Genomic DNA, 922,746 nt, shown 5'->3' on the forward strand with positions numbered 1-922,746 from the left:
TAAGACTGTAAAAGAGGGGCTAAATTCATAGATGTGGTAATCAATTGAGTATAATTTTTTAAATTGATTCCAAAACCCGCAGATGCAACATGAGTCTTAATATATTCCTTATCCCATTTTGCCGGAACAGTTTCCCATTCAGGCTTGTCAACAGTTCCGATAAATTTATTTTGAAGGAGGGTTTCGGAAATAGACCATTCAATAAAGGACGGTTTAAATAAATCATTGGAAATAAACGGGCTGAGTTTTAAGCTGTTTGAATTATTTAGGGTATACACATTTAATTTATAATTATTTAATTTATAATTATTTAATTGAACCTTATCAAGATCGCTCTTGTCCTTATGGAATATATGTTTTTGATTATTTCCGTTTAACTCAATTGAATTGGATAAATTCAGAAAACCTTGATTATACGAAAGCCGGCTGTCAATTTTAGCCTGCCCGCTTAATTTATAATAGGCTGAATAAAAATCAGACCAGCTAATATCAAAAGGCTTTTTCCAATCTTTATGATTAAAAATTATATCTTGAGATGCAAAGCCGTTTAGTTTATAGATTAAATCGTAGTTTATTAAATTCGAAAAACGATTTGTTTTTACACCGTCAATTTTATATGCAGGAAATAGATCGCCGGAAAAAGCCGGAGCTTCATCTTTATTCGTTGTTTTATCGTTTTTACCGTTGTCTGCTTCTTCAAAAGGGTTTTTAATACCTGTTACATTTTTTTGCGAATGACTGTCTTTTTTTTGAGACAACATAGATGTTGAAAAAAGAGTACCTCCAAGACCTACCCTTAATTCGGGCAAAATATTTTTGGGGTAATAAAATAATCTGTCGGGAGCATATAAAGCATCGCTTCCGCTAAGGCTTTCATTTTTTTTGGATTCAAAATTAACCTTCCCTGAAAAAGCTTCAAGGGACATATAACTTATCCAAGGTTTTAATACGGAAAAGCTAGGATTGATTGAACCGTCTACCTTCCATGAATAAAAATTTTCTAATGTAGTATCTTCGGCAGAGGCCAGCTTATCTTTGTTTAAAAGATATTTAAACCAATTCATATCTTCGCTCCTGCCCATAAAATCTTTTTTAAAAAAAGGGTCCGATATAAAAGGAAAAGAAATTGAAACATTAAACGGATCTTTTGTCATACTCATATTAAAGCTGAAACTGTATCTAAAAGGTACTATCTTACCGAAAAGGTTTGCCTTATTTATAGTTCTTTCTTTACCGGCATCTCCATATTGGGTAAACAAAAGGCCGGTTCTAGGATACAGGGTATAAGAAAAACCTAAAAGACCGTGAAAATCAATTTGTTTTACATATCCTTTTTTAGGAGTAAATTTTCCTTCAAGGCCTGCCAAATAACCGAGCCCCGAATAAGCATCCGCTATCAACTTTAAATAAGAGCCGCCCGTATCGGAAGCAGGCTCGTCCAATTTTTTAAAAAACAAACCCTCAAGTTTTTGCTTTTTTACCGTGTCGCTTTGCATAAAGTTGGAAAAAGAAGTCGCCTCATCGTTTTTCGGAGCAGGCTTACGTCCCAAGATATAAGTAGTAGTTTGAACAAAGGCTCCTTCCCTATTTTTAAAGCCGAAGACAGGATGAAAAATCATCTCATCTGAAGGATAATAAAAAAAAGGAAAGTACATAATGGGAACAACTCCGACCGACAAAAAACCGTTAAAAAAAGCCATTTCGTTTCCTGGTAAAATCCAAAGACGGCTCGCCCGAATAGACCACAAGGGATATTCTTCTTTGCTGGTGGTAAGCAGGGCATCCTTAAAAGCTATTGCACCGCTTTCATTCCTTCCTGCAAGACCCGTGTGAATTCTAAAAGGGTCTTGTTTTTTTTTTACCGGTGCCTGTTCGATAATCCCATCAACAAAAACTCCTTCAAGTTTTTTTATATTAAAGATTAAAGCATCTCCCTTAAAACTTTCCCCTTCATCGGAGCCGATTTTTCGGGTATAAACAACATTACCCATTGCAGTCAAGGTTTCACGTGTTTTATTATGAATTATTTTATCGGCTGAAATTGTCGAAACGGAAGTTTCATCTGAAACGGAAATTGAAACAAGGCCGGTAAAAATAATAAGCTCATCTTTTTTTTCTTTTTCGGATTTAGCCTCATCGTTTTCAGGTTTAGAATCTTTATCAACCGATTCCGTTATAGGAGCAGACGGAACCTTTACATACTCGGTAAGCTCTGCAGAGTTAATCGTAATTTTTATTGTTTTTTCCGTTTTCTCTTCCGGCTTTTTTTCGGGATTTTCCTCAGCTTGTAAAGCATATGCCGAAAAGAGAAATACAAAAAAGATTAAACCCTGCAAAGCTTTTTTCATTATTCCGTCTTACCTGACTCTTTCAAGCATTTCCTTTATATAATATCCCGTATAGGACTTTTTTATCTTTGCTACTTCTTCAGGCGTTCCCTCGGCTATGATTTGTCCTCCGTTGGTTCCGCCTTCGGGGCCGAGGTCGATAATCTTATCGGCCTGTAAGATAACGTCAAGGTTGTGTTCAATCATAATGACGGTGTTTCCCTGATCTATGAGGCGATGAATAACCTGCATGAGCTGCTTGACATCTGCAAAGTGTAAGCCCGTTGTAGGCTCATCCAAAATGTAGAGGGTCTTGCCTGTAGAACGTTTGGCAAGTTCGTTTGCAAGTTTTACCCGCTGGGCTTCTCCGCCCGAAAGAGTAAGAGCCGATTGGCCTAACTTTATATAACCCAAACCGACCGATAAGAGGGTTTGAAGTTTTCGGGCAATGTGAGGAATGGGAGCAAAAAATTCCGAAGCTTCCTCGATGGTCATATCCAAAACATCGGCAATGTTTTTTCCCTTATAGCGGACATCGAGGGTTTCCTTGTTAAACCTTTTCCCTCGGCAAACATCGCAGGCTATATAAACATCGGGCAAAAAGTTCATCTCGATTGTGAGGGTTCCGTCGCCCTGACAATGCTCGCACCTTCCGCCCCTTACATTAAACGAAAAGCGGCCGGGCTTATAACCTCTTGCCTTCGATTCGGGAAGGCTTGCAAACAAATCTCTTATCCCCGTAAAAACACCTACATAGGTTGCAGGGTTTGAGCGGGGTGTTCTCCCGATGGGGCTTTGATCGATATTGATAACCTTGTCTATGTGCTCAAGGCCGCTCAGTTTTTTATAGGCCCCTTCGGGAATAGAGGAGCGCATAATCTTATTTGAAACTGCCGGATACAGAACATCGGTTAAAAGGGTGGATTTTCCCGAACCTGAAACTCCGGTAATACAGGTAAAGGCTCCCAAAGGAATTTTTATCGAAACATCTTTTAGATTATGCTCGCTTACCCCTGAAAGCTCCAAAGCATTTCCGTTACCCTTCCGCCTTTCTTTAGGAATATCCATTTTAAGCGTGCCTGCAAGATATTGCCCCGTTAAACTGTTCTTTACCTTTGCAACTTCCTCAGGCGTACCTTGAGCCGTTATGTTTCCCCCGTGAACGCCTGCACCCGGACCGAGGTCTACAATGTAGTCGGCCGTGCGGAGGGTTTGCTCGTCATGTTCTACAACGATGAGGGTATTCCCCAAATTACGCAAGTACAAAAGAGTATCAATAAGACGCTGATTATCCCTTTGGTGAAGCCCTATCGAAGGCTCGTCCAAAATATATAGAACACCTATCAAACTTGAACCTATCTGGGTCGCAAGCCTTATGCGCTGGGCTTCTCCGCCTGAAAGGGTTGCGGCCTTCCTTTCTAAGGTTAAATAGTCAAGGCCGACGTTTTTCATAAACTCTAAACGGGCCTTAATTTCTTTTAAGATTTGAACGGCTATGTGTTCTTCCGTTTCAGTCAGCTTCAATTTTTCAAAGAAATCGATAGAATCCCCTACGGAAAGGCAGGTAAGGTCATGAATGTTTTTATTGCCCACGGTTACTGCCAACACTTCGGGCTTAAGCCTCATTCCTCCGCAGGTTTTGCAGGGCTTTATCGACATAAACTTTTCATAATATTCTCTGATAGAAGCCGAGTAAGATTCGTTATATTTACGGTTCATATCGGCCATTATGCCCGGCCAAGGGCGGTTATAAGAATATTTCCCCGATCCGCTTTTGGACGTATAAGAAAACTGAATCTTCGTATCGCCCGAACCTTCCCAAATGATGGTCTGTATTTTTTTGGGGAGCTTGTTCAATGGCGTATCAAGAGAAAAATCGAATTGGGCGGCGAGGGCTTCAAAGCGCACCCTGTTCCAATCGGATTCGGGATTATACGGAACGAAAACGCCCTCATTAAACGAAAGACTCTTATCGGGGGCTATCAGGTCTTGGTCAAAGTGCTGAGTCATTCCGAGTCCCGTACATTCGGGGCAGGCCCCTATCGGGTTATTAAAAGAAAAAAGGCGGGGCTGCAATTCGGGCATCGAAATACCGCAATCAGAACAGGCATTTTTTTGCGAAAAGAAAACCTCGGTTACGGGAGAATCCTTATCGTCCTGCCTTGTAGCAAGCAGGGTTCCGCCGGAACTTTCCAAGGCTGTTTCCACCGATTCCGAAAGGCGTTTCCGCACATCCTTCGACAGCTGAATTCTGTCTACGATTATTTCGATTGTGTGTTTTTTTTGTTTATCGAGCTTTACCCCGTCTTCGAGGTTTACAAGAAGGCCGTCTATACGGGCACGCACAAAACCGGCGGCGATAGCATCACTCACTATCTTTTGGTGTTCTCCCTTTTTTCCCTTTATAATGGGAGCGAGAATTTGAACGCGGGTTCCTTCCGGCCAGCTCATAATCGTGTCTATAATCTGGTCAACCGTCTGCTCATTAATTTCTTTTCCGCAAGAAGGACAGTGGGCATGTCCTATACGGGCAAAAAGGAGGCGGTAATAGTCATAGATTTCGGTAACCGTTCCGACAGTGGAGCGGGGATTGCGGTGAGTGGTTTTTTGTTCGATAGAAATAGCAGGCGAAAGCCCCTCGATGTAGTCTACATCGGGCTTATCCATTCTGCCTAAAAACTGCCTCGCATAGGCCGAAAGAGATTCGACATAACGGCGCTGTCCTTCGGCAAAGATGGTGTCAAAGGCGAGGGAACTTTTTCCCGATCCTGAAAGGCCTGATATAACGATGAGCTTATCTCTGGGAAGCTCCACATCAATGTTCTTTAAATTATGTTCACGGGCACCCTTTACGATGAGCTTATTTATATGCCCGTCCTGATTTCGGTTTTTCATAAGAGAAGCATTATACACAAAAAATGAGGTTTTGGGAAGATGACGATTGGGCATTGACCCTTCACTTGACCCTCGTCAAAAAAAAGGATAGTATTTATCTATGAAAAAATTTGAAGAAAGATTGGAAAGACTTGAAAAGATAAGCGATGACATACGTTCCTCCGATATTCCTTTAGAAAAAGCCCTCTCCCTCTTTGAAGAAGGGATAAAACTTGCCAAAGGACTTGAAAAGGATATTGAAAAAATGGAAGGAAAAATTCAAATATTAGTAAATCAGCCCGTACTGCCTGAAGAAGAGCCGGAACTCGATTTGTTCGCAAGAACGGGAGAGGATTAAATTTAAGGAAATCGGCATGAGAGAATATAAACCCGTAAAACTCTTATCAAAAGAAACCGCAAGCAAAATAGCTGCCGGAGAAGTTATCGAACGGCCGGCTTCCGTCGTGCGGGAGCTATTGGATAACTCGATAGATGCGGGAGCTTCTCAAATAATAGTAGAAATCGAAGAAGGCGGAATAAATAGAATCAGAGTAAGCGATGACGGATGCGGTATGACAAAGGAAGACCTGGAGCTTTGTACCCATACTCATTCGACAAGTAAGATAGACCAAGCCGAAGACCTGCTTCACTTGCAAAGTTTAGGCTTTAGAGGTGAAGCCCTTTCATCGGTACAGGCTGTCAGCTCTCTTGAGATTACCTCTACCCGTGAAGGCCCCGCTGCTTGGAAACTTTCCTTGGGGAAGGTTTTTCCTGCCCGTTTAAATAAGGGCACAACGGTCGAAGTTAAAAATCTTTTTGAAAACTTCCCTGCCCGTAAGAAATTTTTAAAACGCCCCCAACATGAGGCTTCTCAATGCCGTCAAACTTTTATCGAAAAAGCCCTCCCCCACTACAAAATTGAAATGCGTTATATAGCAGACGGAATAAATAAGCTCATTCTTCCGGCTCACTCTTCCTTAAAAGAACGATGCCTTGCAGCCATGAGCTTTAAGGAACCGGAAGAACTTTTTTACGAGATAAACCAAGAAGGGGACGGCTTTTCTTTTACAGCCGTTTTAGGAAGCCCCGCAGTTGTCCGCTCAGATAAACGTAATATCTACATCTTTGTAAACGGAAGGCGGATAAACGAGTACGGCCTTGTTCAAGCTATTTGCTACGGATCGGAAGGCTATTTTCCCAACGGGGGTTTCCCGGCAGCCTTTGTTTTTTTAAATGTAGAACCCGAAAGAGTCGACTTCAATATTCACCCTGCAAAAAAAGAAGCAAAATTCGAGGACTATAAAGAAATCCATCACAGCCTAAGTTCAACTATAAGCAGCTTTTATAAACAAAAAACCGTTTCCGAGCTTTTGAAGGAAAGCTATCAGCCGGAATGTACGCCCGATTTGGGTTTTGAAAAAGAAGAATTCGAGGCTGCCGATTTAAACCGAATTTACGAAAAAAATTACCGGCAAATCAATACGGAACAATATAGTCCCGGCAATGCAAAACCCTATTGGCCGGCATCCCCGATAAAGCAAATCGGAGCGTCGGCGGCCGGTAATTATCAGCCGGCGGCCGTTCATGGAGTACAGGCTGTCCCCCATGATGTGCAGGCAGCCCCTCTTGACCTTCCTAAAGCCGACTTTAAATTTTTAGGCCAATTTTGCGGCACCTTTATCGCCGTCGAAAAAAACAACGCCCTATATATAATCGACCAGCACGCCGCCCACGAACGCATTCTTTTTGAAGACTTAAAAAAAAGCCTAGGCCCCTCTCAGGAACTTTTAATTCCATACCGTATCGAAACGGAATCCGAAAAAGATGATGAAATTATAAGACTAAACCTTCAAGAACTTCAAAAAGCCGGCTTTAAGATGAGCGAAGAAAAAAAAGGGCTTTGGATTATAAGAGCTGTTCCAATAAGGTGGCACGGCACAGAGAAGGACTTAAAAGAAGACCTTGCAGGTGCGGGAAAGGATCCTTCGGGACTCATGCACCACATTCTTGCAAGCTCGGCCTGCCGTGCAGCCTGTAAGGATGGAGACATAATTGACCCCGTTTCCGCATACAATATTGCAGCCAAAACTTTCGCCCTCCCCGAACCGCTCTGCCCCCACGGCCGCCCACTCTATTTTATAATCGACCGCACCGAACTTTTTAAGCGGATAAAACGAACCTAATCTTGATACACTTAATAAGCCCTCTTGACAAAGATTTAGAATATCATGTATAAGGTAATTCATTTCCACATTTAAAAAAATCTTTTTAGGCCGGTCTTTATATATCAATGATTTGTGAGATTTATTAAAATATACAAGTAAATTTGAGAAAGATCGGTAAACGTAGATAATCCTTTAAAACTGAAGTTTTAGAGGGCTAATAAACAAATTTTATTTTAAGGAGTTATCAAAATGGCAAAAAAAAGCGTATTTTCAAAACGATTTTCAATGAAAAAGAAGCTGGTTATAATCTTCGGTTTGTTAATTATGGCAGCAGGATTTGTAGAGGGCATTTTTGCTATACACACAGCTCGTAAGGCGGTAACGGAAAAGGTCGAAACACATCTGATTGACAAGGCAAAAGACACGGCAGAAATTGTCGATGGGCGTATTTCAACATTCCTTCAACTTCTTGAGGGCATCGCAAAAGAGCCGATTTTAAAAGACCCGACAGTATCCTATCATGAAAAGGTAGATTATTTGCAAAGTGAGACTGATTCTAATGAAAAAATCGAACAGCTTAACTTATACGGACTTTCCGGTGTGCGTACGGACGGCGATGGAACAGTCGTAGATGTGCATGACAGAGATTGGTTTAAGGCAGCATCTGCAGGTAATAAATTTATTTCAGAGCCCATCCTTTCCCGGTCTTTAAATAAAGTCGTCATTATATTTGCACTCCCATTGTATGATAATAACAAAAACAAGCTCGGTGTATTAAACTGCGTTGTCGATGCAAAGCACCTTTCAAATATTATTTCCGATATTGTCGTCGGTAAAACGGGCTTCTGCTATATTTTGGGACTTACAGGAACTACCATTGCAACAAAAGACTTTGAAATTGTTGAAAGAATGGAAAATGTCGAGCATGAGGCAAAGAGCAATCCCAAATTTACCTCTCTTGCTGCTTTTACAAAAGTGGCTGTAAAAAACAATAAGCCGTCAGTAGAGTTTTATGAATACAACGGCATACGTAAGATATCCTCATATGCAAAGATGAAAACAACCGGCTGGACAGTTATAATTAATGCACCCGTAAATGAATTTATGGGAACGGTAAACACCTTACGCACTTCACTGATTGGCATCGGTATAATAATTTTTCTGGCTGCTCAGTTAATTGCCTTTTTTATAGCCCGCACCATAGTAAGCCCGATTAGAATAGCAGTTTCGGCCTTACAAAATATTTCGCAAGGTGAAGGAGACTTGACCGCTTGTCTTCCTATACGAGGTAACGATGAGATTACGGACTTATCCGAATATTTTAATAAAACTATTTCAAAGATAGGCTCGTCTATCAAAACCGTCGGAGCAAGCAGTGAAGAAATGACAAACATAGGCAGCGAGCTTGCCTCGAACATGACCGAAACCGCCAGTGCCGTGCATCAGATAAGTGCGAACATAGAAAGTGTAAAACAACAGGCCTTGACTCAGGCCGCAAGCGTTACCAAAACGGCATCAACAATCGGAGAGATTATACGCACTATAAATCAGCTTAACGGAAGTATCGAAAATCAGGCGGCGAGTGTTGCACAATCTTCTTCAGCGATCGAGCAGATGGTCGGGAACATAACTTCCATCACACAGACTCTCAGCAAAACCGATGATGTCATAAAAACCCTTGCAGATGCTACTGCCGACGGTAAAGAAACAATAGTTAATTCAAACTCAGTTACACAAAAGATAGCTGAAGAATCCGGCAGTCTTTTGGAAGCCTCAAGCGTTATTCAGCACATTGCAAGTCAGACAAACCTCTTGGCGATGAATGCTGCAATAGAAGCAGCCCACGCAGGCGAAGCAGGTAAAGGATTTGCCGTTGTGGCAGATGAAATCCGAAAACTTGCAGAAGAGTCCAGTATTCAGGGAAAAAACATTACCTCCACCCTCAAAATTCTTTCAGGCGAGATTGAAACTCTTTCAACCTCTTCAAAAACAGTAGAGGAGAAGTTCAACACTATTTTTGCTCTTTCGGAACAAGTAAAAACAATGAGCCAAAATCTAACTAACGCTATGCGTGAACAGGAGAACGGCAGCAAGGAAGTGTTGTCGGCAATACGTGATATAAACATGGTAACCAATCAGGTAAACGACGGTTCCGCCGAGATGCTGAGAGGCGGAGAAAATGTAGCCCAAGAAATGCAAAAACTTGATGAGCTTACCCGCATAATTACCGACAGTATGAACGAAATGGCTTCCGGTGCCGTACAAATCAGCAATGCCGTACAGGAAGTAAATGATATCAGTCAAAAGAATAAGGCCAGCATTCAAAACCTTGCAGAAGAAGTTGGAAAATTTAAAGTGTAGGCATTTTACAAGATTTGAGTAAACCTCTAGGCAAGCCTCTAAAAACTTCGGTTTTTTAGAGGTTTACCTTAGATTAAATTTGCGATTTATAATGCTTTTTGACCATTTCAAAGAGCTGCTTTTTGTTAAAGGGCTTTTTTATTATATCGTTTAATCCCATAGATTCGCATAGGCTTCTTTCATTGTCTTGTGAGCCTGCCGTACATGCAATAATAGGTTTTAAATACCTTTTATTACGCAAAATTTGTGTAGCTTCATATCCGTTGATGCCCGGCATCTGGATGTCCATAAAGATAATATCAAAGTCTTCGCTTGATGCCATATCTATAGCATGTTCACCGTCATTTGCCGTATCTACTGTACAGTTGGCTTTTTCCAAAATAAGCTTTAATAATTTTTGATTTACGGGATGGTCGTCGACAACTAAAACCTTACAGCCGGAAAAGTCATCTTCATCCGAAGTATGTGAGGTTTCAGGCCTTTGACTTTTCTCCCCTGCTTCAAGGGGCTCAAGCTCCGAAATGTCGTCTTTTCCTAAAGTTATTGCTGATTTACGATAGAGTTCGTTTAGCAGATGAAAAATAATTCTTATCTTTACAGGTTTGTAAAGATATCCGTCAAACCATTCCAAAAGTTTCATCTTTGCGTCCTGTCCGAGGCTGCCTTCGGGAATCATCAAAAAGAGTTTTGAGTCCGCAAGAGTATCATCATTGTGAATTTCCGCTCCCAGCCGCCATCCGTCCATTTTCGGCATAACCATATCTATGAATACCACATTGAAAGGGGTTTTATGTTCGGCTGCCGTTTTCATAATTTCGATTGCCTGCTCACCGGAGCTTACCAAGTTTATATCTTCAAAACCGAATTTAAAAAGCATCCTCTTTAAAATCGAGCGGGTTTGCGAATTATCATCGACTATTAAAAATCTGGTATTCTTGTCAAGTAATATATTTTCATGGGGAGCTTTTTTCTTTGAAGGTATCAAGGGAATCTTAAACCAAAAGACCGAACCGGCGGGAATATTATCTTTTATTCCTATTTTGCCCTTCATCATAGTTATAATATTTTTAGAAATTGCCAAGCCTAATCCCGTACCTCCGTACTTTCTATTGATAGAGGCATTTCCTTGATAAAAAGAATTGAATATTTTCGATTTTTGTTCTGCATCTACTCCTATTCCCGTATCTGCAACTTCAAAAAGAATGGAGAGCCGTTTTTCCTTATCGGTATTGTTTGGGTTGCTTTCAAGAACAACCTTTACCGAAACCGAAACATAACCTTTTTCAGTAAATTTAACTGCATTTTTTACGAAGTTTAAAAGAACCTGCTGCAGCCTTGACGGATCGCCGTATATAAAATCGGGTATCTTATCGCTTATGCCTACTACGATTTCCAGCCCTTTTTTGTGGGCTTCCATCGAAATTAAATCTACGGTTTGTTCAACAGAGTCGGTCAGATTAAAAACCGTTTTTTCCATTGTCATATTTCCGCTTTCAAGTTTTGAAAAATCCAAAATATCGTTTACGAGTGCAAGCAAAACTTCGGCACTAAAATTGACTTGGCGGGTATATTCACTTTGTTCCTCATCTAGGTTTGTATCTTTTATAAGCTCCATCATGCCTATTATAGTCTGGATAGGGGTTCTTATTTCATGGCTTACATTGGCTAAAAAAAGGCTCCTCATACTGTTTGCTTTTTCGGCATCCTGTTTTGCAATTATCAAAAATTGTTCTTTTAGTTTTTGTTTGGTAATGTCATCGATAGTTACAAAAAAAGTGCCGTCATCTTGTTGATTAAAGCTGAACTTTAAAGTAGTTTTATCGGAAAGGCTTGAAGGACTATCGAATTTGGCCTCAAAATCTGCTGTTTTGGAATTGTTTTTTATAAATACTGAAAGCCGGATATAGTCCTCTTCAGATAAAACTTTTTTTAAATAATCGTATATTTGTACCTTTGTATTTTTAATCAAGTAGTCGGGTAAAAGTCTTTCGGCTTCAGGGCTCCAAAACAAAGGAATATACTCAGACGAAAAAATTATATAGGCTATGTTTGATGAGGTTAAATATTTTCCCAACCGAAAATTTGAAATACTTTTATTAAAGAGAGGCACCTAAGACTTCCTCCATCTTGCGTAAAACCGTTTCTTTTTTTATAGGTTTTAGTATGTATCTTTTAGCCCCTTTTTCCAGGGCCTTAATAACCGTATCTCTCTGAGTTACGGAAGACAGAATAACAAAAGGCACTGTTATGCCTTTCTTTTTTGCTTCAATTAAAACATCGATGCCGCTCATTCCGGGCATAATCATATCCAAAAAAATAACATCATAAGCGTCATTTTGTATTTTATTTAAAAAATCTTCTCCGTTTTCAAATAGAGCTACTTCGGCATTTAAGCCCGAAAAAATAGCCGTCATCATTTTACGGACTACTAAATCATCGTCTACTACAGCTATAGAAAGACTTTCGGCCGTGTCTAGTTTAAAACGGGTTTCAAGATTGCCTATGTTTTCATTGCGCTCATTATCGGCATTAAGCATTGTTTGAGCTACAGCTCTCTTATCCTCGCTTGTCTGTAAAAGAGCCGAAAGGGCTTGAGCGAGACTTCCTACAACTTCAATCATATTATAGTCGGGATTTTGCGAAAAGAAGTCTTTTACAAATTGATTTAAGGTAAGAAGTTTTACATTTTTAGGAGAAACTACCTTTACAGCTAGGATATTATCTATCAAATATTCCAAGTTAGCGGTATCGGCATAGGTTAAATTTAAATCTGTCAATATAATTAAAATTTTAGCTTCGGTAAGTTTATAGGACTCGATGAGTTCTATAATTCTAAATTGAAGGAGCTCAAGTTTATCTCTGTTTAAACCTTGTGCCAATTCTATAAATATAACATCTTCATTTACCCGTGTTTCCAAAATACAAGGTGTGGGGTCTATAGGAAATGTTGTTCCTAAAATAATGCCTATTGAGGTTAAAAGTTCATCAACTCTTACAGGCTTTGAAATTACCTTTTTTACTCCGTATGAGGCCAATAAAGCTATGTCAACTTTGGCTATTTTCCTTCCTAATACTATTGACGGTATTCCTGCAAGGGTTGGAGCTTTTTGTTTTTCTGCAAAAAAATTAAACAAGACATCTCTGCTGAAACTATAGTCTATTATTATAAGCATTACAGGCTGCTGCTTCATAATATTCATGGCTTCTATGACTGTTTCAACATATATTACAAAAATACCTACTTCTTGTAATTTTTTTGTAATATAATAGCGTAAAGTAGGGGCTATCCCTATCAATAAAACTTGTTTCATGCTATCATTATACCATATTAGAACAATATTATCTAGTTGTAAATTTGGAGGAATAAATGAAAAAAGCTTTTTTATTTTTAGCAAACGGATTTGAAGATGTTGAAGCCCTTACACCTATAGATTATTTAAGAAGAGCCGGAATAAATTTGATTACGGTTGGTGTTGAAGGCAAAATCGTAATTTCATCTCATAAGGTTCCTATAACCTGCGATATTGTGTTGGAAGAAGCCTTGCAGATGGATGGCGATTTGATTGCCGTAATCCTTCCAGGCGGCCTTCCTAACAGCAGTACTCTTGCCGGAACGGAAGCCGTTAAAGATTTTGCAAAAAAGACTCTTGCAAGCGGAGGAATCGTCGCTGCAATCTGTGCGGCTCCTGCCCTTGCTCTAGGTTCTTGGGGTTTGTTGGAAGGAAAGAACTATACCTGCTATCCCGGTATGGGGCAGGATTTGAGTACAAAACCAAAGGCCGGCGAAAGGGTTATAAGAGACGGAAATATAATAACGGCCTGTGCAGCAGGAGCTGCAGAAGAATTTGCCTTTGCAATTGTAGAAGCTATTTGCGGAAAAACCGCATTAAATAAACTTAAAGCCGAGGTGGTAGCGCGATAATGGAAAAACTTTCAGATTGGTTTGAAAACGAAACGTTTTGGGCTGAATATGCTCCGATTATGTTTGACACGCAAAGGTGGGCTGAAGCTCCTGCCGTTGCGGAATCCGTTTTAAGGATAATCGGCGTTCCTGTAGATAATGCCGGAATTTCAATCTTGGATGCAGGCTGCGGCCCCGGAAGGATTGCCATTGAGCTTGCAATACGCAAGGCCCGTGTTACAGGCATCGATTTAATCCGCCCCTTCTTAAATGCAGCTATGGATTCTGCTCAAGATGAAAATGTAGAAATAGAGCTGATTCAGGGAGACTTGCGCAAATTCGTCCGGCCTGAAGCCTTTGATGCGGCTATAAGTATGTATACGAGTTTCGGGTATTGCAGCACAATCGAAGAAGATATGCAAATCCTAAAAAACATAGCCCAATCCATAAAACCGAACGGCTGGTTCATTCTCGAAATGACGGGACGTGAAATTGCCGTGCGGGATTTTACCGAAGGTGAATGGTTTGAACGGGGTGGTTTTACCGTCTTAACCGAATATTCCGTCGAAGGAGCTTGGGAAGGTTTGCGCTCCCGCTGGATTCTTTATGATGAGCAGGGCAGAAAGGCAGACCACACCTATGTCCAGCGCCTTTATTCTGCCGTCGAGTTAAAAAGACTGATGCTTGCAGCAGGCTTTTCTTCGGTAGAAATATACGGAGACTTCGATTTTTCGCCCTATAATGAAAAGGCAAGAACGATGGTGCTCATAGCGAGAAAGTAGCTTAATTTCTTTTTCATAGAAATAGTTTTTTAATTTAAATCTCTTTATCCCTGTGTCAGTTTATGACAGTTTATAGTGCTATTGTCAAGAAACAAATAAAAGGGTAAAATATAAGAATGAATAATAGCAGTAAAACAATACCGATTCTTTTAAAAGAATTAAAAGACTTTGAGTCAAAACTTGCGGAAGCTTATAAACAGCTTGGAAATAAACTTCTTAAAGATGCAGCCGATCCTGTAAAGCAAAACAATACCGTTTCACAGGATAATCTGGTTCAATGGCAAAGACTGCACGATGAAAGAAAGTTTTGTACCGAAAGCATCCTGGACATAAAAAATAACAATACCCGTCTTTCCGAATTGGACGGTTTTAAAAAACAAATAAAGGATAGGCTTTCAGATACAAAAAAAGAGATTGAAAAAATAAAAGGGGATTTTTTACTCAAACTCTACAAGGACTTTTTACCCCAATGTGCTGCCCTTTTTACGCCTCTATCTGACGAAATACACACGGAAGAAGCAAAAATACACGAAACTCAAGAAAAAATAGAAGCCCTAAATGCTGAAAAAAAAGAAGCTAACTTTTTTGTCAAACTCGGCCTTTCGGGAAAAATTACATCCCATGAATTAAAGGTAAAAAATTCCGAAAAAAAGATCAAAAACATCTTAACAAAATCGGCTATAGACCTTAAAACTTCTCAAGAAGTAAAAGCTCTTTATGATGAAGATAAACTTTCACCCGAGCTTAAAAAAACTTACAAGGAAATTTTAAAATTGGGTATGGATTTGACGGACTCGGAAGACCGCCTTAAAATGATAGAAGAAGAAGCCGGTTTTGTTACCAAAAAACTAGCCGATTCCGGAGCCGACAAAAATTCAAAAAAACGTATCGACAATTTTTCAAACAGAATAAAAGAAATAGATGAACACATAGATTCAATCCTTTACTCCGCCGGAATAAAATATGCAGATAAGTTTTATTCAGCTGAAGGAGAATCGGCTCTGGGAGGAGAAGTATCGGATGAGGCTCTTGGAAAATATGCGGATTACCTGAAAAAAACCGGAGATTACCGAAAAGAAATAACAAAAATAAAATACAATATAGAATTCTGTGAAGTTATGCAAAAAATAAAGGCCGAAGAAAATAGAATTCAAAACTTAAACCGTACAATAAACAATTCCGAAAATGCAATTAAGGAAGCCGAAAAGAAAATAAGGGAATCCGAAGCTGCAATTAAAACAGCCGAAAACAAAATAACAGATTTGCAAGACTATGCTCTGACCTTAAAAAATAAATTTTCGGATCAAACAACCGATTCAGGCTCGGAGGAAGAATAATGGCTGCAAAAAAGGCTGTTTATGATGAGTCCAAAATAAAGACTTTGAGCTCCCTTGAACACATCCGTTTAAGGACGGGCATGTACATAGGCCGCTTAGGCGACGGTTCAAATCCCGATGACGGAATTTACATCCTAGTAAAAGAGGTAATCGACAACTCTATAGACGAATTTATAATGGGGAACGGTTCCCGCATAGATATTCAACAAGAAGGAAACAAGATAACGGTCAGAGACTTCGGGCGGGGAATCCCTTTAGGAAAATTGGTAGAATGTGTTTCGGTTATAAACACGGGTGCAAAATATAACGATGATGTCTTTCAGTTTTCGGTCGGTCTAAACGGGGTCGGAACAAAGGCTGTCAATGCCCTTTCCGAATATTTTAGGGTTGTAGCCGTGCGGGACGGTAAATATGCCGAAGCAATCTTTGAAAGAGGAAAGCTCGTAAGCGAAAAAAACGGAAACACAAAGCCCGGTATCAAAAACGGCACCCTAGTGGAATTCATTCCCGATACAAAAATTTTTGGGGATTATAAATTCAATTTGGATTTTATCGAAAAACGGATTTGGAACTATGCTTATTTAAACTCCGGCCTTACCTTGAGTTTTAACGGAAAACTTTTTAAATCCGAAAACGGCCTTTTGGACTTGCTTGAATCCAATGTAGGAACTTCCACAATTTATGAAGTCTGCCGGTTCAAAGAAAAACAGCTTGAGTTTGCTTTTTCGCACACAAACAATTACGGCGAAACCTATTATTCATTTGTAAACGGGCAATACACCTCAGACGGCGGTACCCACCTTTCGGCCTTTAAAGAAGGCTTGTTAAAGGGCATCAACGAATATTTTAGAAAAAACTATAAAAGCGAAGACGTCCGTGAAGGAACCTGTGCTGCCGTTTCTGTAAAGATCCAAGCTCCTGTATTCGAGAGCCAGACAAAGAACAAGCTCGGCAATACCGAAGTACGCTCTTGGATAGTCAACGATACAAAGTCGGCAGTTGTAGAATGGCTGCAAAAAAATGCGGACTCTGCGGCACAACTTGAAAGCAAGATAATTGCCAATGAAAAACTCCGCACCGAGCTCAACACGGTAAAAAAAGAAGCAAAGGCAGCAGCAAAAAAAATTGCCATAAAGATTCCGAAATTAAAGGACTGCAAATTCCATTTAGGAGACGGAAAATTCGGTGAAGACACCATGATCTTTATCACCGAAGGAGACTCGGCTACGGGAGCAATGGTTTCAAGCAGGGATGTTTTAACGCAGGCAATTTTTTCTCTTCGCGGAAAGCCTGAAAACATGTACGGTAAAAAACGGGCTCAGATATACAAAAATGCAGAGCTTTATAATATGATGATGGCACTAGGCATCGAAAACGATATTGAAGGCCTGCGGTACTCAAAGATTGTAATAGCAACGGATGCGGATAATGACGGCTTTCATATACGTAACCTGCTTTTAACCTTCTTTTTAAGCTATTTTGAAGAACTGGTTACCTCAGGCAGGGTTCATATCTTGGAAACTCCCCTATTCAGAGTACGCACCAAAAAAGAGACAAGCTATTGTTATTCCGAAAAGGAAAGAGATGAGGCCGTAAGCCGACTTGGAACTTCTTCCGAAATTACCCGCTTTAAGGGTTTGGGAGAAATAAGCCCCAAAGAATTCGGGCAATTTATTGGGCAGGATATAAAACTCCTCCCTGTAACGGTTCAAACCCTAAAAAAGGTGCCTTCAATTTTGGAATTTTATATGGGCAAGAATACCCCCGAACGCCGCAAATTTATTATGAAAAATCTTCTGGCCGAGATAGATGCTTAATCACCTCTCCGGCTATTAAAAGACCGGCGATTGAGGGCACCCATGCAGCCGAGGCCGGAGGGTTTTGTTTTACTGTACATTCGGTTTTGGAATAAAGCACTTTCAAATGCTTAACATTTCTTTTTTTTAACTCGGCACGCATTACCTTACAAAGAGGACAGACGCTCGTTTTGTAAATATCTGCAAATTCAAAGTCGGCATCTAAGCGGTTTCCGCAGCCCATCGCCGAAATAAGAGGTACCTTATTTTTTTCGGCCTCAGCTGCAAGAAAAAGTTTTAGGGCTATTGTATCGACAGCATCAATTATAAAATCTATCCTTTTAAAAAAATCTTCACCTAAGATTTTATAAAAACTATCCGGCAGGACAAAGGAATTTATAGCTTCAATTTGACATTCCGGACTTATATCGGCAATACGTTCCTTTGCAACTTCGGTCTTAAATTTTCCGATGGTAGAATAAAGGGCATAAAGCTGACGGTTGATATTGCTTTCTTCTATCCTGTCTCCGTCAATCAAAATAAGCCGCCCTGCCCGTCTTCGGGCCGCCTCGTTCCGGGAAGTCCCGTTTCGGGCGGCACGGCTTTGGACCGTCCCATTCCGGACCGCCCCGTTTTGGGCAACCCCGCTTCGGGCAAGAGCCTCGGCAGTATAACTTCCTACGCCTCCCAGACCGAAAACCGCAATCCGTGCATCTGCAATCTTTTTTAAATTGTCAGAACCTAAAAGAGGCTCAAACCTCGATAAAAAACTCATAGCCTTAAAAATTATAAGCCTATCGAATTTTAAATAGAATTCCTAAGATAACAATCGTAATAAGAATTTGGACAATCACAAAGCGGATTAAAACCTGAGTCGGCGACCATTGCAAGTTTTTTTTCATGTGGTCATGAAGAGGAAATCTGATGTTTTTAAAAATACGGATTTTAAAAAAGCGTAACATAACTACTTTTAAAATACCTGTTCCTCCGTTTATGAGGATAACACCGCTCGTCATCAAAAGTATAAAGGGATTCCGCGAAATAATTACGAGAACGCCGATAAAAAAGCCCAAAGCACGCGAACCTGCGTCTCCCATAAGTACCTTACTCGGATAGGCATTATGCCAAAGATAACCTGTAAGAACTCCGCAAAGGGTAAAAATCATAACTGCCCATTTTGCACCCGTATTAATATTGGGAACCAAAAGATAGGCCGCAACTTTTACATGTCCCAAAACAAAGTAAAAAACTATGCCGAGGGAAACAAGGGCTAAGAGGATAAGGGTTCCCGAAAGGCCGTCAACTCCATCCGTACAGTTTGTTGTATTAATCGAAATCCATAAAATAATTATAGAAACGGCAAAGAACACAATAGGATGAACTTCAATAAGGCTCGATGTAAAGGGAAGCCAAAAAGAAACCTTTCCTTCAAAATAGATATAAAAAATAACAAGAGCTGTTACGGCCGATAAAATAAAATCCAAGCCGCCCTTTAAATATTCACCCCAAGATTTTTCGGATCTGTCATCTAAAAAGCCAGTCAGCATAACGGCAAATGTTATAACCAAAACAAGGCTTTGCGTAAGGGTCGGTGTAATCAATAAAAAGACACATAGCACAAAGATGGAAATAAATACCGCTCCGCCTCCCGTAGGTTTTCCCACGGCAGCTTCGGGGTTTACAGTAAATTCCCGCCCCCTGTCTTTAGGCAATTTAGAATAAAATTTAGGCAAGAGTAAAACAGTGATTAAAAAGCCCAAAAATAGGCCTAAAGAAATTAAAACGGCATAGGATTGTAAAAGTCTCATCGGCCCGAAATATGGACCAAGCAGTTCTGCAATATGGTATAACATTTTTTTATTATAGCAAATTTTTATGTAGTCTGTCTATTGTATTATTTATGTAAACCTCGAAAATCCTCAGTTTTTCGAAGTTTACCTCAAACTTACTTACGATATTTTTATAGTACAGAAACAAAGCCCATACTACTCCCCAACTCAACCAAAGAGTAAACCAAAATTTTTGTAAAAAGCAGGGGGTCCAAAGGGCGGCAAGCCCTTTGGCAGCGCGGGTACAACCAGCGTAGCTTCGAGGTCAAGAGGGACGGGGTCATAGGGAAAGGGAGGTAACCCCTGCTCTGAACGGGGGTTCCTCCCTTTCCCTAGATTTTAGATATCGTCCAAGAAGCTTTCTTCTTCAATAAGTTCTTTTTCTTCAAGAGCTTGAGCAGCCTCGGCTTCAAGCCTTCGGCGTTCAAGGATTTCGTTCATCTGAACATCCAAGTCGCTCTTGTTTTTATCAAAAAGTTTTATGTCGCGGTACTGCTTCATACCGGTTCCGGCAGGAATTAGATGGCCTATAATTACGTTTTCCTTTAGACCGCGAAGCTCGTCCGATGAACCTGCAATAGCGGCATTTGTAAGAACCTTTGTAGTCTCTTGGAAAGAGGCCGCCGAAATAAAGGAGTCGATATTTAAGGCAGCTTTTGTAATTCCTTGGAACATAGGACGGGCAACGGCAGGCTGACCGCCTTCTTCCTTAACCCTCTTATTTTCTTCGTGGAAGCGGTATTTATCTATCTGCTGGTCAAAGATAAACTTGGTATCTCCAACCGAAACAATCTTTACCTTTCGGAGCATCTGGCGTACGATTATACCCACATGTTTATCATTTATGGTAACACCCTGAGCATCATAGACTTCTTTGATTTCCTTCATCAAGTAGTTTTGAAGAGCGTTCTCACCAAGGATATTTAAAATATCGTGCGGATCAAAGCTGCCGTCACACAAGGGCTCACCGGCTTTTACCGTATCTCCGTCACGGACAAGCATTCTCTTTCCGATAGGAACCAAGTGTTTTACGTCATGGCCGTATTCGTCCCGAACCATAATAGTTCTCTTACCCTTGAGTAAGCCTTTCTTAATGGTAACAACACCTGCAATAGCTGCAAGAACGGCAGGGGACTTAGGCTTTCGCGCTTCAAGAAGTTCCGAAACTCGAGGAAGACCTCCGGTAATATCCTTTGTCTTTACCGACTCTTTTGCTATCTTTGCAAGGATTGCACCTGCCTTAATTTCTTGACCTTCTTCAACCAAAAGCTGAGCACCTCCGGGGAGGAAGTAAGAGTCTTCACCTACGGGGTTACCCGATTCATCCGAAATAAAGATACGGGGCTGCATCTTATCAAAGTGAGCATCGCTTATTCGTTTTTCGACAACACCAGTTTCCTCGTCAGCTTCTTCTTTTAGGGTCGTTCCGGGCAAAATATCCTCAAATCGAACAAAACCGTCATATTCCGCCAAAATAGGATCTGCAAAGGGGTCGAAGGTACCGATTGTTTCTCCGGCCTTTATAACCTCATTTTCTTTTACTATAACCTCGGAACCGTTTCTTATCTCTATTGTCTGATCCTGACCGGTCAAATAGATAATATTATCCCTGACTTCGGCAATGGCTATATTTTCTGAAAGCACTTCTTTTCCGTTTTTTAAGGTATAAAGAGGATTGCCCTTTACTACCCTCGTTCCCGTACTTACAAGAGGTGTTTCACCTTTTTTAAGAGCATATTCGTTTAATACCCTGCTGAAGGTAAATTCTCCCTTTCTTGTAAACAGGAAGTGTCCGTTTTTGAGTATTACATAAGAGCCCTTTATGCCTCTAACGATGATAGAATAATCGTTAAATACGATCCTGTTCTCTTCAACGTTTTTAGAAGCCGTACCGCCTTCATGGAAGGTACGCATCGTAAGCTGTGTACCGGGCTGGCCGATGGACTGGGCTGCGATAATACCTACAGCCTCCCCTATTCGGACAATTCTGTTTCGGGCAAGATCCCGTCCGTAACACTTAACACAAACACCGTGCTTTGATTCGCAGGTTAAAACGGTGCGGAGCTTAACGGTTTCAACACCGGCTTCTTCTATCTTCTTAGCTGTTTCATCGGTAATATATTCGTTTACATCTATGAGAAGCTCTCCCGTAATGGGGTGAATAACCCTTTCCAGAGTGTATTTTCCGGCAATACGCTCGCTCAAGGATTCACGGATTTCGTCTCCTCGTTTAATTGCGGCATATTCTATACCGTTAATGGTACCGCAGTCTTCTTCGTTTACAACTACGTTTTGGGCAATATCGACGAGACGGCGGGTCAGGTAACCGGCATCCGATGTTTTAAGAGCCGTGTCGGTCAAACCTTTTCGGGCACCGTTAGTCGAAATAAAGAATTCCATAACGTTTAAGCCTTCTTTAAAGTTCGATCTAATCGGGAGTTCTATGATGTCTCCTGTAGGTTTGGACATAAGACCGCGCATTCCTGCAAGCTGATTTATCTGATCCTTAGAACCTCTCGCTCCAGAAGTTTCCATCATATGAATAGTGTTAAATCCGCCCTTGTCTTCTTGCAGACGGTTCATAAGAATTTCTTTAAGATTGGAGTTAGTCTTTTGCCAAACGTCAACAACGCGGTTATAGCGTTCTTCTTGGGTTATATGACCGCCCTTATACTGGTTATATATTTCCAAAACCTCTTTGTTGGCCTTTTCGAGCATTCCTGCCTTTTCAGGAGGAATAATCATATCTTCCATACTCAAAGTTGCCCCGAAATATGTAGCATACTTATAACCGACAGCCTTTAGCTTGTCCAAAAGCTGAACAGCCAGCCACGGGCCCTTAGCTTTAAAAACACCTTCTATTAGTTTTCGTATTTTTTTATCGTTTAATGCATCATTTGTAAATGGAACACCTTCGGGCATTTCTTCGTTAAATAGGATTCTTCCCGGCGTTGTCCTTACGGTTTCAATCTTACCGGGCTCCGTTTCATAATCTATTAAAACAGGTTCCTGCCAGCCGACGGCATGACATTCTGCGGCCATCAAAACTTCTGCAACGGAAGAATAGCGGCGCTCTTTTTTACCCTCAGGCAAAGCTCTTTCTTTTGTAAGATAGTAAAGGCCTAAAACCATGTCCTGCGTCGGGAAGACTATTGTTTTTCCGTTTGCAGGGTCAAGCAGGTTTCGGGCTGAAAGCATCAGTGTCCAGCACTCCATTTGGGCAGCCTGAGTCAGCGGAACGTGGATAGCCATTTGGTCGCCGTCAAAGTCGGCGTTAAAAGCCTTACATACTAGAGGGTGAAGACGGATAGCTTTTCCTTCTACCAAAACAGGCTCAAAGGCCTGAATACCCAAGCGGTGGAGAGTCGGAGCACGGTTTAAAAGAACCGGATGTTCGCTTACAACCTCATCAAGGACAGCGAAAACTTCGGCAGCTTCCTGCTCAACAAGAAGTTTAGCCTTTTTAATATTGGAAACGACTTCCTTTTGAACAAGTTTTTTCATTATAAAGGGTTTGAATAGCTCCAAGGCCATCTTTGTGGGCAAACCGCACTGCCAAAGTTTGAGCTCGGGGCCTACAACGATAACTGATCGGCCTGAATAATCAACACGTTTACCTAAAAGGTTTTGGCGGAACCTTCCCTGTTTTCCCTTTAAAAGGTCTGAAATCGATTTTAAGGGTCTATTTGAAGCTCCCTTAATAGCCTTTTTACGCTTTGAGTTATCAAATAAAGCATCAACCGCTTCTTGGAGCATTCTCTTTTCGTTCCTGATAATAATATCGGGAGCCTTTAATTCCATGAGTTTACTCAAACGGCTGTTTCGGTGGATAACTCTTCTGTATAAATCATTAAGGTCGGAGGTTGCAAAGCGGCCTCCGTCAAGCTGAACCATGGGGCGTAAATCCGGAGGAATAACCGGAATAACATCAAGAATCATCCATTCGGGTTTGTTGCCCGATGCTCTAAAATTTTCGACTATTTCGATTCTGCGTAAAAGGCGTTGATCGCTTTTTGCACCTTTTTCAATCATTTTAGCACGGAGCTGGGCTGCAAGTTCATCTAAATTTATGTTTTGAAGAAGGGTTTTAATAGCCCCTGCTCCCATGCCGGCAGTAAAGGCGGCTCCATAGCGCTCGTGAGCATCCCTGTACTCATCCTCAGTTAAAAGCTGCATGGGTTCTAAGTCTGTATCGTTTGCATCTATAACAATGTATTTTTCGTAGTACAAAACAGATCTTAGGGCTGCAACCTGCAAGTTAAGCAAAAGTCCCATTCGGCTCGGTACCGAGCGGTAATACCAAATATGAGAAACGGGAGCTGCAAGTTCTATGTGCCCCATACGTTCACGACGGACTTTAAAATGAGTAACCTCAACACCGCAGCGGTCGCAGATAACGCCCTTATAACGGATTGATTTAAATTTTCCGCAAAAACATTCCCATTCCTTTGTAGTTCCGAATATTCTTTCGCAAAACAAGCCGTCCCTCTCAGGGCGCAAGGTTCGGTAATTGATTGTTTCAGGCTTTTTTACTTCCCCGTAGGACCAAGCCCTTATAGTATCGGGTGAAGCAAGTTTTATCATCAAGCTGTCAAAATCTTGTATATCTCTCATAATCTTTCCCTCTCCTTTCCGTTAAAAGTTAGTACTCGTTTTTTCGCGTTTAATTAGCTCTTCATCCCTTTCGGTTAAAGGAATTTGCTGACCCTTTGCGTCATAGATTGTAAAGTCGAGAGCTAAGCCTCTTAATTCCTGAACCAATACGTTAAAGGATTCGGGGATACCGGCAGAGCTTGAAGGCTCGCCCTTAACGATGGATTCATATATTTTAGACCGTCCGTGCATATCGTCGGACTTGATTGTGATAAGCTCCTGTAATGTGTTGGCAGCACCATAGGCTTCAAGTGCCCAAACTTCCATTTCTCCCAAGCGCTGGCCGCCGAACTGGGCCTTACCGCCCAAGGGCTGCTGAGTAACAAGAGAATAGGGGCCTGTTGACCGTGCATGCATCTTGTCGTCTACCAAGTGAGCCAGCTTTAAAAAGTAGATAACACCGACAAAGACATCGTTTTCAAAGAGGCGGCCGGTTAAACCGTCTCTGAGCTTTACCTTAGAGTTTGTAGGATAACCTGCGGCCTTGAGCTTTGCTTCAATCTGCTCCATGCTGGGAGACTCAAAAACGGGAGATTCGTACCACTCATTCAATTTTAATCCTGCAAGGCCTAGCTCCGATTCCAAAATCTGTCCGACATTCATTCGGGATGGAACGCCGAGCGGGTTTAGACAAATATCGAGCGGTGTTCCGTCTTCCATGTAGGGCATATCTTCTTCGGGGAGAATTCTGGCTACAAGCCCCTTGTTTCCGTGGCGGCCTGCCATCTTATCTCCCTCTCGGAGCTTCCTCTTTGTGGCGATTAGAACTTTTACAACCTCATCTACACCGGGACTCAAGTCATCTCCCTGATCCCTCTTTAAGCGCTGAACATCGATAACCGTGCCCTCAGTTCCGTGGGGAACACGCAGGGAGGTATCACGCACTTCCTTAGCCTTTTCACCGAAGATAGAATTAAGGAGCTTAAACTCAGGGGTTGTATCGCTTTCGCTCTTGGGGGTAACCTTTCCTACAAGGATGTCTCCGGGCTTTACCTTAGAGCCGATCCGTATAATACCTTCACTGTCTAGGTCATCCAAGCTCTTTTCGGACTTATTCGGAATATCACAGGTCATCTTTTCGGCACCCAGCTTTGTTTCCCGAACATCGGTTGAAAGCTCTTTTATATGAATAGAAGTGAACATATCTTCTTTTACAACTCTGCGTGAAATTAAAATAGCATCCTCATAGTTATAACCGTTCCAAGGAACAAAGCCTACAAGGATGTTTCGGCCTAGGGCCAACTCTCCGTTATAGGTTGCAGGCCCGTCAGCTATGGGCTGTCCTTCTTTTACGGCATCTCCCACATTTACGATGGGGCGCTGATGATAGCATGTTTCTTGGTTAGTCCTTTGATATTTTAAGAGAGTGTATTCGTCCTTATCTTCTTTATTTTTTCCCTTTTCGGGGGAGATAATAATCTGATCGGAAGAAACGAACTCAACCTTCCCCGCCCTCTTTGCCTTAATCAAAACGCCCGAATCATAGGCGCACTTTTTTTCCATACCGGTTCCGACACGGGGCGGCTCAGGGAAAACAAGAGGAACGGCCTGGCGCTGCATGTTAGAACCCATGAGGGCACGGTTAGCATCGTCATGCTCAAGGAAAGGAATTAGAGAAGCCGAAACGGATATAATCTGTTTCGGAGAAACATCCATGTACTGAATATCTTTCGGGCTTCTTGAAGTATAGTCTCCAAGTCTTCGGCATGAAACCTGATCCGTATTGATTTTTCCATCCTTTCCTATAGCGGAAGAAACCTGACCTATAAAGTACTTGTCTTCATCCATTGCAGACAAGTATTCGATTTCTCGTGTAGCAACCCCGTTTACAACCTTTACATAGGGGGCTTCCAAAAAACCGTATTCGTTTACACGGGCATAGTTTGCCATAGAAACTATGAGTCCTATATTCGGGCCTTCAGGGGTCTCGATCGGGCACATTCTTCCGTAGTGGGTATAGTGAACTTCACGGACCTCAAAGCCCGCCCTGTCTCGTGAAAGACCGCCGGGGCCTAAAGCGTTAAGACGGCGCTTATGAGTAAGCTCGGCCAAGGGGTTTACCTGATCCATGAACTGGGACAATTGGCTTGCCCCGAAAAATTCTTTGATAGCTGCAACAATGGGCTTAATGGAAATTAAGTCCTGAGGTTTGATGGTATCCATCTCCTTGGAGCTCATCCTGTCGCGGGCAATACGTTCCATTCTGGAGAAGGCTTTTTTTAGAACATCGGTCATAATTTCGCCGACTGACCTAATTCTCCTGTTACCCAGATGGTCAATATCGTCAACACTTTCTTCTCCTATGTAGACCTTGATCAAAAGCTTCATCGTTTTAAAGATGTCTTCTTCAATTAAGGTTGTGCCTTGCACATCATCGGGATAGTCGAATTTTTTGTTTAATTTATATCGGCCGACCTTACCTATATCGTATCGGCGGGCCGTAAAGAACATATTGTGCAGGTCTTCTTTTGCATTTTCGTATGTAATAGGATCTCCCGGACGTATAACGCTGTAGACTGCGTTTAAGGCATCTTCAACTGTCGGCTCATCGTTTACGGCAGGGTCGGGAGTATACTTAATTTCCTCTCTTTCAAAGCAGTTGATGATGATCTGAGAATCCAAAGAATCCTTTGCCTTAAAGTCGATTATCGTTATCTTTTTAACTCCGCTTTGAATTAAATCGTCTATGTTATGGGGATGGATCTTTTCACCGGCTTGATGCATTTTCCGTTTTTCGCCATCCTCACCTTTCACAAAAACATCACGGGCTAAAACTTGACCGATCAGTTCTTCATATTCCGACCTGTCGGCAGATATTTTTGCCGTCTTAGTCTTATAGAAAAGGTCGATAATTTTTTCTCTTGTATCATATCCGAGAGCGCGTAAAAATATCGTACCTAAAATTCGCTTTTTACTGTCTAGCTTTGCATAAATAAGCTCTTTTTTCTGATCTATTTCAAATTCAAGCCATGTTCCGCGGTAGGGAATAATGCGGCTTGAGTAAACGCCTTTTTCATGCGAAAAGATTACACCCGGCGAACGGTGAATCTGAGAAACTACAACCCGTTCCGCTCCGTTGATAATAAAGGTTCCTCTTTCCGTCATTAACGGAATATCGCCCATATATATGTTTTTGCGGCGTATTTCTTTAGTTTCTTTAAAAAATAAATCTATTTCGGCTTTTAAGGGAACAGAATATGTTAAACCCTTTTGTTTACATTCAATTTCTGAAAATTTAATACTGTCATAATCGAGAGAATAGGAAAGATATTGCAAAGCCATGTCTTCATTTATACTTTCTATAGGAAAAGTTGTATTAAAAACCGATTCTAAACCCTCAATATCGGCCTCATCCGTCTTTTTTTCTTTGTTTAAAAATTTATTGTAAGATTGAATCTGAATATCTATAAGGTTAGGAAGTTCCATAAAATTCGGAACATCCTTACCATAATATCTTCGATCTATCTTTTGGCCTCTTGCAAACATTCCTTACCCCCAATTTTATATTTAATCACAAAAAGACTTCCTGAAAATTCATACAGGAAGTCTTAGAGAAAATTTATTGTTTATGATGTTATGCTTCTTTTAAAAAGAAGCATAACAATGTCCGGCTTAAAACCGGTATTTTGCTTATTAAGCAATTTCAACTTCACCGCCGACGGCTGTAATAGCTTCCTTAATCTTGGCTGCTTCTTCTTTAGAAACATCTTCTTTAAGAACTTTCGGAGCTCCTTCAACAAGCTCTTTAGCTTCCTTCAAGCCGAGGCCGGGAATAACGTTTCGAACTTCCTTGATAACACCGATTTTTTTACCGGGATCAGCGAGGCCTTTAAGAGTAACGGTAAATTCCGTCTTCTCTTCTTCAGCGGCTCCGCCGCCTGCAGCTCCGCCTGCAACTACTGCAACGGGAGCAGCGGCTGTTACGCCGAATTTTTCTTCCATAGCTTTGATAAGCTCGGAAAGTTCGAGAATCGTTTTTTCGCCGATTGCTTCAATAATTTGTTCATTTGTTAATGCTGCCATATTATCTTCTCCTTAAATTTAAAATTTTGTGCTTTTAAGCACCTTAAGCAGACAGGGGGCAAGCCTTTGAAGCCTGACTGCTTAAAAATCTTTTCGGAAAACTCCTAAAAGATTCCTTAGTTTTAAGCCTCTGAAGCAGAAGCTTCAGCTTTTGCTTCTGCGGGAGCACCGGCTTGAGCATCACCCTGAGGACCGCCATCGAGGCCGCCCTTATCCACAATCGCCTGTAAGGTACGTACAAACTTGGAAGTTGTAGCATTGACTGTAGACATAAACATTGCAATAAGGTCTTTTTTGCCGGGAAGTTTTGAAAACGCCTCAATTTGTTTGGCATCATAAATTTCACCGTCAACTACCGCACCCTTAATTACAAGAGCCGGAGTATCTTTTGCATATTCAAACAAGGTTTTTGCAGCAAGGTTTGCATCTTCTGAAATCATTGCCAAGGCTGTAGGCCCTGTTAACCAAGAATCTACATCCTTAATATCGGCATCTTCAAAAGCAATGCGTGCAAAATTATTACGTACAACCTTGTATGTGCAAGCATTTTCCCTAAGCTTTTTGCGGAGCTCGGTAATCTGCTCAACCTTTAAGCCTCTGTACTCGGTAAAAATAAAAGCGGAGGAGGCTTTTACATCTTTTTTGATGTTTTCAATCGCTTCGATTTTTTGGCTATTCGGATTTTTTGTTCTTAATGCCATTTTACTCTCCTACCTTATAATCAACCCAAACGCCGGGGCCCATTGTCGAACTTATCGATACGGATCTGATATAGTCGCCTTTTGCATCGGCAGGCTTTTTTCTCATCGTTTCGTTTATAAGAGCCTGTACGTTTTCTACAATTTTGGAAGAATCCATAGAGACTTTTCCTACAGGGAGGTGCACAACCCCGCCCTTGTCGGCACGGAATTCCACACGGCCTTTCTTAAGCTCATTTATAGCGCTTGCAATATCCGTGGTAACCGTTCCTGTTTTGGGGTTAGGCATTAAACCTCTACGGCCGAGAACCATACCCAAACGTCCTACATCCTTCATCATGTCAGGGGTAGCAACGGCAATGTCAAAATCAAGCCAGCCTCCCTTTACCTTTTCAATGTATTCCGTAGAACCTGCATAGGCAGCTCCTGCATCAAGAGCTTCTTTTACTCTGTCATCGGTACAAAAAACCAAAACTTTCTTTTCACCCCTAAACTGATGGGGTAGAACAAGGGTATCTCTAACACTCTGTCCCTTACCAAGGGTCAAACTTACATGAACTTCGACTGTTTCATCGAATTTGGCGTATTTAAGCTCTTTGACAATATCAACAGCCTTGGGAAGCTCATAGGAAGCCGCAGAATCATACTTTGTAATTGCATTTTTGTAATTTTTTCCGTGTCTCATACTAACGCTCCACCTCTACACCCATACTTCGTGCAGTTCCTGCAATGATTTTTTTTGCAGCTTCAATGTCGTTTGCATTGATATCGGGCATCTTTGTTTTTGCGATTTCTTCCAATGCGGCCTTCGAAAGTTTTCCAACTTTTGCAGTAACCGATGCAGCAGAACCTTTTTCAATCTTACAGGCTTTTTTGATTAAAACCGATGCGGGCGGTGTTTTGAGGATAAAAGAAAAACTCTTATCGGCATATACCGTAATAACAACGGGGATAACCAAACCGGGCTCCATGGACTTTGTACGGTCATTGAACTGCTGTACAAACTGAGGCGCACTTACACCGTGCGGACCTAAAGCCGGGCCTACAGGCGGCGCAGGAGTTGCTTTTCCTGCGGGACACTGAAGTTTAATCTGTGTCACAACCTTTTTCTTTGCCATCTTCTCTCCTTCCGGTACAAACGGAGATATCTCTCCTCCCGTAATATACAATTAAAGTGCAGGTAAAGGATACCGCACCTTATTTAAAACTTAAATGATTTCAGCTTGAGACATTTCAACTTCAACCGGTGTAGTACGGCCGAAAATTGCAACCATAACTCTTAACTTATTTTTATCTGCCATAACCTCATCAATAACGCCTGTAAATGAAGCAAAAGCGCCTTCAATGATTTTGACATGCTGTCCTTCACTGAAATTCTGAATAACCCTGATATTTTTATCACCCTTAATTTCACCGGTTTTTTGTAAAATTTCCTTTGCTTCTTCGGAAGAAATAGGCTGAGGTTTTTCATTACCTGCCGTACCCAAAAATCCGGTTACACCCTGAATTTTGCGGATTTCGGAACAAATGTTTTTCCAGCCAAGATCGGGAAGATTCATCTCAACAAGCATATAGCCGGGGAGAAATTTACGCTTAACATTGCGCTTTTTTCCGCTCTTATTTTCTATTACAAGTTCTTCAGGTATTTTTATGTCCGTAACAAAATCTGCAGAAATAATGCCTTTTTCTATAAGAGTACGTATCGTTTTTTCAATTTTATTCTCATAGCCGGAATAGGTATGAAGAATATACCAAGCCTTAGCCATTACTTAAAAAATCCAACCTATGCAAGCTACAAAGAGAGCATCAAGCCCGCCGAGAAAAACAGCTACGATTAAGGTAGAAATCAAAACCACCTTTACCGAAGACCCTACTTCAGAAGCCGTAGGCCAGACAACTTTTCTAAGCTCCCCTATACATTCTTTCCAAAAAGTTCCAATTTTAGCCATAAAAACCTCGTTTTTTTTTAAAATACAGGCCAGGAAGGACTCGAACCCTCAACATTCGGTTTTGGAGACCGACGCTCTACCATTGGAGCTACTGACCTAATTGAACCTAGACCCTGCATCCTAAACAGACACGGGTCTATTCGGTTATTTTATCTTTGTTTCCTTATGCAATGTATGCTTTCGATCAAAAGAACAATACTTCATCAGCTCAAGCTTACCTTGAATGTTTTTTCTGTTCTTAGATGTAGTATAATTCTTTCTTTTACATTCGCTGCATTGAAGAGCTATGAGCTCTACAGCCGTTTTTTTAGCCATTACTTTACCCTCCGCAAAATTCTAGGTCATCGTTTCCGAAAAGCTCCCGAGCAGAATTGAACTGCTGACCCCAACCTTACCATGGTTGTGCTCTGCCGACTGAGCTACAGGAGCAAAATGCCCACAAAATAGGTTCGTGCATTCTATCAAATCAGGCCTTTTTTGTCAATACATTGATATGGAATTTTAAGCTAAATTAAACTAAAATCAGGCATTTCAATAAAAAATGCCTGATTTTAAAAAATAAATCTAAAAAAGTATAAAACCTCTAAAAATTATAAACCTGCAAAACCTTTAAAACATACGATAGTCTTTCCGAATAATAATTTATTTCCGTTTCCTTTAAAAGATTTTTTGCAGCATCTAATTCATGAAAATCGGTTTTACCCTGTTTATAAAGCTCCTCAGCAAGAGTAAAGTATTTTTTTTGAATTTCAAGGGCTGATTTTGCCGTTTCTATCATAAAAAGAGCTTCCTTAATATCTTTTAATCCCGCTTTTTTTTCTTCTTCAATTTTACGCTTTAAAGAATTTTCATCTAAAGAGTTAATTTCTTTTAAAATTTTAAAATTTTTATTCAGTCTAAAATCATCATGCAGAGGAGATAAGTTTATCTTTAAATTCATAGAGACTGACCATTTAATTGAGGGATTATCCTTCCAATAGCCCATAAAGGCTGTCGAAAAAGACGGATAATGATCTTTTGAAGGAAGTACATCTGCACTAAAAGAAATAAACAAGTTGGGAATTCGGCTTTGAAAATTGCTAACCGATTCCATCCATAAAGTTTGATGTTTTAAAAGACTAACCTCGTCCCCGGCAGAGGCTTCTTTTTGAAGAAAAAAGGTAAAATTTTCAAAAAAAGACAGCCAATTGTCGATGTCTTCAGTTAAGTCATAAAAACGCAAGCCCATAGCTTCTATCTCATCAATAAGAGCATTGTAATTTTGTTGCGTTTGAAAAAGTAAAATTTCCGTTTGCCTCATTTTTTTATCCGCTTCGGAAAAGTCCAAAATAGAAAGCTTTCCTTGCGAAACCAAAACTTCATTTTTTTCGGTTTCTTCAATATTCCAATTTTGAACATGTTTTAATAGCTCAACCTTTTTCTTTAAAATTTTTTCTAAGCCGATGGCTGAAAGAGTTTTTAATATCAGCTTTTTTTTATCCAAATCTCTTTCAAGCGTGTAAAGTTTTTTCTTTTTTTGATAAAGTCCGAATTCTTGTTTTACAAAATCAGGCAGAACAGAAGGAGCCATAAACCATAAAGGCATATTTAAACCTGCTATAGAGTTATACTTATACGAATACTCCGGTGTACTATCAAGAAAAACCATGCAAGATTGTTTTCCTATGACATTAAGGTTCATACCGAGCGGAAGTCGTTGGTTAATTCCAAAAGACGAAACAAGATCTAAAGACTTATAAGGTTTATCAAACTTTACACCGGAAACCGAAGTATTTAACTCAGTATACGGAGCAGGGAACCAATTTGCAAATTCCGAAAAATTGAGCCTTTTATTCAGATTAAAGTTTAATTCTATTTTTTTGTATTGAGGATTTTTTTCGATTAATGGGTTTACCTTATCAAAAAATTCTTTTATTCCAACTTCACTATCCGCTTCAGCATAAGCCGAAAATAAAATAAAAACAAAAAATATATCTAATAAAAACTTTTTCATTGTACCTCCAGTCTTTTTAATATAAAGGAAAGAATGGAACCTGTTTCGGTTATTATAAAGGCTTCAGTGTCTAAGCCTGTTTTTAAAAAATGGGGCATACCTTTTTTATCAGACAAGCTATTTCCATTTAATTTTACAAATACGGCATACTCGAAATTTTTTGATCCTAAAAGAACATCGGGAAGAATGGTTTCAATCTGCCCCTCCAGACTGCCGAATTCGCTGTAAGGAAAGGCAGGAAATTTTAGACGGACTTTCATGTCTTCCCTTATCAAACCGGCTTGTGAAGAAGGAAGCCTCAGAACAACTCTAAGGTTATCATTAGAGGCAGGAACAATTTTTAGTATTTCTTGACCGCTAAAAATATTGTCTCCGCAATTTAAAGATGAAATTTCTTGAATTTCGCCTGAAATAGTAGCGTATATGTTAAAAAGTTTTAAATTTTCCATGACCTTAAAAAGCGAGATTTTCAGATTTTCTTTTTGAAGTTCCAAGGTTTCTTTTTCGGTGAGAAGAGAATGAAAAAAAGAGGTTTTATATTGTTCCAAATCACTTTTGTTCTTTTCAACGTTTAAACTAAGGATTTCAAGTTTTTTACTTGCCAAGCTAAAGTTGGGAAGAGCTTTTTCTTCTTCAAGCAGCTGGGAATTTGTCTCTAAAGTTTTTTCCAAATTATTTTTGATTGAAAAATAATTTTCCATACGTTTATAAGCTATTGCTCTTTCAGGCTGTACAAGCATTAAATCTTTTTCCGCACTTTCAATACACATCCGTGCATCTTTAATTTTCTTTTCAATTTTAGATATTAAATCTTCAAGATTCCGCCTTTCTTTTTCAGAGACCTTATCGTCTATGCTTAAAAGAATATCTCCTTTTTCTACATATTGTCCCGAAGTAAAATAAATGTTTTTTACGGTTCCTGCTGCAAAACTTTTTACAAAAGAAATGTTTTCTACAGGACGCACCATCCCTGATGTCCTTATGACTTCTTCTTTTTTTCCGAAAATAAGCCAAAAAATACCAAAAACCGCAAGCAGGCAAATAATAGAAATTACAGAGCTGAAAAAACCGGTCTTTTGCTCTTGTAATACCTCTCCGGTATAGCTTAAATCTTCAATATACAATATCTTTTTCATGCTACAATTTCCTCCGCTCCATTTTGTGTTTCCCACAATTTTGAATAAAGGCCATCCTTTTCCAGCAAATCGGCATGAGTCCCCGATTCAAGTATTTTTCCTTTGTCAAATACAAATATCTTGTCACAGTCTTTAATGGAACTTAGCCTATGTGCGATAATTATAGATGTACGCCCTGAAGTAATTTCTTTTAAAGTACCTAGAATTTCATTTTCAGAAATTCCGTCCAGAGCTGATGTCGCTTCATCTAAAATTAGAATTGAAGGGTTATGTAAGAGAATACGCGCAATGGCTATACGCTGCCTCTCGCCGCCCGAAAGAGTTGTACCATGTTCTCCTACAAAGGTATTGTATCTATCCGGAAGAGCTTCGATATATGAAGAAGCACCTGAAATATCTGCCGCAGCAATCATCCGCCTATAATCGCAGTTTCCTGAACTCCAATTTATATTTTCAGCTATCGAACCTGAAAACAAAAGTATTTCCTGCGGAACATAACCTATGTGTTTTCGATAAGAATCCGTCTTTAAATCTTTTAAATTTATGTTATCGATAAAAATATCACCTTCTTGAGGAGAATAAAATTTCATTAACAGTTTCGCAAGGGTCGTTTTTCCCGATCCGGAGGCACCTACAAAGGCAACTCTTTCCCCGGGATTGATACTCATATTTATATTGCTCAAATTTGTTAAATGCGGATCATAGTTAAAAGAAAGATTTTTTATATCTATTTTTCCTGAAAAACCTTCCGTTTCAATTTTTCCGTTATCCAAATCCTCTTCCGTTGCTTCATCAAAAATTTCTGCAAGCCTCTCAGCTGCAACATAGGCTTCTTGCAGCTGAGGCTGGAGAGTCAATAATCTTGCAAGAGGATCTAAAAAGTATCCGGAAAGAATAACAAAAGAAATCAACTGACCTAAGGACATTGAGCCGTTTAATATATTCAAACTTCCCATCCAATAAATAGCCAAAGTTCCGCATCCTCCGATAAAATTTTGAATACTGTTTTGATAATTCGAAAACGAGCCTAAATTAATTCCTTTTCGAATAGCATTTGCAATTTTAAATTCGGCACGGTCTACAGCCTTGTCTTCGGCCCCTAAAGCCTTGATTGTTGCGATTCCGTTTAAACTTTCTACAATGCAGGAATGTTTTTCTGCCTCGGCAGCAGCTCTTTTTCTAATTTTTGTTTGATAAGGTTTTGCATAAAACCATACAAGAATCGAGCTGATTATAACGGGAATAATAGCTGCAACCAGTAGATTGGAGCCCAATGAAATTAAAAATACGGATCCGAAAATCAGCATAAGAGAATCTAAGACTACGGTTAATGCCGTAGCAGAAATTACCTGCCTTATGGTTCCCGTATCGTTCATCCTGGCAATAATTTCACCTGTCTTTTTTTGAGTAAAAAAACGCATCGGCAGATGAAGCACATGTTCAAAATATCGGTGCACCAAGACCATATCTATTTTAAAACTCATATGCATCAAGAGTTGATTCCGGGCAAGAGCTAAAAGAGTCCTAAACATAACCACTCCTAAAAAACCTATCGAAAAACTTGTGAGAGAGTCGTTTAGACTTGAGCTTAGAACCTCATCAATTAAAAACCTAAAATAAAAGGCGCTTATGATACCAAGAAAAGACAATATAACGCTTGCCGCAAAAATTTCAACACATATTTTTTTATGAGATTTTAAAATACTCAAAAACCTAAACAAGCCCTTTGATGAATCTTTTCCGGAAAAATTATGGCCGGGTAAAACTATAAAAAATACGCCCGTCCACATATTTTTAAAAGTTTCTATGTCTATTTTTTTAGAGCCGCCCGAAGGATCAATTAAATGAACATACTTTGAATCCCATCGATAAACAGTGCAATAAAAATTCTCATTTTCTTTTACTATGTGGGCAATACAGGGCAGAGGAATGTTTTTAGGAAGTTCTTTTGACTCGGAAACAGCTCCGCGGCACGAAAAACCTAGGGTTTCGGCGGCATGAATTATGCCCCATCCCGACAAACGGTTTTTGTTGTGCCGTAAGATTTCCCGTATATTTTCTACTGCTATTGGCTTACCATAATGTCTGCATATATTGGCAATACATACAGCTCCGCAATCATCTTGATTTGTTTGTAAAATAATATTTTTCATATATACCTCTCTATATTTTTTATAGTTTTTTTTTGCAACAAATAGCAAAATTTTAAAAAATAAATACAAAAAAAATTAGAGCTTGAAAAAAAATAAAAAAAAGAGTATCATTATTTTATATATTGGGAGGTGCAATAAACAGTTCGGCACAAATGGTGCCTCTCTGTTTATCTGCCGAGTTTGCCTTTCCGGCAAACATCGCATTATTGTATGCAGTTTGTAAACAAACTGCTTGAAAAAACTTTTTTCAAAAATTTGATAATTTTTTCAAAAACTTTTTATGGGAGGTATCAATGAAAAAAAATTGTAAAATGATCATTATTCTGTCCGCCCTTGTGTTAATTTTGTTTTCCGCCTGTGCATCAAAACAAAAAACACAAGACGCTGAGCCGAAGCCGAAAATTGAAGAGCCGGAAGTTGTCGAAATAAAACCCGAAACTCCGAAACAGGAAACCGTTAAACCTGAAGACCCTCTTCTTGCAAAAATTAAGCTTTTTCAAGGAAAAAACGGAAAAGTAAATCAGGCGAGAAAAAAAGCCATGGATTTGAAAGCAGACAAAGCATATCCCGATTTCTTTAAAACTGCGGAAGATGTTAAACAAACGGCCGACACAGATGCTCAAGCAGGAAACTTAAAAGAAGCTATAGCTAAATACGAAGAAGCTATAATCAGATATGAAACCCTTCGCAATCTTACAGAAGCGGCTAATTTACGAGCCGAGATAGAAACTAACGGTTTTGCCGCATATAACCCTACAGACTATGTCGATGCCGAAAGATATTCGATCAACACATCAGATCATTATCCTTTAGACTATAAAATGGCAAAAGAATCTTCGGAAGATGCCTTACAACTCTATAAAAAAGTAGTAAATAAGGGTTATTTTGAATTTACCAAAACGTCAAAAGACACCGCAAAAGAGTATAAAGATGACTGTGATTCAATCAAAGTAGCAAGAAGCAGAAAAGAAGAATACAACAAGGCTGTAAGAACCTATAACCGTGGAAAATCGGCCGCCGACAGATCAAACTATAAGGAAGCCTACCAGTCGTATAATGAAGCTGCAAAAATCTTTGCAAAACTATACGAAGAAGTAGCTTTAAAACGAGCAGAAGCGGAAAAAGCAATGGCAGAAGCTGCAAAGCGGCAACAAGAAAGCTCGGATTTGGCCTTAGAAGCCGATCAGGAAGCTCCATTGACCGAAACCGGAGAAGGATTTACCGAAGGAGAGCTTGATTTACAAAACCTTTCTACACCTCAGACCGGAGCACCTGTTGAAAACATAAACACACATGGAGATGAGCCTGAAAACAGCCAAACTAGCGAAGGAGGAAACCAATAATGAAAAAGCTTATTACAATCTTAATATTTTTGATGGTTTTAATACCTCTTTTTGCCGTATCCTATGATGACAACGAATATCAAAGAAAAAGCAGGGCTTATACGGAACTTGCAGCAAAGGCCTATGATGAAGGAGATTACGAAGCCTCAATAGAATACTCAAAACTTGCAGAAAGCTATGCACAGCAATCGGCAGACTTTATCCAAAGAATGTTGGCTAAAACCGAAGCCGAACAAGAAATGAACAAGGCCCGCACAAGATTCACTTGGGCAAAAGCGAACGGAGCCGAAGAAAAATATCCTGATGCTTATAAAACAGCGGAAGAAGCCTTAAATGCAGGGGGCATAGCCTTCGATAACGAAAACTACGATGTAGCAGTCGTATGTGCCCAAAGAGTAATAGATGCTCTTTCGGTAGTTAAGGGAAAAGACAACACAGGCCTTGCAGAACTCCCTTCTCAATATAGGGTAAGAACTTGGAGAGGAGAAAAGGACTGTTTGTGGAACATTGCAGCCAAAAAGGAAATATATGGAAACCCCTTTATGTGGCGCAAACTATATGAGGCTAATAAGGATAAGCTCCCCGACCCCAAAAATCCAAACTGGGTAGAACCCGGTATAATTTTAACGATTCCGTCAATTAAGGGAGAAAAAAGATCCGGCCTTTACGATCTTTCAACAACCTATAAAAATTTTAAATAAGAAATTAAAAGAGCCTCCAAACTTTAAAATGTTCTGGAGGCTTTCCTACAAGAGATTTTATCGACAACTTTATTAAGAACCCATTACTGTTCTTACATCGGTAATCTCATATCCCATCTCAGTTAAAACATCAATTAAAAGCTGCAAACTATAGTAAAGATAATCGCCTCTACTTGAAAGAGCTTTACCTATGCGTATGGGAATTATGGAGCCAGGCTGAACCGAATCAGCTATATCCTCAATCAGCTCCGCAGAAGACTTATAAAGGGACGGTACGGTCAATTTTTCATCGGCACTAAGCCAATCGGCCACACGCACATCCGGTGAAATAAAAACATAGCCTGCACTTTTTCCTGCATTTACAATGAGAGAAGAAGAAATATAATGAGGGGTATGCCAAATAAGAGAAAGCTCGGAACCTGTGAGAGAATAAAAATTATCTTCATTTCGGGCAAGTCCCTGCTTTATAAAATTATCATCTATTCTATAACCCGTATCGTTTAAATTCCATGTGGTAAAAAAGAGCGAACCGCACTGGTGTCCGCTTTTTACAATCTCTTTTACGGCATTGGGGTTTTGCCTCATGGCTTCTCCGTTTATAAAAAAAGTTGAATTTATATTATTCTTTTTTAAGGTATAAAGAATACTCGCAATTCCGTCCATATCGTCCATGGCATCAAATACCAAGGCAACACGTTTTTTTCCGTTCCGGCTTCCATGCGAAAAAACGGAAGAAGAATTGAGACTCTCAAACGAAGATTTTTTTTGAGCCGTATCCCGATCCCGTAAAAAGCCTCCGTCTTCCAACAACGGGCGCGTTATAAAATCTTTAAGGCGGCGGATATAAATCATATTTGAAAAATAGCCCGAATTTGAATCTATATAAATTCTATCTGAAAGATTTGTGTTTTTCTTTTGCATAATTTTTTTTGGAGAAAGTGTCCATGTTAAATTTGAAATGTATTGCAAAATTTCTACACTATCGGAGGCCGAAAGCTCACTATCGGGCTCATCATTAGGGCTGCTTTTTAAACTTATTAAAATTTCCTTGCCTGAATCCGACCAGCTATAATCCTGCATAGCCGAAACGGAAATTTTTTTTTTACTTATGTCCGAAAAGCTATCCTTAAAACTATACTCGTAAATATAATTTTCACCACCTAAAAAAACGGTAAAGTTATTTTTCCAAACAGCCGAAAAGATTTTTTCATCGGAAAAAACATTTATCTTTTTCCATGAAGAGCCTCCGGTTTCTTCCGTATGTGAAGTATCATAAAAAACTATGCCCTCATCTTCCTTAAAAGCGGCAACTTCAAAATTAGGAGAGGCTGCTAAAAACGAGCTTTTTTCTAAAATGGGAATCCTTTCAAAACTTGAAGAAGAAGGAGGAATTTGCCATGCCCTTAAAATTTTTGCTCCGCCTTCAAGGCCTTCGGCAAAAACAATCGGAGAATTATCTTTCCAATGAACATAGACTTCAGCAGTATTCCCCGGAAGCAATAAATAAGGAATAGAGTCTGAGGAGTAAACATTTATATAATCGTCCCCATCCAGTTTAATATGGTAAACATTTCTTTTGTCTTTAACAAAAACGGCGGTCTTACCGTCAGGTGCTATAAAAATGGAATCAAAGGTCTGAGAAAAATCCGAAGGTATTTTTGCCGCAAGTTTTCCTGTCGAAAATAATGGAGCGTAAAAAGCCTTTGTAAAAAGCTCTATAGAGGAAGCCTTATAAAGGGCATTCCCCGATAAAAAAACAAATTCCGAGGAAGAAATCCATTTTAAATTTTTTATTTTGCCTTGAGAAAGTTTTCTAAAATTCTTATCGGGAAAAGAAGCTGCAGAAAACCATTCAGGCCGTGCAAAATAGATTATCGAATCGTCTTCATACAAAATAATTTTTGAATCAGGCGACCAGGATACGGGAAGATCATTTCGGACGGTTTTGTTACTCAATATATATCTTCGGCCCGTATGGGTGTCAACCAGTACGAGCCGACCGAAAACAAGGGATTCAGGCTCTACCAATGTAAGCCATCTTCCGTCAGGGCTTGATTTTATATTGTTAAAAGCTCCTATCTTTGACGAATTGGATGCTGAAAGAGGTTCAAAATCCGAATTAAAATCAACAGCCCCGGAATTAAGATCAAGCCTTATAATACCGAAGCGGTTTGAAACTTGTAAAAATTTATTGTTCCCTAAAAGCTGCAACTTTTCGGGAAAAAATGTAAGCTGTTCTATTTTATTTTTTTCATGTGAATACTTAAAAAGAGTTTTATATGAATAGTCGTCACAAGCATTCGTTTTGATCTCGAATAAAATATCTCCTTCATTATTTATATCGGCAGATTCAAAAGAAAGCTCGGGATGAAGACTTAATAAGCTAAAAAAAACAAAGCAAACCGATAAGATAAATTTTGATTTTTCTTTCATAAAAAACTCCGTCAATTTTCCGTCAATATATTTGAATGGGTGTTAATAATATAAGTCAACTCTTCTTCAAGTTTTTCCAAGGATTCCTCCATTTCGGTTATCTTCCTTATTGCAATTTTTTTTTGAATTTCACCTATTTTGCCGAAAACTTCGTCTATTTCTTTGCGGTCTTCACCGGCCATTGCTTTGTTCATTTTAATCACTCCTTTTTAAGAAATCAGAGCAGTTATATTCTTTCGGAATTCACCGGACGTAATTTCCCCATTGATAAAACTTTTTATCTCCTGTTTTATCCTCATAGGAAAACGGCTCCAATATTTTTCAGTCCAATTCCCCATAGTAGTTTTTAACTCATCGTTTTCTTTTGCACTCATTTCGCCTATACTGTAAGAAACAAATTGCAAAATCATTCCGTATAATACATCGGCAGGAATGCCGTCAACTTTTCCGTTTTTTGCAAGACTTTTTATAGTTCCGTCATAGGAACCTTGTTCGGGAATCCAAGAGTCGATAAGAGCCTTCATCTGATCCTCAGAAAGTTCCGGAGCTTCCTTTAAAAGCATATCGGCCGCAAAATCACGGAAAGTGTGACGTACGCCTTCAAGACTTGACTGAATCGACTTGTTGATGGATTCGGACATTTGCTTTGCCATATTTTCCGGATTTATAGCTGCAAGGGGACTTGAAGCTGAAGCCTCATTTCTTTTCCGTTCCAAGGCAGCTGCAATCACCTCTATTTCCCTTTCCCCGGCCCTATTTAGGATATAATCAACGGCAGCAAAAAGCTCCCGCTCCTTATTTTGCATATCATTAGCCATGTCTTTTATTATACATCTTTTTTAAGGCTTTGAAAAGAGATGATTTTCCATATAAATCAACACCCCCGATGCAAGCATTACCGAGAAATGGCGGATATTAACCGCACGAATACAATTCCATCCTCTTGCCTTTTTACCGATAATTTATTACTTTTTAAAACATATTGATTTAATATTACATTTTTAAATACCCCTTTGCGGTTTATTTTGATATAATATGCACTTTCTCATTTCATTACGAAAGTGCGTAAAAAAACAATGCTCGGGATTTGAAAATCCCTCAAGCTTATTTTTTTTGGAGGTTGATATGGCACAGTACAAGTTTGAAACTGAAGTGAACCAGCTTTTGTCGCTCATTATTCATTCGCTTTATTCAAACAAGGAAATCTTTTTAAGGGAGCTTGTCTCAAATGCTTCGGATGCATTAGACAAGTTAAAGTATTTGACCCTTTCCGATGAGGCTTATAAGCAGATTAAATTCGAGCCCAGAATCGATATCTGTTTTGACGACACAGCCAATACGCTTACCATACGGGATACTGGCTTGGGTATGAACGAGGAAGATCTAAAAAATAATTTGGGAACGATAGCAAGATCCGGAACAAAGGCTTTTTTAGATCAGCTTGCAGCGGCCGATAAAAAAGATTCCAATCTTATAGGGCAATTCGGTGTAGGCTTTTATTCGGCCTTTATGGCAGCATCTACCATCGACGTTATTTCCAAAAAAGCAGGTGAAAGCAATGTTTGGAAATGGACTTCGGACGGAAAGGGTTCCTACGATCTGGAAAAGGTTGACGATACGGCCTTCCCCATAATAGATGATGTGCCCGAAGGAGCAAACGGAACCTGCGTTATCCTTCACCTAAACAATGAAGATTCGGAATATGCTACTCGATGGCGTATCGAAGAAATAATTAAAACCTATTCCGACCACATCGCATTCCCAATCTATCTTCATTTTACCGAAAAGCAATATGACGATAAGGGTAAAGTAAAATCGGAAACCTTTAAAACCGAACAGATAAACGATGCCGGAGCTCTTTGGCAAAGACCAAAATCGGAATTAAAAGAAGAAGATTATTTTAACTTTTATAAATCCCTTTCACACGATTCCCAAGACCCTCTCCTTTATGTACACACAAAGGCGGAAGGAACTCAAGAATACACAACCCTCTTTTATGTTCCGTCGAAAGCACCCTTCGATATGTTCCATGCGGATTATAAACCGGGCGTTAAGCTATTCGTAAAGAGGGTCTTTATTACGGATGATGAAAAAGAACTTTTGCCCACGTACCTCCGTTTTGTAAGAGGTGTTATAGACAGTGAAGATTTACCCCTAAACGTAAGCCGCGAAATTTTACAGCAAAATAGAATTCTTTCAAGCATAAAAAATGCTTCGGTAAAAAGACTTTTAGGAGAGTTTAAAAAGCTCGCCGAAAACGACAAAGAAAAATACAATAAATTCGTAAGCGAATTTAACCGCCCTTTAAAGGAAGGCTTGTACAGCGACTATGAACATAGAGAAGAACTAGCCGACTTGGTACGCTTTAAAACGACTTCACCTGAAGTAAAAGAGGACGAGTGGACGAGCTTTGCTGATTATGTTTCAAGAATGAAAAGCGATCAAAAAGCTATCTACTACATCACAGGTGAAGACGAAAAGACCTTGCGCCAATCTCCTCATCTTGAAGTCTACAAGCAAAAAGGATTTGAAGTTTTAATTATGCCCGATGAGATTGACGATATAGTTATCCCTTCATTGGGAAAATACAAGGAATGGGAATTAAAAGCGGCAAACAGAGCCGGTTCCGATAAGGAGCTTAATACCGAAGAAGAAACTAAGGAAGCTGAAAAAAAAGAAAAGGACTTTAAGCCCGTACTCGAAAAGATTAAAGAGGTTCTCGGCGATAAAGTAAAAGAGGTACGCTTTTCAAAACGGCTTTCCGATTCTCCTTCATGTATAGTAGTGGACGAAACCGATCCCAGTTTGCAGATGGAAAGGATGATGAAGGCAATGGGGCAGTTTAATACGAGTTCCGTAAAACCGATTTTGGAAGTAAATGCCGACCATCCCTTAGTTCAAAAATTAAAGGATTCGGAAGATAAAGAATTTGTAGAAGATATGTCTAACCTCCTTTTAGAACAAGCGCTTTTGGTCGAAAGCGGAGAGCTAAAGGCTCCAGTGGATTTTGTAAAGAGGCTTAATAGGCTGATGACAAATTTAAAATAGATTTTATTGACGGAATGATAAACAGTTCGGCATGGATTCTGTCGGGCTGTTTATCTTCGTATTATTGGAGGAGATATGTATTTAGATAAAACAGCGGCAATGGAGCTTGTAGATGGGGACATGGAAATATACATGAGCTTACTTGAAACCTTTATCGAAGCCTATGAAAAAGATGAGGCCGAAATGGATCGTTTAAAATTTATTTTAGATGCAAGTGCCGAAGCTGTTTTAAGCGATGAGACCTTGCGTGAAAATGTACGGAAAACGGCACACAAGATAAAGGGAAGTTCCTATACGGTCGGTGCAAACATCTTGGGCGACTCTGCAAAAAATATCGAAAAGTTTTTGGTTGAACCTTCAAATATTAAAACTCTTGCAAACATTGAATTGCTTGAAGGATTTCTTGCAAAGTTTAAAGAAAATTATGCTAATACTTTAAAAGAGATAAAAACGGTTATTGCATAAAAATTCCAGTTATAGGGAACTTCAGATTTTTAGAAGTTTTCTTTAAATTTATTCAAGTATTTTGTATTTTGGGAGCCGATCTTTCCCTTGTACAATCCATAAAAACGTGCTAAAATGCAAAACCTTAATTTTGCGGAGGATTGTTTTGGCTCAACCGGATTATTTGAACATTCTTAATGAAGAGCAGCTTGCAGCTGTTAAGCATCAAGGCTCTCCTCTTTTGATTCTTGCGGGCGCAGGCTCCGGAAAAACACGGGTTATTACAACTAAGATTGCATACCTTATTGCCGAACATAATATCGGACCTGAACGGATCCTTGCCGTAACCTTTACAAACAAGGCTGCCAAAGAAATGTCCGAAAGAGCGGCTCATCTGGATAAAAGAGCGGAGAGGGCAATGATCAGAACCTTTCATTCATTTGGAGCATGGATACTACGCATGTATGCGGAATGGGCAGGGCTCTCTCATAATTTTACAATCTATGATGATGACGACTCTCTTTCCCTTTTGACCCAAGCCTCCCCCACTCTTACAAAAAATGCTGCCCGCGGTATCATAAAAAAAATTTCGCGTGCAAAGGATTATTGCCTTCTTCCCGATGATCCGCTTTTACAGGAAGTCGATCCTAATCCCGAATTTGCAAAAATCTATGCCGAATATCAAAAGAGATTAAAAGAAACCGGAAACGTAGACTTCGGAGATCTCATCATGATTCCCGTTATGCTCTTAAAAGAAAACCCTCAAATAAGAACATCTCTTCAAAACCGGTTTTCCGTAATAATGGTCGATGAATATCAGGACTCGAACATAGCCCAATTTGAATTCTTAAAAGTCCTCACAGGAGAAAATACTTATATCTGCGTTGTAGGAGACGATGACCAATCAATCTACCGTTTCCGCGGTGCCGAAGTTCAAAACATATTAACCTTTGCCGATACTTTTAAAAACACAAAAATAATAAGGCTCGAAAAAAATTACCGCTCATACTCGGAAATTCTTGCAGTCGCAGATTCCGTTGTAAAAAAGAATACGGGCCGTCTCGGTAAGACCCTTGTTGCCGAAAGAGGAAAGGGTCAAAAACCTCATATTTATTTTTTGCCTAATCAGGAAACCGAGGCGGAACTTTGTGCCGGTCTTATATTGAAAGAGGTCGAAAACGGAGGAGCATATTCCGACTGGGCGGTCTTGTACAGAACCAACGCCCAATCATTAAATTTTGAAACCGATTTTTTACACAAAAAAATTCCATATCAGGTTATAGGAACCCTAAAATTTTATGAGCGGGAAGAAATAAAGGATGCGCTTGCCGTTCTTGCCCTTATCTCAAACGGAAGGGACGAGGTGGCTTTAAGGCGTATTATAAATAAACCTGCACGAGGCGTAGGAGAAATTACTCAAAAAAAATTAATTGATCTTTCAAGAGAACTTATGTTCTCTCAAAAAAACGATGAGCTCGGGCTTGAATCCAAGGATGATTATATATCGGCCATGTCTGCCCTTATAGATTCCGTCTCTCTCACAAAAAAGGGCAAAGAGGGTTTAAAGAATTTTTTAAACACCATAAAAGAATTGCGCGGTATAATAGAAGCCGGAGACATCTTTTTTAAAAAAGAAGAACCGAAGGGAGAAGGCTTAGCACCTTTTATCTATGAGGTTTTAAAACAATCCGGTTTTGCAGAATATTACGAATCAGCCGATTCAGCTTTAGGCACTCAAAAGACTGCTAACTTAAATGAACTTGCAAACACAGCATCGCTTTACGATTTTTCGGTAAATGGCTTAAACGAATTTTTAGAACACATCGAATTGGATAGGAGCCTTGCAGACTCCGAAGAAAAAAAAGATTCCGTAAATCTTATCACCATTCATAACACAAAGGGCTTGGAATTTAAAAACGTAATTATCACGGGCCTTGAAACGGGAGTTTTCCCCCGCGACAACGGAAACTTCGATGAGCTTGAAGAAGAAAGAAGACTTATGTATGTAGCCTGCACCCGTGCAAAGGATGCACTCTACATGACAAGCTGCTCCTCGCGACGCCTATACGGCAGCCTGACATTTACCCAGCCAAGCCGCTTTATCTTTGAAATAGATCAAGACCTGGTAAACATTTCCGAGTCTTCATCTTCTTATTCTACTTTTTCAGGGAGCTTCGGAAAACAAATACCTGCCGATTTTGGAACAAAAAAAGAAGAACACCCCCTCCTTTCCAAATGGAAAAAGGGAGAAAAAATTTATCATGATGATTACGGTTACGGAGCAATAATTAAGGCCTATGCTTCAAACGAAGAACTTGTAGTAAACGTACAATTTGAAACCGGCCTTATAAAACGGTTCATGCCCGAATACCAGTCAAACAATATGACAATAATAAAAGACTAACCCTACTTTTGCAGTCTGTACCATTCGGCATATTTGGAATTTAGGGCAATAAGTTCTTCGTGAGTTCCCGATTCCAATAATTTGCCGTCATCTATTACGTTTATTATATCGGCATTTTTTACTGTAGAAAGACGGTGTGCGATTATAAGTGTGGTGCGTCCCTTCTTTAAAACTTCGATACCTGCATTTATAAGTTTTTCGGTTTCGGTGTCAATGTTTGCCGTAGCCTCATCTAAGATTAGAATTTTTGGATCCCGTACCATGGCACGGGCAAAACAGATAATCTGCCTCTCTCCTTCCGAAAAGTTTTTTCCGTTTTCGCTCACTTCGGCATCCAGACCTTTTTCAGAGCGTCTTATAAGGTTCATACCGCCCACCGCCTTTAAAGCTTTTTCGCAAGATTCCTTATTTATAAAAGGATCGTTTAAACTTATGTTATCAAAAATTGTTCCGCTAAAAAGATACGGTTCCTGCAAAACCACTGCAATTTTAGAACGCAGAGTTTTTAATTCAAGAGAACGTATATCCTTTCCGTCAATTAAAACCTTCCCGCCGGAATTTTCATAAAAGCCTAAAATTAAATTCATAATCGTGGACTTTCCACAGCCGGTTTTTCCGACAAAGGCTACGGTCTTTCCGTCTTCCGCATTAAAATCAAGGCCCTTTAAAATGGGAATACCTTCCTTATATTCAAATTGAGTGTTTGAAAATTTTATATCTCCTATGGGAGAATGAGGAATACCGTTTGTTCTTTCATGTTCAAAATTGATTACCTCCGAAACTCTTCCTGCCGCAACAAAAGCGTTTTTGTAAATATTTATCTGCATAAATAATTTTAAAAAGACATCTGTTATTTCCTTGTTATAACTTATAGCGATTACAAGAGTACCGACAAGAAAATAAGCTCCCTGAAAATACAGATACCCGAATACTCCCAAGAGGGCGGCGTAAATTAGTGTCCTGATTCTTGCAATAATATTCCAAGAAAAAAGTCCTGAAAGTAAAACCATTTTCCGTTTTGAAGTATAGGCCGGAAGATTAAATTTATCGAATTCTTTTTCTATTTTTTCCTCTGCACAAAAAGCTTGCACGCTTTCAATAGAATTAATGCTTTCATTAAAAAATCCGCTTAACTCTCCGATTGAATTCCTATAATCGCGTGTCGGCTTGTCGGCTTTTTTTAAATAATACCAAGCAAGAAAATAAATAATCGGCAGGTAGGCAAAACTCGCTCCAAAAAGATATAGGCTCATAAAGGCCAAACGGATATATAAAACTATGCACAATAAAATTACACTAAATACCTCGCCTAAAACCGAGAAGTATAAATCTCCTACTGCATTTACATCGGAAGAAAAACGGCTCATTATATTTCCCGAAGTCATTTCATCAAAATGTTTCATCTTTAAATTTAAAAGATGACCGGCCATATCCATTTGAATATGCTCACAGGCAGTATTTGCAATTTTTCTAAAAAGCAATGTTTTTACATACATCGATAAGAAAAATAAAAAAGCAGTACCCAAAAACAAAAGAGCGTGTTTAATTAAAAAATCTTTTAAATCCGGCATATTTACAAGGTCGGCATTTATAACGCTTGCCGGAATTGTAGGAAGATAGGCTGAAGATGCAATAAAAATTCCTACTGCAACAAAGGCAGCAAAAACATAAGCCTTGCAGTATTTTAGGTACGAAAGAAAAAATCTGTAATTTACTTTGAATTTATTGGTCTTATCTTTCATCTTTTTTTCCTCCGTCAATTTGCAGGTCTGTATCTTCAGTTTGCATAAGTTCCGCAGAATGGCTGTGCTGGTACTCAAACTGCTCCGCATACCAGCCGTCTTCTTTTATAAGTTTTTCATGCGTTCCTTGTTGAATAATTTTACCGTCATCCAGCACAATTATTTTGTCCGCATGTTGAACAGCCGAAAGACGGTGTGCCGATATAATGCAGATATTAAATGAAGAAGATCTTTTTAGGTTTTCGATTATCTTAACTTCGGTGTCCGCATCGACGGCAGAAATGGCATCATCCAAAATTAAAACTTCCGGTTCTTTAAGAAGAGCACGGGCAAGGGCAATTCGCTGTCTTTGTCCTCCTGAAAGCATAACTCCCTTTTCTCCTATTTTTGTATCGATTCCGTTTGTAAGTTTTTCGATGTCGCTTTTTACATCAGCTGCTTCCAAAACCTTTAATATTTTTTCTTTTTCAATTTCCTTTTCATAAAAACACAAGTTTTCGCAAACGGTTCCCGATAAAAGTTGAGGACGCTGACTTACATAAGCGGTCTTATTTCTAAAAGAAAAAATATCGCAATTTTTTAAGGGAATATTATTTACGAATATATTTTCATTTTGAGGATACAGGCTGAAAAATTGTTTTATCAAACTTGTTTTACCCGAACCGGTTTTTCCGGTAATTCCTAAAATTTCTCCCTGTGAAATTTCAAAAGAAATATCCTGTAAAACTTTTTTTTTGGAATCGGAATACGCAAAGCTGAAATTTTTAAAAGAAATTTTTTCTATTCTTTCGATTTTCTCTTTGTTTTCCATGGGCAGAAATTCGTTGTTATCTTTTATAAGAGCATTTATTCTGTCGATAGCTGCATCTGCCGACTTTTGGATTTGTAAGTAAAAGCCGCTTGCCATTCCGCTCCATGCAATCATTCCGACAAAAACAAAAAACGAAACAAGATTGCCTGAAGTAATTTCTCCTATGCGAACAAGATAGCCTCCGTAGCAAAAGGCTATTATGATACAAAGATTTGTAATAAAGGCTGTACACGGCTGTAAAAAGGAAGTGATTTTAACTTGAGCATAAAGAACCGAAAAATACTTTTTAACAATGGAAGAAAGTTTTTTTAACCTGACTTGTTCATTAACGTAGCAGCGTATAAGTTTTATTCCTTCGGCAAGTTCCAAAATACCTTGATTAACTTTGGAAAATTCCGCATAGGTTTTACTCGTTTTATCTTTTATTACTTTACCCAAAGAAAAATAAATAAGAGTTATAAGCGGTATTGGAAGGACGACTGCAAGGGTCAGTTTCCATGAAATTAAAACCGACATCATAAAAATTGCAACTCCGGGATAAGCAAAGGAATCCATCAGCATTACAAAGCCGTTAGCAAAATAATTTTCTACGGAAGTAACATCATTTGAGGTGCGTGCTAAAATATCGCCTGAAGTATATTTTTTAAAAAACGGCGGAGTCTTTTTTAAAACCGAAGAAATTATTTTTTTTCTAAAAAGATAGGCCGCCCTGTTCCCGGAATTATGAATAAAAAACATAAACATTGAAGAAAAGAAATATCCCAAAAAAGTGAAAAAAATTATCTTTACAACATATGCAATAAGGGAACTTTGCGTCATAGTAGAATTTTTTAACTCATCTACGGCAAGACCTATGTAGTAACCCGGAACAACCGTCAAAAACTCATCCGAAAGCAAAAAAAATCCTCCGAACATTCTTTTAAGCCTGATAGATTTAAAAATATCCCCGGCATCCTTTTGTATCTTAAACATAACTACTTCAATGCCTCCTAAATATTGTAAACTTAATCTTACAAAATAGTATAATATATCGGAACCGATATTGTCAATAAGTACATAGAACGGACATAAGACGGAACGGATATCTTATCCCCTCTTTACACAATACAGTAAAAGTGTTAGGTTGTAAGCCGTAAAACTTAATATTTGTATGGAGGCATTATGGATTATCTTGAAAGATTTAAAAAATACATTTCGATGGACACTAAGTCCAACGAAGAAAATGAGTGCTGTCCCAGCACTCCCGGACAGCTTGAGCTGGGAAAATATCTTGTAAAAGAATTGACCGATATGGGCTTAAAGGCCGAACAGGATGAACACGGTTATGTTTATTCGTCAATCCCTTCCAACACCGATAAAAAGGTTCCCGCAATCGGTTTTATAGCCCACATGGACACGGCTCCCGATTTGGACGGTAAGTGCGTAAACCCGAAAGTCTTTGTGTACAAGGGCGGAGATATTAAACTCAACGATGAGTACACCATGACCGTCAAAGATTTTCCTTTCTTAAAAAACCTTGAAGGACAAGAGCTTGTTACAACCGACGGAACGACCCTCTTGGGTGCAGATGATAAGGCAGGCATTACAATCATCATGTGTGCCGTTCGATATCTTTTAGTTCATCCTGAAATTAAACACGGTGAAATAAAAATAGGCTTTACACCCGATGAGGAAATCGGAAGAGGGGCCGACCTTTTTGATGTAAAAAAATTCGGGGCGGACTTTGCATATACTGTGGACGGCGGTCCCTTGGGTGAACTCGAATACGAAAACTTTAATGCTGCAAGCGTAAAGATAGAAATTCGCGGAAAGAATGTGCACCCGGGTTCTGCAAAGAACACGATGATTAACTCTCTTTCTGCGGCCAGAGAATTGGAAAATATGCTTCCCGAAGAACAAAAACCGGAATACACCGAAGGTTATGAAGGCTTTATTCATTTAACTTCAATCGAAGGAAGCGTTGATTTTACAAAGATGTCTTACATTATCCGCGATCACTTTATGGAAAGTTTCCTTCACAAAAAAGAACTCATGAAGGCTGCGGTTGATTTTTTAAATAAAAAATACGGCAATATAATCAAAATGGAAATAAAAGATTCCTATTACAATATGAAAGAAAAAATCGAACCTCACATGGAAATAATTGAGCTTGCAAAAAAATCTATGATTGATATAGGTATTGAACCCAATATAGTACCGGTCAGGGGAGGAACTGACGGAGCCCGCCTTTCTTTTATGGGGCTTCCCTGTCCGAACCTTTTTGCAGGCGGTTATAATTTTCACGGCCGCTTCGAGCTCATCCCCACAAAATCAATCGAAAAGGGAATTGAACTTGTAGTAAAAATTGCAGAGAACAACGCCAAGTAGTTCTTTTGTTTAAAAGTTTTAACGGAATGTTTAGCGTGGCAGGAGAAAAAAACTCTTTTGATTTTTCCTGCCTCGTTAAATTTAAAAGCCTAATGCCTGATTCTGTTTCTTATCCTTGTCGAAGATATTTCCAAAATAATAGCCGTTCCGAAAATAAGATAGGATATAAAGCCGACTTCACTCATATTAAAGTTTAAAGAGCCTGCCATAAAAAGCTCGTAACCTATTCCGCCGGCTCCTGCAGCAGCTCCTACAGCAACCGCATTTCCGAAGTTAATTTCAAATCTAAAGAAGCTCCACGAGATTAGATTGTTTATCGAAGCCGGGAGAACTGCCTGACTTATAATTTCGATGTAGCTTGCCCCGCAGGCTTTTAAGGCCTCAATCGTTTTTTTGTCTATGCCGTCAAAGCTTTCCGAAAAGCCCTTTACGAGATAGGCTGTGCTGTGAAAGCTCATGCCTAGGACGGCAGCCTCGGCTCCTATGTTTGCAACTACCGAAAATATTAAAACCCAAATAATTGTCGGCACTGAGCGGATAAGGGACATTGCCGTTCTTATGATTTTTACAAGATACTTGTTTGAAAGATTTTCCGAGGCGGCTATCCCTAAAAAGAAAGCAAGCACCACTCCGAATACGGTGGTTAAAAGGGCAAGGCTTAAACTTACCAAAAGAGAAAAAAATATTTCCGCATAAGAATATTTTTGCGAGAGTTTTGGGAAAAAAAATAAATCCTTTGAGTATTCCGTAAATTGTAAAAAAGCTTTTTGAATTCCGTAGTCGGGCTTTTCCATTTGAAATAAACTTATAATTGTAAGGCCGGATAAAAAAACAAGAACAAATAAAATTAATACTCTTTGCTTTGAGAATCTTCTTATTTTTATTTTTTTAATTTTGTTTGCTTGCTCAATCATAAAAGAATCCGCCTTATTTTGTTTGAAAGAATATCGATGAGTAAAACTATGATTACAAGGCATAAAATAATTAAGCCCGCACTATTATAACGGAAACTTTTAAAATAAAGGTTAAATAAAAAACCAATTCCGGTTCCCGTTAGAATTCCTATTAGAGCGGAGTCCCTTACATTTGTTTCGACCGTGTATAAGAGCCACGAAACAAGGCCGGGTGCTATGCTTGGGAATACGGCATTAAACAGGGCCGGAAAATACGGAACGCCCGCAGCCCGTAGTGCCGTAAAAGATTCTTCGCTCGTTTCTTCTATCATCTCCTTAAAAGCTCTTACCAGATGACCCAAGGTAATTATAAAGAGGGCTAAAAAACCGGTAAAATTATTTTGCTTAAACGAAAATAATAAAAGCATTGCCCAAGCTACCAGCGGAATGTTTCTTAAAAACGAGGCTGTCATGGTAAGGATTATTTGAAAGGGCTTATTTATTCCTGTGGTTTGAGAACCGAGAAGGGCTAAGATAAGGGCAAAAAAAGCCGCTGCGGTAGTTGCCGAGGCCGCTATTACACAGGTTTCGCCTAAAGTTTTTATTATAATCGGAATATGTTTTAAACTTTCGTTGTCGGGTATAAAGTTTTTTATAAGCCACGCTATTGCAAGGGGAAATTTAAAAATTGCTTTAAGGTCTTTAAAGCTGGTTATATTTGATGCAAAATAATATATTAAAATAAGACTTAAAAGAATAATGATTGCCTTTAGTTTTTTTCTTGCAAAAAAAATTTGTTTTTTTTCCCAAGAGTATGAAGTTTCTTTTTTATGATAATGTCTTTTCTTTTTGTCCTCAGAGTAAATTTTTAAGTCGAACTTCATAGGACTTTTTCCCCGCTGTCCATAGAAACACTTGTAAAAATTTCTTTATGCAAGACTTCATCGTTTAGGGAATCCGGTCTTCCGTCAAAAACTATTTTTCCGTTATTGAGCGCGATGATTCTGTCGGCATATTTTTTTGCAGCTTCCATTTGGTGCAGACTTATAAGACAGGCAATGTTTTTATTTACTGCAAATTCTTTAATATAATTTAAAACCGTTTCTGCCGACTGAGGGTCAAGGGAGGCTATGGGCTCATCACATAATAAAAGCTTCGGATTTTGCATTAAGGCTCTTGCAATTCCTATTCTTTGTTTTTGGCCTCCGCTTAATTCGCTGCATCTTTGAAAAGCAAATTCTTCCATGCCCACGGTTTTTAAAAGAGCAAAGGCTTTTTCTTTTTCTTCTTCGGTATAAAGGCCTAGAGCTCCCCGGTAAGAAGGGATTGAGCCGAGGCAGCCGTGCAGAACATTTTCGACTGAATTAAGACGCTCGACCAGATTATAATTTTGAAAAATCATTCCTATCTTTGAGCGGTATTGCCTTAATTCTTTTCCTTTAAGCCTGTTTATTTTTTCTCCCAAAAAAATAATTTCTCCCTCATCCGGCTCAACCAAGCGGTTTATACATCGAAGCATGGTAGATTTTCCAGCTCCCGATAAACCTATTACTGCTGCAATTTCGCCTTCTTCTATTTTAAAAGAAATATTTTGTAAGGCCTTCCGTCCGGAAGGATAAGTTTTTGAAATATTTTTAAGTTCAAGAATCACAAGGCTAACCTTCGAGTTTTTCATAAGTCTTTATTTAATGACTTATGAAAAACATCGCAAATATAAAAAAGATTAGCACATTGTGGCATACATAACTGCTTTGATAGTATGCATGCGGTTTTCGGCTTCATCAAAAACAACTGATTTTTGAGATTCAAAAACTTCATTTGTAACTTCCATTTCGGGAAGACCGAATTTTTTGTGAATCTCCTGCCCCTTTGTTGTCTTTAAGTCATGGAACGAGGGGAGACAATGTAAGAAGATTGCATCCTTGTCCGCATTGTCCATAGCGGCCTTATTTACCTGATAGGGTTTTAAGAGTTTAATACGCTCTTCCCATACGCTGTCGGGTTCTCCCATTGATACCCAAATGTCGGTATAAAGAACATGAGCTCCCTTTGTGCCCTCGTTTACGTTTTCGGTTAAGGTTACGCTTGCTCCAGTTTCGGCTGCGATTTTCTTTGCTTCGGCCACCAAGTCTTCAGCAGGGAAAAGGTGCTTGGGCGAACATGCTGTAAAGTGCATTCCCATTTTTACGCAAGCTATCATGAGAGAGTTGGCCACGTTGTTTCGGGCATCTCCCATGTATGTAAATTTAAGCCCCTTCAAATAGCCGAATTTTTCTTCGATTGTAAGAAGGTCTGCGAGCATTTGAGTCGGGTGAAAGAGGTCGGTTAATCCGTTCCATACGGGAACGCCGGAATATTCGGCCAAGGTTTCTACGAGTTCTTGGCTGAAGCCTCTGTACTCGATACCGTCATACATTCTTCCTAAAACGCGGGCAGTGTCTTCAATAGATTCTTTATGTCCCATCTGTGAAGAGTTCGGATCAAGGTAGGTAACGCCCATTCCAAGGTCATAACCTGCAACTTCAAAAGAGCATCGTGTTCTTGTAGATGTTTTTTCAAAAAGAAGAACGATGTTTTTTCCTTCGAGGTATCTGTGAGGAATTCCAGCCCTTTTCATATCTTTAAAATTTTTTGAAAGGTTAAGTAAATACCGGATTTCATCTGTAGTAAAATCCAACAATTTTAGAAAACTTCTTCCGCGCAAATTTTTTGCGCTCTTTCCGCGAATTTCTTTAAGCATAGTTTTAACTCCTTAAACTGCTATTGATGAATGGGAACAATATATCAGCTTTTGTAAAAATAATCCAGTACCTAAAATACAATGCGGACACTTGACTATTCTGATAAAAAGCAATATCATAGCGGCAGTTTCTTATGAAAGATTTACGAAAAAGGACCTTTAATGTCTCAGGCCTCAGTTTTTTGGTTTATTCTCTTTCTTCAATTGCAATATCAATATGTCTGGTAAATATTAAAAGAGATTTAAATTTTTCGCTTACGGAAGCAGGTTTATTCGGAATGCTTTGTGCTATCGAGCAGATGATAATTCTTTTTATAAGCCCCATCTTTGCAGCCAAGTTCGGCAAGATAAAAGTTCTGCGAGCTTCTCTTTTGATATTAACAGCAGGGCTTTTTTTCTTTTCAAAAAGCATTAACTTTTTTACGGCACTTTTAAGCGCTCTTTGTATGGGACTGGGCGTTGCAAACATGGAAGCCCTGCTGACTCCCATAGTAAATGATTTATACCCGAACGATACGGGCGCAAAGATGAATATGATGCACGCCTTTTGGCCATTGGGAACTTGTTCCGGACTGATAGGTTTCGGCTATCTTCTTTCGATAGGAATAAACTGGAGATACATTTACATAGGCCTATCGATTTTTGCTCTCTTAATTTGCTTTTCCTATCTTTCATCAAAAAAAGTAAAACTTCCGCCCTCGGACGGAAGCAAAGCTGCCTTTAAAGAAATATTTTCCCTACCCTCTTTTTGGCTTTTCGGTCTATCCCTCTTTTTTGCAGGAGGAGCCGAAGGAGCTTTTGCCTTTTGGTCAGCTACCTTGATTCAACTTTATTTAAAGGCCTCTGCCTTTTATGCAGGAATTGTAACGGCGAGCTTTGCGCTCGGAATGTTTATCGGAAGGTCATTAAACAGCAAGGTCTTAAAAAAAGTTTCCATTCAAAAAGCGATAATAGTTTCTTCGATTGCTTCGTTTATAGTCAGCCTCTTATTTATTTTTGTAAACTCGCTTTTCGGCTTAGCAGTCTTTTTATTTTTTATGGGACTTTGCCTTGCCTGCCTTTGGCCGACAATCCAATCCTTTGCTGCAGCCATCCTTCCGGTAGACGCAACGGCCCTTATGATCTTTTTATCCTGCTTCGGAGTTCCCGGTTACAGCACTGCAAGTTTTATCATGGGAATAGTTGGAGATAAATACAATTTGTTCATTGCCTTTATTACGGTAGTTCCGGTATTTTTAATTTTAGTTCCGATTCTTTTTATCATGGGCTGTAAGCTGTCCGGCTCTCCTAAACTAAAAAAGGTAAAACAAAATGAATCTATTGGATAAAGATGAAATCGAAGAAGTATACCGCCGTTTCAAAAAGAATAATCCTAACCCGAAAGGAGAATTACATTCTGAAAATATTTTCACTCTTTTGGTCGCAGTGGTACTCTCAGCTCAAGCGACCGATGTAGGCGTAAACAAAGCAACAGGACCTTTCTTTAAGGCAGCCGACACGCCTCAAAAGATGATAGAGCTGGGTGAAGAAGGGATCCGCTCATACATCAAAACAATAAATTTATATCCGACAAAGGCTAAACGTATTTTTGAGTTAAGCCGAATAATTCAAAACGAGTATTCGGGAAAGGTTCCAGACACAATGGAAGAACTTATAAAACTTCCCGGTGTCGGACGTAAAACGGCAAACGTGGTTTTAAACATGGGTTTCGGGAAACCTGCAATCGCAGTAGATACTCACATCCTCAGAACCGCCCCGCGCATAGGTCTTTCATCCGGAAAGACCCCCATACAAGTTGAGGAGGATTTACTCAAGGTTACTCCAAAAAAATATTTATTAAATGCCCACCATTGGATTCTCCTCCACGGACGTTATATCTGCAAGGCCAGAAAGCCTGAATGTGAAACCTGCTTCTTATCGGATATCTGTATGAAGAATTTGTAGACCCGATTAAAAATACTGCCGAGTTTGTAAAACAAATTCTTTTTTTTATACTAAGGACTCTTCTTATAAATAAAGAAAGGTAAAACTATGTAACCGGCTTTTCCAAAATGGCAATTTAATTTGTAATTAAAGCTTTACTCCCTTGTAGGTTTTATTTTACTTTTGCTGCAACAGGGTTCCTAAATGTTCATGGCTTGTTTGAACTGCATCAAGAATCGTTGAGGTATCATGTAAAAAGTCATCGATCTTTTTTAATGATAAAAAACCTTCTCTTATGGTAATATCCTGTTCTTTTATTGAAGCGGTTATTTCGGCCAACGAAGAACCGGCTTCTTTAAGAGTTACAGAGTTCTCATCCAAATTAGACAATACGCCGTTAAATGACTTTCTGAATTTTGAAAAAAGTTCTATAAAACCTGTCATGCTGTTATTTATTTCACTAACCGATTTATTTAGCTCTTCCAGTTTTAATTCGATTTTTTTTGCAAAATCTCCTGTTTGAGTTGCAAGAGAGCGGACTTCATTGGCAATAATTCTAAAACCGTTTCCGACACTTCCGGCGCGGGCGGCTTCGATCGAAGCATTGATTGCAAGGATACCGGTCTTTACGGAAACATCCTTAATACCAGACAACATATCTTCAACTTCCGCAGTCCTATCCTTTAGCACCTCAAAAGCCGAAGCTGCATTTTCCGCACTTTCTGCAGAGGCTTCAATTTCGTCAACCCGCTCATGAACTTCTTCTTGGATTATATTTCTTTTTTTTAAAACATTGGAGAGCATTTCATCAACATAGTTGGCATTAGATGCAGAAGAACTGCTTTCCTTTTGGATTTCTTCAAAAACGGAAAGGATAGTTTCAAACTTTTCCTGCAAATTATCCATAGATTCTTCAATAATTTTAAATGAATGAGAGGTTACAAAATCAAGAATAACGCCTTTGTTATATTGTACAACAATTTTATCTACTAGATCGGAAAAGTTATCAATAGCATTTTGTTCATCTTTCATACTGATTCCCAAATTAAAATAAGTTTTCAATATAATCTATGCCGCATTTTAAACCTGAAAGCCAATTTAAAAAATTATTTACTTGTTCGTCTTTATATATTGCCCCGTGTTGTGGGGCTATAATTAGAGGGTTTAAACGGCGTACATTTTCTGCCCATTTGCTGACAATTTTATTGGAAGCCATATACCTGACATGAAATCCCTCAATCAAAGGAAGATGCTTTTCAAAATCTTCTACAAAGGTAGTTTCATTGTCATCATCAAAAACTGCGGCCCCTATATCTCCGGAAAACAAAATACGGGAGCGCTCATCGTATAAACCGAATTGCCCGGGAGAATGCATAAAGTGTGAAGGAATACACTTCATATTTGAACCTGAAAGAAGCGATATGTTCATCCCTTTATCCGGTATCGGAACCATTCTCGAAATATCTACGATACCGAAGTGAGGCATAAACCGTATCCAAAGCGAAGAAATATATATTTTAGCCTTTGTAATACCCAGCCATAAAGCTATGCCGGAAGAAACATCGGGGTCTTGATGTGAAAAGAAAATCGTGTCGATTTTATCTACGGAAATAAATCGGCTTACCGCAGTAACTACTCTGGAAAAAAGGTGGACTCCGCCCGGATCAAGAAGAACACCTCGCCCCCTATCTATAATAAGATACTGCATTGTTTGAACAGCACCCTTTCTTTGCTTGCTTTCCGAGCCCAGCCATATAAATTTATGATCTGAATCTTCATATAGAATAATTCCGTCAATATCGCTATGTTCACTCATTTTATACCTCTCCGTATTTTAAAGCTCAGTTTACAAATCCAAGTATATCAATAATTTACATGATATACAAGTATTAAAAAAACGAGAAATTTATTTTGCAGAAAATTTATTTTGTAATCAACAACCCTCCGCACGAATAAAAAAGATATTGACAAGTTTTGGTAATATTTACGAAAAAAAATTCTAAAAAATTTTTCATAAAATGATACCTTGCAAAAATCTAAAAAGTTTTATACTATAGACATATGAAAAAGACTATTTTAATTACCGGTGCTTCGGGCTCGATGGGCTCTGAAGTTTTAAAACAAATTGCCGAAACCGGAAAAAACAATATTACCGTAATCTTACGGGAAAAAAAAGCCAATATACGTTTAGCCGCATCTTTGCAAAAAAAATATCCTGATATAAAAATTATTTTCGGAGACTTATCAATCTTTGCAGACTGCGAAAGAGCCGTCGAAAATGCCGATTATATAATCCATTGTGCAGCGATAATCCCTCCCGTAATAGACCACAACCCCGATGCAGGTTATAAATCAAACTTTTTGGGAACCTTAAATTTAATAAATGCCGCAAAAAAATCGCCTCAAAAAGACGGAATAAAATTCATTCATATAGGAACGGTTGCCCAATACGGGAACAGAACATTTAAACACCCATGGATAAGAACAGGGGATCCTTTAATAGGCTCAGCCTTTGACTTTTACGGAGCGACAAAGATTATGGCCGAACGGGAGGTAATAGAATCGGGCTTAAACTATTGGGTTTCATTGAGGCAGTCGGGTGTTTTATACGATGATATTATGCTTAAAAACATGAATGACGGCCTTATGTTCCATACAGGCTGGAATACTCCCATAGAATGGGCGACAGCACGAACCTCAGGCCTCATGCTTAAAAACCTCATCGAAAAAGATGCAGACGGCACTCTACCCGAAGATTTTTGGAAGAGGGTTTATAACATAGGCAACGGAAAAGAAGCCCGTGTTACAGGGTATGAAACCCTCGACCGAGGCTTTAAACTTATGGGCAGATCGGCAAAGGAGATTTTTAAGCCCCGCTGGAATGCTGCGCGCAACTTTCATTGCGGCTGGTTCTATGATTCTCATGTGCTGAACGGCTATCTTGATTTTCAATATGAAGGCTTTGAGGACTTCTTTAAAAAACTCGATAAAAAGTTTTGGTATTTTAAGCTGGGAAAACCGTTCCCGCACCTTATAAGAAAATTTGCCATAGAACCTCTTTTAAAAACAAGCAATGCCCCTCTTTATTGGATTAAACATAATTTTGAAGGCAGAATAAGGGCCTTTTTCGGCTCGAAAGAAGACTTTGAAAAAATCCCTCAAAACTGGAAAGAATATAATCTTTTATCGGAAAACAAAAATCCGAAAACCGGAGAAGCTCTGAATTATTCCGAATTAAAAGACGAAAAAAAAGCTGCTACCCTTTTGCTAAAACACGGCTATGATGAATCCAAAAAAGAAAGCGAACTCGATATAAGCGATGCAAGAGAGGCTGCCCGTTTTAGGGGCGGAGACTGCTTGAGTGCCGAAATGAAAAAGGGAGACCTTTACACTCCTCTTGAGTGGAGCTGCGCCTATGGACACAAATTTAAAGCGAGCCCCTTCCTAGTTCTAAAAACAGGGCACTGGTGCCCCGAATGTGCATGTCCTCCATGGAATTTTGACGAGCAGGCAAAGAAGGCTCCTTTTTATGCCCAAATTTGGTATGACGATCACAGCCCCGATGAAAACAATTTTTATGATAAGGACTGCTTTAGGGATATTTTGGCCACTGCCAAATAGGCATCTTTAAAATTAAACCTCTTCAATAATCCATTCTCCGACGGTCTTTTCTTCCGGATCAAAGCTGACACCGATGAGCATTATCTTTTTATTTTCAGCCCTGTATTTTTCGGCATAGTTTTTTTCTTTTATTTGCTTTATGGCGGCTTCCGCATTCTCTTTTAGCTTAAACTCAAAAATATAAATCGTACTTTCCGTTTTTATCACTGCATCGGTTCTTCCGTTAGAAACAGGAGTTTCAAGTTCGATAAACTGTCCCAATAGAGCAAATACCAAGTATACGCAAATTTGAAAATTATGTTCCCTCAATACGATGCTTTCCCCGCTGTCTTTTTTTATGTTGTCATAGGGGAGAGCCGCCATTATAGATTTTAACCTCTGCATAAACTCTTCTATCCTGCCTGCAATTATATCCCTATAAAATTGAGCAATACAAAAGGGGCCGTCTGCATAAACTACATTACAATAGCTCGGAAAAAGATTATATAAAAAGCCGTATCTGACTTCATCATTCGGAAAGCCCAGCCTATAAAGCTGTAATAATTTATCGTAACCCTTTATTGTCAAATATCCCGCTTGGAACAATATAGGTATTTCGGAGCCCGCTCCTGCCCTATAATCCGACAAACCGGCAGAGGTCATCTCTACATTTCCGTCTAAGTTAGGGATATGGAAATCTTCTTTTTTTAACGCATTTACTAAAAAGGTGGGCGTTCCCGTTGCAAACCAATAATACTCAAATTGTTGCCCAAAAAAGACATTTAGCAAGCTAAAGGGATTGTACATTCTTTCAGTATCGGGAGAAAAGCAATAGCCGTCATATTTTTGTTTTAGGGTTTTGATGCACTCGTCATAGCTTAAGCCGTTAGCATCGGCTAGGGCTCTTATTTCAGGTTCAAAGGTCCTTAATAATTCTTTTTGGCTTATCCCGCAGATGCCTGAAAATTGAGGTAAGAGACTTATATCATTTAAGTTGTTTAAGTCGCTGAAAATACTTACCTTGCTGAATTTGGTAACACCGGTTAAAAAGGCAAACCTTATCGCTTCGTCGGCTGTTTTTATAACCCCGAAGAAGCCCTTTAGGATTGTTTTATAGGTTTCATTTAAAGCTTCATCTTTCCACATAGTATAAAGAAGGGGCTTATCATACTCATCGATGAGGATGACGGCCTGCCTTCCGGTTTTTTTGTATGCTCTGTTTATGATGCCGAAAAAGCGTTCTGCAACGGTGTTTTCGGAATTACTGTTGCCGTATATTTCTTCCCACCTGCAAAGATGATTATTTAAAATACTTTCCAAGTCTTCCCTTGTTTCATATTTTGCAAGATTAAAGTCTAAATATAGAACGGGATATGCCTGCCAGATTTCTCGTTTTCCCTTTTCGGCTTCTTCGAGGCTTTCTATTGCCAAGCCCTTGAAAAGTTCTTTTTGCCCTAAAAAGTAGGCTTCTAATGTCGAAAGGAAAAGGCTTTTTCCGAACCTGCGGGGGCGGCTTAAAAAATAAACACGCCCCGTCGAGGCTAATTTATAAACATATTCGGTTTTATCGGCATAGAGGTAATTATCATTATGAATTACTTTAAAACTTTGTACGCCTATAGGCAATTTTCTGCTAAAATCCATCATATTTATAGTCTAGCATAAGGGAGGTCAATTGTCAATTATTGTATTTTTTTGATATAATGTTTGCCTTATGGAAAATTCACAATTGATTGAGAGCTTTGAAGCTCTTTTTGCTGTAATTAAAAGATTAAGGGGTCCGGGAGGCTGTCCATGGGATATAGCTCAAGACCCTATGAGTATGAGGAGACCTCTTTTAGAAGAAGCCTACGAAGCAGCTGATGCAATAGAGGAACACCATAGCTTAGGCCAAAATGCCGAACATGTAAAAGAAGAACTCGGCGATATTCTTTTAAACGTACTTATGATTTCGTATATGTATGAACAAGAAGGGCTTTTTTCAACTGCCGATATTATGAAAAATCTTACCGAAAAGCTGATACGGCGGCACCCGCATGTCTTCGGCAAAACGGAAGGATATGAAGGGCCTGAAAGCGATAAAAAAGCCTCAACCCCCGAATCGGTTTTAAACCAGTGGGAAAACATAAAGGAAAAAATAGAAAGACCTAAGCCTGTATCAATTTTGGACTCCATCCCTAAAAATTTTCCACCGATGTTGAGAGCCTTAAAGATTTCAAAAAAAGCTGCAAAATCAGGCTTTGAGTGGACTGAAATCGGAGGCCTTATCGAAAAGATGGAAGAAGAGACGGCAGAATTTGCCGAAGCCGTTAAATCAGGTTCGGAATCTGCAATGGAAGACGAAATAGGAGATGTCTTCCTTGTTGCCGTCAACGCTGCCCGCTTTTTAAAGATAGACCCTGAAATGGCTTTAATGCATGCAAACAAAAAATTTGAAAGACGGTTCCGGTTTGTCGAGGCCGAAATGAAAAAAAACGGTCTTGAACTTTTACCTGAAAATTGGGAAAAGATGGAAGAATTTTGGAATAAGGCAAAACTTAAAGAAAAGACTAAAAATTAGCGGACATAAAAAAAGAGTTTTGCTTAAATGCAAAACTCTTTTTTTTCTTTAGTTTTTGGGTGAAATACCTACAAGCTCAACATCAAAAATCAAAACCGCATTCGAGGGAATTATAACAGTGCCTCCTTGAGCAATTCCCTGTTCCCCGTAAGCCAATGCAGGCGGAACGTAGAGCCTGTATTTTGCACCGGCACTCATCAACTGTAGGCCCTCTTTCCAGCCGGGGATAACCCTTGATAATTGAATCTTGACACTTGAACCGGTTGTATATGAATCATCAAAAACCGTGCCGTCAACAAGTTTCCCTGAATAGTTTACTTCAACTTCATCGTCTTCATTAGGATGTATATCATCTTTACCCTTCGAAAGAATTTCATACTGCAAACCCGATTCGGTAACAACAACACCCTCTTTAGCCTTATTTTTTCCCAAAAAAGCATTAGCTTCTTCAAGAGCCTTTGCTGCCTTTTCCATCTGCGCCATTTGAAAGGCCTTATTTAAAACCAGCTGAGCATCTTGAATTCCTTTTTCTTCAAAGTTTTTAGACATAGCATCTTTAAATCCCTTCACAATCTTATCGGGATTGATCTTTATACCGTCCTGTTTTACACTTTGGGCCACAAGAACGCCGAAGGCATAACCTACTTCATCCTCGGTTACCGAAACCTTTTTTTCAGAATCGGCAGAAGAGGCCTCGGAAGAAACTCCAGATTCCGTTTTTTTGTCCTTACAAGCCGCAAAAACAAAAAGCAAACAGACACAGCATAAAATAAGAGGTAAATTCTTAATAAATTTCATAAATAAATCCTTAATAAATGTATAAAATAATAGAAGTGAAAAGAATATCAATCTTTTAAAAAACAGTCAATAGCCGGACTTTTACATTCTCTCCCAAATGGGCTTTATGTTACGCCTTTTATAGTCGGCTTTTGTGTTAAAGGCTGAAACCATTATTGATATTCTTTTAGAAGAACTATCATATCCGCCTAAAAAAGCATAGACACCTATTTTTTCACCTTTTTTAACATCATTTTTTAAATTCTGAGCAATGCTGTTTTGGAATACCATAACCAGTTCGTATCCGTTTGGAAGTTTATTTGTAATAACACTCCCGAAAAAATTTTCAGGCATTTTAAACCAATATGTAAACATCCAAATTTCTTGTTCATATTTTTTATCTTTTTCAGCACTTGGATACTCATCCAATGTAACAGGGAGACCTATAAAGCTGTTAAATATGGTAAGGCCTCCATCTTCATTTTCTTTAGCAGCAGACTCTACAATTTTTATTAAATCATCAATAGATATCTCCTCATAGTTTTCATACTTAAAAGAATATGCAAAAACCGTAACAAATAAAAATAAGACAACTAGAAATTTCTTCATTTTTCCTCCATCGAAAAAACTATATTTCTCAAAATTTATATTATTTGGAGTTTATTTGATAAAAATAATTATGTCAAGGCCTTGCTAATCTTTTAAACTATACATAAATAGCTGGACTTTTATAAAAAATATGGTATAATTGAAAGGTACAATTTAACTTCAAGGAGAGTCTTATGGCTTCATTTAAAATAACTTTTCCTGACGGAACTCAAAAAGAATTCGTTCATCCTGTGTCGGCACGTGAGCTGATACAATACTTTCCTGCGTCCCAGTCTCCTATAGTAGGTATAAAGGTAAACAATTTGGCCGTTCCCCTAAACAAAGCTATTGATGTTCAGTCCAAAATAGAACCTGTAACCTTAACCGACCGTGAAGGCTCAAACTTTTATAGGAGAACTCTCTGCATGATTTTAGCTGCCGCCGCAAAGGAGCTTTATCCCGATTTAAGGCTTTTAATGGGACACAGCTTGGATTACGGTTATTATTATACTCTTGAAGGAAAAAAATCGGATAAGGCAGACTTTAAAGCTATTAAGGCAAAAATGGATGAAATGGTAGCTAAAGATATGCCTATTGATACACATTGGCTTTCTTACGAAGAAGCTTTGGAAAAATTTGAACGCTCGAACCAGCCCGATACCTACAGACTCTTAAACTACACAAGTAAGCCCCGTATTTTAATAAACCGTTTAGGCAATTATGAGGACTTATATTTTCAGCCCTTAATGGACCGTATAGGTGAAGTCAAGGTTTTTGATGTAATGCCATATCAAGACGGTTTTTTGCTCCGTTTTCCGAGAACATCATCCCCTACAAAACTTTCGGAATTTAATGACCTTCCACATCTTTTTGAAATTTATAAGGAATATAAACAGTGGGGAAAATTAGTCGGTGTTTCCTCCGTCGGCCAGCTAAACGATTTGATTACATCAAGAAAAATCAAAGACTACGTAGAAATTACCGAAATACTGCAAAACAATAAACTTGCAGAAATTGCAAAACAGGTAACGGCTAAAAAAACCGTAAGGGTTATCCTGATAGCAGGGCCTTCAAGCTCAGGCAAAACTACCTCGGCTAAAAAACTTTCAATGCAGCTTAAAGTTCTCGGTTATATACCCAAGGTTATAAGCCTGGACGATTTTTATCTGGGCATTGCTAAAGCACCTAAAAAAGAAGACGGCAGACCCGACTTTGAATGCGTCGAAGCCTTAGATATTGAACTTTTAAACGATGTACTCATCCGCCTCTTTAAAGGTGAAACGGTCGAAATGCCTTCATACGATTTTAAGACAAGTGCCCGTAGACCAGAAGGTAAGATGTTCACTCCTGAAAAAAACACCATCTTTATACTGGAAGGAATACATGCTCTAAACGATAAGCTCACGGCAAAAATAGATGGAGCCTTAAAGTTTAAGGTTTATCTTTCGGCCTTAACTCAGCTTAACTTAGATGACCACAACCGCATTCCTACCTCGGATAACAGACTTATAAGGCGCATTGTTCGGGATGCCCAGTTTAGAGGAAGTCCCGCAGCAAAAACAATAGGAATGTGGGGCGACGTAAGAAGCGGAGAATCAAAATATATTTTCCCTTTTCAAGGAAATGCCGATGCAGCCTTTAACACAGCCCTCGACTATGAACTTGCAGTACTTAAAGTTTATGCAGAGCCTCTTTTAAAAGCAGTAAAACCGAATCAAAAAGAATACAACGAGGCATCAAGGCTATTAACCTTTTTAAGTAACTTTTTACCCCTGCCGGCCAGCTTTGTGCACGGACAGTCCATATTGCGGGAATTCATTGGAGACAGCGCCTTTTCGTATAATTAAGATTAGGTCTAATAGGACTTATTAAAAACCAGCTATAGAATATTTTAGCTGTCGATAACCTTAAAATTCTCCCCGATTGACAAAAGCTGCTTTAATGCTTATCTTCATATCCATGGCAAAAAAAGAAGCGGATAAAAAAACATCGGCATCAAGGGCGAAAAAAAATACGGAAAAAAAAGCAAGTCCTAAAAGAGTGCCGAAAGGACTATCTAAAAGGAGAAGATCAAAAAAGAAAAAAATTAACTATACCGGAGCTATAGCCGGTTTTTTGGCTGTTTGTGTAATAATGTTCGCCGTTTTTTTATTTATCATTCCTTCCGTAAAAAACAAGGATGATGCAGCCGAAAAAACACAGATTGCCAAAGAAGAACTAAATAAGCAAAAAGAGGAATCCGGTAAATCCGTACCGGAGCCAAAACCTAAACAAGAGGAAAAGGCCATTACCGGCAATAAGAAAAAAAACGCCGATAAAACTGCCGATAGGCCTAAAGAAGCTGAAAAACATTCTTCAAAAGATAAACTTAAAGAAACCGAAACGCAGGCCGCAAAAAATCAGCCTAAGGAAACCGAAAAGCCGGACAAAGAAAACAAGGCAATAAAGCCTGAAAGTCCTGTAACTACGGATAAACATAAACCTCAAGAAAAAGAAACGGAAGCCTCGTCCTATCCCATTCAGGACTTGCCTGAACTTCCTTCAAAGGGAAAGCTGATTTTTGTATTTGACGATGCGGGTCATAACTTGGAACAATTGCAGTATTTTTTGGATTTACCCTTTCCCTGTACCATAGCCGTTTTGCCTAAACTGCCTAACTCAAGGGAAACGGCAAAAAGAATAAGAGCTGCAGGAAAAGAAGTTATACTTCATCAGCCGATGCAGGCCGTAAACCCGAATATAGATCCGGGAGAGGGAGCCGTTAGACCCGGCATGAACAGCGAAGAGATAAAAAAAGTCGTATCTTCAAATGTTGAAGAAATCGGTCCCATAGCCGGAATGAATAATCATGAAGGCTCTCTTATAACATCGGACGAGGAAGCTATGGAAGCAGTTCTTGAACTGTGCAAAGAAAAAAATATATACTTTCTTGATTCCCGCACCAGTTCAAAAAGCGTTGTCCCTCAAGCTGCAAAAAAACTGAATATGAACATTTGGGAAAGAGCGGTCTTTATCGACAATAAAAAAGATAAGGCCTATATGAAAAAACAAATTATAGAAGGCTTGGAAATCGCTTCGCAAAGAGGAGAAGCAATTATGATAGGCCACGTGTTTACCGTAGATCTTGCAATTCTTCTAAAAGAAATGTACTCCGATTTAACTCAAGAAGGATATACATTTTCTACAATTTCAAAATTAAAAGGAAAATAAAATGAAAATATTAGGAATAGAAAGTTCTTGCGATGAAACTGCGGCGGCAGTCGTCGAGGACGGAAATAAAATTTTAAGCAATATTGTTGCAACGCAAATTCCTTTTCACAAAATGTATAACGGCGTCGTTCCCGAAATAGCAAGCCGCAAACATACCGAATGGATTTTGCCGGTAGTTAAACAGGCCTTAGCCGAGGCCGATTTGAGCCTTGAAGAAATAGACGGCATCGCCGCCACAGGAAGACCGGGACTCATGGGCTCCCTTTTAGTGGGACTCACCTTTGCAAAAACTCTTGCATGGTCTTCAAATAAACCCTTTATTGCCGTAAATCACATGCTGGGACATCTATATGCAAGCCATCTGGAAAATGATATTCCCTATCCATATCTTGGGCTTTTAGTTTCAGGCGGGCACTCGATTATCTGCAAGGTAAATAACTTTGACGACATCGAAGTCCTCGGCACAACAATCGACGATGCTCCGGGAGAAGCCTTTGACAAGGTTGCAAAGTTTTATAATCTGGGATATCCGGGAGGAGCCGTAATCGACAAACTCGCCAAAAACGGAAATCCAAAGGCGGCTAACTTCCCCATGCCCATAATCCACAAGGAAGGGCACAAGTACGATGTTTCTTATTCGGGATTAAAAACCGCTGTCATAAACCAGATAGACCGGTTTTGGAATAAGGATTTTGAAAAAACACCTGAAAACATTGCAGCCTCTTTTCAAATAAGGGCGGTAAAAATTTTGCTTAGGCCCCTTTTGGATGCTTCGATAGATACGGGCTTAAAAACGATAGTAGCAGGAGGAGGAGTTGCGGCCAATTCTTTGTTGAGGGAAAAACTTGCAGAGCACAAGGAATTAAAGTGCATCTTCCCCTCGCTTAAATTCTGTACGGATAATGCGGCGATGATTGCAGGCCTCGGTTATCATTACCTAAAACGCGGAGACAGAACGCCCTTTACCGTCGAAGCCTCCGCCCGAGTTGAAGGCTTCAGCAAAAAAGGCAGGCAATAGGTAATTTATAAACATCCTATTAGATTTTTATAAATTACCGACGAGTTTTTCATAAGTATTTCAATACTTATGAAAAACATCGCAAAGTTAATAGTAAGGAAAATATTATGGATACGATGGAAAAATTTTATTCGGATGCGAGCCGGCTTGTAGAAAAGGCGCATGCAAGCCAACTTGCAGAAAAACTAAATAAGGACGGAGACACAGCAGCTTTTGACGCCCGCCTGACGGAAATCTTTTGTAAAGCGGTTTCGCTTTACGATAAGCAGGCTCAAGTTTTGGCAAACGATTTTGCCGACTATTGGCTTTCGGCCTATTCGGCCGGCAGACAAAAAAAAGAAGATGCTATTGAATGGTTCTATCAAATATTTTCTCTTATTGCAGGCAATTTTGAAGATGACATGGACTTTCCGCAAGAAGATTGGGAGCAGATAAATTTAATTATTTCTTCCGAGGCTGAAACTTTGGATATGAATCTTTTAAACTCGATAATGACGGTGATTGTCGAGCGCAAAAAAATATAAGAAAATCAGTAAAAAAACAGCCCAATGGACGCCTAATAAATGCTTTCTTTTGAAGATTTTAGTTTTAAAGAATACGACTCATGCACTCTCTGCCCTAAAAATTGCAAGGTAAACCGCAATAAGGGCGAAAAAGGCTTTTGCCGAGAAACAAGGGATTTGCGCCTTGCATGGGCAGGCCTCCACTTCGGGGAAGAGCCGCCAATCACGGGAGCCGGAGGCTCGGGCACAATCTTTGTTACGGGCTGCAACCTTCGCTGTTCCTTTTGCCAAAACTATCAGATATCCCAAGAAGGCATGGGAAGGATTGTAAGCCTTGAAGAATTCGTAAAATTGTGTTTTGTTCTCGAAAAAGAAGGGGCCGAAAACATAAACATAGTTACAGGCAGCCATGCAATCCCAGCAATAGCCCTCGGCCTAAAAGAAGCAAAAGACCGAGGCTTAAAAATTCCTGTTGTCTGGAATTCTTCTGCCTATGAAGCCGAAGAAGCTATAAGCCTCCTTTCGGACTGTGTTGACGGCTGGCTTCCCGACTTAAAAACCTTAAACCCGCAAATTTCTTCTCAAGTTTTTTACGCACCCGATTATCCCGAAACGGCAACAAGGGCAATCCTAAAAATGGCCGGCCTTTCTCCCTTAAAAATCGGCACGGAAAACAAAGAAAAATATCCTTTAGGAAAACTTTACTCAGGCGTCATAGTCCGCCACCTTGCCCTCCCCTCCCGCATTGCGGACTCGAAGGCCGTCCTAAGATGGTTTGCAAAAAACTTAAGAGGCAGGGCTCTTATTTCGGTGATGACCCAATACACTCCGGTTAAAAGAACGGCCGGCATAAAAAACTATTCTCTCTTTGAAAACCGAATGTTAAGCCTAAAGGAAGACGAAACCTTAAAAGACCTCCTTTCAAGCTTAAAAATAGATGAAGGCTTTTACCAAGAGCTTGCCGCCTCCGATGACTGGCTCCCCGATTTTAACCGCGTACAAACCTTTTCATCGGAACTTTCAAAACCTTTGTGGCATTGGAAGTTAAACTAAACTTACAAAAAAGACTAGACAAGCTGAATAGAAAATATTAAACTCATTTTATATGAAAGAAAAAACAAAAGACGAGACCATTATAATAAAGTTATATGAGGGGATACATCTGGAAATATACGACACTTATACCGAGAAATCATATAGCTTAAAAGGAGAACCTAGGAATGTTTTTAGAATCGATTTCTGCTTTCAAGGGATTCTGGAAGGTCAATTTGAAAATCAAACTTTTTCGTATTTAGGAGAAAAAGAAACAGCTATAAATTATGAAAAACTTGCATTATCAAAAAGCTTTTTTCCACTGAAGTTTTATAAGGGTATAAGTATACTATTCTTTCTTGATAAAATAAATTCGAATTTCAAAAATACTGCACAATTATTTAATATAGATGTTGAAAAAATATGCAAAAATTTAGATTTGCAGAACGGATGGTATAAAATAAAAATTAATTCCGAGATATCTTATATAATGAATACACTGTATGAAAAACAAAGCTTGAAACATATAGAGTACTTTCAAATTAAATTATTCGAAATTCTATATCTTTTAAGTGTAATCAATACGGAAGAATACCGAAAAGAAGAATTTTATTCGGGTTATCACATCAATAAGGTAAAAAAAATTCATGAATATGCCGTTAATAATATAGATAAAAATATATCTTTTAAAAAGATGGTTAAAAATGAAGATTTAAGCTACACTATTTTTCAAAAATTATTTAAGCAAATTTACGGAGAAAGCCCTTACTCATATTTAAAAAAATATCGATTAAAAATTGCAGCATTTTATATTTCCTCTACCGATAGAAAAATTACCGATATAGCTATAAATTGCGGATACTTAAATGCAAGTAAATTTTCTGATGCATTTAAATCCGTTTACGGCATCAACCCAATCCAATACAGAAATGGAGAAAAACCTACAATAACTAAATAAAAATATCATTTTGGATTATTTTCAATTAAAATAGAGTAGAAAAATTTATCATAATTCAGTATAGTTAGCTAGTACTAACTTTATAAAACGAAAGTGGAGATAAACAATTATGATGCTTAACAGAAGAGTTATCGAATTGACAAAAGGTATTAAATGCAGCATTTTGTTTAAAGCCCTATTGGGTGTTGCCGTATCGGGAACTTATGTAGCTCAAGCTGTCTTGTTGGGGAAAATAGTGGGACAACTTTATTCCAAAGAAGAATTATCCGTGGTAATACAAAGTATCTTATACGTATCGGCAATCATAGCATCCCGCCTTATTTTAATATATTACAATTCGGTTTACGGTAAAAAAATTATCGGCAAGGTAAAAAACATTTTAAGGCGCCGCATTTACGATAGGCTGTTAAAACTGGGACCTGCATTTTTAGATGATGAAAGAACGGGTAAATTAGGCTCAACAATGGTAAGCGGAGTAGACTATTTAGAAGGCTATTTAACGCTATACATTCCGCAAATACTTGTATGTGTAATTGCATGCGGTGCAATGCTCATTTATGTTTTTTCGCTGCATTATGTTTTAGGCATAATATCGGCTGCAGCCTTAATCGCCGTATTGATTTCTCCCGTTGCTTTCGGGAAGATACTATCGGAATCTTCCAATGCACATTGGGCGGCTTATAGAAATTTAACTGCAGAAATTTTAGACGGCATTCAAGGGATTACAACGGCAAAGACGTATAATGCACAAGAAAGGCTCGGAAAATTATTAAAAGAAAAAATGAGAACACTTTTTTCTGAAACTATGCGCAACTTAAAAGTAAACCTAGCCGAAATAGGTATTTCCAATTTTGCTTCCGGTATCGGTACAAGTTTTACCCTTGCCGTAGCAGCACTATTAACTTCTATGCATATAATTCCCGCATCCTCATTACTTATTTTGCTTTTTATGACCAACGAAGTTTTTAGACCTGCAAACGAATTGGCGGCATACTTTCATCAAGGTTTTATGGGCATAACCTCTATGGGCGGAATTTTTGCCTTACTTGATGAAGAAGAAAAAATAAAAGATGAGGGGACTAAAACCATTGACATAAAATCGGCCGATGGTTTTGAAATAAAATATAAAAATATTGAATTCGCTTACAGCGAAAAAAAGAATACGGTTTTTAAGAATTTAAATTTCACTGTTGCAAAAAATGAAAAACTTGCAGTTGCAGGAGAATCGGGAAGCGGAAAAACTACCATTGTAAATTTATTGTTAAGGTTTTATGAGCCTACAAGCGGGAGCATTTATATCAACGGTACCGATATAAAAGACTTGACATTAAAATCTTTGCGCAGTTTAATTACGGTAGTTTCGCAAGAAACCTATTTGTTTAACGGAACAATAAAAGAAAATCTTTTACATGCAAATGAAGATGCAGATGAAAAGAAGCTTATAGATGCGTGTAAGGCTGCAAACATTCATTCCTTTATTCAAAGTTTACCGGAAGGCTACAATACAAAAGTCGGAGAAAGAGGACTTAACTTTTCGGGAGGGCAAAGACAAAGAATTGCAATTGCAAGAGCTGTTTTAAAAAACTCACCGATTGTAGTTCTTGATGAAGCTACTTCCAGCGTGGATACCGAAAATGAAAATGAAATTAAACAAAGTCTTAATCACTTGTTAAGAAACAGAACAAGCATTACGATTGCGCACCGCTTAAATACAATAGAAAACAGTGATAGAATTCTGGTTTTGCATAGAGGAGAAATCGTAGAAGAAGGTTCTTACAAGGAACTTATTTTAAAAGACGGATATTACAAAAAGCTTGTAGAAGCGCAACAAGGAGAAAATTAATATGTTTAAAGAAAAATATAAACCGCTTATAAAAATGACCAAATACATAAGCTTTTATAAAAAAGAATTTATTATTTCGATTATTTACGGAATATTTAATAGTGTTTTTGCTTTGCTCACCGTCTTAACGGGCGCATATATAGCTTCAGCGGCTCTGTTTAAAATGAGCACAGGAAAAATACTTTATCTTTTTATACCGCTGATTATTTTTATTATCGGCAAAGGACTTTTTGCCTTTTTGGAAATGTACGAATGTCATTTGGTTTCATACGGTGTAATCGAAAAAATAAGAAACCTTTTATATGATTCGATTTCCAAAACAGCACCGCAATCCACAGGCAAAAAAAGAAGCGGAAGTATTACCTCTGTGTTTGTCGAAGATGTTGAAGCCACCGAAGTTTTTTATGCTCATACCGCAGGCTCTTACATAATTGCATTTGTCTGCACTGTTCTTTATCTTGCTGCATTAAGTTTTCTTTCATTTAAAATAAGCGCAGCCGTTTTTGCCGCCTGTATTCTTGTTGCAGCCGTTCCGTATTTTTTTAATCCTATTACAAAAAAAATCGGAGAAGAGATACGAGACGGTTTGGCTGAGGTAAATGCCGAAGCTGTAGATACGGTTCAAGGTTTACGTGAGATTTTAATTTTCGGCAAAGAAAAAAAATACATTGAAAAGGTTGCCGCCGATACCTTACGCTTAAATAAAAAAGAAATAAGGGACGGAAGATTTAAGGGCTTACACAGTTTAGTAATAAACTTAATTACCTCCGCCGTTCTAATTTCAACAATATTACTTGCTCATTCGGAAGTAATTGCAGGCTCGTTAAAACCTGAAATGGTTTCGGTTGTTATAATATTTTCTCTTTTTGCCTTTGTGCCTATAATGAGCGTTTCGGTTACGGCAGGAGCTATGAATATTTCAAATGGAGCGGCAAAAAGAATTTTGGATATATTAGAAGAAGAACCGGCCGTTAAAGACAGAGTGCCATATATTCCGCAAAACAAATATTCGGTTAAGGGAAACATAGAATTTAAAGATGTAAAATTTTCTTACGAAAAAGATACCGAAGTTTTGCACGGAGTTAATTTTACGGTTAAGGCCGGCGAAAGCATTGCTCTTACGGGTGAATCGGGAGCGGGAAAATCTACAATAGCGAATTTGCTTATGCGCTTTTACGAACCTGACAGCGGAGCAATTTATATTGACGGAAAAAACATAAAAGACATACACCAAAATTCCCTGAGGGATATAATCGCCTATGTACCGCAGGATGTTTATCTCTTTAACAAAACCATAAAAGAAAACATTTCCCTTGCCTGTCCCGATGCAAGCGATGAAGAAATTAAACAAGCTGCTAAGGTTGCGATGGCTGACGGCTTTATTAAAAGGCTGGAACAAGGCTACGATACCAATGTCGGTGAGCGGGGTGTTCAGCTCTCAGGCGGAGAAAAACAAAGAATTGCTATAGCGCGCGCCGTCTTAAAAAATTCTCCCATATTACTGATGGACGAAGCCGTTTCCAATTTGGATAGTGAAAGCGAAGCACTCTTCCGGCAAGCCCTAAATAATATCCGCAAAAATAAAACCATAATAACGATTGCCCATCGTCCTTCTACAATAAAAGAGGCGGACAGGGTTATAAAAATCGAAAACGGAAAAATAGTTTAAAATTTCAGCCTTGAATTTTATTCGGTTTATATGTATAATGCTTCGACAAAACATTGCCGGAGCACATAATGAATCAAGATATAGAAACAATCGTAAAAAATTGCAGGATTTTTTTTGAAACAAATAAAACAAAAAGCTATGAGTTTAGGATTTCTCAATTATTAAAATTACAGGAAGTTTTAAACCAAAACAAAAAAGAACTTTTAAATGCCCTTTATTCCGACTTACACAAAACCGAAATGGAAGGCTTCTTTTCGGAATTTGCTATCGTACGCGGAGAACTTAAATTTGCAATAAAGCACTTAAAAAAATGGATTAAACCTAAAAGGGTTCCGACCTCGATTGCTCATTTTAAAAGCTCAAGCAAAATAATGTATGAGCCCTTCGGCACCGTGCTCATCATGTCGCCGTGGAACTATCCTTTAAATTTAACCCTAGCTCCCTTGGTCGGGGCCATTGCTGCAGGAAACTGTGCCGTTGTAAAGCCTTCAAATTATTCGCCTGCGACATCGGAGGTTATAAAAAAAATAATCTCCGAAAACTTTCCGCTGGAATATATATCGGTAATTACCGGAGGGCGGGAAGAAAACTCAAAACTTTTGGAGCAGCGTTTTGACTACATCTTTTTTACGGGCGGAACAACTGTCGGCAAACTCGTAATGGAAGCGGCGGCTAAATATGTAACCCCTGTAACCTTGGAGCTCGGCGGAAAGTCTCCCTGCGTAGTCGAAAAATCGGCAAACTTAAAAGTTGCAGCCCGCCGAATAGCTTTCGGAAAATACCTTAACGCCGGACAAACCTGCGTAGCCCCCGATTATCTTTTAATTCAAGATGAGGTAAAAGAAAAATTTATCGAAGAATTAAAAGAGGCTTTAAAAGAATTTTTCCCCACGGAAACCTATTTGGACATGCACCTTCCACACATCGTAAACGAAAAACATTTTGACCGCCTCATGGGTTTAATTGAAGGAGAAAAAATAATCACGGGCAGCAATGGAGAAAAAAACAGAAAATTTATTGAGCCCACGGTTTTGGATAATATCACCTTTGATTCCAAAATAATGCAGGAAGAAATTTTCGGGCCGATCCTTCCCGTAATAAGTTTTAAGACAATAGAAGAAGCAATTAAGCTGATTAAATCCCGCGAAAAGCCATTAGCCTCTTATCTTTTTACAACCGACTCAAATATAGAGAAGAAATTCTTAAATGAGGTTTCTTTCGGGGGCGGCTGTATCAACGATACGATAGTCCACTTGGCAAGCGATCACCTTCCCTTCGGAGGAGTCGGCTTTAGCGGCATAGGAAAATACCACGGAGACGAAAGCTTTAAAGTTTTCAGCAATGCAAAAAGCATCCTAAAAAAATCAAACCTCATCGACATCAAGCTCCGCTATCATCCCTATTCAGAAAAAAAATTAAATATAATAAACAAGATGATGTAGAAAATAGGCTTTAAGAAATGGACACCGATAAACTTTTATCAAAGAGCCTTTTATCAGATGGTATTCTACTAAAGGGCTTAAAAGAATTAGGCATAAACGAAAAGGCTCATAATGAGCTTTCTAAACTTTTAAACATTTATATGAGAGAGCTTAAAATGTTTAACGCCTCATTTAACTTGGTAAAGGTTAAGGACGATGAAGAATTAATCGTCTCTCATGTTTTAGATTCCCTTTCGGCATGGCATTTTTTTTATAACGAAATCAAAAATACTGAAAGCAAAACCGCAAGCAAAAATGATAATGAAGACCTCATTACAAAAGAACCTTTTTACATTGCCGATGCCGGAACCGGAGCCGGCTTTCCCGGGATTCCCCTTGCAGCTCTCTTTATTTCTTTAGGCAATTTAGATGTAAAACTTTCTTTAATCGAAAGAATGCAAAAGCGATGCACATTTTTAGAAAACATCAAGGCTGTTCTCCAATTAAATAACACCGAGATTATCGAAAGCGAAGCCGAAAAAGCCCCTCAAAATAAATTTGATATTGTAACTTGCAGAGCCTTCCGCACCTTGGATAAGCACATCCTAAACACCCTTTTAAATCTTGCAAAGCCTAAGGGTAAATTATTTTTATACAAGGCCATGGAAGAAAAAATAAATGAAGAGACGGAGCTTATCAAAAAAGAAGGGCTAAACTATAAAATAGAAAAACTTGATGTTCCTTTTTTAAAAAAAGAAAGGCACCTTCTCATAATCGAAAAACCTTAATCTAAGGTTTTTAATTCTACCGAAACTTCAAAGCCCTTTTCGTTTTTTGTAATCTCGGCAAGAGCATAGCGGCCTTCCATCAGGGCACCGGGATTTACTAAAACGGTTTCGCCGATTTTATCGACTGCAAAGGACTCGTGAATATGCCCCGACACAACCAAAAGAGGCTTATGCTTTTCGATAAAGGCAGTGATACCCTTTGAGCCCACATGCACCATGGGAGCCACCTTATCGACCTTAGCCCCATGCGGAGGATTATGACAAACCAAAACCAAGTTACCGGCTTCGGTAATATTTGCTTTTTCAAAGGCATCGGTTAAGTCTTTTACAAGCTCTTCATCGGTTCTTTCGTAAGGAGTCATTCCTGTAAATTTACTTCCGCCCCCGGAACCAGCAAAGATAAGCCCTTCAAAATTTTTTACCTCGCCCGTAATCGAAACACCGGCATCTTTTAATTTTTTTTCAAACTCAGGAGCATCGCAATTCCCCAACACGGCAAAAATATTTTTATGAGTCTTTAAAAGCTCGTTTAAAAAAGGAGCCCCCGTTTCAATCTTTTTAAAAGCAGCAAAGTCCCCTCCGAAAATAAGGGCATCAACCCCATCGGCAACAGGTTTTATCCTTTTTAGTTTTTCAAGATCCCCATGCCCGTCCGAAATAATCAATAACTTCATAAGTATTAAACCCTCCTAAATCTGTTTGCGATGTTTTTCATAAGTCTTAAAGACTTATGAAAACTCGACAGTCTAGCCTAAAAATCGAATTAGATTTTTAGGCTAGACCAATTATACATTATTTTGGGGAAATGGTATATGGAGTAAAAGATATGTAGTATAACAATCAACTATCTATACATTGATCCGATAACTTACTATGACAGTACCTGCATAAGATAGCAACTTTCCGTATTTTCTCGCCGCAATAAGGGCAGGTTTTAAAATCGGCCTCATCATCAGGTTGAGGAATACTTACTTCTTCCAATATTTCGTCCTGAACGATTTCCGGTTTTGCAGCACAGGCAGGGTCTTTTTCGGGTTCGGGACTGTTTGCAGGGTTTTCTGTGAATGCGGCTTTTTGTTGTTTTTTGTTTCTGATGGATTGGTATTTTAGTATTGCGGTATCAGCATCTGCTGCCGGAACAGAACCTTTGTAGACATACCCCTGTTTTCTCAATCTTTCCTTTACCCAGCCGTTTCCTTGTAAACCGAAAACTATTGCACTTATTATCGACATAGCAAAAAGATATGAGTTGTCGATAATATAATAATCATAATAATAATCATGAATGAGTATAAAATCAATAATTATAGCTATAATGGCGGCTAAAAATAAATTTTTATAAAAAGCCCAAAACTCACCCAGTAAAAAAGCAGGCCATGACCAGCCGTTTTTTACGGCTTGAATATCCTCACCATGAGGATGAACATAAACACTAAAAGTTTTCATAGTATTTCTCACATCTCCTATTTATACAAATAGTAAATAGTTATTTTATACTGTTTTTTATTTGTAAGATATTCATTTATTATTACAAAATCTACATTGGTATCCCAATTAGTGCTTGTACAAAGCGTAACACTTATATCACAGCCCCGCTGTTTCATTAAGGCTTTAACGGAATTTGCTAAAGCCGTATTGTTATTGTTAACACGAATATTATCAAAATCAATAACATAGCCAAGCCGTTCTACCCAATTCGGAATAACTCTATCATATATGTCTGAAGCATTTCCATTGTGATATGTTATTGTATCATAAAGCCAGTAGTGAAGTTTACGCCCTAAAACAAGAGCATAGCCGTCCTGCTCCCTATAGGAATCGGCAAAACTACTATTATTGCCCCAGTCGGCTTCTGAACCATAAAATTTTTTACCGTTTAAGGTTACGGGGCTGGTGTACTCCCAATAGTACATAGGCGAGGTTCCGTCTTCTTGAGCAAAACACAACAAGCCTATTAGGCAAAATACTAAAATTAAAATGCTTTTTTTCATATTAAAAGTCTCCTGACATCGCCTTACGGGAATCTTGATACTTGCCTTTAAAACGGCGGCATGAAAATATATCCTTAAAATTACTTGCCTCTCCTGTAAAGCAATAGTCGAATGCAAAACTATCAAAAGTATAAATATATTCTTTTCTTATCTCATAACAAAATTTACATTCATCGGTTGAGCCGAAAGGATACCCAGCTCCGGTACGAACTACATGCCATGCTAAAATAGCCTGTTTTTCGTTATCAAAAAAATAATAATATCTAAAAGGACCTGCTCCCGTATTAAAACTTATAATATAAAGTTTTTGATCGGGCGGATAGCATTCTTTAGGATTTTCCAAATAGCGGTTTTTTTCAACATAGTAAAAACCTTCTTCATAATTACCCTCGATTAGTTGCATATTAGCCATTTGTGCAAAAACTAAACTTTGTACAAATAAAAAAATACAAACAGTTATAATCTTCTTTAAGTTTTTCATGTTATTTTTCTCCTAATTTATTTGATTTTACAAATTCGTTAAACCTGCGGATTGCATTGATACAAGAGTTATGACTTTTTCTACCGAATGCAGCTTCGGAACCTGTTTCTCCATACTTCTGTTCCAGTTCATCTATTCTATTGATAAGCACTTTTGCAGTGTTTATACCTTCCCGAGTGCATATTGTTTTTATACGTCCTGCATAATCATATACAGTGCTCGGCTTACCGCTCGGTGTAAATTCCTTATAACCTTGTTTTACCAAGTATTCTTTAAATTCATCCAATATATCATCCATAATTTTCTCCTTAAAATATCTGTTGTTCCCCGTTAAGGGAAGATAGGCTTCCCCGCTCGGGGAAAGAGGGCTTCCCTGTACGGGGAATAGCCCGTTCCCTTAGCGGGGAAAAGGCCTTTCCTAAAATTTCTATGCCTTTGCCTTGCAAGGATAGCCGTATACTATTTCGCGTATTTGCAAAAGGGTTTTATTGCCGGTGCTGAATTTAGTCCGCACCATTACTTCTACCTTTCCTTCCGGTACTTCTTTAGGCACGCGTGCGATAATTTGGCTAGGGTTATTAACCGACAACCGGCGGTTAGTCTTGTATTCGGTGCCGTCTGCGGCTTTAAAAAATACACCTTGAGCCGGATCGATTTCGTCTACCTTGATTTTGCTTCCCTCGATTATAATATCATCGCCGATTGTGAGAGTGCCGTCTTTTAAGCCCGTTGCGGTATCGGTTATTTCGGTAATGCGGGCAGTTTCTTCTTTTGCTCCGAGTACCTTTACGCCGATTGCATCAAGAGCGGTACGCAAGTCGGTTGTCGGCACAAGGTCTACGGTACGCTTGTGTACTTTTTCATCGTAAGAAGAATTTTCCGTCTCCCATACGCCCGATACACGCGGGCTGATTTGTACAAGACCATCCATAAAACTCAAACCTTCTTGGATAAGGTCTTTTACAGCCTTATCCCTCATGTTGAGAATATTGATAATTGTTTCCTTGCGGAATTCCGAGCGTTCTTTGGTAATTATTTCCGCAATGTCCTCATTTCTCTGCGTAGCAGCGTGTGCATGAACATCCGCTATGCAGTCTCTGTCGTTGTCTTTGGTCAAGGTGTTCGGTCTAAGATACACCTCCCAAACAAATTTCTTTTTAGCCATATCTTCCTCCTGTAGTTTAAGGGGGTGCCCCCTTAAAAATCCCCCGGTTAGGGGTGCTTTTTTTCTTTTTTCCGACAAAAGAAAGAAGCACCCCTATAACCCGAAAAAAGAAAAATGCGGCTTATGGGCTTTGCCCCTAAGAACCCCATTTTTCTGAACAAGATGTTCGGGGATGTTGGCGTGAGTTGAAAGGCCTTAATAGGCTTTTCAACATCCGAATATATAAAAAAAGCCCAAGGACAGAAAGCCGGTATTTGACTGACAGGTTGTCTTTGGGCATGATTTGAGTAATTGGTCTTTATTGTGAAAATTTCATTTAGGCATGATAAGGCCTCAGCTGCGAGGCTGTGAAGCTGTGAAGCTGTGAAGCTGTGAAGCTGTGAAGCTGTGAAGCTGTGAATTTTGCCCGATACGCTGTTTTATGTCAAGAGCTTTTTCAAAACTTTTTACACTTTTTTCGTGAGAATGATTGTAACTGCTGTCGGTGCGTTTATCTATCATTACTATACAGTGTAACACGTTTCTACACAAATATCAACCGTTTGAATGGTTCATGTAAAATTTTATATTGACATCAAATATACAAGCATATATAATTATAGATCAACCCAATTACAATACCAAATCATGAACCAATCAACAACCCCGACGCTTGCGTCGGGGTTGTTGATTTACTTTCAAAAAAATCTAAAGAAACAAGATTAAGATAAATTCTGCTCACGCACAAAATTACCCAAACACCTTTTTGATTGCCGAGCTTAAATCTTCCGCTTTAAAAAGCTGCGAGGTGTTTATGTCTCCGGCTTCGGAATCGGAAGGAGGAGGCGACACGACTTTTGTAAAGCCCATGCTTTGGGCGGTTTTGATTCTTTGCTTTAATTTTTTGACGCTTCGGATTTCTCCTGCCAAGCTCAACTCGCCAATGTAGGCTCCTTCTTTTTGTGCAGGTATATTTGCACGGGCGGAATAAAGAGCAAGTGCTATGGCGAGGTCGGCGGCGGGTTCTTTAAGCCTTATGCCTCCTGCAACATTTACATAAATATCCTGATCCGAAAATTGTAAGCCTATCCTTTTTTCTAAAACGGCGGCGATGCGGCTGACGCGGGCGGAATCTATCTTGTCCGAAAAAACTCTTGTAACCGCACCCTTGGCAGGAACCGTAAGAGCCTGTATTTCTACCATAAAAACACGGCTCCCCTCGCAGACGGGAACGGCAGCGGAACCCGCAGGCAGAGGCCCAGTCCGATTGGTAATAAATAATGAAGAGGGGTCATCTATAGCTTTTAACCCGCTTTCATCCATCGAGAAAATTCCAAGCTCGTCAACCGAGCCGAACCGGTTTTTCAGGGCACGCAAAAAACGCACATCGTCTTCTGTCCTCTCAAAAGAAATGACCGTATCCACGAGGTGTTCGAGAACCTTAGGCCCCGCTATGTTTCCGTCCTTTGTTACATGGGCAGTTAAAAACAAAACGCTGTCCCTCTCTTTAACCCAAGATACAAGCTCGTGAGCACATAGCTTTAACTGATTTATAGTCCCCGGAACGGCTCCGGCATCTGCGGAATACATAGTTTGAATGGAATCGATTATGACAAAAACGGGATTTACCTTGTTTAAAACCCTCTCTACATCTTCCAACCTGCAAGTACATAAAAGTTCAATATTTTTTAAAGGAAGATTCAGTCTGTCGGCACGGGAACGGATTTGCCCGCCCGATTCTTCTCCCGAAACATACAGAACCTTTTTTACGGAACCCAAAGAAGAGGCCGAAGCGGCTTGTAAGAGCAGTGTCGATTTTCCTATGCCCGGCTCTCCTCCGATCAAGATTGCCGAACGCTTTACGGCACCTCCTCCCAGTACCCGGTCAAATTCCGCAATCCCAGTAGAAAGGCGGACGGCATCATTTGCTTCAATAGCATCAAGAGGAACGGAATGAGCTTCTTTTACAAATTTTTCTGCAATGCTTCTTTCGGTTGCGGAATAATCTTGATTAATTGTAACCTCTTCAAAGGTATTCCATTCGCCGCATTCGGGACATCGGCCTAGCCAGCGGGCTTGAGTGTAACCGCAGTTGTTGCAGCGGTGTGCAAGGTCTCCTGTTTTCTTTTTTGCCATAAGCCTTCCTTAAAATTAAAGTTTTGCGATACATTCAACAATAGGATTGAACCATGGTGCATCAACATCTTCTATTTTGCCTTTATCGCAAGCCTTTGCAATTTCAGGATCAATGGGAAGTTTTGCAAGAACCGGAATGCCGTACTCTAAGGCTATTTCATCAATGCCGCTTTCTCCGAAAATATGATAATCTTTTCCGTTATCGGGACAAGTAAAATACGAAAAGTTTTCAACCAAACCGATTATGGGTATGTTCATCTTTTTTGCCATATTGACAGCCTTGGCAACTATCATTGAAACAAGTTCTTGAGGAGAAGTCGCCACAATAATACCGTCTACAGGTATGGATTGAAAAACGGTGAGAGGAACATCGCCGGTTCCGGGAGGCATATCGATAAACATAAAATCAATGTCCTTCCAAATAACATCCGTCCAAAATTGTTTTACAGTTCCGGCAATTACAGGCCCCCTCCATATAACAGGATCGGTTTCGTTTTCAAGAAGCAAATTAACCGACATAATGTCAATCCCTGTTTTAGTCTTTGCAGGGAAAATACCTGAATCGTTTCCTACGACAGTTTCGGATATTCCGAAGGCCTTAGGAATTGACGGCCCTGTAATATCGGCATCAAGGATTGCACATTGATAGCCTTTTTTTTGGGATTGTACCGCAGACAAGGAAGTAATAAGAGATTTTCCTACCCCGCCCTTCCCGCTTATAATTGCGATAACTTTTTTAATGCTGCTTAGTTTATTAGGACGCTCAATAAAACTGTTCGGCGCAGCAGTTCTTTCATTGCAAGTTAAATTACAACCTTCACATTCATGATTACACGTTTGACTCATACTCTCTCTCACGATAAAAATTTATTGGGAAGCATACTCAATATATTAATAATTACTATACATTCAATTTGAAAAGACTTCAAGTAGGCGTAAAACGTTGACCTAAAAATTGAGTATGAAGTAATTGCCGCACTTAAATTATAGCCTCAGTCTTCCAGTCCTTGATAGTCCGTTTTTCTTCGTCAAAACTAGAACCGATTGCAATTATTTTTTTACCTCTTCCCGAGTACTTGTCTGCATAGCCTTTTTCTTTGATTTGCTTAATGGCATTCTCTGCCGTTTCATTTGAAGTCAGCTTAAATTCAAAAATATAAACTTTATCTTTAAATTCAACAATGCAGTCGGCCCGTCCGGTTGCACAATGAACTTCAGTGTGCACAAACTGGTTCATAAGAGCGAACACAAGATAAACCGCTGTCTGATAATTTTGTTCACGTAAGACTAAATCTTTTTCGGTTAAGTTATCATAAGGAATGCCCGATATTATTCCCTTCATCTTTTGCATAAACCCGTCTACATCTCCCGCCTCAATCTGCTCGTAGAATTCCCAAATCGAAAGCCCTGTTTTGTCAGCCCTTATCGAAGTGTAGGCGGGCATAAGGTTATGTAAAAAACCGTAACGCACCTCATCGTTAGGAAATCCCAAACGGTAAAGACCCGCAAAGTCATTATAGTCTTTGATTGTCAAATATCCGGATTGAAACAATATTGGCAGAGGGAGAATAGGATCAGCTCTATACTCATTAAGACCCTGCTCATCAAGCTGAATATTTCCGTCAAGGTCGGGAATATTGTAATAAGCCTTTTTTAAGTATTCTACCAAAAAGGTCGGAGTACCTGTCGCAAACCAGTAGTCACGCATTCTTCCGTCAGCAAAAACATTTAGCAAGCTGAATGGATTATACATATTCGTTCCGGTTTCAGAAAATTTATAGCCATCATATCTCTGCTTTAATTTTGCAAGAGCTTCATCATAAGTCAAGTTATTTTTTTCTGCAAGATTTTTAATTTCAGGTTTAAAATCGGCTTCAAGTTCTTCTTGCGAGATACCGCAGATAGCCGAATAATCCGACAATAAACTCAAATCCCTTAAGTTGTTTAAATCGCTGAATATGCTGATCTTGCTGAATTTTGTAACTCCGGTTAAAAATGCAAAGCGGAGGTACTGGTCTGCACTTTTTATAACTCCGAAAAAGCCTTTAAGGATTGTGCGGTAGGTTTCGTTTAAGGCCTCATCTTTCCACATCGTTTGAAGAAGGGGCTTATCATATTCATCGATGAGAATAACAGCTTGCCTGCCGGTTTTTTCGTAGGCAGCCTTTATCAAATTTTGAAAGCGGTCGGGCAGATCAAGCCCCGTACTTCCATATATTTTTTCATATTCCTGCAAAAAGGAATTTAATCTATTTAAAAGGCCTTCCTTTGTATCGTAAATGCCTGTGTTAAAATCCAAATAGAGCACGGGATATTCCTGCCAGATTTCTCGCTTTTTCTTTTCGGCTTCTTCAAATTTCTCTATGGCTAAGCCTTTAAAGAGTTCTTTTTGACCTAGAAAGTAGGCTTTTAGTGTAGAAAGTAAAAGGCTTTTCCCGAAACGGCGCGGACGGCTTAAAAAGTGGACTCGGCTTTCGTTTACTAATTTCCAAATAAGTTCTGTTTTATCTACATAAATAAAATTTTCTTTACGTAGAACCTCAAAACTTTGAACACCTATCGGCATTTTTCTAATCTTACTCATAAACATAGTATAACAGAAAAAAAAGAAATTGACAATCTAAAGGACATCTTTAAAAACATTGTTAGATTTTTACAAGATCACTTGCATTGTATTTTAGGATATGATATACTCTCGAAAGTTGTGAGGCTCAAGATGTTTTATCAAAATGGCAGTCAAATTTTTAGAAACACACAAAAACAAACAACTTTCTTCATATATATATATATATATATTATATATATATATATATATATATATATATGCACGTCTGACGACCTGTCTGACGACCTGTCTGACGACATGTCCATTCAACCATTTCAATAATTTATTTTACATACAGCTTATTATATGCAAGTAAAGGAGAAACTTTATGGAAACAAGTACTATTATTGACGGAGGCACTTCTTTTGTAATCGACTCCGAAAAGAAAACAATTACGGTTTATGTTGAAACGGCAGATAACTCCTGTGTAGAGGTCGAGGGCTGTGCAGAAACTATAATTGAAAGCGGAACTGAATCAACTTTAAGTGTTAAATCTTCTTTAATAATTTTAAGAGGTAATATTATTGAATTTAACTGCGGTGGTAACCCTTATACCTATGGGAACCAAATTAAAAGTTTAAACGTGCTGGGTCTAAAAAACTTAGAAAAACTTAATTGCAGCGGTAATGACCTTACCGAATTAAACATTAAAGGCTTAAATAACTTAAAAGTACTTGCATGCAGATATAATAGGCTTTCAAGTTTGGATGTTGCCGATTTACCGGCTTTGGAATTTTTATGGTGCTCTGCAAATTTAATTACAGATTTAAACTTACCAAATATGTCTTCTTTAAAACGGCTTGGTTGTAATAACAATAAACTTGAAGTGTTAAACCTTGAAGGCTTAACTTCACTTGAATACCTTTGGTGCGGTAGCAATTTGTTAAATAAACTCAATTTAACCGAACTGAAAAATTTGACCAGTTTAAATTGTGAAAAAAATAAACTTACCGAACTGGACTTAACCGGATTAACGGCATTGGAACATCTGTGGTGCAGTAAAAATTTGTTAACAAAACTTAATTTAACAAACACACTACATTTGCAAAGCCTTGATTGCAGTTCAAATATGCTTACCGAGCTTAACACGGAAGAATTGCATGATTTACAATATTTAAATTCATCAGGGAACCGTTTACCTGCAACCTAAAAAACCGTAAGCCATAAATTAAAAGAATTTTTCATCCATTCGGCTACATCCATTCCGTAAACGGATTGTAAAATTTCTCTGTTTAAAATCTCATCTTTTTTTCCTGAGGCTTGTATTGTACCGTCTTTTAAAAAAATAAGTTTATCGGCAAATTGAAGGGTCAAATTTATATCGTGGAATACACCTATGACGGTTTTATCTTCTTTTTTGCAAACCTCTTTTAAAAAAAGAATAAGTTCGGTTTGGGCTTTTAAGTCCAGATGATTTGTAGGTTCATCGAGTAAGATAAGATCGGGTTCTTGGGCAAGAGTACGCGCCAAGTAAACCCGCTGAAGCTGTCCGCCTGAAAGTTCATCTATTTTCTTTTCACGCAACTCCCAAATGTCAACAGCCCTTAAACATTTTTCGACATAGGCCCTGTCTTTTTTTGAAACGGAAAGAAAAGAGCCGCCTTCTCTGTGAACATATCTTCCCATCATAACGGTGTCATAAACGGAATATGAAAAATATATTGAAGAAACTTGGCTTAAAACAGCTATTTTTTTTGCTATATCCTTACGCTTGATATTTTTTAAGTTTTGACCGTTTAAAAGAATTTCGCCAGAATAACCGATAAGACCGGCAAGAGTTTTTAAGAGAGTCGTCTTTCCGCAGCCGTTAGGCCCTAAAATACAAAGGCTCTCTCCTTTTAAAACAGAAAAGGAAATATCTTTTAAAACAGGAATTTTTGAATATCCCGCATAAACCGATTTTACATCTACTAAAGGATAATCCATAAGATTTAATTTCTCCTCCGTCCCTTAAAATAAACATAGAAAAAAAACGGAGCACCGGCGAGGGCCGTGATTGCACCCACCGGAAGCTCTTGGGGGGACATAACAGTTCTTGCCGTCATATCGCATAGAACCATTGCAGTGCCTCCTATACAAAACGACATGGGAATCACTATCTTATGCTTCGCTCCGAATATTTTTCTTACGATATGAGGAGAAATCAAATCGATAAACCCGATTATGCCTGCAAAGGAAATTACGGTTCCCGTAAGGGCAGAGGCCAAAAACAAAAGAGTCCATTTAACTTTTTTTGTATCTACACCCATAGTCTTAGCCTGCTCTTCGCCGAATGTAAGTAAATCCATCTCGTTTGAAAGGGCTGTAAGAATAAAAGTTCCGGCTGCGCAGATCGGCAGTAATAGATTAAAGTTCTTTATATTCTGGCCTGCAAAACTCCCCATCTGCCAAAATATGAGACGGGCCATTCCATTCCGGTTAAGAGCAATTATGACGGTTATAACTCCGTTTATAAAAAGAGAAAAAACTATACCGGTCAAAATGATTGTAGAGTTTTCAAAATTTTTATCGATCAAAGATGCAAATTTTACTGAAACATAAACCGTAAAAAGGCCTGCAATTGTTCCTGCAAGGGGAAGAGTAAATGCAGGTATCAAAGGAAGAAAAAAGCCCGTCAAAATTACAATGGCCGCTCCGAGAGCCGCTCCCGATGAGACGCCCATAGTGTAAGAAGAAGCTAAAGGGTTTTTTAAGATGCTTTGCATTACAGCACCGCTTACGGCAAGGGACCCGCCTGCCAAAAAAGCAACCAGAACCCTAGGCAGCCTCACGTTCCAAACTATTGCAGCAAAGGTTTCTTGAATACCGTAAATTTCTTTTTGAGCTATTTTTGAAAAGATGATTTTGATAATATCTTGGGGCGGAACAAAGACCGAGCCTATTCCTACCCCCAAGATGAGAACAAGGATGCAGGCTGCAACCGAGCCTGCAAGCTTGAATTGAAGTTTCATTATTTATAAATTTCAGGATAAACGGCTTTAGCCATTTCTTTTAAGGCCTTTATAATGTTATGATTCGGTCTTGAAGAAGAATTATTGTCTATGCCGAAAACCTTTTTGCCCTTTACGGCTTTAAGGGAAGTCCATCCCGATCTGGCCATTATTTCATCAATGGGATTAGGAATATAACTTACATTCGTCAAAATTATATCGGGATCCTTAGCCAAAACCATTTCTTCTGAAACGGCTATCCAATTTTTTTGATCGGCAAAAATGTTTTTAGCTCCTATGATTTCGATCATCTCATTGATAAAGGTTCCGGTACCTAAGCTGTACATATAAGGAGCGGCCCCTATTTCAAAGTAAACGGTTTTCTTTTTATCTTCAGCAATAGAAGCACCTTTCTTTCGGATAGCTTCAATTTCCTTTTTCATGTTTGCAATAATTTTTGCTCCCTTTCCTTCTTGTTTTACGACGGCAGCTATGTATGCAATATCAAGATAAATAGCATCGATACTCGAGGATGAGGGAATGTTGACAACACAGATACCCGCATCAATTAAAGGAGAAAAAGGCGTAGTTCCCTTTGAATTTGACATACCCGAAATAAAAACTACATCCGGTTTTAGGGCGATAAGTTTTTCCGCATCGGGCTTCATCATATCGAAATATGGGATATCCTGTTTTAAAAGCCCGTCCTTTTGGGTGTTGGTATCGGCGGCAATAATCTTGTCGGCAAGACCCAAATCGATAAGGATTTCCGTGGTGGACGGAGCCATCGAAACAATTCTTTCTACCTTTGCAGGTAAAGTAATCGGAGCACCTGCCCTGTCCATCGTTAAATCAATCGAGGGAAGGCTTGATTCTTTTGCGCCTCCTGCAAAAACCATGGTGCCGGCAGCCAAAAGCATGGCCAGCACAAAGAAGACTTTCTTAAAATTCTTCATAAACCTACTCCTTAAAAAAGTTTTTGAAGGATTATCAAATCCTGAAAAAAGTTTTTTCGAGTAGTTTTGCGGAATGCAAAACTACATACAATAACACGATGTTTGCCTGCAAGGCAAACTCGAAGATAAACATGGAGGCTTGTATTTCAAGCCGTAATGTTTATCGAAACTCCTAATAAATAATCATAGATAAACAGCTAGGCCGAATTCCTGCCAAGCTGTTTATCGCAATTACTAAACAACTTATTTCCTATTGGCTAAGGCAACGATTCTGTTCATCTCGTTATTGATGATCATATAGCCTTCGTCAACACCCATACCGGGTTTTGCAAGCTGCTGGGCAGCTCCGGCTGCAACGGAACAGTTTACGATAACCTCTGCCGAGCGGTTGGTTTCGTTACATGTGCCTCCGCAATAGGCACCTACTCCCTTTTCCTTGCAGTAAAGAATAGCTTCAATCGTGTTGTTAATTCCGCCAAGGTCGGGGGTCTTAATCTGAATCATGTGGCCTGCGCGGTTATCTGCAAAGTATTGAATGTCTTCAAGGGTGTTACACCATTCATCTGCAACAAGCTCTACCTTTACGCCGTTATCGTCAAGGCTCTTTGTGAGAGCTGCCAGCGCCTTCATTTGCTTTTCCCTGTCTCCCATATCCATGGGGCCTTCGATTCTAAGTTTAAAGGGAGAAGCAGCAGCTTCCAGTGTTTTAAGATAAGCTGTCATCTTGGGAACATCGTTATTTGTAAAGTCTCCAATTGTACCGTATACGTCAATATGGAAGATGGGATTGTAGTCCTTGCGGGTTCTCATAGTTTCGACCCTGTTTTTGAGCCACTTGACATATTCTAAAAGTTTTTCTCCGTTTTTACCGGTTTTTTCTTCAACATTGTTAAAAAGACCGTGGGGAAGAACTTCTGCCTGTTTGATAATCATCTTATCGGCATTTAAGTAGCGGTCATCGCCGGACTGGGTAAAGATCGGGATTCTCTTTATTTGGCAGCCTGTTTTGTATTCTTTTACAACAACTTCGGCCATCGTTATGTGCTGAGACTTTGCAACGGCATCGAGAATAGCTTGAGATATGCCGTAGCGTAAAGCCGTATGCATTCTTTTTCCGTTTACCTTGTGCTCTTCAAAGGTCTTAGCCATCTCTCTGAAGTTTGTAATTTCTTTTCCTACAAAGAGGGGCTTTATATCCTTTTCAATTACGGGGATAAAGTCCTTTGCCAAAAAGAGAGGATCGCGTCCGCCGGCTCCGGAATACTGTACTGCAGCACAGTCTCCATAAGCGACCTGTCCGTCTTCAAGAATAAACATAACGGAAATAGCTTCGCCTGCTTGTCTGATTGAGGTAAAGCCCTCGGTTACGGGTTTTCCAGTATAAAAAAATCCGTCATGTCCTGCACCCATTTTGATAGCCTTTTGGTCATCAAAATAAAAACCTGTTTTGCCTTCTGCGCAAACAACATCAATAATTTTCATCTTTAATACTCCTTAGATAAACATTCCGGCTTGTATCTCAAGCCGGAATGTTTATCGAATCTCCTAATTCCTAAGATAATTTTAGTGTTTAGCCGGTCTTCCTACGAGAACGCCGGAACTTACGGCATAAACGTCATCAACCGACATTTGGAAGTCAACCTCCCTCTTATCGGCCTTGGCCCTTTCTTCAAGTTTTTCCCTGTTAAAGTCGAGAATGTCCTTTGTAAAGGGAAGATTTCCCGGCATCAGATAGCGGATACATCCGTCATTGTCTCGGGCAGGCATTACCTTTCCGGCATTGTACTGGGAGGGAGCAAATGGAATGTCGATTACACCGGCTTCAAAGGCCTTGATAGTGCCTTCAACCAAGTCGCCGCCTCCTATTTCATAAACTCTGTCCATAATACACTTTGTTTCTGCCTTGATAAGCTCAATCTCTTGAGCGAGTACCCTTGAATCGGGATAACGCTGTCCCTTCAAAAGGTTTAGAACCATCTTAGTAGCCTTTATACCTCCTGCATTCGCTTCTTTGGTAGGAATACCGAAAGCTTCATGCGGGGTCTTAACGATTACCTTTGTAGCTCCGGAAAGGGCAGCCGTGGTACTTCCCAATGAAATAAGGCCGTATGCCCTGGACTCATCGGCAGGGAAGCCTCCCATCCATTGATGGAAAACCGTGGTAATGCACATATCCTTGTAGCCGAATTTTTTCATGTAGTCCTTTGTAATTTCTCTTAAAGAAATAACGGCTGCAACGTCTTGCGTCATGTTTCCGCACATACCGTAACCTACGGTAATGCTCTTTACACCCTGCTCTGCGGCCAATAGGGCTTCGATAACGCCTACTGCAATAGCAACCGAAGGAGGAACGAGGGTTCCTGTAAGAGGGCCGAAGGGTTCTCTGTTAAGGTGAACTCCGTTTTCTTCATAAAATCCTACGAGGCGGTCGGCATATTGCCAACACATGATGCTGTGTTCGATTGAAACGGCTTTTGCATAGGGAACATTATAGCTTATTCCACCGCCTTCGTTCGAGGTATAACCTCCGGCATGAATGATCTCGGAAAGAAGACGGGCATCGGGGGTTCCGTGTCTTGCCTGCAAGGGAAGATTTACAGCTTCCAAAACTTGGCGGCATGGGCCTACACCCCAGTTTACGGCAGGAAAACCGTTCATAAGAGAGCGCCCTGCCCTCTTTGAAGCTTCAATACCGGCCTCTCCTTCTTCATACCGGTTTTGACGCGTATAAGCGTCAATGGTGCTCGGTAAAAAGTCGGCGCCTCCTTCATCCTGTAAAAACTTCAATAGATTGATGTGTTCATCCAAAAGGGGAACACCGGCTCGCGGCTGGGCCGTAGTGATACCTTCTTTGTCCGCTTGTTCAAGTTTGATTGCAAAGTTTTTTTCAGGCGGGATCTTCTTTAAATAATCGATAGACTCTTTTAAGTCAACATCCTTTCCCGTGGGCCATGTTTGGAGAATCTCTTCTCTCATCTCCATAAACTCCCCTTCGGGTATTTTTTTATTCTTCCATCTCATACTCTTGCTCCTAAAGTACAGTATTTCATTGTATCACAAGGATGATATAGCTTCAAGAGGGGATACGGTTTTTTAATTGAACCGCAGGGAACTGTTGAGTTTGCGCTAAACTTCGCAAAGAAAATAGCAAGCAAAATAAAAAAAGAAATTACATAAACTCAAAGGCATCAAAGGGATAGCCGGCTCTTAAACTTGGAAGAGAAGCTTCAATTTCGGTATTTGAGGGAACTTTATAAGCCAAATTAAGTTTAAAAATCCGGTTTACGGCCTTGCCGCAAAGTTCGTCCAGCCTTTTTTCGGAGCAGCCGGCCTTACGTAGTTCTTTTAAAAGAATCAGCGAACCGGCAAATCCCGGAATACCTGAAGCTCCCTTTTTCTTATCTTCATATGTATGGGGGGCGTGGTCGCTTTCAATCCAATCAACCCCGCCTGAGATAAGAGAGCTAAACACGGCTTCTTGCTCTTCTTTTTCACGCAAGGGAGGGTTCATCTTTACAAAGATACCCGATTTTTTATAAGCATCAGTGTTTAAGAGGGCGTGATGAGCCGTAGCCCCGCACGAAATGTTAAGGCCTCTTTTTTTTGCCTCGGAAACGAGCCTTATGCCCTCTTTTGTACTTATGTGACAGACATGAAGGTGTCCCTTAAAACCCTCGCTTTGCATAAGTTCAATCTGATCCTTTATGGATTCGGTTTCGGCAATGGGAGGGCGGGCAAGGCTGTAAGTAAGAGGATTTTCAATATCAAAGATAGAATTATTCATAAGGCTTTCTTTTTCGCAATGAATTGCAAGAACACCCCTGTAATCGAATTTTTTAAGAGAGGCATAGACTTTCCTCTGCTCTTCTTTTTCAACTATGCCCATGTTTCCGGTCGAATGGCCAGCAAACATTTTAAAGCCGACTATTCTAGGAAAATTTTTTTTGTAGAACAAAACCATCTCTTCTATCTGTAAAGAATCTGAAGTAAGCCCCCCGTAAACGCCGTAAAAGGCAGGAAAGCCCGCCTCCTTTATGGATTTTTCTGCAAGGGCAAACCTGTCAAGGACGGCTTTTCCGGATGTAAGCGGAGGATTTGTATTCGGCATATCAAAGAAAGCCGTAAAACCTGCGGGGCAGGCTAAGGACAAAGCATGGACTATGGTTTCTTTTTCGGACAAAAGACCGTCTCTAAGATGAACATGGGAATCTATCATAAATCAATCTTATTTAAAAACCTATATTTAGAAAAATAAAACGGCTTCGCCGTACCCGTCATCTTTTATAACACTTATTTCAAGTTTATTTTTTCCGTCGAATTCAATACCATCCAACATTATTTTTAAGGCATAGGCCTTTATAGGTTCAACTCCTTTATTAACCGTTTCGCTTATAACCCTCATTGTAATAATTTCATAAAAATCTCCGTTGATGGAAACGGTTATATCATCGGTGCTCAGCTCCGGAGCTATAGATTTTTGTTCTTCTAAAATAAGTTTTAAGCTCATTGGCCTAAAATAAACCATCATAGTATTATCCGTATCCAAAGAAGGGAAAAATATCAAACTAAAAATTTCTGTTTTACCAAGCACAGGGTTTATCTCAAGGTCATTTCGTAAATCTATATTGTAACCCCAAAAATCAAGAAATTTTTGATGAAATCCTTTTGAAGCGATAAAATAAGGATACTTTTTTGATTCAGCTTCCAAACGGAAACAGCCTGCTTCATCAGCTTCACCGCTGATGATAACTTCAAACCTCTCCGTTAAAAGAGCAACTTTAGCATAACCGACAGGCTGTTTATTTCTATCCTGCACAATTCCTTTTATAACACTCATAAAACAACTCCTGTGATTTAGATTATAGCGTATAGAATAGAATATTGTCAAGGCAAAAACAAAAACTATTTCCGCTTATACTTTGAGGCGGAACCTAGACTTTCTTTTTTCCTTTGTGTTCCGTTTTTCCGTTTTTGCCCTAGTTTGCCTTTGCCGATACGGCCCGAAGATTTGGGGCTTTCGCTTTTTATGTCAATATGCATATGAGGCAGGCCTCTTTTCTTTTTACAAAGGCGCAGAGCATCATTTGCGGCATTTTTAGGCATTGTCGCAAGGGAAAACTTATCCATAACCTCTATATCATCTACAAGCCTCTCAGGTATTGAAAGAAGACGGCTTAGCATTTCGGCAAGTTTGCGCTTTGTAATGCCGTCCTTTCGGCCTACACCTATATAAAGGCGCAAAGAATCGTCATCCGATTTTCGAGCCCTCCCTTCGGAGCGCACAGGCTTTATTGTTTTATAATGTGCAGGCGATAAAAATGAGCCGTACTGCATTTGAAGAATAAAGGAGAGGACTGTTTGGGCATCTCCGTATTCGGTGAGCTTATTTGCAAAGGCGGCAAAGCCCTGTTCAGGTTTTTCTTCATTCATCTTTTTTTCGATTTGGGCAGCCGTCTCTTTTAAGATACGTGTACGTTTGATTTCGATGACTTGCTCGATTGAAGGAATTTTACCTTCTTTTAATTCTCCGCGGGCATGCTTGCGCAGGTACTCTATTCTTTTTACCTCATTAGGCCGTACAAAGCTGACGGCAATCCCTGCCGCTCCGGCTCGTCCCGTTCTTCCTATACGGTGGGTATAGGTCGGCCCGTCATAAGGAATTGCATAGTTTACAACATGGGAAATGCCTTCGATGTCTATACCCCGTGCGGCTACATCTGTTGCGACCAAAATGCGGGTCTTTTTCGATCTAAAGCGTTCCAATATTTTTTCCCTTTGGCTTTGAGGAATATCTCCGTGGAGGGCGGCAGCTTCATAATGCCTTTCGTCAAGCTCCTTTGCAACATCATCGGCATCGATTTTTGTTTGGCAAAATACGAGGCCGTAAAAGTCAGGGCTTGTATCTATAAGACGGACAAGGGCTTCGGTTTTATCTCCTTCCCTTACGACCCAAAAAAATTGTTCCGTTAAAGAAGCTCTTTCTTCTTGAGGTTCCTCTTCGACAATTTCATAGTCGCCCATAAAGTCGGAAGCTATGCTCAGTATCTGCTTGGGCATTGTAGCCGAAAACATTAAAACACGGGCTTCAGGATTTGCCTTTGAAAAGATATTTTCTATGTCTTCGATAAAGCCCATATTAAGCATCTCATCGGCTTCATCCAAAATAAAATATTCTATATCTTCAATTTTTAGGGAGCCCCGTTCAAGATGATCCATTACGCGGCCGGGTGTTCCTACAACTATTTCAACGCCGGTTTTTAGACTTCTGAGTTGAGGGCCTATCGCCGCTCCACCGTAAACGGTTGTGATACGGGGATATTCTTCAATCCTAAAAGACTCAAGTTCACCGGCAACTTGAACGGCAAGCTCTCTGGTAGGAACTAAAATAAGGGCTCTCACCTTTCCGGTATTTGAACGCAGCTCCTGCACAAGAGGAAGGCCGAAAGCGGCCGTCTTTCCCGTTCCTGTCCGGGCCTTAGCGATAACATTTGCTTCTCCTGAAAGAAGACGGGGAATAGCCAAAACCTGAATAGGAGTAGGTTCTTCAAAACCCTTGGCTTCAACTGCTTGCAGGACTATATCGTCAAGTCCCAGTTCTTTAAAAGTAATTAACATAATTTTTTAAATATAATAAATTCGTAAGAAAAAATCTATAGCTCAAATTGACACATTTTCCGTTTTAGGCTAAACTTACTCGTATATGAACTACATCGATTTATTAAAAACTTCGACAGAAAAAACAAATAACTGCGCATGTATGGGCTTAGACCCTATTTTTGAAGCTGTTCCAAATAAAACGGGAAGAGTAAAGGATAATCTTGTAAACTTTTTTAAAGAGCTTTTAGATAAGATGCAGGAAAGAAATTTAGTTCCGGCAGCTTTTAAACCGAATATAGGTTATTATTCGGCTCTTGATAAACCCAGAGAAAAGGATTTTTCTGGTTCTGAAAGCCTTGCAGAAATTTTATCCCTAATCGAAAAAAAATTTTCCGGCATTCCTGTGATCCTCGATTCAAAGCGTGGAGATATTGCCCGCTCCAGTCTTAACTATGCTATCGAAGCATTTGACGGCTGGAAGGCGGATGCTTTAACGGTAAGTCCCTACATGGGAAGCGATTCTATTCTTCCTTTTATTTCTGAAAAATATTCGAATAAGGGAGCTTATATTTTAAACCGGACAAGTAATCCCGGGGCAAAGGATTTTCAAAATCTTAAAACGGATTCTGAAGGCAAAAATAATTCGGAGCTTTATATCCATGTTGCAAAAAAAATTGCTTTTTATGCAAAGGAATTTCCGGGAACGGGGGCCGTTGTAGGAGCTACGGGAATGGAAGAGCTAAGAGTAATTTCAGATATTTATGCTCAAGCAGGAGAGGTTCCCATGCTGATTCCGGGAGTCGGCTCCCAAGGAGGGGATGCAAAAACGGTAATGGAAGTTCTTAAAAATACAGGCTGCGATTTATCCCTTATACGAATAAACAGTTCAAGTGCCTTAACCCATCCTTGGAAAAAAGCACCTGTGCCTGAAAACTATTTGGAGCTTTGTATAAACAATATCGAAAAACTTCTAACCGATACTGCAATTAACAGCATCAGTTTTTAGAATCTTCAAAAATAGAATCTAAAATGGAATCGATGCGGCGTTTTGTGTATCCGCTTATGACATAAGAATTACTGAAGCCTGAATCAAACAGAATAAAATCGCCGCTCTCCATCGGTGTAAGAAAAATATTTATTTTTTCTCCCGTACCTAAAGTTAAATTAAGCTCTTGAGTTTCCGAATTAGTAATCGGAAATGCGGGAAAAATATCTATACATGAAAATTGTTTTAAAAATGTTTCCAATTCGTCAATTTTTTCTTTATTTTTATCCGAAAGGGTGATAAGCTGTTTGTTTTTTTCGATAAGTTGAATTGAGTTATTTTCAAATCTGTATTTATAAATTTGTAAGTCAAGCCAAAAATTTGTTTTTACGGTTAAAAAAGAAGCTAAGACATCGGGCATAATAAAAATTTTTGTTCGGGCATCTATTCGGACATAACGGTTTATCCCTAGAGTATCGTTTTTTCCGAAAACAAAATCACCTATTATAGTTTTATCTGAACGTAATAGCTGTAGGCGGGCGGCATGATCTTCATCCAAGCCGAAATTAATATATTGCTTTATGTCATTGCTTACAAATTTAAAATTTTGTTTAGTACTTAAAACCGAAAAAAATCTTTCAATTAAGGCGGGCTGGACCTTATATTCTCCCGATTGAGTACTTAAAATAAACTTATCTTTTTTTTTGATAAGTCTTAACTCGTTAAAACGCGGAGGAAGAGAATTATCGGGAATAGTAAAAACAATTTCGTATATGTTTTCTATATTTTGTTTTAAAACAAAGGAGATGTTAAAAACATTAGCTTCATTTTTTGGAATATTTAAAAAAATCAAACTTAATAGAAAAAAAATATTTGCAAAAATCAAAATTTGAGTATATTTTTTTAGTTTAAAAAAGTTTTTCACTTTAATCTCCTTTGTTTTACAAAAACGCAAAGGCCTACAATAAAAATAGAAAGAGGAAGAAGTATGATAGAAATTAATCTTGCTCTAAATATAAGGCTTGTCATTTTTTCCCTATCTTCAAAGTGTTTAAAGGGCGGAGGAGAATGTTTTTTGTTTTTTAATAAAAGAAGATTATCTTTTAAAGAAACATATTCCAAACAGTTTACCATAAAATCCATATTGTATGTAGAACCGGTGTAATCTATTGCCCTGCTTATCATATATTCATCGCTTATAACCAAGATACGGGAAGGCTTTGTCTGCCCTGCAACAATTACCGAAGGCTTAAAAGACGCATCTTCAAATTTTTTTAAATGATTTTCAAGAGGATCGGTGCTGTAAGAATCAAAAACCGTCAAAGAGTTTTTACCTGTAAGTGCATAAGGAACAAGCTCGGTGTTTTTATTTAAATCCAAATCGATTGAAGAAGGCCAAAAAGAAATCAATGACCTGTAAGCTGCAAATATAGGATGGTCTCGGTTAATACCGCTTAAAGGAAGCTGAATCCAAAAAGGATAATTGATTAACTTTGTGCCATTATTATCGACTTGGGACATCGTAATACGGAAGTTATTTATTAAATCCAAGGCCATATCGGCATTTATATAAAAACCGTGATGTGAAAGAACATCCAATAAGGCATCATTTATTTTAGGAGTTGCTTTCCAAGACCCCTTTACATCAACCTTATTTCCCGAAACAAAAAAAACAGCCTTGCCTTCTTTTTGTAAAAACATATCTATCGCAGCAGCGGAAGAATAATCTATATAATCGGATCCTATAACCAAAAGCGGAAACTCGGCGGGTATGTTGTTTACAGGTAATTCCAGAGGTAAAACATTAAAACCTGCATATTCAAGCCAAAGAATTACATAAGAATAATCGGTTGCAAGCAAAGCAGGATCTGCAATAAGAAAAATTGTTTCCGCTTGGGTATTCCCCAAAGCATCATCCCTCATACTCAAAATAAATCTTGCGAGGTCATACTCTAATGTATCAATATCGTCGATAAAGGGGATAACTCTTGTTTGTCCCATATATTCTACCATAAGACCCGAATATAATTTATGAATTATCTTTACGGCATTATCCTGAGCTTCTATTTCACGCGGAACAAGTCCTATCCTGCTTATTGCATCGGATGAAAGGCTTGAAGTATCTGTTACTACAACATCAAAATTTCCCTTGGAATATAATTTATATTCCGATAACATATCATTTAAATATTTTAATGAAGGAAAAAAACTATCAACATTTAAACTTTTAAACCAAGTTACTTTTACGGAACTCTCAAGATTGACCAATAATTCTTTTGTGTAATTTGACAAGGTGTAATTTTTTTCTTTTGTCATATCAAGTCTAAAATATACTTTTGAAGAAACAAGAGAAATTAAAATAAGCATCAAAACAAAAAGAAAAAATTGAAACTTATATTCTTTTTTCATCTTACATCCCTTTGTTTTGTTAGAATAAAAACATTCAACTCAATTCCTAAAACAACTAAAATTAAATAGAAGATAAGGTCTCTGGAATCAAACAGTCCCCGTGCAGCCGATTCAAAATGAGGGCTAAAAGAAAAATAACCTATAATCGTATTCAGCAATAACGGAAGATTTAAATTTTTTGTTAAAGGGTAAATAAGGGTAAAAAATAAAACCGTCAAAAATGAAAGCAAAAAATTAATTTCAGATTTACCGCTTACAGCCGAAAGTCCTAGAGAAATGGAAATAATACCCGTACCGAATAAAAACATAGAAATATAAGAAACAAAAAAAGAACCGGAATCAAAATAAGCCAATGAAAAAACGGAAAGCGGTATTACTAGACTTAAAGCGATCATAATAGACCAGCTTAAAATAAGGCTTAAATATTTACCCAATACAATATAGCGTATTGAGACCGGCAGAGAAAACAAGAATTTATCGGTAAATTGCTTTTTTTCATCACTCCATACACTCATCGTCAGCATCGGAATCACAATGCAAAACAATATAGGCATGTTTAAAAAAAAAGTTTTTAGATCCGACAAGCCTGCGTTAAACCACGAATCGGAACCGATGAAAGCAATACCCGCACTCGTTAGAAAAAAAAGAGAAGAAGCATAAAAAGGAGAACTTTTATACATCATCTTAAATTCTTTTTTTGCAATAAAAAAAATAAGTTTTTTATCAGTTTTTTCTAAATTCATTTTTATTTATCCCCGCAAAAAATTCAAAGGCTTTTTCCAATACGGAATAATTTATTTCCGAATCAAACTCACAGCCTTCAGCCTGTAATTGTTCTTTTATTTCTAAAAGATTACCTTCGGCTATTATTTCTCCCTTATTAAGTAAAATATGATTTGAGCAAAGCTCTGCAGCTTGTCTTAAATCATGGGTGCATATCAAAATAGTTTTTTCTTTTGCAATATGCAATATTTTTTTTTCAAAATCTTTTACCTGAACAGAATCAAAACCTGAAGCAGGTTCATCTAAAATAATCAAAGGAGGATTATGTAAAACAGCTTGAGCAAGCCCTACACGCTGCTTAAAGCCCTTAGACAAACTTTTAATTGAATTATTTTTTACTTCATTTATTTCACAAAAATCGATTACCTCATTTAAAGCGTCATTCAATTTATTTTTTTCTATTCCGTGCATTTGACCTGCAAAATATAAAAAATCATAAACTGTCATATTTGAATAAAGAGGGTTTTGCTCATATAGGATGCCTATAAGTTTTTTTGCTTCGATGCCGTTATTTAATATGGAATATGGGCCTATAAAAGCGCCTCCTTCGTCCGGAGTATAATAGCCTGAAATGCAGTTTATGATACTGCTTTTGCCGGCACCGTTTAAACCTAGAAGCGAAGTTATTTCACCTGTTTTTAATTCAAACGAAATATTTTTACAGCCTACGACCGGAGCTTTTCTACTTCCGTAATATTTACTTAAATTTTGTACTTTGAGCATGATTTTATTTTTTCTTAACTCCCAAAATAGTTAAATCATCGTATTGCTGATCTTCTCTTACATTTGTATAATAAAGATACTCATTATAACTCGTGTTCGGTACACGGTGTCCGCAATAAGTTTGATATTGCCTAAAATGTTTATTTAAAAACAGATCTATTTTCTTATCTACCTGAACCATATCCCTCTCGGTTGCCTTAGGATCCTGATACATTCGGAATATTTTTTCGACTGAAACAAGACCTATAACTGCATCTTCAATTGTTCCCTCAAGGTTAGTAAAATCAAAATCGAATTGTTCATTTTCAATCGGGTTATGCCATTTTTTTAAGCTAAAAGAACTTCGGGCAAAGATACTTTCGATAATCTTGCATACGCGGGGCTTACCCAACTCTTCTCCGTCCTGACCGACACTATGAGTTTCATGTTCGGCATCTTTTTCAAGACCGGGTTCTTCACATAAAATAGGCTCCAGCTTGGAATTCCTAAACAAGCGTTTGGCTTCTTCAATACCGTCAGTGTAAAGGAACAGAACATCTCCGGGATTTAGTTTAACGGTTTCAACCTTAAAGCCGCCTTTCATATCTATCATAAAAGTCGGGAAAACTCCTGCTGCAGAAACTTCGGTCAAGATAACTTCTTTCATTTTCTTTAAAGCGGCATCATAAATATTGATAACATTATCACCTGCATTACAAAAATGAACATTACCGCTTATCGAATCCATAATACAAAGGGTAAAGGCTGCAAAACGTCCCTTAAAACCTCTGGATTCCAGTAGATCGTTTATTCGTGATACAACCTGATCTATTTTTAGTCCCTGCTTTTTATAGCTCCAGTCTCTAAAATAGTCCAAGAAAAGAGTTGCGACTTCGACCATTATAAGAGCGGCAGGAACTCCCTTGCCTGCAACGTCGCACTTTATAATTGCATAATATCTGTCATCCAATTTTATATAGTCGAAATAGTCCCCGGAAACGCCTCTGGCACCTTCATAATAACCGAAGAATTCTACATTATCGTCTACACTCTTTCCGGATGTAAGTTTTCTTCCAGCCTCATCCAAATCAAGGGGTAAAAACATTTTTTGAATTTCTTTACCCATAGTCAAGTCCTTTGAAGCTGCAGCGGCCTCGACAAGGCCGTTTGTCATTGCATTTATGGTTGTTCCTAAAACACCTATCTCATCCTTTGTTTTAAGTTTAACATCTTTACCTGCAAGCAGTTCTTTATCTTCAGTAGCTGAAATCATTGCAACGTGTTCAACAAGTTTTTTTATAGGTGCCGTGATAATCGAAGACAAGATATAAGCACCTGCTATACCTGCAGCAAGAGCACTCAATGAAATCAATAATATAATTTTATACAATGTAGAAGTTGCTTCATCAATTTGTTCAATCAATCCTTTTGTAGAAACTTGAACATAAACCATACCATGAATAAAACTTGATTGATCCCCTGCCTGTCTGTAAAGTATGGGTTTATAGAAAAGATAATTTGTAACATCTCTGGACAATTTTTTTGAATTAAATTCCGGATAAGAACCTGAACCTTTTGCACTTAACCGGCTCAATTCGGAATTAAGTTTTTCTTCCATTTGATTTATCGCAGATTGAATTTCATTTCGTCTTTCTATCGATTTACTATCCGTGCTCAAGGCAATTTCCATAGCTGTATTTGTTAATGACTGTATTTCTTCAGCAAGCTCTCCGACGTTTTCACGGGCTTCTTCATCTATCTTATCAAGATTTTGATATACGGGTTCAAGATCAGGCAATGATAATTCCGACTCACCTATAATAAATTCTGAACTATCGATTTTGGATATAATATCACTATCATTGGATGCCCAAACAAAGTTATAGCTTACTTTTTTATTATCAATATGGACTCCCGTTATTGTTGCAAAGTTTGCCTCTTTAAGAGCAGAAGTCTGCGAAGGCAAAAATCCCAATTCCAATACATTTTTTGACGGAAGATAAGCTTTAGCACCCGATGTCAAGCTTTCAAGCAAAACTTGAGTATTTGAAGCCAAGCCTTCAGCCAGCAATCTTTCCTGTGTTTCAGAAAATCTAGAACCTAGAGGAAGTGCTAAGGTTAAAATAACCGATATTACCAAAGTAGTTGTAAACAAAATAAACTTTAATCTTAATCCCATTCCTCTGACTTTTAATTCAGATATTTTCTTTTCCTTTCCGAATATCATAGCACCTCCGCTCAATAAGACAGTTACCTCATTTTTTATTTTTATAGTTTCTTTTATAGAATAAATAACTCCCGTTATCGAAAAAATCATAACAAGTAAAATAAACACGGTTAAAAAAATAATAAAAAAATAATCCGTGAAATCCGAATTCATAGCCGAAAGAAGCCAATTATATTTATATGAATCTTTATAGTTTCCCAGTTTAATATTTCCTATATCATTAAAGGTTATAGTTTTTCCGGCAAAGTATATTCCGCGACCTGAGTGCATTAGTCCCACATAGTATTTTCCGGGATCCAAATAATCTATTTTTATATTCGATATAAGTTTATCACTTAGAATAGAAAAATCTTTTTTATCTATCGTTAAATCATAAGGAGGCGAACCGTCTGCATCGATATAAAGAGCAGTTACCGCACCTCCTGCCGAAAAGCCCTTACCTACTATAGAAAGGGAAATGGAGCCGTCAAGATTTTGCTCTGTATTTATATCTGCAACATAAGTATATGGAATATATTTATTTAAAGCAAAATACTTTACAGCGGGGACACCTATATTCCCAAAAGCATCTACAGCGGAAACAGTTAGAGCATAGAGACCGTTTTCATAATTTTTAAATTCTCTTTTGTTTAAAGTAGAATTTATTTTTGATGTGCTTAATTCGGCATTTAAATTATCCGATAAAATTTCTTGCACAGCGGTATCATCTATAAATGATGGGTTTGCGTTTTTTATATATAAAAGGAATTTATCTACAGTGCCCAAATAAGAAAGATTCCATATATATCCGTTTATAGCAGTTTCAGGTTTTCCTTCTATATCAAATTCAGGCGGATTCCATTGAATATCAAAGGTATTTGATTTTAAAAAACCGCTCTTATCTAAAGCTAATAAATCAAATATTGGGGCCGAAGGAGGAACTATATCTCTCTCATAAGAAATGGTAGACATCTCAGACCAATTTCCGGCATAGTCGCAAACCCTCACACCCAAATACCATAAACCGTCTTCTTCGGGCTCATATACCAAAACGGATTCATTTGGTAATTTTTTAATTACAGGTTCTACAAATTCGGGAGGAGCATCTTTTGTCCATTCATAAGAATAGCCTGCAACACCCGATGAGTCATTCGGAAATTTAATCTTCATTGTAATTTTTTGTTTACCGTCTAAAGTTTTTGAATCAAAATCCAGAGGCTGCAATTGAGCTTTTCCAACTTCATAATCAGGTTCAACATGCATTATCTTTGCCGAACGGATTCCTTCCTGCCAAAGGATATGAAGATTTCCATCAACAAAAAAAGGATTTACAAAAAGCAAAGAACCTGTTATAGATTCTACAGAATCGATTACCCAGTTTGAATCATCTTTTCTTGCAATCAAAACGGACGCTTTACCGTTATAGTCTTCAGACCATGCAATAAGAGGTTTATTATTATAAGCTATAACTTTAGGGCTAAATATTGTCCCGTCACCGGACGGCAGCACTTCAATTGGAGAAGTAAGCATTCCCTTATTATCCAAAACGGCATAGGCGGTAGAGCTTTTTTCACGGCGGTAAGGCGATTGTTCCCATACAAGAAAAATAGATTTTTCCGAACGAATATATAAGAGGTTCGGTCTTTGATTATTAAAATTAAAATCATCGGTTATTCTTATAGGTTCTGACCACGAAGAACCTCCATCTGAAGAAAAGGAGGAAAAAAGTTGATAGGAACTTATATTTTCATTCTTATCCAATGCTTGAAAAATCAAAACATCATTTTTTTCGGCCGCCGTATGAGCCGGAAAAAAAACTCTATCGGTTTTTTTTATAAAATCAAATTCTTTAAAATCCGGCCAATCTAAACCGTTTTTAGATGAAGAAAAAAACACCGAGAATTTTTCATCAGCACCATGAGAAACGAACATAAGGTAATTGCCGTTGGAAGCAACGGATAATTGAGGAGATAATAAATCATATATTTCGGTAGTAATATTTTTAACTGTATAAGTCTTACCGTAGTCCGTACTTTTTAAAATAGTAATAGTGTTGCGGTTTTTTACCAATGCAATTAAAATACTGTCATCATTTCCGACAGTTATAGAAGCAATTGATGGTATATCTGCAGTATAAGAAATAGGAGGAATTATTCTTTCATTTATTATCCATTTTTTATTTGCATATACACCTGCCGAAATATAAATTAAACCTGCATCATCAGAAGACTTAACAACTTCCTCCCAAACAGATGCTGAAATATTTCCATTTGAAGCCGATTGTAGAAACTGCCCATTCCTTCCGCTTATGACTGAAGGACTTTCCCAATAAAATTCTTTTGCCGATAAAAAACTCATAAAAAATAAGAACATTAAAAATATGTTTAAGAATTTCTTCAAATGTTTTTTTCCTTTAATCATAATAAAGCATCTATCCTCTTTTTTAATTCTCTAACCTTTGCAGAATTTCTTGCATTCGGGCTTTGCATAAGCTGTTCAACCAATGCCGCTGCTATAATTTTATTTCCTCGTTGTAACTCGGCAATAGCTTGCTGATATTTTGCTTCATCTGAAGCAGAAAGAACAATAACGGCAGCACCGCCCATACTCATTTGAATCGAGTCCTTTAATTGTATCGCATCAACATTTTGAGGGTTAAGTTTAATAGCCGTATCTAATTGCTGGATTGCAATTGGGAATGAAAGACTATCACCTGAATTGTATATTGCCTGAGCCGATTTTGTAAGATCGGCAGACTCTGCAATTGCTTTAAGATTTGGAGAAGGGAATTTAAGTCCTAAGTAAATTTCAATTTCGTCCTTTAAGGCTGCAAGTCCCGAAAAGTTTTTATCTATGCTATACAAATTCAATAACTCGCTATAAGCTTGTTGAGAATTACGCTTGTAATCATTTCTAATAGTTTGAACTTTCCGTCTGAATTGTTCATTAAAGTTTGCAGGATCTATCAACTTATCTATTTTTAAGCTTAATTGACCTGCAATTTCATTATATGGGAATATAAGCAATACCTGTCTTATATTATCTTTCGCTTGATTTAAATCGGTTAAAGCGGATTTCTGCTGACCGGATTTTATTTTTTGCTCCGCATCCAAGTAAAGCTGATTGGCATTATTCAAAAGCTGAATCATTTGAGGATAAAGAGGTGCCGAAACTGGAATAGTTCTTCCCGTCTTTAAGGTGTCCGCAGTACTTACAATTGTTAGCCAGTTCTCAACTTCTTCGTTAGGGTCAACATGAGTTACCGCCCAGCGGCTGCGTGCTGAAATTAAAGTTTCTTCCGCCTGCCTGAAATCCGTGTTAAAATAATCTCTTTTTGCTTTTTCCAAATACTCTCTGACATCTTTAACAACTACAGTATTTTCAGCATCATTGATTTCTTTACCTAATTTATCAAGCCTTTCATCAGTCATACTACGATATTCGGAATTCTCTTCAAGCTCCAAAGCGTTGTTTGTTCTTGTTCTGGACAATTCTATACTTCGGCGGGCCGCAGCAAAATTGCCGGATGCCAAGTTTCTTTTTGCCTCTTCAAATCTTAGATCGACTTCATTTTTTGCCAACTGTATTTTTAAAAGTATTGATTCAGTATCAGCCAAATCAGTCTCTATAACACTGGAAAGATTTTTAAGAGAGTCAATTGTTTTTTCAATACCGTTTTTGTTTTCTGCAAATATTTTGCTTGTTTCTTCTACAGAAGGATCGGTATTTTTAATAAAATCATTCAAAAGCCGAATATCCAAATTTACAATCTCATTTAAACTCAATAATTCTTTTCTAATTTCAGCAGGAGTTGTTTTATCCGAATTTTCGTTTTTTTGCTTATCAACATCGTTTTTAAAATTATCATATCTTTGTTTTGTTTCAGCCAATGCCTGATTACCTGACTTATTATTTATGATTGCAATCTCTTCATAGCAAATTAAGCGGGTCTTATCCAAATTATCCAAAAATAATTTTTGTTTGGATTGTAATACTTCTTCTTCCTTTGCAAGATCATTTTCTTTATGTACCGATAAAAATTGCGATAATTGATTTATGGATGCAATCATACCATCCAATTCTTTAATTTTTGCTTTTAAATCCGTAATTTTAACATTATTAGGATTGCGCAATTCATCGGAACTTCCTGTATACGTTTCAGGAGAACGCTCAACCTTTTCTCTTAAAACTAAAAAGCGGCTGTAATATTCCTTTGTGGAATTTATTATATTGCCCAGCTCTGCAAAAGAATTTCTTTTTTTACTTTGCGTGTCTACACTTTTTACAAACCTCGAATCCGACCTTGTATTGATAAGAGAATAAATTTCTATTAAATTTTTTAAATGAAATTCAATCAAGGATATGTTTTTTTGAATTGGTATATCATTTTCAAAATTAAACGTATTACAAGATTCAAACCATAATCTTTCGATTTCGGCCCAGTGTCTGTCTAGCAAGGTGTAAAGCGGCTCATATACCCCAGCTTCCATTGCACCTTCAATACCCTCATACTCTTTTGCCGAATCCCGTCCTATAGTTAAACGATAAGCAAAGGGTAATATGGTTTCTTCAGCATCGCTATTTATTTTTTTTTCATTTGAATAAATTTGCTTTAAAACCGCGCCGGATCTAACTAACGAACCGGTTATGCTTCTGAGTCTAGAAGCGGAATTTTTCAAATTGTTCAATTCTTTTTCAATTGAAGACGGAGCGGATGAAAAAGCTTTATTTCCATATTTATTTAAATCGGATATAAATTCGGCATAGGTCTTTTCATATTGCTCCGTATCGGATTTGACCGAATCAAGAGAATTGCTTAAAATATTATTTATTCTATTATATTCATCTTCATTGAGAGATTCTCCGTCATACATCGAAAGTCCCTTAACAAAAGTTTTAGATGCATCATTATATTTTTGGGACTTAATTAAAGCATTACCCTCGTTCATAATATCATTAAACTTGATACGGTAAATTGCATAGAATGAAGAAATTTTTAATTTGTCTAAAAATTCTTTAAGCACAGGATCAATATCCGATTCTAAAGCCTCCATTTTATCGATCATAGCAATCCGTTGAATGTTATTGTTAGGATTTTCTTTTAAAAGCGCTATAAGCTCATGAAAGGTCTGCTGAAATTCGGCTTGATTTTTCATCGTCTTTCGTGCAAGACTGATTCCGCTTTCTATAGATTCGGGTTTAGCTTCTATGACCTCGACTATATTTTCCAATGTAGCCGTATTTTCAGATGCCTCAAAATAAGAATTAGCGGATGCATAATCCTTTTCGGCGGCTCCTTTGGAAAAAGCTGAAACAGAGAAAATACCGATTAAAATGCTCAAAATAAACCGTCTTTTATTCAATTAAAAAACCTACCGATAACTTTAAAAACAAAAATTTTAAAGGCTTTCCTATATCAATTTTCGGCTTTTTATAGTTTTTTTTAACAAAAATCTCTAAAAAGTACTTAAAAAAAAACCGAAACTCATATATAATAGTATAAATATGAAGAGATTTTTTCAAGTCTTTTACATAATTATTTTTCTCATTTTTTGTAAAGTCAGCCTTTTTTCTGCCGATATTTCAGATTTTTATGCAGGCGTATCGTCGGTTTTTGATATTTTTACCCAAAAATTTGAAGGTGAAACGGCATTTAGGTCTCTTTTAATCCCCTCAGGAGGCCGTTTTGAAGGACTTGGAGGAAGTTTTACAGCTCTTTCAAACGATATAAGCTTTTTCGATGCAAACCCTGCTGCGAGTGCTCTTTTAAAAGAGACTGAACTGAATGTTCTGCATAACAGCTGGATAGCAGATTCCAAGCTTGAAACAGTAGGCTATACCCAAAGGAAAAATCATCTGGGCTGGGGAACATCTCTAAGGTGCTTCTACATTCCCTTTACCGAATACGGAAAATTAGGCGAAAAAAAAGCATCAGGCTATTATAGCGAAACCTTTTTAACCGCAAATATAGCCTATAATTTTTTGGCAGGATATGATTTTAAGGGCTTAACTATAGGAGGAAGTATAAAAACCGGCATAAGGTCAATGCCTCCTTTTTCAGGACAAGATGAACCGGCAGATCCGGATAACACAGCCCCTCAATATAAAAATGCTTCACAACAAAACGGATATGCAGTTCTTGGAGACTTTGGAATTATGATAAGGGCCAATGTTACAAAAATTTTTTACAGTGATGAACCTAATTTTTATTTCGGGCTTAGCTTAAAAAATTTCGGCACCCCCATAAGAGGAGACATTCCTCCTTCATATATCTCTCTAGGCTTTGCATACCGTCCGGTTTCTTTCTTTTTATTCGGAATAGATTTAAATCAGGGGATAAATGTTGTAAACATAAAAAATTCAGGGCTTCCTTATGGAAGTTTAGGATTGATGTTTTCAATCACAAAATATTTTAATCTTCTAACAGGTTTCGGCATTAAGGGAGGAAATCCCCGATTTACCTTGGGAGGAGAAGTAAACATCTCGGATGTTCAAATTTCTGCAAACTATACCCTGGACCTGTCCAGTCAGGTTACAAATATCAGCCGAATCAGCGTTGGAGTAAAACTTCTTTTAGGTCAGGATAAAAGAGATGAAAAACTTAGCACTATAAAAAAGCTATATGTTCAAGCTTTAAAAGAGTACAATAATAAAAACTACGAAAAAGCTATAGAACTTTGGAAAGAAATTTTAACGATAGACAAACGCTATGATCCCGCAATAGAAGGCATAGCCAGAGCCGAACAACAGCTCCGGCTCTTAGAAGAAATCAAAAAAATCTTGTTTCTCGATTAAAAGCCTCCTTATTTATCGGATACTTTTTTCTTTCCTGTTTTTGAAGTCTTCTGAACTTCGCCCGCCTTGTCCTTTTTGACAGTCTTGGACGTTTTTTCAGGCTTAGTCTTTTTTATTGATTCTTTTTTTTCTTTCATAGAGGCTTCCTTTTTAACCGCCGTTTTTGTTTCGGTCTTTTTTTCTTGAGCTTTTTTAATCAAGGTTTTTTTTTCCGTTACTTCTTCGGCAGAAAGAGTTTCACGTACTGAAAGACGTACGCCTTGGGCCTTTAAGCCTTTCTCGGCAAAGGAATCGGCCTTAAATTCTTCTTCTATCTTCTTTACTCTCGGTTTTGGTTCATAGTTCAGTTTAAAAGAAAATTTAGACTTAGTACTTGCAAAAAGAACTTCGGTATTGTCAGGGGCAAAAAGATAATCCCTGTTTAGGATGTAGCCTTCTACCCTAGCCCTCTTTATATAGGCATACTTTGTCTTGGAATCGCGGTAAATTACGGTAAAAAGCACCTTAGAAAGCTCCTCTTTTTCGGCAAAACCGCAGTACCACATTCCCGTATCGACAAAAACCCTGTCAGGCACATCCATTACAGTGTAAACCCCGCTCTTCCGCAAGACAAAAATGCGGTCATAGGGACTGACCCTCAAGATTTCTTTTCCGGTAGTAACGGAGGTACCGAGATAACCCGTCTCCTCATCGTAGCGGAGGGCCGTATCCCTTGTTACGGCTTCTTTTACATCAACCTTTGTAAAGCCGGTAATCTCTGTTCTGCGCTTAAATTCTTCGGAAGGGAGCTTTGCCGCAATTCCGTCCAAAACCGAAATTGCATAGCCTTTTAAATTCTTTAAGAGCTTTGCAATTTCCTTTAAGCGGTTGTTTATTTCCCTAACCTCTTCACGGTTCTTGTTTATGTCATAAAGAGATATTCGGCGGATGGGGATTTTAAGCAATTTATCGACATCATCTTCGGTTACGTCACGGATTAATTCCTTTTTAAAGGGAACAAAGCCCTTTATAACCGCATTGACGACCCCTTCGGCCGTCTTCATCGTTTCTATCTTCTTATATATGCGCTCCTCGATAAAAATACGCTCAAGGGTGCGCATGTGGAGGCGGTCGGTCAGCATTGCTCTTTCATATTCAAGCTCGTCCTTTAAAATCTGCATCAGCTGTTTGGCATGGTATTTTATTATGTCCGTTACGGTAATTTGAACCGGAAGATTATCCTTTATTACCAAAAGATTGCAGGGAATCGACTGCTCGCATTCGGTAAAAGCATAAAGGGCATCCACCACATCGGCCGAATAAACACCTCTGGGGAGTTTTAACTCAATCTCGACCTTTTCACCCGTATAATCGCTTATTTCAGAAATCTTGACCTTACCGGCCTTTGAAGCAGCCTCGATAGAGTTAATCATACTTTCGGTGGTGCTTCCGAAGGGGAGCTCCCTTATTACTATCCTCTTTTCGTCGGAGGTGTCGAGCTTGGCCCTGACTAAAACTTTGCCTAAGCCGTCTTCATATTCAGAAACATCTATCAATCCTCCTGTGGGAAAGTCGGGGAAAAGAGCAAAGGATTTTCCGCTTAAAAAGGCTTTTTCTGCCTCAATTATTTCGAGGATGTTGTGGGGCAAAATCTTTGTGGACATACCTACGGCAATTCCCTCTGCCCCTATAGCGAGGATTACAGGGAGTTTGGCCCTAAAAGCTAAGGGTTCCTTGTTTCTTCCATCATAAGAAACGGTATAATCGGTTATGTGGGGATTATAGAAGATGGTTTTTGCAAATTCGTTTACCCTACATTCTATGTATCGGGGAGCGGAAGCTTCATCTCCGGTAAAAATATTCCCGAAGTTTCCTTGAGTATCTATAAAAAGTTCTTTTGAAGCAAGAACCACGAGGGCGTTCCCTATAGAAGCGTCTCCGTGGGGATGGTACTTCATACAGTGCCCGATAACATTTGCCACCTTATGAAACTTCCCGTCATCCATCTCAAAAAGAGAATGTAAAATCCTCCTTTGAACGGGCTTTAAGCCGTCATCAAGGTCGGGAATTGCCCTATCGCGGATAACATAACTTGCATATTCCAAAAAATTCTTATTAAAAAGGCTTTCAATATAATCCATCTTTTTCCTCAAAAAAAAGTATTTTAATATGAGAACCTCTAAAAACTTCAGTTCTTAGAGCTGCCCAGATGATACACTAAAAGTTGCAATTTGTCTACAAGAAGAGAAAATATGTCAAAAAACAAAAAAGCCCCCTTGCCTTAGAGGCTTGGGGGCTTTAGTTTAAAAAGCTAAATTAAAAAACGGTTTGCTCCGAAATAGGTGTTTCAAGAGCTTTTAATGCTTTTTCAACTAAACCGCGGCGGAGTTTTTTCTCATCTGCGTCGTTCATTTTAGGATCACCGAGCGGGTGAGGAATAGCTACAGCCGGCACAATTCTATTTGCACCTACGGTTTTTGAAATAGGAACAACAGTTGCAATATGTACTACCGGGAGGAATCTCTCGATTTCTTTTACCATCGTTGCACCGCAACGAGTACAAGTGCCTCACGTAGAGGTAAGAATTACAGCCTGCACTCCGTCGTTCACAAGTTTTTGAACAATTTCTTCGGCAAATTTCTTTGCACGCTTAACGGCCGTACCGTTTCCTACCGTTGTATAGTACTTGTCATGAAGTTTTCCGATCTTTCCTTCTTTTTCGAGATCACGCATAACGTCTACAGGAAGAACTCGGTTGGGGTTTGCGTTACAATAGGTCGGGTCATATCCGCCGTGAGCTGTTTCGCTGTCTTTTGATGAAAGAGCGGCCATACCTGCGATTGAATATTCGCCGTAGTGTGAAGCGTTTGAAGCTTCAATGTGGTCGGGGTTACCCTTGGGTACAACACCGCCTGAAGTTACCAATGCAACCTTTGCCTTGGTAATATCCTTAACGGGAGGCTGAGGAGGTACTCTGTCGAATACGGGCATCGGATATTCGGTTACGAATTCTTCACCCTTGATCTTCTTGAGGAGCATGTCAACAGCTCTCTTTGCACCTCTTTCTTCTGCAAAGTAGTTTTGGCGTACGCCTCTGGGTAAGAGGCCTTCTTTTTCGGGGCAGCAAACTTTTTCACCTTTTAAAAGTTTTTTAGCCAAAGCTCCGATAGCAGGAACAGCTTCTCTCATGCTTACAGCAGAGTTGCCTGTCTTGATTGTGTACATAAAGGCTTTAAATACATCATAACCGGGGTTTTCTTCGTAGAGACCGGAAATAGCAGGGATTCCGAGCTCAAAGGCAACCTTTGCAGCGTTACCGCAAGCCATACCGTATCGTCCAGCATTAAATCCGGGACCGGCAATAAGAAGGTCAGCTTTTGTATCGATAAGAACTTTTTTAACAAATGCAAGAGCTTCTTCTTCATGTTCGTTAAAATAGTTATCACCGCAAATAATGGTCTTGACGATCTTTCCTGCATCACCTACGGCACCTTGAATTCCGGTACCGGGCCCTGCTGTTCCGTCAATAACCTCCGGTTTGTAGTCAGCCATGTCTTCTCCGCCCTTTCCGGCAAAGAACTGATTGATATAATGAACAATTACTTTACTCATAGCTTAACTCCTTATAGTCCTCTTGCGCTAAGATTCCAGAACCCGAGCTCGTTTGTAGCACCGGTAATAACCTGAATTTCAGCTTCGATTGTTCCGTCTGCATGTAAGCTTCCGTCCCAAGCACCCGCAATAACGTTTGCCTGTTTTACATCTCCGATAATGGTCTTCATCGGGGGAAGTTTTACAACAGCGTTTGCGTTTCCGTTAGAAACTACAGCATTTCCTAAGGGGTTTGAGTCGGCAAGAGACTGACTTGCACCGTCTTGACCGGCATATTCATCGGTTACGAGAACGGTCTTGATACCCATCTCTTCGATCTTGCGGCAGTTCATAATCAAGTCGGCATCGGGATTTCCGAAACCTTCTTCAGAAACGATAACTGCATCGCAGCCTAGCTGCTGAGCCAACTTTGCTGCAAGGTTAGAAGACCTTTCCTTGTCTGCAAGAGTAACGTTTTCATTTGTAATGACTACACCCATAAAGTTGATGTCTTTTCCGTGCCTCTTATAGAGCTCATGGATAATGGGGCTGTTCTGGTGAACATAGGTCGGGTTTTTATCGCATGCAGAAACGCAGTTACCGCTTACGATTGCACCGTCCATAACTTCTGTGGGGTACATAATTGTGGGAAGAATTTGCTTTACGTCGATACCGTAATAATAGGTGTCGTGTAAAAGTCCCTGACTTTGAAGCATGTAAACATAGCCTACCTTGGGAAGGTTCGGATACTGTTTAGCCTGCTCTGCGAAAGGAAGAGTTTCGTATGTTTCTACAGAAGAGGGTTTTACATTTTTAGCAGCTTCTCCGAGGTATCGGGCTGTTTTTAGGCCCATAAGGCGTAAGGCCTTCTCTTTAATAGCACGGGTAACATCGTCTTGGATTTTACAATCAACAACAAGGTTTACGGTCTTTGAGAAAGGTGTGTATTCGGCACCCGGGCCGCTCATGTCGATGATACCTTCCTGAAAACCTACAACTGTTCCGGTTGTAACTACAGCAGCACCCTTCAATACGTGGGTTTTACCTGCTCCAACAGTAGCCTCCTCACCGGTAAAGAAACCGGGGAAGCAAACGCCGCTGCCTTCTACCTTGCATCTGGGTTCAAGAACATCTTTTACAGGGATGATTCGGGTGTTATCACCGGGTTTTGCAATGTGCAATTCAACACCGGTTACAAGCGGATCTTCCTTGATAAGAGCCTCAAGTTCAGCTTTGTTTACTTCAAGGCATGTTCCGTTAACGGCAGTTTTGTTTCCAAATTTCATGTCGTTAATGGGGATAATACCTAATTCAAGTTTCACTTTTGACCTCCTAATATTTATAGTCAATAGATTGATTACTTTAGCTTTTATTATAGCAGGAATTAAGTATATAGTCAATTCTAAAACTTGAATTTATGAATATAAAATGAATAAAATTTTATCGTTTTGAGTATTTGCAGCCGCAGTAATCCTGCCTATAAAGCCCGTATTTTTTGCTTAAATTTATGGAATCAAGGTAGCCGTTTCGTTTTTTAAAATCACTTGGAAGCCATTTACAAGTTTCACTTTCAAGGGAAAGACCTATATTATTAAGTTTTTCTGCATTTTTTAAGGGACTCACCGAAAGGGTTGAGGTAAAAAAATCAAAACCGTCATTTTTAGCCCTTTCGGCAGTTTTTTTTAGCCGTAAAAGGTAGCACCTCATACACCTTTCTCCCCCTTCAAGGCAGTCTTCCAGCCCTTCGGATATTTTATAAAATTCATCAGGAAGGTAGGGTTCTTCAAATATGTCTATAATATGAGGCGATATGTTTTCGTCATTGTATATAGAAATAATATGCCTTTGTTCCTCAGCTCTTTTTGTGTATTCTTCATCCGTGTCTATATTAGGATTGTAATAGAAAACAGTAAGCTTAAAAAAAGGAGCCAGTTTTAAGATAACGGAAGAACTGCAAGGGGCACAGCAAGAATGGAGCAAAAGGGTCTTATTATTTGAACCCAATTTTTTTACGGTTTCCTGCATCAATCTGTCATAGTTTATTTTTTGAGTCATCATTGCGGAATAAGAGCTTTAACTCTTTTGGAAATCTTATCGACATAGGCCGGAAGATCCGTGATTTCAGTGCGGGGAAACCTAAAACCTATAGCTCCGGGATGGCCTCCTCCGTCTTCAATACCGAATTCGCTTAAAATGGGTCTTACATCAATACCCTTTACATCGCCCGATGCTCTTATTCGAAATTGAATTTTATCGGAAATTTCTGCAGGATCAAAGTATGCCGATATGCCCACTCCATGAACTTTTTCGGCGATATTATCCGTAGCACGTTTTATAACGCCCAAAAATTGATTATAATCAATTCCGGAGCTTAAAGCGTCTGACCGCTTTTCATCTAAGATAATGGTTCCTATACGTCCGTCATAAGAAACATTTTTCATTATCTCATTATAAAGTTTTGCATCTTCATCCGACAGCTTTTCTATCAAATCCAGTATTTCTTTAACGGAGCTTATATTTCCCGATCCCTCATTAAATTCTTTGCTGAGTATACTATTGAATTTTTTTAAAAAATAATCATAAAAGACCTTATCTCTGCGTTTAAAAAGATAATTTCCCATTTTTGCATCGCCTATCATACCTGTAAGCATTGCAAGGACTATATTTCGGGAATAGAGATCACTTATACCGTATTTTTTTAAAATCTCAGGGCGTTTTTCAAGTTTTAAACACATTTGCCCGATTATTTCGCAGGTACTTGAAGCTCTCATTGTAAGCCTATAATCTTCATCTCCCGAATAGTCCGCATCAGCCGTAAAGTGATGATCTATCTCAACTTTCGGTATTTTTTTATTATTAAAAAAAAGCCTAATCTCATCATTTAAGGCTATCATATCGGGTTTAGGGGTATCCAAAATAACGATAACATCGGGTGCCGTAGGAACAGTCAAATCTTTTACAAACAAAAAAATAGAATTATAGCTGCAAATACCGGCAAAAAACGAAAGATTTTCAGGTACACCATCTTCTAAAAAAATACTGACCGTTTTTCCGAATTTACGCAGCAGCAAACCGAACGCTACAAGAGAAGAGACACAATCTTCATCTGCATGTTCATGCCCTAAAAGCAAAAAGGATGATTTAGAATATATAAGTTCAAAAATCCTCTCCATTACCGCATTTTTTTTACCTATGCTGAGAGGTATCATTTTTTTTGTTTCAGAATTCCCATAACTCATGAAGTACAGTATACCACATTATATTAAAATATCAATGCTTTTTTTTCTTTTTTTGCAAATATACCTATATTTTTAACGAATTCATCGTTTTCTTAAAGAATATTATTAAAAAAATAAAAAAATGCTTGTAAAATATGGATTTTTACAGTACTTTATATGTATGGAAGTAAAAAAACAGCCCCAAAAGGGGACAATTATTTCTGATAAATTTATAGAACCTGAAAATTATAGAGTTATACTCCTCAATGATGATTTTACCCCAATGGATTTTGTTGTGGCAATTCTTGTTTCTATCTTTAATAAGTCACCGGAAGAGGCCGAAGCTTTAATGTTTAAGGTTCATAAAACAGGACAAGCATCCGTTGGAATTTATGTATATGACATAGCAGCAACAAAATGCTTTCAAGTATTAACAGCAGCAAAACATAATAATTTTCCGCTGCAGTGCACGGTTGAAAAAGTATGAATTTTACAGTAAGCATAACGGTCAGACGCATTTTTCAAGATGCGGTAGAAGACGCAAAAAAAAGGAATCATGAATTTGTTACTCCTGAGCACCTCTTGTGGGCAATTATGTTCAATCCGAAGGCTTTGGAGCTTTTTACCCTGTCAGGTTCGGATCTGGGCTATATTCACGATAATTTAAATACATACCTTAAAAATAAAATTCCTATAAGAACCCAAAATACTCAAGCAGAACCGATTCAAACAGTAGGCCTTCAAAATGTTTTTGAAAGAGCTATTTTGAACTGTAATGCCGCCGAAAAGTCGGTTATAGGTATTAATGACATAATAGTAAGCCTTATGGACGAGGAAAAAAATCATTGTTCTTTTTTTATGAAACAAAGCGGTATAGACCGGCTAAGACTCTTGCAGCTGGTAAGCAGCCCCGATTTTTATGATGACGGCAGGCAAAGAAGCGCTTATGAAAATACCGAAAAAGAAGGGCAGGCCGAATTATTCGTTTTAGAAGACAATGCGGACGATCAAGTACAAAATACTGAAACGCCGAATACAAGAACAAACGAAAAAACTAAAACACAAAGAGGTTTCCTCGAAAGATTTACTGTAAACTTAACTCAAAAAGCCTATAGGGGGCATATTTCGCCCATTATAGGGAGAGAAGAAGAAATAGAAAGGACTATTCAGATTTTATGCCGCAAACAAAAAAACAACCCGATTCATGTCGGCGCGGCCGGAGTGGGAAAGACGGCTATAACTGAAGGTTTGGCAATACGTATTGCAAAAAACGAAGTTCCGGTTTTTTTAAAAAACGCAAATATCTACAGCTTAAGCCTATCTGATTTAATGGCCGGAGCAAAATTTAGAGGCGACTTTGAAGAAAGGCTAAAAAGGATAGTCCTTGAAGCATCAAAGGAAAAAAATGCTATTCTCTTTATAGATGAAATTCACACCATTGTAAATGCAAACTCGGGAGGGGGCGGAATTGAGGCCCCGGATCTTTTAAAACCTGTCCTGACCAATGGAAGGGTGAGATGCATAGGGGCTACAACATTTGAGGAGTATAATAAACATTTTACAAAGGATGCAGCTTTAGCACGCAGGTTTCAAAAAATAGACATTGAAGAGCCAAGTGAAGAAGAAACCGTTAAAATTTTAAAGGGCCTTCGCGAAAGTTACGAGAAATTTCATAAGGTTCATTACAGTGATGAGGTTTTGGAGTCGGCAGTCCATCTTTCGGCTCTTCATATCAGGGATAGGTTTTTACCCGACAAGGCTATAGACCTCATAGATGAAGCCGGGGCTCTGATTAAAATAAGAGCTGATAAAGAAAAAAACGAAGATGAAGCTGATGAAAAAGGCCTTGAAGAAAGAGCCTTGCCGGAGGTAAGCCTTTCGGACATAGATAAGATAATTGCAAAAACGGCCAAGATTCCGGAGCAAAGGGTTTCGGTAAACGAAACGGAAAAGCTGCGGCACTTTGAAGAAATTCTTTCAAAAAAAATCTTCGGACAAGATACAGCCATAGAGGGAGTTACCAAGGCAGTAAAACGCTCCCGTGCAGGCTTCCGCTCTAAGGATAAGCCGGTTGCAAACTTTTTGTTTGTCGGCCCCACCGGTGTCGGTAAAACCGAGCTGGCTAAGACCCTTGCCGAAGAGCTGGGTATTCCCCTCCTCCGCTTCGATATGAGCGAATATCAGGAGAAGCACACGGTAAGCCGACTTATAGGTTCACCCCCCGGTTATGTAGGCTTTGAAGAAGGCGGGCTTTTAACCTCTGCCGTACAAAAAAGCCCGAATGCGGTTCTTCTATTGGATGAGATAGAAAAAGCTCATGCCGACATTTATAACATTCTCTTACAAATTATGGACTATGCTACCCTTACCGATAATCAGGGCAGGAAGGCGGCCTTTAACAATATAATTCTTATTATGACAAGCAATGCAGGCTCTTCCAACATAGGAAAACCCTTAATCGGTTTCGGAGGAGAGCGTATTTCGGAATCGGCTGTCGATGAAGCCGTCGAAAAGACCTTTAGCCCCGAATTCAGAAACCGTCTGGATGCAGTTATAAAATTCGGCCCCCTTACGATGCAGGTTATGAGCCTTATTATCAAAAAGGAAGTAGAAAAAATACGCTCCCAACTTGCCGAAAAGGACATCAGTCTTGAGCTTGAAGAAGACGTTATTTCTCTTTTAGCAGAAAAGGGATATTCGGAAGAATTCGGAGCCCGAAATGCAGCCCGCCTTGTCGAAGACGAATTTGTAACCCCTTTAACGGATATGATTCTTTTTGGGGAAACAAAGAAGGGCAGCTCAGTAAAATGCCGAATCGGGGACAAACTTAAAAAGCCCTATTTGGTATTAAACGTAAAATAAAAAGGTGCGGCCTTTTAGCAAAAACAAATGCAGACCGATTTTTCTTCATTATCGCTTTTAGGTTCTACGGAAAAAGATATACTCTTAAAAAGAAGCCAAAAGGATTTTCCTTGGCTTGAGAGTGAGGATTTTTTTGATTTTAATAAGGCCTTGGGAGAGGAAGATTATATTCAAAAATCCCAAGATGATGAGGCCATATCGGGGGGAAATCTTTCGCCGGGGATGATTCTTTCGGCCTATAAACATTCTTTTTTTCCTTGGTTTTCCGAAGAAGACCCTATAATCTGGTTTTCTCCTTGCCTGAGGTTTGTAATCGACAAGGATTCTTTTCATATTCCGTCCCGCTTAAAAAGGGAAATAAAAAAGGCGGATTTTAGGATAAGCCTAGATTCTGCCTTTGATCAGGTTATAGAAAACTGCGCCTTAATCAAAAGAGAGGGGCAAAAAGGAACTTGGATCACTGATGACATGGTTCAAGCCTACAGGATTCTTCATAAAATAGGCTTTGCCCATTCCATCGAAGCATGGAGAGGAAACGAATTGGCGGGAGGCTTTTACGGCCTTTATATAAACGAGGTATTTATAGGCGAATCCATGTTCAGCAAGATAAGCGGGGCATCTAAAACAGCCTTTGCCCTCTTTGCCCAAGACTTCTTTGAAAACAAAAAAGGCATTTTAATAGATGCCCAAATTCCTTCCGAAAACATAAAACGCTTCGGCGGCTTTAAAATACCTAGAAATCGGTACCTCGGGATTTTGAATTCTCTCTAAGGACATGTCAAAGTAAAACAGAATTAAATACTGTAATAAAGCGAAAAAAAGTGCATTATGCTTCCGGCTATAACAAAGAGGTGCCAGATACTATGAGCCCATTTTACTTTCTTCATTGCATAAAAAATACAGCCGGCAGTGTAAATAATTCCGCCTATAAGCAAAAACTTAAAACTTAAAAGCGGCAGCTGTTCTTTTAATGGTTTTGAGGCAAAGATAATGAGCCAGCCCATGGGGATATAGGTAATAACCGATAAAATCCTCACCCTGCTTCCGAATACCGAGTATAAAACTATGCCTAGGACAGCCATTCCCCAGATAATGCCGAAGATAGTCCAGCCCACCGCTCCATGAAGAGCCGAAAGGCAGTAGGCAGTATAGGTTCCGGCTATAAGCACATAGATTGAACAGTGGTCAAAGATGCCGAATACTTTTTTTGCCTTTAAGGGAAGAGCATGGTATAGGGTCGAAAAAATATAGAGGATTATTAAGGAGGCTCCGAAAATGGTAAAGCCCACTACGTAACCGGCCTTTAAATCCGGCGGCGCATAACGGGCAGCCCTTATAATTAAAAGCACAAGGGCGGCAATCGAAAGTCCCGCTCCTATACCGTGAGTTACGGAATTTGCAATTTCTTCACCTATAGAATATCTGCGTTTAATTTCTTCTTTCATATTTGTTTAGACAGCTTAAATGGACTAAAGTTGCAGGTGGAAGACAATAGCTAAAAATATTGTTCAATTAATTTTGAATCTATACAGTCATATAATCCACTGGAAAAAACTTTGTTTATATTCATTTATTGAAATAATGATTAATTATACATAATACCAAAATAATCCAAACATTTTTTCATTAAATCCTGTCCGGTAAGACAAGTATCTCTTAAAAACCCGCGTTCATTTTTCCAATTTTTAATTCCTCTGTAATAGTAAACTTTTAGTTCTTCAGTAATTATGAAAGGGACAATATTGTGTTTAAGACATTCTTTGAACATTATTAATCTTCCAATACGGCCATTACCATCTTGGAATGGATGAATAGCTTCAAATCGGACATGAAAATCTAACACATCATCAAAAGTGATTTCAGATTTTTCATTGTATTCCATTAATAATAATTTCATCTCTGCCGTAACATTCTCAGGTTTTGTGGTTTCATTTCCACCCACTTCGTTTTCCAGCATTTTGTAATCCCCAGCCTTAAACCATGATTTCTGACTATCAGTTGTTCCCGACTTTAAAATATAATGAAGCTGTTTTATGAAGCTTTCCGAAAGTTTCGTATGGGCACCTTCGATTATTAAGTCAATACAATGGAAATGATTTACCGTTTCAATAATATCATCAACTCTAACAACTTCATCTGTAACGCCAAGTGTTTTTGTTTCAAAAATGAAGCGAGTTTGATCATGTGTAAGTTTTGACCCTTCGATATGATTTGAATTATAAGTAAGGTCAATCTGAATTTTGTGATAAATTCCGCCTTTCAAGCCAGCTTCCTTTTCACGTTTAAGAAATGATAAAAGAGTAGACTGTTTTGCAGCATGACGATTTTTTCGATGAGGCTTTTCTGCATCAGAAGGAATATTCCATGTTTTGCCCTCTAGAAGAGCCCCCACAATTCTACCCTGCAAGCAGTAATTTCTTACACTACGTTCACTAATTTGCCAGCGTTTTGCAGTTTCTTTAACAGATATGTATGTTATCTTATTCATAGGTATTCTTATAACATATTATCGGCAATATATAAACTGTTTTTATACTTAAAATCCGGTGGCCTATCTTTTTTTCTTCGTCAACGCACCCCTAAAGGCTATGTCCAAAACTTCTTCAACATGGCTTACGGGATAAAACTTAATGCCCTTCTTAATATATTCGGGGATCTCGTCTAAGTCCCTTGTGTTAGCCTTGGGGATTATAACTTCTTTTATCCCGTTGCGGCGGGCAGCGATTGTTTTTTCTTTTAGGCCGCCTATGGCAAGAACCTGTCCCGTAAGTGAAAGCTCTCCGGTCATAGCAAGTTTCGGTTTTATGATCTTCCCTGAAAATAGAGATAAAAAAGCTGTGGCCATCGTGATACCGGCTGAAGGCCCGTCTTTGGGCGTGGCTCCTTCCGGCAGGTGAAGGTGGATTATGTTTTTTTCAAACCAGTCCGGTTTTTTTATTTTATTTTCTACGGCAAAGATTCGTGTCCATGACAGGGCGATTCCGGCGGATTCTTTCATAACGTTTCCGGCTTGACCTGTGAGTTTAAAGCCGCCTTTTCCCGCCATCGATGCCGCTTCTATCAAAAGAGTATCCCCTCCCATCGATGTCCAAGCAAGGCCTATTGCCGTACCGGGAACATCGGCTTTTTTTATATCATCATCGCGGAAGATAACCTTGCCAAGCATCTTTTCAACATCGGCCTTTGTTACGGTTAATTGTTCATCTTCTTTTCTTTTACCGTTTACAATTTCAGTTGCAACCTTTCGGTGAATCTTATCCAGCTTCTTTTCAAAGTTGCGCACGCCGGCTTCCCTTGCGTAAGAGTTGGCAATATAAAGAAGCATATCCTGACTGTAGACAACTTGATTCTTTTTAAGACCGTGCTTTTCAAGGCTTTTCGGAATAAGGTGTTTTTTTGCTATCTGCACCTTTTCGGAATCTATGTAGCCCGAAAGATTTATTACCTCAGCCCTGTCCAAAAGCGGACGGGGAATAGAATCGAGGGTGTTTGCCGTAAGTATAAAAACTATGTTGGAAAGGTCAAAGGGCAAATCCAAATAGTGGTCTCTAAAGTTTATGTTTTGCTCAGGGTCTAAGACTTCAAGGAGGGCACTTGATGGATCTCCCTGATAGCTTTGTCCCATCTTATCCACCTCGTCTATCATAAAAACGGGGGAATTGGTTTTGACTACCTTTAAGCCCTGTAGGATTTTACCGGGCATGGCCCCTATATAGGTTCTTCGGTGTCCCTTTATTTCGGCCTCGTCCCTCATACCTCCTACTGAAAACCTAAAGAATGGTTTGCGCATGGCTCGGGCTATGGACATTCCTACACTTGTTTTACCTACACCGGGCGGGCCTACCAAAAGAATTATGGAACCCTTAGTGTCTTTTTTTAGCTTGCGCACGGAAAGGTATTCTATTATTCGGGTCTTTACATCTTCAAGTCCGTAGTGATCCTTGTTTAAAATCTTTTGAGCTTTTGCAATATCGTATTCTTCCGGTTCCGAATTTTTCCACGGAAGGGAAAGAATGGTTTCCAAATAATTTCGGGTAACTATGTATTCGGAAGAATAGGGGTCGAGCATCTTAAATTTTTCAAACTCGGAATCTACAGCCTCTTTTACTTCTCCGGAAAATTGAAACTCTTCTATTCTCTTTGCAAAGTTTTCTTCTTCATTGGTCTTAGGATCGGTGGTCAGCCCCAATTCTTCTTTGATGGATTTAAGTTCTTCCCTTAAAAAATAGTCGCGCTGATTTTTTTCTACACGCGTATTAAGGTCTTCCTGTATTTTTCGCTGAACCTGCAAAAGTTCTTGTTCTTTTTTGATGTGAATAAAAACCTCTTCCATTCTCTTTTTTACATTTAAGGTTTCAAGAATCTTTTGCTGATCTTCTTTTTGAATGTTTAAGATACTCGCAATAAAATCTGCAATCTTTCCGGGATGGTCAATGTTGATCATATTGAGCCGCATCTCTTCGGAAAACAGAGGATTGTTTTCAGAAAGCTGCTTCATCTCGCTTATAAGGGCTCTTGTTAGGGCCTCCACCTCATGGTTTTTTTCTTCTTCATCATCCAGATATTGAACGGCTACGACTATCGGGTTTGTATCATTGACCGTTTTGCGTATTTTAAAGCGTTTTTGAGTTGCGATAAAAACATTGAGGCCTCCATCCGGCAGATTTATTTTACGCACTATTTTTGCTGCGCATCCTACTTTGTACAAGTCCTTGGCCTGAGGGTTTTCAATATTGTTTTTAAGAAGGGTAAGCCCTATAAAGCCGTCTCCTGCATAGGCATCTTCAATGGATTTTATGTCTTCAGGGGCATTAATTAAAAGCGGCGTAAAAATGCCGGGAAAAATCGGTCTGCCGCTCAAGGGAATAATATTTAACTTTTGCGGCAGCAAACTTTCTATCGGAATAATTTCTTTTTTATCACTCATTCTATAAATATCACAATAATTTAAAAAAAAGTCAATCGGAAAAAGCATTTATTACGGGCTAACAGTGTTATAAAAGCTGTAATTAATCCTTTACACCTCAAATTTTTAACATATAAATATTTTATTGCAAAATATGAATTCTTCAAAAGATGAGGTATTTGAAATAAAAAGAGCTCTTTTAAGCATCTATATTGAAAATCAAAATCCTTCGGTTCTTGTAAAGGAGAACCTATATCCAAAATAAAGGGTAAAGACATTTCGGCTTTTAGACGGAACAACTTAGGCTTTGTGTTTCAAGACTATAATCTCTTGGGTCAGTTTTCCGTAAAGGATAATATATTACTCCCTCTTGTGCTCTCAAACTATTCTACCGATGAGATAAAAAAATTATCGGATAACATTACAAATATGAAAAGTGATGAGATTTTTATCTTTTGTAATAATAATCAAATTGACTATACAAGGCCATTACAAATAGGGCAAAAAAAATTTAAAGTAAAAAAGTTTGAAAATAAATTCGTATCAGTGATGAGCAATTCTCCTTATATTCCTTATTCCCCGTTTCCTTATATAAACCTGATAGCTAAAAATTCTAAAAGCCTTGAACTTATTAAAAATGAATTAAACTTATTAAAAGAAGAGGCAAAGACTAAGTTTAAAAACAAAGAACTGCTCGCGCTTGAAAAATCATTTTTTTGGAATACCTCCGCCGATAATCTTAAAACTATTCCTCAAAACTATATTCAAGACATAAAAAAATCGGCAAAGGCTTCGGATGCAGGGCTGTTTTATGGCAATAAATTTCAGTCTTATAAAGACAGAAGAGAATTTGACGGCAGCTTTTTATTTTTAGGAACTTTTTTGAGCCTTATGTTTTTAATATGGCTCATTCTGATTATGTACTTCAAACAGATTTCCGAAGGTGTAGAAGACAGACGACGGTATCAAATAATGCTCAAAATAGGAATGGACTGTTCTTTAATCAAAAAAACTTCACAAGCCCAGCTCGTTTGGCTCTTTGTGCTGCCTGTTTTAGTTTCGCTTGTCCACTGTTTTTTTGCTTCTCCCTTATTTAGCCGGCTGCTATTAGTCCTGGGGCTTTTTGACACGTCCGTTTTTTTTGCCGCCTTGCTTTTAACCGGAGGCTTTACCCTGATTTTATATTTGCTTTTTTATAAGATTACTTTGAATAAGTATAATAAAATTATCCGATAGAGAAAAGGCTGTTCCATTTGGGAACAGCCTTTGTTTGATACTATTTCCCGCGATATTTCTTTAAAGCTTTTTTTATATCCTTGATTGCCCAGTCGTAATGACTGGAAGTAGCGGATACACAGTAACTGCCGAGGGTCGTTGTACCGGTCCAGTCAAAATATTTTTTTGAAAAAAGTTCATCATTGGAAAAAGTTTCGATTAGTTTCATAACTTCTTTATGCGTTTTTTTAAGCATTTTTTCGGCATCGGCATAAGGGGTGCCTTGATGCTTTTTCCAAAACTCAACATTCATTTCAGGATAAGTTTTCCAGTTGTAAGGTTCAGGCAAAAAGGCTGCCGGTTTTCCTTTTGTGTTGGACTTTATCCAATTCAATAAAAGACAGTGCCATTCATAAAGATGAACCAACACATCGCGTACATTTTTATCGCGCTCATTAGGATTTATATCGGCAGTTCTTTCTTTTTCGGTCATACCGTCAATTAAGTTCCACAGTTTTTCAAACTGTTCATTTGAAGCAAAAATCAAATCTTCTTTTGTTGTAGGTCTCGGCATAGGTTTCTCCCATAAAAATATGTAAACTCATTATAGCACATCAACCTGTCAGAATGTGTCAGGTTTTAAAAAGAATTTAAACTTTTCTATGCTTTTTCATAATTTCTTCTGCAAGTTTTGCGATTTCGGTTTTTAAGTTTTCCGGTTCAAGGATTTCTACTTCGGTGCCGAGCGACAAGATAAAACCGCAGACCCACGAATCAAAGGGGAGAGCTGCATTCAGGGTATATGAGCCGTCGGAATTTTTTGCGATAAGCTCCTGAGGAAATTCATCGTAGAGTCTGTAGGCGGTTTTAGCAGTGCATTTTAATTTAATGTTTGTAAGGGGAAGCGGTGCCGCTTCTTTATTGTCAGGTATTTTGCCGAGCAATTCTGCACGATTAAATGTTTTTAAAGTCTTTGTAATAGAAAGTATACGGGTTAATCTAAAAAGTCTGTATGCGTTTTTTTCGGTACAATAGCATTCGGCATACCAAGCCTTCGATTTATACAAAAGACATAATGGGTAGACGGTTCGTTCCATTTTTTCTCCGTATGAGCTGAGATATTCCAGCTTGACGGCTCTTCTTTCTAAAATTGCATCTTTAAGCGTTTTAAAAAGTTGATGATCGTTTTTGTTGTCCCAGCGGGAATAATCAATCCTGATCCAATCGGCATTTTTTTGAAAGATTGCAGATAAGCGGTTTAAGATAGATTCGGTGTGTATCTCATCGATTGGTGAAAGGCATTGCAAAGCAAGCAGTATTCTCTCCTGTTCTTCTTTTGTTAGAATCGATTTATTGATTGTGTAGCTTTCATCGATAAAAATTCCTCCGCCTGTTCCCTGTACAGTGTACACGGGAATTCCTGCACTGCTTAAAATATCTATGTCGCGGTAAATAGTGCGCACCGATACGCCGAATTTTTTTGCAAGTTCTTGTGCAGTTGTCTGCTTCCGATTGAGAAGGATAAATACGATTTCAAAAAGTCTTTCCGAGCGCATAGTTAAATACTATCATACAATTTTAGCTTTGGAATAACTGTCTGAATAAGCTTAAAATGTCTGTCGTTGGCCCATATTTGTATCTACTAAAATCATGCAAGACTTTTTTCCCTCAGTTCAGTAACGGCATTACAATCTAAATGAATTTTTCCTGCTAAGTCAAAAAAGGCTTGCTTGCTTTTGATTTCTGTATGCTTAGTTAAAACACTATTTTGCTCCGATTGGAGAAACTTAATAAATACAGAAACAGACATCAAAAGTTGTTCCGGTAGAGTTCGTATTTGCTCAATTAATATATCATAAGACATAATTAACCCTCATAAAGACTTTTTGCAGGAAACCTAAGTTTCCGAAAAAAGTTTTTTCAAGCGGTTTATTTACAAACCGCATACAATATCGATAAACAGTGAGGCTGAATTTCTGCCGAACTGTTTATCATATCTCCTTGCTTTAATCATATCACAAAAAACACTAGGTTTCAAGTTAACCTGTACAAAAGATCGAAACGGGCGAATGAAAAAAATATGGTTTGATTAAGTGAACAGGCTTGTATACCGAGTGAGCAAAAATACTTTGGAAATTCTTTCCTGCGCGGACATTACGAGGATTAATCGAAATGCGGTTACGTATAGTATGGATAATCATTTAATTTTATTGAACATTCTTTTTCCAGTTTTCCAATTTCAATAATGGAATATTCTCAAAATGCTTTGTGTTATTTGTTACTAAAGTCAAATCGTTGTAAATTGCTGTTGCTGCAATAAATAAATCCATATCTTCTATTCTTATTGCCTTTGCATACAGCTTTGCCTTTATGTCGGCAAATACTTCCATGACATCAGCATTTAATTCTTCGATGGGATAAATTTCGCGAATATGATTTACCTTTATCATATTCTTTTGTTCATTCTGAGACCGCTTTGCACCAAAGACAAGTTCTGCATAAGTAATCATCGAAATAGAAATAGGAATATGCTTGTTTTCTTCAAATTTTGCCAGTACGGTCTTGTCGCCTCGGAGTGCAAAAATTATTATATCAGTATCAATCAAATATGCCATCTAAAACCTCAAATCTTGTTGAATTGATACGGGAATCTCTTATATCATCGATAATTTCTTCTGTGTTTCGCAAATCTTCCCATGAGCCTGCAAGTTTTAAAAATTCCTCTGTAGCATTTTTTGTTTTTACGGGAGCAGAAGTAAAATAATCTTGTAAAATTGTAATAACTTGCTGACTGATTGAGCGGTTATCTCGTTTTGCTGCGAATTTTAATCTATCATATAAACGATCATCCATATCACGGACTTGTAAAATTGCCATACTACGCCTCCAAGTATATTATATAAGATATTGTATGAAAAATCAAGCAAAATTCATTATATAAACAAATTCGAGAAGATTGGTAATCATTTAATTTTATTGAAGATTCTTTTATCATTTTTCACCATAATGGGTTCTACACTGAATTATTTGTATCACATTATCGACTATTCTATAAACCAATCTATTTTTTTTATCGATCCTGCGGCTCCAGAATCCTGACAGATTTTCCTTTAATGGCTCAGGACTGCCTAAGCCATTATGACCATTTCTTTCTATATCTTTAATCAACATATTGATTCTTTTTAATGTTTTTTTATCTTCTGTTTGCCAATAGACATAATCCATCCACGCATCTTCATCCCATGCTTTAATCATTTGCCTATTCCAATATATCATGCACTATATATTTCCCTTCATTCATTCTTTTAGCAGCAGCATGTAGTTTTTTTTGATTATATTTATTATAAAAGCCTCTTTCATCACTTATAATTTTAAATGGTATACCGCCGATTCTTAATGATTGACGAATGAAAATATTAAATGCAGTTGTCATATTCATTCCTAAACTGTCAAAAAGCTGTTCAGCCTCTTGTTTTACTTCGGAATCCATTCTTATATTGACATTTATTTGAGCCATAAAACCTCCTAATTTATACCTATATTTTATATATAATTATATATAATGTCAATAATTATATATAAAATATAGTAATTTTTGAAATAGGCTATCTTTACTATCTTTTCAATAATGTAAGCCGTATTTAGATTGTTAAAACTATCAATAAAATAAAAAACCCGGCAGGCAAAAGGAGGAGAAAAACCTGCCGGGAAACTGCAAAGGAGGTATATTGAATTGTTTGTTGTCGTTCAACATACACTAAACAAAACTATTTAGGGGCTTTTAGTTACACTAAAATGTAAAAATTTAAGAAAAATCTTTAAATTTCTTAAAAAAACAGTTTTTTACCGGATTTTTTTAAAGGTTCAGCCCAAAAATACCGATAAGAAAATGTGAAATACCGTATTTTTAAGAAGAATATTTTAAAAAAACTTATTATTTTTGTGTTTGTATCGTCTCTTTCTCTTTTGTTTGCCCAAAATAATGAAAAGCATCCGGAAATGTTTTTTAAGTTTAAGTTTATCGATGGGGATGCCTATAAAGTTCACTCAGTTGTAGATGAAAAAGTCTATGTAAACGGAAGATTCCATCATCAAGCACAAATTATCAATAGAATTGAGGTAGAAGTTTCCGAAATACAGGACAAAACGGCTGACAGTCCTGCTTCGGCCGTCTTTTCATGCATGTTTATGACCAGTGAACAAAATTCCAACAAAACCTTTGACTGGTCGAGAAATTACCCAAGCGTTTTTAGGCGGGATGAAGCAGGTTTTTACACTATCGGTGATGAATATTTTATGCCTGTAGTACGGAATGTGCCGACTTTTCCCAATTATCCCGTTAAGCCCGGCGATACTTGGACAGGAGAGGGCTTTGAAGCCCATGATTTTCGGGATGCTTTCGGGATTGAAAAGCCATTTACATTTCCGTTTAAGGTTGAGTATCAATACATAGGCCTTGCAGAAATTGACGGGCAAACCTACCATCATATAACAGCCGCTTATGACTTAAACCACGTTGTTCCTCAAGAAGTTCTTAAAAACTATAATGGAAAAATAGATGTGCCTATCAAAATTTTAGGAAAATCCCGTCAAAACCTATATTGGGATGAAGAAAGAGGTAATCTCTTTTGCTATAATGAAGAATTTAGCATTAAAATGCTCCTTTACTCAGGTTACACCTATGATTTTATAGGAAGTGCAAGGGCTGAAGTTATCGAAATAAAAAAGATTGATACCGTCACAGAGGAAAAAATAAAAAAGAGTGTTGAAGACCTAAATCTTGAAAATACCTCTATTGAAAAAACCGATGAGGGTTTAACAATAAGTATTGAAAATATTCAATTTTTGCCCAATTCTGCAATTTTAAGAGAAAGTGAAAAAGAAAAGCTAAAACAAATAGGCGAAATTCTTTCAAAATTTCCCGATAGGGAATTTTTGATTTCAGGGCATACGGCCTTAGCCGGTACAGAAGAAGAAAGACAAACTCTTTCTGAGGAAAGGGCTGCCGCCGTAGCTAATTATCTTATAGAGCTGGGAGTCCAAGACAGGGAACACGTGTATACCCGCGGTTTCGGTGCCCGCCGCCCTGTTGCAGCCAACAACTCGCCTGAAAACATGGCGAAAAATAGGCGCGTCGAAATAACTATCTTGGATAAGTAAAATCTCTAAATTGAAACAAATCCGTCAAGAGATAAGCGGGTTCTTAGGCGATTGCAAGCCGGCGCCGCAATCTAAAGCCCCTAAGCGGTTCTTTTGAAAGAAGAGAGGGAAGGAGAAGAAAACTTTTATCAGAAAAAGTCTTCCTCTCCCCCTAATTTTTAGAAGGGCCTATCAGCCAAATACTTGTATTCCTGCCACTGCCTCTTAGCCTTAGCAACAGCCTTATCCAAGAGCATTTGAGCTCTTGCAGGATCGGCATTCTTTAAGGTCTTAAAGCGGACTTCTTTGTACATAAAGTCGGCAAGATTAAAGTCGGGTTCCTTGCTGTCAAGCTGAAATGGGTTTTTGCCCTGCTCGACAAGTCTCGGATCGTATCTGTACAAGGGCCATAAACCGCAAGAAACGGCTTCTTTTTGGTTTGTCATACCCTTTGTCATGTTGATACCGTGGTTGATACAATGACTGTAAGCGATGATAATCGAAGGTCCGTCATAGCTTTCGGCTTCTCGGAAGGCTTTGATTACCTGACTCATGTTGGCACCCATAGAAATATGTGCGACATAGACATAGCCGTAGCTCATGGCCATCATACCCAAGTCTTTTTTGCTTACTTCCTTACCTGAAGCGGCAAATTTTGCAACTGCACCGATAGGTGTAGCTTTTGACATCTGTCCGCCGGTATTCGAGTAAACTTCAGTATCCATTACAAGAACATTGATGTTTTTACCTGAAGCAAGGACGTGGTCCAAACCGCCGTATCCGATATCGTATGCCCATCCGTCTCCTCCGAGGATCCAAACGGAGCGTTTGATAAAGTGGTCGGTTAAAGAATCCAACTCTTTAGCCAATTCATCCTTTGAACCTGCTAATTCTTTTTTAAGCTCTGCAACAAAGGCTCTCTGATCTTCAATAGCTGCATCATCTTCTTGAGCGTTATTGAGAATCTTGTCGATTACGCCTGCTGCAATACCTTTTGCTTTTGCCTTAGCGGCAACTTCGCGGGCATAAACTGCAAGCTTATCGCTTGTCAATCTCATACCGTAACCGAATTCTGCTGCATCCTCAAACAAGGAGTTAGACCAAGCCGGGCCTCTTCCGTCACATCGTTTTGCATAGGGTGTTGTGGGCAGGTTTCCTCCATAGATTGAAGAACAGCCTGTTGCGTTTGCAATAACGGCTCTGTCTCCGAAAAGCTGTGAAAGGAGCTTTACATAAGGCGTTTCACCGCAGCCTGCACATGCACCTGAGAACTCGAAAAGGGGTCTCTTCATACCGATGCCCTTGGGAACGCTCAAATTAAGCTTCTTTACATCAGGGTCAGGAATATCGTTAAAGAAGAAGTTCCAGTTTGCAACTTCCTGCTTTCTGTGTTCAACAAAGTTTTCCATATTGATGGCTTTAATTTCGGGATTTTCCTTGGACTTTGCAGGACACTGCTGAACGCAAAGACCGCAGCCTGTACAATCTTCCGATGAAACTTGAATTGTAAATTTGGCTCCTTCAAATTCCTTACCCTTATAATCGCAGGATTTAAAGCCCTGGGGTGCCTTTGCCAAAAGTGAGCTGTCATAAGCCTTCATTCGGATACAGGCATGGGGACAAACCATGACACACTGACCGCACTGAATACAGATGTCGCTCTTCCAGATCGGAATATGTTCTGCAATAGCTCTCTTTTCGTATTGAGTGGTAGCGGTCGGGAAAGTGCCGTCTTCGGGCATTTCGCTTACCTTTATATCATCACCTTTTTGGATGGCAACCTTGCCCAAAACATTCTTTACGAATTCGGGTGCATCGCCTGCGATTGCAGGGTGCATCTTGAGTTTGCTTGTTGCTGTCTTGGGATAGTCAACCTTTTCAACTCCCTCAAGAGCCATATCTATTGTCGTAATATTCTTTTGAACGATTTCAGGGCCTTTTTTTCCGTAGGACTTTTCAATGAATTTTTTGATGAGGTCTACAGCTTCGGCTTCAGGCAAGATTCCGAAGATTTTAAAAAAGGCAGTCTGCATAACAACGTTAATTCTGTTACCCATTCCGGCTTTTTCTGCAATCTTGATAGCATCGATTACATAGAATTTAGCTTCTTTTTCGATAATCTGCTTTTGGACCTCGACCGGAATATTGTCCCAGATTTCGTTCTTTCCGTAAGGAGCGTTCAAAAGGAATGTCCCGCCTTTTTTAAGGCTGTGGAGCATATCATAGGTTTCAAGATAGCTGAACTTATGGCATGCAACGAAGTCCGCATTTGTTATTAAATAAGGTTTTCGGATTGCGTGTTTTCCGAAGCGGAGGTGAGAAATCGTAAAACCGCCGGATTTTTTACTGTCATAGGCAAAGTAGGCTTGTGCCTTATTGTCCGTGGCTTCACCGATAATCTTAATAGAGTTCTTATTAGCACCTACAGTACCGTCAGAACCCAAACCGAAGAACATAGCCTGATGCATATCCTTATCTTCAAGTTTAAAGCTGGGGTCATACTTGATGCTGGTGTGTGTAACATCATCTTCGATACCTACAGAGAAGTTGGCTTTCTTTTCGCCTTCAAGGTTATCGAATACTCCCTTAACCATTGCCGGTGTAAATTCTTTTGAACCGAGACCGTAGCGTCCTCCGATGATGACCGGATAATGAGTAAAGGGGCATTTTTTTGCAGCCTGCATTTCGCCGATAGCTGTTCTTACATCTTCGTAGAGGGGTTCGCCTAAGGAGCCGGCTTCCTTACATCTGTCGAGAACTGCAATTCCTTTTACGGTGGCGGGAATGGCTTTTACAAAATGCTCGGCACTGAATGGCCTATAAAGCCTTACTTTAAGAACGCCGTATTTTCCGCCCTTGGAGTTAAGCTCGTCTACCGTTTCTTCGACGGTATCCGCACCTGAGCCCATGAGAATTATGATTTGCTCGGCATCAGCTGCACCGTGATAGTCAAATAAGTGATATTGTCTTCCTGTAAGTTTTGCATACTTATCCATTTGTTTTTGAACAATTTCGGGAGTAGCAAGGTAGTATTTATTTACGGCTTCTCGTCCTTGGAAGTAAATATCGGGGTTTTGAGCTGTTCCGCGGAGTTCGGGATTTTCAGGGGTCAAACCGCGTTTTCGATGAGCTCGAACAAGCTCGTCGCTTACCATTTGGCGCATAATGTCGTAAGAAACTTCTTCAATTTTTTGGATTTCGTGAGAAGTTCTAAATCCGTCAAAGAAGTGGAGGAAGGGAACTCTTGCTTCCAATGTGGCCGCATGAGAAATAATGGCAAGATCCATAACTTCTTGAACCGAGTTGGATGCCAACATAGCCCAACCTGTTTGGCGGCAAGCCATTACGTCTTGGTGATCACCAAAGATTGAAAGAGCACTGCAAGCTACGGCACGGGCAGCAATGTGGAATACAGTGCTGGTCAACTCGCCGGCTATTTTGTACATATTCGGAATCATTAATAGCAAGCCCTGAGATGCGGTAAATGTTGCAGAGAGAGCTCCTGTTGTCAAGGCTCCGTGTACGGCACCTGCAGCACCTCCTTCGGATTGAAGTTCAACAACATCGGGAACAGTGCCCCAAATATTTTCTCTTCCGCGGGCCGAATATTCATCAGCGACCTCACCCATCGGACTTGACGGTGTGATCGGGTAAATGGCAATTACCTCGCTTAAAGCGTGGGCAACATGACCGGCAGCAGTATTACCGTCGATCATTACAAGTTTTTTTTCTTGGCTCATAAAAACCGTCCTTATAAAAGTATTAGGGATTATTTAAATCGGTTATATTTTTAAAGAAGTGTGTAAAAATGCATACTACAGCTATAACGGAAATAAATAAACCTAGTAGAGAATATCATAAAACCAATATTTTTTCAAGGTATAAAATCAATATTTAGCCTATCACCGTTACATAAAGAAAAACGTTATTTGGCGGTTCAATAGGCAGTCGATTGCAGCTGCAATAGATTGCCTATTCCAGCTGCAGTCGATTTTCTAAATCGTTTAAAAAACTTGTAATTTTTCTTGTACTGGTGTATAATTTTACTATCAAATTATTAGGAGTATGCTTATGAAGAACAGCAAATTTTTTAAAGCCGTCGGCTTTGTTGTAATCGTTCTCATCCTGAGTGCCGCCTTTACAGGATGTGAAACCGAATCCCATGATGTAAGCGGTCAGTATGCGGGAATTGAGGCAAAGGCGCCTGCAAACCGGGTCGATATTCTTCTTTTTAACGACTTTCACGGAAATGTTGCAGAAGATACCCGTCCCGGAAAGGGAAAGAATGCCGGTATGGCTAAGATGATAGGCTATGTCCGCACTGCCGGAATGGAAAATCCTAATACCATTGTGGTTGCAGGAGGCGATAACTATCAGGGAACTGCCATATCCAATCTTACCTATGGAGCTCCCGTTTCGGCTATGATGAGGGCTATGGATGTAAAAGTCTGTGCCGTAGGTAACCATGAATTTGACTGGGGTTCAAACCGCATGACAAAGTGGCAAAAGGACGGAAACTTTACCTTCTTGGCTGCAAACATTGTTGAAAAGAATACGGGAAAGCCTGTGTCCTGGGCAAAGCCTTATTCTATCATCAAAAAAGGAAACTACAAGATTGCCTTTATCGGCTTGGCTCACCCAGATACGGCTGTATTGACAAGCGCTGAACATGTAAGCGGTTTGGAATTTACCGATCCGGTAAAAACAGGCCAAGAATGGGTAGACTATCTATTAGCCGGAAAGGCTAAAGAAGGCAAGCCCGATGCAATTATCGCCTTAACCCACATCGATTCATTCCAAGAAGATGGAAAAATCAGCGGAAATGCAGTTAAACTTACCGAAATTAAGGGCTTGGATGCTGTTCTTTCGGCTCACAGCCATCGAACAGTTTCAGGAAATGTAAACGGTATTCCCATACTTCAAGCCTATTGTTACGGCAGGGCTGTAGGTAAACTCAGCATCACCTTCGGAAGCGAGAACAAGATTGCAAAGATTGAATCGGCAGTTGATGAAATCTACAAACACAAAGATTCTCTTATCGAGGATGAAAAAGGCAAGGCTCTCTTTGCAAAATATGACACGGAGCTGAAACCTATTATGAGTGAAGTAATCGGTGTTGCCGAGGGCGAGTTTACCCATGAAAGAAGTGAAAAGGGAAGCAATACCCTTTTGGGTGCATGGGCAGCTGAAGTTCAACGCCAATTGGGAAAGGCCGATATAGCCATCCAAAACGGAGGAGGCTTACGCCGAACCCTTGCAGCAGGCAATATCACCGTAGGCGACCTTTATGAGATCATGCCCTTTGATAATTATCTCGTTGTTTTCGATCTTCCCGGTTCTGAGATTAAAAAGGCAATTGATCACGGTATAATGAATCCTAATATTACCGACGGTCAGTTTGCAGGTTTAAGGGTAGAATATGACGGCAGAAAGCCTTTTGAAAACAGAATTACAAAGATTACGCTTATGGACGGAACACCCCTTGATATGAATAAAAAATATAGGGTTGTTGTAAACAGCTTTATGTTTACGGGAGGAGATTCCTACGATTTTAGCAAGGCAGCAAATTCTGCCGAAAGCGTATCCATAAGAGATGCTCTCATTGATGCCATTAAAAAGGCTAAAACAATTAAACCCATACCTGTCGATTATATTAAAGATATAAGCAAATAACAGGATTGGATTATAAAAGCGGTGTAGAAAAACTTTCTCGCCGCTTTTTTATTAAATAAAGATGACCGGAATTAAACATGAAAAATATTTTCCTTTTTATTGTAAGCCTCTTATTTTTTAATTTATATGCGGAAGACTCAGATCAAATTTCCTCCGGAAATTTATCTCAAGATATGGATAACAAGTATGATGGGTTAAGCAGTTATTATAGTTCCTATATGAATGCTCCCAAAAGTCAGGTTGTAAAGGCTAAAGTTATAGAGATTGTTTTTGATGATACAAGAGAAAACCGCCCCGACATTCCTATAGAATCGGACTTTCGGTATCAGCATTTAAAGATAAAAATTTTAACCGGAAAGCATAGAGGAGAGGTTTATACAATACGGAACACAATAGAGCTTGCGATCCCTTATAGACTTATTTTTAAGATAAACGAAAAACTCATCTTACAGCTGGATGAAGATGAAACGGGGAAGGTAAACAATTTGCGTATTTATGAGAGGGCAAGGGACTATAAAGTCTATGCTCTTATTTTTATTTTTGCAGCTGTTTTAATTTTTGTCGGTAAAAAAAACGGTTTAAAAGCTCTTATATCACTAGGGCTTACCGTAGGTCTTATATTCGGAATTTTTCTTCCTCTTATCCTTCAAGGTTATAATCCTATTTTTTGGGCTATTATAATTTGCAGCCTTGCTTCCGTTATTACTCTTTTTATCATTTCGGGAAGGAATAACAAAACCTATACGGCAATTTTAGGAACTATAGGCGGTGTTATTATAGCAGGCCTTTTTGCTTTTGTTGCAGGAAAAATTTTAAGACTTTCAGGTTTAGGAAATGAAGATGCTCAAATGTTAGCCTTTGTTCCTCAGTACCGTAAAATAGATTATCAGGGGCTTTTATTTGCAGGTATTATGATAGGCTCCCTCGGAGCCGTTATGGATGTAGCTATGTCTATTTCTTCTTCAATGTGGGAGATTGTAGCTGTAAGTCCTAAGATACCGAATAAGCAGCTTATAAAATCGGGGATGAATATAGGGCGGGATATTATAGGCTCAATGTCCAATACGCTTATTTTAGCCTATGTTAGTACGTCAATTCCCGTGCTTTTACTCTTTATCATTTTTTCGCACGGGTTTACCGAAATCATAAATTTGGAAATTTTATCAGCCGAGATATTGCGTGCCGTCTCCGGAAGTATAGGTTTAATCTGTACGATTCCCATAACCGTCAACTTAGTAAATATTTTTAGAAAGAACTAAAAAAGGTTTTTAGTCTGAGGTACGGAATCTTTTATTTTCAAAAGAAACTAATTTTATCCGCAAACCAATGCCCAATTTTTAAAAAATATTTTATAGCCTCCCTTATCCCAAAGTTTTATAAGGCCGGAATATTCGTAATAACGATTTCCGTAATATTGAGGCTTGTCTTTTATTGTTTTTCGCGGATTTGATTTTGTCTTTTCTTGCAGAGAGTCGTAAAGAATAAAACCTTTTTCGTCGTAACCTATTACCGTTACATAATGCAAAACTTTTTTTATTTTTATTAAAAGAATAATCGGCTTTCCTTCGTCGACTGTATTTTTTATCCAATTAATTTTTTCGGCATCGGAACAGCAGGATAAAATTGCTTCTTTTGTTTTTATTTTGTGTTTGTGCAATACTTGAATAAGGCCTTGCGGCATGGTTAAATTATTTTTTATCCGCCATCCTGTTTCTCTTGCTAAAAGTTCCGGATCTATTTCTTTTTTTGTTATTACATTTATCGCAGCCATTGCAGAATAGGGTGCACAGTTATTAAAAGTTTGACGGTAATAAATATCGCTCATGGCTAAGATATTTTTTTGTCTATGGTTTTCTTTTGTGTTTAATCCGATGGACGGAAAAGCTCTGCCTAGACTTGCGATTAAAACGGCAAGCTGAATGAGTACTAAAAAGAAAAACAAAAATCTTTTTTGTATCCGCATCAAAATTTCCATTGCCAATAATTATCCAATATTTTTTTGAGAATACTGTCACCCCTCTATTCTTCCAGCACTCCAAGTTTTTCAAAAATAAAGAAGATAAGGCTTAAAGCGACGGCAACGAGGGAGGCTAAAACCATTCCCTTAAATTCGATTTCACCGAATTTTATGCTGAGGCCGCTCAATCCTGTGGTGAATACTATCGAGGTTAGGATTAAGTTTTTTGATTTTGAATAATCGACCTTTGAATCTACTAAAAGGCGTATTCCTGAGGCTCCTATCATTCCATAGAGAAGAAAGGTTATGCCTCCGATGACGTTCCCGGGCACGGTGCGGATTAGGGCTGCAAGGGGGCTTATAAAGGCCATGCAGATTGAAATTATTGCGGCTCCTGCAATTACATAAACGCTGTAAATACCGGTAACTGCCATAACGCCTATGTTTTCACCGTAGGTTGTTGTGGGTACTCCTCCGACAAGACCTGAAAGAGCAGTCGAAAAATTATCGGCAAAGATACTCCTGTGTAGGCCGGGGTTTTTTAGGAGGTCTCTTCCGACAATGTTGGAAGTTACTACCTGATGGCTTATGTGTTCACTTGTGATAACGAGTAATACCGGAAGCATTGTTATAACGGCCATGAGATCGAATTTAGGAAGCTGAAAATGAGGAAGGGTAAAAAGCCCCGCTTCTCTTATTATTGAAAAATCTACCATCCCGAAAAAGGTTGCGGCTATGTAGCCTGCAATACTTGCAATCAAAATGGAAATGGTGGATAAAAAGCCCTTAAAAAGAACTGAGCCTAAAACGGCAGCTCCTATCGTAATAAAGAAGACTATTATATCGCCCCGTGAAGCTGTGCCCGTCATAATGTTTGCCCCGATAGTTCCGCCTTGAACGGTAAGACTTGTAAGCTCAAAGCCGATCAGAGAAACTACGGCACCCATAGCTGCCGGAGGCAGGATTACGTTTATCCATGAGGTTCCGAACTTATAAATTATAAAAGCAATCAGACAGCCTAAAAGTCCCGTTACTATAAAGGCTCCTTGGGCATATTGAAAACCCATAGAAGAAATTATAAGGGTTGCAGGCCCTAGAAAGGCAAAACTTGAACCTAAATAGGCGGGAGCTTTGCCCTTTGTTATAGCTATGAACAAAAGGGTTCCCACACCGTTCATAAATAGTACGATACCCGCATCTATTCCGAAGACAATCGGGACTAAAACCGAGGCACCGAACATTGCAAATGTGTGCTGAATACTTAAAGGTAAGAAAAGCCCAGCCGGAACTTTTTCGTCGACTTGATAAATTCTTTTATTTGACATACTAATCTCCATCGGGGCTGTATAGTATAACTAATTGATAAATAAGTCAATCGCCGCATCTATACAAAAATTTTTAATCTGATAGGAGACCCTCACTGTCTCATAAAATGTTATATAAAATGCTGTATACTTTGTGTAGGGCTTATCAACTTTTTCTCATCATTACACCGATTATTACCGGAATTATTTGCAAGGCAAAAGCTATAAAAAGAGAAATCAATATTTTTGTTATAATGCGTGCTTTCCGAACAATTTTTTGTAATTTGATTAAGTTTTCTGATTCTCCCGTTAAATCCAAATTAGAAAATTCCAAAAAGCTTTGTCGATATAAATATGTATCGGAGCCGTAAAAACCTCGTGGAGGCATACATGTACCAAATTTGATAAAGCCTTCCAACAAAGTATCACAAAGGCCTTTGTGCCTTCCTGTCGAACTGAGATGAACAATAATTTCTTGTACATTTGAATAGGTTTTATGCTCACACACTATAAAATAAATCAAAAAAAATGCACCGAAAACCCAAACAATAATAGGTATAAAAACAAAATCCAAATAATATGAATTTATGCCTGCCAATATCTCAATGAATATAATAGTTGTTATTAATCCCATATTTAAAAAATAGGTATCAAGTGAAATCATATATTTTTTGACACCCCTAATCATTAAAAATAGAGAAAGAAAAAAATCAAAACTTAAAAAAATAATTAAAAATATCAGTTTATTTTAACTCCTTTATTAGTACTTTAACTTTTTCTTCATCAGTCATAGTAATATCATTTAAGTCATAATTTTATCTGTATTAACCCAATATTCTTTACAATCAGGTGTCCGCTCCAATAAAAATTTATCAAAAAGCTCACGTCTCAACAGAGCATGGTCATTGAATGTGTGCCAAGCTTTTAAGACTGTATTCACTTCAATTTCAGAATATTTTTTATCAGGTTCAAATTTTCTTTGCAGATATTTTAAGACATTTATTTTATCATAAGTTTTCTTGGGCCATCTGACAATACGGCCTTCTTCATCAAGAAATTGTGAAATTTGTTTTTTTAAAATCGGTAAATTCATAAAACCAGTTTCTTCCATCTTAAATACTATCGGTTATCTTCAACAATAATTTTTTCATAAGCAGCCAAAGCTTCTTGATATTTCCCCATTGATTCTAATCTTGCAGCGGTTATAATTTGTGAATCCATTGCGTATCTACCTCCGACGTATATTTGTCTTTATTATTACACCCCAATATTTTATATCTGATTTTCCATTTTATTTAATTATCAATAATTTCCATAAAATCATTGATATAAAAGTCAGCTTGATGTTGTCTATACTTCTTATCTTTATCATATAAACAGGTTTTTATGCCTACAGCCTTTGCTCCCATAATATCGGCTTTTTCATTATCTCCCACCATAAGCGTTTCATGGATTTTTGCATCCAGCGATATAAGAGCTCGTAAAAAAATAGAAGGATGAGGTTTCATATAGGTATTTTCATAACTGAAGGTATAATTATCAATAAATAAATCAACCCCTTCCCTCATAAAAATTTCAAGATATATTTCTTTAGGATACATAATATTTGAAACTACACCTATTTTACAACCTTTCTCTTTTAAAATTTTAAGACAATTAATTACCCCTTCATTAGGATGAGCATAATTATAAAAATCAAGATAATCTTTTTTTAATATTTCAATAATTTCTTTATAGGAAACATGTATTCCTAACTTTCCAAATTTTAAGAACAAGGCTTCACAAATACGGTATTCCAGTCTTTTGATTTTACGTTCATTTTCAACATAATCATACCAAGGTAAAATAACTTCCTTGTCTATTTTATCGGCAATGGATTTACCGTAAATATTAGAAATATAAGCTATCATACGGTTATGACCGTTTTTAAGTATTTCACTTTCATTCCATTTTGAATTATGAAATTCCAATAAGGTGGAACCCATATCAAAAAGATAAGATGTATATTTCATATAGCCTCTACCTTTTAAAATAAATAAAATTCTTGCAATACTTTTCTAATTTGATATATATATCGCCAGTTTGTAAATTCAATTATATAAAATTTTTCTTCTTCAAAATTCCTTACATAGTCATTTATTAAATATTTTATAATAGTGTTATATGACTCACATTCTATATAATTTTCCTTAATTCTAAAATAAGAATCATGCGGTCTTTTAAAATCAAAATTACATCTTTTACTTATCACTTTATAATTTCTTTATTTTAGTTGTTTTTTTATAAATTATCTAGTGTAAACTATTGACATAATACATCTTAAAATATTTAAACAAAATAACTTTTAACTTTTATTTTATTCATCACCTATTAAAAAATCCGGCAAGGCTTTAATAAACCATGCCGGTTAAAAGTCTGTATCCTTTTATTTTTTTATCAGGTTTGCAAATGTTGACATGCCTGCATAGCGGGCGTTATAGCCGAGCTCATCTTCAATTCTCATAAGCTGGTTATATTTTGCGATGCGGTCGCTTCGGCTCATTGAACCGGTTTTAATTTGTCCGGTTTCAAGAGCTACGGCTAAGTCGGCAATAAAGGCATCTTCGGTTTCGCCTGAGCGATGCGAGATAACGGCGGTGTAGCCGGCCTTTTGAGCCATTCTTACGGCATCGATTGTTTCGGTAACGGTTCCGATTTGGTTGAGCTTTATCAAAATAGAATTGCAAGCTCCTTCTTCAATACCGCGGGCAAGTCGTTTTGTGTTTGTTACAAAAAAGTCATCACCCACAATCTGAATCTGATTTCCCAATTCCTTTGTCATCTTTGCATAGCCTTCCCAATCATTTTGATCGAGCGGGTCTTCAATAGAAACAATCGGATACTTGCTTATCCAATCCTTAAAAAGGTCTACCATCTCATCGGCATTTAAAATTTTAGAAGGTTCCGACTTCCAGAATTTATAGCCTTTTCTGTCGCCTGCATCAAAGAGCTCGGAAGAAGCGCAGTCCAAAGCTATTACCACATCCTTTCCGGGTTTGTAGCCGGCCTTTTCGATAGCCTTCATTATATAATCTAAGGCTTGAACATTTTCGATATTGGGAGCAAAACCGCCTTCATCTCCTACTGCCGTAACATGGCCGTCCTTCTTTAAAATGTCCTTTAAGGCATGGAAGACCTCGGCTGTCATTCTTATGGCTTCACGGATTGACGGAGCTCCTACAGGCATAATCATGTACTCTTGAAAATCTATCTTGTTGTCGGAATGACGGCCGCCGTTTATGATATTAGCCATGGGAACAGGCATCTGCATAGTGTGAACGCCTCCCAAATAGCGGTAAAGCGGCAAGCCTAAACTGTCGGCAGCGGCACGGGCTACAGCCATCGAAACACCGAGCATAGCATTTGCTCCGAGCTTGGATTTATTTTCGGTGCCGTCAAGATTGATAAGCATATTGTCTATTTCGGCCTGATCCAAAGCATCAGCCCCGTCAAGTTCTTCGGCAATAACCGTATTAACTTGATCAACAGCCTTTAAAACACCCTTTCCCATGTAGCGGCTCTTATCACCGTCCCTCATTTCCAAAGCTTCATATTCTCCCGTAGAAGCCCCGGAAGGAACACAGGCTCTGCCGCAGCTAAAATCGCTTAACTGAACCTCAACCTCTACAGTCGGATTTCCCCGCGAATCCAAAATCTCGCGGCCTTCAATATAAATAATATCAGACATATTAACCTCCTTAAGATAAGCCTATACTTAATTCTACTCTTATTGCAAAATAAAATCAAGGCCGAAAATAAAACACGGTAAAGATATTGACCATCCTCTTTCTTTTAGATATAATTCGGCTCATGTACATCAAAAAACTTATCGGAAAAAAATGTTATCTTGCCCCAATGAGGATTGAAGATGCGGAAAAATACGCTGTTTGGGCAAACGATCAAGAAGTGTCTGAATATCTTAATTTTGCTTCTTCGATTATAGGCCTTGAAGCCGAGCGCATTATAATCGATAGGATTTCAAAAGAACATAATTACGCAATAGTAGATTCCGAGACCGATGAGCTTATAGGAAATGTGGGGCTTATGAGTATCAATCATATGAATAGGACAGCCGAGCTCGGTATCTTTATAGGGAACAAGGCCTATTGGTCAAAGGGTTACGGTACCGAGGCTATGTGCTTACTCATAAACTATGCCTATCAAAAACTAAACTTACACAATATCATTTTAAATGTATATTCTTATAATGAAAGAGCTATTAAGGCTTACGAAAAAGCAGGCTTTAAAAAAATAGGCGCAAGGAGAGGAGCTTTAATCCGAAACCGTAAAATGCACGATATAATATTAATGGATATTATCCCTGAAGATTTTTACGCAAAGCATCCTGAGTTTGAAATAGTTTGATCTATAAGATTGATTTATCGAGATTGATTTATCGGAAAACCTTGTTAGAATAATAGGCTATGAAAAAGCAAAAATTAAGCGGAGCCGAGGGCTTTGAAAGCTATTATCTTTCGATTTTCGGCGAAAGATGGCAGAGCTTAAAAGCCGCCCTTTTAGAAGAAAACAAGGCACAAGCCTACAGTGAAAACCTCATACAAAACTATTATCTGGATTATGCAAGCATTCGGGCGGCAAAGGCAATGCCCGTTCTTGAAGAAGGAATCTGCCTGGACATGTGCGCCGCCCCCGGAGGAAAAACCTTAGTCCTTTTAAGCAGGATTAAAGAGAATGCCGAAATACAGGCAAACGAACTTTCTGCCGAAAGGCGGAACAGACTTATAAGGGTGCTTGATGAACACTTAAGCGAAGAGAACCGAAAACGGATAAGAGTTTCTTCCTATGATGCTTCCCGAATGCCCCGCTACGGCCAAGAACTTTATGATAGAATTTTACTGGATGCTCCCTGCTCTTCCGAGAGGCATGTTCTCCAAAACGAAAAATACCTTAAACAGTGGACAGAAGCCCGCATAAAAAATTTAAGTCAAAGGCAGTGGGCACTTTTGTCTGCGGCCTTTTTACTCCTTAAGCCTAAGGGCTTTTTAGTTTATTCTACCTGTGCCCTCGCCGATGAAGAAAACGATTCCTTAATCGAAAAGCTCATAAAAAAGTATAAAGAAAAAGTAAGGCTTGAAGACAAGCTCGATAGCCTTGGCCCCATCCTTCCTGAAAAAACAAAATACGGATTCCGTTTTCTTCCCGATAAGGCGGAGGGAGCAGGCCCCATCTATTTTTCTCTTATTCAAAAAAATTAAACTACCTTCTATCCCTTGAAATTAAAATTAAGCGCAATAAGTTTGCCATTGCAGTAAGAGCTGAGGCCACGTATGTTAGGGCTGCAGCCGATAAAACCTTCCGAGCTCCTTTCAGCTCTTCTTGGGTTAAAACGGCATTGTGTTCCAATATTTTTAGAGCTCTCCTTGAAGCATCTATTTCAACCGGCAGGGTTATAAGATAGAACAAAACCGCACAAGCAAAAAGGATGATGCCTATGTTGAGAAGCAGGTTCATTCTAAAGATAATACCGGCAAGGGCCAGATAGGGGCCGGCAGTCGAACCTATGTTTGCAACCGGCACCAAGGTGCTGCGTAAGATTAGGGGGGCGTATTTTTCTTTGTCTTGAATGGCGTGGCCTGTTTCGTGGGCGGCAACGCCTACGGCAGCTATAGAAGTTTTATCGTATACAGGCTCCGAAAGGCGTAAAACCTTATGAGAGGGGTCATAGTGGTCGCTTAAACTTCCCCCTACCCTTTGAATGTTTACATCAGAAATCGAATTCGATCTAAGCAAGAGGGCGGCAGCTTCTTTGCCCGATACCTTTCTCATGGTCTGCACTTGGGAATATTTTGAAAAGGCAGACTTTACCTTAAATTGGGCATACAAGGATAACAGCAGAGTCGGAACGACCAAAATCAAATAATAATAATCGAAATACATAACACCTCCAAAAAATTTAGAACTTGACCTCAACAAAGATGGGGTCTCTTACACAAAGCAATTCTGAAAGGGGAATATCCACGGTTCCCTTATTTCCGTCCTGAGAAGAAGAGGCAAAAGGGGTAATCTTTATGCTTTTAATTTTTTTAGGACAGGTAATAGAAACATGGAACTTCGATTTTTTTAAATCGGATGCTAACTTTTCCCCATAGGCGGCCTTAATAAGCTCTTCATATTCCGCAGTTCCGATAGGTTCTCCGGTTATAGCAGGAGCCATTAAAAGCTCTACATATTCCCTGTCATCCTCTGAAAGCATATTCACAAATTCTTTTATGTTATCGGGGCCTATACTCAAGGATAAAATTCCTGCCTTCATATCCGTTTTTACAAAGGAGGTTTCACTATCCATGTCCTTACTCATGATTTTTATTTTTGCATTTATGCCCGCTATCGAATTGGTAGTCATGTTCAAAACTTTTATACCCTTCGACTCCAATTCTTGTTTTATTTCTTCAACGTTAAAAATGGAACGGCTTTTTGACTTTTCTTCTTCAGTAAACTGAGCCGCATTTTCAAGCAGGGCGTCTATTGTTTTCCCTGTTTGAATATCCAAGGTTACCACAACATCTCCCGATGCCTGAACAAAGACGTCGGCCTTAGGTGCACAGGCCGTTAAAATAAGTCCCGCAATCAGCACAAGCATGATGGTTTTAATATGTTTCACTTTCATTTCTCCTATAAAAATAATACGCCGTTTGCCGAATAGCAAATTCGGCAGATAAAAAATGAGGCAGTATTCCTGCCGAGCTTTTTATCATATCTATTTATATCAGATATAAATATAAAGTACAATAAGCTCAAAAAGTTTCAAAATAAATATTAGATGCATAGAATTTGACACATAGAATTTGATGCATTTACAAAGATAATTTACCGTGCTATACTTAAATTTAAGGTAAAACGTTTTTGGAGGAAGGAATGATAACTTTTTATATAATTGCAGCAGTGCTTGCGGTTTTCGGTATTTTAATTCATAAGTTTAAATTCTATTTTTTGATTGCAGGTTATAATATGATGAGCAAAGAGGAAAAAGAAGAATACAATGCCTCTTCCATAGGCAAACATGTAGGGTTTTACCTTTATTTTATTTCAGTCCTTTCCTTGGCAGTAGGCCTTTTTTTTCAATTTTTTCAAATATCCAAGCAAACCGAAAAACTTGTAATAGCAGTCTATGTAATTTTTACAATGATTACAGTTTCGATCCTTTTAGTAAAAGAAAATAAAAAAAGACTAAACGAAGTTATTCCATTTATTGTGTTTATAAATATTGTCGTTTTGATTATTTTAACTGTAGTTATTTTTGCATGATAAACGATATTTGAGCACCACAAAAACTTGTTGAATTTTTTGAGATGCTCTTTAAATGTAAAGCACAATTCGCAGAAAGAGGAAGATGGGGATTCTTTTTCTCAATCTTCTTGGCCTGCGTCTTCCTTAACATTATAGTTTAATGCAGAGTGTAGCTATATAGTCATTTCCATAACGTGATAATCTATGTCTTTTATCACATGATTCATAAAAATCTATCATAGCGAGACCATTTTTAAGTTGTCCTCTAATCTGAGTTTCTAAGGTATGGCTAAATTCATATCCATATTCCGGATTTATGGTTATCTTGCCTTCCTGTTCAAGCTCTTTTGAATTAAAAGGTATTGAAAACTTTAAAAGTAATTCCTCATCGGGTTTGTCCCATACAATGTCAGCATCATACATGTATATCCAAGGATTCATAAATCCGACCATTAACAGTCCACCCTTTTTCAATACTCGAGAGGCTTCTTTATACATGTTTTCTAAATCTTCTATATATACATTTGAAACCGGATTAAAAATAATATCAAAAGTTTCATTTTCAAATGGAAATGGTTTTGTCATATCGCTTTGGACTGTATTGATTTTTAAGCCTTCTCTTTTAGCAACCATATCATCTCTTTGTAATTGTGATTTAGAAAAATCCATTATGGTTACATCATAACCTTTTATAGCAAAAACCGGACCCTGCTGTCCACCACCACAAGCTAAACCTAATATCTTTTTTCCGTTGGCTTTTTCAAACCATTCTTTCGGAACTTTTTTCCCAACAGTTAATGCAACAGAAATTGAATTATTTCTAACTTCTTCTAATTCTTCATGTGTCAATGGCTCAGTATAGTCATTTTTTACATTATTCCATCTATCTTCATTTAATTTTATATAATTGTTCATCTTATAATCTCCTCGTAATTTTATACTATTTCGATTTAAGTTGGATGTGTTGCCATTACATTTTTCTCACCTCTACAAATTCTAATTTGTTTTACTCGATGTTTGTAATATTATACCATTTTTTTAGCCAATTTGTACAGGTCTAATTCTTGCTTCTTTCCTGTGATAGTTCTCTGTTTTCTTGTTGCAATTTCTCTACTCTCTATGATTTTTAAGATTGATTTCATCTTTATTTCTTTGACTTGTTATTAGCTGATAAAATTCATCTTTGGTTAGATTTTTACTTTCAGTAAATATACTTTCAAAGACTGCCCCTTTTTCATATATCCTTTTATCTCTCTTTTTTCGTTCTTCCTGTTTCTGCTGACTGATGAGCTTTTTCCTTTTGTTTTGTAACTGCTTGATTTCTTCATCTGCCATTAAGATTTTTTCTTCAATGTTTTTCATTTTCTCGTTTCCTCCCTTTCTAATTTTGAGTAAAGAAAAACAGTAAACCTTTTTTGATTTACTGTTCCTGTGGTAATTTTTATTAAGTTGTTAGTTCTACAAACTGGGATTTATCGAGCCGAATTTATCCACTGCTTTAGTTCCTCCGATAAGCGCTCATCAACTTCAATCCTCGTCTGCTTACACTCTTTAGGATACTGCTTTGCCTCCTTAAAAGCCATGCTGATAAACAGCCCGGAACCCACAGGAAGAATGCCTGTTAACATGGTCTGCGGAAAAATAAAATGCGTTCCATGTTCATAGGTCATGAGAACTACACTGTTATCCGCGTCCCTTTCTTTCAGCCTGTTTTCCATTCTACGAATGTATTTACAGGTATCCCAAAGTACATCATCCTCCGCACCAATCAGCAGAATGCGACCCTTTATATTCTCCACCTTTATTTTCTCGGCTTCCTGCACGGGATGCCTTTTCTCCGATTCATCGAACAAATCGCGACTGGCAACCATCGCGCCACGCCGTTTGGTTTCCTCAGATATTTTCTGCCAGTATTCCGGATGGCGATACGCATAGGGCAGATAAGGAAGCGGCTTACCGTGATATGAAACAGATGACTCTCCGTCTCCCGGACGTTCGTGAGCCCCGTCTTTCCCATCCTGATAAAAACCTTCCATCACAAAATCAGAAGGAGAAATGGCTATCGTAAGCGTTATTTCCGAAAAGTATGACGCTGCGACAAGCGCAAGCATACCAGTTGTCGAGGCACCCATAATACCGATTTCTTCATTGCCCATCGTCTTCAGAAATGCAAGTGCCTTCTCAAAACGTTCGAGTGGATAGTTATGGTGACCGTAATCTTTTGGGGCCGGTGACATTGTGAGGACGTTCAGACCTTTCTTTTGAAGCCATTTGACGCCACCCTTTGCCATCATGTCTTTTGTATCATCACCAAGCATGGCAATCATGCAATATTTACTGCCGTTCGGATTCGGCCAGTATACGCCGTTATATCCATCTTTCTCTATTGTTTTGATTTCTTTCTTCATGGGAAAGTTTCTCCTCTTCAACTTCAAATTTGTTTATCTATATTGACTAATATTATAGCATTTTTTTCGATATTTTTCTACTGTCATATTTCTCTACTCACTACTATTTACCCTTTGAATGTATAACTTTGAACATTTTATCTTGAAATGTTTCCTTACTCTTTTTATCAAAATATATCTCTGTTACAAAGGTCTTTCCTCTAATCTTTTTTATTAAAATGCCATCAGGTTTTCGGGACATGGCTCTATCTCTTTTGTAAGTTCATTTTCTGTTTTCCTCTCTTTTTATTTTTAAACAAAGAAAAAACAGTAAACCTTTTTCCGATTTACTGTTTCTGTGGTAGTTTTTATTAAATTGTCAGTTCAACAAACAACCGGGATTTGATTATTTCCATGGACGATTTTTAGCAAGCCATCCTTTCTCTTGCCAATATGTCTTATCTCTCTCATTCCATCCCTTTTTTTGAATAATTCTTATGATATTGAATAAAATCCTTGTTTTTATTGAAGGTCTTACCATTGTATAGTTGCTTTTTATTTTATTCGAGAGAGTTGTTGTTTGGCGGTCAACCTTTGATTTTATCTTCTCGTCAACTCTCTTCCAATCCGTCTCCCAAACTGCAATACCTAATTTATAAGTTTTAGCACATCCCCAAAAGAATGTGCTATCTGCCATATCTTTATTAGCTTTTTTCATTCCTGCCCCAGCAGCTGTTGAAAAACAGACAGCTTGTTTTGAAAACATACTTTCACTTGGTCGGTGAACCATCCATCTATAACCATAATGGTCAAGAAACGCTTTCATTGAACCTGTAACATGATATACATATACAGGGCTTGCAAGAATAATTATATCCGACTCATCTATGGCATTTGTAATTGGCTGTAATTGTTCGAAATGCGGACACATACTTTCTCCTTTAGTAAAGCAATTCCCACACCCAATACAGAAATGATTAAAATCTTTTGGTAGAAAAAATTCCGATACTTCTCCACCCAATTTATCTGCAAGCATTCTTGAACTATTATATGTTGAACCTTTATGACTTTGACCATGTATAATAACTATTTTCATAAAATCACCACCATAAATTCAAATTTATTTGTCTATATCGGCTAATATTGTAACATTTTTAAGCGATTTTTTTTCTACTGCCAGATTTCCCACTTACTCGCTACTATTCCCCCTTAGAATGTATTACCTTAAACTCATGATGACAATTCCGATTTTGCCTTGTTCTACATCATTTATCATCTGTGTATAGGCTGAGCGGTCAAGGAACCTACCGCTTTCATCATCGTCGGTATAGTGGCGAATGTTTATCAGCTTTTGCTCTCGTGCATACCTTTCTAAAAATGCTTTTTGATTTACAATACTATTACTCTCGCCACCGTCCCTGTCCTCATCACCAACTGAAAGGCGGGAGTATAGTGCTGTGATTTTATTATGATATTCTATCATGGCATTATCCTCCTTTTTTGTATCTATATATCACTCCTGTTTCCGATGTGAAGAATCACTCATAGCTCCACCCCACGATCTTTCTTAAAGGCTGCTTCCATCACATCTGCATCACGGCCCTTGAAGAAAACTAAATATCTTGGTGGATTCTCTGAAATGTCCTTCTTCAAAGCAAAATCAATTCCATACTTCTTGGCTGTTCCTTCAAAGTCTTTGATATTGTCAAGGAGCAGTGATTTTCACTATTCCGAAAGTGCGTCAATTCGACAAATAAGAGGAAGATGGAATGACGAATGGTGCTCCATCTCCCCTTTGTGTGTTTTCGGTTTTATTTTAGATTGAACGGATAGATACCCGTTTTTTTAATAAGATAAAAATAGCAAAAAACACCGGCGGCTGCAAGCAGCAGGATTAAAACGGCAATAAAAATATTTCTACCCTTTTTCTTTTCGGCGAACGGGTCAAGGTGTGCGAGCCGTGCGTTTTTCGGCAATGATGCCAATTTTGTAAGCGAGCTTCCAAGAGGAATATTGATTTTTGCATGTGCATTAATCGCCCAGCCGTTTGCTTCAAGAATTGGGCCGATACTTCGCTTGCGTAATTTCATGGCGGCCAGTATCATCGACGGTCCAGATATAATAAGTATAAGCCCGATGAGTCCGATAGGTACCCACAAGCCTAAGCCGAATAATGCTTGAAGTAAGCTTCCGATGAGAGTTGAAATTCCGCCTATTGCTGTTCCGATTAAAGCAATCGTCCCAAGATCAAGCTTTTTGTTCGGCAAAGCCGCCGCCGCTTCTTTCGGCATATTGACCGTTTTGTCTGCGGCCGTTGCAACGAGGGCATCCGATTTTTCGTTTGCTGCATTTGCCTTTTTTGCAATTTGCTCTTCAATCATGCGGGCTAAATTTTTATACGGTGAGAAAAACGCTTCACGCACACTGACCGGATTGGCAATAACTTTAGTAATAGTTGCGTTCCAATCGTTTCCATCTCTGTCATAAAACAAACCATTTCTTCCAACAACAATATTGTCAGAAGCGCCATTGGTTAAAAGAGCCAAAAGTTTTCGCTTGGCTGTTCCTCGTGTTATATCACAGTAAAGTAAATACGCTCCCGACAAAATATCCAAGGTTGCATGTCGGTCATCTCCGTTTAATTCAAAGCACAAGGTCGTTGCCCTTGTGTCAAAGAATAAAACGCCTGCCTGAAAGGCCGTTTCTCCTCCGGTATAAAAGTTGGAAAAACTGACATAATTTTTCAAAAGTGTAAAAAAGTCTTTTCGAAAGAGCAATAATTTTTTAAGCGATTGGATGTGCTGTTTTTCCTTTTCAAAGGTCAACCGTTCATTTATTTCCGTGATAATTTCATCTTTTTGATTGAGCTTTGTTTCCAAAAACTGAGGATTGATTTTTGCAGCCTTAATTTCAGCCTGCTTTGAATACACCGTAGTAAAGTCGGAAATTTTTTGTGAAATATTTTTCCAATCATTTTCTGTCAGTACCAAAATCTCTCCGCATAAAGGTGAAACAGCATCTGCGTAGAGCTTTTTTATTTCATTTGCCCAAGCCGGGTTTATTTTGCTTTGTGTGTCCAAAAGCATTTCTGTATTCGGCAATGCAATGGGAAGCTCGCGTAATTTTTCGCTGGAGGTGTTCAATTCAACAGCAGTGAAGGTTTTAAAAATTTCACTGTAGTCGGTGAGGGGCGTATTGTCCCCGTTGACATAGGTCAAAAGTTTACAACGTACAAAAAAGTCGTCTATCTTGTTTTTAACGGCTTCAAAAGCGGCAACGGCTTTTAGCATCGATGCGGTTTCCAAACCGGCACTGACGGCTTTTAAATCTTCGGTGTTTTGGAGGCATTGGTTCCTGTCATTAGTAAACATGTCAAAGATGGCTTCACTCGTGCTGTTTATATTTTCTTTTACATACAGTGAAAGCACTTTTTTCAGGCGGAGATCATCGCTGTCATTATCGGATATTTCTCCGAGTTCATTTGATTTTATAATTTCATTTTCGTTTACAATATCCGCAAGTGAAATTATACTGCCTGTTTTTCCCTGACTTTTTAAGGCCCATTCCGCTGTCTTGGCAATTTCGGTACTTTTTATATCACCGAGTGAAAGTGTATCGCCGTCTTTCATGATGATACCGGCATCCTGTAAACTTTCTGCTAAAAAATCGACGGCATCTAAAACTTCCAGAGGGCGGATAAATCCGTCGGCATCCGTATCCAGTATGGCAGCCGTTTCGGGATTAAAGAAAATGCCTTTTGTCGGCATTGCTAATGTAGTCCAAAGCTTTTGATCTAATTGTCTCAGGTTAAGAATATCATCGGCAGTTTCAAACACCAACTGAGTTACCCCGCCGAATCTTGCAAATTTCCAAATATGTTTTTTCAAGCTTTCCTCCAACTAAAAGTTAAAGTAGCACGTCATCATTTTTTTATCAAGAGGGTATTTATGGTTATGAAAATCGATTTTTAATATTTTTATTAAACCGCCTGTGATGTCAAAAAGCGCAATAAGACACTGTCAACCGACACGGTAAGGATTTACATTTTTCATTAATCTTGCTTTCCATGATATTTGGAGCGCATTTTAATTGACAGGCAAAAGACTTATTTATATAATATCAAGGATGAAATACACGGGTTTAAGCACAAAGAAAATTCTTGAAAATTGGTACGGCAATCATCTTATTATTACTGGAGAAAGTTTTATAGTGGGAATCCTCACAGGGCTTGCCATTACGGCATTTAGAAAATCCATCGATTTTCTTTCAAGCTTACGAATTGATGTTTATGATAAGGCAGTAAGCGGACAGTTCGGTACGGTCTTCGGCTTTGGCGTTCTAATTTTGACGGTAACGGTTCTGGGGCTTTTTATGGGCTTTATCATCAAAAAATATCCTATGATAAAGGGAAGCGGAGTTTCACAGATCAAGGGAAAATTTATGAAAAAGCTCGATATGAGTCCATGGCCGGAATTACCCTTAAAATTTTTAGGCGGTGTTTTAAACATAAGTGCAGGCCTTTCAGTCGGACGGGAAGGCCCCTCCGTTCAAATCGGAGCATACATAGGAAGTGCCTTTGAAAAAATCGGCAAGACTTCCCATATTGAAAGAGTCTGCCTTGTAACGAGCGGTGCTGCAGCAGGGCTTGCCGCAACTTTCGGAGCTCCCTTTGCAGGAATCGTCTTTGCAATCGAAGACCTGCACCAATATCTTAGCCCCCTCCTTTTAACCTGCGTAATGCTCGGAGCCTTTGCAGGCGACCTTGCAGCCTCCTTATTTTTTAAGCAGGGAGCTATTTTTGATTTTCACGGTCTTCAACTTTTCCCTATAAAATATTTCGGCTGGTTAATTTTGATGGGAGCCGCGGCAGCTCTGATCGGACATCTTTTTAAAAAATCTATTTATACTTCTCAAAAGATGTACAGAAAATTAAAGATTTCTCCCCAATTTTCGCCATTGATTCCGTATCTTATTTCGGTACCTGTCTGTATTTTTTTGCCCCTTGCGGCAAGCGGAGGAGATCATCTGATTGAAGCCATTGCAGAACACAGCTTTCCGCTTTCCATGCTCGTTCTGATTCTTGCGGCAAAGATAATTTTTACAGGCCTTTCGGCAGGCTCCGGAGCCATAGGCGGCATATTTGTTCCTCTTCTTTCATGCGGAGCTTTGACGGGAATTATATTTTCGAACATCTTGGTTTATTTTAATTTAATTGAAGCTCAATATGCCGTAAACCTGATGGTCTTTGCGATGGCCGCCTTTTTTACTACCGTAATAAAGGCTCCGGTTACAGCCATAGTTCTTCTTGCAGAAACAAGCGGAGACCTTTTCCATTTGGGAGGCTTGGTGCTGACCACAGCAGCTGCATATATTACGGCAAACATAATAAAGTCGCCGCCTAATGACGAGGTTCTTTTAAAACAGATTTTAGACAGTGAAGATTTTGCAAATAAAAAAGAAAAAGCGGAAGAACACGGCAAGCAGGTTTTTGAAGTCTGCGTTTCTCCCGAATCTTTTTTGGACGGAAAGAAAATTATGGATGTCCAATGGCCTGATGAATGTTTAATCGTTAGCATTGCGAGGGGCGAAGAAGAAATCATTCCCGACGGCAGCACTCTTATCTCGGCAGGAGATCGTCTGGTGGTTTTAACACACGGACACTATGTCGAATTCCATTTGGAACAGATTGCCGAGATGGCTCAAGTTATAGATTAAAAACTTAATTACAAGTTACATACTACCCAGTCCTTGATAGTCCGTTTTTCTTCGTCAAAACTAGAACCGATTGCAATTATTTTTTTACCTCTTCCCGAGTACTTGTCTGCATAGCCTTTTTCTTTGATTTGCTTAATGGCATTCTCTGCCGTTTCATTTGAAGTCAGCTTAAATTCAAAGATATAAACTTTATCTTTAAATTCAACAATGCAGTCGGCCCGTCCGGTTGCACAATGAACTTCAGTGTGCACAAACTGGTTCATAAGAGCGAACACAAGATAAACCGCTGTCTGATAATTTTGTTCACGTAAGGCTAAATCTTTTTCGGTTAAGTTATCATAAGGAATGCCCGATATTATTCCCTTCATCTTTTGCATAAACCCGTCTACATCTCCCGCCTCAATCTGCTCGTAGAATTCCCAAATCGAAAGCCCTGTTTTGTCAGCCCTTATCGAAGTGTAGGCGGGCATAAGGTTATGTAAAAAACCGTAACGCACCTCATCGTTAGGAAATCCCAAACGGTAAAGACCCGCAAAGTCATTATAGTCTTTGATTGTCAAATATCCGGATTGAAACAATATTGGCAGAGGGAGAATAGGATCAGCTCTATACTCATTAAGACCCTGCTCATCAAGCTGAATATTTCCGTCAAGGTCGGGAATATTGTAATAAGCCTTTTTTAAGTATTCTACCAAAAAGGTCGGAGTACCTGTCGCAAACCAGTAGTCACGCATTCTTCCGTCAGCAAAAACATTTAGCAAGCTGAATGGATTATACATATTCGTTCCGGTTTCAGAAAATTTATAGCCATCATATCTCTGCTTTAATTTTGCAAGAGCTTCATCATAAGTCAAGTTATTTTTTTCTGCAAGATTTTTAATTTCAGGTTTAAAATCGGCTTCAAGTTCTTCTTGCGAGATACCGCAGATAGCCGAATAATCCGACAATAAACTCAAATCCCTTAAGTTGTTTAAATCGCTGAATATGCTGATCTTGCTGAATTTTGTAACTCCGGTTAAAAATGCAAAGCGGAGGTACTGGTCTGCACTTTTTATAACTCCGAAAAAGCCTTTAAGGATTGTGCGGTAGGTTTCGTTTAAGGCCTCATCTTTCCACATCGTTTGAAGAAGGGGCTTATCATATTCATCGATGAGAATAACAGCTTGCCTGCCGGTTTTTTCATAAGAGCGGCTTATCACTCCGAAAAAGCGTTCTGTAAGAGTATTTTCGGAATCCTTACTACCGTAAAGCTCTTCCCATCTGCAAAGATGATTGTTTAAAAGGCTTTCCAAATCCTCCCTTGTTTCGTATTTTGAAAGATTAAAATCCAAATAGAGCACGGGATATTCCTGCCAAATTCCACGATTTTCTTTTTCGGCTTCTTCAAATTTTTCGATTTTCAAGCCTTTAAAGAGTTCTTTTTGCCCGAGAAAGTAGGCCTTTAATGTAGAAAGCAAAAGGCTTTTCCCGAAACGGCGCGGACGGCTTAAAAAATATGGAGCCGGATTTTTAACCAAATTCCATATATATTCGGTCTTATCAACATAAAAAAAACCGTTTGTTATAAGTTTTTCAAAACTTTGAACGCCTATCGGCATTTTTCTAATCGTACTCATAAACATAGTATAACAGAAAAATAAGAAATTGACAATAAAAGCATTGCCGCTATAGAATTTACTTTCCGACACAAAAGCCCGAAAATACCTTATCTAGGATATCGTCGGAGCGTACCTCTCCGGTAATTTCACCCAAAAAGCTTAAAGCCTCTTCAAGGTCTTCTACAATTAGGTCTAGGGGAAAACCTTCAACGGCATTTTGATAGGCCGTTTTAAGCACATCCAAGGCCTTTTGCACGGCATCCCTCTGCCTCTCACTTCCGAGGGAGGCCGTTTTAGAAAAGTCTGAACTGCCGGTATTTTTTGCGAGAAGAGCATAGGCCTTTTCAGATAAAGCCTTAATCCCGTTAGAAGCCTTTGATGAAATTATTATGGGATATTTAATTTTTTCGGCTTTTAAGATTTCTTTTATTTTTTCTTTTGACTCGGTATCGATTAGGTCCTCTTTTGTGATAACCGTAATTACCGGAGCCTTTGCATTTTTTATAAATTCGGAATCATCCTTGTTTAAACTACCTGCGGACAGGATATCCTTTGGGTCACAAAGGTAGAGGATGAGGTCTGCGTTCCGGCTCATCTCCAAGCTCCGCTCGACACCTATAGCCTCTATTGAATCCTTAGTATAGCGTATTCCGGCAGTGTCGTAAAGGCTTACAGGGATACCGTTAAAATTTAGGGAGGCTTCAAGCCAATCCCTTGTTGTTCCATGAATATCCGAAACTATGGCTCTATCTTCTTTTAGGAGAGCATTAAAGAGGGAGGACTTCCCTGCATTGGTTCTCCCCGCAAGGACAACCTTAGCTCCTTGAATAAAGATTTTTTCCGCTGCCCATGAATCGGCTAATTTTTTTAGAGGTTCGATAATCCGTAAAATCAAATCGGGGGAAAATGCCCCGCCGGTTGTTTCCTCGTCTTCAGGGTATTCTATTTCGACATCGGCCGCCGCAATAGCTGCAATAAGCTCTTTCTTTATTTCTCCTATACCTGAAAAAAGATTCCCCGATAGGCGGCCTGCAGCAAGTTCAATATTTATATCGGTTTTTGAATTGATGATTTCGTTTACAGCCTCAGCCCGCGTTAAGTCGGCCTTTCCGTTGGCAAAGGCACGGAAGGTAAACTCCCCGCCCTCGGCCGCCCTAAAACCGTTCTCAATTAGAAGGCGGTAAATTTTTAAAACTACGGCGGTTCCTCCATGACAGATAAATTCGACGGAATCTTCTCCTGTAAAACTTTTCGGTTCCCTGTAAACGCAGGCCATAACCTCATCAACTTCTTTTTTTGATTCGGGATCTAAAACCCAGCCATGCAAGATAGTGTTGCCTTTAGCTTCTGTTAGTTTTTGAGGTCTTGAAAATATTACGGAAGCAAGGTCTATTGCCCCCTTCCCCGAAGTGCGGACAATTCCTAGGGCTGCCGGGCTTAAAGCCGTTGCTATTGCGGCTATCGGATCGTCTAAGGCATATTTACCTATCTGCATTATTTTCTCCCGAAATTTTTAAGCGGCAAAATATTATCGGTGCAAGACCTGAGGCAATAAGGCCGACTGCAAAAAATTCCAAAAATCGATAGAGCCTGTATTGAGCATAACTTGAATCTATTTTTAAAATATAAAAAATTACAATCGGAATACATGAAAGAACAGAACCGACTATAAAACGTAAAATTTTTTGAACCGAAGTTCCCGAAGAAGCGTCAAAGCTATATTTTGAATTTTCAAGGATACGGATATTCCCAAAAGCCAGCCCAAGGATTGTGCCGGCTTCTTGAACCTTTTCCTTTGAAATTAAAATGAGTATAAATGAAAAAAGAGCTGCAATGGTAAATCTTATTGATTCAGTTTTTTTGAGTTTAATATTTTGGGCATCGCTCTCATCCGTCCTATTTAAACTGGAAAGTTTTGCTTCCATTGCGGGAAGAAAAAACATAAGCCCTAAAAATATTACCAAACCAAGCCCCCAGCCTAATAAGACATCGGTCGGATAATGCACACCGAGATAAACCCGTGAAAAACCTACCAAGAGCGGGAGAATAATTGCAGCTGCGATTTTTAGCTTAACCGAAGCAGTACCGCTTTTTTGATGCTTTACCTGTTGAGAATCTTTTGAGAGATTTTCTCCAAAAGGCTTATAAAACAAAACAGCCGGATAGATAAAAGAACTTATCGAAGAATGACCTGAAGGCGTTGAAAAACCGCCTATACTTTTAAGCATAATTTCGGGTGCATGTATAAAGGGACGCGGAATTTTAAATATCCGCTTAATCCCCCCGTTGAGTCCTGAGGTAAAGGCAGCTGCATAAGCAAGATGAAGTCCTTTTTTATAATCTATACACCAAAGATACAAACCTATAATAAAAACGACAAATCCGTAGGTTGAAGCATCCGTAAAAAATTTCATTATTTCGTTAAGAAAAGGGTTTGAAAAATTTTGTACTGCCCTGATTACTTCTATTCCCCATTGATGTATAAAATGAAGCTCTTTTGAAGCTGCCGTAAGTTCCGTCATTATAAGCCCTCTCCATCAGGGCGCAAATCCAAGTAGCGTCCCGAATTATTCCAATAAATATAACCCTCATCTATGGAATCCTTAATTCCCAAAATTTGACGTTTTACATAATTTTCATCATAGTATTTTTTATCGTACGAAACGGGTATAAAAAAGGCTTGAGCCCAAGGGCGTACAATTACCTTGTTGCGTGCAATCAATTTGTTTCTATAAGAACCTTGATGATAAATTCTATAAGGTCTTTCTTCGGCAGGTTTATAGGCTAAAAAACTTTGAGAAAAATGACTTGGGTAAAACATCGGACAAATAACGTCTACAAACTCGGCTAGGAGTTCTACCTCCTGCCCCGTGCGGGCTCCCGTGCGGTACCAGCCGTTTGCTCCGTAAATATCTATAGAAATAGGAGCCTTGATTCTTTCGCGTGAGTAAGCTAAAAAAGACATAAGCGCACCGACCTTGTCCATGCCGTTTTCCCTTGCAGGGTATCGGACATCTGCAAGGTTTAAGCCGTCGGTAGGAAAACGAATATAGTCGAATTGAATTTCGTCAAAGCCGAGAGAGCAAAGTTCTTCGGCTATATCTACATTGTATTTCCAAACGGCTTCGTTATAAGGATCAACCCAATGCTCCTGTATAATTTCTTTTTCTCCGTTATAAAGATTATAGCCCTGCCAAGGCTTTCCGGTTTCTTTATCCTGAACGGCATATTGTCCGTTATTATATCTATATAAATTTTTATCTTTAAATACGACAATTCGGGCAATAAGATAAATCTTTTCCGCCTTTGCTCGTTTTATAAATTTTTCAATATCGAGAGTATACTTTATGCCGTTATATTTTTTTATATCTTCGTTTTTACTTTCATAACGGACAAAGCCTGCTTCATCTTTCATATCGATTACAAGGGCATTGAGCTTATTATCTTTGATTGTTTTAAGATGGTTTTCAAAAGATTTTTCATCGCTCATCTGATGAGTAGGCGTATAAATACCTTTTTTTCCATCCGCTTTCTTTGCATAAGGATTGATTTGATTTTGTTTATCATGTAATAACCAAAGTTCCGATAAGGATAAGTTACCGCTAAGCATGGTTAAAGTATTGGGCACAAAAGCACATAGATAATTTGATTTTTTAAGATAGTTTTTAATTTTATCATAAGGTTTAAATAAATTTTTATAAATATAAATTTGAGTTTTCGGCATAAGTAAATTGCTTTGCAGTATATCTCCTTCTATAACTCCAAACACAGTATTATCGATAATATTAAGACTATCCGCACAAACAAGTTCTTTTTCTTTTTTGTTTAATGATGTAAATATTTTTCTGCTCCAATCAAGTTTATAAATTATTCCTGAAAAAGTTTGAACACAATAAACTTGAACACTTTTTGAAGTTTGATCAAACACAATATCCGAAACCTCTTCAACACCCTCAGGTCCTTTTTTTAAACCGTTGTTTAATTCATTCCATACTTTTGAATTAACATCAGGCTGTTTCCATGAAACACCGGCTATCGAATGCGAGACAAAAACCGTCAAAACTTTTTCACCTCTTGAATTAGGCATATCCAAAACGCAGACAGCCTTTATTCCGTTTACAGAATGATTCGCCCCGAGGTCTTCCCATGTTTTCCCTGAATCCCTCGTCAAAAAAACATTGCTTGAAGTTGCCGTAACAAAGATATTAGGGTTAAAGGGGTGAACTTCCAAATCTTTTAGTTGAGGAATTTTTTCTATAAAAGTTTTGTTTCCGTTTTTATCTATATTTTTAATTATTTTTTTTGGAAGCTTCTCATTTAGATAATAAAAGTCTTTTAAATCTTTACTTGCCGCAAGGCCTTTGTCCGTTAAAAAAAGCCACTGGTTTCCGGTCTTACATATTTTTAAAACAGAAGAATCACTCCATATTTTTTTTGTTTTAAAATTTTCTATCTTAAACAAGCCCTCGCCGTTTCCTGCTAAAAAAACATCTTGGGCGTAAAGCGGGAGCATAATAATCAACAAAACAAAAGCAAGCTTTAAAGCTCTTTTACCGCAATAACAGATTTTCATAGGCTTACATAATGCCACAAATTGAAGATATATGCAAGCGGTGTTTTATAGGCATTTTTGCGAGCTCTTACATTTTTCTCTAAAATATGTTATAATATAAGAATATTGGAGTTTATTATGAAAATATATTGCCCATGCGATACAAGTTTTGAAATTGAACATAAAGCTAAAATAAATTTAGATAAAGAACCTGAAATATTAAAAAAAATAAACGACGGTTCATATTTAACCTTTAAATGCCCTAAATGCGGAAGAAACGTACGTTCCGAAATAAAAACGCGGATCGAATGGCCTTCTAAAAATCTTATTTTACTCTTTGTTCCCGAAGCCGACAGGATAGCCTGTCTATCAAGCTGTTCCGGATTAAAAGAAATAAACGAAAAAACAAAAAAAGCTGAAAAGATAGAATATGAAAAAGCCGATGAAACTCCGGTTATAGGCTATTCGGAATTGGCTGAAAGGCTTGCCGTTGTGGAAGCCGGGCTTGATCCTCATGCCATGGAAGTATTAAAATTTTTTATATTGGACAACGGAAAAGACATAAAAGGGAAAAAGATAAAAATTTTTTTCCATTCGATAAACAATGACGGCTGCTTCGAGTTTTATGTTTACGGACTAAAAGAAGATCAAGTAGCCGTTATGAAAATTCCTGTCAAATTATATGACTCAATTTGTCAAGATATAAAAAACAAAAAGAAGTCCGAAGTCTTTTCGGCAGTCTACCTAGGAAACTATCTTTCCTATCAAAATATTTTTACCGAAGGAAGGGATTTATAGTCTATGTACAAAAAATGCGCTTGTTTATTTTTTGCTTTGATTTTATGTTTTTCATTAGGAGCTCAAAATACGGATCTGCCTTGGAGCGAGGTTGCCGAAAATCAAGAACAGAAAACGGAGGCAGGAACCGGACAAGGAGGCGGAACATCAAGCTCAAGCACTCCCTCGCAATCACAACCGGAAGCAAACTCGAACTCTGCCTCGCAAACACAGCCGGAAGAAAACTCCAATCCTGCCTCGCAAGCCCAAGCGGAAACAAATTCAAATGCAACGCCGCAAACTCAACCGGCACCAAGTGCAAATCCACAAGCTCAAACCTCAGAGATAAAGCCGGAAGAAACCAAAATAAATATTCTTGTATTTGCTCAAGCCATGAGCCTTGCAGTTGCAAACGACAAGGCCCTTTATTCACGTAACTCAGGCGCAAGAGCGGCCATACCCGAACAAGACAGGCTGCGCTCGGCAAAAGTCGTTCATAAATTTTCAGGAGGCGTTACGGAGATAATGAATTCGGGGACATTGCCTATATTTTTTGCAGCAGGAAAGGACGGCTTTGTTACCAGATACTCTTATCCGAAATTCGAACCGGATACTTGGCAGCTTTCAAGTATGCCCATACAAAAAATAGCAGTACATCCTAAAGGACAACTCGTTGCAGTTTATGAAACAAACGGTTTTAGCATTCATCAAGTTTCTCTTTGGGATTGGGCAAAAAAGAAAACATTATTTTCAAAACGGTTATCGGATTCTGTTGTATCTCTTTCATGGTCGGCCAATGGAACCTATCTTTTTGTTGGCAATAGGTCTACCGACGGTATTACGGTATTGGATTCAAAAGGCATCGTGCAAAACATTTATCAAGAAGCTCCCGGAATAGTTTCTTTGGCAGCTACCGAGTCAGCCGAAAAAAATATTGTAACTTACGGGGAATCAGGCCGCCTTGTTTACACCGATATAGCAAAGAAAAAAAAACTAAAAGAATTCAGAACCGAAAACAAACTTGAAAATCCGAATCTTATAAAAAACTTCACAAGAATAATCGGTTATAAGGGCAATAATGTCTATGTAATAGATGCGGCTACAGGACAAACAATTTCCAAGCATCAAGCGGGATATGCCCTCTTTGCTTCCAAAATTCAAGATTCGATTCCTATTTGGATTGAAAGAACCCGAAGAAAAAATGAATGGTGTATAAGACAGGGAGACGCTTCTTCAAACGGTTTTTATGTGCCGGGTAATTCCAAAATAACGGCAGCCCGCCATATTAAAAATCATATGATAATAGGAACGCAAGACGGATCAATTTACATGATAGGTTTAAACGAAAACTCTTCAGTAAATCTGGAAAAACCGCTCACCTACGCCGGCTCAAAAATAGATGATATTACAAGCGACGGAAATGTTTTATATATCCTAAAGTCCGGAAAAATCTATGTTCAAAATTCTCCGGAAGAAAAAACTGTTCCGATAATCGAAGACCTTAAAGCAAATAAATTTAAATTTTACAACAACGGCTTTTTGTTGTGGTCGGATATAAAAAAGGGCACCCCCATATCCCATTACTCTCTTGATACAAAGACACTAAAAAATATTATCGTCCCCAAAGAAACTGTTATATCGGTTTCGTTCTATAAAAATTTATTTTTATATGTCGAATCTTTTAACGGTGTTACATTGGTTAATTTTGATAACGGGAAAAAAGAATTCGTTTACACTGCCCCCGGAATTCAAAATGCGGTTCAAGTAGACGATAACACAATGCTTATTGCCAAAAGTGCTATAGGACGTACTCAAAGTCCGGTTTTTATAATCAATACATTAACGGAAGAAACAAGCCCCATCCCAATGGAAGGGAATTTAGCTTTTTCGCTTGAACAAAATGAGTCGCGCCCGAACAGTCTTGCCTGCTTTTTGGTAGGAACTAATCCTTCAACCAAGACGGAACTGCTGCATATCAGCTTAAACCGTAAAAATCCTATAGACAGCACCTTTAAACCGATTCTTTCCTACAAGGAAGAAAGCGTAGATGCCTTTTTGGAAATTTCGGGAAACGACATTTTAACCAACTTAGGAAACAGCTCCCTTGTTCACTACAATACCTCCTCAAAACAAGCCAGAAGATTATCCCGCTTCTACGGGTTTCCTAAAGAAGCTATTATATTAAAAAAATATTTTGTAAGCCTCAACTTCGGCGATACCGTATCGTGGTATGAGCGGAAAACAGGAGCTATGTTAAAAACAGTAACAGTAGAGTAAGAGAAGATTTATGAAACGATATATTTTATTTTTTATACTTGCAGTAATGCTTTTTACCTCATGTGCAAAAACCGAAGAAGACAAGATAGCCGTCATCTGGACGGACAGGGCAGAGTTTGTTTCATACTGTGAGGTTTTTAATAACTCACAAAACGAACACAAAGTTATTGTCGAATACAAAAAAAGCCCTGTCGATGCTCTCATAAATACCGATGTGCAGCCCGACATAGTTATAGGCTCATGGCTTAAAGGTAAATCGGCCAGAGTAAAATTTAGAAAAATCAACAATCTTTTCGGAGAAAAAAAGATAAACAAAGATGACTTTTATCCCGAACTCTTAAACTTAGGAAATATTTCCGCTAATCAATATCTATTACCTATAAGTTTTAACCTGCCGATGATTATTTTTTCTTCGGCAAATAAGTTTAAAACAAATAGCGATTTTTCCATTTCTCCCGATGAAATAAGAGATTTTGCAATTAAGTTTAACAAAATAAATAGAGGTGCTTATACGGCAATGGGTTTTTCTCCGCGCTGGTCGGACGATTTTTTATACATGAATACTAAAGGTTTTAATGCCTCATTTGAAGAAGAAAACGATTTTTTTTCATGGAACGATAAGTCTCTTCAAAATGCAATAAATTATATAAGAGATTGGAGCAGCGAGGTTAACACATCGGCAGCCGCTGAAGATGACTTTAAATTCAAATATCTTTATGACTCACCCTATGTTTTAGTCAAAAACGGAAAATGCCTTTTTTATTATGCTTCCAGCGAAGACCTCTTTTCAGCTACTCAAAAAAGATTGGAAAACATAGATTTTAGATGGCTGGCCTTTAATGGAAAGACTCCGTTAAAAGACGACATTCTTTACGGAGGAATTTGCAGTAATGCAAAAAACGTCAAAGCGGCTGAGGCCTTTTTTATTTGGTTCTTTCAGGTAAAAACCCAAGAGCAGCTTTTAAACCGAGCCAATGAAATGGATTTAATGGTAAACTCCTTCGGCCTTGCAGGAGGTTTTTCTGCCCTGCACCAAGTAACCGAAAAATTATTCCCAAGGTATTATCCGCTTTTGCTGGCTCACCTGCCTCAAACACAAAGCTTTTATGCACCTCATATCTTGCCGAGCAATTGGCCGATGTTAAAAAAAGAAATTCTAATGCCCTATCTGAAGGACGCTTGTAATACCTCGGCCTACCCCGATTCTATTCCTTCTCTTAATAAAAGAATAGCAGAATGGTATAAAAATCAATAAAAATGCAACTTTATCATCATTCGTTTGTCTTAGACATTTGATGGAACTTTTAACGGAGGATTTATGCAGACAATCGATGACCTTGGGGAATATACATTTTCGGCCTTATTAAAGAATTCGGTCTTAAAATTTTCAAATAGACCGGCTCTTTCATATGTATCCGAACAACCCATAAGCTACACAGAATTTAAAGAAAAAATCGAGTCTACAAAAGGACTATTACATTCACTGGGTATAAAACCTCTTGATAAAGTAGCAATTTTCAGCACAAGCTCACCGCAGTGGGCAGTTTCATATTTTGCGATAGTTACACTTGGAGCCGTCGCAGTTCCTCTCTTACCCGATTTTAACGAAGATGAAGCAATGACCTGTATAAAACATTCCGGTACAAAAGCCGTCTTCATCGGAGAAAAACTTTTTCCGAAATTAAAAAATGCTGAGGAATTGGATATTATAATAAACATAGAAGATTTTTCCGTAAAAAAAGGTAAAATAAAAACAGATACTCCCATACCGGAACATAAATGCAAGGAAGAAGACATAGCTTCGATTATCTATACATCAGGAACTACAGGCCGCTCTAAAGGTGTTGTCCTAACACATAAAAATCTTATCTTTACGGCTATTGCAGGTCAGAACTGTCAGCGAATAAACCAATATGAGGCAGCTCTTTCAATATTACCCATGTCCCATGTTTATGAGTTTACAATAGGCTTTTTAATGTTTATCTTAAACGGCGCCTGCATCTACTATCTTGAAGGTCCGCCTACTCCTCGTAACCTCCTGCCTGCCCTTCAAAAAGTGAGACCTCACTTTATGCTGGCTGTTCCGATTATAATCGAAAAAATATATAAACAAAAAATTCTTCCTGCCTTTAATGCAAGTCCGCTTATAAAGAAAATTTACGGAACAAAACTGGGAAGAAAATTATTATGCCGTAAGGCCGGAAAAAAGCTAAAAAAGACCTTCGGCGGCCGTCTTAAATTTTTCGGTATAGGAGGCTCAAAAACAGATCCGGTTGTTGAACAATTTATGGTTGACGCAAAATTCCCGTATGCAATAGGTTACGGCCTTACCGAAACTTCTCCACTGATTGCCTATTCCGCAGTGTACAAAACCGTTCCCGGCGTAATAGGTATTACCGTTCCGGAGATAGAAATAAAAATAGGGAACAAAGACCCTCAAACAGGAGTAGGAGAGCTCCTAGTAAAAGGCCCCAATGTAATGAAAGGATATTACAATGCCCCGGACTTAACAAAAGAAGCCTTTACCGAAGACGGCTGGTTTAAGACCGGCGACCTATGCATCATAGATGATAAAGGGAAAGTAAGCTTAAAAGGAAGGTCAAAAAATATGATCCTAGGAGCTGCAGGAGAAAATATTTATCCTGAAGACATAGAATTTGTCTTAAACCAGCACCCTCTTGTATCAGAATCCTTAGTTGTTGAAGGAGAAAATACATCCCTAGTCGCTTACGTACGCTTACAAGATGCCATAGGAGGTGCCGTCTCAGGAATTTCCAATGCGATAATGCATAAGAGGGAAGAAGTTTTAAACGAAATAAGATTTTTTGTCAACTCTAAAGTAAACAAGTTTTCAAAGATAGATAAAATTGAACTTGTAGACGAATTTGAAAAAACCGCAAGTCAAAAGATAAAGCGTTACCTTTACACCTTTCGTTATGGAAAAACTCAAAATGAAAATCTAAAAGAAGAGCTTAAGGCTTCCCTGTTTTAAGGGTCAGCTTACTACTACTTTGAGTTTTTTTACCGAAGATTTTTTTAAAAAAGGCCTTTATTGCACGCCATAGCCTTACAAAAAATCCCGGATTTTTTAAACGGTTAAGGCGTGCAAAAGCATTTAAAAGCTCCTCATCTGAAAATTGCTGCCTTTGCACATTTTCTTCAATTTCAATATCGAGAGCAAGAGACGCATCTTCTACAGAGAGTACCCTTGCTTCAATCATTTTCCAACCCAGCTTTTTTGCAGCTTCCAATCGCCTTTGTCCGGCTATCAGCACATTGTTTTGATTTACAATAATCGGATTTAAAAGCCCTACACGGTTTAGACTTTCTGCCAACTCTTCAATTTCTATAAATTCTTTTCTAGCTCTTTGCTTTACTTTTATATCATCTATTGGAATCTGCATAAGCCCCCCATAATAGTTAAGGCGTTTGCCGATAAGGCAAACTCGGCAGATAAACAGTGAGGCAGCATTTGTGCCGAACTGTTTATCACACATCCTTTATCAAAGGATTTATTTTCCATACTCCTTTGATAGACTTTCAATACTCATAATAAACTCATCTTTGACTTTTGTCCAGTCCTCAGAGTTCATTTCAAGCACATTCATCCTATCTTTAGGCATTTCTATGTTCTTTAGGATCTTGTTAGTCATAATCATTTTTGAATCCAATTCAAGTTCAAGACTGCCCCCGCCGAGTTCACCAGGAACGGTTAAAGATACCTTATCTATGCCAAACTCTACACTATCCGGGTTCTTTTTAAAGCTGCCCAAACAAGCCATTTCCATTATTTCCATCTTATTATCATCATGCTCTTCATCGGAATATACGGGAATCCTTTTCGGAAAAGCAAAATTCATTGAAGCCTTAAAATTATCGGACTGTTTTGTTTTATCTATCAGTATGGCATAATTTAGAGCTCCTAATGTCAAATCTTCACTCATCGAATCATTAGCAGTAAGCCACATATTTATCATAAAATCGGCTTTATTTTCGTTTGATTCCCCCCTGCTTGTAAATGTGATAGTATGGGAAGAAGAATCTACATCACTAAAAAGTTCTATACTTGCAATTAAATTATTTAAAACATAATCATAGTCTTCAATTTCATAGCTTAATTTTAGCCATGGTTTATCCGCTACAAAAACCGTAAACATATCTTTTGAAATTAATCCGTCTTTTACGTTTATCTTTTCGGTAATGCGTAAATTTTCAGGGATAGCTATTTTTTCAGGTGAAAGATTTTCGGAAAATTTATCCAACATTTCTTTTGTAAGAACATTTTCATACATGCTCAACACTAATTTTAAGCGGTTATCGTTTTTTAGGGCATACCAAATAAGAGACGGAACTTGTTTTAGCTGTTCATTGTTAAAAGTAATTTCATATCCCGAATCGGTCTTTTTTATATCGGCTTTTTTATAAATAGCTTTTTCGGCATTTAAATATCTTTTTTTAGAATGCCTGTCAAGCTGCATAGTCATCATGTTTTTTATTTCAGTATAGGAAAAGTCCATATTAAAAAACGAAAAGAAATCTTTAGGGGAGATCAGGGCTAAAAATTTACCTATACCGTTTGAGGGCAGATAAAATGTAGTATCCTTTAAAAAAGGACTGGCAGCCTCAATATTTTTATCTCCTAATTTCATAATCAAAATAGGGATATCGGACATCTCGGGAACAGGATTTTTGATACCGTAAGAATAAAAAAGAGCTTTTTCTTTTTGGTCGTTAATATAGGTAAAATTTAAACCGATTTTGTTTTTGATAAGCGTTTCAATAACGGCCTTCTCCATAGGCTGCTGATCAGCCTTGTTGTTCTTAATAGTATTTTTAAAATCCTTAATTTGGGCATCAAATATAACCGATCCGTTTTTTTCTATAGCCTCAGTCATAAAATATTCATCTTCAAATTTCTTAATGGATTTTTCGGCTCTTTCTGTGGATAATTTTTTTAATGCTATAATGTCCTTTTCGTTCCTATTTCCGCAAGAAACAAGGAATCCTGCAAAAATACCGATAAGAGTGAATAAAATAAAAGATTTAAAATTTTTCATATAGTACCTCACAAAAGCAGTATAAAGGATTAGAGACTTTTTGTCAATACTATGTAGCTATATAACCATAAGACGTTAAAATAATTCTTTTGTTAGGAGGAGTTCGGGGTCGGCAGGTATTTCGTTTATAAGTAACTCCCAATGCAAATGCGGCCCCGTAGAAAATCCCGTCGTGCCGATGTCGGCAATTTTTTCTCCTTGTTTTACAAAATCTTCTTCCTTTACATGAATCTTATTGAGATGATAATAAATGGTGTAAACAGCCGGAGCATGTTCGATTACAAGGGTCCATCCCGTTACTATTCTTTCTTCGGCAAGTACAACCTTTCCTGCTCCCGGAGCAAAAATCGGCGTTCCTTTGGGAGCAGGATAATCGACTCCCCAGTGCCGGCTTACCGAAGTTTTTCCGTCAGGATATTTTGAGGTACGCTTTTCGGCAAAGGTTGAGCTTATTCTTGTGGCATTAAACGGCATTACAAAAGGGCCTTTAAAATAAAGGCTTTCAAGGTTTTGCATTTTTATAACTTCGGCAAACCTGTTCCTTTGCTCCGTTTTTTTAGGGCTGGTATCTCTTAAAATTTGAGAATTTTTTGCACTCAACTTCATTACAAATTCTTCAAATTCTTTTTCTAAAACCTCAAAGCCCCTATCTTCTTCAAAAAGGGCTCCTTCAATTATCAGATGGGTCCGAATCTTCCATTTTCCCGTCTTCCACCAAACGGCAACAGCCGCAATTGCCGCCCATTCTTTTTCCGTCTTATCAATAGGAAAAGCATTGATAGTTTGAACTTTTTTTTCCGATGTGTCATAAACAGTAACCCATGCTTTTTCTATTTTTCGTGCAGCCTTAAATTTTACGTTAAAAAAAGAACCCAAATCTCCGCTCGAAGGTATCGAAATAATATACGGAGTTTTTTCAGATTTGTTTTTTTGTTCACTATCGGAAACATCCGTTTTTCCTGACGCATGGAGACTAAATAAAAAACAAAAAAACAAAAATACTTGAAAACTTCTTTTTTTTAACATTTTAATAATCCTTAAATTAAGCTAATCTATTTTTTTTAAATCCCTGATAACCATTTTAGGAGTAACGGCACCGTTAAAATAATTTTTCGATACATTGAATACTATGTCGGCATAGTCCCCAACCTTAAACTCCGTACCCAGCTTGTCGGCAGCCTTCCAATAAAGGGCATTCCATTTATATTTTCCGCATTCCAAGTTAAAACGCAAATGAAGAGGTTCGGCTTTACCGATAATATTTGCATTTAAAATTTTCACCCTCTTTGTCATAAAGGTCAAAGCAGGGGAATTACATCCGTAAGGTTCAAATTTATCTACCAAGTTTAGAATTTCAGGCTTTAAATAATCATGGGGAAGCTCTGCATCAATTATAAGGGTTTCGGAATTTGCATCACTTTCAAATTCCATTGACTGTGAAAATTGCTTTAAGTTTTGCAAAAACCGGCCTAGTTTTTCTTGTTCAATTCCGAAACCTGCCGCAAAATCATGGCCTCCATAGTCTAAAAAAAGCTCGCTATAGGGCTCAAGGAAGTCCAAAAGGCGGAAACCTCTGGCCGACCTTATGGAGGCAACCGCACTGCCGTCAGGCATCAGGCAGATAGCAAGAGCCGGAAGTTTAAAGTATTCGGCCAATCTTCCTGCAAGGATTCCTGTAATTCCGCGGTGAAATTCTGCGCTTACCGCAAGTACCAATTTTTCGTTATATTCCTTTAAACTTTTTTCGGCCAAAGGCAGGGCAATTTCCCAAGCCTTAGAACCTAGTGCCTTTCTGTCCTCATTCATTTGAAATATTTCCTGAGCCTTTGCCGTTCTTTCGCCCGAATCTTGAGCAAGAAAAAGCTCAACAGCCGTTTCGGGCCTACCCATTCTGCCGGAGGCGTTTACCAAGGGAGAAATACTCCATGCTATATCTTCGGTGCCTATTGGAGCCCCTAAAAGTTTTTGCATAGCCATCAGATCTACAAGCCCCAGCCGTGGTTTTTTGTTTATTTCTTTTAAACCTTGTTTTACTATAATGCGGTTTTCTCCCGTCAGTTCCATAAGGTCGGCAAGGGTCGAGAGGGCAACCAGCTGAATTTCTGAAGCCTCCCGCTTTCCGTAAAAGCTGTTTTTTTGCTGTACAAAGGTTATAAAAATGTTTTTAAAAGTTTCGAGTTCGGATTGGGCTTGTTCATAATATTTTCCGATTGTCGAAAATTCCTTTAAACGCAAAAGGCTCATATCTCCCATTTGGGGAAATTGTTTTGCAACCTCAGGCTGAAAATCAAAAAAATTAAATTCAATTCCGTTTCCGAAGATGTTCTTAAGCTGTTTTTTTTGTAAGGGAGCATCCCATACAAATATTTGCTGACCGTTTAAAAAAGAGCCGAGCCTTGTTTCAGAAAAAGAAAGCATACCCGGAACTACTGTTTCGGTAATTTTTCCGATTTGAACCATATTTACAAGTTTTACCGCTTCTATCGAGTAGGCGTCATTTACAGGTCTCACATTTAAAAGGGAAACTTGCTGTTTATAAAAGGGCTGCATTCCGAAACGGATTGCCGTAATAAGTTTCCATGCCGTAGCACAGCCCGATAAATTTTCGTGGGGGTAGCCCGAATCGGGCATCTTACAGTTTATTATTACGGCCGCATCCGGTACACTCTCCTGCGGGGTATGATGATCGACTACAATTACATCAATACCTAAACTATTAGCTCTTTCAATTTCCTTAAAATTGGAAATGCCGCAGTCAACCGTTATAATAAGAGTGCCGTCATTTGCAGCATGCTTTTCTACGGCTTCTATAGAAAGCCCGTAGCTCTCATCTCCGGTAGGAATACGCCATGACACGTCAAGCCCCATATCTTTTAAGGCTTCATAAAGAAGGGTCGTGCTTGTAATACCGTCCACATCCCTATCTCCGAAAATCAATACTTTCTCGCCTTCTTCTTTTGCATCTAAGATACGGTCTACGGCATCCTCCATGTTCTTAAATAGAAAGGGACTGTGAAGATAGCGCATATCGTCTTCCAAATAGAATAGTATATCCTTCCCTTCGATAATACCGCGGCGTACCAATATTGCCGAAGTCAGAGGATCACAACCGTATTTTCTTTTTATCTCGTTTACAAGTTCGGGGCCGATTTCTTTTTTTTGCCAGTCCATTTTTTTCTCCGCATTGGATTTAAAGTTCTTCTTGCTTGATAATTTTAAAAATAAGCTTATCTTTTTGCGGAGCCTTATCGGAATATTTTATAGCATTTTTTAATAAAGGCATTGAAGCGGAAACCGAAGCCGAATCTTTTCCGTAGACCCTCATTATAAGGTCTCCTTTTTTTACGGAATCGCCCTTATGTTTTAAAATTTCAACTCCGGCATCGGGGCATACGGGATCGGTGGTTTTATTTCTTCCGACTCCAAGGCTTACACCGGCCATACCGACTTCAAAAGCATCTATACTCTCAATAAAGCCGTCCCGTTCTGCCCTTAATTCTTCAAAGAATTTGCTGCGGCGGGTTTTATATTCAGCTATGAGGGTTTTAGGGTTGCCTCCCTGAAGTTCTATATTTTGCATAAAAAGCTCCAAGGCCTTGCCTGAGCTTACGGCTTCTTTTGCAAGAGAAAGCCCGTCTTCTTCCGTCTTAGCCTTGTCTCCCAAAATGAGCATTTGAGCTGCAAGCTGCAAAGTCAACTCGGTGCTGTCCTCAGGGCCTTGTCCTTTTAAAATATCTATTGTTTCTTCTATTTCCAAGAAGTTTCCGGCCATAATTCCGAGGGGTTCATTCATATCGGTTATAAGAGCTCTCGCTTTTTTTCCCATTGCCTTAGCCGTACCTACAAGGCTTACTGCCAAGGCCTCTGCATCGCTCAAGGTTTTCATAAAGGCACCCTTTCCGCATTTTACATCGAAAACAAGAGCTTCAGAGCCTTCTGCAACTTTTTTTGAAAGGATGCTTGAAGTTATAAGCGGAACGGATTCGACCGTAGCCGTAACATCCCGCAGCGCATATAGGAGACGGTCTGCAGGAACAATTTCCTTTGTTTGGCCGGTCATAGCAAAGCCCGTTTTTTCTATAAAAGACCTAAATTCGGCTTCCGTCAAATCGGTGCGGTAACCGGTAACGGCTTCAAGTTTGTCAAGAGTGCCTCCCGTGTGGCCAAGGGCTCTGCCGCTCATCATAGGAACCTTAATGCCGTTTGCCGCAACAATGGGAGCAAGAGGGAGAGAAATTTTATCTCCAACCCCTCCGGTAGAATGTTTATCGACAAAGGGGCCTTTAAGGTGTGAAAGATCCATCACCTTCCCGGAATGAAGCATAACATCGGTAAGAATAGCCGTTTCTTCAAAGGTCATTCCGTTAAAATACACTGCCATAAGCCATGCCGAAATTTGGTATTCGGGAATTTCTCCTCTTACGTAAGAATTTACGATAAACTCTATCTCTTTACGGTTTAAGGGTTCAATATTTTGTCCCTTTATCCCGCGTTTTTTCATAATAATATCCGTTGCTCTCATGTGTTACCTCTCATTTTTGATATTAGTATGAAAGTACATAAATGTCAAGTCTAAGATTTAACTTGTCAAGGCTTCAATACACCATCAATACACCATCCAAATGGTACTTCCAAAATGAGATATGTAAAAATAGTTTAAGAATGTTGCACAGGCCAAAAAAATAATCTCTTTCAATAGCTTAACTTTATGCACTCTATGACTCGGTCGTTTCCTGCAAGGTCTTTATGGACTTTAACTTGAGAAAAGCCCGCATCCTTAAAAATATCGGCAGCCTGAGCTGCGTTGTATTCCCCTGCTTCGACAAAAAGTTTTCCGCCGGGGTTTAAGCTTAAATAAGAGTTTTCTGCCAAGGGCGGAATTAAGTCCAGCCCTTCAATGCCGCCGTCAAGGGCAAGGCGGGGTTCAGAGCGGCCGTCCTCCAAAAGGCTCTCCATAAGTTCTGACGGAACATAGGGCGGATTCGCCGTTATCAAATCGTAACTTCGTTTTGACTCCGGCACGCAGGGAAAAGAAAGACGCAGATCGGCTTTTACTGCAATAGTTCTATTATAAAGGGAGGAGGGCAAAATAGAATCCATATTCTTTTTACACACTTTTAAAGCCTCCTCCGAAATATCCGCAAGAACCAAAAAAAAACTTTTATCAAAATAACTTTGCATTCTTTGAGCCCTCTGCGGTTTATTAAAAGTATTTTGCATAAAAGCACCTTCATAAAGCTCCGAAGCAAGGGAAAGGCCGATACAGCCGGAACCCGTGCAAATATCCAAAACAAAGAGAGGCTCATTTTTTTTTAACTTCTCCCTTGCAAAATTTAAAGCATGTTCTACTAAGGTTTCGGTGTCGGGCTTGGGGATAAGCACGTTTTCATTTACATAAAAAGTTCTTCCGAAAAAATCCTTTGTTCCGGTTAAATAGGCGATAGGAAATCCCGAAGCTCTTTTTTTTACAAAAGCTTCAAGCTCATTCTTGTAAGGTAAAAAATCAAAATCGGAATGAGACAAAAGCCATGAGCGTTCTTTTTTTAAGATATGGGCCATTAAAATATCGGCATCAAAAAGGGCTGCATTTCTTCCGTACCCGTTCCTCGTTAGAAAGTGCGAAGAAAGAAAGGCTTGGGCTGCAAAAAGACGGGCATCCTTTACGGTAAAAAAAAGCATTGAGCCTTATTTATGCTCCAAGTGATGATCTGCGGCCTTCATCATTTCTTCGCGGGCGGCGATACAAAGGGCATCGATTAACTCGTCTAAGGCACCCTGCATTACCGCATCCAATTTATAAAGGGTTAAGTTAATACGGTGATCGGTTACGCGGTTTTGCGGAAAGTTATAGGTGCGGATACGTTCCGAACGGTCGCCGGAACCGACTTGACTTTTTCTGTTTTGAGCCCGCTCGGCCTGCTTTTTACTTTCTTCCAAATCATAAAGGCGGCTTCGCAAAACACGCATAGCCTTTGCCTTATTTTTAATCTGGCTTTTTTCGTCCTGACAAATAACAACAAGACCGGTGGGTATGTGGGTAATGCGGACAGCCGAATCCGTGGTATTAACGCACTGACCGCCCGGGCCGCCTGCACGCATAACGTCGATACGCAAATCTTCTTGATTTATTTCAATTTCGGTTTCTTCGGCTTCGGGCAAAACCGCAACAGTTACGGCGCTGGTGTGAATACGGCCTGAGCCTTCCGTCTCGGGAACACGCTGAACGCGGTGAACACCCGACTCATAGCGGAGACTTCCGTAAACATACTTTCCCGAGATGGAAAAAGTAATTTCCTTGTAACCGCCGAGCTCGGTTTCGTTTAGGGACAAAACCTCATACTTCCAGTTTTTCATTTCGGCATAGTGGGTGTACATTCTAAAAAGATCGGCCGCAAAGAGGGCAGCTTCATCACCTCCTGTACCGCCCCGTATTTCCATAATAATATTTTTTTCTTCCAGAGGATCCGGCGGAATTAAAAGCATCTTTAGATCGGCCTCGCTTTTTTCAAAGGCGGCTTCAAGAGAGTGAAGCTCTTCCCTCGCCATCTCTTTAAGTTCGGCATCGCTTTCTTCTTGAATGAGAACCTTAGAATCTTCTATCTGCTTTTCGATAGAAAGATAGTTATCGTATTCTTCCATCAATTTTGAAAGATAGGAATGCTCCCTCATGGTTTCTTTATATTTTGCAACATCTTTGATAAGATTAGGGTTTTCAACTTCTTTTTCGACTTCAATAAGCCGTTTTCTTAAATTATCCAATCGCTCTTTCATAAAAATTCCTTATTTTGAGGGGGTGAGTATAACAGTTTTTTTAATTTTTTTCAATAGAACATTTTTGCATGTTTTTGCATTAAAACGTGTTTGTATTAGAACGTTTTTACATATCCGGTAAGATTTTACTTTTTATGCTGAAGTTCTGTAGGCTCCTTCAAAAACGCCGACCGATAATCGGCCGGCCGGCCGGCTGACAATCAGCTGACAATCGGCTTGAAACAATTAAAAAAATACTATATAATCGGCGGATTAAGGAGATAATTCTATTTAAGGAGATAATTCTATGCCGAAAAAGATTGTTATTGCCTTAGGCGGCAATGCGTTGGGAAATAATTTGGAAGAACAAAGAAAGGCCGTTAAAATTACGGCAAGGGCCATTGCCGATTTAGCCGAAGAAGGTCATCAGGTAATCGTTTCTCACGGAAACGGGCCTCAGGTTGGAATGATTCATTTGGCAATGTCCGAATATCATAAAATCGATCCTAAAACTTCGGAACCCGAACTTGCCGTTTCCGTTGCTATGAGTCAAGGCTATATAGGGAACGATTTGGAAGCCGCTTTAAGGGAAGAGCTTTTAAACCGCGGTATCAATAAGCCCGTTGCTACCTTGATAACTCAGGTGCTTGTAGATCCTTCGGATCCTGCCTTTTCAAAACCTACAAAACCCATAGGCAGTTTTATGACCAAGGAAGAAGCCGATATTTTAACCGCTAAGGGTGAAAATGTTGTAGAAGACGCAGGACGAGGTTATAGACGTGTTGTAGCTTCTCCCAAGCCCATTGATATTGCAGAAATAGAAAGCATCAGGGCTCTTTGCGATGCAGGCCAGATAGTTATAACCTGCGGGGGAGGCGGTATTCCTGTCGTAAAAAAAGGAAACGCTCTTTGCGGTGTTCCTGCCGTTATCGATAAGGACTTTGCAAGTGCAAAGCTGGCTCAGCTTTTAAATGCCGACTGCCTTATCATCTTGACCGCTGTAGAAAAGGTCGCTATCAACTTTAACAAGCCTGACCAAAAATGGCTTTCAGAAATTTCGGTTGCAGAAGCAAAAAAATACATTGAAGAAGGACATTTTGCTCCCGGTTCCATGCTGCCGAAAGTGCAGGCTGCCATCCAGTTTGCCGAATCCAACAAAAAAGGCTATGCCCTTATTACCCTTTTGGAAAAGGCAAAGGATGCCATCGACGGTAAATCGGGAACAATAATCAGATAGTGGTTACAAATTTAAAACATAAATATTTTGGGCCTTTTTCTTTTTATAAAAATGCCGTAAAATTAGCTGTACCTGTAATGGTACAGCTTTTTATTCAATCTCTTGTTTCTCTTATAGACAACTTTATGGTTGCTGACCTAGGCGACCTAAAAATGAGCGGGGTAAATGTTGCCAATCAAATTATCTTCGTATACATAACCGGCCTCAATATTCTTTGCAGTGCAGGCGGAATGTTTATGTCGCAGTATAACGGCACAAAGGACGAAGAAGGAATGCAGCAAGCCTACCGCTTTAAGCAAATATCCGGTTTTCTCTTTGCCCTTGTTCTTCTTGGTGTTTGTCTTACAATACCAGACCTTTTTTTAGGCCTTTTGGTAAACGGGAATGCGGCAAAAAAGGAAATAGTAGAACAGGCCGTAATTTACAGCGATATAATCCTATTATCGTTTATTCCAACAGCCTTTTCGGTAGGGATAGCCTCCTCTTTTCGTGAGACGGGAAATGTAAAGGTTCCCATGTATATATCCCTTGTTTCAACCCTTGTAAACACTATCGGAAACTATATGCTCATATACGGAAATCTGGGAGCCCCAAGACTTGAGGTCGCAGGAGCTGCATACGCTACGGTAATTGCCCGCTGTGCCGAGCTTATAATTTTTGTTCTTTATGCAAAAAAAGTCAGGCCTCTTTTCTATGTAAGAATAAAAGACATGCTTAAAATAAAGCTTCACCTTTTTTATGAGATTTTAAAAAAGTCTGCCCTCATCTTTGTTGCCGATATGTCTTGGGTTCTGAGCGAGATAGTGGCAACGGCAGTTTATAACAGCAGGGGAGGCCCTGAAGTTGTAGCCGGTATGTCTGCGGGCTGGACAATTGCCAACCTATTCTTTTTGGTTTTTCCGGCAATAGGTACTTCGGTTGGTGTTATAATAGGCGGTACCCTCGGAAGGAATAAGCTTGAGGAGGCAAGGGAACAAGCCCGTTGGATTAAAAGAGGGGCCTTTGTACTCGGTCTCGGAACATCCCTTTTGGAGCTTTTTTCGATTATGCTGGTTCCGATTGTGTTCCGTAGTTTAAGTCCTGCTTCTCATGAGGTTACAAGGCTTCTTATAATCTTTATCGCTCTTTATATGCCTGCATGGACCCTTCAAAACACCCAATATGCGATAGCCCGATCCGGTGGGGATGCGGTCATGGGAGTCTGGGTAGATACTACGGTAAATATGTTTTTATTTATGCCTTGTATGCTTTTGTTATATTATTTTACGGATTGGTCTTCACCTATTATGTATGCAATTGCTAAACTTACCAGTATAATGAAAGCCGTCCTTGCTGAAGTCCAGCTAAAAAAAGAACGCTGGGTCAAAAACTTGACTAAGATTGAAAAATAAGATATCTATTTTATAGAAGGAGAAAAGTAGTTATATGGAAATATTGATTAGACCGACCGAAAAAAAGGATCTTCCGTTGGTTAAAGCCTTATGGGCTGATGGTGATGTTATGAAATTTGTAGGCTTTCCGGATGGTTTGGTTCAAACCGATGAAGAAATTGCCCGTTGGTATGATTGGGTGCTAAAGAGTAGTCCGCTATCCATGCATTATTCGATTTTTGAGGGAGAAGTTTATTGCGGAGAAACTTGGTATTCCATCGATACGCTTCATGATAATCTTACAAGTCTTGATATTAAGCTGTTTGCCAAGGCTCGGGGGAGAGGAATTGCCTCTAAGGCCTTGAGTTTTGCTATAGAACAGGCAAGACTTAAAGGTGCTAAAAAGGTTTGGGTTACTCCTGTTCCTCAAAATGAAAAAGCAATCAAACTTTATAAAAGATTAGGTTTTTCTGCCTCTAAGGTACCTGAGCATATTTTAAAAGAATATGGAGAGGACGGTTATATTTATATGGAAAAAGAGCTTTGATAAAAAAAAGAGCTTGGGTTCAAGTTTGAAACCGCAAGCTCTTTTTACATTAATAGCTCTTTGAATCGCGTGAGCGTCTTGTTTTTTTCATAAGTTTTCGGCGGAGGGCCTTATTCTTTCTGTTTAAAACAGTGGAAGGCTTTTCGTAGAATTCCTTCTTTTTCCATTCGCGGATAATACCTTCTTTTTCGACTTGACGCTTAAATCTTTTTAGAGCTTTTTCAAGATGCTCTGAATCGTCAATTGTTACATATGCCATTTTTCTTTTCACCCCCTCCGGCTTTAGGATCAAGAGCCGATTATATAGAAAATATAAGAATATGTCAATAGGAGGCTTATTTTAGTTATCGATATTAAACTATTTTTACATATCTCATTTCGGGAGCCTTTAAGGCTTCATGGACTTGGGTTTTGCCGTCGGGTTTAAACCCGTGAAGTTCATAAAAATTCCTTGCGATCCGGTTTTCTTGAAACACCCAGATGTATAATTCATGCATGCCCAGCTTTTTTGCCTCCTTTTCAAAGTAAGTGATTAATTTTGAGCCTACTCCAGATCTTTCAAAGGCTTTTTCTACATAAATAGCCATCAACTCAAAACCGTCAGGCTTATCATCATCTCGGCACATTCCCGTACGCATCATCCCCTTTATTATTCCATCTCCATCATCCTCATAAACATAGAACGCTGATGAGCCGCTTTGAGAGCTAAGCTCCTTTTTTAAGCGGCCGATAGATTTTTCAACCGATAGTTCACAAAACAAAAAAATATCGTCAACAATGCCCCTGTAGGCATTCCGCCAACCGTAAATATTGATTTCTGCAATCCTTGATATGTCCTTTAATTCTGCAAGCCTGACCATTGTTTTTTCCTTAGGTTATTATAAATTAAGATTTTGTTTTAAGTATTTATAGATTATCTCATCGATAAATTCAAGGCAGCTTCCATTTACCGACGAAATATCTCCGATATTCGTTTTTCGATATTTTTCAAATTCATAAAAAGAATTTTGAATTTGTTCATCGTATACATAAGATGAATTTGCCCCGTACACGATATTGCCTTGAATTCCATATTCTGATATAATCTTCAATACATCAGAATAAGGAGCTTAGAATATGAAAAAAGCGGAAGCATTGATGAAGTTCATCGACAAGAGCCCATCGGTTTACCATGCAATAAAAAATGCAGGCGAATTTTTAGAAGCAAAGGGCTTTGTTCATTTAAAAAGAGAAGACAGCTTTGAGTTAAAACCTCAAGGAAGATATTTTGTAACAAATAACGGAAGCGCTTTAATAGCATGGCAAATGCCCAAGTCCGGCAATGCCGAAAACGGTTTTAGGATTGTAGGAAGCCACAGCGATTCCCCTACTTTCCGCATAAAGCCCAATCCCGAAATTAAGGTAAACAATCACTATCTAAAACTAAACACCGAAGGCTACGGAGGAGTAATTCTTTCAACATGGTTTGACAGGCCCCTTTCGGCTGCAGGAAGGGTTATCATAAAAACCGATGACCTTTTAAAACCTGAAGTAAAACTTATCAACTTTGATAAAAACCTTTTGACAATTCCGAGCCTTGCCATTCACATGAATAGGGAGATAAATGACGGCTATAAATTCAACAAGCAAAAAGACACCCTCCCCTTAATCGCTTTAATAAACGAAAAACTTGAAGAAAAGGGCTTTTTGATGAACCTTATCGCCGAAGAAGCCGGAGTAACGGTTGACAAGATTTTGGACTTTGACCTCTACCTCTATGACAGGCAGCCCGGCTGCTTTGTCGGAGCAAATGATGAGTTTTTCTCCGTAGGAAGAATAGACAATCTTGGAATGGCCTGTGCTTCAATCGATGCCCTAGGCGATGCCCTCCCTTCAAACTTTGTGCAGGTTGCCGCTATCTTTGACAACGAAGAAGTCGGCTCAAAGACAGCACAAGGAGCGGGCAGCCCCTTCCTCCACGATACATTGCAAAGAATAATCGTAAGCGCAGCAAAGGGAAACGCCTTTGAAGAATTGCAAAAAGCCTTGGCAAAATCCTTTTTAATCTCTGCGGATCAGGCACATGCCATTCATCCCAACTATACGGAAAAAAACGATATTACAAACTTCCCGCTTATGAACAAGGGCCCCGCAATTAAGGTAGCTGCCTCTATGAGCTATACTACCGACGGCATATCTGCTGCAATCTTTAGGGATATCTGTGCAAGGGCGGGAGTACCTTGTCAAAACTTTGTAAACCGCTCCGATATGGCCGGCGGCTCGACTATAGGCCCGATTTCCGTTTCTAACCTTAACATAAAGAGCGTCGATATCGGAAACCCCATCTTAGGTATGCATTCGGTGCGGGAATTGGGAGGCACCGAAGATCAAGAATATATTACCAAGGCCTTTGCAGAATTTTACAAATAAGAGTTTTACAAGTAAATGTATAGATTTTCAGATTATGATGTAATCGTCGTAGGAGCAGGACATGCAGGCATTGAAGCCGCCCTAGCTTCCGCCAGAATGGGGGAAGCTGTCCTCTTGATTACCCAGACTCTCGACAGTGCAGGCCGCCTTTCATGCAACCCTTCGATAGGCGGCATCTCCAAGGGAAACATAGTCCGCGAGATAGACGCCCTCGGCGGCGAAATGGGGAAGCTTGCAGATGCCTCGATGATTCAGTACAGGCTCTTAAACAAGAGCCGGGGGCCGGCAGTTCAAGCACCGAGGGTTCAAGCCGACAAATTCCTTTATTCTCAACTGGCAAAGCACGCAATAGAGCTTGAAAAGAACCTCCATGTTTTTCAGGACACCGTTATCGATATAGTTTCTTCAAACACAAATGAGTCGGGCTATGTAGAAAAGGGAAGTGTTCAATATGTAAAGACGGAAAGAGGGAGGGAATTTTCGGCTAAGGCGGTAGTCCTTGCAACCGGCACCTTTATGGAAGGCAGAATTTACATAGGCGAATACGAATCTCCCGACGGAAGGCTTGGCGAAAGAGCTGCCATAGGGCTAGGCTCCGCCCTTGCAAAGAAGGGCTTTACAGTGGGCAGGCTTAAAACGGGAACACCCATGCGTATCCTCCGCCGCTCCTTCGATTCCTCCCTTACCGAAGAGCAGGAAGCCGATGAGATTATGCGCCCCTTTTCTTTTTCAAATGCGGAAATACATAGGCCCTATGCAAAATGCTATATAACACACACCAATCAGGAAACCCATAATATAATAAGGGAAAACCTTCACAGGGCAGCTCTTTTTTCAGGTAGAATAACGGGGACTGGAGCCCGCTACTGCCCCTCCATCGAAGATAAGATTAAAAAATTCCCCGAAAGGGACCGCCACCATGTCTACATAGAACCGGAAGGCTTAAACACGGAAGAGCTTTATATAAACGGGCTTTCTTCCTCCCTTCCCGAAGACGTGCAGGACAGAATGATAAGAACCATTCCGTGCTTTAAGGAGGTAATTATCACCCGCCCCGCCTATGCCGTAGACTATGCCTATGTTTCGCCGATCCAACTTTCATCGGGTCTTCAAACCCGCCGTATTGAAGGCCTCTTTTTGGCAGGACAGATAAACGGAACCTCAGGCTATGAAGAAGCCGGAGGTCAGGGCATAATCGCCGGTATAAACGCAGCTCTTTTTTCGCGTTCTCTAAAATTTAAGGACGAAAAATATGTTCCATTTGTGTTAAAGAGGGATGAGGCCTACATAGGCGTTATGATAGATGACCTAGTAACTCAGGGAGTGGATGAGCCTTACCGGATGTTTACAGCCCGTGCAGAGTACAGGTTGAACCTGAGGCATGACACAGCCGACGAAAGGCTCACGGAAAGGGCTTATCAAATAGGGCTTCAAACTAAGGAGGCTTCTGACCGCCTAAAGGAAAAACTTTTAACCAAAGAAAAAATAATATCTCTATGGAAGGATATAAAGATTACGAGGGAACTCATTGCAGAAAACCCCGAACTTAAAAACCATATCGGGAAGAGCCTTGCCGATGCCCTCCATGACCCTCAAGTTTCCCTTGAATGTATATGCTCAATAGATGAAAATTCTAAGGCTTACAGCGCAGAACTTTTAGAATCGGCCGAGCTTGAAATAAGGTATGAACACTACATAGCCGTTCAAAACAGGAAGATAGCCAAGGTCAAGCGTATGGAAAACACTAAAATTCCTGCCGATTTTGATTATGATGCCGTTTCGGGCCTTTCTACCGAGTCGCGTACCCGCCTAAAAGAAGTGCGCCCCGAAACCATAGGTCAGGCAAGCCGGATTAGGGGGATTAGGCCCTCGGATATAATGTTATTGTCTATTCTATTGTAAATAGGGGAAACAAATAAAGCATTATGAATGAATTTACTGAAGGCCTTAATCCCGAACAGTTTAAAGCCGTTACTACGATTAACGGACCCGTGCTTATAATAGCGGGAGCCGGTTCGGGGAAAACACGCGTTATCACTTTTAGAATTGCACACATGCTCGACAAGGGGATTCCCCAGTCTCAGATTTTGGCTCTTACCTTTACCAATAAGGCTGCCAAGGAAATGGAGGAAAGGATAAAAGAGCTTACCGGCAAAAAACTTCAAAACCTGACTGTCAGCACCTTTCACGCTTTTGGGGTTAAGGTTCTGCGTTCCCACATTGACAAAATAGGCTGGAGAAGTAATTTCAGTATTTATGACGAAACCGACCGCAATCAGCTGATTAAAGAATGTGGAAGAGAACTTAAATTCTCGGCAGATGCTTTGGATGTTTATAAGGTAGGTATTCTTTTTTCCAATATCAAAATGGGAAGAAAGGATTGGACAAACGAACATGATTCGTACAAGGCTCTTTATAAAGAATATCAGGAAGGGCTTAAACTTTATAATGCGGTAGACTTTGATGACCTTATAATGCTTCCTATAAAAATATTTAAAGAACACCCCGAAGTCTTGGCGGAATATCGGGACAGATACCGATACATAATGGTTGACGAATTTCAGGATACCAGCACACAGCAATATAATTTTATGAAGCTCATCGCCGACAAAAATATCTGCGTAGTAGGCGATGACGATCAATCTATTTATTCTTGGCGGGGTGCCAGTTTTGAAAATATACGCAACTTTGAAAAAGACTTTCCCGAAATGATTGAAATAAAACTTGAACAAAACTACCGTTCAACAGGGACAATTTTGGCTGCCGCAAACGGTGTAATCTCTCATAACCTAAACCGCAAGGTAAAAGCTCTTTGGTCAGAAAAAGATTCAGGGCGCCCCATCGAAATTTTTATTCCCGAAAACGAGGCTGCGGAAGCCGATTTTATTTCGGATATGATTTTAAGCTTAAAACAAAGAGAAGGCTTTAAGTATTCAGACTTCGGAGTTTTAATCCGTGCCAACAGTTTAAGCCGCCCATTGGAAGAATCCTTTTTGGAAGTAAACATTCCGTATAGGATGTCGGGGGGAACAAGTTTTTTTCAGCGGAAGGAAATAAAAGACCTTATAAGCTATTTACGTGTTATTGCAAACCCCGACGATGACGTAAATCTTTTGCGCATTATAAATACGCCAAGGCGAGGCATAGGGAAAAAAACACTTGAAACCCTTTCCGCTCTTGCAACGGAAAATTCTTGTTCAATGAGGACTTCAATCCGCCTTCTTCTTGAAAACCCGCCTGAAGATATGAGGGGGAAGAGCATCGATGACTTAAAAGAATTTGCCGAGCTTATAAGTTCACACCGCACACAGCTTCTTTCGGGGAAGGGCCTTGCTCAAAAGGTTAGAAAGCTCTTGGACGACATCGCCTATAACGAATACCTTATCACCGAATACCAAAAAAGTGAAAAGGCAGCTCAATTTAAAATGATGAATATAGAAAGTTTTTTGCACTCGATGGATGATTGGGAAAATAATCCCGACAACTGGGACGGAAGCCTTTACGATTATCTTAACCGCATTACTCTTTTAACCCGTGACGATACCGAAGAAGAAAAGGGCGAGGTAAACATTATGACCATTCATTCCTCAAAGGGTCTGGAATTTCCCGTGGTCTTTATTGCGGGAGCGGAAGACGGCCTTATTCCCCATGCAAGGAGTGTCGAAGAAAATGACGGAGACGTCGAAGAAGAGCGCCGCCTTTTTTATGTCGCCATCACAAGAGCTCAACAAAAACTTTTTATCACAAGCTGCAAGCAAAGACGGAAGCAGGGCGGCATAGCCGAATGTACCCCTTCTCCCTTTTTGGACGAAATTCCTTCCGACCTTGTCGAATACCACGAGCCCGATGCCCAAGCCGAAGAAGAACGCATCGCCGATATCTTCAGCCGGATGAAAAAAAAGTTTTCGATAAACATTTAATGTACAGCTTGACTATTTTTAAGAATTATTGGATACTTGGAAACAATATAAGTATTTTATAATACAATTTTACTCATTTGGAGGAATTTTATGAACAGAAAAATAGTTTTTGTTTGTCTTGTTTTTGCCTTGGTTTTTACAGGTATGCTGACGGCAAAATCAACGGGTTTAAATTTGGAAGCCGGAGCGGCTTATACAAATCATCAATTGCACACGTTTAGCAATAATACCAAATCGGACGGTTTTAAGTATCAAGGGATAAAATCAAAAGGCTTATTCGGGGTTAATCTGGGAATCTCTTATCCCCTTCCAAAAAACTGGGCTGTCTTTGCAAACACGACTTTTGCTTTTAACAGCACCTTTGTAAATGATACAATGCTTGGTGTAGGCTATATATTTAAACCCGGAAACGTCTTTGATCTCTTTTTAGGAGGCGGCCTGGCATTCGGCGGCTCAGTATTCAACTGGGCATCAGGAAGTGCTAGTACCACTCATAAATTCTTTAACATAGGAGCAGGCATCAATCTTACAGCTTCATTTATGTTTACCAATAAAATCGGAATGTATGCCGGTATTTCGGATACATACTATAAACCCGTATCCGGTAAGTGGTCAACAAAAATCGGTGATAATACTTCTTCGGGAGATATTTCATCATCTAATATGCCTGATTTAGCTAAATCTATAAATGGGAGACTTGGTGTAAAAATCAAATTATAAAACCTTTGCCCCAAGGCCTTGACATTCATTCCGGTTTTGCGTATTATGTTCACTCGCATCGGGATGTAGCCTAGGGGCTAAGGCGTCTGGTTTGGGACCAGAAGATCGGGGGTTCAAATCCCTCCATCCCGATCCTTAAAACCTTGGGATCGTAGCTCATCAGGATAGAGCAACTGCCTTCTAAGCAGTAGGTAGGGGGTTCGAGTCCCTCCGGTCCCGCTAAGAGCCGCTAAAAGCCGATTAAGTAATCTTGTATATAAACAAGATAACTTAATCGGCTTTTTTTATGCCCTAATACTTAATTCCCAGCTTTTTCATCTTGCTTTGAAGGGTTCCCGGTTTTAGGTTTAAAAGGGCGGCGGCTCCGTCTTTGCCGTAAATTTTTCCGTTTGAGGCTAAAAGGGCTTTTTGGATAATTTCAACTTGAGCCTCATCAAAAGGTTTAATATCTTCAGGCAAAACCCTGCCTTTTTCGGCCTCTTTATTGCCGGCAGGCTTTAGGGGCTTTTTCGCAGCGTTTGAAATATAGAATTCTCTTGTTCCCGGTACCAAGTGTTCGGCAGGGATTTCTCCGCCTTGCGAAAGAATTGCAGCACGTTCTACAACGTTTTTAAGCTCGCGGACATTTCCATGCCATGGCATAGACATCAGCTTTTCAATAGCCGCCATCGAAAGGCCGGTATTTTCAAAGCCCTTCCTTTTGCGTATATCCGAAATAAAATGCTCGGCTAAAAGGGCCGTATCGTCCCCTCTCTCTCTCAAAGGCGGAAGCCTTAGAGGAAAAACGTCCAGACGGTAAAGAAGGTCTTCACGGAAACGTCCCATCGAAACAGCCTCGGCCAAATCGACATTGGTTGCGGCAATTATGCGCACATCCACAGAAACGGGCTTTTCCCCGCCGACACGCTCGAATTTTCCATCTTGGAGAACACGCAAAAGTTTAGGCTGTAAATCAAAGGGTAAATCCCCTACCTCGTCCAAAAAGAGGGTTCCTCCGTCGGCAAGTTCAAACCGCCCCTTACGCAAGGCCGAAGCTCCCGAAAAGGCGCCCTTCTCATGCCCGAAGATTTCACTTTCGGCAAGGCTCTGTACAAGGGCAGAACAGTTTACCGGCACAAAAGGTTTTTCAGCCCTGTTGGAAAGCCTGTGAATGGTGCGGGCGGCTTGTTCCTTTCCCGTTCCCGTTTCTCCCGAAATTAAAACCGGCACATCAGAGGCCGCAACCAGTTTTATCGAATCCAAAACCGTAGTCCAAGCCCTGGAAGTTCCGACCATATTCTTAAAAACATCTGTCGAAGAATGGAGCAAAACATTTCGTTCCAGCAAGAGGCTTTCGGTTTTTTTAATAAGGGATTGGGAGGCATCCGTTTGAACCAAGGCAACGGAAATAAGTTTTGAAATTGTAGATATAAAACGCACGATTTCAGGCGTAAATCGGGAACACATTCTATGATCCAAGGTCATCATTCCGATGGCCTTATCTCCTATGTAAAGGGGTGCCACCAAACAAGAATGATTTTCGGGCAGCTTCATTATTTCGTCATAGGTGTCGACATGGGGAATATTTTCATCAAACAAAAAAGCCTTTCGTTCATCTAAAATTCGGGCGATGTCTTTGCGCATATTTAAGTTAATCGTAAAATCGTCCAGTAATTTTGAAGAAAGCGGACCTATGGCCTTTCTTACCCTTAGAACATTTTTATCTTCAAAGCCCATCACAACGGCAAGCTCATAATCGACCAGCTCTCTTAAAGCCTCAAGAATAAGCTCCAATACTTGCTCGGCAGAGATGGGATTGCTTTTATTTAAAACGGATATAGCCTTATTCATACACTGCAATTATATCCTCATTATAAATCTTTGTCAAAAGGAATTAGAGGGAATTACTCATTACCAATTAATTAATCGCTTCCACTTCTTCTTTACTGAGACCGGTAGCTTGTGCTATATCTTCAATTGACAATCTTAACCCGATTAAGTTTTTTGCCGTTTCAAGTTTTGTTTGGTACGAACCGTCGGCGAAAGCTATTCGTCTTTCTTCAGCTCTCTGTACCGCAATATCCGTATCGTAATCGTATTCTGCTACTAACATATTTATTACCTCCCGTGATTTTCGCTGTAAGTATTCTCTTAATATGCCTTTTTCTATGCATATCTTTACCGCATTGGTAAAGCCGCTCTCTTAGGGAGAGAGAGGACACCTCGTTCAGAGCAAGGTTTCCTCTCTCTCCCTAAAACCCTCTCTCTTCTTCCCGCACTGCTTAGGGCTCCGTCCTAAGAACCCGGTCTTCTTTAATTAAGGTTACGGCACTACGGCACGTACACTGTAAAAGCCGCAAGTACACGATGTTTTAGGCTGTAAGCCTAAAACTCGAAGTCAAGGAATGTACACGGAAGTACATTCCTTGACTGGGCATATTCTCATTTATAGTTGACTGATGTTCAGCTAATACGATAATTTTACCATCTACAAGGCAGGAAACATCGTTTATTATGTTCATATATATGACATTATCAAGTCTTATATTTTCTACAGGACAAGAAAGCTGTAGATTCGTACCGTGCAAGGCATTATAAAGCGATAAAAAGTTTTCCTTTGCCTTTTCGTCTTCACTAAAAAGGTCTACGAACACTGAGTCTTTGTATTTTCTATTTGAAGTACTCATAGCAAACCTCCTTAGATTATATCACACTTACTGCATTTTTGTAAGAGCAAGTTTTTTAATTTAACCGCAACGAGCACAAAGGTCGTAAAGGAATTTTTAAAACTGCATCGATTACAAAAATATTTTTCTAGCCTTACTATTTTTTTCAAATAAATCCTACAAATATAATGGGGAGGTATGATAAACAGTTCGGCAGGAATTCAGCCTCACTGTTTATCTGCCGAGTTTGCCTTTCGGCAAACGTCGCATTATTATATGCAGTTTGTAAACAAACTGCGTGAAAAAACTTTTTTCGCAAATTGATATTTGCTGAAAAAAGTTTTTCATGGAGGAAAAATAAAAAATTAGGAGAAAAAAATAGTAAAAAGATTTGAAGATTTAACATTACAGGACGATTTTATGTTTTGTAAGGTCATGCAAAATTCGGATTTGTGTAAAAGGCTCATCGATATGATATTGTCCGATAAAATAGGTAAAATTGCATATATATCGGTACAGCATAGTATTAACACCTATGAACAAGCTAAATCCGTAAGGTTTGATGTTTTAGTGCAAACAGAAAACGGTAAATTCTACGATGTGGAAATGCAGGTAAGCAATGAGAAGAATATACCGAAACGAATGCGGTTCTACCAAGCGGCCATTGATATTTCGTTCTTGGATAAGGGGAATTTCTATAACGATTTAAATGACAGCTTTATAATTTTTATTTGCACTTTTGATGCTATCTGGAAAAATAAGCCTATTTATACCTTTGAAAATATCTGCATTGAAGATAAAAACATATCTTTACAAGATGGAACAAAAAAGGTTATAATAAATTCGGAGGCTTTTAAAAGTACAGAAGATAAGGATTTAAAAGAATTTTTAGAATACCTCAAAACAGGTAAGGCGAAAAGTGAATTCACAAGGAGGATAGAAGAAATGATACAAACAGTAAAACAAAATGAACAAGCAAGACAAGAATACAGGTTAATGTCTACTTTTGAGATGGACGCTAGGTATAAAGGTATTTATGAAACTAAGCGAGAAACAGCTAAAATATTAAAACAGTTGGGAGATTCGATACAAAAAATTATGCAGGTTACAGGCCTTCCCAAAGAAGAGATTGAAAAACTGTAAATTAGGGGAGGTACAGCCGGCAAAGCTTCGAGGCTAAGGCCCTTTTTCGGAAGAAAGGTGTTTCACCTTGAAACTTCGTTGGTTGTACCTCCCCTATAACCCCTCCTTTCTCCAAAATTCCGCTTATGGGCTGCGCCCCTAAGAACCCGCATTGTTATCAAATTTTTAGTTTAATCCAATTTATAAAAATATTTTTCTAATTTACTATTTTTTTCAAATAATTCCTACAAATATAATGGTATAAAGGTTTTTATGAACCTAAGAAATAAACAGCTCTGATTGCCGCGGCTCCCTTAACTGTAAAGGTTTTTGCCTTATTGTTTTTGTGAGTTTTAAATTTTGTCATATATTCCTCCTCGTCAAAGTTTTTTTAATTGGTAATTTGTAATTAAGGCAATTACCAATTACCCATCATTGTTACTCCATTTTCAATTGACCGTAGTCGTTTACTTTCCAATAGTGTGTATTACCGCCGGTGGTTTCCGGGGTTACGGTAAACTTATTCACATAATCTTTTACTGAAGAGGTGTCCGACATCATTAGTACCGTTTCGCCGGCACCATAGGATTTCGGAGTAATACAGGCAACCTTCGATTTTGTTATAGGATTATCTTTGTCAATTTCTATACTGACAAGCTCGCCGCCGTGAAGATTTTCTCCTAAATACACATCATTTCCGTCTTGCAGGGTACCGGCAACCCAGTTTCCGACACAGGCTTCGCCTCCCATGATAAAGTCAGCGTCTAGCATGGCCGGAGTGCCATCACCACCTGCTACATAAACGCCCTTTCCCAGAGTGCTTGTATTATTCTCAATTGTGCCGCCATGCATCTTAAATGTACCGTTTGCATCCACACACACGCCGCCGCCCCCGCTGGCCGCAGTGTTGTTGATGATTTTGCCGCTGCCGGAAAGCTCCAGGGTTCCGCCCTCATCGAGTGCAACGCCGCCGCCGTTTTTGGCGTTATTGGTTTTAATTTCGCCGCCTGTCATAGTGAATGTGCCACCGTCAATGTACACACCGCCGCCCGATCCATAGTAATTGCTGCCTTCCTTTCCTGCACCGTTTCCTTCTATGCTGCCGCCTATCATATTAAGCTTTCCCTTAAAATCACCGTATCCGTACACATACACGCCGCCGCCATTACCGACACCGCCTGTGGTCTTTGTCGCCATATTCAATTTTATCGAACCGCCTTTTATCACAAGGGTTCCAGTTGAATCGACGTAGATGCCGCCGCCGTTTCGTCCTTTGGCGGTATTACTTTCAATAGAGGCTATGTCGGAAAGCGTAAAAGTGCCCGAATGAGCGTATACGCCTCCTCCGCCGCTGTTTGCCTCATTGGTTTTTATTTCACCACCTGTCATCTTAAACGACGCACTATCATCAACATCTACGCCGCCGCCTGAAATGCTTGCCGTATTTGTCATAAGAGAACCGCTTTCCATACTTACCGAGCCTGATTCGCGAACGCAAATAGCTCCGCCATAGTCGGCTTCGTTTCTGCTTATAGTCGTAGTTTTAAGCGTAAGACTTCCGTTTTTCTGTATGCAGATACCGCCGCCTAGCATTGCTTTGTTGGCATTGGGTAAAGAACCGCCGATAGTGCCGCCGTCTAAGGTCAGCTCGCCTTCTGAACAAATGCCGCCGCCGAATTTATCTGCCTTACAGTTTTTAATAGTGCAGTTTTTAAGTTTCGCCTTGCCTCCCTCTTTGACAAATATGCCGCCGCCGCATTTTTCCTCAAGTGGAGCAGTAGAAGCTCCTGTTGCCATACCGGCTGTGAGCGTAATGTTTTCAAGCATCAATTCTCCGCCGTTTTCAACGGTAAAGATACGATGTTTGGGTTTGCTGCTGTTGTTCTTATCGGCATTGAGTTCGCAGGTCATCCCCCCGCCTCTTCTTATGGTAATCTTTCTCTTTACACTGATAGCGCCGTAGTTGCCGGTAGCGTTTGTGGCTTTAACTTCACCCATGACGGTTATAACGCCGCCAGCCTCTGCACTTTCGACGGCTTGTTTTAGATTTTTCCATGCATCAGTTGCAGAGCTTCCGCTTGCGATATAGCCTAAGGTTTCCGCTTCTTTTGGCGTCGAAGAAAGGCCTTTTCTGTCAATCAGCCGTACTGTGTATTTTTGGGGGAGTGTGCTCGCCGTAAGTTTCGTATCGGTTTTAAAATAGACCTTCCAGGTTCCTAAAGGAACAGGGGCAATAATCTGCGAAGCTAACGACAAAAGTCCGTCAGCCGGGTTTACAGCAAATCCGGAACTTACTATGGGAAGCGGTATTTTCTTTGGCTCTTCGCCTTCTTTAGTAATGACAAGGCCTAAATCTTTGTGCAGGTTTCCGCCTGTTATGATTGTCCCCATATCCGTATCTTGCACTTTAAAGCACAAAACATAATGTTCCCCATTTCTTGCTATCGTTATATCGCTGATTTCGGGCGGAGGCGTATTGGCTTCAATATTCAGACTGAACTTTTTACTGAATTTTCTGCCGTCCGTCGAAATAAGGGTAATTTCGGGTCCTATGCCGCCGTTACTCCATTCGTGCGCCTTTAAAAATGTATCTTTGTATGTGAGTTCGAGCATATCGCCTGTCTGTGTAAAGGTGTAGTCCGTATTGTATTCAGGCTGCTGATCTGAAGGAAACCCGGGAAAATTGATAATCTTTCCCGCATCGGCGGAAGAGGTCGGCGTAACGAGAGTAAAGTTTTTGGGATTACGCAATTTAATTGTAAGCGTTACGTCATTTGCAGAGGGTATGCACAGCGCTCCGTCATTACTCTTTTGAGAGGACTCATTGATACTGAAGTTAATAGGGACAACTTCGCTAGACCAGTAGCTTAAAAATTCTTCCGGATCGTCAATAAATTGTTTACAAGTTGCCATTAATAAGGCGGCCGCCAATACTGCCGCAATTGTTGTTAAAATCTTTAAAAGTTTTTTCATAATTGTTTAACTCCTCATTAGGGGGAGGGATAAACCCCCGTTACCTTACGGGCTTTTCGAGTCAGAGCGGAGGTTATTACCTCGAAACATTGTATCTGCTATCGGTACGTTTGTCTGTCATTATGGTACAGTATAGCACTTTTCGCCGTAAATTACAACTTTTTTAAGAAAGTCTTTTTGTTTAACTTTTATTTAACCTCAAGGGGCTCAAAGCCTTTAGCTTACGCTCAACTTCACAATGATATGGACAAGGATGTCCATCCCTTAACCGCCATGGATGGCGGTGGTTCCATGCTCGCAAGTTTTAGCCGCAGGCTAAAACTTGAAGATGACAAATGTACAAGGATGTACATTTGTCATCGGCTACTTGAAAAATCGGGCTTCCTGTGCTATTATTCCTTTATTATGAAAAAAAGAACTTCATTTTTAATTTGGTTTTTTGTTTTGATTATCTTAGGCGGCACGGCCTTTTTTTTAGGGTGGATGCAGTTTTCCGTTCCTGCCGGATCTTACGGCGTAATGCTTTCAAAGTCGGGAGGCTATCACGAGAGGCTCATTATTCCGGGCGAGTTTATGTGGCGGTGGGAGAGGCTTGTTCCGACTAATTCAAAAATTCTTATCTTTAATTTAAAAGCCCAAGAAATCGAGTATAAAAATGAAGGAGCTCTTCCTTCCGCTGATAAATTCGGTTTGGTTATGGAACAAAAAAACGATTTCCGCTGGAAGTTTGCTCTAAAGATTTCGGCTTCCGTAAAGCCTGAAAGTTTAATAAGCCTTGTCAAAAACGGTTCGATAAAAACCCAAGGCGATTTGGACGATTTTATTAGGGCAAAAGTTGAGGAATCGGCTCAAAAAGCCGCAAACGAATTTATCGAGTATTTTTTATCCAACCCCGAAGAATATGAAAGGCTGAAATTTCAATATGCGGCCTTTAACGATAAAATATCTTCAGACCTAAAAAACAGGGAGAATACCGAAATTGAAATTGTTTCGGTTCAGCTTTCTTCCGATTTTCTTATTCCCGATTTAAAACTGTATACAACGATAAGAGATGTTTATTCGGAGTATGAAAAAGCAAGGAGCAAGGTCTTTACCGACCTTATGATTGAAGAAGGAAAATCAGCCGCCTCTTCAAAATTCCGAATGAACGATCTAAAAGAATGGGGCGAGCTTTTAAAGCAATATCCCCAGCTCATCGATTTTTTGGCCGTAGCTAGAAGCGATGCCAGCGAAACCCTCAAGGCCTTACGTGAACTTAAAGCTAAGATGAACAGCCCCCAGACTGGCGGTACTCAAGGCGGCGGGCAATAGGCGGGCAATAGTTTGTACCGATGAAAGCCGAAGAAAAAAAAATATTATACACGTTTTTCCGCACAGCATCCGATTATTTATCCGGATTTAAAACGGATGAAGAATATCCCGATTTTGCCGATACTGTTCTCCCGGAGACGACTCTCTCCGAGTCGGCTATCTCCGAGACGGCTTTCTCCAAGCCGGAAGGAGCGGCCGGCCTAACAATTCCTTTAAACAATGCAGATTCGGAAAGCGGTTTTGAAAGTCTTGAAAAGGTCTATGCTCAAATTGCGTCCTGTAAGGCCTGCCGTCTATGCGAGAGGCGGCATAACACGGTTGCAGGCGAGGGGCCTTGCGAGTTTTCCAATTTTGATAATAAGATAGAAGTAATGGTCATAGGCGAGGGGCCGGGCGCCGATGAGGATGCACAAGGCCGCCCCTTTGTCGGTAAAGCCGGACAGCTTTTGGATAAGATGCTTGCCGCCATCGAATTATACCGCACCCATAATTGTTATATCACAAATGTTGTAAAGTGCAGACCGCCCAATAACCGCGACCCTCTGCCCGATGAAACGGCTGCGTGCAGAAATTATTTAAATGCCCAAATTGCCTTGATAAGGCCTAAGGCGATTCTTGTAGTCGGGCGGGTAGCTCTTCAAAACCTCTTGGAAACTCAAGAAGGCATAGGCAAGATGCACGGCAAGTTTTTTGAATACCAAAACATTCCGCTGATGGCGACCTATCACCCAAGTGCCCTTTTGAGAGATGTCAATCTAAAACGCCCTGCATGGGAAGACTTAAAACTCTTCCGTTCCCGTCTCAATGAATTGCCTCAACAAATTGAGTGAGAAAAACTAGGCGGTATCTATGGCAAAATGGCTGACTCTAGCATTTAATCTTCCCCTTTATCAAAACTTTACTTATAAAAACATAGAAGAAGACGGCGGAAGCCTTGTTGGAAAAAGGGCTTCGGTTCAACTCGGCTCAAGAAATTTGATAGGCTTCATAATAGAAGAATCCGATGTGTTTCCTAAAGACAGCCCTGTGGGCGAAGATAAAATAAAGCCGATTAAGCGGGTGGTCGACAAGGAAACAATTTTCGGGCAGGCACAGATAGAACTTGCCTCTTGGATTTCGCACTTTTATATATGCAGCTTCGGCGAAGCCCTCTCCGCAATTCTTCCTTCGGGAAAAAGAGAAGTTTCTTTTGAAAACTTAAAATGGGGAGCCGAATTTGAAGATAAGAATTTTTCTCTTTCCGATGAACAAAAAGATGCCGTCGAAAAAATCGTAAACTCAAACAAAAAAGAATTCTTTTATTTATACGGCTTAACCGGTTCAGGGAAGACGGAAGTTTTTTTAAAGGCCGCCGAAAAGATAATCGCAGAAGGCAAGGCCGTCATCTACCTTGTTCCCGAAATAGGGCTTACCCATCAGGTTATAAGTGCGGCAGTGAAACGCTTCGGCTCTCAGGCTGCCGTTTTGCACTCGGGCCTTACGGGAAGCGAAAGGCTCAACCAATGGATGAGGATAAGGCGGGGAGAAGCCCTTATGATTGTCGGGGCGAGGAGTGCCGTCTTTGCTCCTGCTGAGAACATAGGCCTTATCATAATCGATGAAGAACATGATGCTTCCTATAAGTCGGGCTCCGTGCCACGCTACCATGCCCGTCAGACGGCGATGTACTTGGCCGTCAAGCATAATTGCCCCGTGGTAATGGGCTCTGCAACTCCATCGCTTGAAGCGTGGAATATGATTCAAAACAAAAAAATCAAGCTCCTTTCCCTTTCAAAAAGACTTGCAGGCGGCAGCCTCCCTAAAATCGAAATAGAAAATATTTCCGGCTTAAAGGGAGCTTTGAGCGACAGGCTTATAAGCGAAATCCGCAAAACCAAAAATGAAGGAAAACAAACAATTCTTTTTTTGAACAGGCGGGGCTTTTCCCATATTTTTAGATGCCGTTCCTGCGGCTATGAGATGCTTTGCAAAAACTGTTCCGTGCCTATGACCTTTCATAAAGGTGAAAATGTAATGAAGTGCCACTATTGCGGGATGCAGGCAAGGCCGCCTTCTCTTTGCCCCGAATGTAATTCCCTTGATATAGGCTATGCCGGTGTAGGTACGGAATTTATAGAAGAAGAAGTTTCCCGTGCCTTCCCCGACTGTACCGTTGCGAGGGTTGACACCGACACCGTTTCCAAAAAGAATAGTCTTGAAAACCGCTTAAAAGATTTTAAGGAGGGGAAAATAGATATCCTCCTCGGAACGCAGATGATAGCAAAGGGCTTGAATTTTCCGAAAGTAAGGCTTGTCGGAATTATCCTTGCGGATACGGGGCTTCAAATGCCCGACTTTAGAGCCGCCGAAAGGTCATTCGCTCTTATCACTCAGGCAGCCGGAAGGGCGGGACGGTTCAGCGAGGACGGGCTTGTAATTATTCAAACCCTAAAGCCTAACCATCCTTCGATTGTTTGTGCAAAAAATCACGAGTACGAAAAGTTTTATGAGTATGAACTCGGGCAAAGAAAGCTCTTGGATTTTCCGCCCTTTAAGCGTCTGATTCGTTTGGTCTTTAGAAGCAAGGACTTAAAAAAAGCCGAGCTTGCTGCGGAAGGTGCAGTAAACATTCTAAAATATATTCTGTCTTCCCAAAAGAATTCCGATATTTCTCCTCAAGACGAAACCGAAATAATGGGACCTTCGGAATGTGTTCTATCGATGATAGCCGGAAATCACCGCCAACAGATTTTGCTCCGCTCTTCAAATTTCCCTCTAATCCAAAATGCCGCCTCCCGTTTTGTAAAAGAATATAAACCGATGACAGGCATCTACATTGAAGTCGATACCGATCCGGTCAATCTTATGTAAGATGTTTTATAATCAATGCATCCTCTGTTACCCCTCCTCCCTCCGCTTGAAACAAAATAGAAAAAAAGATATAATCGGTTCTGTAATAATGGATGATTTTAAGATAATTTCGTGGGATGCTCTTGTTGAAACTGCTCAACCTGTTGCAGCAGGTTCATATTTTTTCCCCGATGGAAAAGAAACAGCAATTAGTGTGGGAGGCTTTGACGGCCCCCATAAAGGCCATGATAAGCTTTTAAGACAGGTTTTAAACTATGCAGCCGAAAATGCCCTTGTTCCGGGGCTTGTAACTTTTTTCCGCTCTCCGGCAGCAGTAAAAAATAAGGCTTATTCGGGAGATGTTTCATCTCTCAGGCTAAGATTAAAAAAGTTTCAGGAATTAGGTTTTCATTTCATTGTACTTATTGACTTTTCCGCAAGTTTTGCTAAAATAGAGGGAACTGCGTTCTTTGATATTCTTATAAAGACTATCCGTATGAAGTATTTGGCTGTAGGCAGCGATTTTTTCTGCGGATATCGCCGAGGATTGGGGGCGGCTGATTTAAAAAAAATAGCCCCTCAGAAAGGCTTTTGCTTTGATTCCATTGATCCCGTAAACATAAGCGGCTCCCTTAAGGTAAGCTCAAGTGCTATAAGAGAAGCTGTAAGTTTAGGGGATTTTTCCCTTGCAAAAGAGCTTTTGGGTTATCCTTTTTTATTTGATTTCGTAAGTTTGCCGTGGGAGGTAAAGGACAAAAACAGTATTTTTGCTCCTAGGGCATATATAACGCAGATTCTTCCGCAAAGCGGAAAATATAGGGTCTTGGTTCAAAAAACAAACAGACAAGAACAAGAAGCTCATTGCCTTATAAATGATGACGGGCTGCTCTTGTGTTTTCCTGAAAAGGATTTAAAAGGTTTTGACCTAAAAGACCTTAATAACTTTGACACTATAGAATTTATTTGTAAGGAGTAAGTAATGGCAGTTACTAAAGAACAAAAAGCATCGATTGTAAAGAAATTCGGTGCAAGCGAAAAGGACACAGGCGATGTAAAGGTGCAAATTGCCTTATTGACCGAAAAAATTAACCAGTTGACAAATCACTGCAAAGATCATCCTAAAGATGCAGGCAGCCGAAGAGGTTTAATCAGCATGGTAGGTCATAGGCGCAGTTTGCTTAAATATTACCGCCGAACGGACATTGAAGGTTATAGAACTATTCTTAAAGAACTTAACCTTAGAAAGTAGTTTGATAAGGTGCAAGGACGGAAGACTTGAATTCTTGTCTTTGTACCTTTATCTTTATTTATTGAATTTTAAAATTGGTGTAATTTTAAAGAAATTTTCAAAGAGAAGAAGATGAGAAAAAGAGTAACTTATAAAATCGGCGAACATGATTTAATTTTAGAAACCGGTCATTTGGCAAAACAGGCCAACGGTTCTATTTATGCGGAATATGCCGGTTCCGCAATTTTAGCTACAATCTGTGCCTCGGGACAGGCTCAGGAAGGTTTAGACTATGTCCCCCTAACGGTTGATTATAACGAAAAATATTATGCAGCCGGAAAAATTCCCGGAGGCTTTATAAAAAGGGAGGGAAGACCCAAGGATAAGGAAATCCTTGTTTCCCGCCTTATAGACAGGCCTATGCGCCCCTTGTTTAACAAAGAATTCGGACGTGAAATTCAGCTTGTTCCTACCTGCATTTCAACGGATATGATAAATCCGCCCGACATCCTTGCAGTTATCGCAAGCTCTGCAGCCGTTCATATTTCGGATATTCCCTTTGACGGCCCCGTTGCAGCTGCCCGTGTTGCCTATAAAAACGGCGAATACATTATAAACCCGACATTTGACCAAATCGAAACGGCCGATATGGAAATTGTAGTTGCCGGAACAAAAGAGGGCATTACGATGGTCGAGGGCGGCGCTAACGAAGTTTCCGAAGAGGTCATGCTTACGGCCTTGGAAAAAGCTCATGAAATGATCAAGGCTCTTTGCAAGATACAGGAAGACTTGCGCGAACTTGCCGGAAAAGAAAAACTTCCCCTCGTTTCCCTTGAAGCCGAGCTTGAAAATAAGCAGGCAATTTATGATGAGGCCTTCCCCCGTTTAAGCAAAACCCTCTATCTTTCAACAAAGATGGAAAGGCGCGATGAATCCGATAAGGTAAAAAAAGAATTGGCCGAAAAATATACCGAACAGCTTGAAGATGAAATTCAGCTTAAACTTTTTAATGCCCTCTTTGAAGAGATGGAGTATAATATTTTAAGGACCAATATCTTGGACAAGGGCCTACGTGTTGACGGAAGAGGCACTAAGGACATTCGTCCCATAACCTGCGAAATCGGAGTCCTTCCCCGTCCCCACGGTTCGGCTGTCTTTACACGGGGCGAAACTCAGTCCTTGGGTGTCGTAACGATAGGAACAGTCTTTGACGAACAAATATATGATGACATCGAGGGCGACAGAAGAGAAAACTTTATCCTTCACTATAACTTTCCGCCATTTTCTGTAGGAGAGGTCGGAAGGCTCGGAACCGGTCGAAGGGAAATCGGGCACGGAAACCTTGCACACCGCTCCCTTTACCCGATGGTTCCTAAGAGGGAAAAGTTCCCCTATACGGTCCGTGTTGTTTCAGAGGTCTTGGAATCAAACGGCTCTTCTTCGATGGCTACAGTATGTTCCGGAACCCTTTCCATGCTTCATGCAGGCGTTCCTATGAAAAAGCCGGTTGCCGGTATTGCCATGGGACTTATCACCGAAGGAAATGACCGTTATGCTATTCTTTCAGATATTCTGGGAGAAGAAGATCACTTAGGCGATATGGACTTTAAGGTTGCAGGAACTGCCGACGGTATTACCGGTTTTCAGATGGACATAAAGATTGCAGGCGTTTCTCCTGAAATTATGAAAAATGCTCTTGCACAGGCTAAAGAAGGAAGAATGCATATTCTAGGCATAATGAATCAGTGTATTTCTTCTCCCAATGCAGAACTTTCCAAATATGCGCCAAGGGTTGAGATGATGAGTATACCCGAAGACAAGATAGGCGCCCTAATCGGCCCCGGCGGAAAGAATGTAAAAGCTATTTCCGACAAATATAATGTAACAATCAACACCGAAAATGACGGTACCGTAACCATTTACGGCAAGGACGGAACTTCGGATATTAAAGGTGCAAAACTCATCGTTAAAGGAATTACAAGTGACCCCGAAGTAGGAATGATTTATGACGGAACGGTAAAAAAGATTATGGACTTCGGTGCCTTCGTCGAAATTCTTCCCGGAAAAGAAGGCCTTTGTCATATCTCAAAACTTTCGCGCTCCAGAGTCGAAAAGGTTTCGGATGTGCTTAAAGAAGGACAGGAAATACCTGTAAAGCTTTTAGAAATCGATAAACTCGGAAGGCTAAACCTTTCTTATATAGATGCTCTTGAAGAGCGTTCCAAATAAAAAAAGCATTGAGCCGATTGCTCGGCCCATGCTTTTAAATTTTGCGCATGGTGATTTTAGGAGATTGTAAATGGAAGTTTTTACAAAGTTAAAAGAAGGTGCCGTTTTACCGGAATACAAAACAAGCGGTTCGGCCGGAGCCGATTTGCGGGCACTTATCGAAAAACCCATTATCTTAAAACCCATGCAAAGATGTTTAATTCCTACGGGACTCTCGGTTGAGCTGCCTAAAGGAATTGAGCTTCAAGTGCGCCCCCGTTCGGGACTTGCCCTAAAACACGGTATTACCGTCTTAAACACTCCCGGCACCGTAGATTCGGACTATCGCGGAGAGCTCGCAGTTCTTTTAATAAATCTCGGAAATGAAGATTTTAAAATCGAAAACGGAGACCGCATTGCCCAAGCCGTTATTGCCCAAGCTATTCAGGCTGATTTTGTTCAAAAAGATGAATTATCCAATACCGAACGCGGAGCAGGGGGCTACGGTTCTACTGGAATAGAATGATTAAAAAGAGTATAACTTATGAGGTGCCCATCATTTAATCATAAGACAATATTTGTATATGTTTTTAGAGAGCTTCTTTTATATTTCATCGTAGCTTTTTTATTTTTATTTTTTATCTTTTTTGTAAATCAAATCCTTTTGATGGCTGAGGAGATTCTATCAAAAAAAGCCCCCATTAAAGATGTCCTAATGCTTTTATTCTATTCCCTGCCCTTTGTTATTGCAACAACAGCACCTTATTCGGCTTTAATAGGAACATTGATGTGCTTAGGCCGCTTTTCGGCAGACTATGAATTTATTTCGATTAATGCGCTAGGCATTTCTACTTCTTTTATTTTGATTCCTGTTTTTTCTCTCGGAGTTTTAGTTTCGGTAGGTTCGTTTATAACAAACGATATTTTGATTCCTCAAGGTACTATAAAATTTAACGAAGTGCTTTACAATATTGCATCTTCAACTCCTGCTCTTGAACTTGAATCTTATTCTGTAAAACGTAATGAAAATTCAATAGTTATTTCCGGCCTGATAAAAGATAATTCCATACATGATCTTTTAATAATCGATTCAAGCCAAAGAGGAACAAAGAGATTCCTGTCCTCATCTCAAACCGATGTAAAAAAATCCAATGATAGGTCGATTATTATGCAGCTTCAAATGCTTAACCCGCGCCTTATCAATTTAGACCTAAACAATAAGTCACAATTTGATGTTGTTTATGGAGAAAGTATAACCTATAATGTGCTTGCAAAAGATGTCGCCCCTAAATTTATTTCAAGCTCAGGCCCCGATAAAATGACTTCATATGACCTAATAAAAGATATAAGGCAAAAAAAAGAAGCAGGGGATACCAGCCCCCGCCTTTTAAATATTTATGTTATGGAACTGCACCGTAAATTTTCCGTTCCATTTGGAGCCTTCTTTTTTGTCTTGCTGGCTTTTGCAATAAGCCGCTCCGGAAAAACCTATGATCAAAGTACAGGCTTAATAGTAGGCCTTTTAATTTCAGTTGCTTATTGGGCATTTTTGATAGGCGGTCAAATGCTCTGCCTTGAATCAGGTCTAAGTATAAACGGTGCCCTTGTAATGTGGCTTCCGAATGTTTTGTTGGTTATTTGTACTGCGTTTTTGACAATAAAGAGGACTTTCAAGTGAAATTAATTCAAAGATACTTGCTTAAACTTTTTCTACCTACATTTATTGTTGCAATGCTTTTTTTTATTCTTCTTTTAGAGTTGGGAGATTTATTTGCCAACATAGTTGCCTATCTTCAAAACGGAGCCGGATTTAAGGATATTATAAAAGTTATGTGGCTATATATTCCAAAATGTATTTCATATTCACTGCCTCTTGCAATTCTTTTTGCAGGTTCTTACACTATGGGGAATTTATATGCCCGCAATGAACTTACATCAATATTTTCGGCCGGAATATCTTTAGGCCGTTTTACCCTGCCCCTTTTAGTTTTGGGCATTTTATTTTCGTTAGGAATGATTTTTTTTGAAGACAATGTTGTCATAAAATATTTTTATGAAAAAACAAAACTCTCAAAGGAGCTTTTAAAAAAAGAAGAAAGTTTAGATACGCAAGATTTGGTAATTTTATCTGAACTTGGAAAAATTGTTTACACGGCAGATTATTTTAACGCAGAAAATAAAACTCTTTCAAATGCATACATAATAGTCCGTGATGAGAATGGAAATTTATCACTGATTATTAAAAGCGCCTATATGGTTTGGGATAAAGACCGCTGGACAGCTGATGATGCTGAAGTTTACAAGTTTAATGAAAAAAATATTGTAAACTGTTCGAACCTTATTCCCGATGACCTCATCCTTTCCGAATCGCCTTCTAATTTTCAAAAAAATTTAAGCTCGGTTGATGAGATGAGAATTTCGGATGCCAAAGAATTTATTATAAATCTTAAAAAAAACGGCCTTCCATATTATGAAGCGCTTTCAAAATATCACAGGCGCTTTTCATTTCCGTTTACTATTTTTATAGTTTTGTTTTTTTCTATTTCCTTAGGCGGTAAATTTAAAAAAAATATATTACTCATGAGTATCTTGGTCAGCGTAGGAATAGCATCTCTTTTTTATGTTACCGAAATGGTTACAATGTTGAGCGCCAAATGGGAATACATCTCGCCCCTTGCGGGAGCATGGACACCTATTTTTATCTTCTCAATTTTAAGTATTTATTTACTAAAAAAATCTAGGACTTAGAGCTTGCCTCCAAGCAGGCTTCGATGCAGGCTGACCATAGGGGATCGGGAGACGGAGGAAAGGCCGAAACTTCTATTTGCTTTTTTGTTTGAGGATGACAGAATTTTAGGGAGTAGGCGTGAAGCCTTATTCCGCCCGATTTTTCCGTGCGTTCAAAACCGTATTTTATGTCTCCCTTTATGGGAATCCCCAAATGGGCAAGCTGAATACGAATTTGATGGGTGCGGCCTGTTTCGGGGAAGATGCGTAAAAAATTATAGTTATCGCCAAGTCCTGCAAGTTCCCAATAAAGAGAGGCTTTTTTTCCTCTTTGCTTTGATTCCGTTACAAAGCCCTTTTGTATTTTTGTATTAAACTCAAGATAGTTTTCACAAAATTCTTTTTTATAAAGAACGGGAGCGGTACGGCTTATTCCTGAATCGGCTGCCGGCCTTAATTCTTCTTTTTTTTTACAGATTGCCCAATATTCTTTTTTTACCTTTTTTTCTTTAAAAAGATTATTTAGCTTTGTGTGCATTGAAGTAGAAAAAGCTATAAGAACTAAGCCGCTGACAGGTCTATCCAATCGGTTTACTGCCTCGGCATATTTTTTTTCGCTAAAGGTCTTTTTAAAGAAGACTTGAGAATTGTCCCCGCAGTTTTTTAAAACCACCGCAAAAAAATTGTCCTCAAATAAAATTCTCACTTCATTATGCACTTTAAAACCTCAAACTTTGCGGGCGATTATACAATAATTCACAGCTCTTGACAATATCGCTAAAAAGATAAATAATATCTTCATCTTAAAGTCCGTTTATCTTTAAGAATTTTAAATATTTTTTAGGGGGAACCTATGTCGAATATCCATGATATGGAATTTTTGCAAAAAAAAGTTCAAGAATTAAAAGAACAGGGCTTGTATAAAGAACTTGTTACTCTTGAAGGGCCTAGCGATGCGGAATGTGTTATTAACGGGAAAAAAGTTATTAACCTGTCATCCAACAACTATTTAGGATTTGCAAATCATCCGAGGCTAAAAAAAGCCGCTATTGAGGCTATCGAAAAATACGGAGCCGGAGCCGGTGCCGTACGCCCCATCATCGGCAATATGAAAATACATGATGACTTGGAAAAACTTTTAGCCGAATTTAAAAGAGAAGAAGCCGTTTTAGCTTTCCAATCGGGTTTTAATTGTAATGCAGGTGTTATTCAGGCCATTACAGATAAGGGTGACCTAATAATTTCGGATCAGCTGAACCACGCTTCAATCATCGACGGTACCCGCCTTTCAAAAGCCGATAAGGCCGTTTTTCAGCACTCAGATATGGCCGACCTTGAAAGAGTTTTAAAAGAAAAAAGAAATAACTACAACAATGTTTTAATTATAACCGACGGCGTTTTTTCAATGGACGGAGATATAGCAAAACTTCCTGAAATCGTTGCTCTTGCAGAAAAATACAATTGTCTTACTTATGTCGACGATGCTCACTCAAGCGGTGTTTTGGGAGAAAGCGGACGCGGAACCGTAGACCACTTTAAACTTCACGGAAGAGTTGACGTTGCAATGGGAACCCTTTCAAAAGCTATCGGTGTTGTAGGCGGTTATGTTGCAGGAAAAAAGGTAACTATCGACTGGCTTAAAAACAGGGGACGGCCCTTCTTATTCTCAACAGGCTTACCTCCTGCAGCCGTAGGAGCCGCTATTGAAGCCGTTAAGATGCTCATGGAATCAACAGAATATACGGATAAACTTTGGGCAAACGCCAAGCACTTTAAAGAAGGCTTAGGAAAACTCGGCTACAATATCGGTCACAGCGAAACACCGATTACCCCGATTATTATCGGTGATGAAGCCAAGACCATAGAATTCTCGAAAAAACTCTTTGAAAACGGTATGTTCTCAGGCCCCATCGTATTCCCCACAGTTCCTAAGGGAACAGGAAGAGTCCGATGTATGGTTACGGCAGGCCACACCACCGAACAGCTTGATAGAGCCGTAAAAATCTGTGAAAAAGTCGGCAAAGAAATGGGAATTCTTTAATTCGATTGTTTAAGATAAAAAGCACCGATTTGAAAATATCAAACCGGTGCTTTATTTGAATTTTGTAGATAAGGAAGGTGCTTTTTATGATAGAAGCGAATAGTAACGAAGAAAAATATAGACGGCCGTCATGGGATGAATACTTTATGGATGTCTGCCGGGCTATTGCAAAGCGGGCAACCTGTGACCGGGGAAGGTCGGGCTGTGTTATTGCACGCGATCATCAAATTCTTGTTACCGGCTATGTAGGAGCTCCTACAGGCCTTCCTCACTGCGACGATGTAGGCCACCAATTTAAAAAAGTCCAGCACGAAGACGGTTCAATTACCCAGCACTGCGTGAGAACAGTCCATGCGGAACAAAACGCCATCTGTCAGGCAGCAAAGCGGGGCATCAGCATAGACGGAGCGACCCTTTACTGCAAAATGACGCCTTGCCGCACATGCGCTATGCTCATAATAAACTGCGGGATTGTACGTGTCGTAGCCGAAAAACGCTACCATGACTCAGCCGACACAATCGAAATGTTTAAAAAAGCCGGTATAATCCTAGAACATATTTCCGACTCCCTAGAAGAATACAAGGGGCAATAGAGAAAACTCTACAGAAATATAATTTTTCGGCAATAAGATTATTGACAGATTCTTCTTATTGTGTTATACTGCTTTCATTATGAGCAATATTACCCGATAGGGCATTTAAGCTGCCCTGATGATATTAAACAGATATCATAAACTGCAAAAAAACACATTCTCTTTCTTAGATAAAGAATTAATTTGACTGTGTGTTGTTTGACAGTTTTTATTAATGGAGGGTAATATTGTATGCAAAAAAATAAAATCATAACATTTTTAACAATTCCTTTTAAAATAAGTCAGTCTTATTTTTTTATTAAGCTGTTTCAGTTGGCTTTTAACGGTTTTTATCCGCTTTTAGAAGTACTAACTTTTACTTTTTTGACGGATAGTGTGATAGAACTAAAAAAAGTAGGAGAAATAAAAGAGCAAATAGGTTTAGCAGTTATATTATTTTTCTCGCTTATCTTTTTAAATTATTTTTTTGATATTTTTATAAGACGGATTAGCTATAAACAGGTAAAAAAGATAAACCTAGCTTTAGAAACTAAGTTTATAAGTAAAATGAGCAGGTTGGAATATTATTATATTGAGAATGCAGAGCTTTATGATAAAATCAATTTAATAAAAAAAGAAATATTAAAAGACTTTATTCAAAAACATAATAAGCTGCTTTCAATATTTAGAATTTTATTTCAATTAATGTCAATTATAATAATTGTGTTTTCAGTTATGGGAATAAAGGGACTTATTATTTTAGCGGGCATTACTGCCGTTATTTTAATTTCAGATTATAATGGAAAAAGAAATTACACCCAAAAAAAAGAAGATACCTTTTTGGACCGAATGTGCGACTATTATTCCGATATTCTTTGTCAAGGAGAATTCGGACAAGAAAAATTAATTTATAATTATGCGATGCTATAAATTGTAAATACCGTAAATTGAACAAAACTTTGATTCAACATGAAAAAAAGACAAAATTAAAAAATATTTTACGTTTGGAGTCATCAAGTTTTTTAACCTTGCTTATTTTTGTTTATTTTATAATTGAGCTTTCATTAAAGGTAAAATCAAATCTTATCTCTATCGGTTTTTTAATTGCAAGTATAAAACAGCTATCATCTTTTTTAAATATAATCCGCTGGGATTTATATTCTGTTCTTGAAATAAAATCGGAATTATCGAATTACTTAAAAGACTTTAATGAATTTGAATCATTTAATGAAATAGATAATAATGAATCTATTTTTATTGATAAGATTAAAAGTTTAAATATAAAAAATTTAAACTTTATTTATCCTTTTTCAAAAAAAGTAATTCTACATGATATTAACTATGATTTTAAATTAAATAAGTCTTATGCAATTGTAGGAGAAAATGGATGCGGTAAAACAACATTTATAAAACTTCTTTTAGGTCTTTATAAAAATTATTCAGGTGAGATTTTATTAAATGATAAAGAATTAAAAACATTAACTCCTAAATCCATATCCGAAAACTTTGCTGTTGTATTTCAGGATTACGGCAGATACTATTTAAACTTAATTGAAAATATACAAATAGGTAATCCAAAAGCTTCGATATCTGAAATTCAAAATGCTATCAGCTTATTTTCATTAAACGGAATTGATAAGGAATCTGTTTTGAGAAAAGGAGATGATAAATCGGTAAATCTTTCGGGAGGGCAATGGCAAAATATTGCGATGGCTAGAAATTTTATAAGCAATGCAAAGATTGTTATCTTTGATGAACCGACTGCAGCTTTAAGTCCATCACAAGAATCAAAAATTTATACTTTTTTAAAAGACATAATAAAAAATAAAACAGCTGTTTTTATAAGCCATAGGCTGGGCATTACTCCGCTTGTAGATAAAATAATAGTTTTAAAAGATGGAGTTATTGCCGAAACAGGCTCACATAATGATTTAATTCAAAAAAAAGGGATTTATGCTCAAATGTATAATACACAAAAGGAGTTATATTCATGAAGTTGAGTTTAATAAAAATGTCTATTTTAAATTCTTTGCGTGCAGGAAAAACATATTTTATTTTTATCATATTTATATCAATCATTGACGGATTGAGTTTTGGTTTTGTAACAAAGGCAACATTCAACTTTTTTTCATACCTTGAAAGTTCAAATTCTCAAATATTTGATAAAATTTTTATTTTAAATTTAAGTATTTTTGTTTTTTCAATTGCTTTTAATTTTTTTATTAACGGATTTATAAATTACCTTATTGAAATAAATGCAAAAAAAGTTTCAGGCTATGTTAATTTTTTACTCCATAAAAAATTAATCAGTAAACCTCTTATTTTTTTTGATTCGGCTCATAATATTGAAAGGTTGAATTTAGCCAGAAAAGGAGCTTTTGTATCGGGATATGTTGCAATGATAATTATTATGACCTTTACCTCAACAATACCTGCAATAATATCAATGTCATATTATTTATTTACATTTGATATTATATTAGGCTTTAGTTTTCTTGCAATAATTATTCCCAACTTTATTATATTTAAATATCAGCTTTTAAATTATGAAAATGAAACCGACGCTTTGGCTCAAGTCCGTCATAGAAAATCATATACTGAAAAAATGATTACTTCAAAAGAATTTTTTAAAGAAACCAGAACCTTGGATATAGTTTCATTCTTATTAAAAAAATATAAAAAAATTTCTGAAGATGTAGAAGATTTGAACATTAATATTAAAAAACAAAACTTAAAAATAGATTTAAAGGTAAAAGCTTTGAATTTTATATTTTATTTTTTACTTTTTGGATATTCAATATATTTGCTTCTTAACCAAAAAATTTCAATAGCAAGTTTTGGAACTGTTTTTGCAACATCAGGAACGCTTATTTTTATTATAGAAAATATATTTGATAATGATTTTTCGGTAATACGAGCTGCCGGAGCGGAACTTAACGCTCTTGAAGTACTGATGAATGAAACGAAAAAACAAAAATATGAAATTAAAATTACGGAACCGCCTGAAATTGAAGTAAAAAATCTTTGTTTTTCTTATCCTGATTCCGAAATGGAGGTTTTACATAATTTAAATTTTGTAATTCCTAAAGGAAAAACTCTTGCAATTGTAGGAGAAAACGGCTCAGGCAAAACAACCCTTTCAAAATTGCTCTTAGGTTTGTATGAACCTTCAAAGGGTCATATTATGATTGATGGTAAAAATACCTTCGATAATTGTTTTTTACAAGGTGTTTCTTCATTAAGTCAAAATTTTATTACGTATAACGCAAGTTTAAAAGAAAATATTGAAATATCGGATACCCAAAAAAAAGATGATAAAAAAATAGATAATCTTTTAGACTATATTACAATGAACGAAAAAAAGAAAGCTATAAATAAAAATACAATGCTTGGGCCTGAGTTTAACAGGATAGCTCTCTCGAAAGGACAGGAACAATCCTTGGCTCTTGCCCGTTCCTTATATCCTGATTCCTATTTTATTTGTCTTGATGAACCTACTTCGGCCTTGGATCCCGAGGCTGAAGCTTTTATAATTTCGGCTATGAAAAAAATAGTAGAAAATAAAACGGCTGTTGTAATTACACATAGGTTAGCTATGGCAAAAAAAGCAGACCTTATTCTATTTTTAAAAAACGGCAAAATGGCCGAATTCGGTGATTTTGAAACTCTTATGGAAAATAGAGGCGGGTTTTATAATCTTTTTCAAAGTCAGTCAAAATGGTATGTGTAATTTGAATAATCAGAGAATAATCACCAATAATGGAAAGTAAAATATTCATTCGTCTAAGCTCTCGGCCATCAATTCGATAGAGCCCATTCTTTAAAGGCTGAATAGTCAGGCGGAAGATTAACCGCTTTTAAAGGTTTATATTGTAAACTTTCAAGCTTATCAGGCAAAGACGGCGGCCTTCCGATAGCCGGTTTCATAATTTCCGGGAATTTTGCAGGATGAGAGGTTTGTAAAACTATTCCTACCATACTGTTACGGTTAATTGATGATGCCCATGTTTCAACTTCTGCATATTTTAAAGGTATGCCCGGCTCTTCATCATATTCCGATGCTTTTCTCTTTAATGAATTCAGCGCTCCATTATGGACGTCCTGCCATGCCGTCCAAGCCATAGCACCGTAAGGATCTATTATATAGCCTGTTCTTTCATTACACGACCTAACTGCCGATACGGTTCCCATACCGTCAAGCCAATAAGGAATTATCTGTTTTTTTAGCTCTTCAAAATCATAAATTTGAAGCATTCTCTTAAAGTTTATTATGTTAGGAATATCCAGAGCCGGAGTGTTGGTTTTTACAGCCGGTCTTTTTTCATAATCACCAAGGGTGAGCCAATCTGAAAGAGCATGGTTTTCGTTTTCGGCTGAGATAAGCCCTTTAATCGGTGTTCCCATTTTTTTTGCAATCAGAGCTGCCGTAAGGGCTGAAAAACTTCCTGATGGTATTGAAGCTATGATTGAAGGATTTTCAATTTTGTTATCATAATCGCTGCGGTATAAGACGGTTAAGGCTGCATAGACAAAAAAAGCAACTTGAGGTAAAAGAGGAGCTATGTTTAAGGCGCCCCCTGAGACCAATTTTAATTTTTTAAGTAGATATTCATCTTTTATTGCTTTATCCACAATATTTTCACAATCTTTAAAGGAGCCGTCCACACAAATGGCATGAACATTTTTTTGTATTGAAGAAAGGATGTTCTCCTGTATCTCCGTTAAGGAGTCCTTGGGGCATAAAAGAATGGCCTTGACTCCCTTAACTTGCGAAACGGCGGCTGCAATTGCACAAGCCCTTTCTCCCGAGGCAGGTACAATGAGGTTAATCTCTCGGTCTTCATCCTTGTTAAAATATTCTAAAAGATAGGCTAAAAAGCCGGCTCCTATGTCCTTATAGTTACAAGTAGGCCCATGAAAAAGCTCCAAAATATAGGTTGTTGGTGCTATAGGGTTTATCGGGAGCCTGTGAGGATAAAATTGAGCTATTATCGACACTAGATCGCCATCAGGAATTTCATCCCCGCAAAAGTTTTTTATAATTTCAAAGCCTATATCCCGAAAAGAAGAAGGAGGATTTTTATAAATCATAGCCGGACTTATTTTTCCGAATTCCGCCGGCATAAAAAAACCACCCGTTTCTATATTAAATCCTCTTAAAACGGCTTCTTTAAAAGAGACCTGAATGTTTTTATTGGTTATATCGTAAAATTTCATCCCTACTTATCCACAAGTTTTACATATATTTTGCACACTCGAGTTATTCTACAATAAAAATCATTCAGTGTCAATTATCCGTATTATCCTTGTATCATACTGCATTATCCGTCCTGCTCGCCTCGTAGACTAAAAAACATATTTATGCTATAATTGCCTCACTTATGAGTAAGAAATTTGTTTTTTCCGCAAAAGAAGTTGTTGTTTACCCGGGTCAGGGCGTTGGTACCATAACCGATATCACAAAAAAAGAGATAGACGGCGAAGTTATAGACTATTATGTTATTTATCTATCCGATTCCGATATGACGGTTTTAGTTCCCATAACAGGAATTGATAACCTCGGAATAAGGCGTATAGTAACAAAGGCCGAAGCTGAAACCGCTCTTAAATTTCTATCTGAAGATTTTGAGCCGATTCCAATCGATTGGAAGGCTCGCTACCAAATGAATATGGACCTATTTAAAAGCGGAGAAATTTTAAACACGGCTTCTGTTGTACGCTCCCTTTACCAGCGAAGTAAAACAAAGGAGCTGCCGATTCAAGAAAGAAAACTTTATGACTCAGCTTATAGGATTTTTCAAGATGAAATAGCAGCCGCTATGAAGATGACAAAGACAGAGGTAGAAGCATCAATCCATTTACACCTTGAACCTCTTGGAGGAACTATAGAAAAATTTAAAGAGGAATATAATGACGATGATGATTTAATCATAAATGATGATAATAGATTTGAAGATGACGATATGGATGAAGACGACGACATAGAAGACTCGGACTATGAGGACGATTAAAAGTTTAGGCTTTGCGGCTGTAGTAACTGCAGCAGGCAAATCCAAACGAATGAAGTTAGATACTAAAAAAGAATATTTAAGATTACCTGAATATGGAGAGGGCGTTACGGTTCTCTCCGAATGTATTTTAAAATTTTTACAAACAAATCTATTTGAAGTCATGATTGTTACTGTGCCGTCCTCGGATATTTCGGATGCACATAATCTAATCTTCAAAGATAAAAGAATTGAAAAAGCCCTGATTGAAAAAAATACAAAAATAATCTTTACGGCAGGAGCCGATACAAGACAGGCTTCCGTCTTTAAGGCCTTAATCAAACTTGAAGAACTTAAAGAAAAAAATGAAACCGATTTTAACTTTGTGTTAATTCATGACGGAGCCCGTCCGTGGGTCAGCCCAGAGCTTATAAAAACAGTCTGCACTGAATTAGGCAATCACGGTGCTGTAATTCCCGGCTATCAAGCCGTTGATACGCAAAAAATCATAGACAAATCCGGCAAAATAACCCAACACCTCAAAAGGAGTTCCGTATATTCGGTTCAGACTCCTCAAGGATTTAACTTTGACAAAATATTACGGGCTCACAAACAAGCTGTAGGAAACGGAAAAGAATATACCGATGACAGTGAAATTTATGGGGAATTTTCCGGAGATGTTTTTATTTGTGCCGGAGAAATATCCAACAAAAAAATAACTTTTAAGGAAGACATAAAATGCGTACAGGCTTAGGCTACGACTTACACCGCCTTGTAAGGGGAAAAAAACTTATTATAGGAGGCATTCATATTCCTTTTAAAAAAGGAGAAAAAGCCCATTCGGATGGAGATGTCCTCCTTCATGCTATAACCGATGCTCTCCTTGGAGCCTGCGGAATGGGAGACATAGGAGAATTTTTTCCGCCGGATGATAAAAAATGGAAAGGCGCAAATTCGGCAGACCTCTTATCTGAAGTATGGGCAAAAATAAGTGCAAAGGGCTGGCAAATTCAAAACATCGACTGCGTAATAATAATCGAAGAACCTAAAATTCTCCCTTTTAGGGAAGAAATAAGAAAGTCAATAGCCGACATCTTAAAAATAGAAAAAGAGCAAATTTTTCTAAAAGCAAAAACCGGCGAGGGTATAGGAATAATAGGAAAAGGCAAGGCCGTTGCCGCCCTTGCCTCATGTCTTATCTTTTATACTCAAGGATAAGATCTACTTCCCCTAACGATAGATTTAAAGCCTTTGCAATTTCACTGTTTTTCCATCCTTGCCGGGAAAGTTTTAAGACATTTTCTTTAACACTTATTGACGGACTTCCGCTTTCATTCCGTTCAGGTTTTTCGCCTTTAAAGAGGTCTGCCATCAGTTTTAGCTGAGATTCGGACTCGCTTGAGATTTCTTTTAGTCTGGTTTCAGTGGCGGCGAGCCAGCTTCTGGCCTGTTTTAAGTTATCCATTTTCGAGTTTAAATCTTCCAATGTAGAATCTACGTTTTCAATTTGCTCACAAACGGCTTCTGCTCTACCCTGATTTGATAAAAGAGTTTCAAGCGTTACCTTTATCTTTTCCATCTCAGGTGGAATCACACTTACCTCTTCTTTAAATTTTTTAATATCCGATTCAAGCTCTTTTAAATTTTCAAAAGCTGAATCAATGCTTTCAAGAGTTTGGTTTAATACGGCTTCTTTTTTCTCCAGTCTTTCATAGCGGGTATTTACATCACCGATACCTTCTTCAAGTTTTCGAATTTGTACTTGATATTGCTGCAAGTCATCATTTACAGCCGTAAGCTCGATAATCTTTTTGTCCATAGAATCGGAAAGATTATTGAGTTTTACAAATTCACCTTCCAACAGCTCAATATTTTTGCGTTCATTCATAAAGCGATTAACTTTCTGCTTTGCCTCTTCTTCCAAATGAGTAACTTTCTCATATTGAAGGGCCAAATCGTCCATTGCAGTCCTGTATACTTCAAATTTGGTAACCTCACTTTTAAGAGAAGCAATATCTTTTTCCAAGCCCTCTTTTAGTTCATCAGCCCTATCAAAGACTTTAGTTTGAGTAATAAAGGCATTTTGTTTTTTATCAATTTCTTCTATGATTGAATTTAAGCGGTCTGAATCGGCTTGTATTTTTTCACGTACCTTTTCTTGGGTTTCATCAAGCCGGTTTCTTACTTCGAGAATCATGTCATTTATATTCTGAACCGAAATTTCTGCCTCAGAAGCCGCATCCTTAATTTTTTTATTGATTGCCTCATTGAGTTTTTCTGCCTCAGCATTAAAGCGGTTTGTAACTTCGGAAGCATGTTCTTCGATAGCCTTATTTGCAGATGCAATCTTATCATCAACGGAATTTAACTTTGCCTGAATGCCATTAAAGGTTTCGCCGTTCTTTGCAACAAAATCCTTGTATTGCGCATTGTACTTAGCATCAAGATTTTTAATTGCATTTTCAGTCAAACCGGCAAAGTTTGTAATCTTTTCGTCAAAAAAGGAGCGGGCATCGGTAAACTGTTGATCCGTACGGGACTTCCATGTCTCAAAGTCTTTTTTAATTGTCTCAAACTGCTCCTCCGATTCTCCCCTTATTGAAATAAGTTTTTCTTGCAAAGTCTTTGAAGTGTTTTCAAGCTCTGCATTTTGATTTGATATAGCCTCTTGAACCTGCCCCTTATAAGAAGCAAGCTCACCTTCAAGCTGTTGCGAAGCCTTTGTTTTTATCTGATTTACATCTGCACGGAAAGATTCTATATATTTCTCTACGGTACCGTCTACGGCAGAAACTCTTGCATTTAGACCGGATTCAGCATTTTTAACCTTTTCATCCAGTTTTGCAAAAAGAGCCTTATATTCTTCGGCTGCCTGACCAAGTCTTGCACGCAGGTCAGCCTTATATTTTTCTTCCAAGTCCTTCCTTGCCGATTCATTCTCTGAGGCAAGAAGAGCCATGTTTGCAGACACATCTTCCTTCCACTGATCAAAACTGAGGTTAATAGCTTCGCTTCGCTTTGCAAGGTCTGCAAAAAAATCGTCTTCAAACATTTTCAGTTTTTCGGAAACATTTGTATAAGCTTTTGCTTTTAAATCATCAATACCGGCATCTATAGCCTTCATCCTCTCTCGTATTTTTTCGGAATTAGCGGTAAACTCGTTAAAAAAGTTTTGCTGACTTTGCTTTGCGGCGTTTACATAAGAAGAGAATTCGGTCATCATTTCGTTTTTAATAAGGCCTTGAGATTTTTCGATTTCCTCTTTTAAGCTGTCGACGTTTTCAATGGCCTTTTCAAATTTTTTAAACCTTTCTTCGGTTTGAATTTTAAACTCATTTAATTTTTTGTCTGAAAATTTAGAAAGAGAATTTATATTTTCCTGAAAATTGGCTGCAAGAGAATTAAATTGAGAACGCATTGTAGCTTCGGTCTGATTTAAATCGGCAGAAATCGCATCCGATCTTACCGAAACGGCATCTTCCGCTTCCTTTAGCCTTTCCGAAATGGAATCTATACGGGAAGAAATATTTTCTTCTTTTTCGGAAAAATCCGAATTCATTTGAGCAAGGTAGTCTTTAGCCTGAGTTTCCCATTCCGTTTTAAATTCGGCAGCCATCTGCCTTGTCCGATTTAAATTATCGTCCATCTGAGCTTCAATCTCTGCAGCGGTTTCTTCAAATTCCTTACGGTAGTTTTGAACCCTTTCTGCCGTTTCTTCCTTCAATTTAGCAAAAGCAGCTTCTTGAAGAGCACCGGCCTTATCTGCAGCGGAATTATATGCTTCCTTGTAAATATCTTGAAGTTTAATGGAAGTAACTTCCAATAATTCTCCCGTATCCCTTTGGGCAGAAGCAAGACGGTTTTCAACGTCGTTTATTACAAGCCTCATTTCATCTAATATTTTGCTTTTATATTCGCTTAATTTTGCATCTGCTTCGGCTGCAAAGTTTTGTTTTAATTCAGGGATGCTTTCGGTAAGATTATTAAGCTGAACCCTTGCATTATTGATAGCTTTTGCAAGCGAATCGACAAAATCGGCTTCTCTTGTAATTTCCGTTAAATTTTTTTCTGCCAGGGAGGTCATGTCCATAAGTTTTTGAATAGTTTGTCCGGATTCTGAAATATATTCATCTATTTTTTTGATGGTCTCTGCACGAGCTTCCACAGTTTCCGTTTGTTTTAAAAACATCTTACTTAGGTCATCGAGCTTTTTTACGGTTGCAATAGCCGTACTTTGCTGAACCGCAAGTTCGGTGGAAAGATCGCTCAAAGAAGAGTTTTTTTCGTTTATAAAGACTTCAAGGTCTTCTTTTATTTTATCTCCATACCGTTTTGCTTTTTCGATGGATCGGTTATTTTTATCGCTTTGCCTAAAAGCAACAATAATACCCACACAAATTGCCAAGGTTACAATATTGAATAGAATATAATTCATTAAAAAGTCCCACCTTTTTTTACACTAGGCCTCATCTTAAATCAGAAAAAACCTGTCTTACATCATATCAGATTATATCATAAATTTCAATAATTGGCGATAGTTTGAAAAATAAATATCGGGTTTTTCGGCATCTTTTTGAGCAAAAATCTTTTTAAATAAAATAAATAATCGGCTCTTTATGCAGGCTGTATACATTCCCGCAGCCTTTGCCCCTGCAACATCATACTTGAGATTGTTTCCTACATAAAGAATCTTATTGCAAGGCAGCTCAAGGGTTTCTGCCAATTTTTTAAAAGATAAGGGAGAAGGCTTTAGAGCTCCTATCACCTCTGTTCCTAAGACTACATCGCATAGGGGTAAAATGCCCCATACATCATTTTTTTGTTCCGGTAAAAAGTCCGAAAGAAAGGCTATTTTTAGCCCGCATCTTTTAAATTCCTCTATAGATTCCCTTGCAAAAAAGTAAGGTTTTATCCTTGCAAAACGCTTTTTCCAACCCTCATAAATTTCAGTCTCCAAAAAGTTTTTAACATCTTCCTTATTTTTTCCTGCGTACTTTGCCAAAATTTCGGCTTGAAAATCAAAAAAGTTGCTTAAAACTTTATCGGGATTCTTTTCCTGCCAAAGCCTTATATCTTTTCGGGTCTTGTTAAAAGCAGACATAAAATTAAAGTGCTTTAAAAGAAATGGAATTATACGTAAATTAAAGCGCCATGAAGGATAAAGCGTACCGTCAATGTCAAATGCTATAGCAGAAATACCGTACTTCATATGATTTTATACTATAAATGTAAGGCTTTGTCTACCTCTTGGAAGTTTACAAAAAATTTGATAGATTAAAAAAATGAACATAAACTTAGAACAAATACAAACTTTTGTTAAAGAAAACTTTACCCTGCCCTCTTTTATATCCATATTGTCTTTCTTGGGGATAATTTTAATAACATACATCTTTTTTAAGATTATAATTAAATCGCTTAAAAAATTTACGGAGAACAAGGTAAGCCCTGCAATTCAAAACCTTATAACAAAGATTCTCCAATACACCTGTCTGGCCGTTATCTTGATGACGATATTCAAAAAGCTCGGTATAAACATAAATGCTTTTGTAGGAGCCGCAGGTATTGCCGGTGTTGCCATAGGTTTTGCAGCCCAAACCTCGGTGTCAAATATAATTTCAGGCTTCTTTGTCCTTGCCGAAAAAGCCTTTAAGGTAGGCGACCGCATCCAGCTTGGAGACATAACCGGAAATGTCGAATCGATTGACTTTATGGCTATCAGGGTAAAAACCCTTGACGGAAACATAGTGCGTATTCCGAATGAAGTAGTCATCAAGGGAAACCTCATAAACTACTCAAGCCTCCCGATAAGGAGAATCGAAACAAAGATAAGCGTTGCATACGGAAGCGACATGGAAAAGGTAGAATCCGTTTTAATGGAAATCCCGAACCGAGTGCCTCAAATTCTAAAAAGCCCGGAGCCATTTGTTTTCTGGTCGGCTTATGCAGATTCCGGTATTGAAGTTGCCTTCTATGCTTGGGGAAAAAATGAAGATTTTCTTGTTATAAAAAATTCTATTTTTAAACTTATAGCCGAACTCTTTGAAGAAGCCGAAATAAATATTCCCTTCCCTCAGATGGACGTTTATATCAATCCGGAAAGAACAAAAAAACAGCCCTATTGATTTCTACTCCAAGGGAGCAAAGTATCCTATTTCATCACGGCCCGATCTTTTTAAAAGCTGAACTTCAACTTCGACGGGTAAGAAGGCTCTGCCGAAGTCGGTAGGCATCGTAGAAGTATATTTCAGCTGATACATTCCTAAAGGCTTTTCGATAATATCATCGATAATAGGTTTCAATCCTTTTTCGGCATATATGTATGAGGTCTTACCGCCTGTCTTTTTTGCAAGATAGCTCATTTCAGAAGCCGGAGCTCCCTTTTTTAAACTAATGGGGTAAAAACTTATATTGTTATTCTTCATATATGCGGCAAGATCATTTAAATTATATTGCTTAAAATTATCAGAATTAGGATCGCTGAAATTCAAAAAAAGGACGGCTCTTTTTTGTTCCGCATTTATCAGCTCCCCTGCGGCAAGACGTAGAGCAAGATCGAATTTCCAGTCGGCTGAAGCCGGAGCTTTTATACGGTTAGGCATGGTTATCAAATCGGCAGGCGAAAATTTCCCTTCCAATACCGGAACCGATGAAGCGGAAATAAGATTTATTTTTCCTTTACCCTGCATTGCTTCTGCAATTTCTTTTAAGGCAGCCTCTATTAAGGCCTTTTCTTTTATAGAATCGGGAGACCTTTCAACAATGACGGCTATGTCGCAAGTTTTGTTAAGGTAGGAAGAACCGGTAAGGGCATAATCAACAACAGGCCTGTTTTCTTCCGTGATTATAAAGTTATCCTGTGTCAAACCTACAATCTGTTTTCCGTCCCGATTTTGAACGCTTACTTCAACTAAAACTTCAGGAAATTTATCGGAATAAACTTTTTTTATCAATACAAAAAGCCCGCCTGCAAGTTCATTTATTCTTGAAGTTATTTCTACCGTTTGATTTTTATGATCTATCAAAAGAAGGCTCCCGTTTACATCAGGAACGGCTGCCGTAATTTTAGCCGGTGCATTTCCTAAGCTGGTCAACTCGGTTACGGTCGAAAAAGCAATATCGATGAGGTAAGCCTTGTTACCGGCAGAGGCAACCAGATTGCCGTTCCACTCCCTAAGGGACTCTATTTGTTTTAAAGTGCCTTCAGGCAGAAGGGCTTGAATAAAGTTGCCCGCCGTATCAAAGGTATAAACCGCACCCTTTACCGCATCGGCTGCATAAACAATCCCGTCAACAACCGCTATGCCTGAAGGAGCCGTAAAACCTCCAAAGAGGCCGCTTTTGTTTCCAAAGGTAAAAAGAGGCTCTCCGGCAGAAGAAAAAACTACAATTCTTGCATTTCCAAAATCACAAACATAGATATTACCGTATCCGTCTTCAGCTAAAAATTGCGGGCCTATGAGCTCTCCGTTTCCGCGGCCTCTTTTTCCGAAGGATTTTATAAAAGAGCCGTTTTTATCTAAAAGAGAAAGCCTATCCGAAGCAAATTCCGAGACCAAGAGGTTCCCGTCCGATAAGGCTATAACATCAAACGGCCTATCAAAGCCTTGAATAGGACCTCTCGTTCTATCCAGAATGATACCGTTTACATTAAAGTGCAAAAGCTCGTTTGAGCCGTAAGCCGTCATCCAAAAAGATCCGTCCGAAATAGCTGCTATTGAAAGCGGCTGGCGGAAAAGCTCTACTTTGCCGTTATGAGAGGTAAAGGAAGAGTTTTCCACATATGTTATGTTATCTGAAGAATAAGGAGTCAGGCTCCTCGATTCTTTTAAAATTTCCATTTTATTTTTTAAAAGCATTCCGCCGTAACCTGCCGCTTCTGCAAATTCCCATTGGCTTAGGGCTGCACCTTCAATACCCGAACTATAATAGGCCTTTCCAAGCCAATCTAAAATTAAAGATTCTCCGGGCAAATAAGAAAGGGCTTTTTCAAATAAAAGAACGGCCTCATTAAAGGTTCCCCGATAATAAGCTTGGACGCCTCGTCTAAATTCTTCAGCTGCGACCCTCTTATCTGAAGATGACGGATTATCGGTAAAATTTTTATCCTGTGAAAAAAGAGGTACAGAAAATAAAATTAAAATTATAAATGCAATTTTATAAAACTTTATACCTAACCTCATGTTTAGGCCTCCCGTGCATCAGAAGTTATCATTTCAAAGTGATGGAGTATAATTTTATTATCGGGTAATTTTTCTTTTGCTCTAATAATATAGGATTTAGCTTCCGAAGACAGATTCATCTTGTGATAAATCAAAGCCATCGAATCCAAATAGGCCGGATTTTCGGGCTGTTTTTCTACAGCTTTTTTGCAGAGGAGCAAGGAGCGTGTCAGGTCTCTATCCGTTTCGGCTAAGATATAGGCCAACCCGTTTAGGGCGGTGCTGTTTTCGGGAGCGGTCTTTAAGGCTTTTTCATAGTAGTCTATAGCTTTTTCGGTTTCCTGATGCTCATAATAAACATAGGCTAAAGAAGAAAAAACTTGTACGGATTCATAACCTGCTTCAATAAGTTTTGAAAGTTCAAATTCTGCAAGTCTTGTTCTGCCTGTATTTGCATAAATAAAAGCTAAAATCAATCTGCATTGATAGACCTTTGCAATATCCTTACTTGCAGTTACTACCTGCTCAAGGTATTCGAGAGCTTGCTCATATTCCGCCAAGCGGGAATATATCAAACCTATATAGTAGTTTATTTCGATTTTTATAAGATCATTTTCCGTACTTACACTTAAAAAGAAAACCAAGGCTTCCTGATAGTCTTTTCTATTATATAGGTTTACACCTTCTTTTAACTCGGAATACATAGCCCCTCCCCTTTTAAAGATTATACAGAAAAAAAACTTTTTACACAATAGCAAAAAAAGCTCACTTCATCAATCTTAAAGCCCTATCAAAAAATTCTTGCACAGCCTGCCGGTTTTGCCCTGTATATCAAAGGCTTAAACCCAAAAATTCTTTCGTAGTCTCCGATTTTTTCTACATAGGCTTTTGCATCTTGATCTCTAAGAATTGTATAAGTACATCCCCCGAAACCTTTTCCGGTCATTCTGGCACAAACCAAATTAGATGCTGAAGGTTCCGTAAATTCCAAAGAACGCTTAACCAACCAATCCAACTCAGGACAAGAAATTTCAAAACGGTCCCTAAGGCCGTCATGGGAGCGGTTTAATATACGTGAAAGCATTGTGTTGTCTCTACGTTTTAAGGCATCCACAGCTTCATCAACACTTAAAGATTCTCTGATAATATAGGTAACTCTTCTGCGGACAGATTCGGGTATTTCTATCTCTTCAAGCATCTTTTCGGTCAAATACATCATATTTTTAGGCATATCCGGCTGCTTTTTTACCAGCTCGTAGGCTTCCACACATTCGTCCAAACGCGCCGCCAACTCTTCACGGGCAATTATGCGGGGTACTCGGGAATCGGTCAAGATAATGGAATGGTCTTCTATTGGGAACGGATAAATATCGGCTGTTCTTTTTCGATGGTCGGTACGCACACAATGATTTGATTTTGCAAAAAGGGCGCACAAAATATCGGCTCTGTGGGCATAGGTGTTTAAATGCTGGACATTCGCATATTCAAGAATATCTACCAGATCGCCTTTTGTGAGCTTTGGAGCAAATAATTTGCGTAATATAAGAGCCGTCGCAGTTTTAAGAGCATTAGGAGTTCCCAGCCCTGCATCGGCGGGTATTTCAGATAGAATGGTAAAATTTAAGCCGGAAACATGATATCCTAAGTCATTAAAGGCAGAAATAACGGCCTTAACCGAATTAGCCCATCGATCTTCCTTTTTATACCTGAGACCGGAATAGGATATTTTTTTCCTCTCATTAAGCGAAATTGAAAATAGCCTAAAGTTATTATCGCTGCGCCTTGATGCACAAACATACAAATAATGGTTAATGCTCATAGAAAGAGTATTCCCTTGAGCAAACCATGTATGCTCTCCGAGAAGATGAAATCGGCCCGGGGCGGCAGCACATACTTCAGGTTCATCGCCATATTCATCAATATGAAATGTAACTATTTTTTGCATAATTATATAATACTCGTTATATTGAAATTTTTCAATAAAAATGGTTAAATAGATATATAAATATGCATTTTTTTTTATGTTTTTTGAGTATTTTTATATCCTCAGTCTTATTTTCTTTCGGAATTCCTAACGAATTTCTAAATTTAGTGTCATCTCTTGCAGGTTTCTTAAGTTTAGCCTTATTGTACTGTACATTTATCAACTGCGGTTCACATAAAAGAGCAGCTTTGCTGTATGGTTTTTTTGTTTCTTCAGTACATTTAATTTCCAGCTTTTGGCTGGCTTTTTTTGAAGATTTTGCAATATTTACGCTTGGAGCCAGCACTCTTGCATACTTTTTTATAGCGATGCCCTTCGGCTTTTTGCTTTATCATAGTCTTCAAAAAGACAAAAATTTAAGACCCTTTTATTTTGCTTCTATTTGGATGCTTTGGGAATTCGCTAAATCAACAGGATTTCTTGCCTATCCTTGGGGTACGGCCCCGATGATATGCTTTAATTTAAAGACCTTTATTCAATTCGTAGATATAACAGGTGTTTGGGGGCTTTCCTTTGTTGTGCCCCTAGTTGCAGCCTGCTTAGGAGAAATTTTACAAGTCTATACGGTTTCAATAAACTCAAAAGTTTTTTTTAAAAATTTAAGCTCAATTAAAAAGCCGGTTATTTTTACAAGTTTTTTGGTTTTACTTATAAATATTTACGGAATAAAAATGCTGTCGGTTGAAATGCAGCCTGCAACTTTTTTAAACACTGTAATAGTCCAGCAAAATGCCGACCCATGGGATAATTCTCAATTTGAAGAAAACATAAAACTCTCTCAAGCTTTAAGCCGAAAGGCAATACTTTCTTCAAACAAAAAACCGGATATCATAGTATGGAGCGAATCTTCAATGCCTGTCCCTTATAAGGATAATGAGGATTTTTACGGATTTATTCCTTATAATGACCCATTTACCCGTTTTTTAGCCGATACGGATACCCCAATCATAATAGGCTCTCCATATATAAATGCGAACAAGCAATATAACTCAGCCTATCTTTTATCCCCTGAAGGAAAAATTTTAGATGTTTATTCAAAAATGCAGCTGGTTCCTTTTGCCGAATACATGCCCTTTAAAGATAATCCGATTGTTGCCCGTTTTTTTGATAAACTTGTAGGGTTTTCATCAGGATGGGATCCGGGGACAGAATGTAAAGTATTTAGCATTAAAAATTCGGAAGGTAAAACGGTAAGATTTGCTGCACCTATATGTTTTGAAGATGCTTTTCCTAAAGTATGCCGCAATTTACACAATGCAGGAAGCGATTTGCTTATAAACATAACAAACGACTCTTGGTCTAAAACAAAAAGTGCCGAATATCAGCACTTTGTAGTAGCCCATTTTAGAGCCATAGAGCTTAGAACAACATTGGTGCGTTCGACAAACTCAGGCTATTCTGCCGTTGTAGATCCCAAAGGAAAAATTATTGCGGATATTCCTCTTTTTGAAGCCGAATCTCTTTATGCGGAAGTTCCTATTTATAAACACACAAAAACATTTTATGCGGCTTATAAAGATTGGCTTCCCATTATGATGTTTTTAATATTGATTTACGATATCTCATCGGAATATTTAAAAAGGAGGGCTAAAACAGCACAGTTTTAAGTATGCCGCCTTAGCCCAAAAGAAGGAGGTAAAATTATTTAAAGATCTGTTTATCTTTTAATCTTAGGGCTAACCAAGTTATGACCCTCTCTTATAAAGTCAAACCAGACCTCATTGCCTGATTGTGAAAGTTCGTCATAAAAGCTTAAGACATCTTTTACATCTTTTCCGTTTACTTTTACTATAATATCGCCGGGCTGCAAACTTATAACTGCTGCAGGGCTCTTAGACTGCATATTGGTCACAACAACACCGTTTTGACCTTTTTTTAACTCAAGCTGTTTTATAATTTCTTCAGTTAAAGGAGACGGAACAAAGCCGGGCCATAGTTTAGATGAATCTGCTACATTTTTTTCATCTCTTTCTTCAATTTTTACCGTAACGGAAATATTTTTTCCTTTTCGTAAAATCTTAAATGAAGCAGTCTCACCGGGTTTTAAATCGGCTACAACACGCAGTATATCGTCGACACTCTTAACCTTTGTCGAATTTACCTCGGTAATATAATCGCCGGGTTTTATGCCGCCCTTATCGGCAGGAGAACCTAAAAATACTTGTCCTGCAAAGGCACCTTCAATATCCTTTAAGTTTAAATTTTCTCTAAATTTATCGTTTATTTCAAGTAACTGAACACCCAGCCAGCCGTATTTAACTTCTCCCGAAGTAATAAAATCATCGATAGCTTTTTTAAGGTTGTTTATCGGAATCGAAAAGGCAAGACCTTGAGATCCGCCGCTTGATGAAACAATCCAGTTGTTTATGCCTATAACCTCGCCATAGATATTTACTAAGGGACCGCCCGAATTACCTTGATTTATAGCTGCATCCGTTTGAATAAAATCATTTATATTATTCCTATTTGGTCCGCCCGAACGGCCTACCGCACTTACAATACCGCTTGTAACCGTAGATACATAGCCCATAGGAGCTCCGATTGCGTATGTAAGATCTCCTACCTGTACGGTGTTTGAGTCTCCTAAAACGGCAACCCTCAAATCCTTGTCATAATCAAAAGAAACAAGGGCAACATCCTTTCTCTGATCAGAGCCGACCAATTTACCTTGAACTTTATCACCGTTATAAAGTATGACGGAAATTGTCTTTGCATTGCCTGTAACATGCTGATTTGTTAAAGCATAATAGGTTTTTCCCGTCTTTCTTACAATAACGCCTGAGCCCATTCCTTCCGCTTCATATTCTCTTTCTCCCTGCCCGTCTTTTTGATCCTGAGGGCGGTTAAAGAAAAACCAAGGGAAACCGTCTATATTGTTCTGAACCTTTCTTGTTTCTACAACATCAAGGGTAACTACCGAGGGTAAAATCATTGAAGTAAGTTCTCGATTTGCCCTTTGTAAAGATTCAAGAGCTGAAATAGACTCCTTACTTAGCTCCGTTTTTAACCCCTGATCGGCATACACCGTTGCTGCATTTTCAGGATTACTTGAACAACGGGCTGAAAGAAGAACAACCGAAACAAGCATAATCGATAAAATTCCGGCCATTGTTGAAATCGGATTTTTTAATTTACGCATATATCTAACCTCACTACATAATTATAATACTAAAACAAGAGCTTTTAAGTCAAGTTACATAAAAAAAAGGGGGAAAAATTTGTTTTATTACCTTGTTTTTTTTTATATTTGTGATAAAATGGAGACATGCATAAAGGAAAACTTGATTGTGCTGTGGCTCTTTCCTATGTTTTAGAATCAAAAGCACCTATAATTACGGCAGCAGGAAGGGGACTTACAGCAAAAAAAATAAAAGAAGCGGCAGAACGTAATGGAATAAAAATAGTGGAAAATGAAAACTTGGCAAATATTCTTGTCCATCAAGAAATAGGAGCCTGTATACCCGAATACACTTATAAAGCTGTAGCCGCTATTTTTGCCTTTTTGCTAAAAAAATAATTGTATTGATGTTAAACAAGGAGTTTTAAAATGTTAAAAAAAATTAAAACGGCTGACCTTAAGATCGGGGAACGTTTTTCGGCTCCCGTATTCTTTGACGACGGACGCAACATGCTTCTTCTTAGAGGTACACCTTTAAGCGACGATGAGTTAAACACCTTAAAAAGATGGAAAATTCAGTATGTCGTTACAGCCGGAGATCCCGTACCCGAGGGCGAGACCTTAGATGATGAAATAGCGGAACTTGATGAAATAGAAGAGGTTGAAGCTGTTGAAGATGCTGAGGAAATAGAAGAAGATAAGGAAGAATATCCCATCAACGGTACTAAAATTAAAAGATCCGAAATTGAAGAAATTTCTGCCGACTGTATTTTAAAACTTACAAAAGATTCCCGATCCATGCAACTCTATACGGAATATTTGGAAATTATAAAAAAAATTGAAAAAATATTTGAAAATTTTAAAGCACGGCAACCCGTAGATAATATGCCTGTAAGCTATCATGCAAAAGAGTTGATAGAATTAGTAAGAAAAAATCCGCCTCTTTGTGTAGGCTTTATATTGGGAACGGAACTTGAAGAAGACAGCCTTGCCCGATCTTCCGTAAATACGGCCATCTTGACCATCATTTTAAGTGAGGCCCTGGATCTCCCAAAAAACAGAATAAACGAAATCACTATAGCCGCTTTGCTGCACGATATAGGAATGATGAAAATACCGCAAAAGATATTAAACAAAACCGATACCTTAACTGATGTTGAAAAACAAGCAGTTGCTGCTCATACGGCCTATGGATACAGAACAGCTATGAGCGAGCTTATGTACACACGAGAAATTGCTTTGAGCATTATGCAGCATCATGAAAGATGGGACGGCAAGGGGTATCCTAACGGCCTTTCAGGAAAGGAAATAGATATAGGTGCAAGAATCATAACAGTTGCAGACGCTTTTGTTGCGATGATAACACCTAAACCATACAGAGATTTAATGCTGGGTTATCAAGCCATGAAAAATCTTCTGGCCGATAATGCCCGAATTTTCGATCCTGAAATAATAAAAGTTATGATAAGAAGCATAGGCATATACCCCATAGGCTCCATCGTTTTAATGAATGATGCCTCACTTGCCCGAGTAGTAAAAAGCTCGCCTGAAGCACCCATACGTCCCTTTGTTAGGGTCTTAATCGATGCAACAGGAGAAGTTTTAAATGAAGATTCCGAGCCGCTCGATCTAAAGAAAAATAAAAACCTTTTTATAGTTCGGGCTATAGATCCAAGAGCTTACAGAAATAAATAATGGATTCTCTCGGCATAAAAGGAGAAAACCGCATATCCGAATGGCTTACAAGTAAAGGCTACCTCATTTTAGAACGCAACTGGCGAACCCGCACGGGAGAAATAGATATAATTGCTTTGGATAAAAACAGTTCACCTTTTTCCGAAGAAATATTGGTTTTTATAGAAGTAAAAACCTTATTAAAAACGGAATTATCCGATCTGGATCTTATTATCAATAAAAAAAAACAAGAACGTATTATAAAAACAGCTAAACATTTTCTTGCAAACAATCGAAAATATAATAAGATGTATATAAGATTTGATGTGGTCGTATTAAGATCAAACCCTTTTTTGGAACAACCGCTTGAGATACTGCATTTAAAAGATGCCTTTGGAGATTGCTATGACTAGTGTGAATTTATTCCCACATAAAAAAAATACCTCTACCCATAATGCCGCATTAACGGATGAGGAAATTCATGCAATGGAATTAAAACTTGAAGACCCCGAGTACATAAATGCCGCTATTTATAGACTGGCTTCAATTATAACGGAAAGAATTTTGAACGGCGGACTCGATTACGAAAGTATGGATTGCAAAAAGAGGATAAGAGTATGAGTAAAAGAAGGTTTAAACCTATGAAAAGTCAAAGGACGGAAAAACAGGGCGATGACGCCCCTCAAAAAAGCCCTATTGACGGACAAATAAAAAAAACCAAGATTTTTCACAATCAAAACAGAGAGTCGGCTTTTAAAAATAGAGAGCCGGCTTTAAAAAAGATAGAATATCCCGAATACAAATGCTCAAAATGCGGGGAAATTATACAGGATTTAAGTTCGGCAATTGCCGATAAAGAAAGCGGCCTGCCTGCACACTTTGACTGTGTTATAGAATTTTTAAAAAAAGCGGAAGAAATAAAAGAAGGGGAAGAAATTATATACATAGGAAACGGAAACTTTGCCGTGGTCTATTTTGAAAATCCTAAAATTCGTAAAAACTTTAAAATCATAAAACTAATTGAATGGGAAGATAAAAATAGGCTCTACCAATGGAAAAAAGATATTTCGGAGCTTACATCAAAAACATAAAAAAAGCCGGACTATGTTCCGGCTTTTTTATATACCAAGGATAATTATTTAAAAAAAATTATCGGCCCTTTATTTTAAGCGGCGGTACTTGCATCGTTTTAGCCGATTCTATCAAAACCGCAATAGGGAACAAGTACTTCAGGTATCTTAATGGAACCGTCAGCTTGCTGATAGTTTTCCAAAACGGCTATCATAGCCCTGGACATAGCAAGAGCTGTTCCGTTTAGGGTATGAAGGAATTTATTTTTACCGTCATCATCCTTGTAGCGTATATTTAAACGGCGGGATTGATAATCGGTACAGTTTGAAGTAGAGGTAACCTCGCCCCATTCTCCTCCGTTTCTTCCGGGCATCCATGCTTCCAAATCCCACTTTCGATAGGCAGGGGCACCCAGATCTCCGGTACAAGTATCAACGACCCTAAAGGGAATTCCCAAGCCGTTAAATATTTCTTCTTCAATTAAGCGGAGCTCTTCATGGATAGCATCCGATTCTTCCGGCGTACAATACACAAACATTTCAAGTTTTGAAAACTGATGTACGCGGTAAAGCCCCTTTGAAAACTGTCCGGCGGCTCCCGCTTCACGCCTAAAGCAATGGGAAAGGCCGCAGTATTTTAAGGGCAAGCTCTCTTTTTTGATAATCTCATCCGAGTGATAGCCGCCCAGAGTAATCTCGGCAGTTGCAACCAAACAAGATCCCTCGCCTTCAAGAGAATATACGTTAGATTCTTCTCCTCGCGGATTAAAGCCGATACCGTATAAAATTTCTTCTTTTGCAACATCCGGCGTGATAAAGGGTTTAAACCCACGTTTCCGCAATATGTTAAGACCGTACATCGTCAGAGCCTGCTCTAAAAATACGGCTTCGTTTTTTAAAAAATAGAATTTAACGCCTGAAACTTTCGTACCCGCTTCAAAGTCGATTATATCCAAATCTTGGCCTAACTGAACATGATCTTTAGGTTCAAAGTCAAACTTAGGAATGCTGCCTGACCGCTTAACTTCCAAATTGTCGGAATCTTCCTTGCCGACGGGGGCTTCGGGATGAGCCATATTCGGAATTTTACTTACAGCCTCATGCAGAGCTTTTTCGGCTTCAGCAAGATCGGCTTCTACTTGAGCAATTTTTTCTTTTATAGCTTTTCCTTGATCGACCAGTTTTTGTCTTTCTTCGGAACTTAATTTTTGCTTCATTGACTGAGAATTATCGTTTCGTTCTTTTTGCAGATTTTGTAAAGACGTAACAAGAGCAGTACGCTTATCATATAGTTCCACTGCCTTATCGGCATCCGCATTCATATGCCGGTTTTTAATATTTTGTTTTACGGCTTCAAGATTTTCTTTAATAAATTTATAGTCCAACATAATAAAATTGTACTTGTTATTTCGATTTCTGTCAAGGTACCGCATTTTATGTCGATTTTAATACCTTGACACATTTTTATATACCGGTATAATTTTAAGACCATCATTGAAAAAGAAAGACCGAAAAATGCGATTACGGGATCTGACGATATACGCAAAAGAAAAACATCACATTGCCGAGCAAAGCGGATTTACGATTGTGCTCGCAAGCGATTTGCCGGCGACACAGGCGGAATATCACGCATCGGCGATTCCGTTTTCAAAGCCGGCGTCTTCTTTGCAGCCCGCTCAAATCCCTGAAAAAATTCGCAAAATGATAAAGCTCTACCGGTACGGAGACGGTTCGTTCCGCCAAAAATGCCGGAATTTCTACGTGCAGGCAAAATTCATGGAGGATTACGAAGACGATGCTCCGTGGAACGGCGAATTTCATCGATATTTTACCGTCTATCACGATTTGAGCGTAAAGCAGCTCCGCGGCTATTTTACGTGGAGGACGAAGGTTCGAAAAGGCGTCTATGAACCGATCGCCGCATCGCTTGCGTACCTGTATCTTTACGAACTTTTAAACGGCATCGGCACATCTTCGCTTGAAGACGCTCTTTGCAAAATGGAAGCGTTTGAAAACGGCTTTATCGATTCCGGCATCGGAGACGGCGGCATGCGCAAAAATCTGCGCCGCTGGATGCACGAACTTGCCGTTACCGGAGGCGCCGCTCCCGAAACGGCCGTCCAATATGCGAATGCGGAAACATTAAAACGGGATGTCGCACTTTTGGTTCTCCGCAAGCCGGCACAGTATAGCGATGACGGACTGTTCGGCGCGCTATGCGTATTCGGCGGGGCGAAGATACAAAACGGAGCGGTTTTTAAAAAGTCCGAAGCCGACGCAAAACGCTTATTCGCCGCGGTATGGCGTTATGCCGCATCACAGTATAAAAAAGACGGAAAAGATTTTTTTACCGCGTGCTTCGGCAGGCAAAGAGAATTCAGCTGGCATCCGCTCGAAAACGCAGTCTATTGGAATCCTAAGCCGGCGATAAACGCCGATTATGTGCTTAACGAATGTCATCGGTATATCTGCCGCGGCGGAAAGTGGAAAGAGCGCTGTTATCACAGCCTTTACTATGACAAGGCGCTTTTCGAAGGCTTACTGAGCGAAGCCGAGCGAAGGCTCCGTATCTATTTGAATGCGGGCCGCCCCTTAAAAGAAAGACCGGAAGACGCGTGGGCCGCCGCTCTCATCGAAGACGTGATTGCTGCCGAAAAGCGATTGCAAGCGGAAGCCTTGAAGCCTAAGGTTACAATCCGCTTCGGCGACCTTGACAGGATCCGAAAAGATGCGCTCCAAACCCGTGAAAGCCTTTTAACCGAAGAAGAAAAAGCGGACGAAAAAACGGATAAAAACAATCGGGAAAATCAAGCGCACGCAGAAAAAGCGGCGCGTGAAAACAGCGCATGCAAAAACCGCACGTCCGACGAACCGGCATTCCGAGACGAAGCCGCTTCCGGCGGCGAAATTCCCGCCATGCCGATCACTGCGGAACAGGCGGACATCCTGATGCTGCTTTTGCGCGGAGAATCCGTAAAGAGCGTTTTAAAAGCTCGGAACGAAATGGCTGAAATTTTTGCCGATTCTTTAAACGAAACCCTGTTCGATACAATCGGCGACATCGCCGTGGAATGCGACAACGGCGACCTTACGCTTGTGGAAGACTACCGCGAAGACATAGGCCGCATACTCGGAGGAAACATACAATGAACGAAGAAAACAGAAAAGTGCCGAAGAGAATCGCTCAAGCCGTGCTGAATTCTCTGAAAGGCGGCGTCGTTCCCCGCATCGGTCTTCCGTACATCACCGTCGGGCGGAAAAACGAAATTGAAGCGCTCCTTCACGACGTGGATATTATTTCGGAAGGAGGTGCGTCCTTCCGCTTTATCGTGGGACGATACGGTTCGGGCAAAAGCTTTCTTTTGCAGACAATCCGCAACCACATCATGGAGCGGGGCTTTGTCGTCGCCGACGCCGATCTTTCGCCCGAACGGAGGCTGCAGGGAACGCACGGGCAAGGACTTGCCACCTACCGCGAACTCATCGGCAACCTGTCCACAAAGACAAAGCCCGAAGGCGGCGCGCTCACTTTAGTGCTCGACCGCTGGATAAGCAGCGTGCAGAGTGAAGCCGTAAACGAAAGCGGCGCCGTACCGGGCGATCCCGCGCTCACGGCGTCGGTGGACAAAAAAATCTACGCGGTTACTTCCTCCGTCAGCGAACTGGTGCACGGCTTCGAGTTCGCAAAGCTCCTTTCGGCGTACTATCATGCCTACGTGAACGGAGACGATGCGCTGAAGGCGAAGGTTGTGCGCTGGTTCCGCGGCGAATACAATTTGAAGCGCGAAGCAAAAGAAGAGCTGGGCGTCAACATTATCATCTCCGATGATGATTGGTACGATTATCTCAAACTCTTCGCAGCCTTTTTCCGTTTGGCCGGCTACACCGGCATGATGATCATCATCGACGAACTCGTAAACATATACAAAATTCCCAATTCAATCACAAGGCAGTACAATTATGAAAAGCTGCTGACCATGTATAACGATACCCTGCAGGGTAAGGCGAAATATGTGGGCATCCTCATGGGCGCCACACCGCAGGCAGTCGAGGATAAGCGGCGCGGTGTATACAGCTATGAAGCGCTGCGCTCGCGCCTTGCGGAAGGAAAATTTTCAAAACCCGGAGCGCGTGATTTATTGGCGCCAGTCATCCGCTTGGAGCCGCTTACCGCCGAAGAAATGCTCATCCTGTGCGAAAAGCTCGCCGCCATGCATGCCGATCTGTACGGATACGAAAGGAATGTTACGACGGACGATCTGGCCGTTTTTATCCGCATCGAATACGAGCGCATCGGTGCGGATTTGAATATAACTCCGCGCGAAGTGATTCGGGATTTTATCGAACTGTTGAATCTTTTGTATCAAAATCCGTCCATGACCATAGAACAATTGCTGAATTCCGATGAATTTTCCTACGCCAAAACCGAAGCGGTATCGGACAAAGCGGACGGCACTTTTGTAGAATTCAGCGTGTAAGGAAAAGACCGCTATGGATGTTTTCAGCCGATACGCACCGTTTATACAGGACTATATCTACCGTTCGGGATGGCAAATGCTGCGCGCCGTGCAAAATGCCGCAGGGGACGCTCTTTTTAATATGGATGACAACGTTCTTTTGACCGCGTCAACCGCATCGGGAAAAACGGAAGCGGCATTTTTTCCGATTTTGAGCCTGCTTGCAGAAAATCCGTCTTCGTCCGTCGGCGTCTTGTATATCGCTCCGCTCAAAGCGCTCATCAACGACCAGTTCGGACGATTGGGCGAATTGTGCGAAGAAGCCGGAATACCCGTTACGCGCTGGCACGGAGATGTGCCGCAGTCTCAAAAGCGGAAACTCCTGCGAAAACCGGCGGGTATATTGCAGATAACGCCGGAATCTTTGGAATCCTTGATGATCAACAAGCACATGGAAATCCCTTCGCTTTTCGGCGATCTGCGCTTTATCGTCATCGACGAAATACACTCGCTTCTCCGCGCCGATCGCGGCTTGCAGACTTTTTGCCTTATCGAGCGGCTGTGCAAAACCGCATCGTGTAATCCCAGACGCATCGGGCTTTCCGCGACCATCGGAAATCCCGAACAAGCCGGAAAATTTCTTTCGGCGGGCAGCAGCAAAAAGACGGTCATTCCCCGTTTTGACGGCGGAAAGGAAGTGTGGCGGCTTTCTATGGAGCATTTTTTCAATACCGCTCCGCAAGCCGACGAGGGCAGAGAGGCCTTTTCGGAAGCGCCGATTATAGAGCCCGCAACCGACACGGCACCGAAGGCCGCCGACCCCGGCATCGGATACATATTCGAACACACGCGCGGAAAAAAATGCCTCGTGTTTACCAATTCCCGCGAAGAATGCGAGTCCGTGTGCCAATACCTGCGCCAATACTGCGAAGCGAATCACGAAGCCGACCGCTTTCTTATCCACCACGGAAACCTTTCCGCTTCTTATCGCGAAAGCGCCGAAGAAGAAATGAAGGACGACGATTCGCTTATGAGCGTTTGCGCTACGGCAACGCTAGAGCTTGGCATCGACATCGGCAAACTTGAGCGCGCTTTTCAGATAGATGCGCCGTTTACCGTTTCGGGCTTTTTGCAGCGCATGGGCCGCACCGGCCGCCGCGGCAATCCTTCCGAAATGTGGTTCGTCATGCGCGAAGATCACCCCGAAGCGAGAGCCATGCTGCCTGATATGATTCCGTGGTATCTCATTCAGGGCGTCGCACTCGTACAGCTGTATGTCGAAGAGCGCTTTGTTGAACCGCCGAGGACACAGCGGCTGCCCTTCAGTCTGCTCTATCATCAAACGATGAGTACGCTCGCTTCCCGCGGAGAAATGACGCCCGCCGAACTTGCGTCCAGAGTTTTGCCGTTGTCGGCTTTTCATCGAATCACTCAAGACGATTACCGCGTGCTGCTTCGGCACTTGCTCGAAATCGATCACATAAACCGTACGGAAAACGGAGGGCTCATTGTCGGACTTGCAGGCGAGCGAATCGTCAACGATTACAAATTCTACGCGGTGTTTCAGGAAAACATCGAATACACCGTGCGCTCAGGCTCGGAGCAGCTCGGCACCATTGTAAAGCCGCCGCCTGCGGGAGACAAAATCGCCATTGCGGGCCGCGTATGGGCGGTCGACGAAGTGGACCATAAAAAACGTGAAGTATATTGCACGTTGGTTAAAGGCAATATCCCCGCGTATTTCGGCGATGTTGCCGGCGACATACACACGCACATTTTGGAGCGGATGTACGGCGTTCTTTCGGAAGATAAAGCCTATCCATATTTGATGCGGCACGCCGTCTGCCGCCTTGCCGATGCACGGGAAACCTTTGAGAAGGCGCTCATGCAAAATCGGCCGCTTATCAATCTCGGAGGCAAAATGTGGGCACTGTTCCCGTGGCTGGGAACCTACGCCTTTCTTGCGCTCGAACGCTTTTTAAAACTGCGCTGCACAAAGCGGCTGGGATTAAAAGGCTTAAATCCGTCCCGCCCATATTATATGCAGTTTACGATGCAGGCGAGCGAAGAAGAATTTTTCAAAATTGTTGCAGAAGAAGCCGAAACGGAATTCAATCCGATAGAGCTTGTCTATCCGAAAGAAGTTCCCGTTTTTGAAAAATACGATGAATACGTTCCGGAAGAATTGGTGCGCAAGGGCTTTGCCGAAGGAGTCCTCGACATTGCGGGAATGAAAAAGCGCATACTCGGATGGCACCTTAAAGTCATACAAAAGTAATCGGCTGCTTTTCAGCTTCGATTGGAGGATGAGTACGGTACTCCGACGGCAGTACACCGGTATAGTTTTTGAATTGAACGGAAAAACTTCCCGCATTTTTATAACCGAGCCGGTAGGCAATTTCCGCAACATAGAGATTGCTTTGCTTCAACAGCTCGCACGCACACTCCATCTTTTTTTGCGTTATGTAGCCGTGTAACGGCATCCACTACGGGTAAAAAATAGATATTAGACCTATATTAGCATCAAGTATAATCCTTTTACCGGTAAGCATATTTATAATAAATAAAGCAATCTATACTTTTAAATATACATTCTTTAGCATAGTAATTTCGTCTGTATTATGTATTATTACAATGTCATTTAATTTGATTTTTGTGGGTTTAATACCCTGTTGCTGCGCAACGTACGCTCTGCGCCGTAATAAAGGGTATAAAAGCCGACTGCAACCACCTTATGAGAACATACAACGCGAAACGTTGAGCATTGTATCCCGATGCTCTGCGTCGGGGTATTATTGATTTATGTGGTCGGAATGCTGACATCCGTTACTATCCCCGTTATGCACGTGTTTGCGCCCAGTATGACGGGAATTCTAATGGGGCTATTGTGCTTTTTATTGTAAAGACTGTCAGGCGTTTCGGTGTATTGATGCTGCTTGCCGGTTTAGGCGTTGCGCTTTTTACGCTGACCGGAATGGGAAGTATTAACTGTTTAATTTTTGTTGTCATTGCAGGTTTGATAGCCGATGTGATTATCGCAAAAACAGGATTCAAAACGTTTTCGATCGGCATCGGTCACGGACTGACTCAGGCAGCCTATTTTGCCGGAGGTGCGTTTCCCTTTCTTTTCTTTTTGGAACGGAAATTGTCAAAGTGGCAGAAAATGGGAATAAGCCTGGAAGAAATGCATGAATATGTGCAATACTTTACCGGAGCCTTTGCCGTCATCGGCATCGTATCCGCCATCGTCTTCGGTATCGTCGGCATCTATATTGGCAAGCTCATCTTAAAACGGCACTTTAAGGATATGGAGTAAAAGAGACGGGAGAGGGAAGGAAAGAAAACCTGATAAAAAGCGTACGTTCTTCGGACAGTAAGCTGTAAGAGTGTCCATTCAGGATCGTGTTCTGTTTACTTTGCCTGTTTTTTAGCAGCAGCTTTGTGGATACTCTGTATTTCTTCCTGTGTCAACGGCATATTCATCATTTCTTCAAACGTCATAATTACGATAGTACTCATCGATTTCTTTTTTTCTACATCCCGCTCAGAGGTCAGCACCGTTTTCCTCTTCATTATTAGTGTGCATTATTTTGTATACACAGTCAAGGTTGGCTGATTCAAGTTTTCAAAAAGGTAAATATTCATATTCAATTATTATGCGTAGATTTTATCTCGTGTCTTTAATAATCTTTCAAGCAATATTAGCATATTAAATATATTCTATAAAGCAATATATATATATATCCATAAGAATATTTTTATTATTCATATTTGCATAAAAGTATTGACTTTTTCTATATTTAGCTGTACCTTATATCTATATTCATAGTAAGGAGAACTTTTTATATGGATTTGAAATCATTTCGTGAAGATAAACTTAAAATAACGCAGTCTGCTTTTGCAGAGTTGATTGACGTTGAGCAGTCCAATATTTCAAGATGGGAGAAAGACCCAAGTAGTATGCAGTTTCAAGTGATACAAAGGATTCTTGAAAAAACCGGTGCCACATACGAAGAATTGACGGGATGGAAGAAACCGATTCCTAAACCTCTGGATGTGAAAAACACTTGGAAAAACATGAAATTAACTAACAATTCTTTTTCCGAGATTTTAGAAGAAATGCATATTCCGGATGAATACCGTAAATCTTATATTGAGGATTTGCAGTGCGGTATAGCTGCAAATCTCGTGAAACCTAAAGTCGCAGTTGTAGGACGCTCAGATACAGGGAAAAGTGCTCTCATTAATGCACTGTTAGGTACCGATAAAATGCCTACGGCATGGACTCCGACAACGTCCGTTGCAGTTTATATTAAGCACATTTCGGATAAGCCTTCTTTTATCGAAGAAGATGTGTGGGTATTTGCCAATCAAAGTGAAACAGAACATTTGTGGGATGAACGTAAGCTCCCTGATGAAGTTTATTGCCGCTCTTGGAAAATCGGGGCAGGCGGTATAGAAATTTTGCGCTCTTTTGGAACGCGACAAGGAGAAAATTACGAAAAAGGCGCCTGCTCAGCCGTAGTTTTTATTGACGCGCCTATTTTAAAAACTTGTGATATTGTAGATTTACCCGGCTTTGGTACGGAAACCGAAAACGATGACAATATCACTTTTGCTGCGGCACAAAGAGCTGATGTGGTGCTTTATCTCTCACAAGCCAACGGATTTATGCGAATCGAAGATATTATCTATTTGAAACGCAATATAAGTGAGCTCCCTATCTGGGAGAAAAAGGATGAAAATCCTTTACAGCCTCTTTCTAATCTGTTTGTTATTGCGTCTCAGGCGCATACGGTAAGTAATGGCAACAAGGTACAACTGAAGGAAATACTGGATGCAGGTTGCACTAATTTATTGAAAACACTTCCTGATGAGTATTGGACTAATCGGGAAAAAGTATCAGGTTATACATATGCAGACAACGGCTTTAATGAGCTTCGCTCCCGTTTCTTTGCATACACTGTTGATATCCCGGATATATGCTCACCGTTTAATGCTGCTTTGGCTGAAGTTCTCGAATCATTACCTATTATCATAGACGAAAGAACAAAATCTTTTGTACGAGACTATGTTGAAGCTCGAAAGGCTGCTATCATCAATAAAATTCAACAGTATAAGGGAATTATTGATGATCATGAGAAATATGCAATGTTGCTTACTGCAATTGAAGAAAATGAACTTCCCCGAATGCAGGATAATAGTAATCACAAAAAAGATATTCAACAGGAAATCGTTCGCCTTTCCTCTGAATCCATCAAGGAATTTAGCAAGTATATTGCGGAAACCATCAATATAGATGCTCTTGTCCGCCTTATGGAAAAAAAAGGCGTAAAGAACAAAAAAGCTGATATTGAATTGTTTGGTAGCACTTTACAGAGTATGATACAAGAGCAGTGTGAAACAATTCTTGCGGAAAAGAAGGATGTCCTAGCCGAAAAAATAAAAAAGTATGTTACTTTCTATGAGCAAAGTATCGGACAGCTTTTTGAAAACAATAGTATTATTGTAGACTTTGATACCGAACGGACATTCGCATCAGCTCTTTCTTTTGGAATACTTGGAGGATTGGGGACATTCCTTGCAAGAAGTACTTTCTCTAGACTTTTATTTACGTGTGCCAGTTTTTCAGTCGTTTCATCTCTTGTTTACACTGTCGTTACAACCTCGATCTTTGGGCCAATCGGCTTGCTCGTCGAATTTTTGATTACGGGAGGATTAAGTCTTGTAAACTTGTTCGGAGGTGGATGGAAAAAGGCTGTCGCTAGAAAAATTGTCGCTATTTTTGAAAAAGAAGAGCTTAGTCAAAAATTCTCTAGCAGCATTGAACAGTATTGGAAACAAACCCAAACGGCTATTGAGCAAGCAATTGCAAAATTAGACACAGAATGGGATACGTATGTCAAGAATCTTCGTAATATAGTTAACGAAGATGATATTAAAGAGATAGAATCTAAAATTAACACTCTAAATTATTTGTCCGATTGTTTCGATAAAATCCGTTGTACAATATCGGATCGATAATCTTTACAAGCGAAAACATTTATCAGGAGGATAAAAATGCTTAGTTTATTTGAGGAATATAAAAACGGTGAAAAAATAGAAGAAGCCCTATTAGTCGGACGCAATTTATTTAATCGAAATCCCGGAGATGAGAAAATTTTTTCTGCATATTTTTCGTATCTTTGTACATTAGCGGAAACGCTCCCCTCATTTGCAGATAGAAGTAGTTTTGCAGAACAAGCGAATGTAGCTCTTGCTTTTTATTCTGAAAATGCAGCGCTCACGAATGAATCTATTAAAACTTTCTTTGCACAGCGGCAACGCATTAGTGCTATTTTTGATGAAATCGAAAAAAAGAATTTAGAAAATAACGAAAAAAAGCGCCGCGAGATTGAATCGTTTAATACTGAGTGCTTAAAAGAATTGTATGCGCTCAAAGATACATTGCAGAAAGTTGATACACAAAAAGAATTTGACGATATTCTCGCTCAAATTGGGAAGCTTGACAGTAAAATTGATAAAGATGCATTGACTGATGAACAAAGTTCGGTATACGGATCTTTGACAAAAGATCATACGGAATTCATTAGTATGAAAATGCGTCAACTGGAATACAAAAAAAATATCGCCTATAACAGGCAAGCAGTTGACGCGTTTGCTCTAGCATTTGAGCAATTTCGTAAAAATGAGAAGCAGTATAAAGATCAAACCCAATTGTTTCATCTTGCATCAACAAAACTTTTTGCATTTGATGCTTCTCGTTTATTTAATGAGACATTGATTTATTTTAATCATGTTTATTCATATATTTTTAGCAAACTTGATGATGACGGTAAACTTACCCTGACACGATATTCAGTAGAATGCGAACGAAATCACGGTGGATGTGATTTATGCTAACAGCCTTAAAGAACAATTGTAGTTTAACTTTTTACCGGCAAGCAACGGTGCGCAGTACCGGTATAAGTGTTTCATACGCCGGAAGTTTCTCCGCCGTTCCGCTTTCCGGTGTATCATTTTCAACAATGTCTACTACAAATAGACATAATGCTCAACTCAATGATTATCTGGCAAACTTTAATGACTTACGAATAAGTGATGTACAACGATATGATCTTAGTTCTCCAAATAGCGTTGCACGTAGCATAGGTGTCAAGAGAGCTTGGATGTATGAGAAAGCGGATATTGAAATGGGCGGTGGCGGATCTGCGAATTGGAATACTGAAGAGAAAGCGCAAATTATGGAACATGATACTGTGCGAGGCGCAGAGGGACATCACCAACAAAGTGTTGCATATCATCCTGAAGAACAAACTAATCCCGATAATATCAAATTCTACAAGAGCAGGGAGCAACACCGCAACGAAGGTCATGGCGGAAGTTTTCAAAACGAAAGCAATAAACCAATGATCGACAAAAACGAGATGCTTGAAAAGACCAATGCCAAGCGTGTCTTAAAAAATGAGTTGCAAGGTCTTGGATTAGTCGCAGCTATTGGAACCGGGGTCGGATTAACCATCGGCTTTATTACTACTCTTGCTCGATCAGGTGTAACTCCAGATACATTGAAATTTGCAGCAGCGACAGGATTGAAAAACGGCATAGAATCGGGACTGCTATCAGTCGTCGGTTATGGTATTGGCAGAACAATAGGAGAAGTAACCTCGCAGGCTGTTTTGGGTATACTGGGTAATGTCGGTGTTACTATCACCGATAATATTTTGAAAATGGTTAATATGAGTGCGGTAGGTTTATTGACAATCGCCGTTTTCTCTACATATCAGTTTTTAAAACTCAGGCTAAAAGTTGTCGGCACAAAGGCTGCGCTGATACAGACGGGAAAACAAGCTTTGTTTTCTCTCTCCTTATTAGCCGTATCTATAGCAGCGCAAGGAATTTATGGTGGTTGGGCAGGAATTATTGTGTCTATAGGTATAGGAATAATTATAATTACCTATTCCGTTGCCTCTTCTGTACATCAGCGCCATTTTGTTGAAAAAATACGGATATACACAATCAAAAAATGCTATCCGTTTTTCTTAGTATAGGAAGGTTATATGAATTATTTAGAATTTATTGAAAAGGCTGTTACACAAGATAAAAGAAATGTTTTTTCTAACTATGACGGTGCTCTTGATTTTGTTCCAAATGATTTAAAAGCTTTTTATAAAAAGTACAACCCTTCCGACGTGGAGATAAATAGTGTCCGTTTCTCTCCGGCTGAGAAACTTGCAGCCATACAAGAAGAATATTCTTATTTGAATGCACAGTTCATATTTGCAACGTGTAATGGAGATCCGATTTTTCTGCACGATGGACTTGTTTACACTGCTCCGCACGGCGTGAATAATCCTAAATGGGAATTATTGGCTAAAGATATTAACACATATTTTTCATCTTTAGTCGTAAAGAGTTTTTCTTAAGCAAAGAGATATAGAAATATCTAGTAAACATATGACAAGCAATCACTTATTCTCTTTCATTTATCTATCTCCTGCTCTTCTCCCAAAGCTGCCGGTAGTGGGGAGGCGTATTGGATTCGTATCGCTTAAATATCTTATAAAATTAAATATATCAACAATCATTAGAAAAAGATGACAAATGCCACGGTATCCAATGACGTTTTTCTCACTGACTTTTTTTGGGTAAACTTCTATAATAGTCCATAAAGGTACATAAAGAGGTTTTTCACAATCTGTTTTTTCAACAGAAACTGCTGAAATTTATCAAATAAGGATGATACTATGAAGATACGAACGGTAACGGCAGCGTTTACAGCATTGCTGTCTATATGCGTAATGACGTTGTGCGCTCAAGAAGCGTATAATGATTCGTGCGAGGGTTTAATACCCTGTTGCTGCACAACGTAGGCTCTGCGCCGTAACAAAGGGTATTAAAGCCGACTGCAACCACCTTATGAGAACATACAACGCGAAACGTTGAGCATTGTACCCCGATGCTCTGCGTCGGGGTATTGTTGATTTTTGTGCATAAAATAATGAAAAAAGTAACTGAAAAAATTAAAAAAACAGATTAGCAGTTAGTTATTCATACTTCCGTACTATCTTATTGTTATCAGATAGACTTTCAAGAATTTTCCAAATAGCCTCTTAAAAAACGCCATTCTCCCGCTTTCCCTCCCAGCCAAAATATATCGCTAACAGACAAACTTTTACCGGTTTTGCGGACAACTCATTCAAAAAGAGAAGGCTTATTTTAAGCGGCACAATTCGACAGCCTCGAAATCTGAAGATTTCTACGGTTGTCGAATTTTATTGAAAGTATAACTTTAGGTTTTAAAGATTCCCTATATCTTTTTAGAATCATTTAGATACTTTATTAACAAGTTCGGCCTGCAATTAAAAGGCTTTATCCCGTATCGGAATCTTTCGGGATGCTCTTTTGCTGCTTTTAAAAAAAGTTTTATTCTTTTTTCTATAAAAACTTTTTCAGCTATTTTGCTGTTTTTCTCCATATCCGGTTTGTCTTTACTTTTACACATACATTTACCCCACAAGTTTTTGTTTTTATACATAATTTAATATTTACGGTACTATTTAGGCAGGATATTTGTTTGTATAAATTTAAATGCACCACTTTTAATATCTTTAAGCATCGGCAAATTTAATTTTTATTTTAGGGCATCGTGTAAAAACCTTGTTAAATAGTTGTATCGGTACCCTTGCGAATAAATGAAAAATAGGTTATACTAAAGCACGGTTGGAAGCCGACAAGAGGCTCAGCCGTTTTTTTTTTGGTCGGGAGAAAATTATGAAATCTAAATTTATTTTTATAACAGGCGGAGTTGTTTCATCTTTAGGCAAGGGCCTAACGGCAGCTTCTATAGGAATGCTTTTAAAAAGCCGCGGATATTCCGTAGTCAATCAAAAATTCGATCCTTACTTAAACGTGGATCCGGGCACTATGAACCCCTACCAACACGGTGAAGTCTTTGTTACGGAAGACGGGGGCGAAACGGATCTAGATCTAGGACATTATGAAAGATTTACCGATGTTCCCTTGCATAAATTCAACAGTACCTCAGCCGGAAAAGTTTATCTTGCCATCTTGGACAGGGAAAGAGCCGGAGGCTATAACGGCGGAACCGTCCAAGTTGTTCCCCATGTTACCGACGAAATCCAATCCCGAATCATAGGAACAGCCGAACAAACGGAAGCCGACTTTGTTATTTCCGAAATAGGCGGTACTGTGGGAGATATAGAAGCCCTCCCCTTTATCGAAGCTATCCGCCAAATCAGGTACACCGTCGGAAAAGAAAACTGCATGTTCGTTCACTTAGGTCTTTTACCCTATCTAAAAGAATGCGGCGAAATCAAAACAAAGCCGATGCAGCACAGCGTAAAAGAGCTTTTGAGTTTCGGTATCCAGCCGGACATTCTAATTTGCCGAAGCGAAAAACGCCTTTCAAAACCGGTAAGAGAAAAATTAAGCCTTTTTTCCAACATCCCGCAGGATGCAATAATCGAAAATTTGACGGCAAAGTCTATCTACGAGGTTCCTTTAATGCTGGAAGAAGCGGGCCTTGGGAAGGTTTTGTGCAAACTATTCAATATCGAAAACAAAAAACCTAATCTTGAAGAATGGAAAAAAATGGTGCAAACCTACTACAAGCCCGAAAAAGAAATAACCATAGCCCTCGTCGGAAAATATGTAGAGCTCCCCGATGCCTATCTAAGCGTTGTAGAGGCCTTAACTGCGGCAGGTATTTACCATAAGACTTCAATCAAACTTATTTGGATCGATTCAAAAAAAATAGAAACCAAAGATGACGCAGCAGCCTTTTTAAAGGATGCAGACGGTATTATAGTGCCGGGAGGTTTCGGTGACCGAGGTATCAACGGAATGCTTTTAACGGCTCAATTCGCCCGCGAAAATAAAATTCCATATTTCGGAATTTGCTTAGGTATGCAGATTGCGGCTATCGAATACGCCCTAAACGCCCTGCATATTGAAGAAGCAAATTCTTCCGAATTCGATAAAAATGCAAAAAATCCGGTTATCGACCTGATGCCCGATCAAAAAGATGTAAAAATCGGCGGAACCCTCCGGCTAGGCCTTTACAGATGTATGATAACGGAAGGAACTCTTGCAGAAAAAGCCTATAAATCCCACGAAATTAAGGAAAGACACCGCCACAGATATGAGTTTAACAATATTTATAGAGAAAAATTTAATAATTCGGATATGGTCTTTTCCGGCTTTAATCCTGAACGTAACTTGGTAGAAATTGTTGAGCTAAAAAGCCATCCTTGGTTTGTGGCTGTTCAATTCCATCCGGAATTTGCTTCAAGGCCTAATAAGCCTCATCCCTTGTTTAGGGATTTTATTGAAGCTGCAGTTCAAAATAAGTAAAACATTCCTCTCTTTTAATCACCATTCTAAAGAGAATTTGATTAAAGCCGATATTAAAGCGGGGAGACTATACGCTTATGCAAAATATTATTCTTAAAACCAAAAAATTATTTAAACTCGCATTTATTTTAGTTTTAATTGCGGTAAATCTTATGTCATGTAAAACAACGCCTGCACCAAAAGAAGAAACTTTAATTGATCTTATAAAAGCAGGAAAATCGGAAGAATTACAGGAAAGACTTAACGGTTCTGCCGTAAATATGAGGGATGAGGATGGGAATACCCTTTTACATATCGCAGCTATTAAAAACGATACTGTAATTGTGCGCCTTTTAATAAATATGGACGCTGATCTGGAAGCACAAAATAACACGGGAGCAACACCTCTTCAAGCAGCTCTAAACAATTCGGCCTATGATGCCGTTAAGGTTCTAGTTGAATACAACGCAAATATATTTGCTAAAGATAATGAGGGCGAAAAGCCTTTCGATACAGCCTGTAAAAAAAATGTTTCCAATTTAATTTTGACGGCTCAAACCGTAAAGCAAAAAGATGAAAATCAAAACACAGCCCTGCATCTTGCAGTAGAAGCATTGGATAAACAACTTACGGAACAAATTTTAGCTATAGTCTCCCCCGGAACAGAATATAATGAAGAGGATTTAAGCCCCCTCGGCATAGCCTACAAATACACTGATTCCGAAACAGCCGCCGAAATCGCTTCTATGCTTTTACTTGCCGGCATACACCCGATGGGAAAAGACTTTGCCGAATTCGAAACAGCCTCCCTTGCCCGAAATTATTCAATGCGTTTCGGAGACGGTGAAACCCTGCTTCATATTTTTGCAAGAAAAGGTTATACGGGATTTTTAAACTTTTTAATTAAAAATAAAGTTCCAATCGATGTAAAAGATATTTCAAGCTCAACGGCAATGCAGGAAGCCGTTTATAGCGGAAAAGTAGAAGCTGCTATATTGCTTTTACAAGCCGGAGCCGATCCCAATAGCCGTAACTCCTCAGGAAACACAGCCCTCCATTTGGTTATGCCGGAGGCCTCACGCTCAAAACTATTTAATGAGCTTATTACTGCGGGAGCCAATCCTAATCTAAAAGATAACTATGGTGAAACACCTCTCCACATTGCAGCCCGAATCGGTATGGATGATGATATTCTCGACCAGCTCCTAAAATCCGGTGCCGACATAAATGAGAGAAATAAAAAGGGACAAACACCTCTTCTTTTAGCCATAGAACGGAACCAAACACAGCAAGTAGATTTTTTAATAAATCATGGCGCCGATATTCATGCAGAGGATAAGTCAGGAGAATCAGCCTTTATCCATTCATTAAGTATGGGACTGCCCATGGTCGAACATGTTGTTACCGAAAAAAACAGTGCCGACAGAGATTCCGAAGGGTCAACCCCTCTTCATTTAGCTGTAAGTCATAGGGCAAGTTCCGATATTATTTATTATTTGGTAGAAAAAAACAGCTTGATAAATACACGTGATAAGCTGGGGAACACGCCCCTTCATATCGCAGTCGAAAAAAACTACCGTGAAGCAGGCGAAATATTGATAGCAAATAATGCCGATATATTTTATGCAAACTTAAGCGGTGAAAGTCCCTTAAAATTTGCTATGACCTTAGGGGACGGCAGAGAAGATTGGATGATAAATTCGCATACAATAGGCGCTAAGGATGGAGCAGGAAATACCCCCCTTCACCTTGCAGCCGAATGGCAGATTGTTCCAATGATGATCTATCTGCTCGATAAAGGAGCCGATATAAATTCACGGAATGCAAATAACGAAACACCTCTTTTTAGTGCAGTAAAGTCGGACAATCCATCGGTTTTAAAAACATTACTTAAAAACGGAACGAACAAAAAAGCCGACATAGATGCCAGAGATTTTATGGGGAATACGATTTTGCATGCCGCAGTAAGATGGTCAGCATATAAATCCGCAGATTTTATTTTAAGCAATGACGCTGATGAATATGCAAAACTTTTAAATGCAAAAAACTTTGCAGGAAAAACGGTTTTACATGAAGCCGCAAAACAGGGAGAAATAAGGTTTATAAATATATTTTTAAAGGCTAAGGTAGACGTAAATTCAGCGGACGAAACAGGAAAGTCTCCTTTATCTGAAGCTGTCCTTGCAAATCAAACCGAAGCTATAGAATTATTATTAAAAAACGGCGCCTCCCCCGTTCAACAGGATATGTACGGCAGGACGCCCCTTCATGAAGCTGTAGAAATTTCTGAAAAAAGCCTTATTCTTGTACGTGCCGCAGGAGGCAACCCTTTAGCCCGTGATGCCTATGGAAAAACACCCTTTATACTTGCTCTGAATAAAAATATAAAAACCGTAGATATTGTGTTGGGCAATGACAGTCTTTTAACTGACACTGACGGAGATACGCCATTACACATAGCCGTAAAAGAAAAAGTAAGACCGGACTACTTCCAAATAATTATAAAAAAAGGCTATCCTATAAATAAAAGAAACAAAAACGGAGAAACGGCTGTTTTACTTGCAGTCCAAAACAACCAAAAAGAAAGCACAAGGACTCTTTTAGCCGAAGGGGCAAATCCTTTTATCGTAAACAATAAAGGTATATCGGCAATAACGGAAATCTTTACAAATCATACCGATTTTGTTCCGATTGCGGCAGAATTCTCTTTAAAACAGACCGATACGCTTGGTGACGGTATAGTCCATTATGCAGCTAAATTTGCAGATATGCAAACGGTCAAAGATTTAATAAGCATTACCGGAATAGACATTTATGCAAAAAACACCGCAGGTGAAACGCCTTATCAGGTTGCCCTCAGATGGAATAGGCCCGAGATAGCCGAATTGCTAAAAACCGAATAAAAAAAAGCCTGCAAGCCTAAAGACTTGCGGGCTTTTTTTATAATTATAAAACAGCAGCTAATCGTACTTAATCGATGTTAAAATACTATTTAACTTTTCAGTCGGATTCTCATATTCCCTAAAGGTAAAGTATACATGATATCCTTTATCCGATACAATGGTAACTGTTTTACCGATACAGTTATTTATAACATTCGACTTTTCATATGGAAAATATTTAGGCTTAAGAATAGCCAGATGATAATCTTGACCGTCATACCTAACTTGGGCCAAATGAGAAGGGAACGGGACCAAGAAGATTAAGAAGTTATCCGTCTTACCTCCCCCTATTGTCAAACTGGTTCCGGGTTTCATTATGTGGATATTCCGTCTTCCTATATTTCTATTTTGATTTAAAACATAAATTTCAGTCATACCTGACTGATTACGCTTTATTTCGACTGTCTCAAAAAAGTTAGCCGGAGACATATATGTGCCTCTCGGTTCCTTTACTGCAAAAGAAGCCGCCAGAACACGCCTTCGCAATATCTCATCATCTTGTTTTTGGGCTGCAACACGATCCAAGTTATCCGCAGAATACATGGAACTTCCGTCCCCTGCAAAGTTTTTGGTTTCAGAATATATAGAAGTATTCGATGAAGAGCTAAAAGCATTTAAGCGGTTTGCATGGTCATCTTCTTCAGAAAGCTGATGAGGATAGCGTTTATCTTCTTCTTGGTAATTAAGCTGATTATTTGCAGAGGCATAACGGACATTATTACCTGTAGAGCTTGAGCCTCGTCTTCGCACAAAGAATATAATCAAAAATATCACAAGAAGCAATAAAAGAATTCCAAGGAGAATTAACCAAATACCGTTAGATTCTTTTAGTTTTTGGAAGGTTGTCGGGAATACGGACAAGGATGTTTCAAGAACTTGAGGTAAAACTCTCTTTCCTTCCTCAAATTCTAAACGCATAATTATATTGTAATTACCGTCTTTGTATTCGGGCGGAAGCACGGCCGACACTCTTATCGGAACATTTTTTTCACCCGATTTTATCTTTGTATTCTGTGAATCGACAGGTATGGTATTTATATTTACCCCATTATCAATTACAATGTGTGTTAAATGGAGTTCTATATCTTCCTCGGAGTTATTTGTAACGTCAAAAGAAAAGTCAAGCTTATTCCCGTGAGCTTCAAGCCCCCCTTCGGGGAATCTTACCAACGGTAGGTTTTCGGCATTGTCCGTAATTGTAAACTTGTCATTTTTATCCTTAGAAAGCTCGCTGCTTGAAGCCCCGGATGCATCCTTAAAAGCTTTTGAAACATCTGTAAGACTTTCTCCGCTTGAGCTGCCTTGACCCGAACCCGAATCTGAAGAACTGCCGCCTGCTCCTCCCGTACTGCCGGAAGAGCCGCCGCCTGATGCGCCGCTGCTTGTTCCGCCATTATTTACTGAAGAGCCGCCCGTTCCTCCCGTACTGCCGGAAGAGCTGCCGCCTGATGTGCCGCTGCTTGTTCCGCCATTATTTGCTGAAGAGCCGCCGGCACTATTGGAATTCTCGGAACCGGCCATACCCGCTGCACCGCCAGAAACACCTGAATCACCCGGATTATAAAATTCTTCGCCATCCAATCCTCGTATTACGGCATCGGCAGGATAAGGAAGTTTAACATAATAAACTTTCCAGCCTCTTTTTCTAATACTTCCTGCGAGGAGCCCTATTTCATTTTTTATCTGATCATCGGTATAATTTTTATACGGGCTTGAAGCAGGAGGATTAAAAATTCCATCCGAGATTATAATTAATATTTTCTCTTTTGTTTCAGGCAAATTTGAACCGTATTGTCGGGCATATTGAAGCCCCGTTAAAAAATCGGAACTCTTACCTAAGTGGTATAAAAGTAAAAACCTTGAAACAACACGGGAAATATCCTTTTCGCTATTAATTTTTTGAGACATTTCATAACGGGCATCCGCATTAAAGGACAAAACATGAACGGTATCACCCCTTCTTACAAATTTATCGTTAATTTCCGTCAAAACACGATTGTTAATATCCTCGTAATATGGAAGAATCGTACCGGATGTGTCCATTAAGATTACAATTTCTGCATTTGTTTTAGGCGGGGTCTGTGCAAGAATAGGTACAAAAAGAACGAATAAAAACAAACACAGCAAAACTCGTTTAAACATTTTTTCCTCCTTCGGAATACAGCTATGGGGACTGAGCTCCTAAACTAAAGACCTCAATGCCCCAACTGAATTATTTTAAATTCGCAATAGCAATATCTATAATCTTATAGCTCCTTTTTTCATCATTTACTTCAAATTCAACCTCTTCTCCTTTTTTGCGGTTAAACAAACCGTTTCCCAAGGGAGACATATAAGAAATTATACCGTTTGCAGGATCCGATTCCCATGGGCCTAAAATTGTATACTCTTCTTCTTCATTTGTCAAATTGTTTAGAATTTTTACCTTACTGCCGAAGTAGACCTTCTTTGCAGTAGCAGTCGTAGGATCGAAAATTTGAGCTCTATCAAGTTCATCCTGCAATCTGGTAAGAGCATTGCTCAAGCGGGACTGCTCTTCTTTTGCAGCCTTGTACTCTGCATTTTCACGCAAGTCTCCGAGAGAAAGAGCAAAGCCGATATCTTTTGCATTTTGCGGAATTTTAACATCTCTGATTTCAATAAGCTCTTTATTTTTAAGATCAAGCATCTTGGCAGTAACAATCAAGCCGTGAGCGGTAACGCTCTTTTCTTCAATATCAAAGAATTTAAAGTCCTTATGTTTTTCAACAATTTTAGCCCTAATATTCATTTTAACCATTGGGTCAAGGTCTTTAATATCCCCTATGAGAGTATAAAGTCTCGTTATTGTATCTACATCGCTTTCAATTATAAAGTTTTGCAAGAGTTCATCCTTGCCGAACAGAATTGTGTGAACCTGATGGTTGATTTTTCGGTTTTCGGTTGTATTTCTTCTTGAAGCAATTTCTCTGTATGTAATATCAAGAATGTGTATGAGCACTATAAGCTGCTGCTCTAAACTGATATCAAGTTCTTTAAACCATTCTTCTTCTTGAATATTTTTAAAGAACCAAATAACCGCGCTTCGATAAATTCGGTAGTTTTCAAAACAGTCCTTGACCAAATTCTTTACATCATCGGTAGATCCGGCTTCTATTAACGCATCCAACATTTCTGAAGATAATACGGTAGGAAACAGTTTGATATATTCTTTTTCCCAATTCGGAATAAGATTTTTTATGTATCTTAAGAATTTTTGACGAAGAGTTTGTCCTTTTATTGAAACCTTATCCTTTATTTGAGAATAAACTTCCATAGGATCTTCAATGCGGCTGTAAAGCTCTGCAAAGTTATATTGTTTTACGGCAGATATAAGCTGCTTGTCGGCAATAAATTCTTTAACAAGAATATAGGCGCAAACAACCTGCTCATTTACCTGACTAAAGGCCTTTAAGAAGCCCTCAAAATAGTCAAGCATTTCCCGGAAAGTATCGGATTCGTCATCACAATTTTCGGAGGTATCATAGGCATTAAGAAGCTCAATTCTGGCAAAAAAGCTCTTTTGAGCCTTAAATTCGTTTGAAAGTTTTTCTTCTGCGGCAATTGGGCGCTCACGCACAGTGTAAAAATCAATATTATCGGGATTTATACCGAACATAGGATTTTCTTTTAGGACTTTTCTAGCTTTTGTATTCCAGCTTGTCCATTCGCCTGTAGTTAAAAGCGAGGGAACAATTTCCTGTTTAATCCTTTTCATATCGCAGTTATTATCAAAGCTCTTTATGATAGTCTTCAACGTCCACTCGGGGTCTCCCTTGATTTTTTTTGCAAGAACTTCTTTGCTTATTGTAGATTTTAATACCCAGATATGTTCCTTATCTAAAATTTGGAGGGCGGTAATTCCCATTTTAAGGCTCATACTGTGCCCTCGTTTTTTTGCAAAATCTATCACTAAGCCGTCATCTTTGATTGAAGCAATGCGTCCTACACCCCAAGTACGATGGAATACAAAGGAGCCCGTATCAAAAGAAATATGCTTTTCAAAGTCTGCAATAGCATCAAATACGGGACGCCAAGGCTGGCTTAAATCCGAAACCTTAATACATTCCGCAAGCTGGCTGTGATCTTTATACTTATTTTTAAAGCATTCAATAATTTCTTCACGCGCCCAGCTGTCTTTTTCATCATAGGAAAGAATTAGTTTTAAAATATCTATACAAATATCCCAGTTTTCATTATCCCTGTAATATTGATAAACATCCTGCATCAATATGAAATTTCGACCGCTGTCCATAATGGCGGTAATTTTAGCTTGTATTCGGAAGAAAAAATCTATTTCATCGGGGATTAGGGTTACCAGTTTTGACCAGATTTCTTTTATACCGTTTATTTGTTTACGGTTGATAAAACGATAAAGGGCTTTTTTATAATATTCAATTGATTTTTCAGTATTTCCGTCTTTTTCGTATTTTTCGGCCAAAAGTTTTGCAATTTCGGCTTCATCATAATCTATCTTGACCAAGCGTTCCCAAATATCATAAAGGTCTTCGCTTCCGGCAGCCTTATAGCAGTCGGCTAGAGTACGGAGGGCAAATTTAGACTCTCCATACTCAAGTACCTTTTTACAAAGATATTCGACTATTTGTGTTCGATGGTTGTCGGTAAATATTCCTATTAAGTTTACAACATTTGAATCGTCCAAGAGCTGACTTGAAAGGGATATTATACTTGAAATATAAAGAGCTATTATACTGTTTTTTGTGTGTGTTAAATGTTCATCACATATTTCCTTGATTTCGTCCACAACATTTTCTTTTTTTGCTGTAGATACTAATTTATATAGATCTTCAAAATTCTTTGTTGTGTAGTTACCTATAGCTGCTCTAGTCCATTTTTCTTCATTGAGCATCTCTATCAATTGTTTTTGTATATCAGACATAAATCCTCCGAAAATATGCTATCTCATATAGCAATTATATATATTTTGATCCAATACCTTTATTCTTAAAAGCAAGTCATCTATTTTTGACTTGTTTTCATTTACACTTACATAATGGTCAATCAGCCAAAAGTAATGGTTTATTAACCGCGGTACAAGTTTGTTTTTTTGCTCTTGAGAGGCATTTTGAACCTCACCTTCCATCAAAAAGATGTTTTGCTTCAACTGTCCTACTTCAAAAGCTCTAAGTTCCCGTTTTACATTAAAAATTCCGTCAAGAACACCGTAAACGGGAACCCAATCGGCAATTTCTTCAGCCTTATAACCAAGACTATTGACTTTATGGATGAGCCTATTAATAATTTCCGATTCGAGAAATTGCATCTCAATCCCGTCAGGATCGATAAAAAAGGCCTCTCTAAAAAAAGCCTTTGCAAATTTTATTTCTCCATAAAGGGCATAACAATCGGCTAAGTCGGCTAAAACGGCACCCGAATTCTTGTCGATCTCGGCGGCATACTTCAAAAACTCAAGTGCCTTTTCATAATTTCCGAGAACCTTATAGCAAAGCCCGATTTTACGATACGGTTCAGAATCAGGCAGCTCCGAATCTTCATTAAAAAGATCGGCGTAAAACTCCAATGCAATCGTAAAAACGGCACATTTCAAAGAATATATGATTGATTCTTTTTCTTCGCCTTGGCGGCGGATGTAGGACAAAAAAGGTTTCCACTGCGAAATCATCATCTCAGCCCTTTCTAAGGGTGTTGAAGCTTTTTTTGCTCTTTCTAACTTATCATCCCAAAAGCGAACACCCTTTAGAGTATAGACAATTTCTGCATTTTCCAAGTCATCCTTCAACAGCCTTTCAAGTTCGGCATAGGTTCCCTTAAGGTCTCCTTGCTTGAGGATGCTTAATGCCTTGTTCAATTTACTCTGTACAGGTCTTTCAGTCATAATATTCTCAAGTTGTTATTGTACATCAAAAAACGATTTTAGTCAATTGAGCGAGATGGCTGTAGATATTCAATCTAATTTTAATATAATTTTACTTGGAAAATGATGCAAAGTGTGTTATAATTAACCGTAACTTAATTTTAATCAACAGCTAGGGGGAAATTTTTATATGAAAAAGGCCGTCACATTGGTTATGATAAGCCTTGTGCTTTTTGCGGGTTTTAATTCTCTGCTTTTTGCAGAGGACACTGTAACAATCAAAACGCTCTTTAAGCTCTTACCTGAAAAGGTATTAAAGCCTGTTTTTGACAATTTTAACTTGGATACGGCACGCAGGGATTCGTACATTGAGGTCTGCGATGATGAAAACCGATATTTGAGCCTTAAAAGCGAGTACGGTTTTGAAATGTGCTATTGGGATGTAAAAGGCGGTAAAAAGCTTATTTTGGTAAGCTACGGCGGTGCCGGGCCTGAGGTCTTTTACCTTTACAATAAAGGCAAATTTTCCGAGACAAATGATTTCGGCATAAAAGCAATAAAAGAACAGGTAAAAAAAAGCCCTGCACTTGAAGGTATGAATGATTTGATACGTTTTTATCCGCTGCGGGACAATACTTCGCTTGCGGTAATGATAAACCAGCTTGATTGTATGATTTTTAAGTGGAAAAATGAAAAATTTGTCCGCATTAACGATTATGTGCTAAAAGAAACCGATGATGAGTCAGATATTTACAATATATTATTGAGCGGTTTTGTAAAAGCTCTTAATGCCCATGATGCGGCTTTTTGTTTGCAGTATATTAAACCTGACTATATCGCATTCCAATGTATGGATATGCTCCAAGGACGGACGGAACAATTTATTTGTGAGCTTATTGCAGGTCAAAACGAAGATTCCGAATATATTGAACCGCATAGCCTAAAAGATATAAAAAAAGCAAGCTACAGCTTAAATGATGAGTTCGGCTTTATTATTACCATCGAACTTATCGACGGACGTACCTATACCTATTTTCCTATGATTGAAGGGTTTGAAGAGGCTGAAATATATGGGCTTCCAATTCAATATCTTTATCTTGTAGGAGCTAGGGGATAAGCCTAAAGGAATTGATATTTACTGTAAAAAGTTTATGGAGGAAAAATGAAAGACGATATTAAAATAAATTTGGAAGAAGTGCACAGACGGATGGAAGAGGCTTGTAAGGCCTGCGGAAGAAATATAAAAGAGGTAAGACTTCTTATGGCAACAAAGACCGTTACACCGGAAAGAATCTTAAAGGCCTTTGAATACGGTGAACTTTTAATAGGCGAAAACAAGGTTCAAGAGCTATGTGAAAAGTATGAGCCTCTTTCATCGGTAAAACATGAAACCCATTTTATAGGGCATTTGCAAACCAATAAGATTAAGGACGTAATAAAATATGCCGACTGCATTGAATCTGTTGACAGGCTGGACCTAGCTGAAAAGCTTAACAAAAGACTTGAATCCGAAGGGAAAGCCATGGATATTTTAATTCAAGTAAATACCTCCCAAGAAGAAAGCAAATTCGGATGTAAGCCTGAAGAAGCTCTAGCTCTAACCGAAAAAATTGCAAAACTTCCCTGCTTAAAAATAAAAGGCCTTATGACAATAGGACTTTTTTCCGATGATATGGATAAGGTGAGACTTTGTTTTAAGCTCCTGCAAAAAATTCGAAAAGAAATAACCGAAAAAAACATTCCCAATGTTTCGATGGAGGTTGTTTCTATGGGAATGACGGGAGATCTTGAAGTTGCTATCGAAGAAGGCTCAACCCTAATAAGAGTAGGTACGGCAATTTTCGGCAAAAGAAATTATCCCGATTCCTATTATTGGAACGAAAATGCAAAAATTGAAGGTTAAACTTTTTGGTTTATGTTTTTTTTCTCTTTTTATATTTTACTCCTTTGCCCAAGATTTTGACTCTTTGACAAGGGTTCAAAAAAGGGTTGTAAACATAGAAGCTGCCGTATCGGAAGTCGATATTTTTATAAGCGCCTATGACGGGGACACAATAGCCTATAAAGCGGAGCTCAGTGCGGGAACAAAACTTTCGATAGTTGAACATAAAAAGAAGTTAAGGTTTACCGAGATAAAACCGGCAAGCGGAAAACTTTTTATCTATGTTCCGAAAGATTTTTTACTTGAATCATGCAGAATTCTTGCAACTCATTCTTCCATAAAAATTGAAGGCATAAAAGCCGTCCATTTTTCGGTTTCGGGGAATTTTAATACTGTAGAAGTAATAAACTCAAGACTAAAAAACAGTCTGGTTTCTCTTTCAAACGGCAGCCTTACCTTTAATAACGGGATTGTAACTGCGGCAGACTTTTGCTTAAACACCTCAAAGGCAAAAATCGAAATAGCCGAACAAAAGGCGGATTGCAACCTTTTTGTAACAAAACAAAAATGTGAAAAGTTCTTATATGAGGGGGAAGCATATACCGATAGAATCTTAGCCCTTTCGCCGTCCAAGCCTAAAAAATTTATCTCGATGAGTGCCTCTTTTTCGGACATTGACCTAGCCTTTTCGGCACCTTTAAAAGAACCGGCAGAAAAATTCGATAAATACGGAGTCAGCGAATTCGGCCCCGCCCCCTCCCCCAATTTGGTAAATAACGAAGCAAATATACTCGAATCCGGAAATAGACGATAAAAAAGGACTAAGGATGTATATTCATTAACCGCCATGGACGGCGGTGGTTCCAACTTCGAGAGTTTTGCTTATGCAAAACTCTAAGATGAAAAAGGACTAAGGATGTACATTTTTCATCAACCGATTGACAAATTTTTAAGTTTTTGATATACTCAAAACTCTTTTAAGGGCCCATAGCTCAGTTGGTTAGAGCAGCGGACTCATAATCCGCGGGTCGCCGGTTCAAGTCCAGCTGGGCCCACTTTTCCTATCATTTAAAATTGAACAGCTGAATAAAATATCAATTTTGGAAGCTGTTCAATTCCGGCGTTTTAATGGAAGGACTTTCAATAATCCTAACAACGTGGAGATGAATTAATAATTTATACAAAAAAAGCCTCTTGAAAAGCAATTTTTCTTCTAAACGGACATCTATCACCTATACATTGGTTGTTCTGTTCGTAGTGTGTACAGTGTATTTCTGACTTCTCCATATTTATATTAAAAGCTTCTTTAACAAAATCTATAGCCTTAAGCAAAGATATGTAAGAGTCTCTTTTGCAGCATCTTGGTCCGCCGATATTTCCTATTGCTTCAAGTGATTTAGAAGTCATTCTATTTGAAAGTCCCCATGGTTCATTCTCAAGCGGTGTAGATTTTGAAATAATGGAAACAAACATGCCTGTACTTATTCCTGCGCCGCAGGCTCCCCAAAATCCGCAAACTCCGCCCGGAACACTTTTCCCCCGCTTTTGCATTTCAATGAGATCTTGTTCTAAATCAATATCTCCTCCTGCATTTTTATATGCTGTCAGCAATGCAGACCCGACCATTACATGATGTTCGGGTCCATGCATATGACAAAATGGGGCAGCCATCAGCTTTTCAATAATTTCAATAGGATTCTTACTTTTTTCGTTTAAACAGATGCCTATAATTGAATCCATACCTTTTGTATGGCATTCATTACATACATAATGGCCTTTTTTACATTTGGTTTTACTTAATTCTTTTTTTCGGCAGAGCGAACACTCCATCATTTCATCGTATTCGAGATACTGTAGTGCAGCCTTACATACTATGCATTCGTCTTTCATATTGTTCAACTCCTTTTTTTCTGTTGTAACATTTTTTAAATAAAGCCTATGCCTTAGATATTCCGATTTGATTTATACTTTCTCACCGTTTATCCTGCGTTGAAAGACAATGATAGCAAGAACGAAGATAACTACCGTATAAATCATTACAACAGTCAAATGAAAAAGAACATCACCTAAATTACTGCTTAAGGTTGACCTTATCGCTTCCGCACTATGATAAAAGGGCAGAATATTTGTTATTGCTTTAAAGGCTCCGCCTATTAGATCAATCGGAATAAATACTCCTGATAACCATCCGGCAACATTTGTTAACAAGGCTCCGCAAACGCCCCCGACAGCCTTATCACTCATAAGACTGCCGAAAAGCAGTCCTGTTCCCACGAACAATAGAGATGTCAAAGCTGTTACAATAATCGCAAACAAAAAGTGAATAGTTATTTCAAGACCGAAAGCTCCCGCAGCGAATAAGGTTATCGCTGCCTGCGCTATCGTCATAGCGAGCATGGGCAAAGTGTAGCCCAAAATAAAATCTACGGAAGTCATAGGAGAAGTAAACAAACGCATTAAGAAAGATGAGGTACGGTCTTTTGATAGCAGCATACCGGCAAATAATGCCATAAATACGCTCCCAAACATTGCCAGGCCGGGCGCAAGATTTCTTATTTCAAACATAGGATTTCCGGCTTCAGGGGGAATAGCATTATTGATAATGGATAGTAGTACCAACAGTATGAGAGGAAATCCCAGACCGAAAAAGAAATTGATGGGATCCCGCAAAACTTCTTTTGTATTTCTTTTTGCAAATAAAAGTATTCTCATAGCACACCTCCTGAAAGCGCAACAAAGGCATCCTCCAGCTTGGCCGTATCGGTTTGCATAGTTAATTCCGCTACCGTGCCCATTGCCGTTAACTTGCCTTTTGACATTATTCCGACACGGTCAGACAGTGTTTCAACTTCATCCATATAATGTGTTGTCAGAATGATCGTCACTTTTCCTTTTAACGCTTTAATGGATGCCCATAGCTCACGTCGAGCCAACACATCAAGACCTAGGGTCGGCTCATCAAGAAATAAAATCTGCGGATCTGAAATCAGAGCCATTGCAATAGAAAGGCGCCTCTGCATACCTCCCGATAAGAGTTTTGCTTTTTTGTTCAATTCATTTTCCAATTTGAATTTTTGAGCTATCTCGTAAGCGTTTTTCTTTGCTGTTTTACTGTCTTGCCCGTAGATTCCCGCAATAAGTTCCAAGTTTTCTAAAACCGATAAATTAGCGGCTACCGCTGTTTCCTGAGGCGAGATATTGATTTTTTTCTTTATTGCACGGGGGTCAGAAATAATACTGTTACCAAGCAATAAGGCATCGCCGCTCGTGGGCTTTATTAGGCAAGAAAGCATTTTAATCGTTGTGGTTTTCCCGGCTCCGTTTACACCAAGTAAGGCAAACAATTCGCCATGCTCAACAGTTAAATTAAGATTATCTACAGCAACTATATTGCCGTATTTTTTTGTAAGCTGTGAGGTTGCAATGGCTCTCATTTTTCGTCCTCCTTTGGTACATTGCCTCCAAAAATATTTTCGATAATACTTGCGAACATATTTTTAGGCGGAATGGCGATTCCTTGATTTATATCTCCCAACACAATCAAGGTATCCCCTGGATTAATGTTGAAAACATCACGGGCTTCTTTCGGTATAACAAATAGCCCTTTCTCTCCAACTTTAACCGTCCAAGCATATTTTCCTTTTGGATAATCCATATTTAAAGTACAATTTGTATGATTTATAATATAAATATAAGATAATTTACTTTTCATGTCAATAAACTATCGGCATAAATTTAATAAAGAACTTGACTATGAACTCCTAATGATATATTCTCTTTTTATGATTAATATCAAACCGGATATTACTTTGAAGGATGGGGAAATATGAGACTATGGCATGAAGACATGATCGGCAAACTGCCGCGGCAACAGCTTTTGGGGCAGCATAGGGAATGCTGCGCCTTGCGTGGAAACGGCTGGGGCAGACCACATGCGACCGTCAACTATGTGTTTAATTATTCTCCCTATCTTCTCTATCGCTACCACCGGCTCATTATGGAGGAGATGCAGCAGCGAGGATATAAGGTAAGCCCTGAATGGCTGGACAAGAACTACCGAGGCAAGACCTGCCCTGCCTATGATAATTTGAAGGCTGTTAAAGTACGGAAGCCCATCTATGCCGAACATAACGGCAGCTATTATCTTGAGTGTATAGATAATTTGCAGGGCAAGGGAATTAAACTGGAATAAAAAATGCACTGCAAAAATTGCAGTGCATAAAAAATTATCGGATTATTTCTTCGGCCATGTCGATGGTCATTTTCTTTATGTCTGTAAAATCTGCGGACATAATTATCTTTGTTTTTTCATCGATAGAACTTAAAGCGTTTATCCATTCTTGCGAAACGGTGAGTTTTGCAGCTTCCATACCGCCTTGAATTTGGGTAGAAGCGGCAATTTTTTTAATACCGTCGGCAGTGGCTTCGGCAACGGCAACAATTTCCCGAGCCTGGCCTTCCGCCTCGTTTATCATTTTTTCTTTTTCACCTTCGCTTATGTTTACGGCTTCTTCATAAGCCGCCCTTGAAAGATTGATAACGGTTTCCATCTCTCCGACCGAGTGGGCTATTTCTGCCCGCTTTTCTCTTTCGGCCTTCATCTGGTTTTCCATGGCATCCATAATAGAATCGGAAACTCTTATGTTTTGAATCTCGTAACGGGTAACCTTTACGCCCCAAGGATCCGAAGCTTCATCTACGGCCTTTACAACCTGAGCGTTTATCTGTTCCCGTGCTTCAAAGGTGTCATCCAAATCCAGCTGTCCTACTACAGAACGCATGGTCGTCTGTGCAAGCAAGATAGTTGCATAGCGGTAATCTCGTATACCGTAGCTTGCCTTAATCGGATCAAAGACTTGAAGATAGAGGATTCCGTCAATACGTACCTGAACGTTGTCCTTGGTAAAACAGTCTTGGGCGGGAACATCTATAGCCTGTTCCTTTAGATTCTGCTTGTATTTTACCCTATCCAAAAACGGAAATAGAATATGAAAACCGGCATCCAATGTTGCGTGATACTTGCCTAAGCGTTCTACAATTAGGGCAACCTTATGCGGAACGATGCGGATGCTTCTAAAAAGAGCAACAATAAAAACTATTGCAATAACTGCTGCAATAATAATCGGGATTATAAAATTAAGCATTTTGACCTCCCTCTATGACCTTCACTCCCTTCCCTGCATTTTTAATAATGTCGGTAAAGGCTGCAAGGCCTGCAATGTTTTCGGGGTAAACCGAAACATTGGATTTTTTAATAATGTGCTCGAACCTTTGGATATAGTTTTCGGCAAGACGGATACCCATAGCCGTTCTTCCTCCCGGCTGAGAAAGGGCATCTGCAATCAAACGCAAACCTTCGGCTGTCGCATTACTCGTTATTTCGATAGCCTTTGAGCGGCCTTCGGCAAGATTTATCCTTCGCTGTTTTTCGCCCATAGCCTTGTTTATGGCTTCTTTCTTTTTACCCAAAGAAATATTTATTCGGGATTGCTGTTTTCCTTCACTGGAAAGAATGTTAGCCCTCTTTTCACGTTCAGCTCTCATCTGTCTTTCCATAGCTTCAAGGATTGTGCGGGTAGGCGTAATATCCCGTATTTCGTAGCGGGTAACCTTTATACCCCAGTTGTCTGAAGCCTCGTCTAAGGCCTTTACTATACTGTCATTTAAGCCTTCTCTTCCGCAAAAGGTTTTGTCAAGTTCCAGCTTTCCAATTTCGCTTCTCATAGTTGTCTTTGCAAGCTGGGTAACGGCATAGCGGTAATTATCTATTCCGTAGCTGGCTTTAACCGGATCGAATATTTTTAAATAAAGAATCCCGTCAACCTGCACCTGAACGTTATCGGCTGTGATACAAACTTGAGGGTCTACATCCAAGGCTTCTTCCTTTAGGTTTTGCTTATAAGCAATTCTGTCTATAAACGGGGTTAAGATATGGAAACCCGCAGTAAGAGTCCGCGAATATTTTCCAAGTCTTTCAATAACATAACTTTCTTGTTCAGGCACTACAACGGCTATCGAAAATAAAATAATAACCGCTACGACCAGAGCAACATATAAAGCTATCATCAGCATTACCTCCTAGTCTGATTTTTAGGCTATTTATATTTTAATACCCAATGAATGATTTTAACTTGTTTTGTAAGATTTGTCTATAGTCGTTAAGCGGCTTGTCGTTAAGCGGCTATTGAATAGCCCGCATTTCGGTCATAGAGGGTTCGTGTATTTAATAGATGCCCCTTCTATTTATCGGTTTTAATAAAATCTTCTCCGTCCCATAAATATTGTGTAACGGTAATTTCCGGTTCTAAAGGTTTTTCATTTTCCCATTTTGTAACAGTTCTGATGAGCTTTACCCTATCTCCGTTAAATTCAAATTCTTCTTCAGTTTCGGACTCCATATAAAAAAACTCGTTGTGAAGTCCGTCAAAATACCTTAATGAGCCATTCAAAAAATAATAATAACTTTCGCTGCTCCAGCCGATACCGCCGTCGCTGAAACCGCATCTCATAATAAGAAAGCTTACTTTCGGTATCAAATTTTCGCATACTTTTATCGAATAAGAAGCATCTTCTGATACTTCATATTTAGAAAAATTCTCCAGAGGAATAGGTTTAGTACTCGATTTTTTTATAAGTATATGATTTTTATCTACATTATAAAAACTCTCCTTATACTCGGAAACTCCTACACCCTCTTGTTCAGTAATACACAGACATGCAAAAATCTCATCTTCTCCGTCATTATCGATATCTCCCACGGCCTCTTTGCAGGAAATATATCTTCCGCACATATAACCTTCCCCTTTTTCACAAACGATTCTGTACCATGGTGAATAATACCCTTCCTCTAAAATCCAGTCCCAGTCTTTATTACTTTTAAGAATCCTGACCGCATCACCCAAATTCAGTTGAAAAAGTTTTTCTCCGGAAAGGCTCGGTTCGGCTCGAACATTCACTTTGTTATCAATAACATAATGAATAGAATTTATATCATCATCTGTGATTATGGCAATGTATTTTTGTGCACATAAACCTATCGTGCTCGCGATGAATAGAAAATAAAAGATTAAGTTTTTCATTTTATATTACCTCCAACATATTTATATTAGCATATTTCTATAAATATAGGAAAGTCCCTAAAACTTAAATCTTTTTAGGGTGAGGTGCACATATGATGAGCTTTGTCCATCGGTTTACATTCAGCTTGCTAGCGTTTCCCCTCACCCATTGAGTACCTTATACATAACTATGCCGGCGGCAAGCAAGATCAAACCTGCGATATCTAAGCCCCATAACAGCCAAACGGAAAACATGGCTGAAGGAAGATACAGTCCGCCAAGCAGTAAAAAAATGCTGATGATAATAAGGATAAGGCCGCCTATTTTGTATCCGGTTTTTCTCATATTCTTACCTCTCCTTTTTGCCATGATGCGGAGGCATTATGGGCATCTGTCATGCGGTAATACAGCCCGTGCGCTTTGATAAGTTCTGCATGGGTGCCCTGCTCTTTAAGCTCTCCGTTGTCGATGACAAAAATACGGTCTGCTTCGCGGACGGTTTCCAGCCGGTGAGCAATAACCAGCGTGGTCTTTCCGCGGCATAATTCACTCAAGGCTTTCTGTATTGCCTGCTCGTTATCGGCATCGATACTTGCGGTTGCTTCATCTAAGATGATAAGCGGCGCGTCTTTGAGGATGCTGCGGGCAATGGAGATACGCTGCGCCTCACCGCCTGAAAGAGACGCCCCGCCTTCGCCGATAACGGTGTCGAAGCCGTACGGAAGGCGCATGATAAAGTCATAACACTGCGCTTTTTTTGCCGCTTCGATAATAGCGTCCCTGTCCGCATGGGGCATGCCCATCGCGATGTTGTTTGCAATAGTGTCCTCAAACAGATAGACCCGCTGGAACACCATGCTGATGTGATCCATCAACACCGTCAGCGGAAGCGTTTTGATGTTTTTTCCCCGCAAAAGGATTTCGCCCTTGGACACATCCCAAAAGCGGGCAAGTATATTCATAATCGTGCTTTTTCCGCCGCCGGACTGCCCGACAAAGGCCGCCATCTGCCCTTGTTTGATGCTGAATGACAGGTTGTGCAGCACTTCCTTATCCGCGTAGTCAAAGGACACGTTTTTGAACGTTATTTCCGCATCGGCTGCCGGCGGCAAAGTCTCGGTTCCCGTATCCTCAAGTTCTTTTTCTTTAAAGACTTCGTTCACACGCTCCAGCGCAGCCTTCATGATTGCGAGAATTCCGGTCTTTTGATAAAGCTGTCTAAGAGGCGCAAAAAGGCTGAAAGCAAAAAGCATTCCGCCGATAAATACGGTGCTTGATACGGCGCCCTGCTGAAACAGCCAAATATTTAAGGCAAGCATTGCGGTCATGCCGATGCTGTAAATGATCAGCATCGTCCGCTCCTTGGGGGAATATTCTTCTTCAAAAGAGAGGCTCGCTTCTTTCATACGTGCAAAACTGCCCCTGATATCTTCCGCGCCTTCTCCGGTGAGGTTATAGCTTTTAATAACGCCGAGCCCTTCCGTGTATTCCAAAACGGAACCCGTCAATGCTTCTATGCTTTTTTGACGCAACTGGGAGTTACGGACGGAAAGCTTAATCATCGGCTGAGCGAACAGGATTGCCGTAAGCTCCGTTACAAGAGCGACGGCTCCGAACAGCGGATGCAGCGCAAAGAGAAATCCCGTCAAAATGATCTGCGCCGCGATACTGCCGGTAACCTCCGAAACAGCCGACATTGCCTGTTCTTCGATAAAGACCATATCCGCCGACAGCACGGAACTTATTTTTCCGATATTCCCCGCAGTAAAGTACCCCATCGGTAACCGGCGCAGGTGCCGCCCAAGCTCAAGCCGCTTTTCCGCAAAGACCTTATATCCCGCTCCCGCTTGCAAACGGTCTGCGATGTTTTGGCAGACTGCCTGAACTGCGAGCAAAAGCAGCATAACCGCTGCAGCGTAGATTACCGTTTTAATTTCGGCGTATCCCTTGATGAGCATGTCGATAAGTTTTACGGCGACCATCAGCGGGGCATTCGCCGCAACCGCTTTTAGAAAAGTAAACAAATATGCCAAACGGATTTTCCGGGCGTACTTTCCGGTAAATAAAAGTAACTGATGAACCATTGCAATCATAGAGAGTTTCCTTCCTTTGTCCGTACCGTCCAGTCTGCGGTTTCTTCCGAGATGCGCCAGAGGTTTTGGTATTCAGGGCAGGTTTCAATAAGCTCCTCATGGCGGCCGGAAGCGGCAATGCGTCCGTCGTTAAGCACGATAATGTTATCAGCATTCATAATGGACTGCATTTTATGAGCGATAACGATAAGGGTTTTATCCCGCACGATTTCGCGTATAGCCTGATTCATCTTTTGTTCGTTTTCTGGATCGATAAAGGCGGTCGCCTCATCTAAAATGACAACCGGTGCATCTTTGAGTATTGCCCGTGCAAAGGAAATCCGCTGCCGCTGTCCGCCTGAAAGCTTACCGCCCGCTTCACCCGCGAGCGTTGCGTAGCCGTCCGGCAGTTCACGGATAAAGTCATCCGCTTGGGCTTTTTTTGCGGCGGCAATAACCTCCTCATCGGTGGCTTCCTTTTTCCCGATGCGGATATTGTCGGCAATGCTCTTGTTAAAAAGGAACACGTCTTGAGAAACGTAGGCAATCTGTTCGTTGAGCGCTTCCAAACTCATCTCCCTGATATTCTGCCCGCCGATGAGCACCTCGCCGCCCGAAACATCGTAATAATGCACCAAGAGCTTTGCCGCCGTGCTTTTCCCGCTGCCGCTCGCTCCGACTAAGGCAGTCATCTTCCGCTCTTGCGCCGTAAAGGAAACATCTTTCAGCACTTCCAAATCCTTGTATGCAAACCGGACATTGCGGAATTCGATACCGTGTCCCGTGCCGGAAAACGGCGCAGTTCCCGTTTTCAGTTCGGGGTAGTCAAAGGTTTTTTCCAAAGCCTGAATTTTATAACTTGCTTGCGGTATGGCGCCGATAAAACTCATACAGCGGAGGAGGAGCGGTGCAATCCCGAAAGAAAGGCAGATTGCCAGAATGTAGCGGGCAAGGCTCAACTGACCGAGTAAGATAAGCAGAGTGCCGAAGGGCAAACTGTATAATAAGATATTTGAAAACAAGCTGCCGTATAATGCCATCCACGGAAATGACACCTTGTACCACGACAGTGCAAAATCGCGGTACGAAGTAACGGAAGAAGCGAACCGCTCGCCGAATTCATCCTGCCGGTTAAACACACGAACAACTTCCATACCGTTTACATATTCGATAATGGTATTGTTCAGCCGTTTTGCAGCGGCAAAGTAACTGCCCATCTGCTCAATCCCGACCCGGTACATCTGCCCCGAAACGCTGATGCCCAGCGCAATGACAACACAGGTCAGCAGAGCAAGCTGCCAGTCGATGACAAGGAGAACTGCAAGTGCAAACATGGCAATGATTAGGTTTGCAATCCCTTCGGGGATCATATGCGCCAAAAGAAGTTCTATCGATTCAATATCATCGGTGAACAGCTTTTTGATTGCCCCGCTGCCCATCTCCCTAACTTTGCCGAGCGGCTTGCGCTCCAAGTTCTCCTGCAAAAAGCGGCGTATGTTTTCCAGCGTGTTGTATGCTGCGCGGTGTGAAAGCTGAAAGCCGTACATGTAAAAAACCGCATACACAATTTGCGCAAGCAAAATACTTGCAAGCATTTTTCCGCTTCCGGCTAACGTCGGAACCGAACCGTTTAAGACCTGCTCAAGGATGTTATATACTAAAAGATACGGAACAATGCTCGCCGCTGCTCCGATTGTCATGCAGAGCGCCGCCTTGTATATTGTGCGGCGATGTGCTCCGGCGTAATGTAAAATCTTAGAAATAGAACTTTGCTTGTCCCGCTTTCGGCTCGTATTTTCATCGCTTGCCTGCAAGAAATATACCGAAACACGCTCAATGCCTGCCTTATTCAAAGGGTAGAAGGCCAAGACCCTGCCGTTTTCGATATGGAGGATGTGCGTGCAGCAGCTCATAATCAATTCGGGATCGTGTGTAATAACGAGCGAAAGGGCGGCGCTTGTCTGCAGCTCGCGTAACAGAAAGCCGAAGCGTTCCATGCCGCGGCGGTCGAGTCCGCTGGTAGGTTCATCAAAGATAAGCACGTCTTTTTTTGCGCAGAGAGCGGAAGCGATCGCCGTCCGCTGTTTTTGCCCGCCCGACAAGGAGGCAGGATGCCTGTCTTTCAGTTCGAGGATGCCGAGCCGCTCCAATACCGATTCGGCATCCGCTGCGGAAGCGCCGGTGTTCATCATCACTTCTTCCAGCACGCTGTCGGCAAAAAGCTGGCGGTTGACATCCTGCATCACCATAAAACTGCGCGTGCTGCGCTCCTCTGCCGTCATATATGCGCCGCCGACTGCAATGCTTCCGTTTGAAGGAATCAGTCCTGCGAGCGCCTGCGCGAAGGTACTTTTGCCCGAACCGTTGTCTCCGATAAGAGCCACAATCGAATGTTCGGGGAGGGCGAGCCTCTCTATGTCGAGCACTCGGGTAGAGCCGTAGCCGCAGGTTAAATCGAGAGCTTCAAGAGCGGGCTTTGAGCCGGGCTGTGATACGGACGGGTTACTGTTTTTTGCAAGTCCTTCTTCCGCTGCGTCCTCACCCTGCGGCGTATTGTTTTTTTTTACAAGCGAAGAGAGGGTCTTCATATCGGTGAGCCGCAAGCCGAGTGCGGTTAAATCGGATTCGCTGAGGGCTTTCATTTCATCCCGTGAAAAAATACGCTCAATCTTTCCGCCTCGCATATAGATAAAGCGGTCAGCCAGATCCATCAGGTAATAGAGCCGGTGCTCCGCAATCACAACGGTCTTTCCCTCCGCTTTTATTTTTATCAACATCCGGTGCAGCCGCTGAATTGCCCTCTTATCCAAATTGGAGGACGGCTCATCCAGCACGAACACTCCGGGATCGGCGGTGTAGCAGGAGGCGCATGCAATTTGCTGCTTTTCTCCTCCGGACAGCTCAAAAATATCCCGATCCATCAAATTGTCAAGCTGCAAATCGCTCTTTGTTTTTTCGAGGCGTTGTTTAATCTGCTCCCGCGGGAGCCCGAGATTTTCGCAGCCGAACACGAGTTCGCCGGTGGTGTCGAGGTTGAAGAATTGACTTTTGGGATTTTGAAAGACGCTTCCGACTAAAGCGGCGGTGTCGGATAATCCTTCCGTATTGATGCATCTGTCACCTATCATCACGGAACCGCTCATATCGCCTTCATAAAAATGAGGGGCAAGCCCGTTTATCAGCCGTGTAAGGGTGGTTTTGCCGCAGCCCGATTCTCCGCATAATACGATGAATTCGCCGTCCTTTATGGTAAGGTCTATTCCGTATACGCCGTCTCCGGTACCGTGTTCTCCTCTGTAGGAAAAAGAAACGTTTTGTAATGTAATCATTATTATTCCTCTATCTTGAGAATTGATATGAGTCAAAACACTCATTAGGCAGCGCGATTCTTTTTGTTAGCATACTGCCGGCATGATCTATAAAATTTTGATAGCTATCGGTCACAAAAAATATCCTCAGGCTAACATTATTGCAAAAATACAGTCGAAAGTCAAGTAAGGGGAAACCATCTTGAAAAAAATAGAAAAAAATAATACCTTGACACATTTTTAATAAAAGTATAAACTCTCATCTAAATAGCGATTTCGGTCTTGGTGCTGCTTTTAATCAAGCAGTGAAAAGGGAATCAGGTGAAAATCCTGAACAGTCCGGCTGACGTAAGTGAGAGAGTTGTTTTTCAAAATGCCACTGGGATTTTTTAATTTCCGGGAAGGCGAAAATCAATGATGACCTCCGAGCCGTAAGACCTGCCAATGACTATGAGGGAAAAATGCAAATTTTGCCCGTGCCGCACTCTGCTTGGACTCATGAGCTGCAGCAAAATTTATCGTGTTAGATTGCTATACCTCAAACTTGCTCCTAGGCTGTTATGAAATTTTGTCAAGTTTTTTTATCATAGCCTAATTACATGTAACGATACCTTAATAATGTTTATTTTGAGGTAAGCTGAATCGGGTTCTCTTTTCATACCGGCCGAAGTCGTTTTTTGTTTAATCTTCCGATTTTTTTCCTAAATAACTTTAAATACCGTGTATTTTAGTGTATAATTCCTTTAAACTATTTTATAAAAGGAAAAATTATGGAAGGCACCTATGTAAAGCTTTTAAAAACAATAACGGAGGCAGCAAAAGCAGCCAATCTCAACGAAGATGATTATATCACCTTACTAAGTCCCGAAAGAGAAATGCATGTTTCTATTCCGGTAAAAATGGATAATGGGAATGTCAAAGTGTTCCAAGGTTTTAGAGTTCAACACTCTACACTCAGAGGTCCTGCAAAAGGAGGCATAAGATTCCATCAAGATGTCAATATCGATGAAGTCCGCTCCCTTGCAGCATGGATGACCTTTAAGTGTGCAGTTGCCGACATTCCATACGGGGGCGGAAAAGGAGGCATCTGTGTAGACCCTTCAAAACTTTCAGAATCAGAGCTTGAAAAACTTACACGAACTTATACAAAACGTATTTCGTCCTTTATTGGGCCCCGAATTGATATCCCTGCCCCGGATGTAGGAACTAACGCAAAAGTCATGTCTTGGATAGCTGACACCTACAGCACCTATGCAGGCGAATATTGCCCTGCCGTAGTTACGGGTAAGCCGATTTCAATCGGCGGGTCTTTAGGACGTGTTGAAGCCACAGGCCGAGGGGTTCTTTTTACGTGCAAAGAGCTTTTAAAAAAACTTAACAAAAATCTGAAAGGGCAAAGCACAGTTATTCAAGGTTTGGGAAATGTCGGAAGTGTTGCGGCAGATCTTTTTTCAAAGGAAGGAGCCAAGGTTATCGCTGTAAGCAGTTCAAGCGGAGCTATATATAACGAAAAAGGCTTAAACATTCAACTTGTAATGGAACATATTAAGAAAGGTCAAAAACTTAATTCTTTTGAAGGCGACTTTAAAAGAATATCCAATGAAGAGCTTTTAGAGCTTAAAACAGATATTTTAATACCGGCAGCCCTCGAAAATCAAATTACCGAAAAAAACGCCCGCAATATTAAGGCTTCCATAATAATTGAAGCAGCAAACGGCCCCGTAACTCCCGAAGCTGATGAAATTCTCAAAAAAAAGAATATAATCTGTGTGCCGGATATCCTCGCCAACTCAGGAGGAGTCATTGTTTCTTATTTTGAATGGGTACAAAATCTACAAGGATTTTACTGGAATGAAGAAGAAGTAAACGGCAGGCTGCATACAAAAACGGTTGAAGCTTTTAAACGGGTATGGGATGAAAAAGAAAATTATAACGTTACCATGAGAAAGGCAGCCTACATAAAGGCCCTAAAGCAGCTTGTGGAAGCACAAAAAGCAAAAGGCATAAGCTAAAAAATTCCGTCTATTAAAGTTTATCTATCAACATTGAACACTTACCCGAAGGAATAGGCAGGGTCTTCTTTTTTTCGTTTAAGATATTTATGGTAAAATAATAAAGTTTTTCACTTTCCATATGTATCTCCCACCCTCTCTGACTCTTTGATGAAAGAATCGTTATAAGGTTTCTTTTAAGGCTCAAATTTTCGATGCCCATTACTTCAAGATTAGGCACCGTCCAATTTACCGTTTTACGCGGAAGACTTATCGAAAGACCGATAACGTTTTCTATCATTAAACTGATTGTAGAAAGCCCCACACTCAAAAGATATTGTTTACGGGGAAAGGCAGGTTTTCCTTTCCATTGAGCAGGGCCTTCTTTAACGGGTGAATAGGCCTCCCACAAAAAACCTTGTTTTTTTGAATTTCCTGCAGGAGAAAGAGTTTCAAGAACATAGTAAAGATGCCTTATAACACACTCTCTTGCTATCTCCCAGCGGTTATATTTTTCCAAACCCTTTACAACAACAAAGTTTAAAATAGGGAAGACACTGCCGCAGGCACCGCTTCCGTTTTCGTCATATTCAGGCTCATCGGCTGCAAGGCTGGGAAAGGGATGATCCCCGCCGAAAGTTTTTGGGTTGGATAGGTGCTCTACCAAAAGAGCGGCCTTATCCTCATTGGGAATTTCGGCAAGCATCGGCCAGAACCCGGCAAGGGTCTTTTTCTTTATCTGATTGCCGTCGGCATCAAGATCATAGTAAAAACCGTCCTCTTCATTCCACATCATCGAATTGATTCTGGTTTTTATTGTAAAATACATTCTTTTGTATTGGAAGTCTATGTCTTTATCATTCAGTATATCGCCTAAGGCCGACATATAAAGGGCATTTATTGCAAGGGCCGAATTAAAATCAGTCAAAAAAACGGATTCTTTTCGAGGGGCATTGGGCATATTGACTGTTTCAAGTGGGCTTTTATATAAGCCGTTATAGGCCTTAAACATTTTGTCGATCCAGTCCATATATTTAATCAAGACGGGCATAATATCTTTTACACGCTTTTTGTTTCCGGTCTTGTGATAAATATTGTACTCTGCCCATGCAAATAGGGGCATACCTAAACCTTCGGGATTATCCCGTTTTAAAACAGGCTCTTTTGTGTCAAAATTATATCTATTGCGTATAGCACCGTTTTCTTCCTGCCTCTCATAAAAAAAGTCAAGGGCGGAATTAGGTGTATAATTTTTATTGGAATAAACAAAGAAAAAAGATGAAAATATAGTTTCATATTGGTTTAAAAAATTACCGTCCGTTTCGGGATAAATAAAAAAGCCCTCGGTACCCTGTTTGCCGTCACCAGTTGAATGCCAAAAATCATGAACCAAAGCCCATGTTCTATCGTAAATGTCCACAAAGTCTTGATCGTAAAAATGAACACGCGGAAAATCTCTTTTATTCACCATAACTCCTTAATTTTTCTAAAACACGTCTTATATTATACCATATTTTTCTAAAAAATGGTAGTTTTTTAACAATATTTATAAAAAAAGTTTTAATTTAGTTTCAAGGTCTTATTGGTTATCGGATTCGGAAGAGTCTTCACTACCCTCAGTAGAATCCGAATTCTCAGCTGAACTGCCGCCTTCAGTGTTTTCCTGAACAGGTTGACCGGAAGGAACAACGGGAGCAGGAGTAGGGGCAGGCGGGCGGCCTAAAAATAAAACTATATCCTCATCATCTTTTTTGTGTTTCATTTTTAGAAAAAGAGTACGGGTTCTTTCATCATAAACGTAGCCTGACGAATTATAAATCTCAAATCTGGAGTCCGTTCTAAAGTCTATTCCATGGATTTGTATTCTATAAAAAGGGCGAATGCCTCTTATAATTAGGTAATGAGTATTATCAGCTTTAGACGAAATCCTAAAACTCAATATTTTTGTGTCATTTTTAAGTACATTTATTTCTCCGGCAGATGTCCAAGCCCAAATACCGGGTTCGGCTTTTAAAGCCAAAGATTCTTCATGGGGATAGCTTGGATTATCACGAATAGCAACCGGATATAGTTTTTCTGCATGGAGAATGACGGCATCATTAGCCATAAGTCCTAACTTCTTTGACTTATCTCCCTGAATATCAAAAGATGCCGGCAAACTCGGAGAGCCTCCTCCAAGTGAAAAGATAGAAGAATACAGAGCCTGCCCTACAGCCTTCCATGTTGTTTTTTCGGGATATGAATTTCCATAACGGATTAAAATTGATGCAGCATTCAAGGTATTTTCCGTGTCAATGGTTTTCTTATCGGAAGAAATATACACCCCCTCATCAATCAAAAGCAAAGAATCTTTTAAAACAGTCTCATATTTTTCGGAATTTTCCATAAACAAATTTTGTCTATTAGGAAAATAAAGACTATAATCCATTGCTGCTTCCAACAAGCCTATAGCAACCCAAGAGCTTAATTCTTCTTCATTCATATTGGAAGCTATTTTTTCCAAAGCAGGAATTAAATTTGCCCGAGAATTATTTATTAAAAACGGAATAACAGAGCCGCTGTAAAATACGGACGGATCAGAGTTTGCTATATCGGATTCAATACCTGATAATCTCCTTCTATGGTATGCTGTAAGGCTTTTTTCGTTTTCTACAAGATTGCCATAAAATGCGGCCGATATATAGCTTCTTTTCTCTTTGGGTAAAAGAGATGCAGGAGCCGATAAAAGAGCTCTTGAATATTCGCCTTTAAAGGCTCTTTCGGCTATATATGCCGTCAAAAGTTCTTCATTATAATTTCTTGACAAAATCACATTAGAAAAATACTCCAAGGCCTTTTCCCGAAATAATTGCTTTGTTTTCCCGTATTCTTCATCACTTGCGATGGGAATGCGGGGAATTGATTCAAATTCCAAACTTTGTGATTGAACATAGGTTTCATAAAAAGCGGTACGCTTTGAACCGGAAAGAATTAGATGGGGCAATTCCGAAGAATCATCGGTATTACCGAACCCGTATCCTCCTCTAAAAACAAAGCGGTCCTTTCCATACCTTAAAAATATCTGCTCATCCTGCCGCTCAAGCCGGGCTGATTGGGTCAATTTCCAAGGGAAATAAACGGTTTCAACCTCGGACGGCATCGAAACGGAAATTTTTACCGTATTAATTGTTTCCGAAATATATGAGGTAAAATCTATCGAAACATCGTTAGAACAAACAACGCTAAAAGAATCTTCGTTTTTTTTATACTCTAAAACCTTTAAGCTAATATTTTTATTATTGCTTGTTTTTGCAATAACAGGGCTCTGATCTGTAATATAAAAATCCAAGCCGTTCGATACTATGTGGAGGGGTAAAAGAGGAGTTCTGTTTCCGGTTTCATCAACTTCATCCCTGCCCGAAACCGTCATAGAGCCTATTGTATAATAAAAGGTCTTTCCGATAGTAAATTGAATAATAAAAATGCCGAAAATTATTAGTATATACAATATAGTTAACGCAATTATCCTACTTGATTTGTGCTTCATAATGTTATAGTGTATATAAACTAAGGAATAATTGCAATACTTTTAAGGAGCTATTATGAAAATAACCAAGCAAATTTGTGTTTATTTTAGTTTTTTGATAGCGGTTTCTATCATTTTTTCTTGTAAAACAACTGAAAAAGCCGTTACCCCCGCTGTAATTGAAGAGCCAAAAAAAACCGAAAAAACGGTAAACAAAAATCCGAGAGAAGAGTTTACTGATAAACTTACTCAACTTTCTCAAAAAGGAGATTTAGACGGAATTTTAAAATTGATAGACACATCGGATTCTGAAGTAACTAATAATTTTAATATACAATATCTAAAATTGTCCATTCTCATCTCGATGAGAAAAACAAAGGAAGCGGAAACCTTAGCTGAAGAACTCTCCAAGTCTTACCCCAATAATACCGATATTCTATATTCTCAAGTTATGATGGCCCAAGCTGAAAACAACCAACAAAAAAAAGATCAATATTTAAAAAAAATACTGGCTATAAATCCAAAAGATTCAAGAGCATTAACAGAGCAGGGCTTGGACTTTTACTCGGCCAAAAGATACAATGATGCAAGAAGAAAATTTATAGAAGCTTATAAGGTTGACCCTAAATGCACGGAAGCCCTCATAGGCCTAGGCCGTATAAACTATCTTGAAGGAAAACTTGACCAATCTGAGGCAAATTTAACGGCTGTCTTGGAGCAAGAACCCAATAACAGCACAGCCCTTGCAGAACTTGCCCGCATAAAATCCGAAACAAATAGAATGTATCAAGCTCTTCAGGATATAAATAAGGCAGCAGAGCTTGAACCTAATAATCCCAGCCATTGGATTGATATAGGCTCTTACAATCTTACAATCGGCCGAAAAGAGGAAGCAAAAAAAGCTTACAGCAGGGTTATAGAGCTGACTCCCGATTCCTACATAGCCTATATCTACCGTGCAGGTATAAACGATGAACTTGGGTATAAGGAAGAGGCTCTTGATGATTACATAAAGGTATGCAATCTTTATCCGCCGTATTATTTTGCACTGGAAGGAGCCGGAATTTTGTTTTGGGAAAAAGGAGACTGGGTAAATGCAGGCACGGCATTTTTAAAAGCCTTGAGCAAGGCACCCGCTTCTTATCAATATGCTCTTTTATATGCGGTAAGTCTATATAAACAAAACAAAAAACTTGATGCAAAAAAATTTATGCAAAACTATCTAAAAAACATAAACAGGACTGAAAAAGAGAATGAGTACTTTTTATGCCGCCTTTTTGTAGATTTTGCAGGCGACACTGAATTAATAAACAGGGCAACGGCAGAAACCGACATGGTAAAAAAGGGCAGACTGTTCTTTTATCTCGGGGAGTTTTACAATTTGACAAAAAAATATGCTCTTGCTGAAAAATGCTATGTTCAAGTGCTTTCAATAGAAAATCCGGCCTTTTTTGAATATCGTTTTGCTAAAAAAGCTATGGATGAATTTAATTCAAACTCAGGAAAATAAGGTAAAAATGCTTAAAGAAGAAAAAACCAAGGTACGAAACCTAATAAAAGAATATTTTAAAAGCCCCGATGGAAAAAAACTTATACAAAAAACAGAAGAACTCCAAACTTCTCAAAACTATTGCAAGGATTTTTTAAATAAAATACCTAAATACAGTGAAGCTAAAACGGTTTTTGCCTATCATCCCATAAAAGAAGAATTTCCTACCTTAGGACTTTTAAAACAAGCATATTCAGATAAAAAGACTATAGCCCTCCCCCTTGTCTCGGATAATGACCTTATATTCAAAAAAATGCAATTTAAAGACGGAAAAATAGAACCTGTTCAAGCCGGAATTTTCGGTATCATGGAGCCGCCCGAAAAAGCCTTTAACCTTTTTCCTCAAACAGAAGAAGAAAAAGCTCTGCATCCTTTGGAGCTGCCCCTTTTGATTTTAGTACCGGGAAGGGCATTTTCAAAAAAGGGGGAAAGAATGGGAAGGGGCGGCGGTTTTTACGATAGATTTTTTGAAAAACTCTTTAAAAGCATAAAAAAAGAAGAAGTTTGTCTTGCAGGGCTTTGTTTTTCGGGGCAAATTTTAGATAAGATTCCAATAGGAGATTTTGACTATCCCGTAGACCTTGTCATAACCGAATCTGATGTTTATTTTAAGCCGTCCAAATAACAATGCTTAAAATAAAATTTGATAAAATAATAAAAAACACGAATTTTCTATTGACATTTTATAAGAAATAGTGTAATATCCTAAAACTTCCGATTGGAAGCATTCCCCTGTAGCTCAGTAGGCAGAGCAAGTGGCTGTTAACCACTGGGTCCGTGGTTCGAACCCGCGCGGGGGAGCTATTCAAAAGAAAGCTGATCTTTAAAGGTCAGCTGATTTTTTAAAGGCAGGTGAGATATGTCAAGAGTATGTGAAATTTGCGGAAAAGGCTCGTTATCCGGAAACTCAGTAAGTAAATCCAAAATTCACACAAAAAGAGTTTGGAAGCCCAATTTAGTAAATGTAAAGACAGAAATCGGCGGCAGAACTCTAACCATTAAAATGTGTTCGCGATGCTTAAAAAGCGACTACGTTACAAAAAAAGTTTAGTTTTCTTAATTTACTCCTTTTTATTTACATTTCGAGCCTGCATAAAAGCGGGCTCGATTTTTTTTATTAAAACCCTTCGCGCGACAAGAATAAGGTTACTATAAAAATATCGGTTTTAGATGTCCATATAAATTAAAACTATAAATGCAAGGACAAAATATATAAGACCTGCTGCTACCCAGCCCCATCTGTTTTTACGCTTTAAGTTCTTTTTATTTTTAAACTTTCCAAAATCGGTAGTTACATGAGCATCTTTTTTCATAGTAACTCCATATTTAATAGTTTCTCCTAATTGTAAAAAGCCGAATAAAATTACATCAAAAAGACCCGACTTATTTATTACAGACAAACCGCCTATTCCGGCTAAAAAAACGGAAGCAATAAAAAGGCCGTCACATAGGTGATGCAAAAAGGAGTGAGAGCTTCCTCGCGAAAAAAAGATAACAACAGCCGCAGTAATCACTGCCCCAACACCAAATGGAGCAAAAAAACTGAATAGTAATCCGGTTTTTTTTTGAGGTACAATCTCCTCAACTTCATTATCGAAAAAATTATTGCCAGTGTCGGATTTATTTTCCATAAATACTACCTTTAAAAAAAGTACGGCAGATTTTAGATCTGCCGTACTAAGGATTAGATTATTTTATCATTTGGGTAATTTTTCATATTCGGCATCATTGCATAAAACCCAATGCTTTTCACGAACTTCTCTAAACTTCGGCTTATCTACGGAATAGTCGTGTGCCAAAGCCGGTACATACACTTCTCTTTTTCTATTCCGTTCGGTATTGGGATCCGGTACGGGAATAGCAGAAAGCAAAGCACGAGTATAAGGGTGAAAAGGATGAGCAAAAAGCTCATCTGAATCTGCGAGCTCAACCATTCTTCCGTAATACATAACTGCAATTCGGTTTGAAAAATATTTTACAACAGCTAGGTCGTGAGCTATAAACAAAATAGTAAGATTCATTTCACGGCGTAAATCATTCATTAGGTTTATAACCTGAGCCTGTACCGAAACGTCCAATGCGCTTATAGGTTCATCGGCAATGATAATTTCGGGATTCATAACAATAGCTCGTGCTATACCGATACGCTGTCTTTGGCCGCCTGAAAATTCGTGAGGATATCTTTCGGCATGCTCTGCAACAAGGCCTACGAGGTTTAAAGTTTCTTTGACTTTTGCATCAATTTTTTTCATGTCCCTCTCGCCGCGAATAATCATTCCTTCACCTATTATTTCCCGAACCGTCATACGCGGATCCAATGAAGAAATAGGATCTTGAAATATCATTTGAATATCGGACAAAGCCTCATTGTAACGCATTTTTTTCATCATCTTTTTATCGACACGAAATTTAGCCTCTAACTCTTCAGCTAATTGCTTGTTGCCTGATGCCCTTGCCTCTTTAATTCTTTCTTTCAAAAAAGGAAGGCCTGAATTAATATGATGGTCCTTATAGTAAATATCTCCGCCGGTAATTTCGTAAAGGCCTATAATCGAACGGCCTATTGTAGTTTTACCGCATCCGGATTCTCCTACAATCCCGAAAACTTCACCCTTATGGACATCAAAGCTCACGTCATCGACAGCTTTAAGGTACTTACCCTCAAGTTTAAAGTATTGCTTTAAATTATTTACTCTCAAAATCAAATCATTATTATTCATTTTGTCCTCCTATTTTCTCTCTCATTCGGCGAATTCGGTCGGTAACAATAAGCGGAGGCTTAATGTCTTTAGGTGCATCAGGATGCAATAACCATGTTGCAGCTTTGTGAGTAGGAGTTATTTCAAACATCGGCGGTTCCTCTTCAAAGTCAATTTCCATTGCATATTTATTGCGTTGAGCAAAAGCATCGCCCTTAGGCGGGAAAATCATATTAGGAGGTACACCCGGAATCGATTCAAGTTTTTCCTTGGTATCCAAATCAGGCATAGAAGACAAAAGAGCCCACGTATAAGGATGAGCGGGTTCATAGAATACTTCATCAACCGAACCGTATTCGACGATTTTACCTGCATACATAACTGCAATTTCATCTGCCATATTTGCAACAACGCCGAGGTCATGAGTAATAAAGATAATTGAAAGGTTTCTTTCCCGCTTTAACTCGTTTATCAATTCAAGAATCTGAGCTTGAATGGTAACATCCAATGCCGTCGTAGGTTCGTCGCAAATCAAAATATCCGGGTTTGAAGCAAGCGCTATTGCTATAACAACTCGCTGCCTCATACCGCCCGAAAATTGGAACGGATATTGCATAAACCTTTGGCGGGCTTGCGGAATACCTACTTCATTCATTAAATCGATAGACCTTGTTTTAGCCAAACTATATTTCATCTTATAGTTCATTTTGGAAGATTCGACAATCATCGCTTCCAATACTTTCTCGGCACGGTCCTTTACATCAAGGTGGGCATTTTTTTCAAGCTTATCTTCAAATGAAGCTTTAAGTTTGATTAAAATATCCCGTATTTTGTCTTCAAGACGGTCAAGGGTTACCCCGGTGGGCAGCCTGAATTTTTTAATTAGATCAGCTTTACGCTTACCTGTCATATTCTCGGCCTTTAAAGACATTTTGTACATAAAGATAGCATTATCAATTGAGCCTTCAAATGTATAGGCAAAGCCGTTTTTTTGTAAGTCCAATTTATCGATAGCATCTTTAACAACAGGTTTTAATTTATTACATGTATCCGAGACTGAATTTACGTCAATTTTGCCTTTAAGAATATTCAAAGTTTCTTGTATTTTTAAAATTGCCGTTTTTTTATCATCGTCAGATCTATTATTGGAATATTCTACCGCCTTGCATACCATAAGTAAAAAATCATTAAGGAATTCTTCATCAAATAATTTTTTTGCCGTATCATTGAGCAGTTTGATATCTTTACTGCTGAATTCCTCTTTACCTTTTTGGAGTGAATAATACCCCAAAGCAACAAAATCAGGCTTATGTCTTTCAAGACCGTTTTGTAAAATGACCTTTAAGGCTCCCAAGGCTGCATCCACTTCAGCCTTATCCGTTTCAGAGGCATTGCTCGCCTTGTACTTACCGGCAACAACCGAAAGGCCTTCAACAGCAGAAACAAAGGCAGGATTATCGGACGGAATCAAAAAAACATTTCCGCAGTTTTTTGAATATTGTACGATCCTGTTTATTTCTTGTGCAACCTCAGAAACAGGTTTATCAATTAATTGAATTTTAGCGCCGTCAATATACGAAATTGTAGTTTCAGCCGTATCATGGGCAATATTATATGCACGCTCAAGTCTACATCCTTCAGAAATATAGCCGGTAAACTTTTTCATCGTTTCTTTTACTTTAGCAGCATCCTCGCCTGCCAGAATCATATTATCTTGCAAAACCTTTGCAAGTTCTTTATAACTCTTTTTTGATTGCTTTCTTTGCGAAACATTATTTGCAAGTATTGCTTCTGTAAGTTGTTTTCCGACACGGACAATAGGATTTAAACTTGACAAAGGATCCTGAAATATCATAGCAATATTGTTTCCGCGGATACTGTGGAAAATTTCTTCGGGTATCTGCAGCAAATCCTTTCCGTCATAATAAATTTCTCCGTCATCAACGGTTGCATTTCCGGCTAAAATACCGAGAATAGCCCTTGCAGTTACGGATTTTCCGGAACCGGATTCTCCTACAATGGCTAAGGTTTTACCTTCTTCAAGATTAAATGAAACATCCCTTACGGCACGTACATAGCCGTTATTTGTCCAAAATGATATTTTTGCATTTCGTACTTCTAATTTTATTTTATTTGCCATATTAATCTTCCACTCCTCTCAATGACGGATTAAATGCATCCCGCAGACCGTTTCCGAATAGGTTAAAAGAAATCATCATTAAAGATATAATTCCTGCCGGAAAAAATAAAATATGAGGATCTGTAGCCAAATATTGTTGACCTGAGCCTAACATTGTTCCTAACGAAGCCATTGTTTTTCCGTGGAAACTGACTATTCCCAAAAATGAAAGGGTCGATTCGGATAAAATAACATAAGGAATAATTAGCGCAGCACTTGTAATAATCGTCCCTATGGCGTTAGGATAAATATGTTTAAACATTAGCCGCTTATCCTTGGCCCCCAGAGTCCTTGCTGCCAAGATATATTCCTGATTCTTAAAGCGATAAAACTGAGTTCTTACTCTAACGCCAATACCTATCCATCCGGTCAAGATAAAGGCAAACAGAACTCCGGTAAATACCGAAACCTTTCCTGTCTGAACAAGATGGAGTTGAAAAAGGGTAGCAACGATAAGAAATGGCATTCCGCCTAAGATGTCCGTGAGACGCTCCAAAATAAGATCAATCCAGCCTCCGTAAAAACCGGTAATTGAGCCGTAAATTGAACCTATGATAAAGTTAATTATCGAAACAAGGGTTGACAACATTAAGGACAGCCTTACGCCATGAGCTAATCTTACCATAATATCAAAACCTTGTCCGTCCGTACCAAAGGCATTTGCAGGTTCATGGCCGTTTAAATATTGATAGTAATTATAATACAAAATCCTGACCCCGATCATAGTTTTATCTCTGGGCACAGTGTAAAGCACATTGCCGCTTTCATCCCTGAGATAATTATCGGTCAAGCCCTGCTTCTGAATCTGTTCCAGTGACAGTCTTTTACCGGTTGAGTCCACAGGATACTCACGCCCGTCTACTTTATACCAAATGTTTGCATCAGCTTGATCACGCGGAGCAAATTCATTGGCATAATCAATCATAGGGAATAATATCTGTTTTCCTGTTTTTTTCTGCCAGTTTATAATGTCATCATAAGCCTCTTTTGTAAGACTTAAAAAAATAAAACCTACACCTCTGTATGAATCCACTCTTACATATCGATATCTGTTTTTACCGTCTGTAAATTCATCCCCGATCGAAACAATAGGAGAAGAAGCCAAAGCAGCATCCCAGCTTACTTTTTTTATTCCGTCTCCATTTTCCGTTCCGTACCCGATACCGAGAGTATAAAACAGATATTTATCATTATACTTCATCGGTTTTGAGCCGTCCCAAAAGCCTGTTTTATCAAAAATTTGAAGTTTAGGTCTTACCTTTGCATAAACGGCATCTGAGTAAGCCAAATCGTACTTTGAGAAGAAAGGCACTACTATTGCAAATATAACAATTGCTCCAATAATATATGCTGCAGCTACGGAAGCGCTATTTCTTTTAAAACGAAGCCATGCATCCTTAAAATAACCTATAGGTTTTGTTTCAAATTTTGCATCAAAAATTTGCTCATCCCTTTGCACTAATCTGAATTTCTCTTTAGGGATATGTTTTATATTATCCATAATTTATCTCTCCCCTATCCTGATTCTCGGATCCAATAAACCATAGCTAAGGTCAGTAACAACACTTACCACCAATCCGATGGCTGTATAGAACATACCTGTAGCAACAAAAAGGTCATAGTCCAATAAATTAATCGATGTAATATATAATTTACCGATACCGTTAATCGCAAAAATCTTTTCAGTAATAATCGCTCCGCTCATTATACTAAGAACAAAGGCGATAATACCGGGAAGAACCGGAACCATAGCATTTTTTAACGCATGGCGTCTAATAGCCTGTCCCCGTGTAAGCCCCTTTGTTCTTGCTAAAAGCATATATTCACTGGTAAGGGCTTCGGTAAGCTCTGCTCGAACTGAACGGGTAAAACCTGCAATAGCACCGAATGAAAGTGAAAGAATCGGTAAAATCATCGAGTGGAACATCTTAAATGTCCACCATGAACCACCTGCATCGTATAAAGATGAAACAATTACAGGGAAAAGACCTAACTTATAACCTAAACCGTATTGTAAAAGAAATGCGTAAACAAAGGACGGAACGGATATAAATAACATTACAATTATAGATATAAAATGATCAATCCACTTATTTTTATAAATAGCGGCAATAATACCGAATAATATTCCAAGCGGGATCGAAATAATTGTCGAATATAAGTTTAATATGATGGTAGGAGGCAATTTACTTATAATAACTTCTTGTGCAGGTTTAAGATAATCTACCTTCCACGAAGTTCCCCAATCTCCTGTCGTTATAATATTTTTTAAAAAAATTCCATACTGCTGCATTATCGGTTTATCATAACCTAATGCACTTCTTCTAGCTTTTTCCAACTCAGCTTCAGCCCCCATCATAGGTAATTCAGGCTGCAGCATTTTTATAAGCACAAAATTTATGGTCATAATGATACAAAAGGTTATGATACCAAGCCATAACCTTTTTAACACATACCTAAATGTTTTCATAACGAACTCCTCTAGTCGAAAACTAATACACTAAATCTACACCGTTTTAAAATTCAAGAAATACACCGCAGCAAGTTTATACAAACACAATCTGCGGTGTATTTGATGTAAATTAAGCCAACTAAATTTTAGCTATATTCGGTTTACTCGTAATTGAGTTGTCCTTGGTTCTTTTTAACATATTCGTCCCATTCAGCATCAGTATAGTTAAACTTCAATAATTTCATACCGCCGTAACCATACATGATATTGTAGACGTCTGTGTAATAGTCTATCTTATGTGAAACCAAGACCGCCGAAGTATATGTTCCTAAAGGAATACACTGATATGCACTGAGAATACCGTTTTCCAAGGCTGCAAGTATTTGCATTTTTTCGGTTGCATCAGCATCTGCATAATCACCGCTTCCGTTCATAGAAGCCGACCACTGCTCAAAGGTTCTTTCTTCTTCTACAGTAGTACCGTCAACCTTGTTAATCTTAATCTTAAGCTTCTCAATAGACGGATTCCAGCCGTTTGATTCGTGAATCTTAGATAAACCTCCCATGTAGGTAGGATTAGCATAGACCTGAATAGTCTTAAACGGATAGAAAGCTGCGCCGCCCCATGCTCCGCGGATAGCCATATTTTTTCCTGCAGCAACATTGTCGTAGCGTTTGGGGTCGCCGGATTCGTATTTAATTTGAACTTTTCCCTCAAAAGGAGTTCCCTTTGTTCCTTCATTAACGAATTCCTGCATTAAGTCCTGCTGTTTGATATGTTGAGGAGTAAGATCTGTAGGACTTGCCATTATTTCGATAGGAACAATTTCACCCGGTTTATAAACCTTATCTGCAACAGCCTGTTCATAAGCAGCTGTAAACAGCTTTCTAGCTGTTTCGATGTCACGGCCAGTAATTTTTGCATACTGTGCATCCACATTTTCTTTAGTAACTTCAATGCCGTATAAGTCGCATATTGCTTTTTTTGCATAGAATGTATCACGATAAATCGAATTGGGATCATTGGCCATATCGTAATAATACAGTCTATTTAACAAGAAGTACGCAGGTTTAAATCCTGAAGTAGCTTCTCTACAATACTTTTCCCTGTCTATACTGAGAGAAAGAGCTTTTCTAAAGTCTTTATAGCGCAAAACAATTCGTTTACCGCTGCCCTTTTCCTTATCTCTTGCATTTAAAGCTTCGTCACTTGTAGCAAAAATATAGCGGTCGGTATAAGTTTCATCTGCATAGTACAGCCTGTCGCTTTTCTTGTATTTTTCAAGATCATCAGAGTTCAAAGAAAATTCATCAAGTAAACCCTGACCGAAACGCTGAAGCTGTGTAGAATGGTCTTCGATAATATCGATTATTACTGCATCCGCTTGATATTGACCTTCATGCCTGCCGTCATGGTAACCGCCCCAGTAGGGATTTCTTACCAATCTAATCTGCTTGCCCTTTTCATAACTTTCAATCTTATAAGGACCGTATGAAACGGTAGTGCTCATATCGGTTCCGTAAGAAGTTGCCTTAAGTTTTTCGACCGTTTTAAAATTCTTTTCATAGGTTTCTTTATGAACCAGCCATGTGCTTCCAAAGGCATTTAACATATAAAACATTTGAATAGGATCGGCCGTAATAAAAAGAAACTGATATTCGCCTGTTTTTACAAGACCGACATCTTCCCAAGGAGTTTCAGGATACAGCTCGCCGGTGTTGTAAACACAAAATTCTTTCCAAGCATCGGGATTATCATCTCCAAAAGCTTTTGCAATAACAAGAATTTCAGCTTTAGACTGGTCATTTATTTCAAAATATTTAGTATCCTTGTATTTTTCAAAAATGTCTGCGCCGTTTACCATAAAGTTAGCCTTATATTTGGCATTGTTATAATAAGATTCTGCAGCACCTCCGAAAAACGTAATAGGATCGGTAAAGCTGAACACAAGCTTTGCATCTGCGGGAGCATCATTAGTCCAAGCTTTGTAAACCGGCTTACCGGCCAAATCGTTTGCCAGATATTCTTTAGCCTTATAAATAGCCGAAGTTCCTGTACAATAATCGTTAGATCGGTAGTTTTTCATTTCAGGGCTCAAGCACATCTGCATTGAATAAATGTAGTCATCAGCTTTGATGGGCTCACCTGTTTCCCACTTCATTTCGGGATTCAAGTCAACTTGAAATACACGACCGCTCGTCGCATCGGCAGGAATATCGTATTTTGCTTTGTTTGCAAAAGAAGCCGTAATGTCTTTTACATCATTAGCGGCATCAAATTCCCACTTCCATTTTCCGGGCTCATCTACAGTTGCATCGGCAATAGGTGTTGTCAGGTAAGTCATAAAATTCCTATCGCTGCTTACCTCCCAAGCATGGGGGTTCCAGTTAAGAGGCCCCGCACTCCATACATCTCGATAAGTGTACTCAACTTTTCCAAGATCCTTTTTTGACTTCTTACTACCGCCGCATCCGGCTAAAATACTAAGAGCCATCGCTGTAGTCAGCAATACAGCAAAGAGTTTAAAAAAATTTCGCTTCATCTCTTTCCTCCATATATTTTTTTCTGAGTTTATTAAAGTACCAACTCAATCATTTGACTGCAATAGTAACATACTACTACTTAATAAGTCAATAGCCCGCATTGCTGATTTGATTTTATTTATAATAAAACCATAAAAACACTTAAGTTTTCACCTATTGACTTAAACCCCGATTTAACCTGTATATTTATTATATCAGGAGGAAGTACCTATGAATGAATTTAACGGCGTCACCGATACCATGCTCATACCTATGGCAGCGAGGATTTATGTTTCCAAGCGCTTTCCCGAATATTTTTATGATGAAACGGCTTTATCGCTGGAAGACAAAATTCCGGAGGATGCGCTTGAAAGGATTTGGAAATCATCTTCCGAATATACGATGCTGGCTTCTGTCGCCCGCTATTACAATTTTGACGGGATGATCAAAGATTTCCTTGCAAAATATAAAAGATGCAATATCATCAATCTGGGAGCGGGACTGGAAACAGCTATCTTTCGGCTTCAAACGGACAACGCAATCTTTTACGAAATTGATTTACCCGAAGTAATCGAGCAGCGCAAAAATATTTTAAGCGCAAAAGAAAACGAAAGGCTTATCGGTGCCGATCTTTTTACTTTAGAATGGGCGGAGCACATTGATACCTCCATTCCGTCTTTACTGATTGTTTCCGGAGTTTTTCAATATTTCCGTGAAGAAAAAATTGTACGGTTCTTGTCGGATGTAAAAAAGCGTTTTTCTAAAGGAGAACTTATTTTTGATGCAACAAATGAAATAGGTATAAAATATGCGAATAAGTATGTGCAAAAAACAGGCAATACTTCGGCACAGATGTACTTTTACGTAAACGACGGTTTAGCCTTTGCAAAAAACATAGGTATGGAGCTCGTAGAACAGCGCACCTTTTATACCGCTGCACGGAAAATGCTGAAGCGTAAACTTAAGCTGTATACACGAATTGCAATGAAAGTATGCGATGACGGAGGAAGAACGATTATCTTGCACTTAAAACTAAATTAAACCGGCAAGGATCTAATTCTAAAACATAAACCCCGAAAAGCTGTAAGCCTATCAGCTTGCAGATTTTCGAGGTTCTTTTGATTTTAAATCAGTCCTGCAAAGCCTCCGAAAGCCATGGAAAGAAGGGCTGCCGCTATAAAAAGAATGGGCGTTCCTTTTAAGAATTTCGGAACGGGGGCATTGTCTATTCTTTGCCTTAAACCTGCTAAGAGTAAAAGCGAGATCATAAAGCCGAAAGCGGAACCTGCCGCATGAACAAGGGCTTGTAAGAATGTATAACCTTCATCTATGACATCGATTGTAACGGCAAGTATTGCACAGTTTGTTGTAATCAAAGCTAAATAAACACCCATCGAGCTGTAAAGAGCCGGAGCCGCTTTTTTTAGATAAAATTCTACCAGCTGAACTAAACTTGCAATTACTAAAATAAAGATAAGGGTCTGAAGGAATTCAAGTTTTCCTATCAATATGTAATTGTATATAGGATAGGTGACGGCGGTGGCCAAAAGAGTAACAAAGAGTACAGCCCAACCCATACCTACCGATTTTTTTACATCGGAGGACATTCCTATAAAGGGACAAAGGGCTAAAAACCTCATTAAAATTACATTTTTTACAAGGATTGCAGAAAGAAAAATACTAAGCGTTTCGGGCATTTTTTACTCCTCCTCTTTTTTAGTTTCAGGCTCGGCTTGCGGAGCAGACGGGCTTTGAATCTTTTTCTTAGGCCTTTCTAAAAGTCTTTTTGCAACGAGGTTTATCGAAATCATAATACCGAATACAAAAAAACCTCCGGGGGCATTTGCAAAAAAGCGTATGTGATAGGCTTCGGGTATAAATACGTTTCCTGCCAATGATCCCGAGCCTAAGATTTCTCTTATGGCCGAAATAAGTACAAGAACTATCGTATAACCGACTCCCATTCCAAGAGCGTCCAAAACGGATTTTCCGGGACTTTCCTTTGAAGCAAAGGACTCAACTCTTCCCATAATAATACAGTTTACAACGATCAGCTTAATAAAAAGCCCCATTGCTTCCGATAGGGCAGGAGTATAAGCCTGCATCAAAAGGTCTACAATGGTTGTAAAAGAAGCTATTACTATGATAAAAACCGGAATCCTTATATCCTGAGGAATCAATTTTCTGAACATACTTATAATTAACTCGCTCATGACTATTACGAAGGTCATAGCAAGTCCCATACCGAGACCGTTTAATATGTTTGTTGTAACGGCAAGGGACGAACAGAGCCCTATCATCAATACTAAAAGAGGGTTACTTTTTATAATCCCGTTTGTGAAAATATCTAAGTTTTTCATTTATTTTCCCTCCTCCAAGTTGTTTTTTGCCATGTATTCTATTGCCGTAAAGGAGGCATCTTTTAAAATGGCGGCAACACCCTTCGATGTTATCGTAGCCCCTCCTATTACATTTATATCGGCTCCTACTTCAAAGGCTGACTCAAGAGGCTTTCCGTTAAACTGTCCGATAAAGGGTTCTTCCGCAGCCTTGCTTCCTAAGCTGGGCGTATCGGTAAGCTCTAAGAATTCTATTTTGCGTATTTTTTTGTTTAGGTCTACAGCTATCAATATGGTTGCACTTGCATAGGTAGGTCCCTTAGCTGTTATAGTAAGCCCTACTGTTTTTCCGTTTTTTACAGCCGTATAAGCATTTAAAAACTTGGTTTTATTTAAGCCTTCAGGGATTTCCTCACTTATTTCTTTAAAGTCTTCAGCTTCAGGGAAGACCGCATTTAAGGCTCTTCTTGTTTTCTCTACCTTTACTTCAGTAATTCTCGGGGCCGTAAAGCTGTAAACTGCCGCAAGAGCCAAACATGCTATGACCGCATAAGCTGAAAGGGTAAGGGCTAACTTTATCATCTGTTTCATTTTGCAGCCTCCTTGTTCTTTTTGGGCGGTTTTACATAGCCGTATTTTACGGGTATAATTTTATTTAAAAACGGAACTGCGGCATTCATTATAAGAATACTGTACATAACACCTTCAGGCATACCTGAAAATAAGCGGATAAGACCGGTTATAAGTCCGCAGCCTGCACCGAAAATGAGTTTTCCCTTGGGCGTTACGGGGCTTGTTACATAATCGGTTGCCATAAAGACGGCTCCGAAGGCTAAACCTCCCGAAGTCAGGGTTAAAATAGGATTTATACCTCCGATTGCGGTAATTATAACGGCTGTTGCCATCATAGTAACGGGCGTTCTCCAATCGATAACCTTTTTAAAGAGTAGATATGCAAAACCTAAAAGAATCAGGAGTATGCTTGTTTCGCCTATACATCCTGCATGGTTTCCCAAAATAAGTTGGGTATAAAGGTCGGTAGTTGAGCCTAAATTTAAAGTTTTTGCTATTTCGGCAGCGCTCATGGCAATACCTTCTTTTGCATTGATAAGTTTTAGAGGTGTTGCAGTACTCATTGCATCAAAGAAAGAATTTCCCGGCTGAACCCAGCTGGTCATTGCTCCCGAAAAGCTTACAAACATAAATGCTCTTCCTACCAAGGCGGGGTTAAATACGTTTGAACCTAAGCCTCCGAAAGATTCCTTTGCCACAACTATTGCAAAAAAACAGCCTAAAATTAGCATCCATATCGGAAGATTCGGCGGACTTACAAGAGCAAGCAAAAGGCCTGTTATTACGGCTGAAAGGTCTTTTACTCTTATATCCAGATTACATATTTTTCTAAATAAGCTTTCAAAACCTACACAGCAAAGAACCGAAACTATGATTCGAATCAAAGCAGATATCGAAAAAAGATAGATACCATAGACCGTTAAAGGCAACAGGGCTATAATAACATCCAACATTAGAGTTTGAGTTTTAACCGGTGTTACAACATGGGGTGCCGGAGACATGAAAATTTCGTTTTTATCGGATTCTGCCATTATTTGACTCCTTCTTCGCTCTTTTTAGCCTCAGGCTCTTGTTTTTTAGCTTCAGCTGCTTGTTTTTCTGCTGCTGCGGCCTTTGCGGCAGCCTTGGCTTCTCTTTTTTGTTTTTCTTCTCTTGCTATCTGCTTGCCTACTTTAAACCGTTGAACAAGTTTGATACGGGCAGGGCAGGTATAAGCACAGGTTCCGCATTCTACGCAGTCCAAAAGGCCGCATCTTATAGCTTCTTCGGTATTTCCTGCGTTTAAGGCTCTAACGATTAGAACGGGAGAAAGGCGGCAGCTGCATACGTCAATACACTTACCGCAGCCTATACAGGGGCTTTCTTCTTCCAAAGAAACTTCTTCCCTTGTTAAAAAAAGCACGCCTGATGTGTTTTTTTGAATGGGAAAGTCGGCGTTTTTCATTGCAAAGCCCATCATCGGACCGCCTGAGATTATTTTTACAACTCCGGGTTTAAGGGAAACTACACTTGGAATAAGGTCGCCGACGCAGGTTCCTATAGGGGCTATTATGTTTAAGGGCTTTTCGCAGGCTCCGCCGCTTATGGTCAGCGCTCTGTCGATAAGGGGCTTACCTAAACGGAAGGCTTCTGAAATAGCTTTTAAGGTTCCTACGTTTTGAATAACGCAGCCTATTTGGAAAGGAAGGCCTCCTGAAGGAATTTCCCTATTTACGACTGCATCCGTAAGAGTTTTTTCTCCGCCCTGCGGGTATTTTGTTTTACAAAGCTGAACTTCTATATCGTAGGCACCTGCAGCAATCGGATTTGCTTTGATTTTTGAAATAGCCTTTTCCAAAACGGGAACTAAATCTTTTTTATTGTCTTCAAGGGCTATAATGCCTTGTTTTGCGCCTACAATACGCATAGTGATGGCAAGGCCGTCAACAATAGCATCCGAATCGCCGAATATGGTTGCAGCATCCGTGCAAAGATAAGGCTCGCATTCCGCTCCGTTTGCAATTACATACTCGATTTTTGCATTGGGGGGAGGGCTTAATTTTACATGAGTCGGAAAAGAGGCTCCTCCCATACCTGTGATACCCGCATCTTTGACTCTTTTAAGAGCTTCTTCCTTTGTGCATGTAAAAGGATCAAGGGGAGGCATAAAGTCTTCTCTGTTTTCTTCATCGATTTCGATTAAAAAACAAAGATTTTCCGTATTTCCGGTTACAAGATGAGGTTCTATTTTTTTTACCTTTCCTGAAACGGATGAATGGACGGGGGCCGACATAAATTTATCGGTTTCGGCTATCTTTTGACCTCTGGCAACCAAATCCCCTACGCTTACAAGAGGTGTATTAGGCATTCCTCCCTGCGTAACGGGAATCCAAACTGATTTATTTGACGGCAATACCCTAACGACATTATCGCTTGATAATACCGCCTTTCGCTCAGGCGGATGTACTCCGCCTTTAAATGATTTTATACCCATACAAGTATTTTATACATAAGTAGTGAAACTTTCAAGAGGATAATAATTAAATTTGTCTTTCAAATACGATCGGCTCATCTCCGGTAGGGATTGCATCGGTTATACTTAATTTAACTTTTGTCAACATAATTCTTTGTATATTGTTTTTTTCGTTAAATTCAAGCATATAGAATTTAGTTATGCCCTCGGTTGATTTCATTTGCAGTATTATTTTTTCGTTTATTTCCAATATGTTAAAATACCCTGTTTCAATATCATCGGACTTTTGAATAGTATAGGAATTACTTAAAAGGTCTAAAAGTGTTCCATTGGCCGATTTCCATTGATTTGAAGACTTTGATACAAATTCTTTTACTTTTTGAGTATTATTTTCTTTTTGATTTACATTACTTAAAAGTAAATTAGTATTTTTTTTATAATTTCCGTTCCAAAGAGAGGCCGTGCCGAATTTAATTCTCAAAACATCTTCTATTACTCGAACTTGTATTTCATCGACGCCCTTAATTTCTACTTCTACCCGTCTTACAATATTTGGAATTGACTTATTGCTTGTTGTAAAAAATAAACCGTATCTTCTAGGCAGCGTTGTTTTTATTTCGTATATTTCTTCAACATTGTCTAAATTAAAAATAATATGGTCGTCATTTTTGTCAAAATAAACACTCCTGCCGGTTTCTTTATTTTCTTCTTGTTGAAACCATAATCCTGATAAAAAATCTCTAAAAGATTCCATATTTCCGCTTTGAAGCTTTCTCAAAAGCTGAACTTCGATTTTTTCACCGGGGATTACTTTTTGCAAGCCTTCTTCATATTTTTGAGTTTTTGAATTCCATGTGTATTCCGTTTCAATTTGATTTAAAGTGTTGGGAGCCGAAGGATCGGAGTTATAAGTGTATACACGATATGAAGATAGACTTGACGGATCTTCTTCTCGAGTTTCAATTTCTTTAATCTGAATTTGTATATCCGCATGCAAGTCGGCAATTTGAGAAAAATGAATATTACCATCACTTTCTCTTTTGATTGTTTGTATGGATAATGCCTGTCTATTATCCGATGTCATCCCCGAATAAATAAGAGATTTAGGATCCTGCGTCAAATTCATAATATAAAATGTAAGAGATTTAGGTTGTGTGATTGTCGTTCTTATCTCTTCAACCCTATCCCATCTTTGAGTTATAGGGTTTTGAATCGAAATAATCAGATACAAAAAAGGATCTAATAGTTTTTTTACGGCAACAACTTGGTCTTCAACACCGTCTTCGTTTAAATCATCCGAAATTGCATCAACAAAGGTTTCATCATTGAATAATTCCAGAAATATCTTTGCATCTGTGTTAGGAGTATAATTTTCCGTTTTTTCTCCGTTATTTTCTATTTGCGAAGAAACTACAGGAATTATTGTTTGTGTAATAATTTTGTCTTCGGTTTTTATATTTGACCGCATAAATTTAAAGTATATTAACAAACTTAATACGACCAAAACCGCAAGACCCGAAATAATATACATTATCTTTTGGAACATATTTTAATTACATCCTCGATTACTTGATTGTCAATTAGGGCTGATTTTTTTTGATTAATGCTTTAGTTTCATCGGAATGCAGTCTTTCTTTATCATCATTCTTTATTATATCGGAAAAAAGAGCCTTACTTGTTTTTACCACTCTATCTTGAAGTCCCATATCTACGGTAATTTCATACCAATTATCGTGTTTAATAATTCTTGACTCAATTAAATAAGGACTTGAGAATTTTTTTTGTTTACCGCCGTATTTTGAGGTTATCGGAGCATCTTGTTCAAGATCCGTAAGCATTAAAAGCACTTTGTATCTGCCATTTTCAGTTCTTTCATTGATTGCTTCTTGTATTTTATCAAGAGCTTTTCCTACATCTGTAAATCTTCCATTCGGTAAAATTGAATTTATTGTGTTTATTATTTTATCGGTATCATTGCGGTCTTTTACTTCGATTGAGAGCAAATGTTCGGGATTTTCATAAAATTGGTAAATGCTTATCCAATCCCCATACGTGATAATTTGATCTACCAATTCATCAAGAACCCATTGTTTTAGGCTGTCGAATTTACCCGCTTCCTGCATTGATAATGATTTATCTATCATGATAATCATATCAACGGGCACTGTTCTTTCACCTGCATTTAAATTAAATAAAATTCCTGATAAAAGCAAAAATATAAAAATAAGCTTTTTAATTTTCATAAACACTCCTTTTTTTACGCTTTATACCCATATTATACAACATATTTGAAAAAAAATCATCAAGTTTAAATAAAAACTCTTTACATTATGCAAAATATGTTTATAATTATATAATAGTGATGTATATTGTAATATAACAAAATTGCTAAAAGTAAGGAGAGATAAGAATGGCAAATTTAGATCTACCACAGAGCCCGAATGTTTTCCATCCCGAGAAGCCCAGTGCTGTGGGTTCAAGAAACTCTTTGGCTCAAGACTATCGTGATCAGCAGAAAGAAGTAAATCAGCTGATTGAAGAAGAAACAAATAAAGTGTTGCACCACTTGACTACAAAACTTCCCAAAGAAGTCCTTGAGAGATTGGACGTAATGGGCGGTGTTAAAGAAAAGCTGTACAACTACTTTAACCAGAACTACCAGAACATGTTCAACCGATACATGGTAACGGCTGAAGATGAAATGCTGAAAAAGGTTCGCGGATTTATCGATCGGGAGGAAATGAAGGTTTTAGACCGCTATACTCCGAAAGAAATCGCAAATCTTCTTGATGCAGTCGGCGGTGCCGACAAGTTTAACACAGGCGAAATCGAAAAATCGATTGTCAACATGTATGGACACTTACAGGGCCATGTACAGCGCGGTGTTAACGATTTAGAAACCTTAACAAACTCATTGTTAAGACAGAAGACGGACGTAGGAGCCTTTGTTAGAGGTGAAAACGCATACTCAATCGTAAAGTGTGCATTTAAAGACAACCTCTACAAACCGAAGACCGTAACCGATGTTAAGCTTTCCGTAAATATTCTTGATACGGAACTTATCAGCCCTATCTTCCAATATCAATCAACAGTCGAATATCTTATCAAGGATCTCTTGTCAAATCACTATATGGATGTAATTGACAAGGAAATTGAAAAGATAAAAGACCGACGAATCGATCAGGGATTGGATGAATTATCTGACGGCGAAATCGTTTTTGCAAAAATCGATAAAGTAAAAGATATCACTGATGACGATGTTGAAAACCCCAAGAGCAAGAGATACGATGTAGTATCCAAGCAGCTCATGGAAAGAATCAACAACTTGAGAGCTGAAATCGATCCTGAGACCTTTGATCAGCTCAATGTCAGAGAAAACATCAAAAAGATTATCGACCTTGAAAATATCAGAAACCGCGGATTTAACACGGCCATCAACTCGATTACTTCAATCCTTGATACGTCAAAGATGGGATACCAGTATATCGAAAACTTAAAAAATGCCCGTGAATTAATCTTACGCGAATATGATGATACGGATATCGCTAACCTTCCTGATGAAAGATATCAGATCAGACTCAAGTATTATGACAATGCTCAGTTAATTTCAGAAAGACAGGCTTATGAAGTAATGATGAGTTCTTTTGAAACTGAAATTCAGCATTTGTGGGATGTAGTAAGGGCTACTTACGACAAATCAAAGTTTATGACCAAAATCACAGACTTTAACGATTTGGCCGACAACTACAAGAAATTCATCAAGCGAAAGTACAAGGATCAGTCCGGTGAGCCCGTATACGAAGATACAGCGAAGGTTTGGGATGAGATATCTTTTGTTAAAGCTCCCGAAACTGAAGTTGAAAAGATGAACAGAACCTATGTCTACGAAAAAGATAAGCTCCGCAAGAAGCTCATTATCATGCGCCGAAGAATGAAGGATTTGTATGATTATCAATATCCTATCGAAAGACGCGTTATCGAAGACAGACTTTCATTCTTAGAAGCCGAATTCAACAAATTCGATTATTTAATCAACCCCTTCCACATTCAGCCCGGTCTCTTGCTCGATATAGATATTACATCTATCAAGAGAAAGAAGGCTACATTGGACGGAATGGCCAACGTGCTCAACGAATTCTTGCATGGTGTATCAAAAGGCTTTGCTGATGCTGCATTTGCTTCATTCAGCCGCCGACGATCTACAGTACGTGCCGATATCGCACAGAGCTTCGCCAGTGCTGATGACGATCCCAAAGCCAGCGGAGCTGCAGGACGCTCTCAGTTCATTGATATGCTGAACAGCACGCCTGCTATTGAAGCTCCCGCAGCTGAAGCTGTGAGCGCTCCGGCTAAACGACGAGGACCCAAGAGAGGCGCAGTCAAAGCGAAAAAAGCAGGCTCTGTTGATTCAGGACGAGGACGACGAAAAGCTAAGTCAGGAATTAAAGAAATTTAATTTAGGATTTTAGAGCTTAACTGATTAAAAATTTAAGCCCCTGGAACAGCCCCGTTTCGGGGGCTTTTGCTTAAAAAAGGAGTACTTATGGTTAATATGACTAATTTTTTTGTTCCTCTTGCTAACAAGACTGATTTTAATGCTTCAGTTAAACATATCCAGTCTGTTATTGAAATTTTAGATGATTGTGATCCTAAAGAGAATATTGCCGATAAGATAAATCTTATGATAAGAGAACAAAAGATAAAACCTGAACAAGTTAGATCAATTCTTTCGGTTTCTCTACTTGATAAATGGAATTATAAAGTTGTATCTGAAAATTTGAAATTTATTTTGGAAGATGCTTCATCATTTGTTGCCGAGCTTGCCAAATGGACAGGTGTTGATTTGATTTTCGGCTATGATCACCCTGATTTGGGTTTTATTGTTATAAATCCGAAAAATCCTGCTGCCGCTCCTGTCATTCAGGGTTTTAGAAAAAATGAGCTGCTTTTGATATATGTCGGTAAGCAAGACAGGGGGGCTGTAGATGCCGGTATCGCCGATTCCGTTATTTCAGCTATTCTAAAATTATTTGAAAAAAAAGCTTGTTCCGTACCTGCATCGGTAAAAACAGGACCCTTTGTATATGTTGAACCTAAACAAACTGCCCCCGCAAAGACAAAAAGGCAGGTTGTTAAACGGGCGGGCAAAAAAGCTGCTGCTCCTGTTGCTGTTGCAGCTAAAGTTCAGGCAAGTTCGGTACCCTCACATCTGGAAAGACCCTCCGCCGTTTCTACAGGACCTAAAAAAATGTCGCAGCTTGTTTCCGTACCTGTTTCAAACGAACTTTTCCATAACGGAAATGTTGAAGCATGGAAGAGGATTATCCGAAGTTATACAGCTAAATATCAAGACGCCGAAGTTATGGTTTACTATGACGGAGAGCGTATTGTAGATATAAATACATTATTTAAGTGGGGAAAGGTCAAACACGGAAGCACAATACAATTTGCCGTTTCTGCAGAAGAAATCAACGACCTTTCAAAGTTATCAAAATATTTTAGACAAGGTGCCAGTCCCATGTTTGAAGCTTTTTTACGAGGCTCGCCTGATACCGTTTTAAATTTATTTTAAGGAGTAAAAAGTGAAAATATCAAACAATATCCATTTTTTTAACAGTAAAGAAACAGTCGGAAAAAAAGTTGATAAGAACTTATTAGGCATTCGAGGAAGGCAGGCAAACGAATTTGCAGAACTTAAACTTCCCATCTTGCCGGGAATCATCATTGATGCTTCAGTAATGCAGGATATAGGGGATGCTAACATCTATTCGGAAATATCTCCTTACTTAGCTAAATTCGGAGCAGAAGTTAAAAAAGAATACGGCGATGATGAGTCTCCATTACTTTTGAAGCTGGTTATTTCACCAAATATGCTTATCACCAGCTACCCTACTCTTCACAACTTCGGTCTTACCAAGGATACGGTAATAGGATTTCAAGAGAATGTAGGCGAAGACTTTGCTGCAAATGAAGTTCTGTTTTTGCTTAATGGAATTTTAACCGTTGTGCTAAAAATAGAAGAATTGGAAGAAAACGAGAAGAAAGTTGCTGATTTGGAAAAAGCATTAAAAGAAATTAAGGAAACAATGAAGTCAGGTAAGATCGGTTTAAAACCGGGAGCCATCATGGATAAATATTCCAAGTTTTTACCTAAACATTTTTTTGATGATTGTAAAGTCCAGCTTGAAGAGTCAATCCATCTTATCGCCCGTCTTTTAACCCTCGAAGAAGACACCGACCATGATGTGGCCCTTTTGATTCAGCCCATGGTTTACGGAAACTACGGAAAGGATTCATATTCAGGCTCCTTCTTTAGCCGAAATATTGTAAACGGAGAAAAGAAATTACAAGGTCAGTTCTTTGCCGAAAAATTCAATGAGGTAAATGCCGAAGGTAAAGATATAAACTTAATAAAGCCCGAATATTTAAAACAATTCCAGCAGATTGCATGGCAGCTTGAAGATTATACAAAGGATATCCGCAATATTCGATTTACTATTGAAGCCGGAAGACTTTGGCTTATCGAACAAAAATCGGTTGAAGCTAAGAGCACCATCTCAATGGTTCAGATTTTGCTTGATTTGTACAATAGAAAGATAGTAGATGCCGAGTATGTTGTGCGTTCCGTTAAACCCGGCCAGTTAAATGAAATCCTACACCCCGTTATAGACATAATGAGTACAAAGGGTATGAAATCATCAAAGGGCGGTATAGCAGGAGCTCCGGGAGCTGCAGTGGGCAGGGTCTATTTTACGGCCGACTCCCTTATTGAAGCTCAAAGGGCAGCAAAACTTCAAGGAATGGACACAAGATGTATCCTATGTATGCCTGCAACCTATGCAGGAGACGTAAAGGGTATAGAGGTTTCTACAGGTGTTATATCTAATGAAGGCGGTTATTCGGCCCATGCTTCCGTTGTTGCCAGACAGTACGGTAAAATATCTCTTGTACGTCCCGATATGAAAATAAGCGGAAAAAAGGCCGTTATTGAAGGCGTTACTATAAACGAAGGCGATTATATTACGCTCAATGTTCCTTATTACGGGGATTCTACCGTTTATTTCGGTGAAGCAAAGTTGATTGAACCCGATCCTAAAACTTCAGGTCTTTTGGACTTTATAAGTCTTGCAAAAGGATTTTTATCCAATTTCCATGTAAGAGCAAATGCCGATAGTCCCCGTGATGCTCAGCTTGCTTTAGATTTCGGTGCAGAAGGTATAGGTCTTTGCCGAACCGAGCACATGTTCTTTAACGAAAAAAGAATAAATACCTTCCGTGAGATGATTTTAGCTGCAAATGAGACTGAAAGGAAAAAGGTTCTTGAAAAACTTCAAAAATTGCAAACCGAAGACTTCTACGGCATCTTTAAGGCTATGAACGGCAAGGAGGTTACCATAAGATTATTGGATGCGCCTCTCCACGAATTCCTGCCCCATAATGATGTTGAGCTTGACGGTTTTGTAAAATATTTGACGGCTCAAAAAAAGAAAGTTAATAAAAAAGACTTGCTTACCGACATTGAAAAACTTTCCGAAATCAATCCTATGTTGGGTCACCGAGGCTGCCGAATTGCTATAAGCTATCCTGAAATTTATGCAATGCAGATAAGGGCTATTTTTGAAGCAGCTTATAAACTTAAAAAAGAAAAAGTGGATGTAAAGCCTGAAATTATGATTCCTCTTATAATGAACTTTAGAGAATTAAAGCAAATTATTTACGGAAAGAAAATTGAGGGCCATACTTATTTAGGTATTGATGCTATTGCCGAAGAAGTTAAGGCAGCCGTAAAAGGCGGAGACCTTGAGTACAAGGTCGGAACTATGATTGAGCTTCCGGCTTCTGCCCTAAGTTCAGATGAAATTGCAAAATATGCACAGTTCTTCTCTTTCGGTACAAATGACTTGACGCAGACAACATTGGGTCTTTCACGCGACGATTTTAACAGCTTTATGCCCGACTACACGATGTACGACCTTATCGATGGGAACCCCTTTGCCGTGCTTGACAGCCGAGTAAGGGACTTAATCGAAATTTCAATTCAACGCGGTAAGCTTACCCGGCCCGATTTGCACTTAGGTCTTTGCGGTGAACATGGAGCCCGTCCCGAAAACGTACGCTTCTGTATGGATGCGGGATTGAACTATGTTTCGTGTTCGTCATATTCAGTACCTATTGCTCTTCTTTCGATTGCGCAGGCTGAATTGGAAAATGCGGAAAAAGCTGGTATAAAACTTGAACCTAAAATCCAAGCGCCCCGTAAAGCCGTTTCAGAAACGGCTAAATCTGCCGAAAAAAATGAATCGGTAAAAGCTGTAAAAGAAAAGCCTGAATCAGCTAAAAAGGCTTCTGCCAAGAAGATGGCTGCAAAAAAATCTAAGTAATTTTATGCGGCTCCGTTTGGAGCCGCTTTAGGTTTATGAAAGCCTGCAAAAACTGTGACTTTTTTGCAGGTATTTTTTCTTATTTTAATCTTAATTTTTAGGAGTTTTTTATGGAATACAAAATTATTGGAGATGCTTTTCCTGCTGTTGTTTGTAAACTTAGAGCCGGTGAAAAGATGATAACTCAGTCAGGCGGAATGGCATGGATGAGTTCCGGAATTTCTATGGAGACCTCTGCCGGCGGAGTCGGTAAGGCCATAGGCAGGATGTTTTCGGGAGAAAGTTTATTTTTAAACAAATATACTGCAACTACCGACGGAGAAATCTCTTTTGCCTCAAGGTTCCCCGGTGCTATAAAGGCATTTGAAATTACTTCGGGTTCTTCCCTGATTGCACAAAAAACCGCTTTTTTAGCTTCAACTGAAGGCGTTGACCTTTCGATTTTCTTTCAAAAAAGGCTGGGAGCAGGTTTTTTCGGAGGAGAAGGTTTTATAATGCAAAAACTTTCGGGCAATGGAACAGTTTTTCTTGAGATTGACGGTTCTGCAGTAGAATATACTTTGGGTGCCGGCGAAACAATGCTTTTGGATACGGGATATCTTGCAGCAATGGAAGAAACCTGTAAGATGGAAGTAGAGATGATAAAGGGTATAAAAAATATGATTTTCGGCGGGGAGGGTTTATTTAACACGAAAGTTACCGGTCCCGGAAAAATAATTGTACAGACAATGCCAATTCATGCGGTTGCTCAATCTTTGATTCCGTTTTTACCACATGGAAAATAACCGGCTTTAAAGCCGGGCTTTAAAGCCTATTTTTATGAGCCGGTGAGAGCTGCTTACCGGCTTTACTTATGATATCCTTATAGTTATTTTGTAACATTAGCTTATCTTTGTGTTTTTACATTGGAGAACCTTATGGCTAAAATGCAGATAGTAAAATCCGAAGATTTCGGGTATGATTTTATTGAATGCAAATACTTACCGGATGGTAAGGATGAGTATTATATAAGATTTAATCAAACCAATCACAAAAATACTAAGTACCGTCAATTAAATTCGGAAGAAATTGAGCGTCTGATAAAAAACGGGAATTCCAGTACGGATTGGTCGATGGTCTTGGTTGAAGACCCTTTTGATACGGATTTGATAACAAACAGCATGTTTGCCGGATTGGTACGAATTTCTTCAACTCAAAATTTTTACTTAAAATATCATGACTTTACGGTACCCGTAGGCATTACAAACAGCAAGGTCATTTCTTGCGATATAGGAAAAAACTGCGCGATTCATTATTGTGCCTATCTTTCGCATTATATAATAGGCGACAGAGTTATTTTGAGCCGTATTGATGAGATGTGCACGACAGACCATTCCAAATTCGGCGAAGGCTTAGTAAAAGACGGAGAAGATGAAAAGATCAGGGTAACAATAGACACTATCAATGAAGCCGGAGGAAGAGAAGTATTTCCTTTTTACGATATGATTACAGCCGACGCTTTCTTGTGGGCGAGGTACAGGGATGAAACAGAACTTATACAAAAATTTGAAGAAATAACCCAAAATTCTAAAGACTCAAAAAGAGGTTATTACGGTGAGGTTGGTTCCGATTCTGCGATAAAGAGCTGCCGTATTATAAAAGACGTTAATTTCGGTTCATCCGTTTATGTAAAGGGAGCCAATAAACTTAAAAACTTAACCATAAAATCAACTGCCGAGGAACCTTCCCAGATAGGAGAAGGGGTAGAACTTGTAAACGGTATAATAGGTTTAGGTTCCAGAGTTTTTTATGGTGTTAAAGCTGTCCGCTTTGTCATAGGAAATAACTGTGAGCTCAAATACGGTACAAGGTTGATACATTCCATAGTTGGAGATAACTCGACTATTTCCTGCTGCGAGGTCTTAAATGCACTTATATTCCCTTATCATGAACAACATCACAATAATTCCTTTTTGGTTGCTGCTATGATTCAGGGACAATCCAATATGGCCGCAGGGGCTACTGTAGGTTCCAATCACAACACAAGAGGCAATGACGGCGAGATTGTTGCAGGCCGCGGGTTTTGGCCGGGGCTTTCTTCAACCTTAAAACATAATTGCCGATTTGCTTCCTTCGTTATTTTGGCAAAAGCAAATTATCCTGCAGAGCTCGATATTCCTTTTCCTTTTAGTTTGGTTTTAAATAATGCCCATGAAGATAGACTTGAAATTATGCCGGCCTATTATTGGCTGTACAATATGTACGCTCTTGAACGCAATAATAAAAAATTTTTAAAACGGGATAGAAGGGTAACAAAGACCCAGCACATTGAAACCGCCTATCTTGCTCCCGATACCGCTGCCGAAATTTTAAATGCCCGTGCTCTTCTTGAAAAATGGATATGCAAGGCTTGGACCGATAGCGGAAAATCACCTTTAAGCATAGATGAAATTCTAAGAGATAAAAAAGATGAGGCAAAGAATCTTTTTGTAAAGGGTGAAAATATTGAAAGGTCTAAGCGTACCGTAAAAATAATCAAGGCTGTAGAATCATATGAGGCCTATCAGGATATGCTGATATGGTATGGGGTTACAACCTTGGCTGAATATTTTAATAAAAAAGATTTTATCGATAAAATCGGATTTTACATTGAAGACTTTAAAATTTCCAAAAATCATAACTTTGATTGGGTAAATATGGGCGGCCAGCTAATACCTGAAAAACAACTCAATTCAATTAAAGAAGGCATAAAGTCAGGAAAACTTAACACATGGAAAAAAATTCATGCTGCCTATGACAAAGCTCATAGTTCTTATGTTGTCGATAAGGCTGACAATGCTTATGCTGTTCTTTGTGCTCTTATGAAGGTTAAAACGATAGATAAGGCCCTTTGGAATAGGCTCTTGGAAAAAGCAGCAACAATAAGAAAATATATTGAAGAACAAATATTCTACACAAAAAATAAGGATTATAATAATAATTTTAGGGATATTACTTACCTAAATCCTAAAGAAAGGACTGCCGTTTTAGGAAGTGTCGAAGATAATGCATTAATTATTGAATCAAAAAAGGACACGGAATATTATCTTACCCTTTTTGAAAAGTGCAGGGCTTAAATAAAAATGAAACAAGAAACTGAAAGTTTTAAGGGCACAAAAACGGCCGAAATGATTTTGCTTTTGGACAAGGTCTATAAGGAAATTGAAGAAGCCGAAGCGGAATGGATGTCAAAGTGTCCTATTAAGTGTATAGACGGATGCGGTGCATGCTGCGTTCATTTTGAACCGGATGTTTATGAAGTTGAAGCTCTTTATCTTGCATCATGGCTTCTTTTTCATCAAAGAGAGAGGGCTTTTCAAATATTAAAGGGCTGTTTTAATGAGAATGTTTTAGATAAAGAAAACGGCTGCCTTCTATTTGACATAGATAATCCTTATCATTGTACCGTATATGGAGGCCGCTGTCTGATATGCCGTCTTTTTGGTTATGCAGGAGACAGAGGTAAAGACTTTTCCGTACGCTGGCGTCCATGTAAATATCTTGTTTCTATGGATAAAAATCTTTCCGCTTCAAAAATTAAACAATACTCACAAGAAAATTTGCTTAATAATTTTGGTACACTTCCTCCGGTTATGAGCGATTTTTCTTCACGTATATTGTGTTTTATGACTGAAGGATCATCTCATACCCTTCCGCTCAGGGAGGCTTTACCTGCTGCAATTTCTAAAATTCTAATGCTTGAAAGGTATTCCAACAATCCGGAATTTGAACCTGATACGGATCCTGAAATGCCGCCCCTTGCTTCATAAAGTGTTTATAGTTTTTAAGGCTTATTCACTTTTATTTTTCTTTATGCTAATATCCTGCACATGGAAAATTCACAGTTAAATCAAGGAGCCCTTGAAACGGACTCCATTAAGAAAACGAATTTCTTGCCGGTAATTTCCGGACTCTTTGTAGGCGTTTTGGTTTTGTCGAACATTCTTGCGGCAAAGATGGTACAGCTTGGACCCTTCGTTTTTGACGGAGGCACTCTTCTTTTTCCTTTTTCTTATATTTTTGGAGATGTTTTAGCTGAAGTCTATGGTTATCGGGCTTCAAGAAAGGTTATTTGGACAGGTTTTTTTATGCTGCTTATTATGGGCCTAAATATCTGGCTTATAAGCGTTCTTCCTGCCGAATCCGAGTGGGTATTTCAACAAGATTTTGATAACATTCTTTTGCAGATGCCGCGAATTTCTGCGGGCAGCCTTTGCGGTTATTTTATTGGCGAGTATTCCAACTCGGTTGTTTTATCTAAATTAAAAGTAATAACAAGGGGCAAGCATTTATGGCTTAGAACAATAAGCTCGACATTGATTGGAGAATTTTTTGACAGCGCCGTTTTTGTTGCCATTGCTTTTTTAGGCCTTTATAGCATAGATGTTCTTATTATAATGGCTTTTTCAAACTATCTTTTTAAAACTTTAATAGAAGTTATCTTTACGCCTTTTACTTATAGAATAATTGCATTTGTAAAAAAGCATGAAAAAATCGATGTTTATGATTACAATGTAAGCTATAATCCCCTTCCGGGAAAATAAAATTTAGTGTAGATAAGAATTAAACATTTACCCCATCCTTAACTTTTTTAAGGATGGGATAAGTTTATGACTTTTTTACATTACGGTTTTGTTTTTATATTAAACCTTAAATTTCATTACTTCATCTGCTAAAGATTCAATGCTCTCTTTATTTTTTTGCGTAATACCTTGTACTTCTTGAACAGCGTCATTGATTTGCAATGCTCCCGAGGTCATTTCATTCATACGGTCTGTAATTGTACGTGTAAGATCATCAAGTTTACTCATTTCCTGTGCTATACCTTCTCCCCCCTTAAGCATCTCGTGTGAACCTTGCTTGACCTCTTGCGTTACGGTATTGATATTCCGGATTGCAGTGAGAACTTCTTTGCTGCCGTTTTCTTGTTCACTCATCGCTTCCATTATGCTGTTACTCATTGCTTTTACATTTTCTGCAAGGGAGAAGATTGCGTTAAATTTTTCCTCTACGGTTTTGGACGAGTTAGCCAACAGCTCTATTTCGGAGGAAAGATTTTTAAGGGTAGAGGTAATAGTCTTTCCTTGGGCGCTCGATTCTTCTGCAAGTTTTCGTATCTCATCTGCAACTACTGCAAAACCTTTTCCGGCTTCACCGGCATGCGCTGCCTCAATTGCCGCATTCATTGCAAGAAGATTTGTTTGGCTTGCAATATGCTGTATAACATTGGATGCTTCCATCAAACTTCCGGATTCTTCGGATATTTTTTGGGTTACGGTATTTGCATTAGAAACATTATCCTTTCCTTCTGCTGTTGCACTGGCCAGTTCTTTTATAATATTGTCGCTCTTTCCCAGTGTTTGCGTAATTGATGCAATATTGGCAACCATTTGTTCAATGGATGAAGAAGATTCTGCAACACTGGCGGCCTGCGTTTCAATGCTGCCGTTAAGCTGCTTTATTGTACGGATGATTTGTTCAACTGTAGCGGCTGTCTCGGTTACGCTTGCAGCCTGAGTTAAAGTCTGTTCTTTTATGTTGCTTATATTCGATTTTATCTGTTCTACAGCACTTGCTGTCTCAGTCATATTGCTTGCAAGTTCATCACCTATAAACTGCATCGTATTCGTATTTGTCTCCACCGATCTGATTGAGTTGCCTATCTTTTCGATGGTCTGATTAAAGTATTTTGACAAAAGGGTAACCTCATCATTGTTTACAACAGGCAGCCGGACGGTTAGGTCTCCTTCGCCTTGAGCTATATCTTTTAATGCTAAGACAACTTTCTGCAACGGTAAGATCATTTTACGGGTGACAATAAGTGTCGCAGCTAAGGCAACCCCCAAAAGGCTAAAACCTGTTACAACCATCATATATTGAAGACTTTCTACAGTATCCAAAAAATCGTCTACGGGTGCTCTTATTACTACCATCCAGCCTGTAGATTTCATAATAGCATAGGATCCGATATTTTTCTCTCCATCAAATGTGTAATAACCTATGGAAGATTTGTCTGACTGCATTGCCTGTTTTGCAAAATTTGCAATCGATACTAATGCAGGATTTGTTTTTGCGCTTTCTTGAAAATTGTCTTGATTCAGCACTAATTCTCTGTTGCGGTGGGCTACGGCATTACCGGTTTTTCCTAAGATAAAACAATATCCGTTTTTTCCTACTGTGATATGGTCTATATCGTCTGAAAGTTTTGTTCCGGGTGTGTCCGCAGCGAGTACACCTATGATTTTATTATCATAGTCGTATACGGGAACTGAGATAGTATTTACAAGCGTTCCTTCGGCCTTTGAGCCGTACGGTTCGGTTACAAATTGTTCTCCTGCTAAAGCCCTTTTAAACCATTCTCTATCATTTACATCAAATATCCGGCCGTCAAGCGTATGGCACTTTCCGTTTATATCGGTTATTGAAAACTCTATTATCCTGGGATTAAAAGCCGCTTCTTTTTTAAATAGGCCATTTTGTCCGAGTAGGATGCATCTACACTCCTTAGCTCCGATGCTCTTGAAGCACTTGAAACAAAATTTAAAAAAGAGTAGACCATTGAATCTACCAGGTCGGCAGTGTCCGCAGCCTTATCCTTCAAATGTATCTCTATCCTTTCAAGGATGGCCTTTTTCGACATAACCGCCCCTATAATTCCTTGTGTTGACACTGAAATAACAACAATCAAAGCAAAAAAAATAAGAATTTTTTTACCCATCGAAAATATCTTATCTTCAGGTATTCTAGTTTGAATACTTACTTCCTTTTTTGCGGCGGATTCCGCAACAACCAATTCCTTGTCTTTCATTTTTACCTCCTGAAGTACACTTTACCTAGTTATAAATAGTTTACATCCATATTTCAAATATTGCAAGTTTGTATATTTGAAATTTTAAAGATTTATATTTTAAATTTATTGACTTCTACTGCCAATATTTCAATATTTTGTTTGTTTTTTTGAGTTATATCATTAACTTCCTCTACAGCTTTGCTTATTTGGTCAGTACCCGATGCCATTTCGGTTATACTGTCATTTATCATTCTTGTCATATCTTCAAGCTGTTTCATCTCTTTGGCAATACCTTCCCCTCCTAAAATCATTTCAGCTGAGCCGTCTTTTACCTTTTCCGTTACCGAATTAATATCCCGTATCGCAGCTAAGATTTCTTTACTTCCGTTTTCTTGTTCAAGCATTGCTGCAGTTATAGCGTTGCTCATTTCTTTTACATTTTCTGCAAGGGTAAAAATAATATTGAATTTTTCTTCTACGGTTTTTGATGAAGTAGAGAGCATTTCTATTTCGCTTGATAAATTTTTTAGAGTTGAAGTTATCGCTTTTCCCTGAGAGCTTGATTCTTCCGACAATTTTCTGATTTCATCTGCAACGACGGCAAAGCCCTTTCCTGCTTCACCGGCATGGGCAGCCTCAATCGCCGCATTCATTGCTAAGAGATTTGTTTGGCTTGCAATATGTTGTATAACGCTTGATGCCTCAAAAAGACTTCCGGATTCTTCTATGATTTTTTGCGAAAGGCTATTGGATTGTATGATAGTTTCTTTGCCGTCAGCTGTGGCCTCTGCAAGCTCTTTGATGGCTTCATCCGTTTTAGCCAAAGTTTTAGTTATGGAAGAAATATTTGCAGCCATTTCTTCTATTGAAGCAGAGGATTCACTGACACTCGCCGCTTGACTTTCAATACTTTCGTTTAGTTGTTTGATTGTATGAATTATTTGCTCTACTGTTGAAACACTTTCCGTGACGCTTGCAGATTGACTTATTGTTTGATTTTTTACTCCATCGATGTTTGCGCTTATCTGATGTATTGCACTTGCCGTTTTGGTCATATTCCCTGCAAGCTCGCTGCCTGTTTGTACCATTGTTTCGGCACTATTATGAACGGAACGAAGTGCAGAACTCATTTTTCCTATTGTCCGGTTAAAATGAGCAGACATAGCGGTTATTTCATCGTTTCCTATCAGAGGAAGAGACACGGTCAAGTCTCCTTCTCCTACCTGTTTAAAGACTGAGACTACTTTTAAAATAGGCTTTACTATTAAGCCTTGCAGTAGGCTTATGGTTATAAATATCACCATCACTAAAATAGCGCCTGAGCCCACAAGAGTATAGATAACTGCATACTGAAGTTTTGAACTTATTTCATTATTTACTTCGGTAATTTCGGCCCCGCAAAAAACGACTAGTTGGATCTTACCTTCCCTAACTATGGGTTTGTATTTTGTAATAAAGGCTTTATTTAAGATTAGAGCATTTCCACTGTAATCTTTGTTTTGAGATATTGCATCATATGCTTTCGAGTGGTCAAGTTTTGTACCCAATGCCCTTTTCCCGTTTTCATCAAGAATTGTTGTAAGTATGCGTTTAAATTCCTTATTTTCATGAACAAAAATTGTAATTTCTACACCTAACTGTTTTGAAAGCATATCTATCACTTTAGGGTCTACAGCTTCTTTTGTTCCTTTTAAAGTGGAGTCCTTAATGCTTAAATTACCGTAAACCGCTTCAAGGTAGGTTTCTATTATTGCCAAGTCTCCATCAAGCTGATTTATTACACTGCTGTAAACTGCACTTTGAGATGTTGATTTTACCGCATAAACGCTTATTCCGGTTAAAATTCCTATAGCAAAAAGCAGAGATATAAAAAAAATACCTCCTATTTTAAGAATAAGGCTTTTTTTCTTTACATTTTCTTTTGCTGTTATGAATTTTGTTTCTTCCATGTCTTTCATTCTTATGCTCCTTTTTTAAATACTATGTATTTTAAATTTGCCGTATCCCATCTCGAAAAACTTCAGTTTTTCAGGATGCCTTATCTTATATTCTATACCCGTATTATTCATATGTCAAGTTTTTTTTGTCTTTTGTCTTTTGTCAAAATTTTATGTTTTTTTTGTCTTTTGTCTTTATGTATTCAGCTTTTTAGACTCCGGTTGACGAAAATGCTTAAATATGTAATAATAAATCGAGATTAGGAGGCTTTAAATGCTAGCACTTATTATTGGTATTGTTTTAATCGCTTTTACGGTTATTGCAGCCCTTCCTATGGGATTGGCATGGGGACAGGATATTTTATTATTTTTAAGAGGCGGTTTACCGATTTTTGCAGCTTTTGTCGGCCTTGTTTCCGTGTTTATAGGAATTGCCGACATTAAAGACAAGCAGGATGCAAGAAAAGAAGAAGCGGCTATGAAGGCTGCCGAAAATAAAACTGAGTAAGTTATTGACATATATTCTTTATTTAGTTATAATATTCTAACCCACATTATCTGCATATATTGTTTGTAGAAGGTATACATTAAATGAAAACTATTTTTTTAAAAGAACATGAAGCGCAGCGCTCTTGGTACGTAATTGATGCCGCAGGGAAACCTCTTGGGCGCGTTGCAGCTAAGACTGCAGCTATGCTTAGAGGAAAACACAAGGTAGGTTTTGCTCCTCATCAGGAAATCGGTGATTATGTAGTTATTATTAATGCCGAAAAAATAGCCGTAACAGGAAATAAGGCTAAGGATAAAATGTACTATACTCACTCCGGTTATGTAGGCGGTTTAAAGTCCATTAACTTTAACGGATTAATCGCTAAAAAGCCGGCTGAACCCTTGATGATTGCAATTAAAGGTATGCTTCCTAAGGGACATCTTGGAAGAAAACTTTTAACAAATGTTAAGGTCTATGCAGGCCCTGAACATCCTCACCAAGCACAGAACCCGATAGCGGTTGAAGTATAAGGAGAGTAAAGTGAAGAATATTGGAATGGGAACAGGCCGACGAAAAACTTCGGTGGCGCGGGTATACATTCGGGATGGAAAAGGTCAGTTAATGATCAATGATAAAGACATTAACGAATATTTTGCCACTCCGGAACAAATCCAAAAAGCAAAAGAGCCTTTAATGGTTACTGCAGGCGAATCTAAGTATGATATTATAATCACAGTCCGAGGGGGAGGCCTTACCGGTCAAGCAGGTGCATGCTCTCACGGAATTGCAAGGGCATTGGCTCAAGTGGATGCTTCAAATCATGCATCTTTAAAGGCTAACGGATTGCTTACACGTGATTCGCGAATGGTTGAACGAAAAAAATTCGGTCAGCGCGGTGCAAGACGAAGATTCCAGTTCAGCAAGCGTTAATTCTTTTTCTATTGCGGATATATGCAGCACTTCTTCAGATTTGTTAAAGATAACCAATTCTGAAGGAGTGTCTTTTGTAACAAGACCGGTTTATTTTTTGGATGATGAGTTTGCAGGTCTTGTTGCCGAGTCAGGCAGCCCTATAAGTGAAAAATCGCTTGAGGCTTTGTTGAACGCTGTAAGAATGTATGCAGCTGAGTGTGTTGCTATGGCCTATTTAAATAGGGCTGAACATTCCCGCTTTCAGCTGACCTTAAAGCTCAAAAAGAAGGGCTTTTTAGTTTCCGAGATTGATCCGGCTCTGGATTATTTAGCGGAAAAAGGGTTTCTTGATGACGGGCGTTTTGCCAGAGCTTGGCTTAACACTAGAGTTGTAAGTAAAAAAGAAGGCCGCAATAGATTGGCCTCCGAGCTTGCTCTAAGAGGTGTCGATTTTAAAATTGCGGAAGATGTGCTTGATGAGTTTTTTTTAGAGCATTCGGAAAAAGATATTTGCCGAGAAGCTTTGGAAAAACAACTGATAAATGGGGTGGATAAACCTCGGTTGATGCATAAAATGTATAGACTGGGTTTTTCCGTTAACACTGTGAATATATGTTTGGAGGGAATCGAAAACATTACCGACTCTGTTTAAGGTTTGTTTGATTTTTATACTATGGGTAAGAGTGAAAATAGAAGACGCGTTAAAATGTACTCCGCTCTTGAAGTTGCAAATATTTGCGGAGTTGTAAATCAAACTGCAATTAACTGGATTAGAAACGGTTATTTAAAAGCATTTAATACACCGGGAGGCCAGTATAGGGTATATTATGAAGATTTGCTCTCTTTTATAAAAGAGAGAGGAATGAAGATTCCTCCTGAGCTTCAGGATTCTTCAAATGATGCCCACTGGAATTCCATAATAGTTATAGATGATGATGCGGTTTTAAATGAGGCTATCTCTTCATTTTTAAACAAAAATCTTCCTAACTTGACTGTTTACAAGTCCCTTGACGGCTTTGATGCGGGGACTCAACTTGTAAAACATAAACCCGGATTTGTTATTTTGGATATAGACCTTCCCGGTGTCAACGGTAAAGAAATATGCAAAAAAATAAAAACCGACCCTTTTTTTGGACAACCCTATATAATTGTGATTACAGGATTGGATGACGAAACCTTAGAAAAACAAATGAAAGATTTGGGAGCTGACTCCTTCTTTAGAAAACCTGTAGACTTCAGTGCTATATTAAGGGAAATCAATGAGGTTGTAAACTAGAGCGGATGACCCTTGATGAAGCAAAAAGTATTATAATAGAAACGGGAAAAAGACTTTTAAAGTCTGGCTTGACTGTACGGACATGGGGAAATGTCAGTATGCGTTTAGATGATAGTACTTTTGCTATTACACCTTCCGGATATAGTTATGAGAATTTAAAACCTGAACACATAGTAGTTCTTAACATAAATAAGCCAGAGAGTTCAGGGCCTATCAAACCTTCTTCAGAACGTTTTGTTCATGCAAGCCTTTATAAGGCTGACAAAAGTATAAAGTTTATAATTCATACACATCAAAAATTTGCCTCTGCTATTTCGGGATGCTATTCTTCTATTCCTGTTGAAAATGAAGCACTTCGTTCATTATTGGGTCCATCCGTTCCTGTGGCACGGTATGCTCCTGCCGGAACAAAAAGAATAGCACGGCATATTGTAAAGTGTTTAACAAAACCTGCCGGAGCGGTAATTATGGCTCAGCATGGGGCAGTTTGTTTCGGAGCGAATGCAGATGAGGCCTTTGCTCAAGCTGATGCATTGGAAGAGCTTTGCCGTAATTTAATTTTTTCGGAAGCACCTGCCCTGTCCCTTGCTTATCGGCGGCACGAAAGAAAGGCTATGCAGCCGCTGATTAATTTTTATTCAAGCTGCCGCGAAGGGGATTACTGTACCGTTTACGATAAAAATACAAATATTACCGTTTGCAAGCTGGATATAAAATCAGGAAACATAATTGAAGGCCTTTTTGATTTTCAAGCCGATTTACATAGACGTATATATGATGAGTACCCTGATATTAATTTTATAGAGCAAAGCTCTCAAGCCGCAGCTCTTTTTGTTTCAAAAAAAATGAACAAGGATAACCGTATACCCGCTTTTTTGGATGATTTTGCCCAGATTGCCGGCGAAAATATTTTTTTAGTTCCATTTTTTGAAAACAGAGCTGAAGAAATGAGCAGCGGAATAGTAGATGCTTTAAAAAATAGGTCTTGCGTGTTGGTATACGAAAGCGGAGCCCTTTGTTGTGTTTCGGATAAGGATGATATTAAGGCCTTAAAAGAAATATTGGAAAAGAACCTTTTGGCACTTGTTCTTTCATGGAAATTTAAAAATTATTTTCCTATCAGCCGTAGAAGTGCAAAAAAAATGCGGAAGGGTTATATCGGCGGCTACTCTAAAATGGGGCTAAAGATTTAGGAGATTATGTTATGGTAAAAAAACTTTTAATTATAATTTTTATTCTTCTTTTATTCGGTTGTAGCAGAGAAACGCTTGCAGAACTTGAGAGGGAAGAAAAGTTTAGCCTTAATTACGGTTTGTTTGAAAATGAACTTAATCTTTTTAATTTGACCAGTACCTATCCCCGCCCTGACACTCAGATATTAATGAAAGACGGTATATTTTATATAGTCAATTCCGGAGGGCAAAAAATTTTAAGGCTTTCTTCATTCGGGGATTTGCTTACATTTTTTTATAATCCCGAAACAAATATGGAGCCCTCTCTTATGCAGAATAATCCTCAGGATGTTAAGGCTTCTACAAGGGGATCCGTTAAATATCCTTTTAATCATCCTGCTCTTTTAACCGTTACGGCTTCCAAGCACCTTTTTGTTGTAGATTCCGTTTTGGATGACAGGATTGAATATGACCATGAAGAAAATTTGGCTTTAAGGGATGTAATTTTGCATTTCGATGAAAACGGCAATTTTATCGATTATTTGGGTCAAGAAGGTTTTGGCGGAACTCCTTTTCCGTCCATTGAAGGGATTCATACGAATTCTTCTAACGATATAATCGTAGTGTGCCGAACACAGACAAGTTTAAAAATTTATTGGTATAATAACAAGGGCGACTTGCTATATAAGATACCTATCTTTTTTAATGCAGTACCTAATCCATACGAAGGTTCCGATAAAGTATTTTCTTCGATAGATAAAATAATCCCCGATTTTAATGAGCTTTATTTATATATTAAAATTGACTACTACATTGAAGAAAAGGATGCTGCAACTAAGGCTAACCTCGGGGTAAGTTACGATAAAAGCTGTCTTTATTTTTTAAATATTAAAACCGGTAAGTATGACAAAAAAATGGATATAGATGCCTATGCGGAAATCGAAACATCAGGAACTGAAACTTTTACTTTTAAAAAAGTTTATGAAATGGCGGGCATTACAGAAAGTAATTGGTGCTGCTTATTGACACCTACCAATAAAGGTTATGCCCTTCAGATGATGAATTTAAAATCTCAAAAAAAATATAAAAAAGATTTGATTGTTTCAAGCGATGAAACATTTTATAATACTTTCCATGTTTCCTCTAAGGGAATTATTTCGGCCATTCTTGCCCGAGAAGACAAGGCCTTAATTGTATGGTGGCGTGCCGATAAAATTATCGGGGATAAATAATGAGTGATGATTTATTTGAAACAAGGGATTCTTCTTCCCGTGAAGTTTTTACCCGCTATAATAGAGAAGATAGAATTAAAAAGGCCTCAGAAAAGGTCAGACAATTACATGATCCGGATTTTATAAGAAAAAGAAGTTTTATAAAAAGCGTAACCGAAAATCGGGGCTTAAGGTCAGTATTTTTTGTTATAGTTGTTCTTGTAAGTATAAACATTGCTTTTTTTGTTACCCGTTCCGACAAAAATAACGGCCGAATTTATGGAATAAAAACTGAGCTAAAGTCTTTTATTTATCAAGATAGAGCTTTGGCAAATTTGCGTTTGAGTGAAAATACTAAATTTTTAGAAAGCTTAAAAGAGAGTGAAGAAAAAGACGGAGCCTTGGTAAGAGTAAACTTTATTTTTTTGGATGATAAAGGAACCAAATTATCGTCTTCGCTCCAGACAGGTATTTACATGGGTACCGAGCTTAGGTTTTCTTCTCAAGATGAATCCGGAAACGCAAAAAAGGTTCAGGCCGAAATTTATATTAAAGAAAAACTTTTGGTTTTATCGTCAAAAATAAAATGAGAAAAAAATGAGTGTGAATAAAAAATATAAGTGCCGATTATGCAAGGAATGTAACGGAAAGGCCTGCATAGGAGAACTCCCCGGAATGGGCGGTGTCTTTGAAAACTCTAATTTTATTTTAAACTGTGCAGAATGGAAAAATTACTATACCTCTGATTCCTATCCTATACCTAGGCTCCGCCTTGCTCCTATTACAGGAGCTGTAGAAAACATCGGCTATGAGGACGAAAGACTGTTTTATTTTGACCTTATAAGGTCTTCGGTTAGGGCAGGCTTAGCTCTAAGTATCGGAGACGGCTATCCCGACTTAAAACTTTTTTCAGGAATTGAAGCCTTAAAGGATGTTAAAAAAAAAGGGGCTGTTTTTTTAAAGCCCTATCCTCAAATGAAACTCTTTGAAAGAATTGAGGGCTCAATGGAGGTCTCAGAAATTATCGGAGTAGACACGGATGCTTATAATATAGTAACTATGCGGAATCTTGTTCACCTTGAAAAAAAGAGCGCAAAAGATTTGGCTGCTTTAAAAAAATATGCCAAGCTCCCCTTTGCCGTTAAGGGAGTATTTACTTTACATGATATCGAAGTTATAAAAGAACTCAAACCCGACATTGCCGTAATTTCAAATCATGGAGGCCGTATTGAAACCGATAGGGGAAGCGTTGCCTCATTTGTTCATGCCCATTTAAAAGAGATAAAAAAATATGCAGGCGAGGTTTGGGCTGACGGCGGCTTACGAAAAAGAGAAGATTTTATAGCTGCTTCTTCTTTAGGTGTTGAAGAAGTTTTAATAGGCCGCCCCTGTATTACAGCCCTTTTAAGGGATAGAGAGAACGGCATAAAAAATTTTATCGATTCTATTTTAAGTAAAAATTTAAATCAAGAACTTCCGCTGCCGTTTAAGGAGTTTTGAAAAATTGTGAAGACCCGTTTAGATAGAATATTGGCCCTCAGTGGTTTAGGCTCCAGAAATGATGTAAAAAAAATGATACGTAAAAAAAACTGCTGCGTGGACGGGGAGCGTATTGTTTCCCCTTCTTTTATTTTGGATACTGACCTAAATAAAATAACTATAGACGGACAGCCTCTTATGTTGAGGACAAATGTCTATCTTATGTTTAATAAGCCCCAAGGCTGTGTAACTTCGACAAGCGATCCCGTACATAAAACCGTAATGGATTATATAAAGGCTCCCTTTGACGGGATGAAGTTATTTCCCATGGGGCGGCTGGATATAGACACAGAAGGCCTTTTGATTATTACCGATGACGGAGAGATTACCCACAAGATTACCTCGCCTAAGTCGGGAACTGTAAAGACTTATTATCTGGAGTTAAGCCGGGAGCCTTCCGATGAAGAATTTAAAAATTATTGTGAAGAGTTTAAAAAAGGAATTGAGCTAAAAAACGGTTATAAGTGTCTCCCTGCAAAATTCGAAAAATGTGAAAACAAAACAGGTTCTTTTAAAAGCGGATTTTTAATGCACATAACCGAAGGAAAATTTCATCAGGTAAAAAAAATGTGCCTAAGCACAGGGAATGAGCTTTGTTACCTGCGCCGAATTGCAGTCGGTTCAATAGTTTTAGATGAAACTTTAAAGACCGGAGAATACCGAGAACTTTCTACCGAAGAAATTGATTCCCTCAGAGAATATTGAGCACTCTAAAAACTGATGTTTTTAGAGTGCTCCTTAAATTTTAAACTTTGCTAGCTGAAAATTATCCTCATAAAGCGTTTTTTACCGGCACGCAAAATCATCTCATTGTCCTTGTCAAGTTTTTCTTTCCCGATTATAGCTTTGGTATCCGAAATTTTTTCTTCGTTTATAAAGGCTCCCCCCTGCTCGACAAGGCGGCGGGCATCGCTTTTGGTGGAGGCAAGTCCGGCTTCGGCAAAGAGGTCAATAACACCGATACCCTCATTTAATTTTAAAAGACTTAAATTTACCGTAGGCATGGCTTCTTTATTTCCGCCGCCCGAAAAAGCCGCCCTTGCGCCTTCCAAGGCTTTTTCCGCTTCTTCTTTTCCGTGAATAAGGGCTGTAACTTCAAAGGCTAATCTTTCCTTAGCCTTGTTTATGTCTCCTGCACAAACAGTTTTTATTTCTTCTATAGGAATGAATGTAAAAAGAAGCATAAACTTTTCGACATCGGCGTCGGCTGTGTTTCTCCAATATTGGAAAAAATCGTAGGGAGAAACAAGGGCAGGATCCAAGAAGAGCGCACCCTTTTCGCTCTTCCCCATTTTTTGGCCGTCGGCTCTTGTAACCAGAGAGAAGGTGAGGGCAAAAACTTCGCCGCCTCCCTTTCTGCGGATAAGGTCGCTTCCAGCAACCATGTTTCCCCATTGGTCATCGCCGCCTATTTGGAGTTCGACATTGTAGTTTTGATTGAGCATTAAAAAGTCGTAGCTTTGCAAAAGCTGATAATTGAATTCCAAAAAGGAAAGCCCCGTTTCCATTCTTTTTTTGTAGGCTTCAAAGCTGAGCATTTTGTTGACCGAAAAGTGAGAACCTATATCTCGTAAAAAATCGATGTAGTTTAAATCGGCAAGCCAATCCTTGTTGTTGACAAAGCGGACATTCTTAATATCTTCCGCTAAAAATTTTTCAATCTGTTTTTGAATTGAGGTCGCATTTTTATCGAGTTCATCATAAGAAAGCATCTTACGCATTTCGGTTTTTCCCGACGGGTCGCCTATTCGGGATGTACCTCCGCCGACTAAAACAATACCCCTATGCCCTTCACGGCATAAATGCTTTAAGGCAAAAATCGGAACCATGTGTCCTATGTGTAAGCTGGGGCCTGTCGGATCGCTGCCCGTGTAAAAGGCTATTTGCCCCTTGTCCATTCTATCGGAAAGGGCTTCCAAATCGGTACATTGCTGAATAAATCCCCTCTCCTGTAATATTTTTAATGCTTTGTTCATATTTCGACTATACAATAATTTTTAGCTTAGGTCAACAGAGTAAGATTATCGCTATATTTTGTTTTAGTCTTAGGCATTTGAATTTTTTTGCGATTTATAGTATCATATTTAAATAAGTTTTGGAGGAATCTTATGAAAAAAACAAAAATCGTATGTACAATAGGTCCTGCATCCGAATCAGAAAGAGTATTAACCGAAATGTTCAAGGCAGGTCTAAATGTCTGCCGCCTTAATTTTTCACATGGGAGCCATGAAGAACATCAGGTTAAAATAGATCGAATAAAAAAAATCAGAGAAGAACTCAAAATGCCTGTGGCTATCTTACTCGATACAAAGGGGCCTGAAATCAGATTGGGAGTTTTTGAAAAACCCGTAGAGATCGTTCAAGGGCAGGAATTTATCATTACAACCAGAGATGTAATAGGCACAAACCAGATATGCAGTATTTCATATAAAAATCTTGCTTCCGAAGTTAAGCCTAAAAACAGAATCCTTATAAATGACGGAATGCTGGAATTACAGGTCATAGATATTTTAAACAGCACGGATATAGAATGTGTAGCAGTTAACTCTGGCACTCTAACCAGCCGAAAAGGGGTCAACATTCCGGGTTTGAGAGTAAATCTTCCATATATGAGTGAAAAGGATATTGCCGACATCGAATTCGGAATTAAAAATGATGTAGATTTTATTGCAGCTTCCTTTACTCAAAGAGCTGACGATATTATCCAAATAAGAAAACTCTTGGAGAAACATAAAAGCAAAATCGCTATTATAGCAAAAATTGAAAATCAAGAAGGCTTAGACAATATAGATGAGATTTTAGCGGCAGCCGACGGCATAATGGTAGCCCGAGGAGATATGGGTGTAGAAATAGAGCCGGAAAAAATTCCTCATCTTCAAAAACGCCTGATAAAAAAAGCAAATATTGCAGGGAAACCGGTTATAACCGCAACACAGATGCTGGAATCTATGACACATAATTTAAGGCCGACCCGGGCCGAAGTTACGGATGTTGCAAACGCCATCCTTGACGGCACCTCGGCCGTTATGCTTTCAGGAGAAACGGCAGCAGGAGAATACCCCGTCGAAACGGTTGCTATGATGAATTCCATAGCCCTCTCTATTGAAGAGACTATGGATTATGAAAAACTTTTTCTTGAAAATGCTTCCTTGCATGAGATCACAATAACAAATGCCATTGCAAGAGCTACTTGCTCCACTGCCCTAGCCCTTGATGCAAATGCAATTATAACCGCATCAGCTTCAGGAATAACGCCGAGAGCTATTTCAAAGTTTAAACCAAAGGTACCGATTATCGCCGTAACGGAATCCCCTAATGTTATGAGGAAACTAGCCCTCGACTGGGATGTATACCCCGTCTTAGCCGATCCTATAAAATCAACCGATAATATGTTCGATGTTTGTTCGCAAATTGCAAAAAACACAGGCCATGTAAAAAAAGGCGATATAGCAATCCTTACGGCAGGTATTCCTATAGGTAAGGCAGGTTCTACAAACCTGTTAAAAGTAGAAATAATAGAATAAGGTAGTTAAACTATGGAAAAAAAATATGCTCTTTTAATTGACGGAGACAACATTGCCCCTTCTTATCTTGACTCGATAATTTCAGAAGTTTCAAAAGAGGGCGATGTTTTAATAAAAAGACTTTACGGAGACTGGACAACACCCAATATGAACGGTTGGAAAAATTCGCTTGAAAAAGTACCTATCCGGCCTGTACAGCAATTTAGAAACGGCCCCAACGCCACAGACAACACAATCATAATGGATGCGGTAGAACTTGCAAACACAAATCAGGGAATAAATGCAGTCTGCATAGTTTCTACAGATTCCGACTACTACAGCCTTGCCCTCAAATTGAGAGAATACGGACTATATGTTCTAGGAATAGGAAGATCAAATGCAAAACCGCTTTGGGTAAATGCCTGTAACGAATTTAAGTATCTTGAAAACTTTGATGAAGCGGAAGAATATGAAGAAGATTCCAAAACGGGTAAAAAATTTAAATCCCTTGACGACCTTATCTGCCATGCTTACAGAAATTCCCGCATGACCGAAGAAGGATGGGTAAGTCTTTCCGACCTAGGAAATTCTATAAGAAACTTTATGCCTGAATTCGATCCCCGCTCCTATAGCCACAACACCTTACGCGAAATAATCGATGCCTTGTCCGATGACTTTGAATTAAGATCGGATGACAGGGTTCCTCCCAATTATTGGATAAAGGCTATAGACCGCAAAAATGAAACCCCCAAGGTAAAAGGAAAAATAAAACGGCTTATGAACCGCTACGGCATTATCGAAAACGAAAACGGAGACTTTTTCTTTTCGTTTACAAACATCGATAAAAAATGCCGAGATAAGTTGATAAAAGAAGGAACAGCCGTAAAGTTCAGAGTATTTAAAATGCCTAATCCTAAGGGCGGAGATTCAGCCGACAGAAACGGCAAGGCTGCCGAAATCGAAATAATATAAGACGGAGCAACTTTTATGGAAAACAACCGGCAAAAAGACAAAATCATAAAGTTCATTGCATTAAAAATATGGATGCGCATATCCGCCCTTTTTATCGGAGGTGCAATTTTTTATCTTAATTTATCGGCAATGAAGGACGGTCAATATTCTATAATTGCTCTTATCTTCGGAGCCCTATTTTTAGCGGCCGGCCTTTTTGAAAGTTCTTGGTACTTTAATATTACAAAATCACAAGCCGTTCAAAAGACGGGTTTGTTCTTTTTTCCAAAGACCAAAACTATAAACTTTTCGGCAATTCACAGCATTGAAGTTTATACCTTTAAAAGACCTATGCGTTTAGGTACATTTACCGAAGTCAAAATGATTTTACTTGACGGGAAAACAATAGTGATAGACAGCGATAAAACAAAGCTTCTTAAAAGGCAGCTTGAAGAAATCACAGAAGTTCAGGATGCAATAAGACTTCAAAATCATAAAAAGGCAGAAGACTTTTTTAATGCAGACGCAGCCGATATTCTAACCCCTAAGGAATAAATATTTTGAAAGCCTTAAAAATATTTTTTATTTTTGTTTTATTTCTTCTTTGCTGGAGCTGCAAACGTAAAGAGACTTCTGAAAATTTTCATATTCCTTTTTTAAAAGAGAAAGCGGAAGAAATTATTTTTATGATAAATGATAAGGACTGGGAAGGCATAAGAAACTTAAGCACCGATGAGTTTAAACAAAACTTTGATGAAGAATTTATAAATTTAAATACTAAAATATTTTTTGAACCTGCAGGAAAATACCTCTACACAAAAGAAGCCTATTTTTTGGAAACGAAGGATAAAAACTCAGGGGAGGTTATAGGAGTTATTATCGTTAAGGCAGGATACGAAAAAAAAACTTTATGCTATACCTTTAATTTTGCAAAGGACACGAAGCTGATAGGTTTCTTTTTAAAATAAACTTTAGATCATCTTAAAAATATTAAAAAGAAATTTTAATCTTTTTCCCAAAAGTATGTAAAAAAGTAGCTCGTAATATCCTCAGGATCAGTTTCATCGCTTAGCTTATAGGCATTAGTAGCCCTCTGAATTGTGCATTGAGTTTTTTCGGTAAATAACTTTGAAAGCACGTACATTGCAGGCCTGTTATCGCAGATACCGAGCGTCCATGCAGAAGGTTTTAAACTTGTTAAAAAATAGCGGGACTTTGCATCCTTTTTATCCGTTTTTTCTATATCGGATTTATGCGAAAAATCGGTAGAAACCAAAAGGAAGGAATCCTTATCTTTGACGGAAAAAACTTCTTTTACCGCTTCATAAAGTTTAACTGCAAGGTTCATATTTACGGGAGGTTCTCCAAAATAAGCGACGGCAACAACCTTTGCATCAGGAAAATAGTTTTTTATGTAGGGAATCAAGGTTGAAACACCGTGCTCGTAAACAAAGACGCTGTCATCAAAGGGCACATCAAAAAGGCGGGATAACTTTTCGGCCTTATCTTTTTCTGAATTAACAAGGCCATCATTAGTTTGCCATGATCCGCCTGTTAAAGAAAAATCATAAAGAGAAAGCCCCCAATGGGAGGGGCTTAAAATATAAAAAGTTTTTATCTTTCTTGCCTTGGCAAGTTCGGTAAACCAATCATTTATTAAGGCATCTGTTAGAAGATGGTGGCTCACCGTTCCGCCCCAAGGCCTTGCTCCCGTAGGCAAGGAAGACTCCTTGGGGATAAACCTCGTCACAGGAGGCCTTTCCCCATCGGAACTCCATGTTCTAAAAACTTTTTCAGAATCTTGAGTCCCGCCTTTTTTGCCGGTACAGGCTATTAAACAAAAACAAACAAAAAATATAGTGTTTATAAATTTCATATTATTTAAAATTCAAGTCCGGCAAAAAAAGTTTCTTTTAAAAAGAAATATTTTGAGCCCAAAAAGGCTTTAGCTCTTCCATGTCTTCATCAGCATAGACCCTTTCCTTCCATTGCTCGTTTGTCAGACGGTTAGAACTATCCTGCTCAAACTCGTAGTAGTTAAAACAATAACCGACAGCGATTCTCTTTCCGCCTTGAGCATCGTTTAATGGAACGTAGATTCTATACGGAATACCGACAGCCGTTTCAAGCACAAAGCCTTCTTCTCCGTTTGTAAACACATCAGCAACCAAGGCCATACGAAACTGCTCGGGATCGGCATGTGCATTTATTGAAGGCATAAGAATGCGGCCAAAGAATGCCGGTATCAAGGTTATCCATTTTAGATCTGTTTCAGAAACCGACTTATCCGCAATTTCAAGTTTAACAATATCGGCAGCATGTAAGGCAGCATCTTTTAACATTTCAAGCTTTTGCAAATTCTTTTCATCTATAAGTTTATAGGGTCTTAATGCATTTATAAGAACATCCACAGAAGAAGCGGCATTTTCCCAAAATGCTAAGTTAGGCTCTATATAGTGAACCGGATCGGGAATCTTCTTTACCCTATAGGTAAGATCGGCACTAGGGCCGCCTCCAAGCTCTGCAAAAGACTGTTTTGTATATAAAATAGTATCATGCCTTAACTCTGCCCATGTTCCGTGAGCCGACAATAAGGACTTTACACTCCATGCAGGGCTTTCGGTAAAATAAAAACCGGAGCCTTGTTCAAATCGGGCTTGCAGACCTATCTCGTTTAAGGTTTTACCGTAATATGTCTTTCCCAATATTTTATCGGGAGAAGAGACGGCTTCTTTTTCAATTGCATCAAGGATAGTCTTTAACTTAGGAAAATCAGCGTAATCTTTTTGCAGCAATAAGTCGGCAGAATTTGAGCCTAGTGCTTTCATAATATCCAACCCCTTAACATGTGCACGGCCATACAGTCTGGGAGAACTTACCAAGCTGTGAACATAAGAATCAAATATAAATCTCTGACCGAAAAGTCTCCAACCCATGGGAGGTTTTTTTTCTTCATCGGTACCTTTGGAAGCTGTGTAAAAAGCGGAAGAACCTGCTATGGCAGGAGGCCTTAGTTTTTCGTGAGCCGATTTCATAAATGCGAGCAAGTTGTTTTTGTCGCTTGCCCATTTTTCAAAGTCTTTTACATTATAGCTTTTCCAGATAGGCAAAACTTCTTTAAAAGATAGATCATCGGATAGGCCGATTAAATCGGTTATCGGATCAAAAAGGGCAGCCCACTTTTTATAAAGATCCTCATCATTTTTTACAAGCTCGGTAATTAAAAGAGCTATGGGTTCCATATTCAAAGTCAGGGAATAGGAATCGGAACCGGCCGTTCCGTCTTGTTCCAAAACCTCAGGCCCCTTATCGGCAATTAAAAAATGAGCATGTCCGAACCACATCATAGCCCTAAAATAAGCTGACAAGATGCCGTTTTTTGTGTAGTGACCTCTCGGCTTATATTGGGAATAATCTTCTTTTGTAGAAGCTCCGTCTTCAAATGTAAAAAGAGGAGAAGTTGCAAGGCCTTGGGCATTATCTATCAGCTCTATTTCTTCACTTACCGTTTTAGGGTATTTTGAAAGAACTTCATCTTTATCGGGTTCTTTATAAACAGTTTCAGTAGAGCCGTACTTATCTTTTTGAATTACAGATTCGGGAGCCAGCTCCAAGAGGGCACGGGCAACTTGGAAATAGATTTTAGCTTTTTCTAAGGTTTCAGATTTTGCCGCAGGAAAGCCTTTTTGATTTACATTACTTAAACCATCCTCAAAGGCCTTTACAAGCTCAAGAAGTCTAGGAACAAAAAACTTTTCTTCAATATTCTGTAAGGTTCTGTCAAAAAGAAGATGCTTTGTATGAGCCATCAAATCTGTGGTAATAAAAAGCGTAGTGCCGTCATTATGCATAAGGCTTGCATTATAATTATCTTCATATGATTCGTAATGATAACCATAATGATTTCTGTACAGGGCAATCATATCATCACCGGACATCATATGGAGGTAATATTCATCCGGTTTAACTTTTTCAAAGATCAACCTATCCCTCTCCAAAACAGCTTGGTGCTCCTTGCTTAAAAATTCATAACCGAATACCGAATAGAATTCTTTAGGAACACCGTTTGTTAAATAACGCATGGAAATCATTTGATTTTTTTTCAAATCATTATCCATACCTGTAAGATCAGCTCCAAAGACAAGCCCTTTTTCTCCCTTCCATGTTGTACGGTAAAAATAATTTTGATTTTCTTGGAACTTAAAAACACCGAAATCGAATTCATCTTCGGGATCGAAAGGGAGCCTTACCGGTTCTTGTTCAATGTTCAAAACCGTGCCGAACGGAATTGGAATTCCCTTAGGCAGTTTTGCTAAGTCTTCTTGAGATTTTAATTCTGCATTAGGATAGAATAAACAAAGATCGCTTCCGACCACTGCCGTCATACCTTCTTTCACTTCATTAAAAGGGAAATCTTTAAAAACAAGTTTATCGTTTAAATATTTTTGATGAGCAGAAGTTGCCTTAGACTTACTTTTAAATTCGGTATTCAATAGACTATTGTATGCTATTTTTTCAATATCTTTTTTTGAAGTCAGACCTTCTTCAGCTTTTGCAATATCCGATACTTCGGCGGCAGCCTCTGTTTCAGACACATTAGCATCTACCGATTCTTTTTTTTCTTTTGCATTGCAAGAAAAAAGCAATAAAACAGCCAAAGCCGGCACAAACATAAAAACATTCTTTTTTAACTTAAACATTTTAAAATTCCTCCATAAAATAAATATTACATAATCTATTTTTACATAATAGCACAAATCTACCTAATTGACAAGCTAAAGGGAAAAAATGAAAATATTCTTTTTAAGAGAATATTAAATAATGCTGAATAAAAGTGCTCCCCGAATAAAAACGTTAAAAGGCAGGGCTTGGCTCACCGTTCCTCAGTTTGAAAATCATCTTCTTGATGAATTGGGAATTCCTCACACGGATATGCCTCTGGGGATTATCCAACTTCCAAAAGATGCATCCGTTTACGGCAATATTATCTACAGGGAAAATTTTCCGAAAGATATTTTTTGGAGCCGCCTTTGTATGGAGGAACCTTTTATAGCCGAGTTTTCAAGTATAAACGAGGCCGCCGATATTTTACGTTCAATCCAAAGAAACTGGGCATTTGTTCCCTTTAACTGTTTTAGGCGGGCGGAACTCATCGAAAAAAAACTTCCATTCATAAGCAAAAAAGAAAGGGCATTTCCCTATGACGTTCCGTCAGCCGAAATGGGAATCTGGACGCTTTTAAACGAAAATCAAATTTTTGCTTCGGCAAAGACTTCAAGCCCCTTCCCCCGCGGTGAAATTTTCTTTAAAGAAGATAAGATAAATCCGCCGAGCCGAGCCTACTTAAAAATGTGGGAAGCCTTAAGCCTCTTAAATTTTTACTTAAAAAAATATCAAGAAAAAAACGGCCTTGCTGAAAAACCCGAAGCTATGCCCGCAGTTTCTTCCGAAAAAAAGAATTCTCTGCCAGCAGCCGGTTCTATCTGCCTCGATGCCGGAGCCTGCCCGGGAGGCTGGAGCTGGGTGCTGGATAACTTGGGCTGCAAGATTATCGCAATCGACAGAAGCCCCTTGAGACCCGATTTAATGACAAAAAAAAATATTGAATTTATAAAGCATGATGCCTTTACCTTAAAGCCGGAAGAAATAGGAAAAATAGATTGGCTTTGCTCCGATGTAATCTGCTATCCTCCAAGGCTTTATGATTGGATTATAAAATGGATTGACTCGGGCCTTTGCGAAAAATTTATATGCACAATAAAGATGCAGGGAGACCCCGATAACGAAACCGTTAAAAAGTTTGCAGCAATTCCAAACTCGAAGATTGTCCATCTTACGGCAAACAAACACGAACTAACCTGGCTAAAAGCCCCGTTTCTATAACTGTAAGTTGTTCAGCATCTAAACTTAGCAATTACCCATTTTTCACAGGAAGTGTGGTGGTTCTGTAAGTAAAACTCTACCACTTATGTCACAACCGTCCATGGCGGGTAAAGGCCTAAAACTCGTGATTAAAAAATATACAAGGAGGTATATTTTTTAATCGAGCTTCAAGATAGTCTCGAATACTGTTTTGACACACTGTCAAATTATGCTCTACGTCTGCCGTAGGTTAGCACTTCGGCCGGCGTAGGTTATAGCCTACGTCCGGCATAGATCAGGTTATCGCCACTCCCTATACCATTTGGCATCGGTGTTTTCGAATGTTAAAGTTCCCGAACGTGTGTCGAGTTTTGCGATGCGGTTTATGTTTGCGCGTACACTATAATCATTTACTAACTCTAGTGATCTGAATATTGCACCGTCATCAGCGATATACAAGACGCCGTCTTCAAAGCCGATAATGCGCCGAGCCCCATAAAAGCGGTCTTGAGGCTCTCCAGTGAAACGATACACAGCAGTCCCACTGCCACCGGGATATTCTATATAGCTTTCCATACCGCCAAAGCCATACCTGCCCGACTCGGTGATATGGCCGTCTTGAGTGTAGGTGTACTCAAGAACCCCGCCGTAAAAAGCTTTGCTGCCGTCATACGGAGCGCCGATCGTAAAAACCATATACACTTTATTCCCGTACGCAAACATATCTTGGCATTGGCCGCTTTGGTGGGCAATGACTGGATCACCTGTTATGGGTATAATATCTTTTAAAGGATCTTGATCCGTTTGGTATATAGTACCCAGATCAACCCCTGAACCGTCAGCAGTTAGTTTACGCATTATAAGTTTCTTCCCCCCTCCATCAGCCCCATACGCGAACAAATACCCGTTATAAACGGCAATAGCATTATACGAGCCGCTGCTGTTGTTAATCAACTGTGCTTTTGGTGTATGGGGAGGAGCAGCATCATCTTTTATTTCGTAGATACTACCGCCTTCGGTAACGTACACCTTTCCCGTTTTTAAGTCGGTTGTAAGGCCTGTAACATCGACAGCAGTACTGATATTAGTAAGGTCGACCTGTTTATCAGTGCTGCCCTCGCTGGTATACCGCTGTATTTCAAAACCGTTGAAACCGTCGTGATATGCTGCATACAGCCGCCCCTTACCGTCCCTCGTACAAAAAAAACTATTACTGGGGGTGTTAGGACCCGGTTGTGTTATCTCAAGCGGAGTCCCGCTCATATTAAGTTTAAACGTGTATGGGTTGGTAGGGTCACTTTGTATTGCTGAAAAAAGTACCGGCCGCATGGACGCTATTATCTTGTTCAGTTTAACGGCAGCCTCGTTATCGCCGCTTTCTACGGTTAGGTCGGTAAAGCCCGTCCACGTTGCCGACGGGGTTATAATAGAAACCTTTATGTGCACCGTTTCGCCTACCGGCAGGATTTGCGAAAAAACTTTCGGTTCGTCTTTTTCAAGCTGCTTTGTAATGGGCACGATAGAATTGCCTGTAATGTCGATTTGCATTGTGCTGTCCGAAAGGTTAGGAAGCCCGTTCGCCCCGATAGACCGCGCCGCACCATTTTCAAAGTCGAGTGTTAATACGCCGTATTCAGGGGCGGTAAGATTACAGGAAGTTTGCAGTATAAGCGCAGCGGTAAGCAGTGCTGCCGCAAACAGTAAAATAACATTTTTTTCATAAGTTTCCTCCTCGTACCGTAAAAGGTATAACTGCCGGCTTTCCGTGCCGGTACATACAGTTGAAAGCGAGCGGCGCCTTTTTAAGCCGCAAGGTTCAACAACTATACTTACAGTATAAGACAAAGTACCGATAAAATCAATAAGTTTGTTCCCGGCGTTTTTGTGAGGGGTAGCCTTTTTTGTTTTTCAGTGTTCTAAAATTTTTAATACACGCCCTTCTCTAACATTTTTAGCAATGCGACACAGTAATCCGCATATTTTCTACAGGGCAAGACATTTGCAGGTGTATCCCAATCTTACTACTTACTTACCGAAAAAGCTGCGCTGCCCTGCTTTTACCCATCGTCCGGGACTTCTGGACAAAACAGGTAAACCTATCTGATTGCATATCCAATCGACAAAGACTTCATCTTCAAAACCTTCAAGTTTTACCAAAAGCGTTTGCACCCCGGGGAGCTCGGCTTTTCTTACGGCATCAACCGTTTCTTCTGCAATACGTGCAAAAGCGGCGGAGGCAGCCGAAATATTAGGATTGCCGCAAGGGGAATCAATATCACGGTGAACAAATATTAAGCGGCCTTGGGCTTTTTTAATATAGTAATTTTTTAAAACAAGAGCAAGAGCGGCATTTGCCGAAACAAGATCGCTTATAGCCTTATCTATAGAAAGAGCATCCGTCCCCGGATATATTTTGGAATAAGCAGGAGCATCAAAAACTAAAATTGACGTATCGGCAGCAATATTTATGTTTTTTAATTTAAGCGGAATAGCTTGGAGAGAAAAAAGAGATGGGCGGTTCCATTCGATTTCGGTAGTAACACCGCTTTCTTTATTATCTTCCTTATACTCCGAACTCAAACAAACCTTTAAGCCCTTATCTCTAAGTTTATTCGCAAGCTCTTGCGAAAACTTTAATCTATTATCCGTAATAAAAATTCCTGAATCCATAGCTTGAATATACCATAATTAACTATCTGCCGTCAATGACTGAATTCAATCCATAAAATAGCAGTTTACTTTATTTTTTGTTTAAAACCGAGACCGTAAACTTCCTGCATATCGCAGACCATAATAAAAGCCTTTTCGTCTATTTCGGTTATTATTTCTTTTGCTCTGACAAACTGGGCACGGCTTACGACACAGAGCAGCACAGGGCGATCCTGTCTTGAATACATGCCTTCTCCTTTGAGGAGGGTCACGCCTCTTTCCAGCTTGCTCATAAGAGCATCTCCGATTTCATCCGGCTTGGAACTTACAATAAAAAAGCCCTTAAAATAACCGAAGCCGTCAAGAATCATATCCGCTATCTTGGTGCAAAAGAAAAGAGCTATTAAAGAATACAGCGAAGTATTGGGGTTATTGTCTACAACGCCCGCAAAGATAACTATTACAAAATCGGCTATAGCCATTCCCTTTGCAATGCTTAATCCGGGAAAATGCTTGTTTACAATAGCACCGGCAAGGTCGGTTCCGCCTGTAGTGGCGCCGCGCTTAAATACAATCCCCAAGCCCAAACCTAAAAGAATTCCTCCGAAGGTCGCCTGTAAAAAAAGATCATCGGTAAACACAAAGTCTTGGGGCAAAATAGCCAGAACCCCCGACAGCACCAAAATAGACAAAAGGGTAAAAACAGCGGACTTTTTACCTAGAAGTTTTGCTCCAAAAATAAATAAAGGAACATTTATAATTAAATTCGATATGTAAACTCTTATACCTGTCAGTTTTTCGATTGCAACCGACAAGCCGCTGACACCGCCCGGTGCAATTGTTCCGGGTATAAGAAAAAACTGTAAAGCTGCGGCAGCTATTATACTTCCGACAGTAACCCAAAAAGTATCCAGCAACGCACCTATAACAAATTTTGTAGAAATATGTTTGGCAGGTAATATTTTATTCATAATATAATTCTCCAAATACGGAATTTTTATTACACATAATTGACACAAAACTTTCAATTAAAAAGGATAGTACATTATTTTTAAAAAAAAATCAACTGCACGAATGCCGGCTGGAAAGCAGGCTAGAAAGACGGCTTTCGATAAGCCGTCTATATTAAGCGGCTTAAAACTCCGATTCTAACGCAGGCGTATCAGACTAAACCTTACACCCTAATAATCGTCAGAATTCAAGAGCTTAACTCTTTCTTTCCAATCGGGGAGGTATTTGGTCATATATCGCTTAAAACGGTCGTTGTGGAGCCTTTCCTTAAAATGAACAAGTTCGTGCACCAGCACCATTTCGGCACATTCGCAAGGAAGAGCTGCTAGTTTTGTGTTTAAGGTAACTATTCCCGTATAAGAATTGCAGGAACCCCATTTGCTTTTCATATCTCGGTATTTTATTTCAGAGGCGGATTCTTTTATCTTAGCTTCCCAAAAGGGCAAGATTTCTTCAACATAAAGCTCCAATTCTTTTTTATAAAGGCGGTTCAAAATTGAATGCCGCTTTTTAGGATCGGCTCCGGAAGGTTCTTTTAAATAGATAAAGTCATCATCGGCTGCAACGCTTGCATTTTTTTTAGCCCGTAGTATTTTAATTTTATATTCTGTACCCCATAAACTTACCGTTGATCCGTCCCTTAGAGAAGTTTTTAAATTCTTTTTAGCAATTTTTTCTTCAATACGGGTTTGATGTTTTTTTATCCACGCAATGTTTTCTTTTACAAAGTCCAAAGCCTTGATTTGAGAATAATTTTTTGGAACATGGATGCAGGGAACGGCCGTCTTAGGCGATATTGTAAGCCTCAGCTTCCGGCCCTTAGATTCTGTCCATTCAATTTCCGTTTCTTCTATTTTAATAAGCATTTTCCCAATCCTTAGAACATCAAATTCTGAGATTATATTTCTTTGTTATGCCAGGGAAGTTTTTTAGTCTTAACTCTTCTCCGTCAGCAGTCAGCAGGGTACCTTCAAAATGGCCGTAAACCGTATTGTATTCCGTCCTAAAAAGACCGGCATTTACCCTTTTGTAATTTTTTGAAATAGGATAGAACACAAGGTCTACCATACTTTCGGTGTCCTGTATTATCCATTTTCCCATTATACCGAAGGGGCGGGTTATTTTAACCGGAGGAAGAGGCGTACGCTTTCCGTCATATAGCATTATATTATCATTGTGTTTATTACTGTCCGGAGCAATAGAACTTGCAAGATAAAAGACCAACGGCTTGTCATCCAGTTTACCGAGTCCGTTTACGAGAGTGCGTTTTGAGCTAAAGCCTGTGTAAGACTTTCTAACATCAAAGACACCAACGGATGTTTCTTTTTTTAGCTGAATATCTTCGTTATAACCCAAACTTACCCAGCCCTTTACCGTTCCTGTCTGCATGTACATGGCCATACACCGCCGGCTTACGTAGTTGGGAATTACGCACGAAAAGTCCAAAGCTTCTTTATCCCGAATATCAAGATCCAGACGTCCCTCGCATGAAGGGCGGGAGTCATGGGCTGAAAAGTCAAAGTCGGCATGCAGCTTCCCGTGGGAAAGACGCGAAAAAACACGGGCATATCTATATGATTTACGGCAAGCCGTAACGCTATATTTTATGTGCATCGGAATATGAATAAAGCCGCCCGGCAAGTACTGCCGATAGGCATATTTTTGCTGAGTTTTACGAACCCAAAAAGTAGTTTCCATAAAGGAGAAAATATAGCACGAAAAAAAGATTATTTCTCCTATTACTTCGTCATCGCAAAATAGGAACCTCATTGTTCCCGAAATACGTCCGTTGGTAATTATTCTAGGAATGGGCAGATTACCGAAAACCCGATAAAGCCCTTTTATATCAAATTTTTTAAAGCAGCCTGAAAAAGTACCGAAATTCGGTTTTCCGTTTTGTACAGGTCTATCGGGAGCAGGCTCTATCTTGCGTGTGTACAAGTCATCATTAACCATGGGCATAATGTTAGCACAATTTTTAAAAAAATAAAAGCCTTTTTACCTTAATAATTTTTCAAAATACTTGCGAGTTTTTCTTTGCCGATGGTTTTCATAAAGCCTGCTAGACGAGGACCCTGATCCTTTGAAACAAGGGCTTGATAGACGGCAACAAACATTTGCTTGGGTTCTAAGCCGCATTCCTTTGCCGCATCGTAGAGGGCTGTCGAAAAAGTTTTTTCATCCATCTCGTCCATTTTGGGTAAAAGGGAATCCCTTATCGTTTTAATAGCCTTTGTTTCTGCCTCGGAAAGTTCAGCCTTTGAGCCGTCAGCTCTTAAAGCAAACTTAAACTCTTCGGGAGCTCCCCCGTCCGTAATCCAGTTCCAAGCACATTGGGCACGGGTTCTCAGCCTATCGGCTTGAGCGGGTTTTACATTGGGGAGAGCGCTTATAACCGCCTCAATATCCCCCGAATTTATCTGTAAAAGATTGCATAAATGCCTAAAAGGAATTTGATAGGAAATACACTCAGGCATTCCCTCTATTTGTGAAAGCTCATAGATTCTATATTCTTTTTCGAACACCTCATCGTTTTTTGCCTTTTCAACCTTCCATGCAATGCGCTCGGTTTTATCATAGTCCTCGTAAATTTTAATTACATCAAGGTCAAAACTGATAACGAATTCGGTGTTTGGCCTTGTCCCCGCAAAAAGATAGCGGGCAACTTCGGGCTGGTAAACTTCAAGTACTTCGGCAAGGCTTACAACCTTTCCCTTAGAAGAAGCCATCTTTCCGGGCACACCCTTTAAACCGATAAAATCATATCGGAAACTTACGGGAGCAGGCCAATTATAAATGCGGTCGGAAACCAAGCTTGCCGTATCGAAGGAACCTCCTTGTGAATGATGATCCTTTCCGGCCGGCTCAAAAACGGTTTTTTCAAAAGCCCAGCGCATGGGCCAGTCAACCCTCCAGCCCAGCTTTACAGATTTTGCCTTACGCAGATCCACAGCTTCACAATGTCCGCATTCGCAAGAATATTTAAGCGTCCAATCATTGTCCCATGATTCTATCTTTGTTGTGTCCTTATTACAGGCTGTACAAAAAACAGAAACGGGCCAGTATTCTTCGGTAATTTTATGTGTCTCATCTCGGTAAGTATTTAAAATATCTTTAAGCTCTTCCCTGTTATCCAAGGCTTTTTTCATTCCTTCGGCATACAGTCCCTTTTGATAGCGTTCGGCCTGATAAAGATATTCGGGGTGAATGCCGACTCGGGGCAAAACGGCTTCTACATCATGCTCGTGGTGGCGGGCATAGTTTTCATCCCTCTCAAAAGTATCGGGAACCATCGTAATCGGATAGCGGAGATATTTTTCCAAAACTTCGGGCTTGGGCATATTTGCAGGAACTTTTCGGAATACATCATAGTCATCCCAAGAATAGATAAAGCGTACATTTTTTCCGCGGGAGCGAAGGGCACGCACAACCAAATCGACGGAAATAATTTCGCGGAAATTTCCTACATGCACGGTTCCCGAAGGAGTTATACCTGAAGCACAGGTATAAACATCGAGGTCACCCCTCTCTCTTATTATTTTTTCGGCAGTCTGATCCGCCCAATGTAACAGTTTCTTTTCATTTGACATAATTTCTTCCTTAAAACGCTTAGATTCGCTTAGATTATAAAAAAATAAACAGGATATTTTATCCAAAAAAAGAGATGCTGTCAATCCTTGTATAAAGATGCAATCTTTGCTATAATCAGCCCTATGATAGATAAACCGATAACCGATCCCGTCTTAATCGAAAAATTTAAAACCATGCACCAAGACGGAATGACAATCTTTATGCTAGGCGATGGCCAAATACGCGGAGCTTTTTTTCATGGAACCCGCTTTGTAAATAAAATGAGGGTGCAGCATAATTTAGGTATTTTAGAAAGCCTTGCCCTCGGCCATGCCGCCCTTTGCGGAGCGCTCTTAATTCCAACAATGAAGGGAAGAGACAGAATAATATTCAGATGTGATACCCAAGGCCCCCTTGTAGGTTTTAGTATCGAGGCCTTTAGCGAAGGCTTTGTAAGGGGCTATCTATTGGAAGACCCCATAAGACCGGACATTCCTTTAGAAACATGGGATCTAAAGCCCCTTTTCGGGGAAGGGAAAATTTCGGTTATCCGCTTCCCTGAAGGAGCAAGGGAACCTCTAACCGGAATCGTCGAAATAAAGCACAAAAACATCGCCCTTGATCTATCGGAATATTTTTTACAATCCGAGCAGACGGTAACGGGTTTTAATACAGGCATCCAATTTGACAAAGAAGGAAGAATCATCGGAGCAGGCGGTATGTACATTCAGGTCATGCCGGGTGCCGAAGAATCCTTGATAGAAAAAGCAGAAAGAGCCTTTGCAGCTTGCCCCTCGATAGGCCGATGGTTTGCGGAAGGGGGAAACAGGGAGGATGTTATCTTCGGCCTTTTCCGTGACTGTAATCCTCAAGTTCTAATCGAAAGAAATATAGACTTTTATTGCCCCTGCTCAAAAGATAAATTCCGCGATAAACTTTTTACCTTACCTGAAAAGGAAATAAAGGATATGTATGAAAACGGCCCTGAACAAATAGAGCTTTATTGCCATAACTGCGGTTCAGTCTATAAATACCCCAAAAGCATCTTAAAGGAAAAAATAAATGTACATTAAAAAACCGATGGAAATAGAAAATAAGAGTATGGACATAATCGAAGAAAGTATGGCCGATGTTTCTTTTACGGAAGAAGAAAAAATTATAGCCAAAAGAATGATTCACACTACGGGAGATGTCGAATACCGGAAGATAATTATCTTTCAAAATAATTTTATAGGAACGGCTAAAAGGGCTCTTCAAAAGGGCATAACTATTTTTACCGATACCAAAATGGTGATGACCGGCATTAACAAGCCTGCCCTATCAAAAACCCAAAATAAACTTTTATGCCTGATTGATGATGAGAGAGTTTTTAAGATGTCCAAGGAAAACGGAATTACGCGCTCTTCGGCTGCTGTCGACCTTGCAGTCCAAGATGGAGCTAAAGCCTTTGTCATAGGAAATGCCCCTACCGCTCTTTTCAGGCTTTTAGAGCTCTGCAAAGAAAAAAAACTTTCTCCTGAATTTATAATAGGAGTTCCCGTGGGCTTTGTAGGTGCAGCCGAATCAAAGGAAGCCCTTCGTTCAAGTTCTTTTCCCCAAATCTCTACCGTAGGCACTAAGGGCGGAAGCAATGTCGCCGCCTCCGTTATAAACGCTCTTCTTTATATGATGGTGGAAAGGAAATAAGATTCAATCTTAAAGAGAAACAAGATGTTGGACAGTAAAGGCTTTGACCTATGGTCAGATAATTACGACACACAAGTCGAAATATCAGATGAAGAAAATGTTTATCCCTTTGCCGGCTATAAAAAAGTTCTAAGTACGGTATACGAAAAGGTTCGCAAGCAAAATCCTAAAAATATTTTGGACATAGGATTCGGCACAGCCATTTTAACAAAAAAACTTTATGACGACGGCTATAATATTTACGGAATAGATTTTTCAAATGAGATGATCAAAAAAGCAAAACAGAAAATGCCCAATGCCGAACTTTTGCAATTTGATTTTACCGGCGGCCTTCCGAAGGAATTTGAGCAAAAACAATTCGATGTTATACTCAGCACCTATGCAATTCATCACATAGATGACGATGCAAAAAAATCCTATATTCTTAAGTTGTTAAAATCCTTAAAACCTAATGGTATTCTTATCTTCGGAGATGTTGCATTTAAAACAGAAGAAGATATGGAAGCTGCGAGAAAAAAAGACTATGGCGAATGGGATGATGAAGAATATTATTTAATTGCCGCAAGATTTAATTTATGGTTTCCTAATCTAAAAACGGATTTTATAAAAATATCTTATTGTTCCGGAGTGTTTACAATTTATAAGGAATAGAAATGCAGGACTGGATTAAATATCGAATACCAAAGAAACTTTTGGATAACAAAAATAAAAACATTAAAATCGAAGAATTTAATGAATCTAAACACAAAGATATTATTCCTCAAATATATGCCGATGCCTTTTGCGATAAGGCATGGGAAAGTGATTGGTATAAAATAGATCTTTTTAATCCCGCCTCTTGTTTTATTGCAAAATATAATGAAGAATATGCAGGTTTTATTATTTCTTTTATAAAAGAAAATTCGGCTTACATCAGTGTTATTGCGGTTCTAAAAAAATATCAAAAATGCGGAATCGGAATATCTCTTATAAATAGAGTTATAAACTATTTTAAAAATCAAGATTTGGAAATTTATCTTGATGTCGAATCAAAAAATAAAACGGCAATAAATTGGTACAACAAGCGCGGATTTATTCAAATTATTTAGTAAAAATGCGAATCTTAATCTTCTTTTAAGTCCTGAGGGCGATTGGATATAATCCCCGTTACCCCTTTTTTGATAAGGTCCTCGGCTTTTTCTTTATCATCAATCGTCCAGCACCAAGATTCTTTATTTTTCTTTTTCGTAAAGCATTTATAAGAAGGCTTTAAAATATCCGGCCTACAAAATAGAAGGCCCCTGCCCTTTTTTAAAAAAAAGAGATTATCGGGATGATTATCATAGATTAAGGCTGTAGGAATATCGGAACATATCTTCGAAAAATATCTTATAGCAAAGGGATTAAAAGAAGAAACCAAAAACCTGTGAGGATTTTCAGGCAGAACTTTTAAAATATCCTGTAAAACCTGATAAGTTTTTTCTACAACTCCCTTATATTTTAAGTTATCTATTTTTATTTCTATATCGACATAGATATCGTAGCCTAGAAGTTTTAGGACATCATAAAGTAAAGGAAGTTTTTCGCCTTCATATTCTTTTGAAAACCAAATACCGAAGTCATATTTTTGTAATTCTTCCCAAGATAAGTCTTCAACTTTTAGATCAGGAGCTTCAATAACCTTTCCGGTTTCATAAATTCTTCCTGTACGCTTAATTGAGGAATCATGAATAACCGCAAGTTCTCCGGTCTTGGTTAAATGCACATCCAGCTCCACTCCGGGAATTCCCAGTTCTACAGCTTTCTTAAATGAAGCAATTGTATTTTCAGGAGCTAAACTTGAAACTCCTCTATGACCAAAAAGAAGAGGTCTTTTTGCGTTAGGCAAAATTTCTTTACGCATGTTCCGTTTCCTCATAAATTAAATAATCTTTATTTTTACTATAGCTATTATAGCAAATATAGTTTATACTGTTAAGGTATTAAATAAATATTGGAGAAGCTATGAAACAAAAAGAAGGATTTAGAAAATACCTTCCGATAACTTTTTTAATCGGAGCAGGATTTTTTACGATGGGACTAATGGATCCATTGTATGACAGTTATGTAACGATTTTTTTAAGCCGTTATATTCCCTTTAAATGGCTTGTCGGAATATTGATGTCTCTCGATAATATTCTGGCAATATTACTAATACCCATCGTTTCGGCATGGTCGGACCGAACACGCACAAAAATAGGAAGACGAATGCCTTGGATCATAATTCTGCTTCCATTGTCTGCAATTACTTTTAGCTTTATTCCATATGCAGCAAAAAATTCTTTGGCGGCATTAATAATTGTTCTTGCCATGCTGAATTTATTTAAGCAATCGGTGCGGGGGCCGGTAATCGCTTTAATGCCGGACATTGTTCCCGCCGAGTTCCGCTCTCAAGGGAACGGAGTTATAAACACTATGGGAAATATTGCAGCAATAGTGGGAACCTTATTTTTAGCCCGTCTAATGGATGTAGATACTGTCCTTCCCATTATAGGGCATACAAAGGATGTTCTTTCATTTCCGGCAGCGGGTCTTTTGGTTATCCTTGCAACCCTAATGCTATTTTTCTTTGTAAAAGAAAAAAATGCTCCACCGCCCGATTCTTCTGAAAATGAAGAAGAAAAAGTGCCGTTTATACAGGCAATGAAAACCGTATTGGCAGGCAGAAAAATCGAAGACGAGGAAAAACCCGATAAGAGTGCCCTATTTGTTCTTGTTTCGCTTTTCTTATGGTTCCTAGGCTATCAAGGAATGTTACCTTATATCGCCGAGTACAGTATAAAACATTTCGGCGTATCGACAGGTCAGGGAGCCTTTGCAGCAGGAATGGTAGGTATAGCCTCAGCCTTATCAGCCATTCCGATGGGTTATGCAGCAAGCAAGTGGGGACGGAAAAGAATGATAAGAATCGCTTTAATTGTTGTAGCTGCCCTATGTTTAGCTCAATTTTTCTTAACTGAAATTGCGGGTGTCCTAGGTCTTGCCGGAGGACAAATCAAATACCTATTTTGGGGCTTAATGTTTGTGTTCGGTATTTTTTGGATTTGCATAATTGCAAACTCCTTCCCAATGCTTTGGCAGATGGCAGGCTTTTCACACATAGGCCTTTACACAGGTTTATATTATACCTTTTCTCAAGGAGCGGCAATACTAGCCCCCTTCCTTGCAGGTCTTATAATCGACTTTGCAGGGCACAGGGCTGTCTTTGTGTATTGTACATGTTTTTTCCTCCTCGCATGGCTTATGATGGGAAAGGTTACCCGCGGAGAAAAACACGATAAGGCAGAATAGATTTTTTAAGATGCTTTATAGACCGGTTTTTATTTACTACACTTCAATCCGGAAATCTGCATAACCTCTAACCCGCACTTCTTCCGAATTAAGACTTTCAACACGGGCATAAGGATGCTCGTGTTTGAGAGCATAAACGAATTCTCCTAGAGTTTCAGTATCGGCTTCGGCAAGGATTTCGACCGAGTAGTCAGGAAGGTTTCGAACCCTGCCCTTTACGTTGAGGCTCTTTGCAAGAGAACGGGTCCAATATCGAAAACCGACACCTTGAACCCTTCCCTTAACTATAATATGAAAGGCTCTTAAAGTCCCCTTATCCATTGATACTCCGGAAGCCTAGGGCTTCGGCAGTATCTTGAACCTTAATCCCCATACTTTCCGCAAAGGCCATTGCATTCCTGCATCCCAAAATAGTATGCTCAGGAAAATGAGCATCAGAATTACAGATAATCCTTGCCCCCATACCTGAAGCAAGTTCCCAAAATTGCCGAACAGGATAAATAAATTCATCGCGTCCGGCTCGTACAATTTTCCTTTTAAAGGTGCCGTAACCGTTTATTTCTATCGGCATATCAAGATCAATGGCTGACTGAATTAAAGCCTTTGAACAAGCCAGATGGTCAGAATCTATATTTGAAATATCAGCTAAAAAAAGATCAGGATGGGCTAAAAAATTATAAAGACCTGATGTCATTCCTTCAATCGTAAAATCAATATAACCGAAAAGTTCTTTTTTTGTAAGATTAGGAGCATATTCCAAGCGGCCGTCTACATCATACCAGTGAGAACCCAAAACCAAAAAATCCGACTTCAGTTCCTCCCTCAAAAAATCCTTATACCAGCTCTTATATCGCGGATGCCACTCGCACTCAAAACCGAAATATACGGGAAAAGGAGCATCAATGACAGCTTCCTCTACCATGCTCTTATAGAGATTTACCTCATATTCTCCCATACGGCAATAATCCCACGAAGAATCGGGATAGGGACAATGGTCCGAAAAACCTAGAGCCGAACAGCCGCCCTTAATTGCTTCTTTTACATAATCGATCGGCTTCCCTTCAGCATGTTTACACAAATAAGTATGGGTGTGAAAATTGCTTATCAAATTATTTTTTTTCATCAGCCTTAATTTTATTTATTATAGAAGCCTTTGTCAATCGGAGAAACTATATACAAAAATATGGAATTTTGTGAAAAAATGCTTGAAAAAAAATGAATCCCATGCTATAGTCAAGATTTAAAGATAAAATTAATGAATGATAATAAAAAAATCAGCCAAAAGCTCTGGGCGCAAAACAAGTATTTGGTTTTAAGCAAGTCTCAAAAAATTTATAAGGATATAAGAGAGCTTTTAAAAAAAGAAGACATAGTCCCTGATGAAGTGCAGCTCCTAATTGATCAAGCCATTAAACTTGAAGAAAACCCAAAAGAAGTAATCAATTCCCTTCAGCACATATGGGGCTATTTTAAAAATTGCGCAGAAAAAAACGCAAAAGAAAAATTTTTAAATATGATTGAGCTATATAAATATGGAAAAATAAATAAAAAAGAAATTTTAATCTATCTTTTAACCTTGCTAAAAAAATATCCTAATAAGTATTTAGAAAATTCAAATATTTTTAAGGAAGAGGAAAATTAACATGCGACTATGGCATCAAAACCTGATAAACAGATTACCCGCACAGCAGCTATTAGGGCAGCACAGAGAATGCTGTGCATTGCGAGGAAATGGCTGGGGCAAAAAGCATTCTGTTGTGGACTATGTATTTTTATACTCACCCTACAAACTTTTTCAATATCACGAACCGGTAATGGAAGAGATGAACAAACGAGGGTATAAGGTTTCGGAAGAATGGTTAGATAAAAACTATCGAGGCAAAAAATGTCCTCCATACGGCGACCTAAAGAAAAGCAAAAAGACAAGTCCTATTTACAAGGAGCATGATGAAAAATATATGCAGGAATGTATTACTAATCTCCGTGAAAAAAATATAGAGATATAAAAAACGCCCGCATCCAAGGCGGGCGTTGTACAAAAAGGCCTAAACTTTTATTCGGCCGATGCTTCAGCCGGTTTTTCTGCAGCTGATTCGGCAGCCTTTTTATTCTTAATGTTTGCTCTGCATATTTTGCAAATCTTTAACTTTGCACCGTTAATCTCTTGTTCGTATAAAACTTTGATTCCGGTTTTATTGCATACGGGGCATACCCCGCGTCCGCGATTCTGCTCTGCGCGGATTCCCTTACCTCTATGAGCCTTTGACACGGTTATACCTCCGATTTGATGAACTATCTACTACCTGATCGGTATTCTTTTTGTGTTCGGATTCACCCTTTGACGATTTAAATCCCGTTTCTTTTTTGGAAGTCTTATTGTCATCGGATTTTTTCGAATTATCTTTTTTCTTTGTATCCTTTTCCTTCTTTTCAAAGTCATAGTCTACAAGCTCCAAGATAGCAACATCAGCCGCATCCCCCTGACGGAAACCGATTTTTAAAATACGGGTATAACCGCCGTTTCTGTCCTTCATTCTAGGACCGATATCGCTGAATAATTTTTTTACAATATCATCATCCCAGATATACTTTGCGGCATGACGCCTGTTGTTGAACGTATCAACCTTTGAGCGGGTAATCAATTTTTCCGCAGTTCGGCGTACTTCCATCGCTTTTTGTTTTGTTGTCGTAATCCGCTCGTACTTAAATAGCGATGTAACCATATTTCGGTGCAAAGCACGGCGATGTGCAGTTGTACGCGAAAGCGGATTAAAGCCGTTCTTATGCTTCATCTGTTTCTTCCTTCTGTCTTGATACTTTTATCGTATTTTTTAGATGACTGTAATCAGTCATACCCAAGCGCAAATTGTATTCCGCCAGCTTAGCATGAATTTCATTTAAAGTCATTCTGCCGACATTGCGCATACTTTCGATCTCATCTTCAGTCTTTTGAGCCAGTTCGCCTAGAGTTTTAATACCGGCCGAATCCAAACAATTCTTAGCCCTGACGGAAAAATCGAGAGTATTTATTGAAGTAGCCAAGAGCTGTTTTATTGCCGCTTCTTCATCAATATCATCATCTTCACCAAGATAATCGCCCTCATTAAAATTAATAAAGATGGAAAAATGATCTTTTGCAATTTTTGCAGCTTCACCTAAAACATCTTCAGGCCGAACTGTGCTATCAGTCCAAATCTCGAGAATTAGCTTATCGTAATCGTTTCTTTGCCCTACCCTGCAAGGTTCAATAGCATAGCTTACCTTTAAAACAGGACCGTAGATTGCATCCATAGGAATAGTTCCGACGATTTCAATGTATTTTTCATTAACTTCTGCCGGTACATAGCCTCGGCCGAAATCTACCTGAACATCAAACGAAACATTAGCGCCCTTCATGAGTTCCATAACATGAAAAGGCTCACCTAGAATTTCAAGCTGCCCTTCAACGGCAAAATCCTTGCTGGTTATCGACGCCGGCCCCTTAAATTCAAAATGAAAGTCACCTTGTTCCGACTCATCCGATAAACGGAGACGGATCTGCTTTAGTTTATTTAAAATTTCCAGCGTATCTTCTGAAACGTTAGGAATATTTTCAAACTCACTTGAAATTGTATGAGGCACACCGTCAGCATCGTGCGATGTTATAAGCACTGCCGATATAGCATAACCTTGAATTGAAGACAATAAGATTCTCCTCAAACAGTTTCCGATTGTTGTTCCAAAACCTGTCTCAAAAGGGGAGGCCGTAAACTTACCATAGCTTTCGGTTGATTCTTGCTGAGCGAATTCCAAACCTTTCGGCTTTTTAAATCCTTTTAAAAGATTTTTTCGGGCCATTCAAGTCTCCTTATATTCGGCGCGTCTTTTTAGGACGGCAGCCGTTGTGCGGAATAGGAGTTACGTCGCTGATCGAGCGAACCTTTAATCCCATTGTTCCAAGCGTTCTAATAGCCGATTCACGGCCGACGCCGGGACCTTTTACAAAAACATGTACTTCATGCAAGCCGTAGGGCTGACATTTTTGAACTGCTGCTTCTGCAACGGTTTGAGCCGCAAAGGGTGTCGATTTTTTAGCACCGGCAAAGCCTAAACCGCCTGAAGATGCCCATGAAATAACATTTCCCTTTAAGTCGGTTATCGTAATAATTGTGTTATTAAAGGTTGCTTGAATATAAACATTGCCTTCATATATGCTTTTCTTTTCTTTTCTTTTCTTTACAGTAGCCATGTTTTAATTACCTCCAACCACGATTATTTTTTCTTGCCGGCAACGGTCTTTTTCTTACCCTTGCGTGTTCTGGCATTAGTCCTAGTTCTCTGACCGCGTACCGGCAGACCCTTTCTATGTCTTTGACCGCGGTAACAGCCGATATCCTGAAGACGCTTGATATTCAAAGCCACTTCGGTTCGAAGGCGGCCTTCTACCTTGTACTCTCTGTCAATTACTTCACGAATTGCAGATAACTCGGCTTCATCCAAATCATTCATTTTTTTCATCGGATCAACCTTTGTAGCTTCACAAATTTTGTTTGCCGATGAAGTCGAAATTCCATAAATGTATGTTAATGAAACATTAACATGTTTGTTAGGGAGGTCAACTCCCGCAATACGAGCCATTATTCATTGTCCTCCATTAACCTTGTCTCTGTTTATGCTTAGGGTTTGTACAGATAATCCGTACAATTCCGTTACGCTTAATAACCTTGCATTTATCACAAATAGGTTTTACACTTGTTCTAACCTTCATATCCACTCCTTCAAAGAATGTATTCTATATCATTTTTTTAAAAAATTCTATAGGTTCCTTGATCTAATCTTGCCTTTTTTCAGCAAGCCGTCATGATGGTGCATTTTAAGCAAAGCTTCAACTTGGCTCATTGTATCCAAGTCAACACCAACCAAAATCAACAATGAAGTTCCACCCATTAACATCGAAATATTTCTGGGGAAATTAAATGCCCATTGAATTACAGTAGGAAGCACTGCAATTGCGGCCAAGTAAAGCGAACCGGGCAATATTAACCTGTTTAAAATCTTCTGTAAATACTCTTCTGTTTTGTCGGTTCTGATTCCCGGAATCGATCCGCCGTTTTCCCTTATTTGTTTTGCTATTTCCGTTGGGTTAAGTGCAACCTGTGTATAAAAGTAAGCAAAGAAAACAATCAAAACAACATATAGAATGTTATACCCCCAGCCGTCTGCACGCAAAAATCTTGCAACAGCAGCCAACCAAGAAACATTCGATCCCCACATCTGCGAAAGCATAAGGGGAAAGGTTAAAAACGACGAAGCAAAAATGATGGGAATAACACCCGAGGGGTTAATCTTAAACGGAATATAAGTATTCTGTCCGCCATACATTTTTCGGCCGATAACGCGCTTTGCATAATGAACCGGTATTTTACGCTGTCCTTGTTGTTCGTAAACAACCAAGGCTATAATTCCGACAAACATCACAAAAGCAATAATTACGAAAACAAGGTTCAAACCGTCATTATTTACACGCTTGATCAATTCCCAAACAGCCTGAGGAAGGCGGGCAACAATACCTGCAAAAATCAACATTGAAATACCGTTTCCGATACCTCTTGCAGTAATCTGTTCACCCATCCAAACGGTAATCATAGTACCCGTCGTTACCGTAACCATTGTAATAAACAAGTGTAAAATCGGACTTGAAATTACAACAGCACCGGGAATAGCCCTGGCCCATGTACCTACAGCGGAAGATTGAAGAAGAGCGACAAAAACGGTAATAATTCTTGTCCAAACTTGAATCTTTTTACGTCCTCCGTCTTCTTCCGCTATTTTCTTAAGGCGCGGGAAAATAATCATGGCAAGCTGCATCAATATCTGAGTCGAAATATAGGGCATTACACCTAGCATAAATACCGAAAAGTTTGAAAATGCACCTCCGACAAAAAAGTCCATGTGATCTGCAAAAGCATTTCCCTGACCTTGCCGAAAATACATCGTAAGGGCACTAGGGTCGATACCGGGGATGGTGAGTACCGAACCTAAGCGGAAAACTGCTAAAACTATGATCGTAAAGAAAATACGGCTTCGTAACTCCTTTACTTTGAACATATTTGCAACTACATTATTAGCCATTATTTACCGCCTTTATGTTTCAGACTGAACTATTGTTCCGCCTGCCTTTTCTATTTTTTCCTTAGCCGATGCCGAAATTCTATCGACCTCAACCGTCAATTTTTTTGTTATATCTCCTGTTCCCAAAATTTTAACATAAAGAGAACCTTTTCGGAGAAGACCTTTTTGCATTAAGGATTCTTTGTTTACGGTCTCGCCGTCGCTGTACTTTGTTTCAAGCATAGCAAGGTTTACAACATAAACTTCCTTTTTAAAAGGATAGTTTGAAAATCCTTTTTTTGCAACACGGCGGTACAAGGGCATCTGTCCGCCTTCAAAGCCGGCATAAACCTTACCGCCTGAACGAGCTTGCTGCCCCTTGTGGCCTTTTCCGGAAGTTTTTCCCCAACCGGAAGAGGAACCGCGTCCTACAATCTTCTTTTTATGAGTTGCTCCTTGAGGAACAGTTAAATTAAATTCGGACATTAGTTTAACTCCTTAACTTCAACTACATGAGCAATAGATTTTACCATGCCTAAAATAGCAGGATTTCCCTCATGCTCAACCACCGAGTTGACCTTTTTTAATCCCAAAGAGCGTACGGTTGAGCGGACATGGTGTCTCTGCCCTATTGTGCTTTTTATCAATTTAATACTAATTCTCTTTGCCATTTATCTTACCCCCATACATCCAAAAGGGTTTTACCGCGGCTTTTAGCAATTTTTTTGCCGTCCATCAAGAGACCTGCGGCATCAAAGGTTGCCTTAACTACGTTTACTGCGGAACTTGATCCCAAAGACTTTGAAAGCAAATCTGTTGCGCCGGCAGCTTCCATAATGGCACGGATTGTACCGCCCGCGATAATTCCGGTACCGGAACAAGCCGGACGCAAAAGAACGGATGAACCTTTGAACTTGCCTTGAACTTCATGAGGAATCGTACCGTTTTTAAGCGGAAAGGTTACCATATTGGCTTTTGCCTTTTCGATACTCTTTCTGATTGCATCGCTTACATCATTTGCCTTACCGAAACCGTATCCTACCCGTCCTTTTTGATCACCGACAACAGTCAAGGCAGAAAAGGAGAACCTGCGTCCGCCCTTTACAACCTTTGCCGTTCGGTTCAATTTAACAAGTTTTTCAACGTATTCTTTTTCAGTATGCTGGTTATCCCGCTTTGATTCTTTTTGATGACTCATAACCTCTCCTAAAACTTAATTCCTGTTTTTCTTGCACCGTCGGCAACGGCCTTTACAACACCGTGGTAAAGATATCCGTTCCTGTCAAAAACAACAGTGTCAATATTTTTTTCCTTGAGGCGCTTGCCGATTTCTTCACCGACCTTTGCCCCAGATTCAACATTAACCTTAAGCGATCGAAGAGCTTCTTCCATTGTAGAAACGGCAGCCAATGTCTTGCCCTCTGCATCATCAATAACCTGAACCGAAATACGTTTATTGCTTCGGAACACGGTCATACGAGGGCGTTCTGCAGTACCGAAAATAGACTTTCGAATGTGCATCTTTCGCTTAAATCTTTTTCTATCTTTATCATTACGTTTTTTGTCCATAATACTACCCTTACTTTACACCGGACTTACCGACTTTTCGTTTGATGATTTCGTTTTCATAACGAATTCCCTTGCCTTTATAGGGTTCAGGACCTCTCAGTTTTCTTACCTGAGAAGCAAATTGTCCGACCGCTTCTTTGGAAGCTCCTGAAATTATAACTTTCAGCTGGTCAACCTTTACTTCAATTCCTTCAGGAATAAGAACGGAAAAGTCGTTTGAATAACCCAGTGCCATTACAAGGAGCTTACCTTGAACTTCAGCTCTGTAACCTACACCATTGATTACCAAGGTCTTTGTAAAGCCTGTGCTTACGCCTTTTACCATGTTGTTAAGAAGGCTTCGGTATAAACCGTGATAAGCCCTTGTCTGAAGCTCATCGTCTTTTCTTGTTACAAGAACATGATCGCTTTCAACCTTAAAATCAACAGCCTCAGTATGATAGCTTTGTGAAAGTTTCCCCTTGGGGCCTTCAACGGTAAAGGTACCGTTTGCAACATTCACTTTTACACCTGCAGGAATAGCAACAGGCATTTTTCCAACTCTTGACATATTGCTCCTCCTACCAAACCTTGCAAATGAGCTCACCGCCTACTTGGCTTTCGCCGGCAGCTTTTCCGGTTATGATACCTTTTGAAGTCGATACAATAAGGGTACCGTAACCGTTAAAAACTCTCGGTAAGCTCTTATAACCTAAATATACACGGCGGCCGGGTGTGGAAACTTTTTCGATTCCGTGGATAACCGAAGATTCTTTATCATCGTATTTTAAAAATACTCGGATGTTGTTAGCCCCTTCTTGGGTCATTTTTTTAAAGTTTTTAATATACCCTTCCGATTTAAGAATACTGATAATTTCCCACTTCATTTTTGAAGAAGGAACATCGACCGATTCGTGACCGGCGGAAGCAGCATTTCTAATTTTAGTGAGCATGTCTGCTATTGGATCTGAAACACTCATTATCGTTCCTCCTACCAACTTGACTTTGTAACGCCGGGGATTTGCCCTTCGCTTGCCAATTTTCTAAAACAAACACGGCACATCTTGAATTTTCGCAGATAACCTCTGGGGCGTCCGCAAACCTTACATCTATTATACTGCCGTGTCGGATACTTCGCTTTTCTGTTAGCTTGATTAATTTTTGCAACTGTAGCCATGAAATCCTCTCTTACTTCCTAAAGGGCATACCAAACTTTGCAAGAAGCGATCTTGCCTCTTGATCAGTCTCGGCAGAAGTTACCACGCTTACATTTAATCCCGAAATACGCTCAATTTTATCAAAGTCAATTTCGGGGAAGATGATTTGCTCGGTAATACCCACTGAATAGTTTCCGCGACCGTCAAAACCGTTCGGGTTAACTCCGCGGAAATCCTTAACACGCGGCAAAGCAACATTGATAAAGCGGTCTAAAAATTCATACATCCTAGCACCGCGCAAAGTTACCATTGCCCCAATCTCATTTCCCTCACGAAGTTTAAAGTTTGCTATACTCTTTCTTGCCTTTGTTTTCACAGCTTTTTGACCGGTGATTGTTTCAAGGTCAGTTACTGCAGCATCAAGTAGTTTCCTATTCGTGAGAGCTACACCAACACCCATGCTTACTACGACTTTTTTAAGCCGAGGAATTTGCATAACGGAACTGTAATTAAATTCCTTTTTAAGCTCGGGCATGATCTGTTCCGTATAGACTTTCTTAAGCCGAGGTACGTAATTACTCATTATAACGCTTCTCCACACTTACGGCAAATTCTTGTTCTTTTGCCGTCCTTTATTTCATATGCAACTCGGGTTTTGCCGCATTTTTTGCATATAATCATAACATTGGATGCAGATATCGGAGCTTCAATTTCTACAATTCCGCCCTGATCCTGCTGGCTTCTTTTGCGCATGGCTTTTTTTGTCATATTAAGACCGCCGACGATAACCTTATTATCTTCCTGCAAGACCTTTACGACTTCGCCCCGCTTGCCCCTTTCTTTGCCTGCAATAATTTCTACACTATCATTGCGGCGAATTTTCATCTTTCCTGCCATAAACTCTCCTTAAAGAACTTCCGGAGCAAGAGAAACTATTTTCATGTAATCATTATCACGAAGTTCTCTGGCTACAGGGCCGAAAATACGTTTTCCCTTGGGGTTTTTATTATCATCGATGATTACGCAAGCGTTATCATCAAAACGAATATAAGTTCCATCGGGACGGCGGTATTCTTTTGAAACACGCACAATAACGGCTTTTTCTACCGTACCCTTTTTAATAACCGACGTAGGCAAGGCTTCTTTTACCGCCACAACGATTATATCCCCAATACCTGCATATCTGCGTTTTGATCCGCCGATAACCTTAATACATTCGACGAGTTTAGCGCCCGAGTTATCGGCAACGTTTAATCTTGTTTCAACCTGTATCATTTACCTTAACTCCTTGCCTTACTTAGCCCGTTCAATAACTTCAGTAAGCATCCAAGCCTTCTCTTTGCTGATAGGCTTATGCTCTACAATTCTTACAGTATCGCCGATGTGAGCCGTATTCTCTTCATCGTGAGCCTTGTATTTTTTACTGCTCGATACGTATTTTTTATACAGCTTATGAAGCTTTTTGGTTCGGACTTCAACAACGATGGTTTTATTCATCTTGTCGCTTGTTACAATTCCGACAAACTCGCGCTTCCCGATTTTTTTTGTATTTTCTGTTGTTTCCACGGGTTAAGCTCCTAATTTCCGCTTTCACCGGCCAATTCTTTTTGGCGGATGAAGGTATTTAGCATCGCTATTTCACGACGCATACTTCTCTTTTCAAGCGGGTTATCCAAATGACCTACCACAGCTTGAAATCTCAAATCCATGTATTTTTGTTTTAGATCATTGCGTTTTGAAACAAGTTCTTTATACGACATTTCTCTGTACTTTGACTTCTTTTTCATTTTAAACGCTCCTTAGTCGGCCTGAATCTGCTCGGCAAACCTTGTCTTAAACGGAAGTTTACTTCCTGCCAAGGCCATAGCTTGTTCGGCCAAATTCTTATCAACGCCGGCTAATTCAAAAATAATAGTTCCGGGTTTTACAACCGCTACCCAGTACTCGGGAGCGCCTTTTCCGCCGCCCATTCGAACCTCAGCGGGTTTTTTTGAATAGGGTTTATCCGGAAAAACTCGAATCCACAATTTTCCGCCTCGCTTAATCTTACGATTTAAAGCAACACGGGCAGCTTCAATTTGTCTGTTTGTAAGCAAAAAAGGCTCAAGAGAAACTAAGGCGTAATCGCCGAAATCGATGCTGTTGCATCGTGTAGCTTCGCCCTTGATTCTACCTCGCTGAACCTTTCTATGTTTTACACGTTTGGGACTGAATGCCATAATTATTGCCTCCCTGCTTGAGCGGGTTTTTCAGAGCGGGGTCTTCTTTGCTTTTTGAGCAAGGCACCTGCATCTTCTTTTTGTTCTCCGCCAAACATCATTCCGCTGTAAAGCCATACCTTAACGCCTATTTTTCCATAGGTTGTATCCGCTTCAGCAAAACCGTAGTCTATATCCGCCCGAAGAGTGTGAAGAGGAACCCGTCCTTCTTTCATTTCTTCGGTTCGAGACATTTCAGCACCGCCTAAGCGTCCTGAAATTCTAATCTTTATACCTTGAGCACCGGATCTCATAGTATTAAAACAAGCCTGTTTTAATACCTTTCTAAAAGAAGCTCTTCCGGCAAGCTGGCGTGCGACGTTTTGGGCAACTAAAGAAGCCCTCAATTCGGCTCTCTTTACTTCCTTAATCTTGATCTGCACTTTTTTGCCGAGCTTTTTCTGTATAATGGCTCCGATATTTTCGATATTGGCACCTTTTACACCGATTATAACGCCGGGACGAGCCGTATGAATCATAATCGTAATCCTCTGGGGATGACGGATGATTTCAATTTCGGCAATGTCTGCATTTTTACATTCAGGGAGCTCCTGAATCATAGCTCGAATCTTTAAATCCTCAAGCAACAAGTCGGCATAATTTCGGGGGCCTGCATACCAGCGAGACGACCAAGTTTTGTTTATACCAAGTCTTAATCCTGTAGGGTTTACTTTCTGTCCCATATCTACTCTCCTGCTCTCTCGTCAACGACAACTGTGATATGACACATGCGCTTTAAGAGCATGTCTGCACGCCCCTTGCCGCGACACCAAATTCTTTTTAGCCTAGGCCCTTCGTCAATCATAATTTCCTTAACAAAGAGCATATCTTCATCAAGCTGTTTATTTTTGTAAAGAGCATTTGAGGCAGCCGATTTCATCGTCTGAGAAATTAAGACGGCTCCCTTTTGAGGCATATTTTCCAAAATAGCCATTGCTTCCGGATAAGGCTTGTTTTTTACGACATTCGCCACCGGCCTTACCTTAGTAGGTGATGCAATAAGAAATTTCGTTGTTGCTCGATATCCTGTTCTTTCAGTCATCTTCTTTCACCTATTTTACAACCTTCTTGTCGGAGTTTGCATGTTTGCGGAATGTGCGCGTAGGAGCAAACTCTCCAAGTTTATGTCCAACAAGATTCTCGGTTATATAAACCGGAATCCACGTCTTGCCGTTATGTACCGAAATAGTGTTACCTACCATTTCAGGTATAATTGTAGAACAGCGGGAATAAGTCTTAATCGGTTTCTTTTTACCCGATCTGTTCATCTCGTTTACATTCTTAAAAAGACTCTTTGCGATAAAAGGTCCCTTTTTAATTGATCTTGACACTTCTGCAACCCCCTACTTCTTCTTTCGTCTTGAGACAATGAAGCTATCCGAAGGATTGCGCTTCTTGCGGGTCTTATAACCCTTACAAGGCTGTCCCCAAGGAGTAACGGGATGTCTTCCCTTTCCTCGTCCTTCACCGCCGCCGAGGGGGTGATCAATCGGGTTCATAGCCATACCGCGAACGGAGGGTCTGATTCCAAGCCATCTTGATCGACCGGCTTTGCCAAGACTTGTATTCATATGATCTTCATTGCCGACTTCGCCTATTGTTGCATAACATTTTTTATTTACTAAGCGAGTTTCTCCGGAAGGCAATCTTATGGTAACATATTCGCCTTCTTTTGCAGCAACCAATGCGCCGGCACCTGCCGAACGCGCCATTTGTCCGCCTCTTCCGATTGTAAGCTCAATATTATGCACGGTAAAGCCGACGGGAATTGCTTCCAAAGGAAGAGCATTTGCAACATCCAATGTAGCCATTTCGCCGCTCATAATCTTTTGACCGATTCTTAAACCCTTAGGAGCGATGATATATCGCTTTTCGCCGTCAGCGTAAAAAATCAATGCAATATTTGCACTGCGGTTAGGATCATACTCGATTGTCCTTACAGTGCCCGGAATACCATATTTATTTCGCTTAAAATCGATTTGTCGGTATTTCTGTTTATGTCCGCCGCCTTGGCCTCGAACTGAAATGCGTCCTCTTGAATCGCGTCCTGCTCTGTTCTTTTTGCCTGTAGTCAAAGACTTTTCAGGCTTTTGAGCTGTAATTTCATCTTTTCGCAAATCAATTCGTCCGCGCAATCCTGGCGTCATCGGCTTATATTCTTTTAGAGCCATTTTGCTATCCCCTTAGCATAAGCACATTAAGGCTTACGCACCTTCAAAAATCTTAATTGTCTCACCCTTGGCAAGTTTTACGGTTGCCTTTTTCCAAGATGAAGTTTTACCTTCCTTGTAGCGGAGACGCTTAGTCTTTCCTCGAACATTAACAACAGTACAATCGGTAACTTTTACATTGAACAATCTTCGTACTGCTTCCTTTATCTGAATCTTGGTAGCCTTTGGCGCTACTTTGAAAACATATTTGCCCTGCTCGCGAAGTTCTGTGCTTTTTTCCGTAAGAACAGGCGCGATAAGTATATCATTGTATTCCATTATTATTCGGCCTCCTTACATCCGTAAAATTCAGAAAGATTTTTTGCGGCAGATTCAAGCATAATAACTTTTCGGCCATAGAATAAATCGTGGGCTCGAAGGCGGTTATATGCTAAGAATGAAATATGCGGAATATTGCGCCCTGCTCTTTTTACCAAAGAATCATCATCCTTTAGAATAATAACAGTGCGTTCACCCTTTGCAAAATTATTTAAAATCTTTACAAGGTCACGGGTTTTTCCGCTTTCTACCGTAAAATCTTCGACAACCACTAACCTGTCGTTTTGAGCTTTAAGGCTCAAAATTGACTTCATTGCCAATCTTTTTGCTTTTTTAGGCATAGAATAGCTGAAATCTCTAGGTTTAGGTCCAAAAACAGTTCCTCCTCCGACTAAAAGAGGGGATTTTTTATCGCCGCGCCGTGCACGTCCTGTACCCTTTTGACTGTAAGGCTTGGCATTTGAACCGTGAACCTCAGCTCTACCCTTTGTACAAGCCGTTCCGACCCGTTTATTGGCTAATTCATTATTGATGGCGTAGTAAATAACATCATCATTTACGGGAAGACCGAACACCTTGTCATCAAGATTGATTGTCCTCAATTCTTTACCATCGACTGAATAGACTTTCTTTTCCATGTCTTCTACCGTCCTTATTTAGCCCGCTTTACTGCGGATTTTAAGAATACAGTTGCATCCTTTTTACCCGGAACAGAACCGCGAACCATTATTACACCCAATTCAGGATCAATTTTTACGATTTGCAAATTTTGAACGGTAACCTTATCACAACCCATTCTTCCGGGCATTGTCGTATTTTTAAAAGAACGGCCCGGAGTTGTGCAGTGTCCCGTCGAACCTGCTTCACGGTGGAATTTAGAACCATGGCTTGCTCTACCGCCTCCATAGCCCCATCGCTTCATAACACCCTGAAAACCTTTTCCTTTTGAAATTGCCGTAATATCCAAATACGGAACCTTTTCAAAAACTTCTACACCCAGCTTGTCCCCGACTGCAACTTCTTTATCAAAGCCGCGGAATTCCTTTAAAAGTTTTAAAGGTTTAAGGCTTTCGCTAAACTGTCCTGCATAGGGTTTACTGGTGTGTTTTTCTTTGAGCTCACCCAAACCGAGCACTACTGAAGAGTATCCGAACTTGTCCTTGTCCTTTAGCGCAACAACGGTATTGGGTTCTACCTGAATAACCGTAACCGGCATAAGATGACCGACTTCATTAAAGATTTGGGTCATGCCGATTTTTTTTCCAATCAGTCCAATCATTTAAATTCTCCTAAGGTACGCACCCCTGATTAAAGGCCGTCTACCATTTGAATAAATCTTATTGTTTAATTTCTACATCAACACCGGCTGAAAGCTCCAATGCCAACAAAGCATTCATAACTTCTGCCGAAGGTTCGATAATATCGATTAACCTTTTGTGTGTCCTCATCTCAAACTGCTCACGCGATTTTTTATTTACGTGGGGCGAGCGAAGCACAGTAAACTTGTTAATCCGAGTAGGAAGCGGAATAGGACCGCAAACTTTTGCGCCGGCTTTTTGAACAGCCTGTACAATAGCCTTTGAACTCTGATCAACCAATTCTACATCGAATCCGCGAAGTTTTACGCGAATCTTTTCCTTTGTCATCATTTCCTCCGAAGAGATGCAAACGGCACCTACAAAATAGTAAGTACCGTTTTTTTGCATCATTTATTCGATAATTTGGGTTACCTGTCCCGAAGCGATAGTTCGTCCGCCTTCGCGAATAGCAAGTTTAAGACCTTGATCCATAGCTATAGGGTGAATAAGTTCACCGATAATCTTTGTATTATCGCCGGGCTTAACCATATCCGTTCCTTCAGGGAGATATACAGTTCCTGTAATGTCGGTTGTTCTAAAATAGAACTGAGGTCTGTAACCTGAGAAGAAAGGACTGTGGCGTCCGCCTTCTTCTTTTGAAAGAACATAAATTTGAGCTTCAAATTTTGTGTGGGGATGAATTGAACCGGGTTTAGCGAGAACCTGACCGCGTTCAACTTCTTTCTTTTCAATACCTCTCAAGAGAAGACCTACGTTATCTCCTGCTTCACCTTGATCAAGAAGTTTGTTAAACATTTCAATACCGGTAACAACGGTTTTCTTTGTGGGTTTAATACCTACAATTTCAACTTCTTCGTTCATCTTGATAATACCGCGCTCAATTCTTCCTGTAACAACGGTACCGCGTCCCTGAATTGTGAAGATGTCTTCAATAGGAAGAAGGAAAGGCTTGTCGGAATCACGTACAGGATCCTTAAAGTATTCATCCATTGTTTTAAGAAGCTCTTCGATGCAAGCCGTATCTTCTGCGGAAGCGCCGTCCTGTAAAGCCTTAAATGCAGAACCCTTAATAATAGGAGTATCTTCGGGGAATCCGTAAGATGCCAAAGTTTCGCGAACTTCTTCTTCTACCAACTCTACAAGCTCGGGATCATCCACGAGGTCAACCTTATTAAGGAAGACGATAATTGAAGGTACACCTACCTGACGGGCAAGAAGCAAGTGCTCTTTTGTCTGAGGCATAACCGAGTCCGGAGCGGAAACTACAAGAATAGCACCGTCCATCTGGGCAGCACCGGTAATCATGTTTTTAACATAGTCGGCGTGTCCGGGGCAGTCGATGTGGGCATAATGCCTCTTATCGGACTGATATTCCAAGTGGCGGGTATTGATAGTAATACCTCGCTCTTTTTCTTCCGGTGCATTGTCGATCTCGTCATATTTTAGAAGCTTATCACCGTACTTCTTTGCACAATACGTAGTGATCGCTGCCGAAAGAGTGGTCTTACCATGGTCAACGTGACCGATGGTACCAACATTCATGTGAACTTTCGTTCTGTTAAATTTTTCCTTTGCCATGAGATCCTCCTAAAAGACGTAGGCAAGTCTAATATTTCCCGCATTAAAAATGACGAGATTAAAAAGTTAACCGGTCTTTCGTAACCGAAAAACAAGCTTAACAAAGAAACAAATCGGAGAAACACAAAACAGTGATTAAAATCAGATAAGATTTGAGCATTTTCTTTAATTTAAAGAAAAACACTTTTATCCGCCGCCCATAGGTTTTCGGACAGCATTCGGACCCACCTGATCACCTTTAAACCGTAACTCCGATGACTGGTTTGGCATCCTGCGAAGTTTTAAAGATTTCTTCTCTCATTTGTATAAATGAGGGCGGCATCCGCCTGCCTATAAGGCTTTACGGCAATGCAAAACTTCTAAAGAATACCGATTTAAAGCCTTATAGGCTATAAATCATATTTTAAATATCAGCGCCCTTTATAGCATAAAGCAGAAAAAATGTCAATAGGAAAACAATTTATAATCTAAAAATTTAGTCTTAAAAAAGCCTTTACAAAGTTTTATTTTTATGATACAATAGGACTTTAATGAGCCGGCGTGGTGAAATGGTATACACGATAGACTCAAAATCTATTGGGGGTGACTCCGTAAGGGTTCAAGTCCCTTCGCCGGTATTTTTTTTCATCTTCCGTTTTAAGAACGGGAGATTTTTTATTGCCTTTTTAAAATAATGCCTATCGGTAAATGATCCGAATAGCCCTTTCCTGAATGGACGGAATATTTGTCGGGATTACCCGATTCGTCGGTAAGAGGCCTTGAGTTTACTACACAAAATAAGCTTATATCAAAATCTTTTCCATCGCTTAAATTTTCCGAATAGAAAAAATGGTCTATATCTTCCCATTTACCCTTATAAAAATAACTGCCTGAGGGCTGACTTCCGTCATTAACGGCATTTTGATAAGCATTGATATTCCAGCAATTATCGAATTCAGGCAAAAGAAGAAATTCTTCTAGGGGCTGGTTAAAATCGCCGCATATGATAAAAGGGGTTTGAGGCTCCGTATTTTTTAGCTCCACCATTCTTTTATATGCTTGTTCTTCTTGCATACGTCTAAGGGCTTCGCTGTCGGCAGTGCCTACTTTAGACTTCCAATGAACATTTAATAGGACTAATTCGTTTATTTCTTTAGAATCCTCGATACGGATTCTTGTTTCAACAAGCGGCCGTAAATGGTTTTTTCCTGAATATATATTGAAAACCTTTGTCTCGATAATAGGAAACTTTGAAAGTAATGCAGTACTGAATGCGCCTCCGTTTTTGGGCGGAATAAAGACGGCATATTTATACGAATTGTTTATGGGCAGTATTTTACAAAAGTCATCCAATACCGTTTGACTTTCGATTTCTTGCAAAACAAGAATATCAGGTATGTCCTTTTCTCCTAAGCCTAAACCCAGACAAGCAAGATTAAGAGCTTCCTTTAAGCGGAACAGCCTTTCGCCGTACCGTTCTTTTGACCATTTTGTTTTTGTTCCCTTAAACTCCTTGAATTCATTTCCGTCTTCAATTGCATCAAAAAAAGTTTGGGCATTATAGCTTACAATCGAAATTTCATCTTTTTTAATATTTTGCGAAAGAAAGATATTTGTACATCCGGCACAAGAAAGGAGAAGAAGACAAAAGCACATTAAAATGAATAAGACTAAAATATTTTTTACTTTTTTCATAAGTATAACCTCCATTATTATTTTACGTTTTTTCTTAAATTATTAGTAAAATAATAAAAAAAATTTATTTTTTTTCAAGCATTTCAAAGGCGGCAGAGCGGGCTTCCTGCAAAATTTTAAAATCTCGTGCAGGATCGGCAATTGTAAAGCCTAAGTGATAACCGGACTGCTCAACCCCTCCTATATCGCCGGGGCCGCGTAGTTTTAAATCTTCTTCGGCAATTATAAAGCCGTCATTGGTTTCCTTCATTACGGTTAGCCGTGTCTTTCCGGCTTCGGTAATTTTTTTCCCGTAAATTAAAAAACAATAGGCTTGCAGGTCTCCCCGTCCGACCCTTCCGCGGAGCTGATGAAGAGCGGAAAGACCGAACCTGTCGGCATGTTCTATTACCATACAGGTAGCATTGGGAACATCCACGCCGACTTCCACAACGGAGGTAGCAACGAGAATATTAAGCTTTCCCGACCTGAATTCTTCCATAATCTTTTTTTGCTCCTCTTCTGCAACCTTGGAGTGAATCAGAGCCAAACTATGGTTTGGAAAACCCGTCTTTAATTCTTCAAACATCCTTTCGGCAGACTTTAAGGATAGGTCTTCATTTTCTTCTATTAGAGGATATACAAAATAAGCCTGCCTGCCTTTTAGAATCTCTTGTCCGATAAAATTGTAAACTCTTTCAGCCTTGTCCTCCCCCGCAACATAGGTAATAATAGGCTTTCTTCCTGCGGGCATGGTTTTAATGGTCGAAATATCCAAGTCTCCAAAGATAGAAAGGGCAAGAGTGCGGGGAATCGGGGTTGCACTCATCATCAAAATGTTAGGACTTTGTTTTTCCTCATTGCTTTCAATTCCTTTTTGGATTATAGCTGAACGCTGAAGGACACCGAAACGGTGCTGTTCGTCGATTACGGCAAGCCTCAAATTTTTATATTGAACTCCTTGAGAAAAAAGAGAATGGGTGCCGATTATCAAATCGATATTTCCCTTTTGCAATTCCTGTAAAAGCCTGCTCCTTCCTTTGGCCTTGGTATTTCCCGTTAAAAAGGCAAGGCGGACCCCCAGAGGTTCTAAGAGACGGGCAGCGTTTTCGGCATGTTGGCGGGCTAAAAGCTCTGTAGGAGCCAAAAAAGCCGTTTGCCCACCCTGTTCTATTACCTTTAAACAGGCTAAAAAGGCAACAAGGGTTTTCCCCGAACCTACATCACCTTGCATAAGACGAGCCATTGGATTTAGGCCTTCCAAGTCTTCATTTATTTCGGCACAGACCGAAAGCTGATCTTGGGTAAGTTTAAAGTTGAGCCTTTCCAAAAGAGAACTTTGGAGAGGCGTTAAAATAGGTTTTTTTTTGGCGGTTTTGCCTACATTTCTCTCATCTTCAAGGTTGGGAAGCCTCCCCCGCCTTTCAATAGAGCGCATCCCTATGGCATATTGGAACAAAAAAAACTCTTCAAAAATGACGGCATAGCGGCCTTTTTCCACATCGGCCATAGATTTTGGAGCATGGAGCATAAAAAGTACTTCTTGCTTAGACGGAAGCCCATATTTTTTTAAAATAGACTCGGGAAGCTCGGAATCTATACCATTGGCGTAGAGTTTTAAGGCAGCAGCTATTATTTTCCTCAATTTTGCCTGCCCAAGCCCTGAAGTTAGAGGATAAACAGGAAGAATTTTAGCCTGCATGTTTTCAGGCCTTTCCAGATCAAATGAAGAGGATTGAAGCTCGCCGTATTTCCTGTAAAAAGCCCCATATACAAAAGCTTTTGTCCCCACGGGAAAGCTTTTTTCTAAAAAAGGACGGTTAAAACATATAAGAGAAGCGGTCATCCCGTTTTTGTCTGCAACTATCAGCTTTAGGGTCTTCATTTTTCCGAAACCGAACCATTCATGGCCTACAACGGTAATTTCTACGTGTATTTTTTGCAGCCTATCCCAATCTAAAAAAACATTTATCTTAGAGCGGTCTTCCCAATCTCTGGGAAAAAGACGCAAGAGCCCGCCTGCATTTTCTACCCCGAGCTTTTTAAGCTGGGAGGCTGCGGCAGAGCCTACGCCTGAGATATTTGTAAGGGGGGCTTGTATTTCGGAAATCAGCATAAGCCATTTTACCATAAGTTGATGAATATTAAAAGGGCTAGACATTTTTGATAAAGGATGGTAAAATAAAAGGTATGACTTCGGCAACAAAATAAGTTTACCTCCTTAACTGTCGAGTTTGCTTTAGCGAACATCGCAAGGTTGTGGGGAACAATGTGTGCCAGTATGTTTTTTATAGCGCATTGGACATGTTATTATGGAAATTATAAATAATCGGTACAAAGTTATCGGTAAAATAAACAATTCAATACCTCATGTACAGGAATTTTTAGCCGTAGATTTATGGTCGGAGGATGCTAAAATTAACTTAAAGGTTATATCGTCTTTAGACCTATCAAATGAAGAATTTTCTTTTTTTAAAGAGAATTTCATTATTATAAGCAACATTGACAATCATTTTTATCTTAAAAATTACGGCTTTTCCAGCCTATATCTGGCTTATCCTCCTTTACCGCCTTCAAACCCTGACGAAATTTTATATATTTTTACTACCGAGCATATTGAAAATGGAATACCTGTTTTGGAATTCGTAAAACAGTGCTCGATGGAAGATATTCTTAAAATAATAGTATCCGTTTGCCAATGCCTTGTTCATGCAAGTAATAAGGGGTTTGAATACGACATATTCGCTCATGATAATGTAATGATAGTCAAAAAAAAGGGCGGATTTCAAGTAAGAATAAAAGATATTGTATCGGCAAAACTTGAAAATAATTCATCGGTAAGGTTTAAAGAAGCTGAAGACTATACGGGAACCAACGAAAATATAGATACGGTAATTTCTTTTATAATTACACTTCTTGCAGGAAAAGAAATTAACATAAATTCATCATCGTCTATTGCAAAATTAAAATCGAGATATAAAAATTTAAATAAAAATGATGCCGATATTTTTAATATATTGTATAAGATAGTAAAAAAACAAATTCAGCATAAAAACAAAGATGAAAAAATTAAAATATATACCATCATTCAGGATATAAATAAGGGGCTCGGACGCAGCTACCCTGTAGATGTCATTCTTCCTCTTAACAGTATAACTTTTCGTCCTAAATTGGTAGGAATGCAAAATGAAATAAATATGTTGTCTCAAGCAAAAAACGAGATAAGTTCAGGGAAAGCAAAGAAAGCAGTTTTTCTTATTAAGGGTACTCAGGGAACAGGGAAAACGAGGTTTTTAAAAGAAGCCGAATACAGGTTATCCTTAGAAAGAACAAATATATATTCTAATTATAATTTTAAAAATTCCACCTCGGAAAATTTTTGGGATGATTTTTTAGAAAAAGTTTTTTTTGATTTTTATTTTATCCATGATATCGAGGAAAGAGAAAAAATCATAAAGAGCATAAAACAAATCAAAGATCAGCAGCTCGTTGGTAATGGGAAAAAAGAATCTGAAAATATAAAATTTAAAATTTTCAATGAAGCTAAGAATGTATTTTTTAAAAACGCCGGGCAAATTCCGGCTTTTATTATCTTAGATGATTTGGAATTTGCAGACAATTTTATGCTTGATACAATTTTATATTTAGTGACTGAAATTATAGAAACGGATCGTCTTGGCTTAATTATGTCCTATGACGAAACCGTTGCTCCTGTTTCAAATAAGTTTGAAAACTTTTTAAAAATATTAAATGCTCATGAAAAATGCCAAGTTTTTGAGCTTAAGTATTTTTCTGAAGAAGAAACTATAGAGATGCTGAAAAATATTTTAATATTAAAATATCCTCCTATATCTTTCGGCTCTATTCTGTATAAATACACTTCAGGGTGTCCATCTTTTATAGTAGAAATGATAAAAGAATTTGTAAATGCAGGAACAGTATACAGGGATGTAATAATAGGTTTGTGGTTCTTTGCTGATAAGCTATATACTGATGAACTCAAAAACACAATTCCAAAATCAATTGAAGAAACATTAACAAATCAGTTGAATGCTATTTCAGTGACCGAGAAAAAAGTATATTCTGAAACATCATTATTTCAAAATATATTCAAAATAGAATATCTGTACAAAATTTCATCCCTGCCTCAAAAACAAATAGATAAAATTATAAAAAAACTTATAAATAGAGGATTGATCACCATTATAAAATCGGGTGGTATACAGAACTACACGATTACAAATAAAATTATGCGCAATATTTTATATGAGCGTTTGGAACCTAAATATAAAATGCTGCAGCATAAAAAAATAGCTGATATTCTAAAAAAAGAAGCGGATGCCGATATAAATGAACTTATTTGGCACTTGGAAGAATCCGGCAATAAAAAAGCGCTTTTGGCTTGTTATTTTGACATAATAGAGCATAATATGAAAACAAAAAACATAGATGCTGTATTAAAAATATATGAAAAAATTCCATCTATTATAACCGGTCAAAATGTTATAAATAGATTTACGATACTCTTAAAAATATTTGAACTGTATAATCAGATGGGCTTAAAAGACAAAGAAGCTGAAATAAAATTACTCCTTGAAGAAAATTTGCCGAAAATAAAGAATACGGTTCTCTTATCTTATTATTACAATCTAATGGTAAGATATGAATATTTTTATTTAAATGACACCGAAATTTTTGTATATATAAAAAAATTGACCGGTCTTTATGAAAAATCATCCAGCGATATCATAAATCTCAGATTAGAAAACGCAAAATGTTTCTATTATCATATAAAACAACAGAATAATGATTTTAAAGAATCTGCATATAAAATACTTGAAATTACAAAAAGTAATCCGGAATATACGAATTATAAAGCTGAAGCTTATACATTCTTAGGTTATTTTTATTACAGAAAGCCAGATAAAAGAACAGCTTTAAAATATTTTAAAAAATCAAAAAAATTGGCATCCTTATCCGATAACATTAGAACCCAAATTATTGCAATGCACAATATTTCATTAATATATTGGGAAACATACCCTGACATAGAAAAAAGCATAGCATACATAAAAAATGTTATAAGTTTAGCAAAAAAATACGGCTTTTTATCGATTGAAGTTATTTCAATGATTAATTATGCTAGAATGCTGGCTCAAATTCAAAATAATTATGAAGCTTATGAATACGCAAAAGATGCAGAAGATAAGATATTTACTTATGATATGGAAATATTCAAATTTGCATGCATAATAACACTTATGGAAATTACGCAAAACTTATATAGATATAAAGAATTTTGTAAATATAAAAAAATATATATAAAAGCACTTCATGAAAATAAAATAAAATATGTATATGAGGATAACTTTATATTTTATGCCTTAATTGCAAGAATGTATCAGGAATTCGGATACAACAATAAAGCAATCGCATATTTAAAAAAAAGCATAAAAATAAAAAAATACCAACCATACAGAAAAATATTTATGGTATATTTTATGGTTGAAGCCTTAAGAATTATTAAAAGAGACAAAAACGATATTACTAATTTGATAAAAATTTTTAATTCATATATAGATCCCCAAAAAAATATAGAATTAAGTAAAAGAAAATTGACTAAAAATTTATTTGATATCGTTATTACAATGATTATAAAACGTCCTGATCTTGATTTTACACCCCTAATAATACAGATAATCAAATTTGATATACCGGGATTATATGATTTTCAAATTTCAGCTATGAATTATTTAAAAACCTATTTTAACCAGGCTGAATTCGAAAAGGTCTTACAAGAAAACCTGCATCTTATAAAACCTAAAAATCTTATAAACATAACTTTATTTATCAATATGGCGTTAGCTGATTATTATTATGCAGCCGGAATTCAAAGCCTGGCTATCGTGAATTATTTGGAAATTCAGAATAAAATCGGAATCATAATAAAAAATACACCCGAAAAATATAGAATTAAACTATTTAATAATTGGGAATTAAGCAGACCATTCGATATAGTTTCCGATTTTATAAAAGGGAAGCCTATAACAAAAGAAAAAAAATATAACAGAAATATAGAAAGCCGCGAATTGGAGGAAATATTAAAGCTAAAACATATAAATATAATAAAAAAAGATAAAAAATTTAAAGAAAAATTGATAGAGGACTATCTCAAAAATGAAGGCTATGAACATACTACATCAGTTGAAATTATTAATAATTTTACTGACGATTATGAACAAAATATAGCTTGCGCTATGAGATTTTTAGCTTTAAATGTAATTGCCTCATCTTATGAGTTTTTAGATATAAGTAATCCGGATGAACCTCATTTTGTTTTAAATAATAAAAATGAAGGCGGTGATTTTCAGAAGATATTTGATATTATAACAAAATTCGGGTATCAGGATATAACTAGAATAGAAAAAATTCTACATAAACCGTGCATGATAATTCCCGTTCATAAAAGAAATTTCGGTGCTAATGATTATAAGGCTTTAGGTTTTATGATCTTTATATCCGAAAAAGTCATAAATAATTTTTCACATGAGGGAAGGATTTTTTGTAAAAAACATTCTAATATTTTAACAATGCTTGTAGAAAGAAAAAGTTTTCAACAAGCATCCGATTATGATGTCCTAACCGGTGCTTATACAAGAAAACACTTTGAAATTTTTTTTAAAAATATTATCAAAAAGTTATATAACTCCAATTCAAAATTTTCTCTTATTCTATATGACTTAGATAAATTTAAAAATATAAATGACACCTATGGACATCTTGTAGGAGATATAGTCCTTAAAAAAGTAACACAGACAATTTTAGATTCCTTAAATCATGGCCAGATATTGGGAAGATACGGCGGTGAAGAATTCACTGTGATATTGCCCGATGCCGACTCACAAAAAGCATTTAAAACAGCAGAATATTTTAGAAAGAAAATAGAAAAATTGATTTTTACCGAGTTTGACAAGGCCATAACAATAAGCCTTGGGATTGCCACATTTCCTGAACATGGAAAAACGATTCAGGAACTTCTTACAAATGCGGATCAAGCCTTATATCGCTCCAAAAATACAGGCAGGAACAAAAGTACAATCTGGAATTCCTCTATAATCAACACTAAAAGAGATAAAATAAGCCATACAGGTATTGTTATAGTGGATGAATCTTCTTTTAGTGAACACATAACCGCCACAATAGAACTGTATGATATATTAAAGCCGACTGTACCGAAAAATGAGCTATCAAAAATGTTACTGACAAAAATAGTTGAATTCTTTGAAGCTGATAGCGGAGCTATTATTCTTAGAACTGTAAGAAATAATACACCTGTTTTTAAGATTAATGCTAAAATAGGATTTGAAACCTATCCGATTAATGAAGAACTGGTTCATACGGTTGCCGAAGACGGTTTGGGTATTTTTCAAGTGGATTGGGACTCAATTGCAAACAGAAACAGCATAACCAATATGCCTGAATGGAATTCCGTGATGATCTCTCCTATGATAAAAAACGAAAAAATAATAGGTGCAATTTATTTGGCAGCTCCCGAAAAATATTCTAAATTTAATTTAAGTAAATTTAATTTTTTTAAATTTTTAACGGATATAATATCTGCGAATATATAAGGAGGGGACTAGATGAAAATATTAAATAACAGGTATAGAATTATTGAAGAGCTCCCTATGGAATTAAAAGATAATGTCCGTTTTATTGTTAAAGATTTAATTTCCGATAAGGGAGAACTGCTTGAACTAAGGTTAATATATGCTTCAAATCTGGATAAAGATTTTATGAAATTTATCAGAGAAAAATTTACTCTGATAAATCAATTAACGGAAACACTTCATATAAAAAATTATGATTTTACACGATTAGAAAGTATAGATGATAAAACAGTAAATGAAGATATATACTTATATACAATTGAATATATAGAAAAAAAGGAAGCTGCATTTGACTTCTTACTTGATGCTAAACCGGAAGAAATGATTGAAGTATTTGCCGCAATATTAAAGGAGTTAAACTATTTAATAACATACGGAATAGTGTATGATAACTTTGATTTAAATAATATATATGTGATAAGGGATAAAGGCCGAATTTTTATAAGAATAAAAGATATTGTTACCGAAAAAAATCTATATTCACGCCAAATAAGTTTTTTAAAAAATTCCGAGATTCATACATTTACTTATAATTATGATATGTTAAAAACAATCATTTTGTCTTTGCTTTTAAAAAGAAATATAATAAAAAATGATGAAAAATATTTTAGAGAATTGCAGCAGACAAAAATTCATCAATTAGATAACGAAAATGAAAAACATATTTATTCATGTTTTTTTAAGATATATGATGAAATTAATGCACGAAAAGCTAAAAAAGAAGCATACCCCCTTTATGAAATAATATCGGATATTAATGACAATATCAATGCCGATTATAATATTTCCACTCCAATAAGTATTGAAAAAAATTGTCAATTTCCTGCCAATAGGGAAAAAGAAAAAAAAGAAATATTTTCCATATTATTTAAACAAAAAAAAACTTCCAAAGCTGAAAACAAAAATATATTTATAACAGGTGCATTCGGCGTTGGAAAGACATTTTTCTTATACGAGTTATATTTTTTACTGCTGCTTGAAAAAATTGATGTTTATTATATTCCGAGCCTCGGTGATATGAATGATATTAAATTTATTTCTTGTCTTATGAAAAACTTATTTTTAAAAAACTCATCAATTCAAAAAAATTATGAAAAAGAATTAAATACAATTTTTGACACTTTAAAATCTGAAACGGAAGCTAAAGAAGACATAACAAGGATAAGAGCTCTTAAATATAAACTTATAAACTTGATAACAAAACTAATAATAGAAAACACATCGTCTAAGTCAATAGTTTTTATTATTGACGATATACACTTGATAAATGAATTTATAACAAAATCAATATTATACATAACAATAGAAAATTCAGATAAAAAAAATATAATGCTGATACAATCGGTAAACGAAAGTTTAGTTAACAATAATTCTAATGCAAAAAAACTTATTAAAATACTATCAAATCAGTCGCCTATAAAAAAAATAAATCTTCAGAATTTATCTGAGGAAGAAACAGAAATATTGATACGAAACACAATAAATGTAAAAAATATTCCTGAAGTATTATTAAAAAAAATATATTTAAACACTTCAGGCAATCCTTTGTTTATTAATGAAACTTTAAAAGAACTTACCATATCCGGAGAATTAAAAAAAGATAATCTAACTGAATTATGTAAACTTTCTGCCAATTTATCTAATCCATCCATCCCTATACCTATATCTGCAAACATACAGCTAGCCGTAGGAAAGCAAATAAAAGAGCTGGATAAAACCGAATTAAATTTTTTAAAAGACTTATGTATCTTCAAATCCAGTTTTAAAATACAAACTTTGCCTGAAATTTTAAATGTAACAGCTTCAACAGTAAAAAAATATATACCTAAGTTCTTAGATCAAAATATCATAAAAAAGATCGCAAAACAGTATGTAGATGAATATGTAATTGTAAATAAAATTTTACAAAAAACTTTATATGATGAACTTGATTATTCATACCGAATGGAAATCCATAAAAAAATCATACAAAAAATGAAAAAAATAAAAGTTTTTGATATTTATGAATTTATCTGGCATGCAGAAAAAGCAGAATTATTTGAAGAAGCGGTAAATTATTGTATAAAATATAAGAATAAAATAAAAAAGCAATGTACTCACATAGCCTATATAGATATATTTGAAAAGATATATTTACTTGTTGCAAATGATGATAATGATAAAAAACTTGATATACTACTTACCCTTGCCGAATCATATCTTGAAAGTGATGATTTAATAGGATGTACAAAAAAACTGGAGCAAGCCGAAAACATAATAGCAAAATCAAATGTAAATAAAATATATGCAGCTAAAATCTACATAATAAAAGCAACTAAAGAAATTCAATTCAACTCAAGTCCCGAAAAAATTGCTAAATCGTTAGTTTTAGCCGAAAAATCCGCAGCTGAAGCAAATGATACTTATATAGAATTATCTTTTGATAAGGTCAGGATAGCATTCTTGCAATATAAACAAAACTATACAGGAGCCATCGAACAAGCAAAAAAAACTATATTAAAACGCGGCAATTTTAAAAAATTTAAGTTAATAAAAACAAAAGTGCTGTTGGATATGGCAAATAATCTTTTTTATTCGAGACAATATAAAGATGCTGAAAAAACCTATTTAAAAACTCTTAAAAAAGCAAAGAAAATAGGTGATACCAATATTCAAGATATAATTTTTAATAATTTAGCTATTATCCAAGAAGATATGTATAGAAACTTTGATGCGGCAATAGCATATTATACAAAAATTTTAGAAAATAATAATATATCAGGTAATGAAATTTCGGAAATAACGGCTTTACTTAATCTGGGTATTACCTATTTGCATTTTTTTGATTATGATAATGCATATATTTTTTGTGATAAAGCAATAAAAAAAATAATACAAAATTCTTATAACGATAAAATATTTTTTGCTCAGATTTTTCTACATGGCATTTTGCTGTCTATGTGTATGTACGATAAAACGGCTGAACTTGAAATGCAAATAGAAAAAATGCTAAAGAATAAGAATATATCAAAAGCTCCTTCTCATATAGATGTTTTTAAACAAACAAGATTTGTTTTTTACTATGTAATTGGAAATTTTGAAGCAGCAAATGATGTTCAAGATAAAAATATAGATTTAAAAAATAAATTTAAAGATATTGAAGACGCTTTTTTATCATTATGTATCAATCTGAATAAAATTGCGCAAGGTAAAGTGAATTCAACGGAAGAGTTGGAAGATAATCTTAGAAAAATAATTTCGAATCCGTTTTTTTTAGATAATATATATCTTTTGTTTTATGAGCTTATTTATTGTTTAAGAAAAATTATTGTCTTCCGGTGTGACATTGATTTTAAAAATATAGTCAAAATGGTACTTGAAATAAAATGCAGCAGCGATTATCCTCTAATAAAAGCGCCCCTATTGTTTTTACAAGCATATCTGGATCCTGAAAATTCCGAAAAAAAGCTCCTAGAAGCACAGTCTTTAATTGAAAACAAATATATGCTGGATATAAATATAGATATAAACATAAAACTGGGATTGATCTATCTTAAAAAAAATAATATTAACATGGCAATGATTAATTTTGTTGAGGCGCAAAAACTAATAGATATTTTCCTAAAAAAAATACCTCCAAAATTCAGAAAAAACTATTTTAATGCTCACCACTACGGACTGCCTTCATTAATAATATATGATTACATTAACAAAGATATGAAGCCTGATTATATAAAATTTATTGATGCATTATCATATGAACGGACAAAAAAACTTTTATTGAAAAATAGCATTGAAAAACTAAAAAATAATCCGGCATTTATTTTAAACATTATAGCACAAACAAAACAAACCACCATATTTAAAAATAAATCGATTGACAATATAATAGAAAAATTTACAGACGATTTTTTACAAAACATAAAAATTCTTTTAAGTTTTACAGCTTTAAACCTCCTTGCAAATTCGGCTGATGTACTTATAACTGCAAATGAAGGTAAAATAAAATCTTTATTTAATTTCGGTCAAAATAAAACTATAGAAAAAATTGCACAGTTAATAGAGTCATCTACATACAAACCGGAAAATATCAAAACAGACGGCGAAATTTTATCGCACCTTGTTATTCCAATAAATTACCACAGTCATAAGCAAACAGAAAGTACCTTAACGGGTTATTTGGTTTTTATATCAAACAAAGAAATAAATAATTTTGGTAATTTTGGAGTCAGTTTTTGTCTTAGCATCGAAAACATATTTGCATTTTTAATAGAAAGTTATAAGGTCCGACAAGAAGCTGCTACAGATAAACTAACATCGGCAATAACCAGAAAATACACTGAAAATGCATTGAACAATCTTTTAGCGGTTTCCAAAATAAAGAATACCGGCCTTGCTATTCTAATGTACGATCTGGATAAATTTAAAAAAATAAACGACACTTTCGGCCATCAAACAGGCGATACGGTCTTAAAAGCTATAGCTAAAACCGTATTAAGCATATTAAAAAAAGGACAAATATTAGGGCGTGTGGGTGGAGAGGAATTTCTTGTTCTGCTGCCAGATACCGAAGAAGAACAAGCTTTGATAATTGCAGAAAAAATAAGAAAACAGGTAGCAGCATTGAATTTTGATGATCCGGCTGTTAGGATAACTGTCAGTATAGGTGTGGCCGTTTTTCCAAAACACGGCAGAACAAAAAAAGACCTATTATCAAAAGTAGATCAAGCATTATATGAAGCAAAAAATCGAGGCAGAAATCAAACTGCCGTATGGAAAGAAAGCCTTGTGCCCGGTAAAAAAAAGGTAGACAGACTTGCAGGGATATTAACCGGAAACTCTCTAAATGATACAAAAAACATTCTAAGTTTTATCGATACCGCTTCACTTATCCGGCGTTCTATACCAAAAACAAAAAAACTTGAGATCTGCCTTGAAAAGATAATTGATGCTGTGTGTGCCGACTCAGGAATTTTTGTCTATACTGTTAAGAAAATGACGTCCAAAACTATCTTTAAATATAAGCCTGTTTCAAAGCCTAAATTCCCCATAAATAAGAATTTCATAGCTGAAGTTATATCCGAAAAAAAAGAACTGTGCAAAATCGACTGGGAAAATATTTCAGGAAAAAGTGAGATCACAGGAATTCCTAACTGGAATTCGACTATTCTTGTTCCGGTTATTTTAAAAGGAGAAATAAAAGCCGTTATTTATCTTGTAGTTGAAATCAGAAAAAGGGAATTCAGTACTGAAGACCTTAATTTGGTAAATATGTTTGCAAGCTTGATAGCCCCGTTTTTTTAGTAAGACAATTGATTAAGAATCGATTAATATCGGTAATATCGGGCAGGGGGGATTTGAACCCCCGACTTCTTGGTCCCGAACCAAGCGCGCTACCCCTGCGCTACTGCCCGTAAATAAATAAAAGGAGATACAAAATAAAAAAGCTCACCACTAAGGCGGTGAGCTTTTTCGGGAGCGACGGGGCTCGAACCCGCGATCTCCGGCGTGACAGGCCAGCGCGATAAACCAGCTTCGCTACGCCCCCATAAGGTTCGGCTATTCTATCAAAAATAAAAAAAAATGTCAATACTTTTTAATAAAATCTTGCAAAAATATCTTTTTTAGGGTATAGTCTTATTTATAAAAAAGATAAACTTAGAATATGAGGAAAAAATATGAGTAATGTAAAATCTTTTTCAGCACACACTGACTGTACAACAGTGCTGGTAGGAAAAAAAGCCAGCATTGACGGCTCAATTCTTATTGCAAGAAATGAGGATTTTCACTTGGCTATAAGCCCGAAAATATTTGTTTTAGAAAATGCGGTAAATGAAGCTAAACGCATTTATAAATCTAAAAACACAGGCGTGGAGATTCCTCTCCCTGCAAAGGCACTCCGCTACACCTCCGTTCCGCAAGCCTATCCGAACGATAAGGAAAACCAAGGCGTCTACGGCGAAGCGGGAATCAACGAAAAAAACGTAGCCTTGAGCTCTACCGAAAGTGTCTACGGAAACGCTAGGGTGCTTGCTTATGACCCGCTGGTAAAAAACGGAATTGCAGAAGATGCAATCAACGACATCGTTCTCCCATTTATAAACTCTGCAAGGGAAGGCGTAAGCTATTTGGGAAAACTCATCGAAAAATACGGTTCTGCCGAGGGAAACGGTATTTTGTTTGCAGACCTTGATGAGGTTTGGTACATGGAAATTCCCTGCGGCCATCATTGGGTTGCCGTAAGAATTCCCGATGACTGCTATGCCGTAGCTCCAAATCAGGTTTCAATCGAAAAAATCGATTTTAAAAAGCCCGATTATTATCTATGGTCAAATGGCATCAAAGAATTTGTAAATGAACATAGCCTTAATCCTGACAGGGACGGTTTTAACTTTAGACACATTTTCGGGACATCGAGCGAAAAAGACAGAGTCTACAACACTCCCAGAGCTTGGTTTGCTCAAAAATATCTCAATCCCGAAATAGAACAATCTCCGGTATCCAACGATATTCCTTTTATTCAAAAAGCAAACCGCCTTATCTCGGTTGAAGATGTCGAATACATACTAAGCTCTCACTATAATGAAACGGAATTTGATCCTATCGGCATAGGCAATAGTGAGTTTAATAAAACACGCTTTAGAGGCATTTCTCTTTCCCGCACAGCCGAATCCCATATTTTACAATTAAGACCTAAATCTCCAAAAGGTCTTGAAGGAATACAGTGGCTGGCCTTCGGAACAACAGCATTTGTTCCGTATATTCCGTTTTTTACAAATGTTTTGGATACTCCGACGGCCTATAAAAGAATGACCCGTATGGTTTCTACCGATAATGCTTACTGGTTATTTAAGCTAATCGGCCATTTTGTTGAAGCTCATTACTCCGCATTTAAGCATGATAACAATGCCTATCTTACCGAAATGCAAAGTTACGGAAGAGCCAGAGTAAAAGAAATTACTGACGCAGCAGCTAAAATACCTGCAAAATCTTTAAGCGAATTTTTAACTGAAGAAAACCGCAAAACGGCAGAACATGTATTAAAAAGAACAAAAGAATATCTTTCCGATTTGATGTTGGAATCTTTTAAGTATTCAAAACTTTCATTTACAATGGATAAAAACCTTTAAAGGATGACACGCCGTAAAATAAAGCCCCAAGTATTTTCTTGGGGCTTTTGTTTATTTTGACTTATTCTCTAATTAGAATATTTAACTTGGATATTGAAGAACCCGTTTGAGATTCCACTTCCCTGGTTTTTATGATAGCCTGATCTAAGATCTTAATACTGTTCAGCATCTCTGAAATTTCAGAATTAACTTGCTCCGTTGCATCTAAAAGATTCTTAAAGCTGTTTGAAATATCCGTGCGCGTCCGGCTGATATTATCCTTTTCTTTTTGTACATTGGTAAACTCTTCTAAAAGAGTGTTCATAATAGAATTCATTTTTTCGGTTTGAGTGTTTACATCGGAAATAAAACCTGAAATATTAGCTAGAATATTTTGAAAATCAAAAACTTTTTGATTTATATCATCAAAACTTTTTTGGAGAACTCCGGAAGCCTCTGCCGACTGCCGGATGGTATTATTTATTTGGCTTAATATCTTGCCGGTTGAATCCGCCTCCGATGCGGAACTTTCCGCAAGTTTTCTTATCTCATCGGCAACAACCGCAAAACCTTTACCGGCATCTCCTGCATGGGCCGCTTCTATAGCTGCATTCATTGCTAAAAGGTTGGTTTGTTCTGCCAAGGCGGTAATGAGCTGGTTAGCTTCAAGAAGGACCTCGGAGCTTTGGTATATGTTCCCTATAATTGCAGTAACTTTTGCTAAATTATCCTTGCCGGTTTTGCTTGCATCTGAGAGCAAAGCAAAGCCTTCATTTATCGTATTAAATTTATCGGATAAGTCATTGGTTACCTTATTTAGCTCTTTTATCTGTAAAACCGTGTTTTCTGCAGCCTTTGATTGATTTTCGATTCCTTGAGAGATATTTTCCAAAAATAAATTAAGACTGTCGGTTGCGGTTTGGGTTCCTCTTAACTCTCCATCTTGTACGGTAATTTCCTGTCTTACGGACTCGGCATATCCTGAAAGTTTTTTCATTGAATCTTCAGCCATGTCCATATTTTCCGATAGGATAATTTCATGCTGCTTTAGTTCACTGCTTGTATTCTTTATCTCATCAAATAACAAACCTTTTTGTTTATCCGAATCAAGAAGCATTGATTTAACTTCGTCAGCTTTTTTAGTTTCAAGATAATTTTTCCAAGCAAGACAAAAAGCTTGAGCGAACAAAAATCCTGAAAATCCGAACGGTAAAAGATTTCCTATATTAGAGAGCATCATACCGTAAAGAACATCATTTATCGATGAAATGACTAAAAACATAACGCCGACAAAAATCGGAATGCTCCCTATCCTCTTCTTGATTAAAAGCCTTATCACAAAATAAAAAGCATAAAAAACTTCTGCAAGAATAATTATTTGATGATATGTAATCAATTTTCCGTAAATGTACGCAGGCGTCACTAAGACAAACAAAACATAGGCAAGAGCTTCTATCGATATGATTTTATAGATAATTTCATTTGTATCTTCTTTATAAAGAGATCTAAAATATGTAAATATAAAAAATCCTACAGATGCAAATGTCAGATAATCCAGCTTTGTAATAAGCTCCCAAGAAGCTGAAGGGAAGATATACTTGAATACATATCCGCTCACAAGATTTCTAAGTACAACAACTAAAGCAAAAAATACAAAAAATAAAAGGCTTTTATTTTTAGGACGAAAAATAAATAAAGCAAGATGATACAATATTATAGCTAAACCGAATCCGAAAACAAAGATATCTACAAATCTTTTTGACAATATTGTTTTTTCAATACTATCCTGCAGCCCTATATTTATAGCATGATAAATACCGCCTCTGGAATGTGCAAAATTGGACACTTGCACGGCTATACTTAATTCCGTCTTATCTTGGGGAATCTTATACACTATATCTGCTTGACCAGTGTTTGAATTTTCCTTTGATGAACCGGGATTTCCTCCCCGCATAATTTCTTTTCCATCTACAAAAAAAGCCCACGCAGAAACGGGGGAAGGAATCTTTAGCATAAGGGGAGGACTGTTTTCCGGTAATAAAATTTTAAAAACATAGGTTCCATATCCAAGGGCAGAAAGTTTTGTCCCATCTGAAAGTTTTGTTTGACTCCATTCCGATGAGCATGGGATAAAAACGGACGGCTTATTGATATCTTCTTGAGAGAAAACAAACTGCCTATTATAAAACCCCATCTCTCCCTTTAAGGTAAATTCTTTAACCTTATTAAAGTTGGTGTTTCTTAAATCCAAAACACCTTTTTTTACTTCTTCCGAAAAAACAGATAAAGCTGCAAATAAAATAATATATACAATTACAATTTTCTTAAATATTCTGCTCCTGCATTGCAAGAGGCGCATCAACGGATTTAATATCATTTTCTTCTCCTTCTTCAATTTCCGTTTCCAAACTTTTATGGTCGACTATTTTTCCCATAAATACATCCAATATCATTCTTATCTTCTCAGGCTCCTTAATTTCTTCTTCTTTAACCGTATCAACCTCAGGAGGTATATATTCTTTTATGATAAGTTTAAATTTTTTTCCTGTAATATCAAAAATAGATTCTACTATACTATCTTTTTGCTTTTGAATTAAAGAAAAATCAAAGGCACTGCGGGTAAACAAGGTTAGGCTGTCATCTTTTAAAACCCAGTCCTTACTTTGACCAACTGCTGAAGACAATATCCCGCTCTTTTCTAAAAGAGCTTCAATTAAAGGTTCTTTTAAATCTTCGACAGAATTAAAACTATTCTCTACACTGCGGGCAGCCTGAAGTACGGTTTCTTGTTCCTCATCTTTTTTTTTTAGAGGCACATTATCCGAAACCGGCTGCTTCTCATCTATTATTTTTTTTGAAGCCTCGTCCAATTTATTGTCCCGTTTTAAAACGGCTTTAAATTGTTCGGTCAAACTGCCCGCATTATTAAAAGACTGAATGGCCTCCTTCGGCATAGTCTCTTTAGACATGGTCTCTTTAGACCGATTTTCTTCGCGGAGCGAAACGGGCCTTTCCGGTTCATCATTTATACGGCGGTTAGCCATAAGGTTTTGTGCCGCATCAAAAGCTGTTTTTAAATCGGCAGGCGATACATAATCGCTAAGCCAAGAAAGGCGCGAAACGGCAAGCTCCAATTCATAACGCTGATCAATAGAAAACCGCAGATCCTTAAAAAGCTGGAGCATTATACTTAAGGCTCTCTCAATTTGCACGGTTTCCCATCCCTGTAAAATATCCTGAGGAAAGCGGTCTGCCCTTTGACCTATGAGAGCTTCCTTTGTAATCCCGTGCTTTACAAGTAAAAGGCTTCTAAAATAATCTGCGCAGTCTGAAACTACCTGCTCGGCTGATATTCCTCCCTGCAAAATTCCGTCCAAGATAGAAAGAGCTTCCTGCCCCTTCTTTGCAACGCAGGCCGACACAAGTTTGTTGATTGAGTCGACACCTGTAAGCCCGAGCTTTTCGTGTATTTTTTCAAAGGTTATATGCCCGTCCGAAAAGGCTGCCACCTGATCGAAAAGGGTGTAAGCATCTCTTACGCTTCCGGTTGCTTCCCTAGCTATCCAATAAAGGGCTTCATCATCAGCCCTTATCCCCAGCTCTGCGGCTGCATCTGATAAGGCTTGCTTTAGTATTTCTATCGATACGAGCTTAAAATTAAACTGCTGGCATCGGCTTTTAATTGTCGCAGGAACCTTATGAATTTCGGTAGTGGCAAAAATAAACACAACGTAGGGAGGCGGCTCTTCGATTGTTTTTAAAAGAGCGTTGAATGCACTTGTCGACAACATGTGAACTTCGTCAATTATATAAATTTTATACCTGTTTGAATTCGGAGGAAATAAAATCTCATCTTTTATCTGCCTTACATCATTTACACTCGTATTTGAAGCACCGTCAATTTCGATTACGTCCAAACACGAACCGGCCGTAATTTCTTCGCAGGCTGTACAATGACCGCAAGGCGTGGGCTTCGGCCCTTCGGAGCAGTTGAGCACCTTTGCAAGTATCCTTGCCGAACTTGTTTTACCGCAGCCTCTCGGCCCCGAAAAAAGATAGGCATGTGCTATTTTTCCGGCCTCAATTGATTTTTGCAATGTTGCGGCTACAAATTCCTGACCCAGCAAGTCCTCAAAACGCTGAGGCCTTCTCCGTGTTGCTGTTACTTGATATTCCATTTTATCATTATATCACAAATTTATACAAAATTAAACTAGGCAAAACTCAAGTAAAGCTAAAGTTAAATATTCTACAATTTTGAAAGCTGGTTTATAAGACCCGCCATATCCTTGGGGCAGCTTGCACTTATTTCAATTTTTTCTTTGCTTATGGGATGAAAAAATTTTAAGGAATGGGCATGGAGGGCGAGGCGCGAGATTATAGGCCGCTCTTCATATTTGTCTCCCCTCCAATTCTTTTTTAAGGCCGATATGTAGACGGGCTCTCCGTTTCCGTAAAGATTATCGCAAAGGATGGGAAGCCCAAGGTGTTTTAGGTGAGCCCTTATCTGATGGGTTCTGCCCGTTATGGGGCGGGCTTCCAAAAGGCAAAAGCGGCCTAATTTTTTAAGGAGGGTAAATTCGGTTAAAGCATCTTTTCCTTTTTTTTCGTCTATTACAGTGCGGTGCAGCTTATCCCCGTCTATTCTAAGTTTTGCATCAGTCTTAAAATTTTCTTCTTGGGGAATGCCGGCCGATACTGCATGATAGATTTTTTCTATTTTGCGGTTTTGAAAATCATCGTTTAAAATTTTATGGGCTTCGGCATTTAAAGCATAGATGATGAGACCTGAAGTTTCCTTATCGAGCCTGTGGACCGGATAAATTTTTGATTCTTTTTCTTTTTTTAAAAAACTTTCTTCAAGTATTTTATCAAGACGTGGAGCTTCGCTGTCCCAGCGGTCGGCACCTACGAGGAGGCCGGCACTCTTATTTACAATGATAAGGTGTTCATCCTCATACACTACTTCGTAAAGATTTTTTTTCATTATAATTCCAAGTCTGTGATTTTTAGCCTTTCTTACCGTTTAAAAAGCTATGGGTACCTTTCCATAAAAAAGGCTTAAATTTTTATCGGCAGATACAAAAACTTCTTGCTCTTCAGTACCTTCCGGTTCAAAAACGATTAAGTCCATTTTTTCAATATTGAATTCTTTTTTTTCGTTGAGCGTTTCTGCAATAAGCATGGCCTTGGTATTGTACAAAAAAATCCAGCCGATCTCTCCGGTTAAAACCGAAAACTTTAAAACCGAATTTTCATTTAAGGCAAAGTTTTTTACTTCCGTTTCTACACCGTTTTTTACCATGAGGTTAAAATCCCTTACCCTTCCTATGCTGGCAGTTTTTGCTCCTCCATCAAAGGCGTAGACTTCATAGGGCTTAAGTTTGGTAAAGTTTTTTTCGTCATGGCTTATTTTTAGGTCTCCGTTTAAGGGAGAAATAAACCTGAAAAACCCCGGAAGAGGGGTAAAGTCGGATCTATCCAAATCGACGGTAGCTGAGCTTAATCGGAACAAAAAATCTCTTTTTTTATAATCGGCTTCACGCGGATAAATAAAAAGTTCCGTTGTAGTGCCTCCGCTCCAGTTAGAAGTTTTAAAATCTTTTTCTCTGTAATGTGTAATTTTCATAAGTTAAATCCTTTTTGCTATTAACGATAAAATATTATCCCGTCCCGTTTTTTTTGCAGCAGAGCTTATTATGATGTGTTCTTCGTCAAAGTTAAAGAAGGATGACCATTCGTTTTTTGCTTTTATTTGATCATTCTTGCCTATCTTATCAGCCTTGGTTCCGACTATTACAACCTCAATATTTAAATCGTGAAAAAAGCCGATACTTTCTTTTTCGGTTTCGGTAGGTTCCCTCCTCATGTCCATTAAAAAAAAGATGGCCTTTAAGAGAGGACGGTTTATACAATATTCGTAGAGCATTTTGTCGATTTGCAAGGTCATGCCGCCTGAAAGTTTTGCATAGCCGTAGCCCGGGAGGTCTGTGAGTACGAACATATCTTTTGGGGCCGTCCCTGAAATTTTTTTAGTTTTAGGGTCAAGATTTATGGAGGCCGGACGGTTTACCAAAAAAAAATTTACTTCCCGAGTCATTCCGGGGCGGGAACCTGTCTTAACCAAGTTTTTTCGGTTGACAAGCATGTTTATAAGGCTCGACTTTCCTGCATTGGAGCGCCCGAAAAAAGCAAATTCCGAAACACCGATTTCAGGAAACTGTTCCGCCTTAACGGCTCCCTTTATAAATTCCGCATTTATAATTTTCATAAAAGGAATTCCGAAAAGGCTTTGAGGGCGGGCGGCATATCATTTGAAAGCACCTTCTTTGCAAGGGTTTTTCCGAGCTGAACACCTTCTTGGTCAAAGCTGTTTAAGTTCCATATAAAACCTTGGAACATCACCTTGTTTTCATAATGAGCAAGGAGAGCCCCCAGATTTTCGGGAGTTAATTCTTCTCCATAGATTAAACTTGCGGGGCGGTTTCCTGCAAAGTCCTTGTTTTTGTTTGTATCGGTTTTTCCTGCTGCAAAGGCCATAATTTGGGCTGCCAAATTTGCATTCAGCTTTTGCATATTGGTTGAGCCCTCGCTTTCAATATCAAGGCCGATTTGGCTTTTTTTAAAACCGATAAACTGCAAGGGGATTATATCGCTTCCCTGATGAAGGAGCTGATAAAAAGAATGCTGTCCGTTTGTGCCTGGCTCCCCGAAAATTACGGGACCCGTTTTATAGGAAACTTTTTCGCCGAAGCGGTTTACCGTTTTTCCGTTCGATTCCATATCCAGCTGCTGGAGGTGGGCGGGAAAGCGGGAAAGAGCCTGACTGTATGGAAGAATGGCCGTTGCCGAGCAGCCTAAAATGTTTCTTTCATAGACACCGAGTAGAGCATCCAAAAGGCTTGCATTTTCTTTTATGTTTTTGTTTAAAGAAAGCCGATCTCCTTCTGCAGCTCCTTTTAAAAAGGCATCTACCATTTCCATGCCGAAGGCAAGGGCGAGTACTGCCGCTCCGCAAACCGAAGTTGAAGAATATCTTCCGCCTATAAAGTCATCCATATAAAAGGAAGTAAGATAGTCGGGGTTATTTGCGAGGGGGCTTGTTTCGCTTGTAACGGCAAGCATTTGTTTTTTGCAGTCAAGGCCGTTTTTTTCGAGAACGGATTTTACAAATCTTTCGTTTGCCAGAGTTTCTTGAGTTGTGCCGCTTTTTGAAACGAGGATAAAAAGGGTGCTTGCAAGATTTACGGAGCTTAAAACTTCGGCCGCATCGTCGGGGTCAACGTTAGAAATAAAATGAGCCCTCATCTTTGTCTTCGCCCAATTTTTTAAGGCTATGTACATAGCTCTGGGGCCTAAGTCCGAACCGCCTATACCGATCTGAACCACATCAGTAAAGATTTTTCCTTGAGAGGTTTTAATCTTACCGGAATGAACAGCTTCGGAAAAGCCTTTTATTTTTTTTAGCTCGTTGAGGTAAAAGCCCCTCATATTTACGCCCTTATAGACGACATCATCTTTTAATTGCCCGCGTGTCAGCTGATGGAGAACCATTCGGTTTTCACCCGTATTTATAAAATCACCATTGAGTAAGAGCTCATACTTTTCGATTAGCCTTTGCTCATCGGCGAGGGACTGCAGCACGTTAAGAATCTCAGCGTTTACGGGTTTTGCCGCATAATTGTATTTAAGATTTCCGCCCATTTTAACCGAATAGTTTTTTACCCTTTCAACCGAATTTTCAGTATTGAAAATATCTGCGAGGTTTAAATTTTCAGACTGTTCTTTATGAACTTTTTGTAATTGTGTAAAAGATGTACACTTATCTAAATTTTTCCATTCCATAAATTCTATTCTAACCCTTTTTGAGAAAAAAAACAACTCATACGCTGCGACTATACGCCGCTACAGAAAAAATTTACACTTATTTGTTTAGACAGTGAGCTGCGGCAGAGCGCTGCAACAGCACCGCACTTTAAGTATTTTCAGATTTAAACGGCAAAAAGAAACTCGAAAAGCTAAAATTTTTTGAGATTTCCATAAAGCAAAAAAAAAGAGCCCGCTGACGCGGGCAATCTTAAACCCCGTACGAAGGAGGATTACGGGGTTTAAGTATAATTACTCAACAAATATGCTTACACTTGGTTACAAACTATTTATAAAAAGCACTGTAAGCTCTATAGGCCATATAAAGGTCAGCCTTGCTTAAAATTTCAAAGGGAGCATGCATTGAAAGCACGGGAACGCCGCAGTCTACAACTTCGGCACCGTATTTTGCAATAATATAGGCAATCGTTCCGCCTCCTCCCGCATCTATTTTACCGAGTTCGGCAGTCTGCCATACAACCTTGTTGTCATCAAATATTTTTCTTATCTTCTGCAAAAATTCCGCATTGGCATCGTTTGAGCCGCCCTTGCCGCCGGAGCCCGTATACTTATTGATACAGATACCGCTGCCGATATAGGCAGAATTCATCTTTTCAAAAACCGATGGGAAAGCCGGATCAAAGCCCGCAGAAACATCGGCCGAAAGCATATATGAATTGGCAAAAGCCCTTCTTACATCTATATCCCTATAGTTTTTATTTAAGGCGGCTATTTCTGCAACCATATTTTCAAAATAGAAGGCCTGCATACCCGTATTTCCTACAGAACCGATTTCTTCTTTATCGGCAAAAAGAGCTGCAGCAGTCCTTTTTGGGGATTCGACTTCCAAAATAGCTTTTAAGGTTGTATAAGCACAAACCCTGTCATCATGTCCGTGCCCGGCAATAAGAGAACTGTCAAAGCCCACATTTCGAGCCTTTCCGGCCGGCACAACTTCCAGCTCTGCAACCCTGAAATCTTCTTCCACTATGCCGTACTTTTCATTGAGAATCTTTAAGATATTTTCCTTTACAGGATCCTTTACCTCTTCTTTTTTATCAGCCTTATCTTTTTTTTCTTTTGAAACAGGCTTTTGATTTCCGACAAGAATATTAAGCTGCTCTCCGGTTATTCCTTCAGCCATAGTCTCCTGAAGCTGTTTTTTTGATAGGTGAATTAAAAGATCATTTATAAAAAGAACCGGGTCTTTTTCGTCTTCACCTATGCAAATATCAACTTTTTTACCTTCTTTTGTGAAGATAACGCCATGAATAGCCAGAGGAATTGTAGTCCACTGATACTTTTTTACACCGCCGTAATAGTGAGTCTTTAAAAAAGCCATATTTGACTCTTCAAAAAGAGGCATCTGTTTTAAGTCAAGACGGGGGCTGTCTATGTGAGCTCCGATAATGTTCATACCCTGAGTGATATCATCGCCCAAAACCATTAAAACAACGGATTTTTCTTTATTGTTCAAATAAACCTTTGTTCCTTTTTTTGCGGAACCGCTTTTTATAACTTCTTCAAGAGATTTAAAGCCGTGCTTCTTAGCCTGCTTTATAATCTCTATAGTACACTCTCTTTCGGTTTTTCCATTGTTTAAAAAATCCAAATAACTATCCGAAAGTTTACCCAATTCTGAGAGTTCTGCTTTCGTCAAATCCTCCCAAGCCGATTTCTGCTTATAAGATAAATCCATAATACACCTCTTTAATATTTACCGTAATTTACGGTTTTTTTACTTATTGAGTATATACCTTTTTTGAATTTTAGAAAAGCAGGCGAATTTTTATATAGGCGTATTTTGATGATACAAAATACATACAAAATAATAAACATTGACATATTATAAGAATTTATGTAGATTTATACAAATCAAGGAGAATTATGGTGAAAAAAACAAGTATATTTTTAATCCTTTTGTTTATGGGGATTTTTTCGCTCTCATGCAGCGCAAAATCTACAGAAAACATTACCCGAATGGACGGTTCCAGTCTGGAAGCCATTTTAAACGATGAAACGGAACGGGAAAACTATCTTATAATTGATGTCCGTGAAGACTATGAATATAAAGAAGGTCATGTGCCCCGTTCAATAAATATAAGCGTACAAGAAATCGAAAACCGAATTTCAGAGATTTCCGGCTGGAAAGAAAAAAATGTAATTGTAATATGCCGCAGCGGCAGAAGAAGCAGAACCGCAGCTGAAATTTTAGTCAAAAACGGATTTAAAAAAATATTTGATGCCGATGGTGTAAGCAAATACAATTATAAGTTAGAAAAATAAACCGCCGTATGTAATATGCCGATTTTATAAAAAACTCATGAAAAAGGGCTTGCTTAAAAAGCGATTATATGGCAATATAGCCTTTTAGGAGATATATCGTGTCAAACAAAATTAAAATTGAAGATGAAGAACAATTAATTTCTTCCTTAAAAGATGTTATCGAAGCGATCAAAACACAGGAAAATCCTGAAGAATTAAACTTATATCGCCGCATCTTTAAAAAAGCAGTCCCGTTGACCATGCGGTCTTATGTTGCCGCCTATTTTATTAAACAAACGGGAATCGGAGGTAATCGCATTTATAGAAGAGACAGCCGAAACGGTATAGGAAAAAGTCCTTTTAAACAAAACGTTGCAAGACCGGCAAGGCCCAAAGTTATATTGGCAGAAGATGAATCTACAAGCCTTTTTATCGGTGTAGGGCGTAAAAGAGGCATTTTTCCAAAAGATATCATAACCTTGTTAATTCAGGGAGCCGGTATTTCGCGTGAACATATCGGGGATATAAGAATTCTGGATAATTACTGTTTTGTTCAAGTTATGCAGGATGAAGCTGAAATTATTATCGAAAAACTAAATAACAGCTACTACCGAGGCAAAAATTTGACAGTCAGCCATTCAAGGAAACCCGAAGATGATGAGGATATCAGAGAAGAATCGGAAGTATATGACGATGAAATAAATGAAAATTATAGCGAGGCAGCTTCCAGCGATACTAAAGTTGAAGCTGAAATATAGACAGCTAGAAACTCTTTCATATAAGGCCGCCCTTTATAAAAGGGCGGCCTTTTTTATGTCTGTCAATACTTTTATGTCTTGCATTCCCTTAAAACCTATTGTATAATAATTTTTATGTTAAATAAGCAAAGAAAAATGACTTGGCGGACTTACCTCGCCTATGGGGCTGCCGATTTATACGGCGGAGGCTGTTTTTTTATCGTTACCACATTTGCAATGTACTATCTGGTAAACGTAATAGGACTTCATCCTGTTTTGGCAGGGCTCATACCTGCTATCGGAAAATTTTGGGATGCTATTTCGGATCCTATGATGGGCTACATTGCTGATAACACTCCCCAAAACCGATTCGGCAAAAGAAGAGTTTGGTTCTTGGTATCAATTGTTCCAATTGCTCTTTCCTTTATCATAATTTGGTTTCCTACCGGAATAGAAAGTCAGGCCGGAAAATTCATCTTTTACACGATAGCCTATATTATATTTTTTACAGTTTCGACTGTGTCCTATATTCCCTATGCAGCCCTCTCAGCCGAAATAACTAGGGACTTTTCCGAAAGAAATAAGCTCAACAGTTCACGCCTTATGTTTTCTTTTATAGCCACCCTTTTGGGCGGGCTTTTGGCACAGCCCATAATAGATGCTTTTCACGGCAGCATGATGGGTTACTTTGTAATGAGCATAGTCTTTGCCCTTATCTTTGCCCTTCCATGGATACCTCTTTATTTTGAAACATGGGAATTACCGGAAGAAAAGAGCCAAAAAAAATCGAACGCCAAATTTATAAAAAACTTTTTATCCCTTTTTAAAAGCAGATCATGCAGGGTTCATATTGCTATGTATGTCTGTTCTTACGGAGCTTTAGATATAGTTATGTCCCTTGTTTTGTTCTACATTGTAGATTATTTAAACCGCGGAAGTGTTTTTGTAATAGCTCAAGGAGCCCTTTTACTGACCATGATGGCTGCCCTGCCTATTCATAACAAAATAATAAACAAAAAAGGACATAAGCCCGTATATATTGCCGCCCTAATCATCTTTGCCGTTTCCATAGTTCTTATGTCTTTCCATACACCTCAAACAAATCCTGTATTTTTGATATTAAACATGGTACTTATGGGTGTCGGAATTTCGGCAAATAATTTAATCCCTCATCAGCTTCTTCCTTTTTTGGCCGACATAGACAAACTTATGAGCGGAGAAAATCGTGCCGGAACCTATTCTGCGGCTATGACTCTTACCCGAAAGCTTTTTTTAGGCTTAGTGATAATGACCACTCTCGGTTTTGTTTTAAGCGGTATAGGTTATAAAAATCCGGTACCTTCCGTACTGACCCAAAAGCAGTTTACAGAAGCTCAAAACTTGGCTGTAAAAAATAATGAAAACTTTGAAAATATAAATAAGTATTATTCTTTGCGGGAAGACGGAAATTTTCATTTAAAATACATGAGCCGAGACACTGACGAGATTATTAGCTCACTTTATAAAAAAGCAAAAAAGAATGAAAAAGCGCATCCTCTTTTTTCATACTTTGAAGGAAAAGATAACTTTGACGAAATTCCTCAAGATGTTTTTGAAAATTTACTTTCTTCTTTTGATAAAAAAGACTTTGAAAAGGCCGATGAAAAATTCTTACTGGAGTCTTCTTATCTGAAATCAGGAGAGGTTTATAAAAAAAATTCCCCCAAAGATTTTTATACAAAGGAAGACCTTTATAATTTGAAGGAGATTTTGGATAAGATTGATTTTAAATATTCCGGTATCGGGCAGGTTCAAAAACCGCAGCAAAAGGAGAGTACTTTAAAGGGTGTAAAGATTTCCTTTATAGTAATGCCCCTTTTTATGATTCTTTTTGGAATCTTCTTCGGCCTTAAATTCAACGTAAGCCCTGAAAATCATAAAATAATTCTTGATGAATTAAACAGGTTAAAAGAAGGGGGCAAAAAAGAAGATGCGGACGAAAAAACCAAGAAGGTTTGCGAGCTTTTGATAGGAGAGCCTTACGGCAGAACATAAGAGCGCATAGAAAAAAACCTCCTGAGTCCTTTAAGGATCAGGAGGTTTTTTTGTGTTTTTATAAAAAATTTTATTGACTTTTTACTAGATCTGATATATATTATAAATATACGACCTAGACTAGAATATGAAGGGGTACAGTTTTATAATTATATATGTATACTAGACTTACAACAACTAAACTTAATAGAATTTTTTTATGTTTCAGTGAAGATATTACAGCAGCGGCTACTGCAAAAATTACCGGAATCAATCGGAACACCGTAAACAGATATTTTGGAATCATTCGGGAAAAAATACTTAAATACAGCATCTTTGAGCAAACCAGAGAAATTTCCGACAATGTCCGTCATATTTCCTATTTTAAAAAAGCTAAAATTAGAAGAAAAAAGATACACGATTTTATTGCCGCACGTCCTGTATTGGGGCTTTTAAAGAAAGGCAAAAAAATATTTGTCAGCTTGGTGCATGACGATTCCCATGAAAGCCTCTTTTCAATAATAAAGGGCGATTTGGAGAAGCTTGTTTCCCATCAAAACAAAATTGAACCTTTTAACACTTCGTTGCTAAAGGATTGCGATCAATACAGGGTTTTTTATAATGAAAGTGAAATCAAAAATGAGCACACCGCGGGAATTGAAAATTTTTTAACTTTTGCAAAAAAACGTTTGGCAAAATTTAACGGCTTTTCATCAGGATCTTTTTTACTTCATCTAAAAGAATGTGAATTTAGATATAATCATCGTGATGAAGATTTATGTGTTTTGATCAAAAAAATTTTTAAAAAATTTTAAATTGTTATAAATACTAAAAAGTAATTATCTAAGGAGATTGGAACTTTATGAATAAAACAAAATTGAGCTTTATTATTTTAACAATTGTTTTAGGTGTAACTGTATTTTTTGCTTTTATGCTTCCGAATATAATTATGGATAATGAATTGCGTCATTTTTTTCCTGAAGAACATGATTCGTACAAACGCTTTAACCGATTAACTGAAGATTTCGGCGATCAATATATAATGGATGTTGTAATAGAAACAAAGGAAGAAACTATCCTTCATAAAGAAACTATTGGGATAATTGCACAAATTACCGAAGACTTGGAAAATCTTGACAATATTGTAAATGTAAAGTCGATAACAAATGTTGATTTTATTACCGATGACCAAGGAACTCTTTCAACAGGGGCCTTAATCCCCGAAGATTTTAACGGAACAAAGAGTGAAATAGATGATCTACAAAAAAGAATTTTAGAATGGCCTAAGGCATATATCGGTACCGTTCTGTCTTCAGATTTTAAAGGCGTACAAATAATTGCAACATTAAACTCAGACTCAACTCCGCCTGAAGTAAGCCGTATTTACAATGAGACCTTAAACATAATTGAAACAAATTTGAGTAAGGATAAAAGTTTAAACTACAAAATTGCAGGAGATCCGGTATTAGGTGAATATGGAAAAATATTTATGTATGCAGATTTAAAAAATCTAATTCCATTAATAACAGTTGTGGTTTTGCTTTGTCTTTTTTTCTCCTTTAAAAATATAGAAGGAACTATTCTCCCCCTATTGACGGTTTTAATAAGTACGATTTGGACAGCCGGCATTATGTCAATCATAGGAGAACCTCTTACGATAGTTTCAAGCTGTCTTCCGGTTTTGCTTATCGCTGTAGGTTCCGCTTACGGGATACACATAATAAATTATTATTACCAAAATTTGGAAAAGGAGCCTCTTATTACAAGTGTAAGCCGCCACCATGAACTTATAATGCAGACACTTAAAAGTGCCCGTCCGCCTGTTTTACTTGCAGGCATCACAACAATTGCAGGATTTGTTTCTACAATAACAAGTCCTATAAAGCCCTTGAAATCTTTTGCGATCTTTAGTGCGGTAGGTATTGTCATCGCTCTTTCCTTAGCTTTTTTATTTATACCCTCTGTTTTAATGCTAAAATCGGTCAAACAAATACAAAAACAGCAAAAAAGAATGAGCCTCCTAAATGTTAAAAAGAATGCGCGCCTTGCAGCTCTGGGTGTAAATAAAAAAGGAGCTGTTCTTGACAGATTTTATTCCTATTTTAATAAAAGACAGGCTGTTTTCATTATCGGTCTTTTAGTCATAATAGGAATTTCAATTTGGGGAATTTTTAATCTTAATATTGAGTCGGCATTTTTGGAATATTTTCCTAAAAATTCAAAGATACGCAATGATGTAGTTTCTATCGATAATAAATATGTCGGAACTACAGGTTTTAGCTTGGTTGTAACAGGACGTGAAAAAGGAGATATGTGCAATCCCGAAATTTTAAGGAGTATGGATGATCTTGAAAATTTTTTAAAATCAAATCATCCCGAAATAGGCAGCATTGTTTCTTTTACAGAATTTATAAAACGCATGAATCAGGTTATGAATGCTCATCCTATAGAGTCTCAAAATATCGTTACGGAAAATTCAGAATCTGTTGAAAGTTTTTTCGATGATGAAGATACTCTTGAAAGCGGTCCATACTCTGAAACCGATACAATTGCTTCCGGTACAGCTTCGGTATTAAAAGATAACTTAAATCGGGAAGAAACTATAGAGCTATTCGTTTCAGCTTACGCTAAAGCTTATGCTTCTTCTAATTCAAGAGAACTCGGTGTATCCGAATTTATTGAAGCCTTAAAGCGTGAGATTAACTATAGAGGAGCGGCTTATTATGAAATACCCGACGATATCGAAAAATATTCTGTTTCACAAAAAGAAGAATTAAAAAATATTATTTCGCAGTATTTACTTTTATATTCGGGGGCTCTTGATTCTCTTTTAGATGAAACTCTTGAACCTAAGAAAAGCAGAATGCAGATTATAATGCGGACTCATGATACGGGAAAAATTAAAAATGTTATTCAGGATGCAGAATATTTTGCAAGTACACATTTTCCTCAAGGCTATACTTTAGAAGCTGCCGGTTTGGGAGAATTGGAAACGGCTATGACTTCTATGATAATTTCAAGTCAGGTATCAAGTTTGGTTTTGGCTGTTGGTATAGTGTTTTGTATTTTATCTCTCTTTTACCGATCTTTTATTGCAGGTCTAATCGGAGCTATTCCTCTCGGTATTTCCATATTACTTAATTTCGGCATTATGAGTTTAACGGGAATAAACCTTGATATGGTAACAAGTTTGGTTGCGGCTATTGCAATAGGAATCGGAATAGATTACACGGTTCACTTTATGAATAATTATCATAATGAAAGAATAATAAGTGAAGACTTAACACAGGTTACATTAAAAACTCTCCGCCATTCAGGAAAAGGAATTGCAGTAAACGCTTTTTCGGTCGGATGCGGTTTTTTGGTAATGTGTTTTTCTAAATTCGTAGTCCTCAGGTTTGTAGGTTTTTTGGTAGCGGTAGTAATGTTCACAAGCTCCGTTGCTGCATTGACCATATTACCTGTCGTATTAAATATTTTTAAACCATCATTTATGGCTAAACCGCATAAAAATATTTTTGCGCAAAAGCCGAAAGGAGAAACAAATGAATAAGTCATTGTTAAAAAAATCGGTTATACTGTTTGCATTAACGGTATTATGTATCAGCTTTGCCTTTGCTGAAGACGGCAAAAGTATTGTTCAAAAATCACTCGATGTAAAACGGCCTAAGTTTACTCACTCTGCCTTAAAGATGACTCTTGTCGATTCTAAAGGAAATACTGAAGAACGGATGATAGAACAATGGGCAAAAGATCCCGGAGATAAAACAGGAGCTGCCGTTATCGTTTTTAAAAAGCCTGCTTTGATTAAAGATACAAGGTTTTTGCAAATAGTAAATAAAGATAGGGCTAACGATAAGTGGATTTATCTTCCGGCTCTTAGAACTGTCCGCCGTATTGCGGGGGCAGAGGGTTCAAAACCATTTATGGGAACTGATGCCGATTATGATGATCTTGAAACAAGAAAGATAGATGATGATACTCATACTCTGCTCGGTGAAGAAACAGTTGATTCTTACAATTGCTGGAAAGTCGAATCTGCGGCAGTAGATCCGAAAAGCAGCCGCTATTCAAAAAAAATTACCTACATCGACAAAGTGACTTGTATTCCGGTAATGGCCGAAATGTATGACAAAAAAGGTGCGTTGCTCAAAGTATTGAAGGTAGAAAAACTTGAAGAAAAGAACGGATATTGGATTCCTATAAAAGGAAATTTAACGAATGTTCAAACCAAACATTCTACCCATCTCGAAATTTTAAATATAGAAATAGACAAACCGATTAATGATAAAATGTTCACACAGAATTTTTTAAATACGGGAAGATTATAGGCTATCTTTTTATAGGAGGTAGGAGGAGGGGGGTATGAAAAAATATATATTTATTTGTATGATTTTTATTTTTATAAATTCTGCCCAAGCTCAAGACTCATTTTTTGATGATTCCGATTTAAACGATGAAAGTGCAAATTCGGAAACCGGACAAAGTTTATCGCGGAATTTTGAATTTTCAGGTTTTGCCGCTCTTGGAATAAGATTCTATCCTCACCCTGATTTAAAGCGGGCGGAAGCTGTTCCTAATTTCGGCATAAATTTAAAACACTCTTCTTCAAAAACGGAAATTGACTCTCATTTTAAATTCAATATGAGGACTATTTTAGAATATCCTCTTGATTTTATTGATGAATGTACAATGAGAGCCTATCTTGGAGATTTTGTATTATCAACAGGAAAAATGAAATTGGTTTGGGGAAGGGGTGATATGCTCCATGTTTTGGATGTATTTAATGCTAACGATTTTACGGATTTTACTATTCCTTCTTACATTGACCGAAGAATAGGAGAGCCGATGATTCATCTAGCCTACAACGCTCCAATATCCTTGCGGCTCGAAGCTGCATGGACACCTCTTATGACTCCCGACCGTGTTTCCTTAAAAGGACCTTGGATACCTTCGCAAATTGAGGAGGCAAAACAAAAAGTAATAACCGATTTAAACTCTATTATGGAAGATACAAGTTTTGCATTTTTTTTTAATGAGAACAAAATTCAAAAAATGCTCCATGACCCTATTTCTGCACAGATACAAAACATAAATATAAATTCTTCAATTACCATTGACATGAAAGATATCGTTTCAAAGTTGGATCAAGAGGCTTTATTGGATGGTATCGGTCATTTAGTAAAACCGCAAATAAAAAAATTATTAGAAAATCTTGCAAAGCAAAAAATTACATTCTCGATAACCGAAATAGCAAATACCTTATTACCGCCTAAACCTGATGGAAGTGCTTATACCGATGAGGAAATACAACAAATGCTTAAAGGAGAACCTTTTTTAACTCAACTTACTTCAAAGATTGCCCATGAGATTTCCGAAAAAGGAAAAAAACTTGAAACCGAATTAAAATCCGATTTAAAAAAAGCAAATGCAATAATCCAAAATTTTGATTTGAATCCTTTTATAAAAATCGGAATGAACTCTTTTCTTCCCGATATGAATCAGATAAAATACGGGCAGTACGGCTTACGGCTTTCAGGTTCTTTGGGGCCGACCGATATGGCTTGCCAATATTATTTTGGGCATTATAAAACTCCATCTATCGATGTTTCTGCAATGGTCGAAAAAGCTATGAGCGGCGGGAATATAAGAGATTGTGTTTATTACGATCCTATTCACATTTTTGGTATAGATTTCGGAGCTGCAATTTTTATGTTTAATTTTAGATCGGAAGCTGCATATTATATGAGCTACGATTTTAAGGGTAATAATCCTGCCGTTCATAATAACAGTATTCAGTGGGTTTTAGGTTTTGATGTAGATATTCCGCTCAATAACATAAACCTAAATATTCAAAATATAGGTTCTTATATTTTAGGTTTTAAAAATGTAAAAGAAAATAATAAAAACGGTTTTATAGACATGGATTGGAATAAGGCAGAAAAAGCTTCAAACAATAAGCTAGTTGTAAATATTTCGGACTCATGGCTCCACGAAAATTTAAGCGATTCTATAACAATAATTTGGGGAATAGAACACAATGATGCAGTTATTATGCCCAAAATAAAATATAGGATAAAAGACGAATTTTATGTGGAAGGAACGGGAGCTTATATTTATGCAAAAGATAAAAAAAGTGAATTTGCTTCATGGAAAAATAATCACTTTGTTCAATTAAGCTTTGAATATCATTTTTAATTAAGGCATAGAAAAAACCTCCTGAGCCCTTTAAGGATCAGGAGGTTTTCTTTTATAACAGCTTAACCTTATTAACCGCCAAAGAACAGCGGGACTAAGAACGAGGCAAGCAGGATTATAAATGCTCCTCCCAAGCGGGATGAGATTTGAGCAAAGGGCATGAGTTCCATGCGCTTTGAAGCCGTAAGAACGGCAACGTCTCCCGTTCCTCCCATGTTGGCCATACAAAGACCTGCGGTGATAGCAGCTTCAATCGGATAAAAGCCTACAAGTTTTCCTATGAGTCCGGCACCGATTATTGCGCCGATTATAACCAAGAGTACAAGTACAACATAAGAAATGCTAAAGGCACCGATAATATCGCCAAGGCTTGTATATGCAATACCTATACCGACCAAGAGGGCTGAGGTAAAGTTTTTTGCGACAAATTTGTACCAAAGTGCACAAGCATTTTCGAAGTTTCTGGGCAAGATATTTGCAGCCTTTACAATAGCAACACTTATAATCATCCAAGCATAGGTGTGGATATTTATCCCTATAAGTTTAAGCAGATTGGAAACTATATTTCCCCATGTAAAGAAGGCTGTTGCAATAACGATTGCAACTCCGAACTCCAGCAAAGAAAAATGCCTTTGAAGTTCTTCTTCATTAGGAACCTCAAACGTTCCGCTTGCAAGAAGTTGCCCGTTTCCTGTCCAAGAAGGTTTAATCTTGCCGAGCTTATCAAGTACACCTCCGGCAACTATTGCAAGAGCATTACCGAGGGCTACGGCCGGTACAAGTTTAGACAAAATTTGCTCTGTGGGAATTTTCAATGCAGATGAAAATACTTGAGAGATCGGAACCGCTCCCGCTCCCATTCCTCCGCCCATAATCGGGATTCCGACATAAGCTATAGCTTCCGTAGCCTTCATTCCAAAAATAGGAGCTCCCAATGCAACCAAAGCCAAAGCAGCCACAACCGAACCTATGATACAGGGGAAATAGCGGATAGCAGCTTTTATCAAAAGCTTTCGATCCATTCCAAGGATTGACCCCGTAATAAGGGCAGCAATGTAAAAGTCTAAAAAACCTCCGCTTTTCATAAAAGTTGAAATATTTTTTAAAATTCCTTCGGGTAAAACATTATAATAAGCGAGAGCACTGGATGCAAAGATAATTACAATCGGGCCTCCCCCAAAAAAAGTTTTTACTATAGGAGTATTGTCTCCTATAATGTTTAGTACCTCCCCAAGCACCATCATCAAAAGCAAAGCCCCTATCATTCCGCCGGGCAACTTATTCCACCATGTTGCTGCAATTACAACTGCTGAAATAACACCGAAAAGAGTGAGAGGCATTCCTAAAATCTCATACTTTTTCTTTTCATTTCCCATAGTAAACTCCTTATTTTGACTCTGTTTCAGAGACAACTATATTGGTTAAATCGGTTAGTTTTAATAAACGGATACTGTTCTTGCTGTCTTGAACCAATAAACCCTTATCGCCTACAGTTATAGGTGTATAGGGTAGTACTTCCACGGCAGATTTAGCTTGAAGTTCAAGTTTGTCATTATAACGTCCTATTAAATATTTTCCGTTATTATCAATTACTGCATAATAATCGTTTTCGTTTTTTACCAAAACACTTTCACCTGCAATATTCTCTTGACTTTGTTTAACAATCTCAAGGGATTTTGAATCTATCAGTACAAGGGCTATTACAGCATTACCGGACTGAGTACCGGCTATTGCCATCAGATTTTTTCCTACAATGTAGAGGTTCCTTCCTCTAATCGTATTGATTCCCGAAGTTCTAAGTTCTTCTTCCGTTTTTAGATCCAGAAGAACCAATTCAGAAAGCATCTTTGATTCATCTACAACCTTTAAACCATAGCCGGGAATTGACGAAGCAATAGCAGCATCGCCTTCGGCTTTTTTCTCAGCCTTTTTATCTTCTATGATTTTCTGTGTATCCGAAGCAATGTCCTTCCTATCAGTTTGAGCTTCTTCAGCCTTTTTTTCGGCCATCTTTTCTTCTTCTTTTACTTCTTGTTTGGCCTCATCCGCTTTTTTTTGCTCTTCTTCGGCAGTTTCTTTAGCTTTTTTAGCCTCTTCGGTCTTCTTTTCCGCTTCTTTTTGAGCTTCTACAGCTTCTTTTTGCTTTTCTTCAGCAGCTTTTTTATCTTCAGGCTTTCCTGTTTTTGCAGCTTTTTCTTCTGCTTTTTTAGCTTCTTGCTGTTTTTGTTCAGTCTGCTGTTTTTGTTTATCGGCTTCTTTTTGCTTTGCTTCGGCTTCTTTCTTTTGCTTATCAGCTTCTTTTTGTTTTGCTTCGGCTTCTTTCTTTGCAAGCTCTGCACGCTTAGCAGCTTCTTCGCTTTCTCTTTCTTTTAGGTCAACCATTTCTTTGCGTTTTTCAATGTCCTTATCTTCATCTTCACGCATTTTTTCGACAACCTTTTTATCGGAAATAGAAGTCGTATCTACTGAACTTATAGTACCGGCATATTTTTGGTCTGTTAGCGGAATGACTATTTGAGTTTGACCCGGCCATTCATCATAACGCAGGGCTAAACCGGCTTTTTCTTTTGTCAAATTCTTTGTAACAACCTGCTTGTACTTTTGATTAAAAAAATCCATCTGCCCGCGGTAAACGGCATTATAGATTGTAACAAAGTGTGCAAGAGTTGCCGCATCTCTGCCGGAATATCCGTAAGCGGACATTAAATATCCTGAGATAATAAGCCTTACATTATTTATATGATCAACACCGGCATCTTTTCCTATAATAAAGATATCCGCATCAAGGCCTTCTTTTGTTTCCGGGTCTACACAGTGAATAACTGCGTATCTGTTCATATCTCCTGCACGTCCGTTTTGTACTGCCCCTGCAAGATTAGAGCCTATACCTCGAATTGTGTCAACACTATCGACAACATCATGGGGGCCGTTGTAGTTAATAAATTCTATAGCCCTATTTCTTACAGAGTCAATTTCAGGTCTGTCAACCTCAATTGCAAAACCTGAAAAAATTAACATAAGTGTAAAAAACGAAAAAACCAATAGTTTTCTCATAAGCAAATCCTCCGTTCTTCCTATTGTACTATATTTTTTAGTTTTTGTCTTGCATAATTTTGAATAATATTTGAATAAGGCCCCTTAATTACATAAAAAAGGCTTGAAATAGCAGCCCGGGAAGTTTCTTGATCGCCGAAACGCATCAGTGCAGTTAAACAATCACAGACTGCAGCCATAAGGTTTATGTCATCATATTTGGCCTTTCCCATAACAAAACGTATACCTTCCATTGTCTTGCCGTCGGGATCATAGGCAAGATGCTCCAAGCCCCGCAAAATTCCGGCGAGCACATCAGGGTCATCTATTTTATAGATTCCATTCAATAAAATATCCCTATATTCATAGGAGCCTAACCTTCCTAAAAGCTCTGCAGCCCTTGCTCTATCAAAGGCATTAAAATCTTGCGCAAAATATGAAGCCTTGCGCTTATTTTCCAATATGGTTTTTAACTGAAAAGCATAGCGAGGTTCCTTTTCGCCTACTGCGCCGTTTTCTATTTCTTTTTGTATAACATCTAAAAGTTCTGCCGTAGTAGCATATTCAACAAAAAACGGAAGGTCATCCTTACCCTTATCGTCTTTTTGCACTATAGAATAGAAACTATCAGGAGAACTTATTTTTGTTCCCTTTCGTAAGAGCTTTGTTTCGACTCTGTAAGCGTTTAAAATTTCATTTGTTATTCCGACTAAAAGCCCGTTTTCGGTTATAATAGGGAAAAAATCGGTTTCGGGTATCTTTTTTTCCCATTTGATGCGCCCTGAGTCTGTAATAAGACAGCCGAATCCTTTTGCGGTAATATTGAATTCGTTGCCGATTGCATAGCAATGCACCCCGCCCGAAAAATTACCCGAAGTTTTTTCTTCCCATATAAGTTCATTAGTCTTTAAATCTTTAAAAATCAGCTTACCGCTTTCAAACATATAAAGAACCTTTCCGCCCTTATAAAAAGCATTTCTGCATATTTCGGGCTCGGTAGTTTGCCAAAGAGCTTCGGAGCCTCCTCCCGTTTTGTAGTACGAAATTGAACCGTCCGTACAAGCAAGAATGTACCCTTCAGGAGCCTCCCCTATAGCCGAGACGGTCTTTTTAAGCCTGCGCTGCTCTACAACCGAACCGAAGATAGAAACACGCAAGAAATCCCCCGATTTTAAAATCAAAACTATATCTTTGGAACCTGTTTCAGAAGGCTGAAATATGGGTGCGGAAACTAGGGGAATTTCCCATTTTAGTTTTCCCGAAGAAGTAAGACAAATTATGTTATCTTCTTGGATTATAAAAATGCGCCCATCCCGTGCAGTATGTACGGGAAAAATTGGTTTTTTCTTTAAAGGATAAGTCCAAAGAGGCATCCCTTGAGAAGAAAAGGCTTCAATATTCCCCTTTGCAGTAACCATGTAAACCAGTCCTGCTTGAGAAACCGATAAAAAATTGCTTGGGAATTCACTTGTATTTCTTCGCCATAAAAATGTGCCTTGAGAGGTAATACAGTTTAGGGCCTTATCGTCCCCTGCCGTATAAATATTTCCATTCCAAAAAACCGGAACCGTTATATTCTTGCCGGCAAACACTAATGTCCAATGAGCGTCAAGGGGTTGTGCGGGCAGCTTAAAAGAAAAAACAAAAAAACAAAAAAATATACTAAAAAACGATTTTTTCATAATTTTATCCGGTAAAGATAAATACGGTGAATAGAATAAATGATTTTTAATGTTTTTTCAAGATAGCTATTTTTAACAATTTTCCTGTCAATAGTTTCCTTGACAAATAAGCAGACCTGCCCTATACTTATAAGTGAAGCCGTAACAGTGTCATCTCTTATTAACGGTAAGCATAAGCTTATCCGGTTTTTAATTATCATTATGGAGGAAATATGGATTTTAATACCAACAAGAAAACAACTAATGAGGGTGTGGGCTTTTTTCTGTAGAAAACCCATCTATTATTGAACCGATTGCTTCGATTTGCAGCGGGCACTTCAATGATCCTCTTGCTCCGCCTCATGTAGACGGCGGCGGGCGCGAAGGCGGCGGTTCAGGAGGCGGTTATTATACAGGCTGGGAAGACTATATAAATGAAGAAAAAAGGAAGAGTAAACAATAAAACAAAAATGAGGAACATACCAATATAAAATTTAACTAACAAAATATTCTCTGTTACGGCTATTTTTTATAAAGAGGTTTTATTTTATGATAAGTAACAAAAAGAAGATTTTAACCGTTTTTTATTGGTTTATATCGGTTATAGTTGAAGCTTTTACCGCATATTTTATTATTGAGATTATATATGTAGATGTACTTATGTATAAAGAAGAATATTGGTATATACTCAAGACTCTTGTATATACGGTACTTGGTATTGCAATCATAACCTTTAAACGGTATAAAGAAAATAAAAATCTTTTACAATTTAAGCCTTTTAAGTTTTCTACGGTTATAAAAGTATACTTGATTGACATCATTATAACTACACTTATAGCATGGGTTTTATTCAGCGGTTTTAATTATTTTAAGAATACTATACAAAACTCATTTTTCTATTTTTTAAACAGGTTTACGGGAAAAGAAAGTTTTACCGTCCGTACTATATTTAATACCTATTTTATATACAAACCATTTGTTATTCAGAGATTTATAATGACTCTTACCATAGTACCTATATATGAAGAACTTATATTTAGGAGAGTAATCTATGATGATACAAAAAAATTATTTAATGTAAAAATAGCCGCTCTTGTTTCTGCGGTATTATTCGGCTTGATACATTTACATGGAAGCTATATACAGATTACTGTAACAATGGTGGGAGGTTTACTATCAGCCTATTGTTATGAAAAGACAAAATCTCTTTATGCATGTATCTTACTCCATTCTATACATAATTTGATGAGTAACGTTATATATAGATTATTAGACTGGCGCGCATATGTTATGCTTACTCTTATTTGTATGCTTGCCGGTGTAATTATGCTTATTGCCGAAGGGATTAGGTATTTCGGCAGAAGAAAGGCACTCATTATAAGGGAATGATTTTATGCCATATAACAAAAAGAAGATTTTAACCGTTTTTTATTGGTTTATATCGGTTATATTTGAAGCCTTTATTGCATTTTTTATTATTGATATTATATATGTATATATTTTTATGTATAAAGAAGAATACTGGTCTATAATTCTGACTATTGTGTATACTGTACTGGGCATTGCGGTTATAACCTTTAAACGGTTTCAAGAAAATAAAAATCTTTTACAATTTAAGCCTTTTAAATTTTCCACGGTTATAAAAATATTATTACTTGCTATAAGTATAACTATGTTTATAACATGGGTTGTATTCCGCGATTTTAATTATTTTAAAAATATTATACAAAACTCGATTATTTATTTTTTAAATAGATTTACGGGGAAAGAAAGCTTTACTATCCGTACTATATTTAATACCTATTTTATATACGAGCCCTTAGTTTTCCGGAAGTTTATAACGGCTCTTATCATAGCACCTATATATGAAGAACTTATATTTAGAGGAGTAATCTATGATGATACAAAAAAATTATTTAATGCAAAAATAGCGGCTCTTGTTTCTTCAATATTATTCGGCTTAATGCATTTTAACGGAGGTTATTTACAAGTTACTGTAACTATGTTGGATGGTTTACTATTAGCCTATTGTTATGAAAAGACACAATCTCTTTATGCATGTATCTTACTCCATTCTTTAAATAATTTTATGAGTGTTGTTATATATAGATTATTAGACTGGCGTGCATTTGTCTTACTTACTCTTATTTGTGCATTTGCCTGTATAATTATGCTTATTGCCGAAGTGGTTAGATATTTCGGTAAAAGAAAGGCAGTAACTGAAATAGGTATTAATTAAGTTGAATCTAAAATATAAAAGGAAATACCCTCTTAGGTTTTAAAGCTGAAAATTCTTCAGGAAATTCTTCCTTGTATCTTTTATTTATAGTATAGGCTCTGGGAACAAGGTTGGCACAGGTCCAAAAAGCAAACAAGAGGCCTACAAAACTCCACGATAATAGAGCAAAGCCGAACCATTCCAATATTTCGCCGAAATAATTGGCACTGGATACGTACCTGTACATTCTTTTATGAGGAAAGTAGTGTGCACTATCTCCCGGTTTTCGTAATGAACGTATATACTTGTCCGAATCTATGTTTATAGCCATCCCAAGTAAAAAAATAAGAACTCCGATTATAAAACGGGGATCATATAGCCACGAGATAGGGTACATGGTCTTGGGGGAAAGGTAAAAAAGCCATGCACCTATTAAAAAGGCGTTTATCGTATTAAATGTAATTCCCATCAAAACGATGAGGAGGGGCATCTTACTTTTTCCTTTAAGTAAAAATGGAAATATAAGAACTCTTTGAGCGTAGTGCAATACAAAAAAAAGGCCGATTATAATTCTTACAAAATTTTCAGGCTTAGCCCATACGCACATTAGGACAATCATGGTAATAAGTGTAGGCACTTCCATCACAAACCAAGCGATTTTATTATTAAAGGAAAATCCCCATTTTTTATTTATCATTTTACCGTATCCGGCCGGTACAAAAAACAGTACTACAAAGCAAATCAGCCCGACACCGAATAGGACAATTTGTGCAACATTAAAAGTAAATATCAGTCTTTCCATAGGTATTGAGTATAAATTATCGATGTATCAGAGTCAATAGATAAAAATAGATGAGGCAAAAAGACTTCAAAATTTTTATCCTGTTTTCTTATTGAATATTACCTCTCAAATTGTTATATTATATGGGCAATTATGCAAAATTACGGGAGTTATAATGAAACTATTAGATATACAAGGACTTCAAATGTCGGTTGATGAGAAGCAGATTCTCAAAAATCTTAATTTGAGTATAAACAAGGGAGAGGTTCATGTGGTAATGGGCCCAAATGGAGCCGGAAAATCCACTTTGGCAGCGGCTATTGTGGGTAATCCTCAGTACAACATTGATAAAGGCAAAATCTTCTTTGAGGGCGAGCTTATAAATGACATTCCTGTTTATGAGCGGGCTCGAAAAGGTATATTCCTTTCTTTCCAAATACCTGAAGAGGTGCCGGGCTTAAAAATAGAAGAGTTTTTGCGTGCTTCAAAAGAAGCTGTAACAGGCGAAAAAACACCTGCGATAAAATTTCATAAACTTTTATCTGACACAATGAAGCAGCTTAAAATCAATCCTGCATACGCGAACCGCAGCTTAAATGTCGGCTTTTCGGGTGGAGAAAAAAAGAAAAACGAAATCTTACAGCTTGCTATTTTAAACCCGAAACTTGCAATCCTCGATGAGACGGATTCGGGGCTGGATATTGACGCTACAAAGACCGTCTTTGAAAGCGTTTCTAAAATACGCACATCCGATATGGGAATTTTGATTATTACCCATCATAATAGGGTTTTAGACTATATTAAACCCGACTTTGTACACGTTCTTGTCGACGGCACCATTGTAAAAACAGGCAGCCTTGAACTGGTAGAATATATCGAAAAGAACGGGTACGAAAACATAAAAGAAAGCCTATGAGTAAAACCATAAACAAAAATGCGGATAAACAAACAGAGAAAACAACTCTCTTCCAAGAAAGAAAGAGAACCTTTGTTTCGGATATAGAACGCGGTGTCTATGATATAAAAGACAGCATCGACTATAAATACTCTACAGGACTCGGCCTAAACGAAGAAGTCGTAAAAAAAATATCTGCGCGCAAAAAAGAGCCCGATTGGATGCTGGAATTACGTCTTAAATCCCTAGCATACTTTAATAAGCGGCCCATGCCTGAATGGGGAGCCGATATTTCCGATTTGGATATTCAAGAGATAATCCACTACATTGTTTCCGATACAAAGCCCTTGGCCGAGACTTGGGATGATGTACCGGAAGAAATAAAAAAGACCTTTGACAGGCTGGGCATTCCCGAAGCCGAACGAAACTCCCTCGCAGGAGTTGGTGCCCAATATGACTCGGAAGTCGTTTATCACAGTCTAAAAGAAGAATTGGAAAAACAAGGTGTAGTCTACTTAGATATGGAAACGGCCGTTCATAAGTACGAAGATATAGTAAAAAAGCATTTTATGCAGCTTATAAAGCCGAATGATCATAAATTTGCAGCCCTTCACGGTGCAGTTTGGTCTGGCGGCTCCTTTGTGTATGTTCCAAAGGGAGTAAAAGTTGAACTCCCGCTTCAGTCCTATTTTAGGCTAAATGCTCAACAGTCGGGACAGTTTGAACACACCCTCATAATTGTCGAAGACGGAGCCTACCTCCACTTTATCGAAGGATGCAGTGCTCCCAAATACTATAAAAACGCCCTCCATGCAGGAGCTGTTGAGCTCTACATAGGAAAAAAAGCAACACTGCGTTATTCTACAATCGAAAACTGGTCTCGCAACCTATATAACTTAAACACCAAAAGGGCTATAGTCGAAGAAGACGGAGCTATTGAATGGGTTTCAGGCTCTTTCGGTTCCAGGGTTACCATGCTCTACCCCATGAGCATCTTAAAAGGAGACCGTTCCCGTTCCGAATTTACAGGTGTTACCTTCGCTTCGGAGGGGCAATGTCTTGACACGGGAACAAAAACCGTCCACATAGGAAAAAACACCGTCTCGGAAATGCACTCCCGCTCAATAGCCAAAAACGGTGGGGAATCAAACTACCGAGGCCTTTTATACATAGGAGCAAACGCAACGGGAACTAAGGCTGTTGCCGAATGTGAATCCCTAATGCTTGACGATAAATCCCGCTCCGATACGATTCCGATTATAGAATCCCATACCGATGATGTGGACATAGGCCATGAGGCTAAAATCGGAAGAATAAGTGAATCAATGGTATTCTACCTTATGCAAAGAGGCTTGGATGAGGCCGCCGCAAAATCCCTTATCATCAAGGGCTTTGTCGAACCTATCTCCAAAGAACTGCCTTTGGAATATGCCGTTGAATTGAACAACCTTATTACAATCGAATTGGAAGGAACTATAGGATAGATATGAGTGACAGAACTTATTTTAAACGGCTTGATTATACAAAAACGGATATCCCTACAAAGCCTTTTTGCAATTTAAACTGTAAGGCCGATGGCCAGGCCGATGGCCAGGCCGAAAATAAAAATATAGAACAAATGCCGATTGAGCAATTTTTAAAAACCTCCCCTTCGGAGAATTCGGAGAATATAGAAAAATTCTTTGATTTTACAAAGACAAAACGCGAAAAAAATTGCGGTCTCGGGGATAATTATGTACAAGAAGTAAAGGATAAAAGAAATTCCGGTATTTACTTAAAAGTAAAAAACTGCAAAGATAATACACAAGTTACGAATGTTCTAATCAATTTTACAATGGATCAGGCCAATAATGTTCTTTATGACCAAAACCTTATTGTAATTGAAGAAGGAGCTAGGGCTAAAATATTTTTTTACTATGATGTAAGAGAATATGATTGCTCAAAAACCGATATTTTTAGAAACGGCCTTTTAAGCATAGTTGCAGAAAAAAACTCGCAACTGGAATTTATAAAGGTGCAAAACCTTTCGCATTGCGGCATCAATTTTGAAACGGTAAAAATATCTGCAATGGAGAAGGCACAAGTTACCCTTTACGACATTCAGCTTGGGGCAAGGATAAACGGAAGCTCAACTTCAACCTATATGCCCGAAGAATGGGCCGAGGTTCAAATATATCCCCTCTACTTTGCAGATAAGACAAGGCACATTGACTTGGAACAAAATCTTATCATCAATGGAAAAAATTCTCTCGGCGTAATTACGGCAAAGGGAGCCTTAAAGAACAAGGCTCATAAGATGTTCCGGGGAAATATATTTTTAAACAGGGGCTGTTCAAAGTCTATTGCAAGGTTTTCGGATAACACTATTATGCTCGATAAAACCACTGTAGGGGCTACAATCCCCACAATATTTTGTGATGAAGACGACGTTATAGGTGAACACGCAGCGAGTTTTGAAGCCGTAAACAAGGCTAAGCTGTATTATCTTATGACACGGGGCTTTGACGAACTGAGTGCTAAAAAGCTCTTAATCGAGGCATCCTTTAAACCCGTTTTTAACCGCATTGATGACGAGACGATAAGAGAAAAACTTTTAGACGAATTTAGGATAAACCTTGATGAGATAAGAGAATAGCCGCCTGTTGATATCAACTGTTTTTCCCCTACTTGCAAAACTCTTAAAAATATGGTAAATTTAAAGATATTATGACGGAAAAGCCGTATAATCTATTCAAAGTTGTACAACACAACAGGAGGAAAAAATGAGCATTTCACTCGCATTGTATGCTGTGCTTGGAGGCGGAATTGCAGCCCTGGCTTATGCACTTGTAAGGACCTTATGGATTTATAAACAAAAGGTTTCGGATCAGGCTTTAAAAGAAATCGGAGGCCATATAGCCGATGGAGCTATGGCTTTTTTAAGAAGAGAATATTTAACTCTTATTCCTTTCATTGTCGTAGTTGCCGTTTTTTTGGCTATCGGAAATAATGGGGCTCTAAGGTTTCAGTCCCTTTCATTCTTACTTGGTGCTCTTGCTTCAATGTCGGCAGGTTATATAGGTATGCGTGTTGCAACACAGGCAAACTCACGCACAACACAGGCTGCCAAGGATCAAGGACTAAACGGAGCTTTAAAAATTGCTTTTTCAGGCGGAAGCGTTATGGGAATGAGCGTTGTAGGCCTTGCCTTTATAGGTCTTTTTATCGTTCTTATTCTTTCTACTTCAATATTGGGAACTACAGAAAATATCCTTAAAGATATTATTTTACCCTTGGCCACAGCTTTTTCACTGGGAGCTTCCTCCATTGCTCTTTTCTCCCGTGTAGGCGGCGGTATTTACACAAAGGCTGCCGACGTAGGTGCAGACCTTGTAGGAAAAGTTGAAGCGGGTATCCCCGAAGATGATCCCCGAAATCCTGCCACTATTGCCGATAACGTAGGCGACAACGTAGGAGACGTAGCAGGAATGGGTGCCGACCTTTTTGAGTCTTTTGTCGGCTCATTGGTAGGTGCTATGATTTTAGGTTTAATTGTAAATACTCCCGATTCTTCTTTAAAAATTAAGATGATGATTCTGCCATTGCTGATTTCGGTTGTAGGCCTTGCAGCTTCCTTAATCGGGACATTCTTTGTAAAAGCAAAACCCGGTTCAAACCCTCAAAAAGCGCTTAATATGGGAACTTTCGGAGCTGCAATCGTTGCAACCGTTTTTGTTTTCTTCTTGGTAAAATTCATCATTGGAGATGCAACATTTAACGGAACTCAAGGCTATTTACATATCTTTGCTTCTACAGTAATAGGTCTTGCTGCAGGCGTTTTAATCGGTATAATCACCGAATTCTACACAGGCACAGGAAAAAAACCGGTTAAAGGCATAGTAGATTCTTGCGAAACAGGAGCTGCAACTACCATTATTTCAGGTTTAGCCGTAGGTATGAGAAGTGCCTTTCCTGTTGTGATTTTAATCGGTGCTTCAATCTTTTCAAGCTTTATGTTGGCAGGCCTTTACGGTGTAGGTATAGCTGCTGTAGGTATGCTGGTAACCCTGGGAATCCAGCTGGCAGTTGATGCTTACGGCCCCATCGCCGATAATGCCGGAGGCCTTGCTGAAATGGCTAACTTCCCCAAGGATGTACGCAATATTACAGACAGTCTCGATGCCGTAGGAAATACAACAGCTGCTATCGGTAAGGGCTTTGCAATAGGTTCTGCAGCCTTAACAGCCATCATCCTCTTTACCTCTTTTAAAGAACAGGCCGGTGTTGCAAGCGTAGATATTACAAACATTAACGTTCTTGTCGGCATCTTATTGGGAGGTGTTTTCCCCTTCTTGTTCTCGGCTCTAACAATGTCGGCCGTAGGAAAGGCAGCTCATAAGATGATTGAAGAGGTTCGCCGCCAGTTTAAACAGCACCCCGGAATCTTGGAAAATACCGAAAAACCGGATTATAAGAGATGCGTAGATATCAGTACTCAAGCCGCATTAAAAGAAATGATTATCCCCGGCCTTGCAGCAATAATTACACCAATCATTGTCGGCTTCGCAGGAGGCCCTGCAATGTTAATCGGTCTTTTAACCGGAGTAACTGTATCGGGCGTTGTATTGGCTGTCTTTATGTCCAATGCAGGCGGTGCATGGGATAATGCAAAGAAGATGATTGAAGGCGGAATCGCAGGCGGAAAAGGCTCACCTTCTCACAAGGCCGCTGTTGTAGGCGACACCGTAGGAGACCCTTTCAAAGACACCTCCGGACCTTCCATAAATATCCTAATTAAGCTTATGTCAATGGTTTCGTTGGTTATAGCTCCTATGCTAAAGGCTTTTTGGGGCTAAATAAAAGAGCTTCTTAAATAAAAAAGACGGCGTAAGAATTACGCCGTCTTTTTTTATAACATAAATTTATTCTAAAAATGCTTTAAAGATCCAGCTTTAAGTCGCCGTCCTTAATCCAATTTATTTTTCGTAAAATATAGGTGAAAAACAGGCTTAAAACAGCCGGTAAAATAAAATGTAAAAGAAGAATAGCAAAATAAGTGCCGGCACCTCCTCTTCCGATAGATTCCATTGCTGTGATAGTTCCTATTTGGCCCACAAGTCCGCAGGTTCCCATTCCTGAACCTAGCGGGATATTTTCCATTTTAAAAATAATAGTAGCTATGGGGCCTAAGATAGCCGCCGTCAAGGTCGGAGGAATCCATATCTTAGGATTTTTGATAATATTGGGCATGTGGAGCATACTGGTACCTATACCGACTGCAAAACTTCCTCCAAACCCGTTGTCCCGATAGCTCATCACCGCAAAACCTATCATCTGAGCCGCACAGCCGACTGTTGCAGCTCCTCCTGCAAGCCCTGCAAGGGAAAGCATCATGCAGATGGCTGCACTGCTTATCGGAAGAGTAAGAATGACACCTACCAAAACAGAAACCGTAACTCCCATCCAAAAAGGCTGTAGAGCAGTAGCATCCATTATGATTTGTCCCAGCCATGTCATAAAAGAAGACATTCCGGGGCCTATCAAAGCTGCTATAATGGTTCCCGAAATAATAGTTACCATAGGGGTAACTATAAGATCAATCTTTGTTTCGCGGGAGACGGCCTTACCCAGCTCAGTACTGATTATTGTTGCGACAAAGGCTCCTACAGGCCCACCGAGCTTGTTTCCTGCAAAGCCCACTATAGTTGCAGAAAAAAGCACAAAGGTATGAGCTTTTAAAGAATGAGCTATGGCTATGCCTATTGCCGCCCCCGTCATATCACGGCAAATAGGCCAGACGGTTTCGGTTAAAAAAGGAATATTGAGTTTAAGGCCGATACTGTTTAATATAGTGCCTACCAAAAGTGAAGAAAAAAGCCCCATGGCCATTGCACTCATGGCATCTATAAAATAACGCTTAGCCGATATTTCAATGTTCTTTTTAGCTAAAAAATTCTTAAAAGTGTGGTTCATCTAAAATGCTCCCGAAATAAAACGCTATATGTCATTCCTAAAAACTGAAGTTTTAGAAGTTTATATATTTTTATAGAAAAGGTATTGGAGAATATGGGAATCGAACCCACGACCTATTGATTGCGAACCAATCGCTCTACCAACTGAGCTAATTCCCCAAAGCTGTAAATAAGGTTATTCCAACCGATGTGGGGCAATGTTACATCAAAAGCAAAAAAAAAGCAATAAGGTATCTTGTTTTTTTCAAACTTTTAAGTAGAATATAAAACATGAAAAGAAACTTTATTTTATTGTTTGCTATGATGAGCTTGGTTCTTATCGGCTCGTGTAAAACCCTAAAATCTGCACAAAAAGAAAATCAAATAGATAATCAGCTGAAAGAAGGATTTGTTTCAGTCCCTCTCGATGAATACATCACCGAAAGGGTTTGGAGACTGGCAGGCTGCTGCCTTGAAAACGGACAGTATATATTTCTAGATGCAAATATGAATACTTCCCGCATTAAGTTTTTAAAGGATGGAAAATTTGAAGCTGCCAGCGGAATAACAAACTATACCGGAATATGGAAGCAAAAAACAAAGACGAAGCAAACCGAATATTTTTTTAATTTTCAAATACATGAAAAAAAACATGTCGATCCGTCAAATACTATAGGAATACCATTTGATAAGGCCTTTGAGCAAAATTTAAAAAACACGGCAATTCTTAAACTTACGGTAAATGAGATCAAACTTTATTCAAAAGACGGGGAGCTCTTATTGAATTTTATCAGGCTGTAAGAGAATCCCTAAAACACCGAAGCGTCTAGAGCTTCCTTAAATTTATTTTAAAACTTCCAATAATCAAGAAAAAAAACCGTCCTGTAAAGGACGGTTTTTTTGCAGCCTTATAAAAATTAAAAGTCTTAAAAACTGCTTTTAAGCAAATTCCTTTCCATAGCGGTTTATAACTGAAGCCATATTATCAAGACTTACCTGCTCCATGACGCCTCCCATTTCCCATGCGACACGGGGCATACCGTATACAACTGAAGAAGCCTCATCTTGGCCAATAGTGCGGGAGCCTTCTGTATAAAGCCTTGTGATATTTTGAGCTCCATCTTTCCCCATACCCGTCATTATTATACCGAGAGCATGGTTTTGATACTCCTTTGCAACAGATTCAAATAGAACATCAACGCTGGGCTTATGACCGCTTTGGGGTTCAGTATCTATAACCTTTGCAACGGAAGCAAGAGAACGTTTTTCAACAACCAAGTGTTTTCCTCCGGGAGCGATAAGAATGCGGCCGGATTTTACAATATCTCCATCTTCGGCTTCCTTTACTTCAAGAGGACAGATTTTATCCAAACTTGCAGCAAATTCTTTTGTAAATCCAGGAGGCATATGCTGTACAACAACTATCGGCTGGGGTAAGTCCTTATCAATAGATGCAAATACTTGACGAAGAGCATTGGGGCCTCCGGTTGAAATACCGATAGCAATGATTTGAATATTTCCGGGTTCCCGCTGAGCCTGAGGCTTTTCTTTTTTTGGAGCTTCAGGTGCAGGATGCAGCTTTGGAAGCGGTGCCGGTTGATGGCTGATAATTGTTCTTTTTACCTCACCGCCTTTAGTACCCGTTTCGATTTGATGGCGGCGGCCATAGGCCAATAACATTTTTGAAAGAGTTTCTGAAACGGTGGCTAAATTAGCAGACTCCGAACCAGACGGCTTTGTAATAAAGTCGCAAGCTCCAAGCTCTAAACAATCCATAGTAATTTTTGCTCCCTCTTTTGCAATACTGGACAAAATTACTACCGGAATTTTTATATTTTGTTTTTTTAACTCTCTTAAGAATTCAATACCATTCATCTCAGGCATTTCTAAGTCCAAGACTATAACGTCCGGAGCTACACGATCAAGTTTTTGAAGGGCAAATCGGCCGTTCATCGCCTTATCTGCTATCTTTAACCCGGGTGTAGCATCAACAATCTTCCCTATCAGGTTCCTCATCAGTGCCGAGTCATCTACTATTAAAACACGAATGTCTTCCATAAAAAAAACTCCTTTATAAAAATTTTATAAAACTCTTAAAATCAAAAACCTTTTTGATAAAAACATGCCCAATCTGTTTTTACAAACTTAAATTGAGTTTCCATACCGAACAATGATTCGGAATGTCCTATAAATAAAAATGACTTTGGCGACATAGCCCTCCAAAACCTATCAATGACATCTTTTTGAGCAGGTTCATCAAAATAGATCAAAACATTACGGCAAAATACAAGATCAAAGTCGGTATGCTTTGAATCATGCTTTAAATTATGATAGTCAAAATTTACCATCTGCATTATATCTTTTTTTACCTGGTAGCCGTCATTCAGTTTATCAAAATACAATCTTAAGTAATCATCCGGAATTCCTGCAACCCTAGATTCCGGATAAAAGCCGGTTTTTCCAACAAGGAGACATTTTAGAGATAAATCGGATGCTGTAATTTCGGCTGAAAATCCTACGGGAAGATGTTTTTTCATAACCATAGCTATTGTATAAGGCTCTTCGCCGGTTGAGCAGCCTGCACTCCATATTTTTATTTTATTTTTACCTCCTGCTCTTTTTACTTTTACAAGTTCAGGAATAACATAATTTTCCAATGCGTCAAAGTGAGGCTGATTTCTAAAAAATCTTGTAAGATTGGTCGTAACAGAGTCTAAAAGATTCTTTTGCTCTTCCGAGTTCTTTATGAGCATCTGATAATAATCGGAAACTTTTTCAAGCTGCTTTTCCCTAAGTTTTTCTTTTAGCCGGCTTTCCAAAATAGACCTGTTAGTATCGGAAAAAGTAATACCGCTTGCGGTATATATCAAATCGCTAAACATACGGAATTCTTGATCAGTTAAAAAGTCTGACATACTCTAGGCTCCTAGTTATCGTTAAATTTGTTTTTTAAATTTTTTCATAGTTTACGTCCTTTGCCGAATTATGTCAATCATCAGGCAAAGGCTTTTGACTAAGATTAAAAAAGATAGTATAATAAACTATGAATTTTAAGAAAGCTCAAATTTTGATTACAGCCTCCATTTCAGCTATTATATCATTTTCTTGCAGTTTAAACTATAGCAAAGAGGTACAAAATTTTGAAAAAAAACCGAATTTTGTATTTAAAAATGCAAATTTGGACAAATATGAAGAAAATTCCTTAAATTTACGTGTAAATTTTACAGAATTAGAGGTTTACGATTCCGACAAAATATGGGCAGGAAAAAACTTACGCTTTTTTAAAATAGATAAACAATCAGTTGAAAAAGAAAAACTCGAAGCCGAACTCAAAGGGAGTGCCGGAATTATTAACATCGATGAAAAAAATAACAAGTATTTTTTAGGACAAAAGGTTTCTTTTCAAGATTTAAAAGAAGGCCTTATAATTTCGGGTGAAGCTTTTTTTTGGGATAAAAATGAAAATATTCTGTATGGAATAGAAGACGGATTTGTAACAGTAAAACAAGGCGATGAGCTTTATATAAGAGGTTCAGGCTTTGCGGCAAACACTCTATCAAAAGAATTCGAATTTTTACAATCAATTGAAGGAGATATTAAAACTGAAATTGAGGAAGAAAATAAAAATGATGAGTCACAAGAACAATAAAAGTTTTATAATATGTTTCCTTATATTTTTCTCATTATTGGATATTAACCCGCAAAAATCAACTATAAGTTTTAAAGCAGACAAGGTAACCGCTTCTGTAGCAGAAAATAAAAAATCCACAAATTTAATAGGAAATGCAGAAATTAAAGTAGACAGCTTAACCATATCGGCAGACCGTATCGAAATTTTCGGAAAGGACTATAGATATGTAAATGCAAGCGGTTCGGTAAAGGGAGTGGACGATGAAAAAGGATACAGCTTTAAGGCCGATATAATCAATTTTGACAGAAAAACGGATACGGTTACAATGTGCGGAAAACTGGAGCTTAAGGACACAAAAAATGATGTCAGTATTAATGCAGAAATTATTGAATATAAAAAGAAACAAGAAATAATTATTATGCGTTTTAATGTCAAAATAACAAATAAAGACATAACCTGTAACTCGATGTTTGCCCTATATGACAGAAAAGAATCAAAGGTAGAATTGACAGGAAGACCTGTTGTAAAAAAACGCAAGGACGAATTTGAGGCTGGAAAAATTTCCGTTAATCTTGAAACCGAAGATATAGCCCTTGACGGACGTGTTCGAGGCTATGTCGAACAGGAAAAAGAAACTCCTCCGGAAGCCGAAGATATTCAAAAATCTCAAAATCAAGAGGAAGAATCAAATGTTTGACACAAAAAGCGTCTTAAAAATTGAAGGCTTAAATAAATTTTTTAGAAAAAAACAAGCCGTAAAGGATGTCGGTTTTTCAATGAATCAAGGCGAAGTCGTCGGCCTTTTAGGCCCCAATGGAGCAGGAAAAACTACAACATTCTATATGATTGTAGGTTTTTACAAACCTAATTCCGGTGATATATATTTAGATGGGAAAAAAATAACCAGTTTGCCCATGTACAAGAGAGCCCATGCAGGGATTTCTTATTTACCTCAGGAAGCCTCTGTTTTTAGAAAACTTACGGTAGAACAAAACATTTATGCTATTTTAGAAACTCGAAAAGACCTCTCCATAGAACAAAAAAAAGAGAAACTGGAATTTCTTCTTGAAGAATTTGGAATTACGGCAAACAGAAAGCAGCAAGCCTATACCCTTTCGGGAGGAGAAAGGAGACGCACCGAAATAGCAAGAGCCTTAGCCATAGAACCGAAGTTTTTGCTTTTAGATGAACCCTTTGCAGGAATTGATCCGATTGCAGTTCATGACATAAAAAGCATTATACGCATTTTAGCCGATCAGGGCATAGGCATTTTAATAACAGACCACAACGTTAGAGACACCTTAGAGATAACAGATCGGGCCTACATAATAGGCAGCGGAGAAATAGTAGAACAAGGTTCACGGGATGAAATTCTAAACTCTAAAGTTGCGAGAAAAATATATTTAGGTGAAGAATTTAGAATGTAATTGGAGATGTGATGATTGAGTTAATCGTTTTTTTAGGAAATTACGGAAAAAAATACGAAAATACAAGACATAATGCAGCTTGGGTTTTATGTGATGCAATAGATATAGGCTTAAATGCAGTATGGCAGGGGAAATTTAAAGGGCAATATGCAAAGCTGCCTTCTTTTATGACCGGAGGCAGGGCTGTTCACCTTTTAAAACCCGAAACCTATATGAACCTATCGGGAGAAAGCGTAATAGCGGCTTCCTCGTTTTTTAGGCTAAAACCTGAAAATATTCTGATAGTACATGATGAGCTGGAATTAAAACCCGGAATTCTCAGTTTTAAGTGGTCGGGAGGCCTCGGCGGACATAATGGACTTCGGTCTATAAAGTCGGTTTTAAATACGGCAGATTTTTTCCGCCTAAGAATAGGAATAGGCCGTCCCGATTTTTCTTCCCAAGGCGGAGATGCTTCGCCTGATATATCGGGCTATGTGCTTTCCCGTTTTAACACGCCGGAATTAGATGTTCTAAAAAGCCAGGTACCTCAAGCAAATTCTTTTTTTAAAGATTTACTTGAATCTGAAGACCCGCAGGCTTTGATAAAAAAATGGGCAAAAGTATTACCGCCAGAAGCCTAAACTCTTACTTAAGATTTTTTTTATTTTTCCGAAACTAAAATGAGGATGAGTATGAAAAAATCACTATTCTTATTAATTTTTATTAGTCTTTTTTTACCGGCAGCTTTTTCGGAAAAGAATATTGAACCTGAAGTTTATCAAAAACTCGTAGAGTCTATTGTCCGCATCGAAGCTCCTAAAATTAAAGATGGTTATATAATTTTTACTTCGACAGGCATACGTCATGTAGGCATAACTTTTTCTCATGAGGATTATAAACAGATTCATACATTAAAAAAACTAAGCCGAAGCGAATTCGAAAAGCCCATCTTCTTTTATATTTTTCCAATTCCTGATGAATTAACCGAAATACAGTACAGACTCGTAATAGACGGTCTTTGGTCTTCCGATCCTTTGAATCAAAACACAATATTTGATCACACTCACGCTATGAGCGTGTCCGGAATCGATATTCCATACAAAAAAGAATATAAGACCGAAATAAACAATAAAAATTCAGTAAAATTTATATATTTTGGTGAATCGAAAAAGAAGATTAGGCTTGCAGGCTCATTTAATAACTGGGATCCCTTTATGTATGACCTTATTGAAGTCGCTCCCGGAAGATATGAACTGGATTTAAACTTGCCTTCAGGAACATGGTTCTATGCTTATTTTTCGGGAAGTACTCAACTGCCTGATAATACAAATAAAAATCATGTGTACACGGCCGACGGGAGAATTGCTTCCGTCATAACCGTTCAGTAAACCGGTAAATGACCTTTTAGGCAAACGGCGCATTATTATAGGAGATTAAGTATGCACGAATATATCATACAAGGCGGGTTTCCCGTAAAGGGAACAATAAAAGCAAGCGGAAATAAAAATGCAGCCCTTCCCTGTATAGCCGCTGCTATTCTATCGGAAGAACCTATTATCCTCAAAAACATTCCCGAAATTGAAGACGTTTTTGTAATGCTTCAAGTTTTTGAAGCTCTGGGAGGCCATTACGAAAAACTTGAAAAAAATGTATTTAAACTCCAAATAGAAAAAATAAAAACAAGCAAGATACCGGATGATCTTGCGTCAAAGATAAGAGCATCTATTTTATTTGCAGGTCCGCTTTTGGCAAGGACAGGAAAAGCTGTACTTCCCCCTCCGGGAGGAGATGTTATAGGAAGACGGCGACTCGATACCCATTTTTTAGCCCTGACTGAATTGGGGGCAAGAGTTGAAACGGATCAAAATTTTTCTTTTATTGCACATAAACTGATGGGCGAAGATATATTCTTGGATGAAGCCTCCGTTACAGCGACCGAAAATGCTATTATGGCGGCAAGCCTCGCAGAAGGAACAACAATTATAACAAATGCGGCAAGCGAACCCCATGTTCAAGAACTGTGTAAAATGTTAAATAAGATGGGGGCAAAAATCAGCGGAGTAGGCTCCAATATTCTGACTATTGAAGGGGTCAAAAAATTATGCGGAACAGAACACCGCATAGGCCCTGACTATATGGAGGTAGGATCCTTTATAGGTCTTGCGGCCGTTACCCGCGGACAGCTTAAAATTACCGATATAGAGCCGAGAGATATGCGCCCGTTAAAAGTAGCCTTCGGTAAATTAGGTATAGGCTGGTCCCTCGAAGGGACAACCCTGACAGTTCCTGATAAGCAAAAGATGCAGGTCAACTGCGACTTAGGCGGAATGATTCCCAAAATAGATGATGCACCGTGGCCCGGTTTTCCGCCCGATTTGACAAGTATTATGACCGTAATCGCAACTCAGGTAGAAGGCACGGTTTTAATCCACGAAAAAATGTTTGAATCTCGAATGTTTTTTGTAGATAAGCTAATCGGAATGGGTGCCCGCATTACCCTGTGCGATCCTCACCGTGCGGTTATTTCGGGCCCAAGCTCCCTGCACGGAAGCGAATTGGTTTCACCGGATGTAAGAGCCGGTATGGCCATGGTAATAGCGGCCTGCTGTGCCCGCGGAGAAAGTATTATCCGAAATGTTTATCAAATAGAAAGAGGCTATGAACACTTAGTTGAAAGGCTTAAATCTATAGGTGTAAAAATAGAACTTAAAGAAAAATAAAAATAGTTTAAAGCAGCCTTTTAAATATTATTTTCTCTAAAATAAACAGGTCAAAATTTTTAAAATAAATTTTATAAAAAGCTATTGACCATTTTTATGTTTTTTTGTAAATTTCCCGACGACCGTATATCATTAATTGCAGAGTGCTGCCATTTTTTTGAACAACATTTTATTCTTTAGGTATAAAATAATTCTTCTTAAAGAATAAAATACTCTAGCCTGTATGCCCATAAGCACGTTTCAATTACTGAATTCTTTTTATATCATACTTTAGGAGAATAGAATTATGAATAAGACGACAGGGAAAACAAACCTCAGTCCTAAGGTGATACGAGGTACTGCAACTTTAACAATTAAGAAAAAAATAATAATTTCATTAATTTCAGTTTTGGCAGCTCTTCTGATTTTTATGGGTATCATTCTTGTAAAAAGGCTGGGAGAAACTTCAAGACGAAATGCCGTTACAAAATTATATGATTCCAGTCAAAATCTTGCATTCTTTGTAGAATCGGTTATAAAGAATGTATACGATACAAATAAAGCCCTTGTCAAAAGTTTTGAATCATTTTATATAATTCCTCCTGAGAACCGCAGAGATTATTTTAATAATATTCAAAAAACAATTTTAAAAGACTCTGAAAAATTTATAGATGTATGGACGGTTTGGGAACCTAATGCCCTTGACCAACTTGACGATAAATTTAAAAACATTGAAGGACATGATGATACGGGAAGGTTTATCCCATATTGGACAAAAATAAACGGAAAGATTTCAATGGTGCCATTAACCGACTATGTAAAGAGCTTTTGGTATGAAAAACCTAAATCTTCCCGCCATGGTATCTTGATTGAGCCCAATAATTATGAGATTCAAGGGAAGATGCTTTATGTTGCAGGAAGTGCAATTCCAATACGGGATACCACAGGGAAAGTTTTAGGAGTAGCAGGAATTGACTATTCCCTTGATTATATGCAGGAAGAACTTTCAAAACAAACTTTTTTTGAGTCCGGCTATGGAATTCTTATTTCCTCTAAAGGCACGGTTCTTGCACATAAAAATAAAAATATAATCTCAAAAATTCTTCCGGAATTTGAAAATAAAGAAACAGCCGATTTATTTTTTGATGCGAAAAGGTCTCTTTCCCCGTTTTTACTTGAGACATACGTAGATGGAAATAAGCACCTTGAGGTGTTCACTCCTATAAAGATCGGCCTCACAAATGAAATCTGGTTTGCAGGAACCTCAATTCCTGAAAATGAAATCTATGAAGAAAGCAAAAATATAATTCAACTTATTTCTATAATATTAGTAATAGGTTTTATTGCATCAATCATAATCTTAACACTTATAATAAACGGCATAACAAAAAGAATTTCAAATGTGGTTAAAGCCCTAAAAAACATTGCTCAAGGAGAGGGAGATTTAACAGTCCGCTTAACAGGGAAAGGGCAGGATGAAATTGCCGACCTATCCAATTCTTTTAATCAAACAATAGAAAAGATAGGCCTTGCAATAAGTAATGTTGCAAACAGCACTTTCGAGATGAAACAAACCGGAGAAACTTTAGCAGTCAATGTGTTTGAAACTGCAAGTTCAATAGGCCAAATAAGCAAGAATATTTTAAAAGTAAAAGAGCAAGCAGAATCTCAATCGGCAAGTGTCAGTGAAGCCACAGCAAATGTAGAACAGATTCTTCAAACAATAAGGCAGCTGGACGGACGAATTGATAATCAGGCGGCAAATGTTACACAATCATCTTCTGCAATAAAACAGATGGTTGCTAATATTTCTTCTGTTACCAAAACTTTGGATCAAAGTGATTCGGTAATTAAAGAATTGGCAGAATCAACTGTTTACGGCAAAGAGGCTCTTCATCTTTCTAATTCGATTACACAAAAAATCGCAGAAGAGTCAGGCAGCTTGATTGAAGCTTCCAATGTAATCCAACACATTGCAAGCCAAACAAACCTGTTGGCCATGAATGCTGCAATTGAAGCAGCCCATGCAGGAGAAGTCGGCAGAGGCTTTGCCGTTGTAGCGGATGAAATAAGAAAACTTGCCGAAGAATCAAGTCTGCAAGGTAAATCAATATCATCTGCGCTTAAGAAATTTTCGGAGGAAATTGAAACATTGGCAAATTCTTCAAAAATCGTAGAAGAAAAATTCAATGCAATTTTTGATCTTGCTGAGAATGTCAAATCAATGAGCAGCGGCATTATGAAAGCAATGAGGGAGCAAGAAGGCTCCAGCAAAGAGGTTCTGTCGGCAATTCAGGATATAAATAATATCACAGTAGAAGTTCAATCAGGCTCAGGAGAAATGCTAAAAGCCGGAGAAGATGCCGTTAAAGAGATGAATAGACTTGAAGACCTGACCCAAGTAATCAATAGCAGCATACAAGAAATGTCGGCAGGAACAAGTCAAATACAAAATTCTTGCTCCGAAGTAAAGGGAATTTCACAAAAAAATAAAATGAATATTGAAGCCATGGTAGAAGAAGTCGGCAAATTCAAAATATAACCGGAGACTTAACCTCTTCCTATTATATAAAATTTATGGTATTCTGAGCCTTAAGTTTAATAAAAAGGCTCAGTTTACAATATGCTTAACTTTATTTTTAAGAGAATTTTATACGGTATTCTTACAATGTTCATCGTTGCAAGTATTACCTTTTTTCTAGTGCATATTATTCCGGGAAATCCCATTGAAACCATAGCTGAAAATTTACCTGAAGAAAGACGGAACGAGCTTTATTCTCAATATGGATATGACAAATCTCTTTTTACTCAATATATAGTTTTTTGGAAAAATCTTTTGGTTAAGGGCGATTTGGGTACGTCTCTTTATTACAGAGGGAGACTTGTTACCGATGTAATAAAAACCCATGCTCCTATTTCGGCAAGGCTGGGACTTCAAGCCTTATTTTTCGGAGTTTCCGTAGGTTTGGCGTTAGGGATTTTAGCAGCTGCGAACCGCGGAAAAAAAATCGAATACAGTGTTATATTAATTGCAGTAATAGGAATATCCGTTCCTAATTTTGTTCTAGGTCAAATGCTGCAATACTTTTTAGGTATCAAATATAATCTTCTTCCGATTACAGGCTGGGGAGGTTTTAAATATACCGTCCTGCCTTCTTTAGCCTTGGCGATAGGCCCTATTGCAAAATACTCCCGCTACATGCGTTCCAATTATTTGGATATTATAAACCAAGATTACATTTTAACTGCAAGAGCCAAAGGAGCTTCAAAGCTAAGAATTATAAAAAGTCATATTCTACGGAACGCTTTTTTACCGATCATAACGATGCTGGGCCCTCAAATAGCCTTTACATTCACGGGCACTTTTATAATAGAAAATATTTTTTCGGTTCCCGGTCTAGGTTCCTATTTTGTGCGTTCAATTTCAGAAAGAGATTATACAATGGTAATGGGGCAAACTATTTTTATTTCTTTTTTATATGTAGCATCTCTCATTATAGTAGATATAGCTTATAACCTGCTCGACCCGAGAATTAAGGTGCAAGCAAAAAATGAGGTTCTTTAAATATGGATGAAAAAAAAATAACTCAAAACTATGATAGTCCCGCTATAGAGCCTGATTTAAATCCATCGGATTTTGAACCGGTTATAAGAACAAAAAAAACACTTCAAACAACAAGAGTCAGTATAGGCTTTTGGGAGGATGTAAGACGGAGGTTTAAAAAAAGTAAAAGAGCTCTTTTCTCATGTGTAGTTTTAGGCTTAATTATTTTGATATGTTTATTCGGCCCGATTTTAAGCGGCCGATCAGCTGATGACGGAAACTTAAAAGAAAAAAATTTAGGGCCCTCTTTTTCTTATCTTTTCGGAACCGATGAATTGGGGCGGGATATATTTACAAGGGTCTGCAAAGGCGGGAGGGCATCTCTTATAATCGCAATTATAGGAGCCGCAATCGACATGAGCATAGGCTTAATTTATGGAGGCATTTCGGCATATTCAGGCGGAAGGACAGACACAATTATGATGCGTATAGTCGAAATACTTTCAAGTATTCCCTATTTAATTACGGCTATTTTAATTTCTCTTATTTTCGGCAAGGGGATTTTTTCGATTATCATCGCAATGACCATTACAGGCTGGTGCTTTACGGCACGGCTTGTACGAGGCCAAGTCTTGCAGATAAAAAATCAGGATTTTATTTTGGCGGCGCAGGCCTTAGGCACAAGTTCATTTAAAATTATAATAAAGCATTTACTTCCCAACACTGTGAGCATTATGATAATCGCCTTAACTTTTGATATACCTTCATTTATTTTCGGGGAAGCCTTTTTATCGTATATCGGCTTAGGAATTCAACCTCCATATACAAGCTGGGGAGTTTTGGCATCGGAAGCCCAAAAGACAATGCTCTTTTATCCTTACCAATTATTTTTTCCTGCCCTATTTATAAGCCTGACAATTTTATCCTTGCAAATTATCGGCGATGCTTTACGGGATGCAATGGACCCTCATTTAAGGAAGTACAAATGAAACCTATTTTACAAGTTAAAGATTTATCGGTTACCTTCAAAAATTACGGCGGAACAATTTATGCGGTAAACGGTATCTCTTTTAATCTATACGAGGATGAAACTCTTGTACTTGTCGGAGAGTCCGGCTGCGGAAAAAGCGTTACGGCTCATTCAATTTTAAAACTCCTCCCCGGAAAAAAAACACGCATACACGAAAAGTCCCAAATTATTTTTGAAGATAAAAATATCTTGGAATATTCCGAAGAAGAAATGCAGCACATAAGAGGAAATGAAATATCCATGATTTTTCAAGATCCTCTGACATATTTAAACCCTACAATGCCCATAGGCAAGCAGGTTATGGAAAGCATTTTAATTCATCAAAGGTTGAGCAAAAAAGAAGCCTTAGAGCGAACTATAAAAATTTTAGAGCTGGCTCAAATTCCTGACCCCAAAAAAAGACTCAAGCAATACCCTCACGAATTTTCAGGAGGCATGAGGCAGAGAGTTTTAATCTCGATAGCCCTTGCAAGCAATCCTAAAATTTTAATTGCCGACGAACCTACAACGGCACTGGATGTTACAATTCAAGCCGAGATATTGGAACTTATACAAAAAATTCAAAAAGAAACAAAGACGGCCATAATGCTTATCACGCATGACCTAGGAGTTGCAGCCGAAATTGCAGACCGCATTCAGGTTATGTATGCCGGAAAAATTATTGAGCGCGGAAGGGCCGAAGATATTTTTAAAAATGCACAACACCCGTATACGAAGGCTCTGCTTGCAGCCGTCCCCTCAATAGATCAATTAAAAGAAAATAAGCTTTATTCACCCGAAGGCAATCATCCCGATATGCTTTCTATTTCAGCAGGCTGTGCCTTTGCAGACAGATGCGAAAAATGTATGAAAGTTTGCCTTACGCATAAACCTCCCGAAATGAAAGTAAGCGATGAACACTTTACTTCCTGCTGGCTTCAACATGAATTTGCAAAAGGAAAAAACAATGGCTGATACTCTTTTAGAAGTTTGTAATTTAAAAAAATATTTTACTCTGGGCCGTAAAGAAATTTTACATGCAGTGGATGATGTAAGCTTCACGGTAAACCGAGGAGAAACGGTGGGCATTGTAGGTGAATCGGGCTGCGGAAAAACGACTTTAGGCAGAACAGTACTCGGTCTTTACCGTCCTAATGCCGGAAAAATAATTTTTGACGGAACAGAAATCGGCTCGGCTTCAAAAAAAGAACTGCATACTTTTAAAAAGAAAGCTCAAATAATTTTACAAGATCCTTTTGCTTCTTTTAATCCCCGTATGACAATTTCGCAAATTATTTCGGAAGGAATGGAAGCTCACAATTTATATAAAACAAAAAAAGAAAGGGAGAATAGCGTATACTCTCTTCTTGAAACCGTAGGCCTTGTTCCCGAACATGCCAATAGGTTTCCGCATGAATTTTCGGGAGGGCAAAGACAAAGAATAGGAATTGCAAGAGCCCTGGCAGTGGAGCCCGACTTTATAGTTTGTGATGAGCCTATTTCTTCCCTCGATGTTTCAATTCAAGCTCAGATAATAAATTTATTGATAAGGCTTCAAAAAGAATTTAAAATGACCTATCTGTTTATTGCCCATGATTTATCCATAGTAAAATATATTTCCGACAAGGTAGGCGTTATGTATTCGGGAAAACTTGTAGAATTCGCAAAAAGTGCCGACCTATATAAAAATCCGCTTCATCCTTATTCTCAAGCCTTAATTTCTGCAATCCCAAGCACCGATATAGACTCCCCCATGTCGGCACGGCGTATTCATATTAAAGGAGAAATAAGCAGTGCAATCAATCCCCCTCAAGGCTGCCGATTTTATAAACGCTGCTCAAAAGCCTTTGAAAAGTGTAAATTAATTTCACCGGAATTAATCGAAACTGAAAAAGGGCATTTTACAGCCTGCCATTTAATCAAACATTGATTTTATTATTTTATTTTGATATAATAAGATTGATGGATAGTGATAAAAGAATAAAGCTTGTGAGAATTGCATCTCTTACAGCCCTCATAGGAAACATAATAATCTGTATTGCAAAACTTGTTATAGGAATTTATGCACAAAGTCTTTCGGTACTTGGTGACGGATTAGATTCGGCAACCGACGTTATAATATCGGTTATTACACTTGCGGTAAGTTTTATAATAAACAGGCCTTCAGATAAAGAACATCCTTGGGGTCATCAACGGGCTGAGACAATGGCCGCTCTAATTCTATCTTTTATAATTATGACAGCAGGCTTTCAGCTCTTTCTTACGGCAGCAGGAAAACTGATAAATGTTTATAAAGGAACCGTAATTATTATAATGCCTCACATACTTGCCGCTATTGTTACGGTATCTTCAATTATAGTAAAACTTCTTTTAGCCTTAAACCAGTATATTATGGGTAAAAAAGCCGGCAGTATGATGATTCAAGCCAATGCAAAAAATATGACAAATGATGTTATCCTTTCTTCTTCGGTTTTAACGGGTCTTGCAATCTCTTATTTTTTTAATGCACCGATTTTTGATGCAATTACGGCTCTTTTGGTAAGTGCTTGGATTATAAAATCAGGCCTAGGACTTTTTATAGAATTAAATGTTGAGTTAATGGACGGAAATACTAACGAGCTTTTGTACAAGCTGCTATTTGAAGCCGCCAATTCCGTTGAAGGAGCTCATAATCCTCACCGAGCAAGAATCAGACGAATGGCCAATCTTCTGGATATAGATTTGGATATTGAAGTTGATCCGTCAATCACGATTTGCGAAGGCCATAACATTGCAGAAAAAGTTACTTCAGCAATTAAAGAAAAAATGGAAAATGTTTATGACGTAATGGTACATATCGAACCTTATGGGATTCACACTCATGAAGAAGAGGGATTCGGTTTATCGGAAAAAGACATAAAAGTTTAATTAAGTTTTTCTTTTTTCCAAAGGTCGATAAATTCCAACATATATTGTTGGATATCACCGAACCATTCTTTTTGAAACTTGCAAGCCTCAACTCCCAAATACCTATAATGCCAGCACTCCCATTTATAGCCGGTAATATGCTCCATATTTTTAGGATAAGATAAAGACCAGCCGTACTTCCACGCATTATTAAGCATCCATTTACCTTCAGGCGTATCGGCATAAGAATCATCAATAGTGCCGAAATCAATGACAGTACCCAGTTGATGCTGACTTGCTCCGGGAGGAGCCGAAAAAGACAGAGCATTTTTTTTACCATACTCCTTTTCATATTTTGAAAAAAGCTTAGTTTGGTAGCTATAAGACCGATAACCTGAACTTACCATTATTTCTAGTCCAGTCTTTTTTGCATCTTCTGCCATTTTTTGTAAGGGACGTTCCGCAATTTTTGCAAGATAGATATTGGTACGATCAAGAACATATTTTCTGTCTTTTATATTTACCAATAATATAATATTTTTGGGTTTATAATTTTCATCAAGACGGTTAAGTTTATCCACCAAAATCAATTCATCTTCTTTTTCATTTTTCAGAACAATATTTAAATCCTTAAAAAATTCTCTCCGATTATTGTTTATTTTATTAAAAATTTGTTTAGGAAAGCGTCTTGAAATATATGTATAAACTTTTTTATATATATCTTCATCGTCACTTGATTTGTCTTCCGTATACCCGACAATTAATAAAACAAAAAATAAAATAATAAATATATTTCTTTTTAGATTAAAATACATATTTAATCCTTGAGAAAAAATTATTTATATTTCGTCAATTGAATGAATAATTCTAAACACATCGGAAAAACCCGTCGAATCCAAAGCCATCTTGACATCCTTGGCAGGGTTTAACATATACATCTTATGACCATTTTCTTCGCTTTCGTTATGAGCCGTCATTAAAACACCTATTCCCGATGACGAAAGAGCTTGTACCTTAGACAGGTCTAAGATAACATCATTGTCCTTAATTGCAGTATATACTTTTTTTTCAAAATCACCTGATGTATATAGATTAACGGTTCCTTCAATAGCCAATAATAAACACCCCGATACTTTCGATTCAGTAATAATCAAATTTTCCATAGCACGTCCTTTATATATGTTTGAATGTCATAATAGTGATATCATCTTCAATTTCATGAGCAATATAATCCAAGAAAGTTTTATATATAGCATTCGAAATTTCACTTGCCGACTTTGTCTTATTTGCAGCAATCAAACGGCTTACTCTATCATTTCCGAATTTATCTCCTTTTAAGTTTTTAGAATCCAATAAACCGTCAGTAACAAAAACAATAATATCATTACGGTTCATTGTTATTTTTCTTACCTTTAAAAACGGCCTTATATTTTTTACAAAACCTAATACCCTTCCCTCTCCTTGAATTTCAATAACATTTTTATAAGAATCAATGTACATCGACATAAGAGGAATACCGCAGTTAAGATAATATATTGTAGATTCTTTAAAATCGATAATTCCAAAAAGTCCTGCAAGAAAAGTTCCTTTCGGAAGATTATCTTTAATAAAAGAATTTATTTTTACAACCAGCTCTTTAAAATCAGGAGTTTCCGAAAGGTAAGTATGAATAACAGATTTTAAAATTACCATAGACATACTTGCGCTCAATCCCTTACCGGAAACATCCCCTATCAAAAATAAATACCGATTTTCAGATAATCTAATAAAATCGGTAAAATCTCCGCCCAATTGGTGAGCAGAAAAAGCTACAGAGTCCACTTCTATTGATTTTTTTTCAACAATATCTATATTCTTTTGAATTGAGCCGATAATTTGATCCGACATTTCTATTTCTCTGTCAAGAATGAGAACTATATCCTGCTTCGCTATATTTCTTAAATAATAAACAACCAAAAAGAAGTAAGAATAAAGATTCTTTAATACATCAAAATCATATGAAGTGTAGGCCTCTTTTCGTTTTTTTGCAGACACGGAAATGACACCTATCAATTTTTGTCCCTCACGAACACAAATCAATATTTCAGCATATGTACTGTTCATAAAACCGATCAAGTCACTTCTCACGTCCGCAAAATCAGGGTTTGTCAAAACTTGGGACCGCATTATAACCTGAATATTTTCATTTAATAAAAATTCAAAAACAGGTTTGTTAGTATTAAAAGTAGACGTTACATTTAATGTAGAATAAACAGGTTCCAATATCTCATTTTCGCCGGCAATTAAAATACTAAGAGAACTGGTATGTAAGTGTTCCAATAAAATATTTGAAAAGTTCTCCATGACTTTTTCACGGCCTTCAGTATAATCAATGTGCTGTAATTTTTCTTCTATAACTTTTGCGTATTCGGAAGTATCGCCCAAAAGCCATTTAAATTTTTGTGATACAAAATTTCTAATAACAAAAAAAACAGCAGCACCTATCATCAGCAAAACAATCTGAATATAAAAACTACGAATAGAGGTTAAAACTAACGAAGCCCAAAACCCTGTAATTGCAGCAAAAATTAAAATAAAGATCAGGAACCGCAATAAGGCAAAAGCTATTTGTTTTCTGTCGTAAACCATTGAGGTAGAAAAACCTGATGAGGTAAAAAAAACTAAAAGCAAATATCCCAAGGGCGTTATAGCTATTGCCCATGAAAAAATAGTAGAAAGATAATATACAAAGCCCCAAAGAATTGCGCTAAAAAAAAGTGCTGCAAAATATATTATCATCTGCTGCCTGTAAATTCCGCTTTTTTCTTTAAAAATTTTATAAATTGAAATCAGCATGGCAAAAAAAGGCATAGCCAAAAGGATTGTCATCAAAAAAATATCTGCAGCAGGAATTCCTGCAATCATCTCTGAATTGAATTTAAAACCTGATAGAGCATTCCAAAAAAAGCCTCTTATAAATAAAACTGCAAGAACAGCAATCCCTAAATGTAAAATAGAGTTAAACACCGTAAACGGAATATTTTTTTTACGCTCAAAATAAGGCATTTTTACGGTAAATTGCAAGGTGAAAAATGAGACAAAAACCATTCCAACTATAAATATTTTAGAAAGAATAACAATTATGCTCGAAAAGTTAAAATACAGGGCTAATATTAAAAGCAAAAATAGCAAAGTTGTTATGACTATAGTACCTGCGATCATAAAAAGGTCTTTTGCATAAGGGGCCTTTTTGTAAACTAGGTTTATCGCCAATATAGCTAAAACTACAAGAAAAAAGAATACAAAAACAATCAGTCCCATAACTTACCCCTTAATCTTAGCGCACATTATTGTAATGTCATCCCTCATAGGCTGATCACCGGTATGAGCATAGGCCATATTTACAATATTTTCTACAATATCTTTTGCACTACCTTGAGCAAAAGATTTTATAGAGTCTATATATGTCTCCGTTTCACTTAATTCAACACCGGCATGATTCATAGCTTCAGGAATACCATCCGTCATCATCAAAATTACATCACCTCGATAAAGAGGCCTTTCTTTAACTTCTATTTTATCAAAATCAATAATCCCGACAATACTGCACGTAGACTCAAGTATCTTTACCTTGTATCCGTCGGGTGCTTCCGTAAGAATCATTGGGTCTTCCATTGAAGCATTAACATATTTTATCGTCATTTTTTCAGTGTCAATCAAGCCTAAAAATAAAACCGTATATTTATCCAAAAGTCCCATTCTTTTTATTGCACTATCGACTGCAAGAACAAGGCCGGAAAGGTCTTCTTTATTTTTTGCTATCTTAATTGTATTTACCACGACACCCATAACCAATGCAGCTGAAAGTCCCTTACCGGAAACATCTCCTACAATTAAAAGGGTCTTATGCTCATCAACTTTTATAGCATCATAATAGTCACCTGAAACATTTACAAGAGGTTTAAAATAAGAAGCAATTTCAAGCATAGGCATATCAGGCAGTTGCTGAGGCAAGAAAGCCCTCTGCGTACTAGCAACCATGTCCCATTCTTGGCTTAACTCCGAAAAATATAAAAGTTGTTCAAGAGTAGAAACCCTGTTTTGATAACTCACAAATTCCGAAAACATTGTATTAAAAATTTCGGGTTCTACTTCATTAAAGTATCCGCAAATAACAAAAAAATGAATATCTTTTAAAATTACGGCAGCGATGCGGGCTTTTTTAATTTTGCATTTTTGCATATCGGCATTAAAAAAATAAACCCCGGGTTTATACTCTGCCGTGATTTCATGGAGGGAAGTAAATGTTTCGGGGGAAGAAACAAACCTTGAGCTGCTGTTATATAAAACAATATTTTCTTTGGGATCTATGAGCATTACAGAGCAATCACCGGAATACTCAAGTTCATTTTGTGCGGCTTCTATCAGGTTTTCGAGAGTATAGCAGAATCTCATCTTCTCCAAAAAACCGTCAAATATTTTATTTTTAGGTCTATCGTATTCTTTATTTTCTACTGTTTTATAAAAACTTCGCAAAAGATAATCCGTAAAGATTGCAACAATTACAAAAACCAAAGCTCCTATAATAAAACGGTGCACTTGAGTTATTTCAGGAATCCTTGCTAATCGGCTTAAAGCCAAAGTCATATCATTCGCCGAGTAAAATTTACCTAAAAACAAAAACCTTGGGCTTACAAATATCATAAAAAGAGCAAAAACGCTGCCCATTGCAAAGCTTATCAGAATATTTGAAAGCAATTTTCGTAATTTAATCATTATGACCTCTCAGCTTAGGAGATATTATACCATAAAACAAAATAAAGATAAAGCCTAAATTAAAAAAGCCTATCAAATTTTAGGGTAAATCTTTTAAAGGGATAAGGTTAGGATTTTCATTTTCGCCTTCCAGTGCCGAAATTTCCTGCAAAAGTTTTTTTGAATTTGATGACAATTTTGAAGGAATTTGCACTTGAATTTGAATGTATAAGTCTCCCTTTCGGCCTATCCCTGTAGGAACGCCTTCACCTCGAATCCTTAACAGTTTTCCATTCTGTGTCCCGGCCGGGATTTTAAGTTTTAAGGTTTTATCGTCGAGAGATTTGATGTTTATTTCTCCTCCTAAAGCCGCTTGAGTCATTGAGATGGGAACAGCACAGTAGAGGTCTATTCCGTTCCGTTCAAAATAAGGATGAGCTTGAACAAAGATAAAGACAAAGAGATCTCCATAGTCTCCTCCGGCTTGGCCTGCATTTCCTTGACTGGGAATAGTAATCCGTTTTCCGTTTTCTACACCGGCGGGAATGGTAACTATTATGCGCTGCTTTTTGCGTTCCAGGCCGCTTCCTCCGCATTTTTTACACGGCTTTTCGATTATGGAGCCCTCACCCCCGCAGGTAGGACATGGTCTCGATATAGAAAAGAAACCTGTACTTTGACGCACTTGTCCGGTACCCTTACAGTCGGGGCACATTTTTTTTGAACTTCCGCTTTCGCTTCCGGTTCCGTGACATTCGGAACATTTTTCATTACGGGTATAGCTTAACTCGGCCTTTTTACCATAAACGGCATCAACAAAAGATATTTGAAGATCATAACGAAGGTTGGAACCGCGGATAGGCCCTGCATGACGGCCTGAAAAACCTGATGAATGAGCAAAGCCTCCTCCAAAAAGATTTTCAAAAATATCCGAAAAATTACCTCCGAAGATATCTTCAAAGCCTTGGAAGGCCGAAGGATCAAAGCCTCCCCCTCCGGACATTCCATCTACACCGGCATGTCCGTACTGGTCATACATGCTGCGTTTTTTTTCGTCGATAAGAATTTCATAAGCTTCCGTAGCTTCTTTAAACTTTTCTTCAGCAACCTTGTCCCCTTGGTTTTTATCGGGATGATATTTGATTGCTAATTTTCGATATGCTTTTTTTATGTCATCGTTTGAGGCTTTTTTATCTACGCCCAAAACCTCATAATAATCTCTTTTAGATGCCGGCACTAAAAACTCCCAATATAAAAATGGCGAGTTTTTCATAAGCCTTTACAGAAAAATGGCTTATGAAAAACATCGCAAATAAGATTAAGTCTTAAAATTTATTTATCATTATCATCATTTACGACTTCATAGTCAACATCATCGGCTGTTCCGGTTTTATGACCTGAAGTACCGTAATTGGTTCCTCCCTGCTGGGCTCCTTGAAAACTGCCGGCGTTAGGATCGGCACCAGCTTGAGCTCCCTGCTGCTTGTACATTTCTTCTGCAATTTTATAAGCGGCTTGTTGGAGACTTTCGGTCTTTGCCTTGATGTCCGCAGTATTATCTGAATTAAGGGACTGTCTCAAGTCCGCTATTGCAGCTTCAATTTTTTGCTTATCGGCAGCTCCTATTTTGTCTCCCATTTCTTTGAGGGTCTTTTCGGTTTGATAAATAAGAGAGTCGGCATTATTTTTTACTTCAACCTTTTCTTTTTCCAGCTTATCGTTTTCGGCATTGGCTTCAGCTTCTTTTACCATTCTATCGATTTCGCTCTCGCTTAAACCGCTTGAGCTTTCGATTCTGATATGCTGTTCTTTTCCGGTTCCGAGGTCTTTTGCCGAAACGTGCACAATACCGTTTGCGTCAATATCAAAGGTAACTTCAATCTGCGGAACTCCGCGCGGTGCCGGAGGAATGCCTACGAGGTCAAAATTGCCGAGGGTTCTGTTTTGGCTGGCCATACCCCGTTCTCCCTGCAATACATGGATAGAAACGGCAGTTTGTCCGTCAGCGGCTGTAGAGAATACCTGACTCTTTCTTGTCGGGATCGTAGTATTTCGGTTGATAAGAGGTGTAAATACGCCTCCCATAGTTTCAATACCTAAAGAAAGAGGAGTAACGTCCAAGAGAAGAACGTCTTTAACATCTCCGCCCAAGATGCCGCCCTGAATAGCGGCCCCCATTGCTACGGCTTCGTCGGGATTTACGCTCTTAGAACCTTCTTTTCCGAAAATTTCCTTTATAATCTGCAAAATTTTAGGCATTCGAGTTGAACCGCCGACCAAAAGAATTTCATCGATTTTATCGGGGGTGATACCCGCATCTTTTAAGGCCTTTCTGCAAGGCTCCTTTGTTCTTTCAAATAGGTCTTCAGTCATTTGCTCAAACTTAGCCCTGGATAAGCTCTTTTGTAAGTGCTTAGGTCCGTTTGCATCGGCTGTAATAAAAGGGAGATTTATATCTGTGTTTGCAACCGAAGAAAGCTCAATCTTTGCCTTTTCAGCGGCTTCACGCAAGCGCTGTAAGGCCATTCTGTCTTTAGACAGGTCAATTCCGGTATCTTTTTTAAACTCATCAACCAGCCAGTTTACTATTCTGTTATCAAAGTCGTCACCGCCAAGGTGAGTATCTCCGTTTGTTGATTTTACTTCAAAAACTCCGTCACCCAATTCTAGGATAGAAATATCGAAGGTTCCTCCTCCAAGGTCATATACGGCGATAGTTTTTTCTTTTTTGGAATCCTTGTTAAAGCCGAAAGCCAAAGAAGCTGCTGTCGGTTCGTTTATGATTCGTTTTACTTCCAAGCCTGCAATTTTTCCGGCGTCCTTTGTTGCCTGTCTTTGGGCATCATTAAAATAAGCCGGAACGGTTATAACGGCTTCGGTTACGGTTTCACCCAAATAGTCCTCGGCGGTTTTTTTCATTTTTTGCAGAATAAAGGCGGAAATTTCCTGTGTGGAATAAAGTTTTCCGTCAATGTCGATTCGTACATCTTCTCCCTGAGGTACGATTTTGTAAGGAACACGCTTTAACTCGTCTGTGAGCTCGCTGTATCGGTGGCCGATAAAGCGCTTTACCGAATAAACGGTTCTTTCAGGGTTGGTAATCATTTGGTTTTTTGCAGGCTGGCCTACAACCCTTTCATCTTTTGAGGTAAAGCCTACAATGGACGGAGTAGTTCTTCCGCCTTCAGAGTTCGGTATAACAACGGGCTCGCCGCCTTCCATTACCGACACACAAGAGTTAGTTGTTCCTAAGTCAATTCCAATAATCTTTCCCATTTTCAATATCTCCTATAAATCTAATTTTCGTTTTTTTTATCGGCGGTTTCTTTTTCTTCCGCCTTTTGTTCATCCTGCTTTTCGGCAGGCATTAGCACCATTACCTTGGAGTGGCGAATCACTCTTTCCTTTAGTTTGTAGCCTTTTTGAAGCTCTTCCCCTACAACAGCCTCTTTTACATCCGGAGACTGAATCATTGAAACGGCTTCGTGAAGATTGGGGTCGAAGGCTTCTCCCTTTGCGGGATAATAACTAAGCCCGTACTTTGAGCTCAGCATAGAAACCATCTGGTTTTTTATCATGACGACACCTTCTACAAAGGCATTGTTTGCGGCCTCTCCGCCTTGAGTTTTGCCGGCATCAATAGCCCTGTCAAAATCATCGAGCACCTGTACGAGATCCAAAAGCAGATTGCTGTTTGCGTAGTCTATAGCTTCCTGCTTTTCCCTAATCATACGCTTGCGGTAGTTTTCAAAATCCGCAGCCTTGCGCAAATACTGATCCTGCCAGTCCCTGCATTTAGCTTCCAGTTCTTCAATTTTTTTTGTACATTCCAAAGCGGCATCATCTTTTTCTTTGTTTTTGTTATCAGTAGAATTGTTATGCTCTGCTTTGTCTTCTTGCGGGGTTTCTTTTGGCGCTTCGCAACCGCATCCGGCTCCTTGTTCATCTTTCACCGCAGACTCATCTTTCGGCTGAAGGTCCTTTTCAAGTTCCTCCTTAGCAGCCTGTTTTTTATCGGCCTGCTTTTCATGATTTTTGCTCATTTGAACTCCAACTATCTCTATATCTTATAAGAAGATACTAATAGAAAAAAAAATGGTCAAGAGTTTTTGAAAAATCGTGATAGAAAATTTGCAAAATATTGCGGTATTAGAGGTTACCATATATAAAAACGCCGGTTATTCCCGCATAAGAATAACCGGCATTAAAAAGTTCAAGGTTTCTTTTTGCCTGGCCCATTTTGCGAATTTGGCTTTAGGGTAAGCTCTGAACGGGGCGTTCTCTCCCCCTAATATATACAAGCAAGGCAAGAATATAGATTAATATCTACTTTTGAGATGGACGCTAGGTATAAAGGTTTTTCAGACGGCTTAAAGCAAAAATCAATAGAAACAGCTAGACTTATGAAAATGGAAAAATGTGATAATAATTTTATTATGAGAATTACCGGTCTTTCTGAAGCTGAGATAGAAAAATTGTAGATTAGGGGAAGAACCCTGACGGAGCAGCCTTGTCTCTATTTATTGTCTCGGCTAACCTTATGTAAAAAGCATGCCCTTATAAATCCAAACTGAAAATTCATAAGGGCAAAATTCCTCTAATAAACCTATATGATTAAAACTGTACTGTATCTCTATAACTTATTTAATTCATTCAACGGAGCCAGTAAATAATCATCATCGATTTTCATAGGATTTTTATTAGTGTAGTGATTACATTCTTTACAAAGTGGAACTATATATATGGTTTTACTTTTCAACTTACCATCTTTATTGCATTCATATACATGTGCTCCACATTTATTATCATCATCAAGCTTATTACCGCAATTAGCATTTGAACAATATGTAGGACAGTTTTCTCCTGTATATTCTTCCCATTTTTCAATCATAGATCCTTCCTCTGGTTCACGATTACAATTTTTAACATAGGTCATTTTAATTTTTCTCCTTATATTTTTTCTAAACCGCCCTAAATGGCGGCTTAGAAATTTAAATAGTTAATCCACCACCGCCATGGACGGCGGTGGTTCAAAACCGATAAAAACGGTGCACGGAAGCACCGTTTTTATCAGAAGCCTGTCAGACAACAAACTCTGCTAACAAACAGCTTGAAGATGTTGTTCACGTAGTTATAGCGGAAACTGACTTGCCATGTGCGCCTGTTGTCGTCGGAATTCTGAGACGACGAAAACAAAAACAACGAATCACCGAGACTTGAAGCGGCATAGGAACTGTTAAAACCCTTTATCTTTGCAAGGCTCTCATTGATTGTCATGCGGTTCCTATACACCTCGCATAGCTCGGCAAGGCTCGGCATATACCACTTGATATCCGCTCCTGCCAAAACAGTACTATATGTTGTATTATACCGGTTTACCCAATCAAAGGCAGGATAGTTTTCTGCTGCATTTGCCGTACCCGCAGGGTCTTGACTGCATATATAATCCCAGTTATCGCTTCCGTCAAGGTCTCCAGTAAAGGTTGCCGTTGAGGCATTACTTCCACTGGGCGTACAGATTATACCTTCAAACTTCGTATTAGAGCCGGTACTTCCAATCGCCCAGTATAAATCTGACTCGCTTATATGAAGGGCTATGCCTATTGCCCTTCCATAGCCGTTTACCCCTGCAATAACAGCCACAGGAGGATTGCTCTCGTTTATTCCCTCATAATCATCTTTAGAAACAAGGTTTCCGTCTTTTAAGACTATCTTTCCTACGGTGTAGGCGGTATAGTCTTTTACACTAAATGTGCCGTTAAGACTTTGATCTCCGCTTGTAATTGTTACGGTATAATCTCCGGCATCTCCGGGGATTTTTAGGCTTACTGTAAGTTCCGTGTCGCTTAGAATGGTAACGGCAGAGCCTTCTGTAATTGAAGGTTTAGCCGTACAGTTTACGGTAAAATTACTCTGCCCTACACCGGGAGCGGTAAAGTTTATTCCCCTTACCATTGCAATGAGTGTGGTGCCTGCTTTCGAGATACCTGCCTTGGGTATGTCAAAAGAGGTAAAAGACGGCTTGGGTTTAAAAGTAACTTTTACCGTAGTATCTCCCGTAATTTTTACCTTTACACTTATGCTTCCATCTTCACCGCCTGAAATCTTTGTTCCACCGGTAACTTCCCATGTATCAACTTCATGGGTCGAAGGATTTGCAGGGCTTGCGGTAAATGTAATCTCGCTGTCCTTTAAGGCTTTATCTCCTTGTATCTCAGGATTCGCTGTAAGGATACCGCCTACATGTACAAGACTTACAGTGTAGTAAACAGGCTTAAGTTTAAATGTAACCTTTACCGTAGTATCTCCCGTAATTTTTACCTTTACATTTGTATCTCCAGAGTTACCGCCTGTAACTATTTGTCCGCCCGTAACTTCCCATGTATCAACCATATGAGTTGAAGGATTTGCAGGTGTCGCTGTAAATGTAATCTCGCTGTCCTTTAAGACCTTGCCTCCTTGTAAGACAGGATTCGCTGTAAGGCTTCCGCCTTCATGTACAAGACTTACAGTGTAGTAGACAGGTTTAGGTTCTTCCTTTACTTTTTGCGGACAGCCTGTAAATAAGAGCCCCGCAACCAACAACAATGCAGTAATCGATACTGCCCGATTTAAGACCTTAGTCTTAAGTTTGAAATTAGTTTTTTTCATAGCTAATCTCTCCTTATTAAATAATAAATTCTATTTTGCATTTTATAGTTGCTATAATAAAAAATATTATAACAGCTGCAAAAATAATGCCGTAAAATAATAAAAGAGTTTTTGAAAAAGTCGAACATATCCAACTATTTTTACCGCTGTTAAATACAGAAGCATTCATATCAAAATCTGTATTATTCTCTTTTCTTACTTTATTGTATAAAGCCCTATACATTCTTTCTTGACTGAGGAAAAAGCCGTCCAAGGTCCAAAGTCCGATAATTAGAATAAATACAGGAAAAAAATATAAAAACCTTATTTCTTGTTTTGACAACAAGGTTATACCTGCCGTAGCAATGGCAATAGCCCATCCTTTTATTATAAATGAACACTTTGCCATACGAGTTATAACTCCCTGTATAAACTCCAAATGTTTTTCGATATTATTACTCATAATTGGGCCATACAAACTCATCTAAGAAACTTTTAAAAATATCTGGAATGCAACTATCTATTGATGAGTTTTGATTGTTTAATAAATTTACATTATCGAAAGCTTTTTCAATCACTTCCAATGCATCAACATTTAATGGAATTAAATGTGATGTATTTGCAGTAAATCCAATTGGTACATAAGCTCTTTCTTTTAAATGCTGCATTGCACTTTCTCTTGAAAATCCTATTCTTTGAGAACTCTTTTGTATATAGCGGGTTATGTTAAGTTCAGAATAAATCCAAGGAGAATATGTTATATTTTTAGAATCTAATGAATTGGATGACTTGATAAAAAAGAAGTATGGACATCTGTCTATCATATCCATTAAAGATATATTTAGAAGATGAGAAATATCTATATATGTTCTGATTTTATCGTGTTGATTATAAAAGTTCTCAGCAGCGATATTTTTAGCAATATCGGCATAATGTCCCCATATATCCGAATCAATAAAGGAACTTATACCATAATCACTCAGCCATGTTGCCAATTTATGAGCTAGTTTTTTATCATCATGAGAATGAGATATAAAGACATCTGCTTTAATCGGTCTAAAATACTCATTTTTTATCTTATCAGCAGATAAAAACAGTTCTATATTTGAGGTAATTTCATCAAGAATATTTTTATAGCTCATAATATTTGCATCAGAATTTACATAAATATCTGATAGAAAATTACCTAACTCATTGTTTTTATTGTTTAATACAAAACCTTTATACATAAATTACCATTCCTTTCCCTCTTTTAGAGGGTTATAATTTTTGAGTTTTAAGCTAAACTACAATCCACACTTATCCCAAAGGATAAGAACTCCCGTCTTTTCAATTTATCTTGTATGTTAATCGTTCATTTCCAAATCATAGCTGTTTCCCTCCTTTTAAATAGGATAAATTTATACAAAAAACCGCAAAGCCGAATAAATTCAGCCCTGCGGTTTTTAGATTGAGAAAAATAAGTATTAGCAGTTTTGATTAGAGATATTTTACTTAATAGAGAAAATGGGGGGGGGGGGTAAACTTAGGCTAACATTTTTATGCACATAATCGGCACACAAAAAATTGCAATGAGAAAAATTGAATTTTAAGCCTAAGTAAGATTTCACTCTCATACCTAGTATTATACTACAAAATATATAAAAAACCAAGTCGTTTTAGACTTTGTTTAACCGTAGAGATACAAAGTGCGCAAAGTAATTTTTAAGAATCTTAATAACGCCGGAGCGGCCTACAATCTCCTTTCAGGTATAACAACCGGATAGCCCGCAGCGTTAAAGATTTTAGCTTCAATGTTGTAAATGCTCAAAATATTTTGAGGATTCAGTACCTCTTCGGGACTGCCTTGGGCAAAAATTTTACCCTCTTTCATCGCAAAAAGGTAGTTGCCGTAACGGGCTGCTTGATTTAAGTCGTGAAGAACCAAAACTACCGTAACCCCCGTTTCCTTGTTTAAACGGTTTACAAGCTCCAAGAATTCTATTTGATGAGCCAGATCCAAATAGGTGGTCGGCTCATCAAACAAAAGGATGTCCGGCTCTTGGGCAAGGGCCATAGCGATCCAAGCTCTTTGTCTTTCGCCGCCGGACAGTGTTTCCAAGGTCTTGTCCCGCAAAGCAAAGGTATTTGTAAGCTTCATAGCTTCTTCTATTATCTTTTGGTCGGAAGTTTCAAAGCCCTCAAACCATTTTTTATGGGGATAACGGCCGAAATAGACCAATTCTTCGATGCTCATATCATCCGGGTTTTTATTTTGCTGTAATAGGATAGAAACTTTTTGGGCGAGTTTTTTGGAATCCATTTTTGAAATATCTTTTTCTTCGATAAAGATTTTACCGGAAACGGGTTTTATAATTCCTGCGATGCTTTTTAAAATGGTGGACTTTCCCGAAGCATTGGGCCCGATTATCGAAACCACCTGCCCCTTTTTTACCCTTAGGTTTAAATTTTGAACAACAGGTTTGTCTCCGTAGGAAAGGCTTAAATCCTCTATCCTAAGCATGTCCATACTTTAAAACCTCTTTTTTAAATTCTTCAAATTCGATAATGCCCTCTTCTTTTCCGCGTCCGAGAATTAAGGCTTTTATATTTAGAGCTTCACAGGCGGCGAGTTTTTCCCTTGTGCCTCCGGCATCTCCGCTGTCCTTCATCACAACATAGGAAGCTCCGTATTCTTTAAACATAGCTTCATTTAAATTTTGAGAAAAGGGGCCTGTCATGGCAATTATGTCCTGAGTCGCAACTCCTGCATTTTTGCATTTTTCGATACTGTCTGCCGTAGGTAAAATTCTATATACAAAGCGGTTTGAAGAGCGGAAGGCTTCAAAGTCCGAAACGGTTTTGGAACCCGTCGTAAAAAAAACCGTAGAAGATTTTAATTCTTTTAAAAATGAGCAAAGGCCTTCCATATCCTCAAAAGTGTAAAGATTCTTCTGCTCTGAGTCCGCTGAAGATTGCGAAGTTCCGCGGGTAAAGCGTAAATATTTTATGTTCAAGTTGTGTGCGGTTTTTTTTGCATTTTGAGAAACGATGAGGGCATAAGGATGGCTTAAATCGGCAATGAGGTTTATTTTTTCTTCAATACAAAATTGTTCCATTTGGGATTCATCCATTCTGCCGATTTTAAGTTTATGATTTTTAAAAAAGTCCCGGCTTTCTTCCGTTGCAACGCTCATTATATAGGGCTCATTTTTTGCTTTTAAAAAATCCGCAAGGCTTCCGGCTTCGGTTGTTCCGCCTATAATCCAGATCATTTAATCTTATATCCTCGCGGGGTAATTATTTTTCCGTTTTGAATGTAGGTATTGCTGTTGCCTATTATTATGAGGCTGAACATGTCGATTTCATCGTAATTTATTTTTTGAAGCTCGGTAAGGGTAATTTTTTCGTTGTTACGGCAGGCATTTTTTACTATGCCTACAGGTGTTTCGGGAGCCCTGAATTTTAAGATTATATTTACGGCTTCTTCGATATAATCGGAACGAGTTTTGGATTTGGGATTGTAGAGGGCAATTACAAAGTCGCCCTCTGCCGCTAAACCGACTCTTTTTTTTATAACCTCGTAATCGGTGAGCCTGTCTGAAAGGCTGATAAGAGCCGTATCGTGCATTAAGGGAGCGCCCAGTCTTGAAGCTGCAGCAAAGGCGGCGGAAATACCGGGGATTATTTCGATATTTAAATCGGGAGCAAGCTCCAAGATGGGGCCGGCCATTCCGTAAAGACCGGCATCTCCGGTGCTTATAATGCTTACGGTTTTTCCTTCCTTTACCTTTGAAACCGCATACTTGCATCTTTCAATTTCGCCGGTCATTCCGGTTTGAAAAACTTCTTTGCCTTCGATAAAGGGTTTTATATATTCAATGTAGCCTGAATAGCCTACAATTATTTCGGATTGCTTTAAGGCCTCGGCCGCCTGAGCCGACATATATTCCGCCCCGCCGGGGCCTATACCTACAACAAATAGTTTACTCAATTTTATCTCCTCGCTTGTAACTTGTTTTTATAAAAGAGTTTCGGTTTTCCAGTCTTTTATGGTGCGCTCTTTTTCATCAAAGGATGAACCGATTAAGACAATTTTTTTACCGCTTGATTTAAAAGGTGCTGCATAGTCTTTTTCTTTTATCTGTGCTACCGCATCTTCCGAGCTTCCGTTTCCGTCAAGTTTAAACTCAAAGATATAAACCGCATCTGCCGTGTGAACAATACAGTCTGCTCTTCCGGCTGCACAGTGTATTTCGGTTTCGACAAATTGCCCCATCAGCTTAAAAATCAAATAAACAGCCGTCTGATAATTTTGCTCTCTAAGCTTTAACTTTTCTTTGGGAAGATTATCGTAAGGAATACCGGCAATTATGGACTTCATTCTTTCCATAAAGCCGTCCACATTTCCTGCCTTTACATCTTCAACAAAACGCCAAACGGAAGAAGCCGTTTGATCAGCACGCAAAGAAGTATAGTCCGGCAAAAGATTTTTAAGAAAACCGTAACGGACTTCATCATTAGGAAAACCTAACCTGTAAAGGGCTGCTTCTCTTATATATTCTTTTATTGTTAAATATCCTGCCTGAAATAAAATCGGAAGAGGGTTCTTTGTGTCGGCTCGGTAATCGGATAAGCCGGCCTCATCAAGCTCAATATTCCCGTCTAAGTCGGGAATATTATAGTGAGCATCTTTTAGATAGTTTACCAAAAAGGTCGGAGTTCCTGTTGCAAACCAATAACTGCCGGCATTGTTTGCCGAAAAAACATTTAAAATACTGAATGGGTTATAGACGCTTTCCCCTGCGCCGGCAAACAAGTAGCCGTCATATCGCTTCTTTAAAAGCTCTACACAGGATTCATAGCTTATCTTTTCTTTTTCTGCCAAGGCCTCAATTTCAGGCTTAAAAGTAAGGTGCAATTCTTTTTCGGTAATACCGCAAATTGAAGAGTAAGATTCGTGTAAACTTATATCCTGCAAATTATTTAAATCGCTAAAAATACTTATCTTACTGAATTTTGTTACGCCCGTTAAAAACGAAAAGCGGATATATTGGTCGCAAGTTTTTAAAACAGAATAAAAAGATTTAAGCGTGCTTCGGAATTCTTCGTTTAGGGCTTCATTTACATACATTGTCTGTAAAAGAGGCTTGTCATACTCGTCTACGAGGATAACGACCTTTTTTCCGGTTTTTTCATAAGCTGTTTGTATTAAAAAGGCAAAGCGTTTACCAAAAGACAATCTACTTGTCTTCAATCCAAGACGTTTTTCTTCATTTTGCAAAAAGAATTCAAGACTTTCGTTCAATGAATCAGGTAAATCATAACGCCCCATATTAAAATCCAAGTATAGGACAGGGTATTCAATCCAAGGCTCTGAGCCTTCCGACTTAGCCCTTTCTTCTTCAGCCTTTTCAATATATAAGCCTTTAAAAAGGTCTTTCTTTCCCAAAAAATAGGCTGCAAGCGTAGAAAGGAAAAGGCTTTTTCCAAATCGGCGCGGGCGGCTTAAAAAATAGGGAGACGAGGTTAAAATCAGCCTAAAAAGATGCTCTGTTTTATCAACATAAAGATATTTATCTGTTCTAAGTTTTTCAAAACTTTGAATGCCGATAGGCAGCTTTCTATAAAGATTCATTATGAGCCTCCTTAGCTTTTTTTTATAATTATATAACAAAATACCCTTATGTACAAGCTGAGCTAACACGGAAACTTTAACAGGAAATCTTTCCCTAACGCTCCCTTTTAAAATACGCTCATCTGTGGTATAATACAATCAAGAGAGGGCATAGTTATGACTACTTCAAACAGGAAATATAAAGACTCAGTGTTTGTCGACCTTTTCAGTGAAGATGAAAAGGCTAAGGAAAATTTCTTGTCGCTTTATAATGCTTTACATGGAACAAGTCTGCCGCTTTCGTCTCCTGTCGAAAATATACGGCTTGAGAACGTTATGTACATGAACATAATCAACGATGTTTCCTGCCTTGTAGATAATAAGATTATTGTGCTTGCAGAGCACCAATCCACAATAAACGAAAATATGCCGTTACGCTTTTTAGAATACATCGCCCGGATCTATGAAAAACTGCAAGCACCGACAGACAGGTATTTAAGAAAATTGTCAAAAATACCTACGCCTGAATTCTATGTTTTTTATAATGGCAAGGAAGACTATCCTGAAACTACGGTTCTAAAACTTTCGGATGCATTTATAACAAAGCCCGAACACGCTCCGCTGGAACTTACGGTTCAAGTACTTAATATCAACACAGTCAAAGCAAACAAAATCTTAGCAGACTGCAAACCGCTTGAAGAATACAGTCTCTTTGTAGAAGAGGTAAGAAAACAAACCCAACTTGACAGCGAAAACGGCTTTACCAATGCGGTAAAAATATGTATAGAAAAAGGAATCTTAAGAGAATATTTACAGCGAAAATCACGGGAGGTAATAAATATGTTAGTAGCAGAATACGACTATGATACGGATATTGCGGTACAGAGGGAAGAAAGTTTAAGGATAGGTATCCAGCAAGGTATCCGGCAAGGTGTACAACAAGGCATACAACAAGGCTTTGCCGACGGTTCATACAAAAAAGCTCTTGAAACGGCAAAATTGATGAAACATGCGAATTGTGAACTTGATTTTATTATGCAGATGACCGGTCTCAGTAAAGAAGAAGTGGAAGCACTGAATTAGTTGATAATTGCTTAATTACACATTACCAATTAAATCTACCGCTTTCAAGTTGGGGTGTCTTTCGGCTTGGGGCGGTTTTTTTGTGCGCGGGTATACTGGGATAACACGTACCCTTGAATCTCCAACATTATGAGTATATAATATATACAAGGAGAGACTTATGGAATATGAAGGTAGAATTTGCAGGCCTCCTATGGAGCGTTCTTCTTTTATGCTTCCCGTAATGGTAGGCTGCTCATATAATAAGTGTAAGTTTTGTAATTTATTCCGCAACATAAAATATAGAGACTTATCTCTTTCAGAAATTGAAGAGGAGCTTATACGCGTAAAAAATTTAAACGGGAATCTTTCAAAAATTTTTTTAGGAGACGGAAGCGCCTTCAATTTAAAAACTGAACATCTTTTAAAAATATTGAATTTAATCCATAAGTATTTTCCCGATTGTAATTGCATAAACATGGATGCGACAATCACAGGCATTTTACAAAAAACCGATGCCGAGTTGGAAACCCTATATACACAGGGCATTAGAACTCTTTATATAGGAATAGAAAGCGGCTTGGAAGATGTTCTTTTATTTATGAACAAGGATCACACAAGGGCTGAAGCTGAAAAGGCTGTATCTAAAATACAAAAGCACGGCTATTCTTTCGGAGCCCATATTATGACGGGCATTGCCGGAAAAGGCAGAAGCACTGAAAATGCCGAAGCAACGGCAGAATTTTTAAACAAGACAAAACCAATCCGAGTCATAAATTTTTCAATGTTTCTCCACAAAGAAGTTCCGCTTTATAAAGATATAGAGGCGGGAAAATATGAGGCTGCAAGCGAGATGGAAAACCTTAAAGAAGAAAAAAGATTGATCGAGCTTTTAGGTGATGAGGACAGCACTATTTTTTATGACGGCTTCCACGATTATCTGGAGTTTAGGGTAAGAGGAACTCTTCCAAAAGACAGGGAGAAGATGCTTAAAAGCATTCAAAACAAAATCGAAAGCTACAAACCTCTACAAAACGATTATGCTTTTGTAAACGGAGAATGTACTCCTTCTCTCGAAAAAGCTGACGGCTCAGGCAAAATCTGGAAAACGGCCTAGACAGAACTTTTAACAAAGCTCCTAATTTGCAAATCCTTAATCCGTAACGGAGCGGAGCCATTTGCCTGACCTGATACGCCAAAGCCCTAAAAGAGACTTAAAGGGTTCTTCGCTAAAAAGACAAATATAAATTCCCCATGCCGGAATAGAAGTATAAACCGACAAAGAATATGCCAGCGGAATGGAAACACACCACATAACTGCCGTATCGCAGATTATACCGAAACGGGTATCGCCTCCTGCCCTTAGAATACCGACAAGCATACACATGTTAAAGGCTTTTAAGGGATAACAACAGGCTAAAATTATAAAAAGCTTCATAACGGTCTGCAAGACTACTGTTTCTACATTAAAGAAAATCGGGGTCAAATACGAAATCGGGATAAGCATTGCACCGACAAAAGCCGCAACAAAGGGAGCAAAGATTGAAACCTTCGCCGCATAAGTTTTTGCCTCGTCATAATTTTTCTCGCCGATTTTTTTTCCTATTAAGACACTGACTCCATTACCTAAGCCTATAAAAATAACCCATGTCAACATAGAAACCGTGTTTGTAATATTGTAAGCGGCATAGGCAAAGGTACTGACTCCTGCAAATATTTTATGATGAAATGTAATACCTAATGACCACAAAGATTCGTTTATTAAAACCGGTAAGACTATTGCAAAGTATTGTCTGATAAATTTAAGATCAAAGTCAAAATGATTTTTTAGTTTTCCGAGTATGGGATATTTCTTTTTCTTTGTTACCGAAAAAAGAATTATAAGCTCGGCGACTCTGGAAGCTACAGTTGCAATAGCAGCTCCTCTGACCCCAAGAGCAGGAAAGCCCAACAAACCGAAAATCAAAATAGCATTCAGTATAAGATTTACAAAAAGTGAAACTAGTGTTGCACCGACCGCTACCCTTACCTTTTCTATAGAACGCAGGGTAATCATAAAAATAAAGTTTACCGCAAAGGGTAAAAAACAAAACGCCGAAACACTGAGATAGTCTACTCCTTTTTCTATTACAGCCTCATCCTTTGAATAAAGGGATAAAATTTCTTTCGGGAAAATAGAGCAAGCTAAGGTAAAGAGGGTACTGAAAAAAACTGCAACAATGAGAGAAACGGTAAAGGTTTTTTGTAAGCCTTTAAAATCTTTTTTACCCCAAAATTGAGCGGTAAAAACCATACCGCCCGAACCTATGCCGTACAAAATCAAGTTCAATAAAAAGAATAATTGATTCCCCAGCCCTACTGCCGCAAGCTCGATAGTGCCGAGCCGCCCTATCATTATTGTATCCAATATATTTACAAAAGAGCTTATAAAATTTTGCAATATTATGGGCACGGCAATTATAAATAAGTTTTTTAAAAAAGATTTATCAGAAAATACCGATCTTAAATTTACAACCGGTTTTGAATTTACAGTCATAAGTTTCCAAGCTCCTCGTGTTAAAAATGTAAAATTTCATTTCGATGCTTTATTCCTAAAAGAGATAAATTATTTTCAAGGCTGATACTTTGATCATAATTATCTTTTAGGTCAATCAAAAACCTGTTCATAGAAAAGTGCTGATAAAGATAAATTTGCGGTTCTTTTTTATCCGCATATAAATTCTTCATTTCATTTGCATAAGCATAAAATAAGCCGCGGGGTTTAAGCTCGCTGTAGCCCACAAGCCATATAGGGCAGCCCAGTTTTTTTTGAAGTTCAGCCGTTTTTTGAGCCGTAAAAATTTGAGACTCTTCATAGAATTTTTTAAAAGAACCGTCCTCAGCTTTTTTTAAAATATAATCGAGCTGTTTTGTCTTTGCAGTATGGATAGGCGTTTTGTTTAGGATAATAACATTCTTTCTAAAATCGATTCCGAACGAGGGATTTTTTTTAAAGAAGTTATCGGCAATCTTTCCTGCAAGACCCACAAGATATTTTTGATTTTTATGAAGCTGCTCATTTTTCCCCGGATTATCGCCCACAACGATGAGCTTGATTTCGTCATCTTCGCTGACCAAATTCCAAGAATGATTATACACAATCGGAGTTTCTACAGGATAGGGAGGAGTTTTATTAGCTAGAGCCGCCTCTTCTTGAAGCACGGCCAAGCCCTCCTTAAAAAATGAAGCATTTTCTTTTTTAAAAGATTGGGCGGCACAGTTTTCTAAAGAAGGCTCCTTATATCTATACCCTAAAATATCAAGGTAATGCATACATTCATTTTTATACTCGCTTTTAAATTTGCAAAAAGCGTTCCATTTATATTTTTCCATCAGCGGACTATTATATCAGATTACCTATGTTTTTGAAAAGCACCGTTGGTAATTGATTAATGGACAATCTGTAATGTAATTACCAATTATCCATTAAACATTACCAATTAAATTATACTTTAAATTTGGAAACTTCGTTTGCCAAATTTTCAATGCTTTGCTTGTTCTTTTGACTTATTTCATTTACTTCCTGAACGGCATTGCTGATTTGTACGGCACCGGAAGCCATCTCGTTCATGCTGTCGGTGATAACGCGGGTAAGCTCATCGAGTTTTTGCATTTCTTGAGCTACATTCTCACCGCCTCGCAGCATTTCGGCGGAACCGTCATTTACCTGATTGGTTATCATATTGATGTCTCGAATAGCCGTCAAAACTTCCTTGCTGCCGTTCTCCTGTTCACGCATAGCATTCATTAGGTTTTGGCTCATCGTTCTAACTTGCTCGGAAAGGGCAAAAATAGCGTTAAATTTTTCTTCTGCCGTTCTTGAAGAGGCTGAAAGAGTTTCAATTTCGCCTGAAAGAACTTTAAGCGTTTCGGTAATGGTTTTACCTTGCGTGCTGGATTCCTCAGCGAGTTTACGGATTTCGTCGGCAACGACGGCAAAACCTTTTCCCGCTTCGCCTGCGTGGGCGGCTTCGATTGCAGCATTCATCGCCAAAAGGTTTGTCTGGCTTGCAATGTGCTGAATGACGCTTGAAGCTTCCAAAAGGCTGCCTGACTCTTCGGCAATACGTTGGGTTACGCTGTTTGCGCCTGAAATTGTCTCTTTACCGTCTGCAGTAGCGTTTGCAAGAGTTTTTATAACATCATCCGTTTTGCCGAGGGTTTGTGTGATGGAAGCTATGTTCCCGACCATCTGCTCGATAGCCGAAGAAGATTCTGCAACGCTCGCCGCCTGATTTTCGATACTGCCGTTAAGCTGTTTTATCGTGCGGATAATTTCTTCAATAGTAGCTGCCGTTTCGCTGACGCTTGCAGCTTGTGTAAGTGTCTGCTGCTTTACACCTTCGATATTTGCACTTATTTGGTGCACGGCACTTGCGGTTTCGGTCATGTTCGACGCAAGCTCCGAGCCGATGTTGGTCATTTCAGTGCTGTTTTCGCCGACGGTTTTAATTGAGGAGCCGATTTTGGAAATAGTTTGGTTAAAGTAGTTGGAAAGATCGGTAACTTCGTCATTGCCGTGCACGGGCAAGCGCACCGTCAAATCGCCCTCGCCATGTGCAATATCTTTGAGTGCATCTACGACAACATTGACGGGTTTTATCATTGCACGGGCAACAAAGTATACGATGAGGAGGGCTGCAGCCAAGATGACCGCACCGATACCAATCATCGAAAGGCGCAAAGCATTTACCGTTCCCATAAATTCATTTTCCGGCGCGCGGATAATTACAGACCAGTCGGTGGTTTTCATCGTAGCAAAAGAGGATATGTAGATTGTGCCTTGATACGTGTAGTAACCGATTTCGCTTTCGTCGGTATCCCAAACGTGTTCCAAAAAAGCGGCGGCCGAGGCAAGTTCGCGGTTCGTTTTTGCCTGTTCAATAATATTTACTTGACGTTTAACCAGATCGGTATCTTTATCGGCAATAATAATACCGCTGTCGCCCATCATATAGCAATTACCCGTTTTGCCTACAACGATGTCATCGATTTGATCCGAATACCAAAAGGCATTCATATCGGCGATAAGCACGCCGATAACTTTTTTGTTGTCGTCGTATACGGGAACCGCAATATCGGCAACAAAGGAATTTCCCGTCCGCTCATCAATATACGGCTCGCCGCAAAAACGTTTGCCTTGCATTCCGTCGATGAACCATTGTTCGTGCGAACAATCCGGAGCCGTTCCGTCTAAAAATTGAATAATACCTTTGTCATCTGTTATGTATAAGGCGCGCAGTATGTCGTTAAATTGTGCTTCTTCGGCGAGTTTTTTCATTTTATCGATGTAGGGCATCTGCATATCGCGTAAAAAAGGCATTCGTGCGATGCCTTCAAGAAATTGCCATAAGGCGGTAATGCGCCCGTCGACAATTTCGGCAACGTCGTTCGCTTTGTCGATAAGGTGCGTTTCTACCTTCTCGGTTACTGCTTTTCGGGCGGTACGCACTCCGATAAGCGCAAGAGTGAATCCGACTACAAGAATAAGCAGTCCGAACACAATCATCAATTTGTTCCGCAGTGAAAAACGTTTTTTCATTGTATACCTCCTGTAGTTTAAGGGGGTGTCCCCCTTAAAAATCCCCCCAATTAGGGGTGCTTTTTTCTTTTTTCCGACAAAAGAAAGAAGCACCCCTATGACCCCGAAAAAAGAAAAGTGCGGTGCAAACTCGTACGGTTTGTTTTGGGCGGACATCCTGTCCGCCTTTGGGGGTATTTTGTTTTTTGGATTGAATTATCCCAATCCGAAAAGGACTTGCCGATTGCTCCGCTCACTCTTATGTGTGTGAATGCTTCATCCTTGTCGGAGTGAGCCGCTCATCCTTATGGGAGTGAGCTTCTCATCCTTATAGGTGTGAGCTTCTCACTCTTACAGGTGTGAACCTGTCGCATTTATACTGTCCGTGTAAGCGGTTTTGTAAATCTTCCGATTTTAGCTTTTTTAAGAGGCTTGCCGCCTACAGTATATTTTGTTCTTACTTCTACATACCAGTTACCTGCCGGTAAATCTGCAGGAATTATTGCCATAAGACGGGCAGGCTTGTTTTCGGCGATTACGGCCGCCTTTACTTCGGCTCCCGTTTCGGGTACAAAGAAAAGGCCTTGAGCTTCGTCTTTTTGGTCAAACTTAAGACGGGAACCGACAAGCTGCACAATGCCTCCTGCGGTAAGCACCTCGTTTACCTTGCCGGAAACGATATCGGTAACTTCGGTGATGTAGGGGTTAGTGTCTGCCGCTTCGGTTTTTTCGCACTTGATTTTGGCTGCAGCATCTTTAAGAAGCGGCCCTGCCGTAAGGTTTAAGTTTATTGAGTGCCGCTTTTTGTCGAAGGTGTCGGTTGCTCCGTTGAACACGCCCGATATGCTTAAAGAGGTATTCATCAGAGGAGTGTTGACGGCCGCTCCGTCTTTGATAAGAGCACTTACCACCTCGCCGTAAACTTGCAAGGCAGCCTTTGTGTCCGCCTTGGTCAGGGTTGAACCTTTTTCCATCATAAGGTCAATGATTTCGTCTAAAGAAAACGAACGCACATCGGCTGTTTGTGCCATGTAGTCGTTTTCATCCGGAGTGAGAAGATTCTCACGAAGTGCGTATTTTAACATACAGTTCTCCTAAAAAGTTTTTTATATTTAACCGCAAAGGACGCAAAGTGTTTTAAGAGAGGCTTCGTAAGACATTCTTTTATAATCCTTTGCATCCGTTGCGGTCTTATTAAACGGTGTAATATAAAAAAGCCCAAGGACATAACACCGGTATTTTACTGACGAGCTGTCTTTGGGCGTAGTTTGAGTAATTGGTATTTAAATTTATTTGGGCACAAGCCCCCCTCAGCTGTGAAGCTGTGAAGCTGTGAAGCTGTGAAGCTGTGAAGCTGTGAAGCTGTGAAGCTGTGAAGCTGTGAATTTTGTCCGATACGATACTTTATGTCAAGTACTTTTGCAAAACTTTTTTGCTCTTTTTTGTAAAGCCGATAAGTTTTTCCATTTCCTCTCTTTAACATAGCAATAGTATACAGGATTAGAGCCTAAATTGCAAGGGTTGTTGTAAGAACTTCTTCAATCGTTTTTAGTTTTAGCTCATGCTCTCCGCAACCGAAACTGTTACGCCCTCGTGTTTAAACTTATCTAAAATTATTTTGCCTCCGAGGAGGAAGGCGGAAGGAGCCGAAACATTGTAAACTCCGACCATCTTTTTTACAAAGTCGGACTTTTCAAAATCGTCTTCTATTCTTTCTATTTGACTTTTAGAAAAAAAGACGGGATTTATTTTTAATTCTTTTGCAAATTCAAGCAAACCTTTTTCATCTTTTTTTAACTCTATCGAGGCTATCGCCTTAACTGCCTTTAAGTCTTTATTTATTGAATCAAGGGCATGCTTTACCGCCTCGGCAACCGTTTCTTTATCCACACCCTTTTTTAAGCCTATCCCTAAGTTTAAATTTTTAGGCACCAAGTGAACCATGGGAAAGGGACTGCATAATGCCGATACGTCCTTTCTTTTTTTATTTGAAACGATGATAAGGCCTTCAAGTTTTTTTTCTTCGGTTAAAGCCTTTAGCTTTGAATTAAAATTTTTTTCTTGTAAAATAAAAAGATGCGGGTAATTTATGAGCGGTGCCTTATCTTCGGAATAAAAGCCTATAGATTTTTCGTCTACCATAAGGGCGGTAATTATTTTCGCGTCCTCCATTGACAAGATAGCATAATTGTTTTTTTGAGCAAACAAGTCGACGGCTTCTATATTTCGGCCATCGGAAGCCGTTGTAATTACGCTAACAGCACCGATGGCTTTTGCTATTCTTTCAGTGAGAGCATTGGCTCCTCCCAAGTGTCCCGACAAAAGCGAGATTACAAAACGCCCCAAATCATCGATCACGATTACCGCAGGATCTTGAGTTTTATCTTTTATATAATTCTTTATCATGCGGACGGCAATACCGGTAGAAGAAATAAAAACAAGGGCATCCTTATTTTTAAAATCATCAGGAATAAGGGAGCGGATACCTCCGGCTGTTTTTGCGTTATAAAAATGCTCAATTATCCAATCGTCTATCAAATCTGATAATTTTTCTCCCAATAAATTTCCTTTTTCGGTAAATGAATAGACCGCTATTTTTTTCATTTTTCCGCTTTTCTGAATTCGTGAGAAAATTCGGGATTATAAAGCTGAGACCTTTCATAATCTCCAGCGATAAAATTCCCTACCAAGATTTGAGCTGTTTTATTTACACCGGCTTTTTTCACTTTTTGAGCAATATTGCCGAGAGTTCCTATGATTATTTCTTGATCTTCCCAAGAGGCCTTGTAAATTACGGCAACAGGGGTAGCTTCATCCTTATAGCCCTTAAGGAGTTCTGCAACTACATTTTCTATATTTTGCACAGACAAAAAAATCGCCATCGAGGCCTTGTGTGCTGCAAGACTTGCCAGTTTTTCATCTTGAGGAACAGGGGTGCGTCCTTCCATGCGGGTCAAAATAACTGTCTGGCTTACATCGGGAAGAGTAAACTCTTTTTTGATGGCCGCCGCCGCTGCCGCATAAGAGCTAACGCCCGGGATAACCTCATAGTCTATCTTTAGCTTATCAAGTGCATCCATCTGTTCCCTGATAGCCCCGTAAATTGAAGGGTCTCCGGTGTGGAGCCTCACAACCTGAGCACTTCGATTTTCATTCATAACTTTGATAACTTCTTCAAGAGTCATTGAAGCCGAATTATAGGTTTTGCAATTATGCTTTGCAAACATAAGGTGCTCCGCTGAAACCAAAGACCCCGCATAAATAATAACATCGGCTTTTTCAATCAGTTTGCGCCCTTTTACCGTAATTAAATCAGGATCCCCTGGACCCGCTCCTACAAAATAAACCATAATATTCCTTTTTTGTTTTTATAATAATTATTCTACTATTCTTTAAAGGGATGTGTCAACGGCTAAAAACCCCTTACATAAATATTAAAAATCATATATAATAAAATAATTATGGGAAAAACATTTGTTTTTGTAAACCAAAAGGGCGGGGTCGGGAAGACGACTTCCGTGATTAATTTGGGTGCATACATTGCACTGGCAGGAAAAAAAACTCTTTTAATAGACTTTGACCCTCAAGGGAATATGTCTTCCGGTGTCGGAATTCAAAAAAAGCGGCCTACCGTTTATGATGCCCTTGCCCAAAAGACCTCAATAAAAAATACTATCTACCCTACTACGGTAAAAAATTTATCGGCAATTCCGGCCTCTATAGACCTTTCAGGAGCAACAGTAGAGCTCGTGGAAGAAGCCGACAGGGAATTCTATCTTAAAAATTTAGTCGAACCCGTAAAAGGCGAATATGACTACATCTTAATCGACTGCCCTCCGTCTTTGGGCATCTTGACCTTAAACGGATTGGCCGCAGCCGATCAAGTGTACATACCTCTCCAATGCGAATACTTTGCCCTCGAAGGATTAACCCTCCTTTTGCAGACCGTTCAAAGGGTACAGCAGAGCATTAACCCTTCACTTGAAATAGGCGGAATATTTTTTACTATGTTCGATTCAAGAACGAATCTTGCCCAAGAAGTTGTACAACAGGTATCCTCATATTTTAAGGACAAGGTTTTTTCAACCATTGTCCCGCGGAATGTAAGGCTATCCGAAGCTCCCTCACATGGAGTTCCGATTTGCAATTATGACGCAAAATGTACGGGAGCAAGGAGTTACGAAAAACTTGCACATGAGGTACTGAACCGTGGCTAAAAAATCGGCATTAGGAAGAGGCCTCGATGCCCTCTTGGAAGAACAACCCGCAAATCAGACAAAAAGTGAATTAAAGAATATTTCAGAGACTTCAATTATCAATATTGACCCTAAACTGCTGCAGCCGAATCCGTATCAACCCAGAAAAACCTTTGATGAAGAAACATTGAATGAGCTTGCAGAATCCATAAAAGAGCATGGGATTATTCAGCCGATTGTAGCTGAAAAAAACTCGGATAACAGTTTCTTTATAATCGCAGGAGAACGCAGAACAAGAGCTGCCCTTAGGCTGGGCTTAAAAACGGTTCCGGTAATTATACGCAGCTTTGAAGAAAAGCAAAAATTGGAAATTGCTCTAATCGAAAATATTCAGAGGGAAGACTTAAACGCTATCGACGAGGCTCTGGCATATCAAGAAATCATGGAATTAACCAATATCAATCAAGAAGACCTTGCTAAAAGAGTCGGGAAAAGCCGCTCGGCTATTACAAATAGTCTGCGCTTATTAAAATTACCCGAAGAAATGAAAGAGGCTTTGAGAATAGATAAAATTTCGGCAGGTCATGCGCGCTCTCTACTATCCATAGTAAATCCTGCCGATCAAAAAATTCTTTTTTCGAGAATCTTAGAGTCGGAATTATCGGTACGCGAAGCCGAGTCAATGGCAGCCGATCTTAATTCCGGAATCGGCCGGATAACAAAGAAACAAAAAAAAGAAACAGCATCTCTTTCTACCGATGATTTCGAATTAAGAAATATTGAACAACAGTTTATAAACTCCTTAGGTACGAAGGTTCAAATAAAGGGAAACTTAAAAAAAGGAGTCGTAGAAATATCATATTTTTCAAAAGATGATTTGGACATGTTATATAAAAAGATAAACTCTTAAAAGCCGAAAATCTTGGAGGGATGGTATGGCAAAAAAAACAACCGAAACAAAAAAAACGGAAACTAAAAAAAAGGCTAAAACACCGGCAAAAACCGCTGCAAAAAAAACCGCAAAGGTTCCGGCTAAAAAAACCGTTTCCGTCTATAAACAATCGGCAGCCGAAAAAAAGCTCGTAAACGAATTGGCTGAACTTACAAAGCAGATGGACGCTGAAGGCCTTTTATTTTTAATAGAACAGGCACGCGTTCACTTATATAATATGCAGGTTGAAGCTCTTGAAGAAGACCTTCAGGAGATAGAAGAAAAAAGAGCTAAGGCCGCCTTGACTGTAAAAAAAGCTCAACCTAAAAAAGATTTTAGGATTGAAAGATCAAGCGACGGCTCCGTTTATCATATAATAAGCGGCGGAAAATGGAAGCTGATCAATGCGGATGAACTTTTCAGTATTTTAAAAATCGTAAATGCAAAACTGGATGACAATGAGATAAGACTCAATCTTATTCACTGGTTTTTTAAAGAAAGGAGCGATTTTGTTTCAGATTTGGGACTTGCAGATACCCACGATCCCCGATGGCTGGAGCTTATTAAACTTTTAAAAACAAATTTTAAGATAAAAATATAATGACCTCTCAATTTAAAGAACTAAAAAAGACTCTTGACCGGCTCGTAATAAAATACGAAAAACCGGCCTTTATACCTGCCGATCCCATAAGTATTCCGCACCGTTTTTCAAAAAAAGAAGACATAGAAATTGCAGGCTTTTTTGTTTCGGTGTTTGCGTGGGGAAACAGAACCGCCATCTTAAAAAGTGCGGATAAACTGATGACTCTTTTACAAAATCAGCCTCACGCATTTTTAACGCAAAGCACACCGGCTCAACTCAAAGTACTAAAAAGTTTTTATCACCGTACACTAAACGGAGAAGACAGCTTTGCAATAGCAAAGGCTATAAGAAGGCTTTATTTATCAGGAAGCGGTTTTGAAGACTTGTTTAAAGCCCGGAATTCGGATGAGCCTTTGATAAGCAGGATGAGCCGATTTAGAAAAGAATTTATCAAAAACATGGATACGCACAACACAAAGCATATAGCCGATATGGAAGGCGGTTCTGCAGCAAAAAGGCTAAACATGTTTTTACGCTGGATGGTAAGGTCTAAGGAGAAGGGTGTCGACTTCGGTTTATGGAAAAGCATTAAACCGTCTGAACTCTACCTCCCCTTGGACGTTCATTGCGCCCGAAGGGGAAGAACCCTAGGCCTTTTAACCAGAAAACAAAACGACCGCAAGGCCGTAGAAGAAATAACGGAACGCCTCAGAGAATTTTGCCCCGACGATCCTGCAAAATACGACTTTGCCCTTTTTGCCCCCGAAGTCGAAAAGGCCTTAGTAGAAAGAAATTACCTCCAAAGGAATTCGGGATAGTAGCTTTCTTTTACCTTATTTTCAAGTTCTTTTTTAACAATTTCTCTGTCTTCAGGATAGGTCATTCCAAACCATCTTTCGGTAGTAGTATAAACCTTGACCTTTCCTAAACCCTTTTTCATCATAGCCCCTACACCTTCAGGCAAAAGACATTCGGCTTTTTCGCTTTCTGCATATTTATGGATAAAGTCTTTAAAATACTCATTCATAAAATCGAAAATTTTAGGAGAGAAGCCGAACAGGTTCATCGAGACGGTTTCCTTGCCTGAAAATTCAATGGTCTTTCCCTCATGCTCTGAAATAATCTTTTCGACTGAACCTTCTTTTTTGTATGCAATATCCTTATGTTCGGTTATTCCGATAAGGTAACCGTTTCCTACTTGACAAACCCCTCTTGAAACGGAACCGGATCGGCTCAAGGTTTTATCCAAGATATAACCGACCATTGCGTGTTCCGTAGAATCGTTTGACAGGGTAGAAAGATGGGTTGCTATAGTTTTATAAGCCGAGCGGCCGTAGTAGTCATCGGCATTTATAACAGCAAAAGGTTCCTCTATCTTTAATTCCGCAGATAAAATAGCATGAGCGGTACCCCATGGTTTTTTACGGTTGACGGCTCTTTTTATTTGCTCATCGGTTAAAAAACCATCCATAGATTGAAATACATAATCGGCATTGCAATTGCGCGCAATTCTATTAAAAAAACGTTCTCTAAAATCGTTTTCAATATCTTTCCTAATTATAAAGACAACCTTTCCAAAGCCGTTATTCATCGCGTCATAAACAGCATAGTCCAACAATGTTTCATCATGCCTTCCGACAGCGGCTATTTGCTTTACGCCTCCATATCGGCTGCCCATTCCGGCAGCTAGAACCAAAAGAGTTGGTTTCATAAATACACCTCCTATAATGCGGCGTTTGCCTGAAAGGCAAACTCTAAGATAAACAGTGAGGCTGAATTTCTTCCGAACTGTTTATCACACCTCCTAAATTAAAGTTAGGTTAAAATCCAATCTTCACCATCATATCACATTATAGGAATAAATGAAAGACGCTTATCAGGGAATTGGTAATGGGTTATCATAGTTGACATTACTATCAAAAAAATACTAAAATAGCCTCCATAAAATTATAAGCGAGAAAACTATGGCTATTATAATAAAGACAACGGGAAAGGCTATCCCAAAAAAAATAATGCACAACAGCGATTTTCCCGCTTCTTTAGATACTTCGGATGAATGGATCAGAAGCCACACAGGAATAGGAAGCCGCTACATAGCTTCCGAAGAGGATACAAGTGCATCCCTCGGTGCCGAGGCCTGTAAGCAGGTTTTGGCAAATGGAAATCTAAATCCTCAGGATATAGACTTAATTATCTGTGCCACCGCCACGGCAGAATACCAAGGCTTTCCGTCGAATGCCTGTCTTATTCAAAAAGAACTGGGTGCAAAAAATGCGGCATGTTTTGACCTATCGGCAGCATGTTCAGGCTTTTTATACGCAATAGACACGGCAGCCGCCCTTATGGAAAGACACGGCCGGCGTTATGCCCTTGTCTGCGGCACCGAGGTTTTAAGCAAAATAATCGATTGGCAAGACCGTTCTACCTGCGTACTATTCGGAGACGGGGCCGGAGCAGCCCTTCTTGAAAACACCTTTGATAATTCAAAGCGGGGTATAGGCTCGGTAATTTTAGGTTCTGACGGAACAGGTTACGATGCCCTTTACATGGCAGACCATCTAAAAATGAACGGAAGAACAGTCTACAATTTTGCAGTCGGCGTTATAACCGAAACCGTAAAAAGCCTTCTTCAAAAAGAAAACATCAATATGGAAGATGTAGACTTGGTTGTATGCCACCAAGCCAATAAACGCATTTTAGAAGCCGCCGCAAAAAGGCTTAACGCCGATATGGGTAAATTCATATGCAATATGGAAAACTACGGAAACACTTCGGCAGCTTCCATTCCGATAACCCTCGATGATTTGAGGCTTCAAGGAAAATTAACTGAAGGAACAACAATAATTACGGCAGGCTTTGGGGCCGGGCTCACATGGGGCGGTGCCGTAATAAGATTTTAGTAAAGTGAGGATTATGATGAACACCATATTTTTATTTTCGGGGCAGGGTGCCCAATTTAAGGGTATGGCTCAAGATATTCTTGACGAATACGGAGCCGCAAAGGACCTAATCAAAAAAATCGGCGATATAACCGGAGAGGATATCGATGCCCTTTTACGGCACACCGAAAATGAAGAGCTTTCAAGGAGCGATAAGAGCCAGTTGGCTATAATTGCGGTTGAGACAGCCATTCTTGCAGTTCTAAAAGAAAAAGGAATCAGCCCTCAGGCTGCGGCAGGTTTCAGTCTGGGCGAATTTTCAGCCCTCTATGCTTCCGGTATTTTAAGCTTTGAGGATATGATACGCATCGTACAAAAACGAGGAGCTATCATGCAGGCAGCCTGCGATAAGATTTCAGCTCGGGCAACAGAGGGTTCCGGAGCTCTAGGTATGTCGGCTATCTTAAAACTTGAGCCTGAAAAAGTTCTGGAACTATTAAAGCCCTATTCCGACCCCAAAAGCGGAATAGTATTTGCCGCCAACATGAATAGTCCCGTTCAAACCGTTATTTCGGGAACGGCGGAGGGCTTAAGCCTTGCCGAAAACTTGTGCAAGGAAGCCGGAGCAAAAAGATGCGTCCGCCTTGCAGTTGCAGGCCCCTTCCACTCTCCCCTAATGGAAGAAGCGGCAAAAGAATTTGAAGAGGTCTTAAAAAGCTTTGACTTTAAAGCCCCTCAAATCCCAGTATTTTCAAATGTTACGGGCAAGCAAGTAAAATCGGGAGAAGAAGCAAAAGCAAACGCAGTTCTTCACCTTACCCACCCCGTCCTATGGACGAGCGAAGAAAAGGAAATCGCTTCTTTAAGCGGAAGCTTAAAACCCTGCCGCCTCTTGGAAGTAGGCCCGGGAAACACCCTGTGCAATCTTTGGAGAGACAGCGGTTTTGCATCGGATGAACTCGCATGTTCACCGACAGGAACTTTAGACCAATTAAACAAGATTATAAAATAGGAAAGGTACAAGTATTATGTTATTAAAAGGAAAAAAGGCATTGGTAACAGGCTCTTCGCGAGGAATCGGAAAAGAGATTGTTAAAAGGTTTATTGAAGAGGGCGCCGAAGTCTGGGGCTTATGTACAAAACCTTCTGAAAGCAAGGCAGAAATGGAGGCTTTTGCAAAAGAAAAAGGAAGTGTATTTCATGAAATATACGCCGACTGCGGCAATGCGGAAGGCCTTACCGAAACGGTAAAAAAAGCTCTCGAAGAATCGGGCGGCTTTGATGTACTTGTAAACAACGCAGGCATTACAAGAGACGGCCTGTCATTTAGGATGAAACTTTCCGACTGGGAAGACGTTTTGCGCGTAAACTTGACAGGAGCTTTTATCGCTTCTCAAATCGTTTCTTCCGATATGATTAGAAAAAGGGCCGGCTCGATTATCAATATGACAAGTGTAGTAGGCCTTCACGGTCAGGGCGGACAGGTCAACTATTCCGCAAGCAAGGCAGGCCTCATAGGTTTTACAAAAAGCCTCGCCAAAGAAACGGCCGGAAGGGGAGTACGAGTAAACGCCATCGCCCCCGGCTATATCGAAACCGACATGACCGCCGCCGTAAATGAAGAAATGCGTAAAGCATGGGTCGAAGGCATTCCCTTAAAAAGAGCCGGACAGCCCCTAGACATAGCAAACGCCGCAGTCTTTTTGGCTTCGGACTTATCGCTTTATATAACCGCCCAAGTCCTAGGTGTCGACGGCGGACTGGGAGCATAGGCTGCGTATATATACTTATTGACTTACACGTGCTTATATGTTACAATTATACGTGTGAGGTGATATATGTTGGCAAAACTTACATTAACTATAGATCGTTCTGTAATAGAGCAGGCAAAGGAGTATGCTCAAAAAAAGAACAGGAGCGTTTCTCGAATTGTAGAAGACTATCTTAAAAATATAGCAACCAATCCTGAGATGAGTACTTCTTTTTATAAAATGAAATCACCGATAACTGATAGTATTTCCGGAATGTTTTATGATAATGGAAAATCGTATAAAGATATGCTCAGTGAAGCATTACAGGACAAATATTTATGATAAAAAAGGTTTTTATTGATACAGACATTATCCTTGATGTTGCATTAGCTCGGGAACCGTTTTTTTCTTCCAGTAAAACCATATTAGCAATGGCAGAGAATAATATTATCATAGGACATATTTCATCTAACTGTGTTGCCAATATCTATTATATATTGAGAAAATCCGGCGGTGATAATAAGGCGAGGAAATTTATACTAAATATAGTCAAGTATATAACCGTAATAGCAATTGATCATCAGAATGTATTAGAAGCACTAAAATCAAAATTTTCCGATTTTGAAAATGCGTTACAACATTCTTCAGCTGTAGAAAACCGATGCGAATATATAATAACCAGAAATATTGAAGATTATAAAAGTTCAAAAATAAAAGTTTTATTACCGGAGGAATTTATAGTAATGTTCCAATAAAGCTAAAAAAGAGTCTTAAGACCCGACTCAATTCTGACAACTCATGGTAAAACCTCTTGCAGGTTGAGCGGATATTATATGAAATTTATGGAGGTATGATATGATTGTAAAACCAATGGTTAGGAACAATATTTGTCTAAACGCTCATCCGCAAGGATGCAAAAAAGGCGTTGAGGATCAAATAGAGTACACAAAAAAGAGAATTACCGCTGAGGTAAAAGCCGGAGCAAAGGCGCCCAAAAACGTGCTGGTACTCGGCTGCTCGAACGGTTACGGACTTGCAAGCCGAATAACGGCAGCATTCGGCTATGGGGCGGCGACTATCGGCGTTTCCTTTGAAAAGGCCGGAACCGAAACAAAGTACGGCACACCCGGCTGGTACAATAATTTGGCCTTTGACGAGGCGGCAAAAAGGGAAGGTCTTTATTCCGTAACTATAGACGGAGATGCCTTTTCCGATGAAATCAAAGCACAAGTAATCGAAGAAGCCAAAAAGAAAGGAATTAAATTCGATCTTATAGTTTACAGCTTGGCAAGCCCCGTGCGCACCGATCCCGATACAGGCGTTATGTACAAATCCGTACTCAAGCCCTTCGGCAAAACCTTTACCGGCAAAACGCTCGACCCGTTTACCGGCGAGCTGAAGGAAATTTCGGCGGAGCCCGCGAACGAAGAAGAAGCTGCCGCCACGGTTAAGGTTATGGGCGGCGAAGATTGGGAACGCTGGATAAAGCAGCTTTCAAAAGAAGGTCTTTTAGAAAAAGGCTGCATTACCCTAGCCTATTCCTATATCGGCCCGGAAGCTACACAGGCCCTCTACCGAAAAGGCACCATAGGAAAAGCGAAAGAACACCTTGAAGCAACAGCCCTCCGCCTAAACAAAGAAAACCCGTCAATACGGGCCTTCGTTTCGGTAAACAAGGGCTTGGTAACAAGAGCAAGTGCGGTAATCCCCGTAATTCCCCTATACCTCGCTTCCTTGTTTAAGGTTATGAAAGAAAAAGGAAACCACGAGGGCTGTATCGAGCAGATTACCCGCCTTTATGCCGAAAGACTCTACCGTAAAGACGGCACCATCCCCGTCGATGAAGAAAATAGAATCCGTATCGATGACTGGGAGCTTGAAGAAGACGTTCAAAAGGAAGTTTCAGCTTTAATGGAAAAGGTAACCGGCGAAAACGCCGAAAGCTTAACCGACCTTGCAGGTTACCGCCACGATTTTTTAGCCTCAAACGGCTTTGATGTCGAAGGCATCAACTATGAAGCCGAAGTAGAAAGGTTCGACAGGATTTAAATTGAGGTAATGGCAAAAAAAGCTAAAACGGATATTCGATCTTCGGCGGCGGAGTATTTGACTTTTATTGCAGCGGGCGGCAAAAGTGCTGAAAGTATCGAAATACGGTATGAAGATGAAAATATTTGGCTGACTCAAAAAATGATGGCTGTTTTGTATGATGCATCGGTGTCAACGATTAACGAGCATATCAAAAATATTCTTGCAGACCATGAATTACAGGAAGAAGCAACTATTCGGAATTTCCGAATAGTTCAAACTGAAGGCGATAGAAGTATAACCCGTTCGGTAAAACACTACGGACTGCAAATGATTATAGCTGTCGGCTTTAAGGTTAACTCTGAGCGGGCTGTGCAATTTAGAAAGTGGGTCAACCGTATTACAAAAGAGTACACAATCAAAGGCTGGGTCATGGATTCGGAACGGCTGAAAAAAGGCTCTTTTCTTACGGACAAATATTTTGAAGAACAGCTGGAGCGGGTTAGAGAAATCAGGGCAAGCGAACGCAAGTTCTATCAAAAGATTACCGACCTGTATGCAACTGCTTTAGACTACGATAAAACAGCCGCTGCTACCAAAAGGTTTTATGCAACGGTACAAAACAAAATGCATTTTGCCGTCCACGGACATACGGCTGCGGAGCTTATTTATGAGCGTGCCGACAGTACGCAACCGCACATGGGACTGACTACATGGCAGGATGCTCCCGAAGGCAAAATTAAAAAATCCGATGTTATTATTGCAAAAAACTATTTAAGCGAGATAGAACTTTCGCAGTTAAACCGGATGGTAACTTCATATCTCGACTTTGCAGAAAATATGGCGTTGCGGAAGATTCCGCTTACCATGCAAGATTGGGAAACGCGGCTTACCGGTTTTATCGAAATGTTCGAATACGGACTTTTAAAAGATGCAGGAAAGGTATCTGCAGAAATTGCAAAACTTCATGCCGAATCCGAATTTGAAAAATACCGCATCATTCAAGATAAGACCTTTGTTTCCGATTTTGACAAATACTTAGCGGAATTGGAAAATACCATTAGCGGATAATTATAAAATATGGAAGATTATAATAAAGAGTTTAAAATCGATATTCCTAAAAAGCAAAGTGCACTTAAAGCTGAAATCGTCTCTTTTTTAAATAGCACCAATGGAGAAATCTATTTAGGTGTAGATGACAGCGGAACTATACATTATGATCTTATAAACAAAAAAAAGAAAAAATGGGAAGAAATACTCTCAAATTGGATTGTAAATGCTTTTAATCCCGATGTAACGAATTTAATATATATCTATCCAAATGAAACACCTTTTAGGATAAAGATTCTTAAGGGAAAAGAAAGACCTTATTTTTATAAAGACGGAGAAGGTTTTAATACAAAAGGCGTATATGTCAGAGTCGGCAGTACAAAAAGACTTGCAAGTTTTGATGAAATTCAAAGAATGATACGGCAGCATAGTCAGCATGATTACGAGCGTTTGTTATGTCATCGGGATGATTTAACCTTTAATTATGTAGAAAATAGATTTAAGGAAAAAGGAGTCCTTTTTGACAAATATGCTCTATCCCTCATCGATAAGGATGATAAATACAATAATGCAGCTCTCTTATTGAGTGACCAAAATCCTACTACTAGTAAATTTGCAGTTTTTCAAGGCACTACGGTGAATATCTTTTTGGATAAAAAAGAATTTACAGGTTCCATCTTAAAACAATTAGATGAAGTTCTCTATTTTGCCAATTTATCAAATCGAAAAAAAATCACCATTACCGGAAAACCTGAACGGGATGAATATTTGGATATTCCCGAAAGAGCACTCAGAGAAGCTATCGTAAATTGTTATTGTCATAGAGATTGGACCTTAAGCGGAGATATAAAAATAGAATTTTACGATGACAGAGTGCAGATTTTTTCTCCCGGCAGCTTGCCAGACGGATTGACATTGGAAAACATAAAAATGGGCATGGTTGCAAAAAGAAATAAAATTATCGTAGATACTCTGGATAAAGCCGATGTTATTGAAAATTATGCTTCGGGCGTACGCAGAATATTTGAAGATTATGCACATTTTAAAAAACAACCCGAATATTATATTTCAGATAACGGGGTAATAGTTACCTTATTCAATCGAAATTATGATGTCCAAAATGACGGTCAAAGTGGCGGCCAAAATGATGTTCAAAATGATGTCCAAAATGATGTCCAAAATGATGTTCAAAAATTGAGTGCGGAACAAAGAAAAGAAAAAATCATAGAACTGATGAAATCAAATAACAAAATCACAATTGATATGATAAAATGTATGATCAATGTATCAAAACCTACCATTGAGAGGGATATAGCTAAGCTAAGAAAAGATAATAAGATTGAATATGTAGGCAGCGCCAAAGACGGCCGCTGGATTGTAAAAGTAAATAATTAGACATTTACATATGGAGGATTTCGATAAATAGTTATGAAAAAACTTTTGATGATACCGATTACAGTATGTTTATTGGCAGGCGGTGTAAGAGCCTTTGCCTATGGAGTCAATAGCTTTACGGTTTATGATGCACAAGATAAGATTGTACACAAGATAACCGATAAAGACGAAATCAATGCGTTGTATCTGCTTTTTCAAGAATCTTTACTGCTAGAAGCTGATGAAGCTTCGTTTACGGAATTGCCTAAAGACGCACAAGAGTTATACCGTTATGTTCTTTCGTATAATTACGGTGATAACGATGAGCAGGATTTTAACTTTATTGTATATAAAAATTATCCTCTTTGCCGAATTTCCGTTTCTCAATTACAGAAAACGGAGGACATCCCAAAAGAATTAACATGGAAACTTTTTAAATACGCATACGAAATCGTCAGTAAACCTGCCGAGGTGAAAAAGCAGCTTTCTTATTCTGTGAAAAATTCTTATATCCGCATATACGATGATAAGAACACTCTTTTGCTATTTATTACAGGGGAAAAAATTCTGGATATATTCGATACATTGTTTGGAGAAGATATTGCCGAAATCGAAATCGAAGAAAGAAATTTGAAAAGCCTTTTTACCGCCGAAAGCATTCATAATGGCCGAGAAGTCCTTGTGCATTATTCATTTATGGATGATGACAAAATTATGAAGCTGTATCTTTACAAAAACACAAAAGAAATGAATATAACAACCGATACCGGAGTTCTAAAAGTAAACCTTTCAGAAGAAGCGTATAGAATTTTAAGCAGCCCTAAAAGCTTTCAAAAAGAATTCGAAAAAAGAAGATGATAAAAAATGAAGTTAATAGGACAGTTGGTAATAAATAAATGGATCCAAGGGAAGGAACTATAACGGATTTTTCTTCTTCCGCCGAGTTAAAAGCTGCTTTTGAAGCTGCAAAGGCAAAAAACTGGAGATTCTATAAACGGGATACAGTTGGAAATGAGGAAGAGGTTTAGGATGCTTAAAAATGGATTTTTATAAGGGATAGACACTCTGCCCGTATAAATGATAAAATGTCGGCCTTTGCGGTTAACTAAATAAATAAAACTTAAGGAGTTTTTATGAAAGAGGATTTTATTTTAAAGGTGATAGAAAAGTTTGAAAAAGGCGATGCCGTGGTCTTGCAGATAAAGCAGGATGACTGCGAGCTTATCTTAAAAAAAGAAGGAGCCTTCCCTAAAAAGGAAGCTGTCATCCAGTCAGGTGCGTGCGGAGGAGTGCAGACAGCCTATCCTATGCCCTATGCAGCTATGCCGGCAGGATTTCAATCCGGTTTACAGAACGGATTTCAGACAGCTCCGGCAGGAGCAACAGGGCAAGGAGCCGCGCCTCAAACACCGGCAAATTCGTCTGCAGAAGAGCCGGCTAAAGCCTCACCCGCCGTTTCATCGGCTAACCTACTCGAAGTAAAAAGCCCCATTGTAGGCACCTTTTATAGGGCACCGTCTCCGGATTCTCCTCCCTATGTTGAAAAGGGCAGCACAGTAAAAAAAGGTCAGCCCCTTTGCGTGCTTGAGGCTATGAAGATGATGAATACCCTCGAATGCGAATATGACGGGGTTATCGAGGAAATCTTAGTTTCAAACGGAGACCTTGTAGAATTCGATCAGGTCTTGTTTAAGATAAGGGCTAAGTAGGAAGGTTCCTATGATTAAAAAAATACTTATCGCCAACAGAGGCGAAATAGCCGTGAGGGTTATCCGCTCCTGCCGCGAAATGGGAATAAAAACCGTCGCCGTTTACTCTACGGCGGACAAGGACTGCCTCCACGTTCTTTTGGCTGATGAGGCTGTCTGCATAGGACCGCCCCCCTCGGCTAAAAGCTATCTTAATAGGGAAGCTCTAATTACGGCAGCCCTTTGCACCTCCTGTGAGGCCGTACATCCGGGGGTAGGCTTTTTATCGGAAAACGCAGGTTTCGCCCGCGAGGTAGAAAACGCAGGGCTTTTTTGGATAGGGCCCAAGCCCGACACAATCGAAATGCTCGGCGATAAGGTATGTGCCCGTGAAACAGCTGTAAAAAGCGGACTTCCTGTAACCCCCGGATCGGATGGAGCTATAAAGGAGTTGGCCGAAGCTAAAAAAACGGCCGAAAAATGCGGCTATCCCGTCATCATTAAAGCAGCCTCAGGCGGCGGCGGAAAGGGAATGCGCATCGTCTATAAAGAATCGGAATTAGCCGAAAACCTAAAAATCGCTTCCGCCGAAGCCGAAGCCAATTTTGCCGACGGCACGGTTTATATCGAAAAATATCTGGTAGATCCGCGCCATGTAGAGCTTCAAATTCTAGGCAATGGTAAAGGAGCCGTTTCCGTTTTGGGTGAAAGGGATTGCTCGGTTCAAAAAAATCATCAAAAGCTGATAGAAGAAAGCCCCTCTCCGGCTGTAAGCGAGGAAATGCGGGAAGCCATGTGTAAGGGAGCTGTCAGCCTTTTTTCTTCCCTTAAATACCGCGGGGCAGGAACAATCGAGTTCCTCGTATCGGGCAATAATTTCTACTTTATGGAAGTAAACGCCCGAATTCAGGTAGAGCATCCCGTTTCGGAGATGATTACCGGCACCGATATAATTGCGGAACAAATCCGTGTTTGCACAGGGGAAAATATGAAGTTTGCCCAAGGGATTTTGCCCACCAAGGGATGGGCTATCGAAGCCAGAATAAATGCCCGCTCTCCGGGGCTCATAAAGAATTTGAGGGTTCCCGGAGGAAACGGAGTGCGTTTTGACAGCTTTTTGTACCAAGGCTATTCGGTAGTTCCGTTTTATGATTCAATGACGGCTAAACTCATAGTTCACGGAACCGATAGAGCCAATGCCATTCAAAAGCTGCTTTGTGCCCTTGATGAGCTTAAAATTGAAGGCATCACTTGCAATATTGAAGAACAAAAGATTATACTTAACTCGAAAAAGTTCAAATCCGGTGTTTTCGGTACCGGACTCTATGAAGAGCTTTTTGGAAGTAAGTAAGAAAGTTTTTATAGGGAGACTTAAATGGATTGTCCTAGTTGTAAAGTATCATATGATGAAGAGGTGTTTACAGATAACCTGATGGTATGCCCTCATTGTAATTATCATTTACGCATAGAGCCGAGGCAAAGAATCACCTATCTAACCGATGAGAATTCTTTCAAAGAGCTTTATGCCAATCTTAAAACCTGTAATCCCATCGAAATGGAAGGTTATGAAGAAAAAATTTCGGCTGCAGAAGAAAAAGCGGCCTTAAACGAAGCCGTTATTACGGGTTCTTGTAAGATTAAAGGAAGAGATGCCCTTTTAGCCCTCATGTCCTTTCACTTTATGGGAGGCTCCATGGGCTCCGTTGTAGGCGAAAAGATTTCGCGCCTTATGCTAAAGGGAGCCGCTGAAAGAATACCTGTAATTATCTATGCGACTTCAGGCGGGGCACGAATGCAGGAGGGGCTTTTTTCTTTAATGCAGATGGCCAAAACTTCAAGTGCGGCCGCCGAGCTGGATGAAAAAGGGGTTCCTCTTTTTATAATGCTTTGTGACCCGACTACGGGAGGAGTTACGGCAAGTTTTGCAATGCTCGGAGATATAACGGCAGCGGAACCGGGTGCCCTTATCGGCTTTGCAGGCCCAAGAGTTATCGAAGGCACTATCCGACAGCAGCTCCCCGAAGGATTTCAGAGGGCGGAATTTCAGTTGGAAAAAGGCTTTGTGGACTGTATAGTACCGCGCCAAGAGCAAAGGCAATTTTTTGCCCGTATGATTGACGCTCACAGCCTCGGCCTTAAAGAAGCCCCTAAAAAGAAAAAGACAGCAGGAGAGAACTAATGAGCGGCACAGATCAAACAAACTTATTAAATAATTTAAAGGATATAGCCCAAAAAGCGGGACTTGATATAAGCGAGGAACTTGCAAAAATAAATGCAAAACTTGAAAGCTCAACAGCTCTTGCAAAAACATGGGAAAGGGTAGAACTCGCCCGCCACAGCGACAGGCCTAGAACATTGGACTACATAAATTTGATTTTCGATAATTTTACCGAACTTCACGGAGACCGTTTTTTCGGAGATGATCCCGCAATGATAGGCGGAATAGGCTTTATCGACGGAAGGCCGGTTACGGTGATCGGCACCCAAAAGGGAAGAAACTTGCGCGAAACCATTGAAAGGAACGGAGGTATGGCAAACCCTGAAGGCTACCGCAAAGCCATGCGCCTTGCAAAACAAGCCGAAAAGTTTAAAAGGCCGATTATTACCTTTATCGACACACAAGGTGCCTATCCCGGCCTTGGAGCCGAAGAAAGAGGAATCGGAGAAGCTATTGCCTTTAACTTACGGGAATTCAGCCGCCTAAAAACTCCCATAATCTGCATAATCATAGGCGAAGGAGGTTCCGGCGGAGCTCTCGGCATAGGGGTGGGAGATAAGATTTACATGCTTGAAAACGCCATATTCTCGGTTATATCCCCTGAAGGATGCGCTTCAATCTTATTGAGGGATTCAAGCAGGGCAAAGGATGCCGCAGCCATGCTTAAAATTACCAGCCGAGAGGTTCTTGACCTAAAGGTAATCAACGGCATAATCCCTGAACCCGAAAAAGGAGCTCACACCGATCCCAAAAAAACCGCCGATGCTATCAAGGAACAAATCCTAAAAGATTTAGCCGACCTTACAAAACGCGACCCTGCAGTTTTGGTAAAATACCGAAGCAAAAAGATAAGAAGCATAGGAAAATATTCGGAATAAACGGAGATTTCTATAAACTAAGCGGTTAAAAATAAAAAACGAAAGAAACCGCAATGGACACCAAGACCGCAAAGCTGTTGAGAGGCGTACATTCTTGTACACTTCTCAACGCTATAAAGGATATAGAAGCGGTTTTCATATAGGCACAATTACCAATTAACCCTTTGCGGCCCCTGCGGTTTCATTTCTTTTTACTTAACAGCATTTTCAATCATTTCAATATTTTCATCATTTGAAATAATTTCGAGAGCTTTCATAATATCATTATAAAGAATGCGGTCTTCGGTAACCTTGGAAATGTGTTTTCGGATAAGCTTCATCATCTCGCCGGTTCCCTTTCCGTATTTTTTTACTCCCCGTAAATCACAGGCTTGAGCAGCCGTAAGCCATTCAATAGCAAGAACATGGCGCACGTTTTTAACGATTTCGGTTATTTTTCGGGCAGCTGTAGTTCCCATACTTACGTGGTCTTCCTTGTTCCCCGATGAGGTGATAGAGTCAACACTTGCAGGGTGAGCCAATACCTTGTTTTCTGAAACAAGGGATGCGGCCGTGTATTGCGGAATCATAAAGCCTGAATTTACTCCTCCGTTTTCTATTAAGAAAGCAGGAAGGCCTCCGTTTAGTTGCGGGTTTACAAGGCGCTCGATTCGGCGTTCGCTTATATTTGCCAGTTCGCTTACGGCAATGCCTAAAAAGTCCATAGTTATAGCGATTGGCTGCCCGTGGAAGTTTCCGCCCGAAATAACATCATGATTGTCGGGGAAGACGAGCGGATTATCGGTTACGGCATTGATTTCTATCTCTAAAACCTTGCGCACATATGCAATAGCATCGGCGCTTGCTCCGTGGACTTGCGGAACACAGCGGAGGGTGTACGGGTCTTGGACATCATTTTCTCTTGTGTTGATAGAAGAGCTTCCTTTTAACATTTTGAGGATAAAGGCGGCCGTATCAATTTGCCCCTTGTGAGGGCGGGTCTTATGGATTCGGGGGTCGAGGGCTGCAGTAATTCCTCTAAAGGCCTCAAACACCAAGGAGGCTCCCATGTTGGCGGTTTTTAAAAGCTGCTCGGCATCATGCAGGGCTAGGGCTCCGATACCTGACATTACGGGAGTTCCGTTAATTATGCCGAGACCGTCTTTTCCTGAAAGAACGACAGGCTTTAAACCGGCCTTTTCAAGCGCAGCTTTTCCTTCTATCAGCTTGCCTTCATAATAGGCTTTTCCTTCGCCTATCATTACTAGGGCTATGTGGGCAAGGTTTGCCAAGTCGCCGCTTGCTCCCAATGAACCTTTTTCGGGCACATAGGGAGTTACGCCCTTATTTAGCATATCTACAAGAATATCCGGAATAGACGGGGTTACACCCGAAAAACCGCTTGCATGTGTGTTTAGCCTTAAAAGCATTATGGCTCTAACTATGTCCTCCGGGAAAGGATTGCCGACACCGCAGGCATGGCTTAAAATTAAGTTTCTCTGCAAGGCACCGTTTTGATCCTTAGTAATTGTTACGGTAGATAATTCACCAAAGCCGGTCGAAATACCGTAGGTAGGCTTACCGCTTTTTACGATATCGTCTACAATTTTCTTTGAATCCTTGATTCTTTTTTTTGCATCTGCGGATAGTTTTACTTCCGCTCCATGGCGGGCAACAGCTACAACATCTTCGATCGTTAAACTGCTGCCGGTTACCGTTACAGGTTTTACCTTCATTTTTTGCTCCTTGTATTTGTATTTTTATAGCTGACCTATTTTATAAGTTTAAATTCTGCAATTACGGGATGGTGATCCGAAACTTCAAAATTTAAATCAATAGTTTTTACTCCGGTAATTTCAACATTGGGAGAACATATGAACCCATCTATTATCGTGGTGTAATTTTCTCCCTTAACGTAGGGCTTTTCCAAAAGACGAACTGTAGGCGTAGAGCTATCAAATCCCCATTTCCAGTCCTTTCCGATAAAATCGGCAGGAGAATATTCTATCCATTCAAGAAATTTATCAGGGGTAGTATAAGGCATAAAAAGGCTTTTTTCTACACCCGGAAAAAGAGAATTCCAATCTCCGCCGGCAATTACCCAATGTCCATCATTATAAAATTTTAAAGCAAGGTTTTTTAGATATTCCATTTCCTGCTTTCTTAATATGCCTGCTGCATCGTAAGCCGAAAGATGTAAGTTTATTATATAAAGATTTTTACCCGGAACATCGGTTTTAATTTCAGAAACAAGAAGGCAGCGCTTTAAGTTGACGGTTTTTAAGGGCCATGAAAAGGTGCCGGGAAGCTGATGACGTTCAGCTTTTTTTATTACGTATTTACTTAGCGTAAAGACACCGCTCTTAACCCGACCCAAGGGATTTGACACAGGAGCGGGCACAAGGACGGCATTGTAGTTCGCTGCAAAGACTGAATCATAATCGGCAAAAAAATCGGATATGGCTTTTTCTTGATTTACATAAAAGCTGCGTTTTGATTTTAAGTCGATTTCTTGGATTAGGTTAATACCGCAATCTTCTTTTTTAAGCAGAGCTTTTACTTTTTCGAGATTATATAATACGGTTTCCTTACTTCGGGCCGTCACATTTTTTCCCCCGTCATAAAAAAAGTCGTTTTCAGCATCAAGGCTGCAATAGCCGATGTTCCAGCTTAAAACTTTAAAGGCTTCATCAGCCTGAATGACTTCTTCTTTTGATCTTTTCGTTATATTTGCATTTTCAATCGGTTTAGGCCGGTATTCGGCTATGGTAACAAACACAAAAAAACCGGCAGTCAAAAAAATCAATACCGCTAAAACGGCCAAGGGAATAAAAATAAATAATTTGCGTGAAAGCATATCAGCCCGCCTTTTATTAAACTTATTGCTCTTTTTAGGATTATATCTAAAAAAACAGTTTTATTCAATTACAAAAGGTTAATATTAAGGGTTGATATCTGTTGAAAATTTGTTGATAATCTTGAATTATTAAAAAATATTGTGTATAATATAGGAATGACTATTTATACTGATTTACTGCATTTACTTAGATTGTTTTCTTTACGCAGAGACAGTGCCCAAGTTACACTGCAGCCTTTTCAAGATTATCTCCATCGTTATGCACGCCGGTTTTTACAACAAAAGCCGGAACTGGCTGTCCACCTTGAAATTTCTCTTGACACTCTTTTAAATGAACTAAAAAAAATCCAAGAGGATGGAGATATCGAAATAACAACGGATAAGTCCAATACAACCATTATATTCGTTCCATATTACCACGTAGATAATATATCCCGTCAATACGCAAATCTTGAGCAGCATCCCGATATTCCTTTTCCTCTTTTATCCGATCTGCCTAAAAATTTTCCGGGAAAACTTTTAAAGACAATCACCCTTTCAGATGACATAGCCTTAATAAATCCGGAATCTAAGGAAAGTTCTTTTTTATATGTACTAAACTATAACGGCGATATTCCGGCTCTCATCTTTCCGGGCTCTTACAAGACCGAAAAACTTTTAAATTTGGCATTAGATAAGGTTAAACTTTTTTTATCAAAAGATGAAAGCAGGGACTACATGCAAAAAAGGCTTCTGGTCGCCAATCCGGGTAAAGAATTTACGGTTAAAACATTCATAACAAGAGCAATGTCACACAGCGTTAATAGTTTTCAAAATGTCAAAGAATCGGGTGACAACTATATATTGTGGGGTCAACTCTGTGCCTTTATAAAACAAGAATTTGCCAAAAAGAATGAAAAACTCCCCGATGAGATAGCCTTATTACAAGCCGTCGGCATTCTGGAATATTTAAATAACTATTATAGAAACAGAGTCCAAAAAGATATTCAAACGGACACGGCTTTAAAGAACCTCCTTCTTGCTTTTCAAAAAGCACCGTATTATTTTACAATGAAGCAAATAACCCAATTTACAGATTCCAGAGGGGTGCCCTTACTCGGACAATATTCTGAGGAAACTTTACAAAATTTTATGAAGGAAAAAACAAGCACTTCGGAAAAATACATAATTCCCGATATTCTCAGCTTTACAAATTCTTCAAATGATAGGTTTTACCTGCTTACAGAAAAAGTAGTGCCCCTTTTAATATCTCTCATAAACGAAGCAAGAAAACCCGTTAGGGAACTGTGTATAAAAAAATGGCACGAAATGCTCCTTAATTTTGAGCAAGACGAATCAATGAAAAACGATGCAGCTTTCAATGAATTGTTAAAAGAAATAGTCTCTCATTCAACTCCTAATTTATACGGTCTTTTAAATGCTCCTTTTATTTTATCCATAATTGCAGATCCCCGGTTAAATGAAATTCAAGCGATGGAGATAAACCGAATTTTTCCGGCAGGAAAACCTGCTGCCTATAATGAAATTTTAATGCTCAATAGATATGAGATTTTAAGCGACACTAAAATACTCCTTCCATTCTGGTACACTATTCCGATAATTTCTTCGATAATTGCTTTTTTCAAACGAAAGAAAAAAAAGCCTCAGCCTGTACAGCCTGAAAAAAAAGAAACTGTCTATAAAAAACCTAAACTCAAGTTAAAAGATGTTGCAGAAAAAATCGCTGCCGAATTTCTTCCTGAAAGCATGACAATAGATCAAGCTCTTGAAAAAAATTTGGATGAATGGAATCACACATTGGGTCACCCTGCAAGAGAGAATCTAACTGAAGATGTAAATGCCTTAATTCGTGATTATTTACGGGGAGTAAATAGAACTATTTCAGTTACAAGTTTTACTGCTGACAGAGTAAGAGGGCTGGCTAAAACACTTTTGGAATCTCCCGGCCTTTTAAAAATAAAAGAGCGAAATGCTATCGAAAACTATGTAGAGCTGTATATTCTAAAGCTGGTATCACAATATTCTTAAGCGCCGAATAATTTTATTTAATTTACTTAAGCCTCTTTAGACCAGTCCGTTTCTTTATCCATTTTGATCAGCACGGATTTTGTAATTTCTGCAATAGCTTCTTTTTCATTGACCTTTCTATTTTTAAAGATACATCTATGAGCTAGGACATAGGGAGCTATCATTTCAATATCAGTATCTTCAACCCAGTTCCGTCCATCAGAAAGAGCTATCGTTTTTGCAAGATGCAAAAACTGTAAAGAAGCTCTGGGAGATGCACCTAACTCAATATCCGGATGCTCTCTTGTTTTATTGCAAATATCTATTATAGCTTTTTGTAATGCCTTGTGACAATACACCCTTTCTTGTTCTCCGCGGGACTCAATTATATCGCCGATAGTTATAATGGGAAAAAGTTTTGAAAGAGCAAGCACACCTGGGTTGCCTTGAAGTATTTCAAGAGCCGATTCATCATCAGGATAACCTATAGAAAGAGACAACATAAAACGGTCAAGCTGAGCAGGAGGCAGGGGATAAGTACCCAAAGTTTCCACGGGATTTTGAGTAGCAGCCGTAAAAAAAGTATCGGGCAATTTATAAGTTTGTCTTCCAACAGTTACCTGTTTTTCTTCCATAACCTCAAGAAGAGCAGCTTGAACCTTAGGAGGAGTTCTATTTAATTCATCGGCCAAAAAAATATCGCAAAAAACAGGGCCCTTTACAAATTCAAAACTTTGAGTTTGTGCATTAAAAACATCAACACCAGTAATATCATAAGGAAGTAAGTCAGGGGTACATTGGATTCTTTTAAACTCGGCAGTGTTCTCGCAGTCTTTTTTTATTAATTTAGCTAAGGCCTTCACCATTGTCGTTTTCCCAACACCGGGAACATCATCTATAAGAACATTGCCGCCGCTCAAAAACGCTGCAACAAAAAGACGGATAACATCATCTTTACCCTTTACAACTAAACCGATATGTTTTGTAAGCTCATCTATTATATCTTTTGTGTTCATACCAAACAGTATAACCGAAAATAGGGTTTTGTTCTATATCACAAGACCTTATAACTTAAAACTAAAAATATCTTTTACCAAGACATTAATGGAATTTTTAAAATGTTTTTTATCCAATTTTTCAATTACAAAATTTTTACTATAAAGAGTATACCCGTTTTTATCGGTTAATTTAAAAGAAAGGTTTTTATCGGAATATGTCAACTGAAGAGAAAATTTAGAATTATCATCTTCTATAAAACGGGATGATGTTATCAATTTTTTTATTTTTTTTGAATTGAGTTTTATGTTTTCGGTTTTGTCCATATCTATATTTATTTTTACTGGTAATTTTATATCATGTTCCAAAAAACCTGTAGGATTCAAATCAAAAAGAGATTCCAAGTAAAGATAATAAAGCTGCGGAGAAGTTTGTTTTGCAATCTTACTTCCTTCAGCATATAAGTTTTTAAGAGCAAATTTTTCCCATTCCGGATCCATTTTTGAAATACCTTCATTAAGCATTTTTAAATCCGATTCAATGATGCCTTTGTCTGCAAGATAAGCACCTGCACTTTGCGGAATAAGCATAGTTTCTATAGACTCTGAATTCTTAAGATATTTAAGAGCCTTTTTTCCTTTTCCTTTAAAGGCACGATAATAATAAGTATTGGCATAAAGAGTATTTGCAACATCCTCAGAATACCTTTTATTATTTTGTTTATATTCTTTTGCAACTTTTAAAGAATATAATCTAAAAACCGCATCATAATATTTATATTTTAATTTGTAGTTTATTTTATTATTTAAATTTTTTATCCAATCAAAAAAGTTTAAGGTCAATCTGGTTTTTTCAAAATTATATTTACGAATGTATAATTCTCTTTTTAAATCATAAAGATTGCTTTTAAATTCATTTACACTCAAACCGTAATCTGAAATCCATGCCTCACTTATATTTTGAAGTTCATTTAAAATATACTGTTCGGCTTTTTCAATATGTCCCGTTTCCAAAAACAAATTTATAATACTTAATATCGAAAGAGGAGTGTCATCATCGGCAGCGGCTGAAAAATAAGAAGAAAGAGCCTGTGTAAAATTATTTCTTCTTTCTTCAAGTTCTCCTATCATCATATAGCTTGAACTGCGCTCTTTCATATCTAAAGCAGCCTTTGCATCCTCTATGGCATTTTCAAATTGATAAAACTGACTTTCTAAAATAGCTTTATTATAATAATAGATAGCCCCTGAATACTTTCTATCCAGTTTTTTTGCTTCATTTATTGCTTTTACATAAAATTCTTTTGATTTTTTATAGTCAAAGATTTCATTGTATAAGGTTCCCAAAGAATTATAAACCGATAAATCTTTTCCGTAACGCTCTATGTTATTCAATAAAAAATTTATTCCTTCCTCAGGCCTGTGACATTTAAAACATAACCAACCGTAATTAGCGGCTGCAAAGCGGTCATGAGGAATAAGATATAAATAATTTTTAATATACACCAAGGCTTCTTCATATTTGTTTAAGGAAGACGCACAGCCGGAAAGATAAAACAAGATGCTGCTGTTATCAGGATTAATATCCTGGCCTTTTTTTAATATCTTATATGCCGGTTTATATAATTCTTGATTATAATAAATTTCCCCAAGCCTTAAAAACAAGCTGTCGTTTTGCGGGTACCTTTTTATTCCGTCCTGTAAAAGGGATAAAGCCCGTTCCCAATTTTCAGCTTCTATAGCCTTTTCGGCTTCAAAAAGAATAGTATCCGCATTCTCAGTATTTAGAATGAATGATAAAAAAGAGAAAGTCAATAATATAATAATTTTTCTGTTTTTGCTTTTTAAGAGTTTTTTTGCAATTTTTACATCGTCATCCGTACACTCCGGTGCAAATTTTGCTTTTTGAATCAGAACATTCATTTGTGTACCCTCTTCAGAACTCTGTCTTTTTTTCTTAAATAATCGTCCGGCTGTAAGTACAACCCTCCTATTATTTTTTGAAAATTTTAATATAAGATAAGGCCGTATTTTGTAAATTATAAATATTAAAACCGCAAAAATAATTATAATAAGCATAAAAAAAGACATATTTTCTTTGAAAAACCGTTTTATATATGTACCTATATTTGAAATATCATATTCTTTTTCGGTAATTTCAGTAATTTTAATTTCACTGCGTTTTTCTAAAATCTCACTTAAAAGAGAGTTAAATTCTTCACCTCCGGCATTCATACCAAAATTAATATTTTCTCCTTCTGCGAGCTGAGAAGTTGTAGGATCAAAACTGACCCAGCCTATAAACGGAAAAAAAACTTCAACCCATGCATGAGCCATGTTTGCTCTTACGGGATAATAATTCATAATTTCAGATTCGGGCTGAACAAAAAATCCTACGGCAACACGGGATGGGATTCCTACACTCCTAAGCATAAGCGCATAAGAAAATGCAAAATAAGTGCAATAACCTTTTTTTGTTTCGGTTAAAAAATACTTTAACTGGTTACCGTCAGGAGCCTTGCCCGGTTTTAAAGAATAACGGTAATCTCCATCCGTAAAATAGAATTTAAGAGCTAGAATTTTATCCAAATAATCCGGAATATTTTCGGTTATCTTTTCTGCCGTTTGATGCACAAGTTTAAAACTTTCATCATCAATTTTTGTATAAAAATCCAAATCTTCCTTTGACAGTCCCTCCCCATCATCCCCTGAAGGAAAGGCTTCTCCGTAAATGTCCGATGCAAAATCAAATATTGCATCGCTGAATACCTTATATCCTCCGTTAAATTTTGAACTATCCCAAATTTCATATGGAATTATTTTTGTCGGATAATCCATAGCTATAAAGGATGAAGGTGATAAGTTGACAAAAAAATATTCCTGCTCGGCTTTTTCCCGCATTGAAAAAGCTCTATGTAAAATATCTTTTTGCCCCTTAGGCAAAGATGTAATTTGAGCGTTCTCAGATGGAGCTTTCTTTTCATAAAAGCCTTTTGCAGGATCCCATCCTGAAAGGTACATTCTTCTTAACATATTATGCGAAAAATTTTTATCAAAATGAGTAACTAAAACAAGGTCATCACTCATTTTGATTTCACTTTGCAGCCTCAAATAATCTGAAAAATCAAATCGAAATAGAGTCGGCTGCAATAAACCTCCATGATTAACCGATGCGGCCTCATTATAGTTTTTCAGTACAAAAAAGATTATAAAAGAAAAAAAAGATAAAAACAATAAAAAAAATTTCAGTTGTTTTTTTTCAAAATTAAAAGACAGAAAAAGACGGAAAATTTCAAGTACGGAAAATATTAACGAAAGGAAAACCGCATATATCGGATGTTCAAAAACAGACATTGAAAAATTTCCTTGAGTCCAAAAAAGAAGAGCAAAAATGCTAAAAAAAACTATGGATTCATAGCGGCGGTATTTTTCATTTTTACAAAAACCAATAGTAGAAATCGAAATAAAAAGGGTTTGAAGTATCAAAAAAGGAATAATAATATCTAAACGTAAATATAAAATATCAAACAATTCTATCGATATGATTTTAAATATAAATAAAATAAAGAATAAACAAATAATTACACTTAAGCATATTAAAATAAATGCCGATGATGGTTTTATTCGTTTTTCTTGAAATTTATAACATAAAAAAATTACAATCAGAGTCCAAAAAGGAAGAATAAATGAAGGTAAAATTTCAAACAAAAATAATGATGGAATAACACTAAGTATTATAAGCGAAAATATACGCAAAAGAAAATTAAGCTTATATCGAGTAAGCATAAAATCCTCCATTTCTCAATGCATATTTTATAGTTTCAATATTTTCATTCATTTGTTTTGACAAAAGGCGGTATTTTTTTTGAGAAAATGTATAAAACAAAAAAGAATGTAAAATATTTTTTGGTTTATAAATTATAGTTTCAAGGCCGGTATAAAAGGCACATTCGTTTTTATAATCCGAAAAGTTTCTAAAAAACTTTTCAAAAATTTTATTACCTGATTGTACAGGCATAAAAAAATAAAGCAAATAATTTTTTTTATTTTCATCATCAATAAAGAAATTCTTTTTTAATTTAGGTTCATACTCACTCTTTTTATTCAAAATTTTAAGTTGAGGAATGGAAAAAATCCTTTTTATTGTTTCTTCGGCATCCGTCTCATCAACATACACTAATTCCGTTTCATAAGAGTTTTTTTCGTTATCATAAAAAAGAATTTTAAAACTTATTCCGTTTTGATGTAAATAAAAAGCTATCGATGAAATCAAATTAATAAACTCATCAAATTTTTTTTTATAAAATTCAAAATCGCGGCTTACAACGGGGGTTTCAACATAAACTGTAAAAAAAGACCTCGGCGGCGGAATGTAATCACCCTGTTTTATACTAAGTTCCTGAGTATGAGCGTATAGTTTCCAATTAATCTTTCGTATATCATCCCCGGGGAAATAAGGGCGAGTATCATAAAGTTCATCAGTTCGTCTCAAATTTATCGTATGATCGGAGGTTTCATTTAAAATTGCAGGAAACGAAAAAGTTTTTATTTCACTTAATACCGGATAAATAAAAACTTGAGGTATTGACTTTTCTTTTTTCAATAAACGGAATGAAAAAAAACCTGCAAGATCGGAAAGTTCAATATATTCTCTTTCTAAAAAAAATCTGCCTCGTTCTTCTTTTGGAATAGAAAAAAAAGTCTGTTCTCTTTTAAGTTTGATATTAAATCTTAGTCTTCGGCTTTTTTTATCATTCAAATCCGACGAAAATTCAAAAATGTAAAAGATAATTACTCCGGGTAAAATAATAGGAAAAAGATTTTTTCCTATTCGGTTTCCTACAGGTAAAATAGAAATTTTTTCATTTTTTAGTTTTATTAAATAATTTGTTTTTTCACATAAGAAAATAGAAATAATAAGGCACACTAAGGATAATACAAAATAAAGGCATAAACAAACGCCGCAAACAACCGCAAATAATTCGCCTCGAATACCGGCTCCCGTCAACAAGAGGATTGAAAATAGAATATAAATAATCCCGGGAACCGTAAGCTTAAAAACCTTCATCAAATACATCCTAACATTTTTTAGTTAAATAATCAAGGAATGGACAATCCGATAAACCGGTGGTGGAATAAAAAAAAGCCAGGCAGCATCCTACTTTCCCACTTGATCAGCAGTATCATCGGCGTAAGAGAGCTTGACTTCCGTGTTCGGGATGGGAACGGGTATTACCTCTCCACTATGGCCACCTGGCAATAAAAAACAAATTAAGGACTTAAAACCGTATCTTCAGTTTTAAGTGCAAGAATAAGGTAAGAGAATGAAGAAAAAAGGTTAATTTTTTATATATAGAAAAAAGAAACAATAATATGGTCAAGCCTCACGACTTATTAGTATTGGTCGGCTTAACACATTACTGTGCTTAGACCTCCAACCTATCAACCTTGTAGTGTGCAAGGAGTCTTTAGGAGGGTTAAACCCTCAGGGATACGTAGTCTTGAGGCGGGCTTCCCACTTAGATGCCTTCAGCGGTTATCCCTTCCGAACGATAGCTACCCGGCAATTACCCTTGGCAGGATAACCGGTACACCAGAGGTTCGTCCATTTCGGTCCTCTCGTACTAAAAACAGCTCCTCTCACGTATCCAACGCCCATAGCAGATAGGGACCGAACTGTCTCGCGACGTTCTGAACCCAGCTCACGTACCGCTTTAATTGGCGAACAGCCAAACCCTTGGGACCTGCTTCAGCCCCAGGATGCGATGAGCCGACATCGAGGTGCCAAACATTCCCGTCGATGTGAACTCTTGGGGAATATCAGCCTGTTATCCCCGGAGTACCTTTTATCCGTTAAGTGACGGCGCTTCCACTCGCTACCGCCAGATCATTAAGACCTACTTTCGTATCTGCTCGAGCTGTCACTCTCGCAGTTAAGCCTCCTTGTGCCTTTACACTCGCTGCGCCGATTTCCAACCGGCGTGAGGAGACCTTCGCGCACCTCCGTTACTCTTTAGGAGGCGACCGCCCCAGTCAAACCGCCTGCCTATCACTGTCCCCATCCCGGCTTCACGGGAAGAGTTAGAAACCTGATTTATCAAGGGTGGTATTTCACTTGCCGGCTCCACTCAACCTAACGGCCAAGCTTCATAGCCTTCCACCTATTCTACACATGATAAACCAAGTCCCAATAATAAGTTGCGGTGAAGGTTCACGGGGTCTTTCCGTCTAACTATGGGTAACCGGCTTCTTTACCGGTATATAAATTTCACCGAGTCTCGCGTTGAGACAGTGCCCAGAATCGTTACACCATTCGTGCGGGTCGGAACTTACCCGACAAGGAATTTCGCTACCTTAGGACCGTTATAGTTACGGCCGCCGTTTACCGGGGCTTCAATTCAAAGCTTCACATTGCTGTTAACCTCTCCTCTTAACCTTCCGGCACCGGGCAGGTGTCACCACCTATACGTCCCATTGCTGGTTCGCAGATGGCTGTGTTTTTGATAAACAGTCGCCTGGGCCTGCTTTCTGCCGCCTCCTCAACTTTTAAAAAAAGGAGGCCACACTTTTTCCGAAGTTACGTGTGCATTTTGCCGAATTCCTTAACGCGAGTTCTCTCGAGCGCCTTAGATTTCTCATCCCATCTACCTGTGTCGGTTTACGGTACGGTCTTTTATAACCTAACCTTAGACAGTATTTCCCGGCACCTTGATTACGCCCGCTTCGCTCCACCTTAGTTTCACTCGCTGTCGCAGCTTACCTTGGATGACGGATTTGCCTATTCATCCTTTTTAACGGCTCGCTTACTTTGACCGGCATCCGTTAGCCGGCCGGGTTTCACCTCATGCGTCCTGCCATCGAAATTATAAAAGGTATCGGAATATGAACCGATTTCCCATCGACTATGACCTTCGTCCTCGCCTTAGGGGCCGACTTACCCTGGGAAGATTACCTTTACCCAGGAAACCTTAGATTTTCGGCGGGGAGGGATCTCACCTCCCTTTTCGTTACTTATACCTGCATTCTCTCTTCCATTTCCTCCAGCACCTCTCGCGAGTATGCCTTCATCAGTTAATGGAATGCTCCCCTACCGCCTTATGCTTTAATCGCATAAGACCCGTAGCTTCGGTATACTGCTTAGCCCCGTTACATTATCTGCGCATGGACACTCGACCAGTGAGCTGTTACGCACTCTTTAAAGGAATTGCTGCTTCTAAGCCAACCTCCTGGCTGTCTAGGTATCCACACTTCATTTCACACTCAAGCAGTATTTGGGGACCTTAGCTGACGGTCTGGGCTGTTTCCCTTTTGACTTGCGAACCTTAGCGCACGCAGTCTCACTCCCATACGTTGATTATCGGCATTCAGAGTTTAACTGGGTTTGGTAGGCTTTGACGCCCCCTAGTCCAACTAGTGCTTTACCTCCGATAATTTTATATGAGGCTGTCCCTAAAGGCATTTCGGGGAGAACCAGCTATTTCCGGGTTTGATTAGCCTTTCACTCCTAGTCACAAGTCATCCATACCTTTTTTAACAGATTATAGTTCGGTCCTCCACAAGGTTTTACCCTTGCTTCAACCTGCTCATGACTAGATCACTCCGGCTTCGGGTCTACGACATGCAACTAAACTTCAGCTTTCGCTGATACGCCCTATTAAGACTCGGTTTCCCTTAGGCTCCGGAACTTCTATTCCTTAACCTCGCTGCATATCGTAACTCGCAGGCTCATTCTACAAAAGGCACGCTACTACCCCATAAAGGGGCTGTAACATCTTGTTGGTTTACGGTTTCAGGTTCTATTTCACTCCCCTTACTGGGGTTCTTTTCACCTTTCCCTCACGGTACTTGTTCACTATCGGTAGCTTGAGTAGTATTTAGCCTTGGATCGTGGTCGACCCGATTTCCGACAGGATTCCTCGTGCCCCGCCGTACTCAGGTACTGCATCAACAAGTTCGATTTATTTCGCTTACGGGGGTTTCACCCTCTTCGCCAGGCTTTCCCAAAACCTTTCTGCTATAAATCGAATTTATCACTTGTCGGTCCTACGCCGATGCAGCCCTTCAACTCCCTCTATAAGGGTTTAGGCTCCTCCAATTTCGCTCGCCGCTACTTTCGGAATCTCACTTGATTTCTTTTCCTTGAGTTACTTAGATGGTTCAGTTCACTCAGTATCGCTTTACCTCTCTATTTTATTCAAGAGCGTAATGTCAGTATCACTACTAACGGGTTACCCCATTCGGCTATTTCCGTATCACAGGATGTGTGCTCCTACACGGAACTTTTCGCAGCTTACCACGGCCTTCTTCGCCTCTCAGCTCCATAGGCATTCGCCATAAACCTATTTCTTCGCTTGACCATATTATTGTCCCTTCTTTCTTTCACTTTTCGCTTAAAAAAGAAGTTTTGTATTTTTCTTAAGTTTCACGCTGTAATGTACTTACATTCCAGCGCCTTCATTCCCTTCCCTATCTATGTCAAATATCTGTTCGCCTTTTCTTAGCGATTGGGCGAATAAAAACCTTGTCGTTAAACAAGGCTTTATGGAGATAAGGGGATTCGAACCCCTGACCTACGGCTTGCAAAGCCGCCGCTCTAGCCAGCTGAGCTATATCCCCTCAGTTGTTTTATAAAAAAAGAGTTTCAGGAAAGAACGAAAAGGAAGTATCGATTTGTCTTGTGTACTTCAAGACTAATATACATTGTATATTTTTGTAGAAGGTTAAACAACCTTCAAATTACCCTTTCTCTTAGAAAGGAGGTGATCCAGCCGCACCTTCCGGTACGGCTACCTTGTTACGACTTCACCCTCCTTACCAAACGTACCTTCGGCACCGTCCTCCCTTACGGGTTAGACTAGCGACTTCGGGTACCCTCGACTCGGATGGTGTGACGGGCGGTGTGTACAAGGCCCAGGAACGTATTCACCGCACCGTGCTGATGTGCGATTACTAGCGATTCCAACTTCATGAAGTCGAGTTTCAGACTTCAATCCGGACTACGATTGCTTTTTTGCGTTTTGCTTGACCTCGCGGTGTCGCTTCGATTTGTAGCAACCATTGTAGCACGTGTGTAGCCCTGGACGTAAGGGCCATGATGACTTGACGTCATCCCCACCTTCCTCCGATTTGTCATCGGCAGTTCCGCCAGAGTCCTCAGCTTTACCTGTTAGTAACTGGCAGTAGGGGTTGCGCTCGTTGCGGGACTTAACCCAACACCTCACGGCACGAGCTGACGACAGCCATGCAGCACCTGTCAAGAGCCGTATTGCTACGCTGCCATATCTCTATGTCATTGCTCTTGATGTCAAACCCAGGTAAGGTTCCTCGCGTATCATCGAATTAAACCACATGCTCCACCGCTTGTGTGGGCCCCCGTCAATTCCTTTGAGTTTCACCCTTGCGGGCATACTTCCCAGGCGGTACACTTAATGCGTTTGCGTCGGCACCGAAGCTCTTGCCCCGACACCTAGTGTACATAGTTTACTGTGCGGACTACCAGGGTATCTAATCCTGTTTGCTCCCCGCACCTTCGTATATCAGCGTCAATCATCGGCCAGAAACCCGCCTTCGCCACCGGTGTTCTTCCAAATATCTACAGATTCCACCCCTACACTTGGAATTCCGGTTTCCCCTCCGTGATTCAAGTTAAGCAGTACCCAATGCAGTTTACGAGTTGAGCTCGTAGATTTCACACCAGGCTTACCTAACCGCCTACATACCCTTTACGCCCAATAATTCCGAACAACGCTCGCCCCTTACGTGTTACCGCGGCTGCTGGCACGTAATTAGCCGGGGCTTATTCGCATGACTACCGTCATCAGAGAAGCATTCCCTCTTCCCCTTATTCTTCATCTGCAAAAGAATTTTACAACCTTTCGGCCTTCTTCATTCACACGGCGTCGCTCCGTCAGACTTTCGTCCATTGCGGAAGATTCTTAGCTGCTGCCTCCCGTAGGAGTTTGGGCCGTATCTCAGTCCCAATGTGTCCGTTCACCCTCTCAGGCCGGATACCCATCGTTGCCTTGGTGAGCCTTTACCTCACCAACCAGCTAATGGGACGCAGGCCCATCCTAAAGCGGAGCCGTAGCTCCTTTTCCTTATACGGCTTTATCCGTATAAGCACATTCGGTATTATCTAATATTTCTACTAGCTATCCCCATCTTCAGGGCAGGTCACCCACGCGTTACTCACCAGTCCGCCACTCTAGGGGAGAGCAAGCTCTCCCTTACCGTTCGACTTGCATGCTTAAGACGCGCCGCCAGCGTTCGTTCTGAGCCAGGATCAAACTCTCCATCATTATTATTTCAAGCCGCCCTTAAAGAGCGGTTGATTTCTAATTTTAGTTTGTCCCTTACTTATATTGTTAAGGAATTTGGTAAAGGTTAATCAGCTTAACCCTTACCGGTTTTTGATACTTTCCTTACCAAAAGCTTTTCGCTTTGGCTATTTTTGTTCTTTCCCTTCCCTCTTAGTTTCAAATATCATTTGCTAAAAAGCATAAAATGCTATTTAGCGAGCAAAAGTGAGTATACATTATTTCCTCACTTTTTGTCAAGTGCTTTCTAAAAGTTTTTTTTATTTTTTTTAACATTTTTGCAGCTTTTAAACTGCTAAACTTAAGAAGCCTCGTCTTCATTCAAAAAGCAAAACTTTCAAAACTTTTCTGGTGTTTTCTGCACTTTTCAATGCAATCCCGCCCTCTCAGACGGTGAAAGCGAATATATACCTTTCTACAACTTTTGTCAAGTCCTTTTTATAAAATTTATAAGCCTGGATTTATTCAATCCTGAACCATAACTTCCGCCCTACTTAACATCCTTTTATATTTATGATATTATACTTGGCATTATGGAAAAAAATAACAATAAAATATCAAAAGAAGTTTTTTCAACCCTTTTGTACCTTTCTCGCCTTTCGCTAGGTGAAAAAGAAGAAGCCCGCTTATCGGGACAGGTAAATAACTTGGTCGGTTATTTTGAAATCTTGGATAAATTTGCGGACAGCAGTTTGGATTCTTCGATGTATGCAAAACACAGTGAAACAGACTTACGCTCCTCTGAAGTAAAAGAAGGCCTTGCTCAAAGCGACCTTAAAAAGATGACTTCGGAATATATGGATAATTATTTTAGGGTTCCAAAGGTTTTGGGCTCAGGGGCTTAAGGAGATAAAATTTCATGATAATTGATTTGACATTTACACAGCTGCGTGACAAATTAAAAAATAAAGAATTTTCTTCCCTTCAAATTCTTAGAGCGTTTAAGGATGAGTATGAAAAAGATTTAAAGCATCCTCTCCCATTAAACGGATTTATAGAATTTTTTGAAGATGCAGAAGAACATGCAAAAAAGGCAGATGAGCTTATAGCTCAAGGCGTTTCCTTTGATGAAAAGCCTCTTTTGGGGCTGCCCATTGCAGTAAAAGACAATATCTCAATGGCAGGAAAGCTTTGCACATGCTGCAGCCGCTCATTACAAGACTACTATGCTCCATACAATGCAACGGTAATAGACCGCTTATTGGAAGCGGGAGCCGTTTTAATGGGAAGAATAAATATGGACGAACTCGCTATGGGTTCTTCAACCGAATTTTCATGCTACGGGCCATCAAGAAACCCTGTGGATAGAGAAAGAACTCCGGGGGGCAGCTCAGGAGGCTCGGCTGCCGTAGTTGCAGGAAATCAAGCTCCTTTTTCTTTGGGAACAGAAACGGGAGGCTCGGTCCGTCTTCCGGCTTCTTATTGCGGAATTTACGGACTTAAACCGACATACGGTCTTTTTAGCCGATATGGAGTAGCCGCCTTCAGCTCATCATTAGACCAAGTCGGCCTTTTCGGAAAAGAAGCCGCCGACATAGCTCTTGGTGTCGCCGTTATGGCAGGCAAGGATGAAAAGGACGAAACTTCGGAAGAAGCCGACTTTTCTTCATTATTAAAACTATCAGCTTATTCAAAGGAAGAAATTGCCTCATTAAAGTTTGCAGTCCCCAAGGAATTTTTGCATACGGAAGGCTTAGACAGGGAAGTAAAACAAGTCTTTGATGAACTCTGTGCTTGGATTACAAAAAACGGAGCTAAAATAGATGAGGTTTCGGTTCCTGTTTTGGAAGCATCAATTCCGACATATTATACCCTTGCAATCTCGGAAGCAGCAAGCAATCTTTCCCGCATAGACGGAATAAGATTCGGCCTCCGCAAAGATACCGGCAAGGGAAACGATGAGCTTTATATTCAAACAAGAAGCGAAGGCTTCGGCCCCGAAGTTAAAAGACGGATTATAACCGGCAACTATGTTCTTTCAAAAGAATTTTCAGGAGACTGTTACGAAAAAAGTTTGAATGTAAGAGCAAAAATAGCTCAGGGAGTAAATGCGGTTTTACAAAAATACGATTTTATAATCTGCCCTACGGCTCCGGCCCCGGCCTTTAAGCTTAACGAAAAAGTAGACGATCCTATCGCTATGTACCTTTCGGACCTTTTTACAACCTTTGTAAACCTTGCCCGTATTCCGTCCCTTTCGGTTCCGGCAGGAAAAACAAAGGCAGGTCTTCCGGTAGGCATTCAGTTTTGCGGAAAGAAATTTTCTGAAGACCGTATCTTAAAACTTGCAAAGGCCTGGGAGGAAGATCATGCTTAAACACGGCAATTTAGAATATGAAATAATTATAGGCTGCGAAATACACTGCCAGCTTTTAACAAAGACAAAGGCTTTTTGTGCTTGCGAAAACCGTTACGGCGGTATACCCAATACGAGGGTCTGCCCCTGCTGTCTCGGTCTGCCCGGAGCGCTTCCCAGAGTAAGCAAGGAATATGTAGAATTCGGAATTAAGGCAGGGCACGCCCTCGGCTGCAGGATAAATAATTTTTCCAAATTCGACAGAAAGCATTATTTTTATCCCGACCTTGTAAAGGGCTATCAGATAACTCAATTTTACACACCTCTATGCGAAGAAGGTGAAGTCGAGGTAAACCTTGCTTCTCAAAATGAAGAGCCCAAATTCAAAAAGATAAGAATTGAGAGAATCCATTTGGAAGAAGATGTAGGCAAAAGCCTTCACATAGAAGGCTCACACAGTTATATTGACTTTAACCGCTCAGGTGTGCCTCTAATAGAAATTGTTTCAAAGCCGGATATGTCTACGCCCGATGAGGCTGCAAAATATATGCAGACAATCAGAGAGATTTTAAAATTTATCGGCGTTACTGACGGAAATATGGAAGAAGGTGCCCTGCGATGCGATGCAAACGTCAACCTAAAAATCATCGACAAGGGTGTAGAATTTAGAACGCCTATTTCAGAAATAAAAAATATGAACTCCTTTAAGGCTGTAAAGGATGCCTGCACTTATGAGGTTTCCCGTCAATTGGAAGAATACAACAGCAAGGACCGCATTGCTTTTAAGCAGGGCTTTAAACGCACCATGGGATGGGACGAACCTGCCGGTCAGACCGTAATTCAGCGTACAAAAACAATAGCGGAAGATTACCGCTTTATGCCCGAACCGGATTTAAGAGCCTTGGAGTTAAGCAATAAGTTTATCAAAGAGGTAAGTGATTCGGTCGGAGAATTGCCGGAAGCAAAACGGCTCCGTTTTAAAAAAGAATATCACTTGTCGGAATTCGATGTTCAAACCTTGACCTCAGAAAGAGAGCTGGCAGAATGGTTTGAAGAGGCGGCTAAAAAATCTTCTTCTCCTAAAAAATGTGCTAACTGGATATTGGCAGAGGTTCTGGCGGTTTTAAATGAAACAAACTCTTCTCTCTCGGATTTAAAATTCGGGCCTGAGGCTATAGCCGAACTTGTAAATGTTATTGAAGAAGGAAAGATAACAAGCAAGCAGGCCAAAGATGTTTTTGCCGAAATGATGGCTTGCGGTAAAAAGCCTTCTGCCGTAATAACCGAAAAAGGAATGGAACAGGTAAGCGATTCTTCCTTTATCGAAAAAATCGTCGAAGAAGTTTTTGCCGAAAATGCCGAGGCCGTTCACGACTGGAAAAACGGGAAGACCAATGTTGCAGGCTGGCTTATGGGACAGGTTATGAAAAAATCGGGCGGCAAGGCCAACCCAAAACATGCGGCTGACCTTGTGAATAAAAGACTGACAGAGTAAACTTACAGCCACTTTTTCATTATTTCGGTAAAATCGGAAATCATTAAATTGAAATCATAATTCGGTATTTTCTTTTTTTGTTTTTCTGCAACGGTTTTAAGAGCAATTAAAAAATACTCTGACAGTTTTTCTTTTTGCTGACTATGTGTTAATAGGCTGAATTCTTTTTCAAGATGTATAACAACCTCTATCTTGCCCGTATCTGCTTTAAATGACCCGTATTGAAATCGGGGTCGCAAGTAATATCCGTTTTCGGAAATTTCTTCTTTTGTGTATAATTCCTGTAATTCTTTTGCGGCTTCTTGACTTGATAATTTGCGTCCCGATTCATCGATGATATAGTTTGTTTTACAATGAGCATTATCATAATAGCTGAAAGCACATTTCAATAAAATACAATTTACAACTTTGCCGTATTTTTCGGGACGCATCTTTTTATTCAATTCGTCCTGAAGTTTTTCCTTAATACTTTCTATAACCGGTTTGGAATTTTCATAACAGTTGGATATTGTACGCACAATCCAAACAGGATTTTTAGGAATCCAATTGCGTTGACTTTCAATTTTTATGTCTTCTATATTTTCGGTTACGGGGTAATCCCAACACATCGGTTGCTTCTGGTCTTTGCAATCGGGACTGGGATAATAGGAAGTTCTACCCTGCTCCATCGTAAATCCCGTTTTTCTTTTTGACCATATTGCTTCGACAAAACGGAGCTCTCCGAATCTGTTACAAAAAAAGGTGCGGGGATTACCGTTAAAAAACACACCTCTTGACGCTTCCAATGGTTCATGGTTTCCCCAGCCGATTATGGCAAGACATTCGCAAAGACGCACCGCCTTGTTCCACCCCGATACGCTTTTATAATCCGCATATTTTAAAAATTCCGCAAAAAGTTTTTCACGCAGTTTTTCAATATCTTTTTGAGAATGTAAAAAATCTTCCAGTTCCGATAAGTCGTTAATTGCATAAATTTCATTCATATACGTTTTCCGTCTAATTTCCAATATTTAATTCTTGTATCGCCGCCGCATTTTTTGCAGCGAGAATTTTTAGATGCCGAAAAACCGATTCCGCTTTGTTCCGCAAGTTTTATAATCCGCTCTCTTTCTTCAACCAAGTTCGGAATATCCGGTATGAGGCAAGCGGAAATCAATTCTTCCGTTTTGTTTTGTAAAACAGCCTCTTTTACCATTTTAGGTAAAAGAAGTGAAGCCAAATATGAATCCGTTTCTCTTTTGTGTATTTGTGAAAAACCGCAAGACTCACACTGAATGCCGGTTAAGATTTTCCGCGTCCGGCTTTCTGCGAATATTTTTTCAATATTGATTTTTTTTCCTGCTTTCATTATATTTGCAATTCCGTAAGAAAGGCATTTAAGATATTCCATCAACTCATTTGCCCATGGTTCAGCCTCGTCGTTTATAGTATGATTATTTACCTTGCAAATCCAAATATCATTTATGCTGCCCATTCCTCCGTAAGCCCCAAGATGATGCTCAACGCTGCCTGTGCTTAAGTATTCTTCAATATCGGTTTCAATCCATTTTTGCCAAGTACAGGACGTTTCGGTAAACAATTGTTTTAAAGCTTGCAATGCATAAATATAGTATCTATCATTTTCTCTTAGAAAATCCGAAAATTGTTTCACAATACGCTTGTCCATAGTTTACCTCCTACTGTCCCATTTTTCTAAAGATTATTGAATAATTTCTAAACCATGTAAATATGCAAATTTGATTAAACTTGCACCGCAAAAGTCCTCAAAATGTAAATCGATATTTTCTTTTGGAATTCCTTTTAATGAGTTATAAAACGAAATATATTTTTTCTTTAACTTATCTTCTTTGATGACTTTATTAAAATATCTTTCAGCCGGCTCTTTGCCGCCAAAATAGTAGATATAGTAGAGCAAAGCATACCCTTTTAATGAGCCGTTTAAAATTCTTTCGATATTTTTATTTGTATCTTCAAAGTCTGCAAATAAAGGCATAATGTGTTTATGTAATAATCCCGTGATTTTCGTTACGGTATCTTTATAGCTTGCACCGGCCAACTGCCACCAAGCGCCCGCTTTTCTTCCGGCTAAAGAACTAAGTTCTCCGCCGTAAATAATTCCCTCACCGGTTATGCCTGCTTTTTTCATAGCCTTTGAATAAATGTTGATATGCGGGATAAACTCAACATTAGATTCATAGTTGTATCTATTGGCTTGAAAATATATTTCAAAAATAATGTCTTTGTTATTTGCAATTTTTCGTAAAGTCTTTCCTTTACCTAACACTTTAAAGTCAGGGAAATTGCGTGCTATTTCTTGCCATGCTTTTTCGCAAAGTTCTCTTGGTTTCATAACTTCCTCCTAAAAACTCATTTCCAAAATTCTAATATTTCAAAATCTTCACATTTTAATAAATGGAAACCAAAACATTTTGACCTGCTTGGGCTGCTTCGTTATAAAAATCTTTAAGTCCGGCAAATGCACATTTAAGTTCATCTATAATTTCTTTTTTTTCATCTTCATAACCCCAGATATTCGGATACAGTTTATTTTCCTTACATTTTTGTATACTGAAGTTTTCCAAAAGAGAATCAATATCGGTTTCATTTAATTTTTTCACGATTAATGGTATGGTTTCCTTTTTTGTATATCCGATAAAATCTTCGCATTCTTCGAAAGAATTTACTCCGACAATTGCTTCACTGAGCGGGTTACCCTCTATCGGCTCTCCTGCTGAAACACCGGTAAGTACAAAATGTAAAACGTCCCACATTTTATCCATGTCGAATAAAATACAGTCTTCGGCTTCTTGCAGTTCTTCCGTAAAATCCGCAATGTCTTTTTCGGTCATAAGTTTTTTTAAGTCCCTATCACTTATGAGTTGATAGTTTGCAATCATTCCCATATCAAATTCTCCTTAGCTGTTATGTAAATTATCATTCTTGTGAATACTCTTGTCTTTTGTACTCCATTATTAAGATAATGTCAATCGAGACTACACTCCAATCCGAATGGGTCTATTTCTATATTACTATCAAATACATACCCATACAGAGTAGGATTACCACCCGCCAATATTCCGCCAAAGGCGGAAAAAAGAAAACAAAAAAACGCCTCGATTGAAACGCTTGTGAATTATATAATTTCACCCATTTCTAAGAATACAACATTTTCATAATTGTTGTTTTTACAAAACTCTTTTACTCGTTCTGTACACAATAAAAAACAAGAGTTTGTAAGGGTAAAGAAGTCAAAGTCACCGATTACATCAGAACTAAAAAACAATCCTTTTCCTTGCTCCCTTGGAATAATGACATCGCCTCTTAAATCTGCAACTCCTATTATTTCTTCTATCCCCCGTTCACTCCTTATTATCGTACTTTGAGGAAGACAGTCGAAACTTATCGGACTAAAAAAAGCGGTTAAGGGAATAGCTTCCTTGGGTAGCCATTTTAAACGTCTGATGTTTTTTGCGTTTAACTCTTTATCTGTTTTATTGTATCTCAATTCCACACTTTTCAGCTCTTTGAATTTTTCTTTTAACAATTTAAAAATTGAGTTCTTACAGACATTTATCGCATAGCAAAAAACAAAATCTCCAATTTTATCTCCACCGCTACACCAATCGTCCCACCAAACATCCAAAACATCAACTTCTTTAATGTTTTGTTTATTACTTGGTCGAAGAATGGCAAAACTATCTTTTCCCGCATAGCTCGTTATATTATATATTTTCATTTTTTACACTTCTTAGATTATATACTTCTCTTGGAATTGTGTGATGTAAATATGTAGCAGACAATCCAAAAATGTCAACCCAACCATTTACACCAAAGACATAGCTATATAAATTTAATCCTCCTAAAATAGAAATCGGGTCTTGACTTATGTAACAACCTGTCTCTGAATTATACCACCTATATCTATTATAGTAAAGTCCTCGCATTGCCCTTAACAACGCTCGTAAAATCTGAAAATTGCGATACATTTTTAAGAAATAAATCCTCATAGTGAACTTTCGTATTTTTGATGCGTATAAATCCAAAACCTGTATCATCATGAGGATAAGCAATAAATCCTAATTCATCAAACACAAAAAAACAATGTCCGTCAATTCCCTCATCCATCATCATTAATAAAGAGAACATAGATATAATATCATAATCCGTAGTTAGAAATTTTTTGAATCCTGAAGATAAACAATTATCATTATCGTAAATAGAAGCGCTAATTGTTTCTATATATCCAAAATCAATTAAATACTTTTCTATGTATTTTATGTAATTGTTTATGTTGCTGTTATTTAGAGTATATTCTTTTACTTTGAAAATATTAGAAACTATGATTATATTATTTGTATATTTTCTAAAAAAATGCATAAAACACCTGACTATTTTATTTGCACGAAAAATAGTGAAAGGTTTATTTCTTTTGCAATATCCTTTCCAACCTTTACTGTCGGTATAAGAATTCAAATTTACCCATTCTTGAATATCAAAATTTGAGTTATCCATTATCGTGTTCATCTATCTACTTTTATCCCGCCAGTTTTTGATAATACTTCTCCAATTGTTTTATATTCCGTGCTCTTTTTAAAGAATCAGCATCATTTTTATCCGTATAGGTCAGCCATTTATTATATAAGTCATATAAAATTTTCTGTCCGGTTTCGGTTAAATCGAGATTCGTATATAAAAGTTTTACAATTCTGCCTTCTCTGTCTACAGGATTTTCCTTTATCAGCTTTTTTTCATAGGCAAAATTAAGGAATGTAATATTTTCTTCATATAGAGTATAAATAGTTTCGGGATAGCCTCTATAGCTTTGAAATAAAAATCCTATATCAATGACAACTTCTTTTAGAAAATATAATTCATGATAAACATAGTTTATGATTTTTTCAAGGTTCTCCTTATCTTCAAGATTTGTAACTTCAATAAATTGATAATACTTCCAATTAAATAAATTTATCGGTTTAAAACAAGGCAGTATATTTTCCGTTTTTTCAAAAGTCGGTGCATAAAGGACATAAAACTTTTCCCGATACAGCACACCGATTCGTTTCCCTGACACAAGTACAATATACTCTTCAAAAATGGCTTCCAGTGAAAAATTACTTATTCCTTTGCATTGTTTTTCCATATATTGAGCAAATTTTTTAGTGGTCATTTATTCCCTCTCTCCTAATCCGAACATAAGCCATATCCGGTTTTACTTTATCAAATTATACATGATTTTATGGTATTTTTCTATATAGTAAAAATATAAAAACAACTACTCTGATATATAGAAAAAAACGGTTAAAAATGATATAATACAAACAATATTTAATTGGTGAAGGGCTTTTACATGGCAAAAGAAACAAATACTTTAAAAGAATTTTTAGACAGCGAAATCTATTCGGAGCTGATTCGGCTTACGGACCCGGCAAGTATTGAAGAAAAAATCAAGGATATTGAAATTTCCCGATTACATGATAGATTAAAACAACGTCAATTTTTATTGGAAGGTTTTACTTGTAAATTATCTACCGAAAAAGAACTGGCCGAATGGTATTTGCATCTAATCAAAGAAAATAAAAGCGATATTGTTCTTTGGACAAAAGAATTTTGGAAGTACAGTAATGATACGCCGGAGGAATATCCTGACGGCGAATTTGCTCCGGAAGAAGAACTTGATGAAGATGAAAAATCAAAACTTATTTCAGTCGGCAAATATACAAAGTCATGTTTAGCCATGTATATGGCGGAATTCGATATATTAAAAAATCATCCTGCAATTTTAGCAGATTATTATAAAAAGCTGCGTATTCCGGGTGCGGTCAAATATGCAAGAGAAATGAAAAAACTCTTTTCCCGAATATTCGGGGAAGGTTAAGCTTTTTTCAAGATTTGCTAATCCTTGCAAAAAGTTTTTATGGGAGGTATGAAATGGCACGATACGAACTTGGCGCAATTTACGAAATAGATGCAGGCGAAAAATCCTATTATGCCCGCCTTTTAAATTGTGATTTATACGGAGTATTCGCCCCCCTTTCCGGTGAAGTATCAAAAGAAGCATTTGAGGATACACCGTACCGCCTATATATTTCTACCGGCAGCTATGCAGTAAAACGAGGTTTTTGGAAAAAGCTTTTTCCTTCGCCCGATAAAACGGATATTGAACGCTGGAGCCGCCCACTGCATTTAGTTGTATTTACACCTTGGGACATTGAAGGAGCCCTCAACCGCCGAACTTCATTTGACAAATACGGCCATACTGAAATACTTGATGAAAAAACTTATATTCAATGCCTTAAACAGGGCTTTATTTCAATCATTCAACCTATGTACGAAAAAATCCCTCAGTTCCTCAATAATTATTACGATGATTGGCCCGCAAGTGAAATTTACAGCGACGTTCTAATCGGTACCGGCACGGCAGAACATCAACAAAAACAAATGAACAATTTAAAGAGACTGGGATTTGATGTTTCGAAGTAGCACCATAAAAGAGGTATAAAAGGACTAAACTATGATTTAAAAAAGGAGGTAAAATGAATTTAGAAGAAGTAAATAAACTAATTCAAAATGGTGAAAAACTCGATGTGGAGTTTAAAGAATCAAAAGACGCCTTAACTAAAGATATTTATGATTCGGTATGCTCATTTAATAATAGAAATGGCGGACATATATTGTTAGGAGTCACCGATAAAAGAAAAGTAGTCGGTGTTAATCCTGATAAAGTTGACAAAATAATAAAAGAATTTACAACTTCTATCAATAACTCGCAAAAGGTTTATCCGCCTTTGTATTTAGTACCCGTTCCGGTTAAACTAGGCAAGAAAACTATTATTTATATTAGAATTCCCGAAGGTTGCCAAGTATGCAGACACAATGGGAAAATTTGGGATAGATCTTATGAGGGCGATATAAATATCACAGATAATTCAGAGCTTGTATATAAAATGTATGCAAGAAAGCAAAACTCTTATTTTGTTAACAGAGTATATCCAAATCTTGGAATAGATTTTTTAGATACCCTTGTAATTGAAAAAGCCAGAAAAATGGCAATTGCAAGAGATCAAAATCATTCATGGAAATATATGAATGATGGAGAGCTTCTTAGAAGTGCCAATCTAATTTTGACTGATCCTGATACTAACAAAGAAGGCATTACCCTAGCTGCAATTTTACTATTTGGAAAAGACAATTCCATTATGTCAGTTCTCTCTCAGCACAAAACAGACGCAATATTTAGAGTAGAAAATAAAGATAGATATGATGATAGAGATGTTGTTATTACTAATTTGATTGACAGTTATAATAGGTTAATGAGTTTTGGACAAAAGCATTTAAATGATTTATTTATCTTAGATGGAATTGTTAGCGTTAAAGCTAGAGACAGGATATTAAGAGAAATAATTTCTAATACTTTAGCCCATAGAGATTATTCGAGCGGATTTCCTGCTAAAATGATTATTGATGAGGAAAAAATTATAATTGAAAATAGCAATTCAGCACATGGGATAGGAATTTTAGATATACAAAAATTTGAACCCTTTCCCAAGACCCCCTCAATATCCAAAGTATTCAGAGAAATAGGGCTTGCCGACGAGCTTGGTTCCGGAATGCGTAACACCTATAAATATGTTCAGCTTTATTCAGAAGAAAAACCTATTTTTGAAGAAGGAAATATATTTAGAACAATTATTCCACTTAAAAAGATTGCAACACAAAAAGTCGGCAGCGAAAATGTCGCTCAGGGTGTCGCCCGCAATGTCGCTCAGGGTGTCGCCCGCAATGTCGCTCAGGGTGTCGCCCGCGATAAAGGAGAAATTATTGCATTTATAAAAGAAAAAATAAGAAAAGATAAAAAAATAACAAGGCAAGCCATTGCCGATGCCGCCGGTGTAAGTAAAAAAACAATAGAACGATATATAAAAGAAATAGATAATTTAAAATATGTAGGAAGAGGCAGCAATGGACATTGGGAGATAAAAGGAGAGTCAAACTTATGGTAAAAGCATATCCGTTAATATTGGAAAATACCCCCTTTGTAAGTCATTGTATAGTCGGAATATATCCGCTAAAAGATAAAATAGCGGTTGTTCACTGTGCTTTCAATCATGCCGATAAAGAAAAAAATAATGCAGAAAAGTGCATACGGACTTATATCCTGCTCGATGTTTTTTCTAAAGATTTTACCGAGCATAGTAAGAGCCATCTTATATATCATCAGGAGAAATAAAATGCTTACACTGAAAGAATTGATTAAAAATCAAAAAAATTTTAATGAAAGCTTCTTTGCAGAAGTGTCGGATAAACTATGGGAAATCGGAGAAATAGAAGAAATTAAAAATCAAACCGATGATGATTTATTCCTTTTTCATATTGCCGTTAACATCATAGGAAATTGGAAGGGTGACGGTTGGTGGGAATTTATCTGTAATTATCCGCAGCTTATCCGGTATGTTCCCGGCACATTGGCAGCATTAAAATTATCCGATATGAAAACGGCCTTTGAAACCGTGATAAAATGTTTCCCTGAAAATACGGTTTTTGAAGATTCGAGTACCTATGTGGATACGGTCAATTTTCTTCAAAATGTCAGATTCAAAATAAGCGATACATATTTAAATTCTATTCCTGCAGATAAGAGAAAAGAAATGTCCGAGGTTTTGCATAAAAGCATTGATGACCTTGAATCCTTGACGGATAAACGCTGGACTTATAATGCAAAAGATGACGGTTGGTCGGATGTAATTGATTTTATCGGAGAAAAGAAATAACGGCGGAGATGATAATGCACTATATCGGAGAATTAACAACAGACGGTTACGGAATGGCTATTATACCTATTGATTTGCTTACGGGATATCTTGCTTCAAAAAAATGCAGGGCAAAGAAGCTTTTAAGCTATCTGCAAAAGAACTTCGATCTTTTTCTGGAGCTTGTGGAAAAAGGCAAGCTTGTCCCATTTTATCGTATCAATTTTTTTGAGTATCATATATTCGCCTCTATAAATGAAGAGGCTGTCATACCTAAAGGATTTAAAGAAGTATGCAGGTTTGAAAAATTTTATCTTGAAGTGGGCGATTTAAATAAGATATGTTTTTCCTGCTTCGATGATTTGGACTATGATTTTGAAAACATTAAAAAAAATATTACAGAGCACACGGAATATATTAAAACCGGTCCGAAAGAAATTATGGAACCGTATAATTACCGTTTAGGTTTTGATATACCCAAAGGAAAATATGAATTCGACCTTATAGGCTTGGAAAAAATCGAGAAAACTGAAAGAGAAAGCAAAAATTATGGTTATGCTTTTGTGTTCAAAAAGAATGAAAATGCCGTAAATAATAATTTGACAAAATGTGATAATGAAGACGATACTTATAAATTTAATGTGCCGAGGGAGATGTAAAAGGAATCAAATCACTCAAATTACTTAAAACAGCCACCTCTGTTACTTGAATGGAATGTAAAATAACTGCCAAAACGCCGAAGAATTTTCAACCAAAATGCCGAAAAAAATATTGCCAAAACGCCGAAAAAATGACATAATATATGTAGAGGTAAAGCTTAATGAAAGAATATAGAGCCCGCATAGTAGACGATATGTTAAAAGATAAACTTGAGTCAAAAGGAGCTGTTGTTATTGAAGGCCCTAAATGGTGCGGAAAAACGACAACGGCAATGCAAGTCGCAGGCAGTATATTGAGAATGGATGAACCAAGCAAAAGAGAAACAAATATCCAAATGTCTGAAATAGCCCCCGGAAGATTGCTAAAAGGTAAGACCCCAAGACTTATTGACGAATGGCAGATAGCACCAAAGCTATGGGATGCAGCAAGATATGAGGTTGATACAAGAGGTGAAGAAGGACAGTTTATACTTACAGGTTCGGCAGTACCTATAGAATCAAGGGAAATAACTCATTCGGGAACAGGCCGTTTTACATGGTTAATGATGAGACCCATGTCTTTATTTGAATCAGGAGATTCAACAGGAGAAGTAAGTTTAAATCAGCTTTTTGAAAATCCTAGTGTGATAGACGATATGAATAATTTAAGCATAGAAAATTTGGCTTTTTTAATTTGCAGAGGCGGGTGGCCTCATGCCGTTGGAATGAAGGAGAAACCTGCATTACTCCAAGCTGAAGATTACTATGAAGCAGTCATAAAATCCGATATTAATAGAGCTGATGGTGTGAGTAAAAATCCGGAAAGAGTAAAAAGATTGATGAGGTCTTTTGCAAGAAATCAAGGAACACAAATTTCCAACACTATGCTGAGGGATGATATAATTTCAAATGATACGGAATCTTTGAATGAAGATACCATCGCATCCTATATTAACGCACTAAAAAATATTTTTGTGGTCGAAGATATGCCTTCGTGGAATCCTAATTTAAGATCAAAAACATCAATCAGAACTTCCGATACAAGATACTATGTAGATCCTTCAATAGCGGTCGCCGCTCTTGGAATTGGACCGAAAGATTTGACTAATGATTTAAACACAATGGGGCTGCTATTTGAAACGCTGTGTGTAAGAGATCTTCGAGTATATGCAGAAAGTATTGGAGGTAATGTTTTACATTATAGGGATAAATCAGGTTTGGAATGTGATACGGTAATTCATCTAAAAAACGGCAGATATGGTTTAGCAGAAATTAAACTGGGCGGCCAAAAATTTATTGAAGATGCAGCGGAAAACTTAAAATCGTTGTCAAATAAAATTGATACATCAAAAATGCCTGCTCCTTCTTTTTTGATGATAGTTATTGGAATAGGTGAATTTGCATATAAACGAGAGGATGGTATTTTTATAGTGCCTATAGGATGTTTGAAAAATTAATTCTGGATACACGATACCCATACTATGTGGAGGGAAAAAAATATATGAATCAATTTCAGATTAAAAGAGAGGTAATACTATGAAAGAAAAAAAATCAAATGGAGAAGACAAAATTCTCAAACAGGATATGAGTCAAACTGCCGACCATCCGGGTATGGTTTTTATGGTTCATTTACTTATGGAAGAAAAATGTGAAATGCCCGAAAAAGAGTATATACATAAAATTATGTGTGAACATTTAGGCGAAACGGATTGCTTTTGTTATAACAGTAATATGGCAGGTTTTGCTCCCAAAAAATATTCCGTGCACTATGAAAAGGAAAAACTAAATGTGCCTCCGCAGCTCATTATTATGAACTGTTCTGAAATTGAAAAACCGATTATGGATGATGTTTCAGCAACACAATTATGGAATTGCCCGAACGGCGGTGAAATTCTGGAGACTTGTAAATATCAAGTAATGGCAACGGATATGTTGGCTGCCGGTTTAGATTATAAAGAAAGAGCGGAAATGCTGGTAAATTATGTTGAAGCATTAGTAAACATATATCCGTCTTGCAAGGCAGTAGTTTTTGAAACATCTAAAAAAATGCTGACGAGAGAAGATATTCTAAACTGTACATTACCCAAAGAAATGCGCTTCCTTCATTATGCAGTCAATATCCGTTTTTTTAATATTCAAGGAACAAACGATATGCTGATTGATTCACTCGGTATGAGCACCTTATTTTTACCTGATGTTCAATATCATTTTCACGGCTTGAATCCGAATGATGTTGTAAACCACGCATATAATGTTTTATCCTACATTTATGATAATGATAATCCGATAGAAGACGGAAATACAATAGCAGGCCTTACGGACGGCAATATGAATTCAGATATAAAATGGAAAGTTCAATATGAAGATTCTCTCATACAGCCGATAAGAGAAGTTATAGACATTAATACGGGTGAATATGCGTCCGGAAATAGATAAACAAGGATTTAAGTATGATAACAATCGGAAACATCGGAAGATTTGAATCTATACCGCAAATTTTAAACGATGTACTAAATGAAAATATTTCTGCATTGGAAGAACATCTATTAAACGGGTGGAAGCTTAACAAAGCAATCAAAGTCGGCAAATACACCGAACTCTCTCTTTTGGATTTTGCATTGATAATGGAAAAGTTTCAATCTATAAAATGGCTGACGGAAAAAGGAGCAAACCTTAATGCAAATGAGCATCCAAGTTTTCTTCTAGCAGTGAGATATTGTAATGAAGAGGTAATAAGGTTTCTTGTTTCCCATGGTGCAAAGATAGATGTAGTAAACAATGTAGATTCGGAAGCTTTTTTAGAAGCGTACTATGGCAAACGCTTTGACAATTTTTCGATTATACAAGAACTTGGGCATAGCGCAACTAAATACGGCGGACAGCTCTTGCGTCACGCGGTTTCTGACCGTAATTATAAAGTTTTAGAATTTCTAATTGAACACGGAGCAAATATTAATTACAATAAGTCCGACATGGTATATTCCAATCAACCGACTCCATTGTGTGTAGCTGCAAGATATGTTGATTTGGAAATGTGTAAATTTTTAGTGAAGCATGGAGCGGACGTTACGATTGCCGAAAAAGACGGAATGCGTCCATATAGCATAGCTTTGGAAAAAGGCGATGAGGAAATGGCAGAATATTTTAAATCATTAGAGCCGCCTGAGTTTCATCAAACACAAAATAAATTAGATGAATTAAAATCGTATAAATTGCCAAAGAAAATAATTGAATTTTTAACCGGGGAAAACCTACACTTTGATTTAGCGGATTCCGACTTTGGATATATTGAGTTCTTTAAACTGATTGATACTATTCCATTTAAATTCGGCCGACAAAAATTATTAAGACTTTCCCGCTCTCTCGGAGATTACAGTCATATTTATATTGTCTGGAATCCGAAAACAAAAAAGATTGCAAGCTATGATATGGAACATGGAGAGCTCATCGATTTGGCAGGCTTTGATGATTTTATAGAAGATATGACAAAGTATATGAACCGGATTTTGGAATAATAACTGATAATGAGATTGATAAATATATATCTGAAAGGGAGAGTGTATGGACAAAAGAATAATTGATAGAATCACTAAACTGGGCGGCAAATCGGCCTTTGAAGGCGAGAACTTGCTGAACAATATGGAAAGCATTAGCTTATCTAAGAGTTATCTTATGCAGGACTTTAGCGATTACTTAGAAAATGATTTACTCAATAGAATAAAGGCAGAAGGGATATTACCTGAATCGGAAATCCCATATCCAAGGATACAATACAAAACTGAAAAATTTACTCCTTTTACAAAAGGAACAGCCGACTATGATGAATACTCCGGGTTTATTCATAAAGAATATGTAAGCTCAGTAATTCCTTGTAATGATTTAGAGTTTTTAATGATTGGCGAATCCAACTCTTATCCCAATTATTACTTTATATGCCTAAGCGATAAAGATATTAGCAATCCCAAAGTATACACTACAGATCACGAAGTATTCTTTAGAGAGATTGAAGAGCTTGGGCGTTTCTCTGACTTTCTGGATTTATTCGTATCTGAAGATGAGTATAAAGTAGAAATCAACAAGCTGAGAGAATAGGAAGGCTATAAGAATAATTATGTGCAAATATTGCGATGATGTAGACAGCAAAGCTATGTTTGATGAACGGCCTGCACCAAAACCTAAAAGGAAACAATAGGTTGGGAAGATTAATTTTTATTTTACTGCTTTCCGTTTCAGGACTTATTTTTTTAGCGGTTATTTTCGGAATGTATATTTATATGAAAAGAACCGTATCGGGCGGAAAATCACTAATGGAAGAACCGGTAAACGAACAGACAAATACTACAAAAATGAGGTTCAGTGAATTTTTGGTATATGCATCTGTCATACTTGGAGCGGTATTGTTTGCTTTACAGGTGATAAAAAAGGGAGGCTCAGGATTTTCTAATTTGGCAACAGCTATCCTCCTGCCTCCGGTTATGGCTCTTTTTAATGCACGGAAGCGTACCGGAAGAAGTATTTTTATATTTATGGCTGTCGCAATATTTTCACTTTATATGTTTTTGATATATATCATAATCAGCGTTCCGGTGAGGGCTCCGGTTTTTACGATTAACAACACAAAGATTAAGATGGCATATACAACTGTTGCCGATATAGTAGCGGACGGATTCGACATATATGTAAAACAGGATAATCCTTCCGGCAGAGATTATAAAAAACTGCTTTCTTGCGGTGCTTTTAAAAAGTATCCAGTTGATCGAAGTATTCTCGTTGAAAAAGGATTCCGAAGAAATAATACTGCTATACCTTATGCTAATTATCTTCTTGTAAAAGACGGTTTTGTAATTGGGAGCCTCGGTCTTTACGGTCATAAAAAGAATGATACGGTATTGGAGGATTGTAAAATCATTCATTTAAGGCTTGATGAATACTGCATTTCCGATGCAAGAGTAAATTCAATTCGTTATTGTCTTGATGATGTTGAGCTGCTCGTTCCATTGCAACAAGAAACATTGCAAAAAACATTCGATAAAAAACTGTGGTTAGTACCGCCAAGAAATACGAGAGACATAACTCAGCTGCACTACGGCATTAAATGGTCAACCGGAAGCGATCATCTCTTTTGGAATGAATACTTTGCTTATATTCATTTTAATGAAAGCAATGATATGACCGGCTTTGAGATTTCAACCGAAATAGCACGTGATTGGAATGAATGAGAGCGCTCAGTCATTATAATAAACCATGTATTTTATAATCTTACATCTCTTTTATATCATAGCTTTAACGCTGCGATAAGTTCTTCTGCATCCATATCTCCTGTTTCAACAAAACCGAATGAGCTATATAGTTTACGTGCAACTTGATTTTCAGGTTCATAAGACAACCAACAATATTCAGCTTTTCCGCAAGGAAAAGTCTTAACAAAATCTAGAGCCAATTTAACTGCTTCTTTTCCAAATCCATTGTTTTGATACGCTTTATCAATCATCAGCCGCCAAAGATTATAATTCCCTTTTGCTATTTCAGGTGCATCAATCCAATAGTCATGAACATCAAAACCGATCATCAAAAATCCGACCGGTGTTTCATTGTCATATATCCCGAATGGAAATGCATAACCATTTGCGGTGATTGTAATATAGGCTTCAATGATGCTTATATCATTGGCAGCAACAAAGCTTTTCTGGGTTTCCGATACCTGTAGTTTCAGAATATCCCAAATGTTTTTCCCGTTTACTTTTTCCAAATGAAGCATAATATATCCTTTTTGACAAACTTTAGTTTTATCTTTCCATAAAATATGTAAATGCATGTTCTTCAATTTCGCCACATTTATTTAACAAGGTTCCTTTTTCGTCGTAGATTTTATATGATATTTGTTTACCGCCCAAAGAAGCCGCTCCATCTAATCCGAGAAGTAATGTATAATAAGCATCTGTCATAACCGAATCTATGAGTTTATATAAATCATCTTTACCGACTCCGGCTCGCATTAAATTCTTTACTTTTTTTGCAACTGCTGTGGAAGAACTTTCGCTAAAATATTCATTCAAAATAGTTTCTTTTTCTTTATAGCAAAGTTTTACAAATTCTTCTCCATTCATTTTTTAACTCCTACAAATTTAAAGTTTTTCTTTCCATATAAAACTTTTATTCTGCAATATTAATTCCTTTCTTGATAAGTTTTTTCTTTGCTTTTTCGGAAATATAAATAATGGTGCCGTCAATAAGTTTTAAGTTTGGAAACTGTGCCAACTCCTCATCAGAAATAGATTTAATATCAAATAGATCATCCTCGCCGTCCCATTGCGGAATAAGCTGCATATTAATTTCATTTCCGCCATCAAGAAACAGCTGTGTTACCTTTGGGGCCAATTCAGCAGGAATTTCCAATTGCTGAAACCAGCTTTTTACTTCAGGTATCATTTTATCGCAGTAATCATCGGGATCTATTTCTTTTTTTGCATAATCATTACAAAAATCATATACATCAAATTTCGGTTTAAGCAATTCTTGTTCATACATCAGCTCTTGGATAACAGCAAGTTTAAAATTAAAGTTTGTAAATGTCAACACTTCACCTTCTACCTTTTGCTGTTTCCATTTACCGCTCGACACCCTCGGCGGTTTATACCAAAAACTTATCTCCCGTATAGGCTCAGGTGCGGCACGTACCAAATCGGCTATCTCATCGGTTTTTGATTTTCTCAAACGCTCCTGAAAAGATATTGCATCCAGAACCGATTTTAATTTGCTCGACAATGAGCAATTTATTTTCCAATTTTCCACTTTCATTTCTAAAAATATATAAGCATCTCTCAATGTTTTTTGAGGTATAGCTTCCAAAATAGTTTTACCGTTTATCGTAAAAATGCCGGGAAACACCTGTTTGGGATTTACATCGAAAAACGAAAATTTTACTTTTTTCTCCCATTCCTTATCTTCACATATTCTTATGTCTAGTTCGCTGATACGTCCTTTGGAAACAAAACTCTTTATTCCTATATTATCCCAGATATATATTTCCTCTAAATCATCTTTACTTATTGTTCCATCAGGCGGCTTACGCAATACTTTTCTATATTCACCGAATTTCTCCGCAAGAATATCTATTGATAGGTTTTCAATAAACTCATCATTAATATGCAAACCGTTTTTAGTTAAATTGATATGAAGTTTCTGTTGCGGCATAGCCGGCTGTTTATCCTGTTTGTTCGATTCCTTGCTTTTTATAATACTCATTTTATATCTCCTTTTCCTTCATTACAGAGTGTTCACAATTTCAATCGTATTCTCAGATTGAAGCAGGCTGAACAGTTGTTTATAAGCACTTATGATTTTTTCTCTATTTTCTTTATCTGACAAACCTAAAATATAGCAATCGCTATTTGTGTCGATAAGATATAATACCTTGTCACTCATCGAAGCAAGCCTACGGAAAACTTCCGGCGGTTCAAATTCCGTATCTTTATCCAAGTGAAGCATATTCGCTTTTATCTTTTTTGCTAATAGATTGTAACCGTATACAATATCTCCCACATCCGCCTTCCAATCGAACATTGCCAAATAGTTCAAATCTATAAAATCGTTTATCAAAGAGACACAAATATCTTCTTGCTCCAATGCTATGTGGTATATTTTCTTGGCTTTTTGCGGAGATATGCCGAGTAATTTGCAAAGCGATAAAAAAGTTTGTTCCGTATCGGCAGGTAAGCTTTTGTTCCGGCAAGCAAGTTTTTCTTTTTCCTCCCAAATACGTCTGTCTTCTTCTTCAAGTATTTTTACTTGCAGTTGTCCGTATTGCGTTAAAACCGTTTTTATATTCTCAATGATTTTTTTATCAAAGATAGGCTTGTTCTTTCCTATAAAATTGAACCATTCTTGTCCCTTCTCGCCTGTGATGTCATAATCATAAGAAACAATTTCACAACGATCTCCGATTCTCACAACGGCAAAGATTTCATCTTCACAATAATCAACCATACAGATACTTTCGGGTATAAATGCTTTATGGCCGCTATTTTCGTAAAAGCGATTGGTGTATTTTGAGCTTTTGAGTGAAATACAATCAAAAATATTTTGTTCTTTAATTTGTGTCTCTATCATTTCTTGAGCCTGACTCGAAAACTTTGCGTTGTTTTCCAATATCTGCCGAAAGAGTTGTATATCAAATGCCGACCCGCCTATGAGTTTTTCGTCTTTGTAGTACACCCACGATACAGTTCGTCCGATATTTTTTCCGTTCATATTCCATTCCTTTTTTTATTCGTGCGGAGGGTTTAATACCCCGACGCTTGCGTCGGGGTTGTTGATTTATGAATTCACATTGCATAATGCTATTTCTTTTAGTCCTCTATCGTAAAACGAGGTAAGGCATATTTCGCCTGAGATGTTTTCGAGCCTGTGTTTGGACATTCCTCTTGGAAAGGTAATATCGGAATATTCACGTGTGCTGAGTGAAAAAACTTTTTGCTTGCCTTTCCAATCATCGGTTTTAAAAAGAGGAGTCATTATCACATATTGAGAATCAGTAAAGCATCCGTTGATGCCGCCTTTTTTACCGTCTTTTTTTAAGTCATCTGATTCGATAAGTTTTTTGATTACTTTCCCATCTTCGGAAATACTTGCAAGAGCATAATAATTCATTCCCCATTTATTAACCGATGTTTGGCTGTCGCCCGGAATAAAGGCATAGATTTCTTTATCCGATATTTTAATGCTGTCTATTTTAGGAGCGTCTACGCATCTGTCATCTTGATGTGTAAATGCTTTTTTATCTATTGTAGAAAAACATTTCCATTCGGCAGATTTTGCAGCAGCATCAAATTCCAAAAGAGCAAAATATCTTGCGTCCCCGCAATAAACTTCATTTTCAAAGCAAACGGGAATCGTTTGGCTGTCAGATATATTTTGAAAACACCTCTGTTGAGCTTTTTCCGGCACAATGCTTCCTCTTAGCCGTGAATTATTTTTTATCGGAATTATTTCCGGAGAGGAATGAATGCCGGAGTAATACCGCACTTCTTTTGCCGAAATGATGAGTCCGAAACTTGCACCATATCGAAAAAGCACAGGATAATCTCTGCCTGATGTTTCCGCATATTCAATCGGAATCTTTTTTATGCCATCGACAGAAAGCACAAGGAGGTAAAATTTACCCCAATCGCTCTTCTCGCCCGTAGTCAGAATTATAGCAGTTCCATCCGGCAACAAAACAGAGCCATGCACAAACGAAAGCTCATTATCCAATTCCCATTTTTTCAATAAACTTAATTTTAGGTTATTCATATTTTTATCTCCTTATTTGCTTCAATATACTTAATCCTTTCAGCCGATATTCTCAGATTAGCATCTCTGGAACCTGATGCTCATCCGACTGAATATTTCCGTCAAAAAGTTTTATACATCGATCCGTACTTGCTCCGATTCCAGGGTCATGGGTAACAATAACAATTGTCGTTCCGCTTTCATTTATTTTTTTAAAGAGGCTAAGAACCTGAGCTCCCGTTTTGCTGTCCAAAGCACCGGTCGGCTCATCGGCCAAGATAATGTACGGTTTTGTTACCATCGCACGAGCAATGGCAACACGCTGCTTTTGCCCGCCGGAAAGTTCATTAGGACCGTGGGAAAGTCTATCGCCCATATCAACATGCTCCAAAGCTTCTTTTGCAAGTACAATGCGTTTCGCTCTTTCCAGCCCCTGATAGCGTAACGGAAGCATAACGTTTTCTAAAACCGTCATATTTGGAAGCAAATGATACTGCTGAAACACAAAGCCGATCGTTTTATTACGCAGCACAGCAAGTTCTTTTTCCGTCATCTTTGCCGTTTCTTTTCCGCCGATTTCCAATATACCGCTTGTCGGCCGGTCAAGACAGCCTATCATATTCATACAGGTAGACTTTCCCGAACCGGACGGACCCATTATCGAAACAAATTCTCCCTGATCTATACTGAAGCTTATGCCTCGCAGGGCATGCACGACGCTTTCACCCATTTCATATAATTTTGTAACGTTTTCCATACGGATAATAGTTTCGCCCATTTTTCAAATCCTAATAGTATAATTTTAATTGCCAAAGCTTTGCATCTATTTATAAACCTTTTTAAAACCATGAAGAAAGTATTTTTGCTCTTACCGCAAATTCCGTATCTTTTAATTTAATAAATTCTTCCCGATATATTTTTAATACTTCAAAAGAATAATGATAAAAACTGTAAAAAAGATTATCAGGAAAAACATTCTCATCTTCATACCGGAGACAATCATCATCTTCATTATAAACTTCAGACCATAAATATTCTTCCTTTAACATGTCTTCAAAAAAAGGTAAGGGAGCCGCATGCTCCAATTCATCTCCTTCACAAAAACTCTCAGCTATTACGGCAAAGTCTTCCAGTAGTTCTTCTACAATGTAGTGCGCATTCTTATTTGTACCGCTCTGAGTTAAAGCTTTCATAAAAATTCTTGTAAGAAATATAAGAGCAAACGGAGTTGCATACCACAGAGTACTTTGATGTTCAATATTTATTGCTATTTCATACAATGCATTTTCTATTTTATCCGTGTCCTGCATGTTTTCCAATATTTCAAAATATTGAGGAAACAAGGTCGCTCTTCCATAAGTTGTAGGAAGCCGATGCCAAGGTACATCTTCTATTTTTAAGTTATGAATATAAGAATTGTTTTTCATACAATATTACTCCCTGTGTATTTATGGTGACGGAATAGATTGGATAATTCTAAATATGCCTTGCATATCGGCTGCATCGGTTTTATACATTTTCCCATCTTTGGGAGATTTCATTTTCAGTTGGTTACAGATTGTAACCAACTCATTTCCTTCATCTTTCAACCTTTTTTTTAAAACTTTCCAATAATTATTGGGATTAGGGCTGTCCGTTAAGGCTCCCACAACATCCACAACACTAAAATACCACTCTTCTTTTTCGTTATCCCAAACGGAGCGTATTTTATTATCTTCAAATAACTTTACTTCGTTATCCACGATATCGTCCTCCTTAGCATCCGCCGCTTTTTACAGCTTATATTTTTCAATCATCTCCATAAGCACAGACGCAGTATCAATTTCTTGTGAAAGTAAATCGTCAAACTCTTCTTCAAGCTCATCCTGCCTATCACAAATCCATGATAAAAATGCTTTTGATTTTTCATAGTTTTGATGAATAAAATAATATTCACCTAAAATACATTTTGCAGATGTAACACTGGCAAGATCATCATCGAGTTCGATTACCTTATTCAAAGTCTCCAATGCTTCATCATACAATTTTTTGTTTAGTTGAAGAAGACCCTTTTTTAGATATAATTCTCCATTCATATTTTATCTCCTATAATGTTTATCTTATCATTTTTTTACCGTTTTTGTAAGTGCTGTAATTATATTGTCCAGTGTTTCAGATACGGAATTAAAGCCGGCTTTTTTTGCAGCCTTAGGAGTTTTTTCCAATGAAAATGATACAGCTTCTTTTAAAGCTTCTGCATCCTTTAGTGAAATAAGATTTTCCTTCGTCACAGTATTCTCAAAAGAGTCTGTAATAATTTTATCATCATTCAAAAGTGAATAACAATTGCGAATCATTATGCCGATATGAGAAAGCGTTATATAATCCCGTTTTTTCTGCATAAGTTCTATGATTACAGGCCAAACTTCGGAAGTTTTCTTTAAATACCAAAGCAGGCTTGCTGCAGCTTGCCGTACAGAGGCATCTTGATGCACTAAAAATAATTCTCCGAGCTCACAAGCCTTTATTTTGAATTCTGTGTTTTCTTTTTTTGAGATAAAGTTTTGAGAATCTTTTACCAAATAAGCTAAATCAATATAACGCTCACAATATGTTTTAATCAAAAATAAATATTCCCATAACAGTTTCGGATCTTTTTCTGATTTTACTATTTTAAAAAGCTTTGTGTAATTTGTAGTTTCAGAAAACCAATCTCTTATCGGATAGGTATTCTTCGTACCCGTTTCCAAACAAGAGGCTTGTCTTAAAAACTTTATCCCTTTTCTTCTCATGCTAATATCATTGCTTTGCGCTTGCAGCAATGCTTCATCTAATGCTTCTTTTGAATACTTTGTCATATCGTTACTCCATAGATAATTCAAAATAATACTTTGTAAATACTTTGAAAACGCTGTCAAAAAAATAAAGAGAAAAAATAACAATAATGGGAATGATGATAAGTTCAATGTAGTATACTTTAGCCGAAATTGTATTTTGTTGAAAAATTTTTATTTTTCTTGTGAGCTGACTAATAGCTAAAAACAAATTCATTATTATAAACGATACTAAAAATCTATACCCCTCGATAACAATATCAAAAGAAAATTTAAGAGTTCCGGTAAAAACTCCTGTCTTTGGGAAATAGTACCCGATGATATACACCGCAATATTTAGCATGATGTAGTTCAAAAAAGTTTTAAGATATTTATTTTCAATTTTCGGAAACAAATCGGGAAGCCCGCCCCAAAGAGGAGCCAAATCATTATATCTTCTTTGTTTTATCAGTGTGAAAAATCTTGTGATTAACACTATATCGGCTGTAAAAATTAAAAGAGTAAAAATTACCATTACTGTTGTAGTTACAATTTTATTCATGTTAATTTCTAAAGATATGCGGAAAATTTACTGTGAAAACTTCCTGTTCTTTGGGAGAAAGATTCTCGAAATCTTTATTTATCCTTGCGAATATCTTTTTTGCAAGTTCATTTTCCGATGCAAATCTCGCAAGATACTCAACTATTAAAGAACCCGCTTCCGGTTTGTTTTTCGAACTTTTGATTGTCTTAACCCCATACTCAGCTGCATAAGGGACAGCTTTACCGTCGGGTTTGTGATTGAAGGCAACAACGGCATACCATTTTGCTTTGAAATCCTTATTTAACAAGAGGCTCGCCAAATATTCATTTTCAGAACCCTCGGCTAAGTAAGCAATCGTTAAAACGCTTGAACCCTGCACATCTAAATTTTTATAAGTGCTAACTTCTTTTAAATATTGAATTGCTTTCTGCGTTCCTAGAATACGCAGAGCTAAAACAGCCCAATAGATTTCGTATTTATTACGCTTCATTTTAAGGCACTTAATCATTGTCTCTTCGGTGAAAGGCATTTTTTCATTATAAAAATATTCTGAAATTGCGCCCGTTTTATCTATTTCATCTAATGTCCAATTTGGAAAAAGCGTTGTCTTCATTTGTTTTTTCCACCTCCAGTAATTATTTTATGCAGCTCTTTTATGTCTCTCATATTTTTAACCAAAAAAGAATGATATAAAATCTTCAATTTGCTTTGTGCTTAAGCAATGCGAGAGAATGCCTTCCGTATCATCAATAAAATTTTCTAAAGGCTCTTCGTCATCATCGCTTGTGTTAAATTTATATTTTTCTTCTTCCAGTTTCATACATTCGGATAAAAGAACAATTTCCTAAATCGATTTTATTTCTGCCGAACACATTATTAAACTTTGTTAGCAATTCTATTAATTTCATAGTATTTGTTCTTTGATAATCCTATCCAAATATAATTTATCATTGCGAATATCTTTTTACAAATTCATTTTCAGAATCTTCGGCTAAGTGAGTAATCGTTAAAATAGTTGCGCCGTCCAAATAATTCGGAAACATTATTTATCCTAAAAATCCCGTGTCGTATCAAAAATTTCCAAGAGCTTTTCTTTATTGATAGATAGAGAAGGCGATATTAAATCTAAAAGTTCTGTAAGAGCACAATAGATATCCTCTCTTTCTACTGTTTCAATAAAATATTTACGTTTGTCCATCTTATTAAAGGTTTCGGTGTATGTCCTAACCAAAGCTTCGGCAGTCCGTGCTGCTTCGAGCGGCGAGCTTTGTTCCAATTTGAGGATTTCAGCTCTTGTTTTTTTGTATAAATCGGCTGCTTTCTTGGCATTCGCTGCAGAAATATTTTCTTGTCCGTCCCATGAGCGGAACGGATTGTCAAGGTTCTGCGCCAACCATTCCGGTTTTCGCGGCTTTTGTATCCAAAGATCAAGCCCTTCTTCTTTTCTCTTTTTATAAAGCTGTTTAGCTTTTTTGGCTGCATTTTCCGGCAGGCTGCTCATCCAAAACCAATGTAAGTTAGGTAAACATTCCGGCTCCGGAATATCTTCGGCAGAAAAACCGAATAAATCAACCGTGGTAAAGCCCTCCAATTTTGTAAATTGGGATAGCATAGAAAGGTTAGAAAGAATACCGGGTTTGCCCCATAGCCGCAATTCCTTCAGCATCGGGTATGCTTCTAGAATCTCGGCTACATCAAGTTCTGTAATCTCTGAGCAATGCAGTTTGCCCAAGTCTTTTAGCCCCTGTATTTTAGGCACTATTTTAGTTGCTGTTAAAAGTAATAAAGCTCCGTTTTCAACAGCATGTATTTTACAGTTATTTGTTACTTCACCTAACAGAATAAGTTCTTCCAATTCGTTATTCAGATAAAGGTCTTCCACGCCGTTCATATCAATAGAAAGTTTGTGCAAATGCGCATTGGAAAAATCCAATTTTTTTTGCTGATGATTTTCAAGTACCAGCTCATCTAAAAACGGACATGATTGTAAATATTCATATAAACCGGTATGCCATTTTTTACATGCTAAATAGGATAAGCATGGAAAGACTTTTAATTCCAGCGCATTTTCAAAAGGAACATCATCATGTATGCGATGTTTGGAAACCGCTCTTTCTTTTCCGGCAAATATAATTTTTTCCTTACTGCTCTCCGCTTTTTTAAAAGCATCTCTTTGCTCTTTAGGAATCTCCTGCCATTTAAGTTGACGATATACTTCGTATCCGTTTCCCGAAGACCTTGCATAGGTATTTGTACTTTCATCGGTTAATGGCTGCATGTTACCGATTAACATATGGTTCGCAGGCACCATGACATCAACATTACAAAGATGCAGACCACGTTTCCAGTACATAAAGTCCTGATAAAGCGGCTTTAGTAAAGGTAATTCTTCCTCTTTGAGAGGCTGTTCACCCGACCAATCTAACCAGAGCAGCACTGCTTTCGGCTTTTTATCACCTTCCTCTATCTTGGTTATTTGGCACGCAGTATATTTTTTTAAATATGAATTATACACACAGTATACATCTCCGCTTTTAGCTTTCATAATTTATCCTTTTTTTTAATTATATCACAGTTTTTGTTCTTTGATAAGTCTATCTAAATATAATTTATCTGCGCTGATCCATTCAATGCTTTCTTTCCCATTCTTATAATTGCGATATTGGAATATCATCTCATCCCTTGTTTGAAATAATGCATTCACAGTCCAATTTTTTTCTAAATCACCTGTTTTACAATCAATAATAAGCTCATCAATTAATTCAAGTGTAGATAAATTAAATACATAGCACTTCCCTTCAGTGGTACAAAATATTCCAAAACTATCATTGATTTTCTGTACATTGGATAATGAATCTTCTTTAAATAAAGAATATGTCTTTTCAGCAATCGGCGTAAAATCCGAGGAAAAAATTTTAAAAAAAGCTGAATTGTAAAAATCAGCAAGCAAAGCATACTTATCGAAGCTAAACATATACGATAAGTTTTTAGGAAACTTATATATTATTTTCATCTCATTTTGAGTTAATTCTATGCAATAATCTTGAGAGCTGTCCTGTCCTGCTGCAAAGGATACTACTATGCGATTTTCTTCATTTAAACTTGTAAAAGCTATATCTGAATCGCTCAATTCATCTTCCATTTTTATAGAAGCAATTTTGTTTGCAGCTTTATCGAATACCATTATGCGTACACAATTTTCGTCCAGCCGTTTTGCAGCCCAAATAATCTTATTTGTATAAGGAGATTGATAGATAATGTCAGCGTCGCAGCTTATTATTTTTTCAATCTCGGTACTTGGTTTTCTGTTGATGTCCTCTAAAAAACAATCTTTAGTTTTGCTATAGAATTTAACATAAATCATAGTTTGTTCTTTCCTTAAAAATAATGTTTTAATTTTTTATCGGGGTTGTTGATTTGAAAAACATGAAAAAGTATTAGGCAATGCATTTTCATAGACAAAACGACTCAAATCATTTTCAATAAATAAGTTAAATGATTTATTTATAATATGTATTTGATTTTTCCCTATATCATGAAAATATACAGAAGCTTCATATGGTCTGATATATAACTCATCCCCATCACTATTCAGCCACAATTCCCCAATTTTAATATATTCCTCCCGTAATTCTAACATATCAAAATCAATAAGAATACCTTCCATTTTTAATTGCGAAATACAATAAAAAAATGTAATCACATCACTATGTAATAATTTATAAAAGAATGATGAGGTTAATTTTTCTTCTGTTAAATTATTTTCCACAACATCACTTTTCAATAAGTGTTTTTTTATTACGGCAAACAAGTTAGGGTAACTTTGCTTCAATTTGGTAAATTTCAAGTCAAAATCAATAATATCAACTTTGTCACAGTTCAAGGAGATATCATCTATTTGCTTTCTCCATCCTTCCATATAATTGACTTGTGAATTTTCGTTATAAGATTGATTTATAGATTTTAAGTATTCACGAGCCGAATTTTGAGATATTAGTGCGGCACCCATTAAACCTTGTGACATCTTAGGTTTTATCTTTAAATACCACCGCGGCGACAAAAATTGTTTTGCAAATTTTTCATTTTGTTTCCACCAATCAATCCATTCTTCGGGTAGGAATAGTCCTTCAGATAAATGTTTTAGCCCGTTTATTATATTATTCGTTTCCATAATGACTTCTACCGTCAGATTTTCATTTATAAAATCTCCAAGGTATCAATACAATTTTGGATATTTCAAAAGAGGTTTGTCTTGATTTATTTTATTTCTACATTTTTTATCAAGGTTTGTTTATTATAATCTTTTCCCGAGATTTTTTCTGTAATTTCGCCTATTGTAATATTGTCATCTACCTTTATTTCGCATGTAAATAAGACGGTATTTTCCCATTTTATATTTGCTTCAATAAATATTTTATAGATACCTTTTTCTACCGGTTCCCCGTTTTCATTTTTGATATCCCATTGCAATTGAATCTTTCCGGATTTAGGAGTCGCACTGCTTATTCCATCTATGTCGGCATCTTTTACGGCTTTTCTCCATGAAGGCAAACTTTCAGGTCTTTTTTTCCAACCTTTTCCTGCTGTAAAATCGGTAACAAATAAATTTTTTACGAGCATTCCGTTTTCGTTTTCGACCCATACAGCAAATTGATTACTCGCAAGTCTTAATTTTTTACTAAAATCAAAACTAATGCTTATGGTATTTTTCTGGATATTCAGTTCCTCTGCAGATATATTTACAGAAAAGGATGTAAATATAATTAAAATAGTCAATATTATTTTTTTCATGTTACACCTACCTTATTTTATTTATTATACATCAAAAAACGGAATTTTGCAAACCTAGTAATTAAATAATATTAACTTTCCCAATCAATGGAAATAATTTTTGCATCTTCGCCGAATTTTACACAGAGTATTTCATCGCTTTCATCATGTGCAATCATAAAATCCATTGTGATGTGCAGCTTTTCAGTGTCAATCCATAAGCCTACATTTGTTATCGTCATTTTACTTACAAACTCGGTAATATCACTCGGCAAATCTTCGAGTCCGCATTCTTCAATATGAAAATCAATATAGTAACTGTCATCTTTTAAATATGCTATAAGTGCTTTTCTTGCTTCTTTTATTTTATCGTCTATGTTCTCAAGAAACTGTGCATAAAGGTCGAGTATGCCAGTAGACAGTTCTACATTTTTGTCGAGCCAAAGCCATGTGTCTATCCCCTGAATCTCTTTTTCCCAAATTACTTCCACATCATCTGTTGTTGCAAGATTCAACTGACCGAAGTATTGATGTTCTATTTTTTTCATAGTTTAATCTCCTATTATTCAGTATATCAAAAAATTAGATTTTTTCTATGGACATATACACTGATAAATAATATACTATTCAATAATTATTATGTATCCATCGAAATATCGAACCAATCGTTTTCTTCGGAAATAAGCCATTCAAGTCCGCGCTTTCGTTCCATTAAAACATCGGGATTTAAGTCTTTGATTTCCGTTTCGGGGCGGAGCCGCTTTTCTTCCGTTGCCCAATGATAACGATAGTGAAGATCGAGCATATCCAGTATTTCCTCTATCCCTCGTAACCTGCATTGTGCTTTAAACGCAGTTTTCCCGTCAGTGTCGCCGACCAGTTTTATCGCACGTTCCACATCACAGATGTCATTCGGATAGGAAATATCTTCGACCAAACCCAAAGCCCACAGAAGCGACCAATAAGCTTCATAAGTCCAACAGACATCGATGACATCCTGTTCACTGTATGTTCCGTCAAAAAGCCGTTTTTCTTTTTCCAAAAGGCAGTCCGATACTTCGTATTTTTCAAGCAAACTTAAAAAAAGCTCCTTCGATTCTTCATACCCTTGTTCATTATGAATGTCTTCGGCCAACTGAATCGACAAAAGACATGCGATGGCCCTGTCACAGATTTCCTCAAAGCTTTTAAGCTTCGCCTCTTTTGATGATTCCCGCAAGGGCAGTTCTTCCATACAGGCAATGCCCATTCCCTTTATTTTTGCATTCGATTTTTCACGCCGATCTTCAGGTTTTATGTACATAATAATTCTCCCATTTTTTGTTTACTCAGCCATTATAGCAAAAGCTGCGATTGTTGACAACCGCTAGAAAAACACCATAAAAGTTGAAAAATACAATGCACTGTCTATCAAAAACGCTTCTCCAAAATCGGGATATTCAAATATTTTTCCGCCACTGCGATTCCCTACCGGTTTATACTGATATTTTAACAAACGGTTTTCCAATGCTGATTGTTGCTCAGGTATAAATTTTTCCGTATTTTACTCTTTTTCAAAAAAATCCGGTTGTGCTGACTGCTGTTCTTTCTGTTTTGTACCAACAGTGAACAAAGAGAGTGTATAACTCATTTATCATCTTCCTCCTCATCAATATTATAAAGTGCCTATTATGATTTCCACAAAAGCCTTCCACCATAAACGATGGAAGGCTTTTTAAACAATTCACCTAAATTCAACAACTCCCTTTAGAACCTACTTTTTCTTTCTTTTAGTATCAAAATAGTATCACGGGGGAGTCTTTTTGCGCCGCTTAATCGATAAAACCTACTGTTTTCAACAGTTTCATTGCAGAAACATATTTGTTTCGTTATTCAAACTCGATACGTTCATTGATGTCGTTTTGTATAAACGGCATAAAATCAAGGTTTTTGTTATCGGCTTTAGCCTTATTATCCGTTTTATTTCTGTTTATCTAATTTTTTGCAAGCACTGAAAATAATATTTGTTACATTTATTTATATTTTCAGCTTTATTGAAAGTGATATTTTTTGAATTATCGTGCTTTTAAATATAATTCTCAGAGAAATTTGCTTTATTCTTGTACCTGCTCATTGCATTTCTTTTCAATAGAAGCAAGAACGCCAACATCTATATTCTCAATATTTAATAATATTTTTTTTAGAACCTCAAATCTTATCATTCGATTGGATATCTTATTCACTCCTTCTGAAGAGGCTAATTTGTATTTTTTTATCATTTCAAAAACTTTTCGTTCTTCCTCTGTAGATAAATTTAATTCGTACTCATTTTTAAAGGCGTTATATGTCTTTACAAATTGAACGAATTTTTTTTTAATTTCATCAGTTATTACTATTTCATTATCTATAAAATCAAATGCTAGTGCAAACAATGTAAACATCTGTACCTTTTTATTTGAAAATGATTTTGTTTCAGGTGTAATAATAACATCTATATAGTCTATTGCCTCGTTGATTTTTTTTAAGTCTTTATCTTGATCTGGATATTCATCCACAAAATCTGTATATATTTGATCCAAGACTTCTTGTTTCGTTTGATCCACAATACCTTCTCTACACAAAAGTAAAATATTGCTACAATACTCAACATCACCCATCCTTCTAATATCTCTTGGACTAAATACTTTATGCTTAGTCCAAAAATCCAAGTCAGCCAATGATTCCGCCGCTTGTCCAAATACACTATCCATACTGTTTCGCTTTTCTTGCTCATTCAAACTATAATCAGTCAAGTTCAATCTATAGAACATATTTTTTATCTCATCTAATGAGAATGTATTACTTAAATTTACAACCGAAATTTCATATATCCATATTCTTTTTTTTATGTCATCGGGCAATTGGGAAAAAGTCAAATCCCCATATAAATTCTGTATATCAGGTGAGATTAGATATTTACTCTGTAATTTGAATTTTCCCTGAATAAACTCAAATATAGCATTAATTCTTTGCTGTCCATCAACTATATGTGTTATCGTTTTTCCAGTTGTTGGATCCGTATCACAATCCCATATAAAAATTTCAGGAATTACCAGTTCTAACAAAATTGTTTCAATTAGACGGATATTATCTTTAATTCCCCAAACTTTTCTTCTTTGATATGTTTTATCAATAATCCATTCTTCATCATTAAATTTTGAATAAATATCATTTATTTTAATTGAATTTCGTGAAAAATTATTTGGCATTTTGTTTTACCTCTTCTTTCAATAAAGCTAATGATTCTAAGTTATATTCTTCGAAATCTTCCCAGCTCCTATACACGCGATAACTTATTTCATGTTTAAAATACATATTTTGTTTTAACTTCTTAGTAGCCTCTATGCTTATATCCTTCCAAAACATGCGACATGGCTCAATTAAATTTATATTCCTATCATTTATGTATCCACGATATATCTCCCTTGATATAAAAGAATAATGTCTCTTATTAGTAATATCATATGCCTTTCTAAAGCCTCTCCAAAGTCTATCAAAAATTGGAAGAGAAATAATTGCAATATCTATATCTGATTTGTTTTCATCTATCGGTTCAATGGTAAATTCCTTAAGACATTTTCTTGGAGAAAGGCTATAGCCTGTTTTTCCACTACCAACCATCATTATGCTGTTATAACTTATTCCCATAGCTTCGCTTACAATGATTTTAAAATCATCAACGGCAGTTATTATTTTATTTTGTGGAATACTAAGAACATTCTCAAAATACCAATTGTCAGATCTTAAAATATGTTTCATATAAAATTGTTTCGCATCACAACTAATTAAATCATGTTTAATTTCATCAATCGTGTAAGACATTTTTATCCCTCTCATCTATATTATTATTGAAAAAATCCATTATGCTATGCGCTATTGCTTTTGACATCAAATAAGGAACTCCATTTCCAATAGTTTTGAACATTTCACTTTTAGATAATGTTTTAGGCAATATAAATTCTTTTGGTAAAGATTGAATCGCCAAAGCTTCTGCTACAGATAATCGTCTAGCCTTGTACGGGTGCAAATGAACTTCGTTGTTGCCATAGGCGGCTGTTGGAGAATACCTCCAACGATGAAGACGCTTAAATGATTTTTTGCTAACATCACCCTCTTGGATAGTATTGAAGCGTTTCATAGAGCGCGGCTCAAAATAATCATTCGAATTGAAATGTTTATATACATCATTCTTTTTGAACCAATATTCAATAGTTAATTCATTCACTACATTAGCAGGACATTGCAATTCACTCTCTATATTAAAATCAGTTGTTATTGGCCATCTAATACTTTTAATTTTATCTATGGTATATTTTTTGTCTATGTCCCAATTGAAATTAGATTTCAATATACTTCTAGCAGTACCTTTATCATTACTCAAAAGACTATATTTTATGCCAAATAGAATCACACGTTCTCTTTCTTGTGCAACTCCATATTCTAAAGAATTCATAACCCTGTCTACAAGTACATACCCTTTTCTTGAAAAAGCCCTCTTTAACTTGTTGTACTCTTCTTTGTGTTTCTTCGTGCTCCACAAGCCCTTAACATTTTCAAAGACAAAAAAGTCTGGTTCATATAAAAGAATAGCTCGTTTATAACTTTTAGTTAATTTTCCATTAGTGCCGATTATACCTTTATTTTTTCCAGCAACTGAAAAGTCTGGACAAGGTGGGCCGCCAATAAAACCAATCAGTTCATTTTTTTTACTCGAACTTATATATGAACTTAGATGCTTTTTACCTTTATCTTTTAACAAATTATTAATGTCACCACAATAATAACCATATTTAGGCTCTTTAAATTCCATATTCTTTCTTGCGTACTTATACACTTCCAAAAAAGATTTATTGTATTCATTTACAAAATCAATAGTAAATCCTTCTGTTTCAAATCCTAGATCTAAAAATCCAGCACCCGAAAAAAATGAGTATATTCTTAAAGTTTTCACATTATATTCTCCATAATAAATATATTTTATAAATTTCAATAGCCATAATTTTTCTTTATTCCATCAACAAACCTTTTATCTATTTGTATTATCATTAATGAATTTATAATAATAATTTTTGTCCTAATTAATAACTAATTTCATACTCCACAGTAGCCTCTTTTATCATCCCATCATGCCAATCTACCGTCTCTAATGGCATTTCATAATATTTATCAAAAACTTCATATAAATACTTATACTTAACTTTATTTTCAATTATCTTCTTAAGAGAATCTGTATCCATTGAAATAATCTTCATTCCTGTAATGGTTTCTTCATCTCTGGTATATGGAATTATCTTTCTATACCTAAAATCTGAAATTACATTTTTATCTAAGTATGTGCTAACGAACAGGCTGTAATCAAACGGATTATTAAATCTAATCCTATAATCTCCTAAATGTCTTGAAACAGGCTCCATTTCCATTCTTCTTTGATTATTTCCATCTGAAAGAGTTGCTTCAAGTAATAGCGAATGTTTAGGATAAGAAGTGCATGCTTCATATTCATATATAATGTCTGCATAACCTCCGGCTGCATGTGTCTTAGGCAATAAATTAGCGTCTAATGATAACTTCATGAAGTCCAAAATATTCCCTTGTCTTTCACTTACTTTATACCATATAATTCCCAAAATATATTCAAAGATAGTTGGTATTGCAGCCTCATCTGTAACAAGTTCTTCAATCCTTTCATCATCACGTTTTTCAAAACAGTTTAACAACTCCACAAGCACAGAATCGTTAAATTTCTTATCAATCAAAGTATTAAATCTTCTGTATCGTTCATCATTTGCATAAGTTGCAGCTTGTTCCGGACTCTTAATTGTAATTCTTAAATCTTTACTTAAAGCTGCATATACTTTGCTAATATCTAACTTGAATGCTTTTGATATAGTTTCAAGTGAGGCATCAGCTCTGAGATTATTATCTCTACTAAAAGTTTCTGTATACAGAACATCAATAATTTCTTTAAAATAATACTTTGGAATCATATCCAACTTAATCATACAATCTTCAAAAATTAGAGTATCTGTAATATTAAAATATCTTCTATTTAAATCAAAATAATCAGATAAAGTCGCCATTGCTTTAAAAACATGTAAATATTTGAAGAACACTTCTTTTAGTTCTGTTTCATTTTTACAGTTTATAAATGGGCATTGTTTGTGAATTGAAGACTTCCCATTTTTTCTTACAACACCAATATTGGTTGTTTTAAATAGTAAACTTCTCCACAATGTTCCAGTTTTTTGATTTATATTCTTTGCAGAATTTAATAGTGATTCATAAATGTTTTCGCCATCAAGAAATACCTTCTTTAAATTCTCATACAATTTATAGTAAGGCTTATCATAGCTTCTGCTTTTACGATTTATTCCGACTAAACATATTAAATTTTCATCAACATCAGAGGCTATAAATTCTTCCCTAGCAAATTTATAGTTATCCATTTGCATAAGCCTCTTATAAATTATTTTTTCCGGCAAAATTTTACCTTCTCGATATAATTTAATATCCGATATAATTTGTTTTGCACTTTCGTCATCTCTAATTAACGGAACAAAATAAGTAAATTCATCATAGCTTAAAAGCTCAAGTTCAGTCAGGCATTTTATAACCGCAATAAAAGGTCTGACGATACTACCACTTACATCTATACTTGTTTTAAGAAGCTGTTTTAGATATATAAAGCTATCTCTGTTAATGTTAAACACATTATTAGTTTCAAAATCCCCACTGCTTGTTATTTTAAGCAGTTCTCTTCCTGCTTCCGTAATCAATCTATCTTCTGTAATTAACCCAATATCAACCAGTCCTGATGTTTTTTCTCTCGCATCTTTATCTTTTCTTTTTGCTTCTCCTGTTAGGAACGCTCTATCTTTCATAAAATCATAATATCTTTCTTGTAATTCATTATTCCAATTCCACCTTGATTTCTTTATGACTTCATTATAAAACTCATCAAGAAGTAACAATTGTGCCTCAATTTTTAAATTTAATTTTGCAGTTCTAAAACTTGTAGTTCCTATAACCCAACAAAAACTTTGATAAGGAATACTTTTATTAGCCATTTACTCATTCCTCCAATCAACTGAATAATTAGTAATTAAAACTTCTTCGGATATACTATTCTTGTTTTTTCTGTGATAATTGCTGTTTGAATAACTTTTATTCAGACGATTGCAGTAATACCCCTTACTTTCAATCCAATTATATAAAATATCATTTCTTTTATCTTTACTTTCCAAAACATTAGACAAAGCAAAGCTAAAGCCTTTTTCATTAGCTTCATCTAAAAATTCAAGCAAAGCTTTTTCTTCTATTTCAGTCCACATTCCATTTTCATTATATGTTGCATTTGTAATCAAGTAAGGAGGATCACAATAAATAAAAGTCTCATGAGAAAAATCATCTAATGAAATCTCCCTAAAATCCTTTTTCATAAACTGAACATCTTTACTTTTTAATTCTTCAGAAAATAATACAAGTTTACTTCTCATTTTGGAATTAAAATCTCTCTTACCTACCGGAAGATTAAAAAGTCCTTTTCGATTAAACCTAATCTGATTATTAAAAGAGAACACCATAAGTACATACAGCATTGGATAATCCATTTCTCCAGCAAGAACTTTAGCATTAAAATCATCTCTTAACTTGAGAAATCTTCCTTTATTGTATTTGGCTAAGCCTCTATTACTATCACAATCATAATAAGAATACCCATATAATGATGTATTGGATAAATTATACGCCTCAATAATATTGTCTATTTGTTTTAATAAAGCATCAGTATCAGTGTCTTTTATAAATTCAATTAAATCTATCAAATTTTCATTCGTATCATTAAAAATAACTTTTGAAGAAGATGAATTTATTCCAACATTTCCTCCTCCGGCAAACAAATCTAAAAATACTTCCTTTTCAGCAAATAAAGGTTTCAGCTGTTCTAACAATTTAAATTTTCCGCCCGTATAATTAAACGGACAAGATATATTCATTTTCTTCTTTTCTTTGCCAAATACTTCGCATAAAAATAGTCTTTCTTTATTATCCTTTATATCTGATTTTCCAGTCGAAAAACTTTTATAGTCTGATTCAAATATAGTGACTTTCCCCCTTTTACTAAGAATTCTCATAATATCTTCATCTGATATTTTCGCATTCGACCTATCATTTCCCTTGTCAGACATATTGTTATATGAAAGTAATATATACTTTGTATCAGCCCTTTCAATAAGTTCTTCAAATGCTTTTGTAGCCGTAATCATGCAATAATCACTTTTAAGTGAAGTCCTATCCATCTTTCTTGCAACCCCATAAACTTCAGGTTTTTCCCATCTCGCAACATTTTCAAGTAAATGATAAGCATCGCAATACTGCCTTGAATTATATGGAGGATCCAAGTACAACAAATCACCCTTAATATTTTTTATCAGCTCATTTGAATCAAGGTTATAACAAGCATTATTAGAATTTATCGTTTCTTCAGGTAATAAAACATTCAATACTAATTTTTTTTCAAAATCAACATTTTTTCTATATGCATCGTAGTGTCCAACTGTGTTTGCAATCTTATCCATTGCATATAGAAGCGATGTAATCAATATTGCATATTCCTTAAAATTTATTTCTTTGTTTTTATACTTTGCTTCTATATCTTCTCTTATATATCCTATCTTGCTACAATCATCAGAAGAAAAGAATGTATCTGCAAAATTTTCTCGCATATAATTATTTTCTTTTGTTTTAACTTGATTATAGTCGTATATAAGCTCAATTATCTTTTTGCTTGAATATTTTTCATATCCAAACCATGCATAATTGGAAATATAATTACTATACAGTAAATCATTTGTGATAAGCATTTTATCCTTAAAAGTATTCGCAACTGCACCGGTTCCACTAAATATGTCAATAACAATATTTACACCTTTACAATTTTCATCAACTGTTTTTCTTATAAAATCGGAAAGAGAATACTTATTTCCTAAATATCGTCTATTATTTATGAATGACTGCTTTAATCCTAATTTAAATATTAAAGAATCTGTGTCATCCTTATCTTGTAAACCATCTATGTGCAAAAAACTTTTTATAGTTTCAACAGTATTTTCATCCCAAAAGTATCTTCCTGTTTTACTTCTCGGAATTAAAATGTTTTCTTTATCTATTAATTTATATAAGTATGACTTAGAAATATCTAACTCTTTTATTACATCAGCAACATTGAGATTTGCCATCACTATCCCTCCTTGCCACATTTTAATCTATTTAGTAGACATTATAGCATATTTCACCCATTTTTTCTATATTTTTATTGAAAAATCAGATGCTAATTGCATCAAAAAACAGAGAGCATCCCGAGTTTGCCACTTAGTAAGTCTCCTTCAATAAATTTTTTTTATTTTGCAAGGTTTTCCTTGCTTTTCTTATGCTTATATGGTATACTATATAAGCAGATCTATAGGTCTTTTGCAGGAGCGCGTCACCGATGTACTTCTCGTTTCGGAGAATCTTCACCGCCATTACGAGCGCGATGGAGCTGGCAGTTCTTCCATACATGCGATTCCCATTCCCTTTATTTTTGCATTCGATTTTTCACGCCGATCTTCAGGTTTTATGTACATAATAATTCTCCTATAAAAACTTTTTGCAGCAAATATCAATTTGCGAAAAAAGTTTTTTCAAGTGTGTGCCGAAAAGCACACACATATAATAATGCGATGTTTTGTGCAAAGCACAAAACTCGTCAGATAAACAGTGAGGCTGAATTTCTGCCGAACTGTTTATCATATCTCCTTTATTTACCGGTACTATTATATCAAAAAAAGAGATTGTTGATAACCTGTAGAAAAAACACTATAAAAAATAGTATAATTTTAATACGCTTCGGATTAATCAACATACTCCGGAGCGGAAAAGTGAGGAAAAAGTTATGCAACTAATTGACAAGATTAAACAGATAGAAAAGTATCTATGTGAGCATTTTGAAGAATGGGATTTGGATGATCCTGTCGAAGAAGGATATCTGGACGGCTATCAGAAAATTTCTGGGGCTTCCGAAGAAGAGATATCAGCTTTTGAGGAGAAGCTCGGTATAAATTTGCCGGAAGACTTCAAAGAACTTTACCGATATAAAAATGGAAGCAAATATTTAAGCATTTTTCCCTGTGTTATAGATGAAATAGAAATGCCGTTTAATCTGATGAGCTTACAGGCTGTAACAAGCACAAAAGAACATTTTCAAAACAGAGATGCGCTCTTAACGGAATTTACGGATTATTTTACAAACGAAGATATTGAAAATATGAAGGATAGCAGGATTAAACCATATCTTTTTAATAAAAAATGGATTCCGTTTGCAGAGTACTGTGATAGCTGCTTTTTGATGTTGGATTTTGATCCGGATACAGCGGGAAAAGAAAGTCAGATTATCTGCTATATACATGATCCTGATAAAGTGGTTTATGCAGCGCCGAGTATTACGGAATTGGTTGATGGGATAATTGCAGAAATTGATTAAACTTATTTTCAAAAATCAGGTTGTTCTCTCAGTGCATTATTTTCACAAAAGAGATACAACAAAGAAATACGGAAGAGAAATGATATGAAGTATATGGATTGGGATAATATGCATACAAGATTGGAGGCGCTATATATTTTGGATAATGCTTTGACTGACCCGTCGGAAGACGACTTGCGATTGGTAAGAAAGAAGAAACTCGACTCGAATCTCAAATATGTTATTGATAACGGAGCAGGAGATTCGTTATCTGTAATCTTTACGGAAACAGTGGTGTTGGTAAAAGGCTTTGCACATGAAAACAGTCTGAACCAATTTGCTGCCGACGAATGGAATCAAAGTATTATAGACAAGATGTACGAAGGGCTTGACGAGAAATTGATGAATCTTTTTTCAGTAGACGAAAGGGCGGAAACGACATTTTTTATTTGGTATGATGGGGAAGTTCACCAAAATCAAACAGATGAACATGATGGAGGTTATTGGCTATTGGGATATGCTTTCGATACGTATGAAAGATTTCGAGAATTTGTTACAGAATATTACTCTATGAAATTCGATGATAATTTGTTGAGAAAACTATATACGGATTCCGTTTTATCAGATTTTGAATTATCGGAATTGATTGCAGGATGAATAGATGTATTTTACGAATCGTTCAGAGAGATGAGAGGAGGAGCTGAAAATGTCTGTAACAATCTTTGTACATTTAAACGAATCGGAAAATAATGATTTTGACATGAGAAAATTTAAGAAAGATATTGAAATAAAGTATCCGGGCACCAATTTAGAAGTAAGTAATTCATCACGATCGTATGATCTTTGCTGGGAGAACTATTCAGAGCAATATCAATTTGAATTAAGAATGGATCGAAAGCGTTGTACATTTGCAATCGAGTACTTTAATTCAGATGAAAGAATTTATGAATATGCAAGGTTTATCTTATGGTTAAGAACTTTTTTTGAACGAAAAAAAGAAGTGATATTGCTTGATGAGATTGACTGTAATCAATTGGTATTATCGTGTGATAAAACGACGGATGATATTGTGAAATGGTTACAAAGAATTTTCAAATAAATCAGCATTGAATGACATATACTATCAGTGAAAAGGAGATAACAAATGCTAAAGATCGGAGAAAATCATACGTTTGAAGATGACTGGAATGGAAGACAGAGCTGTCTGATGTATTTAAAAGAAGATGGATCTGCATCATGGTCAGTGGATGTCGGATTTGCTAAAGGTAATTTTAGGGGCGAAACAATAGCACCTTCTATTTGCATAAATTGGATAGGTACAAACAAAAACTCAGCAGCAGAATTAATTGGAGAATCCTTTTCTGTAATGACAATAGAAGAAAGCGATGACAGAGAAGATTCATTTTACATTTATGAACACGAACCGATGGTTTCATACAAATTAAAAATTCTTGAAATAAGGAATAGCAAGGCTCATATCCAATGCAGCGGAATATTAATAGTGGATGGATATACTGAACCCTATGAACAGGAAAAATTTGAAATCGACAGTTGGCTGCCTGTTATTGAATCGGTTAAGGACTGGGAAAAATTCGGATTATAGGAAAAGGATTTTATGGAGAAGAATTAAAATGGATAAACTACAATATATCAGAGAAAATGAACCGTTAAATATTCTACTTATGAATGAATGTGATATTTATTTTTATAAGGAAACAGGAGATACTCAGTTTTTGGAAAATAATGAAGAATACTCTCTTGGATGTAAGTCATTTGCACAAGATGGCAGCGGAGGAGAATATGTTTTTCTTGAAGACGGAAGTATAGGCTTTATCGGAAGTGAAGGTGAAGTTGGGCGAGCGGCAGAAAGCTTAGATGAGTTATTGACATTTTTAATCCATACCGGCTGTATTTCTGATTTTAGTTGTAAACATATTTATAAAAATAAAGAACTGTTAAAAACTTATTGTAATGGATATATATCAAAAATAAGGGAACGCTATAAGGCTCAAAATAAGGATTGGGACAAGGTGCGAAGCGATATTGCAAACAGTCTGTCGCTTGTTTTTTCTCCTGATAAATTAGAGAATGTCACAATGAAATTTTACAAAGCAGCAACAAGAGAACCGATATTTTCCTGTAAGTATCTTGACGGTAAAGAAGAGTATATTTGTGATTCTATACTTTCGGATATTGTAGGAGTATGGATAACGGAGCTTGTGGGGATGAGCAGAGAAGAGATTGAAAATTACAATCAACAACCCCGATGCAAGCGTCGGGGTATGTCAATAGACGATTAACAGACAAACTATTAGATATGTAAGAATTTTGGAGGAACTATGAACGAGATTGAGAAATATAGAATATTGAGTGCAGGAAAAGCTTTTGGTCACCGTGCCCAAATTGCTTTGCTGTTGCTTGATAGCAGCACAGCCTATGAAGAACTTAAAGAGGAAGCGGCTCAAACTTCAGTTGCCGGAAGTTACGGTTGTACCGGAGGTTTTCCATCCGAAATACTTGAAAGAATAATAACAGAATTGATATGCCTCGATACCCGTAATAGTTGGTATCTGCCAGACAATGTAAAATTTTGGGACAGGCGTTTCGGCAGTCTGTTTGAGACCAAATTTTTTTGCTATGATGATGATGTAGAAACGTGGAGTAAGATACTTTACAAATTCTTTGTAAAACTCAAGTGGATGCCGAAAAGAGAAGATTATACTTCAACAAAAAGCTATAATAATGTTTGGGGATATTTTGCAGAACTTTTAACGGTTGTAAAACAAAATAATCATCCCGAATTTGATAAGTATTATGAAATTGCAATCAAAAACGGAATGGATCCGGCGGTGTTGGAAAGAAAGTTAAAAGAGCTGTCTGAAATAAAACAGTCCTTTATCGGAGTTTAAATCAAGTAGTGAACTGACTGTTATGTAAATATGGGAGAATAATTATGAATTACTATAACTGGAATGCAAAATGGGCAGTAAATTCTATTACAGAGTTAAAAGATTATACAGGAGAAGAAATTTTAAAATTATATTGCTACGGATTATCTGAAGAAAAATATCCCTTAAAAAAAGACAGAGACAACATTTTAAAAAGCTGGATAGATTATTTTAATAATACAAAAACAAACATTAAGAAGCTTTTAGTAACAGGTATTGTAAATCAGAAGTTATTGGAAGCGATATGTAATCAAACATCACTTGAGGAACTCGTTATATTTCAGGGTAATTTCTCGGACATACAGTGTATTGCAAAATTAAAAAACTTAAAGGCTCTTTCAATATATGCTTCATCAAGAGTAAAAAGTTTGCAGCCTATAGGCGAAATACAAAATTTAGAGGTGCTTATATTATCTAACTTCACCGGCGTAACGGATTATTCGCCGTTGGGCAAATTAAAAAATCTTAAACAACTGGGAATTCATAGTTCTATGGGAAATATAATTAAAGTAGATTCTTTTGATTTTTTAAAAAGTTTAAAGAATATTAAAAATCTTCATACAACAGGATTTAGGCTATTGAACGGAGATTATTCGCCCGTTTTGGAACTTGAAAAATTAGAATTCCTATCTGTTAATATGCCTGCTCAGGACTACAAAATATGGAATGATAGGTTTGCAGAAAAGTTTAAAGATATTTCACAAAATGACCATGTTCGTTAATTCATACTGTAATAAAATTTTATTTATGAGATATATTAAGGAGTGATAAATTGAGCACTTACATAATTAAAGAAAAAACTTTGGTTACTCTTAAAGATGAAATATCTTTGGAATATCCGTTTTCTGATGACATGCCTATGGTTTACTTAGGCGAGATAGCTAATATGCCGGAACATGGAATTTTTATAGGTCAATCCGGAAGATGTTATTTTGGGTATCATATTTCAAATTTTAGAGAATTAAGCGAAGAAGAAGTATAAAAATATTAATACAGAAAATATTTGGAGAAGTTTACAATGAATAATCAGATGGATTTTGTACTGCCTACTTTATATGATAAATTTTTATTAGAAATAGGAGAGGATGGAGAATTTACAATAGAGAATACCGGTATCATTTTATATTCAAAGGCGGATTTGGTAGAAAGAAATACTACTTATCAGATAGAAGAATGGGAGCCTGATTTTTTTATGATTGGACAGGACGGTGACTTGGCTTTCTTTATAAAAAAAGATTCTGATGATACTATTTATATAAATGATTTGGGAGCTTTGGGTTCGATTGAAATGAAGCGTATAGCCTCAGATGTGTATGAGTTTATCAAACATGTAGGTGAGGGGATTGATTGGAGGACTTAATGGAATTAATTGAATACATGCGGCTAAGAAATAAAATGACACAAAAAGAATGGGAAGACTCTTTTGAGAAAAAGGAAAAAGAGATTATTGTTCTAAGACACGAAGGCGGCGGCGGAAGTTTGAGAAACGGTTTTTGGGACTGGGCTGCTTATTTCTTAGCTTATGTGGACTGTGAAACAGGTGAACTGCATAAAGAAGAAGGGCGTATAGTATTTCCTGTCACAGATAAAGAAAATTTGCCATATCAATTTGAAGACGAAACCATTTACAAATTAAAGGTGCGTGCAAAGCTTCCTGAGGAAGTTCCAAACGGTGCATTGCCGGCAAAAAAACATTTTTTAGTTGTGGAAGTTCTTGAAAAAAATGCGGCTTGTAAGGAATTGGAAGAAATACTTGCAGAGCATAGAAAACCTATAATTTTACAAGATGATATATTAGGTGAACTGATTTATGATAAACAAATTAAAAGTTTTCAAGGAAGTATTATTTGGCAGAATAGAAAAATAAATATTACATTAGATGTAGATAAGGATAATAAATCAGGAATAACAAAGGCTAAAAAAGCTCTGAAAACAATGGTGTCAGAACAGGAAAAATGGGACGTGGACCTGCGTAGTTTTGCGGCAAAAAAGCTTACCAAACTTGCCTGCGAATGGGCAGAATCTGAAGAAGAAGCTGCTGAAATTACAGAAGAAAGTTTTGCAAAAAGAATTAGCCTCAATTCAATTTGTATGACATCAGGCGGTTCATTTTCTGCCTATTTTGATGATGACGACCTTTTCTTCGAACATAGCATAACAGTTTGCGGCAGCCCTAAGAAGGGGATTGTGTCAGCCGATATGGAAGGGTAAGAAAATATAAGGAGAAGAAAAATGGCAAAAAAAAGAGTGACCTTACCTAAAAATTTTGATGAACTGATTACAGCAGGAGATGTTGAAGCACTTAAAGCCGTCTATGATAAATGTGAGCTTACCGCTCATAACGGCAGATACAGCCTCAATACGGCGCTTCATTATGGCGGTGTTCCTGATGAACTTGTGATCTGGCTCGTAGAACAGGGCTTAGATGTAAATACACTCGATTATTATGGGCGTACACCATTATATAAACATGCCACTCTGGGCAGAGATACTGTAAAACTGCTGTATGAATTAGGAGGAGATATACAAAAACCTGATACATATGGGAGTACACCTCTGCATACGGCAGCAGGGTTTTTCCGGCCTAAGATAGTAAGTTTTTTGATTGAAAAAGGTGCAGATGTTAATGCAAAAGATGATATGGGACGAACTCCGCTAGCCGAAGTCCTTGCTACTTGTAGGAATATTAATATTGTACAGGCAGCGGAAATTGCAGAAATGTTAATAAAGGCGGGCGCTGATGTAGTGCCTGAAATGGCGGAAAGAGTTGAAATAATCGGTAAGGATTTTGAATTTCACAGAGAAAACTTTAATAAAGACTCTCTGGCTGAAACAGAAGCGGGACTTGAGAAACTCTATACACTATTTGATGTAAAGCCTGCTCCAAAACGTAAAATACATGACGGCGTTTATCCTATTATTGTAAAGACGGGTTCTTGGAGAGAACAATACGATGAACTCTGGGAGATGCTGATTCCTTCAACCGGAGCTGCAAAAACAGTACAGGGAGAAGTTATCCGTATAACAGGCAGGGTGCAGGATGAGCTATATCGAAATGGCGGAGTAAACTGGGATAAAGATTATAGAAATATGCTTAATTCTCTGCCAAATCATTTTGCTTCAGGTACACCGCTTTCTGAGGAAGAACTGAAAGAGACCAAAGAGCTGATTTCAAGCATACGTGCAAACGGTGAGGATGAAGAAGTTATAACAGAGCGTTTGCGTGAACTTTCGGTTCTCTGGGTATTATTAAATCCTACTCCTATTCTTTTAGACAAAATAAATTATAACAGATGATTGAGAATATAAACTTATAAAAATAGTTCTTTGAGTCGGCAAAATGAGAGAGGAAACCTCATACAAGTATTTTTTGTTCTCTTATAAATAAGCAATAGGAAAAGATGGAATAAGCTGTATTATCTTATTGAAAAACAAGAGAAAGAAAACAACTTTGATGCAAACATAAAAGGAGAATGTATATGAATATTTTTAAACCAATAGTCATTTTATTATGTATTGTGTGCAGTGTAATTTTTTTAAATGCCTGTTCTCATATTAAAGAAGATAGTGAAATGATAATCAAATATTTGGATAATAGATTTGGTAAGGATGCATATACCATTAAGAAAGATAAATATTATCGCCGCTGGCTTGTGACATTAAATGAATATCCCGATCTCATAATTTTTTATACTGTTTCCCGTGATCCTCTTTCCATGACATCACCATCTATAAAAACGAATTTTGATGAGATTTTCGGCGAGTATATCATTGAGGAATACAAAAAAAATTATGAACTTGGTAATGATGAGATTTTTTGGGAAATCCCTATAAATTTTATATACTATACGAAAGTACATTCACTTGAAGAATTGAAAGTTCCTTATGATAGAGCGATGGAATTTATTGCATTCGTTTCTAAAAAACATCCGATGCTTATTGATGAGAGATTACTAAACATACGAATGGATATTGACGGCATCAAACTGAAAGGTGTTGCCGATAATGATAGCATGATATATCAAGATATTTCTGAAGTAAAAAAAGATGGGCTTAACATAAAATCCTATGAAGATATTTGTAAGGAATTGAAACCGCAATTAAAAACGCATTCGGATAATCCGAATGGATTTACATTTCATGCAGATATTGGGAAGTCTTTTATTTTAGGTAGTGATACATTTGAAGATTGTTTATTTAAAAACCTTATTATAAAGCAAGGAACGATTGAAGAATTAAAAAACATCATTTTGCAACCGGGGGAAATAAGTAAGGCTTATGTTTTTAAAAGTGATAATCAATATGAGTTTACAAATATAACTTTACAAGCTAAAAACTTATCGGATTCATCATGTTCTTTGCTTGAGGCAACGATTATCAAAGCAATTATAGATGATGCAAAAGAAATATATATTGAACCGGTATGGATTGATCTTGTTTTTGATAAACGGAGAGAATGGAAAGAGCCTTATGAAATACTAGGAGTTGCTCCTCCAAAAACAGAGCAAGAGAATATGGAAGGTGTGCAATATAAAAATATTAAGATTTTATTTGAAATGAATCAATATTACAAAGAAGTTAAAAGGATTACATTAACCTTTCTATAAGTAAGCAAAACTAAATAAGCAGCACTTGTTAAGAAATGTATTAGAATTGTGAACGGAGAGATGATAAATGGCAATAGACGGTGTAAAAATTATAGACAGTGACGATGGGTATGATAATGATTACTGAATGGATAGAAAGAATAAAGCGCAAACACAATTGTAAAGCACATTTTGGGAGTGATAGCTTTCAAATGAAAGACTGTATCATAGCTCCGGTCCACCTGATTCCGGAGGAGATTTATGATAATCAAGAGTTTGATTTCTATGTCAAAACAAAATATGATGTTTACCTGCTCCGTATTATAAATAATAAATCTAAGTGCGGGATTATTTATCCGGCAAAACTTAGCGGTATTATATATATCATAAGCAATTTACCTATTAGCAAAAACAATATAACCGAATCTATTCAAAAAACTCTAAATCGATTAGAGGAATATGGCTTTCCAAATTTAAAGAACTCAAAATGCAACATCGCATTTCAAATAGAGTGATAAATAGATAATGACGATAAGAGGCTCTTTCTATATTGAATTTTGGGGAGCATAATAGTATAATAATCATGATAAATGCTCCCCAAAGGAGAAAAGATAATGCCGACAAAATATATGGATATGAATCAATACTTGCAAGAAACTGCAATGCTGGATTTTTCAAATCCGGACATTCAAAAATTAATAGAAGTGAAACATTGGAAGGAACAAAATAAATTTGACTGCCTTAAAGCTATTTATAACTTTGTAAGGGATGATATCGCATTCGGGTATAATACAGATGATGGTATCAGCGCATCTAAAGTTCTTAAGGACGGATACGGTCAATGCAATACAAAAGGAACTCTCTTCATGGCTTTGTTGCGTGCCTGCGAAATTCCTTGTCGAGTTCATGGTTTTACCATAGACAAACAATTACAGAAAGGAGTAATGAGCGGATTTGTTTATAAAAATGCACCGCAGAATATATTTCACAGTTGGGTTGAAGTGTATTTTGAAGATAAGTGGTATGAACTTGAAGCCTTTATACTGGACCAAAAGTATTTATCAAAACTGCAAAAACAATTTGCAAGCTGCAACGGTTCTTTCTGCGGTTATGGTGTCGCGGTAAAAGATTTCCGGCATCCGATAATTGATTTTGACAGGAACAACACGTACATACAAAGCGAAGGAATTACTCAGGATTTTGGAGTATGGGATTCTCCGGATGAATTGTTGAAACATCATCATCAGGAAGTGTCAGGAATAAAAGCCTTTGCTTACAAACATTTAGGAAGGCATTTGATGAACTGCAATGTAAAGAAAATAAGAGCGGGCGCTACTCTCTGACGTTTGATCTGACTTGATAAATAGAATTGGAATATGATATAATTTTATTCAAATCAATTTGAATAAAATTAATTTGAATCAAACTATTAATGAGGATATACATATGTTCATTGGAAGAGAAAAAGAATTATCATATCTAAATGAATTTTATCAAAAACCCGGAGTCGGAATGACTGTTATATACGGGCGCAGACGTATCGGTAAATCTACCCTTATTTCGGAATTTGTGAAAGATAAAAAGGTGATTTTTTATACAGCAACCAAAGTGGGCAAAGAGAGAAATCTGGAGTTATTCTCAAAGCAGGTAACGGATGTATTTTTAGCCGGTATTGAAGATATAAGCTTTCGTACAATCGAGGCTGTGTTTGATTTTATTGAAAAAAATATGTCAGATGAAAAAATTTTGCTTGTAATAGATGAATTACCGTATTGGGCAGAAAAAGATGAAGCGCTGCTTTCAGTATTGCAAAAATATATTGATACCGTTTGGCGGGAAAAGAACTTAAAAATTATACTGTGCGGTTCGGCCTTAAGCTTTATGGAAAATAAGGTGCTTAGTGAAAAAAGCCCCTTATTTGGAAGGCGTGATTCTCAGATAAAACTAGAGGCTTTTGACTATTTAGATTCAGCAAAATTTGTACCGGAGTATTCTTATGAGGATAAAGCAATCTGCTATGGAATTACCGGCGGTGTCGCAAAATATCTGTCAATGATTGATCCGGCAAAAACTCTTGATGAAAATATTGTAAGGTTATTTTTTCGGACAGACGGATACTTATATGACGAACCCAAAAACCTTCTGACACAGGAATTTGCAGACATAACATTGGTTAATAACATAATTGAGCAGATTGCCTCAGGTAAAAATACCGTCAATGTTATAGCTAACAAAATAAATGAAAAAGAGCCGACCATTCTCTATTCTATTGAAAAATTAATAAGTGTAGGATTGGTGGAAAAGAAAAAATGTATCACAGAGGAAAAGAATAAGAAAAAAACACAGTACGTTTTAAAAGACCATATGTTTAAGTTTTGGTATGAATTTATTCCAAAGGCAACCAGTGTAATAGAAATGGGACAGGGTGAACTGTATTATAAAAAAGCAGTAAAACCGATTTTAAATTCTTTTATGGGAACAGTATTTGAGGATATGTGCAGATATTATACCTTGAAACAAGGAATTCTTGGAAAATTTAATTGTTTTATTACAGCTGTTGGTACATGGTGGGGAACTGAAACTATCTTGAATAGTAATGAGGAAAAGATAGTTCAATCTGCTGATATTGACATAGTTGCATTATCAGAAATAGAAAAAAAAGCAGTCATAGGTGAGTGTAAATTTAAAAATGAAAAGGTCGATAAGGGAATATATGAAACTTTGATACGACGGGCAAATGTAATATCACCGACATTCGACATAATAACGTATATTTTGTTTTCACTGTCAGGTTATACAAAATGGTTTGATACTTTACAGGATGAAAAAGTGATATTAGTATCGCTTAAAGAAATGTATGAGCAGTAACAAAATTGATTGAGAGTTTATATGATGGAGCCGATGGATGAGGTGAAAGAGAGGTTTTAAAAATGGAAATAGGAAAGACCTACCTTGTTAAAAAAGATATTTTTAGTTTTAAGGCAGGAGAGCTTTGGACACTGAAAGATAAAGGCTATCAATTTTATTATGGTGAACATAACTTCGTATTTGCTGATAAAGAAAAACATAATAAGTTTTTAGTGTTGCGTGATGTAGATGATGAAGACATGAAAATATATTACCATTTAGAAGAGTATTTTGCAGAAATTACTTGAATAATACTAAGAAAGAGACAATAGAGCAGCTTGAATATATAGAGAATTTTATCACTGAAAAGCGGATAATGTATACGGAATAAAGCGTTAGAGATAATTGAAAAAGGAGTTGTAAATTATGAGAAGAATAACATTTCAATGCAATAAATATTCACCCGGTGTATTGTATATTATGGTGTTATTCGGAGTAACTCTTGGACTTTTAACTTTTTATGCATTTCTTGTGTTTTCCGGTATTGAAAAAGGACCGGAACATGGACCGGTATATTTCAGAGAACATCCCATGCATGCTGTTTATTTGATATTCGGCTTAATTTCTATTGCTATGTCGCTGCCGGCATGGATTGCCGCAAAATGTTGGAGCCGCAAGGAGGAAGAAGCTCTGCTTGACCTATATGAAGATCATGCCGTTTTATATTGGAAAAATAAAGAATTACACATCAAAAAGGGAACGTTAAATATTAAGATTCCCAAACCGCAGCCTTATTGGTATAAAACTTACATATTAAAAATACCGGGACACAGAGTAGTTTTAGTCGGCTCCGTAAAAGAAACAAAAGAAAAGAGAAGAAAGCAGCTTTCTTTGGATATTGCAATAGAGGAACTGTCAGCTTACAAAAAAGTAAAAAGCCGTGTACATAATGTAGACAGGATGCAGAAATATTAACTCTTTTAAAATACACCCTATCGGGTATATAATTACCTCTGATTAAATAATTATACCTGTTAGGGTGTATTTATATACTAATTACTTGACATTATACCCTAAAGGGTGTATATTATTTTTATAATAACTTCAAAAGAGGCAATATGAATAGGATAGCGGAATTCATTAAGACCAGCAGAAAATCTGCCGGTTTGACACAAGAAGATTTTGCGATGAGAGCCGGTCTTGGACTTCGCTTTGTCCGTGAATTAGAGCAAGGAAAAGAAACCGTACGCATGGATAAAGTGAATGTTGCACTGGCGATGTTCGGTATGGAGGCCGTCCCGGGAAAAAAGGAAGGAATATAAATGAAAAACATATTCAGAACTGCGGATGTCTATGTATATAATAACGTTGCCGGAAAACTGAGCGAGACTGATGAAGGATATTCTTTTTCTTATGATGAAACCTATATCAAGGCAAGTAAGCATCCGGTTTCATTGACACTTCCGATACGTGAAGAACCTTATAAATCAAAAACATTATTTTCTTTTTTTGACGGACTGATTCCTGAAGGCTGGCTTCTTGATATTGTAAGCCGTAATTGGAAGATAGATACTAAGGACAGATTTGCATTGCTTTTAGTTGCTTGTAAAGACCCTATCGGAAATGTCAGTATCAGAGAGGAAAAGATATGAACTGTCTGTGTTGCGGAAAACCGATAAAAGACAATAATGAAAGTAGCGGCTGGCATAAAACATGTATAAAAAAATTTTTCACAACAGCCGTTATTCCGGAAATTGAAATAACAGACTCAGTGCTGGAAAAACTTGCAAAAGAAAGCACCAATAAAGGGTATACTATTCCGGGTGTTCAGAAAAAACTTTCATTACATCTTTCAAAGGAAGTTTATCCCAGATTGACTGTTGTGAATTACCCGACGGGATATATTTTAAAACCTCAAGTAAAAGAATTTCGTGCATTGCCGGAGGCTGAACATATTGTTATGTCTATGGCAGATAAAGCTAAGATTATAACCGTTCCCCACGCTCTTGTAAAAAGCAAAGACTCTTATGCGTATATTACAAAAAGAATCGATCGTATTTTTTCAAAAGATTCCAATGTAAAGCTGATTGCTATGGAAGATTTTTGTCAGCTTGATTTAAGATTAACTCAAGATAAATATAAAGGCTCTTGCGAACGGTGCGGAAATATAATTAAAAAGTATTCATCCCGTTCAGGCCTTGATATGAGCGAACTATTTTATCGGCTGGTATTTTCGTTTATTGTTGGAAATTCCGATATGCATTTAAAGAATTTTTCCTTGATTGAATCGGAATCGGGTTCAGGAGAATATAATCTTTCTCCTGCGTATGATTTGCTTCCGGTAAATGTAATTATGCCTGAAGACAAGGAAGAATTTGCTCTGCCGATAAATGGAAAGAAAAGAAATATTCATCGTAAAGATTTTCTTATCTTTGCAGCCGGTTGTGGAATAGCAAAACTTGCAGCAGAGAAAATGATAGGACAATTAATATCTATGGTGCCTGTATTCATTGACATGTGCTGTAATTCTCTAATGCCTCAAGATATGAAAGAAGCCTTTATAGAATTAGTCGATAAAAGAGTATCTGTTCTAAGGTAGATTGGGATATGGTAAAGTTTGTAATTTTTTACTGTCAATACTTTTTGTAAAAAATAATTGATTTTTTTTAATTTTTTACTTGACACAAGACTATTCTAGAACTATAATATAATTATGAAAACATCATTAACGGAAGAATTAATATTAGGAATTCTTGCAGAGCATTCAGCGCATGGATACAATATTGAGAAAATTATTGAAATGCGAGGTATGAGAAAGTGGACTGATATAGGTTTTTCATCAATATATTATGTACTGGATAAACTTGAGAAGAAAGGCTTGGCTTTCAGTAAAAGAACCAGAGGAAAAGAGAAAAAGGAATTTTCAATAACAAAACAGGGCTTAAATGTATTAAAAGAGGAAACAAAAAAACGCATTGAAGAACGAATGCCGTCAAATACTCATTTTATGACAGGACTGGCAAATAGCTCTATATTAAATAATGCCGAAACCTTGCAATCATTAATTAAAAGAAAAATACAATTAGAACAGGATTTAGCAGATCTTAAAGAAAAGATAAATAAAGAAAACTCACCCTCTCTTCCTGCTACACGATTATTTCATTTAAGTGAAAAGTTAATTTTATCGGAACTTGAATGGTTAAATAAAGAAATAGGAGAACTGAAAAAATGAAATTAAATATTAAACCTTTTATAGGACAGCATTGCGAATCAACCGCAACAGGAACTCTTCTAAATCAGCTTGGAGTAGAATTGAGCGAACCTATGCTATTCGGACTTGGAGAAGGACTGGGATTTATTATATGGAAAATGAAATCTATGAATATACCTTTTATAGGAGGAAGAATTAAACCTGATTTATTAACACAAAATATAGTAAAAAATCTGGGATTAAGACTTGATGTCAAGGAAACATCTTCAAAAAGTAAAGCTTGGAAATCTGTAAAAGAATTATTGGATAAAGGAAAAGCAGTCGGCTTAAAATTAGATTGTTATCATTTAGAATACTTTACAAATCCAATTCACTTTGCAGGGCATTATGTTGCCATAATCGGTTATGATGATAAAAATGCATTCTTAGTTGATACTGCTCAGCAAGGATGTGAAGTGAGCAGTTCGCTAAAGAGTTTAGAACTAGCACGAAATGAAAAAGGCTCTATGTCATCAAAAAACTTGTTTTATGTAATTGAAAAAGATAATAAACCGATACCTATCAAAAAAGCCGTAATGACAGCCATACACAATAATGCAGCAATATATTTAAATCCTCCGATAAAGAATTTAACATATAAGGGAATTTACCGGGCAAGCGAAGAGATCATCAAATGGTTTGACAGTTCAAAAACTATTGAAGAAGATTTTGGAATGACTGCCATGCTCATGGAAAAGGCGGGAACAGGAGGCGCTCTATTTAGAAATTTATATCGTGATTTTCTAAAAGAAGCATACACCTTAACAAACAATGATAATATTAAAACAGCTTATGTATCATTTGTAACAATTGCTAGAAATTGGTCGGAAGTTATTGTATCATTTAAAAAAAACATCTGAAACCAAAGAAAAGAAATATATTTTGGAAGCCTCAGAAAAGATGGAAGAGATTTCAGTAAAAGAAAAAGAAGTAATGCAGTTATTAGCAAATGCATAATTCAAAACAATTATATATCCGATAGTTGGAGCAAAAGAAACCGTACGCATGGATAAAGTGAATGTTGCACTGGCGATGTTCGGTATGGAGGCCGTCCCGGGAAAAAAGGAAAGTGTAACTTCGGCAACCAAATAAGATTGCCTCGTTAACTTCCGCACTTAAAATTCCGGAATGAAACCATCATAGTTATCAGCTTTTTCGATTAAAGGGCCCTTTGCTCCCATGGTAAATGCAATGTTGCTGCTTCGGATAGAAAGTAAGTACATTCCGTGTTTTATGTCAAGAAAATCCATCATCTCTTTTGTCAAATGAATACTTCCGGTTTCGGATATATCAATCCAACAATAGGAGCGTCCTTTGTATTTGATGAACTCACCGCAGCCGGATGTGTAGTTTTGCAGGTTTGGGTTATCAGTTAAAATATGCCCAAGTGTTGAAGGCTCAAGCAAGCCTTTTCGGGTGATACAAAATCCGCCTGTCTTCTTGCTGCCTGTAAAAAGATAGATTTTTGTATCGGCGGTAATGTTGTATTCTTTTATTGCCTGAGCTGGCAGCTGAACGGTTCCATCTTGCCTTATAAGCGATTTCCCAAAAACAAACTTTCCGCCTTTAGTCATTTGCGGCATACAGCCTCCTTTTATGCTATTTTCAGGTATATTCCGACCAGATTATGTCACCATAAAATCTTTAATATACATTACACATACTCCGCAAACTCCGGATAAGTCATCTCTAAAGCTTTAGTTTTCATTTGAGCATATTGCTCATAGGACCTAAGCATCTCCTATATACTTTATTATATCACAAATATACATTTTTGTATCGACTTATTATCGGAATTCCTGAATGAAACCGTCATAGCTATCCTCGTAATTATCGAATCATTTATAACCTACTGCCGCCGTGCAATTTATATTAAAAATGTATAAAATCAGTTTGCTTTTGATACCCATATCATTAGAATATTACAAAGCGCATTATATAAGGATGAAATGATGAAAAAACTCATTAAGACTAAATCACTGGCCTGCGATGAATAAAGTGTGGCCCGGATATGACTATACCGAGCACAACTTTTTGATTTTTTATCTGGATGAAGAAAGTGATGTAAAAGAGGCAAAGCTTTTGAATATCAATGAAAACAGAGCCTTAAAAAAGACGGAATACGAGAACATTACTCCTCCGAATCCGGAAGGTTATGATCAGATACAATTCCAAGGTAAACCGTCTATTGTTATGAACGTAGATGACGATGTTATGCAAGCAGAAAATTCCGTCAATGAATTATACAAAACCGCAACGCATGAAATGGTACATTTTTATTATCAAAAAGATGTGCAAGCGTCGGCAGAATCGAGCAGAAGTCAAATCTATCCCATAGAAGATACTCCGAGAATTCTTCGAAGGATGCTCTATACACGATTGATACAGGCATTTGAAAATCCTGACAAGCAAGATGAATATTTGGGCAAGGCAAAATTCCGGCTGGATAAATACAATGATGAATTTAAGAGTGAGGCTGACAGCATCAGAGCGACGGATATTGCGGAGGCTACGGCACGCTATAAGGAAAATCTTGGCATGTTTATCGGAAAGAATTTATCTAAAGAAGATGTAAGAAAAGAAGCGGACAAGTATATAAGAAAAGAGCAAATTTTTATAGCTGCCGACAGGGAAAGGTATTCCGGAAGTATTGCTTGAAAATACAACCCCTATTTCCGATAAACCGGACAAGAAGATTGTAGATAAAATTACAAAAGAGGTTGACAGTACAAATAAAGCTGCAAAAGATAAGCTGAAGGATATAATTGCAGCTAAAGATAATACCGGTATCCCGTTGCTCCATTTGGATATTTCCCAAGTTTCCAAAAGCTTTTATGCAGAAAGTATGTTTAAATATAAAGATCTTTCCGTAATGGCAGGCTACAGCAGCAAATTTAATATAAACGGTAAAAGTATCGAAATTAAAAATACGGCAATTATCAGCGGATATGAAGAAGTAAAGCAGTATTTAAGGATACCTTTAACGATGAAATATGATATTAAAGACGGCATTCTGACCATTGATTCGGATCATTTAAAGGCTGACGGTATTTCAGTTAAGGCATCTAAAGAAGACGGACGAACAATTTATACTGTAGCGGCACAAGACTAAAGATAAAGAGTAATTTCCATGATTATAACGGGGTTGTTTGAAAACTGAAGTTTTTCAACAGCCTCCTTTTTTTGGTTATAATGCAGTCATATTACAAAATATGATTATTGATAACAGGTTGAAAAACATCTTAAAAATGCTATAATTGTTAACAAAGGCTTAACTGTCTTAACGATATTTATAACTTTGTAAGAAAAATAAGGAAGGACTGAAAACTCATAGAATACCGGAGGTGTAAAATGGAAATATTACAGACAGAGATCGGCAGAGTATATGCGGATATAGTCGGAAAAACGGAAGCAGACAGATCCGTGTATTCCATATTGAGTGTGCCCTATGCACAGGGAAAAAGATTTGAATATGCAAAAATCCTTGATAAAAAAGACTATTCACCTGAAACAATAATTAACCGGACTGAAACACTATGCTTTCCGCAGAGAAAATACCCGCTATTTTTAAATGTTTTTATGAAACACCATATGCTGCGCATAGATAAAATGAATATACCCGTTACCGATGAAAATAAGGCAGCCGTTAGTACAATTCAAAAGGACTGGATACAGTTTATTAAATTCGGCAAGATAGATGGCCGTCCGCTTTTTAACGGAACCGGAGAAATTACGGAATATGATAAAGAGATCAAAAACATACCGTTTCCGCATAAAAATCTTATTCATCATATTCAAAAGAGCGGTATTGCCGATAAGCTCAGAAAAGAATATATACAGAACCGCAGATAAGTTTCAGTAAAACAGAGGCATTGGACAAGAAAACCTGCTATATGATATTATAAAATAATATTATAAAACATCCGGTAGTAAATCGGAATTCACGGAGGAAAAAATGAAAAAGCTTTTAATCGTAACAGGACACACGCACGCGAAAGATTCTGTCGGCAATAAAAAGATTGTCGCTCTTTTGCAAGAAAAATATCCGGATGCGGAATTCGATGATTTGAACGTACTCTATCCGGATTATGCCATTGATATTGCTGCAGAAAAAGAAAAACTGTTACGGGCGGACATGATTATTATTCAATCGCCCTTATTTTGGTATTCGATGACATCGTTGATAATGCGCTGGCTGGAAGAAGTTTTTGAACACGGATGGGCGTACGGAAGCAAGGGGCACGCACTTGACGGCAAAAAGATTATTATCGGCATTACCGCAGGCTCTACAAATGATGACTATGCTACGGGCGGAAAGATGGGTATCTCGGTAGATGAAATTCTAAAGCCGTATAAAAAAACATTCGACTTTTGCAGAATGAACTATGCGGGAGCCGTTTTTACCGGCGGAATGCTTAACACGGGAAACAGTACATCGGAAGAAAAGGCTGCAATGGAAAAACTTGCAGAAAGGCATTATGAAAAAAATTGTACAGCTCATAGAGTGCTGAGCAAAGGGGAATGAGCAGGGGCGGCTATGAAAAACGCTGTTATATATATCCACGGAAGAGGCGGTTCCGCCGACGAAGCCCGTTATTATAAAAAATTTTTTAATGACGATTATGAAATCATCGGTTTCGATTATAAGGCGGAATTGCCGTGGCAGGCGAAAGAGGAATTTCAAAATTATTTCGACTCCCTTATTCCGAAATATACCGAAATCTTATTGATCGCAAACAGCATAGGAGCGTATTTTTCACTGCTGTCTTTATCTGAAAAGCCGATCAAAAAAGCGCTGTTTATTTCGCCCGTTGTCGATATGGAAAATGTAATCTTACATATGATGAAAAGAGCAAACATATCCGAAGACGAACTGAGAACAAAAAAAGTAATAAGCACTTCTTTCGGCGAAGTCTTATCGTGGGAATATCTTTGTTACGTCAGAAAAAATCTTATTACATGGAATATTCCTACCGCAATTCTTTGCGGCAAAAAAGACGATATAACCCCTTTGCAAACAATGACCTCGTTTGCACATAACATACACGCGGATTTAACGGTTTTTGATAGAGGCGAACATCGGTTTCACACGGAAGAACAAATGAATTTTCTGGATACATGGCTGAAAAGGAATTGGTGTCCAAATACCGATTGACTATGATGAATGGTATGATGATTGCGCATGGAAAAAAATACTATCAATGTTATAACTGATGTACAGCAAGCAAAGACAAATAGAAAAGTTATTGCAATATAGATACATTTCGGCTAAAATATAATCGGAATACAAATCAGCCGAGAGGAGATCGAATGAACTATATTTCAAGGAATTTGGAAGAGGTTGTTTTAGAAGTAACAAAGGAATATCCGGTAGTGCTTGTAACCGGTCCCAGACAGGTTGGGAAAACTACCATGTTACAAAAGCTCATGGAAGGAACAGACAGGGGGTATGTGTCTTTGGATGATTTAAATGAAAGAAATTAAAAAATCATCAAATCCGGGATCAGAGCTGGTTAAGGTATTCGGACTACTGGATAAAGCATCAATGATTCACTCTAAAGGTGCTGTAATATGTATGAAACCGGAGTTGTCAGCTATTGACAGGGACAACTATATCGTGCCGGTGTGGATGATTTAGAAAGAAAAATATAATGGATGAACAATTATTTAAAATCTTGAAAAAGATTTATAAATGGTAGAATAAAATATAATGATATATACATTGGTAAAAAGGAGATAACAAATGCTAAAGATCGGAAAAAATTATACGTTTGAAGATGACTGGAGCGGCAGGCAGAGTTGTCTGATGTATTTTAAAGAGGATGATTTTGCATCATGGTCAGTGGATATCGGATTTGCTAAAGGTAATTTTAAGGGTGAAACAATAGCAGCTTCTATTTGCATAAATCCGATAGACACAAATAAAAACTCGGTACAAGAATTAGCCGGAGAAGTTTTCTCTATAACAACAATTGAGGAAAGCGATAACAGAGAAGATTCATTTTACATTTATGAACATGAACCGATGGTTTCATACAAGTTAGAAGTTCTTGAAATAAGGAATAGTAAGGCTCATATCAAATGCAACGGAATCTTAATCGTGGATGGATATGCTGAACCCTATGAACAGGAAGAATTTAAAATCGACAGTTGGATACCTGTTATTGAATCGGTTCAGGACTGGGGAAAATTCGGATTATAAGAAAATTATTGAAGAAGAGGAACAGATGAATTTTGAGATAATCGGGATGACAGTATAAATCAGTTTGCAGCTGAAGATTAGAATCGGAATATAATTGACAACCTGTCAGGACAACCTGTTTTTGGGCATTGACTATGTATCCCTAATGATGTATCATCTTTCAGTGATGATTGCATTGTCTAAAATAAGCTTTCGTTTTTATGAGCCGGTATATATGAGTTGGGAGATATTGACAGATGAGTAAATTTATTTGTAAAAGCTCTATTTTCCCTGTTAATGCAAATGTGATATGGGAAAAATTGCAAAGTTTGGAATCGTTACAATATGTGGCAGCTCCTTTTGCAGCCTTTAAATTGATTGATGGTGAAAAAAATATACAATGGGAATGCGGAAAAACATTTCGATTGAATTTTAAACTCTTTGGCGTAATTCCGTTCGGTATTCATTCAATTTATATATGCACTTTAGATAAAGAAACATTAACGATATACTCTAATGAGAATAATCCCCATGTACCGATATGGAATCATAGAATTCAATTGGAGCCCATTGATGACAATCGTACAAAGTATACTGATTGCATAGAAATTGAATCGGGTTGGAAAACAGGCATAATATGTATTTGGGCGAAAGCATTTTATGCACACAGACAAAGAAAGTGGAAGAAATTGCTCACAAAATTTAAAAATACTGAACTATAAAAACTGAAATAATAGAGCATAACTAATGAAAACATATCAGGATATAAATAAAGAAACTATAGATAGATGGGTTGAAGATACAAACGGTTTCGGAAGGCTTCATAAACTGAATATTAAAACATATATTGCGACTAAATCGGTAAAATTGTAGAGCGGAATAAATAACAATTTGTGAGGAGAGACAGCAATATGCTTCATTTAGAAAAAATAAATGGAAAAAATGTTTGGGATATTATTAAATTAAGCGTGGCAGAGTCACAAAAAGAATTCGTTGCAGCTAATGATGTAAGTATCATTGAAGCATACGTTACAATCACGGCAAATGGTTATGCCTTTCCGTTCGGGATATATGACAATGAAACACCTGTCGGGTTTTTGATGATTGGCTTTGATATTCATGACGAGTGGAATGACACACCTGAAATTGCAAGAGGAAATTATAATCTGTGGCGGTTAATGATTGATCAAACTTATCAGAACAAAGGATTCGGTAAACAAGCCGTTAAACTGGCTCTAGATTTTATTAAGACTTTCCCTTGCGGAAAAGCGGAATATTGCTTGCTGTCTTATGAACCTGAAAATACAGCTGCTCGTCAGTTATACCATTCATTCGGTTTTATTGAAAACGGTGATATGGATGGTAGTGAAATTATTGCTGTGTTAAAACTTTAAGACAAACTCAATGAATTAAACCCATTCAAACTGCCTAAAAGGATGGTTAATTTTTTGCAAAGTGATAAATTATACTTGAAATTACTCATAAAAAGATATACTATAAATTAAATCCGGAAACTGATGTTTCCTCCAAAAAAAATTTTTATTAGAGGTAAATTATGAAAATTCTATATGAAAAAACACCGCATTTTGATGAAGGCTTTTTAAAGGTCTCGGATATACACAGTATTTATTATGCCCAATACGGTAACCCTAAGGGAAAACCTGTAGTTTTTTTACACGGAGGCCCGGGAGGAGGCTGTATTCCGGTTGCAAGCCAGTATTTTGATCCCGAATTTTACCGAATAGTCTTATTTGACCAGCGAGGAGCGGGAAAAAGTTTACCGCCTTGCGAGATGAAAGAAAATACATCGGAAAACCTGATTGAAGATATCGAAAAACTTCGCTGCCATCTAGGTATTAACAAATGGATGGTTTTCGGCGGAAGCTGGGGAAGCACTCTTGCTCTAATCTATTCCATCGCCCACCCCGATAAGGTTGTATCTATAATCCTAAGAGGAATCTTTTTAGGAACTCAAGCAGAAATAAATTGGATTTATGAAGAAGGAGGCGCATCGAAGTTCTTCCCTGAAGATTTTGAAGCCTATCAAAATTTTATTCCGCAAGAAGAAAGAAGCTCTTTATTAAGGGCGTACTCAAAACGTCTTTTCGGTGAAGACTCAAACTTGTCCCTTGAAGCGGCCCATAAGTGGAGCCGCTGGGAATCTGCCCTCGTGAGGCTATTCCCCGCTGTCTATGACATGAGTGATGAGGAAGCCCTTGCTATGGCTAAGGCGGAATGCCATTACTTTTTACACAAGTGTTTTTTTAAAGACGATAATTACATCCTAAACAGCTGCGATAAGATTAAAGACCTTCCATGCACTATAGTGCAAGGAAGATATGATATGGACTGTCCGCCTTTTTCAGCTTATAAACTGCATAAAAAATTACCTAAATCGAATTTAAACATTGTCTTATTCGGAGGACACTCCAGTATGGAACCGGGACTGGTAGACGGCCTTGTAAGGGCAGCAGAAGATCATAAAAAATTCTTTTAGATTTTATTCTTTATGAATCATCACTTGCAAGACGGCATTAAGACCTTTGAAGGCCCATACGAAATAAGAGCTTATAATGATAAGAACATAATCGGTTTTAACCGTGTTTATAAAAAAAAATTGGAGGACAATAAAGAAGACAAGAGCCTTTCGGATGAAGAAAATTTAAGAGGTGAAATTACAGTCTATATACCCAAAAAGAAAGGAACATATCCTCTTATCTTAATCAGCCATGGTTGGGCTAATTATAAATACGGTCTTTTACCCATAGGGCGGCATCTCGCATCATACGGATATGCTGCAGCTCTTTTTACTTCAAAGAAAAAGGCCGTCCCAAAGGATTGGATTCCAACCTTTACTGCTGTTCAAAACTTGATGAAGAACAAAAATGAAGATGCCTCTCATGATTTATGCGGCTTAATCGATATAAATAACATAGGCATTGTAGCCCATTCGATGAGCGGGCCCGCATCTTTTTATTATGCCGGTCTTAGGCCTGAGGTTAAGGCTATAAGCGCAATCCATCCTTATAATGGAGCATCACCTATGGTTGAAGCCATAGCAAGCTCCAACGAAGAATTAGGCGACGAATTCCCAAAAACTAAAAGTGCCGTTTTATTTTTAACTTCAGAAATCGATAGATCAGCTTATCCCGAAAAAACCTACCGCTTTTTCAAAAACTTAAATAAAGATGCCCCTGCATGTTTTCTTTCATTTAAAAACATAAAACATAATGGAGCTCTGGATATTTTTAAAACACCTTTATCCGGAGGTTATGATGAAGAAGCATTTAAACTTTATTCCCGCCTTTCAGTATTATGGTTCGACGCATTTTTAAAAGGTAAAAAAGAAAATTTAAAGCATTTTCAAATAGATGATGAATGTTTTAAAGATATTAAGAACTTACTTTACACCGAAATACATAGAGAACACGAAGCCTATCCAAGCTATGATTCGCGTAATTTAGAGTAAAAATAAAAAGCTGCCTCTAAAGGCAGCTTTTTTAACCGCTAATCAGTCACGGGGTGCATATTCATATGTGTCATCATCATCCTTAATTTCGGTATCATATGGCATAATAATAGCCGCTATTATGTAAACAATAACTCCTGAACCCACAACAAAGGCAAATATAATCCACAGCAGCCTGATTAAAACGGGGTCAACACCCAAATATTCGGCAATACCCGCACAAACGCCTAAAATTTTTTTATTGTGTGATGATTTGTATAATCGTTTTTTCATTTTGTCCTCTTAAAATTTTAAATTTATTTTACCTCAGCCTTGGCACTTACTGTCCTGTTTCTTTCTTCCCAAGGAGATGAAACCCTATTTGTATCGGATACAACAAAAAAACAGGCGGTTATCTTATCAAACCAATCGGAATTGGAATCATCCTTACGCAGGATATATCGGCATTCCTTTCCATCCTTTGAAAAAGCCCTGCATCCGTTTACAGGATTTCCCGATGCATCTATCATAGAACCTGAATCCTTGTAGTATTTTTCTCCCGGCACATCAAACCAAAAATATCCGTTTTTTACACGTTCATCATTTACCGAAAAGAAAATTTCAATCGAATCGGAATCCTTTGAAACCGACTTAATTACAGGAACAGAAAGGGCTGCTATTTCATTTTTTGATGAGGACTGAGGAACAATCATTTTTATATCTTCAGTTCCGGTTTCAGCGGAAGTAAGGCTTTCTTCTTCAGCTTTAGCTTCATCGGTTTTATCTTGAGCCTTCTTTTCAAAACCGGTTATATCCAATACCTGCTCATACTTATTTCCATTCACATCCGTAAGAGAGAATTTCCATTTTCCGAGAGCTACAGAACCGGTTCCTTCACCGCATTGAAGCCGTTTTACGGATGCAATCTTAGCCTTATCATCTATTTCGGTTATCTTGTCAAGCTGTGAAGAATTTAAAACCCACATATCTATAGGGGATTCTACAACCAGCTTTTTAACATCAGCAGTATTAAATGAACCGTTATAGTCAATAAAAAAGCTTATAAACATCTCTCCGTTGCCTTTAAGCGTTCCGTTCCATATTGAAGTATCCAATCTTTCTATCATCCATGTAACAGAACTAACGGATATTTTTCCGGGTCCGGACGGAGTATCAGAAGCTTGTTTCGGAGTCGATTTACAGCCTAAAACAAAGACTGCGCATAAAATTGCGATAAATATTTTTGAGTAGAGTTTTTGCATTTTCAATTCCTCCTCTTTCTATTATACACTTATAATTGTAAAAATACAACTACAGTATAAGATAATTTTAAGCCTTTATGTTCAGAGACCTTTGTTCTTCATTTATAAACTGATGAGTATAAAGCTCATAATAATGGCCTTTTTGCTTCATAAGCTCATCATGGCTGCCGTACTCAATCATCTTTCCGCCTTCAATAACGATTATCTTATCCGCATTTCTGATTGTCGACAATCTATGAGCCACAACAAAGGAAGTACGCCCCGATAAAACGGTAGTGATGGCTTTTTGAATTTTTTGTTCCGTTTCGGTATCGATAGAAGAAGTCGCTTCATCTAAAACAAAGAGGCGAGGGTTTCTTACCAAGGTGCGGGCAAAAGAAATAAGCTGCTTTTGTCCTGTAGATAGGAGGCTCCCGCCCTCGCCTACCTCCGTATCATAACCTTTTTCCATCTTAATTATAAAATCATGAGCATCTACCAGCTTTGCAGCTTCGATAATTTCTTCATCGCTTGCATTAAGTTTTCCGTACCTGATATTTTCTGCAATCGTTCCCGAAAAAAGATGAGGCGACTGAAGCACGTAGCCTAGGTTTTCGTGAATCCAGCTTTCGCTCATATCGGTATAGTCTATGCCGTCCACAAGGATGCGGCCGCTTTTGGGCTCATAAAACCTGCAAAAAAGATTAACGATGGTAGACTTTCCGGCACCCGTAGCTCCAACCAAGGCTATTGTTTGCCCCGCTTTAACTTCAAGGTTAAAGCCGCTTAATACGGGTTCTCCCTCCTTGTACCAAAAGGAAACATTTTCAAACTTTACGGCACCTTTAATAGGCGGCTTTTTTTCGTTTGTAGGGCAAAGAGCCGTACCGTATTTTTTAACAACCTCCTCCTTGTCCTTAATTTCAGACTCTTCTTCGAGGAGGCCGAAGATGCGTTCAGCGGCAGCTTGAGCCGAAATAAATTCGGCAAAAAGATCGGCGGCTTCAGCCAAGGGTGCATTAAACTGAGTAACATAAGAAAAAAAGGCAACCAGCAAGCCCATCGTAATAGCCCCCGAAACAACCGAAATTCCGCCATATAAAACCATTAAGCCCGTTCCGACGGCACCGATTAATTGAACAGTAGGCATAAGAACGGAAGAGATTAAGATACCTTTTATAGAGGCGGTTTTCATCTCTTCGGTTTTAGATAAGAATTCTTTTGCGTTAAGTTCTTCACGAACCAAGGTCTTAGTTGTCTTAGCTCCTTGAATGTCTTCATTATAGGATGCCGTCAATTGAGAATTTATCTTACGCACCCGCCTTTGAGCCTTTAAAATTTTTCCTCGAAGATAAATACTAAAAATGACAATTACAGGAAGGGTCAATAAGCCTATGAGGGCAAGCCGAGGACTGTCTCCAATCATAGCAACTATTACAGCTGTCATCATACAAAAACCCCAGAAGAGGTCTGTTGCCCCCCATGCGACAATGCCGGATAATTTATTTATATCGGAGGACATTCTTGACATAAGCCAGCCGACGGCAGTTTTATCGTAAAAAGAAAGAGAAAGAGACTGCAATTTTGTAAAACACTTTGTTCTTAGGCGGTGACACATTTTTATTTCCAAATGGCCGACAAATTTTATAAAGAAAAAAGTGGCGGCCGCAGAAATCAGCAAAAACACTACCGTAAAGATAATTACAGCATTAAAATTACTTAAATCACGTCCCTCCACAAAGGTATCTATTACATACTTCGTCATCTTAGGCTGAACAACATCCAAAGCTCCTGTCAATCCGCCCAAAAGAACGCCCGGAATCAAAAGCTCTTTAAAATAGCCGAATTCTTTTAGAACCTTTTTCCATACTCCGCTTTTAAATTTTTCATCATAGTTATCTATATCTAAATCTTCCATAATTTAATTTCCTTATTGTGCTGCAGCACTTTGAATATCGTAAATCCTTTTGTATAAACCTTCTTGAGCTATCAGCTGTTCATGAGTTCCCTCTTGGCTTATCTTTCCGTTTTCTAAAACAATAATATTATCCGCATCACAAATAGTTGAAATTCTATGCGAAATTATAATCATTGTTTTGTTCCCTTTTTCTTCCTTTAGAGCGGAACGGATGCTGATATCCGTTTGGGTGTCTACAGCCGAAAGGGAGTCATCAAAAATAATAACGGGAGAATCTTTGATGAGGGTTCTGGCAATTGCAAGCCTTTGTTTTTGTCCTCCCGAAAGAGAGACGCCCCGTTCTCCGACCAAGGTCTCATAACCTTTTTCAAACTTATTTATTTCTTCATCTAAAAAAGCGACCTTTGAGAAATGGCGGGCAAAAGAATCGGAAACATCGGGCACGGCTAATTTGAGGTTTTCCATAATTGTTCTGCCGTATAAAAACGGCTCCTGTAAAATCAGCCCCACCTGAGACCTTATCCAACCCTTGTCTATAGTGTTTAATTCTTTTCCTTCCATTTTGATAGAGCCTGAATCATATTCATAAAGGCGGGCAAGTAAATGCACAAGGGAGCTTTTTCCCGATCCTGTAGGCCCTAGGATTGCAACAGTTTGTCCGCTTTTGATATTAAAAGAAACATTGTCGAGTATCTTTTGATTTTGTGTTTCAGGATAAGAAAATGAAACGGAATCAAAGCTAATGTTTCCTTTAATTTCGGGTTTTTCGTTTGTCGGGAAAATATCTTCAGCCTTTTCATTTAAAATAGTTTCAATGCGTCCTGCAGAAACAAAGGATTTTCCTATATTGCTTATGATACGTCCTAAACGGCGGACAGGCCAGATTAACATTCCCGTATAAGAAATAAAGGCTACTAAATCTCCTGAACTTATATCGCCTCTGTAGGCCAATAGACTTCCGTAAAGAATTATCCCAAAAACTTGGGCTATCGAAAGAGAATCGGAGAATGACCAAAAAGCGGCAAAGCTGTTATTTATCTTCAAATTCTGATTGCGGTACCTTTCGCTCCGCTTAATAAATTTTTCTATTTCGTATTGATGGCGGGTAAAGGCTTTTACGACTCTTATGCCGGTTAAATTTTCCTGTATTGCAGTAGTCATTGAGGCTTCATATTCCGTTGCTTTTTTAAATTGCCTCTGAATTCTTCTAAAAAATATGGCCGATGAAAAAAAAGTCAAAGGCATAATGCAAAAGGAAATAAGCATTAGACTCGTATTTAATTGAGCCATCAAGTAAATGGTATAAATTATCAAAAAGACGGAACTTACCGTATCCATTATCTGGGAATACAAGGCCAAGCGGATGGTTTCAACATCCGAAGTACACCTTTGAATCAGGTCTCCGGTTTCTGCCTTAGAATGATAGGAGTAAGGAAGAAGCTGGATATGATTGTAAAGTCTATTTCTGAGAGTCTTTATTGAACGCTCCGTTGCGACACTGGCTATGTTTATTCTGCCGAATGTAAAAAGGCCCCTTATAAGTGAAAAAAAGACTATCAGGGCAGCCATTACAAGTAAGCCTCTTGTTCCGCTTAAGTGGTCTTTAAACAAGGCAACAAGCTGAGATATTAAACCTTTCGGCAAGGCAGCTCCTCCTATTACCGAGTCTATTGTAATTCTGATAAGCTGAGGCTGCATGGCAACGATTACTTGTGAAAACAACGTAAAAATAAGGGCAAGTATATAAAGCCGGCTTTGCCCTTTTGCATAAGATAAAAGTCTTTTTAAATTTTGCATAATTTGATACCCTAATTCACGTGATTTTAACACAAAAGAAGAATTTATTCTATACAAATTCCCCCATAATCCATGGGAAATTAATTGCTAGACATAAATATTGAAAAATGCTAAAATACCGCGTAAGTAAAAATTGTTAGCCCAATTTAAACATACGGAAAAGATTAAGGAGATAAAATTATGAGTTTTGTAGATGAAATGAAAAGAAAGGCAAAAATGTATGCTAACCGCCTTGTTTTGCCTGAAGGTACTGAAGAAAGGACTCTTAAAGCAGCCCGATCTATCGTAGATGAAAAATTGGTATCGGAGCTTTTTTTAATCGGTTCCGATGAGGCTGTTTCTGCAGCGGCTTCTAAAGCAGGTGTAAAACTTGACGGAATTAAAATAATAGATCCGAAAAAATCGGAATGGCTTGATTCTTTTGCCGAGAGCTATTACGAAAAAAGAAAGGCTAAGGGAATGACCCTTGAACAAGCTAAGATAGAAATGAGTGCAGAGCTGGGTTTTGCAGCTATGATGCTGGTTCAAGATAAGGCGGATGCAATGGTTGCAGGAGCCTTAAACACAACAGCCGATGTACTACGTGCCGGTTTAAAAGTTATCGGAACTCTTCCGGGAATGAAAACCGCTTCTTCTTGCTTTTTGATGGATACAAAAAATCCCAAACTTGGGGCAAACGGAGTCTTTATATTTTCGGACTGTGCCGTAATTCCGACTCCCAGTTCGGAACAGTTGGCTGACATTGCATGCTCCGCAGCTATTAGCTGCCGAACCTTTGCCGGAGTTGAGCCTGTTGTTGCAATGCTCTCCTTTTCAACAAAGGGCTCCGGCGGAGACAAGGATGAAAATATTTTACGCGTCCGCGAAGCCGTAAAAATCTTACAGGAAAGAAAACCGGATTTTGTCTTTGACGGAGAAATCCAGTTGGACTGTGCTATAGTTCCTTCAGTTATGCAAAAGAAAGCAGCCGACTCTCCGGTAAAAGGACAGGCCAATACCCTTATCTTCCCGGATCTTGGAGCCGGAAACATCGGATATAAGCTGGTACAAAGGATTGCCGGAGCAGAAGCTCTCGGCCCCTTCCTTCAGGGTTTTGCAAAACCCATATCCGACCTTTCCAGAGGATGCTCGGTAGACGACATAATCACCACCTCGGCCGTAACATTGGTTCAAGCCGGAAGAAAATAAACTTATGGCTAAGTCTGTAAATGCGCTTATAAATGAAGCCATTGAAGCCGGAAAAAAACGCGACTATAAGACTTCAATTTTAATTTTAGAAAAACTTGCTGCAGAAGGCTTAGCCGAAGTATCTTCCCCCTTTTACGGCGAAAAACAGGGAAATCCCGAAATATATTTATACCTTTCAAGGGCTTGGGCTGCCGTAAACAATTACGGCAGAGCCATAGCCTACGGTAAGGCCTATATTAAAAGATGCTCATCGGATTCGGCATTCGATCATTCGAATTTACCTATGGGCTTCTTTTTTTTGGGCCGCTCCTATTTAGCTGCAGGGCAGTATGACAGAGCCGCTTACTGCCTTGAAAAGAGCTTAAAGCTCAATCCTCAGCCGGTTGAAACAAGGGCAATGCTCGGCTCTGCCTATCTAAAATGGAAAAAGCCCCGCCTTGCCAGAAAGACCTTTGAAGAAGCCCTAAAATTTGCCCCCTCAAATGCAAAACTTAATGCCGGATATTTAAATTCTCTTTTTGTTGAAGGAATTTATGAATTAAGAAACGGCAATGCAAACATGGCACGCCAAATGTTCAGCTTTGCAATAAAAAACGGCATTGACGGGGTTGCTCCGCGCCTCTATCTTGCACACGCTCTAAAAATGGAAGGTTATCTGCCCGAGTCTCTAGGCCAGTACGAGGCGGCTTGCGAATTCGAGCCCGATGATACCGCCCTAAAGTGGTACCCTGCAATGATCAAGATGCAGCTGGGCGATACAGCCTCTGCTGCAGAAGATTTTGCAAAACTGGGTATTGAGATTCCCGATGACGGAATTTCAGACCGTTTTTTTGCAATGGGCGTTATCAAAAAGCATATGGAGCGGGGTGATTACTCAAGGGCAGCCGTTGCTGCCCGAATTTTTATTAAGACATTTGGAAGCGATGCCGAAATACGCCTTCTTGCCGCCGAGGCTCAGCGTTCCATGGGCAACACTAATGCAGCCCTAGGTCATTATAAATGTGCAATAGAACATGAGCCTCAAAATCCTTACCCTTATTACGGCACAATGCTTGCCCTCCAAGAAGCATACCGCTGGGAGGAACTTAGCTCTGCAATCCTGCGGGCAGAAGCAAGCGGAGTTTGCGATGCCGACGATATTTATTATTATAAAATAATCACCGCCGCCCATATCGATAACCCTCCCGAAGAGGTATTACCTCATCTTCAAGCTCTTATTCAAAACGGAAGAGCCGATACAGCTATCTTTAATGCGATGGGCTGCTGTTATATAAAACTGAATATGCCCGATTTAGCTCTTAGCTGGTATGAAAAAACCTTAGGTTTGAATGAAAAAGATGAAGAAGCTAAAATAGGAATTATCGCCTCTTACGAAAATTTACAATTAAATAAAGAAGCCGATGAAGCCTACGGTTTATATTTACAAGAATGGGAAAAGAATATTTACATAAGGCGGGATTATGTTTTGTTCCTTGAAAAATGCGGGCGTTGGGAAGATGCCGGCAACCAACTTGAAATTTTAATGAGTCAAAGCGGAAAAGTTAATTTTGATCCTGAACTGGCTTTGTTCCGCCGAAAAGCAGGACAATACCAAAAAGCCGCTATTCTTTACAGGAAAATGCTTAGGGCTAAGCCTGAAGAAAGGCTTTTATTACACAATCTTGTATTCTGCCTTGATAAAATCGGACAAAGCAAAACAGCCCTCGAATTACTTAAAACAGCAGAAAAAATGTTCGGAACTAAGACGGACACCTTGCTTATAAAGGGAATCCTCCAAATGCGTTTAAAAAAGAAAGAAGAAGCTATCAAAACATTTCAATATATATTGGAAAAAGAACCGAAAAACCGGCATGCTGCCGAATTTTTGGAAAAAGCTTACGGGAAATGATTAAGAGAAAGCAGCCTCAGATAGAGCAGGAAAGCATAACATATCGGGAAGCTTTTTTATCAATAAAGTGAATTTATCATACCCATATAGATGAAATCAGCAAAGTATTTTTATTTTCGTAATTATAAAATAGTTTCAAATTTCTTCTTGATTTTTAAAGAATCAAGAAGTTTCAAGAAGTATTAAATCCTCCGATTTTTTTCCGATCGGCAGCTTGGGGGTTTTCCTTTATCCAAGTCTTGAAAAAAAGAGCCTTTTGTGGTAGGCTTGAAGCCTTATGGCTGTCGATTTTGTTCATCTTCATGTTCATTCCGATTTTTCTCTTTTAGACGGAGCGGCTTCGGTTAAAAGCCTTGCAGCAAAGGCTGAAAAGCTGGGGCAGACTGCCCTTGCATTGACCGATCACGGTAATATGTTCGGGGCTATAAATTTTTATAATGCCTGTAAAGAAAAGAATATAAAGCCCATAATCGGCTGCGAGTTCTATGTGGCTCCCGAAAGCCGCTTTGAAAAAAAAGAAACTCCGGGAGGGAAAAAATACTATCACCTCATCCTATTGGCAAAGAACGAAACAGGATACCGTAATTTAATGGTGCTTTGTTCTAAAGGATATACTGAAGGTATGTATTATAAACCGCGCATAGACGATGAGCTTTTGGCTCAGTATGCGGAAGGGCTTATATGCTTGTCGGCCTGTCTTGCAGGGGAGCTTCCTGTTCTCTTGTTAAACGGCGAAAAAGAAAAGGCCGAGGCTCATGTCAGAAAATACCGTGAAATTTTCGGTGCCGAAAATTATTTTATCGAACTTCAAGATCATGGAATAAAAGAAGAAAAAAAGGCTGCCAAACTTTTAATCGAAATAGCCCGCAAGATCGGCATTCCTTTGGTTTTAACCAACGATATTCATTATGTAGAACAAAAAGACTATATAGCGCAAGATATCTTAGTATGTATCGGGATGAAAAAACTTAGAACCGATACCAATCGAATGCAATTTGAGGGAAGCGAATTTTATTTTAAGTCGGGAGAGGAAATGGCCAAACTCTTTCCGGAATATCCTGAAGCGGTTTTAAACACTGTCCGCATTGCGGAAATGTGCAATTTGGAAATTCCGCAGCCGGGCCCCATTCTTCCGATATATGAAATCCCTGAAGACTTTAGCTCAAAAGAAGATTATATCAGGCATTTGGCCGAGGAAGGTTTAAAAAAGCGTTATCCCGTCATTACCGATAAAATAAAGGAAAGGCTTAATTACGAACTCGATATAGTTATAAAAATGGACTTTGTCGGTTATTTTTTAATTGTTTGGGATTTTATTAACTGGGCAAAAAATAACGGTATACCGGTAGGCCCGGGACGCGGTTCCGGAGCCGGTTCAATTCTTGCATACTCTTTGCGTATTACGGATATAGACCCCCTAAAGTATAACCTCCTTTTTGAACGCTTTTTAAATCCCGAGCGGGTTTCGATGCCCGACTTCGACGTAGACTTTTGCTTCGAAAGACGGCAGGAGGTAATAGAATATGTACGTCAAAAATACGGGGACGAAAATGTAGGTCAGATTATTACCTTTGGAACCTTAAAGCCAAAGGCTGTCGTAAAAGATGTGGGACGGGTTTTAAATATTCAGCTTGCAGATGTAAATGCCATTACAAAGCTCATACCTCCTAAACCTCTAACTGATGGAGTAAAAGAGGTTACCTTAAAATACGCTGTTGATGTAGTCCCCGAATTAAAAGAAATGGCCGAAGACCCGCAATACAAAGAGCTTTTTGAAATAAGCATAGCTCTTGAAGGGCGAAACCGTAATTCGAGTCTTCATGCTGCGGGCATCGTTATAGGTAAGACTGCCTTAACCGACTATGTTCCGCTTTACAAGGATTCAAAAACCGGAAAGGTTGCTACTCAGTTTACAATGGATTTAATCGAAAAATGCGGCCTTGTAAAGATGGACTTTTTAGGCTTAAAAACCTTAACCCTCATAAAGCATACTGAAGACCTTATTCATAAGAGAGGTGGAGAATGGGAAAAATTTTCGATAGGCGATATTGACTATTCGGATGCTGAAACCTTTAAAATGCTTAGCGAAGGTAAAGCGGCTGCCGTATTCCAATTTGAAAGTCAGGGAATGCAAAATATTTTAAAGCGCGCAAAGCCTTCCAAAATGGAAGATTTGATTGCTTTAAATGCTTTATACCGTCCGGGTCCTATGGATTATATCAACCAGTTTATCGAGTCAAAATTCGATAATTCAAAAATCAAATATCCCGATCCCTGTCTTGAAGATATCCTAGCCGAAACTTATGGGGTTATCGTTTATCAAGAACAGGTTATGCAGGTTGCACAAAGAATAGCAGGCTATTCCCTCGGTCAAGCCGACATACTCCGCCGTGCTATGGGAAAGAAAAAAATTGAGGTTATGAAAACCGAAAAAGAAAAGTTTATTAAGGGTGCACAAGAGAAGGGCTTCAGCAGGGAAGACGCCGACAGGATTTTTGAGATTCTTATCCCCTTTGCAGGCTATGGCTTTAATAAGAGCCACGCAGCCGCTTACTCCGTTTTAGCCTTTCAAACAGCCTATTTAAAGGCTCATTTTCCGGCAGAATTTATGGCAGCTAACCTTACCAACGAAATTACCTCTACCGACAAGCTTCCTGAATATATTGCCGAAGCCGAAAAGATGGGGCTTAAAATTCTTCCCCCCGATGTAAATTTATCCGACCCATATTTTAGTGTTTCCTCCGACGGCAATATTATCTTCGGGCTTTTGGGAATAAAGGGAGTCGGAATGCAGGCTGCCCATGAACTTGCTGAAGAGCGCGAAAAAAACGGCAGATATAAGTCATTTATCGATTTTTTGGAGCGGAACGATCTGCACACTCAAAATAAGCGTAACCTTGAAGTTATGATTAAAACCGGCTGCTTTGATAGTTTGGGACAGGAGCGTTCTACCTTGATGGTAAATATGGATGGGGCCGTGGCTTACGCTTCCCAAAAAAAAGAAAACGAAAGTACGGGGCAGGGAAGTCTTTTTGAGGGCTCCGGTATAAAAGAGTTTTCGGACTTTGTTTTTGAAAAAATCGAAGAGTTCCCCAAAAAAGAAAAACTTAGGCTTGAAAAAGAGCTGATGGGTTTTTATATTTCGGGACACCCTCTGGATGAATACCGCAAGGTAATAAATAATTCTGCCACCTTGGATATTTCACATCTTGCACGCGCTACCTCAAAGAAGAGATATGTTCTTGTCGGTATGCTTACAGGAGTCAGACAGCATCAAACAAAAAAAGGTGCAATGATGGGCTTCGGAACCTTTGAAGACCTAAACGGAACATTAGATTTGGTTTTCTTTCCGAAAACATGGGAAAAGTATAGACCTTCCCTTTTGCCCGAAACAGTATGCGGCTTTGTGGGTTCTATTGATAACAGTGATGGCGAGTCTCATTCCTTTTTGGTAGACGATGTTTTGGAAATAGATAAATTGCAGCAGAAGGCTTTAAGCGAGGTTCACATTGAGCTTGATGAAAATATAACTTCTGCAAAAGAGTTGACCGGTTTAAAGGATTTTTTATATGAGAGGTCAGGTAACTGCGATGTTTATATTCATGTAAAGGATGAGGATAAGGCTTATATAATTAAGGCTTCTTCTCAAATCCGTATACCATCAACTCCCGAATTTATAGAAGAATTAAATATGCAGTTCGGGGTTGAACAAATTTGGCTTGAATAAAAAAGAATTAAATTTAAAATATAGATAGAGAGGTTTATATGATATCATCACTTTTTAGCACATTGGGTTTCGTAGTAAAGATTTATTCTTATCTTTGTATTATTTATATTTTTCTTTCGTGGTTTGGAGCACGTTCACGGGGCGGCTTTCTTTATGAAATTTGTGATCCTTACTTGAGCTGGTTTAGGAGATTCAGATTTACTCAAATCGGAATGGTAGATTTTTCGCCTATCTTAGCCATTGGGATTTTATCTCTTTTTTCCGGTGTGTTGTTCCAAATTGCAGATATGAGGTCATTTTCCGTTTTGGGAATTGTATTAAACCTTGTAAATATAGTTTGGTCGTTTTTTTCATTCTTACTCAATTTTTTTATTATAATATTGATAATTAGATTGGTTCTTGATTTTTCTGAAAACTACCGGCGGGGAAACTTTGCCGATATGCTCGACAGATTTTTATCGCCCGTTTTTGTGAGAGTTCATAAGTTATCAGGCGGAAAATTTATGAGCCTGAGAAAACAGATAATCGTATGTCTGATAGTACTGATTCTTTTACGGTTCTTATTAGGGAGCTTTATAGGATCATTGAGCGTAATGTTTACATACTTTAGGTTCGTATAAAAATCTTATTTTGCTTCGGCTTCAAGCTTTTCCGCTAAGGATAAGAGATTTATACTTGTATGTATTTGTTCTTTTGCGTTAGCAACTTCTTCGCGGAAATGCCCGTTTTTAGATCCGGCTATAATTGCCCAGTTTGTAATAGTTGCATATGTGCTTGTTTTTCCGCCGCCGAGGATTCCTGTTAAAATCAGCTCAATCGATTTTAAAGCATCAATACTCGAATTTATAAGCTGCTTTGCTTCTGCCTCGACCGTGTGCATCAAGCCTTCAATTTGATTTTTGTTTTTTAAAGTGGCTGTCTTTTCTGCACGTATTTTTGCAAAAGCTGTTCCTACGTCTCCTGTAGGAGATAAGCGGTTTTCAAACTTTTCAAATTCACCTTTACGGTGCTCAAGCACATTATATGAAGTTGTATACTCGTTCAAATTTTCATGTTTATAAAAATTGCCTTCTACTAGGATTGTTTTTAGGGTATTCGAAAGTTTTTCATCATAAAAGGCATAAAAAAATGTTTTTAAAAATAGAAAAGGAAGTTCTTTTTTAAATTTACATTCTACCCATAAATTGCGCCATGGACAAAATTTCATAGATTCCAAATCGCCCACCTTTAAAAGGTTAATCATCTGAATCTTAATATTAAACTTTTTTTGTTCATATGACCAAGTTGACCATTTTTGGTTAAACCGCTCATACCAAGCCTGTTTAAAGTAAATAAACCAATCTTCACCGCCTGTCAACTTATAAGGCATCCAATTTATGTCTTTTTTAATGTAGCGGGTAATGTCTAAGAGAGGAACTTGTTTTAAAAACAGCCTTATAGCTCCAAGGGCTTCAATAGCTTCCTTTACAAATTCGTCCGCCTCTTTTACCATTCTGCTGTCATCATCTATTATGGTCTCTTGTGCATGCATTAAAAATAGAGCTTGAAGAAGATTATAAGGTATGTTTTTTTTAGAATAAAGTATTGACGAGAGGACTTCCATTTCGGGCTGTATCGTAAGGGCTTGGCATGTAGCATTTGAATCCGAAATTACATTAAACCTCAACAAAGTTTTATCCAATGCAAGAGAGCAGAAGGATTTCATCCATTCTATAGCTTGAGCGCATAAGTACATTTCTGTTTTTTCTTCATCAGTTAAATTAGAAAAAACCGCATCAATTTTTCGTAAAAAACCTGTCCGGATATTTGATGAAACTTCTGAGCCTATCTTAATTGAAAAAGGGTTTGTTTCTTTCATGAGTTTTTCGTAGGTTGCGGGTGCAACAAAGGAACTTACAAGCATATAGAAAGAGCCCTTACCTGAGTCATAAGCCGAAAGAAGAGATGTAAAAAACAATTGGGTTTTTCGTAGATTTTTTAATTCCGTATAAAAAACACCGGTATAGACATTCTGATGTATATTTATATAGGCGCCGGCCGATCTTTTAAGATTTTTTGCCATTCTTTTTAAAAGTTCTTCATTATATATTACTTTTAAAGGTATGGATCTTAAAAACGATCTTATAGAGAGCCACAATCTTATCAAAAAGGGTTCGCTTGCTATGCCTATTCCCTGATGTTCTCTGATTTTTTCTGAAAGAGTTGCCTTTTCCTCGGGTTGGGCTTCGGCTGCAAAGTCTTCCATGCTGCGCTGAATAGTTTCCAGCAGAGTTTGCGTTTCTTCTTTTGATAATGATTTTACTAATTGATCAAATGTTGACAGACTTCTTTCCATATCCTTATATATTACCGTAAATTATGAAAAAGTCTATAGGGTATAAAATAAACTTATAAGGTGTTTTTTATATCGGAATCTACAGAACCGGTCCCTACGGGAATCGAACCCGTCTTTTAAGATTGAGAATCTCATGTCCTAACCGATAGACGAAGGGACCAATGAATAAAAAAATTCCCCAGGGAGGATTCGAACCCCCACAAGCAGAACCAGAATCTGCGGTGCTACCATTACACAACCGGGGAATAATGAAACAAGAATATATCATCAATCAAAAAAAAAGTCAATAAGCCCTGTTGAACCTTTTGCACCTTATCAAATTTTTTTTTAAGAAAAGAACTTGCCTATTTGCCGGCATTGTTGTATAGTAATTACATGAAAAACTCAACAACACCTAAACGTTCCGAGATCGCCAAGAGCGACAAATGGAATATTGAATTACTTTTTAAGAATGACAAAGAATGGGAAGCGGCTCTTGCTTCCATTCCGGAAGGCGGAAAAGAGATCTTAAAATATAAAGAAGCTTTTTCCAAGCCTGAAACAATCGATGCGGCAACCCTGCTTGCCTGCCTAAAGGCTTCAACAGGAGTTGATAGAATTGCCGAAAAGGTCGGAAACTATGCCTTTTTACAAAAATCTTCAAACGAGGGAGACCCCGAAAACATCAAACGGCTAAGTAAATACATGATGACCGTTACGGAACTTTCGGCTGCGACCAGCTGGCTCATGCCCGCCATCATGGAAATCCCTGAAGAAAAAATCCGTTCATGGATTGATCCTTCAAGTCCCACCGGAAAGGATTTTGCCGATTTTAAGGTTTCCTTGGAAAAAACCTTGCACCTAAAACCCCACACCCTTTCAGACAAGGAAGAGAAGATTTTAAGCCTTTTAAGAGAGCCCCATGGCACGCCGAGCCAAGCCTTTTCGGTTCTAACCAATGTAGACTTTGATTTCGGTACTATTACCACAAAAGAAGGCGATATAAAACTAACTCAATCTTCTTATTCAAAGTTTATGCAAAATCCCGACAGAGCTTTGCGCGAAAAGGCCTATAAACAGCTTTACGGCACATACGGCGCACATAAAAACACAATTGCAAGCCTTTACACGGGACAGGTTCAGCAAAATGTAGCCCTTGCAAAAATACGGGGCTATGCTTCTGCAAGAGAAAAATCCCTATATGTAGACAAGGTTCCTACAGCCGTTTATGACAATCTTGTAGATACAATCCACAAGAATTTAAAGCCCTTGCATAAATTCTACAGTCTCTTAAAAAAACATTTAGGACTAAAAGAGCTCCGGCACTACGATGTATATATGCCCTTAGTCAGCGAGGTAAAAAAAGTTACCCCATATAATGAAGCAGTCGACATCATCACCGAAGCCCTCAAACCTCTTGGAGAAGAATATGTTAAAACAATCCGAAACGGTCTTTTAAACGGTTGGGTTGACAAGTATGAAAATGAGGGCAAACGCTCAGGAGCCTTTTCATCAGGCGGATATGACAGCGATCCGTATATTCTGATAAACTACAAAGAAGACGTTATCCGTGATGTATTCACCCTTGTGCACGAAGGCGGCCATTCTATGCACTCATGGTACTCAGTAAGAAATAACCCTTACCCCTGCTACCACTATACAATTTTTGAAGCCGAAGTTGCCTCTACCTTTAACGAGGAGCTCTTATTTAGGCACATGCTTAAAACAACTACTGACCCGAAAATGAGAGCCTATCTTTTGAGCGTTAGAGCTTCCGATATTCTTGCAACCCTCTACAGGCAAACCATGTTTGCAGAGTACGAAAGAATTACTCATGCTCTTGTTGAAAGCGGAACGCCTCTCACAGTCGAAAATTTAAGAAGCGAATACAAAAAACTTCTGGAACTCTATTTCGGGCCGGAAATGGTATTCGAAGATGTAAGCGATTTGGAAGGGTTGAGGATTCCTCATTTTTACAGGGCATTCTATGTTTACAAATATGCGACAGGCATTTCGGCTTCGATGGCTCTTGCCGAAAGAGTTTGCTCAGGCGGAGATAAAGAACGCGAAGACTACTTTAAGTTCTTAAAATCAGGAGGCTCACGCTATCCGATTGAATCGCTAAAACTTGCAGGTGTGGACATGGCAAATCCGGCTCCGGTACAGGCAGCATGCGATAACTTTGCAAAGATCGTAAACGAACTCGAAAAAGCTCTTGAAGAATTAAAAAAATAAAACTAAAAGGCTTTAACAAAGATGATTAAGGAAAATGAAGATAATCCGCTTAATTCCGATTTGTTTAAAGCCTTTTTAAAAAAAGACCTTAACCGCTGTGATTTTATATCGCAGTGGTTAAGAGCTCACAATGTTCCGCACAGCATAGTAAACCTTGCACAAAAAAAACACATAATCATAAAATATCCTGTACAATTTTACGATAAGAACTTTAAAATGAAAACCCTTGTATCCCACTATGACAGAGCTCCAAATACCCAAGGTGCTAACGACAATTCAGCCTCTTGTTTTATCCTCATGAACTTTGCAAAAAAACTATGCTCTTACACAAAGCCTCACAACATAAAAATCATCTTTACCGACGGGGAAGAAGCAGGGGCTTCCGGTCTTAAAGAACAAGGAGCATACACTCTCGGAACAGGCTTAAAAAAACTTAAAATGGATGAGGACGATATCTTTGTATTCGACATGTGCGGAAGAGGCGATACCCTAATTCTCTCCCGTTCGGGTATTTTCGGACGGGATGAAGCAAAAACAAAGAAGCTGGACGAGCTGCATAAAAGGGCGGGTCTCTTTGCTCAAAGAGCTTGTCCCAATCAATGGCTTTCAATGCTGACGGCTTATAGCGACAATGCAGGCTTTATTGCCGCAGGCCTTTGTGCGCAGGCCGTAACCGTTCTTCCAAGAGAAGAAGCCGAGTCCCTTTTACGCTGCCTCCCGCGGGAAAAAGCCGCTGCCCTTGTATACCGCTTTCCTCAAAAAAAAATGTCTGCACCCAACAGACAAAATCAAACTGCCTCACCCGATAGCCAAAACAAAACAGCCATCAGCGAACTCACGGAAATGGTAATAAAAAATCAAAAACCGCCTCAAGGTTCCCCCTTCGAAAAAATAATTCCATTTACATGGCAGTTAATGCATACCTCTGATGACATGATTGAAACTCTTAATAGCGAAGCCTTTACCCTCACCGAAAAATATCTTAACATCTTGACGGAGAATTACCGCTAAAATTTAAAACTACTTAACTACATCTTAAAAATCTTCTATAATAGAAGTATGAGCTATGAACCTCCATTTAAAATTACGTCAAAAGCTATAAATTTGATTTCTCAAATATCCGCAGATATGGAACGCTTTAAAATAAGACTTGAACAAGAAGACGGTGTAAGACTGCGTAAAATAAACCGAATGAAAACGATACAAGGCTCTCTTGCAATTGAGGGTAATACATTAACCGAAGAACAGGTTACTGCCTTAATTGAGGGGAAACATGTTATAGCTCCCATGCGAGAAGTTCAAGAAGTAAAAAATGCAATTAAGGTTTATGAAAAATGTATGTCCTTCAATCCTTATAAAGAAAAAGACTTATTAAAGGCTCATGGAATTTTGACTATGGGTCTTCTCGATAATCCGGGACACTTTAGAAAAGGAGGAGTCTGTATAGCCGGAAAAAACGGCATAAGTCACATAGCCCCGCCAGCCGATCGAGTTCCATTTTTAATGAGCGATCTATTCGATTGGCTTAAAAATAGCGATTACCATCTCCTTATAAAAAGCTGTGTTTTCCATTATGAGTTTGAGTTTATTCATCCGTTTGAAGACGGAAACGGAAGAATGGGACGCTTATGGCACTCCAGAATTCTTGCAGATTGGAATCCTATATTTATTCACCTCCCCATCGAAAATATGATTTTAAAAAATCAAGCGGCATATTATAAGGCACTTGAGCAAAGCACGGATGAAAACGATTCAGGTATTTTTATAGATTTTATGCTTGAAATAATAGTCAAAACAATGAAAAACAGCCGCAAAAAAAGCACTGTAAATGATACTGTAAATGATACTGTAAATGATACTGTAAATGATACTGTAAATGATACTGTAAATGATACTGTAAATGATACTGTAAATGATACTGTAAATCAGATACTAAAATGCTTAAAAGCAAATCCTGAAATATCATATGAACAGCTAGCTGAAAAAATGTCAAAATCGAGGGCAACCATAAGCCGAAAAATTTCGGAACTAAAAAAAGCAGGTATAATCAAACGCATCGGTGCCGATAAAAACGGCTATTGGCAAATCGTAGATAAAAAATATTCAAAAATTTGAGCCATGCAGGCTTCGAACCTGCGACCCACAGATTAAGAGTCTGTTGCTCTACCAGCTGAGCTAATGGCCCGTAAAACGAGATTTGATTATATAAAAATCTAAAAAAAAAGTCAATGCTATACCGGATAAAAATTGTTTTTTTCATATAGACTAAGGCTAAAAATAGTGATATTATCGAAAGGTATGTACGATATAATAATAATCGGAGCAGGGGTTGTAGGAGCCTGCATTGCACGGGAACTTTCCAAGTACGAATTAAAAATTGCCGTCCTCGAAAAAGAATTGGAATTCGGCTGCGGTACAAGCAAAGCCAATAGCGGAATTATTCACGGGGGCTATGACGCAAAGGAAGGCTCCTTAAAGGCAAAGCTAAATGTAAGAGGTAATTTTTTAGTGCGCAGCTTAAAAGAAAAATTGGATCTGCGCTTTAAACAATTAGGCTCTCTTGTAATCGCCTTTAACGAAGAAGATCAAAAAGAACTTTCCACCCTCTACGAAAGGGGTTTAAAAAACGGAGTTGAAGGCTTGGAAATCTGGAACAGGGAAAGGCTTTTAAAGGAAGAACCCAATCTTTCAAAAGAAGCCTTGGGAGCCCTCTACTGCGGAACAGCAGGGGTAATCTGTCCCTTCGATATGACGGCTGCCTTTATGGAAAATGCCGTAATAAACGGAGTTGACTTTCTTCCCGAAAACGAAGTTACCGCAATTGAAAAAGAAAGCGAAGCCTATACAATCAAAACCAAATCAAGCAAAACGGAACAAAATGTTTTTAAAACCAAGCTGGTGATAAATGCCGCGGGACTTTACTCCGATAAGATTGCAAAGATGGCAGGAGATGAAGATTTTAAAATTCTCCCCCGCCGCGGGGAATACCGCCTCTTTGATAAAAGCTATACCAATCTTGTAAATCATATATGTTTTCAGGCCCCCTCAAAGATGGGAAAAGGCATCTTAGTTCTTCCCTCCTATCATGGGAATTTTTTAGTCGGCCCTTCAGCAGAAAATATCGAAGATGTTGAAGACACTTCCGTTTCAGCCCAAGGTTTGGCTCAGGTAGAAGAAAAGGCTCTAAAAACCGTACCCTCCCTCAATTTTAAAAACACCATCCGTATTTTTGCAGGAGTCAGGGCAAGGCCCGATACGGGAGACTTTATGATATATGCTTCAAAAAATTCCAAAGGAATTATACACGCAGGCGGAATCGAATCACCGGGGTTGAGCTCGGCTCCCGCCATCGGAGAATATGTTGCAGAGCTCATAAAAAAAGAAGCCGATGACTTAAAAATTCCCTTCAATAAAAAGAAAAACTTTAACGAAAATCGAAGAGCAATCGGACATTTTGCCGGCCTTAGTGCAGAAGAACAGGATTCTCTTATAAAAGAAAATCCGCTCTACGGACATGTTATCTGCCGCTGCGAAACCGTAACCGAAGCAGAAATCGTCGAGGCCATTCACCGCCCTGCGGGAGCCCGCACGGTTGACGGCATAAAAAGGCGGGTACGCCCCGGTTCGGGAAGATGTCAGGGAGGCTTTTGCGAGCCCCATGTCCTCCAAATCCTTTCAAGAGAATTAAAAATTCCGATTGAAAAAATTCAAAAGGACAGAAGAAATTCTCCGATTGTTTACGGAAAACTAAAGGGCGGTGCGGAATGATAAACATAAACGATAAAAAAGATTGCAGCAATTGCAAGAACGAATACGAGGTCGCCGTTATAGGCGGAGGCCCTGCAGGTTTGGCGGCAGCCCTCGAAGCCAAAAAAAACGGAGCATCTTCCGTTCTCATAATAGAAAGGGATTTTGAACTCGGCGGAATCTTAAATCAATGTATTCATGCAGGCTTCGGCCTTCACGAATTTAAAGAAGAATTAACCGGCCCCGAATATGCAGAACGCTTTATAAACATGGTAAAAAAAGAGGACATAGATATCCTCCTCAATACAATGGTAATAGACTTAACAAAGGAAAGAGAAATTACCCTCATCGGTGCACAAGGATTAAAAAAAATAAAAGCAGGAGCCGTAGTGCTTGCTATGGGCTGCCGAGAGCGCACGGCAGGAGCCATCGCACTAAAAGGTTACCGCCCATCGGGAGTTTTTAATGCAGGCATGGCTCAACGCCTTATGAACATCGAAGGCCTTTCTGTCGGAAAAGAAGTAGTAATCTACGGCTCAGGGGACATCGGTTTAATCATGGCCCGCCGCATGACATTAGAAGGAGCCAAGGTAAAGGCGGTTGTCGAAATCATGCCCTACTCAAGCGGCCTAAACCGGAACATAGCCCAATGCCTTGAAGACTACGGTATTCCGCTTTTTTTAAGCCACAGCATATCCTGCGTCCACGGAAAGGACAGGGTTACGGGAGTTACGATAACCCAAATAGATTCTTCCTTTAAAGAAATCCCCGGAACCGAAAAAGAATTTTCCTGTGATACGGTGCTCCTTTCCGTAGGTCTAATCCCCGAAAACGAGCTTACCCAAAAGGCAGGCATAGCTCTCAATCCGATAACGAACGGAGCCTTTGTCGATAACGGAATGGAAACCGAAACAAGCGGAATCTTTGCCTGCGGAAATGTTCTCCATGTTCATGACATCGTAGACTTTGTTACAAAAGAAAGCAGAACTGCCGGAAAAAACGCAGCCCTCTTTGTCCAAAAAAATAAAAAGGGTAAAGCCGCGGAAAATAAATTCGGCACAAATTCCTCCGGTTCCGCTTTTATTAAAACAACGGCTAAAAAAGGAATCCGCTACATTGTTCCGAATAAAATAAATACGGGAAACATCGACGGAGCGTCCCTCTTTATGAGAGTTGACTCGGTTTATAAAAATGCCCGCCTGATAATCAAATCGGGTGAACAAATTCTTGCACAAAAGAAAACAAGTCAGATGGTTCCGTCCGAGATGATAAACATTCCCCTAAACTTTATTACTTTAAAGACCCTAACCCAAGACATAACTGCGGAGGTAATTTTAGATGAGTAGAGAATTGATAAAAGAAAAATTTACATGTGTGTCCTGTCCGCGGGGATGTAAACTTTCGGTATTTAAAGAAGAGTCGGGAGAAATTACCGTTGCAGGAAATTTATGCAAGGGCGGCGAACTTTACGCGATGCAGGAAATTAAGGACCCTAGAAGAAACATCAGCTCTACCGTAATAATCGAGGGTGGAGTTCTTCCCTCCCTTCCCGTAAAAACATCGAGCCCAATTCCTAAGGCCTTAATCTTCGATGTAATGAAAGAAATAAACACCGTCAAAACTCAGGCTCCTAAAAAAATGGGCGATGTGATAATTGAAAATGTGCTGAACACAGGAATAGATATAGTCGCGAGCCGTTCAGTAAGGGTTAAAAATGGAAAGGCCGATTAAAATACATGAGGGAACTTTTTATTACTCTAAGCATAAGGTTTTTCAAAACCTCAATATTGAAATCCTTGCACAAAAAGTTACCTGTATTTTAGGCGAATCGGGGGCAGGAAAAAGCACCCTCTTAAAAATTATTTCAGGGAACCTTGAGTTAAAATCGGGGAGCATAGAAAACCGGCCAGCGCGCGGAAGCTATGCAATGGCCTATCAAGACATGCGCCTTATTCCTCATCTAACTGCCATAGAAAATATAGAATATGTTTTGGATTCAAAAAATTCTTCAAAACTTGAAAATAAAAAAAAGGCTCTTTTTTATTTAGAAGCTTTAGGCCTTTCCGGCTTTGAAAACTTTTTACCCGCCGAGCTTTCAGGAGGAATGCAAAGGAGAACAGGACTTGCCAGAGCGCTAAGCTATCCCGCTCCGCTTCTTCTTCTCGATGAGGCCTTCGATTCCCTCGACGAAAAAAACAAGTACAAGGTTGCCGATCTTTTTTTATCGATTGTCAAAAAAGAAAAGCGCACCGCAGTCTGCGTAACCCACGATGCACCCTTTGCAAAAAAAATCGCCGACAAGATAATTGAGATATAATAAACAGTTCAGCAGGAATTCTGCCTTATTGATTATTATTGTATGTAGTTTGTAATAAGATTTTAATGAGTGGAATAAAATCAAAAGATAGGTTATAATAAATAATATGTATGGAATTGCAGAAGAAATAGAAATAGCACGGCTTTCTCACATAATGGAAACGGAAACATCCCATAAAAAAGACTTAGGCCAATATTTAACACCGTATCCAATAGCAAAATACATGGCCTCTCTATTTCCCGAAACAGCAGAAGTATTAAATATTCTTGATCCCGGAGCAGGAATTGGCACCTTATCTTGTGCATTTTTAGAAAGAATTATCTCAGAAAAATGGAATAATCCTAAAATAAAAATTACAGCCTATGATTTAGATCCAGCCATAATTGAATTTTTAAATAAAAATCTTTCAATAGGAAAATCATATTTAAAAAATTACAATTATACTGTTTTTAATACGGATTTTTTAGAAAAGACATCATTTGAATATTCGTTTAACATAAATGAAAAATTTTCTCATGTGATAATGAATCCTCCTTATAAAAAAATTCCAACTAAATCATCAGCAAGAGGGTATACAAGAATCTTTGGGCTCGAAACGGTAAATCTTTATTCAGCATTTGTCGGAGCTGCAATAGCTCAATTAAAACAGGGAGGTTATTTATCCGCGATTATTCCGAGAAGTTTTTGCAACGGAGTCTATTATAAACCTTTTAGAGAATTTATTTTAAAAAACTGCTCTATAAAGCATATCCATCTTTTTGAGTCAAGAAATACGGCTTTTAAAGAAGAATCCGTTTTGCAAGAAAATATAATTATTTTACTCCAAAAAGGTACTAAACAAGAAAGCATAGTCATTTCATATTCTGATAATATAAACTTTTCCGATCTTAGCCAAAAAAAATTTGATTTTAAATCAATTATAAAACCTGAAGACAAAAATATGTATTTTAACATTCCTACTCCGAATCAAAAGAATTTCTACTTTAGTAATCTTTTGTTTTCATTTCAAGAAACAGGAATTTCAGTATCTACGGGCACGATAGTTGATTTTAGGGTAAAGGATTTTATTAAAAAAGAGCCTGAGCATAATACAATCCCATTACTTTATCCTGTTCATTTTCGGAATTTTAAAACTCAATGGCCTAAACAGTCTAAAAAGGCGAATGCAATTATCCGTGAAAAAAAAATAAAAAATATGTTCTTTCCTGTAGGATATTATGTAGTAGTAAAAAGGTTTTCTACAAAAGAAGAGAAAAAAAGATTGGTTGCCTCCTTGATTTCACCTAAAGATATAGAAACAGATGCTTTTGCTTTTGAAAATCACTTAAACATATTTCATGATAATAAAAAAGGTCTTTCAAAGAATATCGCATACGGTCTCATTGTTTGGTTAAATACATCTTTTCTTGATTCTCAATTCAGATTATTCAGCGGACACACACAAGTTAATGCAACAGATTTGCGGAATCTTCCATACCCTTCAAAAATCCAATTACAAAAAATGGGAGAAAAACTGCAAAAATATCATACTTGGCAACAAGAAATATTTGACAATATTGCTTTGGAGTATTTAAATGATAACTATACAGCAGCAAATTTCTAAAAAACTTGAAGAAGCTATTGATATTCTAACAAAATTCGGAATGCCTAAAGCACAGCTAAATGAAAGAACAGCATATTGCCTTTTTGCTCTTCTTAATATAAGTCCCGAAAAAGAATGGAAAAATGCAGAAAGCCCATTAATCGGAATTACCCCCATGATGGATTTTACAAAAATAAATTATCAAAAAGAATATGCACCAAATACAAGAGAAACATTTAGGCGTTTTAGTATACACCAATTAGTTCAAGCAGGAATTGTTTTGTATAATCCCGATGAGCCTTCTCGTCCGGTAAACAGTCCTAAGGCTGTATATCAAATCTCACCGGCTTCTCTTGAAGTTATAAAATGCTACGGAACTAAAACATTTGACATTTTACTAAAGTCTTTTATAAAAAATCAAGATTCACTAACACAACAATATGCTCATAAAAGAAAAATGAATTTGGTTTCAGTAAAAATAAATGAAGATCATCTAATTCAAATTTCACCGGGAAAACATAGTGAACTGATAAGAAGAATTATTGAAGATTTAGCACCTAGATTCCTTCCGAACAGTACATTGGTATATGTAGGTGATACGGGAGAAAAATGGGGATATTATGACCAAGAAATTGCAGGGTCCTTACTTTTTAATGTACAAGAACATGGAAAAATGCCTGATGTAATTTTGTATGTAGAAAATAAAAATTGGCTGGTTTTGGTAGAATCTGTCACATCTCATGGTCCTGTTGACAGCAAGCGTTTTATAGAATTACAAGAACTATTTTCATCAGTAAATTCCGATATAGTATTTATTTCTGCATTTCCCGACAAAAAAACATTTATCAAATTTGCTCACAATATTGCATGGGAAACGGAAGTTTGGATTGCAGAAAATCCGGATCATATGATTCATTTTAATGGAGATAAATTCCTAGGCCCATATAAATAAAAAACGCTTCAATATCTCCTATGGAAAACCTTTCGGCATATATTTTTTTTAGACACTCAAGCTCCGATAAGGCATTTATAATCGGAATATATAAGTATTATACTTGACTGCCTATTTTTATTCTGTTATAGTTTTATTATGTCAAAAGAAACTGTAAAAATATTATCGGTCGAGGACAGCGAGGATATAGCCTTCGGTATAAAAGAGTATTTATCCAAAAGAAACTTTGAGCTTACTCTTGCGGGCAGTATTGCCCAAGCAAAAAAAAGGTTAAACGAAGATTTCGACTTGATAATTTTGGATATTAATTTACCGGATGGAGACGGAAGAAATTTTCTTAAATATATAAAGACTGAGACGGACACTCCTGTAATTTTTCTAACGGTAAAGAACGATGAAAAAAATATCGTAGAAGGGCTTGATCTTGGAGCTGAAGATTATATTACAAAACCTTTTAAGCTTTCAATATTACATTCAAGGATAAATGCGGTTTTACGCAGAACAAGACATTCCTCAAATGAAATAATTGTTTTAGGTGAGTATAAACTGGATAAAAATCAAAAAAGACTTTTTAAAAACGAAAAAGAAATCGAATTAAGCTTGCAGGAATTTAATCTTATGCTCTTATTTATGGAAAATGCAAATCAAACCCTTACACGGCCCCGCCTCTTAGAATTAATTTGGGATTCAAAAGATAATTTTGTAAACGACAATACCTTGACTGCAACCGTAAGGAGACTCAGGCAAAAGCTGGATGAGCCTCTATTAAAAACAATTCACGGAATAGGCTATAGGTTTGAATTATGAAAAGATTTTATACCAAAACCGGCATTTGCTTTTTATTTATAATTTTACTGTTTGTAAATTTTTTTGTAATTTTTATTTATAAAATAACCGAAAAAAAATTTTATTTAAGTTTAGCACAAATAATCGGAGCAAGCAGCTCAATAGATGATAGTATAAATAGTGAAAACAACATACCCAATAATCAGGATAAATCCATTGAAAAAATTTTACTTTCAAGTTTAAAAACTAAAGACAAGGCTCAAGAAGATAAAGGAAAAGAAATTTTAAGAAAACACGGATATATCAAAAGTTTTATCATTTTTAAAAATAAAGTTTATGATCTTATTTTACTTTGCTGTCTATCCTCAATAATAACGATTGCCTTATTTTTAGTTTGCAACCGATACCAAAGTAAAAAATTAAAAAAAAGAATATCTTCTATTCTTTCTACAGCAGAAAAAATTAAAAAAGGAGATTATAAATTCTATAAGGAAAAAGAAGATGAGTTTTCTATATTGGAGGATTCAATATATAAGAGCCTTATCCTTTTGAGTGAAACCCGTTTGATTGCCTTAAATGATAAAGAAGAATATAAAGAAAATCTTGAAAACATAGCTCATCAACTTAAAATACCTATTACTTCAATAAATTTAATGCTCGAGCTTTTAGAAGATAATAAAGCCGATACGAATATTTTTAAGACTGCACATTTTCAAAAAATAAAAAAACAAATTACCCGTTTGGAAAATTTAACTGAGGTACTTTTAAAACTTGCCCGCCTTGATTCTGGAAGTATTGAAATGAAAAAGGAAGTATTTTTACTTGAAGAATGTTTAATCCATTCTATGGAAAGCATCGAAGATAATTTAAGAATAAAAGGCCTTTTACCTCAACTGAGTTTAAACGGAATTAAAATAAAGGGAGACTTTTACTGGCTCTCCGAAGCCTTTTTAAATATAATAAAAAACTTTTCCGACCTTTATCCCAAAGTAAAAAATATTTCTATCTCTACAAAAGAAAATGCAGTATATACACAAGTTTCTTTTGAAAATGACGGACCCGAAATACCGGCTCCCGACTTAAAAAACATCTTCCGCCGCTTTTATAAGGGCCAAACAAATGAAGGCAATGGCTTCGGCATAGGCCTTGCGATGAGCCGAACTATCTTAAAAAAACACAATGCCGAAATCCGAGCCGAAAACACAAAATCAGGTACGGTTTTTATTGTTAAATTTTATAAAGAATAAGGGACATCTTGCAAAAAGCGCTCCCAATAGTTTTTTTTAATTATTTTAAATTTTTCTTTTCTTGTCACAAATTTATCACAATTATAAATTATTATAAGACAGTAAAAAAAATACGGATTATATGGCATATTGATAATCAGGAGGGCTTATGCAGATATTAAAAACTGAAAATTTGACTAAGGTTTATAACAATCAGGTGAGGGCATTAAACGGTGTAAGTATTTCAATCGAACGGGGAGAATTTGTTGCAGTAATGGGCTCAAGCGGTTCGGGGAAGTCAACTCTTTTACATATCTTGGGCGGAGTAGACAGACCCACATCCGGCACGGTCTACATAGACGGAGAGGATATTTCAGCCTTAAAAGAAAAAGACTTAGCTCTTTTTAGGAGAAGAAAGATAGGCCTTGTTTACCAATTCTTTAATTTGATTCCCAATTTATCTGTAAAAAAGAATATTCTATTGCCCATCTTACTTGATAAAAAAAATCCCGATCAAAATTATTTTGATGAAATCGTTTCGGTATTGGGATTAAAAGAAAAACTGAATTCTTTTCCAAGTGAGCTTTCAGGAGGACAGCAGCAAAGAGTTGCCATTGCACGCAGCTTAATTTACCGCCCTTCAATTCTTTTAGCAGACGAACCGACGGGAAACTTGGACAGAAAAAACAGCGATGAAATTATCGGCCTATTAAAATTATCGAATAAAAACTATAAACAGACAATTATTATGATAACCCATGACGAAAGAATTGCCTTAGAAACCGATAGAATTATTAAAATCGAAGACGGAGAAATTTTATGAGCATTATCAGAGAATATACTTCAAATTATGTAAAAGTAAACAGAAAAAGCGGTATTGCTTTATTTCTTTCTATCACTGCAGCCGTAGTTTTAATAAACGCTTATATCTTTTTTGTGTACAGTGTTCTAATGGATTCTTTTAAGGCAATAAAAAAAACAAACCCTTGGGATGCTCAAACCTATGAAATTCCTATGAGCAAGGTCGGTATAGTAGAACAAAACCAAAATGTAAAATCCATAAGTCTTGAAGGAGCGGCTTATTGCGGTAAATTAAAAGAAGACAAGTCAAATAACTATATTTTTATCAGGAGCGGAGATAAAAGATATTGGGATGATTTTTCGGGTGATGAATTTATAACGGAAGGAAGGCTTCCTCAAAACCCTAACGAAATAATTGTAAACAGCTTTTTTTTAAATCAAAATCCGAATCTTAAAGTCGGGGATACAATAAAACTTAGCTTGGGTAAAAGAATATACAAGGACAATGAACTTTTAGCCTTTGACTCTCCCATAAGCGGAGAAGAGTTTATCGAAAAAAAAGAAATCTCTTTTAAAATATGCGGTTCCTTTTTAAGTTTTCCCGGCATAAACCAAAGAGCATCAATGGGATTTTATCTTTTTGATCCATCGTCATTAACAAAAGATGAAGCCATTGCCGTAAACATCTTTTTAACTTCCAAATTAAATGCTTATAAAAAATTATTTGAAATTACTGAAAACTTAGGATTTGAGCGAAACAAAGACGGAAGCTATAAAATTTTTATAAATACTCCGCTTTTGGATATGTACGGAATAAAAGATCCCTTACGCAAGGGGCGTTCCGAAATGGAAAGTTTAATTTTAAAATTTTTAATAGGACTCATTATTTTAACCCTCATCTTTGTTTATCTTATCTACAATATTTTTGAAGTTTGGGCAGCAAAGAGAATTAAACAGATAGCCATGTTAAAAAGCATAGGAGCAGGAAAGGGACATATTTTTCATAGTATCTTATTGGAAGCTGCATTGTTAAGCATTCCGCCTATCTTGACCGGTATTCTTTCAGGTATAGGTTTTAATATTTTTTTGTTTAAGCAAATTAATAAAATTGCAAATTCAGCTATGGCAGAAAACACCGATATTTTTTCGATGCCTCAATACGAATTCGGTATTTTACCGATTATTTTTGTTATAATATTTTCTTTTCTTACGGTACTCATAGCTTCGCTTATGCCTGCTGTCAGGCTTTCAAAAATAAACATCATCGACTCATTAAAAGGTAATATAGAAAAATTAAAAAAATATAAACGAAAAGTTTTTACCGATGGGGCGTGGGAAAAAGAAAACCGCAAAAATAATTTTAGAACATTTAGAGGCACGAGCAATGCAATTTTTATCTCATATATTTTACTCTTCAGCTTATTGACTTTAATTACCGTAAATTTTATTCGAGAAGACCATAAATATTATGAGTCAAAGGATGAGATAAAACTGAGCTATTGTTTGGTAAATGAAGATGAACAATTCGACTGCTCAGCTAAAAATATTTTTTATCCCATTCAAAACAGAGAAGAGTGTTTATCTTCTTACTATTATGTATCTTTAGATTCTTGGTTCATTTGTTCCGATAAAAATATTTCCGCTCAGTTTAAAAAAGAGTCTTGGTTTGAACAAAAACATCAGGGAAGATATTTTTGGAAGGAAGGTAAAAGTAAAAAACTTAATGCAAAGATATACGGGCTTGACAATGAGACCTTTAAAAAATTTTTAACTTCTATAGGAGAAGATGAAGCTTCCTATTATGCGGAAGATTCTTATAAGGCAATTCTTGTAAACCGTGTACAAAAGGATTGGCGCATTCCATATAGAAATTCACAATTTATCCCCCTCCTCGATTCAAGCATAAAAGAAATACATTGTTCCTTACAAAAAAAATTAGAGCCTTCTACGGAATCTCAAAAAGAAGATAGTTCTAAAACTCAAGTTCCGATTCTTATCGGAAAAACCATAAGCGATACCGATTTGATAGAAACAAAGGTTCCGCTCTATTCCGTTCTTTTAATCTTACCTATTGAAAAGGCTGAAAAACTCCGCAAGGCTCAAATTGCCTTTGATAAGGAAAACGCAGAATTCTTTCGAGACGGTCTTTTATATTCTCTCTTTTTAAAAACGGAAAAAGAAAATATAGTCCCTTTACGGAAAACCATTGAGCAAATAATGAAGCCCGCCCTGCGAGGAGAAAATATATATTGGCAGTCAGACATTTTTATCGAAAAACTTTCAGCTGAGAGCAGCAATAATTTTTTTAAAGCCGTTTTTTTCTCATTTTTATTTTTGGTGCTGCTTGCAGGCTGCATAAACAGCTATTCTGCAATTATGCTTAATTTAAGAACACGAAAAAACGAGTTTGCAATTTTAAGATCCGTCGGTGCCGATTCAAACATAATCGCAAACCTTTTTTATAAAGAGGCTGCCGGATTTTTAATCAAACCGCTCCTAAAAGCTCTTCCATTCTTTTTAGGGATTGCTGCAATCTTTATTATCAGATTTGATGAAGTTTTTGTTTTAAATTTTTTACTTTCATTTAATTGGGGCTTTTTCTTATTTTACAGTATGTGCTTAAGCGCCTCGATTATCAGTTCATACCATTTCGGCAAAAAAGAAGTTACAGGTGGAGAAATAATAAGCGAGATAGATAAGTTTTAAGGTCAAGATTCTCGGGCAAGGGGGTTAGAATAATTTATAAACTCCTTGCTCTCATATTTATCTAAAAAACATTCCAATAAATTCGTCTTTTTCGATTGCACCGAAATAGGCTTTTAAATCGGTTTCTGCAAGTTTTTTGCTCACGGCATTTTTTTCGTATTCGCAACCTTCCAAGAGTTTTTCAATTTCGGCAACATCCTTTGTACCGAAAAAGTCTCCGTGAATTTTTAAGCCGGAAATCTTTGCATTTTTAATGTTAAAAAACACCTCAATGCTTCCTATGGGGAACCTTTCATAGTGGGAGTATTCGGCCTTGGGAGAAGCTCCATAGTTCCATTCTTTAAGGGAAAATCTTTCGGCATATATTTTTTTTACACCCTCAAGCTCCGAAGCGGAAAGTTTGTATTCTACAGGTTCTTGACCTTCAAGTTCAAAGATAGCTTTTAATAATTCGGCCTTAAAATCCGAAACCGAAATATCCCGCTTTAAGTGGGGCTTTATATTTGTAACCCTGGCCCGAACGCTTTTTACGCCCTTTGATTCAAGCTTTTCTTTACGCACATTAAGAGCTTTTGAAAGTTCTTCCAAGCGGACATCAAAAAGAATACAGCCGTTACTCAAAACCCTGCCCTGCCAAACAGACTGTGAAGCACCGATACATTTTTGTCCGTCGATAGTAACATCATTTCTGCCGGAAAGCTCCGCCTTAACGCCGATTTTTTCCAAAGCATTTATAATCGGAATATAATAGCGTTTAAAATCAATCGTTTGATTTTCCTTTGTTTTTGCAACAAAAGAAAAATTTAAATTACCGAGGTCATGATATACGGCCCCGCCTCCGGTTATGCGGCGGACAACCTTAAGATTATGTCCTCTCACATAGTCATCGTTTACTTCCTGATAAGCATTTTGATTTTTACCTATAATTACGGCAGGCCCATTCTGCCATAAAAAAAAGTATTCATCGTTTTCAAGCGGCAGATGCCTAAAACAATATTCCTCAAAAGCCAAATTATATTCAGGATCATTTGAATAAGTTTCTAAGTATTTCATAAAAGCATTATACAATAAAATAAATTTTTATTCAATATGAGTATCCAATCCGATTATCTTACCTCTATTCAAAAATGCCTCTCCCTATCCCTGCCTGTTCCGTTGATTCATAATCATAAAACTTTTAAACCTGAATTTGTTAAAATTCCTTTTACCTATAAAATAAGAAATTAAAACTATAAGTGAAGAAATAATATAAACTGCAAGAAGGAATAATGGATAATGCACTCTTTCAAAAAAAGATTTTATCAATTCCAAATTAGGCAAATCTGAAATCATAATCATAGATACTGCAGGAAATAAGCCGTATCCTACAATCATAATAATAATAAATCTAAGAAGGCCGCCTTTAATGGATAAGGCCGATAAGATCATACTAAAAGAAATTATAAGGGGAAACAACACAAGCCCTATAAAAATCATAAATTTAATGTCCCCTATAGGAATGAAAATATTTATTAAAAATAAAATGAGGCCTAAAAACATAAGTGCAAAAAAAGAAGTAAGAATCGAATAAATAAGTTTAGCCTTAAAAATATCTTTTCCTCTTACAGGCGTTAAGATAAAAATCGAAATTTGATCATATAGACTAAGTTGATTTATGATAAGGCCATAGCAAAAAAATATTAGCCCTTGAAAAAACAATATCCTCATTGCCTGCGGTATTGAGATAAGCAGACCGACAATCATTTCGATAAAACCAATTAAACAAAAAATTCCGCCCAACATAAAATTTACACTATTAATAGAATTAAATATAATCGCCCTTATTTTTTTCATCTTAGATTTCTCTCCTTATATAAAAATACATAATATCTTCGAGGCTTGCATCTTCGCAAACCATTCCGCCAAATTTTTGATCGTCTTTATCCGAAACCAAAACCTCATAAGCATAATCCGTTCTTCTATAACCTATATAATCATTACTATACAAAGATTTAAAAGCCTTTTCATCTATTTTTAAAAGACCGTAATTTTTATAAATATTTTCTAACGAAGAATCGAAAACTTTTTTGCCTTTACTTATAAAAACAATTTCATCGCAAATTTTTTCAAGCTCATTTGTTTGATGGCTCGAAATTAAAATCGAATGATTTCCATCAAGCATAAAATTTCTTATAATATCCAAAAAATCTTTTTTGGAAACGGGATCTAAAAAATTAAGAGGCTCATCTAAAATCAAAAGCTCTGCCCCGTGGGAGAGGGCTATAGCAATTTGAAGTTTTTGCATAGTTCCCGAAGACAAGGCAGTCAAAAATCTTGAAGGAGGAATTTTAAAATCGTTTAGATATTTTTCATAAAGCTCCTGATTCCAATTTTTATAAATTCCCGCTAAAAATTTTCCTGCCTTTTTAGCCGTATATAATGAAGAAAATAAATTATCATTTATAACAAAACCTATCTTTTCCTTTATTTCTATATTCTCTCTTTTAAGCTCTTCACCAAAAAGGAAAACTTTTCCGCTTTCAGGCAGGTACATATCAAGAAGCAGGCGGATAAGGGTTGTTTTCCCTGCACCGTTTTCTCCTATCAAACCCGTAACGCAGCCCCTCGGGACCGAAAAAGAAATATCGTTTAACGAAAAAGCTTTTTTACCGCGCCCTATCGAAAATTTAAGTTTTTCGATTTTTAGTACATCATCAGATATCATAAACACCCCCTATAAGTCTAATAAATACGTCTAAGGACTTCATATAAATCCTCAGCATTTAGATTAATTTTTTTTGCTTGACCGCAAACTTCTTTTAATTTTTCTTCGATACTTTTTTTTATTGATTTTTCAATCTTTTTAAAATTCACATCGGCAACAAAATAGCCCTTCGCAGGAACCGAATACAAAAAACCCTCGCGGGCTAAGTCTTCATAAGACCGCTTTGTAGTGATGACGCTCACACGCAAAGAGGCCGCCAAAGCCCTCATCGAAGGCATCGGCTCCTCTTTTTTTAAAGAGCCTGATAAAATTTGATTTTTTATCTGCTCTGAAAGCTGCTCATAAAGAGGAACCCCTGAAGAATTATTTAAAAAAATATTCACTCTTACTCCGCCTCCTGTTATTCTGTATATATTAAATATATACAGAATAACAATATTTGTCAAGAGGAAAATTGAAAAAAGATACATTTTAATATAAAAATTTAAAGTTACTTAAAGACAAAATCTTGACATTTTTAATAATGTTTGTCATAATCTACCTTAAAGTATGATAGAACTTAAAAATATTGACAAAACATATAAAACACAGGAAAGAAGATTCGGCCTTTTAGGTATCGTAAAAGATATGTTTAAACCCGATTATTCTGAAGTTAAGGCTTTAACGGATATTTCTTTTAAAATTGAGAATAATGAAAATGTTGCGATAGTCGGCAAAAACGGTTCGGGAAAATCAACCTTAATAAAAATTATTTCGGGTATTTTGCGGCCTACGAGCGGCGAAATCTTATTCAATCATAAAAACATCTATGAAAATCAAAAGGAATACAAACGGAATATCGGCGTCATCTTTGGTCAAAGAAGCCAGCTCTATCAAAATATGATTTTTAGAGAATCCTTAGAGCTTTTTAGGCTTATCTATAAAATTGAAAAAAATGAAGCGAATAAAAGACTTAACACTCTTATTGATTTATTTAAACTTGAAAATCTTTTAAAAAAGCCGATTAGAGAAATGTCTTTAGGACAAAAAATGAAGTGCGAAATCGCTTTGGTTTTGTTTCATAATCCTAAAATCCTTCTTTTAGATGAGCCGACAATAGGCTTGGATCTTGAAGTAAAAGAACAATTTTATAATCTGATAAAAACTTATAAACAATCTAATGATATTATTTTAATTTTAATTTCCCATAATTCAGATGATATAATCAATTTATCCGAAAGATTATTGGTTTTAAACAACGGAAAATTACAAGAAGATATAAGAACTCATGAATTTATAGAATCTTACAATAAGTCTAAAATTGTTACACTTTTGTATAAAAAGCATATTGATTTAACCGAAAAACTACAAAGCAATTTTAACATTATAGATAAAGATCTTCAAAAGAACAGTATTTCGTTTGAAGTTGACAAACAGATTACAATGGAAGAAATTTTTAATTCTTTAGATGATAAAGAAAATATTTATGATATAAAAATTGAAAATGAAGATTTTTCTAAAATTTTATTAAATTATTATAAGGATAAAAAAACGGAATGAAATATTTACTGGGAATTATTTCTTTAAATATTAAACAGCACTTATATTTTAAAATATCGGCTGTTTTTTCTATATTTTCCTTGTTGTTTTTATTTTTAATAAAATCTTCGGTTTGGTCTCAAATAGGAAATGCGGACTATACTTCTTATTTTGCAATTATAACTATAGTCAGTTCTTTTATCAGCGTAAATACGGATAGATATTTTCAAACGATTTATCAAACAGGTTCTATTTCCTTTCTTTTATTAAGACCGATTAATTTCGGCATTAATATCTTTTTACAAGATTTTGCGGCAGCTCTTACAAGATTTATATTAAAATCCCTGCCCTTGCTTATAGTTTTAATTTTATTTTTTGATATAAATATCTATCACGGTATTGTAAATTTATGTTTGTTTATTTTTTCGATTTTTTGTGCATATTTATTTAATTGGTTTACAGCTTATATTATCGGCTTGTGCGTATTTTTTTACGGTAATAATGAAGGCTTTATTCAAATTAAAAATATTTTATTTTTATTTTTTTCAGGTGCATTGATTCCTTTTGATTTTTTTCCTGAAGTTTTGCAAAAAATCTTAAATTATTTACCGTTTCGAGTACTGTATCAAATTCCTATTGAGGTTTTAAATAGCAGCAATTTAAAATCATTTAATTTAATATCAAAACAATTATATTGGATATTCTTTCTTTTGGTGTTTACCTATATTTTTCATAGAACGGCAATAAAAAAAATAGAGATAATGGGCGGATAAATGAATTATTGTTATAAACTTTTGGTTTTAAAAATAAAAGAGCAGCTTTCTTTTAAAAATGATTCTATTTTATGGTTAATTGTTAGAGTCTTAAATTCCATAATGGGAATATTGGTTCTTGTTTTTATTTTTAACAAAACTCTTGAAATAAAAGGCTTTAATAGAGAAGAGTGTTTGCTGATTTATTCTTTATATACAATGTCAGTCGGTGTTTTTTATTGTTTCTTTGCTTGGACACTTTGGTATTCAAATACTTATATACTGCAAGGTAAATTAAGTTTGGTATTAAAACTTCCGGTTAATCCTTTTTTATATATTACCTTTGATAATTTTGCTCTATCCGAAGTTTTTGGAATTATTACCGGTTTATTAATCTTTATATATTCGGCTTATACCCTAAATTTAGGCATAATAACTATCTTATCTTTATTCTTATTTTTAAGTGCAGGAACTCTCGGTATTATCGGCATATTTTTGATAGTTTCATCTTTTTCTATAAAATATCCTAAAATAGAAGAAGCTTTTTCACCCTTAATGGATATGCTTGATTTTGCTCAATATCCCATATCTATTTATAGTGCGTTTATTCGGTTTATTCTGACATATATATTTCCTGTTTCGATGATAGCATTCTACCCTGCGGCTTTTAGTTTATCTAAATATTCATTTAATATTAAATTTATTCTTTTACCGATATATTCCATAATTATATTTATAATCGGATATCTATTATTTATAAAAAGCATAAAAAAATATGAAGGAACAGGGTTTTAGGAGAAACACAATGAAGACATTTATAGTTATTTGGTTCGGACAATTTATTTCGATGTTAGGTTCGGCTCTTTCTGCCTTCGGACTCGGAATATGGATTTTTCAAAAAACGGGGAGTGCAGCATCCTTTGCAATGAGTGCAGTATGCACGGTATTACCGGCTTTATTGTTTGCCCCTTTTGCAGGTTCAATTGCCGATAGAAAAAAACGTAAGGCTATTATTCTTCTTACTGACAGTATCGATGCCTTTTTAAAAATTTTAATAGTTACCCTTCTCATCTTTAACAAACTTGAACTCTGGATGGTCTACCCGTTGGTATTTATTTCAGGAACATTGGGCACATTTCAAAATCCGGCCTTTGGTGCATCTATTCCCACGCTTGTACCTATCGATAAGCTTACACGAGCTAACGGACTTTTACAGTTTTCATCTGCAATACAAAATTTATTAGCTCCGGTCATAGCCGGCTTTTTATATCCTCTGATAGAATTGAAAGGATTATTTATCATCGACTTTGTTTCATTCTTTTTTGCTTTAGCTTCCATTGCTTTTATAAAAATACCTCAGCCCTCAATAGAAAAGACAAAGGACTCTTTATTTTTAGCAGCTCTTAAAGATCTGAAATACGCATGGAAATATCTTATACAAAAAGAAGGCTTAATGCAGCTGATAGTTTTTTTTGCTTTTTTAAATTTTATTGCAAACCTTTCAATGATTTTATTAGGTCCGCTTATGATGAGCGTTTACAACTCTCAAGCTTACGGTAATGTACAAGCCGGTATAGGCCTTGCCATGCTTTTAGGAGGACTTTGTTCAAGCCTCATCCCCGATACTAAAAATAAAATAAAACGTATTCTTTTAATATTATCCTTGTGCAGCATAGGGCCTATAATTTCAGGAACAACGCTCAACCGGATTATCATTACGGCCGGCTTTTTTATCTTTATGTTTCCCGTTCCATACGTAAACACCCTGCTCATGTCTATTTTTCAAATAAAGATAGAAAGAAATGTTTTAGGACGAGTAGGGGCCCTTATGACTGCCATCTTAGCGGCAATTACACCGATTGCCTATCTATGCGCAGGCCCTCTTGCCGATTATGTTTTTGAACCTATTATGAATGAAAAGGGCAGAGGCATAGGCCTCATTTTTATTATATCGGGAATCTTACTGATTATAAGCTGCTTTCTCATGCGTTTAAACAAAACCGTAACAAGCATCGAAAAAAGACTGCCCGATTACATAGACAATAAATAAACTTCTCTAAAATTAAAAAAAATACCTTTTAGCTGGAAAAATTTTAATACCTGTGTTACAATTATTTTATGATCTAAGTGATAATGTTTAGATCTAATATTTTTTATGGAGGAAATTGAATGAAACGTATTAAAGTTTTTTCGGCAATGCTTATCATTTTAATGCTGATAAGCCCTGTGTTTGCCGAATCCACACCTGTTCCGGGATTGAGCTTTTTTAAACTTGACAACGGTTTGGAGCTCTTCGTACTCGAAAACCATGCAGTGCCTCTTACCCGTATTCAGGTTACTTTTAGGTGCGGTGCCCTTACCCAAACACCGGAAACTTGCGGCATTTTCCATTTATATGAGCACATGCTCTTTAAAGGAAATAAAAAGTATCAAACAGAAACTCAATTTGCTGCAGCCATGACGGAGCTGGGTGTAGCAGGCTGGAACGGAGGAACTTCCACCGAATATGTAACCTACTACATAACCTTACCGTCCGAAAAAACCGATAAGGGCTTGGAGTTTTGGTCTTATGCAATGCGCTATCCTCTTTTCGATAAAGAAGAACTTGAAATCGAAAAAGATGTAGTATGCAACGAAATCAACGGAAACAGGGCTAATCCGGGAGTGCCTATTTCCGAAACTTTAACAAAAAGAATGTTTTCAAAATATCCGTGGAGGCGTGATGTCGGAGGATATGATGAGGTCATCAGAGCTGCAACGCCCGAAATGCTTAAAGAGATGCAAAAGACTTATTATATTCCCAATAATGCGGCAATCTTTGTTGCAGGTGATGTAAATCCTAAAGATGTTTACGATGAAGTAAAAAAATACTACGGCGATTGGGAAAGAGGTAAAGACCCTTGGAATCCCATGCCTGATCCTCAAGCTTTCCCTGCTATAAAAGAACCGCTTTATCTCGTATATCCGGATCCCAGTTTCTATAAAGGTATGGTTGTTTTTTATATGTACATGAGGGGACCGGATGTAGTTAGGGAACCCAAACCGACTTATGCAGCCGATATTTGGGGCTCGCTCTATGGGCTGCCGGCAGGTAAATTTAAAAAGAATATCTTTGAAGCCGTTCCAAGTCTTTATGAAAAAGATCAGACTTGGGCAAATTATTATACCCAAAGGGATGGAGGTCAAATCAGCTTCGGCACAGTAGCCTTTGTTGATCCTTCAAGTCCGACGGGAAAACGTGCTAAAGATTTTCAAAAAGCAATCTATGCCGAAATCGAAAAAACAAAGAATGATGCCGCCTATTTTGAAAAAAAAGAATTTGAAATTGTAAAAAGCCAATTAGAAGACGCTGAAATTTTAAACTTGGAAAAACCGGATGACTTTGTTGAAACTCTATCTTTTTGGTGGTCATCAGCCTCTGCCGATTATTTTTTCAATTATCTTAAAAATATGAATAAAGTAACGAAGGCCGACATCGATTCATTTTTACAAAAATATATTTTGGAAAATCAGCCGATTATCATTGTAAGAATGAATACCGAAGACTACAAAAACGAAATAGAAGCATTTAAACAAGAAAATTTTGATCTTATAACCAGAGAAAATTGCTTTTGGTGGGGAGATAAAAAATGAAAAAAAAGATATTTATTACACTATGTATAATTGTATTGTTGTTTTCATGTAAAACAACTCCGCCTGCTCCGAAGATTGAGGGACTTGAAACTGCAAGCAGTTTTATGAAGTCCAATGTTCCCTTGATAAGCGAATACAGCTTGGATAACGGTATCAAGGTAATTGTAAAAAAACAGGATACCAATAGAATCTTCACGCTGAACGTTGTTTACTCAGGCGGACTTGCCCTTATTCCGGAAGGAAAAGACGGTTTGGAATCCCTAACCTTGAGTATGATGCTTCGGGGCTCAAAAAAATATTCTTATGAAGACATAAAAAAAATATCTTCAGAAAACTCAAGTGCTATGAGCGCAAATACAGGTATAGATCTTTCATGGCTCAATTTAACAACAATAGATAAATATTGGAATCAAATGCTCGATGTTTTTACCGATTCGATTATGAATCCCGTCTTTGATGAAAAAGAATTAGAGCTTGTAAAGAAAGCGGCTTTGATGGATATTAAAAAAAGAATGAGCGATCCTTATGATTTTACCGTAACAAAGCTTCACGAAAAAACTTTTAAGGGTCATCCTTATTCTATCGAAAAGGACGGAACGGAAAGCTCCGTTTCGGCTATGAAAATCGAAGACTTAAAGCAATGGTATACAGAAAAACTTACAGCCGACAGAATGTTCATCGTTGCAGTCGGAAACTTTAAGCCCTCAAGCCTAATTGCACAATTAAATAAAACCATAGGCAAAATTCCTGTAAAGCAAAATGAGATACCTGAAGTAAAAAAGCTTGACATAAAACAAAATCTTTTTACGGAAGCCTTTGAGGAGTCTAAGGGGATTGCTTACATAAGAGGCGACTATATAATTCCGCCCGTACAATCAAAAGATTTTACAACATTAAGATTTACTTACACAATCTTAAACGAACTTCTTTTTGAAATTGTAAGAACCCAAAATGCAGCCTGCTATTCGGTATGGACAAACGCACACGGATTTAATTCAACTTACGGCTCCCTTGTTGTCTTTAAATCGGATAAACCTACAAAAGCAAAGACAACCTTTGATGAAGCGATTGCAGTATTAGCTTCAGGACAAACAATTAATCTAAAGGGGCAGGGAATAAAATCAGGCGAAGGAAGCGTAACACAATCCAGCGGAAATACTTATGCACCCATTGCCGAAAACCTTGAAGCCTATAAATCCAAATTTATCAATGGTTTTTTCGGGAACCAACTTACCAATTCGGATGCAGCAGCTCAAATTATGTACAGCCAAGCTTATTATGGAAATCCTTATGAATATTTAAAAATGATAGACAATATAAATGCAATTACATCTGAGGATATAATAAGGGTTACAAATGATTATATAGTAAACGGAAAGGTTAGCTGGATGGTAGTTGCCGATAAAGAAACATTGTCAAAACTGGATAAATCCAAGTTTATGAAATTTACCGGGAACATAAAAAAATAAAAACGTTAAGGTAATCCAAAAACCTTAATTCAAAATTAAAAGTCGAGACCGATTAAAAGATTAAAAATCTTTATCGGTCTTGATTTTTAATATCCTTAGTATTATACTAAACGATAACAAATTAATTTACAAATAAAATAAATAAGGAAAGAAAATGAAAAAGGCCATCGTAATTGCAAGTTTTGGAACAAGCTATACCGAAACAAGAAAAAAAACTATAGACGTTATCGAAAAAGAAATCAAAGAGAATTTTAAAGATTATGAAATTTTTCACACCTATACATCCCGCATGGTAAGAGGAATTTTAAAAAAGAGGGATTCTATAAATATTCCATCTCCTAAAGAACTCATAGATAATTTAAAGGAGCAAGGTTTTTCTGAAATTTACATACAGCCTACCCATATAATCCCCGGAGAAGAATATGAAAAACTTTTATTTGAAAATACGGTTCTAGGGCTTCCCCTACTCCACGAAAAAGCAAACTTAGATGAAATTATAAAAGATCTTGAGTTAAAAAAGCCCCAAGATGATACGGCAATAGTTTTTATGGGACATGGTTCTTCACATGAGGCAGATAAATTCTACGAGATCATGCAAAATAAACTCAATTCGCAAGGTCTTGAAAATGTCTTGATAGGAACAGTTGAAGGCTCCGTAGAACTAAAAGATATCTTGCCTATTCTTGCCGAACGCAAAATAAAAAAAATTGAACTTTACCCGTTTATGATGGTTGCAGGCGACCATGCACATAACGATATGGCAGGAGATGAAGAAGACAGCTGGTACACCATTTTAAAAAATGAAGGCTACGAAGTTAATGCAAATCTAAAAGGTCTAGGCGAATATCCCATGATCCGTAAAATTATTTATAAATCTTTAGAAAATACAATAAATCTAAACCGAGGTTAAAATGAAAAATATTTTTGCCGTAGGAACAGGACCCGGAGCCCCTGAATATCTTACATTACAGGCAGTAAAAACTCTTGAAAATGCAGACCTCATTTTTGCTTCTAACAACAAGGGAAAGAATATGGCCTTAGATACGGTAAAAGATTTTATAAAGAGTAAAAAAGTTTTGCTTCTTGATTTTCCTATGGGCTTTGTATCTGAAGAAGATTATAAAATTCAAGCTGAAAACATAATAGAAAAAACAAAAGAAAATTCTAACACTGTTATTTTAACTATAGGCGATCCTACGATATACAGTACCTTTATTTACATGATGCCCTATTTTAAAATACCCGAAATCAATTTACAAATTATTTCAGGAATTCCTTCTGCAGTGGCTGCTGCAGGAAGAGCACAAATTCCTCTTGCGGAAAAAGGCGAGGTACTTACAATCACCGATCATTTAAATGAAAAAATTTTAAATTCATCTTCATCTATTGCTCTTTTAAAAACATTCAAACAAAAAAATCTTATAATAAAAGAATTTGAAAAAAAAGGTTTTGACTATGTTTACATAAAAAGGGCAACAATGGAACATGAATCAATCCTCTTCAAAGATAAAAAAGAAAAAATTTTAGAAGATGAAGATTATATATCCTTAATCATTGCCCGCAAACAAAAAGGAATATAGAAGATGAAAGGCATAATGATATCTGCACCGAACAGCAATTCGGGGAAAACGGTAATTACAGCAGCTCTTCTTTATTCTTTAAAAAAAGAAGGCTTTGATATTGCGGCTTTTAAAACAGGTCCCGATCAGGTTGACCGTAAAATACTGGAAATTATCTCAGGCAAAAGAGCCGGAAATCTCGACCCCTTTATGATGGGACAAAAAGGTATGGAGTTTTCACTTAATATTTCCAATTCGGAATACGCCCTTATTGAGGGAGTAATGGGTTGCTTTGACGGAATGGGAGCTACCTCAGAAAATTCTTCCTTTGACACGGCAGAAAAAATCGGGAGCGATATTGTATTGGTTTACTCGCCGCAGGGCGAAATGTTTACGCTTATTCCAAAACTCAAAGGAATGATTGAATTTTCAAAAAACAGAATAAAAGGAATTATACTTAATAAGCTAAATCCTAAACTTTTTCCACTTTATAAAAAAATGATTGAGGATAATCTTAAACTGCAAGTCTTAGGTTTTTTTCCTAAAGTTTCCAAGTTTGAAATTAAGGAATCAAATCTGGGGCTGGACATAGACGACAGGTTAAAGGAAGAACACTTTTTAGATGTTCTATATAAAATCGTAAAAGAAAATATAGATATAAAAAATTTTTTAAATTTATTTAAGCCCCTTAAAACAGGCAGCAAGGTAGAAATAAAAAAAACAAAAATGCGTACATCCATTGCAATGGATGAAGCCTTTAATTTATATTATTCCGAAAATTTATTTTTACTTGAAAACAGCACGGAGGTGAGTTATTTTTCTCCGCTTAAAGATAGTAAACTGCCGGACTGCGACTTTCTATATTTCGGAAACGGCCAAATAAATAAATATAAAGAAGCCCTTTCTCAAAATATTAAAATGAAAACTGCAATAAAAAAATTCGCCGAAGCCGGCGGAAAAATCCTAGCTGAAGGCGAAGGTCTTTCCTATCTTTTTGAACAGCTTAACGGTTTTAAAATGTGCGGAATTTTTCAAGGTTCCGTTGAGAGCACAAGCACTCTGCAAAATTTCGGATATAAACAGCTTGAATTTATGCAAGACTGCATTTTAGGAAAAAAAGGAACAATCTTAAATGCCGCCGAATATCATAAATCAAAAGCATCAACTGAAATTCCGCCCATTTTCACAGTTAAAAAACCTTACTCAACTTTGAGTTTTAAAGATGCTTATGTATACAAAAATTGTCTAGGTCTTTTTCAAAACATTAATTTTACCTATAGCCTTGAAAATTTTTATAATTTAATAAAAATTTAAATTGTAAGTTTTATTTTTCTAAAAAAATATATTGACACACTATTATAAAAGTGCAGAGGAGGCTAGAATATAATTTCATAAATTGTTATAATGATAAAGTAATAGTATAAAACACATTTTTATGGGAGTTATAGTATGAAAGAGGGTTTAAAAAAATACCTTGAAAAAGAAGGCCCAAATGCAAAGTTAGCAATGGTTGCATATTTGGCCAATTTGGATCAGGTTGCTTCTGTGTATCCTGAGATTGCATCAAGCATTGTTAAAGAAATTGAAAATCAGCGGAGTCACCTAAAACTCATTGCCAGCGAAAACTATTCTTCGTTGGCAGTTCAGTCCGCTATGGGTAACCTGTTGACCGATAAATATGCTGAAGGCTTCCCGGAACACCGATATTACGGAGGCTGCCAAAACGTCGATGCAGTCGAAAATGCAGCCTGTGAAGAAGCATGCAAAATTTTCGGAGCCGAACATGCCTACGTTCAGCCCCACTCCGGTGCCGATGCAAATATCGTAGCATATTGGGCTATCTTAAATGCCAAGGTTGAAGAGCCTTTTTTAAAAAAATTTGAAACGGTTGTAGATGGAAAGGTAAAAAAAATGAGCCTTGAAGGCTTGAGCCACAAGGACTGGGAAGAGCTTCGCCATTCTCTAGGAAACCAAAAACTTATGGGTTTGGACTACTATTCGGGCGGACACCTCACGCATGGGTATGTTCAAAACGTTTCTTCAAAAATGTTTAGAACATGCTCGTACACTGTCGATAAAGAAACGGGAGAGCTTAACTACGATGAAATTGAAAAACAAGCAATGCAAGAGAAGCCTCTCATTCTTTTGGCAGGTTACAGCGCATATCCGAGGAAAATAAACTTTAAACGCTTTAAAGAAATCGCCGATAAATGCGGTGCCGTATTGATGGTAGATATGGCCCACTTTGCGGGACTCGTCGCCGGAAAAGTTTTTGAAGGAGAATACAATCCGGTTCTGTGGGCGGACGTGGTTACAACTACAACTCACAAAACTCTTAGAGGCCCCCGCGGCGCCATGATTCTTTGTAAAAAAGAATTTGCAGAATTTGTAGATAAAGGCTGTCCGCTAGTAATCGGCGGTCCGCTCCCGCACGTAATGGCTGCAAAAGCCGTTGCCTTACGCGAAGCTTCAAGCAAAGCCTATCAAGATTATGCGCACAACGTACGCGATAATGCCGCCGCTCTTGCAGAAGAATGTATGAAGCTCGGAATGAAACTGCAAACCAACGGTACCGACAATCATTTAATGTTGATTAACGTAACAAAATACGGCTTAAACGGCCGGCAAGCGGAAACTGCAATGTCAGAGTGCGGCGTAACACTTAATAGGAACAGCCTTCCTTTCGATCCGAACGGCCCTTGGTGGACAAGCGGATTGAGGGTTGGAACTCCGGCAGTTACAACAATCGGAATGGGCAAAACAGAAATGAAACAAATTGCTTCAATCATAGACAGGGTATTAAAGGCTTCAAAACCCGGTGTAACAAAAAGCGGAGCCCCCAGCAAGGCTAATGTTGTGGTTGACCCTGCCGTAAAAGCGGAAATTCAAAAGGAAGTTGATGCGCTCTTACACAAATTTGTTCTTTATCCTGAATTGGACTTAGACTATTTAAAGAGTATCTATTGTTAAAGAAAATTTTCTTATAATTGAAATAGGGGGCTCCTAACGGCTTTTGCTTTGTATCGGATGCCCCTTTTTTTATTGACTGAAATGATGGAGGATGGATAAACAGTTCGCCAGAAATTCATCCGCCCTGTTTATCGGACGAGTTTTGTGCTTTGAACAAAACATCGCATTATTGTATGCAGTTTGCGAACAAACTGCTTGAAAAAACTTTTTTCGAAAGCTGATGCTTCCTGCAAAAAGTTTTTATGGAGGAAAGTATGAAAATCGGACTTTGTGCATCGGAAAATAAAAACGATGATATTGATTTTAATATATCTCAAATTGAAAATTTTGTAAAAAAGACAAGACATGAAAAGCCGGATATCCTTCTCTTTGGAGAAAGTTTTTTACAAGGTTTTGATTCTCTTTGCTTTGAATATAAGAAAGATATTTTGACAGCTCTCCAAATAAACTCGGAGCCCATCGCAAAAATTCGTTCAATTTCCAAAAAAGAAAAAACAGGCATAGGTTTCGGGTTTATCGAAAACGATCATGGAGCTATTTTCAGCTCTTATATGATAATCGGAAAAAACGGAGAAATGATTTGCCTTTACAAAAGAGTTTCCCAAGGCTGGAGGATTGACGGAACCTGTGCCGACTATCGGGAGGGAAAAGATTTTTTTGAGTTTGATTTTGAGGATAAACGCCTTGCTGTTTTTATTTGCGGCGACTTGTGGGAAGATAAACTTCTGGAACCGATTATAACTCTTAATCCCGATGTCTTTTTATGGCCGGTATTTTGCAGCTATACAAAGGAAGAATGGCAAAACGGCGAAGCCTCTGCTTACGCCGAAAGAACTGCAATCCTCGATAAACCGGTTTTATTTATAAACTCTCTTGTAGAGGAAAATTCTCCGGCTGTAGGAGGAGGAGCCTTTGTATGGCATCACGGCAACCTTGTTAAAGAAGTACCTATGGGCAAAACCGGTTTTTTAGTGTACGAAATTTAGGTAGAGCCGCTCTTTGAGTAATAGATATAGATGCTCCTTTAGCAATGGATTGAGTCCCTCTTAATTAGTAATTAGAGCTTGAAGAATGGCTCATATCTTTTAATACGACATCGTGGGGGCCGCCTTCAATAATACTGGCCGAAGAAACTAGAGTTATTTTAGCATCACGCTGGAATTCAGGAATACTTAAAACCCCGCAATTACACATTGTTGAGCGTATCTTGTTTAGGGTTACAGCAACGTTATCATGAAGTTTTCCTGCATAAGGAACATAGGAGTCCACCCCTTCTTCAAACGATAGCTTTTTCTCTCCGCCCGAATCATAACGCTGCCAGTTTCTAGCCCTCGCTGAACCTTCACCCCAGTATTCTTTCATATAGTTTCCGTTAATCAGTACCTTATTTGTGGGACTTTCGTCAAAGCGGGCAAAGTACCGGCCGAGCATACAAAAATCGCTCCCCATAGCGAGGGCTAAGGTTATGTGATAGTCAAAAACAATTCCGCCGTCAGAACATATCGGAATATAAATTCCCTTCTTTTTAAAGTATTCATCTCTGGCCTTAGCAACCTCTATTACGGCAGTTGCCTGACCTCGTCCTATTCCCTTTGTTTCGCGAGTAATACAGATTGAACCGCCTCCTATTCCGACTTTTATAAAATCGGCTCCTGCATCCGCTAAAAAATTAAAGCCGTCGGCATCTACAACATTGCCAGCCCCTATAGGAATTGAGTCCCCGTATTTTTCTTTTACAAATTGAATAGTCTGCCTTTGCCAATCGCTAAACCCGTCGGAGGAGTCTATACAGAGCACATCGGTACCCGCTTCAACAAGGGCAGGAACACGCTCTTCATAGTCCCTTGTGTTTATACCGACTCCCACCATGTAACGCTTTTTTTCATCAAGAAGCTCAAGAGGATTTTCGGTATTGCTTTCATAGTCTTTTCTAAATACAAAAGCAACAAGACAGCCTTTTTTGTCCAAGATCGGAAGAGAATTTAGCTTATATTCCCAGATAATGTCTTGGGCTTTTTTTAGGCTTATTCCTTCTTCTGCTACATGGAGACGTTCGATAGGTGTCATAAATTCTTTTACCCTAGTATTTAAATCAGTGTGACCTATGCGGTAATCTCTGCCCGTAACCACACCTAATAGCTTTCCGTGTCCTGTCCCGTCATCGGTTACGGCAACGGTGGTATGGTCGGTTTTGTCTTTTAAGTCTAAAACATCGCTCAATGTTTGATCGGGCGTAATGTTTGAATCGCTTTCGACAAAGCCCGCCCGATAGTTTTTTACTTTTGCAACCATCTTAGCTTCATTTTCGATAGATTGAGAGCCGAAAATAAAAGAAATGCCGCCTTCCCGTGCAAGAGCAATAGCCATATTATGATCTGAAACCGACTGCATAATCGAAGATACCAGAGGAATATTTAAACTTATTTTAGGCGGTGTTTCTTTTTTGTATTTTGTTAAAGGTGTTTTAAGAGAAACTGCCTGAGGAACGTGCTTGATTCCTGAAAGACGCGGCACCAGTAAATATTCGCTGAATGTATGCGAAGGTTCATCATAAAAAAAAGCCATAGATCACCTCGAAAATGAATTTTCTAATAGTATAATTTTTTGGAAAAAAAATCAAGGCTGCGGCCTATTTTTAATATCCGCCTCTTTTGAGCAATACTGTTTAATTTTTATTTTTTGTGCCGAGATATTTTTTATAATGATTATAAAAAATAAATACCTTTTCAAACAAAAATACAAAAATTATAAATCCGCAGGAATATTCAGCGATTAAAAAGAAATTTTTAAAATTATCGGGACAATTAACAAAAAACTGTATCATTTTAAGACTGTAAAAAATCATAGTAACCGCTATTGTTATCTTCCCTCCCTTCGTAGATTTTATTTCAACAGGGAATTTCAACAACATAAAAAACAACATACCTATGGCTTGGAACATCAGCCTTCCGAAGATGAGATAGAAAAACCAATTCGGAAGTAACGCCAACTGATAATATACAATTGAAACGAGAGCAAGGAGGGAATAATCGCTCATAGAATCAAGCATACGGCCTATCTTTGTCTCCTGATTAAATTTTCTTGCTATAAAACCGTCAAAAAAATCAGTTAGAAAAACCAAAATCAACACAACAGCCAATATTATTTTAAAGTATTTTATCTCATTTTGTTTTAAAAGAAAGGCAATCAGAGGAACCGAACTTATGCGGAAAAGAGTGATGGCATTTGCAAGATTAATTTTCTCAAGTAAAAGATTATTCTCCACATTTACAAATTCTCCTTTATATAGAATCAAAAAAAGCAAAAGCAGAGAATGCCATAAAGTTATATGTATTAAAAAAGCACTAAAAATTTCTTTATCCGTGTTAAATATCTTATAAATTGCAAAAACAGCTGAAAATTGAAACAGCCAATAAAATAAGACCAATCTGCCGATTTTTTTTTCCATAAAAGAAGTAACTCCGCATTATCTCAATTTTTTATTTAAAATTTTTTCTTTTTCATAATGAATTAATGTAAAAAACAATAAGCCTACAAGTATCAGCCCTATCAAAATTATAAGAGCTTCAACCCCTTGCAAAACTATAGCCATTCCTGCAAACAAATCTATTATAAGCTGGAATATCATAAAAATATACAAAGCTCCTCTAGGACTAAAACCTATAAGCATAAGCTTATGGTGAAGATGAAATTTATCGCCCTCACCTATAGGACGTTTATCCCTCACCCTGCGCCATATAGCTGCAAAAGTATCAAAGATAGGCAGCATTAAAATAACAGCGGCAAATTGCAGTCCTGCCGATTCGTAACCTATGGGCGAAGGTATAAGAGGAAGGATTGCCAATACAAAACCTAAGATTTGTGAGCCGCAATCTCCCATAAATATTTTTGCTTTGGGACGCGATAAATTAAAAAATAAAAATCCTATGATTGCAAATGCAAGAATAAGAATACGAAATATGATCATATAGCTTATCCCAATAGCATAATAAATTGCAGCATAAGTTAGGAGTACAGAAGCACCTAAACATCCGGCTTGACCGTCAATTCCATCAACAAGATTAATTGCATTGGTAATTCCTATTATCCATAAGAAAGTAATTAAATATGTTTCAGGCCCCATATACCAAAAGAAGCCTATAGGCCCAAAACTTATTTTTTTAAATGTATATCCTCCGTATAAAACTATTACGGCTGCACAAGATTGAACTAATAGCTTAAAAATCGCCCTCCAATTTTTTATATCGTCCCAAAGGCCCATTATAAATATAATCATACTTCCTAAAGCAATATAAAAAAAATTGGAATGCATTAAGCGCAAATCAGGAAAACGAAAATGCAATATTATGCTGGAAATTAAGTAAGCAAGCCCGAATCCAACCCCTCCTATCCTAGGTATATTACCTGAATGAATTTTTCTTCCGCCTGTTTTGTCATATAGATTATGTTTTTTTGAAAACCTAATCAATATATAAACAAAAAAAGCGGACGACATACAGGGAAGAATAATTATATAAAAGACAAACTGAATTATAGACAAACTCGGCATTCTCCTTAATTACATTCACTGCCGCCATTATACAACAATATAACTAAATTAGCAAGTCTTAACACAATAAGGAGAATCCTTAATTAACCTTATTCTATATTAATCTTTTCAACATAATCTAAAAAAGCAAAGCGAATGCCGGAATATTCTTTTTCGGCTTGTACAATTTTCTTCTTTAAATTATCCAAGGAATTTTCTATCTCCAAAAGTTTATCTAAGAACATTTTTCCTTGTTGAGTCTCGGAGCCCACAGCTTGAATATTTTTGCGTACCCTATCTTGTTCGGTATTAAGTTCTTTTTGTTCATTTTGTAAATTATTTAAAGAAATTTGGGCCTTGTCTACCTTAGCTTTTTCATCTAAAATTGATTTAAAAGCTTTTTTTATTTTTTCAGGAATCTCCGAATTGGAATAAATACCTAGCATTGCATTATTATCCATCGTATTGATTCGCAAAATTTCTTCAAAAAGTCTTTCTTCAACTACTTCAAGTTTTCCTTGCGAACCGGCTTTTACCTTTATGTTAAACCTGTACTTGTTTGAAGTCTTTTCCAACAAGGCTTTTTCATCGGCAAGCTTGTATCCCGAGCTTATAGGATGCTCGACCACAATAGAGCGTTCTTTTGATGCAGCATTCTTAATAGTATACATAGAGTTCTTAGACGACTTGTATTGCCGATGCAGCACTCCCTTTACAATTTTAATAGTTTGGATTTGCTTGTCAAAGTTTTCGGTTCTACTCCCCCGCACATCCATATCATCCCCAAAAGCTATAAACCGTTTTTCTTTTTCGGGTAAAAACTCCAAAATAGCATCGCCTACATATTCTCCGTTTTCAAAAACCGTAATAGGCCCTGCAGGAAATTTAAGTCCGGAATTATTCTCGATACTGATACATAGCTTAGGGTGCACATCAGCCCCATAAGCCATATTCGAAAAAACCGAATATTTTTGAGCCGGAAGAGAAACAAGGCTTAACGGAATCATAGTGCTTTTTTGTCTGGGTAAATTAACGGGTTTAACCGGAGTAAAAGCAAACATTTCTCCTGCCGAGGTCTTGGCAACAGTCTGATTTTCAAAATAAGAAGAGCCGTCGTCATCGGCCATTGCAGAAGCAAGTTCCTTAGAATAAGCCCTTTTTTCCATCAATGGTACTGCCATAGGTTCTTCATAAACCATATCGCTATCATAAGCGGAATCAAAGGTTTCAGGACTAGCCGCCTGACCTGCAAGAATCGGAATAGTTTCGCGCTCAGTATAATAAGGTTCATATAAATTTTGTTTAAAACCTACCGGCCGGCCGCTTGTCAGAGTAAGTTTTACATCCTTCCAATCGATATCAGTAGAGTTGTCTATTATTGCCCAAGCCTGAAATGCTGCACTGGTATTACCCATGTCGAGCCTATATGAAGGCTTCCAAATAGGAGCTTCCATAACATAAGAAAGTCCTATCTTCCTTTCACCCTCCGATTCTATATCTATTGAAATCAGCTTTCTTTCCTTTGCCGAAGCTTCTAAAATGAGACTTAAGGCTTTTTGCAAATCTTCATTTCTCTGGGGATCCGTAAATTTGAAAGATTGCACATCATTAAAAGATATAATCTTAACACCATCAGCCGAAACAATGGAAAGTAGAATACCGGCTTTAGAATCTTCAATTTTATCTACACTTAAAATTTTACCTGTAATCTTATTCTGGGTATAAACTTCAATTTCGGCACCTTTTTGTGCCTTAAGAAGTTTAAAAATAGAGTCATTCCCGAATAAATCAACCTTTAAACTCTGCATTGTTTTTTTAAGAGTATCTTCCGATTGATAATTTATCGATAAATTCTTTGCGGCAGGGTCTTTTACAAAAACGGACTTTAAGACATCGCTGATTTGGGAAGGAAGAAACAATAAATCTATCTTACCGGACCCTTTTACAATGCCTTCATGCTCATAATGGGCTACACCCGAAGAATAAAGAGTTACCTTTTTTAACGGAATATCATCTTCATTAAAACCGCTTTCAGGATCGGCAAAAACTGTAGCCATACAAAGTAATGAAATTAACATAAAAAATCTTTTTTTCATACCTCCTCCAAGGAAATAACGTATCTTTTATTATATCATAGATAAAAACCGTTGACTAGGGTATAATTTGCAGCTATCGGTAATTTATGACGTGATTATTAATAAATTCAATTCATCTTCCATTGACATATCTCAAAATAAAACGCATAATAGGAGAATGGTATCAACTATTATTATTTCCTTTTTTATTATTATTATTGTTGCTGTTATCATTGTCTTTATAGCTACACAGAAAAAATCCTCAGCGGGAGGAGGAAGAAAGAAAGTTAAAGGCAGGGCAGCTTTAATGAAAGAAGCCTCACGCCGCTTAGCCCAAAACCCTCATGATATTGAAGGTTTATTTATAATGGGGGATATTTATTATCAAGACCAAGACTGGGAAAAAGCATATACGGCATATTCGGCCTTGCTGGATAGAATGAAACCGCTCGAAATTAATAAGCAGCTGGATGTTGCAATAAGGTATGGAACTTGTGCCTCAAAAACGAACAGGCTCCCTGAAGCAAAAAAAGGTTTTCTTTTGGCAGAAACGATCAATCCTAAAAGTATTGATGTCAGTTATAATTTAGGTTATATCTATTATCTCGAAAAAGACTACGAAAAGGCGGTTAAATTTTTCAAAAGAGCCTTAATAATTGAACCAAACAGTTTTTTGGCTACAAAATATCTCGGATATACCTTTCAGAATTTACATAAATACAATGAGGCCTTACCTGCTTTTAAAAAGGCTTTGGATTTTAAGCCCGATGACAAAGAAGTTTTATTTGCAATGGGTGAATGTTTTTATGAAACGGAAGCAACAGACCGCTGCTTAAAGATATTGAACCATCTTAGGGTGGATCCGGTTTTTGGGCCGCAGGCTGCCCTGTATACAGGTATGATAAAGGCAAAGGCCAATCAATTGGAAAGAGCTATTGAAGACTTCCAAATAGGTTTAAAACATACAGGAGCATCCCCGGAAATTTCCAATGAGCTAAAGTATAGGCTGGCACAAGCTTATATCAAGACTCAAGAAATAGGCCAAGCTCTTCATCTTTTGAAGGAAATTCAAAATACAAGCCCGGGATACAAAGATGCAGCAACCTTAATAATGAGATATCAGGAATTAAATAAAAACAAGAATTTGCAGATATATCTAATGTCGGGGCAAAGCGAATTCGTAGCTCTTTGCCGAAAGATTGTAGCCCGCTTTTATCCGAAAGCTAAGGTAAAAATAGTTGACATTTCCGTATTGGCAGCCTATACCGATATAGTCGCAGAAATAGATACCCCGCGCTTTTCGGATACGGTTATTTTTAGATTTTTTAGATCACAAGGAACGGTAGGAGAACTTCTTTTGCGGGAACTGCATGCCCGCCTCAAAGAAGTAAAGGGCGGAACAGGAATCTGTATGAGTGCAGGGACATTCACCGAAGAAGCGGTTAGATTTTCTGAAGGCCGGCCTTTAGACCTATACGACAAAACAAGACTTTCGAGCGTTTTAAACTCATTAAAATAAATATAACAAAAAAGGCAGCCCGCAAGAGCTGCCTTTTTTAATTAAAGTTAGAAATTTACAGCCTGATAGAAAGGCCTAATTTTAAGTTTACGCTGTTAGCAATAACATCTTTTATGTTGCCGCTAGTATTGGAAACCGTATATTCTTGATCTCCAACTTTAAATGTCTTTTGAACTTTTAAAGGAGCAAAATAAACAGTATCGGCAACACCTGCATAAATACCTATAATATTTGTAAAATAATAGCTTGCAAGAACATTAACTCCCATACCGAACATTACATCCAATTTGTCGTAACTAACATTCTGGTTAGCTATAGAAAGAGATTGAGTTGCCTTCATAGCATTTAACCCTATACCGCCTCCCAAAAATAGGTTAAAAGGAGTATTTTTAAGCAAGGTGATGCCGACTCCAAGCTGAGAGTCAAGAATAAAGGCATTCTTTACTAAAAACTTATCTTTTTCAGAGGTTGCTCCCTTTACAAGTTGGCTATGGTTTTGACCGGGAAAGGCAATTTGAGTCATAAGATAAAAAATACCTGCCCTAAGATCCACAGCCGCACCCGCAGCATTGTTCTTTTCCTCTTTAGCATTTTTTAATGCATTTTTTACATCGGCACTAAACGTATCAAAATTGCCATCATTTTTAGTATGTACAAAATAATTCGTAAAGGCAGGGCCGAACGAAATAGCAATATCTGCAAATGCAAAAGCAACAGATGTAGCCGAAATAATCAAAATTAAAATCATTTTTTTGTGCTTCATAATAAACCTCCTATAAAACACATTTTTTTCTATTTAGAAAAAATAGTTAAAACTCCGAAGACCGGAATTTGTTACAGCTTTATTAAAAACAATACTTATTTTACAGCTTAAAGGCAACAGCCAATCTTAATGCAAGGTTATTAGCCCATGAATAATTTATAAGAGAATTAATATCTTGTTTTCCATCACTGGTAATCGTATAAGTAAAACCGCTTCCGTTTATTGCCTTTCCTTTGTAATATCTTTGGTTTGACATCGGAATAAAATATACCGTATCTTTAATATCAAAAGAAATACCTATATTTTTTGTAAAATAGTAATTCAAAGCTGCATTTATACCCAGACCCGCCATAGCGATACTTCGTGTCTCGTTAAGTTCCCTTGCTACGATATTGCCATCTTTATCTTTTATCGTTTTGACGTATTCATCGGGAAGTTTTCTTTTTGTCTGAATATAGTTTATACCTAAACCGCCTCCTACAAAAAGATTTACAGGTAAGCTCTTTAAAATATTTATACCCAAGCCTATCTGACCATCAACAATAACGGAATTATTCAACTTATTTGTAGCCCCCATGTCCTTTAGTTTTTGACCAAGAGGGTCATCTCCTGTAGGTATCTGTGTAAAAGGAAAGCCTATGCTTATATTTGCATAAACATAGCTTATTTTAAGTTTTAAGCCCAGGGCCAAGGCATTATACGAATCAACAGACTTTGGAGCATCCATTGTAAGGTTTCCTTGTCCTAGAGCATCCCCTAAACCTTGTGCCAAATTAGCTTTAAGAGAATCCGTGTTATAAACTGTCACCATATTATGATTCATATAACCGAGTCCTACATCCCCGGATATGTCCATAAAATCGAAATCAAGAGCCGATAAAGGTAAAATACAGCCTAAAACTAAAACAATAAAAATAAATTTTTTCATAAATCAATCCTCCAAAATAAAATTACAATCGATAGTCCTAATAGACTACCGTAGGTATTATAGCCCAATATAAATATATTTTCAATAAAAAATAAGAAATAATTATTTTTTAATATCTATTGCCGTTTTTACTTAAAAATAGTAGGATATAAGTATGAATGTACCACAGTATCCTGAATTTGCACCCATTTCGTTGGAAATGCAATCCGAAATGGAATTTTATTTAAAAAGGCTTCCTGACGGAATATCGGAGCTTACTTTTCTTAATTTATACCTTTTTAGACATAATTATAAGTATCAAGTCTCAAAAACCGATAATCTGTTGATAATACTAGGAGAATACAGGGGTGAAAGTTTTTTTATTACACCTTGCTGCACAGTAGATGTCGAAATAACAAAGGAATTATCGGCAAAATATAAAAAATGGATGATTCTTTCAAAATCTTTTTTAGATAATAACACCAATGTCTTCAATCTGCCTTTTTTTAAAGAGCTAAAAATAGAAGAGGATAGAGATAACTTTGACTATGTTTATCTTAGGAAAGATTTGGCTGAACTAAAAGGTAAGGACTTTCATAAAAAAAAGACCCATATAAATAAGTTTGAAAAATCTTATGACAAGATAAAAATCGAACCTCTCACCCTTGAAAATGTAGACGATGCCAAGAAAGTGCTTGAGGAATGGAATAGAACAAAAGTAACCTCAAATCCTGAAAATTCCGACTATGAAGCAGCCTTAGATGCCCTTTCAATTTTAAGCAGGACTTCAATGATGGGCATAATTCTATATGTTTGGGATGAACCCGTAGCTTGGACGCTGGCGGAAATAACACAAAACAATAAAACAGCCGTTATTTTATTTGAAAAAGCTCTGGCTTCTTACAAGGGAAGTTTTCAATACATTAACTATGCCTTTGCAGGTTATCTGCCTGAATATATAGAATTTATAAATAGAGAACAGGATTTAGGCGATGAGGGACTAAGACAAGCAAAAATGACATATAAACCGATAAAATTCATAAAAAAGTATAGAATTTTATTTTAAATATGATACAATAGGAAAACATGGATCTGGTAAGTACACGTAACAGTAATAAGATAGTATCTTTCTATGAGGCCGTAACAGACTGTATTCCGGCCGATGGAGGACTTTATATTCCGAAAGAAGCCTTGGACTTAAGCAATTGGACTTTTCATCTTAATGAAACTTCCAGTTTTGCCGCCATAGCGGGCTCCTTAACCTCTGCAATACTGCAAGAAGAATTCAGCCCGGCCGTATCGGAACGTATCGCCGTTTCAGCTTTCGGAAATTACAGCCCCAGATTGCGGCAATTGGACGAAAAATTCTTTTTGCTGGATCTTTTTCACGGGCCGACAGGCTGCCACAGAGATTTCGGCTTTTTATGGTTTGCCTCGGTTCTTGAACATATTTTAACCATAACCGACAAAAAAGCCATAGTTTTAGGAACGGGAACCAAAAAGAATGGTCAAAGCATGGCTGCCGCTTTTTGGAATAAAAAAAGAGTTAAAACGCTCTTAATACACCCCAAAGGTTATGCATCCGGTATCAGGGAAGAATATTTAGCCGAAAACGGAGGTTCTATTTACTCTGTAGAATGTGACGGAGATGTAAAGGACGTTGAAAACTTAAAAAGAGCCGTATATCTTGATAGAGCTCTTGTAGAAAAATACGGCCTTACCTTAGCAAATACGGTAAACATAGGCCGGCTCCTGCCCCAAATATTCTTCTATTTTTTTGCTTTTACCCGCTTTAGAAAACAGATTTTCGGCGAAATCTATTATGCTCTTCATTCAGGTAATTATGGAAATCTTGCAGCCGGTCTTTTTGCATGGAAGAGCGGGCTTTCCCTAAACGGCTTTATTACGGATGCTACACCTGAACTATCGGTAAACAAGGACGGAGATTGCTTTTGCAAAACAATGGAAATTCCTTTGACCCAAAGAAGTGCAGCGGATCCTGTAAGCCCCTCAAACATTGAGCGCTTGGAACAGATTTTTGAAATAAGCCCCGCAATTATGAAAGCCTTAATTTTTCCAAAGCAGGTAGATGCTAAGGACTATAAAGAACTTATCAGAAAGGCCTATCAAAGATATGGAATTATGATCGATACTTCTACTGCTGCAGCCTATGGGGCCGCCATAAAGAGTAAAATTTTAAAAAATAAGGGGCCTGAAACCATTGTTCTTATTTCAAAAGACCATCCGGCCTTTGAAAGCGATATAGTCGAGGATGCCTGCGGCGAAAAGCCTAATCAGCCTGAATACATGAAAGATTTGGACAAACCTATAAAAAATATAAAAAAGATACAGGCCTCTAAAAAAGAAATTGAAAATATGCTAAAATATATGGAGAGGTAGTTTTTATGTCATATAAACTTGATGGAGCTAAATTTCCCACGCTTGAAGAGCTTGTGGAAGCCCTTTATCCTATTTATTCCGATAAAATGAGCGAGGAAGAATTTAAAAAATACGCAGAAGAAAATGCCGAAAAAGATTAGTTTTTTCTCTTTATAAATCAATAAGGCTTTTTACCTTATATTCGGCAGCCGAAAACATCTTGGTCATATCCGAATAAATACCGGCATAAGAGTTTAAAGATAAAATATTGCATTTATGTACACTATCTTCAGGTCTTTCTTCCCATACAAGTTTAAACAAAATATTTATCAAAGCCAGCCTTTCCGTAGATTCTTTATTAAACCAAAGCTCCCCATTCCACTCGTTCAAACCTAAACAATTTTTAAGTACTTCATCATGTAAACAAAAATCCATAAAGTCCTTAACGCAATCCTTTTTTGAAATCAAATTTTCAAAAAACTTTTTCTCAGTTTCCGCCAAGCAAAATAAGCGGTTTAACAAAAATAAGGTGCTTTTTGAATTTAATTCCGGGACGCCAAAAGAGCAAAGCATTTCGGCAAGAGCAGAATCAAGGCGGCAGGTTTTTATTTTTTCTTTAGGAAAAAATTTAAACAGGGCAGACAATAAAAGGCCTGCCGTATATATGAGTACATCATCTTTTGTGTTAAGAAGCAATGTCTTAAGATCATTTATAAATAAGGTTGTTTCTTCGCTTTTAAGACTTTTATCATTAACATTTCCGTCAATTAAAGGCTCATTTGAACAAAGGCATAAAAAACACTCCATAGAATTTTTTAAACTCAAAGCTTCGGCCTTGTTTTTTTCTTTGAGGCCTTTTAAAGTTTCTTTTTCTTCATCAGAATAAAAGGTCTTAAAAAATATTTCTTCAAAGGCATCAAAGAAATCCGAAAATTTAGGATAAAGTTTCTTCAATATATCTTCAATTGTTTTCTCGTCTTTTTTAGAAGTATCGCAATAATCAGCAATTTGAGGAAAAATTTGTTTAGTGCATAGGTCCTGAACGGTCACGTAGAGAGCCCCGTACTTACATTTATTTATTTCGAATTCAATGTCTTTAAAACCCCGTCCTTCCGCTTTGTGATAGAGTTCCCTATAATAGCCATCATCATCCTTAATCTCATGGATGTTTAAAAATACTTGGCATTGATAACCGTCTAAGGCTGCAAAAAAGCCCTTTTCGGCAAGTTCGGAATTTTTTCTTAAAAAGAATAAGGAAGAACGCTGCTCATAAAACACCGTAAAATAGTACTCTCCCGAATTTAAATTAAGAGCGTTCATAAGATTTTCTTGCCTTAATTCTTTTTCATTTTGTGCATTTTTTACGGCAAAAGCCGCTGAAAGTTTTACCCACCCCGAGGCTCTTTCATAGGCATTATTATAAAATATCAATGAACGCTCTCCGTTAAAATCATTTGACCAAACAAAGACATTTTCGTTTACATTCCCCTCATTCCAAAAATCAAAGAGTCTAAATTTTTCAACGCCCGAAAAAATATGGCGTTTTTTTAAAAGAGGAAATATTTCCTTTTTATGCCTTTCAAGCAGACCGGAGTTTACGGCTTCATCCTTATAAGCTCTTTTATATTCCATCCCGTACTTTTCCGTAAAGCCTTCAAGCTGACCGTGCCCGAACATTGGAAGGCCAGGCATAGCCGACATCATTGTGCAGACGCCGAAGTACTTATCTCCGTCCCCGAATTGGGCTATGGCTGTTTCTTCATCAGGGTTATTCATAAAATTGACATACCGCCTTAATATCTCAGGGTCAAATTCAAGAGTGTTCTTTATGGTTTCCCTGTATTTTGCGTTTTCTTCGTTTTTGAGCATATTCATAAATGCAGAGTTATATACGCGATGCATTCCGAGGGTGCGGACAAAGTAGCCTTCCATCATCCAAAAGGCTTCGGCCAGTAAGAGAGTGTCGGGAGCTTCATTTGCGCAGCGGTCTACAACCTCCCTCCAAAATTCTTCAGGAATTCTTTTTTCAAATTCTTCAATAGAAAGAGCATAGCGGGATCGGCTTGCAATGTCTCCGCCTGAACCGGGAGCCGGGTACCATAGACGACGAATATGTTTTTTAGCAAGCACCATAGCCGCATCGAAGCGTATGATGGGAAAATTCCTTGCAACATGGAGAATTTTTTGGATAACTTTTTCCCTCGCCTCCTTGTTTAAAAAATCTATTTGAGCCGTATCATTCCATGGGAGGCCTGTGCCGTCATTTCCATGATAGATATAGCGTACATCGCCGGAATAGTTATCGGCGCGTTTAAAAACTACGGCACAATCCGTCTTTGAATAATAACCGCTTTCAAGATAAACACCGGTTCTTCCATCCCGGGAAAGGTTTTCAGTATTGTAATTATAGGCGGGAAAAGGAGAGTCTCTTGTTTGTAAAAAAAGATTCGGCTCTTCCATAATCCATTTGGAGTCAAGCCCCGTATGATTGGGAACCATGTCGGCCGCCATTCTAATTCCGAATTTCCAAGCTCTTTCCCTTAAATTAACCAGAGCCGGCCAGCCGCCCAATTCTTCTGCAATTTCATAGTCATAAATACTGTAGGCACTGGCGGCCGCATCAGGATTCCCGCAAATTTCTTTAATACGGCGGCTCGCCTCGGAACGCTGCCAAACTCCGATTAACCAAAGTCCCGTTATTCCCGCATCCGCCAAAAATTTGAGCTCGGCATCAGGAATTTGATCTAAGCGGGTAATCGGTGCAGAATATTTTTTGCTTAATTGATCCAGCCAAACCAAGGTACTCTTTGCTATTAAAACCAAATTGGGCATCCAATTTTTATCGGGAGTAAAAGCCTCATACTCTTTTAACAAATTTTCAAAGGTATAGACCGGAACATCAAAGCCTCCCCCTTGGGGCGGTGTCCATCCGCCCTTTTGTTCTTCCCTTATTAAGTCCTCGGCACCCAAAAGTTTAAGCAAAAGATTTTGAGTAAAGCGGCTCCAGTTTTCTTTTACATAGCTAAGCTGCCCTAAAATACTGTCAGGGCAACGGTTGATAGGTTCTTCCAAAAAAGAAAGAATATCAAGGTCTCCTTGTCCTTTTCCAAGTATGGCCCCTATGGGCTTATTTTTTTTTGACCATTTTTTTACCGTATCCCAAAAAATACCGTATGAATCTATTGTTTTTAAATTTAAATCATTAAATAAAACATCAAATTGTGCATTTGCAGGATTTCTATTTGCAAGGCATAGTAAAATAAACTCTTCAAAGGCGAGCAGTTTGTTGGGTACATTTGATGAGCCGTCAGTTGATTCAAACCATTCATCTAAGGAGAGCTTATCCGTGTAAACATCCTTTGGAGGAAAATCTTTGCAAAACTCTTTTAATAAAAAATCAAGACTATGAAGATTTTTATTTTTAAATTCTTTTTCGATAAATTCATATCCCTTAACAAAAAAATCGGCATCAACATTTTGACGGTAAAGTCTTAAAACATAATGAAGAACTTCATCCAAAATCCCCATCGCATTTAATTCGCCTGCTTTTAAATGAGCTTGTCCTTCTCCAAAAAGGCCTTTATTTACAAGAGAATTAAAATTAAACACAAAATTATGAACTTCGGAAATGTTTTCAAATATAATATTTCCGCATGAAGAAAAGAGAGCCGACTTTAAATTACACTTTTTGCGGATATCGCCGTTAATATGAAATTCCATTTCTTGAAAAAAAGCATTTAAACTCATAGGTTAAGTATAGCATTAAAAAGTTTAAAACGCAAGTTCTCTTTTTGACAGCCTTGAATACACAGGTTTACGGCAAAAGCATAAAAGAAAGTATGTAACTTTTTATATTTTTATCTATTAAGGTTGATAGCAAATTAAATTGAAATAAAGGCTTTTACTAAAGGCCTTATCTTAAATACCGATAAATTTAGGAGACACTTATTTTTATTTTTGGAGGGGATATGAGTTATAATAGTCAGGCAGCAGCAGCCTATAAAGAAACAAGTGTTAAAACGGCAAGTCCGGGCTCTCTTATTCTTATGCTTTATGCAGAGGGAATAAAAGAGATAAATCTTGCAATTTCTAAGATGAATGTGCCTAAAATTCCTGCAAAAGATATCGAACCCATAAACAACCACATCATTAAAGCCCAAGAGATTATTACAGAGCTTATGGCGGCCTTAGATATGGATATTGGGGGAGAAATAGCGGCAAATCTTCTTTCTATTTACTCGTATTTTAACCAGCAGCTTTTAACCGCAAATTTAAAAAAAGACTACAAACCCTTGTTGGATGTAAGCTCGATGATGCAGGAGCTACATGATGCATGGAAGCAGATTACTGTGTCTCAACCTGTGCCTCAAAGGTCTGAGGTTTCCGTAGGTGTAAACATAGCGGGGTAAAAAACTTATGAAGAAAACATTAAGCCGCCAAGAAATCGATCAGAGGGTTGCTGTTCTTAAAAGGTTTAAGACTCTTTTACAAGAACAAAGAAAAAAATTCAGCGACTATCTTGTTGTCCTTGAAACACAGGAGCGAAGCATACATGAAGATAATATAGATGCCTTGGTGCATCACACGGAGTTGGAACAGTCGATAATTGGGGATATTTTTACAATTCAAAAGGTAATAGACCCGATAGAAGAAATGTACCGATTCGGTATGCCCGATAAGGACGACGCCGAGGTTGTAAGGCTTAAATCGGATCTGAGTAAACTTCAATCCCAAGTCATAGACCAAAATAAAAAGAACAGGGAGCTTTTACAATCCCGAATGACTGATTTGAGGCAAGAAATAATATCCATAAAACCGAACTACAGCTATACATCAAAGGCCTTTGCCAAGCAAGAAGCCGTTTCAGGCTTAGTTGATATAAGCATTTAATTTTTATTTTTCAGGTATTCAATATCTTCCCTTATGGTTGCGGCTCTAAAAGAGTTAGGGGCTTTTTTTAAAGCTGCTTCAAGGTATTCTATTATTTTTTTTGCAGGCGTATTCGGTAAAATAGAGTAAAAATATGCAATATTGCATAATACCCCTTGCTCTTCTTCAGAAGTTAGAAGCCCTGTTTCTAAGGTTTTGTTTAATTCTGCTATTATTTCATTGTGTTTTTGTTGTTTAAACAATGGTTCAATGTTTAGCTGCATTCTCGCAAGTATAAAGGAGCCTAATAGTCCGCTTTCATTTGAAGGATCGCTTTTTATGCCTTCTTCAAAAAGATTTCTGTACTTTTCGGAATCGACAAGATAAATTTTATCAAAAAATGCGTTTATAGCCTTTATTTTTTCAGGGCCGTTCGCTTCATTGATGTTTTTTCGTAAATTTTCTACAGCTTTTCCCTTTTCTTTTAGTTTATTCAAATACTCTAAAAATGAAGAAGAGGATGTAATCTGTTCAGGAATTAGATCCGAATGATAAACGTCTCCGTGTTCATTTATCAAACACAGGTATGGAACTTGAGTAATATTATAATCCGAAAAAAGGACATAATTTTTTTCCAGTTGAACCGAATCGGCTGATTCTTCATCCTTTACTATGTCTACATTGTAAAAAATAAAATCCTTATTTATTTTTGAAAATAAGCTGCCGGTAAAAACGTTTTCTAATAAGTTTTTACTTTGCGGATCGGTATCCGAAGCAGTAAAAAGCATTAGCCCATGTTTTTTTGACAGAGCTATATCTTTTTCGATAGCGGATCCGTCCGTTTTCCAGTCTTTTTGTATGCTTGAACAGCTTGTAAGAAACAGCATAGAAAAAATAAACAGGTAAATTTTCATAATATTGATAGATTTCATATTAACTCCTGCAAAATAAATTTTATTTTAGTATTCTAAACAAACTTAGGATAAAAGGCAAGGCTGTTTTTACCGAAATGTAGAGTAAAAAGCTATATCCTCCGATCTGGAGAATTGAGCCGATTAGTCCTACAAGTTTTTCTTTATTTTTTAATTTATAAAAAAGACCTGTCCTTCCGGCCCATGCTAAATATCCTGATGCTATTATCGGGATACTCATCCCTATAGACATAGCTATTACCGAAAAAATTCCTAAGGCTAAAACATCAAGGCTTACAGCTAAGACCAAAACAAGCATTGCCGCCGGACAAGGATAAATACCGCTTAGTAAAATTGCCCCAAGTTTAAGTTTTTTATTCTCAGAATTTTTTTTTGTATTTATATCTTTTAGTGCATCAATTATTCCGCAAAGAGATAGCACTATCAAAATTAAAAAAGAAACTCCCTCCATGTATATCATTGCATCATTTGAACGTGAGAGGATTGCTCCTGAAAGCCCCTTAAAAATAAGCATAAGGACTATTGCGGCACCTCCATGTGCACCTGCCAAAATAAGACCTGTAAAAAGAGGCTCTAAGCTATTTGATTCTTTTGTAATGTAAAACGAAAAGATTACAGTCTTACGGTGTCCCGGCCCTGCTGCATGAACCAAGCCGTATAAGAATGCAATGGCCAATATGGACAATAAAACGTTAAAATTTTTATTTTCTTTCCAATCGTTTATATAATCTCCCAGCTTTTGGTTTAAAATACGCTGACCCCTTAAAATATTTTCCGAAGGTTGTCCTTGATATACAGGCATAGGAGAATTCTTTTTGCCTGTAAAAGGATTTGCAAATAATGAGGTTATATTAACGACAAAAAAAATAATTATCCATCTTTTTTTCATAAGCATTTTCAAACCTAATTCTTACTTCTTTTGGATAATAGGTATTAAGCCCGGGTGCCCATTTATAATATATTCTATTATCGTCCATTGCTCCTAAAGGGTCATAATAAACGGGATAATTTTTATTTTCTATAATCATATATGATGGCTTTACCATAGTTTTGTCATATATGAATTTAACGGCCGCATTTTCAGGATAGGTAATATCGCAAAAAAACGTATAATCATAGCAGGCTAAAAATATTTCCTGCCCCTCAAACCCGCTTAAATCTATAAAAAAGCGGTAACTTAAAATACCCTTATTTTGCCAAACGGAAAAAGAGTCTTTTTCAATATGCTCAGGGGTTACCCGTTTTTCTCCCTGCCTAATGAAGGTAAAATAATAAAAATTTTCAGTGTAGCTAAATGCATTTTCGTAAACATCGGCAGTTTCTTTTGTGCTGAATATTCCGTCGCCATTTAAGTCATAACCGCTTATTACATCTGCACTAAAAAATCTATCAAATGTCCATGTAATATAGGCTCCTTTTATAGCTTTCCTCGAAAAAACTACCTCAAGGGAGCTTGTAAACCACATATGAGGATGAGAAAAGGCCGGAAAGCCTATTAGAAAAATGAATATTATAACCGGTATACTTTTTTTTAATTTTATCAACATAGTTCCGTATCTACAATCCAGTACAAAAATAGAACAAACATTCTTTTGATATGATACAAAAAAGTCCTTGTTTTGTCAAAGGAAATAGTGTATAATATTAGCATGAATAAACGAACGCATGTAGCAGGAACTATTACTTCCTCAAAAGAAGATTATCTTGAACGTATTTATGACTTATCTTTGATTGATGAGCACGTGAGGTCTATTGATGTTGCAAGAGCATTAAACGTTTCGAGGGCAAGTGTTAATAAGTCTCTTGGGGGGCTAAAAGAAGATGGATATATTGAGCAAGAGCCTTATGGAACCATTACTTTAACAAAAAAAGGCAAGGCTATTGCAAAAGATGTCCGTACAAGACACAATGCGCTAAGAGCTTTTTTAACTCAAGTTCTTAAAGTAGATTATGAAATTGCAGATACTGATGCTTGCGAGATGGAACATGCAATAAGTAAGCACACTGCAGATAAACTTTATGCCTATTTAAAAAAGCTGGGTATAACAGAAAAAAATATGGAAAAATAATCTATCTTACCTGCCACTTTCCCCCGATATTGACTATACGTTTTGCAGGGAGAGAAAGGATTCGGCCGTCATCTCCTAAAAGAGAGACCATCCTGTTAAGAAGATTTACTTCGGTAATTTTAAAGATTGTGCCGTCATACGAGAACTTTGCTCCTTCCGGCGGCATCGATCTTCTTGCTTCTGCATACCAATCATATTCGTAAGAGAGACAGCATAATAACCTTCCGCACTGTCCCGATATTTTAGATGAATTCAACGATAGATTTTGCTCTTTCGCCATTTTTATAGAAACAGGCTTGAGTTTATCGGTTACATTATGGCAGCAATAGGGCCTGCCGCAGCAGCCGAGTCCTCCTATAATTCTAGATTCGTCTCTAACACCTATTTGCCTTAACTCAACTCGTATTTTAAAAACGGAAACGAGATCTTTAACCAGCTTTCTAAAATCTATACGGGTGTCGGCACTGAAAAAGAATAATACCTTCGGTTCATCAAGCAAAAAATGACAACCTATAAATTTCATTTCCAAGTTATTTAAGGACACCTTTTCTTTAAAAATCTTGGCAGCTTCTTTTTCTTTTTTATTGTTTTCTTCTAAGATAATCTCTTCTTCAGTATTTATTTTTCGAATAATTTTTACAACCTCGTCAGGATCTGCATTGATGGGAGTTTTGACAAGACCTCCTAATCTTGCTGCATCATTACCATATCGTGTAGGTACAAGAACAAAGTCTCCCGTTTTAAACTCTTGGTGTTCGTCAGCTGTCGCATAAAAGCTTTCTTTTGAGTAATCCAAATTAAGTTCATACAGGGGTTGAGGAAAATCTTTAGGATTTGAGCTCATTTTTACAGGCTTTTGATCCTTATCTTCAAGAGATTCAATATCTTCTATATTTTCATTAATATCATAATCCATTTTTACTCCGCTATGTTGTCAAATTGATTAAAAGGCCTTTTATTTCATCCAGTTTAGCTAAAATTTGTAGTTTTTCAAGTTGATTAAATAAAAGTTCCTGTGTCAGCTTGTCTATTTTTTCATCAATGACTTTTACTATTACATAATTACGCTGTTTTAGAGGATTTAAGCCTCCTGAAGTTACCGCTTTTGCGTCAAGAGAGTGAGAAACGGCAAAACGGACAAATTTTTTAACAGCTTGTTTATATTTGGTAATAGTTTCGGTATTTACATTATCAGCCAGATTTGCCCCGCTTGAATAGACATCGTCTTGTAAAAGAGCCAGAATGTCATCTACGGCCTTTTTTCTTTCTTCAAGATTAAGACCTTCCAGCTTTTTTTCATAATAGAATTCTTCAGATTCTTGAATATTATTATCCAAAATTGTGTCTAAAAAGGATTTTTGCTTTTTTAGCTTGGTATCTTCTGCTTTTCGTGTTTGATTTTTTTGAGTATGCGAATCTTTTGCTATTAAAGGTGCGGCAGTATTAAGAGCGGAAACATAGTTGCTTGTGTCCACAGAGTTTCCCATAATTTAACCTCACCTTGAATGCACAAGAGCAGAAGCCGCAAGGCCCTGTCTGTTTTTATATTCTTTTTCTGCCTTTTCAAATTCATTTTGATTATCTACGGCAAAGCAGTAGCCGTGTAAAAATACATCATCATCAAGGCGTATCTTTTTTGTCAAAACGGAACCTAAAACAAGGCCTGTTGACAATACTACTACGCTTTCCGGGGCTATAACATCGCCCTGAACCATTCCGCCTATGGTTATTGATTTGGCGTGTATGTTGCCCCTGACTCTGGCGTTCTCTGCAATTATAACTCTTCCGGGAGTGTTGATATCTCCGTTTATATCTCCATCTATACGTAAAAAGCCGGGCACACTTAAACTTCCGTTTACGAAGGTTCCCGGGCCTATGATTGTGTTTATGGAAATATCATCAGTAAAATCGGCCATGACTATTTTTTTCTTCCGGTATTTTTTATGTTCAGATATTTCATAGGATCTACAACATCCGAACCTATGTGGACCTCATAGTGCAAATGAGGGCCGGTAGATATGCCTGTATTTCCTATATAACCTATTACTTGACCTTTTTGTACATGCTGCCCTCTTGTAACTCTAAATGAGCTTAGGTGAGCATACCTCGTAAAAAAACCATGCTTATGTTTGATAATAATGTAGTTGCCCCAGCCCGAATCCGTTTCTACTGTAATAACTTGGCCGTCAGCTGTAGCCATAATGGGATCGCCGGAACGGCCTGTTGCAAGGTCTATACCCGTATGAATATACCATTGGCCGGTAAAAGGGTGCCGGTTTTGGCCGAATGCCATCGTGATATGTCCGATACCCCCTTTGATGGGCCAAAGACTGGGAATATCTGAAAATAGGGCTGTTTGAGTGTCCATGAGCTTTGCCATTTCCTGTACAGGCTGAATGGTATCCTGTAAGTAGGCTGAGAATTTTTTTAGCTCATTTACTTCCCTGGCAGTTCCTTGAGCTTGCTCTTGTACGTTAAACAAGAGTGAAAGATCGCTTGAATCATCATTTTCCGCTCCTGTTTCCATAATAGACTGTAAGCCCAATGATGCTAACGTAGAAGAAAGAGTGGATTGAAAATTTTTTGCATTTTTTAAAAAATCATTTGTTTCATTTTTTAAAACATTAAGGCTCGCTTGAGTTTTGCGTGTTTCTTCTTTTAGGTTTGCCAGCTTTTTGGCTGAAGCTATGGATTCGGCTGTAAACCAAAAAAATGAAGCTAAAATACCTAAAAGCAGTACGGATACAAAAATAATCGAAAATATACTTGCCTGAAAATTTACGACCCTTTTTTGAGAGTGCGGAACAACCATTATGGTAAGTTTTTTGCGTCCGCCGTTAATGAACTTCATTACACCCTTAGATACGGCCGCACAGAAAGCTCTAAAAAGCTCATTAAAATACCGTACTAAGTTATTTTCTGCCCTTTTATATGTTCGTGTTTTTGACACTTTAAACCCCTCTTTTGACTATACCATATTAAATAATAACTAAATTAAAATTTCAAAATTATCGGTACTGCCTATATCTTATCGGCGTTTTTAGCTGAATTATTTAGTACACAGCCGACATCCTATTATATAATAAGTAATATTTTTTGTAAAGTCCTAAAATTTATATAAGCTAAATTGTGTACAAAGACTTAAAAATATGGTATAATCCTTTATATTTTATACAAGAAACCTCGGAGTAAATATGGATATAAAAAATATTATAAAAAATCTTCATCCTCTTGAAATTAAGGTGTTAAAAAAATTTAAAAAAGATGAAGACCTTGATACAAAAGCATTGGAGCTGCAATTAGATTATAAAGAAGGACATGCAAATCAGGTGTTTTCATGGCTTAAGATGAAAGAACTTGTTAAAGAAAAAAGCAGAAAAACAAAGATTTTTTTTGAACTTACCGAACTGGGAAAAGATTTTGCGGAAAATGGAATGCCTGAACAACGAATTCTTTCTCTTTTAAAAGAAAAAGGTAAATTACGCCTTCCTGAAATTGCCGAAGCCCTCAATCTTCCCAATAAGGATGTAGGCTCAGCCTTCGGAACCCTTTCAAAAGAAGGGGCCGTTAAAATGGATGAAGAAAAAAGAGCATCTTTCGTTGCAGAGCCTTCTTCCGGCCGCTTAGAATTGCTAAAAAGCTTATTAAAAAAAGGAAAAGAGGCGGCCGATCATCTTCTTTCGGAAGAAAATTTAAATGCCGAAGAATTAAAAATAATAACTACCATTGCAAAAAAACGCGGAGCGGCCGACAGCCCGTATAAAATAGTAGAAAGAGACTCAGTTGTTTACTCTTTTACGGATGAGGTAGAAGCCCTTCAAAGAGAACTTGAAGCGGAGGGTATTACGGGCGACGAAACAGGACAGCTTACTGCCGAGAGCTTAAAAACCGGAAGCTGGAAAAATCAAACATTTAGAAGTTATAATATAAATCTCCCTCCTGCCCGTATAATTTCGGGAAGAACTAACCCCTATTGCGATTTTTTGGAGGGTGTAAAGGATAAACTCGTAGGCTTAGGCTTTGAAGAATTTGACGGCCCGCTCGTAGAAACAGATTTTTGGAATTCGGACGCCCTTTTTATGCCCCAATTCCACGCAGCCCGCGATATTCATGACGTTTACTACATAAAAAATCCTACTCACGCAAAGAGCATTGAAGAACCCTTTTTATCCCGCGTTGCCGAAGTCCACGAGACAGGCGGAAACACAGGAAGCCGAGGCTGGAATTATTCCTTTGACAGGGATTTTACAAAGCGACTCTTACTCAGAAGCCAAGGAACGGTTCTTTCTGCCCATCAGCTGGCAAAGGCTAAAATACCCGGCAAATATTTCGGCATAGCCCGATGTTTCCGGTATGATAAGGTAGATGCTACCCACTTATCGGACTTTTACCAAACCGAAGGCATTGTTTTAGGCAATGAGGTCAATTTAAAAACCCTTTTAGGAATCCTAAAAATGTTCGCCGTCGAAATAGCCGGCGCTACCGAAGTAAAATATGTCGGCGGCTACTTCCCATTCACTGAGCCCTCGATTGAAGTACACATAAAGCATCCCGTTTTAGGCTGGTTCGAGCTTGGCGGTTCAGGCATCTTCCGCCCCGAAGTATCAAAAACAATGGGGGTAGATGTGCCCGTATTGGCTTGGGGAATAGGAATAGACCGAATGGCCCTTATGGCCCTTGGCTTAAACGATTTGAGAGAACTATTCAGCTCGGACATTGAGGGAGTCAGACTGAGGAAGTAAAAAAAAGCAAAACGGTTTTATAGAAATATTTTATGCTATTGATAAGGCACCTTCAGTAGAGTCCTGCATCTCTTTTTCAAACATTAGAATCATTTTTTGCAGACAGGCTTCATGAGCGAATTCTTTTCCATACTCAGCATATTTGATCTCCTGCTTTTTTCTTTCTTCGCTGTTATCCAGCCAATAGTCTATTTTCTCGGCGAGATTATCGGCACTTCCTGCAATAAACAGGCTTCTTTCATCTAAAGCAAATTGCGGTGTTGCGGATTGGACACTATTTGCGATTATGGGAACTAATCCGCAAGAAAAAGCTTCAATACAAGATATAGCCTCGATTTCGGCATCTGCTGTATGTACATATAAATCCGAATAAGAAATGATTTCTATTAATTCATCTTGTGTGCAAAAAGTAAAAATAGGCTTGTTTTTAAGATGTCGTGATAGCTTTTCATATTTTCTTTTTTGTGGACCCTTGCCGGCAAAAATTAACTGTATGTTTTCTGCATGTTTCGACTTACCGGCCGCCTGAATTAAAATTTCTTGTCTTTTTTCTTTTGATAATCTGCCTATCATCAATATTACGAATTTATTTTCAAACTCTTTAGGTTTATCAGTTTTCTTATATGTAAAATGGTCTGCAACTCCATTGGATATAACATGAGTTTCAGCAGTATAACCGTGTTCTTTTAACTGATTTGCAATAAAAACACTTGGACAGTGAATATGCCTAAAGTACTTATAAAAGGTATTTTTCATAAGATGGTATAAAAAATCATTTACAAGTTTTGATTTGCCTAGCCCGACAGAATAAGTAATATTCTGAGGTTGTACATGAAATGCAGCAGTATGAGGTTTATTGAGCTTTTGGGCAATCTTTAATCCTTTTACAGAAAGGAAAAAAGGCATAACAAAATGAACTAAATCAGCCCATTCTATAGCTTCATACAGTGCATCCTCATCAGGCATAGCAAACATCATACCTTGACTTTTTATGATTTTATCAACAATGGGAAATTTTAACTCATTGACTGTAAATTTATTATCCTCTGCCTTACCGGTGCTTATTACTCTTACATTACAGCCCATATTAATTAGACCTCTGACCAGACGCCGAGCAGTAATTGTAGTTCCATTATTTTCAGAATCGTATTGATCTAAAACAACCAGTAGTTTATAGTCAAATTTTCGGGGGGGAGGGGGGGGTAGTATATATATTTTTTATATCCATGTCTATAGCCTCTAAAAATCAGTATAAATATTTATAATAAAAAAATGATTGTGTCAATACCTTAATTAAAGATGTGTATCTTTTTGAAATATATACCCCTTAAATATAGACAAATAATAAAAAACAATTAGAATATAAGTTAGATAAAATTTATTTAGGAGAAGATGTATGGAATGGTGGAATAAAAGGGTTTTTTATCAAATATATCCCAGAAGCTTTTGTGATGCAAACAATGACGGGATGGGGGATATTCAGGGTATTATCTCAAAATTGCCTTATTTAAAGGAACTGGGCATAGGGGCAATTTGGATTTCTCCCGTAACGGCTTCCTCCGATTATGATAACGGCTATGATGTTTCCGATTATTGTGATATAAACCCCAAATTCGGCACCATGGATGACTTTAAGGCTCTATTAAAAGAAGCGGATAAACTGGATATAAAGATTGTGATGGACTTGGTTATAAACCATACAAGCGATCAGCACAGGTGGTTTATCGAATCAAAAAATCCCGAATCGCCCTACCATAATTATTATGTTTGGAAAGAACCTAGGCTTGTAAAGGGTAAAAAGCTGCCTCCCAATAACTGGGACAGTCTTTTTTTAGGTTCTGCATGGAAGTATTGCGAAGAAAACGGACTCTATTATCTTCACCTTTTTACCGAAAATCAGCCCGATCTAAACTATAACAATCCCGCGGTTATTGAAGAAGTAAAGAAAATATTGAAATTTTGGCTGGATATGGGTGTTGCAGGCTTCCGCTGCGATGTTATAAACTGCATTTATAAAACTTCTTATGAGGATGCAAAAAAAAGAAGGATTAAAACAGGCAAAGAGTTTTATCTTTCTCAAAAGGGCTGCCACGATATTCTAAAAGAATTAAATAGAGATGTTTTAAAACCGTATAATGCCTTTACTGTGGGAGAAACTATGGATGTTTCTTTAGAAGAAGCTAAAGATTTTATTCAGGATGAATTGACTCTTGTTTTTCCTTTTGAACATCACACGGGGGTAGACTGCTGGTTTCAAATTCCGGTTTTAAAACGGAAATATAAACCTTTCCGGATGATTAAAATTTTAAAAAAATGGCAGACTAAAATGCCTTGGACTCCCCTCTTTTTTGAAAATCACGATCAGGCACGTTCGGTTTCAAGGTTTGGGGATGAAGAAAAATACTACAAAGAAAGCGTAAAGATGCTGGCAACGGTTCTTTTAACCCAGAAAGGGACACCTTTTATTTATCAAGGCGAGGAAATAGGGCTTACCAATACCGGCTTTAAGAGCATGGATGAAATTGATGATATAGCCACAAAGAATATTTATGACACACTCCGCCGTCTTAAATTCGGTAAAAAACGGGCTTTTAAAATGACTATGAACTACGCCCGGGATCATGCGAGAACTCCCATGCCATGGGATGATTCCGAAAATGGAGGCTTTTGTACCGTAAAGCCTTGGCTGCGTTTGAACGAAAGGTATAAAGAGATAAATGTAAAAAAGAACCTATCCGAGCCTGATTCTTGCTTTAATTATTACAAAAGGCTTATAGCCTTAAGAAATAAGGAAGAAGCCTTGCAAACAGGCGATATAGAATTTGTCGATTTAGGAAAAGATATCTTTGCATATTACCGCAAAAAAGACGATAAAACTTTTTTTATTCTTTCTAATATGTCAGGCAAGGCACAGAAAATAAAAGAAGAGGTTAGAGGTCTCCCGATTCTATTTAATTATAGAAACTTTAATCCTCAACAGAAGATTTTACGTCCCTTTGAGTCTGTAATTACAAGAATTTAAAAAGAATTAAAAAAAAATTAAAATTTTACTATAAAAATTAAAAAAACCATATAAATAGGTAGGAGGTCTTTTATGAAAAAAAGATTTTTTTTACCTATTTTGTTGGTTTTGAGTTTATTTGCTTCTTGCAGCGGAATGATTGAACAGCCCGGATTTGTTTCAATTTTTTCAGGCCATGATGGAAGTATTACGCTCAAAAATATTGCACAGTCCCAAAATAACGAAATAACCCTTGGATTTGAAGGTCTTGTAAAAAATATACAAGTCTATGCCTTACGTGAAAACGCAATCGAAGAAATAGCTTGTACTGTTCAAGAACTTAATACGGAAGAAAATACTACAATTAAAGCGGCAGCTTCAGCAAATGACGAAATTTCTATCTTTAAAATTACACCTCTTTCCTCTTTTGGAATAGGTGAGGCTTTTAAGATTTGCGGAAAGGTAAAGGCCGGCTTAAATGAAGTTCTTGATTTTGAGCTTCCTTTTAAGGGCTCAAACAATAATCCGGCCGAGCTCTCATTTTCTTCCCTAAAGGTAGGTTCTGCATCTAAACCCGGTTTTATAAAATTCAGCGTAAAAAAGAGCGGAAACTTATTTGGAATAAATCTTGTAAATGCGGGGAACTCAAAAGAGCCTGACTATGTTTTTCCTGCTTTTGAGGTTAAAGAAGGAAATACAATCGTGTTCTATTGGTTTTTGCCTCTTGACGGTTCGGAACCTGAGGATGGAGTTTTAGTTTCCGCAGCGGATTGTGATGCCCTCGTCCAGGGAGAAAAGGCTTTTTGTTTTTGGGGTAAATTGCAAAAGTTTCAGCCGAAAAAGACAAATGCTATTATTATCAAGACAGGTCAAGACGGCACCTTACAGGATGCAGTCTTGTTTAGGAATCCTAATGATGAAACTTGGGGAAAAGAAGAAGTTGAACAAGCGGCTTTGGAAGCTGCCGAAGCCGGACTATGGAATCCTGACGGGGATATTTTAAATGCCGTACAAGTCAAGATGACGCCGACAAAGCTGATTAAACGAATTTCACAGGAAACAATAAATCATGATGCAGGAGACTGGGTTTTGCCAAAATAAATTTAAAAAAAAATTACAAAAAATTTACAAGAAAACTTGACGGTTGAATACATGTGTGGTACACTTTTAGTCTGTAGTTTATTAGTGCCTGTCTTGACCTTAAGATACTTTCTTAATTAAGCAATAGATACACAAAAAACTGCAAAGTTTTAAACTTTTATAGTTTTCTTAAAAATGGAGGTTCATTTATGAAAAAGAAAACGTTGGCACTCGGTGTCTTATTGACTGCCTTATTTGTTTTTGTTGCCGGTTGTAACAAAGATACCGAAAATCAAGGAACTGCAAAAGCAGACAAAAAGGGTCCGGCATATCATATTGGAATTATGACCGGAACAGTATCTCAATCCGAAGACGATTTGCGCGGTGCTGAAGAGCTTATCCGGCTTTACGGTTCTGTAAAAGACGGCGGAATGATTCAGCACATAACCTATCCTGATGATTTTATGTCTCAACAGGAGACAACAATCTCTCAGATTGTAGCTCTTTCGGATGATCCTAAAATGAAGGCTATCATTGTAAATCAGGCAATACCCGGAACAGCAGAGGCTTTTAAGCGCGTAAAAGAAAAGAGACCCGATATTCTTTGCTTCGCAGGCGAAGCGCATGAAGACCCGCTTGTAATTGACGCCGCCGCCGATATGGTTGGATCTCAAGACTTTATTTCGAGAGGATATACAATCGCCTGGGCTGCAAAACAAATAGGAGCAAAACATTTTGTACATATTTCTTTCCCCAGACACATGTCATATCAGACCTTAGGTCTACGCCGTCAACTTCTTGAAATTGCTTGTAAAGATTTAGGCATGGAGTTCCATTTTGAAACTGCTCCTGATCCCACAAGCGATGTCGGAACAGCCGGTGCTCAACAATTCATTCTTGAAAAAGTTCCTCAGTGGATTGAAAAATACGGAAAAGAAACCTGTTTTTTCTGTACAAATGATGCTCATACGGAACCATTGTTAAAGCAGCTTTTTGCTTACGGCGGTATGTTTATTGAAGCAGACCTGCCTTCTCCTTTAATGGGCTATCCCGGCGCTTTAGGTATTGATTTATCGGCAGAGCAGGGAGACTTCCAGAAAATATTGAAAAAAGTTGAAGACACTGTTATTGAAAAAGGCGGAAAAGGAAGATTTGGAACTTGGGCCTATTCTTTAGGTTTTACCGTTTCTGCAGGTTTGGGCGAATATGCCAGACGTGTTATTGACGGAGAGGCTCAATTACATAATATGAAGGATTTGTCGGAAGCATTTAATAAATTTACACCGGGAGCAAAATGGAAGAGTACTTCTTATGTTGATGCAAGCACAGGCGTACGATCAAAAAATCATGCTTTGATGTTTATGGATACATATGTTTTCGGCCAAGGTTATCTGCCGTCTACGGCACAGGAAATTCCGGATAAATATTATACCACAAAATTCTCCAACTAAATTGAGAACGAATTGTCGGCTAATTTATTTTAAAGGATTATTTAATTTTCCTTAAACTCGTAACTTAATAGGGGCGGATTAGCTTCGCCCCTTACTTTTTGATTTTAGGACAGAACTGTTATGAATGACAATAAAGATTTTTTGACATTGGAAAATATCACAAAAGATTTTTCCGGAACACAGGTTCTGCAAGGTGTGAATTTCTCGTTAAAAAGAGGGGAAATAATCGGTTTGGTAGGAGAAAACGGGGCCGGTAAAACAACTCTGATGAGCATCTTGTTTGGAATGCCTGTTATTAATGATACAGGAGGATATGGCGGCCGCATTTTGATTGAAGGAAAGGAAGTCAAATTTAAGTCACCTTTTGATGCTTTGGATGCAGGGATCGGAATGGTTCACCAAGAATTTTCATTAATTCCGGGTTTTTCTGCAACGGAAAATATCATGCTTAATAGGGAATTACAGACACCCTCTATTCTTTCGGATTTATTTACTTCCCGATTAAGCTTGCTTAAAAGAAAAGAAATGAATGAAAGAGCTCAAGCCGTTTTAAACGAGCTTGGCGTTTCTATAGATGCACGCACACTAATTTCGGAAATGCCTGTAGGCCATAAGCAATTTACCGAAATTGCACGCGAAATAGACCGAGATAATGTAAAACTTTTGGTTTTAGACGAACCTACAGCCGTTTTAACCGAATCCGAGGCGGATATTCTTTTAGCGGCAGTAAAAAAACTTGCAGATAAAGGAATTGCCGTAATTTTTATTTCGCATAGATTGCAGGAAGTTATAGATACTTGCGATAGGGTTGTAATATTAAGAGACGGAAAAACGATTCAAGATAAGAAAACAAGCGAGATTACAATTCCTGAAATTGCAGCAGGTATGGTAGGCCGTGAAATTTCCAATACGGAAAAAAAAGACAAGAAAAAAAAGATTGGGCCCGTAGTCTTTGATGTAAAACACCTTTGGGTTGATATGCCGGGAGAGCTTGTCCGAAATGTTAACTTTTCGGTTAAAAAAGGCGAAATTTTCGGTATCGGAGGTCTTGCAGGTCAAGGAAAGGTCGGTATTCCAAACGGAATTATGGGTATCTTTCCGGCCGGAGGAACCGTAACCTTTAAAGGAAAGGAGCTTACTCTAAATAATACTAAGCAAGCCTTACAGGATGGTTTAGCTTTTGTTTCTGAAGACAGACGGGGTGTAGGTCTTCTTCTTGATGAAAGCCTTGAGTGGAATATCGCTTTTACGGCTATTCAATCTAAGAGAGAATATCTAAAAAGCTATCTAGGCGGGCTTCTTAAAATAAGAGATGAAAAAGCTATGAAGGAGCTTTCGGATAAGTACATAGATATGCTTCAAATACGGTGTACCGGAAGTCAGCAAAAAGCCAGAGAACTTTCGGGCGGAAACCAGCAAAAAATATGTTTGGCTAAGGCTTTTTGTCTTAATCCTGAAATTCTTTTTGTAGCAGAACCCACGCGAGGTATTGATGTAGGTGCAAAGGCCCTTGTTTTGGATGCTTTGAGAAAAATAAATGAGGAACTTGGTACCACAATTATTATGATTTCAAGTGAGTTGGAAGAGCTGCGCTCTATCTGCGACAGGATTGCAATTGTTTTCCACGGAGAGATTTCAGGAATTTTGCCGCCGGAAGAACAGCCGGCTGAATTTGCTTTATATATGGCGGGGGTAAAATAGTATGGAAAAATTTAAAAAAATACTTGCGGATTTCGGTATACCGAGAATAATTATTCTATTATTTCTTCTCAGCCTTTTTATAATTGCCCCCTTTGTTAAGGTAAGCATTGGCGCTTCTCTTTCGGATGTTGCAAACCGTTTCGGGATGAATGCCTTGATGGTTTTGGCTATGGTTCCAATGATTCAAACAGGCTGCGGTTTAAACTTCGGCCTTTCATTAGGAGTTTTGGGCGGGCTTTTAGGTTCTACTTTAGCAATGCAGTTCGGGCTTGTCGGTATTGTAGGCTTTTTTACTGCCGTGCTTTTAACAATTATTTTTTCCGGAATAATAGGCTTAGGTTATAGTCAGGTATTGAATAGGGTCAAGGGAGAAGAGATGACAATAGCTATGTATATAGGTTTTGCATCGGTTACCTTTATGGCTATTTTGTGGATAGTGCTTCCTTATTCAAACCCGAGCATGGTTTGGGCTTATTCGGGACAGGGCTTGCGTACTACAATAACTCTTGAAGGATATTGGGTCAATATTTTAAATAATTTTTTAGCTATTAAAATAGGATCCTTCAAATTCCCCACCGGTGTAATATTATTCTGTGCAGTATGTATGCTCTTAATGAAGCTTTTTATGAAAACGCGCACTGGTACGGCATTGACGGCTGTCGGTTCAAATCCGGATTTTGCAAGAGCAAGCGGAGTAAGCATAAACAGGGCACGAACTATAAGCATAATTCTTTCTACAATATGCGGCGGAATAGGAATCTTATTGTACCAACAAAGTTTCGGGTTTATTCAGCTTTATAAGGCCCCGCTTTTTATGGCCTTTCCCGCAGTAGCCGCTATTCTTATAGGCGGAGCTTCGGTAAATAAGGCTTCAATTTTAAATGTCGTCATAGGTACGATTCTTTTTCAGGGAATTTTATCGATGACGCCTTCAGTTATAAACAGTATTTTGCAGACCGATATGTCCGAGGTTATCCGAATTGTGCTTTCAAACGGTATGATTTTATATGCTCTGACAAGAAAAACACAAAAGACGAGGTAATTGATTATGAATAAAATAACGGAAACATTGAATAGAAAATTAAAGAAATTTTCGGTACTCGATTTTTTGGCTGATAATCTTGTTTCGCTTCTTTTCTTATTGATTTCTTTTGTGGCTATTCCCGTATCGGGACTTTCGGCCCATCATATTATCGGTGAGATTTTAACTCGAATAGGAAGAAACTCCTTTTTGGTCTTTTCCCTTATTTTGCCTATCATGGCGGGTATGGGTATAAACTTCGGTATGGTCTTAGGAGCCATGGCAGGACAAATAGGCTTAATCTTTGCAATGGACTGGGGTATCGGCGGTATTTACGGCTTGGTTTTTGCAGCCTTGATAGGGATGCCTCTTTCAGTACTGCTCGGTTGGGTTGCCGGCTCAATATTAAACAAAGCAAGAGGCCGTGAGATGGTAACAAGTTATATCTTGGGATTTTTCTTTAACGGTGTATATCAGTTCTTTGTTTTGTACCTCATGGGTTCTATTATACCGATGCACAATAAAGCTATAAAACTTTCGCGAGGTTTCGGCGTGCGCAATACTCTTGAGCTTGCTCCTGTAAGGCAAGTATTGGACACGACTTTCTCATTCAATATAGCGGGGTTACGTATACCTGTTTTGTCCTATCTCATTATTATTGCTCTTTGTTTATTTATCGTATGGTTTAGAAAAACAAAGCTGGGACAAGATATGAGGGCAATCGGTCAAAATCAATCGGTTTCAAATTCGGCCGGTATTGCGGTTGAGCATACAAGGATTATTTCGATTATAATTTCTACTGTATTGGCTTGTATAGGGCAGATTATATTCTTGCAGAATATGGGAAATATGAGTACATACAACGCACACGATCAGACAGGTTTCTTTGCTGCAGCTGCCATCTTGGTCGGAGGCGCTTCTGTCAGCAGGGTAAGCATAAAAAACGTCTTTATAGGCGTTGTTCTTCTTCACTTCTTGTACATTGTTACCCCTATGGCAGGTCAACAGCTTCTTGGTTCTGCAATGATAGGAGAGTATTTTAGAGACTTTGCCGGTTATGCGGCAATAGCCCTTTCATTGGTGCTCTATGCTGCAAGAAATCAACGAAACGCAGAGAAAAAGCGTTCCGAATTGCGTTTGCAAGCTGAAGGAGGAAAAAAATGAGAATACAATCGAAAAAAACAGTCCTGGCAATAAGAATCATTTTGCCTATTCTTTATATTTTGCTGCTTATACTTATGTTTACTATGGGCAGAACTCATGCTGTTTTATTTGAAAATAAAAAAGCTGAGGACGGCAGCTTTAAGGCTTTCGATGTAATTGAGGTCAGCTTTAACGGACAAGAACCTTCGGAACTTTTTAAGGGTGAGAGGGATCAAATCCTTTTGAGGGGCCAAAAGCACAAGGTCGTTATAAAATTTGCTGACGGCCGTGATGATTTTATTGGGGAATTTAGGATACCTCTTTTTCAGGATACGGTATTGCTGTCCCTTCCGGCCTTGGTAGAAAATTTGCCTTCGGCGGTAACTCCCTTTGAGTTATATACCGAACCTACAAAAGAATAGGGCTTTAAATTATTTTACATCAAATCAACCGCCTTGTAAAACAATTAAGTTTTTCGAGGCGGTTTTTGTTATATATGAAATATTGATAACTAAATATGTAGAACATTCCCCTCTTTTTATGCTATAATTATCGCTAGGAGGCTTAATATGGACTTTGATTTATCACGAAAAATACCTATCGGAATCCAAAGTTTTGAAAAGATGAGGAATGATAAATATTTATATATAGATAAAACTAAATATGTGTATAACCTTGTACGCACTTCCTCTCCATACTTTTTAAGCCGCCCGCGCAGGTTCGGCAAAAGCCTTTTTCTTTCGACGCTCAAGGCCTACTTTTTAGGCCAAAAGGAGCTTTTTAAGGGTTTATATATTGAAAAAGCTGAAGAAAAAAGAGCCGAAATAGAAAAAACAGAGGCTTGGGTAGAATATCCTGTTTTTTACTTGGATTTTAATGTGGGACAGTATGAATTGAAAGAAGCCTTAGCTGAAAGTTTAGACTATTTTTTAAAAAAGCAAGAAAAAATATATGGACTAACAAATGAAGGAGATTCTTTTGGGAAACGTTTTCAGTCACTTATAGAAGCGGCCTACAATAAGACCGGCAAGCAAGCCGTCATCCTTGTAGACGAATATGATAAGCCCCTGTTACAGACTATGGGAGTAAACGAAGCACTAAACGAAGAATACCGGAACACCCTCAAGGCCTTTTATTCGGTGATAAAAACTTGCGACCAATATATCCGATTTGCCTTTTTGACCGGTGTAACAAAGTTCAGTAAGGTAAGTATCTTCAGCGATTTAAATAATTTGCAAGATATAAGCATGCTGAATGACTATGCCGAAGTCTGCGGTCTAACTCAAGACGAGATAGAAAATACTTTTAAGCCTGAAATAGAAAGGTTAGCAGGTAACATCAAGAATAGCTATGATAAAATGATTGAAGAGCTAAAAAAGAGGTATGACGGATATAAGTTCAGTGTTTTAGGGGAATCCGTTTATAATCCTTTTAGTATCTTAAGCACACTTAATGCGGGAGAATTAAAAAACTATTGGTTTGCTACAGGAACACCGACCTTTTTAGTAAATTACTTAAAAGATGCTCATTATAATGTACCTAACTTAGACGGTAATGTAGAATTAAATGAAGCAGGTATAGAACTATATAGAGCAGATGCAAAAAATCCTTTGCCGATACTTTTTCAATCGGGATATTTAACGATAAAAGAATACATAGAAGAAGGTAATCTATATAGGTTAGGTTTTCCTAATGATGAGGTGAGGTATGGTTTTTTAGAAAATCTTTTGCCGGCCTATTGTTCACTTAGACCTGATGAGACAGGAGTTTCGATATGGGAGTTTGTAGAAGATGTAAGAGCTGGAAAGGTAGATGAGTTTATGGAAAGGATGCAGGCGATAATAGCTGGGGTACCTTATGATAACTTACCTAAGGATAAGCTTAAACTTAGGGAGCAAAACTATCAGACTGCCGTTTACTTAATCTTTAAATTAATGGGACAATTTGTGCAGACTGAAATATACTGTTTAAAGGGCAGGGCTGACTGTATAGTGCAAACAAAGGATTCTATCTACATCTTTGAGTTTAAACTAATGAGTGCAGGCAGTGCCGAAGATGCGATAGCTCAAATAAAAGAGAAGGGCTATGCGGATCAATTTAAGACTATGGGTAAAAAGATAATCCTTATAGGTTCGAGCTTTGATGAAGAGGAGCGGACTATCGGAGATTGGAAGACGGAAGAGCTTTAAACTATTAAAAAACTGCAATGTAATATGGAAAATTTATAGAAAAGTCGTAGAACCAAAAAAAGCTGCCCAAGCGTATTGATTCTTGGGCAGCTTTTTAAATTATCGGTTTAAAGTAAAAAAACTTATTTTGCCTTTAGGTACTCATTTATTGCAGCAGCGGCTTTTCGTCCTTCACCCATTGCAAGGATGACTGTTGCAGCACCTAAAACGATGTCTCCTCCTGCCCAAACGCCCTCAATTGAGGTTTTTTGGCTTTCATCGACAACGATATTTCCCTTCTTAGTAACTTCCAAGCCATGACTTGTTTGAGCCATAAGGGGATTGGAGTCATTTCCGAGGGCAACGATTACGGCATCTACTTTTATTTGGTGTTCGGTACCGGGTTTTGCCACAGGCTTTCTTCTGCCGGAATCATCGGGTTCGCCTAATTCATAGTCTAAGACTTCTATTGCACAAACTTTGCCTTCTTCATTTCCTATTATTTTTGTCGGATTTTGAAGAAAGCAGAATTCTACGCCTTCTTCTTCGGCATGGGCGACTTCTTCGATTCGGGCGGGCATTTCAGCACGGGTTCGGCGGTAAATACAGTAGACTTTTTTACAGCCGAGTCTATAGCCCATCCTGGCAGCGTCCATAGCTACGTTTCCGCCTCCGATTACGGCCAAAGTTTCAGCCTGATAAAGAGGAGTATCGGAGTGTACCGCATCATAGGCCTTCATAAGATTGGCCCTTGTCAAATACTCGTTCGCACTAAAAACACCGATTAGGTTCTCACCTTCAATTCCCATAAATTTAGGAAGACCTGCACCCGTTCCGATAAAGGCGGCATCATATCCGTCTTCTTTTAAGAGCTGCTCGAGGGTTTCAGTTCTTCCTACCAAGAAATTAGTTTTAAACTCTACTCCCATCTTTTCAAGGTTTTCGACTTCTTTTGCAACAATTTCTTTAGGCAAACGGAATTCGGGAATACCGTAAACCATAACGCCGCCTGTTTTATGGAAGGCTTCAAAGACGGTTACCGAGTGTCCTTCCCTGCGGACATCAGCTGCAACGGTTAAACCTGCGGGGCCTGAACCGATGATAGCAACTTTTTTTCCGGTTTCTGGGGCAACAGGAGGAACGGTAATCTTATTATTGTTTCTTTCCCAGTCTGCAACAAAGCGTTCAAGACGGCCGATGGCAACGGCCTGTTCGGGGGATTTGAGCATCTTACCTACTGTACAAAAGGCTTGGCACTGTTTTTCTTGAGGACAAACGCGTCCGCAAATTGCGGGTAAGAGGTTTGTTGTTTTTATGATGTCAACCGCCTTTTTATAGTCGCCTTTTTGAATTTCAGCAATAAATTCCGGAATCGGTACGCCTACGGGACAGCCTTTAACGCAGGGCTTGTTTTTGCAGTTTAAGCATCTTTCTGCCTCAATGCGGGCCTGCTCATCGGTGTAGCCCATAGCAACCTCATTCATCAAAGAAGCCCTTTTGTGAGGATCGAGGGTAGGCATTTCTTGAATCGGAATCTGTGTTCTTTCTTTTGGGGTTAAGGTTTTACCCTTTAAATCGGCCCAAAGCTGTTTAGCTCGAGCTGAAAGCTCTTCATGGCTTATGTGTTCATTACATTCTTTATTTGTATTTTCCATATTTTTCCCGCTCCTTAATTAAAAATACCGGACTTGCACTTATGCCTATCCTGATCTTCGCGTCCGCGGAAGGCCTTCATTCTCATCATCATATTATCGAAATCGACCTTGTGGGCATCGAATTCCGGCCCATCAACGCAGACAAATTTTATCTGATTGTCTACGGTTACACGGCAGCCTCCGCACATTCCCGTACCGTCAATCATAATCGTATTAAGCGAAACCGTTGTTTTTATTCCGAAGGGACGGGTAGTTTCTGCGCAGAATTTCATCATTATGGGCGGGCCTATTGCAAAAACTTCATCGGGAGGGGTTTGACTTTCACAGAGCTCTTTTAAGGGCACCGTTACAAGGGCTTTTCTTCCGTAAGAACCGTCGTCAGTGGTGATAATGAGCTCATCGGCAATAGCCTTCATTTCATCTTCAAAAACAATTAAGTCTTTATTTCTAGCACCAATAATAACTATAAGCTTGTTTCCTGCTTTTTTAAAGGCTTGCGCTATCGGGTACATGGGAGCGACACCAATACCTCCGCAGACACAGGCTACAGTCCCGCATTTTGTTATGTGGGAGGGGCGCCCAAGAGGGCCTAAAATCGCAGCGATGGAATCACCTACGTTTTTATTGCAAAGTTTGATGGTTGTGGCCCCTACAGCCTGAATAACGAGGGCAACCCAGCCTTCTTCGGCATTTGCATCGGCAATCGTGAGTGGGACTCTTTCGCCGAAGTTGGTATCTATTTGAACGATTACAAACTGACCCGGATGCCTGTTTTTTGCAATTTCCGGTGCTTCAACGCGCAAATAAAAAACCTCAGGCGAATATTGCCGTTTTTCAAGTATTTTGTGCATAATCATACTCCTCAAGGTTTATATTCTATAAAAAAATAATGATTTAAGATATTAATACACATCTTCAAATCAACAATAACCTTAACGGGTTATTGTATCAAAATTTACAAAATCTTGCAACAGGCTTTTATTTTTTGTATTTTTTTTAATCTTTTTTCTGTCTGTTGAATTTAACATACATTAAAAAAAATATCTCTAAAAAAAATATAGACTTTTTTTTTAGAATATAATATAATATAACGTTGGATATGATAGAAAAAAATAAATATAAAGAGTTGTCAAGGGAGCAAATCCTCATCAAGATACTTGAAACGGAATCTTTGATACACAGTGTTCAAGACGTTGATGTTCTTTTAGAGCAAATACTTACCGAAGCTAGGAGTGTTGTAAATGCCGATGCCGGTTCAATATATATAGTTGAAGGAGATAGACTTGCCATAAGATATGCTCAGAATAGCACACTGCAAAAAAAACTTCCGGCGGGTAAAAAACTTCCCTACACTTTTTTTGATTTTCCTATAGACAATCATACAATAGCAGGATATGCTGCAAATACAAAAAAACTTATAAATATCCCCGATGTTTACAATATTGACCCTGAAAAGCCTTTTAAGTTCGGAAAAGCTACGGATGAAAAAACAGGCTATAAGACGATTTCGAATTTAACTATCCCAATTCTTTCAATGTCGGGAATGATCTTGGGTGTACTTCAAGTTTTAAATGCTCTTGATAATAACGGTAAACCGGAAGCCTTTTCTCATGATGATGAAATTTATCTCAGTCATTTTGCTTCAAATGCGGGGATAGCTCTTGAACATGCTTTTGTAACGCGGGCAATGGTTATGCGTATGATCAAAACGGCTGAATTACGCGATCCTAGAGAAACAGGAATGCATGTAAATAGAGTTGCAAACTATTCGGTTGAAATTTATGACAGATGGGCATTTAATAACGGCATCCCTATGTCTGAGCAAACAAAATACCGTGACTCGCTAAAAATTGCATCAATGCTTCATGATATTGGAAAAGTTGCAATTTCGGATATGATTTTAAAAAAAGCCGAAAAATTAACCGATGAAGAATTTGCTATTATGAAAACCCATACATGGCTGGGCGCTCGTTTATTCATTGGGAACGATTCGCCTCTCGATAAACTTTCAATGGAAATAGCTTTGCGTCATCACGAAAACTGGGATGGGACAGGTTATCCCGGCCACATTGATATAGAAACGGGGAAAGCCCTAAAAACGGATAAAAAAACAGGCTATACTAAAGGACTTAAGGGAGAAGAAATTCCTCTTGGAGCAAGAATTGTTGCAATGGCGGATGTCTACGATGCGCTTTCCTCAAAGCGCTCTTACAAAGACTCATGGACCGAAGAAGACATTCTGGAAGAATTAAAAAAAATGAGCGGAAAGAAATTCGATCCGGAAATAGCAAAAGCCTTTTTTGAAGTGCTTGACAGAATCCAAGCAATTAAAGCCCATCTTGCAGATGAGTAGTTTTTTTAAGTCTTAAAATAAAATATATAGATAATCAATAAACCCAAAGAGCCTATGACAAGACTGTAAACCCACCAAGGAAGAGGATCATCATATCTATTGGATTTATATTTTGCGCGGTATTCTTTTAGTTTATTCCTATGATATTTTTTTGTGTTCTTATTAGAGTCGGAGCTTACAGCAAAACCGCAAGAGGGGCATCCGTTTATAAATTCATCCGTATGCCCCATATAATTACAAGAAGGGCATCTTACCGAAGCAAAAAAACGCCCGCAATGGGGACATACCTTTGTGTTCCGTTTTACCTCTTGCCCGCAGTTTTCACAAAAAAACTTAGGCGAATGCCCTTTTTGTACCTTGCCCATAAAATCCTAGTGCTTACATGTTGAGCATGAAGATGAAGAACAACCTGAACAGCCGCCTGAAGCAGCTTTTGGAGCAGAAGAATCATTTATATAAAAACCGGAGCCCCTAAAATTAATTCCTAAGCCCCCGGAAATAACTCGTCTTACAGGTTTACCGCACTCAGGGCATACAGATATAGGCTCGTCACTCATTCTTTGAAAAACCTCAAAATCATGGCCGCAAGAATCGCAGACATACTCATAAGTTGGCATCTTTTTCCTCCAATAATCAATAATTATATAAAGACTTTATTATTTCAATAATCTTGGATTCGGTAACGGGTCTATTTTCTATAATCAGCTTATTCTCTTCAAGTCTTACATCAGCCTTAAGCTGATTTTTAAAAAATAATTTTAATAAAGAAGCCGTCATCATATTTTTTGTTTCGATACTTAAATCGTACAGATATTCATTTTCAACTTCCGAATTCTTTTTTAAGTACATTTCTATTATGCCGACAGGGAGTCCAAGCTGAACCCCTATTATCTGTCCTAAAAAAAAGTCTCCGTTTTTTACAAATATTCCTATATCTTGCGAGCCGGAATTGACAAGGGCATCAAAGCGTTGAGAGAAGACAGCTTCCTCAGGTTTAGCCAATTTTTCTAAGAAGGTTTCCATATTAAGCCTATTATCGGGGCCCATAACCAGACAGGCTATTTGAGGTGAAGGAATAGAAACATCAACATAAGAAGATTTATAATATTTATATCTTTCCTTTGTCTTTTTAGGCTCCCAACCGTTTTTTTTCTTAAAAATACTGTCAGTCATTCCGTAAGGATATTTTCCTACGGCACAAATCCTAATTTCGGTAAGCCTTTCTTTTACAAATACACTGGAATATACGGCTGTAGTCCGGCTCAAGGCCTGTTTCATGGAGTCTCCTCCGACAGAAGTCAAAATAGGTTCCGCTATTTTTTTATTCTTCTCGATAGGCATATAAATATACATATCTGCACCATCGCCTATCATCCCGAAAGGTCTTACAACCCCCGGAAGAGGCGGAGCGGTTTTACATGAAGCAAGAACCAAAATAAAAGTGAGTGCAGTAAGGGTATTTCTAATTATTTTTTTCAATTCCAATCTCCCATTCATAATCACCGGCTTCAACAAGGCTTGTTTTAATGGAACCTAACTTTGCCAATTCTCCTGTTTTAAGCCAAGAAGATTGCACGCTCAAAGTTTCATCGCAAACATAGTCCTTAAAAAGCTCAAAGGCTTTTTCCAACTCTTTATTATCGGCATTTTTGGGAGAGGATGAAATATACAGTTTAATCCTATCTATGACATCAAGCCCGCATTCCTTACGCAGGGTCTGAATACCTCTTACCAAGTCCCTTATATAACCTTCCATCAAAAGTTCTTCCGTAAGCTCGGTATTAAGGCCTACGGTTAGGGTTCCTTCATTTACTATTTTTAAGGAAGCCTTTTCGAGCCTGTTTATTACAATCTTATCGGCAGTTATTTCGACGGTTTTTCCGTCAATATCGATACTTAAAGTTGCACCCTCCATTATGTTTTGAATTTCATTTGAATTCATCTGCTCAATGACGGCGGCGGCCTTTTTCATAAGGGGTCCTAATTCTTTTCCAAGCACCTTAAAATTAGCTTTAGCAGAGTATTCTACAAGTTCATCCTCTTTTTCATGGAAGATAACCTCTTTAACATTGAGTTCCTCGATTATACTTTCTTCCATTTCCAGAAGAACTCTTTTTTCTTCAGAATTGAGGGTTACTATTTCGACGGCCTTTAAGGGCTGCCTTATTTTTAAGTTAAACTGATAACGCAGAGACCTTCCCATTGAAATGGCCTTTTGAACAGTCTTCATCTTAAATTCCAGCTCACTGTTTCTTATCTTTTCGTTGTACTCGGGATAGTCTGCAAGATGGATAGAAAGAGCATCGCTTTCGGTACGTAAATTCTGCCAAATGCTTTCGGTAATAAACGGCACTACCGGAGCCGCAACAAGGGAAAATTTCTTTAAGGCACGGTAGAGGGTTTCGTAGGCCTGAGCCTTGTCTCCGTCATTTTCGCTTTTCCAAAAGCGGCGGCGGGAACGGCGGATATACCAGTTATTTAAAAGGTCAATATATTCTACCATCGGCGGAATAGCTTGAGCAAGGTCATACTTGTCTAGGGCATCAGTTACATCGGCAACAAGTTTTTCGGTTACCGATAATATCCACAAGTCTAAGGGATTATTTAATTTAGCTAAGAATTCTTCTACGCCCTCATCCTTTCCGTCAACCTTTGCATTATGAGGAGGTTTTACTCCGTCGATATTGGCATAGGTTATATAGAAACTGTAACTGTTCCAAAAAGGAATTAAAATTCCCTTAAGAACATCCCGCACTCCTTCATCCGAATATTTTAAGTCATCAGCCTTTACAACATTTGAATTCATTAAAAAAAGACGAAGAGCATCGGCCCCGAATTGTTTTATAACTTCGTTGGGGTCGGTGTAGTTGCGTAAGGATTTTGACATCTTCTTTCCGTCTTCTGCAAGCACAAGTCCGTTTACGATACAGTTTTTAAAAGCCGGCTTATCAAAAAGAGCTGCCGATAAAATCGTTAAAGTATAAAACCATCCTCTGGTCTGATCCAAACCTTCTGAAATAAAATCTGCGGGAAAGTTTTTTTCAAAAAGCTCTTTGTTTTCAAAGGGATAGTGCTGTTGGGCATATGGCATTGAACCCGACTCAAACCAGCAGTCCAGAACCTCAGGCACACGCTTCATTGTTCCGCCGCATTTTTTACAAGGAATACTTATCTTATCGACAAAGTGCTTGTGCATATCTTCGGGAAACACTCCCGAGAGCTCCTTTAATTCCGCTCTGCTTCCTACGCAAATTGTTTCACCGCAATCGGGACATTTCCAAATAGGAATAGGATTTCCCCAATAACGGTTTCGGCTGATAGCCCAGTCACGGGCGCCTTCAAGCCATTTTCCGAATCGGCCTGTTTTTATATGGTCGGGTTGCCAATTTATTTTGGAGTTAGCATTAAGTAGCTTATCCTTTATCTTTGTAACCGAAACAAACCAGCTTGCAACAGCCCTGTATATCAAGGGGCTTGAACACCTCCAGCAATGAGGATAGGAGTGCAAAATCTGGGCACGCTTAAAAAGTTTACCTTCATTTTTCAGCCTTTCCATAATTTGCTTGTCTGCATCCTTTACAAAAAGGCCTTGGTAATCAGGTACTTCTTGGGTAAATTTACATTCCGCATCTACGGGACAAACTGTCGGTACTCCGGTATCCGCAAAGATGCGGTTATCGTCTTCACCGAATCCGGGAGCCGTGTGAACAATTCCCGTTCCGTCCTCGGTTGTAACAAAGTCCCCTATCAAAATTCTAAAGGCACCCTGCCCTGCTTCAGCGTTTTTTCCGTCTTCATCAGCAGCAAGGTTTTTAAAATAAGGAAATAGGGGCTCATACCGTAAGCCTTCAAGTTCTGCACCCTTCTTTGTCCAAATCAGCTTATACTCTTTTGCTTCTTCTTTTCCCGTTTTTGCAAAATAAGCGTCAAGCCGAGGCACGGCCATTATATAGTGAGCTCCGTCATATTCTATTAAGGCATAGTCGATATCCGCACCCACAGCAAGTCCAAGGTTACTCGGCAGTGTCCAAGGCGTTGTAGTCCATGCCAAAAGATAGGTATCGGAAGGAAGGGCATTTTTTTCCTCAAAGGCTTTAGCTGCCGGAGAGTTTTTTACAGGCGGAAGAGCCTTAAAACGAATCGTTATTGCAGGGTCATGAACATCCTTGTAGCCGCCTAAGTTAAGCTCATGGTTTGAAAGCACTGTGGAGCATCTCGGGCAATAAGGAAGAATATAGTAGCCCTCATACAAAAGGCCTTTTTCCCAAAGACTTTTCATAATCCACCAAATGGATTCCATAAAGTTAGGTTCCATGGTCTTATAATCGTTTTCAAAATCAACCCAGCGGCCTAAGCGGGTAATCGTCTCTTTCCACTCTTTTACATAACGCAAAACGCTGGCACGGCAGGCCTCGTTAAATTTATCTATACCGTATTTTTCTATGTCGGTCTTTGAGTTGAGCCCCAATTCTTTTTCGATTAAATTTTCAACCGGAAGACCATGACAGTCCCACCCGAAGCGGCGTTCAACCCTAAACCCCTTCATTGTTTTATATCTGGGAATAATATCCTTAATTGTTCCGGGCACAAAATGTCCGAAGTGAGGCAGCCCTGTAGCAAAGGGCGGGCCGTCAAAAAAAATATAGTTATCGCGTCCATCACGGAATGAAACGGATTTTTTAAACACATCGTTTTTTTCCCAAAATTTTAAAACATCTTCTTCTTGTTTTGCAAAATCAACCTTAGGATCTACAGGTTTATACATTAGAAAACTCCAAAATACAAAAATTACAGTCGATGATTATACTATTTTTTTTTAAATTATACAACTGCTTGCATTTTCGCATTTTTCGCATTTTCGTATCACATTTTCGTTTATTTATCATAGTATTTTCAGCACAGCCCTGAGTTTTAAAAAAAATTAAAGTATTCAAGTCAGATTTATTTTCTCCGAAACTTTAATTATGAAAAGAAGGATTTTTTATATTTTTATTTTTTGTTTATCTTTTTTGTTTTTTTCATGTTTGAGCTTTTTTGTAAGACCGCCCCATTTTATAGAAAGTGCAGGCAGGTGTTCGGCAGAAGAATTAACCGCTTTTTTTATAAGTCAAAATCCTAAAAGAGATAGGGCAAAGGTAAAACGATTAGCACGGTTTTATATAGAAGAATGTGAGGCCGAAGGAATAAATTCTGATATTGCTTTTTCTCAAATGTGCTTAGAAACAGGTTTTTTGAATTTTGGAGGTCTGGTAAGTGAAGATATGAATAATTTTTGCGGACTAGGTTCAATCGGGGCAGGGAAAAAAGGAGAAAGTTTTCCAACTGAGAAGATAGGAGTTCTTGCTCATGTTCAACATCTAAAAGCCTATGCTACATCTAAACCCCTTTTAAGGCCTCCAACCGATCCCCGCTACAAATACGTTAATCCTAAGGGAAAAGCTCCCACGATCTATGAGCTTGCCGGAACTTGGGCTGCAGATCCGAATTACGGCAAAAAACTTGAAAGCATCTTAATAAGATTGTATAAATCGGTTTATTAGCCGGACAGGAAAGTTACTGCGAACCCTCCTATAATTGAAAGACCGCCCCCGATTCCGTTTGCCGTTTTAAAGAAAACTCGCCGTACTTTTTCCCGTACATGCCTGCCCGCTTTCATTCTCTCAAAACTGTATGTTCAATATATCTTTAAGTGTGAGCAATTCTTCAGAATTGCTCACACTTAAAGCCTTATATATGCGATGTTTTGCGCTTGTCGCAAAGCTCGTTGTTGAAGCGAGCGGCGCCACCTGTGCCGGGAACTTGGGCACCGGCACAAGGTTGGGAAACTATCTCTTTTATTTTATCCGCGATATACGCTTTGCCTTGCGAAAAACAAAAATACAGCAGCAGTGTAGAGTGGTAAGCCTGAGCCGTCGGATATAATACCGTCGGATCAGTGTTTTCTTTAATGTAAAGTACTTTTCATACGCCGTAGATGCTTTCACCGCTGCCCGAACCGCTTCCGCCCGCACTGTTAGGGCAGACGTTAAACAGTAGTGTGACGAGCAGTGCAAAAGCCGCTCCCAAAAAGGCAAAGGCCTTATGTCTTGAATAACTTGGTTTCATCTGAAAACATCCTTAAAAAGTTTCTCTCAATTGTTAATTTGTAATGGGAATTACATTAACCATTGATTACTGCACTTCTTAAAGCTGTTCGATTTCTTCAACGGAAAGCCCTATTTCTTCGGCTATTACGGATGTACAGTCTTTGACGGTCGACAAACACTGAGTCTTTGTATTTTCTGTTTGAAGTACTCATATTTCGATAAGGCCGCCCTTTCGGAAGACGAGAATTTGATCCGCTTGTTGAATAGTCTTTAGATGTGCGATAACCAGTACCGTTCTGTTTTTTGAAAGCTCCGTAATTGCTTCTTGTATAAGTGCTTCGTTTACGGGATCGACATTGCTAGTCATCTTATCCAAAATCAAATCGCCGACACATAATACATGTAGTGAGTTTCCATAGCCGCAAAAGGTTTATAAAATTCTTTTGAAACAACCGCAACAATCATAAAGTTGAACACATCAATGTTTCCACTTAATGCCTCAAGGCCTGAATACAGCAAAAGCACAAAATACCCCGCATCGATTAAAAACGAAAAAACCGAAAGTCCTGTCATGCGCCGTCTTTACGGCAAAGTAGTTAAACAAAGCCTTTAAAATAAAAGAAGCCGGAATACCCGAAATGATCATTTTAAAATTCAGAGGCGTAATTTCTTTTGAAAATAATGCGCTTATTAAGACCACCAATAAAACCTGCGGTATTAAGTCAAACACTATCTTAAGTGCAAGCAGCAAATTGGACAAAAAGTTTTTACCCGTCGCCGTTTTCTTTAATTCTTTTTCAGTCATACCTACCTCTAACCTATTTCTAAAATTGAATAATATTGAATTTTAATTCAATATTAAATTAAATATTATCTATAACTAACTTTTAAGGTTAGTTGTTACCGTTTTTTATCCTCATAAAATGAGGGCAGCTAACTTACAGCGATTCAACTCCGTTAAAATAGCACTTATTAAGAGCAAAGAGCATGTGTTCGGCCCATTTTTCATTTTTATAGTGCCGTGCAATTTCCATAAGCCCTTCAACATAATTATTGGCTAAGATATGGGCAAGCATTGGATCGTGGTTTGTTTTTGAATATCGTTTTAACCCATCTTTTATATGCCGTTCCAACCGCTTAACCCAAATGTCTTTTGCATCTTCATGTTTTGTTCCCGAACTTTTGTCTATCAAAATGATGAGTTTTATTCTGTCTTTTAACAGCTCGGGAAGCTGAGATGCCCCTCCTTGATTAAATCTTTCATAGGGACTTCCGGCTTCCATCTTTTCCTCATCTTCCATTATTTTAATTACCCGATTAAGAATACCGCCGACCGTTTCGTCAAATAAGGCCGCCTTATCCTTAAAGTATGTGTAAATAAGCGCAACGGGAACATCAGCCTCTTCCGCAACATCGGTAAGTTTGGCAGACCTATAGTCTTTTTCATAAAAGACCTTTACCGCCGCAGAGAGGATTTTATTTTTTACTTCTTCTTTTAATACCTGAGCCATAGTCTTCTTTATTCCGTCTTAAAATTGAATTATGATTTAATAATAAACAGCTATTCAATATTTGTCAAGAGAGGTAAACAAATTTTATTTATTTTACGGATATGCCTTTTAAAAAGTATTAACATAAAATATAAAAAACTTTTGTAAGCGGCTATTGTTTGGACTGTTTTAATCATGCTGATGTCTGCACTCTATCCTTCGGTTCCATGGAGGCTTTAGGTCTGAAAAATTATACCCTATGCAAAAGTATTACTATATCATCAAATGATAGAGGATGTATTGTATAATCCATATAGTCAGTGATGAGATTAAAAAAATGCATTATTCGTAAAACAGGGGGCTACGATGAGAATAAGATATTATGTTGAAAACTTGAATAGAAATGAATGCTATGCCGTAATAGGATATTTTTACAATATATGTAAAAATCTTGACAGTTTTAGGGGGTGTTCAAAATTTTTTTGTTTATTTAATGCCTTGGTAGAAAAGTTTGAACTTGAAAATAGAAGTTTAGAAGTGGTGCAGACTATAATTCAAAAAAGCATACAAGAAAAACAGCTGACTTTATTTAATCCGAGGAAAAATTACCGGCACCCATTTGATTGTAGAAACGAACTTGAACAAAATTTTGAAGAAGATTTGATGATAAGTAAAAAGTTTGAAAAAGTTAATACTCATACTATTTTAAATATAAATCTATGCCGATGTATTTTTGCGAAAAACGAAAATTTTGCAAAAATTATTGCCTTAACATTTTTTTATAAAGAAACCGAGCAAAGGGATTTAGATATACTCGAAAAGCCATCTAAAGACATAAAAATATCTTTTCATATTTCACAAACAATTAACAATGTAAAATCGATAAATTTTTTAATTGAGGCACTCAAACTTTCCGATGAAGAAGCACAACTGCTTTTATCGGCGTACAGGACAAGTGCTATTTATGAATTATGTGAAGCGGTTTCTTGCAGCCTCTCGGATGATTATACGGATATATATGCAAAATTTCTTGACATTTCCGGCTTAAAAATTAAGACACTTCTTCGTCCCGATAAAAAACTTGTTTCTTTCGGATTGATGAATGATAATGCAGAAGTACCGGACGATTCTAACGAGTGTATTTTTTCCGGAACTCTTGATCCGTTTTTCTTTAATATTTTAAAAGAAGAAAGCACAGAAAAATTTTTTGATATAAGCACCTACTCTATAAAAAAAGAATATTCTACCTTAGCCTTACAATTTTTAAAAAGTGATTGTGCTTCAAACATTCTTTTATACGGAAATCCCGGATCGGGAAAAACGGAATTTGCAAAAACTCTTGCTGCACAGAGCGGATTAAAATTATTTATATTTAAAAATGAAATGGATACTAATGGTGATAATAATGAAAACACTTTATACCGTTTAAATTGTTTACTTTCAATTCAAAAAACGATTCTATTATTGTTGTCGATGAAGCCGAGAATATTCTACAGAGTAAATCATCTTTTTTTGGAATGCACTTTACGAGTCCTAAAAAAGGTATCGTAAATAAGATGCTTGAAAACAATGTTAATAAGGTTATTTGGATTTTAAATTACACTGACGGTCTTGATGATTCCACATTGCGGTGTTTTACATATTCAATTAAATTCGGCGAAATGCCTAAAACCATGCTGCAATCTATTGCATATTCAAAGTTGAAAAATATTAATGTCAAAGGAAAATTATTGAATGAGCTTGTCGGCTTATGCGGTTCATATAGAGTAACGGGTGCATCAATTACAAATATGCTAAAAACAGTAAACAGCGGTGTAAATGAAAATGAAGAAAAAATAATTCTTGATGTAAAAAATATGCTTGAAGCAAATTCGGAGCTGTTATACGGTACATCCAACATTCGCAAAAAACTTCAAGACGGTTATGAACTTGAAGCTTTAAACACATCTATTGCACCGAACGAGATTGTTGAAATGATAAAAAATGCCGTTGAGTATTCTAGACGTGCGGAAATTAAAACAGGTATCCGCATGCTTTTTTACGGTTTAAGCGGAACGGGTAAAACCGAATTTGCCCGCTATATTGCGGAGAGCTTGGATAAAAAACTTATCTTAAAAAAGACTTCAGATATTTTAGGAAAATATGTCGGTGAAAATGAGCAGCACATTGAAGAAGCATTTGCGGAGGCTTCAACGGAAGATGCAATACTTTTGTTTGATGAAGTTGATTCTTTTTTTGCGAACCGTCTTGGCGCAAATAATAGCTGTGAGCGTACAATGGTAAATGAATTTTTAATTCAAATGGATGATTTTAACGGTTTATTGATTTGTACGACAAATATCAAAGAACTTATGAATCCTGCAATGCAAAGGCGGTTTCATATTATGACTGAATTTAAGGCTCTCAATAAAAACGGAATAAAAACACTTCTTGCAAAATATCTTGCTTCTTTTAACTTTTCGAAAAAAGATATTGCAGTATTACAAGAGTACAATTCTGTTACACCGGGAGATTTTAATTCTCTCTACGGAAGAATCCGATTTAGGCCCAAAGAAAATATCAGTAATGAATACATCATCACGGAATTATTAAATATGCAAAGAGAAAAAACTTTCAGCCGAAAAATCGGGTTTGGGAAGTAAGAGGAATATTTATGGAGTTATTTAGAACGATTACCGAAAGGAGATTTATTTAAAGTAAATCCTGATTGTTTTTTGTTGTATAATTTGTATAATAGGTATAAAAGGATATGATTTATGAGCGACACAATAAAAGAATTTGAGCAATTATTATCGGAATTTGAAAATGTTCCCGCTTTGCCGCATAGAGATCCGACTTTTCTCGAAATTTGCGAGTTTCCGCATAGGGAAGTTATTTGCAGTAATATTTTATGTTTTTTCTTTAATTCAAATAGAGAACATAATTTAAAAGATTTATTTGCACGAAGTTTACTTGAACTAATACATGGTAAAGAATCCAGTAATAGCCATTACTATTGTGAAAAAGAAGTTCTTACAGCAGATAATAAACGCATAGATTTAGTATTAACAGGCAATAATACTGCAGTAGTTATTGAAAATAAAATATATGCTGATCTTAATAATGATCTTCAAAAATATTTTAATCATATAAATAACTATAAAAATAAATACGGTGTTGTATTGAGCCTGTATGTTATAGATGAAGAGACAAGACAACAGTATAAAAATAAAGACAATATCGATTTTAAGTTTATTACTTATCAACAATTTTTTGAACAAATCAAAAAAAACATAGATTTTTATATAGAAAAAACCGATAAAAAATATGTAACTTTTTTATTGGACTTTATGGAAAATATCGATAATCTAAGAGAGGGGTATGAAATGGATAAAGATTTTATAGAATTTTTAAATCAAAACGATCATGGAGATGCAATAGTTAATCTTATAAATCGCGTAAATAAATTTACTAACTATTTAAGTACGAAAACAAAAGAATTGAAAGAAAAAATAGATAAAGTGATTGAGGATAATATGAAGGGCAAAGACTTATCATCATATCTATGGTACCCCGAAAAAGAATTTGGTCAGATTGATTTATGGAAAGGGGTTGGGGTTATATATAATTTTAACGGCTATAAAATCGATACTTTTGTCCGTATAGGTTACTGGGGGTGTTCTTTTCAAATATATATACGTGATAATGAGGAATACTGTATTGATAATAAGTATAAAGACCAAATCATAGCAGCCTTTACGATAAAAGCCTTTACAAAAGAAATAAAAGTTGAAATTAATAAAGAAGAAAAATGTTTTGATCTTGAACTGCCTGTTTCATTAAAAAATTTAGAATCTGATATTGAAGATATAGATAATAATCTTGACAAAATAGCCGGTACTTTTGGCAGAATAGTTGAAGCCATTTGCAAACCTGAGTTTTTTAAATAATTTATCGGCTATGCCTAAAACTGTAGCACTATGAAAGAAACAAAGCGACAGAGTGTCAACCATCAAATGCTTGAAAGGCTTATTTATATTCACAAAAGAATTAAGGCCGAAAAATATCCTAACTGTACTTTTTTAAGTAAAAAACTGGAGTGCAGTATCCCGGCAATAAATCGAGATATAGAATTTTTGCGTGATAGGTTTTTAGCTCCTATAGAATATGACTCGGCAAAAAAAGGATATTATTATACTCAAGAATATAATATGCCTCTTAACAGTATTTCGGCAAAAAACTTAATAGCTCTTTCGTCTGCAAAAATTCTTTTATCTAATTATAAGGGAACTCCTATTTATGATGATCTATGCAATGTTATTAATTTAATGACCTTTTCCGAGATAAGGGGAAATACGGATTTTATTGACAGGATTGCCGTGCCTCCAGCTTCGCCCATAATAATTGATGAAACAATTTGGAATACTATTTATTCTGCTATGAAAAATAATTCGATTATAGAATTTGATTATAACGGGAGACATAATACCGAAACAACTCATCGCCGTGTACGCCCGTATCAGATTTTATTGGATGATGGATTATGTTTTTTATTCGGATTTTGCGAACTGCGAAATGCGGAACGCCTGTTTTGTCTTTCACGAATTAAAAATCTTATCATCACTGATGACAATTTTACGCTGCCTCAAGATTATGAATTTTCATCCCGATGCGGAGGAGGTAAATTTGGAATTTTTATTTCAACTGCTATTCGAAAATATAAGATTCGTTTTTACGGTCCGGCTCGTCAATATGTAAAAGACAAAATCTGGGCTGATGATCAAAAAATAACCGACTATGACGAAGAAGGCTGCACCGAAATTATTTTTTCTTCTGCAAGATGATGTCATTATGGAATGGGTTTTGGCTCAAGGAGCAAATGTACTACCGATTGAGCCTAAAGTTTTTGCAGCCGACTGGAAAAATCAAATAAAACAGATGGCTGAACGAGCTGATATATTATAAATATCGAATTTTAAGTAAAAAAAACACTTGATTATTTTACTTATAACTGATATGATTATTTTAAGTAAAATTCTCTTTACTTAAAAGGTTAAAAATAATGAAATTAAAAACAAACAGAGCAGGAAAATTAAAAAAAACACAAACCGATTACGAATGTTTTATTCCGCATAATTTAAAGGATATAAAACTCAATATAGATGATGAAATGAATTTTTTGGTAAATAAGGCTCATCTGTTTCTAGGAAGATTGGACGGTATGGCTATTACCATACCTGATATAGACCTTTTTGTATCTATGTATGTACAAAAAGAAGCAGTTATCAGCTCGCAAATTGAAGGAACACAAGCATCGCTGATTGATGTTTTGCAAAAAGATAGAAATAACGAGAAAATAAAAGAAACAGAAGAAATAGTCAATTATATAAAAGCCGCAAATTATGCATTCCAAAGATTGACGGAATTACCTTTATGTATGAGGTTAATCAAAGAAACACATGCTGTTCTTTTAGCGAATGTGCGTGGTGATGAAAAAGCGCCGGGAGAGTTTAGAAAATCACAAAATTGGATTGGACCTGCCGGATGTATGTTAAATAATGCAAGCTTTGTTCCTCCTGCTCCTGACGAGATGAATGATGCACTGAATGATTTAGAAAAATACATGTATGAGGATGGTTTAATTTCTGCCCTAATAAAAATTGCATTAATCCATTATCAATTTGAAACCATCCATCCGTTTTTAGATGGCAATGGTAGAATGGGACGATTGCTCATCATATTATTTTTAAAAAAAGAAAAACTGATAGAATATCCTGTTTTATATTTGAGTTATTTTTTTAAGCAAAATAGAAATATATATTATGAACTCCTAAATAATGTCCGTACAAAAGGAGAATTTGAAACATGGATTAAATTTTTTATGCAAGGAATATGCGAAGTATCTGAAAATGCAATTGTCTCAATTCAAAAAATTATAAAATTAAAAAAAGACGATACGGAAAAAATTCGTACCATACAAAAAGGAAATGTTTCAAATCTTCTGTCAGTGTATGAGTATGCACTAAAACATCCGTTTTTAAAAACAGAAGATGTTAGACACTTATTGAGTTTAAGTAAACCGACTGTAAATAAACTATTGGAAACTTTAACGGAACTTAAAATTTTAGAACTGGTTGAAGATAAGCAGAGGTATAAACAGTATGTATATAGACAGTATATTGATATTCTCTCTGAAGGAACAATAGATTATTTTTGAAAAATACCGATTAGTCTATAAGACTAATTTTTGAATTTATTATGCAAAAAGACTTAGCACGACTGATTGTTATACACTCTTTTCTTTTAACGAAAAAAAATCTAAGAAGTATTTATAGGGGAAAATTTTAATTTTTGTTTCCTATCTCCTATACCATCCCCGCTTTTTCAAAATGCTTTTTTAATATCCACATAGAAAGCCACGCTCCCGCGAAACTTGTTATAACCGTCAATGCAATCATAGAACCGTACATCTGCCATGAGCCTACAACGTGCAAATACTGTTGTAAAGCTTCATCCGTTAAATGTAAAATCTCCTTTCTTTGCACAAAGTATTCTCCATGCGAAAGATACATAGGCAGGGTGAACAAGGCTGTCTGCAATGTGGAGCCCAGCACATAGGACAGAATAATTGCTTTTTTATCTTTGTACTTCATCGTTGACGCAAGAGTCTCCGCAATGAACCAGCCGATAATTGAAAGGCCGACGCCTATTCCGTTTGCTGCCATAAATCCCGGTAAAACGATAATTATCCCCATAATAAAAAAGACGCCCGTTTTTCTTACCTTTGATACCGCCAGCATAAATGCTATCGATACAAAAAACAGCGTAATCGGGATATTGGCTATCGTGCCGAAAAGCGTTAATGCAGCGAGTGCTCCCGTAATAAAGAAAATTAATAGTGCAACCGCAGCGAAGATTCCGATAAAAATAAAATCCCGTGCATTCAATTTGTTTGTCTTTGTTTCCATAGTTTATATTCTCCTATAAAAACTTTTTGCAGCAAATATTAATTTGCGAAAAAAGTTTTTTCAAGCAGCTTTGCACAAGCAAAGCTGCATACAATAATACGATGTTTGCCTTTGGCAAACTCGAAGATAAACAGCGAAACAGAATTTCTGTTGAGCTGTTTATCATATCTCCTTAAAAAATATTACTAAACTGTAAGTACGATACCGCACCCACAGCAATAGCCGTATATAATCCATATACAAAATCCGTTTTCGTAAATTTGAGCGGATAGATATTTGTTCTGTTTTTATAATTTTCAATTCCTCTCAGCAAAACCGATGTGGAAAGTTCCTCAGCTATGCGAAGACTTCTAAATAAAATCGGAACAATTATAAGTTCTAAAGAACGAATGGGATGAATTAAAAACCGTAAGCCCGAAATAGAAATTCCTCTTATTTTTAAACTGTCTTTTAAACAGCCGTAATCTTCTTTTAAGGACGGGAGATACCTAAATACAACAATTAAGGGAATTGCTATTATGTTTGGAAATTTCATCGTCTGCATAGCCGATATAATAGAGGGCATGGAAGTTTTCTTTTTCAAGAATATAATCATCATAACCGCAATAACGAATTTTTGAATAAAATAACTTAAAGATACAATCATGAGAGCAATTGTCGAATTCGGAATATAATGAATATAAAACATCGACACGGCAATGATACTATACATTCCGCTATATAAAACGGATTCACGATAAGCGCGTACATCCCATAAATAGAAATTACAAATAATAAGTAAAACATGTGAGGGGAGGGGCTTATTGACGGCAAGACCGAACGAGATAAAAATAAATACAATGCCGAGTACCGTTCTCGGATCCGCTTTTCTTTTTGTATTCACTTCACATTTCCTCTTTTTTACTTAAAAGCTCCCAGAGCATTTTCTTGGTATCATTATTTAAATTGAAATCAGCGTGAACCATTCCGCTTTTTAAATAAATAATTCTGTTGCAGACAGACAGTAAAAATTCATAATCATGCGATATTACAAATATAAGCCTACCTGCCTTTGCCGCAGTGAGAATACTTTTAGAAACCAAATCCATAGAATGTTTATCCAAGCCGCTTGTCGGTTCATCTAAAAAAAGTATCTTACTGTTATTACAAAAAGCAGCTGCAATGGTAAGCCTTTGCTTTTGCCCTCTTGAGAGGGCAAGCGGATGCCGTTCTTTTAAATCAAGAATTTCAAAGTCCGATAAAACGGTTTCTTTTTCCGTGCCGTTCAAACCGCCGCCTTTTTTTCCTATATCCAATTCATCCTCTACGGTGTTACCGAAAAGTTGAAAGTCTGAGTCCTGCATGACAAAATACAAACGCCCCGCCCTTTTCTTATAGCTCCGCTTTTCTCCTTTAATTAAAACGCTTCCGCTTTTTTCTTTTAATAAGCCTGTACACAATTTAGCAAGAGTTGTTTTACCCGCTCCATTTTCACCGATAATGCCGATAACTTCTTTTTCATAAGCTCTTATCGATATGTCTTTAAGCACATCGGTTTTTTCCTGTTTTGAATGTGAATATGAAATATTTTTTATTTCAAGCAATGGGGTGGTTTTATCGATAATACTTTTAGAATGAACCGTATCAAGATTTTCCAAATATATGGGTCGAATATTTTTATTGTTTTTTTGCAGCTCAAAAAATTCATCTTTTGAGTATTCGCCCGTAATTCTTCCCTTATCCATAATGAGCATACGGCTGCATAAGGTTGAAAGATAAAATAATCGATGCTCCAAAACGATAATGGTTTTCCCTTCGTCTTTTAAGCTCCGTAATATGTTTTCCAAATCAAAGATGGAATGAATATCCAGATTAGCTGTAGGCTCATCGAACAAAAAAATGTCAGGCGACATCGCATAGCATGACGCGATAGCCAGTTTTTGTTTTTCACCGCTTGAAAGTTTAAAGATACTCTTCTCTTTTAGATGATTTATTCCAAGCAGTTTCAAACTGTTGTCTACCCTTTTTAGTATTTCTTCCCTGTTCAAAAGCATATTGCTGCAGCCGAATGCCGCTTCACTAAAAGGATCGGTCATAAAAAACTGACTTCGCGGGTCTTGGAATACACAGCCTACCATGCAGCCTATTTGTGAAAGCTCCATAGTGCGTATATCTTTTCCGTTTAGATAAGCTTCGCCCGTTAATACTCCGTCATAGTAATGCGAGATAAGGCCGTTGATAACAGAGCCGAGTGTGCTCTTCCCGCTTCCGCTTTTTCCGGTAATGACAACAAATTCTCCTTTTTTTATTTCGAGGTTTATATTGTCGAGAATGAGAAGACCTGTCCTTGTTTTATACGAAATATCTTTTAGCGAGAGCACATTCCGCTCCCGTATTGTGCTTTCCAAAGCCGAGCATAGTAAGCGTCCTTTTCCAAAAGTTCATCGTGTTTTCCTTTTTCGATAAGACGGCCTTTTTGAAAGACAAGGATTTGATCTGCCCTTTGAATAGTCCTTAAATGATGAGCGATCACTATGACCGTTCTGTTTTTTGCAAGTTCTGTAATGGCATCCTGTATTAAAGATTCATTTACGGGATCGACATTACTGGTCATCTCATCGAGGATTAAAATCGGAGCGTCTTTTAAAAATGCTCGTGCAATGGAAATCCGCTGTCTTTGTCCGCCGGATAAGAGACCTCCGTTTTCGCCTATATCCGTTTCATAGCCTTTCGGCAAGCTCATAATAAAATCGTGAATCTTTGCCTTTTTTGCAGCATTGATGATTTCTTTTTTTGTTGCTTCTTTTTTTCCTACCCGGATATTTTCCTCGATGGTGTTATCAAATAGCTGCACATTTTGCATAACAATGCTGATGCGATCTAAAAGTTCATCGTAGGGAATATCCCGAATATCGGTACCGCCGAGCGTAATACTTCCGCCTTGCACATCGTAAAACCGCAACAGCAAATTCGTAACCGTCGTCTTACCGCTTCCCGATTCTCCTACAAGCGCGGTCATCGTTTTTTCCGGAACAGAAAAAGTTACTCCATTCATTTTGAACTCATCTTCTTCATAAGAAAACTCTACATCGTTAAAAACAATATCGTTTTGTGCAGGAGTAACTCCGTCCGTTTTATCGGCTATTACCGCGGCATGAAGAATTTTGCCCAGGCGGTGATAGCTGTCTACGGCAGACACATAATACATATAGTGCGTTTCCATAGCTGCAAAAGGTTTATAAAATTCTTTTGAAATGACTGCAATAATCATAAAACTGAGCACATCCATACTTCCACGTAATGCGGCAAGACCGGAATAAATAAAAAGAACAAAATACCCTGCATCGATTAAAAACGAAAAAACCGAAAGCTGTCTTGCCTTAAAACGGGAAGCAGCCTTACTTGTTTCTCCAAATTTTTTTGTCTTTGCAAAAAGTTCAGTATCCAGACTTTTATTATGCGAAAAACTTTTGAGCACCGGAATACCGCGTACATATTCAACAAATAAACTCACCATATCGGCAAGGGCGGAATTATTGTTATGCTCCGTTTTTTGTGCTCCCTTAATTGTGTAAAAAAGATAGGCAAGCGAAAGCGGAATCGAAGCGGCCATAACAAGGGCTGCACTAAGATTGATAAAGCAAAGACCTATAAATACCGCAAGAGCGATGAGAAAATCACCGAACATCCGCGGCCACATATGACCGACTACCATGGACATATTGTCCACATCTTTATGAAGAATTGTATTTAATTCTCCCAGCCGTTCATTCGTATAAAATCCCAAACTAAACAGCTTTAATTTTACAATCATCCGCTCCCGTATTTGCTGCACCACATCAAAGCCGGCTCCGTGCTTTTTTAAGTCGGCAATCATATTGCAAAGTCCCTTAAAAACGACCAAGCCTATCAGCAGTGCAAAAGTCCCGTAGAGCCCCTGCACATCAGTCCCGGCAGCAATCTTAAACAACATCGAAAACACCGTAAGCAACATCCCCACGGAGCTCAATCCGTACAAGGTAAAAAACAGAGAAGAAATACATACATCGATTTTTCCCCTCTTACTCAAAAATGCAAATAATTCTTTATACATAGATACCTCCTTATCTCCTTTGGCTAGTAACCCGTATTTTTTCAATATACAGCTGATTTTCTATTCACTTACCCTTATTCCGTTATTGGAAAGCTCTTTTTTTATCCGTATCCTACCTGTCCCATAATTATTCCTAATTATATCTATCTACTTTTATTATACAAGTTTCTTTTAATCTCAACTATTCTTAAAAATTTTAAAATAATCCTATATGTTAGACTATTGTGTCATCCGCTACTATATCTACTTATTTTTTGCTATATTCCTATATAAGCTTACGCTGCCATCCTTCCAATTCTTCCTCTCTAATTCGAAGTTGATAATATGTTTTCCCTTCTTTTTCTAAATATTGTTCACCAATTACTTTAGCAAAAATAGTCTTACCCTTGGCATAGTCATACACGCTTTTACCCTCTGGCAGTTCATTTTGATGAACACTCCCGACCGTATTTCTGTAGTCGAAAAGCTTAACCTTTAGAAAATTGCCTGTTCTATCTGTCCCACTTACGGTACATTTTACAGTCTTTCCAATCAATGTCTCATTATCATCACCCTTATAATCCAATAATTGAACACTCTTATTTAAAGCACGTAAGCCATCATAACTGAATCCCAAAATAAATCTTACCTTTTTATTAACATCTTCTACTGATATCCGTTTATTTTGACCAGATGGTGAAAAGAATACTTCCATGTTATATGCTTTAATCTGTGCACTTCCTTCATGTTTATACTTCGATAAACGACCTTCCAAATAACAGCCCTTACTTTCAATGTAATCCATTGCTTTCCTATGATATTTACCATTTTTTTGTTCAAAAGCGTTTATTAATCTATGAATTCCTTTTCCCTCCCCCAGCCATTCATAAATAACTCTATTATTGGGCATATGGTAAGTTTTTATTTTTAATTCTTCTTCTAGATTAGGAATAATGGCTTCTGCTCTTGATGATCCTTCTATAGCCTTAATACAAATTAAAATAAAATAATAATAATAGGCTTCGAGATTATCTCCAATTTGTTTCCATGATGCAAGTTTTTGAAGTGCTTCATCTAGTAAAACATCGTCGTCATCTCCATCAAAATAACGTAAGGCATTAAACCATATCCTGATATTAGCACCATTTTTAGGTTCTTGTCTCATGTTATCTTCCATCAATTGCATAACTTGTTTAACACTATCAATATTATTGCTCATACCTGGAAAAAAACTTTTTTCTTTTGCTCTAGCAATGAATCTCCTTACAGCGGGTTTTTGTAAATCTTCGGCCTTACTTAAATATTCTTGCCACATTGCAATAGTGCTCTCAATATTGTAAATCATATCTTCCAAAGAGTCTGCACATTTTGCTGATAATTTTACTTTATAAAATTCCGTATCTTCCTCCACTTGTATACTTCTAAAACCTTCTAAAAGAGTTAATGCTCTATCGTAATATTTCATGAACCATGACTCTCTATATTGCTTTATAAAATCTTCTGTAGAACATCCGTATAACTCTTTTCCAAAGTCCACAACAGAAATACACATTTCAATGTCAGAAATATACCCTGCTACCTTATTATTGGTTTCTCGTACTTTTTCAAACTGCTCACTCGCCTCTTCAAGGCTGTCGTATATTTCATTTAATTTTTTGGATAACAACTGTTTTCCGTCACGCTCTTTACATTCTCTTGCTTCTTTATATAATTTTCGTTCTATATATCTCCTTACATTCATACCATATATATGGTATAAAATCGAATCATACTCACCTAATCCTTCCGCCAAAGATACCGCATCCTTAGCTTCATATATTCCCCTTTCATAATTTTTTTCAATATGAGAATAATATCGTGACAAATGTGCTTTAAAATGAGGCTCTTCCGTGTAGGTATTCACTAGTTCTTTAAAAACTAATCCTATACAATTGTATTTTTCATGCTCATCAACATTATTTGGAATCAATGATTTCATATATTCTATCGCAGGTGCGAACTTACTCTTAATCAAACTATCCGGATCTCGAAGAATTAACAAATTCTTTAAAACATCTATAGTTGAATTAAGATCAAACATAATGTTCTGCTTAGAATATTTAATAAACTCTCTAAGAAATTTTGAAAGATTCTCCGCCCTTCCTAATTCTCTACCATCAACTCCTTCGGAAATTCTCTGTGAGATTATTTCTTCAGCAAATCTCGGATGACGCATCCTAACAGAAGAATTCTGTCCAAGGTTTCGCACACGTATCAAATTATCATTAACTGAATTTTCGAACATTTCCATCGTATTGTCAGATATCCTTAAAAAACTAATATCCAGCTCTCTATTTGCGAACCAGTCCACTAAAGAAATATATTCTAAAACCAATCTGTCATTTTTAGAAATAGAAAACAAATAATTTTCAATATAATTCTTTACACCTTTAAACTTTTCTTCAAAAGTATACATCGACATAAAAAATGGATATCTATCTTCAGGACTCTTTAATAACTTATTAACTTCACGTTTCTTTTCATCGGTCAGATATGGATCTAATTTTTTCACCATTTCATTGAATTCATCATCTATTAACAATCTTAAATCATCATCGGATGAATTATGTTTTCTTTTCAACCTGCTCACAAATAAAAACACATGTGGAATTGCTTGAGCCATTAATTCTCCATTCAATTTCTTTAAATCATCATCACTTATTACCGAACTCTCGACTACTATTAATATCGACATCCCCACTAAACGATAATAATTAAACACCTGTATTGATGTAATTCTTTCATTGTATGAAAGCAATAACAAGACTGGCATCTCTTTGCTCAAATGGTATGCAATGATTCTTGATAGAGTCGTTCCACCAGCTCCCGGATCATGGTTTAGCCGAATTATTTTGCTAGACGTTTCTCTACTACTTTTAATAATGTTATTCTTAATATTTCTAAATTGTGTTATTCTATCTATTGCAAATCCATTCTTTACACCATACCAACTAAGCAAATTTCCCCCTTGATAAAACAACTCACAGTTTTTGCTGTCTTCATCTTTTTCTTCATCTTCTATTCCTAAATAAGGAATTTCAAAACAAGAATAATCCTCTAATCGAACTTCAACTTTTCCATCTCTCCCACACACAAAATGACCTTTTTTAAAATCATGTTTGTTAAAAAAGGAAGAAAAATTCTTTATTCCCTGCGAAAAATCTGCTTCACTCATTGGAAATTTTTTTAGTATTTCTTTATAATCATCAATAATTTCCTCGAATTGTACTTCTTGAGACAGTAGATATATTTTTAAAGAATCTTCATATATTGCATCAAAAGTATTCAAGATTTCTTTGATTTTTTTTGCTTCACCGCTCATTATTATAACTTTTAATGGCTTAGAAAATACTTCTCTATACTTGCGTAGACATTCATTTAATATCGAACCGTATTTTTGACGCCATCTCCGGTCAGATTCTACTAATGATTCCGGAATGTCTTGTATTCCATTTATGTGAAACCAATATGGCGTGTTACTTACTGCATTAAAAAATGAATTTTTGGGAGATGAAACATCAAAAGAATTAGCTTCAATCCCATATTCATTCGCATATGCTTTAAATAATCCATCCTCTCTAGTATTTATATCAAAATCTATGATTAACGACCATTTAATAAATAACAGCCTCTGTTTTGCTAAATCATCTAAATTAATCTTGTCACATATTAAACAAAAATTGTATCTTTGCGTTTCATCCCAATATTCACACTCCTTCTGCAAGTTTACGTATTCGGTTGGCTGAGTTAAATTAATTTTGGGATTCAAATCTATATATTCTAAGATAAATTTGCGAATTTCATTATAGGACTCTGTAAATATATTAGAATCCACATCATTTCCTATATGCTTATTATCATTATAAATCGGATTAATATTTCTTTTAATCAAATCAAAATCAATACTTGTACTTTTCCGATTAGGGATAGCATGCAAATCCATCTGTTCAGACAAATATTTTAAATTTACCATACTACCGTTGGATTGTTTTCCATTTTCAATAATGTGAACTAAAGCCTTATAATCTTTCCATGGGATTACTTTCTGATCATACAATTCCTTATATCTCTTATCCAAATAATGTTTTAATCCCAATTCATAAGATTGTTGTAACTTATTCCCTGCGGTATTCAATTTTTTCTGAGCTTCCTCTTTATTACCTTCTAATAAATCTTTATACTGGTTAAAATATAATTGACTTTCGTTAAATAATGAAATAATAACCTCTTTGCTCTTGTAACCAAATGTTTTTTTCTTCATATCACACCTCTAGTTTCATATGCTTTTTACTAATTAAACAACATTTTATTATCTTTTTCAATTGCCCAATCCGTTTTTCGTTCTAGTTTAACTGCAATACCAGATTTTTGGAATATTATCTTTCTAAACGGATATTCTTTACAAAAATCATGATATTCAAGGGTATGAAGTCCTTTGCCGATGTTATCGCTGAATATAATGACCCCTACCAATGAAGGGATATCTTTTAATAAAACCAAAGTTTTCACTTCGATGTAGTTATCTACGATATAAATACTCTTTTTCGCTATAGTATAAATGTATTTATATGCAAGATTTGCTTCGATAGGTTGGCCGTTCAAGAGTAAAAATCCATATTTGAGCTGTGGATTGCTAAGGTCAATAATTAGTTCAGACAGTTCGGATTTATGCACCACATTATTCAAGGTGTCCATCACTTCCGCCACCTTATCTTGCACATTTCTTAAATCTCGTTTTAAATCCTGCATTTCCACGACATTACTTGTAATCTGCATCGAAAGCTGCAAAAACTCTCTCTTCCCAACCAACCCTTGATTTTCTACGATGTAGTCTTTCATTTGCTTGAAGGTACGAATCAAGGCTTTACTCTGCCTTACAGCAAGTTCCCCCTTGAGAACTGTCATCAGCATATAAATTCCCTGCTCGGTAAAGGCAAAAGGTAGATATCTTCTACCTCCGGAACACATTTCCGATTTTAAGATCAAATTTTTTGACCTCAAAAATTCCCATTCCTCTTTAGTGAGTTGAAATTTGAAATCATCGTCAAATTTCTCAATATTATTTTTAACTTGCTGATTAAAAGTTTTGGTTTCATACCCATAGATTTCGGCGAATTCAAAGTCAAGAATAACTTTCTGTCCTCGGATTGTATAGATCTTTGTCAAGAATCCTTCTTGACTTACAATCATCGTTTCATCTTTTTTATCCATTTCTTTAGAAACTTGTACAGTATAAGTGGACAAGTTTCCCTCATTCCTAATTAGCATTCTTAATTATTCCCCCTTTCCTTTAAACAGCGCACTGTTTTTGACTACAAAGTATTTTGTCAAAAGAATAGTGCAGAGGTCGGCGGAGGGTTGAACTAAAAGAAGTCCCGTTAAGCCGAAAAGTTTCGGGAGGACGAAAATCAACGGGATAAAAAAACAACCCCTGCCGTGAAAGGTTGAGAGTCCTCCTTCCTTTGCTTTTCCCATTGCAGAAAAGGTGGCGCAGTACACGCTTTGATACGCAAAGAAGATAAAGACAATGCCGTTATAAATGAGGGCTTTTGCGGCGGTGTCTTTTAAAAATGCAGATGCGTTGTGCGAAAAGAGTTTGACGATAAACGGATAGGTTCCGATTAATATGAGTGCGAATGCGGTGCAAAAAACTGCGCACCATTTGTTGGTAATGTGCACAGCCTCTTTTACCCGCTGCATGTTGCCCGCTCCGTAATTTATACCGATGACAGGCAGCAGTCCCTTGGTGAAGCCGAATACAATGTACAAGCCGACTGCCGTTACGCGCAGCATGATTCCCATTGCCGAAATGGCTTCGTCGCCGTAGGGAGCTGCCGCCTTGTTGGTAAGCCCGATTGCCGCCGACGCAAAAAATTGATACAGGAATATCGGAATGCTGATTTTAAAAATCTGTGCGAAGATTTCTTTGTCGCATACGGTGTAACGGAAACCGAAATGCACGGCGTTACCTTTTTTGTGTATTTCGATTGCATATAAGAGTGCCGAAAATCCTTGCGCTGCGGCTGTCGCGTAAGCCGCCCCTGCAACGCCCATACCAAGCGGGTAAATAAAAATCGGATCCAAGATGATGTTTAAAACAGCCCCCGCGCTCATCATCAGCATGGTTTTGTGAGGCTTGCCCTGTGCCGTCAAAATTCCTCCTGCTGTAACATTGAAGACGGTTAAAAAGCCTGATATGATGATAATGCATGCGTACTCTTCGGCTGCGGCGAGAGTGGCTCCAGATGCTCCTGCAAAGCGCAAAATCGGCTCAAGAAAAAGTAAAAAGAATGCAATCACCACCGCCGAGCTTGCCAGCGCAAAGCTGACCGCCGTTGTCGCCGTGTTTTGCGCACGGGGAATGTTGCCCGCTCCCAAAAGTCTTGAGATATATAAGGCCGCCCCGTTACTGAACGTCAGTCCGATACCGAGGATAATCTGCATAAGCGGAAACACAATGCTCACTGCAGCAAATGTGCTGTTTCCCAGCCCAGACACAAAATATGCGTCCGCCGCATTGTAAAGAGCGGTAACAATCATACCGGCAGTCATCGGCAGCCCCATCGCCAAAAGAACTTTCCGTATATCACCGTTTTCAATAAATAAAAGCCTATCCTTGTTCATAAAACATCCCTTAAAATTGAACAGCTGAACAAAATATCAATTTTGGAAGCTGTTCAATTCGCCGTTTCGCAGTGAAACGAGAAACGGTATAATCATGCGATGTTTCGGCAACCAAATATCCAAACCGAAACTCGCAGTGTTTTTAGACAATGCCAACTGCATTGTCTAAAATAAGCTTCCATTAAATTACTACCTAATTAGCCTGCGACCTTCCAGTTGTCTACTTTGTTTTGGGCTTCGACCATTTCTTTATAAAAGGTGCATCGCGAAATCAATTCTTCATGTGTGCCGGAATCTAGTATGCGGCCTTTATCCATAACGATTATTTTGTCCGCGTTTTGTACGGTGTTCAGGTGATGCGCAATCGTGATAACCGTTTTATTTTTTCTTAATTCTTCGATCGCCTCGTTTATGAGTTTTTCGTTTTCGCTGTCTACGGCAGCCATCGCTTCATCTAAAATAAGAATTGGAGCATTTTTAAGAATCATCCGGGCAATGGATATTCTTTGCTTTTCTCCTCCCGAAAGTTTTACCCCCATCTCTCCGACCCTTGTGTTGTAGCCGTGAGGCAGGGCGAAAATAAAATCATGACATCGTGCTTTTTGAGCGGCTTCTATTACTTCCGCTTGGGAAGCACCTGCCTTACCGATTGCGATATTTTCAAAGATGCTCATATTAAAAAGAATTACTTCCTGCTGAACACTTCCGATAAGAGCGGAAATGCTGTCCGTATCATAGCGTGAAATATCTTTACCCAAAATTGTGAGCACACCTGAATCAACATCCCAAAAACCCATGATAAGATTCGCAAGCGTGCTTTTACCGCAGCCGCTCGGCCCGACAAGCGCATTTAAAGTGTTTTCTTTACATTGTACAGTAATATCTTTTAACGCAAAGCCGTCTTTTTCATACTTAAAATGTACGTTCTTACATTCTATATCTCCCGTTTTCAGTTTTTCGCTGATCTTTTCTTTTGCAAGAGGCGCACAGAGAATCACCGCTATGCTTTTGAGCTTTTCAGTAAACACGATGGAAAAATGATGGAGCGTTGCGGTTTTACTTATTGCTGACACAAATACTGAAGATAAGATAACGGACAATATAAACTGAGCGGTAGAAATATTGTTATGTAAGAGCAGTATACTTCCTAACATCATAACCGATACCGCACCGGCTTCCATAAAAATATCTATAAGCACCATCGGACCCGTAACGGCACCCATACTCTTTTTTACATCTTGCACATAAGAGCGTGCGGAATTCAAAGTCCTACTGCTAAAACACTCTTCTTTTGCAAAGGCTTTTATGACAGCAATATTTTTTACGTACTCCATCATGTCTTCCCTCATCTGCATTTCTCGTTCAAAATATATTTGAAATCTTTTTTGCATAGTCTTTGCAGATAATTGTTGTACAAGGAACATGAGCGGTACCCCTGCAATCATTATTAATGCGAGCCGGTAATCTATAAAAAGCATTGCAATAAAAACCAGAACAGGAAGAAGGGTTGCCGCCATAATTTCCGGAAGACCGTGCGCCAGATATATTTCAATCTGCTCTACATCGTGTTCAACAATGCTTGTAAGCTCGCCGGTAGTATGCTTTTTAAAAAATCCTAAATTCAATTTTTTGAGGTGTTCAATTATGGTAAGCCGTAATTCCGTCAATGTACTAAAAGCCCTGTCATGAGCTGTCTTTACGGCAAGATAATTACAACACGCCTTGAGCATAAACGAGATGAAAATACCTCCGGCAATCATTTTAAAATATTCCCTTTCCGCTTTTCCCGAAAATAAGCTGCTTATCACCAGTACCAATAAAACCTGCGGTAGTAAGTCAAACACTATTTTAAGCGCAAGCAGCACATTGGACAAAAAGGTTTTACCCGTTACCTGTTTTTTCAATTCTTTTTCAGTCATATCTACTCCTCTCTACATCTATAATACGCATGTATATTCGTTTATCTTTAAAACTGAATAATATTGAATATTTATTCAATATTGATAGATAAAATGAGGAGCGGTTGAACGCTCCTAAAATAAATTCTCTTCTATACTACTGTAATTACAGCTTACAATGATTCAACTCCATTAAAATAGCACTTGTTAAGAACAAAGAGCATATCTTCTGCCCATTTTTCATTTTTATAGTGCCGTGCAATTTCCATAAGCCCCTCAACATAATTATTTGCCAAAATATGAGCAAGCATGGGATCGTGCTTGGTTTTTGAATATCTCTTTAAACCGTCTTTTATATGCTGTTCCAATCGTTTAACCCACATATCTTTTGCATTCTCATGTTTCGTTCCCGAGCTCTTGTCGATCAAAATGATGAGTTTAATTCTGTTTTTTAACAGTTTGGGAAGTTGAGATGCTCCGCCCCGATTAAATCTTTCATAGGGACTTCCGGCCTCCATCTTTTCCTCATCTTCCATCATCTTAATGATGTTATCTAACACACCTGCGACTACTTCATCAAATAAGCCTTCTTTGTTTTTGAAGTAGGTATAAATAAGCGCAACAGGAATATCAGCCTGTTCTGCAATATTCGTCAGCTTTGCGCTTCTATAATCTTGTTCATAAAATACTTTTTCCGCAGCTGTCAGAATTCTATCCTTGACTTCTTCTTTTAATACCTGCATACCGCCCGCACGCTCAAACCGTTCTCCTTTCTATTCTATCAATACTGAATTATAATTTAATAATAAATCTTTATTCAATATTTGTCAATAGAGGTAAACAAATTTTATTTATTTTACCTCTATGCCTCTTAAAAATATTAACATAAAAGATAAAAAACGTTTAATTAAGAATCAGGGCTTCTTTCATTTCATCTTGCCCTAAGATTGCCGTAAAAGGATAGTTTTTCATAATGATTTGAGTATAGCATTTTAGACTGGGATATCTAGGGGTAGAGTCCTTGCAGCTATGAAAGAAAAGCCGTATAATAAGTATCAATAAAGGGGAAATTATGGGAAAATTGTTGTGGAAGCGGGTGTACGATCTGCCGGAAAAAGGCGACGGGTTTAGGATTTTGGCGGATAGGCTGTGGCCGCGCGGAATTTCGAAAGAAAAGGCCTGCATCAGCGAATGGGCAAAGGAAATTACACCTTCGTCGGGTTTGCGGCAAGCTTATCACCGCGGCGAAATCGATTACAAAACTTTTTCGGAGCTGTACGCAAAAGAGTTGGTGCAAAATCCATGCACAAAAGATTTTACGGATAAAATCAAGGCCGAATTAAAAAATAGAAATGTTACAGTTTTGTATGCGAATAAAGATGTTGAACAAAGCCATATTCCCGTTTTGCAACGCTTTATCGAAAAAGCTCTGAACGGCTGAAAGCACTGCTGCTGTAATCTTAAGTGATACAATTAAATCTTGCGCAAATCAGACTTGTTTTTTCTGTTAATTTGAATATAATTATGTATAGAAGGGGTTTCTATGAGAAAAAAATTAAATATTACCGACGGAATTTTTCCTATGCCTGTATTAATGGTTGCTACCTATAACGATGATGGAAGCATAAATGTTATGAACGCTGCATGGGGAACTATGCAAGAACGTTCCATTATAGCTCTTAATTTGACCGAAACACATAAGACAGTAAAAAATATCAAGGCGAGAGGAGCTTTTACCGTTAGTATTGCTGATGCTGCTCATGTACTTGAAGCCGACTACTTTGGTGTTGCTTCCGGCAATAAGGTTCCTAATAAGCTGGAGAAGACCGGTCTTACCGCAAGCAAGGCGGAAACCGTTGACGCTCCTGTTATAAACGAATTTCCGATTTGTCTGGAATGTGAATTTATTGAGTATCAGGATAATAAATATGGTTGCGGTGTTATAGGAAAGGTTGTCAATGTAACTGCTGACGAAAGTGTTATGCCGAATGGAAAGCTTGATATGTCGTTAATAAATGCCATAGCCTTTGATCCATATACACACGGATATTACAAAGTATCAGAGCGTGTCGGTGAAGCCTTCAAAGACGGTTTAAAGCTTAAATAATAAACCAGTGTTTAATAATATTCTTTCTGAATAAACAACAGAACCCCTTTAAAAAAATACCGATTAGCCTACAAGACTAATCGGTATGTTACTTAAAGGGGCTGTTATTTTATGGGTTCCAAATGAGCTTGGAAGTGTCTAAGAATCGGGGGTTCCCAGATAATTTTGTAGCCCTTCACCTGAGAGGCTCTTTCTTTAATGTTAATTAAAGCTCCTGCAATAACATCTAAGTGAGATTGTGTGTATACTCTTCTCGGAATTGCAAGACGGGCAAATTCGAATTCGGATTTGATTTGTTCTCCGGTTTCGGGATCGTTTCCGAGCATAAAGGAACCGATGTCGCATGTTCGGATTCCGGCTTCTTTATACAACTCTACGCAGAGAGTGTGGCCGGGGAATTGATAATACGGAATGTGCGGGAACATGGCGTTTGCATCAACATAAACGCCGTGACCGCCTGCCGGGTTTTGAATAGCAACACCTGCATCAAGGAGCTGAGAGGCTAGGTATTCCATAGAAGCATTTCGGTATCTTAAATATTCTTCATCAATACCTTCATACAGACCGATAGCTAAGGCTTCAAGGTCTCGTCCTGCAAGGCCTCCGTAGGTAATAAAACCTTCAAAAGAAATACAGTTACCCTTAATCATTTGGTAAATTTCTTGATTGTTTTTAATACCGATCAAACCGCCCATATTAACGATAGCATCTTTTTTTGCACTCATCGTAAAAGTGTCGGCATAGCTGAACATTTCACGGATAATCTCTTTAATAGGCTTGTTCTTAAATTCTTCTTCTCTTTGTTTTACAAAGTAGGCATTTTCTGCAAATCGTGCTGCATCAATATTGAACAAAATGCCGTATTTTTTTGCAACTTTAGCAACATCACGGATATTCTGAATTGAAACGGCTTGTCCTCCGGCTGAATTGTTTGTAATAGTCATTACAATCATACCGACTTTTTCTTTTCCATGTTCGTTAATAAGCTGCTCCAGCTTTTCGACATCCATATTTCCCTTAAAAGGTGCATATTCCGCAGGTTTTTTTGCTTCCTTACATACACAGTCAAGAGGTCTTCCTCCGGCTAAGGTTACGTGAGCTCTAGTTGTGTCAAAGAACATATTTGAAATTGCAACTTGGCCTTTTTTGAGAAGCAAGGGGAATAAAACCTTTTCTGCAGCTCGACCCTGATGAACGGGCTGGATAAATTCATATCCGAAGATATCCTGTCCTGCTTCAACCAATTTAAAATAGCTTTTTCCTCCGGCATAGGCCTCATCTCCGACCATGACGCCGCTCCACTGCTTATCGCTCATTGCGTTAGTTCCGCTGTCGGTCAATAAGTCAATATAGACATCTTCGCCGCGTAAGTTGAACATATTGTATTTTGCTTTTTCAAGATATTTAATACGGTCCTCACGCGTTGTCATTTTGATGGGCTCAACCATTTTAATTCTAAACGGTTCCGGTACATACTTTTTCATTAAAAAGCCTCCTATAGTTATTATGACGCTTAGTTTAACACGCCTTTTTTGTACTGTCAAGGGTCTTAAAATACCGTGTCAAAATACCTCTACTCTTTTTATTCAGACTCAGGTGTAATGGTTCCCATACCTATAACTGAAATATCCTTTGGAATTTCAGGAACTGATAATACCGGAACCATGGGCATTTCGTATTCTAAAAGGCGTTTTATGAGAAGGCGGCCTTCTTCAGGAACCAGAATAACGGCTATCCCTACAAATTGAGAATTAAAGTTGTTGTATGCCGTTTGAACAGCCCTAAGCCATGCTTTCTTAGCTTCAGTGTCGATTGCCGGTTGAGGCCCTGTAATGGTATCTATACGGCTTGCTAAAACCGTTTGAAAAAATGCCGAATCTACCATAAAGGCTCTTAAGGCATTATCATCGCCTAAATATTGCTGAACAATTTGCCGCCCAAGTCTTTGCCTGACTTTTTCTGCAATCAGATACATATCGCCGGTAATACGTCTATAGTCTGAAATTGTTTCAAGAATTGCAGGAGTATTTCGTATTGAAACATTTTCTCTGAGAAGGCATTTAAGAACTGTTTGTAAATCGCCTAATGTGAGTTTATCGTTTGATTGAATTTCTTCAACAACAATCGGGTTTAATTTTTTTGCTGAATCCAAGATGTTGCTTACCATCTGCCTTGAAAGAATATCATCCGCATGTGTTTTGATTATATGTGTTAAATGAGTTGCTATTATGGAAGGCGGGTCTATAACAGTGTAGCCTGCTCTTTCGGCTGCTGCCCGATTTGATTCCGAAATCCAAATAGCAGGGAGGCCGAAGGCCGGATCCAAAGTGGGTTCGCCCGGAATTTCGTCTTGTACATTTCCGGGATTTACCGCCAAATATGCGCCCATCCTTATTTTTGATCTTGCAACCTCTACACCCTGTATTGTAATACAGTACTCATCAGGCGGAAGATTCATAGCATCCATAATTCTGATAATCGGCATTACAAGTCCCGTTTCAAGGGCTATTTCTTTTCTTATGCGTTTAATTCGAGACATAAGTTCAGAACCTTTTTTTTCGTCTACCAAAGGTATAAGACCGTATCCGAATTGTAATGATAGATCGTCTAATGGGCTTACGGCCTTAGTATCATCCGTTTCAGTCTTGGCTGCTTGTTCCGATGCGGCTTGGGCGTCTTTAGCTGCCTGTTCTTTTTGCGCTCTTGTTACCTTTGTTGTCTGTAAGCGCCAGCCTAAAAAGGCGAGGCTTAGTGCAATGAGTATTAAGATTATTGACGGAAAGCCGGGTAAAACTGCCATGACCGTCAAAGTGATAGCTGCTACATAGTATATGGTTGAATTTCGGGAAAATTGATCCGTAATGTCTTTTCCAAAAGAACCTGTCGAAGCTGAGCGTGTTACTACAAGGCCTGTTGCAACCGATATAAAAAGAGAGGGAAGCTGGGCTAAAAGTCCGTCACCTATGGTAAACCTTGTGTACATCTGCATAGCTTTAGTAAATTCTTCTTCTCTAAATACTATACCTACAATTAAGCCGGCTACAATATTTAAAACCGTTATAAAGATTCCTATTTTTACATTTCCTGAAACGAATTTACTCGCGCCGTCCATCGCCCCGTAAAAGTCTGTAGACCTTTGTAATTCTTCTTTTTTCTTTCGGGCTTCGGCTTCAGTAATAACACCTGCATTGTATTCCGCTTCTATTGACATGCTTCTGGTATTATTAAAGTCTAAGGCAAAACGGGCTGCAACCTCGGCAATTCTTGTAGCACCCTTTGTAATTACAAAGGCTTGAACGGCAATCAAGATGATAAAGATTACAAAGCCTATCACCAAACCTTGATTTCCCGCCGAGCCGATAACAAATTGACTAAAAGCCGCTATCATTTTTCCGTCAAATTTTTCTCCGTATGTCAAAATAAGCCTTGTGGAAGCAACGTTTAAAGCTAGACCGAATATGGTGGAGACTAAAAGCAATGAAGGAAAAACCGTAAACTCCGTAGGTTTATCTATAAATAAGACTATGAGCAGTATTATCAAGCTGAATATAAGATTCAACGCCATAAAAAAGTCCAAAAGAGCTGTAGGCAGAGGAAGAATAATAACAAATATTACCATGATAGTTCCTATAGCTACAAAGACATTCGGTACTTCCTTAAAAATTCTGTTTTCGGCCATTTATCTAGTTACCTCCATTCTTCTTTTGAGTGCTTGTTTATCTTTCATCGAGTAAATTTTTAAGAATATAATTGAAAGCGATTGATAGTACTCGCTTGGAATTATCTGTCCTAAATCTACGTTAGCATAAAGGGCACGAGCCAATGGAACATTTTCTATAGTAGGAATGTTGTTTTCTCTTGCAATCCTTTTTATATTTTGAGCAACCGCATCGACGCCCTTTGATATAACCATTGGGGCAGGCATAACGCCTTGTTTCCATTGAAGAGCGACAGCATAGTGGGTCGGGTTTGTAATAACGACATCGGCATCCGGAACATTTTTGATTCCCGTCTTTTGCAAAATTGCCTGCATCTGCCTGCTTATTTGAGCCTTTATCATCGGGTCTCCTTCCAATTCTTTGTACTCATCGGTTATTTCAGTTTTTGACATTTTTAAGGATTCTGAAAATTGACGTCTTTGAAAAAAGTAATCGGGAATACTTAACAGAACCAGAGCGATAGAGGCATAAACTAATATTTGAGCCGCCGTTTTTGCTATAAAGATTATTGAGTTAGTAAAATCTGATTGAAGAAGAGCTATCATCTTTGTAATATTGTTTTTTATAACCAGGTATCCTATAAAACCTATAATAACAACCTTAAAAAGCGATTTGGCCAAATTAAAAAGCCCTTCGGCAGAAAATATAGCTCTTTTAAAAAACCTCGCAAAATTGGGAGTAACTCTTTTGAAATCAGGTTTAATAGGCTTTGTAGAAAACAAAAAGCCTCTATTTTGTATAATGTTTCCCAAAACTCCCGAAATTAAAGCTACAGCCGTTATCGGAAAAACCATTTTAAAAAAATATGTAAGAAAAATCCAGAACCAAGCTCCGTTTATAACTTCCTCTGTTGTGCAGCGTTCAAAAAAGAAAGAGATTACCTGCATAAGAGATTTAAATATATAGGGACCCATTATTATAAGTGTAATTACGGGAAGCAGCACAACCATTGCCGCATTTAAGTCTTGACTTTTTGCAACTCTTCCTTCTTCCCTGGCCTTGCGTATTTTATATTCTGTCGGTTCTTCGGTTCTGCCTTCATCTTCGGCAGCGAACCACTGCAAGCCTATCTTCTTATTGAGGACAAGCTCTTCTTGCGAAAAATATCTTAGGTAAAGGAGGGATTTTTCGGATATCATTTAGTACTCCTCAAACTGTCTAAAAGCCGCCAAAAATCCGACAAACCTTCTTCAAGCATAATTTCAAAAGTGTTTATAAAAAAAGGCAGAGCAATGGCCAAAATAAAAAATGCGGTTAGAATAGTAATGGGAAAACCTTCCGATAGCAGGTTCATCTGAGGGGCTGCCTTTGTTAAAAGCCCCATTGTTATGTGAATTAAAATAAGAGTTCCCATAACCGGTAAGGCAATTATCATTGCATTAAAAAAAAGTTTCCCGACTGCGTTTAAAAGATAGCTTACAAGTTCTTCCTGCTTTTCTAAAAACATAAAACAGTTGACATGCTCTATCCCCTTCATTATACCGCCTAAAAAAAGGCGTTGAAAACCCTTTATGCGTAAAAAAATAAGCACGGCAATAAAGTTAAAATATTGACCAATGAGGGGATTTTCAACTTGAGCGAGGGCATCAAAAACCCCTGAAGCACCGAAGCCCATCTGAAACGAAAAGAACTGTCCTGCCGTACTGAATGTAGAAAACAAAATGCTTATAAAAAAACCTGTTAAAACACCTATAAGGCCTTCACCCAAGAGTAAAAGAAGATATTCAAGGCTAAATGCATTTAAATTTATAAAGTTGGGATAGGCATAGGGAGTTACCATAAATGCAGTTAAGCCCGCAAGAGCAACTTTTGCAATTCTTGAAACATTGCGCATTGACATTAGGGGGGATGTCATTAGCATTGCAAAAATCCTGACTGCTGCGAGTAAAAAAATAGGTTCTTTGTTTAGGATAAAATCGAAAGGCTGCATTTATTTTTTTAAAAGCCCCTTTAGTTTATCTTACCAGTTGAGGAATTAAATTCATTAAAGAAACAAAATATTCTCTTAACACCGTAATCATCCAACTTGCCAAAAGGGCCAACATTCCTAAAATAGTTAAAATTTTAGGGACGAAGGTAAGCGTCTGTTCTTGTATAGAAGTAGTCGCCTGAAAGATTGCAACGATTAATCCGACTAAAAGAGCTGCAATTAAGATAGGTGCAGAAAGCATCAGTATGATACCTATACCTTCACGCATTAAAGTAACTATAGTACCTGTAGTCATAGTCCCCTCCATAATGACCTAGGATTTTCTATAATTATAAACAAAAGAGATATATTTTTCAAGGCAGCAATTAAAATTCAAGTTAAAAAAATATATGCCGAAAATTTACCTTGTAGAGGAATTTGAAAAAAATGGCAGATTTTGTTTTTAAGATTTCACCAAAGGTTATTTTAGGAAACTACTCGCTTGCCCGCATCGGAGAAGAAGCTGTAAAATTCGGGAATCATTTTATGTTTATTGCAGACCCTTTTTTTGAAGACATGGGCTTGGTAGATAAAATCAAAAAATCTCTTGAAGAAAAGCATATATCTCTTTTTGTGTTTAACGGCTTTGAAAAAACGGCTGATTCTGAAGTCGTAGAAAGGGCACTTTCATTAGCAAGAGGAGCACATATAAGGGGAGTAATCGCCTGCGGAGATATGACTGCATGTGCTTTAGGCAGGGCTATTGCAGCTCTTTATAATGAGGACAAACCTGTTTACCGATATATTGAAGGCGAGCCTATCACAGCCGGAGCATTACCGTTTATTCAAATTCCCACAACTTGCTGTGACCCTTTTTTATTTGGGAATTCCAGTTTCATTATAGATTCCAGAAATAGAACCGTAAATATGCTAAAAATAAATGAAGATTTATGCAATCTTGTAATTTTCGATTCAAATACATACACAGGCCTTGCACCCAATGCAATGACTTCAATGATTTTTGCAGGCCTATGTTCTACATTTGAAGCCTATGTTTCGACAAGAGGAAGCTTTTTTTCTGAAACAATTCTCGGCAAGGCAGTCGAAATATTTTTAATTTCTCTTGATCCTCAACATGAAAAACTTGTCGGAATGCCTAGAGAGGAATTTATTGCTCAAGCTGCTTGCCTTTCAGCCATAGGAATTGCAGCTTCTGCCCCGGGCCTTGGAACTGCGATAGCTCTTGCTGCAGGCGGGCGATACAGAATATCCAGCCCGCTTATCTCGGCTATTTTACTTCCTCATGTAGTTAACGATGCTATTTCTTCAAGCCTTTCAAAAACCGTATCTGTAGCAAGAATGCTTGGTGAAACAATGCTTGAAGGCGGAGATGCGGCAGAGGTTTCAAAAAGAGGAATTGAAGAAATTCGCAGGCGGCTTGCTGAGGCTAACTTGCCCGTCCGCTTAAAAGATATAGATTTAACTATCGAGTCGCTTGTACCTGTTGCAGAAGATGCTGCCCGTCTGAGTTTTATGAACTATAACCCAAGACCGCTTGCAAATCACGATATTTTTGAAATTATAAAACAAGCCTTTTAAAATTAAAAATGCCGGAAATATTTAAACTGTACAATCTGCCCCAAAAACAAAGATGCCGCAAAATATTGCGCATTTTGGAATCAGCTGAACATGCCTTTGTTCAAAACAAAGCTGACGAATTTTTGGATGTCTTTTATCTGCGTTCCATCTTAAAAATTGTTTCAGATGATTTGGATTCCGTTTCTTCTTTAAAAATTCAAAATTGGATTGAAAACCCGCAAGAAAAAGAGAAAAGAAAGATTATCAATTTTGTAAGGTATGCTCTGTATAAAAAACTTGAAATAGCACCTTCGGAGTGGGACTTGATTTTACCTAATTCTACTGCCGATGAAATTGCAAATTTCAGACGGACTTTTTTTGAAGGGGTTTATGTCTATGCCGAAGATATCCGCACACCATTCAACATAGGTTCAATTTTTAGAACGGCAGAATCTTTTGGGGTAGAAAAAATTTTTTTGTCTCATGACTGTGTTTCTCCTGAAAATCCTAAGGCAAAAAGAACGGCTATGGGCTGTACCGGCTATCTGCCATGGGAAAGAGCCGGCCTTGATGGTCTTCCCGAGCTCCCTTTGATTGTACTTGAAACGGGAGGAACGGATATTTCAAAGTTTGAGTTTCCTAAAAAAGGAATTGTCGTTATCGGTTCGGAAGAATTGGGAGTAAGCCCCGAAGCTATAAAAAAAGCTGAAGATAGAATCATCACCATTCCCATGTATGGAATAAAGGCCTCGATAAATGTAAGCGTTGCCTTCGGTATCTGTATGCAAAAATGGTGTGAGGCCCTTACAACCGGTTAAATTAAAATAAGCCGCAAAGACCACCAAGGTAAATTAAAGAATATCTTACAAAATTGCGGTAAGTGTGCTATAATACAACAAGTGAGGAAACAGTTATGAGTACTTCAAACAGAAAATACAAAGACTCTGTGTTTGTCGACCGTCAAAGACTGTACATCCGTGTACAGTCTTTGACTTCGAGTTTTGAGCAAAGCTCAAAACATCGTAATGCCGGAACCCCCGCCATCCGTGGCGGTTATATAGTATGAGCACTTTTGCAAATAGGCGGAGCAGATGCAAGGAGTTAGGCAAAAAAGTACCGCAGGCGTATCGGGTATACGTCGAGGACACTTTTTTGCCGTGCGACACAGCAGATGCCCGCATATTTGCAAAAGAAAATTTCTTGTCGCTTTATAACGCCTTGCATGGTACAAATCTTCCGCTTTCGTCTCCGGTCGAAAATATAAGGCTTGAAAATGTTATGTATATGAACATAATAAACGACGTTTCCTGCCTTGTAGACGGTAAAATAATTGTGCTCGCAGAACACCAATCTACGATAAACGAAAATATGCCGTTACGCTTTTTAGAATACATTGCAAGGCTCTATGAAAAACTGCAAGCACCGACAGACAAGTATTTAAGAAAGCTGTCAAAAATACCTACACCTGAGTTTTACGTTTTCTATGATGGTATTGATGACTATCCTGAAACTACGGTTCTAAAACTTTCGGATGCATTTATAACAAAACCCGAACACGCTCCGCTGGAACTGACAGTACAGGTTTTAAACATCAACACCGACAAAGCAAATAAAGTCTTAACGGCCTGCAAGCCGCTTGAAGAGTACAGCCTCTTTGTAGAAGAGGTGAGAAAGCAAACACAACTCGACAGCGAAAAAGGCTTTACCAATGCGGTAAAGATATGTATAGAAAAAGGCATCTTGAAAGAATACTTACAGCGAAAATCACGGGAGGTAATAAATATGTTAGTGGCAGAATATGATTATGATACCGATATAGCCGTACAACGAGCTGAAGAAAGACAAATAGCTTTTGCCGAAGGCATCGAGCAAGGAATTGAAAGAGGCATTGAACAGGGGATTGAACAAGGGTTTTCCGATGGAGCTTACCGAACAAAACTTGAAACGGCAAAGCTTATGCGCATGCATAATTACCCCATTGCCGAAATTTGTACAATGACCGGTCTTACCAAAGAAGAGGTGGAAAGCGTTTGAGCCCGAATCTCTCCGCTATATTACTGAGAGCACTTTTGAAAATAGGCGGGATAAGTACAAGGAGTTTAGCAAAAGCGAAGCGGAGGCATACTTGCTGTACGTTGAGCATTTTTCAATAGCGGCATGGATGCCGCTGGTTCCATTAGAAGCGACGCCGTAATTGCCCGCCTATTTTCAAAAGCCCTATTGAAAAATATCCTTCTTAATGCTATCTTAATCTCTACCGATTGCGGAGGTAAAAATGAAAAAAATTAAAACCGTCCTTTTTATGACAGTCCTTGTGTTTACTTTTACAGGATGTGAACTTTTGGATTCTTTGGCTCGAGAAAGCGAAATCATTAAGCAGATAAAAGATGAAGATTTAAGGGGCTACACGGTAACATGACTGATTTTTGCGGATGACAGTGATGCCTTAAAATCTGCCGCCTATAAAAAAGCGGCCGGCTATTATAAAAAACTATCTGAAAGTACCGGTTTAAAAGATAAATTGCAAATTATAGTTGTTTCCGACGGTATAGAAAAAGCAATTCGTGAAAAGGTAAAGGAAGCCGGTTTTGATGCGGATTGTTTCCCGCTAAAATGGAACGGTAATGTAAAAAATAAATATAATCCTAACGATAAAAAGAATTATTCCGTTTTTTTTGATAAAAAAGGAAGAGCTCTTTTTAGTATGACGGAAGATTGGAAATTCGAAAATTACAGCGGTCTTTCGGATTATGCCCTTGAAGCGGCAGGCTTAAATAATATAAACGAATTAAAAAATCCGCTGACTTTTTTTAATACCTTAAATAAAATACAGGAAGACGATATTTTTAAATTTATAAACAATGCAGTAAATTTAAATCTAAAAGATATTTTAAGATCTTTTATAAACCAAAACTAATTTTATCTTAATGGAGGACTCAAGATGACTTTATTTATAAGCGACAGTATTTTTTCTTCTACCGAAAAAAAAGGAGAAGACTTTGATAAGGCTTTTGCCGGTTATATAGTTGTAGAAGACGGTCTCATTCAAAAGGTATGTAAGGGAGAAGCTCCCGAAAGTTTAAAAAACCAAGCCGACAAAATAATAGATGTACGGGGAAAAACTATTACGGCAGGACTTGTAGATGCTCACACCCACTTAGTGCACGGCGGCTCCCGCGAACACGAACTTGCAATGAAACTTGCAGGAAAGACTTATCTTGAAATTCACGCAAGCGGGGGCGGTATATTCAGCACCGTAAGGGCAACCAGAGCAGCATCAAAAGAAGAGTTGACTCAAAAAGCATGGAAAAGCCTTGACCGTATGCTTATTCACGGCACAACCACAGCCGAATCAAAGAGCGGCTACGGACTCGACATGGAAACCGAAATTAAATGTCTTGAGATAAATTCTTATCTGGATAAAAATCATCCTATCGATATTGTTTCGACCTATATGGGAGCCCATGCAACCCCGCCCGAATTTAAGGACAACAAAGAGGGCTATATCAAGTTTATGACAGAAGAGGTTATGCCCGAAGTTAAAAGACGCGGCTTAGCGGAATTCTCCGATGCCTTTTGTGAAGACAAAATTTTTTCGGTAGAAGAAACCGAAAGAATAATGAAGGCGGCAGCAGGCATGGGTTTCAAATTAAAGCTTCATGCTGATGAGATTATTCCCTTAAAGGGAGCCGAACTTGCAGCAAAGATGAAGGCGCATTCAGCCGAGCATTTGATGGCCATATCCGATGAGGGCATTACGGCTCTTGCAAAATCGGGAACGGTTGCCGTTCTTCTTCCTGCAACTTCTTTCTTTTTGATGTCACCCATTTATGCTCCCGCAAAAAAGATGATTGAAGAAGGCGTAAGGGTTGCCCTTGCAACCGATTATAATCCCGGAAGCAGCCCGACTGAAAACTTACAAATGTCTATGTGGGCAGCCTGTTACAAGATGAAACTTTTGCCTGCACAAATTTTACGGGGGGTTACCATCAATGCGGCTTATGCGATAGATCGTGAAAAAACGATAGGCAGTATAGAAGAGGGAAAACAAGCTGACCTTGTAATCTTTGATGCACCCAACATAGATTACCTTGTTTATCACTTCGGCCTAAATTCCGCCGAACAAGTCTGGAAAAAGGGAAGGCTTGTTGCCGAAAATAGCCGGATAGTTTACAATAACTAACTATGATGTTTAAATTGAACAAACAAAAACAACTTGAAAAATAGGAGATATTTTATGGAATTAGTAAAGATGACGGTAAATGCTTTTGTTGACGAAACCGCCAGTGATTCACCTGCTCCCGGAGGAGGCTCCGTTTCTGCATTGGCAGGTTCTTTAGCCTCTGCGCTTGGGCAGATGGTTATACGCCTCACGACAGGGAAAAAAGCCTTCGCCTCTCTTGACGAAAAAACTCAAGAAGAATTTAAGGCTCAGCTTCCGAAATTAGAAAAGGCGCAAAAACGGCTGGTTGAAATCATTGACGAAGACACTCAGGCCTTTAATGCTTTTATGGAAGCCTTAAAGCTGCCCAAGGACACCGATGAGCAAAAGGCAAAGCGCAGCAAGGCTATGTCCGATGCTACTGTTGTAGCCATGCAGGTACCGCTTGAAACAGCTAAGACCTGTTTAGAGATACTACGCTTTTTACCCATTGTTGCCCTTCATGGAAACAAAAACGCCGCTTCGGATGCGGGCGTTGCCGCCCTTAATGCCCGATCCGGCTTGGAAGGAGCTATCTTAAATGTTAAGATAAATCTAGGCGGTATCGATGATGCGCCCCTCTGCGAAAAGACAAGAGCTGAATGTAATAAGATGCTTGAAGAAGGCGAAAAGCTAAAGACCGAAATTTTAAAAACAATCTATTCAAAGATTGAATAGGTTCGGCAAAACATAGCTTTAACCGGAATAAAAAAGCTCTTTCCTTTTTGGAAGGAGCTTTTTTTGTTTTAATTAGTTTGTGAAGATATTTCGTCCAAGAATTCAAACAGTTTTTTTACGGCTTCCTCTTTTGTCGCCCACGAGGTACAAAAGCGCACTGCCGTTTGGTTTTCCGAAACCTTTGTCCAAAATTCGCATTTAAATTTTTTTTCTATTTTAGCTAAAAGGCTGTTTTCGATTATGGGAAAACTTTGATTTGTTTCACTTTCTATCAAAAAAGAAAAACCTCTATCGGAAAAACCTTTACGGATCATCTTAGCCGTTTTGTTCATCATTTTTCCTATTTCAAAATAAAGGTTATCCGTAAAAAGCGTTTTAAACTGAAGGCCTAAGAGTCTGCCCTTCGCAAAGAGCCCCCCCTTTTGCTTTTGGATGTATCTAAAGTCTTTTTGCATTTCAGGATTGTTGATGATAAGAGCCTCTCCGAAAAGAGCCCCCATTTTTGTTCCGCCTATATAAAAGGCATCCGTGTACCTTGCCATGTCTGCAAGGCTTAAATCGTTATTGTCGGCGGTGAGGGCTGTTCCCAGGCGGGCACCGTCAACATAGAGAGGTACGGAATATTTTTGAGCGGTCAGCTTTAAATCCTGTAATTCTTTTTTTGAATAAATGGTGCCGAGCTCGGTAGGATTGGAAATATAAATCATTCCGGGCTGAACCATGTGTTCGGCCGTGGGATCATCATAATGAGCCCTTATAAGAGCCTCAGCTTGCCCTGCCGTTATTTTTCCATTTAGCGTTTCAATGGTAAGAACCTTGTGTCCGCAAGCCTCTATTGCACCCGATTCGTGTACGTTTATATGCCCCGTATCTGCGGCTATTACTCCTTGATGAGGCCTTAGTGTAGAAGCTATCAAAGTTAAGTTGGTCTGTGTTCCGCCTGAAAAAAAATAAACCTTACTCTGAGGTGCATCCAATTCTTTTAAAATGAGGCCTGCCGCTTCTTCACAATATTTGTCGCAGCCGTAACCGGCAGTTTGCTCTTCATTTGTTTCCATTAGTTTTTGAAGAATTTTCGGATGACAACCCTCGCTATAATCATTTATAAAAAAATACATATCTTTTCTCCTTATTGTTTAAAGCTCTTCCGTCTTCCAATCTCCGATAGTCCGCTCCTCTTCATCAAAGCTCGAACCTATAAGGATTATCTTTTTACCCATAGTCTTAAATTGATCCGCATAGCCCTTCTCTTTTATTTGAGCTATCGCATCTTCGGCACTGCCTGCACTCATTAGTTTAAACTCAAAGATGTAGATAGAATCCTTTGTTTGCACTATACAGTCAGCCCTGCCCTTTAAACAGTATATTTCAGTCTGCACAAATTGTCCCATTAATTTAAAGATTAAGTAAACGGCAGTCTGATAATTTTGCTCCCTAAGTTTAAGTTTATCCTTAGGTAAGTTATCATAAGGCACTCCCGCTATTATCGCCTGCATCCTCTCCATAAACTCATCTACCTTTCCCGCCCTTACATCTTCTACAAACTCCCATATTGAAACTCCTGTCTCATCAGGTCTAAGTGAACAATAGGCCGGCAAAAGATTTTCTAAAAACCCGTAGCGTACCTCATCATTAGGAAAACCTAACCTATATAGATTACCTTCTTCTATGTATTCTTTTATCGTTAAATATCCCGATTGAAAAAGTATCGGCAAGGGATTTTTTGCATCTGCTCTATATAATTCTATACCTGCTTCATTTAATTCTATATTACCGTCTAAGTTAGGTACATTATAATGAGCATCTTTTAAGTAATTTACTAAAAAAGTCGGTGTGCCCGTGGCAAACCAATAGTTTTTTAATTCTCCTGAGTCGAGGGTGCTTAAGATACTAAAAGGATTATAAACGGATTCCCCTAAAACACTGAACTTATATCCGTCATACCTCTTTTTTAGCTCTTCTATCATTTTATCATAGCTATTCTTGGTGTTACCTGCTAACCTTTCTATTTCAGGCTTAAAGGTATTTTCTATCTCGTCTTGAGTTAGACCGCAGACTTCGGCATAGTAATTCAGCATACTTATATCTTTTAAGTTGTTTAAATCGCTGAAGATGCTTACCTTACTGAACTTTGTTACACCGGTTAAAAAGGCAAAGCGGATATATTGGTCGCAAGTTTTTATCACAGAATAAAAGGCCTTTAGGGTGTTACGGTATTCTTCGTTTAGTGCTTCATTTACTCCCATAGTCTGTAACAGGGGCTTATCATATTCGTCTACAAGAATAACTACCTGCTTACCGGTCTTTTGGTATAAGGCTAAAATTACGGTTTTAAACCTATCTTCAATGTCTCCTGAAGTCTTTGTAAGATTATAAAGCCTTTCCCAATCATTTAAGTGTAAATTGATAATTGTAAAAAGAGCCTCTTGGTCCTTATAATATTTTGTATTAAAATCCATGTAAAGGACAGGATATTCTACCCAAGCATCCGTCTTTTCTATTTCGGCTCTTTTTTCTTCAGCTTTTTCAATATATAAATCCTTAAAAAGCTCCTTTTGGCCTAAAAAGTAGGCTTTGAGTGTCGAAAGAAAGAGGCTTTTGCCGAACCTGCGGGGACGGCTTAAAAAGTATGGGGAAGAAGTACGTACAAGATTATACACATATTTGGTTTTATCTACATACAAATACCTATCATTCCTCATCTTTTCAAAACTTTGTATACCTATGGGAATTTTTCGTGATAAATCAAAGTCCATTTTAAAGCTCCTCATGCATATTATAGCATAGATAGGCATTTGTTTAAAGGGTTTAAAAGTAACAAAATATGAACCGTTTAGTTTTTAAAATAGAACACAAAAAACCCGCCTTACGGCGGGTTTTAAACTATACTAGGTATAGATTAGTAAGTAAGTTTAAGACTTAATACAAAGGTACCATTGTGGCTCTTGTTATTAATAGGAGTTCCAATCATGTAGTCACCGCCATTAAAACCGGCTTCATATTTATTCTCGTTAAGCTTACCATGTTCCCAACTAGCTTTAACTTCAACTTTTTCGATGGGTTGGAATTTTACACCGATCTCATAAGCCATACCTAAATAGAGCTTATCAATCACTTTGTCAGGATCAGAGGCATAAGTATCGGCATGCTGTGCAAAATGATTGGTTTCTGCATAGAACTCGGCATAAGGCTGTACCCACATAACATCAGTCATACTGTACTTATATGAAGCACCTAAATTAAAGCCCATGGGTAATTGAGCATACTTACTTCTTAAAGCTAATTCCAAAAGGTCCGCATAGGTGGTTGTGGCTGTGGTTAGACCTGGAATAATGGGTATCGTTGCAGTAGGTCCTGCATTAAGAAGTACTGCAAGGGCTTGTCTAAGACTTTTGTCCATATCCTGAGTACTTCGTTTTGCTAAAAGGTCATAAGCGTTTACTGTAGCATGGAAAGCCAAGCCCGGTACTAAGTTAGTATCTCCTTCAGCTTCGGATACAAAGGCCAAGTGTGCGGCCATATTAATACCATGATTCTTAAACTTTGTGGGGTCATCACCGGCGATATTATAGCCTTGGTATTTAGTACCTGTTCCGGCAAAATACAATGCGGCGTCTACCCATTTATAACCTACACTTAAACCTGCATCCCAACCGAGAGTCTCTTTAGTTTTGCCTTCATCTGTATAGGTTACACCTGTAACTCCGTCAAAACCGAGTTTAACCGTCAACTTTTCGATGGGTTCGGATGTAAATGCAACACCGAAGTTTACCATACCGGATTCCCCTTTTTCACCGCCTACGTTAGTAGGGGTAATACCAGCGTTGTAACCATAATCACCGGGGTTATTTAAAGTTGCTTTATTGGAAAGTCTTCCGAGAGTAGCATTTACAGTTGCTTCTACACCGAGGTACTTTTCAACAGGCTGCATAGAAAAATCTAAACCGAATGCATATTTACTGTCTTTTTCGCGTCGTTTATTACCGCTAGTTCCATCCCAAGGTTTAGTACCATCTGAGCCGTCTTGCTTCCAGCTTCCGTTTGATGCAAGTTTAAGAGCGACATCCAAGTTCATAAGACCTGCATTTTTATAGCCGATTTTTGTTCCAAAGCCGGTAAAGGCAGGATTGAACCATCCGTTTAAGTCATTAGTATTAGGATCCCAGTTTATAGGATTCCATCCTAATGCCTTATCAGCCTCAAAACTAGGTTGGCCATAAACGGTCATATAGGCACCATAGAAATGTAAGGCAGCTTTTACAGATGCAGCACCGCCAGCGGCTGTCCAGCCTGTTGCTACCGGAATAGCCTTGAAAGAAACATCTGCGTAAACATCAGCCTCTTTGTTAGCACTTCCGCCTGCAAAAGATTGTCGCTTGAAGAAAGGAAGCCTAATCTGAAAATTGTTAGAGTTATAAAAACCATGTGTAGCAACGGCATGATTGTCAGCACCGCCTTTGGTATAATCGGTTTCAGAACCGGCGCCAAAGTCAATACCCCAACTTAATGTGGCACTACCTCTTACTTCAGGCTCTACCTGGGCAAAAGCAACTCCGCCCACGAGTACCAAAATCATCAAAATTGACAGAATTTTTTTCATAAAAAATTCCTCCTTGTTATTCGTTTATGACAATTATACAATAGTCAAACATAATTTGTCAAGTCAAAAAACAAAAAAGTTACATAAAAACCGCTCTTTTTATAAATTCTTCCCGATTTTTTTAAATTTTACGGCCTATTAAGAACAAAAACCGCGGCTTCAAATACTTTCCATCTCTTCTTTGGTAAGACCGGCGGCTTTAGCGATAATATCAATTGAAACACCAAGCTGTTTTAAATTGCCTGCATCCTCTAAGGCTTTTCGGTACGAACCCAAAGTGTATTACCATTATCATAATAACATTAAGCGCTTTTCACTTAAAAGTTCCTTATGAAACTGCTTGTCCGGAAGCTTTAAGCCAACGATGCTTTCAGCAGGAATATCCGGTATACATTCCAATAAATCCTGAAGAACGCCCTTGTTTTCCTCTACTCCGCTTCTTTGCAAAAAAATTGTTATTATAGAGCTTGTATCTCTTCAACGGAAAGACCCGATATTGTACAAATATCGTTAATCGGATAATTCATATCTTTCATCAATCTTGCCGTTTCAAGGGCTTTTTGATATGAGCCGTTGAAAAAACCTTGTTCAATGCCTCTTTCAATTCCTTGTTCAATCCCCTGTTCAATGCCTTGCTCAATTCCTTCGGCAAAAGCTATTTGTCTTTCTTCAGCTCGTTGTACGGCTATATCGGTATCATAATCATATTCTGCTACTAACATATTTATTACCTCCCGTGATTTTCTCATTAAATATTCTCTTAAGATTCCTTTTTCTATGCATATCTTTACCGCATTGGTAAAACCATTTTCTGAGTCCAGCTGGGTTTGTTTTCTTACCTCTTCTACAAAAAGACTGTATTCTTCTAGCGGTTTGCAGGCTGTTAAAACTTTGTTTGCTTTGTCCGTGTTGATATTGAGCACTTGTACCGTCAGTTCCAGCGGAGCGTGTTCGGGCTTTGTTATAAATGCATCCGAAAGTTTTAGAACTGTAGTTTCAGGATAGTCTTCCTTGCCATTATAAAAAACATAAAATTCAGGTGTAGGTATTTTTGACAGCTTTCTTAAATACTTGTCTGTCGGTGCTTGCAGTTTTTCATAGAGCCTTGCAATGTATTCTAAAAAGCGTAACGGCATATTTTCGTTTATCGTAGATTGGTGTTCTGCGAGCACAATTATTTTACCGTCTACAAGGCAGGAAACGTCGTTTATTATGTTCATATACATAACATTTTCAAGCCTTATATTTTCGACCGGAGACGAAAGCGGAAGATTTGTACCATGCAAGGCGTTATAAAGCGACAAGAAATTTTCTTTTGCAAATATGCGGGCATCTGCTGTGTCGCACGGCAAAAAAGTGTCCTCGACGTATACCCGATACGCCTGCGGTACTTTTTTGCCTAACTCCTTGCATCTGCTCCGCCTATTTGCAAAAGTGCTCATACTATATAACCGCCACGGATGGCGGGGGTTCCGGCATTACGATGTTTTGAGCTTTGCTCAAAACTCGAAGTCAAAGACTGTACACGGATGTACAGTCTTTGACGGTCGACAAACACAGAGTCTTTGTATTTTCTGTTTGAAGTACTCACATTAGCCTCCTAACTATTTGTATTATAGCATAGATTAGCCTATTTTTGAAGAGTACGGTCTTTTCTCGTTTATAATTATTGTATGAAGAGTTTGCAGATGGAATTTCGACGAAAGGAGGGGGCATATGGGTATAACCAACGAAGTTTCAAGTTGAAGCACCTTTCTCCCAAAAAGGGCGGCCTCCCCTAAATCACCTCTAAATCATTGTATTGACAAAAAACTTTTAGTATGTAAACTATTATCTATGACAAAATATTTAAATGACTGCCTCAAACAGATAAAAAAAATCTATATTCATCCTAATACGTTAAAAATAGCGTCTATTATAATTATTACTTTGCTTATGCTTTTTCCATTTAGCATGAGTAAAATGGATTTGTTTAATACCTCACAAAGGGCGATAAACCTTTACCCGCTGACGGTATTGTTTTCGGGCTTTACACATAAGGGAGTAAACTTCTTTTATGTGAGCAGCTTTTTATTATTTTCATTGCCGATAGCATTTGCAATCGTGTTTATATCTATTTTTCAAAAGAAAATACCGTCAAAAGTCGTTTATTTTTCGGCTTTAATTCCTATAAGTTTTTATCTTGCAGCCTCAATTTCGGGGATGAATCTATTTGCAAACACGCCCAGATGGTTTTATTCGCTTAGTCCTTTGACATATTTTGCATTCTTTATTGCCATAATCTTTCACGCTTTTTTGATTGCACACGGCATAATTTCCATAAAACGGCAAAACGAATCATATATGGAATATAAAAGACTGCTGCAAGAAAAGGAAGAACAGGAAAAAATTTTAAAAAAGAAGATAGATGATAAATTAAAAAAACAAAAAGAAAAATCCCAAAAAAACATAGCCGAGCCCATTCAGGAAGACTCCTTGTTTTTAAACAAAGTATTAAAACAATCCATAAATAATTTCAAAAACAGACAAAAAAAATCTCACATAAAAATCAAGATAACAATAGTTATTATTTTTACCATATTGGTAATTCTTTCGACATTTATCTACACGGATTTACGAAACTATAATATGCTCCTGACTCAAAATGTAAATACAACAGGTAAAAATCAGGCTGAGCAGGTTGCGGCCATATACAGTTTTTCGGACGGCCTTCACGCTAAAATCAATGCCTTCCTTGAAGGAATAAAAAAAACGAACTCCTCTTCTCCTTTTCCTTTCCAAAGGGTTGATATAATAACTACGAGCAATAAACAGCCTGTTTTTCTTGAAGAAATAGATGAATCGACCGAGCTGCCGGTATTTGATGTTTTTTCTTATACTACAGCTGCCGGTCAAGTAAGGTTTATACCCGATGAAGAAAAAAGTATAAGTCCTGAGAATGCAGCCATTTACATAAAACATTGCAAAAACGAGTCCACCGTTAGTACCCCTATTTACAATGAGGCAAAAGGAACCTGCCTTTATATCTATCCTGTAACCTTTGCCCGTAAGGATGGTCAGAGACTTGTAGGCTTTTCCGTTGTTACATACCTTAAAGAAATCTTAGACCGGCCTTATTTTCAGGCAAAGGTCTTTGTGTTTTCCATTTCGGCAGTATTTTTCTATGCTTCTATCTTAATTGTTCTTTTTTTAGCGGATTTTATTGCAAATCCGGTCATATTTTTATGCGGAAATATACGAAAAACGGCGAATATTTTAAGCGGAATGATTTCGAGTAATAGGGCAATCGAAGCAGATCGGCTCATTTTTGAAGAAAATATCAAAACCCATGACGAAATAAAAACGCTTTCAATAGAGCTAAAAAATATCATCTCGCTTATCCGAGGAATTTTACCTTATGTGTCTTTTCATACTATCCAAAATGCAGAAAAAAACATTTCGAATAAAAGCTCCTCCAGAGATTTATGTTTTTTGTTTACCGACATAAGAGGCTTTACAAGCATGTGTGAAAATATGCAGCCTAGAGAGGTTATTTCCATATTAAACCGGTATCTTAGCATCGAAACAAAAATCATTTTTGAAAACGGCGGAGATGTGGATAAATATGTCGGCGATGAAATTATGGCTTTTTTCTCAGGGCCTAAAAAAGAAATCAATGCATGTAATGCCGCTATGGAAATTCGTAAGGCTATGAGGCGGGAGCAAAAAGCAGCAGCACAAGAGGGCACAGCAGCAATTTCAATCGGTATCGGTATAAATTCGGGGCCTGTAGTATTCGGGCCTGTAGGTTCAAAAACAAGAAAAGATTTTACATCTATAGGGGATACCGTAAACCTTGCAGCCCGCCTTGAAGGAGCCAACAAAGAATACGGTTCAAAGTCGATTATTTCCGAAGCGGTGTATCAAAATTTAAGCGATGATTTTATTTGCAGGGAGCTTGATTTTATCGCCGTCAAGGGAAAAACAGAGGCCGTCCGTATTTATGAAATCCTTCAGCCGACCGAAAAACTTACAACAGAAAAACTTTACGATATAAAACAATTATTTGAAGCGGGACTGTCCTATTATCGAAAAAGAAAATGGAAGCAGGCTGAAAAGTATTTTTCAGAATGTTCAGAAAAATATAACGATGCGCCCTCCAAGGTCTTTTTAAGAAGAGTTGCCCATTATCAAGTTTCTCCGCCGAAACCGCGATGGAGCGGAGTCTTTGTAATGAACGTAAAATAAATTCGAAAGATTAAAATTGAAGGAGCTTTTTATGGAATTTAAACAGCTTGAAATATTTATCAAACTTGTAGAAAATTTAAGTTTCTCGACTACGGCAAGCGAGTTAAACATATCTCAACCTACTGTAAGTCTTACCTTAAAACAGTTGGAGGAGGAACTTGACACTCCTCTTTTTTTGCGTTCGACGCGGGAATTAAAACTAACTGCGGCTGGGCAAAAACTGTATGATGAAGCAAAAAAAATTTTAGCCGATAGGGATAAGCTGATAGAAAAATTTATATATCCTGAAAGGAAGGTTATAACTATAGGAGCTTCAACCATTCCTGCGGGCTATCTTCTGCCTTCAATAATAAAAGAATTTAAAAAAAAGCATCCGGATATTTATATAAAGATTGAAGAAAAAAACAGCCTTGAAACAATCAAAAAAGTTTCTGCAAATACCGTCGATATCGGCATTGTGGGTATGCAGGTCGAAGATGAAAACTGTGAGTTTCTTCCCATTTATAAAGATGAATTTGTGTTTATCAGTGCAAATAATTCCTATTACCAAAAGCTAAAAAAATCCAATCCCAGCTTTAAACGTATTGCCCAAGAACCCTTTATTATGAGAGAAACAGGTTCCGCCGTTAAACAAAATATGGAGCTGATTTTAAAATCACAAAAGATAGATTTAAATTCTATAAATATAAGTGCTTCGATAAACGACACGGAAGTACTAAAACAATTAACGGCAGAAGGCCTAGGAACATCTTTTATATCGAAGATAGCCGTTGCAGACATGGTAAAGCATAAAGAACTTATAGCTTTTGAGCTCGATGACATTCCGCATCAATACCGCGACATCTATCTTGTATGGAACAAAAAAATAAATTACGCAAGCCACATCAAAGACTTTTTAAACTGTATGGAATGTTTTAAAATAAAAAAAGAGAGTGAAGAAAAAACTATCTGACGATGAAAGGGCTGCCTAAAAGCAATAACAAAGCAGCTTTTGGACAGTCCTCTCAAATATTTTTACCTATACGTTTTTTAAATATTCAGCAACGAGCAAGCCGCATTCCAATTGTATGGATACAAGCTTTTTGATGGGAACAACACTGTATTTAATATTGGCTTCCAATTCGTCGCTTAATACATGGAGTTTCTTTTCCGCCGCGCTAAATTCATTGGATAAAGCTTTTTCTTTTTCTTTATCTTCCTCTCTGTTCTTTTTCATTTTAAAAAGTTCAGTTTCATTGGCTCTTGTTAAAAGACCGAAGGACAGCATTTTGTAAAATTTTTTAATCCATTCATTATCAAATTTTTCTGCAACCGTAGCATTCTTTTTACTGTAATTCTCATCTTCGTAAGTCATCTTAACGGCAGCATCATAATCATCCTGTCTTCCTGTAAAAGCATCCAAGGCAAGTAAAAACGGATTATTTTTTGCCATATACTTTCTTGTCTTTTTTAAAGAATCTAAAATGAACGCTTCGCTTTCCCTGTTTTCTTCTAAAGATTTTCTCACTATCTCACCTCGGTTTTCTCCGCTGTCCGATAGGTCAATAATCTTTTCGCTATAAAAATACGGAAGTTCAGTCAGCATTGTAAAAGACTTATACTTTTCCCCGGCATAGTCTGCGCTGCATGTTCCGACCCCGATTGCTTTTGGAATATCTTTTACACCGTATTTTTCCAAGTAGTCGTAATTATCACGAATGCCGAGTTCTTTATAAATTGCTGGAGCAAAGGCTTGGCAGTAGGGGGCTTCAGGTTCTCCCAAATTTAGCGGTACATTTTGTTTTTTTGCCGCTTCTTTTAAGTCTGCATATACTTTCGGAATGTCACGTGATAAATACCAGTATACCCCTCCAAATCCTGCATTATGAAGCGAATAAATGAATCGTGGTTTAATTTTATCGATTAGATGCATCATTGCAACAGTTTCAGGAATAGAATCGGTAAATTTTAATTCCTTGTACTCTATCGGGAATGTCCAATCCACTTGCTGATGTCCGGCAGGCCTAAAAAAATTTCTTGCGTAGTTATAAAGTGTAAACGGACCCTTAAACCAGCCCTCGTTCAGTCTGGTTCCGTCGGAATCCCAAGCTTTTACAATATACCACGTGTAATCCAGTTCATCGCGCAATTTTTTATTTTCAGCCAATTCTTTTGTAAAATAATCCAACATCATAGTGCCGATGGGTTCATTCGGATGAGGGAGGCCGAAAACAAGAGCATTTTGCCTTCCTTTTCCTATTTTTAAACCTATGATCTTATCACCGTCTCTGGTCGTCCCGAATTCAAATTCCTCAACTATATCGGGATATTTTTTTGCAAGGGCCTTACTTGCCGAATTCATTTCATCGACGGTCATAAACTCTTTATAATCGGGAACCCGGTTAATAACATCTTCAAATATTTTATTCACTTTATTACCCTTCCCTATTATTTCACTTTTTCAGTAAATGTATATTCTTGCCAACCCCATTTTCCTGTTCCGTCTATAGGTAAATTTTTAAAATTCACTGAATTTGCATCGTAGGATGCAAACCCTACTATGGGAATAAAAGGTAAATCTTCGGCTAAAATTTTTTGGGCTTCTTTATAAATTGCAGCTCGTTCTTCTTTATCACCTACAGTCAAGCCTTTTTTACATAGCTCATCAAACTTTATATTGGAATACCCGCTCCAATTGTTTGATTCATCAGTACCATATCTGGAATAAAGAGCTGCCGGATCAGGCCCCATAAAGCCGCCTTGTAGTTCCAGTATAAAATCTCTATTTGCCCCTACTTTATCCGACCATGCATTATATTCAGATACGTTTACCTTTAATTCAATACCGGCTTTTGCAAGTGTTGCCTGCATTAATTTTGCAGCATCGGGATATCCTCCACCCTCAAAAACTTCTATTTGCAAACCGCGTACAAAAAATCCGTCTTTATCGGCCTTGTATCCGGCATCCTGTAAAATTTTTCTTGCGGCATCAATGTTAAATTGAGGAGATACATTTTCCGTATTGCTTACCCATTTTATAAATTGAGGATACATAGCATATTCAGGCTTTTGTACTCCGTCGAAAATTTTATCGGAAATTTCTTTTTTATTTATTGCACTTGCAATCGCCCTTCTTAAATTTACATCCTTAACTTTTTCATTCCGCATATTAAAGATAATTCTCATCGGCGACGGATATTCATTGAATACCAGTCTAAGCTGAGGATTTGCTAAAAGTTCTCTATTATTTGCTGCCGGTACATTTTCCAATACATCTATTTCTCCGTTTACGAGTGCTTGTACTGCTGTAGCACTATCGGGAATTATTGTAAAAATTACATTGTCTATTTTCGGGGCTCCCATAAAATAGTTTTTATTTGCTTCAAGTGTAACCGATTCCCCTTGTTTAAATTTTAAGAGTTTAAAGGGCCCCGAACCTATCGGCTTTTCTTTGGCTGCAATATTATCTTCCCATTCCTGTCCGTTATCAAAAATATGCTTCGGGAGAACAAATGACGCATACCAACCGAGATTTGCCACAAGCGATACATCAGGGACTTTTAATTTAAACACAACCGTCTTACTGTCTTTTACAACTATTTCGTCAATAATTTGAAGCCGTGAATATAACAAGTACGTATTTTTCTTTGCAATATAATCAAATGTGTATTTTACATCATCGGCCGTTACAGGCTTTCCGTCATGCCATTCAGCCGTGTGAAGATAAAACGTTATCTCTTTTCCATCGGGTGAAATATCCCACGATTCGGCTAAATCGGGTATAATATTTTTTGATGCGTCCAATTTGACCAACCGATTGAATATATTTTGGAAAATCGGATACCCGTTGTCATCGGGCAAGCTGTCCGGATTCCAACTCATCGGATCGCCGCCTGCTCCTACAATGAGGGTAGTTTTTTCCGTTGTTTTTCCACCGGTTCCCATTTCTGCCTCATCCTTACTGCATGAAATTACCAATACAGTAACCGTCAAGACCGCTGCCATAAGCAGCATTGCAATTCTTTTTTTCATTTTCTTCTCTCCTATTGTTTATAATTTATGACAAGCAGCAATGTGCCCTTCATACAATTTTTTAGTATCCGGATAAGAACCGAAACATTCATCCGTCGCCATAAAACACCTCGGTGCAAAATAACACATATCTTTCGGGTCAATCGGAGTTGGCGGCTCTCCTTGTATAAAAATTTTTTCGGTTTTTTCCGTAGGGTCGGACGAACCGCAGTTTGATATTAAAACTTTTGTATACGGATGTTTGGGATTTTTTATTATATCATCGGCATCTCCATATTCTACAATTCGCCCTAAGTACATAACGGCAATTTTATCCGAAATATACCGAGTTAAACTTATATCATGGCTGATAAAGACAATAGTTGCATTATATTGCTTTTTTAAATTAAGAAGTATATTTATAATATCTGCCCTAACCGATACATCCAGCATTGAAACGGGTTCATCGGCAATTATAAATTGCGGTTTTAATAGCATTGCGCGTATAATCGAAATTCTTTGTAATTGGCCGCCCGATAATTGATGTGGATACCGTTTTAAAAAATCGGCAGCAGGATGTAAGCCTCCGTTTTCCAATTCCGTTATGAGAATCTTTTTTCTTTCAGAATCATTTTCTGCAATATTGTGTATTTTTAACGGACGCAATAATATTTCTTCTATGGTATTTTTCGGTGTAAAGGAATCATACGGGTTTTGAAATATAATTTGCACTAATCTTCTAAAACCTTTAGAGTCGCTTTTCATTATCTGTTTTGTTGAAAGTCCGTCTATATATACATCACCGTCCGTCGGTTCTTCCAACCGGCTTAATATTCTTCCTAATGTAGATTTTCCGCAGCCGCTTTCGCCGATTAAACCCAAAATTTCACCTTGTTTTAATTCTAAGTTGATATTATCAAGGGCTTTAACAAATGAACGGCTCTTTGTAAATAATGATTTTCCTTTTTTTACCGGATAAAATTTTTTTATATTTTGAATACTGATAAATTCTTTCACTTTGCCGCCTCCTTGTAAAGATGACAATACACATCCCCGTCTTTAAATTCACTTTTCTGAGGTTTATGGGATTTGCATATATCCATTGCATTCTTACAACGCGGAGCAAAAATGCATCCTTTGTATTGCTGCGATAAATCGGGAATAAAGCCTTCTATAGATTTAAGCGGTTTTTTTTCTCCGTACAAGGAGGGAAAGGATTCTATAAGTGCTTTGGTATAAGGATGTTTCGGATATTTTAAAACGGTTTCCGTCGCTCCTATTTCCATTAATTCTCCTGCATACATAATCCCTACTTTATTACATGATTGCGAAACAACACTTATATCATGAGTAATCATAATACGGGTCATATTCATTTCGGCTTCGAGCTTAACTATTTCATCCAATATTTGTCCCTGTGTAACCGTGTCCAGAGCCGTCGTAGCTTCATCTAAAATTAAGAGTTTAGGCGAAAACAATAGACTGATTGCAATCGATATGCGCTGCAGCATTCCGCCGCTTAGCTCATGAGGATATAAATTATAAACACGGCTGGAAAGATTAACCAGTGAAAATAAATACAAGGCCCTCTCTTTAATTTTCTGGGACGGAGCGTCCGGATAATGTACGCGGTAAATATCTTCTATTTGTACGCTGATTCTATGTACAGGACTTAATGCATTCATTGATTTTTGAAACACGACAGAGATTTCTTTCCATCGCAGTTCGTTATATTGCCTGTCGGTTAATTCCAATAAATTTTTTTTATCGAATTCGACGCGTCCTGTAATAGCTGTACTGCGGGCGGGTAATAACTTTAAAAGCCCCATAGCTAATGTAGACTTGCCGGAACCGGATTCACCTACAATTCCCAGCGAGTCTCCTTGATTCAGCATAAACGAAATATCTTTTACCGCATACACGCTTTTATGTTTGTTTCTATATGTGATGTTTATTTTTTCTACATTTAAAACGGTTCCCATGTTTACCTGCCTCCGCTTGATATGTTTTTCGGGTTTAGGATGTGATTTAATCCGTCACCTAAAAGATAAAATGTAGTTACCGTTACTACGATCCCTATCCCTGCAAATGTCGATATCCACCATGCAGTTGTGATATACGGCTTTCCCTGATATATCATTTGTCCCCAAGAGATAATATTCGGATCTCCCAATCCTAAAAAAGAAAGCCCCGCTTCCGTTAAAATAGCATTGGACATTCCTACCGTAGTATTTGCAATCACAGGAAAAATGCCGTTAGGAATAATATATTTAAATAAAATTTGTCTGTTGTTTTCTCCGAGAGCTTTTGCCGACTTAACATATGTGCGTTCGCGTATTGAAAGGGCTTGAGCCCGCATTAATTTTGCATTACTCGGCCATGTTGTTATTCCGATAACTACCATGACGTTATAAATGCTGCTCCCAAAAAGAGCTATAATCAATAGAATCAAAAAGAAGGTGGGGAGCATCATAAAAATATTTATACATTCGGATATTATTTGATCTACCTTGCCTCCAAAAAACCCTGCTATCCCTCCGATTATTACACCTAATATCCCCGATATTAAGGCTGAAATGATAGCAACTTTTAATGATGTCGCTGTGCCGTAAATAATCATACTAAAAACGTCTTGCCCCATATGGTTGGTTCCTAAAATATGTCCGTTTTTTCCTAAGCCGGATAGAATATCATTCCCGTATTCATAGGGATTAAAATTTGCAATTTGAGGAGCAAACGATATTATTATCAGCAATATTAAAAGGCAGATAAGTCCCAGCCTCATTTGCTTGTCGGAATAAGCAGCTTTACAAAGTTCTCGTATTTTTTCGATTTTCATAATTCATCCCCTTAGTACCTGATTCTGGGATCTACTATTGCATACACAATATCTACAACCATCATCATAACGGCAATTGCAATGCTCATAATGAGATAAATACCCATTAAAACGGGATAATCTCTTTGATTAATGGCATTTAATACAAGCCTTCCCGTTCCCGGCCATGCAAAAACAATTTCAATAAGAGCTACACCTGTAATTAAATATGCCAACGATATGCCGAAAACGGTAATTGTAGGTAAAATTGCATTTTTAAAAATATATTTTCTAAAAATCTTTTTTTCATTCATACCCGCAGCTCTTAATGTCATAATAAAATCTTCATTTGTTACCTGTAGAACCGAAGACTTCGCAATTCGGAAATACAACGGAAGCTCTATCAAGACTAAAGTTGTTATAGGTAAAATTAAGTGGATAATCACATCTTTTACATATTTAATTCCGGAATAATCTGCTCTGGGATCGGTCATTCCGAATGTCGGCAGCCATTTTAATTTTGTAGAAAATAAAATAATCAGCATTAATGCCAGCCAAAAAGACGGTAAAGCGTTTAGAACATAGTTTATACCCGATAAGCTTACATCAATAAATCCGCCTTCTTTCCGGGCAGCTACTATTCCCATAGCAGTACCAAGAAAAAGCGATATAACAGCTGCGGTAAATACAAGAAGAATTGTTGGCCCTATTTTATCTAAAATCATTTTTGAAACGGGTTTATTGTATATAATTGAAATTCCTAAATCTCCTGTTGACATATTTTTTAAGTATCTGAAATATTGCTCATATAGGGGCTTGTTTAAGCCGTATTTTTCTTCAAGAGCTTTAGTTTGTTCAATATTATCGGTTTCTTTTCCCATCATAGTCTTAATGGGATTGCCGGGAGCAATATTGATAATGATAAAATTAATTGTAAAAACAACAATAATCGTAATAAAAGCGGAAAAACTTCTTTTTAAAATATAATTTTTCATTAAGCCCCCTGCTCATAAAAAAATCTTAAAACAATCAAATTCCTATAATGCATAGTGAACACGTTCACTTTAAGTAAAGTATATCACGGTTTTAAATACCTGTCAACAAAAAATTTTAAAAATATTGCTTTTTTTTCTAAATTATTATACAATGTTAGCTAGGTGAAACGAATATAAAATTATTGGAGAAATTCAAAAAAATGCCTAAATACACCTTTTTAAAATTACCCGATGAACGAAAAAATAAATTTCGCAAAATTATATATAATATGTTTATAAAAAAAGATTATGAATCTATTTCGATAAGGAATTTGGTAAAAGAAATGGATATATCAATAGGAAGTTTTTATAAATATTTTGATGATAAAGCGGAAATGTACCTATTCTTCTTCTCTGAAATAGAAAAAAAAATTTTTGAAGAGGAAAAAAGGCGGAATGCTTCTTTTTTTTATCCGACAGAACCGCTTGATTTGAATGAAATTTTGACACAGGAAGAAATAGACTTCAGTTCTTCCTGGCTTAAGGTACCCGAAGACGTATTGTATAAATTTTATTTTAGAGGGCATGCAAAGCAGCTTTACCGTTCGGTACTTGATGAACTTTCAGAAATGCAGCAAAAGGCTCAGCTTAATCCGCATATTACTGCAAATATAGCATACCATATAATAATTACCTCAATGTTCAGTTTTATGCTATACATACGAGAAAATAAAATCACAGATAAAAAAGACTTCTTTAGTAGAAAAACAACCTATTATCAAACGGTAATTTTACCGGGTATATTATCTGAAAAATACTACAAACAAAAATATTCTAAAGATGCAATAAAAAACGAGATTATTTTATAAGAAGCAATGTTTTAAAATTTTATATTTTGGTTACTTTATTATCGATAAAAAAATATAAATATATTGACAAAAATAAAATTTTATTATATCTTTATTTATAGATAATAAATTATCTATAAATATTTTAATAGGAGGCCTCTATGAAAGGTTTTGCAATGATTAAGATGGGGGAAACCGGATGGATTGAAAAAGAAACTCCTGTCTGCGGCCCTCTTGATGCAATTTGTAAGCCCCTTGCACTTGCTCCGTGTACTTCTGACGTACACACCGTTTGGGAGGGAGCTATAGGTGAGCGGCATAACATGATTTTAGGGCATGAGGGCTGCGGGGAGATTGTTGAAGTTGGATCCCTCGTAAAAGACTTTAAACCCGGCGACAAGGTCCTTGTTCCTGCCATTACTCCCGATTGGAATTCGTTGGAAGCACAAAACGGATATTCAATGCACTCCGGAGGGATGCTTGCGGGTTGGAAGTTTTCAAATTTCAAAGACGGCGTATTCGGCGAGTATTTTCATGTAAATGATGCCGACGGCAATCTTGCCATCATCCCTGACGGAGTTAAAATTGAGCATGCCCCGATGCTCTCAGATATGGTACCTACAGGCTTTCACGGAGCCGAATTGGCTGATATACAATACGGAGATTCCGTACTTATTATCGGCATAGGCCCAGTAGGACTTATGTCTGTTGCCGGTGCCGCTTTGAGAGGAGCATCCCGCATCTATGCAGTAGGCACACGCCCTGCTTGCATCGAAGCTGCAAAATTTTATGGTGCAACTGATATTATCAGCTACAAAAACGGACCCATTGATACACAAATCAATGATCTCACACACGGCAAAGGAGTGGATAAAGTAATAATTGCCGGAGGTACCGTTGATACGTTTGCAGAAGCCGTAAAAGCCCTTAAACCCGGCGGCAAGATAGGAAATGTAAATTATCTTGGTTCCGGTGTATCCATTAAAATTCCCCGTGTTGAATGGGGTGTCGGTATGGGACACAAGCAAATTAACGGAGGTTTGATGCCCGGAGGAAGGCTGCGCATGGAAAAACTGAGCAGCCTTGTATCGGTTGGTAAACTCGACCTTTCAAAGCTCATCACACATAAATTCCAAGGCTTTGAAAATGTTGAAAAAGCTCTTTACCTTATGAAAGATAAACCGGCAGATCTTATAAAACCTGTAGTTATTATCTAAAACAATTCTTGAATTTTTATTAAAAGGCTGCCAAGCAAAAGGCGGGCAGCCTTTTTTAACACAAAATAAATGAGATGCTTAAAAAATGGGAATAAAATTATATGAAAATTTTAGTTATATCAGGTTTTCTAGGAGCAGGTAAAACAACTTTTATTCAAAAACTCGCGGAAAAATCAAAAAAAAATTTTGCCGTAATGGAAAATGAGTACGGCATAACGGGAATCGACGGAAATATTTTAAAACAAGATAGATTAAAAGTTTGGGAATTAACTGAGGGCTGTATTTGTTGCTCTCTGCAATCGGATTTTGCTTCTTCAATTTTAACTATTGCAAATACTACAGACCTCGACTATTTGGTAGTTGAACCCACAGGAGTCGGACTTTTAAGTGCAGTAATACATAATATTTCTAAAATAGAATATGAACGTATACGGCTTTTGGAACCTATAACCATTGTGGATGTTCATTGTGTTGACAATTATTTAAAAGAATTCGGAGACTTATATACAGACCAAATTAAAAACGCTCCGCATATCATTCTTTCGAAGACGGAAAACACTTCAGGAAACGAGCTCAATCGTATTATTACAATTTTAAAAGAATTAAACCCTAAAGCTCAAATTACTTCTGAACCTTATAATGCTCAAAAACCGGAGTGGTGGAAAAAATTCTTTGAAAACTTATACAATAAAAATAAAGCAGCTCAGCCGCTTATACCCGTTAATAAGCACGGCTTGGAAAACGTAGGACTCACCGATATTAAAATAAATAGTGTAAACGAATTATTGGAATTACTTGTTGCCCTTATGCAAGGTTTTTTGGGAACGGTTTACAGGGTAAAAGGTTATGTATCTATAGGCGGACAATGGACTAAATTTGATGTGGTCAACAAACAATATAATGTTAGCCTTTGTAATAAGATGCCCGAATCCAAGGTTATAGTCATAGGCCGTAATTTAGAAAAAAATCGACTCAAAGCAGCTTTTAATGTAAAAGTAAAATAGATCTATTGACTATTTTGCAATATCATATTTAATAGATTAGAATGCAAAAAAGCAAAGTTATACGATAAAGACAAAAAATGTTAAATGCAGCCTCTAAAAAATGAAGTTTTTTAGAGGTGTTCTGCTATTTTTCCCAACTACATATTTTCTCACCTACTTGTAATTTTTTTTAATAAATACTAACATATTATAATAAATATAGAGTAATTAAATCTAAACTATTTTTGGAGAATGATTATGAACAATCTGCCTAAAGGATTTGACAGCTTGGCTGAAGCTCAACAGAAAAAATTTTTAGCTTTAAAAAATTTAAAAGATGCAGGCGGCAAGGTTATCGGTCTTTACTGCTCTTATGTGCCTACCGAACTTGTATATGCAGCAGGAGCCGTTCCCGTTTCTTTATGTGCAACAAGTGAAAAACCCATAAGTGCAGCCGAGAGAGATTTACCTAAAAACCTCTGTCCTCTTATAAAGGCTTCTTACGGACATGCCATAACCGACACTTGTCCGTTTTTTTATTTTTCGGACTTTATTGTGGGAGAAACCACCTGTGACGGCAAAAAAAAGATGTTCGAACTTTTAAACGATATAAAGCCCACCCATGTAATGCATCTGCCTCAAAATAACCTTGATCCCAAGGCTTATCCTTTTTGGGCCGATGAGGTAAAAAAGCTAAAGGAAAGAATCGAAGAATTTTATAACATAACAATAACCGAAGACGATTTAAGGCAGGCTATAAAGGACTGCAATCAGGAAAGAAGAAATCTTGTAAATTTCTTTGAACTTTCAGCCCTAGACCCTTCTCCGGTATCAGGCTTAGAACAGTTTAATGTAAAAGAAGCCTTCGGTTTTCAATACGATATACAGAAAAAAAATGAAGAAATAGTTAAACGTACAAAAGAATTAAAAGAGTATTGGGAGAAGAATTTAAAAGGTACAAGGGATGAGCGTCCGCGAATCTTAGTGACAGGCTGTCCCCTAGGCGGGGTAAAAGAGAAAATATTAGCAAAGATTGAAGAACTCGGGGCTGTTATAGTAGGCTATGACAGCTGCTCAGGTCTGCGCACTCACATGGAATTTGTAGATGAAGATCCTGCAAGAGACCCAATTGAAGCTATTGCCGAAAAATATCTTAAAACAAACTGCTCCGTTATGAGCCCTAACCCCGGAAGACTTAAAGATTTGGACTATCTTATAGATCACTATAAGGCCGATGCGGTAATCGAATGCACCTTGGTTGCCTGCCACACCTTCAACCTTGAAGCTCACACAATCGGAAAACACATTATGCAAAAGGGCCTTCCCTATATTCACATAGAGTCGGATTATTCCCAAGAAGATGCAGGACAATTTGCAACAAGGCTTGAAGCCTTTTTGGAAGTTGTTTCAGAAAGGAAAAAATTAAAATGAATTATATAATTACCTTTGCAACTACAACAGCTGCTATTCAATGCGACTCAATTATAAAGACAAACCCTATAAATGCAAGGCTTATTCCCATACCTTCATTTTTAAAAGCCGGCTGCGGCTTTGCCTGTTTTTTTCAAAATATAAAAAAGAACGAAGTTGAAAACTGGATAAGCACAAACGGCATCAGCTGCGAGGAGTTGATTGAAGTAAGATATGAAAACGGAGTTATAAGTCCTGCTGCATAAAAAAACGCCGTACAAGAATTATCTTTTCGGCAGCTTCAACATAGGCCTCACGTCTAAGATTCTCCAAAAACGAAATATCTATCATGATAATATACAGGCTCCTATTGCTCCGGCAAAGGCCCCCAAGTCATCGGATAAAACGGGGGCTTCAAGTTTTTTTGAGATTTCTTCTATTATGTAGGCATTTGAACTAAAACCTCCGGTCAGAAAATATATATCGGAGCGAGGCTTTCTGTTTGCTAATGAAACTACTTTTGAAACTATTTGGTTGATAACTCCCCTTGCAATATCTTCGCGGGGAGTTCCCTTTCCCATGAGGGAGGTTACTTCAGATTCGGCAAAGACGGTACAGACGGAAGAAAGGTTTAAGTCCTTTCCCCTTACTGCGTACTCGCTTATTTCCTGTAAGCTCAAGCCCAGCCTGTTTGCCATTAATTCCAAAAATTTACCTGTACCGGCCGAACACTTATCGTTCATGATAAAGTCAATTACAAGCCCGTCCTTTACAAGAATGACTTTTGTATCCTGCCCGCCGATATCGATTACGGTTACATCTTTTTTTGCCAAAAAGTGAGCACCCTTTCCATGACAGGAAATTTCGGTTAGGGTTTTGTCTGCAAAAGGAACGCTTACTCTTCCGTAGCCTGTAGCGGTTATTTTAAAATCATTATTTTGCAAGGTCTCCTTTACCCAGTCTAAGACAGCCTCTCCCGTTTCCTTGCTGTTCCATCCGCTAGGTATACGATTTTTATAAAGGATGTTTTTTTTATTTTCATCCATTATAACGGTTTTGGTTGCCGTTGAGCCGATGTCTATTCCTATGTAGTGCATACTCCTCTCCGTGTATTGCCTATAATGTTTCATAAAGAATAAAAAGTCAATAGATATATTATGAATTTTATAAATTTATTAAAAATTATATTGACTCTTTTGTCCTTTCAGTGTATCTTGGCTGTAAGTATTTTTATGGAGGACAAAATGAAAAAGATTATTTTTTCTGCATTATTTTTATTGATTGCAAGTACCTTTGTATTTGCAGCCGGTTCTTCCGAAAAAGAATCAAAGGATCTTTCAGGAAAAACATTAAATGTGGTTGCAACAAGCGCTTATAAAGAGCTCTTTGACGCATTTACGGCAAAGACAAATGTAAAAGTTGAATTTCTTTCGATGTCGAGCGGAGAAGTTTTGGCAAGAACAAGAGCCGAGGGCAAACCTATTTACGATGTCTGGTTCGGAGGCGGAATTGATGCCTTTATGTCAGCAAAGGAAGAGGGCTTTTTAGAAAACTATGTTTCTCCCAACTCAAAGGATATTCCTGTCCAATATAAGGACTCTGACGGAGCTTGGATTGCAAAAGGAATTACCGTTGTAGGCTTTATCGGAAACAAGGATGTCTTGGCCGAGAAAAAACTTCCCATGCCAAAAACATGGGCAGAGCTGGCCGACCCTAAATACAAGGGAGAAGTTATTATGAGCGACCCTGCAATTTCGGGTACAAACTACGGAGCGGTAAAAGGCTTACTCGATCTTTTCGGCGAAGAAAAAGGCTGGGCTTATTGGGAAAAAATAAACGCAAATATTCCTTTTTTGGGAAAGAGAGGAAAGGATCCGCAAGAAAAAACAGCTCAGGGTGAATTTGCAGTTGGCATTATTCCTGCAGATGAAAAAGCTTTTAAACTTGCAGACGATAAAAACCTAATTGTAGTATATCCCGAAGACGGAATCCCATGGGTACCGGAAGGAACTGCAATCTTTAAATCATGTCCGAATCTTGATGCGGCAAAGGCTTTTATCGATTTTATGCTTACAAAAGAGGGTCAAGAAATTATTGCAAGACATGACGGAAAAGATGCCGCCCAACTTGTAAAACCGGGTGTTAAGGGGCTTTCATTAGGCTTGCCGAAAGATAAGCTTATAAAGGAAGATTTAAGCAGCTTCGGAAAAGACAGGCAAAGAATCTTAGATAAATTTGCTTCGTTAAGACCGAAAAATTAAAAGCTTTATTAAAAAACAAAGGGTACTGATTGATTTACGTAAACTTTGAATAAGTCAATCAGTGCTTAATTTTTGTATTATAAACCATTAATAAATCATTTTTATCTTGCCTAAGATTTTTTTTTATGTTACACTTGCACGAAGAGTTCAATGTCTTAGGAGTTTGTTATGATGAACAAAATAATTGAATGTGTTCCTAACTTTAGTAACGGCCGCGATCCTGAAGTTTTGGAAAAGATTATAGCCCCTTTTCGCGGAAAAAAAAATGTAAAACTGCTTGATTATGAATCAGACAAGGATCATAACCGTTCCGTTGTAACCGTAATAGGTGAACCCGAAGAGCTTAAAAAAACCGTAGTGGAAGCTATCGGAATAGCCGCAAGTCTTATCGACCTACGCAAACACGAAGGGGCGCACCCCAGAATGGGTGCGACCGATGTTGTCCCATTTATTCCGATTAAAAATTCCACAATGGAAGAATGTATCGAATTATCTAAGGAGGTAGGAAGGCTCATCTGGGAGAAGCACAAGATTCCCGTATTCTTATACGAAAAATCGGCATCTGCTCCTGCACGTGAAAACCTTTCCAATATCAGAAAAGGTCAGTTTGAAGGAATGTCCGAAAAGGTAAAGCAGCCTGAATGGAAGCCCGACTTCGGCGGAACCGAGATTCATCCTTCTGCAGGTGTTACAGCAGTCGGCTGCCGAATGCCCCTTGTTGCTTTTAACGTAAACTTGGCTACAAGCGATCTTTCGATTGCGGACAAAATTGCTAAAAAAGTTAGGTACATAGGCGGAGGCTTACGCTTTGTAAAAGCAATGGGCGTAGATCTTACAGAGCGAGGGATCGTTCAAGTTTCAATGAACATGACCGACTACACAAAAACGTCTCTTTACCAATCCTATGAAATGGTAAAGATGGAAGCAAAACGCTATGGCGTAAATGTCGTAGGCACCGAAATTGTCGGCCTTACCCCGATGGCCGCCTTAATGGATGTTGCTTCTTATTATCTCCAAATCGAAAACTTCGAATTCAGTCAAATCATTGAGGCAAGATTATTAGAATAGGTTTGATATAATGACTTAAAAACAAATTATCGGATAAAACCGATAATTTGTTTTTTAACTTTGTTGCCTTATTTATTTCTACGTGCATTTTTTATTTTTTGATATATTTGTTTACATGCTATTGAATTCTTTTTTTCCTTATGTTAAACTCACTTCTGCCGGGGTGCTTTTACAAGCTGAGAACATACCCGCAAAGGGCTGTCCGCACGGATGCCCTATTACCTGATCCGGATAATACCGGCGGAGGGAGCTTATGAAAAATCATTTACGCTCTATTTTAATTTTCTCTTTTTTAATCATAGGTTGTGCCGCTCTTTTTGCAGGCGGTGCAAAAGAATCTGACGGAACAAAGGTCGTAGTTTACACAACAAAATCCTTCGCTGCCGACTACGGGCCGGGTCCGAAAATTGCCGAGCTCTTTAAGGCAAAAACGGGCAAGGAAGTTGAATACGTTATCTGCAAAGAAGGCGTTTTAAACAGGGCCATACTTGAAGGCAAGGCTTCTACAGCGGATGTCCTCATAGGTATAGATAACCACCTTATCGAAAAGGCACGCAAGGCAAAAGTTTTAAAAGCCTACAAACCTACGGCCGCAGACAAGATAGATTCAGGTGTTCTTATTGCCGATGACTGGCTTTTGACTCCATTTGACTACGGTTATTTTGCCTTTATGTTCGATACAAAGGCCAAAATCAAAAAGCCCTCATCTTTAAAGGAACTAACCGATTCGGTTTATGCAAAAAAGATTGTTATTTTGGATCCGAGTTCGAGTACAACAGGTCTGGGTTTAGTCTCGTGGACAAAGGCCGTTTTTGGCGATAAGTATCTTGAGTTTTGGAAGGCTCTCAAGCCGAACATCTTCGCAATGGCTCCCAAGTGGAGCACGGGTTACGGCTATTTTACAACCGGAGAAGCTCCCATAGCCATCTCTTACACAAGCAGCCTCGCTTCCCATGTTTTATATGACAAAACAGACCGCTTTCAACCACTGATTTTTGAAGAAGGACATATTATTCAAATTGAAGGTATGGGTATTGCCGCCAATGCAGCTCATACTAAAGGAGCAAAGGAATTTATAGACTTTATGCTGACGGAAGAAGCTCAAAGCCTTCTTCCCGAAACACAGTTTATGTATCCAGTTATCAAGGGGCTTGCCCTTCCTGCTTCTTATAAGGATGTTCCCAAACCTGCAAAAGTTTTGCGTATTCCTTCAGAAGATCAAACCGAATCGGTAAATGCCGTAATCAATGTTTTACAAAAATAAACGGCAAGGCCGAGAAACTCGACATGACCGACTTTCTCGGCCGAGCGGCCTATCAAAGGTAGGCTGCCTTGTTTTACCACTCGGCGGCCTTATCTTTTTTCTTGTTCTGCTTTCTTTTTTTCTTCCGCTGATTTTAAGCTTTGTTCCCTTATTTTCTTCACGCTTTGACTTTTCGCATATTACGGGAGTAAAAAGCTCTTTTGATTTTTCGCAAGTTTTTAGGATTGCAGCCTTTACGGTTTCTCAGGCCTTTTTTTCCGCAGCTCTTGCCTGTGCGGTAGGCTTTGCTGCTGCTTATTTTTGTGCAAGAAAAAACTTTCGGGGTAGAAAATTTTTAATGGCTCTGTCGAGCGTCCCCCTCTGCGTACCTGCAATAATTGTTGCCCTTTCCTTTATAATATTTTTCGGGAATAACGGAATCCTCAATTCTTTTTTAAAGAGCTTATTAAACCAAGAAGAACCGCCTATCAATTTTATTTTTTCGATGGCGGGAGTAGTTATAATCCACGGCTTTTATAACTTTCCTCTTGCTATGAAAACAATCTCTCAAGTTTGGGAACGCTTAAGCGAAGATGAACCTAATGCAGCTATCCTTTTAGGGGCAAGTAAATTTAGAATCTTTAAAACCATAACCTTTCCGGCTCTTTTAAATTCGATAGCCGTTTCCTTTTTGTTAATCTTCCTTTTTTGCTTTTTTAGTTTTATAATAATCCTTCTTTTCGGAGGCCTTGCCCTTACTACCTTAGAGGTAGAACTTTATAAGGCAGCCCGCACAAAATTGGATATGAACCTTGCCGCAAAGATAGCCCTCACAGAAATATCTGCGGCCTTAATTTTAATCCTCATCTATTCTAACCTGCAAAAAAAGATGAGGGTACAAAACGAAAACCTAAAGGGAATAAGGGAGCGCACCTCAATAAAAGGCTTTGGACAAAAAGCTTTTTTTAGCTTTACGATTTTTATAATTATTCTTTTTTTAATAGCGCCATTGTTTTCTATCTTTTTACATTCTACATATAATGTAAATTATACTTCTATCTTTAACAAATTCTTTTATTTTAAGGCATGGAAAAATATTTTTTTATCCCGAACTTTTTGGACTGCTCTTTGGACAAGCATAAGAATCGGAGCACTTACGGCCATTGTAAGCCTTGCATCTTCTTTATTCTTTGCGTATATTACCGTTTTTTATAACCGGAGAAAAATATACGCGATTCCCTATCTGCCCTTGGCAGTTTCCTCTGTAATGCTGGGCTTCGGCTGGCTATTATTAAGGCCTAACGGAACGGAACTCATTTTAATCTTTGCACAAAGCTCCCTTGCATGGCCCTTTGCGTGGACTCAAATACAGACCTCGCTTTTACGCATTCCTCAAAATATTATCAATGCGGCAGTCTTGCTTTCACCGGATAAAAAAACGGCCTTTTTTAAGGTGATAGTACCTCTATGCAAGAAGGGCATCTTTTCCGCCTTGGCCTTTGTCTTTGCCATAAGTGCGGGAGATGCATCCTTACCCATAGTTTTAAACATCCCGCACTTTAATAACCTTGCCCTGCTGATATTCGATTATGCTTCCTCATACCGATTTGTAGAATCTTCTGCGGTTGCAGTTGTCTTAAGCCTTATAACCGGCTTTGTTTTCTTTTTACAGGAAAAATAAATTTGGAGAACCTCATGGAAAAAGAAAAACCGTTTTTACAGCTTAAAAACATAAAAAAACATTTTACAGAAAAAGACATTTCCATTTCTTTTGAATTAAAAAAGGGAAAAGCCTTGGCTCTTCTCGGCCCCTCAGGCTGCGGCAAAACAACGGTTTTAAAAATAATCGCAGGACTCATTTCCCCCGATTCGGGAGAACTTATCTTGGACGGAAAAGATATCAGCCGCACACCTCCCGGAAAACGCGGAATCGGAATGGTCTTTCAGGACTATGCCCTCTTTCCTCATCTTAATGTTGAAGAAAACATCTTTTATGGTCTGGTCTCCCAAGGTATGTCCAAAAAAGAAGCCCGCAAAGCCATTGCCCCCCTTGTTGAGCTTTTTCATTTAGAGGCCTTACAAAAACGCAAAACCGACCTTCTTTCGGGCGGAGAAAAACAAAGGGTTTCTCTTGCACGGAGCCTTGCAGTAAAGCCATCTCTCATCCTCTTTGATGAACCTCTCTCGGCCCTGGATGCAGACCTACGCCTGCACTTGCGCAAAGAATTAAGAGTCAAGCAGGAGAGCTTGGGCTACACAGCCGTTTACGTTACCCACGACAAAGAAGAAGCAGCAGCTCTTGCCGATGAGGTGCTTTACATGGGATAGAGCCTAGTCTCCGTATTCAAGTAAAAAATCTATTATGTTTTTGTGGATAATTCCATCTTGACTAAAATCTATGGAATTTTTTGTCGATTTTAAGCACCTTTTTTCCCGCAGTATCGTAGCGGGGCACCTGAATTTGAACCTGTCAGATAAATATCACAGTCCAAATCAACCCGCAGACCATCTCGATTATAATCGATAAAATAAGATATTTTTATTATAATTTCGACTATAATCGAAATTATAGGATAGGTTTATTTCTTATATATTTTGAAAATCGGCCGCTGCCGATAATTTTGATTAATCCTTCCCGTAACATAGTGCCTAAGGCTGCCTCAACAGTTGTAGGGCTAATATCGGGATGAATTTTGCATATTTCCGATTTTGAAATTGGGGTAAGACTATTTAGAACACAGGCTTCAACTCTGGCCGTTTTTGTAATTTTTTTTCCGTGAAGAACGGCAAACCTCTTATCAAGTTCTTTATAACATCGGTAAAGGGTGGACAAAAAGTTTTCGATAAAGGGGATATAGTCATTTTTATTTTCATGCCAATAATATGAAGATTTTTTTAGAGAATCATAATAGTAGGATTTATAATTATTTATCTGCTCCTCAAAAGAAACATATTTACCTGTATCATATCCGTTTTTATATAACAAAAGTAAGGATAATAGCCTTGACATTCTTCCGTTTCCATCCTTAAAAGGGTGAATGCATAAAAAATCAAGAATGACACATGGTATCAATAATAACTGATTAATACCGCTGTCATCCCGTGCAGAAAGATAAGCAAGCTCCAATTGTTCCATTGCCATAGGTGTTTCTTCAGCAGATATAGGCTGAAATCTGATTTTCCTATTGCCCTCTGCATCTACTTCAATTATAGAATTATTAGAAGTTTTAAACCGGCAGCCGTATTCATATCCTGCCGAAGACATTAAAATTTTATGAATATCCAAAATATCTTTAACCGTAAAATCAATATTTTCATAGGCTGAATGAATAGCATCAAGAGCATCTCGATAACCTGCAATTTCAGCCTCATCATGATTAAAAGGAGCACTGTTTTGATTTACAATAGCATTTATTCTTTCATCGCTTGTAACAATACCTTCGATTGCATTTGAGCTTTTAATAGACTGAATTCTTGCAACTGCTTCAAGTTCAGTAAAAACTTTTAGATAATCTTGTTTTCTGTGTTTTGCCTCATTTTTAAGCTCTGCAATTCCTGAAGAAATATTCAAAAGCCCAGCCGGAAGCAAAGCATTTTTTAAAAAAGAATAATCGAATTTTCTCATAAGCCGCCTTTCTGCATAAAAATTATACATTTTTATGCAGATAAGTCAAGTGTTTCTGCATAAAAATCATCAATTTATATGTAGATAGACAAAAAAGTGTAATCGTATATTCTTCATTTCAGATTTTCAAAATCTAAATATTTTAAAACGGCGGCCAGTACAGCCGAGGTTCCTTTATAAAATAAACTTTCATCTACATCAAACTTATCCGAGTGATGAGGATAAATTTGTCCGCCGCCATGAATAACGGGATTGGATAAAACAAAAAAAGTACCGGGAGCTTTTTGCAAAAAATATGCCATATCTTCACCGGCCATTGTAGGTACCGTAATTTCGTGGATAACATCTTCTCCCAAAATTTCTTTTGTACTTTCAATAAAAAATTCCGTAAAACCTTTATCATTTATTAAAACAGGATATCTAAAATCATAAACCGTTTTTGCTTCTGCCCTGTAAGATTTTGAAATACCTGAAGCAAGTTCTTCAATTCTTTTTGCAATGAAGCTGCGCTCGCTTTCATCCGTAGCACGTACCGTTCCTTCAATAAAAACCTCATCGGGGATTATATTGAAAGCGGTACCTCCATGTATTTGTCCTACAGTAATCAAGGCATGAGAAGTAGGCGGAAGCTCACGGCTTATTATTTTTTGCAAGCCCGAAACTATTTCACAAGCTATAGGAACAGGATCCGCCGAAAGATGGGGATAAGCTCCATGAGCTCCACGCCCCTTTATGATTATCTTGAATTTATCAGCTGCAGCAAAAAAAGGCCCCTTACATGCACCAATCTTTCCTTTTTCAACGCCCGGATAAATATAACCTTCATGAAGACCTATTACGGCATCAACCTTCGGATTCTCCATACAGCCTTCTTCAATCATAGGAAGGGCTCCTCCGGGATATTCTTCTCCCGGCTGGAAGAGAATTTTAACAGAGCCTTTAAATTCCGATGACAGTTCTTTGAGCACCATACAAGCTCCGAGAGCCATCGCCGTATGCCCGTCATGGCCGCAAGCATGCATACAGCCCTCATGCTTTGATGAAAAACTTAGGCCCGTATTTTCTTTTATCGGCAAGGCATCCATATCAGCCCTGATTGCTATACATTTACCCTTTTCTTTACCCTCAATGAGTGCAACAATAGCATTACCGTCAACAAGTTTATAATATGGTATTTGCAGTTCATCAAGCTGCTTACAAACATAACTAACAGTTTTAGGCAGGGATAATTCCAGCTCCGGAATCTGATGCAAATCCCGTCTAATTTGAATAATCTTAGCTTCTTTTTGTTTAACCAAGCCAATTATATCATACATATAACTTAAAACTCCTTAATGTAAATTCTATTTTACAATTATTGCACAGTATTTTGCAAGTGTCAACACAGTATCTTTTTCTTTATTGATTTTTTTAATTTTTTCCTTTATACTCAATGAGTGGAGGATCTTGTAGTTGAGATAGCCCTATGATTATATGCTTTTATTTTTAGAAAATTTTTTGATAACCTTTTTTTCTTCTCTTTTTGTACTTGTAAAAACAGGCTCATTTACCGCTATACCTTATTTTATGATCTTTTTTTCTTTAGGCCTTTGGTCTGGGATGATAAGCAATAATTATATAAAACCTTTAATTTTTATAACATTTATAATAGCTATAGCAAGCCTTGATAAAAATCTTGCTTTTTTTTCTCCTAGTTTTATAATTATGAATTTAGAAAACAGTAAACCCTCGAATGATTCTCAAAAAAATTATTTTTTATTTTTTAAATGTGTTCCCATTTTATGTCTTTTTTTTAATTTTGATCTTATTTTTTTTCTGTTTGCTTTGATTATATTTTTTTATTCAGGCGTTAAAGAAAACTATTTACTTAAAACATTGGAAGTAACCGGACTAAAAGACAAACTTGCCGAAAACATAATTAATTCGGAAAAGAGAGAGAGAATTTTAAAGAATGATGTTTTAAAAAATGCCGAAATTTTAATTTTGGCCGAAAGAAACAGAATTTCAGGGAGTCTTCATAACTCTATCGGACATACATTGAGTGCAGGTATTTTACAGGTAAATGCACTAAAATATATTTCCAATCAGGAAGAAGTAAAGAAAAGCCTAAATATTTTACAAAGTTCTTTAGAAAAAGGTATGACCGAAATAAGAGAATGTCTTCATAATATGCACAATGATTCTTTTAATTTACAAACAGGCTTAGAAGAACTTGCTGAAAACACAAAAAAGCCTAAAATAGAATTAACATATAAAGTAGACTCCATATCCTATGAGCTAAAATACGATATTTTTTCGATAGTAAAAGAGAGCCTTTCAAACACTATCAAACATAGCGGGGCAAGCGAATTGAATATCAGCATACTGGAACATATCGGCTTTTACTCTCTTATAATAAAAGATAACGGGCGAGGTTTTTCAGAAAAACAAATAAAAAATCTAAATTATGGTATAGGATTAAAAGTCATAGCAGACCTTGTAGAAAAACATAGAGGTATAATTAATTTTTATTCTAAAAACGGATTTAAAACCCATATCATATTTCCAAAAACAAAGGATAAATAAAATGAAAATAATAATAGTTGATGATGACTGCCTTGTAGTTTCTTCTTTAAAAACAATATTAACAGCAAACGGATTCGATATTATTGCAACCGGTTCCACAGGATGCGAAGCTGTTTCTCTTTTTAATGAATACAAACCGGATATTCTTTTAATGGATATAAGAATGGAAAATATGACCGGTATAGAAGCTAGCGAAAAAATCTTAGCTGAGCATAGCGATGCAAAAATACTATTGCTTACAACTTTTAACGATGAAGAATATATTACAAAAGCCATTAACTTCGGGTGTAAAGGTTATATATTAAAACAAAACATCAGCTCTCTTGTTCCTGCACTTAATGCCGTCGACACCGGAAGCATTGTTTTCGATTCGGAGATAATATCAAAACTGCCTCAAACAAAACCGACACGCTCTCAATTTTTAGGAGACTTAAATGATATGGAAACGGATGTCTTAGAATTGGTTGCTGACGGACTTAATAATAAGGAAATAGCAAACCGCCTTAGTTTAAGCGAAGGAACAGTCCGTAATTATGTTTCTTCAATACTCGAAAAATTGAATTTAAGAGACAGAACACAATTAGTAGTATATTATTATACAAAATAGGAGGACATTGATTGAAAAGAGAAAAAAGCAATAGTCAAAAATTTTTAGCTTGGTATACAAGAGTTATTCAAGAACAAAAAAAAGGTCTCTATGATTTTAATCAAAAAATATATATCACAATTGTAAGTTTTGTAAATAATGACCTTTTAACTACGGCGGCAGCAGGAGCATATAATTTTTTAATGTCCGCTCTTCCTGTTTTTATTTTAACATTAACTATTTTACTCCGTGTACTAAAACAAAGCCCGCAGCAAATAAAAGAAGCCCTAAGAGCGCTTTCAATTTTTCAAAACACGATTAATCTTGACAGATTTTTTTATTTTTTATTGAACGTAAATAGCTTTTCTTTTTTTGAATTTATTGTTTTGATTTTTGTTTTATGGATGGCCAGACGGTTTTTTGCAACAATTCAGCATTCAATCAGAAAAGTATACCGTAAGAAAATAAAAATCACGCCGTTAAAAACCAGCCTAATAGTTATTTTAGGTGAAATAATTGTTGTCATCTTTCTTGTTTTTCTATTTATATTTTTAATAACGGGCTCTGCGGTATTTAGAAGTGATTTTGCTCAACCTGTTTTTTCAACTAGTCTATTCAGTCTTTTAAGGAACCTGTTTAAATTTATTCCCGTCATTTTTATGCAATTGTTTGTGTGTTTGGTATATTATTTGATGCCGCCTATAAAACCGTCTTTTAAAACAGCTTTGCTTTCATCTGCAGCCTGCACACTATCTTATTATTTTGTAAAAATATTTTTTAGTTTTTTTAGATCTACAGCTAAATTTACATTAGTATACGGTCTTTTTACGAATGTAATACTTGTCTTAATTCAAGTATGGTTTTTCTTTTTCTTTTTTGTATTTTTTGCACAGTTTATGTACGTAAACCAATTTTTTAATAGTTTTATAATCTCGCAGCTGTACAGACTCCCGAAAGAAGATGCGCCCGGTTTTTTCAATCAGCTTTTAAGACATCTTTTTATTAGTCCGCCAAAAGAATACGGAAAACAAACTATAGAAATAAAAGCAGGAGAAACTATTTTTAATTATGAAGATGAATCAAGTGAGATTTACTACATAATAGAAGGAACCGTAAGCGTTACAAGATTAAACAAAATTTTACATTTCGGAAAAGGAGATTTATTTGGAGAATTTGCCTGTCTTTTAAACGGAAGAAGAACGGGTACGGCTATTGCTGTAACCGACTGCCGTTTGGCCGTTGTGCCCGAAAATGTTTTTTTAGAAGCAATTTCAGTGGATGGAAATCTTTCAAGACAGGCTTTAAAAATGTTGGCCGAATCATTAATAAACCACCCCCCCGAAACCCTGCATCGGGGCTGTTGATTTAACCATTTCCTATCTAAAATTATATTTAGTAACTATCGGCTTTCGCTTTTGAGTAACATCATTAAAGTATTCATAAACACTTATACCTAAAAACGAACCCATGATATTTACTATGTTCTTATATCCTTTACCTTTTAGAGCACAAAGTGCATTATAGCTTCTCTGACCTGAACGGCAATGTACATACACCGGCTTATCTTTCGGAATCTCGTTCATTCTTTCACGTAATTGACTCAAAGGAATATTTACGGCATTTATAATATGGCCTGCTTCAAATTCCTTAGGCTCACGGACATCAACTATAAAAGCATTGTTTTCTACAAGTTCTCGAACCATAGTTACGGGAATTTGTTTATATACACCGTTTAAAATATTTAAACCTACAAGAGCTGCATGATTAACAATATCCTTTGCAGTTCCGAACATCGGTGAGTAGCAAAGCTCTAACTCTTTTAAGTCTTCCAAGGTTCCGCCCAACATAATAAATGAAGCTATAACATCTATACGCTTATCGACATTTCCTTTTCCTATTGCTTGAGCTCCCAAAATTTTACCGGAAGGCTTAGCAAAAATCAGTTTAAAGAAAAGGGGATGTACATTCGGCATTATACTTACCTTATCACCTGGGATAACATAGACGAAGTCATAGTTAATGCCTTGAGCCTGACAATCTTTTTCATTAAGGCCTGTGCATGCAGCATTATAATCAAAACATTGGATAACCGAAGAGCCTATGACTCCCGTATTTCTATGAGGAATACCGTACATATCATCTGCTGCTGCTCTGGCCTGCCTCTGTGCAGGGCCTGCAAGAGTAAGCCTTGTCTTTTTGTTTGTTATAAAATGGCTGACTTCAATAGCATCCCCTACTGCATAAATACCATCTACACTTGTACGGTAATTATGATCTACTAAAATTGCTCCCGTATCTCCAAGTTTTACGCCTGCACTTTGGGCTAAAGTAACTTCAGGGCGGACTCCCAAAGATAAAACAACAGCCCCTGCCTCAATTTTTTTACCGCTCTCAAGGACAATAAAACCGTCTCCTATTTCTTTTATCCCGTCACCCAAAATTAAGTTTACTCCCTTATCGTACAATTCTTTATGAAGAATCTGAGCCATATCATAATCGAATGGGGCCATAACTTGAGGAAGTTTTTCTATAAGGAAAACATTTTTACCGGCAAGTTTAAAGTTTTCGGCAACCTCAATTCCAATAAACCCTGCACCTATAACCGCAATATCTTTTACATTATTAGCATTAACATAATCATCAAGTTTTGTAATATCTACAACATTTCTCACTGTGAAGACATGAGGCTTATCGTATCCTGCTATTGAGCGCGGAACAACAGGAGCCGCTCCCGGAGACAGAACTAAAACATCATAAGTTTCATCAAACTCTTTACCGGTATTTAAGTCTTTTACCTTAACAATCTTTTTTGACGAATCAACTGCCAATACCTCATGCGAAGTCTTTGCAATAATATTATATTGCTTTTTAAACTTTTCAGGAGTCATCAAAACAAGATTTTCACTTTCGGGAACAATTCTACTTAAAAAAAACGGCAAAGCACAGTTTGAAAATGATACATTGGGACCTTTTTCAAACATAATAACTTCAGCATTTTCATCCAAGCGTCTAACTCTTGCAGCAACGGAAGCACCGCCTGCAACACCTCCTACAATCACAACCTTCTTTGCCATAAATTACTCCTTAAAATAAAATTTATCTTACATTTATTTTTTCAAATACTTTTTTATAATACAAAGCAACACAATCATTTGGAAATATTTCCAAAACCTTATCAAAATATTTACTTGCAGCATTAACACCTTCAGTTGATAATAAATTTAAAGCCTTCTTCATATATTCTTGCGTGCTAAACTTTAAATTTTTAATTGAATCATCGTCATCATCATATACTTCATATAAAAAGCCATCTTTGTTTAACGTATTTTTAATTTTCTGTATAGGCCTAATATAATGTTCGGAAATATTTTTCAGCGATTCATATATTTTATCGGATATAATAATACATGAACAATATTTTTTTGTAGATTCTTGTAAAACTTCTGCAACATGATAAGAATTGGAAATAATAATACTGTCCATACGTGCTGAATTTCCTATAGTGCCTAAAAGAATATCGCCCATGTCAATACCTATACCTATTCTTAGAGGAGAAGAATTAGGAACCGAAATGCTATTCCTTGTAAGAGCCTTTTGTATAGCTACTGCACAAGAAAGAGCTGAATCAGCCCCGTCAGGAAATAAAGCAAAAAAACCGTCCCCTAAATACTTAGTTATAACTCCGTTATATGTCCTTACAATCGGAGCAACCAATGCGAAATATTCATTCAATAATTCAAAAACCTGATTCGGTTTTAATTTTTCTGAAGTATGAGTAAATGAGCGGATATCTATAGATAGAATAGGCATTGTAAGCTCTACATTATCTCCTAACTTAACATCGGTTATTGATTTTTTATGTAAAAACTCTACAATTTGATCCGGCACAAAACGAATAAGAGACTTATTTATAAGACTCATTTCAACACCCAAATCTTCTATTTTTTTTATTGAAGCGACATAATCATCCAAGACTTTTACAGACAAAATAATAACGGCAAAAACCGTTCCTATCTGAAGCATAAATTCCCCGGAAGTAATTCCCAGCGAAACCATTAAATCGTAAACACCGAATAAAAATAATACGGATGTTGCCGTAAATACCCATCCTGAAAATTCTTTCTTTTTCTTTAACCCGATAATTGCAACAACAATAATATAGACTACACAAAATACTGCAAAAACTTGATAGTAAATCAGTAAAAATACCGACACTTCAGGCGGAAGCACAACGGTAGATATTGCATATAAAATAGATACCGACAATATAACTATGTAAGGAATTTTATACCTCAATTTTAATGCCTTGCTTAAAAAAACGGTAAACAAAATAATAGGTAGAGGAACGGTAATATACCTCATAATAAAATTAAATAACCATGGGGTATTAGGAAACAAAATAATAAAAATATGGGGATAAAAGAAAATACCCCGCACAGCCAATACCATGGCTGTCAATGCAAACCAGATAACAAAAGATGCCTGTTTATGGAAAAAAGAAAGGATAAAGAAAAACAAAGCAACCGAAAAAGTTATAGCAAATATACTACCGTAAAAAATCAGGTCGCCTCTAAACATTATTCCAATTTGAGATGCCTCGCCTAAAATAATCGGACCTGAAATATATCCCCTATTATTAAAAAAATTGGAAACATTAATAATTATATTTGATGTTCCGTCTTTTAAGGGCCTAAATGCTATTTGGGAAGACCGTGTGCCGGGAGTTTCAGTTTCATTATTTATACCCGGCTGCCCCTGAGTATCAAGGTCTATTCCGTTTACCGCTATACTACAGCTTCCAAAAACTTGAGGAACTTGAATTGCATAAATTACATTAGGGTCTAAACCTGAAAGTTCCAATCCATACGAACCATATCCATAATTGCGGCCAAGTTCCTTGCCGGAAAAATTACCGGGAACCTTAGAATAAAATTCTTTAGAGCCGTTCTTCAAAGAATAAAAGTGATTCGGCGTATAATGGAAATCACCTTTTAAAGAAAAAAGAACAGCCTCTGATAAAGGCCGAGACGGAATATTAACCTTACCTTTTTTTACTTCCAAATCTATAATTTTTTGCTCATAAATAGGTGTAAGCAAATTAGTTAAATAGAGAAGAATAAATAAAAACAAAAAAGGTATAGACCCAAAAAATAATCTTTTTTTTTCTATCGGCATACTCTTCTTACCTCATAGATTTTAAGCGGCTCATCCTTTCCTCTAAATCTTACCAAACCGTTATATTTAAATACAACTTCATCGTTTAATAAATCAGACATATTCTTTTTAACAGCCTCGCTTATAAAAATATCTACTTCTTTTTTTAAAGCATAAAAATGGAGACGGGATGCAACATTAACAACATCGGATATAACGGTACCGTCCATCCTTTGTTCCTCTCCTATAGTTCCAAGCATGAGCCTTCCATAATGGATTCCTACGGCAAGATTTATTTTAGGAAGCAGGTTTATCTGTCTATCCAAATTTTCACAATGAACAATATCCTTAATCTCAAGCATACATTTTATGACATCATCTGCCGATCCATAAAAAAGAACCATTAAACCTTCAGGTAAATATTTATCAATAAATCCGTTATGGGTCTGAATAATGGGATTAATACTTGCCAAAGTATCATTATAAATGTTAAGTAAGCTCAATCTTTCATTTTCCGTTTTTAAGCCCGTATAAACACTTAAATGAATAAAAGCTATATACATATCTTTTAAAACATTATCGCCCAGTTTAATATCTACATGTTTTTTGCTTAAAAATTTCATAAATTCATTAGGAACAAATTTTGCCAGGGCCTTATTTGTAGCCTCGATCTGTTCCGTAATTCTTATAACTTTATCGGCACTTTCTCTAAAAGTACGCAAAATAACAATGGCCATAGGAATCAATAAAACTAAAACTCCTACATGAGACAGAAAAAAACCTTGGATAACCCTATTTGCAATCAAAATATCCCTTACACTTAAAATTAGAAAAATTGAAAACCCTATCAAAAAAAGGATAGCCGATGTATCTTTGCGTAAAGCAGCTTTTATAACAATTATTATATTATAAGCGGCAAACAATAAAACATAGATTTGAGCCGGCTGTAGCAGCTCAGCCGAAACTCTAATAGGAGCAAAAATATTTACAATAATATATAATATTGCAGGAATGCAAAGTATAGCCCAATACTTGCTTTTAGTTTTACTAAACAAGTTATGTACAAACAATGAAGTAAACACAAGACCAAGAGAAAGCGTAGTATAGCCTATTTTAAAAAGAAGCTCGCCATTGATACTCGGCATTATGATAGTGAGTAAAAATTCATCATAACAGCATATCCTTAAACAAAAATTTGCCGACAATAAACCGAAGTAAAGAGAATGTTTTTCTTTAGGATAAAAAATAAACAAAGAGATAAAAAAAGCGGCTGCCAGCAAAAGAATACCGGCCAATATGGTAAGAGTTAAAATGCTTGCATTTTTTTTATCTAAAAGGGTAGAAAAAAAACCGAACTCTATAGGCTTTAAAAATCCTGCCTTATTGTCATTAAAATTGGAAACATGAAATACTAATATTACCTCCTCCTTTCCTAAGGTCGGAAGAGGGATAAAAGCGGCATCCCAATCAAAGGTTTCTTGCTTATAGGAAGAGCCGGCAATACCGCTTCTATAAATTTCCTTACCGTCAAGATAAGCAATACAAGCGGAAGAAATTGTTGCTGTTTTTATTGCATATACGCCGTTCGAAGAAAGATTTTTTATTTTTAACGCATAAGTCCCGTATCCGTAAACGGAAAGCCTATCTTCATACCTATGCCAAGACTTATTTATGTTTTCAAACCGGCTATAGCCCGAAAAATCTTCTAAAGGATTTACAAACTTATTTGGAATAAAAATCCAATCTCCTTCAAGAACCTGTATATCTCCTACGGCGATATTTTCAGCATCAAAAACACCCTTTATAACCGATTGTGATACAAAATTATAAGATTCCGTACATGAAGCTAAAAAAAAGGCACAGATAAAAACTAGAAAAAACTTTTTCACACACTTAACTCCACAAGCGAGGATCTTGTATACAAGAAACATATACGCAATAAAGAATTGCTTCGCAGTATGATACTCTAATACGGAATATTGTCAATAGGGGGATTATTTATAAAAAGCTTCTTCAATGCGGCTGATTAAATCTTTTGAGGCTGCAAATTCCATTTCGGTATTATTATCAAGCTCCACTTTTAATACAGCTTTCCCTTTATGAAGATTCTGCAACACATCTTTAACTTTTTCTTTTTTTATTATTGTAGAAACCCGTATATATCCTAAAGAAAGATTTCTATCGAGAGTATTAAGATCAAAAAGTTCTACAAGCTCTTTAGAATCTAAAATAAAATATGCTTTTAAAATAAAAGCATCGGCTTTAGTATGTAAGGTAAAATTAAAATAGGCATCCGAGACATATTCTCTTTGTCTCATTTGATAAGTAAAGTCGGCCATCACATGGCCGGCCATCATATGGCGAGCCATATGATGGCTTGAAATATCTTTTTCATTTTTTAATACCATTTTCCCCGGACGAATATAGTACTTCATATTACCGGATTCCATATACGCCGTTATAACCTTTTCCTTACCTGATGGAGCGGTCACACATGAAGAAAACAAAAATAAAAATGATATTAAAACAAAAAAAGACTTTTTCATACAATTAAAAAACAGCCCCGCTATAAACATAGCAAGGCTGTCAAGGCTATGATAGCTTATTCCCCTGTAACAACCGTAGTTACAACATAATAGGGAATAGCAGGGCTGGCAGGATAGTCAATTCTAATATCAACAGTTCCTACTTTTGTAATACCGCCATTTTTTGCAGCCTGAGCAATTCCGCCTTCACCCTTTATAGGGAAAATAGCAAAGAAAGCCTGAGAAGCTTCACCTGTTTTTCGTCCTACAACACCTGAAGCACCGGCAACAGGCTTTACTGTTGAACATGATACAATTAAAAAAGCAGCAAATACAACAAACAAAACTAAAGCAATCTTTTTCATAATGAGCCTCCGAATTTGATATAGTTTTATTATAATAGTTTTGTTAACTCTGTCAAGATTTATATCGTTTTTATTTTTTTAATGACAAATCGCAAAAGATATGCTAAAATACTTCGGTATAGATTCTTAAATACAAAACAAATTTAGTAAGAGGCTTTTTATGAACAAAATTTTTAAACAAATAGAAAAAATAGGCATTGTACCGGTCATCGTTTTAGAAAATGAAAAAGATGCCGTTCCTTTGGGAAATGCCCTATCTGCCGCCGGCCTTCTCTGTGCCGAAATCACATTTAGAACGGAAGCAGCCGAAAAAGCTATTCAAGTTTTTTCAAAAAAATTCCCCGATTTTCTTGTAGGAGCCGGAACGGTTTTATCCCCGGAACAAGCCGATAAAGCTATCGCTGCCGGGGCCAAGTTTATCGTCAGCCCGGGATTAAACCCTAAGGTCGTCGAGCACTGCGTTAAATCAGGATATCCGATAATTCCGGGAGTTTCCACAGCAGGAGAAATCGAACAGGCTATGAGCTTCGGCCTTGAAGTAGTCAAATTTTTTCCGGCTGAGGCTGTCGGGGGAGTAAAATTTATAAAAGCCCTTTCCGCACCCTATCCGAATATAAAATTTATGCCTACAGGCGGAATAAATGCCCAAAATATTGCAGAATATGCAGCCTTTTCAAAGGTCATTGCCTGCGGCGGAAGCTGGATGGTTTCAAAAGAACTTATATCTTCAAAAGATTTTAAAAAAATAGAAGAAGAGTCTATTATTGCTTTAAAAGTTGTAAAAGATGCCCGTAATCCTAAAAAAAATACAAGCGCTTTAACTGCATTTCCATACCAAAAAACTTCAACAGAAAAAAAAGACTCAACATCAGACGAAAAACCTTTAGAAGGCAGCATTGAAACAAGTCAAGTGCCCAAAGTTATAACAATGGGCGAAATAATGCTCCGTCTTTCCCCCACAGGTTTTAACCGCTTTGTTCAAGCCGATGCTCTGGAATTGGTTTTCGGCGGAGCGGAGGCAAACGTCGCTGTTTCCTTAGCCAACTTCGGAATGCGGTCATCATACATAACAAAACTACCTGCCCATGAGATAGGCCAAGCAGCCGTAAATTCTTTGCGCCGGTACGGAGTAGATGTTTCAGGCATAATTCGCGGAGGAAAACGCATAGGTATCTATTTTTTAGAAAAAGGAGCCTCCCAACGTGCCTCCAAGGTAATATATGATAGGGCGAACTCAGCCATTGCCGAAGCCTCACCGAGTGACTTTAACTGGAAAGAAATTTTTAAAGGAGCCTCATGGTTCCATTTTACCGGAATTACACCGGCTTTAAGCAAAAATGCCGCCGAAATTTGCCTTGAGGCCTGCAAAACGGCAAGGTCAATGGGCATAACTGTTTCATGCGACCTTAACTACCGCAAAAAACTATGGACTCCCGCAGAAGCAAAAGAAACCATGAGCCGTATCTGCGAGTTCGTCGATATCTGCATTTCAAATGAAGAAGATGCAGAGCAAGTTTTCGGCATTACCTCAAAAAATACGGTTGTAAGCTCGGGCAAACTGAATGAAAAGGGCTATAAAGAGGTTGCTGCAAAGTTATGCAAAAAATTCGGTTTTCAAAAAGTAGGAATAACCCTCCGTGAATCCACCTCAGCCAGCGAAAACAACTGGTCAGCCATGCTTTATACAAAAGGCAAGGCCTATTTCAGCAAAAAATACACAATGCAGGTCGTTGATCGGCTGGGAGGCGGAGACAGTTTTGCTGCAGCCTTAATATGTGCAGAATTAAAAGGCTTTAAACCTCAAAAACAAATCGACTTTGCTTCAGCCGCTTCCTGTCTAAAACACTCCGTAAACGGCGACTTTAACCAAGTTTCTTTTGATGAAGTTTTATACCTTGCAGAAGGCGATGCCTCAGGAAGGGTTCAAAGGTAAGATTTCTTTTGCATTGGAAATAAGCATATTAAAGCGGTCTTCCTCCTTTATTATTTTTACACAATAATCATTATATGAACCTGTTTGTTCTATAGGTATTATAAATGGAAATTCAGTCAAATAGTTATCTGTATCTATGATTTTGTATTTCTTTGGTTCTGCTATACTTTGAGTAGGATAAATCAGAATCCCATGCTTAGAAGAGAATCTCAACATATACATTATTGTTTTATAGTAAATAGCGGCTGCACGCTCTTCGCCATATGAATAGTTTTTACTTAATGGAATATATTTAGCATCAGCAACTATTTTGTTATCCTTTGAAATATAATCAGGAATAATTTTTTGCTTTTCTTTACCGCCACACTCCAATAATTTAAAGTTACTGTTTTCTGAAGTATAATGTGCAAAATTATCTTGTAATACTCCTGCTATATATTCTTCCCACAACCATGCTCCATCAAAAAGTATTCCATAAACTTGGTTATGAGAGTCATCATCATACTTTAAACCTTCATGTCTTAAAATCTGTAAGCATATTTTTTGCAATGGAGTATATTCCGTATAATAGGGATGTTGAGTTTCTCTCAAATTCTCTCTGAATACTTTGTGTAAATCGTGATTCGAATAAGATGGAGTATTATCAATTATTATTCTTATATTTTCGCGAGTCTCTTGCCCAAGTAATAAATTTTCGCCAAAAGACAAAGTTTTAATGTATTCGATTGTGTGTCTGATTAATTGAGTAATACGATTATCGTAACTATATTCTCTGGTGCTATATGCGATTTTTCCGGCAAAAGGAACATTTAGTTGTATATGTTTATTTACATCTATCGAACCTTTTACTTTACTGTCATTATAATAAAATTTACGATATTCTCTGAATAACCCTTGAGATAAGGCCTTGTTTAAATAGTATGGAAATAAATATATCAAAAAGTCAAAAATCGTTATTTCGTTATAAGAGTGTTTCCAATCAAAAACATATTGGCACAATACTTTTTGCAGCAGATAGTGCAAAAAAAAGTCATTTCCGTTGTTATTAGAAAAGCGGGAACAAATACTAAGTTCTGTAAAATTACAACCTACAAACCCCATTAAATTTCCTGTTCTAATTGTTTTATCATTTAAGGAACAAATGTATTGAGAGCCTAAATTATCTCCGTATTCACCGAAACTTTGAGGAAAAATCAATAAGTTAGGATATTTTTCTTTTATATTTCCCAATGTAGCATTAGCTATGACTTGTAAATCGGAAATTACAGGCTCCGGCAAATTAAGAGTTTTGCTGCTGTTGTCCGCTATCCGTATTGATTCCATAGAAAAGACTCTCAAATTGCTCTAATTTAGATTTAGCATCTCTTTGCCCCCGCAAATATTCCCGAAGCAGTCCTTTTAGGTTATTTTCCCAAAGTTCTTTTAATGCTGCTGCATCGTTTAGTTTATCTTTATACCCTTTGAAATAGGCTCCTCCAATTTGGTAATCACTGCCAAGTTTTTCATCAATATCATCATTCAATCTTTTCATAGGGCTTGCAACACTATAGTCTATCCCCATTGCCTTTGCACTATCTTCGGCAGTGATTTCGTAAAATACAAATCTGCGTCGCATTGCAAAATCCATACTTTCAACAGACCGATCAATATCATTCATTGTTCCAATAATATAGACATTATCAGGAATATAAAAACCGTTTTTGAAAATATCTCCGTTTTCTATCAAGTTTTGATATTGGGTTAATACTTTACCATTTATTCCTCGATAATCGGGATCAACGGAAAAAAATAATTCACCGAATATCTTTGACATATCACCGCGGTTAATTTCGTCAATAATAAATACAAATTTTGGAGCGTTTTTCTTTGCTTTTCCTTTTTTATAATCTTCCAATCTAAAACGTTTTTTCATTTCGACAACTATTGCTTTACGATAATTGTCATGTCCACCGCTTGGAATACCGTTCAAACCTTTGTAAATATTATAAAGCTGTTCTTTTGAAAAAAATTTTGACTGGCCTCTTATCCAGTTACCGACTTTTTTATCTTCTTCTGAATTATATGTTCGTGTTGCCAATCCGTCCCCATATTCATTCAATTCTACTTCAAACGAACCTTTACCTGAAACTAACGGAATTTTCATACGAACATCATTATTTAGTTTATCAATCAGCTCTTTCCAACTTTTTTCAAAATTATCAGTCCCAAGCTCATTTTTTGCCAGTATTGCTTTTTCACAAAAATCTTTGAAGACTCCGTTTTTACGCTCAAAACCGATTTCTTTTTGCCCTGATCCTTTTTGAGGTCTTAAACCTTCCACAAAATCTGTATAGTCATAAGAAGGATGGAACTGAACAAATCCTATTTGAGTCTTTTCATCATCAGTTAAATTTTCATATGCCTTATTAAACATCATTTGTGCAGCAATTTGGCGAGCCATAAACGTTTTCCCTGTACCGGGAGCACCATGCAGAATGATATTGTATTTTAATTCAAGTTTTTCGATGTAATTTTTTGTCATATCGTATACCTTTTTATTTATTTGAGATTTTTCATAAAGATCAAACATTTTCTTCAATGCTTCATTCGGATTTTTGCCATCATTAAGCCCTATATCTGAAATTACAAATTCTTCCGAGTCGATATAATCGGGGGTATCTAACCAATATCTATATTCCGTTAGACCCAAAGAAATTATTTTTGTCTTTGTGTCATTCCATTTTGCATATACATTATGGCCTGTTCCTTTCCAGTTCAAATAGCAACTTTTTGATGAATAATCTTTTGTTTTAGGATGTATTTGCACACTTATACAAATATTACCATAATCATATTTTTCCCAGCCGGCAATCTGTTTTTGAATGCTGTCATTACCATATCCTTGTCCGGTTTTTTTAAAACCGGCGCTTTTTACAAATGGCTCAATATATTTCTTATAACCATAAGTATCTAGCGTATCACTTTCAGTATGCCGTATTTTACTCTGAAGATATTCCAGATGTGCAACAAAGTATTCCAAAAGATATTTGAAATTTTGATATTTATCTGCCATTTCCTTCCCTCAAAATCATCCTACCGGAGTTCTGTGTGTAGAACATTTATTCAACTTTTCCCGAATAATAAACTAAAAAATCATATTTTTCAAGTTATTAACCTGATAATTTTGCATATTAAAACAGCGTAAAACGTACTCCTTAAAAATATGTTAATCTATGTTATAATACAACAAGTGAAGATAAAATCCCTTTAATATTAGATAATCTTAAAGTGCGTACATCTTTGAAAACCAGAAAATATCTTGCGACCATTTCGTGAAGATTTGAGCTTGCATTTACTCCAAAGCATTGTTCTTGACTAAACCTTGTATGAGTATAATAGTCCCTTTTGTTTCATATTTATTTTTTACATATTCGTAACTATTGGGTAAATATAATGTTATTGTTGTAGAATACCCGTGTTCAATTAAAATTAAAAAATCATAATTGTATTGAGCAGCAAAAAATATAGGAGATAAAAATTCATCTTTAGGTGTAAATATATCATAATTTTTATAAGATATACTATAGCTATTATCATCATTTTTTATTAAATATTTATTAATAAAATCATCAAGACTCATATTTTTATCGGCTATATCTGTAGATAACTTGCTGATATTTTTATCAACTTTATAATCAAAAAAATATCTTTTAGTACCTATTACCTCATATTTCATCTTTGTTTCATATAAAAAATAATAACCATCATAACAATAAACAATAATCACAGGAATAGTTGCATTATCTTTTTTAGAAATATTTTCCAAAAAATAGTTTTCAATTGTTATTCTATCAATGTTCTTTTCAAGGCGTTTTTCAGTATCTTCTTCTGCAAAACAAAAAATAGATAATAACAATAAACAAGTTATAATAAATATTTTATTATTAATGCGTAAGTTTTTCATCATACAAAATCTTCTTTCATCTGTTTGGAACAGTCCGAAAAATAGGTATTCTGAAAGTTTTTAATTTCATTGAGCGTCATAGTTTTCATAATATTCTATTCCTCTTTTTCGATACGTTTTTCATCAAGAAAAACAGGCAAGACTTCTTCAAACGCAATACCCATGCTTGCGTTTGTTTTTATTTTTGTCCTACTCAAATATCATCTCTTGTTCCTATTACAATTATACCACATTTTGTCATTTATTTGAATGGAGAGGTATTAAATTCTGGGAATTTGTTGTATAATAATTTTTACTAAGATGTATTTTAATAATAAAGAAAATATCTCTACATAACGTTGCAATGCCACAGAGAGCGAGGTTCATACATTGCGAATTATAGATAAAAACAAAGATTATTATGATTATTTGGCCCATCAGGCAGATAGTGATGACGGTGTAACATTTGATAGACGAGGTTCTATTCCTCTCAGGAATGAAGATTTTTTTAATATCTTGAGTGAACATGTCAAAAATCATAAATATTACCGCCAATATTGGCGGTTCTGGAAAGAAGAACCGGCAGAATACAATAAGTTTTTCGCAATTCGTGCCGGAATTAAGTTATTCTTAATTGGCCTTAAATTAGAAATTGATGAAACTGATTTTCGTAATTGTATTTTAAAATCTTATAAAATGGAATTTATAAAAACTTTTGAAGATTTTGATTATAGAGGAAAAATTTTGGATATAGTTTCTGTTGAGAATATAGATTCTCTTGTTACTGCGATAAATAAAAAAAAACTTGAAAATGTCAAACTTTCAGAACTGGTTATTAGAAATATCGGATTACCGGATGGCTTTTATATTTTAAAGAATATCGGCATCCCTTCTATTATTCCTCCTGAACAAATTTACTATAGCATGGAAACTTATTTATTTTCACTTAAAAATGATAAGAACTGTGAATCAAAGGATTTAACGGATTCTGAAAAGATAGTTAATCATGGCTTTGACAAAAAAACATCTTTTAGAAATAGTAGCACAAAGAATGTATTTTAGTTATAATCAAAGTCTAATGGAGGTAAGAAAGTGACAATATACGATTATTCGGTACAGGATGCGCAAGGGCGAAATATCCCGCTAAAAGACTATAAAGGGAAGGTTTTGTTGATTGTAAATACGGCAACAAAATGCGGTTTTACGCCGCACTACAAAGAGCTTGAACAAATGTACGAAAAATATCATGAGCAGGGTTTGGAAATAATCGATGTGCCGTGCAATCAATTCGGGGAGCAAGCACCGGGTACTAACGAACAAATCAGCGAGTTTTGCTCGCTCAATTACAACACGAAATTTCCTCAAATGAAAAAATCGGATGTAAACGGCACAAACGAATTACCGCTGTATACGTATTTAAAAGCTCAAAAAAAATTTGAAGGTTTCGGTGAAGGTAAAACGGCACAAATGATGGACAATTTCCTTGCAAAAATCGATCCCGATTATAAAAACAATTCCGACATTAAATGGAACTTTACCAAATTCATTGCAGCGCGTGACGGCAGCATCGCCGCCCGATTTGAGCCGACGGCTCCCATGACCGAAATTGAAGCGTGTATTGCAAAACTGATATAAAATGCAGCTTTATAATAATCCACTTGATTTTTGGGATTATTATAAAGAGAATAAACTACTCAAAGAAACAATAAAACGGAATATGAACAGATATTCTATGGAGGTATTGACCGATATATAATTTGTACAAAATATGCCCGACATATCACCCTTAGTTTTATCATATTTAAAAACGCTTTCTCATGAAGAACTTATCGCATTAATCCATTCTTTTGCAAATGCCCATGAAGATATTCGGTTTACCCTTGAAGAAAAAGCCGCCGTTGAAACGGCAAAAAACGAAGACGAGGCTGCCGCAGACAAGCAGCAAATGCCTCAAACGGTGCCTGCGATAAAAGCTCAGAATATATCCGCACAATCACCACTTAGAATACCGGCAGTGGACACATCCACGACATCATCGAATGCTCTTGTTAATAGGAACAGTACGCCTCAGGAAAAAATCGATTTGTATACCTCTCTCTTTGTAGGACGGAAAGATGTCTTTGCGCTGCGCTGGTATAATGCAACGTCGAATAAAAGCGGTTATTCGCCTGTATGCGAAAACAAGTGGAAAATTGGGAAATGCGATATGAAAAAATATTCGTGCGCCGACTGTCCTTTTAAACTGCCTGTTCCGCTGTCAGATCGATATATTTTTAACCACTTGGCAGGAAAAGATTCCGCCTGCCGCGATGTGGTCGGTTTATATCCGCTTATGGAAGGAGATGTTTGCCGATTCCTCGCATTCGACTTCGACTCGCATACGGGAAGTTCCGATGCGTGGAAAAAAGATGCGACGGCCGTACGTAAAATCTGTGCGGCGTTTTCCGTTCCCGTTTCGGTTGAAATATCGCGTTCGGGAAAAGGCGCTCACCTTTGGATTTTTTTCAGCGAAGCTGTTGCCGCAAAACGGGCACGCAATTTCGGGAGATTGATTTTGCAGGCTGCGATGAATGAGAGGCATTCGTTATCATTTGAATCATTCGACCGTATGTTTCCCAATCAGGATGCGATACCGAAAGACGGTTACGGCAATTTAATCGCTCTACCGCTGCAGGGGCAAGCAGTAAAAAATAAGTGCTCGGTTTTTGTGGATGAAGATTTTATTCCGTTTGGCGATCAATGGGAGTATTTAAGTTCGGTCAAAACATTGTCCGAAAAAGCCGTACAAACATGCTGCAGCGAAATTGCAAAGGCCGTACCGGAGTTTTTGCCGAATGATTTTGATGAAAGCGAAAATGATAAGGCAAACGATATTGTTAAAGCCAAAACGGCATATAAAATTTCCAGAATACTGACGGATACTCCATCATCGAAAAATCCGCAGCTTACGCAAAAAGATTTTTCTTCGGCTGTGCACATTACGTTTTCCAACCAAATCGAAATTGAAAAAAACGGAATATCGGAACGGGCTCTGGGATTTTTCAGGCGAACGTCGGTTTTCTTAAATCCTGAGTATTTTAAAAATCTTCACATGCGCCTCCCGCTGTATAATATTCCGCGTTATATCGACTGTTCCGATGAAACCGAAAACACTTTGCTTTTGCCTCGCGGCAATCTCGGTCAAATCGAAAAATTATTAACCGATTGCAACACGCCTTACAAAATCAATGATGAACGGGAAAAAGGCGTGCGTATCGAAGTAGATTTTACTGCGGAACTGTATGAGGAACAAAAGGCGGCTTTGCAAGCTATGCTAAAATCGGATTTAGGTATTTTATCCGCCGGAACCGGTTTCGGAAAAACGATAACTGCCGCAGCCCTCATTGCGGAACGGAAAACGAATACGATAATCCTCGTGCAGACGCACACGCTTTTGGAACAGTGGAAAAAGGCTATCAAGCGGTTTTTAAATTATGAGGCGGGAACAATCGCTGCGGGAAAAGATACATCGACGGGCATTATCGACATCGCAATCATTAAGTCGCTCACTGAAAAAAATTCGGATGCGGTAAAACCGCGGCGGCATACATACGGTATGCTTATTGTCGACGAATGTCATCACGTTTCGGCATTCGGAACGGAAAACCTAGTAAAGAGTTTCCGCTCAAAATATGTATACGGACTGACTGCAACGCCTGTCCGGCGTGACGGCCGGCAAAAGATTATCTTTATGCAGTGCGGGCCTATTCTTTATGCGACGACTGCGAAACAGATGAACAGCGTGCAAAACTTTGAACATTATTTTATTCCGCGTTTTACGAACTTTCATATCGCTGCGGAAAATGCAGAGCATTCGAAATCTTCAATTCAAAATTATTATTCCGAAATGATAAAAGCGGAATCACGGAATTTATTAATCGTTTCAGATGTACAAACCGCCGTCAAAGCAGGACGAACGCCGCTTGTTCTTTCCGATAGGATAGAACATTTAAAATTGCTAAAAGAAAATCTAAAAGATGCAGCTGCCAATGTCATCGTGATTACAGGAAAAGGAACGCAAAAACAAAAAAAAGAACAGTTGGAAATACTCAACAAAGTTCCTGCCTCTGAATCGCTTATAGTGCTCGCGACAGGCAAGTATGCCGGAGAAGGCTTTGACAATCCGCGGCTTGATACACTTATGCTTGCAATGCCGTTTAGCTGGAAGGGTACGCTTGCACAATATTGCGGCCGCCTGCACAGAAATTTCGCAGGAAAAGAAGAAGTGTTGATTTTCGACTATGTCGATTTTCGTCTTCCGGTTTTCGACAGGATGTACCGGAATCGGCTTAAAGGCTATAAGCAACTCGGTTATACAATAAAGCCGGTTTTCGATTCAGGGAAGAAAGAAGACGCACCATCAAAGCTATATTCCGCCAACGACTACACAACCGATTTTATTCAAGACTGCATGGACGCAAAAAAATCGGCTATTATTTATTCACCGTACCTTTCCAAAACGGAAGTGCAAAAATTTTTACCTCTCGTACCTAAAATTATTTCAAACGGGTGCAAAATTTTTATTATGACAAAACTGCATGAAGATGAAGGACGGCGAAAAAAGCAACAGCAGTATATTAATATGCTCGAAACGGCGGGAGCTGCGGTTTCGGCGAAAGAGAATATTACACAAAGGTTAGCTATTTTTGATGAAAAAATTTTATGGTACGGCAGTATCAACTTTCTAGGATATTCGGAAGAGGAAGACTGCAGTATCCGTATCTGCAATTCGGAAATCGCGTCAGCTATAGAAGCGGAAATTATAAAATGAGCCGACATATCCCGACTCAAGAATATCGGGGTTCTTGATTTATGCTCAACAGGTTTTTACCCCATAGCTCCTACTATATATGGAATGGCTTCCGTATCATCTAATTCAACACTTTCAAAGTTCATATAATAATTATATGAACGCCCGTCTTTAAGCTGAATGAAAATGATATGGTTCGCAAAGCCGCTGTCGGGATCATACTTGTATGTTGCTTTCTTTATATCCTGTAAACTTAAGGGCGTAATATACTCCCCTGAATCTTCAGCTTCGCCGCCGATAAGTTCACAGACAAACTGCTCCGTTTCCCCTTGAAGAATATTCATACATTGTTCCTTAATATACTGAGGCAGAATATATTGCATACAAGCGTCAACGTCATGAGTATTTAAGGCAGCGGTAAAGCCTCGTGCCAAAGAATGATAATCGTGCTTCTTTTTCGGATAATCGGTAAGGCAGACAAATTTTTCATTTTGCCATTTAAAAATCCTACAATCCTGATTTTCGAGTATAACCGTAATCGAAGTTCCGCTGCGTGGCGGAAAAAAATACATATACTGACCAAGAATTTCCCAAGAAGAGCCTCCGATTTTTTTCCATATATCCCGAATGCCGAAGTTTTCCGTTTTGGAAACTTTGCCGTTGCTGTAAAGATAAAAAGCCGGAAATAAGTCTGAATTCACTAAAATCAGTTTTTCTTTGCCGCCTTTCAGATTCCAGTAACACATTTCCCAGTAGTAGATATCTCCTACGGCTTTAAAACTCACGTAGCGGTTTTCCTCATCGTATACTTCAATAAGCGGATCGAAACCATCGCTTCGCTTTATTTCGTTAAACTTAGCCGGAAATGCGCTATCGGGCAAGCGCATCAGCAGGTCTCTCAGCGTTCCTGCTTTTTCGGCAAAAACACCTGAAGTACCTACAGTCAAAATAGCAATGACCATAATTAATATAATTTTTCTTTTCATAGAACCTCCCATTTATCGGCTATTTTATACCTGTTATATTCGGATAATATAATATGAGCCCTTTATCGTCAAGTAACTCAGGATTGCTTTATAACTACTAATGTTATAGGCCGGTTCCGCACAAGTCTTCCCGCAAGCGGTTAGCTTCTCAACTCAACGTTGTTTAAACTGCCACACGCTTTACCGTGTTGTCGGCTTTGAAAAAGGGTGTTAGGTGATATTCATTTTATGGATGAATCATATCCATATTTCCAAATCCAAAAATTAGCTCGTTTTCTTTTATAACACAACATAAATCAAATTTTGTTATAAAACGAAATGATATTTCACTATTCTTAAATATCTTCCAATCAGAACTTTTCTTATAAATTTTTTTATATTGATTATATTCTTCATTTGAAATTTTTATTATATAGTAATAAGGTAATTGCTCAATATTAGTTGGAATCCCATTTGAATATTGTTTTTCAATAATCTCAATAGATTTATCTTTAATTTGAATATCCGTTTCATGAGTAAAAAGCCATTTTATGAAATTTATATCTTTACAATCAGCAATATTCAATGTGTCCTGTAAATAATATCTACTATAAAAATCCGAATAACTATAACAATCATAGATGATTTGTAATTCATTTAAAATATCACATCTATAGAATTTTTTAGACTCAGATTCATACATCCAATAATTATTTTGAATTTCATATTTTTTCCCTGTCAGTAAATACTCAACTTTATATTCACCATCTATAATACAAGCTTTTTCAACATTATTTATAGAAATAAGCTTTGCCTTTTTAATTTTTCTATCCATCGATATTAAAGCATTACAGAGATCCTTATTTAAAATCGCTGACTCATCATGAGATTTCGGAATCCATCCTTTATATAGGAGAGTACTATTAGAATTATTTTCCAATAAAATTAAAACATTCATCTCTCGTTCATCATCAGCAAAGATATTTTGCAATAAAAGTAGTAATATACACAAAATACATATTCTTTTGTTTTTCATGTTCTTCTCTGAATTTCTGCACGAAAGGCAGTCCGCCTAACATTCGCTTAACCTGCTTTGCGGCTTGTCTGCAATGTCTGATTTGAAGCGGGTGTTAGGCTATCTGTTTACAATGCGGAATTTTCTCTAAATCATTTACGAGCTTTAGCTCTGCTTCTCTCAAATCCAATTCATTTTGCATATTCAGCCAGAACTTAGAAGTTGTTCCAAAGTATTTAGAAAGCCTCAATGACATTTCAACCGTTATTTTTCTTTTTCCATGAACTAAATCCAAAATTGAACTGGAAGAAACACCTAAATCTTTTGAAAGTCTATATGGAGTAATATTTAAAGGCTCGAGAAACTCTTCTAGTAAAATTTCACCAACTGTCGGTAATTCAAATCTTTTATCCATAACACGCCTCCGTTTAGTGGTAATCCACAATCTGTACTTCATAAGCTTCACTGTTTAGAAACTTAAACTGTATTCTCCATTGACTATTTATTCTTATGGAACAATAGTCCTTTAAATCCCCAAGAAGATGTTCAAATCTATTTCCTGGAGGAATTCTCAGATCATCTTCTTTTTCCGCTGAATTAATTATCAATAATTTAGCAAAGGCTCTCTTATGTATTTCAGGCGGAAGCTTAGGTGATTTATTGCCTTTCCAGATTTTTTCCGTTTCTGAATCTGCAAATGATTTAATCATAGTTATATTATCTGTTATTAAGATATATCTGTCAAGTAGCTATATTTAATAGATTTTTTGTTGTGTTTTGAATCATATTTGAATTAGTTATTTATTTTCAGAATAAAAATTACTGTGAAAAATAACTTTCTTACCAATTTTTTCAGCAAATGCTATTTCACGTCTTACTTGTTCTCCGATATATCCATTCAGATTAACCACATAAATAGCATCTGCAATTTGTATTTTTCTATAATGGGCTTCATTAAGCTTTTTTATTTCTTCATCACTTAATTTTATTTCTTCTTCATTGTAAACACACTGTAATACACTCATATTGTGTGTCTTCTCTAATAAAAGAGCTATTTTTTTCATCTCATTTGCAAATCTCATGCTTCCACAAATCGTTACTACTTCCAAACTTTTTACCTCCCATATTACCACGCCTACGGCGTGTGAGCCTAACACCCCTCTTCTCCCCTTCCTCATAATATCATAAAAACCGGTACTTTCTATACACTATCACTACGGCAAGCACAAACGATAAGAATCGGCGGCAGGCTGCAATGGGTAAATGACGGTTTTTCCGTATAGGGTAGGCAGAAGGTATAAAAAATGCATCTTTTATTCATTGCCAATATAGTAAAAAAGCTCAGCTTTGTCAATGAATATTTTATTGTTCAAAAGCTCTTGCATTATAAACCTTAAGCCTGTATAATCCTTAATTGTTATGGGCAAGGTTAAAAATAAATCTCTCGTAAAAAGCGGGTCAAAACTTTCTCTTTTAGTTTTAGGGTCAAGAATTTTAGGTCTTGTCCGCCAGATGACTATGTCTCATTTTTTAGGGACTGGTCCCTTGGCCGATGCCTTTACCACGGCCTTTATGCTTCCCAACCTTTTTAGAAGGCTCTTTGCCGAAAACAGCATAACAGTTGCCTTTATTCCGACCTTTAATGCCTATCTGCAAAAGCACAAAGATTCGCAAGAATCCGCAGAAACAAAAAAAGAAATAAACGAATTTTTAAATTCTATTTTTACTCTTGTAAGTTTTTCTACTGCCATTGTAGTTATATTGGGCATTCTGTTTTCTCCGCTGATAATAAAGCTTTTTTTTAAGAATATTGCAGATTATGATTCTACAGTTTTTTTAACGCGGATAATGTTTCCGTATTTATTTTTAATTTCGGTTGCAGCCTTTTTTCAAGGTATTTTAAACGGAGTAAAGATTTTTACCCCTTCGGGCTTTACGCCTATTTTGTTCAACATAGCCGTCATTACTTCTACCTATGTTTTTGCAAAACCTTTTGGAGACCCCGCCGCAGCAATGGCATACGGTGTTGTTGTAGGAGGTATTATACAGGCAATCTTTCAGCTGCCCTTTGTTTTAAAGACGGGCTTTAGTTTTAAGCTCACAAACCTTAAAAAAACTTTTTCAAACCCCGGAACAAAAAAAGTCCTTGCCCTTATCGGGCCGACTATAATCGGCATGGCCGCCTATCAGATAAACGATCTTGTTTCTACCTCGCTTGCAACTTCGGCAGGTCTTGGAATAGCTTCAAGTTTACAATATTCTTTACGCTTACAAGAACTTTTATTAGGTATCTTTGCCGTTTCTGTAGGCACCGTAATTCTCCCCGAAATGTCGGCCTTGGCTCTGCGTAAAGATTGGAGAGCCTTCCAAACCGTACTATTGCAAGCCATAAAGGTAATCTCTCTCATTACAATACCCGCTACCTTTTTCTTTCTTTTGTCTGGAGAAAATTTAATCATCCTCATTTATAAGAGCAACAAATTCGATTCAGCTTCGGTAAAATTAACATTGGGAATTTTTAGGCTTCACATAATAGGGCTTTTTGCAATCGCTGCAAACAGGATTATAGCTCCTGCCTTTTATGCCCAAAGCGATTCAAAGTCACCTACAATCGCAGGAATAATCTGCTTTGCAGTTAATATCCTCCTAGCCTTAATTTTAGTAGGCCCCATGGGTGGAAACGGCATTGCTCTCGCTTTGACAATAGCATCATTTATAAACACGGCCATACTCTTAATGTTTTTAAAAAAGAACAAGGCCATTGATGTAAAAGAACTCATCTTTCCGGCTCTTTTATTTATTGCAAAAATATTCGCTTTTTCGGTTGCAGCATCAATTCCTATTTATTTTTTAAAGGATAAAATTTATTCTCCATTTGCTTCATTCGGAAAATTTATCGGACAAGGAGTTCCGCTTTTTATTTCTTTTATTATTTTTGCAGGAATTGGAGCAGGCCTTTTACTTATTACAAAGGATAGAACAGCAAGCATAATTTTAAAACGCTTAAAGGAAAAATAAAATGCAAATCATAAAACGAAACGGTGAAACAAAAAATTACGAACCGGAAAAAATTGAAGGAGCTATCCGCTCCGCCTTTAAAAGTGTGGAAAACTCTCCGCATAAAGACTTGGATAAAATAATTCCGCCTCTGGTAAAGGAAGTAGAAGAAGATATTTTGGAACTTTCTCAAAACGGAAATTTTGTTCATGTCGAAACAATTCAGGACTTGGTAGAAAAAACTTTAATAGAACATAACTATTATGCAGAAGTAAAAAATTTTATACTCTACCGTGTCGGACGCACAAAAAGGCGGGACTCTCGGCAAATGATAAGCCGCTTTTTTGATACAATAGAAATTCAGCCGGTCCTTACCGAAATTCAAAATGACTTTACTTCGGACGAGTACAGCCTTACTTTACTTGCGCACAAATTTCTTTCTTTTAGAAAAGAAAATATGAGCGAATCCGAATCCCTCGCTATACTTATAAAGGCCTCCGTCGAGCTTACCGCCCAAGATGCCCCGGACTGGGAATTTATTGCAGCCCGTCTTTTAATGCTTCAATTTAACTTAAAACTAAAAACCGAACTTGAAAAAAGGCAGATTCATTCTTTTTATGAAAAAATCAAATATCTTGAAAATGAAGGTCTCTACGGAACATATATTTGCAAGGCCTATAACCGTGATGATTTGGAGGAGGCCGCTTCATTTATAAAAGAAGAAAGAAATAAGCTTTTTACTTACAGTGCCCTTGACCTCCTTTTGCGCCGCTATGCTATTCGCACTCATTCAAACACCGTCCTTGAATCGCCGCAAGAAATATTTTTAGGTATTGCCCTTCATCTTGCAATGAAAGAAAAATCAAACCGCCTTGAATGGGTAAGGCGTTTTTACGATATGATGAGCACCTTAAAAGTTACGATGGCGACCCCAACCCTTTCAAATGCCCGAAAACCTTATCATCAGCTTTCTTCATGTTTTATAGACACGGTTCCCGATTCTCTTGACGGTATTTACCGCAGCATAGATAACTTTGCCAAAGTCTCCAAATTCGGAGGAGGTATGGGACTCTACTTCGGAAAGGTCAGAGCCGTCGGTTCGCCTATCCGCGGGTTTATGGGAGCGGCAGGAGGAATTATCCGCTGGATAAAACTTGCAAACGATACGGCTGTTGCCGTTGACCAACTCGGCGTAAGACAGGGCTCGGTCGCAGTTTACCTCGATGTTTGGCACAAGGACATTCCCGAATTTTTACAGCTCCGCACCAATAATGGAGATGACAGAATGAAGGCCCACGATGTATTTCCGGCAGTCTGCTATCCCGATCTTTTTTGGAAAACCGTCCGAGATGATATAAACGCTTCTTGGCACCTAATGTGTCCCCATGAAATTTCAAAAACCAAGGGCTATGCCCTCGAAGATTTTTATGGGGAAGAATGGGAAAAGAGGTATAAGGACTGCGTTGCCGATTCCCGCATCAATAAAAGAGAAATTCCTATAAAAGACTTGGTGCGTTTAATCTTAAAATCGTCTGTCGAAACGGGTACCCCATTTGCTTTTAACCGTGACCATGCAAACAAAACAAATCCCAATCCCCACAAGGGAATGATTTACTGCTCAAACCTATGTACCGAAATTTCTCAAAATATGAGCGAGATAAAACATAAAAACATTGAAATAAAAACTGAAGACGGAGATACTGTTGTTATAACAACTACTATCCCCGGAGACTTTGTAGTATGTAATTTAGCCTCCATTGTTCTCGGAAACATAAATGTAAATGACGAAAAAGAAATTGACGAAACCGTTTCTTCGGCAGTGCGCGCTCTGGACAATGTTATAGACTTAAATTTTTATCCAGTACCCTATGCACAAATTACCAATAGCCGATACAGGTCAATCGGCTTGGGAGCTTCGGGCTATCATCATGCTCTCGCAAAAAACGGCATTGCATGGGAAAGCGAAGAGCACCTTAACTTTGCAGATAAGGTTTTTGAAAGAATAAATTATGCCGCAATCAAAGCCTCTTCCCAAATTGCAAAAGAAAAAGGAAGCTATGCCTATTTTGAAGGAAGCGATTGGCAAACAGGAGAATATTTTAAAAAACGGAATTATGTTGATGAAAAGTGGAAGGCTCTCGCAGAGGAAGTAAAATCAAACGGAATGAGGAATGCCTATCTTTTGGCAGTCGCTCCCACAAGCTCAACCTCGATTATCGCAGGCACAACTGCCGGTGTAGACCCTATCATGAACAAGTATTTTTTAGAGGAGAAAAAAGGTTCTCTAATGCCTAGGGTTGCCCCATCTCTTTCACCGGAAACCTATTGGCTTTATAAAAACGCCCACCACATTGAACAAGATTGGAGTATAAGAGCCGCAGGCTTACGGCAGCGCCATATCGACCAAGCCCAATCTGTAAATCTCTACATCACAAACGAATTTACCTTCAGCAAGGTGCTTTCGCTTTATGTAAAGGCTTGGGAAGAAGGCCTTAAGTCAATCTATTATGTGCGAAGCCGCTCCCTCGAAGTAGAGGAATGCGAAAGCTGCAGCTCGTAAGAGCATCAAGATATTTTTTAGATATCAAGCTTAAAAGACCACTTATTTTTTTTTATAAATTATGGTATTATTATAACAAGGAACAAACTGTTTATGGATGAAATAAAACAAAAAGCTATAGAACAAATTATTGATGTGGCTATAAAAAATTTTGCAGAAGGTTTTGGAATAAAACACAAAAGCCAAGTAGATGATCCGGAAGGAGTTATAAATGCTAAAAAAAACAATTGTTTTATTGCAGAACTTGGACATGAATTTATGTTTTATAGTGCTTTTGTCAGAAGTTTTGATAGTTCATTTGGTAGAGTCTTAGAGGGGATCGGTAATGCAATCGCAACTTTATCATATGAAGTAAGAGGAAATCTAAATGCATATCTTCTACCTCAGCAAAGTCAACATATGGATTATATGATTTCTGAATATGAAAAAAATATACGCCCATCAGTTAATGATTACAATAGTTTTACTTGGATAAACCCGAAAGATGTACGATCGTTTTCAAAAAATCATGTTACTGATCATTATTTTTATAATAAAAAGAAAAATGAACATTACCTTATCGAATTAAAAGCCGGAGGAGACCTTGATAATAAAAAAGCAAAAAGTGAAAAACTTGCTTTATTACAAGAATATTTTATTTTAAAAAATTTTTTATATGAAAATAAAGAAGAAGAGGCAAAAATATTTATATATCTCGGAACAGCATATAATATGTTTGGAGAAGGTAATTATTGGAAACAGGATAGAGTACGCCAATTTTTTGCTAATGAAGAGCTGCTAATAGGTAAAGATTACTGGAATTTTGTATGTGATGATGATTCCGGTTTTGAAATTATAATGAATCAATATAAACGAAGTGCAAATTATATTAAAATAGCATTAACTGATATTAAAGATATGTATTTTGGGAAATGATAATCTATGTATGATTTAAAAAAAATAAACAAGGCTATACTCATTTTGGGAGATTGTTTTAATAAAATGAAAAACATTCCTGATTCTTCAGTAGATTTAATTCTATGTGATCCTCCATATAATTTAGCAGAATACTCTACAGGAAATATGAAATTTGATTGGAGATCAGAAATAAATAACGATGTTGCAAAATGGGACTTAGTACCTTTTGAGCCGGAAAAACTTGTTATAGACTTTAAAAGGATTTTAAAATCTACAGGAAATATATTTATATTTACGAGCTATAATTTAATAGGAAAATATCATGAAGTATTTGATCCTGTATTTGATACTTTCCAGTTTATGGTCTGGCATAAAACAAACCCAGTCCCAAATATTCGTAAGTCATCTTTTTTAAATAGTTGTGAATTAATAGTATGTCTTTGGAATAAGGGCCATACATGGAATTTTTCTACACAAAATAAAATGCATAATTTTATTGAAACTCCTATTTGTATGGGAAAAGAACGAATAAAAGAGCCTAAACATCCTACACAAAAACCTATTGCAGTGTTAAAACATATTATTAATATAGCATCAAATCCGGGCGATATAGTATTTGATCCTTTTATGGGTGTCTGTTCAACCGGTCATGCAGCATTAAGTCTTGGCCGTAAGTTTATTGGTATTGAAATAGATCAAAAATATTATGATGCTTCAGGAAGGCGTATTGAGGAGTTAAATTATCCGAATTCTAAAAAAAATATTAAAGAATGTATTAATTTTTAGGTAGTTCTATCTGAAAACATATTAAATTATATGCAGATAAAACACTCAAATAATAGAAAAAAGAGCAAGGCTAATCAACCTTGCTCTTTTTTATTGATACTCTAAAGCATAGTTTCCAAAAAACTATGCTTTTTAAAACTATGTTATTGAAGCTTCGTAAACGCCCTTGATTGTTTTTTCCAAGGTTGCATTAAACTCGGCATCACTCTGCTTGGCAGAAAGACCTTCGGCAAGAGCTCTGGAAAAACTTGCAATCATGCCCCTGTTTTTTGCCAAGAGCTTGTTTGCCTCATCTCTGGAATAACCGCCTGATAGGGCTACGACTCTAACTACTTGAGGATGTTTTGTAAATTCCTCATAAAGGTTTTCTTTTGTAGGAATTGAGAGTTTAAACATTACAAGCAAATCTTTCGGCAAGGTCTTAAGGTGTTCTTCCAATTCTTTTTTCAGGAGTTCTTCGCACTTGACCTTGTCGGGTGATTTAATATCTACTTCAGGTTCAATAATAGGAACAAGACCGGCCTTTGCAATTTGAATACCCAATTCAAACTGCTGATCTACAACTGCCTTTATTCCTTTAGGATTTGCTTCTTTTATAACGGAGCGCATCTTTGTTCCAAAAATGTGCTTTTCTACGGCATGCTTTAACATAGCGTCCAAATTAGGTATCGGCTTCATAAGCTGAACACCGTCCTTTAAGTCGGCAAGCCCCTTATCGACCTTTAAAAAGGGTAATATCTTCTTTTTTTTCCATAAGAAGTCGGCTGTGGGCATACCTTCAATTTCCCTTTCCATTGTTTGCTCAAATAAAATTGCACCCAAAATATTATTGGAATTAAAGGCTTTTCCCGTGATTATTCTTGTACGCATAGCATGAACAAGATCAAACATTTCTTTTTCATTGGAATATGCCGTTTCGGGAACTCCGTAAGCAGCCAAAGCCTTAGGCGTACTTCCTCCGCTCTGATCCAATGCCGCAATAAAACCCTTGTCGTTTTTCATCCTTTCAAGTTTTACTTTATCCATAATTCACCTCTCTAAAAATATTTACCGCAAGTGCCCCTGCGTACTTTCTTAATTATAACATATAAACTTTACTTCACTCAAGGGCTTAGCGGAGCTTAATAGTTATACAATTTAATGTTAGAATATGTTTCCCTCATCTCTTTGAAAATTTATTTTGAATGCCGAGTATTGACACCTTGTACATTATAATGTACTATTAAATATGGAACGAACAGAAGCATTAGAGGTGATATTTTTTGAAACCGCTAATAATAGACAACCTGTAAGAGATTTTATTTTATCATTAGATCAAAATGATAGAAAAATAGTTGGTTCGGATATTTTTTACTATTGAAGACTCTTCTTTAGTTTTGCTTCATGGATTTATAAAAAAGACACAAAAAACACCGCTCAAAGAATTAACGATAGCTATTTCTCGATTGAAGGAATTTAAGGAGATGAATAAATGAAAGAGAAAGGACAATCATTTAGTGAATTTATGGTCGAACAAGGGTTATATGAAGAAGCTCAAGAATTAGCAGCAAAAAAAATTCTTATATACCAATTAGAAGCTGAAATGAAAAATCAAAATATAAGCAAAAATGAAATGGCAAAACGATTAAATACCTCCCGCAGTGCTGTAAATAATATTCTTGATACGGCATATAACTCATCAATAGGCTCATTAGAAAAAATGGCTTATGCATTAGGTAAACGGATATCGATAACATTGCAATAACACATAGCGATATTTTAAAAAAATAAACATTTACAAATTTATGTAAATATTGACAAACCTCATTTTTTATTCTAATATGTCCCCATGTGTAACTTCTTACAAACTTGCTTTAAGTTTAATTTTTCTCAAAAAGGAATTTTAATACAGAAATTTATCTGTAAACAGACAAATCAAGTTACCCCCCCCCGAAAAATTTAATAAATTAAAAAATATTTTAATAAATGTATTTTCTCTTTATTGTTTTAATTTTACTGTAAATTTATTTACCCCACAAAATAGGTTTTATAATCGAAAGAATTTTAGGCTGACAAGCATTCTTCTTGAGGAAAGGCTTGTGCGGAACCGGCTTATAACATTTAATCGGTTTAAAATAAATAAAATACCTGCAATAACAAAAGATTGCAAAAAGGAAGATTAAAATGAAAAAAATATCACTTATTTTTTTATGTATTTTGTTGGTTTCCGTAAATTGTTTTGCGGAATTTGTAATAAGCCCGAAAATAGGATATTCTAATATTTTCTCGCTAAATCCTGGGGAGACGCAGAATCTAACGTTTTTTCATAAAAATTCATTAAATACCTTTGCCGTAAGTGCTGATATGGGATATATAGGAAATAAAGGATTTACGTTTCTTTTTAATAATAATTTTTCATTTTTAGGGTCAATAAATAAAAAGATGACTTTTAACAATGCTGATATTGATATAAACTTTAAAAAAATAAAGGGAGCTTATTGGAATGGAGAATTATTACTAGGTTATACTTTTAAACAACCTATGGTTTATTGTACATTAGCAACTGGCTTTGGAGCAGGGACAGCTTTAAATATGAGTCCAGAATCAGTTGAATTTAATGGAAACTCGGTTAATATAAAAGATTTTTTCAGTATAGAAAGTTTTAATGCAGGATTGGCTTTACATATTTCTGCGGCATACTATTTTACAAAGAATATAGGTATTTCTTTTTCTTTGACTGATACATTAGGTTTTGGAATTTTTAATTACGCAATTAGAGTGAAAAATGCAGGAGCTATTTATTCCGTCATAGGTAATAACGACCTGAACGGATCCGGAGGCTTCTCTAATGTATTTTACTTAAAAGTAGGTCCTGTCTTTAAATTTTAAACAAATCATTTTGGTTTATGCAGTGATGAAAGTTCCGTAACTTACTGCATAAACATTTTACTAAGTAAAAATGAAAAGCAAGCTTTAAAAACTACTCCCTCATCTCTTTGAAAATTTATCTTAAATAGTATATAATGCAGTTATGAATCAAGATAGGGTTAAAGAAATTTTGCTTGAGACGGCGGATACGGAGCTTGAGTTTTCAGTTGTTTTTACGGGAAAAAGCAGCAAAAAGGTAAACGGGCTTTATAAGCCGGATACTCACGAAATTATTCTTCATAATAAGAATTTTGCAAATGATAATGAGCTTATTTACACGGCCGTGCATGAATATACTCATCACAAGCAGTGTGAAAAAGAGGGCGGTTTTTATTCAACACGGGTACACAGCCCCAAGTTTTGGACGCTCTTTCACAGCCTTTTGGCTGAGGCCGAAAAAAAAGGTTTTTATAAAATTACTCTTGAGGAATCGCCCGAGCTTTTGGAATTAACCGATGAAATCAGACAAGTTATAATGGTAGAAGACGGCCGCCTTATGAAAGAACTCGGCCGCCTGCTTGGAAAGGCCCGGCCTCTTTGCAAAAAAGCCGGCGTAAGATATGAGGATTATGTCGATAGGGTGCTCTGCCTCCCGAGGGCATCCGCAACTGCTATCGAAAAAATCAGCGCCTACAATGTAAACCCAGCTATCGGGTATGAGGCGATGAAGTTTGTGGCCAATATAGGTAATGCGGAAAAAAGAGCTGAGGCAGAAGAAATGTTTTTAAATAAGACAAGCCCTGCAACAGTCCGGGGTACAATTTCTAAAAAGAAAGAAGAAGATCCGCGGCGAACCTTAGAAAAAGAAAAACGGCGCTTGGAAAAAACCATTTTAAGCCTTCAGGCGCGGCTTGAAACCGTTGAAAGCAGGCTTGCCAATATGCCGATAAGTCCCTTTATAATCGCAGTGATTTTTTCTATCTTTATGTCCCTGCCTATGATCGGACAAAACTCTAATCCGATTCCTATTCCGTCCGTGCCTCCTATCCCCGGTATGCCGGAAATCCCTAAACCGAATACAATAAACCCTGTAATCCCTCAAGCTCCCTCAGCCCCGGAATTTTTAAAAACCACCAATCAGCCTAAGACTGAAAAAACCGTAGCAAGAAAAAAAATAAGCCCTGCCGAAATGATAGAGCGCTTAAACTCAAGCCAAGGCGGTGCTTTTGCAAAACGGCTGATGAGTACCCTCATCGAAAATGACGATCAGGGCTTTGATGTTCTAAACAAAATTATCGAGGAACTTTCAAAGGATAATTTACAAGGATTTCTTATTCAAACCGTAGAATCCAAAAATAAAAAAAACGTTTTAATAAAGAATTTTAATTTTAACGGAAAAAATATGCTGGAAGAATTCGGCTCCTTTGCCTTGTCCGGCATAACGGCCGATAAAAGTTTTTTTATGGCAGCAGAATCAAAGGCTGCAGCAGCAGGCCAAATAAACGGAGAGCGGTTGTATATTTTTGCAAAACGGAACATAGCCGGAACCTACAAGCTCTTTGTAGAAATAGACCAAGACACAAAAAATCATAGCTCATTATTTTTTAAGTTTTTTAAAAACTCTCCCTTTGATGCGAAGCTGGATCAAAATATTTTATTTTCTCAAACAAAGACGGAAAAATTCGATTTGGATGCGGTTTTTGATTTATCCACAGAGTAAGGGGAGCTATAAAAACATAAACTTTTTAAAAATAAGATGGAGCAAAAATAAAAAAGAAGACTCACTCAAAAGGAGGATAATGAGCGAGTCTAGTGAAAAACAGTGTGTATCGTTTGTGTGTTGCCAAAGTATACTTGAAAAGGAAAAAAATGTCAAGCATTTTTTTCCCAAAATATCTAAAAATTAAACATTAAATTTAAAGAACATAACATCACCGTCATTTACTATATAAGCCTTTCCTTCTTGGCGGTAACGTCCTGCCTCTTTTATCTTTTGTTCGGAACCGTATTTTATAAAGTCATCAAAGCTGTAGACTTCCGCTTTTATAAACCCTTTTTCAAAGTCGGTGTGGATTACTCCGGCCGCCTTTGGGGCCGTATCCCCTGCATGGATTGTCCATGCCCGGCACTCATCTTCTCCGGCCGTAAAGAAGGTTCTGAGCCCGATTAAGTGATAAGCTGCCTTTGCAAGCTGTGAAAGGCCGGATTCTTTTAGGCCTGCTTCCGCTAAAAAACTTAGGCGTTCTTCTTCACTTTCAAGGTCGGCTAATTCGGCTTCAAACTTTCCGCAAATTACAACGGTATCGGCACCCTCCGATTCTGCAATTTTTTTAACTGCCGCTATATAGGGATTGTTATCTTGAGCACCTGTTTCATCCACATTACAGACATACATTTGAGGCTTCATTGTAATTAGGTGAGTATCGTAGATTGCAGCTTTTTCATCATCGGTCAAGTCGGCAAGACGGGCTCCTTTTCCTTCCTGCAAAAGAGGGCGGATTTTTTCGATAGCACGCATTACAACGGCGGCTTCCTTTTGAGCTTCCTTGCCCATTCGGCTCGCCTTTTCGGCACGCTCCGCCCTTTTATCCAAACTTGCAAGGTCGGCAAGAGCGAGCTCGATATTTATCGTTTCAATATCGGAAGCCGGATCTATTTTTCCTGAAACATGGACAATATCATCATTATCAAAACAGCGCACAACGTGGGCAATAACGCCTACTTCTCTAATGTGGGACAAAAACTGATTACCTAAACCCTCGCCCTTTGAGGCCCCCTTTACAAGGCCCGCAATATCCACAAATTCTACGGTTGCAGGAATTACCTTTTTTGGGTTAAAATGTTCAGCCAGCTTTTTTAAACGGGCATCGGGTAAACTCACAATTCCCACATTGGGGTTTATTGTACAAAACGGATAATTAGCAGCCTCAGCAGGCGCGCTTGTGAGGGCCGAAAATATAGTCGATTTTCCTACATTGGGTAAACCAACAATTCCGCAATTTATAGCCATATCTCTTCCTCCATTACTGAAAGTTTAGTTTTCCCAAATAAGGTATTCGGGGCTGTAAACATAGATGCCTTTTTTTGACTTTAAATTTAAAAAATCCGTGAAGGCCTTGATGTCTGCAAAATTCATTTGTGAAAGCGTAGAGGCATTAATATCTTCTAAAATACTTTTTACTAAGGCCTCAGTTAAAGGCAGGGGCTTTTTTATTTCCTTTACGGAATATTGTCCGCTGATGTTTACAAGATCTGCAGCATATTTTACGGCATCGTCTAAAGAACCTAAAGCATCAACCAATTTTAAATTTAAGGCCTGCTCACCGGAATAGACACGGCCGCCGGCTAATTCTTCAACGGTTTTTTCGGGAAGATTTCTTCCCCTTGCTACGGTTTCGATAAAGGTTTTATATATGTGCATAACTTCAAGCTGTCTTACTTCTTTTTCTTCAATGGAAGGGTCTTCTAAAATATCATATGAAGGCTTTTGTCCCGAATAAACCAAATCGCTTGTTATGCCTAGGTATTTTTTTACGGCTTCTTTAAAAGAAGGAGCAGTAGCTAATACACCGATTGAACCTGTAATTGTGTAAGGACTTGCAAAAATATAATCTGCAGAAGATGAAATCCAATAAGCTCCGGAGGCGGCAACGGAACCCATTGAAACCACAACAGGTAAACCTGCGGCCTTAGCTCTGTCTATAGTCCGCCTGATTTCTTCCGACGCAAAGACCTCTCCCCCGCCTGAATTTACTCTTAAAACGATGGCCTTTACAGTCGGATCGTCTTGGGCAATATCAAAAAGCTCCGCAATCTTATAGCTTACAGCGGCCTCCTCTATAGGGCTTGAGCTGGAGGACGTAATTGATCCGTTTAGATGAATAACTCCTATCGAATTTTGAGACGGCATCTCCGTAAAATTTGCATTATATGAAGTATAATCTATTGTGTTTACATTTACTAAAAATGTTTTACTATCGGCAAAGCCTATGTTTGCAGCGAACTCATCTACTGAAGCAATATCGGTAACAAAGCCTTCTTCTAAAGCAGCTCTTGCTCCGTTTCCTTCATATTTTTTTATAACGGAATTATTGTTTTCGGCGAATTCCCTAATTTTTTCAGGCGATATATTTCTATTTGCTGCAATGTCCGAAGTGTATTTATTCCATAAATCATCGAACATAGATTTTAAATTGCTTCTTACATTTTGAGAAAGGCTATCCCGCGAATAAGTTTCTGCCATACCCTTGTAAGTTCCGGCCTGTATTACATTCCACTTGATGCCGAATTTTTCTTCCAAGCCTTTAAAAAATACCGGACGGGAGGCGAAGCCCGCAAAGGAGATTTCTCCCAGAGGATCGATTCCTATACGGTCTGCATAGGAAGCTAAAAAATAAGAAGGAATGGAATAACCCACAGCATAGGCATATATCTTCTTACCGGAATTTTTAAACAGATTTAAAGCCATTCCTAATTCGCTTAAATGCCCCGATGAAAGACCTCCTAATTCCGAAAAGTCCAAATAAAGGCTCGTGATACGCCTATCGGAGGCCGCATTTTTTATTGCCTTTACAAGATCAGAAACCAGTACTGCCGATTTTTTCCCGAGTGATGGAATACCGGCCGAAAAAATATCCGCTTCCTTTTCTGTAAGAATCCCTGAAGGATTTATCATAAGTACGGCTTCATTCGGTACGCTCTCTACTGTTTTTGTATTAGAGGGTATGGATCCCATAACCCCTAAAAAGGAAAAAAAGAAAAAGAAAAAAATGATGTTTATTATTATCAAGCGTAAAATATTTATCCCGCGAAAAAGTGCCGTAAAACAACCCGTCCGCTTTTTTTGTTCTTGGTTTTCCTGCATATTTGTCTCCTAAAATACAATTTAAGGCATCATCATAGCAAAAAAGCCTTTTTTTTTCAACTAAGTATATTTTAAGTATAATATTTTAAGCAGATTATAATGTGAACTTAAATACATCTCTTCGGGCGGTTATTGACACTAAAATAAATTTTAGGTATAGTATTTTCATCATATCCGCTCAAGGAGGTTATTTATGAAAAACTATTCATATAAATTCTCTGTATGACCTCAAGCTGATTTTACGGCAAGTGTTGCCTAAAGTTGGTAAATCTGATTTAAAACACTTAAAATTTATATCAAAGAATTCCCCTGTTTATAACTATGAAGTCTTACGCACTTGAGTTTTAATAGCCGTGAATTTGTAAAAAAGACTACAAAATATTTATTTTTTTGCAAAAAGGAGCCTTATTTTATGTACAAAGAATTTAAAGATGAAATGACGCCGAAAGAAAGGATGGAGGCTTTTGCTTCCCATAAGCCGATTGATAGGCTGCCGGTTGTGCCGGATATGGGGGTTACGATGGCAGGCTTTACCGGCCATACGACTAATGATTATTATACCAGCTCCGATGTAATGGCGGAAACGGAAGTCGCTTTGTTTAAGCGTTTCAGACATGAAGGTGTAGGTATTTCCACAACGCTTCGCGGAATGGCGGAAGCGATGGGTTCCGTATTAAATTATCCATACGATAATATAACCAATTTAAAAGAACCGGTAGTAAAAACAGAAGAAGACATAGATAAACTGAAACCGGTTAATCCGAATAAAGACGGTAAACTCCCTATTCTTTTGGAGGCGCTCTGTAAAATACGCGATAAAATCGGAGACGTTGCCGATATAGGGGCATCAATGACTGCTCCGTTTACGGTTGCTGCTTCCGTACTTGGCACTGAAGTGCTTTTACGCTGGATCATCAAAAAACCCGAAGCCCTGCACCATCTTATGAAAATTATTACAGCAAATAACCGTGAATATATAAAGGCCTTAGGTAAATTAGGATTCGGTACGGGATTTTGCGACCCCGTTTCTTCTTCCAGCATTTTAAAATTAGAACAGTATAGAGAATTTTCTCTTCCGTATTTTAAAGAAAATGTTCAAGACGTAATAAAATATTGCGGTTCACATCCTACCGTACATATCTGCGGTAAATCCCGCGAATTGTGGGAAGATGTAATGGAAACAGGCATCGGAAATTTTTCGATTGATAATTGCGAAGACCTTGAAGAAGCAAAAGCGGTTATGGGACACAAAGTAATGATTACCGGAAACGTTCCGCCGGTTGATGTTATGTATTTGGGGAACGAAGAAGACATACGCAAATCGGTTAGAGATTGTGTAAAAAAATGCTGGGATAATACATGCGGATATATTCTTTCAACCGGCTGTCAAATTCCGAAGGGAACCAAAATTGAAAACATAGATGCCTTTATGAAGTGGGGGCGTTATTACGCTCATATGCCGATAGATAAGAACAGGTTTGATGAAGATTAGAAATTATATTTGCAACTATAAAGACGGCAAAACAAACGATCCTCTCGAAGATAAAATTGATGTGTCAACAATTTTTTCTGATGTGAATTCTTATAAAAAGGCGGCCGAATATTTATCAAAAAACAATCCCTTTGTTTTTTTCCCCATTACAAATACGCTTGAAGCCGAATTGCAAGGTGCTTTGATAAATGAAAACAGCCTCATACGGGTAAAAAATCCTATTATAACGGATGTCGAAGAATTATTTTCTTTAAAAGAATTCGACTATACCGTTCCTCATTATAAAATAATGACGGAGTGTTTTGACTCTGAATACGATAAACCTCTCGCATATGAGATGACCGGTTTTTACACGTTTTTATCATTTATCATTCCCGCTGAAAAAATATTCAGAGCCTTTAGAAAAAATCCCGAAACTGAAAAAGCTCTTGCAGACCTTTTTTTAAAAAATTATTTTTCTTTTATAAAAGCATTAAATTGCTTTAATATAAGACTTATTTCCCTTGCAGACCCGGCCGCCTCCGTTGATATTATAGGCCCGGCTGCTTTGGAAAGAACAATCAATAATTTTTACGCGCCCTTACTCGATTATATTTTATGTAATACAAAGTTTTCAATTTACCTTTGTCCGAAATTAAGTTTAGCAATGGAGGACTTAGGTTTTTTAAAGGGACAAACGATAGAGACAGGCAAAAAAAATGTTCAAGATGCAATTAAGGATTTGGCGGCCGAAAAAAAAATATTTGGAAATATATGTATCAATTTAAAGACCGAAATAAACAGAATAAAACTTTTTGAGTTTATAAAAGGAGAAACGGATGAATAAAAAAGAGCGACTTCTTGCTATTTTAAACGGAAATAAAACAGATCGGCCGCCCGTCATTTGTCCCGGCGGTATGATGAATCCTTGTGTTACGGAATTAATTAAAAAATATAATATCGATTTTAAAAAAGCCAACTCCGACGGAAAAACTATGGCGGCTCTTTCAAAACTGGTTGTCGAAGAAAATCTTTTTGAAAACTATGCCGTTCCATTTTGTATGAGCATAGAAGCCGAAGCTATGGGAGCCGAATGCGACATCGGTTCGGATACCTGCGAACCTCATATAAAAGCATATGCTGCCGATGGAATGGAGTTGACAAATTTTCACAAAATAAATTTTACTGAAGGAAGACCTAAGGCTGTATTGGAAGCCGTTTCTATTTTAAAAAACGACAACATTCCCGTAATAGGAAATGTTCCAGGACCTTTTTCCGTAGGAACAAGCATCGTAGATCCTTTAAAAGTTTATCCGGCATTAAAAAAAGATAAAGAGACCGCTCATACCTTTTTTGATTTTATCAGCTCAGAAGTAGGACATTTTGCTCTTGAGCAGACAAGACGGGGTGCCGACCTGATTACTATTTCGGATCCGAGCGGTACGGGAGAAATATTGGGACCGAAGTATTTTGAAGAATATATGGTAACCTATATGAATAAAATGATTTCGATAATTAGAACCGATAAAAATATTCCGGTTATTGTTCATATATGCGGTCAAATGAAAAAAGTATTCGGCCTTTTAGCTAAAATAAATGCCGACGCTTTTTCTTTCGATGCAATCGTTTCGTTAAAAGAAGCAAAAGAAAAAATACAAAAACCTGTAATGGGAAACATAAGCACATATGCGCTGGAACATTCCCGTCCTGAAGTTATAAAACAAATGGCTGTAAACAGGGTAAAGAAAAACATAGATATAATAGCTCCTGCTTGCGGGCTAGGTATGAATTCAAAACTTGAAAACATAAAAAATATTTTAATAGGTGTGGAAAATGCCGAAAGCAGTGATTCAAATAAATAATTTAAAAAAAGAAACCGATTACAGTTTAGGCGAAACTCTTTTGGAAATAATAAAGCACGAAAATATTTTTATCGATGCTCCATGCGGAGGCAAAGGAAAATGCGGTAAATGTAAAGTAAAATTTACCGGTGAAAACATTCCCCTTCTGCCGGAAGAAAAAGAATTAAATTTAAATTCATATCGTCTTGCCTGTATGATAAAACCTTCAAAAGATATTATCATTGAAGTTCCGCAGGAAGAAAAAGCGGAAGGTTTTTTAATAAGTGAAACACAGTTCGACAAAAGAACGGAAGCGGCAATAAAAACGGTAACAAAAACAATAAAAGCTCCCGAAACACATGAAAATAAAAGCTGGCTTAATAAATACGAGGATGCCTTCGGCAAAATTAATTTTGAAATCTTAAAATCCTTAAAAACGGTAAGCGGTAATTATACCGGTGTGTACTTAGATAAAAACTTAATTGCGATATTGGATGGCGATAAAAATAAAAAGTATGCAATTGCAGCCGATATAGGAACAACTACGGTTGCAATGGTTTTAATCGATGTGGAAAATATGACGGTTTCTGCAAAACGTTCATTTATAAATCCGCAAATAGAATTCGGATCCGATGTTTTAACCCGCATCAGCGCAGCCCTTGAATCTGAACATAATCTTTTTAAAATGCAAGACCTCATTATAGCTGCGATAAAAAAAGCATCTTTTGAAATGATTGACGAACTGCAGATAAATCCCGATTTTATTTATGAAATAGTTTTTTCGGCAAATTCGGTTATGAATCATATTCTTTTAGGAATAAATCCTCATGTTTTAGGAACGGCACCATATAAAAATGTTTTTGATAAAATGCTTAATTTTAAATCTTCCGAAATCGGTTTACATATAGGAGCACATACTCATGCTCTTATTATACCTTCGGTTTCATCGTACATCGGAGCGGACATTGTTTCGGGAATAAATTTTATTGAAATGGAAAAACTTAAAACAAACACTCTTTTTATAGATATCGGAACAAATACCGAGCTTGTACTAAAACACGGCTCTTCTTTTTTTGCGACATCCTGTGCAGCAGGACCCGCTCTTGAGGGTATGAATATTACCTTCGGATCCCGCGCACAAAGCGGAGCCGTCGAAGACGTTAATTTTGATTTAATTTCGGGGAACATAAATTTAAAAGTAATAGGAAACACAGAACCCAAAACTATTTGCGGTTCGGGCATTCTTGCTTTAATACGCGAAAGTTTAAAGGCGAAACTTATCGATAAAAAAGGACGGCTGATTTCGTTGTCCTCTCTTGATGTGTCCGATGTGCGGAAAAAATTTTTATCGGATATAAATGGCGAAACGGTAATAAGGCTTTTTGATAAACTATATGTTTCAAAAAAAGATATACGCAACATCCAGCTTTCCAAAACGGCAATTCTTTCAGGTATCAATATTTTACTGGATAAATTTAATTTAACCGCCTCACAACTGGATGAAATAATTATTGCAGGGCAATTCGGTAATCATCTTACTGAAGACATGCTGATAAATACCGGCTTTCTTCCCCTAATAGCAAAAGAGAAATTTTCTTATATGAAAAATACATCTTTAGACGGAGCGATAAGCGCGGTTTTAAATATAAACAAAAGAAATAACTTAATGAAGCTAAAAAATAAAATATGGTTTAGTGATTTAAGTTTGGATTCTAAGTATCAAAAATTTTTTATGGAAAGTTCTTACTTTCCCGATTTATAAGGAGCCGGTATGGAAAAAATCGAGTATTTACAAAAACTTTCGGATTATGTATTCGAATATGAAGATGAAAAAATTGCACAAGTTGCAAAGGATTATCTTAACGAAGGCTATCCCGCCCTCGATGCAATTATGGATGGACTTGTAGATGGAATGAAGCGTGCAGGTGATATGTTTCAAAAAGACGAATATTTTGTTACCGATATTTTGCTTTGTTCCGATGCAATGGAAAATGCGCTTGAGGTTTTGCGGCCATGCTTGGAAAAGAAGGATATGAGTTCCGGCCATAAAATCGTTATGGGTGTAATCGAGGGAGACACTCATGATATCGGAAAAAATCTTGTAAAAACGATGCTTCAAACAGAGGGGTTTGAAGTTATCGATTTGGGAAGAGATGTTCCGGTCAATGATTTTGTAGATACGGCCGTCAAAGAAAATGCCGAGATAATTGCAATGTCTACTTTAATGACGACTACAATGCCCAATATGCGCCGTGTAATCGAAAAATTAGAAAACGAAAATATGCGCAGCAAGTTTAAAATAATGATTGGCGGCGGCCCGATTTCTCAAAACTTTGCAGACAAAATAAAAGCTGACGGATATTCCAAGGATGCCGTCGAAGCGGTAAAACTTGCAAAACGATTGGTTAATATTTAGCAGCTCCATTGGATAATTGAACAAAGTATGAACTTTGGAAGATATTAATATAAATTTCTTCCCCTATTGTAATTTTCTTTAACAAGTGATAAAGTGAATTAAGTGAAGTTTTTACATTCTTTTTGGAGGCAAAATGAATTATCTTGAATCGAATAACCTCGCAATTATTGCTTGTCCGGGGGGTGAAGAGTTTGCAGATTTAACGATTAAGAATTTGAAGCATATCTATGCCCGTAAGTTATATCAGCAAAGCGAAAAGTTAGCAAAGAGGTACAATACCTCCGGTGAAGATATGATTCAAAAGTTTAACTTTTATAACGATTTGTTTTCAAGCAGGATGTCTGTAAACAAGGATACAAATAAAATCCATGTACCCAAATTCAAGGTGGATGCCCGTTTTACATATTTTATGAACGGCGAGTTTAAAACAGAGCTCTTAGAGACAGTCCGAGGAAAAGATGTTTATATTTTTCAGGATGTTGAAAACAAGCAGGAAATTACCATAAATGAAGGCAAAAACAAGGAAATCTTTTCAGTAAACGATCATCTTATGTCCCTCATCGTAACAATTGATGCCGTCCGCCACGCAGGGGCAGGGAGAATATCTTTAGTTCTTCCGGTTTATCCTTACAGCCGTCAGCATAAAAAGAAAGGAAGAGAGGGCTTAACTGCCAGCTTACTTGGGCATATTTATGAAGACCTAGATGTAGAGCAGGTTATTACCCTTGATATTCACTCCCGCGAAATTGAAAACTCATTCCATTCTGCACGCTTACAAAATCTTCATGCAAGTTATCAGATTATTAGGGAGCTTACAAGAATACTCGATTTAAGTGCCGACTCTAAAGAAGAATTCGTAGTTGTTTCTCCCGATTCAGGAGCTGTTGACCGGAATAAATTCTATTCTTCAGGCTTGCAAAAGCCTCTTGCCATGATTTATAAGGAGAGAGATTATTCCATAGTTACCCAAAATGCAAAGCAATCAAATATCATAAGCATAAAACTTTTAGGAGATGTTGAAGGAAAAAATGCCTTCCTCGCTGATGATATGTTGGGCACGGGCGGGACTCTTTTAAAAGCTATGGAGTTTTTGAAGAGCAAGGGGGCAAAAAAGGTTATAGCCGCCGTAAGTCTTCCCTTTTTTACAGGAGACGCCATTCAGCAATTCGATGAAGCCTATTCCAAGGGGCTTTTTTATAGGGTCATAGGAACAAATGCCGTCTATCATACCGAGCTAAAGCAAAAAGAGTGGTATATTGAAACCGACGTATCGGGGCTATTTGCTCAGGTTATTACCCGTCTGCACGAAAACCTTTCCCTTTCGAGCCTTCTCGATAATAGAGATATTATCGAAAAATTACTCAAAAACGCTGCAATGCCTAAAAAATAGAAAAAACAATTATGTGTTCTATCTGATACGGTATTTGTATCTTGATTGGTAAGAGCATTATATCTGCCTTTTATCCTTTCCAATCAAGATATTTCACAGTATATTTTCAAAAAATCATTCGAGCTCAAAAGCTCCGGTGTAAAGCCTGTAATACACTCCCTTTTTGGCGATGAGGCTTTCGTGGGTGCCGCGCTCGATAATTTCACCGTGATCCAAGACCATGATAACGTCGGAATTCATAACGGTGGAAAGGCGGTGGGCGATGACGAATACGGTTCTGCCTTCCATTAGCCTGTCCATGCCTTTTTGGATGAGAGCTTCGGTTCTGGTGTCGATGGAAGATGTCGCTTCGTCCATAATCATGACGGGAGGGTCTGAGACTGCAGCACGGGCAATGGACAAAAGCTGCCGCTGTCCCTGCGAAAGAGAATTTTTATTTCCTTCAATTACGGTGTCATACCCGTGGGGCAGCATTGTAATAAAGTTATGCGCATTGGCGAGTTTTGCCGCTTCAATACATTGTTCATCGGTTGCGTCCAAGTTGCCGAAGCGGATATTTTCCATGATGGTGCCGGTAAATAAATTCACCTCTTGCAACACGATGCCGAGCGAACGCCGCAGGTCTTCCTTCTTGATATGGGTAATCGGTATACCGTCATAAGTAATCGTGCCTTTATTTATATCATAAAAGCGGTTAATCAAATTGGTAATCGTCGTCTTGCCGGCACCTGTCGCCCCGACAAACGCAACCTTCTGTCCGCGCTCTGCGAAAAGGTTTATGTCCTTTAAGACTTTTTTATCGGGGATGTAGCCGAAATCGACATGTTCAAAAATCACCTTTCCGGTTAGCCGAGTCAGCGCAACACTGCCGTCTTCGCTTGTTTCCTTCCATGCCCAAAGGCCTGTGTGCTCCGCAGCTTCGGTCAGTGTACCTGATTCTTCACGTGCATTCACGAGGGTAACCGTACCGGCATCTTTTTCCGGTTCTTCATCCATCAATGCAAAAATCCTCGAGGCACCTGCAACGGCATTGATTACCGAGTTAAGCTGATTGGATAGCTGGGAAATCGGATTTGTAAAGCTCCGCGACAGCGTTAAAAACGAAGCGATGGTTCCAAGCGTCAGCGTATTGATACCGGCGATAGTCGGGTTTGGTATTTTTGCAATTGCAAACCATGCTCCGAGAAGCGCAACAATCACATACTGAAAATACCCCAGCGCATTCATAAAAGGCATGATGATATTCGCATAGGCGTTTGCCTTGGCCGCACTTTCTTGCCATGCGGCATTCTTTTCGCAGAACTCCGCTTTTACCGCCTCTTCCCGGCAGAACACCTTAATTACCTTCTGCCCGTTCATCATCTCTTCAACATAGCCGTTCAGCTGCCCAAGCGTGTCCTGCTGCCGGACAAAATAGAAACCGCTCTTTTTGGCGACAAACTTAATCACTTTTAAAATAGAAAAGATGGAAGCGACCACAATGACGGTGAGGTACACGCTCTGATACAGCATTGCAAAGAACACGGTAATAATCGTGCACACGGAAGAAACCAGCTGAGGCATCGACTGAGTAATCATTTGCCTGAGAGTGTCGGTATCGTTGGTGTAACGGCTCATAATATCGCCGTGAGTATGCGTGTCAAAATACCGTAGAGGGAAGCGCTGCATCTTAGAGAACATTTCATCGCGGATACGCTTTAGCGTCCTCTGTGCAACATTGATCATCAGACGGTTATAAATCCACGAACAAAGAACACCGGTTCCGTACACCGCACCCATAAAAATGAGCACGCGTAAAAGCCCTGTAAACACCGGTGTGCTTTGCGCAAGGAGAGGCGTAATATACCGATCAATCAATACTTGCAGGAATAGTGATGATGCAGCGGTTGCTCCCGCACTGATAAGAATACAGACCGTAACAACCGCAAGGACGGTTTTATATTGTCTAAGATAGGAAAGAAGCCGTTTGACGGTAGGCATAGAAAGCTTCATTTCATGTTTTGTTGTGTGAGCTGGTTTCATTCTTCATGTCCTTTTTGTTGAGTTTCAAAAACTTCTTTATAGATGGCACTCGTCTGAAGCAGTTCGTCATGAGTGCCTACCGCAGTAATCGAGCCGTTATCGAATACAAGGATTTTATCCGCATGCTGTACGGAAGAAATACGTTGTGCAATGATAATCTTTGTGGTCTCCGGCAGGAACTCCTTAAATGATTTTTGAATCAGTGCGTCCGTTTTGGTGTCCACAGCACTGGTTGAATCATCGAGGATTAAAATCTTAGGCTTTTTTAAAAGCGCCCGCGCAATACAGAGCCTCTGTTTTTGTCCGCCTGAAACGTTTGTTCCGCCCTGCTCGATACGGGAGTTATAGCCATCCGGCATTGCTTCAACAAATTCGGCGGCGCAGGCAAGGCGGCAGGCTTCGGCTATTTCCGCATCGCTTGCATTTTCGTTACCCCATCTCAAATTACTCTTTACCGTGCCGGAAAACAATTCGTTTTTCTGCAAGACCATCGCCACAGCATCCCGCAATGTTTTTACATCATAATCTTTTACATTCACGCCGCCTACACTGACCGAACCGGAGGTAACATCATACAAACGCGGAATGAACTGCACAAAGGAGGTTTTGGAAGAACCTGTGCCGCCGATAATCCCTACCGTTTCTCCCGAAGCAATCGAAATGTTGGCATTGTTGATTACCTTTTTATCCGCATCGGCACTATACATAAAGTCCGCATTGGTAAAGCGGATATCTCCGCTTTTTACTTCCGTTATGGGATGTTCCGGGTTTTGAATAGTAGAGCGTTCGTTTAAAATTTCGGCAATACGTTCCGCAGAGGAGCGGGAGATGGTAATCATCACAAAGACCATCGAGAACATCATCAAGCTCATCATAATCTGTGTTGCATAGGAAAAAAGCGCCATAAGCGATCCTGTGGTTAGCCCGACCGCCGCATTGTTTCCGCTTGCAACAATCGATCTTGCTCCGAACCACGAAATCAAAATCATACAGGTATAAATAGAAAACTGAGCAAGCGGCATCATCAGCGTGATATACCGCTCCCCTTTTGAAAAGCCGCGGTAAATCGATTCCGAAATTTTTTCAAACTTGGCAATTTCGTACTGCTGCCGGTTAAAAGATTTTACTACCCTTACGCCGCGCACGTTTTCTTGCACCACATTGTTTAGCTTATCATAGGTCTTAAACACCGTCTTAAAGATGGGATGCACTTTGCGTATAATAAAAAAAATACCGAGCCCCAAAAATGGAATCATGCAGAGGAATATCATGGAAATTTTAGTACTGATTCTAAACGAGGCGATCATCGCAAAAATCATCATACCGGGAGCGCGCACAGCGAGCTTTACCAGCATCTGATAGGAATTGAGTACGTTTGTTACATCGGTGGTAAGCCGAGTTATGATAGAAGAAGTCGAAAATTTATCGATATTTGAAAAAGAAAATGTCTGCACGTTAGCGTACATATCCTGCCGCAAATTTGCTGCAAACCCCGCCGAAGCCTTAGCTGCCGTAACCGACGAAAACACCCCCGTCAGTAATTGAATAAGCGCAAAGATTAAAAGAGCTGCCCCGTACTTAAACACGGTTCCCATTGCACCGGCTTCAATCCCAAAATCTATCAGATATGCCATAGTGGACGGGATGATTATTTCAAACACCACCTCCGTGATTGTCAGGAGCACTGCGATAACGGATGTCCGTTTATATTCCCGAAGGCTTTTTGATAAAGTTTTAAGCATAAATATTAATCCTTCAATATAGTTTGAATTTAAAGCAGTACCGATAAAAATGTGATTTGTTTAAACGGATTTTGCATTTAATTTTTCTTGTATATATAGCTTCATATTATATTAATTTTTATTGTGAAAAGCAATTGGTTTGTTTAAATTGCTGAGAAAACTTAAATAATCATCGTGCCACATAAAACATAAAACAGTTCTTGACAGCTCTGACTTTTTAGCCTATAATACTCGACTATATTACAACAGAGTGAAACCTTTAAAAAAAATTTAAACTTTTCCTCAAATCTTCTAGGAGAATAATGTATAGCCCCTAATTTTTTGGAAATATGTTGTATTCTTAATGTACTACTCTGAAATTAAATAAACTGTAAGGAGTTTTTACTATGAGTAAAACAAAACGTTTTTCTTTGTTCAGCAAATTTATGGCCATATTCGGACTGCTTATTTTGATAATCAGTATTATATTAAGTTTTTTTTCGATACGTATCGCACGTAAAGCAGTAATCGAAAAAGTCGAAACCCATCTCATCGACAAGGCGGCGGACACAGCAGAAATTGTTGACGGGCGTATTTCAATATTTTTTCAAGTTCTTGAGGATATAGCGCAGGAACCCATTTTAAAAGATCCTGCAGTATCGTATCAGGAAAAAACAAAATATTTGGAAAAAGCAGTTTCTTCTAACGAAAAAATCGAACAGCTTAATCTATACGGACTTTCCGGAGTGCGTACTACTAACGATGGAACGATAGTAGATGTGCATGATAGGGAGTGGTTTAAATCCGCTTCTGCAGGTAATAAATTTATTTCGGAGCCGCTTCTTTCCAGATCTTTGAATAAATTTACAATTATACTCGCATTACCGTTATATGACAACAATCATAATATGCTTGGCGTATTAAATTGTGTTGTAGATGCAAAGCATCTTTCAAATCTTATTTCTGACATTGTTGTCGGTAAAACAGGTTATTGCTTTATTATCGGTTCGACGGGCACCATCGTTGCACTACAAGATTTTGACAAAGTAACAAATATGGTGAATATATTGAAAATGTCGGAAACCGACAAGAGCCTTGAATCTCTGGCCTCATTTGAAAAGACTGCACTCGAAAACAATACCTCATCGGTAGGTTTTTATGAATACGAAGGTGTAAGTAAAATTGCTTCTTATGCTACGATGAAAACTACCAATTGGAAGGTTATCATAAATGCACCTGTAAACGAATTTATGAAAACAGTCAATTCTTTGCGTCTTTCACTTATGGGTCTGACTGCAATTATTTTAGTTGGGGCGTTTATCCTTATATATTTTGATACCCGTTACATAATAAAACCGATCAAAAAAGTAGTCAACGCTCTGAAGAATATTGCGCATGGCGAAGGAGACCTAACGGTCAGACTTCCGATAAACGGCAACGATGAAATTACCGACCTGTCGGAATATTTTAATCAGACTATTTCCAAAATCGGCTCATCGATTAAGACCGTAGGAGCAAGCAGTGAAGAAATGACAAGCATAGGCAGCGAGCTTGCATCTAATATGACCGAAACCGCCAGTGCCGTGCACCAAATAAGTGCGAATATCGACGGAGTAAAACAGCAGGCACTTACTCAGGCTGCAAGCGTTACCGAAACGGCGGCTACGATTGAAGAAATTATCCGCACTATAAAACAGCTTAACGGCAGTATCGAAAATCAGGCAGCCAGCGTAGCCGAATCCTCTTCGGCTATCGAGCAGATGGTTGGGAACATAGCTTCTATCACTCAAACCCTCGGCAAAACCGATGATGTCATAAAAACACTCGCCTCCGCTACCGCCGACGGTAAGGAGACGATAGTTAATTCAAACTCTGTTACCCAAAAAATAGCCGAAGAATCAGGCAGTCTTTTGGAAGCCTCAAGCGTTATCCAGCACATTGCAAGTCAGACCAATCTTTTAGCAATGAATGCCGCAATCGAAGCCGCCCACGCAGGCGAGGCTGGTAAGGGCTTTGCCGTTGTTGCCGACGAAATCCGTAAGCTCGCCGAGGAATCCAGCACACAAGGTAAAACCATAACTTCTACCCTCAAAGTATTGTCGGGCGAAATCGAAGCTCTTTCAACTTCTTCAAAAACGGCAGAAGAAAGGTTCAATACCATCTTTGCTCTTTCGGAGCAGGTAAAAACTATGAGCCAAAACCTAACTAACGCTATGCGTGAACAGGAGAACGGAAGCAAGGAAGTACTCACTGCAATCCGCGATATCAATATGGTAACAAACCAAGTAAATGATGGTTCCGCCGAGATGCTGCGAGGCGGTGAGAATGTAGCTCAAGAAATGCAAAAGCTCGATGAGCTTACCCGTGTCATTACCGACAGCATGAACGAAATGGCGATCGGGGCGAGACAAATCAATAATGCCGTTCAGGAAGTAAATGAAATAAGTCAAAAAAACAAGCACAGCATTGAGAATTTGGCAAATGAAGTAAAGAAGTTTAAGGTTTAATGATTTCTTCTGCGGAGAGCCCTGATATTTTGCAAATATCACCTATCGGATAATTCAACCTCTTCATGCGTCTATTTCAAATGATTTTAATAATATGTATTCCCTTGCAGTTTTTATTATGCATTTACAGGAAGTAAAGGAGATTAGTCAAAAAATAAGCCTTACGGGAAGGTAGATCGTCTAAAAAAGCTGTCTCAAGATACTGTCAGACACATGTCAAAACACTTGACAGCTTATAAAATGAGTACTAAAATAATAAGTAGGAACTAAAAACTTCAGTTTTTAGAAATGACCAAATATTAATATAGGGGGTGTTTTTATGAGTTTGATGGATTATTTTGCAATTCATGTTGTTCCGAAAGTGTACAGAGGAAAAGGAGCTTTCCATCCTTCGGAAACAGGAAAATTGACGGAGACGGTAAGCTGCGTAAGAGAATACGACGTTAATATCTTTTTTATCCGCAAGGGCAGCACACTGATCGCAATAGATTCCGGATACAAAAATCATCCTGCTCTCTTACCTGGATGTAAAAAAATCGGAATCGATCCTAAAGCGGTTCAGGCACTGTTTCTTACTCATGCGGATCCGGATCATGCAGGAGGCTTGGATATTCGTTGTGAAAATTGCTTTACCAACGCTGAAATTTATCTCGGCGAAATTGAAGAAAATTATCTGACAAATACCGTATATCGTAAAAAGATCGGCCCGTTCGGATTAAAAAATTCCGTAAAAGTAAAAGATAATTATCACCTTCTTAAAGACGGCCAAACCGTTTCTATCGGTGATTTGACGATTCAACCGTTTTTAGTCCCTGGCCATACACTCGGACACTTAATGTATTTAATCGACAATGAAATGCTTTTTACGGGAGACTCCATTGCACTGAATGAAGACGGAGGATGGTGTTTTTTTGATCTGTTCAACTACAACAGTGAAATGAATATTGAATCTTTGAAAGCATTAAAGGAAAAACTGGATTTAAATAGAATTAAGTATGTATTTACTTCCCATAACGGATTTACTGATAACGTGAAGGCTGTTTTTGCTCATGTCGATGTTATTCCGAAATGGAATGAAAAAGGATTTATATTTGATAAAACAGCCCCTTATGATTGTTTTGCCGAGTAGCAATTTTTTCATAATGCGGCCTCTTGACATTTATTCAAAAATTAATTATATTACTTTTACACACAGAAGATACACACTATTATTCTATTCACAAGCAGCCCTTTCTCCTCCTTTTCGGGCTGCTTTCTTTTTATAAGCTTAAAAATGTATAAACTTTGTATCTGCAAAACTCTAGTTAAATTTCCGGATTACTTTTATGTTCTTGTCCTGAAAATCAATCATCATTTATTTACTAATTTTAAGTTTTTTTGTATTATATGTTCCTTAGGTTATTAAGCTAAGAGGGAGACTCTATGAGACTTATCATAAAAAACAACTATGAAGATTGTTCAAAATGGACTGCCGATTATATCTGCAATAAAATTATCGAATTTAATCCTACAAAAGAAAAGCCTTTTGTTCTTGGGCTTCCGACAGGCTCCACACCGCTGGGTGTTTATAAAGAGCTTATAAAAAAGAATAAAGAAGGCATTTTATCTTTTAAGCACGTAGTTACTTTTAACATGGATGAATATGTAGGTTTGGAACCCTCCCATCCTCAAAGCTATCATTATTTTATGATGGATAATTTTTTTAATCACATCGATATTGCCCCTAAAAACATTCATATATTGGACGGGATGACTAAGGATAAGAAAAAGGAATGTGAAGACTATGAAAAGGCAATCCGCTCTTACGGAAAAATTCATTTATTTTTAGGCGGAATAGGAGCAGACGGGCATATTGCCTTTAATGAGCCGTACTCTTCATTAGCTTCCCGTACAAGGGAAAAAACTTTAACACGGGATACCATCATAATGAATTCCCGATTCTTTGGCGGGAATGAAGACCTTGTTCCAAAAACGGCTTTGACTGTCGGTATCGGTACAATTATGGATGCTGAAGAAGTTTTAATAATGGCAACCGGACATGCTAAGGCTGAGGCCGTTCATCAGGCAGTTGAGGGCGGGGTAAGTCACGTTTGGACTGTCAGCACTTTACAACTTCATCCGAAATCCATTATAATCTGCGACGATGCTGCAACAGACGAACTTAAAGTAAAAACCGTAAAATACTTTTTGGATATCGAAAAGGAAAACAGAAACTAATGTATCAAGAAAACAAACACAGGCTTCACACTATTTCATTCTTTGTATTACTTGCAGGAATGTTGATTCTTGTGGGTAAGTTATTTTTACCATACGCAAGCGTTTTATTATGGTCGGCGGTAATTTATATTTTGGTAAGGCCGTTATATAATAAGATACTATCTAGGATGAATAAAGAAAAAAAAACTTTCCCGATAAAGAAAAGATTGCTTGCAGGCAGTTTTGCAATAATAACGGTTCTTGTTGTTGCCGGTGTTTTGTTTTTTGTTGTGATAAAAATATTCGGGCAGGGAAAAATACTTGTTCAAAGTATTCAAACCTTTTTAGAAAATATTAACAATGCAGATTCAGGCTTTTCAAAAAACGATATAGCAGAAATGGTAAACCGCTTATCGATGGGGACGATAGATATTTCCAACCTTGATTTACAAAAAGAAGTTTTAAACATTTTATCTTCTTCTTCGGATAAAATATTAAGGTATGCAACAAGTCTTGTAAAAAATGCAGGTTCGTTTTTTTTGTCCCTTGTTTTTTTTGCCTTTGCTCTTTACTTTTTTTATATAGATGGGGCTTATCTTTTTAGCTTGCTAAAACATGCTATCCCGATAGAGAATGAAACATCAAGCAAACTGTTTTCTAAAATAGGCGAAATTACAACAAATCTTTTTAAGGGTCTCTTTCTGGTTTCGTTTTATCAATGCCTTGCATCTTTTGTAGTTTATCTTATATTCGGTGTTCAAAGTGCACTATTGCTTGCAATTCTAACCTTTTTTAGCTCATTTTTACCCCTTGTCGGCTGCGGTTTAATTTGGTTTCCTGTAGGAATAGGGCTATGCTTTACAGCAGGTTTTGTAAAAGGTATTATTTTTTTGGTGGTTGCAGGTTCGATAATCAGTTTTATGGATAACTTTTTACGTCCTTTCTTTTTAAAGGACAGAATAAAAATACATCCTCTTTTAATCTTTTTTTCAATGTTGGGAGGCGTCAGTATGTTTTCATTTGACGGTATCATTTTAGGACCGATGATTGTAATCTTATTCTTTACCGTTTTAGATATGGCTTTGGATATAGAAGAAAAAAAAGACAACATTTTAAGCGGAAATGTACCGCAGGAAAATAAAATTGAACAACATATCGGCAAATCTAATTTTGAAAATAATGTTATAAAAGGAGTAGATAAAAATTATGATAACTGAAAAAACCGTTTTGCCCCAAAAGGCTTTGTTTAATGAAAAAGGAGATATAGAAACTCACAAGCGTAAAATGATTGGAGGAAATACTACCAACCTAAACGATTTTAACAATATGAAGTATTCATGGGCAAGCGATTGGTATCGGCAGGCTATGAATAATTTTTGGATACCGGAAGAAATTAACATGACTACCGATGTTCAAGATTACCGAAAATTATCTGTACCGGAGAAAACAGCCTACGATAAAATACTTTCATTTTTAATTTTTTTGGACAGTATTCAGACTGCAAACCTTCCGAATGTCGGCCAATATGTAACAGCCAACGAAGTAAACTTGTGCCTTACTATTCAAGCCTTTCAAGAAGCGGTTCATTCACAAAGTTACAGTTACATGCTCGATACAATTTGTTCTCCCGAAGAACGCACTGAAATTTTATATCAATGGAAAGACGATGAACATCTTTTACGCAGAAATAAATTTATCGGTGATTTATACAATGAATTTCAAACCGACAAAAGCGCTCTTGCTTTTTTAAAAGTATGCGTTGCAAACTATATTTTGGAAGGTATTTATTTTTATTCCGGTTTTATGTTCTTTTATAATTTGGGAAGGAACAATAAGATGCCCGGTTCTGTTCAGGAAATACGCTATATCAATCGGGATGAAAATACACATCTTTGGCTTTTCCGCTCGGTGATACAGGAACTTCAAAAAGAAGAGCCTCAATTATTTACTCCGCAAAGCGTGGAACTTTTTAGAGGAATGATAAAGGAAGGCTGTGAACAAGAAATAGCTTGGGGAAATTATGTTATAGGAAACGATATTCCCGGGCTTAACAGTCAAATGGTTACCGACTATATTCAATACTTGGGGAATCTCAGATGTGAAAATCTCGGCTTTGCACCTATTTATGACGGGCACAGGGAAGAACCTCAATCTATGAGCTGGGTCAGCCAGTATAGCAATGCGAACCTGATTAAGACTGATTTCTTTGAAGCCAAGTCCACCGCCTATGCAAAATCATCTGCGATGGTAGATGACCTATAAATTAAAATAAGGTTCGAACCTTTTACTCTTTTGCGACGATATTAGTATGAAGTCTTTTTTATGGAGGGAAAAATGTTTTTTATTTCACTTATTACTGTTATTATTACAGTATCTACTTTTGCTCTTGTTGCCCGCATCCTTATTGCATATTGGATTTACAAAGATGCACAAGAAAGAAATGACGAACCATTGATTTGGGTTTTAATTGTATTTTTTCTATCGGCAGTGCTTGGACTTGTTCTTTATCTTGTAGCGGCCCGAAAAAGTAAGAGGATAAAATGCACCTCATGCGGATTTATTCAAGCTGCCGGAATACCATTTTGCGGCAGCTGCGGTAAACAGATGCCTCATATTTCGGATGCTGTAAATAAAAGAAACAAGGCAAATCTCTGGCCTCTTATTGCCGCCGCGGTTTTAACTCTTTTGAGCTTGATCTTTTCGATTATCTTATCTATTTATATTTTTAAATCGGCCATGGATGGTGAAATCGAAAATTTCTTTCCTGATACAAATATAGCCATTATGCAGACCCAAACTAATTTTAATAATCTATGGAAGGCTAAATTTAAATATAAAACTTCTGAGAATATCACTACCTTTACAATAAAGGAAGGTAAAAATTTAAAATGTTTATGGAATATAGATTCAGGTAATATTTCGGTAGAAATAAGTTTTGGTGATAAGTTAATCACATCTTTTGATAATAATAAAGACGGAAATATATTAAATACCGAAATTGATATGTCTGCTTACAACGATAAAAAAATTAAACTCAAAATAAAATGCAGCAAAGCATCCGGTTCTTTTGAATTTAATGCACGCTAGATAGATACTAAAAATATAATTTAATGATTCTCCCGCTTGCAAAAAGGTAGATTTCACAAGACAGCCGAAATCAACAACCCCGACGCAAGCGTCGGGGTATTAAACCCTCCGCACGAATAAAGGCCGCCTTGTGAAATGACAGTAACTTATGCATTCAATGGTTTATCTTTAGTACTTAGATCTTTTTTAAAAAGTTTAATCACTATAAGTGCAGATAAAACCATAACTAGTGTATCTACTATCGGACTTGAAATCCAAATCCCACGTGTTCCAAAAAATACGGGAAGAATCAATACGGCCGGAATATAAAGCAAGAATTGACGAGAAATTACCAGCATACCTGCGTACTTTGCTTTACCTAGAGCTTGGAAAAGGGTTAAATTGATAATCATAATCGCCGACAATGGGAACAAAGAAATAGCAAGCATTGTATTCGTTCTTCCTAGAGATATAAGTTCCTTATTTTCCAAGAAGAGACCTAAAACCCTTTCAGGCATTATTAAAAATACCAGCCAAAATATCAGTGATAAAAACAATCCGAAGCCGTAAAAAAGAAACGTACCTTTTTTTACTCTGTCAAATTTTCCTGCTCCGAAATTGGTTCCTGCAAAGGGTTGATAGCCCTGACTTATTCCCCAAAGAGGAATAAATGACAACATTAGATATCTAAAAAAAGCACCCATCAAGATTACCTGATCTTCTCCGCCATATTTTTTTAGTGTAGAATACATTACCGCCTGCTGCAAAAGTGCAAAAACTTGCATAAGCATTGCAGAAAAACCGATTGAAAGAGTTTCTTTTACGATACTTTTTTGAAGCTTAAAATATTTGAATTTAACATTTTTGCTAAAGAAAGCAAAGTAACAGAAATTACATATTGCAAGAACTACTTGAGATATGACTGTTGCTATAGCGGCACCCTCAAGTCCTTTTTTTAAAACAATTACAAAGACCGCATCCAAAATAATATTTAATACGGCACTTATTCCCATCAAAAGCATTGCAATACCCATTCGGCCTTCTCCTCTCATAACCATGTTTGCAGCCTGACCGAAATTTACGAATATTGATCCGAGGTATACAATTCTTAAATAGCTCACTCCTAAACGGAGCATTTCGCCTTCGGCTCCTATAAGATATAAAAGTTGAGGCGCAAAAATTAATCCTATTGTCATAGTTACCAATGAAAAAAGCAGAGTTAGCAAAAGGACGTTTCCCATAATAGAATCAACGGTTTCTTGGTCACTCCGCCCTACAGCCCTCGAAAGAACGGAAGCGGAACCTATACCTACTAAAACGGCAATGCCGTTATTTATCAGTGTAAATGTATAGGCTACACTGATTGCTCCTAAAGCTAAGCTGCTTACATATCTTCCTACAAATATTGCATCCACAAAGCTGTATAAACTGATTACAAACATTCCGATAATGCCCGGAATACTGAGTTCGAGCATCAGCTTGAACATATTATCTGATATTAGATGCTCTCTCTTATCTGTCATATAAACCTCCATAACTGACGATACCGTCAGTTAGATTATATAAAAAGAGAAAATAAAGTCAAGATAGGGTAACTAATTTTGACTGAAGTTTTTATTTAGCTGATAATAAAACTCTTTTTTATAAAAGAGTAAATAAGGCCGTGTATGTCTTTCTTTCCTTTATCAAAAACGGTTTTGTCTTCAAAAAGTTCATACATTATAAGGATTCCGTTAAAGAGGCGGGAGTAGAGTCTTTCCGCTTTGTTTGTTTTATACTTTATTTTTTTACCGGCAAAAGCTCCTTCTTTAAACAAGTGCTCCAAATTTTCTCTTATAAACTTATGAGCCTGAGCCTCAAGCTCCAAAAAAAGAGCTTCATATTCTTTGTCATATAGAATTTCTGCAAGGAACATTAGATAAAGCCGTTTTTCGGGGACATCATCAAATAGTTTTGCTTCTAAAGCTTGGGTCACAATTTCATAAGGGTCGTCAATTTTTTTTGCAGAACTAAAAATTTCTTCGTTCCGTTTGTAGCGGAAATAGTTTCCTGCCTGCATTATAGCAAACATTATAGCCTTTGTGTTTTTAAAGTACTGATATACCCCTCCTTTTGAAAGGCTTGTGGAGGCAACTATATCTTCCATAGTAGTATTACGGAAGCCTTTTTTTAAAAACACTTTCTTTGCCGCTTCCATTATCTCATGCGAGCGCTCTTCTTTTGTTTTCCGTTTAAATTTAGCCATATCTATATTATAAGGAAACAACAAAAAAAATGAAGAGGCTGTTATAAATGGACATCTTTAAAAAACTTACCGGGTTTGTTTCGATTCTTTAGAATAACAATTATTTACTGAAAATAATGGCTTGGGGCCGGCCTTTTGTTTATAAGGTTTTTACATATACCCTATAACAAAAGACCGAGCCGCGGCCTAATTTTAGTCGACCAAGCCTATGGTAATACCAATTATCATTATATTGAAAAAATCAATAAATAAGGAGCCGACTATAGGAACGACAAAGAAGGCTATCTTTGAATAGCCGTATTTTTCGCATATAGAGCCCATATTAGCCATGGCGTTAGGGGTTGCGGCAAAACCGAAACCGATGTGTCCGGCCGTGATGACCGCAGCATCGTAATCTCCGCCCATAACCTTAAAGGTAACAAAGCGGGTGTATAAATACAAAAGAACGATTTGAGCGCTTAAAATAATCATCAGAGGGATAGCCAAACTTACCAGCTGCCAAAGTTTTAGCGAAACAAGAGCTAAAGCCAAAAACATATTCAAAGAAATATTTCCGAGTGCATCAATTTCGTCCATATTTATCTTGAATTTTTTTGACGTATCTGCAATGTTTCGTATAACGGCAGCACAAATCATCGCCCCTATGTAAATGGGGAATTTAAATTTGGGCGATATTGAATTAAGATAATTGGTAACAAAGAGACCAAAACCTGAAGCCAGAACTAAAAACATAAAAGCCAGTAATAATTTTTCACTGCTAAGATGCTTTTCAGAACTGGTTGTCGAGTTATCTACTTCACCTTTTGCCGAGGCTTCATGAATAACTTCTTCCTGAACCGTTACGACTTCTTGACCCTCTTCCCTGCCCTTTGTGGGATTAAAGAAGAGCCGCTTTATAAAGCTCGGATGAACCGCTTCTACTTTCTTAACAACTTTTGTTGTTTTTATTATGTTTCCCGATTCATCAATTCTTACGCTTTCATCGGCATTTGAAGGCTGTAAGCCGTATTTTTTTATCAGACGGTTTCCGACGGGACCGCCTAAGATGGAGCTTATCAAAGAGCCGAAGGTGGGAACGGCTACTGCGAGGGATAAGGCTCCCAGAGTGTTTTCCGGATCAACAATAGGAGCAAAGGAGGCCGCTGTACCGAACCCCCCTGTAAAAGATGTTGAACCCAGCATGACGGCGAGCATCGGATTAAAGTTTATAAGCCTTGCGACTCCTTGAGCTACAACGTTTTGCAAAATAGCAAAAACTATAGCTACAGCCAAAAAGACAAAAACTTTTTTCCCGCCGTCTCTTAAAATCGAAAACCCTGCATTATAGCCCACAGAGGTAAAAAACATTACCATCCAATAGGTTTGCAGGGTTGTGTCAAATTCGAAGTCGAGTACTTTTGCTGTGTGAAGTGCTAACGAAATCAGCGCAAACAAAAAGCCGCCCACTATCGGGGCAGGTATACAATACTTTTGAAAAAACTCAAACTTCGCCTTAATGAATCGTCCAACCAGCAACCAAGCGATTGCAAAGCCGAGCGACTGGTACATATTCATATGAATTACCATAACTCTCTCCTTTTGCGTGCGTCTAACGCAATTCGGGATGCAAGAGTGAGTATAGGCCTTTTATATGAATATGTCAATCCGTCGGTATAAAATCTTTACCGTTTAATCAAACCTTAAACTTGCCGACTTCAGCAGCTAGATTTTCAATACTCGTCTTATTTTTTTGTGTTATTGCATTTACTTCCTGAACTGCATTGTTTATCTGAACGGCACCTGCTACCATCTCGTTCATACTGTCGGTTATCATACGGGTTAAATTATCAAGTTTTAGCATTTCTTCTGCGACCCCCTCTCCGCCTTTCAGCATCTCTTCGGAACCGGCTTGAACTTCTACGGTTACCGTATTGATATTTTTAATTGCTCCGAGTACTTCGCGGCTGCCGTTCTCCTGTTCTCGCATTGCTTCGGTAAGGCGGTCGCTCATCGATTTTACTTGTTCGGACAAATTAAAAATCGTGCTGAATTTGTCTTCGACGGTTTTAGAAGAAACCGAAAGAGATTCTATTTCGCTTGATAAGGTTTTAAGCGTAGATGTTATCGTCTTGCCTTGAGTTGCCGAGTCTTCAGCGAGCTTTCTGATTTCATCTGCGACGACAGCGAAACCTTTGCCCGCTTCACCTGCGTGGGCTGCTTCAATAGCAGCATTCATTGCGAGCAAATTGGTTTGGCTTGCAATATGCTGAATAACGCTTGAGGCTTCTATAAGGGAGCCCGATTCTTCTGCAATTTTCTGTGTTACGCTGTTTGAGGTTATAATCGTTTCTTTTCCGTCTTCAGTTGCCGATGCAAGATTTTTGACAACATCATAGGTTTTTTCAAGCGTTTGCGTAATGGATGCGATGTTGGCAACCATCTCTTCTACTGAGGCCGAAGACTGGGCAACGCTTGCTGCTTGATGTTCGATACTGTTATTCAGCTGTTTGATAGTGCGTACAATTTGTTCAATTGTAGCTGCGGTTTCGGTCACGCTTGCAGCTTGCGTAAGGGTTTGGCTTTTAACCCCTTCAATGTTTGCACTGATTTCATTTATCGCACTCGCCGTTTGAGTCATATTGGAAGCAAGTTCTTCTCCTATGGCTTCCATTGAAACCGAATTTTCACCGACATTTTTGATTGCAGCGCCTATTTTTTCAATTGTTTGATTGAAATATTCGGACAAATCTGTGATTTCATCATTTCCGTTAACGGGAAGACGAACAGTTAAGTCTCCTTCTCCCTGTGCAATATCTTTTAACGCTGTAACCGTTTTTCGAATAGGCTGGAGCATATAATGTGCAACGGCATATATAACGGCAAGAGTAATAATCAAAATGATAATACCTAAGATTCTTATACTCATTCTTAAATCGTCTACCGTTTTTATGAATTCTTTAACCGGTGCTTTAAGAATGACCGTCCATCCGGTAATTTTGATCGTCGAATATGAAGCGATATTTGAAATATCGTCATAATCATAGTAGCCGAGCTCACTATCATCGGTATCAAGGGCATGCTGCAAAAATTCCACTAGGGAAGCAAGGTTTTTATTGTTCTTACCTTCTTCAATCATATTCCTCTGCTTGGTTACCATATCAAAATTTTTGTGTGCTATAACGGTACCCTTTAAACCGAGTATATAGCATTCACCTGTTTGCCCGACTACGATGTCATCGATTTCCTCAGAGAGGAGCTTAGCCGGAACCGCCGCATTTAGGATACCGATTATTGAGTTATTGTCATCGTAAATCGGAACTGCAAAAAGGATTTGCATATTATTTGTTATGTGTGAAATAGTCGGTTCTGTAATAAAGTTTTTACCCTGTGCAGCTGCTTTAAACCATTCTCTGTCTCTTACGGACGTACTCATACCATTTGCATCATAACGGTTGCCTTGCATATCACAGACACCGAAGTAGTCTATCTTTTTGTTGCGTTCGGCTTCTTTTACAAGAAGCTCTGCTTTTTCGGTTAAAGTCATTGAATTGTCGCGTAAAAACGGCATGCGGGCCAAGCCTTCAATAAATTGAACAACGGAAGTTACCCTTCCGTCAATGACTTCAGCGATGTCGGTTGCTTTATCTGTTAGATGCGCTTCCACTTTTTCAAGTACCGCTTTACGTGCAATACCCACCGTAAGCATGGCTGCAATTACAAGTGCAATCGTAATTAAAAGCCCAAAAACTAAAACCATTTTTTTGCGCAGCGAAAACTGCTTTTTAGTTGTTTTCGCAATCTGATGTTTCTCATTGTTTTTTTCAGAGAAAATTCCGTCATTCTTTGTCATTTTAAGACTCCTTATGAATTAGGCAGGCCTTGAAGAATGTTTAGTTTTTCGAGGTATGTCTTAAATTTAGTTGCGGCGTTTGTTAGATTTAAATTTCATTTTTTTTAATATAATTATTTTAACAAATTTAGTCTACAGTTTTTTTAATTATTCTTATACTTTAAATTTGGAAACCTCATTGGAAAGATTTTCGATACTTGCCTTATTTTTTTGCGTAATCTCGCTTACTTCTTCGACGGCGGCGGTAATTTGATCTGCCCCTGAAGCTATTTCATTCATATTGTCGGTTGTTTCGAGTGTTATCTCGGCGAGTTTTTGCATTTCCTGTTCGATTTGAGTACCGCCTTCAAGCATTTCAGCGGAAGCTGAGTTAATTTCACTTGTTACGCCGTTTATTCTCTTAATGGCATCAAGTACCTGCCTTCCGTTTTCTTCCTGTTCTTGCATTACTTCCAAAATAGTATCTTCTTTTTCGGAGATCTGACTGACCAAATTGTAAACATCGATAAAGGTCTTTTCCGCTTGAGAACCGGCCTCGGTAATGTTGCGGATAATTTCCGTCGTCTCTTTTATAACCGCAGCAATTTGTTTTCCTTGCAAATTAGAGCCTTCGGCAAGTTTTCTAATTTCGCCGGCGACAACGGCAAAACCTTTTCCGGACTCGCCTGCGTGGGCTGCTTCTATTGCAGCATTCATTGCCAAAAGGTTGGTCTGGCTTGCAATATTTTGAATGATTTGGCTCGCCTCAAGGAGGGATGCCGATTTTTCGGCGATTTGCTTTACAATCTCATTTGCAGTTCTTGCTCCGTCTTTACCGACCTTGGTTTGTCCATACACCGTTTTGATAAGCTCGTTATTTTCATCAAGCGTTTTAGCGATTTTAACGGTGTTCTCCGCCATGTGCGTAATGACCTCAGAAGATTCGCTGATGCTTGCGGCTTGCATTTCTATACCGGAAACGAGGCGGCTAAGCCGTCCATTGATTTGCTCCACTGTTGCAACAGTTTCGGTAACGCCTGCAGCCTGAGTCATAGCTTTTTCTTTTACACTGTTAACGTTTCCGCCTATCTGTTTAATTGCAGCTGCCGTTTCTTCCATACTGCTTGATAGCTGAGATCCGATTGAGCCCATTTTATCGGCTTCATCTTTTAAAAGGCATATCATCGTATGATTGTTTTCGATTGCGGTATTGAGATTTATCATAATACGTCCGACTTCGTTATTCTTTTTTACCTTTACCCTATCGGTAAGGTCGCCTTCGGCAATTTTGCCGAAAACGGTTTCGAGCCGCTTAAAATAGCGTTTAAGAGCCTTTGCAAAAATAAAAGCCAATGTAAAATACAGGACGAACATAAAAAGACCGATAAGAATCATATTTTTTAAGAGGGTATAAAAAAGTGAAAGCATTTCGTTTTGTTCGATAAAAAGAGCAACTTTCCAATCGAGGCCCGAAAGTGAAAATACTGAAACCTTCCATCTCTTTCCGTCAAGCATAATAAAAGCCGAACCATCTTTCATTTTGTCTATTTCGTTAAAGGCAGGAATGTCTGTTTCTTTTAATGTTTTTAGATTATAGTCTGTATGTTTCGGGTCGGCTAAAATTAATCCATCGTTTTGCATAAGCATACAATAGCCCGACTCGCCGATACGAGTTCCGCTTATAAACGAAGTTAAATCCGAAAGGTTTATGTCGATTCCTATAACTCCGATAAATTCGCCCGAATAATTTTTTACACTTTGCACAATTGTAAAAGTGAGGTTCCCGTCCGGCGACATATATGCCTCGGTTATTACGGGCTTTCCATTAGCAGCCGCTGCATTTTTATACCAATCCCGTTCACGAGGGTCAAAACCTTTCGGAATTTTTTCATGCTGTATTCCTACAAATCCGCCCCATTTAGTACCTAGATATACTTCGTTAAAGTTCGCATAACTTGCTTTTGCTCGGTTAAATTCTGAAACAATATCTTGTTCCGCTTTTCCGCTATGAGACATATCATTTGTCTGCGAGCTATAATTGTAAATACTTTCATCGGCATTTTTAACTGCAGGAGTTTCCGTAAGCATGGAAGCTGCATTTTTTCCGTTCAGTATAAAAAGATTTATGGACTTTTCAATATTGAAAAACTGCTGCCCTGTAAATTCATCGAATTGGGTAATGTTCTTTTTATATAGTTGAAAGCCCACAACCGCAGAAATAACGGCTACGATTGAAATGATTGTTATCGTAATTGCCCGTAAAAGCCGTGCCGTAATGGATGTTGCTCTTTTTCTCATAATGCCGTCATTATTTTTTGAAGGTGCGCTCAATGTAAGTTTTTCTTTCATTTTGTTAAATCCCTTTTATAAATTATATGGAATATAGCGCCAATTATATATATTTTTTTATTTTTCTGCAAGGACTCGCATTTACTGAACGTTATCTTGCACTTTAGTTTTGAATAGGGTATACTTATCGTGTTATTGGAGTTATGCGGTTTGTAAACAAACCGCTTGAAAAAACTTTTTTCGGAAATTGATATTTCCTACAAAAAGTTTTTATTGGAGGTAAAGATGAGTGTTCATATAGCTGCAAAGCAAGGAGAAATTGCCGATAAGATTCTTTTACCCGGGGATCCTTTGAGGGCGGAATTTGTTGCAAATAATTTTTTGGAAAATCCGCAATGTTATAACAAGGTTAGGGGTATGTTGGGCTTTACGGGAACCTACAAGGGCGTAAAGGTTTCAGTTCAGGGAACGGGAATGGGTCAGCCTTCTTTTTCGATCTATGCAAATGAACTGTTTAATGAGTACGGTGTACAAAGGGCTATCCGTATCGGAACAGCCGGAGCCCTGCAAAAGGATATAGGCTTGAGGGATGTAGTTTTAGCTATGGCAGCCTCTACCGATTCGGGGATTAACACACACCGTTTTAAGGGCTGTCATTATGCTCCTACTGCCGATTGGAGCTTGCTAAAAAATGCCTATGACCATGCCGAAAAAATGGGAATAAAACCTTTAGTAGGTTCGATTGCCAGCTCCGATGTCTTTTATGATGATCTTGAAACATGGAGAATGTGGGCTGATTATGGAGTTTTAGCGGTAGAGATGGAGGCGGCCGAACTTTATACCCTCGCTGCAAAATATAAGCGCCAAGCCCTTGCCGTGCTTACCATTTCGGATAACGTCGTTACACATGAGCAGACAAGTGCCGAAGAGCGTCAAACTACTTTTAAAACCATGATGGAAATTGCTTTAGAGGCAATAATAGCTTAGCCGCTCTAAAATTTTAAACTGCGACTACCTCGCTGACCTCGGGGAACATGTCCTTAAGCTGTTCTTCAACCCCCATTTTAAGGGTATAAATAGCCATAGGACATGACCCGCAGGCTCCTTTTAGCTTAACATAAACTTTTCCGGCTTCATCAACTGAATCAAGCTCTATATCTCCGCCGTCGGCCTGTAAATAGGGCCTAATCGAGGCTATACCTTTTTCAATTTCTTCTTTAACCAACATAATGACCTCCTATTATCTTATTAAATACTTCACAAAATATACAAAAAATAATAGGATAAAGCAAGGCGGAGCAAGCTATTAAATATTTTTAGTTACCAAAGAGTTTTTACACTATATTTAGGAATGATTGTATCTTTTGTAATAATTACCAAATTTTCAATTATTGCCTGAGCAATGATCAAGCGATCAAAAGGATCATTATGAATATTTGCCAGCTTTATTATTTTATCAAAGTATTTGGGTTGAATTTGTAATATTAATATATCCTTCTCATGGCATAATTCAGCGATTTTTTCTATAGAGTATTCAAATTCAAGTTTACCTATACTTTTTTTTATTGCTATTTCCCATAATGAGACAATACTGACATAAACTTTATTTTCTGTAGTAATTATCTCTAAAGCTTTTTTTGATAGTTGTGGAGAAGCTCTTAAAAACCATAGCAACGTATGTGTATCCAGCAGGTACATCAAACATAGTCCTTAAAACATTCCGGAGTTTTATCAAAATCTTCCGCCATATAGAATTTACCTTCAAGGCCTCCGGGTTTTCTTCGTATATTTTTTTGATTTTTTGCGGCTGTATTTTGATATAAAAGGAAATTTACATAATCATAAACAGACTGTTGCTGCTCTAAAGTTAAGTTATTTATCTTTTTTTCCAAAGCGATATATGGCATACTTTCCTCCTCATAAAATCATTTTAACATATTTCCGGATAAAATACTATAACTTATAAAATTTTCTAAAACTCATAGCCGATGCTCATTTTTATAAAATGATTGTTTTGGTATCGGCCTAATTTACCGCTTTTTTTGCCGCCGAAGAAGCCGAGGCCTAGATCAAAGTCGATTGTGCCTATAAGCCACGAAAGTTCGGGGTTTATCATAAAGTCTGCATCTTCTATTCCTACAAGAGCGTTGAGCTTCCATTCAAGGGAACCTCGTACCAAGGTTTGAGAGATGGAGAAAAGGAGGCGGGTATCTGTAATAGGGCTGCCTTTTTCCGTATCTAGGCTAAGATGACCCTGATCGATTCCGCCATTAAAAAGCCTAATTGTTTCGGCAGCTTGAAGTCTCAAATTTATATTTTTAGGAAGAGCGTATAAAAGGCCTAAATTCCATGCAAGATTAGGATTATAAATATCGGGATTATTTCCTTTTAAGTCCCCGCTTATGTTTGCGGCAAATTCGGCTTGTATTGTAAACTGCCCGAACATTGCTTCATAATCAGCACCGATTTGATGATAGCGGTTGTATGTAAGCTCTGCCTTATCGAAGACTTGTGTAAATTCCGCTTCGGTGGGGGCGGAAGGTTTATGCTTTGATTTAAAATTGGGTTCATGTAAAAAACCGGTAAAATACTGAAAACCTATGTCGTGTTTACCGTCGGCACTAAGGGTATAACGTACTCCCCCTTGTGCATAATCAAAAGTGTTTGTCTCCGCAGAAGAGGGCAAACCTTGTATAATGTTTGCAAAGGTATCTTTTTTCCATCTGCCGTCAAGAGCAAATTCATCGGCTTCAAAAACGGGAAGATATACAAATTCAAGCTTCATTTCTTTGGGCAGATAAGCCGAAAGAAAGAAAACCGGAGAGGCTTTTTTAATTTTTTCGGGATAGAATTCGTAGGGTTTGCTGAAGTCTTTCGGATTTACAACATCTAAAACACTAAAAAAGCCCGCCCTTCCCCAGTTTATTTTTTTGATTCCTCCGCCTAAGACTACAGGGCCTGCAAGGGCCTGTACATAGGCCTCTCCAATCCATGCAGGAAAAAGCGGCTTAGGAAATAATTCCGCTGTTTCTCCCATTCCGGCTGCGATAGTTTTAGCGTTTAAGTTTACCGAGGCATAGGCTTCGGCAAGAGGAGACTTTGCTTCTAAATGAAGACTGCCCCAAATAGGGAACGGAGGTTTATGGTTTTCAGGCTTTTTAAAGGCATCAAAATAAATTTCCGTACCCGCATAAAAAGCACCCCCGAAATCTACACTGAATACGCCTGATTCGGTCCCGCCTTCTTCATCATCAAAGCCGAAATCTCCTAAATCATCATCTGAAAAAATCAATGCGTTTAAAGAAAGGATAAAAATTAACGTAAAAAAAAACTTTTTCATTTTGTAAAATACCTTATGGGAAACCTTAACTCAATTTGAGTTTAAGGGCTCCCTTAATTTATAAATAATTTATTTTTTGCCGGTTTCCAAATATTTTTGTGTAAAAACATAATCGGGTATTTTCATGCCGTATTCTATTTTTTTTATGGTGATAACGGTGGATGTATTTGTCTTAACCGTCGAAAGTTTTGTTTTATGAGCCGTCATTATCCCGCTTACTTCCTTATAATCGTAAAGCTCAAGAATTTTTACAAGCTGAGAACCTTGATAAAATTCGGCCTTGAGTAAAAGATTTTTATCCTTTGTGATTCGCATTACGGTTTTAGAATATGTGTAATTTTTATCCTTGGGCGTAGATTCTATTAGATAGACAGGGTTTCCCTCATATTCTTCTTCACCTAAGATTTTAAAATTATCGAGCTTTGTGTCCCTTTCCATAAACGAAATATCGTTATTTGAAAAGTCTGAACCCATAAAAGGCTCATCGGCGCTTCCTTGGGCCGATATCTTTTGTACCTTTTTTGTTTGAGCTAAATACATCCTTTGATCCGTTGAGCCGTCGGCATTTTCAATCATTAAAAACCTTGAGCCCTTATAAGACGGAGGATTCTTTATTTCAACAAGCATCCTTTGTAAACCGTTTTTGTCCAAAGAAGAGTATTGAATAATATCCAAGGTAGAAATGGTCTTTCCGCCTGACTGCATATCCAAGCTGGAGGCAGTCCCCATTGAAGATGCAGTATTTTTTGTCTTTGTTTTAGCTGCAATTTCTTCGGCATTTTGCGAAAAAATAAAGCCGCAAAGCCCAAAAATAAAAATTAAACTTAGAGTAATTTTTTTCATATCTTATACCTCTGTACCTTTTTCTTCATTAAAAGGATGTTCGTTTTTGACTTCCTTTATATCTACAGGTAAAAGTTTTCTTATAAACTTTGGTTTCATTAAATTTAATAAAACCGGAAGAATAGTCAAGCTGCCGAGGGAGCTTGTCAGCATTATAAGGGCAATTAAAAAGCCCAGCTCTGAAAGCATATTAAATTTTGAAAGCATTAAAACCGCAAAACCTGCACCTACCGATACAGCGTTAAATAAAATAGCCTTTCCCGAACCTAAAAAGGTCAGATATAAAAATTGACCGCTGCCCTTTGTTTTAAGAAAGCATTTATGATATGCAGCCAAAAGGTGAATTGTATAATCAACTCCTATTCCTATTGCAAAACTTGCAACCATTGCAGTTCCTATGTTGAGCTTTATACCAAATCTGCCCATTATTCCGAAGTTAATCAAGATGGAGAGGGTGAGCGGAATAATTCCAAAAAAGCCTGCAATGGCTGACCTATAATATATTGAAAGAATTAAAAAGACTATAAATAAGGAAACTCCTACGGAAATAAGCTGGGATTCTACTACGAGTTTGTTCAAGGTCTTTTCGACCAATACAAAACCGCCTGTTTCAGCTGTTACATCTTTGGGAAATTTAAGGCGTACAAATTCGTTAATTTCTTCCAGAACCTTGTCCGTATCCTTCTGTCCGACGGTTCGGAGTTGGATATTTACTTTTAGTGTTTTAGGGTTTGTATTATTATCTAAAAACCCTTCGGTATTTTTTCCTAAGAGGAGCAGGTAGTTGCCCATTAAAGCCGATAAGTCTTCTTGGGTTTCTTTTCCGTATTTTTTAGGATCGGAAGGAATCTCATAGTATGCAAGTCCCTTATAATTAATCTTTTTTCCGAATTCATAAACCAGCTTTTCTGCGGAAAGATTCTTTTTTGTTCTTTCTTCCGCCGTTTCATTCAGTATAGACATAATTTCTTCTTGACTATATTGTTTTTTCTTTGTGCGTATATCTTCCGTAAGTTGATTATTATCTGCCTCTTCCGTTTCAAATGTCCCGAAGTCTCCAAAGCTGCCTGAATCTTCCGCTTCAACTATATCATCATATTGTATTTCTTTAGAGATTCCTTCAGGGGACTCATCGGCATTATAAACCTGATTTAAACGCTTAATTAGGGGAACAATGGAAGTTACTTTACCGACATCATCAACTTCTTCTTCTAAAAAAATAGAAAGATTGTCAATGGCTTTTAAAATATCGGGGCGTATGACACTTGAACCGTCTTGGGTCTTTATGACCATTTCAAGCACTTTTGAGCCTCCGAAGTGTTTACGCATAAAAGTATCGGATTGAATGACTGCGACATCTTTATCAAAGTATTCCATTAAAACATTATCGATAACAAGTTTTTTTAATCCTAATACTGAAAAAATTACTATCAGCCCGACAAAAAGAATAACGGAGCGGGAATGTTCTGCAATGATTACAAAGGTACTTGCGATGCCGCGATCCAAACGGCTGGTATTATTTTTTTTATCTGCCCATCGCATTGACGGTTTTTTAGGCCCTCTTAGTATCAATATGCTGGGAATTAAAGTTATGGATATTAAAAATGCTGCAGCAACGCCGAAACTTGAAAAAATACCGAATTCAAAAATAGGGACGACGGATGTAAAACAAAATGAAACAAAACCTGCAAAAGTTGTAAGGGCTGCCAAAAAAACCGGCCTTATAACCTCGCTTAAAGCTTTAACAACCTGATTTTTGTGTTCTTCTTTTGAGATGGAATCATCTTGTACAACTTCATCATAATAGTGGTTTATAACGTGGATGCCGTAGGCCGAACCGACTGCTATTAAAATAATAGGTAGAATTGTAGAAAGAATTGACAATGGAACATTAAAAAGAGCCATGGCTCCCAAAGCCCATATTACGGAGCATATTACCGTCAAAAGCGGCAAAAACACCCCTGTAAATCTTCTAAAGGAAAGGAATAGAACTCCTACAACTACAACAATAACAAGAGGAATCAAGAAGCTCAAGTCATGGGCTGTTGCCTCATTTACTATTTCATTAAAAATAGGAGTTCCCGTCAGGTAAATTTTAGAATCGGGAAAATTCCAAACAGCCGTCAGTTCCATAATTTTGCGGCAAACTGCAATAGTTTCGGGAGAACCGCTTTCTTCGTTGGTTATATTAAGAAAAACTAAAATTTGGGTTGCATGCAAATCCTCCGAAACAAGGCTTCTTTCATACATATCCCAACTGCGCAGCTTATGTTTAACAGCCTTAATTTCTTCTTCCGTACCCGAAAAATCCGGCGGAATAATAGGCTCGCTTACAATTCCTTCTTCACCTATGTCTATATGGGTTGTGTTTGTTATTAAAACCGTATTTTTTACTAAATCGAGCTTTTTTAGGTTTTCATCCAGTTTACGTATTTCATCTAAGAATTCTTTATCTACAATAGTAGAAAAGCGGCGCTCTATTCCTATCAAAATGGGAACATCCTCTCCAAAAATATCGGCAATTTTTTTTGCGCTGATTCGGGACGGATCATTTTTAGGGATAAATCGGAAATTATTGTTATCAAAATCGAGTCTTATTATTTGTAGAGCAAAAAACAAGGTTATTGCAAGAATAGTTATAAGCATTGTTATGGGATGTTTATAAAAATTTTTTACGGAAAATATGTGCTTTGTTTCTTTTTTCATAAAGTTTCTCTTTCAAATGGGCTCCGCCAATTATATAGTTGCCTTATCTTTTTGTCAAGCAAAAATAAAGAACCCTTTTTTGAACAATCATGAAGTTCTGTTGTAAAAGCGAATTTTAAGTGTCGAGTTTTCGGCATACTGCGACTGGGTAATCGGTAATTATTTGCCCTAAAAAAATAAAAATATTCTCTGATTGCCTTGCGGTATACGGCAAAATATGCTATACTCTATAGCGATGATAGAGAAGCGCATCGAGAAAAACAGTATGCTTTTTAATAAAAAAACGCAAAAAATTTTTACAAAGCTCTTGACACAATACTGCATAGCGGGTAAAATTCGCAGCCTCGCAGCCTCGCAGCCTCGCAGCCTCGCAGCCTCGCAGCCTCGCAGCCTCGCAGCCTCGCAGCCTCGCAGCCTCGCAGCCTCGCAGCCTCGCAGCCTCGCAGCCTCGCAGCCTCGCAGCCTCGCAGCCTCGCAGCCTCGCAGCCTCGCAGCCTCGCAGCCTCGCAGCCTCGCAGCTGGAATACCTGTGTCCAAATAAATTTACACCAAAAAGCACGCATTTTTTCTCAATCTATAACACGCCTAAGGGCATTGTGCCTTTGCTCATTTTTTTGTAATAAAAACAAACCACAACGTACTCAAGGGGGAAATGAATAACTGAAGATTGGTAATTCGAGGTATTATTAGCTATGAGTTATGATTATTCATCTGTTCTAGCAAAGAATATAAAACGTATACGGAACAAACTGGAAATGTCTCAAATGGAATTAGCCCTGCAAGCAGATGTATCTATTGCCTTTATCAATGCAATCGAAAATAAACAAAAATGGGTTTCTGCTTCAACTTTATCAAAAATAACCGATGCTCTAAAGACTTCCCCTTACGAACTTTTCCTTACGGATGATGTTAATGAAGAAAACCTAAATATACTAGTCGGCCGCCATAATGAGCTTATAACGGATTTAAATAAATTATTAAAAAAATACAATCCGGAATATCATAATAAAAAGGATACGTCTTTAACCTAGGCAAAGGCAATTTTACTTTATTAAAGATAATTAAGATAAATGAGTAACTTTTATTTCGAAATTTAGTTATACTTAAGCAAAATAGAGAGACATATTTAGTTTAAGTCAGGTATTACAACAAAATATTGTTTTGGCATTTAATTTGCACTGTCAAATTTTGATAAAAGAAATTTACACATAAATTTAAAAGGCCTTTTAAGGAGGATATTTAGAGGTATATTATATGAGATTAAAACAGAAAATTATTCTCTTAAATGCATTAGTATTTAGTGCTCTAATAGTTATTGCAGTATTCCTTAATTTTTTTTACTCAGCAAACTTTTTTTCAACAAATCTCAACGATAAAAATAAATTAAAGGTCAAACTTATAGCAAAAGAAATAGATGAATGGCTTGTTAAAAAAACAGCCGTAATTGAACAAGTTATAGATACTTTTGTTCATATGGATATTACAGATTATGAAAACTGTACTGATTTTTTAGTAAATTTAAACATGCTTGACCCCGAAACCGATTATGCGGTATTCTATGAAAATGGGACATTTGCAAACGGCCAACACTGGGTACCTCCAGCCTCTTATGAACCTAGGGAGAGGCCTTGGTACCTTGAAGCAAAAAATGAAAAAAACCTTATCATAACCAATCCCTATCACAGCATAAGTTCACGGGAAGACTCAATAGTTGTTTCAATTATGAAGCAGTTTATTACAAAAAGCGGCTCTGAAGGTTTATTTTTTGGAGAAATAAGAATAGACGAATTATTACCCCTTATAGAAAGAGTTAAATATAAGGAAAACGGCTATGCTTTTTTAATAGGTAAAAAAAATCGTATACTATCCCATCCAAATGAAAAGTATCAATTTGGTCTTGATAATTTTACAGAACTTTACAATATTGAAGGCGGAGAAATCTTTATAGAGCACATAGCTAAATTAAAACTGGATGAAAACTATAACGAATTCTTGCCCGCAATAAAAGACTATGACGGAATTGAAAGATTTTTTTACTTTGCTCAATCGGAGATTTCCGGTTGGACAATTGGATTTACAGTGCCTGCATCCGATTTTTATAGCCCTATAAATGGTCTAAAATTTAGATCAATATTATTTGCATGTACCTTTATTATTTTTGTAAGTATTTTATCGCTCGTAATTGCGAAAAAAATAGCATCTCCTCTCGAAACTATTACAAACCGCTTAGAAAAGGCAGCAAAAAACACCGAGCTTATCAAATTTGATTTTTTGGGTAAACAATACCGTGAAATTGCAAGAATTGCGATGAGTTTTAATTCCGTAGTAAAAAATGCAAAATCGCGCTTAAATAAAGACATAAATTTCAACCTAAATTCTCTCACAATGGCTCAAAGAATAGATAAAATAATTCTTGAAATGGATGACAGCGAAGAAGTATGGTTTTTATATTTGGATATAGATAAATTTAAAACCATAAATCAACTTTGGGGATATTACGCCGGTAATGCCCTAATAAAACACATATCTTCTTTGATTTTAGATTATATAAAATCGGAAGGTATGCCTGAAGACTCTGTTATGCATGTTATCGGTGATGAATTTACACTTTTTTATTATGGAAATGAAGAACAAGTATGTAATTTTGCCCAAGACCTCATAAATAAAATAAATAATGAACATTTTGTGTGGAACGAAGAAATCTTAACTATTTCCATAAGTGTAGGCATTGCTGCTATTAATAAAATACCCCATAGCTCTCAAGACGTAATTTCAAATGCGTATGATGCTTGTTCAGTAGCCTTTAGGAGAGGAGGAAACAGGTATGAGATAGTGTCCTTTTCAGGAGGTTCCGGTTTTTCGAGGGGAAATATTTCATTTTGGCTAAATACGATCCAAAAAGCCCTTAAAGAAGATAAATTTGTTTTATATGCACAGGCAATTATGCCTTTAAATAATATTTTTAACAATACCAAATATGAAATTTTGATAAGGCTTAAAATTGATGATGATCACGTTATTATGCCCGATGTTTTTATTCCGATAGCAGAAAGATACAACCTTATATACGAAATAGATAAATGGGTCATAAGACATTCCTTTGCCTTTTTTGCAGATGCTATCAAAAAAGGGTTTTTAGAAGATAATGTAGTATTATCAATTAATATTTCGGCTGACTCGTTTTTTTCCAATGACCTTATAGAATTCATAGCTCGAACCCGTAGAGATTTCAATGTTCCGGCTCATAATTTTTGTTTTGAAATAACGGAAAGCTGTGCAGTACGCAACTTAGAAGCGACATCACAATTTGTTGCCGAATTAAGAAAACTGGGCTTTGCTTTTTCATTGGATGATTTCGGAAAAGGATTTTCATCATTCCCGTATTTAAAAACTCTTCCGATAGATTATGTAAAAATCGACGGTTCTTTTATAAAGTCCATTGATAAAGACTATGTAGATTTTTCGATGGTTAAGACCATGCGGGATATGTGCCACCATTTAGGCCTTTACACAATAGGGGAATATGCAGAAAACGAAAAGATAGTTTCAATTTTAAAAGATATAGGAGTCGATTACGGACAAGGCTATGCCTTCCAAAAACCGGTTCCTATTGAAGAAGCTATAAAGTTTCAAAACAATAGGAACGGAAAATAGAGGAAGGGCTAGTTCTTTTTTTCTCCCCAGATCTCTTTAAAGGTGTGAATTGTTCCGCAATATTGGCAGGCATATCTGTTATCAACAGTGCGGTAAAAAATTGCGGGCGCACCTTCGGATTGAGCGGGATGTGAAATGCAGGCCTCATTTTTACAAATCAGATCTTCAAAGTTGTAAATTCGAGGCGGAAGGTGAGTCCGGTATTTTGCTTGAATTTTTCCGTCTTTTATAAGATTAAGGGTACAGCTTGAAGCAACAGCCGAAAGCCGCTTTAAATCAGCTCTTGAGAATTTATATTCGCCCGGCCTGAAAATAATACCCTTAAAGGTTCCCTTATCCTTTGTAGAAGTTGAGACCCATTCACCGCCCTTACCTTCTTCGAGCCCCATAACATTGATAATTTTGGACATGTGATGCCTTATTACTGACGGTTTATCTCCTCTGCAAATATGATCAATGACTATTCCATTTTGTATTGGGCGTACACCTTCTGAAAAGGTTTCAACCTTACTTTCTTTAGAATTACTGATAGGGACTTCAACTATGTAATCTTCATCTTCAATCGATGAGCTTTGCTTGACTTCAGGCCCCTTATAATCATCGCCTATTTTTCCTGCTATCATCGAAAGGAGAACCATTCTTACGTACATTCCGTTTATAGATTGCCTTTCCCAGCCATTAAAAGAGGTTGCATCTAAAAAAGTAGGAATCGTCGGATGAACCCGATGTCTAGGCAGAGGATGATAAAAGCGGGTATTTTCATGAAGCTTTTCGATAAATTCTTTTCGGAAAGTTATGGAACGGCGCAGTTCATCCTGTTTTTTTAAAATTTGTTCTCCCATTCTTTCAAGCTGTGGACGGGTAAAGTACCAGATAAGAGCTAGATCGGATTGCTCCAGATACTCCTCTATTGAGGAAAATTCTCTTACGGTAAATCCGTTTTCTCTCATTCTAACCTTATAGTATTCAGGCATTGCAAGCTCAGGGGGTGCTATCAAGTCCACTTTTACTGAATTAAAAATTTTTAACCCATCGGCTTTTGAATGAACTGTCCGGCCGTGATATAGGTCGCCTACTAAGGCAATGTGGATTTTATCAAAAGACCAGCCATTATCTTCTATAAACGTGAATTCATCAAGAAGCTCTTGAGTAGGATGTTCATGCCTACCGTCTCCGGCATTTATAAAAGCAGGCTTTCGCTTTAAGTTATTTCTTTGATAAAAAGCCTGAGCTTCGTTTTCAAGCCAGCGGCATACTCCCTCTACCTTGCTGCGGACAATGAATATGCTGTTTTGATAACCGGCAAGGGTATTAAACGTATCTGCATAGCTTTCTCCCTTATTAAAAGAAGAAGATTCTGCGGCTAAATCACTTAATTTTACTTGATGAAATTTTGCTGCATTTCTAAATGACTCTTTTGTACGGGTACTGGGCTCAAGAAAAACCTCATAGATACCGAAGTCTTTGTCGTTAATTCTAAATTCATCCATAACCTTTTGGTCATCTTCTTGAATAGCTTTTTTTAACCGCCTTGTTTTTTCAAAAAGATACTTTCTTTCATCGATTGATAAATCATCAATTACAGTCAATGACCGTCCCATAAATTTGTTTGCCATTTTAAACTCCTGTTAAAACAAAAATGCAAAAAAAAACATCGGCAAAACCGATGTTATCAAAATAAAAGAGGTGTACAAAACTTGCAGCTTATGTTAATTCCGGAATAAATCATCTTGGCACCTCCATAAAAATGCGGACTAAATCGTACACATTAAAAGAACTCTATCAAAAAATAAAAAAATTGTCAATAGAACGAATTTTAATTAAGAATTATTTTGGTTGACAATTTTTTTAACCATCTTTTTAGACGTCTAGTAAAAGGTTTTATATTATGATAGAATAGTCGGCGATCATAAAATACAAGTATTTAGGAGTTTTTTATGGACATAATCTGTATAGTAGGCATTGTAGCTGCGGCATTATTACTCATGTATGGAATTAAATACATGAAAAAACTGAATATGAGTTTTAATGTACGTGTAGTTACAGCCCTTGTTGTAGGTATCATCTTTGGTGCAATATTGCAGCTTACTATTAAAGATACAGCTCTGATAAAAAAAGCAATGAGCTGGATTACTTTAGTAGGAAGCGGTTATGTACGATTACTTAGGATGATTGTTTACCCTCTAATTATTGTGAGCATTACAAAATCAATTGCTACACAAAAGCAAAACATTGGAAAGGCAGCAGGAAGAATTTTAGCTGTTCTTATTATAACTGTTGCAATAGCAGCACTCGTAGGAGCTCTTACAACTTCTGCATTCGGCTTATCGGCAGAAAATCTTACAGCCGGTGAAAGTGAAATTGCAAGAGGAAAGGCTATGGAAGGCAGACTTCAGGATTTTGAGGCAAAACCGATTCAACAGCAAATTCTTGAAATTATACCGACAAATCCCTTTTCCGCATTTTCAGGTCAAGGTTCAAATGCTACCTTGGCTACGGTTTTCTTCTCTGCAATGCTTGGATTTGCAGTCTTATTCTTAAAAAGAAGTAATCCCGATAGTGCAGACGTATTTATTAAATGGCTTAATTCGTGCTCCGATGTAGTTATGAGACTTGTCCGAATGGTTCTCCGCATTACGCCTTACGGAGTTCTGGCTCTTATGATTAATATCACTTCAACTTCAAATTTCTCCGAAATCTTAAGACTTATCGGATTTATCGGAGCAAGTTATGTTGCAATTATCATAATGTTTATTGTACATGGATTGTACTTGCTTACTGCAGGATTAAATCCTATAACTTTCTTTAAAAAAAGCGTTTCAAACCTTATGTTTGCATTTACATCAAGGTCTTCGGCAGGAACTCTTCCTCTTACCGTTTCAAACCAAGTAAACAATTTAGGTGTTCCCGAAGGTATTGCTAACCTTGCAGGAAGTTTGGGTACAAGTATCGGACAAAACGGCTGTGCAGGAATTTATCCGGCGATGTTGGCTGTTATGATTGCTCCCACGTTAGGAATCAATCCATTGGCACCGGTCTTCCTTGTAAAACTTATCATAATTACGGCATTGGGCAGCTTTGGAATCGTTGGTGTAGGAGGCGGAGCAACATTTGCCGCAATCATAGTCCTATCTTCAATGGGCCTTCCCATAACTCTTGCAGGTCTTCTTGTTGCTATTGAGCCCCTCATCGATATGGGCCGAACAGCCTTAAACGTAAGCGATTCTCTTCTTTCAGGTGTAATTGCAGCAAAAAGAACAGGCGAACTGGATGAGTCAATTTATAACAGAAAAGAAATTATTATTGAATAAGGAGCAATTATATGACAATAAATATTGATGACAAAGTTTTGGATTATTTAAAAAAAATCAATTCTAAGGCAATAACTATTGACCTTATAGGATGTGCTTCCTGAGGTGTGGGAGAACCCCAACCGGTCGTGTCACCGGTAGAACCTAAAAAAGATAGGGAAGAGTTTAAATTGATAAAGTCGGGAGATATTGATGTTTATGTAAAAAGTAAAATCAATGCATCAAACGATACTCTTTTTGTTAAATACAAGAAAGTATTATTTTCCGAAAAACTAATTGTCGAAGGTATAGTCTTTTAAATAACCTTATTAAATTATAACTACTAGCGGCAGATAGTTTTTTGAAGCATCTGCCGCTTTTTATTTATCAAAAAAGCTCTTTTAAATTTAATCTCTTAGTATTTTTATAAAGTTCCATAAATAAAACCCTTGAATAATAAATGAATTTAATATAGAATACGTTAGGCCATCGTTATTAATTGGCAAATTATTTTAATTTTATATAAATTTTTTGGAGGCATTATGGCAAAAGTCGCTATAAAAGGAGCAAGCTACATCTTAGTTCATGCTCCCGATCTTCTTTTTCACAACGGTTCAACTCAAACAGGCACAAGGCTTGCAAACCCTGAGGATGAATATTTAAAGGCAATACCCTCTCACTTACGCAGCTTTGAAGAGGCAGTAAACTATCCGCCTAACCAAGTTTATATCGGAAACATGACTCCCGAAGACTTGGAAAAAATCCCCGAACCTTGGTACAAGGATGCAAAAAAGGCCGAAAGAAGGGGCAAATTCGGCGAAATTATGACTCAGGCCGAATTCTATATTTTGATGAAACATGCCGACGTTTTTGAACTTGTTTACTTCACAAAAGAATTCACAGCTCAAGCCGCAAAACTCATCGAAAACCATCCGATAATGAAAACCCAAGACATCAAACTCGGTGAAGGCCATGACATGGCAGAAATCCAAAAAATGGTTGATGCCCACACAGCAGAAGGTCTTTACGAACAGGGAAAACTCATCGGCTGTGTAAAACAGGCTCACGATACTGACGAAAACTTGAGTGCCCACACCATGCTTGAAAACATAGCAACAAAGGCTTCCGGTATTCTTTCTGCATGGCACATGGGAAAACTCGAAGGCATCGATATGAAAGATGTTGAATACATCATCGAATGTTCTGAAGAAGCCGCAGGCGATATTAACCAGAGAGGCGGCGGAAACATTGCAAAGGCAGTCGGAGAAAAATCGGGCTGTGTAAATGCAACCGGTTCAGACGTTCGAGGATTCTGTGCAGCTCCCGTTCACGCAATTATCCACGGAGCAGCCCTTGTAGCAGCCGGTATCTTTAAAAACGTAATGGTCGTTTCGGGAGGTTCGGTACCCAAGCTCGGTATGAACGGAAAAGACCATGTAAAAAAAGACCTTCCCCTCTTTGAAGATATGATCGGAGGATTTGCCGTTATGCTCAGTGCAGACGACGGAGTAAACCCCGTTATCAATACCGAAGTTGTAGGAAAGCACGTAATTTCTTCCGGTTCCGCCCCTCAGGCCGTTATGAGCGTATTGGTTTACGATCCTCTTAATGCCGCCGGTTTAAAGATGACCGACATCGAAAAATACTCGGCAGAGCTTCAAAACCACGAAATCACCGCTCCTGCAGGTGCCGGTAACGTACCCGAAGCAAACGTAAAGATGATTGCCGCTTTAAGCGTTATGAAAGGCCAACTTGAAAAAACTCAAATTGCCGAATTCGTAAAAAAACACGGAGTTGTCGGCTTTGCGCCCACTCAGGGACATATCCCTTCAGGTGTTCCCTTTATCGGACATGCACGCCGCGATATGATGGCAGGAAAACTCAAAAATACAATGATAATCGGAAAGGGAAGTTTATTCCTCGGCCGTCTTACAAACCTCTTCGACGGCTTAAGCTTCTTAATTGAAGCCAATGACGGAAAAGGCTCCGCATCTGCCGGTCAGGACACAGCCGGAATAAAGAAGATTGTTGCCGAAGCAATGAGAAATGTAGCTGAAAATATTCTCAAATCCCAAAACTAAGGAGATAAGAATATGGCAGATAAAAAACAAATTGCTGATTTATTTTTAGGACTTGCCGAAGGGCTTGAGGGCGGCTCCTTTGTCGGCCGATTCCCCGTCGGCTTAACAATTCCGGGAAGCGAGCACGGCGAAGCGGAACTTGTTTATGCTGCAGAGCTTGCCGCAAAAAGAAATCCCGATCTGGATGTAATCCTCATCGGAGGACCGGAAGCAAAGGGCTTAAAACATTTCCCCGCAGCAACTCTCGAAGACGCTCATAAAGAAATGGAACGCCTTTTTAAAGAAGGAACAATTAAGGCTTGTGTAACCATGCACTATAATTTCCCCTTGGGTGTAAGCACCGTAGGAAAGGTTGTAACCCCCGGAAAGGGCCGCGAGATGATTCTTGCTACCACCACGGGAACAACCGATGCAAACCGCTACAAGGCCATGCTTTTAAATGCTATCGGCGGTATTGCCGTTGCCAAGGCTTCCGGAATAGCCGAACCCACCGTAGGTCTTTTAAACATTGACGGTATCGCCGTTATTGAAAAGGCTCTAAACAAAATGAAGGAAAAGGGCTACAAGGTAAACTACACCGAATCGAACCGTGCAGACGGAGGTGTCCGCATGAGAGGAAACGACCTTTTGCAGGGAACTCCCGATGTAATGGTTTGCGATACCCTCACGGGAAACTTGCTGATTAAGCTCTTTTCTTCCTTTGTAACGGGCGGAAGCTATGAAGGCTCAGGATTCGGTTACGGACCCTGTATCGGTTCGGGCTATGATGATGTTGTCGGAATTATTTCGAGGGCATCGGGAGCTCCGGCCATAGCCAATGCCTTAAAATTCGTCGCCGACTGTGCAAAGAACAATGTTCACGGCATCTATGCAGAAGAACTTAAGGCCGCTAAAAAGGCGGGCTTGGATGAGCTTTTGGAAGATATGCCCGGAGCAAAGCCCGTTGCCGCAGCCGCTGCCGAAGAAGTAAAGGCTCCGCCTAAGAAAACCGTTGATGCCGGTATTCCCGGAATCGATGTTATCGAAATCGAAGATGCCTGCAAGGCTCTTTGGAAGGAAGGCATCTATGCCGAAACGGGAATGGGTTGTACCGGCCCCGTAATCATGGTAAGCGAAGAAGACTTACCTAAGGCAAGGGATGTACTCCACAAGGCCGACTATATTTAAAAATATCCGGTTTAAAGAAACTCTTTAAACCGATTAAAAACAAAAAAGGCGGGGGCTTTTAAAGCTTCCCGCCTTTTCTTTTAGATATGCTTTGAAACAAAGTTTACAAGGCTCTTTTTATCCATATAACCTGTGTGTCTATCCACCTCTTTTCCGTCTTTTAAAACGATGAGGGTAGGAATTGACATAAACTTAAATTTTACTGCCAATTCTCGTGCATTATCCACATTAGACTGTGCAATCACAGCCTTGTCGCCGAGTTCCGCCTCGGCAGCCTGCAGCTCAGGACTGAGCTGTACGCACCCCGGTCACCACGGTGCCCAAAAATCAATTAAAACGGGCTTGGCGGTCTTTAAGGTTTCATCAAAATTAGCATTTGTAATATCCAATACTGCCATAATCATCTCCTTATAATTTAGATTAGAAAAATTCATTTTTCCCGATTAGTTACAATATACAACATTCTAAAATATAGGGCAAGACGGAAAAGCGATTTATTTTAAGGTATAAAATATCTATGTAAATATAAAGGTCTCCTGTAAAAACTCCGTTTAATTTATTCTTTCGGTAGTTTCTCCGTCAAAAAAATGCAAAGCATCTAAATCAAATGTAAAGTCATGAATTTCATCCACAGCATATTTAAAATATCCTGGTTCGCTCATAATACAGTCGGTACCGTCGTCCAACTTTGTATATAAAAGCTGTTCTTTGCCGAGTACTTCAATTACATCTATTTTTGCATGGAAGGAATTCTTTTCATTTTCTCCTGCAATAAATCGTTCGGAGCGTATACCAAGGTATACTTTTTTGCCCTCATAAGCAGCAAGAACTTTTGCGTCAGCTTCTTTCGGGAATACTTCGATAACACCCGAAGCGGTTATAAAACGCCCATGTTCAATTTTGCCTTCAAAAATATTCATTGTGGGAGAGCCGATAAATTCGGCGGTAAAAATATTGGCAGGCTTATTGTAAAATTCTTCGGGTTTGCCCACTTGCTGAATTTTTCCTTTATTTAATAACACTATTTTTGTAGCCATTGTCATTGCTTCCGTTTGGTCATGCGTTACATAAATTGAGGTAGTGCCAAGTTGTTTATGCAGCCGAACCAATTCAACTCGCATGTGTTCGCGCAGCTTTGCGTCAAGATTTGAAAGCGGTTCATCCATTAAAAAAACGCCCGGACGTCTTACCATAGCGCGTCCTAAAGCTACCCGCTGCCTTTGTCCGCCCGAAATATCCGATGGCTTTGCATAAAGATTGTCGCTTATTTGTAAAATCTTTGCTGCCTCTAAAACCCGCTCATGGATAACTTCTTTTCTTTCTTTTTTCATTTTTAATGAAAAAGCCATATTATCATACACCGTCATGTGCGGATACAAGGCATAAGACTGAAAAACCATTGCAATATCCCTATCTTTCGGAGCAACTTTATTTACAATCTTTTCTCCGAAAATAAGTTCACCCTCCGTTATCGAATTCAGCCCCGCTATCATTCTCAATAATGTAGATTTTCCGCAGCCTGAAGGACCTAAAATCACACAGAATTCTTTATCATCAATTTCCAAATTGATATGTCTAATCGTAAAATTTTCTCTTCCTTCATATTTTTTGCCGATATCCTTTAAACTAACTTTCATACTACCTCCCCTTCATATAATGTATAATTAATTATCATGTTTCTATCCTTTTACCGAGCCGGAACTTAGCCCTGAAACCAGTTGATTTTGCAAACTGATAAACAAGATTATAATCGGTATTGCCGTTAATAAGCCGCCCGCCGCAAATGCCGGTGCGTTCATAGTTCTTGCGTCGTTTATAAGTGTAAATAAGCCTACGGTAAGCGTATAATCTTTTGAATTAGTAAGTAAAACTTTCGGTAACATGTAATCCATAAAAGGCCCGATAAACGACCAAAGAGCAATAATGGCAAGCATCGGACGCGCAATCGGCATAATGATCAGCCGATAAACCCCCATATTTGAGCATCCGTCTATTTTTGCAGCGTCATCAAGCTCCCGCGAAATTGAATCTATATAACCTTTTAGTATAAATGTGTTTCCTACGATTCCTCCTCCCGAATAAATTAAAACAAGCATTGCCTTTTTTGAAAAAAACGGAATTGCCGTAGAAATAATCGAATGGAGGGTATAAAACGCGGTAAGTCCCGCAAAAACCGGTATAATTTGGATAAGCATAATTCCCATAAGAATAGTTTTTTTGCCCGTAAATTTATACCGTGAATACGCATAACCGGTAAATGACACGATTAAAAGTGTCAGTAAGGCGGTTGCAATAGCTACAATAAGCGTATTTTTTACCCACATAAAAAAATAGGTCTCGGTAAAAAGATATTCAAAGTGCTTAAGCGAAAAACTGAACACCGATTGGAGTGAAATATTTTTCCCTTGATTTCCGTTAAACGCCGATACAACAATAATAGCCAGAGGCAAAATAATAAATAAAGCCCAGACGATCATAATCAGATAGGAAAGGGTAAGAAAAATTCTACCTCCGGTATTGAGAGGCTGCTTATCCGACAAATAAAGTTCATTTTGTTTTTTCATCTTTATTCTCCTTGTCTTAATCTTCTTTAAAAGCTTTTGTTCTTCTAAAATTCAAAAATGCAAATACCATAAGAACCAGCGAAATTCCTATCGTAATTGCAGCCCCTATCGCTTGATATTGATTTTCGATAGTTAATTTATAAATATAAGAAATCAATATATCCGAACTTCCTGCCAAATTTCCATATTTTGTCGGATTAAAAGGCCCGCCCAAATTAAAAAGATATATAATCGAAAAGTTATTAAAATTAAAGGTATACTGCATTATTAAAAGCGGCGCGGTTTGATAAAGCACTAAAGGCACGGTAATTTTCATAGTACGCTGAAAGCCGGTTGCACCGTCTATTTCGGCAGCTTCATATAAATCTTTTGGAATGCCCTGCAAAACGCCCGTAGAAAGTAAAAAGATATATGCGGAACCGAGCCAGCTCTGTAAAAGAATAAGAGCTGTGCGGGTAAGATGCGGGTTATTTTTAATATCAATCGAAAGCCCAAACAGTTTTTCAAGCAATTCTGAAATAGGACCGCCGCGCGAAGACATTATCGAAAAAAACATAATCGTTATAAACGCAGGCACCGCCCACGGTAAAATATAAATTGTTCTAAAAACTGATTTTCCTTTTATTCTTTCTTGATTGACAATAAGACTTAAAACAAAGCCTATAACAATCGAAAGCGTGGAGGCTCCTACCGTCCAAATAAGAGTCCATCCCAAAATAAGATAAAATGCTTTACCTGCAACGCCGTGTCCCGTTATCAGCGTTTTATAGTTTTGCAAACCTATCCATGAAAATTTATTTTGATGTACCGGATCCATATTTGTAAACGAAATAAAAACCGTCGTCAAAATCGGAACTATTACGATAAATACAATAACAATTAAAGCCGGAGCTGACACCAAATAAGGAAAGCCCTCCCGTTCAATGCTCCGTTTGCTTTCAAACCAAGTTTTCCGTCTTATGCCTTTTAAGGCATTTACTTCAACCTTCCGAACATCTTTAAAAGAAACAATATACAGCAAGACCGAAAAAAGAATTAAAATTAGAGCTATAATGCCTTCAATCATAAAAATAATTGATTTATCTATTTTTGTTCCGCCTTCGGCAAGTCCGATAAGCCCTGAAATTCCGGAACCTTGATAATTCGTATAGCCTAAAATATAGGGGAATGCAATGAGATAAATAAAAATTGAAAATAAAAAGAAAATACCGGCTTTTACATATTGTTTATTTAATAACTGTCCGAGACCGGGTAAAAAACAAGTAAAAACGGAAATTAAAGGAAACCGTTCCAATTCGATAGGCGTTTTTCTTCTTACATCGGCAATATCCGATTCTAAAACATTCAGTTTTGTTTTTATATCCATTTTAAGCCGATATGTAATATTTTTAATTTCTTCTTGTAAACTCACTTTGGGGTCGGTAAAAGATGCGGCAAGAACATCTTCTTTATATGCAGCTCTTTTAATTTTACATTCGGTTTTATAGGCTTTTTTTGAAATGGATTTGGATGTATATTTTTCCGATAGTGTTTTCAGTTCGGTTTTTAATTTTTCTTTACGCTCTGCAACGGTCAGCTCAATTGTTTTTTGAATAATTGTTCTTTCATCTTCATCAATGTCTGCTAGTTTTTCTTTTGCTGTCTGGAGTTTCTTTTGAAGCAATGCTTTATGGGCAAGGATATCCGGTATATATCGTATTTCAAGTTCTGCAATTTTTGCTTCCAAAAAAGCGTCATAAGAAAGTTCCGCAAAATCTTTATAAAATTCTTTTTTTCGCTCCGCTTTAAAAAGCCGTAGATTTAAATAATCGGTTGCAGCATCTTCTCTATGCGAAGCCGAATATTGTTTTGTTTTCCGTCTTAATGTTTTTAAAAACTCTTTCCGTTTTACCTTAAAATCTTCAAGTTTAATATTGTATTCGTGTGAAGACTTTGCAGCTTTAAGTTCTTTGCGTTTTGCAGAATCGGCTTCCGCCAATTCTAACAGATATAGGTTTTTCCTAGGGTGAATATTACCTATACCGTCCGACAAAGTTTTTGAATAAGTCATTTTCACCTCCGGTTTTAAAGCTGCCGGACAATACTATGTCGGCAGCTTTTAGGATATTAGGAAACCTCTAAAATCTGACAGAAATTTTAGAGCTTACCATTACATTTTAAAGTTTGCCATCATTGCATCGAAAGAAGCCTTTAATTCTTTATATGCTTCCTCGGCATTTTTAGGATTAACACTGTTCCATGAAAGAACGGCATTTCTCCATGTATCCCAAACCTTTCCCCATTCCTTAAATAAAGGACGGGCAGGGGAAATTTTATAAGATTCTATTACTGCCCTAATAACAGCCTTTTCTGTATCTGAAAGATTTGAAGCGGTATATGTTTCGGCAGGAACATTTTCCAAAATCTTACCGGTCGCTTTAAAAAAGTCTACGGCATATTTCGGGTTTACGATTTCTTTTATCATCGCTTCGGCAAGTGCATATTTTTCTGCATCTTTTTCGATACGGGAATTAATAGCAAGTCCCCAGCCGCCTTTCCAATGTAAAATCGGTTTACCGTTTAATGTAATATGGCTTATAGGATAAATTACAAGATTTCCTTTTGTCTGTTCCAAAATACTTCCCGTATCCCACGGTCCACCCAAACGGATAACGCCCTTATTTCCATTACTGAATTCTTTATCAATATAACCCCAACCGGCATCTGCATCAAAAAGCGGAGTTTTGTTTTCATAATTGAGCTTCCAATAATTGTATATAGTTTCAATTGCAGCTCTTTTTTCTGCCGGTAAATCTTTAAATTCCATAACCATATCGGAAAAAAGTTCCGTTCCGTTTTTCTTTCCTAAGAATTCGATTGCAGCCGAATTTGCAGGAGCAACTCCGTACCATGCATCAAAAAGAGGCAATAAAACGGTTGCAGGATCTTTTTGATTTGCAAGTTCGAAGGGTTTGGTATAATCGGAACCTTGTGCTTTTGCATTTGCTGTATTTACAAAGGTAATGAGTGTTTCTATATTAAGGGGGAAAGCAAGATATTCGTTACCGATTTTTAAGTTTCCGCCAAGTCCTAAATCAAAATTCGACCAGCCGCCCAATTCGGAAGAAATTTTTTTGGAATCGATGGAAGCTAAAGCTTCATTCTCCGCAAGTCCGTAAAGTCTATCGGCAGGAATTGCAAATAAATCTGCTACATCCTTATTTGAAGCATCTGTGGCATCAAGCCTATCCAAATGGTCGAAAGCTCCTACTTCAATAAGTCTAATTTCCGTATTCGGATGAGTTTCTTCAACCCTTTTTACTGCTTCTTTGTAATATGGCATCCAGCCTTGTTCTGCTTGTACGGTTAATACTACTTTTTGCTTTTCGGTTTTACCTCCGCAAGAAACGGTGAACGATAAAGCAAAAAACAAACCGATAAAAAATAAACCGGCTACAAATACATTTTTTTTATGTTTCATAAAACTCTCCTTATAATAAAAAGTATATCATAAAATTTACGCTTAAACAAGAATAAATTTCAAAATTTTCATTGACTTTTTTTTCGATTGCTTGTATTATGAGACTGGACAGTAGTCATTTTTTAAGGAGCATACCGATGAATTGGATTTTGTATGTCATCCTTCCTGCTGTCTGTGTAATTCTTGGATGGACGATTCGCTGGCTTTATGCCAGATTTCAACTATCTGCTTCTGAACAACGTGCAGAACGGATTTTACAGGAGGCAATTAAAGATGCCGAGGCTCAAAAGAAGGAATTCTTTCTTGAAGCAAAAGAGCAGCTGATTCGGGAACAAAAACAGCAGGAACGGGAAAATAGGGAACGCCGGAGTGATCTCCAGCGCTTCGAACGCAGGTTGACACAAAAAGAGGAAATCCTCGATAAACGTGTCGAAACTGTTGAAAAACAAGAAAAAGAGCTTGTCAAGAGGGAAGCCGCACTTGATGAGCGGACGGAATTTTTAAGCGGTGAAGAAGAAAGATACAGGGAAGAATTGGAAAAAATTTCCGGTTTGACCCAGCAGCAGGCAAAAGATTTGATTATCCGCGATTTGGAAACTGAAGCAAAGCATGATGCAGTTACTATTATAAATAAGATAGAACAAGAAGCTCAGTTGACGGCAGAAAAAAAAGCGAGGGATATTCTAATTACTACGATTCAACGTCTTGCAACGGAAACGGCCAGCGACATTACTGTCTCAACGGTCAGCTTGCCCAGCGATGAGATGAAAGGAAGGATTATCGGCCGCGAGGGACGCAATATCCGAGCCTTGGAAACTCTTACCGGTGTGGACATAATTATCGATGATACCCCTGAGGCTGTTGTAGTATCTTGTTTTGACCCTGTGCGCAAAGAAATTGCAAGGGTTGCTTTAGAAAGATTAATTCTTGACGGCCGAATTCATCCGGCACGTATTGAAGAAATCGTTCAAAAGGTAACCAGAGAAATTTCGCAAAAGGTTTATGAAGAAGGAGAAAAGGTTCTATTTGACCTAGGCATCCATAACATGAACCAAGAAGGCGTAAGGGCATTGGGAAGGCTTTATTTTAGAACAAGCTATGGACAAAATGTGCTTCAGCATTCTAAAGAAGTAGCCATAATCGCGGGAATGATTGCAAGCGAAATCGGTGCAAACGTCGAAATAGCAAAGCGAGGCGCCTTGCTGCATGATGTCGGAAAGGGTGCAGAAACCGATTCCGATAAAAACCATGCCGAAATAGGAATGGAACTTGCAAAGAAGATCAATGAAGATCCGAGGGTTGTAAATGCCGTAGGCGCTCATCATAATGATATAGAACCTACTTGCATTGAATCGGTAATTGTACAGATTGCAGATGCGATTTCAGCCGCCCGTCCGGGCGCAAGACGAGAAACTATGGATAACTATGTTAAGCGTCTTGAAAACCTTGAGCAGCTGGCTGAAGGTTTTAGCGGAGTTGAAAAGGCCTATGCAATCCAAGCCGGAAGGGAATTGAGGGTTGTTATCAACAACGAAAAGATTTCCGATGCCGATACCAAGATTTTGGCCCGGGACATTGCAAAAAAAATCGAAAACGATTTGCAGTACCCCGGAAGAATCCGCGTAACCCTTATACGCGAAACACGTATCGTAGAATACGCCCGCTAAAAAATCACTTAAAAAAGCCCTCCCTTTTGAGGGCTTTTTTTATTATCCAACTATGACTTATAGTTTTGATATTTTACCGCTGAACCGTTGGCGGTTTTTTCTATTTCGATTTTTTGGGGGATTCTGGTTTTTAGCTCGCTTACATGGGAAATTATACCCACCATGCGGTTACCTCTTACCTCGTCGAGGATACTAATGGCATTTTCAAGGCTTGCTTCATCGAGGCTGCCGAAGCCCTCATCAATAAACATTGAATCCAATCTTATACCTCCGCTTCTTGTTTGAATGGAGTCGGCAAGGCCGAGGGCAAGGCTTATGGAAACCATAAAGGTTTCTCCTCCCGAAAGGCTGGCTGTAGGGCGGACGCCTCCTGTGTAGGCATCATAAATTTCCATATCCAGTCCTGAAAGGTTATTGCCCGAAAGCTCCTTGCTCAACTTTAATACATAGCGGCCGCCGCTCATGCGTTCAAGACGAGTGTTGGCATAGATTATTATTTCACGTAAAAAGGCCGAGAGCATCCAAATATCGAATTTCAGCTTATACTTATTGCTTCCGTTTAAACTTAAAGAAAGCTCGGTTATAAGCCGAGCTTCTTCGGCCCTTTGTTTTAGTTCGCTTAAAAGGTTCTGCCTTCTTTCAAAAAGGTCTTTAAGTTTGTCGAGGCCGCTTTTTACTTCAGTAAGGCGGTCTTGTTCTTCATCAAGATTTTTTTGCAAGACTATAATTTCGTCCTCAATTTTTTCGGGCTGAATAAAAGTTTTTCCCTCAATATCTTTTTCAAGTCCGGCAGCGGAATGTTCCAAGGTAATTTTTTCTTCTTTGAATTTTGTTATGGTTTCTTCAAAATCGGCGATTTTTTCGTCAGATAAAATAGAATCTAAAAGCTCTTTTAAGGATGAAAATCCTTTACGCTCAAAAGAATCTTTTAAATTTTCTTCTTCTTCCAATAAAGATTTTTCCCACTTGGCCAACTGATCCTGCCTTTGAATAAGGCCAGCCTTTATGCTTGTATGCCTGTCATTGCTTTCCTTGAGCCTCTCCTCATAACCGCTTATTTTGCGGTCTGAGGTAAAAATCATTTCATTGCAGCTTTCGATTGTGTCATCTATATTTTCCTTTTGGATATCGGAAGGAATAAACTTAAAGGCATCGTCATATTGTTTTTTCTTTTCATGAAGGATTGTGTTTAACTCGCTTTCTTTTATTTTTATATTTGTAAGGGCATCCGTTAGACTCTCCTTTTGATTTTGAATGGAAGAAAGCTTTTGCTCCAAATTTATTTTAGACGTGTTTGCCGTTTGAGCTTCTTTAAAAAGCAAGGAATCTTTTTCAGCATCCTTTCCGGCTTGCGGAAGAAGATCTTCTATTGCTTTTTCGGACGGCATCTCTTTAAAAATAAAGGGGTAGTTTTTAAATTCTTCATTTAGATTAAAAAAGGAGCGGTCAAGCTCTGCCAGCTGCTCCTTGTACTTGTCGGCATCTTTATTGCGGGCTGTGAGGCTGTTGCTGAGGTTTTCTCTATCATGATTAAACTTTTCTATGCTGCGTTCGCACTTTTGTATTTTTTCGTCCAGCGAAAAAATACTTCCGGTATTTTCAACGGCTGGGGCAGGATGATGGACTGAGCCGCAGACAGGGCATGGCTCTCCTTCTTTTAAGTTAACGGCAAGGGCAGAGGCTTTTTGGTTTATTTCCAAATCTTTTTTTTCTTTTTTGAGTTTTTCAAAAAGTTCTTTTTCTATTTCGATGTCCTTTAAGATTAACTGTAAATCGTTGTAGTTTTTCTCGGCAGCCGCCTTATGGGTTGTATAGAGCGTTGCCGCCTTTTCTTTTTTTGAAGAGATTTCAAAAGCTATCTTTAGGTAAGAAAGCTTTTGCTTTGAAGTTTCAGCCCTCTCTTTTCTGTTATCGAGCTCGCTGATTATTTTAAGATATTCCGAAACTTTATCTTTAAGTTCTTGAATATTTTTTTCGGTTTGAGCAAGTTTTTCGGTGTTTTCTTTTTTTTGTAAAGAAAGGCCTTTTTTTTCGTATGACTTTTCTTCAATTTCTTTGTGTATTTCGGCAGCCCTTTTGAGGCGGTCAAGACTTTGCTTTAAAAAGGTATTGTTTTCTTTTTCGGCTGAGATTTCTTTTTCTTGTGCTTTAAGACCTTCCAAAACTTGGGTTACGGCATTTAAGTCTTTTATCTTTTTTTCGATATCGGTTTTATATTCGGCAATATTGTTTTTCAGTTTGCTTACGGAATCTGCAAGACCTGCAAGGGAAGATGCCCTGCGGGCTTTTTCGACAGCTTCTTCCATCAGGCCTATTTCCTCTTTATGGGCATTAAGATTTTCGAGCCTTGTTTTTATTGTTATAAGTTCTTCTTTTTTTTCTTTGAGAACCTTTGCCTGTTCTTTTTCGGAGATTTTTTCCTCGATTTTTTTTGATATTTTGTTATAATTTTTTTTGATAAGTTCTATCTCTTTTTCAAAACTTTCTTTTTTTGAAGGATAAGTGTCGGCATCGAATTCTTTGCCGAGGGCTTCAAGGGCATCTTGCGTGTTTTTTATTTTATAGGACTCCGCTTTTTCTCTTTCCTTTAGATTTTCCATTATTTTGGTATAGCGGGAAATCGGAAAAAGCTCTTCAAGGGTTTCTTTTTTTTGGCTTGAGTTTTCGCGTAAAAAAGCGGCGAATTCGCCTTGGGGGAGGAGGACAATGCGGGCAAATTCTTTTTCGTTTAGGTTTATTATGTTCAATATTTTTTTATCCGTGTCCCGCTTATTTGTAGAGCTTAAATCTTTCCAAGTTTTGCCGTCCCATTGGGCTAGGGCCGATTCTTCAGGAGTTTCGTTTTTCTTTCCCGGGCGTAAAAAAGGAAGCCGTCTAAAAATCCTGTATTTGGCAGGTCCTATAGTAAAGATAAGCTCAACCTCGGCCGTTTCCTCTTCGGGGGCAAACTGACTTCTGAGGCTGCGGGTAATTTGGGAGCGGCTCCCCAAAGGCTTTGAATAAAAGGCATAAGAGATTGCATCGAAGATGGTTGTTTTTCCGGCTCCTGTTTTTCCGCATACCAAAAAAATGGAATCCATCCGGCTAAAGTCTATTGTGTGTGTTCCGCGAAAAGGGCCTATGTTGGTCAATTTTAAAATTTCAGGTTTCATTATTCCTCCAGCAATGTCTTCTTATGTAAACTGCTCTTTGCAAAGGCTTTTGAAAAGCTCCTGTTTTTTTGCGGAGGGCTCTTCATCTATGGCCTTTTCAAAAAGCATAAAGTTTTCAAAGATGACATCTTCGTCTTCAATGTTCTTTTTTAATATATGAATTTGCTCCTCCTCTTTTAATTCGGCTGCAACGGCCTCTTGATGCAGGTTTAAAAGATAGGGAAACTTTTGCTGTAAGAGGCTCATAGGGCTTTGAATTAGGGTAGAACCTGTAAGCTTTATTTCTAAAAAATCGTCCTTGTAGGCATCGAATTTATCCGTATTAAAAAAATCAAAAAAACTTCCCTCTAAACGGCTCATTTTACGCAATGGAATAATCGGAATTTTTTCTACCCGAACAGGAAACCCTTGAGTTTTGCAGTCTATGTCGACGGATAGAACAACCTTTTCTGTTGAACATTCATCGAATGCGTATGTGAGGGGTGCACCGGAATAGTACATTCTGCCGGTAATTTTTTGCATTTTGTGTAAGTGCCCTATAGCCGTATAGGTAAAAAAATCGAAGAGAGCGGGCGAAACATATTCTGCAGTGCCTAAAAAAGACCTTTCAGATGAGGAACTTTCTCCGTTTAGGGTAAAAAGATGAGCAACCAAAACCGACGGAATCGAAGGATCCACAGCTTCTTTTAAACGGCGGGAGGCTTCTTGGGCCATTTCTGATTGAGATGTCAATTTTAATTCCGAATTTTCTTTGGAAAATGAGCTTAAATGCAAAAAAGGCATCAAAAAAAATTGAACTTTTTCTCCATTTTGTGCTATAATGATGGGCGAGCATAATTTGCCGATGTCTGCAGCAATGTGGATATTACCGGAACTTAAAATTTTAGAGCCGAAGGCTAATCTTTCGGCAGAGTCATGGTTTCCGGGTATGATAAACACGGTCGTATCGGGACAATCCTGATGGACGGCAGATAAAAATGAATCGAAGAGAGCTACATATTCTGCAGGAGGAATAGAACGGTCGTAGATATCTCCCGCAATAATAAGGGCTGCATAATCATCTTTTAAAAGAATTTTATGAATATCATCGAGCATTTTTTTTTGCCTTTCATATTGCGATGTTTCGTACAAGTTTTTACCTAAATGCAAATCGGCTGTATGCAAAATTTTCATACATCTAGTGTATGGGTATTTAAGGATTATGTAAAGGACATTGGAATGAAAAATTACATAAAAATCATTTTTTCTTTATGCGGTATTGCTTTGGCCCTAGGTATCGGCGGGGCGGCTTTTTTTATTGCTGCAAAACCTTCGTCGGATTTTCAGCTCAAGACGGATTATCTGCTTGAGTACAGGTTTTATCTTGTAAGTTTAAAGGCGGATATGTACAGGACTGCAAGCAAGGATGGGGAATTTTCGGTTCAAAATCTTAAAGCAAGGATAAAAGAAACTATTAATTCTTTTGAAAATTTAAAAAAACTTTCAGCTGCCGACAAAAACGATTCCGGCTTAAACTTTGCATATAATGATTATGAGAACTCAAATAATAAGCTGTTTAAAAGTATAGAGGCTTGGAGGCAGGAGTTTGAGCTTACGGGAGATTCTTCAGCAAAAACTTTTTTGCCTGTGCTAAAAGAATTCGATTCCGTACAAAACAGTTTTGAAAGGCTTAAAGATGAATACAAGGACGGATTTATAAAGCAGGAAAAAAGATCGAAAACTCTTGCCGTCTTATTGATTGTTTTAGCCTGGGTTATAGGCGTGTTTTTAACATGGCTTCTTTCTTCGATTATATATAAAATTTATATAGAAAGAGAAAGGGCAAAAAAAGCAAAACTTAGACTTCATGCAGGGCCTAAAACCGAAGTGCATGAGGTACAAAGGCCTTCTTTTGATAGAACTGAAGATAAAACATTGTCTGCACAAAGTTCCGCTTCGGTAAATACAGCTTCAGCAAGCTATGCTGCGCTAAATACCACGTTGCCGAACACTTCTTCGTTAAGCAACGCAACGGCCGAGATATCTGAGAAAAGCGCCCGGCAGCCGGTTATTGTGCAGGGCTATTATTCCAAATCAGCTCCCGTCCGCATAGAAGAATCGTCTGTTTCGATAGAAAGAGGACTTTCTATCGAAAACTCTCCCGTTTATATCAAGCTTCAAAACGATTATAAAGAATTAAAAGAAGTGTCCGATGAGTTAAATGCGGCTTATAATGAACTGCAAGAAAAACACAAGGAGCTGGGTTCATCATATAAAGAACTGCAAGAATCTTTAAAACAAGACGATGAAAAAAAAGCTGAGAAGTGCGAAACGGTAAAATCATTTTTAACCGATATACAGATGGAAGCTGCCGAAGCCCAAGAAGATGCTCAGGCTGCACAAGAACTTGTAGATACTTTTCAGGGCGGACATAAGCTTTTTAAGTCTACTTACGAAAAAATCGTCCATATAAATCAGAGCATTGCGGATATACAGGAAATGGCGGAGGTTATAGCCGGTATTGCAGAGCAGACAAAGATGCTTAGTATGAATGCCGCCATTGAAGCGGCCCATGCAGGAGATGCCGGAAAGGGTTTTGCCGTTGTAGCTGAAGAGTTGGGACGTTTGGCGGCAGCCTCAGTTGAAAGCTCTGCCGGAATAGGAAAAACGGTAATCGAGGTGGTAAAAAATATTTCGTTCATGGCAAAGAGCAGCGAAGATCTGGATAAGGCCTTTAACGATATAAATACAAAAACAAATAAGGTCTATACAACAGTTGTAAATTTTTCGGATAGAATGGTACAAACTTTCCAAAAAACGGACAACGTTTTACGAGGGCTTGACACAATTTAGCAATAATAGTATTATAGACAGATAGTAGAGTGTTTTAAATTACTCAAATTCATTGTGTTGTGGAGGTTCTTTTTTGTGAAAGTTATATACGATCAAAATCGTCCAATATATTTACAAATAGTTGAAAAAATAAAATGTAAAATTGTCTATGGAGAGCTTAAACCGGGTGATAAAATTCCTTCAATGAGCGATATGTCCGCCGAGATGGATGTAAACCCGAATACTATGTTCAGGGTCTATAAGCAGCTTGAAAGCGAAGGCATAACGGAATCAAAGCGGGGACTAGGCAGTTTTGTTGTAAATGAGGCTGATTTGGTAAAAAAATTGACGGAAGAGATGGCAGATCAGATTATCTTGCCGGCTATCGAAGGCCTGAGGAATCTAAAATTTTCTAATGAGCAAATAATGGCGTCTATAAAGGCAAAAATAGAATAATTTTTTTGGAGAAAAAAATGAGTATAATACTTGAAACGGAGCACTTAAAAAAAACATACTTGGGAAAAAAGACAGCTCTTTATGATGTCAGTCTCAAGGTAGAAAGCGGAAGAATCTACGGTCTTTTGGGGCCTAACGGTTCGGGAAAAACAACCTTTTTAAAAATAATTGCAGGACTTATAAAACCCACTGCCGGCAATTTTAAGGTATGCGGAAAAGAATTCGGTATGGATACAAAAAAGATGGTAGCCTTTTTGCCGGATAAAAATGTCGTATATCCTTGGATGACTTCGGAAGATGCTATTAATTTCTATGCAGATTTTTTTGAAGATTTTGATAAAAACAAGGCCTTGGAGATGCTGAAATTTATGAAGCTGGAGCCCAAGCAAACCGTAAAAACTATGTCGAAAGGTATGATCGAAAAACTTAATTTAAGCCTTACCTTTTCGAGAGCTTCAAAGCTTTATATTTTGGATGAACCTTTGGGAGGCACCGACCCTGTAGCCAGAGAGCAGATTATTAAAACTATAATCAAAACATGGACTGAAGAAAGTGCAATCCTAATTACAACTCATCTGGTTTCGGATATAGAGCATGTATTTAACGATGTAGCCTTTTTAAAAGAAGGCGAGATTGTTTTGGAAAGCGATGCGGAAGATTTGCGTACTACAAGAGGTAAATCTATTTATCAAATCTATCTTGATGTTTTTGGAGCATAAAATGGGAAGAATTTTTAAATATGAAATAAGGCGAAGGCTGAATACTATTTTGATTTTAAGCGGAACTATGATTGTATTGTCGATCGGCTCAATAATCCTCTTAAGTATCTTTAAAACGCCTTTCAGTGCAATGGGAACGACGGGAAACCTTTGGCTGGGCTTAACTTTTTTTGCCCTTGCCTTTATACCCCTCGTAATGTTTTTTACATGCAGCAACGGGCACATAGATGAGCTTTTGTACAAGGACACCAACTACCTTATGCTTACCATCCCTATAAGAAGCGAAGCTATACTGGGAGGCCGAATTATAGCAGGTTTTGTGGAATATTTAATATACTCTTTGGTTGCATGTATATTTTTTCTGATAATAGGAGCCCAGCAAGCTGTCTTTTATGAAGCAGCCGGTCAAAGTTTTATATCGGTTTTGAGAGGTGTATTCTATCAGATATTTGTACAAAATTTTCTTCCCTTTCTTTACGGTGTCTTATTATTGGTCTCATCATTTTTACTTGTAGGAACAGCTTTTATGTTTGTTAAGGCTTTAACCCGTTCTTTTATAAGAAAAAAGATGGCAGCTCAAATCATTGCAATCATTCTTTTTATTTTAATTTTTGAACGAATCATAGCCTTAGGTACTTATTTAAGTACAAGGTGGGATCTTGTGCAGTACATAGATTTAAGACTTATGTCTTCCCAATATTATAACTTTGTAAACATTCAGCCGCTGCCGGTTCATTTGGTTACAATAATTATGACCATACTTATTTCAGCCGGTTTTTTTGCGGCTACAAGTTGGTTATTCGATAAAAAGGTTGAGCTATAACTTAACTGATGCACATTAACCGATACACAACCGCCAAGGCGGCAATTTTTTGAAAATAGCGTGACATCTCTACTGAGCTGTTACGCTATTTTCTTTTAACATTGAATAAACCCTTATCTTATGTTATAATAATGTTGAGGAGGGTAAAAATGGATTTCGATTTATCAAGAAAGATACCTATAGGTATACAAAGTTTTGAAAAGATGAGGAATGATAGGTATTTGTATGTAGATAAAACCAAATACGTGTATAATCTTGTACGTACTTCTTCTCCATACTTTTTAAGCCGTCCTCGCAGGTTCGGTAAAAGCCTCTTTCTTTCGACGCTCAAAGCCTACTTTTTAGGCCAAAAGGAGCTTTTTAGGGGTTTATATATTGAAAAAGCTGAAGAAAAAAGAGCCGAAATAGAAAAAAATGAAGCTTGGGTGGAATATCCTGTCTTTTACTTGGATTTTAACATAGGCAGGTATGATGAACCTCATTCTTTAAAAAATCATTTAAACCTTGCCTTAAGTCAATTTGAAGAAATATATGGTTCTCATAAACAAGAAAAAGAACCCGCTCAACGCTTTGCAGGTATAATTCAGAGGGCTTATCAAAAAACGGGCAAGCAAGCCGTCATCCTTGTAGACGAATATGATAAGCCCCTGTTACAGACTATGGGAGTAAACGAAGCACTAAACGAAGAATACCGTAACACCCTCAAGGCCTTTTATTCGGTGATAAAAACTTGCGACCAATATATCCGATTTGCCTTTTTGACCGGTGTAACAAAGTTCAGTAAGGTAAGTATCTTCAGCGATTTAAATAATTTGCAAGATATAAGCATGCTGAATGACTATGCCGAAGTCTGCGGTCTAACTCAAGACGAGATAGAAAATACCTTTAAGCCTGAAATAGAAAGGTTAGCAGGTAACACCAAGAATAGCTATGATAAAATGATTGAAGAGCTAAAAAAGAGGTATGACGGATATAAGTTCAGTGTTTTAGGGGAATCCGTTTATAATCCTTTTAGTATCTTAAGCACACTTAATGCGGGAGAATTAAAAAACTATTGGTTTGCCACGGGAACACCGACCTTTTTAGTAAATTACTTAAAAGATGCTCATTATAATGTACCTAACTTAGACGGTAATGTAGAATTAAATGAAGCAGGTATAGAATTATATAGAGCAGATGCAAAAAATCCTTTGCCGATACTTTTTCAATCGGGATATTTAACGATAAAAGAATACATAGAAGAAGGTAATCTATATAGGTTAGGTTTTCCTAATGATGAAGTGAGGTATGGTTTTTTAGAAAATCTTTTGCCGGCCTATTGTTCACTTAGGCCTGATGAGACAGGGGTTTCAATATGGGAGTTTGTAGAAGATGTAAGGGCGGGAAAGGTAGATGAGTTTATGGAAAGGATGCAGGCGATAATAGCGGGAGTTCCTTATGATAACTTACCTAAGGATAAACTTAAACTTAGGGAGCAAAACTATCAGACTGCCGTTTACTTAATCTTTAAGTTAATGGGACAATTTGTGCAGACTGAAATATACTGTTTAAAAGGCAGGGCTGACTGTATAGTGCAAACAAAGGATTCTATCTACATCTTTGAGTTTAAGTTAATGAGTGCAGGCAGTGCCGAAGATGCGATAGCTCAGATAAAAGAGAAGGGCTATGCGGATCAATTTAAGACTATGGGTAAAAAGATAATCCTTATAGGTTCGAGCTTTGATGAAGAGGAGCGGACTATCGGAGATTGGAAGACGGAAGAGCTTTAAACAATAATTAATAAATATTTAGTAAGTAACAGTTGACTTTATTTGAAATCTGTGCTTAAATAGACTCATGTTGAATATTGCTAACATCGAGTACAATTTAGTTTATTCTTGCGCGCCTTGTTTGGCAGGCCTTAAGCCCTCAAATTTGATTTCCGTATCAGCAGAAGATTTTAAGCAATTTTTTTTGCTTGATAAGGATTTGCTTGAATCTAAGGGCTTTTATCTAAAAGTTTTGTGTGCTTGTGAACGGGGCGCACAGATTCTTTTGTATAAAAAGGAAGCTCTGGAAGCTTTAATTAGGGATGAAAGAGTACAAAAAGCTCTTTTAATGTTCGGTTATGAGCTTCAGATGAGTTTGGAAGATATGTTGAATATTTTAGCATCCAGAATGCACAGCTCACAGATGGACAGGCATTGTAAAAGATGCTGTTCTTTTCCGCATGAAATAGGGCTTTTTTTAGGCTATCCCGTATACGATGTTTTGGAATATTATAGACGAAAAGGTGAAGGCTGCATTTTTTCGGGCTATTGGAAGGTTTATTCCGATGCCGAAAAAGCAACTGAAATTTTTGATCGATATAATGAATGCAAAAAGCATTTTGCTTTGCAGATAGAAAAGGGCTTAAGGCTTTACGATTTGTTAAGCGCTTAACTCTCGATTATTTTTTTAACCATAGGAGGTTTTTTATGGCAAAAATTGCTGTTATTTATTGGAGCGGGACGGGAAATACTCAGTCGATGGCTGAATCCGTTCTTGAAGGTTTAAAGGCCGGCGGAGCAGACGCTTCTCTTTTTACCGTTTCGGAATTCGGATCAAAAAGCATTGATGATTATGACAAGATTGCATTCGGATGCCCCGCTATGGGTTCCGAAGAGCTTGAGCCGGATGAATTTGAACCCTTCTTTGCTTCTATTGAAGGAAAACTGTCCGGCAAAAAAATTGCCTTGTTCGGTTCATATGAATGGGCCGGTGAAGGTTCAGGCGGCGAATGGATGAGGAACTGGGAAGCAAGGTCTAAGGATAAGGGAGCCGACTTATTTGAAGAAGGCTTAATTATCTATGATGCACCCACTGCCGCCGGAAAAGACAAATGCAAAGAATTCGGCGAGAGATTTGCAAAATAAATTCAGATAAATCCTGTTTGTTTTTATAATTAAAAAAGTTTAAAAATTGATTTTTTAGGGCTTAGAAAACGGCAGTCTAAACTGCCGTTCTTTAGGCCTTTTTTTATTTAATAATCAGAATTTTTCTCACTTCATCTATATCGGGGCCGGCAATTCTGACAAAATACATACCGCTTGCAACCGGATTGCCGCCATTGTTTCTTCCGTCCCATAGATAAAAGTGGTCACCTGCATTGTGGTGAGAACGGGTTAAAGTGCGTACTATGTTGCCGTCCAAGGTCATAATCTGAATTGTAAGCATACCGGATTTTTTTAGGTGTGCAGCTATTGTGGCAGACTGCCCCTTGTGAGGATTTACAACATTGTCAAAGATTGACACGCCGCCCTTTTGCATTCGTACTCCTACAATTTTAAAATTCCAGACATCGAAGGAAAGGATATCGTTTGGATTTCGGAGTCTTGCACAGGGAAGCCAATTATTATAGACATACATAAACTGCCCCACCTTTCCTTCTTTTAAGGAAGGATCAGTTGATGGGATGATGGAGGTTATAAGGTTACCATTCAATGTAGGAGAATAATTTGTTGTGCCTGCCTGAGGATTTGCAAAAGAGCCGGGTGGTGATGGTATAGTATCGGGATGCCAAAATTTATGCTCCGCAGAGTTTTTTGAGAAAAAATGCAAGATAACATTGGAAGAAGAAGGTGCTTTTTCGGCGAGTACTCTAACATCAAGTGTAGGTAAGGCCGGGTCATTATCACCGGCATTAAAGTTACGTAAAACTATCGAGTTAGAAGCCGTCAAAGGTTTTACCATGTCGATTCCGATATCAGAGATTTGGGCTTTGTGTTTAAGTGTACCGAAATAATTTAAAGATACCTGATAGGTGGATTTAAGAATATCATCAGGATTAAATTTTTGAGTTCCGTCAAGTTGAATCTTCCATAAAGAATGTCCGGAAGGTATATATGAACTTGGTTCCTTGTGGACTGTTTGCAGATTAGATGTATAAGTTGTTACGCCGTCTGTAATTTGTAAGGAATGGGTTAAAGCATTTAAACTATGAAATTCTTCTGTAGATAAGCTGTCGTCATCAAACAAAAGATAGATATGGTTATCATTGGGTTTAGCAAAGGAATTTACTATTTGCAGACTATCTTTATAAAATATCCAGCCGTTTTTACTAATTGTTGAGCCGCTATCATCTTTACTGTCTTTTACGACATAGTATTTACCTGTAGATCCTGTAGATTGAATCCTTACTTTGCCGGTATATATCATTAGAAAATTTCCTTTTGCAGTACCTGAAGTTAAACCATGGCTGTTGCTTAGATGAATTTCGGCACTATTAGAGCCGTTAATTGTTAATGGCTTTCCGCTTGCTCCGGAGAGAGTTAACGTTCCGGTTACAGAAATTTTGCCGCTTATGTTAAGAGTTTTTGTGGTAGTACTTGTTGTACATTCAAGTTTGTTGAATTTTGTATTGCTTGCAGTGCCGGTGCCTGTAATCGTTACGGTATTGCCGGTCGGACTAAGGGTTACGGTATAAGTGTAGTCGTTAAAGGTTCCGCTGTTGGTAAAATTGCGCTGAATCGTAATATTCGAGCCGAGTTTTACCTTTGCTCCGGAATCAATTGTAAGATTGAATATGTTTTTATCGCCTGCACCGGTAAACTTAAGCTCCTGCTCGGGTGTTCCCGTGCCGTTAAAGGTAAGAGTGCCGCCTGTTTGATTAAATTTACCTGCGGTTAGGTTGCCTTTAAGTTTTATATCTCCAGCTGTGGGCTTCCATAAATAACCATTATCAACTTTGATATTACCGTTTGACGTAACATTCCCCGAAGAGTCCCAATTTTTTTTTGCTTCAATGTTATTCGCTGTAATGGTGGAGCCTTTAGAGTCCCAAGCTCCCGTAACGGTAATATTATTTCCGGCCCGAGTTATAACTTCGTCTGCAGAAGTCCATTTAGCTGCCTCTATGTTTGTGCTGGCTGTTATAGTACCGCTGTTTGAGTTCCAGTCTCCTAGTACCTTAATTTTATTTGCTGTAATATTGTGTTTTGTAGTTATTGTTGAACCTTCGATAGTAATATCTTTCCCTGTAGCATTTATTGCTCCATTATAAGTTTGAGTACCTCCGCCGCTATTGATGGTAACATTGGAGCCTTCAACGGAGAGCTCTCCATTTACTTTTAAATTACTGTTTTCTGTTTCGCAGGTTCCTATATTATTTAAAATCAATTTATTATAACCGTCGGTACCTCCGCCCCATAACTTTATTGTTGGCGGTGCACTATTATAATATTCAACCGTAGAATTTTGGGTTATTGTCATTCTGTTTGAAAGATTAGAATGTTCAAACCAGTTTTTTTGACCATCTGTGCCTTTGAGTCTGAGGGTGCCTTTGGCGGTAAGTTCTGCGGTTGCAGTTTTTGCCGTATTTGAGTATATAAGTTTATCGGCTAGATCGAGGGTTGCGGTGCCTACAACTTCTACTTTTTTCGCATAATAATCTCCGCTTCCCAATATGGGGTGCTTACCGGCCGCAACTGCACGCACTGTTGCAAATTGAGTTGGTTTAGGGGCATGAGAAGTTCTGGGTCTCCAGTTATTTGGATTATTCCAGTTATTATCGTTAGCCTCACCTGTCCATCTTAATTCATATACATTTGTGAAAATCCAGTTTTCAGGTTTACCGGCTATTATAGAATTAATGTTTCCGGTAGGCTTACTTTCGTCAGTGGTACAGGTATACGTAGAAGAAGTCAGAGATTTTATCGGAAGATTTTCAGCAACACCAAGCCACTTACATTCATAGCCTGAGGCGGTTCCCTGATTTGACTTTACATAAATTTCGGCATCATTATCTGTTCCCGATATATTAAGCAAGTTACTTATGCTGGACCCCTGCAAAGTTAAATTACCGTGTACGGAAATCTTTTTGTTAAATTTGATTTGCTTTCCGCCCGCATTGATACAGATGAGGTTGTAAAATTTGGTACCTGCTGCGGTGTTACTGCCTGTAATATCGTGATTTCCATCATTCGTCAGAGTTACCGTATATCCCGGCGGACTGCCCGTGTTTGTTGCGTCAAAGGTTCCGCTGTTGGTAAAATTGCCCTGAATCGTAATATTCGAGCCGAGTTTTACGCTTGCAGTTGCATTTATGACAAGGTTCTTTATTTTTGAATCGGATGAATTTATGGAAAGCTGCCGGTTTCCCGTACCGTTAAAGATGAGATCTCCCTCATTTTGAACAAATTTTGCGGCATCCAAATTACCGGTAAGAGTTATTTTTCCTTTTTTGGATGTCCAGCTTCCTCCTGATAAAACAGTAACCGTTTGCGCGTTAACAGTCGAGTTACTTGTCCAATCTCCGTTTACAGTGATGTTTGCAGCGGTAACCTCCGTCAAGTTTGCGGGAGTGTCTTTCATTGTTTTTAGAGAAGCTGTTTTAAAACTGAGATTGATTCCCGTTGCAGTAATACTGCTCTTGTAATGTTGTGCTCCGTTTCCCGTATCTATTTCAAGAGTTGAAGGCGGTGTAGTATGAGTAACTTTAAATGTACCTTCAACGGTAAGAAAGTCTCCTCCCGTTATTAATTTATCTCTATTTTGGGCTTGCAATTTATAATAAGTCCCGCCCCAGATATTGGCAGTTGAATTATCATAGTATACAACAGTTGAAGTGTTTTGAAGAGTAATTTTATCGGCAGGAGAGGCGGCTGCAAACCAATTTTTTTGGTCAGCCGTACCTTTTAGTTTTAGCGTTCCATGAACGGCAAGCGGACTCCGTCCAGAGTTATCACTTATAACAAATCCGTTCAGGTCAAGCGTTGCCGGGGCAGCTATTGTAATGCTATTTGCTTCAGCATTGCCTGCAAGTATGGGATAGTGGTGAGCGGGTCCCGCTTTTTGAGGAATTGTTACATCCGTATTTATGCCCGGAATCGCAAGAGCCGGCTCCCAGTTTCTTCTATCATTCCAATTACTGTCAACAGAGCCTTTCCAAGTTAAAGTTCCATTATAATTCGTAAAAATCCAGTTTTCGGGTTTACCGGCTTGTATATCGGTATCCGAACCGTCAGGCAGACTGTCTTCTGCCGTATAGGTACCGCCTGTAATTGGTATATTGGTTCTGACTTTGAGATATTGACCATGTGCCGAATTGGCTGTGGTAAGTGCAATGCTAGAGTTGGTTGAAACGCCCTCGATAGTGAGCTTATCCGTACTTGTTCCTGTAAGGGTTAAATTCCCCAATACCGATATTTTTTTGTCTATAACAAGCTTTTTCCCGCCCGCACCTGTAAGACTTAGATTGTGGAATTTTGTATTGCTTGCAGTGCCGGTGCCTGTAATCGTATGATCCGCGCCATTAGTCAGTGTTATGGTATATCCGGGAACTGTTGTTGCGTCAAAGGTTCCGCTGTTGGTAAAATTGCCCTGAATCGTAATATTCGAACCTAGTTTTACCTTGGCAGAGGAATTGATTGCAAGATTTTTGATATTTTTATTACCGGCACCGGTAAACTTAAGCTCCTGCTCAGGTGTTCCCGTACCATTAAAGGTAAGCGTTCCGGCTGTTTGATTAAATTGAGCGGCGGTAAGGTTGCCTGCAAGTTTTATATCTCCAAGGTTGCTTGTCCATATGTTGGTATGAGCGGTGTTATCGGCTGTAATATCTCCGGATGCAGTAATATGGCTTGAAGAAGTCCAGTTTCTTTTTACAATTATATCTTTTACAGTAATCTGCCCTGCAGAAGTCCAATCTCCCGTGCCTTCTTTGACGGCGATAGTACCTGAACCTAGAGCGAGCATAATATCTCTTGTTTTTATTTCACCATTTCCATCAAAAGTGATAGAATTTCCAAAAGTTTTTAAGTTATTTTCAAATATAGTTCCTACAGATAAATCGGACTTAAAAGTAGTTTCTTTTTTTAACTCTACAGCACCTTTATAATTTTGTGAATCTGCATTAACGGTAAAACTTCCTGTGGTATCAACGGTAAAAGCTTTATTTACTATCAAATTTCCCGTTGTAAAGCTTGTTTTTCCTCCGCTTACTTTCAGATTTTCGTAAGGGCCTGCCCAAATGTTTGCATTGGAAGGGGGGGCGTCGTAATATTCAACAGTGGATGTGTTTCCGAGTGTTATGTTATCGTTATTTCCCGCACTAAACCAGCTCAACTGATCTCCGCTGCCCGTCATTTTAATAGTACCATTATTGGTAAGCTTTGCTGTAGGGGGGCCTTTTTTTATGGTATAATGAGTCAAGTCAAGTTCCGCTCCCGTGTTCACCGTAACGGATTTTGCAGACACGTTCGCTGTAAGTTTGGGATAGTGAGCAGCTGCCTCTTTTTGAGGAATTGTTACATCAGAGTTTCCTCCGGGTATTCCGTAGGGGCGCCAGTTTTGCCATCCATTCCAGTTATTCGAATGAGTTCCCTTCCAAGTCATGGATCCGGCATAGCCGCTAAAAATCCAGTTTTTAGGATTACCATCGGAGAGAGGAAAACCGGAAACTTCGTGAGCCTTGCTTTCCGTTACGGTATAAGTTTTACCGCCGCTTTCCGGAATCATCGGTACATTTGTGTGTACGTTAAGCCATTTACCGTTACCCGTTTGATTTGCAGAAAGCTCAATACCGGGACTATTGGTACCGCCTGCTATGGTAAGCAGTTGTGCATCGGCGGCCCCCGATCCTTGCAAGGTTAAGTTCCCGTTGACGCTAATCTTTCCGTTTATCGTGAGCGTTTTCCCACCCGCACCTGTAAGACTTAGATTATTGAATGCCGTATCGCCTACAGTGCCGGTACCCGTAATCGTTACGGTGCCACCTGGCGGAGGGTTAAGGGTTACGGTTGTGCCGGGGTCGGCAGTAAATTTTCCCAAATTTCCATTTTTTTCCGTATAGTAAATTTTTTCGGTAACGGTAATATCTCTTTTTAAAGCTAAATGTGCATCGCCCAGTATCTCTATTTCGGAAAAAGTCATCGTTCCGGAACTTCCTGTGCCTTTGGTTATTTCTAAACCATGGTTTCCACCACGGAAGGTTACTTTGTTGGCTCCGGCAGTAAAGGTCCCGTTACTTGTAAAAGTACCGCCTACGGTTATAGGTTTATTAAGGGTTAAAGAACCTGTACTCGGAATGGTTATATCGGTAAAGTTTATATTGTGATTAATTGAATTAGTATTTGCAGTACCGCTGAACACAAAGTTTGAAAAATGAGGAATAAAAATTCCGTCCTGTCCGTTTACAAAGGAGTTTTTAATATCTATTTGAACGAATTTATTATGCTCATTATTATTAATACCGGAAAGAACTACTTTAAGGGTTGCACTATCTGCAATTTTAAGGATGTGGAACTTATTTTCAGGCATAGGGGAAGGGCTCGCCTGGGTTCGTGTTATTTCAGCATTGGTACCTATAAAGGTTACTGTTTTATTATGTGCCTGTGCGTCAAAAACACCGTCGTTTGTTAGAGTGCCGCTTATTTCGAGACTAGCGTTATTAAGGGTTAAGGTTTTGCCGCTTTCTATGCTAAGATTTGCAAAAGATACCGCATTGCCGCTTATTGTTGAAGCGGCGGACACGGGGGCTGATCCTTTGACAAAGCTTACGGTTTTGCCGTTGACGGTAAAACCTCCGCTGTTGCTAAAATCTTTCTTAATTTTTATATCCTGATTCAGGGTTAACGAAGCGGAAGATGCTATTTCAATATCGTAAAATTCGGTTATTTGTCCGCTATCGCCGGATATTCCTATCGAGGCGGCTCCGGTAAAGGTAACTTTTTTATTATTGTGATTAAAGGTTCCCTTGTTTAAGAAGGTTTCTTTCACCTTAATCTCCGAGCCGAGTTTTACTTTTGCACCATTGTCGATTGTAAGATTGTATATGTTTTTATTGCCGGCACCGGTAAACTTCAGTTCCTGCTCGATTCCCGTACCGTTAAAAGTGAGAGTTCCGGCTGTTTGATTAAATCTTGCGACGGTAAGGTTTCCTTTAAGAGTTACGTTTCCAGCGGCTGTCCAGTCATTTGCTGTAATGGAACCGTTTGCGGTAACATTATCTAAAGAAGTCCATTTTCGTTGTGTATTAATAATATTTGCTTGAATCTTTTCCGATGAAGTCCACTCCCCTCCTGTGTTGGAAATTACGTTGATATTTCCATATCCATAAATATCTTTTTTTGTTTCTATTTTACCGTTTCCTGAAAAGTCGACTGTATTTCCATTAGTCATAAGGAATGATTCAAAAACCGTACCGCCTGCATTAGTAGAACTAAAGGTTGTTGATTTATTCAGGGTTACCATTTTCGTATAGGACTGCGAATCTGCATTAATGATAAAACTGCCTGTGGTATCAACGGTAAAATATTCATTTACTTTCAGATATCCCGTTGTAAAGCTTGTTTTCCCTCCGCTTACTTTCAGGTTTTGATAGGGGCCGGCCCAAATGTCCGATGCGGCAGGAGAGGCACCGTAATACTCAACGGTTGAACTGTCACTAAAAGAAATTATTGCGTTTTCAAACCATTCTTTCTGTCCTTTCGGGTCGGATGCAGACGATGTTCCCATCATTTTGAGAGTGCCGTTGTTTGTAAGCGGTGTAAAATCGTTAGATCCCGTTCCTTTTTTTATAATTTGCCCGCCTAAGTCAAGTTCCGCTCCCGAATTCACCGTAACGGATTTAGCCTGTGCACCGGCTGCTGTAAGTTTGGGATAGTGAGCAGCTGCCTCTTTTTGAGGAATTGTTACATCAGAGTTTACTCCGGGTATTCCGCATGGCTGCCAGTTTTGCCATCCATTCCAGTTACTCGAATGAGTTCCCTTCCAAGTCATAGGTCCGGCATAGCCGCTAAAAATCCAGTTTTTAGGATTACCATCGGAAATAAGAAAACCGGAAACTTCGTGAGCCTTGCTTTCCGTTACGGTATAAGTTTTACCGCCGCTTTCCGGAATCATCGGTACATTTGTGTGTACTTTAAGCCATTTACCATTACCCGTTTGATCTGCAGAAAGCTCAATACCGGGACTATTGGTACCGCCTGCTATGGTAAGCAGTTGTGCATCGGCGGCCCCCGATCCTTGCAAGGTTAAGTTCCCGTTGACGCTAATCTTTCCGTTTATTGTGAGCGTTTTCCCACCCGCACCTGTAAGGCTTAGGTTATGGAATTTAGTGGCAGTCTCAGTGCCGGTACCTGTAATCGTTACGGTGCCACCTGGCGGAGGGTTAAGGGTTACGGTATTGTTTGTTCCGGCAGCAAAGGTACCGCTGTTGGTAAAGGTTGTGCCGATAAAAGTTATGTTGTCGGCATTGGCATTGAAAGTGCCGCTGTTGGTAAAAGAACCGTTAAATGTAAATGAGTTATTTGTACCATCTGTGGAATTAAAAGTGCCGCTGTTGGAAAAGGTGCTGTTCAGAGTTATATTATAGGTACTTGCATTAAACGTTGCTCCGTTGCTATTTATAAAAGCTCCGTTTACTGTTATATCTTTATTAAGGGTTACACTCTTACTGCTTGCTACGCTCAAGTTGTTAAAGCTTATCGCACCGCTTCCGCCTATGGTGGAGGAACCGTTAAAGGTTACGGTATTGGTACCCGGAGTAAAGGTGCCGCCATTTGTGAAATTACCGCCGAAGGTTATGTTTTTACCGTTTGCATTAAACGTTGCTCCGCTGCTATTTATAAAGGCTCCGCCGACTGCTATATCTTTATTAAGGGTTACACTCTTACTGCTTGCTACGCTCAAGTTGTTAAAGCTTATCGCACCTGTTCCGTCTATAGTTGAAGAACCGTTAAAGATGAAGGTTCCTGCCGCTTGAGTAAAAGAAGCAGAAGCAACGGTAAAGTCTTTGTTTACGGTTATAGACGAAGCTCTAAGATTTTGTCTTGAACCGCTTACTTTCAGATTTTCGTAAGGGCCTGCCCAGACATCTATAGCGGAGGGAGGGGTTCCATAATATTCAATGCTGGAATCGGTTTTAAGAGTGATTTTAGTAAACCAGGAATTTTGAAGACCGGTTCCCTTCATTTTTAGGGTTCCGTAGTTTTCGAGAGAACAGGGATTTGTCTGTGGTGCCGGCGGAACAGTATTGACGGAGCTGATTACATATTCATCGCAGTCAATTTCAGTTCCTGCTTCTACAGTAACTTTCTTTGCTTTTGCATATGTGTTGCTTTCCAATTTAGGATATTTGCTGTTTGCGACAGAAAGTATTTTTACGTATGTATTTATTCCCGGAACCCCTTTGGGCACCCAGTTGTCGCGATTATCCCATTTTGTTTCATGACCGGAAGATGCTCCGGCCGTCCATTTTACGGGGGTAGCATCCGTATTATTACAATTGTCGAAAATCCAGTTTGCCGGCGGCGAAGTCATGTTTTCAGGGCGGCTTTGGCTTGTTGTGTATGTTTGTGTTCCCGTAATGGGAATGTTAGATTTTACATCAAGGTATTGTCCGCCGCTTTTATCGATATTGAGCACAATACCGGGACCGCCGGTGCCGCCTGCAATTGTAAGCAAACTGCCGACATTTGTTCCCTGAAGGACTAAGTTTCCGTTTACGGAAATTTTTCCGTTTATTTTAAGGGTTTTACCGCCGCCGTTTGTAAGGCTTAGATTATTGAATGTTGTGTCGGTCTCAATGTTGGTGCCTGTAATTGTTACGGTATTGCCGGAAGGTATAAGTTTAACCGTAGATGTTCCCGGCTCAAATTTTCCTTGTGGATTATTGAATTTTTCTGTGACGGTTATTTCCGTATTATTTTCTGCATTAAGGGTTCCCTTATCAATATTGTTAAAAATTTTAATTTTAATTTTTGTTCCGGCGGTAAGCGTTAATTTATTATGATTAAAACTAGGCGGCATAAGAGGTTCCCTTTTATCTATAGCCAATGTTGAAAATTCCGTTTCATTTGCAGTGCTTGTAATTTTGGATCCGTATCCGACAAAGGTTACCGTTTTGCCGTTGTCAGTAAAATTTCCGCCATTCGTAAACGTCCCTGCAACTTTAATATTGCTTCCAAGTTGTAATCCTGCACTGCCCGCTATCGTCAGGTTCCAAAACGTTGGTTCCGAATTAACAGGAGCAGTTATTGTTGAAGTCAAATTGGTAAAAGTAACGGTTGTATCATTGTTTGCATGAAAATCGCCGTTTTTTGTAAATGTGCCGGCAATCTTAATATTTTTTTCAAGTTCTAACTTTGCAGGTAACGCATCTATCGTCAGATTCCCAAACAGCGGTTCCAAACTGCCTGTACCTGTTATTTTGGAGTTGCTGCCGTTAAAGGTTACGGTGGTGTTAGGCCCTGCACTAAATGTTCCTCCGTTATGTGTGAAATTGCCAGAAAGGGTAAGGGTTTTTCCGTTACTTATTGTAAGCTGTGCTCCCGAATTAATTGTAAGTGACTTTATAGAGACATCATTATTAGTTATTTCAGGTTTATTTGTTGTACTAGGTATTATTACATCGTCTCCGGCAGCGGGTGTTTCTCCTAAAGCGGCCGGACTGCCATTTTTATTCCAATTCCTGTAATCATTCCAGTCGGTATTTTGTGTCCCTGTCCATGTAAAATCTGCAGCAAATCCCGCCGTCATCACTAAAAAAGTATATATCAGTGTAAATATAATTTTCTGTATTTTTTTCATAACATTATAATTATACATCTTTTTTTGTGAAAAATCCAGTCCAAAAGTGGAGAAATTTGAGAAAGATATGTCAATCTGTAATTACAAATTATGCATTCTCAATTACAAATTAAATTAGAGTTTTTCGATTTCTTCCCAGCTTAAGCCTGTACCTTCGGCTAGTTTAGTAATATCAACTCCGAGTTTTTTAAATGCTGCCGCAGTTTCAAGCTTGGTTTGGTAAGAGCCTTGTGCTATTCCTTGTTCAATCCCTCGTTCAATCCCTTCGGCAAAGGCTATTTCACGCTCTTCTGCACGCTGTACAGCTATATCGGTTTCATAATCATATTCGGCTAGTAACATATTTAATACCTCTCTTTTGCAAATATGCGAGCATCTATCTTGCCGTTAATCGATAAAATATGTATACTCTCATTGTAAAGTAACAGTAACTTTAAACTAATATTTTTGGAGGAATTATGAAATTTAATATTGCAAAACAAGGCGGTATAGTTGCTCAGTTGGTTTTTGAGGACAAAATAGATGGCAGCTATCTTAATTATTTAAAAGAAAAAGAATTATTTTCCGGAAAGGCAGAAGAGGTTTATTATAATCTTGATGCCGATCTTAAAGCCCGAATTTTTATAGGGCTCGGCAAAGAAGAAAAAATTGATTTGGAGGTTTTACGGAAATCTTTTTTTAAGGCAGCGTCCGAACTTTTAAAGAACAAGATTACAGAGGTTGAACTCAATATTCCCAAACTTAATAACTTATGCACTTACAAAACAGCATCGGCTATTGCTGAGGGAATGCTTCATGCGACCTATCAATATGACAAATTCAAGAGCGACCGCAAAGAATTAACCGAAATTACGGTCAATTATAATCCTGAAAAAGGAAAGGAAGAAAGAGCTCAAAAAGGCGTCAATGAAGCCGTTAAACTTATGGAAGCGGTTTTTTTAACAAGGGACTTAGTAAACCAGCCGGCAAATATTATCTATCCTGAAACCTTAGCTCAAATTGCTAAGGAAAAACTGGAAGCAAAGGGAGTAAAGGTTACCGTTCACGGTAAAAAAGAAATCGAAGCTCTAAAAATGGAGGCATTCCTTAGCGTAGCCAGAGCGAGCACTAAGGAACCTAAACTAATTGTTATGGAATACTACAATAACCCTGACTCCGATGAAAAAATAGCTCTTGTAGGTAAGGGTTTAACCTATGACAGCGGCGGATACGCTATTAAACCTGCAACAAGCATGGTTACCATGTTTACGGATATGGGAGGCTCGGGTACGGTTATAGGTGCTGTGCATGCACTGGCTGACCTAAAAGCTAAGGTAAATGTAGTAGCTGTTGTTGCTTCCTGCGAAAATATGATTTCAGGCGACGGCTACAGAAACGGAGATATTATCGGCTCAATGAGCGGTAAGACTATCGAAATTATCAATACCGATGCTGAGGGAAGACTTACCTTAGCCGATGCCGTTTATTATGCTACCAAGAATTTGGGAGCTACTAAGCTGATTGACCTTGCAACCCTGACAGGAGCCTGTGTATCTGCTTTTGGAGAACAGGTAAGCGGAGCGGTTACAAACAATGACGAATTTTTTGCAGATCTTGTAAAAGCAAATGAAAGAGCCGGCGAAATTGTATGGAAAATGCCCACAATAGATTATTATAAAAAAATGAATGAATCAAAAGTGGCCGATTTAAAGAACAGCGGAGGAAAATTCGGCGGAATGATGACAGCCGGCCTCTTTGTAGGTTCCTTCCTTGCAAAAGAAGATATCCCGTGGATACATCTCGATATTGCAGGAACCGCCTATATCACGGAAAATTCCGGCTATTTAAAAGAAAAAGCTACAGGAACCCTCGTAAAAAGCCTTTACTATATGTTAAGTAAAGAAGCTTAATTAAAGTCAACTTATGCTGTAGGAAAGTATATAACTTTTCTACAGCTATTATTTTACTAATAAATTATATCAATCTCTTATAAATCTCCTCATTTTCCTTTCCGAAGCAGACTATAAAAACTTTCATACAATCCTTATGTTCTTTTAAAAACGCGGAAATCTCGTTTAAGGCTATTTTTGCAGCCTCTTCTTTAGGATAACCGTAAACTCCGGTACTTATACAAGGAAAAGCTATGGACTTACAGCCGTATTCAAAAGCTAAATTTAAACAAGACTTATAAGAATTTGCTAAAAGTTCAGCTTCTCCGCTTTTTCCGTCCTCATAAATAGGTCCAGGCGTATGAATTACATATTTCGAAGGAAGTTTATAGCCTTCCGTTATCTTGGCTTTTCCTGTCTTACAGCCCTTTAATTTTCTACATTCTTTTAACAATTCGGGACCCGCAGCAGCATGAATAGCCCCGTCAACTCCGCTTCCGCCTAAAAGAGTGGTATTTGCAGCGTTCACGATAGCATCTACTTTTAATTTTGTAATATCGGCATTCATTATTTCTATGGGTAAAGTACTTGTATTTTCCATAGTTATAAATTATAACATAAAAAATCAAAATAAAACAATATATTTTGAGTGTATAACCTCTGTATTTTTTTTAGAATATATGTTAATATACAATTAAGTTTTGTGGATAACTTTTTTATTGCTGTACAATCAGTAATAAGCTGTTTATAGTTTTACGGACTTATAAATCTTTTAATTCCATATCCAATATAGAATTAAATAACTTATCAACAAATTCACAGGGCTTACTACTATAACTACTAATTATTATAAAAGATATAATAAACAAGGGAGAAAAAAATGAAAATAAGTTTTGACAGAGACACTCTTTTAAAGGAAATATCCATCGCTCAGGAAATTATAGCTACAAAAACAGCTCTAACAATCCTTTCAAACGTATTGTTATCGGTTAAAGACGGCAGTCTTACAATAAAGGCCACCGATATAAAAGTCAGCTTTGAAACAAAAATACCCGTAAACATAATTGAAGAGGGCTCAACAACGGTTTTTTGCGATAAATTTGCCGGTATTCTTTCAGCACTGCCTTCAGGTGAAGTAGAAATAGAACAAAAAGATCAAAAACTTACAATAAAATCAGTAGTGAAAAAGGCAAAATTCCAACTTAAAACAATACCTGAAAACGATTTTCCTGCCTTTACGGAACCTACAAATGTAAACTTCTTTAATATTCCTACAAAAGAATTTAAAGAAATGATTCATCAAACTATTTTTTCCGTTTCAGATGATGAAACACGCTATTTTATGAACGGTGTTTATATAGAAAACAAAGAAGACACCTTATATTTTGTTGCAACTGACGGAAGACGCCTTGCTCATATTAAGAAAAATTTCGGAATACCTATCCCCGAATTTAAAGGAGTAATTGTTCCTCCTAAAATTTTAAATATCATCAACAAAAGAGCATCTGACGAAGGAAACATAGAAGTAGGAATAGGTGAAAAAAACATATTCTTTAATTTTAATTCTTATAAATTCTCATCCGTTTTAATAGACGGTCAATTCCCTAACTATGAAAGAGTAATTCCTCAAAATCAAAACCTTTCTTTTGAAGTTTCAAGAACCGAATTTATCGAAGCCTTAAAACGAGTTTCTCTTTTAGTAGAATTAAAGACAAGAAGAATATTTTTAAACATTCTTCCCGGTTCTCTTATTATTTCTTCTCAGGAAAATGAAATAGGAAGTGCACGAGAAGAAATTCCTTGTAAATATGACGGTCAAGAGGTTATGCTGGCCTTAAACTATGTTTACATAGAAGACCCTTTAAAGACTATAACTTCAGACAGAATAAAGGTGGAATTTACCGAAGCCATGAAGGCTATAACCTTAAAACCGGAACCTGAAGAAGACTTTTTCCATATAATAATGCCTATGCAGACGGAGTAAGGTTATAAGTGCCCTTTCTTTCCGCTTCTTTCTATAATTTTAGAAATCTGGAAAATGCCACAGTAGATATTTCTTCTCCTGAAGTTTTTTTAGTAGGAAAAAACGGACAGGGGAAGACTAATTTTTTAGAAGCCCTCTATGTTTCTTCTTATGGAACTTCCTTTAGAACCAGATCTTTAGCTCAGATATGCACAAGGGATGAAAAAGAATTCAGTGTAAGATCTCTTTATAAAGAAACCGATAAAATAAGCCATACCATTTCTATAATAATTCAAGATAAAAAAAAAGATATTCAAAAGAATTTTAAAAAAATTAAAAATTCAAAGGAGTTGATAAGCACTATTCCGTGTATTTTGTTTCATGGGGACGATATAGAATTTGCCGTCGGAACTCCTTCAAGGAAGAGATTTTTTATAGATCAATCGGTTTCACTGTGCAATTCCGGCTTTATAGAAGACTTAGTAAAATATTCAAAGGCATTAAAATCAAGAAATATAATATTGGAACAAAAAAAGGCTTCTCTTTTAGATTCTATAGATGAAATTTTTTCTTCCCTTGCTTTTTTAATCACAAATGAGAGAAAGAATATTGTAGAAGAGTATTCAAAGTATTTTTCTTCAATGTATGAGGAAATAAGCGGAGTTTCAGGCGTAGAAATGGTTTACCGCCCCTCGATTAAGGTAGAAACTGAAAAAGATTTGCTTATCTTGCTTGCAGAAAAACGCCAAAATGATTTAATCGATAGAACAAGTTCTATAGGTCCCCACCGCGACCGTATTCATTTTATAAAAGATAAAAAGCCATTTACCGAAAGAGCCTCAAACGGTCAAAGGAGGCTTATCTCCCTTGTTTTAAGAATGATTCAAGCTAAAATCTATTCCAAAAAAACTGGCCGAAAACCCATTTTTTTGATGGACGATATTCTTTTAGAACTCGACCCCGAAAAACGCCAAAAATTCATGGAACTTCTTCCCTCCTATGAACAACTCTTTTGCACCTTCCTCCCCGGCGAACCCTATAAAAACTACCAAAAAGAAAATACTAAAATATTTTTTGTTGAAGACGGAAGGTTTAGTGTGGAGAGGGAATAAAATTCTTTTGATAAAATTTAATAAAGATAGGCCTAATCTGCCGACCGTTTATTTATTCGATTTGTTATTATGGTAGAAAGATTTAATTTTTTATTTTGCAGCAGTTTAGGTTGCAAAGTATCGGCTTTTATGATATTATGAGGAAGGGTCAAAAGGATGTTAGATGGACGCTTCGCGCTGAAATATGGAGAGATGTATGGTAAAACCAACAGTTACTGAATTGTTACTCGATCTTACACGGATTGATAGTCCTAGCGGTAACGAGACAGCTTTTTTTGATTATGTGGAATATATATTACGTTCAATGAAGTTCGAAATTCAGTACGATTACTATGGTAATATGATTGCATATAGAAATATCCGTTCATATAAAAAACCGATACTATTCGCTTTTCATGGTGATAAGGTTTCTACAGGGGAACCGATAAAAGGAATGATCAAAGGCGGTTTTGTTATATCAGATGGTAAAAATTCAATAGGAGCAGATAATAAAGCTTCATTAGCTTGTCTCATTCATGTTTTAAAAAACAGGAATGACGAAGAACCGATAGAAATATTACTTACAAGAATGGAAGAAGAGGGATTCATAGGGGCAAGAAATCTTGATAGGACAATGATTAAAGCAGAAATTGGAATAACAATGGATGGAGGCTCAATAGGAGAAATTACTATTGGTTCTAAATATTGGACAAATATATTGTTGAAATCAAAAAAAGATATTAAAGATATTGAAAGATGGCTTAAAAATCGTACAACAAAAAGTGATTGGGGTATTACTGTTAAAAGTTATAATAATAATGCCTACAATTTTTCATTAAGCATACTTACTCCGGAAAGCAATATTGATGAGTTTATAAAAGAAACCTGCAAAATGCTTGGACCGGACAAAATAAAAGTTATGAGACAATGTCCAGGATTTGATGTTACCAACAATGAAAAATTTATCACATTTGTAAAAGATAGCATAAAAGAAACAGGGATAGAACCAAAACTAATCTTTGATGACATAGCTCCTGAAGTATGTGTATTAAATTCGAAAGGAATCCAATGTGTAAATATTGGTGATGGTGTTATGGATGAGCATGAAGTATATGAAAGGGTTTTGATATCTGATCTAGAAAAAAATGTAGCAATTATTAATAAGATACTAGATAATTATCTTCATCTAACACCCGCTTCAACGCTGACAAACGGGTCAAGCCCGTTTGCAGGTTAAGCGAGAAGTTAGGTGGACGCTTCGCGCAGGAACGCATTGGATTAAGCATTTACTAACTTTAAGTCAAATAAATTCTGTTCGGATTCAAGTTCTTCTTGTGAAAAAATCTTTACTTTTTCATTAGGAATTTCTAATCCCCAATTATCCCAACCAAAATAGTTCTTTCTCGCAAAAAGTTCAATTTTGGTTTGTTCAGGAAACATTTTAGTAATTCCAGCTATTACTATTTCTGGTTTTTCACTATGTCCTCCTCTGCGAATTGAAACTAATTGGCGGATGTTTCTTGCTCCTCTAGGTGTAGGAAATTTTCCTTTTTTAAAAGCTAAAACAAATTCTGTTTGTGATAACGTATAACGTCCGGGATTATGAACTTGTTTATCCCAAACAAATGCAACTGTTTTATATTCAAATCCCCAAGCTTCGCCAAGCTCAATTGAATTGGACATCTGAGGTCCTGTAGTCCACATAAACAAAATACAATCATCCTCTGCAATTGACTTAACATCTAAAGTTTTCAAATCATTTAATTTTACAGTAGGGTATTTAAAATTTGCAGCACTTATAAAAACATTCTTTTCAAAACCAGTGTTTATTGTTTTTATGCTGGATTTATCATATTGCATTTTTCCGCCGTAATCCCATGGAGGATCCGCATAAATAATATAATATTTCTTGTTGGGTAATGTAGGATAAAGTTCTGCAAGAGGATTTTTTTTCGTTCGGCGCTTAGCTTCCGGATTATATTTTGAATATCCGCTAACAGAGACTTCTAATTGATCTAACATGAAATAACTTCCTTATCAGAAAATAATTGTTGCTTATAGTCCGTTGACTTCTATCATTTATAATATATACTTTTTTTTTATGATTGTCAATATGAATATTAAGGAATCTTTCGGCAATAGAGTACGCGAATTGCGCAATAGTTTAGGAATTAGCCAAGAAAAATTTGCATTGAAAATTGATATGGATAGAACATATTTTGCTTCCGTTGAATCAGGAAAGCGGAATATTTCAATAGAAAATATATTCAAAATTTCAAAAGGCTTGGAAGTAAGTATGGCGGAATTATTTAAGGGGCTATAATATGGCAAGTTCAGAATTGAGGAAAAGAAGCAACTGGCAAACAATAAGCGGTTACAAGGCTTTAAAAATAGAAGAACTATTTCAAATTTCTTTGCAAGATGCCTTAAATATAGTTTACCCAAACAAGTTTTTGGTAGATAGGCATCCAAAGGAATTTGGTGACATATATTCGACATATCCGTTACCAAAGGATGTACAGGAAAAAATTTATGATGTCGATGTTTCTGAAAAGCAGCCTAATGGTCGTCCTAAATACAAATGGGGAATTTCGATGGATTTTGCTATCAGAAACACAGAGAACGATAAAATTCTTTTTGGTGAAATTAAAAGGCAAGACGGTTGGATAGAAACAACAGATATGCAGACTGGTAGAGGAAATGCTCATGAAAGAAGTTGTAAATACTTTACTCCTGGTCTTATGCGTGTTTTGAGGGAAAAAGGAAAACTTTCAGAGGAAATACTTCCTTTTTGGCTTGTAATTGTTGGTGATATTACAAGAGATCCTAGAAGGAATCGAGAAATTGCCTTTTGGTTTCAAGAATATACGAAAAATTATTACATGTGGAGAGATACAAACGATGTAGGCGATTTATTGGATTTCTTTGAAAACAATTTACTGCCATACCTGTTGTCATAGCACCTAACACCCGCTTCAACGCTGACATTTGTTTTGGCACGAAAGTTGCTTGGACGGTCGCCTACGGCTCCCTTTTTGTGCAACTTTCGTGCCAACTTTGCCTTGCTATACGCGTCGGCAAAGCCGCAAATGCAGGTTAAGCGGAAGTTAGGTTGACACGCCGCAGGCGTGCTTATTTTTCCTATAAATATATTTAGTACTTTTAGAATGTAGATTTTTATTTATAAATTTGCTAAACTGTAATTTATGCGTGGGACTAATAATACAGATAAATTAACTTATATTACCCTCTTTAGTAGTGCAGGTGTTGGCTGTTTTGGTTTCAAAATGGCTGGATATGAATGTATAGCTACAAATGAACTTATTCCACGTAGATTGGAAATCCAAAAATTTAATCATAAATGTAAATACGATACAGGATATATCTGTGGCGACATAACAACAGAAGATACAAAACAAAAACTTTTTTCTCAAATAGACTTATGGAAGAAAAAAGAAAATTTAAAGCGAGTAGATGTATTGATTGCAACACCGCCATGTCAAGGCATGTCGGTGGCGAACCATAAAAAGGCAGAAAATGAAATAATTAGAAACTCTCTCGTAGTTGAGTCTATTAAAATCATAAAAGAGGTAAATCCTAAATTCTTCATTTTTGAGAATGTACCCGCTTTTATGAAAACTATTTGCACAGATATTGACGGAAAAGAAAAACCAATTTCTGAAGCAATTGAAAACAATCTTGGTGAAAAATATTCATATATTTCGCGTGTTATTAACTTTAAAAACCATGGTGCTTGTTCTAGTCGCCAAAGAACTTTAGTAATTGGCGTTGCCCGTGAATTCGCAGATGAAATTTCTCCAATAGAACTTTACCCAGAGGTTGAAAACGAAAAAACTTTAAGACAAGTAATTGGTAATTTAAAATCACTTGATTTTGGTGAAATTGATTCAAATGATTTTTATCATGCTTTTAGAACTTATTCCGAACACATGAGAGCGTGGATTCACGACTTAAAAGAAGGAGAATCAGCTTTCGACAATAAAGAAATAGAAAAACGACCGCATCAGATAAAAGACGGTAAAATTGTAGAGAATACTCGCAAAAATGCAGATAAATATACCCGACAATTTTGGGATAAGGTTGGTCCTTGCGTTCACACTCGTAACGACCAATTGGCGAGCCAAAATACAATTCACCCAAAAGACGACAGAGTTTTTTCAATTCGTGAACTTATGCGAATGATGACTATTCCAGAAAATTTTAAATGGGTCGATAAATCGCTTGATGAATTAAATGCGTTGTCAGAAACTGAAAAGAAAGTTTTACTCAAAAAAGAAGAAGTAAAAATTCGCCAATCATTAGGCGAGGCCGTTCCAACACAAATTTTTAATAAATTAGCAGAAAATATAAAGAATGCTATTTCACATACTTTAGTTACTACAACATATATAAATAAACTCATAGAAAAATATGGTTTAATTGAAAAAAAAAATCTCATAAAGTTTATCTCTAACAATCCACTTAATTTAACAATTTCTGCTTTAGGGAGAATTGCAGAATTATGTAATTCAAAACGAACTGAAAATGCAGCTTATTTTACAAATAAATCATTAATCACAGAGATAATTAAAAATCTTCCTTTTGTTGAAACAGAAGAAGTTTCTATTTTAGAGCCGTCAGTAGGTGTTGGTAATTTTATTCCTCTCATTCTACGAAAATTTGAAGGTAAAAAAATCAACTTAGATTTAATTGACATAAATCAAGATTCATTAGAAATTGCAAAACTTCTCATTTCAAAATTAGCAATTTCAAATTCTGTAAACATAAATTACATAAATGCAGATTTTCTTTTGTTTGATTTTGAAAAAAAATATGATTTTGTAATTGGTAATCCACCTTTTTCAAAAACAAATATAAATTCATCTTTATTGAAAACTTACAAAAAAGGTGTAGTTAATGATGAAACAAATAATCTTTGTTCTTTCTTTTTGGAAAAATCTATAAAAATTTCAAATTATGTTGCAACGGTTTTTCCAAAATTTTTACTTAATACACCTGAATTTGCAAAGAGCCGAGAATACTTAAAAAACAAATCTGTCGAGTGTATCATTGATTTTGGCGAAAAAGGTTTTAAGGGCGTTTTAGTCGAAACTATTGCAATTTTTATAAACAATAGTTCTTCTCCAAACAAAACTAAAGTCATTTCTGTAACAAAGCATATTGAGATTGAACAAAATCAAAAATATATTTTTTCAGATAACTTGCCATATTGGATAATTTATCGAAATTCGTTTTTCGATTCAATTTACAATAAACTTAATTTTAATGAATTTTCAGTTTTTAGAGATCGACAAATTACAAATTCAAAACTAAACGCAAAAAAAGGTATTAGAGTTATAAAATCTCGTAATATCAATGATACAGGCACAGAAATTTTAAATATTTCAGATTATGATTCCTTTATTGAAGATTCAAAAATTTCAGAATTGTCTGTTGCGAAGTATTTAAATGCTGATAATGTTTTTTTAACTCCGAACATGACTTATAATCCACGTGTTATACGAAAACCTAAGAATTGCTTGGTAAATGGCTCTGTTGCCATTTTGATTCCAAAAGAGAGCATCGTTATTACAGACAAACAACTGTTGTATTTTTCTACAAAAGAATATCGAGATTTTTATCAAATTGCACGGAATTATCAAACACGCTCTTTAAATGTGGATGCGTGTTCTGTATATTTTTATGGATTATTGAAATAAAATATAAACTTAAAAAAGGAAGATACTTATGTTAACAGAGCAGTCAATTATTGATTTTATTGGTAAGTATGAATATGACATTCGCGAATCACATAACGGACGATGGATAGATCAAAAATGTACTCCTGATGTTTTATCATTCATTGCAGATTGTATTTATTTTTATGCAGCAGAAAATCCAAATAAAGAATTTTGTACACAAGATATTTGGTTTAGTGACTATGCAGTACAGAATACTGAATCTGTTTTCAAGAAGCTAAGTCCAAAACAAAATGCTGCAAAAAATGAATATGATAAGTTTTTCCAACAGCCAATGAAACTGCTCGCAAATTCTCAAGTTCTTTTAGAGCGAAAGCAAGGTTCAAAAAATATTTTTAAAGTAAACAATTTAGATATTTTGGAATACATTGCTATCAGTGAAAAAAATGCTTTGAAATTTCTCTATCGCTATATTAGAAAAGTATTGCAAGATAGTGGTATATATTATGACTTTGAAAATTTCTTTCAGAGTCAAAAAAACGCAATAGGAAATAAAGATAAACTTCAATTTGAGTATAATAAGTTGAAACAGAAATTTTACGATTTTACCCATTCGTACACAAAAATAAAAAAAGACTTAGAATGTGGTCGTATTTTTACAAAAGTCATAAATCCATTAGCCTATTTTCATAATGCATTTGGTACAGAAGGTGGATATGTTTCTTCCGATGTAATAACTTTCGATGTTTTAATGTACAATCGCAACAACTTCCGTGATGTTTACGCAAATAAACCTAAAGGTATTACAAGAAAAGTTTATGCAAGTGAACATCATGTAGAAGTTAATGAAAAATATTATGATTATCAGTCTTCAAAGGCAAAACGCTTCCTAAAAATGTTTAATGAACAATACAGAAAAGGAATTACAGAGCATCTTGAAGAAGCACATTTAAAGGATGCGGCAATTCATATTCATCATATTTTCCCCAAAGCGTTATATCCAGAAATTTGTGCTTATCTTGAAAATCTAATTGCATTAACGCCAACTCAGCATTTTAATTATGCCCATCCAAATGGGCGCACACAAGAGATAAATGTTGAGTATCAAAAACTTTTACTTTTGTCAAAAGCCGACAGAATAAAAGAAAACCTAGAAGATAGTTATACTGAAAAAGTAGAACGTATCTATGAGTTCCCGAAGTTTTTACATGTTTTGAGTGTAGGTTTCGATGACGACGAAGTAGAAAATATTTCAAATATGGACTTTATTGCAGTAATGAATGCAATAAATCTGCATTACGCAAATATATCCTAATAGAATTTGCCTTTTCTCTAGTTTTTTATTAATTTAAGAATTAGGAGGATACTATGAGTAAATTAATCTATGGTCGAAATCAACAAATACAATTTAAAAATGATACTGAAAAGCAAGAAGCTATTGATTATATATTAAATACACCATCAAATGTAGACTTTAAAATTCATGAAGATAATCAAAATCAAGGAGCTTGGGGACCAGAAGAAAGAATCCATTTTTATTCAGAAGAAGGTGTTCCTGAATGTTTAAAACGGCAAATGACAGCAGGAAGAAGAGATTTGTATGGACGTATTAATTGCAAAGAATTTTGCGAAGAATTGAGACAAATTGCAATTGATCGAGGACTGTAAGAAATATCGCCTAACAAGAAGTTCAAAGCCGACACAGGCTCAAGGCCTGTGCGGTTTAGCTACATAGTTATACGGATTGCCCAGTGGACAAATTTTTCCCACGGAAATCAATTTTGCTAAAAACTGCCGATAATGAAGGTATGGAAATAGAAAATATATTTGATTACTTTAACGACATCAAAATAATTAGCAATCACGACGGATATTTTTACAGCGTAAAGGAAGCTTTAAAAATATTACTACTTGGACTTCTTTGTGGACGTAAAAATATTAGAGAGATACACGAGTGGGCAACTGAAGATATTATAAAAGAAAAACTTCGTAAAGAATTCGGAATAGAGAAAATACCTTGCTATTATTGGCTAACCTGTCTACTTAAATTGATAAACATAGACTCATTAAACGAATGTTTTATGAATATGGCTGAAGCTCTTATCAAAGAATACGGTACAGAAAAGCCTCTTACAATAGCGATAGACGGAAAAACTATCCGTTCAACAGATAAAATGAGCAGCTATGAAAGTCCGCTGCACATAGTCTCTGCACAAGTTGCAGAATTTGGTATAACATTGGCACAAAAATGTGTTAAAGGAAAGACAAACGAGATACCTACGGTTCAAGCTCTTATAAAAACTCTTAATATAAAAGGGCATATAATCGTTGCAGATGCCTTAAATTGTCAAAAAGAAACGGCAAAAATCATAAAAGAGGGAAAAGGGGACTATTTACTGTCGGTAAAAGGGAAGCAGCCTTTACTAAAAACGGATATTGAAGAATATGTTCAAGATGAAATTTTAAGAAAACAAATGGAAACAGCTTGTAAAAGTGAAAAAAATCGTGAAAGAGTTGAAAAGCGAACAGCCTTCTGCACAACTAATTTAGGTTGGATGGATAATACAGATGAATGGGAGGGGTTAAGCTGTATTGGAGCTATTCATTCAGAGTTTAAGAGTAAGAAAGGAAAGAGTGATGAATGGCATTATTATATTTCGAGCAGAAAACTTACAGCTCAACAGCTATTGGATATAGCAAGAAAAGAATGGGTTGTAGAAACCATGCATTGGTTATTAGATGTTCATTTTAGAGAAGACTTTTGTCGGCTTTTAGATAAAAATCTACAACAAGCCTTGAACATAGGACGGAAAGTGGCGTTAAATTTGGTCTCGCGATACAAACAAAAAAATGCACCTAAATCTTCTTTGTCACACATTATGTTTAAAGCTCTCATGGATATATCTTTTATCAAAAAAATATTACAAAATTGATTTCCATGAATTTTTCCTTTTACCATTTGATTATATTAAAAAATAATGCTATAATAATACTGAAGTATGCATAGATATGGAGGTTTATATGGCAAATACAGCATTAGTACAGCTAAAAGTCGATTCCGAAATTAAAGAAGATGTTTCAAGAATATATGAAAATTTAGGGTTAGATTTACCGACTGCAATAAGAATTTTTTTCAAGAAAAGTATTGCTGTGGGAGGATTACCGTTTGAATTACGAGAAGAAAATACCAGATGGAAAATATATGATCAAGTTCGAAAAAGTATTCAAGACAATAATGTTCCGGAAATTTCGCTTGAAGAAATAAATGCAGAAATTGCTGAAACTAGAAAACAGGTATTCGGCAAATGAAAAAATATGTTGTTATTGATACAAATATTTTGGTTTCTGCATTGATAACACGAAATGAAAATGCTCCAACTGTAAAAATATTAAAACATCTTTCTCAAAATAAAATAGTACAGGTATATTCTTCAGATATAGTAAAAGAGTACTATGCATTTTTATAAATTAAAGCTTAAAACCCAAATCAACAGTTTAGATTCTTAAAATAAAAGTATATTTTATTATAATGATTAATTGAGTAAGAAAAATAAATTTTTATCAAAGGATCTTAAAACTTGGTAAAGAAAATCAACACCCTCGACGCAGAGCATCGGGGTATTAAGCCCTCAGCACGAATAAAACTCACCTATAGTAAAATCATTAAGTTATATGAAATTATGTGTTGGTTTTAATGAGTGGGAGATGATTTTGTTTATAAAATATTGTATACTATGCGAAATGGATGGGAGGTGCCTATGTCGGAATTAGTTTTTAAGCAACTTTCAGCACAAGTTGATATGCTTTCTTATGCTGAGAGAATCAAATTACTTGATAAAATAGTACGTACTTTACATACACCTGTGAAAACTCATAAAAGAGAATTCTCAGATTTTAATGCGGCTTTTGGTTTATGGAAAGACAGGTCTCTTTCTGCTGAGGAAATAAGAAGCAAGGCTTGGAGGCGTTCTTAATGATTTATCTTTGTGATACGTGCGTTCTTATAGACTACCTTCGTGGAAAAACCGAAGTTCAGCAAAAACTTGAGCAAGACAAAGGACTAGGTTTGGGAATGTCTTCAATAACTTATATGGAGTTAATGGTTGGTGCTTTGAACAAGCGGGAGGTAGGCATTATAAAAAAAGCTTTTTCGGATTTTGAAATTGTAGAAATTTCTGAATTGATTTCTGTAAAAGCCAGAAGTCTGATTGAAAAGTATACTAAAAGTCATGGTCTTTTGATTCCGGATGCTTTGATTGGTGCTACTGCATTAGAATTTGGATTGCCATTGTATACTACGAATATCAAAGACTTTCAGTTTATTTCTGATTTGGTTTTGGTGTAGATTAAGATATAGTTTTGTATAGAAAAAACGTCTAACACCCGCCGCCAGTTATGACTACAATATCTGCAAAAATTGCTAATGATGATAAAAACTTATTTGAAAAAATTTGTAATTCTATGGGCCTAAATGTATCGGCTGCAATAAATGTCTTTGTAAAGGCCACAATAAGAGAAAATGGTATGCCCTTTACTATGAAGGCTTCTGAAGATCCTTATATTTATTCCGAATCAAATATGAAATTTTTAAAAGAAAGTATTTCTCAAATTGAAAGCGGGAAAGGCCGGATTCACGAGTTAAAGGATAATCTGTAAATGCGGTACACATTATCAGCAGTAATTTATAAGAGAGAACTAATGCAAAAAACCTTTTTAGACCTAAAAACAAAAATTGATAACCTCTTAAAAGAAACATCACATAAAAAAATAGTTCTTATCCTACAAGATATAATGTACACTCTTTTATCAGGTTATGTATTTAAAATAAAGGGAAATAAGGGTTTTGTTACAATTGATCCCATCGAAATAGAAGCCTATTTTTTTAAAGAAGCTTGTTTTGAAGATAATTGTGTGCATCGCAATGAAAAGCAAAAAAATAATTTCGGGAAGCTCTATCTGCATAAAATTAAAAACAATCACTTAAAAGGCGGAACAAGAAAGGGTATGGACCTTTGTCTTTCCGGCAGTGAAAGCTATACCCTCGCCTTCTTAATAAGAAGTGCCTATGTAAACAGTATGGAAAACAGAATTTGCGGTCCATCTTTGTTGACTGATGAGGTCTTTGAAGAGCTCGGATTCGATTATAAAAAAGACTATTATAAACTTGAATCCCAAACTGTGCTTGTCAAAGAAAAAAAGCCGGAAGCCGAATTTTATCTAAGCACAAGAATAAATGTAAATTCAAAGATGCAGAGCTCTCTTTTAAGAATGGTGCGGATCAAAGATAATTATTTTACAGGTCTAAAAGAAATTAACAAACTTAAAAGCCGCCCTTTCTCCATTGATTAATCATACAAAATGATGTATATTGTATGCAAGGAGGTGCGATATGCCGTTATTGCAAGTAAGAGAATGTCCTGAAGATATTTATAGAAAAATTACTTATGCCGCAAAAAATGAAAATAGAACTATTGCACAGCAAATCATTGTTTTACTTGAAAAAGCCTTGGGGCAAGAAGAATCAAATATTTTGCGTCGGAAAAATATTCTAAAGAAAATTCAAAGCCGCGATATTTCTAATAAAATAAAAGCTGTAAATCCTGTCGAACTTATCAGAGAGGATAGAGACCGGTGATTATAGTTCTTGATGTAAGTGCTGCAATAGAAATACTTTTTCAAAGGGAAAAAAGCGGTTTATTTTCTGAGATTTATTCCAAGTCTGATTGGGTTATAGCTCCTGATTTATTTGTTGCCGAGATCACAAATGTTTTATGGAAGTATTATAGAGCTGGGCTTATAACACATGAAAATTGTATTCAATATGTACAAGAGGGGCTTGATATGGTGGATGATTTCATTGATGCAAGTACATTGTGGAAAGAATCTTTATCGGAAGGAATTAAAAATAATCATTCAATTTATGATATGTACTATTTGGTTTTAACTAGAAGAAATGACGCTACATTAATTACTAATGATACTGCCTTAGCCGAGATTTGTAAAAAGATGAATATAAAAATTTGTAATTGAGATTTTATTGTATTAAGTTAAAATCTTTATGAGTAAAAAAATATGAAACTTTTTAAAACATCAAAAGAAATAGTAGATAATTTTTCTCAAAAGTTTAATGAAATGGCGGAAATTTCCTCAAATCTAAATAGCGAACAGGCTCTATCTGTTTTTGAAGGATGGGAAAAAGTCATAGGCGATAAAAAATTAGCCGCATATTGCGAGCTTTATGATATAAAAAATGAAACGGCAATGATAAAAACCAGTCATACCGGCTGGAGCCAACAGCTTTTAATGAGAAAGAACAAAATCATATATAATTTTAAAAAATTTTATCCGGCATTAGATATAAAAAATATTTCGGTTTTTGTTGAACCTGATTTTCAGCTTCAGTCAAAAATAATTACTCCGGATGAAGTTGAATTGAAAAAAAAATATTCTGTTGAAGAACAAGATAAAAAAGCATCGGAGTTAGATTTACCTAAGACTCTTCCTCCTGAATTAGCAAAAGCATTAAAATCACTAAAAAAAGCTGTCTTAACAAAAAATAAGTAGATGACAACATATTCACAGTTATTCAAATTTAATGAACAAGTTATCCACAAGCAAAAGTGGAGTATTTTATAAAATCTTTTTATATCGATATCTTTTTTTTGAAAAAGTAAGGAAAAAAGGTGATAAAACTCTAAAAAGTCCACCAAAAAGGCTATTTTAGGCTTATTTTTGCTTATCTTCCAATTTAAAATGTTTCACGTGAAACATTGTTTTTATGCTTAATTTTAGCCTGAGTTTATCACAAGTTATCCACAAGCGGAATTAATTCGATTTGGCATTCTTTTTGCTCAAGGTTTAAAAGAAATCTTTTACGATCCAAACCCGCAGAAAAACCGCCTAATTTTCCTCCGGTACAGATGACTCTATGGCATGGAATTATAATCGGGATAGGATTTTTTCCGTTAGCGTTTCCTACGGCTCGGTAAGATTTGGGATTGTTTATATTTACTGCTATTTGTTTATAGGATAGAGTTTTTCCATATGGAATTTTACAAAGCTCTTTCCATACGGTCTTTTGGAATTCCGTACCTTCGGGGGAAAGCTGTACCGTAAATTGTTTTAAATTTCTTTCAAAATATTTTTTTAATTCTTCTTTGGCCTGTTTGCATATCTGTAAGGCTTTTGTAAAATTATCTTGAGTTCTTTCAAGCTTATTTGTAATGGAATCTTTTGTGCCGAATCTTAATTCTTTTATACCGGAATTATCTGCAATAATTATTATTTTTCCTATCGGGCTGTCAAATTTTTCGTATACCATAAATACCTCATTTTTCATTTAAAAGTTTTTCCAAACAGGGTTTAATTAAAAAAGCTTGTTTTATTTCTTTAAATTCTTGCTTGGCTTTTTCAATAAGTATAGTTTTGCTTTTTGATTTATCATCAAGTTTTACGGCTTTGATTAAGATGTTTTTAGGAGTATGTTCCGTTTCGATAAATTCTTCAACGCTTACCTTATATCCGCAGGTTTCAAGCAGTTTTCCTCTAACCGTATCTGTAAGAAGGGACGTGAATTTTTCGGTAATAATGCCGTAATCAAGCATAGGCGAAAAAGATTTTATAATGTTGCTCTTATTTTTACGAATTTGAGTATTAAACTCGTGCTGGCAGCATGGAACAGCAAATATTATTTTTGCATCGCTTTTGACTGCCTTGGCTATAGCCAAATCCGTTGCCGTATCGCAGGCGTGGAGACTTATAACCATATCGGGCGGTGTATCAAACTTAAATCGGCCTATATCTCCGACTTCAAAGATAAGATTTTTAAAACCGCATTCTTGTCTTATTTTATTACAAAAATCTATTACATCTTCTTTTAGATCCAAGCCGCATATCTTGACGGGTAATTTTTCAATTTCGGTTAAGTAATAATAAAGAGCAAGACTTAAATAGGCCTTTCCGCAGCCGAAGTCTGCAATATGCAATTCTTTTTTTTCTTTTAAAATATCTTTTAGTTCGGGCAAAACGGATTTTATAAATTCCAGATATTTATTTATCTGCCGAAATTTATGATATTTACTTTGAATAATCTTACCTTCATCGGTAAAGAAATTAAGTTTTTTTAAAAAGATAGGCATTTCAGAAGTGTTTAGAATATATTCTTTTTGCTTATTATGCTCAAGATTTTCAATTGAAGATACATGCTCTTTATTTAGGGGGCTTTTTTTATTGCCTTTGTTTTAAAATGAATATCTCCTTTATTATTTTGCAAAAAAATAAGTTGGCTGTTTAAAGAGGCAAATTCTGCAATCTTAAATTCAAAAAAAAGGTCTTCGAGTTTTTCTTGTAAACTTTGAGGCAAAAGATTTTTATGAAAAACTTTTGTGCCGTCAAAGCATTCAAGTTGATATTGTTCTTGATTTTTTAAAAGAATTTTTCGCAATTTTATTTTTTGAATCGAGGAATCCTTTTTTACCGGTTTTGAGAAAAAACCTGAAATAAGACCATGTTCAATACAAATTGCGGCAGCTTGTTCTTTTGATACTATATTCATAAAATACTCCGGCATTATCTTATCATAAAGTCCTATCTGATACAAGAATGTAAAAATGTTTCACGTGAAACATTTTTACATTCTAATTATATAGGTAAGTATAAATCTAAAATAATGATACTGTGAAAAGAAGGACTATCTAAAAAAGAGTGATGCGGGTGTCATAAACCTATTGACAAAAAACCGTTTTTTAGGGTAATATGAACCCTGCATTTTGGAGCGATGGCCGAGCGGTTGAAGGCGGCGGTCTTGAAAACCGTTGTGCTGAGAGGTACCGGGGGTTCGAATCCCTCTCGCTCCGTGAAAATTTATGATTGTATAAATTCGATTGTAAATTTTTATATCTTGACCTGTTGGTCATGTATGAACTCTGGAGTGGTGCGAGAGCGGTCGAATCGGGCTCCCTGCTAAGGAGTTGTACCCTTACGGGTACCGGGGGTTCGAATCCCCCCTACTCCGAATAATTTTTGAGGCTATAGCTCAGCTGGATAGAGCGTCAGATTGCGGATCTGAAGGTCGGCAGTTCGAACCCGCCTAGCCTCGTTAATAGCCGGCGGAAAAGATATTTGTATTTTCAACCGGCTTTTTTATTTTGGAGAGATGCGAGAGCGGTCGAATCGGGCGGTCTCGAAAACCGTTGTACCGCAAGGTACCGGGGGTTCGAATCCCCCTCTCTCCGTTTTATGACGGAGAAAAGATTTAACTGTAAACGCATTCCTTAATTTTGGAGAGATGTCCGAGTGGTCGAAGGTACACGATTGGAAGTCGTGTGTGCCAGAGATGGTACCGAGGGTTCGAATCCCTCTCTCTCCGTCCCGGGACCTATGCAAAAAAGGTTTTTCGAACCCCGTCAGATCCGGAAGGAAGCAGCGGTAGATTAATTCTTTTTGTGCCGTAGTGTTCCCGGGTTTTTTATTTTAGCCTTATTGACCTTTTGGCCAATAACTATTATCATATATTCATGGCCTTTGCAGTAAGTCAGCAGTTAAACAGATATTACAATTTATACAAAGATATAGATGTAACTTTCTCAAAAGAAGTCGTTTCTACTCTTAATTTTGACCCTAAGCAGGTTTTTGTACGCTGTTCCGGCGGACAATGGCCATGCATTATTAATTCGGCTTCTATGACAAAGGCAAAAATAATTTGCGGTAAAAAAAGCGGTTTTATAGATAAGTTGAGGAGCGGAATAACATCCGTAAATATAAGATTTGCTTTTTTTGATACGGAAGGAAAAGAATCCCTGTCTTTTTTTGTTGCCGCTAAGTTGGTCGGCATCTCTTCTTATGAAACAGGGAGCCATGAACTTGTCTTAATAACCTTTGAATATACTCAAAGAGCTCCGGATGATTTAATAGAAAAATTAGGCATCTTACTTGAAGCTAATATCAATTCACAAAAACGCCAAAATGAGAGGGTTGCTATTACTCCGGAGATAAGCAGGAGAATAGGTCTTGTGGAAAAAGGAACGGTTGTGTATGTAGATGCTATTCCCAGACGCTGTATTATTCGGGATCTCTCTTTTTCAGGGGCAAAAATCCTTCTTGTAGGTGTTGCTAACTTTTTAATGAATAAGGAAGTAACTCTCCGCTTTGCGTTTGATGACCCGCGTTCCGTATTCGGTATAAAGGGACGGATAGTAAGAACCGAACCGGTAGAAGGAAGAAAGGATTTAGTTGCTCTTGCAGTCAATTATTATCCGCAAAATATTCCGATGATGTATAAGATGTATCTGAACAAACATTTTTCTGTTGTTCGTAAATCTCATTCCGACGGTTTTGGGGATGACTTTTTAGAAGATGTTGCTCCTGCTTCATCTGTTCCGCCTATTTCTCCGCCTGCAAGTAACAATGCGGCTCCCTTAGAACCGCCTCATGAAGACGTTGTACCGGAACATCCTTTAGAAAAATGAATAATCCTATTGATTCGCTTTTGTATGTACAAATATCGGCTGAACAAGCCGGTAAAATTTTTGAAGGTCTTGAACCTTTGATTCCTCTTCCTATCGGATTACCGGAGCCTGATCAAAAAGAAAATTTCAACATTGAAGATATTAAATCCGAAATGATTCTTGCCGGAATGTTAACAGTTTTTGCTTATGATAGGGAAAATCCTAATATCGAATATTACCGAAAAATATTCAATTTACTCCGCCCCGATATCCGCAAAGAAATGACTCAGGCTGCAATAATCAAAATTAAAAATAATGATTTTGATATGGCTGAAGAGATTTTACTTTCTCTTGAAGGTTTAAATCCGGATGACGGTATAACCAAATTAAACCTTGCTCTTTTGATGGAAGAGCGTTCTCAATTTTGTGAGATGAGAGAACTTTTTGAAGATGCTTTGAACTTTAATAAAAGAGCCGAAGAGCTTTATTCAGAGCTTATACTTTTTGAGCCTCCATTGCCGGGCGTTTTTTTTAATGCTGCATATTTTTTTATAAAGCAGAAAAATTATATAAAAGCCAAATCCCTTTTAAAAACGTATTTGGAAATAGAAAATGATTCTTCAGAAACAGCCGAATTCCGAAAAGCTAAGGCTTCCGAGTTGCTTCAAACTATTTCGGAACAAGCTCTTGACGATGAGCTTTTCCAAAAAGCCTATGAATATATTGATTTAGGTGAAGAAGAAAAAGCCGCCGAAAGTATAAAGCTTTTTTTGAGAAAAAATCCTAAGGTTTGGAATGCTTGGTTTTTGCTGGGCTGGGCTTTAAGACGGATGAGCCGATGGGACGATGCCCGATCTTCTTTTTTAAAAGCTATTGAATTATTGGAACATTCAAAAATTTCCGATAAAACACCTCTTTCCGATGTCTATAATGAGCTTGCAATTTGTTCTATGGAGTTAAAACTTTTTGATGAAGCTGAAAAATATCTTATAAATGCTTTGAGTTTAGATTCCGAGAACATAAAAATTATTTCCAATCTCGGCACCCTTGCCCTAAAACAGGGAAAACAAGAAGAAGCCGAAGCCTTTTTTAGAACCGTTTTAGAAATAAACCCTGACGATAAAATAGCTTTAAGTGTTTTGGGTAAATAGGCAGGTTTAATTTATGTTAAGCTAAGTTAATCTCTTGACTTAAAAAGATTATTTATAGTATTCTTATCGGGCCGGAAAATCGGCATTGGAGGAAAGTATGAAAAAAATATATTCGAGTTTCTTTTTCTTATTTGTTGGTCTTAGCTTACTATTTGCAGGCGGGACCAAGGAAAAATCCGCAAATGACAGCTTTAAAGTTAAGGTTGTATTACCCGTAGGAGCTCCTGCTGCAGCTCTTTCAAAACTTGTGTATGAAAAAACACAGTTTGATAATTCTGAAACGGAATATGAAGTTGTTTCAGGTCCGGAGCTTTTACAAGCGAGGATTTTATCCGGGGAGGCCGATATTGCAGCCGTGCCTACCAATCTTGCATCGGTTTTATATTCCAAACAGAAAAATATAAAATTGTTGGCTCCCATTGTTTGGGGAAATCTTTATTTTATAAGTTCGGAGCCTGTTTCTTCGATAGCGGACTTAAAGGGCAAAACTATTTATTCTTTTGGAAGAAATAATACCCCCGATTTGACAGCCCGCGAAGTGCTTAAGAAGAACGGTATTGATCCTGATAAGGATGTGAGTTTTGAGTATTTAAGTGCTGCCGGGGATATTCCCTCTGCTTTTATAAGCGGGAAAGCGAAGTATGCCCTTGCTGCAGAACCTTCTCTCAGCATGATTATGACAAAAAGGCCCAATACTAAGATTGTTGTTGATATTCAGGAAGAATGGAAAAAAGCCTTTGAAGGAGCATCTTATCCTCAAGCTTCTTTAATTGTAAACGCCGAATTTTTACAAAAATATCCCGAATATGTAAGTGCTTTTTTAGATAAGGCTAAAGAGTCTTCCGAATGGGTAAAGGAAAATCCTCAAAAGGCTGCCGAGTACGCTTCCAAAATTGCTGCATTGCCTCCGCCGCCCATTTTATCCAAGGCTATTCCTAAGCTGAACATAGTTTTTGTTGAGGCCGGAAAAGCAAGACCTGCTGTAGAAGCTTATTTGAAGGTTTTGGCTGAAGCCGATCCTAAATTTATAGGCGGAAGTTTGCCTGATGATGCTTTCTACTATAAAGCAAAATAAGTTTAAAATAGGCGGGGCTTTTTTTTGCCTTATCCTTTGGGAAATATTTGTCCAAGGCCTAAAAGCTCCGCTTATTATTCCCCCTATAAAAGAAATATTATCAGCTCTTTTTGTTATTATAAAAACTCCGGAAACTTATGTTTTTATTTTAAGCAGTCTTATCAGGATTTTTATAACATTGGCTATAGATTCCTTTATTGCCTTTCTTTTAGGTATAGCTTCCGGTTTAAATAAAAATGTTGAAGATTTTTTATCGGCTCCCGAAAATATTTTAAAATCCAGCCCTACAATATCCGTTTTGCTTTTAGCCTTAATTTGGTTTAAATCGAATATGACTCCCATCTTTGTAACAAGCTTGATTGTTCTTCCTCTTCTGTATAGAAATATTGTAGACGGAGTAAAAAACATAGATAAAGGTCTGATAGAAATGTCTTACGATTTTAATGTCCCTTTCGGTAGAAGATTAAAAAGTTTATACCTTCCCTGCATAAGACCTTTTTTAAAAAACGGGTACATTTTAAGTACTGGCTTTGCCGTAAAGGTTGTTATAATGGCCGAGGTCTTGAGTCAGCCGAAATACGGCATAGGCTCTGCTTTTCAAACGGCTAAGATTCAGATTGAAACCGCCTCTATCTTTGCATGGACGGGAATAGCCGTCTTACTTGCCTCCCTCTTACAAAAGGGAGTAAAAAGGATTTTATAGTATAATTTTTCGATTTTAGTTTTCTGTATTCTTGACTTTTTCATATAAATTTAATATAAGTATAGTAATCTATTTACAGCTTGGGGATGTTCCGGTTTCGACCGGAAAGACGGAGGCTTAAGCTGCAGGCGGAGTGCCGATCTCCTGATTCGGCAAACACTATAACTGCCGAAAATAACGACAGTTTCGATTACGCCTTAGCTGCATAATCGCGGAATCTGCTTTGCACTGCTCCGAGCGGGGCATGATTCCGACGCCAATCGGGGCTTGCTTTTTAGCGGTGTGTAAACGCTAAAGGGGACTTTTTTTACACTAAGGATTCGACGCTTTCGGTGCTGCTACCGGATCCCGACAACTACCTCGCACCGATAAGCCTGTAGACGCTTCTGATTCCCTTTTCGGGACGGGGGTTCAATTCCCCCCATCTCCATCAGCTTTTTAAGATTCTATACCCCGCCTTGCCTGTACACCGTCATTAAAATAGTGTTTTATCATCTTCATTTCGGTTACAAGGTCGGCCGCTTCAATTATTTTTTTATTTGCGTAACGGCCGGTTAGGACGAGTTCTACGGATTCAGGCTTGTTTTTGATAATATGCAGGATGCGTTCAATATCAAAAAGGCCGTATAAAAGGGCAACATTGACTTCTTCCATAATTACAACATCGTACTCGCCCGACATAATTATCTTTTCAATCTTATCCAAGCCTTCATTTGCTCTTTGAATATCCTTTTCCGTAGGATCATTATGAACAAAGTGGGCTTCTCCATATTGTTCTATTGTAAGATTGGGCAGGTACTCGGGAGCTTTTAGCTCGCTGTAATTCATTCCCTTTAAGAATTGGCCTATATAAACCTTGTATCCGGCACAAACGGCTCTAAGAGCAAGCCCAAAGGCCGCTGTCGTTTTTCCTTTACCGTCTCCGGTATAAACTTGAACATAACCTTTTTTCATATTTCCCTCCAGAAAAATTAAGCAAATTCGCTATATCTTTATTATATCGGTTTTTTGTTAAAGATACAATTACACGCCATAACAAAGCCAAATAAGAATATAACCTATTATAACCGCAATAAGGGTGTAAGGAACGCTCATCTTCATAAATTCACTGTTTTTTACCTGATAGCCTTCATTCCTTAAAATACCGAGAGAGGTAATATTTGCAGAAGCTCCGATGGGCGTGATGTTTCCGCCAAGCGTTGCACCTGAAAGAAGTCCAAAAAACAAAATAGGCGAAGTTATATTAAGCCCTTCTGAAAGTATTTGTATGATAGGAATCATTGCTGCAACATATGGAATATTATCTACAAATGCCGAAATTAAAACCGAACCCCAAACTATTATTGTATAAATTAAAAATACATTTGAGCCGAGGGTTAAAAACCAGTCTGCTATAGCCTGTATAACTCCTGCCCTTGTAACTGCTGCAATAACCGTAAAAAGCCCCATCAGTAAAAAGAGGGTTTCAAAACTGAGTTCTTTTTTTACCACCTTTAAAATATCAAGTTTTCTTGTTTTTATGATGTTGTAAAGAATTCCTACAATCATAAGGCCTGTACAAATTAGCCCGTTTATTGTTTGAGGTTTTTTGTCTTCCGGTAAAAATGAGGCGCCTATCATAAGTATTACCATTACAATAAGTAAGATTGACGGAAAGTAATCGGTGACTTTGGTAAGTTCAACCTTGTCCGGTTTTTCATTTGCTTTGCGAAAAATAAAATAGATAATCCCTGTAGCTGCAACTGCTGAGATTTCAACAGTAAAGAAAAGAGAGGGTTTTCCCAAGTACCAGAAAAAGTCGAAAAAGCTCATATTCAAATGACTTCCCAAAAGAATTGAGGTTGTGTCGCCCACCAAGGTAGCCGCTCCTTGAAGGTTGGCTGAAATCGAAATAGCAATTATGGATTTAACCGGCGACATGTTGAGCTTTTTTGATAAGACAACTGCAATGGGTGCCAGCATTAGAACTGTGGCAACATTATCCATAAAGGCCGAAATAAAACCGGCAAAGAGGGATAGGCATACTATAATCCATTTTACATCGGGTACATTGTTTATAATCTTATCTGCAATGCGTTGGGGCATTTTAGATTCGGTAAAGAGGGCGACCAAGCCCATTGTTCCAGCTATCATTAAAATAACATTCCAGTCAATGGCAAAAAAGACTTCATTATAAGGCAATATTCCTAAAATTATGAAAATTAGGGCTGATGAACAGGCAACTATAGGTCTGTGGTTTGTCAGGGCAATCATTAAAACATAGGTCAGTCCGAATAAAACGGCCGCTAAAATGAGAGGATCTATAACCATGGTAATCTCCTAAAACGTAAATTTTTACACTAAATGAGAAAATTTGTCAACATATGGATGATTGTTTTAATGGCAACTGAAGGAACAAAAGGAGATAATGATTTCGGTCCGGATCCGAAAGCTGGAGAATAAGACTTCTTTCTAAAACAGGATTTATAAAACGAATTGTAAATCCTGTTTTTTTCTGCTATACTCCTCAGTATGGCACGGCAAAGTTACGGGACGACACCTTGGGGTGCATGGTTTTTGGAGATGCTAAAAGCCTACGATGATTCAGGCAGATTATCTAGGGGGAAAACTTACGCAAACACAGGTAAGGTAAATTCTCTTGTGATAAGCGGGCAAACGGCGGGGGCAAAAGTTAAGGGAAACTATTCTCCTTGGTACCATGTGTATTTTAAGTTTCCGTCTCTTTCAAAAACAAATGAAGATGCAATCCGGTCAATTTTAGAAAAACATCCGATTGAACTGGCAGGCCTTAGAGCCGGAATTATGAGCCCTGCCCTAATCGAAGCCTTAAAGAAAAAAAAGGTGAGGCTTATTCCTGCCCGCTGGAATTTAATTGAAAGGGATTGCACGTGCCCCGATTCGGGAGACCCTTGCAAACACATGGCGGCCGTTCTCTTTTTACTTGCCAAAGAAATAGACCATGACCCTCGCCTTTTGTTTAAACTTGCAGGATTTGACATTGATTCAATAAATGTACCGGAAACCGCAGTCTTCGAAAAAGGAAGAACACAAAAACTCGGACTTCTCCACGAGCATCCTATTCCGTTAAGTCTACGCAAGGATGAAACTTTAAATGAGGCAGCAGACTTATCTTTAGGCTTATCTGTCAATGAGGCCGCTCATAATCCTTGTGAATTACAGAGCCCTTTAAAATTCTCCCTTGGAGAATCCTATCTTCCACTGATAACAAACATTCTTCCTCCTGAACCTAATTTTACATCAAGCGATTTTATAATAAAGCTGACGGAATTTTATCACAAGGCTGTTTTAAATTACGGGCTTAATTTTTACCGGCAAGAAAAGCAAAACGAAAAACAGGAGGAAAAATCGGTAAACCCTTTTTTGTTTGCAAGGGTAAAAATAAACATCGACAATATCCGAAAACAAAAAAGAACCTTTCCCCTTGAACCTAAAAGCCCTTTAACGGTAAGTATAAAACTAGGCGAAACCAGCGAAATAAATCAAACTCTTTTACAAGCTCAAAGTTTTTATAAAACAAGAAGCAATCAAAATGAGATGAGTCCTTCGGTCAAAATTCTTTTTTCTTTATTTGCCCTTGCAGGAAAACTGATTCAAAGTTCAGCCTTTATACCAGCCGTCTTTACCGAAAACAAAAGACTTTTTATCTTCTGGAAAAGCCTTTCGGCATCTTCGGAAATAAAGGCCGACATTCTTAAATTTGCAGCCTCCCTAACAAAGGAGTTTTTTGTTCCGGTTGAAAAATGGGGAAGGCTCTATTGTGCAGAACTTTTACTTACAGCCCTTTTAACCGAATATGCTGTATCCTTAAAATTTTTCCCCGACAAGTCCTATACTAAAGACAAAGAAATAGATAACCTCTTTTTTTTAAACGAAGAAATCGATATAAGTATTCCCGGCAAGCGGAATTTGGATACAGTAATCTATTCTTGGCTTTCGGTTTTAAATTACAGTAATTGCGGATATGAATACCGTTTAACTTTGGATGCCTTAAAAGACGACGAATTCTTTTTGCTTTCCGCCCTTGTCCGCAAGGCTAAAGAAAAGCAAATAGAGGCAGGCGATGACTCCTTCGCTCTTGAAGCAGAGGCCCCATTTGCCGAATTGAATATTGCAGCAAAGAGGAGTAAAAACCCTGACGATATTTTACGCTTTCCTGCAACCCTTTCGGCTTACTTACCGGCTCTTTCGATTCTTGCAATTAAAAAAAATGTGATGCTTTCGCGGGAAGAAACGGGGCTTTTTTTACAAAAGTCGGCAAAGCTTTTACAGCGTTTCGGCATCGATATAGTTTTACCTAAAAGCCTAAAAAACGTTTTGACTCCCAAACCTGTCATAAGCGTAAAATCCGTAAAGGGAGCCGGAAACGTAGTTTCATTTTTAAACCTTGATGATGTTCTTTCTTATGACCGAGCCCTAATGTTGGGAGACACCCTAATAGATATAGACGAATTTAAAAAGCTCTTTTTAAATAAATCGGGCTTGGTAAAATTTAACGATCAATTTCTTTTACTTGATCCCGAAGAAGTTGCCAAGATGTTAAAGGTCCTTGAAAAACCGGCAGATACAAAGGAGGTCTTACAAGCGGTTCTTTCGCGAAACGCAGTTTGTTCCAAACCCGCCTCAGAAATTATCAAGAATATTTTCAGGCAAGAAGAGGTTCCCATTCCTCAAAATCTAAATGCGGAATTAAGGCCTTATCAAGAACAGGGCTACCGCTGGCTTTATGCAAACATCAAAAGCGGCTTCGGCTGTCTTTTGGCCGACGACATGGGCTTGGGAAAAACCGTACAGATTATAAGTCTAATGCTTAGCTTTAAAAATTCAAAAGAAGCGGAATCACCTTTTTTGGTTATAGCCCCTGCAAGCCTTCTTTCAAACTGGGAACACGAAATAGCAAAATTCGCTCCTTCTCTTAAAACCGCCGTTTATCATGGGGCAGGGCGTAAGTTCAATATCGAAGCCGATGTAATTATAAGCACATATCAAACTATGCAAAAAGATATAGAAAAATTAAAAGACAAAAAAGTTTTTTGCATTATTTTAGATGAAGCTCAGGCTATAAAAAATTCCGGAACAAAAAAGGCTCATGCGGTAAAGGCAATTCAGGCGAGGGGTAGAATTGCTCTTACAGGCACCCCGGTCGAAAACAACCTTGAAGACATGCGTTCCATATTCGACTTTTTTCTTCCCGGCTATTTAGGCACAGCCGACGAGTTTAGAAAAAAATGGCGTATTCCGATTGAGCTTCATAATTCGGAAACCGAAGCGGATGATCTAAAAAAAATTACTTCACCCTTTTTGCTCCGCCGTCTAAAGACCGATCCCAAGGTTATCTCGGATTTGCCGGATAAGATAATTACAAATCAATATTGCAATCTGACACCTGAGCAGTTGGCAATTTATGAAAACCTTGTAGAAACGGAATTGCACAAGGTAATGGGAGCCGAAACTAAGATTGAGAGGCAGGCCTATGTTCTAAAACTTTTAACGGCCTTAAAACAGGTATGCAATCATCCGAGAGCCTATGACAAGGAAACTCCTGTCGAAATGAAATACTCAGGCAAGGCCGCTGTACTCATCGAGCTTTTAAACGAAATAATTTCTTCGGGAGAAAAGGCAATTATTTTCAGCCAATATGTAGGCACCCTCGACATTTTAAAAAACATCATTCAAAAAGAATTGGGAACCGAACCTCTTTTACTTCACGGTCAAATGCCCGCCTCAAAAAGAAAAAAGGCTGTAGATGTTTTTCAAACGGATCCCGCTTACCGCATCTTTTTAATTTCGCTTAAAGCAGGAGGTACGGGACTTAACTTGACGGCAGCTAATAGGGTAATCCATTTTGACCTTTGGTATAATCCCGCAGTTGAAGATCAGGCTACGGACAGGGCCTTTAGAATAGGACAGACAAAAAACGTCTTTGTTCACCGCCTTATTTGCTCCGGTACCTTTGAAGAAAAAATTGATGAGATGATTCAAAAAAAACGGGAAATAAGCGGTATGAGCATTTCTGCAGGTGAAACGTGGATTTCAAAATTGACCAATGAAGAGTTGGCAGGTCTTTTTAAGAGTTAATTTAAACATTGATAAACCTCTTTTTTTATGATATAATTTTTTAGGAGGTTTAAAATGGATTTTGATTTATCAAGAAAAATACCGATAGGGATACAAAGTTTTGAAGATTTACGCAGAAAAAATTTTTTATATGTAGATAAAACTCTATATGCCTTTAAGCTGGCCGCCTTAGGTAAGGTATATTTTTTAAGCCGTCCTCGCAGGTTCGGCAAAAGCCTCTTTCTTTCGACGCTCAAAGCCTACTTTTTAGGCCAAAAGGAGCTTTTTAAGGGTTTATATATTGAAAAAGCTGAAGAAAAAAGAGCCGAAATAGAAAAGACGGATGCTTGGATGGAATATCCTGTCTTTTACTTGGATTTTAACATAGGCAGATATGATGAACCTCATTCTTTAAAAAATCATTTAAACCTTGCCTTAAGTCAATTTGAAGAAATATATGGTTCGCATAAACAAGAAAAAGAACCCGCTCAACGCTTTGCAGGTATAATTCAGAGGGCTTATCAAAAAACGGGCAAGCAAGCCGTCATCCTTGTAGACGAATATGATAAGCCCCTGTTACAGACTATGGGAGTAAATGAAGCACTAAACGAAGAATACCGTAACACCCTAAAGGCCTTTTATTCTGTGATAAAAACTTGCGACCAATATATCCGATTTGCCTTTTTGACCGGTGTAACAAAGTTCAGTAAGGTAAGCATCTTCAGCGATTTAAATAATCTGCAAGATATAAGTATGCTGAATGACTATGCCGAAGTCTGCGGTCTAACTCAAGACGAGATAGAAAACACCTTTAAGCCTGAAATAGAAAGGTTAGCAGGTAACACCAAGAATAGCTATGATAAAATGATTGAAGAGCTAAAAAAGAGGTATGACGGATACAAGTTCAGTGTTTTAGGGGAATCCGTTTATAATCCTTTTAGTATCTTAAGCACACTTAATGCGGGAGAATTAAAAAACTATTGGTTTGCCACGGGAACACCGACTTTTTTAGTAAATTACTTAAAAGATGCTCATTATAATGTACCTAACTTAGACGGTAATGTAGAATTAAATGAAGCAGGTATAGAACTATATAGAGCAGATGCAAAAAATCCTTTGCCGATACTTTTTCAATCGGGATATTTAACGATAAAAGAATACATAGAAGAAGGTAATCTATATAGGTTAGGTTTTCCTAATGATGAGGTGAGGTATGGTTTTTTAGAAAATCTTTTGCCGGCCTATTGTTCACTTAGGCCTGATGAGACAGGGGTTTCGATATGGGAGTTTGTAGAAGATGTAAGGGCGGGAAAGGTAGATGAGTTTATGGAAAGGATGCAGGCGATAATAGCTGGGGTACCTTATGATAACTTACCTAAGGATAAGCTTAAACTTAGGGAGCAAAACTATCAGACTGCCGTTTACTTAATCTTTAAATTAATGGGACAATTTGTGCAGACTGAAATATACTGTTTAAAGGGCAGGGCTGACTGTATAGTGCAAACAAAGGATTCTATCTACATCTTTGAGTTTAAGTTAATGAGTGCAGGAAGTGCCGAAGATGCGATAGCTCAAATAAAAGAGAAGGGCTATGCAGATCAATTTAAGACTATGGGTAAAAAGATAATCCTTATAGGTTCGAGCTTTGATGAAGAGGAGCGGACTATCGGAGATTGGAAGACGGAAGAGCTTTAAGATATTTTTGCATAAATATTTCTATTTACAAAATAATAATTTTATCCGATAATTAATATATGAAAAAAAGTAAGTTTTTATTGATTATTATTGCCGGCCTTCTTTCTATTTTCCTTGAAGCTGAAGACTTAAGCCTTTCAAGAGAAGATTTGCTTGTTATACAAAACCCTAAGGGCGGCTACCATTTATATATAAAAGCCAAACCAGATATAAAAAGTGTCCTTTTAACCGAGACGACAAAGGATCCCGATTTAAAACTTGATAACTATGCCTACCGTGATCCTAATTATAATGAAATAAATGGAGATGAAAAAAGACTTTTAAACGGTGAATTTCTGCTGCCCGAAAAAAAACTTTATAGCCTTATAGATTCTACCCCCGAAAAAAATACGCCTCTGGGGGAGGCCTATCATATTTGGATTCCCTATATAGTTTTATACGGATATGATTGGTCTCGAAGCGGTGAAGTCGAAGTAAAAGACGGAACCTTTTTTAATATACGTACTTTTTCAAAGCCTTATGGAGATTATACGGGAAATTTTCAGGATAATCCTTTTACCTTGAGGGTAACCCAAAAACCTATTGAAAAAGATCCGCCTCCGGATATTTCTTACAGTGATGAGGCCGTCAAAACTTTTACGGACTTAGCCGATACAACCGAAGGAGAAATGATCTATGCAAAGGGGCCTGAGGATATTCTTCCAACAATAAAACAAATTTTAAAAAAGGGAGAAAAGAATCACCTTGATTTACTCTTTGCTTTGGATTCCACTGAAAGCATGAAGGATGATATTGAAGAAGTGCGTAAAAATATCAGCTCAATGCTTGCCGAGATTCTCCCCCAATATCAAACTTATAGAATAGCTTTGGTTTTATACAAGGATTACCGTGAAGACTTTTTAGTGCGGGAAGCCTGTGTTTTTACCGATAACTTAAAAAAATTTGAAAAGGCCCTATACGGGTTTAGAGTTTTCGGAGGAAGGGATATTCCTGAAGCCGTATATGAGGGTATCTTCTTAGGACTTCGCCAGTCATGGCGTGCTTTAGATGCAGATGTGGATAAAAAACTTATTCTTATAGGAGATGCTCCTCCCCACCCCAGACCTCGAGGCAAGGTAACAAAAGAAGATGTTGATAAACTTGCTGCAGATAAGGGAGTAAAGATTTATCCTATAATATTGCCGCATACTTTGTCATATTAAGAGATTTTAAGGTAATGCATTAAATCCGGCTTTAAGTAAAGTAACAAAATATAGTCATTGCTGCGTTCATATGAATAGAAAATTTTCCTTAGTTAAATATCCGCATAATATTCTCCCTGTTTTTTATACATTCGAGCATACCTGCCGTCTTTTTTTATCAACTCGGTATGTGTGCCTGTTTCAATAATTTCACCTTTATCCATTACGATAATTCTATCAACCTTTTGGCAGAGGGCAAGTCTATGAGTAACAACTACCGCCATTTTTTCTTTCATAAGTTCAAGCATCGCCTCAAGTATTTCATACTCGGAATCGGGGTCTAAAGCTGCCGTAGGTTCATCCAACAGCACAGCCTCTCTATCCGCCCAAACACAGCGCATAAGTGCAATGCGCTGCCACTCCCCGCCGGATAAATCAAGCCCTCCTTCAAATTGGCGAGTCAATAAAGATGAGGGCATTAATAAAGAATTTGAAATCGGAAAACTTTCGCACAGCTTTTTAAACCGCTCATTACCAATATTATCTAAATCTTCTGTTCCTTCTTTTTTTGATATGCACACGTTTTCTTCAAAAGTCATAGGAAAACGTGCAAAGTCCTGATATACTGCCGCAAATGATTTTCGTAATTCGCAAGGCTGTATTTTATTTGAAAGCATCCCATTAAATGTGTAAAAACCTTCGGTAACAGGATACATTCCGCTGATAAGTTTTACCAATGTCGTTTTACCCGAACCGTTTGCACCGACAATAGCTATCTTTTCTTTTTTTTGTATATCGAAATTTATATTATCTAAAACCTTTTCATTGCAGCCGGGATATGAAAAAGATACATTGTTAAAAGAAATATAAGCCTTACTTTTATCCTGAGAGGAATTTTCTTGCGGTAAATTTATTTTATTTTCTGAATTAAGAATTTCAAAAAAGGGTTTTAATCTTTTAAATGCAATATTTATATCCAAACCAAAAAGAAGCACCGTAAAAGCATTTTGTCTAAGCTGTGTTACGGCTGTAATTGCAAATACGAAATTTCCCGTGCTCAATTCTTTATTTATGAGAAGCGTATACAAATAAGCAATAACTGCACAATCTGCAAGTCCTTCAAAAATATTTGCAAAAAGCGTTGAAATCATACTTTTATTTCTTAAAGCCGATGTTTGGTTTAATAAATGTGTTCTGTTTTTTTCCAGCGGTTCAATATAAAAAAAGCCGAATCCCATAAGCGTATTTCTTTTGCAAAACCGGGACTTAAAAGAATTGATTCTTGAACGGTAGCTTCTTTGTATTCTTCTCCGTTTTGAATTTCCAATGCCCACAGTCTTTCTTCAAGATTCCATTTTATAATTAAACTCGGAAGAAATGCGGCTATAAGAGCAATCGGCACCCACCATCTTGTCGTAAAACCTATCCACAAAAAAGGGATGGAACCCAATATTCCCGAAGCAAGCATTGCAAGCGAATTAAAAAATCCGTGAAAACGCGGTATCGATTGGTCTGCTAAAGATAACCGGTTTAAAAATTGCGGATTTTCAAAAATATCTATGTAAGGCCAAGAGGATACTTTAGACAGCAATTTACCTTTTAGTTCTAAAAATATTTTACCTTCCAAATATGTAGAATACGTCCAGCGGATTGCTTCAAAGGTATCGTTTGTAACAAGAAATGCCCCTATCATTATGATGTAAATAAAAACATTTGCACCCGTGCTTATATTCGAAACAGTATCGACTACTTTTGATAAGCCCCAAAAACTGATAAACGGAGTTAAAGATGAAATAAGGGCTAAAAGGGAAAGCATAACCAGATACTTAACCGGCACCAGAGTAAAAAATTTATACGGTTTTGAATTTTTTTTCATTTAAAATATTTCCTTAAAATATAAAACTGCCGCGATTTTAATTTACGATTTTATAACAATACCAATTTATGGTCAAGATTTCCATGGAAATTTTTTAGCCAGTCCTTTTTTATGCGTAAGCCCTGGATTTAGCCTTCTCCTACTTTTATTTTTTCATCTTATGTGATAAAATACTCTTTCGCTAAAAAGTTTTAGATAAGAGGAGGTAAAAGATGGATCCCAAAGATGTTGCCGAATGGCGTGAAAATTTTGTAAAATTGCCCGACAATCTTTTTTTTGATTTAATACAGTTGTATTTGGGAAAAATTAAAACCCCCTTTAATAAGCAAAGACTTGCAGAGCAACTTAGTGCTTTTCTACAAAAACCGGCAATACAAGAAAGAATTGCAGAAAGTTTAGATTCTTGCGATATATTGATTTTAAAAGCCGTGAACGAAATTCCCAATCCCACGCAGGCAATGCTGTCTGTATTTTTTTCAAAAAAAATATCGTATTCCGAATTGTCCGGAAAACTTTTAAATGCGGAAGAACGTCTTCTCTTGTATCGAGTTCAAAAAAATAACGGAGATAAAGCATACAAAATTAATCCTATTTTAAAAAAAATTATAGAGCCCTTTTTATCAAAGAATCTTTTTTTTATGCCGGAAAAAATAGGGCAGGTAAAATCGAAAGAAATAAATATAAACGATACGGCTCTTGCCGGCCTTTATTCCTTTTGTGTTCACAACGAAGCCGTTTTAAAAAATAACGGTTCTTTTAAAAAAAAATACGAAGATTTAATCAAAGAAATTTTTCCTTGGCTTTCGGAAAAAACAAAGTACGTTTATTCTATTTTTTCGGCATGCGAATCTTTAGGATTTATTTTTAGAACCGAAAACGGATTTGCAGTTCAAAAATCAAAGTGGGAGGCCTTTTCGCAATTAAGCAAACTTGAACGTTTGGTATATTTTACGGCAGCGTCCTTATTCAAAATGAGGAAAGAAAATTTACAAAAACTTGTTATAACTCTTTTTGAATTTTTAAATGGTTTTTATCCCGATGCATATTATGAAGAAGAAGATGTAGAACAATTTTTTCTTCTTTTATACATGCAAAATTTTTCTTCGGCAGTACAAAATGAAATTGGAAACGAGAATATTTTACATACAAACTTTATTGAAACCGCAGAACTGTTCGGAATTTTATGCAGAGAGAAAAATTTGGTTTACTTGAATCCCGAATTATTTAAAAATGCGGAAGAACCTCAAAAGCCTCTTTTAATTGACCCGTCATTTGAAGTTACGGTCTTACCCGATAGTAATCTAAAAAATCTTCTGCCTGCAGCGGAGTGTATGGAGCCTGTTTTAATTCAAACGACAGGAAAATTCGAAATCACAAAAAAAGCTTGTTCCAAAATTTTTCAGTCGGAATTAACTTCTGAAAATATATATAAAATCTTATCGGATGCAGCAGGGCATGAGATACCTCAAAATATAAGAGTTTCAATAAATGAGTGGTATAAAAATTTTACTTCATTGGAATTATACAGCGGTTTTGCCGTTTGTGTAAAAAAGGAAAAGGAGAAGTTTTTTGAACTTGATACTCCTTTAAAAAAACTTGTCCGTAAAAAAATAGCGGAGGGAGTTTATCTTTTAAATGTTCAAGATTTAAAAGATTTTGAGCAGGCCGTTTATAAAAGCGGTTTGGAATTTATCTTTTATAAAAATAAGCCTCTTCAATCTCCTTCCGTAAGAAATTTTCAAAGCTTGAATTTATTTTCTCAAAAAGAAAAAGATTATACAAAAAAACTTGATTGGATAAAGCAGCAAAAAGAAAGGAAAAATAAATACTCAAAAACTTTATTACAATTAAATGCGGTACTAAACGATTTGGAATTAACAAAGGAAGATGTTAAGGCTATAAGCAGCCGCATAAACCGTAAAGCTATAATTACTGAGGAGCAGCTTAAAGAAGGTGTTTTTAAATTTACAAAAAAAGAAGCTTCCGGTCTTGATTTTTTAGGAAAACAAAAAATAGCAGAGCAGGCAATCTTAGGAAAACACCTCCTTGAAATAGAGATAAACACTGAAAAAGGAACGGAAAAGATAAGCGGAGTTCCTGAAGAAATTTTAAAACAAGAAAAAGATGCAGTTCTTATCCTTACATGTGAAAATCTTAAGGACAAGTTAAAAATTTCCGTTGCTCATATTTCAAAAATAAAGTTGATTCAAGATTCTATTTTTTCGGAATAAGGGGATGACAGGATAAAAGGGGCAAATCTATGGGTAAATACAAAAATCAAAACATAATCGAAGAGCGTGTAGAAATTGAGGGTATACCTTGCTTGCGTTTTTATCCTTCGGAAACAAGCAGCTTTGTTCGGCCTTTTCCTACCGTATTTTATTATCACGGCTGGTCTTCAGAAAAAAATAAGCAAAAGCTGATGGGCTATGTTTTTTCTACTTTGGGTTATCAGGTAATCTTACCCGATGCAGTCCATCATGGCGAAAGAAATAAGTTTGAAGACTATGATGAAGCTTTAAACGAATTTTTTTTGCCTACAATTATGCAAAATCTTGCCGAGTTTTCTACACTAAAAGATTATGCCGTTAAAAATTGTAATGCCGATAAAAACAAGATTGCCGTTTTAGGGCATTCTATGGGCGGCTTTACTACGGCAGGAATCTTTACCCATAATCCAAGCGTAAAAACTGCGGTCGTTTTTAACGGTGCCTGCGATTGGCAAAATGCAATCCTTCAAATCGAAAAAGAATATGATGAAGCCCATATCGAATTTGATGAGGCAACAAAAAAAGCCGACCCCGCACAAAACATCGGCAAGCTCCTAAACCGTCCTCTTTTCTTACTACACGGAATAAAGGACTCCCTAGTTTCTTATAAAATCCAAAAACAATTTTACGATTCAACCCTTCCGCTTTATAAAAACAAGGATCTTTTAAGACTTATGAGTGTCGAAAGAATGAATCATTATATAAGTATTCAAATGCTTGATGAGACCATTCTATGGTTGAATAAAAATCTATGAGGAGGGTTGAGCTATGAATGAACTAAAAGAACTTTCGTTTTTAATGTACACCTCAAAAGAGGAAAATGTATCGGTTAATGTTGTTGTAAAAGATGAAACCATTTGGCTTACCCAAAAAGCCATGGCTGAACTTTTTGGTGTGGGAATTCCAGCCATATCCAAACATTTAAAAAATATCTTTGATGAGGGAGAGCTGGACAGTTTTTCAACTATTTCCATTTTGGAAATAGTTCAAAAAGAAGGGAATCGGAATATAAAACGAGATACTGAATTTTTCAATTTAGATGCAATCATCTCGGTCGGCTACCGTGTAAATTCACAAAAAGCAACTAAATTCCGTATTTGGGCGACAGGAGTTTTAAAAGAATATATGATAAAAGGTTTTACCCTTGATGATGAAAGATTAAAACAGGGTAAAACACTTTTCGGCAAGGATTATTTTAGAGAGTTATTGGAGCGTGTCCGCTCAATCCGTGCAAGTGAAAGGCGTATATGGCAGCAGATAACCGATATTTTTGCTGAATGTTCCATAGATTATAATAAAGACGATCAAATTACAAAAGATTTTTATGCTATGATGCAAAATAAATTCCATTATGCTATAAGCGGAAAAACCGCTGCGGAAATTGTATATGAAAGTGCAGACAGCAAAAAAGAAAATATGGGGCTTATGACATGGAAGAATTCTCCTAAGGGGCGTATTTTAAAATCTGATGTCAGTATTGCAAAGAACTATCTTGATGAAAAATCCATAAAAAGACTTGAACGGGCTATTACCGGATATTTTGATTATATCGAAGACATAATAGAAAGGGAAAATACCTTTACCATGCAGGAATTTGCCCAAAGTATAAACGAATTTTTTGCTTTCCGCCGATATGATATTCTTCAAAATAAAGGAAAAATTTCACATGCTAAGGCAAAAGAAAAAGCCGAATCGGAATATGATATATTCAATAAAACACAAAAAATAGAATCGGACTTTGATCGGGAGTTAAAAAAACTTACAAAGGAGATGAGCCATGAAAGATGAAGAAAAATTGACAAAGATGCGGGCTCTCGAACTCTGGGATAAAAATTTAATTGACAATATTGAAGTTGGAACCTTTAAGGGCTTGCAGGAAATACATAGGTATCTGTTTCAAGATATTTTTGATTTTGCGGGAGAAATTAGAAAGGTAAATATTTCAAAGGGGAATTTCCGCTTTGCTCCGATTTTATTTTTGGCTGAAAACCTTAAAATAATCGATAAGATGAAGTCGGAAACCTTTGACGAAATTGTGGATAAATATGTAGAAATGAATGTAGCTCATCCTTTTAGAGAAGGTAATGGAAGAAGTATGAGGATATGGCTGGATGCTTTTTTAAAACACCGTCTGGGACGCTGTGTTGATTGGGCAAAAATCGATAAGTTTTCTTATTTAAGTGCGATGGAGCGCTCTCCGATAAACAGTCTGGAAATTAAGGTTTTATTGGAATCTGCTCTGATCGATGATATTCAAAATAGGGAAATTTATATGAGGGGTATACAGGCGTCTTATGAATATGAAGGTATGAGCAGGTATGATATTGGGGATATGTAAGATTATAAAAATTATTTAGGAGTTAAAAAAATGAAATTAACATCTAAACAAAAAGGTATTATGTTTTTAATTCTGTCGGCGCTTTGCTTTGCATCAATGAATTTGTCGGCAAAGCTCGCCGGTAGTTTGCCCTCAATGCAAAAGGCTTTTTTTAGAAATCTAATAGCGGCTGTTGTATCCTTTACCGTGCTTATAAATTCAAAGGAAAAATTTCATTTGAATAAAAAAAACCTGCCCTTCTTTTTTATGAGGGCAATTTTCGGCACTATGGGGATTGTCGGAAACTTTTATGCGATAGAGCACATGCTTCTTGCGGACGCTTCTATTCTTGCAAAACTGGCACCTTTTTTTGCCATTCTGTTTTCTTTTTTATTTTTAAAGGAAAAAATAAAGCTATATCAAATCCTTGCGGTAATTACGGCTTTTTCGGCAAGCCTTCTTATAATAAAACCGGCCTTTGCAGACACAGGCCATGTGATTGCAGCTCTTATAGGGGCTTGCGGAGGAATGATGGCAGGAGCCGCCTATACTTGCGTCCGCTGTCTTTCTCTTAAAGGTGAAAAGGGGCCTCTCATCGTATTTTTCTTTTCATTTTTTTCGATTTTAATGCTGTTTCCGGTCTTTATTATTTTTTATCATCCGATGAGTCTTTTTCAAGTTGTTATGCTCTTAATTGCAGGTGTTTTCGGTACAGGTGGCCAGTTTTGTGTAACTGCAGCTTATGCCCATGCTCCGGCAGGTTCAATCTCAGTCTATGATTATACACAAATAGTTTTTTCTGCAATTTTCGGATTTGCTTTTTTAGGAGAACTTCCCGATCGGTGGAGCCTTTTGGGGTTTGCAATAATTTTTGCAGTAGCCCTTTTTATGTTTTTGCATCGCGAGGATAAGACAGAAACACATGTAAATCTAAATTAATTATGAAGGAGAATAATTTATGTATGTATCTTTACAGGCAATGATATTTTTATGTTTTTGTGTCTTTCTTGCAGGTTTTGTAGATTCTGCGGCAGGAGGGGGCGGTTTAATTTCTCTTCCGGCTTATTTTTTTGTAGGACTTCCGACTCATACGGCCATAGGATGCAATAAGTTTTCAGCTGCGTTCGGTACAACTTTTTCAACCCTCCGGTTTTTTAAAAATGGAGCCCTTGAGTGGCGTATAGCCTTAGTTTCTGCCTTATTTTCTTTTATTTCTTCCTATCTAGGCATGAAAATTGCCTTGAGAATAGATCAAGTTTTTTTAAAAAAAGCTATGATTTTAATGCTTCCGGCAATAGCTTTGATTCTTTTGATAAAACGGAATTTCGGCAATGAAAACAAATCAAAAGAAATTCCTAAAAAAAAAGCTTTTGCTTTGGCTGCCTTTATAGGTGCTTGTGTAGGTTTTTATGACGGGCTTATAGGGCCGGGAACGGGTACCATTGCAATTATTGCCTATTCTGCGTGGATGAAGTATGACCTAAAAACGGCATCGGGGAATGCTAAACTTTTAAACCTTGCTTCAAACTATGCTTCGCTGACAGCCGTTCTTCTGAATAATAAGGTTATTTTTTCGATTGCTATTCCTGCTGCAGTTTGCGGTATTATCGGAAATTACTTAGGTGCGGGATTTGCTTTAAAGAAAGGTGCTGCATTTATCAGGCCTCTTATGATTGCGGTTATAATTTTATTGTTTGCAAAATTATTCTACGATGTATTCGGCGAAATGGTATTAGGATTATTTTAAATTATCTAACGGCCATCAGCATATCGGCCTCTTTTTCGGTTATTACATTTTCTTTAACAAGGTCATAAAATTGCTCGCTGTTTGTCTTTCCGAAAAAGAGAATATCATCGGTTCCTATGCTTATAGGAACCCCTGCATCCAACATTTTACGCAATGGATGGGATTTTAGGTTTTTGACGGCACCTAACATCACATTGCTTTGGGGACAAACATTGCATCTTATCTTTCTGTCGGCTAAAAACTGTAAGACCTTATCGTTTTGAGCCGCTCCTATTCCATGCTGAACCTCGTCTAAAGCAAACATTTCAACAAAATACTTTACCGAAGCCGCATCCGAGAATTCTCCGACGTGAGCTTTTTTCTTTAAACCGTATTTTTCGGCCAATCTAAATATATACACGCACTGTTCAATACCTTCGGAAACTTCAGGGCCGTAAAGGTCTATATTTTTAAAAACTTTTGATGACATCATGGGTTCTACCCATTGTTTTAAAAAACTTTGATCTATAGTCTTTGATATTCCTAATTCGGGGATTATTTTGATTTTATTTTTATATTTTTTTACAATCTGTTCTACAGCCGATAAAAAGGCCTCTAAGTCTTCATTAAATTGTTTTATAAAGCCTATGTCGACAGATCCTTCAATATACACAACATTGTCTTCAACTGCACTTTTTATGGACATTTCGATGAGGTCTATAACGTTTTGTGCTGTGGTACATGCAGGACGGGTATATTGTCCTATTATTTCATGCATCTCATCAAGACCGTTCATCTTTCGAGGAAAATTGGGAATTTCAAAACCTGCCCATTTTTTATAGTCTGAATAATTCATACTCAAATTCAGATGATTATGAGTATCAGATTTGGGCTGCTTTTTATAGTAATCAAAGTCTCTCATTAATACTTCCTTGTATCCGTTAGTATAAGTATATCACTCTTTTTTAAAAAAACCATATAAAATATACAATATTCCTAAAATATTATCGGTAATTTATGTTAAAAAGTTTAATCCTTCAAAAATTCTATAATTCTTTTTGCTACAAGTTCCTTTTCAACATCATTTGTAACTACATGACTGCTTTTTTCGAGTATTAGATACTCATTTTGAGTTCTTAAATTCTTGTCTATGAGGTTTTTTACTCTAAACGGCACTAAATTGTCTGCTTTTGATAAAATTGTAAGAGTTTGGGATTTAATAAAAATCATATTTTTTACTGCTAATTTTTGAAGCTTATACAGATCCGCAGATTTTTCTAAATACTCTATACCGTTATAGTCTGCCATCGCCCTTCCATATTCGGGGTCGTTTTCATAAGTTTTTTTGACGGTCGATATCTTTTTGACAAAAAATTTTAAAAAAGGAGTGAGTTTTATCCGGTTATCTGTTGCAATAAAAGCCGGAGCGCATAAGAATATTTTTTCAGGATTAAAGCGGGCTGCTATCAGAGAGGTTAATATTCCCCCCATTGAAAGACCTCCGACAAATACTCTTTCATACATTGCACAAATATCTATATATTCATCGCATACCTTCCTAAGCCAATCCTTCCAGCTCGAGCTTAAAAGATCGTCTTTATTTGTACCATGCCCCGGAAGTCTTGGTATGTAGACATTGTAGCCGGCTTCATTTAGCTGCCGTCCCAGCCAAATCATCTCACGCGGAGAGCCCGTGTAGCCGTGAATAAGTAAAATAGCCGGAGCGGTTTTTAGCCCTTTTAAAAAAAACGGCTTTGTCGTATCTGAAAGTTTTATAGGGTAATTGTCAAAAAACACGCTAAATCTCCTTTAAATTTAAGAATATTATATATCTTTTTTTGTAAATAAACTAGGTATCGCATATTAAATTTTTTAATTATCAAAGCGGCTATTGTGTATTTAAAGAATCTATAATATAATAATGGGAATAGGGAGATTTTATATGAAAAAAATTATTTCAGCATTATCAATCGCACTGTTATTGCTTGCAATATCAAGCTGCGGCGGCAAGTCGGAAAAGAACAATGCTGTTCTTAAAGTAATAAAGGAAGCCGAAGGTATGACCCTTGATCAGCTTTTCGAAAAGGCTTATCAAGAATCAAATGGAAAGGTACTAAAAGGTTTGGGTAATTCAAGCCGGGGTAAAACAGCGGGAGAGACCTTTGTTGAGGCGATAAAGGCAAAATATCCCGACTATACAGGAAAAATAGATTGGTCTCAGCCTAAGAACAATACTATTTTTGATCAGCTTACAAATGATAATAAGAACGTCAATCCCGAATTTTCTATGACTCTTATTCAAGATGGAGCCCAAATTAAGGCTAAGATGATTGATACGGGCATTCTACATAATTTTGTTCCTAAAGAGTGGAAAGAATCTATGGGTACGGATATGAAAGAAAATGGGAATCCTTTAGCCTTGCAGACTTTGAGCAAAGTTTTTATGTACAATAATGTCGATGCTTCAAATAAGTTTTTAAATGTGTGGGATTTTGTAAAAGAAGGTCAAAGTCCCTTATTTATGGGTTTGGAATCCGAACCTATCGGAAAAAACTTTTTGCTCATGCTTACCCACGAAAAATATTCAAAGGTTGTAAAAGCCGCTTATGATGCTTTGCCTGAAGCCGATAAGGCTTATTTTAAACCCATAATTGAAGGCTTAGAAAAGACGGCAAAGGAACTCGGTTTAAACGAGAACGGAAAATATGCCCTCGCATGGATCAAGCTCTTTGTTTCTCAGTTTAATTTAAAAACCGATGACGGTCCCATCAGCGTAGATTTGGTAAAAAAATCTTCTAAGGATCAAACAGGTTTATTGGTTTACTCTAAATTACGTTCCATAAAGGAAACGGAAGAATCTTCCGTTAATAACATTACAGTTGCGGCCTATCAAGACGGGTACAAGGGATTCGGAGGCTATGCCTATAAGCACTATTTGCAGGTACTGAACAATGCTCCTCTTCCGTGGACGGCATGCGCCTTTATTGCTTACATGGTAACAACCAAAGAAGGATTCCACCCTTGGGGAAAAGATATGGGAGGATACAGCTCCAATCCTGCCATCAATCAAGATCACAGTATGGACGGCTATGTTGATGAAGAAATAAACGGCGAAACAAAAAAAATAAATAAATTCCCCGCTAAAAATGATAGAGGTTATGACTGGTGGACAGGCGAAGGAAGAGGCGGTTTAATTATCGAAGATCCCGTATACTGTGCAAGTGTTACCTTTACTGTAGGTGAGTGGATCAGCTCTTTAAGAAACTAAGAGAGGTTAATTAAAAGATGCTCTTATTTAAGTAATTAAAAAGAGTTTTTATCAATAGGTTTCCGCTGTTTGTATTTTTAAACGGCGGAACCCTTTGTGTTATTTGGAGGAGATTTTGGCTGGAACAGTTCCGGTTTTTTTAAATAAAAGCAAGGATTTTTTTAGAAAACCTCAAAACCTGATATTGCTGATATTCGGTATTGTACTTTCGGTTACAACTATAGCACCGGTAGTAACTATTCTTTTGGACACGGTTACGGTTCATCCCGGCACTATAGATGCTATACATGGGCCGAGCGGTTTTACGGTCTTTAATTGGAAGGATATTTTTACCGGCTCTCTTGCCGTAAGAAACTTTTGGGGCCCGCTTACAAATACCTTATTGCTTGCCGTATTCAGCTGTGTAGGAGCTATCTTAATAGGCGGAGTTTTTGCATATTTGATTACACGCACAAATATAAAATGCAAAAAATATCTGAATATCGTTTTTATTTTTCCGTATATAATGCCTCAGTGGACATTGGCTCTTACTTGGATGAACTTATTTAAGAGCACTGCCGTTACGGGAGGCTCTAATGGGATACTTGCTGGTCTTTTCGGTATTACAATGCCTGCATGGTGGGCTGAGGGACTGTTCCCTTCAATTGTTGTTCTGTCCCTGCATTATGCAGCCTTTGCATATATCTTAATCGGAGGCATATTTAAAAATATGGACTCCAATTTGGAAGAAGCTGCATTGATTTTAAATACTTCAAAGACGAGAATATTCCGCAAGGTCACCCTTCCGTTATTAAGGCCTGCCATTCTATCTACTGTTTTGCTGGTCTTTGGAAGTGCTATGGGTAGCTATCCTGTTCCCCACTATTTAAAACTGACCACTCTTTCTACCAAATACATAGATTTAAAAGTTGTAAGGACGGGGCAGGCTAGTATTATCGGCGTAGTGATGATGATTTTCGGAATTTTAATACTGATTACTAACAGATTAAGTATGAAATCCCGAAAAAATTATACAACCATTACCGGAAAAAGCGGACAGGTCAGCAAGGTAAATGTGGGAAAAATCGGACAATATTTAATTCCCGCAATTTTAATTATCTTTACCTTATTCACCGGAATATATCCTGTCATTTCCTTTGCCTTTGAAACCTTTTTACCTAACCCCGGAGACTACAGCTTTTTTAGAACAGGCAATTTTGCAAACTTAACCTTAAAATGGTGGACTCATCACTCGGCAGAAGATGTCGGCATGTACGGACAATTCGGTATTTTATATAACCGCGCCTTTTGGATGAGCTTTAGAGGAACCATCATTGTCGCCTTTTTCTGTGCTTTCCTTGCAGGAACAATAGGGCTTTTGATAGGCTATGCGGTAAGCAAGCACAGAAGAAACAAGTTGGCAAATTACGTAAATGACATAGCCTTTTTGCCATACCTTTTGCCTTCGCTTGCCGTGGGTATAGCCTTCTTTATCTTCGGGTCTATGCTGGGAATTTATGATACATTTTTGCTTTTAATAATAGTCGGAACAATTAAGTATATTCCTTTTTCGTCACGGAGCTCCCTTAATTCGATGCTCCAAATAAGCAATGAGATAGAAGAGTCGGCTTTGATACAAGATACGCCTTGGCATAAGCGTATGACTAAGATAATAATTCCCATTCAAAAGACGGCTATTTTAAGCGGCTATCTTTTACCCTTTATAACCTGTGTTAGGGAATTAACCCTATTTATGCTCTTGTGTAGTCAGTCCAAAATAAGCACAACCATGCTTGACTATTACGACGAAATGGGCTTATACGCCTTTTCGAGTGCAATCAACTTAATTTTAATTATATTTATTTTGGCCGTAAATTTCGGATTAAACAAGCTTACAAAGGCCGGAATCGATTCGGGTGTAGGAGGACAATAATGCCTGAGATAATTTTACAAAACCTTACAAAAAGATGGGGAAAATTTTACGGAACGGATAATTTAAATCTAAGCATAGAAAATAATTCTTTTATTACCCTGCTTGGGCCTTCAGGCTGCGGTAAGACCACAACTCTTAGAATGATTGCCGGCCTTGAAACACCTACAAGCGGAAAAATAATCATCGATGGGGAAACGGTTTTTGACAGCGAGAAGGGCATAAACATTCCTGCAAATAAAAGAAAGGTCGGTTTTTTATTTCAAAACTATGCCCTTTGGCCGAATATGACGGTTTATGAAAACATAAGTTTCGGCTTAAAAAATATTAAAGAACTCATGTCCCTCTATGATTTTGAAATTAAAAGAATGGATGATTTAAAAAATATTTTAAGTGAAAGCAAAAAAGTTGCCGAAATCATCATTGATTCGCAGACTAAAGATAAGAAAAAAGGCAACAGGCTTGATGAAAAAACAGCTTTGATAAAATTGATAGACAACTTTATTATTTCCGAATATACGGCAAAAACGATTTTGTCTTACGGGCTTGAAAAAACTGAAAATCGTGAAGAAAAAGTAAAGGCAATAATTTCCGGTTTGGATGAAAAGAGGGCATCTCTTTTAGAGAAGCACAAGAAAAACGGGTTTTCGGTAAATGATAACTACGAACTTGTAGATGAAAAAGGTGAAGTTATAAAAAAAATACGCAAGCTCGAAAACGAAGAAATAGACTTAATAGTCCGCCGTGTTTCCCGCATCGTAAAAATCGGAATGTTTATGGATCGGTATCCCAATGAGCTTTCAGGCGGACAGCAGCAAAGGGTTGCTATTGCTCGAACCTTAGCTCCCGGGCCCAAGGTGCTTTTTATGGATGAGCCCCTTTCAAACCTTGATGCAAAACTCCGGCTTGAAATGCGGAGCGAATTGCAGCGTCTCCATTTGGACACAAAATCGACTTTTATCTATGTTACCCATGATCAGCTGGAGGCTATGACCCTTGCAACAAAAATATGCTTGATGGACAATGGCCTTTTACAGCAATATGATGCTCCCTTGGATATCTATGAAAAACCTGTAAACTTATTTACCGCAGACTTTATAGGAAATCCTTCGATAAATTTTATAGAAGCTGTGGGTGAAACCTCTGTAGACGGAGATTTTAATTTAACATGTCTCGAAGGTTTAAAATTTAAGTTTAAGCCCGCTCAGAAAATCGATTATAAAAAGTGGCTTTTGCAAACGGAGGCTGAAATTAAAAAACAAAGAGAAGAAGAGGCTGAGCGAACAAAAAATGCAGAAAAGGAAAATAAGATTTTGCCTTTTAAGTATCATATATCAAAAGCCGAAGAAGCTGAGCTTGATTTAAATTCTTCGGTACCGTCTGAAAAAGATTTTATAATCGGAGTCCGGCCTGAATTTATTAAAATACACGAAAACGGAAAACTGACAGGATCCATATACAGCTCGATGCCCACAGGTATGGAAACTACCGTCAAAATTAAAGTTGGAAATCTCCTTTTAACGGGTGTTGTGTTTTTAAACATAACCTATAGGATAGGAGAAAAAATAAAATTCGATATTGAAGGTGACAGGATTATGCTCTTTTCAAGTCTTAATCAAAGATTGGTTTCTTTAGGATGTTTGGAAAAAGAGAATATGAAAAATAGTTGACAATCCAGCGCAGATGTCTGATTGTTACTTTCTATGCAGAAAAGCTAAAAAACTTTTTTGAAGCTCCTTTAAAACCGAAATAAAATTATAATAAGGATAGTTGAAAGTCTTACGGATTGAGACTCACCAATCTAAAAATGGTATGGGAGATTTTAAGGTATCTACCCCGAAACTGTAAGGAGTGTTTTACTATGGACAAGACAAAACGTTTTTCATTGGCTAACAAGTTGATGCTTATATTCGGTTTGCTTATTTTTGCAATCAGCCTTATATTAGGATTTTTTGCTGTACGCACCGCCCGAAAAGCAGTAATCGAAAAAATTGAAGCGCACTTAATCGACAAGGCTGCAGATGTTGCTGGTATTATAGACGGAAGAGTAGATTCTTTTTTCCAATTTTTTGAAGGAGTCTCTCGTGCTCCTATCTTATTGGATCCGGAAATTTCCTATACTGAAAAAACAGCCTATTTAAAACAAGAAACGGCATTCAATGACAAAATTTACAGAATGGATTTGATAGATATGAACGGAAAAAGGCGTACTTATGACGGGCAAATATTAGATGTTTCAGACAGAGATTTTTTTATCTCTGCATCTAATGGGAAAAGTTTTGTTTCAGAACCGCTTGTTTCCCGCCTAGACGGTACCTTTGTCATCGTATTTGCCGTTCCCATTTACAATAAAGATCATAGGGTAGCAGATGTTTTGCTTGCGACAGTCGAAGCAGTCCACCTTTCTAAAAGAATTGAAGATATTGTAGTGGGCAAAACGGGAAATTGTTATATTATGAGTAAAAGCGGCGTGATTATAGCTCATAAAGATACCAATCTGGTCAAAAGCCAAGTGAATATTATTGAGCAAGCCAAAACAGACGGCGAACTTGCTTCTACCGCCGCTTTTTTGGAATATGTTTTGGGCTCTTCCAAAAGTGAAATCGGCTATTACACATATGAAGGCCAATCATACATCGCTTCATTTTCACCGATGAAAAATACCGACTGGTCGGTTATTATCCGCGCCCCTGTAAACGAATTTATGGGTACTGTAAATACCTTGCGAACCTCACTGGTTATTATTGGTGTGGTAACTTTTTTGATCGCACAGTTAATTGTCTTTTTTATAGCTAGAGCCTTAGTAAAACCTATTCGCGGTGTTGTATCAGCTTTGCAAAATATTTCACATGGTGAGGGGGATTTGAGCGTGCGCCTTCCGATAAACGGCAATGATGAGATTACCGACCTATCGGAATACTTTAATCAAACTATTTCTAAAATCGGTTCATCGATTAGGCAAGTAAGTTTAAACAGCATCGATATGGAAAATATCGGAAACGAGCTTGCATCTAATATGACCGAAACCGCCAGTGCCGTGCACCAGATAAGTGCTAACATCGACGGAGTAAAACAGCAAGCCCTTACTCAGGCTGCAAGCGTTACCGAAACGGCGGCTACGATTGAAGAAATTATCCGCACGATAAAGCAGTTGAATGGCAGTATCGAAAATCAGGCAGCCAGCGTAGCCGAATCCTCTTCGGCTATCGAGCAGATGGTCGGGAACATAGCTTCTATCACTCAAACCCTCGGCAAAACCGATGATGTCATAAAAACACTCGCCTCCGCTACAGCCGACGGTAAGGATACGATAGTTAATTCAAATTCCGTTACCCAAAAAATAGCCGAAGAATCAGGCAGTCTTTTGGAAGCCTCAAGCGTTATCCAGCACATTGCAAGTCAGACCAATCTTTTAGCGATGAATGCTGCAATCGAAGCCGCCCACGCAGGCGAGGCGGGTAAGGGCTTTGCCGTTGTTGCCGACGAAATCCGTAAGCTCGCAGAAGAATCTTCTACGCAAGGTAAAACCATAACTTCTACCCTCAAAGTATTATCCGGCGAAATCGAAGCTCTTTCAGCCTCTTCAAGAACGGTAGAAGAGAAATTCAACACTATTTTTGCTCTTTCGGAGCAGGTAAAAACTATGAGCCAAAACCTAACTAACGCTATGCGTGAACAGGAGAACGGCAGCAAGGAAGTTTTGACAGCCATTCGAGACATCAATATGGTAACAAACCAAGTAAATGACGGTTCCGCCGAGATGCTGCGAGGCGGTGAGAATGTAGCTCAAGAAATGCAAAAGCTCGATGAGCTTACCCGTGTCATTACCGACAGTATGAACGAGATGGCTAGCGGTGCGGTACAAATCAGAAATGCCGTTCAGGAAGTAAATGAAATAAGTCAAAAGAATAAGATCAGCATTCAGAACCTTGCAGAAGAAGTCGGAAAATTTAAGGTGTGATTTTTATAATAGACAAACTTTTATTTTTTTGGTAGAATGCGCCGGACATACACCAATAAAAGGAGAATTGTATGAACTATTTGGTTTTAATAGGCGTTGTAATTATCATCGCCGGCTTCATTTTAAAACTCGATGTAGTTGCAGTCGTTTTGATTTCCGGTCTTGTAACCGGTTTGATTGCAAAGATGGGGTTTGTTGAAGTTCTTAATGCTATCGGAACAGGCTTTGTAAATAACCGTTATATGAGTTTGTTTTTTATTTCTTTTCCTGTAATTGCAATAATGGAGCGTTACGGATTAAAAGAAAGAGCTGCAGAATTCATTAGAAAGATTAAGGGAGCAAGTGCCGGTATGGTTATTTGGCTCTACATTCTTATAAGAACAATTGCATCGGCGTTTTCTATTAGATTGGGCGGCCATGTTCAGTTTATCAGGCCATTAATCCTACCCATGGCTGAAGGAGCTGCTCAAAAACATGTAAAGCTGACCGAAGAGGACATCGAAAAAATTAAGGGCCTCGCAGGAGCTTCCGAAAACTACGGAAACTTTTTCGGTCAAAATATTTTTCCCGTTGCATCAGGAGTTCTTTTGATTACAGGAACTCTAAAAGAGCAGGGCTTTGATATCAGCAATACTGACGTTGCTAAATATTCCATCTTAGCAGGTGTTGCAATGGTCATTATTGCCCTTGTTCAATGCTGGCTCTTTGAAAAAAATCTTAGAAAAGGAGAAAAGGCAGATGTTTAGTTTTATTCATAATAATACAATGGTTATAGATGAAATCGTTTATGGGCTTTGCGGTCTTGTTTCGATTATCACAGCCGTAATCTCCTTAAAAGATAAAAAGAATCCTACCGGAACCTTCGTCTTTTGGGGACTTTTAGGGCTCTTGTTTATGTTCGGCAAAGCCGTTGTTGTAAATGTTCCTTACGGCGGTGCTATTATCGGCGGTTTGCTCTTTGTTTTGGGCGGCTTTACTATTACAAACCAAGTAAAAGTTGCAAATATTAATTCGGCAACAAAAGAAGAAATTGCCGAAAATTCAAAAAAGGTAGGAAATAAGATTTTTATACCTGCCGTTTTGATAGGTGTTGTTGCTATGTTATTGGCCCAAATGAAGAGCTTTAAAATTTCGATTGGAAAAAATGCTGCCGGAGCAGATATTATCTTCGGTTTTTCTACTGCACAAGTTGTAGGTCTTGCTTCGATAGTTGCCCTTATTTTTGCAATAATTTTAGCAAAACCGAAAATGAAGGATACAATCAACGATACTTCAAAGATGCTGATGCAGGTAGGTTCTTCAAGTTTACTTCCTCAGCTTCTCGGTGTTTTGGGTGCAATCTTTGCAACAGCCGGAATAGGTAAGATAATCGGTCATTTTGCAAGCGGTATTGTTCCTCAGGGTGTTCCCGTTCTGGGTGTTATCGCTTATTGTCTTGGAATGGTAATCTTTACGATGATTATGGGCAATGCTTTTGCCGCCTTTACCGTTATCACAATCGGTGTAGGTGTTCCCTTTGTAATTGCTCAAGGCGGAAATCCGGCTGTTGTAGGAGCCTTAGGTATGACTTGCGGTTACTGCGGTACGCTTTTAACACCTATGGCAGCAAACTTTAACATTGTTCCTGCAGCAATTTTGGAAACTAAAAATAAATATACATTGATTAAGGCTCAAGCCCTTATGTCTTTTGCTTTGATTATTGTTCATATTATTTTGATGTTGATATTCGCTTTTTAATTAAGAGATAAGATAAACAGCTCGGCAGAAATTCTGCCTCGTTGTTTATCTTCGCATTATTGGAGAAGTAAATGAAGATTTTAGTTACCGGATTTGATCCTTTCGGCGGCGAAAAGATTAACCCTGCCCTTGAAACGATTAAACTTCTTCCCAATGAAATTTTGGGAGCAAAAATTATCAAGCTGGAAATTCCGACGGTTATCGGAAAATCCGTAGCCAAGATAAAAGAAATGATTGAAAAAGAAAACCCCGATGTGGTTTTAAGTATCGGTCAAGCCGGAAACCGGGCCGATATTTCGGTTGAAAGAATCGGTATAAACATTGATGACTGCCGAATTCCCGATAACGAGGGAAATCAGCCCATTGATGAACCTGTAGTAAAAAACGGTCCTGCTGCTTACTTTGTTACTTTGCCCATTAAGGCCATTGTAGAGAAGCTAAAAGCCGGAAAAATACCCGCTTCAATATCGAATACGGCAGGAACCTTTATATGTAACCATGTCTGCTACGGTGTAGCACACATTGCTGCGGAAAGAACGGCACAAGGTAAACCGATGAAAAGCGGATTTATTCATATTCCGTTTTTACCTGAACAGGTTATCGGAAAGCCGGCTTTAACGCCTTCAATGGGGCTGGATATTATTGTAAAAGGAATTGAACTCGCAATTGAAGCTATTGTCGAAAACGATGCCGACATAAAGATTTCAGGCGGCAAAATTTGCTAGAAGACCGGTTTTAAGTTTTTTAATTACGCCTATTAAGATGTTTAATCTTAATAGGCGTTTTTTATTTATTTTCTGAGAATTTTATTTTATTAGCCGTTTTGAATTTGCCTGCTTCTTTTTACCTCCAAAAAGATTTCAGTTTTTAAAAACAGGTTTATTTTTTATCAGCTGCTGTTTTAAATCCCTCATCTTCTCGCTTAAAGAAACCTTGTATATGTGAGGGTTTAAAAGACGCTTTGAAGTATAATCCAAACTGTCGAGCTGCTTTTCTGCATAGGCTTTGATTTCTTTAAGACTTGGTGCCTTGCCTACAGCCTTGCCGTTTTCAATGCGTTTTTCTAAAAGGGCTTCAGCTTTTGCAGGAGCAAAAGTAAAATTTTGGTAATCGTTTGCAGGGTGATAAAAAGTTTGCTCTACGCCCTCTTGTATTTTTTCGTCTTCAAGAGTTAGGATGTCTGCTTTAAAGGTTCCGTCAGGATTGTATAGGCGCCAAACCTGTTTACATGCAGGGTTAGTCATCTTTGCAGGATTATCCGAAAATTTCATAACAGGAGTCCATTCCGTTTCTCCTAAACTTTTGCGGGCTGCCATTTTGTAGACCCCTGTAAGAGATGCTTCATTTCCGCCTGTAACCATGTGGGTTCCTACTCCCCAAGAGTCTATAGGCGCATTGTTTTGAACAAGGGATTCTACAATTTCTTCCGTCAGCTCGTTTGAAACGGAAATCTTTGCTTTAGAACATCCTGCCTCATCAAGCCGTTTTCGAACATCCTTACTCAAATAATAAATATCGCCCGAATCTAGGCGTACTCCGAAGTTTTTTCCTTTTTCCTGTAAGCGTTTGCCTACTTTAATTGCATTTACAATACCCGAACGGAGGGTATCATAGGTGTCTATTAAGAATATGGAGTTATCGGGATATATGTCGGCATAGGCCTGAAAAGCATCTTCTTCATTTTTAAAAGACATTATCCATGAGTGGGCCATTGTTCCGAGAGCGGGTATGCCGAGTGTTTTGGCAGCAAGGGAATTGCTTGTGCCGAAAGCTCCGCCTATGTAGGCAGCCCGTGTTGCACTCATAGCTCCGTCATTGCCCTGAGCTCGGCGGAGGCCGAATTCCATTATAGCTCCCTTTTTTGAGGCCAGCCAAATTCGGGCTGTTTTGGTTGCTATAAGGGTTTGGAAATTTATCATGTTTAAAATTAGACCTTCCAAGAGCAAGGCTTCAACCGCATCAGCTTCAATACGTATTAAGGGTTCATTCGGAAAAACGACGCTGCCCTCCTTCATTGCCCAAACATTACCGGAGAATTTAAAATCGGCAATATATTCTAAAAAATCTTTTTCAAATATTCCTAAAGACTTAAGCCAGTCTATATCACTTTTTTCAAAGTGAAAATTTTGAATGGTTTTTAAGAGGGGTTCAAGGCCTGCAAAGACGGAATAGCCCCCCTTAAAAGGATTTGATCTAAAAAACATTTCAAAAACGGTTTTTGTGTTATTTCCTTTTTTCCAAAAACCTTGAGCCATTGTCAATTCATAAAAGTCTGAAAATAAAGCATTATCAATCATAAATTTTACCTCATATAATTATTTTAAGAATGCGTAATTACTTCCCTCGGCTTTGAGCCGTTTGCAGGGCCGACCACTCCGCGCTCTTCCATTTCTTCTACAATGCGGGCGGCTCGGTTATAACCTATTTTAAGCCGCCTTTGAATATAAGAGGCAGAGGCTTTTCCTTCTGCCAGAACAATCTCTAAGGCCTCATCATAGAGAGGGTCGCTTTCATCTCCGAAGAGGGAGCCTTGAGAATATTCTTCATCATCTACGAATATTTCGTCATCTATGTAATCGGGCTCACCGAAGGTTTTTACGCATTCTACAACTTGTTCTACTTCGTCATCCGATAAAAATGTACCTTGGATTCGGGATGGGAAAGGTTTTGTTGTGCTTACGTAGAGCATATCACCCTTTCCTAGAAGTTTTTCAGCTCCGATGTTATCGAGGATAATTTGACTGTCTACACGGGAGGCGACCATAAAGGCAATTCTACTGGGGATGTTTGCCTTAATTAAACCTGTAATTACATTGGTCGAAGGCCTCTGGGTTGCAAGCACCAAGTGAATACCTACGGCACGGCTCATAGCACAAAGCCTTGAAACGGTAGCTTCGAGTTCTTTGCCCGTAGTTGCCATAAGGTCTGCAAATTCATCGATTATGATTACTATATAGGGCAGGGTTTCTGCAGCAATTTTTTCCCTTCTTATTTTTTTATTGTAGCTTTTAATGTCTCGAACGCTCATAGAGTCAAGCATAGCGTAGCGTCTTTCCATTTCGCAGATACAATATTGCAAACCTTGAAGAGCCCGTTTCGGTTCGGTAATAACCGGAGTTAATAAGTGGCCTATTCCGTTATAAAGTTTAAGCTCTACTATTTTGGGGTCAACCAAGAGGAGCTTTACTTCTTCGGGACTCTTATTGTAAAGTATTGAAAGAATAATGGAGTTTACGCAAACCGACTTACCTGAGCCTGTAGCTCCGGCTATTAAAAGATGAGGAGTCTGACAGAGGTCGAGTGTTTGTGGTTCTCCCGTTACATCTTTCCCAAGAACGATGGGTATGCCCATTTTTTCGATACCTGGTATTTCCGTTTCGATTAGTTCTCTAAAGCCGACTATTGCCCTTGATTCATTAGGCACTTCGATACCGACGGCTTGTTTTCCCGGAATTGGGGCGACAATACGGACGCTTTGCGCGGCAAGGCGTAAAGCTATATTGTCTTGAAGAGCTGTGATTTTACCCAGTTTTATGCCCGGAGGCGGCAGGACTTCAAACATGGTAACTACAGGCCCTTTTCTAATACCTGTAATTTCGATACTGATATTGAATTCTTCAAAGGTATTTTTTAAGGCTATTGCTGCTTTTCGGGTCGAATCATCTACTATCCAGTATTCGTTTCCCGGGTATTTTGTTAATAGGTCATAAGGAATGTGGTAGCCTTTTTTTTTGTCCGTTGAACCTGCCTTAGGCTCCAGAGGCTGAGCGGCACTTATTTCTATATCGTCTGAACTTTCTTCTTCAACATTTTCAGGTTCTTCATCATCGGTTTCATCTTCCGGCAGGGTAATTTCTTGGGCCGTGTCATCATCATTATCATCGCCGTTTTTTTCTTCTGAGGAAGATAGAAGTTCTTTATCATTTTCTCCATCTTCTTCTATTGAATGGAGTTCTTCCAAGTCTTGTTCAATGTTTATATCTTCTATTACGACAAGAGATTCTATTATACCTTTTTTGGGCTCGTGAGCAAGAGATTGTCCTATGTCTACTTCTATATCGGCCCCTACATTTTCGAGTGCGGGCATTTCTTCTTTAAATTCTTTAACACTATTATTTAGTTGAGATTTTATAAACTGATTATGTGTAAGGGCTGCTTCCGATAAATTTCGTTTGTTTATATCCGGCTCCGCCTTTGTATTTGATTTTACCAAAAACTCGGTTTTAAAAGATTCGTTTTTTTCTTCAAAAATAGGAGCGGCTTCTAACAAATGATAACTGTCGCCTATAATGTCCTCTATTTCTTCTTCTTGATGCGGAAGGCTTTTTTTTGAATTAAATTTTTCACTTAACATAAGAGTAAAAAATACTTCCACTAAGAGTAAAAGGCCTGTTGCAAGAGTTACGGCAATTTTTGTGAATTCTTGGACCGTATTATTTGCAATTTTAGGAAGTAAAAAATAGATTAAGTGTTCACCTAATACGCATGTTAAAAAATATACAGGCATAAATGATAACAACAGCTTTGAATATAGAGTCCAGCCGGGGATAATCAATAGAATTGCAGAATAAAGAAGAATAATCGGTATGAGTAAGGAAGAGAATTTATATGTAGAAAAAAGAGCTGTTCCTAGCTTTTCAAAAGGAAACATATAGCTGTTAAAGCCGAACATAGGTAACAGCACTGCAAGGGCTATGTATATTGAGCATATAAAAATGAGAATTCCCAAAATGATGGATATTATTCTAAATTTTGATTCTTCTATCAAACGTCAACTCCGAAATTGTAAAAAATTATCCGGCAAACCCCCAAAAATAAATACTAAGACCGATCCCCAGCGGAATTAAATAGAAAGCAAAATACATTAATTTTCCTTTTTTTATAAGTTTAAGTAAAAACCGGAGAGAAAAATAACCTACAACAAAGGCGCTTATCATTCCGGCTATTAGGCTTATGGGGCTTATACCTGCAAGAAGATTATCGGCAGATTTAAGTTCAAGTATAAATGCTGCAAGAATTGCCGGTATTGATAGTAAAAAAGAGAATTCTCCGGCTTTTTCCCTGTCAAGACCTGCAAAAAGAGAGGCTGAAATGGTGCTCCCCGATCGCGATATACCGGGTATAACTCCTATTCCTTGGGCAAGCCCTGTTAATGCTGCCGTAAGGAGATTTAGGTGTTGTACCGATTTGTTGTGTTTTATCTTAGACGATGCGATTAAAAGAAACCCTGTTATGATAAAGCAAAGGGGGATAATACGGATGTCGATATTTTTTACCCAATCCTTTAATAAAAGGCCTATTACGCCTGTTACTGCGGTTGCAAGTATAATGGCAGCAATCATCATAAGATTTTCTTTATCTTCGGGTTTTGACTTTCTTATTATAAAGCGGCCTAAAGTGCAAAAAAGGGCGGCGATTTTTTTTGCAAAAACCGTACAAACCGCTGCAAGGGTGGCTACATGTAAGAGTATGTCAAAGAGGATAGGAAGGCCTTTTTGATTAAAAAAGTATTCTAAAACGGCTAAATGGCCGGAACTTGAAACAGGTAGAAATTCGGCTAAGCCTTGAACCGCCCCTAAAATAATAGCTTGAAAAATAGACATAAAAATTCTCCAATAAAGTTTTTACAAACGGCAGAAACCGATATGGGACTATAGCATAAAAAAAAGAAAAATTCCAGCCGGAAAATATAGACGATTTATTGAAAATTTAATGTGTTATCTTGTTCTTTATTTTATTTTTTGATAGAATAAATGCCCGTAAAACATTTGGAGATATTAAATGACAGATAATATAAGTAAAATACTTAGCGGTTTCTTTTTTAAGGATGTAAACGGTATTTGGACAGGAAGTATAGGCAGGAATAAATTTCTTGTTAGACAAGATAAATTAACCGATCAAGAGCTTGTTCTTAAAACCTCTTGTGCAGTGAGAGGATCAAAGGGCGATTTGTTCGGCTTTTTAGATGAGCAAAAACAAAAAGGAAAGATAAAAAATTTTAATATGGATGAAAATTTATTATCTTTGACCTATGCTTGCGGTGATAACGATTCCGAGTTTGAATTTTTCTTAAAGAATCTTTCAGATATTTTAACCAAATTAGAATCGCAAGATGTTTGCTTTTCATGTAATAAAATAAGAGAAACAAATACTTATAAAATTAAGGACGTTCCAACTCTTTTATGCTCCGAATGTGTAGAAAATTTTAAAACTAAGATGGAAAAAGTAAACAATGAACCGAATAATTATTTAACCGGAGCTTTATGCTGCATCATCGGGGCATTAGCCGGTTCCGTGGCTTGGATTTTAATAGGATATTTCGGTTTTTATGCATCCATTGCTGGATATTTTATAGCCTACTCTGCATTTTACGGTTATAATTTTGGAAAAGGAAAGGCAACCAAGACAGGAGTTATAATAAATATCTTTGCTATAGTTTTCGCCTTGCTTTTTGCCGAATACATAGGCTTATTTTTAGCCGTCAAAAAAGAGGTCAGCTTAGATTTTTTATCTTTTGTAAAATTATCTCCGGTATTTTTTTTCGATTCGGCCTTTATAAAATCTATTCTTCCCAGTCTAGGTCTCGGCTTTTTGTTTGCCGGCTTAGGCTCTTATAGAATCATAAAAGATATGTTTAAAAAGGCAAATGAACTTTCAGATATCTCTATAGAAAGAATTTAATAGCTTCAAAAAACTATATACTTGTCTCCCGATTGTTTTTTTTTGATTTTTTTGCTATTATTTTTGCTTAAAATAAGATTTTGGAGAATGTGAAAATGCTTGATAAGATGCGGAACATAGGAATAATGGCTCATATAGATGCGGGAAAAACCACCACGACCGAGCGTATTTTGTTTTATACGGGAAAAATTCATAAGATAGGCGAAATAGATGACGGTCAAGCAACCATGGACTGGATGGCACAAGAACAGGACAGGGGAATTACTATCCAAAGTGCCGCCACCACTACTTATTGGAAAAACTTTCAGATAAATATAATCGACACTCCCGGGCACGTAGACTTTACGGCCGAGGTAGAACGCTCCTTGCGTGTCTTGGACGGGGCCGTTGCAGTTCTTTGTGCAGTCGGAGGAGTTCAGCCCCAGACCGAAACCGTTTGGCATCAGGCTGACCGTTACAAGGTTCCCCGTATATGCTTTGTAAACAAGATGGACAGAATCGGAGCCGACTTTTTTGCAGTTTTAAAAGACGTGCACGAAAAATTCGGAGTTGAAACCCTGCCCGTTCAAATTCCTATTGGAGCAAGCGACAGCTTTGAAGGAGTTATCGATCTTATTGCAATGAAGGAAATTCACTGGGAAGCCGAAACAGAGGGCGAAAAATATGAGTATACCGCAATAGCCCAAGACCGCCTTGCCTTGGCGGAAGAATGGCGCGAAAAAATGCTCGACGTTATTTCTTCAGCCTCGGACGAAATCACCGAGCTCATCCTTGAAGGAAAAGAAGTTCCCGAAGAGCTTATCAAAAAAGAAATAAGAAAGGCGGTTTTAAATCAAAGCTATATTCCGTTTTTGTGCGGTTCTGCACGAAAGAATATCGGAGTTCAACCTTTAATCGATGCAGTCGTCGACTTTTTGCCCGCCCCAGATGAGGTTCTGCCGGCAGAGGCCTTTAATCCAAAAAAGGAAGAAAAACTCTCGGTTCCTTGCAAGGTAGAAGGGGCTCCCCTAGGCCTCGTATTTAAAATTCAATACGATAAGGATGCAGGAAGCCTTTGCTATGTCCGAATGTACTCGGGTAAAATCAAATCCGGCGATCAAGTTTTTAATACGGGAAAAAAGAAAAGAGAGCGCGTAAACAGAATTTTGCGGATGCACTCAAATAAGTCGGAACAAATGGATTCCGTTCAAGCCGGAGACATCGCCGTTTTTATCGGTTTAAAAATTTCTCAGACAGGAGATACCCTAGGTTCAGAGGGTCAGCCTCTCTTGCTTGAATCCATGCACTTTCCCGAGCCCGTTATTTCCGTTTCGGTAGAACCGAAGAGCTTATCTGAAAGCGACCGTTTAAAAGAGGTCTTGGAAATTCTTTCAAAGGAAGATCCGACCTTTACCAGCCGCGAAGACAGCGAAACCGGACAGCTTATAATTTCAGGCATGGGAGAGCTCCACATAGATGTTCTAACCCGCCGAATGTTAGATGATTTTAAGGTAGAAGCCAGAGTCGGAAACCCTCAGGTTACTTACAGGGAATCTATCACTACCGAAAAAACTCAAACCGAAAAATACAGCAGACAGCTTGGCGGAAAAGACAATGAGGCCGAACTCACCCTTACTGTCCGCCCCCTTGAGCGAGGAAGCGGAAACCGCTTTGTTTCAAAAGTCAAGACCTTTCAAAAATCAGGTTCGGGCGGAACCAATTCTCTCCCCGAAGAGCTTTTAGAAGCCGTTAAGCGTTCTATTGAAGGCTGCTTTAGCTCAGGCATCAAGGCCGGCTATCCTTGTACCGACATCGAGGTAGAACTTGTTTCGGTAAAATATAACGAACTTACGGCAACCCCCTTTGCCTACGAAGCCGCCGCCGCAAAGTGCTTTGATGACGCTTGCAGTGCAGCAGAGCCCGTACTCTTGGAACCGGTAATGGCTGTGGATATTATGAGCCCCAAAGAATTCGTCGGAGATGCCATGAGTCAGATTACCCAAAGGGGAGGCTTAATCTCAAGTATGGATTCAAAGTCAAGTACCGACATTGTACACGCTCAGGCTCCAATGGCAAAAATGTTCGGCTTTTCAACCGACCTCCGTTCGGCCACACAGGGAAGAGCTTCCTTTACAATGAGCTTCAGCCATTTTGAGGTTAAACGGTAGAAATTAGAAAACGTCTTCGGGTTTAAATGTTTTTCGACCATATCTTTTTTTATCTGCAATTTTCTACGCCCAAAACGGATAATTGCAAAACACGCAAGTATATTGAGAGGAATATAAATCTAAAAGAATATATTGAGCCCCGAGTAAAACAAGAAAAATAAAAATATATAAAAAGAGAAGATTTTTAACTTTGGTTTATTTGATATTAAAACATCTTTATATAATTACTACACTTATTATTCTTTCTGCAATCATGTTATGCGATTTGACTTACATAGCCAGTTTTAACTCCGTAATAATTCTAGCCATATTTACAAAATCGTCATCATCATGTAGAAGCGGAATATTATTTTCAATCGCAGTTTCTGCAATCAGCAAATCTATCGTACTACGAATTGTAACACCTTTTCTGCGACAGCGGAAATTCAACAGAGCTGCATTTTCAAAGGATTGAATACCGAGCCTTAGTGAATACAAAGGCACATCAATTAAATAAGATTTCAAAATGGAAAATTCTTTTTCATCCTTTGCACCTTGTAGAATTTCTTGATAAATAAATTCATTTATACAAAAATGTTTTTGTTCTTCAAGTAATTTTTCAAAATATGCCGTACCGACAGTTTCCCTGCCACGAAAAAAATTAATCAGCACGGAAGTATCTACTAAAATCATTGAGAACTCCGCATTGCTTTATAATCATATCCATCGGCAAAATGAATTTTACCCTTTAGGTCGGCAAGACTATGCTGCCGTTTTTCAGTGGGAAATTCAATTGTTTCCATGTATGAAATAACCATTTGTGCCTGCTCATTATCCAGCATTTCAAAATAATCCATCGCTTTTTTTTTAAGAGCTGTTTCTAGCATCAAAAACCTCCTTACAAGAATCATGCCAGCAGCATGCGAGCATAATACCCCTTCGTTCCTTATCTATTATATCATAACAGCCAACGCTTTTCAATCTAACGCAACAAAACTAAAATAACTTTTTCTATCATAATGCGAATCAGACAAACAAATTATTTAATAAGCATTCCAAAACATAATAAAAATAAATACGCAGCCCCATGCATTCTTTGTTATATTTTTAACCATCAACATACCATAAATAATAATAAATATTGATACCATTTCTAAAATATCATTTACTGTAACACCTATTACACCATGCACCAAAATACATAATACTCCGCATGAAATAGCCCCCCAGTTCAGCCATATATTCTTACTTGGATAACGCTCATTTATTTTGTCACTAATCACAACATAATTAAAACCTTCAAAAAAGCCCCAAATTAATGATGTTATTAAAATCCCTATAACATTTACAGGAAATCCGCTTAAAATAATTTCACTTGTAGTCAATATCTTCCGAAAAGGTAAATATATTATAGCCCCATCAATGTAATATGTGTAAATTATATTTGGTATAAAACATAATGAGCATAGGACTATTGATTTTATTAGATTCTCTCGATTAAGTCCATGTATTGAAAATTTTTCTTTTCTTAATAATCTTATTATAGTTATTCCTAATCCTGCTACTCCAAATTGAAAAGATGCTGCTAGTAATAATCGCAGAAGAATATAGATTGATTTATCTTTTAGTATTTTAATAATTACCGATGAAAAACTATTGTATAAAATAATAACAAGCATTGTTGATATAAAAATAATCCATAAATCAATATCCAACTTTTTCGTTATTTCATTTTTTGTATTCATACTTCATACCTCTTAAAGTGATAATAATGTGTGTGCATTGTCTGTCAAACACAACTCGTCCCTCACTATATCAAAAAGCTCAACAATCTTCAATACAAACTAGCACTTACTTTCGCAACATACTCACATATTTCTTTCAGTTTTTCTTCCAAGCCCCATGGCGGATTTGTGATTAAAAGGCCTGAGCCTTGTAAGCCGTATTCATTTTCAGAATCTATCTTGTTTGAAAAATGTTTGACTTCAATGTTTAATATTTTATTGTTCATATCCTTACTGATTCGGTTTTTTAGAGCTCGGCACTCTTCGGTTTTGTGATTCAATATAGGATACCAAATTATAAAGATGCCAATAGGCCATTTTTTACAGACCTTTTCGACAGACTCTGCAATCGCTGTATAATCGGAATCGACTTCATAGCTGGGATCAAATAGGGCAAAGCCGCGGATAGGAAGAGGCGGAGTAAGAGCCCTGACAGCCTCATAGCAATCCCTTTTGTGCACATGAACATTTTCTACACGCTTATAAAGCTCTTTTAATTTTTCAGCTTCAGCAGAATGTAAATCGCATAAAATTAAATTGGATTCCTTTTGTAAAAATGAACGGATGATTTCGGGAGAACCGGCATAAGAGGAATTTTCATCATAGTTTTTTAGGCAAAAATCCAAATAAGCCTTGAAGTCTTCAGGTATCGGAAGAGGAAGTTTTTCTTTTTTATATAAATCTAAAATACGGATTATTCCTTCTTCCGCTTCGCCGGTTTTTAAGCTCCACTCGCTTAAAAGATTATAGAAAGCGCCCCCGGCATTTAAATCAAAGGCCGTAAAAGGTTTTTGTTTTTGGGTGTAGAGGTTTAAAAAAGAAAAGAGAACCGAATGCTTAAAAACATCGGCCTGATTTCCGGCATGGAAACCGTGACGGTAGCTAAGCAAATTTTAGACCCTCTTATTACACCAAACCCCTTTGCGGTAGTGATAAAAAATAACCGTAAATTCTGCAATTTCCGATAGGATATACGAAGTCCACACCATAAATAATGGGAGATGTAAAATATTTACAATTAAAAATAAAAACGGAATCTGAACACACCAACGAGAGCCGAGGCTGGAATAAAGCATAGGCCTTGTATGTCCGGAACCTGAGAAAACAGATGAAAAGCCTAAGCCCGCAGACAAAATTATAAAGGACGGATAAAATATGCGGAGCATAAGGCTTCCTTGTGCGAGCATCTCGGGATCGTCGGGAAAAAAGAAACGCAAAAAGACTTCAGGAATTCCCATAACAATCAACGCAAGAACACCGACTATTGAAGCTGACATAAGCGTTGTTATCTTAGATGTAAGTTTTGCTTCATACACATTGTCCCGTCCAAGGCTTTGACCAACCAAAGTTGCGCCTCCCATATTAAATCCGAACATAGGCATAAAGGCAAATTGTGAGAGTTTTCCGCCGACACCTGCAAGAGCAACGGCATCCGCACCGTAAACGGTTACGAATTTCATAATGGTTACTTGAGCAAATGTGCGCACAAGGGAGTTAATTCCTGAAGGAAGACCTATAAGCAAAAGGTCCAGATCTATTTTTTTATCAAGTCTAAAAAGGCCTCTAAAGCTGATTTTTATCCTACGCCTTCCGCTTAAAAGAATCAAAAATCCGTATAAGAAACTTATAGTTCGGGCTGTTACTGTCGCCAGAGCTGCACCAAAAACACCCATACCTAAACCCGGGATATTTGTTCCGGGAATTATATCAAACATAAGAACAGGATCTAAAACCAAATTTATGATAGTAGATATTATCATAATTTGCAGGGGTGTTTTTGCATCTCCGGTACATCTAAAAATAGTATTTACCGAATATGAAGAAAACATTACAGGAATAAAAAATATTCTAATCCATCCGTATTCTAAAGCGGAATTTAAAACTTCTTGATCCGGAAGAAAAAACCATAGAATCGGTTTTAAAAAAACAGCTAAAAGAAGACCTGACATTACTGCAAGTACAACCTTAAAGCTGATTGTCTGTTCGGCAATGCGCTGAGTTTTTTCCATATCGCCCCGTCCGTAGTTTTGGGCAATCATCGACACGGAGCTGGCTCCTGCTACCTCATTCAAAATAGTAAAAAGCATATAAATTGAAGAAAAGAGGGTAACGCCTGAAAGAGCCGTCTTAGATATCTGCCCTACCCAAACCATATCTACAATGTCATAAAAGTTTTGTAAGCCTACGGAGATCATTGTAGGATAGGCCAATCTCCATAAATTTTTTGATATTGTTTGAGGTTTTAATTTCAGGCCGGTTTCATCACAAAAACATTTTGAATCGGATAGATTCTCCATAGCAACATACTCCTTTATAGACTTTTAAATCGGTAATTTACCAATTTTAAATTATAATTTTTTTGAAGAAAAAAGATTTTTAAAGATTGACGGTTTTATATCTCCATCTTTTTTTAAATTATTTTTTAAGCTTATCTTTCCGCCGGAAAAATTATAGATGTGTTCTTCAGAGGCAACAACTAAAAGAACATCATCTTCTTCAAATTTATACTCGGGATCATCCATAAAGATAAAATCTTCGCTTTCCTTTTTTCGGCGCGCTATAATGTTTACGCTCATGTCCTTTCTTATGTTGGATTCGGCAAGGCTTTTTCCGACATATCTTGTTTCTATCTCGACTTCGGCAAGGGCAAGGTTTTTTGAAATAGGCATAAATTTAAGAAGGAGGTCGGCGGCTAAAATAGGGGTTGTTCTTTTTGCTGCTTCACTGTCGGGATAAATTACTCGAGTAGCCCCTACGGTTTTTAAAAGCCTTCCATGTTCGTCTGATTGGGCACGCACAACAATGTTTGCAATGCCTAAATTTTTTAATATTGTCGTGCTGATTACTGAAAGCTCCACCTTGCGGCCGAAATCTACGATTACTGTATCCACCTTGGAGGGAAGAATTTTGCGTACTGAAAGCTCGCTTATTTCTTCAAGTACAACTGAAGAAGAGGCCTTAGATTTATACATTTCGATAAGGTCTTTATTTTGTTCGATGATGATGACTTCGGCCCCTATTTTTATAAGTTCATCCAGCATTCTTACTCCGAAGGTGCCCAAGCCCATAATTGCAAATTTTTTCATATACTTCACCTACTCTTCATCGCGGGCAACAACATCAAGGCCTATAAGCATATCGGGACTTTCAATATCCAATATTCTTACTCCCTGTGCAGACCTTCCCATAGTACCGACAGAATCTACGCTGATGCGGATAGTTTTGCCTTGACCCGTTATGCAGACAACCTCATCGTCATCAAATACGGTAAGAAGGCCGACAACCTCTCCCGTTTTTTCCGAAAGGGTATAGATACGCTGTCCGCCGGTTCCCCTTCCGTGAGCGGAAAATTCGGAAAACTCTACGCGTTTGCCGTAACCGTTTTCGGTCATAACAAGCATTTTTTGATTTTCAGTTACACGGAGTGCGCCTGTAAGTTCATCCTCGGAAGAAAGCTTTATTCCGGTAACGCCTCTGGACGAGCGCCCCTGTGAACGTATGTCTTCCTCGCTTGTGCGAAGGGCCTGACCTCGTCGAGTAATAAGCATGATTTCGTCCTTGCCGCCTGTAAGAATTGCGCTTACCAGCTTATCGCCCTCATCAAGTTTTATGGCGATTATTCCGCGGGTTTTTGCATTTGCAAAATTATCGGTTGTTACTTTTTTTACAACACCTCCTGCTGTTGCCATCAAAAGATAGGTCTTATCGTCAAATTCTTTTAAGGAAACAACGGCCGTAATTTCTTCATCGGAAGAAACTGAAAGAAGGGATTTTATGTGAGAGCCTCGGCTTGTTCTGCTTGCTTCCTGTATTTCATGCACCTTTAACCAGTAAGCCTTTCCCGCATTTGTGATAAACATAATGTAATCATGGGTTGAGGCCGTAAAAATCTGATCCAAAAAGTCGTCTTCGGCAAGGTTTGCAGAATTGGAACCCTTACCTCCCCTGTTTTGGCTCTTATAGGCTGTGGCAGGAATACGCTTAATATATCCGAGGTGGGAAATTAAAATAACCATCTCTTCTTTTTTGATAAGGTCTTCGATATTGAGCTCTTCAACCTCATCGGCTACTATATCGGTTTTGCGTTCATCTCCAAACTTTTCGGCTATTTCGTTAGTTTCTTCCTTTATTAAGGCTAAAATCTTTTCGGGATGAGCAAGGAGGTCTTTTAAGTGAGCGATTAGAACCTGCAATTCCTGTAACTCTTTTCGGAGGTCTTCGATTTCCAAGCCGGTTAAACGTTTTAGCTGCATATCGACTATGGCCTGAGCTTGAACATCATCAAAGCCGAATCTTTCCATTAAGCCGTTTTTTGCCGTTTGCGGATCGCGGGATGCCCTTATTATTTTGATAACCTCGTCTATGTTGTCGATAGCAACGATGAGGGCTTCTAAGATATGAGCTCTTTCTTCCGCCTTGCGTAAATCGAATTTTGTTCTGCGGGTAACGACATCGACCCTGTGCTCGACAAAGTATTTTACAAGAAGTTTTAAGTTAAGGGTTTCAGGTCTTCCGTTTACCAGAGCAAGGTTTATAACTCCGAATGAGGATTGAAGGGCTGTTTTTGCAAAAAGCTGGTTTAAAACAACCTTTGTAATAGCCCCCCTTTTTAGCTCTATAACAACTCGTAAGCCGGTTCTATCCGAAGTTTCATCGTTTACGTTTGCAATTCCGTCTATAATTTTTTCGCGGGCTAATTCCCCTATACGGGATACGAGGGTGGTTGTGTTTACCTGATAGGGTACTTCGGTAAAGACTATAGTTTCTTTTCCTTTTTTATCAACCTCGATTATAAATTTACCGCGTACCAATATTTTTCCGCGGCCTGTCTTAAAGGCTTGTTTTATTCCCTTTCGGCCGTAAATAACTCCGCCTGTCGGGAAGTCAGGGCCCTTTATATATTTGCAAAGCTCGTCTATTTCGATTTCGGGGTTGTCTATGTAGGCCGAAACCGCAGCGGCTATTTCGCGTAAGTTATGGGGCGGCATATTGGTTGCCATACCGACAGCAATTCCGCTTGAACCGTTTGCAAGCAAGAAGGGGAATTTAGCCGGAAGAACAGTCGGCTCCTTTGTAGAATCGTCAAAGTTCGGAATAAAATCGACTGTTTCTTTTTTTATGTCCTCGACCATGGTTTCGGCGATTTTGGCCATCTTAGCTTCCGTGTATCGGTAAGCTGCGGGCGGGTCGCCTCCTATGGTTCCGAAGTTTCCTTGGGGATAAATAACCGGATAGCGGAGAGAGAAGTCCTGTCCAAGGCGGACGAGGGCATCATAGACCGAAGCGTCGCCGTGCGGGTGGTAACTTCCTAATACATCACCAACAATCTTAGCACACTTTCGGGTAGGGCCTGAGTTACGTAAGCCCTTTTCTTCCATTGAATAAAGGATTCGCCTGTGAACGGGCTTTAGACCGTCCCTTACATCGGGCAGGGCTCGGCTTACGATAACTGACATTGAATAATCTATGTAGGCTCTTTTTACTTCATTTTCGATAGGAATCGGAATTACGGCTCCGCCTTCCTTAGTTTGTATCTCTTCCACGCATTATACTCCTAAATTCGAGGCATTTTAGCATAAAAAAGGGGCTTGGTCAAGGAATGGAGAAATTGTATTAACAACAAGCGAAATGCGAAACGTTGACAAAAAAAAATCTTTTAGGTATACTTTTATCGGAATTAAGGAAAAACAAGAGAGAGTCATTATGCAAAAATTTAAAACTTTTTTTCATCAACAAAATCTAAGGCGGAGTGCGGCAAGGTTGGCAGGGCGAATAGAAATTGTGCTATCCTTTGCAATGCTTATTGGAATTTTAATTCTTTCTATCGAAATTTTCTTTGACATAAAAGAAATGGCTTTTGCATTTATTTATAGTAAAAAAATTCCTTCATTCTCAGAATTCCTTTCATTAATATTTTCTCTTGTAATCGGTCTTGAATTTGTAAACATGCTTATAAAGCATACGCCGGGAAGTGCTCTTGAAGTTGTGCTCTATACTATTGCACGAAAAATTATCGCCGATCACGGCAGTATGCTTGATGCTCTATTGGGTGTTGTTGCTATAGCAATTTTGTTTGCCGTAAAAAAATACCTAAACGAAGGCGGAGAGTACGGCGCAGGAAACGAATGTGATTATATCGTAAACGGCGGCACCAGTATTCACGAGATTAATCATAGGCTGGATTCTGATTTTGATGAAGCATACGGAAACACCGTCGCAGGTTATTTGTTTAACTATCTTAAACAGCAAGGCCGTTCACCCCATCTCGGTTTGGAAGTCGACATAGGAGAATATAAATTCATTATCCATGAAATGGATAATGACTTAATAAGATACATTAAAATTCTTCCTATCAACGAACACAAGGATTAAGCTTTTAATTAAGATTCGGCTATTTATGAGAGCGTATATCCGTCAAAAGAAGTAAAGCTTTCGAGTTAATTATTCGGGGTTAAATAAATAGCTTCAGAATTGTTTAGGTGAGGGAAAGAAACCGTTTTGCGGTCATTTGTATGACCGTTAAATAATATTGTAATGCTGTCATTGGATGTGATAAAAACGACATGGGATTCTTTTGTAAGACAGATAAAACCTCCCTCACATGCGGCAGAGTAATTTGTTGTATAAAATATATTTTTTTGCTGCATATAGTCGGTTACTCCGCTATTTTCGTATCTTGGGCTTCCTGTCCTGATCCAAATTAGACTTTCAGGATACCAAGCCGCTGTTGTAGAAACACCTCCGGCATGTATGCACTGAGAAACATAGTTTGCACAATCATTTTCGTAGGTTTTGTACTTTGGGTTCCAAACAGACATATCACTAGACATATTTAAGGGATTAGATGTGTATTTATTTGCATAGCTGACGGCCGCCGCATTATTGTAATTAATTTTTTTTGAGTCTGTATTGACGTGATATTTTATAAAATCAAACCCGTTTTGCATAATCTCATCGGGTTCAGGCGGTTTTAATGAAAAAGCGTCTATTTTTGTATGATATGTTGCTATTTCAATTTTTATATTTTCAAAACTATCTTTTTCGGTAAATGTTATCTTAAAAATATTGTTTTCAAGTTGCTTTTTACCTATATATTTTTTTAATTCCGTAGTTTTCTTGTTGTATTGATTCAAAGCTTTTTTATTATCTTTAAAATATTCAACAGCATTTTTCATTCCGGCAACAAAGGGAAGCTGATAAACCGAATTAAATTTTAATTTTTTTTCTATTACAACAAAATAAAATTTTTCATTTGGGCCATAATCTTCATCATCAGGTATATAATCATAGACTGAAACATCCAGAATATCATAATATTCCGAGTATAAACTTTCAGCATATTTTTTAAAAAAGAGCTCCTCTTTTGTGTCTTCTTTTTTCGGCTTTGCTTTTACCGTTACATCTTGCTGACCTTCACTTTCTTTAGCTTCTTTAAATTCTTTAATTATCGGATATAGTTTTAAAATTGCAATTATCCAAAGGATAATTATAAAAAGAACAAAAAAAAGTTTAGCCTTATTTATTTTTTTTCCCATGATATAAAACTAAATTATTCTTCCTCTTTTTTATCGAGAATTTGAAATGTCCGCATTGAGGCATCGAGCATTTCCACAATTTCCGGTTCTGCATCATGGGACAAGGTAGCAGCACAGATATAAAGAAGATTGTTGTGCTTAAACAAATAAAAATAATGTTTTGCAATGCCTTTCCCTTCAGGCAATTCTATAATTATTTTTTGGGATTCCAAATTATAATTATTTTCAAATTTTTCTTGCGTTATTACTGTATAAGCGGAGGCAGAGTCATCGGGCCCTTTTTGACCGGAGAAATACTCACTGACTACTTCCTCCATTGAACCGGAAACTTCTTCGGAAACAAAAATCATATTTTGATTATAACCGTTTAAAGAATCACCGCATATTATCTTATACTTCAGCCCGGGATAAGTCATTGTTTCCCAGCCGTCGGGTATTTCAAATGTAAAATCTTTAAAATCATCAATATAATAATCTTGGGATGATAGATAAGGCAAAAATATAAAAACAAGAAAGAACATAGATAAAAATCTTTTCATAAACCGGCTCCTAGGATAAAAACTATACAAAAGATAGAAAAAAATGTCAAGGTTTATTTTTAGCCATTGAAATATCACGGTTAAAAAACACAGCCGAGTTTTAAAATGATACCCTACTTTAATTTATGCTTGCTTTGCGATATAATCCAGACCTGTTTTAAACATTTATGGAGGTTTTTGTGGATATTTTAGATAAGCTGAGGGGCGGTGTCATTATGGACGTAACCAACCCCGAACAGGCAAAGATTGCAGAAAATGCAGGAGCTGTTGCAGTCATGGCCCTCGAAAGGATCCCTGCCGATATAAGGGCAGCCGGAGGGGTCTCAAGAATGAGCGATCCTAAGATGATTAAAGAAATCATGAAGGCTGTAAAAATTCCTGTTATGGCAAAGGTAAGAATTGGTCACTTTGTAGAGGCTTCAATTTTGGAAGCTATCGGTATCGATTTTATTGATGAGTCCGAAGTTCTGTCTCCGGCAGACGAAGTTTATCATGTCGATAAAACCAAATTCAAGGTACCCTTTGTCTGCGGTGCCCGCAATTTGGGGGAAGCCTTACGAAGAATTCAAGAAGGCGCCAAGATGATCCGTACAAAGGGTGAGGCCGGAACAGGAGATGTTATTCAGGCCGTAAAACACATGCGCCAAATTCAAAGCGAAATGCGCCAACTTACAACCCTGCGTGAAGATGAACTATACGTTGCTGCAAAGAATTTTCAAGTTCCATACTCTTTGGTAGAATATGTGCATAAACACGGAAAGCTCCCCGTTCCGAATTTTTCGGCAGGAGGAGTTGCAACCCCCGCAGATGCAGCCTTGATGGTTCACCTCGGTGCTGACGGCGTTTTTGTCGGAAGCGGTATCTTTAAATCGGGTGATCCGGCAAAAAGAGCGGCTGCCATCGTTAAAGCCGTAAAGAATTACGATAAGCCTGCAATCTTAGCAGAAGTTTCAGAAGACCTTGGCCCTGCCATGGTCGGAATCAATGAAGAAGAAATAAAGGTTATAATGAGCGAAAGAGGAATTTAAACCGCTTTACTCAATGCCTAAGCAAAGAGAGGTGTTTTAAAGAGTTTACCTTAAAATTAAAGCACCTCTTTTTACCTTTTATAAGATGCGGACTCCTGCGGAACTTTTAAATTCAAAGAATTTGGGGCTGTCCCCCGTCTTTTCAAAATACCTTTTATGAACCTCAAGATAAAATTCCTCAAAAAAATCTTTTTTTACCAAGGCCAGAATATAGCAGCCTTCGGTGTTTCCGATTAGCTTTGCTCCGCTGCACCCTCTTTGAATAATGGCGGTTTCAAAAAGAATATTTTGTTCGGTGCTCATAAGCTCAAAATCATCCCTCATCGAAATATGGGATTCACAAAGAAGTTTCCCCAGAATATCCATGTCTTCATTCTCTAAAGCTATTACAGCCTTAGCCGTTCTTGCATTTTCGGTAGTACAATGTTTTACCCGCCTAAGAATTGTCTTATCCAAAAAGCTGGGCTGATAGTAAGTATAATCGGCCTCCGTTATTTCGCACAAGTGATCCAAGTCTAATTTGTTTTGTAAAATGCGCAAACCCTCTTCACATTCCATATAGCGGACATTGGAAGACGCTCTATACGTTTCCTTATTTGAATGAGTTCCGATTATTATGATTCCATATTCTCCTAAATTTAAAGGCAGGTTTAAAACAGAAAAATCATTAGAATCAAAAAGACAAATTTCATCCTTTTTTGCCTTAAAACAGGCCATCTGATTGGATAAGCCCCGTTTTGTGTTTAAGATTTTATGTTCGGCCTCAAGACACAGAGAGGCTATAGTTTTAAATTCTTCTTTAAGTTTAAATAGAGATAAAATTCCTGTACAAAAACCCGCTTCAAAGGCCGGCAATGAGGTTTGCCCTGTTTTAAGGCGTATCTCATCGAAAACCAGTATATCAAAACCGCTTACAGGATTTTCAAAATGCTTATTAATTTTTTGTGCCGTTAAAAGAATAATATTGAATATGGAACTTATAGAAATTTCTTGCCGGCTGTCCGGTTTTTGATTTTTGCCGTCTTGTTCTGTTATAAGGCCTTCAATTTTTTTATTTATGACTAAATCCGTCAAAGAAATTTTATCCGTATTATTTTTTTTAATAAAAAAATAAATAGACTTATCAAAGCATAAATTTAAAACATTGCCGCCGTTATAATCCAATTCCTCCCCCATGAGAATCAAACTAAGAGGAGAGGCTATTAAAATTCCATCTTCCGGTGAAGCACCATAAACCTCATCAAAAAGTTTTTTAAGTTCAAGTTTTAATTCACCTTCGCCCATGTTTTCCAAATTCTTTATATCCGCATTAAAATTCATACAACACCTCTAATCTTTATCGGCAATAAAGCTATTAAAACAAAAGCCATTGTCTTTTTTAAAAAAAAATATTATTCTCATACCTATGGCAAATCCAAAACTTTTTAGAACAATCGACAGGGCTGTTTTTGATTATAATATGATAGAAGAGGGCGACCGTGTTCTGCTTGCTGCCTCAGGCGGAAAGGACTCTACAGCCCTAGCCGAGTATTTTTCGATGCGCTTAAAACGCCCCTCGCCTAGATTTGAAGTTCATGCTATGCACATAGCAACCGATGTAGCCCCTCCCCTTTCTCCGGATTTGATAAAAATGTTTGAAAACTGGAATATTCCGCTCACAATAAAAACCGTTTCGGTTTTGGGAAGATTAAAACCTAATGAAAAGATGAATTGCTGGTGGTGTTCAACTCAAAGGCGCACCGAACTGAATAAATTTGCTATGGAGAAAGGTTTTAATAAGATAGCCTTGGGGCATCACTTGGACGATATTTTGGAAACCCTTTTGATGAATTCCTTAGAAAAGGGCATTTTATCTACAATGCCGCCTGTATTAAAATTCGAAAAATATCCGGTTACAATGATAAGGCCGCTTTGTCTTGCGGATTTATCTATGATTATCCGCCATGCGGAACAAGCCGGTTATATCTGTTCTACCTGTACTTGCTACTTTCAAGAAAACTCCGCCCGCAAAACAGCCCGTTCAAGGCTCGGCCGGCTGACTGGCGGTTCTTACAAGCTAAAACTGAACCTCTTTAATTCCCTAAAGAATATCTTACCGGAATATCTGCCGTGAGAAAGTTTATACTTGTAAAAATATCTCGCCTATGATAAACTTATAATCATGGAATATGTCATTAAAATAAACTGGGACAATGAAGTCGGGGTATGGATAGCAACAAGCGATGATGTGAGAGGCCTTGTTCTTGAAAGCGGTTCTATTGATGCCCTCATGGAAAGAGTACGATACGCCGTGCCTGAGCTGCTCCAAGAGAATAATCAGCTTCCTCACAGTCAAACCACATTGCACTTTTGTGCCGAAAAATCCGAATTAATGTACGCATAATGGCACAGTATGAAAAAATTGTGAGAGAAATATTGCACAAAAACGGGTGTACTTTTGTAAGGCACGGCAAGGGTGATCATGACATTTGGTATAGTCCAATAAGCGCTTGCCGTTTTACCGTTGATTCAAAAATAAAATCACGTCATACCGCTAATGCTATCATGAAGCAAAGCGGTATAGATCATAAGTTCTAACCTTTATGTAAAGTTACCTTATATCTTCCCTCAATAAGGGCATACTCATACAGCGGGGGCCGCCGCGGCCGCGGGAAAGTTCGCCGCAGGGCATTTCGAGAACTTTTAATCCCTTCTTGTTTAAAATTTCGTTTGTAACATCGTTTCGTTCATAGACGACTATTGTTCCTGGACTTATGCAAAGGGTATTGGAACCGTCATTCCACTGTTCACGCTCGGCTGCTATCTTGTCTCCTCCGGCGCATTGGATGAGCTCAACCTTTCCGGCTCCCGTATATTTTTCAAGAACCTTTTCCAAGGTAGAGTCAATCTGCTTTACATTAAGCTCTCCTTTTTTTGCTCCTCTGGTAATTTCAAAAACTCTTAGAGGTCCTAAAATTCCGGGATGGATAGTAAATTTGTCAAAGTCTATCTGAGTAAAAACCGTATCCAAGTGCATAAAAGCCCTGATTGCCGGAATCTGAAAAGCCAAAATCGTTTTTATGGGGGAATCCGAGTCATAAAAGATATTGTTTGCTATAGAATCTATAGCATTGGCCGATGTTCTCTGTGAAAGGCCTATCGCCAAAACATCTTTACCGATATTTAAAATGTCTCCGCCTTCAATATTGGGAGCATCATATCGGTTATAGAATCTATTTACCTTTCCGGCATATTCAGGGTGATGGTCAAAGATGTACTCACCGTAAATAGTTTCACGGCATCTTGTTACCGAATACATTTTATTTAAGCTTACTCCGTTTCCTATACATGCAAAGGGATCGCGGGTGAAGTATAGGTTTGGCATTGGATTTATAAGCATAGAACCTGAATCCAAAACATAGTGCGAAAGTGAATGAGTGTTCTTTAAAGGTATTTCTTTTACGTTTACTCCTTCCATTGTTTTTAAGATAAGTTCTTTCGGTTCCTTGATTGCATTAAGAAAATCATAGATCATTTTTTGATGATATTCGGAATATACATCAGCCTCGTTAATATATTGTTTTATAAATTTTTCACGGATTTCTGCACTTTGAGATATAGCCTCTGCCGCTAAGTCTTCAAGATAAACGACATCAACTCCATTTTTAGATAGAATATCGGCAAAAGCATCGTGTTCTTTTTGGGCAACCTTCAAAAACGGAATATCATCGAACAAGAGCTCATCAAGTTTATCAGGTGTAAGGTTTAAAAGTTCCTTTCCGGGGCGGTGCAGGAGCACCTTATTTAATTTACCTATTTCGCTTGTAACATTTATGACAGCCATGCAATTCTCCTAAAGTTTAATAATATTGTGGATTGTACAGGATAAAGACAAAGAATTCAATAGGGAAAATTCTTTAAAATCCGGCATGCATCGGAACTTGTTTTATTGGTTGAAATTAAAATCTATTCCCAAAAGCCGTTATTTGCAAGGAGGACGGACAGAGCAGAAGTAAGGGCGGTTTCGGTTCGTAAAATGCGCTTTCCCATAGAGTAAGGAATAAAGCCGGCTGAAAAAAAGGCTTCCCTCTCGTTTTGGGTCCAACCCCTCTCACTTCCAATTGCTATAATCAGTTCTTCTCCTTTTTTCATTCTAAATGAAGAAAGGGGTTGGTGTTCTCCTATGTCGAGGAGAATCTTACCGCCTTTGAACGAGGCTGTCTTTAAATTTTTTAAGGCTTCTTTTACCGAGCTGCAAAAAGAAAATTCAGGCAGCAGGGTTTGGCCGGCTTGAGAGATACCGTCTAAGAGATATTTTTTTATTTCTTCGGAGCTTGAAAGGTTTGACTTTAAATAGGAACGCTCCCCCAATTCCGTACCGCATAGTACAATTTCGGCAAAGCCTAAACTCGCAGCGTCCCTAAGGATTCGCCTCAACTGAATGGGGCGGGGAAAGCCCAGAATTATTTTTATGGGCGGAAGAGGCAGAGGGTTACTCTCAATTTTATCGTCATCTATGTTATCTAAGTTTTTATCGGGTTCATTCGGACAAAAAGAAAAAACGATTTTTTCTTCGGAAAGGTGAAGAATAAGAGCCTCGCCTATTTTTCCGTTTATGATTCCGGCCTTAAAAATATCTCCTTCTTTTAAGTGCAAAATCTTTTTTATGTGAAGATAGCGTTCATCATTTTTATAAAAGAAAAAGCCGTTGTTTATGCTTTTATCGTTTTTGTAAAAAACACAGCCGCCGTTTATACAATCGGGATTTACACAATCGTCATCTGAAAACAAAATAATGTTCATTTATTTTCCTTAAATTGAGATTAGCTTTCTTCGCAAACATCCAATTCGGCTTCGGTAAGAATCGAGTAGTCATAACCCTGCTCGGCTAAAAACTTTTGACGCTTTTCGGCAAAGCCTTCTTCTATGGTTTGGCGGGTTACAATGCTGTAAAAATGGGAATCACATTCTTTGGGCCTCAAGATTCGTCCCAAACGCTGAGCCTCTTCTTGCCGGCTTCCGAAAACGCCCGAAACCTGAATAGCTACTGAAGCATCGGGTAAATCAATCGCAAAGTTTGCAACTTTAGAAACCACCAAAACATTTATCTCTCCCTTTCTAAATGCATCATACAAAAGTTCCCGCTCGGCATTTGTATTTTTTCCTGTGATTATAGGGGCATTTATTTCTTTTGCAATTGCTTCAAGTTGGGACAAGTACTGTCCGATTATAAGTATTTGATTATCCTTGTGCTTAGACAAAAGTTTTTTTACTATTTCGAGTTTTGCAGGGTTTTCGCTTGCAATACGGTGCTTTTCGCGCGTGGTACCTACAGCGTATTCTATCTCTTTTGCTGGAGCAATGTTTACCCTGATTTCGGTACAATAAGCTTTTGCTATCCAGCCCTTCTGTTCAAGGTCCTTCCAGGGCACATCAAACCTCTTAGGCCCTACAAGACTGAACACATCACCCTCACAGCCGTCCTCTCTCACAAGGGTCGCAGTAAGCCCGAGTCTTCTTATAACTTGAAGCTCTGCCGTAATTCTAAAAACCGGAGCCGGTAAAAGGTGAACCTCATCATAGATGATAAGACCCCATGCCCTTTCTCTAAAAATCTTAAAATGGGGGAAAGCCGCTTCGGTGTTGGGCCTCCAAGTGAGCACCTGATAGGTCGCTATCGTAACAGGCCTTATCTCTTTTACCTCGCCCGTGTATAAGCCTATGTCCTCATCTTTTATATTTGTCTTATCCAAAAGCTCCCGTCGCCACTGATAAACGGCAGCTACATTGGGGGTTAGAATAAGGGTGCTTGTTTTAAGAAGGCTCATCGTAAGCATTCCGACTATGGTTTTTCCCGAACCGCAGGGCAGAACAATTGTGCCGAAGCCTGTTCCTGCCGACTTATCGCCGACAAAGGAAGAGGCGGCATCCCGCTGATAGTCCCTGATTTCAAATTCGGCACCGCTTGAAGTTTTTTCTTTTAGAGAAATATCCAAAGGTTCTCCGTCACGGAGAGGTACCTCATCCTGTACAGGCCAACCCTGTTTTAAAAGAGCCTGCTTTACCGTTCCCCTGTTTAAAAGGGAAATCAAAAAGGAGTTTTCCTCATCGGTATCTTCTATTAAATATTTTGAAAGAATCTTGCTGCTTTTTAGTTCTTTAAAGATAAGAGAGTTTTCAGGCTTAAGGCGCAAAAATTCCGCTCCGGGAGTTTCGAGATTTATTTCGTCCGCTTGATTTTTTTCGGTTTCTTCGATAACATTAACTTTCCCCTCAAGTCCGTTTTTTTCTTCTTGAGACTTTTCGATAGGGAGGAGCTTTATTTTGCCGTAGCGTTCCATCGTCTCTTTCATCCAAACCAAGATAGAGTCGGGAACCTTAAACCGGGAAAAGCCTGTAAGGGTCTTCATAATAGAATCGGCTGAAAGCCCGACACCTGCCGCATTCCAAAGCGAGAGGGGGGTCAACCTATAAGTGTGGAGATGCTCAGGCGACTTTTCAAGCTCAGCAAAGGGGATAAGGGCAAAGCGGGCTTCGTTAGCTTCAGGATCGTGAATATCCAAAAGAATGGAGCGGTCTCCTTGAATTATAAGCGGTTTAGATTCTTGCATAGCCTGATATTATACAATTTTATTGGGGAGAATTCAAGGGAAGAAAAAAACAGGAGATGTGCAAATACAAAGTATTTATTGAATATTGGAAGTAAGCTATGAGACAAAAACAAATTATAGAACCTGTTGGGATATAGTAAAAGACTTAATCTCTAGTAAATTTTAAAAATTTATGCTACCATTGCCCCATGGCACATTGTATAGCTCCGGAAGCGGAAAAAATTTTAGATAAAGAATTTAAGGTTCTTGATAAGGGTTTTATCAGGTTGGTAGACTACATGGGAACAGATGCCCGAATAGTGCAGTCAGCCCGTGTTTCTTATGGGGAAGGGACTAAAACCGTCCGTGAAGATGCAGGCTTGATAGATTATCTTTTGCGGAACAAGCACACCTCGCCTTTTGAGCAAGTGGTTTTTACCTTTCATGTTAAGCTGCCCATTTTTGTTGCCCGCCAATGGATCAGGCATAGGACTGCCCGCTTAAACGAAATTTCGGGACGGTATTCTATATTAAAGCCCGAGTTTTATATACCCGCCGGAAACGATATCGCTTTGCAAAGCAGCGACAATAAGCAGGGCAGAATGAATGAGGCGGTTCCTCAAGACCTTCAAAATGAAGTTATAAATTCTTTACAAAAACAACAAGAAGAAATTTATGCGGGCTACTGTAAATTACTTGATAAAAATATTGCGAGAGAGCTTGCCAGAATAAATCTTCCCCTTTCTACTTATACCGAATGGTATTGGCAAATAGACTTGCATAATCTTTTTCATTTTTTGCGGCTGCGCATGGATGCTCATGCACAAAAAGAAATTAGAGACTATGCCGAAGTGATGTTCGAGATTTGTAAAACCGTAACCCCTCTTGCCTGTGCTTCTTTTGAGCGGTATGAAAAAAACGGCGTAAACTTTTCGGCAGAAGAACTTGAAGCTATTCGTAATTTAATAGCCGGAAAAGACAGCGGCTTAAAAGGAAAAGAGCTTGAACGGTTTAACGAAAAAATTAAAAGCGGAAGACAGGTATAAAACGCAAGGAACAGCAAAATGAGAAAACGAGATTATTTTGTCGTTACGGCTTTCGCTTTAAGCCTTATACTTTTATTTTTACAGCAATTTTATCCCGAAAATACACCCGGAATTATTATCCATACAATAGACATTATTATTCTTATCGCTGTTCTTGCAGAAACTTTTTTTGCCGTCAAGCAGGAAAAGTATATACGAAAATACTTTCAAAATAATCTTCCAAACTTTTTAGTAACAGTAATATTTGCATCGGTATTTATTATCTTTAAAATACAAATAGGTTTTAAAAATATTTCTGAAGAGCTAAGTATTGTTTTTGATATTTTTAAAAATATCTTTTTGTTTGGAAAAATAATTAGATTGATAAGCAAGCAGGCAGGATTGACTGCAAAAATTATTTCAAACCCTGCCCGTACTTTAATTATTTCTTTTTTTATGGTGATAATTATAGGCAGCTTTTTACTTATGCTTCCTGCCGTATCTGCAACAGGCGAACCCTTAAATTTTTTAACTGCACTTTTTACATCCGCTTCTGCCGTATGCGTTACGGGCTTAAGTGTTATAGATGTGTCATCTGAGTTTACCATAGTAGGAAAATTTATTTTGATTGTTTTAATTCAAGTCGGAGGACTAGGCATAATGGTTTTCTCATTTTTCGGAATGCTTGCCTTTCGAAAAAAAATGACGGTCAGTGAAAAACTCACAATCTCTTATATGGTCAGCGAAGACGATATGTCAAATCTTTTTAAAACATTGCGTATAATTGTTTTTTCTACATTTTTTATAGAAGCCCTAAGTGCTGTATTTTTATTTATAGGATTTTCACGCATTTTCGGTTTCAATCTTAAAGCTCTGGGCTTTGCAATCTTTCATGCGATATCCGCATTTTGTAATGCAGGTTTCGCTCTTTTTTCAAACAACTTGGAATCTTTTACTTCCGATATTATTATTACTCTAACAATAGGCTTTACCATAATTTTAGGCGGAATAAGTTTTGCGGTTATTTATGATGTTTTAGCTAAGGTCAGGACAGATATAAAAAATAAATTTTTGAAGAAAAAAAAGATTGATTATTTAATTTCGGTAAATACAAAAATGATTTTAGGCCTTACCGTTTTTATTCTTTTTATTTCTTTTTCTCTTTTTTATTTACTTGAACACCGCAATACAATGAAAGAACTTTCTTTGGGAAGTCAATACCTTGCAAGTTTTTTTCAGGCGATAACATTGCGTACTGCGGGATTTTCAACGGTTTCCTTTGTTAATTTAACAAATGCGACCTTGCTTTTTATGATATTTATAATGTTTATGGGAGGAGCCGCAGGAAGTACGGCCGGAGGAATAAAGTTGAACACGATTGCAGTGGTCTTTGCTTTTTTTAAATCTTTTTTAAAAAATCAAAAAACCGTTGTAATCAAAAATATTTCGGTACCTGAAGAGCAGGTAAAAAAAGCTTTTTTAATTTTCGGTTTCGGACTTGCAGCAATTTCGGTTGGAATTTTTTTATTAACAATTACTGAAAGCCTTCCTTTTTTAGCATTATTGTTTGAAACCGTTTCGGCTTTTGCAACCGTAGGACTTTCTACAGGAATAACGGCTGCTCTTTCACCTGCCGGAAAAATCGTAATAATAATTTTGATGTTTATCGGAAGAGTTGGCCCTTTAACTTTTTTAACTGCGGCCGGTAAAAAACAAAAAAATGATGATATAGAATATCCCTATGGAAATATAGCTATAGGATAATGGGAGGATATATGGAAACAACTAAAAACTTTGCAGTCATAGGTTTGGGAGAATTCGGTTCAAGAATTTGTGAGGTCCTCGTAGAAGGAGGTGCTTCGGTTGTAGCCTTTGACCATGATATTCAAGCCGTCGAAAGAATAAAAAAAATTGTTCCGGCAGCAATGCTTGTAGAAACTACAAATGAAGAAGCCCTTTTAAAAGCACCTTTAGATGATGTAGAGGTTGCTATAGTTGCTATCGGCAATAACATAGAAGCAAGTGTTTTAACTACTACTCTTTTAAAACAAAGAGACATTCCCTATGTTTTATCCCGTGCCGTTTCGCCTCTCCATGCAACCGTTCTAAGAAGGGTCGGAGCGAATGAAGTTTTAAACATTGAAATATCTGCTGCAACAAGAATTGCGAGACGGCTTATTTCTCCAGATGTAATGGATTCAATTGCCGTTACAAAAGATTTTTCAATAAGGGAAATTATTGTTCCGAAATTTTTTATTGGAAAAACTGTCGGAGCCCTTGCCTTAAAAGAAAAGTTCAATATAAATTTGATTGCCCTTGTCAGAATGGACTTGGATATAGATTCGGTGGGAAATCCTGTCAAGCAAGAGACTATGCATTATCCTGAAGATGAGCTTGAGTTGAGAGAGGGAGATAAACTTTTTTTGATAGGTGCAAATATAAAGCTCGAAGAATTTAGAAATATGTAGCGGAGTAAATATGATTTTTATTGAAAAAAAACTATTGTTTATAAGTTTAATCATATCATTCATTTTTATGATTACAATTTCCTTTTGGGCATACGGTGTAGGTATGAAAATTCCTCTTAAAGGAGATTCCGAACTTGTTTTATTTTTGGGATTTATATTTTCAGGCTTGCAAATAATTATGATTATCAATATCATGATAGGTGCAATAAAAAAGAAAAAAGATTTTTTAGCTTTAATGAAAACTATAAAAGCCGGAGGAATTTTATCCGAAAAGAAAATTGCAAAATTAGGCACTGTAGGATTTTTTTTACAAGATGCTCTTAGTACATCCAATACAATAACGGCTCAAAAGAGTTTAAAAATTGCAAGTCTTAACGGCTTAATTAAAAGCTTAATTGATATGATAGATATCCCTGTAGCAGTTGTCAACCTCAATGGAGAAATAGTAGAAGTTTCCCAAAAAATTAAGACCGAAATAGATTATAACAAAGATTTAAATATTGCAGATATTATTCCGCAAATAGATATTAGGGAAGCTTTTAAAGAAGCTTCCCTAAGTCATCTTCCCGTAAAACAAGGAGATAATATTTTAATACCCGTTTTTTCAACGATAGGAGATATAGCATATTTTTTAGTTGACATATCTAAGCATGGGGCTTTAACTAAATTTATAAATAATTTTATACCTCCCAAAAAGAAAGATGCCGGAAAACAAACAAAAAAAGGATTTTTTAAAATTTTAGGAAGCCCTAAAAAAGTTTAAATTTACAACTTATAAATCCCGTCTAATTTTACCGACGGCAAAACTCAATCATTTAATTTGTAGGAATAAACGAGTAAAAATTATTTCCAATCTTCTATGGTTAAGTTTTTTATACGGCAGAATTCTTTTGTATTGTCGGTAACAAGAATTAGATTTTTCGCTAGTGCCTGTGCCGCTATCAACATATCATAGGCTCCTATAATTTTCCCTTCATTTTTTAGGCTGGTCCTTATTTTTCCAAATTCCTCGGCATCTCTATCATCAAAATTTAAAACAGAAAAAGGTGTTAAAAATTTTATTAATGATATTCTATTTCTTTCCATATATTTACTATTGTATACGCCGAACTGTAACTCTGCCACAGTAATACTTGAAATGTAAATTCCCAAGTGTTTCTTCTCTTTAATTTTGTGAAGTACATTAGGACTTTTTTTATTTTTAAGAAATATACAGATATTTGTATCCAATAGGTACATTATAAACCTTTCCGATTCTGTAATTCAGGCTGGTTTCTTCCTTCCTCCATAAAATCGTCGGTAAAACCGTTTAAGCCTTCTAAAAAGGTTTCCCATTCCCTGTTTTTTGGGAATAAAATAACGGACTCTCCGGCTCTGCGGATAAAAACCTCGGTTCCCGAAAAATTATATTTTTTAGGCAGCCTAACTGCTTGACTCCTGCCGTTTTGGAATAATTTTGCCGTTTCCATACTACACCCCCTTAAAATAAGTATATATCATAGTATATATTATGTCAAGAAAACTATAATAGAAATTTTGTCATTAATATAAATCCTAATTTATAAAATAAATAGAACATCCCACTTGACAATATTATATCATCTATAATATTATATTATATATATTATTTTTTAGAAAAGAGGGTGTTTATGTTTAAGGGTGCTTTGTATTATTTTGCTATGTGCTGGCGGCTTGACAAGCGTTTTCCTGTTGTCATTTTATTAAAAGAAATTTTAAATGCCGTAAAAACTGTAATGACGGTGGTGCTGCCTAAGTTCATTATCGATGCTTTGTTTACAACACAAAATAAAGAAGAAGCTGTTAAGTTTTTACTCATATATGCCGGAACCTTATTTGCGATAAGTCTTATAACAGCCGTTTTAAACCGTTCTACAATTATTTTAAAAAGCATCTCCTTTCAGCGATTCCAAGCTGATATAGGAAAAAAATTAATGCAGGTAGATTATGAACGGCTCGAAACTCCCGAATTCTTAAACTTAAAGCAAAAGGCGGAACAATATGCATATTCAGGCGGTTACGGATTTGCCGTAATCTTAGAAGACTCCGTCGGTTTATTCGGTAAACTGCTCACTTTTGCAGGTCTTATCTCCGTTATCGCAATTTTAAGCCCATGGCTTGTACTTGCAGTTATCATAATTGTAGCTCTTAATTCTTTGGTCTTTGCAACAACAAATAAACATGGGATAAAATACCGCATGGAACAATCCGTGCAGGAAAGGCGTATCGGCTACTATTCTAAAAAAATGGAAGATTTTCAATACGGAAAAGAAATCCGTACTTATAATTTAGCTCCGTGGTTTTTAGAAAAATACAATCAGCAAATTAAAGTGCTCGGAAAATTTTATAATAACATAGCCAATACCCGTTTTATAAGCGGCGCCTTTAATTCTTTTACCTTTGCCGTTCAATTAATCATAAGCTATTTTTTTGTAATTAAGCAAACATTAGACTCCGCTCTTTCGGTAGGAAATTTTACAATGTATCTTGCAGCAGTAAGTTCATTCGCTTCAATACTATCCGAAATTATAAAAACCGTAGTTCAGCTTTCGCAATTCAACACTTATTTTGCGGCTTTTAAAGAATACATGAATATGCCGTCTATGGAAAATACAAAAGGCGGAAAGCCTATTTTATCTGAAAACTTTGACATCGAATTTCAAAATGTTTCTTTTAAGTACGGTACAAGTGAAAAATTTGCCTTACAAAATGTAAACGTGAAATTTAATTCCAAAGAACGGATTGCAATCATCGGGGAAAACGGTGCAGGTAAATCAACTTTTGTAAAACTTTTAATGCGCCTTTATGAACCTACCGAAAGGAAAATTTTAATTAACGATATCGACATAAAAGAAATAGACTATAACCACTATCAAACTTGGTTTGCCGCCGTCTTCCAAGATTTTAAAATTTTTTCTTTCAGCATAAAAGAAAATATTACCTTCGGCAATGATAAAACCGAAGAAGACAAAAAACGATTGGAAAATATCGTTTCGGCATCCGGTTTAAAAGAAATTACCGATAAATTGGATAAGGGGTTGGAAACTTTGGTGTACCGTGATTTTGATGGTGCAGGTTTTACTCCATCGGGAGGAGAAGGCCAAAAAATTGCAATAGCCAGAGCCGCATATAAAAATGCCCCGATAGTAATTTTAGACGAGCCGACCGCAGCCCTCGACCCAAAAGCCGAAAATAAAATCTATGAGCAGTTCGATTCTTTTTTTGCGGATAAGTGTTCTCTTTATATTTCGCATAGAATGGCGGTTACAAAATTTTCGGATAGGACTCTTGTATTCGACAATGCACAGATAGTCCAAGACGGGAATCACGAAACTCTTATAAATCAAGAAGGCAAATACAAGGAGCTTTATAACTTGCAGGCTAAGTATTATACAAAATCTTAACAAGGCTCAAATCTTTCAACCTCTTGCAAAATTTTAACATAAGGCGTAAAATGATACTATGATCGATACAAGCTATAAAACAATAGTAGAACATTTTAAAGCAAAGATGGCAGAACGGATTGTGGGTCAGCAAGAGCTTATCGAAGGAATTTTAACTGCGTATATTGCAGGTGGTCATGTGCTCCTTGAAGGCGTGCCCGGCCTTGCAAAAACCCTCATAGTAAAAACCTTTGCAGAATTATCGAATGTAATTTTTAAAAGAATTCAGTTTACACCCGACCTTCTTCCTGCCGATTTAATCGGAACTTTGATTTATCAGCAAAGTATCGGTAAGTTTTCCGTAAGGAGGGGCCCAATTTTTGCAAATATTGTTTTGGCCGATGAAATAAATAGAGCTCCTGCAAAGGTACAGTCTGCACTTTTGGAAGCCATGGCCGAAGGGCAGGTTACAATAGGGGAAAATTCTTATTCTTTGCCCGTGCCTTTTTTTGTGCTTGCAACTCAAAACCCTATTGAACAGGAAGGAACCTATCCCTTACCCGAAGCAGAGCTTGACCGTTTTTTATTAAAGCTATTTGTTCCATACCCTTCAATTGAAGAAGAAATAAATATAGTAAATAATTTTTCAAGCCTTAAGCCCAATGAAAACAAAGCAAGTCTTGGCCAAAGCGAGCCTATCTTGACACCGGAAAACTTAGAGATTCTCCGAAAAGCTGTAGAGCAAATTAAGTGTTTCCCCGAAATTACAAGCTATATAGTTTCAATTATTGCAGCTACCCGTCCCGTAAAAAATGTAAAGCAGGATGACTATATTCACGGAAACTATTTAAGCTATATTCTTTACGGGGCATCTCCAAGAGCCGGAATTGCTATTCAAAAGTGTGCAAAGATAAAAGCTCTATTTAACGGAAGAGATTATGTAATCCCTGAAGATGTAAAAGCCGTTGCCTACGCCGCTCTTAGGCATAGATTAAAACTTTCTTATGAAGCTGCCGCCGACAATTTATCGGCTGATGATATTATCGAAAAGCTGTTGGGAATTGTTCCCCAGCCGTAATTTTAGAAACATCTGCAATAAGAAAAATAATTTTACCCATCTCAACCTTTTCTATTTTAAATTCAATCTCGCCGATATTAATTTTTTCCCCCTCTTTAGGAAGGTATTCTGCCGTTTCAAGAATAAGGCCGCCTATCGTATCATTATAATCCGAATGAAAATCGGTATTTAAAATTCTATTAAGCTGAACTATGGGAACTCCTCCCGGAATTAGGATATGCGTACCGTCAACAATTTTCATTCCGTTTAAGGGATTTGTTTTTGTTTTAGTATATTCATCTTGAATGGAACCGAAAATAGCCGTGCTTATATCATCAATCGTTATAAGCCCCGCAGCAGAACCGTATTCATCTATAACAAAGGCCATATTCCTTTTATTTTTACTCATCGTTTTTATAGCTGAAAAAATATTTGCCGTTTTTGGAATAAATAAAGCCTTTCTTATAATTTTATTTATATCCGTTTCCGCTTTATGGCTTTTATAAAATAAAATGTCCTTATAATGAACGCTTCCTATTATTTTATCTTTTTCTCCTTTGTAAACCGGAAGACGGGAAAACATTGTTTTACGAAAAATGCTTATCATAGTTTCGAGTGATGAATTTATATCGAGGCTGACAATGTCTTCTTTTTTTGTCATTATGCTTTGTAGTTTTAATTCATGGAGCCTCACCGCTCTTTTAATTAATTCATGCTCTCCCGTTTGAAAAGTCCCGTCTGCCAAACTTATATTTATGAGCGTTTCCAAATAATCTTCGGAAAGTTCAGAGCTTTGATTGTTTTGTCTTTTTGAAACAAATTTAATGATAGAGTTAGACATAAGAGAAAAAATAAAGATAAGCGGTTTTAAAAGAAACCTTACGGCCGACAAGGGTACTAAAAATGTTTTTGTAATTTCTACGGCATTATAAGCGGCTATGGCCTTGGGTAAAATTTCAGCAAAGATAATTATAAGAACCGTTGTAATAGCAGTAGCAGCCGGAATATATTGCTGACCGTACATATCTATAACAAAAGCCGTTATTAAAGCGGAAGAAAGAGTATTTACAAAATTGGTGCCTATCAGAGTTGCGCTTACAATTTCATCTTTTCTTTCAATAAGAAAGGCAAGGGTTTTATTCTTTTTTGTCCGGCTTTTTTTTATTGCCTTATATTCTGCTCTTGTAATTGCAGTAACTGCCGTTTCGGATGCAGAAAAAAAGAATGCACAAAGAAGAAGAGCAATAAATTCTATTATTATTAAAGCTAATTCAAATTTCATTCTTCATCCCCTGCAATATTTACCTGCAATTCGCTTATTCTGTTCCCCTCGGTTTTTATAACCGTAAAATTATAGTTTTCTATTTTTATTGTAGAACCGATTTGCGGAACCTCTCCGCATTTTTCCATAATCAAGCCGCCTATTGTGTCATAATATTCGGAAGAAAATGAAGTTCCCAGATTTTCATTTAAATCGCTCAGCCTCATACTGCCTAAAATGGTTTGACTAAGATTTTGAGTTGCTTTATCATTTATATTATCAAGATTGGGTTCCTCTGCAGCTGCATCATCGGTATCGTATTCATCGGCTATGTTCCCGAATATCTCCTCATTTAAGTCTTCAAGAGTTGCAATACCTAAAGTTCCTCCATACTCGTCGATAACCACAACCATATTCTGCTTTTCTTTTCTAAATATTTCCTGCAATTTTGAAAGTTCGGTGTTTTCAAAAACAAGGACAGGTTTACGCAAATATTTTTTTATATCGAATTTCTCTTTTGATTCTTGTAAAAAATCTTTTGCAGCAGCTTCTGAAAATAAAAAATCTTTAATATAAAAAATACCGATAATTTCATCTATATCTTCTTTATAAACAGGAAATCTTGAAAATCTTGACGAATGAGAAAGTTCTATAATTTCTTTAGGATTTACATCAGAGGTAAGTCCTATTATATCGGGCCTCGGGGTCATAATATTTTTTACGGTTATATCTCCGTAGCTTAGTATTTTTTCGAGGACGGCTTTTTCTTCAGAACGCAAATCTCCATGCTCTTGGTGTACATCAAAAAAATCTTTTAAGTCTTCATCGGTTAAAGCTTCATTCGATTGAAAATTTTTTACACCTAAAAATTTTAAAAAGAATTTTGTAAAGCCTAAAAAAAGCCATTCAATAGGTGCAAGGAGTTTAATTAAAAATAAAATAAAGCCTGAAAATTTTAAGGCCAGCGGTTCCGAAAAAACCAGAGCAATCGATTTAGGCAGTATCTCACCGAAGATTAAAATTGCAATTGTTGCGGCTGTTACCGCAATACTCAAACCTTTTGCTCCTACCAGTTTTACAAGTAAAGCGGTTAATATTACCGATATTAAAATATTTACAAGACTATTGCCAATCAAAGAAGTCGTTAAAAATTTTTGTTTATCTTTTAAAATTTTTTCGACTCTGGCAGCTTTTTTATTTTTCTTTTCACGTAAATATTTTATCTTCAATTTATTTACGGATAAAAAAGCTGTTTCTCCCGACGAAAATATCATCGATAAAAAAAGAAGAGTAATTAAGAGTAAAATATACAGCCATTGCGGAGGGGGCTCGTTCATCCTATAAACCTATTTTATACCATAAGCCTTGCTTATCGGAATAACAAAAAGAATTCCATGCCCATCTTTTTCTACATCAGATTTTTTTCTGATTGCTTCAACAACTTTTTCAAGCCTGTCATCATCAACAATAGTTAAAACGATTTCTTTTTCGGGTTCGATTTCCATATCAAAGATAACTTTTGTTTGGTTTAAGCCTGAACCTCGTGCATGAATTATTGTTCCTCCTCGAGCTCCGGCTTCCAGCGAAGCATCAACGACTTCACCGGCTTTTCCTCTATTAACAATAGTAAATATGGCAGATTTCATAGTTTTTACCTCCTCCCTTTTAAATACGGGTTTTTCTTCTAGGGCATTTTTAATATTAATAAAACTTAAAGGCATACGGAATGCTATACCGAAATTCTTCCGTGTAAGATTGAATTTGTTATTTAGATTATCCATAAGACCGTCTAAAACATCTCCATGTCCGGCCGTTAAAATCAATTCTTTTCTTGTTTCTTGAATTCCTAAAAAATCAAGAAGTTTACTTTTTACCGTACCAAAGGCAATCATTATTGTAGCGCCGGTAAGACCCTTGTCTTTAGCATATCTTACGATTTTACGTGCACGCCCAAAAGGTACTAAAATAATCAGAAGGGAAAAATCTTTCATTTTTGCTCTCCTCCGCTTTTAATTTTAAATATCAATCCTAAAATTTGCAGTGAAATAATAGGAGCTAAAGCTACGGCGGCTATAATTCCAAAGCCGTCTATTAAAACATTCGCTGTCGGCGTAGAATCGGCAAGCCCCTGTGCAAGGGATAAAACAAATGTTGCCGTCATTGGACCTGACGCGACGCCTCCGGCATCAAAGGCTATACTTACAAAAAGATCCGGAACGATGATTGATAATAAAAGCGAAACTATATATCCGGGAAGTAAGATATGCCATAGCTGAAATGCCGGCTCTATAATTCTAAGTAAAGAAAGCATTACTGCAAAACTGACTCCTATACATAAAAATATTAAAACTATTTTGCGCGGAATATGGCCGCTTGTTACATTTTCTATTTGTACCGTCAAAACATATACGGCAGGTTCGGCCAAAATAGAAACAATACCTATCAGGGCTCCGATAAAAAGAATTAAAGGCCGTGTTCCTATTTCTCCCAATCGGCTTCCCATCGCTATTCCGACATCTAAAAAGCCCGATTTTGCTCCCCACATAAATAGAAATAAGCCTATCAATGTAATTATAAGACCTTTAATAATGGGAATTAAATCCTTGACCCGCAACTTAATGCTTATAAAGTTTGTAATTAAAAATATTACGGTCAAGGGTAAAAGAGACATAATACATTCATAAAGTACCGGTAAAAAATGTTCAGCAAAGGGATAAAATATTTGTGCATGTACATCTAAATTGAATACAAAATCATCGGCGGATATTTCTTTTGTTTTTCCTAATACGCTTAAAGCCAATACCGCTAAGATTGCTCCGGCAGATGCCATACCTACAAGACCGAAAGCATCCCGCTCGGAAGCAGCCGAATCTTTTTTCATCTCGGAAACACCTGCAGCCAAGGCCAAAATAAACGGAACGGTTATAGCACCTGTCGTAGTTCCGGAAGAATCGAAGGCAATTGAAATAAACTCTGCCGAAGAAAATAATGCAAGTAAAAATATAATGCCGTATGAAACTGCAAAAACAATTTTTTGCGAAATATTGAATACCGTTCGCAATATACCGAAAACCACAAAGGCTGCAACACCGACAGAAACGACTACAATGAGCCTTAAAGCCGGAATACCGCTTTTTGTTACCGTATTTACCTGACTTGCTAAAATCTGTAAATCAGGTTCTGCAATTGAAATTAAAAAGCCGAGGGCAAAGCCTCCTAAAATCAAAATAAAAATTTTATTCCGCTTTGTAATTTCTTTTCCCATCTGTAAACCGATTTTTGTAACGCTAATTTCGATTCCAAACAGAAATAAAGCAAGGCCTAATATTATGCATACACTTCCGATTAAAAATCTAATAAAGACTTGATAATCGATATGAATAAATGCAAAATTAAGAACAGTAGTCAAGATAACAATCGGTAAAACCGACATTAAGACTTCTTTAAATTTATCTGTTAGAATATTCATATTTTAAAACCTTAATATCCTTATCATTTTTTATTAGAGGCAATAAGCTTGATAATCAGCTCTCCATATTTATCTTTTTTTGCTTTCCCTATTCCAAAAACACCATCCAGCTCTGCAATGGTTGCCGGTTTTTTAAGCCCTAAGTCTAAGATGGTTTTATCTGAAAAAATAATATAAGCCGGAACCCTTGCTTCTTCTGCAAGTTCTCTTCGTTTTTGTTTTAATGCATTGACTATTGCCTCACCGCTGGCATCTAATTTGCTTTCAGATATTTGAGGTTTCGGCTTTTGTTTTGCTTCCTTTTTTATGGAATTTTCTTTTCCGTGATTAAAGGGGAGCAAAATACTTGTTCCGGCTTGAAGTTCTTTTTTTGCTTTTTGAGTAAGAGACAATACCGAGTAGTCTTCATCTTTTATAAGATAATCTTCGGTCAATAAAACACGGACAAGGGCAAACCAGCCTTCTCGGTTAAATTCCGTGCCGATTCCCCAGACTGAAAGGTCATTGTGTTTGTTTTCAAGTATACGTTTTTGCTTTGAGCCTAAAAGAACATCGATTATATAGCTGGCACCGAATCGGCATCCTGTTCTGACTACACAGGATAAAAATTTCTGAACAGGGACGGTTAGGTCGATTTTTTCTATTTTTTCGCGTGAGCAAAAATCACAGCAAGGTGCATCGCCCTGTATTTCTTTTAATTTTTCTTCAGAAATATTTTCTCCGAAATATTTTAAAAGCATTCTGCGCCGGCAGCTATTTGCTTGGGCATAATTACTGATAGCGGAAAGCATTGCTTCAGCCTTTTTGACCTCGTCAGGAGATTTATCCTGCATCAAGAATTTAAGTTTAAAAATGTCGGCAGCGGAAAAAAGCAAAAGAGCATGAGCCGGATTTCCATCTCGGCCTGCTCTGCCTATTTCCTGATAATATTGTTCAATGCTTTTGGGCAAATCAAAATGAATAACAAACCTTACATTGGGTTTATTTATTCCCATCCCAAAGGCCACGGTTGCTACAATTATTTCAATATCATCATTGATAAAATCGTTTTGCGTTTTTTGCCTGAGCTCATCGGATAGGCCTGCATGGTAGGGCTTTGCATTATACCCTAAAACAGATAATTGCACCGACAGGGTATCTGCCTGTTTACGGGAAAAACAGTAAATAATTCCGCTTTCTCCCTTATGTTCTTTTAGAAACTCTGAGGCTTGTTCAAAGGGCTTTTGTTTTTCTTTAACTTCCAAGAAAATATTTTTGCGGTTAAAACCGGCAATAAATTCCTTCGGCGTTTTGAGCTTTAGCATTTTTTTTATGTCAGAGCGTACTTTTTCAGTTGCTGTTGCCGTTATGGCAAGACAGACCGATTCTTTTAAGAGTTTGCGTATTTCAGCCAGTTGCCTGTATTCCGGCCTAAAATCATGACCCCATTCCGAAATGCAGTGAGCCTCATCTATCGTAAGACAATCCACTTTTATTGAAGAAAGAAGCTCTTTGCATCGTTCACTGACCAGAGTCTCAGGAGCAGCATAGAGGATTTTTACCTCTCCGTTTTTAATGCGGCGTATGTTATCGGTATATTTTTCCCAATCCAAAGAGCTGTTTAAGGCAACCGCTTCGACGCCGATAGTTTCCAAACCGCAAATTTGGTCATGCATGAGAGAGATAAGGGGCGAAACTACTATGGTTACCCCTTCAAAAATGAGAGCCGGAATCTGATAGCATAGAGATTTTCCCCCGCCTGTAGGCATTACTGCCAGAACATCTTTTTTTTGTAGAAGGCTATCTATTATTTCCTTTTGAAACGGTCTGAATTCATCATACCCGAAGACTTGCTTTAAAATGCTTTCGGGTGAGGTGAGTATTTTTTTATTGTCAGAACCTTTTGATCCGTGCGTCATATATGGCTGTTATTATACCCTAAAACGGCAAATTAAGCAAGCATCAAGCGAACAGTTATGGGAAGTAGATAGTGTACTATCCGGATGCTCAAATTAATTCAATATAAATTCTGGACAGCTATGAAAAAATAAGTTATAATTTTGAGTAATCAATAAAAAAAGGCTTAACGATGTTAAGCCTTGATGCTCCACAATGAGCAGTCCCAAAAAGGGACGATTTTGATAAATTCTTATTTGAACTCGTAGTGTAACTTAAGATGGATCTTAAGTATATATGTCTCTATTATAATACCTTTTAAAAGGATGGTCAAGGTATGAAAAAAGAAATTAAGGATTATTTTCTCGGATTGGATGTAGGAACCGGATCGGTGGGTTGGGCAGTTACTGATACTGACTATAAACTCTTAAAGGCTAATCATAAAGACCTTTGGGGAATGAGGTGTTTTGAGACGGCGGAAACTGCTGAAAAACGCAGGCTATTTCGGGGGGCGCGCCGCCGCATTGAAAGGAGGAGAAAAAGGATAAAGCTGCTTCAAGAACTTTTTTCCCAAGAAATTGCAAAAATAGATGAAGATTTTTTCCAAAGAATGGAGGAAAGCCCTTTCTATGCAGAAGACAAGACTATATTACAAGAAAACACTCTTTTTAATGATAGAGATTTTACCGATAAAACATACCATAAAGCCTATCCTACCATAAACCATCTGATAAAGGCTTGGATTGAAAACAAGGTAAAGCCGGATCCACGATTATTATATTTAGCCTGTCATAATATTATAAAAAAACGAGGACATTTTTTATTTGAAGGTGACTTTGATTCTGAAAATCAATTTGATACCTCTGTACAAGCTCTTTTTGAGTATCTGCGTGAGGATATGGAACTCGATATTGATGCCGATAGCAAAAAAATAAAAGAGATTTTAAAGGATAGCTCTTTAAAAAATTCCGATAAACAAAATCGGCTAAATAAGCTTTTAGGGCTGAAATCTTCCGACAAGCAAAAAAAAGCTCTTACTAATTTAATATCCGGTAACAAGGCAAACTTTGCCGATCTTTATGATAATCCCGATTTAAAGGATGCAGAGAAAAATAGCATATCTTTTTCTAAAGACGATTTTGATGCTTTAAGCGATGAACTTGCTTCCGTTTTAGGAGATTCTTTTGAGCTTTTGTTAAAAGCAAAGGCTGTATATAATTGCTCGGTTCTTTCCAAAGTAATAGGAGATGAACAGTATCTTTCTTTTGCAAAGGTAAGAATATATGAAAAGCATAAAAATGATTTGACTAAACTAAAAGAAGTTGTAAAAAAATATTTTCCTATAGAATATCGAAATATATTCGGATATAAACAATCTGAAAATAATAACTGTAATTATTCAAGATATCTAGGTGTGTGTAAAAGCGGAAGTAAAAAAAAGGTTATAAATAAAACTGCAAGTCAAGAAGATTTTTATAAGTTTTTAAAAGATATTCTTTTAAAAAGAAGTGATGTGCCTGAAGTAAACGGAATATTAACAGAAATTGAAATAGGAACCTTTCTGCCGAAACAAATTTCCAAAAACAATGCAGAAATTCCTTATCAATTACGCAAAATAGAATTAGAAAAGATATTAACCAATGCGGAAAAGTTTTTTTCTTTTTTAAAACAAAAAGATGAAAACGGTTTATCTCACAGTGAAAAGATTATAATGCTTTTAACATTTAAAATTCCGTATTATATAGGGCCTATAAATACTTCTCATAAACAGTATTTTCCTGATAGGTCATGGGTAATAAAAAAAGAAAATGCTCCTCAAGAGAAGATAACTCCATGGAATTTTTTTGATCATATCGATAAGGAAAAAACAGCTGAAGCCTTTATTACAAGCAGAACCAATTTTTGCACATATTTAATAGGAGAATCTGTTTTACCTAAAAATTCTCTTTTATATTCCGAATATACAGTTTTAAATGAAATAAACAATTTACAGATTATTATTGACGGAAAAAATATCTGCGATATTAAACTAAAACAAAAAATATACAAAGAGTTATTTAAAAAATATAAAAAAGTTACACAAAAACAGATTTCAACTTTTATCAAACACGAAGGTGTTTGCAATAAAACGGATGAAGTAATTATTCTAGGTATCGATAAAGAATGTACATCTTCGTTAAAATCATATATAGAACTTAAAAACATATTCGGAAAGCAAGTAGACGAAATTTCTACAAAGAATATGCTTGAAGAAATTATACGATGGGCTGCTATCTATGATGAAGGAGAAGGTAAAACAATACTTAAAACAAAAATAAAAGCCGAATATGGAAAATATTGTTCTGATGAACAGATCAAAAAAATTCTAAATCTTAAATTTTCAGGTTGGGGCCGATTATCACGCAAATTCCTTGAAACCGTCACATCAGAAATGCCGGGTTTTAGCGAACCGGTAAATATAATAACTGCAATGCGGGAAACTCAAAATAATTTAATGGAGCTGCTTAGCAGTGAATTTAAATTTACTGAAAATATTAAAAAGATAAATTCGGGATTTGAAGATGCTGAAAAACAATTTTCATATGACGGCTTGGTTAAACCTTTGTTTTTATCACCATCGGTAAAGAAAATGTTGTGGCAGACTCTAAAGCTTGTAAAAGAAATATCGCGTATTACCCAAAACCCTCCAAAAAAAATATTCATAGAAATGGCAAAGGGTGCAGAGCTTGAACCAGCGAGGACTAAGACAAGATTAAAAATTTTACAGGACTTATACAATAACTGTAAAAATGATGCGGATGCTTTTAGTTCTGAGATAAAAGATCTTTCAGGTAAAATAGAAAATGAAGATAATTTAAGGCTTCGGAGCGACAAACTTTATCTTTATTACACGCAGCTTGGAAAGTGCATGTATTGCGGCAAACCGATTGAAATAGGCCATGTATTTGACACAAGCAACTATGATATAGATCATATTTATCCTCAATCCAAGATTAAAGATGACAGCATAAGTAATCGGGTTTTAGTATGCAGCAGTTGCAATAAAAATAAGGAAGATAAATATCCTTTGAGGTCTGAAATTCAATTGAAACAAAGGGGTTTTTGGAATTTTTTACAAAGAAATAACTTTATAAGCCTTGAAAAATTGAATAGGTTAACAAGAACAATTCCAATCTCGGATGACGAAACGGCAAAATTCATTGCCCGGCAACTTGTAGAAACAAGACAGGCAACAAAGGTTGCTGCAAAAGTATTAGAAAAAATATTTCCTGAAACAAATATCGTTTACTCTAAGGCTGAAACCGTATCAATGTTTAGAAATAAATTTGATATTATAAAATGCAGAGAAATAAACGATTTTCATCATGCACATGACGCATATTTAAATATTGTTGTCGGAAATGTTTATAATACTAAATTTACAAATAATCCTTGGAATTTTATAAAAGAAAAAAGAGATAATCCTAAAATTGCCGATACGTACAATTATTATAAGGTTTTTGATTATGATGTAAAAAGAAATAATATTACAGTATGGGAAAAAGAAAAAACAATTATTACTGTGAAGACTATGCTTAAAAGGAATACCCCTATTTATACACGCCAAGCTGCCTGCAAAAAGGGAGAACTCTTTAATCAAACCATTATGAAAAAAGGATTGGGCCAACATCCTCTAAAAAAAGAATGTCCTTTTTCTAATATTTCAAAATATGGGGGCTATAATAAAGTTTCTGCTGCATATTATACTTTTATAGAATATGAAGAAAAAGGAAATAAGATACGAAGCTTAGAAACTATCCCTCTATATTTGGAAAAGGACATTCAAAAAAGTCAAGATGGATTAAAGGGTTACTTAATAGACCAACTAGGAAAAAAAGAAATTAAGATTTTAGTTCCCAAAATAAAAATCAACTCCCTCTTAAAAATTAACGGCTTCCCTTGCCACATAACAGGAAAAACAGGAGCTTCCTTTGTTCTAAGACCTGCTGTTCAATTTTGCTGTTCAAATGATGAAGTTCTTTATTTTAAAAAAATTATAAGATTCAATGAAATAAGAAGTCAAAGGGAGAAGATGGGAAAAACAATTTCTCCTTATGAAGACTTATCCTTTAGATCTTATATCAAAGAAAATTTATGCAAAAAGACAAAAAATGATGAAATAGGAGAAAAGGAGTTTTATGACCTTCTTCAAAAGAAGAATTTAGAAATCTATGATATGCTTTTAATAAAACATAAGGATACTATTTATAGTAAAAGGCCGAATTCTACAACTCTTGATATGTTAATCAAAGGAAGATATGAGTTTATAAATTTAAAGCCTGAAGATCAAATTAGAGTTATGCTGGAAATTCTAAAATTGTTTTGTACTACTAGAGAGGTAATAGATTTAGGATTAATCAAAGGTAAATCTGCGGCCGGGGTCACAACATTAGGAAAAAAAATCTCAAACCTTGATAGCTGCATTTTAATTTACCAATCAATAACAGGCATTTTTGAAAAAAGGATTGATTTGTTAAAGATATGAGTTGGAGAACCGTTGTTATTTCAAATAGGGCAAAGCTGGATTTACACTTAAATCATCTCGTAGTTAGAGGTGAGAAAACCCACAAAGTTTTTATAGAAGAAATTTCAGTTTTAATCATTGAAACAACAGCGGTTTCTATAACTGCAGCCTTATTAAACGAGCTTATAAAACAAAAGGTTAAAATAATTTTTTGTGACGAAAAACGGAATCCGGCTTCTGAATTGATAGGATATTACGGCAGCCATGATACAAGTGAAAAAATCAGACTTCAAATAAAATGGGATAAGAATATCAAACAGCTTGTATGGACTGAGGTCGTAACGGAAAAAATAAGGCAGCAAAAATACCTCTTAGAAAAACTGAATCTTCCGCAAGCAAATTTACTGGCTGAGTATATTATAAATATAGACATTAACGATAAAACAAATAAGGAAGCCCATGCTGCAAAAGTATATTTTGCAGCACTTTTTGGGGCAGGATTTTCCAGAAGTTTGGATATTCCTATAAATGCAGCTTTAAATTACGGATATAGCATCTTACTTTCTGCATTTAATCGTGAAATAACAGCAAACGGTTATATTACACAACTAGGAATTTTTCATGATAATATGTTTAATCCTTTTAACCTAGGTTCAGATCTTATGGAACCTTTTAGACCATTGGTCGATGCAGAAGTTTTCAAACTTAATCCTCAAAAATTTGAACATGAAGAAAAACTAAGAATGGTGGATGTTATGAACAAAAAAGTGTTTATAAATAATAAAGAGCATTATCTAAATAAAGCTATAGAAATTTTTGTACACAGTATTTTTGATGCTCTAAATGAAAAGGATATTTCACAAATTAAATTTTACCGCAATGAGTTATAGATTTATGAGAGTTATCGTTTTTTTTGATTTACCCGTAATAACACCTGAAAATAGACATAATTATTCGGTTTTTAGAAAATACCTAATTAAATCAGGCTTTATTATGCAGCAAAAGTCGGTTTATTCAAAATTGGTTTTAAATCTTACAAATAGAGACTCTATTGTAAAAAGTATAGAGAATAATAAACCTCCCGAAGGTTTGGTTGAAGTATTAACCGTTACTGAAAAACAATATGCAAGAATGGAAATCATTATTGGAGAGTCTAAAACGGAATATCTAAATACTGATGAAAGGCTTGTTGTCCTACGAAATTAGTGTATCCTGATATTGAAAACCAAATCATTTTTTCAGAAAATACGGTTAATGTTTTAACGATAGAAAATGAAACTTTTTTTACCGAATTTGTATCGGAGCTTTTTAGTCAATATTCAGGTTATGAAGGCAAATTCATATTATCAGAAGATAATAAAGAACTTTCTATACCAAAAATATGTGAAATGATACTTAATCCGATAAATATCAATATAAATAATAAACAAAATTTAAATAAAATTTATTCAATTTTAAAACAAAGTATTTCCGACGAATATAATTATATAAAAACATGCACAATAAAAAGCGAAATATTAAAACATATAGACGATATACTTCTTTCTTTGGATGTACCTCTAAAACGGAGTGAAGAACTTGATTTGATCAGCATATTTAAATCTGTTAATATCTCTTTTGAAACAGAAAATAAAAATTTACTTGAAAAACTTATAGATTATATAAGTGCCTCTGTGGAACTAAATCAAATAAGATGCTTTATTTTTATAAATCTAAAGCAGTTTTTAAATTTCAAAGACTTATCCGAGTTATATAAATTTGCCCGATATATAAAAACGAATCTATTTTTAATCGAGGGAACATACACATCTATAAAAGAAGATTGTGAAAAATCATATATTATTGATAATGATCTTTGCGAAATATATTGACAAGAAATTATTTGCATGTTAATATTAAAAAGTAATCATCTTAAACTACCGCTATCCATAGCGTGATAGGCTCTCACCTACACCATATCTGATGTTTGAGAGTAGTGTAATTTAAGATGGATCTCAAACTTTGGAATATTTATCGGGTTGGAATTGCGGGTTTGAGAGTAGTGTAATTTAAGATGGATCTCAAACATTGCAACGGCACAGCCCCGATTAACACGGGTTTGAGAGTAGTGTAATTTAAGATGGATCTCAAACGAGGCGATGAACCACATAAATAAGAATGTCGTTTGAGAGTAGTGTAATTTAAGATGGATCTCAAACGTTAAAAAACTTACAAAACCAAAAGCGCCTGTTTGAGAGAAGTGTAATTTAAGATGGATCTCAAACGCTCAAGCACTGCAATGAGGGCTATGATAAGTTTGAGAGTAGTGTAATTTAAGAAGATTCTGACTGTGAAAGAATGAAAGGAACATACAACCGTATGTATCTTGCAGTTTAACTTTATCTGCCATATATTTTAATTTTTTTTAAGAAAGTCGATTTTGTTTATTGACTTTTTATGGGAGCATTTATAGTAAATAATGGAAACATAGTTTTATTAAATGATGAATTAAAAAACATAAAACGGTAATCGCTTCCGGTTTCATAAAAACTTCTTTTTTAGTTAAAATTTTCATCTATTATTTTTTGTAAGTTGATAACCGATTCAATATCCCCTTCCAAAAAAAATTTAAAAGTATTTGCTGTTGAGGCAAAATAAAATTGGCATTTATTTGCTTTCTCAATATTTTCATTTATTTTTTTCATTAATTCTTTTAGTTTAAAATCTTTCTTATACGGATAATGCAGGATTGAAAAGATTTCAGGCGTTTCAATAGAATCTTTTTTTAAAAATTTTTGTAATCTATGGTTTTCATCAATATTTTTTTCATCAATAAAACTTTCGTCCGAAAAAAGCCGTTTAAGGTCTTTTTCTGTAAAACGCCACTGAGAACCTATTTTTTTCCCCGTCAGTTTTCCTTCCTTTAAATAATTTTGAATTGTCCTTACACTGAGTTCGAGCATCTCGGCTATCTGATTCATTGTATATAGTTTTTCCAAATTTTTTCTCCTAGTCCTATTTTGATTTTACAATAATATTTCTTTGATTACAATCGGGCATTGTAAGCTTTATTCCATTTGTATAATTTTATTGGCGAAATTTTCAGGCAATGTGTCATGTGAAATTATAAAAACTATTTTATTCTTACAAGCGTTTTTTATTGTATTCAAAATCAAGGTAATACTTTCAGCATCAATATTGGCTGTAACCTCATCAAAGATTAAAACTTCTGCATCTGAATATAAACTTCGGGCTATGGCAAGTTTTTGTTCTTCTCCTCCTGAAAGATTAGCACCCATATCCATTATCATTGTATCAAAGTTTTTATTTTGTAAAATTGTAGAAAGGAGCTCGCTTTTTTTTAATTTTTCTTCGGTTTCAATTGAATGACTTTTGTTTAAAAATAAATTATCACGGATTGTCCCATTGATAATTGAATTATTTTGCGGGATATAATCAATAAGAGAGCGGAGACTGCTATTGCTGATAGAAGAAATCGGTTTTTCATTTATTAAGATTTCTGATGCCGTCCTAAATTTTACGAGTTGTTTCATTAAACTTGACTTTCCCGAACCGCTTTTTCCCTTTACCCAAATGATGTCGCCTTTTATAAATTTATCTTTTATATTCGCCTTAAATGTTTGTTCTCCTATTTGTATTGCGCCTATATCAAATTCTATTTTTTCAATTGATTTGATTATCTCATTTGAATCTTTTTCTTGCTCCGAATCTAAAAATGAAATAAATTCTTGCGAGACTTTTAGATTATTTTTGTTTAAATTAATATTTGTAATTATACTGACATTGGAAAAAAATAAAGGAAGTACAATTGTATAAATTACAATCGGTAAAACTTGATTTTCTCCGCTTAGATAATTGTACATAACAAGTAAAATACAAACCGCTTGCAGCATTGAATTAAGCGATGATATAAACGATGAAGAAGTTTGAGCATATTTGTTTACTTGAGCTATGCTTCCGTAAATTTTATTCAATGCAGGTTTTAATTGGTTTAGTACAATATCATAATCGGGGCATTGTTTTAAATAATCTGTTTGGTTTACAACTGAAAGTATTTCTTGGAATCCCGTTGCAGTGCTTACTTGCATAACTTGAGAGCGTTTCTTTAATTCTAAATTCAAAGATTTATAACCTAAATAATTTATTGGAATTAAAACAAGCAGTATTAAACCTATAATGAAATTATCAAAAAATATTGCGATTAAAATAATTATTGTTGAAATTATACTTGACCATATTTGAACTGCATCTCCCGTCATATATATGTACATATTGTTTACAGCCTGTGCCATCCGCTCAACCAAATTCATATTCCCTTGAGAAATAATCGTATCGTATTTTAACCTTAAAATTTTTTCAATAATGTTTTTGGCATTTTTTATATTAAAATGTTTTGCAAAATTCTCACGCAAAAAAATTATAGCGGTTTTAAGTAAGAACATCAGTATAAGCACCGATATAACAATAAAGAATCTTTTTAAATTCATCTCAACATCGGTCTTTGCCCAAAAACTCAACAGAAAAGGTACAACCAATGATGTCATAGCCGACACAAGGGCAAGAACTGCCATAGCCATAAAAAAATGCTTATAAGCTTTATTCATAAAGTAAAGATTCTCCTTTTTTAAAGGTTTTTCTTTATAATAAACGATTTTTTATAAACTGTCAACACTTTTTTTCGTGCATTTTCGTAGATTTTCGTGAATTTTACGGAAAAATACGGCTATTTCATGTGGTCTTATTTTATGTAACATGTTTATAATTATTGTATGATTTAGAATGTAATTAACTTTTGCATTGTTTTTAAAGATAGAGGTTACCTCATTACCCTAAAAATCTCTTCTTAAACTCTAATAACTGATTAGAGATATGAGTTCGCCATTCAGTTGAATCAGACACATCGGATATATCCACACATCCATCATAGAGCGTCATTATATCTAAATGATGTATTTTAATGCCTTGTTTTTTTGCTGTTTTAAAAATTTCCAGCAAGTCGATGAGGTTAGATATTGTAAGCGGTATGATTTTTTGCTTTTGACCTTGATACTCATATTTTACGGCAAACCAGAATGTATTTATTGTATCTTCATGTAATTTAGGTGCAATAAATAAACAATAGCTGGGTTTTTCATTATTTTTGTCTTCGAATTCTCTTAAATGCCTCATTACCGGCTGGCCTTCATTAAACCATTGATCCCTACCTGTGAGCATTGTTACTTCACAAATTGCATTAAAGTTTTTGTAAAAGCATTCAATATCAGGAACTTTTGCCGGAGCGGTAAATGTTGGTTCATTATCATCGCCTAATGGAGAATTCGGCTTTATCAGTTTTGCGTCGTCTATAATGTTTAAAGCAATATTTGTCCATTTTTCTAAAGCTATAGAGGGTTTTATACCAAGTTTAGAAATATTTTGTAAAGCACTTTTTGCATCATCAATTTTTACATCATTCTCATATGTGTATTTAAGCATTTCATTTTGCAGAGCAAGCCGTTCTTTTCGCAAGCTTTCAATTTGTTTTTTTAAATTGTCTATGTCTTTTTGAAGTATTATTTCTGAAATTGTTTTATTCAGCTTTGTTTTTAAATCTTTAATTTCTAAAATAATTTCGGAAGCAATTCTCTGTAGTTCAAAAACTGTTTCAAAAGGCAGAGTATAACCGTAATAGTCTCCAATAAAGGCTTGATATGATTCAACGGAATAATAGCGAGCTTCACCTGTTAAATCATTAAGAATTGCATCTATTTCAACTCTTCTGCGAGGTTCCAAATCAATATAATAACCTCCGCCTCGTATGTATATATATTTTGTTAGTCTCAAACATCGGATAATATTATCGGTATATTCATGAATGTTTTTTTGAGGATTATTAAAATCTTTTAGATATTCTGAAATATAGGATTCAATATATAGGCTTTTTTGTTGTTAGATTATGAGATAAATCATTAAAGGCATCTTGCAAATTTTTTGAAAGAATATCTATTTTTGTAGGAACTTAATAGCGGTTTTTTATTAATCGGCTTTGCAGTTCTTCTTGCGCTGCTTTAGTCCATTCTACGCCTTCCATTTCTGCAATTGTTGACAGAAATGGAAAAGCCCTTTCGGGATTCCTTATTGTTGTTGAACAGCTCATGAATTGTTTTATATTCCCTTATAGTACCAGTGTATTTTTGAATAATTCCGCCATTTTTGAATGTTGATTTGCAAGAATTTCATAGTCTACAAAATCTACAAGAGATTTTATTGGTCTGTAAATCGACTGGCTGATTTTGTCATCAAATTCATTCTTGCGTTTCTTATCAGCAACAATGCAGAATCTTGCTCTGAAATCTTGTAGTTCAAAAAATTTATTCAAAGAATTAATTATGTTTGTAGAATGTTCGACTTCATAGAATGCAGTCGGCATTTCACGCTCATTGAACCAGATTATATCAATTGTTTTAGCTCTGTTTGTAATTTTTGGATATGTAAATTCAGGGATATCAGTCATTGTTGAAATTTGCCCAAGTTTCTTATCAAGAAATAATTTGTTTTTATCCTGTGCAGGAACATATGTTTTCAGATTTTTCATGTTCCCAATATCTACAATCAGACCTTGGTAATATGAGTGTGTAAAAGTTTCAATCTGTTCTTTTCTATTTTCTTTGATTTGAAATTTTTTCAAAACTGACTCACGATAATTAGTTAATGCCCAAAGTCCCGGCTGGATTTTAAAGAACTCATCGCTCCTTTGCAAATAGCAACGGATACTTTCAAACGGTGTTTTTGTTTTCCAAGAGCTTGTATCAACATTCTGATTAAGGTGAGCAAGTGTTGCATACCCTCCGTTTTTTTGCATCGTTTCGATTATATCATCAACTTGTGTATGTTTCTTTGCCATATTCTGTTCCTATTAAGTCCTTAGCCTACTTTTGGCGTTTATCAGCGTATGCGGAAGAAACGGCACCTGTACCGGCAAAAATATCGGCAAAACTATTAAAATTACCGCATTCCGATGATATAACATCAGTAATAAAGGGAAGCAGTTTATATTTATTTCCCAAATATCGACGATTATTTATTTTTGTTGTTGTCATTATATCACCCACCCAATAAAATATAGCACAAAATCATTAAAATTTATATACCCTATGACCAATAATTAACAAATTCTACCCCTCAATCGACAATTACTGTCTTCCGTATTTACAATCCATTCCTCCTCATCTGGTACTTCCTAAAATTTTTTGTTATAATGATGATATGCAAATAAGCTTAGAAAATATCAAAAATAAAAAAGTAACCGTTATGGGACTTGGTCTAAATGGGGGAGGGCTTGCGACTGCCCAATTTTTTGCCCGATATGGAGCCGAGGTTACGGTAACGGATTTAAAAACTTCGGAAGAATTAAGGCCGTCAATCGAAAAACTTTCTGCCTTTAAGAATATTCGGTTTGTGTTGGGTGAACATAGAATAGAGGATTTTAGAGAAGCCGATCTTGTCATCAAAAACCCCGGCGTAAAATTTGAAGGAAATGTTTTTTTAGAAGCCGCAAAACAAATAGAGTCGGATGTTTCGGTTTTTCTTTCTCTTTCAAAGGCACCGATTTTGGCGGTAACGGGAAGCAAGGGGAAATCCTCTACGGTAAGTGCTCTTTATTACGGGCTTAAAAAGTTAGGCTACAATGCTTTTTTGGGCGGGAATATTACGGTCAGCCCTTTAAGTTTTTTTGAAGAAACCTCTTGCGATACGCCTGTGGTTCTGGAACTCTCCAGTTGGCAGCTTGCTGATTTAAAAAATAAAAAACTGCTTAAGCCTAAGATTGCGATTATTACGCCCATAATGCCCGACCACTTAAACTGGTACGGCACAATGGAAAAATATGTTGCCGATAAAAAAATAATCTATGAAAATATGGATAAATCGGATTATTTAATTTGTAATTTTGATGACGGCTGGGGGAAAATTTTTGCAGAAGAAACAAGGGCAAATGTTTTTTGGTACAGCGAAAAAAAACTACCTAAAGAATATCGGGGTGTTTTTTTTAATAAGAACCAAGAAGGCCTTTACAACTTAAGCGGTGAAGAAAAAATTTTACTTTCAAAGGAAGCAAAAGTTCCCGGGCTTAAACTTAAACAAAATGTCTTGAATGCAGGTCTTGCTCTTCTGCTTTATCAAAAAATTCATAAGCCTGAAAATTTAAAAGACAACGACATCTTAAAAGATAATAACATCAAAGAACAATCCGAATTTATCCGTAAATTTATGGATGAGTATTCGGGTATTGAACATCGGTTGGAATTCTTTTATGAAACAAACGGAATAAAATTTTATAATGATACGGCCGCTACAATTCCTGAAGCATCTGCTGCCGCCTTAGAAGCCTTTGATAAGCCTCCCGTCTTAATTTGCGGCGGAACAAATAAAAACTTAAATTTTATTCCGCTTGCCGAAAAAGCAAATCTTGCCAAAAGCCTATATCTTCTTGCAGGAACGGGAACAGACCTTTTAATTCCTCTCCTTAAAGAAAAGGCTATTGAATATAATGGCCCCTTTGACAGCTTGGACTCTCTTTTGTTTTCATTAAAAGAAAATGCAGAAAAAGGCGATGTCGTAATTCTATCGCCGGGTGCAGCCTCCTTCGGCATGTTTAAAAACGAATTTGACCGCGGAAATAAATTTAAAGAAAAGGTAAAAGAAATATTTTGCTGATAGAATTTGATTAAGGTTTTATTATGAAAATAAAAAGAAAATTGATTTTATGGATAACAGCTGTTATGTTTGTTCTTTTTATTTTGCCTATAGGTATTGCTTACTTTATCTATTGTGATACTTTCGGTTTAAGATATACAACTTCTTCCTATATGAAGCGGCAGGTAGAAGAATTTGAAGGATTGAAATTAAAAAAATATTTTTTTACTTCAAATAAGGGACAAAAAACAATTTTTTGAAGTTGATAAAGCTCTAATGGAAAAAATAGTTTTGTTTTATGATGAGAGTTAAATACTTATCACCGCTGCATTTTTATCTTCAATTTTTTCATGTGTAACGGCAATAATAATTTTATCGGTTATTTGCATAAGATTTTGTTCTATTTTTTTGTAAATTTCACGTTCTACATTTTTAAAAGGTTCATCCAAGATGATAACGCTTTTTGATAGATCAAGATTTCGGGCAAGGTTAAGCCTTCGGGTTTCTCCTCCCGAAATACTTTTTTCATCTAAGCTGCCTTTTTCATGTAAAGTATTTGCAAGGGTAAATGCACAGACAAGATCAAGCTCTTTTTGTTTTTGTTCAATAGGAACAAAAAGGTTTTCTTCGATAGATCCATTGATAATAAAATTTTCTTGCGGAATATATGAAATTTCACCGATAAGTTCATCTTCAGTATAGGAATTGATATCTTTACCGTTAATAAAAATCGAATTATCAGGGGCAGGTAATTCTTTTGTAATAAGTTTTATTAGAGTAGACTTTCCTTTTCCGCTTTCGGCCTGCAAATAGTAAAACCCGTTTTTTAGTGATATGTTAAAATCGGTAAAGACAGGATTATCTCCATAAGAAAAATTAAGATTTTTTATCTGTATTGAAGTAAGGGGTTTTGTGGTTATTTTAGTTTCCGAAAGAGGAATTTTAACTTTAAAATATTTTTTGTCCAAAATTAAAAGACCTGATCGAATCGAAACAATATTATAAAATAAATTTTCAAAGCTGCTTGAAATAAGTGCACTCAATCCGAGTATGCCGGCAACCGATCCGACTGTTGCTTTTCCTTTTAAAATAAAATAGAATAAAAAGATAATCATCAAAACATTTATAACAATACTTGGAAAATTCACAATATTCAAAAGTAAATCTCTGTTTGCGCTATATTTATATCGGTAGTTTTCATAATTTTCAAATTCTTTTTTTGTACGTTTTACAAAATATTTTTTTGCACGGTTAATAAAAACAGTAAAATGCCCCGTTAAAATATCTTGAATGTAATTATAATAATCAGACCTTTTGTCTATAAATGTATTTGAGAGTTCATCAAGTTTAGGATCAATTTTTTTGAACATTAAAAAAGAAAAAGCCATTGAAACAAAACAAAAAATAATAAACGGAGGAAAAATAAAATACATTGTTACGAGACCGAATATAATTGCATTTATATTATAGAGGGCATCCATTAGATTACAAATTGCTTCGGAAGAAAAATAATCGCAAGAGTTTATAAAAAGCTCATAGTATTTTGTTTTGTCCTGATGATATTCAATTCTGTTTTCAAAAGCCATATAATTTGCGATATTGTTTCTAAGTGTCAATCTGCAATCTTTTCGCAGTTTAGTTTCAGCTAAATTTTCTATAAATAATATCAGAGCTGCAGCAAAACCGAATGCGGCAAATAGAAAAACATATTCGACCTTTCCATTTCCTTCAATAGTCTTATCTATGCTAATCTGTAAAATTTTTGATGAATAACTATTTAAAAATGCAGTCATTGCAACTAATAAAAAGGTTATACTAAATAGAAATTTATTTTTCTTTAACAGTTGTAACATTTAATTTTCCTCCTTCCAGAGTAAATATATAATCAAATTTTTCGGTATCAATTTCACGATGCGAAATTTCAATATATGTTAACTCTTTATCATCCAAAAATTTGTTTTGAATAAATTTATAATTTTCAAAGTCAAGACCTGCAAAGGTTTCATCCATAATTATATTTTTATATGAACCTGCAAAAACCCGAGCTAATGCGGTGCGTTCTTTTTCTCCTCCGGATATTTGCATTCCGTCAGTATCTAATGCGCTTATATCCTTATCGTAAAATTTTTCAAGCCGTGCAAATTCATAAGGTTCTTTTTGTTTTTTATCTCCAAAGAAAATATTATCTTCAATCGATGTTTTAAAAAGATGAAAGTTTTGATTAATAAAATAAAACGGCGGATATTCGTTATCTGAAATTTCCTCATTGTTAAAATATACTTTACCGGTATCGGGTTTTAATAAATTTAAGGCAAGCTTTATCAAGGTAGATTTTCCGCTGCCGCTTTTTCCCGTTAATAATATTTTATCACCCTTGTTGATTTGTAAACTTATATTTTTTAAAATGGAAATATTTTCTTCGTCTTTTGTGTTATATGAAAAAGAAACATCTTTGAATTTAAGAGTCTGAAATTCCTTTGTAGATAAAATTTTATTTTTTCTACTTTTTATGATCCCGTCTATTTTTTCTTTACTCGTTTTTCCGTAACGCACTTCAATAAAAAGCTTAAGCAGCCCTTCAAGCTTTTGCGAAAAAACATTCATATATAAGATTGTAGAACTCAACATACCGATTGTTATTTTGTTTTTTGTAAACAAAAAAATTGCAAATGCTAAACCGGCTACCGCTAAACACATTGAAGTTAAAATTATTATCCATTCAAAAACGGTTTTTTTAATTTCTATTTTGCAGCTTTTGTTTTCAAATATATTATTTGCGCTTACTTGACGGGTAAAAAGCAGATTTCTTTTTCCGTTTAAAATATAGAAGGGAAGGCCTTTTTGATTTTCGCTTGTCTTTGCATTATATTCTTCTTGCAGTCTAATTTCTTGAGAAGAGATTTTGTCAATGTGAGGCTCAATGATTTTTGTAACAAATTTTCCGATTATAAAAGATGAGAGCATAATAATCGGCAAACTAAAATGAAATGATATCAAAACAAAAACTGTCAGTAAAATTCCTACAAGACTTGAAGCGATATTAATGCGTCCAAGTAAATATGAGGTTTGTATTTTAGGTATTTGATCTTTAAATGCGGTAAAATAATAGTCCGTTTCATGTTCTAAAAAATCTTCAGGAGGAATATTAAAAATAGCATCTGAAAGATTTTGACTATAAAGAAGAGCAAATTTTTTACGTATAAAAAATATACCCCGTTGACATAGGTGATGAATGACTACAAAAAGAATTTCAAGCAGAGCGTAGAATATAATGAGTTTAATTTTTTCGGGTGAAGGATTTTTTGTAAATTCATCAATAGCGAATCCAAAAAAATATAAGATACCTGTTGAGACTACCGTTTGAATGGTTTTAAGAATAAAAATCAATATATACATCTTTAATCTCCTCTTCAACCCTATCTATAATACTTTCCCAAGAATGTTTTTTTATTTCTGCTGAAACAGGGGAATAAAAATCTTTTTGAGATTTAAGTCTTTCCATTTGAAGCATTATTTTTTCGGAAAGGGCTTCGACAAAGGCGGGCTTATCTTCTTCGTATGCTTTGTCTACATCATAGATACGGGGAAGTTTGACAAATTCGATAATGCCGCTTGTGTTGATTTTTTTGCCAAGGATGTTTATAAGTCCTTCAATTTCGGTTGTAACGGTAAATAGCCCGCAAGCTAAGGCTTCAACAGCGACAAGACCTAAGGCTTCATAGTATGAAGGCAAAATAAAAATATCGTTTTGTTTTAAAATTTTACACATACATATTTGGGATGAGGCATTTACTATTTTTAAATTTTCACTGTAGTCTGCATTTTTTAAAAGAATGTTTTTTTGTTCTTCTGTTGCATTTCCGATTAAGGTTAATTCAGTATTAGGATATTTTTTTAAAATAATCGGAAGGGTTTTTGCAAGTTCAAACACTCCCTTTGACTCGGATATCTTTCCTGCATAGCATAGTTTGAATGTTCCGTCAAAGATGTGTCTATCCTTATCGTTAAAAATATCGGGATTAAAACCTCCTCCTGCTAATTTAATTTTTTCAAGTTTTGCCGAAAAAATATTTTGCACTTCGGCAATATCCTTAGGGCTTACGGTAAAATATAAATCGAGTTTATCCAAGTTTTGTATGTACCATGTCTTTATCCAAGGATTTTTTTTAATCTGCCTTATATCCGTGCCGTGACTTATGCCTATTATTTTTTTGCCAGAAAATATTTTTTTTACCAAAGAGGTTAAAATAAAAAGATGATGACTTATAATGACATCGGGATTAAATTCTTCTCTTGCACGGAGAAGAGTTTTTTCAAAAACCGAAATCCATTTTTGATACATCTCATCATTCATTTCGGAATAAACGGTTGAGGTATAGGGCATTATGTCGCTCATTCCTGCAATCGGGAAAGGAATGTCTGCATTAAAAACGGTTTTTTCTTCCTGCTCATAATCGGATAAAAATTTGATGGGATATTCTTTTACGCTTCCCTGTAATTTATCGGATAAAGATTCATTAAAAGTTTTTTCGGCAAAGGGAAGCTGTGTGCCGTAAAGAACCGCATTTTTATGTCCTTTTTTTATCATTCCTTCGACAAGGGTGCTAAAATAAACCCCGCTTCCTGTTTTCATCGGTAATTGTGCAAGGCAGTGAAGTATCTTCAATTTAAATTCTCCCTATTGTATTTGATGTAGACCTTTTCATTCTTTTGATAATTGCAGTCATTGTTTAAAACAATGGCCTTTAATTCTTTTTCTTTAGTTTTAAGAAATAGTTCTATTATTTCGCCCTTAAAAATAATATTGATAATTTGGGCTTCTTCAAAATCTTCCGTATCTTCTTCCGGTAATGATGTAAATACTTTTATCTTTTCCGGTCTGATATATGAACTTCCTATTTTATTGTTTGTACCGATAAAGTCAAGAGCAAATTCGCTTGCAGGTTGATTATAAAGAGATTCGGCTGTTCCTTCCTGAATAATTTCTCCATTGTTCATCAAAATAATTTTATCGGCAATTTCAAATGCTTCGCTTTGATCATGGGTAACAAAAATTGTAGTGATATTAAATTCTTTTTGAATTTGTTTTATTTCTTTACGCATATTGATTCTAAGCTTTGCATCCAAGTTGCTTAAAGGCTCGTCCAACAAAAGAAGTTTAGGCCTTATAATCAAACTGCGTGCAAGAGCAACCCTCTGCTGTTCTCCGCCTGAAAGTTCGCTTATATGTTTTTTTTCATAACCCGATAAGCCCATCGTTTTTATCATCTTCATTCCGGCTTCAACTCGTTCAGCCTTAGGCATCTTTTTAAATTTTAAACCGTAAATAATATTCGATAAAACATTCATGTGAGGAAAAAGCCCGTAGGATTGAAAAACTGTAGAAACATTTCTATTTTCAGGAGGGTCATTTGTAATTTCTTTACCGTCAAGAATTATTTTTCCGCTGTCAGGTTTTAAAAACCCTCCTATCGATTTTAATACCGTACTTTTTCCGCAGCCGGAAGGCCCTAAAAGACAGAGGAGTTTTCCTTTTTCAAGATTGAAGCTGATATTTTTTACCGCATTTTTTTCTTTATATGTTTTTGTTAGGTTTGTTAATTCCAAATACATAAAACCTCCGGCATTTTAAAAATTATTTTTTCTTTAAAACTAAAAAGTAAATTAAATTTACAATTAAACAAATTATAATTATAAGCAAGGCAATTACCGAGCCTATTTCATAATAACCGCTTTGAATTACATCGAACATAACAAGGGTTAAAACTTTTTGACTCGGGTATACCAAAAAAATAATTGAACCTATTGTAGTCATAGTCGTTGTAAATCCGTTGATAAAAGAAACTCCTAAACTATTTTTACTTAGAGGGATAACTGCATCCGTAATTTCATTTATTCTTTTACCGCCTAAATCTCTGATTGAATTTAAAGTGTCGATGTTTATTTCTTCCATTGATGCATTTCCTATCTTTGTAGAAAAAGGGAGCTGCTTAAATAAAATGTTTAGGACAACTATTGCTGCTGTTCCTGTAAGCATTAAAGGTTTTGAGTTAAAGGCCAATAAATAACCGAGTCCGAAAAATGTTCCCGGAATTATATAGGGAAGAGTTGCAGCAAAATCTACAGCCTGCATTATTTTTATTTTTCTTATTTGTTTATAATAGGCAAGAAGCAACCCGATTATGCTGCCTCCTCCCGCAGCAATAAGACTGTAGACTATACTCCTTATAACCGTGCTTGTAATATGATCTCTTGTTTCTAAAATATTTGCAAAGGTAAAAATCATTTTTCCTTTTTTCATTTTTGTAAATGCGGACAATATAATAGAAGAATATTGAATGCTTATCCATAATAAAAAGAAAACGGCAATTATGCTTATAAGATAAAAAAGAATTCCCTGCCTTTTTATTTCAATTTCCGAGGATGCCGTGCCGTGTGAAGATATGGAAATATTTTTAAAACTTTTTTGATAAAGAATAAAAATAATAATTGCAGGAATTAAAAGAAGCACATTTATTGCGGAAGCCTTTCCCAAATTGCCTTGAGCTATTACCGCAAAATAGCTTTCTGTTGCAAGCATATTAAAAGAGCCACCTATGATTGCAGGCGTTCCAAAGTCCGATAAACTTCGCAAAAAAGTTAAGAGCATAACCGATTTGATTGCAGGAAAAAGGAAGGGAAGAATTATGTCGATAATTAACCGGTTTGTCTTTGCTCCGAGGTTGCGTGCACTGTCTAATTGGGATCTGTCCAAATTATTTAAAAAACCGATTAGGATTAAAGCCGCTAAAGAAAAATTACTCAAGGACTGCATCAGCACAATGCCGGTAATTCCGTACGGGCTTTTTGAAATACCTAAAAGATAATAAGAAACAAGGCCTCTTCTTCCAAAGAGGTTTATATAGCTGAGGGCTGTTACAAAGGGCGGGCTTATCATCGTTACAGCTAAAATTAAAAAAATAAGGCGTTTTATTTTGTTAGGCATCAGATAAGAAAACAAGGCCGTGGTTATCCCTGCGATTGCCGTTAAAACCGTCGTATAAAATCCTACCGATAAGGAATTTTTTAAAAGGTTAAGATGATTTTTAAAAACATCTTTAAAAAGCTTAAAACTAAGGCTTCCGTTTATAACAAGACTTTCTTTAAATACATAAAAAAAAGGCATAGCTATAAATATAAAAATACCTAAAATTAAGCTTAGTATGAGGATATAATCTATAAGGCTGTTATAATTTCTTTTAAGTTGCTGTTTCATTAAATTATCCTACAAGTCTATATTATTTTTAATAAATTTACTAGTATATGATATGCAATAAATTTGAGGTGATTGATATAGGAAACCCGTTTTACTCAGCCTTGACAGATTCTAAATTTTGGCTTAATATGAATATATGCTTGGGAGATTTTTAGCTTATTTTCAATTTTATTTTTCTCAAAACTCAAATTTGCTTATTAAAAAAGCAGAGAAAAATGTTAACCTTGGTTTACCTCCCCCCCCCATTTTCTCTATTAGTTCTAATATCTCTAATAAATAATTTTTTACATTATTGCTGTTCTCATAAAAAAGATTTTCTTTATAAAATTCAATCGAAAGAAATTAAAACACATTGTGCTCTATTAATAAATACTAGTATTAAAAATTCTGCTAAACTATGTTTGATTGGCCGGACTACGGATAGACTGGCAACGGAACCGATCAATATATTTAGATAAAAAATTGAATTGCAATAAAAATTTGCAAGAAGGAAGGATTAAGATGAAACAAAACAAATTGTCTTTAACAATTAGTATAATTGTTGTTTTAATGTGTTCTGCAATTTTATTTTCAGGTTGTGTCTCATTTCTAAGAGATACATTTTTTGGAAAGGAGGATACATCTATAAACTGGGAAATGGTAGAGCTAGAGAAAGCTCCATCTATGAATAAAATTGAGAAATTAGGTGTAACATCTAAAGAAAGAATGGCAGTTTTCAGATATGCAGAAAGAGCTCATGCAGAAGAAAAAAAATGGTATAAGCTTACGGCTCCGGAAAAACCGGGAGAAGAGTATTATGTATATAAAATAATAGCCGCTAATGGAGCTGAGTGGGAAGTGTATAAGAAAAAATAATAATTAAAACAAGGCTTTTGAAAGACGTTCCTGATTTTAAAAGCCTTATTATAATATCAAACTAAGGAGAGAAATAATGACCAATTCAGATAGGATAATTAATTTTTTAAAAAAAGAGTCTTGCGTTTGTGATGATTGTTTGTCGGAAAAATGTAAGGTTTTTCCTCGCCAGCAAGTAAACAGCATTACTAGAATGTTGTATGCACAAAATAAAATACAAAAACAAACGGGTACTTGCGTATTTTGTTCAAAAGATAAATTAGTATCTAAAATAATGTGAATAAATATATGTAAATATACG

Annotated in this window: 802 protein-coding genes, 19 tRNA genes, 3 rRNA genes, 2 other RNA genes, 13 pseudogenes and 1 riboswitch (1 of these 840 running past the window's edge); of the genes and pseudogenes, 414 read left to right on the top strand and 425 right to left on the bottom strand. The window is 37.6% G+C overall.

Annotation, left to right across the window (positions count from 1 at the left end; translation table 11 throughout):
* Both E4N74_RS07575 and uvrA read right to left on the bottom strand, forming a co-directional pair.
* On the bottom strand, positions 1 to 2,348 hold the 5' portion of the coding sequence (locus E4N74_RS07575; RefSeq protein ID WP_255817151.1) for an LPS-assembly protein LptD. 874 nt of this gene lie to the left of the window's left edge; the window shows 2,348 of its 3,222 coding nt (coding positions 1–2,348); the start codon lies at positions 2,346 to 2,348; its stop codon lies off the left edge, out of view.
* Positions 2,349 to 2,357: 9 nt separating this feature from the next.
* The gene (gene uvrA / locus E4N74_RS07580) at positions 2,358 to 5,222 is read right to left on the bottom strand and encodes an excinuclease ABC subunit UvrA (RefSeq protein ID WP_255817152.1); all 2,865 of its coding nucleotides are present in this window, start codon (positions 5,220 to 5,222) and stop codon (positions 2,358 to 2,360) included.
* Positions 5,223 to 5,322: 100 nt separating this feature from the next.
* Between uvrA and xseB the strand changes: the two genes are divergently transcribed.
* The 3 genes from xseB to E4N74_RS07595 all read left to right on the top strand — a co-directional run bounded on the left by xseB (position 5,323) and on the right by E4N74_RS07595 (position 9,727).
* Complete coding sequence (gene xseB, locus E4N74_RS07585) at positions 5,323 to 5,559, top strand: exodeoxyribonuclease VII small subunit (RefSeq protein ID WP_255817153.1); 237 nt, start codon at positions 5,323 to 5,325, stop codon at positions 5,557 to 5,559.
* Between the two features lie 16 nt (positions 5,560 to 5,575).
* Complete coding sequence (gene mutL, locus E4N74_RS07590; protein WP_255817154.1) at positions 5,576 to 7,384, top strand: DNA mismatch repair endonuclease MutL; 1,809 nt, start codon at positions 5,576 to 5,578, stop codon at positions 7,382 to 7,384.
* 231 nt (positions 7,385 to 7,615) lie between these two features.
* Entirely contained in the window at positions 7,616 to 9,727 is a 2,112-nt protein-coding gene (locus E4N74_RS07595; RefSeq protein ID WP_044977379.1) for a methyl-accepting chemotaxis protein, read from the top strand.
* 73 nt (positions 9,728 to 9,800) lie between these two features.
* On the opposite strand, the gene E4N74_RS07600 is transcribed toward E4N74_RS07595, so the two are convergent.
* Positions 9,801 to 11,837, bottom strand: coding sequence for a response regulator (locus E4N74_RS07600; RefSeq protein WP_255817155.1), 2,037 nt, complete (start codon positions 11,835 to 11,837; stop codon positions 9,801 to 9,803).
* Positions 11,824 to 13,038, bottom strand: a complete 1,215-nt coding sequence (locus tag E4N74_RS07605; protein WP_255817156.1) for a response regulator — start codon at positions 13,036 to 13,038, stop codon at positions 11,824 to 11,826. The genes E4N74_RS07600 and E4N74_RS07605 overlap by 14 nt, the downstream gene beginning before the upstream one ends.
* Before the next feature lie 56 nt (positions 13,039 to 13,094).
* Between E4N74_RS07605 and E4N74_RS07610 the strand changes: the two genes are divergently transcribed.
* The 4 genes from E4N74_RS07610 to E4N74_RS07625 all read left to right on the top strand — a co-directional run bounded on the left by E4N74_RS07610 (position 13,095) and on the right by E4N74_RS07625 (position 17,564).
* Positions 13,095 to 13,649 carry a DJ-1 family glyoxalase III gene (locus tag E4N74_RS07610; protein ID WP_044977384.1) on the top strand — a complete coding sequence of 185 codons (555 nt, stop codon included), beginning with the start codon at positions 13,095 to 13,097 and terminating at the stop codon, positions 13,647 to 13,649.
* Positions 13,649 to 14,410, top strand: coding sequence for a class I SAM-dependent methyltransferase (locus E4N74_RS07615; protein WP_044977386.1), 762 nt, complete (start codon positions 13,649 to 13,651; stop codon positions 14,408 to 14,410). The genes E4N74_RS07610 and E4N74_RS07615 overlap by 1 nt, the downstream gene beginning before the upstream one ends.
* A gap of 116 nt (positions 14,411 to 14,526) precedes the next feature.
* Complete coding sequence (locus tag E4N74_RS07620) at positions 14,527 to 15,747, top strand: hypothetical protein (RefSeq protein ID WP_255817157.1); 1,221 nt, start codon at positions 14,527 to 14,529, stop codon at positions 15,745 to 15,747.
* Positions 15,747 to 17,564, top strand: coding sequence for a DNA topoisomerase IV subunit B (locus E4N74_RS07625; RefSeq protein ID WP_255817158.1), 1,818 nt, complete (start codon positions 15,747 to 15,749; stop codon positions 17,562 to 17,564). The genes E4N74_RS07620 and E4N74_RS07625 overlap by 1 nt, the downstream gene beginning before the upstream one ends.
* Here the strand turns inward: E4N74_RS07625 and E4N74_RS07630 are convergent.
* The 16 genes from E4N74_RS07630 to E4N74_RS07705 form a co-directional block, all read right to left on the bottom strand.
* Complete coding sequence (locus E4N74_RS07630) at positions 17,530 to 18,318, bottom strand: tRNA threonylcarbamoyladenosine dehydratase (RefSeq protein ID WP_255817159.1); 789 nt, start codon at positions 18,316 to 18,318, stop codon at positions 17,530 to 17,532. The genes E4N74_RS07625 and E4N74_RS07630 overlap by 35 nt on opposite strands.
* Before the next feature lie 19 nt (positions 18,319 to 18,337).
* Entirely contained in the window at positions 18,338 to 19,396 is a 1,059-nt protein-coding gene (locus tag E4N74_RS07635) for a phospho-N-acetylmuramoyl-pentapeptide-transferase (RefSeq protein WP_044977392.1), read from the bottom strand.
* 315 nt (positions 19,397 to 19,711) lie between these two features.
* Positions 19,712 to 23,986, bottom strand: a complete 4,275-nt coding sequence (gene rpoC, locus E4N74_RS07640) for a DNA-directed RNA polymerase subunit beta' (RefSeq protein ID WP_255817160.1) — start codon at positions 23,984 to 23,986, stop codon at positions 19,712 to 19,714.
* 21 nt (positions 23,987 to 24,007) lie between these two features.
* Entirely contained in the window at positions 24,008 to 27,511 is a 3,504-nt protein-coding gene (rpoB, locus tag E4N74_RS07645) for a DNA-directed RNA polymerase subunit beta (RefSeq protein WP_044977396.1), read from the bottom strand.
* 147 nt (positions 27,512 to 27,658) lie between these two features.
* Positions 27,659 to 28,048 carry a 50S ribosomal protein L7/L12 gene (gene rplL / locus E4N74_RS07650; protein WP_255817161.1) on the bottom strand — a complete coding sequence of 130 codons (390 nt, stop codon included), beginning with the start codon at positions 28,046 to 28,048 and terminating at the stop codon, positions 27,659 to 27,661.
* A gap of 122 nt (positions 28,049 to 28,170) precedes the next feature.
* Positions 28,171 to 28,749 (bottom strand): 50S ribosomal protein L10, encoded by a 579-nt coding sequence (rplJ, locus tag E4N74_RS07655; protein ID WP_044977398.1) that lies wholly within the window; start codon positions 28,747 to 28,749, stop codon positions 28,171 to 28,173.
* A gap of 1 nt (position 28,750) precedes the next feature.
* Positions 28,751 to 29,431: a 50S ribosomal protein L1 gene (gene rplA / locus E4N74_RS07660; RefSeq protein WP_044977400.1), complete on the bottom strand. Its 681-nt coding sequence runs from the start codon at positions 29,429 to 29,431 to the stop codon at positions 28,751 to 28,753.
* Between the two features lies 1 nt (position 29,432).
* Complete coding sequence (gene rplK / locus E4N74_RS07665; protein WP_044977401.1) at positions 29,433 to 29,864, bottom strand: 50S ribosomal protein L11; 432 nt, start codon at positions 29,862 to 29,864, stop codon at positions 29,433 to 29,435.
* 90 nt (positions 29,865 to 29,954) lie between these two features.
* Positions 29,955 to 30,512: a transcription termination/antitermination protein NusG gene (gene nusG / locus E4N74_RS07670; protein WP_044977403.1), complete on the bottom strand. Its 558-nt coding sequence runs from the start codon at positions 30,510 to 30,512 to the stop codon at positions 29,955 to 29,957.
* 3 nt (positions 30,513 to 30,515) lie between these two features.
* Positions 30,516 to 30,695 (bottom strand): preprotein translocase subunit SecE, encoded by a 180-nt coding sequence (gene secE / locus E4N74_RS07675; RefSeq protein WP_044979646.1) that lies wholly within the window; start codon positions 30,693 to 30,695, stop codon positions 30,516 to 30,518.
* A gap of 25 nt (positions 30,696 to 30,720) precedes the next feature.
* Positions 30,721 to 30,793, bottom strand: a tRNA-Trp gene (locus tag E4N74_RS07680).
* 46 nt (positions 30,794 to 30,839) lie between these two features.
* A complete protein-coding gene (rpmG, locus tag E4N74_RS07685) occupies positions 30,840 to 31,010 on the bottom strand; it encodes a 50S ribosomal protein L33 (RefSeq protein WP_044977405.1) in 171 nt (56 codons plus the stop codon).
* A gap of 41 nt (positions 31,011 to 31,051) precedes the next feature.
* Positions 31,052 to 31,124, bottom strand: a tRNA-Thr gene (locus E4N74_RS07690).
* A 154-nt stretch (positions 31,125 to 31,278) separates the two neighbouring features.
* Complete coding sequence (locus tag E4N74_RS07695; protein ID WP_044977407.1) at positions 31,279 to 32,688, bottom strand: TolC family protein; 1,410 nt, start codon at positions 32,686 to 32,688, stop codon at positions 31,279 to 31,281.
* Complete coding sequence (locus E4N74_RS07700) at positions 32,685 to 33,824, bottom strand: HlyD family secretion protein (RefSeq protein ID WP_044977409.1); 1,140 nt, start codon at positions 33,822 to 33,824, stop codon at positions 32,685 to 32,687. Before E4N74_RS07700 ends, E4N74_RS07695 begins: the two co-directional genes overlap by 4 nt.
* Entirely contained in the window at positions 33,821 to 35,977 is a 2,157-nt protein-coding gene (locus E4N74_RS07705) for a peptidase domain-containing ABC transporter (protein WP_255817162.1), read from the bottom strand. Before E4N74_RS07705 ends, E4N74_RS07700 begins: the two co-directional genes overlap by 4 nt.
* A 293-nt stretch (positions 35,978 to 36,270) precedes the next feature.
* Here E4N74_RS07705 and E4N74_RS07710 point away from each other — a divergent pair, with 293 nt between their 5' ends.
* Together E4N74_RS07710 and E4N74_RS07715 are read left to right on the top strand one after the other, a co-directional pair.
* Positions 36,271 to 37,320, top strand: coding sequence for a hypothetical protein (locus E4N74_RS07710; protein ID WP_044977413.1), 1,050 nt, complete (start codon positions 36,271 to 36,273; stop codon positions 37,318 to 37,320).
* Positions 37,320 to 38,021 (top strand): hypothetical protein, encoded by a 702-nt coding sequence (locus tag E4N74_RS07715; RefSeq protein ID WP_255817163.1) that lies wholly within the window; start codon positions 37,320 to 37,322, stop codon positions 38,019 to 38,021. The genes E4N74_RS07710 and E4N74_RS07715 overlap by 1 nt, the downstream gene beginning before the upstream one ends.
* Before the next feature lie 72 nt (positions 38,022 to 38,093).
* Here E4N74_RS07715 and E4N74_RS07720 read toward each other — a convergent pair whose 3' ends face one another.
* The 3 genes from E4N74_RS07720 to E4N74_RS07730 are packed head-to-tail and all read right to left on the bottom strand — an operon-like array spanning position 38,094 to position 41,272.
* On the bottom strand, positions 38,094 to 40,454 hold the full coding sequence (locus E4N74_RS07720) for a polysaccharide deacetylase family protein (RefSeq protein WP_255804853.1): 2,361 nt from the start codon (positions 40,452 to 40,454) through the stop codon (positions 38,094 to 38,096).
* Positions 40,455 to 40,465: 11 nt separating this feature from the next.
* Positions 40,466 to 40,648, bottom strand: coding sequence for a hypothetical protein (locus E4N74_RS07725; protein ID WP_044977417.1), 183 nt, complete (start codon positions 40,646 to 40,648; stop codon positions 40,466 to 40,468).
* Between the two features lie 15 nt (positions 40,649 to 40,663).
* Positions 40,664 to 41,272 (bottom strand): hypothetical protein, encoded by a 609-nt coding sequence (locus E4N74_RS07730; protein WP_255804855.1) that lies wholly within the window; start codon positions 41,270 to 41,272, stop codon positions 40,664 to 40,666.
* 307 nt (positions 41,273 to 41,579) lie between these two features.
* Between E4N74_RS07730 and htpG the strand changes: the two genes are divergently transcribed.
* The 3 genes from htpG to E4N74_RS07745 all read left to right on the top strand — a co-directional run bounded on the left by htpG (position 41,580) and on the right by E4N74_RS07745 (position 46,350).
* A complete protein-coding gene (htpG, locus tag E4N74_RS07735) occupies positions 41,580 to 43,502 on the top strand; it encodes a molecular chaperone HtpG (RefSeq protein WP_044979647.1) in 1,923 nt (640 codons plus the stop codon).
* A 75-nt stretch (positions 43,503 to 43,577) separates the two neighbouring features.
* Positions 43,578 to 43,967, top strand: a complete 390-nt coding sequence (locus E4N74_RS07740; RefSeq protein WP_044979648.1) for an Hpt domain-containing protein — start codon at positions 43,578 to 43,580, stop codon at positions 43,965 to 43,967.
* A 145-nt stretch (positions 43,968 to 44,112) separates the two neighbouring features.
* Positions 44,113 to 46,350: an ATP-dependent helicase gene (locus E4N74_RS07745; protein WP_255804856.1), complete on the top strand. Its 2,238-nt coding sequence runs from the start codon at positions 44,113 to 44,115 to the stop codon at positions 46,348 to 46,350.
* A gap of 2 nt (positions 46,351 to 46,352) precedes the next feature.
* On the opposite strand, the gene E4N74_RS07750 is transcribed toward E4N74_RS07745, so the two are convergent.
* A complete protein-coding gene (locus E4N74_RS07750) occupies positions 46,353 to 48,092 on the bottom strand; it encodes an ABC transporter ATP-binding protein (protein ID WP_255817164.1) in 1,740 nt (579 codons plus the stop codon).
* Positions 48,082 to 49,875, bottom strand: a complete 1,794-nt coding sequence (locus tag E4N74_RS07755; protein ID WP_255817165.1) for an ABC transporter ATP-binding protein — start codon at positions 49,873 to 49,875, stop codon at positions 48,082 to 48,084. The genes E4N74_RS07750 and E4N74_RS07755 overlap by 11 nt, the downstream gene beginning before the upstream one ends.
* A 189-nt stretch (positions 49,876 to 50,064) precedes the next feature.
* Here E4N74_RS07755 and pepT point away from each other — a divergent pair, with 189 nt between their 5' ends.
* The gene (gene pepT / locus E4N74_RS07760; RefSeq protein ID WP_255817166.1) at positions 50,065 to 51,270 is read left to right on the top strand and encodes a peptidase T; all 1,206 of its coding nucleotides are present in this window, start codon (positions 50,065 to 50,067) and stop codon (positions 51,268 to 51,270) included.
* A gap of 89 nt (positions 51,271 to 51,359) precedes the next feature.
* Here pepT and E4N74_RS07765 read toward each other — a convergent pair whose 3' ends face one another.
* The 4 genes from E4N74_RS07765 to argF all read right to left on the bottom strand — a co-directional run bounded on the left by E4N74_RS07765 (position 51,360) and on the right by argF (position 54,903).
* A complete protein-coding gene (locus tag E4N74_RS07765) occupies positions 51,360 to 52,184 on the bottom strand; it encodes a PhnE/PtxC family ABC transporter permease (RefSeq protein WP_253701882.1) in 825 nt (274 codons plus the stop codon).
* Complete coding sequence (locus tag E4N74_RS07770) at positions 52,181 to 53,047, bottom strand: ABC transporter permease subunit (RefSeq protein ID WP_255817167.1); 867 nt, start codon at positions 53,045 to 53,047, stop codon at positions 52,181 to 52,183. Before E4N74_RS07770 ends, E4N74_RS07765 begins: the two co-directional genes overlap by 4 nt.
* Positions 53,044 to 53,814, bottom strand: a complete 771-nt coding sequence (phnC, locus tag E4N74_RS07775) for a phosphonate ABC transporter ATP-binding protein (RefSeq protein ID WP_145475336.1) — start codon at positions 53,812 to 53,814, stop codon at positions 53,044 to 53,046. Before phnC ends, E4N74_RS07770 begins: the two co-directional genes overlap by 4 nt.
* 72 nt (positions 53,815 to 53,886) lie before the next feature.
* A complete protein-coding gene (argF, locus tag E4N74_RS07780; RefSeq protein WP_255804860.1) occupies positions 53,887 to 54,903 on the bottom strand; it encodes an ornithine carbamoyltransferase in 1,017 nt (338 codons plus the stop codon).
* A gap of 134 nt (positions 54,904 to 55,037) precedes the next feature.
* Between argF and E4N74_RS07785 the strand changes: the two genes are divergently transcribed.
* Positions 55,038 to 56,231, top strand: coding sequence for an MFS transporter (locus E4N74_RS07785; RefSeq protein ID WP_255804861.1), 1,194 nt, complete (start codon positions 55,038 to 55,040; stop codon positions 56,229 to 56,231).
* Positions 56,215 to 56,847, top strand: a complete 633-nt coding sequence (gene nth / locus E4N74_RS07790) for an endonuclease III (RefSeq protein WP_044977435.1) — start codon at positions 56,215 to 56,217, stop codon at positions 56,845 to 56,847. Before E4N74_RS07785 ends, nth begins: the two co-directional genes overlap by 17 nt.
* Positions 56,848 to 57,003: 156 nt before the next feature.
* On the opposite strand, the gene E4N74_RS07795 is transcribed toward nth, so the two are convergent.
* Both E4N74_RS07795 and E4N74_RS07800 read right to left on the bottom strand, forming a co-directional pair.
* Positions 57,004 to 57,858 carry a methyl-accepting chemotaxis protein gene (locus tag E4N74_RS07795; RefSeq protein WP_255817168.1) on the bottom strand — a complete coding sequence of 285 codons (855 nt, stop codon included), beginning with the start codon at positions 57,856 to 57,858 and terminating at the stop codon, positions 57,004 to 57,006.
* Positions 57,859 to 57,871: 13 nt separating this feature from the next.
* Complete coding sequence (locus E4N74_RS07800; protein ID WP_255817169.1) at positions 57,872 to 58,642, bottom strand: oxygen-binding di-iron domain-containing protein; 771 nt, start codon at positions 58,640 to 58,642, stop codon at positions 57,872 to 57,874.
* Between the two features lie 245 nt (positions 58,643 to 58,887).
* On the opposite strand from E4N74_RS07800, the gene E4N74_RS07805 reads away from it, so the two are divergent.
* The gene (locus tag E4N74_RS07805; protein ID WP_255804863.1) at positions 58,888 to 60,447 is read left to right on the top strand and encodes an NAD-dependent epimerase/dehydratase family protein; all 1,560 of its coding nucleotides are present in this window, start codon (positions 58,888 to 58,890) and stop codon (positions 60,445 to 60,447) included.
* Positions 60,448 to 60,459: 12 nt separating this feature from the next.
* On the opposite strand, the gene E4N74_RS07810 is transcribed toward E4N74_RS07805, so the two are convergent.
* Complete coding sequence (locus E4N74_RS07810) at positions 60,460 to 62,070, bottom strand: ATP-binding protein (RefSeq protein WP_255819327.1); 1,611 nt, start codon at positions 62,068 to 62,070, stop codon at positions 60,460 to 60,462.
* A gap of 70 nt (positions 62,071 to 62,140) precedes the next feature.
* On the opposite strand from E4N74_RS07810, the gene mazG reads away from it, so the two are divergent.
* Positions 62,141 to 62,986: a nucleoside triphosphate pyrophosphohydrolase gene (gene mazG / locus E4N74_RS07815; protein ID WP_044977439.1), complete on the top strand. Its 846-nt coding sequence runs from the start codon at positions 62,141 to 62,143 to the stop codon at positions 62,984 to 62,986.
* Between the two features lie 48 nt (positions 62,987 to 63,034).
* On the opposite strand, the gene E4N74_RS07820 is transcribed toward mazG, so the two are convergent.
* Positions 63,035 to 63,784 (bottom strand): FKBP-type peptidyl-prolyl cis-trans isomerase, encoded by a 750-nt coding sequence (locus E4N74_RS07820; protein ID WP_255817170.1) that lies wholly within the window; start codon positions 63,782 to 63,784, stop codon positions 63,035 to 63,037.
* An 81-nt stretch (positions 63,785 to 63,865) separates the two neighbouring features.
* Positions 63,866 to 64,372, bottom strand: a complete 507-nt coding sequence (locus tag E4N74_RS07825; RefSeq protein WP_044977443.1) for a hypothetical protein — start codon at positions 64,370 to 64,372, stop codon at positions 63,866 to 63,868.
* A gap of 173 nt (positions 64,373 to 64,545) precedes the next feature.
* On the opposite strand from E4N74_RS07825, the gene E4N74_RS07830 reads away from it, so the two are divergent.
* The 10 genes from E4N74_RS07830 (at position 64,546) to rsmG (ending at position 76,793) form a co-directional block, all read left to right on the top strand.
* Positions 64,546 to 66,198: a nucleoside kinase gene (locus tag E4N74_RS07830; protein WP_255804866.1), complete on the top strand. Its 1,653-nt coding sequence runs from the start codon at positions 64,546 to 64,548 to the stop codon at positions 66,196 to 66,198.
* Positions 66,199 to 66,310: 112 nt separating this feature from the next.
* A complete protein-coding gene (locus E4N74_RS07835) occupies positions 66,311 to 67,561 on the top strand; it encodes a divergent polysaccharide deacetylase family protein (RefSeq protein WP_255817171.1) in 1,251 nt (416 codons plus the stop codon).
* A gap of 1 nt (position 67,562) precedes the next feature.
* Entirely contained in the window at positions 67,563 to 68,579 is a 1,017-nt protein-coding gene (tsaD, locus tag E4N74_RS07840; RefSeq protein WP_255817172.1) for a tRNA (adenosine(37)-N6)-threonylcarbamoyltransferase complex transferase subunit TsaD, read from the top strand.
* Positions 68,580 to 68,686: 107 nt separating this feature from the next.
* Complete coding sequence (locus tag E4N74_RS07845; protein WP_255817173.1) at positions 68,687 to 69,103, top strand: hypothetical protein; 417 nt, start codon at positions 68,687 to 68,689, stop codon at positions 69,101 to 69,103.
* Between the two features lie 39 nt (positions 69,104 to 69,142).
* Positions 69,143 to 70,135 (top strand): radical SAM protein, encoded by a 993-nt coding sequence (locus tag E4N74_RS07850; protein WP_255804870.1) that lies wholly within the window; start codon positions 69,143 to 69,145, stop codon positions 70,133 to 70,135.
* 52 nt (positions 70,136 to 70,187) lie between these two features.
* On the top strand, positions 70,188 to 71,072 hold the full coding sequence (locus tag E4N74_RS07855; RefSeq protein ID WP_255817174.1) for a helix-turn-helix transcriptional regulator: 885 nt from the start codon (positions 70,188 to 70,190) through the stop codon (positions 71,070 to 71,072).
* A 109-nt stretch (positions 71,073 to 71,181) separates the two neighbouring features.
* Entirely contained in the window at positions 71,182 to 72,915 is a 1,734-nt protein-coding gene (locus tag E4N74_RS07860; protein WP_255817175.1) for an ABC transporter ATP-binding protein, read from the top strand.
* 1 nt (position 72,916) lies between these two features.
* Positions 72,917 to 74,584 carry a thiol reductant ABC exporter subunit CydC gene (gene cydC / locus E4N74_RS07865; protein ID WP_255817176.1) on the top strand — a complete coding sequence of 556 codons (1,668 nt, stop codon included), beginning with the start codon at positions 72,917 to 72,919 and terminating at the stop codon, positions 74,582 to 74,584.
* A 68-nt stretch (positions 74,585 to 74,652) separates the two neighbouring features.
* Positions 74,653 to 76,026: an aldehyde dehydrogenase gene (locus E4N74_RS07870; protein WP_255817177.1), complete on the top strand. Its 1,374-nt coding sequence runs from the start codon at positions 74,653 to 74,655 to the stop codon at positions 76,024 to 76,026.
* A gap of 17 nt (positions 76,027 to 76,043) precedes the next feature.
* Complete coding sequence (gene rsmG, locus E4N74_RS07875) at positions 76,044 to 76,793, top strand: 16S rRNA (guanine(527)-N(7))-methyltransferase RsmG (RefSeq protein ID WP_255817178.1); 750 nt, start codon at positions 76,044 to 76,046, stop codon at positions 76,791 to 76,793.
* Here the strand turns inward: rsmG and E4N74_RS07880 are convergent.
* The 10 genes from E4N74_RS07880 to E4N74_RS07925 all read right to left on the bottom strand — a co-directional run bounded on the left by E4N74_RS07880 (position 76,790) and on the right by E4N74_RS07925 (position 85,129).
* On the bottom strand, positions 76,790 to 77,467 hold the full coding sequence (locus tag E4N74_RS07880) for a metallophosphoesterase family protein (RefSeq protein ID WP_255817179.1): 678 nt from the start codon (positions 77,465 to 77,467) through the stop codon (positions 76,790 to 76,792). The two genes, rsmG and E4N74_RS07880, sit on opposite strands and share 4 nt — an antisense overlap.
* Before the next feature lie 166 nt (positions 77,468 to 77,633).
* A complete protein-coding gene (locus E4N74_RS07885; protein WP_044977463.1) occupies positions 77,634 to 78,239 on the bottom strand; it encodes a DUF2628 domain-containing protein in 606 nt (201 codons plus the stop codon).
* Positions 78,240 to 78,256: 17 nt separating this feature from the next.
* Positions 78,257 to 78,784 carry a hypothetical protein gene (locus E4N74_RS07890; protein WP_044977464.1) on the bottom strand — a complete coding sequence of 176 codons (528 nt, stop codon included), beginning with the start codon at positions 78,782 to 78,784 and terminating at the stop codon, positions 78,257 to 78,259.
* A gap of 1 nt (position 78,785) precedes the next feature.
* Positions 78,786 to 79,265 (bottom strand): hypothetical protein, encoded by a 480-nt coding sequence (locus tag E4N74_RS07895; RefSeq protein WP_255817180.1) that lies wholly within the window; start codon positions 79,263 to 79,265, stop codon positions 78,786 to 78,788.
* Position 79,266: 1 nt separating this feature from the next.
* Positions 79,267 to 79,563, bottom strand: a complete 297-nt coding sequence (locus tag E4N74_RS07900) for a hypothetical protein (protein WP_255817181.1) — start codon at positions 79,561 to 79,563, stop codon at positions 79,267 to 79,269.
* A 129-nt stretch (positions 79,564 to 79,692) separates the two neighbouring features.
* A complete protein-coding gene (locus E4N74_RS07905; protein ID WP_255817182.1) occupies positions 79,693 to 80,430 on the bottom strand; it encodes a DUF4469 domain-containing protein in 738 nt (245 codons plus the stop codon).
* A gap of 333 nt (positions 80,431 to 80,763) precedes the next feature.
* Entirely contained in the window at positions 80,764 to 80,931 is a 168-nt protein-coding gene (locus E4N74_RS07910; RefSeq protein ID WP_255817183.1) for a hypothetical protein, read from the bottom strand.
* Positions 80,932 to 81,159: 228 nt separating this feature from the next.
* On the bottom strand, positions 81,160 to 82,545 hold the full coding sequence (gene radA / locus E4N74_RS07915; protein WP_255817184.1) for a DNA repair protein RadA: 1,386 nt from the start codon (positions 82,543 to 82,545) through the stop codon (positions 81,160 to 81,162).
* A 15-nt stretch (positions 82,546 to 82,560) separates the two neighbouring features.
* Complete coding sequence (locus tag E4N74_RS07920; RefSeq protein ID WP_044977475.1) at positions 82,561 to 83,391, bottom strand: Mrp/NBP35 family ATP-binding protein; 831 nt, start codon at positions 83,389 to 83,391, stop codon at positions 82,561 to 82,563.
* Between the two features lie 133 nt (positions 83,392 to 83,524).
* Positions 83,525 to 85,129 (bottom strand): ATP-binding protein, encoded by a 1,605-nt coding sequence (locus E4N74_RS07925; protein WP_255817185.1) that lies wholly within the window; start codon positions 85,127 to 85,129, stop codon positions 83,525 to 83,527.
* Positions 85,130 to 85,478: 349 nt separating this feature from the next.
* Here E4N74_RS07925 and E4N74_RS07930 point away from each other — a divergent pair, with 349 nt between their 5' ends.
* Positions 85,479 to 86,300, top strand: coding sequence for a leucine-rich repeat domain-containing protein (locus tag E4N74_RS07930; protein ID WP_255817186.1), 822 nt, complete (start codon positions 85,479 to 85,481; stop codon positions 86,298 to 86,300).
* Here the strand turns inward: E4N74_RS07930 and E4N74_RS07935 are convergent.
* The 8 genes from E4N74_RS07935 to E4N74_RS07970 form a co-directional block, all read right to left on the bottom strand.
* Complete coding sequence (locus tag E4N74_RS07935) at positions 86,297 to 87,076, bottom strand: ABC transporter ATP-binding protein (RefSeq protein WP_044977478.1); 780 nt, start codon at positions 87,074 to 87,076, stop codon at positions 86,297 to 86,299. The two genes, E4N74_RS07930 and E4N74_RS07935, sit on opposite strands and share 4 nt — an antisense overlap.
* Positions 87,077 to 87,081: 5 nt before the next feature.
* Entirely contained in the window at positions 87,082 to 88,101 is a 1,020-nt protein-coding gene (locus E4N74_RS07940; protein WP_044977480.1) for a FecCD family ABC transporter permease, read from the bottom strand.
* Positions 88,101 to 89,036, bottom strand: a complete 936-nt coding sequence (locus tag E4N74_RS07945) for an ABC transporter substrate-binding protein (protein WP_255817187.1) — start codon at positions 89,034 to 89,036, stop codon at positions 88,101 to 88,103. The genes E4N74_RS07940 and E4N74_RS07945 overlap by 1 nt, the downstream gene beginning before the upstream one ends.
* Positions 89,037 to 89,279: 243 nt before the next feature.
* Positions 89,280 to 90,518 carry a methylaspartate ammonia-lyase gene (locus E4N74_RS07950; RefSeq protein WP_255817188.1) on the bottom strand — a complete coding sequence of 413 codons (1,239 nt, stop codon included), beginning with the start codon at positions 90,516 to 90,518 and terminating at the stop codon, positions 89,280 to 89,282.
* Positions 90,519 to 90,599: 81 nt separating this feature from the next.
* Positions 90,600 to 92,057: a methylaspartate mutase subunit E gene (locus tag E4N74_RS07955; RefSeq protein WP_255817189.1), complete on the bottom strand. Its 1,458-nt coding sequence runs from the start codon at positions 92,055 to 92,057 to the stop codon at positions 90,600 to 90,602.
* Between the two features lie 148 nt (positions 92,058 to 92,205).
* Positions 92,206 to 93,252 carry a dihydroorotase gene (locus tag E4N74_RS07960; RefSeq protein ID WP_044977488.1) on the bottom strand — a complete coding sequence of 349 codons (1,047 nt, stop codon included), beginning with the start codon at positions 93,250 to 93,252 and terminating at the stop codon, positions 92,206 to 92,208.
* Between the two features lie 27 nt (positions 93,253 to 93,279).
* Positions 93,280 to 93,873, bottom strand: coding sequence for a carboxypeptidase-like regulatory domain-containing protein (locus E4N74_RS07965; RefSeq protein ID WP_044977490.1), 594 nt, complete (start codon positions 93,871 to 93,873; stop codon positions 93,280 to 93,282).
* Positions 93,874 to 93,938: 65 nt separating this feature from the next.
* Complete coding sequence (locus tag E4N74_RS07970) at positions 93,939 to 95,651, bottom strand: DEAD/DEAH box helicase (RefSeq protein WP_255817190.1); 1,713 nt, start codon at positions 95,649 to 95,651, stop codon at positions 93,939 to 93,941.
* Between the two features lie 85 nt (positions 95,652 to 95,736).
* On the opposite strand from E4N74_RS07970, the gene pyrF reads away from it, so the two are divergent.
* Positions 95,737 to 96,639: an orotidine-5'-phosphate decarboxylase gene (gene pyrF, locus E4N74_RS07975; protein ID WP_255817191.1), complete on the top strand. Its 903-nt coding sequence runs from the start codon at positions 95,737 to 95,739 to the stop codon at positions 96,637 to 96,639.
* Here pyrF and E4N74_RS07980 read toward each other — a convergent pair.
* Genes E4N74_RS07980 through E4N74_RS08005 form a run of 6 tightly spaced genes read right to left on the bottom strand, consistent with a single transcriptional unit; the run spans position 96,629 to position 108,081 of the window.
* Entirely contained in the window at positions 96,629 to 97,543 is a 915-nt protein-coding gene (locus tag E4N74_RS07980) for a DUF4340 domain-containing protein (protein WP_044977495.1), read from the bottom strand. The genes pyrF and E4N74_RS07980 overlap by 11 nt on opposite strands.
* The gene (locus E4N74_RS07985; RefSeq protein WP_255817192.1) at positions 97,540 to 99,027 is read right to left on the bottom strand and encodes a GldG family protein; all 1,488 of its coding nucleotides are present in this window, start codon (positions 99,025 to 99,027) and stop codon (positions 97,540 to 97,542) included. The genes E4N74_RS07980 and E4N74_RS07985 overlap by 4 nt, the downstream gene beginning before the upstream one ends.
* Positions 99,024 to 99,770 (bottom strand): ABC transporter permease, encoded by a 747-nt coding sequence (locus E4N74_RS07990; RefSeq protein ID WP_145475338.1) that lies wholly within the window; start codon positions 99,768 to 99,770, stop codon positions 99,024 to 99,026. Before E4N74_RS07990 ends, E4N74_RS07985 begins: the two co-directional genes overlap by 4 nt.
* The gene (locus tag E4N74_RS07995) at positions 99,751 to 100,533 is read right to left on the bottom strand and encodes an ABC transporter ATP-binding protein (protein ID WP_255804895.1); all 783 of its coding nucleotides are present in this window, start codon (positions 100,531 to 100,533) and stop codon (positions 99,751 to 99,753) included. Before E4N74_RS07995 ends, E4N74_RS07990 begins: the two co-directional genes overlap by 20 nt.
* Before the next feature lie 4 nt (positions 100,534 to 100,537).
* A complete protein-coding gene (locus E4N74_RS08000; RefSeq protein WP_255817193.1) occupies positions 100,538 to 105,139 on the bottom strand; it encodes a SpoIIE family protein phosphatase in 4,602 nt (1,533 codons plus the stop codon).
* The gene (locus E4N74_RS08005) at positions 105,136 to 108,081 is read right to left on the bottom strand and encodes a hypothetical protein (RefSeq protein ID WP_255817194.1); all 2,946 of its coding nucleotides are present in this window, start codon (positions 108,079 to 108,081) and stop codon (positions 105,136 to 105,138) included. Before E4N74_RS08005 ends, E4N74_RS08000 begins: the two co-directional genes overlap by 4 nt.
* A gap of 142 nt (positions 108,082 to 108,223) precedes the next feature.
* Between E4N74_RS08005 and E4N74_RS08010 the strand changes: the two genes are divergently transcribed.
* Positions 108,224 to 109,513, top strand: coding sequence for a UPF0164 family protein (locus E4N74_RS08010; protein ID WP_255817195.1), 1,290 nt, complete (start codon positions 108,224 to 108,226; stop codon positions 109,511 to 109,513).
* 8 nt (positions 109,514 to 109,521) lie between these two features.
* Here E4N74_RS08010 and E4N74_RS08015 read toward each other — a convergent pair whose 3' ends face one another.
* The 5 genes from E4N74_RS08015 to E4N74_RS08035 all read right to left on the bottom strand — a co-directional run bounded on the left by E4N74_RS08015 (position 109,522) and on the right by E4N74_RS08035 (position 116,322).
* Positions 109,522 to 111,633 (bottom strand): DNA topoisomerase IV subunit A, encoded by a 2,112-nt coding sequence (locus tag E4N74_RS08015; RefSeq protein ID WP_255817196.1) that lies wholly within the window; start codon positions 111,631 to 111,633, stop codon positions 109,522 to 109,524.
* A 175-nt stretch (positions 111,634 to 111,808) separates the two neighbouring features.
* On the bottom strand, positions 111,809 to 113,104 hold the full coding sequence (gene grdB, locus E4N74_RS08020) for a glycine reductase complex selenoprotein B (RefSeq protein WP_084224501.1): 1,296 nt from the start codon (positions 113,102 to 113,104) through the stop codon (positions 111,809 to 111,811).
* Between the two features lie 11 nt (positions 113,105 to 113,115).
* A complete protein-coding gene (locus E4N74_RS08025) occupies positions 113,116 to 114,405 on the bottom strand; it encodes a glycine/sarcosine/betaine reductase component B subunit (protein ID WP_044977514.1) in 1,290 nt (429 codons plus the stop codon).
* Positions 114,406 to 114,523: 118 nt separating this feature from the next.
* A complete protein-coding gene (locus tag E4N74_RS08030) occupies positions 114,524 to 115,141 on the bottom strand; it encodes an epoxyqueuosine reductase QueH (RefSeq protein ID WP_255817197.1) in 618 nt (205 codons plus the stop codon).
* A complete protein-coding gene (locus tag E4N74_RS08035; RefSeq protein WP_255804903.1) occupies positions 115,138 to 116,322 on the bottom strand; it encodes a DHH family phosphoesterase in 1,185 nt (394 codons plus the stop codon). Before E4N74_RS08035 ends, E4N74_RS08030 begins: the two co-directional genes overlap by 4 nt.
* Before the next feature lie 160 nt (positions 116,323 to 116,482).
* Here E4N74_RS08035 and E4N74_RS08040 point away from each other — a divergent pair, with 160 nt between their 5' ends.
* The 3 genes from E4N74_RS08040 to aat are packed head-to-tail and all read left to right on the top strand — an operon-like array spanning position 116,483 to position 119,934.
* Positions 116,483 to 116,788 carry an ATP-dependent Clp protease adaptor ClpS gene (locus tag E4N74_RS08040; protein ID WP_044977519.1) on the top strand — a complete coding sequence of 102 codons (306 nt, stop codon included), beginning with the start codon at positions 116,483 to 116,485 and terminating at the stop codon, positions 116,786 to 116,788.
* Entirely contained in the window at positions 116,785 to 119,163 is a 2,379-nt protein-coding gene (gene clpA / locus E4N74_RS08045; RefSeq protein ID WP_255817198.1) for an ATP-dependent Clp protease ATP-binding subunit ClpA, read from the top strand. The genes E4N74_RS08040 and clpA overlap by 4 nt, the downstream gene beginning before the upstream one ends.
* Before the next feature lie 27 nt (positions 119,164 to 119,190).
* Positions 119,191 to 119,934 carry a leucyl/phenylalanyl-tRNA--protein transferase gene (gene aat, locus E4N74_RS08050; protein WP_044977521.1) on the top strand — a complete coding sequence of 248 codons (744 nt, stop codon included), beginning with the start codon at positions 119,191 to 119,193 and terminating at the stop codon, positions 119,932 to 119,934.
* Between the two features lie 23 nt (positions 119,935 to 119,957).
* Here the strand turns inward: aat and trhA are convergent, their stop codons facing one another.
* The 3 genes from trhA to lon all read right to left on the bottom strand — a co-directional run bounded on the left by trhA (position 119,958) and on the right by lon (position 124,138).
* Positions 119,958 to 120,608 carry a PAQR family membrane homeostasis protein TrhA gene (gene trhA / locus E4N74_RS08055; protein ID WP_044977522.1) on the bottom strand — a complete coding sequence of 217 codons (651 nt, stop codon included), beginning with the start codon at positions 120,606 to 120,608 and terminating at the stop codon, positions 119,958 to 119,960.
* Positions 120,609 to 120,748: 140 nt separating this feature from the next.
* Positions 120,749 to 121,651: a Fic family protein gene (locus E4N74_RS08060; protein ID WP_201771187.1), complete on the bottom strand. Its 903-nt coding sequence runs from the start codon at positions 121,649 to 121,651 to the stop codon at positions 120,749 to 120,751.
* A 63-nt stretch (positions 121,652 to 121,714) separates the two neighbouring features.
* On the bottom strand, positions 121,715 to 124,138 hold the full coding sequence (gene lon / locus E4N74_RS08065) for an endopeptidase La (protein ID WP_420832858.1): 2,424 nt from the start codon (positions 124,136 to 124,138) through the stop codon (positions 121,715 to 121,717).
* Positions 124,139 to 124,309: 171 nt separating this feature from the next.
* Between lon and E4N74_RS12830 the strand changes: the two are divergent.
* Together E4N74_RS12830 and E4N74_RS08070 are read left to right on the top strand one after the other, a co-directional pair.
* Positions 124,310 to 124,477, top strand: a pseudogene (locus E4N74_RS12830) (ABC transporter ATP-binding protein); the annotation flags it as partial.
* A 21-nt stretch (positions 124,478 to 124,498) separates the two neighbouring features.
* Entirely contained in the window at positions 124,499 to 125,305 is an 807-nt protein-coding gene (locus E4N74_RS08070) for a hypothetical protein (protein ID WP_245608945.1), read from the top strand.
* A 40-nt stretch (positions 125,306 to 125,345) separates the two neighbouring features.
* Here E4N74_RS08070 and E4N74_RS08075 read toward each other — a convergent pair whose 3' ends face one another.
* The 7 genes from E4N74_RS08075 to E4N74_RS08105 form a co-directional block, all read right to left on the bottom strand.
* Positions 125,346 to 125,858, bottom strand: coding sequence for a ClbS/DfsB family four-helix bundle protein (locus E4N74_RS08075; protein ID WP_255804906.1), 513 nt, complete (start codon positions 125,856 to 125,858; stop codon positions 125,346 to 125,348).
* Positions 125,859 to 125,934: 76 nt separating this feature from the next.
* The gene (locus E4N74_RS08080) at positions 125,935 to 126,840 is read right to left on the bottom strand and encodes a helix-turn-helix transcriptional regulator (RefSeq protein WP_255804907.1); all 906 of its coding nucleotides are present in this window, start codon (positions 126,838 to 126,840) and stop codon (positions 125,935 to 125,937) included.
* Positions 126,841 to 126,932: 92 nt separating this feature from the next.
* Positions 126,933 to 127,148, bottom strand: coding sequence for a hypothetical protein (locus E4N74_RS08085; protein ID WP_044977525.1), 216 nt, complete (start codon positions 127,146 to 127,148; stop codon positions 126,933 to 126,935).
* A 343-nt stretch (positions 127,149 to 127,491) separates the two neighbouring features.
* The gene (locus tag E4N74_RS08090) at positions 127,492 to 127,899 is read right to left on the bottom strand and encodes a type II toxin-antitoxin system VapC family toxin (protein ID WP_002686861.1); all 408 of its coding nucleotides are present in this window, start codon (positions 127,897 to 127,899) and stop codon (positions 127,492 to 127,494) included.
* Positions 127,883 to 128,161 (bottom strand): FitA-like ribbon-helix-helix domain-containing protein, encoded by a 279-nt coding sequence (locus E4N74_RS08095; RefSeq protein WP_044977527.1) that lies wholly within the window; start codon positions 128,159 to 128,161, stop codon positions 127,883 to 127,885. The genes E4N74_RS08090 and E4N74_RS08095 overlap by 17 nt, the downstream gene beginning before the upstream one ends.
* A gap of 114 nt (positions 128,162 to 128,275) precedes the next feature.
* Positions 128,276 to 128,539 carry a Txe/YoeB family addiction module toxin gene (locus E4N74_RS08100; RefSeq protein ID WP_255804911.1) on the bottom strand — a complete coding sequence of 88 codons (264 nt, stop codon included), beginning with the start codon at positions 128,537 to 128,539 and terminating at the stop codon, positions 128,276 to 128,278.
* Between the two features lie 4 nt (positions 128,540 to 128,543).
* On the bottom strand, positions 128,544 to 128,801 hold the full coding sequence (locus E4N74_RS08105) for a type II toxin-antitoxin system RelB/DinJ family antitoxin (protein ID WP_255804913.1): 258 nt from the start codon (positions 128,799 to 128,801) through the stop codon (positions 128,544 to 128,546).
* A gap of 374 nt (positions 128,802 to 129,175) precedes the next feature.
* On the opposite strand from E4N74_RS08105, the gene E4N74_RS08110 reads away from it, so the two are divergent.
* On the top strand, positions 129,176 to 130,444 hold the full coding sequence (locus E4N74_RS08110; protein ID WP_255804915.1) for an OmpA family protein: 1,269 nt from the start codon (positions 129,176 to 129,178) through the stop codon (positions 130,442 to 130,444).
* 158 nt (positions 130,445 to 130,602) lie between these two features.
* Here E4N74_RS08110 and nifJ read toward each other — a convergent pair whose 3' ends face one another.
* Positions 130,603 to 134,163: a pyruvate:ferredoxin (flavodoxin) oxidoreductase gene (gene nifJ, locus E4N74_RS08115; protein WP_255817199.1), complete on the bottom strand. Its 3,561-nt coding sequence runs from the start codon at positions 134,161 to 134,163 to the stop codon at positions 130,603 to 130,605.
* 331 nt (positions 134,164 to 134,494) lie between these two features.
* On the opposite strand from nifJ, the gene E4N74_RS08120 reads away from it, so the two are divergent.
* Both E4N74_RS08120 and E4N74_RS08125 read left to right on the top strand, forming a co-directional pair.
* On the top strand, positions 134,495 to 136,096 hold the full coding sequence (locus E4N74_RS08120; RefSeq protein ID WP_255817200.1) for a 5'-nucleotidase C-terminal domain-containing protein: 1,602 nt from the start codon (positions 134,495 to 134,497) through the stop codon (positions 136,094 to 136,096).
* 77 nt (positions 136,097 to 136,173) lie between these two features.
* Positions 136,174 to 137,355 (top strand): YibE/F family protein, encoded by a 1,182-nt coding sequence (locus tag E4N74_RS08125; RefSeq protein ID WP_255817201.1) that lies wholly within the window; start codon positions 136,174 to 136,176, stop codon positions 137,353 to 137,355.
* Between the two features lie 53 nt (positions 137,356 to 137,408).
* Here E4N74_RS08125 and E4N74_RS08130 read toward each other — a convergent pair whose 3' ends face one another.
* From E4N74_RS08130 to eno, 6 genes are all read right to left on the bottom strand, one after another.
* Entirely contained in the window at positions 137,409 to 138,059 is a 651-nt protein-coding gene (locus E4N74_RS08130) for a C39 family peptidase (protein ID WP_255817202.1), read from the bottom strand.
* Between the two features lie 56 nt (positions 138,060 to 138,115).
* Positions 138,116 to 139,378, bottom strand: a complete 1,263-nt coding sequence (uraA, locus tag E4N74_RS08135) for a uracil permease (protein ID WP_044977534.1) — start codon at positions 139,376 to 139,378, stop codon at positions 138,116 to 138,118.
* 145 nt (positions 139,379 to 139,523) lie between these two features.
* Positions 139,524 to 140,045, bottom strand: a complete 522-nt coding sequence (locus E4N74_RS08140; RefSeq protein ID WP_338113354.1) for a hypothetical protein — start codon at positions 140,043 to 140,045, stop codon at positions 139,524 to 139,526.
* Positions 140,046 to 140,159: 114 nt separating this feature from the next.
* Positions 140,160 to 140,450 (bottom strand): DUF2087 domain-containing protein, encoded by a 291-nt coding sequence (locus tag E4N74_RS08145; protein WP_044977536.1) that lies wholly within the window; start codon positions 140,448 to 140,450, stop codon positions 140,160 to 140,162.
* A 202-nt stretch (positions 140,451 to 140,652) separates the two neighbouring features.
* Entirely contained in the window at positions 140,653 to 141,369 is a 717-nt protein-coding gene (locus E4N74_RS08150; protein WP_044977537.1) for an HAD family hydrolase, read from the bottom strand.
* Positions 141,370 to 141,782: 413 nt separating this feature from the next.
* Entirely contained in the window at positions 141,783 to 143,084 is a 1,302-nt protein-coding gene (eno, locus tag E4N74_RS08155; RefSeq protein WP_044977539.1) for a phosphopyruvate hydratase, read from the bottom strand.
* 122 nt (positions 143,085 to 143,206) lie between these two features.
* Between eno and E4N74_RS08160 the strand changes: the two genes are divergently transcribed.
* Both E4N74_RS08160 and E4N74_RS08165 read left to right on the top strand, forming a co-directional pair.
* Positions 143,207 to 143,761: a GNAT family N-acetyltransferase gene (locus E4N74_RS08160; protein ID WP_044979656.1), complete on the top strand. Its 555-nt coding sequence runs from the start codon at positions 143,207 to 143,209 to the stop codon at positions 143,759 to 143,761.
* 59 nt (positions 143,762 to 143,820) lie between these two features.
* A complete protein-coding gene (locus tag E4N74_RS08165) occupies positions 143,821 to 144,612 on the top strand; it encodes a class I SAM-dependent methyltransferase (RefSeq protein ID WP_044977540.1) in 792 nt (263 codons plus the stop codon).
* 1 nt (position 144,613) lies between these two features.
* On the opposite strand, the gene E4N74_RS08170 is transcribed toward E4N74_RS08165, so the two are convergent.
* Together E4N74_RS08170 and E4N74_RS08175 are read right to left on the bottom strand one after the other, a co-directional pair.
* Positions 144,614 to 145,294, bottom strand: a complete 681-nt coding sequence (locus tag E4N74_RS08170; protein WP_044977541.1) for a zinc metallopeptidase — start codon at positions 145,292 to 145,294, stop codon at positions 144,614 to 144,616.
* A 16-nt stretch (positions 145,295 to 145,310) separates the two neighbouring features.
* Positions 145,311 to 146,018, bottom strand: coding sequence for a hypothetical protein (locus E4N74_RS08175; protein ID WP_044977542.1), 708 nt, complete (start codon positions 146,016 to 146,018; stop codon positions 145,311 to 145,313).
* Positions 146,019 to 146,272: 254 nt separating this feature from the next.
* Here E4N74_RS08175 and E4N74_RS08180 point away from each other — a divergent pair, with 254 nt between their 5' ends.
* Positions 146,273 to 146,662 (top strand): DUF3784 domain-containing protein, encoded by a 390-nt coding sequence (locus E4N74_RS08180; RefSeq protein ID WP_255817203.1) that lies wholly within the window; start codon positions 146,273 to 146,275, stop codon positions 146,660 to 146,662.
* A gap of 132 nt (positions 146,663 to 146,794) precedes the next feature.
* Here the strand turns inward: E4N74_RS08180 and E4N74_RS08185 are convergent, their stop codons facing one another.
* The 8 genes and pseudogenes from E4N74_RS08185 to E4N74_RS08215 all read right to left on the bottom strand — a co-directional run bounded on the left by E4N74_RS08185 (position 146,795) and on the right by E4N74_RS08215 (position 152,918).
* Positions 146,795 to 147,559, bottom strand: coding sequence for a class I SAM-dependent methyltransferase (locus E4N74_RS08185; RefSeq protein ID WP_255817204.1), 765 nt, complete (start codon positions 147,557 to 147,559; stop codon positions 146,795 to 146,797).
* 195 nt (positions 147,560 to 147,754) lie between these two features.
* The gene (locus E4N74_RS08190) at positions 147,755 to 148,006 is read right to left on the bottom strand and encodes a DUF3847 domain-containing protein (RefSeq protein ID WP_002680014.1); all 252 of its coding nucleotides are present in this window, start codon (positions 148,004 to 148,006) and stop codon (positions 147,755 to 147,757) included.
* Between the two features lie 110 nt (positions 148,007 to 148,116).
* Positions 148,117 to 149,052, bottom strand: a complete 936-nt coding sequence (locus E4N74_RS08195; RefSeq protein WP_002680020.1) for an acyl-CoA thioester hydrolase/BAAT C-terminal domain-containing protein — start codon at positions 149,050 to 149,052, stop codon at positions 148,117 to 148,119.
* Positions 149,053 to 149,155: 103 nt separating this feature from the next.
* On the bottom strand, positions 149,156 to 149,293 hold the full coding sequence (locus tag E4N74_RS12915) for a hypothetical protein (protein WP_369426247.1): 138 nt from the start codon (positions 149,291 to 149,293) through the stop codon (positions 149,156 to 149,158).
* 144 nt (positions 149,294 to 149,437) lie between these two features.
* Positions 149,438 to 150,127: a flavodoxin family protein gene (locus tag E4N74_RS08200; protein WP_255810425.1), complete on the bottom strand. Its 690-nt coding sequence runs from the start codon at positions 150,125 to 150,127 to the stop codon at positions 149,438 to 149,440.
* A 135-nt stretch (positions 150,128 to 150,262) separates the two neighbouring features.
* Positions 150,263 to 150,514 (bottom strand): annotated as a pseudogene (locus E4N74_RS08205) (recombinase family protein); the annotation flags it as partial.
* Between the two features lie 59 nt (positions 150,515 to 150,573).
* Entirely contained in the window at positions 150,574 to 150,747 is a 174-nt protein-coding gene (locus E4N74_RS08210; RefSeq protein WP_476718557.1) for a PcfB family protein, read from the bottom strand.
* A 95-nt stretch (positions 150,748 to 150,842) separates the two neighbouring features.
* The gene (locus E4N74_RS08215; protein WP_255817205.1) at positions 150,843 to 152,918 is read right to left on the bottom strand and encodes a hypothetical protein; all 2,076 of its coding nucleotides are present in this window, start codon (positions 152,916 to 152,918) and stop codon (positions 150,843 to 150,845) included.
* A 202-nt stretch (positions 152,919 to 153,120) separates the two neighbouring features.
* Here E4N74_RS08215 and E4N74_RS08220 point away from each other — a divergent pair, with 202 nt between their 5' ends.
* Complete coding sequence (locus E4N74_RS08220) at positions 153,121 to 154,746, top strand: ClC family H(+)/Cl(-) exchange transporter (protein WP_338113355.1); 1,626 nt, start codon at positions 153,121 to 153,123, stop codon at positions 154,744 to 154,746.
* Positions 154,747 to 154,754: 8 nt separating this feature from the next.
* Here the strand turns inward: E4N74_RS08220 and E4N74_RS08225 are convergent, their stop codons facing one another.
* Genes E4N74_RS08225 through E4N74_RS08240 form a run of 4 tightly spaced genes read right to left on the bottom strand, consistent with a single transcriptional unit; the run spans position 154,755 to position 160,935 of the window.
* Positions 154,755 to 156,362 (bottom strand): ATP-binding protein, encoded by a 1,608-nt coding sequence (locus E4N74_RS08225; RefSeq protein WP_255817207.1) that lies wholly within the window; start codon positions 156,360 to 156,362, stop codon positions 154,755 to 154,757.
* A gap of 58 nt (positions 156,363 to 156,420) precedes the next feature.
* Complete coding sequence (gene mnmE, locus E4N74_RS08230) at positions 156,421 to 157,839, bottom strand: tRNA uridine-5-carboxymethylaminomethyl(34) synthesis GTPase MnmE (protein WP_255804936.1); 1,419 nt, start codon at positions 157,837 to 157,839, stop codon at positions 156,421 to 156,423.
* Entirely contained in the window at positions 157,826 to 158,866 is a 1,041-nt protein-coding gene (locus E4N74_RS08235) for a phosphatase PAP2 family protein (protein WP_255817208.1), read from the bottom strand. Before E4N74_RS08235 ends, mnmE begins: the two co-directional genes overlap by 14 nt.
* On the bottom strand, positions 158,866 to 160,935 hold the full coding sequence (locus tag E4N74_RS08240; protein ID WP_255817209.1) for a putative glycoside hydrolase: 2,070 nt from the start codon (positions 160,933 to 160,935) through the stop codon (positions 158,866 to 158,868). The genes E4N74_RS08235 and E4N74_RS08240 overlap by 1 nt, the downstream gene beginning before the upstream one ends.
* A gap of 99 nt (positions 160,936 to 161,034) precedes the next feature.
* Here E4N74_RS08240 and E4N74_RS08245 point away from each other — a divergent pair, with 99 nt between their 5' ends.
* The 4 genes from E4N74_RS08245 to E4N74_RS08260 all read left to right on the top strand — a co-directional run bounded on the left by E4N74_RS08245 (position 161,035) and on the right by E4N74_RS08260 (position 166,942).
* On the top strand, positions 161,035 to 161,694 hold the full coding sequence (locus E4N74_RS08245) for a CpXC domain-containing protein (protein WP_255817210.1): 660 nt from the start codon (positions 161,035 to 161,037) through the stop codon (positions 161,692 to 161,694).
* 3 nt (positions 161,695 to 161,697) lie between these two features.
* Positions 161,698 to 163,950 carry a YncE family protein gene (locus tag E4N74_RS08250; protein WP_145475325.1) on the top strand — a complete coding sequence of 751 codons (2,253 nt, stop codon included), beginning with the start codon at positions 161,698 to 161,700 and terminating at the stop codon, positions 163,948 to 163,950.
* Between the two features lie 10 nt (positions 163,951 to 163,960).
* A complete protein-coding gene (locus E4N74_RS08255) occupies positions 163,961 to 165,205 on the top strand; it encodes an extracellular solute-binding protein (RefSeq protein WP_044977550.1) in 1,245 nt (414 codons plus the stop codon).
* A gap of 63 nt (positions 165,206 to 165,268) precedes the next feature.
* Positions 165,269 to 166,942, top strand: a complete 1,674-nt coding sequence (locus tag E4N74_RS08260) for an AMP-binding protein (RefSeq protein ID WP_255804940.1) — start codon at positions 165,269 to 165,271, stop codon at positions 166,940 to 166,942.
* Here the strand turns inward: E4N74_RS08260 and E4N74_RS08265 are convergent.
* The 7 genes from E4N74_RS08265 to prfA form a co-directional block, all read right to left on the bottom strand.
* Entirely contained in the window at positions 166,923 to 167,354 is a 432-nt protein-coding gene (locus tag E4N74_RS08265) for a ParB N-terminal domain-containing protein (protein WP_044977552.1), read from the bottom strand. The two genes, E4N74_RS08260 and E4N74_RS08265, sit on opposite strands and share 20 nt — an antisense overlap.
* 108 nt (positions 167,355 to 167,462) lie before the next feature.
* Positions 167,463 to 169,007, bottom strand: coding sequence for a hypothetical protein (locus E4N74_RS08270; RefSeq protein ID WP_255804941.1), 1,545 nt, complete (start codon positions 169,005 to 169,007; stop codon positions 167,463 to 167,465).
* 75 nt (positions 169,008 to 169,082) lie between these two features.
* The gene (locus tag E4N74_RS08275) at positions 169,083 to 170,033 is read right to left on the bottom strand and encodes a M23 family metallopeptidase (protein ID WP_044977554.1); all 951 of its coding nucleotides are present in this window, start codon (positions 170,031 to 170,033) and stop codon (positions 169,083 to 169,085) included.
* Between the two features lie 21 nt (positions 170,034 to 170,054).
* Complete coding sequence (recJ, locus tag E4N74_RS08280; RefSeq protein WP_044977555.1) at positions 170,055 to 172,178, bottom strand: single-stranded-DNA-specific exonuclease RecJ; 2,124 nt, start codon at positions 172,176 to 172,178, stop codon at positions 170,055 to 170,057.
* Positions 172,179 to 172,197: 19 nt separating this feature from the next.
* Positions 172,198 to 173,529: a thymidine phosphorylase gene (locus E4N74_RS08285; protein WP_044977556.1), complete on the bottom strand. Its 1,332-nt coding sequence runs from the start codon at positions 173,527 to 173,529 to the stop codon at positions 172,198 to 172,200.
* Between the two features lie 170 nt (positions 173,530 to 173,699).
* A complete protein-coding gene (prmC, locus tag E4N74_RS08290; protein WP_255817211.1) occupies positions 173,700 to 174,686 on the bottom strand; it encodes a peptide chain release factor N(5)-glutamine methyltransferase in 987 nt (328 codons plus the stop codon).
* 6 nt (positions 174,687 to 174,692) lie between these two features.
* Positions 174,693 to 175,778 (bottom strand): peptide chain release factor 1, encoded by a 1,086-nt coding sequence (prfA, locus tag E4N74_RS08295; RefSeq protein WP_044977558.1) that lies wholly within the window; start codon positions 175,776 to 175,778, stop codon positions 174,693 to 174,695.
* A 286-nt stretch (positions 175,779 to 176,064) separates the two neighbouring features.
* Here prfA and arcC point away from each other — a divergent pair, with 286 nt between their 5' ends.
* Genes arcC through E4N74_RS08310 form a run of 3 tightly spaced genes read left to right on the top strand, consistent with a single transcriptional unit; the run spans position 176,065 to position 178,911 of the window.
* Positions 176,065 to 176,994, top strand: a complete 930-nt coding sequence (gene arcC, locus E4N74_RS08300; RefSeq protein WP_255817212.1) for a carbamate kinase — start codon at positions 176,065 to 176,067, stop codon at positions 176,992 to 176,994.
* Positions 176,994 to 178,385, top strand: coding sequence for an MATE family efflux transporter (locus E4N74_RS08305; RefSeq protein ID WP_255817213.1), 1,392 nt, complete (start codon positions 176,994 to 176,996; stop codon positions 178,383 to 178,385). Before arcC ends, E4N74_RS08305 begins: the two co-directional genes overlap by 1 nt.
* 34 nt (positions 178,386 to 178,419) lie before the next feature.
* Positions 178,420 to 178,911, top strand: a complete 492-nt coding sequence (locus E4N74_RS08310) for a GNAT family N-acetyltransferase (protein ID WP_255817214.1) — start codon at positions 178,420 to 178,422, stop codon at positions 178,909 to 178,911.
* A gap of 49 nt (positions 178,912 to 178,960) precedes the next feature.
* Here the strand turns inward: E4N74_RS08310 and rpsU are convergent, their stop codons facing one another.
* The 3 genes from rpsU to E4N74_RS08325 all read right to left on the bottom strand — a co-directional run bounded on the left by rpsU (position 178,961) and on the right by E4N74_RS08325 (position 180,002).
* On the bottom strand, positions 178,961 to 179,170 hold the full coding sequence (gene rpsU / locus E4N74_RS08315; protein ID WP_002673965.1) for a 30S ribosomal protein S21: 210 nt from the start codon (positions 179,168 to 179,170) through the stop codon (positions 178,961 to 178,963).
* A gap of 94 nt (positions 179,171 to 179,264) precedes the next feature.
* A complete protein-coding gene (locus tag E4N74_RS08320) occupies positions 179,265 to 179,771 on the bottom strand; it encodes a GNAT family N-acetyltransferase (RefSeq protein WP_044977562.1) in 507 nt (168 codons plus the stop codon).
* Between the two features lie 18 nt (positions 179,772 to 179,789).
* Entirely contained in the window at positions 179,790 to 180,002 is a 213-nt protein-coding gene (locus tag E4N74_RS08325; RefSeq protein WP_255817215.1) for a hypothetical protein, read from the bottom strand.
* Positions 180,003 to 180,027: 25 nt separating this feature from the next.
* Between E4N74_RS08325 and E4N74_RS08330 the strand changes: the two genes are divergently transcribed.
* The 6 genes from E4N74_RS08330 (at position 180,028) to E4N74_RS08355 (ending at position 186,179) form a co-directional block, all read left to right on the top strand.
* Positions 180,028 to 181,320: a M18 family aminopeptidase gene (locus E4N74_RS08330; protein WP_255817216.1), complete on the top strand. Its 1,293-nt coding sequence runs from the start codon at positions 180,028 to 180,030 to the stop codon at positions 181,318 to 181,320.
* A 15-nt stretch (positions 181,321 to 181,335) separates the two neighbouring features.
* Positions 181,336 to 183,222 carry a tRNA uridine-5-carboxymethylaminomethyl(34) synthesis enzyme MnmG gene (gene mnmG, locus E4N74_RS08335; RefSeq protein WP_255817217.1) on the top strand — a complete coding sequence of 629 codons (1,887 nt, stop codon included), beginning with the start codon at positions 181,336 to 181,338 and terminating at the stop codon, positions 183,220 to 183,222.
* Between the two features lie 23 nt (positions 183,223 to 183,245).
* Positions 183,246 to 185,240 carry an ATP-dependent helicase gene (locus tag E4N74_RS08340; RefSeq protein WP_255817218.1) on the top strand — a complete coding sequence of 665 codons (1,995 nt, stop codon included), beginning with the start codon at positions 183,246 to 183,248 and terminating at the stop codon, positions 185,238 to 185,240.
* A gap of 90 nt (positions 185,241 to 185,330) precedes the next feature.
* Positions 185,331 to 185,960, top strand: a complete 630-nt coding sequence (locus E4N74_RS08345) for a DUF2715 domain-containing protein (protein ID WP_255804949.1) — start codon at positions 185,331 to 185,333, stop codon at positions 185,958 to 185,960.
* A 59-nt stretch (positions 185,961 to 186,019) separates the two neighbouring features.
* Positions 186,020 to 186,092 (top strand) — tRNA-Pro (locus tag E4N74_RS08350).
* A gap of 13 nt (positions 186,093 to 186,105) precedes the next feature.
* Positions 186,106 to 186,179, top strand: a tRNA-Arg gene (locus tag E4N74_RS08355).
* 72 nt (positions 186,180 to 186,251) lie between these two features.
* Here E4N74_RS08355 and E4N74_RS08360 read toward each other — a convergent pair.
* The gene (locus E4N74_RS08360) at positions 186,252 to 187,790 is read right to left on the bottom strand and encodes a sigma-54-dependent Fis family transcriptional regulator (protein WP_255804950.1); all 1,539 of its coding nucleotides are present in this window, start codon (positions 187,788 to 187,790) and stop codon (positions 186,252 to 186,254) included.
* Positions 187,791 to 187,857: 67 nt separating this feature from the next.
* A pseudogene (locus tag E4N74_RS12920) lies at positions 187,858 to 188,626 on the bottom strand (nuclease/transposase family protein).
* 357 nt (positions 188,627 to 188,983) lie between these two features.
* Here E4N74_RS12920 and E4N74_RS08375 point away from each other — a divergent pair.
* Positions 188,984 to 189,748, top strand: coding sequence for an Rpn family recombination-promoting nuclease/putative transposase (locus E4N74_RS08375; protein WP_255819328.1), 765 nt, complete (start codon positions 188,984 to 188,986; stop codon positions 189,746 to 189,748).
* Positions 189,749 to 190,165: 417 nt separating this feature from the next.
* Here E4N74_RS08375 and E4N74_RS08380 read toward each other — a convergent pair whose 3' ends face one another.
* A complete protein-coding gene (locus E4N74_RS08380; RefSeq protein ID WP_255817219.1) occupies positions 190,166 to 192,700 on the bottom strand; it encodes a right-handed parallel beta-helix repeat-containing protein in 2,535 nt (844 codons plus the stop codon).
* A 405-nt stretch (positions 192,701 to 193,105) separates the two neighbouring features.
* Between E4N74_RS08380 and E4N74_RS08385 the strand changes: the two genes are divergently transcribed.
* From E4N74_RS08385 to E4N74_RS08425, 9 genes are all read left to right on the top strand, one after another.
* Positions 193,106 to 194,011 carry an SPFH domain-containing protein gene (locus E4N74_RS08385; protein ID WP_338113392.1) on the top strand — a complete coding sequence of 302 codons (906 nt, stop codon included), beginning with the start codon at positions 193,106 to 193,108 and terminating at the stop codon, positions 194,009 to 194,011.
* A gap of 20 nt (positions 194,012 to 194,031) precedes the next feature.
* On the top strand, positions 194,032 to 194,841 hold the full coding sequence (locus tag E4N74_RS08390) for a uracil-DNA glycosylase (RefSeq protein ID WP_255817221.1): 810 nt from the start codon (positions 194,032 to 194,034) through the stop codon (positions 194,839 to 194,841).
* Between the two features lie 19 nt (positions 194,842 to 194,860).
* A complete protein-coding gene (gene priA / locus E4N74_RS08395; RefSeq protein ID WP_255817222.1) occupies positions 194,861 to 196,861 on the top strand; it encodes a replication restart helicase PriA in 2,001 nt (666 codons plus the stop codon).
* Positions 196,862 to 196,949: 88 nt separating this feature from the next.
* Positions 196,950 to 197,816 carry an FAD synthetase family protein gene (locus E4N74_RS08400; protein ID WP_044979663.1) on the top strand — a complete coding sequence of 289 codons (867 nt, stop codon included), beginning with the start codon at positions 196,950 to 196,952 and terminating at the stop codon, positions 197,814 to 197,816.
* Positions 197,817 to 197,819: 3 nt separating this feature from the next.
* On the top strand, positions 197,820 to 198,089 hold the full coding sequence (rpsO, locus tag E4N74_RS08405) for a 30S ribosomal protein S15 (protein WP_002671840.1): 270 nt from the start codon (positions 197,820 to 197,822) through the stop codon (positions 198,087 to 198,089).
* Between the two features lie 111 nt (positions 198,090 to 198,200).
* Positions 198,201 to 200,297, top strand: coding sequence for a polyribonucleotide nucleotidyltransferase (pnp, locus tag E4N74_RS08410; RefSeq protein WP_255804957.1), 2,097 nt, complete (start codon positions 198,201 to 198,203; stop codon positions 200,295 to 200,297).
* Positions 200,298 to 200,367: 70 nt separating this feature from the next.
* The gene (gene dut / locus E4N74_RS08415; protein ID WP_255804958.1) at positions 200,368 to 200,802 is read left to right on the top strand and encodes a dUTP diphosphatase; all 435 of its coding nucleotides are present in this window, start codon (positions 200,368 to 200,370) and stop codon (positions 200,800 to 200,802) included.
* Positions 200,803 to 200,820: 18 nt separating this feature from the next.
* On the top strand, positions 200,821 to 201,954 hold the full coding sequence (locus E4N74_RS08420) for an LptF/LptG family permease (RefSeq protein WP_044977577.1): 1,134 nt from the start codon (positions 200,821 to 200,823) through the stop codon (positions 201,952 to 201,954).
* Complete coding sequence (locus E4N74_RS08425; RefSeq protein WP_255817223.1) at positions 201,951 to 203,024, top strand: LptF/LptG family permease; 1,074 nt, start codon at positions 201,951 to 201,953, stop codon at positions 203,022 to 203,024. Before E4N74_RS08420 ends, E4N74_RS08425 begins: the two co-directional genes overlap by 4 nt.
* Here E4N74_RS08425 and E4N74_RS08430 read toward each other — a convergent pair.
* Positions 203,014 to 203,721 (bottom strand): RluA family pseudouridine synthase, encoded by a 708-nt coding sequence (locus E4N74_RS08430; protein WP_255804960.1) that lies wholly within the window; start codon positions 203,719 to 203,721, stop codon positions 203,014 to 203,016. The genes E4N74_RS08425 and E4N74_RS08430 overlap by 11 nt on opposite strands.
* Positions 203,722 to 203,856: 135 nt before the next feature.
* Between E4N74_RS08430 and E4N74_RS08435 the strand changes: the two genes are divergently transcribed.
* From E4N74_RS08435 to E4N74_RS08455, 5 genes are all read left to right on the top strand, one after another.
* Positions 203,857 to 205,044: a glycine C-acetyltransferase gene (locus E4N74_RS08435; protein ID WP_044977580.1), complete on the top strand. Its 1,188-nt coding sequence runs from the start codon at positions 203,857 to 203,859 to the stop codon at positions 205,042 to 205,044.
* 86 nt (positions 205,045 to 205,130) lie between these two features.
* Positions 205,131 to 205,637 (top strand): deoxycytidylate deaminase, encoded by a 507-nt coding sequence (locus E4N74_RS08440; RefSeq protein WP_044977581.1) that lies wholly within the window; start codon positions 205,131 to 205,133, stop codon positions 205,635 to 205,637.
* Positions 205,638 to 205,868: 231 nt separating this feature from the next.
* Positions 205,869 to 206,546, top strand: coding sequence for a hypothetical protein (locus E4N74_RS08445; protein ID WP_044977582.1), 678 nt, complete (start codon positions 205,869 to 205,871; stop codon positions 206,544 to 206,546).
* Positions 206,547 to 206,575: 29 nt separating this feature from the next.
* Entirely contained in the window at positions 206,576 to 207,610 is a 1,035-nt protein-coding gene (locus E4N74_RS08450) for an ATP-binding cassette domain-containing protein (RefSeq protein ID WP_170225387.1), read from the top strand.
* The gene (locus tag E4N74_RS08455) at positions 207,607 to 209,346 is read left to right on the top strand and encodes an ATP-binding cassette domain-containing protein (RefSeq protein WP_255817224.1); all 1,740 of its coding nucleotides are present in this window, start codon (positions 207,607 to 207,609) and stop codon (positions 209,344 to 209,346) included. Before E4N74_RS08450 ends, E4N74_RS08455 begins: the two co-directional genes overlap by 4 nt.
* A gap of 68 nt (positions 209,347 to 209,414) precedes the next feature.
* On the opposite strand, the gene E4N74_RS08460 is transcribed toward E4N74_RS08455, so the two are convergent.
* The gene (locus tag E4N74_RS08460; RefSeq protein ID WP_255804963.1) at positions 209,415 to 210,833 is read right to left on the bottom strand and encodes a pyridoxal-phosphate dependent enzyme; all 1,419 of its coding nucleotides are present in this window, start codon (positions 210,831 to 210,833) and stop codon (positions 209,415 to 209,417) included.
* Between the two features lie 164 nt (positions 210,834 to 210,997).
* Here E4N74_RS08460 and E4N74_RS08465 point away from each other — a divergent pair, with 164 nt between their 5' ends.
* The 3 genes from E4N74_RS08465 to ispF are packed head-to-tail and all read left to right on the top strand — an operon-like array spanning position 210,998 to position 212,821.
* On the top strand, positions 210,998 to 211,627 hold the full coding sequence (locus tag E4N74_RS08465) for a CarD family transcriptional regulator (protein WP_044977587.1): 630 nt from the start codon (positions 210,998 to 211,000) through the stop codon (positions 211,625 to 211,627).
* Positions 211,614 to 212,357, top strand: coding sequence for an IspD/TarI family cytidylyltransferase (locus tag E4N74_RS08470; protein ID WP_044977588.1), 744 nt, complete (start codon positions 211,614 to 211,616; stop codon positions 212,355 to 212,357). The genes E4N74_RS08465 and E4N74_RS08470 overlap by 14 nt, the downstream gene beginning before the upstream one ends.
* Positions 212,342 to 212,821, top strand: coding sequence for a 2-C-methyl-D-erythritol 2,4-cyclodiphosphate synthase (gene ispF / locus E4N74_RS08475; protein WP_044977589.1), 480 nt, complete (start codon positions 212,342 to 212,344; stop codon positions 212,819 to 212,821). The genes E4N74_RS08470 and ispF overlap by 16 nt, the downstream gene beginning before the upstream one ends.
* Here the strand turns inward: ispF and E4N74_RS08480 are convergent.
* On the bottom strand, positions 212,799 to 216,038 hold the full coding sequence (locus E4N74_RS08480; RefSeq protein ID WP_255817225.1) for a SpiroCoCo family coiled-coil protein: 3,240 nt from the start codon (positions 216,036 to 216,038) through the stop codon (positions 212,799 to 212,801). The genes ispF and E4N74_RS08480 overlap by 23 nt on opposite strands.
* Positions 216,039 to 216,110: 72 nt before the next feature.
* Complete coding sequence (locus E4N74_RS08485; protein WP_255817226.1) at positions 216,111 to 216,812, bottom strand: HAD family hydrolase; 702 nt, start codon at positions 216,810 to 216,812, stop codon at positions 216,111 to 216,113.
* Between the two features lie 73 nt (positions 216,813 to 216,885).
* Between E4N74_RS08485 and E4N74_RS08490 the strand changes: the two genes are divergently transcribed.
* Complete coding sequence (locus E4N74_RS08490) at positions 216,886 to 217,725, top strand: mechanosensitive ion channel family protein (RefSeq protein ID WP_253682400.1); 840 nt, start codon at positions 216,886 to 216,888, stop codon at positions 217,723 to 217,725.
* A 3-nt stretch (positions 217,726 to 217,728) separates the two neighbouring features.
* On the opposite strand, the gene E4N74_RS08495 is transcribed toward E4N74_RS08490, so the two are convergent.
* The 3 genes from E4N74_RS08495 to E4N74_RS08505 form a co-directional block, all read right to left on the bottom strand.
* Positions 217,729 to 219,783, bottom strand: a complete 2,055-nt coding sequence (locus E4N74_RS08495) for an NHL repeat-containing protein (RefSeq protein WP_044977593.1) — start codon at positions 219,781 to 219,783, stop codon at positions 217,729 to 217,731.
* Positions 219,784 to 219,785: 2 nt separating this feature from the next.
* Positions 219,786 to 220,466, bottom strand: coding sequence for a tetratricopeptide repeat protein (locus tag E4N74_RS08500; protein WP_044977594.1), 681 nt, complete (start codon positions 220,464 to 220,466; stop codon positions 219,786 to 219,788).
* Positions 220,467 to 220,552: 86 nt separating this feature from the next.
* The gene (locus tag E4N74_RS08505) at positions 220,553 to 221,707 is read right to left on the bottom strand and encodes a galactokinase (RefSeq protein ID WP_044977595.1); all 1,155 of its coding nucleotides are present in this window, start codon (positions 221,705 to 221,707) and stop codon (positions 220,553 to 220,555) included.
* Between the two features lie 62 nt (positions 221,708 to 221,769).
* Between E4N74_RS08505 and lnt the strand changes: the two genes are divergently transcribed.
* Positions 221,770 to 223,353: an apolipoprotein N-acyltransferase gene (gene lnt, locus E4N74_RS08510; protein ID WP_255817227.1), complete on the top strand. Its 1,584-nt coding sequence runs from the start codon at positions 221,770 to 221,772 to the stop codon at positions 223,351 to 223,353.
* A 50-nt stretch (positions 223,354 to 223,403) separates the two neighbouring features.
* On the opposite strand, the gene E4N74_RS08515 is transcribed toward lnt, so the two are convergent.
* Complete coding sequence (locus tag E4N74_RS08515) at positions 223,404 to 224,885, bottom strand: Do family serine endopeptidase (RefSeq protein ID WP_255817228.1); 1,482 nt, start codon at positions 224,883 to 224,885, stop codon at positions 223,404 to 223,406.
* A gap of 126 nt (positions 224,886 to 225,011) precedes the next feature.
* Between E4N74_RS08515 and E4N74_RS08520 the strand changes: the two genes are divergently transcribed.
* From E4N74_RS08520 to E4N74_RS08540, 5 genes are read left to right on the top strand one after another with little or no spacing between them, the layout of a single operon-like run.
* Complete coding sequence (locus E4N74_RS08520; RefSeq protein ID WP_044977598.1) at positions 225,012 to 225,263, top strand: EscU/YscU/HrcU family type III secretion system export apparatus switch protein; 252 nt, start codon at positions 225,012 to 225,014, stop codon at positions 225,261 to 225,263.
* Positions 225,264 to 225,293: 30 nt separating this feature from the next.
* On the top strand, positions 225,294 to 226,559 hold the full coding sequence (locus tag E4N74_RS08525; RefSeq protein WP_044977599.1) for a cyclic di-GMP phosphodiesterase: 1,266 nt from the start codon (positions 225,294 to 225,296) through the stop codon (positions 226,557 to 226,559).
* Positions 226,559 to 226,951 carry a YraN family protein gene (locus tag E4N74_RS08530; protein WP_145475203.1) on the top strand — a complete coding sequence of 131 codons (393 nt, stop codon included), beginning with the start codon at positions 226,559 to 226,561 and terminating at the stop codon, positions 226,949 to 226,951. The genes E4N74_RS08525 and E4N74_RS08530 overlap by 1 nt, the downstream gene beginning before the upstream one ends.
* Complete coding sequence (locus E4N74_RS08535) at positions 226,944 to 227,159, top strand: hypothetical protein (RefSeq protein WP_044977600.1); 216 nt, start codon at positions 226,944 to 226,946, stop codon at positions 227,157 to 227,159. The genes E4N74_RS08530 and E4N74_RS08535 overlap by 8 nt, the downstream gene beginning before the upstream one ends.
* Complete coding sequence (locus E4N74_RS08540) at positions 227,156 to 227,629, top strand: hypothetical protein (RefSeq protein ID WP_049992328.1); 474 nt, start codon at positions 227,156 to 227,158, stop codon at positions 227,627 to 227,629. The genes E4N74_RS08535 and E4N74_RS08540 overlap by 4 nt, the downstream gene beginning before the upstream one ends.
* Positions 227,630 to 227,727: 98 nt before the next feature.
* Here E4N74_RS08540 and serS read toward each other — a convergent pair whose 3' ends face one another.
* Positions 227,728 to 228,996 carry a serine--tRNA ligase gene (serS, locus tag E4N74_RS08545; protein WP_255817229.1) on the bottom strand — a complete coding sequence of 423 codons (1,269 nt, stop codon included), beginning with the start codon at positions 228,994 to 228,996 and terminating at the stop codon, positions 227,728 to 227,730.
* A 106-nt stretch (positions 228,997 to 229,102) separates the two neighbouring features.
* Between serS and E4N74_RS08550 the strand changes: the two genes are divergently transcribed.
* From E4N74_RS08550 to E4N74_RS08560, 3 genes are read left to right on the top strand one after another with little or no spacing between them, the layout of a single operon-like run.
* Entirely contained in the window at positions 229,103 to 230,758 is a 1,656-nt protein-coding gene (locus E4N74_RS08550) for a TerB N-terminal domain-containing protein (RefSeq protein WP_255817230.1), read from the top strand.
* On the top strand, positions 230,755 to 232,086 hold the full coding sequence (locus tag E4N74_RS08555) for an ATP-binding protein (RefSeq protein WP_255817231.1): 1,332 nt from the start codon (positions 230,755 to 230,757) through the stop codon (positions 232,084 to 232,086). Before E4N74_RS08550 ends, E4N74_RS08555 begins: the two co-directional genes overlap by 4 nt.
* Positions 232,087 to 232,099: 13 nt before the next feature.
* The gene (locus tag E4N74_RS08560; protein WP_255804974.1) at positions 232,100 to 234,343 is read left to right on the top strand and encodes a DEAD/DEAH box helicase; all 2,244 of its coding nucleotides are present in this window, start codon (positions 232,100 to 232,102) and stop codon (positions 234,341 to 234,343) included.
* Here E4N74_RS08560 and E4N74_RS08565 read toward each other — a convergent pair.
* Entirely contained in the window at positions 234,330 to 234,548 is a 219-nt protein-coding gene (locus E4N74_RS08565) for a helix-turn-helix domain-containing protein (RefSeq protein ID WP_044977604.1), read from the bottom strand. The two genes, E4N74_RS08560 and E4N74_RS08565, sit on opposite strands and share 14 nt — an antisense overlap.
* 315 nt (positions 234,549 to 234,863) lie before the next feature.
* On the opposite strand from E4N74_RS08565, the pseudogene E4N74_RS08570 reads away from it, so the two are divergent.
* Positions 234,864 to 235,381: pseudogene (locus E4N74_RS08570) on the top strand (MptD family putative ECF transporter S component); the annotation flags it as partial.
* Between the two features lie 95 nt (positions 235,382 to 235,476).
* On the opposite strand, the gene E4N74_RS08575 reads toward E4N74_RS08570, so the two are convergent.
* A complete protein-coding gene (locus E4N74_RS08575; RefSeq protein WP_255804976.1) occupies positions 235,477 to 235,638 on the bottom strand; it encodes a hypothetical protein in 162 nt (53 codons plus the stop codon).
* 273 nt (positions 235,639 to 235,911) lie between these two features.
* Here E4N74_RS08575 and E4N74_RS08580 point away from each other — a divergent pair, with 273 nt between their 5' ends.
* The 4 genes from E4N74_RS08580 to E4N74_RS08595 are packed head-to-tail and all read left to right on the top strand — an operon-like array spanning position 235,912 to position 240,491.
* Entirely contained in the window at positions 235,912 to 238,089 is a 2,178-nt protein-coding gene (locus E4N74_RS08580) for a dynamin family protein (RefSeq protein WP_255817233.1), read from the top strand.
* Positions 238,090 to 238,125: 36 nt separating this feature from the next.
* Positions 238,126 to 238,968 (top strand): hypothetical protein, encoded by an 843-nt coding sequence (locus E4N74_RS08585; protein ID WP_255817234.1) that lies wholly within the window; start codon positions 238,126 to 238,128, stop codon positions 238,966 to 238,968.
* Positions 238,962 to 240,116 (top strand): hypothetical protein, encoded by a 1,155-nt coding sequence (locus tag E4N74_RS08590; protein WP_255817235.1) that lies wholly within the window; start codon positions 238,962 to 238,964, stop codon positions 240,114 to 240,116. Before E4N74_RS08585 ends, E4N74_RS08590 begins: the two co-directional genes overlap by 7 nt.
* Before the next feature lie 9 nt (positions 240,117 to 240,125).
* Positions 240,126 to 240,491, top strand: a complete 366-nt coding sequence (locus tag E4N74_RS08595; protein WP_255817236.1) for a hypothetical protein — start codon at positions 240,126 to 240,128, stop codon at positions 240,489 to 240,491.
* 884 nt (positions 240,492 to 241,375) lie between these two features.
* Here E4N74_RS08595 and E4N74_RS08600 read toward each other — a convergent pair.
* Positions 241,376 to 241,570 (bottom strand): hypothetical protein, encoded by a 195-nt coding sequence (locus E4N74_RS08600; RefSeq protein ID WP_044977605.1) that lies wholly within the window; start codon positions 241,568 to 241,570, stop codon positions 241,376 to 241,378.
* A 269-nt stretch (positions 241,571 to 241,839) separates the two neighbouring features.
* Here E4N74_RS08600 and E4N74_RS08605 point away from each other — a divergent pair, with 269 nt between their 5' ends.
* On the top strand, positions 241,840 to 243,441 hold the full coding sequence (locus E4N74_RS08605) for a CTP synthase (protein ID WP_255817237.1): 1,602 nt from the start codon (positions 241,840 to 241,842) through the stop codon (positions 243,439 to 243,441).
* 77 nt (positions 243,442 to 243,518) lie between these two features.
* A complete protein-coding gene (locus E4N74_RS08610; protein ID WP_255817238.1) occupies positions 243,519 to 246,323 on the top strand; it encodes an ankyrin repeat domain-containing protein in 2,805 nt (934 codons plus the stop codon).
* 57 nt (positions 246,324 to 246,380) lie between these two features.
* On the opposite strand, the gene E4N74_RS08615 is transcribed toward E4N74_RS08610, so the two are convergent.
* The 3 genes from E4N74_RS08615 to E4N74_RS08625 all read right to left on the bottom strand — a co-directional run bounded on the left by E4N74_RS08615 (position 246,381) and on the right by E4N74_RS08625 (position 252,237).
* Complete coding sequence (locus E4N74_RS08615; RefSeq protein WP_044977608.1) at positions 246,381 to 248,504, bottom strand: vWA domain-containing protein; 2,124 nt, start codon at positions 248,502 to 248,504, stop codon at positions 246,381 to 246,383.
* A gap of 70 nt (positions 248,505 to 248,574) precedes the next feature.
* A complete protein-coding gene (gene greA / locus E4N74_RS08620) occupies positions 248,575 to 251,280 on the bottom strand; it encodes a transcription elongation factor GreA (protein WP_044977609.1) in 2,706 nt (901 codons plus the stop codon).
* Positions 251,281 to 251,298: 18 nt separating this feature from the next.
* A complete protein-coding gene (locus tag E4N74_RS08625) occupies positions 251,299 to 252,237 on the bottom strand; it encodes a tetratricopeptide repeat protein (protein ID WP_255804987.1) in 939 nt (312 codons plus the stop codon).
* Between the two features lie 169 nt (positions 252,238 to 252,406).
* Between E4N74_RS08625 and E4N74_RS08630 the strand changes: the two genes are divergently transcribed.
* The 4 genes from E4N74_RS08630 to E4N74_RS08645 all read left to right on the top strand — a co-directional run bounded on the left by E4N74_RS08630 (position 252,407) and on the right by E4N74_RS08645 (position 255,153).
* Positions 252,407 to 253,333: a hypothetical protein gene (locus E4N74_RS08630; protein WP_044977611.1), complete on the top strand. Its 927-nt coding sequence runs from the start codon at positions 252,407 to 252,409 to the stop codon at positions 253,331 to 253,333.
* Between the two features lie 45 nt (positions 253,334 to 253,378).
* Positions 253,379 to 254,119: a YggS family pyridoxal phosphate-dependent enzyme gene (locus E4N74_RS08635; protein WP_255804988.1), complete on the top strand. Its 741-nt coding sequence runs from the start codon at positions 253,379 to 253,381 to the stop codon at positions 254,117 to 254,119.
* Positions 254,100 to 254,912: a DUF4097 domain-containing protein gene (locus E4N74_RS08640; RefSeq protein ID WP_255817239.1), complete on the top strand. Its 813-nt coding sequence runs from the start codon at positions 254,100 to 254,102 to the stop codon at positions 254,910 to 254,912. Before E4N74_RS08635 ends, E4N74_RS08640 begins: the two co-directional genes overlap by 20 nt.
* 167 nt (positions 254,913 to 255,079) lie before the next feature.
* A tRNA-Ile gene (locus E4N74_RS08645) sits at positions 255,080 to 255,153 on the top strand.
* Positions 255,154 to 255,274: 121 nt separating this feature from the next.
* Here E4N74_RS08645 and E4N74_RS08650 read toward each other — a convergent pair.
* The 4 genes from E4N74_RS08650 to E4N74_RS08665 all read right to left on the bottom strand — a co-directional run bounded on the left by E4N74_RS08650 (position 255,275) and on the right by E4N74_RS08665 (position 257,753).
* Positions 255,275 to 255,988: a DUF5714 domain-containing protein gene (locus E4N74_RS08650; protein ID WP_044977614.1), complete on the bottom strand. Its 714-nt coding sequence runs from the start codon at positions 255,986 to 255,988 to the stop codon at positions 255,275 to 255,277.
* A 72-nt stretch (positions 255,989 to 256,060) separates the two neighbouring features.
* Positions 256,061 to 256,810, bottom strand: a complete 750-nt coding sequence (locus tag E4N74_RS08655; protein ID WP_255817240.1) for an ABC transporter permease — start codon at positions 256,808 to 256,810, stop codon at positions 256,061 to 256,063.
* Positions 256,807 to 257,532, bottom strand: coding sequence for an ABC transporter ATP-binding protein (locus E4N74_RS08660; protein WP_044977616.1), 726 nt, complete (start codon positions 257,530 to 257,532; stop codon positions 256,807 to 256,809). The genes E4N74_RS08655 and E4N74_RS08660 overlap by 4 nt, the downstream gene beginning before the upstream one ends.
* Positions 257,529 to 257,753 carry an AbrB/MazE/SpoVT family DNA-binding domain-containing protein gene (locus E4N74_RS08665; protein ID WP_044979668.1) on the bottom strand — a complete coding sequence of 75 codons (225 nt, stop codon included), beginning with the start codon at positions 257,751 to 257,753 and terminating at the stop codon, positions 257,529 to 257,531. The genes E4N74_RS08660 and E4N74_RS08665 overlap by 4 nt, the downstream gene beginning before the upstream one ends.
* Positions 257,754 to 257,924: 171 nt before the next feature.
* On the opposite strand from E4N74_RS08665, the gene E4N74_RS08670 reads away from it, so the two are divergent.
* Positions 257,925 to 258,290: a TIGR02328 family protein gene (locus tag E4N74_RS08670; RefSeq protein ID WP_044977617.1), complete on the top strand. Its 366-nt coding sequence runs from the start codon at positions 257,925 to 257,927 to the stop codon at positions 258,288 to 258,290.
* A 34-nt stretch (positions 258,291 to 258,324) separates the two neighbouring features.
* On the opposite strand, the gene E4N74_RS08675 is transcribed toward E4N74_RS08670, so the two are convergent.
* From E4N74_RS08675 to E4N74_RS08700, 6 genes are all read right to left on the bottom strand, one after another.
* Positions 258,325 to 259,242, bottom strand: coding sequence for an SPFH domain-containing protein (locus E4N74_RS08675; RefSeq protein ID WP_044977618.1), 918 nt, complete (start codon positions 259,240 to 259,242; stop codon positions 258,325 to 258,327).
* Positions 259,235 to 260,164, bottom strand: a complete 930-nt coding sequence (locus E4N74_RS08680) for an SPFH domain-containing protein (RefSeq protein ID WP_255817241.1) — start codon at positions 260,162 to 260,164, stop codon at positions 259,235 to 259,237. The genes E4N74_RS08675 and E4N74_RS08680 overlap by 8 nt, the downstream gene beginning before the upstream one ends.
* 173 nt (positions 260,165 to 260,337) lie before the next feature.
* Positions 260,338 to 261,177, bottom strand: coding sequence for an SH3 domain-containing protein (locus tag E4N74_RS08685; protein ID WP_255817242.1), 840 nt, complete (start codon positions 261,175 to 261,177; stop codon positions 260,338 to 260,340).
* A 141-nt stretch (positions 261,178 to 261,318) separates the two neighbouring features.
* Positions 261,319 to 261,501 (bottom strand): hypothetical protein, encoded by a 183-nt coding sequence (locus E4N74_RS08690; RefSeq protein ID WP_044977621.1) that lies wholly within the window; start codon positions 261,499 to 261,501, stop codon positions 261,319 to 261,321.
* Positions 261,498 to 263,249, bottom strand: coding sequence for an ABC transporter ATP-binding protein (locus E4N74_RS08695; protein ID WP_044977622.1), 1,752 nt, complete (start codon positions 263,247 to 263,249; stop codon positions 261,498 to 261,500). Before E4N74_RS08695 ends, E4N74_RS08690 begins: the two co-directional genes overlap by 4 nt.
* Positions 263,246 to 266,557: an energy-coupling factor transporter ATPase gene (locus E4N74_RS08700; RefSeq protein WP_255817243.1), complete on the bottom strand. Its 3,312-nt coding sequence runs from the start codon at positions 266,555 to 266,557 to the stop codon at positions 263,246 to 263,248. The genes E4N74_RS08695 and E4N74_RS08700 overlap by 4 nt, the downstream gene beginning before the upstream one ends.
* A 245-nt stretch (positions 266,558 to 266,802) precedes the next feature.
* A riboswitch (cobalamin riboswitch) is annotated at positions 266,803 to 266,996 on the top strand.
* A 310-nt stretch (positions 266,997 to 267,306) separates the two neighbouring features.
* On the opposite strand from E4N74_RS08700, the gene E4N74_RS08705 reads away from it, so the two are divergent.
* Entirely contained in the window at positions 267,307 to 268,548 is a 1,242-nt protein-coding gene (locus E4N74_RS08705) for a Glu/Leu/Phe/Val family dehydrogenase (protein WP_044977624.1), read from the top strand.
* 13 nt (positions 268,549 to 268,561) lie between these two features.
* Here E4N74_RS08705 and E4N74_RS08710 read toward each other — a convergent pair whose 3' ends face one another.
* Together E4N74_RS08710 and E4N74_RS08715 are read right to left on the bottom strand one after the other, a co-directional pair.
* Positions 268,562 to 269,995: an MGH1-like glycoside hydrolase domain-containing protein gene (locus E4N74_RS08710; RefSeq protein ID WP_145475204.1), complete on the bottom strand. Its 1,434-nt coding sequence runs from the start codon at positions 269,993 to 269,995 to the stop codon at positions 268,562 to 268,564.
* Positions 269,996 to 270,106: 111 nt separating this feature from the next.
* On the bottom strand, positions 270,107 to 272,053 hold the full coding sequence (locus E4N74_RS08715; RefSeq protein ID WP_255822559.1) for a hypothetical protein: 1,947 nt from the start codon (positions 272,051 to 272,053) through the stop codon (positions 270,107 to 270,109).
* A gap of 55 nt (positions 272,054 to 272,108) precedes the next feature.
* Between E4N74_RS08715 and E4N74_RS08720 the strand changes: the two genes are divergently transcribed.
* The 4 genes from E4N74_RS08720 to rpmB all read left to right on the top strand — a co-directional run bounded on the left by E4N74_RS08720 (position 272,109) and on the right by rpmB (position 274,632).
* Positions 272,109 to 273,542 carry a tetratricopeptide repeat protein gene (locus E4N74_RS08720; RefSeq protein ID WP_044977626.1) on the top strand — a complete coding sequence of 478 codons (1,434 nt, stop codon included), beginning with the start codon at positions 272,109 to 272,111 and terminating at the stop codon, positions 273,540 to 273,542.
* Positions 273,543 to 273,549: 7 nt separating this feature from the next.
* On the top strand, positions 273,550 to 274,206 hold the full coding sequence (locus tag E4N74_RS08725; protein ID WP_255817245.1) for a 5-formyltetrahydrofolate cyclo-ligase: 657 nt from the start codon (positions 273,550 to 273,552) through the stop codon (positions 274,204 to 274,206).
* A 103-nt stretch (positions 274,207 to 274,309) separates the two neighbouring features.
* Positions 274,310 to 274,382 (top strand) — tRNA-Asn (locus E4N74_RS08730).
* A 58-nt stretch (positions 274,383 to 274,440) separates the two neighbouring features.
* The gene (gene rpmB / locus E4N74_RS08735; protein WP_002670427.1) at positions 274,441 to 274,632 is read left to right on the top strand and encodes a 50S ribosomal protein L28; all 192 of its coding nucleotides are present in this window, start codon (positions 274,441 to 274,443) and stop codon (positions 274,630 to 274,632) included.
* Positions 274,633 to 274,747: 115 nt separating this feature from the next.
* Here rpmB and E4N74_RS08740 read toward each other — a convergent pair whose 3' ends face one another.
* The 6 genes from E4N74_RS08740 to E4N74_RS08770 form a co-directional block, all read right to left on the bottom strand.
* Positions 274,748 to 275,212: a DUF3899 domain-containing protein gene (locus tag E4N74_RS08740; protein WP_255817246.1), complete on the bottom strand. Its 465-nt coding sequence runs from the start codon at positions 275,210 to 275,212 to the stop codon at positions 274,748 to 274,750.
* Positions 275,213 to 275,278: 66 nt separating this feature from the next.
* The gene (locus E4N74_RS08745) at positions 275,279 to 276,301 is read right to left on the bottom strand and encodes an ABC transporter ATP-binding protein (protein WP_044977628.1); all 1,023 of its coding nucleotides are present in this window, start codon (positions 276,299 to 276,301) and stop codon (positions 275,279 to 275,281) included.
* Positions 276,294 to 278,420: an oligopeptide/dipeptide ABC transporter ATP-binding protein gene (locus tag E4N74_RS12795; protein ID WP_276535539.1), complete on the bottom strand. Its 2,127-nt coding sequence runs from the start codon at positions 278,418 to 278,420 to the stop codon at positions 276,294 to 276,296. The genes E4N74_RS08745 and E4N74_RS12795 overlap by 8 nt, the downstream gene beginning before the upstream one ends.
* Position 278,421: 1 nt before the next feature.
* Positions 278,422 to 279,960 carry an ABC transporter permease gene (locus E4N74_RS08760; RefSeq protein ID WP_255817247.1) on the bottom strand — a complete coding sequence of 513 codons (1,539 nt, stop codon included), beginning with the start codon at positions 279,958 to 279,960 and terminating at the stop codon, positions 278,422 to 278,424.
* Positions 279,961 to 279,963: 3 nt separating this feature from the next.
* Positions 279,964 to 280,929, bottom strand: coding sequence for an ABC transporter permease (locus E4N74_RS08765; RefSeq protein ID WP_255805001.1), 966 nt, complete (start codon positions 280,927 to 280,929; stop codon positions 279,964 to 279,966).
* A gap of 143 nt (positions 280,930 to 281,072) precedes the next feature.
* Positions 281,073 to 283,454: an ABC transporter substrate-binding protein gene (locus E4N74_RS08770; RefSeq protein ID WP_255817248.1), complete on the bottom strand. Its 2,382-nt coding sequence runs from the start codon at positions 283,452 to 283,454 to the stop codon at positions 281,073 to 281,075.
* Between the two features lie 211 nt (positions 283,455 to 283,665).
* On the opposite strand from E4N74_RS08770, the gene E4N74_RS08775 reads away from it, so the two are divergent.
* A complete protein-coding gene (locus tag E4N74_RS08775) occupies positions 283,666 to 284,475 on the top strand; it encodes a class I SAM-dependent methyltransferase (protein WP_044977631.1) in 810 nt (269 codons plus the stop codon).
* Positions 284,476 to 284,558: 83 nt separating this feature from the next.
* On the opposite strand, the gene E4N74_RS08780 is transcribed toward E4N74_RS08775, so the two are convergent.
* Genes E4N74_RS08780 through E4N74_RS08810 form a run of 7 tightly spaced genes read right to left on the bottom strand, consistent with a single transcriptional unit; the run spans position 284,559 to position 291,041 of the window.
* The gene (locus E4N74_RS08780) at positions 284,559 to 285,131 is read right to left on the bottom strand and encodes an electron transport complex protein RnfA (protein WP_044977632.1); all 573 of its coding nucleotides are present in this window, start codon (positions 285,129 to 285,131) and stop codon (positions 284,559 to 284,561) included.
* 3 nt (positions 285,132 to 285,134) lie between these two features.
* Positions 285,135 to 285,794 carry an electron transport complex subunit RsxE gene (gene rsxE / locus E4N74_RS08785; protein ID WP_044977633.1) on the bottom strand — a complete coding sequence of 220 codons (660 nt, stop codon included), beginning with the start codon at positions 285,792 to 285,794 and terminating at the stop codon, positions 285,135 to 285,137.
* Positions 285,795 to 286,364 (bottom strand): RnfABCDGE type electron transport complex subunit G, encoded by a 570-nt coding sequence (locus tag E4N74_RS08790; protein ID WP_044977634.1) that lies wholly within the window; start codon positions 286,362 to 286,364, stop codon positions 285,795 to 285,797.
* A complete protein-coding gene (locus E4N74_RS08795; RefSeq protein WP_044977635.1) occupies positions 286,361 to 287,377 on the bottom strand; it encodes an RnfABCDGE type electron transport complex subunit D in 1,017 nt (338 codons plus the stop codon). The genes E4N74_RS08790 and E4N74_RS08795 overlap by 4 nt, the downstream gene beginning before the upstream one ends.
* Positions 287,377 to 288,819, bottom strand: coding sequence for an electron transport complex subunit RsxC (gene rsxC, locus E4N74_RS08800; RefSeq protein WP_044977636.1), 1,443 nt, complete (start codon positions 288,817 to 288,819; stop codon positions 287,377 to 287,379). The genes E4N74_RS08795 and rsxC overlap by 1 nt, the downstream gene beginning before the upstream one ends.
* Before the next feature lie 46 nt (positions 288,820 to 288,865).
* Complete coding sequence (locus tag E4N74_RS08805; RefSeq protein WP_255817249.1) at positions 288,866 to 290,344, bottom strand: pallilysin-related adhesin; 1,479 nt, start codon at positions 290,342 to 290,344, stop codon at positions 288,866 to 288,868.
* Positions 290,345 to 290,378: 34 nt separating this feature from the next.
* Positions 290,379 to 291,041, bottom strand: a complete 663-nt coding sequence (locus E4N74_RS08810; RefSeq protein ID WP_044977638.1) for a vWA domain-containing protein — start codon at positions 291,039 to 291,041, stop codon at positions 290,379 to 290,381.
* A 167-nt stretch (positions 291,042 to 291,208) separates the two neighbouring features.
* Between E4N74_RS08810 and cfpA the strand changes: the two genes are divergently transcribed.
* The 7 genes from cfpA to E4N74_RS08845 all read left to right on the top strand — a co-directional run bounded on the left by cfpA (position 291,209) and on the right by E4N74_RS08845 (position 301,741).
* Complete coding sequence (gene cfpA / locus E4N74_RS08815) at positions 291,209 to 293,254, top strand: cytoplasmic filament protein CfpA (protein WP_044977640.1); 2,046 nt, start codon at positions 291,209 to 291,211, stop codon at positions 293,252 to 293,254.
* Between the two features lie 87 nt (positions 293,255 to 293,341).
* Positions 293,342 to 294,370: a hypothetical protein gene (locus E4N74_RS08820; RefSeq protein WP_044977641.1), complete on the top strand. Its 1,029-nt coding sequence runs from the start codon at positions 293,342 to 293,344 to the stop codon at positions 294,368 to 294,370.
* A 10-nt stretch (positions 294,371 to 294,380) separates the two neighbouring features.
* Positions 294,381 to 297,179, top strand: coding sequence for a putative PEP-binding protein (locus E4N74_RS08825; RefSeq protein ID WP_255817250.1), 2,799 nt, complete (start codon positions 294,381 to 294,383; stop codon positions 297,177 to 297,179).
* Positions 297,180 to 297,289: 110 nt separating this feature from the next.
* Positions 297,290 to 297,964 carry a TIGR00266 family protein gene (locus tag E4N74_RS08830; protein ID WP_255805006.1) on the top strand — a complete coding sequence of 225 codons (675 nt, stop codon included), beginning with the start codon at positions 297,290 to 297,292 and terminating at the stop codon, positions 297,962 to 297,964.
* Between the two features lie 132 nt (positions 297,965 to 298,096).
* Complete coding sequence (locus E4N74_RS08835) at positions 298,097 to 300,274, top strand: DUF4954 family protein (protein WP_255817251.1); 2,178 nt, start codon at positions 298,097 to 298,099, stop codon at positions 300,272 to 300,274.
* A gap of 6 nt (positions 300,275 to 300,280) precedes the next feature.
* Entirely contained in the window at positions 300,281 to 300,967 is a 687-nt protein-coding gene (locus E4N74_RS08840; protein WP_255817252.1) for a YkgJ family cysteine cluster protein, read from the top strand.
* A gap of 60 nt (positions 300,968 to 301,027) precedes the next feature.
* On the top strand, positions 301,028 to 301,741 hold the full coding sequence (locus E4N74_RS08845) for a queuosine precursor transporter (protein ID WP_255805008.1): 714 nt from the start codon (positions 301,028 to 301,030) through the stop codon (positions 301,739 to 301,741).
* A 99-nt stretch (positions 301,742 to 301,840) separates the two neighbouring features.
* Here E4N74_RS08845 and E4N74_RS08850 read toward each other — a convergent pair.
* Both E4N74_RS08850 and E4N74_RS08855 read right to left on the bottom strand, forming a co-directional pair.
* Positions 301,841 to 304,005 (bottom strand): annotated as a pseudogene (locus E4N74_RS08850) (methyl-accepting chemotaxis protein).
* A gap of 92 nt (positions 304,006 to 304,097) precedes the next feature.
* The gene (locus E4N74_RS08855; protein WP_255817253.1) at positions 304,098 to 305,945 is read right to left on the bottom strand and encodes a methyl-accepting chemotaxis protein; all 1,848 of its coding nucleotides are present in this window, start codon (positions 305,943 to 305,945) and stop codon (positions 304,098 to 304,100) included.
* A gap of 253 nt (positions 305,946 to 306,198) precedes the next feature.
* Here E4N74_RS08855 and E4N74_RS08860 point away from each other — a divergent pair, with 253 nt between their 5' ends.
* The 10 genes from E4N74_RS08860 to E4N74_RS08905 all read left to right on the top strand — a co-directional run bounded on the left by E4N74_RS08860 (position 306,199) and on the right by E4N74_RS08905 (position 313,229).
* The gene (locus tag E4N74_RS08860) at positions 306,199 to 306,432 is read left to right on the top strand and encodes a hypothetical protein (protein WP_044977650.1); all 234 of its coding nucleotides are present in this window, start codon (positions 306,199 to 306,201) and stop codon (positions 306,430 to 306,432) included.
* Positions 306,433 to 306,515: 83 nt separating this feature from the next.
* Positions 306,516 to 306,944 carry a 50S ribosomal protein L13 gene (gene rplM, locus E4N74_RS08865; RefSeq protein ID WP_044977652.1) on the top strand — a complete coding sequence of 143 codons (429 nt, stop codon included), beginning with the start codon at positions 306,516 to 306,518 and terminating at the stop codon, positions 306,942 to 306,944.
* Positions 306,945 to 306,954: 10 nt separating this feature from the next.
* Positions 306,955 to 307,344 carry a 30S ribosomal protein S9 gene (gene rpsI, locus E4N74_RS08870; RefSeq protein ID WP_084224507.1) on the top strand — a complete coding sequence of 130 codons (390 nt, stop codon included), beginning with the start codon at positions 306,955 to 306,957 and terminating at the stop codon, positions 307,342 to 307,344.
* Complete coding sequence (locus E4N74_RS08875) at positions 307,283 to 307,978, top strand: regulatory protein RecX (RefSeq protein WP_255817254.1); 696 nt, start codon at positions 307,283 to 307,285, stop codon at positions 307,976 to 307,978. Before rpsI ends, E4N74_RS08875 begins: the two co-directional genes overlap by 62 nt.
* A 54-nt stretch (positions 307,979 to 308,032) precedes the next feature.
* Complete coding sequence (locus tag E4N74_RS08880; RefSeq protein WP_044979673.1) at positions 308,033 to 308,602, top strand: response regulator; 570 nt, start codon at positions 308,033 to 308,035, stop codon at positions 308,600 to 308,602.
* Positions 308,603 to 308,607: 5 nt separating this feature from the next.
* Entirely contained in the window at positions 308,608 to 309,795 is a 1,188-nt protein-coding gene (locus E4N74_RS08885; protein ID WP_044977655.1) for a class II aldolase/adducin family protein, read from the top strand.
* 11 nt (positions 309,796 to 309,806) lie between these two features.
* On the top strand, positions 309,807 to 311,006 hold the full coding sequence (locus tag E4N74_RS08890) for an LIC_12708 family protein (protein WP_255817255.1): 1,200 nt from the start codon (positions 309,807 to 309,809) through the stop codon (positions 311,004 to 311,006).
* Positions 311,003 to 311,575 (top strand): hypothetical protein, encoded by a 573-nt coding sequence (locus E4N74_RS08895; RefSeq protein ID WP_338113393.1) that lies wholly within the window; start codon positions 311,003 to 311,005, stop codon positions 311,573 to 311,575. The genes E4N74_RS08890 and E4N74_RS08895 overlap by 4 nt, the downstream gene beginning before the upstream one ends.
* Before the next feature lie 7 nt (positions 311,576 to 311,582).
* Positions 311,583 to 312,485: an alpha-hydroxy-acid oxidizing protein gene (locus tag E4N74_RS08900; RefSeq protein WP_145475205.1), complete on the top strand. Its 903-nt coding sequence runs from the start codon at positions 311,583 to 311,585 to the stop codon at positions 312,483 to 312,485.
* A gap of 6 nt (positions 312,486 to 312,491) precedes the next feature.
* Positions 312,492 to 313,229: a 16S rRNA pseudouridine(516) synthase gene (locus tag E4N74_RS08905; protein ID WP_255817257.1), complete on the top strand. Its 738-nt coding sequence runs from the start codon at positions 312,492 to 312,494 to the stop codon at positions 313,227 to 313,229.
* 50 nt (positions 313,230 to 313,279) lie between these two features.
* On the opposite strand, the gene tyrS is transcribed toward E4N74_RS08905, so the two are convergent.
* Positions 313,280 to 314,500: a tyrosine--tRNA ligase gene (gene tyrS, locus E4N74_RS08910; RefSeq protein WP_255817258.1), complete on the bottom strand. Its 1,221-nt coding sequence runs from the start codon at positions 314,498 to 314,500 to the stop codon at positions 313,280 to 313,282.
* 132 nt (positions 314,501 to 314,632) lie between these two features.
* On the opposite strand from tyrS, the gene pyk reads away from it, so the two are divergent.
* From pyk to E4N74_RS08930, 4 genes are read left to right on the top strand one after another with little or no spacing between them, the layout of a single operon-like run.
* Positions 314,633 to 316,048 (top strand): pyruvate kinase, encoded by a 1,416-nt coding sequence (gene pyk / locus E4N74_RS08915; protein WP_255817259.1) that lies wholly within the window; start codon positions 314,633 to 314,635, stop codon positions 316,046 to 316,048.
* A gap of 12 nt (positions 316,049 to 316,060) precedes the next feature.
* A complete protein-coding gene (locus tag E4N74_RS08920; protein ID WP_044977665.1) occupies positions 316,061 to 316,999 on the top strand; it encodes an NYN domain-containing protein in 939 nt (312 codons plus the stop codon).
* Between the two features lie 15 nt (positions 317,000 to 317,014).
* Entirely contained in the window at positions 317,015 to 317,533 is a 519-nt protein-coding gene (locus E4N74_RS08925) for a YdbT family protein (RefSeq protein WP_044977667.1), read from the top strand.
* Positions 317,534 to 317,538: 5 nt separating this feature from the next.
* Entirely contained in the window at positions 317,539 to 317,946 is a 408-nt protein-coding gene (locus E4N74_RS08930; protein ID WP_044977669.1) for a DUF3887 domain-containing protein, read from the top strand.
* 35 nt (positions 317,947 to 317,981) lie between these two features.
* On the opposite strand, the gene amrB is transcribed toward E4N74_RS08930, so the two are convergent.
* Both amrB and E4N74_RS08940 read right to left on the bottom strand, forming a co-directional pair.
* Entirely contained in the window at positions 317,982 to 318,854 is an 873-nt protein-coding gene (amrB, locus tag E4N74_RS08935; protein WP_044977671.1) for an AmmeMemoRadiSam system protein B, read from the bottom strand.
* A gap of 37 nt (positions 318,855 to 318,891) precedes the next feature.
* A complete protein-coding gene (locus tag E4N74_RS08940; RefSeq protein ID WP_255817260.1) occupies positions 318,892 to 321,678 on the bottom strand; it encodes a DUF3160 domain-containing protein in 2,787 nt (928 codons plus the stop codon).
* A gap of 121 nt (positions 321,679 to 321,799) precedes the next feature.
* Here E4N74_RS08940 and E4N74_RS08945 point away from each other — a divergent pair, with 121 nt between their 5' ends.
* Positions 321,800 to 322,861: an SAM-dependent methyltransferase gene (locus E4N74_RS08945; protein ID WP_255817261.1), complete on the top strand. Its 1,062-nt coding sequence runs from the start codon at positions 321,800 to 321,802 to the stop codon at positions 322,859 to 322,861.
* A gap of 279 nt (positions 322,862 to 323,140) precedes the next feature.
* On the opposite strand, the gene E4N74_RS08950 is transcribed toward E4N74_RS08945, so the two are convergent.
* The 6 genes from E4N74_RS08950 to lysS all read right to left on the bottom strand — a co-directional run bounded on the left by E4N74_RS08950 (position 323,141) and on the right by lysS (position 330,090).
* On the bottom strand, positions 323,141 to 324,547 hold the full coding sequence (locus E4N74_RS08950) for a hypothetical protein (protein ID WP_255819329.1): 1,407 nt from the start codon (positions 324,545 to 324,547) through the stop codon (positions 323,141 to 323,143).
* A gap of 318 nt (positions 324,548 to 324,865) precedes the next feature.
* The gene (locus E4N74_RS08955; RefSeq protein ID WP_255817262.1) at positions 324,866 to 325,510 is read right to left on the bottom strand and encodes a hypothetical protein; all 645 of its coding nucleotides are present in this window, start codon (positions 325,508 to 325,510) and stop codon (positions 324,866 to 324,868) included.
* Between the two features lie 65 nt (positions 325,511 to 325,575).
* A complete protein-coding gene (locus E4N74_RS08960; protein WP_044977677.1) occupies positions 325,576 to 326,460 on the bottom strand; it encodes a YitT family protein in 885 nt (294 codons plus the stop codon).
* Between the two features lie 210 nt (positions 326,461 to 326,670).
* Positions 326,671 to 327,366: a YgjP family zinc-dependent metalloprotease gene (locus E4N74_RS08965; RefSeq protein ID WP_044977678.1), complete on the bottom strand. Its 696-nt coding sequence runs from the start codon at positions 327,364 to 327,366 to the stop codon at positions 326,671 to 326,673.
* Positions 327,367 to 327,385: 19 nt separating this feature from the next.
* Positions 327,386 to 328,456, bottom strand: coding sequence for a DUF2804 domain-containing protein (locus E4N74_RS08970; RefSeq protein ID WP_338113394.1), 1,071 nt, complete (start codon positions 328,454 to 328,456; stop codon positions 327,386 to 327,388).
* A 47-nt stretch (positions 328,457 to 328,503) separates the two neighbouring features.
* Entirely contained in the window at positions 328,504 to 330,090 is a 1,587-nt protein-coding gene (gene lysS / locus E4N74_RS08975) for a lysine--tRNA ligase (protein WP_255817264.1), read from the bottom strand.
* Positions 330,091 to 330,213: 123 nt separating this feature from the next.
* On the opposite strand from lysS, the gene E4N74_RS08980 reads away from it, so the two are divergent.
* Genes E4N74_RS08980 through E4N74_RS08995 form a run of 4 tightly spaced genes read left to right on the top strand, consistent with a single transcriptional unit; the run spans position 330,214 to position 332,844 of the window.
* Positions 330,214 to 331,143 (top strand): Hsp33 family molecular chaperone HslO, encoded by a 930-nt coding sequence (locus tag E4N74_RS08980; protein WP_044979676.1) that lies wholly within the window; start codon positions 330,214 to 330,216, stop codon positions 331,141 to 331,143.
* The gene (locus tag E4N74_RS08985; protein ID WP_255817265.1) at positions 331,133 to 331,756 is read left to right on the top strand and encodes a precorrin-8X methylmutase; all 624 of its coding nucleotides are present in this window, start codon (positions 331,133 to 331,135) and stop codon (positions 331,754 to 331,756) included. The genes E4N74_RS08980 and E4N74_RS08985 overlap by 11 nt, the downstream gene beginning before the upstream one ends.
* A gap of 24 nt (positions 331,757 to 331,780) precedes the next feature.
* The gene (locus E4N74_RS08990; protein WP_255817266.1) at positions 331,781 to 332,407 is read left to right on the top strand and encodes a methyltransferase domain-containing protein; all 627 of its coding nucleotides are present in this window, start codon (positions 331,781 to 331,783) and stop codon (positions 332,405 to 332,407) included.
* Between the two features lie 2 nt (positions 332,408 to 332,409).
* Entirely contained in the window at positions 332,410 to 332,844 is a 435-nt protein-coding gene (locus E4N74_RS08995) for a GNAT family N-acetyltransferase (RefSeq protein WP_044977681.1), read from the top strand.
* Positions 332,845 to 332,858: 14 nt separating this feature from the next.
* On the opposite strand, the gene E4N74_RS09000 is transcribed toward E4N74_RS08995, so the two are convergent.
* Positions 332,859 to 333,638: a glycerophosphodiester phosphodiesterase gene (locus tag E4N74_RS09000; RefSeq protein ID WP_255817267.1), complete on the bottom strand. Its 780-nt coding sequence runs from the start codon at positions 333,636 to 333,638 to the stop codon at positions 332,859 to 332,861.
* 101 nt (positions 333,639 to 333,739) lie between these two features.
* On the opposite strand from E4N74_RS09000, the gene E4N74_RS09005 reads away from it, so the two are divergent.
* On the top strand, positions 333,740 to 335,065 hold the full coding sequence (locus E4N74_RS09005) for an MFS transporter (RefSeq protein ID WP_255805026.1): 1,326 nt from the start codon (positions 333,740 to 333,742) through the stop codon (positions 335,063 to 335,065).
* A 36-nt stretch (positions 335,066 to 335,101) separates the two neighbouring features.
* On the opposite strand, the gene E4N74_RS09010 is transcribed toward E4N74_RS09005, so the two are convergent.
* Complete coding sequence (locus tag E4N74_RS09010) at positions 335,102 to 335,386, bottom strand: acylphosphatase (protein ID WP_044977684.1); 285 nt, start codon at positions 335,384 to 335,386, stop codon at positions 335,102 to 335,104.
* A complete protein-coding gene (locus tag E4N74_RS09015) occupies positions 335,379 to 336,188 on the bottom strand; it encodes a PHP domain-containing protein (RefSeq protein WP_255805027.1) in 810 nt (269 codons plus the stop codon). Before E4N74_RS09015 ends, E4N74_RS09010 begins: the two co-directional genes overlap by 8 nt.
* Positions 336,189 to 336,320: 132 nt before the next feature.
* On the opposite strand from E4N74_RS09015, the gene E4N74_RS09020 reads away from it, so the two are divergent.
* The gene (locus tag E4N74_RS09020; RefSeq protein ID WP_255817268.1) at positions 336,321 to 336,707 is read left to right on the top strand and encodes a YbgA family protein; all 387 of its coding nucleotides are present in this window, start codon (positions 336,321 to 336,323) and stop codon (positions 336,705 to 336,707) included.
* A 1-nt stretch (position 336,708) separates the two neighbouring features.
* On the top strand, positions 336,709 to 337,071 hold the full coding sequence (locus tag E4N74_RS09025; protein WP_255817269.1) for a TIGR02328 family protein: 363 nt from the start codon (positions 336,709 to 336,711) through the stop codon (positions 337,069 to 337,071).
* Between the two features lie 47 nt (positions 337,072 to 337,118).
* Here the strand turns inward: E4N74_RS09025 and E4N74_RS09030 are convergent, their stop codons facing one another.
* The 29 genes from E4N74_RS09030 to tuf form a co-directional block, all read right to left on the bottom strand.
* Complete coding sequence (locus E4N74_RS09030; RefSeq protein WP_044977688.1) at positions 337,119 to 337,334, bottom strand: hypothetical protein; 216 nt, start codon at positions 337,332 to 337,334, stop codon at positions 337,119 to 337,121.
* Positions 337,318 to 337,857 (bottom strand): 50S ribosomal protein L17, encoded by a 540-nt coding sequence (gene rplQ, locus E4N74_RS09035; RefSeq protein WP_044977689.1) that lies wholly within the window; start codon positions 337,855 to 337,857, stop codon positions 337,318 to 337,320. The genes E4N74_RS09030 and rplQ overlap by 17 nt, the downstream gene beginning before the upstream one ends.
* Complete coding sequence (locus E4N74_RS09040; protein WP_044977690.1) at positions 337,847 to 338,902, bottom strand: DNA-directed RNA polymerase subunit alpha; 1,056 nt, start codon at positions 338,900 to 338,902, stop codon at positions 337,847 to 337,849. The genes rplQ and E4N74_RS09040 overlap by 11 nt, the downstream gene beginning before the upstream one ends.
* Positions 338,903 to 338,912: 10 nt before the next feature.
* Positions 338,913 to 339,293 carry a 30S ribosomal protein S11 gene (gene rpsK, locus E4N74_RS09045; protein ID WP_044977691.1) on the bottom strand — a complete coding sequence of 127 codons (381 nt, stop codon included), beginning with the start codon at positions 339,291 to 339,293 and terminating at the stop codon, positions 338,913 to 338,915.
* Positions 339,294 to 339,316: 23 nt separating this feature from the next.
* Entirely contained in the window at positions 339,317 to 339,682 is a 366-nt protein-coding gene (gene rpsM / locus E4N74_RS09050) for a 30S ribosomal protein S13 (protein ID WP_044977692.1), read from the bottom strand.
* A 16-nt stretch (positions 339,683 to 339,698) separates the two neighbouring features.
* Positions 339,699 to 339,812: a 50S ribosomal protein L36 gene (gene rpmJ / locus E4N74_RS09055; protein WP_002672206.1), complete on the bottom strand. Its 114-nt coding sequence runs from the start codon at positions 339,810 to 339,812 to the stop codon at positions 339,699 to 339,701.
* Positions 339,813 to 339,859: 47 nt separating this feature from the next.
* Positions 339,860 to 341,176, bottom strand: a complete 1,317-nt coding sequence (secY, locus tag E4N74_RS09060) for a preprotein translocase subunit SecY (protein ID WP_044977693.1) — start codon at positions 341,174 to 341,176, stop codon at positions 339,860 to 339,862.
* Between the two features lie 12 nt (positions 341,177 to 341,188).
* The gene (rplO, locus tag E4N74_RS09065; protein ID WP_044977694.1) at positions 341,189 to 341,641 is read right to left on the bottom strand and encodes a 50S ribosomal protein L15; all 453 of its coding nucleotides are present in this window, start codon (positions 341,639 to 341,641) and stop codon (positions 341,189 to 341,191) included.
* Positions 341,641 to 341,826 carry a 50S ribosomal protein L30 gene (gene rpmD / locus E4N74_RS09070; RefSeq protein ID WP_044977695.1) on the bottom strand — a complete coding sequence of 62 codons (186 nt, stop codon included), beginning with the start codon at positions 341,824 to 341,826 and terminating at the stop codon, positions 341,641 to 341,643. Before rpmD ends, rplO begins: the two co-directional genes overlap by 1 nt.
* A gap of 5 nt (positions 341,827 to 341,831) precedes the next feature.
* On the bottom strand, positions 341,832 to 342,353 hold the full coding sequence (rpsE, locus tag E4N74_RS09075) for a 30S ribosomal protein S5 (RefSeq protein ID WP_044977696.1): 522 nt from the start codon (positions 342,351 to 342,353) through the stop codon (positions 341,832 to 341,834).
* Positions 342,354 to 342,361: 8 nt separating this feature from the next.
* On the bottom strand, positions 342,362 to 342,724 hold the full coding sequence (gene rplR, locus E4N74_RS09080; RefSeq protein ID WP_044977697.1) for a 50S ribosomal protein L18: 363 nt from the start codon (positions 342,722 to 342,724) through the stop codon (positions 342,362 to 342,364).
* A 10-nt stretch (positions 342,725 to 342,734) separates the two neighbouring features.
* Positions 342,735 to 343,274 carry a 50S ribosomal protein L6 gene (rplF, locus tag E4N74_RS09085; RefSeq protein ID WP_044977698.1) on the bottom strand — a complete coding sequence of 180 codons (540 nt, stop codon included), beginning with the start codon at positions 343,272 to 343,274 and terminating at the stop codon, positions 342,735 to 342,737.
* A 10-nt stretch (positions 343,275 to 343,284) separates the two neighbouring features.
* On the bottom strand, positions 343,285 to 343,683 hold the full coding sequence (gene rpsH / locus E4N74_RS09090) for a 30S ribosomal protein S8 (RefSeq protein WP_044977699.1): 399 nt from the start codon (positions 343,681 to 343,683) through the stop codon (positions 343,285 to 343,287).
* A gap of 11 nt (positions 343,684 to 343,694) precedes the next feature.
* Complete coding sequence (locus E4N74_RS09095; protein WP_002670020.1) at positions 343,695 to 343,880, bottom strand: type Z 30S ribosomal protein S14; 186 nt, start codon at positions 343,878 to 343,880, stop codon at positions 343,695 to 343,697.
* Between the two features lie 11 nt (positions 343,881 to 343,891).
* Positions 343,892 to 344,443, bottom strand: a complete 552-nt coding sequence (gene rplE / locus E4N74_RS09100; protein WP_044977700.1) for a 50S ribosomal protein L5 — start codon at positions 344,441 to 344,443, stop codon at positions 343,892 to 343,894.
* Positions 344,443 to 344,757 (bottom strand): 50S ribosomal protein L24, encoded by a 315-nt coding sequence (gene rplX / locus E4N74_RS09105; RefSeq protein WP_044977701.1) that lies wholly within the window; start codon positions 344,755 to 344,757, stop codon positions 344,443 to 344,445. The genes rplE and rplX overlap by 1 nt, the downstream gene beginning before the upstream one ends.
* Before the next feature lie 9 nt (positions 344,758 to 344,766).
* Positions 344,767 to 345,135, bottom strand: a complete 369-nt coding sequence (rplN, locus tag E4N74_RS09110) for a 50S ribosomal protein L14 (protein WP_044977702.1) — start codon at positions 345,133 to 345,135, stop codon at positions 344,767 to 344,769.
* 18 nt (positions 345,136 to 345,153) lie between these two features.
* Positions 345,154 to 345,426, bottom strand: a complete 273-nt coding sequence (gene rpsQ, locus E4N74_RS09115; RefSeq protein WP_044977703.1) for a 30S ribosomal protein S17 — start codon at positions 345,424 to 345,426, stop codon at positions 345,154 to 345,156.
* A gap of 11 nt (positions 345,427 to 345,437) precedes the next feature.
* Positions 345,438 to 345,647 (bottom strand): 50S ribosomal protein L29, encoded by a 210-nt coding sequence (rpmC, locus tag E4N74_RS09120; protein ID WP_044977704.1) that lies wholly within the window; start codon positions 345,645 to 345,647, stop codon positions 345,438 to 345,440.
* A 12-nt stretch (positions 345,648 to 345,659) separates the two neighbouring features.
* Complete coding sequence (gene rplP, locus E4N74_RS09125) at positions 345,660 to 346,079, bottom strand: 50S ribosomal protein L16 (protein ID WP_044977705.1); 420 nt, start codon at positions 346,077 to 346,079, stop codon at positions 345,660 to 345,662.
* A 2-nt stretch (positions 346,080 to 346,081) separates the two neighbouring features.
* Complete coding sequence (rpsC, locus tag E4N74_RS09130; protein ID WP_044977706.1) at positions 346,082 to 346,801, bottom strand: 30S ribosomal protein S3; 720 nt, start codon at positions 346,799 to 346,801, stop codon at positions 346,082 to 346,084.
* Positions 346,802 to 346,803: 2 nt separating this feature from the next.
* A complete protein-coding gene (gene rplV, locus E4N74_RS09135) occupies positions 346,804 to 347,160 on the bottom strand; it encodes a 50S ribosomal protein L22 (protein WP_044977707.1) in 357 nt (118 codons plus the stop codon).
* Between the two features lie 10 nt (positions 347,161 to 347,170).
* Positions 347,171 to 347,449 (bottom strand): 30S ribosomal protein S19, encoded by a 279-nt coding sequence (gene rpsS / locus E4N74_RS09140; RefSeq protein WP_044977708.1) that lies wholly within the window; start codon positions 347,447 to 347,449, stop codon positions 347,171 to 347,173.
* 12 nt (positions 347,450 to 347,461) lie between these two features.
* Positions 347,462 to 348,289 carry a 50S ribosomal protein L2 gene (rplB, locus tag E4N74_RS09145; protein WP_044977709.1) on the bottom strand — a complete coding sequence of 276 codons (828 nt, stop codon included), beginning with the start codon at positions 348,287 to 348,289 and terminating at the stop codon, positions 347,462 to 347,464.
* Positions 348,290 to 348,322: 33 nt separating this feature from the next.
* Positions 348,323 to 348,607: a 50S ribosomal protein L23 gene (locus tag E4N74_RS09150; protein WP_002672216.1), complete on the bottom strand. Its 285-nt coding sequence runs from the start codon at positions 348,605 to 348,607 to the stop codon at positions 348,323 to 348,325.
* A gap of 2 nt (positions 348,608 to 348,609) precedes the next feature.
* Positions 348,610 to 349,245: a 50S ribosomal protein L4 gene (gene rplD / locus E4N74_RS09155; protein WP_044977710.1), complete on the bottom strand. Its 636-nt coding sequence runs from the start codon at positions 349,243 to 349,245 to the stop codon at positions 348,610 to 348,612.
* 14 nt (positions 349,246 to 349,259) lie between these two features.
* On the bottom strand, positions 349,260 to 349,886 hold the full coding sequence (rplC, locus tag E4N74_RS09160; RefSeq protein WP_044977711.1) for a 50S ribosomal protein L3: 627 nt from the start codon (positions 349,884 to 349,886) through the stop codon (positions 349,260 to 349,262).
* A gap of 58 nt (positions 349,887 to 349,944) precedes the next feature.
* Positions 349,945 to 350,253 carry a 30S ribosomal protein S10 gene (gene rpsJ / locus E4N74_RS09165; protein WP_002669994.1) on the bottom strand — a complete coding sequence of 103 codons (309 nt, stop codon included), beginning with the start codon at positions 350,251 to 350,253 and terminating at the stop codon, positions 349,945 to 349,947.
* Positions 350,254 to 350,316: 63 nt separating this feature from the next.
* Complete coding sequence (gene tuf / locus E4N74_RS09170; RefSeq protein ID WP_044977712.1) at positions 350,317 to 351,504, bottom strand: elongation factor Tu; 1,188 nt, start codon at positions 351,502 to 351,504, stop codon at positions 350,317 to 350,319.
* A 534-nt stretch (positions 351,505 to 352,038) separates the two neighbouring features.
* On the opposite strand from tuf, the gene E4N74_RS09175 reads away from it, so the two are divergent.
* Positions 352,039 to 352,121: transfer RNA gene (locus tag E4N74_RS09175), tRNA-Leu, on the top strand.
* A gap of 37 nt (positions 352,122 to 352,158) precedes the next feature.
* On the opposite strand, the gene E4N74_RS09180 is transcribed toward E4N74_RS09175, so the two are convergent.
* Together E4N74_RS09180 and recG are read right to left on the bottom strand one after the other, a co-directional pair.
* Positions 352,159 to 353,178 (bottom strand): endonuclease/exonuclease/phosphatase family protein, encoded by a 1,020-nt coding sequence (locus E4N74_RS09180; RefSeq protein WP_044977713.1) that lies wholly within the window; start codon positions 353,176 to 353,178, stop codon positions 352,159 to 352,161.
* Positions 353,179 to 353,242: 64 nt separating this feature from the next.
* Entirely contained in the window at positions 353,243 to 355,273 is a 2,031-nt protein-coding gene (recG, locus tag E4N74_RS09185; RefSeq protein WP_255806602.1) for an ATP-dependent DNA helicase RecG, read from the bottom strand.
* 196 nt (positions 355,274 to 355,469) lie between these two features.
* Between recG and E4N74_RS09190 the strand changes: the two genes are divergently transcribed.
* Both E4N74_RS09190 and E4N74_RS09195 read left to right on the top strand, forming a co-directional pair.
* Positions 355,470 to 360,788: a diguanylate cyclase gene (locus E4N74_RS09190; RefSeq protein ID WP_255817270.1), complete on the top strand. Its 5,319-nt coding sequence runs from the start codon at positions 355,470 to 355,472 to the stop codon at positions 360,786 to 360,788.
* 12 nt (positions 360,789 to 360,800) lie between these two features.
* Entirely contained in the window at positions 360,801 to 366,110 is a 5,310-nt protein-coding gene (locus tag E4N74_RS09195) for a diguanylate cyclase (protein WP_255817271.1), read from the top strand.
* A 38-nt stretch (positions 366,111 to 366,148) separates the two neighbouring features.
* Here the strand turns inward: E4N74_RS09195 and E4N74_RS09200 are convergent.
* Together E4N74_RS09200 and E4N74_RS09205 are read right to left on the bottom strand one after the other, a co-directional pair.
* Positions 366,149 to 366,220: transfer RNA gene (locus E4N74_RS09200), tRNA-Pro, on the bottom strand.
* A gap of 59 nt (positions 366,221 to 366,279) precedes the next feature.
* Positions 366,280 to 366,354 (bottom strand) — tRNA-Asp (locus tag E4N74_RS09205).
* A gap of 130 nt (positions 366,355 to 366,484) precedes the next feature.
* Between E4N74_RS09205 and E4N74_RS09210 the strand changes: the two genes are divergently transcribed.
* Positions 366,485 to 367,936 (top strand): C69 family dipeptidase, encoded by a 1,452-nt coding sequence (locus E4N74_RS09210; protein WP_044977714.1) that lies wholly within the window; start codon positions 366,485 to 366,487, stop codon positions 367,934 to 367,936.
* Positions 367,937 to 367,997: 61 nt separating this feature from the next.
* Here the strand turns inward: E4N74_RS09210 and E4N74_RS09215 are convergent, their stop codons facing one another.
* The 7 genes from E4N74_RS09215 to E4N74_RS09245 all read right to left on the bottom strand — a co-directional run bounded on the left by E4N74_RS09215 (position 367,998) and on the right by E4N74_RS09245 (position 377,480).
* A complete protein-coding gene (locus tag E4N74_RS09215) occupies positions 367,998 to 370,292 on the bottom strand; it encodes a 7TM diverse intracellular signaling domain-containing protein (protein WP_255817272.1) in 2,295 nt (764 codons plus the stop codon).
* Positions 370,240 to 372,093 (bottom strand): DNA polymerase III subunit gamma/tau, encoded by a 1,854-nt coding sequence (gene dnaX / locus E4N74_RS09220; RefSeq protein WP_255805037.1) that lies wholly within the window; start codon positions 372,091 to 372,093, stop codon positions 370,240 to 370,242. Before dnaX ends, E4N74_RS09215 begins: the two co-directional genes overlap by 53 nt.
* 71 nt (positions 372,094 to 372,164) lie before the next feature.
* Positions 372,165 to 372,902 (bottom strand): RluA family pseudouridine synthase, encoded by a 738-nt coding sequence (locus E4N74_RS09225; RefSeq protein WP_044977717.1) that lies wholly within the window; start codon positions 372,900 to 372,902, stop codon positions 372,165 to 372,167.
* Between the two features lie 39 nt (positions 372,903 to 372,941).
* Positions 372,942 to 373,544 (bottom strand): HutD family protein, encoded by a 603-nt coding sequence (locus E4N74_RS09230; protein WP_044977718.1) that lies wholly within the window; start codon positions 373,542 to 373,544, stop codon positions 372,942 to 372,944.
* Between the two features lie 3 nt (positions 373,545 to 373,547).
* A complete protein-coding gene (yihA, locus tag E4N74_RS09235) occupies positions 373,548 to 374,186 on the bottom strand; it encodes a ribosome biogenesis GTP-binding protein YihA/YsxC (protein ID WP_255805038.1) in 639 nt (212 codons plus the stop codon).
* Positions 374,183 to 375,760 carry a glucose-6-phosphate isomerase gene (locus E4N74_RS09240; protein ID WP_255817273.1) on the bottom strand — a complete coding sequence of 526 codons (1,578 nt, stop codon included), beginning with the start codon at positions 375,758 to 375,760 and terminating at the stop codon, positions 374,183 to 374,185. Before E4N74_RS09240 ends, yihA begins: the two co-directional genes overlap by 4 nt.
* 307 nt (positions 375,761 to 376,067) lie before the next feature.
* A complete protein-coding gene (locus tag E4N74_RS09245; RefSeq protein WP_044977720.1) occupies positions 376,068 to 377,480 on the bottom strand; it encodes an aminopeptidase in 1,413 nt (470 codons plus the stop codon).
* A 191-nt stretch (positions 377,481 to 377,671) separates the two neighbouring features.
* On the opposite strand from E4N74_RS09245, the gene E4N74_RS09250 reads away from it, so the two are divergent.
* From E4N74_RS09250 to E4N74_RS09280, 7 genes are all read left to right on the top strand, one after another.
* Complete coding sequence (locus E4N74_RS09250) at positions 377,672 to 378,067, top strand: rhodanese-like domain-containing protein (RefSeq protein WP_044977721.1); 396 nt, start codon at positions 377,672 to 377,674, stop codon at positions 378,065 to 378,067.
* Between the two features lie 98 nt (positions 378,068 to 378,165).
* Positions 378,166 to 378,804, top strand: a complete 639-nt coding sequence (locus E4N74_RS09255) for a DbpA RNA binding domain-containing protein (protein WP_044977722.1) — start codon at positions 378,166 to 378,168, stop codon at positions 378,802 to 378,804.
* 114 nt (positions 378,805 to 378,918) lie between these two features.
* The gene (locus E4N74_RS09260; protein ID WP_255817274.1) at positions 378,919 to 380,817 is read left to right on the top strand and encodes an MFS transporter; all 1,899 of its coding nucleotides are present in this window, start codon (positions 378,919 to 378,921) and stop codon (positions 380,815 to 380,817) included.
* 155 nt (positions 380,818 to 380,972) lie between these two features.
* On the top strand, positions 380,973 to 381,611 hold the full coding sequence (locus E4N74_RS09265) for a hypothetical protein (protein ID WP_255817275.1): 639 nt from the start codon (positions 380,973 to 380,975) through the stop codon (positions 381,609 to 381,611).
* Positions 381,612 to 381,658: 47 nt separating this feature from the next.
* Complete coding sequence (locus E4N74_RS09270) at positions 381,659 to 384,349, top strand: efflux RND transporter permease subunit (protein ID WP_255817276.1); 2,691 nt, start codon at positions 381,659 to 381,661, stop codon at positions 384,347 to 384,349.
* Positions 384,342 to 385,127, top strand: coding sequence for an outer membrane lipoprotein-sorting protein (locus E4N74_RS09275; protein WP_255817277.1), 786 nt, complete (start codon positions 384,342 to 384,344; stop codon positions 385,125 to 385,127). Before E4N74_RS09270 ends, E4N74_RS09275 begins: the two co-directional genes overlap by 8 nt.
* Positions 385,128 to 385,161: 34 nt before the next feature.
* Entirely contained in the window at positions 385,162 to 386,994 is a 1,833-nt protein-coding gene (locus E4N74_RS09280; RefSeq protein ID WP_255817278.1) for a hypothetical protein, read from the top strand.
* A 71-nt stretch (positions 386,995 to 387,065) separates the two neighbouring features.
* On the opposite strand, the gene E4N74_RS09285 is transcribed toward E4N74_RS09280, so the two are convergent.
* The 3 genes from E4N74_RS09285 to E4N74_RS09295 are packed head-to-tail and all read right to left on the bottom strand — an operon-like array spanning position 387,066 to position 391,709.
* The gene (locus E4N74_RS09285; protein WP_255817279.1) at positions 387,066 to 388,370 is read right to left on the bottom strand and encodes a 2-hydroxycarboxylate transporter family protein; all 1,305 of its coding nucleotides are present in this window, start codon (positions 388,368 to 388,370) and stop codon (positions 387,066 to 387,068) included.
* A gap of 10 nt (positions 388,371 to 388,380) precedes the next feature.
* Complete coding sequence (locus tag E4N74_RS09290; protein ID WP_255805056.1) at positions 388,381 to 390,048, bottom strand: P83/100 family protein; 1,668 nt, start codon at positions 390,046 to 390,048, stop codon at positions 388,381 to 388,383.
* A gap of 20 nt (positions 390,049 to 390,068) precedes the next feature.
* Positions 390,069 to 391,709, bottom strand: a complete 1,641-nt coding sequence (locus E4N74_RS09295; RefSeq protein WP_255805058.1) for an outer membrane protein assembly factor BamB family protein — start codon at positions 391,707 to 391,709, stop codon at positions 390,069 to 390,071.
* Between the two features lie 528 nt (positions 391,710 to 392,237).
* On the opposite strand from E4N74_RS09295, the gene E4N74_RS09300 reads away from it, so the two are divergent.
* The gene (locus tag E4N74_RS09300; protein WP_255805059.1) at positions 392,238 to 393,077 is read left to right on the top strand and encodes a CPBP family intramembrane glutamic endopeptidase; all 840 of its coding nucleotides are present in this window, start codon (positions 392,238 to 392,240) and stop codon (positions 393,075 to 393,077) included.
* A gap of 4 nt (positions 393,078 to 393,081) precedes the next feature.
* Complete coding sequence (locus E4N74_RS09305; protein WP_255805060.1) at positions 393,082 to 393,927, top strand: CPBP family intramembrane glutamic endopeptidase; 846 nt, start codon at positions 393,082 to 393,084, stop codon at positions 393,925 to 393,927.
* Between the two features lie 7 nt (positions 393,928 to 393,934).
* Here E4N74_RS09305 and E4N74_RS09310 read toward each other — a convergent pair whose 3' ends face one another.
* On the bottom strand, positions 393,935 to 394,708 hold the full coding sequence (locus tag E4N74_RS09310) for a DUF1295 domain-containing protein (protein WP_255817280.1): 774 nt from the start codon (positions 394,706 to 394,708) through the stop codon (positions 393,935 to 393,937).
* 154 nt (positions 394,709 to 394,862) lie between these two features.
* On the opposite strand from E4N74_RS09310, the gene sufC reads away from it, so the two are divergent.
* The 4 genes from sufC (at position 394,863) to E4N74_RS09330 (ending at position 400,417) form a co-directional block, all read left to right on the top strand.
* Positions 394,863 to 395,603 carry a Fe-S cluster assembly ATPase SufC gene (gene sufC, locus E4N74_RS09315; protein WP_044977732.1) on the top strand — a complete coding sequence of 247 codons (741 nt, stop codon included), beginning with the start codon at positions 394,863 to 394,865 and terminating at the stop codon, positions 395,601 to 395,603.
* Entirely contained in the window at positions 395,600 to 397,066 is a 1,467-nt protein-coding gene (sufB, locus tag E4N74_RS09320) for a Fe-S cluster assembly protein SufB (RefSeq protein WP_044977733.1), read from the top strand. The genes sufC and sufB overlap by 4 nt, the downstream gene beginning before the upstream one ends.
* A gap of 2 nt (positions 397,067 to 397,068) precedes the next feature.
* Positions 397,069 to 398,217 carry a Fe-S cluster assembly protein SufD gene (sufD, locus tag E4N74_RS09325; protein ID WP_255817282.1) on the top strand — a complete coding sequence of 383 codons (1,149 nt, stop codon included), beginning with the start codon at positions 397,069 to 397,071 and terminating at the stop codon, positions 398,215 to 398,217.
* Between the two features lie 127 nt (positions 398,218 to 398,344).
* Positions 398,345 to 400,417, top strand: a complete 2,073-nt coding sequence (locus E4N74_RS09330; RefSeq protein ID WP_044977735.1) for a sodium-translocating pyrophosphatase — start codon at positions 398,345 to 398,347, stop codon at positions 400,415 to 400,417.
* Between the two features lie 82 nt (positions 400,418 to 400,499).
* On the opposite strand, the gene E4N74_RS09335 is transcribed toward E4N74_RS09330, so the two are convergent.
* Together E4N74_RS09335 and E4N74_RS09340 are read right to left on the bottom strand one after the other, a co-directional pair.
* Positions 400,500 to 401,534, bottom strand: a complete 1,035-nt coding sequence (locus tag E4N74_RS09335; RefSeq protein WP_044977736.1) for a PTS sugar transporter subunit IIC — start codon at positions 401,532 to 401,534, stop codon at positions 400,500 to 400,502.
* A gap of 85 nt (positions 401,535 to 401,619) precedes the next feature.
* Positions 401,620 to 401,692, bottom strand: a tRNA-Ala gene (locus E4N74_RS09340).
* A 111-nt stretch (positions 401,693 to 401,803) separates the two neighbouring features.
* Between E4N74_RS09340 and E4N74_RS09345 the strand changes: the two genes are divergently transcribed.
* On the top strand, positions 401,804 to 402,313 hold the full coding sequence (locus E4N74_RS09345) for a hypothetical protein (RefSeq protein WP_255817283.1): 510 nt from the start codon (positions 401,804 to 401,806) through the stop codon (positions 402,311 to 402,313).
* Positions 402,314 to 402,451: 138 nt separating this feature from the next.
* Here E4N74_RS09345 and E4N74_RS09350 read toward each other — a convergent pair whose 3' ends face one another.
* Together E4N74_RS09350 and E4N74_RS09355 are read right to left on the bottom strand one after the other, a co-directional pair.
* Positions 402,452 to 403,570, bottom strand: a complete 1,119-nt coding sequence (locus E4N74_RS09350) for a protein-glutamate methylesterase/protein-glutamine glutaminase (RefSeq protein ID WP_044977738.1) — start codon at positions 403,568 to 403,570, stop codon at positions 402,452 to 402,454.
* A 41-nt stretch (positions 403,571 to 403,611) separates the two neighbouring features.
* Positions 403,612 to 404,427 (bottom strand): CheR family methyltransferase, encoded by an 816-nt coding sequence (locus E4N74_RS09355; protein WP_044977739.1) that lies wholly within the window; start codon positions 404,425 to 404,427, stop codon positions 403,612 to 403,614.
* Positions 404,428 to 404,555: 128 nt separating this feature from the next.
* On the opposite strand from E4N74_RS09355, the gene E4N74_RS09360 reads away from it, so the two are divergent.
* From E4N74_RS09360 to E4N74_RS09415, 12 genes are all read left to right on the top strand, one after another.
* A complete protein-coding gene (locus tag E4N74_RS09360; RefSeq protein WP_044977740.1) occupies positions 404,556 to 405,161 on the top strand; it encodes an LptA/OstA family protein in 606 nt (201 codons plus the stop codon).
* Entirely contained in the window at positions 405,139 to 405,840 is a 702-nt protein-coding gene (locus tag E4N74_RS09365; protein ID WP_255817285.1) for an LptA/OstA family protein, read from the top strand. The genes E4N74_RS09360 and E4N74_RS09365 overlap by 23 nt, the downstream gene beginning before the upstream one ends.
* Complete coding sequence (lptB, locus tag E4N74_RS09370) at positions 405,833 to 406,570, top strand: LPS export ABC transporter ATP-binding protein (RefSeq protein ID WP_044977742.1); 738 nt, start codon at positions 405,833 to 405,835, stop codon at positions 406,568 to 406,570. The genes E4N74_RS09365 and lptB overlap by 8 nt, the downstream gene beginning before the upstream one ends.
* Positions 406,571 to 406,581: 11 nt before the next feature.
* Positions 406,582 to 407,193 carry an aminoacyl-tRNA hydrolase gene (pth, locus tag E4N74_RS09375; RefSeq protein ID WP_044977743.1) on the top strand — a complete coding sequence of 204 codons (612 nt, stop codon included), beginning with the start codon at positions 406,582 to 406,584 and terminating at the stop codon, positions 407,191 to 407,193.
* A gap of 51 nt (positions 407,194 to 407,244) precedes the next feature.
* Positions 407,245 to 407,940, top strand: a complete 696-nt coding sequence (locus E4N74_RS09380; RefSeq protein WP_044977744.1) for an early set domain-containing protein — start codon at positions 407,245 to 407,247, stop codon at positions 407,938 to 407,940.
* Positions 407,941 to 407,991: 51 nt separating this feature from the next.
* On the top strand, positions 407,992 to 409,272 hold the full coding sequence (gene murA, locus E4N74_RS09385) for a UDP-N-acetylglucosamine 1-carboxyvinyltransferase (RefSeq protein ID WP_044977745.1): 1,281 nt from the start codon (positions 407,992 to 407,994) through the stop codon (positions 409,270 to 409,272).
* 286 nt (positions 409,273 to 409,558) lie between these two features.
* Positions 409,559 to 411,793: a methyl-accepting chemotaxis protein gene (locus E4N74_RS09390; RefSeq protein WP_255817286.1), complete on the top strand. Its 2,235-nt coding sequence runs from the start codon at positions 409,559 to 409,561 to the stop codon at positions 411,791 to 411,793.
* Between the two features lie 81 nt (positions 411,794 to 411,874).
* A complete protein-coding gene (locus E4N74_RS09395) occupies positions 411,875 to 412,816 on the top strand; it encodes an ABC transporter permease (RefSeq protein WP_044977747.1) in 942 nt (313 codons plus the stop codon).
* Between the two features lie 2 nt (positions 412,817 to 412,818).
* Entirely contained in the window at positions 412,819 to 413,784 is a 966-nt protein-coding gene (locus tag E4N74_RS09400; RefSeq protein ID WP_044977748.1) for an ABC transporter permease, read from the top strand.
* Positions 413,781 to 414,779 carry an ABC transporter ATP-binding protein gene (locus tag E4N74_RS09405; RefSeq protein WP_255817288.1) on the top strand — a complete coding sequence of 333 codons (999 nt, stop codon included), beginning with the start codon at positions 413,781 to 413,783 and terminating at the stop codon, positions 414,777 to 414,779. Before E4N74_RS09400 ends, E4N74_RS09405 begins: the two co-directional genes overlap by 4 nt.
* On the top strand, positions 414,772 to 415,734 hold the full coding sequence (locus tag E4N74_RS09410) for an ABC transporter ATP-binding protein (protein ID WP_255817290.1): 963 nt from the start codon (positions 414,772 to 414,774) through the stop codon (positions 415,732 to 415,734). Before E4N74_RS09405 ends, E4N74_RS09410 begins: the two co-directional genes overlap by 8 nt.
* 32 nt (positions 415,735 to 415,766) lie before the next feature.
* On the top strand, positions 415,767 to 416,711 hold the full coding sequence (locus E4N74_RS09415) for a cation diffusion facilitator family transporter (RefSeq protein WP_044977750.1): 945 nt from the start codon (positions 415,767 to 415,769) through the stop codon (positions 416,709 to 416,711).
* On the opposite strand, the gene E4N74_RS09420 is transcribed toward E4N74_RS09415, so the two are convergent.
* From E4N74_RS09420 to E4N74_RS09450, 7 genes are all read right to left on the bottom strand, one after another.
* Complete coding sequence (locus E4N74_RS09420; RefSeq protein ID WP_255805070.1) at positions 416,708 to 417,505, bottom strand: M15 family metallopeptidase; 798 nt, start codon at positions 417,503 to 417,505, stop codon at positions 416,708 to 416,710. The genes E4N74_RS09415 and E4N74_RS09420 overlap by 4 nt on opposite strands.
* Positions 417,506 to 417,529: 24 nt before the next feature.
* Positions 417,530 to 417,853, bottom strand: coding sequence for an STAS domain-containing protein (locus E4N74_RS09425; RefSeq protein ID WP_044977752.1), 324 nt, complete (start codon positions 417,851 to 417,853; stop codon positions 417,530 to 417,532).
* A 10-nt stretch (positions 417,854 to 417,863) separates the two neighbouring features.
* The gene (locus tag E4N74_RS09430; RefSeq protein WP_255817291.1) at positions 417,864 to 419,990 is read right to left on the bottom strand and encodes a PP2C family protein-serine/threonine phosphatase; all 2,127 of its coding nucleotides are present in this window, start codon (positions 419,988 to 419,990) and stop codon (positions 417,864 to 417,866) included.
* A 3-nt stretch (positions 419,991 to 419,993) separates the two neighbouring features.
* Entirely contained in the window at positions 419,994 to 421,445 is a 1,452-nt protein-coding gene (locus tag E4N74_RS09435; protein ID WP_044977754.1) for a PP2C family protein-serine/threonine phosphatase, read from the bottom strand.
* A 79-nt stretch (positions 421,446 to 421,524) separates the two neighbouring features.
* Complete coding sequence (dnaJ, locus tag E4N74_RS09440; RefSeq protein WP_044977755.1) at positions 421,525 to 422,697, bottom strand: molecular chaperone DnaJ; 1,173 nt, start codon at positions 422,695 to 422,697, stop codon at positions 421,525 to 421,527.
* Positions 422,698 to 422,756: 59 nt separating this feature from the next.
* A complete protein-coding gene (gene dnaK / locus E4N74_RS09445) occupies positions 422,757 to 424,700 on the bottom strand; it encodes a molecular chaperone DnaK (RefSeq protein ID WP_255817292.1) in 1,944 nt (647 codons plus the stop codon).
* A 20-nt stretch (positions 424,701 to 424,720) separates the two neighbouring features.
* Positions 424,721 to 425,467, bottom strand: coding sequence for a nucleotide exchange factor GrpE (locus E4N74_RS09450; protein ID WP_255817293.1), 747 nt, complete (start codon positions 425,465 to 425,467; stop codon positions 424,721 to 424,723).
* Between the two features lie 255 nt (positions 425,468 to 425,722).
* Here E4N74_RS09450 and E4N74_RS12835 point away from each other — a divergent pair.
* Positions 425,723 to 425,905: pseudogene (locus E4N74_RS12835) on the top strand (hypothetical protein); the annotation flags it as partial.
* Positions 425,906 to 426,057: 152 nt separating this feature from the next.
* Here E4N74_RS12835 and E4N74_RS09455 read toward each other — a convergent pair.
* The 8 genes from E4N74_RS09455 to E4N74_RS09490 form a co-directional block, all read right to left on the bottom strand.
* Complete coding sequence (locus E4N74_RS09455) at positions 426,058 to 426,360, bottom strand: hypothetical protein (RefSeq protein ID WP_255817294.1); 303 nt, start codon at positions 426,358 to 426,360, stop codon at positions 426,058 to 426,060.
* A gap of 134 nt (positions 426,361 to 426,494) precedes the next feature.
* Positions 426,495 to 428,075 (bottom strand): hypothetical protein, encoded by a 1,581-nt coding sequence (locus tag E4N74_RS09460; RefSeq protein ID WP_255817295.1) that lies wholly within the window; start codon positions 428,073 to 428,075, stop codon positions 426,495 to 426,497.
* A 16-nt stretch (positions 428,076 to 428,091) separates the two neighbouring features.
* The gene (locus E4N74_RS09465; RefSeq protein ID WP_255817296.1) at positions 428,092 to 428,463 is read right to left on the bottom strand and encodes a hypothetical protein; all 372 of its coding nucleotides are present in this window, start codon (positions 428,461 to 428,463) and stop codon (positions 428,092 to 428,094) included.
* A gap of 46 nt (positions 428,464 to 428,509) precedes the next feature.
* A complete protein-coding gene (locus E4N74_RS09470; protein WP_255817298.1) occupies positions 428,510 to 429,283 on the bottom strand; it encodes a toll/interleukin-1 receptor domain-containing protein in 774 nt (257 codons plus the stop codon).
* Positions 429,284 to 429,786: 503 nt separating this feature from the next.
* Positions 429,787 to 430,563 (bottom strand): ABC transporter ATP-binding protein, encoded by a 777-nt coding sequence (locus tag E4N74_RS09475; protein ID WP_255817300.1) that lies wholly within the window; start codon positions 430,561 to 430,563, stop codon positions 429,787 to 429,789.
* Positions 430,550 to 431,308: a precorrin-6A reductase gene (gene cobK, locus E4N74_RS09480; protein ID WP_255817302.1), complete on the bottom strand. Its 759-nt coding sequence runs from the start codon at positions 431,306 to 431,308 to the stop codon at positions 430,550 to 430,552. Before cobK ends, E4N74_RS09475 begins: the two co-directional genes overlap by 14 nt.
* Positions 431,305 to 432,027 (bottom strand): precorrin-3B C(17)-methyltransferase, encoded by a 723-nt coding sequence (gene cobJ / locus E4N74_RS09485; RefSeq protein ID WP_255817304.1) that lies wholly within the window; start codon positions 432,025 to 432,027, stop codon positions 431,305 to 431,307. Before cobJ ends, cobK begins: the two co-directional genes overlap by 4 nt.
* A 27-nt stretch (positions 432,028 to 432,054) precedes the next feature.
* Positions 432,055 to 433,671: an ATP-binding protein gene (locus E4N74_RS09490; protein WP_255817306.1), complete on the bottom strand. Its 1,617-nt coding sequence runs from the start codon at positions 433,669 to 433,671 to the stop codon at positions 432,055 to 432,057.
* Positions 433,672 to 433,827: 156 nt separating this feature from the next.
* Between E4N74_RS09490 and E4N74_RS09495 the strand changes: the two genes are divergently transcribed.
* Positions 433,828 to 434,733, top strand: coding sequence for an Rpn family recombination-promoting nuclease/putative transposase (locus E4N74_RS09495; RefSeq protein ID WP_255817308.1), 906 nt, complete (start codon positions 433,828 to 433,830; stop codon positions 434,731 to 434,733).
* Between the two features lie 160 nt (positions 434,734 to 434,893).
* Positions 434,894 to 435,829 carry a radical SAM protein gene (locus E4N74_RS09500; RefSeq protein ID WP_255817310.1) on the top strand — a complete coding sequence of 312 codons (936 nt, stop codon included), beginning with the start codon at positions 434,894 to 434,896 and terminating at the stop codon, positions 435,827 to 435,829.
* Between the two features lie 36 nt (positions 435,830 to 435,865).
* Here E4N74_RS09500 and E4N74_RS09505 read toward each other — a convergent pair whose 3' ends face one another.
* From E4N74_RS09505 to cobM, 6 genes are all read right to left on the bottom strand, one after another.
* Positions 435,866 to 437,248: an MATE family efflux transporter gene (locus tag E4N74_RS09505; protein WP_255817312.1), complete on the bottom strand. Its 1,383-nt coding sequence runs from the start codon at positions 437,246 to 437,248 to the stop codon at positions 435,866 to 435,868.
* A gap of 20 nt (positions 437,249 to 437,268) precedes the next feature.
* Positions 437,269 to 438,084, bottom strand: a complete 816-nt coding sequence (locus tag E4N74_RS09510) for a hypothetical protein (RefSeq protein WP_044977769.1) — start codon at positions 438,082 to 438,084, stop codon at positions 437,269 to 437,271.
* 112 nt (positions 438,085 to 438,196) lie between these two features.
* The gene (locus E4N74_RS09515) at positions 438,197 to 440,293 is read right to left on the bottom strand and encodes a methyl-accepting chemotaxis protein (RefSeq protein WP_255817314.1); all 2,097 of its coding nucleotides are present in this window, start codon (positions 440,291 to 440,293) and stop codon (positions 438,197 to 438,199) included.
* Between the two features lie 353 nt (positions 440,294 to 440,646).
* Positions 440,647 to 441,357 carry a DNA-binding domain-containing protein gene (locus tag E4N74_RS09520; protein WP_255817315.1) on the bottom strand — a complete coding sequence of 237 codons (711 nt, stop codon included), beginning with the start codon at positions 441,355 to 441,357 and terminating at the stop codon, positions 440,647 to 440,649.
* Between the two features lie 469 nt (positions 441,358 to 441,826).
* Positions 441,827 to 442,876 carry a cobalt-precorrin 5A hydrolase gene (cbiG, locus tag E4N74_RS09525; protein ID WP_255817317.1) on the bottom strand — a complete coding sequence of 350 codons (1,050 nt, stop codon included), beginning with the start codon at positions 442,874 to 442,876 and terminating at the stop codon, positions 441,827 to 441,829.
* Entirely contained in the window at positions 442,873 to 443,622 is a 750-nt protein-coding gene (gene cobM / locus E4N74_RS09530; protein ID WP_044977772.1) for a precorrin-4 C(11)-methyltransferase, read from the bottom strand. Before cobM ends, cbiG begins: the two co-directional genes overlap by 4 nt.
* Before the next feature lie 111 nt (positions 443,623 to 443,733).
* Here cobM and E4N74_RS09535 point away from each other — a divergent pair, with 111 nt between their 5' ends.
* From E4N74_RS09535 to E4N74_RS09550, 4 genes are read left to right on the top strand one after another with little or no spacing between them, the layout of a single operon-like run.
* A complete protein-coding gene (locus E4N74_RS09535) occupies positions 443,734 to 444,489 on the top strand; it encodes a ParA family protein (protein ID WP_255805083.1) in 756 nt (251 codons plus the stop codon).
* A complete protein-coding gene (locus E4N74_RS09540) occupies positions 444,482 to 445,378 on the top strand; it encodes a ParB/RepB/Spo0J family partition protein (RefSeq protein WP_255805084.1) in 897 nt (298 codons plus the stop codon). The genes E4N74_RS09535 and E4N74_RS09540 overlap by 8 nt, the downstream gene beginning before the upstream one ends.
* Positions 445,379 to 445,403: 25 nt before the next feature.
* On the top strand, positions 445,404 to 446,000 hold the full coding sequence (locus E4N74_RS09545) for a hypothetical protein (protein ID WP_255817319.1): 597 nt from the start codon (positions 445,404 to 445,406) through the stop codon (positions 445,998 to 446,000).
* Positions 446,000 to 446,800: a TIGR02757 family protein gene (locus E4N74_RS09550; RefSeq protein WP_255817321.1), complete on the top strand. Its 801-nt coding sequence runs from the start codon at positions 446,000 to 446,002 to the stop codon at positions 446,798 to 446,800. Before E4N74_RS09545 ends, E4N74_RS09550 begins: the two co-directional genes overlap by 1 nt.
* Here E4N74_RS09550 and E4N74_RS09555 read toward each other — a convergent pair.
* On the bottom strand, positions 446,776 to 447,693 hold the full coding sequence (locus tag E4N74_RS09555) for a nucleotidyltransferase family protein (protein WP_255817323.1): 918 nt from the start codon (positions 447,691 to 447,693) through the stop codon (positions 446,776 to 446,778). The two genes, E4N74_RS09550 and E4N74_RS09555, sit on opposite strands and share 25 nt — an antisense overlap.
* Before the next feature lie 253 nt (positions 447,694 to 447,946).
* On the opposite strand from E4N74_RS09555, the gene E4N74_RS09560 reads away from it, so the two are divergent.
* From E4N74_RS09560 to E4N74_RS09625, 14 genes and pseudogenes are all read left to right on the top strand, one after another.
* A complete protein-coding gene (locus tag E4N74_RS09560) occupies positions 447,947 to 448,882 on the top strand; it encodes a beta-ketoacyl-ACP synthase III (RefSeq protein WP_255805088.1) in 936 nt (311 codons plus the stop codon).
* A gap of 16 nt (positions 448,883 to 448,898) precedes the next feature.
* Positions 448,899 to 449,873: an ACP S-malonyltransferase gene (locus E4N74_RS09565; protein WP_255817325.1), complete on the top strand. Its 975-nt coding sequence runs from the start codon at positions 448,899 to 448,901 to the stop codon at positions 449,871 to 449,873.
* A gap of 16 nt (positions 449,874 to 449,889) precedes the next feature.
* On the top strand, positions 449,890 to 450,633 hold the full coding sequence (gene fabG / locus E4N74_RS09570) for a 3-oxoacyl-[acyl-carrier-protein] reductase (protein WP_255817327.1): 744 nt from the start codon (positions 449,890 to 449,892) through the stop codon (positions 450,631 to 450,633).
* A gap of 66 nt (positions 450,634 to 450,699) precedes the next feature.
* Positions 450,700 to 450,954, top strand: a complete 255-nt coding sequence (locus E4N74_RS09575; protein ID WP_255805090.1) for a DUF6364 family protein — start codon at positions 450,700 to 450,702, stop codon at positions 450,952 to 450,954.
* A complete protein-coding gene (locus E4N74_RS09580) occupies positions 450,951 to 451,367 on the top strand; it encodes a PIN domain-containing protein (protein ID WP_255817329.1) in 417 nt (138 codons plus the stop codon). The genes E4N74_RS09575 and E4N74_RS09580 overlap by 4 nt, the downstream gene beginning before the upstream one ends.
* A 100-nt stretch (positions 451,368 to 451,467) precedes the next feature.
* A complete protein-coding gene (fabV, locus tag E4N74_RS09585) occupies positions 451,468 to 452,661 on the top strand; it encodes an enoyl-ACP reductase FabV (protein ID WP_255817331.1) in 1,194 nt (397 codons plus the stop codon).
* Positions 452,662 to 452,670: 9 nt separating this feature from the next.
* Positions 452,671 to 453,711: a virulence RhuM family protein gene (locus tag E4N74_RS09590; RefSeq protein ID WP_255817333.1), complete on the top strand. Its 1,041-nt coding sequence runs from the start codon at positions 452,671 to 452,673 to the stop codon at positions 453,709 to 453,711.
* A 9-nt stretch (positions 453,712 to 453,720) separates the two neighbouring features.
* Positions 453,721 to 455,085, top strand: coding sequence for an ATP-binding protein (locus E4N74_RS09595; protein ID WP_255817335.1), 1,365 nt, complete (start codon positions 453,721 to 453,723; stop codon positions 455,083 to 455,085).
* Between the two features lie 33 nt (positions 455,086 to 455,118).
* Entirely contained in the window at positions 455,119 to 455,922 is an 804-nt protein-coding gene (locus tag E4N74_RS09600; RefSeq protein WP_255817338.1) for a cysteine protease, read from the top strand.
* 41 nt (positions 455,923 to 455,963) lie between these two features.
* Positions 455,964 to 456,092, top strand: a pseudogene (locus E4N74_RS09605) (leucine-rich repeat domain-containing protein); the annotation flags it as partial.
* A 105-nt stretch (positions 456,093 to 456,197) separates the two neighbouring features.
* Positions 456,198 to 456,773: an acetyl-CoA carboxylase biotin carboxyl carrier protein gene (gene accB, locus E4N74_RS09610; RefSeq protein ID WP_255817348.1), complete on the top strand. Its 576-nt coding sequence runs from the start codon at positions 456,198 to 456,200 to the stop codon at positions 456,771 to 456,773.
* A 10-nt stretch (positions 456,774 to 456,783) separates the two neighbouring features.
* Entirely contained in the window at positions 456,784 to 458,103 is a 1,320-nt protein-coding gene (locus E4N74_RS09615) for an acetyl-CoA carboxylase biotin carboxylase subunit (protein WP_255817350.1), read from the top strand.
* A gap of 24 nt (positions 458,104 to 458,127) precedes the next feature.
* Complete coding sequence (gene accD / locus E4N74_RS09620) at positions 458,128 to 458,931, top strand: acetyl-CoA carboxylase, carboxyltransferase subunit beta (RefSeq protein ID WP_044977788.1); 804 nt, start codon at positions 458,128 to 458,130, stop codon at positions 458,929 to 458,931.
* Positions 458,931 to 459,848 carry an acetyl-CoA carboxylase carboxyltransferase subunit alpha gene (locus tag E4N74_RS09625; protein ID WP_044977789.1) on the top strand — a complete coding sequence of 306 codons (918 nt, stop codon included), beginning with the start codon at positions 458,931 to 458,933 and terminating at the stop codon, positions 459,846 to 459,848. The genes accD and E4N74_RS09625 overlap by 1 nt, the downstream gene beginning before the upstream one ends.
* A 191-nt stretch (positions 459,849 to 460,039) precedes the next feature.
* Here the strand turns inward: E4N74_RS09625 and hutH are convergent, their stop codons facing one another.
* Both hutH and E4N74_RS09635 read right to left on the bottom strand, forming a co-directional pair.
* Positions 460,040 to 461,563, bottom strand: a complete 1,524-nt coding sequence (gene hutH / locus E4N74_RS09630) for a histidine ammonia-lyase (protein ID WP_255805099.1) — start codon at positions 461,561 to 461,563, stop codon at positions 460,040 to 460,042.
* A 35-nt stretch (positions 461,564 to 461,598) separates the two neighbouring features.
* Positions 461,599 to 462,684 carry an endonuclease/exonuclease/phosphatase family protein gene (locus E4N74_RS09635; RefSeq protein WP_245608968.1) on the bottom strand — a complete coding sequence of 362 codons (1,086 nt, stop codon included), beginning with the start codon at positions 462,682 to 462,684 and terminating at the stop codon, positions 461,599 to 461,601.
* A 150-nt stretch (positions 462,685 to 462,834) separates the two neighbouring features.
* Here E4N74_RS09635 and E4N74_RS09640 point away from each other — a divergent pair, with 150 nt between their 5' ends.
* Positions 462,835 to 464,712 carry a hypothetical protein gene (locus tag E4N74_RS09640; protein ID WP_338113395.1) on the top strand — a complete coding sequence of 626 codons (1,878 nt, stop codon included), beginning with the start codon at positions 462,835 to 462,837 and terminating at the stop codon, positions 464,710 to 464,712.
* A 26-nt stretch (positions 464,713 to 464,738) separates the two neighbouring features.
* On the opposite strand, the gene E4N74_RS09645 is transcribed toward E4N74_RS09640, so the two are convergent.
* The 7 genes from E4N74_RS09645 to E4N74_RS09675 form a co-directional block, all read right to left on the bottom strand.
* Positions 464,739 to 465,707: an AAA family ATPase gene (locus tag E4N74_RS09645; protein ID WP_044977792.1), complete on the bottom strand. Its 969-nt coding sequence runs from the start codon at positions 465,705 to 465,707 to the stop codon at positions 464,739 to 464,741.
* A 48-nt stretch (positions 465,708 to 465,755) separates the two neighbouring features.
* Complete coding sequence (locus E4N74_RS09650) at positions 465,756 to 469,472, bottom strand: transglutaminase domain-containing protein (RefSeq protein ID WP_255817354.1); 3,717 nt, start codon at positions 469,470 to 469,472, stop codon at positions 465,756 to 465,758.
* Entirely contained in the window at positions 469,456 to 470,754 is a 1,299-nt protein-coding gene (locus tag E4N74_RS09655; RefSeq protein WP_145475214.1) for a DUF58 domain-containing protein, read from the bottom strand. The genes E4N74_RS09650 and E4N74_RS09655 overlap by 17 nt, the downstream gene beginning before the upstream one ends.
* Positions 470,755 to 470,831: 77 nt before the next feature.
* Positions 470,832 to 470,943: ribosomal RNA gene (gene rrf, locus E4N74_RS09660) — 5S ribosomal RNA — on the bottom strand.
* A 116-nt stretch (positions 470,944 to 471,059) separates the two neighbouring features.
* A 23S ribosomal RNA gene (locus E4N74_RS09665) occupies positions 471,060 to 474,043 on the bottom strand.
* A 185-nt stretch (positions 474,044 to 474,228) separates the two neighbouring features.
* Positions 474,229 to 474,302, bottom strand: a tRNA-Ala gene (locus E4N74_RS09670).
* Positions 474,303 to 474,438: 136 nt separating this feature from the next.
* Positions 474,439 to 475,984, bottom strand: a 16S ribosomal RNA gene (locus E4N74_RS09675).
* Together the 16S, 23S and 5S rRNA genes with 1 tRNA gene alongside form the textbook arrangement of a ribosomal RNA operon.
* A gap of 551 nt (positions 475,985 to 476,535) precedes the next feature.
* Here E4N74_RS09675 and gatC point away from each other — a divergent pair.
* Genes gatC through gatB form a run of 3 tightly spaced genes read left to right on the top strand, consistent with a single transcriptional unit; the run spans position 476,536 to position 479,793 of the window.
* Positions 476,536 to 476,847 (top strand): Asp-tRNA(Asn)/Glu-tRNA(Gln) amidotransferase subunit GatC, encoded by a 312-nt coding sequence (gene gatC, locus E4N74_RS09680; protein ID WP_255817355.1) that lies wholly within the window; start codon positions 476,536 to 476,538, stop codon positions 476,845 to 476,847.
* A 14-nt stretch (positions 476,848 to 476,861) separates the two neighbouring features.
* A complete protein-coding gene (gatA, locus tag E4N74_RS09685) occupies positions 476,862 to 478,319 on the top strand; it encodes an Asp-tRNA(Asn)/Glu-tRNA(Gln) amidotransferase subunit GatA (protein WP_255817358.1) in 1,458 nt (485 codons plus the stop codon).
* Complete coding sequence (gene gatB, locus E4N74_RS09690; protein ID WP_255817360.1) at positions 478,312 to 479,793, top strand: Asp-tRNA(Asn)/Glu-tRNA(Gln) amidotransferase subunit GatB; 1,482 nt, start codon at positions 478,312 to 478,314, stop codon at positions 479,791 to 479,793. The genes gatA and gatB overlap by 8 nt, the downstream gene beginning before the upstream one ends.
* Positions 479,794 to 479,795: 2 nt before the next feature.
* Here the strand turns inward: gatB and E4N74_RS09695 are convergent, their stop codons facing one another.
* The 8 genes from E4N74_RS09695 to E4N74_RS09725 all read right to left on the bottom strand — a co-directional run bounded on the left by E4N74_RS09695 (position 479,796) and on the right by E4N74_RS09725 (position 484,960).
* Positions 479,796 to 480,776 (bottom strand): hypothetical protein, encoded by a 981-nt coding sequence (locus E4N74_RS09695; RefSeq protein WP_255817362.1) that lies wholly within the window; start codon positions 480,774 to 480,776, stop codon positions 479,796 to 479,798.
* Positions 480,773 to 481,459, bottom strand: coding sequence for a DUF6966 domain-containing protein (locus tag E4N74_RS09700; protein WP_255817364.1), 687 nt, complete (start codon positions 481,457 to 481,459; stop codon positions 480,773 to 480,775). The genes E4N74_RS09695 and E4N74_RS09700 overlap by 4 nt, the downstream gene beginning before the upstream one ends.
* A 33-nt stretch (positions 481,460 to 481,492) precedes the next feature.
* Positions 481,493 to 482,143: a DUF4304 domain-containing protein gene (locus E4N74_RS09705; protein ID WP_255817367.1), complete on the bottom strand. Its 651-nt coding sequence runs from the start codon at positions 482,141 to 482,143 to the stop codon at positions 481,493 to 481,495.
* A 55-nt stretch (positions 482,144 to 482,198) separates the two neighbouring features.
* A complete protein-coding gene (locus E4N74_RS09710) occupies positions 482,199 to 482,696 on the bottom strand; it encodes a YfbM family protein (RefSeq protein ID WP_255817375.1) in 498 nt (165 codons plus the stop codon).
* A 230-nt stretch (positions 482,697 to 482,926) separates the two neighbouring features.
* Positions 482,927 to 483,529, bottom strand: coding sequence for a hypothetical protein (locus E4N74_RS09715; protein ID WP_255817377.1), 603 nt, complete (start codon positions 483,527 to 483,529; stop codon positions 482,927 to 482,929).
* Positions 483,516 to 483,800 (bottom strand): RHS repeat-associated core domain-containing protein, encoded by a 285-nt coding sequence (locus tag E4N74_RS12925; RefSeq protein WP_420832859.1) that lies wholly within the window; start codon positions 483,798 to 483,800, stop codon positions 483,516 to 483,518. Before E4N74_RS12925 ends, E4N74_RS09715 begins: the two co-directional genes overlap by 14 nt.
* The gene (locus E4N74_RS09720; protein WP_255817379.1) at positions 483,718 to 484,317 is read right to left on the bottom strand and encodes a hypothetical protein; all 600 of its coding nucleotides are present in this window, start codon (positions 484,315 to 484,317) and stop codon (positions 483,718 to 483,720) included. The genes E4N74_RS12925 and E4N74_RS09720 overlap by 83 nt, the downstream gene beginning before the upstream one ends.
* 10 nt (positions 484,318 to 484,327) lie before the next feature.
* Positions 484,328 to 484,960, bottom strand: coding sequence for a hypothetical protein (locus E4N74_RS09725; protein WP_255817381.1), 633 nt, complete (start codon positions 484,958 to 484,960; stop codon positions 484,328 to 484,330).
* Positions 484,961 to 485,140: 180 nt separating this feature from the next.
* On the opposite strand from E4N74_RS09725, the gene E4N74_RS09730 reads away from it, so the two are divergent.
* The 11 genes from E4N74_RS09730 to E4N74_RS09780 all read left to right on the top strand — a co-directional run bounded on the left by E4N74_RS09730 (position 485,141) and on the right by E4N74_RS09780 (position 494,397).
* Positions 485,141 to 485,668, top strand: coding sequence for a hypothetical protein (locus tag E4N74_RS09730; RefSeq protein ID WP_255817383.1), 528 nt, complete (start codon positions 485,141 to 485,143; stop codon positions 485,666 to 485,668).
* Between the two features lie 53 nt (positions 485,669 to 485,721).
* Positions 485,722 to 486,273: a hypothetical protein gene (locus E4N74_RS09735; RefSeq protein ID WP_255817392.1), complete on the top strand. Its 552-nt coding sequence runs from the start codon at positions 485,722 to 485,724 to the stop codon at positions 486,271 to 486,273.
* Positions 486,274 to 486,326: 53 nt separating this feature from the next.
* Complete coding sequence (locus E4N74_RS09740) at positions 486,327 to 487,793, top strand: AlbA family DNA-binding domain-containing protein (protein WP_255817399.1); 1,467 nt, start codon at positions 486,327 to 486,329, stop codon at positions 487,791 to 487,793.
* A complete protein-coding gene (locus E4N74_RS09745) occupies positions 487,787 to 488,020 on the top strand; it encodes a hypothetical protein (RefSeq protein ID WP_044977807.1) in 234 nt (77 codons plus the stop codon). Before E4N74_RS09740 ends, E4N74_RS09745 begins: the two co-directional genes overlap by 7 nt.
* Before the next feature lies 1 nt (position 488,021).
* A complete protein-coding gene (locus tag E4N74_RS09750) occupies positions 488,022 to 488,561 on the top strand; it encodes a hypothetical protein (RefSeq protein ID WP_255817401.1) in 540 nt (179 codons plus the stop codon).
* 14 nt (positions 488,562 to 488,575) lie between these two features.
* Positions 488,576 to 489,199 (top strand): hypothetical protein, encoded by a 624-nt coding sequence (locus E4N74_RS09755; RefSeq protein ID WP_255817402.1) that lies wholly within the window; start codon positions 488,576 to 488,578, stop codon positions 489,197 to 489,199.
* Between the two features lie 161 nt (positions 489,200 to 489,360).
* A complete protein-coding gene (locus E4N74_RS09760; protein ID WP_255817403.1) occupies positions 489,361 to 490,635 on the top strand; it encodes an ATP-binding protein in 1,275 nt (424 codons plus the stop codon).
* A gap of 79 nt (positions 490,636 to 490,714) precedes the next feature.
* Positions 490,715 to 491,614, top strand: a complete 900-nt coding sequence (locus E4N74_RS09765) for a DUF4261 domain-containing protein (RefSeq protein WP_255817405.1) — start codon at positions 490,715 to 490,717, stop codon at positions 491,612 to 491,614.
* A gap of 14 nt (positions 491,615 to 491,628) precedes the next feature.
* Positions 491,629 to 492,693 carry an ankyrin repeat domain-containing protein gene (locus E4N74_RS09770; RefSeq protein WP_255817406.1) on the top strand — a complete coding sequence of 355 codons (1,065 nt, stop codon included), beginning with the start codon at positions 491,629 to 491,631 and terminating at the stop codon, positions 492,691 to 492,693.
* A 46-nt stretch (positions 492,694 to 492,739) separates the two neighbouring features.
* Positions 492,740 to 493,270 carry a hypothetical protein gene (locus E4N74_RS09775; RefSeq protein ID WP_255817408.1) on the top strand — a complete coding sequence of 177 codons (531 nt, stop codon included), beginning with the start codon at positions 492,740 to 492,742 and terminating at the stop codon, positions 493,268 to 493,270.
* A 62-nt stretch (positions 493,271 to 493,332) separates the two neighbouring features.
* Positions 493,333 to 494,397, top strand: coding sequence for a hypothetical protein (locus tag E4N74_RS09780; RefSeq protein WP_255817409.1), 1,065 nt, complete (start codon positions 493,333 to 493,335; stop codon positions 494,395 to 494,397).
* A 56-nt stretch (positions 494,398 to 494,453) separates the two neighbouring features.
* Here the strand turns inward: E4N74_RS09780 and E4N74_RS09785 are convergent, their stop codons facing one another.
* The 26 genes and pseudogenes from E4N74_RS09785 to E4N74_RS09910 all read right to left on the bottom strand — a co-directional run bounded on the left by E4N74_RS09785 (position 494,454) and on the right by E4N74_RS09910 (position 516,361).
* Positions 494,454 to 494,936 carry a GNAT family N-acetyltransferase gene (locus E4N74_RS09785; protein WP_255817410.1) on the bottom strand — a complete coding sequence of 161 codons (483 nt, stop codon included), beginning with the start codon at positions 494,934 to 494,936 and terminating at the stop codon, positions 494,454 to 494,456.
* Between the two features lie 28 nt (positions 494,937 to 494,964).
* The gene (locus tag E4N74_RS09790) at positions 494,965 to 495,285 is read right to left on the bottom strand and encodes a hypothetical protein (RefSeq protein ID WP_044977816.1); all 321 of its coding nucleotides are present in this window, start codon (positions 495,283 to 495,285) and stop codon (positions 494,965 to 494,967) included.
* 46 nt (positions 495,286 to 495,331) lie between these two features.
* A complete protein-coding gene (locus E4N74_RS09795; RefSeq protein ID WP_255817411.1) occupies positions 495,332 to 496,423 on the bottom strand; it encodes a DUF6892 domain-containing protein in 1,092 nt (363 codons plus the stop codon).
* 21 nt (positions 496,424 to 496,444) lie between these two features.
* Positions 496,445 to 497,428, bottom strand: a complete 984-nt coding sequence (locus E4N74_RS09800) for a DUF6630 family protein (protein ID WP_255817412.1) — start codon at positions 497,426 to 497,428, stop codon at positions 496,445 to 496,447.
* Positions 497,429 to 497,494: 66 nt separating this feature from the next.
* The gene (locus E4N74_RS09805; RefSeq protein WP_255817413.1) at positions 497,495 to 498,469 is read right to left on the bottom strand and encodes a hypothetical protein; all 975 of its coding nucleotides are present in this window, start codon (positions 498,467 to 498,469) and stop codon (positions 497,495 to 497,497) included.
* 52 nt (positions 498,470 to 498,521) lie between these two features.
* Positions 498,522 to 499,226 (bottom strand): ABC transporter ATP-binding protein, encoded by a 705-nt coding sequence (locus E4N74_RS09810; RefSeq protein ID WP_255817415.1) that lies wholly within the window; start codon positions 499,224 to 499,226, stop codon positions 498,522 to 498,524.
* A 61-nt stretch (positions 499,227 to 499,287) separates the two neighbouring features.
* A complete protein-coding gene (locus E4N74_RS09815; RefSeq protein ID WP_255817416.1) occupies positions 499,288 to 499,875 on the bottom strand; it encodes a hypothetical protein in 588 nt (195 codons plus the stop codon).
* A gap of 21 nt (positions 499,876 to 499,896) precedes the next feature.
* On the bottom strand, positions 499,897 to 500,190 hold the full coding sequence (locus tag E4N74_RS09820; RefSeq protein ID WP_255817417.1) for a BRO family protein: 294 nt from the start codon (positions 500,188 to 500,190) through the stop codon (positions 499,897 to 499,899).
* A gap of 30 nt (positions 500,191 to 500,220) precedes the next feature.
* On the bottom strand, positions 500,221 to 500,523 hold the full coding sequence (locus E4N74_RS09825) for a hypothetical protein (protein ID WP_255817419.1): 303 nt from the start codon (positions 500,521 to 500,523) through the stop codon (positions 500,221 to 500,223).
* A gap of 27 nt (positions 500,524 to 500,550) precedes the next feature.
* Positions 500,551 to 501,285 carry a hypothetical protein gene (locus E4N74_RS09830; protein WP_255817420.1) on the bottom strand — a complete coding sequence of 245 codons (735 nt, stop codon included), beginning with the start codon at positions 501,283 to 501,285 and terminating at the stop codon, positions 500,551 to 500,553.
* 4 nt (positions 501,286 to 501,289) lie between these two features.
* Positions 501,290 to 501,802 (bottom strand): hypothetical protein, encoded by a 513-nt coding sequence (locus E4N74_RS09835; protein ID WP_255817421.1) that lies wholly within the window; start codon positions 501,800 to 501,802, stop codon positions 501,290 to 501,292.
* A 1-nt stretch (position 501,803) separates the two neighbouring features.
* Complete coding sequence (locus E4N74_RS09840; protein ID WP_255817422.1) at positions 501,804 to 502,397, bottom strand: hypothetical protein; 594 nt, start codon at positions 502,395 to 502,397, stop codon at positions 501,804 to 501,806.
* A gap of 57 nt (positions 502,398 to 502,454) precedes the next feature.
* Positions 502,455 to 502,604, bottom strand: a complete 150-nt coding sequence (locus E4N74_RS09845; protein WP_010693363.1) for a hypothetical protein — start codon at positions 502,602 to 502,604, stop codon at positions 502,455 to 502,457.
* Positions 502,605 to 502,835: 231 nt separating this feature from the next.
* A complete protein-coding gene (locus E4N74_RS09850) occupies positions 502,836 to 504,329 on the bottom strand; it encodes a gliding motility protein (RefSeq protein WP_044977827.1) in 1,494 nt (497 codons plus the stop codon).
* Between the two features lie 24 nt (positions 504,330 to 504,353).
* Positions 504,354 to 505,148, bottom strand: a complete 795-nt coding sequence (locus E4N74_RS09855; RefSeq protein ID WP_255817424.1) for a hypothetical protein — start codon at positions 505,146 to 505,148, stop codon at positions 504,354 to 504,356.
* Between the two features lie 36 nt (positions 505,149 to 505,184).
* Positions 505,185 to 505,955, bottom strand: coding sequence for a hypothetical protein (locus tag E4N74_RS09860; RefSeq protein ID WP_255805139.1), 771 nt, complete (start codon positions 505,953 to 505,955; stop codon positions 505,185 to 505,187).
* Positions 505,956 to 506,041: 86 nt separating this feature from the next.
* Positions 506,042 to 506,575 (bottom strand): DUF2271 domain-containing protein, encoded by a 534-nt coding sequence (locus E4N74_RS09865; RefSeq protein WP_255817425.1) that lies wholly within the window; start codon positions 506,573 to 506,575, stop codon positions 506,042 to 506,044.
* A gap of 71 nt (positions 506,576 to 506,646) precedes the next feature.
* Positions 506,647 to 507,102, bottom strand: a complete 456-nt coding sequence (locus E4N74_RS09870; RefSeq protein ID WP_255817426.1) for a DUF2004 domain-containing protein — start codon at positions 507,100 to 507,102, stop codon at positions 506,647 to 506,649.
* 89 nt (positions 507,103 to 507,191) lie between these two features.
* The gene (locus tag E4N74_RS09875; RefSeq protein ID WP_255817428.1) at positions 507,192 to 507,857 is read right to left on the bottom strand and encodes a DUF4272 domain-containing protein; all 666 of its coding nucleotides are present in this window, start codon (positions 507,855 to 507,857) and stop codon (positions 507,192 to 507,194) included.
* 790 nt (positions 507,858 to 508,647) lie between these two features.
* Positions 508,648 to 509,781 (bottom strand): DUF262 domain-containing protein, encoded by a 1,134-nt coding sequence (locus tag E4N74_RS09880; RefSeq protein WP_255817429.1) that lies wholly within the window; start codon positions 509,779 to 509,781, stop codon positions 508,648 to 508,650.
* Positions 509,771 to 510,394, bottom strand: coding sequence for a hypothetical protein (locus E4N74_RS09885; protein WP_255817446.1), 624 nt, complete (start codon positions 510,392 to 510,394; stop codon positions 509,771 to 509,773). Before E4N74_RS09885 ends, E4N74_RS09880 begins: the two co-directional genes overlap by 11 nt.
* A complete protein-coding gene (locus tag E4N74_RS09890) occupies positions 510,378 to 511,523 on the bottom strand; it encodes a DNA cytosine methyltransferase (protein ID WP_255817448.1) in 1,146 nt (381 codons plus the stop codon). Before E4N74_RS09890 ends, E4N74_RS09885 begins: the two co-directional genes overlap by 17 nt.
* Before the next feature lie 127 nt (positions 511,524 to 511,650).
* Entirely contained in the window at positions 511,651 to 513,639 is a 1,989-nt protein-coding gene (locus E4N74_RS09895) for an AlwI family type II restriction endonuclease (RefSeq protein WP_255817450.1), read from the bottom strand.
* Positions 513,640 to 515,808 (bottom strand): Dam family site-specific DNA-(adenine-N6)-methyltransferase, encoded by a 2,169-nt coding sequence (locus tag E4N74_RS09900; protein ID WP_255817452.1) that lies wholly within the window; start codon positions 515,806 to 515,808, stop codon positions 513,640 to 513,642.
* A 303-nt stretch (positions 515,809 to 516,111) separates the two neighbouring features.
* A pseudogene (locus tag E4N74_RS09905) lies at positions 516,112 to 516,195 on the bottom strand (DUF4272 domain-containing protein); the annotation flags it as partial.
* Between the two features lie 10 nt (positions 516,196 to 516,205).
* The gene (locus E4N74_RS09910; RefSeq protein WP_162472560.1) at positions 516,206 to 516,361 is read right to left on the bottom strand and encodes a hypothetical protein; all 156 of its coding nucleotides are present in this window, start codon (positions 516,359 to 516,361) and stop codon (positions 516,206 to 516,208) included.
* A gap of 142 nt (positions 516,362 to 516,503) precedes the next feature.
* Between E4N74_RS09910 and E4N74_RS09915 the strand changes: the two genes are divergently transcribed.
* From E4N74_RS09915 to E4N74_RS12845, 23 genes and pseudogenes are all read left to right on the top strand, one after another.
* Positions 516,504 to 517,091, top strand: a complete 588-nt coding sequence (locus tag E4N74_RS09915) for an SMI1/KNR4 family protein (protein WP_255817457.1) — start codon at positions 516,504 to 516,506, stop codon at positions 517,089 to 517,091.
* 84 nt (positions 517,092 to 517,175) lie between these two features.
* Positions 517,176 to 517,727 (top strand): hypothetical protein, encoded by a 552-nt coding sequence (locus E4N74_RS09920; RefSeq protein ID WP_255817459.1) that lies wholly within the window; start codon positions 517,176 to 517,178, stop codon positions 517,725 to 517,727.
* 49 nt (positions 517,728 to 517,776) lie between these two features.
* Positions 517,777 to 518,169 (top strand): hypothetical protein, encoded by a 393-nt coding sequence (locus tag E4N74_RS09925; RefSeq protein WP_255817461.1) that lies wholly within the window; start codon positions 517,777 to 517,779, stop codon positions 518,167 to 518,169.
* Positions 518,170 to 518,214: 45 nt separating this feature from the next.
* The gene (locus E4N74_RS09930; RefSeq protein WP_255817463.1) at positions 518,215 to 518,673 is read left to right on the top strand and encodes a hypothetical protein; all 459 of its coding nucleotides are present in this window, start codon (positions 518,215 to 518,217) and stop codon (positions 518,671 to 518,673) included.
* A gap of 28 nt (positions 518,674 to 518,701) precedes the next feature.
* Entirely contained in the window at positions 518,702 to 519,370 is a 669-nt protein-coding gene (locus tag E4N74_RS09935) for a hypothetical protein (RefSeq protein WP_255817465.1), read from the top strand.
* A gap of 39 nt (positions 519,371 to 519,409) precedes the next feature.
* Positions 519,410 to 519,979, top strand: coding sequence for a hypothetical protein (locus E4N74_RS09940; protein ID WP_255817467.1), 570 nt, complete (start codon positions 519,410 to 519,412; stop codon positions 519,977 to 519,979).
* 44 nt (positions 519,980 to 520,023) lie between these two features.
* The gene (locus E4N74_RS09945; RefSeq protein WP_255817469.1) at positions 520,024 to 520,740 is read left to right on the top strand and encodes a leucine-rich repeat domain-containing protein; all 717 of its coding nucleotides are present in this window, start codon (positions 520,024 to 520,026) and stop codon (positions 520,738 to 520,740) included.
* Positions 520,741 to 520,790: 50 nt separating this feature from the next.
* Positions 520,791 to 521,000, top strand: a complete 210-nt coding sequence (locus E4N74_RS09950; RefSeq protein ID WP_255817471.1) for a hypothetical protein — start codon at positions 520,791 to 520,793, stop codon at positions 520,998 to 521,000.
* 36 nt (positions 521,001 to 521,036) lie between these two features.
* On the top strand, positions 521,037 to 521,378 hold the full coding sequence (locus tag E4N74_RS09955; RefSeq protein ID WP_255817473.1) for a hypothetical protein: 342 nt from the start codon (positions 521,037 to 521,039) through the stop codon (positions 521,376 to 521,378).
* The gene (locus E4N74_RS09960) at positions 521,378 to 522,229 is read left to right on the top strand and encodes a DUF2262 domain-containing protein (RefSeq protein WP_255817475.1); all 852 of its coding nucleotides are present in this window, start codon (positions 521,378 to 521,380) and stop codon (positions 522,227 to 522,229) included. The genes E4N74_RS09955 and E4N74_RS09960 overlap by 1 nt, the downstream gene beginning before the upstream one ends.
* Positions 522,230 to 522,250: 21 nt before the next feature.
* Positions 522,251 to 523,315, top strand: coding sequence for an ankyrin repeat domain-containing protein (locus tag E4N74_RS09965; protein WP_255817477.1), 1,065 nt, complete (start codon positions 522,251 to 522,253; stop codon positions 523,313 to 523,315).
* Between the two features lie 182 nt (positions 523,316 to 523,497).
* Complete coding sequence (locus tag E4N74_RS09970) at positions 523,498 to 524,625, top strand: hypothetical protein (RefSeq protein WP_255817479.1); 1,128 nt, start codon at positions 523,498 to 523,500, stop codon at positions 524,623 to 524,625.
* 104 nt (positions 524,626 to 524,729) lie between these two features.
* Complete coding sequence (locus tag E4N74_RS12840; protein ID WP_338113358.1) at positions 524,730 to 525,119, top strand: hypothetical protein; 390 nt, start codon at positions 524,730 to 524,732, stop codon at positions 525,117 to 525,119.
* Between the two features lie 99 nt (positions 525,120 to 525,218).
* Entirely contained in the window at positions 525,219 to 525,947 is a 729-nt protein-coding gene (locus tag E4N74_RS09975) for a transglutaminase-like domain-containing protein (protein WP_255817481.1), read from the top strand.
* Between the two features lie 103 nt (positions 525,948 to 526,050).
* Positions 526,051 to 527,472, top strand: a complete 1,422-nt coding sequence (locus tag E4N74_RS09980; protein ID WP_255817483.1) for an ATP-binding protein — start codon at positions 526,051 to 526,053, stop codon at positions 527,470 to 527,472.
* Positions 527,473 to 527,534: 62 nt separating this feature from the next.
* On the top strand, positions 527,535 to 527,759 hold the full coding sequence (locus E4N74_RS09985) for a hypothetical protein (protein ID WP_044977844.1): 225 nt from the start codon (positions 527,535 to 527,537) through the stop codon (positions 527,757 to 527,759).
* A gap of 118 nt (positions 527,760 to 527,877) precedes the next feature.
* Positions 527,878 to 528,426, top strand: a complete 549-nt coding sequence (locus E4N74_RS09990) for a hypothetical protein (protein WP_255817485.1) — start codon at positions 527,878 to 527,880, stop codon at positions 528,424 to 528,426.
* Between the two features lie 143 nt (positions 528,427 to 528,569).
* Positions 528,570 to 528,773 carry a type II toxin-antitoxin system Y4mF family antitoxin gene (locus tag E4N74_RS09995; protein WP_044977847.1) on the top strand — a complete coding sequence of 68 codons (204 nt, stop codon included), beginning with the start codon at positions 528,570 to 528,572 and terminating at the stop codon, positions 528,771 to 528,773.
* Entirely contained in the window at positions 528,774 to 529,103 is a 330-nt protein-coding gene (locus E4N74_RS10000; protein WP_255805154.1) for a HipA N-terminal domain-containing protein, read from the top strand. It abuts the gene before it with no gap.
* On the top strand, positions 529,100 to 530,050 hold the full coding sequence (locus E4N74_RS10005; protein ID WP_255817487.1) for a HipA domain-containing protein: 951 nt from the start codon (positions 529,100 to 529,102) through the stop codon (positions 530,048 to 530,050). The genes E4N74_RS10000 and E4N74_RS10005 overlap by 4 nt, the downstream gene beginning before the upstream one ends.
* A 114-nt stretch (positions 530,051 to 530,164) precedes the next feature.
* Positions 530,165 to 530,683, top strand: coding sequence for a PadR family transcriptional regulator (locus E4N74_RS10010; RefSeq protein WP_002672603.1), 519 nt, complete (start codon positions 530,165 to 530,167; stop codon positions 530,681 to 530,683).
* Entirely contained in the window at positions 530,680 to 531,561 is an 882-nt protein-coding gene (locus tag E4N74_RS10015; RefSeq protein WP_255817489.1) for a BtrH N-terminal domain-containing protein, read from the top strand. Before E4N74_RS10010 ends, E4N74_RS10015 begins: the two co-directional genes overlap by 4 nt.
* Positions 531,562 to 531,691: 130 nt before the next feature.
* A pseudogene (locus E4N74_RS12845) lies at positions 531,692 to 531,793 on the top strand (transcriptional regulator); the annotation flags it as partial.
* A 23-nt stretch (positions 531,794 to 531,816) separates the two neighbouring features.
* Here the strand turns inward: E4N74_RS12845 and E4N74_RS10020 are convergent.
* Entirely contained in the window at positions 531,817 to 532,284 is a 468-nt protein-coding gene (locus E4N74_RS10020; protein WP_255805157.1) for a hypothetical protein, read from the bottom strand.
* A gap of 406 nt (positions 532,285 to 532,690) precedes the next feature.
* Here E4N74_RS10020 and E4N74_RS10025 point away from each other — a divergent pair, with 406 nt between their 5' ends.
* The 13 genes from E4N74_RS10025 (at position 532,691) to E4N74_RS10085 (ending at position 540,351) form a co-directional block, all read left to right on the top strand.
* Complete coding sequence (locus tag E4N74_RS10025; RefSeq protein WP_255805158.1) at positions 532,691 to 533,359, top strand: hypothetical protein; 669 nt, start codon at positions 532,691 to 532,693, stop codon at positions 533,357 to 533,359.
* Positions 533,352 to 533,813: a hypothetical protein gene (locus E4N74_RS10030; protein ID WP_049992334.1), complete on the top strand. Its 462-nt coding sequence runs from the start codon at positions 533,352 to 533,354 to the stop codon at positions 533,811 to 533,813. The genes E4N74_RS10025 and E4N74_RS10030 overlap by 8 nt, the downstream gene beginning before the upstream one ends.
* Positions 533,814 to 534,052: 239 nt before the next feature.
* Positions 534,053 to 534,553, top strand: a complete 501-nt coding sequence (locus E4N74_RS10035) for a hypothetical protein (RefSeq protein WP_255817491.1) — start codon at positions 534,053 to 534,055, stop codon at positions 534,551 to 534,553.
* 103 nt (positions 534,554 to 534,656) lie between these two features.
* The gene (locus E4N74_RS10040) at positions 534,657 to 535,226 is read left to right on the top strand and encodes an NAD(P)H-dependent oxidoreductase (RefSeq protein WP_255805161.1); all 570 of its coding nucleotides are present in this window, start codon (positions 534,657 to 534,659) and stop codon (positions 535,224 to 535,226) included.
* Positions 535,227 to 535,238: 12 nt separating this feature from the next.
* Entirely contained in the window at positions 535,239 to 535,856 is a 618-nt protein-coding gene (locus E4N74_RS10045; protein WP_044977870.1) for an alpha/beta hydrolase, read from the top strand.
* 155 nt (positions 535,857 to 536,011) lie between these two features.
* Entirely contained in the window at positions 536,012 to 536,185 is a 174-nt protein-coding gene (locus tag E4N74_RS10050; protein ID WP_245608976.1) for an AAA family ATPase, read from the top strand.
* Positions 536,172 to 536,339, top strand: a complete 168-nt coding sequence (locus tag E4N74_RS10055) for a hypothetical protein (protein ID WP_158506565.1) — start codon at positions 536,172 to 536,174, stop codon at positions 536,337 to 536,339. The genes E4N74_RS10050 and E4N74_RS10055 overlap by 14 nt, the downstream gene beginning before the upstream one ends.
* A 105-nt stretch (positions 536,340 to 536,444) precedes the next feature.
* A complete protein-coding gene (locus E4N74_RS10060; RefSeq protein ID WP_255805164.1) occupies positions 536,445 to 536,903 on the top strand; it encodes a hypothetical protein in 459 nt (152 codons plus the stop codon).
* Positions 536,904 to 537,139: 236 nt separating this feature from the next.
* The gene (locus E4N74_RS10065) at positions 537,140 to 537,604 is read left to right on the top strand and encodes a hypothetical protein (protein WP_255805166.1); all 465 of its coding nucleotides are present in this window, start codon (positions 537,140 to 537,142) and stop codon (positions 537,602 to 537,604) included.
* Positions 537,605 to 537,629: 25 nt separating this feature from the next.
* Positions 537,630 to 537,755, top strand: a complete 126-nt coding sequence (locus E4N74_RS10070; protein WP_255817493.1) for a hypothetical protein — start codon at positions 537,630 to 537,632, stop codon at positions 537,753 to 537,755.
* Positions 537,756 to 537,793: 38 nt separating this feature from the next.
* Positions 537,794 to 538,276, top strand: a complete 483-nt coding sequence (locus E4N74_RS10075) for a GNAT family N-acetyltransferase (RefSeq protein ID WP_044977876.1) — start codon at positions 537,794 to 537,796, stop codon at positions 538,274 to 538,276.
* 161 nt (positions 538,277 to 538,437) lie between these two features.
* Positions 538,438 to 539,379 (top strand): prolyl aminopeptidase, encoded by a 942-nt coding sequence (pip, locus tag E4N74_RS10080; protein WP_255817496.1) that lies wholly within the window; start codon positions 538,438 to 538,440, stop codon positions 539,377 to 539,379.
* A gap of 12 nt (positions 539,380 to 539,391) precedes the next feature.
* Positions 539,392 to 540,351 (top strand): dienelactone hydrolase family protein, encoded by a 960-nt coding sequence (locus E4N74_RS10085; RefSeq protein ID WP_044977880.1) that lies wholly within the window; start codon positions 539,392 to 539,394, stop codon positions 540,349 to 540,351.
* 42 nt (positions 540,352 to 540,393) lie between these two features.
* Here the strand turns inward: E4N74_RS10085 and E4N74_RS10090 are convergent, their stop codons facing one another.
* The 4 genes from E4N74_RS10090 to E4N74_RS10105 all read right to left on the bottom strand — a co-directional run bounded on the left by E4N74_RS10090 (position 540,394) and on the right by E4N74_RS10105 (position 545,286).
* Positions 540,394 to 540,624 carry a PspC domain-containing protein gene (locus tag E4N74_RS10090; RefSeq protein WP_044977882.1) on the bottom strand — a complete coding sequence of 77 codons (231 nt, stop codon included), beginning with the start codon at positions 540,622 to 540,624 and terminating at the stop codon, positions 540,394 to 540,396.
* 23 nt (positions 540,625 to 540,647) lie between these two features.
* Positions 540,648 to 541,592, bottom strand: a complete 945-nt coding sequence (locus E4N74_RS10095; RefSeq protein WP_255817499.1) for a hypothetical protein — start codon at positions 541,590 to 541,592, stop codon at positions 540,648 to 540,650.
* Positions 541,593 to 541,659: 67 nt separating this feature from the next.
* Positions 541,660 to 543,489, bottom strand: coding sequence for an ABC transporter ATP-binding protein (locus E4N74_RS10100; RefSeq protein WP_044977885.1), 1,830 nt, complete (start codon positions 543,487 to 543,489; stop codon positions 541,660 to 541,662).
* Between the two features lie 12 nt (positions 543,490 to 543,501).
* Positions 543,502 to 545,286: an ABC transporter ATP-binding protein gene (locus E4N74_RS10105; protein WP_044977887.1), complete on the bottom strand. Its 1,785-nt coding sequence runs from the start codon at positions 545,284 to 545,286 to the stop codon at positions 543,502 to 543,504.
* Between the two features lie 180 nt (positions 545,287 to 545,466).
* Here E4N74_RS10105 and pta point away from each other — a divergent pair, with 180 nt between their 5' ends.
* From pta to E4N74_RS10125, 4 genes are all read left to right on the top strand, one after another.
* Positions 545,467 to 546,474, top strand: coding sequence for a phosphate acetyltransferase (gene pta / locus E4N74_RS10110; RefSeq protein WP_044977890.1), 1,008 nt, complete (start codon positions 545,467 to 545,469; stop codon positions 546,472 to 546,474).
* Between the two features lie 4 nt (positions 546,475 to 546,478).
* Positions 546,479 to 548,362, top strand: coding sequence for a tetratricopeptide repeat protein (locus tag E4N74_RS10115; protein WP_044977892.1), 1,884 nt, complete (start codon positions 546,479 to 546,481; stop codon positions 548,360 to 548,362).
* Between the two features lie 277 nt (positions 548,363 to 548,639).
* On the top strand, positions 548,640 to 552,089 hold the full coding sequence (gene dnaE, locus E4N74_RS10120; protein ID WP_255817502.1) for a DNA polymerase III subunit alpha: 3,450 nt from the start codon (positions 548,640 to 548,642) through the stop codon (positions 552,087 to 552,089).
* A gap of 38 nt (positions 552,090 to 552,127) precedes the next feature.
* The gene (locus E4N74_RS10125; RefSeq protein WP_044977896.1) at positions 552,128 to 552,709 is read left to right on the top strand and encodes a YggT family protein; all 582 of its coding nucleotides are present in this window, start codon (positions 552,128 to 552,130) and stop codon (positions 552,707 to 552,709) included.
* Between the two features lie 5 nt (positions 552,710 to 552,714).
* On the opposite strand, the gene E4N74_RS10130 is transcribed toward E4N74_RS10125, so the two are convergent.
* The 3 genes from E4N74_RS10130 to E4N74_RS10140 form a co-directional block, all read right to left on the bottom strand.
* On the bottom strand, positions 552,715 to 554,424 hold the full coding sequence (locus tag E4N74_RS10130; RefSeq protein ID WP_255805183.1) for a DUF5312 domain-containing protein: 1,710 nt from the start codon (positions 554,422 to 554,424) through the stop codon (positions 552,715 to 552,717).
* 88 nt (positions 554,425 to 554,512) lie between these two features.
* Positions 554,513 to 554,584, bottom strand: a tRNA-Glu gene (locus E4N74_RS10135).
* 14 nt (positions 554,585 to 554,598) lie between these two features.
* Positions 554,599 to 554,669: transfer RNA gene (locus tag E4N74_RS10140), tRNA-Gln, on the bottom strand.
* A gap of 130 nt (positions 554,670 to 554,799) precedes the next feature.
* Here E4N74_RS10140 and pepF point away from each other — a divergent pair.
* Genes pepF through E4N74_RS10155 form a run of 3 tightly spaced genes read left to right on the top strand, consistent with a single transcriptional unit; the run spans position 554,800 to position 558,753 of the window.
* The gene (pepF, locus tag E4N74_RS10145) at positions 554,800 to 556,638 is read left to right on the top strand and encodes an oligoendopeptidase F (protein WP_255805185.1); all 1,839 of its coding nucleotides are present in this window, start codon (positions 554,800 to 554,802) and stop codon (positions 556,636 to 556,638) included.
* Between the two features lie 21 nt (positions 556,639 to 556,659).
* Positions 556,660 to 557,649 (top strand): M28 family peptidase, encoded by a 990-nt coding sequence (locus E4N74_RS10150; protein WP_255817504.1) that lies wholly within the window; start codon positions 556,660 to 556,662, stop codon positions 557,647 to 557,649.
* A 48-nt stretch (positions 557,650 to 557,697) separates the two neighbouring features.
* On the top strand, positions 557,698 to 558,753 hold the full coding sequence (locus tag E4N74_RS10155) for a Fic family protein (protein WP_255817506.1): 1,056 nt from the start codon (positions 557,698 to 557,700) through the stop codon (positions 558,751 to 558,753).
* On the opposite strand, the gene E4N74_RS10160 is transcribed toward E4N74_RS10155, so the two are convergent.
* Positions 558,751 to 558,823: transfer RNA gene (locus E4N74_RS10160), tRNA-Lys, on the bottom strand. The genes E4N74_RS10155 and E4N74_RS10160 overlap by 3 nt on opposite strands.
* Positions 558,824 to 558,936: 113 nt before the next feature.
* Between E4N74_RS10160 and E4N74_RS10165 the strand changes: the two genes are divergently transcribed.
* The 10 genes from E4N74_RS10165 (at position 558,937) to E4N74_RS10210 (ending at position 570,755) form a co-directional block, all read left to right on the top strand.
* Entirely contained in the window at positions 558,937 to 560,406 is a 1,470-nt protein-coding gene (locus tag E4N74_RS10165) for an NAD(P)/FAD-dependent oxidoreductase (RefSeq protein ID WP_255819330.1), read from the top strand.
* Complete coding sequence (locus E4N74_RS10170; protein WP_255817508.1) at positions 560,403 to 561,731, top strand: NAD(P)/FAD-dependent oxidoreductase; 1,329 nt, start codon at positions 560,403 to 560,405, stop codon at positions 561,729 to 561,731. Before E4N74_RS10165 ends, E4N74_RS10170 begins: the two co-directional genes overlap by 4 nt.
* Positions 561,724 to 562,116: a DUF1667 domain-containing protein gene (locus E4N74_RS10175; protein ID WP_255817510.1), complete on the top strand. Its 393-nt coding sequence runs from the start codon at positions 561,724 to 561,726 to the stop codon at positions 562,114 to 562,116. Before E4N74_RS10170 ends, E4N74_RS10175 begins: the two co-directional genes overlap by 8 nt.
* Positions 562,100 to 562,702: an ATP-binding cassette domain-containing protein gene (locus E4N74_RS10180; protein ID WP_255817513.1), complete on the top strand. Its 603-nt coding sequence runs from the start codon at positions 562,100 to 562,102 to the stop codon at positions 562,700 to 562,702. The genes E4N74_RS10175 and E4N74_RS10180 overlap by 17 nt, the downstream gene beginning before the upstream one ends.
* A gap of 106 nt (positions 562,703 to 562,808) precedes the next feature.
* A complete protein-coding gene (locus tag E4N74_RS10185) occupies positions 562,809 to 564,305 on the top strand; it encodes an Eco57I restriction-modification methylase domain-containing protein (RefSeq protein WP_255817514.1) in 1,497 nt (498 codons plus the stop codon).
* Positions 564,277 to 565,236 carry a BsuBI/PstI family type II restriction endonuclease gene (locus tag E4N74_RS10190; RefSeq protein ID WP_255817516.1) on the top strand — a complete coding sequence of 320 codons (960 nt, stop codon included), beginning with the start codon at positions 564,277 to 564,279 and terminating at the stop codon, positions 565,234 to 565,236. Before E4N74_RS10185 ends, E4N74_RS10190 begins: the two co-directional genes overlap by 29 nt.
* A 138-nt stretch (positions 565,237 to 565,374) precedes the next feature.
* The gene (locus E4N74_RS10195; RefSeq protein ID WP_002691592.1) at positions 565,375 to 566,043 is read left to right on the top strand and encodes a response regulator transcription factor; all 669 of its coding nucleotides are present in this window, start codon (positions 565,375 to 565,377) and stop codon (positions 566,041 to 566,043) included.
* Positions 566,040 to 567,269: a sensor histidine kinase gene (locus tag E4N74_RS10200; RefSeq protein ID WP_255817518.1), complete on the top strand. Its 1,230-nt coding sequence runs from the start codon at positions 566,040 to 566,042 to the stop codon at positions 567,267 to 567,269. Before E4N74_RS10195 ends, E4N74_RS10200 begins: the two co-directional genes overlap by 4 nt.
* A 148-nt stretch (positions 567,270 to 567,417) precedes the next feature.
* Entirely contained in the window at positions 567,418 to 568,071 is a 654-nt protein-coding gene (locus E4N74_RS10205) for an ABC transporter ATP-binding protein (RefSeq protein WP_255817520.1), read from the top strand.
* Positions 568,068 to 570,755, top strand: coding sequence for an ABC transporter permease (locus E4N74_RS10210; RefSeq protein ID WP_255817522.1), 2,688 nt, complete (start codon positions 568,068 to 568,070; stop codon positions 570,753 to 570,755). The genes E4N74_RS10205 and E4N74_RS10210 overlap by 4 nt, the downstream gene beginning before the upstream one ends.
* A gap of 57 nt (positions 570,756 to 570,812) precedes the next feature.
* Here the strand turns inward: E4N74_RS10210 and E4N74_RS10215 are convergent, their stop codons facing one another.
* From E4N74_RS10215 to E4N74_RS10230, 4 genes are all read right to left on the bottom strand, one after another.
* Positions 570,813 to 571,808 (bottom strand): lipoate--protein ligase, encoded by a 996-nt coding sequence (locus E4N74_RS10215; RefSeq protein WP_044979686.1) that lies wholly within the window; start codon positions 571,806 to 571,808, stop codon positions 570,813 to 570,815.
* 84 nt (positions 571,809 to 571,892) lie between these two features.
* Positions 571,893 to 572,588, bottom strand: coding sequence for a hypothetical protein (locus E4N74_RS10220; protein WP_255817525.1), 696 nt, complete (start codon positions 572,586 to 572,588; stop codon positions 571,893 to 571,895).
* Position 572,589: 1 nt separating this feature from the next.
* Positions 572,590 to 573,459 carry an ABC transporter ATP-binding protein gene (locus E4N74_RS10225; protein ID WP_255817527.1) on the bottom strand — a complete coding sequence of 290 codons (870 nt, stop codon included), beginning with the start codon at positions 573,457 to 573,459 and terminating at the stop codon, positions 572,590 to 572,592.
* A gap of 17 nt (positions 573,460 to 573,476) precedes the next feature.
* Complete coding sequence (locus E4N74_RS10230) at positions 573,477 to 573,929, bottom strand: GntR family transcriptional regulator (RefSeq protein WP_338113359.1); 453 nt, start codon at positions 573,927 to 573,929, stop codon at positions 573,477 to 573,479.
* A gap of 79 nt (positions 573,930 to 574,008) precedes the next feature.
* Here E4N74_RS10230 and E4N74_RS10235 point away from each other — a divergent pair, with 79 nt between their 5' ends.
* The 11 genes from E4N74_RS10235 (at position 574,009) to E4N74_RS10285 (ending at position 586,346) form a co-directional block, all read left to right on the top strand.
* Positions 574,009 to 574,998, top strand: coding sequence for an ABC transporter ATP-binding protein (locus tag E4N74_RS10235; protein WP_255817529.1), 990 nt, complete (start codon positions 574,009 to 574,011; stop codon positions 574,996 to 574,998).
* Entirely contained in the window at positions 574,995 to 575,750 is a 756-nt protein-coding gene (locus E4N74_RS10240) for an ABC transporter permease (RefSeq protein WP_255817532.1), read from the top strand. Before E4N74_RS10235 ends, E4N74_RS10240 begins: the two co-directional genes overlap by 4 nt.
* The gene (locus E4N74_RS10245; RefSeq protein WP_255805204.1) at positions 575,751 to 576,524 is read left to right on the top strand and encodes an ABC-2 family transporter protein; all 774 of its coding nucleotides are present in this window, start codon (positions 575,751 to 575,753) and stop codon (positions 576,522 to 576,524) included. It abuts the gene before it with no gap.
* 10 nt (positions 576,525 to 576,534) lie between these two features.
* Positions 576,535 to 577,779 carry an MFS transporter gene (locus E4N74_RS10250; protein ID WP_255805205.1) on the top strand — a complete coding sequence of 415 codons (1,245 nt, stop codon included), beginning with the start codon at positions 576,535 to 576,537 and terminating at the stop codon, positions 577,777 to 577,779.
* Between the two features lie 119 nt (positions 577,780 to 577,898).
* Positions 577,899 to 579,362: a M16 family metallopeptidase gene (locus E4N74_RS10255; RefSeq protein WP_255805206.1), complete on the top strand. Its 1,464-nt coding sequence runs from the start codon at positions 577,899 to 577,901 to the stop codon at positions 579,360 to 579,362.
* Positions 579,359 to 580,831, top strand: a complete 1,473-nt coding sequence (locus E4N74_RS10260; RefSeq protein WP_145475290.1) for a M16 family metallopeptidase — start codon at positions 579,359 to 579,361, stop codon at positions 580,829 to 580,831. The genes E4N74_RS10255 and E4N74_RS10260 overlap by 4 nt, the downstream gene beginning before the upstream one ends.
* 154 nt (positions 580,832 to 580,985) lie before the next feature.
* Positions 580,986 to 581,741, top strand: a complete 756-nt coding sequence (locus E4N74_RS10265; RefSeq protein WP_044977935.1) for a sirohydrochlorin cobaltochelatase — start codon at positions 580,986 to 580,988, stop codon at positions 581,739 to 581,741.
* Between the two features lies 1 nt (position 581,742).
* The gene (locus tag E4N74_RS10270) at positions 581,743 to 582,411 is read left to right on the top strand and encodes a precorrin-2 C(20)-methyltransferase (protein WP_044977937.1); all 669 of its coding nucleotides are present in this window, start codon (positions 581,743 to 581,745) and stop codon (positions 582,409 to 582,411) included.
* 3 nt (positions 582,412 to 582,414) lie between these two features.
* Positions 582,415 to 583,704, top strand: coding sequence for a cobyrinic acid a,c-diamide synthase CobB (locus E4N74_RS10275; RefSeq protein WP_255817534.1), 1,290 nt, complete (start codon positions 582,415 to 582,417; stop codon positions 583,702 to 583,704).
* A 135-nt stretch (positions 583,705 to 583,839) separates the two neighbouring features.
* The gene (locus E4N74_RS10280) at positions 583,840 to 585,360 is read left to right on the top strand and encodes a glycine hydroxymethyltransferase (RefSeq protein WP_044977940.1); all 1,521 of its coding nucleotides are present in this window, start codon (positions 583,840 to 583,842) and stop codon (positions 585,358 to 585,360) included.
* 254 nt (positions 585,361 to 585,614) lie between these two features.
* Positions 585,615 to 586,346: a carbon-nitrogen hydrolase family protein gene (locus tag E4N74_RS10285; protein ID WP_255805207.1), complete on the top strand. Its 732-nt coding sequence runs from the start codon at positions 585,615 to 585,617 to the stop codon at positions 586,344 to 586,346.
* Between the two features lie 64 nt (positions 586,347 to 586,410).
* Here the strand turns inward: E4N74_RS10285 and E4N74_RS10290 are convergent, their stop codons facing one another.
* The 4 genes from E4N74_RS10290 to E4N74_RS10305 form a co-directional block, all read right to left on the bottom strand.
* Positions 586,411 to 587,925 (bottom strand): IMP dehydrogenase, encoded by a 1,515-nt coding sequence (locus E4N74_RS10290; protein WP_255817536.1) that lies wholly within the window; start codon positions 587,923 to 587,925, stop codon positions 586,411 to 586,413.
* A 100-nt stretch (positions 587,926 to 588,025) separates the two neighbouring features.
* Positions 588,026 to 588,808 (bottom strand): CDP-alcohol phosphatidyltransferase family protein, encoded by a 783-nt coding sequence (locus E4N74_RS10295; RefSeq protein WP_044977947.1) that lies wholly within the window; start codon positions 588,806 to 588,808, stop codon positions 588,026 to 588,028.
* A gap of 18 nt (positions 588,809 to 588,826) precedes the next feature.
* Positions 588,827 to 589,900 (bottom strand): MraY family glycosyltransferase, encoded by a 1,074-nt coding sequence (locus E4N74_RS10300; protein WP_338113396.1) that lies wholly within the window; start codon positions 589,898 to 589,900, stop codon positions 588,827 to 588,829.
* Between the two features lie 98 nt (positions 589,901 to 589,998).
* Positions 589,999 to 591,984, bottom strand: coding sequence for a DUF4139 domain-containing protein (locus E4N74_RS10305; RefSeq protein ID WP_255817538.1), 1,986 nt, complete (start codon positions 591,982 to 591,984; stop codon positions 589,999 to 590,001).
* A gap of 157 nt (positions 591,985 to 592,141) precedes the next feature.
* On the opposite strand from E4N74_RS10305, the gene E4N74_RS10310 reads away from it, so the two are divergent.
* Positions 592,142 to 593,482, top strand: coding sequence for a tetratricopeptide repeat protein (locus tag E4N74_RS10310; protein WP_255805209.1), 1,341 nt, complete (start codon positions 592,142 to 592,144; stop codon positions 593,480 to 593,482).
* 55 nt (positions 593,483 to 593,537) lie between these two features.
* Here the strand turns inward: E4N74_RS10310 and E4N74_RS10315 are convergent, their stop codons facing one another.
* Complete coding sequence (locus E4N74_RS10315; protein WP_255817540.1) at positions 593,538 to 594,245, bottom strand: DUF2715 domain-containing protein; 708 nt, start codon at positions 594,243 to 594,245, stop codon at positions 593,538 to 593,540.
* 100 nt (positions 594,246 to 594,345) lie between these two features.
* Positions 594,346 to 595,173: a DUF2715 domain-containing protein gene (locus E4N74_RS10320; RefSeq protein WP_044977957.1), complete on the bottom strand. Its 828-nt coding sequence runs from the start codon at positions 595,171 to 595,173 to the stop codon at positions 594,346 to 594,348.
* 154 nt (positions 595,174 to 595,327) lie between these two features.
* Here E4N74_RS10320 and E4N74_RS10325 point away from each other — a divergent pair, with 154 nt between their 5' ends.
* From E4N74_RS10325 to E4N74_RS10335, 3 genes are read left to right on the top strand one after another with little or no spacing between them, the layout of a single operon-like run.
* Positions 595,328 to 596,218: a DUF2156 domain-containing protein gene (locus E4N74_RS10325; protein WP_255817549.1), complete on the top strand. Its 891-nt coding sequence runs from the start codon at positions 595,328 to 595,330 to the stop codon at positions 596,216 to 596,218.
* Positions 596,219 to 596,238: 20 nt separating this feature from the next.
* Positions 596,239 to 597,552 carry a PALP domain-containing protein gene (locus tag E4N74_RS10330; protein ID WP_255805213.1) on the top strand — a complete coding sequence of 438 codons (1,314 nt, stop codon included), beginning with the start codon at positions 596,239 to 596,241 and terminating at the stop codon, positions 597,550 to 597,552.
* Positions 597,553 to 597,557: 5 nt separating this feature from the next.
* The gene (locus E4N74_RS10335) at positions 597,558 to 597,692 is read left to right on the top strand and encodes a hypothetical protein (protein WP_002673521.1); all 135 of its coding nucleotides are present in this window, start codon (positions 597,558 to 597,560) and stop codon (positions 597,690 to 597,692) included.
* A 10-nt stretch (positions 597,693 to 597,702) separates the two neighbouring features.
* On the opposite strand, the gene E4N74_RS10340 is transcribed toward E4N74_RS10335, so the two are convergent.
* Complete coding sequence (locus E4N74_RS10340) at positions 597,703 to 601,278, bottom strand: alpha-amylase family glycosyl hydrolase (RefSeq protein ID WP_255817551.1); 3,576 nt, start codon at positions 601,276 to 601,278, stop codon at positions 597,703 to 597,705.
* Between the two features lie 221 nt (positions 601,279 to 601,499).
* Between E4N74_RS10340 and fliS the strand changes: the two genes are divergently transcribed.
* Complete coding sequence (fliS, locus tag E4N74_RS10345) at positions 601,500 to 601,940, top strand: flagellar export chaperone FliS (RefSeq protein ID WP_044977960.1); 441 nt, start codon at positions 601,500 to 601,502, stop codon at positions 601,938 to 601,940.
* A gap of 7 nt (positions 601,941 to 601,947) precedes the next feature.
* Positions 601,948 to 602,421 (top strand): hypothetical protein, encoded by a 474-nt coding sequence (locus E4N74_RS10350; protein ID WP_044977964.1) that lies wholly within the window; start codon positions 601,948 to 601,950, stop codon positions 602,419 to 602,421.
* On the opposite strand, the gene E4N74_RS10355 is transcribed toward E4N74_RS10350, so the two are convergent.
* From E4N74_RS10355 to E4N74_RS10365, 3 genes are read right to left on the bottom strand one after another with little or no spacing between them, the layout of a single operon-like run.
* Positions 602,418 to 603,332 carry a hypothetical protein gene (locus E4N74_RS10355; RefSeq protein WP_044977967.1) on the bottom strand — a complete coding sequence of 305 codons (915 nt, stop codon included), beginning with the start codon at positions 603,330 to 603,332 and terminating at the stop codon, positions 602,418 to 602,420. The two genes, E4N74_RS10350 and E4N74_RS10355, sit on opposite strands and share 4 nt — an antisense overlap.
* A 22-nt stretch (positions 603,333 to 603,354) precedes the next feature.
* Positions 603,355 to 604,221 (bottom strand): nickel/cobalt transporter, encoded by an 867-nt coding sequence (locus tag E4N74_RS10360; RefSeq protein ID WP_255817558.1) that lies wholly within the window; start codon positions 604,219 to 604,221, stop codon positions 603,355 to 603,357.
* Positions 604,184 to 604,879 (bottom strand): DUF1007 family protein, encoded by a 696-nt coding sequence (locus E4N74_RS10365; protein ID WP_044977970.1) that lies wholly within the window; start codon positions 604,877 to 604,879, stop codon positions 604,184 to 604,186. The genes E4N74_RS10360 and E4N74_RS10365 overlap by 38 nt, the downstream gene beginning before the upstream one ends.
* A 102-nt stretch (positions 604,880 to 604,981) precedes the next feature.
* On the opposite strand from E4N74_RS10365, the gene E4N74_RS10370 reads away from it, so the two are divergent.
* On the top strand, positions 604,982 to 605,401 hold the full coding sequence (locus E4N74_RS10370) for a metal-dependent transcriptional regulator (RefSeq protein ID WP_255817560.1): 420 nt from the start codon (positions 604,982 to 604,984) through the stop codon (positions 605,399 to 605,401).
* Between the two features lies 1 nt (position 605,402).
* Here E4N74_RS10370 and E4N74_RS10375 read toward each other — a convergent pair whose 3' ends face one another.
* From E4N74_RS10375 to E4N74_RS10390, 4 genes are read right to left on the bottom strand one after another with little or no spacing between them, the layout of a single operon-like run.
* The gene (locus tag E4N74_RS10375) at positions 605,403 to 606,317 is read right to left on the bottom strand and encodes a PSP1 domain-containing protein (protein ID WP_044977973.1); all 915 of its coding nucleotides are present in this window, start codon (positions 606,315 to 606,317) and stop codon (positions 605,403 to 605,405) included.
* Positions 606,318 to 606,327: 10 nt separating this feature from the next.
* A complete protein-coding gene (locus E4N74_RS10380; protein WP_044977974.1) occupies positions 606,328 to 606,888 on the bottom strand; it encodes a YaaR family protein in 561 nt (186 codons plus the stop codon).
* A 9-nt stretch (positions 606,889 to 606,897) separates the two neighbouring features.
* Positions 606,898 to 607,317, bottom strand: a complete 420-nt coding sequence (locus E4N74_RS10385; protein WP_044977981.1) for a bactofilin family protein — start codon at positions 607,315 to 607,317, stop codon at positions 606,898 to 606,900.
* 2 nt (positions 607,318 to 607,319) lie between these two features.
* Positions 607,320 to 608,351: a M23 family metallopeptidase gene (locus tag E4N74_RS10390; protein WP_255805216.1), complete on the bottom strand. Its 1,032-nt coding sequence runs from the start codon at positions 608,349 to 608,351 to the stop codon at positions 607,320 to 607,322.
* Between the two features lie 244 nt (positions 608,352 to 608,595).
* On the opposite strand from E4N74_RS10390, the gene pheS reads away from it, so the two are divergent.
* Positions 608,596 to 610,143, top strand: coding sequence for a phenylalanine--tRNA ligase subunit alpha (pheS, locus tag E4N74_RS10395; protein WP_255817562.1), 1,548 nt, complete (start codon positions 608,596 to 608,598; stop codon positions 610,141 to 610,143).
* Positions 610,144 to 610,173: 30 nt separating this feature from the next.
* Here pheS and E4N74_RS10400 read toward each other — a convergent pair whose 3' ends face one another.
* Complete coding sequence (locus tag E4N74_RS10400) at positions 610,174 to 611,310, bottom strand: glycosyltransferase (protein ID WP_420832869.1); 1,137 nt, start codon at positions 611,308 to 611,310, stop codon at positions 610,174 to 610,176.
* A 229-nt stretch (positions 611,311 to 611,539) separates the two neighbouring features.
* Between E4N74_RS10400 and E4N74_RS10405 the strand changes: the two genes are divergently transcribed.
* From E4N74_RS10405 to E4N74_RS10440, 8 genes are all read left to right on the top strand, one after another.
* On the top strand, positions 611,540 to 613,165 hold the full coding sequence (locus E4N74_RS10405) for an alpha-glucosidase (protein WP_255817574.1): 1,626 nt from the start codon (positions 611,540 to 611,542) through the stop codon (positions 613,163 to 613,165).
* Positions 613,166 to 613,237: 72 nt separating this feature from the next.
* Positions 613,238 to 614,245 (top strand): lipoprotein TP_1001-related protein, encoded by a 1,008-nt coding sequence (locus E4N74_RS10410; protein ID WP_255805220.1) that lies wholly within the window; start codon positions 613,238 to 613,240, stop codon positions 614,243 to 614,245.
* A gap of 188 nt (positions 614,246 to 614,433) precedes the next feature.
* Complete coding sequence (locus E4N74_RS10415) at positions 614,434 to 615,675, top strand: DUF3798 domain-containing protein (protein ID WP_044977995.1); 1,242 nt, start codon at positions 614,434 to 614,436, stop codon at positions 615,673 to 615,675.
* Positions 615,676 to 615,795: 120 nt separating this feature from the next.
* Positions 615,796 to 617,376 carry a sugar ABC transporter ATP-binding protein gene (locus tag E4N74_RS10420; RefSeq protein WP_255817576.1) on the top strand — a complete coding sequence of 527 codons (1,581 nt, stop codon included), beginning with the start codon at positions 615,796 to 615,798 and terminating at the stop codon, positions 617,374 to 617,376.
* A 1-nt stretch (position 617,377) separates the two neighbouring features.
* On the top strand, positions 617,378 to 618,418 hold the full coding sequence (locus E4N74_RS10425; RefSeq protein ID WP_044978000.1) for an ABC transporter permease subunit: 1,041 nt from the start codon (positions 617,378 to 617,380) through the stop codon (positions 618,416 to 618,418).
* A 6-nt stretch (positions 618,419 to 618,424) separates the two neighbouring features.
* Complete coding sequence (locus E4N74_RS10430; RefSeq protein ID WP_044978002.1) at positions 618,425 to 619,561, top strand: ABC transporter permease subunit; 1,137 nt, start codon at positions 618,425 to 618,427, stop codon at positions 619,559 to 619,561.
* Positions 619,558 to 619,962 carry a DUF6672 family protein gene (locus tag E4N74_RS10435; protein ID WP_044978004.1) on the top strand — a complete coding sequence of 135 codons (405 nt, stop codon included), beginning with the start codon at positions 619,558 to 619,560 and terminating at the stop codon, positions 619,960 to 619,962. Before E4N74_RS10430 ends, E4N74_RS10435 begins: the two co-directional genes overlap by 4 nt.
* A 147-nt stretch (positions 619,963 to 620,109) precedes the next feature.
* Entirely contained in the window at positions 620,110 to 621,729 is a 1,620-nt protein-coding gene (locus E4N74_RS10440; protein ID WP_044978006.1) for an ATP-binding protein, read from the top strand.
* A 122-nt stretch (positions 621,730 to 621,851) separates the two neighbouring features.
* On the opposite strand, the gene gltA is transcribed toward E4N74_RS10440, so the two are convergent.
* Together gltA and E4N74_RS10450 are read right to left on the bottom strand one after the other, a co-directional pair.
* The gene (gene gltA / locus E4N74_RS10445; protein WP_044978007.1) at positions 621,852 to 623,363 is read right to left on the bottom strand and encodes an NADPH-dependent glutamate synthase; all 1,512 of its coding nucleotides are present in this window, start codon (positions 623,361 to 623,363) and stop codon (positions 621,852 to 621,854) included.
* A 14-nt stretch (positions 623,364 to 623,377) separates the two neighbouring features.
* Complete coding sequence (locus E4N74_RS10450; RefSeq protein ID WP_044978009.1) at positions 623,378 to 624,214, bottom strand: sulfide/dihydroorotate dehydrogenase-like FAD/NAD-binding protein; 837 nt, start codon at positions 624,212 to 624,214, stop codon at positions 623,378 to 623,380.
* A gap of 248 nt (positions 624,215 to 624,462) precedes the next feature.
* On the opposite strand from E4N74_RS10450, the gene E4N74_RS10455 reads away from it, so the two are divergent.
* Positions 624,463 to 625,716 carry an HD domain-containing phosphohydrolase gene (locus tag E4N74_RS10455; RefSeq protein WP_255817577.1) on the top strand — a complete coding sequence of 418 codons (1,254 nt, stop codon included), beginning with the start codon at positions 624,463 to 624,465 and terminating at the stop codon, positions 625,714 to 625,716.
* A gap of 5 nt (positions 625,717 to 625,721) precedes the next feature.
* On the opposite strand, the gene E4N74_RS10460 is transcribed toward E4N74_RS10455, so the two are convergent.
* The 4 genes from E4N74_RS10460 to ileS are packed head-to-tail and all read right to left on the bottom strand — an operon-like array spanning position 625,722 to position 630,481.
* Positions 625,722 to 626,081, bottom strand: a complete 360-nt coding sequence (locus E4N74_RS10460) for a zinc ribbon domain-containing protein (protein ID WP_044978012.1) — start codon at positions 626,079 to 626,081, stop codon at positions 625,722 to 625,724.
* Between the two features lie 6 nt (positions 626,082 to 626,087).
* A complete protein-coding gene (locus tag E4N74_RS10465) occupies positions 626,088 to 626,333 on the bottom strand; it encodes an FmdB family zinc ribbon protein (RefSeq protein WP_044978014.1) in 246 nt (81 codons plus the stop codon).
* Positions 626,334 to 626,349: 16 nt separating this feature from the next.
* A complete protein-coding gene (locus tag E4N74_RS10470; RefSeq protein ID WP_245608986.1) occupies positions 626,350 to 627,195 on the bottom strand; it encodes a hypothetical protein in 846 nt (281 codons plus the stop codon).
* Positions 627,179 to 630,481 (bottom strand): isoleucine--tRNA ligase, encoded by a 3,303-nt coding sequence (ileS, locus tag E4N74_RS10475; protein WP_255817579.1) that lies wholly within the window; start codon positions 630,479 to 630,481, stop codon positions 627,179 to 627,181. The genes E4N74_RS10470 and ileS overlap by 17 nt, the downstream gene beginning before the upstream one ends.
* A 199-nt stretch (positions 630,482 to 630,680) precedes the next feature.
* On the opposite strand from ileS, the gene E4N74_RS10480 reads away from it, so the two are divergent.
* Positions 630,681 to 631,256: a glucosaminidase domain-containing protein gene (locus E4N74_RS10480; protein WP_044978021.1), complete on the top strand. Its 576-nt coding sequence runs from the start codon at positions 630,681 to 630,683 to the stop codon at positions 631,254 to 631,256.
* Positions 631,257 to 631,677: 421 nt separating this feature from the next.
* Here the strand turns inward: E4N74_RS10480 and E4N74_RS10485 are convergent, their stop codons facing one another.
* The 5 genes and pseudogenes from E4N74_RS10485 to E4N74_RS10500 form a co-directional block, all read right to left on the bottom strand.
* Positions 631,678 to 631,821 carry a hypothetical protein gene (locus tag E4N74_RS10485; RefSeq protein ID WP_158506566.1) on the bottom strand — a complete coding sequence of 48 codons (144 nt, stop codon included), beginning with the start codon at positions 631,819 to 631,821 and terminating at the stop codon, positions 631,678 to 631,680.
* Between the two features lie 189 nt (positions 631,822 to 632,010).
* Entirely contained in the window at positions 632,011 to 632,178 is a 168-nt protein-coding gene (locus tag E4N74_RS12930) for a hypothetical protein (RefSeq protein WP_420832878.1), read from the bottom strand.
* Between the two features lie 5 nt (positions 632,179 to 632,183).
* Positions 632,184 to 632,366: pseudogene (locus E4N74_RS12945) on the bottom strand (ABC transporter ATP-binding protein); the annotation flags it as partial.
* Positions 632,302 to 632,607, bottom strand: a complete 306-nt coding sequence (locus E4N74_RS10495) for a hypothetical protein (RefSeq protein ID WP_255817581.1) — start codon at positions 632,605 to 632,607, stop codon at positions 632,302 to 632,304. The pseudogene E4N74_RS12945 and the gene E4N74_RS10495, both read right to left, overlap by 65 nt.
* Before the next feature lie 133 nt (positions 632,608 to 632,740).
* Positions 632,741 to 633,313, bottom strand: coding sequence for a TetR/AcrR family transcriptional regulator (locus E4N74_RS10500; RefSeq protein ID WP_255805225.1), 573 nt, complete (start codon positions 633,311 to 633,313; stop codon positions 632,741 to 632,743).
* Between the two features lie 345 nt (positions 633,314 to 633,658).
* On the opposite strand from E4N74_RS10500, the gene E4N74_RS10505 reads away from it, so the two are divergent.
* From E4N74_RS10505 to E4N74_RS10525, 5 genes are all read left to right on the top strand, one after another.
* The gene (locus E4N74_RS10505; protein WP_255817582.1) at positions 633,659 to 634,843 is read left to right on the top strand and encodes an ATP-binding protein; all 1,185 of its coding nucleotides are present in this window, start codon (positions 633,659 to 633,661) and stop codon (positions 634,841 to 634,843) included.
* A gap of 5 nt (positions 634,844 to 634,848) precedes the next feature.
* Positions 634,849 to 635,934, top strand: coding sequence for an ATP-binding protein (locus tag E4N74_RS10510; protein WP_255817583.1), 1,086 nt, complete (start codon positions 634,849 to 634,851; stop codon positions 635,932 to 635,934).
* Positions 635,935 to 636,048: 114 nt separating this feature from the next.
* Positions 636,049 to 637,221 (top strand): PD-(D/E)XK nuclease family protein, encoded by a 1,173-nt coding sequence (locus E4N74_RS10515; RefSeq protein ID WP_255805227.1) that lies wholly within the window; start codon positions 636,049 to 636,051, stop codon positions 637,219 to 637,221.
* Positions 637,222 to 637,251: 30 nt separating this feature from the next.
* A complete protein-coding gene (locus E4N74_RS10520) occupies positions 637,252 to 638,115 on the top strand; it encodes a helix-turn-helix transcriptional regulator (RefSeq protein ID WP_255805228.1) in 864 nt (287 codons plus the stop codon).
* A 218-nt stretch (positions 638,116 to 638,333) separates the two neighbouring features.
* On the top strand, positions 638,334 to 639,488 hold the full coding sequence (locus tag E4N74_RS10525) for a Fic family protein (RefSeq protein WP_255817585.1): 1,155 nt from the start codon (positions 638,334 to 638,336) through the stop codon (positions 639,486 to 639,488).
* A 148-nt stretch (positions 639,489 to 639,636) separates the two neighbouring features.
* On the opposite strand, the gene E4N74_RS10530 is transcribed toward E4N74_RS10525, so the two are convergent.
* From E4N74_RS10530 to E4N74_RS10570, 9 genes are all read right to left on the bottom strand, one after another.
* A complete protein-coding gene (locus E4N74_RS10530; RefSeq protein ID WP_044978031.1) occupies positions 639,637 to 640,239 on the bottom strand; it encodes an MptD family putative ECF transporter S component in 603 nt (200 codons plus the stop codon).
* Between the two features lie 172 nt (positions 640,240 to 640,411).
* Positions 640,412 to 641,122, bottom strand: coding sequence for an energy-coupling factor transporter transmembrane component T family protein (locus tag E4N74_RS10535; protein WP_002692196.1), 711 nt, complete (start codon positions 641,120 to 641,122; stop codon positions 640,412 to 640,414).
* 1 nt (position 641,123) lies between these two features.
* Positions 641,124 to 642,599 carry an ABC transporter ATP-binding protein gene (locus E4N74_RS10540; protein ID WP_255817586.1) on the bottom strand — a complete coding sequence of 492 codons (1,476 nt, stop codon included), beginning with the start codon at positions 642,597 to 642,599 and terminating at the stop codon, positions 641,124 to 641,126.
* A complete protein-coding gene (locus E4N74_RS10545) occupies positions 642,587 to 644,311 on the bottom strand; it encodes an ABC transporter ATP-binding protein (protein ID WP_255817587.1) in 1,725 nt (574 codons plus the stop codon). The genes E4N74_RS10540 and E4N74_RS10545 overlap by 13 nt, the downstream gene beginning before the upstream one ends.
* Before the next feature lie 265 nt (positions 644,312 to 644,576).
* Complete coding sequence (locus tag E4N74_RS10550; RefSeq protein ID WP_255817588.1) at positions 644,577 to 648,590, bottom strand: hypothetical protein; 4,014 nt, start codon at positions 648,588 to 648,590, stop codon at positions 644,577 to 644,579.
* Between the two features lie 29 nt (positions 648,591 to 648,619).
* The gene (locus E4N74_RS10555; protein WP_255817589.1) at positions 648,620 to 649,540 is read right to left on the bottom strand and encodes an ORF6N domain-containing protein; all 921 of its coding nucleotides are present in this window, start codon (positions 649,538 to 649,540) and stop codon (positions 648,620 to 648,622) included.
* Between the two features lie 63 nt (positions 649,541 to 649,603).
* The gene (locus tag E4N74_RS10560; RefSeq protein WP_255817590.1) at positions 649,604 to 650,953 is read right to left on the bottom strand and encodes an MATE family efflux transporter; all 1,350 of its coding nucleotides are present in this window, start codon (positions 650,951 to 650,953) and stop codon (positions 649,604 to 649,606) included.
* A 197-nt stretch (positions 650,954 to 651,150) separates the two neighbouring features.
* On the bottom strand, positions 651,151 to 652,872 hold the full coding sequence (locus E4N74_RS10565) for an ABC transporter ATP-binding protein (protein ID WP_255817591.1): 1,722 nt from the start codon (positions 652,870 to 652,872) through the stop codon (positions 651,151 to 651,153).
* 152 nt (positions 652,873 to 653,024) lie between these two features.
* Entirely contained in the window at positions 653,025 to 653,594 is a 570-nt protein-coding gene (locus tag E4N74_RS10570; RefSeq protein ID WP_255817592.1) for a TetR/AcrR family transcriptional regulator, read from the bottom strand.
* Positions 653,595 to 653,923: 329 nt separating this feature from the next.
* On the opposite strand from E4N74_RS10570, the gene E4N74_RS10575 reads away from it, so the two are divergent.
* Entirely contained in the window at positions 653,924 to 654,292 is a 369-nt protein-coding gene (locus tag E4N74_RS10575; RefSeq protein WP_002666419.1) for a DUF488 domain-containing protein, read from the top strand.
* A gap of 102 nt (positions 654,293 to 654,394) precedes the next feature.
* The gene (locus tag E4N74_RS10580) at positions 654,395 to 654,958 is read left to right on the top strand and encodes a flavin reductase family protein (protein WP_255817593.1); all 564 of its coding nucleotides are present in this window, start codon (positions 654,395 to 654,397) and stop codon (positions 654,956 to 654,958) included.
* Positions 654,959 to 655,062: 104 nt separating this feature from the next.
* On the opposite strand, the gene E4N74_RS10585 is transcribed toward E4N74_RS10580, so the two are convergent.
* The 5 genes from E4N74_RS10585 to fliQ all read right to left on the bottom strand — a co-directional run bounded on the left by E4N74_RS10585 (position 655,063) and on the right by fliQ (position 660,902).
* Positions 655,063 to 656,442 (bottom strand): tryptophanase, encoded by a 1,380-nt coding sequence (locus E4N74_RS10585; protein WP_255817594.1) that lies wholly within the window; start codon positions 656,440 to 656,442, stop codon positions 655,063 to 655,065.
* A 98-nt stretch (positions 656,443 to 656,540) separates the two neighbouring features.
* Positions 656,541 to 658,637 carry a flagellar biosynthesis protein FlhA gene (flhA, locus tag E4N74_RS10590; RefSeq protein ID WP_255817595.1) on the bottom strand — a complete coding sequence of 699 codons (2,097 nt, stop codon included), beginning with the start codon at positions 658,635 to 658,637 and terminating at the stop codon, positions 656,541 to 656,543.
* Complete coding sequence (gene flhB, locus E4N74_RS10595; protein ID WP_255817597.1) at positions 658,638 to 659,816, bottom strand: flagellar biosynthesis protein FlhB; 1,179 nt, start codon at positions 659,814 to 659,816, stop codon at positions 658,638 to 658,640.
* Positions 659,813 to 660,607 (bottom strand): flagellar biosynthetic protein FliR, encoded by a 795-nt coding sequence (gene fliR / locus E4N74_RS10600; RefSeq protein ID WP_044978058.1) that lies wholly within the window; start codon positions 660,605 to 660,607, stop codon positions 659,813 to 659,815. The genes flhB and fliR overlap by 4 nt, the downstream gene beginning before the upstream one ends.
* A gap of 25 nt (positions 660,608 to 660,632) precedes the next feature.
* Entirely contained in the window at positions 660,633 to 660,902 is a 270-nt protein-coding gene (gene fliQ, locus E4N74_RS10605) for a flagellar biosynthesis protein FliQ (RefSeq protein ID WP_044978059.1), read from the bottom strand.
* A 131-nt stretch (positions 660,903 to 661,033) separates the two neighbouring features.
* On the opposite strand from fliQ, the gene E4N74_RS10610 reads away from it, so the two are divergent.
* The 8 genes from E4N74_RS10610 (at position 661,034) to E4N74_RS10645 (ending at position 667,043) form a co-directional block, all read left to right on the top strand.
* The gene (locus tag E4N74_RS10610) at positions 661,034 to 662,185 is read left to right on the top strand and encodes an iron-containing alcohol dehydrogenase (protein WP_044979687.1); all 1,152 of its coding nucleotides are present in this window, start codon (positions 661,034 to 661,036) and stop codon (positions 662,183 to 662,185) included.
* A gap of 8 nt (positions 662,186 to 662,193) precedes the next feature.
* Positions 662,194 to 662,982 carry a TrmH family RNA methyltransferase gene (locus tag E4N74_RS10615; protein WP_044978060.1) on the top strand — a complete coding sequence of 263 codons (789 nt, stop codon included), beginning with the start codon at positions 662,194 to 662,196 and terminating at the stop codon, positions 662,980 to 662,982.
* A 95-nt stretch (positions 662,983 to 663,077) separates the two neighbouring features.
* Complete coding sequence (locus tag E4N74_RS10620) at positions 663,078 to 663,230, top strand: hypothetical protein (RefSeq protein ID WP_010696575.1); 153 nt, start codon at positions 663,078 to 663,080, stop codon at positions 663,228 to 663,230.
* A gap of 86 nt (positions 663,231 to 663,316) precedes the next feature.
* Positions 663,317 to 664,198, top strand: a complete 882-nt coding sequence (locus E4N74_RS10625; RefSeq protein ID WP_255819331.1) for an Rpn family recombination-promoting nuclease/putative transposase — start codon at positions 663,317 to 663,319, stop codon at positions 664,196 to 664,198.
* A 241-nt stretch (positions 664,199 to 664,439) separates the two neighbouring features.
* A complete protein-coding gene (locus tag E4N74_RS10630) occupies positions 664,440 to 664,583 on the top strand; it encodes a hypothetical protein (protein ID WP_255817599.1) in 144 nt (47 codons plus the stop codon).
* Positions 664,584 to 664,685: 102 nt separating this feature from the next.
* Entirely contained in the window at positions 664,686 to 665,081 is a 396-nt protein-coding gene (locus tag E4N74_RS10635; protein ID WP_255817601.1) for a hypothetical protein, read from the top strand.
* Between the two features lie 24 nt (positions 665,082 to 665,105).
* Complete coding sequence (hutI, locus tag E4N74_RS10640; RefSeq protein WP_044978063.1) at positions 665,106 to 666,347, top strand: imidazolonepropionase; 1,242 nt, start codon at positions 665,106 to 665,108, stop codon at positions 666,345 to 666,347.
* A 54-nt stretch (positions 666,348 to 666,401) separates the two neighbouring features.
* A complete protein-coding gene (locus E4N74_RS10645; protein ID WP_044978065.1) occupies positions 666,402 to 667,043 on the top strand; it encodes a cyclodeaminase/cyclohydrolase family protein in 642 nt (213 codons plus the stop codon).
* Between the two features lie 68 nt (positions 667,044 to 667,111).
* Here E4N74_RS10645 and E4N74_RS10650 read toward each other — a convergent pair whose 3' ends face one another.
* The 5 genes from E4N74_RS10650 to E4N74_RS10675 form a co-directional block, all read right to left on the bottom strand.
* Positions 667,112 to 668,161 carry a threonine aldolase family protein gene (locus E4N74_RS10650; protein ID WP_044978068.1) on the bottom strand — a complete coding sequence of 350 codons (1,050 nt, stop codon included), beginning with the start codon at positions 668,159 to 668,161 and terminating at the stop codon, positions 667,112 to 667,114.
* Between the two features lie 18 nt (positions 668,162 to 668,179).
* Entirely contained in the window at positions 668,180 to 669,799 is a 1,620-nt protein-coding gene (locus tag E4N74_RS10655) for an ATP-binding protein (RefSeq protein ID WP_255817604.1), read from the bottom strand.
* A 143-nt stretch (positions 669,800 to 669,942) separates the two neighbouring features.
* On the bottom strand, positions 669,943 to 671,643 hold the full coding sequence (msp, locus tag E4N74_RS10660) for a major outer sheath protein Msp (protein ID WP_255817606.1): 1,701 nt from the start codon (positions 671,641 to 671,643) through the stop codon (positions 669,943 to 669,945).
* A 458-nt stretch (positions 671,644 to 672,101) separates the two neighbouring features.
* A complete protein-coding gene (locus E4N74_RS10670; RefSeq protein ID WP_255819332.1) occupies positions 672,102 to 672,995 on the bottom strand; it encodes an Rpn family recombination-promoting nuclease/putative transposase in 894 nt (297 codons plus the stop codon).
* An 86-nt stretch (positions 672,996 to 673,081) separates the two neighbouring features.
* Positions 673,082 to 673,234, bottom strand: coding sequence for a hypothetical protein (locus E4N74_RS10675; RefSeq protein WP_010696575.1), 153 nt, complete (start codon positions 673,232 to 673,234; stop codon positions 673,082 to 673,084).
* Between the two features lie 245 nt (positions 673,235 to 673,479).
* On the opposite strand from E4N74_RS10675, the gene E4N74_RS10680 reads away from it, so the two are divergent.
* Complete coding sequence (locus E4N74_RS10680) at positions 673,480 to 675,870, top strand: adenylate/guanylate cyclase domain-containing protein (protein WP_044978074.1); 2,391 nt, start codon at positions 673,480 to 673,482, stop codon at positions 675,868 to 675,870.
* A gap of 31 nt (positions 675,871 to 675,901) precedes the next feature.
* Positions 675,902 to 676,822 carry a selenium metabolism-associated LysR family transcriptional regulator gene (locus E4N74_RS10685; RefSeq protein WP_044978076.1) on the top strand — a complete coding sequence of 307 codons (921 nt, stop codon included), beginning with the start codon at positions 675,902 to 675,904 and terminating at the stop codon, positions 676,820 to 676,822.
* Positions 676,823 to 676,888: 66 nt separating this feature from the next.
* On the opposite strand, the gene E4N74_RS10690 is transcribed toward E4N74_RS10685, so the two are convergent.
* Genes E4N74_RS10690 through E4N74_RS10715 form a run of 6 tightly spaced genes read right to left on the bottom strand, consistent with a single transcriptional unit; the run spans position 676,889 to position 683,673 of the window.
* Entirely contained in the window at positions 676,889 to 678,280 is a 1,392-nt protein-coding gene (locus E4N74_RS10690; RefSeq protein ID WP_255817608.1) for a M14 family zinc carboxypeptidase, read from the bottom strand.
* Positions 678,281 to 678,297: 17 nt separating this feature from the next.
* Complete coding sequence (locus tag E4N74_RS10695) at positions 678,298 to 679,881, bottom strand: ABC transporter substrate-binding protein (RefSeq protein WP_044978080.1); 1,584 nt, start codon at positions 679,879 to 679,881, stop codon at positions 678,298 to 678,300.
* An 18-nt stretch (positions 679,882 to 679,899) separates the two neighbouring features.
* Entirely contained in the window at positions 679,900 to 680,877 is a 978-nt protein-coding gene (locus E4N74_RS10700) for an oligopeptide/dipeptide ABC transporter ATP-binding protein (RefSeq protein WP_255817624.1), read from the bottom strand.
* On the bottom strand, positions 680,874 to 681,842 hold the full coding sequence (locus tag E4N74_RS10705; protein WP_255817626.1) for an ABC transporter ATP-binding protein: 969 nt from the start codon (positions 681,840 to 681,842) through the stop codon (positions 680,874 to 680,876). Before E4N74_RS10705 ends, E4N74_RS10700 begins: the two co-directional genes overlap by 4 nt.
* 2 nt (positions 681,843 to 681,844) lie before the next feature.
* On the bottom strand, positions 681,845 to 682,699 hold the full coding sequence (locus tag E4N74_RS10710) for an ABC transporter permease (protein ID WP_002676751.1): 855 nt from the start codon (positions 682,697 to 682,699) through the stop codon (positions 681,845 to 681,847).
* Positions 682,700 to 682,710: 11 nt separating this feature from the next.
* Positions 682,711 to 683,673, bottom strand: a complete 963-nt coding sequence (locus tag E4N74_RS10715; RefSeq protein ID WP_044978084.1) for an ABC transporter permease — start codon at positions 683,671 to 683,673, stop codon at positions 682,711 to 682,713.
* A 200-nt stretch (positions 683,674 to 683,873) separates the two neighbouring features.
* Between E4N74_RS10715 and E4N74_RS10720 the strand changes: the two genes are divergently transcribed.
* From E4N74_RS10720 to E4N74_RS10740, 5 genes are all read left to right on the top strand, one after another.
* Positions 683,874 to 684,521 carry a TetR/AcrR family transcriptional regulator gene (locus E4N74_RS10720; protein WP_044978085.1) on the top strand — a complete coding sequence of 216 codons (648 nt, stop codon included), beginning with the start codon at positions 683,874 to 683,876 and terminating at the stop codon, positions 684,519 to 684,521.
* A gap of 140 nt (positions 684,522 to 684,661) precedes the next feature.
* A complete protein-coding gene (locus E4N74_RS10725; RefSeq protein ID WP_044978086.1) occupies positions 684,662 to 685,717 on the top strand; it encodes an NAD(P)-dependent alcohol dehydrogenase in 1,056 nt (351 codons plus the stop codon).
* Between the two features lie 101 nt (positions 685,718 to 685,818).
* Entirely contained in the window at positions 685,819 to 686,721 is a 903-nt protein-coding gene (locus tag E4N74_RS10730) for a CobW family GTP-binding protein (protein ID WP_255817633.1), read from the top strand.
* Between the two features lie 237 nt (positions 686,722 to 686,958).
* Positions 686,959 to 688,131: a double-cubane-cluster-containing anaerobic reductase gene (locus tag E4N74_RS10735; RefSeq protein ID WP_044978090.1), complete on the top strand. Its 1,173-nt coding sequence runs from the start codon at positions 686,959 to 686,961 to the stop codon at positions 688,129 to 688,131.
* Positions 688,128 to 688,376, top strand: coding sequence for a putative Se/S carrier protein (locus E4N74_RS10740; protein ID WP_255817634.1), 249 nt, complete (start codon positions 688,128 to 688,130; stop codon positions 688,374 to 688,376). The genes E4N74_RS10735 and E4N74_RS10740 overlap by 4 nt, the downstream gene beginning before the upstream one ends.
* 81 nt (positions 688,377 to 688,457) lie before the next feature.
* Here the strand turns inward: E4N74_RS10740 and E4N74_RS10745 are convergent, their stop codons facing one another.
* Entirely contained in the window at positions 688,458 to 689,207 is a 750-nt protein-coding gene (locus E4N74_RS10745; RefSeq protein WP_255817636.1) for an acyl-CoA dehydratase activase, read from the bottom strand.
* 147 nt (positions 689,208 to 689,354) lie between these two features.
* Between E4N74_RS10745 and E4N74_RS10750 the strand changes: the two genes are divergently transcribed.
* The 5 genes from E4N74_RS10750 (at position 689,355) to E4N74_RS10770 (ending at position 695,010) form a co-directional block, all read left to right on the top strand.
* On the top strand, positions 689,355 to 690,371 hold the full coding sequence (locus E4N74_RS10750) for an ABC transporter substrate-binding protein (protein WP_255817637.1): 1,017 nt from the start codon (positions 689,355 to 689,357) through the stop codon (positions 690,369 to 690,371).
* Positions 690,372 to 690,539: 168 nt separating this feature from the next.
* On the top strand, positions 690,540 to 691,439 hold the full coding sequence (ftcD, locus tag E4N74_RS10755; protein WP_044978098.1) for a glutamate formimidoyltransferase: 900 nt from the start codon (positions 690,540 to 690,542) through the stop codon (positions 691,437 to 691,439).
* Between the two features lie 253 nt (positions 691,440 to 691,692).
* Entirely contained in the window at positions 691,693 to 692,703 is a 1,011-nt protein-coding gene (locus tag E4N74_RS10760) for a thiamine ABC transporter substrate-binding protein (protein WP_255817638.1), read from the top strand.
* Entirely contained in the window at positions 692,687 to 694,363 is a 1,677-nt protein-coding gene (locus E4N74_RS10765) for an ABC transporter permease (protein WP_255817639.1), read from the top strand. The genes E4N74_RS10760 and E4N74_RS10765 overlap by 17 nt, the downstream gene beginning before the upstream one ends.
* A 14-nt stretch (positions 694,364 to 694,377) precedes the next feature.
* On the top strand, positions 694,378 to 695,010 hold the full coding sequence (locus E4N74_RS10770) for an ABC transporter ATP-binding protein (protein ID WP_255805255.1): 633 nt from the start codon (positions 694,378 to 694,380) through the stop codon (positions 695,008 to 695,010).
* 238 nt (positions 695,011 to 695,248) lie between these two features.
* Here the strand turns inward: E4N74_RS10770 and E4N74_RS10775 are convergent, their stop codons facing one another.
* Entirely contained in the window at positions 695,249 to 696,307 is a 1,059-nt protein-coding gene (locus E4N74_RS10775; RefSeq protein ID WP_255817640.1) for a Fic family protein, read from the bottom strand.
* Positions 696,308 to 696,420: 113 nt separating this feature from the next.
* A complete protein-coding gene (locus E4N74_RS10780) occupies positions 696,421 to 697,623 on the bottom strand; it encodes a M20 metallopeptidase family protein (RefSeq protein ID WP_145475314.1) in 1,203 nt (400 codons plus the stop codon).
* A 157-nt stretch (positions 697,624 to 697,780) separates the two neighbouring features.
* On the opposite strand from E4N74_RS10780, the gene E4N74_RS10785 reads away from it, so the two are divergent.
* The 3 genes from E4N74_RS10785 to E4N74_RS10795 are packed head-to-tail and all read left to right on the top strand — an operon-like array spanning position 697,781 to position 700,822.
* On the top strand, positions 697,781 to 698,872 hold the full coding sequence (locus E4N74_RS10785) for a sensor histidine kinase (protein ID WP_044978105.1): 1,092 nt from the start codon (positions 697,781 to 697,783) through the stop codon (positions 698,870 to 698,872).
* Between the two features lies 1 nt (position 698,873).
* Positions 698,874 to 699,479, top strand: coding sequence for a response regulator transcription factor (locus tag E4N74_RS10790; RefSeq protein ID WP_255817645.1), 606 nt, complete (start codon positions 698,874 to 698,876; stop codon positions 699,477 to 699,479).
* Positions 699,480 to 699,490: 11 nt separating this feature from the next.
* Positions 699,491 to 700,822: a YhjD/YihY/BrkB family envelope integrity protein gene (locus E4N74_RS10795; protein ID WP_044978109.1), complete on the top strand. Its 1,332-nt coding sequence runs from the start codon at positions 699,491 to 699,493 to the stop codon at positions 700,820 to 700,822.
* 12 nt (positions 700,823 to 700,834) lie between these two features.
* Here the strand turns inward: E4N74_RS10795 and E4N74_RS10800 are convergent, their stop codons facing one another.
* From E4N74_RS10800 to E4N74_RS10820, 5 genes are all read right to left on the bottom strand, one after another.
* Positions 700,835 to 702,532, bottom strand: coding sequence for an FAD-dependent oxidoreductase (locus tag E4N74_RS10800; protein ID WP_044978110.1), 1,698 nt, complete (start codon positions 702,530 to 702,532; stop codon positions 700,835 to 700,837).
* A gap of 22 nt (positions 702,533 to 702,554) precedes the next feature.
* Positions 702,555 to 704,633, bottom strand: a complete 2,079-nt coding sequence (locus tag E4N74_RS10805) for an adenylate/guanylate cyclase domain-containing protein (protein WP_255817647.1) — start codon at positions 704,631 to 704,633, stop codon at positions 702,555 to 702,557.
* Entirely contained in the window at positions 704,624 to 706,501 is a 1,878-nt protein-coding gene (locus E4N74_RS10810; RefSeq protein WP_255817649.1) for an adenylate/guanylate cyclase domain-containing protein, read from the bottom strand. The genes E4N74_RS10805 and E4N74_RS10810 overlap by 10 nt, the downstream gene beginning before the upstream one ends.
* 105 nt (positions 706,502 to 706,606) lie before the next feature.
* A complete protein-coding gene (locus E4N74_RS10815; RefSeq protein ID WP_145475316.1) occupies positions 706,607 to 707,158 on the bottom strand; it encodes a hypothetical protein in 552 nt (183 codons plus the stop codon).
* 56 nt (positions 707,159 to 707,214) lie between these two features.
* Positions 707,215 to 707,502: a TRL domain-containing protein gene (locus E4N74_RS10820; RefSeq protein WP_044978114.1), complete on the bottom strand. Its 288-nt coding sequence runs from the start codon at positions 707,500 to 707,502 to the stop codon at positions 707,215 to 707,217.
* Between the two features lie 160 nt (positions 707,503 to 707,662).
* On the opposite strand from E4N74_RS10820, the gene E4N74_RS12850 reads away from it, so the two are divergent.
* Complete coding sequence (locus E4N74_RS12850; protein ID WP_084224511.1) at positions 707,663 to 709,435, top strand: KHG/KDPG aldolase/sugar kinase fusion protein; 1,773 nt, start codon at positions 707,663 to 707,665, stop codon at positions 709,433 to 709,435.
* Here E4N74_RS12850 and E4N74_RS10835 read toward each other — a convergent pair.
* The 3 genes from E4N74_RS10835 to E4N74_RS10845 form a co-directional block, all read right to left on the bottom strand.
* The gene (locus tag E4N74_RS10835; protein ID WP_255817651.1) at positions 709,415 to 710,758 is read right to left on the bottom strand and encodes a 5-methylcytosine restriction system specificity protein McrC; all 1,344 of its coding nucleotides are present in this window, start codon (positions 710,756 to 710,758) and stop codon (positions 709,415 to 709,417) included. The two genes, E4N74_RS12850 and E4N74_RS10835, sit on opposite strands and share 21 nt — an antisense overlap.
* Entirely contained in the window at positions 710,715 to 712,487 is a 1,773-nt protein-coding gene (locus tag E4N74_RS10840) for an McrB family protein (RefSeq protein ID WP_255817653.1), read from the bottom strand. Before E4N74_RS10840 ends, E4N74_RS10835 begins: the two co-directional genes overlap by 44 nt.
* Positions 712,488 to 712,766: 279 nt before the next feature.
* Positions 712,767 to 713,381 carry a hypothetical protein gene (locus E4N74_RS10845; RefSeq protein WP_255805261.1) on the bottom strand — a complete coding sequence of 205 codons (615 nt, stop codon included), beginning with the start codon at positions 713,379 to 713,381 and terminating at the stop codon, positions 712,767 to 712,769.
* A 366-nt stretch (positions 713,382 to 713,747) separates the two neighbouring features.
* Between E4N74_RS10845 and E4N74_RS10850 the strand changes: the two genes are divergently transcribed.
* From E4N74_RS10850 to E4N74_RS10860, 3 genes are all read left to right on the top strand, one after another.
* On the top strand, positions 713,748 to 714,419 hold the full coding sequence (locus E4N74_RS10850; RefSeq protein WP_255817655.1) for a hypothetical protein: 672 nt from the start codon (positions 713,748 to 713,750) through the stop codon (positions 714,417 to 714,419).
* Positions 714,420 to 714,449: 30 nt separating this feature from the next.
* A complete protein-coding gene (locus tag E4N74_RS10855; RefSeq protein ID WP_255805262.1) occupies positions 714,450 to 714,992 on the top strand; it encodes a glutathione peroxidase in 543 nt (180 codons plus the stop codon).
* Between the two features lie 133 nt (positions 714,993 to 715,125).
* Positions 715,126 to 718,167 carry a TOTE conflict system archaeo-eukaryotic primase domain-containing protein gene (locus tag E4N74_RS10860; protein WP_255817657.1) on the top strand — a complete coding sequence of 1,014 codons (3,042 nt, stop codon included), beginning with the start codon at positions 715,126 to 715,128 and terminating at the stop codon, positions 718,165 to 718,167.
* Between the two features lie 56 nt (positions 718,168 to 718,223).
* On the opposite strand, the gene E4N74_RS10865 is transcribed toward E4N74_RS10860, so the two are convergent.
* The 5 genes from E4N74_RS10865 to E4N74_RS10885 form a co-directional block, all read right to left on the bottom strand.
* Positions 718,224 to 719,132 carry a hypothetical protein gene (locus tag E4N74_RS10865; protein WP_255817659.1) on the bottom strand — a complete coding sequence of 303 codons (909 nt, stop codon included), beginning with the start codon at positions 719,130 to 719,132 and terminating at the stop codon, positions 718,224 to 718,226.
* A 226-nt stretch (positions 719,133 to 719,358) separates the two neighbouring features.
* On the bottom strand, positions 719,359 to 720,147 hold the full coding sequence (locus E4N74_RS10870; RefSeq protein WP_044978126.1) for a hypothetical protein: 789 nt from the start codon (positions 720,145 to 720,147) through the stop codon (positions 719,359 to 719,361).
* Between the two features lie 94 nt (positions 720,148 to 720,241).
* Positions 720,242 to 720,541, bottom strand: a complete 300-nt coding sequence (locus tag E4N74_RS10875; RefSeq protein ID WP_044978128.1) for a HigA family addiction module antitoxin — start codon at positions 720,539 to 720,541, stop codon at positions 720,242 to 720,244.
* A gap of 13 nt (positions 720,542 to 720,554) precedes the next feature.
* Positions 720,555 to 720,836, bottom strand: coding sequence for a type II toxin-antitoxin system RelE/ParE family toxin (locus E4N74_RS10880; RefSeq protein WP_044978129.1), 282 nt, complete (start codon positions 720,834 to 720,836; stop codon positions 720,555 to 720,557).
* A gap of 87 nt (positions 720,837 to 720,923) precedes the next feature.
* The gene (locus E4N74_RS10885; protein WP_255817662.1) at positions 720,924 to 721,235 is read right to left on the bottom strand and encodes a hypothetical protein; all 312 of its coding nucleotides are present in this window, start codon (positions 721,233 to 721,235) and stop codon (positions 720,924 to 720,926) included.
* Between the two features lie 310 nt (positions 721,236 to 721,545).
* Between E4N74_RS10885 and murJ the strand changes: the two genes are divergently transcribed.
* The 4 genes from murJ (at position 721,546) to E4N74_RS10905 (ending at position 727,366) form a co-directional block, all read left to right on the top strand.
* Positions 721,546 to 723,144, top strand: coding sequence for a murein biosynthesis integral membrane protein MurJ (murJ, locus tag E4N74_RS10890; RefSeq protein WP_255817664.1), 1,599 nt, complete (start codon positions 721,546 to 721,548; stop codon positions 723,142 to 723,144).
* A 1-nt stretch (position 723,145) separates the two neighbouring features.
* Positions 723,146 to 725,683, top strand: a complete 2,538-nt coding sequence (locus tag E4N74_RS10895) for a ribonucleoside-diphosphate reductase subunit alpha (RefSeq protein WP_255817666.1) — start codon at positions 723,146 to 723,148, stop codon at positions 725,681 to 725,683.
* 93 nt (positions 725,684 to 725,776) lie between these two features.
* Positions 725,777 to 726,598 (top strand): TdeIII family type II restriction endonuclease, encoded by an 822-nt coding sequence (locus E4N74_RS10900; protein ID WP_255817668.1) that lies wholly within the window; start codon positions 725,777 to 725,779, stop codon positions 726,596 to 726,598.
* A gap of 6 nt (positions 726,599 to 726,604) precedes the next feature.
* The gene (locus E4N74_RS10905) at positions 726,605 to 727,366 is read left to right on the top strand and encodes a DNA-methyltransferase (protein ID WP_255817670.1); all 762 of its coding nucleotides are present in this window, start codon (positions 726,605 to 726,607) and stop codon (positions 727,364 to 727,366) included.
* A 138-nt stretch (positions 727,367 to 727,504) separates the two neighbouring features.
* Here the strand turns inward: E4N74_RS10905 and E4N74_RS10910 are convergent, their stop codons facing one another.
* The gene (locus tag E4N74_RS10910) at positions 727,505 to 728,392 is read right to left on the bottom strand and encodes a fructose bisphosphate aldolase (RefSeq protein ID WP_255817672.1); all 888 of its coding nucleotides are present in this window, start codon (positions 728,390 to 728,392) and stop codon (positions 727,505 to 727,507) included.
* A gap of 308 nt (positions 728,393 to 728,700) precedes the next feature.
* Here E4N74_RS10910 and E4N74_RS12935 point away from each other — a divergent pair, with 308 nt between their 5' ends.
* The 4 genes from E4N74_RS12935 (at position 728,701) to E4N74_RS10925 (ending at position 731,933) form a co-directional block, all read left to right on the top strand.
* Positions 728,701 to 728,841 carry a type II toxin-antitoxin system RelE/ParE family toxin gene (locus tag E4N74_RS12935; protein WP_420832860.1) on the top strand — a complete coding sequence of 47 codons (141 nt, stop codon included), beginning with the start codon at positions 728,701 to 728,703 and terminating at the stop codon, positions 728,839 to 728,841.
* Entirely contained in the window at positions 728,838 to 729,110 is a 273-nt protein-coding gene (locus E4N74_RS10915) for a helix-turn-helix domain-containing protein (protein ID WP_145475317.1), read from the top strand. Before E4N74_RS12935 ends, E4N74_RS10915 begins: the two co-directional genes overlap by 4 nt.
* 419 nt (positions 729,111 to 729,529) lie before the next feature.
* A complete protein-coding gene (locus E4N74_RS10920) occupies positions 729,530 to 730,234 on the top strand; it encodes a DUF2715 domain-containing protein (protein ID WP_255817682.1) in 705 nt (234 codons plus the stop codon).
* Positions 730,235 to 730,376: 142 nt separating this feature from the next.
* Positions 730,377 to 731,933: a hypothetical protein gene (locus E4N74_RS10925; protein ID WP_255817684.1), complete on the top strand. Its 1,557-nt coding sequence runs from the start codon at positions 730,377 to 730,379 to the stop codon at positions 731,931 to 731,933.
* Positions 731,934 to 732,116: 183 nt separating this feature from the next.
* Here E4N74_RS10925 and ychF read toward each other — a convergent pair whose 3' ends face one another.
* Both ychF and sppA read right to left on the bottom strand, forming a co-directional pair.
* Entirely contained in the window at positions 732,117 to 733,223 is a 1,107-nt protein-coding gene (gene ychF, locus E4N74_RS10930) for a redox-regulated ATPase YchF (protein ID WP_255817693.1), read from the bottom strand.
* Positions 733,224 to 733,247: 24 nt separating this feature from the next.
* Complete coding sequence (gene sppA / locus E4N74_RS10935) at positions 733,248 to 735,077, bottom strand: signal peptide peptidase SppA (RefSeq protein WP_255817695.1); 1,830 nt, start codon at positions 735,075 to 735,077, stop codon at positions 733,248 to 733,250.
* A 412-nt stretch (positions 735,078 to 735,489) separates the two neighbouring features.
* Here sppA and E4N74_RS10940 point away from each other — a divergent pair, with 412 nt between their 5' ends.
* The 6 genes from E4N74_RS10940 to E4N74_RS10965 all read left to right on the top strand — a co-directional run bounded on the left by E4N74_RS10940 (position 735,490) and on the right by E4N74_RS10965 (position 742,195).
* Positions 735,490 to 736,569, top strand: a complete 1,080-nt coding sequence (locus tag E4N74_RS10940; RefSeq protein WP_255817699.1) for a uroporphyrinogen decarboxylase family protein — start codon at positions 735,490 to 735,492, stop codon at positions 736,567 to 736,569.
* Positions 736,559 to 737,395, top strand: coding sequence for a uroporphyrinogen decarboxylase family protein (locus E4N74_RS10945; RefSeq protein WP_255817700.1), 837 nt, complete (start codon positions 736,559 to 736,561; stop codon positions 737,393 to 737,395). The genes E4N74_RS10940 and E4N74_RS10945 overlap by 11 nt, the downstream gene beginning before the upstream one ends.
* Positions 737,388 to 738,410, top strand: coding sequence for a methylcobamide--CoM methyltransferase (locus E4N74_RS10950; protein WP_044978146.1), 1,023 nt, complete (start codon positions 737,388 to 737,390; stop codon positions 738,408 to 738,410). The genes E4N74_RS10945 and E4N74_RS10950 overlap by 8 nt, the downstream gene beginning before the upstream one ends.
* The gene (locus tag E4N74_RS10955; protein ID WP_255817715.1) at positions 738,382 to 740,151 is read left to right on the top strand and encodes an ASKHA domain-containing protein; all 1,770 of its coding nucleotides are present in this window, start codon (positions 738,382 to 738,384) and stop codon (positions 740,149 to 740,151) included. The genes E4N74_RS10950 and E4N74_RS10955 overlap by 29 nt, the downstream gene beginning before the upstream one ends.
* Before the next feature lie 9 nt (positions 740,152 to 740,160).
* Positions 740,161 to 740,805, top strand: a complete 645-nt coding sequence (locus tag E4N74_RS10960) for a corrinoid protein (RefSeq protein WP_044978150.1) — start codon at positions 740,161 to 740,163, stop codon at positions 740,803 to 740,805.
* 133 nt (positions 740,806 to 740,938) lie between these two features.
* Complete coding sequence (locus tag E4N74_RS10965; protein ID WP_044978151.1) at positions 740,939 to 742,195, top strand: ribose-phosphate pyrophosphokinase; 1,257 nt, start codon at positions 740,939 to 740,941, stop codon at positions 742,193 to 742,195.
* Positions 742,196 to 742,309: 114 nt separating this feature from the next.
* Here the strand turns inward: E4N74_RS10965 and E4N74_RS10970 are convergent, their stop codons facing one another.
* Entirely contained in the window at positions 742,310 to 744,217 is a 1,908-nt protein-coding gene (locus tag E4N74_RS10970) for an ABC transporter ATP-binding protein (protein WP_255817717.1), read from the bottom strand.
* Positions 744,214 to 745,959 (bottom strand): ABC transporter ATP-binding protein, encoded by a 1,746-nt coding sequence (locus E4N74_RS10975; protein WP_255805283.1) that lies wholly within the window; start codon positions 745,957 to 745,959, stop codon positions 744,214 to 744,216. Before E4N74_RS10975 ends, E4N74_RS10970 begins: the two co-directional genes overlap by 4 nt.
* Before the next feature lie 386 nt (positions 745,960 to 746,345).
* On the opposite strand from E4N74_RS10975, the gene E4N74_RS10980 reads away from it, so the two are divergent.
* From E4N74_RS10980 to E4N74_RS11005, 6 genes and pseudogenes are all read left to right on the top strand, one after another.
* Positions 746,346 to 748,445: a methyl-accepting chemotaxis protein gene (locus tag E4N74_RS10980; protein WP_255817719.1), complete on the top strand. Its 2,100-nt coding sequence runs from the start codon at positions 746,346 to 746,348 to the stop codon at positions 748,443 to 748,445.
* Positions 748,446 to 748,764: 319 nt separating this feature from the next.
* Positions 748,765 to 749,574, top strand: a complete 810-nt coding sequence (locus E4N74_RS10985) for an MBL fold metallo-hydrolase (protein WP_044978159.1) — start codon at positions 748,765 to 748,767, stop codon at positions 749,572 to 749,574.
* A 293-nt stretch (positions 749,575 to 749,867) separates the two neighbouring features.
* The gene (nagB, locus tag E4N74_RS10990; RefSeq protein WP_044978161.1) at positions 749,868 to 750,662 is read left to right on the top strand and encodes a glucosamine-6-phosphate deaminase; all 795 of its coding nucleotides are present in this window, start codon (positions 749,868 to 749,870) and stop codon (positions 750,660 to 750,662) included.
* Positions 750,662 to 751,750, top strand: a pseudogene (locus E4N74_RS10995) (AI-2E family transporter); the annotation flags it as partial. The gene nagB and the pseudogene E4N74_RS10995, both read left to right, overlap by 1 nt.
* A 97-nt stretch (positions 751,751 to 751,847) precedes the next feature.
* Complete coding sequence (locus tag E4N74_RS11000) at positions 751,848 to 752,903, top strand: ribonucleotide-diphosphate reductase subunit beta (RefSeq protein ID WP_044978162.1); 1,056 nt, start codon at positions 751,848 to 751,850, stop codon at positions 752,901 to 752,903.
* Between the two features lie 72 nt (positions 752,904 to 752,975).
* On the top strand, positions 752,976 to 753,728 hold the full coding sequence (locus E4N74_RS11005) for a hypothetical protein (protein WP_255817721.1): 753 nt from the start codon (positions 752,976 to 752,978) through the stop codon (positions 753,726 to 753,728).
* 146 nt (positions 753,729 to 753,874) lie between these two features.
* Here the strand turns inward: E4N74_RS11005 and E4N74_RS11010 are convergent, their stop codons facing one another.
* The 5 genes from E4N74_RS11010 to E4N74_RS11030 all read right to left on the bottom strand — a co-directional run bounded on the left by E4N74_RS11010 (position 753,875) and on the right by E4N74_RS11030 (position 762,109).
* Complete coding sequence (locus E4N74_RS11010) at positions 753,875 to 755,230, bottom strand: MATE family efflux transporter (RefSeq protein ID WP_044978164.1); 1,356 nt, start codon at positions 755,228 to 755,230, stop codon at positions 753,875 to 753,877.
* 95 nt (positions 755,231 to 755,325) lie between these two features.
* Positions 755,326 to 755,976, bottom strand: coding sequence for a TetR/AcrR family transcriptional regulator (locus E4N74_RS11015; protein WP_255817723.1), 651 nt, complete (start codon positions 755,974 to 755,976; stop codon positions 755,326 to 755,328).
* Between the two features lie 168 nt (positions 755,977 to 756,144).
* Positions 756,145 to 757,518 carry a sodium/glutamate symporter gene (locus tag E4N74_RS11020; RefSeq protein WP_255817729.1) on the bottom strand — a complete coding sequence of 458 codons (1,374 nt, stop codon included), beginning with the start codon at positions 757,516 to 757,518 and terminating at the stop codon, positions 756,145 to 756,147.
* A gap of 106 nt (positions 757,519 to 757,624) precedes the next feature.
* Positions 757,625 to 759,781, bottom strand: a complete 2,157-nt coding sequence (locus E4N74_RS11025) for a methyl-accepting chemotaxis protein (RefSeq protein ID WP_255817730.1) — start codon at positions 759,779 to 759,781, stop codon at positions 757,625 to 757,627.
* Positions 759,782 to 759,934: 153 nt separating this feature from the next.
* Positions 759,935 to 762,109 (bottom strand): methyl-accepting chemotaxis protein, encoded by a 2,175-nt coding sequence (locus tag E4N74_RS11030; RefSeq protein WP_255817731.1) that lies wholly within the window; start codon positions 762,107 to 762,109, stop codon positions 759,935 to 759,937.
* Positions 762,110 to 762,334: 225 nt separating this feature from the next.
* On the opposite strand from E4N74_RS11030, the gene deoD reads away from it, so the two are divergent.
* Entirely contained in the window at positions 762,335 to 763,036 is a 702-nt protein-coding gene (gene deoD, locus E4N74_RS11035; RefSeq protein ID WP_044978170.1) for a purine-nucleoside phosphorylase, read from the top strand.
* Between the two features lie 13 nt (positions 763,037 to 763,049).
* Here deoD and E4N74_RS11040 read toward each other — a convergent pair whose 3' ends face one another.
* The 7 genes from E4N74_RS11040 to E4N74_RS11070 form a co-directional block, all read right to left on the bottom strand.
* Positions 763,050 to 763,277, bottom strand: a complete 228-nt coding sequence (locus E4N74_RS11040) for a NifU family protein (RefSeq protein ID WP_044978171.1) — start codon at positions 763,275 to 763,277, stop codon at positions 763,050 to 763,052.
* Positions 763,278 to 763,369: 92 nt separating this feature from the next.
* The gene (locus E4N74_RS11045) at positions 763,370 to 763,747 is read right to left on the bottom strand and encodes a type II toxin-antitoxin system VapC family toxin (protein WP_044978172.1); all 378 of its coding nucleotides are present in this window, start codon (positions 763,745 to 763,747) and stop codon (positions 763,370 to 763,372) included.
* The gene (locus E4N74_RS11050; RefSeq protein ID WP_002672644.1) at positions 763,747 to 763,956 is read right to left on the bottom strand and encodes a DUF2281 domain-containing protein; all 210 of its coding nucleotides are present in this window, start codon (positions 763,954 to 763,956) and stop codon (positions 763,747 to 763,749) included. Before E4N74_RS11050 ends, E4N74_RS11045 begins: the two co-directional genes overlap by 1 nt.
* A gap of 65 nt (positions 763,957 to 764,021) precedes the next feature.
* Positions 764,022 to 765,389, bottom strand: coding sequence for a hypothetical protein (locus E4N74_RS11055; RefSeq protein WP_255817732.1), 1,368 nt, complete (start codon positions 765,387 to 765,389; stop codon positions 764,022 to 764,024).
* A gap of 69 nt (positions 765,390 to 765,458) precedes the next feature.
* On the bottom strand, positions 765,459 to 766,232 hold the full coding sequence (locus E4N74_RS11060) for an outer membrane lipoprotein-sorting protein (protein ID WP_044978174.1): 774 nt from the start codon (positions 766,230 to 766,232) through the stop codon (positions 765,459 to 765,461).
* Positions 766,233 to 766,235: 3 nt separating this feature from the next.
* Entirely contained in the window at positions 766,236 to 768,938 is a 2,703-nt protein-coding gene (locus E4N74_RS11065) for an efflux RND transporter permease subunit (protein ID WP_255817733.1), read from the bottom strand.
* Between the two features lie 296 nt (positions 768,939 to 769,234).
* A complete protein-coding gene (locus tag E4N74_RS11070) occupies positions 769,235 to 769,501 on the bottom strand; it encodes a hypothetical protein (protein WP_255817735.1) in 267 nt (88 codons plus the stop codon).
* Positions 769,502 to 769,630: 129 nt separating this feature from the next.
* Between E4N74_RS11070 and E4N74_RS11075 the strand changes: the two genes are divergently transcribed.
* Positions 769,631 to 769,969, top strand: a complete 339-nt coding sequence (locus tag E4N74_RS11075) for a helix-turn-helix domain-containing protein (protein WP_044978177.1) — start codon at positions 769,631 to 769,633, stop codon at positions 769,967 to 769,969.
* 223 nt (positions 769,970 to 770,192) lie between these two features.
* Positions 770,193 to 772,592: an EAL domain-containing protein gene (locus E4N74_RS11080; protein ID WP_255817736.1), complete on the top strand. Its 2,400-nt coding sequence runs from the start codon at positions 770,193 to 770,195 to the stop codon at positions 772,590 to 772,592.
* Positions 772,593 to 772,600: 8 nt separating this feature from the next.
* Here the strand turns inward: E4N74_RS11080 and E4N74_RS11085 are convergent, their stop codons facing one another.
* Positions 772,601 to 774,208 carry a bifunctional aspartate carbamoyltransferase catalytic subunit/aspartate carbamoyltransferase regulatory subunit gene (locus E4N74_RS11085; RefSeq protein ID WP_044978179.1) on the bottom strand — a complete coding sequence of 536 codons (1,608 nt, stop codon included), beginning with the start codon at positions 774,206 to 774,208 and terminating at the stop codon, positions 772,601 to 772,603.
* A gap of 321 nt (positions 774,209 to 774,529) precedes the next feature.
* Between E4N74_RS11085 and E4N74_RS11090 the strand changes: the two genes are divergently transcribed.
* From E4N74_RS11090 to grdD, 4 genes are all read left to right on the top strand, one after another.
* Positions 774,530 to 775,903, top strand: coding sequence for an L-cystine transporter (locus E4N74_RS11090; protein ID WP_044978180.1), 1,374 nt, complete (start codon positions 774,530 to 774,532; stop codon positions 775,901 to 775,903).
* Between the two features lie 11 nt (positions 775,904 to 775,914).
* Complete coding sequence (locus E4N74_RS11095) at positions 775,915 to 776,202, top strand: CC/Se motif family (seleno)protein (protein WP_338065263.1); 288 nt, start codon at positions 775,915 to 775,917, stop codon at positions 776,200 to 776,202.
* A 222-nt stretch (positions 776,203 to 776,424) separates the two neighbouring features.
* The gene (gene grdC, locus E4N74_RS11100) at positions 776,425 to 777,963 is read left to right on the top strand and encodes a glycine/sarcosine/betaine reductase complex component C subunit beta (RefSeq protein ID WP_044978182.1); all 1,539 of its coding nucleotides are present in this window, start codon (positions 776,425 to 776,427) and stop codon (positions 777,961 to 777,963) included.
* A 12-nt stretch (positions 777,964 to 777,975) separates the two neighbouring features.
* Positions 777,976 to 779,130, top strand: coding sequence for a glycine/sarcosine/betaine reductase complex component C subunit alpha (gene grdD / locus E4N74_RS11105; protein ID WP_255817738.1), 1,155 nt, complete (start codon positions 777,976 to 777,978; stop codon positions 779,128 to 779,130).
* 80 nt (positions 779,131 to 779,210) lie between these two features.
* Here grdD and trxA read toward each other — a convergent pair whose 3' ends face one another.
* The 5 genes from trxA to E4N74_RS11130 form a co-directional block, all read right to left on the bottom strand.
* Positions 779,211 to 779,534 (bottom strand): thioredoxin, encoded by a 324-nt coding sequence (gene trxA, locus E4N74_RS11110; RefSeq protein WP_144242322.1) that lies wholly within the window; start codon positions 779,532 to 779,534, stop codon positions 779,211 to 779,213.
* Positions 779,535 to 779,681: 147 nt separating this feature from the next.
* The gene (locus E4N74_RS11115; RefSeq protein WP_044978183.1) at positions 779,682 to 780,767 is read right to left on the bottom strand and encodes an ABC transporter ATP-binding protein; all 1,086 of its coding nucleotides are present in this window, start codon (positions 780,765 to 780,767) and stop codon (positions 779,682 to 779,684) included.
* A gap of 42 nt (positions 780,768 to 780,809) precedes the next feature.
* Positions 780,810 to 781,694, bottom strand: a complete 885-nt coding sequence (locus E4N74_RS11120; protein WP_002692172.1) for a sugar ABC transporter permease — start codon at positions 781,692 to 781,694, stop codon at positions 780,810 to 780,812.
* 16 nt (positions 781,695 to 781,710) lie between these two features.
* Complete coding sequence (locus E4N74_RS11125) at positions 781,711 to 783,744, bottom strand: ABC transporter permease subunit (RefSeq protein ID WP_255805295.1); 2,034 nt, start codon at positions 783,742 to 783,744, stop codon at positions 781,711 to 781,713.
* A 99-nt stretch (positions 783,745 to 783,843) separates the two neighbouring features.
* Positions 783,844 to 785,154, bottom strand: a complete 1,311-nt coding sequence (locus tag E4N74_RS11130) for a sugar ABC transporter substrate-binding protein (RefSeq protein WP_044978186.1) — start codon at positions 785,152 to 785,154, stop codon at positions 783,844 to 783,846.
* Between the two features lie 137 nt (positions 785,155 to 785,291).
* On the opposite strand from E4N74_RS11130, the gene rny reads away from it, so the two are divergent.
* Positions 785,292 to 786,821: a ribonuclease Y gene (gene rny / locus E4N74_RS11135; protein WP_044978187.1), complete on the top strand. Its 1,530-nt coding sequence runs from the start codon at positions 785,292 to 785,294 to the stop codon at positions 786,819 to 786,821.
* Between the two features lie 50 nt (positions 786,822 to 786,871).
* Here rny and E4N74_RS11140 read toward each other — a convergent pair whose 3' ends face one another.
* Together E4N74_RS11140 and E4N74_RS11145 are read right to left on the bottom strand one after the other, a co-directional pair.
* Positions 786,872 to 789,973 (bottom strand): AAA family ATPase, encoded by a 3,102-nt coding sequence (locus tag E4N74_RS11140; RefSeq protein WP_255817740.1) that lies wholly within the window; start codon positions 789,971 to 789,973, stop codon positions 786,872 to 786,874.
* A gap of 21 nt (positions 789,974 to 789,994) precedes the next feature.
* The gene (locus E4N74_RS11145; protein ID WP_044978188.1) at positions 789,995 to 791,146 is read right to left on the bottom strand and encodes an exonuclease SbcCD subunit D; all 1,152 of its coding nucleotides are present in this window, start codon (positions 791,144 to 791,146) and stop codon (positions 789,995 to 789,997) included.
* Positions 791,147 to 791,191: 45 nt separating this feature from the next.
* On the opposite strand from E4N74_RS11145, the gene E4N74_RS11150 reads away from it, so the two are divergent.
* The 7 genes from E4N74_RS11150 (at position 791,192) to E4N74_RS11180 (ending at position 797,676) form a co-directional block, all read left to right on the top strand.
* Complete coding sequence (locus E4N74_RS11150; protein WP_255817749.1) at positions 791,192 to 792,805, top strand: methyl-accepting chemotaxis protein; 1,614 nt, start codon at positions 791,192 to 791,194, stop codon at positions 792,803 to 792,805.
* Positions 792,806 to 792,880: 75 nt separating this feature from the next.
* Positions 792,881 to 793,240: a GntR family transcriptional regulator gene (locus tag E4N74_RS11155; protein WP_044978194.1), complete on the top strand. Its 360-nt coding sequence runs from the start codon at positions 792,881 to 792,883 to the stop codon at positions 793,238 to 793,240.
* A 17-nt stretch (positions 793,241 to 793,257) separates the two neighbouring features.
* The gene (locus tag E4N74_RS11160) at positions 793,258 to 793,959 is read left to right on the top strand and encodes an ABC transporter ATP-binding protein (protein WP_044978196.1); all 702 of its coding nucleotides are present in this window, start codon (positions 793,258 to 793,260) and stop codon (positions 793,957 to 793,959) included.
* A gap of 1 nt (position 793,960) precedes the next feature.
* Positions 793,961 to 794,782 (top strand): hypothetical protein, encoded by an 822-nt coding sequence (locus E4N74_RS11165; protein WP_255817759.1) that lies wholly within the window; start codon positions 793,961 to 793,963, stop codon positions 794,780 to 794,782.
* A 149-nt stretch (positions 794,783 to 794,931) separates the two neighbouring features.
* On the top strand, positions 794,932 to 796,551 hold the full coding sequence (locus tag E4N74_RS11170; RefSeq protein ID WP_255817761.1) for an ATP-binding protein: 1,620 nt from the start codon (positions 794,932 to 794,934) through the stop codon (positions 796,549 to 796,551).
* Between the two features lie 67 nt (positions 796,552 to 796,618).
* Positions 796,619 to 797,203 (top strand): DUF3793 family protein, encoded by a 585-nt coding sequence (locus tag E4N74_RS11175; RefSeq protein ID WP_255817763.1) that lies wholly within the window; start codon positions 796,619 to 796,621, stop codon positions 797,201 to 797,203.
* 35 nt (positions 797,204 to 797,238) lie between these two features.
* Positions 797,239 to 797,676: a flavodoxin gene (locus E4N74_RS11180; protein ID WP_044978203.1), complete on the top strand. Its 438-nt coding sequence runs from the start codon at positions 797,239 to 797,241 to the stop codon at positions 797,674 to 797,676.
* Positions 797,677 to 797,779: 103 nt separating this feature from the next.
* Here E4N74_RS11180 and E4N74_RS11185 read toward each other — a convergent pair whose 3' ends face one another.
* Together E4N74_RS11185 and E4N74_RS11190 are read right to left on the bottom strand one after the other, a co-directional pair.
* The gene (locus tag E4N74_RS11185) at positions 797,780 to 808,330 is read right to left on the bottom strand and encodes a FlgD immunoglobulin-like domain containing protein (RefSeq protein ID WP_255817765.1); all 10,551 of its coding nucleotides are present in this window, start codon (positions 808,328 to 808,330) and stop codon (positions 797,780 to 797,782) included.
* Positions 808,331 to 808,444: 114 nt separating this feature from the next.
* A pseudogene (locus E4N74_RS11190) lies at positions 808,445 to 808,687 on the bottom strand (hypothetical protein); the annotation flags it as partial.
* Between the two features lie 101 nt (positions 808,688 to 808,788).
* Here E4N74_RS11190 and E4N74_RS11195 point away from each other — a divergent pair.
* On the top strand, positions 808,789 to 810,219 hold the full coding sequence (locus E4N74_RS11195; protein WP_255817769.1) for a cysteinylglycinase: 1,431 nt from the start codon (positions 808,789 to 808,791) through the stop codon (positions 810,217 to 810,219).
* Between the two features lie 64 nt (positions 810,220 to 810,283).
* Here the strand turns inward: E4N74_RS11195 and E4N74_RS11200 are convergent, their stop codons facing one another.
* Positions 810,284 to 810,799 (bottom strand): O-acetyl-ADP-ribose deacetylase, encoded by a 516-nt coding sequence (locus E4N74_RS11200; protein ID WP_255817771.1) that lies wholly within the window; start codon positions 810,797 to 810,799, stop codon positions 810,284 to 810,286.
* A 279-nt stretch (positions 810,800 to 811,078) separates the two neighbouring features.
* On the opposite strand from E4N74_RS11200, the gene dnaN reads away from it, so the two are divergent.
* The 3 genes from dnaN (at position 811,079) to E4N74_RS11215 (ending at position 814,489) form a co-directional block, all read left to right on the top strand.
* On the top strand, positions 811,079 to 812,182 hold the full coding sequence (gene dnaN / locus E4N74_RS11205; RefSeq protein ID WP_044978212.1) for a DNA polymerase III subunit beta: 1,104 nt from the start codon (positions 811,079 to 811,081) through the stop codon (positions 812,180 to 812,182).
* Between the two features lie 8 nt (positions 812,183 to 812,190).
* The gene (gene recF, locus E4N74_RS11210; RefSeq protein ID WP_044978214.1) at positions 812,191 to 813,273 is read left to right on the top strand and encodes a DNA replication/repair protein RecF; all 1,083 of its coding nucleotides are present in this window, start codon (positions 812,191 to 812,193) and stop codon (positions 813,271 to 813,273) included.
* A 196-nt stretch (positions 813,274 to 813,469) separates the two neighbouring features.
* Entirely contained in the window at positions 813,470 to 814,489 is a 1,020-nt protein-coding gene (locus E4N74_RS11215; RefSeq protein ID WP_255817774.1) for a M20/M25/M40 family metallo-hydrolase, read from the top strand.
* A gap of 41 nt (positions 814,490 to 814,530) precedes the next feature.
* Here the strand turns inward: E4N74_RS11215 and E4N74_RS11220 are convergent, their stop codons facing one another.
* Positions 814,531 to 815,274: an MT-A70 family methyltransferase gene (locus tag E4N74_RS11220; protein ID WP_255817776.1), complete on the bottom strand. Its 744-nt coding sequence runs from the start codon at positions 815,272 to 815,274 to the stop codon at positions 814,531 to 814,533.
* Positions 815,275 to 815,365: 91 nt separating this feature from the next.
* On the opposite strand from E4N74_RS11220, the gene E4N74_RS11225 reads away from it, so the two are divergent.
* The 15 genes from E4N74_RS11225 (at position 815,366) to E4N74_RS11295 (ending at position 825,515) form a co-directional block, all read left to right on the top strand.
* A complete protein-coding gene (locus E4N74_RS11225; RefSeq protein ID WP_255817778.1) occupies positions 815,366 to 815,575 on the top strand; it encodes a helix-turn-helix domain-containing protein in 210 nt (69 codons plus the stop codon).
* A gap of 1 nt (position 815,576) precedes the next feature.
* The gene (locus E4N74_RS11230) at positions 815,577 to 816,212 is read left to right on the top strand and encodes a MunI family type II restriction endonuclease (protein ID WP_255817780.1); all 636 of its coding nucleotides are present in this window, start codon (positions 815,577 to 815,579) and stop codon (positions 816,210 to 816,212) included.
* A gap of 246 nt (positions 816,213 to 816,458) precedes the next feature.
* Positions 816,459 to 818,972 carry a DNA cytosine methyltransferase gene (locus tag E4N74_RS11235; RefSeq protein ID WP_255805312.1) on the top strand — a complete coding sequence of 838 codons (2,514 nt, stop codon included), beginning with the start codon at positions 816,459 to 816,461 and terminating at the stop codon, positions 818,970 to 818,972.
* 28 nt (positions 818,973 to 819,000) lie between these two features.
* The gene (locus tag E4N74_RS11240) at positions 819,001 to 820,266 is read left to right on the top strand and encodes a hypothetical protein (RefSeq protein WP_255817782.1); all 1,266 of its coding nucleotides are present in this window, start codon (positions 819,001 to 819,003) and stop codon (positions 820,264 to 820,266) included.
* A gap of 53 nt (positions 820,267 to 820,319) precedes the next feature.
* Positions 820,320 to 820,619: a hypothetical protein gene (locus E4N74_RS11245; RefSeq protein WP_255805316.1), complete on the top strand. Its 300-nt coding sequence runs from the start codon at positions 820,320 to 820,322 to the stop codon at positions 820,617 to 820,619.
* Between the two features lie 140 nt (positions 820,620 to 820,759).
* On the top strand, positions 820,760 to 821,884 hold the full coding sequence (locus tag E4N74_RS11250) for an ISAs1 family transposase (RefSeq protein WP_255817784.1): 1,125 nt from the start codon (positions 820,760 to 820,762) through the stop codon (positions 821,882 to 821,884).
* Between the two features lie 88 nt (positions 821,885 to 821,972).
* A complete protein-coding gene (locus tag E4N74_RS11255; protein ID WP_255817786.1) occupies positions 821,973 to 822,260 on the top strand; it encodes a type II toxin-antitoxin system RelB/DinJ family antitoxin in 288 nt (95 codons plus the stop codon).
* Positions 822,257 to 822,418: a putative toxin-antitoxin system toxin component, PIN family gene (locus E4N74_RS11260; protein ID WP_245609001.1), complete on the top strand. Its 162-nt coding sequence runs from the start codon at positions 822,257 to 822,259 to the stop codon at positions 822,416 to 822,418. The genes E4N74_RS11255 and E4N74_RS11260 overlap by 4 nt, the downstream gene beginning before the upstream one ends.
* Positions 822,419 to 822,709: 291 nt before the next feature.
* The gene (locus E4N74_RS11265; RefSeq protein ID WP_044978226.1) at positions 822,710 to 822,925 is read left to right on the top strand and encodes a hypothetical protein; all 216 of its coding nucleotides are present in this window, start codon (positions 822,710 to 822,712) and stop codon (positions 822,923 to 822,925) included.
* On the top strand, positions 822,925 to 823,296 hold the full coding sequence (locus E4N74_RS11270) for a type II toxin-antitoxin system VapC family toxin (protein WP_044978228.1): 372 nt from the start codon (positions 822,925 to 822,927) through the stop codon (positions 823,294 to 823,296). The genes E4N74_RS11265 and E4N74_RS11270 overlap by 1 nt, the downstream gene beginning before the upstream one ends.
* Positions 823,297 to 823,346: 50 nt before the next feature.
* Positions 823,347 to 823,607 carry a type II toxin-antitoxin system RelB/DinJ family antitoxin gene (locus tag E4N74_RS11275; RefSeq protein WP_044978230.1) on the top strand — a complete coding sequence of 87 codons (261 nt, stop codon included), beginning with the start codon at positions 823,347 to 823,349 and terminating at the stop codon, positions 823,605 to 823,607.
* On the top strand, positions 823,608 to 824,300 hold the full coding sequence (locus tag E4N74_RS11280) for a hypothetical protein (protein WP_255805317.1): 693 nt from the start codon (positions 823,608 to 823,610) through the stop codon (positions 824,298 to 824,300).
* A gap of 40 nt (positions 824,301 to 824,340) precedes the next feature.
* Complete coding sequence (locus E4N74_RS11285; protein WP_044978234.1) at positions 824,341 to 824,586, top strand: hypothetical protein; 246 nt, start codon at positions 824,341 to 824,343, stop codon at positions 824,584 to 824,586.
* Positions 824,583 to 824,981 carry a type II toxin-antitoxin system VapC family toxin gene (locus E4N74_RS11290; protein ID WP_044978236.1) on the top strand — a complete coding sequence of 133 codons (399 nt, stop codon included), beginning with the start codon at positions 824,583 to 824,585 and terminating at the stop codon, positions 824,979 to 824,981. The genes E4N74_RS11285 and E4N74_RS11290 overlap by 4 nt, the downstream gene beginning before the upstream one ends.
* 42 nt (positions 824,982 to 825,023) lie before the next feature.
* Positions 825,024 to 825,515: a DciA family protein gene (locus tag E4N74_RS11295; RefSeq protein WP_044978239.1), complete on the top strand. Its 492-nt coding sequence runs from the start codon at positions 825,024 to 825,026 to the stop codon at positions 825,513 to 825,515.
* A 238-nt stretch (positions 825,516 to 825,753) separates the two neighbouring features.
* Here the strand turns inward: E4N74_RS11295 and E4N74_RS11300 are convergent, their stop codons facing one another.
* From E4N74_RS11300 to E4N74_RS11310, 3 genes are all read right to left on the bottom strand, one after another.
* On the bottom strand, positions 825,754 to 826,272 hold the full coding sequence (locus E4N74_RS11300) for a methylated-DNA--[protein]-cysteine S-methyltransferase (protein ID WP_044979697.1): 519 nt from the start codon (positions 826,270 to 826,272) through the stop codon (positions 825,754 to 825,756).
* 7 nt (positions 826,273 to 826,279) lie between these two features.
* Positions 826,280 to 827,089 carry a class I SAM-dependent methyltransferase gene (locus E4N74_RS11305; RefSeq protein WP_255817788.1) on the bottom strand — a complete coding sequence of 270 codons (810 nt, stop codon included), beginning with the start codon at positions 827,087 to 827,089 and terminating at the stop codon, positions 826,280 to 826,282.
* A gap of 74 nt (positions 827,090 to 827,163) precedes the next feature.
* Positions 827,164 to 827,505 carry a hypothetical protein gene (locus E4N74_RS11310; protein ID WP_255817789.1) on the bottom strand — a complete coding sequence of 114 codons (342 nt, stop codon included), beginning with the start codon at positions 827,503 to 827,505 and terminating at the stop codon, positions 827,164 to 827,166.
* 216 nt (positions 827,506 to 827,721) lie between these two features.
* Here E4N74_RS11310 and E4N74_RS11315 point away from each other — a divergent pair.
* From E4N74_RS11315 to ssrA, 11 genes are all read left to right on the top strand, one after another.
* Positions 827,722 to 827,806 (top strand) — tRNA-Ser (locus tag E4N74_RS11315).
* A gap of 71 nt (positions 827,807 to 827,877) precedes the next feature.
* Positions 827,878 to 827,964 (top strand) — tRNA-Ser (locus E4N74_RS11320).
* A gap of 10 nt (positions 827,965 to 827,974) precedes the next feature.
* Positions 827,975 to 828,048: transfer RNA gene (locus E4N74_RS11325), tRNA-Arg, on the top strand.
* A gap of 51 nt (positions 828,049 to 828,099) precedes the next feature.
* Positions 828,100 to 828,184: transfer RNA gene (locus E4N74_RS11330), tRNA-Ser, on the top strand.
* Between the two features lie 47 nt (positions 828,185 to 828,231).
* Positions 828,232 to 828,318 (top strand) — tRNA-Ser (locus tag E4N74_RS11335).
* An RNA gene (ffs, locus tag E4N74_RS11340) (signal recognition particle sRNA small type) lies at positions 828,319 to 828,417 on the top strand. It begins immediately after the preceding tRNA gene.
* Between the two features lie 49 nt (positions 828,418 to 828,466).
* The gene (locus E4N74_RS11345) at positions 828,467 to 829,417 is read left to right on the top strand and encodes a cyclic di-GMP binding protein (protein ID WP_044978241.1); all 951 of its coding nucleotides are present in this window, start codon (positions 828,467 to 828,469) and stop codon (positions 829,415 to 829,417) included.
* Entirely contained in the window at positions 829,414 to 830,547 is a 1,134-nt protein-coding gene (locus tag E4N74_RS11350; RefSeq protein WP_255817791.1) for a tetratricopeptide repeat protein, read from the top strand. Before E4N74_RS11345 ends, E4N74_RS11350 begins: the two co-directional genes overlap by 4 nt.
* Before the next feature lie 97 nt (positions 830,548 to 830,644).
* Positions 830,645 to 831,622 (top strand): ABC transporter substrate-binding protein, encoded by a 978-nt coding sequence (locus E4N74_RS11355; RefSeq protein ID WP_255817793.1) that lies wholly within the window; start codon positions 830,645 to 830,647, stop codon positions 831,620 to 831,622.
* Positions 831,594 to 832,325 carry an ABC transporter permease gene (locus E4N74_RS11360; protein ID WP_255817795.1) on the top strand — a complete coding sequence of 244 codons (732 nt, stop codon included), beginning with the start codon at positions 831,594 to 831,596 and terminating at the stop codon, positions 832,323 to 832,325. Before E4N74_RS11355 ends, E4N74_RS11360 begins: the two co-directional genes overlap by 29 nt.
* An 82-nt stretch (positions 832,326 to 832,407) precedes the next feature.
* Positions 832,408 to 832,758, top strand: a transfer-messenger RNA (tmRNA) gene (gene ssrA, locus E4N74_RS11365).
* A 5-nt stretch (positions 832,759 to 832,763) separates the two neighbouring features.
* On the opposite strand, the gene cobO is transcribed toward ssrA, so the two are convergent.
* Positions 832,764 to 833,279 carry a cob(I)yrinic acid a,c-diamide adenosyltransferase gene (gene cobO / locus E4N74_RS11370; protein ID WP_002666509.1) on the bottom strand — a complete coding sequence of 172 codons (516 nt, stop codon included), beginning with the start codon at positions 833,277 to 833,279 and terminating at the stop codon, positions 832,764 to 832,766.
* Positions 833,280 to 833,348: 69 nt separating this feature from the next.
* Positions 833,349 to 834,635, bottom strand: coding sequence for an ArsB/NhaD family transporter (locus tag E4N74_RS11375; RefSeq protein WP_255817797.1), 1,287 nt, complete (start codon positions 834,633 to 834,635; stop codon positions 833,349 to 833,351).
* 201 nt (positions 834,636 to 834,836) lie between these two features.
* On the opposite strand from E4N74_RS11375, the gene E4N74_RS11380 reads away from it, so the two are divergent.
* From E4N74_RS11380 to E4N74_RS11390, 3 genes are read left to right on the top strand one after another with little or no spacing between them, the layout of a single operon-like run.
* Positions 834,837 to 838,421, top strand: coding sequence for a DEAD/DEAH box helicase (locus E4N74_RS11380; protein ID WP_255817799.1), 3,585 nt, complete (start codon positions 834,837 to 834,839; stop codon positions 838,419 to 838,421).
* A 54-nt stretch (positions 838,422 to 838,475) separates the two neighbouring features.
* Complete coding sequence (locus E4N74_RS11385) at positions 838,476 to 840,095, top strand: ATP-binding protein (RefSeq protein WP_255817808.1); 1,620 nt, start codon at positions 838,476 to 838,478, stop codon at positions 840,093 to 840,095.
* A 59-nt stretch (positions 840,096 to 840,154) separates the two neighbouring features.
* Complete coding sequence (locus tag E4N74_RS11390; protein WP_255817810.1) at positions 840,155 to 841,297, top strand: vWA domain-containing protein; 1,143 nt, start codon at positions 840,155 to 840,157, stop codon at positions 841,295 to 841,297.
* Positions 841,298 to 841,389: 92 nt separating this feature from the next.
* Here the strand turns inward: E4N74_RS11390 and E4N74_RS11395 are convergent.
* Positions 841,390 to 843,152: pseudogene (locus tag E4N74_RS11395) on the bottom strand (ABC transporter ATP-binding protein).
* Positions 843,153 to 843,364: 212 nt separating this feature from the next.
* Between E4N74_RS11395 and E4N74_RS11400 the strand changes: the two are divergent.
* From E4N74_RS11400 to E4N74_RS11425, 6 genes are read left to right on the top strand one after another with little or no spacing between them, the layout of a single operon-like run.
* A complete protein-coding gene (locus E4N74_RS11400) occupies positions 843,365 to 845,383 on the top strand; it encodes a helicase (RefSeq protein ID WP_044978256.1) in 2,019 nt (672 codons plus the stop codon).
* A 29-nt stretch (positions 845,384 to 845,412) separates the two neighbouring features.
* Entirely contained in the window at positions 845,413 to 846,177 is a 765-nt protein-coding gene (locus E4N74_RS11405) for an alpha/beta hydrolase family protein (protein WP_044978257.1), read from the top strand.
* Between the two features lie 13 nt (positions 846,178 to 846,190).
* Positions 846,191 to 847,210: a virulence RhuM family protein gene (locus E4N74_RS11410; RefSeq protein ID WP_255817812.1), complete on the top strand. Its 1,020-nt coding sequence runs from the start codon at positions 846,191 to 846,193 to the stop codon at positions 847,208 to 847,210.
* Entirely contained in the window at positions 847,200 to 847,760 is a 561-nt protein-coding gene (gene fic, locus E4N74_RS11415; protein WP_044978262.1) for a protein adenylyltransferase Fic, read from the top strand. Before E4N74_RS11410 ends, fic begins: the two co-directional genes overlap by 11 nt.
* Before the next feature lie 30 nt (positions 847,761 to 847,790).
* Positions 847,791 to 848,678 (top strand): DMT family transporter, encoded by an 888-nt coding sequence (locus E4N74_RS11420; RefSeq protein ID WP_255805333.1) that lies wholly within the window; start codon positions 847,791 to 847,793, stop codon positions 848,676 to 848,678.
* 19 nt (positions 848,679 to 848,697) lie between these two features.
* Positions 848,698 to 849,486 (top strand): sulfite exporter TauE/SafE family protein, encoded by a 789-nt coding sequence (locus tag E4N74_RS11425; RefSeq protein WP_044978266.1) that lies wholly within the window; start codon positions 848,698 to 848,700, stop codon positions 849,484 to 849,486.
* A gap of 1 nt (position 849,487) precedes the next feature.
* On the opposite strand, the gene E4N74_RS11430 is transcribed toward E4N74_RS11425, so the two are convergent.
* Together E4N74_RS11430 and E4N74_RS11435 are read right to left on the bottom strand one after the other, a co-directional pair.
* On the bottom strand, positions 849,488 to 850,387 hold the full coding sequence (locus E4N74_RS11430) for an adenosine deaminase (RefSeq protein WP_255805337.1): 900 nt from the start codon (positions 850,385 to 850,387) through the stop codon (positions 849,488 to 849,490).
* Positions 850,388 to 850,494: 107 nt separating this feature from the next.
* Positions 850,495 to 851,262: an alpha/beta hydrolase gene (locus tag E4N74_RS11435; protein WP_255817814.1), complete on the bottom strand. Its 768-nt coding sequence runs from the start codon at positions 851,260 to 851,262 to the stop codon at positions 850,495 to 850,497.
* A 145-nt stretch (positions 851,263 to 851,407) separates the two neighbouring features.
* On the opposite strand from E4N74_RS11435, the gene E4N74_RS11440 reads away from it, so the two are divergent.
* The 7 genes from E4N74_RS11440 to pcp all read left to right on the top strand — a co-directional run bounded on the left by E4N74_RS11440 (position 851,408) and on the right by pcp (position 861,065).
* The gene (locus E4N74_RS11440; protein ID WP_255817816.1) at positions 851,408 to 852,733 is read left to right on the top strand and encodes a hypothetical protein; all 1,326 of its coding nucleotides are present in this window, start codon (positions 851,408 to 851,410) and stop codon (positions 852,731 to 852,733) included.
* Between the two features lie 103 nt (positions 852,734 to 852,836).
* Complete coding sequence (locus E4N74_RS11445; protein WP_338113397.1) at positions 852,837 to 854,645, top strand: ABC transporter permease; 1,809 nt, start codon at positions 852,837 to 852,839, stop codon at positions 854,643 to 854,645.
* Positions 854,645 to 856,312, top strand: a complete 1,668-nt coding sequence (locus E4N74_RS11450; RefSeq protein ID WP_255805345.1) for an ABC transporter ATP-binding protein — start codon at positions 854,645 to 854,647, stop codon at positions 856,310 to 856,312. Before E4N74_RS11445 ends, E4N74_RS11450 begins: the two co-directional genes overlap by 1 nt.
* 191 nt (positions 856,313 to 856,503) lie before the next feature.
* The gene (locus tag E4N74_RS11455) at positions 856,504 to 858,603 is read left to right on the top strand and encodes a methyl-accepting chemotaxis protein (protein WP_255817818.1); all 2,100 of its coding nucleotides are present in this window, start codon (positions 856,504 to 856,506) and stop codon (positions 858,601 to 858,603) included.
* Between the two features lie 71 nt (positions 858,604 to 858,674).
* Complete coding sequence (locus E4N74_RS11460) at positions 858,675 to 859,349, top strand: DUF969 domain-containing protein (protein ID WP_255805349.1); 675 nt, start codon at positions 858,675 to 858,677, stop codon at positions 859,347 to 859,349.
* Positions 859,342 to 860,340, top strand: a complete 999-nt coding sequence (locus tag E4N74_RS11465) for a DUF979 domain-containing protein (protein ID WP_255805350.1) — start codon at positions 859,342 to 859,344, stop codon at positions 860,338 to 860,340. The genes E4N74_RS11460 and E4N74_RS11465 overlap by 8 nt, the downstream gene beginning before the upstream one ends.
* A gap of 71 nt (positions 860,341 to 860,411) precedes the next feature.
* Positions 860,412 to 861,065, top strand: a complete 654-nt coding sequence (pcp, locus tag E4N74_RS11470) for a pyroglutamyl-peptidase I (protein ID WP_255805351.1) — start codon at positions 860,412 to 860,414, stop codon at positions 861,063 to 861,065.
* A 135-nt stretch (positions 861,066 to 861,200) separates the two neighbouring features.
* On the opposite strand, the gene E4N74_RS11475 is transcribed toward pcp, so the two are convergent.
* From E4N74_RS11475 to E4N74_RS11485, 3 genes are read right to left on the bottom strand one after another with little or no spacing between them, the layout of a single operon-like run.
* On the bottom strand, positions 861,201 to 862,637 hold the full coding sequence (locus E4N74_RS11475; RefSeq protein WP_255805352.1) for a nicotinate phosphoribosyltransferase: 1,437 nt from the start codon (positions 862,635 to 862,637) through the stop codon (positions 861,201 to 861,203).
* 23 nt (positions 862,638 to 862,660) lie between these two features.
* Positions 862,661 to 865,108 carry a DNA translocase FtsK gene (locus tag E4N74_RS11480; RefSeq protein ID WP_255805353.1) on the bottom strand — a complete coding sequence of 816 codons (2,448 nt, stop codon included), beginning with the start codon at positions 865,106 to 865,108 and terminating at the stop codon, positions 862,661 to 862,663.
* Between the two features lie 25 nt (positions 865,109 to 865,133).
* Entirely contained in the window at positions 865,134 to 865,943 is an 810-nt protein-coding gene (locus tag E4N74_RS11485; RefSeq protein WP_255817820.1) for an undecaprenyl-diphosphate phosphatase, read from the bottom strand.
* A 178-nt stretch (positions 865,944 to 866,121) separates the two neighbouring features.
* Between E4N74_RS11485 and E4N74_RS11490 the strand changes: the two genes are divergently transcribed.
* Both E4N74_RS11490 and fusA read left to right on the top strand, forming a co-directional pair.
* Positions 866,122 to 867,021: a hypothetical protein gene (locus tag E4N74_RS11490; protein WP_255805357.1), complete on the top strand. Its 900-nt coding sequence runs from the start codon at positions 866,122 to 866,124 to the stop codon at positions 867,019 to 867,021.
* Between the two features lie 95 nt (positions 867,022 to 867,116).
* Complete coding sequence (fusA, locus tag E4N74_RS11495) at positions 867,117 to 869,168, top strand: elongation factor G (protein WP_255805358.1); 2,052 nt, start codon at positions 867,117 to 867,119, stop codon at positions 869,166 to 869,168.
* A 270-nt stretch (positions 869,169 to 869,438) separates the two neighbouring features.
* Here fusA and vapC (E4N74_RS11500) read toward each other — a convergent pair whose 3' ends face one another.
* From vapC (E4N74_RS11500) to gyrA, 7 genes are all read right to left on the bottom strand, one after another.
* Positions 869,439 to 869,840 carry a type II toxin-antitoxin system VapC family toxin gene (gene vapC, locus E4N74_RS11500; protein WP_255805359.1) on the bottom strand — a complete coding sequence of 134 codons (402 nt, stop codon included), beginning with the start codon at positions 869,838 to 869,840 and terminating at the stop codon, positions 869,439 to 869,441.
* Positions 869,837 to 870,034 (bottom strand): hypothetical protein, encoded by a 198-nt coding sequence (locus E4N74_RS11505; protein WP_255805360.1) that lies wholly within the window; start codon positions 870,032 to 870,034, stop codon positions 869,837 to 869,839. Before E4N74_RS11505 ends, vapC (E4N74_RS11500) begins: the two co-directional genes overlap by 4 nt.
* A gap of 156 nt (positions 870,035 to 870,190) precedes the next feature.
* On the bottom strand, positions 870,191 to 870,892 hold the full coding sequence (locus tag E4N74_RS11510; protein WP_255805361.1) for a hypothetical protein: 702 nt from the start codon (positions 870,890 to 870,892) through the stop codon (positions 870,191 to 870,193).
* An 89-nt stretch (positions 870,893 to 870,981) separates the two neighbouring features.
* A complete protein-coding gene (gene rlmJ, locus E4N74_RS11515; protein WP_255805362.1) occupies positions 870,982 to 871,821 on the bottom strand; it encodes a 23S rRNA (adenine(2030)-N(6))-methyltransferase RlmJ in 840 nt (279 codons plus the stop codon).
* A gap of 3 nt (positions 871,822 to 871,824) precedes the next feature.
* Positions 871,825 to 873,228 (bottom strand): MATE family efflux transporter, encoded by a 1,404-nt coding sequence (locus E4N74_RS11520; RefSeq protein WP_255805363.1) that lies wholly within the window; start codon positions 873,226 to 873,228, stop codon positions 871,825 to 871,827.
* Between the two features lie 51 nt (positions 873,229 to 873,279).
* The gene (locus E4N74_RS11525; RefSeq protein ID WP_255817823.1) at positions 873,280 to 874,017 is read right to left on the bottom strand and encodes a potassium channel family protein; all 738 of its coding nucleotides are present in this window, start codon (positions 874,015 to 874,017) and stop codon (positions 873,280 to 873,282) included.
* Positions 874,018 to 874,026: 9 nt separating this feature from the next.
* Positions 874,027 to 876,474: a DNA topoisomerase (ATP-hydrolyzing) subunit A gene (gyrA, locus tag E4N74_RS11530; RefSeq protein WP_255817824.1), complete on the bottom strand. Its 2,448-nt coding sequence runs from the start codon at positions 876,472 to 876,474 to the stop codon at positions 874,027 to 874,029.
* Positions 876,475 to 876,634: 160 nt separating this feature from the next.
* Between gyrA and E4N74_RS11535 the strand changes: the two genes are divergently transcribed.
* Complete coding sequence (locus E4N74_RS11535) at positions 876,635 to 877,303, top strand: HlyC/CorC family transporter associated domain-containing protein (protein WP_044979700.1); 669 nt, start codon at positions 876,635 to 876,637, stop codon at positions 877,301 to 877,303.
* 65 nt (positions 877,304 to 877,368) lie between these two features.
* Here E4N74_RS11535 and E4N74_RS11540 read toward each other — a convergent pair whose 3' ends face one another.
* Both E4N74_RS11540 and E4N74_RS11545 read right to left on the bottom strand, forming a co-directional pair.
* A complete protein-coding gene (locus E4N74_RS11540) occupies positions 877,369 to 878,466 on the bottom strand; it encodes an amidase domain-containing protein (protein WP_255805366.1) in 1,098 nt (365 codons plus the stop codon).
* Positions 878,467 to 878,480: 14 nt separating this feature from the next.
* The gene (locus E4N74_RS11545; RefSeq protein ID WP_255817831.1) at positions 878,481 to 879,005 is read right to left on the bottom strand and encodes a hypothetical protein; all 525 of its coding nucleotides are present in this window, start codon (positions 879,003 to 879,005) and stop codon (positions 878,481 to 878,483) included.
* A gap of 179 nt (positions 879,006 to 879,184) precedes the next feature.
* Here E4N74_RS11545 and pdxS point away from each other — a divergent pair, with 179 nt between their 5' ends.
* Positions 879,185 to 880,033 carry a pyridoxal 5'-phosphate synthase lyase subunit PdxS gene (gene pdxS, locus E4N74_RS11550; protein ID WP_144242242.1) on the top strand — a complete coding sequence of 283 codons (849 nt, stop codon included), beginning with the start codon at positions 879,185 to 879,187 and terminating at the stop codon, positions 880,031 to 880,033.
* A gap of 78 nt (positions 880,034 to 880,111) precedes the next feature.
* Here pdxS and E4N74_RS11555 read toward each other — a convergent pair whose 3' ends face one another.
* The gene (locus E4N74_RS11555) at positions 880,112 to 881,353 is read right to left on the bottom strand and encodes a galactokinase (RefSeq protein ID WP_170225381.1); all 1,242 of its coding nucleotides are present in this window, start codon (positions 881,351 to 881,353) and stop codon (positions 880,112 to 880,114) included.
* Between the two features lie 85 nt (positions 881,354 to 881,438).
* Between E4N74_RS11555 and E4N74_RS11560 the strand changes: the two genes are divergently transcribed.
* The 3 genes from E4N74_RS11560 to E4N74_RS12855 are packed head-to-tail and all read left to right on the top strand — an operon-like array spanning position 881,439 to position 882,610.
* Complete coding sequence (locus tag E4N74_RS11560; protein ID WP_044979701.1) at positions 881,439 to 882,146, top strand: tRNA 2-thiocytidine biosynthesis TtcA family protein; 708 nt, start codon at positions 881,439 to 881,441, stop codon at positions 882,144 to 882,146.
* 48 nt (positions 882,147 to 882,194) lie between these two features.
* Positions 882,195 to 882,416, top strand: a complete 222-nt coding sequence (locus tag E4N74_RS11565; RefSeq protein ID WP_255805368.1) for a DUF1902 domain-containing protein — start codon at positions 882,195 to 882,197, stop codon at positions 882,414 to 882,416.
* Positions 882,416 to 882,610, top strand: a complete 195-nt coding sequence (locus E4N74_RS12855) for a type II toxin-antitoxin system HicA family toxin (RefSeq protein WP_084224513.1) — start codon at positions 882,416 to 882,418, stop codon at positions 882,608 to 882,610. Before E4N74_RS11565 ends, E4N74_RS12855 begins: the two co-directional genes overlap by 1 nt.
* Before the next feature lie 13 nt (positions 882,611 to 882,623).
* On the opposite strand, the gene arcA is transcribed toward E4N74_RS12855, so the two are convergent.
* The 3 genes from arcA to E4N74_RS11580 all read right to left on the bottom strand — a co-directional run bounded on the left by arcA (position 882,624) and on the right by E4N74_RS11580 (position 886,623).
* Positions 882,624 to 883,856 carry an arginine deiminase gene (arcA, locus tag E4N74_RS11570; RefSeq protein ID WP_044978305.1) on the bottom strand — a complete coding sequence of 411 codons (1,233 nt, stop codon included), beginning with the start codon at positions 883,854 to 883,856 and terminating at the stop codon, positions 882,624 to 882,626.
* A 122-nt stretch (positions 883,857 to 883,978) separates the two neighbouring features.
* Positions 883,979 to 884,815, bottom strand: coding sequence for a 16S rRNA (uracil(1498)-N(3))-methyltransferase (locus E4N74_RS11575; protein ID WP_255805369.1), 837 nt, complete (start codon positions 884,813 to 884,815; stop codon positions 883,979 to 883,981).
* Positions 884,816 to 884,835: 20 nt separating this feature from the next.
* Positions 884,836 to 886,623: a DNA repair helicase XPB gene (locus E4N74_RS11580; protein ID WP_255817833.1), complete on the bottom strand. Its 1,788-nt coding sequence runs from the start codon at positions 886,621 to 886,623 to the stop codon at positions 884,836 to 884,838.
* 188 nt (positions 886,624 to 886,811) lie between these two features.
* On the opposite strand from E4N74_RS11580, the gene thyX reads away from it, so the two are divergent.
* The 4 genes from thyX to E4N74_RS11600 are packed head-to-tail and all read left to right on the top strand — an operon-like array spanning position 886,812 to position 890,858.
* A complete protein-coding gene (gene thyX / locus E4N74_RS11585; RefSeq protein ID WP_255817842.1) occupies positions 886,812 to 887,648 on the top strand; it encodes an FAD-dependent thymidylate synthase in 837 nt (278 codons plus the stop codon).
* A gap of 18 nt (positions 887,649 to 887,666) precedes the next feature.
* Positions 887,667 to 889,391 (top strand): TrkH family potassium uptake protein, encoded by a 1,725-nt coding sequence (locus E4N74_RS11590; RefSeq protein ID WP_255817844.1) that lies wholly within the window; start codon positions 887,667 to 887,669, stop codon positions 889,389 to 889,391.
* Between the two features lie 11 nt (positions 889,392 to 889,402).
* The gene (locus E4N74_RS11595; protein ID WP_255817846.1) at positions 889,403 to 890,095 is read left to right on the top strand and encodes a potassium channel family protein; all 693 of its coding nucleotides are present in this window, start codon (positions 889,403 to 889,405) and stop codon (positions 890,093 to 890,095) included.
* 10 nt (positions 890,096 to 890,105) lie between these two features.
* Positions 890,106 to 890,858 (top strand): hypothetical protein, encoded by a 753-nt coding sequence (locus tag E4N74_RS11600; RefSeq protein ID WP_255817848.1) that lies wholly within the window; start codon positions 890,106 to 890,108, stop codon positions 890,856 to 890,858.
* Positions 890,859 to 890,938: 80 nt separating this feature from the next.
* Here the strand turns inward: E4N74_RS11600 and vapC (E4N74_RS11605) are convergent, their stop codons facing one another.
* Both vapC (E4N74_RS11605) and vapB read right to left on the bottom strand, forming a co-directional pair.
* Positions 890,939 to 891,334, bottom strand: coding sequence for a type II toxin-antitoxin system tRNA(fMet)-specific endonuclease VapC (gene vapC / locus E4N74_RS11605; protein ID WP_255817850.1), 396 nt, complete (start codon positions 891,332 to 891,334; stop codon positions 890,939 to 890,941).
* Positions 891,334 to 891,564: a type II toxin-antitoxin system antitoxin VapB gene (vapB, locus tag E4N74_RS11610; protein WP_002692300.1), complete on the bottom strand. Its 231-nt coding sequence runs from the start codon at positions 891,562 to 891,564 to the stop codon at positions 891,334 to 891,336. The genes vapC (E4N74_RS11605) and vapB overlap by 1 nt, the downstream gene beginning before the upstream one ends.
* Before the next feature lie 180 nt (positions 891,565 to 891,744).
* On the opposite strand from vapB, the gene E4N74_RS11615 reads away from it, so the two are divergent.
* Positions 891,745 to 893,517 carry an ABC transporter ATP-binding protein gene (locus E4N74_RS11615; protein ID WP_255817852.1) on the top strand — a complete coding sequence of 591 codons (1,773 nt, stop codon included), beginning with the start codon at positions 891,745 to 891,747 and terminating at the stop codon, positions 893,515 to 893,517.
* A gap of 58 nt (positions 893,518 to 893,575) precedes the next feature.
* The gene (locus E4N74_RS11620; protein ID WP_255805377.1) at positions 893,576 to 894,574 is read left to right on the top strand and encodes an AAA family ATPase; all 999 of its coding nucleotides are present in this window, start codon (positions 893,576 to 893,578) and stop codon (positions 894,572 to 894,574) included.
* On the opposite strand, the gene E4N74_RS11625 is transcribed toward E4N74_RS11620, so the two are convergent.
* The 5 genes from E4N74_RS11625 to recQ are packed head-to-tail and all read right to left on the bottom strand — an operon-like array spanning position 894,537 to position 901,181.
* Positions 894,537 to 895,835 carry a hemolysin family protein gene (locus E4N74_RS11625; RefSeq protein WP_255805378.1) on the bottom strand — a complete coding sequence of 433 codons (1,299 nt, stop codon included), beginning with the start codon at positions 895,833 to 895,835 and terminating at the stop codon, positions 894,537 to 894,539. The genes E4N74_RS11620 and E4N74_RS11625 overlap by 38 nt on opposite strands.
* On the bottom strand, positions 895,832 to 897,151 hold the full coding sequence (locus E4N74_RS11630; RefSeq protein ID WP_255817854.1) for a hemolysin family protein: 1,320 nt from the start codon (positions 897,149 to 897,151) through the stop codon (positions 895,832 to 895,834). Before E4N74_RS11630 ends, E4N74_RS11625 begins: the two co-directional genes overlap by 4 nt.
* Positions 897,152 to 897,160: 9 nt before the next feature.
* Positions 897,161 to 897,805, bottom strand: a complete 645-nt coding sequence (locus tag E4N74_RS11635) for a P-II family nitrogen regulator (protein ID WP_044978317.1) — start codon at positions 897,803 to 897,805, stop codon at positions 897,161 to 897,163.
* A complete protein-coding gene (locus E4N74_RS11640) occupies positions 897,802 to 899,283 on the bottom strand; it encodes a DUF1538 domain-containing protein (RefSeq protein WP_044978318.1) in 1,482 nt (493 codons plus the stop codon). The genes E4N74_RS11635 and E4N74_RS11640 overlap by 4 nt, the downstream gene beginning before the upstream one ends.
* A gap of 23 nt (positions 899,284 to 899,306) precedes the next feature.
* Positions 899,307 to 901,181 (bottom strand): DNA helicase RecQ, encoded by a 1,875-nt coding sequence (gene recQ / locus E4N74_RS11645; RefSeq protein ID WP_044978319.1) that lies wholly within the window; start codon positions 901,179 to 901,181, stop codon positions 899,307 to 899,309.
* A 314-nt stretch (positions 901,182 to 901,495) separates the two neighbouring features.
* Here recQ and cas9 point away from each other — a divergent pair, with 314 nt between their 5' ends.
* Genes cas9 through csn2 form a run of 4 tightly spaced genes read left to right on the top strand, consistent with a single transcriptional unit; the run spans position 901,496 to position 907,533 of the window.
* Entirely contained in the window at positions 901,496 to 905,683 is a 4,188-nt protein-coding gene (cas9, locus tag E4N74_RS11650; RefSeq protein WP_255817865.1) for a type II CRISPR RNA-guided endonuclease Cas9, read from the top strand.
* Positions 905,680 to 906,552 (top strand): type II CRISPR-associated endonuclease Cas1, encoded by an 873-nt coding sequence (gene cas1, locus E4N74_RS11655; protein ID WP_044978321.1) that lies wholly within the window; start codon positions 905,680 to 905,682, stop codon positions 906,550 to 906,552. The genes cas9 and cas1 overlap by 4 nt, the downstream gene beginning before the upstream one ends.
* A gap of 4 nt (positions 906,553 to 906,556) precedes the next feature.
* Positions 906,557 to 906,868: a CRISPR-associated endonuclease Cas2 gene (cas2, locus tag E4N74_RS11660; RefSeq protein ID WP_255817866.1), complete on the top strand. Its 312-nt coding sequence runs from the start codon at positions 906,557 to 906,559 to the stop codon at positions 906,866 to 906,868.
* Positions 906,868 to 907,533 (top strand): type II-A CRISPR-associated protein Csn2, encoded by a 666-nt coding sequence (gene csn2 / locus E4N74_RS11665; RefSeq protein WP_255817868.1) that lies wholly within the window; start codon positions 906,868 to 906,870, stop codon positions 907,531 to 907,533. Before cas2 ends, csn2 begins: the two co-directional genes overlap by 1 nt.
* Before the next feature lie 666 nt (positions 907,534 to 908,199).
* Here the strand turns inward: csn2 and E4N74_RS11670 are convergent.
* The 6 genes from E4N74_RS11670 to E4N74_RS11695 form a co-directional block, all read right to left on the bottom strand.
* Positions 908,200 to 908,640: a helix-turn-helix domain-containing protein gene (locus E4N74_RS11670; RefSeq protein ID WP_044978324.1), complete on the bottom strand. Its 441-nt coding sequence runs from the start codon at positions 908,638 to 908,640 to the stop codon at positions 908,200 to 908,202.
* Between the two features lie 69 nt (positions 908,641 to 908,709).
* The gene (locus E4N74_RS11675; RefSeq protein ID WP_255817870.1) at positions 908,710 to 910,266 is read right to left on the bottom strand and encodes an ATP-binding cassette domain-containing protein; all 1,557 of its coding nucleotides are present in this window, start codon (positions 910,264 to 910,266) and stop codon (positions 908,710 to 908,712) included.
* A 220-nt stretch (positions 910,267 to 910,486) separates the two neighbouring features.
* Entirely contained in the window at positions 910,487 to 911,485 is a 999-nt protein-coding gene (locus E4N74_RS11680; RefSeq protein WP_338113368.1) for an AlwI family type II restriction endonuclease, read from the bottom strand.
* 175 nt (positions 911,486 to 911,660) lie between these two features.
* A complete protein-coding gene (locus E4N74_RS11685) occupies positions 911,661 to 911,798 on the bottom strand; it encodes a hypothetical protein (RefSeq protein ID WP_245609009.1) in 138 nt (45 codons plus the stop codon).
* A gap of 18 nt (positions 911,799 to 911,816) precedes the next feature.
* Positions 911,817 to 912,545 (bottom strand): hypothetical protein, encoded by a 729-nt coding sequence (locus E4N74_RS11690; RefSeq protein WP_255817871.1) that lies wholly within the window; start codon positions 912,543 to 912,545, stop codon positions 911,817 to 911,819.
* Positions 912,546 to 912,570: 25 nt separating this feature from the next.
* Positions 912,571 to 912,741 carry a DNA adenine methylase gene (locus E4N74_RS11695; protein WP_245609010.1) on the bottom strand — a complete coding sequence of 57 codons (171 nt, stop codon included), beginning with the start codon at positions 912,739 to 912,741 and terminating at the stop codon, positions 912,571 to 912,573.
* 166 nt (positions 912,742 to 912,907) lie between these two features.
* Here E4N74_RS11695 and murD point away from each other — a divergent pair, with 166 nt between their 5' ends.
* Both murD and E4N74_RS11705 read left to right on the top strand, forming a co-directional pair.
* Positions 912,908 to 914,356 (top strand): UDP-N-acetylmuramoyl-L-alanine--D-glutamate ligase, encoded by a 1,449-nt coding sequence (gene murD, locus E4N74_RS11700; RefSeq protein ID WP_255817872.1) that lies wholly within the window; start codon positions 912,908 to 912,910, stop codon positions 914,354 to 914,356.
* A gap of 23 nt (positions 914,357 to 914,379) precedes the next feature.
* Positions 914,380 to 914,595 carry a hypothetical protein gene (locus E4N74_RS11705; RefSeq protein ID WP_255817873.1) on the top strand — a complete coding sequence of 72 codons (216 nt, stop codon included), beginning with the start codon at positions 914,380 to 914,382 and terminating at the stop codon, positions 914,593 to 914,595.
* Positions 914,596 to 914,643: 48 nt separating this feature from the next.
* Here E4N74_RS11705 and E4N74_RS11710 read toward each other — a convergent pair whose 3' ends face one another.
* Genes E4N74_RS11710 through E4N74_RS11730 form a run of 5 tightly spaced genes read right to left on the bottom strand, consistent with a single transcriptional unit; the run spans position 914,644 to position 921,590 of the window.
* Positions 914,644 to 916,188, bottom strand: a complete 1,545-nt coding sequence (locus tag E4N74_RS11710; RefSeq protein ID WP_255817875.1) for an ATP-binding cassette domain-containing protein — start codon at positions 916,186 to 916,188, stop codon at positions 914,644 to 914,646.
* A complete protein-coding gene (locus tag E4N74_RS11715) occupies positions 916,163 to 917,731 on the bottom strand; it encodes an ATP-binding cassette domain-containing protein (protein WP_255817876.1) in 1,569 nt (522 codons plus the stop codon). The genes E4N74_RS11710 and E4N74_RS11715 overlap by 26 nt, the downstream gene beginning before the upstream one ends.
* The gene (locus tag E4N74_RS11720) at positions 917,706 to 919,001 is read right to left on the bottom strand and encodes a glycosyltransferase family 4 protein (RefSeq protein WP_255817877.1); all 1,296 of its coding nucleotides are present in this window, start codon (positions 918,999 to 919,001) and stop codon (positions 917,706 to 917,708) included. Before E4N74_RS11720 ends, E4N74_RS11715 begins: the two co-directional genes overlap by 26 nt.
* Positions 918,998 to 919,948: an ABC transporter ATP-binding protein gene (locus tag E4N74_RS11725; protein ID WP_255817878.1), complete on the bottom strand. Its 951-nt coding sequence runs from the start codon at positions 919,946 to 919,948 to the stop codon at positions 918,998 to 919,000. Before E4N74_RS11725 ends, E4N74_RS11720 begins: the two co-directional genes overlap by 4 nt.
* 22 nt (positions 919,949 to 919,970) lie before the next feature.
* Positions 919,971 to 921,590: an ABC transporter permease gene (locus E4N74_RS11730; protein ID WP_255805396.1), complete on the bottom strand. Its 1,620-nt coding sequence runs from the start codon at positions 921,588 to 921,590 to the stop codon at positions 919,971 to 919,973.
* Between the two features lie 501 nt (positions 921,591 to 922,091).
* Here E4N74_RS11730 and E4N74_RS11735 point away from each other — a divergent pair.
* Together E4N74_RS11735 and E4N74_RS11740 are read left to right on the top strand one after the other, a co-directional pair.
* Complete coding sequence (locus E4N74_RS11735; protein ID WP_255805397.1) at positions 922,092 to 922,445, top strand: glycosyltransferase; 354 nt, start codon at positions 922,092 to 922,094, stop codon at positions 922,443 to 922,445.
* A 76-nt stretch (positions 922,446 to 922,521) separates the two neighbouring features.
* Positions 922,522 to 922,725: a hypothetical protein gene (locus E4N74_RS11740; RefSeq protein WP_255805398.1), complete on the top strand. Its 204-nt coding sequence runs from the start codon at positions 922,522 to 922,524 to the stop codon at positions 922,723 to 922,725.
* The last annotated feature ends 21 nt before the right edge of the window (positions 922,726 to 922,746 follow it).

It is taken from the genome of Treponema putidum (assembly GCF_024401155.1).
Lineage (GTDB): Bacteria > Spirochaetota > Spirochaetia > Treponematales > Treponemataceae > Treponema_B > Treponema_B putidum.

Coding starts and splice junctions, on each gene's coding strand:
- uvrA (WP_255817152.1), bottom strand. CDS start 5,222: ATGAAAAACCGAAATCAGGACGGGCATATAAATAAGCTCATCGTAAAG.
- xseB (WP_255817153.1), top strand. CDS start 5,323: ATGAAAAAATTTGAAGAAAGATTGGAAAGACTTGAAAAGATAAGCGAT.
- mutL (WP_255817154.1), top strand. CDS start 5,576: ATGAGAGAATATAAACCCGTAAAACTCTTATCAAAAGAAACCGCAAGC.
- E4N74_RS07595 (WP_044977379.1), top strand. CDS start 7,616: ATGGCAAAAAAAAGCGTATTTTCAAAACGATTTTCAATGAAAAAGAAG.
- E4N74_RS07605 (WP_255817156.1), bottom strand. CDS start 13,038: ATGAAACAAGTTTTATTGATAGGGATAGCCCCTACTTTACGCTATTAT.
- E4N74_RS07610 (WP_044977384.1), top strand. CDS start 13,095: ATGAAAAAAGCTTTTTTATTTTTAGCAAACGGATTTGAAGATGTTGAA.
- E4N74_RS07615 (WP_044977386.1), top strand. CDS start 13,649: ATGGAAAAACTTTCAGATTGGTTTGAAAACGAAACGTTTTGGGCTGAA.
- E4N74_RS07620 (WP_255817157.1), top strand. CDS start 14,527: ATGAATAATAGCAGTAAAACAATACCGATTCTTTTAAAAGAATTAAAA.
- E4N74_RS07625 (WP_255817158.1), top strand. CDS start 15,747: ATGGCTGCAAAAAAGGCTGTTTATGATGAGTCCAAAATAAAGACTTTG.
- E4N74_RS07630 (WP_255817159.1), bottom strand. CDS start 18,318: ATGAGTTTTTTATCGAGGTTTGAGCCTCTTTTAGGTTCTGACAATTTA.
- E4N74_RS07635 (WP_044977392.1), bottom strand. CDS start 19,396: ATGTTATACCATATTGCAGAACTGCTTGGTCCATATTTCGGGCCGATG.
- rpoC (WP_255817160.1), bottom strand. CDS start 23,986: ATGAGAGATATACAAGATTTTGACAGCTTGATGATAAAACTTGCTTCA.
- rpoB (WP_044977396.1), bottom strand. CDS start 27,511: ATGTTTGCAAGAGGCCAAAAGATAGATCGAAGATATTATGGTAAGGAT.
- rplL (WP_255817161.1), bottom strand. CDS start 28,048: ATGGCAGCATTAACAAATGAACAAATTATTGAAGCAATCGGCGAAAAA.
- rplJ (WP_044977398.1), bottom strand. CDS start 28,749: ATGGCATTAAGAACAAAAAATCCGAATAGCCAAAAAATCGAAGCGATT.
- rplA (WP_044977400.1), bottom strand. CDS start 29,431: ATGAGACACGGAAAAAATTACAAAAATGCAATTACAAAGTATGATTCT.
- rplK (WP_044977401.1), bottom strand. CDS start 29,864: ATGGCAAAGAAAAAGGTTGTGACACAGATTAAACTTCAGTGTCCCGCA.
- nusG (WP_044977403.1), bottom strand. CDS start 30,512: ATGGCTAAGGCTTGGTATATTCTTCATACCTATTCCGGCTATGAGAAT.
- secE (WP_044979646.1), bottom strand. CDS start 30,695: ATGGCTAAAATTGGAACTTTTTGGAAAGAATGTATAGGGGAGCTTAGA.
- rpmG (WP_044977405.1), bottom strand. CDS start 31,010: ATGGCTAAAAAAACGGCTGTAGAGCTCATAGCTCTTCAATGCAGCGAA.
- E4N74_RS07695 (WP_044977407.1), bottom strand. CDS start 32,688: ATGAAAAAGTTTTTATTAGATATATTTTTTGTTTTTATTTTATTTTCG.
- E4N74_RS07700 (WP_044977409.1), bottom strand. CDS start 33,824: ATGAAAAAGATATTGTATATTGAAGATTTAAGCTATACCGGAGAGGTA.
- E4N74_RS07705 (WP_255817162.1), bottom strand. CDS start 35,977: ATGAAAAATATTATTTTACAAACAAATCAAGATGATTGCGGAGCTGTA.
- E4N74_RS07710 (WP_044977413.1), top strand. CDS start 36,271: ATGAAAAAAAATTGTAAAATGATCATTATTCTGTCCGCCCTTGTGTTA.
- E4N74_RS07715 (WP_255817163.1), top strand. CDS start 37,320: ATGAAAAAGCTTATTACAATCTTAATATTTTTGATGGTTTTAATACCT.
- E4N74_RS07720 (WP_255804853.1), bottom strand. CDS start 40,454: ATGAAAGAAAAATCAAAATTTATCTTATCGGTTTGCTTTGTTTTTTTT.
- E4N74_RS07725 (WP_044977417.1), bottom strand. CDS start 40,648: ATGAACAAAGCAATGGCCGGTGAAGACCGCAAAGAAATAGACGAAGTT.
- E4N74_RS07730 (WP_255804855.1), bottom strand. CDS start 41,272: ATGGCTAATGATATGCAAAATAAGGAGCGGGAGCTTTTTGCTGCCGTT.
- htpG (WP_044979647.1), top strand. CDS start 41,580: ATGGCACAGTACAAGTTTGAAACTGAAGTGAACCAGCTTTTGTCGCTC.
- E4N74_RS07740 (WP_044979648.1), top strand. CDS start 43,578: ATGTATTTAGATAAAACAGCGGCAATGGAGCTTGTAGATGGGGACATG.
- E4N74_RS07750 (WP_255817164.1), bottom strand. CDS start 48,092: ATGAAAGATAAGACCAATAAATTCAAAGTAAATTACAGATTTTTTCTT.
- E4N74_RS07755 (WP_255817165.1), bottom strand. CDS start 49,875: ATGTTTAAGATACAAAAGGATGCCGGGGATATTTTTAAATCTATCAGG.
- pepT (WP_255817166.1), top strand. CDS start 50,065: ATGGATTATCTTGAAAGATTTAAAAAATACATTTCGATGGACACTAAG.
- E4N74_RS07765 (WP_253701882.1), bottom strand. CDS start 52,184: ATGATTGAGCAAGCAAACAAAATTAAAAAAATAAAAATAAGAAGATTC.
- E4N74_RS07770 (WP_255817167.1), bottom strand. CDS start 53,047: ATGAAGTTCGACTTAAAAATTTACTCTGAGGACAAAAAGAAAAGACAT.
- argF (WP_255804860.1), bottom strand. CDS start 54,903: ATGCTTAAAGAAATTCGCGGAAAGAGCGCAAAAAATTTGCGCGGAAGA.
- E4N74_RS07785 (WP_255804861.1), top strand. CDS start 55,038: ATGAAAGATTTACGAAAAAGGACCTTTAATGTCTCAGGCCTCAGTTTT.
- nth (WP_044977435.1), top strand. CDS start 56,215: ATGAATCTATTGGATAAAGATGAAATCGAAGAAGTATACCGCCGTTTC.
- E4N74_RS07795 (WP_255817168.1), bottom strand. CDS start 57,858: ATGAAAGATGAACAAAATGCTATTGATAACTTTTCCGATCTAGTAGAT.
- E4N74_RS07800 (WP_255817169.1), bottom strand. CDS start 58,642: ATGAGTGAACATAGCGATATTGACGGAATTATTCTATATGAAGATTCA.
- E4N74_RS07805 (WP_255804863.1), top strand. CDS start 58,888: ATGAAAAAGACTATTTTAATTACCGGTGCTTCGGGCTCGATGGGCTCT.
- E4N74_RS07810 (WP_255819327.1), bottom strand. CDS start 62,070: ATGGATTTTAGCAGAAAATTGCCTATAGGCGTACAAAGTTTTAAAGTA.
- mazG (WP_044977439.1), top strand. CDS start 62,141: ATGGAAAATTCACAATTGATTGAGAGCTTTGAAGCTCTTTTTGCTGTA.
- E4N74_RS07820 (WP_255817170.1), bottom strand. CDS start 63,784: ATGAAATTTATTAAGAATTTACCTCTTATTTTATGCTGTGTCTGTTTG.
- E4N74_RS07825 (WP_044977443.1), bottom strand. CDS start 64,372: ATGAAGAAATTTCTAGTTGTCTTATTTTTATTTGTTACGGTTTTTGCA.
- E4N74_RS07830 (WP_255804866.1), top strand. CDS start 64,546: ATGGCTTCATTTAAAATAACTTTTCCTGACGGAACTCAAAAAGAATTC.
- E4N74_RS07835 (WP_255817171.1), top strand. CDS start 66,311: ATGGCAAAAAAAGAAGCGGATAAAAAAACATCGGCATCAAGGGCGAAA.
- tsaD (WP_255817172.1), top strand. CDS start 67,563: ATGAAAATATTAGGAATAGAAAGTTCTTGCGATGAAACTGCGGCGGCA.
- E4N74_RS07845 (WP_255817173.1), top strand. CDS start 68,687: ATGGATACGATGGAAAAATTTTATTCGGATGCGAGCCGGCTTGTAGAA.
- E4N74_RS07850 (WP_255804870.1), top strand. CDS start 69,143: ATGCTTTCTTTTGAAGATTTTAGTTTTAAAGAATACGACTCATGCACT.
- E4N74_RS07855 (WP_255817174.1), top strand. CDS start 70,188: ATGAAAGAAAAAACAAAAGACGAGACCATTATAATAAAGTTATATGAG.
- E4N74_RS07860 (WP_255817175.1), top strand. CDS start 71,182: ATGATGCTTAACAGAAGAGTTATCGAATTGACAAAAGGTATTAAATGC.
- cydC (WP_255817176.1), top strand. CDS start 72,917: ATGTTTAAAGAAAAATATAAACCGCTTATAAAAATGACCAAATACATA.
- E4N74_RS07870 (WP_255817177.1), top strand. CDS start 74,653: ATGAATCAAGATATAGAAACAATCGTAAAAAATTGCAGGATTTTTTTT.
- rsmG (WP_255817178.1), top strand. CDS start 76,044: ATGGACACCGATAAACTTTTATCAAAGAGCCTTTTATCAGATGGTATT.
- E4N74_RS07880 (WP_255817179.1), bottom strand. CDS start 77,467: ATGAAGTTATTGATTATTTCGGACGGGCATGGGGATCTTGAAAAACTA.
- E4N74_RS07885 (WP_044977463.1), bottom strand. CDS start 78,239: ATGAAAACTTTTAGTGTTTATGTTCATCCTCATGGTGAGGATATTCAA.
- E4N74_RS07890 (WP_044977464.1), bottom strand. CDS start 78,784: ATGAAAAAAAGCATTTTAATTTTAGTATTTTGCCTAATAGGCTTGTTG.
- E4N74_RS07895 (WP_255817180.1), bottom strand. CDS start 79,265: ATGAAAAACTTAAAGAAGATTATAACTGTTTGTATTTTTTTATTTGTA.
- E4N74_RS07900 (WP_255817181.1), bottom strand. CDS start 79,563: ATGGATGATATATTGGATGAATTTAAAGAATACTTGGTAAAACAAGGT.
- E4N74_RS07905 (WP_255817182.1), bottom strand. CDS start 80,430: ATGGCTAAAAAGAAATTTGTTTGGGAGGTGTATCTTAGACCGAACACC.
- E4N74_RS07910 (WP_255817183.1), bottom strand. CDS start 80,931: ATGATAGATAAACGCACCGACAGCAGTTACAATCATTCTCACGAAAAA.
- radA (WP_255817184.1), bottom strand. CDS start 82,545: ATGGCAAAAAAGAAAACAGGAGACCTTGCACACCGCTGCAACAACTGC.
- E4N74_RS07920 (WP_044977475.1), bottom strand. CDS start 83,391: ATGAGTCAAACGTGTAATCATGAATGTGAAGGTTGTAATTTAACTTGC.
- E4N74_RS07925 (WP_255817185.1), bottom strand. CDS start 85,129: ATGAGTAAGATTAGAAAAATGCCGATAGGTGTTCAAAGTTTTGAGGTT.
- E4N74_RS07930 (WP_255817186.1), top strand. CDS start 85,479: ATGGAAACAAGTACTATTATTGACGGAGGCACTTCTTTTGTAATCGAC.
- E4N74_RS07935 (WP_044977478.1), bottom strand. CDS start 87,076: ATGGATTATCCTTTAGTAGATGTAAAATCGGTTTATGCGGGATATTCA.
- E4N74_RS07940 (WP_044977480.1), bottom strand. CDS start 88,101: ATGAAACTTCAATTCAAGCTTGCAGGCTCGGTTGCAGCCTGCATCCTT.
- E4N74_RS07945 (WP_255817187.1), bottom strand. CDS start 89,036: ATGAAGAATTTTAAGAAAGTCTTCTTTGTGCTGGCCATGCTTTTGGCT.
- E4N74_RS07950 (WP_255817188.1), bottom strand. CDS start 90,518: ATGAAAATTATTGATGTTGTTTGCGCAGAAGGCAAAACAGGTTTTTAT.
- E4N74_RS07955 (WP_255817189.1), bottom strand. CDS start 92,057: ATGAGATGGAAGAATAAAAAAATACCCGAAGGGGAGTTTATGGAGATG.
- E4N74_RS07960 (WP_044977488.1), bottom strand. CDS start 93,252: ATGATAGATTCCCATGTTCATCTTAGAGACGGTCTTTTGTCCGAAAAA.
- E4N74_RS07965 (WP_044977490.1), bottom strand. CDS start 93,873: ATGAGTGTTATAAAAGGAATTGTGCAGGATAGAAATAAACAGCCTGTC.
- E4N74_RS07970 (WP_255817190.1), bottom strand. CDS start 95,651: ATGTTAATTACTTTTAAAGAACTGGGACTTGACGATATAGTCCTGCAA.
- pyrF (WP_255817191.1), top strand. CDS start 95,737: ATGAACTACATCGATTTATTAAAAACTTCGACAGAAAAAACAAATAAC.
- E4N74_RS07985 (WP_255817192.1), bottom strand. CDS start 99,027: ATGAAAAAAGAATATAAGTTTCAATTTTTTCTTTTTGTTTTGATGCTT.
- E4N74_RS07990 (WP_145475338.1), bottom strand. CDS start 99,770: ATGAATTTAGAAAAAACTGATAAAAAACTTATTTTTTTTATTGCAAAA.
- E4N74_RS07995 (WP_255804895.1), bottom strand. CDS start 100,533: ATGCTCAAAGTACAAAATTTAAGTAAATATTACGGAAGTAGAAAAGCT.
- E4N74_RS08000 (WP_255817193.1), bottom strand. CDS start 105,139: ATGATTAAAGGAAAAAAACATTTGAAGAAATTCTTAAACATATTTTTA.
- E4N74_RS08010 (WP_255817195.1), top strand. CDS start 108,224: ATGAAGAGATTTTTTCAAGTCTTTTACATAATTATTTTTCTCATTTTT.
- E4N74_RS08015 (WP_255817196.1), bottom strand. CDS start 111,633: ATGGATTATATTGAAAGCCTTTTTAATAAGAATTTTTTGGAATATGCA.
- E4N74_RS08030 (WP_255817197.1), bottom strand. CDS start 115,141: ATGATGACTCAAAAAATAAACTATGACAGATTGATGCAGGAAACCGTA.
- E4N74_RS08035 (WP_255804903.1), bottom strand. CDS start 116,322: ATGAGTTATGGGAATTCTGAAACAAAAAAAATGATACCTCTCAGCATA.
- E4N74_RS08040 (WP_044977519.1), top strand. CDS start 116,483: ATGGAAGTAAAAAAACAGCCCCAAAAGGGGACAATTATTTCTGATAAA.
- clpA (WP_255817198.1), top strand. CDS start 116,785: ATGAATTTTACAGTAAGCATAACGGTCAGACGCATTTTTCAAGATGCG.
- aat (WP_044977521.1), top strand. CDS start 119,191: ATGCAGACCGATTTTTCTTCATTATCGCTTTTAGGTTCTACGGAAAAA.
- trhA (WP_044977522.1), bottom strand. CDS start 120,608: ATGAAAGAAGAAATTAAACGCAGATATTCTATAGGTGAAGAAATTGCA.
- E4N74_RS08060 (WP_201771187.1), bottom strand. CDS start 121,651: ATGAATAAGATAACATACATATCTGTTAAAGAAACTGCAAAACGCTGG.
- lon (WP_420832858.1), bottom strand. CDS start 124,138: ATGCTTTTTCCGATTGACTTTTTTTTAAATTATTGTGATATTTATAGA.
- E4N74_RS08070 (WP_245608945.1), top strand. CDS start 124,499: ATGAAAAGTGATGAGATTTTTATCTTTTGTAATAATAATCAAATTGAC.
- E4N74_RS08075 (WP_255804906.1), bottom strand. CDS start 125,858: ATGCCGAGACCTACAACAAAAGAAGATTTGATTTTTGCTTCAAATGAA.
- E4N74_RS08080 (WP_255804907.1), bottom strand. CDS start 126,840: ATGCGCTCGGAAAGACTTTTTGAAATCGTATTTATCCTTCTCAATCGG.
- E4N74_RS08085 (WP_044977525.1), bottom strand. CDS start 127,148: ATGTCTTATGATATATTAATTGAGCAAATACGAACTCTACCGGAACAA.
- E4N74_RS08090 (WP_002686861.1), bottom strand. CDS start 127,899: ATGGCATATTTGATTGATACTGATATAATAATTTTTGCACTCCGAGGC.
- E4N74_RS08095 (WP_044977527.1), bottom strand. CDS start 128,161: ATGGCAATTTTACAAGTCCGTGATATGGATGATCGTTTATATGATAGA.
- E4N74_RS08100 (WP_255804911.1), bottom strand. CDS start 128,539: ATGATTAAAGCATGGGATGAAGATGCGTGGATGGATTATGTCTATTGG.
- E4N74_RS08105 (WP_255804913.1), bottom strand. CDS start 128,801: ATGGCTCAAATAAATGTCAATATAAGAATGGATTCCGAAGTAAAACAA.
- nifJ (WP_255817199.1), bottom strand. CDS start 134,163: ATGAGCCAAGAAAAAAAACTTGTAATGATCGACGGTAATACTGCTGCC.
- E4N74_RS08120 (WP_255817200.1), top strand. CDS start 134,495: ATGAAGAACAGCAAATTTTTTAAAGCCGTCGGCTTTGTTGTAATCGTT.
- E4N74_RS08125 (WP_255817201.1), top strand. CDS start 136,174: ATGAAAAATATTTTCCTTTTTATTGTAAGCCTCTTATTTTTTAATTTA.
- E4N74_RS08130 (WP_255817202.1), bottom strand. CDS start 138,059: ATGCGGATACAAAAAAGATTTTTGTTTTTCTTTTTAGTACTCATTCAG.
- uraA (WP_044977534.1), bottom strand. CDS start 139,378: ATGTCAAATAAAAGAATTTATCAAGTCGACGAAAAAGTTCCGGCTGGG.
- E4N74_RS08140 (WP_338113354.1), bottom strand. CDS start 140,045: ATGATTAGGGGTGTCAAAAAATATATGATTTCACTTGATACCTATTTT.
- E4N74_RS08145 (WP_044977536.1), bottom strand. CDS start 140,450: ATGAATTTACCGATTTTAAAAAAACAAATTTCACAATTTCTTGATGAA.
- E4N74_RS08150 (WP_044977537.1), bottom strand. CDS start 141,369: ATGAAATATACATCTTATCTTTTTGATATGGGTTCCACCTTATTGGAA.
- eno (WP_044977539.1), bottom strand. CDS start 143,084: ATGTCTGATATTATTTATATTGAAGGCCGCGAGATTTTGGATTCGCGG.
- E4N74_RS08160 (WP_044979656.1), top strand. CDS start 143,207: ATGTACATCAAAAAACTTATCGGAAAAAAATGTTATCTTGCCCCAATG.
- E4N74_RS08165 (WP_044977540.1), top strand. CDS start 143,821: ATGAAAAAGCAAAAATTAAGCGGAGCCGAGGGCTTTGAAAGCTATTAT.
- E4N74_RS08170 (WP_044977541.1), bottom strand. CDS start 145,294: ATGTATTTCGATTATTATTATTTGATTTTGGTCGTTCCGACTCTGCTG.
- E4N74_RS08180 (WP_255817203.1), top strand. CDS start 146,273: ATGATAACTTTTTATATAATTGCAGCAGTGCTTGCGGTTTTCGGTATT.
- E4N74_RS08185 (WP_255817204.1), bottom strand. CDS start 147,559: ATGAACAATTATATAAAATTAAATGAAGATAGATGGAATAATGTAAAA.
- E4N74_RS08190 (WP_002680014.1), bottom strand. CDS start 148,006: ATGAAAAACATTGAAGAAAAAATCTTAATGGCAGATGAAGAAATCAAG.
- E4N74_RS08195 (WP_002680020.1), bottom strand. CDS start 149,052: ATGAAGAAAGAAATCAAAACAATAGAGAAAGATGGATATAACGGCGTA.
- E4N74_RS12915 (WP_369426247.1), bottom strand. CDS start 149,293: ATGTCCCGAAAACCTGATGGCATTTTAATAAAAAAGATTAGAGGAAAG.
- E4N74_RS08200 (WP_255810425.1), bottom strand. CDS start 150,127: ATGAAAATAGTTATTATACATGGTCAAAGTCATAAAGGTTCAACATAT.
- E4N74_RS08225 (WP_255817207.1), bottom strand. CDS start 156,362: ATGAGTACGATTAGAAAAATGCCGATAGGCGTTCAAAGTTTTGAAAAA.
- mnmE (WP_255804936.1), bottom strand. CDS start 157,839: ATGCAGATAGGTAAATATGCCTTAGACGATCCGATAGCCGCAATAGCA.
- E4N74_RS08235 (WP_255817208.1), bottom strand. CDS start 158,866: ATGACGGAACTTACGGCAGCTTCAAAAGAGCTTCATTTTATACATCAA.
- E4N74_RS08245 (WP_255817210.1), top strand. CDS start 161,035: ATGAAAATATATTGCCCATGCGATACAAGTTTTGAAATTGAACATAAA.
- E4N74_RS08250 (WP_145475325.1), top strand. CDS start 161,698: ATGTACAAAAAATGCGCTTGTTTATTTTTTGCTTTGATTTTATGTTTT.
- E4N74_RS08255 (WP_044977550.1), top strand. CDS start 163,961: ATGAAACGATATATTTTATTTTTTATACTTGCAGTAATGCTTTTTACC.
- E4N74_RS08260 (WP_255804940.1), top strand. CDS start 165,269: ATGCAGACAATCGATGACCTTGGGGAATATACATTTTCGGCCTTATTA.
- E4N74_RS08265 (WP_044977552.1), bottom strand. CDS start 167,354: ATGCAGATTCCAATAGATGATATAAAAGTAAAGCAAAGAGCTAGAAAA.
- E4N74_RS08270 (WP_255804941.1), bottom strand. CDS start 169,007: ATGAAAAATTTTAAATCTTTTATTTTATTCACTCTTATCGGTATTTTT.
- E4N74_RS08275 (WP_044977554.1), bottom strand. CDS start 170,033: ATGTTAAAAAAAAGAAGTTTTCAAGTATTTTTGTTTTTTTGTTTTTTA.
- recJ (WP_044977555.1), bottom strand. CDS start 172,178: ATGGACTGGCAAAAAAAAGAAATCGGCCCCGAACTTGTAAACGAGATA.
- E4N74_RS08285 (WP_044977556.1), bottom strand. CDS start 173,529: ATGAGAGCAACGGATATTATTATGAAAAAACGCGGGATAAAGGGACAA.
- prmC (WP_255817211.1), bottom strand. CDS start 174,686: ATGCTTTTTTTTACCGTAAAGGATGCCCGTCTTTTTGCAGCCCAAGCC.
- prfA (WP_044977558.1), bottom strand. CDS start 175,778: ATGAAAGAGCGATTGGATAATTTAAGAAAACGGCTTATTGAAGTCGAA.
- arcC (WP_255817212.1), top strand. CDS start 176,065: ATGCCGAAAAAGATTGTTATTGCCTTAGGCGGCAATGCGTTGGGAAAT.
- E4N74_RS08310 (WP_255817214.1), top strand. CDS start 178,420: ATGGAAATATTGATTAGACCGACCGAAAAAAAGGATCTTCCGTTGGTT.
- rpsU (WP_002673965.1), bottom strand. CDS start 179,170: ATGGCATATGTAACAATTGACGATTCAGAGCATCTTGAAAAAGCTCTA.
- E4N74_RS08320 (WP_044977562.1), bottom strand. CDS start 179,771: ATGGTCAGGCTTGCAGAATTAAAGGACATATCAAGGATTGCAGAAATC.
- E4N74_RS08330 (WP_255817216.1), top strand. CDS start 180,028: ATGAAAAAAGCGGAAGCATTGATGAAGTTCATCGACAAGAGCCCATCG.
- mnmG (WP_255817217.1), top strand. CDS start 181,336: ATGTATAGATTTTCAGATTATGATGTAATCGTCGTAGGAGCAGGACAT.
- E4N74_RS08340 (WP_255817218.1), top strand. CDS start 183,246: ATGAATGAATTTACTGAAGGCCTTAATCCCGAACAGTTTAAAGCCGTT.
- E4N74_RS08345 (WP_255804949.1), top strand. CDS start 185,331: ATGAACAGAAAAATAGTTTTTGTTTGTCTTGTTTTTGCCTTGGTTTTT.
- E4N74_RS08360 (WP_255804950.1), bottom strand. CDS start 187,790: ATGAATAAGGCTATATCCGTTTTAAATAAAAGCAATCCCATCTCTGCC.
- E4N74_RS08380 (WP_255817219.1), bottom strand. CDS start 192,700: ATGAAAAAACTTTTAAAGATTTTAACAACAATTGCGGCAGTATTGGCG.
- E4N74_RS08385 (WP_338113392.1), top strand. CDS start 193,106: ATGAAAAAAAGAACTTCATTTTTAATTTGGTTTTTTGTTTTGATTATC.
- E4N74_RS08390 (WP_255817221.1), top strand. CDS start 194,032: ATGAAAGCCGAAGAAAAAAAAATATTATACACGTTTTTCCGCACAGCA.
- priA (WP_255817222.1), top strand. CDS start 194,861: ATGGCAAAATGGCTGACTCTAGCATTTAATCTTCCCCTTTATCAAAAC.
- E4N74_RS08400 (WP_044979663.1), top strand. CDS start 196,950: ATGGATGATTTTAAGATAATTTCGTGGGATGCTCTTGTTGAAACTGCT.
- rpsO (WP_002671840.1), top strand. CDS start 197,820: ATGGCAGTTACTAAAGAACAAAAAGCATCGATTGTAAAGAAATTCGGT.
- pnp (WP_255804957.1), top strand. CDS start 198,201: ATGAGAAAAAGAGTAACTTATAAAATCGGCGAACATGATTTAATTTTA.
- dut (WP_255804958.1), top strand. CDS start 200,368: ATGGAAGTTTTTACAAAGTTAAAAGAAGGTGCCGTTTTACCGGAATAC.
- E4N74_RS08420 (WP_044977577.1), top strand. CDS start 200,821: ATGAGGTGCCCATCATTTAATCATAAGACAATATTTGTATATGTTTTT.
- E4N74_RS08435 (WP_044977580.1), top strand. CDS start 203,857: ATGTCGAATATCCATGATATGGAATTTTTGCAAAAAAAAGTTCAAGAA.
- E4N74_RS08440 (WP_044977581.1), top strand. CDS start 205,131: ATGATAGAAGCGAATAGTAACGAAGAAAAATATAGACGGCCGTCATGG.
- E4N74_RS08445 (WP_044977582.1), top strand. CDS start 205,869: ATGCAAAAAAATAAAATCATAACATTTTTAACAATTCCTTTTAAAATA.
- E4N74_RS08455 (WP_255817224.1), top strand. CDS start 207,607: ATGAAGTTGAGTTTAATAAAAATGTCTATTTTAAATTCTTTGCGTGCA.
- E4N74_RS08460 (WP_255804963.1), bottom strand. CDS start 210,833: ATGAAATTTTACGATATAACCAATAAAAACATTCAGGTCTCTTTTAAA.
- E4N74_RS08465 (WP_044977587.1), top strand. CDS start 210,998: ATGAGTAAGAAATTTGTTTTTTCCGCAAAAGAAGTTGTTGTTTACCCG.
- E4N74_RS08470 (WP_044977588.1), top strand. CDS start 211,614: ATGAGGACGATTAAAAGTTTAGGCTTTGCGGCTGTAGTAACTGCAGCA.
- ispF (WP_044977589.1), top strand. CDS start 212,342: ATGCGTACAGGCTTAGGCTACGACTTACACCGCCTTGTAAGGGGAAAA.
- E4N74_RS08480 (WP_255817225.1), bottom strand. CDS start 216,038: ATGAATTATATTCTATTCAATATTGTAACCTTGGCAATTTGTGTGGGT.
- E4N74_RS08485 (WP_255817226.1), bottom strand. CDS start 216,812: ATGAAGTACGGTATTTCTGCTATAGCATTTGACATTGACGGTACGCTT.
- E4N74_RS08490 (WP_253682400.1), top strand. CDS start 216,886: ATGAACATAAACTTAGAACAAATACAAACTTTTGTTAAAGAAAACTTT.
- E4N74_RS08495 (WP_044977593.1), bottom strand. CDS start 219,783: ATGAGGTTAGGTATAAAGTTTTATAAAATTGCATTTATAATTTTAATT.
- E4N74_RS08500 (WP_044977594.1), bottom strand. CDS start 220,466: ATGTATTCCGAGTTAAAAGAAGGTGTAAACCTATATAATAGAAAAGAC.
- E4N74_RS08505 (WP_044977595.1), bottom strand. CDS start 221,707: ATGCAAAAAATAGTTACATTTCATATTGATGAATATGGCGATGAACCT.
- lnt (WP_255817227.1), top strand. CDS start 221,770: ATGCATTTTTTTTTATGTTTTTTGAGTATTTTTATATCCTCAGTCTTA.
- E4N74_RS08515 (WP_255817228.1), bottom strand. CDS start 224,885: ATGCGTAAATTAAAAAATCCGATTTCAACAATGGCCGGAATTTTATCG.
- E4N74_RS08520 (WP_044977598.1), top strand. CDS start 225,012: ATGCATAAAGGAAAACTTGATTGTGCTGTGGCTCTTTCCTATGTTTTA.
- E4N74_RS08525 (WP_044977599.1), top strand. CDS start 225,294: ATGTTAAAAAAAATTAAAACGGCTGACCTTAAGATCGGGGAACGTTTT.
- E4N74_RS08530 (WP_145475203.1), top strand. CDS start 226,559: ATGGATTCTCTCGGCATAAAAGGAGAAAACCGCATATCCGAATGGCTT.
- E4N74_RS08535 (WP_044977600.1), top strand. CDS start 226,944: ATGACTAGTGTGAATTTATTCCCACATAAAAAAAATACCTCTACCCAT.
- E4N74_RS08540 (WP_049992328.1), top strand. CDS start 227,156: ATGAGTAAAAGAAGGTTTAAACCTATGAAAAGTCAAAGGACGGAAAAA.
- serS (WP_255817229.1), bottom strand. CDS start 228,996: ATGTTGGACTATAAATTTATTAAAGAAAATCTTGAAGCCGTAAAACAA.
- E4N74_RS08555 (WP_255817231.1), top strand. CDS start 230,755: ATGAACGAAGAAAACAGAAAAGTGCCGAAGAGAATCGCTCAAGCCGTG.
- E4N74_RS08560 (WP_255804974.1), top strand. CDS start 232,100: ATGGATGTTTTCAGCCGATACGCACCGTTTATACAGGACTATATCTAC.
- E4N74_RS08565 (WP_044977604.1), bottom strand. CDS start 234,548: ATGCCGTTACACGGCTACATAACGCAAAAAAAGATGGAGTGTGCGTGC.
- E4N74_RS08575 (WP_255804976.1), bottom strand. CDS start 235,638: ATGAAGAGGAAAACGGTGCTGACCTCTGAGCGGGATGTAGAAAAAAAG.
- E4N74_RS08580 (WP_255817233.1), top strand. CDS start 235,912: ATGGATTTGAAATCATTTCGTGAAGATAAACTTAAAATAACGCAGTCT.
- E4N74_RS08585 (WP_255817234.1), top strand. CDS start 238,126: ATGCTTAGTTTATTTGAGGAATATAAAAACGGTGAAAAAATAGAAGAA.
- E4N74_RS08590 (WP_255817235.1), top strand. CDS start 238,962: ATGCTAACAGCCTTAAAGAACAATTGTAGTTTAACTTTTTACCGGCAA.
- E4N74_RS08595 (WP_255817236.1), top strand. CDS start 240,126: ATGAATTATTTAGAATTTATTGAAAAGGCTGTTACACAAGATAAAAGA.
- E4N74_RS08600 (WP_044977605.1), bottom strand. CDS start 241,570: ATGTGTAAAAGTAAAGACAAACCGGATATGGAGAAAAACAGCAAAATA.
- E4N74_RS08605 (WP_255817237.1), top strand. CDS start 241,840: ATGAAATCTAAATTTATTTTTATAACAGGCGGAGTTGTTTCATCTTTA.
- E4N74_RS08610 (WP_255817238.1), top strand. CDS start 243,519: ATGCAAAATATTATTCTTAAAACCAAAAAATTATTTAAACTCGCATTT.
- E4N74_RS08615 (WP_044977608.1), bottom strand. CDS start 248,504: ATGTTTAAACGAGTTTTGCTGTGTTTGTTTTTATTCGTTCTTTTTGTA.
- greA (WP_044977609.1), bottom strand. CDS start 251,280: ATGTCTGATATACAAAAACAATTGATAGAGATGCTCAATGAAGAAAAA.
- E4N74_RS08625 (WP_255804987.1), bottom strand. CDS start 252,237: ATGACTGAAAGACCTGTACAGAGTAAATTGAACAAGGCATTAAGCATC.
- E4N74_RS08630 (WP_044977611.1), top strand. CDS start 252,407: ATGAAAAAGGCCGTCACATTGGTTATGATAAGCCTTGTGCTTTTTGCG.
- E4N74_RS08635 (WP_255804988.1), top strand. CDS start 253,379: ATGAAAGACGATATTAAAATAAATTTGGAAGAAGTGCACAGACGGATG.
- E4N74_RS08640 (WP_255817239.1), top strand. CDS start 254,100: ATGCAAAAATTGAAGGTTAAACTTTTTGGTTTATGTTTTTTTTCTCTT.
- E4N74_RS08650 (WP_044977614.1), bottom strand. CDS start 255,988: ATGAAAGACGAATGCATAGTATGTAAGGCTGCACTACAGTATCTCGAA.
- E4N74_RS08655 (WP_255817240.1), bottom strand. CDS start 256,810: ATGAGAATACTTTTATTTGCAAAAAGAAATACAAAAGAAGTTTTGCGG.
- E4N74_RS08660 (WP_044977616.1), bottom strand. CDS start 257,532: ATGAGAGCCATTGCAACCTCACAGCTTACAAAAAAATACGGCAATATA.
- E4N74_RS08665 (WP_044979668.1), bottom strand. CDS start 257,753: ATGGATTATCCAAAAGGAAAATATGCTTGGACGGTTAAAGTTGGAGAG.
- E4N74_RS08670 (WP_044977617.1), top strand. CDS start 257,925: ATGAGACTATGGCATGAAGACATGATCGGCAAACTGCCGCGGCAACAG.
- E4N74_RS08675 (WP_044977618.1), bottom strand. CDS start 259,242: ATGCTTAATTTTATAATCCCGATTATTATTGCAGCAGTTATTGCAATA.
- E4N74_RS08680 (WP_255817241.1), bottom strand. CDS start 260,164: ATGATAGCTTTATATGTTGCTCTGGTCGTAGCGGTTATTATTTTATTT.
- E4N74_RS08685 (WP_255817242.1), bottom strand. CDS start 261,177: ATGAAAAACTTAATCTTTTATTTTCTATTCATCGCGAGCACGATAGGT.
- E4N74_RS08690 (WP_044977621.1), bottom strand. CDS start 261,501: ATGAGAAAAACCGGATACAAAATAGGCGGCCTTATCCTTATTATCATC.
- E4N74_RS08695 (WP_044977622.1), bottom strand. CDS start 263,249: ATGATTGCAATGGTTCATCAGTTACTTTTATTTACCGGAAAGTACGCC.
- E4N74_RS08700 (WP_255817243.1), bottom strand. CDS start 266,557: ATGATTACATTACAAAACGTTTCTTTTTCCTACAGAGGAGAACACGGT.
- E4N74_RS08705 (WP_044977624.1), top strand. CDS start 267,307: ATGGAAGGCACCTATGTAAAGCTTTTAAAAACAATAACGGAGGCAGCA.
- E4N74_RS08715 (WP_255822559.1), bottom strand. CDS start 272,053: ATGAAGCACAAATCAAGTAGGATAATTGCGTTAACTATATTGTATATA.
- E4N74_RS08720 (WP_044977626.1), top strand. CDS start 272,109: ATGAAAATAACCAAGCAAATTTGTGTTTATTTTAGTTTTTTGATAGCG.
- E4N74_RS08725 (WP_255817245.1), top strand. CDS start 273,550: ATGCTTAAAGAAGAAAAAACCAAGGTACGAAACCTAATAAAAGAATAT.
- rpmB (WP_002670427.1), top strand. CDS start 274,441: ATGTCAAGAGTATGTGAAATTTGCGGAAAAGGCTCGTTATCCGGAAAC.
- E4N74_RS08740 (WP_255817246.1), bottom strand. CDS start 275,212: ATGGAAAATAAATCCGACACTGGCAATAATTTTTTCGATAATGAAGTT.
- E4N74_RS08745 (WP_044977628.1), bottom strand. CDS start 276,301: ATGAATAATAATGATTTGATTTTGAGAGTAAATAATTTAAAGCAATAC.
- E4N74_RS12795 (WP_276535539.1), bottom strand. CDS start 278,420: ATGGCAAATAAAATAAAATTAGAAGTACGAAATGCAAAAATATCATTT.
- E4N74_RS08760 (WP_255817247.1), bottom strand. CDS start 279,960: ATGGATAATATAAAACATATCCCTAAAGAGAAATTCAGATTAGTGCAA.
- E4N74_RS08765 (WP_255805001.1), bottom strand. CDS start 280,929: ATGAAAACATTTAGGTATGTGTTAAAAAGGTTATGGCTTGGTATCATA.
- E4N74_RS08770 (WP_255817248.1), bottom strand. CDS start 283,454: ATGAAGCGAAATTTTTTTAAACTCTTTGCTGTATTGCTGACTACAGCG.
- E4N74_RS08775 (WP_044977631.1), top strand. CDS start 283,666: ATGAATGAATTTAACGGCGTCACCGATACCATGCTCATACCTATGGCA.
- E4N74_RS08780 (WP_044977632.1), bottom strand. CDS start 285,131: ATGCCCGAAACGCTTAGTATTTTTCTTTCTGCAATCCTTGTAAAAAAT.
- rsxE (WP_044977633.1), bottom strand. CDS start 285,794: ATGAAAAACTTAGATATTTTCACAAACGGGATTATAAAAAGTAACCCT.
- E4N74_RS08790 (WP_044977634.1), bottom strand. CDS start 286,364: ATGAAACAGATGATAAAGTTAGCCCTTACCCTTTCAGCTTATGCGGTC.
- E4N74_RS08795 (WP_044977635.1), bottom strand. CDS start 287,377: ATGGCAGAATCCGATAAAAACGAAATTTTCATGTCTCCGGCACCCCAT.
- rsxC (WP_044977636.1), bottom strand. CDS start 288,819: ATGGGTATAAAATCATTTAAAGGCGGAGTACATCCGCCTGAGCGAAAG.
- E4N74_RS08805 (WP_255817249.1), bottom strand. CDS start 290,344: ATGTTCCAAAAGATAATGTATATTATTTCGGGTCTTGCGGTTTTGGTC.
- E4N74_RS08810 (WP_044977638.1), bottom strand. CDS start 291,041: ATGAAAATTAAAAAGCTTATTTTTATATTTTTGCTTTTATCAGGAATT.
- cfpA (WP_044977640.1), top strand. CDS start 291,209: ATGGCAAATTTAGATCTACCACAGAGCCCGAATGTTTTCCATCCCGAG.
- E4N74_RS08820 (WP_044977641.1), top strand. CDS start 293,342: ATGGTTAATATGACTAATTTTTTTGTTCCTCTTGCTAACAAGACTGAT.
- E4N74_RS08830 (WP_255805006.1), top strand. CDS start 297,290: ATGGAATACAAAATTATTGGAGATGCTTTTCCTGCTGTTGTTTGTAAA.
- E4N74_RS08835 (WP_255817251.1), top strand. CDS start 298,097: ATGGCTAAAATGCAGATAGTAAAATCCGAAGATTTCGGGTATGATTTT.
- E4N74_RS08840 (WP_255817252.1), top strand. CDS start 300,281: ATGAAACAAGAAACTGAAAGTTTTAAGGGCACAAAAACGGCCGAAATG.
- E4N74_RS08845 (WP_255805008.1), top strand. CDS start 301,028: ATGGAAAATTCACAGTTAAATCAAGGAGCCCTTGAAACGGACTCCATT.
- E4N74_RS08855 (WP_255817253.1), bottom strand. CDS start 305,945: ATGAAAGACATGGAAGAAACAAAATTCATAACAGCAAAAGAAAATGTA.
- E4N74_RS08860 (WP_044977650.1), top strand. CDS start 306,199: ATGCTAGCACTTATTATTGGTATTGTTTTAATCGCTTTTACGGTTATT.
- rplM (WP_044977652.1), top strand. CDS start 306,516: ATGAAAACTATTTTTTTAAAAGAACATGAAGCGCAGCGCTCTTGGTAC.
- E4N74_RS08880 (WP_044979673.1), top strand. CDS start 308,033: ATGTACTCCGCTCTTGAAGTTGCAAATATTTGCGGAGTTGTAAATCAA.
- E4N74_RS08885 (WP_044977655.1), top strand. CDS start 308,608: ATGACCCTTGATGAAGCAAAAAGTATTATAATAGAAACGGGAAAAAGA.
- E4N74_RS08890 (WP_255817255.1), top strand. CDS start 309,807: ATGGTAAAAAAACTTTTAATTATAATTTTTATTCTTCTTTTATTCGGT.
- E4N74_RS08900 (WP_145475205.1), top strand. CDS start 311,583: ATGAGTGTGAATAAAAAATATAAGTGCCGATTATGCAAGGAATGTAAC.
- tyrS (WP_255817258.1), bottom strand. CDS start 314,500: ATGAACAAAGCATTAAAAATATTACAGGAGAGGGGATTTATTCAGCAA.
- pyk (WP_255817259.1), top strand. CDS start 314,633: ATGAAAAAAACAAAAATCGTATGTACAATAGGTCCTGCATCCGAATCA.
- E4N74_RS08920 (WP_044977665.1), top strand. CDS start 316,061: ATGGAAAAAAAATATGCTCTTTTAATTGACGGAGACAACATTGCCCCT.
- E4N74_RS08925 (WP_044977667.1), top strand. CDS start 317,015: ATGGAAAACAACCGGCAAAAAGACAAAATCATAAAGTTCATTGCATTA.
- amrB (WP_044977671.1), bottom strand. CDS start 318,854: ATGAAATTTATAAACACTATATTTTTTGTTTGTTTTTGTTTAATAGCC.
- E4N74_RS08940 (WP_255817260.1), bottom strand. CDS start 321,678: ATGTTTAAGTTAAAAAAGAATGTTTTTATGTTTGTGCCGGCTTTGGCT.
- E4N74_RS08945 (WP_255817261.1), top strand. CDS start 321,800: ATGCTGAATAAAAGTGCTCCCCGAATAAAAACGTTAAAAGGCAGGGCT.
- E4N74_RS08955 (WP_255817262.1), bottom strand. CDS start 325,510: ATGGATTCAGGAATTTTTATTACGGATAATAGATTAAAGTTTTCGCAA.
- E4N74_RS08960 (WP_044977677.1), bottom strand. CDS start 326,460: ATGAATAAAATATTACCTGCCAAACATATTTCTACAAAATTTGTTATA.
- E4N74_RS08965 (WP_044977678.1), bottom strand. CDS start 327,366: ATGCTTATTAAAATAGAAGAAACGGAAATTGAATGGACAGAATCTAAG.
- E4N74_RS08970 (WP_338113394.1), bottom strand. CDS start 328,456: ATGGTTAATGATGACTTGTACACACGCAAGATAGAGCCTGCTCCCGAT.
- lysS (WP_255817264.1), bottom strand. CDS start 330,090: ATGTCAAATGAAAAGAAACTGTTACATTGGGCGGATCAGACTGCCGAA.
- E4N74_RS08980 (WP_044979676.1), top strand. CDS start 330,214: ATGATAGATAAACCGATAACCGATCCCGTCTTAATCGAAAAATTTAAA.
- E4N74_RS08985 (WP_255817265.1), top strand. CDS start 331,133: ATGTACATTAAAAAACCGATGGAAATAGAAAATAAGAGTATGGACATA.
- E4N74_RS08990 (WP_255817266.1), top strand. CDS start 331,781: ATGTTGGACAGTAAAGGCTTTGACCTATGGTCAGATAATTACGACACA.
- E4N74_RS08995 (WP_044977681.1), top strand. CDS start 332,410: ATGCAGGACTGGATTAAATATCGAATACCAAAGAAACTTTTGGATAAC.
- E4N74_RS09000 (WP_255817267.1), bottom strand. CDS start 333,638: ATGCGTAAAGAAATTTTGCCTAACGCAAAAAGACCTCTTCTTTTTGGT.
- E4N74_RS09005 (WP_255805026.1), top strand. CDS start 333,740: ATGAAACAAAAAGAAGGATTTAGAAAATACCTTCCGATAACTTTTTTA.
- E4N74_RS09010 (WP_044977684.1), bottom strand. CDS start 335,386: ATGGATAAGGGGACTTTAAGAGCCTTTCATATTATAGTTAAGGGAAGG.
- E4N74_RS09015 (WP_255805027.1), bottom strand. CDS start 336,188: ATGAAAAAAAATAATTTGATAAGCAATTTTCACACCCATACTTATTTG.
- E4N74_RS09020 (WP_255817268.1), top strand. CDS start 336,321: ATGAATGATAATAAAAAAATCAGCCAAAAGCTCTGGGCGCAAAACAAG.
- E4N74_RS09025 (WP_255817269.1), top strand. CDS start 336,709: ATGCGACTATGGCATCAAAACCTGATAAACAGATTACCCGCACAGCAG.
- rplQ (WP_044977689.1), bottom strand. CDS start 337,857: ATGAAGCATAAGAACGGCTTTAATCCGCTTTCGCGTACAACTGCACAT.
- E4N74_RS09040 (WP_044977690.1), bottom strand. CDS start 338,902: ATGGCCCGAAAAAATCTTTTAAAAGGATTTAAAAAGCCGAAAGGTTTG.
- rpsK (WP_044977691.1), bottom strand. CDS start 339,293: ATGGCTACTGTAAAGAAAAGAAAAGAAAAGAAAAGCATATATGAAGGC.
- rpsM (WP_044977692.1), bottom strand. CDS start 339,682: ATGGCTCGTATTGCGGGAGTTGACCTCCCTAACAAACATGTTAATGTT.
- rpmJ (WP_002672206.1), bottom strand. CDS start 339,812: ATGAAGGTTAGAACAAGTGTAAAACCTATTTGTGATAAATGCAAGGTT.
- secY (WP_044977693.1), bottom strand. CDS start 341,176: ATGGCTAATAATGTAGTTGCAAATATGTTCAAAGTAAAGGAGTTACGA.
- rplO (WP_044977694.1), bottom strand. CDS start 341,641: ATGTCCGAATTTAATTTAACTGTTCCTCAAGGAGCAACTCATAAAAAG.
- rpmD (WP_044977695.1), bottom strand. CDS start 341,826: ATGGCAAAGAGAATTAGTATTAAATTGATAAAAAGCACAATAGGGCAG.
- rpsE (WP_044977696.1), bottom strand. CDS start 342,353: ATGAGTCATCAAAAAGAATCAAAGCGGGATAACCAGCATACTGAAAAA.
- rplR (WP_044977697.1), bottom strand. CDS start 342,724: ATGGACAAAAAACGTAATGATAAAGATAGAAAAAGATTTAAGCGAAAG.
- rplF (WP_044977698.1), bottom strand. CDS start 343,274: ATGTCAAGAGTTGGAAAAATGCCTGTTGCTATTCCTGCAGGTGTAAAA.
- rpsH (WP_044977699.1), bottom strand. CDS start 343,683: ATGAGTGTTTCAGATCCAATAGCAGACATGCTCACTAAAATTAGAAAT.
- E4N74_RS09095 (WP_002670020.1), bottom strand. CDS start 343,880: ATGGCTACAGTTGCAAAAATTAATCAAGCTAACAGAAAAGCGAAGTAT.
- rplE (WP_044977700.1), bottom strand. CDS start 344,443: ATGAGTAATTACGTACCTCGGCTTAAGAAAGTCTATACGGAACAGATC.
- rplX (WP_044977701.1), bottom strand. CDS start 344,757: ATGGCAGGAAAGATGAAAATTCGCCGCAATGATAGTGTAGAAATTATT.
- rplN (WP_044977702.1), bottom strand. CDS start 345,135: ATGATACAGGTTGAAACAAGATTAAACGTTGCCGATAACTCGGGCGCT.
- rpmC (WP_044977704.1), bottom strand. CDS start 345,647: ATGAAAAAGAAGTCAAAGTACAGAGAAATGTCGTATAAAGAACTTGTT.
- rplP (WP_044977705.1), bottom strand. CDS start 346,079: ATGGCATTCAGTCCCAAACGTGTAAAACATAGAAAGGTTCAGCGAGGT.
- rpsC (WP_044977706.1), bottom strand. CDS start 346,801: ATGGGACAGAAAGTAAACCCTACAGGATTAAGACTTGGTATAAACAAA.
- rplV (WP_044977707.1), bottom strand. CDS start 347,160: ATGACTGAAAGAACAGGATATCGAGCAACAACGAAATTTCTTATTGCA.
- rplB (WP_044977709.1), bottom strand. CDS start 348,289: ATGGCTCTAAAAGAATATAAGCCGATGACGCCAGGATTGCGCGGACGA.
- E4N74_RS09150 (WP_002672216.1), bottom strand. CDS start 348,607: ATGGAATACAATGATATACTTATCGCGCCTGTTCTTACGGAAAAAAGC.
- rplD (WP_044977710.1), bottom strand. CDS start 349,245: ATGGAAAAGAAAGTCTATTCAGTCGATGGTAAAGAATTGAGGACAATC.
- rplC (WP_044977711.1), bottom strand. CDS start 349,886: ATGATTGGACTGATTGGAAAAAAAATCGGCATGACCCAAATCTTTAAT.
- rpsJ (WP_002669994.1), bottom strand. CDS start 350,253: ATGACAAAGGAAAAGATTCGCGTAAAACTTCGCGGATTCGATGTAGAA.
- tuf (WP_044977712.1), bottom strand. CDS start 351,504: ATGGCAAAGGAAAAATTTAACAGAACGAAAGTTCACATGAATGTTGGT.
- E4N74_RS09180 (WP_044977713.1), bottom strand. CDS start 353,178: ATGAAAAAAGTAAAAAATATTTTAGTCTTATTCATTTTAATGTGCTTT.
- recG (WP_255806602.1), bottom strand. CDS start 355,273: ATGCTGATTTCCGAAATACAAGCCCCCCTTACAAATATCTCAGGCGTA.
- E4N74_RS09190 (WP_255817270.1), top strand. CDS start 355,470: ATGGAAATTATAAATAATCGGTACAAAGTTATCGGTAAAATAAACAAT.
- E4N74_RS09195 (WP_255817271.1), top strand. CDS start 360,801: ATGAAAATATTAAATAACAGGTATAGAATTATTGAAGAGCTCCCTATG.
- E4N74_RS09210 (WP_044977714.1), top strand. CDS start 366,485: ATGAGTAATGTAAAATCTTTTTCAGCACACACTGACTGTACAACAGTG.
- E4N74_RS09215 (WP_255817272.1), bottom strand. CDS start 370,292: ATGATATTAAATCCGTTGATGCGCCTCTTGCAATGCAGGAGCAGAATA.
- dnaX (WP_255805037.1), bottom strand. CDS start 372,093: ATGGAATATCAAGTAACAGCAACACGGAGAAGGCCTCAGCGTTTTGAG.
- E4N74_RS09225 (WP_044977717.1), bottom strand. CDS start 372,902: ATGAAAAAAAATCTTTACGAAGTAGTGTATGAGGATGAACACCTTATC.
- E4N74_RS09230 (WP_044977718.1), bottom strand. CDS start 373,544: ATGAAAATTACACATTACAGAGAAAAAGATTTTAAAACTTCTAACTGG.
- yihA (WP_255805038.1), bottom strand. CDS start 374,186: ATGAAAATTATAAATGCGGAATTTATAAAGGGAGCCGTTAAGGCGGAA.
- E4N74_RS09240 (WP_255817273.1), bottom strand. CDS start 375,760: ATGGAATGGAAAAATTTAGATAAGTGTACATCTTTTACACAATTACAA.
- E4N74_RS09245 (WP_044977720.1), bottom strand. CDS start 377,480: ATGGATTTATCTTATAAGCAGAAATCGGCTTGGGAGGATTTGACGAAA.
- E4N74_RS09260 (WP_255817274.1), top strand. CDS start 378,919: ATGTTAAATAAGCAAAGAAAAATGACTTGGCGGACTTACCTCGCCTAT.
- E4N74_RS09265 (WP_255817275.1), top strand. CDS start 380,973: ATGTATACTAGACTTACAACAACTAAACTTAATAGAATTTTTTTATGT.
- E4N74_RS09270 (WP_255817276.1), top strand. CDS start 381,659: ATGAATAAAACAAAATTGAGCTTTATTATTTTAACAATTGTTTTAGGT.
- E4N74_RS09275 (WP_255817277.1), top strand. CDS start 384,342: ATGAATAAGTCATTGTTAAAAAAATCGGTTATACTGTTTGCATTAACG.
- E4N74_RS09280 (WP_255817278.1), top strand. CDS start 385,162: ATGAAAAAATATATATTTATTTGTATGATTTTTATTTTTATAAATTCT.
- E4N74_RS09285 (WP_255817279.1), bottom strand. CDS start 388,370: ATGGGAAATGAAAAGAAAAAGTATGAGATTTTAGGAATGCCTCTCACT.
- E4N74_RS09290 (WP_255805056.1), bottom strand. CDS start 390,048: ATGAGAAAACTATTGGTTTTTTCGTTTTTTACACTTATGTTAATTTTT.
- E4N74_RS09295 (WP_255805058.1), bottom strand. CDS start 391,709: ATGAAAAAATCGTTTTTTAGTATATTTTTTTGTTTTTTTGTTTTTTCT.
- E4N74_RS09300 (WP_255805059.1), top strand. CDS start 392,238: ATGATAAGTAACAAAAAGAAGATTTTAACCGTTTTTTATTGGTTTATA.
- E4N74_RS09305 (WP_255805060.1), top strand. CDS start 393,082: ATGCCATATAACAAAAAGAAGATTTTAACCGTTTTTTATTGGTTTATA.
- E4N74_RS09310 (WP_255817280.1), bottom strand. CDS start 394,708: ATGGAAAGACTGATATTTACTTTTAATGTTGCACAAATTGTCCTATTC.
- sufC (WP_044977732.1), top strand. CDS start 394,863: ATGAAACTATTAGATATACAAGGACTTCAAATGTCGGTTGATGAGAAG.
- sufB (WP_044977733.1), top strand. CDS start 395,600: ATGAGTAAAACCATAAACAAAAATGCGGATAAACAAACAGAGAAAACA.
- sufD (WP_255817282.1), top strand. CDS start 397,069: ATGAGTGACAGAACTTATTTTAAACGGCTTGATTATACAAAAACGGAT.
- E4N74_RS09330 (WP_044977735.1), top strand. CDS start 398,345: ATGAGCATTTCACTCGCATTGTATGCTGTGCTTGGAGGCGGAATTGCA.
- E4N74_RS09335 (WP_044977736.1), bottom strand. CDS start 401,534: ATGAACCACACTTTTAAGAATTTTTTAGCTAAAAAGAACATTGAAATA.
- E4N74_RS09345 (WP_255817283.1), top strand. CDS start 401,804: ATGAAAAGAAACTTTATTTTATTGTTTGCTATGATGAGCTTGGTTCTT.
- E4N74_RS09350 (WP_044977738.1), bottom strand. CDS start 403,570: ATGGAAGACATTCGTGTTTTAATAGTAGATGACTCGGCACTGATGAGG.
- E4N74_RS09355 (WP_044977739.1), bottom strand. CDS start 404,427: ATGTCAGACTTTTTAACTGATCAAGAATTCCGTATGTTTAGCGATTTG.
- E4N74_RS09360 (WP_044977740.1), top strand. CDS start 404,556: ATGAATTTTAAGAAAGCTCAAATTTTGATTACAGCCTCCATTTCAGCT.
- E4N74_RS09365 (WP_255817285.1), top strand. CDS start 405,139: ATGATGAGTCACAAGAACAATAAAAGTTTTATAATATGTTTCCTTATA.
- lptB (WP_044977742.1), top strand. CDS start 405,833: ATGTTTGACACAAAAAGCGTCTTAAAAATTGAAGGCTTAAATAAATTT.
- pth (WP_044977743.1), top strand. CDS start 406,582: ATGATTGAGTTAATCGTTTTTTTAGGAAATTACGGAAAAAAATACGAA.
- E4N74_RS09380 (WP_044977744.1), top strand. CDS start 407,245: ATGAAAAAATCACTATTCTTATTAATTTTTATTAGTCTTTTTTTACCG.
- murA (WP_044977745.1), top strand. CDS start 407,992: ATGCACGAATATATCATACAAGGCGGGTTTCCCGTAAAGGGAACAATA.
- E4N74_RS09390 (WP_255817286.1), top strand. CDS start 409,559: ATGAATAAGACGACAGGGAAAACAAACCTCAGTCCTAAGGTGATACGA.
- E4N74_RS09395 (WP_044977747.1), top strand. CDS start 411,875: ATGCTTAACTTTATTTTTAAGAGAATTTTATACGGTATTCTTACAATG.
- E4N74_RS09400 (WP_044977748.1), top strand. CDS start 412,819: ATGGATGAAAAAAAAATAACTCAAAACTATGATAGTCCCGCTATAGAG.
- E4N74_RS09405 (WP_255817288.1), top strand. CDS start 413,781: ATGAAACCTATTTTACAAGTTAAAGATTTATCGGTTACCTTCAAAAAT.
- E4N74_RS09410 (WP_255817290.1), top strand. CDS start 414,772: ATGGCTGATACTCTTTTAGAAGTTTGTAATTTAAAAAAATATTTTACT.
- E4N74_RS09415 (WP_044977750.1), top strand. CDS start 415,767: ATGGATAGTGATAAAAGAATAAAGCTTGTGAGAATTGCATCTCTTACA.
- E4N74_RS09420 (WP_255805070.1), bottom strand. CDS start 417,505: ATGTATTTTAATCTAAAAAGAAATATATTTATTATTTTATTTTTTGTT.
- E4N74_RS09425 (WP_044977752.1), bottom strand. CDS start 417,853: ATGGAAAATTTGATTATTACTGAATCGAAAGTATCGGGGTGTTTATTA.
- E4N74_RS09430 (WP_255817291.1), bottom strand. CDS start 419,990: ATGGGACTGATTGTTTTTGTATTCTTTTTTCTTGTAGTTTTAGCTATA.
- E4N74_RS09435 (WP_044977754.1), bottom strand. CDS start 421,445: ATGATTAAATTACGAAAATTGCTTTCAAATATTCTGATAAGCTTTGCA.
- dnaJ (WP_044977755.1), bottom strand. CDS start 422,697: ATGAAAAACTCGCCATTTTTATATTGGGAGTTTTTAGTGCCGGCATCT.
- dnaK (WP_255817292.1), bottom strand. CDS start 424,700: ATGGGAAAGATTATTGGAATTGACTTAGGAACAACTAACTCTTGTGTG.
- E4N74_RS09450 (WP_255817293.1), bottom strand. CDS start 425,467: ATGAGCAAAAATCATGAAAAGCAGGCCGATAAAAAACAGGCTGCTAAG.
- E4N74_RS09455 (WP_255817294.1), bottom strand. CDS start 426,360: ATGACCTATGTTAAAAATTGTAATCGTGAACCAGAGGAAGGATCTATG.
- E4N74_RS09460 (WP_255817295.1), bottom strand. CDS start 428,075: ATGAAAAAAACTAATTTCAAACTTAAGACTAAGGTCTTAAATCGGGCA.
- E4N74_RS09465 (WP_255817296.1), bottom strand. CDS start 428,463: ATGGCAAAGTGTTCATTTATAATAAAAGGATGGGCTATTGCCATTGCT.
- E4N74_RS09470 (WP_255817298.1), bottom strand. CDS start 429,283: ATGTATAAAGGTTTTGTATTAAACAATAAAAACAATGAGTTAGGTAAT.
- E4N74_RS09475 (WP_255817300.1), bottom strand. CDS start 430,563: ATGGACATGCTTAGGATAGAGGATTTAAGCCTTTCCTACGGAGACAAA.
- cobK (WP_255817302.1), bottom strand. CDS start 431,308: ATGATCTGGATTATAGGCGGAACAACCGAAGCCGGAAGCCTTGCGGAT.
- E4N74_RS09490 (WP_255817306.1), bottom strand. CDS start 433,671: ATGAATCTTTATAGAAAGCTGCCTATCGGCATTCAAAGTTTTGAAAAA.
- E4N74_RS09495 (WP_255817308.1), top strand. CDS start 433,828: ATGACTACTTCAAACAGGAAATATAAAGACTCAGTGTTTGTCGACCTT.
- E4N74_RS09500 (WP_255817310.1), top strand. CDS start 434,894: ATGGAATATGAAGGTAGAATTTGCAGGCCTCCTATGGAGCGTTCTTCT.
- E4N74_RS09505 (WP_255817312.1), bottom strand. CDS start 437,248: ATGACTGTAAATTCAAAACCGGTTGTAAATTTAAGATCGGTATTTTCT.
- E4N74_RS09510 (WP_044977769.1), bottom strand. CDS start 438,084: ATGGAAAAATATAAATGGAACGCTTTTTGCAAATTTAAAAGCGAGTAT.
- E4N74_RS09515 (WP_255817314.1), bottom strand. CDS start 440,293: ATGAAAAAACGTTTTTCACTGCGGAACAAATTGATGATTGTGTTCGGA.
- E4N74_RS09520 (WP_255817315.1), bottom strand. CDS start 441,357: ATGTTAAAATACGCACTTCGTGAGAATCTTCTCACTCCGGATGAAAAC.
- cbiG (WP_255817317.1), bottom strand. CDS start 442,876: ATGAAAAAAATAGCGGTCTATTCATTTACCGAAAAAGGAAATTTATTG.
- cobM (WP_044977772.1), bottom strand. CDS start 443,622: ATGGTTTATTTTGTAGGAGCGGGTCCAGGGGATCCTGATTTAATTACG.
- E4N74_RS09535 (WP_255805083.1), top strand. CDS start 443,734: ATGGGAAAAACATTTGTTTTTGTAAACCAAAAGGGCGGGGTCGGGAAG.
- E4N74_RS09545 (WP_255817319.1), top strand. CDS start 445,404: ATGGCAAAAAAAACAACCGAAACAAAAAAAACGGAAACTAAAAAAAAG.
- E4N74_RS09550 (WP_255817321.1), top strand. CDS start 446,000: ATGACCTCTCAATTTAAAGAACTAAAAAAGACTCTTGACCGGCTCGTA.
- E4N74_RS09555 (WP_255817323.1), bottom strand. CDS start 447,693: ATGAAACCAACTCTTTTGGTTCTAGCTGCCGGAATGGGCAGCCGATAT.
- E4N74_RS09560 (WP_255805088.1), top strand. CDS start 447,947: ATGGCTATTATAATAAAGACAACGGGAAAGGCTATCCCAAAAAAAATA.
- E4N74_RS09565 (WP_255817325.1), top strand. CDS start 448,899: ATGAACACCATATTTTTATTTTCGGGGCAGGGTGCCCAATTTAAGGGT.
- fabG (WP_255817327.1), top strand. CDS start 449,890: ATGTTATTAAAAGGAAAAAAGGCATTGGTAACAGGCTCTTCGCGAGGA.
- E4N74_RS09575 (WP_255805090.1), top strand. CDS start 450,700: ATGTTGGCAAAACTTACATTAACTATAGATCGTTCTGTAATAGAGCAG.
- E4N74_RS09580 (WP_255817329.1), top strand. CDS start 450,951: ATGATAAAAAAGGTTTTTATTGATACAGACATTATCCTTGATGTTGCA.
- fabV (WP_255817331.1), top strand. CDS start 451,468: ATGATTGTAAAACCAATGGTTAGGAACAATATTTGTCTAAACGCTCAT.
- E4N74_RS09590 (WP_255817333.1), top strand. CDS start 452,671: ATGGCAAAAAAAGCTAAAACGGATATTCGATCTTCGGCGGCGGAGTAT.
- E4N74_RS09595 (WP_255817335.1), top strand. CDS start 453,721: ATGGAAGATTATAATAAAGAGTTTAAAATCGATATTCCTAAAAAGCAA.
- E4N74_RS09600 (WP_255817338.1), top strand. CDS start 455,119: ATGAAAAAACTTTTGATGATACCGATTACAGTATGTTTATTGGCAGGC.
- accB (WP_255817348.1), top strand. CDS start 456,198: ATGAAAGAGGATTTTATTTTAAAGGTGATAGAAAAGTTTGAAAAAGGC.
- E4N74_RS09615 (WP_255817350.1), top strand. CDS start 456,784: ATGATTAAAAAAATACTTATCGCCAACAGAGGCGAAATAGCCGTGAGG.
- accD (WP_044977788.1), top strand. CDS start 458,128: ATGGATTGTCCTAGTTGTAAAGTATCATATGATGAAGAGGTGTTTACA.
- E4N74_RS09625 (WP_044977789.1), top strand. CDS start 458,931: ATGAGCGGCACAGATCAAACAAACTTATTAAATAATTTAAAGGATATA.
- hutH (WP_255805099.1), bottom strand. CDS start 461,563: ATGAAGGTAAAACCTGTAACGGTAACCGGCAGCAGTTTAACGATCGAA.
- E4N74_RS09635 (WP_245608968.1), bottom strand. CDS start 462,684: ATGCTTTCACGCAAATTATTTATTTTTATTCCCTTGGCCGTTTTAGCG.
- E4N74_RS09645 (WP_044977792.1), bottom strand. CDS start 465,707: ATGAACACAAAAGATATAATAGATGAGCTTACAAAACATATCGGTTTA.
- E4N74_RS09650 (WP_255817354.1), bottom strand. CDS start 469,472: ATGCTTACTCGATATAAGCTTAATTTTCTTTTGCGTATATTTTCGCTT.
- E4N74_RS09655 (WP_145475214.1), bottom strand. CDS start 470,754: ATGAAGGTTTTTAAGCTTACGGTTCCCGGGATTATTTATATTCTATTT.
- gatC (WP_255817355.1), top strand. CDS start 476,536: ATGGAAAAAAATAACAATAAAATATCAAAAGAAGTTTTTTCAACCCTT.
- gatA (WP_255817358.1), top strand. CDS start 476,862: ATGATAATTGATTTGACATTTACACAGCTGCGTGACAAATTAAAAAAT.
- gatB (WP_255817360.1), top strand. CDS start 478,312: ATGCTTAAACACGGCAATTTAGAATATGAAATAATTATAGGCTGCGAA.
- E4N74_RS09695 (WP_255817362.1), bottom strand. CDS start 480,776: ATGAATGAAATTTATGCAATTAACGACTTATCGGAACTGGAAGATTTT.
- E4N74_RS09700 (WP_255817364.1), bottom strand. CDS start 481,459: ATGGACAAGCGTATTGTGAAACAATTTTCGGATTTTCTAAGAGAAAAT.
- E4N74_RS09705 (WP_255817367.1), bottom strand. CDS start 482,143: ATGAAACCAAGAGAACTTTGCGAAAAAGCATGGCAAGAAATAGCACGC.
- E4N74_RS09710 (WP_255817375.1), bottom strand. CDS start 482,696: ATGGGAATGATTGCAAACTATCAACTCATAAGTGATAGGGACTTAAAA.
- E4N74_RS09715 (WP_255817377.1), bottom strand. CDS start 483,529: ATGAAAATATATAATATAACGAGCTATGCGGGAAAAGATAGTTTTGCC.
- E4N74_RS12925 (WP_420832859.1), bottom strand. CDS start 483,800: ATGAGGATTTATTTCTTAAAAATGTATCGCAATTTTCAGATTTTACGA.
- E4N74_RS09720 (WP_255817379.1), bottom strand. CDS start 484,317: ATGAACACGATAATGGATAACTCAAATTTTGATATTCAAGAATGGGTA.
- E4N74_RS09725 (WP_255817381.1), bottom strand. CDS start 484,960: ATGACCACTAAAAAATTTGCTCAATATATGGAAAAACAATGCAAAGGA.
- E4N74_RS09730 (WP_255817383.1), top strand. CDS start 485,141: ATGGCAAAAGAAACAAATACTTTAAAAGAATTTTTAGACAGCGAAATC.
- E4N74_RS09735 (WP_255817392.1), top strand. CDS start 485,722: ATGGCACGATACGAACTTGGCGCAATTTACGAAATAGATGCAGGCGAA.
- E4N74_RS09740 (WP_255817399.1), top strand. CDS start 486,327: ATGAATTTAGAAGAAGTAAATAAACTAATTCAAAATGGTGAAAAACTC.
- E4N74_RS09745 (WP_044977807.1), top strand. CDS start 487,787: ATGGTAAAAGCATATCCGTTAATATTGGAAAATACCCCCTTTGTAAGT.
- E4N74_RS09750 (WP_255817401.1), top strand. CDS start 488,022: ATGCTTACACTGAAAGAATTGATTAAAAATCAAAAAAATTTTAATGAA.
- E4N74_RS09755 (WP_255817402.1), top strand. CDS start 488,576: ATGCACTATATCGGAGAATTAACAACAGACGGTTACGGAATGGCTATT.
- E4N74_RS09760 (WP_255817403.1), top strand. CDS start 489,361: ATGAAAGAATATAGAGCCCGCATAGTAGACGATATGTTAAAAGATAAA.
- E4N74_RS09765 (WP_255817405.1), top strand. CDS start 490,715: ATGAAAGAAAAAAAATCAAATGGAGAAGACAAAATTCTCAAACAGGAT.
- E4N74_RS09770 (WP_255817406.1), top strand. CDS start 491,629: ATGATAACAATCGGAAACATCGGAAGATTTGAATCTATACCGCAAATT.
- E4N74_RS09775 (WP_255817408.1), top strand. CDS start 492,740: ATGGACAAAAGAATAATTGATAGAATCACTAAACTGGGCGGCAAATCG.
- E4N74_RS09780 (WP_255817409.1), top strand. CDS start 493,333: ATGAACGGCCTGCACCAAAACCTAAAAGGAAACAATAGGTTGGGAAGA.
- E4N74_RS09785 (WP_255817410.1), bottom strand. CDS start 494,936: ATGCTTCATTTGGAAAAAGTAAACGGGAAAAACATTTGGGATATTCTG.
- E4N74_RS09790 (WP_044977816.1), bottom strand. CDS start 495,285: ATGAATGGAGAAGAATTTGTAAAACTTTGCTATAAAGAAAAAGAAACT.
- E4N74_RS09795 (WP_255817411.1), bottom strand. CDS start 496,423: ATGAGTATTATAAAAAGCAAGGAATCGAACAAACAGGATAAACAGCCG.
- E4N74_RS09800 (WP_255817412.1), bottom strand. CDS start 497,428: ATGAACGGAAAAAATATCGGACGAACTGTATCGTGGGTGTACTACAAA.
- E4N74_RS09805 (WP_255817413.1), bottom strand. CDS start 498,469: ATGAATAACCTAAAATTAAGTTTATTGAAAAAATGGGAATTGGATAAT.
- E4N74_RS09810 (WP_255817415.1), bottom strand. CDS start 499,226: ATGGGCGAAACTATTATCCGTATGGAAAACGTTACAAAATTATATGAA.
- E4N74_RS09815 (WP_255817416.1), bottom strand. CDS start 499,875: ATGAAAAACAATTCTTATATTCATAACTTAAAAATAGAAGATGTACCT.
- E4N74_RS09825 (WP_255817419.1), bottom strand. CDS start 500,523: ATGAATGGAGAATTATATCTAAAAAAGGGTCTTCTTCAACTAAACAAA.
- E4N74_RS09830 (WP_255817420.1), bottom strand. CDS start 501,285: ATGACAAAGTATTCAAAAGAAGCATTAGATGAAGCATTGCTGCAAGCG.
- E4N74_RS09835 (WP_255817421.1), bottom strand. CDS start 501,802: ATGAATAAAATTGTAACTACAACAGTAATGGTAATTTTTACTCTTTTA.
- E4N74_RS09840 (WP_255817422.1), bottom strand. CDS start 502,397: ATGAAGACAACGCTTTTTCCAAATTGGACATTAGATGAAATAGATAAA.
- E4N74_RS09845 (WP_010693363.1), bottom strand. CDS start 502,604: ATGAAACTGGAAGAAGAAAAATATAAATTTAACACAAGCGATGATGAC.
- E4N74_RS09850 (WP_044977827.1), bottom strand. CDS start 504,329: ATGAAAGCTAAAAGCGGAGATGTATACTGTGTGTATAATTCATATTTA.
- E4N74_RS09855 (WP_255817424.1), bottom strand. CDS start 505,148: ATGATTTATGTTAAATTCTATAGCAAAACTAAAGATTGTTTTTTAGAG.
- E4N74_RS09860 (WP_255805139.1), bottom strand. CDS start 505,955: ATGGAAACGAATAATATAATAAACGGGCTAAAACATTTATCTGAAGGA.
- E4N74_RS09865 (WP_255817425.1), bottom strand. CDS start 506,575: ATGAAAAAAATAATATTGACTATTTTAATTATATTTACATCCTTTTCT.
- E4N74_RS09870 (WP_255817426.1), bottom strand. CDS start 507,102: ATGAAAAAAATAGAACATCAATACTTCGGTCAGTTGAATCTTGCAACA.
- E4N74_RS09875 (WP_255817428.1), bottom strand. CDS start 507,857: ATGTACATAAAACCTGAAGATCGGCGTGAAAAATCGAATGCAAAAATA.
- E4N74_RS09880 (WP_255817429.1), bottom strand. CDS start 509,781: ATGCCAAATAATTTTTCACGAAATTCAATTAAAATAAATGATATTTAT.
- E4N74_RS09885 (WP_255817446.1), bottom strand. CDS start 510,394: ATGTCTTACACGATTGATGAAATTAAACATGATTTAATTAGTTGTGAT.
- E4N74_RS09895 (WP_255817450.1), bottom strand. CDS start 513,639: ATGGCTAATAAAAGTATTCCTTATCAAAGTTTTTGTTGGGTTATAGGA.
- E4N74_RS09900 (WP_255817452.1), bottom strand. CDS start 515,808: ATGGCAAATCTCAATGTTGCTGATGTAATAAAAGAGTTAGATATTTCT.
- E4N74_RS09910 (WP_162472560.1), bottom strand. CDS start 516,361: ATGATAAACAGTTCGGCAGAAATTCAGCCTCACTGTTTATCTGACGAG.
- E4N74_RS09915 (WP_255817457.1), top strand. CDS start 516,504: ATGCAACTAATTGACAAGATTAAACAGATAGAAAAGTATCTATGTGAG.
- E4N74_RS09920 (WP_255817459.1), top strand. CDS start 517,176: ATGAAGTATATGGATTGGGATAATATGCATACAAGATTGGAGGCGCTA.
- E4N74_RS09925 (WP_255817461.1), top strand. CDS start 517,777: ATGTCTGTAACAATCTTTGTACATTTAAACGAATCGGAAAATAATGAT.
- E4N74_RS09930 (WP_255817463.1), top strand. CDS start 518,215: ATGCTAAAGATCGGAGAAAATCATACGTTTGAAGATGACTGGAATGGA.
- E4N74_RS09935 (WP_255817465.1), top strand. CDS start 518,702: ATGGATAAACTACAATATATCAGAGAAAATGAACCGTTAAATATTCTA.
- E4N74_RS09940 (WP_255817467.1), top strand. CDS start 519,410: ATGAACGAGATTGAGAAATATAGAATATTGAGTGCAGGAAAAGCTTTT.
- E4N74_RS09945 (WP_255817469.1), top strand. CDS start 520,024: ATGAATTACTATAACTGGAATGCAAAATGGGCAGTAAATTCTATTACA.
- E4N74_RS09955 (WP_255817473.1), top strand. CDS start 521,037: ATGAATAATCAGATGGATTTTGTACTGCCTACTTTATATGATAAATTT.
- E4N74_RS09960 (WP_255817475.1), top strand. CDS start 521,378: ATGGAATTAATTGAATACATGCGGCTAAGAAATAAAATGACACAAAAA.
- E4N74_RS09965 (WP_255817477.1), top strand. CDS start 522,251: ATGGCAAAAAAAAGAGTGACCTTACCTAAAAATTTTGATGAACTGATT.
- E4N74_RS09970 (WP_255817479.1), top strand. CDS start 523,498: ATGAATATTTTTAAACCAATAGTCATTTTATTATGTATTGTGTGCAGT.
- E4N74_RS12840 (WP_338113358.1), top strand. CDS start 524,730: ATGGGTATGATAATGATTACTGAATGGATAGAAAGAATAAAGCGCAAA.
- E4N74_RS09975 (WP_255817481.1), top strand. CDS start 525,219: ATGCCGACAAAATATATGGATATGAATCAATACTTGCAAGAAACTGCA.
- E4N74_RS09980 (WP_255817483.1), top strand. CDS start 526,051: ATGTTCATTGGAAGAGAAAAAGAATTATCATATCTAAATGAATTTTAT.
- E4N74_RS09985 (WP_044977844.1), top strand. CDS start 527,535: ATGGAAATAGGAAAGACCTACCTTGTTAAAAAAGATATTTTTAGTTTT.
- E4N74_RS09990 (WP_255817485.1), top strand. CDS start 527,878: ATGAGAAGAATAACATTTCAATGCAATAAATATTCACCCGGTGTATTG.
- E4N74_RS09995 (WP_044977847.1), top strand. CDS start 528,570: ATGAATAGGATAGCGGAATTCATTAAGACCAGCAGAAAATCTGCCGGT.
- E4N74_RS10000 (WP_255805154.1), top strand. CDS start 528,774: ATGAAAAACATATTCAGAACTGCGGATGTCTATGTATATAATAACGTT.
- E4N74_RS10005 (WP_255817487.1), top strand. CDS start 529,100: ATGAACTGTCTGTGTTGCGGAAAACCGATAAAAGACAATAATGAAAGT.
- E4N74_RS10010 (WP_002672603.1), top strand. CDS start 530,165: ATGAAAACATCATTAACGGAAGAATTAATATTAGGAATTCTTGCAGAG.
- E4N74_RS10015 (WP_255817489.1), top strand. CDS start 530,680: ATGAAATTAAATATTAAACCTTTTATAGGACAGCATTGCGAATCAACC.
- E4N74_RS10020 (WP_255805157.1), bottom strand. CDS start 532,284: ATGCCGCAAATGACTAAAGGCGGAAAGTTTGTTTTTGGGAAATCGCTT.
- E4N74_RS10025 (WP_255805158.1), top strand. CDS start 532,691: ATGAATAAAGTGTGGCCCGGATATGACTATACCGAGCACAACTTTTTG.
- E4N74_RS10035 (WP_255817491.1), top strand. CDS start 534,053: ATGGAAATATTACAGACAGAGATCGGCAGAGTATATGCGGATATAGTC.
- E4N74_RS10040 (WP_255805161.1), top strand. CDS start 534,657: ATGAAAAAGCTTTTAATCGTAACAGGACACACGCACGCGAAAGATTCT.
- E4N74_RS10045 (WP_044977870.1), top strand. CDS start 535,239: ATGAAAAACGCTGTTATATATATCCACGGAAGAGGCGGTTCCGCCGAC.
- E4N74_RS10050 (WP_245608976.1), top strand. CDS start 536,012: ATGAACTATATTTCAAGGAATTTGGAAGAGGTTGTTTTAGAAGTAACA.
- E4N74_RS10055 (WP_158506565.1), top strand. CDS start 536,172: ATGAAAGAAATTAAAAAATCATCAAATCCGGGATCAGAGCTGGTTAAG.
- E4N74_RS10060 (WP_255805164.1), top strand. CDS start 536,445: ATGCTAAAGATCGGAAAAAATTATACGTTTGAAGATGACTGGAGCGGC.
- E4N74_RS10065 (WP_255805166.1), top strand. CDS start 537,140: ATGAGTAAATTTATTTGTAAAAGCTCTATTTTCCCTGTTAATGCAAAT.
- E4N74_RS10070 (WP_255817493.1), top strand. CDS start 537,630: ATGAAAACATATCAGGATATAAATAAAGAAACTATAGATAGATGGGTT.
- E4N74_RS10075 (WP_044977876.1), top strand. CDS start 537,794: ATGCTTCATTTAGAAAAAATAAATGGAAAAAATGTTTGGGATATTATT.
- pip (WP_255817496.1), top strand. CDS start 538,438: ATGAAAATTCTATATGAAAAAACACCGCATTTTGATGAAGGCTTTTTA.
- E4N74_RS10085 (WP_044977880.1), top strand. CDS start 539,392: ATGAATCATCACTTGCAAGACGGCATTAAGACCTTTGAAGGCCCATAC.
- E4N74_RS10090 (WP_044977882.1), bottom strand. CDS start 540,624: ATGAAAAAACGATTATACAAATCATCACACAATAAAAAAATTTTAGGC.
- E4N74_RS10095 (WP_255817499.1), bottom strand. CDS start 541,592: ATGCAAAAACTCTACTCAAAAATATTTATCGCAATTTTATGCGCAGTC.
- E4N74_RS10100 (WP_044977885.1), bottom strand. CDS start 543,489: ATGGAAGATTTAGATATAGATAACTATGATGAAAAATTTAAAAGCGGA.
- E4N74_RS10105 (WP_044977887.1), bottom strand. CDS start 545,286: ATGCAAAATTTAAAAAGACTTTTATCTTATGCAAAAGGGCAAAGCCGG.
- pta (WP_044977890.1), top strand. CDS start 545,467: ATGAGTTTTGTAGATGAAATGAAAAGAAAGGCAAAAATGTATGCTAAC.
- E4N74_RS10115 (WP_044977892.1), top strand. CDS start 546,479: ATGGCTAAGTCTGTAAATGCGCTTATAAATGAAGCCATTGAAGCCGGA.
- dnaE (WP_255817502.1), top strand. CDS start 548,640: ATGGCTGTCGATTTTGTTCATCTTCATGTTCATTCCGATTTTTCTCTT.
- E4N74_RS10125 (WP_044977896.1), top strand. CDS start 552,128: ATGATATCATCACTTTTTAGCACATTGGGTTTCGTAGTAAAGATTTAT.
- E4N74_RS10130 (WP_255805183.1), bottom strand. CDS start 554,424: ATGGAAAGAAGTCTGTCAACATTTGATCAATTAGTAAAATCATTATCA.
- pepF (WP_255805185.1), top strand. CDS start 554,800: ATGAAAAACTCAACAACACCTAAACGTTCCGAGATCGCCAAGAGCGAC.
- E4N74_RS10150 (WP_255817504.1), top strand. CDS start 556,660: ATGATTAAGGAAAATGAAGATAATCCGCTTAATTCCGATTTGTTTAAA.
- E4N74_RS10155 (WP_255817506.1), top strand. CDS start 557,698: ATGAGCTATGAACCTCCATTTAAAATTACGTCAAAAGCTATAAATTTG.
- E4N74_RS10165 (WP_255819330.1), top strand. CDS start 558,937: ATGTACGATATAATAATAATCGGAGCAGGGGTTGTAGGAGCCTGCATT.
- E4N74_RS10170 (WP_255817508.1), top strand. CDS start 560,403: ATGATAAACATAAACGATAAAAAAGATTGCAGCAATTGCAAGAACGAA.
- E4N74_RS10175 (WP_255817510.1), top strand. CDS start 561,724: ATGAGTAGAGAATTGATAAAAGAAAAATTTACATGTGTGTCCTGTCCG.
- E4N74_RS10180 (WP_255817513.1), top strand. CDS start 562,100: ATGGAAAGGCCGATTAAAATACATGAGGGAACTTTTTATTACTCTAAG.
- E4N74_RS10185 (WP_255817514.1), top strand. CDS start 562,809: ATGTATGGAATTGCAGAAGAAATAGAAATAGCACGGCTTTCTCACATA.
- E4N74_RS10190 (WP_255817516.1), top strand. CDS start 564,277: ATGATAACTATACAGCAGCAAATTTCTAAAAAACTTGAAGAAGCTATT.
- E4N74_RS10195 (WP_002691592.1), top strand. CDS start 565,375: ATGTCAAAAGAAACTGTAAAAATATTATCGGTCGAGGACAGCGAGGAT.
- E4N74_RS10200 (WP_255817518.1), top strand. CDS start 566,040: ATGAAAAGATTTTATACCAAAACCGGCATTTGCTTTTTATTTATAATT.
- E4N74_RS10205 (WP_255817520.1), top strand. CDS start 567,418: ATGCAGATATTAAAAACTGAAAATTTGACTAAGGTTTATAACAATCAG.
- E4N74_RS10210 (WP_255817522.1), top strand. CDS start 568,068: ATGAGCATTATCAGAGAATATACTTCAAATTATGTAAAAGTAAACAGA.
- E4N74_RS10215 (WP_044979686.1), bottom strand. CDS start 571,808: ATGAAATACTTAGAAACTTATTCAAATGATCCTGAATATAATTTGGCT.
- E4N74_RS10220 (WP_255817525.1), bottom strand. CDS start 572,588: ATGAAAAAAATAAGGGCGATTATATTTAATTCTATTAATAGTGTAAAT.
- E4N74_RS10225 (WP_255817527.1), bottom strand. CDS start 573,459: ATGATATCTGATGATGTACTAAAAATCGAAAAACTTAAATTTTCGATA.
- E4N74_RS10230 (WP_338113359.1), bottom strand. CDS start 573,929: ATGTATCTTTTTTCAATTTTCCTCTTGACAAATATTGTTATTCTGTAT.
- E4N74_RS10235 (WP_255817529.1), top strand. CDS start 574,009: ATGATAGAACTTAAAAATATTGACAAAACATATAAAACACAGGAAAGA.
- E4N74_RS10240 (WP_255817532.1), top strand. CDS start 574,995: ATGAAATATTTACTGGGAATTATTTCTTTAAATATTAAACAGCACTTA.
- E4N74_RS10245 (WP_255805204.1), top strand. CDS start 575,751: ATGAATTATTGTTATAAACTTTTGGTTTTAAAAATAAAAGAGCAGCTT.
- E4N74_RS10250 (WP_255805205.1), top strand. CDS start 576,535: ATGAAGACATTTATAGTTATTTGGTTCGGACAATTTATTTCGATGTTA.
- E4N74_RS10255 (WP_255805206.1), top strand. CDS start 577,899: ATGAAACGTATTAAAGTTTTTTCGGCAATGCTTATCATTTTAATGCTG.
- E4N74_RS10260 (WP_145475290.1), top strand. CDS start 579,359: ATGAAAAAAAAGATATTTATTACACTATGTATAATTGTATTGTTGTTT.
- E4N74_RS10265 (WP_044977935.1), top strand. CDS start 580,986: ATGAAAAAGGCCATCGTAATTGCAAGTTTTGGAACAAGCTATACCGAA.
- E4N74_RS10270 (WP_044977937.1), top strand. CDS start 581,743: ATGAAAAATATTTTTGCCGTAGGAACAGGACCCGGAGCCCCTGAATAT.
- E4N74_RS10275 (WP_255817534.1), top strand. CDS start 582,415: ATGAAAGGCATAATGATATCTGCACCGAACAGCAATTCGGGGAAAACG.
- E4N74_RS10280 (WP_044977940.1), top strand. CDS start 583,840: ATGAAAGAGGGTTTAAAAAAATACCTTGAAAAAGAAGGCCCAAATGCA.
- E4N74_RS10285 (WP_255805207.1), top strand. CDS start 585,615: ATGAAAATCGGACTTTGTGCATCGGAAAATAAAAACGATGATATTGAT.
- E4N74_RS10290 (WP_255817536.1), bottom strand. CDS start 587,925: ATGGCTTTTTTTTATGATGAACCTTCGCATACATTCAGCGAATATTTA.
- E4N74_RS10295 (WP_044977947.1), bottom strand. CDS start 588,808: ATGGAAAAAAAAATCGGCAGATTGGTCTTATTTTATTGGCTGTTTCAA.
- E4N74_RS10305 (WP_255817538.1), bottom strand. CDS start 591,984: ATGAAAAAAAGATTTTTTATGTTAATTTCATTACTTTGTATGGCTACA.
- E4N74_RS10310 (WP_255805209.1), top strand. CDS start 592,142: ATGGTATCAACTATTATTATTTCCTTTTTTATTATTATTATTGTTGCT.
- E4N74_RS10315 (WP_255817540.1), bottom strand. CDS start 594,245: ATGAAGCACAAAAAAATGATTTTAATTTTGATTATTTCGGCTACATCT.
- E4N74_RS10320 (WP_044977957.1), bottom strand. CDS start 595,173: ATGAAAAAATTTATTTTTATTGTTTTAGTTTTAGGCTGTATTTTACCT.
- E4N74_RS10325 (WP_255817549.1), top strand. CDS start 595,328: ATGAATGTACCACAGTATCCTGAATTTGCACCCATTTCGTTGGAAATG.
- E4N74_RS10330 (WP_255805213.1), top strand. CDS start 596,239: ATGGATCTGGTAAGTACACGTAACAGTAATAAGATAGTATCTTTCTAT.
- E4N74_RS10335 (WP_002673521.1), top strand. CDS start 597,558: ATGTCATATAAACTTGATGGAGCTAAATTTCCCACGCTTGAAGAGCTT.
- E4N74_RS10340 (WP_255817551.1), bottom strand. CDS start 601,278: ATGAGTTTAAATGCTTTTTTTCAAGAAATGGAATTTCATATTAACGGC.
- fliS (WP_044977960.1), top strand. CDS start 601,500: ATGAGTTATAATAGTCAGGCAGCAGCAGCCTATAAAGAAACAAGTGTT.
- E4N74_RS10350 (WP_044977964.1), top strand. CDS start 601,948: ATGAAGAAAACATTAAGCCGCCAAGAAATCGATCAGAGGGTTGCTGTT.
- E4N74_RS10355 (WP_044977967.1), bottom strand. CDS start 603,332: ATGAAATCTATCAATATTATGAAAATTTACCTGTTTATTTTTTCTATG.
- E4N74_RS10360 (WP_255817558.1), bottom strand. CDS start 604,221: ATGAAAAAAAGATGGATAATTATTTTTTTTGTCGTTAATATAACCTCA.
- E4N74_RS10365 (WP_044977970.1), bottom strand. CDS start 604,879: ATGTTGATAAAATTAAAAAAAAGTATACCGGTTATAATATTCATTTTT.
- E4N74_RS10370 (WP_255817560.1), top strand. CDS start 604,982: ATGAATAAACGAACGCATGTAGCAGGAACTATTACTTCCTCAAAAGAA.
- E4N74_RS10375 (WP_044977973.1), bottom strand. CDS start 606,317: ATGGATTATGATATTAATGAAAATATAGAAGATATTGAATCTCTTGAA.
- E4N74_RS10380 (WP_044977974.1), bottom strand. CDS start 606,888: ATGGGAAACTCTGTGGACACAAGCAACTATGTTTCCGCTCTTAATACT.
- E4N74_RS10385 (WP_044977981.1), bottom strand. CDS start 607,317: ATGGCCGATTTTACTGATGATATTTCCATAAACACAATCATAGGCCCG.
- pheS (WP_255817562.1), top strand. CDS start 608,596: ATGGATATAAAAAATATTATAAAAAATCTTCATCCTCTTGAAATTAAG.
- E4N74_RS10405 (WP_255817574.1), top strand. CDS start 611,540: ATGGAATGGTGGAATAAAAGGGTTTTTTATCAAATATATCCCAGAAGC.
- E4N74_RS10410 (WP_255805220.1), top strand. CDS start 613,238: ATGAAAAAAAGATTTTTTTTACCTATTTTGTTGGTTTTGAGTTTATTT.
- E4N74_RS10415 (WP_044977995.1), top strand. CDS start 614,434: ATGAAAAAGAAAACGTTGGCACTCGGTGTCTTATTGACTGCCTTATTT.
- E4N74_RS10420 (WP_255817576.1), top strand. CDS start 615,796: ATGAATGACAATAAAGATTTTTTGACATTGGAAAATATCACAAAAGAT.
- E4N74_RS10425 (WP_044978000.1), top strand. CDS start 617,378: ATGGAAAAATTTAAAAAAATACTTGCGGATTTCGGTATACCGAGAATA.
- E4N74_RS10430 (WP_044978002.1), top strand. CDS start 618,425: ATGAATAAAATAACGGAAACATTGAATAGAAAATTAAAGAAATTTTCG.
- E4N74_RS10435 (WP_044978004.1), top strand. CDS start 619,558: ATGAGAATACAATCGAAAAAAACAGTCCTGGCAATAAGAATCATTTTG.
- E4N74_RS10440 (WP_044978006.1), top strand. CDS start 620,110: ATGGACTTTGATTTATCACGAAAAATACCTATCGGAATCCAAAGTTTT.
- gltA (WP_044978007.1), bottom strand. CDS start 623,363: ATGGAAAATACAAATAAAGAATGTAATGAACACATAAGCCATGAAGAG.
- E4N74_RS10450 (WP_044978009.1), bottom strand. CDS start 624,214: ATGCACAAAATACTTGAAAAACGGCAATATTCGCCTGAGGTTTTTTAT.
- E4N74_RS10455 (WP_255817577.1), top strand. CDS start 624,463: ATGATAGAAAAAAATAAATATAAAGAGTTGTCAAGGGAGCAAATCCTC.
- E4N74_RS10460 (WP_044978012.1), bottom strand. CDS start 626,081: ATGGGCAAGGTACAAAAAGGGCATTCGCCTAAGTTTTTTTGTGAAAAC.
- E4N74_RS10465 (WP_044978014.1), bottom strand. CDS start 626,333: ATGCCAACTTATGAGTATGTCTGCGATTCTTGCGGCCATGATTTTGAG.
- ileS (WP_255817579.1), bottom strand. CDS start 630,481: ATGTATAAACCTGTAGATCCTAAGGTTGATTTTGCAAAACAAGAAGAA.
- E4N74_RS10480 (WP_044978021.1), top strand. CDS start 630,681: ATGAAAAGAAGGATTTTTTATATTTTTATTTTTTGTTTATCTTTTTTG.
- E4N74_RS10485 (WP_158506566.1), bottom strand. CDS start 631,821: ATGAAACCAAGTTATTCAAGACATAAGGCCTTTGCCTTTTTGGGAGCG.
- E4N74_RS10495 (WP_255817581.1), bottom strand. CDS start 632,607: ATGACTGAAAAAGAATTAAAGAAAACGGCGACGGGTAAAAACTTTTTG.
- E4N74_RS10500 (WP_255805225.1), bottom strand. CDS start 633,313: ATGGCTCAGGTATTAAAAGAAGAAGTAAAAAATAAAATCCTCTCTGCG.
- E4N74_RS10505 (WP_255817582.1), top strand. CDS start 633,659: ATGAGAATAAGATATTATGTTGAAAACTTGAATAGAAATGAATGCTAT.
- E4N74_RS10510 (WP_255817583.1), top strand. CDS start 634,849: ATGCTTGAAAACAATGTTAATAAGGTTATTTGGATTTTAAATTACACT.
- E4N74_RS10515 (WP_255805227.1), top strand. CDS start 636,049: ATGAGCGACACAATAAAAGAATTTGAGCAATTATTATCGGAATTTGAA.
- E4N74_RS10520 (WP_255805228.1), top strand. CDS start 637,252: ATGAAAGAAACAAAGCGACAGAGTGTCAACCATCAAATGCTTGAAAGG.
- E4N74_RS10525 (WP_255817585.1), top strand. CDS start 638,334: ATGAAATTAAAAACAAACAGAGCAGGAAAATTAAAAAAAACACAAACC.
- E4N74_RS10530 (WP_044978031.1), bottom strand. CDS start 640,239: ATGGAAACAAAGACAAACAAATTGAATGCACGGGATTTTATTTTTATC.
- E4N74_RS10545 (WP_255817587.1), bottom strand. CDS start 644,311: ATGTATAAAGAATTATTTGCATTTTTGAGTAAGAGGGGAAAAATCGAT.
- E4N74_RS10550 (WP_255817588.1), bottom strand. CDS start 648,590: ATGAAGAAAAAAACATTTGGTTACAAGAGCAAAGAGGTTATTATTTCA.
- E4N74_RS10555 (WP_255817589.1), bottom strand. CDS start 649,540: ATGGATAAAAAAGATGAAACGATGATTGTAAGTCAAGAAGGATTCTTG.
- E4N74_RS10560 (WP_255817590.1), bottom strand. CDS start 650,953: ATGAACAAGGATAGGCTTTTATTTATTGAAAACGGTGATATACGGAAA.
- E4N74_RS10565 (WP_255817591.1), bottom strand. CDS start 652,872: ATGACTGAAAAAGAATTGAAAAAACAGGTAACGGGTAAAACCTTTTTG.
- E4N74_RS10570 (WP_255817592.1), bottom strand. CDS start 653,594: ATGCAGGTATTAAAAGAAGAAGTCAAGGATAGAATTCTGACAGCTGCG.
- E4N74_RS10575 (WP_002666419.1), top strand. CDS start 653,924: ATGGGAAAATTGTTGTGGAAGCGGGTGTACGATCTGCCGGAAAAAGGC.
- E4N74_RS10580 (WP_255817593.1), top strand. CDS start 654,395: ATGAGAAAAAAATTAAATATTACCGACGGAATTTTTCCTATGCCTGTA.
- E4N74_RS10585 (WP_255817594.1), bottom strand. CDS start 656,442: ATGAAAAAGTATGTACCGGAACCGTTTAGAATTAAAATGGTTGAGCCC.
- flhA (WP_255817595.1), bottom strand. CDS start 658,637: ATGGCCGAAAACAGAATTTTTAAGGAAGTACCGAATGTCTTTGTAGCT.
- flhB (WP_255817597.1), bottom strand. CDS start 659,816: ATGATATCCGAAAAATCCCTCCTTTACCTAAGATATTTTTCGCAAGAA.
- fliR (WP_044978058.1), bottom strand. CDS start 660,607: ATGCAGCCTTTCGATTTTATCCTAAACAAAGAACCTATTTTTTTACTC.
- fliQ (WP_044978059.1), bottom strand. CDS start 660,902: ATGACTACAGGTACTATAGTTACTTTAATGCGTGAAGGTATAGGTATC.
- E4N74_RS10610 (WP_044979687.1), top strand. CDS start 661,034: ATGGCAGATTTTGTTTTTAAGATTTCACCAAAGGTTATTTTAGGAAAC.
- E4N74_RS10615 (WP_044978060.1), top strand. CDS start 662,194: ATGCCGGAAATATTTAAACTGTACAATCTGCCCCAAAAACAAAGATGC.
- E4N74_RS10620 (WP_010696575.1), top strand. CDS start 663,078: ATGAGTACTTCAAACAGAAAATACAAAGACTCTGTGTTTGTCGACCGT.
- E4N74_RS10630 (WP_255817599.1), top strand. CDS start 664,440: ATGAAAAAAATTAAAACCGTCCTTTTTATGACAGTCCTTGTGTTTACT.
- hutI (WP_044978063.1), top strand. CDS start 665,106: ATGACTTTATTTATAAGCGACAGTATTTTTTCTTCTACCGAAAAAAAA.
- E4N74_RS10645 (WP_044978065.1), top strand. CDS start 666,402: ATGGAATTAGTAAAGATGACGGTAAATGCTTTTGTTGACGAAACCGCC.
- E4N74_RS10650 (WP_044978068.1), bottom strand. CDS start 668,161: ATGTATTTTTTTATAAATGATTATAGCGAGGGTTGTCATCCGAAAATT.
- E4N74_RS10655 (WP_255817604.1), bottom strand. CDS start 669,799: ATGGACTTTGATTTATCACGAAAAATTCCCATAGGTATACAAAGTTTT.
- msp (WP_255817606.1), bottom strand. CDS start 671,643: ATGAAAAAAATTCTGTCAATTTTGATGATTTTGGTACTCGTGGGCGGA.
- E4N74_RS10680 (WP_044978074.1), top strand. CDS start 673,480: ATGACAAAATATTTAAATGACTGCCTCAAACAGATAAAAAAAATCTAT.
- E4N74_RS10685 (WP_044978076.1), top strand. CDS start 675,902: ATGGAATTTAAACAGCTTGAAATATTTATCAAACTTGTAGAAAATTTA.
- E4N74_RS10695 (WP_044978080.1), bottom strand. CDS start 679,881: ATGAAAAAAAGAATTGCAATGCTGCTTATGGCAGCGGTCTTGACGGTT.
- E4N74_RS10705 (WP_255817626.1), bottom strand. CDS start 681,842: ATGGGAACCGTTTTAAATGTAGAAAAAATAAACATCACATATAGAAAC.
- E4N74_RS10710 (WP_002676751.1), bottom strand. CDS start 682,699: ATGAAAATCGAAAAAATACGAGAACTTTGTAAAGCTGCTTATTCCGAC.
- E4N74_RS10715 (WP_044978084.1), bottom strand. CDS start 683,673: ATGAAAAATTATATTTTAAAAAGAAGTTTTTCCGCTTTTATTACGATT.
- E4N74_RS10720 (WP_044978085.1), top strand. CDS start 683,874: ATGCCTAAATACACCTTTTTAAAATTACCCGATGAACGAAAAAATAAA.
- E4N74_RS10725 (WP_044978086.1), top strand. CDS start 684,662: ATGAAAGGTTTTGCAATGATTAAGATGGGGGAAACCGGATGGATTGAA.
- E4N74_RS10730 (WP_255817633.1), top strand. CDS start 685,819: ATGAAAATTTTAGTTATATCAGGTTTTCTAGGAGCAGGTAAAACAACT.
- E4N74_RS10735 (WP_044978090.1), top strand. CDS start 686,959: ATGAACAATCTGCCTAAAGGATTTGACAGCTTGGCTGAAGCTCAACAG.
- E4N74_RS10740 (WP_255817634.1), top strand. CDS start 688,128: ATGAATTATATAATTACCTTTGCAACTACAACAGCTGCTATTCAATGC.
- E4N74_RS10745 (WP_255817636.1), bottom strand. CDS start 689,207: ATGCACTACATAGGAATAGACATCGGCTCAACGGCAACCAAAACCGTT.
- E4N74_RS10750 (WP_255817637.1), top strand. CDS start 689,355: ATGAAAAAGATTATTTTTTCTGCATTATTTTTATTGATTGCAAGTACC.
- ftcD (WP_044978098.1), top strand. CDS start 690,540: ATGATGAACAAAATAATTGAATGTGTTCCTAACTTTAGTAACGGCCGC.
- E4N74_RS10760 (WP_255817638.1), top strand. CDS start 691,693: ATGAAAAATCATTTACGCTCTATTTTAATTTTCTCTTTTTTAATCATA.
- E4N74_RS10765 (WP_255817639.1), top strand. CDS start 692,687: ATGTTTTACAAAAATAAACGGCAAGGCCGAGAAACTCGACATGACCGA.
- E4N74_RS10770 (WP_255805255.1), top strand. CDS start 694,378: ATGGAAAAAGAAAAACCGTTTTTACAGCTTAAAAACATAAAAAAACAT.
- E4N74_RS10775 (WP_255817640.1), bottom strand. CDS start 696,307: ATGAGAAAATTCGATTATTCTTTTTTAAAAAATGCTTTGCTTCCGGCT.
- E4N74_RS10780 (WP_145475314.1), bottom strand. CDS start 697,623: ATGTATGATATAATTGGCTTGGTTAAACAAAAAGAAGCTAAGATTATT.
- E4N74_RS10785 (WP_044978105.1), top strand. CDS start 697,781: ATGCTTTTATTTTTAGAAAATTTTTTGATAACCTTTTTTTCTTCTCTT.
- E4N74_RS10790 (WP_255817645.1), top strand. CDS start 698,874: ATGAAAATAATAATAGTTGATGATGACTGCCTTGTAGTTTCTTCTTTA.
- E4N74_RS10800 (WP_044978110.1), bottom strand. CDS start 702,532: ATGGCAAAGAAGGTTGTGATTGTAGGAGGTGTTGCAGGCGGTGCTTCC.
- E4N74_RS10805 (WP_255817647.1), bottom strand. CDS start 704,633: ATGCCGATAGAAAAAAAAAGATTATTTTTTGGGTCTATACCTTTTTTG.
- E4N74_RS10815 (WP_145475316.1), bottom strand. CDS start 707,158: ATGAAAAAGTCTTTTTTTGTTTTAATATCATTTTTATTTTTGTTTTCT.
- E4N74_RS10820 (WP_044978114.1), bottom strand. CDS start 707,502: ATGAAAAAGATTGCTTTAGTTTTGTTTGTTGTATTTGCTGCTTTTTTA.
- E4N74_RS12850 (WP_084224511.1), top strand. CDS start 707,663: ATGAACAAAATTTTTAAACAAATAGAAAAAATAGGCATTGTACCGGTC.
- E4N74_RS10835 (WP_255817651.1), bottom strand. CDS start 710,758: ATGGAATCAATACGGATAGCGGACAACAGCAGCAAAACTCTTAATTTG.
- E4N74_RS10840 (WP_255817653.1), bottom strand. CDS start 712,487: ATGGCAGATAAATATCAAAATTTCAAATATCTTTTGGAATACTTTGTT.
- E4N74_RS10845 (WP_255805261.1), bottom strand. CDS start 713,381: ATGATGAAAAACTTACGCATTAATAATAAAATATTTATTATAACTTGT.
- E4N74_RS10860 (WP_255817657.1), top strand. CDS start 715,126: ATGCCCGACATATCACCCTTAGTTTTATCATATTTAAAAACGCTTTCT.
- E4N74_RS10865 (WP_255817659.1), bottom strand. CDS start 719,132: ATGAAAAGAAAAATTATATTAATTATGGTCATTGCTATTTTGACTGTA.
- E4N74_RS10870 (WP_044978126.1), bottom strand. CDS start 720,147: ATGAAAAACAAAAGAATATGTATTTTGTGTATATTACTACTTTTATTG.
- E4N74_RS10875 (WP_044978128.1), bottom strand. CDS start 720,541: ATGGATAAAAGATTTGAATTACCGACAGTTGGTGAAATTTTACTAGAA.
- E4N74_RS10880 (WP_044978129.1), bottom strand. CDS start 720,836: ATGATTAAATCATTTGCAGATTCAGAAACGGAAAAAATCTGGAAAGGC.
- murJ (WP_255817664.1), top strand. CDS start 721,546: ATGGGCAAGGTTAAAAATAAATCTCTCGTAAAAAGCGGGTCAAAACTT.
- E4N74_RS10895 (WP_255817666.1), top strand. CDS start 723,146: ATGCAAATCATAAAACGAAACGGTGAAACAAAAAATTACGAACCGGAA.
- E4N74_RS10900 (WP_255817668.1), top strand. CDS start 725,777: ATGGATGAAATAAAACAAAAAGCTATAGAACAAATTATTGATGTGGCT.
- E4N74_RS10905 (WP_255817670.1), top strand. CDS start 726,605: ATGTATGATTTAAAAAAAATAAACAAGGCTATACTCATTTTGGGAGAT.
- E4N74_RS10910 (WP_255817672.1), bottom strand. CDS start 728,392: ATGGATAAAGTAAAACTTGAAAGGATGAAAAACGACAAGGGTTTTATT.
- E4N74_RS10915 (WP_145475317.1), top strand. CDS start 728,838: ATGAAAGAGAAAGGACAATCATTTAGTGAATTTATGGTCGAACAAGGG.
- E4N74_RS10920 (WP_255817682.1), top strand. CDS start 729,530: ATGAAAAAAATATCACTTATTTTTTTATGTATTTTGTTGGTTTCCGTA.
- E4N74_RS10925 (WP_255817684.1), top strand. CDS start 730,377: ATGAATCAAGATAGGGTTAAAGAAATTTTGCTTGAGACGGCGGATACG.
- ychF (WP_255817693.1), bottom strand. CDS start 733,223: ATGGCTATAAATTGCGGAATTGTTGGTTTACCCAATGTAGGAAAATCG.
- sppA (WP_255817695.1), bottom strand. CDS start 735,077: ATGCAGGAAAACCAAGAACAAAAAAAGCGGACGGGTTGTTTTACGGCA.
- E4N74_RS10940 (WP_255817699.1), top strand. CDS start 735,490: ATGTACAAAGAATTTAAAGATGAAATGACGCCGAAAGAAAGGATGGAG.
- E4N74_RS10945 (WP_255817700.1), top strand. CDS start 736,559: ATGAAGATTAGAAATTATATTTGCAACTATAAAGACGGCAAAACAAAC.
- E4N74_RS10950 (WP_044978146.1), top strand. CDS start 737,388: ATGAATAAAAAAGAGCGACTTCTTGCTATTTTAAACGGAAATAAAACA.
- E4N74_RS10955 (WP_255817715.1), top strand. CDS start 738,382: ATGCCGAAAGCAGTGATTCAAATAAATAATTTAAAAAAAGAAACCGAT.
- E4N74_RS10960 (WP_044978150.1), top strand. CDS start 740,161: ATGGAAAAAATCGAGTATTTACAAAAACTTTCGGATTATGTATTCGAA.
- E4N74_RS10965 (WP_044978151.1), top strand. CDS start 740,939: ATGAATTATCTTGAATCGAATAACCTCGCAATTATTGCTTGTCCGGGG.
- E4N74_RS10970 (WP_255817717.1), bottom strand. CDS start 744,217: ATGAAACCAGCTCACACAACAAAACATGAAATGAAGCTTTCTATGCCT.
- E4N74_RS10975 (WP_255805283.1), bottom strand. CDS start 745,959: ATGCTTAAAACTTTATCAAAAAGCCTTCGGGAATATAAACGGACATCC.
- E4N74_RS10980 (WP_255817719.1), top strand. CDS start 746,346: ATGAGTAAAACAAAACGTTTTTCTTTGTTCAGCAAATTTATGGCCATA.
- E4N74_RS10985 (WP_044978159.1), top strand. CDS start 748,765: ATGAGTTTGATGGATTATTTTGCAATTCATGTTGTTCCGAAAGTGTAC.
- nagB (WP_044978161.1), top strand. CDS start 749,868: ATGAGACTTATCATAAAAAACAACTATGAAGATTGTTCAAAATGGACT.
- E4N74_RS11000 (WP_044978162.1), top strand. CDS start 751,848: ATGATAACTGAAAAAACCGTTTTGCCCCAAAAGGCTTTGTTTAATGAA.
- E4N74_RS11005 (WP_255817721.1), top strand. CDS start 752,976: ATGTTTTTTATTTCACTTATTACTGTTATTATTACAGTATCTACTTTT.
- E4N74_RS11010 (WP_044978164.1), bottom strand. CDS start 755,230: ATGACAGATAAGAGAGAGCATCTAATATCAGATAATATGTTCAAGCTG.
- E4N74_RS11020 (WP_255817729.1), bottom strand. CDS start 757,518: ATGGTAATTCATATGAATATGTACCAGTCGCTCGGCTTTGCAATCGCT.
- E4N74_RS11025 (WP_255817730.1), bottom strand. CDS start 759,781: ATGACAAAGAATGACGGAATTTTCTCTGAAAAAAACAATGAGAAACAT.
- E4N74_RS11030 (WP_255817731.1), bottom strand. CDS start 762,109: ATGAAAGAAAAACTTACATTGAGCGCACCTTCAAAAAATAATGACGGC.
- deoD (WP_044978170.1), top strand. CDS start 762,335: ATGAGTGTTCATATAGCTGCAAAGCAAGGAGAAATTGCCGATAAGATT.
- E4N74_RS11040 (WP_044978171.1), bottom strand. CDS start 763,277: ATGTTGGTTAAAGAAGAAATTGAAAAAGGTATAGCCTCGATTAGGCCC.
- E4N74_RS11045 (WP_044978172.1), bottom strand. CDS start 763,747: ATGTACCTGCTGGATACACATACGTTGCTATGGTTTTTAAGAGCTTCT.
- E4N74_RS11050 (WP_002672644.1), bottom strand. CDS start 763,956: ATGCCATATATCGCTTTGGAAAAAAAGATAAATAACTTAACTTTAGAG.
- E4N74_RS11055 (WP_255817732.1), bottom strand. CDS start 765,389: ATGAAAAAGTTTTTTTTTACGTTAATTTTTATCCTTTCTTTAAACGCA.
- E4N74_RS11060 (WP_044978174.1), bottom strand. CDS start 766,232: ATGAAAAAAATTACTCTAAGTTTAATTTTTATTTTTGGGCTTTGCGGC.
- E4N74_RS11065 (WP_255817733.1), bottom strand. CDS start 768,938: ATGAAAAAAGAAACAAAGCACATATTTTCCGTAAAAAATTTTTATAAA.
- E4N74_RS11070 (WP_255817735.1), bottom strand. CDS start 769,501: ATGCGTGCTTTTTGGTGTAAATTTATTTGGACACAGGTATTCCAGCTG.
- E4N74_RS11075 (WP_044978177.1), top strand. CDS start 769,631: ATGAGTTATGATTATTCATCTGTTCTAGCAAAGAATATAAAACGTATA.
- E4N74_RS11080 (WP_255817736.1), top strand. CDS start 770,193: ATGAGATTAAAACAGAAAATTATTCTCTTAAATGCATTAGTATTTAGT.
- E4N74_RS11085 (WP_044978179.1), bottom strand. CDS start 774,208: ATGGCAAACAAATTTATGGGACGGTCATTGACTGTAATTGATGATTTA.
- E4N74_RS11090 (WP_044978180.1), top strand. CDS start 774,530: ATGGACATAATCTGTATAGTAGGCATTGTAGCTGCGGCATTATTACTC.
- grdC (WP_044978182.1), top strand. CDS start 776,425: ATGGCAAAAGTCGCTATAAAAGGAGCAAGCTACATCTTAGTTCATGCT.
- grdD (WP_255817738.1), top strand. CDS start 777,976: ATGGCAGATAAAAAACAAATTGCTGATTTATTTTTAGGACTTGCCGAA.
- E4N74_RS11115 (WP_044978183.1), bottom strand. CDS start 780,767: ATGAAAGTTAGTTTAAAGGATATCGGCAAAAAATATGAAGGAAGAGAA.
- E4N74_RS11120 (WP_002692172.1), bottom strand. CDS start 781,694: ATGAAAAAACAAAATGAACTTTATTTGTCGGATAAGCAGCCTCTCAAT.
- E4N74_RS11125 (WP_255805295.1), bottom strand. CDS start 783,744: ATGACTTATTCAAAAACTTTGTCGGACGGTATAGGTAATATTCACCCT.
- E4N74_RS11130 (WP_044978186.1), bottom strand. CDS start 785,154: ATGAAACATAAAAAAAATGTATTTGTAGCCGGTTTATTTTTTATCGGT.
- rny (WP_044978187.1), top strand. CDS start 785,292: ATGAATTGGATTTTGTATGTCATCCTTCCTGCTGTCTGTGTAATTCTT.
- E4N74_RS11140 (WP_255817740.1), bottom strand. CDS start 789,973: ATGAAACCTGAAATTTTAAAATTGACCAACATAGGCCCTTTTCGCGGA.
- E4N74_RS11145 (WP_044978188.1), bottom strand. CDS start 791,146: ATGAAAATTTTGCATACAGCCGATTTGCATTTAGGTAAAAACTTGTAC.
- E4N74_RS11150 (WP_255817749.1), top strand. CDS start 791,192: ATGAAAAATTACATAAAAATCATTTTTTCTTTATGCGGTATTGCTTTG.
- E4N74_RS11160 (WP_044978196.1), top strand. CDS start 793,258: ATGAGTATAATACTTGAAACGGAGCACTTAAAAAAAACATACTTGGGA.
- E4N74_RS11165 (WP_255817759.1), top strand. CDS start 793,961: ATGGGAAGAATTTTTAAATATGAAATAAGGCGAAGGCTGAATACTATT.
- E4N74_RS11170 (WP_255817761.1), top strand. CDS start 794,932: ATGGATTTCGATTTATCAAGAAAGATACCTATAGGTATACAAAGTTTT.
- E4N74_RS11175 (WP_255817763.1), top strand. CDS start 796,619: ATGTTGAATATTGCTAACATCGAGTACAATTTAGTTTATTCTTGCGCG.
- E4N74_RS11180 (WP_044978203.1), top strand. CDS start 797,239: ATGGCAAAAATTGCTGTTATTTATTGGAGCGGGACGGGAAATACTCAG.
- E4N74_RS11185 (WP_255817765.1), bottom strand. CDS start 808,330: ATGAAAAAAATACAGAAAATTATATTTACACTGATATATACTTTTTTA.
- E4N74_RS11195 (WP_255817769.1), top strand. CDS start 808,789: ATGAAATTTAATATTGCAAAACAAGGCGGTATAGTTGCTCAGTTGGTT.
- E4N74_RS11200 (WP_255817771.1), bottom strand. CDS start 810,799: ATGGAAAATACAAGTACTTTACCCATAGAAATAATGAATGCCGATATT.
- dnaN (WP_044978212.1), top strand. CDS start 811,079: ATGAAAATAAGTTTTGACAGAGACACTCTTTTAAAGGAAATATCCATC.
- E4N74_RS11215 (WP_255817774.1), top strand. CDS start 813,470: ATGGTAAAACCAACAGTTACTGAATTGTTACTCGATCTTACACGGATT.
- E4N74_RS11220 (WP_255817776.1), bottom strand. CDS start 815,274: ATGTTAGATCAATTAGAAGTCTCTGTTAGCGGATATTCAAAATATAAT.
- E4N74_RS11225 (WP_255817778.1), top strand. CDS start 815,366: ATGAATATTAAGGAATCTTTCGGCAATAGAGTACGCGAATTGCGCAAT.
- E4N74_RS11230 (WP_255817780.1), top strand. CDS start 815,577: ATGGCAAGTTCAGAATTGAGGAAAAGAAGCAACTGGCAAACAATAAGC.
- E4N74_RS11235 (WP_255805312.1), top strand. CDS start 816,459: ATGCGTGGGACTAATAATACAGATAAATTAACTTATATTACCCTCTTT.
- E4N74_RS11240 (WP_255817782.1), top strand. CDS start 819,001: ATGTTAACAGAGCAGTCAATTATTGATTTTATTGGTAAGTATGAATAT.
- E4N74_RS11245 (WP_255805316.1), top strand. CDS start 820,320: ATGAGTAAATTAATCTATGGTCGAAATCAACAAATACAATTTAAAAAT.
- E4N74_RS11250 (WP_255817784.1), top strand. CDS start 820,760: ATGGAAATAGAAAATATATTTGATTACTTTAACGACATCAAAATAATT.
- E4N74_RS11255 (WP_255817786.1), top strand. CDS start 821,973: ATGGCAAATACAGCATTAGTACAGCTAAAAGTCGATTCCGAAATTAAA.
- E4N74_RS11260 (WP_245609001.1), top strand. CDS start 822,257: ATGAAAAAATATGTTGTTATTGATACAAATATTTTGGTTTCTGCATTG.
- E4N74_RS11265 (WP_044978226.1), top strand. CDS start 822,710: ATGTCGGAATTAGTTTTTAAGCAACTTTCAGCACAAGTTGATATGCTT.
- E4N74_RS11270 (WP_044978228.1), top strand. CDS start 822,925: ATGATTTATCTTTGTGATACGTGCGTTCTTATAGACTACCTTCGTGGA.
- E4N74_RS11275 (WP_044978230.1), top strand. CDS start 823,347: ATGACTACAATATCTGCAAAAATTGCTAATGATGATAAAAACTTATTT.
- E4N74_RS11280 (WP_255805317.1), top strand. CDS start 823,608: ATGCGGTACACATTATCAGCAGTAATTTATAAGAGAGAACTAATGCAA.
- E4N74_RS11285 (WP_044978234.1), top strand. CDS start 824,341: ATGCCGTTATTGCAAGTAAGAGAATGTCCTGAAGATATTTATAGAAAA.
- E4N74_RS11295 (WP_044978239.1), top strand. CDS start 825,024: ATGAAACTTTTTAAAACATCAAAAGAAATAGTAGATAATTTTTCTCAA.
- E4N74_RS11300 (WP_044979697.1), bottom strand. CDS start 826,272: ATGGTATACGAAAAATTTGACAGCCCGATAGGAAAAATAATAATTATT.
- E4N74_RS11305 (WP_255817788.1), bottom strand. CDS start 827,089: ATGCCTATCTTTTTAAAAAAACTTAATTTCTTTACCGATGAAGGTAAG.
- E4N74_RS11310 (WP_255817789.1), bottom strand. CDS start 827,505: ATGAATATAGTATCAAAAGAACAAGCTGCCGCAATTTGTATTGAACAT.
- E4N74_RS11345 (WP_044978241.1), top strand. CDS start 828,467: ATGGCCTTTGCAGTAAGTCAGCAGTTAAACAGATATTACAATTTATAC.
- E4N74_RS11350 (WP_255817791.1), top strand. CDS start 829,414: ATGAATAATCCTATTGATTCGCTTTTGTATGTACAAATATCGGCTGAA.
- E4N74_RS11355 (WP_255817793.1), top strand. CDS start 830,645: ATGAAAAAAATATATTCGAGTTTCTTTTTCTTATTTGTTGGTCTTAGC.
- E4N74_RS11360 (WP_255817795.1), top strand. CDS start 831,594: ATGATGCTTTCTACTATAAAGCAAAATAAGTTTAAAATAGGCGGGGCT.
- cobO (WP_002666509.1), bottom strand. CDS start 833,279: ATGAAAAAAGGTTATGTTCAAGTTTATACCGGAGACGGTAAAGGAAAA.
- E4N74_RS11375 (WP_255817797.1), bottom strand. CDS start 834,635: ATGGTTATAGATCCTCTCATTTTAGCGGCCGTTTTATTCGGACTGACC.
- E4N74_RS11380 (WP_255817799.1), top strand. CDS start 834,837: ATGGCACGGCAAAGTTACGGGACGACACCTTGGGGTGCATGGTTTTTG.
- E4N74_RS11385 (WP_255817808.1), top strand. CDS start 838,476: ATGGATTTTGATTTATCAAGAAAAATACCGATAGGGATACAAAGTTTT.
- E4N74_RS11390 (WP_255817810.1), top strand. CDS start 840,155: ATGAAAAAAAGTAAGTTTTTATTGATTATTATTGCCGGCCTTCTTTCT.
- E4N74_RS11400 (WP_044978256.1), top strand. CDS start 843,365: ATGGATCCCAAAGATGTTGCCGAATGGCGTGAAAATTTTGTAAAATTG.
- E4N74_RS11405 (WP_044978257.1), top strand. CDS start 845,413: ATGGGTAAATACAAAAATCAAAACATAATCGAAGAGCGTGTAGAAATT.
- E4N74_RS11410 (WP_255817812.1), top strand. CDS start 846,191: ATGAATGAACTAAAAGAACTTTCGTTTTTAATGTACACCTCAAAAGAG.
- fic (WP_044978262.1), top strand. CDS start 847,200: ATGAAAGATGAAGAAAAATTGACAAAGATGCGGGCTCTCGAACTCTGG.
- E4N74_RS11420 (WP_255805333.1), top strand. CDS start 847,791: ATGAAATTAACATCTAAACAAAAAGGTATTATGTTTTTAATTCTGTCG.
- E4N74_RS11425 (WP_044978266.1), top strand. CDS start 848,698: ATGTATGTATCTTTACAGGCAATGATATTTTTATGTTTTTGTGTCTTT.
- E4N74_RS11430 (WP_255805337.1), bottom strand. CDS start 850,387: ATGAGAGACTTTGATTACTATAAAAAGCAGCCCAAATCTGATACTCAT.
- E4N74_RS11440 (WP_255817816.1), top strand. CDS start 851,408: ATGAAAAAAATTATTTCAGCATTATCAATCGCACTGTTATTGCTTGCA.
- E4N74_RS11450 (WP_255805345.1), top strand. CDS start 854,645: ATGCCTGAGATAATTTTACAAAACCTTACAAAAAGATGGGGAAAATTT.
- E4N74_RS11455 (WP_255817818.1), top strand. CDS start 856,504: ATGGACAAGACAAAACGTTTTTCATTGGCTAACAAGTTGATGCTTATA.
- E4N74_RS11460 (WP_255805349.1), top strand. CDS start 858,675: ATGAACTATTTGGTTTTAATAGGCGTTGTAATTATCATCGCCGGCTTC.
- E4N74_RS11465 (WP_255805350.1), top strand. CDS start 859,342: ATGTTTAGTTTTATTCATAATAATACAATGGTTATAGATGAAATCGTT.
- pcp (WP_255805351.1), top strand. CDS start 860,412: ATGAAGATTTTAGTTACCGGATTTGATCCTTTCGGCGGCGAAAAGATT.
- E4N74_RS11475 (WP_255805352.1), bottom strand. CDS start 862,637: ATGATTGATAATGCTTTATTTTCAGACTTTTATGAATTGACAATGGCT.
- E4N74_RS11485 (WP_255817820.1), bottom strand. CDS start 865,943: ATGTCTATTTTTCAAGCTATTATTTTAGGGGCGGTTCAAGGCTTAGCC.
- E4N74_RS11490 (WP_255805357.1), top strand. CDS start 866,122: ATGACAGATAATATAAGTAAAATACTTAGCGGTTTCTTTTTTAAGGAT.
- fusA (WP_255805358.1), top strand. CDS start 867,117: ATGCTTGATAAGATGCGGAACATAGGAATAATGGCTCATATAGATGCG.
- vapC (WP_255805359.1), bottom strand. CDS start 869,840: ATGATTTTAGTAGATACTTCCGTGCTGATTAATTTTTTTCGTGGCAGG.
- E4N74_RS11505 (WP_255805360.1), bottom strand. CDS start 870,034: ATGCTAGAAACAGCTCTTAAAAAAAAAGCGATGGATTATTTTGAAATG.
- E4N74_RS11510 (WP_255805361.1), bottom strand. CDS start 870,892: ATGAATACAAAAAATGAAATAACGAAAAAGTTGGATATTGATTTATGG.
- E4N74_RS11520 (WP_255805363.1), bottom strand. CDS start 873,228: ATGGAGAATCTATCCGATTCAAAATGTTTTTGTGATGAAACCGGCCTG.
- E4N74_RS11525 (WP_255817823.1), bottom strand. CDS start 874,017: ATGAAAAAATTTGCAATTATGGGCTTGGGCACCTTCGGAGTAAGAATG.
- E4N74_RS11535 (WP_044979700.1), top strand. CDS start 876,635: ATGCAAAAATTTAAAACTTTTTTTCATCAACAAAATCTAAGGCGGAGT.
- E4N74_RS11540 (WP_255805366.1), bottom strand. CDS start 878,466: ATGGGAAAAAAAATAAATAAGGCTAAACTTTTTTTTGTTCTTTTTATA.
- E4N74_RS11545 (WP_255817831.1), bottom strand. CDS start 879,005: ATGAAAAGATTTTTATCTATGTTCTTTCTTGTTTTTATATTTTTGCCT.
- E4N74_RS11555 (WP_170225381.1), bottom strand. CDS start 881,353: ATGAATTTTAATGCGGATATAAAGAATTTGGAAAACATGGGCGAAGGT.
- E4N74_RS11560 (WP_044979701.1), top strand. CDS start 881,439: ATGGCAAATCCAAAACTTTTTAGAACAATCGACAGGGCTGTTTTTGAT.
- E4N74_RS11565 (WP_255805368.1), top strand. CDS start 882,195: ATGGAATATGTCATTAAAATAAACTGGGACAATGAAGTCGGGGTATGG.
- E4N74_RS12855 (WP_084224513.1), top strand. CDS start 882,416: ATGGCACAGTATGAAAAAATTGTGAGAGAAATATTGCACAAAAACGGG.
- arcA (WP_044978305.1), bottom strand. CDS start 883,856: ATGGCTGTCATAAATGTTACAAGCGAAATAGGTAAATTAAATAAGGTG.
- E4N74_RS11575 (WP_255805369.1), bottom strand. CDS start 884,815: ATGAACATTATTTTGTTTTCAGATGACGATTGTGTAAATCCCGATTGT.
- E4N74_RS11580 (WP_255817833.1), bottom strand. CDS start 886,623: ATGCAAGAATCTAAACCGCTTATAATTCAAGGAGACCGCTCCATTCTT.
- thyX (WP_255817842.1), top strand. CDS start 886,812: ATGGCACATTGTATAGCTCCGGAAGCGGAAAAAATTTTAGATAAAGAA.
- E4N74_RS11590 (WP_255817844.1), top strand. CDS start 887,667: ATGAGAAAACGAGATTATTTTGTCGTTACGGCTTTCGCTTTAAGCCTT.
- E4N74_RS11595 (WP_255817846.1), top strand. CDS start 889,403: ATGGAAACAACTAAAAACTTTGCAGTCATAGGTTTGGGAGAATTCGGT.
- E4N74_RS11600 (WP_255817848.1), top strand. CDS start 890,106: ATGATTTTTATTGAAAAAAAACTATTGTTTATAAGTTTAATCATATCA.
- vapC (WP_255817850.1), bottom strand. CDS start 891,334: ATGTACCTATTGGATACAAATATCTGTATATTTCTTAAAAATAAAAAA.
- vapB (WP_002692300.1), bottom strand. CDS start 891,564: ATGGAAACGGCAAAATTATTCCAAAACGGCAGGAGTCAAGCAGTTAGG.
- E4N74_RS11615 (WP_255817852.1), top strand. CDS start 891,745: ATGTTTAAGGGTGCTTTGTATTATTTTGCTATGTGCTGGCGGCTTGAC.
- E4N74_RS11620 (WP_255805377.1), top strand. CDS start 893,576: ATGATCGATACAAGCTATAAAACAATAGTAGAACATTTTAAAGCAAAG.
- E4N74_RS11625 (WP_255805378.1), bottom strand. CDS start 895,835: ATGAAATTTGAATTAGCTTTAATAATAATAGAATTTATTGCTCTTCTT.
- E4N74_RS11630 (WP_255817854.1), bottom strand. CDS start 897,151: ATGAACGAGCCCCCTCCGCAATGGCTGTATATTTTACTCTTAATTACT.
- E4N74_RS11635 (WP_044978317.1), bottom strand. CDS start 897,805: ATGAAAGATTTTTCCCTTCTGATTATTTTAGTACCTTTTGGGCGTGCA.
- E4N74_RS11640 (WP_044978318.1), bottom strand. CDS start 899,283: ATGAATATTCTAACAGATAAATTTAAAGAAGTCTTAATGTCGGTTTTA.
- recQ (WP_044978319.1), bottom strand. CDS start 901,181: ATGACGCACGGATCAAAAGGTTCTGACAATAAAAAAATACTCACCTCA.
- cas9 (WP_255817865.1), top strand. CDS start 901,496: ATGAAAAAAGAAATTAAGGATTATTTTCTCGGATTGGATGTAGGAACC.
- cas1 (WP_044978321.1), top strand. CDS start 905,680: ATGAGTTGGAGAACCGTTGTTATTTCAAATAGGGCAAAGCTGGATTTA.
- cas2 (WP_255817866.1), top strand. CDS start 906,557: ATGAGAGTTATCGTTTTTTTTGATTTACCCGTAATAACACCTGAAAAT.
- E4N74_RS11675 (WP_255817870.1), bottom strand. CDS start 910,266: ATGAATAAAGCTTATAAGCATTTTTTTATGGCTATGGCAGTTCTTGCC.
- E4N74_RS11685 (WP_245609009.1), bottom strand. CDS start 911,798: ATGAGCTGTTCAACAACAATAAGGAATCCCGAAAGGGCTTTTCCATTT.
- E4N74_RS11690 (WP_255817871.1), bottom strand. CDS start 912,545: ATGGCAAAGAAACATACACAAGTTGATGATATAATCGAAACGATGCAA.
- E4N74_RS11695 (WP_245609010.1), bottom strand. CDS start 912,741: ATGACAACAACAAAAATAAATAATCGTCGATATTTGGGAAATAAATAT.
- murD (WP_255817872.1), top strand. CDS start 912,908: ATGCAAATAAGCTTAGAAAATATCAAAAATAAAAAAGTAACCGTTATG.
- E4N74_RS11705 (WP_255817873.1), top strand. CDS start 914,380: ATGAAAATAAAAAGAAAATTGATTTTATGGATAACAGCTGTTATGTTT.
- E4N74_RS11710 (WP_255817875.1), bottom strand. CDS start 916,188: ATGTTACAACTGTTAAAGAAAAATAAATTTCTATTTAGTATAACCTTT.
- E4N74_RS11715 (WP_255817876.1), bottom strand. CDS start 917,731: ATGTATATATTGATTTTTATTCTTAAAACCATTCAAACGGTAGTCTCA.
- E4N74_RS11725 (WP_255817878.1), bottom strand. CDS start 919,948: ATGTATTTGGAATTAACAAACCTAACAAAAACATATAAAGAAAAAAAT.
- E4N74_RS11730 (WP_255805396.1), bottom strand. CDS start 921,590: ATGAAACAGCAACTTAAAAGAAATTATAACAGCCTTATAGATTATATC.
- E4N74_RS11735 (WP_255805397.1), top strand. CDS start 922,092: ATGAAACAAAACAAATTGTCTTTAACAATTAGTATAATTGTTGTTTTA.
- E4N74_RS11740 (WP_255805398.1), top strand. CDS start 922,522: ATGACCAATTCAGATAGGATAATTAATTTTTTAAAAAAAGAGTCTTGC.